The sequence below is a fragment of the Kocuria tytonis genome, assembly GCF_003226895.2.
Lineage (GTDB): Bacteria > Actinomycetota > Actinomycetes > Actinomycetales > Micrococcaceae > Kocuria > Kocuria tytonis.
Window position 1 is genome coordinate 1 of record NZ_PNJG02000001.1, and the last position, 922,746, is coordinate 922,746.

The window sequence follows — 922,746 nt, forward strand, 5'->3', positions numbered from 1 at the left end:
CATCAAGGTGTGGTGTTCGCGTTCACTATGTGGTTGACCACCAACAACCCGTGTCACGGATCCCGGGGTTCCCGGGGTGGTGTGGCAGGGTGTGTGGTTGGTAGCAGAATAAGTGTTTCCATGGTTGTCATGGGAGACCGTTGAGGTTTCCACTCGATCATCTACTGGAACCCCTGATGGTGGGGGTGTGGTGGGTGTGTGGGTGGGTAGGTTTCCGGTGGTTATAGCGTGGGGGAAACGCCCGGTCCCATCCCGAACCCGGTAGCTAAGACCCGCAGCGCTGATGGTACTGCACTCGGTAGGGTGTGGGAGAGTAAGTCACCGCCGGAATTCACGTTGAAGGGTTGAGGCCCCACACCTATTGGGTGTGGGGCCTCCCCGCATTTAACAAGCACAATCCGCGGCGGGCCCCGCCGCACCAGCACCGGCCCGGGTGTGCCCTGGTAACGGGGACCAGTCCGCGGCGGTGTGGTTCGCGCGAGCATATTGCACACCCCTTCCAGCGTCGTGCGCGGGGGTATTCCCCGCCGGCACAGAAGACACCCAAGCACCGCACCGGTACCGTGCGTGGTGGCCCATTGTGAAAACAGGGTGGGCCGCAGCACACCGTGTCAGCACCGGATGTGGCAGCACACTTTCGGGGGCCAGAACCAAGCCCCCAGGGCCAGATCAGCGCCGCCGGTTCAGGCGTAGGGAGCCATGCTGCCCACGAGCGGAGGCGGCCACGCTCAAGACACCCCGGCCCCGGGTACCTAAAAGCGCCTCGTCGCTGGCCCGGGGTCGGGAGCGGGTGGGGGAATGGCTGTGGCGCGCCGTCCGAGGACGCCGCGCCACAGGCGGGTGAGGTGCGCGTTAAGCGGCCGGCACCGAGGGGGCGTTGCGCAGCTGACCGTCCTTGCGCTTCAGCATCCGATCCATCACGGCGGCGATAGCACCGTCACCGGTCACGTTGCAGGCGGTGCCGAAGGAGTCGATGGCCACGTAGGTGGCGATCATGAGACCCACGGCGGTCTCGTCGAACCCCAGGGAGGACTGCAGGATCGCAACGGCGGCCATGATGGCGCCACCGGGCACACCGGGAGCCGCCACCATGGTGACGCCCAGGAGGAAGATGAAGCCGATGTACTGCCACGTGTTGATCGGCATCCCTGAGATCGTCATGATCGCCAGGGAGAACAGCACGATCTTCATGGTGGACCCGGACAGGTGGATGGTGGCACACAGCGGGACGGTGAACCCAGCGACCCGCTCGTCCACCCCGTTCTTCCTGGTGCATTCGAGCGTCACCGGAATGGTGGCGGCGGAGGACGCCGTGCCCAGTGCCGTGGCGTATGCCGGAAGCATGTTCTTGAGCATCGTGAACGGGTTCCGGCGGGTGACGAGGCCCGCCACGCAGTACTGGATGACCAGAATCACCACGGTCATGAGGAACGCGAGGATCACCACTCGCAGGAACGTGGAGATCACCAGCGCGATCTGGCCGTTCATGGTGAGGCTCAGGAACATGCCGAAGATGTAGACCGGCAGCAGGGGGATGATGATCTTCTCCACGATCCGCATCACGATGGTGCGCAGCTCACCGAAGCCCCGGTGCAGCGCATCACCGTGGACGAAGGTGATTCCCACACCGATGCAGAAGGCCAGGACCAGCGCCGTCATCACGTCGAAGACCGGCGGCATCGTGATCTCGAAGTAGCCGCTCAGGGCGTGGTCCTCCGGATTCTCGAGTCCGCTGAGGGAGGCGTGCCCGCCCAGGAGCCAGGGATAGCTCGTGCGTGCCACGAGGAACGCCAGCATGCCGGCGAACACCGTGGACCCGTAGGCCAGGGCGGCGGTGACGGCGAGCCACTTCCCGGCACCGCGGCCGAGGTCCGCGATGGCCGGGGTGACGAGTCCCACGATGATGAGAGGGATCAGAAAGCCGAGGAACTGACTGAAGATGCCGTTGAACGTCATGAACACGCGGGCCAGCCATTCCGGGAAGAACACTCCGAGGACGACGCCCAGGACGATGGCGAGCAGCACCCGCAGCAGCAGGTTTTTGGAAAGGGATCTCAAACGCATGCTCCATTATCAACCGACGTCGGTCACGGGGCGGTGAGCCACTCCTGGAGCGCCGCGGGCCGTCACGGAGCCGGACGGTCGGGGGCGTGCGGTGCGCCCTCCCCAGCATTGGGAGTCGTCCGTGCCCCGTTTGTAGAATGCTCTTCAGACCAGTGGGCCACGCAGTGTGCGGGGCCCATCGCACCATGGCCCAGGGCCGCAGTAGGAGACACCCCTTGAACGAATCTGAACAGCACGGGTCCCGCGATCACTCGGACCGTCGGCGCGGCGGCGCTGACCGCAGCAGCCGGGGTGGTCGGGACGATCGCGGTGGTTCACGGGGTGGCGGCGATCGGTCGTACTCCCGCGGTGGCGGGGGATCCCGCGACGGCGGTTCCGGTGGCTACCGGGGCGGTTCGGCAGGGGGACGGGACCACAGGGATCGTGACGGGCGCACGGAGCAGTCCCGTGGCGGGGATCGTGACCGACGCGGGGGTGGTTTCGACGCTGCCCGTGATGACCGCCGGCGCAACGAGAACCGGGGTGACCGCACGGAATATCGTGGCCGCGACGATCGTCGGGACGACCGTGGTTCGCGGGGCCGTGACGACGAGGCGGGCCGTGGCGGTGACCGCGGCGGCTACCGGGGCCGTGACGAGCGCCGCGGGGGTGGTTTCGACGGCCGGCGGGACGAACGGCGTCGTGATGACCGCGGCGGGTTCCGCCGCGGCGGTGACGACCGGCGCGACGACTCCCGCGACGGCTACCGGGGCCGCGATGACCGGCGGTCGGGAAGCGGGTACGGCCAGGACGGCGGGGGTCGGTCCTACGGTTCCCGCGGGGACGACCGCCGGGACTCGTCCGGGGGCGAGGACCGGAACCGTTCCCGCGCCGGTGAAGGCGGTTACCGGGGGCGCTACGACGACCGCCGGGACCAGCGCGGGGGTGGACGCGATCAGCGCCCCTCCGGCGGATACGGGCGCTCCGACGGGCGCGGTGAGCGCCCCGGGCGCTTCGACGACGCCGGCCGGGGTCACGGCGACCGTGCCGGCGCCCGCGAGTTCCGCGGGGGTGGCCGGGGCGGTGACAACGAACGCGGGCGTCCCGACCGCTCCGCAGATCGCCGCGGCGGCCGCCCGGACCGCCGGGACAACGGCGGCCCGGACCGCTCGGGCTTCACCCGCCGCGAGGACCGTGGTCGGGAACGCGCCGGCGAGCGCCGCTCGGACTACGGCGTCCGCGATCGTGGCGATCGCCGCGGCGGCCACGACGACGCGCGCCCCCGTTTCATCGCCCCGGAGATCGACCAGGACGTCACAGGTCGCGAGCTCGACCGTACGATGCACCACGAGTTGAAGGCTCTGGAACCGGGCAATGCGGAGCGTGTCTCGCAGCACCTGGTGATGGCCGCACGGTACCTGGACGACGATCCCGAGTTCGCACTGGAGCACGCCAACGCGGCCGTCCGCAAGGCGGGACGCATCAGTGTGGTGCGCGAGGCCGCGGGCGTGGCCGCGTACGCCGCGGGCGACTACGCCCTGGCCCTGAAAGAGCTGCGCACCCATCGCCGCATCTCCGGGTCCCAGGAGCACCTGCCCCTCATGGTGGACTGCCAGCGGGCACTGGGCCGGGCCGACAAGGCCATGGAAGAGGCCACGTCCGATGCCGCGGCTGCCCTGGACGCGGAGGGCAGGGCAGAGCTCGCCATGGTCGTGTCCGGGATCCACGCGGACGCGGGCGAGCACGACGCCGCTCTGGCGGCCCTGGAGATCCCGCAGCTCGACAAGAACCGCGGGTTCGTCTACAGCCCCAAGCTGTTCCGGGCCTACGCAGAGGCCCTGCGCGCGGTGGGGCGTGACAAGGAGTCGACGACCTGGGAGCGGCAGGCCGTCGTTGCTGAGGCGGCCATGGGCCTGGGCCAGTTCTCGGAACCGGAGATCGTGGACCTCGGTGACGATCTGGACGAGGACGAGGCGCGGCGCACCGTTCGCGAGGTGCAGCGGCGACACAGCGCGGAGCGCCCGGGAGACTCCGGAGAGACGGGCCCCGGAGAAACCGTTTCCGGGGAGCAGAAGCCCTCCGACGCGGAGGGCGCAGAGACGACGCAGACGTCCGCCGGGGCGCAGCCCGTCGAGGGCTCCCCGTCGGCGGCGGAGCCCGCCGACGCCGAGGCCCTGGGCCACGCGGATCTCGCGGGGGAGGTGTCCCCGTCCGAACTTCCCGGCGGGGACTCCGCCGCCGTGTCCCACACCGCCGCGGATGACGACTCGATTGCCGCGGGCACGTCCGCACCCGCTGTGGGAGGCTCCGGCGAAGAGACCGTGCGCCCGGCAGAGGATGCACCCGTGGCGCCCCCCACGGAGGACTCGGACGGTGCCGCGGACTCCGGTGCCGCAGACCCCGAGCGCCGCGATGACTGACGCGGCGGGGCGGCTCCCGTGTGAGGGCGAACCGCTCGTCGGACGCTTCGACGCCCTGCTGTGCGATCTCGACGGGGTGGTCTACGCCGGGCCCCACGCGATCGACGGCGCCCCGGAGACCCTGGAGCGCGTCCGGAGCGCCGGGTGCGCCGTGATGTACGTGACGAACAACGCCTCCCGGCCCCCGGCGGCCGTGGCCGAGCACATCACGTCCCTGGGGGCGCCCACCGCGGTGGAGCAGGTGGTCAGCTCAGCCCAGGCGGCGGCCGCACTGCTCGCGGATCGGCTCACGCCAGGCAGTCCCGTGCTGATCACGGGGTCCGCGGCACTCGCGGACGAGGTCCGCGCCGTCGGGCTCGTGCCGGTGCGCTCGCAGGACGAGGGACCCGTGGCCGTGGCCCAGGGCTTCGACCCGCACCTTGGCTGGGAGCAGCTGGCGGAAGCCGCGTTCACCCTCGCGGACGACTCCGTGCTGTGGTGCGCCACCAACACGGACCGCACGATCCCCAGGGAACGGGGCATCGCACCCGGCAACGGGACCCTGGTGGCGGCGGTCGCCGCGGCGTCGGGCAGGGAGCCACTCGTGGCGGGCAAACCCGAGGCGCCGATCTTCCGCGAGGCGGCCGACCGGGTGGGCGCCACGCGCCCCGCGGTGGTGGGGGACCGTCTGGACACCGACATCCTCGGGGCGCACAACGCGGGCATGGAGAGTGTCCACGTGCTCACCGGGGTGGACTCCGCAGCCGCCGCACTGGCGGCCTGCTCGTCCCAGCGGCCCAGCTACCTGCTGGGCACGCTGCGTGAGCTGTTCGAGCCGTATCCCGCCGTTGCAGTGGCGGGTGAGGGAGATCGGATGCGCGCCATGTGCCGGCAGGCTCGCGCGGAGGTGGCGGGCGACGTCGTGACGGTCACGGCACCCCACGACGACCTCGACGGGTGGCGCGCGGCATGCGCCGCCTGGTGGGCGGCGCGGCCCGGTGCGTTCGTGGCCACCGATCCCGAGGTGCACTGGGAGGACCCGGCATGAGCGAGGACCCCGGGGGTTCGGCCCCGCGGCCGCCGCGCACCGGTCTCGATGCCGTGGACCGGGTGCTCGCGCGTGCGAGCGGGATCGCGCGGCTGCCGGTGACCGAGCGCGCGGCGGCCTACGACAGCCTGCACGGGGAGCTCGAGCGGATCCTCGCGGCGGACCCGGCGTCCCTTCCCACCGGGTTGAGCGGTCCGCCGGGATCCAACGAGAGTGTTCCGGTTCCCGGCGGCGGTCGCGGCGGCGCCGACGACGTCCCGCGCACGACGGGGGGTGTCTCCCACACGGGCGGTGCTTCCCACACGGGCGGCGACGCCCCGGACCCTGCCGAGGGCCCCGAGGGCGGGTCCGCTGCGGCGCGCCCGAGCGCCTGCGGTGACGACGCGGCGTCGTGCCGGTGAGCGCGCGACTGGACCGGGTGCTCACCGACCGGGGACTGGCCCGCTCGCGGACCACCGCGGCGGGGTGGATCAGGGCTGGGCGGGTCAGCGTCAACGGCGAGGTGGTCCGCAAACCGTCCGCTCCTGTGGCGGACCAGGACGAGGTGGTCGTGGCGCCGTCCGAGGGGGACGAGTACGTCAGCCGCGCGGGCCACAAGCTGGCGGGTGCTCTCGCGTGCTTCCCGGACGTGGACCCCCGGGGCAGGCGTTGTCTCGACGCCGGAGCCTCCACCGGCGGGTTCACGGACGTGCTGCTGCGCCGAGGAGCGCGCGAGGTGGTGGCCGTGGACGTGGGCCACGACCAGCTCGTGGCCGAGCTGCGGGCGGATCCGCGCGTGCGGGTCCACGAGGGGCTCAACGTGCGCCACATGGCCCCCGAGGACATCGGGGGTCCCGCGCAGCTCACGGTGTGCGACCTCTCGTTCATCTCCCTCACGCTCGTGATCCCGGCGCTCGCCGCGGCCACGGTGGCGGGAGGTGACCTGCTGCTCATGGTCAAACCCCAGTTCGAGGTGGGGGTCCACAACCTGTCCCGCACGGGGGTCGTCACGTCGGAGACGGCCCGCGCGGCGGCGGTGCAGCGCGTGGTGCACTGCGCGGGCGAGGCCGGCCTGGACGTTCTCGGGACCGCGACGAGTCCGCTGCCGGGGCAGGACGGCAACGTGGAGTTCTTCGTGCGGTGCCGTCGCGCAGCGGCCGGTGCCCGGGTCGGTGCGCTCGCGTAGTGTGGTCGGAGTCAGCCCGCCGTGGGAGTCGATCGCAGGAGGATGGTCTGCAGGACGTGAGCCGCAAAATCTTGGTGATGACGCACACGGGACGGCGCGAGGCCATGGCCGCCGCGCGCCAGTCGTGCGAGCAGCTGCACACCGCAGGACTCGTCCCGGTGCTGTCACGCCCGGACCTCGAGGCCCTGTGCGCCGACGGACTGGACATGCCCCCCGTGCAGATCCTCGAGGAGGAGGTGGCGCTGCGGGAGATCGAGATCGTCATGGTGCTCGGCGGCGACGGCTCCATCCTGCGCGCCGCCGAACTGGTCCGCGGGGTGGACACGCCCCTGCTGGGCGTCAACCTGGGGCACGTGGGCTTTCTCGCGGAGTCCGAGCGGTCCGGGCTCAGCGAAACGGTGGAAGCCATCGTGGACGGGCGCTACACCGTGGAACGCCGCATGGCACTGGACGTGACCGTCTGGGAGCACCGCCGCCAGGTCCTGCACACGTGGGCGCTGAACGAGGCGTCGGTGGAGAAGGGCGACCGCGAGAAGATGATCGAGGTGGTCACGGAGGTGGACCGCCGCCCCCTGTCCACGTTCGGGTGCGACGGCGTGGTCATGGCCACGCCCACGGGGTCCACCGCCTATGCGTTCTCCGCGGGAGGCCCGGTGGTGTGGCCGGAGGTCGAGGCGCTGCTCATGGTGCCCCTGTCCGCGCACGCCCTGTTCTCCCGCCCGCTGGTGATCTCACCGCGTTCGATGATGGCCGTGGAGGTCCTCACACGCACGGACGCCCGCGGGGTGCTGTGGTGCGACGGTCGCCGCACCGTGGACCTGCCCCCCGGTTCCCGGATCGAGGTGCGGCGTTCCGAGAACTCCGTGAACCTGGCGCGCATGCACGCCACCCCGTTCTCCGAACGGCTCGTCAAGAAGTTCGAGCTGCCCATTGCCGGGTGGCGGGGACCCATGCCCAGCGAACAGGTGGAGGCGATGACCAGCGCTCTGCCCCTGAGGCAGCCCACCACCAAGGTGGCGCAGGACCAGGCCCACCCCAAGCTCTCGGTGGGCCGCGAGATCCCGCACCACGGCGCGGACGACGGCGCCCCCCGCACGGATGCCGCGGACCACGCCGGCCACCCGGACCACGAGAACGGGGCGGTCCGCCCATGATCGAGGAGATCCACATCCACGACCTCGGCGTCATCACCGACGCCGTCCTCCCGCTCGGCCCCGGGTTGTCGATCCTCTCCGGCGAGACCGGTGCGGGCAAGACCATGGTGGTCACCGCCCTGGGGATGCTGCTGGGCAACCGGGCGGACGCCGGAGCGGTGCGCTCCGGCAGCGCCAGGGCCCTCGCGGAGGCCACCGTGCGGGTGCCGGCGGAGCATGCCGCGGTCGCCCTCGTGGAGGAGTCCGGCGGCACGGTGGACCGCGAGGACGTGGCCGGCCACGAAGAAGCCCTGATCCTCGTCTCCCGCACGGTGTCCGCGGAGGGGCGCAGCCGCGCCCACGTGGGAGGCCGCTCCGCTCCGGTCGGCACGCTCGGCGCCGTGGGCGAGGCACTCGTGGCCGTCCACGGCCAGTCGGACCAGCTGCGGTTGAAGTCCGCGACCGCCCAGCGCCGGGCCCTCGACGACTACGCGGGCAGGCCGGTCGCCGCGGAGCTCGCGGCGTTCCGGGAGAAGCTCACCCGCTACCGCAGCGTCGTCGCCACACTGCGCGCGGCCAAGGAGAACGCCCGGGAACGCGCGCTGCAGGCCCAGAGCCTGAGCACCGCGCTCGCGGAGATCGACGCCGTGGAACCGGTCCCGGGGGAGGACGCCCAGCTGGACGCGGAGAGCGAGAAGCTCACGAACCTCGAGTCCCTCCGCGGGGCCGCCACCACCGCCCACGCGGCACTCAGTGGATCGGACGCCGACGACGCCCCGGACCTCAACGCCGTGGCGCTGCTGTCCCAGGCGCAGCAGGCACTCGAGCTGGAGTCCGACGCGGACCCCGAGCTCGCCGCCCTCGCGGCCCGCGTGCGGGAGCTGACCGTGGTCGCCGCCGACGTCGCCGCGGACCTCTCGGGCTACGCGGGCGGCCTGGACGAGGACGGCCCGGCCCGCCTCGCGGAGGTGGAGGCCCGGCGCGGCGCGCTGCGGCGACTGACCAAGAAGTACGGGGCCACGATCGACGAGGTGCTGTCCTGGGCGGACGAGGCCCGCACCCGGCTGGACGAGCTCGTGGTGGACCCGCAGCGGGAGGACGAGCTGCGTGCGGAGGGGGAGGCACTGCACGCGGCCCTCGAGAAGCACGCGGCCACGCTGCTGGAGCTGCGCCGCGCGGCGGCGGAGAAGCTGGCCGCCGCCGTGAGCGCGGAGCTCAGTGCGCTCGCCATGCCCAACGCCACACTGGTGGTCGCGGTGGAGCCCGCGGAGCGCTTCACGGACGACGGCCGGGACACCATCGAGTTCATGCTCGCCCCGCACGCCAAGGCCACACCCCGGCCCCTCGGCAGGGGAGCCTCGGGCGGCGAGCTCTCGCGCATCATGCTGGCCCTGGAGGTCGTGCTCTCCGAGGTGGACCCGGTGCCCACGTTCGTGTTCGACGAGATCGACTCCGGCGTGGGCGGCAAGGCGGCCGTGGAGATCGGACGCCGGCTCAAGATGCTCGCCAAGAACGTGCAGGTCCTGGTGGTCACCCACCTCCCGCAGGTCGCGGCGTTCGCGGACCACCACATCCTGGTGACCAAGTCCTCGGACTCCAGCGTCTCGGACGTGAAGGTGCTCACGGACGAGGAGCGCGTGGTGGAACTCGCGCGCATGCTCGCGGGCCACGAGGACTCCAGCGCGGCCCGGGAGCACGCCCGTGAACTCCTGCGGGACGCCGTCGCATGACCCCAAGCCCCTCATCCCTCACGAAACACGAATGGTAGGCTCGAATCTCGTGGTGAACGCTCAGGACGCCGCCCGCGAGGCAGGCGCAGAAAAGAACAATGGCAAAGTGACCCGGCAGATCTTCGTCACGGGAGGTGTCGCCTCGTCCCTCGGGAAGGGGCTGACCGCGTCCTCCCTCGGAATGCTTTTGCGGGCGCGCGGGCTGTCCGTGACCATGCAGAAGCTGGATCCCTATCTGAACGTGGATCCGGGGACCATGAACCCCTTCCAGCACGGCGAGGTCTTCGTCACCGACGACGGCGCCGAGACGGACCTGGACATCGGGCACTACGAGCGCTTCCTGGACGAGAACCTCGACGCCTCCGCGAACGTGACCACCGGTCAGGTGTACTCCACGGTGATCGCCAAGGAGCGCCGGGGCGAGTACCTGGGGGACACCGTCCAGGTCATCCCCCACATCACGGACGAGCTCAAGCGCCGGATGCGCCGCCGCGCCGAGGACGAGAGCGCCCCGGACATCATCATCACCGAGATCGGCGGCACGGTGGGGGACATCGAGTCGCAGCCGTTCATCGAGGCCGCCCGCCAGGTGCGCCAGGACGTGGGCCGGCGCAACGTCTTCTACCTGCACGTCTCCCTGATCCCGTTCATCGGCCCGTCCGGTGAGCTCAAGACCAAGCCCACCCAGCACTCCGTGGCCACGCTGCGCGGGCTGGGCATCCAGCCCGACGCCCTCGTGCTGCGCTGCGACCGGGACGTCCCGGACGCCATGCTGCGCAAGATCGGCAGCGCGTGCGACGTGGACCTCGACGCCGTAATCTCCTGCGCCGACGCCCCGAGCATCTACGACATCCCCAACACCCTGCACTCCCAGGGCCTGGACACCTACATCCTGGACTACCTGGGGCTGGAGTACCGGGACGCGGACCTGCGCCAGTGGTCCCGGCTGCTCACCGCGGTGCACGAGCCCGAGCACCAGGTGAGCGTGGCACTGGTGGGCAAGTACATCGACCTCCCGGACGCGTACCTGTCCGTGTCCGAGGCGCTGCGCGCGGGCGGCTTCGCCAACAACGCCAAGGTCACGCTCAAGTGGGTGGCCTCGGACCTGTGCGACACCCCCGAGGGCGCGCAGCGCGAACTCGGGGATGTGGACGCGATCTGCGTCCCCGGCGGGTTCGGCATCCGCGGGCTTGAGGGCAAGCTGGGTGCTCTGGCGTGGGCCCGTGAGCACAAGGTCCCCACCCTGGGGCTGTGCCTCGGCCTGCAGTGCATGGTCATCGAGTACGCGCGCAACGAGGTGGGCCTGCCCAACGCCTCCTCCACCGAGTTCGACCCGGACACGGACACCCCGGTGATCGCCACCATGGAGGAGCAGAAGCAGTTCGTGGAGGGCGCCGGTGACCTGGGCGGGACGATGCGGCTGGGGCTGTACCCCGCCGCGCTCGCCGAGGGTTCCGTGGTGGCGGAGACGTACGGCACCACGGAGGTCTCCGAGCGCCACCGCCACCGCTACGAGGTGAACAACGCCTACCGCGAGGCGCTGTCCGCGGCCGGGCTGCGGATCTCGGGCACCTCCCCGGAGGGCACCCTCGTGGAGTTCGTGGAGCTGCCCCGCGAGGAGCACCCCTACTACGTGGCCACGCAGGCCCACCCCGAGCTGGCCTCGCGGCCCACACGGCCGCACCCGCTCTTCGACGGTCTCGTCAAGGCCGCTCTCGAGCGCCGGGGCGTCCAGGCCAAGGCCTGAGCCGTGGAGTACACGAGCATCACCGCCGAGCAGCTGACGGATCGCCCGGATCCGCACACCGTCACGGATTCGCGGACCGTCTACGACGGCGCCATCTGGGACGTGTGCAGTGAGTCCTTCCGCATGGCGGGCCAGGAGGAACCGCTGACCCGGGAGTTCATCACGCACCCGGGGGCGGTGTCCATGGTCGTGCTGGACGAGAAGGAACGGATCCTGCTCATCAACCAGTACCGCCACCCCGTGCGCAAGCGGATGTGGGAGATCCCAGCGGGGCTGCTCGATGTGTCCGGGGAACCCGCGCTGCAGGCGGCCCAGCGCGAGCTGGGCGAGGAAGCGGATCTCACGGCCCGGACGTGGCACACGCTCGTGGACTTCGACAACTCGCCAGGCTCCTCGGCGGAGGCCAACCGGATCTTCTTGGCCCGTGACCTGAGCGAGGTCCCCGAGTCCGAGCGGTTCGAACGCGAGGGCGAGGAGGCGGAGATCGTGGCTGGTTTCGCGGACCTCGACGACGCCGTGGCTGCGGTCATGGCCGGGCGGATCACGTCCCCTACGGCCACGCTCGGCATCCTCGCCACGCACATCGCGCGGTCCCGGGACTGGGCCACGCTGCGCGCACCGGACGCCGAATGGACCTCGCGGCCGCGGCACGAGGGGTGAACGACTCCCTCGAGTCGCACGGTCCCATCACCGAACCACTGCCGATCGTGGACGGGGGACCGAGGGCGGGTGCGGCGCCGTCGGCCTCGACGACCAAGGCGGAGGCCGCACCGGAACTGCGGCGGGCCGTGGCGCGATACCTGGACCACCTCGTGGTCGAGCGCGGACTCGCCGCGAACACCGTGAGCGCGTACCGCCGGGACCTCGCGCGCTACCTGCAGCACCTCACGGCGACCGCCGCGCACGTGCGCGTGCCCAGGGACATCACGGCCGATCACGTGCGGGCGTTCGTGCGGCGCATCCGCGAGGGCGACGCCGCCCACCCGGCCCTGTCCGCGCGCAGCAGTGCGCGGGTGCTCGCGGCGGTGCGGGGGGCCCACGCGTTCTGGGTCACGGAGTCGAGCGTGGACACGGACGTCGCGTCCCGCGTGAGCCCGCCCATGCCGCCGCAGCGGCTGCCCAAGGCCATCGGCGTCACGGAGGTCGAGAACCTCCTGGCCGCCCCGGACCCGGACACACCCGCGGGACTGCGGGCCCGGGCGTTCCTCGAACTGCTGTATGCCACGGGTGCGCGTATCTCCGAGGCCGTCGCGCTGGACGTGGACGACCTGGCCGGTCTGCACGACGAGGACCTCGCCCTGATCCGTGTGACGGGCAAGGGCGCCAAGCAACGGCTCGTGCCCGTGGGATCGTTCGCCGTGGCGGCCCTGGACCGCTACCTTATCCGGGCCCGCCCCGAGTTGGCGCGGCACGGTCGGGGGAGCCCGGCGGTGTTCCTCAATGCTCGCGGCACGCGGATCTCGCGGCAGACGGCGTGGAACATGGTCAAGGACGCCGCGCGCACGATCCACCAGGAGGAGCGGATCACGCCGCACACTCTGCGCCACTCGTTCGCCACGCACCTGCTCGAGGGCGGCGCGGACCTGCGGGTCGTGCAGGAACTGCTGGGTCACGCCTCCCTGGCCACGACCCAGATCTACACGCGCGTGTCCGTGGAGTCCCTGCGCGAGGTCTACGCGACGTCCCACCCGCGAGCGCGCTGAGCCGGCAGCGTCGGGGCCGCACGCTGAGCCGACCACCTCGGGAGCCGCAGCACACGGAGTGGGTGACGTTCCGCCCGCACACCGAGCCGGCGACGTCGCCCGCTGCACCGCCCGGAGCCCGGGACCTCCCGTGCGTGGGCGCCGGGCCCGCGAGGGGTGGGGAGCGGCGTCGTCGGCTGTTCGCCCATAGGCCTACCGCGCGTCACGCGCAGCACCTATCGTGGCCTCATGCGAACCATCATGCGTCGCCCGGCCCTGCTCACCGCCCTGTTGGCCGCGCTGCTGCTCGTGGGCGGCATGGTACCGGCCCACGCCGGGGCGGGGATCGACAACGAGTACCGCGCCCTGCCGAATCCCGGCGCATGGTTGGGTAAGCCCACGTCCGCCGAACGTTGTGGCCTGCGGGACCGCGGCTGCTATCGGCAGTATCAGAAGGGCACGATCCACTGGACGTCCACGACCGGTGCGCGGGCCCAGCGCGGCGGGATCCTGGCGAAGTGGCGCGCGGAGGGCTCCGAGCACGGGGCCCTGGGGTACCCCGTGACGCGTGAGACCTGCACGGGTGGCACGTGCGAGGTCCGCTATCAGCGAGGCCGCATCACCTGGACCGCCCAGGGAGGAGCGCGGGTGTACCGGGGTATCGACGATGCCCGCAGCGTGTCCGTGGTCGTGAACAAGAAACGCCCGCTGTCCCCGCTCACCTACGCCCCGGCTCCGTTACGTTCGGTGGGCGGGGGAGTCCTGCTACGGGACGACGCCGCAGCGGCCTACCAGCGCATGAGCCGTGCCGCGGCCACACAGGGGGTCACGCTGGTCCCGGTGAGCGGGTACCGCGACCACGGCACCCAAGCGCGCCTCTACCGCGAGTACACGGCCCTGTACGGACAGGCCACCGCCGACACCATTTCCGCGCGGGCCGGTCACTCCGAACATCAGACCGGCCTCGCGATCGACGTGGGCGCCCCCGGGGCCACCTGCGGTCTGCTCCCGTGCTTCGGCAACACCCCACAGGGGAAGTGGATCGCCGCGAACGGGCACACCTACGGGTTCGTGGTGCGCTACCCCAACGGGCACACCGCAACCACCGGGTACGCCTACGAACCGTGGCACCTGCGCTACGTGGGCACCGCCACGGCCACGAGTTTGAAGAACAGCGGGTCCGCGACGGTGGAGTCCTACATGGGTCTGCCGCGGGCCCCAAAGTACTGACGACGGCCCGCCACCTCTCACGTGTGAAGGGGCGGCGGGCCGTCGTGGTGTCCCAAGCTCAGGACAGGTGACGCTCGTCCGGACCGCTGTAGTCCGAGAGCGGGCGGATCAGCGAGTTGTTTGCGCGCTGCTCCATGATGTGCGCGGTCCAGCCCACGATCCGCGCGGCCACGAAGATGGGCGTGAACGTGGGGATGTCGAAGCCCATGAGCCAGTAGGTGGGACCGGCGGGGTAGTCCAGGTTGGGTTTGATGGACTTGGCCTCGTCCATGGACTTGGCCAGCCCGTTGTACAACCCCAGGATCTCCGGGCGGTCGTAGTGGTCCAGCATGCGGAACAGCGCCTCCTGCATGGTGGGCACGCGGGAGTCGCCGTGCTTGTACACACGGTGGCCGAAACCCATGACCTTCTTCTTCTCCGCGAGGGCCTGGTCCATCCACTCCTTGGCGCGCTTCTCGGCCTCCTCGGCGGACTCCTTCTTGCGGATGCCGAGCTCCTCGAAGGTGTGCATCACGGCCTCGTTCGCACCGCCGTGCAGCGGACCCTTGAGCGCGCCGATGGCGCCGGTGACCGCGGAGTGCATGTCCGACAGCGTGGAGGTGATCACGCGCGCCGTGAAGGTGGAGGCGTTGAAGGAGTGCTCCGCGTACAGGATGATCGACACGCGGAACGCGTCGACCACCTCGGGGGCGGCCTCCTCGCCGAAGGCCATCCACAGGAAGTTCTGGGCGTAGTCCAGGTCCTCGCGGGGCTCCACGACGTCCTGGTCGTGGCGGCGGCGCTGGTCGTAGCAGACCACGGCGGGCATCACGGCGAAGAGCTCCTGGGCCTTGCGCAGCTCGGCCTCGGGGGAGTTGTCCTCCGCGAGCGGGTGCTGGGCGCCGAGCACCGAGGCCGCCGTGCGGCACACGTCCATGGGGTGGCACGTGGTGGGCAGCTCGTCGATCACGCGCTTGAGCTCGGGCGTCAGCGCACGGTTCTCGCGCTCCAGGGCGCGGAAGGCGTCGAGCTCCTCCGCGGACGGCAGGTCGCCGGTCCACAGCAGCAGGGCCACTTCCTCGGCGGAGCACTTCTCGGCGAGCTCCTGCACCGGGTAGCCCCGGTACAGCAGGGAGTTGGTCTCGGCGTTGACCTTGGACACGGCGGTGGTGTCGGCCACCACACCGGCGAGTCCCTTGCGGATTTCGGTATCTGCCACGGTTGATCTCCTTCGACAGCTGCGGGCTGGGAACGAACGGGTGTTCCCACCCCACCACAGTAGGCGGGGTGGGAACAGGGGGTCAGGAGTTCGGGGTGCCCGGCACCTCGAAGTTGAAGACCCCGGAGTCGAACTGGTTGTAGGAGGTGTAGTCCACCAGTTCGTAGAGCCGCTTGCGGGTGAGCATGTTCTCCACCTGGGCCTGCTGCGTGCCGTCCTCGCGGATGGTGGTGAGCAGCCGCTCCATGGCACCCATGGCCTGGCGTTCCAGGGACACGGGGTAGATGACCATGGACACCCCGGCGTCCTGCAGCTGCTGCGTGGTGAACAGCTCGGACTTCCCGAACTCCGTCATGTTCGCGAGGACGGGGACGTCCAGGGCCTCGGCCATGCGCTCGAACTCGGAGAGGTCCGCCATGGCCTCGGGGAAGATCACGTCCGCCCCGGCATCGGCCAGGGCCTTCGCCCGTTCCACCGCGGCGTCGAAACCGTCCACGCCGCGGATGTCCGTGCGCGCCATGACGACGAAGTTCGGGTCCCGGCGGGCCTCCACCGCGGCGCGGATGCGCTTGACGGCGGTGGCGGTGTCCACCACGTTCTTGCCGTCCAGGTGGCCGCAGCGCTTGGGGTTGAACTGGTCCTCGATGTGGCAGCCGGCCAGCCCGGCGTCCTCGAGCTCCTGCACGGTGCGCGCCACGTTCATGGGCTCCCCGAATCCGGTGTCGGCGTCCACGAGGCACGGCAGGTCCGTGCTGCGGGCGATCTGACCGGCGCGGGTGGCCACCTCGGTGAGCGTGGTCAGCCCGATGTCCGGCAGGCCGAGCTCGTTGGCGAGCACACCGCCGGAGATGTAGACGCCCTCGAAGCCCTGCTCCTGGATGAGCTTGGTGGACAGCGGGGTGAACGCCCCGGGGAACTGCGCGATCTGCGGTGCGGCCAGCAGCTCACGGAAGCGCTCGCGCTTCTGCGCGGGAGTGACGGTGGTGTACAGCATGATCAGAAGATTCCCTTCGGCGACTTCTCCAGGCCCACGGCGGCCGTGATGTTGAGCTGTCCCAGCTCACCGGCCTGCAGCTGCGGCAGCCGCTGCACGGTGTTCAGGAACCGCTCGATCTCCTCGGGGGCCACCAGACCCTCGGCGAGGGTGCGGAACTTGGTGATGTACTGCTCCCGGGCGAAGGGCCGCGCCCCGAGCGGGTGCGCGTCCGCCACGGCGATCTGGTCCGTGATCACGGAGCCGTCCGTCATGGTGATCTCCACCGAGCCGCCGAACGCCTTCTCCGAGATGTCCAGGGAGTGGTAGCGGCGGGTCCACTCAGGATCCTCCTGCGTGGTGACCTTGTGCCACAGCTCCACGGTGTCCGGGCGTCCGGCGCGCTCCGGGGCGTAGGAGTCCACGTGGTGCCACGCGCCGTCCTGCAGCGCCACCGTGAAGATGTAGGGGATCGAGTGGTCCAGGGTCTCGCGGGACGCGGTGGGATCGTACTTCTGGGGGTCGTTGGCCCCGGATCCGATCACGTAGTGGGTGTGGTGCGAGGTCTTGATGAGCACGGACGCCACGTTGGCCGGATCCGTGACCTCGGGGTGCTCACGGTGCAGCTTGCGGGCGAGGTCGATCCACGCCTGGGCCTGGTACTCCGCGGAGTGCTCCTTGGTGTAGGTGTCCAGGATGGCGCGCTTGGCCTCGCCCGGCGCGGGCAGCGCCACCTCGTAGCGGGCCTCGGGACCCGAGAGCAGCCACGCGATCACGCCGTCCTCACCCTCGTAGATGGGGGTGGGGGAGGTCTGTCCGCGCATCGCACGGTCCACGGCCTCCACGGCCATCTTCCCGGCGAACGCGGGGGCGTGGGCCTTCCACGTGGAGATCTCGCCCTTGCGGGACTGGCGGGTCTGGGTGGTGGTGTGCAGCGCCTGGCCGATGGCCTGGAAGATCGTCTCGGTATCCAGCCCCAGCAGCGTGCCGATGCCGGCGGACGCCGACGGGCCGATGTGCGCGATGTGGTCGATCTTGTGCTCGTGCAGGCAGATGCCCTTCACGAGGTCCACCTGGATCTCGTAGCCGGTGGCGATCGCGCGGACCAGGTCCTCGCCGTTGCTGCCCACGTGCTGGGCCACGGCGAGGATCGGCGGGATGTTGTCACCGGGGTGCGAGTACTCGGCGGAGAGGAAGGTGTCGTGGTAGTCCAGCTCGCGCACGGCCACGCCGTTGGCCCACGCGGCCCACTCGGGCGAGACGGCGGCGTCGTCCTCGGGTGCGCCGTAGAGCAGCGCGCCCTGGCCGGAGAACCCGCCGTTCGGGACCACCTTGTGGCACAGGGCTTGGGAGCGGGCCGAGACGATCGGGCCGCGGTTGAGGGACGCGATGGCCACGGAGGCGTTGTCGATGATCCGGTTGATCACCATGTCCGTCACCTCGGACTCCACGGCCACGGGATCCGCGGCCACGGCGGCGAGCTTGTGGGCGAGCTGCTCCTCGCGGGGCAGCTCCTCCTTGGACGAGTACGTGCGCACGGTGTGTGTGACGGTCACGGGCGTTCCTTTCGATACGGAGTTCTGGGATCTCGGACGGTTGTGGGGCGGCCTGAGCCGGTTCAGGAGGCCACGGGACTCACCGGGGCGAGCTCGGGGGTGCGCATGGCGTTGCTCAGCGCGTTCCTCAGGTGCACCCGGGTGGTGGCGACGGCCAGGGCGGGTTCCCCCTCGGTGATCGCGCGGGCGATCGCCTCGTGCTCGGCGGCCGCCACGGCCAGGCGCGCGGGGTTGGAGGTGGACAGCCGGCGCACGCGGGCCAGGTGCAGCCGGACGTTGGCGAGCGCCTGCTGCAGGTACGGGTTCTGCGCGGCGGCGTCGATCTCCGCGTCCATGCGGTCCACGAGCGCGTAGTACGCCACGTGGTCGGGATCGTCGGAGAGCCGCTCCGCGGCGTGGGACAGCTCGTCCGCGAGCTGCCGGAAGGTCTCCCGGTTCCCGCGCAGGGCCGCGAGCTCCGCGGCGCGGCAGTCCAGGGTGTCCCGCAGCTCGTAGAGCGCACGGACGTCCTCGCCGGAGATGGCACTGACGACGACGCCGCGCCCGCTGTGCGGCTCGGTCAGCCCGTCCGCGGTGAGCCGGGACAGGGCCTCGCGCACCGGGGTGCGGGAGATGCCGAGGCGTTCCGAGAGGTCGACCTCACCGAGCACCTGCCCCGGTGTGAGCCGCCAGGACACGATGTCCGCCCGCAGCTCGCGGTACGCGCGCTCACCTGCTCGCATGACTCCTCCTGACGTGTGGAACGGTCCCAGTGTATACACCGGAGCGGCAAGCTCCAAGAACTCCGGGGTCGAGATGCGGGTCAATGCCATTCGTGTATACAGAGCCCTTGTCGCGTGTGACCCAGGACACTAGACTGAACCTACGCCGAAGCCCGCCCCAGGACCACCTCCGGAGGAAGCCATGACGCAGCCCACCTACGAATCCGTCTACCGCGCCAGCGTGGACGATCCCGAGAAGTTCTGGCTGGACGCCGCGGCCGCCGTGGACTGGGTCACCCCGCCCACGCGGGCCCTGGACGACTCCACCGCCCCCATCTACCGCTGGTTCCCGGACGGCGAGCTGAACACGTGCGTCAACGCCGTGGACCGCCACGTGGCGGCCGGGCACGGGGAGCGCACCGCGCTGATCTACGACTCCGCGGTGCTGGGGATTCAGGAGCACATCAGCTACGCGGAGCTGCAGGAGCGGGTGGCCCGCTTCGCCGGCGCGCTCGCCGTCCAGGGGGTCGGCAAGGGCGACCGCGTGCTGCTCTACATGCCCATGATCGCGGAGTCCGTGATCGCGATGCTCGCGTGCGCGCGTCTCGGTGCCGTGCACTCGGTGGTCTTCGGCGGCTTCGCGCCCCGGGAGCTGGCCAGTCGCATCGACGACTCCCGGCCCGTGGCCGTGGTCACCGCCTCCGGGGGCGTGGAGCCCAAGCGGCGGATCGAGTACCTGCCCGCCATCGAGGAGGCGCTGCGCAGCAGCGAGCACGCGCCGTCGGCGGTGCTTGTGCACGAGCGGGACGGTTTCGAGACGACCGTGGCGGACGCCCGCGAGCGCGCGCAGGGCCAGGGTGGCCCGGCGTGGCTGTCGTGGGCCGAGGCGCAGGACGGTGTGGCGCCCGCGGAGCCCGTGACGGTGGCCGCCACCGATCCGCTCTACATCCTCTACACCTCCGGGACCACGGGCAAGCCCAAGGGAGTGGTGCGCGACAACGGCGGCCACGCGGTGGCCCTGAGCTGGTCCATGGCCAACATCTACGACGTCGGCGCCGGGGACGTGATGTGGACGGCCTCGGATGTCGGCTGGGTGGTGGGCCACTCCTACATCGTCTACGCGCCGCTGCTGGCCGGGGCCACCACGGTGGTCTACGAGGGCAAGCCCGTGGGCACCCCGGACGCCGGGGCGTTCTGGCAGCGGGTGGAGGAGCACGGGGTCAAGGTGCTCTTCACCGCGCCCACCGCGCTGCGGGCCATCCGCAAGGCGGACCCCGAGGGGGACTTCGTGAAGCAGCACGACATCTCCTCCCTGCAGGCGCTGTTCGTGGCGGGGGAGCGGCTGGACCCCGAGACCTACCACTGGGCGGCGAAGGTGTTGGGTGTGCCCGTGGTGGACCACTGGTGGCAGACCGAGACCGGGTGGGCCATCTGCGCGAACCCGTTCGGCATCGAGAAGCTGCCGATCGTGGCCGGCTCGCCCACGGTTCCCGTGCCCGGTTTCTACGTGGAGATCCTCGACCCGATCGGTGAGCCGCTGGGTCCGGGGGAGGAGGGCAACATCGCGGTGCGCCTGCCCCTGCCGCCCGGCACGCTGAGCACCCTGTGGGGCAACGACGAGCGCTTCGTGTCCTCCTACCTCTCGGCGTTCCCCGGCTACTACGCCACCGGTGACTCCGGGTACATCGACGAGAACGGGTACGTGTTCGTGATGGGCCGCACCGACGACGTCATCAACGTCTCCGGGCACCGGCTGTCCACCGGGCAGATGGAGCAGATCGTGGCCACCCACCCGGACGTCGCGGAGTGCGCGGTGATCGGCGTGAACGATCCCCTCAAGGGCCAGCGCCCCTCCGGGTACGTGGTCCTCAAGACCGGGGCGCAGATCACCCAGGAGCAGCTGCGGGAGGACCTCGTGTCCCTGGTGCGCTCGCAGATCGGGCCCGTGGCGGACTTCAAGGACGTGGCCGTGGTGGAGGCGCTGCCCAAGACCCGCTCGGGCAAGATCCTGCGCAAGACCATGCGCCAGATGGCGGACGGCGAGCAGTACACGGTGCCCTCCACGATCGAGGACCACTCCGTGCTGGAGGCCCTGCACGCGGTGCTCGCGCCCAAGCGCTGACGGTCCCGCACCGCCCAGCCCCCGCGCACGGCCCCGGCGTCCGCCCCGCCCCGTCGTCCGCCCCGGCTCGGCGTGTGCGGCGCTCGCGGCGCCCGTCGAGGGCGCACAATGTGAGGAATCCACCCCGGCAAGCGCCCGGGGTGGATTCCGTCTGTCCGTTCCTTCCCGAGACTCCAGGAGCACTCCATGACCCACGACCTCGCGTCAGAGCCGACGCCGGGTGGCCCCAGCACCTCGAAACCCGCCGCACGGAAGCGGGACCGCACCCACTGGCTCTACATCGCGGTGATCGCCGCGGTGGTGCTCGGCGTGGTGGTCGGGCTGCTGTTCCCGTCCGTGGGGGTGGCACTGAAACCGCTCGGCACCGGATTCGTGGCGCTGATCAAGATGATCATCGCGCCGGTGATCTTCTGCACCATCGTGCTGGGTGTGGGCTCGGTGGCGAAGGCCGCCACGGTGGGCAAGGTGGGCGGTCTCGCCCTCCTGTACTTCATCGTGATGTCCACGTTCGCCCTGGCCATCGGCCTGGTGGTGGGCAACATCGTCCAGCCCGGCGCCGGGCTGGACCTGGCCAACGCCCACTTCGACCCCTCCGCCCTGAGCGGTGGCCCGCAGGAGGGCCACGGCGAGGGCACCGCCGGCTTCATCCTGGGGATCATCCCCACCACCCTGTTCTCCGCCCTGACCTCGGGTCAGATCCTGCAGACCCTGCTGGTGGCGCTGCTGGTGGGCTTCGCGCTGCAGTCCATGGGCTCGGCGGGCCAGCCCGTGCTCAAGGCCGTGGGCTACCTGCAGGCCGTCGTGTTCAAGCTGCTGGCCATGATCATGTGGCTCGCCCCCATCGGCGCCTTCGGGGCGATCGCCGCCGTGGTCGGCGCGACCGGCATGAAGGCCGTGTTCTCGCTGCTGGGGCTCATGGTGGCGTTCTACATCACCTGCATCCTGTTCATCGTGGTGGTCCTGGGCCTGATCCTGAAGCTCGTGACCGGGGTGAGCATCTTCTCGCTCATGAAGTACCTGGGTCGGGAATACCTGCTGATCTTCTCCACCTCCTCGTCCGAGGCCGCGCTGCCGCGTCTGATCGCCAAGATGGAGCACCTGGGCGTCTCCAAGCCCGTGGTGGGCATCGTGGTGCCCACCGGGTACTCGTTCAACCTGGACGGCACCGCGATCTACCTGACCATGGGTGCGCTGTTCGTGGCGGACGCCATGGGCAAGCCCATGGCCCTCGGCGAGCAGATCACGCTGCTGCTGTTCATGATCATCGCGTCCAAGGGCGCGGCCGGGGTCACGGGGGCGGGCATCGCCACGCTCGCCGCCGGCCTGCAGTCCCACCGCCCGGACCTGCTGGACGGCGTGGACCTGATCGTGGGCATCGACCGCTTCATGTCCGAGGCCCGGGCGCTCACCAACTTCTCCGGCAACGCCGTGGCGACCCTCGTGCTCGGCACCTGGGTCAGGGAAGTGGACAAGCAGCGCGTCCAGCGGGTGCTCTCGGGCGCGGATCCGTTCGACGAGACGACGCTGTCCGCGGACCCGCACGCCGTGTCCACGGCCGCGGACACGGAGGGATCCCGGCCCGGGGGCGGCGGGTACGCGGCATCGCCCGAGCGCTGACACCGCCGCTCACCTCGGCACCCGGCCGCAGCTCGCCGATCGCAGCTCACCGGGGCGGGCGCCCACCGAACGGTGCGCCCGCCCCGTGTGCCCTACACTGATGTCCGCCTCTGCTCACTCCCCCCAAGCCCTCAGGATCCCCCGTGCACATCCCCCCAACACCCTCGGTGGTGGCCATCGTCCCGTGCCACAACGAGGAAGCGGCCATCGGCAAGGTCGTGGCCGATCTCCACCAGCACCTCCCCGCCGCGGAGGTGTACGTCTACGACAACTGCTCGACGGACTGCACCGCGGAGGTCGCGCGTGCGGCGGGAGCACACGTGCGCCTCGAGACGGAGAAGGGCAAGGGCAACGTGGTGCGCCGGGCCTTCGCGGACCTCGACGCCGATGTCTACCTGCTGATCGACGGGGACGACACCTACGACGTGGCGGACGCTCCGGCGATGATCGCCACGCTGCTGTCCGGGCCGTACGACCACGTCCTGGGTGTGCGGCGCCAGGTCTCGACCACCGCGTACCGGGCGGGCCACGAGTCCGGCAACCGCGCCTTTAACGGCATGGTCAGTTTCGCGTTCCGGCGCGAGGTCACCGACATGCTCAGCGGCTACCGCGTCTTCTCGCGACGGTTCGTGAAGTCGTTCCCGGCGCTGTCCAGGGAGTTCGAGATCGAGACGGAGCTGACGATCCACGCCGTCAACGCCCGGGTCCCCCAGGTGGAGGTGCCCGTGGGATTCCGGGACCGTGCGGCGGGCACGGAGAGCAAGTTGCGGACCTACCACGACGGGTTCCGGATCCTGCGCATCCTCTCCCAGCTGCTGTTCCTCGAGCGGCCGCTGCTGGTCAACGGTCTGTTCGCCGTGGTGCTCGGCGTCGCGGCCCTGGTGCTGGGTCTGCCCGTGGTGTGGGAGTTCGCCCGGACGGGCCTGGTGCCGCGTCTGCCCACCGCGCTGCTCTCCGCGGCGCTGATGATCCTGGCGGGGGTCTTCCTGGTCCTGGGTGTGCTGCTCAACGGGCTGGTCATGTCCCGGCGTGAGACGTCCCGGTTGTTCTACCTCCGGCTCGCGGCGCCCCCTTTCGTCCCGAGTTCCCCGATCTCCCCGAGTGCTTCGAGCTCCCCGGACACATCGGCCGCCCACCGCGCCGCGCCCGGGAGCGGCTCGACGGTTCCGTCGATGCACGACAGCGGGGCCCGGCTGCGGCGGGAAACCGCGGAGGAAGCAGGTCTGTGATGGGTTCGACAGCCGTGAACGCCCGGCCCACCCGCGGTTGGCTCCGCCTGACGGCCCGCGCCCTCGCCGTCCTCGTCGCACTGCAGTTCGTGCTCATGGGCCTGCTGGTGGTGGGCCAGACCGTTCCCGACAAGCCGATCGTGGACAACCTCCTGAGCGCGATCAAGGAGGGGACCTACGGCCCCAGCGCGATCCCGGACCGGATGGGCACCCAGTCCGACACGTTCACGGAGTGCGTGGTGGTGGGCACGGGGCTTGGTGCGGACCCGGAGGAGTCCGCCCGCAGCCGGGCCGCCCGCATGCCGCGGATCGGCAACTGCGACGGCGGCGCCGCGGACGTGAAGGCCGTGGCCGCCGGCAAGGTCTTCGCAGACATGGACTACTACAAGTACTGGGCGGGCTACACCGTGTTCACCCGACCCGTCCTCGCCGTCGCCGGAATGGACGGGCTGCGGATCGCCTCCGGGACGCTCATGATCGCGTGTCTCCTCGGGGCCTTCCTCGCGGTGCGGGCACGCACCACCACGGCCGTCGCGACGGGCCTGCTGCTGCCACTGGTGGCGGGGACCAACATGCTCTCCACGCCGTCGACGTCGTTCAGCCAGTCGATCTCCATCGCCTTCATTCTCCTGTCGGTGGTCCTGACCGCGGTGGGAGCAGGACGCAGCCGCTACCTCGGGCTGATCGGCGCCGTGGTGGGGGCCGGACTGTTCTGCTACGTGGACCTGCTGACCACCCCCGCGATTCCCTGGGCGCTGTCGGCGTTCACGCTCGCGGCGGCGGTCTGGTACGGCGCACGCGACCTGCGGGCGGCGGCGCTGTGGGGTGTCCTGGGCGCCGTGGGGTGGGGCTTCGCCTTCGCGTTCACCTGGGTGTCCCGATGGGTGTTCGGTGCCGCGTTCCTCGGGCTCGACCGGACCGTGGCCATGGTGAAGCAGAACGTGGGCTTCCGCACCTCGGGGAACTGGGCGGGCGTGTCGGACGCCTTCGGCGCGGGCGTCACGCGCAATGTGTCCTACTGGTGGGCCCACGTGCCCACGTCGCACCTGGTGCTGACCGGCTGCGTGCTCGCCGTGCTGGTGGGGCTGCTGCTCGCGGCGCGCCGCGGCGGCATTGCCCGGTGGGGCGTAGCGGCGGTGCTGAGCTTGCCCGCGGCGGTGGTCCCGTTCTGGTACACGGCGGTGAGCAACCACTCGCAGATCCACGCGTTCTTCGTCAACCGCGGGGTGCCCGCGGCGCTGGCCGTGGTGACGGCCGCGTGCCTGCTGGCTGCGGCCCGCCCCCGGGTGGAGCGCGCTCCCGCGGAACGCGCCGAGGGTGCCGGGGACGACGCTGCGGCGCGCGACGACCGTGCGCTTCTCGCCTCCGACCGCGCGCGCTGACCCGCGCCGGGGGCGCAGACCGGGGACCGTAAGCCTCCGCCGGCTCCGCGCGCGTCGGGGGCGCTCCGTCCTCGGGTGCCCGCCCGCGGGAGCATGAGCGGTGGGAGCGCACGTGGGCGGTAGGGTAGGCCGGTGAGACCCGTGTTCCCCGCCCAGGAAGGAAGGCCGTCGCCCGTGAGCAACGCCAGTGATGAGAGGCCCCAGCAGACCCAGGCCGCGGTGTCGGACGCCGTGGGCCCCACCGGCCGCCCCGTGCGGACCTTCCCGGACCCGCCCGAGCTCTCCACGCACGGCCCGGCGCGCATCATCGCGATGGTCAATCAGAAGGGCGGGGTGGGCAAGACCACCTCCACCATCAACCTGGGCGCCGCGCTCGCGGAGCTGGGCCGCAAGGTTCTGCTGGTGGACTTCGACCCCCAGGGCGCGCTGTCCGCGGGCTTCGGCTCCAACCCCCACGAGCTGGACCTCACGGTCTACAACGTGATGATGGACCGCTCCGTGGACGTGTGGGACGTGGTGCAGCAGACCCACGTGGAGAACGTGGACCTGCTGCCCGCCAACATCGACCTCTCCGCCGCGGAGGTGCAGCTGGTCAACGAGGTGGCCCGCGAACAGGTGCTGGCCTCCGCGCTGCGCAAGGTGGAGGACTACTACGACGTCATCCTGATCGACTGCCAGCCCTCCCTGGGCCTGCTCACGGTCAACGCGCTGACCGCGTCCCACGGCGTGATCATCCCGCTGATCTGCGAGTTCTTCGCGCTGCGCGCGGTGGCCCTGCTGGTGGACTCCATCTCCAAGGTGCAGGACCGGATCAACCCCAAGCTACAGATCGACGGCGTGCTGGCCACGATGTTCGACTCCCGCACCCTGCACTCGCGCGAGGTGATCGCGCGGATCGTGGACGCGTTCGGGGACAAGGTCTTCGACACCGTCATCAAGCGCACCGTGAAGTTCCCGGACGCCACCGTGGCCGCCGAACCCATCCTGAACTTCGCCACCAACCACCCGGGCGCGGAGTCCTACCGGCAGCTCGCGCGGGAGCTGATCTCGCGCGGCGGCGCACCGTGAGCCGCGGGACCCGGCAGCGGCAGGGCGCGTGAGCGCCGTCGTCGAGCTGGCCGCCGCGCCGGACGCGAGCACCTCGTCCCAGGACGGCACGCGCGGCGGCTTCACCGTGGCCCTGGAGAACTTCCAGGGCCCGTTCGACGTCCTGCTGTCCCTGATCGCCAAGCACGAGATGGACATCACCGAGGTGTCGCTGTCGGTGGTCACGGACGAGTTCATCCGGTACGTGCGCGCGCTGCAGGACAGCGCCTCGCCCAAGGCCCTGGACGAGGCGAGCGAGTTCCTGGTGGTCGCGGCCACCCTGCTGGACCTCAAGGCCGCACGGCTGCTGCCGCGCGGCGAGGTGGAGGACGAGTACGACGTCGAACTCCTGGAGGCCCGCGACCTGCTGTTCGCCCGGCTGCTGCAGTACAAGGCATTCAAGGAGGTGGCGGGGCAGCTCAACGTGCGCTTCGCGGCCGAGTCCGTCCGGATCCCGCGCCAGGTGGACCTGGACCCCGCGGTGACCACGGCGCTGCCCCCGCTGACCTGGACCCTCACCCCGGATCAGCTCGCCCACCTGGCGGTCGCGGCGCTCGACCCGGAGCGCCACGTGCCCCAGCAGGTGGACGTCGCCCACCTGCACGGCGCGCAGGTGAGGGTCGCGGACGAGGCCGAGACCCTGGCGCTCGTCCTGCGGGACGGTGCGGACCACACGTTCCACTCGCTCATCGCGGACGCCGGGTCCACCCTGGTGGTCGTGGTGCGTTTCCTCGCGCTGCTGGAGATGTACCGGGACCGCGTGGTGCGTCTGCACCAGGACGAGGTGCTCGGCCCGCTGCTCGTGCGGTGGGACGGTCCGCAGGACTGGTCCGCGCAGACCCTGAGCAGCGAGTACGCGGGCGCGGAGCCCGTGGTGCCGGAGCGCACGGACGGTGAAAACCTGGGAGAATGACTCCCGCACAGGATCGGTGTGAACCGTACCGAAGGAGATGATGACCGCGTGGCGGACCCGAGCCCCACAGAACGCATGATGCACAGCCCGCCCGAGGGCTCCGCGAACGACGACGCGCCCCGTGGGGAGCCACCCCGGGACCTGCGTGCCGCGCTGGAAGCGGTGCTCATGGTCGCGGCGGCCCCGGTGCGGGCGGAGGAGTTCGCCCGCGTCACGGGTGAGCCCGTCCACCGCGTGCGCAGCGCCCTGGAGCACCTGAAGGCGGAGTACGACGGGGTGATCGGAAACACCCCCGCGCCCCCGAACGAGGCGAGCGGTACGGGTTATGATGGACGGTCGGCCACGCGCGCGGACCGGGATGATCCCGCCCCCACGGCTGCCCGTGTCCGGGGCTTCGAACTGCGCGAGGTGGCCGGTGGCTGGCGCATCTACTCCCGCAGCGACCACGCCCAGCTGGTCACGGACTTCGTGGTGGAGGGCAGCAGCTCACGGCTCTCGCAGGCCGCGCTGGAGACGCTCGCCGTGGTGGCCTACCTGCAGCCGGTGTCCCGCTCCCGGGTCTCCGCCATCCGCGGCGTGAACGTGGACGGCGTGGTGCGCACCCTGGTGCAGCGCGGACTGCTCTCGGCGCACGATCGGGACGAGTCGTCCGGCTCCGTCCTGTACTCCACCACCCCGCTCTTCCTGGAAAAACTCGGTCTCGGCTCGCTGGACGAGCTCCCGGACATCGCACCCCTGCTGCCCGGAACCGACCAACTCGACGACATAGAGGACTGATCGACGCATGGCACCATCACACGGCAACTCTCCCCGCGGCGGAGGCGCCCGCGGGCCGCAGGGCCGCGGCAAGGGCTCGAAATCGGGGCCCAAGGGCGGCTTCCGCTCCGGGCCGAGGTCCGGCGACGCCGCCGGTGGCCGCGGGAACTCCAAGGGCCCGGCCGCCGGTCGCGGCAAGGGACCGGGCAAGGGACCCGCCCAGGGGCCGGGCAGGCCCAAGGCCTCCGCCGGGCAGAAGGGCCCTCAGAAACCCCGCGCGTTCGCGGGCGTGGACAAGTACGAACGCCGTGCCTCGGCGATCAAGGAGCACGGTCCGCACCGGCGGCGTCGCCCGAAGAACCCGCCCGTGGACCGGCTCGAGGTGCACGACGAGAACGGCGTGCGGCTGCAGAAGCTCATGGCGCAGGCCGGTGTGGCCAGCCGCCGCGTGTGCGAGGAGATGATCCAGGACGGCCGCGTGAGCGTGGACGGGGAGATCGTCACGGAGCTCGGTGTCCGCGTGGACCCGGCGCTGCAGGCCGTGCACGTGGACGGCATGCGCCTCCAGACGGACGAGAAGCTCGTGTACTACGCGTTCAACAAGCCCGCCGGGGTGGTCTCCACCATGGAGGACCCGGACGGCCGCCGCTGCGTGAGCGACTACCTGGACCCCCGCAAGCACGAGCGCGTGTTCCACGTGGGCCGCCTGGACGTGGAGACCGAGGGTCTGCTGCTGCTCACCAACGACGGCGAGCTCACCAACCGCCTGACCCACCCCTCCTACGAGGTGCCCAAGCGCTACATGGTCCAGGTCCACGGACCCGTGGAGAAGGGCATCGGCAACCAGATGAAGGAGGGCATCCGCCTGGAGGACGGCATTGCCAAGGTGGACGACTTCCGCCTGGTGGACTCCACCCCCGGGCACGTGCTCATCGAGGTGGTGCTGCACACGGGGCGCAACCGGATCGTGCGCCGCATGTTCGACGCCGTGAACCACCCCGTGGAGAAGCTCGCCCGCACCCACGTGGGGCCCATCGCGATCGGCGACCAGCGCCAGGGCACCATCCGCAAGCTCTCGCACACCGAGGTGGGCAACCTCCTCGCGTCCGTGGGGATGTGAGCGTGGTTCCGACGACCGCCGCGAGCGCCGGGCCCGTCCTGGTGATCGGTTCCGGCCTGCTCGGTGCGAGCATCGGGCTGGGGCTGCGCCACCTGGGCGTGGAGGTGGTGCTCCGCGACTCCTCGCCCACCACGGAGGCCGTGGCCCAGGACATCGGGGCCGGGCGCTCCGAGCGGGCCGCGCTCGCAGCCGGCGCGGTGCTGCCCGAGCCCGCGCTCGTGGTGGTGGCCGCCCCGCCGGACGTGGTGGCCGAGCTCGTGGTCCGGGCGCTCACCGAGCACCCGGACGCCGTGGTGCTGGACATCGCCTCCGTGAAGGCCCCGGTGCTCGACGCCGTGCGGGCAGCGGGTGCGGATCTCACCCGCTACGTGGGAACCCATCCCATGGCCGGACGGGAGAAGTCCGGTCCGGTGGCCGCCCGCGGTGAGCTGTTCACATCCATGCCGTGGGTCATCTCCCCCGGTGAGGACACGGGAGCGGCCGCGATCGCCGCGGCCAGGAACCTCGCGGTGGATCTCGGGGCGACCGTGACCGTGATGGAGCCGCGGGAGCACGACGAGACCGTGGCACTGATCTCCCACCTGCCGCAGGTGATGTCCTCGCTGCTGGCCTCCCGGCTGCAGGACACCCCGCTGCACCACTTGTCCCTGGCGGGGCAGGGGCTGCGGGACACCACCCGGATCGCGGGCTCGGACCCCGGGCTGTGGGTGCAGATCCTCGCCGCGAACGCACAGCCCGTCCTCGACTCCCTGCACGCGGTGCGCGCGGACCTCGAGCGGCTGATCGCCACGCTCGAGCGCCCGGGGGCGGACGGCGCCCGCCTGGACATCGCCCGGCTGATGGCCGAGGGCAATGCGGGCCGGGCCCGGATCCCCGGCAAGCACGGCGGTGCGCCCACGGCCTTCGCCACCCTGACCGTGGCCGTGGACGACACCCCCGGGCAGATCGCCCGGCTGCTCACGGAGATCGGGGAGATCGGGGTCAACCTGGAGGACATGCGCCTGGAGCACTCGCCCGGGCAGCCCGTGGGTCTGGTGACGGCATCGGTGGAACCGAGCCGGCACGCGGACCTGGTGGAGGAGCTGCAGACACGCGGCTGGAAGGTGGTGCAGTGATGAATGCACGGGACGAGAACGCACGGCTGGTGATCGCGATCGACGGTCCCTCGGGCTCCGGGAAGTCCTCGGTGTCCAAGGAGGTGGCCCGCCGCTTCGGACTGGCCTACCTGGACACCGGCGCCATGTACCGGGCGGTGACGTGGTGGTGCCTGGACTCGGGCGTGAGCTTCGAGGACCACGAGGCGGTCGTCGCGGCCACCGAGACCGTCCCCCTGGAGCTGGGCACCGACCCGGACGAGGAGCGCATCCTGGTCAACGGGGAGGACGTCCGCGCCGCGATCCGCGGTGACCTGGTCACCGACAACGTCTCCAAGGTCTCCACGGTGGTGCCCGCCCGGGAGGTGCTGGTGCGCATGCAGCGGGACATCATCCGGGACAGCGGCGAGCGGATCGTCGCCGAGGGCCGGGACATCACCACCGTGGTGGCCCCGGACGCGGACGTGCGGATCCTGCTCACCGCATCCGAGGCCGCGCGGCTGGCGCGCCGCGGCAGGCAGCTGGGCGCGGCGGCGTCGTCGAACCTGGAGGCGCAGGTGGTGGGCCGTGACGCGAAGGACTCCACCGTGGTGGACTTCACCAGCGCGCAGGACGGCGTGCACCTGCTGGACTCGTCCGAGCTGAGCATGGAGCAGACCGTGCAGGGCGTGATCGACCTGGTCATCCGCGCCACGGACACGACATACGAGGGGACCACCGAGGCCCCCGACGAGACGGGCGCAGACGCCCCCGAGGAAGCGAGGCAACCATGAGCGCACCCGACGAGCCCACGGTGGACTCCTACGAGCAGTCCGTGCTGGGCGGGGGCAACGAGGACATCTCCGAGCGCCTGGCCGCGATCGACGACACCGAGGCCGAGGCCCGCGCCCGCGCCCTGCGCGAGGGACTGGCCGACTACGAGCTGGACGACGAGGACGCCGCGCTGCTCGCGGACTGGATCGACGGCGAGGACGAGCGCGCCGCGCGCCGCCCCGATCCCGTGGTGGCCGTGGTGGGACGCCCCAACGTGGGCAAGTCCACGCTGGTCAACCGCGTGATCGGCCGCCGCGAGGCCGTGGTGGAGGACACCCCGGGTGTGACCCGGGACCGCGTGTCCTACAAGGCGGAGTGGAACGGCAAGAACTTCACCCTGGTGGACACCGGCGGCTGGGAGCAGGACGCCAAGGGCATCCACAAGCGCGTGGCGGACCAGGCGGAGCTCGCCGTGGAGAACGCGGACGCGGTGCTGCTCGTGCTGGACGTGACCGTGGGCGTGACCTCGACCGACGAGGCCGTGGTGAACATGCTGCGCCGCGTGAAGAAGCCCATCATCGTGGTGGCGAACAAGGCGGACTCCCCGCAGCTGGAGATCGAGGCCACCGCGCTGTGGTCCCTGGGCATGGGGGAGCCGTTCCCGGTGTCCGCGCTGCACGGCAAGGGCTCCGGCGACGCGCTGGACGCCCTCGTCAACGCGCTGCCCGAGTTCTCCGAAGTGGCCGAGGCCGAGCTCGAGGGCGGTCCGCGCCGCGTGGCGCTGATCGGACGTCCGAACGTGGGCAAGTCCTCGCTGCTGAACAAGCTGGCCGGCTCCGACCGCGTGGTCGTGGACGAGACCGCGGGCACCACCCGCGACCCCGTGGACGAGATCGTGATGCTCGGCGGCGAGCCGTGGCGCTTCATCGACACCGCAGGCATCCGCCGCCGCGTGCACCTGCAGCAGGGCGCGGACTTCTACGCGTCCCTGCGCACGCAGACCGCTCTGGAGCGCGCCGAGGTGGCCGTGGTGCTGCTCGCCGTGGATGAGGTGCTCTCCGAGCAGGACGTGCGCATCCTGCAGCTGGCCGTGGACTCCGGGCGCGCCCTGGTGCTCGCGTTCAACAAGTGGGACACCCTGGACGACGAGCGCCGCTTCTACCTGGAGCGCGAGATCGAACGGGACCTCGCGCACGTCTCCTGGGCCCCACGGGTCAACATGTCCGCGAAGACCGGGTGGCACAAGGACAAGCTGGTCCCCGCGCTGCACACGTCCCTGGACTCGTGGGACCGCCGCATCCCCACCGGGCGCCTCAACGCGTTCCTGGGGGAGATCGTGGCCGCCCACCCGCACCCCGTGCGCGGCGGCAAGCAGCCCCGCATCCTGTTCGGCACGCAGGTGGCCTCCCGGCCGCCCAAGTTCGTGCTGTTCACCACGGGCTTCCTGGATCCCGGCTACCGCCGGTTCATCCAGCGCCGCATCCGCGAGACCTTCGGTTTCGAGGGCACCCCGCTGGAGGTCAGCATGCGTGTGCGGGAGAAGCGCCAGCGCCGGCGCTGAGCTCCCTCTCGCGCGGCGGGCCGTTCCTGGAAACCTCCGGGGGCGGCCCGCCGCGTGAGCGGGCTCTCCCCGGGCGGACGACGACGCCGCGGCACCCCTCGCGCCGGTGTTCCTGCGCGGCGGGCGGCCAGGGGCGCGACGATGTGAAAATCCGCAACGCGTGGGGTAATGTATCCCTGGTGTTCGGCACTGGTTCGCCAGTGCGGAACGCGGTCGCGGGATGTGGCGCAGCTTGGTAGCGCACTTGACTGGGGGTCAAGGGGTCGCAGGTTCAAATCCTGTCATCCCGACCGCACGAACGGACCTGACGGTGATTCACCGTCAGGTCCGTTCTCGTATGCCCTGCTCGTTCCCTGCCTGCGGGCCGCGGGATCAGCCCCCGGTGTGTTCGGACTGGATCTCACCGCTGGTCCTGCAGCGATCCAGGGTGGGATCGAAGCAGGGGGAGCCCACCTGGTAGTCGAACCCGGGAGCCACGTAGCCCCGGTACTCCTGGGACGGGCCGGCCTGTCCGTTCCCGCCCTGGCGCTGATCGGGGTTGCCCGGCACGGTCATGGTGCCGCAGTGGTTCTGGATGTCGGCCAGCGCCTTCTCGGTGGGCGGCCCGGCGGGGAAGACGTCCGAGCCGCACACCCCGCCCGACACCAGGAACTCGTCGAGGCTCGTGGTGCGGCCGTCGTCCGCCGGGGGCTGGGCCGGAGCGGCTCCGGGCGCGGATGGCTGGGGAGCCCCGGAACTCGAGGGGGAGGGCTTCTGAGGGGCGGGCGTTGCGGAGGCGGAGGCACTGGGCGAGCCGGAGGACGACGGGCTGGCCGACGTGCTCGTGGCCGAGCTCGTGCCACTGTCCGGGGACGAGTCCTGTGCGCCGCCGCAACCCGTGAGCGCGAGAGCCGCCAGGGCCAGGGGAGCGATGAAGCGTGTCGTGCGATGCATGATGTGACTCCTTCGTGTGGTCCGTCACTGTTCATGGTGTCGCGACGGCCCTCCTCACGAACATCACCTGCGGGTCACGCTTCGATTACGATGGCAAACACCGTGCGTCCCGGGTTCACGTGTCCCGGGTGAGCCGCACCCAGCCGTCGGACAGCGCCGCGCGCAGCCCGGCCGAGCGCGAGACCGCCGGCAGGGCGCGGGCGAGGCACTCCACGGCGTCGTACCCGGAGTGGTCCGTGTCCGGCAGCACGTGGAGGTGCGTGTCGAAGCCTGCGTCCCGGAACGCCGCCACGCCTTCCTCGGCCGCACCGAGGGCGCTCCACTCCGGGGGGTTGGTGGCGCCGTCCACGTCCCGGTCACCAACCCACCAGTGCATCGCGGTGGAGCCGATGCAGGGCCGGGCCTTCTTCTTGTGGGCCACCGGGGCGTTCGCCCCGCCACCGCCGATGATGACCGCGCCGCCGCCGGTCATGCCCTCGATGCCGCGGTCCAGCAGCTCGTAGGTGATGAACTCCGCCCCGCCGCTGTAGCCGATCAACCAGATGCTGCTCGCGTCCACATCCGGGTTCGCGGCCACGAGGTGCTCGTGCAGCGCCCGGAAGTACTTGCCGTTGGCCTTGCAGTCCTCCCACCACGTGTAGCCGTCACCGGAGCCGTCCTCGTCCGGGGTGTTCACGGCCACGAACATCAGGTCCCGGGCCTGGGCGGCGATGGCCAGCCGCGCGAGATCCCCCTCCTCGGGCCAGTTGATGGAGGTGTCCTCCAGGTCCCAGTAGTCGCCGTCGAAGTAGTACAGGATTCCCGCGGAACCCGTGTGCCACACGTGGTACCACGAGCTCAGGCCGTTGGGCGCGGTGAAGTCCACGAAGGTCTCCGGTGTCATGGTCCCCCCAGATCGTCGGGTGTCGTGCCCCGCCGCGTCTGCCACGCGGCGTCCCGTCCAGTATGGCGCAGCGAGCGGCGTCGTGGGCCGGGTGGTACCCGCCCGGGTGTGGCCCGGTGCGCACTGCACGTGGTTGGCTGGAAGGACGTCGAGAAAGGGGTATTCCATGAGCAACGTCATCACCACGTACCTGCAGGACCACCACGCGGGATCGGCCGCGGGACTGGCCGCGTTCCGCCGGGTGGGCGAGTTCCACGGGGACGAGGAGGTGCGAGCCGCGGTGTCCCGGATGGCGGACGAGGTCGCACAGGACCAGGCCGCACTGGAGGAGATCATGGCCGCGCTCGGGGTCAAACCCGCACCCCTCAAGGACCTGCCCGCTCGCGCCGCGGAGAAGGTGGCGCGCCTGAAGCCCAACGAGCGGCTCAACAGCCGTTCGCCGCTGTCCGACATCGAGGAACTGGAAGGCCTCCAGGCCGCCGTGCACGTGAAGGGTCTCGGCTGGCGCTTGCTCCTGGAGGCCCCGGACAACAGGCTGGACGAGAACACGCTCCGGGAGCTCAGCGAGCGCGCCCAGGAGCAGGAGAGGACGCTGGACCTGTTGCGGCTGGGACAGGCCCACAAACTGACGCGTTCCTGACATCCCGCCGCGCAGCCCGTCGAAGGGAATTCCATGACCACCGCAGACCAGATGCCCTCCCTGCGCCGCCGCACGAGCACCAAGTGGCGCAGCTACCCGGAGGACGTCCTGCCGATGTTCATCGCGGAAATGGACTTCCCCACCCCGCCGGCGGTGAAGGCGGCGCTGGAGGCCGCGATCGAGAACAACGACACGGGCTACGCCGCCACCGCGGACCGCGGCGCGGCCACGGCGTACGCGGACTTCGCCGCGCAGCGCTGGGGCTGGCGCCCGGACCCCGCGCGCATCACCTACACCACGGACGTCACCGTGGTGATCGTGGAGTCCCTGCGCCGGCTCATCGAACCCGGGGACGGCGTGATCCTCACCCCGCCGGTCTACGCGCCGTTCTACCACCTGGTCGCGGAGGCCGGGGGCCGGGTGGTGGAGGTGCCGCTGCAGGACGACGGCGTCTCCTACCGTCTCGACCTGCCCGGCATCGACGCCGCCCTGACCGCCGGGGCGCGCACGGTGCTGCTGTGCAACCCGCACAACCCGTTGGGGCTCGTGCACCCGCGGGAGGAGCTGACGCAGCTGGCGGACATCGTGGAGCGGCACGGCGCGTCCGTGGCCAGTGACGAGATCCACGCGCCACTGACCCACCACGGGGCCACGTTCACCCCGTACCTCTCCGTCTCGGACACGGCCCGCCGCCACGGGGTGGCCGCAGCCTCCGGGAGCAAGGCGTTCAACCTCGCGGGACTGAAGGCCGCCATGTTCGTGGTGGACTCCGAGCCCATGGCCCGGTGGCTGCAGGCCGTGCCTGACGCCGTGTCCTACCGCACCGGGATCATGGGTCTGCTGGCCACGCAGGAGGGCTTCCGGCACTGCACGGACTGGTTGGACGCCACCATCGAGGTGATCCAGCAGAACATGGAGCTGCTGGAGCGGCAGCTGGCGGAGAAGCTGCCCGCCGTGCGCGTGCGCCGGGGGAGTGCCACGTACCTCGCGTGGCTGGACATGCGGGCACTGGGCTGGGGCGACGACCCCGCCGAGTACGCCGTGGCACACGCCAAGGTGGCACTGTCCAGCGGCCCGACGTTCGGCACGGGCGGCCAGGGGTTCGCGCGCATGAACCTGGCGTGCTCCCCGGACACGGTGGTGGAGGCGGTGGACAGGCTGCGGGCCGCGGCGAGCGCGTGAACGTCCCCGCGGAGGGGCACAACGCCCCATGACGACGGCCGGTCGATCCCCACCGGCCGTCGTCGTGCTGCGGGGCGGACCCTCACTCGTTCATGATGTTGCGCCGGTCCAGGAACTGCTGGGCGGCGTCGATGGTCTGCGAGCGGTAGACGCCCGAGGCCTGGGCGTCCAGCAGCGCGTCCTGCTGGGCCTCCAGGAGTCTGCGCTGCAGCTCCTGCTGCTCCTGCCGGGTGGTGGTCCACGTCTGCATGGTCTCGGTGGACACCGTCTCCGGGATCTTCCGCGTGCGCTGCCTGGCCATGCCCAGGATCTCCTCACTGAACGGCCGGCCGTCGCTGCGGTGCAGGGTGGGGGATTCCAGCACGTCCTCGGACGCCTCGGTGAGCGTGTTGACGAGACGCGTCAGTTCTCGCTGCAGCTCCTCCTCGTCCGAGCCCCGGATTCCCAGGACCCGGATCAGCAGGGGCAGGGTGCCGCCCTGCACCACCAGGGTCAGCACCGCCACGGTGAACGCGATCAGGATCAGCTGGGGCCGGTACGGCAGGTCCTCGGGCAGGGTCTGGGCCGCCGCCACGGTGACCACACCGCGCATTCCGGACCACGCGATCACGAAACCACCGCGCTTGCCGATCCCCTCGCGGCTGAAGAACGAGGCGTCCGCCTGCCGGCGCGTGATCATGTGGCGCAGCTTCGCGATCCGGTGCTCGGGGACCTCGGGATGGCCCTCGAGACGCTGGAAGGCGTCGTCGAACCACTGGGACCTGCCCTTCGCGCGCTCCTGCTGCCGGGACATGACCCCGATCATGGGGGCCACGAACACGAACCGCACCACGAGGAGCACGGCCGTCACCAGGACCCCGAGCCACAGGGCACCGCTCACGCTGAGGTGCGCGTCCCGCACCTCGCCCACGATGAGCGCGATCTGCAGGCCCAGGACCAGGAACACCCCGTGTTCCAGCAGCAGCAGCACGGTGCGCCAGTTGGTGCGCTCGGAGACCCGCGCCTGGGAGGACAGCAGGCGCGGCGACCTGATGCCGGTGACCAGTCCCGCCACCACCACCGACAGCACGCCGGAGGCCCCCAGGTGCTCGGCGGGAATGAACGCGATGAACGGGACCACCAGGGAGATGGCCGTGCTCGTGACCGGCTGCTCCAGCCGGGCCCGGATCCGGATGGACACCCAGCCCACCACGATCCCCACGAGGACGGCGACGGCCACCGCGTAGCCGAAGTCCGCGAGCACACCGCCCGCGCTGATGGCCCCGGCGGTGGCCACCACGGCCGAGCGCAGCATGACGAGGGCGGTGGCGTCGTTCACGAGCCCCTCGCCCTCCAGGATGGTCACCAGCCGGTTGGGCAGCCCGAGCCGCTTGCCGATGGACGTGGCGGCCACCGCGTCCGGCGGGCTCACCACGGCGCCCAGCGCCACGGCCGCCGCGAACCCGAGGTCCGGCAGCAGCCACCACACCAGCAGCCCCACCACGAAGGCGGAGGCCACCACCAGCACCACGGACAGCGCGGTGATCGCGCCGAGGTTGCGGCGGAAGTCGGTGGCCGGCATGTTCACCGCCGCCGCGTAGAGCAGCAGCGGAAGCACCACGGTGAGGATCAGCTCGGGGTCCATGGTCACGGTGGGAACACCGGGGACCAGACTCAGTGCGACCCCCACCACCACCAGCAGGATGGGGGCCGCCACGCCGATGCGCGCGGAGATGCTGGTGACCGCCACCACCACGACCACGGCCGCGACGGCCAGCAGGGTCAATTCGTCCACGAGGCCTCCTGTTGCGAGAATTGCCCCGAGTGTATCCGCGGCGCAGGCCCCCTCCCGCGGACCCCGGCGCCACCGAGCAGTGGAAGGACCCCCGTGAGCCACACCGTCCCCGTGCTGATCCTGACCGGCTACCTCGGGGCGGGCAAGACCACGGTGCTCAACCACTTCCTGGCCACCGGGCGGGGCGGGATCGGGGTCATCATCAACGACTTCGGGGACGTCAACGTGGAGGCCGCCCTCGTCGCCGGCCACGTGGCGGATCCCGTGTCCATCGCGGGCGGCTGCCTGTGCTGCATCGAGGACCCGGCCCAGCTCGACGACGCCCTGCGCACCCTGTCCCGCCCCGCGCTGGACCTCGACGCGATCGTCATCGAGGGCTCCGGGCTCGCCGAGCCGCCCGGGCTCATCCAGCTGGTGCTCGCGAGCACCGTGGCGGGTGTCCGCTTCGGGGGCCTGGTGGAGGTGGTCGACGCCGCCCACACGGCCCACGCGGAGGCCGGCGGCTGGGACCTGGCCCAGCACGTCAGAGCGGCCGCGGTGGTGCTGCTCACCAAGACCGATCTCGCGCAGCCCGGGGAGGTCGCGGAGGTCCGTGAGCGGATCGGGCGGGCCAACCCGCTGGCCATGGTGCTGGACGCCCCCCACGGCGCGGCGGACCCGCGACTGTTCTTCGACACCGCCGAGCGCACGGTCCCCGAGGGCGGGCAGCTGCCGCTCTGGGAGTTCGGGACCTCACCCGGGTACACGCACGCACACCACGTGCGCCACCGGGCCGAATCCCTCGACGTCCCCGCCCCGGTGGATCCCGCGGCGCTCGCCGACCTGCTGGCGGACCCGCCGGACGCGGTGCACCGGATCAAGGCCGTGGTGGACGTTCCCACCGCGCGCGGGCTGCGCCGCTTCGTGGCGCACTCGGTGGCCGGGTACGTCTGCGTGGAGCGGGCCGGTCGGGACCCGGACGCGCCGGCGCACTCGGTGGTCGTGGCCATCGGCCCCGCGCAGGACGACGACGCCGTCCGCCCCCGTCTCGAGGCCCTCGCACCCGTCACCGCCGAGGCACCCGTGCCCTCGGCCCGGGACCTGCGCCGCCTGACCCGGTTCCTGCGCGGCTGACGCCGCCCCGGTCGCGGGTGCCGTGGTGCGCCGTGACGGGCGGCACCGGGGTCGCGGGGGGGTACCGCCGGGCGGTGCCACCGGTGGCCGACCCCACCGGCCGGGAGCGCGATCGTCCGGGATGACGTGCAGCGGCGGGGTGCCGGGCGAGTCCCGTGCCCAGGGCCGAGGACGCCTCAGGTCAGGTTGGAGAAGTGCTCCACCTTCCGGGTGGGGCCGGTGACGAGGATCTGGTCGTCGTCGTAGAGCATGGTGCCGGGTTCGATGGGCTCCCACTGCCCGCCGGGGCGGCACACGGCAACCACCGAGACCCCGAGCCGCTGCCGCACGTTGAGCAGGTCCATGGGCCGCTGCTGGATGGGCTCCGGGGGCGTGCAGCGCACCAGGGCGTAGTCCTCGTCGATGGGCACGAAGTCCAGGATCCGGTGCTGGATCAGGTGGGCGGCGCGCGTGCCCATGTCGCTCTCCGGGTTGACCACGTGCTGCACGCCGATCTGCGTGAGGATCTCCGCGTGGGGCTCCGTGATGGCCTTGGCCCAGATGGCGGGGCAGCCGAACTTCACGAGCCGGGAGGCCGTGAGGATGCTGGCCTGGATGTCCGATCCGATGCCCACCACGGCGCGCTCGAACTCGTTGACGGACAGCTCGCGCAGCACCTCCTCGTCCGTGGCGTCCGCGCGCACCACGGACGTGAGCTTGCCGTTGAAGCGCTGCACGGTGGACTCGCTGGCGTCCACGCCCAGCACGTCCGTGCCGTTGCGCATGAGCTCGAGGGCGAGGGCACCGCCGAAGCGGCCCAGGCCGATCACGACCACGGCGTTGGACATGCCGCGTCGCGGGGATTCTGCGGGGTGGGATCCGAACATGGGACTTCCTTCACGGGTCGGGTGCACCGCAGGGGCGGTGCGTCGTCAGGGCCGGGTGCACCGGGGCCCCGGGCGAGGGGTGCGCTGGAACGGGTGCGGGCCGGGGAGCCGCGGTCAGCAGGTGTGGACGGGCGGGCGGCGTCGTCGTCCGCGGGGGCTCAGCCGATCAGCGGCCGCTCCTTGGGCAGTTCGTACGTGGGAGGGCGGCGACCGAAGGCGATGGCGGCGCTCACGGTGACCGGTCCGAGCCTGCCCATGAACATCAGGGCGATCAGCACGCACTGCGCGAACGGCGCGAGGGTGGGGGTGATCCCGGTGCTCAGGCCCACCGTGGAGAAGGCGGAGACGGCCTCGTAGAGCACCCGGTCCAGGCCCAGGGTGGTGTCCGTGAGCATGATGAGCATGGTGCCCCCGATCACCGCGCCCGTGGCGAGCACCACCACGGTGATGGCCTCGCGCTGCACGGAGCGCGAGAGCTGCTTGCCGAGCACGGGCACCGCCGCGCCGCCGCGGATCTCGGTGAGGGCGATGAAGAACAGCACGCCGAACGTGGTGACCTTGAGGCCGCCGGCCGTGCCCGCCGGGCCGCCGCCGATGAACATGAGGATGTCCATCCCGAGCCACGACACGGGGTGCATGTGGGAGATGTCGATGCTGTTGAAGCCCGCGGTGCGCGAGATGGTGGACTGGAAGAAGGCGTTCAGGAGCTTCCCGGCGGCGGGCTGCGGGCCGAGGGTGGCGGGGTTGTTCCACTCGAGGACCAGGAGGAACACCGTGCCGCTGACCAGCAGCACGGGGGTGGCCAGCAGGACCAGACGGGTGTTCATGCTCCAGCGGCGGGGGACACAGATGTGGCGGCGCAGCTCGTAAAGGACGGGGAAGCCCAGCCCGCCCAGGATCACGCACGTGGAGAGGGTCAGCAGCACCACGGGGTCGCCCGCGAAGTCCACGACGTTGAGCGAGTAGAGCGCGAAACCGGCGTTGTTGAACGCGGAGACGGCATGGAACGCGCCGTGGGCGAGCGCCCTGGACGGGGGGTAGTGGTAGTGCAGCAGGAACCGCAGGAAGAGGACCGCGGCCGCCGAGGACTCGATGACGGCCGTGGTGAGCACGATGCGGGCGACCACCTGGCGGGCCCCGCCGCGGGACTTGGTCTCCGCGTTGGCCAGCAACCGGGTGGACAGCCCGAACTTCCGGGCCAGCAGGATGCCGAGCGTGGTGGTGAACGTCATGACCCCCAGCCCGCCCACCTGGATGAGGAAGATGATGACGACCTGCCCGAACGGGGTCCAGTACGTGGCGGTGTCCACCGTGATGAGCCCGGTCACGCACAGGGAGGAGGTGGCGGTGAAGGCGGCGGTGAGCAGATCCGTGCCACCGGGGGCCACGGTCGCCACGGGGAGCATGAGCAGTCCGGTGCCCGTGAGCAGGGCGAGCAGGAACGCGGAGACGATGAGCCGCGCGGAGCGGGCCGGCGTGAGCTCGTGCAGGTGGAAGGGATCCGGCCGAGACTTCATCATGGGCGCGGAACGGCGGATCCTGGAGCCGTGCGTGCGGGCGCGGATCGTGACCTGCTGGAAAGCCTCGGTGATGGGCACCGGGCCAAATTACACCCGTCCGACGGCCCCGGACGGCGGCGGCGCGCTCCGGCGGGCCGTGTGGGCCGAGGTGACGACATGGGCGCGCTCCACGGACACGCGTGTGATGCGGACTACGGCGGGTGCTTGCCCTAAACTGACCCGCATGACCAACATTCCCGCGCAACTCGCGTACACGGCAGAGCACGAGTGGGTCCAGGACCTCACCGACGACAACACCTACCGGGTGGGCATCACGGACCACGCGCAGAACGAACTGGGCGAGGTCGTCTTCGTGCAGCTCCCGGAGGTCGGGGACACCACCACGGCCGGGGACGTCGTGGGGGAGATCGAGTCCACCAAGTCCGTGAGCGATCTCTTCGCTCCCGTCACCGGCGAGATCGTGAGCGTCAACGAGGATCTGGTGGACAACCCCGGTCTGCTCAACGAGGCCCCCTACGAGGCCGGGTGGCTCTTCGCGGTCCGCGTGGACTCCGAGGATGCCACCGCGGACCTCCTGGACGCCCAGGCCTACCAGCAGTTGCTGGACTAACTTCCACTTCTCCACGTGAGGTGAACGAACCCCATGTCCAACCAAGACACATCCGGCGCTCGCTCCGGGCCTGAGACCACCTCCATCCAGATCGTGGCGGACGTGCTCTCAACCGCCGCCCACCACAAGCTCACGGAGAGCGAGCAGAACGCGGTGGCGTCACTGCCGCCGGGTTCCGCGCTGCTGCTCGAGACCAACGGCGGGCTGACCGGCGCGCGGTTCCTGCTGGACCGGGACGAGGTCGTGGCCGGCCGTCACCCCGCGTGCTCGGTGTTCCTCGACGACGTCACCGTGTCCCGGCGGCACGCGGAGTTCATCCGCCGGAACAGCACGTTCGAGGTCGTGGACCACGCCTCCCTCAACGGCACCTACGTCAACAGCGACCGCGTGAGCACCAAGGTCCTGGAGAACGGGGACCAGGTCCAGATCGGAAAGTTCCGCTTCACGTTCTACCACTCCGTGCAGAACGGGTCCTGACGCGTCCCATGCCTGAGACCGAACAACCGCAGCCGGTGCGCGTGGGGATCGGTGCACTGCTGAAGCAGCTGCAGCCGCGCTTCCCGGGGTTGACCGCCTCCAAGGTCCGCTTCCTGGAGGACCAGGGGCTCGTGCATCCGCAGCGGACGGCATCGGGGTACCGCAAGTACTCCGCGCAGGATGTCGAGCGGCTCACCACGGTGCTGAGTCTGCAGCAGGAGCGCTACCTGCCGCTGCGGGTGATCCGGGACCGCATGGACCGCGGGGAGAATCCTGCGGAGGGCGCGGAGCGGCAGGGGACGCCGCCCACCCGTGCCGATTCCGCGTCCGCGGCGGATCCCGGTGAGTACCCGGTCTCGGAATCGCGCTACTCGCTCCGTGAGCTCGCCGCGCGCTCCGGCACCGACCTCCCCCTGCTCCGCGAGCTGCTGACGCACGGTCTCCTGGTGGAACGCGCGGGCGCGTTCGACGAGCACGCGCTCACGGTGGCCACGGCGGCGGGCAGGCTCGGGGCCTACGGGATCGAACCCCGCCACCTGCGCGTTCTGCGCGGAGCCTCGGAGCGCGTGGTGGCCCTCGTGGAGGGCAGCGTCTCGCCCCTGCGCACCCGGCGCGATCCGGCCACCCGCCACAGAGCGGTGCAGCGGGCGCGGGAGATCGCGGCCCTGTGCCTGTCGGTGATGTCGGCCGTGGTCCACACCCAGGTGGACGACACCGTCCGTTCGTTCGACGCCCCCGAGACCACGAGGACCGCCCGGTGAGCACTGACGTCCGCATGGAGATCGCCGGTGTGCGCATGGACGTCCCCACGGGACAGCCCGTGGTGGTCCTGCGCGAGGTGGGCGGGCCCCGGCGGCTCCCCATCTGGGTGGGCACCAACGAGGCCACGTCCATCGTCTTCGCCTTGCAGGGGATCGAACCTCCCCGGCCCCTGACCCACGACCTGCTGCTCTCCGTGGTGGCGGAGCTCGGGCGCAGCGTCACGGGCGTGGTGGTGCACACCGTGGAGGACACGGTGTTCCACGCCGCCATCTCCTTCGACGACGCCACGGTGGTCGACGCCCGTGCCTCCGACGCCCTCGCGCTGGCCGCCCGCACCGCCTGTCCCATCAGGTGCGCCGCAGCCGTGCTGGACGAGGCGGGCCTGGTGCTCAGCGCCGACGGCGAGCTGCGCGAACAGGCCCCCGGCACGCCGCGCGAGGCCGAGGCCCAGGTGCGGGAATTTCGCGACTTCCTGGACCAGGTGGATCCCGAGGACTTCCAGTCCTGATCCCCCGCTGCGGCGGCCGGGGCGGGTAGGCTGGCGACACGACGTTCCGGCTTCCGGGGTCTTTGACCCCGCCGGTCCCGGAGCCTACGGTCAGGGGAGCACCACTGACACGGTGACGGAGGGGCACGGCGTGTCGTGCACCCCACCCCACGCACGAGGAGGACGCTTGAGCAATCCGGAGCTGCCGCTGGACGCGGCCAGGCTGCGTGCATCCTCCCTCGCGGGGGGCACGCAGGAGATGCTGTTCACCGACGACCTCACCGCGATCGACGAGACGGTCGGTTTCCGCGGTCCCACCGCGTGCAAGGCCGCGGGGATCACCTACCGGCAGCTGGACTACTGGGCGCGCACCGCTCTGGTGGAACCCACCGTGCGCGGCGCCAAGGGGTCCGGATCGCAACGCCTCTACAGCTTCCGGGACATCCTGGTCCTCAAGGTGGTCAAGCGGCTGCTGGACACCGGGGTGTCGCTGCAGCAGATCCGCTCCGCGGTGGGCGCGCTGCGCCTGCGCGGCATCGAGGACCTCACGCGGCTCACGCTGATGTCCGACGGCGCCAGTGTCTACGAGTGCACGTCCCCCCACGAGGTCATCGACCTCGTCCAGGGTGGCCAGGGCGTGTTCGGCATCGCGGTGGGTCGGGTGTGGCGCGAGGTGGAGGCCACGCTGGCCGCCATGCCCGCGGAGCACGCCGCCCTCGACGGCGCCCCCGAACCCGGGCCGTTCCCCGAGGACGAGCTCTCAGCACGTCGGGCCCGGCGGCGCAAGCAGAACGCCGGCTGACGCGGTCCTGCGGCGGGCCACCCTCAGCGGGTGAGGCCCTCCAGGACGGTGCTGAAGCGCCGTGCGAGGTCCTCCGCCTCGCTGCCCGGCCAGCGGTGCACGGGCCACGCGGCACCCTGGGCCCGCTGCACCACGGACACGTCCGGGAGCACGGGGTCCACCACGAGGGGTCCGAAGAGCTCCCGGAGCTCCCGCAACCGGTGCTGCTGCTCCGGGGACGAGTCCTGCACGCGGTTGACGACCACTCCCGCCTCGGGGACCGCCCACACGCGGGAACCCTCGAACTGCGCGAGAGCGCTCATGGTCCGCTGGGTGCCCGCCACGGAGAACAGGGAGGGCTCCGCCACGGAGAGCACCTTGTGGGATGCCGCCCAGGCCATCCGGGTGAGCGCGCTGAGCGTGGGCGGACAGTCGACCAGCACCAGCTCGTACCGGTCCAGACCGCGCAGCGCGGTCTCCAGGCGCCTGAGGTCCCGGGGACGGAAGGCCGCGTGGTCCAGGTGCGACGACGCGGCGGAACCCGGCGCCACGTCCAGGACCGGCCGGCGGCTCCGGGCCGACGCGTCCGGGGCCCACTCGCGGGCGGTCGCCACGGGGGTCTCGGGCGTGATCGGGTGCTGCGCCCAGGGCGAGGCGGTGGCCACGGCACCGAGCGCGCCCCTGCGGGGGCGGCGCAGCACGGAGCCCACGTCCTTGCCGGAGCGCGCGTGCACGCCCAGACCGGTGGAGGCGTCCCCGTGGGGGTCGAGGTCCACGACCAGCGTGGGAATCCGGGCCTCCAGAGCGGCGGACGCGAGGCCGAGGACCACCGAGGACTTTCCCACCCCGCCCTTGAGGCTGCTGATGCTGACGATCTGCACGGATCACCCTCCTGTCACCTGAACGGGGGCTGTCCACCGCCCCGGTACATGCTAATGGGTGGAAGTTTCGCGGGCGCGGACGGCCGGTGCGGGACCGGGCGGGTGGCGGCGTCGACCCGCCGTGGGGCGGGGACCCGCATGCCGCTGCGTGCGACCGGAACCGGGTCCGGCCCGGGGTCCGCCGAGCCGGACTGCCCCCCAATCCGGGGGCGACCCGGCCCATGACACGATCCGGGAAGCTGGGCCGGTGGAGGTCCCCTCACGTAAGCTGAAAGTCGGTACCCAACTCCTCACCCAGTACGCGGCTCCCACCGGTCCCGCGTGCGGAAACGGCAGTCATGTTCTCCAAGATCCTGGTGGCCAATCGCGGCGAGATCGCGATTCGCGCCTTCCGAGCGGCGTACGAGCTGGGGGCCGGCACCGTGGCCGTGTTCCCCCACGAGGACCGCAACTCCATCCACCGGCAGAAGGCGGACGAGGCCTACAACATCGGGGAGGAGGGCCATCCCGTCCGCGCGTACCTGGACGTGCCCGAGATCATCCGCGTGGCCAAGGAGTCCGGGGCGGACGCGATCTACCCCGGCTACGGCTTCCTGTCGGAGAACCCGGAGCTCGCCCGCGCCGCGGCGGCCGAGGGCATCACGTTCGTGGGTCCCCGCGCGGAGATCCTCGAACTCGCGGGCAACAAGGTGGCGGCGCTGCGTGCCGCGCGCCGCGCCGGGATCCCCACGCTCGACTCCTCGGACCCCTCCTCGGACAAGGAGGCGCTGATCGCCGCCGCCGAGAAGATCGGCTACCCGGTCTTCGTGAAGGCCGTCGCCGGCGGCGGTGGCCGCGGCATGCGCCGCGTGGAGACCCCCGAGCAGCTGCCCGACGCACTGGACGCCGCGATGCGCGAGGCGGACACCGCCTTCGGTGACCCCACCGTGTTCATCGAGCAGGCCGTGCTGCGCCCCCGCCACATCGAGGTGCAGATCCTCGCGGACAACGAGGGCAACATCGTGCACCTGTTCGAGCGCGACTGCTCCCTGCAGCGCCGCCACCAGAAGGTCATCGAGATCGCCCCGGCGCCGCAGCTGGACGACGAGATCCGCCAGGCCCTGCACCGCGACGCCGTGAAGTTCGCCAAGGAGCTCGGCTACGTCAACGCGGGCACCGTGGAGTTCCTCGTGGACACCGCCGGTGAGCGCGCCGGCCAGCACGTGTTCATCGAGATGAACCCCCGCATCCAGGTGGAGCACACCGTGACCGAGGAGATCACGGACGTGGACCTGGTGCAGTCGCAGCTGCGCATCGCCGCCGGGGAGACCCTGCACGACCTCGGCATCGAGCAGGACCAGCTGCGGGTGCGCGGTGCGGCGCTGCAGTGCCGCATCACCACCGAGGACCCCGCCAACGACTTCCGCCCGGACGTCGGGAAGGTCTCCGCGTACCGCTCCGCCGGCGGCGCGGGCGTCCGCCTGGACGGCGGCACGCTCTACGCGGGTGCCGAGATCTCCCCGCACTTCGACTCCATGCTCGTGAAGCTCACGTGCCGCGGCCGCGACTACGAGACCGCCGTGCTGCGGGCCCGCCGTGCGCTCGCGGAGTTCCGCATCCGCGGCATCGCCACGAACATCCAGTTCCTGCAGGCGGTGCTGCACAACGCGGACTTCCTGGCCGGGGACGTGGCCACGGACTTCATCGAGAACCACCCGGACCTGCTCAGGGGCAAGGGCTCCGCGGACCGCGGCACGCGCGCGCTGAACTACCTCGCGGACATCACGGTCAACAAGCCCAACGGTGAGCGCGTGGACGGCATCGACCCGCGCAACAAGCTGCCGCACTACCCGGGCGACAAGCGCGACGAGCCCTACCGCAGTCCGTTCGACGGCCCCTCCACCCACGAGGTCCCCCCGGGGTGGCGGCAGGTGCTGCAGGAGAAGGGCCCCGAGGGCTTCGCCCGCGCCCTGCGCGAGTACGAGCCGCTGGCCGTGACCTCCACGACCTTCCGCGACGCCCACCAGTCCCTGCTGGCCACCCGCGTGCGCACCCGCGACCTGCTGGCCGCGGCTCCCGCGTACGCGCACCTGCTGCCGGGTCTGCTGTCCATCGAGGCGTGGGGTGGGGCCACGTACGACGTCGCACTGCGCTTCCTGGGGGAGGACCCCTGGGAGCGGCTGCGCCTGCTGCGCGAGGCCATGCCCAACATCCCCATCCAGATGCTGCTGCGCGGGCGGAACACCGTGGGCTACACGCCGTACCCGGTGGAGGTGACCAACGCCTTCGTGGCGGAGGCCGCCGAGACCGGTGTGGACATCTTCCGCATCTTCGACGCCCTGAACGACGTGGACCAGATGCGCCCCGCGATCAAGGCGGTGCGCGCCACCGGCACGGCGGTGGCCGAGGTGGCCCTGTGCTACACCGGCAACCTGCTGGACCCGGACGAGACCGTCTACACGCTGGACTACTACCTGGACCTCGCGCAGCAGTGCGTGGACGCCGGGGCCCACGTCCTGGCCATCAAGGACATGGCCGGGTTGCTGCGCCCCGAGGCGGCCCGCCGGCTGGTGGGCGCCCTGCGCGAGCGCTTCGACCTCCCGCTGCACCTGCACACCCACGACACCGCGGGCGGCCAGCTGGCCACCCTGCTGGCCGCGTGCGAGGCGGGCGTGGACGCGGTGGACGCGGCGTCGGCGTCGATGGCCGGGACCACCTCGCAGGTCTCCGCCTCGGCACTCGTGGCCGCGCTCGAGAACACCGAGCGGGACACGAACCTGAGCCTGGACGTCGTGAGCGACATGGAGCCGTACTGGGAAGTGGTGCGCTCCATCTACAAGCCCTTCGAGTCCGGTCTCACCAGCCCCACCGGCCGGGTGTACCGCCACGAGATCCCGGGCGGGCAGCTCTCCAACCTCCGCCAGCAGGCCATCGCACTGGGTCTGGGGGAGAAGTTCGAGGCCATCGAGGACATGTACCACGCGGCGGACCGGATGCTCGGCCACCTGGTGAAGGTCACGCCGTCCTCCAAGGTGGTGGGTGACCTCGCCCTGCAGCTCGTGGGCATGGACGTGGATCCCGCCGAGTTCGAGGCGGACCCCCGCAAGTTCGACATCCCGGACTCCGTGATCAACTTCCTGGCCGGTGAACTGGGCACCCCGCCCGCAGGGTGGCCCGAGCCGTTCCGCTCGCGGGCCCTGGAGGGCCGCTCGGTGAACCTCGCGGACAAGGAGCTCTCCGAGGAGGACCGCGCCGGTCTCGCACAGGCCGGCGCCGTGCGCCGCGCCACGCTCAACCGGCTCCTGTTCCCGGGCCCCACGAAGGAGTTCGAGAGCTCACGCACCAAGTACGGGGACGTCTCCGTGCTGCACACCCGGGACTTCCTGTACGGACTCGATCAGGACCACGAGCACGTCATCTCGCTCGGCAAGGGCGTGCGTCTGCTGGTGACCCTGCAGGCGATCTCCGAGCCGGACGAGAAGGGCATGCGCACCGTGATGGTCACGCTCAACGGCCAGCTGCGTCTGCTCGAGATCCGCGACGAGTCCGTGAAGTCGGAGGTCGTGGAGACGGAGAAGGCGGACACCTCGAAGCCGGGTCACGTGGCGGCGCCCTTCGCCGGGGCCGTCACCGTCACGGTCTCCGAGGGGGACACGGTGTCCGCCGGAGACTCGGTGGCCACGATCGAGGCCATGAAGATGGAGGCCTCCATCACCGCGCCCGTGGGCGGCACGGTGTCCCGCGTGGCCCTGTCCGACACCGCCCACGTGAGCGGCGGGGACCTGGTCCTGGTGATCGACCCGCAGTGACCGCCGTCACCGCCACCGCGTTCTCCGGTGACGCCGGCAGCTGAAGGACGACGCCCCGCACCCGATGTGCGGGGCGTCGTCCTACCATGGGGCCCATGCGCTCATACGATCTGATCATCGTCGGCTCCGGCTCCGGGAACTCGATCCTCACGGACGAGTACCGGGACATGGACGTGGCCATCGTGGAACCCAACCGCTTCGGGGGCACGTGCCTGAACGTGGGGTGCATCCCCACCAAGATGTACGTGTACCCGGCCACCGTGGCGGACCAGGCGCGCGACGCCGCCCGGCTGGGGGTGGACGCCGCGATCGAGAACGTGGACTGGCCCGGGATGCGGGACCGGATCTTCGCCCGGATCGACGCGATCGCCACCAACGGGCTGCAGTACCGGCAGTCCCTCGAGAACGTCACGGTGATCCAGGAGTACGTGCACTTCGTGGCACCGTACGTGCTGGAGACGCAGTCCGGCGAGCGGATCACCGCCCCGCAGATCGTGCTGGCCAACGGCTCACGTGTGCACATGCCGGACGTCCCCGGCACCGACCTGGAGGGCGTCCACACCTCCGACACCGTGATGCGCCTGCCGCAGCAGCCCCGGGACATCGTGGTGGTGGGCGGCGGGTACATCGCCGCGGAGTTCTGCCACGTGTTCCAGGGCCTGGGGTCCTCGGTGACGCAGCTCAACCGTTCCCACCGCCTGCTGCGCGCCCACGACGACACCATTGCCGAGCGCTTCGCCCGCGAGGCCGCCGAGCACTGGGACCTCCAGCTCGGGTGGAGCATCACGGGCATCGAACGGGCGCAGGACGGCCGCCTCACGGTCCGCGCGGAGGCATCGGACGGTTCCGGCGAGCTCTGGGAGCGCACCGCGGACGTGGTGCTGCTGGCCACCGGCCGCGTTCCCAACGCCGACACCCTGGATCCGGGGGCCGCGGACCTGGACGTCACGGACGCCGGGCTGCTCGCGGTGGACGAGCACCAGCGGGTGCTCTCGGGCGGCGAACCCGTGGCCGGGCTGTGGGCACTCGGCGACGTGTGCTCACCCCACCAGCTCAAGCACGTGGCCAATGCCGAGGCGCGGGTGGTGTCCCACAACGTGGTCCACCCCGAGGACCTGCGCGGCTGCGACCACCGGTACGTGCCGTCCGCGGTGTTCACCGAACCCCAGATCGCATCCGTGGGCATGACCGAACGGGCCGCCCGGGAGTGGGCCGCCGAGAACGGTGCGGAGATCACCGTCAAGGAACAGGACTTCGGGGACGTGGCCTACGGCTGGGCCATGGAGGACCGCGTGGGGATCTGCAAGCTGATCGCCGACTCCCGCACCGGCGAGCTGCTGGGCGCCCACCTCATCGGCCGGGACGCCTCCAACCTCGTGCAGCCCCTCGTCCAGGGCATGTCCTTCGGACTGCGCGTGCACGAGATGGCCCGCGGCCAGTACTGGATCCACCCCGCGCTCGCGGAGGTCGTGGAGAACGCGCTGCTCGGCCTGGACGTCCCCGGCCAGCGTCCCGACGACGCCTGAGGCCGTTCCCGCCCGCGATTACCGGGCCGGGGCCCGTTGTGTTCCGCCTGCGCCCGCCGTGCCGGGGCCCGGTGCGTTCCGCGCGGGTCTCGCGCGCGCGGTCCCGTCCGGAAAGCGGCCCGAGCGGCACCCCCGGCAGGGCGACGCCGCCCGCACCCTCGGTGCGGCAGGGAGCGGGCGGCGTCGCCGTGGGGCCGGCGGGGCGCTACTTGGTGTAGATCTCCTCGATGACGTCCGCGAAGTCCTCGGAGACCTTGGCCCGCTTGAGCTTGAGAGAGGGGGTCAGGTACCCGTCCGCGACCGTGAGGTCCCGGTCCAGGATCCGGAACGCCTTGACGGCCTCCGCGCGGGAGACCTTGGTGTTGGCGTGGTCCACGATGCGCTGCACGTGCTTGACCACGGCGTCCTCGCGGGCGGCCTGGGCCACCGTGAGACCGGGGTCCAGACCCAGCGAGGGCAGGACGTTCGGCAGGGTCTCGGGGTCCAGGGTGATCAGCGCGGCCACGAACGGCCGGTTGTCACCCACGACCATGACCTGCCCCACGGTGGCGGAGGCGCGGATGGGGTCCTCGAGCTGCGTGGGGATCACGTTCTTGCCGCCCGCGGTCACGATGATCTCCTTCTTGCGCCCCGTAACCGTGAGCAGGCCCTCCTCGTCCAGGTGCCCGAGGTCCCCGGTGGCGAACCAGCCGTCCAGGAAGGCCGCGGCCGTCTTCTCCGGCAGGCCGTTGTAGCGCTCGAACACGTTGGCGCCGCGCACCAGAATTTCGCCGTCCGCGGCGATCGCCACCTCGTTGCCGGGAATGGGGTGCCCCACCGTGCCGATGCGGTTGATGGCCGGGAAGTTCCCGGCAATCGGTGCGGTGGTCTCGGTGAGCCCGTAGCCCTCCACCACGTACACGCCGATGCCGTTGAAGAAGTGCCCCAGGTGCTCGCCCAGCGCGGCACCCCCGGATACGGCGTACCGCACGGCCCCGCCCATGGCCTCGCGCAGCGTGGCGTACACGAGCCTGTCGTAGAGCCGGTGCCGCAGCTCCAGAGCCGGTGAGACCTTCCCCTGCTGGGAGGCCTTGGACCACGCGACGGCGGTGGTCACCGCGCGATCGAAGACGAGTTCCTTGACCCGTGAGCCCGCCTGGGCCTTGAAGCGCGCGCCCACCAGGATCTTCTCGAACACGCGGGGCACGGCCAGGATGAACGTGGGCTTGAACCGGGCCAGGTCCGCCATGAGTTGGGAGACGTCCGGGGTGTGGGCGAGCGTGATGCCCGCGTCCAGGGACGTGACCTCCACGAACCGGGCGAATACGTGGGCGAGCGGCAGGAACAGCAGCGTGCGGGCGCCCTCGTGCATGATCTCCCCGGCCACGGGGATCGTGTTCTGGGAGCACGAGACGAAGTTGCGGTGGGTGAGCTCGCAGCCCTTGGGTGGGCCCGTGGTGCCCGAGGTGTAGATGAGCGTGGCGGCGTCGTCGAGGCGCACGCCGTCATAGGGCTCGGTGAGGTCGGTGCGCCGCGAGCCCGCGGAGATCAGCGCCGTCAGCGAGGCCTCGGCCGTCTCCGTGTCGAACACGCGGATCCGGTCTGCGGCGGGGAACGGTGTGATCTCCGCGGCCCGGCGCACCCGCTCGGCGAGCTCGTCGGTCTCCACGAAGACGGCCGTGGCCCGGGAGTCGGAGAGGATCCATGCGATCTGGTCGGGGGAGGAGGTGTCGTACACGGGAACGGGGACCGCGCCCAGCCACCACAGCGCGAAGTCCACGAGCGTCCACTCGTAGCGCGTGCGGCTCAGCAGACCCACGCGGTCACCGGGCGTGATGCCCTGCTCCGCCATGCCGCGGGCCAGCGCGACCACCTCGTCCCGGAACTGCCGGGCGGTCACGTCACGCTCCCGGCCCTCGGCCAGGACCGTGTAGAGCACGAGGTCCGGTCGCGTGTTCGCCCGCTCCGCGAGGATGTGGGCGATGCCGGGGTACGGCAGGGGGTCGACGATGGCCGGGGCGCTGACGCGTCTCATGGGGAACTACCTTCCTGGCGGGGTCGGGTCCCAGTTTACGATGTGTTCACCTTCACACTCGACCGGGCGCGACGTGTCCGCGGCCGGGGGTGGTGCGGTGGCGTCCGCACGGACCCGCGGCGCGTGCGAACCGGGTGGCGCGGCATGGACGGGCACCACCGCGTACGGCGGTTCAGACGACGGCGCCGTCGTCCCCCTCGGGGGAGTCCTCCGGCAACGCACGGAAGACGAGGAACAGCCCTCCCACGAGACCCACGAGACCGGCGACCCACACGAGCGTGGGCAGCGGGCCGGGCAGCAGCGACAGCCCCACCACGACCACGACCACCGCCACCACCACGCTCAGCGCCCGGAGCATGGCCGGGGAGATCCCGCCGGTGACCGGTCCGGGATCGGGGTCGTAGGTCTCGTCCGCCGCGGTGTCCTGCAGCTCCACCGGCACGTCCTCCGGGGGCTGCTCCGAGGGCGCCCATGCGAGGTCCTCGGCCCACGGCTCCATGTCCTCGTCGTCCCGGGGGACGTCGTCCCACGTGTTGCCCCGGATGATGCTCTCGAACGGGTCGTCCGAGGGCTCCCGCGGGGTCATCGGGCGCCGTCCGGGGTGCCGGGCCCAGCGGGCAGGAAGGCCTCCCCGCGGGACAGCCGGGCCACGGCGTCGCGGGACTCGCCCTCGATCACGGGGGCGTCGTGGTCCAAGGTGGCCACGTGGTAGCTGTCGGGCAGGGCCACGATCCGGACGGGACCCGAGCTGCGCCGCGCCACCAGGTCCGCCGAGGACCCCGAGACCACGTGGTCCTCGTCCGAGCGGAACACCACGGTGGGGGCGGTGACCGCGGGGAGCATCCGCACGGTGCGGTGCATGAGCAGGTTGAGCTGCGCCACGGCGGCCAGGGGCGTGCGGTCGTACGCGGACTCCAGGGCGTCGGGCCGCTTAACGTCGCTGCCGATGCCCTGCAGGGTCGGCACCGCCCGGGAGAGCACGTGGCTGAACCGTGCCATCCTGTTGACCAGGGCCAGCGCGGGGTTCACGAGCAGCACCCCGGCCACGTCCCGGCGGGCGGCCGTGTGCAGCGCGAGCGCTCCGCCCATGGACAGCCCGCACACCACCACGTGCTCGTGGTGGGCGCGTAGCCGCCAGAACTCCTCGTCCACGGCGTCCCGCCATGCCTGCCACGGCTGGGCGGCGAGATCCTGCCACTGCGTCCCGTGACCGGGCAGCAGCGGGACGGACACCCCGGGGTGCGCCCCGGAGTCGTCCGCGGCGGTGTGGACGGCGCGCGCCCAGTCCTGGACGGAGGCGGTGGTGGACGTGAAGCCGTGGAGCACCAGGACGCCCACCGAGGACCCTCCCGGAAGGTGCAGGGGCCCGTGCTGTTGCTGATCCGTTGCCATGGCGCCATTGTGCCAGTCACCTGTGCCGATCACCGCGCAGCCCGTGAGAGAATCGCCCGGGGAACCGCCCGGCCGGGGCGTGCCCCCGCCGGCACGGAGCACGTCACCGTGGTCGGAGCACTCCGCAGCGACGAAAGGGTTCCCGCCCATGGTGTACATGTTCCTCCGGAACTACGTGGTGGCCCCGGTGGTCAACCTGGTGTGCCGCCCCACGGTGATCGGCCTCGAGCACGTGCCCGCCCACGGCCCGGCCATCCTGGCGAGCAACCACCTCTCCGTGCCGGACTCCATCTTCATGCCGGTGGCCGTGCCCCGGCAGGTCTACTTCCTGGCCAAGTCCGAGTACTTCCACACCCCTGGGATCCGCGGGCGGATCGTCGCGACGTTCTTCCGGGCCATCAACCAGATCCCCATGGACCGCCGCGGCGGCCGGGCCAGTGCCGCCGCGCTCAGCGCCGGCGGGCAGGCGCTCGCGGAGGGCAAGCTCGTGGGGATCTACCCCGAGGGAACGCGCTCACCGGACGGACGGCTCTACCGGGGCAAGATCGGTGTGGCCCGCCTGGCACTGGAGACCGGTGCCCCGGTGATCCCCGTGGCGATGATCGGCACGGACAAGATGCAGCCCCTCGGCTCCCGGTTCCCGGACCCGCGCCGCGCGCGGATCACCACCGTCTTCGGGGAGCCCATGGACTTCTCGCACCTGACGTCCCGGCACGGGGACCACCCGACCATGCGTCGCGTCACGGACGAGATCATGGCGGCCATCGCGGAGCTCTCCGGCCAGGAGACCGCGGACGTCTACGCCGCGGACCACAAGCGGCGGCTCGCGGAGGAGAAGTCCGCGTCCTTCAGGGCCCAGGCCCGCGACGTCGCCCAGGCCACGCGGGACAGGGGCCGCGCCATGACCGACGCCGTGTCCCAGCAGGCCGGCGAGCTGGGCGCGAAGCTGCAGGGACGCCCCCGCGGTGGAACGGACGAGCGCGGCCCCGGGGGTACGGCCTAGACTGGTTCAATGAGCTCCGAGACCCTGCCCGAACAGTTCCGATCCGTGATGTCCCCGTCCCCCAGTACTACCGCCCACCCCGGGCTGGACGAGTGGCGGGACCGCAGCATAGGGCAGCACCCGCAGTGGGCGGAGCACCCGGACTTCGCGGGCGTGATCCAGGAGCTCAACGCGGTGCCCCCGCTGGTCTTCGCCGGGGAGGTGGACACGCTGCGGGAGCGCCTCGCCAAGGTGGCCAACGGCGAGGCCTTCTTCCTGCAGGGCGGTGACTGCGCCGAGACCTTCGCCGGCGCCACCGCGGACAAGATCTCCGGCCGCGTGCGCACCCTGCTGCAGATGGCCGTGGTGCTCACGTACGGCGCGTCCCTGCCCGTGGTGAAGATGGGCCGCATGGCGGGACAGTTCTCCAAGCCGCGCTCCTCCAACGAGGAGACCCGGGACGGCGTCACGCTGCCGTCCTTCCGCGGCGAGATGGTCAACGGCTTCGACTTCACGGCGGAGTCCCGCGGCCACGACCCGAAGCGCATGCTCCGCGGCTACCACACCTCCGCCTCCACGCTGAACCTGATCCGTGCGTTCACCCAGGGTGGTTTCGCTGATCTGCGCCGCGTGCACGCCTGGAACATGGGATTCGCCGCCAACCCGGCCTACGCCCGCTACGAGTCCATGGCGCGCGAGATCGACCACGCCGTGAAGTTCATGGCCGCGTGCGGCTCGGACTTCGACGCCCTGCGCACCACCGAGTTCTTCGCGGGTCACGAGGCGCTGCTGCTCGACTACGAGCGCGCCCTGACCCGCATCGACTCGCGCACCAACCTGCCGTACGGCACGTCCGCGCACTTCCTGTGGATCGGGGAGCGCACCCGCGACCTCGACGGCGCCCACGTGGACCTGCTCTCCAGGCTGCGCAACCCCATCGGCGTGAAGCTCGGTCCCGGCACCACCGGCGAGGACGCCCTGCGCCTCATCGACGCCCTGGACCCCGAGCGCGAACCCGGGCGCCTGACGTTCATCACCCGCATGGGCGCCGCGAACATCCGGGAGAAGCTGCCGCCGGTCATCAGGGCCGTGGAGGAGTCCGGCGCCAAGCCCGTGTGGGTCACCGATCCCATGCACGGCAACACGGTGTCGCTGCCCTCCGGGTACAAGACCCGCAGGTTCGAGGACGTGGTGGACGAGGTCCGCGGGTTCTTCGAGGTGCACCGTGAGCTGGGCACGTTCCCCGGCGGCATCCACGTGGAGATGACCGGCGACGACGTCGCCGAGTGCCTCGGGGGCTCCGACCCCGTGGCCGAGTCCTCGTTCGCGGAGCGCTACGAGACCCTGTGCGATCCCCGTCTGAACCACATGCAGTCGCTCGAGATCGCGTTCCTGGTGGCGGAGTACCTCTCCGCTCAGCACTGAGTCAGATCACCGTGAGGACCACGGTGGTGCCCTCCTCGCGCTGGCGCACCACGCGGTTCAGGTGCGCCCCCACGGGGGTCTCCACGCGCACCGTGTAGCCCTGCTGCTCGAGGTCCGTCCGTGCGGCATCCGCGTCCTGGCCCACGACGTTCGGGGGCGGTCCCTGGGGCGTGGCCGCCGCCACGGTCAGGTCCACCCGTGTCCCCTCGTCCACGGCGGTGCCCGCCGCCGGGGACTGGGAGAGCACGGTGCCCTCCGGGCGGGTGGAGTACTCGCCGGTCACGGCCCCCACGTCCAGCCCGGAGTCGACGACGGCGCTCCGGGCGTCGTCCGCGGAGCGCCCCGTGAGTGCGGGGACGTCCACGCGGGCGGGGCCCGAGGACACCACCAGGTTGACCTGTTCGATGCCCCGCACGGTGGCGGATTCCGCGGGATCCGTGGCGAGCACCGTGCCCTCGGGGGCGTCCCGGCTCGTGGTGGTGCGCACCCCCACGTTGCCGATACCCGCCGCGTGCAGGGCGCGTTCCGCGGTGGCCGTGTCCTGACCCGCCACGGCGGGCACCGTGGCGGATGCGGCCCCGGGCGCGGAACCGAGCCACCACCCGAGGAAGCCCGCGACCGTCAGCAGGAGCGCGAAGACCACCACCGCGATCGCCACGTGCAGCGGCCGCGGCTGCGGGTTCAGCCGCACCCGCGGAGTCCCGGGCGCACGGCGCGCGGTGGAACCCACCTGCGCGGTGGCAATGGTCCCGGTGGCGTCGGCGTCCCACGCGGGGAGGATGGGGGTGCCGGCCGGCGTCCCACGGCCCGTCCGGGACGGTGCCGCGCGCACGTCCGCGGCGGCGCTGACCGTGGTGGCGGTCCGAGGATGCGCGGTGCCCAGGGCCTCCGTGGCCGGCTCGTCCGGGGTGTCTCTCCGCCGGTCCGGGCACCCGAGGGCCTCGGTGGGCGCCTCGTCCCACTCGTGCGGGGAGGTTCCCCGCGGGCCCATCGCTCTGGTGGGTGTCTCCTCGCGGGGGTCGACCCCTCCGTCCCCAATGCGTCCCGCACCGGTCAGGACCTCCGTGGGAGCCGCCGTGCGGTTCCCTGTGGCGGCTCCCCGCAGCGACGGCGGATCGAGCTGCTCCGGCAGCGAACGCCGGATCGCGAGGGCCAGATCCAGGAGGGCGGCGGCGTCGGCGGGGCGGTGGGAGGCGTCCCGGGAGGTGGCCCGCAGCACGAACTCGTCCAGGGCGGCCGGGATGCCCGCGGCGATCCCGCTCGGCGCGGGGACGTCCCTGCTCACGTGGGCGGTGGCCACCTGCAGCGCGGTGCCCGTGTAGGGGCGGGAGCCGGTGAGCATCTCGTAGGCCATGATGCCCACCGCGTACACGTCGCTGCGCTGGTCCACGGGACCGTCGCCCACGAGCTCGGGCGCGGCGTAGCCCACGGTCCCCAGGACGGTGGTGCTCGCCGTGTGGTCGTCCACGGCCCGCGTGAGGCCGAAGTCCGCGACCTTGACCTGCTCGTCCGAGGTGAGCAGCACGTTCTCCGGCTTCACGTCCCGGTGCACCAGGCCGATCCGGTGGGCCTGCGCCAGTCCCCGCAGCACGGGGATCAGCAGGTCCAGGGCCCGGTGGGGGTCCATGGGGGCCTCACGGGCGATCACGTCGCGCAGGGTGGGGCCGTCCACGTACTCCAGCACGAGGTACAGCACGCCGTCCGCGGTGCGGCCCTGGTCCAGCACGGACACCACGTTGGGGTGGTGCAGCCGCGCCGCGGACTTCGCCTCGCGCTGCGCCCGGGCCACGAAGGAAGGATCGTCCGCGAAGTGCGGGTGCATGATCTTCAGCGCCACGGGGCGTTCCAGGCGCTCGTCGAGCCCCTCGTAGACCGCGGCCGTGCCCCCGCGCGCGATCCTGCGCCGCACCAGGTACCGGTGCTCGAGGAGTGTTCCCACGCGGTGGTCGTTCATGCTGCTACTGGGCAAATTCTCGTTCCTGTGCGCTCACGGCCCTGACGTACGCCTTGGTGTCGGAATACATACCGTAGGTCTTCACGCCGTGCAGACCCTGGTAGTAGGCGCCGATCCCCACGGCCTTGGAGGGTGCCCTGTCCTGCAGCTCCCGGATGATGGCCACCCCCGCGGTGATGTTGTCCTGCGGGTCCAGCAGGTCCAGGTCCCGGCCCACCATGGCCGAGGCCCACCGTCCGGCGGACGGGATCACCTGCATTGTGCCCACGGCGTCCGCGGGGGAGACCGCGTCGTGGTGGAACCCGGATTCCTGGGACGCGTGCGCCAGCGCGAGAGCCGGATCCACACCCATGCTGCGCGCGGTGGCGGCCACCAGTTCCCGGATCTCGGCGGGGGAGGGCACGTCCTGTCGCCGCAGCTGCGCGTGGTGCGCGTTCGCCGAGGCCACGACCTCCCGCGGGTACTCGCGCCCGGCGAAGGCCCGGCCCACGGCGGGGCGGGCCCCGGGCGGTGTCCCGTCGGGCCCCGGCGTCCCGGACGCGTCCGCCGGTGCCGCCCCGGCAGGTGCGGACCGGTGCGGTGGACCCGCGGGAGTCGACGACGCGGCGTCCCCCTGCCGCTCGGCGCCCGCCGGCAGCACGAGGACGCGGCCCGGGCGCAGCAGGGCACCGGGGGAGAGGTGGTTGGCGGACATCAGCTCCGCGACGCTCACGCCGTGGCGCCGGGACAGCTCCCACAGGGTGTCCCCGGGGGCCACGCTGTGGTGCCCGGCCACCGGGGCGGCGTCCCGGGTCCGCACGGGGCGGGCCGCGGCGCCGTCAGCGGCCGAGCCGTGCCGAGCGGTCCCGCCGGAGGACCCGGACCGCTGGGTCACGGGGTGGGCCGGCTCGGAGGTGGCGGCCGCGGCGTCGTGCGCGGGGGCCGCCGCGGAACCGGGCAGGGCCAGGCGCTGCCCGGGACGGATCATGCCGTGGGCGGGGATGTCGTTGGCCGTCATCAGTGCCTGCACGCTCACACCGTGCGCGGTGGCCAGGGACCACACCGAGTCCCCCGGGGCCACCGTGACGTGCCCCGCGTGCTGCTGCTGGGTCACGTGGACGGTCTGGGGCGTCACCGGAGTGGCCTGCGCGGCGTCCGCGGAGCCCAGCGCCGTGAGCGCGGCGAGCGCGGCCGCGGAGCCCTGGGCGGCCCGGCGGGACCACGCGCTGCGGGGGGACGGGCGGCCCTGGTGCGGGTCAACCGGCATGTTCGTGACACCTGTCTCGAGATGGGGGAAACGGGGAGGACCGCGGGGCACCCTCGGGCGCCGCACGGTGTCCCCAGATTACCCGACCCCCGGTGGGCGGACCGGTTCCGTGAGTTGTCCGGGCAGCCGTGGCACAGTAGTGCCCGTGAACTACACAACCGATCTGACGCCCCAGGAATTCGCAGAGCTCGACTCACTCGTGGGTGAGTGGACCCACCTCCCGGACATCGCGGAGGCCATGGGCATCCAGGTCACCCGGGTGCACCGCCTCATGGACGACGGCTCGCTGCTCGAGGTGCGCCGTCCCGAGGACCGGGTGCGCGTGGTTCCCGCCGCGTTCATGGACGGCGAGCACCCCGTGGAGTCCCTCAAGGGCACGGTGGCCGTGCTGCGCGACGCGGCGTTCACGGACGCCCAGGCCATCCGGTGGCTGTTCACCGAGGACGAGTCCCTGCCGGGGCACCCCATCGACGCGCTGCGCCGCGGTCAGAAGACCGAGGTGCGACGCCGCGCCCAGGCCCTCGGCTGGTGACCGCGGGGCCCTGACCCGGGGCCACCCGAAACACTCGCCCGGGCGGCTACCTCGCCCGGCGGACCGCGGCGTCCGCGAGGGCACGCAGACCGGCCCGCGCCACGTCGGACGCGGGCAGTGCCGCGAGCTGCTCGTCGCTGGTGTGCACGAGGGAGTCGATGAGCTCCTCCGAGCGGTCGAGGGCGCCGCTGTCGCGGATGAGGTCCCTGGCCCTGTCCACCTCCTCCGGCGAGAGGTCTGCGCGGCCGAGCACGGACTCGAGCCACTGCATCTGCCGCGGTGAGCTGGTGGCGGCACAGAGCGCGATCAGGGCGGTGCGCTTGCCCTCCCGGATGTCGTCCCCGGCGGGTTTGCCCGTGGTGGCGGGGTCCCCGAAGACGCCCAGGACGTCGTCGCGCAGCTGGAACGCCTCGCCCAGGGGGAGCGCGAACGCGGAGCAGCGTTCGAGGAACGCGCCGTCGGCACCGGCGAGCGCGGCCCCGATCGCCACGGGATGCTCCACCGAGTACTTGGCGGACTTGAACCGCAGCACCGTCATGGCGCGTTCCAGCTGCTCCCGGGGATCCTCCGGAGGGGGCGCCACCTCCGCGTGGACGTCCAGGTACTGCCCGGCCATGACCTCGGTGCGCATCGTGGAGAAGATGTCCCGCGCGGTGCGCGCGGCCTCCGCCGGGACCGCACCGGCGGCGTCGGCGAAGAGCTGCTCCGCGAAGGAGAGGCTCATGTCCCCGGTGAGGACGGCGGCACTGACACCGAAGTGCTCGGGGTCCGCGGCCCACCCGGACCCGCGGTGCACGGCCTCGAAGACGCGGTGCACGCTGGGCCGCCCGCGGCGGGTGTCCGAACGGTCCAGGATGTCGTCGTGGATCAGCGCCGCGGTCTGGAACAGCTCCAGCGACGCCGCGGCGGCCACGACCACGCCGGAGTCCGCGCCGCCCCCGGCGGCCCGCCAGCCCCAGTGGCACAGCCTGGCACGCAGGCGCTTGCCGCCCTCCGTGAGGTCCTCGATCGCGGTGACCAGGCGCGTGGCGTGCGGCGAGATGGCGCCCACCCGCTCCCGTTCCACCCCGAAGAACTGGGCGATCCGGGCGTCCAGGCGCTCGGCGAAGTCTCGGTCCTGGGTCGCGGCGCTCGCGGCGGCCGGCGAGTTGTGGGAAGGGGTCATTCCTGGGCACCTCTGCTGTCGTGCTGGGAGGTCCGCCGGGTCCCGGAGCGGCGGACGTCCGGCCGGTTCCCCGTGCGGCGGGGCGCATCGGGCGGGACGCGACCAGCCTAGCCCGCAGGGCGCCGCGGGCCCGGCTCCGCGTGTCGGTGTCCCCGCCTACGCTGGGGTGCAGGACGACAGGGGAGGGGCGAGCACATGGGCGGTCCGAGCCCTCGACAGCTGGCGGAATACCGCGGTTGCGCCATCCTGCACGTGGACATGGACATGTTCTACGTGGGGGTGGAGCTGCTGAACGCCCCCCAGCACCGGGGTCGGCCCGTGATCGTGGCGGGGTCCGGGCCGCGCTCCGTGGTGCTGTCCGCCTCCTACGAGGCCCGGCGGTTCGGCGTGCACTCGGCCATGCCGGTCTCCCAGGCCCGGGCGCGGTGCCCCTCCGCCGTGCTGCTCGAACCGCACCGCGAGGCCTACTCCCACTACTCGCGGATCGTCATGGACATCTTCCGCTCGGTGACGGACCGCGTGGAGCAGCTGAGCGTGGACGAGGCGTTCCTGGACGTCTCGGGGGCCATCCGACGCTGCGGCCCCCCGGTGGAGATCGCGCGCGGCCTGCGCCGGACCATCCAGGAGCGCACCGGTCTCACTGCGTCGGTGGGCATCGCGGAGAACAAGACGGTGGCCAAGATCGCCTCCGCCCACTGCAAGCCGGACGGGCTGCTCGTCGTCGCTCCCGAGCACACCCGCGCCTTCCTCGCCCGGCTGCCGGTGGACCGGCTGTGGGGCGTGGGCAGGCGGACCTCCGAGCTGCTGCGCTCGGCGGGACTGACCACCGTGGGGGACATCGCGCAGACACCGCTGCCCCGGCTGCACGCGCTCGTGGGGACCGCCTCGGGCACCCACCTGAAGCAGCTGGCCCTCGGTCACGACCCGCGGCCGGTGACGCCCGTGCGCGAGGAGAAGAGCCTGGGCGCCGAGCGGACGTTCCAGACGGACGTTGCGGACACCGCGCACCTCAAACGCGTGCTGCTGGGCCTGTGCCACGACAGCGCGGCCCGGCTCAGGCGCCACGGGCTGCGGGCGGGCCGCGTGGGTCTCAAGCTGCGGTACGCGGACTTCACCACGATCACCCGGTCCAGGACCCTCGGACACCCCGTGACCTCGGCGCACGACCTCTACTCCGAGGCCGCGGGACTGCTGGACGCGCTGGGGCCGCGCCCGCAGCCCGTTCGGCTCGTCGGCGTGCGGGCCGAGAAGCTGCTCGGGGCGGAGCACGCCCTGCAGCTGAGCCTCGACGGCCGCGAGGCCGAGTGGGGTGCCGCGGAGGAAGCCATGGACCGCGTGCACCACCGCTTCGGTCCCGGGATCGTGCGCCCGGCGAAACTGCTGGACCCTACGGTGCCAAACCGCCCCGCACGGGATATTCTGGACGGTACGTGAGGGACGGCCCCGGGCCACAGCCTCGCTCTTCTCAACACCACAGGAGGAATCGTGCCGCTTTCCGAGCACGAACAGCAGCTTCTCGCGCAGCTCGAGAAGCAGCTGCACGAAGAGGATCCCCGCTTCGCATCCAGCATGCACACCGAGACGGTGCGGACCCGAGGGTCCATGCGCAACCTCGTGCTGGGAGTGGTGCTCGCCGTGGTCGGCCTCGGCGTGCTGCTGGCGGGAGTCGCCACGCACCTCATCGTGGTGGGGGTCCTGGGATTCGTGATCATGGCCGCCGGCACGTACGTGGCCACCATCCGGAGCAGGACCGTACCGGGCCCGGTGGACTCCGAGCCCGGTGCACGGCCCCGCACGCCCTCGGGCGCCAGGAAGTCCTCCACTTTCCTCCAGAACCTCGAGGAGAAGTGGGACAGGCGCAACCAGGGCGGGCACTGACCGGCCACACCGCCACCCCGTTCCCACCCCGCTCGGCTCCCCAACCACGAACTCCCCGGCGCACCGCCGGGGAGTTCTTCGTGTTCCAGGGCCCTCGGCAGGCGCGGCCGTTGCGCGACGCGTGCGTCCGCCGCGGCTGTGCCGTCCGGCCTGGCGGCCCACGGCACACCGCGGCGCGGTGTGCATGTGCATTGACCGGGGAGTGGAGTGGAGTAAAGTGGAGCGCGGTAGAGGAGCGCGGGTTGGGCTGACCCCGAATCAAGGGCGGTGACGATGTTTCTCGGAACATACGAACCGCGTCTCGATGACAAGGCGAGGCTGATCCTTCCGGCCAAGTTCCGGGCGGAACTGGCGGACGGACTCGTGGTGACGCGCGGACAGGAACGATGCCTGTACGTGTTCAGCGCCGAGGAGTTCGCCAGGGTCCACGAGCAGATGCGAGCGGCGCCGCTGTCGTCCAAGCAGGCCAGGGACTACATCCGCGTTTTTCTCTCCGGGGCCTCGGACGAGACCCCGGACAAGCAAGGACGCATCACCATTCCCGCGTCCCTGCGTTCCTACGCGGGACTGGACAGGGAACTGGCGGTGATCGGGGCGGGCAGCCGCGCCGAGATCTGGGATGCGGCCGCGTGGAAGCAGTACCTGGCGGAGCAGGAAGCGGCCTTCTCCGAGACGGAGGACGAGGTCATCCCCGGACTCTTCTAGGACCGGATCCCGGCGGAGTCCCGGCCATGAGATCTCCAGCCGCCCACGTCACCGTCCTGACTCGACTTCCCCCGAGTCAGGCCGGATTCGAGGGGCGAGCGGCGGATGGGGATCTGGTGTCCGTGACGCCCGGGGTGAGTCCGCGGGGCACCCCGTCCCACGGGAGGGCCCCCGGCCCGTCCACCTCCGCACGAGTACCACCCGCAACAGACCAGGAGCCCGGCATATGGAAGACGCGCCCGCCGAGGAGCGGCACGTTCCCGTGATGCTGGAGCGGTGTCTGGACCTCCTGGCCCCGGCGCTGGACACCGAGAACCCCGTGGTGGTGGACGCCACCCTCGGAATGGGCGGGCACACCCAGGCGCTGTTGGAACGGTTCCCCCGTGTCCGGGTGGTCGGCATCGACCGGGATCCGCAGGCGCTCGACCTCGCGGGCAGACGCCTGGCCCCGTTCGGGTCCCGGTTCACGAGCATCCACACCACCTACGACCACATCGCCGACGCCGCCGCGGCGGCCGGGGTGGAGCGGGTGGACGGGATCCTCTTCGACCTGGGCGTGTCCTCACTGCAGCTGGACGAGCGCGAGCGGGGCTTCGCGTACTCGTTCGACGCCCCACTGGACATGCGCATGGACTCCCACGCGGAGCTCTCCGCCCACACCGTGGTCAACGAGTACTCCGAGGCGCAGCTCAGGGACATCATCTACCGCTGGGGTGAGGACCGTTTCGCGCCCCGCATCGCGCGCGCCATCGTGGCGGCTCGGGCCAAGGCCCCGCTGCGGAGCACGGGCGAGCTCGTGGACGTGGTGCGCTCCGCCGTCCCCGCGGCGGCCCAGCACAAGAAGGGGCACCCCGCCAAGCAGACGTTCCAGGCCCTGCGGATCGAGGTCAACGAGGAGCTGGACGTCCTGGAACGCGCGATCCCGGCGGCCGTGGGAACTGTCAGGGTGGGTGGGCGTGTCGTCGCCATGAGCTACCACTCGCTGGAGGACAGAATTGTGAAGCAGGAGTTCGCCAGCGGTGCCCGCTCCACGGCGCCCAGGGGCTTCCCCGTGGAGCTGCCCGAGCACCAACCCGTCCTCAAGGTCCTCACCCGCGGCGCGGAACGGGCCTCCGAGGAGGAGACTCTGGGCAATCCCCGGGCCGCCTCCGCCCGGCTGCGGGCCGCCGAGCGGCTCCGCGACACCACGACCCCAGGGAGAACGCGATGAGCAGTGCGGCGACCTCCGCCCCGCCGACCGCGGCTTCCCGGCGTCCGGCCCGGGACGCCCGCCGCCCGCTGTCCGTGGTGCCCCGTCGCGTGCCGCGACGCAGCCGTGTCTCCACGGTGGTGATGTGCGCCCTGGCACTGGCCGCCGCGCTCGTGGGCATCCTGCTGCTCAACATCCAGATCACCCAGGGCCAGTACCAGCTCACCGACCTCACGGGTCAGGAGCGCGCCCTGTCCCAGGAGAACGAGGCCCTCACCCAGGACATCGAGGCCAACTCCGCTCCCCAGAACCTCGCGGCCCGCGCGAACGACCTCGGGATGGTGCCCGCCAAGGACGTGGGCAGCATCGACCTGCGCACGGGTGCCGTGACCGCGCCGTCGAGCGCCGCCGAGAAGTCGGACCCGCAGAACATCCTGGTGCCCCCCGCCGAGATGAAGGGCTCCGACGCCGCCGAGGCGAACCGCCGGGCCGCCGAGGAGCGCGCCGAGAAGCGGGCCAAGGAGGAGGCGGACAGGAAGACCGCGCAGCGTGAAGCGGCCCAGAAGGCGGAGGAGTCCCGGGACCTCAACGGCGGTTCGATCCCCGCGCCCTCGCAGCGCGCCCCCGGTCACTGACCCCTGCGGTCCACCACCGGACCGTCACCAGCACCCGTCGGAGGTCACCGCACCACGCTGAAGCCCAGGAATCGAGGAAGACCGTGTCAGCATCACCCGCGCGCAGGAACCGCCTGATCAGGCCCTACACGCGCATGCAGGTGGGCATCGCCGTTCTCCTGGTGCTGCTGCTCATGGTGGTCGGTCGGCTCTTCTGGGTCCAGGGCCTGGACCCGGGCGGCCGGGCGGAGGCCGCCGCGAGCCGACGGACGCTGGTGGAGCCGATCCCGGCGGTGCGCGGGCAGATCACCGACGCCCGGGGCGACGTCCTGGCCCGGACCCTGCAGCGCTACGACATCACCGTGGACCAGACCGCCGTGAGCGACGTGAGCGTGCCCAGCAAGGACGGCTCCACCCAGACCATCACGCCCACGCAGGCCGTCTACAAGATCGCCGATGCACTGGGCATGCGGGACACCGAGGTGAAGGACGCCCTGGACGGGGACAAGACCTTCAACTACGTGGCGCGCGGCGTCACCCCCGAGCAGTACAACAAGCTGCGCGACCTGAACCTGCCCTACGTCTACGGCCAGCCCACCTTCCAGCGCAGCTACCCGGACGGCTCCCTGGGCGGCTCCGTGGTGGGGTTCCTGGGCGGGGAGAGCCAGGCCCTCGGCGGCATCGAACAGACCCAGGACGCCCTGCTGCGCGGCACGGACGGCGAGCGCCGCTTCGAGATCTCCGGTGACGGGGTGCGCATCCCCGTGGCCCCGCAGGAGCAGAAGGCAGCGCAGAACGGTGCGGACGTGCGGCTCTCGCTGGACAGCGACGTCCAGTTCTTCGCGGAGCAGGCGGTGCGGGAGCGCGCCAAGCAGCTCAAGGCCGAGTGGGGTTCCGTGGTGGTCATGGACGTGAAGACCGGCAAGGTCCAGGCGCTCGCGGACACCTCGTCGGTGGACCCGAACGTGCCCGGCAAGGCGAAGGCGGAGGACCTCTCCGCGCGGTCGGTCACGCAGGCCGTGGAACCCGGTTCCACGGAGAAGATCGCCACCGCGGCCGGTGTGATGGACCGTGGGATCGCGTCCCCGGAGACGCAGATCACCGTGCCGCCGTACCTGCAGATCGGTTCCGAGAAGATCACGGACGCGTTCGACCACGGGGCGCAGAACCGCACGCTCGCGGGCATCATCGGCGACTCCATGAACACGGGCACCGTGATCATGGGCTCCAAGATGGACAAGCAGGCCCGCCACGACAACCTGGAGAAGTTCGGGGTGGGTTCCGCCACGGGCATCGAGCTGCCCGGGGAGTCCACCGGCATCCTCTCCCCGGCGGCCCAGTGGGACGCCCGGCAGGAGTACACGGTGCTGTTCGGCCAGGGCGTGTCGCAGACACCGTTGCGCACGGCGTCGATCTTCCAGGCCGTGGCGAACGGGGGCCGCCAGATCGAGCCCCGCATCGTGGAGTCCACCACCGCAGCGGACGGCACCGTGAGCACCCCGCAGCGCCCGGAGCCCAAGCAGGTGATCTCGGAGGCCGCGGCCCGGCAGACCCTGGACGTGATGGAGAACGTGGTGACCCAGGGCGGCGCCAAGGAGGCCGCTGTCCCGGGGTACCGGGTGGGCGGCAAGACCGGCACCGCCGAGGCCCCGAGCGAGTCGGGGGGCTACGACGGTTTCACCACCTCGTTCGTGGGCGTGGCGCCCATGGAGGATCCGCAGTACCTCGTGGGAGTGACCATGCAGCGCCCCCAGGGCGACGTCCACACGGTGGGTGTGACCTCCACGTTCTCCACGATCATGTCCCAGGTGCTGCACCACTACAACGTGGCGCCCTCCACCACGCAGGGCCCCAAGTTCGACATGCAGGTCCCGGCGAACCTCAAGAAGGACGTGACACCCGGCAACGCCCTCGAGCAGACCTGGCCGGAGCCGGGCAGGGACGAGTCCCAGGGCTAAACTTCGGACTCAGACACGCTTTGCACCAGCAGCTTTCCGGTGAGACACCGGCCCGGGTGGACGGGGGACGTCCGCAGACAGGTTCGATGAGGATTTCTATGGTGGCATCTGCCCAAGAGGGAGCCGACGCGCAGAGCATGCGTCCGTCCCGTCCCGTGTCCCACACGGTGGAGGACCTCGCGCGGCTGACCGGCGCGCAGCTGGTCCCGGCCGCGTCCGGTGCGGCGGCCGCCGTCACGGGCGTGGTCCTGAACTCGCGGGAGGTGCAGCCCGGGGACCTCTACGCGGCGCTGCCCGGCGCGCAGGTCCACGGCGCCCGCTTCGCCGCCGACGCCGCCGCGGCCGGTGCCGTGGCGGTCCTCACGGATCCGGACGGGGCCCGCGCCCTCGCCGCCGCCCGCGTGGACCTGCCGGTGCTCGTGAGCACCGAGCCCCGCTGCTGGGTGGGGCCGGTGGCCGCCGCCGTCTACGACTCCCACCCGGCCGCGGGTGCGGGGCAGGGCCTGTTCGCGGTGACCGGGACCAACGGCAAGACGACCACCACGTACTTCATCACCTCGATCCTGCGGGCCCTGGGGCACACCACGGGTCTGATCGGGACCATCGAGATCCTCGCGGGGGACACGCCCGTCCCCTCGCGGCTCACCACCCCCGAGGCACCGCACGTCCACTCCCTGCTCGCGCTGATGCGGGAGCGGGGGATCACGGTCACCGCCATGGAGGTCTCCTCCCACGCGCTCGAGTTCCACCGGGTGGACGGCGTGCACTACGACGTCGCCGGGTTCACCAACCTCACCCAGGACCACCTGGACCTGCACGGGTCCATGGCGGAGTACTTCGCGGCGAAGGCGCAGCTGTTCACCCGGGAGCGCACGCGCCGCGCCGTCGTCGTGCTGTCGGACGAGGACCCGTGGAGCGTGGCCATGGCCCGGCACGCCCGCGAGAACCTCGGCGTGGGCAACGTCTCCACCGTGGCGCTGCGCGGCAGCGACAGCGCGTCCTGCGGCGACGGGGCCGCGGACTGGACGCTGCGCTCGCTCACGCGCAAGGGCATCGGCACCTCCTTCGTGCTGCAGCACACGGACGGCCGCGAGCTGCGCGTGCACACGGGGCTGCCCGGCGAGTTCAACGTGGCCAACGCGGCGCTGGCCGTGCTCATGGTGCTGGACTCCGGCGTGGCCGTGGAGACCCTGCAGCGCGCCCTGGACGAGCACGACCCGCTGACCACGAGCGTCCCCGGACGCATGCAGCTGGTGGGCACCGCGCCCACGTCCCTCGTGGACTTCGCGCACAACCCGGACGCGCTGGTGCGTGCCCTGCGCTCGGTGGACCCGCAGGACGAGCACGGCCGCGTGATCGTGGTCTTCGGCGCCACGGGCCAGCGGGACACCACCAAGCGCCCCGTGATGGGCCGGGTGGCCGCGGAGGAGGCGGACATCGTGATCATCACGGACGACGACCCCCACGCCGAGGACCCCGCGCCCATCCGGGAGCAGGTGGCCGCGGGCGCCCGCGAGGCCGTGGCGAACGGTGCGCGGGCCACGGACGTGCTCGTAATCGAACCGCGGGCCACCGCGATCCGCACGGCGGTGCGGATGGCGCGCCCCGAGGACTCGATCATCGTGGCCGGGCGCGGCCACGAGACCGCACAGGATTTCAACGGCGTGAGCGTTCCCCTGGACGACCGCGTGGAGCTGCGGGACGCCCTGGCGGCCCTGCACTCGCAGACGAAGGAGCAGAAATGATTGCCATCTCCGCCGCGCAGGTCGCGGACGCCGTCTCCGGGCGGCTCGTGGGGGTCGCGGACCCGCACGCGGTGACCGTGACCTCCGTGACCACCGACTCCCGGGAGGTCACGGCGGGCGCGCTGTTCGTGGCCAAGCCGGGGGAGACCACGGACGGCCACCGGTTCGTGCCGCAGGCCGCGGCCGCCGGCGCCGTGCTGCACCTGACCGAGCGGGAGGTCACGGACGGCTCCGGCGCCGCCCTCCCGTGCGTCGTCGTCCCGGACGTGGTGCTCGCGATGGGCGCCCTGGCGAGCTTCGTGCTGCAGCAGCTGCGCTCGGAGCACCCCGTCACGGTCGTGGCGGTCACCGGTTCGGTGGGCAAGACCACCACCAAGGACCTGCTGCACGGGATCTTCGGTGCCGAGGGGCCCACGGTGGCCCCGCGCAACTCCTACAACGGCGAGGTGGGGGTTCCGCTCACCGTGTTCACCGCCGAGCAGGACACCGAGTACCTCGTGATCGAGATGGGCGCCACCCACATCGGCAACATCCGCTACCTGTGCGAGATGGTGCGCCCGGACGTGGGGGCCGTGCTGTGCGTGGGCTCGGCGCACGCCGGCGAGTTCGGAGGGGTGGAGAACATCGCGCGCGCCAAGGGCGAGATGGTCGAGCCCCTCGCCCCGCAGGGCACCGCGGTGCTCAACGACGACGACGCCCGCGTGCGTCCCATGCGCGAGCGCACCGCCGCCCGGGTCATCTCCTTCGGCCTGGGCCCGGACGCCCACGACGCCGCCCACGAGGACCCGCGCGTGTGGGCGGAGGACGTCACCACCGGGGCCGACGGCTGTCCCGCGTTCACCCTGCACTTCCCGGACGGCTCCGCCCACCCGGTGCGCTCCCGGCTCATCGGGGAGCACCACGTGAGCAACCTGCTGGCCGCGGCCGCCGTGGCCTTCGCGGCCGGTGTGGACCCGGCGCGCATCGCGGCGGGTCTCGAGGGCCGCGGTCCGCGCTCCCGCTGGCGCATGGAGCGCACCGAGCGCGCGGACGGCGTGACGGTCGTCAACGACGCCTACAACGCCAACCCGCAGTCCATGAAGGCGGCGCTGCAGACGCTCGCGCAGCTGGGCCGCGGGGACGCGGACACGCCGCCCCGGCGCACCATCGCTGTGCTGGGTGGGATGCACGAGCTCGGCGACGAGTCCGTCGCCGCCCACGCGGACCTCGGTCAGCTGCTCGTGCGGCTCAACATCTCGCAGGTGGTGGCCGTGGGGGACCTCGCCCGCCCCGTCTTCACCGCCGCGACCCTCGAGGGGTCCTGGGGCGCGGAAGCCGTGTGGGTCGCGGACGCGCAGCAGGCCGAGGAGCACCTGCGCTCCGTGCTGCGCCCCGGTGACATCGTGCTGTTCAAGTCCTCGAACGCCGCGGGGCTGCACCACCTGGGAGACCGGGTCGCCGCGGCGAGCGCCGCGACGAGCAGCGGCACGGACGCCCGCGCGGACGGGCCCACGAGCGCCGAGGCCCCCGAGGGCCCGACCGGACAGGAGGGCTGAGTCCCGTGATCCAGTTGCTCATGGCCGCGGGGCTCGGTCTCGCGTTCTCGATCTTCGGCACCCCCGCGCTGATCAAGGTCCTGGCGCGGCGCGGCTACGGCCAGTACATCCGCGACGACGGCCCCACCTCCCACCAGACCAAGCGCGGCACCCCCACCATGGGCGGTGTGGCCATCCTGCTGTCCGTGGTGGCGGCCTATCTCGTCACGCACCTGATCAGCATCGTCGCCTGGCCGGCCAACGGCGGGGTCACCCTGTCGGGGATCCTCGCGCTCGCACTGATGCTGGGCATGGGGCTCGTGGGCTTCCTGGACGACTACAAGAAGATCTCCAAGAAGCAGAACCTCGGCCTGACCGCCGTGGGCAAGATCGTCCTCCAGGGGGCGATCGGCAGCGCCTTCGCCGTGCTGGTGCTGTTCTTCCCGGACGCCGCCGGCCACACCCCGGCGTCCACCGCGATCTCGTGGACCCGGGACACCGGGGTCGACCTCGCGTTCGCCGGACCGGTCGTCGCAGCCGTGCTCTTCGTGATCTGGGTGAACCTGATCGCCACGGGCACCACCAACGCCGTGAACCTCACGGACGGTCTGGACGGGCTCGCCACGGGCGCGTCCATCCTGGTGTTCAGCGGCTACATGCTGATCGCCCTGTGGCAGGCGGGTCACCTGTGCCAGAACGTGTCCCAGGCCGCGTGCTACGAGGTGCGCGACCCCATGGACCTCTCGATCGTCGCGGCCGCCCTGGTGGGTGCGCTCATCGGCTTCCTGTGGTGGAACACCTCCCCGGCCAAGATCTTCATGGGGGACACCGGGTCCCTGGGGCTCGGCGGCGCGCTCGCCGCGTTCGCGGTGCTGTCCCGCACCGAGCTGCTGCTGGTGCTCATCGCCGGTCTGTTCGTGGTGATCACCCTGTCCGTGATCCTGCAGGTGGGCTACTTCAAGCTCTCCCACGGCAAGCGGATCTTCAAGATGGCGCCCCTGCAGCACCACTTCGAGCTCAAGGGCTGGCAGGAGGTCACCATCGTGGTGCGCTTCTGGGTCGTCGCAGGGCTCTTCGTGGCCGCCGCCCTGGGCATGTTCTACGGGGACTGGCTGCTGCACAACGGCGGGGCGTTCCCGGGCACCGAGGCCCTGCACTGACGCCGCCGTCCGGTGCGTACCGGACACCCACCACAGCACCCCACACCCACCCCCGAGGACGAGGCAGACACCGGACATGATGCACGCGAGCAACGAGAACCCCGTTCTGGAGAACCCCCGGCTGGCGGAGCTCACCAGCTGGGACGCCCCCTGGTCCGGGCTGCACGTGGTGGTCGCGGGCATCGGCGTCTCCGGCTTCGCCGCCGCGGACACCCTCATCGAGCTCGGCGCGGTGGTCACGGTGGTGGACGCGGGGGACACCGAACGCAACCGGCAGAGCGCGGACACGCTGCGCATCGTGGGCGCGAGCGACGTCGTGCTGGGACCGGACGCCATGGCGGAAGTCCCGGACGTGGCCGGGCGCCGTCCCGACCTGGTGGTCACCTCCCCGGGGATCCGGCCCTCGAGCCCGCTGCTGAGTGCGGCGCGTGAGGAGGGCATCCAGATCTGGGGGGACGTGGAGCTCGCGTGGCGCGTGAACCGACGGGAGGGCCGCAAGAGCCCCGAGTGGCTGTGCATCACGGGGACCAACGGCAAGACCACCACCGTGGGGATGACCGCGTCCATCCTGCAGGCGGCGGGGCTGAAGGCCATCGCGGTGGGCAACGTGGGCACCCCCATCCTGGACGCCCTGCGCGATCCCGTGGAGTACGACGTGCTGGCCGTGGAGCTCTCCAGCTTCCAGCTGCACTGGACGCACTCGGTGTCCCCGCTGGCCTCGGCGGTGCTCAACGTGGCCGAGGACCACGTGGACTGGCACGGCAGCTTCGAGAACTACCGCGCGGACAAGTCCCGCGTGTACGAGAACACCCGGGTGGCGTGCGTCTACAACGCCGAGCAGCCCGGTGCGGAGGAACTGGTGGAGGCCGCGGACGTGGTCGAGGGTTGCCGTGCCGTGGGCTTCACCACCCAGCACCCGGGGCTGTCCATGCTGGGGGTCGTGGAGGACCTGCTCGTGGATCGCGCGTTCGTGCCGGACCGCGTGAAGACCGCGGCGGAGATCGGCTCGGTCTCGGACACCGGTGCCATCCCCACGCGGCACGGCGTGGCCAACGCCCTGGCCGCCGCGGCCCTGGCCCGCGCCGCCGGGGTCGAACCGGAGGCCGTGCGCGACGGTCTGCGCGCCCACCGCCCCGGGGACCACCGGATCCAGCTGGTCGCCGAGTCCGACGGCGTGCGCTGGATCAACGACTCCAAGGCCACCAACCCGCACGCCGCGCAGGCCTCCTTGTCCGCGTTCGACTCCGTGGTGTGGATCGCCGGCGGGCTGTCCAAGGGGGTCGGCTACGACGACCTCGTGGCGCGCAACGCCACCCGGCTCAAGGCGGTGGTGGTGATCGGCACCGACGACGCCGCCCTGCTGGACTCCCTCGCGCGACTCGCCCCGGACGTGCCCGTGCTGCACGCGACCCCCGGCACCGCGGCGGATGCCTCCGCGAGCGGGATCGACCCCGCGGACGGCCACGCCGTGATGCGCCGCGCCGTGCGGCTCGCCCGCGAGCACGCGGCACCGCAGGACACCGTGCTCATGGCACCCGCGGCGGCCTCCATGGACCAGTTCTCGGACTACGCCGACCGCGGCACCGCCTTCACGGGCAGCGTGCACGAGGAACTGGGTTTCTGATGGCCACCCGCACCACCGACCGGCCCGCCGCGACCACGGTCGGCGAGACCACCGCCCGGGGCGCGGCCCTGAGCACCCGGGCCCGCCGGCTGTGGCACCAGGTCACGGACGGCCCCCTCTTCCACTCCTACTACGCGCTGGCCGGGTGCGTGGTGCTGCTCACCGGCATCGGCGTGATGATGGTGCTCTCGGCCTCCGCCGTGGAGTCCATCTCGGACTCGCGCTCCGCCTACGCGCTGTTCGGCAGGCAGGCCGTGTTCGCGCTGCTCGGGCTGCTCGCCATGTTCGGGCTCTCGCTCGTGCCCACCCACGTGTTCCGCCGGGCGGCCTGGCCGCTGTGGCTGCTGAGCGTGCTGCTGTCGCTGCTCGTCTTCACGCCGCTGGGCCGCGAGGTGAACGGCAACCGCAACTGGCTCGTGCTCGGCGGCCAGTCGGTCCAGCCCTCGGAGCTGGCCAAGCTCGCCCTGAGCCTGTGGCTCGCGGCCCTGTTCACCCGTCAGGGCGCGGAGGTGGAGCACGAGTGGAAGAAGGCCCTGTGGCCCTCCCTCGCCGGATTCATCGTGCCCACGGGCATGGTGCTGGCCGGAGGGGACGCCGGCACGGCCATCGTGTTCTGCCTGATCTACGCGGCCGCCCTGTGGTTCGCGCGGGCGCCGCTGCGGATCTTCGTGGGGGGCGGTGCCCTGCTGGTCGCGGCGGGTCTCTTCCTCGTGGTCACCGCACCGCACCGCCTGGACCGCATCACGGGCTGGCTCTTCGGCGAGTGCGGTGCCACGGACGCGTGCTGGCAGGCCCAGCAGGGTCTCAACGCGCTGGCCACCGGCGGCTGGTGGGGAGTGGGGCTCGGGCAGTCCCGGCTCAAGTACAACTACGTCCCCGAGGCGCACAACGACTATATCTTCTCGATCATCGGTGAGGAGCTCGGTCTGGTGGGCACCACCATCATCCTGGCGCTGTTCATCGTGATGGTGGTCGCCATGGCCCGGATCCTCACCCGCACGCGCAGCACCTTCGTGCGGATCACCACGGCGTGCATCACCACGTGGCTCGTGGGCCAGGCCTTCGTGAACCTGGGCATGGTCACCGGGCTGCTGCCCGTCATCGGGATCCCGCTGCCGTTCATCAGCTACGGTGGTTCCGCGCTTCTGATGACCATGGCGGCCGTGGGCGTGGTGATGTCCTTCGCCCGCGTGCCCCGCACCGTCCGTGTGCGCGCCGGGGACCAGATCCTCGACACGCAGGAGGCGCGGGAGCGCGGACTGGACACCGCCTCCGAGCACGACCGTCCGTCCTGGCGCCGGCTCGTGAGCAGCCGGCTCGGAAAGGGGAACCGATGACGTCCACCCAGCCCTCCGACCAGCCGCAGCAGCGCGCGGGTTCAGCGCGCGTGGTGCTGGCCGGCGGTGGCACCGCGGGGCACATCAGCCCCCTGCTCGCCATTGCCCGCGCCATCCAGCAGGCGCGGGCGGACGCCAGCGTGCGCGCGGTGGGGACGGCGTCCGGCATGGAGACCCGTCTCGTGCCCGCCGCCGGGGTGCCCCTGGAGCTCATCGAGCGGGTGCCGCTGCCGCGTCGGCCCTCACCGGACCTGCTCCGGCTGCCGCGCCGGATGGCCGCGGCCGTGGCACAGGCCGGGCGGATCCTCGACTCGCAGCAGGCCACCGTGGTGGTGGGCGTGGGCGGCTACGTGTGCACGCCCGTGTACCTCGCGGCCGCCCGGCGCAGGATCCCCGTGGTGATCCACGAGGCCAATGCCAAGCCGGGGCTGGCCAACCGCGTGGGCGCGCGCTTCGCGTCCGTGGTGGCCACCGCGTTCCCGGACACCCCGCTGCGGGGGGCCCGCGTGGTGGGGATGCCCATGCGGGAGGAGATCGCCACCCTGGACCGCTCCGCCGAGCGCGAGCGGGCACGCATCGCGCTCGGACTCGAACCGGACCTGCCCACCGTGGTGGTCACCGGCGGATCCTCGGGGGCGCAGTCCATGAACCGCACCGTGGCGGCCGTGGCCCGCGAGATCGGGGAGCAGGGCTACCAGCTGCTGCACGTGACGGGGCGGACCAAGGAGGTCCGCACCCCGGACGGCGAGCTGCTGCGGGCCAAGAACTACGTGCAGACGGAATTCGTGGACGGCATGGAACGGGTCTACGCGGCGGCGGACCTCCTGGTGGCCAGGGCCGGGGCCGCCACGGTGTGCGAGGTGGCCGCCGTGGGGCTGCCCGCCGTGTTCGTCCCGCTGCCCATCGGCAACGGCGAACAGGCCCTCAACGCCCGGTCCCTCGTGGCGGCCGGGGGCGCCGAGCTCGTGGCGGACGAGGACTTCACACCGCAGTTCTACCGCGACACCGTGGCGCCCCTGGTCACCGACGCCGCCCGGCTGGGGGCGATGGCGCAGGCCTCCGCCGGCCACGGCGTGCGCGACGCCGCCCAGGTGATGGCGCAGCTGACGCTCGAGCACGCCCGCCACTGACATCCCATCCCACCCCTTCCCAGGAGAGCACCGTGAACAGCCAGCAACCCCTCGATCCCCACAGCCTGGGCCGCGTGCACTTCATCGGCATGGGAGGGGCGGGGATGTCCGCCGTGGCGCGGCTGCTGCTCGCCCGTGAGGTGGCCGTCAGCGGCTCGGACGCGAAGGACTCGCCGGGGCTGCGTCAGCTCGAGTCCCTGGGCGCCGAGGTCTTCGTGGGCCAGCGGGCCGAGAACGTCTCCGGTGCGGCCACGGTGGTGGTCTCCACCGCCATCAAGGAAGACAACCCGGAGCTGGCCGCGGCGCGGGAGTCCGGGCTGCGGGTGCTGCACCGCTCCGAGGCGCTGGCCGCCGCGATGCACGGCCGCCACGTGATCGCGGTGGCCGGCACCCACGGCAAGACGACCACCAGCGCCATGACCGCCGTGGCCCTGCGCACCGCCGGTCTCGACCCGTCCTGGGCGATCGGCGCGCACGTGGCGGACCTCGGCGCCAATGCCGGATTCGGTGCGGGCGAGTGGTTCGTGGCCGAGGCGGACGAGTCCGACGGCTCCTTCATGGCCTACCACCCGCGGGTCGCGGTGGTGACCAACGTGGAGGCGGACCACCTGGACCACTACGGCAGCACCGAGGCCTTCTTCGAGGCGTTCGACGCGTTCTCCGACACGATTCGTGAGGGTGGTGTGCTGGTGGCGTGCGCGGACGACGCCGGGGCCGCCGGACTGGCCCGGCGCCGTCGTGAGCGCGGGGGCGCGGTGCTCAGCTACGGCGTGCACCCCGAGGCCGACGTGGTGGTCAGCGCGATCGTGCCCGCGGGCACCGGTTCCACGTGCCGGCTGTCCTTCACCGCCGGGGGCGAGCCACGCACGGCGCGGCTGACGCTCGCGGTGCCCGGGGCGCACAACGTGGCCGACGCCGCGGGCGCCTTCACGGCGGGCCTCGCCGCGGGCGCGGACCCCGAACGGCTGATTGCAGGTCTCGCCGGGTTCCACGGATCCGCCCGCCGTTTCGACCTCAAGGGAGAGCGGCGCGGCGTGCGCGTCTTCGACGACTACGCGCACCACCCCACGGAGGTCGCCGCGGCACTCGCCGCGGCGCGGGACGTGGCGCAGGGACACCGCGTGCTCGCGATCTTCCAGCCGCACCTGTACTCCCGCACCCGGGAGTTCGCCGAGCCGTTCTGCCGTGCGCTGGAGGCCGCGGACTTCGCCTGCGTGACGGACGTCTTCGGCGCGCGTGAGCAGCCGGAGCCGGGCATCACGGGCGCCACCATCACGGACCACGCGAGCGGTGACCGTGTGCTCTCCACACCCTCGGCGGACGAGGCGATCGCCGCCGTGGTGGACCGCGCCGAGTCCGGGGACGTGGTCATGACGGTGGGCGCCGGAGACGTCACGGCGCTCGGTCCCCGGGTCCTCGCGGCCCTGGCGCGGCACTGATGGCCCGCTCCGTCCCCCCGCACCAGCCCCCGCTGCGCGGCGCCGCCCGGGCCGGTGCGGAACCAGGCCCCGCATCCGCCGCTGCGCAGGACGCCGCCGCCGCACCCGGTGCAGACGACGCCACGGCGCCGCGGGTCCGGGTCAACGACGGCGCGAAGGCCAGCCGCGTGGACACCGGGCAGTTCGAGGCCGCACCCGAGGCGGGCGGCCGCTTCTCCACGTGGCGCGCGCGACGCAGGGCGGCGCGGGCGGCCGCCTCCGAGCCGGACGAGGAGCCCCCGGCCGGGGCGGAAGCCCCACAGGACGGGTCCACGGTGCTGCAGTTCCCGCACCGTCCGTGGCGGCGTCGGCACCGGCGGCTGATCGCGGTCCTGCTGTCGCTGCTCGTGCTGGCCGTCCTCGCCCTGGTGGTCTTCTTCTCGCCGCTGTTCGCCACCCGGACCATCGACGTCCGGGGTGCGACGCTCACGGACCCGCAGAAGGTGCGCGAGGCGCTGTCCGGGTACCACGGGGTGCCCATGACCAGGATCTCCAAGCAGGACGTGATGGCGTCGGTGGGGGACGTCCCCCAGGTCAAGTCCGTGGACGTGGCCTTCGAGGTGCCCCACACCATCTCCGTGCAGCTGCACGAGCGGGTGGGTGTGGCGGTGGTGCAGGACGGTGACGAGGTGGTGCTGGTGGACTCCGAGGGCAAACCCCTGAGCTCCGTGCCCGGCGCCCGGCGACCGGACGTGCCCCTGGTCGCGGGGGGACGTGACGTGCTGAGCACGCAGAAGTTCCACGACGTCTCCGACGTGCTCGCTGCCCTGCCCGCGGACGTGCTCTCCCGGCTGGACGGTGCCGCCGCGCCCTCGGGGTCCGCCGTCGAGCTGACCTTCAAGGACGGCACGAAGGTGCTGTGGGGGGACGCGAGCGACAGCGAGGTGAAGTCGAAGGTGGTCGCCGCCCTGGTGAACTCCCACCGTGCGGACGGGGCCGCGCTGATCGACGTCTCGGCACCCATGCATCCCGTGGTCAGGTGACGCGGCGGCGTCTGTCTCAACTGCAGGGTGAAACTTGAGACCTGGGGACGCCCAGGACGAATGTGGCACGGGCCGGTAACACGTGGGAATATGATGGGGACGACAACCCCGGGGTTGTTATCCTGGTCCGCAGTGGAATGACGTGCGGCGTTATCGACGGTACACTAAAAGTTTCACGCCAGACTTGAGATATTTCCCAGCAATCCCACATCCCCGCAAGCCCACGCGAGTTAGGTGCACATGGACTCCTCAACCCCCCAGAACTACTTGGCCGTCATCAAGGTGGTCGGCATCGGCGGCGGCGGCGTGAACGCCGTCAACCGCATGATTGAGGAAGGTCTGCGCGGCGTCGAGTTCATTGCCATCAACACCGATGCCCAGGCACTGCTGATGTCCGACGCGGACGTCAAGCTCGACGTCGGCCGCGAGCTGACCCGCGGCCTCGGTGCCGGCGCCAACCCGGACGTGGGCCGACAGGCCGCCGAGGACCACGAGGAGGAGATCCAGGAGGTCCTCAAGGGCGCGGACATGGTCTTCGTGACCGCGGGCGAGGGCGGCGGCACCGGCACCGGTGGCGCCCCCGTGGTCGCCCGCATCGCCCGCTCGCTGGGCGCGCTGACCATCGGCGTGGTCACCCGTCCGTTCACCTTCGAGGGCCGGCGCCGCTCGAACCAGGCCGAGAACGGCATCGAGACGCTGCGGGACGAGGTGGACACGCTCATCGTGATCCCCAACGACCGGCTGCTCTCCATCTCGGACCGCAACGTGTCCATGCTGGACGCCTTCAAGTCCGCGGACCAGGTGCTGCTCTCCGGTGTCTCCGGCATCACGGACCTGATCACCACCCCCGGGCTGATCAACCTGGACTTCGCGGACGTGAAGTCCGTGATGCAGGGTGCCGGTTCCGCGCTCATGGGCATCGGCTCCGCACAGGGCGAGGACCGCGCCGTGAAGGCCGCCGAGCTCGCCATCGCGTCCCCGCTGCTGGAGGCCTCCATCGACGGCGCCCACGGTGTGCTGCTGTCCATCCAGGGCGGCTCCGACCTCGGCCTGTTCGAGATCAACGAGGCCGCCCGTCTGGTGCAGGAGGTGGCGCACCCGGAGGCGAACATCATCTTCGGTGCCGTGATCGACGACGCCCTGGGGGACCAGGCACGCGTCACCGTGATCGCGGCCGGCTTCGACTCCGTGTCCCAGGAGACCAACGCGAACAACTCCTCGCCGGCGCAGCGCCAGGCCGAGAGCACCCGCGCGGCCTTCGGCGGCGACGCCTCCCGCCCCTCGGGCGTGGGACGGTCCCCGCAGCGGGGCTCGAACTCCTACGGTGCTCCCGCCGGTGGCTTCGGCTCCCGGCAGAACCAGGACGACGACGTCCCCGACGACGCCGGGTTCGACGTGGACCTGCCCGCGGAGTCGGACGCCACGTCCACCTCCAACGGCTCCGCGCGCAAGGACTCCCTGGACTTCCCTGACTTCCTGAAGTGACCCGACGGGTGCCGGGCACCCGCACCGCCACGAGGGTGCCGCTGCGGCACCCGTCACCGCGCACGGCAACGCCGTGATGCGACGCGCGGCGAACCCACCGTGAGACACGGGGTGGCCATCCGACCGGATGGCCACCCCGTTCACGTTGCCGCAGCAGAACCGGACACCGGGCAGGAGAACGACATGTGGTTCCAGAGCGAAGACAGCGCGGCGGGGATCGCGTTCACGGACGTGACCGAGGGCAACCTCGCCGCCCACACGGGGGACGACCCCGCGGCCGTGGCGCGGCGGCGTCGTGCCGTGGAGACGGCGCTGGGGATCGGGCCCGTGCGCTACGTGCGGCAGGTGCACGGGACCACGGTGCAGGACGTCACCGGGACCCCTGCTCCCGCCTCGGCCCCGGAGGCGGACGCCGCGGTCAGTGCGGACGGCACACCCTTGGGCATCCTCACGGCCGACTGCCTGCCGGTGGTCCTGGTGGGCCGGCCCGGGGAGGCGCGCAACGGGCCGCCCGTGCTCGCCGTGGCGCACGCGGGGCGCAGGGGCCTGCTGGACGGCGTCCTGCAGCGGACGCTCGGCGTGGTGCGCGGCCACGGCGCCCGGGACGTCACGGCCTGGATCGGACCGGCCGTGTGCGGCCGGTGCTACGAGGTGCCCCCGGAGATGGCCGAGGACGCGCAGCGGGTGCTCCCCGGGATCGCGGTCACCACCTCGTGGGGCACCACGGGGCTGGACCTGCCGGGCGCCGCACGCACCCTGCTCGAGGCGCAGGGGGTCGCGGTGGCGCCGGAGTGCGCGGACCGCCGGGCGTGGTGCACCCTGGAGCACGAGAACCTCTACTCCCACCGCCGGGACTCCACCCCGGGACGGCTCGCCGGTCTGGTCTGGCCGGTGGGCGGAAAGGACGCCGCATGAGCACGGACACGAACCCGCAGGACCCGCGGCGCACCGCGGAACTCGCGCAGCGGCTCTCGGCCGTGCGGCAGCGGATCCTGGACGCCGCCCGGCAGCGGGACGAGCAGCGCGCCCACGGGGGAGAGCTGCCCTCGCTCGTGGTGGTCACCAAGTTCTTCCCGGCCGCGGACGTGCTGCGGCTGCGCGAGCTCGGGGTGCGCGCCGTGGGGGAGAACAAGGACCAGGAGGCCGGTCCCAAGGCCGCCGAGGTGGCCCGTGCGCTCCACGCGCAGGAACCGCCCGTGAGCCCTCCCGTGTGGCACTTCGTGGGTCAGCTGCAGTCCAACAAGGCCAAGCACGTGGTGCGCTACGCGTCCTGGGTGCACTCGGTGGACCGGGCCTCGCTCGTGACGGCCCTGGGTCGGGCGGTGCGCTCGCACCGGGACGCGGTGGCCGCCGGGGAGACGGCGCCGGGCCCGTGCGCGGAGTCGGACCTCACGTGCCTCGTGCAGGTGAACCTGGACCCGGAGGCGAGCGCGCACGACACCCGCGGCGGCGCCCACCCGGACGCGGTCGCGGACCTCGCCCGCGCCGTCGCGGGGACCGAGGGCCTGCAGCTCGGCGGTGTGATGGCGGTGGCCCCTCGCGAGGGGGACCCGCGTGCCGCGTTCGAGAAACTGTGGGAGATCTCCCAGCACCTGCAGCGGGAGTACCCCCGGGCGCGGGTGGTCTCCGCCGGCATGAGCGGTGACCTGGAGGCGGCCGTCGCCGCAGGGGCCACGCACGTGCGGATCGGATCTGATGTCCTCGGGCCCCGGCCCGCGGTGCGGTAGCGTAAAGACGGACGACACGCGGGTCGACGCACGTCCCCCGCTGGAGCAATCGAGGAGAGAACATGGCCGGAGCGCTGCGTCGCACCATGGTGTATCTCGGGCTGGCCGAGAGCGACGACGAGTACATCTCCGAAGCGCCCCCCCGCCCTCGGGACACCCCCCAGAGCACCGCGAGCGGCTCGTCCGCCGTCGCGAGCGAGAGCGGCAGCACCTCCGTGGCGCGCCGCTCCCCCGAGTACCGAGCCCCCGTGACCCCCATCAAGCGGGCTCCCAGTTCCCGAGAGGACGACAACGAATTGCGCACCATCACCACCGTGCACCCCCGGTCGTACAACGACGCCAAGTCCATCGGGGAGGCGTTCCGGGACGGGACCCCCGTGATCATGAACGTGTCCGACATGGGTGAGACCGAGGCCAAGCGGCTCGTGGACTTCGCGGCGGGCCTCGTGTTCGCCCTGCACGGATCCATCGAGCGGGTCACCGCCAAGGTGTTCCTGCTCACGCCCTCCTTCGTGGAGGTCCGGGACCAGGGCCACACCGAGGACATCGACGAGGACACGGGCTCCCTCGAGCAGGTCGAGGGCTGACCGTGGGCATTGCGCTGTCGATCGTCTACCTGGTGGTCCACGTCCTGTACATCGCCCTGCTCGGGCGCCTCGTGCTGGACTGGGTCCAGATGTTCGCGCGCGGCTGGCGCCCCCGGGGTCTCGCCCTGGTGGCCGCCTCCACGATCTACTCCCTGACGGACCCGCCGATGAACGCGCTGCGTCGACTGGTGCCCCCGTTGCGCTTCGGCGGGGTGTCGCTGGACCTCGGGTTCCTGATCCTGGTCTTCGCGATCAGCATCCTGCAGTCCGTCGTGGGCGGGCTCCTGGTGCGCGCGTGACCCACGTCCACCGGCCACGGGTGCGCGGTTGTATCCTGGGCCGGAATCCACCGCGGGTCCGCCGGTCATCGCGGCCCAGCTCGATCCGATCGCGGAGCCGAGCGGTTCAATTCACCACGAGGAGGAACATCCCATGGCTCTGACAGCAGAAGACGTCATCAACAAGCGGTTCCAGCCCACCAAGTTCCGCGAGGGCTACGACCAGGACGAGGTGGACGACTTCCTCGACGAGGTGGTCGAGGAGCTGCGCCGGCTGCACCAGGAGAACGACACCCTGCGCAAGCAGGTGGAGACCCTCGGCGGACGCCCGGACGGCGACGACGCCGCGCGGCCCGCCGCCGACGACGAGTCCACCGTGACCCCGGCGTCCGAGCGCCCCGCCTCGTCGGGGACCTCCTCGGTGTCCGAACCCGCGACCGTGGCGCCCACGGGTGCGGCTTCCACCGGCACCGGGGCGAGCACCGCCACGGCGAGCACCACGCAGGTGGGCCAGGCGCAGGCCCCGGCCGCGGCGTCGTCGACCCCCGCCCAGTCGGCCCCCGCCCAGTCGGCCCCCGCACAGTCGGCCCCCGCACAGTCGGGCGAGGCGAGCGGCGTTGCGTCCACCGAGACCACGCAGTCCGCGGCGGCCGTGCTCGCCATGGCCCAGAAGCTGCACGACGACTACGTCTCCCAGGGGCAGGCCGAGCGTGAGCGCCTGATCACCGAGGGCCGCACCCAGGCGGACCACCTCGTGGCCGAGGGCAAGCGCACCAAGGAGCAGACGCTGTCCTCGCTCGAGAACGAGAAGGTGGACCTCGAGGCCGCCGTGGCCCAGCTGCGGACCTTCGAGGCGGACTACCGCGGGAACCTCAAGAGCTTCCTGAACACCCAGCTGCGCGACCTGGACAACACCGGGTCCCTCGCCCCCGTGGACGCCTCCCGGGCCGTGACGGGCAAGCGCACGGGCACCAAGTAAGCGCCTGTGAGCGATCGCACCCGCGACGCAGCGGCGGCACCCGTCCGGCGACGGACGGACCGCCGCTGCGTCTTTGCGTCCCTGACCGTGGCGGCCGCGCTGTACGCGGCGGACCAGCTCGCCAAGCTGTGGGTGGTGCACACCCTGGTCCCGGGCCGTGAGTACCCCGTGGTCCCGGGGCTGCTGTGGTGGGAGCACATCCGCAACAGCGGAGCCGCGTTCTCCCTGGGCTCCGGGCTCACGTGGGTCTTCACGCTCGTGATGGCCGCGGTGGTCGTGGGGATCCTGTGGCTGCTGCGCCGGGTGCGGGACCCGTGGTGGGCGGTGGCCCTCGGGCTGGTGCTCGGAGGGGCGGGCGGGAACCTCACGGACCGGCTGCTGCGTGACCCGGGATTCGGGCGCGGGCACGTGGTGGACTTCATTGCCGTGCCGCACTTCGCGATCTTCAACGTCGCGGACTGCGGCGTGGTGGTGGGCATCGCGCTGGTGCTGCTGCTCCTGCTGACCGACCGCGACATGGAGGGCACCCGTGAGTCCTGAGCGCACCCGTCCCACCGGTTCGCAGCCGCAGTTCGTGAGCGAGCGCTTCACGGCGTCCGCGGATCAGGAGGGCGTCCGGCTCGACGCCGCCGTGGCCGCCTGGACGGGCCTGTCCCGCTCCGCGGCCGCGCAGCTGTGCGCGGAGGACCGCGTGAGCCACCGGGGGCGGCCGGTGGCCAAGTCCCACCGGGTCGCGATGTCCGAGACGTACGCGGTGGAGGTCCCCGTGCCGGAGGACCCGCACCGGATCGCCCCGCAGGACGTGCCGGACCTGCGCCTGGTGCACGTGGCACCCGCCTACGTGGTGGTCGACAAGCCCGCCGGTGTGGCGGCCCACCCCTCACCCGGGTGGAAGGGACCCACCGTGGTGGGGGCCCTGGCCGGCGCGGGGATCTCCGTGGCCACCTCGGGCGCCCCCGAGCGGCAGGGGATCGTGCACCGCCTGGACGTGGGGACCTCCGGGCTCATGGTCGTGGCCCGGGAGGAGGGCGCCTACTCGCAGCTCAAGCGGGCGTTCAAGGAGCGCACGGTCACCAAGGTGTACCACGCGGTGGTGCAGGGCATCCCGGACCCGCTCAGGGGCACCATCGACGCACCCATCGGGCGCCACCCCGGTCACGAGTGGCGCTTCGCCGTGCTGCAGGACGGGCGACGCTCGATCACGCACTACGAGGTGCTCGAGGCTTTCGGGCGGGCGTCGCTGGTGGAGGTGCACCTGGAGACCGGGCGCACCCACCAGATCCGCGTGCACTTCAACGCCCTGCAGCACCCGTGCTGCGGGGACCTCACCTACGGGGCGGATCCCGCGCTCTCCGCTGGACTGGGACTGACGCGGCAGTGGCTGCACGCCAAGCGGCTGGGCTTCACGAGCCCCGCCACGGGGGAGCACGTGGAGTACGAGAGCCCGTACCCCACGGACCTCGCCTACGCCGTGGAGACCCTGCGGGAGGGTGGCCCGCAGCTATGACGGATCTCCGGCGCCCCGCGGGCCGGGACGGCCACGCCGCGGCCTAGAATGAACGGGTGACTTCGGCGACCGGCAAAAAAGGCTTCACCCATCTCCACGTGCACACCGAGTACTCCATGCTGGACGGTGCCGCGCGCCTAAACGACCTCTTCGAGGAGTGCCACCGGCTGGGCATGGACTCCCTGGCCACCACGGACCACGGGTTCGTGTTCGGCGCGTTCGACTTCTGGAACAAGGCCCGTTCCGCCGGGATCAAACCGATCATCGGTGTGGAGGCCTACCTGACCCCGGGCACGGCCCGGCAGGACCGCACGCGCGTGAAGTTCGCGGACGGCGGGCGGGACGACGTCTCCGGAGCCGGCGCTTACACCCACATGACCCTGCTCGCGCAGTCGAGCGAGGGCATGCAGAACCTCTTCCGGGCGTCCACCAAGGCGTCCCTGGAGGGGCAGCTGTACAAGCCCCGCATGGACCGGGAGCTGCTGAACCAGTACGGCAAGGGGCTGATCGCCACCACGGGCTGCCCCTCGGGCGAGGTGCAGACCCGGCTGCGGCTGGGCCAGTACGACGAGGCCGTGAAGGCCGCCGCGGAGTTCCGGGACATCTTCGGGGCCGAGAACTTCTACTGCGAGCTCATGGACCACGGGCTGGGCATCGAGAAGCGGGTCACCGGGGACCTGCTGCGCCTGGCCAGGGAGCTGAACCTGCCCCTGGTGGCCACCAACGACCTGCACTACACCCACGCGGAGGACGCCAAGTCCCACGCCGCGCTGCTGTGCGTTCAGTCCGGCTCCACCCTGCAGGACCCCAAGCGCTTCAAGTTCGACGCCGACGAGTTCTACCTCAAGTCCCCGGAGCAGATGCGGGAGGTCTTCCGGGACTTCCCGGAGGCCTGCGACAACACCCTGGAGATCGCCGAGCGCTGCGAGGTGGACTTCGACACCTCCGCCAACTACATGCCGCGCTTCCCCACCCCCGAGGGCGAGGACGAGACCTCGTGGTTCGTCAAGGAGGTCGAGAAGGGGCTGCACTACCGCTTCCCGGGTGGCATCCCGGACGACGTCCGGGAGCAGGCCGAGTACGAGAAGAAGATCATCATCCAGATGGGCTTCCCGGGCTACTTCCTGGTGGTCGCGGACTTCATCAACTGGTCCAAGGACAACGGCATCCGCGTGGGTCCGGGCCGTGGCTCCGGCGCCGGTTCCATGGTCGCGTACGCCATGCGCATCACCGAGCTGAACCCCCTGGCCCACGGGCTGATCTTCGAGCGCTTCCTCAACCCGGACCGCGTGTCCATGCCCGACTTCGACGTGGACTTCGACGACCGCCGCCGCTCCGAGGTGATCCACTACGTCACGGAGAAGTACGGCGACGAGCGCGTGGCCATGATCGTGACGTACGGCACCATCAAGGCCAAGCAGGCCCTGAAGGACTCCTCCCGCGTGCTCGGCTACCCGTTCTCCATGGGGGAGCGGCTCACCAAGGCCATGCCGCCGGACGTCATGGGCAAGGGCATCTCCCTGCAGGACGTCTACGACAAGGACGCCAAGCGCTACGACGAGGCCGGGGAGCTGCGCGAGGTGCTCGAGGACGACCCCGAGTCCATGAAGGTCTTCGAGACCGCCCAGGGTCTGGAGGGGCTCAAGCGCCAGTGGGGTGTGCACGCCGCGGGCGTGATCATGTCCTCGGACCCGCTGATCGACATCATCCCGCTCATGCGCCGCGAGCAGGACGGCCAGGTGATCACCCAGTTCGACTACCCCACGTGCGAGGGCCTGGGGCTGATCAAGATGGACTTCCTGGGGCTGCGCAACCTCACGATCATCTCCGACGCCCTGGAGAACATCACGCTCAACCGGGACGGCTTCGTGCTGGACCTGGAGCACCTGCCGATCGACGACCCCGGCTCCTACGAGCTGCTCGCACGCGGGGACACCCTCGGGGTGTTCCAGCTGGACGGCGGTCCCATGCGGCAGCTGCTCAAGCTCATGCGCCCCGACAACTTCGAGGACATCTCCGCGACCATCGCCCTGTACCGGCCCGGGCCCATGGGGGCGAACTCCCACACCAACTACGCGCTGCGCAAGAACGGCGCGCAGGAGATCACGCCCATCCACCCCGAGCTCGCCGAGCCGCTCGAGGACATCCTGGGCACCACCTACGGGCTGATCGTGTACCAGGAGCAGGTGATGGCGATCGCCCAGAAGGTGGCCGGCTACTCGCTGGGCCAGGCGGACATCCTGCGCCGCGCCATGGGCAAGAAGAAGAAGGCGGAGCTGGACAAGCAGTACCAGGGCTTCCACCAGGGGATGATCGACCGCGGCTACTCCGAGGCCGCCGTCAAGGCGCTGTGGGACATCCTGCTGCCGTTCTCGGACTACGCGTTCAACAAGGCCCACTCCGCCGCCTACGGCCTGGTGTCCTACTGGACCGCGTACCTCAAGGCCCACTACCCGGCCGAGTACATGGCCGCGCTGCTCACCTCGGTGGGCGACGACAAGGACAAGCTGGCCATGTACCTCACCGAGTGCCGCCACATGGGCATCACGGTGCTGCCGCCGGACGTCAACGAGTCCGAGCTGAACTTCACCCCCGTGGGCACGGACATCCGCTTCGGCATGGGTGCGGTGCGCAACGTGGGCGCCAACGTGGTCCAGGCCATGGTGGACGCGCGCAACGAGCAGGGGAAGTTCGCGTCCTTCACCGACTTCCTGGCCAAGGTCCCGGCGGTGGTGTGCAACAAGCGCACCATCGAGTCCATGATCAAGGCCGGCGCCTTCGACCAGCTCGGCCACACGCGCCGCAGCCTGGTGATGTGCCACGAGCAGGCCGTGGAGGACGTCGTGGCGCAGAAGAAGAAGGAGGACAACGGCGAGTTCACCTTCGACATCTTCGCCATGGGTGGCGCCGAGGACGAGGACCAGGAGACGTTCTCCGTGGAGGTCCCGGACGTCCCCGAGTGGGAGCGCAAGGACCTGCTCGCCTTCGAGCGCGAGATGCTGGGTCTCTACGTCTCGGACCATCCCCTGCGCGGGCTCGACGACGCCCTGGGCCAGTACACGGACACGGCCATCGCGCCGCTGCTCACGGAGGAGAACACCCGGCCCGACGGCGCCGTGGTCACCATCGGCGGCATGATCACCTCGCTGTCCCGCAGGATCGCGAAGTCCTCCGGCAACGCCTACGCCCGCGTGGAGCTCGAGGACCGCTCCGGGTCCATCGAGGTGATGTTCTTCGGCAAGGCGTACGCGCCCATCGCCGGGGTGCTCACCGAGGACCTGATCTGCGTGATCAAGGGCCGGATGCAGCGCCGCGACGACGGCTCCATCACCATCTCCGCCCAGGAGCTCACGGTTCCCGAGCTGAGCGTGGACGGCTCCTCCGGACCGGTGTGCGTGGCACTGCCCGAGCACCGGGCTACGGAGGCCACCATCCGGCGGATCGGGGAGGTGCTGCGCAACCACAGGGGGGACTCCGAGGTGCGCATCCACCTGGACACCCGGCGCTGCACGCAGATCATGCGCCTGGGCCCGGAGTACCGGGTGAACCCCTCGCCCGCGCTGTTCGGGGACCTCAAGGTGCTGCTGGGCCCTGCCTGCCTGGAGGCCTGAGGCGGCCCTTGCCAGGGGTGGCCGGGCACCGGGGGTGCGCGATTGTAGACTGAAACGGTGAGCACGCACACCCCTGATCTTCCGTCCACCGCCGAGAACGGCTGCTACCTGCGGGTCGTCGACCTGCGGGGGAGGCAGCTGGGCTGGGACGAGCTGCGCCGTGCGGTGCCGCGCCAGGCGGCGTCGTCGGTCGCCGACGCCGAGAACAGTGTGCGCGGCATCATCGCGGACGTGCGCCGGCGCGGTGCGGATGCCGTGCGCGAACTGGCACAGAGGTTCGACGGCGTGACCCAGGACCGGATCCGAGTGCCCCGGGAGGACATCGAGCGGGCCGTGGCGGAACTGGACCCCGCGGTGCGCCGCGGGCTGGAGACCGCCATTGCGCGCACCCGCGCGTTCGCCGCGGCGCAGCGCCCCGCGGACGTGACCGTGGAGGTGGCCCCCGGCGCCACGCTGCGCCACCGCTGGACACCCGTGCGCCGCGCGGGTCTGTACATCCCCGGGGGACTGGCCGTGTACCCGTCCTCCGTGGTCATGAACGTGGTGCCGGCACAGGCCGCCGGTGTGGAGTCCGTGGTGCTGTGCTCCCCGCCGCAGAAGGAGTTCGGCGGGCTCCCGCACCCCGTGATCCTCGGGGCGGCCGGGCTGCTGGGCGTGGCCGAGGTCTGGGCCGTGGGCGGTGCGCAGTCTCTCGCCGCCATGGCGTACGGCCTCACGGACGGTGCGGACGTCCTGGAGCCCGTGAACACCATCACGGGTCCCGGCAACATCTTCGTGGCCATGGCCAAACGGCAGCTGCGCTCCGTGGTGGGGGTGGACGCGGAGGCGGGGACCACCGAGATCGCGGTGCTCGCCGACGACGCCGCGGATCCCCGCTACGTGGCCGCGGACCTGATCTCGCAGGCCGAGCACGATCCCGCCGCGGGGTCCGTGCTGATCACGGACTCCCCGCAGCTCGCGCGCGCGGTGGAGCGGGAGTTCAGTGCGCAGGTGCCGGCCGCGCGCCACCGGGAGCGCATCACCACGGCCCTGGGCGGCCCGCAGTCCGGGGTGGTCCTCACGGACGGTCTCGAGCAGTCCATTGCGGTGGCGGACGCGTACGCCGCCGAGCACCTGGAGATCCACACCCGGAACCCCCGGGACGTGGCCGCGCGGATCCGCAACGCCGGTGCCGTCTTCGTGGGGCCGTACAGCCCGGTCCCGCTGGGGGACTACGCCGCAGGCTCCAACCATGTGCTGCCCACGGGCGGGACCGCCGTGTTCCAGTCCGGGCTGCAGGCCGCCTCGTTCATGAAGGCCGTCCAGGTCGTCGAGTACTCCCGGGACGCGCTCGCGGAACTCGAGCCGGACATCGTGGCGTTGTCCGCGAGCGAGGACCTGCCCGCGCACGGCCGCGCCGTGACCATCCGCTCGGAGTCCGCCCCCACCGCGGGGGCGGGGGCCGCCGTTCCGGGGCCGGGCCCGGCGGAGTGCGGGCCGTCCCGTGGGTCGGATGCCGCCGGAGCACCGTCGCCGGGACGGGACACGGCGAACGGGGCCCCGGCCCACGAGATCCACGGAGAGGCCTGAGACATGCACTGCCCGTTCTGCCGCCACAACGACTCCAAGGTGGTGGACTCCCGCACCTCGGACGACGGCACCGCCATCCGACGCCGCCGCCGCTGCACCGAGTGCGGGCGCCGGTTCTCCACGCTGGAGACCACGTCCATCTCCGTGATCAAGCGCTCCGGCGTCACGGAGCCGTTCGACCGGCAGAAGATCGTCAACGGCGTGCGCAAGGCCTGCCAGGGGCGTCCTGTGAGCGAGGACGACCTGGCGATGCTCGCCCAGGAGGTCGAGGAGTCCATCCGGGCCTCCGGCAGCGCCGAGGTGGAGGCCCACGACGTGGGCCTCGCCATCCTCCCGCCGCTGCGCCGCCTGGACGTGGTGGCGTACCTGCGCTTCGCGTCCGTCTACCAGGCGTTCGACGGTCTCGAGGACTTCGAGCGCGCCATCGCGGTGCTGCGGGACCAGCAGGCGGAGCTTGCGGGGCAGCAGACGCTCGTGCCGCCGGCCGCCCGCACCGGCGCGGCACCCGGCCCGCGACGTCGCCCGGCTCGCCGCGGTGCCGACGCCCCGCCCGCGGAGGACGCCGCGGACGCACCCGAGGAGTCCGGGGCGAGCGGAAAGCAACCGGCCCCACGGCGTCGTCGCCCGAAGAAGGCGGCGGAAACCGTCACCCAACCCCGGCTGCTGTAGCGGGGGGAGGGGCGGCGCGTGCCCGCGGGACGTATCACGGGCCTCCGCGTCCACGGCGCCGCACGGACTGCTACCCTCGGCGGGTGTCCAAGAACCAGGAAGCACCCGAGGGCTCCGCCCGGCGGATCGAGATCGTCACGGCCACCCCGGCGGACACCCCCGGCGCGGCGGCCACACTGGCCGCGGCGTTCGCCACGGACGCGCACGTCGTGGGCATGCTGCCCCGCGGTGACGTGGCCCGCCCCCTGACGCTGCTGTGGGAACGGATCCTCCTGGAGACGTTCCACGCGGGCGGCCACGCATACCTCGCGGTGAGCCCGGGGGAGTCCCGGCCGCTCGGGGTGGCGCTGTGGGAGGCCCCCGGCAGCAAGGTCTCCATTCCGCAGATGCTGCCCGGGGTCGTGGCGTACCTGCGCATCTTCCGGTCGCGGTTCCCCGACGCGTTCACCACGGAGCTGCTGGCCCAGCGAGCCCATCCGCGAACTCCCCACTGGTACCTCAAGGCCGTGGGCACCCTTCCCGAGGCGCAGGGCACCGGCGTGGGCACGCGGCTCGTCCAGGAGCGGCTGGCGGTGGTCGACCGGCAGCGCGCGGGAACCTACCTCGAGGCGTCGACCACGGATCTGATCCCCTACTACGAGCGCTTCGGCTTCGTGTCCCGCGGTCCCGTGCCGTGCCGCGGAACGGTGCCGGCCACGGGGATGTGGCGACCGCCGGTCGGCTGACGGCGCCGTCACCGGTGGTGGGCCCTGCCGGGATCGAACCGACGACATCTACGGTGTAAACGTAGCGCTCTACCAGCTGAGCTAAAGGCCCGAGGATCGGGTGGGCACGACTGGAACAGCTGCCAGCACCCGATTCCCGCACAGCCTACCGGGTGGGTGACACGTCACGGTCCGGCAACACGGTGACCTTGCCCACGTGTCGGGCGGCTGCGGGTCCCCGGTTTGACAGGCGCACGTCATCATGCGTTAAGCTTCTGGTGTCCGGCGCGCTTCGGTGCGTTGAACACACGGGGACGCTGGTGCGCTTGATCGCCTTCGGGCGTGACAGATACGGCGGTTCGATTCCGTCGGTCTCCACCACACGAAGAACCCCGGGATGCTGGCATCCCGGGGTTCTTCGTGCCCGCCGCGCAACGGGTGCCCGCTGCGGGGTCGGCTGCACACGATCCCCGTGGGTGCGTAGGCTGGGTGTCATGGCAGCAGAAAAGAAAGCTCACATCGGCGTCACCGGCCTGGCCGTGATGGGCGCCAACCTCGCCCGCAACTTCGCGCACCACGGCTACACCGTGGCGCTGCACAACCGCTCCTCCGGGAAGACGGACGCCCTGATCCAGGAGCACGGCTCCGAGGGCGACTTCATCCGCACGGAGACCATGCAGGAGCTCGTGGACTCCCTGGAGCGCCCGCGGCGCGTGCTGATCATGGTCAAGGCCGGCGACCCGGTGGACTCCGTGATCGAGCAGCTCACCCCGTTGCTGGACGAGGGCGACATCATCATCGACGGCGGCAACTCGTACTTCCAGGACACCCGCCGACGCGAACGCGAGTGTGCGGAGAAGGGCCTGCACTTCGTGGGCGTGGGCGTCTCCGGCGGTGAGGAGGGCGCGCTCAACGGCCCGTCCATCATGCCGGGCGGTTCCGAGGAGTCCTACAAGACCCTGGGGCCCATGCTCGAGGACATCTCCGCCAAGGCGGACGACGGCGCCCCCTGCTGCGCGTGGATCGGCACCGACGGTGCGGGGCACTTCGTGAAGATGGTGCACAACGGCATCGAGTACGCGGACATGCAGGTGATCGGCGAGGCCCACGAGCTGCTGCGCTCGGTGGCCGGGCTGGAGCCCGCCGAGCAGGCGGACGTGTTCGAGGAGTGGAACACCACCGAGCTGTCCTCCTACCTGATCGAGATCACCGCGCAGGTGCTGCGCCAGGTGGACTCCAGGACCGGCAAGCCGTTCATCGACGTCGTCGCGGACGCCGCGGGCCAGAAGGGCACCGGGCGCTGGACCGTGCAGGAAGCACTGGAGCTCGGCTCACCGGTCACCGCCATTGCGGAGTCCGTGTTCGCCCGCGCGCTCTCCTCCTCCGCGCCCGCCATGCGCAAGGAGGCCCAGGAGGTGCTCCCGGCGGGAATTGGTGACACCACGGAGGACGTGGTGCGGGATCCCGAGTTCGTGGACGACGTCCGCAAGGCGTTGTACGCGTCCAAGCTGGTCTCCTACGCCCAGGGACTGGACATGCTCACCATGGCCGGGCGCGAGTACGGCTGGAGCCTGGACCTCGCCACGATCGCGAGCCTGTGGCGCAACGGCTGCATCATCCGCGCCGAGCTGCTGAACGTGATCATGGCCGCGTACGAGGGGGACAAGGCGCCGCTGAACCTGCTGTTCGCCCCCGAGTTCGTGAAGTCCATCGAGGACGCCCTGCCCGCGTGGCGCCGCGTGGTGGCGCGCGCCGTGGAGCGCGGCATCCCCGCGCCGGTGTTCTCCTCCTCGCTCGCGTACTACGACGCGCTGCGCCGCCCCCGGCTGAACGCCGCGCTGACCCAGGGGCTGCGCGACTACTTCGGGGCGCACACCTACAAGCGCATCGACGACCCGGACTCCAGCTTCCACGTCCTGTGGAGCGGGGACCGCTCCGAGACCGTCTCCTGACCGCGCCGACTGGCGGCGTCGACATGGGCGGCGCGGCATGACGACGGGCCGGGCTCCCCGCGGGGAACCCGGCCCGTCGTCGTGCTCCGTCCCGGTCCGACCGTGCTGCCCTGTCCGGCCGGGATCCGGGCCGGTGGGCCCGCGGCGGCGAGACCGGTCGGCAGACCGGGGTGCCGCTGCCCGGCCTGGCGGTGGCTCGCCTCAGATCCACATGGCGGGATCGATGTAGGCCGCCGGGTCCACGAGCGGTTCCTGCTTCTCCGGCGTGCGGCGGCGCACCTTGCCCGGGATGCCCGTGACGATCGAGTCCTCGGGGACGTCCTTGACGACCACCGCGTTCGCGCCCACTGCCGAGTCCCGGCCCACCGTGATCGGGCCCAGGATCTTGGCGCCCGCGCCGATCGTGACGCGGTCCGCCACGGTGGGGTGGCGCTTCACGGGCTCCAGGGAACGCCCGCCCAGGGTGACTCCGTGGTAGATCATCACGTCGTCGCCGATCTCCGCCGTCTCCCCGATCACCACCCCCATGCCGTGGTCGATGAAGAACCGCCGCCCGATCGTGGCCCCGGGGTGGATCTCCACACCCGTGGCCCAGCGCGCGAGCTGCGAGACGGTCCGCGCCACGAGTCTGCGCTCCGGGTTCTGCCACAGCCGGTGGGACAGCCGGTGCGCCCAGATGGCGTGCAGACCCGAGTAGTTGAGGAGGATCTCCGCGGAGGACCGGGCCGCCGGGTCGTGGGTGCGGGCGGTGTCGAGGTCCTCGTGGAGTCTGCGCCAGAAGCTCACGTGCTGTTCCTCCTCGGAGCTGGACGGTGGTGATCGGGGCGGGCGGTGCGGCCCACATCAAGCGCGGCCGACCGGGGCGGAAGTGCTCCGCCTCGATCAGCCGCAGAACGGGGTCCGGAACGGGTCAGCCGCGGATGTCCTCGTAGAGGATCGTGGAGATGTAGCGCTCACCGAAGTCGCAGACCACGGCCACGATGAGCTTGTCCCGGTTCTCCTCCTTGGCGGCCTCCTGGAGGGCGGCCCAGATGATGGCACCGGTGGAGATGCCGCCCAGGATGCCCTCCTTGCTGCCGAGCTCCCGGGCGTACTGCACGGAGTTCTCCACGGTGACGTCGTAGACGTCGTCGTAGATCTCACGGTCCAGGACGTCCGGCACGAAGTTGGCACCCAGGCCCTGGATCTTGTGGGGTCCGGCCTTGCCCTCGGTCAGCAGCGGGGAGTCGGAGGGCTCCACCGCGATCAGGCGGACCTCCGGCTTCTGCTCCTTGAGGTACTTGCCGGCACCGGAGATGGTGCCGCCCGTGCCGATGCCCGCGACGAAGACGTCCACGGCGCCGTCGGTGTCGTTCCAGATCTCAGGGCCCGTGGTCTCGTAGTGCACCTTGGGGTTGGCGGGGTTGGCGAACTGGCTGGCCAGGATCGCGTTCTCCGTGGTGTCCACGATCTCCTGGGCCCTGTCCACCGCACCGCGCATCCCGTCCGCGCCCGGGGTGAGCACGATCTCCGCGCCGTACGCGCGCAGCATGACCCGGCGCTCGGTGGACATGGTCTCGGGCATGGTCAGGATGACCTTGTAGCCGCGTGCCGCGCCCACCATGGCCAGGGCGATCCCGGTGTTGCCCGAGGTGCCCTCCACGATGGTCCCACCGGGCTTGAGCTGCCCGGAGGCCTCGGCCGCGTCCACGATGGCCTTGCCGATCCGGTCCTTGACCGAGTTGGCGGGGTTGTAGAACTCGAGCTTGACCGCCACGTTGCCGGGGAGGTCCTTATCGAGGTGGTTGAGGCGCACCAGGGGGGTGCCCCCCACGATCTCGGTGACGTCGTTGTAGATCTTGCCCATCACTTGTCTCCTGTGTTCTGCGGGTTAGCGACGGACGGCATGGTGACGCCGCCCGGAATTGCCCGGAGTCCGTTTCAGCGTATCGGCGGTCTGCGCAGCCGGGTCAGTCCGTGAGCCACGCGGCGTAACGTTTGCGGACCTTCGCGAGCTTGGGGTTGATGATCACCTGGCAATAGCCGTTGAACGGCTGGTTGCCGTAGAAGTCCTGGTGGAAGTCCTCGGCCTCGTGTAGGGGCCCCAAGGGCTCCACGGTGGTGACCACGGGGTCGTCGAACAGCTCCTGCGCCCGGGAGATCGCCGCTTCGAACGTGCGGCGCTGCTCGTCGTCCGCGGGGAACATGGCCGAGCGGTACTGGGTGCCCACGTCGTAGCCCTGGCGGTTCAGGGTGGTGGGATCGTGGCCCGTGAAGAACAGGTCCAGGATCACCTCCGCGGGCACCACGTCCGGGTCGAACGTGACCTCCACGGCCTCGGCGTGGCCGGTGGTCCCGGAGCACACGGACTCGTAGTCGGGGTGCTCCGTGTGACCTCCCGTGTACACGCTGCGCACGCCCTGCACCCCGCGCACCCTGCGGTACACGGCGTCGAGGCACCAGAAGCAGCCACCGGCCAGCACGAACGTCTGCGGTGTCGATGAAGTCATGCCCAGTACAACGCGTGACGCGCCAGAAGATTCCCGGTCCGCGCGCGGCCCGCGCTCCTAGGATGGCCCCATGAGCACCGATCGCCCGTCACCCGGTCCGCACCCCACCCTGCAGGACGTCGTCGCCGCGGCGGACTCCCTGTGGCCCTTCCACCTGCAGGAGGACTGGGACGCCTCCTGTCTCGCCGTGGGCCGGCCGGAGAGCGTGGTCGAGCGCATCCACCTCGCGGTGGATCCGGTGGACGGGGTCGTCCGGGAGGCCGTCGAGGCGGGCGCGGACCTGCTGCTCACGCACCACCCCCTGCTGCTGCGCGGTGTCACCTCGGTGGCCGCGGACGGCTTCAAGGGCCGCGCGGTCCACGACCTCGTGGACCACGGTTGCGCCCTGCTCTGCTGCCACACGAACGCGGACTCCGCCCGCCGCGGTGTCTCCGACGCCCTGATCGCGGCCTGCGGCGTGAATCCCGACGACGCCGCACCGCTCGTCCCGCACGCCACGGACCCCCGCGTGGGGCTGGGGCGCGTGGGCACCCTGGCCGGGGCGGTGACCCTCCGGGAGCTCTCGGACCGGCTCGCGGCGCGGCTCCCCGCCACGGCCCAGGGGCTGCGGGTGGCCGGTGACCCCGGTCGCCGCGTGAGCACGGTGGCGGTGTGCGGCGGCTCCGGGGACTCCCTGTTCGACGTCGTCCGCTCCCACGGCGCGGACGTGTACGTGACGGCGGACCTGCGGCACCACCCGGCGTCCGAGGCCCGCGAGCGCGCCCTGGGACCCGGGGAGCACGGCACCCCGGCGCTGATCGACGCCGCCCACTCCGCGAGCGAGGCGCTGTGGCTGCCGTGGGCGGCCGAGGACCTGCACCGGGTGCTCGCCTCCCGGGGGTTCGAGGTGGCGATCCACGTGAGCACGCTGCGCACCGATCCGTGGGACTTCACGGTGGTGGCACCGCACGACTGATCCGCCCCGCGCCCGCCCCGATCCACGACGATTCACCCCGAGGAGACCCCATGACACCGTCCCGCGAAACCCTTCCCGCACTCCTGGAGCTGCAGGGCGTGGACTCGCAGCTGCTGACCACCCTCGCCCGGGCCAAGGAGCTGCAGAGCTCCGAACGCGTGGCCGCCCTGATGACGCGCCGCACCCGGGCGATCGCGGCCGCCCGGGAGCTCGACGCCGGACAGCGCGCGGCGCAGGACGCCGTGGCGCGTGCGGAGGCGAAGGTCTCGGAGATCCAGACCAGGATCGACCGGGACACCGAGCGGCTGAACACGGGCGGGACGTCCAAGGACCTGATGGGCATCCAGCACCAGATCGACACGCTCCTCGCCCAGCGGGGCCGGGCGGAGGAGGAGCAGCTCAGCGCCATGGACCACGCCGAGGAGGTGGCCGCTGACCGGGAGCGCAAGCAGCCCCTGCTGCGCGCCGCGGACGCCGAGGCCCGCGCGGCGGTCGCGGAGCGGGACGCGGAGCTGACCCGGCTCAGGGAGGAGCACGCCCGGCTCGGCGCCGAGCGCTCACGGCTGGCCGCCGGGATCGCGGACGCCCCGCTGCTGGAGCGCTACGACCGGCTGCGCACCGCGCGCGGGGGAGGCCGGATCGCCGTCGCCCGCTGGGAGAACGGGACGTGCGGCGCGTGCGGCACCCGGCTGAGCCCCGCGGACGCCGCCGCGCTGGAGGCCACGCCGGACAGTGCGGTCCCGCAGTGCCCGGAGTGCTCGGCGATGCTCGTGCTCTGACCCGCGGCCGTCATCCGGGCGCTCGCGGTCTCCTGCGGTGCGGGGCCCGCAGGAACGGCGGGTCGCAGCACCTGCGGGACCGCATCGAGCGGCCGAGCGCGAGCGCGGTAGGATCGGGGCGGACAGGTGGGCCGGGCGACCGCGCGGCGTCGTCGTTCGCGACGGCGTCTCGAGGAAAGTCCGGGCTCCGCAGAGCAGGACGGTGGGTAACACCCACTCGGGGCAACCCGCAGGACAGTGCCACAGAAAACAGACCGCCCGCCGCGAGCGGGTCAGGGTGAAAAGGTGGTGTAAGAGACCACCAGCGCGCCGGGTGACCGGTGCGGCTCGGTAAACCCCGTCCGGAGCAAGGCCACGCAGGGCGCGTTCGAGGGCTGCTCGCCCGAGCGTCCGGGTAGGCTGCTCGAGCCGTGCGGCAACGCACGGCCTAGATGGATGGTCGTCACCGCGGTGCGGGCAACCGGCCGCGGCACAGAACCCGGCTCACAGGCCCACCTGTCCACCACACCCCGCGTTTCCCGCTCTGACTAGGGGAAACGGGAGATTCTTGCTGATTCCAGTTGGGAGCATTAGAACTCAGCTAGACTCAAACGGATGGAGTGTAACAACTCCCACCCCCCGAGCACCCCCCGAGAGCCGTCGATAGAGTGACGGCACACCCACCCCAGGAGACCCCATGGCGAAGAAACCCAGCGCCCCCGAGCTGGCCCTCACGGACGAAGAGCGTACCGAGCTGCTCACCGCGGCCGTCGCGGACAAGACCACCCACACCAAGGGCACCGCGACCGTTCTCCGGCGCGAGCCGCACACGGCCTGGATTCAGTACGGCGCCCTCCCGCCCGGGGTCTGGTCCCGCATGGCGGGCAGCACACTGGGGCTCGTCCTGCACCTCACGCTCATCGTGATCTCCCTCGGCCTGTGGCTCGTGGTGCTCCTGCTGCTGGCTCTCGTGCCCAAGGACCACCACTTCCGGGTGGACATTCTCACCGTCACGCCGTCCGGGGCCATCGAGACGAAGTCCATCCAGGATCCGGGGAAGGGCCGCAAGCTCGTCCGGGAACTGACCGCCGCCTAGCCCCAGGAGAGACCCATGATCCGCCGCGCACCAGCTCTAGCCGCCGTCCTCACACTCACCGCGCTCACCCTCACCGGGTGCGGTGGCGGGGACGAACCGAAGGAGACGGCCAGCCCGTCCGTGAGCACCGCGAGTGCATCACCCAGCCCCACGAAGTCCGCGACCCCCACCGAGGCCGCCACGAGCGACCCGGCCCCGGAGCCGACCAACACGGCGTCCGCCGCAGAAGCCGCACCCACCCAGGAGCCCGCGGGCGACGACGAGGTGCAGCAGTTCTTCCAGACCGGCGGGCAGTGCATCTCCGACGTGTGGAGCTCCTCCATGCCGCACACCGATGCCCTGCAGCAGAAGGTCATCGACTACTGCGCCGCGAACCAGCTGGGGGATTGGGCCCACGGAGTGGACCCGATGGACCCGAAGAACTACGGCGGCGGGCAGTCCGAGACCGAAGAGAAGTCTGCGGCCACCCAGGACGAGGAGATCGCCAAGTGCCAGGCGCTGGACATCAACACGGCCACGTCGGGGGCGATCCAGTACTGCTACATGGAGTACGGGATCGACGCTCACGGGGCGCCGGCATACGACCCGGGGGCGACACCGGACGTGGCCGGGCCCTCGACTCCGTAACCCGCTCCGCGCATGACGAAAGCGCCCCCGCACCATCACGGTGCGGGGGCGCTTCGCTGTCTGGAGTCAGGGCACCTCGACGGTGGTCTCGGTGACCACGGGGGCCAGGTCAGGCACGGCCTCCGTGGTCTCGGCTGCGGTCGAGCCCGCTGCGGCGCGGTGCCCCCCGGTGCCCTCCGGGACCGCCACAGCCTCCGGTGCGGGGGCCTGCTGCGGCACCGTCACCACCTCCGACACAGTCCGCACCTGATCAGTCGGGGTCTTCTTGCCCGTGGTGAACACAGCACCCGTGGTCAGCCCAGCGGTCGCCAGGACCGCCAGGACACACGTCGCCGCAGCTTCCGCCGAGAGGATCCCCACCAGGTAGCAGGCGATCACCACCACCACCGCGAACAGCGGAGGCACCAGCGACGCCAACGACGTCGCCAGGGTCACCCGGCCGGCCTTGTTGCCCGTGGGTTCGATGGTCACAGCCATGTCATGCCGCCTTCTTCTCGGTGAGCAGCGCGATGATCTGCGCCTGCTGCTCGATGATCTTCTGCTGGTTGGCCCGGTCCTGGGACCAGTTGGCCTTCTCGTAGGCCAGGGCCTCCGCTTGCGTCACGGTGCCCTCGGACCCGGCGCCCTTGCGGGTGACCTTCGCCTGCAGCACGGACGCGGGGATGCCCTTCACGAGCGCGGTGAGGGCCTTCACTGCGGCCGTGAGGCCCGCGGCGTGGTCCCGGCCATTGGCCAGATGCCACGCCGGGGTGCCCGGCTTCTTCTTCTCGCGGTCGAACGTTGCCTGGTCCATGCTCAGTAGTCCTTCCAGCAGGTCATCACCTGCAGTTGTCGCGGTGGCCGTGCCCTTACCCGTCGCAACCGGTATCTCGGTGATCGACGGGAACAGGCCCGGGTCGGTGTGGTCGTTGTCCGGGACCTGGGAGTGCCCGTAGTGCCCGGCCCCGGAGTTCCACACTCCGACGTCACGGCGCCCTGCGGTGCCGATCGGTGGTGTGGGGCCCATGGGCCAGGTGCGGGGGATGCCGTGGGAGTCCAGCCACTGGATGATCTGCGCGAACCCCTTGAGCGGGGTGTCTTTGAGCTCCCAGTACTGCTTCCCGTCGCGGTACGCACCACGGGAGAACAGCACCTCGATCTGGATGTGCCGCGCACCGTCCTCGTTCCACGCCTTCAGGGCGCGGGCGCCGACGTTGGCTAGGTAGAACTGCTCCACGTGCCCGGTGAACGGGTCCCACATCAGGTGTGGGCAGTACCCGGCGTTCTTCAAGTAGGTGGCCACCCCCGAGAACGACGGCTGGACCTTGCCTGGGTCCACGTCGGAGGTGATGTGCCACGCCGCACGACGCGGGAGCCGCGTGTTCAGGTTCACGGCACCGGGCTGCGGGGACCGGGTCGCACCCGGCATCCAGAGATCAGCGGTGACCACCGGCGCCTGGGGTTTCCCCGTGGTGGTCCCAGGGTTCGTGACCGCTGTCGTGGACCCGTACCCGCGCTTGTCCGCACCCGAGTACACGACTTTCTGCCACCGGGGCCGCAACCAGCCGCGGATGTCCCCGACGAACGGGTCGCCCACGTACCGGAACGTGCCCTTGTGCGCGGGCTTCACCGAGTAGTAGTTGCCGTCCGGGAACAGCTGGGCAGGTTGGGCCGCGCCGTCCTGCTGCACCAGGGTCTGCTGGTACGCGGTGAACGACTCCACTGCACCCGTGTGCCCGTAGTACACCCCACCCCACAGGGGGGCGGCACCCTTGTACACGGCGATGTCACCGGGTCGGGGCAGCTGGTTCGGGTTGTTCGGGTCGTTCCACACCTTCACGAAGTACGCCTCGGAGGCGTTGGTGATGTGGTCGATCGCGTTGCCGTACCCCAAGGTCTGGTCCCACGGCCGCCCGAACAACGCCACCGAGTAGTGCTGCATCGCCGCACTGCACTGGTTGCCGTAGTTGTTCGGCATCGACGTGCCCGGGGCGGTCTTCAACCACTCCGCCATCTCCGCGTCAGCCTGCTGTTGAGAGGTGCAATAGGTAACCATCAGGACCCGGCCTCCTTCTTCGTCTGTTCGAGGTCCGCTCGGATCCGCCACGAGTACACGGGCGGGGGCGGGACACTGCCGGTTTCCGTGAACAGTTCCCATGCGAGGGTGTGCGCCCGGTAGTCCGCGAGCAGCTCCTCACGGTCCCGCTCCCGGTCCTGGAGGTCACGGATCTGCACAGCCTGCTGGCGGCGGTCCTTCTCGGACGCGTCGAGCCGTTCGGTGAGCCGGGTGATCTTTGCGTCCTGCTCCGCGACCCGTTCCCCGAGGTTCTTCAGCGCGAGGTCGAGGGTCTGGGTGGCCTTGTCGGAGCGCTTTGACAGCCACAAGAGCAGCGCACCGATCACGGTGGCGGCCGCGCCGATAAGGGCGGGGAGGACGGTGCCGGGGTCAATCACCATGGGCACCCCCGATGTGGACGGTCACGTGGCGGGGTGCGCGGATCATCCCCCACCCGGCGATCACCGCAGGCAGCCAGTAGGACCAGGCTGTGGTCAGCCCTGTGGGGGCGTCGGCTTTGCCGTAGCCGGTGAGCACCCATGCGGACGCGAAGAACGCACCGATGATGAAGGGGATGAGTACCGCCGCGAGTCCGGCGGTGAGTTCGGCGGCCCGGTTGCGGGAGAACGCCCCGCCGATCACGCAGACGACGCCGGCGACCGCCCAAAGCACGGCGATAGTGAGGGGGTGCACCGCCCAGTCGGGGATCGCCAACCAGGAGATACCCGCGACACGGGATTCGGAGGGGGTGACGGCCCATGAGTAGGCCATGCCGAGGTAGTAGACGCCGAGGATCATCAGCAGGCCCCCGTAGAACCCGTCCGCGTGGCGGGAGAGACGGTCAGGCATGGCACCTCCTGGGCATGAAAAAAGCCCCTGCGCGGGGCTTGTGGGACGGGATGAACGCGCTCACGAGGTGGCTTCCTCGGTGGTGGTCTGCGAGGCGAGCGCGGTTGTGGCGTTCTCGGCGCGGACCTGCCACTCCAAGGCGGCGAGTTCGGCGGCGGCCTTCTGCGCGTTCAAGGTGGCGATGATCCGCTGGTAGTCCTGCGGGGTGAGCTCATTCATGTGCATTGTCCTTAATCTTGTCTTCGAGGAACTCGCCTTCGATGTAAAGGCCCGTTGCGGTGATCTCGACGGCTCCACCATTCAATGCTTCCCAATTGCCCATGGTTTCTCCTAATAGGTGGTGGAGTAGGTGACTGTGTTGAAGTTGAACGTGAACCCGCGCACGTACAGCACATCGGTGGGGTTGGTGGACTTGTTCACCACCCGAAACGAGATGCTGTCCGCGTCATTGGTGCGGGTGTTGATGGTGCACTCCGCGCCAGATCGGGACTCCACGGACATGACCGGTATCCGCTCCGAGTACAGGGTGGGGAACGGGGTGGCATAGGTGAATTTTAGGTCCATCCACGCCCCGCCTGGTAGGCCGCTGTAATTCACGAGAGAAAACATTTTCACCGTATCCGTATTGCGCGCCCACCGGCCCGTAAAGCCGAAGTCACCACGGAGGGGCCACATAATCATGCCTGGGTTCTCCCGAATCCGCGTGAGGCCGTTCTGAGAGATGATCCGTGAGGCGGTCGCGTTGCCCTGGTCGGCTTGGTGCCACACACCGAGGTGGTCCACCGTATTCCCGGACCCGTAGAAGTCAGCGGCCGCCACGGACCCGCCCGACTTGATCTCCACCCGCTGCTCCTTCTCCGCGGTGGCGAACGTCCCAGTGATGTAGTTGGCCTTGCCGTTGAGATTCACGGTATGGCGGCCCGCATCGTCCCAGGCCCTGATCCCGTTGTTGTCGACCTTGACTCCCCGGTTTGCGGCTGTGGAGGTCTGCAGCAGGCCCGAGGTCATGATCCGGGTGGCGACCGTGCCCGCGTTGATGACCTCCGCGACCGTGGTGCCCAGCAGGGTGGAGTCCTGGGCGGTGAGGCCCTCCGTGAAGATGCCGCGGCGGCCCTCCACGTCCAGGGCCTTCACGATCGCCGTGGAGAGCTCCCCGGTGACGTTCAGCGCGGGCAGGTCCACGGTGCCGTTGATGATGATGTGCCCGTCGATCTTCTCGATCTCCCCGGCCGCGACCCGCCCGATCCGGTCCTGCGCGGACTGCAGCTCCTGCTCGGTCTGCGCGAGAGTGGCCCGGGTCTGGTCGATCAGCGCCGTGCCGTCCTGGATGCGCTGCTCCACGGAGTTCGCGGTCTCCCAGTCCCAGAAGATCTCCGCCCCGCCCTCCGGGGGCACCAGCTGCAGGCCCTCCCCCGGCTGAACGGTTTTCACCCCGTGCGGGACGGTGGCGCCGGACTGGACGTCGTTGCGAAGCGAGCGCAGCGTGTCCGCGAGCGCGGGCTTGAGGTTCTGCCGTTGCGGCATGTGGGCCTCCTAGATCAGATCGGCCGGGGTGTACCACTGGCCCTGCTGCAGCTCGACCTTCACCATGTCGGTGAGGTCCCCGCTGACCTTGATGATGTCCATCTGGTGCTCGCCGCCGGGGATGGACCACCAGTCGTCGGTGAGGACCACGGTTACCGTGTCGCCGACGTGCCAGGTGCCCCACGGGGACGCCTCGTGTGCGGCGTACACCGAGACCGAGAGCTGGTCCACCATCCGCCGGGAGTCCGCGAGCTCGCCCAGGCACTTCTGGCGGATCGGCTCGGGTTTGGCCTGATCCTGGTCGGAGATCACGGTCTCCAGCGGCGGCCAGCCCTCCTTCACTAGTGCTAGGGACTCGGCCTGGGTTCGGGTGACCTTCGCGCCCTCCCCGGCGCCGGTGCCGAACACGCGGGTGACGATCTTGGAGCCATCCGAGGTGACGGAGGGGTTGGTGACGTGGGTGCCCGCGGCGGTGGTGTCCCACACCATGGTGGTGTCCTGGGTGATGGTTGGGTCCCACGAGGTGCCGTGCACGAACTGCCATCGCACCCGGGTCATGTCGTCGTCGGCCCACTCGGGCCGGAACATCATGTCCGGGCCGTTGATCACGTTGGTGAGCTCCGTGAGCCGCTTCTCGCAGTTGTTGTTCGCGAGGTTCCACGCCTCGTAGGTGCGCTCGTTCAGGGTGGACTTCGACTCGTACGGGGAGCCGTGCGCGATCGGCAGGCCCCCGGAGGGCCGGTCCATCCCGGCCTTGACGACCTCCCATGCGATGGTGCCCAGCGACAGGCCGCGTAGCGTGTAGTCCTTCTCGAGGTGCCGGCGGGTGAACACCTCGCGTATACCCCGCCAGTCCAGGGTGAGGCTGTCCTGGTCCTCGGACGGCCAGGAGATGATGGGCCCTCCGCAGATGGGGATGATCCGCCCGTCCGGGGTGATGTAGGAGAACAGGACCGAGGCCCACCACGGGGACAGACGGCGCCGGTCGATGTCCGCGACGTCGTCCTTGGAGACCTTCACGGACCCCGAGTCGGCCTTGTTCAGCTCGATCGCCCACGACCCGGACTCCGGGGACAGGGCGCGGCCGACCTGCCCGGTGACGGTCTCCACGAGGTTCACCTGCCAGCTCATGCCCGCACCCCGGCATCGTGGACCGTGAGCGCGTCCCCGTTGTACTTACGGGACACGTCACCCCGCACCACCCAGTACGTGTTGGTGCTCGTGTCCCCGTCGTACTCCCACCGCGAGACAATGTGCGCCGTGTGCGACCCGGCCTTGACGCGCTCCAGCGTCTCCAGCTGCACCGTCTGCCACCGGCGGTCGATCCCCACCTCGAACGTCCGTACGAGCTGGTCGTCCAGGTAGATCTCGTACCGCAGAGACGCCATAGACGCCGCGATCGTGCCGATGCTGGACTCCCCACGGCTGTTCGTACGTCCAGCGGTCACGGACAGCTTCAGGTTCACCCAACGATCCGTCTCGGTCACGAACCGCTGCTGACACTTCGTGTACGTCTTGCCCTTCGCTCGGACGTCGCCACCGAAGTCCGGCGTGCGCGACAGCACCCCCTGCGTGGACTGGGAGTGCATCGCGTACTGCCGATCCCACACGCGGGTGCAGGACGAGGTCTTCGTGGTCCCGGCCGGGACGAGGATCTTGTCCAGCACCACCCGGCCCGCCGGGACCGCGCCCGTGGTCATCACCACCGAGGCCGCCTTCGAGGTGGCCGTGTCCGCCTGCTCCACGTAGAAGCTCACGGTCACGTCCCCGGTGGCCGGGGGCGGGTCGAGGGTGATGGTCTGCCGGTACACCGGCACCAGCACCGAGCCGCGGTTGTTCCACTTCATGACCACGGCGCCGTCGTACACGTCGACCTTCAGGTCCGAGCGCAGCCCGATGTACGCGCCGGTGAGGATCCCGGCGTTCTGGTACTGCGCGTCGATGATCAGCTGCATGTCCTGCGGTGTGGTGGCATCGATGATTGTGCCGTTCTCATCGCGCAGGTCGGGGATACCCCAAGCGGTGGACATGAGTCCTCCTAGATGTAGGTCGAGTGAAGGGTGATGTCCGCCCACCCGGTGGACGGGGCGAACTGCTCGGCGCGCACGGTCAGCGCGCCCCGCGGCGGCACCGTGAACCACTGCCGGCGCGTGAGCCGGTGCGTCTGGTCCGCGCCGCGCACCGTGACGGACCCGGCGCGCATGTCCACGGTCACCGGGGACTGGTCGAACACTGCGTGCGGATACTCGACCGAGTGGCGGCCGTCCGTGAGCCTGAACCCGTTCGGCCAGGACCCGCGCACGGTCACGGTCGGGTAGGCGTCCGCGTTGCCCTCGTTCACAATCCGCGCCGCCGTATTGCGGCCCTCCCGCCACTCCACGCCGCCGCCAGGGAACACGCCGTTGGCCCAGGAGAACCCCACACCCGCACCAGGCGGGGACACCTGGGCGGTGACCGGCGGGGCATACAGGAACGGGTCCGGGGCCGTCAGCGGCACCTCGAAATCGATCCACTCGAACCCCTTGGTCGCGTGCTTGACCTCCCCGTCCAGGCGCACCCGGGTGGACAGCTCGAGACCGTCCACCGTGTAGGTGAGCGTCCCAAACTGCCCGTCCCAGAGGATCCCGGACACGTACCGGTCCGCGAGGTCCCGCCACTGCTCCTTCCGGAAGAACAGGGACCCGGAGAGGGTCAGGTCACGGCCGGTGCGCAACGCGGTGCGCGGGAACAAGCCGTGACCCAGCGTGCGCTGCGGCATGTCTCCGCTGACTCCGACCCCGCCGAACCAGCCGGTGAGGTTAGTCAGCCAGTGCTCCTCGTCCGGGTCGTTCTCCCGGTTGGAGAGCTGCAGCACCTGGTCCGCCCATGCGAGCGTCACGTGGCGGGCGCTGTACTCGTGCATCACACACCTGCTCTCATGAGTTCGAACGCGAGCGCCTCGGACGCCCGCCGGCCGATGTGGTCGGGGTCGTCCGTGGTGCCCTCGAAGTGGAAGTGCGGTTCGAGGACGCCGCGAGCGCCATCCGCCCGGACGGACTCCGCGATGGTGTGGAAGTCCGCGAACTGCCCGTTCGTGAGCACCGCGTCCGGCTTGGACTCGCGGTGGTGCACGAGCATCGGGTCCGTGGTCTTCCGCAGCCACCCGCCGCCGTCGAACACGTGGGTGGAGAGGTTGTCCGGTAGGATGCCGCCGCGGGCGTACCCGTGGCCCTTGCCGATGGCGCCCAGCATCCCCTCGACGCCGTACCGGCCCTTGGCGTAGCGCATGCCGGCGACGAGGTTGGCGAGCGGGTCCAGCTGGTTGTTCGGCAGGGAAGGGTCACGGTTCGCCGCGAACGTGCTGCCGATGACCTGAACGAGACCCTTTGCGAGGTCCCCGGAGACGTTGTTCACGTCCCCGATGGCGCCCTGCACTGCGTTCGGGTCACCGCCGGACTCGGTGGCGATCTGCTTGACCCACGCGTCCTGGTAGGGCTTCGTGGAGGGCAGACCGGCACGCTTGAGCGCGGCGATCACGGTGTCCCGCCAGTTCTCGGCGGACTGCCCGCTCGCGACCTCGGAGTCGCCGCCGTCGAACGGGTTGATCATCGACGCGGCCCAGGACTTGAACCCTTCCCAGGCCTTCTTCGCTGCCCCGACCATGAGGTCCTTGGCGAACCCGCCGCCGGGGATCTTCTCGAGCAGCTTGTCGAACCCGATCAGGTCCAGCAGGCCGGAGAGGATACCCCCGCCGCCCCCGCCCGGATCGTCGTACTTCTTGACTCCCTTTCCGGGTGCGCCGTAGATCTCCACGAGCTTCGAGTAGTCCAGGTTTGAGGGCCAGTAGCCGCCGGACATACCCGCGGACATGATCGTGCCCGTGGCCCCGTACCCGCCCGGCGGGTGGTTCAGGGACAGCACGTGCCCGATCTCGTGGATCAGGGTGGCGCGCACGGCCTGCGGTCCCACGGAGGCCGGGCCGCCGGGGGTGATCGTGATCCGGCCGTCTGAGGTGGCGTAGCCCCATGGGCCACCACCTCCGCCAGAGATGGATTGCACACCGGGCCCACCGGAGCCCATGCGAATGTCCAGCGCAGAGCGGCCCATCCAGGCCTTCGCCGCGGACTCGAACGAGACGCCGCTGATCGAACCGCGGGGCACGTTGAAGTAGCCCAGCTGCGAGGCGCGGGCCTGGTTCGAGGACCACAGCCCACCAGACGGGCCGCCCGGGGGGCCCATGGCGAACCGCTTGTCGTTGCCCTTCGGGAACGTCTCAATGGACGGCTTGTGCTGGTCCAGCCACGACTGGGCGCCTGTTACGCCGCCGGTGTTCGCGGCCGCGTTCATCCCGTGGATCCACGAGGGCCCGAGCGCACGGGTCGCCTCGGGGACGAGGATGCCCTCACCACCACGTAGCGGCTGCACACCGCCGCCAGCCACCGGGGCGAGGTGGTCGTCCACCTTGCGCCGCTGGTAGCCGGGGACCACACCACCACGGGCGAGACCCTTGTAGTGGATCTCGTCGATCGTATCGATGCCGAACTTGCTCGCGACCTTGTTGAAGTTCTTGATGAACCCACCGTTGATGACGGTGTTGATCACGAAGTCGACCGGCTTGTCCACGATGGACTTGACCTTGTCCCACGCTCCCTTGATGCCGTCCTTGGCCGCGTTCCACGCGTTGACCACGTTGGTGCGCAGGAAGTTGATCATCGGCTGCAGGATGTTGTTCCTGACCGTGTTCCAGGTGTTGGAGACCGTGTTGCGGATGCCGTCCCACACCGCGGTGACCCTGTCGCGCAGCCAGTTCCACGCGTTGCCCAGGGCCCCCCGGATGAAATTGATCAACGGGGAGAGAACGACGTCGCGGATCCAGTTCCACGCGCCGGAGATGGCGCCGCGAATGGCACCCCACACCTGGGCCACGAGGTTCCGCAGCCAGTTCCACGCGTTCGTGAGCGGGCCGCGCACGAAGTTGATCAGCGGGGTCAGGACGTTGTCGCGGATCCAGCCCCAGATGATCGCGATCCCGGCCTTCATGTTGCTCCACACCTGAGCGACCACGTTGCGAATCCAGAGCCATGCGTTCGTGACAGGCCCGCGCACGAAGTTGATCAGCGGGGTCAGGACGTTGTCGCGGATCCAGTTCCACACGGCGCTGATGACGTTCTTGATGCCATTCCAGGCCGGGGCGATGACCACTCGGTACAGCCAGTCCCACAGGGGCGCCAGGACGTTGCGCACGAACCACACGAGGCCTTGCCAGATGGTCATGAGCACGGCGATCACACCGACGATGACGACCTTGATGCCGTTCCAGATCGGCTGCACGATGTTCACGTACAGCCAGGTGAATGCGGTGCCAAGGTTCGCCATCGCACCCTGCACCCAGGGCACCACGATCGTGGCGATCCAGGTGATCACGTTGCTGATCGCGCCCTGGATCCACGCCCACACGGGCTGCACCACACCGGTCCACAGCCAGGTGAAGAACCCGCCGACCGCCTGCAGGGCGAGGCCCATGGCGGGCACCGCGACCGTGGTCAGCCAGGTGATGGCCCCACCGATCAGGGTGAGGATCCCGGACGCCAGGGCGGCGACGACGGTCACCACGAACTGCAGCACAGGGATGAGCAGGGACAGCAAGGTCGTGATCAGTGGCATGATCGCGGTGAGCAGTGCGCCCACGACCTGGACCACGAACCCGAAGATCTGCACGAGCGGGGGCAGCAGGGTCGTGATGAGCTGCACGATCACCGGGACCAGCTGGGTCAGCAGGGTGGACACCAGCGGCAAGATCGCCACGAGCAGCTGCGCCACGGTCTGCACGACCAGCTGGAACAGGCCCACCAGCAGCGGTAGGACGGTCTGAGCGATCATGGTGAACACGGGCGCGAGCTGACCTGCGACCTGCGCAACGAGACCCATCACTGTCGTAGCCAGCGCCCCCAGGGTGCCCTGGAGTTCGGAAGACGACGCGATCGCCGCCCCGACAATGGTGATGATCAGCCCCACAGGCCCGGTCAAGACGCGCAAGGCACCACCGACGCCCGTGATGATCCCGCCCAGGGGGCCGAACTTCGAGGCAAGGTTCGTGATCACGGCCACCAGGGGCGAGGCCGCCACGGACGCCACGGCGAACTTCGCGCCGAGCAGCCCCAGGACGCCCGCGATCCCGGCGAGGGCCGGTGCAGGGATCGCGCCGACCACGCCAGCGACCGTGTCGCGGAAGGAAGCCGCCTTGTCGCTGATCACCTGGAAGGCATTGGCAACGAGGCTGCCGGGCTGCACCATGGCAATCAGGGCGCCGGCAACAGCGGCCGAGACGGGCTTGACCACCTTGCCCAGGCCGTCGAACGCATCGGTGAGGCCAAGTGCCAGGTTCTGGATGATCGGCATGAACGGGGTAATGACGTTCGCCCCGAAACGGCTGATGGCCGTGGACAGGTTCGACAGAGCACCAGAGGTGGTCTTGCCCATGGCGATCGCGGATCCGCCCACTCCGGCGTGCATGGCGGACTCGAAGGTGTCGAAGTCGATCTTGCCCTTCTCGACCATCTTGGAGACGTCCTGGGTGGTCACACCCAGTTGGTCCGAGAGGAACTTCAGAACGGGCACGCCGCGGGAGGACAGCTGGAGCAGGTCGTCGCCCTGGAGCTTGCCGCGGGCGAGCACGGAGTTGAAGATCGTGCCGGCGTCCTGCATGGAGATTCCCGCGATGCCAGCTGTGTCGTTGATCGTGCGGAGCACGCGCTCGAGGTCTTCGCCGGGTGCCACGCCGGACGCCACGGCTGCGGCGGCCACGGTCGCGGACTCATTCAGTGCCGCGCTGGTGCCCTTCACCGCCGCGTTGGCGTTCTCCATGATCTTCTGGACGTCCTGGGTGGAGTTCCCCAGGCCGATGAGCTTGGCCTGTGCCTGCTCGATCTGCACGGCACGGTTGAAGCCCCCAGCAGCGGCAATCGCCCCCACTGCGCCCACGACCGTGGCACCCGTGGTAACCGCGGCGCCGCCGAGGTTCGTGATCTGGGAGCCCACGGTCTGGATGCGCGTGGAGATGGGCGCGAAGGCCTGGGACACCGAAGACCCGAAGGTGGAGAACGAGGACCGGACGCCGCCCACGACGGTGGACACGCCGGACATGGCCGAGGACACCCCGGCCGCAACGTTGCGGCTCATGCTGACCGTGGAGCGGCCAACCGCGAGGGCGCTGTCCGAGACCCGCCGCACGGCGCCGCCGATGGTGCCGAGCGTCCCGGTGAACGAGGACGACGCTGCGGACGCGTCCCGGAACCCGGCCACGAGGTTGCGGCCGGGCAGGGCTGCCGTGTCCGCGACCTTGCGGACCACACCTCCGACCGTGCCCATGGTGCCGGTGAACGAGGACCCCGCGGCCTTCGCGTCATTGAAGCCTGCGACGAGGTTCTTGCCGGGCAGGGATGCGGCGTCTGCGACCTTACGCACGGCGCCGCCGACGATGCCCACGTACCCGGTGAACGAGGAGGCGGCCGCCTTCGCGTCGCTGAACCCGGCACGGAAGTTGTTGCCCATGGTCAGGGCGTGGTCAGCGACCTTGCGGGCCGCCCCGCCAGCCGCGCCCATCTTCCCGGTGAACGACGACGCCGCGGCCTCCGCGTTGCGGAACCCGTCCGTGAAGCGGGACACCGCGGACACCGCTGGGGCCATGGCCTTGGACAGGTCCGACCCGAGCGTGCGAGTGGCGCTGCTCAGCCCACCCAGTGCCCCGCTGATCTCCTTGGACAGGGACTGCCCCGCCAGCCGGCCAGCCTTCTCGGTGGCCTTGGTGACCTCCGGGGCCATCTCCTTGTAGATCTGGCCGCTGATGCCCTTGGTAGTGGGAACGATGGCCACGTACAGGGTTCCGAGATTCGCCACCTGCACCACCTCCGGGTATGACGCAGGAAGGGCGAACACGCGTGTGCTCGCCCCTCCTGCCGTTCTGCTCTATTCGGTTTGCTGCGCCACGAGCGCGGCCGCGTTGTCTCGCCGCCACGCCTCGGCGCGCTTCTTCCAGTCGGACGCGGCCTTGGCTTTCTCCTGCTGCTCCACCAGCCACCCCTTGGGCGGCTTCGGAGCCTCGGGCGCGGAACCCTTCTTGCCCGTGTGCACCCACCAGATCTGACGGACCAGGTGCGAGTGGGACAGCTGGGCGATGACCTCATCGGTCCACGCCCAAGCGCCGCCCACCGCCCGGGACACCCGGCACCCCTGGGGGAGTTGCAGGAGGAGCTCAGCGACCTCGCGGGCTGGCATCTCGCGGGTCGCCATGAGCTGACGGAAGTTCAGCCCGTAGAACTGGCGGAAGTCACCGCTGATCTCCGCGGGGATCTCCTCCGCCAGCCGGGCCAGGGTCAGGAGTTTCCCAGGCCACCAGCTTCCAGGGCCACGGGGATGAACCCGGCCAGGGTCTCGGGGTCGACCTTCCCGCGGGCGTTGCGGCACGCGTTCATCAGCACCGGGAAGTCGCCCGGGGCGGTGACCATGCGCACCAGGTTCCCGAGGCCAGACGCCGCGCCTTCCTCGAGCTTCCCGATCGCATCGAGCAGCTCGAAGTCCGTGGCGGGGTCCAGGTCGGCCTGCACCCGGATGGTCGCGCCCTCGTACTCGACGGGGACGAAGCCCTCCGTGTCGGGAGAGGCCTTCTTCGTCTTGTGGTCCTGCGGCTTCTTCGGGCTTGCGTCGCGGGCGGACTCGGCCTTGCGGCGCTCGAGCTTCTCGGTGGGGGTTTCGGTGGTGGCCATGATCTGAGCCTTTCGTGTGGCGGGTGTGGTGTGGTGGGTGGGTGGTGCGGGGGTGCTGCCGGCCGCCACCCACCACGAGGACGACCGGCAGCACGTTCAGGGGTCCGGTCAGGCGCCGGGCTCGGCGGGCACCGCGTCCAGGTAGGCCTTGGAGTTGGTGAGCATGTACATCTCGCCGGTGATGTCGCCGGTCATGGTGTAGCCGGTGAGCTCGGAGTTGGTGTGCGAGATGTCCTCGCGCTCACCGATCTCCAAGCGGGAGATCACCAGGGCCTTGGACACGTCGCCGTCGTTGAGGATGACGATGGCCTTCTTCGCGACGGTCCCGATGCCCTTGGGGAAGTCCACGCGGGCGAGGTCGGTGCCGACCTTCGTGGGGGCGCCGTGGTCGAAGAACATGCCGGTCACGAGCGGGGACTCCTCGATCGCGCCGATCGTCAGGGACCGCTCGGTGGCGGTGACCTTGGAGCGGACCATGGCCGCGCCCTGGTGCGCCTTGAACTTCTCCACGTCGGTGGAGACGGCCAGGGGGATGCCGTCCTCGTTCAGCCAGCCGACGTTGGTGTAGTCCTTGCCGAGGGGCTTGAGGAGGTCCGCCGCGGAGGTGAACTCCGGGTCGGGGGTGCCGATGGGCGCGATGTAGATCGCGTCGTACTGCGACCCATAGACCCGGACGTTGTCAGTGTTCGTGGCGTTCGCCATTACTTGCCGCCTTCCTTGTTGGCCGGGTCAGACTTTGACGCCGGAGTGGGTGTGGACTTCTGGGCCTGCCGGGGTGCTTCCACGGCCAGACCGTCGCGGATCAACGAGCTGGCCACGGCGGCGGGGACCTCGTAGGACTTCCCCTGCTCGTAGACCTGGCCCTCGTCGTTCCAACGGGTGGAGAACTTGACCTTGACGTCTTCCATGTCGTCGCCTTTCATCTGGTGCGCTGCTGCGCTGTGACACCGGTGGTGTACCGGAACCACCCGTCGACGCCGGTGTCCAGCGCAACCGGTGGGCGTTCTTCTTGGACCTCGCGCAGACCCCGCGTGAACGAGGCGGCTTCGAGGGTGTTGGTGGCCTTGTGCATCAGCTGCAGGGCCGCCGTCTTGGTGCGGGCCCACGCCTCCACCTCGACGGTGCTGGTCTCGGTGACGAGGTTCTGGTGGTCACCGCCGTTGAGGAACAGCACGAGGAATTCGGGGCTGTTCGGGAACGTGGCCGGGCGCTTCACCCCGGCTGTCATCCCCGCGGTGGTGAGGGCCTCCACGAACACGGCCTCCGTGAGCGCACGACGCCGGGCCGGGGGGATCACCGGGCGCCCCCGCGGGCGCGGGTCAGCGCACGGGCCTTGACCTCCGCCTGGTAGGCGGCGTGGTTCTGCGCGGCGATGTGCACCCGCTGCCGGTCACGACCCACGAAGCGGCGCACGTTGAACGCGGCGCCCTCGAACCCGGACGCACCTGCGGCCGCCGTAGCGCTGGCGGCGACGCTCTCGCCCATCTGCTCGAGATGCTCCCCGATCGCGGGATCCTTGAGCAGCTCGGCCACACCCTCGGGGTTCAGATCGAACTGCATGCGTGTCGTTGCCATCAGCCCTCCAATCGGGTGAGCTCCACGCGCTGGAACGAGTCGTCCGGATCGACGGGGTCGATCATCACGCGGGGACGGCCGTGGACCTGCAGGCCGGTGACCGTGCCGGTGACCGGGGGAGCGGTGTACGTGAACTCGACCCGGTCGTTCGGCTTCACGGCCGGGGTCAGCGGCGCCCACAGGGTGTAGGCGGTCTCGACCGAGTCGGCGCGCTCGAACGTCTCCGTGGTCGCCCCGTCCTGCACGTGGCAGGGGCCGGGGAACTCGATGCGCTCCGGGTGCTCCCAGTCCACGAACTCGCTGCCCATGTCGTTGACCACCCGGGGCCGCAGGATCACGGCGGTCGCGTTCGGGAGGAGGATCACGGGGTGCCCTCCAACCGGTACGGCGCCAGCGCCTCGCGTTCCGAGGCGAACAGGCGCACGCCACGCTCATCGAGGCCCCCGTAGGAGACGGACACGTCCCCGATCTGCTTGCGGGTCACCCCGGCGGGCATGTTCGTGGACCGGTCCCGGATGCCGGCGACGAGCGCGCCGATGTCCGTGGCGTCCTCGAAGCCGTGCCGCACGGTGACCACCACGGCGCCGAACTCCCGGGGTGCGGGGGCGGGGAGTCGCAGCAGCCCGTTCGTGGACCACTGCACCCGGTCCAGCGCCACCGGCCGGCCGGCCACCTGCACGTCAAGGACTTCGTCCAAGGCGAGCGTCGGGAGCTTCACCACGGACGAGCCGTGCCCGTCGAGCCGGAACGTCTCCTCGATGGTCGGGGCGACGTGCCACCCGCAGTAGCGGCGCACGGCCTGCTCGGCGGCCTCGGCCGGGTCCACGGTGGCGGCGGTCATCCGTGGGTACTTCATCACTTGCCGCCGCGGGGCTTGTGTCCAGGACGGCGCCGAGCGGCCTCGGGGGCGGCCTCGTCGTCGGTGATCTCCACGGTGCGTTCCTCGTGGTCCACGGTCACGGCCTTGTTCTCGGGGGTGCGGGCCTTGTTCTCGGGGGTGCGGGCCTTGAGCCCGAGCGCCTGCGCATCACGGTCGGAGAGGTCCACGGACACGGTGACCTCGTTCTGGCCGAGCGGAAGTTCGTAGGGGTGCATGGGAGCTCCTTGGGTCGGGGTGTCGCACGGCCGCGTGACCCTAGTTATGGTCACGCGGCCGTGCGGATGACACCGGGTGGTCAGGCGGCCTTGACGGACACCTTCGCGAACGCCGCGGGGCGCTGCACCATCAGGCCGGCACGCTCCTCGGCGCGGAACGTCACCTTGTTCTGGGTGAAGTTCCGGTCGTGCTGGTCCGAGGCGGCCACCACGATGCCGCCCTTGCGGAGAATCGCGGCCTGCCGGAAGTCGCCCACCAGCGGGGTGCCCTGCTTCGCGTTCGGGGTGACCACGGTCTGCAGCCCCCACAGGGACGGGGCGAACTGCAGGGTGCCGTTGCCGTACGGGGCGTAGAACGGGCCGCCGCCCATGTACTGGCCGTTGCCGTCCTTGTCCAGGCGGGCGTTCTCGTAGTCGATCGGGTGGATCACCAGCCCGGTCGGCACCAGCTTCGACTGGGTGCGGATCGCGGTCGTGGACCGGTAGATCGCGTCCACCAGGTTCGTGCCCGCGTCGCCCTGCACGTTCAGCACGCCGGACATGTGGTAGAGGCCGTCGAAGTTGTCGCCTGCGCCGTCCCCGTTGAGGATCTGCGCCTCCTCCTCGAGGATGAGGTCACGGACCAGGAAGGAGTTGATGAGGGACACCAGGAACGGCGCGTCCTCGGTCATCTCCGTGGTCACGTCGGTGACGCCTGCGATCTTGGAGAGACCCGCGGTGACCTGCTCGAACTTGTAGTGCACGTAGGGCTTCTCCGTGCCCTCCGGGGTGATCGCCGGGGCGCCCTCGGTGGAGCCGGGCACCTGCCGGAAGTACTTCAGCACAGGGTTCGACATGGCCGCGTTGGTCATGAGGTTAGCCACCGTGGGGGTGGGCCGGACCTCCTCGATGACCTGCTGAGTCACTGTCTCGAACGCCAGGCCCTCCAGCGTGTGCGCCGTGTTCGCGGCCTTGAACTCGGGGGCCTCCACACCGCCGGACTTGATGCGGCGGGCCAGGGCCCCGAGATCGCCGGCCTTGGACAGGAACGCCTCGCCCAGGGACTTCACGGCGGGGCCACGCGAGTACGTGGTTCCCTCACCCTCGGTCACCCCGGAGTTCAGGGCGTCCAGGAGGTCCTGGGCGGACTTCGCGGAGTCCATCTGGGTCTTGGCGGTCTTGAGCTCGTCGCCGATGGCCACGAGCCGGGACTTCTGCTCGTCCGTGGCCGTGCCCTGGTTGAATGCGTCCACAAGGCTCTTCGCTTCGGCCTTGAGTTCCTCAAACTTATCCACTGGTCTGTCCTTTCAGTTCGTGGAGTCGTCGGTCAGGTACTCACTGAGACCGATCGCGGCGGCTGCGTACTGGGAGTCGTCGGACTTGACGCCGGAAGCGCCCTCATCCTCGGACCCAGCCCGACTAGCGGCGGCTGTATCTTCGTGAGTTTCGGTGCTCGCGTGCTTCGCGAGCGCCCGGCCCACTGCGTCCTCGACCGCGGACGCGATGGCGTCGACGGTGAGCGCGGGGTCGGGAATCGTGGGGGTGGACTTGATGGCCACCAGGCGGGTCGCGGGGTTCGCGCCGAGGATCGTCATGGAGGCCTCCAGGAGGTCCACGTCCTTGACGTAGCGGACGTGCTCGCCGTTCTTCTCGCCGTCCTCGGCGTCACGGACGATGAACCCGAAGGAGAACTCGCGGACCCGTCCGGACTTGAGCAGCTTGTACGCCTGCCGGGACTGGTCCGTGTCCAGGTCGAACTGGCCGCGCACGAGCAGCCCCTCGTCGGTCTCTTTCGCCTCGTGAATCCCGGCCACGTAGGACATGGGGTCGTTCGAGGCGTGGGACCACAGGAACGGGATCTCCCCGCCGTTCTCGCGCCACTCGGCCAAGGTGCGCTCGAACGCTCCCTTGACCATGACGTCCCCGTAGGAGTCGATGTTGCCGAACGCGGAGACGACCGCTTCGAACGTGCCGTCCTCGTCGTTGCGGGACTTCACTGCGATACCGCGGGAGCGGGTCTCGATGTCGGTCATGATGGATCCTCCGTTGTGATCTCGACGGAACACTGGCAGTTGGCCACCTCGGACACGGGGAGAGACTTCGAGTCCCCGGGCCAGTCGGAACCGTTGCTGAACTTCTCGTTGATGCCGACCGTCTGCCCGTTCATGGCCGCGTGGGTGTGCCGGGGGTTCTTGGACCGGACGACCCAGGTCTTGGTGGTGTCCCGGCCCGAGCGGTGCACCTGCCGTCCTGCTTCGACCGCGGCGAACCCGGCGAGCGCGGCCGCGATGGACGCGCCCCACATGGCACCGCGGGACTCGCGGAGCTCGGTGAACACGTCCTCGGGGGTCTTGCCCTCCGGCGCCGTGCCCTCGACCACGGCTTCCAGGGCCTGTCGGGTGCCCTCGTTGAGCATGTGCGCCCGTGTCTCGGCGACGGCGGTGAGGAACGCGACCGTGGCCTGCAGGTCGTAGTCGCCTTCGTAGCCGAGCTGCGCGGCGGTCTTCGCCCCGATCTGCGCGGTCACGACCTTGGACAAGGTCAACAGGTCCGCGGAGAGCTCGCGGTCCCAACGGTCCCCGTCCCACCAGGGCGTGTCGGCCTTGGAGTTCAGGGCCGCGGTGACGGCGGCCTGCTGCCGGCGGCTGTGCGACTCGATGAGGTCCTGGATTCGTGCGGGCTGGGTCTCCTCGGGTTCGGCCTTGACCGACACGAGCGCGGACTTCGCCTCCACGGTCGCGGCCTTGCCGCCCGCAGGATCTCCGTCCGGGGTGTCCGTGGCCCCGAGCGCGGCCATGTTCAGCGGCTGCAGCACCTGGTCCCCGTTGGGCACCGGCTGGAGGTTCTGGGTGGCACGGGCCTCGTTCACCGTCATCCATGCCCCCGAGCCCGTGGCTGTGGACAGCACGTCCGCTTCCTCCTCGAACGAGCCGCGGAGCTTCTCCTTGACGTTGAACTCGAAGTACGAACCGTCCTCGACGCCAAGCATCGGGAGCAGGCGCGTGTTCAGGTGGTCCTCGACCATCCGCAGCAGCGGCCCGAGGGTCTCCCCGTAGAGGGACTTCCGGAACTCGCGCATGTTCGCGTACGTCACGCCACCGGTCTCACCCAGCATCGCCGGGTTCACGTGGTAGGTGCGGGCCACCGTGGCCAGGGACAGCTGCGCGGCCTCGACGTACTGCTGCTCCTTCGAGTTCAGCGCGCCGGCCTCGATCTTCATGCCGTCCTCGAGCAGCGGCATGCCACCGGACTGCACGCCGCCGGAGCGGAACTCGCGCATGTCCTGCTTGAACCGGGCCAGGGCTTCCTTCGACCAGCCGGGAGCGCCCGAGGGTCGGGAGATGTACGAGGAGATCAGGCCGCCGTTGCGCCACACGGACAGCCGGTACGCCTGCGCGGCGACCTGCTCGGTGAGCGTGTCCCGCAGCGCCTCGATCGGGGAGGAGCCCTTGTGCCCGTAGGCGGGGGAGTACCCCCGGAAGTGGATCAGGTTCTCCGCGGGGATCCGCACCGTCTTCCCGTCCAGGAGCACGTCCACGGACAGGGTGCCGTTCCACTCGGAGCCGTGACGCTCCACGACGTCGGCCACCGGGAGCGGGCGGATCGAGAGGATACCGGGGGCGTTGAGCACCACCCAGAACGCCTCGTCGTAGAGGTCCATGTCCGCGACCAGGCTGTACATGAGCTGGTAACCGGTCTGCGCCGGGTTCGGGTTCGCGAGCACCCGGGCGGCCGCCGACGTGCGGTCCCGCTCCCGGCCCTGCTCGACCGGGCGGAACACGTGCAGCCCCAGCTGGGCGACGTTGCGGGCCCGGAAGTCCACCACAGCCCGCAGGTTCGGCTGCGTGCGGTGCAGGTCCGCAGGGGTGAACCGGGAGAGCTTCTCGATCAGCGCACGCGTCTCACGGCCCGACAAGGTCGACCCGGGGGAGACCTCCACGGACGGGGCCATGCTCATCCGCACGGACTCGATCCGGTCACCGAGACCACCGAAGGCCCCGGACAGGGCATCAACCACTCCCATGTGCACCCCCTTCCAGGTCAGAACACCATCAGTCCGTGCGACTCGTACGCCGAGGACTCCGTCTCAGAAACTTCCATCGAGTGCGCGAACACGAACCACGCCATCGACACCGCCACCAGCGGGGCGATGTCCACCGGCGACTTCCGCCGGTCGAACATGAACAGCCCGTCACCAGTGAGGCGGGTCTGCGCAGCCTTCGCCGCGATGTCCAGCACCGGCTGCGGCAGGTGCTCCACGAGCCCGTCACGGACCGCGGAGAAGAACTCCATGGCCGAGGCGGTCACATCCGAGCCCTGGCACCGGTACACCGGAATGCCGCGCTCCTCGAACAACTCGATCAGGCCCGTGGCCGGGGCGCCCTTGCCCTGGATCACGACCTTCGATGCGCCGATCGCGTCCCAGCGGGCGTTCACCCACGGCACCACCCACGCGTCGCCCTCGCGCATCGCGATGACCTCCACGTGGGTGCGGCCCGAAGCGTTCGAGCCCACCGCCGTCACGTAGGACATGGCCCGGTCAATGGACGTGTCCACCGCCAGCACGATCTCCGAGTCAGGGGCGATGCAGGACGCAGGGTTCTCCCCGGACTCCCACACACCCTCCTTCCACGGCCCGCCCTCCAAGGCGTTCACCCACTGGCACAGGTTCTCCGTGCGCCACGCGACCTCCGTGGACGTCTCGTACGCCACGCGCAGCGCGTCCAAGCTCAGCCCGTACCCGAGCGACGGGTTCGCCTTCGCCCAGTTCAGGGGGTTGCCCGTGTCATCGTCCTCCGCCGCGGACCACTCGCAGATCAGGGTCTGCGTGTCCGGGTCGTCCAGGGACTCGACGGCGCGGCGCCGCAGGTCCCGCAGGACCACGGACCGGGAATCCCCGGCGTTCGACACCCCGAGCACCAGCGCGTCCTCCTGCGCGAGCGTCGTGTTCGAGATCGCGTTCCACGAGTCCCAGGACAGGTGCTCGCGCAGCTCGTCCATGAGCACCAGCGGGGAAGACTTGCCTCGCCCGCCGCCACGGTTCGCCGCGGCCACCGCCCAGCGGGACCCGTTGTCCAGCTTCATGGCGTTCCGCCCGGCACCCAGCCACGTCTTCGCGACCAGCGGCGGGTCCGACTCCACGGACTCGAGCAGCTCCAGGCCCTGGTTCCAGGTCTCCTGCGAGGTGTCCAGGTTCTGCGCGGTCGACAGGACCGGCTCACCCTCCTTCAGCACGAGCATGAAGTACAGGGCGAGGACGATCATCACCGCGGACTTGCCGTTCTGGCGGGCCACCAGCAGCAGCACCACACGGAACCGGAGCCGACCGTCCGGCCGCAACTCCAGCGCCCGCTTCAAGAAGTGCTCCTGCCACGGCCGGCCACGCCACCCGAACAGGTCGTGTGCGAACTCCAGGCAGTCGAAACCCAGGGTGGTCTGCGGGGTCAGCTCGCGCAGCGGCGCCGTCTCGATCCGCGGCAACGTGTGACCCTTGAGGTCCGCGAGCATCACGCGCCCTTGGACGACTTGGCCCGCTGCCGGTACTTGTCCAACGCCGACGCCGCCGCGGACGCGGGCTTGCCGGTGTCCAGTTGCCCGCGGGCATCCGGGGCGCCACCCAGGGCGCGCAGTGTGTTCAGCATGTGCGGGCCCAGGTACAGGGCCTTCGTGACCTCCTGCCCCTCACCCGTGGCCAGGGCCAGGTCGATCCGGGCCGCGTACGTGCGCGCCAGCGTGATCGCCGCGTCATCCGCGTCCGTCAGCCAGTCCATGGCCTTGATCGACGCCTCCACCGCATCCGTGAGGGTCGCATGCAGGACCGTGCCCGCCTGCGCGCCGCCCGTGATGCTGATGAGCTCGTTCATGGGGCGGTCCTCCGTCCTGGGGCTGCTCGTGCGCGATGGGTACTACCCCTCAGTGAGTGAAGGATGACTACCGGCGGCCACGCGAGGGCCCGTTCGGTGCTCAACATTTGTGCCACCCCCCGGTGGTACAAACGGTTTGTACCAGGGGTTGTGTTAGGGCTTGTGTCAGCCCCGGGGGTTGAGTCCGAGGTGCTCGGTGACGGCGCGGCGCACGTCGGCGTGCGTGGTCTCGGTCCCGAAGGGGATCGCCCCTACCGGTCGCGGGGTGTGGGTGCTGATGGGCACCTGGATCGTGCCGAGGTCCTCGTGGGTGTCGAAGGCTCGCATGGCGATGACCACGGGCAGGTGCCCGACGATGCCCGGTGTTCCCTCGGTCGTGTGCTTGGTCTTGTCCTCGTGTGCCTCGGCCTGTTCGGTGCGCTCGCGGTTCATGTCCGCGGCTGCTTGCCCGAGGGACGCGGCGAGGTTGGCGTTGGCCTGGTCGAGGGTGGCCTTGAGTTCGTCCTTGAACTTGGCCCAGTTGGTGGCGAGGTCCGCGCTCGGGTTGGAGTGCGCCTCGTCGTGGCCCTCGTCGTGGTGCAGCATGCCGTTGCCCTGGTGTCCTGTGGTCATGGTGTGCGCTCCTGATGTGGTGGTGGGTCAGGTGGTGGCCAGTGCCTCCCAGTCGCAGGACGTCGTGCCCAGCTCGGGGAGGGTCATGCTGTTCCCGCGGGAGAGGTTGCAGCCCGCGTGGGAGGGGCGCATGTTCTCCTGGTCGGCGGCGAAGTCCGGGTGCGTGGACACCGGGAACATGTGGTCGACCTGCAGGGAGTCGGGGGAGTACGGGTCCGTGGTCTCGTAGTCGATGGCCTGCCCGCACAGCCAGCACGGGGGCTGGTCCCGTTTGCACTTCTCCCGGTAGTCGTTGACGGCGTCGCGTACCGCCCGGGTCTTGCGGAGGGTGCTGGACCGTGAGCCTTGCGCCGGCATGTCGTCCCCCTCGTGGTGTGGCCCTCGCGCTGGGTGCCCCTCATCGGGTTTTGGTGTAGGAGTCCCGGTCGTGGGGGTCCATGGGTCCGGGTGCTGGATGGGCTGGCCCGGCGGCCTTGACGCGAGGGGTAGGTGGGTGGTGGTGCAGGTGCGCCTCGGCCACGTGGCGGGGCGTCGTGGGCGTCCTTGCCCCTGAGAGACACGGAGGGGTGAACACCACCAGTGCGGCAGCCAGGACTCGAACCTGGGGCGACACCTCAGGTGCCTGGGATCCAACTCCCTACCGCGGCCCCGGGGGGGCCATGCAGTGTGGGTGAGCGTCCCCCGCGCTCACCCACACCTCAGTCCAGGAGGACTGTTTTCGGGCGCGTTGTAGCGCCTTCGTGTCCCATCCTACCAGGATTGACCCCAGTTAGGGTCACTCGGCGCTGGCTGTTTCGGCGGGCCCGCGCACCAGTCCCCGCAGGTGGTGGATGGCCTGGCCCTCCCATGTGGTGCCGCACACCCCGCAGGCCACGTGCGCCGGTTCGGTGTACGCGGTCAGCGCGTGGTTGTACGTGTGCTCCCCGGTCTCGGGGTCGGTGTTCATCACGTGGGTGCACTGGCACGACGGGCAGGTGCCCATGATGTCGATGCGCTTCACGGGGTGGATGGCGCGGGTGATCTGCTCCGCCCACGCGAGGCACTGGTCCGTGAGGCGCACGTTCTCCGGGTCGTGCTCGGCCCAGGCGCGCAGCTTGAACCCGACGGGCACGGACTGGGTGACGGGGCGGCCGGCGCCCGGCCAACCTTGGTTCACGGTGGTGGTGATCTCGGTCCACAGGTCCAGGGCCCGGAGGTTGATCGGGGGCTTGGACCCGCCGCCGGCGCCGCCGATCTCCTGCCCGCCGTGCCCGGTGCCACGGATCAGCATGCGCAGCTGCTCGAGGAGGGGGAGGGCGTCCGCGTACTGCGCGGGGTGCTCGGTGCCGGGGATGCGGACCTTGTGGGTGCGGGTGAGCTGGTGGACGGTCTCGGCGAGGAGGGTCATGGGGTGGTCCCCCCGAGTCGGGTCTCGGCGTTCTTGGTCTGCTCCACCCGGCTGAGGTGGGTGCCCCACAGCCCGGCGGACACGATGAGCGCGAGCCCGGCGGTGATCGCCCACCTGATGTTGTGCTCGGCCGACCAGATCGCGAGGACGAGGCACGCGAGGGCCAGCAGGGCGAGGATGCTGCTGATGGTCTTCACGCGTCCTCCCCGATTCCGAGTGCGGCGTTCAGGGCGGCGCGGATCGCGTGCTGGTGTTGCAGCCCCACGCTGTCGATGAACATGGCCTCGCTCATGCCGAGGGGGATGGACGAGACCTGCGCGGTCGCGGCTCCGAACGCACGCTTGGCGCGCTCCACCATGTCGTCGTCCACGGTGAGCCGTGCCCCCCGCCGCTCCACCTCGGCGAGCAGCGCGGGCACGTCCTCGCGGGCGTGGGCGATGAACGCTGCGTCGTCCTTCTCAGGGATGACATCGGCTACGGTGGGGGCGTCCTCACGTCCGTCGCTTGCCACACTGTTGTCCCGGTCGTCCAGCCCGGCCCACCGCGTCCAGGGGCCCTCCGTGGTCGCGTCCACTCGCTCTCGGATCGCGTCGAACTGCTCGCGGGTCATGGGTTCGTTGGTGGTCATGCTTCCTCCTGCTCGTAGCGGGGCTTCGTTGGGATGGGGCGCGGGGGCGGCGTGTAGGTTACCGCGGACCAGAACAGCACCGGGCGGGGCTGCCTGTTGCCGTGTGGGCCCAAATCCCACACGCACACCCAGTTGCAGACCTGTGTGCCGTACACCTCATGCCAGATGACGTTCAGCACCTCCGTGTGGGTCAGGAGGGGGCCACACTGCCACCGCATTCCCCAGGTGTCCCCCTGGGCCATGTAGCGGGGCACATTGATCAGTGGTCGCCGGAGAGCAGTGGTGATGTTCACGATGCCCCCTCCTTCGTGTGGCGACCGATCGCGTAGATCACGGCGCCGCCGACAGCGGATGCGAGCCACGCGTAGTGCTTGTCGAGGTCGTGGCCCGGGTACAGCCACAGGGAGAGGATCGAGACGATGAACGTCGCCCCACCCGCGAGCTCCATGAACCTGCTCATGCGCCCTCCCTGGTTCGGTACGCGGTATGCGGCCGAGTCTTGGCGTTACCCCGGGCCGTCAGGATCACGCTCGGCTGGTCCGTCCGTTCCGATGACAGGCGGGCCTCTATGGTCACTCCGTCCATGGCCTTCTCTGCGGCGTCCAGGAACGTCCGTAGGTTCGAGGCGGGCATGGGTGCTGGCAGTTCAGCTTCGAGGGTGAAGGTGGGTTCGGTGCTCATGCTTCCTCCTGCTCGTAGTGAGCCCAGTGCTCCCGAGGGTTTGCCCTGGACCCTGCCTCAGAAATCCACGCGCTCCGCCCGAACTTGTGGGCTGCGTGTTCGGCTTCGCGGCTCAACCAGTCACAGGTTGCGCAGTGCTGGTGTGCGGTCTCGGTCATCTTGGTCTCGCTTTCGTTGGTGCTCATGATTCCCCCTGCTCGCGGTAGGGGTTGTCGATGCTGGGCACTTCACCGTCGAGCACGGCGTTGAGGCGTGCCCATGCTGCGCCGTCCTCGTGGCCCTCGTCCCAGGCGCGGGCCATGTCCTCACGGGTGTAGGTGCGCTCAGTCATGCCGTGGCCTCCCCGTGCTCGGGGCAGTCGGGGTTGTACTCGGTGCAGTCTCCGGGTTCGGGGATGCCGTAGTAGGTCCAGGGGTTCGGGTTCACCCAGCATTCGCAACCGTTGCCGACGGTGTCCCACTCGGGTGTCTCAGTCATCTCAGTCTCGCTTTCGTTGGTGCTCATGCTTCCTCCTGCTCTCGGGCGTTGAGCTCGTTCGCCCAGGCCAGGCCCGCGGCCAGGGCTTCGGCGTGCGTCGGGAAGCCTATGGGGGCGTTGGGGCGGAACACGACGGGCTCACCGTCTGCCCACACGCCCATGAGCCACTCCTGGTCCCCGAACTTCCATCGGTCCTTCCACACGTGGACTCGGTACTTCGGGCGGGTCATGCTTCCTCCTGCTCGTAGGGGTTCGGGGTGTCGCTGGGGCACCCCGTGATCTCCTCGCAGGTCTGGTGGAAGATGTCCGGCTTGGCGACACCGAATAAGTAATCCGATGCTCGCAGTAGCAAAGTAGGATCGTCACGGAAATGACCGAGACCCTTATTGCATGGGGCACAGAGCATTCCACGCACTCGCCCCGTGCGGTGAGAATGGTCAACGCACAGATTCTCTTGGCTGCCGCAAATCACGCAAACCTTCGGGAGTGCGTCGTATTCGTGGCCCTCGAGACCATAGGCTGCCTTGACCTTATGTTTGCGTATGCGGTCCCGATTGCTCTCAACCCACGCTCGGTGCGCGGCCTTCGCCTTGTCAGTGTTCGAGGCGTAGTATGCCTTGGACTTAGCCGCGGAACACGTCTTGCACCATGATGTTGGTTGCCCCGCACGACGCCCTGATTTCTGTATGTAGAACGCCGTAAGCGGTTTTTCTTCCTGGCATTTAGGGCAGGTTTTCACCTAGATACCTCCTCGTAAGACTCCGCAAAAACATGGGGCTTGCACGGGTAGAACTTGCCCGCGACGCCGCGGATCACGTAGTCCCCGGGATTCACCCAGTGGCCGCCTTCCAGGGTGGCGATCACCATGCGCCCGTCTCGCGGGTCGATGGTCACCCCGGATTCCGGCCACGGTTCCCGGCCCTCGATACGGGACAGGGGCTCGAAGCTCCCCGCCGTGTTGGACTCCACCCAGCTGTAGATGACATCGGCCTTTTCGGCTCGGGCGTAGCCGTCGCTGGAGGGGTCCACGCCCTCCGGGTACGGGAAGGGCATCCGCATGGCCTCCACCGCCACGGGCTTCTTGCGGTACGTCTTCGGCTCGTGCTTGCTCATTCTTCGGTCTCGCTTTCGTCTGGTACCCACCCGTGGGCGGGTGCTTGGGTGACAGCCCACCGGGCCGCCACATGGGCTAGGAGGGTGGCGAGGGTCATGGGGTGGTGTCCTTCCGGGTGCGGTGCCGGTAATGGCCGGAGGGGAGGTAACGCCAGCCCGTGCGGCGCTGGTGGACCTCCATGGCCTGGGATGCCGCGTGTAAAGCTGCGGGGTCGAGGCGCATGGCCAGCGTGGCCTTTGCCGCCAGCCGGTCAGCTTCTTTCGCTGCGGGCCGCTCGTTCTCGGGCACGTCGTGGATGGTGTCGTACAGGGTCTTGGTCATGGTTGTCCTCGTTTCGGGTTGGGGTGGCAGTCCCACCAGTGCAGGTCGCCCAAGATATTGGGGCAGCGGTAGTGCATCTTCTCGGTCTCGTGGGCGGCGATCCGACGGCGGGCCGGGATGTCGTACCAGCGCACCGGCCACCAGTCCCACTCAGGGCGAACGATGCTTGCCACGTGGCGAACCTTCCACCAGCGTCCGCAGGTGGGGCATTCCCATAGGGTGCTCTCTCCGTAGACCTCGGATAGCCGGGTGCCGCAGTCCGGGGCTTGGCATTCGTGTGGGCTGGGTCGCTCGGGCTTAGGCCGTGGCGGGGGCGGCGGGAGGATCGTCATGCCCTCACCCCGTCCCGCCAGTCCGTCCACAGGGACCAGCCCACCAGCAGGGCCACCATGCCTGACATGGTCAGGCACACGACGGCACCCGTGGCGGCGTAGATCAGAACAGCGGCGAGCATGACGCCTCCTCCTCGATGGGTTCCAGGTGCATCCCCGTGTTGCCCGTGTTCTTCACGAGCCGGTGGGTGGCGAGGGGCGCCAGGGGCTCCCCGGCCTCGTGGCGGCGCTTCGCCTCCATCAGCGTGTCCCACGACCACTCGCGGGTGTCCGCGTCGAGCGGGCGCACGTCCCCCTGCCCGTGTGCCAGCACCGGGTTCCACCCCAAGCCCAGCATCCTCGTGTTGAACCGGCCCACCGGGGCGAACTTGCACCGGTAGTCGGCCACGAGCACCTCGATGCTGTTCACGGCGGACCCGTAGAGCACGGCGCGCTCCCCGCGCTGAGGTTGGTAGTCGGTCATGATGTCTCCTTGGGGGTTGTGCCGCCGAGCAGCGTCACGAGGTCGTCAACGGTCATCAGCACGTACTGGGCACCCGGGGCGGTGGTGCCGCGGCGCTTCGCCACGACCACACCCACAGCGGCGCCGTCGTTGTCGCGTTCGGTGTGGGCTTCCCGGATCCACTGCGGGGGTTGCAGGCGCCCGCCGTAGTCCTTGCACTCCAGGACCACGCGGTTCCCGTCCCGGTCGCGGACACCGCCAATGTCGCCGCGATCTTTGGAACCTCCTAGCCTGCGACGCTCGATCCGGTCGTCCAGGGTGGCGGCCAGGTAGTCCGCCACCAGCCGTTCGAATGAGGCCCCGGCGGCCTTCGCGCTTGCCCTGCTGCGGGTCATGCTGTTCCCTCCCGGGTCTCTCCGTGCTCGGGGCAATCGGGGTTGTACTCGATGCAGTCTCCAGGTTCGGGGATCCCGTAGTAGGTCCAGGGGTTCGGGTTTACCCAACATTCGCAGCCACCGCCGGCGATCTCCCATTCGCAACTGTTCCCGGCGGCCTTCGCCGTGGCCCGGCTGCGGGTCACCGGGCGCCCCCGAACAGGTCCTCGACGTCGAGCAGCGCGGTCGCGCACCGCCCGTCGAGCAGGGTCGCCGCGGCGCGCAGCACCTCGGCGGTCAGCTCGCACCCGTGGTCCTGGAAGTGGATCAGGGTGGTGGCGCCGTCGTAGACGACGGTGCCGAGCACGTGGCCGCGGCCGTCCGGGCCGGTCATGAGGATCTTTGTGGCCTCGCCGTCCTCGATGGTCGTGAGCGCCGTGCCGGCGGGGGTGGTGGTGGATCGGATCTCGGTTCTCATGGGAACTCCTGGGGTGACTCTAACTGTGGTCAGAATGGCGTGAGGTTGCCCGCTCCGGGCCTAGCAGGGCGGTTCCGGGTGGTAGCGCCCCCGGTGGTTCCAGATCGCCCTGCGGGCCGTTTCCATGGCCCTGTGCCAGGACCAGTGCGCGGCGACGAGCTGCCAGCCGGTGCCCTGCTGGAACATGAACACATCCCAGGCGCACGTGGTCCGGGGGTTCTTGCGGATGCGGATCCAGGGGGTCACGGGACACGATCCCACGGGCCGTCGAACGGGTACCGGTTTCCCACCAGTCCCATCCATCCCATGGTGAAGGAGTGGTATCCCCATTGCCCGTCACGAGATGACCAGACGGCACCTTTGCGGTCCCGCCACCGTTGCTCGCGCAGGTGGGTGTCGTCCTCGGGCCATTCCTCGATTCGTTCCGGCACCACGGGGGTCTCGGTAACCTGCTCGGGGACCGTCCAGGACGGGGTTGCGTCGATCACAACCACCGAACCCATGTCACATAGATCGGTCCAGGCGTACCTTTTCCCATCAAGCCTGGCCTTCCAAGATCGTCGCCCCCCATGGCTGAGCAGAAACTCATGTCCGTCCGCCACGACCCGCGCCCCGAACGCGGTGGGTTCCTCCACCGGCGGCTCGGCCAGGACCGTGACCAGGGAGTCGCTGGGGATGTATCCATCCCCGCCCTCTGAGGAACGCAAGTACAGCGCATCCGTGGACAGGAAGGTTGTCTTGCTGACCGTGCACTCGTGCGTGAGGCCCTTGACTTCCCACCGGATTGTCATGCCGGGCTTGACCTCACTGGCCTTTATCTGCTTCATGATGCGTTCTCCTTCTCGCTGAGTCCGGTCAGGTGCCGGATGGTGGCCTGCGCGGCCTGGTAGGTGCGCCACCGGTCCAGGGCGGCATCAGTGAAGGCGGCCCCGGCGCGGCCGGGGATAGACAGCTCGCCGTGGTCGAGCGGCGGCTCCGGGGTCTCGAACTCGGGCGCGAGGCGGGTGACCGTGGCCCGTGCCCGTTCGAGGCGCCGGCGGCGGTTCCACTCACGGACCCGGGCGGCCGCCTCGGGATCCCGTCGCGGCCGGGGCGCGGGAGGCGGGGCCTGGTGGTCCTGCGGGTTCCGTGCGTGCTCCATGCGCAGCTCCATCTCCGTCACCCGCTGCTCGGCCAGGGCGATCACCCACGGCTGCACCGTGGTGCCACCGGGGCCGGCGAAGTCCGCCAGCTGCTCGTGGACCTCTCGCGCCTGGGCGAGCTCCGCTTCCAGCTGCTCCAACGCGGTGCTGGTGGCCGTGCTCATTCGTCCGCCCCTCCGGTGGCGGGCTCACGGTTCTCTCGCTCCCACGCGAGCACGCCCTCGAGGGGGAAGCGGATCTGCCGGCCAGCGCGGAACGACGGGGGAGCAGTGCCGCGCTTGCGCCAGTTATGCACGGTCGTCTCCGTCACGCGGTACCTCGCGGCGAGCTCCTCGACCGTGAGGAAGGTGGGGGTGGTGGGTTCCATGGGGTCTCCTTGTCGTGCTCGGGGCTTGCCGCCCCAGTGAGTCCAATATAGCACTAATGAATCTAACTATGGTCACATTGGGGGACTACTTCCCCAGGGCCCCGAACCCCGGGTCCTCCAACGCCTCCCGCACCCGAGCGAACCGCGGATCCATCTCAGGATCCTCATCCCACGGCTGCACCGCCCCGCCGGCCACCTTCCGGCCGTACTCCGCGACCCGCGACCGGTACGCCGTCACCGCCCGCGGCTGCGACTCGTACTCCGCCCGAGCATGCGGCGGCAACGACGCCAGCAGCTTCTCACGCTGCGCCCGCTTCCGGCCCAAGATCTCCTCCAGCTCCTGGCCCTCCATCGCCCGCAGGTACGAGTCCAGGGACAGCAGGGACCGGACCGTCTGCTCCCGCTCCGCCTTGAGCTCCTCCCACACCTTCGCCGCGTGCCCCGGCTGCAGCACCAGCATCTGCGGCTGCGCGTACAGGGCCTTCAAGATGTACCGGGCCTCCCGGAACGGCACGTCCTCGAGTACGGCCTGCCACGCCGAGGCCATCACCCCCTGGTCGTCCAGGGGCTTGATGCGCCCGTCGATGGCCATCGCCATGGCGTGGAACTGCGCGGTCTCCGTGACGTTCACTGCTCGTCCTCTCCGGCCCAGCCCTGCGCCGCGAGCGCGAGGTGCCGGTCCTGCTCGGTCTGTCGGGTGCCCTGCCGGTACGCGGCGGCCATCCGCTCGTTGTTGTCCATCTGCCAGGGCTGCTTGCGGTCCAACGCCCCGTCGAACCACTGGTCCAGCACAGCCCGGGTGACGGGCTTCCCGCGGTGATGGATCTCCGCGATGCCCTGCTCCACGCGGCCCGGGGTCTCGCCGCGCTTGTCGATCGCCCACTGCGCCACGGAGCGGACGGCCATGAACTTCAGCGCCCCGTGCGTGGCGTCGTAGGCCCGCTGCGCGATCAGGTGCGCCGGGTGCTGATCCTGGACCGGCTCAACCTCTTCCGCGGGCGCGGCGCCGACAGGCGCGCTCCCTGGGGTAGTACTGGGGTCACCATGGGGTATGGGGTTGGTGGACATAGCTGTGTCCGAACTGGCGACCCCAGATGTCCTATCGGCGTGCCCCAGATGTCCTATCGACTGACCACCGGTGTCACCCCTGACAGATTGTCCTAGGACATTGCTATGTCCTATCGGATGACCGCTCGGGACTCCCACGATCCGGTACGAGTTCGTGCCATGCGAACCGGCCCGACCCTCCACCTCGATCTCGCCCAAGTCCTGCAGGATCTTGATCTGCCGGCGCACCGTGCGCGAGGACATCTTGCACATGCTGGCCAGCGTCTCGGCTGACTGGAACGAGCGGGCGCCCTCACGGTTCGCGGCGTCGGCAATTGCCAGCAGCACGAGCCGTGTGGACCCCTCCGCCTGGGAGTGTTCCCACACCCACGTGGTTGCCTGAACGCTCATCGTGTCTCCTTGGGCTTCTCGTTGGGCTGGGGGAACGGCTTCGAGCCGCGGTACGTGTAGAACCCGCCGGACCGGGCGCCTTCACGCGGGGTGGACTTCGGGAGCGGGTGGCTGCTGATGTGCGGTTGCACGGGGTCCTCCTGGGGGACGGGGCCCGCGTGACCACAACTAGGGTCACACGGGCCGGGGGAGAGGCGGGTGTGGATCAGAACGGGGGCTCGTCGTCGCTCGGGACGCCCCAGTCGTAGGACTGCTGCTGGCCACCGGCGGGCTGCTGTCCCCACGGCTGCTGCTGACGCCCCTGGGGCGGGCGCTGCTGGTACTGCCCGGGCGCGCCCTGCTGCCCGTCCGGCTGGGCGCGGGGGATCAGCCCCACGAAGTCGGCGATGACGTCGAGTGACGTCCGGGTCTCGCCGTTGGTCTCGTACTCCCGCGTGGACTGCTTCCCGGCCACGGCCACGCGCTGCTTGGCGCCCTCGCGGATCACCTCCGCGAGCGCCTCCGCCTGACGGCCGAACACGGTCACCGCGTACCAGGTGGTGCCGGTGTCGACCCACTGCTGGGTCTGCTTGTCGAACTTCCCGTGCCCCTCTGCGACGGAGAACCCGAAGCGGGCCTGCCCATCCGAGTTGAACGCGATGTCCCGGACCTTGCCGATGTTGCCCTTGAAGCTGACGTGTGCCATGCGTGGCCTCCTACTTGCTGGTGATGTGGGTGGTGATCAGGTCGGGGCGGTACCCGGACCAGTGTTCGGCAGTGTCCCCGTCCGAGACGTAGACGACGGGGGCGGCCTGGTAGTGCAGCTCGCGGGTGATGAAGTCCAGGGCGGTGGGGTCCTCGGTGACGTCCACCTCCGTGAACTCGACGCCGTTCTTCCGCAGGCGGCGCTTCGTCATGTCACACGAGGGGCACGCCGGTTTCGTGTACACGGTCACTGCTCGGTTCGTCATTCGGTGGTTCCTTCCATCGCGTTCAGGTCGTGGCGGATGCCCGCGGCCAACGCCGACGCGGCCTCCGCGAGTTCATAGGCGGTGCGATCCAGGCGGGTGGCCGCTGTGCGGGCCTGTGCCCGGCTCGCGGGCGTGCCCATGGTCGTCCGACGTAGCGCGGCCGCCAGGACCGTCGTCTCGCCCTGCAGGGTCGCCTGCAGCTGCTTGAATGTTCTGGCGCGCTCCCAGGCTTCAAGGGGGCTGGTCATGATGCTTTCCTTTCCGTGGTCAGTCGGGACCCGTCGTCCGCGAGGTAGATCCAGGTGCGGCCGCCATCGAAGGACACGGGCACCTCGTCCGGGCGTTGCCGCCCGTGCCGGGACACGAGCAGCCCGAGCGCGAGCGCCTCTGCCCGGTGGGACTCCACCCAGCCGTGGTGGCCGGTGGTCCCGGAGCCGCACAGCACGATCCCGTTCGCGGCGCCGTTCGTGGCCGGGTCCTTGGACCCGCCCATCCCGCGGGCCTGCCGGTGGTGGATCGAGTCGAACGCTGGGCGGTAGGGCTTGCCGCACAGCACGCACGTCGCGCCGTCGCGTTCGAGGATCAGCCGGCGGGTGGCCATCGTGAACCCGGCCATCACGAACCTGCCGGGTGGTCGGCGTACAACCGGTTCGACTCGCGCTCATCCACCCGTTCCGTTCGCAGCGCGTCGGACTTCGCCCGCATCAGGTACAGGCGCTGCCGGGTGGACTCCGCCTTGGCCTCAGCGGCGAGCATCGCCAGGCGGGACGCGTACACGTCATCATCTGCGGCGGCCTCGGTCTCGGCCTGCGCCTGGGACATGCGGTCGTTGCCCGCCCGCGCCTTCACGATGAACCGCGCCCGGTCCCTCTCGTACTCGGCCTTCGCCCGGCCCGCTTCCTCGACCTCACGGCGGTACGTGCGGGTGGTGCCGTCCCACTCGAGCAGGACATCGTTCATCTTCTGCTGGGCGCTCATGCCTCCACCGCCAGGACGTCGGACCAGCTGATCGCGCCAGCGGCCACGGCGTCCTCGATCACCCGGGCCGCGTCCTTCTCCAGCCGCACCGATGCGAACGGCGAGCCAGTCACCAGGTCCATGCCCTCCGGTAGGTCCCCGGTGGTCTCGACCTCGCGGATCAGGCGCTTCACGTCGTCCTCGGCGACGTGCGGGTCGTACGACAGCAGGTCCGGGCGGTTCGCCTTCGCCCATTCGAGCAGTGCGGCCTTGTCGGTGACCTTGATCGTCTCCCGGCCAGCGGTGAGCCCCACGGTGCCGAGCACCCGGTCACCAATCATCCCCGTGTCCCGCTGCTTCGGGCGAGCATCCATCTCCCAGGCCGCCTTGGCGGTCTTGAGCTCCTCCGCGACCCGCTTGCTCAGCACGGTCAGCGCGGCGATCTTGTCCTCAGTTCGCATCGGTCAGTACCTCTCCTTCGACGGCCTGGCCGCCCTTGTGCTTCGCCAGCTGCTGTTCGCCGGCCTGGATCATCTCGGCGGGGCCGCCTTGCTTCTTCGCCCACTGCAGGAAGGCCGCGAAGTTCTCGGGGCCTTTGGCCAAGGCGGCCTGGTAATGCTCGGCCCAGTTCGGACCCTCCTGCCTCGGCTGGCTCTGTGCGGGCCGCTGCTCCTGGTAGGTATCGAGGTCGGGGTCCGGGTCGTCCGTGGGCAGGCACAGTGCCTGCAGCAGGAACGTCCGGTACGCCACCGACATGGCCTTCGCAGTGCCCTTGTCTCCCGCGTCGAAGGACTCCGCGGACACCTGACCGGTGAAGTGGTCACCCTCCGGGCCGAACACCGTGTAGTCCACGGTCACGGTCACGAAGTTCATGGGTGTGCCCTTGGCCGTGTTCTTCGACGCGATGTGGTGCTCGGTCTTCGTGGGGGCGATGACGACGCCGTGCTTGCGCAGCGCCGGACCGACCGCGTTCACGACGGCGTCGATGCCGCGGAAGTTGAAGCCCTGCTGCTTGTTGCGTTCGCCCTTGCGGACTTCACGCACCTCGGCCATGACGGCCGCGAGCGCCTGGTGAACGGTGGTCATCGGTTCTCCTTGATCGTGGTGAGTGCCTCGGCGGTCTCCTGGTGGGTGGCGCCGTCCCGGACGCGGCACAGCTCGACCATCCCGTCGTCATCGGTCACCGCGAGGACGCGGGCGAGCGCGGCCCGGAAGTCCTCCATCTGGGTGGCGGGCATGGGGCGCGGGGCGCTCACGAGACGCTCCGCAGACCGTTGCTGGCCGGGCGCCCGTCACGGGGTACACCCTTGGCGCGACGCCGTGCGACGTACGGGTCCACCTCGGCGGGATCCACTTCCGGCCACTGGGCGTACACGTCGTAGCCCTTGCCGTCGTCCCGGCGGACCGCGGTCGCATTGCATCCGCGTTGCCTCCATGAGGTGCCCGCACCGCTGTTCCTGCACTGCTCCTGGACCAACGCCCAGCGGCCGGGGCACTCCTTGAGCTGCGCGACGACAGCGTCGCGTTCACGGCTCGCAGCCCGGCCCTTGCCGGCCTTCGAAAGCGGGGGATCCTGCCATTTGAGGGTGGTCACTTTTTGGTCTCCTTCTCGTGGGTTTCGGACAGGTAGGTCACGGTCAGTGCTGTGGTGAGCACAGTTAGGGTCAGCAGGTGCCAGAAGATCGGGGCGTCGATGAACTGGACGAGGGTCATGGGGTGCTCCTGTTCGCGTACCAGACCATGACGGGCGCCCGACGGCGGCCGAAGGTCTGGGAGAGGACGTATGTATTCGATGGGCGAATGAGGCCGGCGTGCCTGGCCTGCCGGAACACACGGCCGGTGATGTACCGGTCCGGCGGGTCTCCGACGGCCTCGCGGACCTCGTCTGCGGTGAATGCCCCCCGCGTCTGCGTGAGGTGCTTGATCGCGTCCATGCACCGGTCTGCGTACTGCTCGCGCTTCGAGGACGGGGCCGGGGGGAGCCCGTCCAGCTGCGGCTGCGTGACCATAACTGGGGTCACTTCCCGCTGACCGAAAGACCGGTCTTGGCCTGCATGCGCTCCCGATAGGCCTGGACCGCGGAGTAGGGGATGACCCACTTGGCGTTGCCCTCACCCATGCCGGCCTTGTAGGCGCCGGGGAAGTATCCGGCGCGGACGAGTCGGCCGATCACGGCGGGGGACTGCGAGGTCATGTCCGCGACGATCTTGACGCTGAGGTCCTTGTCCATGGTGATGCGCTCCTTGAGTGCTGTGGCGGCTGTCGTCCCGGCGGTCTGCGCCTGGGTGTACAACTCGCTCATGGTGATGGTGTCCATTCGAGGGCTCCTTCCGATGTCCCCCATTATGACCATAGTTAGACTCAACATGCAACATCAGAATACGAATAAGTCCGCACGGAGTAGTTCGGAGCGTGACAGAACGGTCTGACCATAGGTACGCTCAGGCCATGACAAAAGGAAGCAACTCCTCCGCGGCACCGCCCCCGAACACCTTCGCTCGCGCCGTGAACGCGGAGCTACGCGCCTACGCCGCCCGCCGGAAGTGGTCCCAACGTCGACTCGCCGAGGAGAGCGACATACCGCAGAGCTCGCTGAGCAAGATGGTCTGGCAAGAGTCCCGGCCCCTAACCGTCCACTACCTGAAGGTCATCTGCGAAGCGCTGCAGGTGGACCCGGTGTCCATCGTCTCAGCGGCCGAGCGCACCGTCCGATCCGCTGACCGGGCCACCACGCAGCAGGACTACCGGCTCGCCGCGAAAGAGCACGGACAGCCGGACGTCAGCGAGGAGGACTACCTCTGATGTATGACCCGTGGGAACACGCCGAACAGCTCGGGCTGAGCGTGCGGTACACCCCCTCCCTCGGGACCATGGGCCTCTACGAACACGGCACGATCTGGCTCCTGCCGGACATGGCGCAGCGGGTCGAGCGGTGCGTCCTCGCGCACGAGCTCTCTCACGCCGTCCACGGGGATGAACCCACCAATGACCGGGCCCTGTACGCCAGGCGTGAGCAACGCGCCGACCGGGAGGCGGCCCGCTGGCTCATCAGCGAGGGCGACCTCCGGCGGTGCGCGCAGATGACCGACGACATGGGCGCCTGGGCACTCGAGCTGGACGTGACCGGCTGGATCCTCACCGCCCGACTGCAGGACCTCGAGAAGGAGAACGCGGCGTAATGGCACACGTGATCGACCGCTGGCACGCGATCAACAGCGAGACCGGGCGGAAGAAACGCACCGACCGGTACGGCAAGGGGCTGCGCTGGCAGGTCGAGTACATCAACGGCGACGGCGCCAAGCGGCGACGGTCGTTCGCGTACCGGGAGCTCGCGGACGCGTTCTGCACCGAGGTGAAGGCCGAGCAACACCGCGGCGTGTACCGACGCGGCACCGGCCGGGAGACCTTCCAGGACGTCGCCGGCCAGTGGCTCGACGCGCAGATTCACCTGCGCGACTCGTCCCGCGACGCCGCCCGCATCCGGCTCGAGAAGACCGTCTACCCCTCGCTCGGAGCGCGGCCCGTCACTCTGATCTCCCACGCCGACGTCCAGGCGGCCGTCGCATCGTGGGCACTGGACTATGCCCCATCAACGGTGCGCCTGGCCTACGGGTACATGTCCAGCGTGTTCCACTACGCCGTGGCCCGCGAGCTGATCCCGCGCACCCCGTGCGTGAAGATCCGGCTCCCCCGCGAGTCCGCGGACAAAGTGGTGCCGCTGGCCGACGAGACGGTCGCGCAGATCGCCGCCGCCGTGCCCGCCCACCTCGAAGCCATGGTGTGGCTGATCGCCGCGACCGGGCTGCGCGGGGGAGAGGCCCGCGCCCTCACCTGGGACCGGGTCCACGACACCCACCTGGTGGTGGACCGCCAGATCGTGGAGCTCGATGCCGGCCACCCCGTGTGGGGGCCCACCAAGACCGAGTCGTCCCGGCGAAAGGTCACGATCGGGCCGATGGTCCACGCCATGCTCGCCGAGCACCGCAAGATGTTCGGGGAGGGCCCGGACGGGGTGGTGTTCCGTTCGGCGACCGGGCAGCCGGTGATGCGCTCCACCATGTCCCGCGCCTGGCGGACTGCCCGGGCGAAGGCCCCGCTTGCGGGCGCGGGCTGGCACCAGCTGCGCCACTACCACGCCTCGAAGCTGATCGGCGCCGGGCTGTCCCCGGTGGCCGTCGCGCACCGTCTGGGCCACAAGGACGCCACCGAGACCCTGCAGACCTACGCGCATCTCTGGCCCTCGGAGGATGCGGTCATGGCCGCGCAGGGTGACGAGATCGTGGCGCCGGTGATGGGCGGCAACGTCCGGGCCCTCCGGAACGCCTGACCCCCCGTAGGCCCCCCGAGACAGTATCGCCGCAGGTCAGGGAGGTTTGAGCCAGTTCCCGGCTCACAGGCCCACCTGTCCACCTACACTCGTGGGGTGCTCATTCTGCTGCCGCCCTCCGAATCGAAGACCGCGCCCGCCTCGGGGGACCCCCTGGACCTGGCTGCGCTGGGCCTGCCCGCGCTGACAGCCTCGCGTGCGCAGCTCATGACGGAGCTGGCCGCCGTGAGCGCCCGCGACGACGCACTGCAGCTACTGGGCGTGGGGCCGTCCCTCGCGGCCGACGTCGCCCGCAACCGCGTCCTGCGCAGCGCACCAGCCGCCCCGGCACTGGAGGTCTACACCGGGGTGCTCTACGACGCGCTGGACGCGGGATCGCTGGCCGGTCCCGCGCGGACGGCGGCGGACGAATCGCTGCTCGTGGTCTCCGCGCTGTGGGGCGCGGTGCGTCCCACCGACCGGATTCCCGCCTACCGGCTGGCCATGGGAGCGGCACTGCCCGGGACGGGGCGGCTCAGCACGTGGTGGCGGCCGCGGCTCACACCCGTCCTGGACGAGCTGGCGGCGGAGCAGGTCGTGGTGGACTGCCGGTCCGCGGCCTACGCGGCCGCGTGGAAACCGCCCGCCGCGCGCACCGTGACGGTGCGCGTGGAGCAGCAGAAACCGGACGGCTCCCGCGCGGTGGTGTCCCACCACGCGAAGCACACCCGTGGCCTGGTGGCGCGGGCGCTGTGCGAGCACCGGGGCGGTGGGGGCGAGCTGCACACGGTGGAGCAGGTGCAGGATGCCCTGGCGGCGCACTGGACCGTGGAACTGCGGAACCCCACGAAGCGCGCGGCCGGTGTCCTGACGGTGCTCCTGCCGCGGTGAACACCGGCGTCACGGCCGCCGGGACGCGGGTCAGTGCCCGAACGGGTCCTCGTCCACGCCGGGCAGCCACGAGGAGTCCGTGCCCCAGTGCTCCCTGGTGATGGCCTTGCGGGCCTTCCTGGTCCACTTGGGGTTGAGCCGGTCCACGTAGAGCTTGCCGTCCAGGTGGTCGTACTCGTGCTGCATCACGCGGGCGAACCACCCGTTGGCCTCGAAGGCCACGGGATCGCCGTTCTCGTCCTGCCCGGCGATGCGCACCCAGTCCGCCCGTTTGAGCGGCCAGGCCTGGGCCGGCACCGAGAGGCAGCCCTCGGCCTCTTCGTCCGGGTCCGGTGCCACCTCGGAGATCTTCCCCGTGGTCAGCACCGGGTTCACGAGTGTTCCCCGCGGGGCCACACCGTCCTCGTTCTCGTAGTGGTACGTGAAGATCCGCAGACCCACCCCGACCTGCGGTGCCGCGAGGCCCACCCCGTGGGAGGCGTCCATGGTCTCGTGCATGTCCGCGACCAGCTCGCGCAGGGCGTCGTCGAACTCCGTGACCCGGGCGGCGGGGCGGTGCAGCACGGGATGACCGGTGATCACGATGGGACGGATGCTCATGCGGGGGTACCTCGGACGGTGGTGGTCGGACAGGATCGCGGCCGTGGTGCCGCGGCGAGGTGGCCGAGCACGGGGCCCGGCCGGCCGCACGACAATATATCGTGTCGGGGCCGTCAGTAAGATGTGTATCGTCGCCCGGGGGCCGCACGCGGTCCCGCACCTGACGCCGCCCGGGGCTCGGCGTCCCTCCGCGCGGTGAACCGGCGTCCGGCGTGGACATCCGCAGCACCCGCAGCATTTCCCATTACCGCAGGAGGTTCCACCGAGTGAGGGTTGCGTCCCTACCCCGAGGTCACGCGTACGTGGCACACCTCAGTGACCCCGACGGCCCGGAGACCGTGGAGCGGCTGCCGGACCCCGCCCCCGCACACGCGGTGCCCGGGGCCCCCTGGTGGCCGCTGGTGATGCTCGACGAGCGCTGGATCCGCGAGCACGCGGACTCGTTCGACCTCTACCACCTGCACTTCGGCTTCGACCAGACGCCCCCCGCCACCCTGCGGCGCATCGTGGACACCCTGCACGAGCTCGGCAAGCCCTTCGTCTACACCGTCCACGACCTGCGCAACCCGCACCAGGTGGACCCCGCCGCCCAGGACGCAGCGCTGGACGTGCTGATCCCCGCCGCGGACGAGCTGATCACCCTCACCCGGGGTGCGGCGCACGAGATCCGGCGCCGCTGGGGACGCACCCCCACGGTGATCCCGCACCCGCACGTGGTGCCCCTGGACCAGTGGGTCCCGCACGCCCCCGCGGGCGAGGTCCCCGTGGTGGGACTCAACTTCAAGAGCATGCGCGCCAACATGGATCCCCTGCCGGTGGCCCGCGTCCTGCTGGCCGCCGCCGCCCGCGGTGAGATCGAACTGGTGCTCGACGTCCACACGGACGTGCTCACCCCGGGCACCCGGCACCACGACGCCGGGGTGGCGGAGCTCATGCGCACGGCCCGCGAGACCGACCGCGTCCGGGTGAACGTCCACGAGATCTACACCGACCAGCAGCTGTGGGAGCAGCTGCGCGGACTGGACCTCTCGGTGCTCGCGTACCGCTCCGGAACCCACTCCGGGTGGCTGGAACTGTGCCACGACCTCGGCACGCGGGTGCTCGCGCCCTCGGTGGGCTTCTACCACGAGCAGCACCCCGGGGTGCTCCGCTTCGACTGGGACGCCTCCGGGCAGCCGTGCGCGGGCCAGGTCGAGGCCGCCCTCGCGGAGCTGCGCGGCCGGGAGCCGTGGCAGGCGAGCGCAGACGACCGGGCCGCCCAACGACGTCGCATCGCGGCCTCCCACGCCGAGGTCTACCGCCGCGCGCTCGCGGTCCGGGCGTCGCGGGAGGGGGATGCCGCGTGAAGGTGGCCCTGCTGGCGCACGACCGGTTCCCCATCATCCCCCCGTTCTCCGGCGGGCTGGAGTCGTTCACCTGGCACCTCGCCAGGGGACTCAAGCGCCGCGGCATGGACGTGGTGGTCTTCGCGGCGCCGGGGTCGGATCCGCAGCTGGGCATCGAGGAGCTGGACGTGGAACCGCTCGTGCTCAGCGACGAGGCCCGCAACGACGTCTCCATGCCCCCGGAGGCGCAGGTGCGCGAGACGTTCTCCTACATGCAGGTGATGCGGGCCTTCGCCGCGCGGCCCGACATCGACGTGGTGCACAACAACTCCCTGCACTTCCTGCCCATCGTGATGTCCCCGGCCATCCCGCAGCCCGTGGTCACCACCCTGCACACCCCGGCCACCCCCTGGCTGGAGCCGGCGCTGCGCCTGACGCCCACGGCGCACACCGTGGCGGTGAGCGACTCCGTGGCGCAGATGTGGAGCACGGTGACCCCCGCGCGGGTGATCCGCAACGGCGTGGACCCCCAGGAGTGGCGGCCCGGCCCGGGCGGGGACGCCCTGGTGTGGTCGGGGCGGATCGTCCCGGAGAAGGCACCCCACATCGCGGCCCTGATCGCGAGCAGGGCGGGGTGGAAGCTGCGGATCGCGGGTCCCATTTCCGACCGGCAGTACTTCGAGTCCGAGCTCAGGCCCCTGCTGGACGAGAACATCACCTACGTGGGCCATCTGGACACCCACCAGCTGCGCACCCTCGCGGGGTACAGTGCCGCGGCCCTGGTGACGCCCGCGTGGGAGGAGCCCTACGGCCTGGTGGCCGCGGAGGCCATGGCGTGCGGGACGCCCGTGCTGGCGGTGGCCCGCGGGGGTCTGAGCGAGGTCGTGCGCGCCCCAGGGGGCCTGACCTCCCAGCCGGGGGCCGACGAGGCACGGACGGTGGCGGCCGCGGCCGACATGCTCCCGCTCGTGGTGGGCATGGACCGCCGCCGGGTGCGGCGCTACGCCCTGGAGAACTGCTCCCTGGACGCCACCGTGGACGCCTACGCGGACTTCTACCGGGAGCTGGTGGGCGCGTGATCGGCTACTACGTCCACCACCACGGGCTGGGACACCGCAACCGGGCCACGCAGATCGCGCGGGAGCTCACCGTGGCCGTGACGGGTTTCAGCACGCTGGACCGTCCCGCGGACTGGCCCGGTGAGTGGGTCCAGCTGCCCCCCGACGTCACCGAGCATCCCTCGGACCCCACGGCGAGCGGGGTGCTCCACTGGGCTCCGCTGGGCCATCCCGGCCATCGCGAGCGGATGGGGATCATGGCCCAGTGGCTGTGTCACGACCTCGACCTCATGGTCACGGACACCTCCGCGGAGGTCACCCTCCTCGCCCGCCTCATGGGGGTGCCCACCGTGGTCATGGCCATGCGCGGGGACCGCACCGACCGCACGCACCGCGCCGCCTACGACGCCGCCACCGCCCTGATCGCGCCGTGGTCCCGTGAGACCGCGGAGACCTACTGGCCCGAGGACTGGAACCGCAAGACCACCTTCACCGGTGCGATCTCACGCTTCGACGTTCCCACGGCCGCCGCGCGGGGGACCGGGCCGGCGGGGGTCGGACCGGCCGTCACGTCGTCGGAGGGGGCCGGGAGCGCCGTCGAAGGGGAAAACACCGTGCTGGTGCTCTGGGGACGCGGGGGCACCGCGGTGGGCGAGGACGACCTCGCCGCCGCGCGGGCCGCCACCCCTGGCTGGACGTGGACCGTGCGCACCCCGGACAACCCCTCCCCGGACCTGTGGCGGGAACTGCACGAGGCCACCGTGGTGGTGTCCCACGGCGGCAACAACGCGGTCGCGGAACTCTCCGCGGCCCGTGCCCACGCCGTGGTCGTGGCGCAGCCGCGCCCGCACGACGAGCAGACCGCCACGGTCGCCGCACTGGACCGGGCGGGGATCTGCGTGGGGCTGCCCGAGTGGCCGGCGCCCGAGCGGTGGCCCGGACTGCTGGACCGGGCCCTGCTGCTGGGTGGGGACCGCTGGCGCACGTGGCGCCACGGCGACGGCGCCCACCGCGCGGCCCGGGCCATGGAGGCCGTGCTGCGGGGGGACGCGCCGTGAGAACCGCCCTGGTGACCATTGCGAGCGGGCGTCACGAGCACCTGCGCCGCCAGCGCGAGTGGGTGGCCGTGCAGAGCGAGGCCCCGCTCGTGCACGTGGTGGTGAGCATGGGGGACCCCGGGATCCGTCCGGTGGTGCGGCTGCACGGGGACGTGCCCTCCGACGTCGTGGAGCTGCCCGCCGCGGCCGAGCTGCCCCTTGCAACCGCCCGCAACACCGGCGTGCGCCGGGCCGCGGAACTGGGGGCGCGGGCCGTGGTGCTGCTGGACGTGGACTGTCTGCCCCACCGGGACCTCGTGCGCGACTACCGCGCGGCACTCGAACGGCTGAGCGGCGAGACCGCCGTGGTGAGCGGGCGCGTGCAGTACCTGCCGGACGGGATGGCCGAGGGGGACTACACCCCCGGGACCGTGGCGCGGCTGGGCCGCGACCACGCGGCCCGCGTCCTGCCGGCGCCCGGTGAGCTGATGCGCGCGGACCCGCGGCTGCTGTGGTCCCTGTCCATGGCGGTGAGCGTGCGTTCCTGGGACGCCGCGGGCGGTTTCGACGAGCGCTACGTGGGCTACGGCGGTGAGGACACCGACTTCGGGCAGCGCCTCGCGGCGGCCGGGGGAGCGCCGTGGTGGCTGGGCGGTGCCGCCGCGTACCACCAGTACCACCCCACGCAGTCGCCGCCGGTCCAGCACGCCGCCGCCATCGCGCGCAATGCCAACCTGTTCCGCCGTACCTGGGGTTTCGAACCCATGGAGGGGTGGCTGCGCGAACTCGAGGCGCTCGGGGTCCTCACCCGCAGGGGTGTGGACTGGGGCGTGGCAGAACGTCGTTCGCAGAGTGGTGCGTGAGCTTACTATTATGCTGGTGCAGTGAGCTTCGAACATCCCGACATCTCCTTGGCCCTCATCAACGACTACCCCGTGGTCATCGAGGGGGTCGCCCGCATGCTGCAGGACCATCCGCGGCTGCGGGTCGTCGAGCTCGACTCCGGGCACATGCCGCAGGAGGACGCGGACGTGGTGCTCTACGACGCCTTCGCCGCCAAGGAGCGCGGACGGCACGATGTCATGCGGTTGCTGGAGGATCCACGCTGCCTCAAGGTGGTCATGTACACGTGGCACGTGCGGGCGGACCAGGTGGCCGACGCCCTGGACCTGGGGGTGCACGGCTACCTCTCCAAGGAACTGAGCGCGGCGGAGCTCGCGGCCGCACTGGTGCGCGTGCACGAGGGCGAACGCGTGGTGTCACCCGAGCCGGTGCGCGAGGACGTCCAGCTGCCCGGGTGGCCGGGGCGCACCGAGGGGCTCTCCGCCCGGGAGGCGGAGGTGATCGCGCTGATCACCCAGGGCTTCACCAATGACGAGATCGCCCGCAACTGCTACCTCAGCATCAACTCGGTGAAGTCCTACATCCGTTCCGCGTACCGCAAGATGGGCGTGGAACGCCGCAGCCAGGCCGTCCTGTGGGGCGTGCAGCACGGGATGGACCCCTCGGGCCAGGAACGGCGCGTCGTCACGGTCTGAGCGCCGCCCCACACCCGCTCCGCGATTTCCACCCCGTCAGGTGGGCGACATGCAGGCACGTCGGAGGGCACAATGGAGTCATGACGGAAGACAAGTTCGCAGCAGACAAGAGGGCCCAGGAACTCGCCGGTGAAGAAGGCGGGTTCCCCGAGCAGGAGCAGACCCCTCCGGGCCTGTCCACCGACATGAAGCCCTTCCCGGACCACGGCGAGGAGAACTGGGTGGGCCGTGGCCGCCTGGAGGGCCTCAAGGCGCTGGTGACCGGCGGCGACTCCGGGATCGGACGCGCCGTGGCCATTGCGTTCGCGCGCGAGGGCGCGGACGTGGCGATCAACTACCTCCCCGAGGAGGAGTCGGACGCCCAGGACACCCGGCAGTGGATCGAGAAGGCCGGCCGCACGGCGGTGCTCCTGCCCGCGGACCTGCGGGAGGAGTCCCAGGCCCGCGGCATCGTGGACCAGGCCGCTGAGCAGCTCGGTGGGCTGGACGTCCTGGTCAACAACGCCGGGTTCCAGTGGGCACGCCGTGACGGCGGCCTGCAGGGGTTGAAGACCGATGAGATGGACCGGGTCTTCAAGACCAACCTCTACGCCCTGTTCTGGGTGTCCCAGCAGGCGCTGGCCCACCTGAAGGAGGGCTCCTCGATCATCAACGTGAGCTCCATCCAGGCCTACGACCCGTCCGAGAACCTGATCGACTACGCCTCCACCAAGGCCGCGATCAACAACTTCACGGTGAACCTGGCCAGCGAGCTGGGGGAGAAGGGGATCCGCGTGAACGCGGTGGCCCCGGGACCCATCTGGACCCCGTTGCAGCCCGCCACCAAGGCCGGGGAGGGCATGCCCCAGTTCGGCGGCGACACCCCGCTGGGCCGTGCGGGTCAGCCGTCCGAGCTGGCGGGGGCCTTCGTGTTCCTGGCCAGCCCCGCCGAGGCGTCCTACGTCTCCGGCACGGTCATCGGTGTGACCGGCGGCAAGCCGGTCTTCTGAGTCGGCACCCGAGTGCGCTGACGGGCGGAGCGGTCTGACCGCTCCGCCCGTCGTCGTGTCCACGGCCACACCTCACTTCCCGGGAGATCCTGTGACCACCACGTCCACCATGCACCGCAGGCTCGGTCTGCTCGAAGCCGTGGCCATCGGTCTGGGGTCCATGATCGGCGCGGGCGTCTTCGTGGTGTTCGCACCGGCCACCGCGACGGCCGGGACGTGGTTGCCCCTCGCGCTGCTCCTGGCCGCGGCCGTGGCGCTGTGCAATGCGCTGTCCTCCGCCCAGCTGGCGGCACAGTACCCCGTGGCGGGTGGCACGTACGTCTACGGCCGCGAACGGCTGGGCGAGTGGCCGGGATTCCTGGCCGGGTGGTGCTTCGTCACGGGCAAGACCGCCAGCTGCGCGGCCATGGCCATGACGTTCGCCGCGTACGCGGTGCCGGGGCCGTGGCAGCGTCCCGTCGCGGCTCTGGCGGTCATCGCCCTCGTGGCCGTCAACTGCTTCGGTGTCACGCGCACGGCCGCGGCCACCAAGGTGCTGGTGGGCGTGGTGCTCGCGGTACTGGCGGTGGTCGTCGTCGCCGGTCTGCTCTCCGGGGCCGGACCGGGCGGCCGGCTCTTCTCGTCCGCGCCCCCGGGCGGCCCGTACGGTGTGCTGCAGGCGGGCGGTCTGCTCTTCTTCGCGTTCGCCGGCTACGCGCGCATCGCCACGATGGGCGAGGAGGTCCGCGATCCCGCCCGGACCATCCCGCGGGCCATCATCATCGCGCTGTCCGGGACGCTGGTCCTCTACGGTGTGCTCGCCCTGCTGGCGCTCACCGTCCTCGGCCCCGATGAGCTGTCCCGCACCACGACGCCGCTCGCGGACCTTGCCGCGGCCGGTGGCCTCACCTGGACCGCCCCCGTGGTGCGCCTCGGGGCGGCGGCCGCCACCCTGGGTGCCCTGCTCGCCGGCATCGCCGGCATCGCCCGCACGTCCCTCGCCATGGCGCGCACGTCGGACCTGCCACCGGCCCTCGCCGTGCTGGACTCCCGGCACGGGGTGCCCCGCCGGGCGGAGATCACTCTGGCGGTCGTGGTCGTGGCGCTCGTGCTCACGCTGGACGTGCGCGGGGTGATCGGCTTCTCCTCCTTCGGTGTGCTGCTGTACTACCTCGTGGCGAATCTCAGCGCCGTCACCCAGACGGGGGAGCATCGGCGGTATCCGCGGGCCGTCTCCGTGACCGGTGCGGTGCTGTGCACGGTGCTCGTGGTGACCCTGCCGGCCACCTCGGTCGTCGCGGGAGTACTGGTGCTGGGTCTCGGAATCGGCTGCCGGGCACTGCGGCTGCGGGTGCGTCGCTAGGTCTCAGCGTTCGTTGTTGCGGCGCGCGGCCCGGCTTCCCAGGGCACTGAGCGCGTTCACCACGGTGGAGCCCAGCCGCTGCTTGGCGGCGGCGCCCACCACGAGGTCCGTCTGGTGGGCAGCGGCCGAGGGCAGCAGCCGGTTGACCACGCCGAGGGCGCGCACGGTGAGCCCGGGCGCCACGCCGCGGACCCGCTGCGCGATCTTGGGCAGCCACCCCACCAGGACCACAGGGCGCCCCGCCAGCACGCCGTCCACGATGAGGCGCGCCGCGCGGTCCGCGTTCATGGCCAGCACCGGCAGGGACGCGGAGGGGGCGAACCACGCGTACTCCCTCTCGGGCTCCCCGGTGAAGAACGCGTGCTCGTGGGACCCGGTGCGCATCAGCCCGGGGTCGATGCTCGTGGCGGTGACACCCGTGCCGGACAGGGACGCCGCGAGACCCTCCGCGAAACCCACGGCCCCGAACTTGGCCGTGCTGTAGGGCAGCAGGTGCGGAACGGACACGAGTCCGCCCACGGAGGCCACGGTGCCGATCCGACCGTGGCCGCGTTCGCGCATCCCCGGCAGGACCGCCAGGGCGGTGTGCACCGGGCCCATGGTCATGGTGTCCACCGCGTCGCGGAACTGCTCCACGGTGACTCCCTCCACCGAGCCGACCTGGATGATCCCGGCCACGGTGACGAGGACCTCCACGGGGCCCATCTCGCGCTCCACGTCCCGCACGAGGGCGGTGACCTGGTCGGCGTCGCTGACGTCGCACACGTAGTCGCGGACCGTGCCGCTGCGGGACAGTCGCTCCCGCGCCCGGGCGAGCTCGGCGGCGTCGCGCGCGCAGATCGCGACGTCGAAGCCGCGGACGAGGAGTTCTTCGGCCACGAGCAGTCCCAGTCCGCGGGACGCTCCGGCCACCAGGGCCACCTGATGCATTGCAGTCATGGCGCCACGCTACCGCGCGTGCACCGGAGGTCGAACCCCCGGAGGGGTGATGCCGTGTCCACGCAATCGTGCTTGACTGGGGTCATGCGAGCATTGACATGGCAAGGACTCGGCGACGTCCGGGTCGAGAACGTTCCCGATCCCGTCCTGCAGGATCCCACCGACGCGATCGTGCGGGTGACCTCCACCGCCATCTGCGGTTCGGACCTGCACCTCTACGGCGTGCTGGGGCCGTACCTGCACAAGGACTACGTGCTGGGTCACGAGTTCATGGGCATCGTGGAGGAAGTGGGCTCGGGGGTCTCCAACCTGCAGCCCGGTGACCGCGTGGTTGTGCCCTTCGTGATCGCGTGCGGGCACTGCTGGATGTGCGACCGCGGCCTGTACGCGGCGTGCGAGACCACCCAGATCCGGGAGATGGGCTCCGGCGCCGCCCTGTTCGGCTTCTCGTCCCTGTACGGCTCGGTTCCGGGCGGTCAGGCCGAGATGGTGCGGGTGCCGCACGCGGACTTCGGCCCCGTGAAGCTGCCCCAGAACTTCGAGGACGAGCGCTTCCTCTACCTCAGCGACATCCTCCCCACCGCGTGGCAGGGCGTGAAGTACGCGAACGTGGGGGAGGAGGACACCCTGGCCGTGCTCGGTCTCGGCCCCGTGGGCCAGCTGGCCGTGCGCTCCGCCAAGCTGCAGGGCGTGAAGCGCATCATCGCCGTGGACCTCGTGGAGGAGCGGCTCGCCCTGGCCAAGAGCTGGGGTGTCGAGACCGTGGACCTGCGCGAGGTGGACGACGTCTCGCAGACCCTGCGGGAGATGACCGACGGGCGCGGCCCGGACGGTGTCCTGGACGCCGTGGGCATGGAGGCCCACGGCAACCCGATCGCGGAGAAGATCGTCGCGGGCGCGGCGCGGCTGCCCAAGCCGCTGGGCCGCAAGGCCATCGAGACCGTGGGCATCGACCGCCTGGACGCGCTGCACACGGCCATCCACAGCGTGCGCCGTGCGGGCACGGTGTCCCTGTCCGGCGTGTACGGCGGAATGGCCGATCCCATGCCCATGATGGAGATGTTCGACAAGGGCATCAGCATGCGCATGGGCCAGTGCCACGTGCGGCACTGGACGGACGAGCTGCTCGAGGTGCTGAGTCGGCCGGAGGACGTCCTGGGTCTGGAGTCCCTGGCCACGCACCACGTGTCCCTGGAGGACGCACCCGAGGCGTACAAGATGTTCCAGGAGAAGAAGGACGGCTGCATCAAGGTGGTGCTCAAGCCGTGACCCCTCACGGCGGAACCCCGCTCGTCGGAACAGGAAGGTGCTCCGCATGACTGACGTACGGCACCGGGTGGCCACCGCACCCCGCCGCGGGGTGGACCGCCTCATCCGCGGGTACCAGCGCCACCTCTCACCGCGCAAGGGCTACACGTGCGCGCACCTGGTGGCTCGGGGCGGTCAGTCCTGCTCCGCGGCGGTGCGCGGCATCATCGCCCAGCGCGGCGTGATCCGGGGGATCGTTCCCACCATGCTCCGTTTCGCGGCCTGCTACCGGGCGGCCCTGATGCTCGGGCCCGTCGGCGGCGGCAACGTGAGCGGTGTCTGCTGCTGCGGACCCATTCCCATCCCGTTCCGGTTCTGAGCGGAAACGCCGAAGCCCCGCTCCCCGCGTGCTGTGCTCACGTGGGACGCGGGGCTTCGGCGTGTCCAGGACGTGAGGTCCCGGAGTGGGAAGCCGGGATCATGAACGAGGCCCGGGTTCGCGGTGTTCCGCGAACCCGGGCCTCGTGTCCCGAACTGCATGGGGTGAGCGACGGGGGTTGAACCCGCGACCTCCTGGACCACAACCAGGCGCTCTGCCGACTGAGCTACGCCCACCATGCACCCGTGGGGAACCGTTCGATCCCTCCGGGCAACGACGACCACTATAGCGCACGTGAGCCCCGAATCCCGCATCGGGCGCGCGCGGAGCTCGCCGCCCCGTGCGGTGCCGCCTGCGCCTACCGAGCGCCGTGGGCCGCGTCCGCGTGGTCACGCGCTCCGCGGGACTCGTCGCCGCAGTGCGGTGGCCTCAGCGCGCAGAGCGCGTGGGGGAGGCCTGGATCAGTGCCGCGATCTTGCGGGCGTCGTCGGAGGTGGGCCCGGGATCCGCCGGGAAGAGGATGTGGCGGTAGTAGCGCAGCTCGTCGATCGAGTCCTCGATGTCCCCGAGCGCCCGGTGGTTGCCCGTCTTCTCCGGGGCCTGGAAGTAGGCCCGCGGGTACCAGCGGCGGGCGAGCTCCTTGATGGTGGAGACGTCGATGACGCGGTAGTGCAGGTGCTCCACCAGCTCGGGCATGTCCCGGGAGAGGAACGTCCGGTCCGTTCCCACGGAGTTGCCGCCCAGGGGTGCCTTGCCGGCCTCGGGGACCCACTCGCGGATGTAGTCCAGCACCATGGCCTGCGCCTGCGCCATGTCCATGCCGTTCTCCAGCTCGGGGAGCAGCCCGGAGTTCTCGTGCATGGTGCGCACGAAATCGTTCATCTGCTCGAGCGCTTCCTGCGGGGGTTTGATCACCACGTCCACGCCGCTGCCCAGCACGTTGAGCTCGTCGTCGGTGACGAGCGCGGCCACCTCGATCAACGCGTCCTGCGCGAGGGACAGCCCCGTCATCTCGCAGTCGATCCACACAATTCTCCGGTTTCCAGTCGTCACGCCCTCCAATCTATCGCCTTCCTCCGCGCTGCCCCGCCCCGCACGCCGGGACCTGCGGTCCGCGCACGACGTCGCACGATAGGATCGGCCCCGGTGTCGCCGCCGCGCCCCCAGCGCCGGTGGCACCGCGCCGGAGCGCCGTGCTGCGGTCCGGCACACACACCACCGGGAGGCCCGCAGTGCGCATCACGTCCAGGACGCACCCCCGGTCTGCCCGATCGGGTGGCGATCCGGACGCGGCCCGTGCACGGGAGGGGGCGACGTCGTCCCGGCTGCGCCGCACGGTGGTGCTGGGCGCGCTGGGCTCGGTGATGCTGTTCCTCGGCTCCCTGGGCGTGGGGTGGCTCGCGAGCGTCTCCGCGCTGCGTCGCATCCCGCTGATCATGTGGATGCGTTTCGAGACCCCGGGTGTGGTGGTGGCGATCGTGCTGCTGGCCCTGGGCTCCATGCTGCTGGTGCGGCAGTGGCTGCGCCTGGGACAGGAGCTGCGTCCGTGGGGGCCCGAGAGCGCCCGGTGGGTGCTGATCGCGATCGGCGCGTGGGCCGCGCCCATGCTCGTGAGCATCCCGCTGTTCAGCCGCGACGTGTACTCGTACATCGGTCAGGGCCGCGTGATGGCCGGCGGGCTGAACCCGTACGAGTCCGGTGTCTCCGCGATCGACAACTTCTTCCAGCTCGGTGCCGACCAGCTCTGGGCCGAGTCCCCACCCCCGTACGGCCCGGTGTTCCTGTGGCTCGAGCAGCTCGTGGTGATGCTCACCGGGGCGAACCCGGATGCCTGCGTGCTCCTGTTCCGCGCCCTGTGCGTGGTGGCGGTGCTCGCGTGCATGTGGGTGATCCCGCGCCTGGCCCGGCTGCACGGTGTGAACCCACGCCGGGCGCTGTGGCTGTCCGTGGCCAATCCGCTGTTCCTCACGAACTTCGTGGTGGCGGCCCACAACGACGCCGTCATGCTGGCCCTGGCCCTGCTCGGCACGTACGCGGCGTCCGTGCAGCGCAACTGGAAGGGCGGGCTGCTCGGCACCACCCTGGTCACGCTGTCCGTGGCCATCAAGCCCATCACCCTGGTCTTCCTGCCGTTCGTGGGGCTGCTGTGGGCCGGCCGGAACGCGTCGTGGCCGCGGAAGTTCGCCGTGTGGGCCCTCACCCTCGCCTACGCCGTGGTGCTGCTGGGCGTCATGGGGCTGATCAACGGCTTCGGGTTCGGCTGGGTCTCGGCCGTGTCCACCCCGGGGTCCGTGTACATCTGGTACGCGCCCATCGGACTGCTGGGGCTCTTCGCGCAGCTCGTGGGCTCGTCCTGGGGCCTCAACGGCTCGGCCTGGATGCATGCCGTCCACTCCCTGGGCACGGCCCTGGCGGCTCTCACCACGGTGGCCCTGATGTTCGTGGGCAGGGACGCCCGGATCCTGCGCCGCCTCGCGTGGGCCATGGCGGCCTTCGTGCTGCTCGCGCCCATCATCCAGGCCTGGTACGTGGTCTGGCTGATCCCGCTCTTCGCGGTCACCGGGATCCGCCCCGACTGGCAGACCGACGTGCTGTTCTTCATCACGGGGTTCTTCACCGTGTACGCCGTGGCGGACCAGCTGGACGTGTTCCCCTACCTGGATCTCGACCTCATCACCGCCCGGGTGATCTCCGCACTCCTGGCCCTCACGTACGGCGTGTACCTGTGGGTGCTGGACCCGGCCACGCGCCGCGTCCGGCGGCGGCGCTCCGCGGCACCCGGGCGGGCCGTCGTCCTCTGACCCGTCCCCGTGCGACAGGCCCCCGCGGGACGGGTGCCGGTGCGGCGTCGGTCGCGGACACGGCCCCGCTCCTGGAGGGAACGGGGCCGCGGGCGGTGACTCGGCGGTGAGCGCTCACACGCCGTAGTACAGCTGGAACTCCAGGGGGTGGGGGACCAGCGAGAGCGGCTTGAGCTCGAACTCGCGCTTGTACTCGATCCAGGACTCGATCAGGTCCTCGGTGAACACGTCACCGGCGAGCAGGAACTCGTGGTCCTCCTCGAGCGCCTGCAGGGCCTCCTCCAGGGTGGCGGGGGCCTTCTTGATGTCCTTGGCCTCCTCCGGGGGCAGCTCGTAGAGGTCCTTGTCCACCGGGTCCGCGGGCTCGATGCGGTTGCGGATGCCGTCCAGCCCGGCCATCAGCTGCGCGGCGAACGCCAGGTACGGGTTGCAGGAGGGGTCCGGGGCGCGGAACTCCAGGCGCTTGGCCTTGGGGTTGGTGCCCGTGATCGGGATGCGGATGCCCGCGGAGCGGTTGCCCTGCGAGTAGACCATGTTCACGGGGGCCTCGTAGCCCTTGACCAGGCGACGGTAGGAGTTCACCGTGGGGTTGGTGAAGGCCAGCACCGCGGAGGAGTGCTCCAGCAGCCCGCCGATGTACCAGCGGGCCAGGTCCGAGAGACCGGCGTAGCCCTTCTCGTCGTAGAACAGCGGCTCCCCGCCCTTCCACAGCGACTGGTGGCAGTGCATGCCGGAGCCGTTGTCGTCGTACACGGGCTTGGGCATGAACGTGACGGTCTTGCCGTAGGCGTCCGCGGTGTTCTTGATCACGTACTTGAACTTCAGCAGGTCGTCCGCGGCAGCGGTCAGCGTGGAGAACTTGTAGTTGATCTCCGCCTGGCCGGAGGCGCCCACCTCGTGGTGGGAGCGCTCCACCTCCAGGCCCACCTCGTCCAGCGCCACGCTCATGGCGTCGCGCAGGTCCGCCTGCTTGTCCACGGGGGACACGGGGAAGTAGCCGCCCTTGAGGGGGGTCTTGTTGGCGAGGTTGCCGCCCTCCTCCTTGCGGCCGCTGTTCCACGGGGCCTCCTCGGAGTCCAGCTTGTAGAACGTGGACTCGGGGCGCACCTGGAAGCGGGCGTCGTCGAACACGAAGAACTCGGCCTCGGACGCGAAGTTCGCTGTGTCCGCGATCCCGGTGGAGGCCAGGTAGGCCTCGGCGCGCTCGGCCACGCCGCGCGGGTCGCGGTGGTAGGGCTCACCGGTGCGGGGGTTCACGATCGAGCAGGTGACCACCAGGGTCTTCTCCACGCGGAAGGGGTCCACGAACGCGGACTTCGGGTCCGGGATCAGCTGCATGTCAGACTCGGCGATGCCCTGGAAACCGCGGATGGAGGAGCCGTCGAAGAGCTGGCCGTCCGTGAAGAAATCCTCGTCCACCGCCTTGGCGGGCAGGTTGAAGTGCTGCTGCACCCCGGGCATGTCCGTGAAGCGGAGGTCGACGAACACGACCTCCTCGTCCGTGAGGAATGCCAGAACTTCTTCGGCTGATTGGAACATGGACCTGTTCTCCTTGTCGTGTGGGCGTCCGATCGACGCCGCGGCGGGTCCTCCGGTGGGACCCCGCGGCTGTTCGGTTCTGGTGTCCAGCGTAGGAACCTGGCGTTGCCCGGCCGTGACACGCGTGTTTCGCACGTGTAACGGGACCGGACCGCCGACCGGTCAGTACGTCCGCCAGTCTAGTCGCGGCGCCCGGACCCACCGCCCGGGCCGATAGGGTGGGACCATGATCTCTCGCCAGGACATGGGCTCGTGGCTCGACGGCACCCCCCAGGACGGCCGCGGCCATCCCGGGCGCCGGCTCGGGCGCCCCCCGGAGGGCCCCGGTTCGGTGGGCTCCTTCTTCCCCCGCGTGGTGGCCCTGGTCATCGACTGGGCGGTGTCCGCCCTGGTCGCCACCGCGTTCCTGAGCCGGTGGAACGGTTCGGGGCTGATGACCCTGCTCGTGTTCTTCGTGCTCAGCGCCCTGATGGTGGGCTTCTTCGGCCGCACCCCGGGCCACTGGATCATGGGGCTGCAGGTGCAGACGATGAACGGCCGCCCCGCCGGTTTCGGCAGGGCGGCCGTCCGGTCACTCCTGATCTGCGCGGTGATCCCGCCGCTCGTGGTGGACGAGGACCACCGGGGTCTGCACGACCGCGCCGTGGACACCATCCTGGTGCGCGTGCGCTGAGGCGCCCGCGTCACCCCGTGCGCACGACGCCGCGCGGGCGGCTCAGCGGCCCCGCATCCCCTTGCGGTCCGGGCGGGCGCGCATGGGATCCACGCCCTTGGGGATGGGCAGGCGGTTCTGCAGGGTGTTCATCCGGCGGTGGACCACCTGCACCTCCTCCTTGGTGAGCTTGTCGTCCAGCCCGCGCAGCTGCTTGGTGAGCTTGTTCAGGGGAACCTGGCCCTCGCCGTTGCCGGACTTGATCACGTGGATCGGCACGTTCTGGATCACGGGACCGATGCGACGGCGTTCCTTCTTCACGAGCTTCTCGACGCGGTTCACGGGACCCTCGGTGATGAACACCACGCCGGGGCGGCCCACCGCGCGGAACAGCAGGTCCTTGGACTTGGGGTCCATGGCGGCCGGCTCCTCCTCCACGATCCACCCGCGCTTGAGGGTGGACAGCGCGGCACCGGCGGCTCCGGGCTGGCCCTCGATCCGGGAGAAGGCCGCGCGCTCGGCGCGCCGGGAGAGCAGGATCACCGCGGCCAGCACGGCGAACGGGATGCCGATCAGCAGCCACGTGATCCAGTTGCCCAGCGCCACGCCGATCAGCAGGAACACCAGCAGCACCCCGAGGCCCAGCAGGATCATCCACCACAGGATGTTGGGTTCCCGCTCGCGGGTCATCTGGAAGACCTGCTTCATCTGCGCGAAGACGCCGGGGCCCTTGGCGGCCCGGCGCTGACGCTTCTCCTCGCGCTTGCGGTCGCGCTCGGCGGCCTTGGCCTTGGTGGAGGTGGCTGGTGACACGATGGTTCCTCGCAGTAGCTGGTAGGGGATCGCGGCCATTCTATCCGCTGGCACGGGGGCGCGGCAGGACGCGCGGGGGTGCGCGCGGCCCGGGACACGACGACGCCGCCCGGAACCGGGCGGCGTCGTCGGATGGTGGCCGGTGGGCCTCAGCCCAGGCGGGCCAGCAGGGAGGAGGCCTCCTGCGTGGCGGAGCCGGAGTCGTCGATGTGCGAGAGGTGCTCGGGGATCTCCCGGCCCATCTTCGTCATGGCGCGCGCCCACAGCTTGCCCGCGCGGTAGCTGGAGCGGACCATGGGCCCGGCCATCACGCCCAGGAAGCCGATCTCCTCGGCGGCCTTGGACAGCTCAACGAACGTCTCGGGCTTCACCCAGCGGTCGATGGGGTGGAACGTGGGCCCGGGGCGCAGGTACTGGGTCAGCGTGATCAGGTCGCAACCGGCGTCGTGCAGGTCGCACAGGGCCTCGTAGACCTCGTCGTCCGTCTCACCCATGCCCAGGATGAGGTTGGACTTCACGATCATCCCGTTCTCCTTGCCCTGCGTGAGGACGTCCAGGGAACGCTCGTAGGCGAACGCCGGGCGGATCTGCTTGAAGATGCGCGGCACGGTCTCGAGGTTGTGCGCGAAGACCTCGGGCTGGGCGTCGATGACCTGCTGCAGGGCCTCGGGCTGGCCCTTGAAGTCCGGGATCAGGATCTCCACACCCGTGCTGGGGTTCATGGCGTGGATCGCGCGGATGGTCTCCGCATTGAGCCAGGCACCGCCGTCCGCGAGGTCGTCGCGGGCCACGGAGGTGACGGTGGCGTAGCGCAGGCCCAGGTCACGCACCGACTCCGCGACCTTGCGGGGCTCGGCCACGTCCACCATGCCCGGCTTGCCGGTGGCGATGTCGCAGAAGTCGCAGCGCCGGGTGCAGGTGTCCCCGCCGATCAGGAACGTGGCCTCACGGTCCTCCCAGCACTCGTAGATGTTGGGGCAGCCGGCCTCCTCGCACACCGTGTGCAGCCCTCGGCCGCGGGCCATGGACTTCAGCTCCGTGAACTGGGGGCCCATCTTGGCCGTGTTCTTCAGCCACGACGGCTTCTTCTCGATGGGCACCTCGGCGTTGCGTGCCTCGACGCGCAGTAGCTTGCGGCCTTCGGGTGCGATGGTCATGAGTACTCCTCGCTGGTGGCGCTGGCTGTGCCCGGGTACCGAGGTTCGTCGGAGCGGGCCGTGGAAAGACTTCTGGCTGGTGGCCGGGTCAGGAACCCGCGGCGGCGCCCTGTCGCCGGGGTGCCTCGGAGGCGGCGGGTGCTTCGGAGGCGGAGGGCGACAGGCGCACCGGAGGGGCCGGGGTGTCCGGCTCGAAGGGGACACACAGGTCCGATTCCCGGGCGGAGAGTTCCTGCTCCATACGCTCCACAACGTCCGCGGGGTCGATCCGATTCCCCGTCTCCTCGCTCAGGGAGGTCACACCGGCGTCCGTGATGCCGCACGGGATGATCTTGCCGAACGGGCGGAGGTCGTTGGAACAGTTCAGGGCGAAGCCGTGCATGGTGGCCCGCTTGGAGACCTGCACGCCGATCGCGGAGATCTTCCGGTCCGGACCACGCTCGTCCGCGAGCACCCACGCGCCGGAGCGGCCCTCCACCGTGGTGGCGGGGACACCGAAGTCCCGGACGACGGCGATGATCACCTGCTCCAGGACCCGCACGAAGCGCACGACGTCCAGGGGGATGGGCAACCGCATGATCGGGTACCCCACGAGCATGCCGGGGCCGTGGTAGGTGAGCTTGCCGCCGCGGCCGATGGGGACCACCTCGGTGCCGTCCCACGGGTACTCGTGCTTCTCGGTCCGGCGGCCGGCGGTGTACACCGGCTCGTGCTCGACCATCAGCACGGTGTTGCCGCGGCTGCCCGCCACCACCTCCTGGTGGACCTGCCGCTGCAGCTCCAGGCAGTCGCGGTAGTTCACCAGGTCCGGCGCCATGCCGATGCGTTCGAAGTGCAGAGCCATTCGTCCACCATATCCCTTCCCCGACCTGTGGATAACGTGAGCACGACCACAGCCCGCGCGGCACAGTGGGGGCATGCACGAACACCAGTCAGAGGACCACGAGGACCGCCGCGTTCCCGCCCGGGAACGGGGGGAACCAGACCGCAGCGCCGCTGGTGGGGGCGCACGCAGCGCGCGGGACAGGGTGTCCGCCGCGCGGGCCCACTCGGGCCGCCGGCGGCTCCCCCCGGCGGGGACACCGGGCGCCGTCGGCTCGCACGCCGCGGACCAGCCCGGCCCGGGCGCGGCCGAGGTGCCCACCCCTGCGGCGGACGTGCCGGGGGAGGTGGCACCGGACGGGCGACGAGAGGAACCCGGGACACCCGTCGGCGCGGTCCACGCCCGCGCCGACGAAGCGACGATCCCCGAGCACGCGGGCCGGGAGGTCGACGCCGCTGCACGGCACGGCGGTCTCGAGCTGGTGGACAGACTGGGCGAGGGAGACGGAACGCGGACGTGGCTGGCGCGGGAGCAGCACTCGCGGGAGGAGTTCACGGTGACCTTCGCCGTGGCGGAGGAGGCGGAGCGGCGGCGGGTTCTGGAACGGTCCTTCACCGCGCTCGTGGACACGTGGTCCGAGATCTCCCACCCCCACCTCGTGCGCGTGCGGGCACTGCTCGGGGAGGCGGAGCACGCAACCGCGCTCGTGGCGGACCGTGTGGCGGGCCCGACCCTCGCGGACCGCATGCGCGCCGCGGGACGAATCGCCCCGGCGGACGTGGCCCCCGTGCTGGCCGGGGTGGCCCGGGCGCTCGCGCGACTGCACGAGAACGGGTGGGTGCATGCCCGGCTCACCCCCCAGCACGTGCTGCTGGCTCCGGACGGCCGGGTCCTGGTGGACGGGTACGGCGTGCCCGAGGGAACCGCGGGCGCGGGTGTCCCGTGGGGTCAGGGGGACCGGCCCGAGACCCGATCGGGCCGCAGCGGCACCGTGTCCCTCGATCCCACACCGGGGTCCGTGGCGGCGAACGCCGCCGCGGCAGACCCTGGGCCACGGGGTGCCACCGCCTACGGGGAGTCGGACGGAGCACACCAGTCCGGTGCGCTGCCCCGCGGCGGAACACCGCTGGCCGCGGACCCGGCGGTGCAATCCTCCCCGGCGGTGAACACCTCCGCCGCGGACGTGTACGCACTGGGGGTCCTGGGGTGGCGCGCGCTCACGGGACGCCACCCCGGACCGGACTCGCACAGGGTGCCCTTGACGCTCATGTGCCCCACCGCGCCGCGCCACCTCGTGCTCATGCTGGAGGCGGCCCTCGCGGACGACCCCGGGGCCAGGCCCTCCGCACGGGAACTTGCGACGGGATTCGACACCGCCTCGCCGCGGAGCAGACCCGCGCGGCGGCCACCGGAGCGCATGACGCCCGAGGTGATCCGGGCTGACGGCACGACGGTGCGCGCCCGGCGCATGCGCGCTCCACTTCTGGGCAGGTCCCGGGATGCCGTGCCCCGGGTCCCGCGCGGGCGGGGCACCGGTCCCGGGGGCTCGACCGTCCCCGGTGCCGAGGCCCGCGGTGCCGACACCGGACGGCCAGCACGGCGCCCCGGGCGGGGTGAGGTGCCGCCGTCGCGTGCAACGCACCGACCTCGGGGGACCAGCATGGGCGGTGCTGTGCTCCCGCTGTCCCATACCCCGTGGGCCACGCGGCGGCGCCTCCTGGTCGCAGGGGCGGCGCTCGCACTGATCGGGTCCGTTGCGTGGGGATACGCCGTGTGGGGCGTTCCCGGCGAGGTGACGGCGGATCCTGGTGCGGCGGCACGGGCATCCGCACGTGCGACCCCGGGGACCGGTGCAGCCGCCGGGGAGCCTGCGGAGCCGGGGGCGTCCGGGGCCCCTTCCCAGCATTCCCGGTCCGCACCACCGGCCGGCGCCGCGAGAACCACGTCCGCCGCGCCGGGCGCCTCGATGCAGGACAAGAACAGGGAGGCGCAGCGGGCCGTGCGCGATCTCGTTGCGGCACGGGCCGCCGCACTCGCGGCCGGGGACGAGAACGCGGCCGCGGCCGTCTACGTCCCGGAATCCCGGCTCGCGGCCCGGGACCGGGAGGTGATCCGCCGCGCGGCGGCCCAGGACGCGGCGGGCACGGGACGCACGGCGTTCTCCGGACTGAGCATGGAGGTGGTGCAGCTGGCGGAGCAGTCCCCGGCACCCGGGGCGCGGCTCACCCCCGCGGAGGCCGCGCGGACCAGGACGTACCGGGCCCAGGTGGTGACGCGGGGCTGGCACGGGGAGCTGCCCGCGGGCTCCCACGTCACCCGTGAGGGTGCCGAGGCGCGCCAGTCCGTGCGCATCTCGGTGGTGCAGACCTCCCAGGGGTGGCGGCTCACGGACGTCACCCCCGTGGGGAACGGGAAGTGATCCCGTGGGTGCTGTCCGGCGGCCGCCGTGGCCGGACAGCAACGAACCCCGGTGCCCATGCGCGGCGGTGCCGCAGAGCCCCGGGGTTCGCCCGAAACGGGTTGGTGCGCCCCTCGGAAGGGTGTCGGATCACCAGAACACGGCCACCGCGGCGTTGATGAGGGCCATGCCTCCCACGGCGTGGGCCAGGCCGGTGGACACCGGCTCACTGCGCTGCGTCTTGCGCATCCCGATGAACGCGGCCACCAGCACGATCAGCAGGATCACGAGTTTCACGCCGATCTTCACGTAGTTGATGCCACCGCCGTTCAGCTCGTGGTAGGCCACCAGGCCGAGCCCTGTGACGAGCATGAGCACCGCGGCCCAGAACTGGCCCACGGTGACCGTGGGGCGCTTCATGGTGTAGAACCACGTCCCCACGATCACGGCCACGCCCATGATGTGGAGGAATACCAGAAGATGCAGAAGGAACGTCATGCTCCGAGGGTAACCGAGACCCCGGATCCGGCAGGCAGCACGCGGGCCCGGGGCGTGGTGTGCTCGACACACTCCACGCACCGGGCCCGTCACGGTTGCGACCCCTCCACTCGAGGATGAGGTGGTCCGAGGATCACGAGCGGAGGATGCGGCCGATCACGGCGGACTGCCGCGGCGGCCGGCTGCCCCGCCGCCCGTCCGATCCTGCTGCCCGCCCGATCCCTCAGGACCGAGGGCTCAGAGCCCCACCTCGGACTCGAACTGCCCGGCCTCCAGGCGCTTCTTGAGGGTGCTCAGGAAGCGGCCGGCGTCCGCGCCGTCCACCAGGCGGTGGTCGTAGGTCAGGGACAGGTAGCACATGTGCCGGATGGCGATCGTGTCGTTGCCGTCCGCGTCCGTCATGACCATGGGGCGCTTCACGATGGAACCGGTGCCCAGGATGCCCACCTGCGGCTGGTTGATGATCGGGGTGTCGAACAGGGCACCGAAGGACCCGATGTTGGTGATGGTGAACGTGCCACCGGTCAGTGCATCGGGGGAGATGCTGCCGTCCTTCGCAGCGCTTCCCAGCTCGGCGATCTGCTTGGCCAGCCCACCCAGGTTCAGGTCACCGGCGTTCTTCACCACGGGGACCAGCAGCCCGCGCGGGGTGTCCACGGCGATCGCGATGTCCTCGGAGGAGTTGTAGACGATCTCCTTGGCGTCCTCCTTGAAGGTCGCGTTGACCACCGGGTGGGCCTGCAGGGCCTCGGCGACGGCCTTCGCGAAGAACGGCATGAACGTGAGCTTGGCGCCCTCGCGCTTCTGGAACTGGTCCTTGGCCTTCTGCCGCAGCTGCGCCACGCGGGTCATGTCCACCTCGGTCACCTGCGTGAGCTGCGCGGAGACGTCGAGGGACTCGCGCATCCGCTTGGCGATCGTCATGCGGATGCGGGGCGCCTTCTCCGTGGTGCCGCGCTTCGCGTCCGGAGCCGGAGCAGCCGGGGCGGGGGCGGAACCCTGGGTGGAGACCGCCGGAGCCGTGTTGGCGCTGGTCTCCTGGGCTGCGGGGGCCGAGGACTTCTCGGCCTCCTCCGCCGCGGCCAGGACGTCCTGCTTGCGGATGCGTCCACCCACGCCGGTGCCCGTGAGGGTGCTGAGGTCCACGTTCTTCTCGCGGGCCAGCTTGCGCACCAGCGGGGTCACGTAGCCGGCGACGTCCTTGGCACCCGCGCCCGACGAGGCGCTCTCGGACGTCGAGGTCTCGGACGAGCGGGCTTCCGACTGCTTGGCGTCGGACTGCTCGGCCTTGGGCTTCGGTGCCTGCTCGGTCTTGGCCTCGGCGGCCTGTTCGGTGTTCTCACCGGAGTCCGCGGCGGTGGCGGCGTCCTCGATCTGCTCGGCCTTGGTCTCACCCGACTCGTCGGAGGAACCGTTGTCGGAGTCGGAGTCGGAGTCGGAGTCACCGGAGCCGGCGGCGGACTCGTCGCCCACGATCGCCAGGACCTGGCCGACCTCGGCGTCCTCGTCCTCCTGGACCTTGATCTCCAGCAGGGTCCCGGCCACGGGGGAGGGGACCTCGGTGTCGACCTTGTCGGTGGAAACCTCCAGCAGGGGCTCGTCGACCTCAATCTGCTCGCCGACCTCCTTGAGCCAGCGGGTCACGGTGCCCTCGGTCACGGACTCACCCAGCGCGGGCAGGGTGACCTCCACGGAGTTGCCCGAGGACTGCTTGGTGTCGGCCTGGGGGGCCTGCTCGGTCTCGGTCTCCGCCGCCTGTTCGGTGTTCTCACCGGAGTCGGCTTCGGTCGCGGCGTCCTCGACCTCCTCGGCGGAAGCGTCCGAGGAGTCATCGGAACCCGAACCGGAGCCGTCACCGATGACGACCAGTGCGGCGCCGACCTCGACGTCTTCGTCCTCCTCGACCAGAATTTTCTCGATCACACCAGCCACGGGCGAGGGGACCTCGGTGTCGACTTTGTCGGTGGAGACCTCCAGCAGGGGTTCGTCCACGGCCACCTCGTCCCCCACCTGCTTCAGCCAGCGGGTCACGGTGCCTTCGGTGACAGACTCGCCCAGTGCGGGCAGGTTAACGGTTTCAGACATGGTCTTGTCCGTCCCTCTCTAAAGATCGGAAAATGTGCAACGTGTCCCGGGTCCGTGCGGTCCCGGGGTGGTGAGGGGCCGGGTGCCCACCCCGTGGGGCGGGCACCCGGTGCAGTGGATCAGCCGTGCAGCGGAGTGCCGGCCAATGCCATCGCTGCCTCACCGATGGCCTCGTTCTGGGTGGGGTGGGCGTGGATGAATGCCGCCACGTCCTCGGGGTAGGCCTCCCAGTTCACCATGAGCTGGCCTTCACCGATCTGCTCACTGATGCGGGTCCCGATCGCGTGGAACCCCACGATGGGTCCGTCCTTCTCGCGCACCAGCTTGATGATGCCGCCGGTGCCCAGGATGGAGCTCTTGCCGTTGCCAGCGAGGTTGTACTCGAAGGTCTCCACGTTGTCCTTGCCGAACTTCTCCTCCGCCTTGGGCTGGGAGTAGCCCACGGAGGCGATCTCCGGCTCGGTGAAGGTGACCTTGGGGACGTTGATGTCCGGGACCCCCACGGGGTTCAGGCCCGCGATCTCCTCGGCCACGAAGCGGCCCTGCTGGTAGCCGCGGTGCGCCAGCTGCACGCCGGGGACGATGTCCCCGATCGCGTAGATGTTGCCCACGCCGGTGTGCAGACGCTCGTTCGGGGTCACGAAGCCGCGGTCCATGGGGATGCCCTGGTCCTCGAAGCCCATGTCCGCGGTGTTCGGCCCGCGGCCCACGGCCACGAGCACGATGTCCGCCTCGAACTCCTTGCCGTCCGCGAGGGTGACCTTGGCGCCGTCGTCGTTCTGCTCGACCTTCTCGAAGAAGGTGCCGAGGTTGGACTTGATGCCGCGCTTCTTGAACTCGCGCTCAGCGATCTTCACGATGGCCGGGTCCTCATTGGCCACGAGGTGGGGCAGACCCTCGATCACGGTCACATCCACGCCGAAGGAGCGCCACATGGAGGCGAACTCGCAGCCGATCACGCCGCCGCCCAGCACGATCGCGGACTTGGGCACGAAGTCGATCTCGAGGGCCTCGGTGGAGGTCATCACGCGACCGCCGATCTCGATGCCGAGGGTCTTGGAGACGGAGCCGGTGGCCAGGATGATGTGCTCACCCGTGTAGGTGGTGCCGTCCACGTCGATGGTGTTGGGGCCGGTGAGCTTGCCGTTGCCCTGGACCACGTCCACCTTGCGCATCTTCATGAGGCCGGTGAGGCCCTTGTACTTGCCCTGCACGATCTTGTTCTTGTACTCGCGCACGGCGCCCATGTCGATGGACTCCAGGGTGGTCTTGATGCCGTACTTCTCCGACTCCCGGGCGCCTTCGGCGAGTTCGGCCGAGTGCAGGTACGCCTTGGTGGGGATGCAACCCCAGTGCAGGCACGTACCGCCCAGCTTCTCCTTCTCGATCAGCGCCACGCTGTAACCCAGCTGCACCGCGCGCAGTGCGGCGGAGTACCCGGCGGATCCTCCGCCCAGGACCAGAATGTCGTATTGGTTGTCGGCCACGTTGGCTCCCTCGGGGTTCGAGTTCTTGGTTTCGGATGTCCGCCCGAGTCCCGATCCGGGGTCTGCGGGGGACGGTCACGGTTGGGGTCCAGCCTAACGCCACCCGCAGGGCCCCACCAGGCATTGCAACCCGCTGGGACCCCGCGACGTGGCGCACCTCACGCGGGGGTGCTCACCCCGCGTGCGATTCGGCGAGCTGCAGCAGGGTGCGCACCCCGAAGCCCGTCCCTTCCTTGGGGGTGTACCCCCACGGCTGCGACTCGTTGAAGGACGGACCGGCGATGTCGATGTGCGCCCACGGCACGCGGCGACCGTCGTGCTCGGGGACGAACTCGCGCAGGAACAGCCCCGCCACGAGCATCCCGCCGTGCTTGTCGCCCATGTTCTTCAGGTCCGCCACGAACGAGTCCAGCGAGGGCCGCAGGTGCTCCGGCAGCGGCATGGGCCACGCCGGTTCGCCCGCGCGGGCGGCGGCGTCCACCACGAGGCCGCGGGCGGCGTCGTCGCCCATGACGCCCGCGGTGCGCACGCCGAGCGCGGCCATCTGCGCGCCGGTGAGGGTCGCGATGTCCACGAGCACGTCCGGGTTCTCCTGGCCGGCGGCCCAGAGGCCGTCCGCGAGCACGAGGCGCCCCTCGGCGTCCGTGTTGAGCACCTCCACGGTGTGGCCGCTGTGCATGGTGAGCACGTCACCGGGGCGGGTCGCGGAGCCGGACGGCAGGTTCTCCGCGAGGCACAGCCACCCGGTCACGGCCACGGGCAGCTCGAGGGCGGCCGCGGCGAACACTGTGCTCAGCACCGCGGCGGCGCCGGCCATGTCCGACTTCATGGTCATCATCGAGGCCGGGGGCTTCAGCGAGAGTCCACCGGAGTCGAACGTGATGCCCTTGCCCACGAGCGCCACGTGCTTCTGCGCCCGTGCCGGGGACCAGCGCAGCTTGACCAGGCGCGGGCCGTTGACCGAGCCCTGGCCCACACCCAGCAGGCCGCCGTAGCTGCCGCGGGCGAGCTCCTTCTCCGCGAGCACCTCCACCTTGACCCTGGTGCCCTTGGCCGCGGCCACGGCCACGTCCGCCACGAACTCGGGGGTGGCGGTGTCGGGGGAGAGGTCCACCAGGGTGCGGGTCAGACGCACGGCACGGGTGACGTGGGCCGCGCGGGTGAGCGCCGCCTTCGCCTCCCTGCCGAGGTTCTTGGGTGCGAACACCGCGGCGGAGACCAGCGGCCGGTTCTCCTCGGAACGCGTGCGGGCCTTCTGCGCCGTGTACTCGAAGGCGCCCAGGCCGATGCCCTCGGCCACGGCCTGCACGTCCGCCACGGAGGTGACCTCGAAGGCGACGACGGCCGACGCCGCCCGCCCCTGGAGGCCGCGCACCGCGGCACCGGCCGCGCGACGCAGGTTCTCCAGGCGCTCGTCGCCCTCGCCGCGACCCAGACCCGTGAAGACCACGAGGGAGGCGCGGACCTCCTCCGGTGCGGGCACCACCACCACGCGGTCGAGCGTGCCGGAGGCACCGGCCCGCTGCGCGAGCTCCGTCAGGCGACGCCGCACGCCCGCCTTGATCTCCCCGGGGAGGGCCGGGGCGCCGTCGTGGCCGACGCCCAGGACGAGTGCGTCTGCGGGGGAGTCCCCCAGCGGCTTGGCGGTGGCCGTGAGGGCCACCTCGTGGGTCGTGAGGATCTCTTGCGCTGTGGTCACTGTGATGTCCTTTCGCGGGTGGCTGTACCGGGGTGTGCGGTGCGGGTGGCCGCGGCCCCGGGGCGCGGGGCGCCGGTGTGACACCGATCCTAGCCATGGCCGTGCGGGCCGCGCGGGGAATACCCGGTGACACCGCGCGCGTTGCCAGTGACAACACCGGTGCGCACCCCCGTGCTGCTCGCGCACCCTGGCCCGTTCCCGAGGAGGAGAAGTGCTGGATCCCACGGCCCTGTACCTGGGCAACCCCGCTCTGCTGGGTGACGACAGGCTGCGTGGCCTGCCCATGATCGTGGCACTGTCCGGATACGTGGAGGCCGGGCACCTGGCGGGCCAGATCGAGGCGGTGATCCTGGACTCCATGCCGAGCGAGACGGTGGCGCGGTTCGACCTGGACCAGCTCTACGACTACCGCTCGCGGCGGCCCCGGGTGAAGTTCGCGGAGGACCACTTCGAGGAGTGGGAGGCGCCCGAGCTGAACCTCAGCGTGGTCACGGACGGGCTGGACCGGCACTTCCTGCTGCTGACGGGCCCGGAGCCGGACACCCAGTGGGAGCGCTTCGCCTCCGCGGTGGTGGGTCTGGCGCAGCGGCTGCAGGTCAGCCTGGTGGCCCTCGTGGGCGGCATCCCCATGCCGGTCCCGCACACCCGCCCCGTCCTGGTCACCGCGCACGGCCCGCGCGCGGACCTGCTGCCGCACATCGAGGGCGCCCGGCCCACGTTCGAGGTCAGCGCGTCCGCCTCCCACCTGCTGGAGCTGCGGCTGCAGGAGGGCGGGATCGACCACGTGGGACTGTCCGTGCACGTGCCCCAGTACCTCGCGGAGTCCTACCTGCCCCAGGCGGCCGTGGCGGCGCTGGAGTACCTCAGCGCGGTCACGGGGCGCACGCTGCCCACGGACGAGCTGCGCGAGGCCTCGCGGGACGTGATCCGCCAGATCGACGAGCAGGCCAGCGCCTCGCCCGAGGTCCAGGCCGTGATCGAGAACATGGAGCGGCGATACGATGACGTGGTGGACGCGTCCGCCCGCCGGTCCATCCTCGCCGGGCCCGACGACGCCGATCTCCCCGACGCCGACGACCTCGGCGCCGCGGCCGAGGCGTTCCTCGCCGCCCGGAGCGAGCCGGACGACCACCAGCACTAGGCCCCCGGTAGCGGACCCGACCCGCGGGGCGTCGACACCTCAGCCCGTGGGAGGCCCCTCCAGCATGTCCGTCGCAGCCACGCCGCCGCCGTCCCGGTACAAGGACTCACCCACGGCGTGGCTGATCCTCGCGGTGGGGGTGTTCACCTACTTCTCCGCGGTGGCGCAGCGGACCAGCTTCGGGGTGGCCACGGTGGAGGCGGCGGACCGCTTCCACACGGCGGCCTCGGAACTCTCCCTGTTCTCCATGATGCAGGTGCTGGTCTACGCCCTCCTGCAGGTGCCCGTGGGGGTCCTGGTGGACCGGTTCGGGCCCCGGATCCTCATCACCGTGGGCGCCGTGGCGATGGTCGCGGGTCAGCTGCAGCTCGCCGCGGCCCAGTCCGTGGCCGAAGGCGTGGTGGGGCGCATCCTCGTGGGCGCCGGGGACGCGGCCACGTTCGTGTGCGTCATGCGTCTGCTGCCCGTGTGGTTCTCCCCGCTGAAGGTCCCCATGCTCTCGCAGGTGGTGGGCATGACCGGGAACCTGGGGCAGCTGTTCTCCGTGATCCCGTTCGCCGCGCTGCTGCACGCCCTGGGTTGGGTGCCCTCGTTCGCGGTCATGGCCGGGATCGCCCTGGTGGCCGCGCTGCTCTCGGGTCTCCTGCTGCGCAGCAACCCGCCCGGGGTGCGCGTGCTCGGTGACTCCCTGTCCCTCGCCTCCATCCGCACGTCCATGGGCCTGGCGCTGAGGGAGCCGGGCACCCAGCTGGGGTTCTGGGTCCACTTCACCGTGCAGTTCGTGGGCAACACCTTCGCACTGACGTGGGCATACCCCTACCTGCAGAACGCCCAGGGGCTGGACCCCACCCGGGCCTCCGCCGTGATGACGTGCTACGTGGTCTTCAACGTGGCGGTCGCGCCGCTGATCGGCAGGCTCAGTGCCCGCTTCGCACGCCGTCGTTCCCGCCTCGTGCTCGCGTGCTGCTTCGTGAGCTGGTCCGGCTGGGCGGTGCTGCTGATCTGGCCCGGTCACGCGCCCACGGCGGTCGTCTACGTGGCGGTCTGCATGATCGCGCTGTCCCTGCCCGCATCGATGATCGCGTTCGACATCGTGCGCGCCTTCAACCCGCCCCAGCGCGGCGGCACCGCCACGGGCCTGGCCAACGTGGGCGGCTTCGCGGCCTCCCTGCTGGCCATCTACGTGACCGGCCTCGTGCTGGACCTGCTGCACGGCGCGGGCATCTCCCGCTCCCTATACGACGGCGATGCGTTCCGTCCCGCGATCGCCGCCCAGGGGCTCGTGGCGCTGGCGGGCACGGTGGCCATCCTGCGGTGCACCGCCAAGGTGCGCAGGGCGCACGGAGCGGATGCGGTCTGACGACCCTGTCCGCCCGTCCGGGAGCCGCCGGGCCGTGGCGCGGGCGATGCCGCATCGCCGGACACCGCGGCTCGCGACCGCCGGGATCCGGCGGTCACGAGCGGGCCGGTCCGCGCGCCGGGTGCGTGAACCGGTCGACGCACGGCGAGCGCACTGCACCGCTTCCGCCTCCGGAACCACGACGGCGCGGTCGTCCACCGGGCCCGGCGTCACCGCAGCGGCTCGTGGCGCCGCGCGGCACCGTGGTGCCATGACGACCACACCCGATGCCGCGGACACCGTCCTGCTCCGTCACACCGAGGACCTCCTGGCCCTGATCCCGCACCAGGTGGGGCACACGCCCCGGAACACCTCGGTCCTGTTCTTCCCCGTGGCCGGTGGCAGCGCCCTGTGCCTCAGCATGGACACCCCCGGTGCGAGCACCGACGGGCGCGCGGCGGTCGAGGAGCTCACGGACGTCCTCAGCCGCGTCCGTCACCGCGGGGAGGTGGTGGTGGTCGTCTACTCGGACTCGGCGGGAGTGGACCACGGTGCGGTGGAGTCCCAGGTGCACGCCGCGCGGTGGGCGGGCATCCTCGACGGGCTGGGGCTGGACGCACTGCGCATCCTGGTCGTGGGCCCCACCCACTGGTGGGACTGCGAGGAACCGGAACGGGCCCTGCCGGCTCGGCTCATCCGGGACAGCGCCGTCAACGCCCAGCTGGTGGCCGCGGGCAGCGCCGAGGAGCCCGTGGCCCTGCGCGACGCCCCCGGACACAAGCAGCGGCTCGAACGCAGGGGTGCGCGGCTGCGGGAGGCCTGGCGGCGGCACGCGAGCACCACGGGGTCCGGTCCCACCGCGGGGAGCCATGCCCACGGCGGCCTGCTCGGGCCCACCACTGCGGGGGGCACGGGCGGGTCGGCGCTCGCCGAGGCCTGCGCGGGTCTCGAGTGCTGGCACCGCACGGTGTGCGAGGTGTCGCGCCGCCGGAGCGACTGGGTGGATGCCGTCCTCGCGTGTTCCGACGACCACCTGATCGTGCTGCTCACCGCGCTCGAGGACGGCCCCACCAGGGATGCGCTGTTCTACTCGTGGCTCACCGGCAGCCCCGACCGGGCGGCCGTCGCGCTCGTCGGCCTGCATGCCGCCGCGGCCCGGCTCAGCACCCCCGCCCAGGTGGCGGCCCCGCCGGAACCCGACGAGGAGGTTCTCCACGAGGCCCTGCGGTGCCTCGCCGCGGTGTCCGGGGAGTGGGACGGACCGCCGCACTGGGAGAGCCTCGAAAGTGCGTACCGGGTGCTCCAGGTGCTGGACGGGCTGCTGTGGGCCGGGGAAGCGGGGCCCGCAGCCAGGAGCCCCGCCGCGTCGGCGTGCTCCCGTCCGGTGTGCCCCGGCGGGACCACGCGGAAGCACCCGGCGGCACCGGGGACGGAACCGCTGCCCGCCGTGGTGGCGGCGCTGGCCCACCTGGAGTTCTACCGCGGCCGCTCCCGCACCGCGGCCCGCCTGCTGTCCGGGCTCGGGGATCGTTCCCGCGGGGCGGCGCCCGGGCGGTGCGCGGTTCGGGACGTCACCCACCGGATGAGCGCACTCACGGCGCCGTGGTGGTGCGCGGACCCGCGGTCCGCCTGGCCGGGACGGCACTGGTGGTCCCGGCAGGGCCCGGCCTGACGAGACCCGGCCGGCGCCAGCGCCCCCGGATCCCCCTCCCGGCGGCCGGGAACAAATCGGGGTGACCCGCGGTTGGTGCGGATAGGACCCTCAGAGTCCCGGCAGCAGGGCACGCCCCGCGGCCGGACTTGACAGGGTCATAGGTGTGTTGACCGCTAATGCGCGAACGCACCCGCAGATCTGTCCAACGAAAGGTTCTCCGTGTCACCAGCTGCCAGCAAGACCGCGTCCGCTTCTCAGGCCACTGCTGCGGAGCAGGACTCCGCCGAGACCGCCTCCCAGAACGGTGCCGACGGCGCTAGCACGAGTGGCGCTGCCGGCAAGGCGTCCCCGCGGAAGACCACCGCCGCCAAGAAGACGGTGGCGCGCAAGAGCACCGCGGCCAGGAAGACCACCGCCGCGAAGACCACCACTGCGAAGTCCACCACCGGGACGAGCGCCGCGCGGAGCACGACCACCGCGGCGACCGCGTCCGAGAGCGCCGACGCCGACTCGACGAGCGAGAACAGCAAGGACGCCCCGAAGAAGACCGCGGCCCGCAAGACGGCGGCTCCCAAGCGCACCGCCACCAAGAAGACCGCGGCGTCCAAGACCACCAGCACCACCAAGGCCTCGGCCGCCAGAACGGCTGCGGCCACCTCCGGCGAGGACACCACGGCGGCGTCGGGAACCCGCAAACCCGCCGCCCGGACCGCCGCCAAGGCGGCGCCCAAGGCCACGGGGACCGGTCGCGGTCGCAAGAAGACGGATCCCGTGGACGAGGCGCTCGCCGAGGCCGACGTAGTGCCCGAGGACGCCCAGGACGACGCCGAGGACGAGGAGACCCGGGAGTCCAAGCAGGCCTCCATCGAGGAATCCGCCCAGCTCATGAAGGGCCGCCAGGACCGCAGCGCCCGCGGCTTCGTCCTCACCAACAACGACGACGACGATGCCCCCGCCCAGCAGGTGGTCGTGGCAGGTGCCACGGCGGACCCCGTCAAGGACTACCTCAAGCAGATCGGCAAGGTCGCCCTGCTCAACGCCGAGCAGGAGGTGGACCTGGCGCTGCGCATCGAGGCCGGCCTCTACGCCGAGCACAAGTTCGCCGAGGAAGCCGATGCCATGGACGCGGAGACCCGCCGCGCCTACCGCTGGGTGATCCACGACGGACGCCGCGCCAAGAACCACCTGCTGGAGGCGAACCTGCGACTGGTGGTGTCCCTGGCCAAGCGGTACACGGGGCGCGGCATGCTGTTCCTGGACCTGATCCAGGAGGGCAACCTGGGGCTGATCCGCGCGGTCGAGAAGTTCGACTACACCAAGGGCTTCAAGTTCTCCACGTACGCCACGTGGTGGATCCGCCAGGCGATCACCCGTGCGATGGCGGACCAGGCCCGCACCATCCGCATCCCGGTGCACATGGTGGAGGTCATCAACAAGCTGGCCCGCGTGCAGCGCCAGATGCTGCAGGACCTGGGCCGCGAACCCACTCCGGAGGAGCTGGCCAACGAGCTGGACATGACCCCCGAGAAGGTCGTGGAGGTCCAGAAGTACGGCCGCGAACCGATTTCGCTCCACACCCCGCTGGGTGAGGACGGCGACTCGGAGTTCGGCGACCTCATCGAGGACTCCGAGGCCGTGGTCCCCGCGGACGCCGTGTCCTTCACGCTGCTGCAGGAGCAGCTGCACTCCGTGCTGGACACCCTGTCCGAGCGGGAGGCCGGGGTGGTGGCCATGCGCTTCGGTCTCACGGACGGTCAGCCCAAGACCCTGGACGAGATCGGCAAGGTCTACGGCGTGACCCGTGAGCGGATCCGCCAGATAGAGTCCAAGACCATGTCCAAGCTGCGTCACCCGTCCCGCTCCCAGGTGCTGCGGGACTACCTGGACTGATGAGCGAGCACAGGCGGCAGGACCGGGAACCGGGCGAGGGGCACAGGATGACGGACCGCGATTCCCAGGTGCAGGGGATCTTCAACCGCATCAACGCCTCCTACGACCGCATCAACGGCCTGATGACCCTGGGCGGGCACGCCCGGTGGTGTCGCGAGGTGGCCCGGCTGGCCCAGGTGCCGCCGGGCGGTCGGCTGCTGGACATCGCCACGGGAACGGGCGTGATCGCCCTCGCCGCGCGGCGTCGTGAACCCCGCGCCGAGATCGTGGGGGTGGACTTCTCCGAGAACATGCTGGCGGAGGCCCGCACCAAGCCGGGCGCGGACGGCATCACGTGGGAGTTCGCGGACGCGCACGAGCTGCGCTACGCGGACGAGTCCTTCGACGCGGTGACCCACGGCTACCTGCTGCGCAACGTGAGCGACGTGCCCCGCGTGCTGAGCGAGCAGCTCCGTGTGCTCAAGCCCGGTGGCCGGGTGGTGGTGCTCGAGACCGCACCCCCGCGCGGGCTGCTGAAGCTCGCGGTGTCCGCGGGCATGAGCGTGGTGCTGCCCCTGCTGGGGCAGCTGGTCGCGAAGGACAGGGACGCGTACGGCTACCTCAAGAGCTCCACGCTGGGATTCATCCCGCCCGCCGAAGTGGCACGCCTCATGCGCGAGGCCGGGTTCCAGGACGTGGGGTACGAGAGCAAGTACCTCGGCACCAACGTGATCCTGTGGGGGACCAAGCCCCCTGCCGCCCGCGACTCGGGCACGGGGACCGCGGCGGCCTGAGACCCGTCGCCGGGGCACGCGGTGCAGGAGGTGCCCACGAGGAAGGGCGCGCATCCCACGGGATGCGCGCCCTTCCTCGTGCCGAGCGGCCGCCCACGTCCGCTCGGCACCGCCGCGAATCCGGCCGACAGCGCGGCGAATCCGCCCGGCACCGCTTCGGATCCGGGCCACGCCTGCGGCGATTGCGGAGCCGACCGCTGCGGATGTGGAAGGCACCCCGGCAGTCCTGCAGGCACGGCGGTGACAAGGTCCCGGGAACGCGACGCGGCCCGGGGATCATCCCCGGGCCGCGAGCCGTTCACCGCCGGTGCTCGGCGGTCAGCGGTGGTCTCAGGCGCCGATCTTCTGGGTCTCGTCCTGCCATGTGGCCGCCATCGGACGGAGCTTGTCCTCGTTGGCACGGGCGTGGTGGGCGCAGAACAGCAGCTCGCCGCCGGTGGATTCGAGGACCACGCGCACGTAAGCCTGGGCACCGCAGGCGTCGCAGCGGTGGGTCGCGTTGAGTTCACGCGCTTCGAGTGTCGCGTTCATGGGATCCTCCTCACAGGTGTGGAATGCGGCGCGCCATCGTGCACGGCCGCAGTGCGCTCACGGAACCTGTCCGTCGTCGAGTCGCACGTATCAGTACAACCCACGCGACCCGGCAATGCTTCCCGAGGTGGGGCGGTTTCGCCCACCGCGCACAAACCGCGGCGGGCCGTCTAGAGTGATGAGGTCCCCAGTCGCCCCCGCGGCACACCGACCTCCTGGAGAAGCTCCACCGTGACACCGTCCCGATCCGAATACAACGCCCGCCACCTCTCCGTCCTGGAGGGTCTGGAAGCGGTGCGCAAGCGCCCGGGCATGTACATCGGCTCCACGGACTCCCGCGGTCTGATGCACTGCCTGTGGGAGATCATCGACAACTCCGTGGACGAGGCCCTGGCGGGCTACGGCCAGGACATCGCACTGTTCCTGCACAGGGACGGTTCCGTGGAGGTCCACGACGACGGCCGCGGCATCCCCATCGACACCGAACCCCGCACCGGTCTGACCGGCGTGGAGGTGGTGTTCACCAAGCTGCACGCGGGTGGCAAGTTCGGCGGGGGCTCGTACTCCGCCTCGGGCGGGCTGCACGGCGTGGGGGCCTCGGTGGTCAACGCGCTGTCCGCGCGCCTGGACGTCCAGGTGGACCGCGGCGGGAAGACCTACCAGATGTCCTTCAAGCGCGGTGAGCCGGGAACGTTCGCGGACAAGGGCGCACCGTCCCCGAGTGCGCCGTTCGAGCCGTTCACCACGGACTCCCACCTGAGGGTGGTGGGCAGGGCCAAGCGCGGCGTCACCGGAACCCGGATCCGCTACTGGGCGGACGACCAGATCTTCACCCCGGACGCCAGGTTCTCCACGGAGGAGCTGGTGCGCCGTGCGCGCCAGACCGCGTTCCTGATCCCCGGTTTGCGTATCACCGTCACGGACGAGCGACGGCTGCCGGGCACCCCGGGCGCGGACGGCCCGGTGGAGGAGGTCTTCCAGTACGACGGCGGGATCTCCGAGTTCGCCGAGTTCCTCGCCGTGGACGCCCCGGTCACGGACGTGTGGCGGCTGCAGGGTCAGGGCTCGTTCACCGAGCGCGTGCCCGTGCTGGACGGCTCCGGTCACGCCCAGCTGCAGGACGTGGAGCGCACGTGCGAGGTGGACGTGGCCATGCGCTGGGGCGTGGGCTACGACACGACCGTGCGCTCGTTCGTGAACATCATCGCTACACCCAAGGGCGGCACGCACCTGAGCGGCTTCGAGAACGCCCTGCTCAAGACCCTGCGCAAGCAGGTGGACGCGAACTCCCGCAGGCTCAAGGCGGGCAACGACAAGCTCGAGAAGGACGACGTGCTCGCCGGACTCACGGCCGTGCTGACCGTGCGCCTGGCGGAGCCCCAGTTCGAGGGCCAGACCAAGGAGGTGCTGGGCACCCCCGCGGTGCGCCAGATCGTGGCAAAGGTGGTGGAGGGCGAGCTCACGAAGCAGCTGACCGCCACGAAGCGCGACGACAAGGCGCAGGCCGCTCAGCTGCTCGAGAAGGTCGTGGCGGAGATGAAGTCCCGCATCTCCGCACGGGTGCACAAGGAGACCCAGCGGCGCAAGAACGCACTGGAGACCTCGTCCATGCCCACCAAGCTCGTGGAGTGCCGCTCCGCGGACGTGGCCCGCTCCGAGCTGTTCATCGTGGAGGGGGACTCTGCGCTGGGCACGGCCCGGCTGGCCCGGAACTCCAACCACCAGGCGCTGCTGCCCATCCGCGGCAAGATCCTCAACGTGCAGAAGGCATCCATCACGGACATGCTCGCCAATGCCGAGTGCGCCGCCCTGATCCAGGTGATCGGTGCCGGTTCCGGGCGCAGCTTCGACATCGACGCCGCCCGCTACGGCAAGGTCATCATGATGACGGACGCGGACGTGGACGGCGCCCACATCCGCACCCTGCTGCTCACGCTGTTCTACCGCTACATGCGCCCGCTGGTGGAAGCCGGGCGGGTCTACGCCGCGGTGCCGCCGCTGCACCGCGTGCAGATCGTCAACCCCGGGTCCAAGGCCAACGAGATGGTCTACACCTACTCGGAGCGCGAGCTCGACACGCTGCTCGGGAGCCTGGAGGAGCAGGGCCGGCGCTACAAGGAGCCCATCCAGCGCTACAAGGGTCTGGGCGAGATGGATGCCGACCAGCTCGCGGAGACCACCATGGACATCCGCCACCGCGTGCTGCGCCGGGTGCGGGTCGCGGACGCGGAGGCTGCCGAGCGCGCGTTCTCGCTGCTCATGGGCTCGCAGGTGGCCCCGCGCAAGGACTTCATCGTCGCGGGCGCCTCGCACCTGAACCAGGAGCAGATCGACGCCTGACGGGCCGCCCGCCGCGGGGGCGACGATCGGTTGCGTCAGCGCGGCGGGGGAGCGCGACGTCGCCAGGTCGCGTCGGCAACCAGGTGGCTGTCCGTCTCGTCCCGGCGCCGGCGACGTCGTCCGGCGTGCCGCCGAGGAACCCCGCCCAGAGGAGCCCCGCCCGCGGGGGCCGCGTCCCGGCGTGATCCCGGGGGGACGCACCTCACCATCGGGAGGGAGCATCGGGCCCGCGGCGCCGGACGGCGGAGACTCAGCCGTCCGCCGAGGCGGTGCCCGCATCCTCCCCGGAAGCGTGCCCGGCGGCGGGCACCTCCACGGGAAGTCCCGTGAGCGCGGGACCCACGGCCGCCACGGCGCGGTCGATGCCCACTCCGGATCCGTCCCGGCGGCCGTGCTCGGTGGGCAGGGAGCGGGCGACCCCGGCGGCGGAGACCGCCTTGGCCGGGCCGTGGCCCACCCACGCGAGGGTGAGCCCGTCCTCGCCCGAGAGCAGCCGATGCGCCCGCACCCCGGCGGTCGCGCGGCCCTTCGCCGGGAACTCCTCGAGCGGGGTGACCTTGACGGAGGCCTCGCCCATCTCCGGCAGCTGACCGTCGCTGCGGGCCTGCGTGACCACCACGGTGGACTCCTGCGGGATGACGGCGCCCGCGAAGACCACGCGCTCGCCCTCGGCGAGCTTCATCCCGGCCACGCCGCCCCCGGTCCGGCCCTGGGGGCGCACCATTGAGGCGGGGAAGCGCAGCAGCTTCGCGTCCGAGGACACCAGCACGAGCTCCGCGGCGTCCGGTGCGGCACCCACACCCACCACGCGGTCGCCGTCCCTGAGCTTGATCGCGGGCCACTGGTCCAGGTTCAGCGGGTAGTCGGGGTTCACGCGCTTGACCACACCGGCCGCGGTGCCAATGGCCACGACCTCGTTCAGGGGCGCCAGACCCACGAGCGCCTCCTTCTTCTCCAGCCCGAGGAAGTCCGCGGCGGGCACCCCGTCCGCGAGGCGGGGCACGCCGTCGAAGTCCTGCAGCACGGGGATGTCCACGCACGAGACGCGCAGCATCCGCCCGGTGGAGGTGACGGCCGCGATCTCCCCGCGCGCCGTGGCCGGGACCACGCTGGTGAGCGCGTCGTGCTTGAAGCGCCGCGAGGCGTCCGCCAGGGGAGCGCGCGTGGCGCTGCGGGCGATCCGGCCGGTGGTGGAGAGGAACACCCAGCACGGGTCGTCGCTGATCTCCAGCGCCACGGACGTGGCGGCTTTCTTCCCGCCGGTCTGCGCGGCGGTCACCGCGGGCAGGTCCTCGGCCTCGAGCAGCACGGTGCGGCGCTCGTCCCCGAACTTCTCCGCGGTCTCCGACAGCTCGTCGGCGACGACGCCGCGCAGCGTGGTCTCCGAGCCCAGGATCGCCTCGAGCTCGGCGATCTCCTCCTGCAGCCGGTCGCGCTCGGCCTCGAGCTCGATGCGTGAGAACTTGGTGAGCTGGCGCAGCCGCAGCTCCAGGATGTGCTCGGCCTGGGCGCGGGAGAGGTCGAAGACGGCGATCAGCCGGTCGCGGGCCTCGGCGGTCTCCTCGGAGCCGCGGATGATCTGGATGACCTCGTCGATGTCCACGATCGCGACCAGCAGACCCTCCACGAGGTGCAGCCGGTCCTGCCGCTTGGCCAGGCGGAACGCGGTGCGCCGGCGCACCACGGCGATCCGGTGGTCCGTGTAGACCCGCAGCAGCTCCAGCAGTCCCATGGTGCGGGGCTGGCCGGCCACGAGCGCCACGTTGTTGATCCCGAAGGACTCCTCCAGGGGCGTGTGCTTGTGCAGCTGGGCGAGCACGGCCTGGGGGTTGAAGCCGTTCTTGATCTCGATGACCAGGCGCAGTCCGTTGGTGCGGTCCGTGAGGTCCACCACGTCCGAGATGCCCGTGAGCTTCTTGGCCTGGACGGCGTCCTTGATCTTCTCGGTGACCTTCTCCGGTCCCACCATGTAGGGCAGCTCGGTGACCACGATGCCCTGCTTGCGGGGGGAGACCTGCTCCACGGACACGGTGGCGCGGGTGCGGAAGGAGCCGCGCCCGGTGCGGTAGGCGTCCCGGATGCCCTCCAGACCCACGATCCGCCCGCCCGAGGGCAGGTCCGGGCCGGGGATGAACTTCATGAGCTCCTCGAGCGTGGCCTCGGGGTTCAGCACCAGGTGACGGGCCCCGGCGGCGACCTCCCGCATGTTGTGCGGGGCCATGTTCGTGGCCATGCCCACCGCGATCCCCGTGGCGCCGTTGACCAGCAGGTTCGGGTAGGCAGCCGGCAGGACGGCGGGCTGCTGGAACTGGTTGTCGTAGTTCGGGACGAAGTCCACGACGTCCTCGTCGAGGTCCCCGGTGAGCGTCCGAGCGGCGGGGGCCATGCGGGCCTCGGTGTAGCGCGGGGCGGCCGGGCCGTCGTCGAGCGAGCCGAAGTTACCGTGACCGTCCACCAGGGGCACGCGCATCGCGAAGGACTGGGCCATGCGGACCATGGCGTCGTAGATGGCCGCGTCACCGTGGGGGTGCAGCTTGCCCATCACCTCGCCCACCACACGGGCGCTCTTGACGTGGCCGCGGTCCGGGCGCAGCCCCATCTGGTCCATCATGAACAGGATCCGCCGCTGCACGGGTTTCAGGCCGTCCCGGGCGTCCGGCAGTGCGCGGGAGTAGATCACGGAGTAGGAGTACTCCAGGAAGCTGGTCTCCATCTCCTGGGTGACGTCCACGTCCACGATGTGCTCGACGAAGTCCGCGGGCAGGTCGTCCTGGGGGGAACGGGTGGTGGAGCGGCGACGAGCCATCGAGAGGTAACTCCTTGAAATCGGGGCGTGATCCTGGGACCGGAGCAGGCGGTTGGCTACCCTGAAGTCTATGGGTTCCCACGACGACGCTCCGCAGCAGCAGGCCTACCCCGAGTACTGGGAGGCGGACGTGATCCTGCGCGACGGCGCCACGGCCCACCTGCGTCCCATCAGCCCGCAGGACCAGCAGCTGCTGCAGGACTTCCACTCGTCCCAGTCGCAGGACAGCATCTACCTGCGGTTCTTCTCCTACAAGCCCAAGCTCTCCCAGCGGGAGCTGGAGCGCTTCACCACGGTGGACCACACGGACCGCGTGTGCTTCGTGCTGATGCTGGGCGAGAAGCTGATCGGTGTGGGCCGCTACGACCGCACCTCCCCGCGGGCGGCCGAGGTCGCGTTCATGATCTCGGACCACCACCAGGGCCGGGGCATCGGCTCCATCCTGCTGGAGCACCTCGCGGCCGCGGCGCGCGAGAACGGCATCGACCGCTTCACCGCGGAGGTGCTGCCCGAGAACCGCAAGATGCTCCACGTGTTCGTGGAGGCCGGCTACGACGTCTCCCGCCAGTTCGAGGACGGGGTGGTGGTGGTGGACTTCGACATCGACCCCACCGAGAAGTCCCTGGCCGTGATGGCCGCGCGCGAGCACCGCGCGGAGGCGCGCTCGGTCAAGGACCTGCTCACGCCCTCGACCATCGCCGTGGTCGGGGCCTCCGCCCACCAGGACCACGCCGGCCACCACGCCGTGGAGGGGATCCTGAACGGCGGCTTCACCGGCACGCTCTACGGGGTGGGGCACTCGCCGTACGAGCGGGAGGGCCTCACGTTCGTCGCGTCCCTGTCGGAGATCGCGGATCCCGTGGACCTCGCCGTGATCGCCGTGCCCCGGGAGGCCGTGGAGAACACGGTGACGGACTGCGGCCGGGCCGGCGTGCGCGCCGTCGTCGTCATGACCGGCGGCTACGCGGAGGACGGCCTGGAGGGCGCCACGGCCCAGCGCCGGCTCGTGCGGATCGCACGCGCGGCGGGGATGCGCGTGGTGGGCCCGGCCAGCCTGGGGCTTATCAACACCGACCCCCAGGTCTCGCTGAACGCCTCGGTGCTGCCCGAGTTGCCGCGGCGCGGCGGGCTGGGCCTGTTCTCCCAGTCCGGCGCGGTGGGCACCATGCTCTACGGTGCGGCGTTGCGCCACGGCGTGGGGCTCTCCAGCTACCTCTCGGCGGGCAACCGCGCGGACGTCTCCGGCAACGACCTCATGCAGCACTGGGAGGACGACCCCGAAACCACGGTGTGCGGGCTCTACCTGCAGTCCGTGGGCAACCCCCGCAAGTTCTCGCGGATCGCCCGCCGGCTGTCCCTGAGCAAGCCCGTGATCGTGGCCAAGTCCGAGGTCACCGGGCTGCGCCTGCCGCCGGGCCACACCGGGCGCGTCACCCAGGCGCCCGCCGGTGCCCTGGACTCGATGTTCCGCCAGGCGGGCGTGATCCGGGCGAGCACCGCCGAGCAGCTGCTGGACGTCGCCGCGATCACCGAGAGCCAGCCCCTGCCGGGCTCCCGCCGCGTCGCCGTGGTCTCCAACGCGCTCGCGCTCGCCCAGCTCACCGAGGACACGGCCCTGCGCCTGGACCTCGAACCCGCCGCCGTCGACGGCTCGGTGGACACCACCCGGGGTCCCCGCGCCGCCCACGACGCCGTCCTGGCCGCCGTCCGCGCGCAGCTCGCCACCGAGGAGGCGAGCAGCGTGGTGCTCGTGCTGATGCCGGTGCCCGGGCTGGACCGGGAGGCCCTCGTGGCGGACGTCGCCCGGGCCGCCCACGATGCGCAGCGCACCACCGTGGCGGTGTTCACCGGCCAGTACGGACCGGACGGCGTCACCGCCTCCGTCCACACCGCCGGCGACGCCGCCCTGCCGTGCTTCGACTCCCCGGGCACCGCGATGCACGCGCTCGCCCAGGTCATCGACTACACCACGTGGCGCTCGCAGGAGCAGGGCGTGGTCACGGATCCCGAGGACTTCGACTTCGACGGCGTGGAGAAGTTCCTGGAGCGGCAACGGGACAAGGTCAGCGGGGACACCCTGTACGAGCTGAGCACGCCGGAGCGCAACGAGCTGCTGGGCCACGCGGGCATCCGCGTGCTGGAATCGGTGCGCTTCAACGATCCCGAGGACGGCCCCGCCGCGGCGCAGCGGCTCGGCTACCCGGTGGCGCTGAAGACCACCGACCCCTTCCTGCGCCACCGCCTGGACCTGGGCGGTGTGGTGCTCAACATCGCGGACGCGGACCAGCTGCGCACGGCGATCGAGACCATGCGGCGGACCCTGGCCGGGTGGAACGTCACGGACTTCGAGGTGCAGTCCATGGCGCCCACTGGCCAGACCGTGGTGCTGCGCGCCGCGGAGGACCCCCTGATCGGACCGGTGCTCTCGTTCGGGATGGCCGGCGACGCCGTGCACCTCCTGGACGACTGGGCCCACCGCGTGCCGCCGCTCACCGACCGGGACATCACCCGCATGGTCCGCGCGCCCAAGGCCGCCCGCAAGCTCTTCGGCTACCAGGGCGTGCCGCCGGTGGACACCACGGCGCTCGAGCAGCTCGTGAACCGCGTGGCCTACCTCAAGGACCGGTTCCCGCAGGTCGCCTTCCTGGAGCTGAACCCGGTGGTGCTGTCCGGCTCCGTGCTCACCGTGCTCTCCGCCACGGTGAAGATCGGGGATCCGGGACAGCGTACGGACAGCGCCCGCCGCGCGATGCTGGGCTAGGGCACCCACCGAGTGCGGGACACGATCGCCGGTCGCTTCGAGCTGCTGACGCCCATCGCCGAGGGCGGCAGCGGCGCGGTGTGGCGCGCCCAGGACCTGCGCCTGGGGCGCGAGTGCGCCGCGAAGGTGCTGCGCCAGCGCGACTCCGCGGACCTGCTGCGCTTCGTGCGGGAGCAGTCCGTGAACCTGGAGCACCCCCACGTGGTGGCCCCCTACGGGTGGGCCGCGGAGGACGAGCACGTGGCGATCGCCATGGAGCTCGTCTCGGGCGGCACGCTGGAGGCGGCGCTGCAGGACAACGGGGCGGTGGCGGACTGGGTGGCCGAGGAGCTCGTGTGCCAGCTGCTGTCCGCCCTGCGGTTCGTGCACACCCGGGGCTGGGTGCACCGGGACGTGAAACCGGCGAACGTGCTGCTGGAGCCCACCGGTTCCGCTCTGCCCGTCGCGCGGCTCGCTGACTTCGGGATCGCGGTCCGGCTCACCGACGCCCGCCTCACCCACACCGGCACGGTGGTGGGGACCCCCGGCTACCTCCCGGACGAGGCCTACGCCCCGGGCAGTCCGTCCCGCACCATGGATCTCTACGCCGCCGGGGTCACGGCCGTGCGGATGGTGCTGCCCGAGGCGGACCTCAGCGACGGCCCCCTGCGTCCCGAGGACGTCACGCGGCTGGGCCTGTTCGAAGGCTCACCGGTGCTGCGGGCGGGGGCCGCGGGGCTGCTCAGCGCGGACCCCGCCGCGCGCACGGCGGCCGCGGACCGCCTGCTCACGGATCTCATGGCCACCGCGCCGGCCCGCGCGGGCCGGCAGTGCGAGACGGCGGACGGTGAGCCGTTCGAGGTCTTCGACGTCCTGGAGCCCACGACCGAGCGCGAACTGTCCCCGGTGGCCGACGCCGCCCGGCTGCCCTCCCGCGCCGGACGCACCGCGGACGCGCCCATCGCATGGCACGCCGTGCACCGGCAGGCCATCGCCAGGCCCGGCAGCCCGGCCATGGCGCAGCGCGGGGGAGACCTGCTGCGGCCGTTCGCGCCCGCCACCGGCGGGACGCCCGGGGACGACGCGGGCGCGGGACCGGCGGGCGGCGTCGTCGGAGGGGACGTCCTCGGCGGCGCGGCACCCCGTGCGGCGGGCGGCGACCGGGCAGGGGAGCGCCGCGGTGCGCCCGAACCGCTCGATCCCGGCACGTCCGCGAGCCCATCCGCTCCCGAGGACAGCACCGAGCGGCTGGACCCCTCGGCCGCCCCGGAGATCCCCGGGTTCGCGTCCCCGGCGGCGGGCCGGGGGGACACCACCGCGGTGCTGGCCGCCGCCCTGGGCGGGACCGGTGGCCCGCTGGTGGCGACGCCCGCGGCCGCCCACCGGGACGAGGTCGGGGATGCGTCGGGGTCCGTCGCACCGGAACCCGGACGGAGCACGCGCCATCGGCGCGCACGGTGGCCGTGGTGGCTGCTCGCGCTGACGCTGGCCGTGCTGGCGCTCGTGGCCGGGTACGTGTGGCTCGGGCCCATGATCGCCGGGTGGAGCGGGAACGGGGGCACGAACCGGCCGGCTCCCACGGCTCCACCCCCGCCCACGAGCTCACCCGTGAGTTCCCCCGGACCCACCGAGGAGCCCGCCCCCGCCACGGACGTCACCCCCGTGTGCACCGAGCTCGCGGACGGCACCGTATCCTGCGTGGTGACCCCGTGACCCGCGCGAGCTCCCGGGTGGTGTGCCCCGCGGGGCGCAGTGGAGCACAATAGCGCCATGACATTCTCAGCTCCCGATGGCTCCCGGCTGGTTCAGGACATCGAAAAGGCCGGGTTCTACCCGCAACTCGTCACGGACGTGGTCATGGACTCCCTGGACGGACGGCACCCGGTGTCCCACCTCGTGCAGTTGGAAACGCACTTCAACAACACGGAACTGCACCGTCACATCACGGCTCTGGTGCTCGCCGAGGACGTCCTGCACATCACCCACGTGGACGACGAGCAGTACGACGAGACCGGGGCGGACACCGTGGCCCGCGTGTCCACCGAGACGGTGCCGATCTCCCAGATCCGCTCCGTGACGCTCAGCTACGCGTACCACCAGCCGCAGAACTACCAGCCGGGCACGCCCATCATGGAGCTGAACCTCGCGGTGAGCTGGACCGGCACCCAGCAGCTGGAGCTGTACCCGGCCATGTGCGAGGACCCCGAGTGCCAGGCGGACCACGGCTACACCGGCACCGCGGCGAGCGAGGACGTGGTCATGCGCATCAGTTCCGAGGCGGACGGGCAGGACGCGGTGGAAGGCGCCCGCGAGTTCGCACGCACCCTGCGACGCGCCAACGTGGCCCCCCTCACGGACGCGGGCGCACAGATCGCCCAGGCGCCCCGTCAGAATCCCGCCCGCACGGAGCAGCCGAGCCCTCCGCGTTCGCGCTTCGGCCACCGCCACAACGGCCGCGACGCGGGGCGCACCTCGTGAGCGACGGGGAGGCGGGACCGCCCGTCGACCTCCCGGGACCCCCGCGCTACGGTTCGCGCAGCATCGCGGAGGTGCTGTCCTCGGCCGCCGCCGCGGTGGGGGTCACGGGGCAGCGCAACGCGCTCAGCCTGCCGTCCGCGCAGCGCTACGTGGTGGTCCTCGTGGACGGGCTGGGGTCCCGGCTGCTGCGCGAGGTGGCGGGGTACGCGCCCACCCTTCGGGCCGCGCAGTCCCTGGGTGAGCTCGACGCCGCGTTCCCCTCCACCACGTCCGTCTCCCTCTCGTGCCTGGGCACCGGACGGGCCCCCGGCCGACACGGGATGCTGGGCTACGACGTCCTGGAACCCGCGCGCGACCGCGTGGTGAACATGCTGGGCAACTGGCCCGCGGACCTGGACCCGGTGGCGTGGCAGCCCGCGCCCACGGTGCTGGAGCGCGCCGCGGCGGAGGTGGACACGGCCACGGTGAGCGCGCCGCGCTTCGAGTCCTCCTCCCTGACCCGGGCCGCGCTGCGGGGCGGCAGGTTCGTGGGCGCCCACGGCGTGCACGCGCGCACCGCAGGGACCCTCGAGCAGCTGCGCGAGGGTCGGAGGGGACTCGTCTACTTCTACTGGGACGAGCTGGACAAGACCGGGCACCGGCAGGGGTGGCGTTCGGACGATTGGCTGCGCGCGCTCGAGGACCTCGACTCCGCGCTGCGACGGCTCGTCACCAGGCTGCCGGCCAACACCCGTGTGCTGCTGACCGCCGATCACGGCATGGTGGACGTGGCCCCGGAGCATCGGGTGGACGTCAGCGCACACCCCGGTCTGATGCGCGGGATCCGGCACACCGCCGGCGAGCCCCGCGCCGTGCAGCTGCACCTCGTCCCGGACGAGGACCCCCGGGTCGTGGCCCGGCGCTGGCAGGAGCACTTCGGGGACGCCGTGTGGACCGCCACGCGGCAGGACCTGGCACGCGGGGAGTACTTCGGGGCGGATCCGGATCCGGATCTGCTGGCCCGCGCGGGGGACGTGTGGGTCCTGGGGCGGGAGGAGCTCGCCCTCTACGACGTGTCCCGTCAGGGAACCCGGCCCATGAACATGGTGGGGCAGCACGGTTCGCTCACGGACCGGGAGAGGTTCGTGCCGGCTCTGCTCTGGTGAGTCCACGGCGCACCCCGGGCCGTGGTGGCCCGTCGCGCAGGGGACGGACTCAGCGCGACCCGCCGCCGGTCCCGCTGGAGTCGGCGCCCGCGGCACCACCGGTCGCGCCGGCGTCTTTCTGTTGGCCGCCCGGCGCGCCACCACCCTGCTTCGCCGAGCCGGTGTCGCCCGCTCCGGCCCCGGTGCCGCCGGGTGTCTTGTCGCCCGCACCGCCACCACCGGTTCCGGGGTCCGGTGGGGTGGGCTTCTGTGGGGCTTGGGACGGTGCCGGTGCCTCGGGCGGCGCGGGCTCCGCGGGAGCCGTGGGCTTCTTCGGCGCCTGGGTGGGTTTGGGCTCGCTCGTGGGCGCGGGCTGCGGCGCAACGGGGGGCTGTGGTGCGGGGACGGCCGGCTGCACGGGCTGCACGGGTTGCACCGGCTGCACGGGTTGCACCGGGGCCACCGGCTGGGGCGCGGGGACGTAGTACTGCTCCGCGGGGACCGTGGGCTCCGGGGCCACGGTGGGATCCGACGTCGGACTGGGGGTGGGGGTGGGGCTCGACGACGGCGTGGGTGAGGTGCTCGGCGTGGCGGACGGGGAGTCCGTGGCGAAGTTCGCGGGGTCGGGCTTGTCCGAGCCGCCGCTGAGGCCGGTGAAGGCCACCGCTCCCACTCCCGCCAGGACCAGCAGTGCGGCGCCTCCCAGCGCCGCGGGTGCCAGGTACCGTCGTGCCCGCGAGGGTGGTTCGGTATCCGCCGCCCCGGCGGGCTGGGTGTCGTCGCCGAAGAGATCGTCCTGGATGGAGTTGCCCATGCAAAAAGCCCTTAATAGTCGCCCGTGAGTGCTCACGGCCGAGCCACGTTCTCCCCTGATCCCGGCCTGCCCTCGTGACTTTACCGCCTGGCGGCGGATTCTCGCATCACGGCACGTCGCGCGGGCGCGCTCCCGCTACGGGCGGTTGGCGCCGAAGACGATGTCGTCCCAGCTGGGAACGGAGGAGCGCTTCGCCTTGGGGGTGCGTGCCCGGGGCCCGGGGGCGGACTGGTCGGAGTCCTGCTCCTCCGCCACCCCGGTGTCCGCGGACGGTTGTGCGCCGGTCTCGTCCTCGCGCGGCACGTCAGCGGTGTCCGTGTCCGTAGCAGCGGCGGGCAGCGCAATGGGTCGCACCACGTCGGAGGGGGCGGTCCCGGACGCCGCGGGGGTCCCGTCGGAGCCGGGATCCCGGTCCTCCCCGGGGGAGGACTCCTGCGGGCTCTCCTCCGTGACGTCCACCCAGGTCGTGGTGCCGTCCGTGTGCGCCTCCCGCGGCGTGTCCCGGGTGCTCCCGGGGGCGTGGTCGTCGGCGGGCTCCCCCCGCTGCCGCCCGTGGTCGGGGGTCGAGTCGTCCACGATCTCGATGCCCTCGCCGCGCAGGGCCTGCTCCTCGGCCACCTGCGACGCGGCGGGCTGGATGGGACGGTCGAACACGGGGGAGTCCTGCGGGGCGTCGATGGGGCGGGGGCGCTGCTCCACCCGGCCCATCCCGCGGCCCAGGATCTCGGCGAGCCGGTCGTCCTCGGCCTCGTCGGAGCCCAGGCGACGGCCGCGCCGGGCCTGCAGGACGTCCAGCAGCTCGTCCGCCTCCCCGGTCTCGTGCTGCAGGGCGCGCACCGGTGCGGCCGGTGCGGCGGCGGGCAGTGCGGGGGCCGGGGCACCGAGCGGGCCGCTCTCGCGGGGTTCCTCGCCCAGCGCGTGGGCCCAGGCGTTCTCCGGGCGCAGACTCCGGGTCGTGTGGTTGTAGCTCCACAGGGCCGGGCCGTCGGTGTCGAGACCCGCCGCGCCGGGATCCGAGACGGTGAAGCTCAGCTGCACGCTCCACAGCTGGTCCTCGCGCAGCCAGGCGTCCCAGTCGAAGCTGGAGCGGTCCACGCCGAGCCGGGGGGCCCGTTCGTCCACCAGCTCGTGCAGGGTCTTGGGCTCGCCCTCGAACACGGAGCGGTAGCCGTCGTGCGCCGGGCCGGTGCCGGAGACGGTGACCCGGCACGCCTCCTCGACCATGTGGGAGCGCTCGGCCAGGATGGGCCACTCGTAGCGCTTGACGCGCTCGGCCTCCCACCCGGACTCGGCGACGACGTCCTCCACGCTGGCGCCCGCGCGGAACCTGGCCTGGATGTCCCGGGGACCGTAGGAGGCGCCACCTCGACCGCGTGCGGGGGGCTTGCGCCGCGCGTGCTGGATGGTCTGCCGCAGCTGCTGGTCGATCTTCAACCGGTACCGCGTGGAATCGGGGGTCTCGACGATGAGGTGCTCACCGTCGTCGTGCACTCCTACCAGGCGCAACTGCTCCATGCTGTCCTTCCCTCACCGGTGCGCTCGCCACGGGTCCCGTGGTGCGCCCCGCGCGTTCGTAGCGTCAGTCTAGTGGCAGAGCGACCGCGCCCGGCCGGACGCGGAGGGCGACGCCGCGGCGTCGCCACGGGGCACCGGGACCGGGCCGCTGCGCGCGCCAGACCGGGCGATCATGCTCTGCGAGAAAAGGCGCGCGCGGGTGCTGGCTTTTTCCGCCCCCATGGTGAACAATCTACGCGACACGGCCCCGGGGGAGATCGCCCGGGCCCCGTTTCTCGCAGCGATCTCGTGAAGACCGGTTGGAGCGGATAGACACATGGCCACAGACTACGACGCACCGCGCAAGCAGGACGAGGACCTCAAGGAAGACTCCATCGAGGAACTGCAGTCCCGGCGGTCGGACCACCAGTCCGGAAGCGTTGACGAGGACGAGGCCACGGCGGCCGAGAGCTTCGAACTTCCCGGCGCGGACCTCTCCAACGAGGAGCTCTCCGTGGTGGTGCTCCCCGCCCAGGACGACGAGTTCACGTGCGGATCCTGCTTCCTGGTGCGGCACCGTTCGCAGCTCGCGGAGGAGCGCAACGGCGTGAAGTACTGCCACGAGTGCCTGGGCTGAACGGCCCACCTCGCGCGGCACCACGGGCGGTCACCCTGCGGGGTGACCGCCCGTCGTCGTCCCCGCACCGGGTGCGCGGTCCGCTCAGTCCCGGACGCGACCCTCGTTGACGGCTCGCGCCAGCTCGTCCGGGTGCCGGGTGGCGGTGAGCCAGTAGGGCGTGGGGTCCACCGGGTCCACGATCGAGATGCGGCACAGCTCCGGAACGGACACGCGGAAGTTCATGAAGGCGCGGCCGTCCAGGTCGGGACCGCGCGCCGCGCGGGCGTCGGCGCCGCGGATGGCCACGGCCTCACCCACGTACCGGCGCTCGATGTAGGCGCGGCCCACGCGGAGGTCCTCGTTCGTGAGCACGATGCGCGGGGCGCCCAGGGTCAGGACCAGCCCGATCGCGACCACCAGGACGGCGGCCACGATGACGCCCACGGCGATGCTGATGGGTGCGACGGCCACGAATCCCGTCCCGCCCACGAAGGCAACGATGAGCCACACCCACCAGGCGACCGTGAGCCGCTCCGAGTAGCGGACCCGGGGGCTCTCGGGGGAGGCCCCGGGTCCGGCGGCCGACGGCGCCGCGCGCCCGTGCTCGGGCGGCTCGCCCGCGCGCGGGGTGGCGGCCGTCGCAGCGGCGGGGGAGGCGTGGTCGGCGGCGGACCTCTCGCGGCCGCGCGTCGGCTGCTCGCGCGCGCCCGGGTCCGGAAGCTGAGAACTCATGGCTCCACCTTGGCACATCCTGCTCGGAGTTCGCCCGGCGCGAGGCGGCCGGGCGCGTGCGGTGCCACCCCCGTGGCCCCGCGGCGGTCACGGCCCCGGAACGGGGCAGGACGGCGGTTAGAGTGGAGCACTGTGACTGAGGAGACCGAATCCGCCCGCGTGCGCGTGGCGCTGCAGCTGCTGGACCCGGGGCTGCCCATCCCCGCCTACGCCCGCCCCGGGGACGCCGGAGCGGATCTGCGCGCCCGGGAGGACGTGGAGCTGCGGCCCGGTGAGCGTGCGCTCGTGGACACCGGGGTGGCCGTGGCGATCCCGGAGGGGTACGTGGGTCTCGTGCACCCGCGGTCGGGGCTCGCGGCCGCGCACGGCATCACCGTGCTCAACGCCCCGGGCACCGTGGACAGCGGCTACCGCGGCGAGCTGAAGGTGTGTCTGCTCAACACGGACGCCCGCGCGGCGTACACGATTCGCCGGGGCGAGCGGATCGCCCAGCTGGTGGTGCAGGAAGTCGTCACGGCCCGCTTCGACGCCGTGGCGCAGCTGCCGCCCAGCGAGCGCGGTGAACGGGGCTTCGGCTCCTCCGGCACGCACTGACCCGCCCGCCGGCCCCGGGGGAGTGGGCCCGCCCCGCCGACCCTCTACACACTGACTTGGGAGACATCGATGTTCGGACGCAAGAAGCGACTCGCGGAGGATGCCGGGAGCACCACCGGGGAGCCCCGGGACGCGGTGACCGCCACGGAGACCGACGAGAGCGCCCGGGACCCGCGTGCCGCCGGTCCGTGGGACGAGAACGAGTTCACCGGGGAGCGGGGCGAGTACCTCGATCTCGGGGCGCTGCTGCTCAAACCGGTCCGTGACGTGGAGATCCGCATGGAGGTGGACCAGCACACCCAGGTGCCCCGCGCCGTGAACCTGGACTTCCGGGACGGCTCCGTGCAGCTGCAGGTCTTCACCGCGCCCAAGTCCTCGGGCCTGTGGGACGAGGTGCGCGCGGAACTGGTGGCGGGGCTGCGCCGGGACGGGGGCGAGCCCACGGTGTCCGAGGGACCCCTCGGGCTGCAGGTCGACGCCAAGTTCCCCGGCACCACACCGGACGGCCGGCAGGGGTACCGTCTGGCGCGCTTCGTGGGCATCGACGGGCCGCGCTGGTTCCTGCGGGCCGTGTACACGGGCGGCGCCGCCCTGCCCGGCACCACGGCCGAGGTCCTCGACGACGCCGTGCGGGGCCTCGTGGTGGTGCGCGGCCAGGATCCCCACCCGCCGCGGGACCTGCTGGCGCTGAGCATGCCGAGCAACGCGACCGTGCGCCGCGTGGGCGGACCGGGCGAGAGCCCCGCACCGGACGGTGCCGCCCAGGACGCCCCCGGCGGAGACACTTCCGGCGGGGACACCCCCGACGCGGACACCGGCTCGGCCCCGACCCCGCCCCAGGGGCCGGCGGTGCAGCCACCGCGCCGCGGTCCCGAGATCACGGAGATCGGCTGAGCATGGACGGGAACAATCCCGTGACCGGCGCCATCGACGTGCGCTGCGGACCCGAGGCCGCCGCCCGGGACCTCACTCCCGCGCGCAGCGACCGGCCGCGTCGTCGGGCCGTGGTGGAGGGAGTGGTCGTGGAGGTGACGATCGCCCCGGTCACCGCGCCCCCGCACTTCCGGGCGCTGCTGAAGGTGCCCCGCGGGGAGGGCTCCGTTCCGTGCGCCCTCGAGCTGCTGTGGCACGGGCAGCGCACGGTCCCCGGGGTGAGCGCGGGCACCAGGCTGCGCTGTCTCGCGGTGGTGTGCCACCCGGACGGCGTGCCCACCATGTACAACCCCCGCTACGAGATCATCACGCCCAAGAAGGTGGGTCGATGAGCCGCCCCGAGGACCCGCAGCGGGAGGAGACCTCGGCCAGGATGCACCAGGCCGCCCAGGACTTCGCGCAGCGCTCCGGTCTGCGCCGCGACGAGAGCGGGCGGCTGGACGTGCTCTCCGCGGTGGGGGGCTGGCGCGGTGTCGCGGAGTCGCTGCTGCCCGGGCTCGTGTTCCTGGTGTGCGTGGTCGTCGTGGGCGAGCTGTCCGTGGCGCTCACCGCGTCCCTCGCGGTGGCCGCGGTGTTCACGCTCGTGCGGCTGGCCCGGCGCCAACCCGCCACCCAGGCGTTCGCGGGGCTCGTGGGGGTGGGCATCTGCGCCCTGTTCGCCCGGGTGGGCGGTGAGGCGCTGGACTACTACGTGTGGGGGTTCGTCACGAACGCCGTGGGCGTCGTGGTCCTGGGGCTCTCCGCCGCTGCGGGGTGGCCGCTGCTCGGAGTGGTCTACGGCTACATCCGCGGCGAGGGCACGGACTGGCACCTGCAGACCGCCCGGCGGGCCGCGTACCAGCGCGCCAACGCGCTGCTGATCGCGATGTTCGCGGCCCGGCTCGCGGTGCAGCTGCCGCTGTTCCTCGCCCGGGACGTGGCGGCCCTGGGCATCACCCGGCTGGTGATGGGGGCCCCGCTGTACGCCGCTGTGCTGTGGCTGGCATGGCTGTGGAGCCGCCCTCGTCCAGTGCCGCCCGCAGGTTGACGTCCCGGGCCGTGGTGAACATGGCCCGCAGCTGCTCCTCGCCCTGCGTGGTGGTGATGAAGAACAGTTCGTCACCGCCCTCCAGGACGTCGTCCCCGGACGGCGCGATGGGCACGCCGTCGCGCAGGATCGCCACGAGGGCGACGTCCGGGGGCCAGGGCACCTGGGACACCGTGCTGGCCACCACGGGGTGCTCGCGCGGCACCGTGTAGGCGGACAGCGTAGCGGCGCCCGTCTGGAAGCTCAGCAGCCGCACCACGTCCCCGACCTCCACGGCCTCCTCCACGAGCGCGGTCATCAGCCGCGGCGTGGACACGGCCACGTCCACGCCCCAGGCGTCGTCGAAGAGCCACTCGTTCTTGGGGTTGTTCACCCGTCCCACCGTGCGGGGCACGCCGAACTCGCTGCGCGCGAGCAGCGAGACCACCAGGTTGGCCTTGTCGTCGCCGGTGGCCGCGACCACCACGTCCGCCTCCTCGGCCCGGGCGCGCTGCAGCACGTCCAGGTCGCAGGCGTCCCCGACCACCCACTGCGCCCCGCGCAGGTTGGAGCGCCCGATCACCTCGGCGGTCGCGTCCACCACGACGACGTCGTGCCCGTGCGAGAGCAGCTCCCGGGCGATGGAGGACCCCACGGACCCGCCGCCCACGATCACCACGTGCATCAGCGCCGCCCCTCCGAGTCACGGGTGGCGGCCAGGGCCACGGCCTCCATGACCTCGTCCGACGGCGCCCGGGACAGCACGCGGGCCACCCGCTCCACGTCCTCCACCCGCATCATGGCGTGCACGATGTCTCCCTGCTGGTAGCTGGTGTCGCTGGCGGGGAGGATGCCCTCGCCGAAGCGTGTGACGAACGCGATGCGCACACCGGCGGCCTCCTCGATCCGGTCCAGGTGCAGCCCGGACCACGAGTCGTCCAGGGGCAGCTCACCGAGCTGCAGCCGTCCGGAGGCCTCACGGAAGTCCCCGGTGATCGCGTGCTCGGGCAGGATGCGGCGCAGCACCTGGTCCGCGCTCCACCGCACGGACGCCACCGTGGGGATGCCCATGCGCTGGTAGAACTCCGCCCGGGTGGGATCGTAGATCCGCGCCACCACGTGCTTGACCTTGAAGGTCTCCCGGGCCACACGGGCGGCGATGATGTTGGAGTTGTCCCCGCTGGAGACGGCGGCGAAGGCGTACGCGTCCGCGATCCCCGCCCGCCGCAGCACCTCGCGGTCGAAGCCGTGACCCGTGATCTTCCTGCCCTCGAACCCCGGCCGCAGCTTGCGGAACGCGCGGTCGTCCTGGTCGATCACCGCCACGGTGTGCCCGGAGTCCTCCAGGGCGTGCGCGAGGGTGATTCCCACCCGGCCCACGCCCATGATCACGAAATGCGCCATGGGCCTCAGCATAAGTCCCAGCACCGCGGGACAAGCACCGGCGCAGCGACTAGCGTGTTCCCACGTGTATGCGTCCCGACTACTCCGCCGCGCGCTCGTGGGAAAACCCCTCCACAACGAGCGCGCCGCGGGAACCGTGCTCTCCAAGGGCACGGCGCTGCCCGTCTTCGCGTCCGACGCACTGTCCTCGGTGGCGTACGCACCGGACGAGATCGTCCTGACGCTCGCGCTCGCGGGCTCCGCCGCCATCGTGGTGTCCCCGTGGGTGGGGCTCGTGGTGCTCGTGGTGCTCGCCGTGGTGATCACCGCCTACCGGCAGAACGTGCGGGCGTACCCCTCCGGCGGCGCGGACTTCGAGATCGCCTCCAAGAACCTGGGACGCCCCGCGGGGGCCGCCGTGGGGGCCGCGCTGCTCGTGGACTACATGCTCGTGGTGGCGGTCTCCATGGCCGCGGCCGCCCAGTACCTCGCCGCGGTGTTCCCGTGGCTCGTGGGCCACCGCACGGTGGTGGCCGTGGTGGGGATCGCGCTCGTGGCGCTGCTGAACCTGCGCGGTCTGAAGTTCATGGGCCGGGCGTCCTCCGTGCCCACCTACGCGTTCGTGGGCGTGGTGCTCGTGCTGATCGTCGTGGGGATCGTGCAGGAGCTGACCGGCACCCTGGACCCGGCGCCGTCGGCGGGGTACGAGGTGCTGCCCGCGGACGGGATGCAGGGGGGACTCATGGGCCTGGCCGGTGCCATGCTCGTGCTGCGCGCGTTCTCCTCGGGGGCGGTGGCCGTGACGGGCGTGGAGACCATCACGCACTCCGTGCCGTACTTCCGCAAGCCCAAGGCCCTCAACGCCGCCCGGACGCTCGCGGTGCTCGGCGCGCTGTCCGCGGTGCTGCTGCTCGGCGTGCTGTACCTGACGTGGCGCACCGGCGTGGTGGTCGTGATGGACCCCGAGCGGCAGCTGCTGGTCCACGGGCACGCACCGGACGCGAACTTCTACCAGGTCCCCGTGCTGGCGCAGATCGCCCAGGCCGTGACGGGGCAGGACCCCGTGTGGGTGGCCGTGCTCGCGCTCGCGACCGTGGGCGTGCTGTTCATGGCCGCCAACACCGCGTACTCGGGGTTCCCCGTGCTGGCGTCGCGGCTGGCCTCCGCGGGGCTGCTGCCCCGGCAGCTGCAGAGCCGGGGGGACCGGTTCGCGTTCACCAACGGGATCGTGCTGCTGTCGGTGGTCGCCGCGGGGTTCACGCTCGCCTTCGGGGCCAACGTCAACGCCCTGATCCAGCTCTACGTGGTGGGAGCGTTCTTCGCCTTCACGCTCACGCAGGCGGGCATGGTGCGGCACTGGACCCGGGTGCGCCGCACCCGGACGTCGCGGACCACGCACCGCCAGTTCGCGGTGCGCTTCGGCGTGGCCGTGATCGCGCTCGTGGCGTGCGCCGCGGTGTTCGTGGTGGTGCTGGTGACGAAGCTCGCCCAGGGTGCGTGGCTCACCATCGTGGCCATCGCGCTGACCACCGTGTTCATGCGCGCGATCGCGCACCACTACCGTGCGGTGGACGCCGAGCTCGCGGTGGGACCCGACTCCCGGGTGCGCGCCCTGCCGTCCCGGGTGCACTCGATCATCGTGGTCACCTCCGTGCGCAAACCCGTGGTGCGGGCGCTCACCTACGCCCGCGCGTCCCGGCCCTCCACCCTGGAGGCCGTGGTGGTGGACACGGACCGCGCGCGCACCGAGAACATCGTGCGCGAGTGGGAGGCCCTGGAGATCCCCGTGCCCGTGACGGTCCTCGCCTCCCCCTACCGGGACACCGTGGGACCGGTGATCGCGCACATCCGCGGGATCCGGCGCAAGTCCCCCCGCGACCTGGTGATCGTCTACCTGCCCGAGTACGTGGTGGGGCGCGGCTGGGAGCGGTTCCTGCACAACCAGGCCATCCGCCCCCTGCGAACCCGCCTGCACTACGAACGCGGAGTCATGATCGCCTCCGTGCCCTGGCACCTCGAATCGGTGCGCGAACTGCAACTCACGGAGAACAACCGATGACCGCAACCCCGGACCCCCTCGTGCTGCGCCTGAGGGAGGTGGCCCACGGCGGTCACATGGTGGCCCGCACCGAGGAGGGCCGGGTGGTCTTCGTCCGGCACGGTCTGCCGGGTGAGCTCGTGCGCGTGCACCTCACGGACGCGGAACCGGGCGGGTCCTTCTGGCGCGGGGACACGGTCGAGGTGCTCGAGGCCGCGCCCGGGCGCCGGGACGCCCACGTGTGGCCCCAGGCCGACGCCGTTCTCGCGGCGGCGCACGGCCGCCCACCCCTGGGGGGTGCGGAGTTCGGGCACGCGGATCTCGAGACCCAGCGTGAGCTCAAGCGCCGCGTGGTGGCCGAGCAGCTCTCGCACCTCGCCGGGCACGAGTGGGACGGCGAGGTGCACGCCGCCCGGGACGAGACCCCGGACGGCTCGGGATGGCGCACCCGCCTGCACCTGGACGTGGCCGCGGACGGCACCGCCGGGATGCACCCGCACCGCTCCGACGCGCTGCTCCCGGTGACGGACATGCCCCTGGCCGCGGACGCCATCCGGGCCCTGGCACCGTGGTCCCTGCGCTTCGAGGGCGCGGAGCGCGTGGACGTCGCGGCGCCGTCGAACGGCGAGCGCCCGCTGCTGCACGTGAGCCTGCGCCAGGACGCCCGGCAGCACCAGGTGGCGGAGCTGCGCGAGCGCCTGGGCGAGTGGGGCGAGCGCCACGGCGCGAGCGTGACGGCCCGCTCGGCGGACCACCGCCGGATCGGCACGTGGGCGGGAACCGGCGAGGTGCGTGAGACGCTCCGGCCGCCCGAGGGCCTCGCAACGGCCGCGGGGCGGCTGACGTGGCGCGTGAGCCCCACCGGGTTCTGGCAGATCCACCGCAGCGCACCCGCCACCCTGGCGCACGCCGTGCTGGCGGCCGCGGAGCTGCGCACCGGGGACACCGTGTGGGACCTCTACAGCGGGGCCGGGCTGTTCAGCGCCGTGGCCGCGCTCGCGGTGGGGGACACCGGGTCGGTCTTCGCGGTGGAGGGCTCACCGGTGACCTCCGCCGACGCCGCCCACAACCTCTCGCACGCCGCACACGTCACCGGGGTGCGCGGTGACGTGGCGCGGGTGCTGACCGGGCGCACCGGGGGAGCCCGCGGCGGCGGGCAGCGGCGCGGGGCGGGGGCCCGCGCGGCGTCGGCACGGCGGGACCGCACGGGGACGCCCCGCCCACCGCGCCCGGACGTGGTGGTCATGGATCCCCCGAGGGCCGGTGCCGCCAAGGAGGTCCTCGCCGCGGTGGACCAGGCCGGCCCCCGCAGCATCGTCTACGTGGCCTGCGACCCCGCCGCCCTGGGCCGGGACGTGGGGCGGCTGCGCCGCCGGGGGTGGCGGCTCGAGGCCGTTCAGGCCTTCGACCTCTACCCGAACACCCACCACGTGGAGGCCGTGGCGCTGCTGCGCCGGGACGCGTGAGCTGAGCCGGCCGTGACGCGGCGCACGATCCGCGGCGGCATCCGGGGTGGTCATACCGGGCGCACGACGGCCCACGGGCTACACTGGCAGGGACCGTTCCACGTGCGCGGGGCATGCACATGCACCGTGGGCGTCGAACGCAACCAACGGTGGCGAGAGGAGTTCCACACCATGACTGTGGACAGCTTTGGAGCCAAGGACGTTCTCAACGTCAAGGGCACCGACTACGAAATTTTCCGACTGGACGCCGTGGAGGGAGCACAGAAGCTCCCCTACAGCCTCAAGGTCCTGCTCGAGAACCTGCTGCGCACCGAGGACGGTGCCAACGTCACGAGCAAACACATCGAGGCCCTGGGTTCCTGGGATCCCGAGGCCCAGCCCGACACGGAGATCCAGTTCACCCCTGGCCGCGTGATCATGCAGGACTTCACCGGCGTTCCCTGCATCGTGGACCTTGCCACGATGCGTGAGGCCGTGGCGGAACTCGGCGGTGATCCGTCCCGGGTCAACCCGCTGGCTCCGGCCGAGTTGGTCATTGACCACTCCGTGCAGATTGACGCGTTCGGTTCCGTGGACGCCATCGAGCGCAACATGGATATCGAGTACCAGCGCAACGGCGAGCGGTACCAGTTCCTACGCTGGGGTCAGACCGCATTCAACGACTTCAAGGTCGTACCCCCGGGCATGGGTATCGTGCACCAGGTCAACATCGAGAACCTGGCACGCGTGGTCATGACCCGCGAGGTGGACGGCACCGTTCGCGCGTACCCGGACACCTGCGTGGGCACCGACTCGCACACCACCATGGAAAACGGCATCGGCGTCCTGGGTTGGGGTGTCGGCGGCATCGAGGCCGAGGCAGCCATGCTGGGCCAGCCGATTTCCATGTTGATCCCGCGCGTTGTGGGCTTCAAGCTCACCGGCGAGATCCCCTCCGGCGCCACCGCAACCGACGTGGTGCTGACCATCACCGAGATGCTGCGTGAGCACGGTGTGGTGGGCAAGTTCGTGGAGTTCTACGGTGAGGGCGTCGCGGCTGTGCCGCTGGCCAACCGCGCCACCATCGGCAACATGTCTCCCGAGTTCGGTTCGACCGCCGCGATCTTCCCGATCGACGAGGTCACCATGGACTACCTGCGCCTGACGGGTCGCTCCGAGGAGCAGGTTGCCCTGGTCGAGGCGTACACCAAGGAACAGGGCATGTGGCACGACCCCTCCAAGGAGATTGCGTTCTCCGAGTACCTGGAGCTGGACCTGTCCACCGTGGTTCCCTCGATCGCCGGCCCCAAGCGCCCGCAGGACCGCATTGAGCTCACCAAGTCCAAGCAGCAGTTCCGCGAAGACCTCACCAACTACGTGTCGGTGGACGAGTCCTCCACCGTGGACCAGGCCGTTGCGGAGTCCTTCCCCGCCTCGGACGCGCCCGCCAACAGCGCCGGTGACGAGCAGGATCCCTCGGACCAGCCGCGGCACGCTGATGCCACGGACGTGAGCGCTCGCGCGTCCAACCCGGTCAAGGTCGCCATGGAGGACGGCCGCGAGTTCAATTTGGATCACGGCGCCGTGTCGATCGCCTCGATCACCTCGTGTACCAACACGTCCAACCCGTCCGTCATGATGGCGGCCGCCGTTCTGGCTCGCAATGCGGTGAGTAAGGGGCTCAAGGCCAAGCCGTGGGTCAAGACGTCCATTGCTCCGGGTTCCAAGGTCGTCACCGACTACTACGAGAAGTCCGGTCTGGTTCCGGACCTGCAGGAGCTCGGCTTCTACATCGTGGGTTACGGCTGCACCACCTGTATCGGTAACTCCGGCCCGCTCGAGCCCGAGATCTCCCAGACCATCCAGGACAACGACCTGGCCGTGACCTCGGTGCTGTCGGGTAACCGTAACTTCGAGGGTCGGATCAACCCGGACGTGAAGATGAACTACCTCGCGTCCCCGCCGCTGGTCATCGCCTACGCCCTGGCCGGAACCATGGACTTCGACTTCGAGAACGAGGCCCTGGGCCAGGACTCGGACGGCAAGGACGTGTACCTCAAGGACATCTGGCCGGACCCCACCGAGGTGCAGAAGATCATCGACGCCTCGATCGACACCGAGATGTTCGACCGCGAGTACGGCATGATCTTCGACGGCGACGAGCGCTGGCAGAACCTCGACACCCCCACGGGCGATGTGTTCGAGTGGGACCCCGAGTCCACCTACGTGCGCAAGCCACCGTACTTCGAGGGCATGTCCCTGGAGACCACCTCGGTGGAGGACGTCGCGGGCGCCCGCGTGCTGCTCAAGCTCGGCGACTCCGTGACCACGGACCACATCTCCCCGGCCGGCTCCTTCAAGTCGGACACCCCGGCGGGCAAGTACCTCACCGAGCACGGCGTGGCGCGCAAGGACTTCAACTCCTACGGCTCCCGCCGCGGCAACCACGAGGTCATGATCCGTGGCACGTTCGCGAACATCCGCATCAAGAACCAGCTCCTGGACGGCGTCGAGGGTGGTTTCACCCGCGACTTCACCCGAGACGGCGGCCCCCAGGCCGCGGTGTACGACGCCGCCATGAACTACCAGGAGGCCGGCGTGCCCCTGGTGGTGCTCGGCGGCAAGGAGTACGGCTCCGGGTCCTCGCGTGACTGGGCGGCCAAGGGCACGTCCCTGCTGGGTGTGCGCGCGGTCATCGCGCAGTCCTACGAGCGCATTCACCGCTCCAACCTGATCGGCATGGGTGTGCTGCCCCTGCAGTTCACCGAGGGCGAGTCCGCGGACTCCCTGGGCCTGGACGGCACCGAGACCTTCTCGATCGAAGGGGTGACCGCTCTCAACGAGGGCACCACCCCCAAGACCCTAAAGGTCACCGCCACCAGGGAGGACGGCTCCACCGTGGAGTTCGACGCCGTGCTGCGCATCGACACCCCGGGTGAGGCCGACTACTACCGCAACGGCGGCATCCTGCAGTACGTGCTGCGCCAGATCGCCAAGTAGCCCGTACGCGGTCACGCACCGCTGACGCCACCGGCTGGCTGCCCCTACGGGGGTCGCCGGCCGGTGGCATGTCCGGTGCACCGGACATGCCACCGGCCGGTGCGGTGCGAGTAGGATCGGACGGAGCATTCGGGCGCACGGCCATGTCGCGGTCGGGACCCCTACCCGGCCCGGGCGGTTCCGACGCCCCGAGAGACCCACGGAGAGCAGGCAATGACGCTTCTGGAGACCATCGAGGGACCCGAGGACCTGAAGGGTCTGGACGCAGCGGCCATGGCGCAACTGGCCGACGAGATCAGGGAATTCCTGATCAACTACGTCTCGGCCACGGGCGGGCACCTGGGGCCCAACCTGGGTGTGGTGGAGTTGACGCTGGCCGTGCACCGCGTGTTCTCCTCACCCCGCGACTCGGTGGTCTTCGACACCGGGCACCAGTCCTACGTCCACAAGCTGCTCACGGGCCGCCAGGACTTCGCCACGCTGCGTCAGGAGGGTGGTCTCGCGGGCTACCCGTCCCGCGCGGAGTCCGAGCACGACATCGTGGAGTCCTCGCACGCGTCGTCGTCCCTGTCCTGGGCGGACGGCATCTCCCGGGGCTACGCGCTCACCAACCAGGACGACCGGCACACCGTGGCCGTGATCGGTGACGGTGCGCTGACGGGTGGCATGGCGTGGGAGGCCGTGAACAACATCGCCTCGGACCGTGACCGCAAGGTGGTCATCGTGGTCAACGACAACGGCAGGTCCTACGCCCCCACGGTGGGCGGCTTCGCGAACCACCTCAAGGACCTGCAGTCCAGCGTGCAGCAGGGCGTGGACGCGATGCGCACGGACCGCCGCTACGAGCAGACGCTGGAGAAGGCCAAGCGGCTGCTCACCTCCTCCGGGCCCCTGGGCCAGGCGGTCTACCGCGGTCTGCACGGCATGAAGCAGGGCATCAAGGACGTGGTGGTCCAGCAGGGGATCTTCGAGGACCTCGGCATGAAGTACGTGGGCCCCGTGGACGGCCACGACCTGTCGGCCATGGAGCAGGCGCTGACGAACGCCCGCAACTACGGCGGCCCCGTGATCGTCCACGCCATCACGGAGAAGGGCCACGGGTACCTCCCGGCCCGCCTGGACGAGAACGACCAGTTCCACTCGGTGCCCGTGATCGACCCCGAGACCGGCAGACCCACGGGCACCGCTTCCGCCCGGACGTGGACCCACGTGTTCCGGGACGAGATCGCGGCCATCGCGGACGAACGCCCGGACGTCGTGGGCGTCACGGGAGCGATGCTCATTCCCATGGGGCTGCAGAAGATGCAGCTGGCGCACCCCGAGCGCGTGGTGGACGTGGGGATCGCCGAGCAGCACGCCCTGACCATGGCCGCGGGCATGGCGTTCAGCGGACTGCACCCCGTGGTGGGTCTCTACGCCACCTTCCTGAACCGCGGGTTCGACCAGCTGCTCATGGACGTGGGGCTGCACCGCGCGGGAGTCACCGTGGTCCTGGACCGCGCGGGTGTCACGGGACCGGACGGCCCCAGTCACCACGGCATGTGGGACCTCGCGCTGCTGCAGATCGTGCCGGGGCTGCACCTCGCGGCGCCCCGTGACGAGGCCACCATGGTGGAGGAGCTGCGCGAGGCGGTGGCGGTCCCGGACGCGCCCACCGTGGTGCGCTACCCCAAGGGCGCCGTGGGCGCCCCGATCCCCGCCCTGGAGCGGCGTGCCGACGGCGTGGACGTGCTGGCCCGCAACGGGGAGGTCGGGGAGGGGCGGGTCCACCGCGACGTCCTGCTCGTGGGCGTGGGTGCCATGTGCGTGACCGCGCTGGACGTCTCCGAGCGCCTCGCCGCGCACGGTGTCTCCTCCACGGTGGCGGATCCCCGCTGGGTGCTGCCCGTGGCCGACTCCGTGGTGGAACTCGCGGACGAGCACCGGATCGTCGTGGTCATCGAGGACGGTGTGCGCGCCGGGGGCATCGGCTCGCTCATCCGCCAGCAGATGCGCGCCCAGGGTGTGGACACCGCCCTCAACGAGGTGGGACTGCCCACGGAGTTCCTCGAGCACGCCAGCCGGGACCAGATCCTGCGGCACACGGGTGTGACCGCGCAGCGGATCGCGCAGGACACCCTCGCCTCGGTCCTGGGCACCAAGGTCCCGTACGCCCGCCCCGTGGTGGACGACGACGACGCCGCACCGCTCGCGGCCCCGCGTCTGGTCACGGAGCCCCGCACGTCCGGCGACGCCCACCCGTCCACGGAATCCCAGCCGTCCGGTGAGCGCGGCGAGGACGCCTGAGCCGGACGAGGGCCTCCCAGCGGAAGGGGCCCGGAGCAGGCACCCGGGAAACCGGCGCGGGCGGGCCCGGCGCACCGTTCACGGGGCGACGGGGATGGCCTCGACGGGCGGACCGCGCGGCGGCCTCAGCCCACGATCACGCGTCCGTTCTCCACCTTCACGGGGTAGGGGCTGAGACCTGTGGTGGCCGGCCCGCCCGTCACATCCCCCGACGCCATGTCGAACACGGAGTTGTGGCACGGGCACACGAACTGCTTGTCGGCGGGGTTCACCATGCACCCCTGGTGCGGGCACACGGGGGAGTAGGCCGTGAACGTCCCCTTCTCGGGCTGACCCACCACGGCCTTCACGCCACCCTTGTCCACCGTGATCCCGGATCCGACCGGGACGTCTGCGGCGGCAGCCACGTCCGTGGGGGTGCTGGGCGCGGAAGGGCTCGCAGCGGCGTCGGAGTCCCGCCCGGAACCGCACGCGCTCAGCGCGAGGGCCCCCGCGGCGGTGAGCCCGGCGACCCCTACCGCGCGGCGTCGTGAGGGGCCGGTCGCGGGGGCGTGCGCGGCGGACTCGTGAGCGGCGTCCCGGGACCGGGTGCCGTGCGCGTCCTGGGTGGTCGAAGCGGCTGGGTGGGTCATGGTGGCGGGGTCCTCTCGTGGTCGGTTCCACCTCATCCTAGGGCGCGACGACGCGCGGCCGCGGGACGGCGTGGGGGCCCGATCCCACCCGTTTCCTCAGTACCATGGGGGCAGGAGCGTGCCGGTCGATCCGGCTCGCGAAAACGAGAGGGAGACACCATGATCAAGCGTCTTGCATTTGTGGCCGGTTTCGGGATCGGCTTCGTGGTCGGTTCGGCGTCCGGCCGGAAGAGCTACGAGTCCCTGCGTGAGAGTGCCCTCAACACCTGGAACGACCCCAAGGTCCAGGCCAAGGTCTCCGAGGGCACCGACTGGGTGAAGTCCGAGGTCCCCGTGGTGGGCGAGAAGATCGCCGAGGGCGCGCAGAAGGCCGGCGGCACCGTGGCCGCCAAGGCCTCCGACGGCGCCTCGGCCGTGAAGGACAGGGCCGCGGACGGTGCGTCCTCCGTGAAGGAGAAGGCCCAGAACACCTCCGCCGCGTCCGCGAAGTCCTCGGACGCCAAGCTGCCGAAGCCCGCGACCACCGAGAAGGACGTGGACATGGAGCCGGCGCACCCGGCCCCGGACGCCAAGGACATGAAGAACTGAAGCACTGACGGGCGCGGGCCCTGCTCCGCGTCTCCGCGCGGCAGTGGCCGCACACCCCGGGTGTGCGGCCACTGCCGTGTCCACGACGGCGCCGTGCGCCGCTCAGTCCACGGTGTCCGGTGCCCTGTCCGCACGGCGGCGGGCACGCAGCGCACGCCACGCGGACCCGATCACGGGGGCCACGCGCTCCACCTGCCACGAGCGGGCGCCGAGTTCCCGCAACCGCTGCGCCACGGCGTCGTCGGAGGTGGACCGGGGCGGCTGCCAGCAGAAGCGGCGCAGGTGCTCCGGGGTGAGGAGGTTCTCCGGGGGCAGTCCCAGCTCCTCGGCGAGCTCCGCGACGGCGGGCTTGAGCGCCTTCAGCCGGGCGGCGGCCTCGGGGCGCTTCGTCTCCCAGCCCTTGACCGTTGGCAGGGCGTCGGAGGGGACGGTGGCCGGAACCGGCTCCTCGGTCAGGCGGGCGTCCTGCACCGCGGCCAGCCAGCGGGGCGCCTCGCGGGAGGCGAGCCGACCGTGGAAGCCGGGCGTGGCCATCAGCTGCGGCACGGTGCGGGGCATGGCGTTGGCGGCGGCCACGATCGCCGAGTCCGGGAGCAGGCGCGTGGGCGCCAGGTCCTTGTGCCGGGCCAGCGCCTCGCGCGCCTGCCACAGGTTGCGCAGCGCCGTGAGCTTCCGCCGTCCGCGCACGTTGCCCATCCCGTGCGTGCGGCGCCACGGATCCTGCCGGGGCGGGGCGGGTGCGGCGGCGCGGATGTGCTCGAACTCCTCGAACGCCCACTCCAGCTTGCCGGCCTGCGCCAGGCGCTCCTCGGTGGCCCACCGCAGCTGCACCAGCACCTCCACGTCCAGTGCCGCGTAGTTCAGCCAGTCCGCGGGCAGCGGGCGCTGCGACCAGTCCACGGCGGAGTGCTCCTTGGACAGCGTGAAGCCCAGCAGCTCCTCCGTCATGGACGCGAGGCCCACCTTGCGCAGTCCGAGCAGCCGCCCGCCCAGCTCGGTGTCGAACAGCCGGTCCGGGTGCATGTCCAGTTCGGCCAGGCACGGCATGTCCTGGGTGGCGGCGTGCAGCACCCACTCGACGCCGCGCAGCGCCTCGTTCACGACGGCGAGTGAACCCACGGCCTCGGGGTCGATGAGGATGGTGCCCGCGCCCTCGCGGCGCAGCTGGACCAGGAAGGCCCGCTGGCCGTAGCGGAAACCGGACGCCCGCTCGGTGTCGATGGCCACGGGCCCGGTGGCCGCGGCGAGCTGCTCGGCGGCTCGGGTCAGGCCGCGGGCGGTGTCCACCACGCGGGGTATCCCCTCGGCGGGCCCGTTCAGGTGCACGGTCGCGGGGATGGGCAGGTGCTCGAACCCGGGCACCACGATTTCTGGTGGCCCCGGTTCACGGGCGGGTATCGGATCACTGGCGTTGCTGTTGATGGTGGTGTTCCTCGGAGGATGACGTGACGGCGGCGGGCCTGGTTCCGCACCGCCGTGCAGGGTGCAATGGTTCAGTGCGGGCAGCTGTGCGGTTCACACACAGGCCGCGCCCTCGTGCTGCGGGGGAAGACCGGCCGCGGCGCACAGGACGTCCGCCCACGCACGCACATGGGTCGGCGCCCAGTGCGGTGCACCGCCGAGGGGCACGGGGGTCCAGGAGGCCCGGACCTCCACCCGGGCGACGTCCACCCGGTCCGCGAGGCTGCCGTAGTGCCGCTCGACCGTGCGGGACGCCGTTCCGCCCTCCGCCGTGAACCGGGCCCCGTGCTCCTCGAGGGTGTCGGTGAGCCAGGACCAGCTGACGTCGGTGAGCAGATCGTCCCGGCCCATCTCGGTGTCCATGCGGGAGCGGAACCAGCTCACGATCCGGAACGGACCCTGCCACGGCTGCGGGCAGGACTCGTCGTAGAGCACCACGAACCGGCCGGAGGCGGGCGCCTCGCGTGCCGGGGCGGCGTCGGCGGGTGCGGTGTCCCCGTGCCGGGCGTGGCCGACCTCCGCGGCGAAGGAGATGGCGTGGGGCGCGAGCCCGCGCGGAGGGGTGATCCGGCTCAGGGTGACCTCCGGGCGGAACCGGGCACCCTCGAGGGACCGCACGACTGCGCGGAATGCCTCCGGAGTGCTGTTCAGCTCGGTCACCGCTCCCACAAGGTCACAGTAACCACACCGTGAGCCCCGTGAGCGGGTTTGGCCTCGTGTCGTCCCCGCGCGTCACGCGGTGTGCCGCCGATCGACCCCGGAGCGGGCTGCTACGCCTCGGGGACCAGGCGCAGGGACACCGAGTTCATGCAGTAGCGCAGATCCGTGGGGGTGTCGTACCCCTCGCCCTCGAACACGTGGCCGAGGTGCGAGTCGCACGTGGCGCAGCGCACCTCCACGCGCTTCATGCCAAGGCTGGTGTCCTCGATGTAGCGCACCCGGTCCTCGGCCAGCGGGGCGAAGAACGAGGGCCACCCGCAGTGGGCCGAGAACTTGGTCTCGGAACGGAACAGCTCGGCACCGCACGCCCGGCACTCGTAGACGCCCGTGGTGGTGGTGTCCACGTACTCGCCCGTGTTCGGGGGCTCGGTGCCGGCCTCGCGCAGCACCCGGTACTCCATGGGGGTCAGCAGCTCGCGCCACTGGGCGTCGGTGCGCGCGGCCGCGGCCTCCGGGCTCGGTGCGGTGCCGGTCTCCTGCGGTCGGGACTCAGGGTTGGTGGTCACGGTTGTGCCTCCGGTCGTCGATGTCGTTCTCGTGAGAGTGCAACCACGGGGCGCGTGCGGTTATGCCCGCGCGCGCCCGTTCCGGGGGCGGGCGGACGTGTCAGAATGGCGCCATGGCATGGCTGAGCTCCCCCGGGCGGGACCCGGAGACGACCCGTTCGTGGCAGCACGGCGCCCTCGTGGGTGCTGCGGCGAGCATCGGCGCCGCGTCGGCGACGTTCGCGGTCTCCGGCGGGATCGCCGCCCTCGTGGCCCGCCACGTGGTGACCCCCACCACCCGGCCCGGCAACGTCACGGTGCTCAAGCTCGAGAAGGACCCCAACTCGGGGCAGGACCTCGTGACCCTGCCGGCCACGCCGGACACGCGCGTTGCCGGCACCTACGCACTGCGCTTCGACAACGGCGCGGGGCTCGCGCGCATCGGCTTCGTGGTGCGCCAGACCGGTGGGACGGTCACCCGGCTGGTGGAGCGCGTCTACCGCGGGGAACTGGCGGAGGGCAAGCGCGGGTGGTGGACCGGAACCGTCTACGCGCGCCCCTCCGACGCCGGTCTCGCCTACCGCAAGGTGAAGATCCCCACGGCCCTCGGTCCCGCGCCCGCGTGGCTGGTGCCCGGGGACGGGGACACCGCGCGTCCGGACCACGGCGGGACGTGGGCCGTCATGGTGCACGGGCGCGGCGCGCAGCGCCCGGAGTGCATCCGCGGGGCACGGGTCGCCCACCAGCTGGGCCTGTACTCGCTCATCGTGTCCTACCGCAACGACCAGGAGGCGCCCGCCACGGACGACAACCGGTACGGGCTCGGATTCACGGAGTGGGAGGACGTGCAGGCCGGGATCCGCTACGCGCTCGAGCACGGGGCGCAGGACATCGTGCTGTTCGGGTGGTCCATGGGCGGGGCCATCGTGCTGCGCACCACCGAACTCACCGAGTTCAAGGACCGGATCAGGGCCCTCGTGCTCACGGGGCCCGTGGTGGACTGGTACGAGCTGCTGGCCCACCAGACCCGCATCCACCGGATCCCGCGCCGGGTGGGCCGGATGGCCGCGGACCTGATCTCGCACCGCATGGGCCCGCGCATCACCGGGCTGGCGGAGCCCCTGGACCTGCACGCCCTCGACTGGCTCTCCCGGTGGGAGGACATCACCACGCCCACGCTGATCCTGCACTCCACGGACGACGAGGTGGTGCCCGTGGCCGGCTCGGTCAAGCTCGCGGACCTCAACCCGCACGTGGACTTCGTGGGCTTCTCGGGAGCGCGCCACACGAAGGAGTGGAACATCGACCGCAAGCGCTACGAACGCGCCATCGGCGACTGGCTCACGGCAGTGCTGCGGCCCGGGCGCTGACGCCCGGGCCGCAGGACACTGCGTGACATCCGCAGGCGCGGACTCAGCCCGCCTGCATGGCGCGGATCTGGTGCTTGATCCTGCCCAGCATGGCGGACATCCCCCGCATGCGCAGCGGGGACACCAGCTTGGTGAGCCCGAACCGCTCGGGGAGGTCGTCGGGCACGTCCAGCACCTGCTCGGCCGGCAGCCCGTTGAGCCCCTCGTGCAGGATCGAGGCGAAACCACGCGTGGTGGGTGCCTCCGCAGGGGCGGAGAAGAACAGGTTCACCGGGGCGTCCGGGCCGGTCCCGGCCAGTTCCACCGCGAGGAACAGCGGCGACTGGCACTCCGTGACCTGCTCGAGCTCCTCGGGGTGCTCGCCCAGCCGGGAGGGCAGCTCGGGCAACGACCGGGAGAACTCCAGCAGCAGTTGCAGCTTGTCCGGCTCGGGGACCTCGTGGAACTCCGTGACGAGCTCCGCGAGCTGTGCGGGGAGGTGCTGGGTGCTCATCGGGTGGCCTCCGGGGCCTCGCCGCGCTCTTCGCCCTGGGCCACGGGCACGCGCACGGCGTTGCCCCACTCGGTCCAGGAGCCGTCGTAGTTGCGCACGTTCTCGAAGCCCAGCAGGTGCGTGAGCACGAACCACGTGTGGGAGGAGCGCTCGCCGATGCGGCAGTACGCGATCACGTCCTCACCCGGGGTCAGCCCCACCTCGTCCAGGTAGATGGCCTCGAGCTCCGCGCGGGACTTGAAGGTGCCGTCCTCGGCGGCGGCACGGGCCCACGGCACGGAGGCCGCGGTGGGGATGTGCCCGCCGCGCAGCGTGCCCTCCTGCGGGTACTCCGGCATGTGGGTGCGCTCACCCGTGTACTCCTGCGGGGAGCGCACGTCGATCAGCGGCGTGGTGCCCAGGGCGTCCAGCACGTCCTCGCGGTAGGCGCGGATCGGTGCGTCCACCCGCTGCACCACGGGGTAGTCCGTGGCGGTCACCTCGGTGGGCTCCGTGGTGAGTTCGCGCCCCTCGGCGATCCACTTGTCCCGCCCGCCGTCCATCAGGCGCACGTCCGGGTGGCCGAACAGGCTGAACACCCACAGGGCGTAGGCCGCCCACCAGTTGGACTTGTCGCCGTAGACCACGACGGTGTCCTCGCGGCGGATGCCCTTGCGGGACATCAGCGCCGCGAAGCGCTCGCCGTCCACGTAGTCGCGGGTGGCGGTGTCGTTGAGGTCCGTGTGCCAGTCCACCTTCACGGCACCGGGGACGTGTCCCGTCTCGTACAGCAGGACGTCCTCGTCGGACTCCACCACGACGATGCCGGGCTCGCCCGCGTGCTCGGCCACCCACTGCGTGGAGACCAGGCGTTCCGGGTGCGCGTACTGGGCGAACGCCTCGTCGTGCTCTGCTTCTGCGGCCATGGAGACTTCTCCTCGTCCTCGTGCTGTCATGCGTGCGTCGCACGGCGGACCGTGCGCTTCTCCCTGTCCAGCGTAGTGGTGCGCCCGCACCCTGCGCATACCGGTGCCCCGATCGCCGTCACGTGCGCGTGCCGTGTTCACCACGGGCTGACCGGTAGCATCGGGGGGAGAACGGGGTGCTCCGCGCACCCCGCCGTCGTCCGTCTACAGCAGACCGGGACCCGGCGCGACTCCTCGGTGCGGGGGCGCCCCGGGGGCCGGCCGGAAGGTCCGCACGTGAGCACTCAGATCGAACACCTGGTGGAGCGCAACCCCCGCGTCTCGGCCGACGAGCTGCTGGACGGGTTCCGCCCCTCGGAGCGCTTCGGCGAGGTGTCCTTCGACACCTACCGCCCGGACCCGTCCCAGCCCTCCCAGGCGGAGGCCGTGGCGGAGCTCAGGGCCTTCGCCGACAGCGTGTCGGGGCCCGGCACCCAGGGCGGCGGGTTCTTCTCCAAGCTCTTCGGCGGTTCCAAGGCACCGGCCGCGGCCCAGGGCATCTACCTGGACGGTGGCTTCGGTGTGGGCAAGACCCACCTGCTGGCGTCCCTGTGGCACGCGGTCCCCGGTCCCAAGGCCTTCGGGACGTTCGTGGAGTACACGAACCTCGTGGGCGCACTGAGCTTCCGCCGCACCGTGGACGCCCTGAAGGCGTACTCCCTCGTGTGCATCGACGAGTTCGAGCTGGACGACCCCGGGGACACCGTGCTGATGTCCCGGCTCATGCGTGAGCTCGCGGACGCCGGCGTAAAGCTCGCGGCCACGTCCAACACCCTGCCGGGATCGCTGGGGGAGGGGCGGTTCGCCGCGCAGGACTTCCAGCGCGAGATCCAGGTGCTCTCGTCCCAGTTCGAGGTGGTGCGCATCGACGGCGAGGACTACCGGCACCGCGGTCTCCCACAGGCCCCGTCCCCGCTGCCCGACGACGCCGCCCTGGAGGCGGCCGTGGAGCAGCACTTCGCGGGCAGGCGCGTTGCCGCGGACGACTTCGACGCCCTGGTGGACCAGCTCTCACGCGTGCACCCCTCGCGCTACCGCGCATTCATCCAGGACCTCGACGCCATTGCATGGCGTGGTGTGCGCACCATCGACCAGCAGGCCGTGGCCCTGCGGTTCGTGGTGCTCGCGGACCGGCTCTACGACCGCGACCTGCCCATCCTCTCCACGGGTGTCCCCTTCGACCGGGTGTTCACCGAGGAGATGATGGCCGGCGGGTACCAGAAGAAGTACTACCGTGCAGTGTCGCGTCTGACGGCCCTGGCCCGTGAGGCCGACGAGGCCTGAGACCGGGCACCTCACGACCGTCCCGGCAGCGGCCCGGTGCGTCCGCCTCGTGCGGACACGGGAAAGGGGCCCCTTCCGCAGTGGAAGGGCCCCTTTCACGAACCAGGTGGTTCAGGAACTACTCGTTTCCGCCCATGCGATCACGAACGGCGTCCTGGCCCTGGTCGACCTGGCCCTCGAACTTGCCGCCGGTCTTGTCGTCGACGGCGTCTCCGGCCTTGTCGATGCCCTGGTTGACCTTGTCCTCATGGCCACCGGCCATGTCCTTGGCCTTGTCCGCGAGTCCTCCGAGATCAGGCATGATCTGTGTCCTTCCCGTTGCTGAACCAGCCCGGTTGCGGGTCGGTAGGTCACCATCCTGCCCGGCGGAGTCGCTGCGGGGGAAGACCCCGGGGCAGTAATTCGCCCTCAGAAAACAGGAGCTGACACGGTGGCGTGCGTCATGGGAAGCCCCCGGCGGCGTGGAGTATCGTGTGGAGTCTTCCCGCCCCCAGTCACCGAAGGAGCCAGCGCGCACCATGACCACCCAAGAGGTCGAACTGCTCCGCCACCCGGCGGAGGCCATCAACTGGAACCGCGTCCAGGACGAGAAGGACACCGAGGTCTGGGACCGCCTGACCTCCAACTTCTGGCTGCCCGAGAAGGTGCCGCTGTCCAACGACGTCCAGTCCTGGAAGACCCTCACCTCCGAGGAGCAGGACCTGGCCATGAAGGTCTTCACCGGCCTCACGCTGCTGGACACCATCCAGGGCACCGTGGGCGCGGTGTCCCTCATCCCGGATGCCAAGACCCTGCACGAGGAGGCCGTGTACACGAACATCGCGTTCATGGAGTCCGTGCACGCGAAGTCCTACTCCTCGATCTTCTCCACGCTGTCCTCCATGAAGCAGATCGACGAGGCCTTCCGGTGGTCGCGGGAGAACGAGTACCTGCAGCGCAAGGCGGACATCGTGCTGTCCTACTACAAGGGTGACGACCCCCTGAAGAAGAAGGTGGCCTCCACCCTGCTGGAGTCCTTCCTCTTCTACTCCGGGTTCTACCTGCCCATGTACTTCTCCTCGCACGCCAAGCTGACCAACACCGCGGACCTGATCCGGCTGATCATCCGCGACGAGGCCGTGCACGGGTACTACATCGGCTACAAGTACCAGAAGGGCCTGCTGCTGGAGACCCCCGAGCGGCAGGAGGAGCTCAAGGCGTACACGTACGAGCTGCTGGACGAGCTCTACGAGAACGAGGTGGCCTACGCGGAGGCCCTGTACGACTCCGTGGGCTGGACCGAGGACGTCAAGAAGTTCCTGCACTACAACGCCAACAAGGCGCTGAACAACCTCGGGTACGAGGCCCTGTTCCCGCGCGAGATGACGGACGTCTCCCCGGCGATCCTCTCCTCGCTGTCCCCCAATGCGGACGAGAACCACGACTTCTTCTCCGGTTCGGGCTCCTCCTACGTGATCGGCAAGGCCGTGAACACGGAGGACGAGGACTGGGACTTCTGACACCGGCCCCGATGCCCGGGGACTCGGACCGGAAGGCCGCGACGCTCTGGCGTCGCGGCCTCCGTCGTGCTCGGGGTCGGCCGCAGCGGCCGGCCGCGATGCCCTCCGGGGGACAGGCCCATGACACCGTCCCCCAATGTGCGACTGTGATCGCGGGGGTGCCGCTCCTAGACTGGAGGAGCAAGGGGAGAGAGGTCCTGCCGGCCCTCGGGTGATCCGGGGGGAGCACCGGGCCGGCGGGCGCAGGATCGACAACCGTGGCGAGGGCGGCGCTGCTCGCGCTCGCCACGGGAGACTTTCGTAGGGGGCTAGTGCATCATGCGCGCTGTATCGACCGTGAAATCCGCTCTGTCGGTGGCTGAGCTGACGGCCTTGAACGAGCTCATGCGCGGGACGGGCACCGTGGAGGCGTTCGAGCGGGAGCTCGTGACCCGCGTGTACGCGGGCGCGCTCGCGTGGCTGGGGGAGCTGGACGGCCCCGAGCTCACCCGGGATCAGCGCCGACGCTGGAACGCCGCCGTCCGCCGCGTCAACCGCTACGTGCCCCGGGGCGGTGTGACCATGACGTGCCGTGTGCTGCGCTCCCTGAACCAGTCCCGGGACCTGCTGGCGGACCACCACGTCCTGAAGACGGCGATCGTGGCCGCCGCCGCACACGGTCCGGTCCCTGCCGCTTCCCGCCGGCCCGCGGAGACCGCGCGCACCGCGCCGTCGTCCCGTGCCGCGTCCCAACTGGCACACACCGGGGTCTGAGGCGCGGGCCGCTGCGGTGCCTCCGTCCTGATGTGCGCCGTCCCGGGGCCGCATGACCGCGCGCCGCGGGGGCGCGGGCGGCGTCGTGGCGCCCCGCGGTGCCCGGGCGGTGAGACCCTGCCGCTCGACTAGAGTTGGCGCCAGCATGAAACTCATACGTCAGCGCGAGTCCCTGGGCGCCGAGCAGGACTACCGCCGCGCCCTCTCCATTCTCGACGCCGCCCGCAGCGGCACCACGGAACCCGTGCTGCGCGTGTACCAGCCGCGACCCACGGTGGCCTTCGGCCGCAGGGACGAGCTCAACCCGGGGTTCGGCCGCGCCCGGCAGGCGGCGCTCGACGCCGCGTTCACACCGCTCGTGCGCCGGGTGGGCGGGCGCGCAGCGGCCTACCACGGCGGGTGTCTCGTGATCGACCACGTGGAACCGGACCCCGATCCCAAGACCGGGATCCAGGACCGCTACCGGCTGTTCGGGGACATGGTGGTCGCCGCGCTCGAGGAGCTCGAGATCCCCGCCCAGGTGGGGGAGATCCCGGGCGAGTACTGCGCGGGCGAGTACAGCGTGCACGCCCCCGGGACCGCCTCGGACCCCCGGCAGCCCGTCAAGCTCGCCGGCACCGCCCAGCGGGTGGTGGCCGGGGCGTGGTACTTCTCCACCGTGCTCGTGATCGAGGAGTCGGAGCCGCTGCGCGGCGTCCTGGAGGACGTCTACGCATGCTTGGGCGTGCCGTGGGATCCGGCCACCGCGGGGTGCGTGGCGGACATCCGCCCGGGCACCACCGTGGCGCAGGTGGAGGCCGCGCTCATGGGCGTCTACGACCGGTACGCCACCTACATGGGCTACGGCCCCGTGACCGGGCACCCCGACCCGTCCTGATCCCGCGCGGAAGGAGACCACCATGTGCGGTCGCTACGTGATTGCCAGGACCCCTGGCCAGCTGGCCCTGCCCTTCGACGCACGGGTGGACGAGTCCGTCGCGGAGCTCGCGGAACCCAACTGGAACGTGGCACCCACCCACACGGTGCCCGTGGTCCTCGAACGGCTCGACGACGAGGGCCGGGTGCTCACGGAGGTCCACGCGGCACGCTGGGGACTGGTCCCCTCGTGGGCCAGGGAGATCTCGGTCGGTTCCAGGATGTTCAACGCGCGCTCCGAGACGGTCACGGAGAAGCCGTCCTTCCGGGCCGCGGTCAGCGCGCGCCGCTGCGCGATCCCCGCGGACGGCTACTACGAGTGGAAGGCCCCGCAGACCGGGCGCGGGAAGAAGCAGCCGTACTTCGTGCACCCACGCGACGACTCGCCCATCTGGTTCGCGGGCATCTACGAGTGGTGGCGGATCCCCGACGACGCGCAGGACCCGGCCGGTGCGCACCAAACCCGTCCCGGCAGGAACGCCCAAGGTGGTGCGTCGCCGGCGCAGTGGCTGCTGTCGTGCTCCATCCTCACGCGCGAGGCACCGGCCGCCTCGGACGGGGACCCGCACCTCGCGGCCCTGGGAGCGCTGCACAACCGGCTGCCCATGGGCATGGGCGAGGACTTCGCCCGGGCGTGGATCGCCCCGGACGACGACAAGGACCGCACACGGACCCTGGTGGAGCGTGCCGTGCAGCACTCGCTCGAGGTGGCCGCCGACTGGCGGATGCACCCGGTGAGCGCGGACGTGGGCTCCGTGAGGTCCCAGGGCGCCCACCTCGTGGAGCCGCAGCAGACGCTGCTGTGATCGACGGCGCGCCCGGTGACCTGGGGACCCCGCCGCCCTACAGTGGGGTGTGCAACGCGTGGAAGCGCAGCCGGTCCGCAACGGACCGGTCGGAACGGACACTCGAGAACCGGGAGCAGAGATGGTGGAACTGGGCAACAACCTGAGCGAGCACGCGCGCTGGCTGATCGACTTCGTGCGAGCGACCGGGGGAGCCGTGCTGGCCAGCAACAGCGGCACCGGGTGCCCCGAGTCCGCCTACGTCAACGTGGCGGCCACCGATTCCGGACGCATCGTGCTCGGGACGAACACCGCCTCCCGGAAGTTCTCCAACGTCACCTCGGACCCTCGGGTCTCGCTGGTGATCATGCAGGGCCGCACGGAGGAGGTGCAGCTCGAGGGGGAGGCGCGGGTGCTCGAGGACTCCGAGGCCGCGGCCGCGGGTGAGGTCCTGGAGGCCCAGCACCCGGGGGCCACGGACACCCACGACCCCGAGAACCTGCGCATCCTCGAGATCACCGTGCGCTGGGGGCTGCACACGGACGTCACGCAACGGCCGCCGCTCATGGAGGAGCTGACGCTGCGCTGAACCGGCGTGCCGGGCGGCCCGTGCGCCGTCGGACACTCCTCGGACGGGAAGGCGCCGGACCCGCCGCGGGACCGGACGGGCCCGCGGTCGCACCTCACATCTCGTCGTGGTCCGGGTTCCAGCGGTGGAAGTCCAGGGCCAGGTACAGGGCGAGGGCCGCGGAGTTGTCCTCCGGGATGCGCACGCAGACCTCCTCGTAGCCGTTCTCGTGCAGCGCGGCCATGACCTGGCGCACGAGCTGCTCCGCGAGTCCGCGGCGGCGGTGCGAGGACGCGGTGAACAGCTCGAACAGGTAGGGCACCTCGGGCAGCTGCGGGTCCTCGCGGCGCGCCAGCACCATGGCCGCGGCCACGGGACTGCCGTCCGCGTCCTCGACCAGCTGGGACTGCTCGGCCAGGAACGGACCGAACCTGCCCCGGAACGCGTCCCGGATCATGGTCTCCGCCTGCTCCTGCGTGCCGGAGGTCCGGGATCCGTAGGCTTCCAGCAGCAGGTTCGCCAATCCTGTGGCGTCACCCTCCGTCACCGAGCGGGTGGGTGCCGTGACCTCCTGTGAATTGGGCACGGTCCGGGCGATCAGCGTGATATTTCCAGTCATCGTGGCCTCCCACGGGTCATCGGGAACAAACTCGTACTCGTCACCTCAGGGTAGCCGAGAAGGTTCTCGAGTCCACGGGAGGGCTACCGTGGAGACAGCACCGAGGCGAGGAGACTGAGAACAATGACCGACATCACCGAGACCGCGTCCACACCCGAGGCGGAGACCGCCCGGATCTGCCGGGAGCTCATCCGGTTCGACACCTCCAACTACTCCAGCGGTGAGGCCGAGGGCGAGCGCGCGGCGGCCGAGTACGTCGCCGAACTCATCCAGGAGGTGGGCCTGCAGACCCAGTACTTCGAGTCCGCGCCGGGACGCGCGAACGTGTTCACCCGGCTGGAGGGCTCCGATCCCTCCGCGGACGCCCTGCTCGTGCACGGTCACCTGGACGTGGTTCCCGCCATGGCGCAGGACTGGTCCGTGGACCCGTTCGCCGGCGAGGAGCGGGACGGCATGATCTGGGGCCGCGGGGCCGTGGACATGAAGGACATGGACGCCATGATGCTCTCCGTCCTGCGGCACATGCGCCGCACGGGCACCGTGCCGAAGCGCGACATCGTGTTCGGGTTCTTCGCGGACGAGGAGGCCGGGATGCGCTACGGCTCCAAGTACATGGTGGCCGAGCACCCCGAGGTCTTCGACGGCGTCACGGACGCGCTGAGCGAGGTGGGCGGGTACTCCACGACCATCGGGGGCCGCCGGGCCTATCTGCTGCAGACCGCGGAGAAGGGACTGCTGTGGCTCAAGCTGCATGCCCAGGGTCAGGCGGGCCACGGCTCCGGACTGCACGAGGACAACGCGGTCACCCATCTCTCCCGCGCCATGGCGAACATCGGGCAGTACACGTGGCCCGTGGAGCTGACCAAGACCACCCGGGCGTTCCTGGACGAGGTCACCGAGCTCACCGGGGTGGAGTTCGACCCGCAGAACCCGCAGCGGCTGCTGCGCGAACTGGGGGACGTGGCCCGCTTCGTGGGGGCCACGCTGCAGAACACGTCCAACCCCACCGTGCTGGACGGCGGCTACAAGACCAACGTGATCCCCGGTTCCGCCCAGGGAGCGGTGGACGTGCGGTTCCTGCCCGAGCAGAAGGAGCAGGTGCTCGCCAAGCTGCAGGAGCTCGCGGGGGAGAAGGTCCGCATCGAGGCGGAGTTCGAGGACATCGCCCTGGAGGTCCCGTTCTCCGGGACCGTGGTGGACGCCATGGTGGCCGCGCTGGAGGCCGAGGACCCCGACGCCGTGGTGCTGCCCTACATGCTCGGCGCCGGGACGGACAACAAGTCCCTCTCCCAGCTGGGCATCACCGGCTACGGCTTCGTGCCGCTGCAGCTGCCGGACGAGCTCGACTTCACCGGCATGTTCCACGGGGTGGACGAGCGCGTGCCCGTGTCCTCCCTGGAGTTCGGCTCCCGCGTGCTCGACCGGCTGCTGCGCAGCTACTGACCCCCACCCCGAGGACGGTGGGCGGCGACCGCACCCGAGACGATCCCAGGAGGACCCCATGGACCCCGTGACCGAGCTGCTCCCCGACGACCTGCTCGCGGTGATCCGCGCCCGCGCCGCGGACGTGGACCGCGAGAACCGCTTCTTCACCGAGGACTTCACCCTGCTGCGGGAGATCGGGTACCTGCGGATGCTCGTGCCGCGGGAGTTCGGGGGGCTGGGATTCTCCCTCGAGCAGGCCGCCCGCGCCCAGCGACGGCTCGCCACGGCGGCACCGGCCACCGCGCTCGGGATCAACATGCACCACGTGATCGTGGGCATCGGCTACACGCTGCACCTGCGCGGGGACGAGCGCGCACGGCAGATTCTCGACGCCGCCGCGGCGGGCGAGGTCTTCGCGTTCGGCATCTCGGAGGCGGGCAACGACTCCGTGCTCTTCGACGCCACCACGCGCGCCGAGCCCACCGCGGGGGGATGGCGGCTGCACGGCACCAAGATCTTCACGTCCCTGTCCCCGCGCTGGACGCGGCTGCTGGTCCACGCGCGCGTGGCTGAGGACGCCTCCGCGGGCACCGGGGACGCGGGCGCGCCCACCACCGACGACGCCGCGGCCGCACCGCTCGTGTTCGGTTTCCTCACCCGCCCGCACCACGAGCACCCGGTGCCGGGGGTGCAGACGCTCCCGGACTGGGACGCCCTGGGGATGCGGGCCTCGCAGTCCTGCACCACCGTGCTGGACGGCGCGGTGCTGCGGGAGACGGACGTGCTGACCAGCACACCCGCCGGGCCCAACCCGGACCCGGTGGTGTGGGGCGTCTTCGGGTGCTTCGAGCTGCTGCTCGCGGCGGTCTACACGGGCATCGCGGACCGCGCCATCGAGGTGGCGGTGGGGATCACCACCTCCCGTCGCTCGCTGGCCAAGGGCGCACCGTACTCGGACGATCCCGACATCCGCCGCCACATCGCCCGTGCCGGCGTGCTGCGGGACGGGGTGGAGCTGCAGCTGCGGCAGCTCTGCGCGGACGTGGACTCGCTGGGCTCCGCGCGCGAGGCGGCCCACGGTGCGCGCTGGTTCATCCTCTTCTCCGGGGTCAAGCACCGGGCGACCGAGGCCGCGCGCGAGGTGGTGGACCTGGTCCTGCGCGCCTCGGGCGGCGCGCAGTACCGGCGCGGGTCCGAGCTCGAACGGCTCTACCGGGACGTCCTGGCCGGGATGTACCACCCCTCGGACGCGGAGTCCGTGCACGCGGCCACCGCGAACTCGCTGCTGGGCCCGGTGTCCGCGGGTTAGAACGTGCGGTCCACCCGCATTATGCGCCGCCGCAGGACGTAGCGCCGGGCACCGCCGTAGAGCACGGCCGAGCGCATGAGCTCCCACTTGCCGTACTCGGCGTGCTCCTTCACCCGGGTCCGGGCGTCCGCCGCCTTCTCACGCGGGGCCACGGTGAGGGAGAGGTACTCGTAACGGTCGTCGCGCCCGGTCATGGTGGGGTGTCCGGTCACGGAACTGTGCTTCAGGCGTTGTTCTCTCATTGCTCCCATTCTGCTCCCATAACGACTAACGTCTACCCCATGAGCACCGATCCCCGCGCCGCGCTGCAAGCCCTCGTCAACGCCCTCGAAGAACACCTCGCCGCCGCGGCGAACCGCCGCTCCGACGACGACCCCTCGGTGGACGGCGCCTACGTGGCGATCGCCAACTCCTTCGAAGCGTACGAGGAAGCCCTCTACGACGCCTACGACGAGGTCACCCCGCTGACCGTGTTCGCCGAGGACGAGGACGACGACCTCGACTACGACGAGGACGAGGACGACGAGGACCTCCTCGAGGACAACGAGATGCTGGACGAGGACCTTGTGGACGAGGACGACTACGACGACTCCGAGGAGGACTCCTCCGGACCGGCCGGTCGCCGCGGCTCCGGGAAGTGAGCGGGCAGCAGACCACGTGAGCGGGGTCCCCACCGGGTGGTGGGGGCCCCGCACCGCGTCCAGGGGCCTCTCAGCCCCGTGCCCCGAAGCGCTCGGGAGGGGTGCCGTACAGTTGTCGCGTGAACTGGATCGAAGCGATAATCCTGGGCCTGGTGCAGGGCCTGACCGAATTCCTCCCGGTGTCCTCCTCGGCGCACCTGCGCATCGTGGGGGAGTTCCTCCCGAACGGTGCGGACCCCGGTGCCACCTTCACCGCCATCACGCAGCTGGGCACGGAGACCGCCGTGATCCTGTTCTTCTGGCGGGACATCGTGCGCATCGTCAGGCAGTGGGCCCTGTCACTGACGGGCCGGGTGGATCGGCGGGACCCGGATGCCCGCATGGGGTGGTTCATCATCCTGGGCTCGTTCCCCATCGCCGTCCTCGGGCTGCTGCTGCAGGACTACATCGAGACGCAGTTCCGCTCCCTGTGGATCACCGCCACCATGCTGATCGTCTTCGGTCTCTTCCTGGCGGTGGCGGACCACGTGGGCAAGCAGGAACGCCACCTGGAGGACCTCACCGTGAAGCACGCGGCGGTCTTCGGGTTCGCGCAGGCACTGGCGCTGATCCCGGGCGTCTCCCGCTCCGGCGGGACCATCACCGCGGGCTTGCTGATGGGGTACACGCGTGCCGCCGCCGCCCGCTACGCCTTCCTGCTGGCGATCCCCGCGGTGTTCTCCTCCGGCCTGTACCAGCTGTACAAGGCACTCAGCGGGGCCGAACCGGGCGGGGTGTACTCCATGGGTCAGACCGCCGTGGCCACCCTGATCGCCTTCGCGGTGGGCTACCTCATCATCGGCTGGTTCATGCACTACATCTCCGAGCGCAGCTACAACCTGTTCGTGTGGTACCGCGTGCTGCTCGGAGCGGTGGTGTTCGTGCTGCTGGGCACCGGGCTCATCAACGCCTGACCGGCACCGGTCGGCACGCGCCCCGCCCGGGCGCTCGTGACGGCCGCGGGGAATAGCGTCCGTGGCACGCCGGTTGCGACCGGGGAACAGATCTCTCGTCCAAACGAAGGTGAACATGAAGTCTTGGTCCTGCCGTCCGGTTCCGCAGCTGCCCGGAACGTCGTCCGCACCCCGGGTCCACGACACGAGCACGGGGCAGCTCGAGGTGCTGCAGGCCCGCGGTGGCCGCGCGGCCCTCTACGTGTGCGGCATCACCCCGTACGACGCCACGCACATGGGCCACGCGGCCACCTACGTCACCTTCGACCTGCTCAACCGGGCGTGGCGGGACGCCGGGTTCGCGGTGGACTACGTCCAGAACGTCACGGACGTGGACGACCCGCTGCTGGAGCGCGCCAACGCCACCGGGGTGGACTGGCGCGAGCTCGCCGCGTCCCAGACGGAGCTCTTCCGCACGGACATGACCGCTCTGAACGTCCTGCCCCCGGACCACTACGTGGGTGCCACCGAGGCCGTGGAGTGGATCGTGCCCGCCGTGGAGCGGCTCGTGGAGCGCGGCCTGGCCTACCGGGTCCCTGCGGGGACGGACCAGGACGGGAACCCGGCACCCGCCGGGGACGTGTACTTCGACGTCGCCGCCGCCGGTGAGCTGCGCGCCGAGGACCCGGACGCCTGGGTGGTGGGCAGCACGTGCCGCCTCGACACGGACCGGGAGCGGATGACGCCGCTGTTCGCGGGCCACGGCGGGGACCCGGACCGCACGGGCAAGCACGATCCGCTGGATCCGCTGCTGTGGCGGGTGGAGCGCGCGGGGGAGCCGTCCTGGGACGGTGCATCCCTCGGGGCGGGGCGCCCCGGGTGGCATATCGAGTGCAGCGTGATCGCCCTGCAGCACCTGCCCCGGCCGTTCACCGTGCAGGGTGGCGGGTCCGACCTGGCCTTCCCGCACCACGACATGGGAGCGGGACACGCCTACGCGCTGTCCGGCGAGCCCATGGCCGAGCACTTCGTGCACACCGCCATGGTGGGGCTAAACGGCGAGAAGATGTCCAAGTCCAAGGGCAACCTCGTGCTGGTCTCCACGCTGCGCCGCGACGGTGTGGACCCCGCGGCCATCCGGTTGGCGATCCTCTCGAACCACTACCGCACGGACTGGTTCTGGACCGACGAGCTGCTGGAGCAGTCGCGGCGCCGCCTCGCCACGTGGCGCGAGGCCGCGGCGAGGCCCGAGACGGCCGGTGCGGACGCCATGCTCCAGGCCGTGCGCGCGGCACTCGGGGAGGACCTCAACGCCCCCGCGGCCCTGATCGCGGTGGATGCGTGGGCCGCGCGGAACCTGGGCGGTGCGGCGGCACGCGGCGCCGCGGCGTCGGACGAGGACGTGGCGCTCGCGCGGCACACGGTGACGGCGCTGCTCGGCATCGAGCTCTGACCCGACCGCACGAAGACGCCCCGGTTCACCATGGTGAACCGGGGCGTCGTGCGTCAAGGCGTCGTCCAGGAAGGCGTCGTGCCCGTAGGCTCGGGGCCGGCGCCCGGGGCGGCGTGGGGGGTCCCGCCGGCCCCGGGGTCAGTCCCGGTCGTCGCGGCGGCGCAGGTAGCGCTCGAACTCGCGGGCGATCGCGTCCCCGGTGGCCTCGGGCAGGTCCACGGTGTCCTTGGCCTCCTCGAGCTGACGGACGTAGTCGGCCACCTCGGGATCCTCCTCGGCGAGCTCGTCCACACCGCGCTCCCACGCCTCGGCGTCCTCGATCACGGGATCCAGGGGCAGGGACAGGCCCAGCAGGTCCTCGAGCCGGCGCAGCAGGGCCAGCTGCGCCTTCGGGGACGGGGAGTGCGCCACGTAGTGGGGCACGGCAGCCCACATGCTCAGGGAGGGGAACCCGGCCAGAGCCGCCATGTGGGACAGCACGCCCACGATGCCCGTGGGCCCCTCGTACTGGGGTGCCTCGATGTCCAGCTCGTCACGCAGCTGTTCGGTGTCCGAGGTCAGGGTCACCGGGATGGGGCGCGTGTGCGGGACGTCCGCGAGCAGGGAGCCGAGCATGATCACGAAGTCCACGTCCAGCGCGGTGGCCTGTTCCAGCAGCTCGGCGGTGAACGTGCGCCACCGGTAGGAGGGCTCCCAGCCGTGCAGCAGCACCACGTCGAGGTTGGTCCCGGGCACCCTGGCCTTGGACAGCCGCGTGGAGGGCCACTGCAGCTTCTGCTCGCCGGTCGCACCGCGCCGGATCACCGGGCGCGAGTACTGGTAGTCGTAGTAGTCGTCCGAGGCGACCTCGAACACGTCCTTGGCCCCCAGGTGCTCGCGGATGAGCCTGAGGGAGTCCGTGGCGGCGTCGCCGGCGTCGTTCCAGCCCTCGAAGGCCGCGAGGAGCACCGTGACGGTCTCCTGGTCCTGGCCGTCGCGCACCACCCCGAAGGGTCCGGTGCCGGGCTGTTCCGCATTACTGTCCAACGTGGTCACCGTCTTACTGTACGGCGCGCCTCGGCGGGCGTTCCACGCCGCCCGTCCAGCGCGCTGCCGGGGCGCGCACCTACCATGAGCAGCATGCGTCCTTCCCGGTCCAGCGCTCCCGCCCCCGAGCCCTCCGACACCCGTTCCCCCGAGGGGGGACCCCGCCCGCGCGGGGTGCGCCTGGGGCGCGTGCTGGGCGTGGAGCTGCTGCTGGACCGCTCGTGGTTCGTCATCGCGGCGCTGACCGTGGTGATGTACGGGCCGGTGCTGTGGCGGCTGTATCCGGGGCTGGGCTGGTTCAACCTGGTGCTGGCCCTGGGCTTCGCGGTGGGCCTCGCGCTGAGCGTGCTGGTCCACGAGCTCGCGCACGCGGTCGCGGGCCGGTCCGCCGGGTGGCCCGTCACCCGGATCGTGCTGACCCTGATGGGCGGGCACACGGCGTTCGGGACCGTGCGGACCAGGCCACTGGCCACCGCGCTCGTCTCGCTCGCGGGACCGCTCAGCAACGTGGCGGTCGCCGCGGCCGGCACCGCGCTGCTGGCCACGGCCCCGCCGAGCGCGGCCGGTCCCGGGTGGGCGCTGCTGCAGCTGCTCGTGCTCGCCAACTGGGTCCTGGGGCTGTTCAACCTGCTGCCGGGGCTGCCCCTGGACGGCGGCCGCGTGACCGAGGCCGTGGTGTGGGCCGCGACGGGCTCCGAGACGCGGGGCACCACCGTGGCGGCGTGGTGCGGCCGGGTCATCGCCGCGCTCACCGTCCTGGGCGCCGTGTGGCTCGGGCAGTGGCGGGAGCCCGTGGTGCTCGCCGTGACGCTGCTCGTGGCGGGGTTCATCTTCCTGGGCGCGGGGCAGGCCCTGCGCCAGTCGCGCCTCATGGGTGTGCTGGACGCCGTGCGCGCGGACGGCATCGCGCGTCCCGCCATGGAGTTCTCGCCCACGACGCCGCTCGCGCTCGTGGACGCGACCGTCACCGCGGCCACGGCGGACGACCACCGCGGCTGGACCCCGGACGTGGTGGTGCGGGACCCCGCGCGGGGCCTGCTGGGCGTCCTGAGCCCGGAGCGTGCCGCCGAGGTGGCACCGGAGGAGCGGTCCGGTGTGCCCGTGGGGCAGGTGGCCGTGTGGTCCCCGGACCGCGCGCGCGTGGCCCCGGACACCCGCGGCGGGGACATGGTGCGGCTCATGGAGTCCGAGCACCTCCCGTGGCTGTGGGTGGTGGACGGCGCCGGGTACGTCACCGGGGTGGTGCACCACGAGGACGTCGCGCGCTACGCCCTGCGCGGCTGAGCGCGGCACCGGGCCCGGAGCCGGGGGTCGGCGATGGAGGTGGCGGGCGGCGTCGGGCTACGGTGGGAGAATGGCCCACGGACCGGACCGCACCCGCGGACCACGTCCGCGCATCCGAACGGCACCAGTGTCCAGCAGGCGTGAAAGCGAGCAGATGACCGAGCAGCAGCCCCGAGAATCCCACCCGATCCGCACCGGTGACACGGTGCGCGGAGCGGCGAACCGGCGCGGTCCGTTCCGCTCCGGCGAGCGCGTGCAGCTCACGGACGAGAGCGGGAAGATGTCCACCATCACCCTGGTGGACGGCGGGGAGCACCACACCCACCGCGGTGTGCTGTCCCACGAGCAGCTGATCGGGCAGCCGGAGGGCACCGTGGTGCGCAACACCGCCGGGAACCAGTACCAGGCGCTGCGGCCCCTGCTCAAGGACTTCGTGCTGTCCATGCCCCGCGGTGCGGCGGTGATCTACCCCAAGGACGCGGGCCAGATCGTGACCATGGCGGACGTCTTCCCCGGCGCCAGCGTGGTGGAGGCCGGTGTGGGCTCCGGGGCGCTGAGCATCTCCCTGCTGCGCGCGGTGGGGGACGAGGGCCACGTGCACTCGTTCGAGCGCCGCGAGGAGTTCGCGGAGATCGCCCGGGGCAACATCGAGACGATGTTCGGCGGCCCGCACCCCGCGTGGGAGCTGAGCCTCGGGGACCTCGCGGAGGAGCTCGGTGCCACCGAGGAGCCGGGGTCCGTGGACCGCGTGGTCCTGGACATGCTCGCCCCGTGGGAGTGCCTGGACGCGGTGGCCACGGCCCTCGCGCCGGGCGGTGTGGTGATCTGCTACGTGGCCACGGTGCCGCAGCTGTCCCGCGTGGCCGAGGCCATGCGCGCGGACGGTCGCTTCACGGAGCCCGAGGCGTCCGAGACCATGGTGCGCGGCTGGCACGTGGAGGGTCTCGCGGTGCGCCCGGACCACCGCATGGTGGCGCACACCGGCTTCCTCATCCAGTCCCGCCGGCTCGCGGACGGCTCACCGCGGCTCGCCCCCAAGCGCCGCGCCTCCAAGAGCGAGTACACCGAGGACGACCTGCAGGCGTGGACGCCCGTGGCCCTCGGCGAGCGCATCGTCTCGGACCGCAAGCTGCGCCGCACCGGGCGGGACGCGGCGTCGTTGGCGCAGCACGCCGCACGCGCGGACCAGCAGATCGCCGCCGGGCGCGGGACCGCCTCCGGTGCCGCCGCCGCCCCCGTGGACGCACCGGATGCGGCACGGTCCACGCCCCCGGCACGGGACACCGAGGCGGGCGACGAGCGGCACACTTCGGGTGCGGAACGGGGTCTCGATGACTGAGTCCCACGACGACGCCGCGCGGCGTCCCACGCCGCCCGCAGCGGACACGACCCAGCGCCAGCTCAACATCCTGCGGGACCAGAAGCGGAACCTGGACCGGCAGGCCGCCGCCCTGGGTTCCCAGAACGAGAAGCTCGTGCGGCTGCTCAACGCCTCCCGCCAGGAGATCGTGACCCTCAAGAGGACGCTGGCGGCGGAGGCGGAGCCGCCCGCCACGTTCGCGACGATCCTGCAGGTCAACCACGGTCGGCAGCCGGCCGGGGAGGACACCGGCACCGGGCCGGTGGTCACGGGACCCACAGTGGACGTCCTCGCGGCGGGGCGGCGGATGCGCGTGGCCGTGAGCCCACTCGTCTCCTTCGGGGCGTGCGAACCGGGGCTGGGTGTGCTGCTCAACGAGAACTACGTGGTGATCGCGCTGCTCGACTACGAGCGCACCGGGGAGGTGGCCACCGTCAAGGAGGTGGTCGACCACGACCGCGTGCTCACCGTGGGGCGCTCGGACGAGGAGCGCGTGCTGCTGCTCTCCGGGAAGCTGCGCCGGGAGCGCCCCAAGCCCGGTGACGCGCTCACCGTGGACCACCGCACGGGCTTCGCCCTGGAACCCGTGGCCCGCACGGACGTGGAGCAGCTGGTCCTGGAGGAGGTCCCGGACGTCAGCTACACGGACATCGGCGGGCTCGGCCCCCAGATCGAGGCGATCCGCGACGCCGTGGAGCTGCCCCACGTGCACCCGGAGATCTTCCGGGAGCACGGGCTGCGCCCGCCCAAGGGCATCCTGCTGTACGGGCCCCCGGGCAACGGCAAGACGCTGATCGCGAAGGCCGTGGCGCGCTCGCTGGCCGAGCGCAGCGCCGCGAAGGCCGGGCGCTCCCGGCCCGAGGGGTACTTCCTGAACATCAAGGGCCCCGAGCTGCTGGACAAGTACGTGGGGGAGACGGAGCGCCAGATCCGCTCGATCTTCGCCAACGCCCGCGAGCAGGCGGCTCGCGGGGTGCCCGTGGTGGTGTTCTTCGACGAGATGGACTCGCTGTTCCGCGTGCGCGGCTCGGGGCTCTCCTCGGACGTGGAGACCACGATCGTCCCGCAGCTGCTCACCGAGATCGACGGCGTGGAGGAGCTGGACAACGTCATGGTGGTGGGTGCCACCAACCGCGAGGACATGATCGACCCCGCCGTGCTGCGCCCCGGGCGCCTGGACGTGAAGATCCGCATCGACCGCCCGGACCGCGAGGGTGCCCGCGAGATCTTCTCGCTCTACGTCACCGAGGACCTGCCGCTGCGCGCGGACGACGTCGCCCGGGCCGGGTCCCGCGCGGCCGCCGCCGCGGCACTCGTGGCCGCGGCCGTGGAGCGCATGTACGCGCGCGAACCGGACACCGAGTTCCTCACCATCACCTACCGGGACGGGACGCACGAGACGCTGTACTTCGCGGACTACGCCTCGGGCGCGGTGATCCGCAACGTGGTGGACCGGGCCAAGAAGCAGGCCATCAAGACGCTGCTCACCACGGGCCGGCGCGGGATCACCGCCGAGCACCTCGTAGCGGCCGTGGACGCGGAGTTCCACGAGCAGCAGGACCTCCCCAACACTGCGGACTCCGAGGACTGGGCCCGGCTCACCGGCCGCCGCGCGGACACGATCGAGAACGTCCGGATGGTGCCGCACCCGCCCGCACCGCGGGGCGGGGCGGCGGACACGGGGGGTGCGGCATGACGGTGCGCCGGATCATGGGCAGCGAGACCGAGTTCGGGGTCCTGGCGCAGGGCGAACCCGGCGCGAACGCCACGGTGCTCTCCGCACGGGTGGTCACCGGCTACGCCGCGTGGGTCGCGCGCCGGCGCACGGCTCCGGCCGCCGCCGGCTCGGCGGGAGCGGACGACGTCGTCGGGCCGCCCCTGGGCACCGGCTGGGACTACGGCTCCGAGGCCCCGCTCAGCGACGCCCGGGGGTTCACCGTGGCCCGGGAGGACGCGCACCCCTCCCAGCTCACGGACGAGGCGCCCGTGCTGACCTCCGAGCAGATCGCCGCGGAGGCCATCAGAGAGTCCGGGATGCACCCCGAGGACGTGGACTGGCGGCGGGTGGTCATGAACACCGTGATCCCCAACGGTGCGCGCGTGTACGTGGACCACTCCCACCCGGAGTACTCGTCGCCGGAGGTCACCACCCCGCTGGACGCGCTGACCTGGGACGCCGCGGGGGACGTGGTGGCCCACCGGGCGGTGGAGCTGCTCGCGGAGCTCTCCCCGCAGGCGGCGCCGGTGAACCTCTACAAGAACAACACGGACAACAAGTCCGTCTCCTACGGCGCCCACGAGAACTACACCGTGGCCCGTGAGGCGCCCTTCGAGCGCATCACCGCCGCGCTGCTGCCGTTCTTCGCGTCCCGGCAGGTGATGTGCGGCGCGGGCCGTGTGGGTCTCGGGGCGGACGGCGCCACCCCGGGGTTCCAGCTGAGCCAGCGCGCGGACTTCTTCGAGCGCACGGTGGGGCTGGAGACCACCATCCACCGCCCCATGGTCAACACCCGGGACGAACCCCACGCGGACGGCACCCGCTACCGGCGGCTGCACGTGATCATCGGGGACGCGAACCTCTCCCACGTGGCCACGCTGCTGAAGTTCGGCACCACGTCCCTGGTGCTGAACCTCGTGGAGCACGACCGCGTCCCGGAGCTCGAGCTCACGGATCCCGTGGCCGCACTGCGGGCCGTCAGCCACGACCCCACGGTCACCGTCGAGGTGCCGCTGCGGGACGGCCGCCGCCTGACCGCGGTGGAGCTGCAGCGCGCCTACTACGACGCCGTCCTGGCCCTGGAGACCGAGCTCGCCCCCGAGGGGCTGGACGCGGACACCGCGCAGGTCCTCGAGCTGTGGGACGAGGTGCTCACCGACCTTGCGGCGGATCCCACCCGCCTGGCGGACCGCCTGGACTGGGCCGCGAAGTACGCCCTGCTGCGCGCCTACCGGCAGCGTGACGCCATGGACTGGGACGACCCCCGGCTCGTGGCGATCGACCTGCAGTACGCGGACGTGCGCCCGGGCAGGGGCCTGTACCACCGGCTGGCGGCGTCCGGTCGGATCCGCACGCTCGTGGCCGCGGAACGGGTCACGGCCGCCGCGGACCACCCGCCCGAGGACACCCGCGCCTACTTCCGGGGCACCGCGGTGGCCACCTACCCGCAGGACATGGCCGGCGTGGGCTGGGACACCGTGAACGTCACGTTCCCGGGTGTCCGCCGGGGAGCCCGGATCGCCATGCCCGAGCCGGGAGACCTCACGCGCGAGGTGTGCGAGGGGTGGTTCACCGCCCCGGACGTCCAGGAATGGGCACGCCGCGTGGCGCGGGACAGACCGGAACTCGTCACCGGCAGCGGCATCGCACCGCCGCGGGCCTAGCACCCGGCACCCGCGCAGCACCCACCAGCACGACACCAGGAGCAGAACATGGCACAGGAACGCATCTTCGGCACCGGATCCCGCCGCGAGGAGGAGACGGACGCCCCGGACCCGGCCACCCCGCCCACCTCGGGCGCCGCCCAGGCCCGGCACGACACGCAGGGCACGGACGACCTCCTCGCCGAGATCGACGGCGTCCTGGAGACCAATGCCGAGGCCTTCGTGAAGGGCTTCGTCCAGAAGGGCGGGCAGTGACGCCGTGGACCGCAGGATCTACGGCATCGAGACCGAGTTCGGGCTGACCCACAGCGCCCCGCAGGGTCGCGCCCTGAGCGCCGACGACGCCGCGCGGCGCCTGTTCGCCCCGGTGCTCGCGTGGGGGCGGGCCTCCAACGTGTTCCTCCCCAACGGCGGGCGGCTCTACCTGGACGTGGGCTCCCACCCCGAGTACGCCACGGCGGAGGCGGCCACGCTGCACGACGTCGTGGCCCAGGACGCGGCGGGGGAGCGGATCGTGGACGACCTGCGCGCCCAGCTCCAGCGCACCCTGGACGAGGAGGGCGTGGGCGGGACCGTGCACCTGTTCAAGAACAACGTGGACTCTGCCGGGAACTCCTTCGGCTCGCACGAGAACTACATGATCTCCCGGCGCACCGAGTTCGCGCGCCTGGTCCAGCACCTGCTGCCGTTCCTGGTGACCCGCCAGATCCTCGTGGGTGCCGGGCGGGTGCACCCCACGGGCCAGCCGCCCTTCGGTGCCCTGACCCCCGGCGACGGCTCACCCAGCTACTCGTTCTCGCAGCGCGCGGACCACATCTGGGAGGGCTCGTCCTCCGCCACCACGCGCTCGCGACCCATGATCAACACCCGGGACGAACCGCACGCGGACGCCCAGCACTACCGTCGGCTGCACGTGATCACCGGGGACTCGTCCATGTCCCAGACCACCACGGCCCTGAAGATCGGCACCACGGACCTGCTGCTGCGCATGATCGAGGCCGGTCAGATCCTCCCGGACCGCACCCTGGCGGACCCGGCCACCGCGCTGCGCGTGGTCTCCCACGACCTCACGGGCACGGCCGCACTGGAGCTGGCGAACGGCGAGCGGCGCTCCGCCCTGGAGCTGCAGCACGAGTACCTCGACGCCGTCACGCGCTTCGTGGCCCGGCACGGCGCCCACCACGACCGTGTGGACCGCGTGCTGGACCTGTGGGAGCGCGGACTGCGCGCGGTGGCGGAGCAGGATGCCTCGCTCGTGGACCGCGAGCTGGACTGGGCCATCAAGAAGAAGCTGCTGGACTCGTACGCGGCCTCCCACGACATGGACTACTCCCACCCGCGCATGGTGCAGCTGGACCTCGCCTACCACGACACCTCCGCGACCCACGGGCTGTTCCACATGCTTGAGCGCCGCGGGGCGGTGGAGTCGTTCGTGAGCCCGGAGGATGTCTCCCGGGCCCTGGTCGAGGCACCGGGGACCCGCGCGAGCCTGCGCGGGCGCTTCGTGGCCGCCGCCCACGACGCCGGGGTGAACCACACCGTGGACTGGGTGCACCTGAAGCTCAACGGGGAGCACCAGCAGCGCACCATCATGTGCAAGGACCCGTTCGCCACCACCCAGCAGGACGTCGAGGACGTGATCCGGGACATCACCCGGGGGGACGTCTGAGCCCCGCCCACGGACCCGGGCGCCGTGGGCTCCGGGTGCTCTTCCAGCCGCGGTCCACGGGCGTCCTCTACATTGGACCCGAGCCACACCCCCGTTGAAAGGTCACACCCTCGTGCGCAAGATCATCCCCGTCGGCGCCACCGCCGCCGCCCTGTCCCTGCTGCTCACCGGATGCGGTGCTTCCGGGTGGGACTCCGTGGAACTGTCCGGCGAGCCGTCCGACGGCAAGGCCCCGTCGGTCTCCTTCGAGACACCGCTGAAGGTGGACGAGGCGAAGACCAAGGTGCTCAAGGAGGGAGCCGGCCCGGACATCGACCCCGGGGACAACGTCATGCTCCAGGCGGCCCTGTACAAGGGCTCGGACGCCTCCCCCCTGGGGGACACCTACAGCAAGGGCGCGGGTCAGGTGCTCACGGTCAACGACCAGCTCAAGGACCAGCTGCCGCAGATGTACGACGCCCTGACCGACGCCAAGGAGGGGGAGATCATCGCCTACAGCTCCCCCGAGACCAGCGGCAAGGCCGGTGACGAGAAGGACGACTCCACCTCGGTGGAGGTCTACCAGGTCACCAAGAGGATCATGGCCCCGCTCAAGGGGGAGATGAAGACCCCCGCCAAGGGCATGCCGGGTGTGAAGCAGGACGACAAGGGCACCCCCACGATCGCCAAGCCCTCCGGCGCCGAGCCCAAGAAGCTCGCCACGGACGTGCTCATCGAGGGTGACGGCGAGACCGTGAAGTCCTCGGACACCGTGGTGGCCAACTACGTGGGCGTGCGCTGGGCGGACGGCAAGGTCTTCGACTCGTCCTACCAGAAGGGCACCCCCGTGGCCTTCCCCCTCGACCACGTGATCGCGGGGTGGAAGGAGGGGCTGGCCGGCAAGAAGGTCGGGTCCCGCGTGGAGATCGTGGTGCCCACGGACAAGGCGTACGGCACCGCCAAGGAACTCGGCAAGGACGCGCAGTACCCCGCGGGTCCGCTCGTGTTCGTGGTGGACGTCCTGGGCCGCACGGACACTCCCGCGGCCGCCGAGAAGGCCCCGGGCGCGGCGCCGTCGTCCTCCGCCGCGCCCCAGGGATCGGGCGGCGCCTCGTCCCAGCCGCGGGAGTCCGCACCGGGCAAGTGAGGGCCGCTACACTAGGCCCTCGGCACGGCCCCGCCCCGGGGCCCACGACGAAAGGTAGAGCCCGTGTCATTCGGACAGCGCAAGCTTGACCGCTCCAAGCCGGAGATCGACTTCCCCCAGGACCCCGTGCCCACCGAGCTGCGGAGCACGGACCTGATCCGGGGCAGCGGCAAGGAAGCGACCCCGGGCAGCACCGTGTCCTGCCACTACGTGGGGGTCACGTACTCGGGCGGCGAGGAGTTCGACGCGTCGTGGAACCGCGGTGAGCCGCTGGACTTCACCGTGGGTGTCGGCCAGGTCATCCAGGGCTGGGACCAGGGTCTGCTGGGCATGAAGGTGGGCGGGCGCCGTCGGCTGGAGATCCCCTCCGAGATGGCGTACGGCAAGCGCGGCGCCGGAGCCCAGATCGGCCCGGACGAGGCCCTGATCTTCGTGGTGGACCTGCTCGACGTCCGCTGAATGCCGCCCCGCTCCGTCGAGTCGGCCCGCCGTTCCACCACGGCCTCGGCCGAACGCCTGCTGAATCTGCTGATCGCGCTGCTGGACCGTGAGTCCGGGTACACGCGTGAGCAGCTGCGCGCCATCGTGCCCGGGTACGACCGTGCCGGGAACCAGGACGCCTTCGAGCGGATGTTCGAGCGCGACAAGGCGCACCTGCGCTCCCTGGGGTACCCCGTGGAGGAGATCCCCGACGACGACCCCTGGGCCTCGGACGCACAGCTCACCCCCCGCTACCGGGTGCCCCGGGGCTCCTACCGGCTGCCCGAGGTGCGCTTCAGCGCGGAGGAGTCCGCGGTGCTGGCCGTCGCGGCGGGCGCGTGGAACGACGCCGCCCAGGACCGGCTCGCGCGCCGCGCGCTGGACAAGCTGGAACCAGCCCTGAGCGCGGAGGCGACACCGGGCCGGGACGTGCAGCCCACCGTGGCGGTGGCGGACCCCGCGTTCGAGCCGCTGCTCTCGGCCGTGCTCGCGCACCGCACCGTGCGTTTCGACTACGTGGACCGCACGGGCGCCTACACGCAGCGCACGGTGCAGCCCTGGGGCGTGGGCTCGCGCTACGGCGCGTGGTACCTCGCCGGGTGGGACACGGACCGTGGTGCGCAGCGCACGTTCCGGCTGTCCCGGATCATCTCCGAGGTGGCGGTCACGCGGGAGACCTTCGAACCGCCCCGGGACTTCTCCATGGGCGGGCAGCTCGCCCGCATGGTGCGCCAGCCGCCGCAGGTCCGCGTGCTCGTCCTCGTCCGGCAGGGCGCGGGACAGCTGCTGCGCCGGATCGCGGCCCCGGCGGCGTCGTCCTCGTGGCGGGCGCCGGCCGGCTTCGACGCCGTGGAGCTCGCGGTGCACGACACCGAGTCCGCCGCCGAGCAGGTGTGCGCCGCGGGCCCGGACGCCTGGGTGCCGCGGGACCCCGTGGCGGTGGGCGGAACGGGCTCCGCGGTGGCCCCGCAGACCCAGGCCGCGGTGGCCGAGGCCGTGACGCGCCGGCTCGAGGACGCCCGCGCGTTCCAGGCCCGGATGGCCGGGGTGCGGGTGCAGTGGGGCAAGCAGCGCCGCCAGGGCGCGGCCAAGGCCAGCACCGAGCACCACCTCGCGCGGCTGCTGCACATCGTGCGCCACGTCTACGCGCACCAGGGCGCGGAGCTGGAGGAGACCGCCCGGCACTTCGGGATCACGGACGCGGAGCTGGTCAGCGACCTGCAGACGCTGTTCGTGTGCGGACGCCCGGGGCACCTGCCGGACCAGCTCATCGACGCCTCGTGGGACGACGGCCACATCTACCTGGGCAACGCGCAGGAGCTCTCCGAGCCCGTGCGCCTCACGGTGCCGGAGGCGTCCGCCCTGCTCATGGGCCTGCAGACGCTGCAGGCCGTGCCCGGCGGTGACAGCCGCGTGGTGCGCTCCGCGATGCGCAAGGTCGCCACGGCCGCAGACGCGCTGCCGCTCGCGGACGCCCTGGCCGCACCGGAGGGCGACGCCGCCGCGGAGCCCCGGGACACCGCGCTCGTCGCGCAGCTGCGCGGCGCCATCGCCGCCGGGCGGCGCGTGCGGCTGCGCTACCTCGTGGCCTCCCGGGACGAGGTCACGGAGCGGCTCGTGGACCCCGTGCGGATGATCTTCTCGGACGGCCACCAGTACGTGCGCGGCTGGTGCCTGCAGGCCGATGCGCCGCGCACCTTCCGCGCGGACCGGATCGTGGGGTGCGAGGACGCCGGCGAGGCCGAGGTGCACCCGCGCATGGAGTCCGAGGTCCGCTCCAGCATCCAGCCGGCCAAGCGCCGACCTGTGCAGGCCGTGGTGGTCACGGACCGCCGCGGGCGGTGGATCGTGGAGCACTACCACGCCAAGCGGTTCGTGGCGGTCGCGGTGCCCGCGCCCGCCGGTGCGGACCACTCCGGTGGCGGGGATCTCGCGGTGAACTCCCAGCCGGGCGACGCCGCCCGCTCCCGGAGCGCGCGCGGCCCCCGACCGCTGCCCGAGTTCGTGGCCGCGGAGGTGGACTTCCCGACCCTCGACGCCCTGTCCTCCCTGGTCACACGCCACGCGGGGCACGTGGGGGTCGTCTCGCCGCCGGAGGCCGTGGCCGCGGTTGAACAGTGGCTGAACAGCAGCGGTCGGGGTCAGGGCCCCGGGCGCTCCTAGCACCGGGACGCCTATACTGGGTGGCATGCTCTGGTGGATGTGGGTCGTGCTGTGGACCGTGGTGGTCCTGGCCAGTGCCGCATTCCTCGGGGTGCTCCTCTACCGGGTGCTGAGGCGGCAGGTCCTCCCGGCCCTCGACGATCTCGAACGCACGGCCACCGACTTCTCGGAGCGCTGGAACGCCGCGATCGAGGGGCAGCCCGCACCTCTGCGCACACCCGCACCACCCGCCATGTTCACCCCGGTGAACGACACCCGCGCCGCCTACCGCAGCGGCCGGGACCAACGACAGACGGCTCGGCTCATCCGACGGATGCAGCGCAAGGAGGACCGGGGACTGCCGCAGCGCTACCGGGACCTCGTCCGAGCCGAACAGAAAGGACTCCGCCATGTTCGGTCGTCTGGCTGACAGCCCCGTGACCCTCATCCTCATCCTCGTGGTCATCCTGCTCCTCTTCGGTGCTCCGAAGCTCCCCGGCATGGCGCGCAGCCTGGGCCAGTCCATGCGCATCTTCAAGTCCGAGGTCAAGGAGATGAAGAAGGACGACGAGCCGAACGTCACGGTGAACGGGCAGCCCGTGGCCCACGGCCAGACCGTCGGCGGCACCGCCGCCCAGCCGGCTGCCCCGCAGCCCACGCAGACCGCCGCCGCTCAGCCCGCACCGGTTCCGCCCACCACGACGGCCCAGTCGGCTCCCGCCGCGCAGCCCACCGTGGTGCAGGACCCCGCCCCCGGAGCCCCCGCCCAGGCGCCCGCGGTGGACCAGAACCAGCGCCCCACCGCCTGATCGTCGTTCGTTCAGCGGTGCCCGCACGGCGTGACGGGGCCGGGCCGTTCGGTCCGGCCCCTCGTCGTGCGGGCACCCGACCCGTCAGAGAGGTCAGGGAACCATGCCCACCACGGACTCCGGGACCGCGGGCGCGTCCGCCCGCCAGCAGCGTCGGGCGCGGAAGAAGGCGACCGCGCGGCGGCACAACCCGCAGGCGCAGATGGCCCTCAGGGAGCACCTGCGGGAGCTGCGCAACCGGCTGATCAAGTCCGCCGTGGCCACGGTGCTCGGAGCGGTGCTGGGTTTCATGGCCTACGAGCCGTTCATGCAGTACATCACCGAGCCGCTGCAGCGCCTCGCCGAATCCGGGCGCACCGCGACCATCAACTACTCGTCCGTGGGCGGGTCCTTCAACACCATGGTGGAGGTGGCCGTGGTGCTCGGGCTGATCTTCGCCTCACCCGTGTGGCTGTACCAGCTGTGGGCGTTCATCACCCCGGCGCTGCACAGGAACGAGCGGCGCTACGCCATCGGCTTCCTGGCCGCGTCCATCCCCCTGTTCCTGGGCGGCTGCGCCATGGCGGTCACGGCCCTGCCCGCGGCGGTGTACGCCCTCACGGCCTTCACCCCGGAGGGCGGCGCGAACTTCGTGGAGGCCGGGACCTACCTGCGCTTCTTCCTGCAGCTCATCCTCACGTTCGGCATCTCGTGCGTGGTTCCCGTGCTGCTCGTGGGGCTCAACATGACGGGGCTGCTCTCCGGGCGCACCGTGCTGAAGTCCTGGCGCGTCGTGGTGGTCGTCGTCCTGGTGGTGGCCGCCATGGCCGCTCCGGGCCCGGACCCCGTGACCATGCTGTACCTGGCCATCCCGCTGCTCGTGCTCTTCTTCGTCGCCGTGGGACTGTGCCTGTACCTGGACCGGCGCCGTGCCAGGAAGCAGGCCAAGCAGGCCGCGGCCACCGGCGCGAGTGCGGACCGGGGGACCTCGGCCGAGCAGCTGCGCTCCATGGGCAGCTCGGCGGCCGGGGACTGAGCGCACCGGCGGTCACCGGGTGTCGGGGCCACCGCGTACGCTGGGAGCATGTCTTCCCCCGCCGATCGGTACATGGCCGCGAAGGCCCGCGCGGCCCACGCGGGCACCGAACTCTCGGCCTTCGAACACACCCTGGACTTCGAGCTCGACCCTTTCCAGACCCAGGGGTGCCGGGCGCTCGAGGAGGGGCGCGGCGTCCTGGTGGCGGCCCCCACGGGAGCGGGCAAGACCGTGGTGGGGGAGTTCGCCATCCACCTGGCCCTGCAGCAGGGCAAGAAGGCGTTCTACACCACCCCCATCAAGGCCCTGAGCAACCAGAAGTTCCACGAGTTCTCCCGCCGCTGGGGCTCCGGGCGCGTGGGGCTGCTCACCGGGGACACCTCCGTGAACTCCGAGGCGGACGTGGTGGTGATGACCACCGAGGTGCTGCGCAACATGCTGTACGGCGGCTCGTCCACCCTGAACAACCTGGGGTACGTGGTCATGGACGAGGTGCACTACCTCGCGGACCGGTTCCGCGGCGCGGTGTGGGAGGAGGTCATCATCCACCTCCCGGAGCACGTCCAGCTGGCGTCCCTGTCCGCCACGGTCTCCAACGCCGAGGAGTTCGGCGCGTGGCTGGACGACGTCCGCGGCAGCACGGACGTGGTGGTCTCCGAGCACCGCCCCGTCCCACTGTGGCAGCACGTCCAGGTGGGACCGCAGCTGCTGGACCTGTTCCTCGACGACACCACCGTGGAGGAGGCCGCGCAGCGGCACTCCGACAAGCACCGGGACGAGCCCGAGGTCAACCCCGAGCTGCTGCGGCTCTTCCGCTCCCAGCACCCCCGCGGCGGACGCGCGGGCGGACGCGGCCCGGGACACCGCAACCGACGCCGCGGCGGCCACCAGCAGGAGCCGCGCACCGGGCGCCAGGACCGGATCTCGCGCCCCCACCTGCTGCGCAGGCTCGACGCCGAGGCGCTGCTGCCCGCCATCACCTTCATCTTCTCGCGCGCCGGGTGCGACGCCGCCGTGGGCCAGTGCGTCGCGGCGGACCTGTGGCTCACCACCCCGCAGGAGCAGCGCACCATCAAGGCGTTCGCCGCCGAGGCAACGGCCCACATGTCCACCGCGGACCTCGCGGCGCTGAACTACGAGGACTGGTACCACGGGCTGGTCCGCGGTGTCTCCGCCCACCACGCGGGCATGCTGCCGGTGTTCAAGGAGGTGGTGGAGCAGCTGTTCTCGGAGGGCCTCATCAAGGCCGTGTTCGCCACCGAGACGCTGGCGCTGGGGATCAACATGCCGGCCCGGTCCGTGGTGCTCGAACGCCTGGACAAGTTCAACGGGGAGGCCCGCGTGGACATCACCCCGGGGGAGTACACCCAGCTCACCGGGCGCGCGGGCCGGCGTGGGATCGACGTGGAGGGCCACGCGGTGGTGCTGTGGCGGGACGGCATGAACCCGCAGGCCGTGGCCGGGCTCGCGTCCACCCGCACGTACCCGCTGAACTCCAGCTTCCGTCCCACGTACAACATGTCCACCAACCTGATCGCCCGCTACGGCGCGAAGCGCTCGCGGTCCATCCTGGAGACCTCCTTCGCCCAGTTCCAGGCGGACCGCTCGGTGGTGGGGATCGCCAAGCGCGTGCGCTCCCAGGAGAAGACCCTGGAGGCCTACCGCGAGGCCATGACGTGCCACCTGGGGGACTTCACCGAGTACGCCGCGCTGCGCCGCGAGCTCGCCGCGGAGGAGAAGTCCGCCAGCAAATCCCGCACGGCACGCCAGCGCAGCGACGCCGCCGTGTCCCTGCAGGACCTGCTGCCCGGGGACGTGATCGACATCCCCCAGGGCCGCAACGCCGGGTGGGCCGTGGTGCTGCGCGCGGACGCCCACCCGTTCGACCCCCGTCCGCACATCCTCACGGTGGACGGCAAGCTGCGCCGGGTGGGCGTGAACGACCTCGACGGACCCCTGGCACCGGAGTCCCGCATCCGGATCCCCAAGAACTTCTCGGGCAAGGCCCCCCAGGAGCGCAAGGACCTCGCGTCCACCGTGCGCGCGGCGCTGCGCGAGCACCGCCCGGCGCGCTCCGGTTCGGGCGGCCACGCCATCCGCTTCGACCGCGGCACCTCCGCCCGGGACCACCGGATCGAGGAGCTGCGCCGTCGGCTGCGCTCCCACCCGTGCCACGGCTGCTCCGACCGCGAGAACCACGCCCGGTGGGCGGAGCGGGCGTGGAAGCTGGAGAAGGACACCCAGGGGCTGCGCAAGCAGATCGCCGGGCGCACCGGCAGCATCGCCGCGACCTTCGACCGCGTGTGCGCGGTGCTCGCGCACTTCCACTACCTGCACCGGGACGAGTCCGGCCGGCTGCACCCCACGGCGGCCGGCGAGCAGCTGCGGCGGCTGTACGGCGAACGGGACCTGCTGCTGGCCCTGAGCCTGCGGGACGGCTTCCTCGACGGACTGGACGCCCCCGGACTCGCCGGCGTGATGACGGCCCTGGTGTACCAGCCGCGCCGCGAGGACCAGGGCGCCCGTCCCAAGCTGCCCACCGCCGCCATGGAGGCGGCCGTGCAGACCCTCGTGGACAACTGGTCCGTGCTCTCCGCCCAGGAGGCCGAGCACCGCCTGCCCCTCACGGCGGCACCCGAGCTCGGTCTCGCGGAGGCCATGTACCGCTGGGCCCGCGGTGCCACGCTCACCCGCACGCTCACGGGCACGGACCTCGCCGCCGGCGACTTCGTGCGCTGGGCCAAGCAGACCATCGACGTCCTGGACCAGCTGCGCGCCGTGGCGGGACTGGACCCCGCACTGCGCGACACCGCCCACGAGGCCATCGAGTCGGTGCGCCGCGGCGTGGTCGAGTACAGCGTCTTCGAACAGTAGAACGGCGCCGGGCGGGTCGGCTGCGCGGCGCAGCGGAAGGAAGCACATGCAGTCTCAGGAACCCGGAACCCGCGTGTGGGTCAACGGATCGGTGTACTCACCGGCGGACCCGTTCGCCACGGCCGTCCTGCTGGCGGGTGCCACCGTGGCGTGGCTCGGCTCGGACGACGCCGCCCGGGCCATGGCGGGCCCCGGCGTCACCCCCGGTGACCTGCGGGCAGCCGTGGTCACCCCCGCGTTCGTCGCCCACCACCGGGTGCCGGACCGCCTGCCGGTGGACGCGGACGCGGCCGGACCCGGTGACGACGCGGATGCGGCACCCGCTCCACCCCGCACGTCCCAGGGGTACGGCGCGGTGGAGCTGCTGGGATCCGATCCCGAGGCACTGGCCGCGGCCACCGAACGCGTGCTCGCGGACGGCGCCCACGCGCTGCCCGTCCTGATCCGGGCCGCCACGCAGGAGCAGGAGCTGGACGCGTCGGACCTGCCCTCGCCCGCGCTCGGTCTCGACGCCGGGACCTTGCCGGCGCTCCCCGCCCTGCGGGAGTCCGCTCGGGAGCACCTCGTGGCCTGCACACGCGCCGCACTGCAGGCGGTGCTCGTGCTGCCCCTGACGGAGGGGGACCCCCACGGTGCGATGCCCGACGGAGCGGGTGCGGCTGCGTCGTCGGGCGACGACCGGCTCGACGCCCTGCTGGAGGCGGCCGAGGCGGCGCAGGAGCACGTGGGGGAGCGGGCCTTCCGTGCCCGGAACCACCGCATCGTGGGTGTGGGGGGCGCGAGCGAGGAGCAGTGCCGACGCATGGCGGCGCTGTCCCTGACGGCGTCCTGCATCCCGGGGCGGGCACCGTTGCGGGACCTCTCCCGCGCGGGGGTGCCCGTGACGCTCATGACGGAGGACCCCGAGCCGTGGGCCGCGGTCAAGGCCGCGCTGGAGGCGCCCCACGAGCGGCTGCGCACCTCGGCGCGCGCGGCGTTCCTGGGCCTCACACGGGGGGCGTGGCGGGCCCGGCCCGGAGCGCAACCGCTCGCGGGCCAGCTCGTCCCGGGAGCGGAGGCCACTCTCACCGTGTGGGACGCGGAATCGGTGATGGTGCAGCAGGCCCAGGGTACGGGCGCGTCCTGGAGCACTGATCCCAGGGCGCGAACCCCCGTGCTGCCGGCCCTCGACGACGCCCGGCTGCCGCGCTGCGAGGCCACCGTGGTCGCGGGGCGGCTCGTGGCCGGGACGGAACCCCGCCCCTGAGCCACCCGTTCCATCTTGGACCTGGGGTCCCCTGAGGTTAGACTGAGTTCTTACTGCCGGGTGGGTCCATCCGTCCTTAGAAAACAGAGCGCGGCCCCGCGCCGACTCTGGTCCGAAGGCGGATGGGCCTGCCCAGTGGTCTGTCCGGGCTCGGGTGCCCGGCTGCCAGCGGCATGAAAGGACGCCCGGTGCGAGTTCTCACCATCATCCCCACGTACAACGAACGTGAATCCCTGCCCACGGTCATCACACGCCTGCGCGCGGCCGTGCCGGACGCCCACGTGCTCATCGCGGACGACAACAGCCCGGACGGCACGGGGGACCTCGCGGACGGGCTCGCCCGGCAGGACTCGCACATCCACGTGCTGCACCGCGCGAAGAAGGAGGGCCTGGGGCCCGCCTACCTCGCGGGCTTCGCCTGGGGCCTCGAGCACGGCTACGACGTCCTCGTGGAGATGGACGCGGACTGCTCCCACCAGCCGGAGCAGCTGCCCCTGCTGCTGGACGCCGTCGACCGCGGCGCGGACATGGCCATCGGCTCGCGGTACGTCCCGGGCGGACGCACGGAGAACTGGCCGCTGCAGCGCCAGCTCATCTCCCGTGGCGGGAACCTCTACTCCCGCATCCTGCTGGGCACCTCCGTCCACGACATCACCGGCGGGTTCCGGGCCTACCGCGACACCACCCTGCGGGCACTGGACCTCGGCTCGGTGCGCTCCCGCGGCTACTGCTTCCAGATCGACCTCGCGTGGCGCGCCGAGCGGCAGGGCTTCAGGATCGCGGAGGTTCCCATCACGTTCGTGGAGCGCGAGGAGGGCGTGTCCAAGATGAGCAACGACGTCACCATCGAGGCCGCCACGAGCGTGGCCCGGTGGGGTCTCACCGCGCGCGCCGAGACCCTCGCGCGCAAACTGGGGCTGCGCCGCTGACCACCGTCACCCGGCGCGAGGCACGGACGTGCACCTGCCGACCCCGAGCGTGGTGCCCGGGGTGCACCCCGCAGCCGTGACCCGGCACGCACACGACTGTGGCCCCCGTCCGAGGACGGGGGCCACAGTCGTGTGCCGCTCAGACGGCGTGCTGCTCCTTGTAGAACGCCAGCCGCTGCTCCAGGGTCTCCTCGAGCTCCGCGACGCTGCGCCGCTCCAGCAGCATGTCCCAGTGGGAGCGCTGGTGCTTCTCGTTGGGGTTCACGGGCTTCTCGCCGTTGACGAGGATCGCCTCCTGACCGGTCTTGGTGGTCCACACCGGGGGGATCTCCGCCTCCGCGGCGAACATCACCGACACGGACTCGCCGTCCGCCGTGCGGTACTCCACCCGCTGCCGGGGTGCGGGTTCCACGCCGGCCTCGGTCTCCATGGACTGGGAGCCCAGACGCATCCCTCGTAGGCTGCGATCACTCACGCGACGATCCTTCCTGACGTACGGTCACACGGGGCGCGCGCACCAGGGTTCTGCCGCACGGTCGATGCGCCGACCCGTCCTGTTCGGTGTGCGTAACGGGGCCTCAGCCCAAATCATTCCCGGCCCGGGGCTCCGGGGCGGCACCGGGCTGCGCGTGCCGGGCCGTGGAACCCTGGTCCCCGGCCCCCTGCACCGTTTCGTCCGAGGCCTGCGTGCCCGCCACGTGCGGGTCCATGGCCTCCTGCGCAATGGGAGAGGTGTACGGCGAGTCCGGCATGTCGAACTCGCTCGGATCCGTGAGGGACAGGTCCGGCTCCAGGTCTTTCTCGGTGACCGTCACGGTCTCGTGCTCCACGATGGGGGCGTCGTTGCCGGTGCCGGCAGGCGCGACGTTCTCGTCCTCCCAGTCGTCAGCCTCGGGCCCGTCACCGGAACCGGGGTTGAGGTAGGAGCCCACGCCGCGCAGTGCGGTGCTGAGCTCCGCCGGGATCATCCACACCTTGTTGGCGCTGCCCTCCGCCACCTTGGGCAGGGTCTGGATGTACTGGTACGCGAGCAGCTTCTGGGTGGGCTTGGCGCGGTGGATCGAGTCGAACACCTTGGCGATGGCCTGCGCCTCGCCGTCCGCGCGCAGGATCGCGGCCTTCGCGTCACCCTCGGCGGAGAGCACCGAGGCCTGGCGCGAGCCCTCGGCGGTGAGGATCTGCGACTGCTTCTCGCCCTCGGCGGTCAGGATCGCCGCGCGACGGTCCCGTTCCGCGCGCATCTGCTTCTCCATGGAGTCCTGGATGGACGGCGGGGGAGTGATCTCCTTGATGTCCACGCGGGAGATCCGGATGCCCCACCGGCCGGTGGTGGAGTCCAGGACGCCGCGCAGCTCCGCGTTGATCTTGTCGCGCGAGGTGAGCGTCTCCTCGAGGTTCAGACCACCCACCACGTTGCGCAGCGTGGCGCTAGTGAGCTCGTCCACGGCCTGGATGTAGTTGGTGATCTCGTAGGTCGCGGCCCGCGGGTCGGTGACCTGGAAGTAGACCACCGTGTCGATGCCCACCACCAGGTTGTCCTCGGTGATCACGGACTGCGCCGGGAACGGGACCACCTGCTCGCGCAGGTCGATCAGCGGCAGCAGCCGGTCGATGAACGGGATCAGGAAGTGCAGCCCGGGGTTGAGCGTGGACTGGTACTTGCCCAGCCGCTCCACGATCCCGGCACGGGACTGCGGCACGATGCGCACCGCCTTGATCAGGGCGATGACCGCGGCGAGCACCACCACGATCAGGAAGACGAGGATCACGAGTGACATGGGGTCCTTTCGGTGGGGGCCGGGCGGCTCGGTGACCCGCTCGGTGGGTGCGGTGGGGCGCCGTCGGGTCCGCGCTGCGGGTGGCGCGACGGCGCCCGTGCCGCCTAGGAGCGGGTCCGGCGGCGGCCTTCGGCGGTTTCGGACGGGACGGGGACCGTGTCGGAGACCACGGCCGTGGCGCCGTCGATCCGGTGGACGTACGCCTCGGAACCCTCGGGCAGCTCCGCCTCCGTGGCGGCGCGGGCCGTCCAGACGTCCCCCTCCAGCCGCACGAGACCGCTGTGCCGGGTCACGGGCTCCAGGACCGTGCACGGCAGTCCGACCAGGCGCTCGGCATTGGAGCGGGTGGTGGGCGTCGAGCGGTTGAGTCTGCGCAGGGCCCACGGGCGGATCAGGAAGATCAGCAGCACCGAGACCACCGCGAAGAGCACCACCTGCACGGTGAAGCTGTCCAGGACCAGGCTGATCCCCGCCGTGAGCAGCGCCGCCAGCGACATCATGAGGAACAGGAAGTCCAGGGTGAGCATCTCGATGGCGGCGAGCGCCAGCATGATGATCAGCCAGAAGATCCATGGATTGTCGACCAGTGCATCCCACACGTCGGAGCTCCGTCCTCGTCCTGCTGCGGTGCGGGTGTGAATCACCCGGGCATCGGCCGGGGAGCCACACCGCTCGGTCCTGCCCATTGTGCCGCAGAACACGCTCCCGGGCCCGCAGGCCCCGCCACGGCCCCGGCCCACCACAGATGTGGATGCGTCACGTGCAACGGCGCGCCGGTTTTTCCGTGAGAGAAATCCATACCGCGACTCGGTTGTGCCCGTAATATGTGTCACGAAGCCAGACCGCACACCCGTTTTCAGGTGCGGCGGCCTGCGGCGCGCAACCCGTGCGCCGCGAGCAGAGACTTACTGAGGAGTTAATGCGATGTCCACGTTCGACGTGAATGCAATTCTGTCCAGCACGGCCTACGGCTCTGACGGTGACAAGATCGGCAAGGTCGAGCAGGTCTTCCTGGACGACAACTCCGGTGAGCCGACCTTCCTGACCGTGAACACCGGTCTGTTCGGCGCCAAGGAGAACTTCGTGCCGGTCAAGGGCGCCAACCAGGACGGCGACCGCGTCGTGCTGCCCTACACCAAGGACGTCATCAAGGACGCGCCGAAGGTGGACGCGGACCAGCACCTCTCCCCGGCCGAGGAGGAGGAGCTCTACCGCTACTACGAGATGAACTTCGACGGTGGGCACAACACCGGCAACGAGCGCGAGCGCAACGCCGCCGCCGCGGGCACCGCGGGTGTCGCCGGCACCGCCGCGGGTGACCGTCACGCGAACGGCCACGACGCCGACCGCGACCGTCTCGCCGCCGATCGCGATCGGGACCTCACCGACCGCGACCGCACCGGTGCTGACCACGACCGCCGCGCCGCTGCCGGCGAGAACGCCTCCGTGACCCGTCACGAGGAGCGTCTCAACGTGGGCACCCAGGAGGGCGAGGCTGGCCACGCCCGCCTGCGCAAGTACGTGGTGACCGACCACGAGACCGTCGACGTCCCCGTCGAGCGCGAAGAGGTCACCGTGGAGCGCACCCCGCTCAACGGCACCGAGGCCCGCACCGGCCGGATCGGCGAGGAAGAGGTGGACGTGACCCTGCACGAGGAGCGCCCCGTCGTCGAGAAGGAAGCCGTGGCCGTCGAGGAGGTCGGGCTGAACAAGCAGACAGTCCGCGAGACCCAGCGCGTCGAGGCCGACGTCCGCAAGGAGCAGGTCGACGTCGAGACCGACGTGGACCGCAACGGTCTGGGCCGTGACGGCGAGGCCCCCCGCCGCTGAAGCACCACGCGCGAGTGACCTCGCGTGAGCACTGACACGTGTGCCCCGGGTGATCCACCCGGGGCACACGTGCGTTCCGGGCCCGAGCCCCCCACCCGTGCCCCGCAGGACGCGCCGAGCTGCCCGGGCGGCGTCGTGCGCGTGCGCGGCAGGGCGGTAGCATCGGGGAGGTCGCAGGCGCCGCTCCGGCGCGCCCCGCGCTCTGCGCGCCCCCGGTACGGGCGGGCCCCCACTGAACCGACGAGGAGACACCCACCATGACGGACGCCCCTGACCTTCGACTCACCGTGGACGGCGAGACCCGCACCGCGGAGTCGGGAACCACGGCCGCCCAGCTCTACACCGAGCAGCGGGACGTGGTGGTGGCGCACGTCAACGGCGTCCTGAAGGACCTCTCCACCGAGCTGCGTGACGGGGACGTGGTGGAGCGCGTGCTCGTCAGCGATCCCGAGGGGCTCGAGGTCCTGCGCCACTCCACGGCGCACGTGATGGCGCAGGCGGTTCAGGAGCTGCGCCCGGACGCCAAGCTCGGCATCGGCCCGTACATCACGGACGGCTTCTACTTCGACTTCGACGTCGCGGAGCCGTTCACACCCGAGGACCTGAAGAAGCTCGAGAAGTCGATGCTCAAGATCGTCAACAGGAACCAGGTCTTCCGCCGTCGCACGGTCACCGAGGACGAGGCGCGGGCGGAACTGGCGGACGAGCCGTACAAGCTCGAGCTCGTCGACCTGGCGGGCGGCCCGGGCTCCGGTGCCATGGAGGAGTCCGCCGAGGGCGCCTCCGTCGAGGTGGGCGCCGGGGAGCTGACCGTCTACGACAACGTGGACCGCAAGACCGGTGACGTGGTGTGGCGGGACCTGTGCCGCGGCCCGCACCTGCCGGACACCAAGCACATCGGCAACGGGTACGCGCTGCTGCGCTCCGCGGCCGCCTACTGGCGCGGGGACCAGAGGAACAAGCAGCTGCAGCGCATCTACGGCACCGCGTGGCCCAGCAAGGACGAGCTCAAGGCCTACAGGGACCGGCTGGCCGAGGCGGAGCGCCGCGACCACCGCAAGCTCGGCGTGGAGCTGGACCTGTTCTCCTTCCCGGACGAGCTCGGTTCGGGCCTGCCGGTGTTCCACCCCAAGGGCGGGATCATCCGCAAGGAGATGGAGGACTACTCCCGCGAACGCCACGCCCGCGCCGGCTACGAGTTCGTGTACACCCCCCACATCACCAAGGGCCACCTGTACGAGGTCTCGGGGCACCTGGACTGGTACCGGGACGGGATGTTCCCTCCCATGCACGTGGACGAGGAGCGTGACCCCGAGACGGGCGAGCTCACCAAACCGGGCCAGGACTACTACCTCAAGCCCATGAACTGCCCGATGCACAACCTGATCTACCGCTCCCGCGGGCGCTCCTACCGTGAGCTGCCGCTGCGGCTCTTCGAGTTCGGCGCGGTGTACCGCTACGAGAAGTCCGGCGTGATCCACGGGCTCACACGCGTGCGCGGGATGACCCAGGACGACGCCCACATCTACTGCACGCGCGAGCAGATGAAGAGCGAGCTCACGGGCACCCTGAACTTCGTGCTGTCCCTGCTCAAGGACTACGGCATGGAGGACTTCTACTTGGAGCTCTCCACCAAGGACCCGGAGAAGTTCGTGGGCTCGGACGAGATCTGGGACGAGGCCACCCGCACGCTGCGCGAGGTCGCCGAGGACTCGGGGCTGGAACTCGTGCCGGACCCGGCCGGTGCCGCGTTCTACGGCCCCAAGATCTCCGTGCAGGCCCGCGACGCGATCGGGCGCACGTGGCAGATGTCCACCATCCAGCTGGACTTCAACCTCCCCGAGCGCTTCGACCTGGAGTACCAGGCCTCGGACGGCACCCGGCAGCGCCCAGTGATGATCCACCGGGCCCTGTTCGGCTCCGTGGAACGCTTCATGGGCGTGCTGACCGAGCACTACGCCGGTGCGTTCCCGGCGTGGCTGGCTCCCGTCCAGGTCCGGGCCATCCCGGTGGCCGAGGCGTTCAACGACTACCTGGACGAGTTCGCGCAGTCCCTGCGCGAGCGCGGCATCCGGGTGGAGGTGGACACCTCCTCGGACCGCTTCCCCAAGAAGATCCGCACCGCCGCCAAGGACAAGATCCCGTTCGTGGTGATCGCCGGTGGCGACGACGCCGAGGCCGGCACCGTCTCCTTCCGCTTCCGTGACGGCTCGCAGTACAACGGCGTGAGCCAGGCCGATGCGGTGGAGCTCGTCACGCGGCACGTCGCACGGCGTGAGAACGCGGATCCCACGGCCCCGGTGGCGGAGGTCCCGGCGACCGGAGCGCCGCTTGAGGAGCCGGCGGCCGCGGCGTCGTCCGGTGAGGCGCAGGATTCGGTGCGGTCGTGACGGAGCGGGGCGCGGCGGCGTCGGGCGCGGAGGGTGTGAACCGGGACGACTTCGAGGTCCCCGGCGTGCCGGACGGGTTCCAGCGACTGTGGACCCCGCACCGGCTGGCGTACGTGCGCGGCGAGGACACCTCGGTGGAGCAGCCGCCCGGGTGCCCCTTCTGCAACGCCCCGCCCCGTTCGGACGAGGACGCGCTCATCCTGCACCGCGGCGAGCACTGCTTCGCGGTGCTGAACCTGTTTCCGTACAACCCCGGTCACGTGCTGGTGTGCCCGTACCGGCACGTCGCGGATCTCGAGGACCTCACGGACGGCGAGCTGTGGGAGCTCAACACGCTCACCCGCACCGCCATCCGGGTGATCCGGGAGGTCGCGAGTCCCGCGGCGTTCAACGTGGGCCTCAACCTGGGTTCCGCCGCCGGCGGTTCCCTGGCCGAGCACCTGCACCAGCACGTGGTGCCCCGGTGGGTCGGTGACGGGAACTTCATGCCCGTGATCGCCCACACCAAACCGCTCATCCAGACCCTGGGTTCCACGCGCGAGGACATCGCGAACGCGTGGCCCCGGGACTGAGTCCGCCCACGGCCGCAGGGCCACCCCCCCACGGGCCGCAGCGCCCGCCCCGCCGGGCGCACACGCCCGCTCACCAGGATGGAGACCATGTCCCGACCTCTCGTACGAGTCCTCGGCCAGGGAGTGCGCTGGGCCACCGGCCTGCGCGGCGGCGGCTCCGCCCTCCCCGGGCTGTTCATGGAGAAGCTGCACCCCGGTTTCGTGGCCGAGGAGCTCGCCAGGCTGCCGCGCGGCGTGGTGGTGGTCAGCGGCACCAACGGCAAGACCACCACCACCAAGATGACCGTGCAGCTGCTGCGCTCCCAGGGCCTGCGCGTGTTCACCAACCGCACGGGCTCCAACTTCGTGCGCGGCGTGGCGGCCTCGCTGCTCGCGGAGATGGACGCCTTCGGACGCCTGGACGCGGACGTGGCGGTGCTGGAGCTGGACGAGGCCCACGCGGTGCACTTCGTGAAGCAGGTGCAGCCGCGGATCAGCCTGCTGCTCAACGTGATGCGCGACCAGCTGGACCGCTTCGGGGAGATCGACACGACCCGCCGGATGCTGCGTCAGGTGGCACGGGCCACCACGGAGACCGTGGTGCTCAACCGCGAGGACCCGCGCATCGCGGGACTCGCCGACGACCTCTCCGAGGGCACCGGGGTCAGCTGGTTCGGGCTCTCGGACGCCCTGCGGCCGATGTTCCCCTCCGACGACGACATGCGGGACGGACTGCGCCAGGTGGACCCGGGGGAGCAGGACGTCCAGGTGCCCTCGGTCCGACGCCCGGACGCGGACGTCGTGCTCGAGGCCGTGAACGCCCGCAGCGTGGAGCTGAACGTGGGCGGCGAGAAGCACGAGGCCACGGTGGACCTGTACGGGGTGTACAACCAGTACAACGCCGCCGCCGCCCTGGCCACCGCGCTGCGCGTGCTCGGGACGGACGCGGACGTGGCATCGCTCGTGGCGGAGCTCGGCAGCGTGACCCCCGCGTTCGGCCGTGGCGAGACCATCACCGTGGCGGGCAAGCCCCTGCAGCTGCTGCTCGTGAAGAACCCCGCGGGCTTCCGGCTGTCCCTGGCGTCCGCCTCCGCGCAGGACTACGCCACGATGATCGCCATCAACGACCAGTACGCGGACGGCCGGGACGTCTCCTGGCTGTGGGACGTGGACTTCGACAGCCTCCGCGACGCCGGCGTGGACATGGTCTCCGGCGTCCGGGCGTGGGACATGGCGCTGCGCCTGGACTACGACCTCGTGCGCGTGGGCTCGGTGGAGCCGGACCTGGAGGACGCGCTGCGGCAGTTCATTGCAGGCTCGGGCGAGCGTCCCATGAGAATTTTCTGCACCTACACGGCCATGCTGTCCCTGCGCAGGATCCTGGGCGGCATGACGCACGTGGCGGCCATCTAGGAGGACACCGTGGCTGAGAACACCGCCGGTCCGCTGCGCATCGTGCAGCTCTACCCCCGGGACATGAACATCTACGGCGACTGGGGCAACACGCTGACCCTCAAGCGCCGCGCCGAGCGCCACGGTCTCGAGACCGAGATCGTGGACTACAACCCGGGTGACCCCTGGCCCGGGCACGCCGACCTCTTCGTGGGCGGCGGCGGACAGGACTCGGGCCAGTTCCGCGTGGCCGAGGACCTGCAGGCCGTGGCCCCCCGGCTGCACGACGCCGTGGCGCGCGGAGTGCCCATGCTCGCCATCTGCGGTCTCTACCAGCTCTTCGGCCGCAGCTTCCGCACGGGCGCGGGGGAGACCCTGCAGGGCATCGGGATCTTCGACCTCGAGACCGTGGGCGGCACCGAACGGCTGATCGGCAACATCGTCACCGAGTCGCCGGAGCTGGGAACCATCATCGGCTACGAGAACCACTCCGGGCTCACGCACCTGGGCGCCGGTCAGCAGCCGCTGGCCACGGTGGTCTCCGGGGCGGGCAACAACGGGCAGGACGGCACCGAGGGCGCCCGCACGCACAACGTGCTGGGCAGCTACCTGCACGGCTCCCTGCTGCCCAAGAACCCACGCGTGGCGGACTTCCTGCTCTCCCGTGCCCTGGAGCTGCGCGGGGAGACCCTGCCCGCCACGCCCCTGGACGACACGCTGGCCGAGCGGGCCCGCGGCGTCGCCGCCTCCCGCCCGCGCTGAACCCGCCCCGGGCCCGGCCGTCCCGGTGCGACGACGCCGCACGGCCGGCTGCCCGGGCGCCGTCGTCCGCGGTGCGGGCCCGCCGCGGCACCGGGCAGGATCCGGTGCCGCGGAGCACCGGCCGCCGCGGATCGTGCGCACCCCGGTGTGACAGCGCAGGGGCGGCGCTCGCTATCATGAGAGCCAATCCACCATCCTGTCCGGCCCGTTCGTGGCCGGACGCACTCTTTCGAGGAGGTCATCCATGTCAGGTCACTCCAAGTGGGCCACGACCAAGCACAAGAAGGCGGCGATCGACGCCAAGCGCGCCAAGGCGTTCGCCAAGTACATCAAGGGCATCGAGGTCGCGGCGCGCATGGGCGGCGCGGACACCTCCGGGAACCCGGCACTGGAGCTCGCGGTCTCCAAGGCCAAGAAGAACTCCGTGCCCAACGACAACATCGACCGTGCCGTCAAGCGCGGTGCGGGCCTGACCGGCGAGACGATCGACTACACCGAGATCCTCTACGAGGCCCGCGGACCGCAGGGCACCGCGCTGTACATCGAGTGCCTGACCGACAACAAGAACCGCGCCGCCTCCGAGGTGCGCGTGGCCGTGACCCGCCACGGCGGTTCCATGGCGGACTCCGGCTCCGTGGCCTACCTCTTCGAGCGCAAGGGCGTGGTGGAGGTGGCCAAGACGGACGGCCTCACCGAGGACGACGTCCTGATGGCCGTGCTCGACGCCGGCGCGGACGAGGTGCTGAACGAGCCGGACGTGTTCGAGGTGGTCAGCGAGGCCACGGACCTGCCCGCGATCCGCGCCGCACTGGACCAGGCCGGGCTCGAGTACAACAACGACGACCCCCAGTTCCGCGCCACCATGAAGGTGGACCTGGACGCCGAGGGCGCACGGAAGTTCCTCAAGCTCGCGGACGCGGTCGAGGAGCTCGACGACGTGCAGAACGTCTACTCCAACGCCAGCATCCCGGCCGAGGTCATGGCCGAGCTCGAGGACGACGAGTAGACCGGTGGTCCGCACCGGGACCCCGGGGACGCAGCGCGTGCTCGCCGTGGACCCCGGCCTCACGCGCTGCGGCTTCGCCGTGGTGGACATGTCCGCCCAGCGTACGGGCACGTTCGTCCACGTGCAGGTCAGCGGCACCAGCGCCCGGGAGGCCCTCGAACGGCGCGTGCTGTCCGTCATGGAGGCCGCCGAGGAGCTCATGGAGCGCTTCCGCCCGGACGTGGTGGCCGTGGAGCGCGTGTTCGCCCAGAACAACGCCCCCACGGTGGTGGGCACCGCCCAGGCCACGGGCGTGGTGATCGCCGCGGCCGCCAGGCGCGGCATCCCGGTCGCGTGGCACACGCCCTCCGAGGTCAAGGCCGCGGTGACCGGTGACGGCTCCGCGGACAAGGAGTCCGTGAACCGCATGGTGGTGCGCATCCTGCGCCTGGAGGCCCCACCCCGGCCCGCCGACGCCGCGGACGCCCTCGCGCTCGCGGTGTGCCACGGCTGGCGCGGCGGCATGGCGGGGGTGAACGCGGTGGCCGCCACCTCCACGCACTCCGGTTCCCGCCCCGCTCACGCCCCCCGCCAGACCGCTCTCACCGCCGCCCAGCAGGCGTGGCGGCGCGCCGAGAGCGCCTCGCGCGCACCCGGTGCCCCGGCTCCCGGCAGGCCCGCCCGCGGGCGCCGCCCCTGAGCTCCTACGCGCCGGCCCAGGCCGTCGGCGGGGATTGCTACAGTGACGAGCAGATATTCGCACACGTGTTCGAATCCGGCACGGGACGGCATCCCGTGCCCCGCGGCACCACCCGGTGGGCCGCACGCGTTCGTGCCACAGCATCCGGCCCCGGCCGGGAGAGGGGAGCAGCACCGTGATTGCCTCGCTGACCGGAGAGGTCGCGTTCGTGGGTGCCACCCAGGCCGTGGTGGAGGTCTCGGGCTTCGGGATCGAGGTCCACGCGAGCCCCCACACCCTGGCCGGGCTGCACGTGGGAGCCACGGCCCACCTGCACACCGCGTACATCGCCCGCAAGGACGAGTCCCCCCTGCTCTTCGGCTTCGCCCGCCCGGACGAGAAGGAGATCTTCACGGTCATGCTCAGCGTCTCCGGGGTGGGCCCCCGCACCGCTCTCGCCGCGGTCTCGGTGCTGGGTCCCGACGACGCCCGCCGCGCCATCGCCACCGGCGACGACAAGGCCTTCACCGCCGTCCCGGGCATCGGCCCGAAGTCCGCGCGGCGCATCGTGCTGGAGCTCGCGGACAGGCTGGTGCTGCCCGAGCCCGCGCCGCAGCCGGCCGCGGAGCCGCAGATCCAGGTGTGGCGCGAACAGGTGGTGGACGCCCTGACCGGTCTGGGCTGGAACGAGAAGGACGCCGCACGCGGGATCGACGACGCCCTGCAGTCCCAGCCGGAGCTCGCCGACTCCGGCAACGTGGCCGAGATCCTGCGGGCCGTGCTCTCGTGGCTGGGCACGTCCAAGGGCACCACGCACGCACCCGCGGGGAGGCGCTGAGCATGGCCGTGGAGGAGCGCGGATCCGCGGGCGGGCAGCGCCTGGTGGGGGCCGAGGGCGACTACGACGACCAGCAGCTCGAGGCCTCGCTGCGCCCGGGCACCCTGGACGACTTCGTGGGGCAGAAGCGGGTGCGGGCACAGCTCTCGCTCGTCCTGGAGGCCTCCAAGCTGCGCGGGCGCACGGCGGATCACGTGCTGCTGTCCGGGCCCCCCGGTCTGGGCAAGACCACCCTGGCCATGATCATCGCGGAGGAGCTGGAGGTCCCCCTGCGGATCTCCTCCGGACCCGCGATCCAGCACGCCGGTGACCTCGCGGCCATCCTCTCCTCGCTCACGCACGGGGAGGTGCTGTTCCTGGACGAGATCCACCGGATGTCCCGGCCCGCGGAGGAGATGCTCTACATGGCCATGGAGGACTTCCGGGTGGACATCGTGGTGGGCAAGGGCGCCGGTGCCACCTCCATCCCGCTGGACCTGCCGCCCTTCACCCTCGTGGGTGCGACCACCCGTGCGGGCCTGCTGCCCGGTCCGCTGCGCGACCGGTTCGGGTTCACCGGGCACCTGGAGTTCTACTCGGTGCCGGAGCTCGAGCTGGTGCTGCGCCGCTCGGCCGGACTGCTGGACCTCACCATGACCCCCGAGGCGTTCACGGAAGTGGCCTCGCGCTCCCGCGGCACCCCGCGCATCGCCAACCGCCTGCTGCGGCGGGTGCGGGACTGGGCGCTCGTGCACGGAGTGGAGCGCATCGACGCCCGTGCCGCCGGGGCCGCGCTGGACATGTACGAGGTGGACGTCCGGGGCCTGGACCGACTGGACCGCAACGTCCTCTCCGCCCTGGTGGGCAAGTTCAACGGCGGTCCGGTGGGGCTGTCCACTCTGGCCATCGCCGTGGGGGAGGAGACCGAGACGGTGGAGACGGTCGCGGAGCCGTTCCTCGTGCGCGAGGGCCTGCTGGGGCGCACACCCCGCGGCCGGATCGCCATGGCCGCGGCGTGGGAGCACCTGGGACTGGAGGTCCCGGACCACGCCGCGTTCAAGGATCCGGCCCTGAGAACCGCCCTGGCCACGGAACCCGTCAACGAGGACTCATCCAGCGCGTGACCAGATCCATCCCGTAGGCTGATCGGGATCGTGCGCCGAGCCGACCCGCCCCCCCCGTCACGGAGGACGGTGCGGGCCGGTGCACCCCCGACATCCTCGACAGAACGGATCCTTCGTGACCCTCCTCGCAGAGACCCAGCAAGCCGCCGCCGGAGGGGGGACCGGATGGTTCCTCCCGGTGGTGCTCGTGGCCATGGTGCTGCTGCTGTGGCTGCCCATGCGGCGCCAGAAGAAGGCGCAGACCGAGATGAAGGCCAAGCAGGCCACCATGGAGCCCGGCACGCGCGTGATGACGAGCTTCGGCCTGTTCGGGACGCTGCGGGACATGGACCGCGAGCAGAACAGGGCCGTCCTGGAGATCTCCCCGGGTCAGCTGGTCACGGTGCACTCCCAGACCGTGACCACCGTGGTGGACGAGACCCCGACGGTGACCGAGGACCCCGCCACCGGCACCCCCGGTTCCGGTGCTCCGGCCGCCGGCACGCCCACCGCCCCCCGGGCCACCACCGCCGACGGTGCCGCGGACGGCTCCACGGCCGCCCGCACCACGGAGGGGACCCCCGGGGTCACGGACTCCGCCGAGTCCACCGAGCGCCGCACCTGGCGTGACGCCCGCGGCCACGACGACCGCGACACCCCCACCACCTGACATCCCCCGACGAGTCACGGGCCGAGGACCTCGGCCCGTTTCTCATGCGGCGACCGCTCGCGGGTGGTCGTCGTGCTCCCCGAAGGACAGCCATGGCAGCAGAGAAGACGAGGTCGGAGACCTCCGGATCCCCCAGGGGTTCCCGGTGGCGGCGACGCAGCACCCCCCGGGACACCGCCCCCCGGCAGAGCACCGGGTCACGCCGGGGTTCCAGCAGTGGACCGGGGCGAGCCCGCTCGGGAGCCGCCGCGGCGGCGTCGTCCGCGCGCAAGGCGCTGCTGGCGCTGCTCGCGGTGCTGGCCCTGCTGGCCGGACTGCTGGTGTACGGCACCACGACCGACCGCACGGGGTGGGGCCCCAAGCTGGCCCTGGACCTCGAGGGCGGCACGCAGATGGTGCTGTCCCCCACGCTGCAGGGTGACCAGGCGGGTGAGGAGATCACCCAGGAGCAACTGGACCAGGCGGTGGAGATCATCCGGCAGCGCGTGGACGGCTCCGGCGTCTCCGAGGCGGAGATCACCACCCAGTCCGGGCGCAACATCGTGGTCTCCATGCCCGGTGTGCCCTCGTCCGAGACCCGGGACCTGATCCAGACCTCCGCGCAGATGGCGTTCCGCCCGGTGATCGTCACGGGCCCGGGTGCCGCAACCCCGAAGGAGAAGCGGACCGACCCCAAGTCCATCCCCAAGCCCAGCGGCAAGCCCAAGGACTCCTCGGACCCCAACTGGGTCACGCGCGACGTGTACACCGCCTACGAGGCGCTGGACTGCAGCGCCCCGCAGCCCCAGGAGAAGCGCGCCTCCCAGCCGCAGGACAAGGCCGTGGTGGCGTGCGACCCGCAGAGCAACACCAAGTTCATCCTGGGCCCCGTGGAGATCCCGGGCACGGACATCGCCGACGCCTCCTACGCCCAGGCCACGAACTCCCAGGGCCACGCCTCGGGCGGGTTCGCGGTGAACCTGCAGTTCGACGACGAGGGCACCAAGACCTTCAAGTCCCTGTCCGAGCGGCTGTACGGACTGAGCCAGGGCGGGCAGAAGGACCCCCGCTCGCAGTTCGCGATCGTGCTGGACGGGTCCGTGGTCTCGGCACCGTCCATGAACGCCGTGATCACGGACGGCAAGGCCCAGATCACCGGCAACTTCACCGAGGACCAGGCCAAGTTCCTGTCCCAGCAGCTGAAGTACGGTGCGCTGCCGGTGTCCTTCTCGATCGACTCCGAGCAGCAGATCTCCGCGACCCTGGGCAGCAACCAGCTGCGCATGGGCATCGTCGCCGGGCTGATCGGGCTGGCACTCGTGTGCATCTACTCCCTGTTCCAGTACCGCTGGCTGGGTCTCGTGACCATCGCCTCGCTCGTGGTGGCCGGTGTGCTCACCTACCTGGCCATCACCCTGCTGGGGTGGAGCGCCAACTACCGCCTGTCGCTGGCGGGCGTGGCGGGTCTGGTGGTGGCCATCGGCCAGACCGCGGACTCGTTCATCGTCTACTTCGAGCGGATCCGTGACGAGATCCGCGCCGGGAGGACCATCCCCGCCGCCGTGGACCACGGCTGGCAGCGCGCGCGCCAGACGGTGCTCGCCTCCAAGGCCGTGAACCTGCTGGCCGCGGTGGTGCTGTACTTCGTGGCGGTGGGCAACGTGCGCGGCTTCGCGTTCACCCTGGGCCTCACCGCGATCGCGGACCTGCTGGTGGTCTTCCTGTTCACCCACCCGGTCATGGTGCTGCTGGCGCGCACCCGGTACTTCGGCTCCGGTGCCCGCAACTCCGGGCTGGACCCGCAGGCCCTCGATGCCGTCCCGCTCTACCGCGGTGCCGGGCGGCTGCGGTCCCCGGAGGAGCACGACGGTCTCACGATCGCCGAGCGCCGTCGCCGCGCCGCCGCGGCGGGCACCGACGGCGCGGGCGACGCCGCCGGGACGGGACACGGGCACGCGCCCGGTGACGCCGCGCCGTCGTCCGACGCCGCCGGGGCGGGTTCCTCCGCCGCTCGATCCGACTCCGAGGAGGCCCAGCGATGAGCAATCGACTCGCGCGTTTCGGCAACGACCTGCACAGCGGTCGGAAGTCCTACCCGTTCGTCGGCAGGCGCGGCCTGTGGCTGGCCGTGAGCCTCGCCCTCGTGGTCGTGTCCGTGCTGATCCCGGTGGTCAAGGGCGGGTTCAACCTGGGGATCGACTTCACGGGCGGATCCGAGTTCACCGTGTCCGGGGTGTCGAACACGGACACGGCGATCGGGGAGCGGGCCGTGGCGCACACCGCCGGGGCCCAGGAGTCCACCGTGACCAACATCGCCCCCGGGACGGTCCGGGTGCAGACCCAGCAGCTGGACGACGACCAGACCCTGGACCTGAAGAACGAGCTGCAGGACTCCTACGGTGTGGGCGAGGACCGTGTGACGTCCACGTTCGTGGGTCCCACGTGGGGTCAGGGCGTCACCCAGCAGGCGCTGTGGGGGCTGCTGATCTTCGTGGCGCTCGCACTGGCATTGATGGCCCTGTACTTCCGGACCTGGAAGATGTCGGTGTCCTCGATCGCCGCCATGCTGGTCACGATCGTCATCACTTCCGGGGTGTACTCGCTGGTGGGCTTCGAGATCACGCCGTCCGCGGTGATCGGGTTCCTCACGGTGCTGTCCTACTCGCTCTACGACTCCGTGGTGGTCTTCGACAAGGTGCGTGAGAACACCGCCGGGCTCCTGGACGGGACCGCACCCGCGGAGCGGGGCAGGCGCACGTACGACGAGCAGGTGAACCTCGCGGTGAACCAGACGCTCGTGCGCTCCATCAACACGTCCGTGGTGGGCATCCTGCCCGTGGGCTCCATCCTGTTCATCGGCGCCTACCTGCTCGGGGCCGGTACGCTCAAGGACCTCTCCCTCTCCCTGTTCGTGGGCATCGTCGTGGGCACCCTGGCCACGCTCTTCGTGGCCGCACCGCTGTACTCGTGGCTGCGCGACCGTGAGGCGGGTGTGCGCGAGCAGTCCCGCGCGGTGCTCGCCGAGCGCACCACCGACGCCCCTCCGGTCAGTTCGGACCCCGTGTCCGCCTGAGCCGCTTCGCGCTCGGCGTTCGCGCGCCGGGCGGGTCCGGCCGGAGCGTGAGCCCCGCGGCCCCCGTGCACCGAGCACGGGGGCCGCGGCATTACACTGGGTCATCAGCCGCGCCGATCCAGGCCTTCCACGTTCCCGGCCAACGCGGCAACGGTGAGGAGGCCGCGGATCATGTCCAGCCAGTTCGGAACCCGGGATGCCCGTTCCCCCGAGGATTCGCCCCGTCCTTCCCGCGCGCCGTCGGAGGGGGACGGCTCCGGGCAGGAACCCGCTGGGGCCATGCGAGTCCCCGCGGCGGCGTCCGCCGCCTCCGGCGGGAGCGCGCCGCGCGCGGCCGTGGCGCGGGGGTCCGGGGGAGGCACCCACTACGTCCTGCCCGCGTCCCGTCCGGTGTTCGGGCGCGCGGTGTTCCCCGGCCGCAGCGAGCGCACCCGCTCCACGCTGTCCCTGCTGAGCGGCGAGTCCGTGCCGAGCTCCCCGGTGCTCGTGCCGCTGCTGCGCACCGTGCAGAACACGCACCCCGAGGAGGACCTCACCGTCCTGGAGCGGGCCTTCGCGGTGGCGGACACCCACCACGAGGGGCAGAAGCGCAAGTCCGGGGACCCCTACATCACCCACCCCGTGGCCGTGACCACGATCCTCGCCGAGCTCGGGATGACCGGGGCCACGCTCGTGGCCGGGCTGCTGCACGACACCGTGGAGGACACGTCCTACACGCTGGACGAGCTGCGGGCGGAGTTCGGGGAGGAAGTGGCCGCGCTCGTGGACGGCGTGACCAAGCTGGACAAGATCCAGTACGGGGAGAACGCGCAGGCGGAGACCGTGCGCAAGATGATCGTGGCGATGGCCAAGGACATCCGCGTGCTGGTGATCAAGCTCGCGGACCGGCTGCACAACGCCCGGACGTGGCGATTCGTGTCCTCGGAGTCCTCCGGGCGCAAGGCACGGGAGACCCTGGAGATCTTCGCGCCCCTGGCCCACCGCCTGGGCATGAACACCATCAAGTGGGAGCTCGAGGACCTCTCCTTCGCGGCGCTGTACCCCAAGGTGTACGAGGAGATCGTGCGCATGGTGGGGGAGCGCACCCCCGAGCGCGAACGCCACCTCGTGGAGATCCGTGGCCAGATCGCGGACGCGCTGGACGCCTCCGGGATCGAGGCCACGATCACGGGACGCCCCAAGCACTACTACTCGATCTACCAGAAGATGATCGTGCGCGGGAAGGACTTCGACGAGATCCACGACCTGCAGGCGGCCCGTGTGCTCGTGAACTCGGTGCGCGAGTGCTACGCCGCCCTCGGCGTGCTGCATGCCAAGTGGCGCCCGCTGCCGGGGCGGTTCAAGGACTACATCGCCATGCCCAAGTTCAACATGTACCAGTCGCTGCACACCACGGTGATCGGACCGAACGGGCGCCCGGTGGAGATCCAGATCCGCACGCACGAGATGCACCGCCGCGCGGAGTACGGCGTGGCCGCCCACTGGAAGTACAAGGACAAGGTCAACCAGGCGAACTCCGCCACGCCCAAGGCCAAGGAGGGGGAGCTGAACTGGCTCAGCTCCCTGGTGTCCTGGCAGGAGGAGGCCAAGGACTCCTCGGACTTCCTGGACTCGCTGCGGTACCAGATCAACACCGCCGAGGTGTACGTGTTCACGCCCAAGGGCGAGGTCATGGCCCTGCCCACCGGCTCCACACCGGTGGACTTCGCCTACGCCGTGCACACCGAGGTGGGCAACCGCACGATCGGTGCGCGCGTCAACGGCAAGCTGGCCCCGCTGTCCTCCCCGCTGCAGCACGGGGACCGGGTGGAGATCCTGACCTCGAAGTCCGAACAGGCCGCACCGTCCCAGGACTGGCTCAAGTTCGTGGGCTCGCCGCGGGCGCGGACCAAGATCCGGCAGTGGTTCTCCAAGGAGCGCCGCGAGGAGGCGATCGAGCGCGGCAAGGAGCTGCTCACCAAGGCGCTGCGCAAGCACCACCTGCCCCTGCAGCGCACGGTCACGAGCGAGTCCCTGCTCGCGGTGGCGCAGGACTTCAACCGGGGGGACGTGGCCGCGCTCTACGAGGCGCTCGGCTCGGACGCGGTCAGCGCGCACCAGGTGGTCGAGAAGCTGCTCGAGCACCTGGGCGGCGCCGAGGGCACCGAGGAGGACTTCGCCGAGGTCACCCGGGTCACCAGGCCGGCGCGCAGCGGGGTGTCCGACTCCGGGGTGCTCGTCCAGGGTGCCGCGGACGTCTACGTGAAGATCGCCCGCTGCTGCACCCCGGTGCCCCCGGACGAGATCGTGGGATTCGTGACCCGCGGCTCCGGGATCTCCGTGCACCGGGCGGACTGCGCCAACATGCGGGTGATCCCCGAGGGCGACGACCGGGTCAAGGACGTGTCCTGGGCACCCACGCAGTCCTCCCTCTTCCGCGTGGAGATCCAGGTGGAGGCCCTGGACCGCAAGTCCCTGCTCTACGACGTCACCCGGGTGCTGTCCGAGAACCACGTGAACATCCTCTCCGCGCAGGTGCATACGTCCCGGGCGCGCCTGGCGATCTCCCGTTTCTCCTTCGAGATGGGGGACACCCGCTACCTGGACCACGTGCTGAACCAGGTGCGCCGCATCGACGGCGTGTACGACGTGTACCGCGTCTCCGGCCACCAGCCGGTGGCCTCGTAGGGGGCGGCCGCCCGGACCGTTCCTAGCCCGCCCCCGGTGCGGTAGTGGAGACGGCCCGCGCGATCTTGCGCACCCGCCCCAGCGCCGCGCGGCGCCCGGGGGTCTTGGGCATGGTCTCGAGGTCGCGGACCACGTCCTGCGGACGGCACCCCGGACGGGTGGCACTCAGCAGCGCCAGCAGGGCGGCGTCCCCGGCCGGGCCCGGGACGTGCAGCGCGAGGTCCAGGGCGGTGCGCCGCGGCGTGGTGAGCGTGATGCCCTGGTGCACGACGAGGTCCCGGGGCGCGAAGCTCGTCTGGTGCAGCACGATCCCCAGGGGGACGGATGCGGTGGTGCGCGCGCCCTTGTCCACGAGCACCGGAACGGGGAAGGGCTCGGGCGCGCACCGGTAGAACCACGCGGCGCCCATCCGACCGATCACCCCGCGCCGCTGCAGGTGCCCCGGGATCACCCGGCTCAGCACGGCCACACGCAGGGCCTCCGTGGCGGGCTGCCAGGCGTGGACGTGGGCCTCCAGCAGCTCCCGGCGCAGCACGCCGTCCACCGTCATGGCATGCAGCTCCGCGCGGCTGAACGGGTGACCGGGCAGGAACACGGAGAACCCGCCGTCGTACCGGGGGCCGGCAGCGGGACGCGCGGGGGTGACGAGGGAACTCATGGCCCCATCACACCCCGGTGGCCCCGGTGACGGCAGTGCCGGACACGACCTGTGGAGAACGCACGAGCAGCGCCCCCGCACCGGAACCGGAACGGGGGCGCGTGCTCCGGGCCCGCAGCGCGGACGGGCCCGGGCGGGGATCAGCTCAGCTCGGAGGCGGTGGCCTGCAGCGTGGCGAGCCACTGCTCGCTCGTGGCGAGGTCCTTCTCCAGGGACACGGCCTTCTTCTCGTTGCCCGAAGCCCGGGCGGTCTCGATCGCGGCGCGCTGGTCGGCGATCTTGCTCTCCAGCTGGGACAGCATGGAGTTGGAGCGCGCCTTCGTCTCGGGGTCCGTGCGGCGCCACGTGTCGTCCTCGGCCTCCTTGACCGCGTCCTCCACGGAGCGCAGCTCGTTCTCCACGCGGCGCATGTGGGCGCGCGGGACCTTGCCCGCGTCCTCCCAGCGCTGCTGGATCGAGGCGAGCTGCTTCTTGGCGGTCTCGAGGTTCTTCACGGGGAGGATCTTCTTCGCCTCGGCGAGCAGCTGCTCCTTGACCTTCAGGTTGCCCTCGAACTCCTTGTCGATCTGCTCGTTCGCCGCCTTGCGGGCGTCGAAGAACACGTCCTGGGCGGCGCGGAACCGGGCCCACAGGGCGTCGTCCTCCTTGCGGGACGCCCGCGGGGACTGCTTCCAGCGGTCCATGAGCTCGCGGTACTTCCCGGCGGTCTCACCCCAGTCCGTGGAGGAGGACAGCGCCTCGGCCTCCGCGATCAGCCCCTCCTTGACGCGCTTGGCCTTCGCGTTGGTCTCGTCCAGGGACGAGAAGAACGCCTTGCGGTGCCGGTCGAACGTGGTGCGCGCCTTGCGGAAGCGCTTCCACAGGGCGTCCTCGTCCGCCTTGGACAGCCGCCCGCCCGACTTCTGGTGCTCCTGCCACTGCGAGAACAGCTCGGCCATGCGCGCGGACGAGTGCTTCCACTGCGTCTTCTCCGGGTCCTGGCCGGCCACCTCCTCCGCCGCCGCCACGATCGCCGTGCGGTGCGCGAGCTGCTCGGCCTTGTGCTTCCTGGACTCCTCGCGCTCGCGCTCGAGCGCCATCCGGATGGCGTCCTCGAGGGTGTCCAGGCGCGTGGAGAGGTCCACGAGATCACCCACCATGGCGTGCGCGTCCACCTGCTCGCGCACGTGCGTCACGGTCTTGCGCATCTCCCCGGCCGGGGCCTTCGCGGCGATGCGCTGCTCCAGCAGCGCCACCTGGGCCTCGGCGTCGTCGAACTTGCGCGCGAAGTAGGCCAGCGCCTCGTCCGGGGTGGCGTCCGGGAACTGGCCGCACTCGTGCTCGGTGTCCCGCACGGTGACGTACACGGTGCCGTTCTCGTCCGCGCGCCCGAACTTCTTCGCGCGGGCCACGGACTCGGCCGGTGCGAGCACCGCGTGGGCGGTCTCCGCCGGAGCGGGCGCGGGTGCCTTGGCGGGCGCGGCCGGGGCAGGGGACTTGGACGACGACGGCGCACCCGGCTTCGGTGCCGACGGTCCCGGTGCGGGGGTGGCGGCGGGCGCACCCGCGGGGGAGGACGCGGCCTCGGCGGCGGGCGCATGCTCCCCGGACGCGGGGGTCGCGGGGGCCGGTGCATCGTCCACCGGTGTGTCAGGGGTGGGGACCTCGGGGGTGCGCTCCTCCGGCGCGTGGGGTGTGGCCGGTCCCGGGACGGGACGGCGGTCGTCGGATTCAGGACGTTCTGTCACCGCTACAACTCTCTCTGCACTGCCTCACCCGGTGGCTGTGGCACTCGTCACCGGGTGGGGGCTCCATGGGTGGACACGGCCATCCTAGCGATCCGCGCGCCCTAGAATGGCAGCAGACGCCACCCCGGCGGTCGCCGCCGCGCCGCTGAGCGCGAACACGGGCGGGGCCCGTGCGCCGCCACCATCCCAGCACCCGAGGAGTTCCATCCATGGCCCGCACCACGTCACTGTCCGGTTTCCCCGAATGGCTCCCGGAGGAACGGATCGTGGAGCAGCACGTCATGGACTCCCTCCGGCGCACCTTCGAGCTGCACGGCTTCTCCTCGATCGAGACGCGCGCGGTGGAGACCGTGGAGCAGCTGCTGCGCAAGGGCGAGATCGACAAGGAGGTCTACGGGGTCTCCCGCCTGCACCAGGACGCGGACGAGACCAGCCCCGAGGGGGCCCTGGCCCTGCACTTCGACCTCACCGTGCCGTTCGCCCGCTACGTGGTGGAGAACAGCGGGCACCTCACGTTCCCGTTCCGCCGCTACCAGATCCAGAAGGTGTGGCGCGGCGAGCGCCCCCAGGAGGGCCGCGCCCGCGAGTTCACCCAGGCGGACATCGACGTGGTGGGGGACGGCATGCTGCCGTTCCGCTACGATGTGGAACTGGCGCTCGTCATCGTGGACGCGCTGTCCCGGCTGCCCATCCCGCCGTTCGTGCTGCGCGTGAACAACCGCAAGCTCGCCGAGGGCTTCTACCGCGCCGTGGGCCTCACGGACGCCCCCGCCGTGCTGCGCGAGATCGACAAGCTGGAGAAGATCGGCGCGGACGCCGTGTCCCGCAACCTCCAGGAGCACGTGGGCGCCACCCCGGAGCAGGCCCGGGCCGCGCTCGCGCTCGCGGCGATCCGCACCGAGGACACGTCCTTCGTGGAGCGCGTGCGTGAGCTGGGCCAGTCCAACGAGCTGCTCGAGGAGGGCCTTGCGGAGCTCGCGGAAGTCGTGGGGGAGGCCGCACGCCGCGCCCCCGGGAAGGTCGTGGCGGACCTGTCCATCGCGCGCGGCCTGGACTACTACACGGGCACCGTGTACGAGACCGTCCTGGTGGGCCACGAGCAGCTCGGCTCCGTGTGCTCGGGCGGGCGCTACGAGTCCCTCGCGAGCACGGGCAGGAAGAACTTCCCGGGCGTGGGCCTGTCCGTCGGCGTCACGCGCCTGGTCACCCGCATCCTGTCCCAGTCCATGGCCACGGCGTCCCGCGCGGTACCCTCCGCGGTGCTCGTGGCCCTGAACGACGACGCCTCGTGGTCCGCCGCGCAGGACGTCGCCGCCGCGCTGCGCGCCCGGGGGATCGCCACGGAGGTGGCCGCGAGCGCCCAGAAGTTCGGCAAGCAGATCCGCTACGCCGAGCGCCGTGGCATCCCCTTCGTGTGGTTCTCCTCGGTGGCCGAGGACGGCACCGTGCGCCACGAGGTCAAGGACATCCGCTCGGGCGAGCAGGTGGCCGCGGATCCCGGCTCCTGGCAGCCGCCCGTCGAGGACCTGCACCCCACGGTGCTGACCCCGGAGCAGACCCGGGGCTGAGCCCGGACGCGGCCAGCGGGCGCTCCCGACGCGCTTGTAGACTCGCCGGAGACGCGAACCCGGGCGAGCGGCGTCGTCCGCCCGGCACAGCACACCCCGCCCCGCCGCGGACCGGGGTGACGAGGGACTTCCCGGGGCCCGGTCCCCGACCACAACCCAACGAAAAGGTGAATGCACTTGTTGCGAACGCATGAACTTGGCCCGCTGAGCGCCGAGAACATTGGACAGACCGTCACGCTGGCCGGCTGGGTGGCCCGCCGCCGCGACCACGGCGGCGTGGCGTTCGTGGACCTGCGCGACGCCTCCGGCGTGGCGCAGGTGGTGGTGCGCGACGAGGAGCAGTTCCACCAGCTGCGCAACGAGTACGTCCTGCGGGTGACCGGCACCGTGGAGCGGCGCCCCGAGGGCAACGAGAACCCCAACCTGCCCTCCGGCGAGGTGGAGGTCATGGTGGACGAGCTCACCGTGCTCAACACCGCCGCGCCCCTGCCGTTCCAGATCGACGAGCACGTGGAGGTGGGTGAGGAGGCCCGCCTGCGGTACCGCTACCTGGACCTGCGCCGCCCCGAGCCCGCCCGCATCATGCGGCTGCGCTCCGAGGTCAACCGCGTGGCCCGGAACCTGCTGCACGAGCAGGGCTTCACCGAGGTGGAGACCCCCACCCTGACCCGCTCCACGCCGGAGGGCGCCCGTGACTTCCTGGTGCCCGCGCGCCTGGCCCCGGGATCCTGGTACGCGCTGCCGCAGTCCCCGCAGCTGTTCAAGCAGCTGCTGCAAGTGGGCGGGATCGAGAAGTACTTCCAGATCGCGCGCTGCTACCGGGACGAGGACTTCCGCGCGGACCGCCAGCCCGAGTTCACCCAGCTGGACGTGGAGGCCTCCTTCGTGGAGGAGGACGACGTCATCGCCCTGGGCGAGCAGATCGTGAAGGCCCTCTGGGCGCTGATCGGCGTGGACATCACCACCCCCATCCCGCGCATGACCTACGCCCAGGCCATGGCGGACTACGGCTCCGACAAGCCGGACCTGCGCTTCGACCTCAAGCTCACGGAGCTCACCGAGTACTTCAAGGACACCCCGTTCCGGGTGTTCCAGGCCCCGTACGTGGGTGCCGTCGTCATGCCGGGCGGCGCGTCCCAGCCCCGACGCCAGCTGGACGCCTGGCAGGAGTGGGCCAAGCAGCGCGGCGCCAAGGGCCTCGCGTACGTGCTGTTCAAGGAGGACGGCGAGATCGCCGGGCCCGTGGCCAAGAACATCTCCGAGGCGGAGAAGGCCGGACTGGCCGAGGCCGTGGGTGCCAAGCCCGGCGACTGCGTGTTCTTCGCGGCCGGTGCAGTGAAGACCTCCCGCGCGCTGCTGGGTGCCGCCCGTGTGGAGATCGGCCACCGCGTGGGTCTGATCGACGAGAACGACTGGGCCTTCGTGTGGGTCGTGGATGCGCCCCTGTTCGAACCCGCCAGCGACGCCGTGGAGTCCGGTGACGTGGCCGTGGGCTCCGGTGCCTGGACCGCGGTGCACCACGCGTTCACCTCGCCGAAGCCCGAGTTCATGGACACCTTCGACACCGATCCGGGGTCCGCGCTCGCGTACGCCTACGACATCGTGTGCAACGGCAACGAGATCGGCGGCGGCTCCATCCGCATCCACCGCCGGGACGTGCAGGACCGCGTGTTCCGCGTCATGGGGCTGAGCGAGGAGGAGGCCCGGGAGAAGTTCGGCTTCCTGCTGGACGCCTTCCAGTTCGGCGCACCCCCGCACGGCGGCATCGCCTTCGGCTGGGACCGGGTGGTCGCCCTGCTCGCGGGCACCGAGTCCATCCGCGACGTCATCGCGTTCCCCAAGACCGGCAACGGCTACGACCCCCTGACCGCCGCACCCGCACCCATCACGGCGCAGCAGCGCAAGGAGGCCGGAGTGGACGCGAAGCCCGCGGCCCGGACCGCTCCCGAGCACGGTTCCGAGGCGCCGGAGGCCGGTCCCACGGCCTCGAACGCACCGTCACGCTAGCCGCGCGCTCGTCGCACGGACACACCGGCCGGGGCCTCGTGGCCCTGGCCGGCGTCGTGGTGACGGCGTTCTCCCTGCGTCTCGGTGTCTCCGGGGTCTCACCCGTCCTCGGGCGGATCACCCAGGAGCTGCACCTGAGCTCCGCCACGGCCGGTGTGCTCGCGATGATGCCCTCGCTCGGCTTCGCGCTGATGGGACTGCTCACCACACTGGTGATGCGCCGGGTGAGCCTCGAGGCCCTGCTGGCGAGCTCGTGCGCGGTCACGGCCCTGGGGTCGCTGGCCCGGGCCCTCACGGGCGGCACCACCTCGTTCGTGGTCCTCACGTTCGTGGCCATGTGCGGTCTCGGCGTGGGCAACGTGGTGCTGCCGCCCGTGATCAAGAAGTACTTCCCCGACCGCATCGCCGCGCTGTCCGCGGTGTACTCCATGCTGCTGGGCCTGTCCACCGCCACGGCCCCGTTCTTCGCCGTCCTGCTCGCGGACCTCGGCGGCTGGCGGGTCTCCGTGGGCTCCTGGGCGGTGTTCTCGGTGCTCGCACTGGTGCCGTGGCTCGGGCTCTGGGCGGGAGCACGACGCCGCCGCGGCCCCGCCGCGCCGCACGGCACCGGGCAGCCCCCGCCCGTTCCGCAGCTCACCACCTCACCCGTGCCCCCGTGGCGCACCCGCATCGGGTGGGGCGTGGTGCTGATGTTCACGGGAACTTCCGCGAACACGTTCTCGATGTTCCTGTGGCTGCCCCGGTACCTCACGGACACCGGGTTCTCGGAGCACACGGCGGGACTCATGCTGTCCTACTACGCCATCCTGGGGGTGCCGGTGAGCTTCGCGGTGCCGTTCCTGGTCCGCCGGTTCGGCAGCTCGCTGGTCCTGGGGCTGAGCACGGTGGTGCTCTACGCGGTGGGGTACTTCGCGCTGCTCTCCTGGCCGCACGCGCAGTGGGGGCAGCTGCCCCTGGTGTGGGCGTGGATCACGGTGTGCGCGCTGGCACAGGCGTCCTTCCCGCTGTCCATCACGCTCATCAACGCGCGGACCCGCACGACCGCCGGAGCGGGTGCGCTGTCCGGCTTCGGGCAGGGGCTCGGCTACCTCGCGGGGTGCGTGGGCCCGCTCGCGTTCGGCCTGCTCCTCGGGGTCACGGGCGGCTGGTGGGCCTCGTTCGGCTACCTGTGGGCCATGCTCGCGGTCCTGAGCGTGGGCATCGTCCTGACGGGGAAGCACCGGTTCATGGAGGACGAGCCCGCGCGCTGACGCGGCGCGCGGGGACCTGGCGTGCGGGGGCACCACGCGGCGTCGTGCGGCGGTGCCGCGATGGTCTCACTGGTGGGTCCGGTGGGTCCGTGCGCCCGGCCCGCTGCCCGTGCGGCGCCGTCGTCGCCGGATGGGCTGCCGCGGACCGTGGGGCCGGGGGTGTGGTGGACTGGGCGCATGAGAATCGTGCTGCAAGTGGTGTCCCGGGCTGCGGTGACCGTGGCGGACCGGACCGTCGGGGAGATCGACGGGCCGGGTCTGCTGGCCCTGGTGGGGGTCACCCACACGGACACCCCGGAGACCGCGGTGAAGCTCGCGGAGAAGGTGGCCGGGCTGCGGATCCTGCCGGGGGAGACCTCGTGCGCGGACCGGCCCGCGCCCATGCTGGTGGTCAGCCAGTTCACCCTCTACGGGGACGTGCGCAGGGGCCGCCGGCCGTCGTGGTCCCACGCGGCGCCCGGGGAGGTGAGCGAACCGCTGTTCGAGGCGTTCGTGCGGGCGGTCCGGGACCGCGGCGTGACCGTGGAGACGGGTGAGTTCGGGGCCCACATGGAGGTGTCCCTGGTCAACGACGGACCCCTGACCGTGATCGTGGACAGCGACGAGCTGGAACGACCCCGCCGGGGCTGACGGCACCGCGCCGCGAACCGTGCGTGGGCGCCGCGCGCCTCACGTGCGGCGCGCTGTGCGTGTCCGGCGGGGGACGTAGGGTCGAGGCGTGAGTGACTCCCTGTTCGACATCCCGGATCCGCAGGACTCGCGCGCCGCCCGTGCACCGCAGGACGGCCCCGGTCCGAACGCGGCCGTGCGGCGGGGTCGCTCGCGTGCCCCGCTCGCGGTGCGCATGCGCCCGCGCACCCTGGACGAGGTGGTGGGCCAGAAGCACCTGCTGCGCACGGGCTCACCGCTGCGCGCACTGGTGAACGGGCGCCCGGGCCCGGCCGCGCCGTCCTCGGTGATCCTGTGGGGTCCACCCGGAACGGGCAAGACCACGATCGCCCAGGTGATCGCCCGCGGGCACGGCACCAGCTTCGTGGAGCTCTCCGCGGTCACGGCCGGTGTGAAGGACGTCCGGCGGGTCATGGACGAGGCGCTCACCGCGCGGGACCTGCACGGACGCACCACGGTGCTGTTCCTGGACGAGATCCACCGCTTCACCAAGGCCCAGCAGGACGCGCTGCTGCCGGGTGTGGAGAACGGGTGGGTGGTCCTCGTGGCGGCCACCACGGAGAACCCGTCCTTCTCCGTGATCTCCCCGCTGCTCTCACGCTCCCTGATGCTCACCCTGCAGCCGCTCACGCGCCACGACATCGCGGAGCTGCTGGACCGCGCGGTGACGGACCCGCGCGGCCTGGCCGGCGCCGTCGTCCTGGCGCCCGAGGCGCGCGAGCACCTGCTGGACGTGGCCGGGGGAGACGCCCGCAAGGCCCTCACCTCCCTTGAGGCGGCGGCCGGGGTGGCGCTGTCCCACGCGGCGGACGACGCCGGCGGGCAGGGCCCCGCGGCGGCGTCCCCCACGGGGGAGCCGGAGGCACCGGGTGACGCCGGCGGGGCACCGGGCGGGACCGCCGAGCCCTCGTCCGGCACCGCCGGGGCCCCCGAGGCGGGCGCGGCCCGGCCGCGGGCGCAGGACCCGGGGACGGTCACGGTGACCCTGGAGCACGCGGAGGAGGCGGTGAACCGCGCGGCCGTGCGCTACGACAAGCAGGGGGACCAGCACTACGACGTGGTGAGCGCGTTCATCAAGTCCATCCGCGGCTCGGACGTGGACGCCGCCATGCACTACCTCGCGCGCATGATCGAGGCGGGGGAGGACCCGCGGTTCATCGCCCGGCGGCTGGTCATCTCCGCGTCCGAGGACATCGGCATGGCGGACCCCACCGCGCTGCAGAGCGCGGTGGCCGCCGCGCAGGCCGTGCAGCTGATCGGGATGCCCGAGGGTCGGCTCCCCCTGGCCCAGGCGGTCGCGCACCTGGCCACGGCGCCCAAGTCCAATGCCGCGTACCTGGCCGTGGACGCGGCGATCGCGGACGTGCGGGCCGGCCGCGCGGGCCCCGTGCCCCCGCACCTGCGCGACGCCCACTACCCCGGCGCGGGACAGCTGGGCCACGGCAGGGGCTACGTCTACGCCCACGACGCCCCCAACGCCGTGGCCGCCCAGCAGTACCCGCCGGACGAGCTCGTGGGCCGGGACTACTACGAACCCACCCCGTACGGGCACGAGAAGCAGGTCTCCCGCAGGGTGGAGATCCTGCGGGAGATGGTGCGGGGCCCGGGCCATGGGAGCGGTCGTGACGAGTGACCCGCAACACCCGGTAGGGTGTCCTGGAGCACGCCATGGCCCACCCCCAGGTTGGTTCTCCCGTTCACGCGCGAGGACTATCGTATGATCCACCCGAAAAATCATCGGCTACCCATCGGTAGACAGGAGCGGCAACAGTGCCTCTGACCTCTTTGAACGCACAGCAGCGCAGCAACGACCTCCGCGCCATGGCGGACCACCCCGTGGACGTCCTGGTCATCGGCGGGGGCATCACGGGCGCCGGGATCGCGCTCGACGCCGCCACTCGCGGTCTCTCGACCGCCATCATCGACGCCCAGGACTGGGCCCAGGGCACCTCCTCGCGCTCCTCCAAGCTCGTCCACGGCGGACTGCGCTACCTGCTGCAGCTGAACTTCGCGCTCGTCGCGGAGGCGCTGAAGGAACGCGACCTGCTCATGCACCGGCTGGCCCCGCACCTGGTCAAGCCCATCCAGTTCATGTACCCCCTGACCCACAAGGGCTGGGAGCGCCCGTTCGTGGCCACGGGCATCGGCATGTACGACACCCTGGCCCACGTGGGCGCCAAGGCGGAGTCCCTGCCCATCCAGCGCCACCTCAGTGCCACCGGGGTGCGCAAGACCTTCCCGGGCATGCGCGACGACGCCGCCGTGGGCGCCATCGTCTACTGGGACGGCCGCGTGGACGACGCCCGCCTGACCCTCGACCTCGTGCGCACCGCGCAGCGCTACGGAGCGCTCGCCGCCAACCGCGCGGCAGCCCGCAACCTGATCCGCGACGACTCCGGCCGTGTGGTCGGCGCCCACATCGAGGACCTCACCACGGGTGAGACCCGCGAGGTGCGCGCCAAGGCCGTGATCTCCGCCGCGGGCGTGTGGACCGAACCCGTCCAGGACCTCGCGGAGTCCGAGACCGGCCTGAAGGTGCTGGCCTCCAAGGGCATCCACGTGGTGGTCCCCAAGGAGCGCCTGGACGGATCCACCGGCATCATCCTGCAGACCGAGAAGTCCGTGCTGTTCATCATCCCGTGGGACAACTACTGGGTGATCGGCACCACCGACACCCCGTACGAGCGGGACCTCGCGACCCCCACGACCACGCGAGAGGACGCCGAGTACGTGCTGGAGCACGCGAACAAGATCCTGCGGGACCCGCTGACCATGGACGACGTCATCGGCACGTGGGCCGGTCTGCGTCCGCTCGTGCAGCCGGGCACCAAGGGCGAGGCCACGCCCTCCACCAAGATCTCCCGCGAGCACTCCGTGGTGGAGGCCGCCCCCGGTCTCTTCACGATCGCCGGCGGCAAGCTCACCACCTACCGTGTGATGGGCAAGGACGCCGTGGACGCCGCCCTCGGCAAGCAGGCCGCCAAGGCGAACCCGTCCATCACCGAGCACGTGGCGCTGCTGGGCGCCCAGGGCTGGTCCGGTCTGATGAACCAGTCCGAGCACCTGGCCGAACGCTCCGGTATGGAGCGCGTCGTCGTCGAACGGTTGCTCAACCGCTTCGGCGACGAGACGCTCGAGATGATCGACACGATCACCGACCACCCGGAGCTCGGGGAGCCCGTGCCGGGCGCCGAGCAGTACCTCAAGATCGAGATCCAGCGCGCCGTGACCCACGAGGGTGCCCTGGACCTCGAGGACGTGATGTGCCGCCGGACGCACCTGAACTACGAGCAGCGCGACGGCGGCTCCGCGGCCGCCCCGGAGATCGCCCGCATCATGGGCGACGTGCTCGGCTGGGACGAGTCCGAGCGCTCCCGTCAGGTGGACCTCTACGAGCAGATGCGCCGTGCCGAGCACGCCGCACTCGAGGAGAACGACGAGGAGGCGGCTCAGCGGCTGCGTGACGGCGCGGGCAACCCCTACCCGAAGCGGGGCTGACACCAGATCCCGGGCCCGGAACCACTCCGGGCCCCCGAACACCCACTGGAGGGTGCAGTGAATGGAGTAACCGAGGTGGCGTTGTCCACCGTGTTCATGTCGGAGGCCTTCGGCACGGCCGTGCTCGTGCTGCTGGGCTGCGGCGTGGTGGCCAACGTGGTGCTGCCACGTACCAAGGGCAACGGGGCGGATTGGCTGCTCATCAGCTTCGGCTGGGGCTTCGCCGTGTTCGCCGCTGTGTACGTGGCGCACGCCTCTGGTGCGCACCTGAACCCCGCGGTGACGGTGGGCATGCTCGCCGGGCAGCAGTCCGAGTACGCACCCGGGGTGGCCATCACCCCGGGGAGCACCGTCGTCTACCTGGTCGCCCAGTTCGTGGGTGGTCTCGTGGGCGCACTGGTGTGCTGGCTCGCGTACAAGAAGCACTTCGACGCCGCCGGGCGCGACGGCGTGCCCACCATCGACGTGTTCTCCACCGGACCCGAGATCCGCAGCACGGGCTGGAACTTCCTCACCGAGGTCATCGCCACCTTCGTGCTCGTCTACGTGATCCTGGTCTTCGGCCAGACCCCGAGTGAACTCGGCCCGCTCGCGGTCGCGGTGCTCGTGGTGGCGATCGGCATGAGCCTCGGCGGTCCCACCGGGTACGCGATCAACCCGGCCCGTGACCTCAGCCCGCGCATCGTCCACTCCCTGCTGCCCATCCCGAACAAGCTGAGCAGCAACTGGTCCTACAGCTGGGTCCCCGTGCTCGGCCCGCTCGTGGGCGGCGCGCTGGCCGGTGTGGCCGCGCACATGATCGGCTGACCACGCGCGACCGCCGCACACTCTCATTCGACGAAGGAGTCACCATGACCGAACCCCAGTACGTGATGGCCATCGACCAGGGCACCACGAGCACCCGCGCGATCGTCTTCGACCACTCGGGCAGCATCGTGAGCGTGGGTCAGTACGAGCACGAGCAGATCTTCCCGCGCGCCGGGTGGGTGGAGCACGACGCCCTGGAGATCTGGCGCAACACCCGCCGCTGCGTGGCCGACGCGCTGGCCGAGAACGAGCTCACCCGTGAGGACCTCGCGGCCGTGGGCATCACCAACCAGCGCGAGACCACCGTGGTGTGGGACAAGAACACGGGCGAGCCGGTCTACAACGCCATCGTGTGGCAGGACACCCGCACCCAGGACATCGTGGACGAGTTCGCGAAGGACGGCGGTGAGGAGCGGTTCCGTCAGCTCACCGGACTGCCCCTGGCCAGCTACTTCGCGGGCCCCAAGGTCAGGTGGATCCTGGACAATGTGGAGGGCGCCCGCGAGCGTGCGGAGGCCGGTGACCTGCTGTTCGGCACCACCGACAGCTGGGTCGTGTGGAACCTCACGGGTGGCACGAACGACGGCGTGCACGTCACGGACGTGACCAACGCGTCCCGCACACTGCTCATGAACATCGACACCCTGGACTGGAACGAGGAGCTGTGCCAGGTCATGGGGATCCCCATGTCCATGCTCCCCGAGATCCGCTGCAGCTCCGAGGTGTACGGCAAGGGCCGGTCCCGGGGCTTCCTCAAGCAGGTTCCGATCGCCGGCATCCTCGGCGACCAGCAGGCGGCGATGTTCGGGCAGACGTGCTTCACACCCGGCATGGGCAAGAACACGTACGGCACCGGCAGCTTCCTGCTGATGAACGTGGGGGAGACCCCGGTGCGCTCCGAGCACGGACTCATCACCACGGTCTGCTACCAGATCGAGGGCGAGAAGCCCGTCTACGCCCTGGAGGGCTCCATCGCCGTCACGGGTTCGCTGGTCCAGTGGGTCCGCGACAACCTCGGGCTCATCCAGGACGCCAAGGAGATCGAGCCGCTCGCACGCGCCGTGGAAGACAACGGCGGCGCGTACTTCGTGCCGGCCTTCTCCGGCCTGTTCGCCCCGCACTGGCGCCCCGACGCGCGCGGTGCCCTTGTAGGACTCACGCGCTACGTGCGCAAGGAGCACATCGCGCGCGCCGTGCTGGAGGCCACCGCCTACCAGTCCCGCGAGGTCGTGGAGGCCATGAACAACGACTCCCAGCAGGACCTGGTGGAGCTGCGCGTGGACGGCGGGATGACCGCCAACGAGCTGCTCATGCAGTTCCAGGCGGACCAGCTGGGCGTGCCCGTGATCCGGCCGAAGATCACCGAGACCACCGCGCTCGGTGCCGCGTACGCCGCCGGTCTCGCGGTGGGCTTCTGGTCGGACCTGGACGAGATCACCCAGAACTGGGCCGAGGACAAGCGCTGGGACCCCCAGGGTGAGCGCGAGCAGCAGGACAGGCTGTTCCGCAACTGGGGCAAGGCCGTGACCAAGTCATTGGACTGGGTGAACGAGGACGTGGACTGAATCGGCTATAGTTGATCGCTGGCTGGCACGTCCTCGTGCCGTCGTGCCCCGTGGTGTTCCACGGCAGCGCACGGCACCGAGGACGCTAGGTCCGTCGGATTGCGGCTGATCCGCACCTCTCCCGCGGGAACCGATTTCCCCGCGCCGGAGGCCAGTACCACCCAGAACGGAACGCGGGCCCTGCCCGTACGCCGTCGAACCGCAGGAAAGGCAACTCTTGTCCCAGAACAACAGCTCACGTGCGCGCCGTCAGGTGCGCAAGTCCCGTGCCCTCGGCATCGCGCTGACGCCGAAGGCCGAGAAGTACTTCGAGCGTCGCCCGTACGCCCCCGGTGAGCACGGCCGTGCCCGCCGCAAGCAGGACTCCGACTACAAGGTGCGCCTGACCGAGAAGCAGCGGCTGCGCGCGCAGTACAACATCCGCGAGAAGCAGATGCACCGCGCGTACGTCGAGGCCAAGCGCGTGGAGGGCCAGACCGGTGAGAACCTCATCGCCCTGCTCGAGACCCGCCTGGACGCCCTCGTGCTGCGCGCCGGATTCGTGCGCACCATGGCGGCGGCGCGCCAGGCCGTGGTCCACCGCCACATCATGGTGGACGGCCAGCGCGTGGACCGTCCCTCGTTCCGCGTGCGCCCGGGTCAGATGATCCACGTGCACCCGCGCTCCGAGAAGATGGTGCCGTTCCAGATCGCCGCGACCGGTGCGAACCAGGATGTCCTGCCGGACACCCCGCCGTACCTGGACGTGACGATCGACCGGCTGCAGGCCACGCTCTCCCGCAAACCCGAGCGCTCCGAGGTCCCCGTGACCTGCGAGGAGCAGCTCGTGGTGGAGTACTACGCACGCATGGCCTGATCATCCGTGCCCGTGCCGTCCCTCGCCGGACGGCGCCCGAACAGCCCGCGGTTCACCCCGCGGGCTGTTCGCGTTCCCGGCACCACCCTGTCCCTCGGCGCACCCGGATTCTCCGCGTCACCCGGGATGTTGGGTAGAGTTGCGCTTCGGTCGGTGCTTCCGCACCGACACCCCCACAACGACCCACGAACGGAGAAGTGGTCATCCATGGACGGTGGAGATCTTGCCGGATTGCTCGCCGCACTCGTGTTCGCGGTGCTCGTGGGTCTGCTCGCACTGCCCATCGTGAAGCTCGGCCGTGTGTTCGACGAGCTGCGGCTGACCATCCGGTCCATCAACGACGGAACCACGCCCCTGATCGACGAGGTCACCCGGACCGTGAGCACCACCAACACGCAGCTGGAGAAGGTGGACGGCATCACCTCGAACGTCTCCGACGCCTCCGCGAACGTCTCGGCCCTGTCCTCGCTGGTCGCCTCCACCGTGGGGCAGCCGCTGATCAAGGTGGCGTCCTTCTCCCACGGTCTGCGCCGGGCCTTCAGCCCGCAGCAGGGCAGCGCCGGTGCCCGCCCCGCCGACGACGCGTCGTCCGGTGCCGAGGGCACGGGCGCGGGCTCCACGTCACCCGGAGCCGAGGCACCGCGTCAGGAACCGGGACGACCGCGGGCGGCCCGTGAGGACACGGGTAGTGCGGCGTCGTCGCACCCCCACGCGGCGGACACCGCGCGCGGGCCCGCGACCGGGTCCGACGGTCGACCCACGGACGGCAGGAGCTGAGCATGGGAATGTGGTCCAAGCTGGCGCTGCTCGCGGCCGGCGCCCTCGTGGGCGGAGCGGCCACGCGGGTCGCCTCGGATCCCGCCGCCCGGGAGGCGATCGGGCGAGCGGTGCAGGGCGCCCCGGAATCCACCGCGGTGGCGCGCACCGCGAACGGGGACGTCGCGCACCGCCCGCGCTCCGGCGCCGTGGCGACCCTGCGTTCCACCGCGCGCCGGTTCGGCGCGTTCGCCGCGCGCGTCCGCACGGGGATGGACGAACGGGAGGCCCAGCTGCGCGAGCAGTTCGGGGTCCGCACACCCGTGGACCACACCGCCAACCACCCGGACCCCGGCGACTCCGCCGTGCCCCCGGCGGGCGTTCCGTGGCACTCCGTCACGTCCCACGGTTCCGCCTCCGGCCCGGAGGACCCCCGGCGCCGAGTCATCGATCACGACCCTTCGGAAGGAAACGAGCGGTAATGCTCTCTCATGAGATCACCCAGCGCTGGCTGAGCTACTTCGAGGCCAGGGGACACCACGTGGTGCCCTCGGCGTCCCTGGTGTCGCAGCAGCCCGGAGCCATGTTCACCATTGCCGGCATGGTGCCGTTCATCCCGTACTTCCTGGGCCAGGAGACGCCCCCGTACCGGCGCGCGACCTCCGTGCAGAAGTGCATCCGCACCCTCGACATCGACGAGGTGGGCAAGACCGCGAGGCACGGCACGTTCTTCCAGATGGCCGGCAACTTCTCCTTCGGCGACTACTTCAAGTCCCAGGCGATCCCGATGGCGTGGGAGCTGCTCACGAGCGCCCCTTCCGAGGGCGGCTTCGGGCTGGACCCGCAGCGGCTGTGGGTCACGGTCTACGAGGGCGACCAGGAGTCCTACGACCTGTGGCACGACACCGTGGGTCTGCCCGCCGAGCGCATCCAGCGCATGGGGCGGGACGAGAACTACTGGGACACGGGACAGCCCGGCCCCGCCGGTCCCGACTCCGAGATCTTCTACGACCGCGGGCCCCGCTACGGCCAGGACGGCGGCCCGGCGGTCGACGACGACCGCTACATCGAGATCTGGAACCTCGTGTTCATGCAGTACCAGCGCGGCGAGGGCACCGGCAAGGACTACGAGATCCTCGGGGACCTGCCCCAGCAGAACATCGACACCGGTCTGGGCGTGGAGCGCCTGGCCATGCTGCTGCAGGGCGTGGAGAACTTCTACGAGACCGACCAGGTGCGCCCGGTGCTGGACGCCGCCGCAAAGCTCTCCGGCCGCGCCTACCGCGGTTCCGAGAAGGCCGGGGAGGAGGGCTACGAGGACGACGTCCGCATGCGGGTGGTCGCCGACCACGTCCGCTCGTCCCTGATGCTCATCGCCGACGGCGTGACCCCCGGCAACGAGGGCCGCGGGTACATCCTGCGGCGGCTGCTGCGCCGCGCGGTGCGGGCCATGCGGCTGCTGGGCGTGATGCAGCCGTGCCTGCCCGTGCTGCTGCCCGAGTCCCGGGACGCCATGAAGGGCGTCTACCCCGTGGTCGAGAAGGACTTCGAGCGGATCTCCCGGATCGCCTACGCCGAGGAGCGGGCGTTCCTGAAGACCATCGAGTCCGGGACCACGCGCCTGGAGCACGCCGTGGACCTCGCCAAGGGCGAGAAGCGCGCCCTGAGTGGGGCGGACGCGTTCGCGTTGCACGACACCTTCGGCTTCCCGATCGACCTCACCCTCGAGATGGCCGGCGAGGCCGGGGTGGCCGTGGACGAGAAGGCGTTCCGCGAGCTCATGGCGGAGCAGCGCCACCGCGCCCAGGAGGACGCCCGCGCCAAGAAGGGCGCCCTGGCGGACCTCTCCGAGCTGCGCCGCATGCTCGACGACCACGCCACCGAGTTCACGGGCTACACCGAGCTGGTCACGCCCACCACGGTGCGGGCCATCCTCTCCGACGGCGTCTCGGTCCCCGCCGCGAGCGAGGGCGAGCACGTGGAGATCGTGCTCGAGCGCACGCCGTTCTACGCCGAGTCCGGTGGCCAGGCCGCGGACGTCGGGGTCATCGACTCCGCGGCCGGGTTGCGCCTGAGCGTGGAGGACGTGCAGCAGCCCGTCAAGGGACTGTCCGTCCACAAGGCCACGGTCGCCACCGGCCAGGTGGTCGTGGGGGACGAGGTCATGGCCCGCGTGGACTCCCGCCGGCGCCACGACGGCGAGGCCGCGCACTCCGGCACGCACGTGGTGCACGCCGCGCTGCACGACGTCCTGGGCCCGGACGCGGTCCAGCGCGGCTCCTTCAACAAGGAGGGCTACCTGCGCTTCGACTTCTCCCACGGCGAGGCCGTGACCCCGGCACAGCTGCAGGAAATCGAGCAGATCGCCAACACGGCCATCCGCGACGACTTCGAGGTGGTCACCCGGGAGATGCCGCTGGCCGAGGCCAGGCAGCTCGGCGCCATGTCCCTGTTCGGCGAGAAGTACGGGGAGCAGGTGCGCGTGGTGGAGATGAACGGCCCGTGGTCCCGTGAGCTGTGCGGCGGCACCCACGTGGGATCCACCTCCCAGCTCGGCTCCCTCTCGCTGGTCTCCGAGCAGTCCGTGGGCTCGGGCAACCGGCGCGTGGAAGCGCTCGTGGGCCTGAACTCGTTCAACCACCTCGCCGCGGAGCGCACCCTGGTGAACCAGCTCACCGGGATGCTCAAGGTGCAGTCCAGCGCCGAGCTGCCGGAGCGGCTGTCCGCGACCCTCGACAAGCTCAAGGAGACGGAGCGGCAGCTCACCGCGCTGCGGCAGCAGCAGCTGCAGGCCCAGGCCGGGCAGCTCGCGCAGAACGCCGAGCGGGTGGGCACGGTCACCGCCGTGCTCCACGACGCCGGGGAGATCGACTCCGCGGACGCCCTGCGCACCCTGGCCCTGGACCTGCGCTCGCGCCTGGGCTCCGCGGCGGCCGTCGCGGCGGTGACGGGCGTGGCCAACGCCCGCCCGCTCGTCGTCGTCGCCGTCAACGACGCCGCCCGGGCCGCCGGCCTCGCCGCCGGGCAGCTCGTGCGCACCGCCGCGTCCACCCTCGGCGGCGGCGGGGGCGGCAAGCCCGACGTCGCACAGGGCGGTGGCTCCGACCCGGCCAGGATCCCCGATGCGCTGGCGGCCGTCCGCCGCCAGATCTCGAGCACGGCGGGCTGATGCCCGAGACGTTCGAGCGGGGCGTGCGCATGGGCGTGGATGTCGGGTCGGTCAGGGTGGGCATCGCCCTGACCGACCCCGACTGCGTCCTGGCCACACCCCACCAGACCCTCGCGCGGGACAAGGACCCCCGCAAGGCCTTCGACGTGAAGATCATCACCAAGCTGTGCGTGGAGCGCGAGGTCACCGCGGTGTACGTGGGTCTGCCGCGCAGCCTCGACGGGGCCGAGAACCCGTCCACGCGCATGGCCCGTGATTACGCCGCGACCCTGGTTCGTCGGCTAGGCTCACGGGGGTGCACCACTCAGGTGCGCCTGGTGGACGAGCGACTGTCCACGGTGACCGCGCACCGGTCACTGCTGGACTCCGGGGTGTCCCGACGCCACCACATGGACAGGGTCGACCAGGCCGCGGCCGTGACGTTCCTGCAGACCGCGGTGGACCAGGGCACGCGGACCGGTGCGGAACCCGGCGAACCGGTGCCGGACCGTGCGTAGCCGGCTGAGCCGTGCCCCGCACCCCGGCCGGGAGACCGGCGCACCAGAGACCACCAGAACGGCGGACGGAGACAATTCGTGAGCGATGAGCCGCGCGGCCACGGCACCGGCGGGGAACACCCCCAGCACCGGTCCACTGACGATGTGCTGACGTTGTCGAACACCTCGGACGAGGGCTCCCACTCGCCGCTGGACGGTTCGTTCGAGCACCACGACGTGACCCCCGAGCAGCGCAAGCGCCACCGGGTGCGCTCGCGTGCGTCCATGGCCACGGCCGTCGCGCTGTTCGTCGCGGCCCTGCTCGTGGTCGTGGCGGTGCTGGGCTCCGCGCTCGGGCTGTTCGAGCGCAAGGACTACCACGGCTCCGGGGACCAGGACGTCAACTTCTCCGTGGCGGACGGCAGCACCACCGGTCAGATCGCCCAGGACCTGCAGGCCAAGGACATCGTGGCGAACGCGTCCTACTTCGTCTCCTCCTTCCAGGAGCGCTACCCCGAGGACTTCATCCAGCCCGGGGACTACCGGCTCAAGACCAGGATGCGCTCCGAGGACGTCATCAACACCATGATGGACAAGGGCGAGGCCACGCACTACGCCGCCATCCCCAAGACCCAGCGCCTGGACGACACCTTCACCACGCTCAGCGGGGCCACCGGAATCGCCAAGTCCGAGTTCGAGAAGCTCTCCGAGGACCGGGCGAAGTTCGGCGTCCCCGATGCGTTCCCCAACCTCGAGGGCTGGCTGCACCCGGGGGAGTACCGCTTCCCCCTGGACGCCACCGCGGAGCAGGTGCTCCAGGACATGGTGGACCGCACCAAGGACACGCTCACGCGCAACGAGGTTCCCGAGGACAAGTGGTTCGACGTGCTCACCATCGGCTCCATCGTGGAGTTCGAGGGCACGCCCAAGAACTACCCGTCCGTGGCCGGCGCGATCGAGAACCGCATGAACAACCCCGAGGGCGAGACGAGCGGGTTCATCCAGTCGGACGCCTCCGTCACCTACGGCCTGGGCACCAAGACCGTGCACCTCACGGACGAGGAGAAGAAGGACAAGTCCAACCCGTACAACACGTACGCGAATCCCGGACTGCCCGTGGGCCCCATCGGCTCCCCGAGCGACGACGCCATCGCGGCCGCCGCCAAGCCCGAGAAGAACGACTACTACTACTGGGTCACGGTGAACCTGGACTCCGGCGAGACCAAGTTCGCCAAGACGTACGAGGAGCACCAGAAGTACGTGGCGCAGTACAACCAGTGGTGCTCGGACCACGAGGGCAAGTGCTCGTGACGTGCCCGCGGTGACCGGCCCGGTGCTGCGCGCCGCCGTGCTGGGGCACCCGGTGGGGCACTCGCTGTCCCCGGTGCTCCACGCGGCGGCCCACGAGACGCTCGGACTGCGCGCCGAGTACACCCGGCGGGACGTGACCGAGCGGGAGTGGGGCGCGTTCTGGTCCGCGGCCCGGGCCTCGGGCGGCTGGAGCGGTTTCTCGGTGACCATGCCGCTGAAGCCGCTGGCCGCCCGGGACGCCGACGAGACCACGCCGCTGGTGCGCGCGCTGGGTGCGGCCAACACGCTCACGCGACGGGCGGACGGCTCGGTGGTCGCGGCCAACACCGACGTCATGGGCATCATGTCCGCGCTGACCGTCGCGGGGCAGGTCCCCGGCGCGCCGAGCGCGGTGGTCCTCGGGGGCGGTGCCACGGCCGGCGCCGCGGTGGCCGCCCTGCACGGTCTCGGCGCCCCCGCGGTGGACGTGGTGGTGCGGTCACCCGAACGGGCGCGCAGCCTGCACCGCGTGGCCGACGCCGTCGGGACCACGGTGCGGGTCCGGCCGTGGTCCCAGGCGGCCGCACTGCTGGGCACCGCGGACGTCGCGGTGGTGACCCTGCCGCCCCGGGGAGCGGACGAGCTGGCCGAGCAGTGGGATGCCCTGCGCCCCTCGGTGGGCGGCGTGCTCCTGGACGTCGCCTACGATCCGTGGCCGTCACGGATCGCGGCGTCCTGGCAGCGGGCCGGAGGCGCGATCGCACCGGGTGTCGATATGCTGATCTTCCAGGCGGTGGACCAGGTGCGGTGGTTCGTCAACGGCGAGCCCACCGCGGCGCTGCCGGGTGAGGACCACGTCACGGCCGCCATGTGCCGTGCGGTCCAGCGCCCCGAGCGCGGCGTCCCCGCGCGGGTCCGGGGGGCCCAGGCGGCGCTACTCGCCCCGTGAACCGGCGGCCACGCCGAGCGGCCCCCCGGCGGACCGGGCACGCCGAACCGGTCCCACCCGGTCCCTGACCGGGCGGGAACACGACCACGGGGGATCCGCGCGATCCCCCCGAAGAACTGGAGACTCGTATGTTGCGTTGGCTCACGGCCGGGGAATCCCACGGCGAGGCCCTGGTGGGGATCATCGAGGGCGTGCCCGCCGGCGTGGAACTGACCACCGCCATGATCCAGGACGCGCTCGCGCGCCGCCGGCTCGGCTACGGCCGCGGGGCGCGGATGAAGTTCGAGCAGGATCGCGTGCGCATCCTGGGCGGGGTCCGGCACGGTCTCACGCAGGGCGGGCCCGTGGCCCTCGAGATCGCCAACACCGAGTGGCCCAAGTGGCAGGACGTGATGAGCTCGGACCCCGTGGACCCGCAGGTGCTGCAGGGCCGCGCCCGCAACGCGCCGCTCACCCGCCCGCGTCCCGGGCACGCGGACCTCACGGGCATGCAGAAGTACGGTTTCGACGAGGCCCGACCGGTGCTCGAGCGCGCCTCCGCGCGCGAGACCGCCACCCGGGTGGCCCTGGGAGTCGTGGCGGCGCAGCTGCTCGCGGCACTGGGCATCCGCCTGGTCTCGCACACCACCGCCGTCGCCGAGGTCACCGTCCCCGACCGCGCGGCCCTGCCCGGCCCGGACGACGTCGCCGCGCTCGACGCGGACCCGCTGCGGTGCTTCGACGCCGCCACGTCCGCCGCCATGGTGGCCGCCGTGGACGAGGCGCACAAGGCGGGGGAGACCCTCGGTGGCGTCGTCGAGGTGCTGGCCGAGGGGATGCCCCCGGGGCTCGGCTCCTACGTGCACTGGGACCGGCGCCTGGACTCGCGACTCGCCGGTGCCCTGATGGGCATCCAGGCGATCAAGGGCGTGGAGGTGGGGGACGGGTTCCGCACCGCCGCCCGGCCCGGCTCGCAGGCCCACGACGAGACCCTGCGCGCGGACGGCTCGGTGCACCGCGTGAGCAACCGCGCCGGCGGGATCGAGGGCGGCATGTCCACCGGGGACCTGCTGCGGGTGCGTGCGGCCATGAAACCCATTGCCACCGTGCCGCGCTCCCTGCACACGGTGGACGTGGCCACGGGCGAGCCCGCCCGGGCCCACCACCAGCGCTCGGACGTGTGCGCGGTGCCCGCCGCGGGTGTGGTGGCCGAGGCGATGGTGGCCCTCGTGCTCGCGGAGGTCGCGCTGGAGAAGTTCGGTGGCGACTCCGTGGCCGAGCTCGTGCGGAACAGGGACTCCTACCTCGCGGCGATCCCCGAGGCGCTGCGCACCTCCGCCGAGCTCGCGGACCCCGCGGCCCTGGCCGCCCTGGACGAGGTGCGCGGGGACCGCTCATGACGGGGGCGCCCCTGCCCGTGGTGCTGATCGGACCCATGGCCGCGGGCAAGTCCCGCGTGGCGCAGCACATGGCCTCGCGCTACGGCTTCGACCACGTGGACACGGACCGGGTGATCGAGTCCCGGCACGGGCCGATCCCCGAGCTGTTCCGCACCCGGGGGGAGGCCGAGTTCCGCCGGATCGAGGCGCAGACCGTGGCCGAGCTGCTGGATGACCCCCGCAACGCCCACGCCGTGATCTCCCTGGGCGGGGGCGCGCCCATGTCACCGCTCGTGCAACCCCTGCTCGCGGGGCGCACCGTGGCGTACGTGGACGTGGACCTGGCAACCGTGCGCCCGCGCATCCGCGGCAACACCACCCGTCCCCTGCTGCAGCCGGACCCCGAGACCCGGTGGGCGCAGATCATGGCCGAGCGTCGTGACACCTTCGAACGACTGGCCACCATCACCCTCGACGGCCGCGCCCCGCGCACCGTCCGGCAGCTGGCACGAGAGCTCTACGACGCACTGGGCGCACCCGCCGTCCCGGGGCACCGAAAGGACCGCACCGCATGAACGAGACCGTGATCCCCGTCCGCGGGGCCACCCCCGAGAACCGGTACGACGTCCTGGTGGGCAACGGCCTGCTGGGCCGCGTCCCCGAGCTGCTGGGGGAGCGCGTGAAAAAGGTGCTCATCATCCACCCCCGCGCGCTGCGCACCACCGGGGACGTGGTGCAGGAGAACCTGCGCGCCGCCGGGATCCAGAGCTTCGTGGCCGAGATCCCGGACGCCGAGGAGGGCAAGCGCGTGGAGGTCGCGGCGTTCTGCTGGCAGATCATGGGCCAGTCCGACTTCACGCGCACGGACGCCGTGGTCTCCGTGGGCGGCGGCGCGGTCTCGGACCTCGCGGGCTTCGTGGCGGCCACGTGGCTGCGCGGTGTCCGGGTGCTCCACCTGCCCACCACCCTGCTGGGCATGGTGGACGCCGCCGTGGGCGGGAAGACCGGGATCAACACCGCGGAGGGCAAGAACCTGGTGGGCGCGTTCCACCCGCCGGCCGCGGTGGTGTGCGACCTGGACTCCCTGGCCACCCTGCCGGAGAACGAGCTGCTGACCGGGATGGCCGAGGTGGTCAAGTGCGGGTTCATCGCGGACCCCGGGATCCTCACGCTGACCCAGGAGCACCCCGCCGAGGTCCGCGACAGCTCCTCCGCCGTGGTGCGCGAGCTCGTGGAGCGCAGCGTGCGCGTCAAGGCCGAGGTGGTCTCCGCGGACCTCAGGGAGTCCGGGCGGCGCGAACACCTCAACTACGGCCACACGCTGGGCCACGCGATCGAGCACAACGAGCGCTACCAGTGGCGCCACGGCGCGGCGATCTCGGTGGGCATGGTCTTCGCCGCGGAGCTCGGCCGTGCGGCAGGGACCCTGTCCGACGACGTCGTCACCCGGCACCGCGAGATCCTCACCTCCCTGGGGCTGCCCGTGAGCTACCGGGCGGACCAGTGGCCGCGGCTGCTCGAGGTGATGAAGCGGGACAAGAAGACCCGCGGGAACCTGCTGCGCTTCGTGGTCCTGGACCGGATCGCCGCGCCGCGGATCATGGAGGTCCCGGACCCGGCCATCCTCTTCGCGTGCTACCAGGAGATCGCCGACTGACACGCGGCCCCCTGCGGGGCCCGCACCCCGGCAACGGGGGATCCGGCCGCACGCGGTAGACTGGTCCGGCTCCACGAGCCGGACCCAGTGCGGCGACGTACCCGACGAGAAAGTGACACCGTGGCAACCAGCAACGACATCAAGAACGGCACCATCCTCAAGCTCGACGGCAACCTCTGGCAGACCATCGAGTTCCAGCACGTCAAGCCCGGCAAGGGCGGCGCGTTCGTGCGCACCAAGCTGCGCAACGTGACCAGCGGCAAGGTGGTGGACAAGACGTTCAATGCCGGTGCCAAGATCGAGACCGCCACGGTGGACCGCAGCGAGTACCAGTACCTGTACCAGGACGGCGAGGACTACGTCTTCATGGACAACTCCACGTACGACCAGATCACGGTGCCGAGCGTCGTGGTGGGGGACGCCGCGAACTTCATGCTGGAGAACCAGAACGTGACCGTGGCCATCCACGAGGGGGCGCCGCTGTACATCGAGATGCCGCCGTCGGTGGTGCTGGAGATCACCTACACCGAGCCCGGCCTGCAGGGCGACCGCTCCACCGGCGGCACCAAGCCCGCCACCGTGGAGACCGGCTACCAGATCCAGGTTCCGCTGTTCCTCGAGCAGGGCACCAGGGTCAAGGTGGACACGCGCACCGGCGACTACCTGGGACGCGTCAACGAGTGAGCGGCGCACGGAGCAAGGCGCGCATCCGCGCCGTGGAGATCCTGTTCGAGGCCGAGCAGCGCAACGAGTCCGTCCGGGACGCCCTGGTGCGACGGCGCGAGAACTCGTCCTCGCCGATCAACCCGTACACCGTGGACATCCTCGAGGGCGTGGATGCCCGCCGCGAGGACATCGACGAGTTCCTGGAGACCTACTCCCAGGGCTGGGCGCTGAACCGGATGCCCGCCGTGGACCGCAACGCCCTGCGCGTGGGCGCGTGGGAGCTGCTCTATAACGACGAGATCCCGGACGGCGTGGCCGTCGCGGAGGCCGTGTCCGTCACCAAGCAGCTGTCCACGGACGACTCCCCGCGATTCGTCAACGGTCTGCTCGGGCGGCTGCAGAAGGTCAAGCCCTCGCTGCTGGACGACTGAGACCGCGACCCCGGTTCGTGCGACCCACGGGCCGGGGTTCTGCGTGTGGTAGCTTCGAGAACCGATCGCACCCTTTAAATTCCGTCCCGTGAGGCGGGGAAGGAGGCGGCACGTGAGCGTGCCCGAACACGCCGAGACCTCGCCGGGGACCACCACCTCCCGCGTGATCCTCTCGACAGCCGACATCGATCGCGCCCTGTCCCGGATCGCCCACGAGATCCTCGAGTCCAACAAGGGCCCCGAGAACCTCGTCCTGCTGGGCATCGCCCGCAGGGGATACCCGCTCGCCCGGCGCCTGGCCGCCCGGCTCGAGCAGATCGACCCCGGGTTCCGCGCCGCGGCCTCGACCGGGCAGCTGGACATCACCATGTACCGGGACGACCTGCGCCGGAACCCGGCCCGCACCCCGCAGCCCACGCTGCTCCCCGAGTCCGGGATCGACGGCCGCACGGTGGTGCTCGTGGACGACGTCCTGTTCTCGGGCCGCACCATCCGCGCCGCACTGGACGCCCTCGTGGACGTGGGCCGCCCCGACGTCGTGCGCCTCGCGGTGCTCGTGGACCGCGGCCACCGCGAGCTGCCCATCCGCGCGGACCACGTGGGCAAGAACCTGCCCACGTCCTCGCAGGAGAAGGTGCGGGTGCTGCTGCGCGAGTCCGACCCCGAACCGCGCGCCGCCGGTCACGAGGACTGCGTGGTCATCGACGCCCCCGTGGCCTCGGACCCCGACGTCGCCCGCTCACCCGGGCGCGCGGCGTCGTCGTCCCGGTCCGGACAGGCGGGTGAGCGCGCGTGAAGCACCTGCTGAGCACCTCCGAGCTGAGCCACGCGGACGCGGTGCAGATCCTGGACACCGCGGACCAGATGGCCGCCGTGTCCTCCCGCGCGGTCAAGAAGCTGCCCGCGCTGCGCGGGCGCACCGTGGTGAACCTGTTCTTCGAGGACTCCACCCGCACCCGGATCTCCTTCGAGACCGCCGCGAAGCGGCTCAGCGCGGACGTGATCAACTTCTCCGCCAAGGGCTCCTCGGTGTCCAAGGGCGAGTCGCTGAAGGACACCGCCCAGACGCTGATGGCCATGAGCGCGGACGCCGTGGTGATCCGCCACCCCTCCTCCGGGGCCCCGCAGCAGCTCGCGGACTCCGGGTGGATCGACGCCGCGGTGGTCAACGCCGGGGACGGCAAGCACGCGCACCCCACCCAGGCGCTGCTCGACGCCATGACCCTGCGCCGGGTCCGGTCCCGCGCCACCGGGGTGGCGAGCACCGGCATGGACCTGGAGGGCATGCACGTGGTGATCGTGGGGGACGTGCTGCACTCGCGCGTGGCCCGCTCCAACGTGTGGCTGCTCACGACCCTCGGGGCACGCGTGACGCTGGTGGCCCCGCCCACCCTCGTGCCCGTGGCCACGGACAACTGGCCGTGCGAGGTGAGCTACGACCTCGACGCCGTGCTGTCCGAGGCGCCGGACGCCGTGATGATGCTGCGCCTGCAGCGCGAGCGCATGAACGCCGCCTTCTTCCCCAGCGAGGCCGAGTACACGCGCGGCTGGGGGCTGACCGCCCAGCGCGTGCAGCGGCTGGAGGCCGTGGGCGCGCCCACCGTGTTCATGCACCCGGGCCCCATGAACCGCGGGCTGGAGATCTCCTCCGAGGCCGCGGACTCCCCGCGCTCCACCGTGCTGGAGCAGGTGGCCAACGGCGTGTCCGTGCGGATGGCCGTGCTGTTCCTGCTGCTCTCCGGCGACGAGAGCTCCCCGAACCCGAGCGAGAACTGAGGTCCCCATGAGCTGCTACCTGATCGGCAATGCCCGCCCCGAGGGCGGTGACCCCGCGGACCTGCTCGTCACGGACGGCACCGTCACCGCGGTGGGCGCCCCCGGATCCCTGCAGGTCCCCGAGGACGCCGAGGTGATCGACGCCTCCGGGCTGATCGCCCTGCCCGGGCTGGTGGACATGCACACCCACCTGCGGGAACCGGGCCGGGAGGACGCCGAGACCGTGCAGACCGGCACCCGGGCCGCGGCCAGGGGAGGCTTCACCGCGGTGTTCGCAATGGCCAACTCGAACCCCGTGGCGGACACCGCCGGTGTGGTGGAGCAGGTCTGGCAGCTGGGCCGGGACGCCGGGTGGACCGACGTCCACCCCGTGGGAGCGGTGACCGTGGGCCTGGAGGGCACGCGGCTGTCGGAGATCCGCGCCATGGCCGAGTCCCGCGCGGCGGTGCGGATGTTCTCCGACGACGGCAAGTGCGTGCACGACCCCGTCTTGATGCGCCGGGCGCTCGAGTACGTCAAGGCGTTCGACGGGATCATCGCCCAGCACGCCCAGGAGCCCCGCCTGACCGAGGGCGCCCAGATGAACGAGGGGGCCGTGTCCGCGGACCTCGGGCTCACCGGGTGGCCCGCGGTGGCGGAGGAGGCGATCATCGCCCGCGACGTGCTGCTGGCCCAGCACGTGGGGTCCCGGCTGCACATCTGCCACCTCTCCACCGAGGGCTCCGTGGAGATCGTGCGGTGGGCGAAGTCCCGCGGGGTGTACGTCACGGCCGAGGTCACCCCGCACCACCTGATGCTCACGGACGAGCTGGTGCGCACCTTCGACCCCGTCTACAAGGTCAACCCGCCGCTGCGCACGGACGCGGACGTGCAGGCCCTGCGCCGTGCGGTGGCCGAGGGCACGATCGACGTGGTGGGCACGGACCACGCCCCGCACACCGCGGAGGACAAGGAGTGCGAGTGGAGCTGCGCCGCCCACGGCATGACCGGTCTGGAGACCGCGCTGTCCGTGGTGCAGCTCTCGCTCGTGGACACCGGGCTGATCGGGTGGGACCGGGTGGCGCAGATCATGTCCCACCGTCCCGCCGGGATCCTGGGTCTCACGGACCAGGGGCAGCCGCTGCGGCCCGGCTCCGTGGCGAACCTCGTGCTGTGGGACCCCGCCGGGGCCACGCCCGTGGACCCGGCCACCCACGCGTCCAAGGGCCGCAACAGCCCGTACCGCGGCATGACCCTGCCCGGAAGCGTCCGGGCCACCTTCTACCGAGGCCACCCCGTGGTGCGTGACGGCGAGCTCGCCACACCCCTGGGCCGCTGACCCCTCCCCACCCGAAAGGTTCTGGTGCCGATGTCCGACAAGCTCCTGCCCACCCTGCTGACCGCCCTGATCGTGGTGCTGCTCTTCGCGCTGCTGTGGTGGGGGTGGCGCGGCCGGGTGCGGCGGCAGTCCGGTGTGGCCGAGCTGCCCCACGCCCCCCAGGACCTGATGCAGCGGGCGACCGTACGGGTGGAGGGCATGTACGTGGTGACCACCTACGCCGACCAGCCGCTGGAGCGGATCGCCCGCCACGGGCTGGGGGTGCGCACGAACGCCGAGGCCGTGGTGGCCCCGGACGGCGTGTTCCTCAACCGCCAGGGCGCCCCGGACGTGTTCATCCCCCGGGCCGAGCTGCGGGGCGTGTCCACCGCCTCCGGAATGGTGGGCAAGTTCGTGGAGCGCGACGGGCTCGTGGTGTTCACCTGGGACCTCGGGGACACCCGGGTGGACACCGGCTTCCGCGCCCGCAGCGGTGAGGGATCGCACGAACTGGAGGACGCGGCGTCGGCCCTGCTGGGCGCCTGAGAACTGTGACCCGGGAGGCGCCGCGCCGGCCCTCCCAGCACGCGCAACGAAAGGAGTTCACCGTGAACTCACCACGGATCCAACCGGCCGTCATGGTCCTCGAGGACGGCACGGTGTTCGAGGGCCGCGCCTGGGGTGCCCCCGGCACGGCCTTCGGCGAGGCGGTCTTCGCCACCGGGATGACCGGCTACCAGGAGACCCTGACGGACCCCTCCTACGCGGGGCAGATCGTGATCCAGACGGCCCCGCACATCGGCAACACCGGTGTGAACACCGAAGACATGGAGTCCCGCAGGATCTGGGTCAACGGCTTCGTGGTCCGTGACCCCGCGCGCCGGCCGTCCAGCTGGCGCAGCGAGCGCACCCTGGACGAGGAGCTGGCCGCGCAGGGCGTCACCGGCATCCGGGGCGTGGACACCCGCGCCCTGACCCGCCACCTGCGGGACAGGGGCGCGATGCGCGCCGGGATCTTCGCGGGCGACGATGCCGCACGGCCCGTTCCCGAGCTCGTCCGGCGCGTCACGGAGCAGCCCGCGATGGCCGGGCAGGCGCTCGCCGCGCAGGTCAGCACGAACGAGCCCTACACCGTGGAGCCCGCCGAGCACGGCTGGGACGGGCCCGTGAAGCACACCGTGGTGGCCGTGGACCTCGGCGTCAAGGCCATGACCCCGCAGCGGCTGGCCGAGCGCGGGATGCGCGTGCACGTGGTGCCCGCGGACACCACGTTCGAGCAGATCCGGCAGCTGCGCCCGGACGGCGTGTTCTACTCCAACGGCCCGGGCGATCCCGCCACCGCGGACGAGCAGGTGGCCACGCTGCGCGAGGTGCTGGACGCCCGGATCCCGTTCTTCGGGATCTGCTTCGGCAACCAGCTGCTGGGCCGCGCCCTGGGCTTCGGCACCTACAAGCTGACCTTCGGCCACCGCGGCATCAACCAGCCCGTCAAGGACCTCGCCACCGGCACCGTGGAGATCACCTCCCAGAACCACGGCTTCGCGGTGGACGCACCCGTGGGGGAGACCGTCATCGCACCCGAGCAACGCTACGGGCGCGTCTCCGTGTCCCACGTGGGGCTCAACGACGACGTCGTGGAGGGGTTGCGCTGCGAGGACATCCCCGCGTTCTCCGTGCAGTACCACCCCGAGGCCGCCGCCGGGCCGCACGACTCCGCGTACCTCTTCGACCGCTTTACCGACATGATGGACCGCGCCGGCCAGGACCGCGGACCGGAAGCAGGAGACAACTGATGCCCCGCAGGCAAGACCTCAACAGCGTCCTGGTGATCGGCTCCGGACCCATCGTGATCGGGCAGGCCGCGGAGTTCGACTACTCCGGCACCCAGGCCCTGCGCGTGCTCAAGGACGAGGGCCTGCGCGTGATCCTGGTCAACTCCAACCCGGCCACGATCATGACCGACCCCGAGTTCGCGGACGCCACCTACGTGGAGCCCATCACCCCGGAGACGGTCGAGAAGATCATCGCCAAGGAACGCCCCGACGCCGTCCTGCCCACCCTGGGCGGGCAGACCGCGCTGAACACCGCGCTCGCCCTGGACGCCAACGGCGCCCTGGAGAGGTACGGCGTGGAGCTCATCGGCGCGGACGTGGCCGCGATCAACCTGGGCGAGGACCGCGAGGCGTTCAAGGGCGTCGTCGAGCGCTGCGGCGCCGAGTCCGCGCGCAGCGTCATCGTCCACTCGATGGACGAGGCGCTCGCCGCCGCCGAGCAGCTGGGCTACCCCATGGTGGTCCGCCCGTCCTTCACCATGGGCGGGCTGGGCTCGGGGCTCGCGTACAACGAGACGGACCTGCACCGCATCGCCGGCGCCGGCATCCAGTACTCACCCACCTCGGAGGTGCTCCTGGAGGAGTCCATCCTGGGCTGGAAGGAGTACGAGCTGGAGATGATGCGCGACGCCAAGGACAACGTGGTGGTCGTGTGCTCCATCGAGAACGTGGACCCCGTGGGCGTGCACACCGGGGACTCCGTCACGGTGGCCCCCGCGCTGACCCTGACCGACCGCGAGTACCAGCGAATGCGGGACATCGCCATCGCTGTGATCCGCGAGGTGGGCGTGGACACCGGCGGGTGCAACATCCAGTTCGCGGTGGAGCCCGCCACCGGGCGCATCGTGGTGATTGAGATGAACCCACGCGTCTCCCGGTCCTCGGCGCTCGCGTCCAAGGCCACGGGCTTCCCGATCGCGAAGATCGCTACGAAGCTGTCCCTGGGCTACACGCTGGACGAGATCCCCAACGACATCACGCGCAAGACCCCGGCGAGCTTCGAGCCCACGCTGGACTACGTGGTGGTCAAGGTCCCGCGCTTCGCGTTCGAGAAGTTCCCGGCCGCGGATCCCACGCTGACCACCACCATGAAGTCCGTGGGCGAGGCCATGGCGATCGGGCGCAACTTCACGGAGGCGCTGCAGAAGGCCATGCGATCGCTCGAGCAGAAGGGCTCCGCCTTCAGCTTCGCGCGCCCCGCCGTGGAGCCCGGGCCCAACACCGTGGCCCGGCTGGTGGAGAAGTGCCGCGAGACCACCACCGAGCGGCTGCGCAACGTGCAGCGCGCGCTGCTGGCCGGCGCCACGGTGGAGCAGGTCTTCGAGGCCACGGCGATCGACCCGTGGTTCCTGGACCAGATCCAGCTGCTCAACGAGACCGCGGAGCTGATCCGTGAGGACCCGGACCTGCACCCGGAGACCCTGCGGGAGGCCAAGCGCCACGGCTTCTCGGACGCGCAGATCGGGGAGCTCGTGCACCTGGACGAGTCCGTGGTGCGCGGGGTCCGCCACGCCCTGGACATCCGTCCGGTCTACAAGACCGTGGACACGTGCGCGGCGGAGTTCGAGGCGTTCACCCCGTACCACTACTCCTCGTACGACCGGGAGTCGGAGGTGGCCCCGCACGAGAAGCCCTCGGTGCTGATCCTGGGCTCCGGACCCAACCGGATCGGGCAGGGCATCGAGTTCGACTACTCGTGCGTGCACACCTCCATGGTGCTGCGCGAGGCCGGGTACGAGACCGTGATGCTCAACTGCAACCCGGAGACGGTTTCCACCGACTACGACATCTCCACCCGGCTGTACTTCGAGCCGCTGACGTTCGAGGACGTCATGGAGGTCGTGGCGGCGGAGCGCCGGACCGGTGGGCTGCTTGGCGTGTTCGTGCAGCTCGGCGGGCAGACCCCGCTCAAGCTCGCGGCGGACCTCAAGGCCGCCGGTGTTCCCATCCTGGGCACCAGCCCGGAGGCCATCGACCTCGCGGAGGACCGGGGCGAGTTCGCGCGCGTGCTCACCGAGGCCGGGCTGCGCCAGCCCAAGAACGGCACGGCCCACGACTTCGCGCAGGCCAGCCGGATCGCCCACGAGATCGGCTACCCCGTGCTCGTGCGCCCCTCGTACGTGCTGGGTGGCCGCGGCATGGAGATCGTCTACGACGAGGCCTCCCTGAAGACCTACCTGGAGAACGCCACCGAGGTCAGCCCCAGCCGCCCGGCGCTGATCGACAAGTTCCTCGAGGACGCCATCGAGATCGACGTGGACGCCCTGTTCGACGGCAAGGACTGCTACGTGGGCGGGATCATGGAGCACATCGAGGAGGCCGGGATCCACTCCGGCGACTCCGCGTGCGTGCTGCCGCCCATCACGCTGGCCCCGGACGTCGTCGAGCGCGTGCGCGCGGCCACGGAGGCCATTGCGCGCGGCGTGGGCGTGAAGGGCCTGATCAACCTGCAGTTCGCGCTCGCCTCGGACGTGCTCTACGTGATCGAGGCCAACCCCCGTGCCTCCCGCACCGTGCCGTTCGTGTCCAAGGCCACGGGGGTGCAGCTGGCCAAGGCCGCGGCGCTGATCGGCGTGGGCCGCACGGTGGCCGAGCTGCGCGCCCACGGCGTGCTGCCCGCGCACCACGACGGCACCACACTGCCGGAGGGCACACCCACCGCGGTCAAGGAGGTCGTGCTGCCGTTCGCGCGGTTCCGCACCCCCGAGGGCACCGTGGTGGACTCCCTGCTGGGTCCCGAGATGCGCTCCACGGGCGAGGTCATGGGCGTGGACAAGTACTTCGACACCGCGTTCGCCAAGGCGCAGGCCGCCGCGGGCGGTCCGCTGCCCACATCCGGCTCGCTGTTCGTCTCGGTGGCGAACAAGGACAAGCGCTCCGCGGTGATCCCGGTCAAGATGTTCGCGGACCTGGGCTTCGAGATCGTCTCCACGGGAGGCACCGCGCAGGTGCTGCACCGCAACGGCATCGAGTCCACGGTGGTCGCGAAGATCGCCGACGCCGAGGGCGACGAGCCCACGGTCGCGGACCTGATCACGGACGGGAAGATCGACCTGATCTTCAACACCCCCTCCGGCGGACAGGCGGCGCGCGGCGACGGCTACCAGATCCGCGCGGCGGCCACGTCCGTGGGCGTGCCCACCATGACCACCGTCTCGGAGCTCGGTGCCGCGCTGCAGGCCATCACGGCGCAGCGGCAGTACTCGTGGTCCGTGACCTCCCTCCAGGAGCACGAGCAGACCCTGCGCGAGCGCGCCGCCCAGGAGGCCCGGGGTGCCTGAGTCCTGCCACGGCCGTCACGGGGCGGCGGGCCCGGACGACGCCGCCGCGGCCGGGACGCGGGCGACGCCACCCTCCCACCGCGCGCCCTCGGTGCCCGGTGACCCAGTGCCCGGTGACCCGGAGCGCGGCGGGTCGCGCAACGCCGGCGCGCGCGAACCGTTCGGTGCGCGCCTGGGACGGGCCATGCGCGAGCTGGGACCGCTGTGCGTAGGGATCGACCCCCACCCGGGACTGCTGGACGCCTGGGCGCTGCCCGCCACCGCGCAGGGCCTGGAGACGTTCGCGCTGCGCACGGTGGAGGCCGCCGCGGGGCACGCGGCGGCGGTCAAGCCGCAGGTCGCGCTGTTCGAGGCCTACGGCTCGGCGGGCTTCGCCGTGCTCGAGCGGACGCTGCGGGAGGCCGCGGCGGCGGGCGTGCTGAGCATCGCCGACGCCAAGCGCGGGGACATCGGCTCCACCATGGCCGCGTACGCCTCGGCGTGGCTCTCCGACGACTCCCCGCTGGCCGCGGACGCCGTGACCCTGAGCCCGTACCTGGGCTTCGAGTCGCTGCGCCCGGCGCTGGAGCTGGCGGCCCGGACGGGGCGCGGCACCTTCGTGCTCGCCCTGACGTCCAATCCCGAGGGCGCGAGCGTGCAGCACGTGGGCGGCACCGACTCCGTGGCCGGGGAGATCCTCGCGGCGGTCGCCCGGGAGAACGGGACGCGACCGCGGGACGCGGCCCCGGCGGCGTCGTCCCCCGACGGGTTCCGTGCGGGTGCGGGCCGTCACGAAGCCAATCGTGACCAAATCGTGACGTCCTCCGAATCGGCGGGACTGGGCTCGTGCGGCGCCGTCATCGGTGCGACCGTGGGGGAGGCCCTCGAGCGGCTGGAGATCGACCTGCGCGGGCTCAACGGGCCGATCCTGGCTCCCGGGTACGGGGCCCAGGGCGCGGACGCCGCGGCCGTGGCGCGGGTGTTCGAGCACGTCAGGCCCACAGTGCTGGCCAACTCCTCGCGCGACGTGCTGTCCCACGGCCCGGACGTGCGCTCGCTGCGAGACGCCATGGACCGCTCCCGGGAGGAGCTCGCGGCCCGGCTCTCCCGGGCCTGAGCCCGGCCGGTGACGCCCCCTGACGGCCGCGTGACGGCGCTCGTCAGGGGGCGGTCATCGTGTTTACGGGGGCAAACCCGTCGGGTACTTTCGTGCTGAGGCTCCCGCGCACCGACCCCCTTTCGTGGCGTGCGGCAGAGCCGCAGGGCTACCAGGAGGAGAGCGGACATGGCATTGCGGCCGTTGACGGACGACGAGCGGGCACGCGCACGTGAGAAGGCCACCGCGGCGCGCACGGCGCGCGCGGAGGTCAAGAAGGGGTTGCGGGACGGTTCCCTGACCGTGGCGGAGGTGCTGCGCCGGGGCGAGGACGACGAGGCGGTGAGCCGCCTCAAGGTCACCGAGCTGCTCGAGGCGACCCCGGGGATCGGCAAGGTGCGCTCCGCGGCGATCATGGAGCAGATCGGGATCGCCCCCACCCGTCGCGTGCGGGGGCTCGGACAGCACCAGCGCCGCGCCCTCGTGGAGCACCTGGACCGCTGAGCCCCCGGCCGGGGCGCGGTGCCGCTGTTGATACAGTGACGGACGATCCCGCCGTCGCCGCACTCTTGGAGGTACCCGTGTCCCCGTCCCCCACCGTGACCGTTCTGGCCGGCCCCACGGCCGTGGGCAAGGGCACGGTGTCCACCTACGTGCGGGACCACTACCCGCAGGTGTGGCTCTCGGTCTCGGCCACCACCCGCGCCCCGCGCCCCGGGGAGGTGGACGGCGTCCACTACTTCTTCGTGGACGACGCCGAGTTCGACCGGATGATCGCGGAGAACGACCTCCTCGAGTGGGCCGTGGTGCACAACCTGCACCGCTACGGGACACCCCGGCACAAGGTGGCGCAGGCGCTGGCCGCCGGCCGCAGCGTGCTGCTGGAGATCGACCTGCAGGGGGCGCGCAGCGTGCGCCGGGCCATGCCCGAGGCGCAGTTCGTGTTCCTCGCCCCCCCCAGCTGGGAGGAGATGGTGCACCGGCTCGTGGGGCGGGGCACCGAAACCCCCGAGCAGCAGCAGCGCCGACTGGAAACGGCTAAACTGGAACTCGCGGCGCAACCGGAGTTCGACCACACGGTCGTCAACGACACCGTGGAGCGCGCCGCCGCAGAACTCGTGGCCCTCATGGGGCTGCCGGGTGAGCAGGACCGCTGAGCGGCCCGTTGCCCCGCGGACCCGCCCGGTCCGCCCCTGAACCACCGACACCACCGTCCACCACAGGAGTCATAGAACACGTGAGCACGAACAACGAAGGCATCGTCAACCCGCCCGTCGATCGGCTGCTCGACAAGACGGATTCCAAGTACGGACTCGTGATCTTCGGCGCCCGCCGCGCCCGCCAGATCAACGCGTACTACTCGCAGTTGCACGAGGGCCTGTTCGAGTACGTGGGACCGCTGGTGGACACCCAGCTCAACGAGAAGCCCCTGTCCATCGCGTTCCGCGAGATCGACGAGGGCCTCATCGAGGCCGACCACATCGCCCACGCCGGGTTCACCCCCAACGGCCAGCTGGTCAGCGACGAGCCCACCGCCACGGACATGTTCACCGGGGACTTCTTCGCCCAGGGCGAGGAGCAGGACGGCACCGCCGTGTTCTCCGACGGTGCGCAGCTGCCCGAGGGCGACGCCGCCGAGACCGCCGCCGCCGATGCCGCCGGCGTGGAGGCCGCCGAGCCGGAGACCGTTGAGCCGGAGACCACCGTGACGGAGACCACCGAGGACTCCGCCGAGACCTCCGAGCAGTGACCTCACCGGACGCAGGCACCGCCCCCGTTCCCACCCGGTCCGCCGCGCCGCTGCGCGTGGTGCTGGGTGTGGGCGGGGGCATTGCCGCGTACAAGGCTGCCGCGCTGTCCCGGCTGTTCTCCGAGGCCGGGCACCACGTGGTGCCCATGCCCACCCGTTCCGCGCTGCGGTTCGTGGGCGCGCCCACGTGGGAGGCGCTCACGGGGGAGCACGTGTCCGAGTCCGTCTTCGACCGCGTGGACACCGTGAACCACGTGGCGCAGGGCCAGGCCGCGGACCTCGTGGTGATCGCCCCGGCCACCGCGGACCTGATGGCGCGGATCGCGCACGGCCAGGCCGACGACCTGCTCACCACCACGGTGCTCGCCGCCGCGGCGCCCGTGCTGCTGGCCCCGGCGATGCACACCGAGATGTGGCTCAATCCCGCCACGCAGCGCAACGTCACGCTGCTGCGCGAGCACGGGCACACCGTCATGGATCCGGCCACCGGCCGGCTCACGGGCTCGGACAGCGGACCGGGCCGGCTGCCGGAGCCGCGGGAGATCTTCGACGCCGCCACGGCCCTCGTGGCCCGCCACGGCCGGGATCCCCGCACGGACGCCTCCGGAGAGCCCACCACGGCCCACGACGCCCGGGAGGCCCGTGCCCTGGCCGGTCGGCGGGTGCTCGTCACCGCCGGGGGCACCCGTGAGGCCCTGGACCCCGTGCGCTTCCTGGGCAACCGGTCCTCGGGCAAGCAGGGGATCGCGCTGGCCCGGGCCGCCCGGGACGCCGGGGCGCAGGTGCACCTGATCGCGGCCCACGTGGAGGCGGAGCTGCCGCAGGGCATGCGCATCACTCGCGTGTCCTCCGCCCGGGAGCTGCAGGAGGCGAGCCTGGCCGCGGCGGGGGAGAGCGACGTCGTGATCATGGCCGCCGCGGTGGCGGACTACCGCCCGGACACCGTGGGCGAGCACAAGATGAAGAAGTCCGAGGACGGCACGGACCCCGTGATCCGCCTGATCCGCAACCCGGACATCCTGCGCGGGATCGTGGCCCAGCGCGAGGAGCGCGGCCTGGACCAGCTGATCGTGGGCTTCGCCGCCGAGACCGGGGACCCCGAGCACTCGGTGCTGGACTTCGGGCGCGCCAAGCTGCGCCGCAAGGGCTGCGACCTGCTGGTGCTCAACGAGGTGGGCACGGACAAGGTCTTCGGCCGGGACGACACCGAGGTGGTGGTGCTCTCCGCGCGCACGGGCGACGAGTCCGGCGCCCGGGGCAGCAAGGACGAGGTGGCCCGCTTCGTGGTGGCGCGGATCGCGGGCGAACCGGGTGTCGGCACCGGCGGGTAATGTGGTGCCGTGAGCGCATCGAGTGAACACCTGAGAATCTTCACGTCCGAATCCGTGACCGAGGGCCACCCGGACAAGATCTGCGACCAGATCTCGGACTCCATCCTGGACGCCCTGCTCACGGAGGACCCCAACTCCTCCGTGGCGGTGGAGACCATGGTCACCACCGGGCTGGTGCACGTGGCCGGTGAGGTCAAGACGGACGCCTACGTGGAGATCCCGCACATCGTGCGCAAGACCCTGCTGGACATCGGCTACAACTCCGCGGTGCACGGCTTCGACGGCGAGTTCTGCGGCGTGTCCATCAGCGTGGGCGAGCAGTCCAACGAGATCTACGAGGGCGTGTTCACCTCCCTCGAGGAGCGCACCGGGACCGCCAGGGACCCGCGGGACGCCCAGGGCGCAGGAGACCAGGGCATCATGTTCGGCTACGCCTCGGACGAGACCGCCACGTACATGCCCGCCCCCATCCTGCTGGCCCACCGGCTCTCCGAGCAGCTCACCCGCGTGCGCAAGACGGCGGTGCTGCCGGGGCTGCGCCCGGACGGGAAGACCCAGGTGACCCTGGGCTACGACGGTCACACCCCGGTCTCCGTGGACACCGTGGTGGTCTCCTCGCAGCACGCGGAGAACTACGACCTGGGCCAGCTCACCCGGGACATCACCACGTGCGTGGTGGAGCCCGTCCTGGAGGACTCCGGACTGGACCTGTCCGGCACGCGGATCATCGTGAACCCCGCCGGGAACTTCGTGCGCGGCGGGCCCGTGGGGGACGCCGGGCTGACCGGGCGCAAGATCATCGTGGACACCTACGGCGGCATGGCCCGTCACGGCGGCGGCGCGTTCTCCGGCAAGGACCCCTCCAAGGTGGACCGCTCCGCGGCCTACGCCATGCGGTGGGTGGCCAAGAACGTGGTGGCGGCCGGGCTCGCGCGCCGCGCGGAGGTCCAGGTGGCGTACGCGATCGGGCAGGCCCACCCCGTGGGGCTCTACGTGGAGACCTTCGGCACCGAGACCGTGGACCCCGTGCGCATCGAGAAGGCCATCTCCGAGGTCTTCGACCTGCGCCCGCTCGCGATCATCGAGGACCTCGACCTCAAGCGTCCCATCTACGCCAAGACCGCGGCCCACGGGCACTTCGGCCGGGAGGACCCGGACTTCACGTGGGAGCGCACGGACCGCGTGCAGGAGCTGCGTTCCGCCGCGGGGCTGTGAATCCGGGGGCCGCGGCCGCCGGTTCCGGTGCCGCGTCCGCGCCCGGTTTCGACGGCGCGTCCGCGCCCGAGCGCGTCCCTCGCAGCAGTCCCGGTGCCGCTGCCTCCTCCGCACCCACCGGCGGGAACGAGCGCCCGCACCCTCCCGCCCGCCCGACGCCCCCCGGGGAGACCGCCCCCGAGGACGTCCCGGGGGAGCAGCTGACGCTGTCCGGTCTTCCGTCCGCGGCGCCCGCGTCTCCGGACGACGTGGCCCGCGCGGCGTCCCGCCGTGTCCTGGGCTCCGAGGGCGCCGCCGCCGAGAACCCCGTGGCCAGGGTGCTGCTGGAGGCCTACGTCCCGCACCTGGACCGGGTCTTCGACTACCGGGTGACCGCCGCGCTGGACGGGCAGGCCGTGGTGGGCTCCAAGGTGTCCGTGGTCTTCTCCGGCCGGAAGATGTCCGGGTGGGTCGTGGACCGGGTGGAGCACACGGACGTCCCCGCGGACCGGCTGCTGCCCGTGCGCCGCGTGCTCTCGCCTCTGCCGGTGGCCCGGCCGGAGATCGTGGCGCTGGCCGACGCCGTGGCGCAGCGCTGCGCCGGGACCACCGCGGACGTCCTGCGCGTGGCCATCGCCCCGCGGGTGGCCCGCGTGGACAAGGAGTTCGCGGCCGACCCGACGGCCGCGGAGGAGTCCGCGGTCACCAGCGGGACCGGTAGCACCGGTGCGATCCGCACCATCAGCGGGGCCGGCGGCATCGCCGTCCCCGGCACCACCGGTGGGTCCGGCACCACCAGCGGGATCGGCGACACCGGTGCGGCCGACACCACCAGCGGGACTGACGTCACCGCCGCCCCCGGCACCACCGCCGGGGTCGGTGCCACCGACCAAACCTGCGCCACCGTTGCCGGGACCCGGGCGTCCCGCGGGGCCGACGCTGCCGATGCCGCCGCCCCCGGCACCACTGCCGCCCCCGACACCTCCGTGTGGGGGCACTACGACGGCGGCCCCGAGTTCATCGGTGCCGTTGCCGCGGGTGCGGACGTGCGCGCCGTCGTGGAGGTGCTGCCCGCGCCCGAGGACCACGACTGGGCGGTGCTGACCGCGCATGCCATGGCCACCGCGTACGCGGCGGGCCGCGGAGCCGTGGGCGTGGTCGCGGACCACAAGGCGCTGGAGCGGCTGGGAACGGCGCTGCACGCGCTCGTGGGGGAGAGCGCCGTCGTCCGGCTGCACGCCGGGGACGGGCCCACCCCGCGCTACCGGGGATTCCTGGAGCTGGCCCTGGGGCGCAAGCGCCTGGCCGTGGGCACCCGTTCGGCGGCCTACGCCCCCGTGCAGGACCTGGCGCTGGTGTGCTGCCACGACGACGGCGACGTGAACTTCGTGGAGCAGCGCGCCCCGTACCAGCACACCCGGGACGTGCTGCTGCTGCGGGCCCAGCGGGAGGGCCTCGCGGCGCTGCTCACCGGGTACGCGGTGACTCCGGAGGCGCAGCGGCTCATCGCGACCGGGTGGGCCCGGCACCTGGCCCCGCCCCGTGCCGCGCTGCGACGGTTCTCCCCGCGGATCGAGGCCACCTCCGACTCCTACAACACCGCACGGGACCCGCTCGCCGCGCGCGCCCGGCTGCCGCAGGAGGCGTTCCGGGTGGCCCGCGCCGGCCTGGAGCGCGGCCCGGTGCTGGTGCAGGTGGCCCGCAAGGGCTACGCCCCGGTGCTCGCGTGCCAGCGCTGCCGCACCCCGGCTCGCTGCCGCGCGTGTGACGGGCCGCTGGCCCTCACCTCCGCGCGGGCGGTCCCCGTGTGCACGTGGTGCGGGCGGCAGGCCCACGACTGGCGGTGCGTGGAGTGCGGGTTCACCCGGGTGCGCCTGAGCTCCGTGGGCGCCGGACGCACCGCGGAGGAGCTCGGCCGGTCCTTCCCGCAGGTCCCCGTGATCTCCTCGAGTGACCGCACGGTGCGTTCGCGCGTGGGTTCCGCCCCCGCACTCGTGGTCGCCACGCCCGGGGCTGAGCCCGTGGCCGAGGGCGGCTACGCGGCGGCGCTGCTGCTCGACGGCAACCAGATGCTGGCCCGGCCGTGGCTGCGGGCGGAGGAGCAGACCCTGCGCCGGTGGTGCAACGCCGCCGCGCTCGTGCGCCCCGCCGCGGCCGGCGGCACCGTGGTGGTCACGGCGGACCAGGACCGTGCGGTGTCCGCGCTCGTGCGCTGGGATCCCGCGGGGCACTCCGAGCGCGAGCTGCGGGAGCGCCAGGAACTGGGACTGCCGCCGGCCGTGCGCACCGCGGCGCTGACCGGGCCCCGCGACGCCGTGGAGGCCACGCTGCGGGACCTGCGGCTGCCGGAACGGGTGCGCGTGGTCGGTCCCGCACCGGTGGCGGCGGCCCCCGGCAACGGCGCGGACGTGGCGGAACCCGAGGCCGGTGAGGCACCGGACACCCTGGACGTGGGCACCTGCCCCGGTGCGCGGGACGCCGCCGCGGGAACGGACCGGCCCTACCGGGCCCTGCTGTTCTTCGGGTTCGGGATCGCGCCCCGGATCACCGCGGCCCTGCGGGCCGAGAAGGCGCGGGCCTCGGCCCTGCGGGAGCACGCACCGGTCACCGTGCGCTGCGACGTCGCCGACCTGCTCTGAGCGCCACGGCACGATCCCTCCCGGGGTGCCGCGCCACACCGCCCCGTACGCGGCCGCGACGAGGGCTCCTGTGCCCGGCCCGGCTCAGCCGCGCTGGTGCAGCTCCCACGCCAGCTCCAGCAGCTCCCGGGCCGAGTCCTGCCACGTGTGCGCGCGGATCCGGTCCAGCCCGGCGCGGACGCGCTCGCGGGCGAGGTCCGGATCGGTGAGCTCGCGCACCCGGGCGGCGAACGCGGCGGCGTCGTCGGCGGGGGCGTAGCCGGCGGCGTCCCCGGCGACCTCGTGGAAGATCGGCAGGTCCGAGCACACCACGGGGGCGCCCTGCGCGAAGGCCTCCACGAGGGGCAGGCCGTAGCCCTCGGCGCGCGAGGCGGTGACCAGCGCGGCGCACGAGGACAGCAACTCGCGGTACTCGTCCTCGCCCACCCCGCGGTGGAACACGACGTGCGCGCCGTCCGGGACCAGCGCGCGCAGCTGCGCCTCCCGCGCCGGCGTGATGCGGGAGAGCAGGTGCAGCGTGTACCCGGGCAGCAGCCCGGCGGCGCGGAGCAGGGTCTCCACGTTCTTGTACGGCAGGAACGAGCCCATGTACACGAGGTCCGTGCCGCGCGCGCCCAGTCGGGACACGGCGTCGGCGTGCGCGACGCCCGCCGACGGCGCCGCGTTGGCGATCACGCGCACGTCCCGCCTGGTGAGGCGGTGGGCGAGGATCTGCGCGCGGGAGGTCTCGGAGACCGTGGCCACCGCGTCCGCGCGGTTGAGCGCGACCCGCTGGGGCCACCACGCCCGGTGGTAGGCGCGCCACCCCCACTGCACGGGCAGCGGCAGGTCCCCCGGGGGCTGGGGGTGCTCGTAGTAGATCAGGTCGTGCAGGGTGAGGATCAGCCGGTAGCGCCGCGCGAGCGAGCCCATGGTCTGCATGGGGGAGAACATCACGTCCGGCGCCCAGCGGTTCACGTACTGGGCGGTGAGCACCTCGGCCGGGGAGGTCACGGCCGGGCCCGTGATCGAGGTCAGGCCCTCGGGGAGGAACGCACGCTGGGCCGGGTCGCTGATCAGGGCGCTCAGCCGCACCCGGGGGTCCGCGCGCACGGCGCGGGCCGTGGCGGCGAGCAGCTCGGCGCTGTAGCGGCTGATGCCGTCGTGGTGGTCCGTGCGGATGTAGCGGGCGTCGAAGAGCAGCTTCACGGGTGGGACTCCCCGGGTTCACCGGAGAGGCCCCGGGCGCGGGTCTCGCGCTGGAACTGCCGGGCGCTCGCGGTGTGGTCCACCGCGGGGAGCAGGCCGGTGAGCTGGTCCGGGGTGGAGGCAGTGGTGTCCGCGAGGGGCAGCCGGTCGTAGCCCTCGAGCGGTTCCGGGGCCGGGGACAGCAGGAAGTCCTCGATCATGCGGGCGGCGGTGTCCGGGGCCTCGTAGTGGATCAGGTGACCCACCCCGGGGATGATCTGCAGGGTGTGGCTGCGGATCCAGGACGCCATGGTCTGCTGGGAGCGCACGGAGCCGAGGTCGTCCAGCTCCCCCACGATCAGCAGGGTGGGCATGGTGAGCTTCATGGCGACCTCCGCGACGGTGCGGGAGATGGAGGCCTCGTAGGCCTGGGCCACGACCTCCCGGTCCGCGAACGTGTTGAAGTACGCCTGGTGCTGGCGCAGGGCGTAGCGCCTGGTCTCGGGGTCCTCGGACTTGATCATCACGTCCGTCATGAGCTTGACCACCGTGTTGGAGGACAGCAGCCGGGTGCCCAGCCGGCGCGGCAGGGAGGACCCGGCGCCGTAGTAGAGCCGGGTGAGCCTGGTGAGTGTCCTCTGGTTCCCGGCCAGCGCGGGCTGCGAGATGGGGTTGATCAGCACCAGGCGCTCCACCATGGAGGGGTGCTCCGCGGCGAAGTGCGCGGCGAGGATGGACCCGAAGGAGTGCCCCGCGAGCACCACCCCGGTGCCGGAGTCCGGGGTCACGGCACCGTCGGTCAGGGCCTCGATGAAGTCCCGCACGAAGGCCACGTAGTGGGTCACGGAGTGCTCGCGGTCCGGGAACGGTTCGGAGCGCCCGAAACCGGGCAGGTCCGGGACCACCACGTGGTACTTCTCGCGCAGCGCGGTGGCGATCAGCTGCAGGCCGTGGTGGTCGCCGCGGAAACCGTGGAGCATCACGAGCAGGGGTTTGCGCTGCTTGTCCGCGTCGTAGAACCAGTACCGCACGCGGTAGCCGTCCAGTTCCACGCTGCGGCGCTCGGCGTAGGGGTTGTCCACGGGGCCTCCATCCGTCCGTCTCGGGCGCCCCCATGGTAGCCGGGGCACCTGCGCCCGGGGGCGGAGGGCGCCTGGTCTAAACTGGGAGGGATCCCCACACATCCACACGGGGGACCGGGCCGTCGCCTCGGTATCCGGGCGCGGGAGCGGTCCACCACCCCCCGTGAACCTGAAGGCGAGGCACGTGAGCGAGCACAGCACCCCGGAGGCGGGCACCGACTACGACGTCCAGCGGATCGAGGCCACCTGGTCCGGCTACTGGGACGAGCACCGCGTCCACACGCCCGCCGACGACGGCTCCGCCGAGCGGCGCTACGTCCTGGACATGTTCCCCTACCCCTCCGGTGACCTGCACATGGGCCACGCCGAGGCCTTCGCCATGGGGGACGTCGTCTCCCGCTACTGGCTGCACCGCGGCTACGACGTGATGCACCCGATCGGCTGGGACTCCTTCGGGCTGCCCGCCGAGAACGCCGCCATCAAGCGCGACGCCCACCCCGCCGAGTGGACCTACCGCAACATCGACACCCAGCGCGCGTCCTTCAAGCGCTACGCGATCAGCGCGGACTGGGACCGGGAGATCCACACCTCGGACCCCGAGTACTACCGCTGGACGCAGTGGCTGTTCCTGCAGTTCCACTCCCACGGCCTCGCGTACCGCAAGGACTCCCCGGTCAACTGGTGCCCCAGGGACCAGACCGTGCTCGCCAACGAGCAGGTGGTCAACGGGGCCTGCGAGCGCTGCCACACCCCCGTGACCAAGAAGTCCCTGAACCAGTGGTACTTCAAGATCACCGACTACGCCCAGCGGCTGCTGGACGACATGAGCGAGCTCGAGGGCCACTGGCCCGAGCGCGTGCTGGCCATGCAGCGCAACTGGATCGGGCGCTCCGAGGGCGCGCACGTGAACTTCGTGATCGAGGGCGCCCCCGCGGAGGGTGCGGACGCCTCCGACACCTCCGGGCGCACCGTCACCGTGTTCACCACCCGCCCGGACACCCTCTACGGCGCCACGTTCTGCGTGGTCGCCGCGGACGCCCCGCTCGCCGCCGAGGTGGTGGCCTCCGAGCACGCCGAGGCGCTCGCCGCGTACCGGGAGGACGTCAAGGCGCTGTCGGACATCGAGCGCCAGGCCTCGGACCGGGAGAAGACCGGGGTGTTCCTGGGCCGGTACGCGGTGAACCCGCTCACGGGTGAGAAGCTGCCGGTGTGGGCCTCGGACTACGTGCTCGCGGACTACGGCACGGGCGTGATCATGGCGGTGCCCGCCCACGACCAGCGGGACCTGGACTTCGCCCGCGCCTTCGACCTGCCCGTGCGCACCGTGGTGGACACCGGCGCAGCGGACCCAGCCGAGACGGGTGTGGCCACCACCGGTGAGGGCACGCTGGTCAACTCCGGGCCCCTGGACGGGCTGCCCCAGGCGGAGGCGCTCGCGAGGGCGATCGAGATCGTCACCGAGGCCGGCACGGGTGAGCGCCACGTGAACTTCCGGCTGCGGGACTGGCTGCTGTCCCGGCAGCGCTTCTGGGGTGCGCCCATCCCCATCATCCACTGCCCCGCGTGCGGCGAGGTGCCCGTGCCCGAGGACCAGTTGCCCGTGCGCCTGCCCGAGGACCTGCGCGGGGAGCAGCTGGCGCCCAAGGGGCAGAGCCCGCTCGCGGCGGCGTCGGACTGGGTGAACGTCACGTGCCCCGCGTGCGGCGGCCCCGCGCAGCGGGACACGGACACCATGGACACGTTCGTGGACTCGTCCTGGTACTACCTGCGCTACACGTCCCCGCACGACGCCGCCGCGCCGTTCGACCGCGCCGCCGTGGACCGCTGGATGCCGGTGGACCAGTACGTGGGCGGCGTGGAGCACGCGATCCTGCACCTGCTGTACTCGCGGTTCTTCACCAAGGCCCTCCACGACTTCGGCCTGGTGGGCTTCACCGAGCCGTTCAAGGCACTGCTGAACCAGGGCCAGGTGCTCAACGGCGGCAAGGCGATGTCCAAGTCCCTGGGCAACGGCGTGGACCTGGGCGAGCAGCTGGACGCCTTCGGTGTGGACGCGGTGCGCCTGACCATGGTGTTCGCGTCCCCGCCCGAGGACGATGTGGACTGGGCGGACGTCTCCCCGCAGGGCTCCCAGAAGTTCCTGGCCCGCGCGTGGCGGCTCGCGCAGGACTGCGCGGCGGATCCCGCGGCGTCGTTCGGCGACGGTGACAGGGCGCTGCGCAGCGCTACCCACAGGACGGTGGCGGACGCCGAGCAGCTGCTGGACTCCGGGAAGTTCAACGTGGTCGTCGCCCGCACCATGGAGCTCGTGAACGTGACGCGCAAGGCCATCGACTCGGGCTGCGGGGCCGCCGATCCCGCGGTGCGCGAGGCCGTGGAGGCCGTGGCGATCCTGCTGAGCCTCGTGGCGCCGTACACCGCCGAGGACATGTGGCACCTGATCGGCCACGAGGACACCGTGGTGCGCGCCCCCTGGCCCACCGTGGACCCCGCGCTGCTCGTGGAGGACACCGTGACCGCCGTGGTGCAGATCAAGGGCAAGGTCCGCGACCGCCTGCAGGTCCCCGCGGACATCACCGAGGAGGACCTCGAGGCCGCGGCGATGGGCTCCGAGGCGGTCCAGCGGCTGCTGTCCGAGGCCACGGTGCGCAAGGTGATCGTGCGCGCCCCCAAGCTCGTGAACATCGTGGTCTGATGCGACCCGCGGACCACCGGGGCCCGTCACCCAGCTCGCCCGAGCCGGGGGGCGGGCCCCGCCCGTACCCGGGGCCCGGTCATGATCCGCGGTCCCACCCTCACCCGGGGTTGCGAACGGACGGCAACGCCCCGCGGGCGGGACAGGGCACGCACCCGGGCCCCGTTTCTTCGCCCTCCGCGCCCGTGCCCGACGCCGCCGCGCCCCGCCGCGTGGCGGTCGTCACCGACAGTGCCGCGGCCCTTCCCGCCTCCTGGGTCCGTGCGTTCGAGACCGCCCCAGGGTTCGCGCTCGTGGACATGCCCGTGCTCATCGGCGGGCAGCTGCACACCGACGCCGAGGCGGACCGGGCATCCTCCCTGGTGCTCGCGCTCGCGGAGGGCCGCCCGGTCACCACGTCCCGGCCGGCCCCCGGGCAGCTGCGGGCCGCGTACCGCCGCTTCGAGGACGAGGGCTTCGACGCCGTGGTCTCGGTGCACCTGTCCGGGGAGCTCTCCGGCACGGTGGGTGCGGCGCGGATCGCGCGGCAGGACATCGGGATCCCCGTGCGGATCGTGGACACCGGCAGCGCCGGGATGGGCCAGGGACTGGGCGTGCGCGCGGCACTGGAGGCGGCGGCGTCGGGCGCGGGGACCGACGCCGTGGCCCGCGCGTCCCGCGAGACCGCGCAGCGGGCCCAGGTGCTGATCCGGGTGCGTTCGCTCGAGACCCTGCGCCGCGGCGGCCGCGTGCACCCGACCACCGCGATGGTGGGCTCCATGCTGCAGCTCAAGCCGCTGCTGAGCCTGGCCGAGGGGAGGATCGTCACCGTGGAGCGCCCGGTGTCCCTGCCCCGGGCGCAGCAGCGGTTCATGGCGCTCGCGGGCGAGGCACTGGCGGGGGCCGAACCGGAGCGCCCGGTGCTGTGCGTGCACCACGTGGCGGATCCGCACGGGGCGCGAGAGATCGGGGAGCTGCTCGTGGACCGGTACCGCCCCGAGGCGGAGCTGGTGGTCAGTGAGCTGCCGCCCGTGCTGAGTGCGCACGTGGGGCTGGGAACGAAGGCGGCGGTCATCGAGGGGCCCACCTCGACCCCGGTGACGCACGGTGTGAACGCTCCACAGTCGCCGGCCCGAGACCCGTGACGGTGACAGTGTCCCCAGCCGCTGGGCCCGCGCCCCGCTCGGCGAGGACCGGCCGGTGGAGTGGTGCCCATGACGGGTATCGACTTCAGGGGACGGCGCAGGTTCCGGGACCGCGCCGCCACCGAGCGGCTGAGTGCGCTGCTGCGCGAAGAGCACGGGACGGCGGACCCAGCGGACCACGGGCCCGCCGCTGCCGGCGGGTCCACCGCTGCCCGTGAGGGGACCGGCGACGCCTCCGGGCACCGCGTCCCTCCCGAGCACGCTCCCGGGGGAGCGGAAGGGGCCCAGCACCGGGAGGACGTCGTCGTCCGACGTCGCCTGACCCGCCCCGCGCTCGTGGCCCTGTGCCTCGTCCTGCTGCTCGCGCTCGGGATCTCCGGGGTCAGGCTGCTCACCGGCGGGGACGAACAGGACGCGGTCGTGACCGCCGCGGACGCCGAGGACACGGACCGGGACCGCGGTGCCGGAGCGACCACTGCGGGGCCCGCGGACGGCACGGCGGCACGACACGCGCGCGGGGCCTCGCCCACACGCGGACCGGGGGAGGGTGCCGGCTCCCCGACGGGGGGTGGTGCTGCGGAGTCACCGGGCGGTGTGGTGACCGTGCACGTCGTGGGCGAGGTGCGGGATCCCGCGGTGGTCACGCTCCCGCCCGGCGCGCGGGTCATGGACGCGGTCGAGGCCGCCGGCGGGTTTACGCGTGCGGCGGTGAAGGACCGGATCAATCTGGCGGAACCGGTCCGGGACGGTGCCCAGATCACGATTCCCAACGCGGGCAATGCCGATGCCGTGGCCGCGGCACGCTCCGGGGACGCAGCATCCGGGGCGCCACCCGCGGGCCGTGGTGCGGCCGACGCGGCGGGCGGCTCCGGAGCGCACGGGCCGGACGGCGTCGGCTCCCCGGACGGCGGCGTCTCGTCCGGGGCGGGAACCGGCGGGTCACGGGGCACGCGGGCCGAGGAGAAGCCGGGCGCCGGGGCGGGCACCGGGGTGAACCTGAACACCGCCACGCAGGCCGAGCTGGAGGACCTGCCCAAGGTGGGCCCGGTGCTGGCGCAGCGGATCATCGAGTTCCGCACCCAGCACGGCCCGTTCACCGCCCCCGAGCAGCTGGACGACGTCACGGGCGTGGGCCCGGCCATGCTGGAGGCCCTGCTCCCGCTGGTCACCGTATGAGGACCACGTGGGATCTCCGTCTGCTGCCGGTGGCCGTGACCGCGTGGCTGTGCGCCATCGCGACCCTGCAGGGCGGGTGGGCAGCGGGGACCTGGTGCACGGCCGGGTGCGCGGCGGCGTCCATTCCCGCGGCGCGGGCCCCGGAGCTCGGGCGCTGGGTACGACGCCTCGCGCACGGAGCGGGGGTGGGGGCACCCCGCGGCCCCGGGCATGTCATGGCACATCCGGGGCGGGGGACCCCGGCGGTCCGCGGTCGGGGCCTCCGGCGTGCGAACACCGAGCGCTCGGCCCGGGCAGCCCGCTCGCACCGGAGGTCGTGCGAGGGGGAGGTACCGGGACGCAAGCCGGTACGTCTGCGGATGCTCACCGTCCTGGTACTGCTCACCGGGGCAGCAGCCACGGTCGGGGCCCTCGCCGCCACGGCGCCCGCGCGGCAGTTCCTGGCGGAGCACGGACCCGGTTCCACGGTGCGCGTGGCGGCCACCGTCGCGGGCACACCGACCCCGTACACGGGGCGCCCCGGGCCGGAACAGCAGGAGGCCTCCCACGGTGTCGCGGCGACCCTGCAGGTGCACGCCGCGGACGGGTCACCCGCCGCCACGGAGCTCACGGTGTTCGCCACCCACCCGGGCTGGAGCGAGCTGTCCGACGGGGAGCGGGTGAGCGCCGTCGTCACCGTGACCGACACCGCGACACCCGCACGGCCCACCGCACGGGCCTCCTCACCACCCGCGACCGAACGGGAGGTCGAAGCCGACCGGGACGGCGTCCTCACCGCCGTGCGCGCGGACCTCACCCGCGTCGCCGGCGGGTTCGGCGCGGTGAGCGCGGGACTGGTGCCCGGGATGACCGTGGGGGACACGTCCCAGCTGCCGGACGTCCTCGCGCAGAGCATGAAGGACACCGGGCTCACCCACCTCACGGCGGTCTCCGGATCAAACTGTGCACTCGTGATGACGCTGAGCGGCTACACCGCGCTGAGCATGGGCGCCGGCAGACGAACCTGCCTCCTCACGGGTCTCGCGGCGCTCGCGGGCTTCGTGCTGCTCGTGGGCCCGGACCCGTCCGTGCTGCGGGCCGGGGTCATGGGTGGCCTCGGCGGGATCAGCATGCTCAGCGGCCGCGCCGGGGTCAGCCTCAACGCCCTGTGCGCCGCCGTGACCGGCCTGGTGCTCGTGCGTCCGGAGCTGGCCACCGACATGGGCTTCGTGCTCTCCGTCCTGGCCACCGCGGGCATCGTGGTCAGCGCCCGGCCCGTCACCCGGCTGCTCAGCACCCGCCTGCCCACGGTGCTGGCCGTGTGCATCGCGGTTCCCCTGGTGGCACAGCTGTGGTGCGGTCCCGCTCTGCTGCTGCTCAACCCAGACCTGCCCCTGTACTCCCTGCCCGCCAATATGGCCGCCTCACCACTGGTCCCCGTGGTCACGGTGGCGGGACTGCTCGCGGTGTGCGTGCTGCTCGCCGGGCGCACGGCGTCCTCGGCGTGGCACGCCATCTCTCCCGGCGGACAGGACCCGGCGGCCACGACCGCCCAGGGTCCGGATCTCACGGCGGGTGCTCCCGGCGCGCTCGACGCGTGGGACCGCGCGGCGAGCCTGCCCGTGGGGGTCGCCTCGTGTCCCGCCCGCGTCCTGGCCTGGCTCGCGGACACCTTCGCCTCGTTCCCCGGCGCCCACGTGCCCTGGCCGCACGGGGTGCCGGGCATCGGCCTGCTGACGGCTCTCACCCTTCTTGCCCTCGGGGGCCTGCACGTCGCGGACGCCCGTCTGCGCGCGCCACGTCCCACCACCGGACCGGTTCTGGCGGCCCCCGCGGAGCCCCCGGTGCCCGACGCCGTGTGGCGGGCCCGCGCGCACCGCACCCGCTCACGACGCCGCCTGCTCGCCGTCACCGCGTCCCTCGCGCTGGTCGTGCTGCTCGTGACCGCGATCCTGTGGTGGCTCCGACCCGCCCCCGCGTGGGAGTCGGTGGTGTGCGACGTCGGCCAGGGGGACGCCGTGCTGCACCGCACCGGGGAGCACAGCGCCGTGCTGGTGGACGGCGGCCCCGACCCCCGAGCCCTGAAGCACTGCCTCCGGCAGGCGGGGATCACCCACCTGGACGCGGTGATCGCCACCCACGACCACGACGACCACGTGGCGGGCCTCGCCGGACTCGCCGACACCGTGGACGTGGACCGGGTCTGGTACTCCGCCGCCGGGGACACCCCGCCGGACGAGATCACCCAGTGGCCGGACGTCACCACGCGCCCCTCACCGGGTGAGCAGCTGCACGTCGGACCGCTCACCGTGGAGGTCCTGGCCCCAGCACCCCCGTCACCCGTCACGACACCGACCACGGCAACGGCCGGTTCCCCGGCCGACGGGCCGGGCCAGGGGGACTCCACCGCACACCACGGTGGCACCGCCCCCGCGCACCCCCGCCACCGGAAGGTCACCTCCGAGGACGAGAACAACGCCTCCCTTCTGCTGCTCCTCACCATCGCCGGAGCCCAGGGCACCACCACGTGGCTCACCGCCGGGGACCTCGAAGCCGACGGGTACCGCCGCGACTCCCGTCTCCTTCCCGGGGGCCACGCACCGCCCACCGACGTCCTCAAGGTCTCCCACCACGGCGCCCGCAACGGCGGCACCGACATCATCCACGACACCCACCCCGCCCTCGCGGTGATCTCCGTGGGGGAGGACAACAGCTACGGGCACCCGCACCCGGCCACGGTGGCCGCCCTGCAGGAGGTCGGCGCGGCCGTGGCCCGCACCGACCAGACCGGATCCCTGTGGATCCACCGGGACGGAACACAGGTGGTCGTGTCCCGGCGCTGAACCGGCGCACCACCCGAAATATTGCGGGCAACAGATCCGTTGTCCCACTGGAACCACAGCACACCCCCGCGCTCGCCGGTCCGCGCGGCATCATGACAGCCTCGGACCGGTGCGCGGGACCGGTGTCACCGCAATGGAAGGACCTCAGCATGCGCTCCACCCTCTTCGAACCCCTCACCCTGCGCGGCCTCACCGTCCGCAACCGGCTCTGGATCCCGCCCATGTGCCAGTACTCAGCCTTCGGGAAGGACGGCGTGGCCACGGACTGGCACCTCGTCCACTACGGGTCCCTCGCCCGCGGCGGGGCGGGTGCCGTGATCGTGGAGGCGAGCGCCGTCGTCCCCGAGGGCAGGATCAGCTCCCGGGACCTGGGACTGTGGAACGACGAGCAGCGGGACGCCCTGGTGCGCATCGTGGACTTCGCCCACGAGCAGGGCGCGGCCATCGGCGTGCAGCTCGCCCACGCGGGCCGCAAGGCCAGCACCCAGGCCGCGTGGGGATCCGAGAACCCCGGGCAGTCCCTCACCGCGCAGAACGGGAGCTGGCAGACCGTGGGTCCCTCCGCCGTCGCCTTCCCCGGTCTCGCCGAGCCCGTGGCACTGGACGAGGCGGGCATCGACGACGTCGTGACCGCCTTCGCCGCCTCGGCCCGCCGCGCCGTGGCGGCGGGCATGGACTTCGTGGAGCTCCACGGCGCCCACGGCTACCTGCTCCACGAGTTCCTGTCCCCGCTCAGCAACGAGCGCACGGACGAGTACGGCGGCACCCTGGAGAATCGCGCCCGGCTGCTGCTGCGCGTCACCGACGCCGTGCGTGACGTCATCCCCGAACAGATGCCCCTGCTCGTGCGCCTCTCCGCCACGGACTGGACCGACGGCGGGCTCACCGCCGCGGACACCTCCCTGGTGTCCGGATGGCTCGCCGAGCACGGCGCAGACCTCATCGACGTGTCCTCCGCCGCCAACGTCCCCGCCGAGATCCCCGTGGGCCCCGGCTACCAGGTGCCCCTGGCCACCGAGATCAAGAACACCGCGGGCATCCCCGTGGCCGCGGTCGGGATGATCGACACCGCCTGGCAGGCCGAGCAGATCGTCGCCACCGGCCTCGCCGACGTGGTCCTCATGGGCCGCGAAGCCCTCCGCGACCCCCACGTGGCCCTCACCGCCGCCCGAGCCCTCGGCGTCGAGGACGCCCCCGTCCCCGGCCAGTACGAACGCGCCCACCGCCGCCCGCCCCGCACCCGGTGACCATCCCGCGCCCGGGGCACCCGGGGCACCCCGGGCGCTCGCGGGACGACGCCGCGGTGCCCCACCTCCGGCCGTGGCACCCCGGGCCGCTGCCGCGGCACTCCCACTGCACAGGGACCCGGGCCGTCACCGCCCCCGGATAGCATGGGGGACACAGCGACGACGTCCCCGCCGCGCGCGTGCCGCCCGCACGGGTGAGGTGCGGCCGGAAGCGGGCGTGAGCGGCGTCGTCGGCACCCGAGCAGTCGGCCCAGACCGAGGAGCACCATGACACCAGCCCGCCGACAGGCGCCCTCGGCACCGCAGACCTCGTGGCGCGAGGCCACTCCGCAGCCGCTCGTGCTGGCCTCGGGCTCGGACGAGTACATCCTGCAGCGCGTCCGCGAGTCCCTGCGGGACCGCATCCGCGAGGAGCGCGGCTCGTGCGAGGTCACGGACATTGCCGCCGGGGACTACGAGGCCGGTCAGCTGGCGGTGGTCACGAGCCCGTCCTTGTTCGACGACCCCAAGCTCGTGTGCGTCCAGGACCTCGCGAGCATGAACGAGAACCTGCTCCCGGACGCCCTGTCCTACGTGACGAACCCGGACCCGGACGTCACCGTCCTGTGGCAGCACGCCGGGGGCAGCCGCGGCAAGAAGCTGCTGGACGCACTCAAGGAGCGCGCCCTCGTCCTGGACTGCGCCCCGCCGAAATCGGACAGGGACAAATCCGCGTTCGTCCTCGCCGAGTTCCGCGCGCAGGACAAGCGCATTGAGCCCGACGCCGCCCGCGCCCTCGCCGCGGCCGTGGGCACGAGCACCGCGGAGCTCGCCGCCGCATGCGCCCAGCTCATCGCGGACGGTCCCGTCACGGTGGACCACGACCTCGTGGAGAAGTACTACGGCGGCCGGGTGGAGGTCACCGCGTTCCGGGTAGCGGACGCGGCCGTGGCCGGCAATGCGGAACAGGCCCTCAAACTGTGGCGTCAGGCCGTGGACGTGGGCGTGGACCCCGTCCCCATGGTGGCGACCCTCGGGTCGAAGCTGCGCCTGATCGCTCTCGCCGCGGGTTCCCGCGGGGGAGCAGGTCAGATCGCCCGGGACGTGGGCGCGGCACCGTGGCAGGTGGAGCGCGCGCAGAACGAGGCGCGCCGCTTCACCGCCGAGGACGTCACCCGGGCGCTGCAGGCGATCGCCGAGGCCGACGCCCAGGTCAAGGGTGCCTCGCGGTCCCCGTACTTCGCGGTGGAGCGCGCCATCACGGTGATCGCCACCTCCGGGCACCGCTGAGCGGGCACGACACCCTCCGCACACGACAACGGGCCCGGTACTCGCGAGGAGTACCGGGCCCGTTCGATCCGTCAGTTCGACGGGGTCAGCCGATTCAGATCTTGGAGACCTTCTTGGCCAGACCGGACTTCTTGTTGGCCGCGGTGTTCTTGTGCAGAACGCCCTTGGACACGGCCTTGTCGAGCTTGCGGGACGCGTTGCGCAGGGTCTCGGCGGCGGCGTCCTTGTTGCCGGACTCCACGGCGGTCTCGACCTTGCGGATCAGGGTCTTGAGCTCGGACTTGTAAGAGTTGTTGCGCAGGCGCGCCTTCTCGTTGGTGAGGTTGCGCTTCTTCTGCGACTTGATGTTGGCCACGTGTAACTCCTAGAACGATTGCGGAAGTAGGTCAGTGAGGGCTCACGGATGGTCATCGACTGAGTTGTGAGAGTGGGGATGCTCGGTGGCAACCATCCGCTGTGCCCGACGACCAGCGCGGACACACAGCGGACTACTTTAGCAGACCGGCGCCCCGGATGCCCGGTGCGAGGCGTGTCCCGAGGGGGCGGGCCGGTCAGGGCCGCCCCGTGAGCTCTGCCGCCACGGCCGCGAACCGGGCCCGGTCCAGCACCGCGCCCTCCCGGCGGACGTCCTCGGGGCGCACCGGGATGATCCGGTCGATGCGCGCCTCCGACGGCCGCCCGGAGCGGTCCCAGCCGCCCACGCCCACGTCCACCCAGGAGGGGTCGTCGTGGTGGGCGGTGTCGTGGTCCTTGGATGTCAGCATCACGCACAGCAGGTACCCCTCGGCGCGGTCCACGATCAGCACGGGCCGGTCCTTCCCGCGGGAGTGGTCCTCCTGGTACGGCACCCAGGTCCACACGACCTCCCCGGGATCCGGGCGCCCGTCCGGCTGCGCGGCCCACCGCGGGTTCACGGGTCCGGTCCAGTCGCCGGGGTAGTGCCCGGCGCCGGCGGACGACGTCGCCGTGCCCGGCCGGGCGCGCGGGGTGCCGCGCTCGTGGGCAACGGTGGGCGGCGTCGTCGTGCCCCCGGAGCGGGGGGAGCGGGAGGCGGGCCCGCGCGAGCCCGAGTAGCGCTGGTACATGCGGAACAGGCGCAGTCCCTGGTGGATGAGTCGCGTGATGTCGGCCATGGGGACATGGTAGGGGGACCGGTTCGCCCGATCGCCGCGAGCATGGGAAACTGGGGAGTCATCCTGAGAACGAAAGGACCGCCTGTGTCACCGTTGGCCGTCAACCCACCGGCACCTGCCTCGACCGACCCCTCGGTGATCAGGAACTTCTGCATCATCGCCCACATCGACCACGGCAAGTCCACGCTGGCGGACCGGATGCTGCAGGCCACGGGCGTGGTGACGCCCCGGCAGATGAAGGCCCAGTACCTGGACCGCATGGACATCGAGCGCGAGCGCGGGATCACCATCAAGTCCCAGGCCGTGCGCATGCCCTGGAACGTGGACGGCACCGACTACGCGCTGAACATGATCGACACGCCCGGCCACGTGGACTTCACGTACGAGGTCTCCCGCTCCCTGGCCGCGTGCGAGGCCACCATCCTGCTGGTGGACGCCGCCCAGGGCATCGAGGCGCAGACGCTCGCGAACCTCTACCTGGCCATCGAGAACGACCTCACGATCATCCCGGTGCTCAACAAGATCGACCTGCCCGCGGCCCAGCCGGAGAAGTACGCCGCAGAGCTCGCCAACCTGATCGGCGTGGAGCCGGAGGAGGTCCTGAAGGTCTCCGGCAAGACCGGTGAGGGTGTGGCGGAGCTGCTGGACCGGATTGTCCGGGACGTCCCGGCACCCCGGGGTGTGAAGGACGCGCCGTCGCGCGCCATGATCTTCGACTCCGTCTACGACACCTACCGCGGCGTGGTCACCTACGTGCGCGTGGTGGACGGCACCCTGGTGCCGCGCGAGCGGATCCAGATGATGTCCACGGGCGCTACCCACGAGATGCTCGAGATCGGCGTGATCTCCCCGGAGCCCGTGCCGTCCAAGGGCCTGGGCGTGGGTGAGGTGGGCTACCTCATCACCGGTGTCAAGGACGTCCGCCAGTCCCGGGTGGGTGACACCGTGACCAACCAGCAGAAGCCCGCGCAGGAGTCTCTGGGCGGCTACGAGGACCCCAAGCCCATGGTGTTCTCGGGCCTGTTCCCGGTGGAGGGCTCCGACTACCCGGTGCTGCGGGACGCCCTGGAGAAGCTGCAGCTCAACGACGCCGCCCTGGTGTACGAGCCCGAGACCTCCACCGCTCTGGGGTTCGGCTTCCGCTGCGGCTTCCTGGGCCTGCTGCACCTGGAGATCACCCGGGACCGGCTGGAGCGCGAGTTCAACCTGGACCTGATCTCCACCGCGCCCTCGGTGTCCTACAACGTCACGCTCGAGGACCGCTCGGAGGTCAAGGTGACCAACCCCTCCGAGTTCCCTGAGGGGCGGATCCTGGAGATCCGCGAGCCCATGGTCTCGGCCACCATCCTGGTGCCCTCGGAATTCATCGGCGCCGTCATGGAGCTCTCCCAGTCCAAGCGCGGCGAGATGAAGGGCATGGACTACCTCTCGGAGGACCGTGTGGAGCTGCGCTACCGGCTGCCGCTCGCGGAGATCGTGTTCGACTTCTTCGACCAGCTCAAGTCCAGGACGCGCGGCTACGCGTCCCTGGACTGGAAGGCGGACGGCGAGCAGGCGAGCGAGCTCGTGAAGGTGGACATCCTGCTGCAGGGCGAGCAGGTGGACGCGTTCAGCGCGATCACCCACAAGGACAAGGCCTACTCGTACGGCGTGCTGATGACGGGCAAGCTGCAGAAGCTGATTCCGCGCCAGCAGTACGAGGTGCCCATCCAGGCGGCCATCGGCTCGCGCATCATCGCGCGCGAGAACATCCGCGCGATCCGCAAGGACGTGCTCTCCAAGTGCTACGGCGGCGACATCTCCCGCAAGCGCAAGCTGCTCGAGAAGCAGAAGGAGGGCAAGAAGCGCATGAAGATGGTGGGCCGTGTGGAGGTCCCCCAGGAGGCCTTCGTGGCCGCGCTGTCCTCGGACGAGGACAACGGCAAGGACAAGAAGAAGTAGTGCCCGCACAACCGGAGGGGGATCCGGCTCCGCGGGACGGCGCCCTCCCCGCGAGCTCGGTGGCGCGCGCCGCCGAGCGCACCCTGAGCCTGTACGTCCACGTCCCGTTCTGCGCCGTGCGCTGCGGGTACTGCGACTTCAACACGTACACCATGGAGCAGCTCGGGGACGGTGTCTCCCGCGCGGACTACCACGCGGACGCCGCCGCGGAGATTCGCTTCGCACGCGCGGTGCTCGACGCCGCCGGGGCACCCCCGCGCGCCCTGCACAGTGTGTTCTTCGGCGGGGGCACACCCACCCTGCTGCCGGCCCGGGAGCTCGCGGCGATGCTGGAGCAGGCCGCCGAGAGCTTCGGGCTCGCCCCGGACGCGGAGGTCACGGTGGAGGCGAACCCGGACTCCGTCACGGCGGAGACCTTCGACGTCCTGGCCGCCGCGGGGGTCACCCGGGTGTCCTTCGGGATGCAGTCCGCGGTCCCGCACGTGCTGGCCGTGCTGGAACGCACGCACACCCCGGCGAACGTGCCGCGCGCCGTCGGCTGGGCGAAGGAGCGCGGACTCGGCACGAGCGTGGACCTGATCTACGGCACACCGGGGGAGTCGCCCGCGGACTGGCGGGCGTCCCTGGAGGCGGCGATCGCCATGGCACCGGACCACGTCTCCGCGTACTCGCTGATCATCGAGGACGGCACCAAGCTGGCCGCGCAGATCCGCCGCGGCGAGGTCCCCGAGGTGGACCCGGACGACCAGGCGGAGAAGTACGTGCTGGCGGACGGCATGCTGCGGGACGCCGGATTCGGGTGGTACGAGGTGTCCAACTGGTCCCGCGCGGCACACGGCCGCACGGCCGAGCAGAACCGCAGCGCCCACAACCTCGCGTACTGGCGCAACCAGGACTGGTGGGGGATCGGCCCCGGGGCGCACTCCCACAGCGACGGCGTGCGCTGGTGGAACATCAAGCACCCCCTGCCCTACACCAACAGGGTGCGGGCGGGGGAGTCACCCGCGGTGGGCCGGGAAACCCTGGACGCGCAGACCCGGTACGTGGAGCACGTGATGCTGGGCATCCGGATCCGGGAGGGGCTGCCGGTGGACTCCCTGCGCCCGGAGGGCCGCCGGGCCGTTGCCGGTCTGATTGCGGACGGCTGGCTGGACGGCGCGGCCGCGGTGGCGGGCAGGGCGGTGCTCACGGACGCCGGGCGCCTGATGGCGGACGCCGTGACGCGGCGGCTGCTGGACTGGTGAGCGCGGTGGGATCGGGAGTGCGGACACACTGACCCGGGGCGGCCGTGTCGGGACCGGGCCACGGACCCGGCGGGTGTGCTCCCGAGGGGGCGTCGACGTCAGCCGCGCCCGGCGAGCAGCGAGTCGTAGAGGTGGGTGTTGAACCGGTACTGGTGGGGCTCGCCCCGGTTGACCCTGATGCCCGCCCGCACGGACGTGACGGCCAGGACCACCCAGGTGAGCGCGGCGACCAGCGAGAAGATCCCGCCCACCACGGGGATCAGCGAGAGCACGAGACCCGCGAGGATCACGATGCTCGGCAGCATGGTGTAGTTGGCGGCCTCGCGGGACTCCTGCGCGGTGAAGGGGCCACGGTCCTTGAACACCCGGTGGATCACGTAGCTGGGGACCACGCCCACCACGCCTCCCAGGTGCGCGAGCGTGGCCCACTGGCGGTCCTGGTCCACGTCCAGGGGCTCGGCCACGGCGGACACCGACTCGAACGGGGTCCCCGCGGTGCGGGCGGCGGAATCGGGCGTGGAGGCAGCGTGAGTCACGAGTGGGTGTCCCTTTCAGGGGCGGAAGCCGGCCAGGCTGGATCAGCAGGGGGCCTGGTGACAGCATTCTACGGAACGGACCTGGGAACCGTCCCTGTTAGCTTCCGCACATTCCAGGCGCGGGACCCGCGTCCCGTGAGCCCTGGCGCACGGGGAGTGGAACGGCCCACTCATCCCTCCGGTCCGGCCCCGGGTGCCGTGAGGAAGTCGATGAGCTCCTCCACCCGGCCCAGCAGAGCCGGTTCCAGGTCCGCGTACGTGCTCACGCGGGAAAGAATCGCCTGCCACGCGCGCCCCACGTCCTGCGGGGTGCGGTGCGGCAGTCCGAGGGCGCGGGCCATCCCGGTCTTCCAGTCCACCCCGCGGGGGATCACGGGCCACGCCGGAATACCCAGCGCGGCGGGTTTCACGGCCTGCCAGATGTCCACGTAGGGGTGGCCCAGGATCAGCACGTTCTCCCGCGCCCCGGGCGTGCGCACGGCCTGTTCCGCGATCCTGGACTCCTTGGAGCCGGGCACCAGGTGGTCCACCAGGATCCCGAGCCGCCGCTGCGGACCGGGCCCGAAGGCGGCGATGGCGCCGGGGAGGTCGTCGATGCCGTGTAGCGGCTCCACCACGATGCCCTCCACGGCGAGGTCGTGACCCCACACCTTGGCCACGAGCTCGGCGTCGTGGTAGCCCTCCACCCACACGCGGGACTCCTTGGCCACGGACGCGCGCAGGTCCGGCACGGCCACGGACCCGGACGCCGTGATGCGCTTCTTCGGGGCAGCGGTCCTGGGCGCCGGGGGAGTGAGGCGGACCGGCTCGCCATCCAGCAGGAAACCGGGACCCAGCGGAAAGGTCTTCACCCGTCCGTGGCGGTCCTCCAGACCCACCACGCGCATCCCGCCGATCACCTCCACGCTCACGACGGCGCCCACCCACCCGGTCTCGACGTCCTCCAGGACCAGCCCGGGCGCCACCGCCACCTCGCGGGAGGTCGGGCCGCTGCGCGAGACCTCGGGGCTGCCGAGGTCCTGGGGACCCCAGCCCCAGCCGGGTGCGTTCACGGGCGTCTCCTGGGTGGTGGTGGGCGAATCAGCCGCGAGCGTACCAAAGCGGGGCCGCCGGGACGCACGTTAGACTGACCGGGATTAGCACTGTGAACCCAGGAGTGCCAAAATTGTCCGGGCGCACGCGTCCCGGACCGGAACCCCTCGACCCCGCGCCCCACGGGAGGTGAGAAGAGATGGAGCAGCCACGCCGAGTGCAGATCCTGCGCGCCATCGTGGAGGACTACGTCCACTCGCGGGAACCCGTGGGCTCCAAGGCCCTCGTGGAGCGCCACCACCTGAGCGTCTCCTCGGCCACCGTGCGCAACGACATGGCCGCACTAGAGGACGCAGGGCTCATCATCGCCCCGCACACCAGTTCGGGGCGGATCCCCACCGACCGCGGCTACCGCGTCTTCGTGGACCAGATCACCGCGCTGCAACCCCTCACCGCCGCGCAGCGCCGCGCCATCCAGGTCTTCCTCGACGGCGCCGCGGACCTGGACGACGCCATGGAGCGCACCGTCCGGCTGCTCGCCCAGCTGACCCACCAGGTGGCGGTGATCCAGTACCCCGTGCGCACCGGGACCACCGTGCGCCACGTGGAGCTCGTGGACGTGGGTGCGGGCACCGTCCTCGTGATCCTGATCCCCACCTCCGGGCGCGTGGCCCAGCGCACCGTGGAACTGGCCACGCCCCTGGCGGAACCGAGCCTGCTCGAACTGCGCGCCCACGTCCTCGCCCGTGTGCTCGGCGCGTCCCTCGACGCCGTGCCCCACGCCGTCGCGAATCTCGCCGCCACCCTGCCCGAACCGCTGCGGGACGCCGGACGAGGCGTGGCAGAGGCGCTGGCGGCGCTGGCGGCGGCGTCGGACGAGCACCGGCTGGTGATGGCCGGGACCGCGAACCTGGCCCGCTTCAGCGGGGACTTCCCGCAGAGCATCTCCCCGGTGCTCGAGGCCCTCGAGGAACAAGTGACCATGCTGCGGTTGTTGTCCGAGATGCAGCAGGACGAGCGCGGGGTGGCCGTGCGCATCGGCTCGGAGCAGTACGACGACCCGCTGGCCGAGGCGGCCGTGGTGGCCACCGGGTACGGTCCGCGCGCCGCCTCGAAGGTGGGGGTGGTGGGTCCCACCCGCATGGACTACCCCACCACCATGACCGCCGTGCGCGCGGTGGCCCGCTACCTCTCCAAGAACCTGGGGGACTGACGCACCGCACCGGTGCCACCCCAGCAGACCATCGACCCTGACACGAAAGCAGAAGCGACGACATCGTGAGTGACCACTACGAAACCCTCGGCGTCAGCCGGGACGCCAGCGCCGAAGAGATCAAGCGCGCCTACCGCAAGAAGGCCCGCAGGCTGCACCCGGACGTGAACCCCTCGCCGGAGGCCGCGGAGGAGTTCAAGCGGGTCTCCCACGCCAACGACGTCCTCTCGGACCCGGACAAGCGCCGCGTCTACGACGCCACGGGCAACGAGAACGGCACGGACACCGGCTTCGGCGGGGGCTTCCCCGGCACGGGGTTCGGGTTCTCCGACATCTTCGAGACGTTCTTCCAGGGCGCCGGCTCCGGCGGCCAGCGCGGCCCGCAGTCCCGCACCCGGCAGGGCCAGGACGCCCTGATCAACGTGCGGATCTCCCTCAAGGACGCCGTGTTCGGCGTGGCGAAGGACATCACCGTGGACACCGCGGTGGAGTGCCCCACGTGCCACGGCTCGTGCTGCCAGCCGGGCACCAGCCCCGTCACGTGCAGCATGTGCCGCGGCTCCGGGCACATGCAGTACCAGCGCCAGTCCATCCTGGGCATGGTCACCACCCAGGCGCCGTGCTCCCAGTGCAACGGCTTCGGCACGGTGATCGAGCACCCGTGCCACGAGTGCTACGGCGAGGGCCGCGTGCGCGACCGCCGCCCCCTGACCGTGAAGATCCCCGCCGGCATCCAGTCCGGCAACCGCATCCGCCTGGGCGGGCAGGGCGAGGCCGGCACGGCCGGCGGGCCCAACGGGGACCTCTTCGTGGAGCTCAAGGTGGACCCGGACCCCACGTTCCACCGCGAGGGCGACGACCTCCACGCCCGGCTGCGCATCCCCATGACGGCGGCGGCCCTCGGCACCACGGTCACGCTCGAGACGTTCGACGGCACCCGCAGCGTGGACGTGGACCCCGGGACCCAGTCCGGTGCCACCGTCACCCTGAACGACCTCGGTGTCACCCACCTGCGCGGCAAGGGCCGCGGTGACCTGCAGGTGCACTTCGAGGTGGAGACCCCGCGGGACCTCACCGGCGAGCAGCGGGAGCTGGTGGAGCGGCTCGCGGAGCTGCGCGACGAGCAGGCCCACGACGGCACCACGGTGAACACCTCCCACGCCGGCGGGTTCTTCTCCCGCCTGCGCGGCCGGTTCAGCGACCTGTGACCAGTCCCGTCTTCCACCACGGCCACGAGGATCTCCACCGGGTCCGCCCGGGGGAGGTCCTCGACGTCGTGGGTCCCGAGGCCAGGCACGCCGTGACCGTGCGTCGGTTGCGCGCCGGTGAGCCCCTCGACCTCGTGGACGGCCACGGCACCCGCGTGAGCTGCACCTTCACCACGGGGGAGAAGGACCGCATGAGCGTCACCGTGGCCGCCGTCCACCGGGAAGAGCCCCCGCGGCCGCACCTGGGCCTCGTCCAGGCTCTCGCCAAGGGGGACCGGGACCTGCAGGCGGCCGAGGCCGCCACGGAACTGGGCGTCACGTGCGTGATCCCGTGGCAGGCCGAGCGCAGCATCGTGCGTCTGCGCGCCGAACGGGCCGCCAGGACCATGGCCAAGTGGGAGTCCACGCTGAACACCGCGGCCAAGCAGTCCCGCCGCGCGCACTGGCCGCGGCTGCAGCCGTGGGTGGACACCGCGGGGCTCGCGGAGCTGATCCGCTCCCGGCCCGACACCCTCTGGCTCGTGCTGCACGAGTCGGCGGCCACGCGCTGGTCCGCGGACGACGTCGCCGGGTGGCGCGGGCGCGCGGGCGTCACCGTGGTCGTGGGCCCGGAGGGCGGGATCAGCGACCGTGAACGGGAGACCCTGGAGGCCGCCGGCGCGCACACGGTGCGCCTGGGTGACACGGTCATGCGCTCCTCGACGGCGGGCCCGGCAGCGCTGGCGGCGCTCGGCGCGGTGCTGGGGATCTGGGGCTGACGGCTCCGCGGTGGATCCCCAGCCGTACACCTAGCGGGTGGCGGGCACCGTGATCTCGTGGTCGTCGGTCAGGACCGTGCCGCGGTCGTCCGTGCCGCTGACCCGCACCGTGTAGGTGCCCGGCTGCAGGTCCACGGTGGTGCGCAGCTCCGTGCCCACGGTGGGGTCCGTGCCCGGGGTCGCCGCCCGGACGGAGTCCCCCTTCACACGCCGGTTGCTGGAGGTGATCTCCCAGCGCACGTTGTGCACGGCCGGCAGGACGCGTGCGAACACGGTGAGCGGGCTGGCGGGATCGGCACCCGTCTGGGGGTCGATGAGCCACACGGGGGCCGCCACGGCGGGATCCCGGGTGAGGGGGTCCCGCAGGTCCACGGACCCGAAGGCCCGGTAGCCGCTCTGCCCGTCCACCAGGATGCGCACCTCCTTGGCGGTGGAGGAGTCCAGCAGACCCGCCGTGACGGCCGCCGCCGAGACCGTGTACACCATCTGCTGCAGGGCCATCCGCGCGTCCTGCTCCGAGAGCTGGGCCGCGAAGGCCGTCGCCGGGAGGTCCACCGTGATGGTGCCGTCCGGTGACACGGAGGTGCCCACCGTGCTCACCGCGGACCACAGGGAGCGGTAGTCGGGGTCGGACGGCGCGGCGGTGGTGACCATGGTGGCGGCGCGTGCCACGGGATCCGCGGTGTCGACGTTCTGGGGAGTGCGGAACTCGCGGAAGAGGTATCCGGCCTGGTCCCCCGTCCCCACCCAGTACACCGGGGCCTGCTCCGTGGCCACGCCGTCCCCGGCGTTGTCGGTGCTCCCCGGTGCGGAGCCGATCCCCGGTGCCGCTGCGGAGCCGTTGTCCGGACGGTCCGCCGCGTTCCCGCACGCCGCCAGGGCGAGCACGAGAGCGGCGGTGAGGCCCGCGGCGAGCGTCCGGGGGAGCGGGGAGCGTCCGTTCGCGCGGTGCCGCGCCCGATCTCGTGCCGCCATGCCGCCTCCTCCCGTGCCACTCGTGTCCCGTCTGCCCGGACACACTATCGGGTACGCCGACCCGGTGGCATCATCCCCGGGCGCGCGCCGTCCCACAACCCGTCCGGGGGATCGGGGCGGGCCCCGCCGGTGCGTGGCGCGCCGCGGGACCCCCGTCCGATTGCCACGGGACACGCCCGGGCCCCGCCGCGACCGGTAGGCTGGGACGCGATGACCGAACGACTCGAGGGGACCGACGCCCTGACCACCTCACCCAGTGACACCACCCGCGTGACCGTGCACCTCCCGGACCGGGACACCGCCCTGCGCTGCCTGGGCCACGCGGACACCACCCTGCGCCTGCTCGAGGGCCAGTTCCCCGCGGTGCGCATGACCGTCCGGGACCTGGACGTGGCCCTGCAGGGGCCCGTCGTGGACACCCGCCTGGCGGCGTCGCTGCTCGAGGAGCTGCTGGCCATGGCGCGGCGCGGCACCGAGATCACCGAGCGCACCGTCCTGCGCGTGGCCCGCATGATGCGCGACGCCCAGGACATGCGGCCCTCCGGCGCGCTGTCCACGAGCATCCTCTCCACGCGCGGCAAGACCATCCGTCCCAAGACCGTGAACCAGAAGGCGTACGTGGACGCCATCGACGAGCACACCGTGGTGTTCGGGATCGGTCCCGCCGGAACCGGCAAGACCTACCTGGCCATGGCCAAGGCCGTGCGGGCGCTGCAGGCCAAGGAGGTCAACCGGATCATCCTCACGCGCCCCGCGGTGGAGGCCGGCGAGCGGCTGGGGTTCCTCCCGGGCTCGCTCAACGACAAGATCGATCCGTACCTGCGTCCGCTCTACGACGCCCTGCACGACATGATGGACCCCGAGTCCATCCCCCGTCTCATGGAGGCCGGGAGCATCGAGGTGGCCCCGCTGGCGTACATGCGCGGACGCACCCTCAACGACGCCTTCGTGATCCTGGACGAGGCCCAGAACACCACCCCCGAGCAGATGAAGATGTTCCTCACCCGGCTGGGCTTCGGCTCGCGCATCGTGGTCACCGGTGACGTGACCCAGGTGGACCTCCCGGGGTCTTCCAAGTCCGGGCTGCGCCAGGTCCAGCACGTGCTGGGCGGCATCGAGGACATCGCGTTCTGCGAGCTCACCGCCGCGGACGTGGTGCGCCACGAGCTCGTGGGGGAGATCGTGGCCGCCTACGACCGGTTCGACACCACCAACAGGCACCGCGTGGAGCGCTCCCGCCGCAAGGAGGACCGCCGCGCGGCCCGCGCCGGCGGGGCACCGGATGCGGCCACGCAGGAGAGCACCTCGTGAGCGTCGAGTTCGACCTCCCCTGGGAGACCCCCGAGGAGCAGGCGGGCCTGGGCAGCGCGTACCGGGCCGTGGACACCGCGCAGCTCGGTGCGCTCGTGGACCTCGCGTTCGCCCGGTGGCACCTGCACCCGGAGACGGAGGTGTCGATCGCGGTGGTGGACGAGGCCCGCATGGCGCAGCTGCACGAGCAGTGGCTGGACCTGCCCGGTGCCACGGACGTGATGTCCTTCCCCATGGACGAGCTGCGCGAGGGCACGGCCGCGGAGCCCACGCTGGGGGTTCTGGGGGACGTGGTGCTGTGCCCGCCCGTGGCGCAGCGCCAGGCGGCGGCCGCCGGGCACAGCACCCAGGACGAGCTGTGCCTGCTCACCGCCCACTCGCTGCTGCACCTGCTCGGCCACGACCACGCCCGGGAGGACGAGCGCGCACGCATGTTCGCCGCCCAGCGCGCCCTGCTCGAGGAGTTCCTCGGTCGGGACGCGCCCGTGGAGACCATGGCGTGAGCCGCCCGCAGCCCCTCCCGCACCACCGCGCTCCGGCGTTCCAGACCCCCGACCGCACGACCGAGGACACAGCATGAGCCAGGACCCGACCGCCGCACCCCAGGACTTCCGCGCCGGATTCGCGGTGTTCGTGGGCCGCCCCAACGTGGGCAAGTCCACGCTGACCAACGCGCTCGTGGGCCAGAAGGTGGCCATCACGTCCAACCGCCCGCAGACCACCCGGCACACCATCCGCGGCATCGTGCACCGCACGGACGGGCAGCTGGTCCTCGTGGACACCCCCGGTATGCACCGCCCGCGCACGCTGCTGGGCCAGCGCCTCAACGACGTCGTCGCGGAGACCCTCGGGGAGGTGGACGTGATCGGCTTCTGCGTGCCCGCCGACCAGAAGGTGGGCCCGGGGGACCGATACATCGCGCAGCAGGTCGTGGCCGCCGTGGGGCGCACCCCGGTGGTCGCGGTCGTGACCAAGGCGGACCTCGTGCCCCGGGACCGGCTCGCCGAGCAGCTGATCGCGGTCACGGAGCTGGGCCGGGAGGTCGTCACCGCGGAGCGCGCGCACCGCGAGGCGCGAGGACGACGCGGCGCCGCGGCGTCGTCGACACCGGGTGCCGCCCCCGCGGAACGCGGCGGCGCCGCGGAGGACTCGGCCGGCTGGGCCCACGTGATCCCCGTGAGTGCCACGGACGGGTTCCAGATGGCCGAGCTCGCGCAGCTGCTCGTGGCCATGATGCCCGTCTCGCCCCCGCTGTACCCGGAGGGGGACCTCACGGACGAGCCCGAGGTCACCATGATGGCCGAGCTCATCCGCGAGGCCGCCCTGGAGGGCGTGCGGGATGAGCTGCCGCACTCCCTGGCCGTGGTGGTAGACGAGGTCTCCGAGCGCGAGGGCCGTTCCCCGGACAACCCCATGCTGGACGTGCACGCGAGCCTGTACGTCGAGCGGCCGTCGCAGAAGGCCATCGTGATCGGCAGGCGCGGCGCGCGCCTGCGGGAGATCGGCACGAGTGCGCGCGCCCAGATCGAGTCCCTGCTGGGCACGCGGATCTACCTGGACCTGCACGTGAAGGTCGCCAAGGAGTGGCAGCGGGACCCCAAGCAGCTCTCGAAGCTCGGATTCTGACCCGCCCCCGCACCACGCACGGTGCGCGGTCCCGACCCCCGGACGGGATCGCGCCACCCTCCCCACACACCCCCAGGAGCCCACGGTGGACCCCAGTTCAGCGCCCCGCCGGCGCCGCGCAGCCACGACCGACGCCGCACCGTGGGCCACCCACCCGGCGCGCCGCACCGACAGCTCGGGCGAGCCGTTCGACCTGCGCCAGACCGGACGCCACCACCGCGCCCACGAGCACCGGGTCTCGGCCCGCAGGATCGCCGTCATCCTCACGGTCCTCGCGCTGCTGGCGGGCATCGGGATCGGCGGCATCGCCGCCCTGCGGCTCGCCGGGAACCTGACGTCGAGCCCCCTGAACCTCTCCGACGGGGCGGACAGCACGGACGAGGGACCCCTGGACATCCTCGTGATGGGATCCGACACCCGCAGCGGTCGGGGCAACAGCGCCTACGGGAGCAAGGACGACGCCGAGGGCCGCACGGACGTCATGATGCTCGTCCACGTCACCGAGCGCCGCGACGCCGTGACGGTGGTGTCCTTCCCGCGGGACCTCATCGTGGACATCCCGCAGTGCACGGACCCGGAGACCCACAAGGTGTACCCCGCGGAGAAGGACATGCTCAACAGTGCCGTGGAGCGCGGCGGCCCCGGCTGCACCGTGGCCGCGATCGACGAGCTCACGGGCGTGAGCATCGACCACTTCATGCTCGCGGACTTCAACGCGGTCAAGGAGCTCTCCAGCGCGGTGGGCGGTGTGCAGGTGTGCGTCAACGAGGCCGTGGACGATCCCAAGTCCGGCCTCAAGCTCCCCGCGGGCATCTCCTCCGTGGAGGGGGAGCAGGCACTGGCGTTCCTGCGCTCCCGCGCCGCGTTCGGCAACGGCGGGGACGAGTCCCGGATCCGCTCGCAGCAGTCCCTCCTGGCCTCGCTCACGCGCAAGATCCAGGCGGACGGCACCCTCGCCGACCTGCCGCAGCTCTACCGCATCGCCGAGGTGATGACCCAGAACCTGCACGTGGACCAGGGACTGACCTCGATCCCCACCCTGGTGGACACCGCCAGGACGTTCAACGGCATCGATCCCGGACGCATCGCCTTCGTGACCGCTCCCACCCGCCCCCACCCGCAGGACCCCAACCGGCTGCAGCTGAACGAGAAGCCGGCCGACGACCTGTTCGCCACGCTGCGCAGGGACGTGGCGGTCACCGGGGCCAAGACCTCGGGTTCGCCCGCCCCCTCGGGGAAGGCCTCCGGTGGGGACGCCGCGCGCGGTCCGGGCGCGGCGACGTCGTCGAGCCCCGCGACCACGCCGGAGGAGACGGGACCGGCGGTGGATCCCGCCATCGTGCCGGTGAGCGTGAGCAACCGCTCCGAGGCCGGCGGCCGGGACGCGCAGGTCGTGAGGACGCTCGCGAAGGCCGGCTACCGCCAGGCGCGCTCCGAGTCCTCGGGTCCGCAGCTCGCCGCCACGCAGATCTTCTACGCCCCGGACTGGGCACCGGCCGCCGAGGACGTTGCCAGGACCCTGAACGTCTCCCGGGACCAGCTCGTGGCCAGCTACGACGTCGCCGGGATCGAGGTGGCCGTGGGGCAGGACTTCACGAGCGGGGACCGCATGACCGGGGACCGCGCCCTGCCCGAGGACCTGCAGGGGCAGACGGCCGAGCAGTTCACGTGCCAGGCCACGGCGGAGCAGTGAGCACCCGGTGAACGGCGCCCCCGGCCGCGGCGACCGGGTGGGCCCGGACGTGGATGGTACGTTGGATCACATGCGGTCCGGCGTGCAGCAACTCCTGCTTACGTGCCGCAGCGGGGCCTGAACCGATCCTTGACGGCCGACCACCCGCTGCGGAGTTCCATGGTGCCGGCCCCACGCCTCAGCTCGAAAGGCCCCTCCCGTGAAGAATGTGCAGCGTCCCTCCGGTATGCCCGTCCACAAGTACACCCCGTACCACCAGAACTTCCCGTTCGACATGTCCGACCGCACGTGGCCGGACAGGGTGGCCACCAAGGCCCCGCAGTGGTGCGCGGTGGACCTGCGGGACGGCAACCAGGCCCTGATCGACCCCATGGACTCCGAGCGCAAGCTGCGGATGTTCCAGCTGCTCGTGAAGATGGGGTTCAAGGAGATCGAGGTGGGTTTCCCCTCCGCCTCGCAGACGGACTTCGACTTCGTCCGCACGCTCGTGACGGGCGGTCACATCCCGGAGGACGTCTCCATCCAGGTGCTCACCCAGTCCCGTGAGCACCTGATCGAGCGCACCTACGAGGCCATCGACGGCGCGCCCCGGGCCATCGTGCACCTCTACAACTCCACCTCCACCCTGCAGCGGCGCGTGGTGTTCAACCAGGACATGGACGGGATCGTGGACATCGCCCTCACGGGGGCGCGGCTGTGCCGCAAGTACGAGGAGCAGCTGACGAGCACGGCCGTGACCTACGAGTACTCCCCGGAGTCCTACACCGGCACCGAGCTGGAGTTCGCCGCGCGGATCTGCAACGAGGTGGCGGAGACCTTCGAGATCGGCGACGGGCGGAAGATGATCATCAACCTGCCCGCCACGGTGGAGATGGCCACCCCCAACATCTACGCGGACTCCATCGAGTGGATGAGCCGCCACCTGTACCAGCGCGAGGACATCATCCTGTCCCTGCACCCGCACAACGACCGCGGCACCGGTGTGGCCGCCGCCGAGCTGGGATACCTGGCGGGTGCGGACCGCATCGAGGGCTGCCTGTTCGGCAACGGCGAGCGCACGGGCAACGTGGACCTGGTGACCCTGGGACTGAACCTGCTGACCCAGGGCGTGGATCCGGAGATCGACTTCTCGGACATCGAGGAGGTGCGCCGCACGGTGGAGTACTGCAACCAGCTGCCGGTCCCGGAGCGCAGCCCCTACGGCGGTGACCTGGTGTTCACGGCCTTCTCCGGTTCCCACCAGGACGCCATCAAGAAGGGCTTCGACGCCATGCAGCGCGACGCCCAGGAGCAGGGCGTGGGCGTGGACGACCTCGAGTGGGCGGTGCCGTACCTGCCCATCGACCCCAAGGACGTGGGCCGCAGCTACGAGGCCGTGATCCGCGTGAACTCCCAATCCGGCAAGGGCGGCGTGGCGTACCTGCTCAAGAGCGAGTACGGCATCGACCTGCCCCGCCGCGCGCAGATCGAGTTCTCGGGGGCGGTGCAGAAGTACACCGAGACCTCGGGCTCCGAGGTCACGGCCCGGCAGCTGTGGAAGATCTTCTCGGACGAGTACCTGCCCACCACGGACGGGGACTCCCGGTGGGGGCACTACCGCATCACGTCGATCTCCACCCACGCGGAGGACGAGGGCAGCACCGTCCTGGAGGTCGGGCTGGACGTGGCCGGGGAGCACCGCGAGCGCACCGCGCAGGGAACCGGACCCATCGACGCCCTGATCAACCTGTTCAACCAGGAGGGCGTGGACGTGCGGCTGCTGGACTACACGGAGCACACGCTCTCGGCGTCCGCCAACGCCCAGGCCGCGAGCTACGTGGAGCTGGCCGTGGGGGACCGCGTCCTGTGGGGCGCGGGGATGGACAACAACACCACGCGCGCCTCGCTCAAGGCCGTGATCTCCGGTGTCAACCGCGCCGTGCGCGACGCCCGGGCGGCCCAGGAGGACTGAGCGCAGAGCCGCAGACGTGCCGCGGGCCCCGTTCCTCGCCCGAGGAACGGGGCCCGCGGCACACCGTCCTCGCCCCGCGCACGACGGCGGCGGGGGCAGTGGCGTCGCACGGCGGCACCCCCGGACAGCGGCCGCCGCCCGGGGGTGCCGCGAGCCGACCGCTGAACCGGATCCTCCGCGGCATCGGTCCCCGCGCGAGGTGACACAATGGCGCCGTGGCCCGATCAACCTTCGCCTCGCGCAGCTACCGCGACGACGCCGTGGTGCTGCGCACCTACAAGCTGGGCGAGGCGGACCGGATCGTGATCCTGCTGACCGCCGAGCACGGGCAGGTGCGCGCCGTGGCCAAGGGCGTGCGACGCACCACCTCACGCTTCGGCGCGCGGCTGGAGCCGTTCAACGTGGCCCAGGTGCAGCTCGTGCACGGACGCACCCTCGACATCGTGTCCCAGGCCGTGGGCAAGCGCTCCTACGGTGAGGCCATCGTGGCGGACTACGAGCGCTACACCGCCGCCGCCGCCATGGTGGAGACCGCGGAGAAGCTCACGGCGGACGACTACGACACCGCGGCCCAGCACTACCGGCTGCTCGTGGGGGCACTGTCCTCGGTCTCGCGCGGACTGCACGAGCCCGGGCGCATCATGGACTCGTACCTCCTGCGCGCCGTGGCCCTGGCCGGGTGGGCGCCGAGTTTCGTGGACTGCGCGCGGTGCGGTGCCCCCGGACCCCACCGCTCGTTCTCCGCCGCCCTCGGTGGCGCCGTGTGCCCGCAGTGCCGCCCCCCGGGTTCCGCGGCTCCCAGTGAGGCCACGTTCGCGCTGCTCGACGGGCTCCTGCACGGGCACTGGCCTACGATCGACGCCGCCGACGCCAGGACCGCGCGGGCGGCGGCCGGTTTCGTGGCCGCCTACATCCAGTGGCACATGGAGCGCACCGTGAAGGCACTCGCCCTCGTGGAACGCGCCGAGGGCTGAGCCGCTCCGGACGCCCCGGGGAGAGGTCCTAGGGTGGGGGAGTACCACCGTCACCCGAGAGGACCCCGCGTGAACAGCTTCTCCCCGCCGCCGCCGCACCCCAGCGGTGAGACCGCACCGGCGATCGACCGCTCCGCCCTGCCGCAGCACCTGGCGCTCGTGATGGACGGCAACGGCCGCTGGGCGAACGAACGCAACCTGCCACGGACCGAGGGCCACCGCGCGGGGGAGCGCGCGCTCATGGACGTGGTGGCCGGCGCCATCGACCTGGGGATCCCGTACGTGTCCGCCTACGCGTTCTCCACCGAGAACTGGAAGCGCTCACCCTCCGAGGTGGCGTTCCTCATGAACTTCACCGGGGACGTGATGGCCCGTCAGCTACCCACCTTCCAGGAGTGGGGGATCAGGGTGCGGTGGGCCGGGCGCCGCCCCCGGCTGTGGGGCTCCGTGATCAAGCGGCTCGAGACCGCCGAGGAGCAGACGCGGGACAACGACGTGATCACCCTGACCATGTGCGTGAACTACGGCGGACGCGCCGAGATCGCGGACGCCGCCGCCGCCATGGCCAGGGATGCCAGGGCCGGGGTGCTCAAACCCGGGTCCATCACGGAGGACACGGTGCAGCGCTACCTGGACGAGCCGCAGCTGCCGGACGTGGACATGTTCCTGCGCTCCTCCGGGGAGCAGAGACTGTCCAATTTCATGCTGTGGCAGTCCGCGTACGCGGAAATGACCTTCCTGGACGTGCTGTGGCCGGACATGGACCGCCGTGTGCTGTGGCGGGCCGTCCAGGACTACGTCGACAGGGACCGTCGGTACGGCGGAGCCGTGGACCGGTCGTCCGAGGGGGAGGATCAATGATCCACCTCTCGCGGGAAAGAAGTTTCTTGTACAACTTGATGGTTAGATCTCAAGTCTGATGTAGGAGTCTAAAGATCCGTGACCGGTGATGGCGATGTCGTGGCGCTGCGAACCGCGCCCACCCCCGGCCGGATCCGTTGCCGGGGTGTGAAAAACTGTGGACCATGCGCGTGTACCCCGTCTTCTTCAAGGTCGCTTTCTCCTGGATGGATCCCGAACTCGCCCACACCCTGGGCTTCGCGGGGATCAAACTCGCCCACCGGTCCGGTCTCGGTCGCCTGCTGAGCCGGCTGACGGCTCCGGACGCCGGCGCCGCGGTGCAGGTCATGGGACTCACGTTCCCCTCGCCGTTCGGACTCGCCGCAGGCTTCGACAAGGGGGCCACGGGGACCCACGCCCTCACGGACCTCGGGTTCGGTCACGTGGAGATCGGCACCGTCACGGGCCGCGCCCAGCCGGGCAATCCCAGACCCCGCCTGTTCCGCCTGGTCCGGGACCGCGCCGTGATCAACCGGATGGGCTTCAACAACGACGGCGCCGAGGCGGTGGCCCCGAGGGTCGCCGCGGCACTGCAGAGCCTCGCGCAGGAGTCGATCCGCACCGGACGTCCGCGCCCCGTGGTGGGCGTCAACATCGGCAAGACGAAGGCCGTGGGGCTCGAGGACGCCGTGGGGGACTACGTCCGCAGCACGCGGGTGCTCGCACCGTACGCGGACTACCTCGTGGTGAACGTGTCGTCCCCCAACACCCCAGGGCTGCGTCAACTGCAGGAGCTGGACTCCCTGCGGCCGCTGCTGGGCGCCGTGCGCCGGGAGGCGGACCGCGTGACGAACCGACGCGTGCCCCTGCTCGTGAAGATCGCCCCGGACCTCGCGGACCAGGACGTGCTGGCCGTGGCGGACCTGGCCCTGGAGCTGGGACTGGACGGGATCGTGGCCACGAACACCACGATCGCCCGGGAGGGGCTCGGTCTGCGCAGCAGCCCGGAGGAGGTGACGCGGTGCGGCGCCGGCGGACTCTCGGGACCGCCCGTGCGGCGTCGGGCCGTGGCCGTGCTCAGGCTCCTGCGGGAGCACGTGGGGGACCGGCTCGTGCTCGTGTCCGTGGGCGGGGTGACGAGCGCCGAGGATGTCCGTGAGCGCCTGGATGCCGGCGCGGCACTGGTGCAGGGCTACACCGCGTTCCTCTACGAGGGTCCGTTCTGGGCGGCCAGGATCAATCGCGGGCTGCGGCGTGCGGCACGGGGCACGTCCCGCTGACGCGGAAGGTCCCGTGGAACGCGAAGAGGGCCGGTCCACGGGACCGGCCCTCCTCGCGTGGTGCCTCGCGCGGCGAGTGGAGCTACTCGGGACGCTCCCCGCGGCGCACCTGCGGCTTGGGCAGACGCAGCCTGCGGATGGTGAACGTGCGCATGGCCGCGTACCACCGCGTGCCGCCCTGGACGGTGCCGAACTTTCGTCGCATGGCGGCGTGCATCCGCTGGGACATGATCACGGCGTCCAGGACGCACAGTGCGATGTAGCCGTACACCACCCAGATCACGGTCATGACCACGGACTGCATCGGCAGGAACAGCAGGAGGAAGATCACCAGGAGCAGCACGATCACGTACTCGCCGATGTTGAAGCGGGAGTCCACCCAGTCCCGGGCGAAGCGCCGCTGCGGACCGGCGTCCCGCGGCCCCAGGTAGCGCTCGTCCCCGGCGGCCATGCCCGCCTGGGCCCGCGCCCGGCGTTCGCGCTCGGCCACCCGGGACTCGGCCTTGGCGGCCTTGCGGTCCTCGGGGATCAGGGGCCTGCGACGCGCGGCCTCCTGCTCCTTCCGCGTGGGCGTGGGGCGGCCCTTCTTTCCCGCAGCCGCGTGGGCGTCGCGAGGTCGCCCGTCACCACCGGCGGCGTCGTCCGTCGCGGGGGCCCGCACGGCGGATGAGCCCGCGGAGCGGGTCACGGCCGAGGCGCGCACGGCGGTGGAACCGGAGGATTGCTCTGACTTCTTGCGTCCAAACACCGGGCCAGCCTAGCGGAGTGCGGCGGTGCCCACGCGCGCGTGTCCCCCGGAGGAGGAGGCGGCCGCCCTCGCGTCGCTGAACCCGCGGTGCCCACGCGCGCGTGTCCCCGGAGCGGGGCCCGCGGTGGAGGCGGCCATGCCGGTGCGGTCCCCACGCGCGCGTGTCCCCGGCGGGACGCGGTGCCGCGGCTAGGCTGTGGCCATGAGTACAGACTTCACACGCCCCAGTTCCGACACCGTCGAGGCGCTCCGGGCGAGCGTGGACCGTTCCCGGGACACGCTCCTGCACGAACTCGGCGAGCTCGTGGCCATCCCCGGCATCGCGTGGGACTCGTTCGACGCCGCCGACCTCGACCGCAGCGCGCAGGCCGTCGCGGACCTGCTCGCCGAGCTGCCCTTCGACGGCGTGGAGGTGCTGCGCGTGCCGTCCGAGGACGGCACGGGCCACCCCGCCGTGGTGGCGCGCAAGGCCGCCGCACCGGGCCACCCCACCATCCTGCTCTACGCCCACCACGACGTGCAGCCCCCCGGCAGGCGCGAGCTGTGGGACACGGAACCCTTCGAGGCCGTGGCGAAGGACGGGCGGCTGTGGGGCCGCGGGGCCGCGGACGACAAGGCCGGGGTGATGGCCCACGTGGGCGCGCTGCGGGCGTTCTTCGAGCACCGGGGGAGCGAGCCCGGCCTCGGCATCTCCGTGTTCGTCGAGGGCGAGGAGGAGGCCGGTTCGCCCGGTTTCGAGGCGTTCCTCGCCGCCCACAAGGAGAAGCTGGCCGCGGATGTCATCGTGATCGCGGACTCCGCCAACTGGGAGGTGGGGGTGCCGGCACTGACCACCAGCCTGCGCGGCGTCGTCGGCGGGATCGTGGAGGTCGGCGTGCTGGACCACTCGGTGCACTCCGGCATGTTCGGCGGGCCCATCCTGGACGCGCCCACGCTGCTGTCGCGGCTGATCGCCACCCTCCACGACGACGACGGCGCCGTGGCCGTCGCGGGGCTGCTCAGCGAGGGCCACGCGGACGTGGACTACGACGAGGCGCGGTTCCGCGCGGACGCGGGTGTCCTGGACGGCGTGCAGCTGGCCGGGCGCGGGTCCATCGCGTCGCGGCTGTGGACCCAGCCGGCGCTGTCCGTCACGGGCATCGACGTCACGGACGTGGCCAGGGCGTCCAACACCATTGCAGCCACCGCCCGTGCCAAGCTCAGCCTGCGCATCGCTCCCGGCCAGGACGCGCGGGAGGCCGCCGAGGCGCTGCACCGCCACGTCATGGAGCACGCCCCGCTGGGTGCCCACGTGACGTTCGAGGTGGAGGAGGCCGGACCGTCGTTCCACGCGGACACGGAGGCCGTGAGCTCGCAGATCGCACTGTGGGCCTTCGAGCAGGCGTGGGGGTGCCCGGCCGTGCGCGCCGGGATGGGCGGCTCCATCCCCTTCACCGCCACCCTGACCGAGGCGTATCCTGGGGCGCAGATCCTGATCACCGGCATCGAGGACCCGGACACCCGCGCGCACAGCGCCAACGAGTCCCTGCACATCGGGGACTTCCTGCACGCGGTGACCGCCGAGGCCCTCGTCCTGACGGCCCTCGCGGACCAGGGCGCGGCGCAGGCGGAATGATTCCCCGTGGCCGCGCGTTCCACTGGCCGGAACGCCTGAACCGAACCCGGGGGAGTCTCCCCGGGGCGCACAGAAAGTGAGCACCATGAGCGTCACCACCGAGAACGAGACCACCCAGGACCTGCCCGCGCACGAGGTCCTGCTCACCGACAACGCCGCTCAGAAGGTTCGCGATCTCCTCGAGCAGGAGGGCCGCACGGACCTGCGGCTGCGGGTGGCCGTGCAGCCGGGCGGCTGCTCCGGTCTGATCTACCAGCTCTACTTCGACGAGCGCGTCCTGGACGGGGACCACGTCCGCGACTTCGGCGGCGTGGAGGTGATCGTGGACAAGATGAGCGTCCCGTACCTCAGCGGCTCCACCGTGGACTTCGAGGACACCATCTCCAAGCAGGGCTTCTCGATCGACAACCCCAACGCGCAGGGCTCCTGCGCGTGCGGCGACTCCTTCCACTGAGTCGTCGCCCACACGAAGGGGCGCGCGGTGACCACGGCGGTCACCGGGCGCCCCTTCGTCATGAGCGCTGCACGGCCCTCCTCGGGGGTCGCTGCGGCCCGTGCGGCCGGGGTGTGCGGGCGGTTCCCGACGCCCATTCCGCGGCCCCACGCCACCGCCCGGAGCCGGTCCGGGGCGGCACCGCCGGGCGGGTCAGGACCCGACACGGCACGCTGACACAGTGTCAGCACATCCCGGGGCCTGAGGGGTAAGCTTCACAGGAAGAACCATCAACGGGCGACGTGTCCTCTGTGCCCTCGCGCAGGACCGATGCGGAACCCACACACAGAAGAGGAAGGGCCGTCTGTGAGTTCGCAAACTCGAACCGGCAGCCGCCGCGGCCGTACGCTGAAGGCCTCGGCAGTGGCAGTCCTGGCGACGATCTCGCTCACCGCTTGCTCGGAGCAGACCAAGGTGGGCTTCCTGCCCACGCAGCGGGGCACCACCGACAACGCCGATCAGATCATGGACCTGTGGATCGGCTCCTGGGTCGCGGCGCTGTGCGTCGGTCTGCTGGTCTGGGGTCTCATGCTCTGGTGCATGGTCGCCTACCGCCGGCGCAAGAACGAGACGGGTTATCCCCGTCAGCTCGCGTACAACGCCCCGCTCGAGATCTTCTACACCATCGTCCCGATCGCGATGATCGTGACCCTCTTCTTCTTCTCGTTCCGCACGCAGACCGTCATCACGGACCGCTTCGAGAACCCCGACACCAAGATCCAGGTGTACGGCAAGCAGTGGGCCTGGGACTTCAACTACCTAGACGACGACGTCCACTACCAGGGCGTTCAGGCGCACCTCACGGGCCAGCCAGGGGTGGAGAAGACCCTCCCCACCCTGTATCTCCCCGCCAACAGCAAGGTGGAGCTCGAGATCACCTCTCGCGACGTCATCCACTCGTTCTGGGTGCCCGCGTTCCTCGAGAAGATCGACATGATTCCGGACCGCACCAACTACATGAGCTTCACCACCGGCCGCGAGGGCACCTTCGCGGGCAAGTGCGCGGAGCTGTGTGGTGAGTACCACTCGGAAATGCTCTTCAACGTTTCCGTGGTGAGCAAGGACGAGTACGACGCCCAGATGCAGAAGCTGCGTGACGAGGGCAACACCGGATTCGTCGGCGACGAGTACAACCGCAACCCGAACCTCAACGAAACTACCAACAACTAGGGGATAGGCAATGTCTACGCTCGAATATTCGCGGGACGACGCGGCGATCGCCGCACCCCGCGTTGTCCCGCGCTCCAAGGGCCGGGTGATCGTCAACTGGCTCACCTCGACCGACCACAAGACGATCGGGTACATGTACCTGATCTCCTCGTTCATCTTCTTCTGCCTGGGTGGCGTCATGGCGCTGCTCATCCGCGCGGAGCTCTTCGAGCCCGGCATGCAGATCCTGGAGACCAAGGAACAGTACAACCAGCTGTTCACCATGCACGGCACCATCATGCTGCTCATGTTCGGCACCCCGCTGTTCATCGGGTTCGCCAACGTGATCGTGCCCCTGCAACTGGGCGCCCCGGACGTGGCCTTCCCGCGACTCAACGCGCTGTCCTTCTGGTTCTTCCTGTTCGGGTCGCTCATCGCGATGTCCGGCTTCATCTCCCCGCAGGGCGCCGCGTCCTTCGGCTGGTTCGCCTACGCGCCGCTCAACAGCACCACGTTCAGTCCGGGCGTGGGCGGTGACCTCTGGGTCTTCGGCCTGGGCCTGCAGGGCTTTGGCACCATCCTCGGCGCCGTCAACTTCATCACCACCATCGTCTGCATGCGTGCACCGGGCATGACCATGTGGCGGATGTCCATCTTCACCTGGACCACGCTGATCACCTCCATGCTGGTGATCATGGTCTTCCCGCCGCTGGCCTCCGCCCTGTTCGCGCTCGGTATGGACCGTCGTCTGGGTGGACACGTGTTCGATCCAGAGAACGGCGGAGCCATCCTGTGGCAGCACCTGTTCTGGTTCTTCGGCCACCCCGAGGTGTACGTACTCGCGCTGCCGTTCTTCGGCATCGTGTCCGAGATCATCCCGGTGTTCTCCCGCAAGCCGATCTTCGGCTACAAGGGGCTCGTGTTCGCGACCATCGCCATCGCTGCGCTGTCCGTGACCGTGTGGGCGCACCACATGTACGTGACCGGTGCGGTGGCACTGGGGTTCTTCTCCTTCATGACCATGATGATCGCTGTTCCCACGGGCGTGAAGTTCTTCAACTGGATCGGCACCATGTGGCAGGGCTCGCTCACCTTCGAAACGCCCATCCTGTGGGTGCTGGGGTTCCTCTTCACCTTCCTGTTCGGTGGTCTGACCGGCATCATCCTGGCCACGCCGCCGCTGGACTTCCACGTGTCGGACACCTACTTCGTGGTGGCTCACTTCCACTATGTGATCTTCGGAACCATCGTGTTCGGCATGTTCGCCGGCTTCTACTTCTGGTGGCCCAAGTTCACCGGCAAGATGCTCAACGAGCGCATCGGCAAGGTGCACTTCTGGCTCCTGTTCGTGGGCTTCCACATGACCTTCCTCATCCAGCACTGGCTGGGCGTGGACGGCATGCCCCGTCGCTACGCGGACTACCTCCCCGAGGACGGGTTCACCTGGATGAACCAGTTCTCCACCATCGGCTCCATGCTGCTGGGCGTGTCCATGATCCCGTTCTTCTGGAACGTGTACACCACTCACCGCAACGCCAAGAAGGTGGAAGTGGACGATCCGTGGGGCTTCGGTGGCTCCCTCGAGTGGGCGACCTCCTGCCCGCCCCCGCGCCACAACTTCACCTCCCTGCCCCGGATCCGTTCGGAGCGCCCCGCCCTGGATCTCCACCACCCGGAGCTCTCGGCATTCTCCAGCCAGCAGTTCGATGCTGACACCCCCCTGGTCGGCGGCAGCGGAAGGAACGGACGATGAGCACAGCTATCAAGACCTTCCTCCTGCTCGGCGTCTTCTGCACCGTCGTGGGATTCATCTACGGGTTCGTCACGGACTTCAAGGAGCTTGCGGGCTTTCCCGCGCTGCTGGCCGTGGCCGCGATGAGCTTCATGCTCGTCATCTACCTGTGGCTCGTGCAGCGGTCCACCGGGGGACCCCTCCCGGAGGACCGTGAAGACGGGGAGATTGTGGAGATGTCCGGCGAGTACGGCGCCTTCTCCCCGTGGAGCTGGTGGCCGCTGCTGCTGGGCCTCGGTTGCGCGATGTTCATCACCGCCCTCGCGATTGGCTGGTGGATCATCGGTCTGGCCGCACCTGTGGCCGTTCTGGGTCTCCTGGGCCTCATCTTCGAGCACTCCCGCGGGGAGCACGCTCACTGACCTCGGAATCCTGAGGTTCGCGCAGAGCCCGCGTCGTCCACGGACGACGCGGGCTTCTTCGCGTCCACGTGCCGTACTGATTCCCTCGGCGATGTTTCATCGCGGGCTCGCAGGGCCGGGCCGCCTAGAGCTGTCTGTGGAGGCCGATGGCGGGCCAGGGCAAATATCGGGCCCATAGGACTGCGTGCTTCCTCGCCGGGCGTGATGGAGAACGGTAGGTCCCGGAGCGGCACGAGCAGCGCGGTGGCCCTGCCCGTCAGGCGACTTCCGCCGGGCCGGTGCATGGTTCCTGCACATAGTTATGGGCGGGTGACCCCTCGTTGGGGTGCCCTGGTCAGGGGTGGCGACAGGGGAGGGCGGAGGCGGCGTTTATACCGGCAGACGGGTGAGGTGGTAACACGCCGGGACCATGCCACCTTGATGCCGGCAGGTGGCGGCTTCTGTTCCCCACCTATCCCTGTACCCCATGAGCCATCGGCATGTTGGACACTGCGGGAGGGCCTCCGGCGCCAGTCCAGGTACCTATGGGACCGGGACGATTCAGTGGTTGAAATAGCCGACCGGCCGTGTGCCGAGCGATTGGCGCGCCGGCAAGTACGGCCAGGGCCGGCACTGCTGCCGGGGTCGGCACTATTTTGCCGGGCACCCGTGCAGGGGTGTGGGGCAGGGTGTTGGCATGGCCGGGCGGCCCGTGAGGGGAACATCCTCGGGACCCGTGAGGGGAGCAGCGTCGGGACAGGACCTGCACCATGGGTCGCACACGCTGCTCCTCCGCACCGGCATGCCTGCGGAGGATTAGCACCAGTGGAAGCGGATGCGGGAGGGCCGCAGGTGTGGCTCCGTATCGAATCCCTGCGGCCCGAGGGGTGCCGCTCGACCGCGGCCGCCCGTGTCTGCCACCGTCGCGGCCCATTGATGCACGCGCGTCCATGTGCGCGGGATCGTCTTGTGGGTGTTCCCTCGAAGTAGCGGATTGCATCACGCGTGACCCGCCATGGGGTACGGGCGACCAGTCATGAAGACCAACTCGGGCAATGCGGCGGGCTTAACCCCGGAACGGGCCACGTGGTGCTCCGTGGCCGTCGCAGTGGCCGAAATGCCCTGTGACGGCTCCTCCCACACAGGCTGCCGCCCTGTCTGCTCCGGCTGGCCGCGAGGACTGAGTTCCAACCCCGACTCCGTGAACGTGATGCCAGGTGGGTCACGCCCGATCCGATAGCTCGGAGGTGCCTCAGGCATTGCTGGAGCGCGAGAACCCACAGCATGGGCGTCTAGCAAGCATTACTGAAGCGCGCTAATTCCCCGGCACGGGACGATCCGGGCGGACGCTCATGGCCCGTCAGGGGTCTACCGGGCCGACGTCTCCGGTGAGGGACGAGCAAGGCCACGCATCCAGGAGTTGTCTCTGGTAACGGCAGCCGCGCTGGCCGGCTCCACGGCCCGTGGTTCGCCGTGCGGAGCTCACGTCCCTCGCGCGCCCGGTGGCCTGAACGCCCAATATCCTGGACGTCCCGGACGGTGAGGCGACGGAGGAGTCGTGTGGGACCGTGGCCGACGTCCGCGTGGCGTCAGCTCCACGAGCGCATCGCTCATCCATGCGTGGTCCCGCGTTGCCCGGGTAGCCGACCTCGTCGGCCGTCCAGGAGTTCCGCGGGTGCAGCATCCTCGGCACACGAACAAGGCCCGCAGAGATCCGTGATCCCTGCGGGCCTTGGTGCGTCGAGCGAGGTGTACCCGCTACCGCGTCTACTTCTCGATCTGTGACGCGTGCGAGCCGGCTCCAACGGCCACCGGCTCGGGCTCGTGGTGCCCGTGCGCCGCCTCGAGTTCCGCGGGTGTCACCGGGGAGACCCGGTCCTCGAAGAACAGGTGGCTCAGGCGGCCACGCACCTTCTCGCCAGCGGTGATCTTGCCCTTGGCATTGGCTCGAGCCGGCTGCACCTGGTGGTCCTGGAAGTCCACCAGCTTGTAGCGACGGTACTCGTCCAGGGGCTCGTGGACCTCCACGAACTCACCGTGGGGCAGGGCCTGGATGCGGCCCGACTCGCGGCCGTGGAGCACGATCTCACGGTCCTTGCGCTGCAGGGCCAGGCAGAACCGGCGGGCGATGATGAAGGCCAGGATGGGGCCCACGAAATACAGTGCCCGCAGCCAGTAGATGACGTCGTTCACGGCCACGTGGAAGTGGGTCGCGATGAGGTCACCGGAAGCGGCGATCATCTGCACGGCGTAGAACGTGACACCCGCAGCGCCCACGGCCGTACGGAACGGGGCGTTGCGAGGGCGATCCAGGATGTTGTGCACGCGGTTGTCGCGGGTGACCCAGCGCTCGATCCAGGGCCACGCGAACATCGCTCCAAACATGCCGGCCATTGGTATCAGCGGCAGGAGGATCGCCAGCGGGATGGCCAGACCGAAGAGGTTGATCTCCCAGGAGAACGGCCAGGACCCGGGCATGAGTCGCAGACCGCCGTCGGAGAAGCCCATGTACCAGTCGGGCTGTGAACCGGCCTGAACGGGGGAGGGGTCGTACGGACCGTAGTTCCAGATCGCGTTAATGGTGGTGGACCCGGCAATGGCGGCCAGGATACCGAAGACGATGAAGAAGAACCCGCCAGCCTTGGCAGCGTAGACGGGCCCCACAGGGTAGCCGACCACGTTGTTCTCGGTGCGGCCCGGACCGGCGAACTGCGTGTGCTTGTGCACGACGACCATGAACAGGTGGATCACGATCATCATGAGGATCAGCGCGGGGATGATCAGCACATGGACGATGTAGAGCCGCCCGATGATCGCGTGCCCGGGAAACTCGCCGCCGAACATGAACATGGAGATGTAGGTGCCGACCACCGGAACGGACTTGGCAATGGCGTCCGCGATGCGCAGTCCGTTGCCGGAGAGGACGTCATCGGGGAGAGAGTAGCCGGAGAAGCCGGCCACGATCGCGAGGATGAAGAGCACGCAGCCCACCACCCAGTTGAGTTCACGGGGCCGCCGGAACGCGCCTGTGAAGAACACACGGAGCATGTGGACCGCCACCGCCATGGCAAACAGCAGCGCGGACCAGTGGTGCAGCTGGCGTAGGAAGAGGCCGCCGCGGATGTCGAAGGAGATGTTCAGGGTGGAGGCATATGCCCCGGACATCTCCACACCCTGCATGGGAACGTAGTTGCCCTTGTACTCCATGGAAGTCATGGTCGGGTCGTACCACAGCGCCAGGAACGTGCCGGACAGCAACAGGATGACGAAGCTGTAGAGCGCGACCTCACCGAACATGAACGTCCAGTGGTCGGGGAAGATCTTGCGTCCGAACTCCTTGACAATGGACGAGCCACCGACGCGGGTGTCCACGTAGTTGGCGATGCGGCCGGTCCGAGTTGTGGGTCGGTATTCGAAGTCAGTCGATGTGGACATTAGTTGGCCTCATCCTGCATGTCTTTGACGGCGAAATCGCGCTGGGAGTAGGTGGGCCCCACGGGTTCGTGGAAGTCGCTACGGGCAACGAGGTAGCCGTCGGAATCAACGGTGATAGGCAGCTGCGGCAAGGGACGTGATGCCGGGCCGAAGATGACCTCACACTCGTTCGTGAGGTCGAACGTGGACTGGTGGCACGGGCAGAGCAGGTGGTGCGTGTGCTGCTCGTACAGGGCGATCGGGCAGCCCACGTGCGTGCAGACCTTGGAGTAGGCGAAGATGCCGTCCACGTTCCAGTCCTTGCGCCCCTCGGACACATTCACCTTGTCCGGGTCGAGACGCATGAGGAGGACAACAGACTTGGCCTTCTCGTTCAGATAGCCCTCTTCGTGGCCGAGGCTGGTGAGGTTCTCGGGAATCACGTGGAAGGCCGAACCCAGCGTCACGTCGGACGCCTTGATGGGGGTGCCGGAGGGGTCGCGCACCAGGCGGACACCTTCGTCCCACATGGAGTGGCGCAGCACCTTGAGGTCCGTGGGGCCGAGGTCCTTGAGCAGTCCCACGAAGGGGAGGGGCATCAGGACGGCGGCACCGATGAGGGTGTTGCGCAGCAGCGGACGCCGCTTGACGCCGGACTCGTCGTAAATGGTGTTCAGGATGCTCTGCGCCTCGGCCCGCTCGCTCTCGGGACGGAGATCGTGACGCTGCTCCACGATCTCGTGGTCGGGCATGAGCGTCCGCGCCCAGTGCACGACCCCGATGCCGATGCCGAACATGCCCAGGGCGATGCCGAGTCCGAGCAACAGGTTCTGCAGCCGCAGCTGAGCAGTGGGCTCGGTGTTGACCGCGTCGTAGAGCGGCCCGTCCACGCGGATACCGAAGTATGCCACGAAGAAGATCACGGACCCGATGACGGAGAGCAGGAACAGCAGGACCACCTGATGTTCGGCTCGCTTGGCCGCCTTGGAGTCCACATCAGTCATGCGGGGACGGTGCGGCGGAAGCCCCGGGTCGGGGAACTGGTCCAGCTCCGCGCCGTCCGAGGTGACAACCGCCCCGCTCTTGTGGGGATTGCCATCACGATGGTCGCCCATGTGGTCCCTCATTCTTCTCTTGGTGCTGTGAATAGTGTCAAGGGTACCGACCGGTGGTCGGTGCGCGCCCTCAGGCGGCGCGAGAGGTCAGCCACACGGTGAAACCGATGACTACGACCAGGCCGATGGTCCAGATGAACAGGCCCTCGGAAACGGGACCGAGCGAACCAAGGCTGAAACCGCCGACGGTGGTGTTGTTGTCGAGGGTCTTGAGATACGTGATGACGTCCCGCTTCTCGTCGGGGGTGATGTTGGCGTCGTTGAACACCGGCATGTTCTGCGGACCGGTCTGCATGGCCTCGTAGATGTGCTTCTCGCTGACTCCCATGAGGGAAGGGGCGTACTTGCCGCGGGTCAGGGCGCCGCCCTGACCGGCCGCGTTGTGGCACATGGCGCAGTTGGCCAGGAAGATCTTGGCACCGTTGGCCGAGTTGCCGTCGGCAATGTCCACGTCTTTCGCGTCCGGGACGGTGGGGCCGGCACCCAGAGAGGCCACGTAGGCCGCGAGCTGGTCCGTCTGCTCCTCGTTGAACTGCTTGGGCTTCACCTGCGCCTGGGGACCCTGCATCTGCATGGGCATCCGGCCGGTGCCGACCTGGAAGTCCACCGAGGAGGCACCCACACCGATCAGGGACGGTCCGGAGCTGGTGCCCTGGGCCTTCATGCCGTGGCAGGTGGAGCAGTTGGACTGGAAGAGTTTCTGCCCTTCCTCGATGTCCTGTGCCGAGTAGGTGGTCGTCTCGGCCTTGGCTTCGTTGGTGGTTGTGGCGACTGCGTAGAGTCCACCGGTGAGAAGCAAAGCCATGACCAGCAGCGCGAGGGCTGCCATGGGATGGCGGCGCTTTTGTGAGAGTGCCTTCACGTCAAACGTTCCTTTTACTCGGGACTAGAACTGGGATGGTCGGACAGTCGTGCACCGGCTACTTGATGAAGTAGACCAGGGCGAACAGGACGATCCAGACGACGTCGACGAAGTGCCAGTAGTAGGACACCACGATGGCCGACGTGGCCTCGTAGTGCCCGAAGCGCTTGGCGACGAAGGCGCGGCCCATGATGAACAGGAATGCGATCAGGCCACCGGTCACGTGGATGGCGTGGAAGCCGGTGGTGATGTAGAAAGCGGAGCCGTAGGCGCTGGCCGCGATGGTGACACCCTCGGACACCAGCGAGGCGTACTCGTAGACCTGGACGGACACGAAGACGGCACCCATGAGGAACGTGAGGGCGAACCACTCGGTCAGCCCCCACTTGGCGAACTGGAAGATGCCGCCGGTGCGCCGGGGCTGGAGCCGCTCCGCCGCGAACACGCCGAACTGGCACGTCACGGAGCTCAGCACGAGGATCAAGGTGTTGATCGACGCCATGGGCACGTTGAGCACTTCGGTGTTCTCGCGCCACACCTCGGGTGAGGTGGCACGCAGGGTGAAGTACATGGCGAAGAGTCCGGCGAAGAACATCACCTCGGAGGACAACCACACGATGGTGCCCACGGAGGTGAGGTTGGGGCGAGTGATGGTCGCACCGACCGGTTTGGCTGGGGTATGAGTCGCAGTTGTCACAGAGACATTATGTCGCCAAAACTCCTGGCGGACCAACCACCGGGGGATCGGGGGTCCACCGTGTCGCGGGACCGGCCCGGGATCCGTGCGCACTCGCCCGTCGCGGGGGTGCCCGGCGCCGCTCATCGGCGAGCCGGGGCGGGCGGTAGAGTCGGCCGTGTGACTACCTCCACGGACTCCCGGACGACATCCCGCTGGCCCGATCTCCTGACCACGCTCTCCCGGGGTGAGGACCTGTCACGGGACGCGGCTTACCGGGCCATGGACGACATCATGGCCGGAGAGGTCCCCGACGCCGTGATCGCGGGGTTCCTGATGGCCCTGCGCACCAAGGGCGAGTGCGTGACCGAGCTCAACGGCCTGGCCGACGCGATGGTGCACCACGCCCGTTCCATCCACGTGCCCGGGCCCGCCCTGGACATCGTGGGAACGGGTGGGGACCGGCTCTCTAGCGTGAACATCTCCACCATGGCCGCGCTCGTGTGCGCCGGCGCGGGAGCGCGCGTGGTCAAGCACGGCAACCGCGCGTCGTCGTCGAAGTCGGGCTCGGCGGACGTGCTCGAGGCGCTGGGCGTCCAGCTGGACATGCCGGTCCGCCGCGTGCAGGAAGCGGCCTCCGAAGTGGGCATCACCTTCCTGTTCGCGCAGACCTTCCACCCGTCGATGCGCTTCGCGGCTGCGGCGCGCAAGGCCCTCGGGGTGCCCACCGCGTTCAACTTCCTGGGACCCATCACGAACCCGGCGCGGGTCGAGGCCTCGGCCATCGGCGTCGCGGACGCCGCACTGGCGCCGCTGATGGCGGGTGTCTTCCAGAACCGCGGGGACCGCGCCCTGGTCTTCCGAGGTGGGGACGGTCTCGACGAGCTGACCGTGACCGCACCGTCCACGGTGTGGGAGGTCCGGGACGGCCGGATCACCGAGCACACGCTCGAACCCCTGGACCTGGACATGCCGCGCGCCACAATCGCCGACCTGCGAGGCGGGGACGCCGCCTACAACGCGGGCGTGGTGCGGGACGTCCTCGACGCCGCCCCGGGCCACGTGCGCAACGCCGTGCTGCTCAACGCCGCGGCCGGACTCGTCGCCGTGGCGGAGGACGCGCAGGGCTCCTTCGAGTCACGCTTCGCCGCCGCGCTGCGGCGCGCGGCGGAGTCCGTGGACTCGGGTGCCGCCCGGGACGTTCTGGAGCGCTGGGTGGCGTTCGCCGCCGCGTGACCCGGCCCGCGGGGGAGCCGCCCCCGCCGGTCAGTGGTTCCCCGACCGCACGACGACGCCGCACGCTCCCGCGGCGGGGGAGTGGCGCCCCGGTCCGCGGGGTCGTGTTCAGTCGTCGATGCCGAGGGAGAACGCCGCGTCGAGATCGTGGGTGCTGTAGGTGCGGAAGGCGATGTTGGTGCTCGTGGACTCCACACCGCGGACCTTGGACAGCTCGTCCGCGATCACGTCCGCAAGCTGCTCGTGCTGGTCCACGCGGACGATGGCGATCAGGTCCCACTCACCCGTGACCGAGTACACCTCGGAGACACCGCGGATGTCCGAGACCTCCTGCGCCACCTCTGGGATCCGGTCGGAGGAGGTCTTGATCAGCACGATGGCGGTGAACATGGGGTTCCTTTCCACGGGGTCACCTCAGCCTAGCCGGGCGTCCGCTCCCGCGGTGCGGGGTCCCGAGGTGGTGCCGGGGCTCGTGCGGCGCCGCACACGGGCGACCAGCACCAGGATCAGGCGGTAGCCGGTGAGCAGGACCCCCAGCATCACGATGCTCACCACCACGAACGGCAGCGCCGTGCCCTGGCCCGTGAGGGCGCGCAGCACCATGCCTCCCACCTCGGCGCACAGCCACACGGACAGGCCCGTGGGGATCACGGCGGCAGGGTGCCGTGATCCTCGGCACACCAGCCATCCCACCAGGGCACCGATCAGGAATGGCCAAGCCGTGAGGAGCAGCCCGCCCGGGCTCTCACCATGGCTGGCGCGCCCGATGGCCGCGAAGACCAGCACCAGGACGAGGTCAGCCACCAGGAACACGGGCCAGCCGGAGGTACGTCCGGAACGGTTCTCCACGCGGGAACGGGAGGCCGAGGGGGAGCCGAGGGGTTTTGGGGACGCGGAAGGGGCGGAATCGGTCTGCATGACCTCCATGATATCGCGGGCATATGCAGGGAGATTCGAGTGAGACCTGAGATCTGAACCTTCAAGGCCCACGTGAAAGTGAAGCACGGGTCAACCGGGGATCCGATGATCGAACTCGAACCAGGCCGCAGCACGTGGCCATCCGGCGATCACCGTTTGTACCAGTTCGGTGTGGGCGGGGGAACTGCGGCAGCAGGACGTCGTCATGGGCGAGCGCGGGCACCGAGAAGCGTCGTGGCAAGGCGCGGACCGGCGACGGGGCTCATGTGGTCCCGAGTGTGAGATCAGCAGCGACCCGGTCAGTGGGCAGCTGGAAATTCACCATCCTGGTATGGGGGTCCGTGTGTGCCGTGGCCCCATCCATTGATGACCGATAATGTACATTATGTAAAGTACAGCGGAGAAGAGGCGGGGAGAACCGCTCCCCATGCGGTGCTCCCCGCCCGGTGACGACCGAGGTGGCGTCAGGCCTGGACGGCCGTCCGTGGCTCGCTCTCCGCAGCGTTCTGCGTCCCGGTCTCCGCCCTGCCCGTGAGCGCCGACTCGTTGCGGTGGTGTCCCAGGAAGGTCAGCACCACACCGAGGGTGACCCACCCGACCAGCGCCCACACCTGTGCGGCGATGTTCGCCTCCGGGAAGTACGAGAGGTCACGCAGCAGCGTTCCGGACAGGCCCGGCACGAGCCACTGCCCGATCTCACCGAACGGCGGCAGGATGAACTCCTTGGGCGAGGTCAGTGCGGAGATCGGGTTCCCGATGAACATGGTCAGGACGGCGCCCACCGCCAGCCCGGCGCGCCCGATCAGCGAGCTCAGCCCCACGATCACGGATGCCGTGGCCGCGATCCCCAGGCCGATCGCCGCCCAGTTTGCGAAGAAGTTCGCCTGCAGGATGCCGAAGAGCCCCTGCAGGATGGCCGCCAGCATGAAACCGCCCAGCACGCCGTAGAGTCCGAGCGCCAGCAGGTGCTTGCGCACACCCGTGACGAGCGTGGAGATCAGGATGCCCCCGATCATCCCGCCCATGGTCAGGGGCAGCCCGGCAATGGCCAGCCCGCTCCCCCGCGGGTCGTCCTCGGACAGCGGCACCACGTCCGTGGTCTTCACGGTCGGTGGTGTACCGGCCTGCTGCTGGGGTCCCTGCTGCGCCAGGGCGGCCATCCCGGCCGGGCCCTTCGACAGCGCACCCTTGATGTTCTGCAGCGCCTTGGTGGTGCCCTCGATGACCTTCTGGTCGATCCCGCGCTGCATGGTGGTCCCCACGGAGCCGAGCAGCTGCGACGCCACGGGGCTCGCGGCACTGGCCGTGAGGATCTCGGGCTGGGATCCCAGGACGATCCCGCCGTACACCTCGCGGGTCCTGATCCCGTTGACCACGTCCTCGCGGGCGGCCACCGGGTGCAGATCCAGCAGGTCCTCGGGCATCTTCTCCGTCACGGCGTCGATCTGCTCCTGTGTCCCCACCACCGCCACCGGCAGGTGCTCGGTCTTGGACGTGGCGGTGGGCCAGGCGAACGCCAGCAGGACGATCGACACCACCGCCGTGGCGATGAATGCGGCCTTGATGCTCTTGGCCCAGTCGGGGCGCTGCCGGGGCTCTGGTGTCCTGACGTGAGACATGGGGCGTCTCCTCTCAAAAAGAATGATTGTTCTTGGAGAGTCTGACCGCGATCCGCTACGCTGTCAAGAACGATCATTCGTTTTTGGAGGTGGACGTGCCCAAGGTCACGGAAGAGCACAGGGAGCAGATGCGGCGTCGGATCCAGGAGGCCGCGCTGGTCTGCATCGGACGCAAGGGCTTCTCCGCCGTGTCCATGGCGGACATCATTGCGGAGTCGGGGCTCTCGGCCGGCGCCGTGTACGTCTACTACCGGGGCAAGGACGACCTCTTCCTGGACGCGAGCCGGGGCGTGATGCGCGATCGGCTGGGCATGCTCGACCGGCTGCACGCGCAGCACCCGCTCCCCCACCCCGCCCGCGCGCTGGCGATGGTGGTCGAGGACCTTCCCGAGGGGGAGAACTTCCCGGGTCTGCCACTGCAGGTCTGGGGCGAGTCCGTGCGGCGCCCCGAGCTGCAGGTGGCCGCGCGCGGCATCCTCGCGGAGGCGGGCAGTCACATCCGCCGCTACCTGGGTGCCTGGCTGCGCAGCGAGCGGGGACTGTCCCCGGACGACGCCGAACGACTGGCCGATCGCCTCCGGCCCGCATTCATCGGGCTGGTCCAGGGCTACATGGTGCAGGTGAGCCTGTCGGAGAACCCGGCGGCGAGCCAAGAGGCCTACGTGTCAGCCGTGGAGGCGCTGCTCAGCGGCGTCCTGGCCGCACCGGCGAACCAGGCCGCGGACGGGGACGCCCGTACCGGCGGCTGAAACCCCCCGGAACAGACTCGACCCCCGGAGCCCAAGGGCTCCGGGGGTCGAGTCGTGAGCAGTGTGGGTTCAGAGCACCGAGCGGTAGACCTCCAGGGTCTGCTCCGCAATGGACTCCCACGAGAAGTGCTCCTCCACGCGGCGTCGCCCGGCCTGACCCATGCGGCGAGCGCGCTCGGGGTCGGAGACCACCTCGGTGAGGGCTGCGGCGAAGTCGGCCACGAACTTCTGGGGGTCCAGGGGGGTGCCGGTGCCGTCGGTGACCTGTTCGATGGGCACGAGGCGTCCGGTCTCGCCGTCGGCCACGACCTCGGGGATGCCACCGGTGGCGGAGGCGACCACGGCGGCGCCGCAGGCCATGGCCTCGAGGTTCACGATGCCCAGGGGCTCGTAGACGGAGGGGCACGCGAAGGCGGTGGCGTGGGAGAGGATCTGGACGACCTCGCGGCGGGGCAGCATCTTCTCGATGAGCACCACGCCGTCCCGCTCGCTCTTGAGCTGGTCGATGAGGGCGTTGACCTCGGCGCCGAGCTCGGGGGTGTCCGCCGCACCCGCGCACAGCACGAGCTGCACCTCGGGGGGCAGCTGCAGGGCGGCACGCAGCAGGTAGGGCACGCCCTTCTGCCGGGTCACGCGGCCCACGAAGACCACGGAGGGGCGGGTGGGGTCGATGCCGTTCTCCGCGAGGACGTCCGTGCTCTCGTCACGGTTCCACTGGGAGACGTCGATGCCGTTGTGCACGGTGCGCACGCGGTCCGGGTCCACGGCCGGGTAGGAGCGCAGGATGTCCTGGCGCATCCCCTCGGACACGGCGATGATCGCGGCGGCGGCCTCGTAGGAGGTCTGCTCCGCAAAGGAGGACACCCGGTAGCCGCCGCCGAGCTGCTCGGCCTTCCAGGGGCGCAGGGGCTCCAGGGAGTGGGCGGAGAGCACGTGGGGGATGTCGTGCATGAGGGAGGAGAGGTGCCCGCCCATGTTGGCGTACCACGTGTGCGAGTGCACGAGGTCCGCGCCGGCGACGTCCTGGACCATGGTGAGGTCCACGCCGAGGGTCTGCACGGCGGCGTTCGCCTCCCCGAGCTCGGCCGGCACCGGGTAGGCCTTCACGCGGGCGCCGTGGAAGTCGGGGTCCCGAGGGTCGCCGAAGCACCGGATGTTGAGGTCCACGAGCGGCGCGAGCACGCGGGACAGCTCGGCCACGTGCACCCCCGCTCCCCCGTAGACGGCGGGCGGGAATTCTTTGCTCAGGATGTCTACTCGCACCCTGCGAGCGTACTGCACGGGCGGTGGCGGCGGACAGGCGCCGGCCCACGTGGGACGGGTGCCCGTGGGCCCGGCACGCCCGCAGGGGTGGTGCGCGCGGACCCGGCGGTGCGGCGTCGTGGGCGGGACGGGGCGGAAACCGGCCGCGAGCGCGCAAAGTTCTCCCGTGTTCGGGGAGGTGTTGTGTCCGGCCTGGTCGCGTGGGACACAATGACGGGGAAGACCAGTCGATGTCGATGTCGTGTCGTGACCCGTGGGGTCCTGACCGTCTCGGAAAGTGGAGGGGTACGTATGTCACGACAGAAGAAGGTCCTGGCGATCGTGTTGGCCGGCGGCGAGGGCAAGCGCCTGATGCCGTTGACGGAGGACCGTGCGAAGCCGGCGGTGCCGTTCGCGGGTGGCTACCGGCTGATCGACTTCGCGCTGTCCAACCTGGTGAACTCCGGGTACCTGCAGATCGTGGTGCTCACGCAGTACAAGTCGCACTCCCTGGACCGGCACCTGTCCGAGACGTGGCGGCTGTCCACGCAGCTGGGCAACTACGTGACGTCGGTGCCCGCGCAGCAGCGCCGGGGCAAGGACTGGTTCCTGGGTTCGGCGAACGCGATCTACCAGTCCATGAACCTGATCGACGACGCCGATCCGGACATCGTGGTGGTCGTGGGCGCGGACCACGTGTACCGCATGGACTTCGCGGACATGGTGCAGAAGCACATCGACTCCGGGGCGAGGGCCACCGTGGCGGCGGTGCGTCAGCCCATGGAGATGGTGAAGTCCTTCGGTGTGATCGAGACGGATCCGCAGGACCCGGCGAAGATCGCGCGGTTCGTGGAGAAGCCGGACACCACGGCTCCCCTGCCGGATGATCCGGGGGCGTTCCTGGCGTCCATGGGCAACTACGTGTTCGACCGCGACGCCCTGGTGGAGGCGCTGCGCACGGACAACCAGAAGGCGGACACGCACCACGACATGGGCGGGGACATCATGCCGTACTTCGCGGACCGTGGTGAGGCGGTGGTCTACGACTTCACGCACAACGACGTTCCGGGCTCCACGGACCGGGACCGGCAGTACTGGCGTGACGTGGGCACCCTGGACTCCTACTACGACTCCCACATGGACCTGATCCGCCCGCTGCCGGTGTTCAACCTGTACAACTACGACTGGCCCATCTACACGCACCAGATCATGGCGCCGCCGGCGCGGACCGTGCGCGGCCCCAACGGTCAGGCGGGTGTGGCGTTCGACTCGATCGTCTCCCCCGGTGTGCTGATCACCGGCGGGCACGTGGGCTCGTCGATCCTCTCGCCGAAGGTCAAGGTGGAGCACGACGCCCGGGTCACGGAGTCCGTGCTGATGCAGAACGTGCAGATCGGCACCGGGGCCACCGTGCACCGGTGCATCCTGGACAAGAACGTGGTGGTCCCCCCGGGCACCACCGTGGGACTGGACCGGGAGCAGGACCTGGCCCGCGGGCTCACGGTCACGGAGTCCGGTCTCACGATCGCCCCGAAGAACTACCGCTTCGAGCACTAGGCGCGGCGCGGGCGGGCGGTGTCGCGGTGTGACCGCGGCCACCGCCGCCGTGCCTACACTGGGGGCATGGGAGCCAGCCTGACCAGAGAAGAAGCAGCAACGCGCGCCGAGCAGATCCGGGTGGAGGACTACCGGGTCACGGTGGACCTCTCGGGGGCGAAGGACCCCGGGAACACCACCTTCGGCTCCGAGGTCACGGTGCGGTTCACCGCCGAGGAGGGCGCGGAGACGTTCATCGACTTCATCCACGACTCCGTGACCGCGGTGGAGCTCAACGGCGAGGTCCTGGACGTGGACGACATCGTGACCGGCTCCCGGATCCGCCTGCCGGAACTGGGGCAGGCCAATGAGCTGCGCGTGGCCGGTCGCGCCCTGTACTCCCGCTCGGGTGAGGGGCTGCACCGCTACATCGACCCGCAGGACGGCGAGGTCTACATCTACACCCAGTACGAGCCCGCCGACTGCCGGCGCGTGTTCGCGGTGTTCGAGCAGCCGGACCTGAAGGCCTCCTTCCAGTTCTCGGTGATCGCCCCCGAGGGGTGGCTCGCGGCGTCGAACGGGGAGCTGGTGAGCTCCGCCCCCGGGGCGGACGCCGAGTTCCCCGGCGCGGTGACCCACGAGTTCGCGCCCACCCAGCGGATCTCCAGCTACATCACCACCATCCTCGCCGGGCCCTACACCAGGGTCACGGACGAGTGGTGCGGCACGGACCCGCAGGGCGAGGCCGTCACGGTGCCGCTGGCCCTGTACTGCCGCCGGGCGCTCGCCGAGCACATGGACGCCGAGGAGCTGTTCGCGCTCACCAGGCAGGGCCTGGACTTCTTCCCGGAGCTCTTCGGGTTCGCGTACCCGTGGGGCAAGTACGAGCAGGCCTTCGTGCCCGAGTACAACCTGGGCGCCATGGAGAACCCCGGGATGGTCACGTTCACCGAGGACTACCTCTTCCCCTCCGGCGCCACCCGCGCGCAGCTGGCCGGGCGCGCCAACACCCTGATGCACGAGATGTCCCACATGTGGTTCGGGGACCTCGTGACCATGCGCTGGTGGGACGACCTCTGGCTCAAGGAGTCCTTCGCGGAGTTCATGGGCGCCTACGCGTGCGTGCACGCCACGCAGTACACGGACGCGTGGGTCACGTTCGCCCTGGCCCGCAAGGAGTGGGCGTACCGCCAGGACCAGCTGCGCACCACCCACCCGATCGTCGCGGACATCGTGGACCTCGAGGCCGCCCGCCAGAACTTCGACGGCATCACCTACGCCAAGGGTGCCTCCGTGCTCAAGCAGCTGGTGGCGTTCGTGGGCGAGGCCTCCTTCATGGACGCGTGCCGCGCCTACTTCCGCCGGTTCGCGTTCGGCAACACCAGCCTGGACGACTTCCTCGGCGTGCTGGATGAGGCGTGCGAGCACGACGTCCGCGCGTGGGCGGAGCTGTGGCTGCGCACCACGGGCGTCCCCGTGCTCACCGTCCGGCGCGACGACGCCGCGGCCGCCTCCCTCACACAGAGCGCCGCCCCCCTGCGCCCGCACGTGCTGACCGCGGGCAGCTACGCCCGGGAGAACGGCTCGGGCGCGGTGGTCAACACCGCCCGTGTGGAGGTCAGGGTGCCCGCCGAGAAGCGGGCCACCGAGCTCACGGGGCTCGCGGGTGCAGCGGCACCCGGGGCGGCCACGTCGGGCACCGCGGACCCGGGCGGCCGGAACCCTGCCCCCGAGGTCCCCTCCGGTGCGGTCTCCCCCGGCGGCGGTGCGTCGGCACCGACCACGTCGGATCCGGCCCGGCCCGGGGAGGCACCCGGGAGCGTGCTGCTGGTCAACGACACCGATCTCACCTACTGCCTGGCCCACCCGGACCCGGCGTCTCTGGCCGGGCTGCTGGAGCTCGTGGGGGACATCGCGGACCCGCTCGCGCGCGCCGTGGCGCACTCCCAGCTGTGGGCCGCCGTGCGTGACGGTCGGCTGTGCCCGCGCGAGTACGTGCTCATGGTGGCGCGCCGCTGCACCACCGAGCAGCACGCGGCCGTGCTCACCACCGTGCTGGAGCACGCGCGCCAGGCCCTGGGCCAGTACGTGCCCGTGAGCTACCGCACCACCGTGCGGCGCACCCTGCTCGACGCCCTGGGCGAGTCCATGCTCGCGGCCGGACCCGGCTCGGACGCCCAGCTCATCCTCGCCCGCGCCTTCGCCCGCGAAGCGGCCCGGGACGGGAAGTACGCCCGCCCCATCCAGGAGTGGCTGGGCGGCGAGCGCGCGGTGCCGGGCCTGGAACTGACCCCGCAGCTGCGCTGGACCATGCTCACCGCCGTGACCGCCACCGGTCACAGCACCGTGTCCGAGCTCGAGGCGGAGCACGCCCGGGACCGCACTCGTGACGGTCACCTGGGACACCTCGAGGCCGTGGCCGCCATGCGCTCGGACCGCTCCAAGGAGCAGGCGTGGCAGCGCATCGTCTCGGGTGAGCTGTCCAACGACGAGCTCAGCGCCACCATCGCCGGCTTCCAACTGGCCGCGCCCGCTGTGCTGCGCCGCTACGAGGACACGTACTTCGAGCAGCTCACCACGTGGTGGGCCACGCGCTCCATGGAGATCGCCACCCGCATGGTCCGCGGACTGTACCCGCGCGCGGTGGATGCGCAGGCGGCGTCGTCGTCCCCTGCCGAGGCCGCGGCCCAGCACCCCGTGGTGCGCGGCACCGACGCCTGGCTGCGGGAGCACCGGGAGGCACCGGACGCCCTGCGGCGCATCGTGACCGAGCTGCTGGACGACGCCCAGCGCGCGCTCACCCTGCAGATCACGTGCCTCTCCCGGTGACCCGCTGCGGGGCGCTGTCCACACACCGGATGAACCTCGATGCACCGGAATCAACGGATAGCATGAGAGGCGAGGCTGCGGCGGAGCACCCGCCAGCGCGACAGCGAGGGAGACCATGACCGATTACGCGCTCAACGACCGAGGGTCCTTGGACGTCGTCACCGAGAACTTCTACGACACCGAGATCATGCGGGTGTTCGGGGGACTCTCCGCGGGTCGCGCGCAGACCTGGAACGGCATGGCCGCGCTGGTCCCCGAACCGGACAACCCCTTCGACCCCCGGACCGTCTCGGTGCGCGTGGGAGAGAACAAGATCGCGCACCTCAGCGCCGAGGACGCCCACCGCTACTGGCATCCGCTCGCGCGCGTGATCGCCTCCGGGTACACCCCCGTGGTGCCCCTGCACCTGGAGGCCGAGCTGCTGCGCCAGGACGGTGTGGCAGAGCTGAACGCGCGCGCCGCGATCGACATCGCTCCCCCGGACCTGCTGTTCCCGATCAACACCGCCCCCGCCCAGGCCGCTGTGCTGCCCCAGGGCTCCTCCATCAAGGTGCTGGACGAGCAGGACTTCGCCGAGTACCTGCACTCGATCGTCCCCGCCACGGGTGAGGGCCGGGTGATCCTCACCCTGGAGGTGAACCGGGTGCGCAACTCGCACGGCGTCACCGTGGACACCGTGGACGTGCTCTACGAGCGCAAGCAGGTGGGCCGGCTCTCCACCCAGATGTCCCAGCAGTTCACACCCATCATCAACTACGCGTTCGAGCACGATCTGCTCACCGCCGTGTGGGGGACCATCCGCGGATCGTCGTTCGAGGTGTCCATGACCCTGCAGGCCGCGCGCGCCTCCGAGGTTCCCGCGCAGTGGTTCCAGGAGCTGCCCAACGACGTCCCCGAGCTGCTGCCCGACGCCGAGCAGTTCGAGGTCCCCCCGGCTTACGTGGCCGTGGAGTCGGACCGCGGGCGCAACGCCAAGAAGTGGCGGCGCGGCTTCTCCGCGGCCCACCCGGACTCCCCCGCCGGCTCCTCCGCCGCGGGCTCGTCCGCACGCGGACTGGCCGCCCGGTGGCGCGGTGAACCCGCCCGCGCGGACACCGCCCCGCCCGCGCCCCACGACGACGCGGCGTCGGCCGGCGCGCCGTCCGCCACCCCCGCGCGGGCGGCCGGTGCGCCCGCCGCGACACGCCTGGCGCGGAGCCTGAAACCCGTGGTGAGCGCGCTCCTCGCACTGACCGCGATCCTCGTGGTGCTGGGCATTCTGATGCTCGGCGTGGAACCATTGGCCACCACGCTCATCCTGATCGTGGCCGTGGCCACCGGTTTCATGGCCGCGTACCTGCACAGAACGCTGTAAGGGGCTTTTGCACCCACATGATTTCACGCCGCGAACGGTTCCTCCAGATCATCGAGGTCCTCACCAAGCACGGCTTCGGCTTCGCCCTGGGCGGGGTGAGGCCCCAGTGGCGGGCTCCCCTGGCGCGAGTGAACCTGATCGACCCGCAGACCATCCACTCCCAGCCCGAGCACCTGCGCATGGCCTTGGAGGAATTGGGCCCCACGTTCATCAAACTGGGTCAGCTGGCGTCCACCCGTCCGGACCTGCTGCCCCCGGGTTTCGCCGAGGAGCTGCTCAAGCTCCAGGACAACACCCCGCCCATCCCCGTGGCGCAGATCCGGGCCATGATCGAGGCGGAACCCGCTTCCCGGGCCGAGGAGATCCTCACCCACATGGATCCGGATCCCGTGGCCACGGGATCGATCGGCCAGGCGCACGCCGCCGTGTTCCACGGTCGGGACGTGATCGTGAAGGTTCGCCGCCCCGGGGTCACGGACGAGGTCAACCGGGACCTGGAGATCCTCCAGGACATGGCCAAGTGGGTGTCCCGGTACTGGGCGGCCGCCCAGGACTACGACCTGGAGGGCATCGTGGAGGAGTTCAGCTCCTCCCTGCGGGACGAACTCGACTTCCTGCAGGAGGCCCGCAACGCCCAGCGCATGGCCGAGAACTTCATGGGCCACCCGCAGATCCACATCCCCGAGATCCACTGGGAGGCCACCACCTCCCGGGTGCTGACCATGGAACGCATGGTCGGCGTGAAGATCAACGACTACCCGGCCCTGGAGGCCGAGGGGATCAACCGGCACCTGCTGGCCCGTGAGGCCACGGACGCCATCTGCAAGATGGTCTTCGAGGACGGCTTCTTCCACGCGGACCCGCACCCGGGCAACCTGTTCGTGGAACCGGACGGCCGGATCGCGATTATCGACTTCGGCATGGTGGGCAACCTCACCGAGGAGTTCCGGGACCACCTGATCACGCTGCTGCTGGGCGTGGTGCAGGACAACCCGAGGCGCGCGGCCACCGGGCTGCTGGGTCTCACGGACAGCGGCGAGCACGACATCTCCAAGCGGGAGATCGAGAAGGACGTGGCGGTCATGATGCGCCGCTACGCCAACAAACCGCTGGAGGAGGTCCGCGTGGGGGCGCTCATGGCGGACCTGATCTCCGTGCTGCGCCACCACAAGCTGCAGCTGCCCCGACAGTCCGCCCTGCTGCTGCGCATGCTGGTCACGGCGGAGTCCATGGGAACCGGGCTGGACCCCGAGTTCGACCTGGTCTCCTCGGTGCAGCCCTACGCCGAGCGGTTCATCATCCACCGGCTCTCCCCGGACATGCTGCTGAACCGGCTGCGGGCCACGGTGGAGGACGCCGTGCAGATGGGTGTGGACGTGCCCGAGTACGTGCGCCGGCTCATCGTGGTGCTCGAACGCGGTGGGTTCGACGTCCACCTGCGGACGGACGAACTCGATCCTTTGGTCAAGAGCGGCGCCAAGATCGGCCACCACGTGGTGGCCGGTGGCGTGATCGCGGCCACCATCAACGGCACCGCGCACATCATTGCCTCCGACCCGCGGCGGTGGCAGAAGTACCACACCCCGTTGATCGTGGGAGGCATGTCCACGGTAGGGGTGCTCAGCGGCTACCTGGCCGTGTCCTCCAACGTGGACCGGGTGCGGCACATCGCCCGGGTGCTGCGCGGGAACCGCCCGAAGCGCACCGTGCGCTGAGCACACGCCGCCGCACTGTCACGCGGCGCCCTACTCTCAGAGTTCGTCCCACAAAGCGTGCGAGTTCTTGGACGTGGGCAGCTGCACCCACTGCTCCGTGCGGTGCGTGTCCACCCTGGACCGGGCGGTCGCGAGCATCTCCGGAGTCAGGTGGAAGGGCCCCCCGTCCGCGAAGTCCCGCAGGTGCTGCGTGGACCCCACCACCGTGCGCCGCATGTGTGCCATCCCCGGAATTCGCTTGGTGAGCGTGGCGTAGGCGACACCGGGTTGTTTGAGGTTCGCCAGGATCACGCGCAGGATCTCGACGGACTCGGGCGTCACCAGCAGTTCCACCGCACCGGCTTCCATGGCCTTGACCACGCGGCCACGCTCCAGGAACTCGTAGTAGTCCCCGTAGCAGCTGGCCACGAACCGCACCTCGGTGTCAGGGTGGTTGGCAATGTGGCACGCGAGTTCCCCCATGGCGACCAGCACGTCCGTGAAATGATCCAGGGTGGCCACGATCAAGAGGTGCTTCTTCGCGGCGGCACGCCCACGCAGCCGGTTCTGCCGTTTAGCGGTGGCGCGGATCTCGATCTCGAAGGCGGAGGGACCCATCTGCATGATGGTGAAATCCTGGTCGTAGCCGTCGAGGGGGTCCTCCGCGCCGCTCAGGATCTGGCGGGCCAGCATCTGCAGTCCCGTGAAGCTCTCCCGCATCCGGGCCTGGGGCAGAGGCAGCTGATGCCCGTTCTCATCGGTGTAGGTGGCCAGGACCGGTATGCGTACGCTGGGTGGAATTGCTCCGGGGGAAATAGCTGTCACTGTGCCTCTCCTTGAACGCGCCCTGTCCGTGATTTCAGTTTTGCACAACCAGAATGTGTTCTGGTGAATGCCGGGCAAACCACCCGGGACGGCACCGCGATCCAAGGATGGCTCCACGACGGAGCGATCTGCATTCGTACGCACACAGTGTATGTCAGCCCTCCTCACACCATCGTGCCTAATGGCGCGCGCCTTTGTACCCACTAAGGGGGACACGAGTGCGCAAGTTATCTGTTATTCAGTTGGTGTTCCCATAGACTGTGAGCCCGTAGGGGAGGAACGGTCGAACACCGCCCAGCGGCGGTGCGGACCGGATCATCCACGGGCCCAGGTAAGGACGTCTTGCGTGTTCACGATCATGCCGATTTACGGCACCCGCCCGGAGGCCATCAAGATGGCCCCGATCGTCAAGGTTCTGCAGAGCAGCACGGACTTCGAGTGCGTGGTCACCGTGACCGGTCAGCACCGGGAGATGCTGGACCAGGTCAACGAGATCTTCGACATCACCCCGGACCACGACCTGAACATCATCCAGCCGCGCCAGACCCTCAACGGGGTGCTGACCCGCACGGTGGAGGGCCTGGACGCGATCTTCGCGCAGAACGCACCGGACGCTGTGGTGGTCCAGGGGGACACCACCACCTCCACCGCCGGCGCGATCGCCGCGTTCTACCGGGGGATCCCGGTGATCCACGCCGAGGCGGGGCTGCGGTCCTTCGACCTCTTCTCCCCCTTCCCCGAGGAGGCTAACCGCAAGATGACCTCCCAGATCACGTCCCTGCACCTGGCACCCACGAGCACCTCCAGGGAGAACCTGCTTCGTGAGGCCCTGTCGGAGCAGGACATCGTGGTCACGGGCAACACCGTGATCGACGCCCTGCTGCACACCGTGGAGCAGCAGCTGCCCTTCTCGGACCCGCAGCTCGAGGAGATCGCCTCCTCCGGTAAGCGCGTGCTGCTGGTGACCACGCACCGGCGTGAGAACCAGGGAGAGGCCATGCGCGGCGTCGGGCGCGCACTGGCCCGCATTGCGCGGGCCGAGCCGGGGCTCACGATCGTGCTGCCGGCGCACCGCAACCCCGTGGTGCGCGAGGCTGTGCTGCCCGCCATCGAGGGCCTGCCCAATGTGGTGGTCACCGAGCCGCTGGCCTACGGCGAGTTCACCCGCATGCTCTCGGTGGCCCACGTGGTGCTCACGGACTCCGGTGGGGTCCAGGAGGAGGCGCCGTCGCTGGGCAAGCCCGTGCTCGTGATGCGCGAGAACACCGAGCGCCCCGAGGCAGTGACCGCCGGCACCGTGAAACTGATCGGCACGGACGAGGAGCGGATCGTCACCGAGGTGGACCGGCTGCTCAACGACGACGCCGCCTACCGCGAGATGGCCAACGCCGTGAACCCCTACGGTGACGGCAGGGCCGCGCAGCGCTCCCTGGCCGCAATTGAACAGATGTTCGGCGTGGGGACGCGCATCGCGGACTTCGACCCCCGGGACTGACCCTCCCTCTCTCCCAGTTCCCCGTCAGGAAGGGCGTACCCGCCTCATGCGTATGACCGTGATCGGCACCGGATACCTGGGCGCCACCCACGCCGTGGCCATGGCCGAGCTGGGCCACGAGGTTCTCGGGGTGGACGTGGACCGGGCAAAGATCGACACGCTGTCCGCGGGCCGCGTCCCGTTCCACGAACCGGGCCTGCCGGAGCTGCTGCGCACGCACGTGGCCTCGGGCGCGGTGCGGTTCACCACCTCCTACGAGGAGGCCGGGGCATTCGGGGACGTCCACTTCGTGGGCGTGGGCACGCCGCAGAAGCGCACCGGTCACGCCGCGGACATGACGTACGTGGACGCCGCGGTGGAGCAGATCGCGCGCGCCGCGGACCACGACTGCGTGATCGCGGGCAAGTCCACGGTGCCCGTGGGCTCGGCGGCGCGCCTGCAGGAGGCGGCCCGGGCGGCGTCGCGCCCGGGTGTCACCGTGGACCTCGCGTGGAACCCGGAGTTCCTGCGGGAGGGTCACGCGGTGGAGGACACGCTGCGCCCCGACCGCATGGTGCTGGGCGTGGAGCACGACGCCGCCGCGCGGCCCACTGCCGGGGGCAGGCGCGCCGAGGCGGCGCTGCGGGAGGCCTACGCGCAGCAGCTGGCGGCGGACACCCCGTTCATCGTGACGGACTACGAGACCGCGGAGCTCGTGAAGGTGGCGGCCAACAGCTTCTTGGCCACCAAGATCAGCTTCATCAACGCGTTGTCCGAGATCACAGAGGTGGTGGGCGGGGACATCCGCACGCTCGCGGACGCGATCGGGCTGGACGAGCGGATCGGTCGCAAGTTCCTCAACGCCGGTGTGGGTTTCGGTGGCGGGTGCCTGCCCAAGGACATCCGCGCGCTGCGCGCCCGTGCCTCGGAGCTGGGTCTGGACCAGTCGCTTCGTTTTCTGGCAGAGGTGGACGACATCAACCTGCGCCGGCGCGAGCACACCGTGCAGCTGGCCGTGGCCGAGTGCGGCGGATCGGTGCACGGCGCGCAGATCGCGGTGCTCGGCGCGGCGTTCAAACCCGACTCCGACGACGTCCGCGACTCCCCCGCCCTGGACATCGCCGCCCGTCTGCACTCGATGGGCGCGGACGTCCGCCTCTACGACCCCCAGGCGAACGCCAACGCCGCCCAGCGCTACCCGCGCCTGGACTACGTGGAATCGCTCGACGCCGCCGTGGCCGGTGCGCAGGTGACCCTGCTGCTCACCGAGTGGCGGGAATTTCGGGACATGGACCCCCGCCGCGTTGCCGGGCTAGTGGCGACGCCCACGATGATCGACGGGCGGAACGTGCTGGATCCCGCGGTGTGGCAGGGTGCTGGGTGGCGGTACCTGGCGTTGGGGCGGCACACAGTATGATCGGCGACTAAGCACATCAGACCGTGGAGCCCGTTCTGCCCCCCAGGCTCCACGCCCCTCCCCCGCCCGCTTGCCCGAGAAGACCCCCAGATGACCCCCACCCCCACAGTGACGCTGCAAGAAGTCCGCAGCGGCGCACTGGACCCCCTGACACCCGCGAACCAGCGAGCCCGTGTGGACGTCGTGATCGACCACGTCACGGTCCCGCTCATGGTGGTGCGAAAGACGAAGGCGTCGCACGCCGTGGTGTTGAGCAACGGTGCCGTCGATCAGGAGGTCGCCCACCACGAGCCCGTGTTCCAGCGCTCCAGCTGGTACCAGGACATCGACCACCACCAGGTCTACGTGTACGACCCGGCCACGGGAGCTCCCGACTATCTGTCCCTGGCTTGGGGTCATCTGACTTCGGACCACTGGGTCGTGCCGGAAGTGGGTCAAGCGGTCCGCGCCGTGATGGACACCTTCGGCGTCCGGGATCCCGCCTCCCGCATGTACTTCGGTTCGTCCGCCGGAGGCTTCTACTCCCTGGCCCTGCTGGCCGACGATCCCGGTGCCCTCGCGGTGATCAACAACGCCCAGTTCGACTGGACCCGCTGGATGCCAACGGGCGTCAACGCCCTGCGCCATGCCCGCTTCGGGGGGATGTTGCCCGCGGCGATCCGTACGAGCCACCCACTGACCTCCAACGTGCTCATGCTCCTGAAGAAGCGCGACGTCCCGGTTCGGATCCGCTATCACGTCAACGTCACCTCCGACCACGACCGGAAGCAGGATCTCCCCCTGTTCCGGGCCTTCATGAGCAATGCCGCCCATTTGTGCGACGAGGTCAGCGTTCACCCGTACGCCCATCACACGCACGGTCACAATCCAATGTCTCGCCCGGCAACGCTGCGCGTGATCAACAAGGCTTTCGACGCGGACCCGCCCATGCACGACGACGCTCCCGATACCGAGTTGGACGAAGGACGGAGTTGGCCCGTTCACTTCCTCGGATCCGACGCGGCGACAACGGAGATCCTGGGCGACGGTCGTCACCTCGTGCGCTACGACGTGCTGCCCCGGGAGGACACACACCACCCGATACGCGGAGTGCTCAGTGAGAAACCGGGGGCGGACACCCTGGTGGTGTGTTTCCACAGCCTGGTCGACCGCTCACGACACCCGTTGCCGCGCTTTGAGCGATTCGCCGAGCTGTCCGGACTGCCTCACCACATGCTGTTCCTCTCGGACCCCACCCTGGAGTCGTCGGACACGCTTCGGAGCGGGTGGTACGTGGGGACGGCGGAGGACCCCCTTCCGGACCGGCTGGCAGATCACATCGGTGAGGCGGCGAAGGCCCTGGGCGTGGGCGAGCGCGTTCTGCTGGTGGGAAGTTGCGGTGGTGGTTTCGCGGCCATGGCCCTGGCCCCCCGTCTGACGGGAAGCTTGGCGCTGGCCTTTTCCCCCGACACGACCCTTGACCTCGTAGCCGAGGGCGGTCCCGCCACCGCGTTGGCCAGAACTGCATTTCCCGAGACTCCGACCTGGAGTGCACTGCACCGGGGCCGTCCCACGCTGGTGGATCTCAATGCGTTGTACCAGCACACTGTCACGGGACACGTGTGGTACGTGCAGAACAGTGGCGACGCACAATACGTGGCGGAAGCCATGGAACCTTTTCAAGAGCATGCGGACGAGCGCGTTCAGGTGGTCACGGAGCACCACTGCACCGGGCACAATCCGCCCACCCCGGCACGCATCAGGTCGTGGATCAACTACGCGTGCGAAGACTTCGAGGCCGATCCGCGTCAATTCGGACTGGCCATCCGTCCCCGGAGCGTCCGATGACACGACTGGGACACGTCGGTTTCTTCGGGTGGGGCAATTACGGCGACGAACTGATGTATCAGACGTGGATCTCCGCCTTCGGCGACGAGTTCACTCACGAGCGGGTCCACGACGTGCTGGTCCGGCCCTACTTTTCCCGCCCGGCGGAGGAGATCGCAGCCGACGTGGACGCCGTCGTCATCGGTGGTGGCGACCTGATCCATCCGGACGCCATCTCGACCCTGTACTGGAACCGGGCATGGCTGACACGACCGGTGATCGTCGCGGGAGTCGGTGTGGCCCTCGAACGGACTCGGCGGCGTGGCGACGTCCCCGGACGCCTCAGGACGTTCCTCCAGCACGAGAACGTGCACTTCGTGGGTACACGTGACCAGGGCAGTACACACTGGCTGCGGGACACCGCAGGTCTGAGCCGCGAAATCGAGACCGGGGCGGACCCGGGCTTCGCCGCTGCGTTGCCACCCGCCGGACACCCCGGCCGGGACACCGTGGGCGTGGTGTTCCGGAAGGTGCCGACGGACCAGGACCTGAGCACGCTGGATCGACTCCTCCGTCTCATGGAGCCGAGAGGATTTCGTGTGGAAGTCCTGGTTCTGGCGGTGGAGCACGATCAGGCCTTGGAGCGTCGTGCACTCGAGGACGTGGGTGTTCCCCCCGAGATCATCCGGACCGAGTCGAGCATCGATGCCCTGACCGCTGCACTCGGCGGGTATCGCAGCCTGCTCACGGCAAAGTTCCACGGAGCGGTCATGGCGGCCCGGTACGGCGTACCGGCCCTGTCACTCAGGATGACGCACAAGGTCCGTGCCCTGAGCATCGCCCTCGGCGATCCGTGGTTGGCCCGGGAACCCCATCTGATGGACGACACCGCGTTGGCCACGGCACTGGAGCGAAGGTCTTCCTCTCCGTTGCTGCACACTCTCGAAGAGACCGCCACCCACCACATGAATCGCGCCGTGAGTGCCACGCGCCGCGTGGCCGAAAGGAAAATTCCATGACGGAAGACGCCCAGACAGTTGATCCGCTCGACTCACCGGTGCACGAGGCAATCTGGGCCAAGATCCCCGATGCCCTCCCCCTCTACACCGAGCTGGTGGTGGCAGGAGGTGGAATCTCCGGTTGTGCCGCCGCCATCAGTGCCGCTCGACTTGGTGTCCAGGTGGTCATGGTGGAGTCCACCCACATGCTGGGGGGCCAGGCCGGCCCGGGTGGCGTGTCGGCCATGGACGAGACGAGGTACTACGCCAACATCATTCAAGAATTCGGCTTCTGGGGTGAATTCACCACACGAGTGCGGCATTTCTACACCTACCGGTTGGAGCGCCCCTGCAACACGTCCCAGTACCGGGACGAGTCCTTTTCTCCCAATCCCGTGGTGGTGGATCGTGTCCTGACCGCGATGCTCAAAGAAGCAGGGGTCCGGGCCTACCGCAACGTCACCGTGACCGGCGTGCGGGTCAATGGCGAGCAAGCCCAGCTGGACACCACGTCCGGTGGCATCGCGGGGCGGTGTCTGGTGGACGCCACGGAGGACGGCTCCGTCACTCGCCTGAGTGGTCTGGCACATCGGGTCGGAAACAGCGTCTACGACGGTAAGACGTATTCGCACGAGAATTTCCAGGACACCTTCATCCAGGACATCACCCAGACGGCGATGATCCGCCGCTACGACGCGGGCACCATGCCGGAGGGACTACGCCTCACGGAAGAACCCGAGGGTTACCAGAAGGCACGGGCAGCTGTGAGCCGCGCGTATCCCCGAGGTAGCCGGCAGGGGATCGAAGAAAAGGAGAACGGATTTGCGGGGTACCGCGGAGCTCCGGACCTGGGAACCGAGAACTACTACACCGGGTCTCAGTGGAAAGACATCACACGCACCTCACTGAACTACTTCAATGATCAGCCCACGGAAGCCAGCTACCTGCTGGACGAATCGGCGCGGGCGTCGATAGAACGTGCGGCCATCAATCGCACCTTGGCCATCATCTACTACCTTCAGAACGAATGTGACCTGCCCTGGAGCGTGGCCACGGACGAAGGCTACGACAAGATGCCTCGAGAGCGGTCCCCCAAGGTGACGGAGGGGCTTCCCATGAACGTGGTCCGTCATTTCCCTCCCATCCCCTACATCCGGGAGTCCGTTCGGATCGTCGGACGCGAGACACTCACGGGCAAGGACATCTACCGCACGAGCAACCGTGGTGCACCAAAGGTCGACGTGACGAGTATTGCCACGGGAACGTATCCACCCGATCTGCACGGCGGTCGTCGGGAACGGGACCTGGAAGAGGACCTCGGTGAGAGCCTTGCGGACAAGCCGAAAGTCTGGAGGGAAGGCCCCTTCAGCATTCCGCTGGGTTGCCTCCTCCCCCGCACCAGGGTGCCTATGGTGGCAGCGGAGAAGAATGTTTCGGCTTCCAGGATCGGCGCGGCGGCCTTGCGGCTGCACCCCACGGTGGCGGGCATCGGTCAGGCCGCAGGGGTCGTCTCGGCGTTGGCGATCCGCCACAAGGTGTTCCCCCATGACGTGCCGACCCTCGCCGTGCAACTGACACTCATGCAGCAGGGCGCCTACCTGCCGCCTCGACGGGTGGAAGAACTCACGACCGCGCACGAAGATTTCGTTGAGGCTCAGACCGCGGTGCTGTACCAGGTCTTGCCCATGGAGCTCAATCCCAGTGAAGGATGTGCGCCCACCACACGCGTGAACCTGAACCGGGCCACGCGCATCGGCACGGCGATCCGTGAGGAATACGAATCATGGTTGATCGATCCGTCAGTCCACCCATGACGCGTCGTCCTAGCTCCCCCATCCCCCACTGATCGTCGCATTATCCGAGGTGCATCATGCAAACCATTGACCAGCTCAAGGCCGAGCTCGAGAAGAAAACCTTCGACCAGGGATTCCACTGGCGCATCCTGTTCCTGGGCCGTTCCATCAACGGCACCACCGACATCGTCTCGTCCATGTCCCGCTCCCTGCGCAACCTCGGCCACCACGTTCTCGACCTGGACATCAAGTACCACCGGATCGCGGAGAACCCCGACCGGGTTTCCGGAGGCAACGGCCCCATCTACGTTCAGGCCGAGAAACTGCAGGGCGCCATCGACGGGTTCCGCCCCCAGATGATCATCTGCTGTGCCGGCGGACTGACCTTCACGGAGGAGGACGCGCAACGGTTGAAGGACCAGGGCATCGTACTGGTCGGGATCACTCTCAGTGACCCGGACGTCTTCCCCACCGTCCACGCGCACGCCCATGTCTTCGACGTCCATACCACCAATGCCGGACTCTCTCTGCGGATGTACGAGGAAGCCGGGGTGAGGAACACCGTCTACTTCCCGTTCGGCATCGACAGGGGATTCGTCACGCAGCACGTGGACGAGGACCCTTCCATGGCTGCCGACGTCATTTGTGTGGGGCACGCCAATGACCGGCCCGACCGGAACCAGACAATGGTCGCTTTGAACTCCGCCTTCGACGTCAAGACGTACGGACGCGGATGGGAGATCCCCGACAGTGAAACCGTGGCCGGGGACAAGGCCCTGCAAGCCATGAAGATGGGCAAGATCCACATCAATTTCCCGCTGACCCGCGCGGGATTTATCAACATCAAATGCGGTGTGTTCGAGTCTGTGGGCGCAGGTGCCGTGATCGCCACCGGGGAGTTCGACGAGATGTCGCACTTCTTCGACTACGGTGACGAGATCATCGGCTATTCCGACGACGCCGATCTGGCTCGTAAGCTCCAGGTGCTGCTGGACGACCCCCAGGAGTATGAGCGGGTGAGACTCAACGGTTTCCGTCGGTTGGTGAACAACCACCTGTACGAACACCGGTGGATGGAGCTGTTCGCCAGGCTCCGCGACGCGTCGTCGGAAACCATGCCCTGGTTGGACGAGAACAGGACCCGTGAGATCGCGCAGAGCCTGACGCCGTCCTTGCCCCGAGCGCGCGCGGTGATCCTCTCCGGCTTCTACGGTGCGGGCAATTTGGGTGACGAGTTGATCCTGCAGTCCATCTCCTCTGCCCTGCAGGCGGCCGACCCTGCCGTCGACGTGGTGGTAGCGGCCGAGAACCCGTACAAGGTGGAGGTGGAGCACGGGCTCCAGGCCTTCAAACGGAGCGATCTGTTCGAAGCGGCACACCAACTGCATACGGCCGACGCCGTGGTCGTCGGTGGCGGTGGTCTGTGGCACGACCTCACCTTCCAGCGCGCAGGTGGACTGACGAGCCTGGTGAGCGGGGTGGCCATGTCGATCGCGGGGTTCGGGAACCTGCCCATGATGGGACGGGTGCTCGGCATTCCGTATCACGTGATCGGATTGGGCGCGGGACCGCTGGAGGACCCGGACGCCCAGGCCATGGTGAAGTTCCTGGCCGAACAGACCGAGTCGATCCTGCTGCGGGATCCCGAATCCCAGGAGGTCGTGGAACGTGCAGGCGTGCCGGCCCAGCGGCTGTCCACCGCGCCGGACGTGGTGTACGCGGTGGACCTTCCTTCGTCCCACCCGCAGGGTGCCTTGGTGGATCGGTTGCAGGAGCTGAAGGACAGCGGTCATCGCCTCGTAGGTGTGAACCTGCGTCGCTGGAGCCTCTTCCCCATGGACCAGGTGCTCGCCAGCGTCGAGAAGACCCTCAACTCCTTGGCGGCGGCGGAGAAGATCGCCGTGGTGTGCCTGCCGATGCAGGCCGGCACGTCGCATGATCGCCAGATTCTGCAGCAGCTGGCGAAAGGCCTCTCACCCAACATCCCCGTGGTGCAGGTTCCGGATCCGCTGGGTCTGTCCGCCCTGGATTTCTGTCTGTCGGAACTGGACCTGTTGGTGACCATGAGACTGCACGCGGCGTTGTTGGCCCATCGTCGTCACGTGCCCACGGTCGGGTTGGTCTACGACTCCAAGGTCCGTCGTCACTTCGAGGAAGTGGGGCGGGAGCACCTGGCCCTGCCGCTGGACGTTTCATGGGAACAGCTCTTCGACTCAGCGTCCGAGGGGCTTTCCGAACGACAAATCACTGACGAGAACTTCCTCCGCCGTGTCGACGACCTCCAGAAGCGGTCCTCCCACGCGCTTGGGGCCGCTGCCCGCCGCGTTGCAGAAGCACCGGTACGTGCCGTGGTCTACGAGATCCCCATGGAGAGGCCGGCCCAGCCGACAGCCGAGGCCGCGGCGGTTTCACGCGTGGCGGCCTTCACCAAGGCCGACTACTCCGCCAAGGAATTGGAGCTGCCGCAACGCCAGCTCAACGTCCTCTTCGACGCTCCTCGCGCACTGCACATCTCCTTGCCCACCACGGCGCCGGTGGCCGGTCAGGAGATCCACAACACCTGCACGCTGCGTGTGGACACCACCCGGCCCGTGGAGGTGTCGTTGACTCTGGTCAGCAACTACGAGCGGGCCCAGAACCAGGGTCGCATCTCCACGGTGCTGCGCATCGGCGATCACGTCATCACCGATGACCTCGCCCGCTCCAAGGAGCCGGTGATGATCCGGGTCCGTACCAGCGGCTCGCTGGAGATCCCCGTGGGCCTGTCACTGGTGGTCAACAACAAGTGCTTCCCCGCACAGTCCTGGCCCAAGTACAGCCGGGTCTCCGTGCGCGTCAACGAGATCCACGAGATCTCTGACCGGGGTGCGGTGCCGGCGCTGTTCGCCTCGGCCGGTTCGATCGCACCGCACGAAGATGACGAGGAGACAGCATCGACATCTCAGACGTCCGTGCCGAGCAGGGCGTGAGGTATGGCCAACTATCTTGCGGTGTTCACCCATCGCCGCAGTTTTCCCGACGTGGCCGAACACCTGGTGACGCTGAATCACGGGTCTCCCGGGGAGCGCCACGACGAAGTGCTGGCCAACGGGTGGGCCCTGACGTGGTTGTCGCACCGGGCCGCTGCGGACGTTGTGGACGACTCGAGCCTTTTCACGGGCGTGGCGATCGACGACGACCGTGAACGGTTCTACTTCGGCGCGTGCGGATGGCGAGACCGTGGGCGCAGCATGGGGGGTACCGAACTGCCGGGCTGTCACCTGCGCATCCGTTGGGATCAGAGCGCCGTCACCATCCTAGGCGACCTCTACCGGAGCATGCCGATCTTCGTGACCGCCGTTCCGGGGGCGGTGATGGTTTCCGACTCTGCCTACACCTTGTTGCACCTGCGTCGGCGTCTTGGATGGCCCGTGACCGCCGACACCACGGTGGCCGCGTCCCTGGTGTGGGCCAATTCCATGTCGGCGCAACTGCTGGGCGCACGCACCCTGGTACGAGAAATCAGCTACGTCCCCGTGTCATCCCACTTACAGCTGTCCCTGGAAAGTCCAGGGTCCGTTCACCGCACGGTGCATACTCCGGTCAGGGACCACTTCGCCGTGTCCAGCACGGACTACAGGGAGGAGATCCGTTCGGCTGCGACACGGATCGCCTCCGTGGTTCACTCCGTCGCATCCATGGGTGAAGAGTTTGCGAGGCTGTCCCTGTCGGGGGGCAAGGACTCCCGCATTTGCCTGGCAGCCGCTCTGCTCTCGCCCGTGGGACGCGAGCAGGCCCTGTTCACTTGCACCAACGCCCATGAACAACACCGTCTGGATCACCAGGTGGTCTCCACCCTGGCCGAGGAATTCGGATTCACCCTGGGCCCGAAGAAACCGGTCACCGACCCTGCGGCGCTGCTTCGGCGCTTTCCACGGCCGATGGGCATGTGGTTCATGGATCAGGCCCTGAGCTACTTCCCGCTGAAATTGCAGTCCTACGCACTGCGAACCCCCGGCCCGTTCAGCATTGCGGGGTTCGGGTCGGAGCTCTACAAGGGCAGCTACGGTCTGCGTACCCTCGAAGCGGTTGTCACCTCGATCGCTCGGTCCCGTCCGGACGTGGCCCGTGCCGTGGAAGAAGTGGCCGGTGAATCACTCCAGGACGCGGGGATCAGTACCTCGGAGCATCTCAGTGCCGAATGGCACTACTTGTTGTTCCGGAACGCCTTGCACGGAGGCCGGTTCGTTCCTGCCACCAAATTAGGCCTGCGGCCGCTGCAGCAGACGAATCTCGTGGCACTCAGCAAGTTGGCCCCGGAGCAACGCCCCGAGCTCTTGAGCGACCCCCGGGACATCCCCGAAGATCTCCTGGCGCTGCTGAGTCCCGCCTTGGCCAGCAGGCCGTTCGATCGCGCCGAGAAGAATCGCAGCGCGGAGCAGGTCACCTCCAGGCTCCGGGCACTGGGCGGTCCCGTCAGCTGGCACGAGGTGAGTACCTACACCCTGCACGGACTCGCGGAGGACGTGCATGGAGGGCCGTTGCGCAGTCTCGAGAACATGGTCTCCGCTGACATGCCCACAGGTCGACTAGTGCGCGAGAACCTCGTCCCCTGGGTCGACCGCGCTGCCAGCATCATTGCCGAGGACGGGTCGCTTCCGGACTGGGTCGAACTGGCCGAGCAAGCCCGCACCACGGTGCGGGACACCACCATCCCCCTGGGACACGCCCGTGGCGACCTGGGCAGAGTGCTGTCCGTCGCCGAGGTCCTCGCCTGAATGGCGCCGGGCAGGGCGGCCCGTGTGACTACCAGTCCAGGTGACGTCCCAGGTCCTGAACGAAACGGTCACTGATTTTTGCACTGTGCAACGGCTCGATGGCCCTCAGAACCTGCTCTCTGCTGCGCCGTCGGGCCAGCTCTGCGGCCGCCACGAGGTCCTGAGCGAACGCTTCGTGTCCGCGGTTGAGAGGATCGGTGACGAAATGAGCGGTGTGAGTCGGGAGGGCTTCTCGGAACACCGGGGTGTCCGTGGCGAGCACGGGGAGTCCGAAGCTCAAGTACAGCAGGGCGGCCCCCGAGTTCAAGGAACGTGTGTACGTGACGGCTCCCACGTCCGCGGCGTTGAGATAGTACTGGGCACGATTTCCCGGGATCCGCGATGGTTCGATCAACACGTAGGGGTCCACAAGGCACCGCTGCACGAAGGACGTGACACGAGGATCGTCATCGGGGCTACCCGCCACGACCAGACGGAACCGCTGGTCGGGACGAATGCGACGGAGGTGTTGGAAGGCGTCGAGCAACTCGTTCAGTCCCTTGTAGGCCTTGAGCGCACCGAAGACCACGAACACGGTCTCGTCGCCGTCGATGCCGAGGCTGGCACGAGCGTCTGCGCGTGAGACGAAATTCTCGTACGCGTCCACATAGCTCGGATGTGGAGCCACCACGAGTTTGGACCGGTCCACGCTCAAGATGCCTTTCATCGCGTCCGTGGTGGATTCGGCCATCACGTGCACCACGTCTGCTCGGTTCGCCACCTCTTGGCGGAGTTCGATCTCCTCGTCGGGGTATGTCGCGTCGTGCGGATACACGTTGTGCACGGTCCACACCACCTTGCCGCCCCGGTCCTTGAACTTGTCCAGGCGGCCCAGGAAGCCGTTGGCCTTGGTCCGTGCCCTGGCGGCGTCCTCGGACACCCCGATCACCCAGTTGATCCAGTGGAAGTGGATGGTCTGGGAGCGGCTCATTCCCCGGAATTCCGGCAACACGCTGAAGTCGAATCCCTTCAGGACAGGGGCGGCAGCCACACCGTGGGACGCGAACTGCCGGTACAACATGGCTTGGTACGGGTTGACTCGAGCCACCGCCGTGTATCCGAGCAGGTGAGGTGCAGGATCCGTGCCGACCGCGCGGAGGGCCTGGTGAATCTCGTTGACGGGACTCCCCGGTGTCCGGCTGAATCCATGGATCAATGCGCGCATGGCTTAGTCTCTCTCCCCCGGGGCGCCAGTAACGTCTGTGAGGTGGGCGAAGTAGTCCCTGTACCGTTTCCCGTTGTGTTTCCACTGTCGCTGTTCACGGACCCAGTCGAATCCCGACTGTGCCCGGCGCGCCATCTCGGCGGGGTCGGAACGCACCCCCGTGATCACCTGTGCCAAGGACTCGGGGTCCCCGGCCACGAACGACCAGCCGCGTCGGGGTGGATCCGCTATCTCCGTGAGCGCGGGAACATTGCTGACCACCACCGGAAGACGCATGGCCATGGCCTCGAACGGTTTCAGCGGTGTCACATAGATGGCCGCCCGCTCCAAGATCCGCGGTACCACGAACACGTCGATCAAGGCGTAGTAGTCCATGATCCGCCCGTGATCGACTCGTCCGACGAAATGGACACGCTCCGCGACACTCAGGGAATTGGCGAGCGCCTCGAGCTCGGCGCGGCGTGAACCGTCACCCACGAGCACGCAGTGTTCCGTGCGGCCCTGGCGTTTGAGTTCTGCGGTGGCCCGGATCAGTGTTTCCTGCGATTCACGAGCGTGATCCATGTTGGAGACGTACCCGATGGTGGGTGAGGTCCCGATGCCGAGGAACTCGGCCAGTTCGACCGGGCGTGAGCGGGGTGTGAAGCGTTCGCAGTCCGCTCCGTTGGGGATGACCCCAATCTTCTCGGCGGGAATCCCCCGGGACGAAAGTTCTCGCTTCATGGTTTCGCCGATGGTCAGGACCATGTCCGCAGCTCGCATGCACTCGAGTTCACGCTCCATGCGGCGAGTGTAGATCTCGCCCTGGGCCTCGTACCGGACGTCGTCGGTCCAGTTGCTCTCGAAGAAGGACCTGACCTCGTAGGCCACCGGGATGCCCGTCTTCTCCCGCAGTGCCAGAGCCACCAGGGCGGTTTCGAATCCTCGGCGCCCTGAGCTGACATGGATGACGGCGGGGCGAATCTCACGGACCCGTGAGTAGGCCATGTCGGCGAAGAGCTGCAGGTATCGGTCCACCGGCATTCCCTTGAGGTTCGCCGCACCCAGGTCCAGGTGTACGTGCTGCACACCGTCAACCTGTCGCGTGGTCGGGAACGGTCCGTCCACGACCGAGCGTGGGAAACCCGGTTCCGTCATGACCACCGGGGACAGCCCGGCGGCCTTCTCGGCCAGGAAGTTGTAGTGACTGCGAGAGGTGAAGCCGTTGGAGAGGTAGGGCCTGCTCTCCTTGACGAGGTGGAGGATGCGCCGCGAGGAGATGGGCTCCACGGGTCGGTGTGGTCCTTGGATGCGGGGCCTGACACCGTGGAGCTCCTTGACCCGACCTTCGAGCGTCACCAAGGACACCGCAGTGATGTGACCGTGGTCCACCAGTGTGTTGGCCAGCACCAGGGATTCGGTGATCTGGCCCAGTTTGCCCAGGATGTCTCTGCGAACACGGATGAAGTCCGCGTCATGGTCGAAGCGATCTCCCCAACGTTCCATGAGATCCATGGCCGCCTGGTACTCCCGGTGGTCGCGCAAGGCTTGCAGCACAGATACGGCGAACGGTGCCCCGGCCCCACTGATGACGCCTTCGAGCGCTTCCAGGCTCTGTAGCCCATGGTTTGCACCCTGGCCGCCGGCAGGTCGTTTTTTCTCCTCCGCGTTCGTCATGCCGACCTGACTCCCTCGGCCGATGACCCCTCGGCTGGTGCGCCCTGCATAGGTGCCCCCGTGAGTGGGCCACGGCGCGGGAAGTCGGTGTCGATCAGACGTTGGAGGTCACGAACCGCGGCATTGGCCTCCGCTTCCAGAATGCGCACCGCCATGTCGGAGACGGGTACCTGCGCCAGCTCGGCTTTGGGCAGGAGGTGAGGATCTTCGTTGGAGGAGAGCAGATGCCTCCTGTCCAGACGCGAATACAGGTTCCGGCTCTTAGTGGTCGCGGAGAGCACGACGGAGGAGACACCGTACATGGTGGCGGCCACCGTGCCGTGGAACTTGTTGGACAGCAGGAACTCCAGTCCGCCGATCCAGGAGCTGAGCTGGTCGATGTCCTCCGACTCCAGGATGATCTGGTCCTTGAACGGAAATTTTCGGGCCACCTCGATGTCTGCTGCCCGGGTCCTGCCGGTTCCCAGGACGAGGTTCACCACGTCGTATCCCCGCTCCTGCATGGTTTCGCACACTCGGAGTAGCTGTGTGGGATCGGAATCGGCACGGTGCGTTCGAAGATTGATTCCCACCGTGGGCGTGTCATAGCGGTGTGCGGGCGGCATGGTCAAGTTGAAAGCCAGGTCCGCGTGAACACGAACCGAGATCCGTGGCTGGAGGACGTGGCGGATCCACTGTGCGCTCTCTTCATCGCGGGCTGAGATGTACCGCACATTGGAGTGTTGGAAGAACGTGCGCAATCGCTCGATCACATCCGGAGCTTTGTACTTCACCCACGTCGGTACCCCCACACCACTGATGTAGACCGGGCGTTGCAACCAAGCACGGTTCCAGTACAGGGGGGAGATCTTGTTGGGGATCACCAGATCACCACCACCGATCACCAGTGCATCGAATTCCTCGGCGATGTCCGTGGCCCGGCGGGAGAAATAGGGGGCGGTGAGCTGGTCATGGACCACGGCCACGTCGTGGTGGCGGCCGAGGCTCGTCTTCCACTGCTCGAGGAACAGTTCGTCTCCGTAATTCCCCCATCCGAAGAACCCGACCAATCCGAGGCGTGCCATGTCATTGTCTCCTGACGAGTAGGTGCTGAAGCGTTATCGAGTGTGTGTCATTTGGACAGCTTGTCGAGTTCCTTCTGCGGGGCGACCACCGTCCAGTTGGGTCCTGCCACGAAGGAGTTCTCCTTCTTCCTGTATTCGTCCACTCGAGCGTTCTTCTGCTTGTCGTCCTGGTACACGCCCAGCCAGACCTTGTCGCCGCACTTGATAGCTTCCTTGACGTCCTCGCCCTTGAACACGTTGTCGCTCTGGCACGGAAGCCCTGCGTCGGTCACGGCACCCTTGAGGTCCTTGACGTTGTCGTAGGACGTGTCCGTGATGGAGGTGGACGAACCCTCGCAGGCGGTCAGGGCCAGCAGGCTCAGGGCGGTGAGGGTGGTGGCGACTCGACGCATGTCGTTCCTCGACTTTCTGGGGATTGAGGGGAAAGGGACCGGTCCGTCAGGACGGCGATCCTGAGCGGGGATGGCCACGATGGCGCCACCTCCACAGGTTTTTGCGTGCGGTCACAGGGACCACTCGCCGAACGAGGGTTCGGGTGGATCGCTTCAGCGTGCGCTCGAGCGCCTGATGCGGACGTTCTGACAGCAGCTGCTGCACACGCCGTTCCCGCAGCGCAAGTTCCCGTTCGAGCTTGGCCGCGGCCGCGGCCGTCTGTTCCGTATCCTGCTGTTCACGCATCAGCTTCGAGCGCTCGGACTCCAACCACCAGATCTTCTTCTGCATGGTGTTGCGCAGCTCTCTGGATTCCATGTCGGTTCGAGTCAGTCTCGCGGCTTGCGTCCGGGCTTCGACGTAGCGTTCGTGGACCTCGTCCAACGCCTCGCGGAGCCCACCGATCACCCTCTCCGGGTCGGCGTCGCCCGTTGCGATCCGGGTGTCCGCCGGAACCGTCGACGAGGACGGCCCAGGTCCGGAAGCGCCGTCTCCCGCGATCACCGCATCGAGTTGCGAGAAGACGACGGCGTCGTCGAAGTGGCGCTTGACGAAGTCTCCAGCCGCGCGAGCGCTCGCCCGCGCCCGTGGTGCGGCATTGATGAGGGTCAGGATGCGCCGTGCCATCTCGTCCGTCGACGCCGTGAGCCACTCGCGGGGATAGATCATGTCGGACCCCGGCCAGGCGAGTGAGAGCGGTACGGCTCCGGAAGACGCGCCGTCTGGCAGAGTCAGATGGAAGGACTCGGCGTCGGACACCGACAAGGCGTATCCGATGCCCCGGTACCACTCCGCCATGTCGTCTCCATGGGGATCGAAGATCACCACGTTCCGTCCGTGCCGAGCGTTGAGATCACGGATCCGGGTGTCCAGGGCCTCGTAGTGAGCCATCTCCTCCGGCCGTTGGAGCATCCAGGGATACTCCTCGGGGCGGTGCCCTTTGATGCGGAGGGTGCCCTGCGGGCACTGCCGCAGCACCGCCTCCAGCACGTCAACGGCCAGATCCGGCCGTTTGCTGAACGGCACCAGTCCGACCAGACCCAGCGTGTGCGCCGCTTCCGGTTTCTTGGCGCGCGCCAGCGCTGCGGTGCCCACGGCATTCGGGATCACCGCTGTTCGCTCCATTGGCACCCCGTGGGACGCCGTGGCAGCACGGCGCATCATCTCACCGACGAACACGTAACAATCCACGGCGTCGTGGTTGACGGCTCGCAGGTAGGGGCCCCGCAGTTCTTGGGCGTGCACCCGGACCACGAGTCGCTGGTGGGGTCCCACGTGGTGGGAATACCACACGGCATTGCCCAGTCCCCACTCACACACCACGGTGTCCGCGTGCGCCAACAGCTCACGAGATCGTGCTTCATCGTGGTGGGCGTGGTCCTTCCAGTGATCGGCCTGGACCTCCACGCCCAGAGTACGGGCATGGTCAATCCAGCGGTCGATGAACTTCAGGTCGTGTCCGGCGACGAGCAGTCTCGGCGGCAAGGACCGGGCCTCCCGACTCGGCAGAGATCCCGTGGACGCGGCCGCCTCGGGTTCGGGGCGGATCACGGTGACCGCGTCCGTGTCCGGAATCTCCGACGTCGACGACGTCCGCTCACTGCCTCCGCGGAATCCGCCCCTCGCACGGCGGGTGCCGTACTCCGTCAGAGCATGACCAGTCTCCTCCGGTGTGAGGCTTCGTGATCCCAGGCGAGTCCACGTGCCCCATTGGGTTGCCGTCAGGGTGTCCTCGGCCCACGTGCGGTCCAGAACGGGGGGTAGGACTGCCCACCAGCGAACCGCAGCGGCGGCGTCCTCGTCCGCCGAGGACACGGCAACTCCGCGGTCCTCCGCCCGTCGTACGAGATCGGCAAGGGCCAACCTCTGGACGGCGCCAGGCTCCCAGCTCCACCGTAGCAGTGCCGGTGGTACGGACTGCTCCAGGACAGCCGAGACCGTGTCCGGGTCCGAAGGATCCACCTCCACTCCCCACGCGGGGAGGAGCTGCACGGAGACGGCGATCCCGGCCACGCGCGCCATGAAGCCCAGTGCTGTCTGCGTGGTGTGTGACCGCATCACGGTCCGGAGCTGCAGCCACGCCTCCGCTCGACGTGCGCAGGGGTCCTCGGTCCAGCAGGACAGCAGGGCGTGCCATTCGTCCACGTCATCGGTGGCGGGCAGGAGCCCTGCAAAGGTCTCAGTGACACCCCGCGAGGCGGTGGACAGGACCACTCCACCGGATGCTGCGATCTCCACGACCCTGCGGGAGAACATGGAGGGCGAGTCGGTGACGGAGTTGACGTTGAGGTGGGCCGCATGGGCCCTGTAACTGCCCAGGACCCCCGCGTACGGGAGCGCCCCGTGGACCTGCGGGGCGAACTCGGCCGGGAAATGGTACGGCGAGTCGGGCACCGCCATCTGCCGGTCGTAGATGATCAGACCGTATTCCCGGGCCACACGCAACAGAGCGGTGAGTTGGGCCGATCGTTCGGGATACCGTGCTCCGTAGAAGGTGCCCGCGTAGGCGACCGTGCTGTCGCCCGGCATGTCCCCGGGAAGCGGATGATGTACCTGGGGCTGGGCGAAGAACGGCTGTGAGAACACGGTCCGCAGTCTGGACCCAGGTGTTTCCCGGGCTGCCCGGCTGTAGTGGCCCACGAGCGAGGCATCCGTGGTAAACACGTGGTCACAGCGCAGCGCCGTGGGCAGGAAGCGACGGTAGTGCACCGGGTCTTCCTTGTTCCAGAACACGGTGGGAATCTCCAACTGCGCGCACGTGTCCAGCACGTCGCGCAGCGCCGAGTCCTCGGCCTCGCTGTAGACCCCGACTCCCCGGTGCCACTCACCGCCGTTGCCGGACCACGCGGACTCGATGACCACGATGTGGGGGCGTTGGGTGCGCAACTGGGCACCGGGATCTTCGCGGCGCAGCGGGATCATGTTCACCGACGCCTCCAGGGCGACGGTGGTGAACTCGTCCGCGATCACGCCCACACGCAGCTCGGACAGGGGCATCCCTGCCGTGGACTTGGCTGCATGAGTTGCAGCGGCAACACGCAGTGCCCCGGTGACCACGGCGCCCAGGGTTGACCATTGTCGTTGCGAGACCACCCACTGCCTGCCCGCGCGTCCCATGGCTGCCCGTCGGTCGGAATGATCCAGTAGTTCTCGGAGCGCCTGAGCCAACGATGCCGGGTCTCCCGCGCGGTGGAGAAGGCCGCGTGGTGTGGTGGACCCGTCCTCGGGGGCCGGGTCCACGAAGACACGGTGGGGAACCACGTCGGAGAGCACCACTGGTCGCCCCGCCGAAAAGGCCTCCAACGGTTTCAACGGGGAGACCATCTCGGTGACTGGCAAGGACTGCCGCGGACAGCACACCACGTCCAAGAGGCTCATGACGCGGGGTATGTCCGCACTCGGGTGGCGTCCCGCCCAGATGAAGGTGTCGTCAAGTCCCACACGTGTGACGCGCGCGCGCAGGGCCGTTTCGTGGGATCCGGACCCCGCCAGGAGGACTTTCAGATCCGGGTGCTCCTCCCGCAGCTCCACCACGGCGTCGATTAGCGTGTCGAGCCCCTCGTAGGCCACGAGCGAACCGGCGAATCCGATCACGGGCGTGGTGTCCGTGATCCCCCAGTGCCGCATGAACTCCGGGTCCCTCGGCAGGGGCACGATGTCCGAGGTGTCCACCCCGTTGGGAAGGATGTCCACCAAGTCCTCGGGCACTCCTCGCCGTACCAGTTCGTCCCGGGTCTCGGTGGTGATGGCCAGGAGCTGGTCGGCATGGGTGGCCACCAGGGTTTCCATGTCACGTTGCCAGGCGAACCGCTCGGTACGGTCCCACCCCGGCTTGGAGGAAGCCTCCGTAATCTCCCACAGCCCACGAACCTCATAAACGAACGGGACACCCAGCACTCGTGCGGCCACCAGAGCGGCCAACCCCGTCACGTGGTTGGACGCGGCCAGGATCACGGCAGGACGGCAGATCCGGGCTTCCCTGACGAAGGCGTCCACAGCGGCCTGAAAATAGTCGTCCGGGCGCGTGGTCGACAGAGCCGGTCCTGGAACATGCACCCATGGGACACCGTGCCGCTCCAACACCGTGCGGCGGTGCGGTGGTTCGGGGCGGACCGGGTCCGCCTCGTCCCACGGGTAACCGACCCGAGCCACCACGTGCACGTCCAGGTGCTCAGCAACCATGGCTTGTGCGACCCCGCGGGTTCTCGTTGAGTAGCCGTTGGAGTGGAACTCGGGTGTGGAGTGCACGCAATACATGACACGAGAGCGTTCGGCGATGTAGACGGGCCGGTCGTGCCGATCGGGGATCAGCTGATCCGCGCTCTCCCACATCGACTCCGCTCCGAGCACCCTGTCGCAGAGCGTGCGGTCCACGGCGGACAGGGTGGCCACGAGGTCCGGATGCTTACGAATCAAGGTCGCCGGCGCCCGCAGTTCTCCCGCTTGGAAGTACAACCTGCGAACGAGAGCCGCGAGGACTCCTGCGTCCGAAACCTTCGCGAACCGCCGTTGCAGCCAGTCGAGACTCTTGTCCGTGTACGGTTCAGCAGCCTTGCCCCCGTCGTCACCGCGGTGCGGGGGCTGCACGGCCTCCAGTGCCGACTGCGCGATCGCACGGGCCGTGGCAGCCTCACGCTCGGCGATCTCTCGTCGGACCAGGGCGACGTCGGGATGGCGTCGCACGTGTTCCCGCAGGGCTCGCCGAAAAGCCGCCGCATCACGCGCCTCGTCGGGATACATGGAGACAACTCCTGGAGGAGGGAGTGGGCACCTGGCCGCGCCCGGATGGGGGGATGAAACTATGCTGCCTCGGTACGGCTTGTATCAAGGACGCCGGCAAGGGTGTACCGACGCCGATGGGGACGGAGCTCAGCGCCAAAGACCCTTAGTGTCCACCACGGCCTTGCCCTTCAGTGCGGTGGCGGGCAGTCCCTTGAACTCGTCATGGTCCACGAGCAGAAGCACCACGTCCGCGCGCTCGATGGCGTCCTGGTACTCGGCGAACTCCACATTGGCCAGACCCTGCAGGCCCTTGGGCAGCTCGCTCACATTGGGCTCCACCGCCAATATGGTCGCGTGGCTCACGTGCTGCGCCAGGTCCTTGGTGATGTTCATGGCCGGAGACTCCCGCAGGTCGTCGATGTTCGCCTTGAACGCAAGACCGAGGGTGGCGATCACCGGGGACTCCACGTGGGAGCAGGCCTCCTCCACCTTGGAGATGACCCATGTCGGCTTGCCGTCGTTGACCTCACGCGCGGTCCGGATCAGGCGCGAGTTCTCGGGGTCCGTGGAGACGATGAACCAGGGATCCACGGCGATGCAGTGCCCGCCCACACCGGGGCCCGGCTGCAGGATGTTCACGCGCGGGTGGTGGTTGGCCAGCTCGATGAGCTCCCACACGTCGATGCCCAGCTTGTCCGCAATGAGGGACAGCTCGTTGGCGAACGCGATGTTCACATCCCGGAAGGAGTTCTCCGTGAGCTTGGCCATCTCCGCGGTGACGTCGTTGGTGGTCAGCAGCTCCCCCTGGCAGAAGGACGCGTAGACCTCGCGGGCGCGGCGGGCGGCCTCGGGAGTGCTGCCGCCGATCACACGGTCGTTGGTGATCAGCTCCTCCAGGGCCTTGCCCGGCAGGATCCGTTCCGGGCAGTACGCGAAGTGGACCACGGGCTTGCCGTCCTCCCCGTCCAGGGAGAGGTCCGGACGCAGCTCCATGACCTTGGCCGCGAGCTTCTGGGTGGTGCGCGGCGGTGAGGTGGACTCCAGGATCACGGTCTCGTCACCGCGCAGCTGCGGGGCGATCGACTCCGCGGCGGACATGATGTAGGAGAGGTCCCCCTCGTAGTTCTCCTTGAACGGCGTGGGCACCGCGATCACGTACGCGTCCCCGTGCTGCATCTCGGTGGTGGCGGTGAGCCGGCCGCTGTCCACGGCCTTCTTCAGCTCCGCCTCGAGCCCGGGCTCCACGATGGTCACCTCACCGCGCTGGATGCGCTCCACCGCGGAGGCGTTGACGTCCACTCCGTGGACCCGCACACCGTGGTTCGCCATCACCACGGCGGTGGGAAGACCGATGTAGCCCAGCCCCACGAACACGACTTCCAACGACTCACTCATGTGTGCACCTCACGCGTTCGACGGCCCGCCCAGGACGGGCCGCCTTGATTTCTCCATTGCAAATGCCTGTTTTCTCCCAGGATCATACCGTCACATGCCCGCGGTTGTCCCCGAAAAGGACCACGTCGCCCGCGGCGAGCGCGGCGGCGTCGGAAACCTGCCACGTGTGGCCGTGCGCGCCCCGGAACTGGACGAAGTTGAAGCGGTCCGCGGAGTAGATGGTGTACCCGGCGTGGCGCACGGCGGCGAGGAACGAGGTGTCCTCCCCCGTGCTGCGGCGCTGGAACGGGATCTGGTGGAACACGTGGCGGTACCCGGTGATGGTGGGTCCCATCACGAAGTCCGTGTAGCGGTGCTCGCGCCAGGGGAAGCGAAGCAGCGTGGCGTCCTGGGACTCCACGTGCATGTAGTGCGCCTGCTTGCCCACCACGTCCGCGTTCGCATAGGAGAGTGCGTCCAGCAGGTCCGCGAGGTAGCGGGGGGCGTAGTGGTCGTCGTCGTCCATCTTGGAGAGCACGTCCCCGGTGGCGTGCGCCACGGCGAGGTTCAGGCACTCCCCCAGCGTGAGCGAGGCGTCCGCCGTGACGGTGGTGACCCGCAGGCCGGATGCGCGGACGGCGTCGTCCACCTCGGGTGCCGCGGGGTCGAACCCGTGGGCCACGAGCACCACGTCCAGCTGGACGTTCCGCTGCGCGGCGATCCCCCGCAGCGCGGACGGCACACGGTGCGGGCGGTTGGTGCACAGCAGTACGGTGACGGTGGGCCGCGTGCGGGCCCGGGCCAGGTGCGGGGCCGCGCGCTCCAGCACGGTCTCCACCCGGTGGGTGTAGGTGTGCTTCGCCCAGATCTCACGCTGGGCACGGTGGACCATGCGGTCCGCGAGCTCGGGGCTGCGCACGAGCGCGCGGATGACGTCCGCGGCGTGCCGGCGGTCCGCCACCACGGAGAGCTGGTCCTGGGTGAAGTACCGGCGCACCGCCTCGGACGGGGTGGAGACCACCGTCGTGCCGCACGCGGTGATCTCGAAGATCCGCCGGGCGCACATGGACGGTGAGTCCACCACGGAGTTCACGTTGAGGAAGACCTTGTACGCGCGGTAGGCCGTGAGCATCTGCTCGTAGTCCAGGGAACCGACGACGTGGCCGTCCAGCGGGGCGGGGAACTGGTAGCGCTCGTCGTGGCCCAGGTAGCGGGAGAAGATCTCCAGCCCGGTGCCGAGCTTCGGGGAGATGTCGTGGGCGCCCCCCAGCAGCAGGTCCATCTGTTCCCGGCGCTCGGGAAACTTGTGGGCGAAGTACATGCCGCCGAACGCCACGTCCCGGGTGTGGAACCCGCTCTTGGGACGGGCGGGGCTGTGAACGGCCGGCTGGGCGGCGAACGGGAGCACGCCCACGCGGTCGTGGCCGAGGTCCCGGTGGTAGTCCGGGATTTTGTTCACGTCCGTGGTGAAGACCACGTCGAACAGCCGCGCGCACTCCAGGAAGTCGTCGTAGTGCGGCGGATCCTCCTTGTTCCAGAACACCGTGGGGATGCCGCGCTCACGGCAGTGCGCCACGAGCTCCCGCACGGGTTCCTTCACCCCGGAGGTCCCGGTGAACTGGTACTGCCACTGGTCGTGGTTCCCGTGCCACGCGGACTCCACGAGCAGCAGGTCCACGGGCTGGACAGCCAGTTCCTCGCGCCAGTTCTCCCGGGAAAGCTCCACCTGGTTCCACTCGTAGTGGAAGGCCCGCAGGGAGAAGTCGTCCAGGACCACGGCGGCGGTGATGTCCGCGCGCACGGGCTCGCGCTCGGGCCACTCCTGGGCGGCGAACGTCACCCGGTTGCCTTCCCGGGCGGGCGGCTGGTGGGAGCCGGCCGCTGCAGGGTCGGTGACGACGGCGCTCGCGGCAGGCCCCGCGGGCAGGCTCGCCCGCCGCCTGTGCGTGCGCCACTGAGCCACTCCCCCGTGGCGCAGGTGCCACAGCTGGGTGCGCAGGTCACCGAGCGGTACACGGCGGCTCATGCGTGCACCTCACGCAGCTCGGTGCGCACCAGATCGTTCATCAGCTGCTCCTTGATCCGTTCCGCGGCCCGGTTGTTCCCGGCGGCCAGCTCCTTCATGAACGCCTCGTACTCACGGGTCACGTGCTCGGGGTCCCCGTCCATGACCAGGTCCCCCTGGTCCAGCCACACCACGCGGGTGCACATCTGGCGCACCTCCGCCATGGAGTGGGACACGAAAAGAACGCACCCCGCCTGCTCCCGGATCTGCGCCATGCGGGCCTGGCCGCGGTCCCGGAACTGGGCGTCCCCGGTGGACAGCGCCTCGTCCAGGATCAGGATGTGCGGGTCCGTGGCGGTGGCCACCGCGAACCGCAGGCGTGCCGCCATGCCCGAGGAGTAGGCCTTCATGGGCCAGTGGATGGCCTTCCCCAGAGCGGCGACCTCCACGAGCTCGGGCAGGACCTCGTCCACCAGCCGGGGATCCATCCCCTGCGCCAGACAGCCCAGCCGAATGTTCTTCTCCCCGGACAGGGCGGGCACCAGCGACACGTTCACACCCAGCTTCACGGGAGTATCCGTGGCGTGGACGCGGCCGGAGGTGGGGTTCATCTGCCCGGCCACGATGTTCATCAGCGTGGACTTGCCCGATCCGTTGCGGCCGATGAAACCCACGAACTCTCCCTGGTGCACCGCGAGCGTCACGTCGTTCACCGCGCGGTTGCGCACCACCGGGGGGCGGCCCAGGGCTCTGCGTGCCCACCGCACCGGTGCGGGCACGGGGACCTCGTCCCTTCCACCGGTGGAGGTGACGTTGTAGACCATGCTCACGCGGTCGATCACCACGGCGGGGTGCGGTGCTGCGGGGGTGCGTTCCGCGTCCTCTGACTGAGCGGCACCGCGGGCGTCCCACGGGGTGCGGGGGTTCTACGCCGCGCGCCGCCGTCCGCGTTTCCTGGGCGCGCCGCCGCTCGCGCGGCGAGAGGCGGCACCGCCGGGTTCGCGGTCCGGGGGCACGTCCGCGGCGTGGGCCGCGCGCGGGGTGTCAGCGTTCATCCGCGTAACTCTCCTCGTTGCGCCAGAACACCAGGAAGCCCACGACCAGCACGAGCAGTGCGGCGCCCGTGAGCACCGCCCAGGACGACCAGGAGGGCAGCTGGCCGCGCAGCACCAGGTCACGGCTCATGGCGAGCACCTGGTACAGGGGATTGAAGTGGAACAGTGCCAGGACCCGCTCGTCACTCACGAACCGGGACGGGTCGTAGAAGATGCCCGAGGAGTACATCCACAGCCGCATGAAGAACGAGAGGACGTTGGCGAGGTCCGGGACCCTGTGCACGGCCGGGGCCAGCAGCATGCCGAACCCCCAGTTGAACGCGGTCTGGAGCACGAGCACGGGGATCAGCAGCAGCCACGTCCAGGAAATGGGCTCGACCGGCGGGATCAGCAGCAGGAACACCAGGATGGACACGAGCGCCACGGCCTGGCTGAGTGCGTCCCGCACCACGATCGACAGGGTCAGCGCGGCCCGGGGGAACATGAACCCCCGCACGAGCGCCTTGCCCGTTGCCATGGAGCGGGACACCGCCACCACGGAGCGGGAGGTGTACTGGAACATGGTCAGGCCCAGCACGATGAACGCCACGAAGTTCTCGATCCCGCGCCCGGTGTGCAGCAGCAGCCCGAAGATCACGTAGAACGTGAAGCCCAGCATCACGGGGTTGAGCACGAGCCACGCCTTGCCCAGCAGGGTGTGGTCCTGGCTCACGGCCAGGCGCACCCGGGCGTCGTACACGATGAAGTGCCGTGATCCCCAGAGGTCCCGGAGATAGCGGCGCAGGGGCGGGCGGGCACCCACGGCCTGCATGGCCGAGGGGTCGAAGAACTCCACGGTGGTGGCGCCCCCGGTGTGATCGGCCCCGCGGGCGTTCTTCGCGCCGCCCGGAGAGGGCGAAGAGCCCGGCAGCTCGGCGGCGGTGCTCGTCATGCGGGGCTCTCCTCGACGTCGTGGGCTGTCATGGGGGCATCTCGAACCAGTTCACAGTATCGCGCGTCCGCGTCCCGGGCGACCGCGTCCCACGTGCGGTGCGCCCGCGCCCACTGCCGGCCCGCGCGGGCCAGCCGGGCGGCGTCGTCGGGGTGGGTGACCAGGCGCAGCACGGTGGCTGCGAGCGCCGCGGGGTCTTCGGGAGGCGTGAGCAGCCCGGTGGTGTCGTGGCGCACGGACTCTCGCAGGGCGGGGAGGTCGCTGGCCACCACGGTGGTGCCGGCGGCCATGGCCTCCACGGGTTTGAGGGGGGTGACGGCGCGGGTGACGGTGCGGTCCTTGCGGGGGATGACGAAGGCGTTGAGTGCGGCGGTGTGGAGGGGGGCGTCGGAGCGGTCCACGCGGCCGGTGAAGGTCACGATGTCGGCGATGCCCAGCTCCCGTGCGAGGTGCTCGAGTCCGGGACGGGCCACGCCGTCACCCACGATGCGCACGCGCAGGGCAGGGACGGAGGGCCGCAGCAGGGCGGCGGCGCGCAGCAGGTCGTCGAGGCCCTCGTAGTCGACCACGGAGGTGACGGTGCCGATCAGGAAGTGCTCCGGGTCCAGTCCGAGGGTGGCGCGGGCCCGGTCCCGGGTGGGCGCGGCGCGCAGGTAGTCCTCTCCCACGCCGTTGGGGGCGAGGCCCACACGCGGGGTGGGGGTGTCCGGGCAGTGCTCGGCGGTGAGCTCGGCGAGGCGCTGGGCCATGGCGGCCCCGAGGGTCACGGCGCGGTCCGCCGCGGTGAGTGCCCGGGCCTCACGGCGCTGGAAGCGCTGGTACCGGGATGAGGCGAGGGCTGCGGGCCCACGGGTGGCGGCCCAGGTGTCCGCGAGCAGGCCGCGCACCTCGTAGACCCAGGGGATGCCGAGGGCCTCGGCCACGGCGCGCACGGCGAGCGCGTTCACGTAGTGGCTGGTGGTGTGCAGCACGGCGGGGCGGGTGGTCAGGGCGAGGCGGAGCAGGGCCTCGGCGTGCTGCTGGGCGCGTCCCGTGGCGGTGGGGGCCAGGCGGGCGGGCAGGATGCGGTGGTAGGGGATGCCGTCCACGGTGTCGGTGTGGCGGGCGAGGATCCTGCCCACCTGCACGGGGTAGCCGGGGCGGGTGACGGCGTGGATGTCCCACCCCCGCACTCGCAGGGCCGCGAGGTACGAGTGGGTGCGCTGGGCGTAGCCGCTCGCGGTGTGGGGCAGGGAGTTGGTCACCGCGCAGAGCATCGTGCGCCCGCGGGGGCGGTACCCGGGCACGGGGTCCAGGTGCGGGGTGAAGTCCCCCAGCAGGTCCTGCTCCGCGCTCAGGCGGCCCAGCAGGGCGCGTTCTCCGCGGGTCCCGCTCCCTCGGCGCACGGCCTCCTGCAGCCCTGCGACGGCGCCGTCCACGTCACCGTGGTGCCATGCGAGCCGGGCACGGGTGGCCGATGCCCCCGGGGTGGGTTGCGGCAGCGGGTCCAGGAGCCGGGCGGCGAGTTCTGCGTCCCCCAGGGCCAGGGCGACTTCCGCCCCGCGTCGCAGGACCGCGGTGCTCGACGGCGAGGTGGCGGGGCGGATGCCGGGGGTGGAGTCCGCGAGGGCCGCGTGCAGCAGTGCGCGGGCGGCGTCGTCGTGGCCCAGGACGTGCAGAGCCGTTGCTCGAACCGGCAGCGAGCGCGCACCGGGGGCGTGTGCGGCGAGACGGGCCGCGGGGGCCACCCAGCGGCGCGGGAGGCGTCGGGAGACCTGCAGGCAGAACACCACGGGGTCGTCGCTGATGTGGTGGGCGGCCGTGGTGGCGGTGAGCCACGCGTTCACCGCGAGTTCGCGCGGTCGCCGTGCGGCGGCGGGAACCGGGCCCGTCACGACCTGGCCCGCTCGGGTGCCGTGGAACCGGGTGCCGGCGCGGTGTCTGCCGGGCGGCGCCCGGCGGCCCACGCGCGGGCCGCCTTGCCGACCGCGGACGGCCCGGGGGCATCGTGGCGTGCGGATGAGGACTCCGGGGCGCGGTGGGCACGCCACGCGCGGGACACGGCCGCCGCGGTCCGGGCCGCGCGCGGGAGCACCCCCACGCCGCAGGCCCGGGAGTGCTCGCGCACGGTTGCGCGCAGGTGCTGGTCGTACTGCCCGGCCAGGTCTGCGTAGTCCGCGTTGTGCCGCACCCACTCCCGCCCGGAGCCGTGGGTGAGCAGCCGGGAGCGGTCTGCCGCGAGCTCGCGCCACAGCGCGGCGATCGTGGCGGGGTCCGCGGGGACGATGTCCCCCTCCCCCGCGTCCGCGAGCACGTGCGCGGCCTCACCGCGGACCACGGCCGTGATGTGCCGGCCCACCGCGAGCACTTCGTAGGTCTTGGAGGGAATGGTGTCCTCGAAGGACTTCCAGTCGTCGCGCAGGGAGATCACCACGGAGTCCGCCTCGCGGTAGCGCTCGAACACGCGCTCGCGGTACTCCGGGGGCAGGAAGCGCACGTTCGCGCCCATGGACGCCGCCAGGCGCTGCAGCGCGGGCTTCTGACTGCCGTGGCCCACCATGGTCAGCTCCACCGCGTCGCCCGCCAGGTGGGCTGCGCGAATCAGCCGGTCCAGGGACTGGGACTCCCCGTGGTTGCCCAGGTAGAGCACACGCAGCACGTCCCGGCGCGCCGGTGGCGGGGGGAGCTCGGGGGTGCGCTCCAGCAGAATCCCGTTGCGCACGGTCACGACGTGGCGCACGCCGCGCTCGCGCAGCGTGCGCGCGAAGCCCTGCGTCACGGTGACCACCAGATCAGCCCGGTTCTGCACGAGCACCACGGCCCGGTTGACCATGGACCTCGAGCCCCCGCGCACCAGGGAGGCGTCCTCCGCGAGGTTCGGCCACGCGTCCCGCATCTCCACGACCAGGGGGATGCCCTTCGCCCTGGCCACCACCAGGGCCGAGGCCAGCAGCGGCAGGGACGGCGCCGTCACCACCACCACGTCCTGACGGCCCGTGAAGCACCCCGCCACCACGGAGCCCGCGGCGCTCACCAGCTGGTCCAGCAGTTTGCCCACCCGGTGGTCCCCCACGAACAGGTACGGAACGCGGTGGATGCGCTCCCCCAGGAACCCGGGCTGGCGCCGCCACGGACGTCCACGGGTGGCGTCGGAGAAATCAGGACCCGGTCCGTAGTGCGCCACGGGGCACACCACGGACACGCCCCACCCCCGCTCACGCAGGTGGCTGACCAGGGAGTACCACCGGCGCTGCGGCGGGGAGTGCTCCGGCCAGTACGAGCTGGCCAGGAGCAGCACGCTCAACGGGTACCGGGAGGGGTCCTGGGCTGCTGGATCCGCAGTGGGGGCTGTGGTGTTCATGGGCCTCTCGCGTGGGGGGGGTCACGAGGTGGGTGGTGGAGAACCGGGAGCACGGCCGCGGGGGCGGGGCCCGGTGAGAACGGCGCCCGGGCGGTCACCCACCCGGGCGCCTGCGCGTCACTGGCTTTGCCGGGGCACCGACTTCGCGTACTGGTCCAGGGTGCCGTCCGAGATGGCCTTGCCGATGGCCTTCATGGCCGCCTCGTCCGCCACGATGATCGACTGGCCGTCCGCGGAGGTCCCCACGCCCTTGTTGGGCACGGTGAACATGTGGATGTCGCCGCTGCTCAGCCCCACGAGCTTGGGGGCCTGCTGCGCGATCCACCCGGACGTCAGGCCCTCGCTGACCGTGAGGTAGGGGGAGATCTGCTTGACCACCTCGTTGAGCTTCACGGGATTCGTCACGGTGCCGGCGCTGACCAGCTTGTCGATCATGGCCTGCAGGTAGATCCGCTGATCGCGCACGCGCTGGTAGTCGCCGTCGTCGAACGCGTAGCGCTCGCGCACGAAGGTCAGGGCGCGCTTACCGTCCATCTGCTGTGGGCCGGCGTCGTAGTGCTCGCCCTCCTTGGTGGTGAAGGCCACGGGCACGTCCACGGTGACACCACCCAGGGCGTCGGTGAGGCCCTCGAAGCCGGCGAAGTCCACCAGGGCCACCTCGTCCACGCGGGTGTCGAAGTTCTCCTCGATGGTGCTGACCATCTTGGGCATCCCGCCCTGGTCCAGGGCCGCGTTGATCTTGGCCTCCCCCACCCCGGGGATGTTCACCCACGTGTCCCGCATGATGGACATGACGTACATCTGGCCGCCGTCCTCGGGGATGTGCACCAGCATGATGGAGTCCGCGCGGGTGCCGGTGACGTCCGGGTCCACACCGTCGGGGCGCTTGTCCGAGCCCAGCAGCAGCACCGTGGTGCCGCTGTCCTCCGCGGAGCCCTTGGCCGGCCGGCTGGACTCCTCGGGGAACGCATCCCCCAGGGAGCTGGCGCCACGGTCGAAGTTCCTGCCGAGGTTCCACACGAACAGGCCGGCGGCCACCGCGACGACCAGCACGAGCGCCAGCAGGACCAGGAGGATGTTGCGCCCGGTGTGGCTCTTCCGGGGGCGGGGGCGTTCTTCGGGGAACTCGTTCTGGTTCAGGGACACGTGGCACTCCGGGGCTGGGGGGTTACGAATCGTGCGACACTCACCGGACGCCGTTCCCGACCCGGCCCCGGGGCACACTGCTCACCCCCGGGGGTGGGGCGGAACCGCGGGGTCACCGGTTGCTTTCGCACATACTACTCACGGCACCCGCTGGATCCACTGCTCGGTGCCGAACTTGTGCTCCACCAGGTGCCGCGCCGCGGCGAGTTCGCTGTCTGAGACCTTACCAACCCGGGCCGCGTAGCGGTCCGTGAACGTGCGCGCCAGAGCGGCGATGACGTCCTGGCGGGCCATGCCCGTCTGGCGCCGCAGCGGGTCCACCCGCTTCTTCGCTGAGCGGATCCCCTTGTCCGAGAGCTTCTCCTTGCCGATCCGCAGCACGTCCGTCATCTTCTCGGCGTCGATGTCGTAGCTCATGGTCACGTGGTGCACCATCCCGCCGTTGACGAAGCGCTTCTGCGCGGCCCCGCCGATCTTGCCCTGGGGCGTGGCGATGTCGTTGAGGGGCACGTAGAACGCCTCGACGCCCAGCTCGGCGAAACCCTGCATGACCCAGGCGTCCAGGAACGGGTAGGAGTCCGCAAAACTCATCCCGTCCACGAGGGTCTGCGGCACGTACAGCGAATAGGTAATGCAGTTGCCGGCCTCCATGAACATGGCACCGCCCCCGGAGACCCGCCGGACCACCTGCACACCGTGGCGGCGGGCGCCCTCGGCGTCCACCTCGTTGCCCACGGACTGGAAGGATCCGATGACCACGGCGGGTTCGTCCCAGTCCCAGAAGCGCAGCGTGGGCGGGCGGTGTCCGGCGCCCACCTCGCGGGCCAGCACCTCGTCCAGGGCCAGGTTCTCCAGGGTGGGGCGCACCTGGGCGGGGATGACCTCCCACTCGTGGTCCGCCCAGCTGGTGGCCTTCGCCAGGGCCCGGCGGACCGCGATCACCACGGCGCGGGAGTCGAAGCCGAAGAGCACGGCGTCCCTGGGCAGGGCGGCCTCGATCCGCTGCTGCATGGCGGCGGGCTCGGTGTCCTCCGGCAGCCCGCTCAGCGCGGCGTTGATGTCCGCGAGCGTCTCGTCCGGTTCCAGGAAGAAGTCCCCGTTGATCGAGACCTCGGTGAGGCGGTGGTCGGTCACGGTGAAGTCCGCGACCACCAGTTTCCCGCCCTGGACCTTGTACTCGCCATGTGCGCGTGACGTGCTCATTCATCGACCTCCGCTGCGTGTCGTGGTCCGGACGGGGACGCCCGGCTCCTGTCGGCGGGCCGGTGTGCCGCGGCCGGTGGGGTCCGCGGCGGTGCCCGGCCGGGCCGTGTCGTGTTCCGCCTCGATGGTAAGCACCGTGGTGGATCCTGCGGGCAGCGAGACCGCGAAGGACGCGGCCCCGGCGCGCACCCCGGCCACGGCGGGGCGGTGCTGCGGGGGCGCGATCGGCAGTCCGTGGCCGTCCACGCCCGCGGCGTCGTCGCCCACCCCGCGCAATCCCGCCTCGACGCTCAGTGCCACGTGCGGGTCCCCGGGGTACGACGACTCCGCTCCCCCGCCGGCGCTCGCGGACTGCCCTGCGCGGTCCGGGCGCTCGAAGAGAGCGGCCACGGGGTAGGTCCCCTGCCAGGACCGGGCGCGCAGCTGGGCCTGTGTGACCCGGTGCGCGGCTCGAGGCAGCCGCACGGTGGTGGTGCGCGGGCCTGCACCCCCGGGATCGCGGAAGTCCGAGAGCACCAGGGAGGTGCTGCCGTCCGGGTGGGCCACTGCGAATCCCGTGAGGTCCTCGGCTCCCGTCCGCGCCCGGCTCACCGTGCCGTCAGGGATGCTTGCGATCAGGGCCAGCGCCAGACCGTTGGCGCGCACTCCGAACCGCTGCCCGGGTTCCGCCGGGGTGCCGTCCGAGCACAGCGGTGACATGGGCGGGCCCCCGTGGCACGGGGCCAGGGACGAGTGCACCGCCACGCGCTGCGCGCCGAGCTGCTGGGCGCGCAGCGCGTAGTCCGCCTGGTAGACGGCACCCGCCAGGGTCTCGGTGATCTCGTTGGACCCGGCGCACGCCGACAGCGAGGTTTCTGTGATCCACAGGGGTGCATCGGGGGGCCGGGCCGCGGCGTGCGCCTCGCCCAGGAAAGAGTCGACGCGCGCGCGGGTGCCGGCCGCCGCCGCGTTGGCCACGGTGGGGCGCTGGTGCGGCCACCGGGAACGGCACTCGGACAGTGGGTACTCGTGCACCGCGAGGGCCATCGGGTCCGCGCCGGGCGTGTCCGCCGCGGCGTTCCACCACGGTGCGGAGTACGCGCCCGGCGCCACGATCGGCAGGCGGGGCACCTCACGGTGCACGGCGGCGGTGTACGCCCCCAGGCGGCGCGAGTAGGCGCGGGGGTCCCAGCCGGGGCCCTCCACGGTGAGCGGGTTGTCCGCACCCTGCTGGTAGCCGTTGGGTTCGTTGCCGATCATCAGGCCCACCAGCCGGTCACCGAGGGCGTCGTTCGCCGCGCGGGCCAACTCACCCGCCCGGTCGGGATCGTTGTGGGCCAGGTCCGCGCTGAGGATCACGGACGCGTTCGTGCGCTCGGCCAGTGCGGCCACCCGGGTGAGGTCCCCCGGGGTGACCCGGGTGATCCGCTGCCCCTCCGGGAGCCGCCAGTCCGTGGGCACCGCCTCGTCCCGGGCGGTGAAGAACATCCGACGGTCGGTGGAGTTGCCGCCGAAGCGCAGGGTGGGGCCGTGCAGCGCGTCCAGGATGGTCACCAGGTCCGCGTTCTCCACGCTCAGCCGGTGGTCCGCCAGGTCCGAGGACTCCAGGGAGAGCCCCACGGCACCCTGGCGGTGGCGCGCCGCCCCGGGATCGGCCCGCGCCACGCTCACGGTGGTGGTGGGATCCCCCGGCCTGGGAGCGCTGCCCGGGTAGAGCGGGGGCAGGTTCCGCGCGTCCGCGACGTCGCCCGGATCCACCGCGTACAACGGCACATTGCGCGCCACCCCCGGTACGGGGCCCGAGGGGACCGGGGCATCCGATGTCCCGGGAGGCGCCGCGCAACCGGTGACCCACAGCAGGACGACGGCGAGGACGGGGAAGAAGCGGCGTGCCGCCCGCCCACGGGAATGCGGGGCTGCCGCGGGAATCCGGCAGGCGTGTCCGCGCGGCGTCGACACCGGGGGGCGGGGGACGGCGGGATCCGGACGGCGGGGGGATGTCGTCACCCGCTCAGCCTAACGGGGGTAGCAGTCGCGGATCGACCGCACCGGAATCGAGGCGTACCATGGTGCGCTGGTGCGCTCACCACGAGCACACCGCATCCGAGCAACGCCGTGCCTGGCAAAATCCAGGCACCGACAGAAGGTTGACACCATGAAGGCTGACATCCACCCGGACTACCACCCGGTTCTCTTCCGCGACCTCGCCTCCGGCAAGGTCGTGCTGACTCGTTCCACCGCCACCTCCTCCAAGACGGAGACGTGGGAGGACGGCAACGAGTACCCGATCATCGAGGTCGAGATCTCCTCCGAGTCCCACCCGTTCTACACGGGCAAGCAGCGCATCATGGACTCCGCCGGCCGTGTGGAGCGCTTCAACCAGCGCTTCGCGAACTTCGGGAAGTCCTCCAAGTAGGAGCGGCTCCCCCTCCGAACGCCCGGTCCACCCCTTGGGTGGGCCGGGCGTTCTCATGTCCGCGGGCATCCACGGCACTGGGGGGCCTGCGGAACGCGGATGTAGGGTGTGGGGGCACGCGCTTGGGGAGGGTGGGAAGCGCAGGCCACCGGGTTCGGACCCCGCTGGCGGCGCATCCGGGAACCGCCCGCACCTTTTCCCGGCGACGCGGGCGGCCTCGTCACCATTTCGTGACCTGCCCCATAGGATGTACCTGGCTCATCCCCCCCACGGCCTGACGCCACCCCCTTGGGCGTCGCGGCCACCGAAAGGTTCCCCCACCCATGCTGTTCCCCCACTCCCTCACGCGCGCCTCGCGCGCGGCCCTGCCGCTGGCGGTGACCGCCGCCCTGGTCCTCGGTGCCCACCCGGCAACGGCGCAGCCGACCACGACGCAGCCGACCTCGGCTCCGGACGCCCCCGCCACCACGGCGCCCGCCGACCCGCCCACCGGGACCGACCGCGTCATCGTGAAGTTCAAGGACACCGCGGCCCCGGAGGCCGCCAAGGAGAAGGCGGTCGACGCCGCCGCGCAGGACGCGCTCGCCGGCGCCCGGACCCCCGAGGTCGAGGACCGCGTGAAGACCACGGCGTCCCGGGCGGACGTGCTCCGGCTGGACCGCGAGCTGGACGAGGGCGAGCAGCAGAAGCTGGTCTCCGAGCTCCGGGCGGATCCCACCGTGGAGTACGCCGAGGCGGACCGCCTGGCGTCCGTGTCCTGGGTCCCGAACGACACGTATACCAACTTCCAGTGGAGCCTGTGGCCCAACCAGGGCGGGGTGAGCTTCACGAGCGCGTGGGACCTCTCCCGCGGCAACGGGCAGACCATCGCGGTGCTCGACACCGGGATCACCTCCCACGCGGACCTGAACTCCAAGATGGTCCCCGGACGCGATTTCATCGCCGACACGGACCTCTCCCGGGACGGCAACTACCGCGACGCGAACCCGCGGGACGAGGGCGACTGGAGCGCGGCCGGGGAGTGCTCCCCCGCCGCCCGGAACTCCTCGTGGCACGGCACGCACGTGGCGGGCCTGGCCGCGGGCGTCAGCCAGAACGGCGCCGGCATCGCGGGAGCTGCTCCCGGCGCCAAGATCCAACCCGTGCGCGTGCTCGGCAAGTGCACCAACGGGTGGGTCTCGGACATCGCCGACGGCGTGGCCTGGGCCGCCGGGGCACCGGTTGCGGGCGAACCCGCCAACCCCAACCCCTCCTCCGTGGTCAACCTGTCCCTGAACTACCCGGGCCAGTGCGGGCCGACCATGCAGAACGCGATCAACGCCGCCGTCAACCGCCGCGTGCCCGTGGTGGTCGCGGCCGGGAACTCCTCGGTCAACGCCGGGGGCACCGCACCGGCCAACTGCGAGAACACCATCGTGGTGGGCGCGTCCAGCAACACGGGCACCACGGCGAGCTACTCCAACACCGGCGCCGTGGTGGACGTCCTCGCCCCCGGGGGAACGGACCAGTTCCCCATGCTCTCCACCGTGAACGCCGGAACCACCACTCCCACCGGCGGCACCTACGGCAACATGTACGGCACGTCCATGGCCACCCCGCTCGTCGCCGGGACCGTGGCCCTGATGAAGCAGCGGGATCCTGCGATCACCCCCGCCCGCGTGGAGCAGCTGCTCAAGTCCACCGCGAGTGGTCGGCTCGGGTCCCTGAACCTGGACCCCGCGGCCGCGGTGCGCGCCGTGGCGCCCGTCAGCTTCACCGTCACCGGGGGCATTGCCGCCAAGTGGCGTGAGACCGGGGGTGCGGCCCGGTGGGGCAACCCTGTGACGAACGAGGCGGATGCCGCCAACGGCGGCCGCTACCAGGAGTTCGTCAAGGACGGCCGGAAGGTCACCATCTACTGGAGCAGGGCCACCGGCGCCCACATCGTGGAGAACGCCACCCTGGTGGGCAGGAAGTTCATCGCCGGCGGCCGGGAACGCGGCTACGGCTACCCCAAGACCGACGAAGCCCGCGTCAGGGGCGGCGCCTACCAGGTGCACCGCAAGGGTACGTCCGAGACCAAGGTGCTGTGGAGCCCCGCCACGGGCGCCCACGCCGTGAAGGAGACCGGCGCGATCGGCGGGGCCTGGAAGCGAGCCGGGCTCGAACGCGGGTGGGGCTGGCCCGCCACGGACGAGTACCGCGCGGGCGGTGAGGTGCAGCAGCGCTTCTCGAACGGCGTGACCGCGCACTGGACCCCCCAGCGCGGGACGTGGACCATGCGCTGAGCGTTCCCCGCGATGCCACTCACCTGACAGACCGAAGGGCGGCTCCCCGCGCGGGAGCCGCCCTTCGGTCTGTCCACCGGCACCGGGGGGCGACGCCGCCGACTCCCGTCCCGCAGGTGGGGCCCCTGCTTAGCGCGGCCGCGTCTCCCAGAACGCCACCGCGCTCGCGGCGGCCACGTTGAGCGAGTCCACCCCGTGGCTCATGGGGATCACCACGTGCCGGTCCGCGTGGTGCAGGGTGGCCGCGCCCAGGCCCTGGCCCTCGGTCCCCAGGATCAGGGCGAGCTTCTCGGGACGCTCGGCGGCCAGGGCGTCCACGGTCACGGCGTCCGTGCTCAGGGCCAGGGCCGCGGTGAGGAACCCGGCGTCCTTCACGCGCTGCAGGTCCGCGGTCCAGTGCTCCAGGCGCACCCAGGGGACCTGGAACACGGTCCCCATGGACACCCGCACCGCACGCCGGTACAGCGGGTCCGCGCAGCGCGGGGTGACCAGGACGGCGTCGACGTCCAGGGCCGCGGCCGAGCGGAAGATCGCGCCCACGTTGGTGTGGTCCACGATGTCCTCGAGGATCGCCACCCGCCGGGCGCTCGCGAGCACCGCTTCCAGGGGCAGCGGCTCCGGGCGGTGCATTGCCGCCATGGCCCCGCGGTGCAGGTGGAAGCCCGTGATCCGCTCCAGCACCTCGTCCGAGCCCACGTACACGGGGACGTCGAAGCGCTCCAGCACGTCGGTGAGTCCGTCCAGCCACTTCTCGGCCATGAAGAACGAGCGGGGCCGGTGCCCCGCGTCCAGGGCCCGGCGCAGCACCTTGGAGGACTCCGCGAGGTACAGCCCGCGCTCGGGTTCCAGCTTCCGGCGCAGGGACACGTCCGTGAGGCTCGTGTAGTCGGCCACGCGCGGATCGGCGGGGTCGGTGAGACGCACGACGCGCTCGGGTAGCGGAGCGGGTGAGGTCACGGGTCCTCCTGGGTCGTCGGGTCGGTGGGGTGGGGATCAGTACCGGCGCCCCACCGGTCCCCGTGGCCGGTGCGTGGGCGGCGGGCGGGTGGGCCCCCGTGTGCAGGCCGACGCGGCGCCGTTGCCGAGGTCCACGTCCCACCCGGCACGGCGGGTCGCCTCAGAACAGCTTGGAGACCATGTTCGCCAGGGCCACCAGTCCCAGGACCACGATCACGGTGCGCAGCACCACCGGGGACATCCGCTTGCCGATCTTCGCGCCCAGCCACGAACCCACGGTGGAGCTCAGGGCGATGAACAGCACCACCCACCAGTTGATCCGGTCGAAGGCGAGCAGCACGTAGGACAGGGCGGCCACGATGTTCACCGCGGCCACGAGCGCGTTCTTCACGGCGTTCGCGGACTGCAGCGGGGCCAGCAGGAACACGCCCAGCACACCCACGAGCAGCACGCCCTGCGCCGCCACGAAGTATCCCCCGTAGATCCCGGCCAGGAACACCAGCACGTACAGCACCGCGGGCTGCGGGGACCCGTCGGACTGCTGCGGTGCCGCCGTGCCCTCCTGCCCGGGGACGGCGGCGTCGGACGCCCGGGCCTGGCGCTCCTTGCGCTCGCGCACCGCGGCCTGCAGCCGGGGCTGGAACACCACGAACAGCAGCGCGACCACGATCAGGAAGGGCGCGGCGATCCCGAAGACCTCCTCGGGCAGGTGCAGCAGCAGCGCGGCACCAATGATCCCGCCCGCGATCGAGCACGGCAGCAGCTTGAGCATCGTGCGTCTGAGGCCGCGCAGCTCGCTGCGGTAGCTCCACGCACCGGTGAGATTGCCGGCGATCAGGCCCATCGCGTTGGACATGGACGCCGTGACCGGGGGTACGCCCAGGGTCACGAGCACGGGGAACGTCACCAGGGTGCCGGAGCCCACGATGGTGTTGATGGCACCGGCCCAGAGTCCGGCCAGCAGGATCAGGGCGACCTGCCACCACTCGAAGCCGGTGGCGCCGCCCACGTCCAGGAGCCCGGTGGGCAGGGCCGCGGAGAGATCGATCACGAGCGCGGCTCAGCGGGCGAAGGCCGCGTAGCGGTCGCCGACCTTGACGAGCTTCAGGGGCATGTCGAACGTCTCGGACAGGTTCTTCTGGGTCATCACCCGGCCCACGGGGCCCGCGGCCACGATCCGGCCCTCCCGCAGCAGCAACGCGTGGCTGAAGCCGTCCGGGACCTCCTCGAGGTGGTGGGTCACCATGACCATGGCCGGGGACGCCTCGTCCCGGGCGAGCTCGTCCAGACGCTGCACGAGCTTCTCGCGGCCGCCCACGTCCAGACCGGCGGCGGGCTCGTCCAGCAGCAGCAGCTCCGGATCCGTCATCAGGGCACGGGCGATCAGCACCCGCTTGCGCTCACCCTCGGACAGGGTGCCGTACCTGCGGTCCCGCAGCGTGGCGAGGCCCCACGCGGTGAGCAGCTCCTCCGCGCGCTGGACGTCGGCGTCGTCGTACTCCTCGCGCCAGCGCCCGGTGACCCCGTAGGCCGCGGTGAGGATCACGTCCGCCACGGACTCCGCGTGCGGGATCTGACCCGCGAGCGGGGCGGAGCTCACGCCGATCCGCGGACGCAGCTCGAACACGTCCACCGCACCCAGGATCTCGTCCAGGATGTCCACCATGCCGCGGGTGGGGTGCAGCCGGGCCGCCGCGATCGACAGCAGGGTGGACTTCCCCGCACCGTTGGGGCCCAGGATCACCCAGCGCTCGCCGTCCTGCACGGTCCAGTTCACGGCGTCCAGCAGCGTTTTCTCTCCGCGGACCACCGTGACGTCAACCAATTCAAGAACTGAGCTCATGACGGCAACTCTAGTGCCCCGGACCAGCCGCTCAGCGGTCCGGCGCACCGGGTGCGGACTTCGCGGGTATGAGATCTCCGCCGGGGGCACCGTCGGGTCCGCGCTGGGTCACCACCGGGTCCTCGCCGCGAGGGACGGGCACGGCGCGCAGGGTGGGCGTGCCGTCCGGTCACAGCCCCACGAAGAAGCGCAGCGCGTCCAGGTTGGGGATGTTCAGCTGCGTGTCCGCGATCTCGCGCAGCGCCGGCTTGGCACGGTATGCCACGGACAGTCCCGCGGCGCGGACCATGTCGATGTCGTTGGCACCGTCGCCCACGACCATCACGTCCTCCGGGGCCACGTCCAGCTCCCGGGCCCACTGCCCCAAGAGCTCCGCCTTCACCGCGCGGTCCACGACCTGCCCGGTGACCCGGCCCGTGAGCCGCCCGTCCACCACCTCGAGGGTGTTGGCGGCCATCCGCGTGAGCTCCAGGGTCGCGGCCAGCGGTTCCAGCACCTGCCGGAACCCCCCGGAGACCGCGGCCACGGCGTGCCCCTCGCGCAGCAGCGTCTGCACGAGCGTCTGGGCACCCGGGGAGAGCCGCACGGCCCTGGCGACGTCGCCGATCACGGTCTCGGGCAGGCCCTCCAGCACGGCCACGCGCTCCCGCAGGGACCGCTCGAAGTCGATCTCCCCGCGCATCGCACGCTCCGTCACCGCGGCCACCTCCGCCTCGCGCCCCGCGTGGGCGGCCAGCAGCTCGATGACCTCCTGACGGATGAGCGTGGAGTCCACGTCCGTGACCACGAGCTTCCTGCGGGAGTGCTCCGTCCAGCGGGCGTCCACCACGTTCAGATCCATGCCGGGCACCAGCTGCCGGTGCGGGTCCGGGCGCAGCGCGGTGCGCAGCCGCTGCGGGTCCTCGGTCTCCACGTGCACGGTCAGGGCGTTGTACCCCTCCACGTCCGCCGCGCGGTCGTCGGAGGCGGTCCCCGTGACGCGCACCCAGTTGTGGGAGCCGACGACGCCGCCCGCGTCCGTCACGAGGTCCAGGACGGCCTGCGTGGCGTCCTCGTCCGGGGACACGGCGAAAGCGACGACGGCACAGTGTTGGGGCATGGCCGCAGTGTATCGGCCACCCCGCGGGGCGCACAAAGACCGCCCGACGGCTCGCGGGTCCACCGCCAGGACCCGCGCCGACGATCGGGTGCCCGCATGCACGTTTCCGGTGGCCGCTTGGATAGGGTGGGACCGTCATAAAGTGGTGGACGTATGTGTTGCGGTCCTCCCGGCCGCTTCCCCCGGCAGTGGAGAGGTTGATTCCGTGCGGACGAGCAGCGACGTCGTGGCGGCCCGGAAGCATGAGGCCGGCCACCTCGCTCGTGAGGCACTCGCCCGGCGGGCGCACGCGGGGGATCGCAACCTCACGAAGCGGCTGGCGGATCTCGAGAGCAACCGTTCCGATGGATGGCCCAGGAGCGCGGACACGGTCACCTGCGTGAGAACCCCGCCGAGTGTCCCCACAGACCGAGTGAACCCGACATCCCAAGGAGATTCATGAACAACGACCGCAACACCCCTGCGCCGAAAGGACGGATGAGCCGACGCACCGCGCTGATCGTCGCGGGGGCACTCGTGCTCGTCATCGTCTTGTTCTTCATCATCAGGAGTGCCATCACGCTCTCCACGATCCCCACCCCGGACGAGACTCCTCGCGAGGGGACCGTCTCCCCGAGCAGCAGCTCCTCCCCCTGAGCTCCCCCTGAGCCGACGCGTCGCGGCGGCCGCGGCAGGGTCTGCGCCCACGACAAAGGCCCCGGTGTCAACACCGGGGCCTTTCTCCTGCCCCTGACCAGGGGCCCTATTGTGCGCGAGGGGGGACTTGAACCCCCACCCTCTAATACGAGGACTAGCACCTCAAGCTAGCGCGTCTGCCTATTCCGCCACCCGCGCAGGTGTATCGAACCCTGCGGTTCCTCCTGAGATCAACCGCCATGGCCCGTGGCAACGACAAGAAACCTACCACAGTTGCGTGGGCCGTTCGAACCGGCTGCGGGTGCCGCCCCACGGAGCGTGCCGTGCGACGTCGCCCGCGTGCCGGTGCCCGGCGCCACGAGAGCTACTTGCCGCCCTGGGACAGGAAGTCCTCCGCGCCGCCCACGAGCTCCACGTGACCGGTCGCCACGTCCGCGGTGACCATCCGGGCGATCTCCCGCGCGAACTCGTTGACCGTGTAGAGCTTCCCGGCGGCCGCGCGGCGCTCGTCCAGGGCTCCGGGGCGGGCACGGTTGAGCAGCGTGGCGGTCACGGTGCCCTCGATCATGTCCGCGGAGACCACCACGAAGCTCACGCCCTTCTCGGCGAGCTCCGGAACGCGTGCGGTGAGGGTGTCCTCGCCGGCGCGCTTGGACCGGGCCACGGCCTCGTACTCGGACATGGTCTCCACCTCGTTGATGAAGTGGGCCTGGTGGCTCGTGACGAACACCACGCGGCCGCCCTCGGGAAGCACCTGCAGCGCCTCGGTGAGGGTGTCGTTCTGGGCATCCCGGTTGAGCTTGAGCGCGTAGCCCTCCCCCAGCTCCGTCTCCATGCCACCGGAAGCGTTGAGAATGAGCACGTCCACTCCGCCGAACTCGGAGACGGCGGCCTGGAACAGTCCACGGCGGGACTCGGCGTCCGTGATGTCCGCCTGGACCGCGATGGCCCGCCCACCGGCCTCCGTGATCTCCTTGACCACCTTGTTGGCCCGGGGAGCCTTCTGGCGGTAGTTGATCACCACACTGGCACCCTCGCCGGCGAGGATCTTGGCGGTGTCCGCGCCCACCCCTCGCGATGATCCCGTGATGACCACGGTCTTGCCGGCAACTGAACTCATGCGGTAACTCCTTCGAGGGTGCGATTGCGGAACACGGGGTGGGAGGTCAGTGACCCACTCCCAGTCCACCGTCCACGGGGATGATAGCGCCGGAGACGTATCCGGCGGCGTCGGAGGCCAGGTACTGCACGGCCGCCGCGACCTCCTGGGTCCGGCCGAAGCGGTGCGCGGGGATCATGGAGAGGTAGTTGTCCGTGACGTCCTCGGGCAGCTGCTCCGTCATGGCGGTGGTGATGTACCCGGGGGCCACCACGTTCGCGGTGACACCGCGGGAACCGAGCTCACGGGTGATTGCGCGCGCCATCCCGATCAGGCCGGCCTTCGACGCCGCATAGTTCGTCTGACCGGGCGCACCGGTGTAGCCCACCACGGAGGAGATGAAGATCACACGACCGCGCTTCAGGCGCATGAACCCCTTGGTGGCACGCTGGACCACGCGGAACGCCCCGGTGAGGTTGGTGTCGACGACGTCCTGGAAGTCCGCCTCCTTCATGCGCACCAGCAGCGCGTCCTTGGTGATGCCGGCGTTCGCCACGAGCACCTCCACGGGACCGAACATCGCCTCGACCTCCTTGAACGCGGCGTCCACGGAGGCGGAGTCGGTGACGTCCGCCCGCACGGTGTGGGCGCCCTCGGGCCCGTCGTCGCCGGAGCGCGAGGTGACCACCACGTTGTCCCCCGCGGCCACGAACGTCTCGGCGATGGCGCGGCCGATGCCGCGGTTGCCTCCCGTGACGAGCACGGTGCGTGCGGCTGAGCGTTGTTCAGACATGGTGGAACCTTCCGTGGAGGGCGGGCGCGGTGGGGCATCGCGTCCGGTGATCGGGACGTCACAGCATCCTAACCGGCACCCGATCTGCAGGCTCCCCCCCCACTTGGGGCCGGCCCACAACGGTGCCACAATGGTCAGCACGCTCCCTTTCAGTGACGGCAGCGTGAATTCTCGGGGAAGACCCCCAGGACACTCGCCGAAGGACCGGTTCCCATCACACGTTCCCAGCACCAGACGCACGACTCCACCGAGGTGCACTCCATCACCTCGGCGGCGGATCCGCACACCACGGACATGGCGCACCGCATGAAGATCTACTCCGCCCAGATGGCGCTGCGCGTGGTGTGCATCATCGGTGTGGTTCTCATCGACAACCTCTGGGTGCGCATCCTGCTGATCCTCGGCGCGGCCCTGCTCCCATGGTTCGCGGTCATGCTCGCCAACCGCGGCGCGGACCGCTCCGAGCGCACCGCTTCCGTCTACCGCCCGCCCACGCTCACGGAGCTGCCCACCGCGGCGGAGACGCAGGACCGCCCGGTGGACCCGGAGTCCGTGGTCATGGACGCGGAGTACACGGTGCACAGCGGGCCCCGCGCACTGCCCGCACCGCGTCCCACGGCCACGCGCCGGAACTAGCACGGCACCACACCCCGCACCCCCAGAGCTCACCGCACAATCCCGGGAGGAACATCACACGGTGGAATTCGATCTGCTCGGCTCACTGGACCCCCAGGGTCCCCCGCACTCCGCCGACGCCGCCGCCTCCCCCGACGCGGGCACCGCACCGCCCGCGGTGTGCTCCCGACGCGGCTGCCGCGCTCCCGCGCGGTGGAGCCTCGCGTGGAACAACCCCCGGATCCACACCCCCGCACGCCGCAAGACGTGGCTCGCGTGCGACGAGCACCGGGAGCACCTCGCGGACTTCCTGGGCCAGCGCGGGTTCCTGAAGTCCGTGGACCGGTTCCGGGACATGCCCGCGCGGAAGGACACCTCCGGCGGGGCAACACCCGTGCCCGACGCCGTCGCACACGCCGCGACCCTCGGAACACCCGACGACACCTCACGGGGCTCGTGCGATGCCGCGCCCCACGGAACCGGCGACGCGCCCGGCGCGAGCGGCGCCGCGGGCGGCGTCGGTCCCGCGGGGACGGAACGGTGGCCGCGATGAAGAAGTACAGGTTCCTGGGCTCCCCCGCGTGGATCGGCTGGTTCCTGCTGGCCTGCGCCGCGGCCGTGGTGTGCCTCTACCTCGCGCAGTGGCAGATGTCCCGCAACGACCACCTGGTGGCGGAGAACGCCAAGATCACCGGCAACTACGACGCCCCCGCCTACCGGGAGTCCGAGGGCCTGCCGCTGTTCGAGCACTACGACGACGCCAGGACCTGGCACCCCGTGGAGCTGCGGGGAACGTACATGCCCGAGGACACGGTGCTGATCCGCAACCGCCCGCACGACGGCCGGGTGGGCTACGACGTCCTGGTGCCGCTGCGCACGAACGACGGCACGGTGGTGGCCGTGGACCGCGGCTGGATCCCCACGGACAACTCCGCCAACGGGATGCCCTCCGAGGTCCCCGCGCCACCCGCGGGAACGGTGACCGTGACCGCGCGGCTGAAGCCCTCCGAGGGCATCGTGGACCGCGGCGCCCCCGAGGGGCAGGCGGCGTCGATCGACCTGCCGGCCCTCACGGACCGGTGGGGGGAGCAGCTGGCCACGGGGGGCTACGGCGAACTGTTGTCCGAGGACCCCGCCGCCGCGAGCACCCCGCAGGCCGGTGAACGGCCCGAGGTGGCGTACGGCCCGCACCTGTCCTACTCCATGCAGTGGTACGCCTTCGCGGTGCTGGTGTTCGTGGCCTACGCCTACTCCGCTCGTCAGCACGTGAAGAACGAGGAGTGGGACCGCGCCTACGCCGCGGAGGTGGAGCGCCGGCTCGCGCGCTACTACGACGCCGAGGGCAACTACATCGGGGACATGGACGAGTCCCTCGTGATCCGCCAGCTGCAGATGGCCGACGACATGCCCGCGCACCTGAAGTCCCTCTACCGCCCCAAGCGCACGCGGGCCTCCTCCGCGCCGAGCAACGAGGACGAGGAGGACGCCCTGCTGGACGCCCTCGAGGCCCAGCACCGATCGTGACCCGGGCCGCACCGGCCCGCACCCGTGACGAAGGAGTCGCCGTGAAGATCACCGCCGCCGTACTCGACGAGATCGGCCTGCCCCGGCCGTACGCCGAATCCCGCCCGCTGTCCGTCCAGGAGCTCGAGCTCGCCGGTCCCGGACCGGGCGAACTGCTGATCCGGGTGCGGGCGGCCGGTGTCTGCCACTCGGACCTCTCGGTGGTGGACGGCAACCGGCCGCGTCCCATGCCCATGGTGCTGGGCCACGAGGCCTCGGGGATCGTGGAGCAGGTGGGCGAGGGCGTCACGGACGTGGCCCCCGGCGACCAGGTGACCACCGTGTTCCTGCCCCGCTGCGAGCAGTGCGAGAACTGCGCCACGGACGGCAAGCTGCCGTGCGCCCCGGGCACCGAGACCAACAACGCGGGCCTGCTGCCCGGTTCCACCCTGCGGCTGCACCGCGGCGGGCAGGACGTCCACCACCACGTGGGCGTCTCGGGTTTCGCCTCCCACGCGGTGGTGAACCGGCAGTCCGTGGTGCCCGTGGGTGCGGACGTCCCCCCGGAGATCGCGGCCGTGGTGGGGTGCGCGGTGCTCACGGGTGGCGGCGCGGTGATCAACGCCGGGCGCCCCGCGGACGGGGACACGGTGCTGGTCGTGGGCCTGGGCGGTGTGGGCATGGCGGCCCTGCTGACCGCGCTGTCCCTCGAGAAGGGGCCGGTCATCGGAGTGGACGCCAATCCCGAGAAACTGACCCGCGCCACGGAGCTCGGGGCCGCGCAGGTCTACACCCCCGAGGAACTCGCGGAGAACGGGGTGAGGGCGGCCGTGGTGATCGAGGCCGCGGGTCACCCGAAGGCGTTCGAGACGGCGGTCGCGGCCACCGCGCCCGGTGGCACCACGGTCACGGTGGGCCTGCCCTCCCCCGAGGCGCGCTCCACCATCGCGCCCCTGGGACTCACGGCGGAGGCCCGCACGATCGTGGGCTCCTACCTGGGCTCCGCCGTGCCCGCGCGAGACATCCCCGTGTACCTGCAGCTGTGGCGGGAGGGGAAGCTTCCCATCGCGGAGCTGATCTCCGAGCGGGTGTCCCTGTCCGAGATCAACGAGAGCTTCGACCGGCTCGCGGACGGCCGTGCCGTGCGCCAGGTCATCCTGTTCGAGGACTGAGGGCCCCGCCCGCACCCGCTCGCCCGGCGAGTGGCGGTCGCCCGTGCTGCAGCGGTCGAGACGCACGGCGGGGCCGCGCGAGCCGGCGCACGGGAGGTCAGTCACCCGGCGGCGTCGTGCGCCCGCGTCAGGCGAGGCTGATCAGGTCCTGGTACTCCTGGCTCCACAGGTCCTCCACACCGTCCGGGAGCATGACCACGCGCTCGGGCTCGAGTGCCTCCACCGCGCCCTCGTCGTGGGAGACGAGCACCACGGCGCCCTCGTACGTGCGCAGCGCGTTGAGGATCTCGCGGCGGGAGGCCGGGTCCAGGTTGTTGGTGGGCTCGTCCAGCAGCAGCACGTTGGCCGACGACGCCACGAGGGTGGCCAGCGCCAGTCGCGTCTTCTCGCCACCGGAGAGCACGGCGGCGGGCTTGTCCACGTCGTCGCCCTGGAACAGGAACGAGCCGAGGATGGTGCGCACCTGGGTGTCCACGAGCTCGGGAGCGGCGGACTTCATGTTCTCCAGGACGGTGCGCTCGGTGTCCAGGGTGTCGTGCTCCTGCGCGAAGTAGCCCAGCTTCAGCCCGTGACCCGCGAGCACCTCACCGGTGTCCGGCTCCGCCTGGCCCGCGAGCATGCGCAGCAGCGTGGTCTTGCCGGCGCCGTTGAGCCCCAGCACCACCACGCGGGAGCCGCGGTCGATCGCGAGGTCCACGTCCGTGAAGATCTCCAGGGAGCCGTAGGACTTGGACAGGCCCTTGGCGGTGAGCGGCGTCTTGCCGCAGTCCGCGGGCTTGGGGAAGCGGATGGCCGCCACCTTGTCCTGCACGCGCTCGCCCTCGATGCCCGCCATCAGGCGCTCCGCGCGGCGGATCATCTGCTGGGCGGCCACGGCCTTGGTGGCCTTGGCGCGCATCTTGTTGGCCTGGTCCATGAGCACGCCGGCCTTCTTCTCGGCGTTGGCGCGTTCCCGCTTGCGGCGCGCCTGGTCCTGCTCGCGCTGCTGGATGTAGTTCTTCCACGTCATGTTGTAGACGTCCACCACGCAGCGGTTGGCGTCCAGGTACAGCACCTTGTTGACCACCATCTCCATGAGCTCCACGTCGTGGGAGATCATCAGCAGCCCGCCCTGGAAGCCGCGCAGGAACTCGCGCAGCCACACGATCGAGTCGTGGTCCAGGTGGTTGGTGGGCTCGTCCAGGAGCATGGTGTCCGCGTCCGCGAAGAGGATCCGTGCCAGCTCCACGCGGCGGCGCTGACCACCGGAGAGGGTGTGCAGCGGCTGCTCCAGCACGCGCGGCGGGAGGTTGAGGTTGTTGGTGATCGTCGCGGCCTCGGACTCGGCGGCGTAGCCGCCACCGGCCAGGAACTCGGACTCCAGCCGGTCGTAGCGGCGCATGGCCTTGGCGCGGACGGCGTCGTCCTCCGAGGCCATCTCCTCCTCGGTGCGGCGGAGCTTGCTGATCACCCCGGCCAGGTTGCGGGCGGAGAGGATCCGGTCCCGGGCCAGCTGGTTCATGTCGTCCACCTTGGGATCCTGCGGGAGGTAGCCGATGGTTCCCGAGCGCGTGACCTCACCCGCCGCGGGCAGCGTGAGCCCCGCGAGCACCTTGGTCATGGTGGTCTTGCCGGCGCCGTTGCGGCCCACCAGGCCCACCTTGTCGCCCTTGTCCACCCGGAAGTTCACCTCGTCCATGAGAAGACGCGCTCCGGCGCGCAGTTCGAGGTCCGTGACGGTGATCAACGGTGCAAGGCCTTTCGTGGGGAGGATCAGACGGGTGCGGGTCCGCGGCGCGGGCCACGGCCATCGTCCCGGCAGCGGTCCGGCGCGCGGACGACGCCGCCGCGCTCGCGGGACGAGCGGTGGCCGCGCGGGTGCGGGCAACCGCTCCATCTTATCCGCCCGCGCAAATCCGCCGGCCCGCATCCCGGCCGCGCCGGGGCGGCGCGCACCGGCCACTAGACTGCAGCCCATGACAGCACCCGCTCGCACCTCCCGCTCCGTGTCCTCGTTCGACCTCGCCAACATCGCCGTGTTCGCCGCCCTGACCTGTGTGCTGGCCCTGGCGCCGGCCGTCCCGGTGGGTCCGCTCGGTGTGCCCATCACGCTGCAGACCCTCGCCGTGTTCCTGACGGGCATGGTCCTGGGCGGCTGGCGGGCGTTCCTGGCGCTGCTGCTGTACGTGGTCGTGGGGCTGCTGGGCGTTCCGGTGTTCGCGGGCTTCACGGGCGGACCCGCGGTGCTCGCCGGGCCGTCTGCGGGCTACCTGCTGTCCTTCCCGTTCGCCGCGGCCCTGGTGGGCTGGCTCGCGCACCGCAGCGTGCGGACCGAGCGCGTCCGACGCCGCGGGGGATCCTCCGCCGCCGTCCCGGAACGCAGCGGTGGTCTCGCCGTGAAGCTCTTCCTCGCCGGTCTGGCCGGTCTGCTCCTCTCCCACGTGGTGGGCATCGCGGGCATGATGGTCAACGCCGGTCTGGCGCCGGGTGCCGCTCTGCTCACGGATCTGGCGTTCGTCCCCGGCGACCTGATCAAGGCCCTCGTGGCGGCGCTGATCGCCGTGGCCGTGCACCGTGCGTTCCCGCGCATGGCCGGGGCGGTCCTCTGAGTGCCCGGTGTGCCGAGTCCCGGACCCGGTGAGTCCCTGTACTGCGCGGACGTGACGGTGGCCGTGGCGGGTCCCCTCGGGCCGGTGACGGTCCTGGACCGCGTGAGCTGCGAGTTCACCGCCCCGCGCACCGCGGTGATCGGGCTCAACGGTTCCGGCAAGTCCACCCTGCTGCGCCTGTTCAACGCCCTGGTCACCCCCGTGTCCGGGGTGGTGCGCACGGGCAGCGTGGACCCCGTGGCCTTCCCCCGCGACGCCCGGGCGCGGGTGGGCTTCGTGTTCACGGATCCCGCGTCCCAGATCCTGATGCCCACGCCGCTCGAGGACATCGAGCTCTCCCTGCGGGGCCGCATCCGAGACCGTGCGCAGCGCACGGAGCGGGCCATGGGGTGGTTGCGCCGCCTGGGACTGCAGGAGCGGGCCCACCACAGCGTCTTCGACCTCTCCGGTGGTGAGCGGCAGCTGGTGGCACTGGCCGCCGTGCTGGCCGTGGAGCCCACGGTGCTCGTCCTGGACGAGCCCACCACCCTCCTGGACCTGCGCAACCGACTGCGGCTGCGTGAGCTGCTGGACGCACTGCCGCAGCAGCAGCTCATCAGCACCCACGACCTCGACCTTGCGGCCACCGCCCAGCACGTCGCCGTGGTCCACGAGTCCCGGATCATCGCGCAGGGCCCCCCGGAGGACGTGATTCCCCGCTACCGGGACTGGTGCGCCCACGGCTTCCCGGAGCAGCACGCGTGAGCGGAGCCGGGCACGTGCAGGGACCCGGGCCCATGAGTGACGGTGTGCCCGTCCGCCACGAACCGGTCTCGGGTGCCCGGGGCCCCGGGGTCGGCTCGCGCACCCGGCTGCGCCGCACGTCACCGACCCGCCGCGACGACCTGCTGGGCACCTACGTCCCGGGCACCTCGCCGCTGCACCGCTGTCGCCTGTGGCTCAAGGCCGTGCTCGTGCTGGGGGTCTGCCTCACCGTCATGACGCTGCGCACCTGGCCCGTGTCCCTCGCGGTGCTCGGTGCCACCGCCGTGGTCTCCCTGGCCTGCGGCCTGGGACTGCGCCGCTGGGCGTCCGCACTGCGTCCCCTGCGGTTCCTCGTGCTGCTGCTGGCCGGCTACCACCTGGTGGCCACGGGCCCGGCGCGCGCCGCGGACGTGGTGCTGTCCCTGCTGGCGGTGGTGGCGCTGACCCGGCTGCTGCTGAGCACCACCGCCCTGCCCCGGCTCATCGACGGACTCGTGTGGCTGTGCGCCCCGCTGCGGGTCGTGGGCGTGGACCCGGAGCGCGTCGGACTGGCGGTGTCACTCATGATCCGCTCCGTCCCGTGGCTGTTCGGCGTGCTGTCCTCCCTGCGCGACGCCGCCGCCGCCCGCACCGTGCGCCCGCGCCCCGCACAGCTGGTGACCCCCGCGGTGATCGCCACCGTGGACTACGCCCACCGCACCGGGGAGGCGCTCGCCGCCCGCGGGCTGGAGTAGCGTCCCTCCGCCGCGCCTCGGGCCCGCGCACCCACGCCCGAGACACCCGGTACCCCCGGGGGCCCTATGCTTCCTCCATGAGCTTCAACGACAACTCACAGCTGGACGCCGGGCGGGTCGGTTCGGGAGGCGGTGGCGGCCGGGGCATCGCCGTGGGTGGCGGGCTGGGCGGCGTCGTCATCCTGCTGCTCGCGGGACTGTTCTTCGGGCAGGACGGTATCGACGCCGTGACCGGCGGGTCCCAGCAGCAGACGGACACCACGCAGCAGGTGGACTCCGGGCTGGCGGACCGCTGCCGCACCGGGGCGGACGCGAACTCGGACCCGAAGTGCCGCATGGTGGCCACGGTGCAGTCCCTGGACCAGTTCTGGGGTGGGTACTACCCGGAGGTCGCGGGTGCCAAGTACACCCTGCCGGAGGTCAAGCTGTTCACCGGCACGGACAACACCTCGTGCGGCCAGGCGTCCTCGGCCACTGGGCCGTTCTACTGCCCGCCGGACTCCACGGTGTACCTGGACACCGGGTTCTTCGACGAGATGCGCAGCCAGTTCGGCGCGGACGCCGACGCCCTGGCACAGGAGTACGTGATGGCGCACGAGGTGGGCCACCACGTGCAGGACCTCCAGGGCACCCTGGGCCGCGCCCAGCAGGACCCCCACGGGGCCACGTCCGGCGCGGTGCGCACCGAGCTGCAGGCGGACTGCTACGCGGGCATGTGGGCCCACCACGCCACGGAGTCCGGCGGGGCGGTGCAGCTACAGCCCATCACCCGGGTGCAGCTCTCCGACGCCATCGAGGCCGCCGGTGCGATCGGCGACGACCGGATCCAGGAGTCCACACGGGGCCGCGCCAACCCGGAGTCCTTCACGCACGGCACGTCCGCGCAGCGCCAGGCGTGGTTCCTCACCGGGTACCAGACCGGCGACATCCGGGCGTGCAACACGTTCGGCGCCTCCAACCTGGACCGCCCCGCGGCGCTGCGGTAGTCCGAGACCCGCCACCATCCGGGACCCGCCGTCACACGTCCGCCACGCCCGGTGGGCACCGGGCGCGGCGGAGATCGTCCCCGGGCGGCCGCCCGGGGTGGGCACCGTGGTCCGCGGTCGGCGCGGGCCGGGGGGGGTCGATGCCGCCAGCGGTCCGCTACCCGTGGTGCGCTAACCGAGCCGTGCGCTCTGCGGCCGGGGCAGCCACGGGGCGTGCATCGCGTGGGGACCCAGATCCGCCACGGACCCGGCCCCCATGAGCAGCATGGTGGTGCGGATCTGCGCCTCCAGCAGCTCGATCACCCGCGTGACGCCCTCCTCCCCTCCGGCCATGAGCCCGTACAGGTAGGCACGTCCGATCAGCGTGAAGTCCGCGCCGGCGCACAGCGCGGCCACCACGTCCGTGCCGGACATGATCCCGGAGTCCAGGATCAGGGGCACGTCCGGACCCACCTCGTCCCGGATCTCGGGCAGCGCCGACAGTGAGACTGGCGCCCGGTCCAGCTGTCGGCCGCCGTGGTTCGAGACCACCAGGCCGTCCGCGCCCACGCTCATCGCCCGGCGGGCGTCGTCGCGCGTGAGCACGCCCTTCACGAACAGCTGCCCGTCCCAGTTCTCCCGGATCCACGCCAGGTGGTCCAGGTTCAGCCCCGGGTCGAACATGGTGGAGATCAGATTCGGCAGGGAGCCGGAGGTGTCCGAGAGGGACGCGAACTTCAACGAGTCCGTGGTCAGGAAGTTGAACCACCACTCGGGCCGGTAGGACGCGTCCAGCACGGTCCTGAGCGTGAGCCGCGGCGGGATGGTCATGCCGTTGCGCGTGTCGCGCAGCCGCTGCCCGGGAACGGGGGTGTCCACGGTGACCAGCAGCGTGGTCATCCCCGCGGCCCTCGCCCGCTGCAGCAGGTCCAGGGAGGCCGCGTGCTCGCGCCAGAGGTAGAGCTGAAACCAGCGAGTGGCGCCCGGTGCGGCGTCGCGGACCTCCTCGATGGACCGGGTGCCCATGGTGGACAGCGAGAACGGGATTCCCGCGCGCTCGGCGGCGCGCACTCCCCCGATCTCACCCTCCGAGTGCATGAACCGCGTGAAGCCCGTGGGGGCGATGCCGAAGGGCAGGGCGCTGCGGACACCGGCGATCTCCGTGCCCAGGTCCGCGGTGTCCGTGCCGTGCAGGATCCGGGGCAGCAGCTCCACGGACTCGAAGGCCTCCCGGCTGCGCCGGTACGTCAGCTCCAGCCCCGCGGCGCCGTCCACGTAGTCGAACGCGGGGCGGGGTGTGCGACGCCGCGCGATCCGCCGCAGCGCCTCGACGTCCGCGGCCCTGGCCAGGCGCGCCGCGCGGCGGTCCGGGTTGAAGGACCCGAACTGCATCAGCGGTCGGAGTTCGGACAGTTGCGGCAGATGGCGTTTCATGGGTCCTCCCGGTGTCGGCGTGGGGGCAAACTACCACGGGCCCGCGCGTGGCGGCGCGAGGCCGCGCGGCGGCACCCGGGGGCGGCGTCCGGGCCGACCACCGGGGGCGCGGTTCCGGCAACGCGCCGTCGTGTCCCGCGCGGGGACGGGAAACGGCACGGCACCGACCGCGGGGGTCGGTGCCGTGCCGTTCAGCCGGTGCGGGAACGAACCGTCAGATGTTGAAGCCCAGGGCCCGCATCTGGTCCCGGCCGTCCTCCGTGATCCGCTCCGGACCCCACGGGGGCATCCAGATCCAGTTCACGAACCACTCGTCCACGGCGGGCGCCAGGTTCTGGGCCACCTGCTCCTCGATGACGTCCTGCAGCGGGCACGCCGCCGTGGTGAGCGTCATGTCCAGGCGCAGGGATGCGTCCTCCTGGTACTCCAGGCCGTAGAGCAGCCCCAGGTCCACGATGTTCACGCCGAGCTCGGGGTCGATCACGTTCTTCAGCAGATCCGTGACCTCCTCGACCGAGGCCTGGCCCTTGGGACCGCTGGTCTGCGCCGCGGCGGTGCCGGTGGAATCGCTCATGGCGACCTCCTCAGAGATGGTGTGCGGAACGGGTCACTTGGCGGCGGCCCGGACGTAGCGGTCGTAGCCCTCGTCCTCCAGGCGGTCCGCCAGCTCCGAACCACCCTGGTCCACCACGCGGCCGTCCGAGAACACGTGCACGAACTGCGGCGTGATGTAGCGCAGGATGCGCGTGTAGTGGGTGATCAGCATGATGCCCGTGTTGTCCTCCTGCAGGGCACGGTTCACACCCTCGGAGACGATCTTCAGGGCGTCCACGTCCAGACCGGAGTCCGTCTCGTCCAGCAGCGCGATCTTCGGCTTGAGCATCTCGAGCTGCAGGATCTCGTGGCGCTTCTTCTCACCACCGGAGAAGCCCTCGTTGACGTTGCGCTGGAGCATGTCGTTGTCGATCTTGAGCTTGTCCATGGCGGAGCGGACGTCCTTGGTCCACGTGCGCAGGGAGGGCGCCTCGCCGTCGATCGCGGTCTTGGCGGAGCGCAGGAAGTTGGAGGTGGTCACTCCGGGGATCTCCACCGGGTACTGCATCGCCAGGAAGAGGCCGGCGCGGGCGCGCTCGTCCACGGACATGGCCAGGACGTCCTGACCGTCCAGGGTCACGGAGCCGGAGTCCACCTGGTACTTGGGGTGACCTGCGATCGTGGAGGCCAGCGTGGACTTGCCCGAGCCGTTGGGGCCCATGATCGCGTGCACCTCACCGGAGTTGATGGTCAGGTCCACGCCCTTGAGGATGGGCTTGGTGGACTCGTCGTCCAGGATGACGGACGCGTGGAGGTCCTTGATCTCCAGAGTTGACATGAAGTGTTTCTCCTTGGGTCTCGTGGGCACCGGCCCGCTCTGGGGCGCGGTGCGGAATTCTCGGGTGGGGCGACGGCGCTCGGCCGGCTCAGTTCTCGGTGCGGGCGAGCTCGTCCTCCAGGGACGCGCGCAGCTGCTCCTCGAGGGCCTCGACGCCCACCTGCTGGATGATCTCGAACAGGAACCCGCGGACCACCAGGCGGCGGGCCTGGTCCTCCGGGATGCCGCGCGACATCAGGTAGTACAGGTGCTCGTCGTCCAGCTGGCCCGTGGTGGAGGCGTGACCGGCACCGGCGATCAGGCCGGTCTCGATCTCGAGGTTCGGCACGGAGTCCATGCGCGGACCGTCGTTGAGGATCAGGTTCCGGTTGAGCTCGTACGTGTCCGTGCCCTCGGCCTCGGCGCGGATCAGGACGTCGCCCACCCACACACCGTGGGCGTTCTCGCCCTGCAGCGCGGACTTGTAGTTCACGCGGGACCGGCAGCGCGGCACGGAGTGGTCCACAAACAGCCGGGACTCCAGGTGCTGGCCGTCGTCCACGAACGTGAGACCGTACATCGCCACGTCACCGCCGGGAGCGGTGAAGCGGGTGGACGGGGTCACGCGCACCAGGTCCCCGCCCAGGCTCACGAGCACGTGCTTGAACGTGGCGTCGCGGCCCAGCTTGGCCTGCTGGGAGGAGGCATGCACGGAGTCGTCGGTCCACTCCTGCAGCGAGACCACGGTGAGGTTCGCGCCGTCGCCCACCGAGAACTCCACGTTCTGGGAGAGCACGGCGGTGCCCACGTGGCGCAGCACCACGAGCGCCTTGGAGTTGGTCCCGGCGTCCACCACCACGTGCTGGGCCGCGGGCTCCTCCGACTCCCCCGTGAAGGTCACGATCACGGGCTCGGCCACCTGGGCGTCGCGCGGGATCGAAATCACGGTGGCCTCGCGGAACGCGGACCACGCGTTGGCGGAGACCCGGTCCTCGGGGATGCCGGCCGAGCCCACGCGGGAGTCGTCGCGGCCCACGGAGGTGACCTCCACGGCGTCGTCACCGGAGACGGAGACGGCGGGCGCGGGGCCCTGCAGCGCGGCGTCATCGAGCCCGCGAAGCCGCTTGACGGGCGTGAAGCGCCAGTCCTCCAGCTTGGGGCTCAGCGGCGGGAAGTCCGCCACGTCGTAGGACGTGAAGCGCCCGGCGCGGGAGGAGTCGGGCACACCGGAGACGTCACCGTGCTCGGTGTGCCGGATCTCGGGCTCACCGGCCTGGTTGCGACCCTCCTGGAGGGTCTCACCCTCCTGGCTCATGCCCGGGATGGCCACGCGGTCCTCACCGGTGGGCACCCCGTTCACCTGCTCGTCGGCGTCCTGTGTGTCACGGGCGGTCTGATCGGTGGTGGACATATCAGCCAACGGATCCTTCCATTTGCAGTTCGATGAGACGGTTCAGCTCCAGGGCGTACTCCATGGGCAGCTCACGGGCGATCGGCTCCACGAAGCCGCGCACGATCATCGCCATGGCCTCCTCCTCCGGCATGCCGCGCTGCATCAGGTAGAACAGCTGCTCCTCGGACACGCGCGAGACGGTGGCCTCGTGACCCATGGTGACGTCGTCCTCGCGGATGTCCACGTACGGGTACGTGTCCGAGCGGGAGACGGTGTCCACCAGCAGGGCGTCGCACACCACGTTGGACTTGGAGTGGGTGGCGCCCTCACGGACCTGCACCAGGCCGCGGTAGGCGGAGCGCCCGCCGTTGCGTGCCACGGACTTGGAGACGATCGAGGAGGACGTGTTCGGGGCGATGTGCACCATCTTGGAACCGGTGTCCTGATGCTGGCCCTCACCCGCGAACGCGATGGACAGCGTCTCGCCGCGGGCGTGCTCGCCGGTCATGTAGACCGCCGGGTACTTCTGGGTGACCTTGGAGCCGATGTTGCCGTCCACCCACTCCATGGTGGCGCCCTCGTGGGCGATGGCGCGCTTGGTCACCAGGTTGTACACGTTGTTGGACCAGTTCTGGATGGTCGTGTAGCGCACGCGGGCGTTCTTCTTGCAGATGATCTCCACCACGGCGGAGTGCAGCGAGTCCGTCTTGTAGATCGGCGCGGTGCAGCCCTCGATGTAGTGGACGTAGGAGTCCTCGTCCGCGATGATCAGGGTGCGCTCGAACTGACCCATGTTCTCGGTGTTGATGCGGAAGTACGCCTGCAGCGGGATGTCCACGTGCACGCCCTTGGGGACGTACACGAACGAGCCGCCGGACCACACGGCCGTGTTCAGCGCGGCGAACTTGTTGTCGCCCACGGGGATCACGGTGCCGAAGTACTCCTCGAAGAACTCGGGGTGCTCCTTCAGGGCGGTGTCCGTGTCCATGAAGATCACGCCCTGGGCCTCGAGGTCCTCGCGGAGCTGGTGGTAGACCACCTCGGACTCGTACTGCGCGGCCACGCCGGCCACCAGACGGTTGCGCTCGGCCTCGGGGATGCCCAGCTTCTCGTACGTGTTGCGGATGTCCTCCGGCAGCTCCTCCCAGGAGCCGGCCTGCTGCTCGGTGGAGCGCACGAAGTACTTGATGTTGTCGAAGTCGATCCCGGACAGGTCCGCGCCCCACGTGGGCATGGGCTTGCGGTCGAAGAACTTCAGGCCCTTCAGACGCAGCTGCGTCATCCAGTCCGGCTCGCTCTTCTTGACCGAGATGTCCCGGACCACTTCCTCGTTCACGCCGCGGCGCGCGGACGCACCGGCGTCGTTCTTGTCGGACCAGCCGTACTGGTACTGGCCGATCCCCTCGAGCTCCGGGTTCATCTCCAGGATCTCGGAAATCGTGGTGTCACCTGTCATGCTGCCCGCGGTGTCCGCGGGCACGATGCGCTCGGTCATGACAACCCTCCCTGTCGTGCGGTTGTGTGGTTGGTGGAGTGTGTGGAGCCCGCCGTGCGTAGCTGCAGCGGGACGTGTGTGGTGCAGACGTGGGCGCCGGCCGCCATGGTTGACAGCCTGCGGACATCCACGTCCAGCAGCTCGGAGATCAGCGCGGTCTCCTGCTCGCAGAACTCGGGGTGCTCGTTCGCGATCTCCTGGATGGGGCAGTGCCCCTGGCACAGCTGCGCGGAGCGCAGGGTCACGCCCTTGGGGCCCCGCGGCGTCACGGTGGTGTGGGACGCCACGAAGCCGTCGCGGCTCATGGCCGCGGTGAGGGCGTTCAGGCGGTCGTCGACGTCGGGCCCGGCCGCCTCGACCTGCGGGCGGTAGCGTTCGCGCAGCCTGCCGATCTCGTCCGCGACGAACGCGCTGACGAGGTCCTCGCCACCCACGCGCTGCATGGTCTCGAGGGCGCGCTGCGCGAGACCGAGGTAGTCGTGGCCCAGCTGCTCGTGGCCGCCCGGTGCCACCACGTACCGACGGGCCGGTCGGCCGGCACCCGAGGGGGCGCTGCGGACCATCGAGACCTCGACGATCTGCTCCGCCTCCAGGGCGTCCAGGTGGCGGCGGACGGCGGCGGGCGTCAGGCCCAGGTCCTTCGCGATCTGGGCCGCGGAGATCGGGCCGTGGGCGAGCACCAGCGAGAGCACCCGCGAGCGGGTGGTGTCATCCTGGTCCGTGCGGACCGCGCTGGTGCGGTCCGTGGCAGGTGAACTCATGCTCAGTGCAACATCCTTCGGAGGAGAGTGCGTGTGGTTCTCGCACGCGGTTCCGGTGGTCCCGCGCACGGTGTTCCCCGTGGCGATCGGCCTCGGGAGGGCACGCATTACATAACGAGGGTATGTGGTAATCCATTCCCGGCCAAACGACCCCCGGTGCCGATCCTCCCCCGGGTTCCGGGGAACGGGGACGCCGGGCCGCACGGCCCCCACACCCTCCCCTGGGAGCCGGCTGACAGGTGTGCGCCGTGGCACCGCGTGCGCCGGCGGCGCGTTCTAGACTGTCGGGGTGCCGACGCAGCCCGAACACACCACACGCCCCGCCGCCCCGCCCGACGCGGGCACCGCGGCACTGCGCATCTCCGATCTCGTCAAGACCTTCGAGGGGCGCGGCGAGCCCGTCCACGCGGTCCGCGGACTGAGCATGGCGGCGCACGCCGGGCGGATCACCGCGCTGCTGGGGGCCAACGGCGCCGGCAAGTCCACCACGCTGCAGTGCGCCCAGGGGCTGCAGCAGCCCACCGCGGGCTCCGTGCGGCTGCTGGGCGCCGATCCCTGGCGCGCCGCTCCCGACCTACGGGCGCGGGTGGGCGTGATGCTGCAGGACGGCGGACTCCCCCAGGCGGTGCGTCCCGGTGAGCTGCTGCGCCACGTGAGCCGGCTCTACGCGGACCCGGTGCCCGCGCCGGAGCTCATGGACGTGCTGGGCATCGGGTCCTTCGCCCACACCCCGGTGCGGAGGCTGTCCGGCGGGCAGAAGCAGCGCGTGGCCCTGGCCGCCGCTCTCGTGGGCCGCCCCGAGGTGCTCTTCCTGGACGAGCCCTCGGCCGGTCTGGACCCGCGCTCACGCCACCTCGTCTTCGAACTGGTGCAGCGGCTGCGGGACCGGGGCACGTGCATCATCCTCACCACGCACCTCATGGACGACGCCGCCCGGCTGGCCGACTACGTCTACATCCTCGACCGCGGCACCGTGGCCGCGCAGGGCACGGTGGCCGAGCTGGTGAGCGCGCAGCGGGACGCGCCCCTCGTCATGACCGTGACCCTGGCCCCCGAGCACGCCGCCGCACTGCGTGCCGACCCACCGTGGCGCACACCCCGGTTCCACGACATCGCCTGGACCGTCAAGGACCGCACCGTGACACTCACCGGACCCCTGGACGCCGGGCACGTCCGTGAGATCACGGCGTGGGCCACCCGCAACGAGACCCTGCCGGAGGCGCTGAGCGTGCAACCCCGATCACTGGAGGACGTCTTCCTGGATGTCTCCGGGAGGGACCTCCCGTGACCGCCACGAACCCGACCCCCGAGACACCCGGGCCCACCCGGCCACGTCGTGCGGCGCCCCTGACCCGCCGCGTGCTGGCACAGGCGCGGTTCGAGACCATGACCATGGTGCGCAACGGGGAGCAGCTGCTGCTGCTGGTCATCCTGCCCGTCCTCGCGCTCGTGGCGCTGACCGCGACCGACCTGCTGGACGGCTTCCGGACGGCCGGCGCCTCCCGCGCGGACGTGGCCGTCCCGGGGATCCTCGTGCTGTGCGTGCTCTCCAACGCGTTCTCCGGTCAGGGCATCCAGACCGGGTTCGACCGCCGCTACGGCGTGCTGCGGTACCTCTCCACCACGCCGCTGGGCCGCGCGGGGCTCATCGCGGGCAAGCTCCTCGCCATCCTGGCGGTGCTGGCGGTGCAGTACCTCATCGTCGCAGTCGTGGCACTGTGGCTGGGGTGGCACCCCTCAGCGCCCGCCGTCCTGGGCTCGATCCCCCTGCTCGTCCTGGTGGCGCTCACGTTCACCGGTCTGGGCCTGCTCATCGCCGGCACACTGCGCGCGGAGGCCACCCTGGCGGTGCTCAACGTGGTGTGGGTGGCGCTCGCGGCCGGCGGCGGCGTGATCTTCCCCGCCTCGTCGCTGCCCGCGTGGCTCTCGTGGCTCGTGTCCTGGCTGCCCTCCTCCGCCGCCGGGGAGGCCCTGCGGGCGTGCTTCCTGCACGGCACCGTGGACGCGCCCGCCCTCGTGGTCCTCGCGGTGTGGGCGGTCCTCAGCTGGGCCGCGACGCTGCGCTGGTTCAAGTGGGTATGATCACCGTCCGGGCGCGGAACTCCCCGGCGGGGTGCGCCTCCGCGGCGCTACACTTGTCCTGACGACCCGTTCCGACTGCCCCTGGATGCCCCGCCATGACTGAAGTCGCTCCCCTCACCGCCACCGAGTCCTTCTGGCGGCCCCGCACCGTGACCCCCTGGGTGCGCAACCTCGCGGTGGCCTCCCTGCTGGCAAACACCCTGCTCGTCTTCACGGGTGGTCTCGTGCGGTTGACCGGTTCCGGCCTGGGCTGCCCCACGTGGCCCCGCTGCACCGCGGAGTCCTGGACCAACACCCAGGAAATGGGCATGCACGGCGTCATCGAGTTCGGCAACCGGCTGCTCACGTTCGTGCTGGCGGTCGTGGCCGTCCTCACCTTCCTGTCCGTCCTGCGGCTGCGGCACGAGCACCCCAAGCTGCTCCGGCTCGGCCTCTACCTCCTGCTGGGCATCCCCGTGCAGGCCGTGGTGGGCGGCGTCCTGGTGCACCTGGACCTGCACCCCCTGCTGGTGGGCATGCACTACTTCCTCTCGGCCATCATGATCTCTCTCTCCACCCTGCTGGTGCTCAACACGCGGCGCGAGGGGCTGTCCGCCGTGGCCCACGACCAGCGACCGGGTCAGCTGCACGACCGCGCGGGGCTGGTGCGCACCCTCGCCGTCGTCACGGGGGTGCTGACCGCGGTCATCCTGTACCTGGGCACCCTCGTCACGGGCACCGGACCCCACGCCGGGGACCAGGACAGCGCCCGTCTCGCGTTCAACTCGGTGGACATCGCCCGTGCCCATGCGGTCCCCGTGTACCTGCTCACCTTCACGGTGGTCACGGGCATCGTGCTGTGCACGCTCAAGGGCGTGCCGCGGGTGCTGCGCAACGCCTACGCCATCATGGCCGTGGTGATCCTCGCGCAGGGTGCCGTGGGGTACTACCAGTACCTCCACCAGGTGCCCGTGCCCGCGGTGTCCCTGCACATGGTGCTCTCCGCCGCACTGATCTGGGCCGCCACGCGGGTGGTGTCCATAAGCTTCTACCTCGCCGCGGACCACCACGAGCACGCGGCCCCCGTGGACCTCGGCCCCTCACGGACCGCGGCCCCGAGGGACGCGCAGCCCGTGCGCTGACGTCCGTCCGGGAGCGCCGCCGCCCGTCCTTTTCTGCGCCACGCGGGAGCGGCGCCCGCCACGCGATCGCTTTCGTCACGGCACTCAAGGGTTGGAGACGTGGCGCGGCACCCCCACCCCGCGCGTCAGCGCCCCGGCAGTTCCGTGCCGCTCGCGCGCAGCTGCGCGACGGCGTCGGCCAGCGCGCGCTTGCCGCGTGACGGGATGGGGAGCAGCGGCCGGCGCGGTGCGCTCGTGCGCACTCCACAGACCTCCGCGAGTGCGTAGAGCACGGACAGGGGCCGTTCGTGGCCCATGAGCTGCAGCAACGGGCGCAGGGCGGCGCTCCATGCGGAGGCGTCCTCCGCGCGGCCGTCCGCCACGGCCCGGTGGAAGGCCACGAACTCCGGTGCCAGCAGGGCGGCCAGCCCGCTGTGCCAGGCGGCCGTGGGGTACTCGTCCACGATGAGCTGGTCGCGGCTCGCCCCGTGGACCGTTCCCGGCTCGGACTGCTGCGCGAACAGCAGCTGCCGCGAGTGGAAGAGCCGCCCGGAGGACGCCGTGTCCTTGAACGCCACCACGTTGTCCAGCCACGACAGCTCCGACGCCAGCTCCACGGGGTACGTGAAGCCCGTGGTGGACGGGTTGTTGTAGAGACACAGGGGCAGGGACACCGCGGAGGCCACGGTCTCCACCTGGTCCGCTATCTCCTGCGATACGAGTGGGATGTAGCTCATGGGGCTCAGCACGAGCCCGTCCGCACCGCTGTTCTCGGCGGAGTAGGCGTGCTGCAGGACCTCCCGGGTGGTGAGAGCGGAGATTCCCGCGCCCACGGGTGTCCCGGACCCCGACGCCGCTCGCACGGCCGTCCGCACCACCTCGGCGCGTTCCTGCGCGTCCAGGTAGGCGAAGAGGCCCGAGGTGCCGAGCACCACGATTCCGTCCACACCGCTGCGGGCCAGCTGCGCCACACTGCGTTCCAGGGACTCCACGTCCAGTCCGCCACCGGGCAGCAGCGGGGTCACGGGATAGGCGATCACACCTGAGAACGTCATGGACAGCATGGCAACAGTTTAGGTGACCCTAACCACAACGGCACATCGCGGGAGGGTGGGATGAGGTCTGAAAGCGGCCGCGCGCGGTGTCGTACGAGGCAGACGCGGGCGCTGGTCCACAGCCACGGGACGAGGTCCCGTGCCGCGCGCACCCCACCGGGTCAGAAGATCGGGCCGCCCACGAACGGATCCAGGGCCACGCCCACGAACACGAAGGTGATGTAGGCGATGGAACCGTGGAAGACGTACATGGCCTGTTTGAGAGTGGGGCGGCCGTCCCGGGCCAGACCGTGCAGCTTGTGGCAGTGGTACGTGAACCAGCCGCCCGAGAGCAGCGCGATCACGCCGTACACCCAGCCTGCGCCACCCACGGGGATGAGAAGCAGCGAGCAGATGACGGTGGCCCACGCGTAGAGCACCACCTGGGCGCCCACGGTCCGGGCGGTGTCCACGGCGCCCAGCATGGGCACACCGGCGCGGGAGTAGTCCTCCGCGTACTTCATGGACAGCGGCCAGTAGTGCGGCGGGGTCCACAGGAAGATGAACGCGAAGAGCACGAGAGCGGGCCACTCGAGCGTGCCCCGGACCGCGGCCCACCCGATGAGCACGGGCATGCAGCCGGCGATCCCGCCCCAGACGATGTTCTGCGCGGTGCGGCGCTTGAGGATGATCGAGTAGAACACCGCGTACAGCGCGATCGCGACGGCTCCGAGGACGCCGCACAGCACACTGACGCCCAGGCTCAGCCACGCCACCGCGACGGCCGACAGCACCCACGCGAAGACCAGTGCCTCGCGGTCCCCCACCTCACCGGTCACCAGCGGCCGCTTGGCGGTGCGCCGCATGAGCCGGTCCTCGTTGCGGTCGATGTAGCAGTTGAACGCCCCGGCGGCCCCGGCGGCCAGCGTGCCGCCCACGAGGGTGTTGAGCACGAGCCAGAAATCGGGGATGCCACGCTGGGCGAAGAACATGGTGGGCACGGTTGCCACCAGCAGGAGCTCGATGATGCGCGGCTTGGTCAGGGCCACGTACGCTCTGAGCTTACGACCCGCGGTCATGCGACCCTCGTACCCGACCGGAGCAACCTCCGCGATCCGGGCCCCGGTCACTCCGTGTCCGTGCGGCGCAGGGGTTCCCGAGGAATTCGGGTGCGTCGCGGTGTCGAGGTGGTTCACGGATCAAAGCTCCAAAGAACGTGGGTGGCCCGCCCGGGGCGGGAGTGTTCGGGGCGGAGCGCGGCGGGCACGCACCGACACCCAGTCACAAGTATAGCCACCGAGGGCCGCTCCCGGGGGTGCCGGAAACTTGTGCCGAGGTCGGAGCGGGAGTTCTCCCCACCCGTCCCTGACGCGCACCGCCCACCCGGACTAAGGTTGATCCCAGAACCCGTGCTGCGCGCGATCCCATGGACCCCTCGGGCGTCGGACCCGCGGCAGCAGCACACCCCACACCCAGGAAAGGGGCTCGCCACCGTGCCGAACCTTGATCAACCGTTGAACTGGACCGAGCAGGACGCCCGCGCCGTGGACACCGCGCGCGTCCTCGCCGCGGACGCCGTGCAGAAGGTGGGCAACGGCCACCCCGGAACCGCCATGTCCCTGGCCCCCGCGGCGTACCTGCTGTTCCAGAAGGTCATGCGGCACGACCCCTCCGACGACCGCTGGACCGGCCGTGACCGGTTCATCCTCTCCCCCGGTCACACTTCCCTGACCCTGTACCTGCAGCTGTTCTTCTCCGGGTACGGACTGGAGATGTCCGATCTCGAGTCGCTGCGCACGTGGGGCTCCAAGGTGCCCGGGCACCCCGAGTACCGCCACACCACCGGCGTGGAGATCACCACCGGCCCGCTCGGCCAGGGTCTGGCCTCCGCCGTGGGCTTCGCGTACGCCCAGCGCTACACCCGGGGGCTCTTCGACGCGGACGCGCCCGAGGGCTCGTCACCGTTCGACCACCACGTGTTCGTGATCGCCTCCGACGGCGACCTCCAGGAGGGCATCACCTCCGAGGCGTCGTCGCTGGCCGGGACCCAGCAGCTGGGCAACCTCGTGGTGATCTACGACGACAACAAGATCTCCATCGAGGACGACACCAACGTGGCGTTCAACGAGGACGTCCTGGCCCGCTACGAGGCCTACGGCTGGCACACGGCCCGCGTGGACTGGCGCAACGGCGGTGAGTACAAGGAGGACGTCGAGGCGCTGTACGACGCGGTCGTCGCGGCCACCACGGTCACCGACAAGCCCTCGCTCATCGCCCTGAGCACCATCATCGGCTGGCCCTCGCCCAACAAGCAGAACACCGGCGGCATCCACGGCTCGGCGCTCGGTGCGGACGAGGTCGCGGCGACCAAGCAGATCCTCGGCTTCGACCCCGAGCAGTCCTTCCAGATCGAGCCGGAGATCCTGGACCACGTGCGCCAGGTGGCCGAGCGCGGCAAGCGGGAGCGGGCCGAGTGGGAGCAGTCCTTCGACGAGTGGCGTAGTGCCAACCCGGAGAAGGCCGCCCTCTACGACCGCATCAAGGACCAGGAGCTGCCGGCGGACTACGAGGCCGCGTTCCCCGTGTTCCCCGCGGGCAAGGCCATGGCCACGCGCAAGGCCTCGGGCCAGGTCATCAACGCCATCGCGGACACGTTCCCCGAGCTGTGGGGCGGTTCGTGCGACCTCGCCGGGTCCAACAACACCACGATCGACAGTGCGAAGTCCTTCATCCCGCCGGCCCGCTCCACCGACAAGTGGTCCGGTTCCCCGTACGGCCGGGTGCTGCACTTCGGCATCCGTGAGCACGCTGCAGCGGCCATCGTGAACGGGATCGTGATGAGCAGCCAGACCCGCGCGTACTCGGGCACGTTCCTCATCTTCTCCGACTACCAGCGCCCCGCGGTGCGCCTCGGCGCGCTCATGAAGGTGCCGTCCATCTACGTGTGGACCCACGACTCGATCGGCCTGGGTGAGGACGGTCCCACGCACCAGCCCGTGGAGCAGCTCTCGGCCCTGCGCGCGATCCCGGGGCTCGACGTCGTCCGCCCCGCGGATGCGAACGAGACCTCCGTGGCCTGGCGGACCATCCTCGAGAACCACGAGCACCCCGCCGGGATCGCGCTCACGCGCCAGGACCTGCCCACGATCGCCCGCACCGACCTGCACCCGGACGCCGAGGGCGAGAAGTTCGCCTCCGCCGAGGGTGTGGCGCGCGGCGGCTACGTCCTCGCGGACACCACGGGCACCCCGGACGTGATCCTGATCGGCACCGGCTCCGAGGTGCAGCTGGCCCTGCAGGCCCGCGAGCAGCTCAAGACCCAGGGCGTTGCGGCCCGTGTGGTCTCCATGCCGTGCCGCGAGTGGTTCGACGCGCAGGACGCGGACTACCGCAACTCCGTGATCCCCTCGGACGTCAGGGCCCGCGTGAGCGTGGAGGCCGGGATCCGGATGTCGTGGAACGACCTCCTGGGGGACGCCGGCCGCGCCGTGTCTCTCGAGCACTTCGGCGAGTCCGCGGACTACGAGACGCTCTACCACGAGTTCGGCATCACCGTCGAGGCCGTGGCGGACGCCGCCCGGGAGTCCATCGCCGCCGCGCGCTGAGACCCGCCACCAACCGGCGTCGCGGGCGGGAGCCCCGGGTTCCCGCCCGCGACGCACCACAGCACTTCATTGCGACCGGAGGAACCACACATGAGCACCCCCACACAGAAACTCTCCGACGCCGGCGTCTCCATCTGGCTGGACGACCTCTCCCGCCAGCGGCTCACGAGCGGCAACCTGCAGGAACTGATCGACACCAAGAACGTGGTGGGCGTGACCACCAACCCCACGATCTTCGCGGCGGCACTCGCGGACGGCGAGTCCTACCGCGAGCAGGTGGCCGAGCTCGCCGCCGCGGGCACCTCGGTGGACGACGCCGTCTTCCGCATCACCACGGACGACGTCCGGGACGCGTGCGACCTCTTCGCCCCCATTGCCGAGGCCACCCAGGGCGTGGACGGCCGCGTGTCCATCGAGGTGGACCCGCGGCTCGCGCAGGACGCGGACGCGACCTCCGCGATGGCGCAGAAGCTGTCACAGACCATCGACCGCCCGAACGCCCTGATCAAGATCCCCGCCACGGAGAAGGGCCTGCCCTCGATCGCGGCCACGATCGCCGAGGGCATCTCGGTGAACGTGACGCTGATCTTCTCCCTGGACCGCTACCGCGGCGTCATCAACGCCTACATGGAGGGCCTGGAGCGGGCCCTGGAGAACGGGAAGGACCTGTCCACCATCCACTCGGTGGCCTCCTTCTTCGTCTCCCGCGTGGACACCGAGATGGACAAGCGTCTGGACGCCGTGGGAACCGACGAGGCCGCGGCACTGAAGGGCAAGGCCGGTCTGGCCAATGCCCGCCTGGCCTACCAGGTCTACGCGCAGCAGCTGGACACCGAGCGCTGGAAGCGGCTCGCCGCAGCCGGTGCCAACCCGCAGCGTCCGCTGTGGGCGTCCACCGGTGTGAAGGACCCCAACCTGCCGGACACGCTGTACGTGAGCGAACTGGTGGCACCCAACACGGTCAACACCATGCCCGAGAAGACCCTCGACGCCACGTTCGACCACGCCGAGGTCACCGGGGACACCGTCACCGGGACCTACGAGGAGTCCACCGAGATCCTCAACGCGATCGGCGAGCAGGGCGTCTCCTACCAGGAGGTCGTGGAGGCGCTCGAGTCCGAGGGGCTCGACAAGTTCGACGCGTCCTGGGACGAGCTGCTCACCACCGTCCGCACCGCGCTCGACGAGGCCCGCTGACCCGCCGCCGGTCCCGTCACCCGGTGGCGGGACCGGCTCGCAGCACCGGGCCCCGCGGTCCTGCGACCGCGGAACCCGGCGCCGCCGCACCGCACCGATGTCCCCACCCAGTCCGAGGAGGCTCCCCGTGAGCTCATTGTCATTGCAGGCAGCAGGATCCGCGCGCGACGCCGTCGACTCGCACGTGCCCCGTCTCGTCGCCGAGAACTTCGCCTCCGGGCTCTTCGACCAGGATCCCACCCTGTGGGGGCCCGCGGCCGAGAAAGAAGCCGCGATCCGCCTCGGGTGGACCGACGCCGCGAACGTGTCCCGCCCGCTCGTGCCCGAGATCATGCAGCTGCGGGACGACTTCGCCCGGGAGGGCGTCACCCGCTTCGTCCTCGCCGGCATGGGCGGTTCCTCGCTGGCCCCCGAGGTCATCACGCGCAGCGCCGGCGTGGAGCTGTTCGTGCTGGACTCCACCGATCCCGAGATGGTCACCAAGGCGCTTCAGGACCTCGAGCACACCGCGCTGATCGTCTCCTCCAAGTCCGGATCCACCGTGGAGACGGATTCCGCGCGCCGCGTGTTCCTGGAGGCGTTCGAGCGCGCAGGGATCGACGCGCCGTCGCGCATCGTGGTGGTCACGGACCCCGGCTCCCCCATGGACGAAGCCTCTCGGGAGGCCGGCTACCGCAAGACCTTCAACGCGGATCCGAACGTGGGCGGGCGGTTCTCCGCGCTGACCGCTTTCGGGCTCGTGCCGTCGGGTCTGGCCGGAGTGGACATCGCGGCCCTGCTCGACGACGCCGAGGAGGCCGCGGAGATGCTGCGCGAGGACGACGAGAACAACATCGGCCTGCAGCTCGGAGCGGCGCTCGGCGGCACCGCACCGCTGCGGGACAAGATCGTGCTCGTGAACCGGGGCGCTCCGTTCGTGGGCTTCGCGGACTGGGCCGAGCAGCTGATCGCCGAGTCCACCGGCAAGTCCGGCACGGGAGTGCTGCCCGTGGTGGTGGACGAGTCCGCGCCCGAGCTGACCTCGGACGCCCGGGACGTCCTGGTGGTCTCGCTCGTGGCCGAGGACGCCGCGGAGGTGGAGACCGGTGACGGCATGCGCGTGGCCGGGTCCCTGAGCGGGCTCATGCTGGCCTTCGAGGTGGCGATCGCGGTGGCCGGGCGGCTGCTCGGCATCGACCCCTACAACCAGCCGGACGTGGAGTCCGCCAAGGCGGCCACCCGCGAGCTGCTGGCCTCCTCGCCCGAGCCCTCCCCCGCCGCGGCCACCGACGGTGCCGTGGAGATCCGCGGCGACGAGACCCTGCTCGACGGGGCCACCACGGTGCCCCGGGCGCTGGCCGCCCTGCTCTCGCAGCTCCCGGAGGACGGCTACGTCAGCGTGCAGGCGTACTTCGACCGCCTGGAGTGGTCCCGGCTCGAGTCGGTCCGCGACCAGCTGGCCCGCCACACCGGGCGACCCGTGACCTTCGGGTGGGGCCCCCGGTTCCTGCACTCCACGGGCCAGTACCATAAGGGCGGACCCGCGCAGGGCGTGTACCTGCAGATCACGGCGGCCACCGACACGGACGTGGACATCCCCGGCATCCCCTTCACGTTCGGCGAGCTGATCGGCGCGCAGGCGGACGGCGACGCCGCGGTGCTCACGGACCACCACCGTCCCGTGCTGCGGCTGCGCCTCACGGACCGCGCGGCGGGCGTGGCCCAGTTGCTCGAGGTGGCCGCCGCGCTCTGATCCTGCCCCCACCGACCAGCGAACGGACAGGAAACCCCGTGCCCGACACCACCAATTCCAACCCCCTGCGGGATCCGCGTGACCGCCGGCTCACCCGCGTGGCGGCGCCGTCGGCCCTCGTGCTGTTCGGCGTGACCGGCGATCTTGCCAAGAAGAAGCTGCTGCCCGCCATGTACGACCTCGCCAACCGCAGCCTGCTGCCGCCCGCGTTCTCGCTGGTCGGCTTCGGCCGGCGGGACTGGGACGACGCCCAATTCGCGGAGTACGTGAAGGAGCACGTCACCGAGCACGCCCGCACGCCGTACAACGAGGACCTGTGGAACCAGTTCGCCTCGGGCCTGCGGTTCGTGCACGGCGAGTTCGACGACGACGACGCCTACGAGCGGCTCGCGCAGACCCTGGACGAGCTGGACCGGGACAGGGGCACGCGCGGCAACCACGCGTTCTACCTCTCCATCCCGCCCAAGGCCTTCGAGACGGTGTGCCACCGGCTCGCGGACCACGACCTCGCCGACAGCGAGAACAGCAAGGGCTGGCGGCGCGTGGTCATCGAGAAGCCGTTCGGCCACGACCTGGAGTCCGCGCGGGAGCTCAACGCGATCGTCGAGCGCGTGTTCCGCGCGGACAGCGTGTTCCGCATCGACCACTACCTGGGCAAGGAGACGGTGCAGAACATCCTGGCGCTGCGCTTCGCGAACCAGATGTTCGAGCCGCTGTGGGACGCCCGCTACGTGGACCACGTGCAGATCACCATGGCGGAGGAGATCGGGATCGGCTCCCGCGCCGGCTACTACGACGGCGTGGGCGCGGCACGGGACGTGATCCAGAACCACCTGCTGCAGCTGCTGGCGCTCACCGCCATGGAGGAGCCGACCTCGTTCTCCGAGCAGAACCTGCGCCGGGAGAAGGCCAAGGTGCTGGAGTCGGTGACGCTGCCGGAGCACCTCGGCGAGCACTCCGCGCTGGGCCAGTACACCTCCGGGCTCCAGGGCGGCGAGTTCGTGAAGGGCTTCCACGAGGAGAGCGACATCCCCGCGGACTCCCGCACCGAGACCTTTGCGGCCCTGCGGGTGGACATCACCAACCGCCGCTGGGCCGGGGTGCCCTTCTACCTGCGTGCGGGCAAGCGGCTGGGGCGCCGGGTCACGGAGATCGCCGTGGCCTTCAAGAAGTCCCCCAACCTGCTGTTCCGGGAGACGGACCACGAGGAGTTCGGACAGAACGCCATCGTGATCCGGATCCAGCCGGACGAGGGCGTGACCATCCGCTTCGGCTCCAAGGTCCCGGGCACGCAGTCCGAGATCCGGGACGTCACCATGGACTTCGGCTACGGCCACGCGTTCACCGAGTCCAGCCCGGAGGCCTACGAGCGCCTGATCTTCGACGTCCTGCTGGGCGAGCCGCCGCTGTTCCCCGACCACTCAGAGGTGGAGCTGTCCTGGAAGATCCTGGACCCGTTCGAGAAGTACTGGAGCGAGCAGCGGGTGGAGCCCGAACCCTACGAGCCGGGTTCCTGGGGACCCGCCTCGGCCCACGAGCTGATGGCCCGTGACGGACGTGTCTGGAGGCGACCGTGATAGTCGACATGGAGAACACCACCGCGGCGAAGATCGAGAAGAAGCTCAACGAGCTGCGGGACGAGAACGGCGTGGTGACCCTGGGGCGCGTGCTCACGCTCGTGATCCTGGCGCAGGCGGGCCACTCGGAGATGGCCATCGAGGCCGCCAACTACGCCAGTCACGAGCACCCGTGCCGGATCATCGTGCACGTGGCGCACTCCCGCGGTGACGAGACCCGACTGGACGCCCAGCTGCGGATGGGTGGGGATGCAGGAGCCTCGGAGGTCATCCTGATGCACGGCTACGGGGAGCTCGCCGAGCCCACCGAGACCCTCGTCTCGGCCCTGCTGCTGCCGGACGCACCCATCGTGGCCTGGTGGCCGCACGACTTCCCGGACAGTCCCAGCACCAGTTCGATCGGGCGGATCGCGCACCGCAGGATCACGGACTCCTCCCGCGCGGACGAACCGTTCGACTCCCTGGCGCAGCTGTCCCGGCAGTACACCCCCGGGGACACGGACCTCGCGTGGACGCGGGTGACCAACTGGCGGGTCCAGCTGGCCGCCGTCCTCGACCAGGTGGGTCCCGTGACGGTCCGCGAGATCGTGCTCGAGGGCTCCGCCGTGGCGCCGTCCATGGTGCTGCTGGGCGTGTGGCTCTCCAGCAAGCTGGGCGCACCGGCCACCATCGTGAGCGACCCCTCGCGCCGCGCCCTCGACCGTGTCTGCCTGGTCACGACGGACGGACCCGTGGAACTCAACCGGCCGGGTCGCACCGTGGCGGTGCTCACGCAGCCCGGCCAGCCCGACCAGCAGATCGCGATGCCCGTGCGGGACCTCAAGGCATGTCTCGCGGAGGAGCTGCGGCGCCTGGACGCGGACGAGGTGTACGGGGAGGTCATCACGTCCGGCCTGGACACCGCGAAGATCTCCACCCGCTCCGCGGACGATCCGGAGGACACCGATCCCCTCCCGGAGGCCATGGCCCAGGCCGACGACACCGGGGAGTCCAGCACCGGGGTTGAGGAGACCGAGGACGTCCCCGGGCCCGGAGCCCCCGAGGGTGAGGCCCGCGGTGCCGCTGCGGATGCGGCGTCGGCCGGGGAGTCCCGATCGTGAGTGCCGAGACGCGCCCCCAGCCCCGTCTGGTCCCCCACGACGGCGCGGACAGCCTGGCACGGGACACAGCCCGCCGCGTCCTGGAGGTCCTCGAGAGCGCCCAGGACGAGCGCGGCGAGGCCACGCTGCTGCTGACCGGGGGCAGCATGGGCACGCGGGTGGTCGAGGAGCTCGCGAACCACGGGGACGCCCCCGTGGTCGACTGGTCCCGTGTGAACGTGTGGTGGTCGGACGAGCGCTTCCTGCCCGGCGCGGATCCCGAGCGCAACGGGGTCCAGGCCGCGGACGTCTGGGACGACACGCTGGAGCTGACCTGGGACCGGGTGCACCCCGTGGCCGGCTCCGACGAGATCGACACGGTGGACGCCGCGGCCGAGGACTACCGGGAGGAACTCGCGGCCGCCGCCGAGCAGGAGGGCTCGGTCACGGGACTGCCCCGCTTCGACGTCGCCCTGCTGAGTCTGGGCCCGGACACCCACGTGGCGTCCCTGTTCCCCGGCCGGCAGGACGTGCTGCGCACGGACGCATCCGTCTTCGCCGTCACGGACTCCCCGAAACCGCCCCCCGCACGCGTGACCATGTCGCTGGAGGCCGTCAACTCCGCCGACCGCGTGTGGCTGCTCGTGTCAGGCGCCGCCAAGGCGGAGGCACTGGCCGCCATCCGCAGGCCCGCGGTGACACCCGTCGAGGCACCCGGCAGCGCCGCGCGCGGTACCCGGGAAACCCTCTGGCTGGTCACCGAGGACGCCCTGCCCGGGGTGCCGGAGGACCCGGACCGGCACCGGGGCTGACCGGGCCCTCCGGCGCCACGGGGCCGCAGCAGCCTGACGGACGCGAAAGGCTCACGGGGGTCCCGGGGACGGTCTGCACGGCACCGCGCCCGGGCCCCCGGCCCGCCGGGACGCCGGTCACTGCCGACGAAAGACGTGGGGAACGAGGAAGACCCGGACCGTGGCGGTCCGGGTCTTCCTCGTGGCGTCACGGGGTGGTGGCGCTCCCCGCGGAGATCAGGCCACCGGCGGGTTGAACCGCATGAGCAGCCCGTAGGACAGGATGGCCAGCGCCCACACGATCGCGAGAACGGTGGTGATGCGCACCACGTTCTTCTGGGCCGCACCGGACGTGTTGAGCGACTGCGTCATGCCGCCGCCGAACATGTCGGACAGGCCGCCGCCCTTGCCCTTGTTGAGCAGGACGAACATGATGCACAGGATGCTGGTCGCCACGATGACGACCTGCAGGGCGATCTGGAGGATCTCCACGTGTTGCCTCACTTCGGGAATTGCGTGGCTGCTGGACCGCAGCCGTGGGAGGGACCCGGACGGCGTGTGCAGCGGCCGGCGGGATCAGAGGTCTGGCGCCAGTGTACAGGCGCCGCCGGGGTGGACCCGCACGGCGGTGCACCGCGCGGGCCGGGAACCCGCCGCAGTCGGCCACCGCCACCCATCGCCCCAGCTGCCGCGGTGCCGGCCGGGGGTGGGCGGCGGAGCGGGTCAGTCGGTGACCAGGTGCTGCTCGAAGCGCGCGATCTTGGCGAACTCCTCCGCGTCCAGGCTCGCGCCGCCCACCAGGGCACCGTCCACGTCCGCGCCGGAGAGGATGGACGCGACGTTCGAGGACTTCACGGAGCCGCCGTAGAGGATGCGCGTGGCACCGGAGAACTCCTTGCCGTAAAGCGACGTCAGTTCTTCACGGATGGCGTGGCACATCTCCTGCGCGTCCTCCGGGCCCGCCACCTCACCGGTGCCGATGGCCCACACCGGTTCGTAGGCCACCACGAGACCCGCGAGCTCGCCCTCCGAGAGCTCGGCGAGGCTTCCCCGCAGCTGCTCGAGCGTGTAGGAGACGTGGTTGCCGGACTGCCTCTCCTCGAGGCCCTCCCCCACGCACAGCACGGGAGTGAGGTCGTGGCGGATGGCCGCGCGGACCTTGTCACGGCACGTCTCGTCCGTCTCCTCGTGAATGCTGCGGCGCTCGGAGTGGCCCACCAGTGCGTAGGTGCAGCCGAGCTTGGCGAGGAACTGCCCGGAGACGTCCCCGGTGTACGCCCCCGAGTCCTGGTCCGAGAGGTCCTGCGCCCCGTAGCGGATCTGGAGCCCGTCCCCGTCCACGAGGGACTGGACCGAGCGCAGGTCCGTGAACGGCGGGAACACCGCGACCTCCACGCGGGAGAAGTCGTGCTTGGCGTCCTTGAGCGTCCACGCCAGCTTCTGCAGCAGGGCGATGCCCTGCGTGTGGTCCATGTTCATCTTCCAGTTGCCCGCGATCAGGGGCGTGCGGTCGAAGACACCGTTGGTCTGCGTGGTCATGCTGCTTCTCCTTCGTCCGCGCTGGGCAACGCGGTGGGCTGGTCGTGAGGTGACGGGTTCGTGGGCGGGAGCCCTCGGTGCGGGCTCCCGCCCACGGATACGGGGTCAGCGGGTCAGGCGCCCAGCGACACGACGCCGGGCAGCTCCTTGCCCTCGATGAACTCCAGGGAGGCTCCGCCACCCGTGGAGATGTGGCCGAACTGCTCGTCCCGGTACCCCAGGTTGCGCACCGCGGACGCGGAGTCACCGCCGCCGATCACGCTCATGGCGTCGGAGTTCGCCAGCGCCTCGGCCACGGCCCTGGTGCCGCCGGCGAACGCGGCCATCTCGAACACACCCACGGGCCCGTTCCAGAACACGGTCTTCGCGCCCGAGATCTTCTGGGCGAAGAGCTTCGCGGACTCGGGTCCGATGTCCAGGCCCAGCCCGGAGTCACCGATCTCTCCGCCCTCGATGTCCTCGATGGGGCGCACCTCGTGCTCCGCGTCCGCCGCGAAGCGGGACGCGTAGACCACGTCCACGGGCAGCACGATCTCCGTGCCGGCGCTCTGCGCACGGTCCAGGTAGCCCTTGACGGTCTCGACCTGGTCCTGCTCGAGCAGCGAGGATCCCACGGCGTGGCCCTGGGCGGCGAGGAAGGTGAACACCATGCCGCCGCCGATCAGCAGCGAGTCCGCCTTGCCGATCAGGTTGTCGATGACGGCGAGCTTGTCCGAGACCTTGGACCCGCCCATGACCACCACGAACGGTCGCTCCGGATCCGATATCACCTTGGTGAGCACGTCCACCTCGGTCTTGACGAGGTCCCCCAGGTAGCCGGGCAGCACGTGCGCGATGTCGTACACCGAGGCGTGCTTGCGGTGGACGGCACCGAAGGCGTCGTCCACGTAGGCGCCGTTCTCACCCGTGAGGGCGGCGAGCTCGCGCGCGAACTCCGCGCGCTCGGCGTCGTCCTTGGAGGTCTCCCGAGCGTCGTAGCGCACGTTCTCGAGCACCAGGATCTGACCGTCCTGCAGGGCCTCGGCCTTGGAGCGCGCGTCCTGCCCCACCACGTCGGTGGCGACGACGACCGGTGCCTTCGAGAGCTCGGCCAGCCGGTCCGCGGCGGGGCCGATCGAGTACTTGGGGTCCACGGTGCCCTTAGGGCGCCCGAGGTGCGCCATCACGATGACCCGCGCTCCGGCGTGGGCCAGCTTCTCGAGCACCGGCAGCGACGCGCGCACGCGACCGTCGTCGGTCACGGTGGAGCCGTCCAGCGGCACGTTGAGGTCAGAGCGCACGAGCACCCGGCGCCCGGTGACCCCCTCGGCAATGAGATCGTCCAGTGACTTGGCCATATCCGTCATCCCTTCCCTGTGGTGAAAACACGTGCCGATGACAATGGCGCCGGCACCCTGGGGCACCGGCGCCACTGAGCGGTCTGACTCAGAGCTTATCCGCAACGTAGGAGACGAAGTCCACGAGTCGGATGGTGTAGCCCCACTCGTTGTCGTACCACGCGACGACCTTGACCTGGTTGTCGATCACCTTGGTCAGCGGAGCGTCGAACACGGTGGAGACGTCGTAGCCCTCGATGTCCTTGGAGACCAGCGCCTCCTCGGAGTACTCGATGATGCCCTTGAAGGGGCCCTCGGCAGCCTTCTTCACGGCGGCGTTGACGGACTCGACCGTGACGTCCTCGCGCACGTCCACGGTGAGGTCCACGAGCGAGCCCGTGGGGACGGGAACGCGCACGGCGAAGCCGTCCAGCTTGCCCTTGAGCTCGGGCAGCACCAGGCCCACGGCGGCGGCGGCACCGGTGGTCGTGGGGATCATGCTCAGTGCGGCGGCGCGGGCGCGGCGCAGGTCCTTGTGCGGGGCATCGTGCAAGCGCTGGTCACCCGTGTAGGCGTGGATGGTGGTCATCAGACCGCGCTCCACGCCGAACTCGTCGTTGATCACCTTGGCCAGCGGTGCCAGGCAGTTGGTGGTGCAGGACGCAGCGGAGACAAGGTTCATGGTGGCGGGATCGTAGGACTCGTGGTTCACGCCGTACACGAAGGTGCCGTCCACCTCCTTGCCCGGGGCGGAGAGCACGACCTTCTTGGCGCCGGCGTCCAGGTGGGCCTGCATCTGCGGGCCCTTGGTGAAGCGGCCGGTGGACTCCACCACGATGTCCACCCCGAGCTCACCCCAGGGCAGCTTGGAGGGGTCGGGCTCGGCCAGGAACTTCACCTGATGGCCGTCCACGGTCATGACGTCGCCGTCCAGGGAGACCTCGGACTTCAGCCGGCCCATGACCGAGTCGAACTCGAACAGGTGCTTCAGGGTCTCCGGCGCGGTGAGGTCGTTGACGGCCACCAGCTCGATGTCGTGGCCGTGGTGGGTGTACAGCGCGCGTGCGAAGCACCGGCCGATACGTCCGAAACCGTTGATGGCAACCTTGACTGTCACTGCATTCTCCTCTGCATGTCGTGGTGCGGTGGACGCCCGGCCGGTCGAATGTGGGATCGAAACCAATCGGCACGAATCCCACACGCCGCAGGGCCCGACGACGGCGGCCGTCCACCAGGTCTTCCGAGTCCAGTTTAGCGGGATCCGGGCGGTGATGACAGTGGGTGCGGACGAGACGGGCGCCTCATCCGCAAACCCCACATGAACCCACATTCACCCCGGGGTCACACGCGTGCGGTATCATTCGCGCCCCCTGCCGGCGCCCGCGCGGGTCGCGAACTCCGTGGTGGTGGCCACACCCGTCTCCTCCGCCCGCCGGTCGGCCATGGCGAGCAGTCGGCGGATCCGCCCGGCGATCGCGTCCTTCGTGAGGGGCGGGTCGGACAGCCGTCCGAGCTCGTCGAGGCTCGCCTGCTTGTTGGCCACGCGCAGCCGGCCCGCGGCACGTAGGTGCTCGGGGGCGTCGTCGCCCAGGATGTCCAGGGCCCGCTCCACCTTCGCGCCCGCCGTGACGGCGGCCTGCGCGGAGCGCCGGAGGTTGGCGTCGTCGAAGTTGGCGAGCCGGTTGGCCGTGGCGCGCACCTCCTTGCGCATCCGGCGGTCCTCCCACTGCAGCAGGGCGCGGTGGGCGCCCAGGCGCGTGAGCAGCGCGGCGATCGTGTCGCCGTCACGGACCACCACGCGATCCACTCCCCGCACCTGGCGGGCCTTGGCGAGCACGTCCAGCCGGCGCGCGGAGCCCACGAGCGCGAGCGCCGCCTCAGGACCGGGGCACGTGAACTCCATGGCGGCGGCGCGGCCCGGTTCCGTGAGCGACCCGTGGGCGAGGAAGGCACCGCGGATGACCGCCGCGGACTCCTCCACGCTGCCGTTGACCACGGCGGGGGGCAGGCCGCGGACGGGCCGGCCGTGGGCGTCGAGCAGCCCGGTGCGTCGGGCCAGTGCCTCACCGTCCCGCGCGACGCGCACCACCCAGGTGCGGTCCCGGCGCAGACCGCCCCCGCTGATCACCCCGAGCTCGCACTCGTGGCCGAAGACCTCGCCCACCGTGCGGGCCGCCCGCCGGGCCACGGACTCGGTGTCCAGCTCGGCCTCCACGACGATCCGGCCGCCCACGATGTGCAGTCCGCCCGCGAAGCGCAGCAGGGCGGACAGCTCCGCCGCCCGCACCGCGGACTTGCGCACCTGCAGGTGTGCGAGTTCCTCCTTGACCGAAGCGGTCAGTGCCATAGCCGTTGCTCTCCTTGCCGGGTCGATGTGGGGGCTGCGGGGACGGACCCGCTCAGCGCTCCGCGTTCATGATCTGCTGGTAGGCCGCAGCCAGCTTGAAGGGGTTGTGCACGGAACCGCCGTCCCTGTCCCGCAACGAGTCCCAGTGCACCACCGCTCCGAGCTGGGCGGCCGCGGCTTCGACGTCCTTGGGCGACTCCGCGGCGGACGGGTCCGCGAGCACCACGTCCAGCCGCAGGTCCGGGGCGTAACGCTGCAGCACGCGCAGCTGGTCCCCCGAGCCCATGCTGAGGGTCTCGGAGTCCCGTGACAGGTTGAGGGTCACGAGCTTGCGGGCGGGCGAGGCGCAGATCGCGTCCCGCAGCTGCGGCAGCAGCAGGTGCGGAAGCACCGAGGTGTGCCAGGACCCCGGTCCCAGCACCACCCAGGCGGCCTCCTCGATGGCGGTGACGGCCTCGGGGCACGCGGGGGCGTGCTCCGGGGACAGCCGGACGTTGCACACGTCCGCCTCCTTGGCCAGCCGCGACTGCCCCGTGACGGTGCGCGTGATGGACTCCGGGGGGCAGGCCACCGTGGGGTCGCTGCCGGGCGAGACGTCACCCTCGATCACGAGCGGCACGCAGCTCATGGGCAGCACCTGTCCCCTGGCGCCGAGCAGCGCCCCGGCCCACCGCAGCCCCTCCACGGGATCACCCAGCAGCTGCCACAGGGTCACGATGAGCAGGTTGCCCAGTGCGTGGTTGTCCAGGCCCTCGTCGGGGTGGTGCTTGACGCTGAAGCGGTGCTGCATGACGTCGCTCCACGTCCGGCCCCACTGGGAGTCGTCGCACAGCGCGGCCAGCGCCATGCGCAGGTCCCCGGGGGGCAGCACGCCGAGGTCGTCACGCAGCCTGCCGGACGAACCGCCGTCGTCCGCGACCGTGACCACGGCGGTCAGTGCCGGGGCCAGCAGCCGCAGGGCGGACAGGCTCGCGGACAGTCCGTGCCCGCCGCCCAGGGCCACCACCGAGTCGGCGTCCGTCAGGGCATCCCGGGCGGAGGGGTCCAGCGAGTGATAGGGGTCCACGTCGCGTCGGCTGCTCAGGGGCAGCCGTGGCAACGCACCCGTGGTGGGAAATGAGTTCATGGGTTCCGTACTGTCTGGGGGTCGGGACTACTCTCGGCCCAGGTCCCGGTGCTGAAGGTTGACGGTCACGCGAGGGGACTTGCTCAGTCTGCGGGCCACTTCCTCGGTGAGCGCCACTGATCGGTGCTTGCCTCCCGTGCAGCCGATGGCGATGGTCGCGTAGTGCTTGCTCTCGTTGCGGTACCCGGCGAAGACGGGTTCGAGCATGGCCACGAAGCGGTCCACGAACGTCCTGGCGCCGTCGTTGCCGAACACGTAGTCCCGCACCTCGGGGTCCTTCCCGGTGCGCGGTCGCAGGGCCGGGACCCAGTGCGGGTTGGGGATGAACCGCACGTCCGCCACGAAGTTGGCGTCCGCGGGCACGCCGTACTTGAACCCGAAGCTCATGACCGTCAGGCGCAGCACCACGGGGCCGCTGGTGGAGAACATGTCCCCCACGGCCCTGGTCAGGGCGTGGACGTTGAACGACGTGGTGTCCAGGACGGAGTCCGCGGTCTCGCGCAGGTCCCGCAGCAGTTCGCGCTCGGCCTTGATGCCGTCCAGGATCCGGCCCCCGGCCTGCAGCGGGTGCGGTCTGCGCTGCAGCTCGTAGCGCGAGACCAGAGCCTCGTCCGAGGCCTCGAGGTACAGCACGGAGAAATCCACGCCGGAGGTCTCGAGTGCCGCGAGGGTCTCCTTCATGTCGTTGAACAGCGCCTTGCCGCGGACGTCGATCACGACCGCCAGCTTGGGCAGCGTCTGCGGAGTGCGCGAAGCCAGGTCCGCCAGGGTCCCCAGCATCTGCGGCGGCAGGTTGTCCACCACGTACCAGCCGAGGTCCTCGAGCGCGTTGGCCGCCGTGGAGCGACCCGCTCCGGACATCCCGGTCACGATCAGCAGCTCCGTGGTGGGGGGCTTCACGGGTTCCAGAACGGGGCTCGCGGGATCCGGAGGTGGGGTGCTCATGGACTGACGGACCGCCTGATCTGCCGACTGCAAGGTTCCCCTTCAGGGTAGACCAGTTCCGGATGCACCGGATTCAGTCGAGCAGCTCCCCCGTCTCGGTGTCGATCACGGGATCGGACGACGCCCCCGTCGCGCCTCCCAGTGCCTGCGCCACCTTGACGGCCAGGGCCGGGCCCACGCCCTTGACCGCGAGCATGTCCTCGGGGGCGGCCGCGCGCAGCTTCTTGACGGAGCCGAAGTGCTTGAGCAGCGCCTTCTGCTTGGCGGGGCCGAGCCCCGGGACGTCGTCGAGCGCGGAGACGGTCATGGCCTTGGAGCGCTTCTGCCGGTGGAAGGTGATCGCGAAGCGGTGCGCCTCGTCCCGGACGCGCTGCATGAGGAACAGTCCCTCGGAGGCGCGCGGCAGGATCACGGGGAACTCGTCGTCGGGCACCCAGACCTCCTCGAGGCGCTTGGCCAGGCCCACCACGTGGACGTCCGTGACGCCGAGATCGTCCAGCGCGCGCTGGGCGGCGGCCACCTGCGGCGGCCCGCCGTCCACGATCACGAGGTTGGGCGGGTAGGCGAACGCCCGTGCGGTGGCGTCGTCGGCCTCCGCGGCGACCTCCCCCGTGCTGACGCCCTTCTCCGCCGCCCGGCGCTGCTGCTCCACGTGCCGGGTGAACCTGCGGTGGATCACGTCATACATCGAGGCCGTGTCGTCGCGTGCGGCGTCCCCGGTGATCGAGAACTTGCGGTACTCGGACTTGCGCGGCAGCCCGTCCTCGAAGACCACCATGGAGGCCACCACGTTGGTGCCCTGCACGTGGGAGATGTCGTAGCACTCGATGCGCATGAGCGCGTCCGGCAGGTCCAGTGCCTCCTGCAGCTGCTGCAGGGACGCGGAGCGGGTGGTGAGGTCCCCCGCCCGGCGGGACTTGTGCAGCGTCAGCGCCTGGCGGGCGTTCTCCGCCACCGTCTCGAGCAGCTGGGCCTTGTCGCCGCGCTGGGGGCGCTGCACGGTCACCTGCGAACCGCGCAGCTCACTGAGCCACCCGCGGATCTCGTCCGCCTCGTCCGGCACGGCGGACACGTACACGGTGCGGGGAATCGTGTCCTGCCGGTAGGCGAGCTCCGAGGTCCGGCGGTGCTGGCCCACCACGTCCTCGCTGCCCTGGGCCGGGCTGCGCCGGCGGTGCGACGTCGCCGGGGCCAGCCCCGTCTGCGCCTCGCTGTAGACCTGCTGCAGCAGATTGGTCATGAGCTGGGCGGTGGTGACGTCCTCCACCTTCTCCGTGATCCAGCCGCGCTGACCGCGGATCCGCCCGCCGCGCACGTAGAACACCTGCACGGCGGCCTCGAGCTCGTCCTCGGCGATCGCGAAGAAGTCCGCGTCCGTGGTGTCCGCGAGCACCACGGTGTTGCGCTCGAAGGCGCGCTCGAGGGCGCCGACGTCGTCGCGCCGGGCCGCGGCGGTCTCGAAGTCCATGCGCTCGGCGGCCTCGTCCATCTGCCGGGTGAGCTCGCGGATGTACGGCTTGGCGTGCCCGGCCATGAAGCGGCACAGGTCGTCCGCGAGCCGGCGGTGGTCCTCCTGGGAGATGCTGCCCACGCACGGGGCGGAGCACTTGTCGATGTAGCCAAGCAGGCACGGTCGGCCGCTGCGCTCGGCGCGCTGGTACACCCCCTTGGTGCACGTGCGCACGGGGAAGACCCGCAGCAGCGCGTCCAGGGTGTCCCGGATGGCCCACGCCTGGGAGTAGGGCCCGAAGTACCGGTTGCCGGGCTTCTTCTCCCCGCGGGTGACCATGGCGCGGGGGACGTCCTCGGACATGGTCACCGCGAGGTACGGGTAGGACTTGTCGTCCCGGTACGCGATGTTGAACCGGGGTGCGAACTCCTTGATCCACGTGTACTCGAGCTGCAGGGACTCGAACTCGGAACCCACCACGGTCCACTGCACCGCCGCCGCCGTGGTGACCATGGCGCGGGTCTTGGGCGCGAGCTGGTGCAGGGGCACGAAGTACGAGGACAGCCGGTTCCGCAGATTCTTGGCCTTGCCCACGTAGATGACCCGACCGTGCTCGTCGCGGAAACGGTAGACGCCGGGGTTGGTGGGGATGTCCTTGCGAGCGGGCTTGTAGCTCGCGGGATCAGCCACGCCCCAGGTCCCTCTGCGCCGATGGTGACACGTTGTAGACGTCCTTGCGCGGCTGGCCCGACAGCCCCGCGATGCTGGTCATCACCTGCTCCACCAGGTCCTTGCGCATCTTCCCGGTCTGCCGGGATCCGCTCGCGGGCACCACGATGGGTTCCCCCACGTGCATCTCGAACTTGGCCGGGCGGATCATGGTGGCGCCGGGCGGCTGCAGCCGCTGGGTGCCGATCATGCCCACGGGCACCACGGGCGCGCCCGTGAGGTGGGCCAGGTACGCCACGCCGGAGTGCCCCCGGTACAGGTAGCCGTCGCGGGAGCGGGTGCCCTCCGGGTAGATGCCGAACACGTTGCCCTGCCGCAGGTGCGCCACGGCGGGGTCCAGGGCCGCGACGGACTCGCTCTGCTGGCCGCGCGCCACGGGAATGATGTCGATGAACTCGAAGGCCTCGCGCATGAGCCTGCCCTTGATCCCGGGGCTGTTGACGTACTCGGCCTTCGCGATGAACTTCACGCGCCGGGGCATGAACGCCGAGATGATCACGGAGTCCAGGAAGGACAGGTGGTTGGACGCGATGATCACGGGGCCCGTGGCGGGCAGCCGGTCCAGTCCGGTGACCACGGGGCGGCACAGCAGCTTCAGGGCGCGCGCCACCGTGGTCTTGGTCAGGTCGTACTGGGTGATCATGTCCGCGCTCCCCGCTGCTCGGTGTACGGCTGCAGCAAGTGTGCCAAATCACCGGGCTCGCGGGCGACCGCGGCACACCCCGTGTCCAGTTCCCCCGGCTGCGCGAAGCCCCAGGCCGCACCCAGGCAGTCGATGCCGTGGGCGGCCGCGCCCTCGGCGTCGTAGCTGCGGTCCCCGATCATGACCGTCCGCGCGGGATCCGGCGGCAGGGCCCCGAGCCGGCGCAGGGCCTCCCCGATGATGGCGGGCTTGTCGTGCAGCTGCCCGGGCCCCGCGGCGGGCGGCGCGAGATCGTCCGCGGCACCGCTCACGGTGTCGAAGAACTCGTCGAGGCCGAACCGCGCGACCACCTGCGTGGCCACGTGCTCGGGCTTCTGGGTGGCCACGGCCTGGCGCACACCGCGGTCCCGCATGCGGCGCAGGACGGGCAGGACACCCGGGTAGACGCGCGTGCGCTCGAGTCCCTCCGTGAGGTAGCCCGCCCGGTAGACGGAGACCACCTGGCGGATCTGCTCCTCCGGGACGTCCGTGAAACGACGCAGCGACTCACCGATGGGCGGGCCCACGAACCGGTCCAGGTTCTCCGGTGCCTCGAAGCCGCAGGCCCACAGTGCCTCGGCGATGCCCTCCGTGATGGCGCCGGCCGGGTCCAGGACGGTTCCGTCGAGGTCCCACAGCACGACGGGCTGCCGGGAGCTCACGACCGGGCACCCGCGGCGGCCCCGGCCTTTCCGGCGGCCGCGGTGGAGGTCCTGCCGCCGGAGCGGTGGGCGGACTCCCGGGCCGCGGAGTTCTCGAGCACCTCGCTGAGGAACTGGCCCGTGAAGCTGTCCGTGTTCTTCGCCACCTGCTCCGGGGTTCCCTGGGCGACCACCATGCCGCCACCGGAGCCGCCGTTGGGCCCGAGGTCCACGATCCAGTCCGCGGACTTCACCACGTCCAGGTTGTGCTCGATGGTCATCACGCTGTTGCCCTTGTCCACGAGGGACTGCAGCACCATCAGCAGCTTGCGGATGTCCTCGAAGTGCAGTCCCGTGGTGGGCTCGTCCAGCACGTAGATGGTGCGCCCGTTCGCTCGCTTCTGCAGCTCCGCCGCGAGCTTCACGCGCTGCGCCTCACCACCCGAGAGCGTGGTGGCCGGCTGGCCCAGGCGCACGTAGCCCAGGCCCACCTCCACGAGCGTGTTGAGGTAGCGGGCGATCGCCGTGAAGGGCGCGAAGAACTCCGCGGCCTCCTCGATGGGCATGTCCAGCACCTCGGCGATGTTCCTGCCCTTGTAGTGCACCTCCAGGGTCTCCCGGTTGTAGCGGGCGCCCTTGCACACCTCGCACGGCACGTAGACGTCCGGGAGGAAGTTCATCTCGATCTTCAGGGTGCCGTCACCGGAGCACGCCTCACAGCGCCCGCCCTTGACGTTGAACGAGAACCGGCCCTGCTGGTAGCCGCGGACCTTGGCCTCCTGGGTCTCCGCGAACAGCTTGCGGATCCGGTCGAACACACCCGTGTACGTGGCGGGGTTGGAGCGCGGGGTTCGGCCGATGGGGCTCTGGTCCACGTGCACCACCTTGTCCAGGTGCTCCAGGCCGTCGATGCGCTTGTGCCGCCCGGGCACCTGCTTGGCGCCGTTGAGCTGGTTGGCCAGGCTCGTGTAGAGGATGTCGTTCACGAGCGTGGACTTCCCGGAGCCCGAGACGCCCGTGACCGCCACGAAGACCCCCAGGGGGAAGTCCACCGTGAGGTTCTGCAGGTTGTTCTCCTTGGCCCCCACCACGGTGAGCTTGCGCTTCTTGTCGACGGGCCGGCGCTTCGTGGGCACCTCGATCAGCCGGCGCCCGGTGAGGTAGTCCGCGGTGATGGACTCCGTGTTCTCGAGCAGCTGGTCGTAGGTCCCCGAGTGCACCACGTCCCCGCCGTGCACGCCGGCTCCCGGACCCACGTCCACGATCCAGTCCGCCTCGCGCATGGTGTCCTCGTCGTGCTCCACCACGATGAGCGTGTTGCCCATGTCCCGCAGCCGCAGCAGCGTGTCGATGAGCCTCCTGTTGTCCCGCTGGTGCAGGCCGATCGAGGGTTCGTCCAGGACGTAGAGCACGCCCACCAGACCGGCGCCGATCTGCGTGGCCAGGCGGATGCGCTGGGCCTCGCCACCGGACAGGGTGGCCGCGGCACGCTCGAGGTTGAGGTAGTCCAGTCCCACGTCGATCAGGAACGTGAGACGCGCGATGATCTCCTTCAGCACCTGGTCACCGATCTGGGCGTCCCGGTCGTCGAGCTCCAGGTCCTGGAAGAACGAGAGCGACTCCCGCATGGGCAGCCGCGTGGCCTCCGCAATGTTCTTCCCGCCCACGGTGACACCCAGGATGGTGGGGTTCAGCCGGGCCCCGCCGCACGTGGGGCACGCCACCTGCCGCATGTACTGCTCGTAGCGGTCCTTGGCGTGGTCGGACTCCGTCTCCTCGTGCTTGCGCTTGATGTAGCCGTACACGCCCTCGAACCCCTGGGTGTAGCGGCGCTCGCGGCCCCACCTGTTGGTGTACGCCACGGTGACCTTGTAGTCCTTGCCCTCCAGGACGGCCTTGCGCGCCTTGGCGGGCAGGTCCTTCCACGGGGTGACCATGTCGAATCCGACCTCCTTGCCCAGCCCCGCGAGCAGCCGGTTCCAGTAGTCGCTCGTGGCCTTGCCGAGGGACCACGGCGCGATCGCACCCTCCACCAGCGAGAGATCGGGGTTGGGCACCACGAGGTCCTCGTCCACCTCCAGCCGGGAGCCGATGCCGTCGCACTGGGGGCACGCACCGAAGGGCGCGTTGAAGGAGAAGGAGCGCGGCTCGATCTCGTCCGTCTGCAGCTCGTGCTCGTTGGGGCACGCGAGGTTCTCGGAGAACGTGCGGCGGGAGTCCTGCCAGGGGGACTGCTCCCCCTCACGGGTCACCAGCTCCACGACCACCCGGCCCTCCGCGAGGTTCAGGGCGGTCTCCACGGAGTCCGTGAGCCGCTGCCGCGCGTCCGGTTTGGCGGTGAGGCGGTCCACCACGACGTCGATGGTGTGCTTGTACTGCTTCTTGAGCTTGGGGGCGTCCTCGAGCTGCACGGTCTCGCCGTCCACGACGGCGCGCGCGTAGCCCTGCTGGCTCAGCTGCTGGAAGAGGTCCTGGAACTCGCCCTTGCGCCCTTTGACCACGGGCGCGAGCACCATGAACCGGGTGCGCTCGGGCAGCTCGAGCAGCTGGTCCACGATCTGCTGGGGGGTCTGCCTGGTGATGGGTTCGCCGCACACGGGGCAGTGCGGGCGCCCGATGCGGGCCCACAGCAGCCGCATGTAGTCGTAGATCTCGGTGATCGTGCCCACCGTGGAGCGGGGGTTGCGCGACGTGGACTTCTGGTCGATGGACACCGCCGGGGACAGTCCCTCGATGAAGTCCACATCCGGCTTGTCCACGCGCCCCAGGAACATGCGCGCGTAGGAGGACAACGACTCCACGTAGCGGCGCTGGCCCTCCGCGAAGATGGTGTCGAACGCGAGCGAGGACTTCCCGGATCCGGACAGCCCGGTGAAGACCACCATGGAGTCACGGGGAATGGTGAGATCCACGTTCTTCAGGTTGTGCTCCCGTGCGCCCTGCACCACGATCTCCGTGAGGTCGGAGACACCCGAAGCGCGGGTGCGGGGGGCGGACCCGTGGGAGGCGCGCTCCGCGAGCACGGACGTGGACGGGCGGTCGCTGGGGGTTTCGCGGGTTTGCTCAGACACGGCTGCAACTCTAGTACCCGGTGCAGACACGACGGGCGGGCCCCGGACGTGCACCGGCGCGGCGCGCAACGGGGTGCGCTGCATCCGCCGCGCACCGCGCCGTCGGGCGTCACCGGTGCGGTGACCGCTCCCCGCAGAGCGGATCCACCCGGGCGGACCGGACGCTCAGGCCCGGTGCCGCGCGCGGCCGGTCGGTGCGTGCGCGCGGTCGCCGGCGGCGTCGTCCTGCGCGTCCGACGCCGCGTGGGCACCGCGTGCGGCGTGGGCGGGCCCGCCCGCGTCCTCGCCGAGCCCCCGGCGCAGGCCCGTGGCGCGCGGGTTCACCACGGGGATCTGACCGGTCTCCGCGTGCTGCATGCGCAGCCCCGCGGCCGCCACCGGGTCCACGTTCCTGGTGACCACGGTGATCTCCCCGGTGTCCGGGTCCACCTCGGCCACGTCCACCGTGGTGCGCAGCGGCACCTCCTTCATGAGCAGCACGCACCCCAGCGTCACGAGCGAGGCGATGCCGGCCACGAGGAACAGCAGCCCGGTGCCCGTGCCGTACGCCTCGCGCACGGCTTCCAGCACGGCCGGCGGCAGGCCGGCGAGGTCGATGGCCCCGGCGGCGGGCGCGGCGGACGGGTCCATCCCGTGCGCCGCGGCGAAGCGGGACATCTCCGTGGCCAGGTGACGGGTGAGCAGGGCCCCGAACAGGGACACGGCGACCGCGCCGCCCACCGTGCGGAAGAACGCCACGGCGGAGGACGCCGCGCCCATGTACTTGAGCCCCACGGTGTTCTGCACCGCGAGCACGAGGTTCTGGTTCAGGGTTCCCACGCCCAGACCCACCAGGAAGATGAAGACACCCACGAGCGCGGCCGGGGTGGCGTGGTTCAGCCCGGACGCGAGGAACAGGCCCACGGCCAGGACCACGGCGCCGATCACCAGGATCCGCTTCCACCGGCCGAACCGGGAGATCAGCTGACCGGCAACCATGGATCCCAGGAACGAGCCCACCACCTGCGGGAGCATGAGCAGACCGGACTCCGTGGGCGTGTAGCCCTGGCCCAGCTGGAAGTACTGGCCCAGGTAGGTGGTGGAGGCGAACATCGCAGCGCCCGTGGCGATCGCGGCGACGATGGCGAGCGCCGTGGTGCGCTCCGTGATGACGTGCAGCGGCATGGTCGGCTCGCTCGCCCGGCGCTCCACGGCCACGAAGGCCACCGCCACGACCAGCGCCACCGCGATCAGCAGGACGGACTCCCACGAGCCCCAGTCGAAGAGCTTGCCCGCGAAGGACACCCACAGCAGCAGCGCGGACGTGGCCACGGCCAGCAGGGCCATGCCCAGCACGTCCACCCTGGGTGCGCGGTCCCGAGTGACCTCGGGCAGCCGCAGGGTCTTCACGATCAGCACCGCGGCGAGGACGGACAGCGGCACGGGGATCAGGAAGCACCACCGCCACCCGAAGGCGTCCACGATCATCCCGCCCAGCAGCGGCCCCACGGACGTGGCCACGGCCATCACCGCGCCCATGTACCCGGCGTAGCGGCCGCGCTCCCGCGGCGGGATGATGGTTCCGAGGATCGTCTGGGCCAGTGCCATCAGACCGCCCATGCCCACACCCTGGATCACGCGCGCCACCACGAGCATGCTGATCGATCCCGCCAGCCCGGCGGCCGCGGAACCCACCACGAAGATCGCGATGGCCATCAGCAGCAGCCTCTTCTTGTCGAAGAGGTCCGCGAGTTTGCCCCACACGGGCGTGGTCACCGCGTTGGCCAGCAGGGTGCCCGTGACGGTCCAGGACAGGGCCGTCTGGTCCCCGCCGAGGTCCGCCATGATCACGGGCAGCGCGGTGCCGATGATGGTCAGGGTGACCATGGCCATGAAGAAGGCCGCCAGGATGCCGGTCAGCGCCCGCAGGACGTTGCGGTGCTCCTGGTCCTTGGTGCGGGGTGCGCGTGCGCCGCGCGTCGTGTCCTGAGCTGCCGTCACGGACGGGTCTCCTCTCCGCGCCCGGGCTCGCCGGGCGCACCGGGGTGCGGGGGGTCGAAGGTGGGTGCGGGGTCGCCGGCCACGGTGGGCAGCGCGGCCGTGAGGGGTGACATCCCCAGGGACGCGGAGAACAGCTCGGTGAGTCTGCCGAGATCCGCGCTCGTGCGCGCGGCCTCCTCCTCGCTGAGGTCGGCGAGCCGGTCCACGAGGCTCTCCGCGTCCGAGCGCAGGTTGGACTCCAGCGCCCGCCGGCCCGCGGGCGTGATGTCCACGAGCTGGGCGCGGCCGTCCTGCGGGTCCGGGATGCGCTGCACGTACCCGAGGTCCTCCAGGACCGCGAGCTGGCGGCTCATGCCGGAGGCCCCGAGGTTGGAATCCGCCACGATGTCCTTGGCGCGGCGCCCCGGCACGCACGTCAGCAGGGTGAGGACGTTCGTCTGCACCACCGTGAGCTCGCGGTGCGCCGCGGTGGCCTTCAGCACCTTGCGGGTCACGCGCTGCAGGTCGAACAGGTTGCGGACGAGTTCCTCGGCGGTCGCGTGCGACACGCTCATGTGCTCCTCCGATCCGGTCTCCGTGGGGCGGCGCGGACCGGGCCGGATCGGCGGTCGCCCCCGCGGAACAGTTATTTGCTTCACGCAACTATATGTATGGGGTGGGGACGTGTCCACCGCGGCGGCGGCCGCGTCCGGGGTTCGTACCGGATGCCGTGGTATTGGCCCCGGCGCGGACCGGGCGCCTAGACTCTGCGGCATGATCGCCACGCAGACCGAGGTCACGGAACTCACCGACATCACCATCCGCCGCATCTCGGTGAGCGAGATGGACAACAACGTCTACCTGCTCACCTCCAAGTCCGAGGGCACCCAGGTGCTGATCGACGCCGCGGACGACGCCCGCGCCATCGCCGGGATGGTCGCCGCGGGGTCCGGCGACTGCTCCGACTGGGGCAACCTGCAGCTGATCATCACCACCCACTCGCACTGGGACCACGTGAGGGCCCTGGAGAACGTGGCCACCCACTCCGAGGCCATGACCGCGTGCGGCGCGGCGGACGAGGCCGACATCGCAGTGCCCATGGACCTCACGTTCGAGAACGGTGACACCGCCGAGCTCGACGGTCTGGAGCTGGACGTCATCGAGCTGCGCGGGCACACCCCCGGGTCCATCGCCGTGGTCTACCGCGATCCGGACGGTCCCGCCCACATCTTCACCGGGGACTCCCTCTTCCCGGGCGGGCTGGGCAAAACGAACTCCCCCGAGGACTTCCGGCAGCTGTTCCAGGACGTCTCCGATCGCATCTTCGACAGGTTCGACGACGACACCGTGATCCACCCCGGGCACGGCGCGGCCACCACGCTGGGCGCCGAGCGGCCCCACCTGCGGGAGTGGGAAGAGCGCGGCTGGTGAGCCCCGCCTCCTCCGCCGCCCCGTCCACCCCGGACCACGACGCCGCGGCCGCCCGCTCCACGGCGGACCGCGCCGCCTACGTGGCCGTCCTGGTGTTCCCGCTTCTCGTGCTGGCCGGCGGCCTCGGGGGGTACCTCTTCGCGCCCGCGGTCCACCAGGCCGCGGGGTGGACGAACCCGCTGCTCGGTCTCGTGATGTTCGGGATGGGACTCACCCTTCGCCCGGCGGACTTCGCGCTCGTGGCCAAGCGCCCGGTGCCCATCGTGGTGGGGGTGCTGGCCCAGTACGTCCTGATGCCGGGAATCGCCCTGCTCGTCACGTGGGCGCTGCGGCTGCCCCCGGAGATCGCCGCGGGCGTCATCCTGGTGGGCTGCGCCCCCGGCGGAACCGCGTCCAACGTGGTGTCCTACCTGGCTCGCGGCGACGTCGCGGTCTCGGTCACGATGACCTCCGTGTCCACCCTGCTCGCGCCCCTGCTGACTCCCCTGCTCACCCTGTGGCTCGCCGGTTCCTACATGCCCCTGGACGGCGCCTCGATGGCGAGGTCCATTGCCGTGGTGGTGCTGCTGCCCGTGCTCGCGGGTCTCGTGGCGCGGCTGCTGCTGCCCCGCCTCGTGACCCGGCTGCTCCCCGTGCTCCCGTGGCTGTCCGTGCTGGCGATCGCGGTGATCGTGGCCATCGTGGTCTCCGGTTCCGCGGCCAAGCTCCTGCAGGCCGGTCTGCTGGTCCTGGTGGCCGTGGCGGTGCACAACGCCCTGGGCATGACGCTCGGCTGGCTCGTGGGGCGCCTCACCGGTCAGCCCGCGTCCGTGCGCCGGACCACCGCCATCGAGGTGGGGATGCAGAACTCGGGGCTCGCCGCCGGCCTGGCCGCCCAGTACATGTCACCGCTCGCCGCTCTCCCCGGGGCGGTGTTCTCCGTGTGGCACAACCTCTCGGGCGCCGTGTTCGCGCTGCTGTGCCGCCGCGCGGACGCCAAGGCCGCGCGCGGCGGCGTCGTGGACTGACGCGCCCCGTGTGAGTGTCCCCGTCGGCCGATAGGCTGACGACGATGAAACTCCTCGACTCCCTCGCCCCAGACCTCTCCGCCCCCGGTCACCGCTACCTGCGGGGTGACTTCGCGTCCAACCCGCTGAGCGAGGACGAGGTCTACGAGGGGTTCCTGGGCTGGATCGCCTCCCGGGACATGGAGCTGTACCCCGCGCAGGACGAGGCCGTGCTGGAGGTGGCGAACGGCTCCAACGTGATCCTGGCGACCCCCACCGGCTCCGGGAAGTCCACGGTGGCGGTGGCCGCCCACTTCGCGGGTCTCGCCCGCGGGCAGCGCTCCTACTACACGGCCCCCATCAAGGCGCTCGTGTCCGAGAAGTTCTTCGACCTGTGCGAGATCTTCGGCGCGGAGAACGTGGGAATGGTCACCGGGGACTCCGCCGTGAACGCGGACGCGCCCATCGTGTGCTGCACCGCGGAGATCCTCGCGAACGTGGCCCTGCGGGAGGGCGCGGACGCGGACCTCGGCCTGGTGGTCATGGACGAGTTCCACTTCTACGCGGACCCGCAGCGCGGCTGGGCGTGGCAGGCACCCCTCATCGAGCTGCCGCAGGCGCAGTTCCTGCTGATGAGCGCCACCCTGGGGGACGTCACGCGCATCGAGCAGCGGCTCATCGACACCACGGGACGCACCACCACCCTGGTGTCCTCCGGCGAGCGCCCCATCCCCCTGCACTACTACTACTCCGAGCGTCCCATCCACGAGGAGCTGGAGGAGCTGCTCACCACCCACCAGGCACCGGTGTACGTGGTGCACTTCTCCCAGTTGCAGGCCGCGGAGCAGGCGCAGAACCTGATGTCCGTGGACGTGCTCAGCAGGGCGGAGAAGGAGCGGGTTGCGGAGCTGATCAAGGACTTCCGCTTCTCCGCGGGCTTCGGCAGGACGCTGAACCGGCTCGTGCGCCACGGGATCGGCGTGCACCACGCGGGCATGCTGCCCAAGTACCGCCGGCTCGTGGAGCAGCTCGCGCAGACCGGGCTGCTCAAGGTCATCTGCGGCACGGACACCCTGGGGGTGGGCATCAACGTGCCCATCCGCACGGTGCTGATCACCGCGCTGTCCAAGTACGACGGTCGCCGCACCCGCCGGCTCAGCGCCCGCGAGTTCCACCAGATCGCGGGGCGTGCCGGGCGTGCCGGCTACGACACCGCCGGGACCGTGGTGGTCCAGGCCCCGGAGCACGTGATCGAGAACGAGCGCGCCATGGCCAAGGCGCGGGCCAAGCACGGCGACGACCAGAAGAAGCTGCGCCAGGTGCCCAAGAAGAAGGCGCCGGAGGGCTTCGTGTCCTGGAGCCGCAAGACCTTCGACGGTCTCGTGGCGGCCCAGCCTGAGCAGCTCACCTCGTCCTTCGGCATCACGCACTCCATGGTGCTGAACATGCTGCAGCGCCCCGGGGACAACATTGCCGCGGGCTACCGGCTGCTCACGGCCGTGGACGAGCCCCGTGCCCGGCAGCGGGCCCTGCTGCGCCAGGCCCTGGCGATCCTCAAGGAGCTGCTGCGCGCCGGGGTGGTCGTGCGCCTCCCGGAGCCGGACGACACCGGTCGCCGCTACCGCCTCACGGTGGAGCTGCAGGAGAACTTCGCGCTGAACCAGCCGCTGTCCCCCTTCGCGCTCGCGGCCCTGGGACTGCTGGACCCCGAGTCCGAGACCTACGCCCTGGACGTGGTCTCGGTCATCGAGGCCACGCTGGAGAAGCCCCGTCAGGTGCTCAACCTCCAGGAGAAGAAGGTCAAGGGCGAGGCGCTGGCGGCCATGAAGGCCGAGGGGCTCGAGTACATGGAGCGGATGCGTGAGCTGGACGAGATCACCTACCCGCAGCCGTTGAAGGAGCTGCTCGAGCAGGCCTTCGAGACCTACCGCGGCACCTCCCCGTGGGTGTCGCAGTTCGAGCTGTCCCCCAAGTCGATCGTGCGGGACATGTACGAGCGCGCCATGACGTTCGGCGACTACGTGCAGTTCTACGGCCTGGCCCGCTCCGAGGGCATCCTGCTGCGCTACCTCTCCGACGCGTACAAGGCGCTGCGCCAGACCGTTCCGGTGGACGCCACCACGGAACCGCTCACGGACCTCGTGGAGTGGCTCGGCGAGAGCATCCGCCAGACCGACAACTCCCTGCTGGACGAGTGGGAGAGGCTCGCGTCCGGGGAGGAGTCCCCCATGGGCACGGGTGCCGACTCCCTCGAGGAGCTCGTGGCCGAGCAGCCCGAGGGGGTCACCTCCAATCCCCGGGCGTTCCGGGTGATGGTCCGCAACGCCCTCTTCCAGCGCGTGGAGCTCTTCGCCCAGGAGAAGGACAAGGTCCTGGGCGCCCTGGACGAGAAGTCCGGCTGGGACCGTGATCGCTGGGCGGATGCGATGGATGCGTACTTCGACGAGCACGAGGACATCTACACGGACGCCCAGTCCCGCGGGCCGTCCCTGATCCGGATCACCGAAAATCCCCAGGGTCTGCCCGGGTTCTGGACCGTGGTGCAGGTCTTCGACGACCCCGACGGCCACCACGACTGGGGCATCAACGCCCGGATCGACCTCGCCGCCTCGGACGAGGACGGTTTCCCCGCGGTGATCGTGGACAACGTGGGCAACATCGCGGAGACCGGGCGCTGAGAGCTGCGCACGCCCAATATGCGCTCTAGGGCGCATATTCTGGTGCTATGCACATCTGAGCGCATACGTTCGGGAAAGGGACACCGTGTTCGTTCTCACCATCGACCGCCGCGCCTCGCGCCGTGAGCAGCACGGGCCGAGCATGCGGGAGCAGCGCCACGTCCTGCAGAGCCACCTTCCCCGGCCCGCGCTCGACTGGGACATCAACGCCGGCGACGAGCTCCAGGCGCTCTACGACGACGCCGCTCGCGTCCTGGACGCGGTGCTCGCGCTCGCCCTCACGGACCGCTGGCACGTGGGCCTGGGAATCGGGGCGGTGGACCTCCCGCTCGCCGGCTCCGTCCGGGAGTCCACGGGACCGGCCTTCATCGCGGCGCGGGACGCCGTGAACGCCGCCAAGGACCTGGAGACGCCCGCCGTGCGCGGCGACGCCTGGGCCGAGCGGTCGGGAGCCGTCCTCGCGCTGCTGTGCGCCGTCCGGGCCCGCCGTTCCGCGGCCGGCCGGGAGGCGGCCGAGCTGGCGGACGCCGGTCTCACCCAGCTCGAGATCGCCGAGCGCCTGGGCATCGGCCAGTCCTCGGTCTCCCGGCGGCTGCGCGCCGCGATGTGGCAGCAGGACGTCGAGGCCCGGCAGGCCCTCGTGGCCCTCCTGGAGCTCGCGGACGCGGACTCCCCCGCCGGCCACGATCCGTCGGGTCCGGACGACACCCCGGGTGCGGCCCCTGCCCGGCCGGGTGAGCGGCCGAGTGAACCGCCCCGCGCGGCGCCCGGGCTGGGCGCCTCGGCCGCGGGGGCGACGTCGTGAACCATGCGCGTCCCCTGGCCACCCTGGTGCTGCCCGCCGCGCTCGTGGTCGTCACCGCCGGTCTCACGTGGGTCTCCGGGACGGTTCCGCGCGAGTGGGCCTACCCCGCTCTGCTCGTGGGGGGGACGCTGTCGGGGGATCCCGTGGTGCGCGCCGTGTTCGCCTTCGCCGACGTCTCCAACCAGCGCGCGCAGCCCGCGCAGAGTCCCTGGAGCGAGTCGGAGGCCACCGCCGATCCCGTGGACCCGCCGCTGCGCGGTGGTCTGGTCATCGGCGCCCTGGAACGGGCCGCCACCATGGTGTCCCTCCTGACCGGGCTGGTGGTGGGCATCGGGGTGGTCGTGGCCGTCAAGGGGCTGGCCCGCTACGGCGAGTTCACCAACGCCCAGCAGCGCGAGCAGTTCATCATCGGCACGCTCGTCTCCTTGCTGTGGGCGGCCCTCTTCGCGGGCGCGGCACTGTGGTGCACCACGCCGCCGGGGCCCTTCGCCGGCTAGCGCCCGGTCCCACGGGAGGCCGTGGAACCGCCGGAGGACGCCGCTCGCTGCTCCCCCGCGCTCGACGGGACGTCCGGGGACGGGGACCGCACCCGTCCCGTCTCCTCGAACTCGCGGTGCTGACCACGCGCGGTCTCCAGCATGGCGCGGAACCGGGCGCGGGAGTCGATCAGCTCGTTCTTGTGCTGCTCCGAGATCCGCGGGAAGTGCGCCCGCCGCTCATCGAGCTCGCGCGCCAGCTCGTGCCGCTGCTGCGCCGGTGCGTCCCCCGGCAGCGCCAGGTAGCGCTCCGTGAGGTCCTGGGTCCGCTGGATCGTGCGCAGCGCGCGGCCCTTGGGGCTGAACAGCGAGGCGAGCACGGTGAGAACGAGGACGCCCACGATCACGGCGAGGGAGGCGCCGATCCCGATCTCCACCACGGCCACGTGCTCGCCGCCGTTGACGAACGGCAGCGTGTTCTCGTGCAGGGCGTGAAGGATGAGCTTCACCCCGATGAACGCCAGGATGAGCGACAGTCCCCACGAGAGGTAGATCAGGCGGTCCAGCAGACCGTCGATCAGGAAGTAGAGCTGCCGCAGACCCATCAGCGAGAACGCGGTGGCCGTGAACACGATGTACGGCTCCTGGGTGAGCCCGAAGATCGCCGGGATCGAGTCCAGCGCGAACAGGATGTCGGTGCCGCCGATCGCCACCATGACCAGGAGCATGGGGGTCAGGACGCGCCTGCCGTTCTCCACGGTGAACAGTTTGTCCCCGTCGTAGTGCTCGGAGGTGTGGAACACCCGGCGGGCCAGGCGCACCACGAGATTGTCGGCGTCGTCGGAGGCCTTCTCGGTGACCTCCCCCCTGACGAGGTTGCCCGCCGTGAAGATCAGGATCAGGCCGAAGAGGTAGAAGACCCAGGAGAACGCGTTGATGGCCGCGGCGCCCACGAAGATGAACCCGGTGCGGGCGACGAGCGCGAAGATGATGCCGAACAGCAGCACCTTCTGCTGATCCGCGCGCGGCACGGCGAACGATCCCATGATGATGAGGAACACGAAGAGGTTGTCCACGGACAGCGCCTTCTCCGTGACGTACCCGCCGTAGTACTCGGCCATCAGTGTGGGGCCGTCCAGCCACAGGATCACGAACCCGAACAGCAGGGCGATCCCCACGTAGACCGCGGACCACACGGCGGCTTCACGGATGGTGGGTTCGTGCGCCGTGCGGACGTGGAACAGGAAGTCGTAGGCCAGCAGGCCCAGGATGAGGGCAATGGTGATGCCCCACTGCAGGGACGTGATTTCCACGGAGGAACTCCTTGTGGGTTGCCGGAACCGCACAAGTCTCTCCCCCACGCTCGTGGCTCCGGATGACCGGTGGCCGACTCGAGGAACGTGGTCCGTGCCCGGCCGGACGATGGCGCCCGGCGTACTGACGTGCACGGAATGCGAGGGATACTCCCTTGAACGCTCACCATGATACCGGTTACCGGCCGGTCGTCCCAGGGCGTGCCCCGCGGGCGCGGGCACCACCGGGCCACCTCACCCGCGCGGCCCGGGAAGCACCGAGGGCCCCGCCGATCGGTGCTCGACGGGGCCCTCGGCCGGTGACTCAGCGGTTCTCCGCCTCCGCGACCCGACGCTTGCGCAGACCGTGGGCCCGCTCGAGGAGATCGTGGTAGCGGGCCTCGGACTCGATGAGCTCGTCCCGGTACTTCTCCTTCACGGAGGGCAGCTGCTCCCGGTACTTCTTCATCTTCTCCGCAGCCTTGCTCCGCTCCTCCACCGGCGCGGACTCCGGCATGGCCAGGTAGCGCTCGGACCAGTCCCGGGCGCCGTTGATGATGCGCACGGCGCGGCCCTTGGGGCTGAACAGCGAGGCCAGGACGGTGACAACCAGAACCCCCACGATCACGGCCAGCGAGAACCCGGTGGTCACCTCGACCACGTGCACCGGTTCGCCGTCGTTGATGAACGGCAGGGTGTTCTCGTGCAGGGCGTGCAGGATGAGCTTCACACCGATGAACCCCAGGATGAGCGCCAGACCCCAGGAGAGGTAGATCAGGCGGTCCAGCAGACCGTCGATCAGGAAGTACAGCTGGCGCAGACCCATGAGCGAGAACGCCGTGGCGGTGAAGACGATGTACGTCTCCTGGGTGAGTCCGAAGATCGCGGGGATCGAGTCCAGGGCGAACATGATGTCCGTCAGCCCGATGGCCACCATCACCAGCAGCATGGGCGTCATCACGCGCTTGCCGTCCACCTCGGTGAAGAGCTTGTCACCGTCGTACTCGTCCGTTGTCTTCAGGAAGCGCTTGGCCAGGCGCACCATGATGTTGTTGGCCTCGTCGTCCTCGTCCTTGTCCGTGACCTCCCCCTTGACGAGGTTCCCGGCCGTGTAGATGAGGAAGAGCCCGAAGACGTAGAACAGGGCGGCCCACCGGTTGATGGCCGCGGCGCCCACGAAGATGAACAGCGTGCGGGCGATCAGCGCGACCACGATGCCGAACAGCAGCACCTTCTGCTGGTCCGCCCGGGGCACCTTGAAGGAGGCCATGATGATGAGGAACACGAACAGGTTGTCCACGGACAGTGCCTGCTCCGTGACGAAGCCGGCGTAGTACTCCGCCGCGAACCCCGGGCCGTCCCAGAACAGCACGAGCAGACCGAACAGCAGCGCGAGGGACACGTACAGTCCGGTCCACGTGGCCGCTTCCCTGACGGTCGGCTCATGCGGCTTGCGCGCGTGGAAGATGAAGTCGTAGGCGAGCAGACCCACGATCACCGCGATGGTGATCCCCCATTGCAGTCCGGAAATCTCCACGGGTACCCCTTAGGCGAGAGAGTGGCAGGGAACAACCCTGAACTGGGCCGTATAACTCCGAGAGTTTACCCGACCCGCCCGTCCCACCAGCGGGGACGTGCGCCCGGTCACGCGTGGCCGGCGTCCTTCATGCGGCGCAGCTCCTTCTTGAGATCGGCGATCTCGTCCCGCAGCCGGCCCGCGAGTTCGAACTTCAGCTCGGCGGCGGCATTGCGCATCTGCTCGCTGAGGTCCTCGATGAGCTGCACGAGGTCCTCGGCGGGAGCGGCGGCCACACCGTCCCGCAGCAGCTTGGACCCTGCGGCGGCCGCGCCCTTATCCTTCGCCTTGCCGCCCTTGACGGGGGCGGTGTGGTTGTTGGCCGCGGAGCGCTGCGCCAGCAGGCTCTTGGTGTCCTCGTCCTCGCGGGCCAGCTGGTCGGTGATGTCCGCGATCTTCTTGCGCAGCGGAGTGGGGTCGATCCCGTGCTCCTCGTTGTACGCCACCTGGATCTCGCGGCGCCGGTTGGTCTCCTCGATGGCCACGTCCATGGACCTGGTGATCCTGTCCGCGTACATGTGCACCTCACCCGAGACGTTTCGGGCGGCACGCCCGATGGTCTGGATGAGCGAGGTGGTGGAGCGCAGGAAGCCCTCCTTGTCCGCGTCCAGGATGGCCACCAGGGACACCTCCGGCAGGTCCAGGCCCTCGCGCAGCAGGTTGATGCCCACGAGGACGTCGAACGTGCCCATGCGCAGCTCCCGCAGCAGCTCCACGCGGCGCAGGGTGTCCACGTCCGAGTGCAGGTACTGCACCCGCACGCCGTGCTCCATGAGGTACTCGGTGAGGTCCTCGGCCATGCGCTTGGTGAGGGTGGTCACGAGCACGCGCTCGTCCCGCTCCACGCGCAGCTCGATCTGCTCCAGGAGGTCGTCGATCTGACCCTTGGTGGGTTTCACGATCACCTGGGGGTCCACCAGTCCGGTGGGGCGGATGATCTGCTGCACCACGGAGTCGACCTTGGACATCTCGTACGGCCCGGGGGTCGCGGACATGTACATGGTCTGCCCGATCCGCTCCAGGAACTCCCCCCACTTCAGGGGCCGGTTGTCCATGGCGGAGGGCAGGCGGAAGCCGTGGTCCACCAGGGTGCGCTTGCGGGACATGTCCCCCTCGTACATGCCGCCGATCTGCGGCACGGTCACGTGGGACTCGTCGATGACGAGCAGGAAGTCGTCCGGGAAGTAGTCCAGCAGGCAGTGCGGGGCGGAGCCGCGCGGACGGCCGTCGATGTGCAGCGAGTAGTTCTCGATGCCGTTGCAGTAGCCCATCTGCTCCATCATCTCGAGGTCGTAAGTGGTGCGCATGCGCAGCCGCTGGGCCTCCACGAGCTTGTTCTGGGACTCGAGCTCCTGCAGCCGCTCCTGCAGCTCGTTCTGGATGGACTCGATGGCCCCCGCCATCCGCTCCGCCCCGGCCACGTAGTGGGAGGCGGGGAAGACGTACATCTCCTGCTCCTCGTTGATGATCTCCCCGGTCAGCGGGTGCAGGGTGTAGATGGCCTCGATCTCGTCCCCGAAGAACTCGATCCGCAGGGCGTTCTCCTCGTACATGGGAATGATCTCCACGGTGTCCCCGCGCACGCGGAAGGTCCCGCGGTGGAAGTCGACGTCGTTGCGGACGTACTGCATGTTCACGAACTGGCGCAGCAGGGCGTCCCGGTCCATCTCCTGGCCCACGGCCAGGGTGACCATCTGCTTGACGTACTCCTCGGGCGTGCCCAGGCCGTAGATGCAGGACACGGTGGAGACCACCACGGTGTCCCGGCGCGTGAGCAGGGCGTTGGTGGCGGAGTGCCGCAGCCGCTCCACCTCCTCGTTGATCGAGGAGTCCTTCTCGATGAAGGTGTCCGTCTGGGGGACGTAGGCCTCGGGCTGGTAGTAGTCGTAGTAGGAGACGAAGTACTCCACCGCGTTGTTGGGCAGCAGCTCCCGCAGTTCGTTGGCCAGCTGCGCGGCGAGCGTCTTGTTCTGCACGAGCAGCAGCGTGGGGCGCTGCACGGACTCGATCAGCCACGCCGCGGTGGCGGACTTGCCGGTGCCCGTGGCGCCCATGAGCACCACGTCCTTCTCGCCGCCCTGGATGCGTTGCGTGAGCTCCGCGATGGCCTTGGGCTGGTCCCCGGCGGGCTGGAACTCGGACACGACCTCGAACGGGGCGACCACACGGTTGATCTTCTGCGCGAGCGACATGGCACCAGGCTACGCGCGGCCACCGACACGGACGACGCCGCACGGCCGCCCACGGGCGCCCCTCGACCGGCCGGGTGCCCGGAGGTGGCCCGGGACGAGCCGGGTGCCTGCGGCGTCCCGGGATCGCCCGGGGCGCGCACGAGCCGGTCCGACCCCGGGGCCTTGCGGCCCGGGGCGGTATCCCCGTCCCGGACCGGCGGCGCCCGGTGGCGACCGGTCAGGCCGTCTCGGCCTCCCACCACCGGCGCACCTGGCGCTCGAGGTCCTCGCGCGTTCCGGAGTTGTCGAACACCGTGGTGGCCACGGCACGACGCTCGGCGTCCGAGGCCTGGGCGGCGATGCGGCGTCGTGCGTCGTCGGCGCTCATGCCGCGGTCGGCGACCATGCGGCGGACGCGCTCGTCCTCGGGCGCCTCGACCACCAGGACGCGGTCCATGGCCGTGTGCTGACCCGTCTCCACGAGCAGGGGGATGTCCTGGACCAGCACGCCGCCGGGCGGCACCGTGGCCGCCAGCCGGGCCGCCTCGGCGCGCACGAGCGGGTGCATGATCGCGTTGAGCTCCGCGAGCCGCGCCGCGTCCTCGAACACGACGGCCGCCAGGGCTGCGCGGTCCAGCCGCCGCGTGTCCCGCTCCAGGACGTCCGGTCCGAAGCGCTCCACGATGGCCTCGTATCCCGCCTCACCCGGTTCCTGCAGCTGCCGGGCGATGGCGTCCGCGTCCACCACGAGCGCCCCGAGCGCCGTGAGGCAGCGGGACACCGTGGACTTCCCGGAGGCGATCCCACCCGTGAGACCGACCCGCAGGACCTCAGTGTGCCCCGGGCGTGTGAAGAGCGTCATGGTCGTGTCCTTCCGCGGCCGCGGGGCCGTTCTCGTCGAGCACCGGTCGGATCCGATCCTCCCAGATCTCACGGACCTGCTCGCGCACCCGGTCCACCCCGCCGTCGTTGCGGATCACGCAGTCGGCGGCCTCGCGCGTCTCGTCGTCCGAGGGCGCCTGGTCCACCACGTCCCACGCGACGTCCGCCGGCAGGCCCGCGTCCCGGCGCAGCCGCTGCACCCGCTCCTCCGCGGGAGCCGCCACCGCCACCACGAGGTCGAAGCGGTCCCGCTGCTCGGTCTCGAGGGGATCGCGCAGCACCTGCACCATGACGCAGTCCGGGCCGATCTCCCGCGCGCGGCGCCGGGCGGCCTCCCGCATCCCCGGCATGAGCAGCTCGTGGGCCCGGGCCCGCACGGTGTCGTTCTGGGCCATCAGCTCGTCCAGCGCGGCCATGGTCTCCGCCGCACCGGCGCCGACGCCGCTCGGCAGCTGCTCGCCGAAGATCCGGTCCACCTCCGCGCGCGTGCCGGTCCCCGGCTCCAGCAGCCCGCGCCACAGCTGCGTGCTGTCGAGCATGACGGCGCCGAGCTCCTCGAACGCGTGGGCGGCGGTGCGCTTTCCCGCGGAGGCACCACCGGTGAGCGCGAGCTGGTAGACCGGGCGGCCCTCCTGCTCCCGCTGCCAGTGCCACGTGCGGGGCTGGTGGGTGTCGTTCTCGGGCTCGGTGCCCACCTCGTACTCGGGGCGGATCACGTACTCCGCCACGGCGGAGGTGTCCTCCTGCGCCCGCCGGTGGTACTCCTCCGCGGGCAGCACGTGCTTCCACTGCCGGGTGCGCACGGGCTTCGCGGTGCCGGCGTCCTGGCGCAGGGCCTGCAGCAGCATCGCGGCCTGCAGCACCTCCAGCAGCATCACGGGAGCGCCGATCACGATGATGACCTCCTGCAGTGCGTCCAGCCCGTTCTCGCCCGAGGTCAGCACGATGGCCGTGCACACCGCACCGACCGCCACGGTCCAGAAGATGCGCTGGCGGCGCGGGCCCTCGTCCTCGTGCCCGTTGGCCATGGCGTCCATGACGAGCGCGCCGGAGTCGATGGAGGTGATGAAGAAGATGGTGATCACGACCAGCGCCACCAGCGCCGTGACCCCGAACCACGGCATGGACTGCAGGAACTGGAACAGCGCGGCCTCCGGGTTGCCCTGGGTGACGATGGTCTCCGTGAGGCTGCCCCGTGTCCCGGGGGCGCGGTCGACGCGCATGGCGTTGTACCCGTAGATCCCCATCCACACCACCACGAACGCGGACGGCACGCCCAGCACGCCCACCACGAACTCGCGGATGGTGCGGCCCCGGGAGATCTTGGCCACGAACATCCCCACGAACGGGGCCCATGTGACGGTCCAGGCCCAGTAGAAGACGGTCCAGTCCCCGGACCACTGGCCACCGCCGAACGTGTCGTTGAAGAACGCCAGGGTGGGCAGCTGGTTGACGTAGCTGCCGGTGGACTCCACCACGGCGCGCATCGTGTCCATGCTCGCGCCGGCCATCAGGACGAACAGCATGAGTGCCACGGCCAGGATGATGTTGGCGTAGGACAGCCGCTTCACGCCCTTCTCCATGCCCGCGAGCACGGAGGCGAGGCCCACGGCGGTGATCAGCGCGATGATCACGGCCTGGATCCACCCGGCCATGGGGATCCCGTACACGTAGGTCAGGCCGCTGTTGATCTGCAGGGAGCCCAGTCCCACGGACACAGCCAGGCCGAAGACCGTGGCCACGATCGACAGGACGTCGATCGCCTTGCCCCACGGGCCGTGGATGCCGTCGCCGAGCAGCGGGTGGAACGCGGACGAGACGCGCGGGGGCAGCTTGCGCTTGTACGTGAAGTACCCGAACGCCAGCCCGGGCACGGCCAGGATGACCCACATGTGAAGCCCGAAGTGGAAGTTCGCGATGTTCAGCGCCTCCACCGCCGCCCGGTCCGAGGCGGGGTCCGTCCCGTACATGGGCGGGTTCGCGTAGTGGTTGATGGGCTCGGCCACGCCCCAGAACATCAGCACGGCGCCCACACCGGCCGCGAACAGCATGCCGAACCAGGTGAGGCCCGAGTAGGCGGGCGAGGAGTCGTCGTCGCCGATCTTGACGCGACCGTAGCGGCTCACGGCCAGGCCCAGCGCGAAGATCACCAGCGCCGTGACGCTGAACGTGTAGAACCACCCCGTCTGGTACCGCAGCACGTGCGCCACGGCCCCGAACACCGCCTGCACGGGGCCGGGGAACAGGCCCATGGCCGCGGTGAACACCACGACCAGCGCCGCGGAGACGAAGAAGATGGCGGGCGAGGTGCGCAGCCCGAGACGGTCGTGCAGACGATTGAGCATGGGGCCAAGCCTTGGACTAGCGGACGGGGGTGCGGTCGGGCCGCCCCGAGGACGGCCGCACTCACTGTATCGGTCCCGGGCGGTGGCACCGCCCACCGGCGGGCCGTCCCGGCCGTGACGTGCCACGCACCGCGGGAACCGGTCGCTCGGCCGGGCACACGGGCCGGTCCCTACACTGGGCGGGTGTCCACAGACCCCGCCGATCTCCCCGCCGAGCCGCGCGTCTCCTACACGGTCCTGCGCCCGGGCGCCCCGCACACCGCCGAGCTCGAGGTCAGGAAGTCCCGCTTCCTCGCCGTCCTGGGCCGCGTGGACAGCGAGGACGAGGCCCGCGAGCTGATCGCGCGCACGGCCGCCGAGCACCGGGACGCCAGGCACCACTGCACGGCGTTCGTCCTGGGCCCCGGTCGTGAGGTCGCACGCTCCTCGGACGACGGCGAACCGTCCGGCACCGCGGGCATGCCCATCCTCCAGGCCCTGACCCAGTACGCCACCCCGCGGCAGCACGCCGCCGGCGCACCCGGGGACCTCTCGGACGTGTGCGCCGTGGTCGTGCGCTGGTTCGGTGGTGTGAAGCTCGGCGCGGGCGGACTGGTCCGGGCCTACTCGGGTGCCGTGAGCGCGGCACTGCAGGGCGCTCCCCTGCTCCGCCGGCTGCGGTGCCGCGAGGTGGACCTCACCGCTGCCCACGCGGACGCCGGGCGGGTGGAGGCCGAGCTGCGCGCCCAGGGCTTCACGGTGCAGCCCACGGACTACGACGCCGCCCGGGCCACCCTGCACCTGCTCGTCCCGGACCTGCCCGCCGAGCTGCGGGCCGCCCAGGAGGCGCTCGCGAGCATCACCTCCGGCCGCGCCGCGGTGCGGCTCGGGCCGCCCCGGTGGCGGGACGTGCCGGGGTCGTAGCGCTGCCGGCAACGCGAGAGGTCCCGCACCCCTGACGGGGTGCGGGACCTCTTTCGTGCGGATCAGTGCCTGTCAGCGGGCACCGTCACGCGTCACTCAGTGACCGGTGAGCTTCTCGCGCAGGGCAGCGAGGGCCTCGTCGGACGCCAGCGTGCCGGAGTCCTCGGCCGGAGCCTCGGAGGAGTAGCTCGTGGGGCCGGAGGAGTGGCTCTGCGACGGAGCGGGGGACGACGAGGAGGAAGAGGACGACGACGAGGTGGTCGCGGCTTCCAGATCGTCCTGGATGTGCTTGCGCACCTGCTCCTTGTGGGCCTCCCAGCGGGACTGCGCCTGGGCGTACTGCTCCTCCCAGGCCGCGCGCTGCTCCTCGTAGCCCTCGATCCACTCGTTGGTCTCGGGATCGAAGCCCTCGGGGTACTTGTAGTTGCCCTGGTCGTCGTACTCGGCGGCCATGCCGTACTGGGCGGGATCGAACTCGGTGGACTCCGGGTCCACACCCTCGTTCGCCTGCTTCAGGGACAGCGAGATCCGGCGGCGGTCCAGGTCGATGTCGATGACCTTGACGAAGAGCTCCTCGTTCACGGACACGACCTGCTCGGCCATGTCCACGTGGCGCTGCGCCAGCTCGGAGATGTGCACCAGACCCTCGATGCCGTCCTCGACGCGCACGAACGCACCGAAGGGAACCAGCTTGGTGACCTTGCCCGGCACGACCTGACCCAGGGCGTGGGTGCGGGCGAAGAGCTGCCAGGGATCCTCCTGGGTGGCCTTCAGGGACAGGGACACGCGCTCGCGGTCCATGTCCACGTCCAGGACCTCCACGGTGACTTCCTGACCGACCTCGACGACCTCGGAGGGGTGGTCGATGTGCTTCCAGGACAGCTCGGAGACGTGCACCAGGCCGTCCACGCCACCGAGGTCCACGAACGCGCCGAAGTTGACGATCGAGGACACGGTGCCCGTGCGGACCTGGCCCTTCTGCAGCTGCTGCAGGAAGTTGGCGCGGACCTCGGACTGGGTCTGCTCGAGCCACGAGCGGCGGGACAGGACCACGTTGTTGCGGTTCTTGTCCAGCTCGATGATCTTGGCCTCGAGCTGCTGGCCGATGTACGGAGCGAGGTCGCGGACACGGCGCATCTCCACGAGGGAGGCGGGCAGGAAGCCGCGCAGGCCGATGTCCAGGATGAGACCACCCTTGACGACCTCGATGACGGTACCGGTGACGACGCCGTCGTCCTCCTTGACCTTCTCGATGTCGCCCCAGGCGCGCTCGTACTGAGCGCGCTTCTTGGACAGGATCAGGCGGCCTTCCTTGTCCTCCTTGGTGAGGACCAGAGCCTCCACCTCGTCACCCACGGCCACGACATCGTCGGGGTTGATGTCGTGCTTGATGGACAGCTCGCGCGAGGGGATGACACCTTCGGTCTTGTAGCCGATGTCCAGGAGGACCTCGTCGCGGTCGACCTTGACGACGGTGCCTTCCACGAGGTCGCCGTCGTTGAAGTACTTGATGGTCGCGTCGACAGCGGCGAGGAAGTCCTCTTCGGTTCCGATGTCGTTGACGGCGACCTGCTGGGTGGTGGTGGTCATGTAGTAGGGACTCCGATGGAATTGGTGTGATGGTTTATCGCCGCCGCCCCCGCCCGGTGGGGCATGGTGGAGCGGCAACGTACAGCTTGGTGTGGGCGTGCGAAAACACGCACCCTGCCAGTCTAGTGCCGGCGGGGTGCGCGTTCAAGCGAGGGACGCTCAGAACGGGGAGATGCAGTACGGCTCCGTGGGCGTGGACATCAGGGCCTGGACGTCACGCAGCGCGGTGGCGTCCCGCACGCGCAGCAGGCCGGCGTCGTGCAGGGTGGAGGCCTTGACCGCGCCGAGGTACAGCGAGCCGAGCGAGTCGACGTTCAGAGCGGCGTCCGCCCCGTCCGGCAGCTCCACCACAGGCAGCGACTTGCCCTGCCGGTCCTCCTCCGTGCGGGGCCGGTCCCCCGTCCGTTCCACCCGGGTCCGAGCGCCCGTGGTGTCGATCACGTAGATGCCGTCCGCGAAGCCCATGGAGTCCACGATCGACAGGGTCACCCGGCGGTGGGAGGTGTACGGGCGCGCCGTCAGCGCCGCCACGGGATCGAGGACGCGCAACCACACCTGCTCGTAGCGCTTGCGCACGGTGTACGCGGACATGTCCACCATGCCCCACATCAGCGGGTCCTCGATCTGCGCGGCTTTGTACCGCACCTCGGTGACCAGGTCCAGGTTGCACAGGTACTCCCACAGCCCGATGCGCGACTGCGGGGTCACGCCCACGAGGTCCACGACCTCGAGGGTGCCCTGGTAGCCCTGGGTGGGCAGGAACCGGTAGCTCACGTAGCCGTCCGGCTCCCCCGCCCCGTCGTAGTGCACCGCGGTGCGGACGTCCGGCTCGGGTGCGGCCTTGTGCCAGTTCCACTCGCCCGAGATCAGGTCCCACCACTTCTTCGTGCGGGTCAGCGAACCCGCGGTGCGCTCGTGGAAGCGCGCGAAGATCTCCGGGGCCAGTCGGGCCACTGCGGCGTTGTCGGCCATCTCCACGGAGCCGACCGCGGGGGCCTTGAGGTTCAGCCTGGTGTGGGCGTCCACCGTGACCTCCGCGTTGAACGTGGCCGCACCGAAGCCGAACCGGCCGTAGATGGTGGCCTCGGAGGCCGTGAGGGCCGCCAGCGGGAAACCGGCCCGGTGGGCCTCGGTGAGGTCGTCCGTCATGAGGCGGCGCAGCAGACCCCTGCGGGCGTGCGTGGGGCGCACGGTGACCTCGGAGATGAGCCAGGCCGGCACGCTGCGACCCTCCCCCAGGGTCAGCTGGGAGTCCCACGAGCAGAACGTGGCCACGGGACGCTCGGCGCCCAGCGCGGCAGGGGGGACCGGGTCCGCGGTGTAGACCGAGCGCAGGCGCGTCCCGGCCGCCCGCATCGAGGCCAGCGCCCGCTCGGTGGCCTCTGCGGTGGGTTCGCCGTCGTGGAAGCCCTGGGACACGGCACGGTTCCACTGCACCGCCTCCGGGTTCTGCTCCGGGCCGCCCTCGCCCACGGTGAAGCGGCGCAGCGTGTAGGTGTTGCCGCGTGCGCTGTGGCTGGTCTCGCAGGGCTGCTGCGGGGGTGTGGTGCTCATGGTGCTCCTCGTCGTCTCGGGGGTCGTGGGGTCTCGCGTGCCGCGCGTCAGTGGGCGGCCTGGTGCCAGGTGCGGCCCGTGCCCACGTTGACGTCCAGGGGGACGGTGAGATCCGCGGCCCCGGCCATCTCGGTGCGCAGGATCCGCTCCACGGCCTCGCCCTCCCCGGGGGCGACCTCCACGATCAGTTCGTCGTGGACCTGCAGCAGCACGCGTGAGCGCAGCTGCCCGTCCCGCAGGGCACGGTCCACGCCGATCATCGCCTTCTTGATGATGTCCGCCGCGGAGCCCTGGATGGGGGCGTTCAGCGCCATGCGCTCGGCGGCCTGGCGGGCCTGGCGGTTCTCGCTCGTGAGGTCCGGGAGGTACCGGCGGCGGCCGTCGATGGTCTCGGTGTAGCCCTTGGAGCGGGCATCCTCCACCACCCCGCGCAGGAAGTCGCGCACGCCGCCGAAGCGCTCGAAGTACCCGCTCATCATGGTGCGGGCCTCGTCCACGCCGATCCCCAGCTGCTGGGACAGCCCGTAGGAGCTCAGTCCGTAGACCAGCCCGTAGCTCATGGCCTTGACCTTGGAGCGCATCTGCGGGGTGACTTCCTGCGGGGAGACGTCGAACACGCGGGAGCCCACGAAGCGGTGCAGGTCCTCACCGCCGCGGAAGGCCTCGATGAGCCCCTCGTCACCGGAGAGGTGCGCCATGATGCGCATCTCGATCTGCGAGTAGTCCGCGGTCATCAGGCACTCGTACGGGCCGCCGTCCTGTCCCACCACGAACACGTCCCGGATGCGCTGGCCCTGCTCCGTGCGCACGGGGATGTTCTGCAGGTTGGGACCGGTGGAGGACAGCCGGCCGGTCGCGGCCACGGTCTGCTGGTAGGTGGTGTGGATCCGGCCGTCGTCCGCGATCGCGTCCCGCAGCCCGGCCACGATCTGCTTGAGCTTGGAGTACTCGCGCCAGTTCATGAGCGCCACGAGGAACCGGGAGCCGGGGGTCTCGGGCGAGACCTTGCCGATCAGGTCCGCCACCGCCGCGGCGTCCGTGGTGTAGCCGGTCTTGGTCTTCTTGGTCTTGGGCAGGCCGAGCTCGTCGAACATCACGGCCTGCAGCTGCTTGGTGGAGCCCAGGTTGACCTCGTGGTCCAGCTGCGCCTGGGCCTGCTCGAACGCCCGGTCGATGGGCTGCTGCAGGTCCTCGAACAGCCGGTCGATCCCCGGGCGGTCCATGGCGATGCCCGTGGCCTCCATGCGGGCGAGGATCACGGCCAGCGGCAGCTCGAGGTCCGTGAGCAGGCCGAGCTGCCCGTCCGCCTCGAGCAGTCCCCGCAGGTGCTCGCTCAGCTCCCGGCACGCCCGGCCGAGGGTGGCCTCGCGGACCAGCACGGCGTCACCGACGCCGGAGAGCTCGTCCGCCTCGCCCAGCGCGAGCTCGGTCTGGCCGTGCGCGTCGGAGCCGGCAGCGGCGGCCTCCGCGGCGGGGACCTCCACCTCCAGGTGCTGCGCGAGCTGCGACTCGAGTTCGTAGGACCGCAGTGCCGGGCGCACGAGGTAGCCCGAGAGCTGGACGTCGTCGCGGACCCCCTCCAGCGCGATGCCGCGCTGGCCCAGCCCGCGGTGGAGGTCCTTGAGCCCGTCCACGATCTTGGGGGCCGCGGCGTCCCCGAGCCAGTCCTCCACGGCCCGGGTGAGCGGCTGGTCCGCGGCCACGAGGTCCAGGGCGGCCCCGGTCCGCCCCGTGAGCACGAGGGTGGTGACCTCCCGTCCGGAGGGTGCCTTGGGGTCCGGGGACAGCCGGCGCACGACGACGGGCGCACCGGCCTCCTGCGCGCCCAGCCAGTCCGTGAACTGCTGGGCCGCGCGGACCCGCGTGACGTCCGTGACCTCGGGTGCCGTGGCGGCGGCGTCGGCCGCGGTCCGCGCCCCGAAGGCGTCGAGCAGGCGCGAGCGCAGCTGGGATCCGAACTCGAGCTCGTCGAAGACCTCTCCCACCCGCTCCGGGTCCGCCTCCGGGAGGGCGGCGTCCGCGAGGTCGAGGTCCAGCGGCAGGTCCGTGAGCAGGCGGTTGAGTTTGCGGTTGCGGCGCACGAGGTCCGCGTTCTCGCGCAGCGCCTCCCCCTTCTTGCCCGTGATCTCCTCCGCGTGCTCCAGCAGCGACTCCACGGGGCCGTAGGCGGCGATCCACTTGGCGGCGAATCCGGGGCCCACGCCGGGCACACCCGGGAGGTTGTCCGCGGTCTCGCCCGTGAGTGCCGCGAGATCGGGGTAGTTGGGGGGCGCCACCTTGTACTTCTCGTAGACGGCCGCCGCGTCCATGCGGCGCAGGTCGGACGGGGTGCGGCCGGGGTAGACCACCGTGACGTGGTCCGTGATCATCTGGAAGGCGTCGCGGTCGCCGGAGAACACCAGGACCTCGAAGTCCTCGGCGGCGGCCACGGAGGCGAGGGTGGCCAGGACGTCGTCCGCCTCGTGGCCCTGCATGGTGACGATCGGGACGCCCAGTGCCTCCAGGACGCGCTGGATGGCGGGGATCTGACCGTGGAACTCCTCGGGGGTCTCGTCGCGGCCGCTCTTGTACTCGCCGTACTCCTGGGAGCGCAGCGTGGGGCCCTCGAGGTCGAAGGAGACCACGAGGTGCGTGGGCTTCTCCTCCCGCACGAGCTTGACCATGGTGTTGACGAAGCCGTACACGGCCTCGGTGTGCACGCCCTCGGACGTCACGAAGCCGGGGCCGTTGCCGTACTCCGCGGCGCGGGACAGCGCGAAGAACGCGCGGAAGGCCAGTGAGTGGCCGTCGATCAGCAGCAGCCGCTTCCCGGGCCGGGACACCGGGACGGGCAGCTGGACCTCCGCGGGGTGCCCGGTCTTCGCGCCGATCACCACCGTGCGGGACTCGGATGATTCCTGGCTGGCCTGCCTGCTCGTCTCAGTCACGGGACCATCCTAGGGCCACCCTGCGACAGGGCCGCCGCGGGGCGTTCAGGCCACCTGGTTGATGATGGCCTCCGCCACCTCGCGCATGGACAGCCGGCGGTCCATGGACGTCTTCTGGATCCAGCGGAACGCCTCGGGCTCGGACAGGCCCATCTTGGTCTGCAGCAGGGACTTCGCGCGCTCCACGAGCTTGCGCGTGGCGAACTGCTCCTTCATGTCCGCCACCTCGTTCTCGAGGGCGGCGATCTCCTCGAACCGGGACATGGCGATCTCGATGGCCGGCACGACGTCGTCCACCGTGAACGGCTTGACCACGTAGGCCATGGCACCGGCCTCGCGCGCGCGCTCCACGAGCTCGCGCTGGCTGAACGCGGTCAGCAGCACCACCGGGGCGATCCGCTCGGCGGCGATCTGCTCCGCTGCCGTGATCCCGTCCATCACGGGCATCTTCACGTCCATGAGCACGAGGTCCGGGCGGTGCTCGGTGGCCAGGGCCACGGCGCGTTCACCGTTCTCCGCCTGGCCCACCACGCGGTAGCCGGTATCCTCGAGCATCTCCACGATGTCCATGCGGATCAGGGCCTCGTCCTCCGCGACCACCACGGTGCGGGGGGCCGCCCCGGTGTTCTCGGCGCTCGGCCCGGCCTGCTCCGCCGTGGCATCCGCGGTGTCGGGCTCGGGGGTGTGCTGCGGATCCGTCACGGGTGCTCCTCGGCTCGGTGGTCGTCTCGATGATCTCGACACCGCATCCAACCACGAGTGCGGCGCGCACGCCCCGTGAGACACAGCACAGCGCCGCGGTCCAGGGGGATGCCTGAGTCCAGCCTAGACCCATCATGTATGCTGTGAGCCGCCGTTCGGCGCCGGATCCCACCCTTCTCGCGGGGCTCGGCCGCCGCACCGTTGCCCAAGTGGCGGAATTGGCAGACGCGCCGCACTCAAAATGCGGTATGGAGACATGTGTGGGTTCGAGTCCCACCTTGGGCACCCCTCCCAGGCCCCGTTCGACGCCCGTCGGACGGGGCCTTTCCCACGCCCTCCCGGGCCTGCACCGGGGACGACGACGGCGCGGGGCCCGGATCCCTCGATCCGCACCCCGCGCCGTCGTGCGCCCACCCGCGTGGGCGGGCTCTCCGCCGGTCAGCGGATCACGGCTCCCGCCACGAGATGGAGCCCGGCAGGCTCGTGCCCCACGGGCCCACCCGCTCGTGCGGATCCCGCCGGGGTGCCTCCCCCGCGTCCTGGAGATCACCCACGCGGTGCACCTTGACCAGGTTGGTGGACCCGGCGTGCCCGGGGGGCGAGCCGGCGCAGATCACCACCATGTCCTCGGTGTCCGCGAGGTCGTACTCCAGCAGGTAGTGGTCCACCTGGCGGGTCATGTCGTCGGTGTGCTCCACGCGGTCCACCCGGATGGGGTGCACGCCCCACAGCAGCTGCAGCCAGGACTGCACGCTCGTCTCCGGGGTGAACGCGAGGATGGGGCGGTCCGGGCGCAGCCGGGAGAGCCGACGCGCGGAGTCACCGGACTGGGTGAACGTGCAGATGTAGTTCACGTTCAGCTGCCGTGCAATGGTCACGGCCGCGCGGGTGATGGCGCCGCCGCGCGTGCGGGGCTCCGTGCCGAGCGCCGGCATGCGGTCCATGCCCTCGCGCTCGGTGGCGGTGATGATGTCGGACATGGTCTCGAGGGTCTTGATGGGGTACTTGCCCACCGAGGTCTCGCCCGAGAGCATCACGGCGTCCGCGCCGTCGAGCACGGCGTTGGCGCAGTCCGAGGCCTCCGCGCGCGTGGGGCGCGGGTTGTCGATCATGGACTCGAGCACCTGGGTGGCCACGATCACGGGCTTGGCCCAGCGCCGGGCCAGCTCGATGGCGCGCTTCTGCACGATCGGCACGGCCTCCAGGGGAAGCTCGACGCCGAGGTCCCCGCGGGCCACCATGATGCCGTCGAACGCGTCGATGATCTCGTGCAGCGCGTCCACGGCCTGGGGCTTCTCGATCTTGGCGATCACGGGGATGGTGCGCCCCTCCTCCGCCATGATCTCGTGGACGCGGGTGATGTCCTTGGCGTCCCGCACGAAGGACAGCGCGATGATGTCCACGCCGCGCTGCAGGGCCCAGCGCAGGTCCGCCTCGTCCTTCTCGCTCAGGGCGGGCACGTTGACCGCGACGCCCGGGAGGTTGATGCCCTTGTGGTTCGACACCGTTCCGGGGACCACCACCTCGGTGGTGACGTCCGTGTCCGAGACGGCGGTGGCGCGCAGGGCCACCTTGCCGTCGTCGATCAGCAGCGGGTCGCCCACGTTGACGTCCCCCGGCAGGCCCTTGTGCGTGGTGGAGCACAGCTCCTTGGTGCCGGGCACGTCCCGCACGGTGATCGTGAACGTGTCGCCGATCTCGAGGTCGTGGGGGCCGTCCGCGAAGTTGCCCAGCCGGATCTTGGGGCCCTGCAGGTCCGCGAGGATCGCCACGGTGGTGCCGAGCTCGTCGCTCGCGCGCCGTAGGTTCTCGTAGGAGGCGTTGTGCACGGAGTGGTCGCCGTGGCTCATGTTCAGGCGGGCCACGTTCATTCCGGCCTCGATGGCCCGGGTGACGTTCTCGTAGGAGGAAATGGCGGGGCCGATGGTGGCCACGATCTTCGCTCGACGCATGTGGAGACTCCCTTTCGGAGAACGGATGGTTGGCACACACGACGAAGCGGCCGGGTCGCGCAGCCCGATGCTGCGTGGCCGCGGCCGCTTCGCCGATGTTGCTTTCCAGCCTAGCAACGCGGGGCAAGAATGAATATGAGCCCGCTGATGACCCGCTGCGTGCTCCGTCACACGGGTCAGCATGCGGGTCCCGCCCGCGCGCTCCCACCCGGTTCCGCCACCCGGACGGGGTCCTCGGGCCCGTGGCAGGGCCGAGGCCCGGCGCCCGTGGCCGGAGCCCGCCCCGGTGGCGGGGGCCCGTCGCCCGGAGCCCGGCGCCCTCAGAGGCTGAGGTCGATGGCCCGCTCCGAGGGCTCCACGGGCTCCGGCAGCCGGGTCTGACCCGTGAGGTGGCGCTCCACGTGCGCGGCGCACGCCCGGCCCTCCGCGATGGCCCACACCACGAGCGACTGCCCGCGCCCGGCGTCCCCGCACGAGAACACCCCGTCCACGGCCGTCATGTACGTCTCGTCCCGCTCCAGGTTGCTGCGGCGGTCCAGCGCCACCGGCAGCTGCTCCGTGAGCTGCTCGGACTCGGTGCCGGTGAAGCCCAGGGCCAGGAGTACCAGGTCCGCGGGCAGCACCTTCTCGGTGCCCGGGCGGGGAGCTCGGGTGCCGTCCTCGCGGTGCTCGGTCTCGGCGACCCGCAGGCCCGTGAGCACACCGTCCTCCCCCACGAACTCCACCGTGGCGGCCAGGTAGCTGCGCTCACCGCCCTCCTCGTGGGACGTGGACACCTCGAAGACCCGGGGCATCATGGGCCACGGCTCCTCGTCCGCCCGGTCCACCGGCGGCTTGCGCCCGATGGCCAGCGACGTCACGGACGCCGCGCCCTGGCGCAGCGCGGTGCCGATGCAGTCCGAGCCGGTGTCCCCGCCGCCGAGCACGATCACGTGCTTGCCGCGCGCGCCGATCGGATCGGGGACGTCGTCCCCCGCCACGTGCTTGTTGGAGCGCACCAGGTAGTCCATGGCGTAGTGGATCCCCGCCAGATCCCGCCCGGGGATGTCGAGATCCCGGGCCCGGGTGGCGCCCGTGGCCACGATGACGGCGTCGTAGCGCCGGCGCAGCACGTCCCACGTGATGTCCCTGCCGATCTCCACGCCCGGACGGAACCTGGTGCCCTCCTGGCGCATCACCTCCAGGCGGCGCTCCAGGACGGACTTCTCGAGCTTGAAGTCCGGGATGCCGTAGCGCAGCAGCCCGCCGATGCGGTCGTCGCGCTCGTACACCGCCACCGTGAACCCGGCCTGCGTGAGCTGCTGCGCGGCGGCGAGGCCCGCGGGCCCGGAGCCGACCACCGCGACGGTCCTGCCCACGAGCCGCTGCGGGATGCAGGGCTCGATCAGGCCGTCCTCGAACGCCTTCTCCCCGATCGCGTACTCCACCTGCTTGATGGTCACGGGATCCTGGTTGATGCCCAGCACGCACGAGGACTCGCACGGCGCGGGGCACACCCGCCCCGTGAACTCCGGGAAGTTGTTGGTGGCGTGCATCCGCTCGGACGCCTCGTCCCAGCGCTCCCGCCACACGAGGTCGTTCCACTCCGGGATCAGGTTGCCCAGGGGGCAGCCCTGGTGGCAGAACGGCACGCCGCAGTCCATGCAGCGCCCGGACTGCTGGTGTAGCACGCCGGCCTCCTGGCGCTGCTGCACCTCTTTGTAGTCCATGAGCCGCACCGGGACGGGGCGCTTGGGACGGTCCGCCCGCGAGCGGATCTCCAGGAAACCGCGGGGATCAGCCATGTCGGGTCGCCTCCAGGATCTTGTGCCAGGTGCCGTCGCCGTCCGGGTCCGCACCCTCGGCTTCGGCCTCGTTGCGCAGTGCGAGCACCGCGGAGTAGTCCCGCGGCAGCACCTTGGTGAACCGGTCCAGGCTCTGCTGGGGGTCCGCGAGCAGCGTGGCGGCGAACCGCGAGCCCGTCTCCTCGCCGTGGCGCTTGAGCAGGCCCAGCACCAGCTCCCGGTCGTCGTCGTCCAGGGGCGAGAGCTGCAGGTCGCCGTGCTCGCGTGCCTGCTTGTTGACGTCCAGCTCGTCGAGGTCCAGGACGTAGGCCACGCCCCCGGACATCCCGGCGCCGAAGTTGCGCCCGGTCTCGCCCAGGACCAGGGCGACGCCGCCGGTCATGTACTCGCAGCCGTGGTCTCCGATGCCCTCGACCACCGCGGTGGCCCCGGAGTTGCGGACCAGGAACCGCTCGCCCACCACGCCGTCGAAGAACATCTCGCCGCTCGTGGCGCCGTATCCGATCACGTTGCCGGCGATCACGTTCTCGTGGGCGGTGAAGCCCGCGTCCCGCGGTGGTCGCACCATGATCCGACCGCCGGAGAGCCCCTTGCCGGTGTAGTCGTTGGCGTCGCCCTCCAGCCGCAGCGTGATGCCGCGCGGGATGAACGCACCGAGGGACTGCCCGGCCGCGCCTGTCAGGGTCACGTCGATCGTGTCGTCCGGCAGCTCGCGCGTGCCGAGGGCGTTCGTGACGGTGTAGCCGAGCATCGTGCCCACCGCCCGGTCCGTGTTGTGCACGCGCTCCTGCACGCGCACGGGTTCGGCGTCGTCGATCGCGGGGCGCGCGAGCGGGATGAGCTTCGTGTCGAAGTGCTTCCCGAGCTCGTGGTCCTGCGCGGTGGTACTGCGCAGTCCGCCCGTGACGCCCTCCGCGCGGAAGGACTCCAGCACCGGGCTCAGGTCCAGGCCCTTGGCCTTCCAGTGCTCGACCGCCTCCCGGGTGCGCAGCACCTCGGAGTGGCCCACGGCCTCCGCGATGCTGCGGAAGCCGAGCTGCGCGAGGTGCTCGCGCACCTCCTGGGCGATGAACTCGAAGAAGTTCACCACGTGCTCGGCCTTTCCCGTGAAGCGCGAGCGCAACTCGGGGTTCTGGGTGGCCACACCCACGGGGCACGTGTCCAGGTGGCACTTGCGCATCATGATGCAGCCCTCCACCACGAGCGGCGCGGTGGCGAAGCCGAACTCCTCCGCCCCGAGCAGCGCGGCGACGACGACGTCCCGGCCGGTCTTCAGCTGTCCGTCCGCCTGCACCACCACGCGCTCGCGCAGCCCGTTGAGCCGCAGGGTCTGCTGGGTCTCGGCGAGCCCCAGCTCCCACGGCATGCCGGCGTGCTTGAGGGAGTTCAGGGGCGCGGCACCCGTGCCGCCGTCGTGGCCGGAGACCAGCACGACGTCGGCCTTGGCCTTGGTCACGCCCGCCGCCACCGTGCCGATCCCCCGCTCCGAGACGAGCTTGACGTGCACGCGCGCGTTCGGGTTGGCGCGCTTGAGGTCGTAGATCAGCTGCGCGAGGTCCTCGATGGAGTAGATGTCGTGGTGCGGCGGCGGGGAGATCAGGGAGACCCCCGGGGTGGAGTGCCGGGTGCGGGCGATCCACGGGTAGACCTTCCGTGCCATCAGCTGCCCGCCCTCGCCGGGCTTGGCGCCCTGGGCCATCTTGATCTGCAGGTCGTCCGCGGACGCGAGGTAGAGGCTCGTGACGCCGAAGCGCCCGGAGGCCACCTGCTTGACGGCCGAGCGGCGCTCGGGGTCCACGAGGCGCTCCACGTCCTCGCCTCCCTCGCCCGTGTTGGACTTGGCGCCCAGCCGGTTCATGGCGATCGCCAGCGTCTCGTGGGCCTCCATGGAGATGGAGCCGTAGCTCATGGCGCCCGTGGCGAAGCGCTTGACGATCTCGCTCACGGGTTCCACCTCGTCGATGTCCACCGGCTCACGGGTGGACTCGAAGCTCATGAGTCCGCGCAGGGACGCGATCTCCCTCGCCTGGTCGTCCACCCGCTGGGTGTAGGACTTGAAGATGTCGTAGCGCCCGGTGCGCGTGGCGTGCTGCAGCCGGAACACGGTGTGCGGGTCGAAGAGGTGGCGCGGGCCCTCACGGCGCCAGTCGTACTCGCCGCCGGTCGCGAGGTCCCGGTGGGGCTCGGTCACCCCGTCCTCGGGGTACGCGAGCCGGTGGCGGGCCTCGGTCTCCGCGGCGATCACGTCCAGGCCCACGCCCTCGATCTGCGTGCGGGTGCCCGTGAAGTAGTCGGCGACCAGCTCGCTGGACAGCCCCAGTGCCTCGAACGTCTGGGCGCCGCAGTAGGACTGCACGGTGGAGATGCCCATCTTGGACATGATTTTCTGCACGCCCTTCCCCAGGGCGGTGATGAGGTTCGCCACGGCCTGCTCCTCGGTGACGCCCTCGACGTCCCCGCGGCGCACGAGCTCCTCGGCGGACTCCATGGCCAGGTAGGGGTTCACCGCGGACGCCCCGTAGCCCAGCAGCAGGGCCACGTGGTGCACCTCACGCACGTCCCCGGACTCCACGATCAGCGCCACCCTCGTGCGGGTGGCCGAGCGCAGCAGGTGGTGGTGCACCGCCGACGTCAGCAGCAGCGAGGGGATGGGCGCCCAGACCCCGTTGGAGTCGCGGTCGGAGACGATCACGAACTGCACGCCGCGGTTCACGGCCGCGGAGACCTTCTCGCAGATCTCCGCGATCCGGGCCCGCAGGGACTGCGCCCCGTCCACCGGGCGGTAGAGCCCGCGCACGCGCAGACTCAGCGGGGCGCCGTCGTCGTCGTCCAGGTGCACGAACTGGTCCAGCTGGTCGTTGTCGATCACCGGGAAGGGCAGGCGGATCTGGCGCGTGCGGGTCTGCTGCGTGGACAGCATGTCGGCCATGGGTCCCACCGCACCGGCCATGGAGGTCACGAGCTCCTCGCGGATCGCGTCCAGCGGCGGATTGGTGACCTGCGCGAAGGACTGCACGAAGTAGTCGAACAGCAGGCGTGAACGGTTGGACAGCACCGCCACGGGGGTGTCCGTGCCCATGGCGTAGATGGGCTCGGCACCGGCGAGCGCCATGGGGCCGATGATCATCCTGAGCTCTTCCTCGGTGTAGCCGAAGGTCTTCTGGCGCAGCCGGATGGAGTGCGCGGGGTGCGTCATGTGCTCGCGCTGCGGCAGCTCCGCGATGGGACGCACGGAGTCCCGCACCCAGTCCTGCCACGGCCGGGCGGCCGCGAGCTCGGCCTTGATCTCGGCGTCCGGCACGATCCGGCCCTCGTCCGTGTCCACGAGGAACATGGTGCCGGGGGCCACGCGGCCCTTGCGCACGATCCTGCGGTCCCCCACGTCCACCACGCCCACCTCGGACGCGAAGACCACCAGACCGTCGTCGGTCTGCCAGAACCGGCCCGGACGCAGCCCGTTGCGGTCCAGCACGGAGCCCACGCGCACGCCGTCCGTGAAGGACACGCACGCCGGGCCGTCCCACGGCTCCATGAGCGTGGAGTGGTACTCGTAGAACGCCCTCAGCTGCGGGTCCATGCTCTCGTGGTTCTGCCACGCCTCCGGGATCAGCATGAGCATGGTCTCCGCCACCGGGCGGCCCGCGAGCTGCAGCAGCTCCGCGACCTCGTCCAGGGACTGGGAGTCCGAGGCGCCCTCGGAGCAGATGGGGAACAGGTCCTCGGGCTGCCGGCCCAGCACGGCCCCGGACATCGAGGACTGCCGGGCGCGCATCCAGTTCCGGTTGCCCACCACGGTGTTGATCTCCCCGTTGTGGGCCAGGGTGCGCATGGGCTGCGCGAGCGGCCAGGACGGGAACGTGTTGGTGGAGAAGCGCGAGTGCACCACGGCCAGCCGGGTCTCGAACCGGGGGTCGGAGAGGTCGGGGTAGAACGGCTCGAGCTGCGCGGTGGTGAGCATCCCCTTGTACACGAGCGTGCGGGAGGAGAACGAGGGGAAGTACACCCCGAACTTGTTCTGCGCCCGCTTGCGCACGCGGAACGCCCGCTGGTCCAGCTCCAGCTGCGCGGCCACCGGGTCGTGCGACGTGGCATCCCGGGCGAACAGGGAGGCCGCCCGCTCGTTGTGGCCGCTGTCCGAGACGAAGAACTGCACGAAGGTGGGCATCACGGCGCGCGCGGCGGCGCCCACGGCGTCGTCGACCACCGGGACGTCCCGCCAGCCGAGGACCGTGAGCCGCTCGGCGCGGGCCAGCTCCTCCAGGGCGCGCTTGAGCTCGGCCAGGTGCCTGCCGCCGGTGGGCAGGAACGCGGTGCCCACCACGTAGGCACCGCGGGGCGGAAGGTGGAAGTCCACGCTCTCGCGCAGGAACCGGTCCGGGATCTGGGTGAGGATCCCGGCGCCGTCGCCGGTGCCCTCGTCCCCGCCCACGGCACCGCGGTGCTCGAGGTTGCGCAGTGCGCCCAGCGCGGCGTCCACGATGTCGTGGGAGGCCACACCGTCCAGGGTGGCCACGACCGCGAGGCCGCACGCGTCCTTCTCGTCCTCCGCGTGGTACAGGCCCTGGTCCTCGGGGACCGCGGAGAACTGTTCGAAGGGCGAGACGGCGGCGGTGCGCTGCTCGTCCGGGGCGCCCGGCCGCGCGGCGTCGTGCCGGTCCGCGGGCGGTTCCCCGGTGGATCCGAGGTCACGGGAATGCTGTTGGCTCATGACGGAGCTCCTCACCAAGGGGTGGGCAGTTCTGGTGCGTCGACGAGACCCGGGAACACTCGGTGGGTGCGCGGCGGGCGTCGTGAGATCCATGTGACGCGTGTGTCCGCCCCGTTGCGGAAGGAAGCGGCTCTGTGGCGAGCCGAGGATCGGACCGGCGGGACCTTGAGGATGGGCGGTCGCGCACGGTTCGTGGGTAACGTACCACGTAGTTCAGATCACACGGCAGCCCCGGCCGACCCGTTCCGACATGTGGACAGCGCACGGAAGCGGGCCCCGGACCGGTGTCCGGGGCCCGCTCGTGCCAGCCGTGCGCCGGCCCGCCTGTCGCGGTGCGACGCCGCTGGGAGACATCCCGTGGGCCGCCGCGGCGAGCGGCTCGGCGTCAGGCGCCGGCGGCGCCGTGCGACGCCGCGGTGCCCGCCTCCCGCGGGCGCGCCCCGCGCCCCAGCAGGACGTAGAGCGCCGCACCGGCGACGACGATGAGCAGCGACGTCCACACGTGCACCCGGACGCCGGCAACCATGAGCGCGGGATCCACGCGCAGGAACAGCTCGATCAGCAGCCGCCCCACGCCGTAGTAGACCATGTAGAGCGCGAACAGTCGGCCGTGGGTGTCACGCATCCGGCGGTCGACCAGCAGCAGGAGCACCACGCCCAGCAGGTCCCACAGGCTCTCGTAGAGGAACGTGGGGTGGAACAGGGTGTCCGCCGGGAGCCCCGGGGGGAAGTTCGGGGACGCGGGCGAGATCTGCAGGCCCCACGGCAGGGTGGTGGGTCTGCCGAAGAGCTCCTGGTTGAACCAGTTGCCCCAGCGCCCCACGGCCTGGGCCAGCAGCAGCCCGGGGGCCACGCAGTCCGCGAAGACCGTGAGGGAGAGCCCGTTCCGGCGGGAGACCAGCCAGGCCGCGGCGGCGCCGAACAGCACGGCTCCCATGATGCCCAGACCGCCCTCCCAGATCCGCAGCACGGCCAGCGGATCCGCTCCCGGGCCGAAGTACCCCTGCGGGTCCGTGATCAGCACGTGGTAGGCGCGCGCGCCCACGATGCCCGCGATCACGGCCCAGAAGACGATGTCCCACAGCACGTCCGGATCCTGCCCGCGGGCACGCCAGCGCCGCATGGTGAGCCAGCCGGCCAGCCCCATGCCCACGAGGATGCACAGCGCGTAGAAGTGGATGGTGAGGAATCCCAGGTGGATGCTGCTGACGTCCGGTGAGGGCAGCGCGGCGGGAACCACCAGGGACATCACTCGCGTCCCGCGAGCTGCGCGGTGAGCCGCCCCACGGCCTCGGGACCGCCCTCACCGAGGGCCCGCACGAGAGCGGTTCCCACGATCACACCGTCCGCGTACCGCCCGATCTCCAGGACGTGCTCGCGCGTGGAGACACCCAGTCCCACGCACACCCGCTGCGCCCCGGCGGCCCGGGCGCGGGCCACGACGTCCTCGGCCGCCGAGGACACCCGGTCCCGGGCTCCCGTGACGCCCATGACGGACACCGCGTACAGGAACCCGGAGGCCGCGTGCACGGTCATGTCCATGCGCTCGCGCGTGGTGGATGGCGCCACCAGGAAGATCCGGTCCAGGCCGTGCTCCTCGGACGCCGCGAACCACTCGCCGGCCTCGTCCGGGATCAGGTCCGGGGTGATGATGCCCGCTCCCCCGGCCGCGCTGAGCCGGCGGGCGAACTCGTCCACGCCGGTCTGCAGCACGGGGTTCCAGTACGTCATCACCACGGGCACCGCGTCCGTCTGCTCGGCCACGGCGCGCACCACGGTGAAGACGTCCGAGACGTGGAAGCCGTTGGCCAGTGACTCGGTGGTGGCCGCCTGGATCACCGGTCCGTCCATCACGGGATCCGAGTACGGGATCCCGATCTCGATGACGTCCGCGCCGTTGCGGCCCAGTGCGACGGCGGCGGCCACCGACTCCTCGACGGTGGGGTACCCGGCGGGCAGGTAGCCCACCAGGGCGGGCCGTCCCTCCGCCCGGCACGCCTCGATCCGGCGCGACAGCGCCGAGTCCTCACGGGCGCTCAGGTTCTCGGGGACGATCCGCGCGATCAGTCCCGCGGGCGTGCTCGGTGCTCCGGTGGTGCTCACAGTTTCTCGCCCTTCTGCGCCACGCGCTCCTCGTGGCTGCCGTCCGGCAGCATGTCGAACCACTCCGCGGCCGTGGCCACGTCCTTGTCGCCGCGCCCGGACAGGGACACCACGATGATCTTCTCGGCCGCCGCCTCGGGGCCCAGCTCCGCGACCCACCGCGCGGCCACGTCGCGCGCGCCCGCGAGTGCGTGGCAGGACTCGATGGCGGGGATGATGCCCTCGGTGCGGCACAGCAGCCGGAACGCGTCCATGGCCTGCTCGTCCGTGACGGCCTCGTACTTCACGCGGCCGATCGAGTGCAGGTAGGAGTGCTCCGGACCCACGGCCGGGTAGTCCAGGCCCGCGGAGATGGAGTGGGACTCCACCGTCTGCCCGTCCGTGTCCTGCATGAGGAACGTCCGTGCGCCGTGCAGCACACCGGGACGGCCCAGCGAGATGGTGGCGGCGTGGCGCCCGGTGGACACGCCGTCCCCGCCGGCCTCGTTGCCGTAGAGCTCCACGGCGGGGTCGTCCAGGAAGCCGTGGAAGATCCCGATGGCGTTGGAGCCGCCGCCCACGCACGCGGTCACGGCGTCCGGCAGGCGGCCGGTCTGCTCCAGGATCTGGGCGCGGGCCTCCTCGCCGATCTGCTCGTGGAAGTAGCGGACCATCGCGGGGAACGGGTGCGGCCCCGCGGCGGTGCCGAGCAGGTAGTGGGTGGTGTCCACGGAGGCCACCCAGTCCCGCAGCGCCTCGTTGATGGCGTCCTTGAGGGTGCGCGAGCCGTTGGTCACGGCCACGACCTCGGCACCCAGCAGCCGCATGCGCGCCACGTTCAGCGCCTGACGGCGGGTGTCCTCCTCGCCCATGTACACGCGGCACTCCATGCCGAACAGCGCGGCGGCCGTGGCGGTGGCCACGCCGTGCTGACCGGCGCCGGTCTCGGCGATCAGCCGGGTCTTGCCCATGCGGCGGGCCAGCAGGGCCTGACCCAGCACGTTGTTGATCTTGTGGGAGCCGGTGTGGTTGAGGTCCTCGCGCTTGAGGAACACCCGCACGCCGAGCTCCGCCCCGAAGCGCTCCGCCTCGGTCAGCAGGGAGGGCCGCCCGGAGTAGTCCCGGGAGAGCCGCTTGAACTCCTCCTGGAACTCGTCGTCCGTGCGGGCCTTCTCGAAGGTCTCGCTCAGCTCGTCCAGCGCCGCCACGAGGGACTCGGGCATCCAGCGCCCGCCGAAGTCCCCGAAGTACGGGCCCGGGGCGTGCCGCAGGGACTCGGGCCGCTCCTCCTCGGGTGCCGCGGCCGCCTGCCGGGCCGCGAACTCGGCCTGGGCCGCGGGCGGGGTGGCTCCGTCCAGGAACTCGCCGCGGGCCAGGGCTCCCACCTCACGGAAGCGGGCGATGCGCTGGGCCGGGTCCGCCGCGGTGACCAGGGCCTCGCCGGCCAGCACGGCGTTCGCGCCGTGGCCCGCGTAGAGCCGGATCTGCTCCTCGCCGGCCACACCGGACTCGGCCACGACCACGGCCTCCCGCGGCAGCCGCCGGGCGAGCCGCCCGAACGTGTGGACGTCCACGTCCAGGGTCTTGAGGTCGCGCGTGTTCACGCCGATGATGCGCGCGCCCGCGGCCACCGCGCGGTCGATCTCCTCCTCGGTGTGGGTTTCCACCAGGGCGTGCATCCCCAGGTGGTGGGTGAGCTCGAGCAGCCGTGCCAGGGCGGCGTCGTCGAGGGCGGCCACGATGAGCAGCACCATGTCCGCACCGTGGGCGCGGGCCTCCCACACCTGGTAGTCCGCCACCACGAAGTCCTTGCGCAGCACCGGGATGCCCACGGCGCGGCGCACGGCGTCCAGGTCCGCGAGCGAGCCGCCGAAGCGCCGCTGCTCGGTGAGCACCGAGATGACCGAGGCCCCACCGCGCTCGTACGCCGCAGCGAGCCGCGCGGGGTCCGTGATCTCCGCCAGCGCGCCCTTGGAGGGGCTCGAACGCTTCACCTCGGCGACGACCTGCACCGCGGCGGGATCGGAACCGCGTAGCGCGGCCTCCGCGTCCAGCGCCGGGGTCTGCTCCGCGGCCGCGCGCTGCACCTGCTGCAGGCTCACGGACGCCCTGCGGGTCTCGAGGTCCTCGCGCACCCCCTCGATGATCGTCTCCAGCACCGTGCCGGTGTGCTGCTGCGTCATGTGACTCCCTAGTCTCTCGGTGCGTAGCGGCGCCCGGGGCACCCACCACACTGATGCCGATGACCAGTTCCCCCGTGGGAGGAACTGGTCATCGGTCGATGCATTCGGTTCCGGTCCGCGCCGGCGATCGCAGGGCGGGGATCAGTGGGCGGCGGTCTTGGAACCGCCCTTACCGTAGCCCATGGCCTTGAGCACCGCGCCCACGATCATGCCGACGACGATGAACCCGATGCCCACCACGGTCACGGGCACGGACGCGTTCAGGAATCCCACGCAGCCCACGATGACGCCCACGGTCATCACGGCCACGCAGGCCCAGGCGGCCACGGTGTTGCCGTGCCCCACCGCGGCGGTGTGGTCCAGGATGATCTGATCGGTGTTCGACATGCGTGTCCACTCTCCCGTGCCGGTCGAGCCTGCGGCTCGTGCTGTTCCGTTCTCGCGCGGCACGCGAGCCCGGGTGTTCTCCCGCACCATTGTGCCACTTCCCGGGGCCGCGGGACGGCATCCCGCCCCGCTCACGCCTTTCGGGTGGGGTCCTCGCCGCGGGTCAGTGCGTCCCACGTGTCGATGTCGTCGGCGTGCTCCGCGGCCTGGGTCTCCCCCGCGGCACCCGACGACGCCGCCGCGCCCGCCGTGCTCGCCGCGGTCGCACCGGTGCGCGCGTCCGACGCCCCGCCCGCGTCGGCCCCGGCGCCCGCGTCCCGCCGGTCCCGCGGTGCGGGAGCCCCCGCACCCGTGAGGGCGGCCCGGTCGAAGCGCTGCGTGGCGCGCCGCCGCACCCGCTGGGCCACCAGCACCAGCCACACACCGCACAGGGTCAGCAGGACGGCGGCGGTCACGGCCGCCCACGGCCAGCCGGTCATGGTGTAGTCGCCGCCGCCGTTGATCACTCCCGTCCGGGTCCCCACCGTGGGCTGGGCCGCCGCCCGGGGATCGGCGGTCACGGCGAGCACCGCGATCGCCGCGCCCACCCCGGCGAGCGCCACCACGGCGCCGACGACGGAGCGCAGGATCCGCCCGCCCAGGGCCGAGGCCACGGCGGCCACCGCGGCCACGAGACCGAGGGCCGTGACGGCCGGTGCGGCGTCGGAACCCTTGACGTCCACCGTGATCGGCTGCAGGGACGTGGTGACCGCCGCGTGGATCCAGGCCACGGTGGTGGTGCCGAAGAGCGCGAGCGCGCACAGCAGGGTGATCAGGACGGCGGGCGCGGTACGACGCAGCACGTGGGAGCTCCTCGCGGGGTGGTGCGGTGGCGGTATCACCGCGTGAGCTCGCGCAGCGACTGTGCGAGCAGCGCGGCGCGCAACGGCGCGGTGGCCTTGTTCAGGGATTCCTGGGCCTCGGACTCGGGGTCCGAGTCAGCCACGATACCCCCGCCCGCCTGGACGTAGGCCGTGCCCTCGAGCAGCAGCGCGGTGCGGATGGCGATGGCCATGTCCATGTTCCCGGCGAAGTCCATGTATCCCACCACTCCGCCGTACACGGCACGGCGCAGGGGCTCGTACCCGTCCAGCAGCTGCAGCGCACGGGGCTTGGGCGCGCCGGAGAGGGTTCCGGCGGGGAAGGTGGCGGCCAGGACGTCGTAGGCGCTGACGTCCGCGCGCATCCGGGCCACCACGGTGGAGCACAGGTGCATGACGTGGCTGAAGCGCTCGATCTGCATGAACTCGCTGACGTCCACGCTGCCGGGTTCGGCCACCTTGGAGAGGTCGTTGCGGGCGAGGTCCACGAGCATCAGGTGCTCGGCACGCTCCTTGTGGTCCGCGAGCAGGTCCTGGCCCAGGGCGAGGTCCTCGTCCACGGTGGCACCGCGCGGGCGCGAACCGGCGATGGGGTGGGTCACGGCCTGGCGTCCGGTCACGGTCACGAGCGCCTCGGGCGAGGAGCCCACGATGGAGTAGGGCCTGCCCCCCGCGTCCTCGAAGGAGTAGAGGTACATGTACGGGCTGGGGTTGATCCGACGCAGCGTGCGGTACACGTCCAGGGAGCTCGCGTGGCACTCGGCCTCGAAGCGGCGGGAGACCACCACCTGGAAGACGTCCCCGTCCACGATGGCCTGTTTGCCCCGCTCGATCGCGGACATGAACAGCTCGCGGTCCCAGGACTGCCGGACGGCGGACTCGAGGTCCACCTCCCCGTGGCCGGGCTCGGCCACCGACACCGTGGTGCGCTCCAGCGGGGTGGCCAGCCGCCGGACCATCGAGTGCAGCCGCGCCACGGCGTCGTGGTAGGCGGCGTCCACGTTCTCGTCCGTGCCGTTGACGTTGACCGCGTTGGCGACCAGCAGCACGGAGCCGTCCCTGTTGTCGTGCACGGCCATGTCCGCCACGAGGTTCATGGCGAGCTCGGGAAGCCGCAGGTCGTCCTCGGGCGGGTGCGGCAGCTTCTCCCAGTGCCGCACGGCCTCCCAGCCCACGAATCCCACCATGCCGCTGGTCAGCGGCGGGACGCCCTCGAACGGCTCGGTGTGCAGCAGCTGCATGGTCGCGCGCAGGGCCTCGAGCGGGTCGCCGTCCGTGGGGGCGCCCGCGGGTGCGTCCCCGAGCCAGTGCGCCTGCCCGTCCTTCGCCGTCAGGGTGGCCACGGACCCGGCGCCCACGAAGGAGTACCGGGACCAGACCCCGCCCTCGGCCGCGGACTCGAGCAGGAACGTGCCCGGGCGGGGCGCGCCGTCGCGGGCCACGAGCGCGCGGTAGAGACCCACCGGGGTGAGGGCGTCCGCGAGCACCGTGGTGCGCACCGGGACCACCCGCCGGCCGGCCGCGTGCTCCCGGAACTCCTCCAGGGTGGGGGTGATGGTGCCGAGCTGCTGCATTCAGACCGCCTGTTCCGCGTGAAGGTCCCGATCGTCGAAGCACGTGCGGGTCCCGGTGTGGCATGCCGCGCCGGTCTGGTCCACCCGCACGAGCAGGGCGTCCCCGTCGCAGTCCAGGTGCACGGAGTGCACGCGCTGGACGTGGCCGGAGGTGTCCCCCTTGCGCCAGTACTCCTGGCGGGAGCGGGACCAGAAAGTGACCCGGCCCTCGGTGAGGGTGCGGTGCAGCGCCTCGTCGTCCATCCAGCCCAGCATGAGCACCTCGCCGGTGTCGTGCTGCTGGACCACCGCGGCCACGAGCCCGGCGGGATCCCGCTTGAGCCGGCGGGCGATGTCCGGGTCCAGACCCGGGGCGGTGGCTCCGCCCGCGGGGCCCGTCACGGGGGTGTCCTGCCCCGCGCTCACCGGCGCACCTCGTACCCGGCGGCGCGCAGGGCGGCCTTGACGTCCGCGATCGCGTTGGTGGGCCCGAAGTGGAACACCGACGCCGCCAGTACGGCGTCCGCCCCGGCCGCCACCGCGGGCGGGAAGTGCTCGGGGGACCCCGCACCGCCGGACGCGATCAGGGGCACGCCCACGACCTCGCGCACCGCGGCGATCAGCTCCAGGTCGAAGCCCTCACGCGTGCCGTCCGCGTCCATGGAGTTGAGCAGGATCTCCCCCACCCCGCGCTCCGCCGCCTCACGGGCCCAGTCCAGGGCGTCGCGGCCCGTGAGCGTGCGGCCACCGCGGGTGGTGACCTCGAAGCCGGACGGGGTGCTGCCCGTGCGCCTCGCGTCCAGGGACAGCATGAGTACCTGGCTCCCGAAGTGCCGGGTGATCTCGTCGATGACCTCGGGGCGGTCCACCGCGGCCGTGTTGACGGACGCCTTGTCCGCGCCGCAGCGCAGCAGCCGGTCCACGTCCGTCACGGAGCGCACCCCACCGCCCACGGTCAGCGGGATGAACACCTTCTCCGCGGCGCGGGCCACGACCTCGAACACGGTGTCCCGCTCGGCCGAGGACGCGGTGACGTCCAGGAACGTGAGCTCGTCCGCACCGGCGAGGTCGTACCGCGCGGCGAGCTCCACGGGGTCTCCCGCGTCGCGCAGGTTCTCGAAGTTCACGCCCTTGACCACGCGTCCGGCGTCCACGTCCAGACACGGGATGACCCGTACCGCCACACCCATAGCTGCTGTCCTCACTGCTCGTGCTGCTGCTCGCCGCCCCGCCCGCGCCGCCGCGGCGGCGCTGCCGGGGCTCAGATCCGCGCGGCCTGGATGGGTGAGACCAGGATGGCCCGGGCACCCACCTCGTACAGCGCGTCCATGACCTTGTTCGTGTCGCTCTTGCGCACCATGGCACGCACGGCCACGGCGCCGTCGTGGCCCAGCGGGGAGATGGTGGGGCTCTGCATCCCCGGGGTGATCTCCGTGGCCGCCGCGAGCAGCTCCTCGCGGATGTCGTAGTCCATCATCACGTACTGCCGCGCCACGAGCACCCCCTGCAGCCTGCGCCGCAGCACGCTCAGCCCCTCGGGCTCCGGTTCGTCGCCGCGGCGGATCAGCAGCGCCTCGGAGCGCATGATGGGCTCGTCGAAGATCTCCAGCCCCGCCGCGCGCAGGGTGTTGCCGGTCTCCACGACGTCCGCGATGGCGTCCGCGACGCCCAGCCGGATGGCGGACTCCACGGCACCGTCCAGTCGCACGACCTCGGCGTGGACACCGCACTCCCGCAGGTGCCGCTCCAGCAGCACCTGGTAGCTGGTGGCGATGCGCCTGCCCTCCAGGTCCCGCACAGAGCCGAACTGCCCCACCGGGCCGGCCAGGCGGAACGTGGAGCGCGCGAAGTCCAGGCCCAGTTCCTCGGCGGCCTCCGCGCCGGAGTCCAGGAGCAGGTCACGGCCCGTGATCCCGAGGTCCAGGGTGCCCCCGCCCACGTAGATCGCGATGTCCCGGGGGCGCAGGTAGAAGAACTCCACACCGTTGTCGCCGTCCACCAGGACCAGCTCGCGGCTGCTGCGCCGCTGCCGGTAGCCGGCCTCGGTGAGCATGGTGATGGCGGACTCGGACAGCGCACCCTTGTTGGGCACGGCGACTCGCAGCATGACGTTCCTTTCCGCGGTGCGGATTCTGGGGCGGGACACGACGCGTGCACCGGCGCACGGCCTCACGGTCCGGGCGCGGTGGGCGCGGCGGTCAGAGGTGCTTGTAGACGTCCTCGAGGCTCATGCCCTTGGCGATCATCATGACCTGCAGGTGGTAGAGCAGCTGGGAGATCTCCTCGGCGGCCTCGGCGTCCGACTCGTACTCGCACGCCATCCAGACCTCCGCGGCCTCCTCGACGACCTTCTTGCCGATCCCGTGCACCCCGGAGTCCAGTTCCCTGACGGTCTTGGAGCCCTCGGGGCGCTGCGCGGCCTTGGCGCTGAGTTCGGTGAAGAGGTCGTCGAAGGTTTTCACCCCTCCAGGGTACTGCGTGTGTGCCGGGCTCCCGAATGCGGCCGCGGCCGCCGTGGGGGTGCGGCAGGGGCGCGGGCACCTCCGCCGGTTCCGGTGTGGCTCAGCGGTCCAGCTCCCGCAGGGTGAGGGCCGTGCTGAGCGCGGCGTGGGCCGCCTCGTACCCCTTGTCCTCGTGGGATCCCTCCAGCCCGGCGCGGTCCAGACCCTGCTCCTCGGTGTCGCACGTGAGCAGCCCGAAGCCCACGGGGGTGCCCGTGCGCACGGAGACCTCGGTCAGCCCGGAGGTCGCCGCGTGGCACACGTAGTCGAAGTGCGGTGTCCCGCCCCGGATCACGACGCCGAGCGCGACCACCGCGTCCACGGTCCCCGCGAGCCGCGCGGCCGCCACGGGCAGCTCGAAGCTGCCGGGCACGCGCACCTGCACCACGTCGCCGGTGCCCGCCTCCGCGAGCGCGCGCAGGGCGCCGTCGAGCAGCCCGTCCATGATGGTGGTGTGCCAGCTCGCGGCCACCACGGCCACGCGCAGCCGCGAGGCGTCGAGGTCCGCGGCGTTGCTCTCGGGTGCTCCGTGTCCGCTCATGATGTCTCTCCTGGGGTGAGGTGGGTCAGGTGGTGGTGCATGCGGTCGCGCTTGGTGCGCAGGTAGTGCAGGTTCTCGGTGCGGGCGTGCACCTCGTGGGGGATCACGTCCGTGACGGTGATGCCGAGGGACTCGAGCTTGCTGACCTTGTCCGGGTTGTTGGTGAGCAGCCGGACGGAGCTCAGCCCCATGGCCGTGAGGATGCGCGCCGCGGCCGTGTAGTCGCGGGCGTCCGCGGGCAGTCCGAGCATGGTGTTGGCGTCCACGGTGTCGGCACCCTCGTCCTGGAGCTTGTAGGCCCGCAGCTTGTTGATGAGCCCGATCCCGCGGCCCTCGTGGTTGCGCAGATAGAGCACCGTGCCGCCGTGCTCCGTGATCCGCTCCAGCGCCAGGTGCAGCTGCGGTCCGCAGTCGCAGCGCCAGGAGCCGAACACGTCCCCGGTGAGGCACTCGGAGTGCAGACGCACCAGCGGCGGGAGGTCCTCCTCCCCCGGCGGTGCGGGTGCGGACAGGGACACGTGCTCCGTGGCGGGGGCGCCCGATGGCTCGGGCACGCGCCAGCCGATCACCGAGAACGTGCCGTACTCGGAGGGCACGGTCACCGGCTCGGAGTGCTCGAGCTCGTCCTGCGCGGGTGCGCGGTCGTCGGCTGCGCTCATGCGGTGCGGCCCCGGCCGTCGCCGTGCGCGTCGTCCGGCGCGGCCACGGGGGCGGGATCGGCGGCGTCGAGGTGGGAGATCAGGTCCGCGATGCTGATCATCACCAGTCCGTGCTCGTCCGCGAAGCGGCGCAGGGCGGGCGCGCGGCGGGGCTGGCCGGCGTCGTCGACGACCTCCGCGATCGCACCCACGGGCTCGCACCCGGCCAGGCGGGCGAGCTCCACGGCGGCCTCGGTGTGACCGGCGCGTTCGCGGACACCGCCGGGCACCGCGCGCAGCGGCAGGATGTGGCCGGGGCGGGTGAGGTCCGCGCCCGAGGTGCCGGGCAGCGCGAGCAGCCGGGTGGTCAGCGCGCGGTCCCGTGCGCTGATGCCGGTGGTGATGCCCACGCGGGCGTCGCACGTGACGGTGTAGGCCGTGCCCTTGGCGTCCTCGTTGTGGGCGGTCATGGGCGGCAGTCCCAGGTGGTCCGCGCGCTCACCGGTCATGGGAACGCACACCACCCCGGAGCTGTGGCGCACGGTGAAGCCCAGCAGCGGCGCGGTGGCGTGCTGGGCCGCGAAGACCAGGTCGCCCTCGTTCTCCCGGTCCTCGTCGTCCACGACCACCACGGCCGCGCCGGAGGCGATCGCGGCCACCGCGTCCGCCACGGGGTCCAGGCGCACGGCGTCCGACGCCGCCGGGGCCGCGTAGGAGGCCAGCCGCTCGGCGTACTTGGCCAGCACGTCCACCTCGAGGTTCACGCGGTCCCCCGGCGCGCGCGTGCCCAGCGTGGTGGCGCGCAGCGTCTCGGGGATCACACCCACCTCGAACCACGCCCGCGGTTCCGCGGGCGCGTTGACCGCGGTCACGGTGAGGGACACGCCGTCCACGGCGATCGAGCCCTTGACCGCGATGTAGCGGGCCAGTTCCGCGGGCACCGCCACGCGCACGGTGTCCCACCCGGTGTGCCGTTCCCGGGAGACCAGCGTTCCCACGCCGTCCACGTGGCCCTGCACCACGTGTCCGTCCAGGCGCTGTCCGGCGGCCGTGCAGCGCTCCACGTTCACGGACTCCCCGTCCCGCAGCTCGCCCAGCGTGGTGAGCCGCAAGGTCTCGCCCATGACGTCCGCGGTGAAGTCCGCGGTCTGCCCGTCCGCGGCCGGGACGGCGGTGAGGCACACCCCGTTCACGGCCAGGGACCCGCCGTGGGGCAGGTCCGCCACGAGGGGTCCCGCGCTCACGTGGAGGCGGGCAGCGTCGTGCGCCAACCGTTCCACACGATCCACGGTGGCCTGGGCTTCTACGATTCCGGTGAACACTGGTAGCTCCTCAGGGTCTGTGATGGGGGCGGGCGGCCCGCGGCGGCGGCGTCGCCCCGGTGGGCTGTCGCGCCGCGGCTGCGTGCCGATCACGCGTCGCGGTCCGCGCCCGCACTGGTTTCGGGGTGGCCGCTCACGGCACGGCCGACGGGCCGCCCGGTGGCTGGGCGGGCCCGCGGGACACCGGGCGCAGGTGCCAGCGGAGGTCCCTCCCCACGGCCGCCACCGGCGCGTCGCCGCCCGGCACGCCCACGGGGTCGCCGCGCCACGACGACGCCGCCGCGAGCGTCCCGATGCCCAGGCCCGCCACCGACGCCGGGCCGTCCCCGAGCAGCAGCGGTGCCTGGTGGAGCACGAGCTCGTCCACGAGGTCCGCGGCGAGGAACGCGGCGGCCACGGTGGGTCCGCCCTCCACGAGCACGTGGGACACGCCCAGGGCGTGCAGCCGGTCCAGCGCCGCACGGGGGTCGTGGGTGGGCAGGTGCACGAACCGGTCGTCGCCGGCGCCCGGGCCGCGGCGCACCCGCGCGTGGTCCGGGACCGGTCGGGTGGACATGACGGCGCGCAGGGGCTGGCGCTCCAGCAGCGTGCCGTCCGGGGCCCTGGCCGTGAGCGAGGGGTCGTCGGTGCGCAGCGTGCCGCCGCCCACCAGGACGGCGTCCACGCGGGTGCGGATGGCGTGGCCCTCGGCGCGTGCGGCGGCGCCCGTGATCCACTGGCTCGTGCCGTCCGCGGCGGCCACCCGGCCGTCCAGTGTCTGGGCGAGCTTCAGGGTCACGAACGGTCGGGACTGCTCCTGGGCCAGGAACCAGCGGTCGTTGAGCTCCAGCGCCTCGTCCGCCAGCAGCCCGTGGCGCACCTCCACGCCCTGGGACGCGAGCCACGCCGCGCCACCGTGGGCAGCATCGGTGCGATCGCCCACGGCGTGGACCACCCGTGGGATCCCGGCCTCCAGGATGGCGCGCGAACACGGTCCGGTCCGGCCCGTGTGGTGGCAGGGTTCCAGCGTCACCACCATGGTCGCGTCCGCCAGGGAGGTCCCGGCCGCACGGGCCCGACGCAGCGCGTCCACCTCCGCGTGGTCGGTGCCCGCGCCGCGGTGGTGGCCCACGTGCAGGAGTTCACCGGACGCGCTCACCAGGGCGGCGCCCACCACGGGGTTCGCGCCGCGGACACCCAGCCGCGCGGCCGCCAGCGCCGCGCGCATGGCGTGCTCCTCCGCGGCGGTGAACGTGCTCCCGGCAGAAGCCGTTGCACCGGGGACGGGGACCGCGGCGCCTGCCCGGTCCCCGGGGACGTCGTGGGCCGTGACCGGGGCGGAGCCCGGTGTGCCGGGGACCGGCGTGGTGGACCCCGGCTCGGCGGCGTCGTCGCGGGAGGTGTGGTCGTGGGAGGTGGGCGTCATCGGTGCTTCTCCCCCACGGAGAGCTGCAGGTCCGGGAACCCCGTGCCGATGGTCGCGGCCCTGCGCTGGCGCGTGGTGACCCGCCACCACACGAAGAACCCGGCGAGCGTGAAGGCCCCGTAGAACACGTACATCAGCCCGGACGCGTAGTAGCCGGCGGAGAAGAGCAGGGGCACGCCCACGAGGTCCACGGCCACCCAGAACAGCCAGAACTCCACCCAGCCCCTGGCCATGCCGAGAGTGGCCAGCAGGGAACCCGTGAAGATCCAGGCGTCCGCCCACACGGGCTCGTAGGAACCCAGGGCGCGGAAGACGGGGGTGAGCACCGCGGTGCCCATGAGCATCGCGATCACGAGCAGCAGCCGCTGCCGACCGCTCGCCCAGCGCGGGGTGACGGCCTCCTGCGCGGAGCCGCGGGACCGGCGCCACTGCACCCACCCGTACACCGAGACGGCGATGAACATGATTTGGCGCCCGGCCTGGCCCAGCAGGTTCACGGGATTGGGGGTCTCGAAGACCGCACCCAGGAAGACGGTGAGGAGGATGGCGTTGCCCACGATGCCCACGGGCCACGCCCAGACTTTGCGGCGCATGCCGCCCAGGGCCGAGAGCAGGCCGAACACGTTGCCGAGCACCTCTCGCCACAGGATGAACCCGTCACCCACGCGCAGCTGCGCGTCGAACAACCAGCGCAGAACGTCCACGGTGTCTCCTCTCACCCGCCACGATCGGTGGTTCCGGGGAGCAGGACGCACGCCCACGGACGACGCCGTGCGGCGGGCAGCGGCGCGGGAGCCGGCACGACGCACCCGGTCGTCGGGCGCGCCGCCGCGGGACCGCGACGCTCACGTGTGCCTTCCATCCAGACTGTACTGTCGGCACCGGAATTCCACCGGTTCGGCCGTGCACCCCGTGCCGTTCCCCGCCGGCCCGTACCCGGGCCGGTCGCGGCAACTCGCACGGTGTTCACGGTTCGCGGACTGTCACCGCCGGTTCGGAATTCCACCGACCCCGGAACACGTTGCAGGCCACATTATGCCACGCCACGGAGCGCGCTCTCGCGAGCCCGGGCGCCGGGCCACGTCGCAGCCGGCGGGCTCAGGCCGTGTGACGGCGCGCGGTGTCCCGCAGGGCGGCGATGGCCGCGGCGGGGTCCTGCGCCCCGTAGACGGCGGAGCCCGCCACGAACGTGTCCGCCCCGGCCTCGGCCGCGCGCACGATGGTCTCCTCGGTGATCCCGCCGTCCACCTGCAGCGCCACGGTGCCGCCGTGCGCCTCGACCGCCGCCGCCGCACGACGCAGCTTGGGCAGGGTGACGTCCAGGAACGACTGGCCGCCGAATCCCGGCTCCACCGTCATGATCAGCAGCATGTCCAGCTCCGGGAGCAGGTCCAGGTACGGCTCCACGGGCGTCGCGGGGCGCACCGCCAGACCGGCCTTCGCACCCGCGGAGCGCAGTTCGCGGGCCAGCTTGACCGGGGCCTTCGCGGCCTCCGCGTGGAAGGTCACGGACGCGCACCCGGCCTCGGCGTAGGCGGGGGCCCAGCGGTCCGGGTCCTCGATCATCAGGTGCATGTCCAGGGGGACGGGGCTGACCCGCTGCAGCCGCTCCACCACGGGCAGCCCCAGCGTGAGGTTGGGGACGAAGTGGTTGTCCATCACGTCCACGTGCGCGGCGTCCGCGTCCGAGATGCGCTGCAGCTCCTCTCCCAGCCGCGAGAAGTCGGCGGAGAGGATGGACGGGTGGATGTCGCAGCGGGTCATGGGTGCCTCCTGGGGAGCTGGTGGGTGGGCCCGCGGGCCGGGTCGGGGCCGCGGGGTGGTGCGGGGCCGCAGGGTGGTGCGGGGCCGGCCGGTCACGCCCGTTTGCGCAGCGCGACCATGTACATGGCGTCCGTGCCGTGCACGTGCGGCCACAGCTGGACGGCCGTGCCGCCGCCGGGGACGTCGTGACCGGCCGCACGGGCGCCGTCGAACGCGCCCGGCAGGGCCGCCTGCCCGGCGAGCCGCGCGGTGTCCAGGACCGCCACGTCCGTGCGCCGCTCCAGCAGGTCGTGCAGGACGTCGTGGGTCTCGGCCGTGTGGGGCGAGCACGTGGCGTACAGCACCACGCCGCCGGGCCGGGTGGCGTCCAGGGCGGCGGCGAGCAGCTCGCGCTGGACGCCCGCCAGGTTCGCGACGTCCGACGGCGTGCGCCGCCACCGCGCCTCGGGCCGCCGGCGCAGCGCGCCCAGCCCGGTGCAGGGGACGTCCACGAGCACGCGGTCGAAGGCGTCCGCGTGCCGCGACGGGATCTCCCGCGCGTCCCCGGTGCGCACGTCCCACGCCTCACGGGGCACGGGCGCGAGCGACTGCCGCACGAGGTCGCTGCGGTGCTCGCTGACCTCGTTGGCGAGCAGGGAGGCGCCCCGCTGGTGCGCGAGCGCCGCGAGCAGGGCGGCCTTGCCCCCGGGGCCGGCGCACAGGTCCGCCCAGTGCCCGGTGTCGTCGGCCACGGGTGCCGCCGCGAGCACCCGTGCCACGAGCTGCGAGCCGGCGTCCTGGACCCGCACCACGCCCTCCCGCGTGCCGGGCACGCGGTGGACGTCGCCCCCGCCGCTCACGGCGCTGTCCGCCACGAGGTCCCCGGGCTCCGCGCCCGCGTCGAGGACGGGAGCGAGGTCGCCGAGACCGGGCAGTGCCACGAGGTGCACCCGCGGCGCCTCGTTGTCCGCCTCCAGCAGAGCGGTGATCTCCTCGGGGTCACGCCCGGTGGCGCGCAGCGCACGGCGCAGCGCCCGGATCTCCCACACCGGGTGGGCGTGACGGATGCCCATGCGCCGCCACTCGTCCGGCTGCTCCGCCGAGAGGTGCTCCAGCCACTCCTCCTGGGTCCGACGTGCCACCTTGCGCAGCACGGCGTTGACCAGGCCCGCGGGTCCCTGCCCGATCTCACCGCGCACCAGGCCCACCGTGGCGTCCAGCGCCGCGTGGTCGGGCACGCGCATCGCGAGCAGCTGGTGGGTCCCCAGGCGCAGGGCGTCCAGCACCGCGGGATCCAGCTGCTCCAGCGGGCGGTCCACGCACTGCGCCAGCACCGCGTCCCACGTGCCGCTCCAGCGCATGGCGCCGTACGCGAGTTCCGTGGCGAAGGCGGCGTCGCGCCGGTCCAGGCGATGCTCCCGCACGAGCCCGGGCAACACCAGGTTCCCGTACGCGTCCTCGGAGTTCACCGCTCGCAGCGCCCGGAACGCGGTCAGCCGCGCCGGATCCGACTGCCGACGCCGCTGTCCCGGGGTCTGCGCCGAGAACGACCGCTCGTGCTGGGACCGGCGGTTGCGCTCGTGCCCCTGGGTGTTGCGACGGGAGCCGTCCCGGGGCCGGTCACGCCGCTCTCCGGCGTCGCGGCGCTCGGCGGCGCGGCCCCGGCCGCTGCGGGCGCCCTGGCCGTCACGGTCCCCCGCGCCACGGGGGTCGGGGATCCCGGATCGAGCGTCCGGTCCGCGCCGGCCCCGCGCGGCACCTCCGCCGCGGGGCCCTGCGCCCCCGCCCGGACCCCGCCGGGGTCGACCGCCGCGCCCGCCGGATGCGGCACCGTTGTCGTGCTGTTCGTCCCGGCTCATGCGAAGGCCACCCGTTCCACGTGTTGTTTGCCGCGGGCCCAGTCCAGGGCCGCCATGGGCTTCTTCCCTCCGGGCTGCACGCGGGTCAGCTCCACCGCGTAGGACCCGGTTCCCGCGTACACCCGCTTCTCCCGGATCTCCACGTGCCCGGGGGCGATCCCGGTGACACCCGGGGCCGGGACCACCCGCTCGAGCTTGAGCCGCTGGCCCTCGCACTCCGTCCACGCGCCCGGCTCCGGGGTCACCCCGCGCACGTGGTGCGCCACGGCCACCGCAGGATGCGTCCAGGTGATGCGCGCCTCCTGGCCCGTGAGCTTGGGCGCGAGGCTGGCCTCCCCGCTCTGCGGCCGGGGAACCACCGCGCCGGTGGCCACCCCGAGCAGCGACTCGGCCAGCAGCGGGGAGCCCGCGTGGGCGAGGCGGTCCAGGACGGATCCCGCGGTGTCGTCGTCGCGCACCTCGTCCGTGAGGGTGCCCACCACGGGCCCGGTGTCCATGCCCTCGTCCAGGACGAAGGTGGAGGCTCCCACCACGCGGTCACCGGCCATCAGGGCGCGCTGCACCGGGGCGGCCCCGCGCCACTGGGGCAGCAGCGAGAAGTGCAGGTTGATCCACCCGTGCTCGAAGAGCTCCAGCGCGGGACGGGGCAGCAGCGCACCGTAGGCGACCACCGCCCCGATCCGGGCGCCGGTGGCCGCCAGGGCTTCGCGGGCCGGTGCGGTGACGCGGTTGGCCTTGACCACGGGAAGGCCGAGCTCCTCCGCACGGCGTCCCACTGCGGAGGGGGTCAGCACCCTCCTGCGTCCCACGGGGGCGTCCTCGCGGGTCAGCACGGCGGCGATCCGCAGCCGCGGGTCCGCGTGCAGCGCCTCGAGCGGTAGCACCGCGGTCTCCGGGGTGCCGGCGTAGACGATGCTGAGGGGTTCCGGGTTCATCGCGCACCCCCGCGGCCGGAGCCGGATCCGGTGGCGCGCGGTGCGCCGTGGGCCCGGGCCGTGCGGGTGAAGGCGGTTCCCGCCGCCGAGAACGCATGCTGCCCCGGAACGGTCTGCGGGGCGGCCCCGCGCTGCTCGTCCCGCTCCCGCGCGATCCTGACGGCCGACTCCTCGAAGGCGGCACTGCGCAGCTGCCGCATGGCGTCCCTGCGCTCCTCGCCCACGAGGCGGTCCACGTACAGCCTCCCGAACAGGTGGTCGGTCTCGTGCTGGAAGCACCGGGCCAGCAGGCCCATGGCCTCCCGGTGCACGGGCTCGCCGTGCATGTCCACACCGTGGATCACCGCGCGGTCCATCCGGGGGGTCTCGTAGGAGAGCCCGGGGACGGAGAGGCAGCCCTCGCCGCCCTCCTGGGGTTCTTCCCCCACCGTCAGGCGGGGATTGACCACGTGGCCCTCGTCCCCGTGGATCCCCCACGTGAAGATCTGCAGCCCCACACCCACCTGCGGGGCGGCGAGACCGACACCGCCCACGGCGTACATGGTCTCGAGCATGTCGCGGACCAGGGTCCGCAGGGACTCGTCGAACTGCGTGACCTCGTGCGCGGGGGTCCGCAGCACCGGGTCCCCGATGGTCCGAATGCGCAGAATACTCACCGTGGGATGCACTCCTAGCGTGGCTGTCGTGGCGGGAACGGGCAGTGGCCCTCAGTCTACGGCGGGGCCCGCACCGGTCCGGGTCCCGGCCGCGGGGCCCACCGCCACGCGTCCCGTGGGACTGCCCTCCAGCGGCGGCGGGGCGATGCTGCGCAGCTGCGCACCGGCTGCGTCCAGCTGGGCGTTGCGGGCCCAGACCCTGGCCAGGGCGCAGAACTTGTGCCAGTGGGCGGGCAGCTGCTCGGGCACGGCCTGGACCGTGAGCGCCTCGGTCTCCCCGATGGCCACGGCCATCAGCAGCTCGGCGTCCCCGTAGCGCCAGGGTTCCCACTCCCCGGTGGTGGCGTCCACGAGCGACTCCTCCGCCTTGAGACCGGCCACCAGCTGGGTGACCACCTTGGGGTCCGGGGACTTGACCCGCCCCGAGCGGTCCGTCCCCTTGGTCTTGTAGTCGATCAAGCACACCTTGCCGCCGATCCGCGCCACCAGGTCCAGCGTTCCGGCGTAGCCCACCGTGGAGTTCCACACCGTGATCTCTGCCGCCAGCGGCTCCGGGCGGTACAGCTGCCACCACTGGTCCGCACTGTCCGCGAACCGGGCCTCGTGGTGCTCCTCCAGCTCGGCGCGGGCGCGGTCCACCGCGTGCTCGCGCCCCATGGCCCGCAGTGCCAGCTGCTCGCAGTAGTCGTGGACGCGGTCACCGCGCTGCGCCGCCCGGTCACGGTGCCGCTCGGCGGCCTTGGCGGCGTGGTTCACGAGGGCACGGCGGCGTCGTGAGTCCCGCAGGGCGTCGGGAAGCTGCGGATCCGTGGCGAGTGCCTGCGCGGCACTGTAGCCGTACCAGCCGCCGAGGTCGTTGGCCTCGCAGCCGATGACGGTGGTGATCGACGGAACCTGCAGGTCACCGCCCTCCTGCCGCGCGTACATGCGACCGGTGGGCGTCTGCTGGGCCAGGCGGGGTTGCGTCATGGGCTCAGCGTAGGAAAGGGAGCAGACACGGACAGCGAGCCGTGCGGCGGCGGGGAATCCCGCGCGTGGTGCGTCCCGGGCCACGAGATGGGCCGCGAGGCCGGCGCGGTGCCGCGCGTGGGCGGGACGGGTGAACATTCCTGCGCGTCCGCGACCGGTGGCCCGGCGGAACCCCGCACCAGGGGTCGGAGATACAGAAGAACCCGGCCCCTCTCGGGACCGGGTTCTCCGTGGTTTGTGCGCGATACTGGGATCGAACCAGTGACCTCTTCGGTGTGAACGAAGCGCGCTACCGCTGCGCCAATCGCGCTTGCAACGAGAAAGACTCTAGAGCACATCAGCCGCGATGGGCAAATCCTGCCCGGTCCCCCCGGTCGGCGCCCCGGGGACAGGGGGGAGAGACCCCGATTTGCCCGCTCCCCCGCCGGTGGGTAATGTTCTTCCTCGTTGGCCACGCTCCGCAGGCCGAGCCCACCGCGCGGTGGTTCGAACAGCGGGTAGCGCGAGAACCTGTGCTAAAGTTTCCGCTCGGAAGAACGGAGAACTGCGGAGCAGATTTTCGATCGACCGACAATGCGGACGTAGCTCAGCTGGTAGAGCATCACCTTGCCATGGTGAGGGTCGCGGGTTCGACTCCCGTCGTCCGCTCGCAGTTTTCGACCCTGGTCGAGACCTGAGACCTTGTCCTCCAAGGATCTGGTCCCCGGTGGGGTGGCCGAGTGGTTAGGCAGCGGCCTGCAAAGCCGTCAACGCGGGTTCGAATCCCGTCTCCACCTCGGTGCAACCACCCGTTCAATTCACGAACATTGAGCGCGATTGGCGCAGCGGTAGCGCGCTTCCCTGACACGGAAGAGGTCACTGGTTCGATCCCAGTATCGCGCACCAGAGGAAAACCCCGGAACTCACGTTCCGGGGTTTTCTCATGCCCTCCGCCCTGCTCCGTCCTACCGCCCAGTGGTGTGAGCACCCAGCACGGAGTGGGAGGTGTGGCCCAGGGCCCGCAGGATCCTGGTCAGGCGGTCGTAGGCGACCATTCCCCGCACCGCGCGGGCTACCACCACGTCCCGAGAGGGCTCCCCGTTCTCCGCCGCACCCTTCTCTTCTGTGACTCTCTCCCCTGCCGGGGCCGCGGCCTTCGGCCCTGGTTCCCCCAGCGTGTGGACGTCCACCCGGGCGAGCTCGTCCAGTGCCCGCCCGTAGCGCAGCAGCACCTCACGGGACACGGGTGTGCCGTCTCGCCGCCACCTCGCGAGCAGCTCGGCCAGGGCATCCCGGGGACCGCTGCTGATGTCCGGCCACCCCAGCGTCTCCAGCAGATCCGACACCATCGGATCCTCCGGCGGACCCGGCCGGTCACCACGGCCCGTGGCGGTCCCCGCGTTGACGGTCAGTTCCGTGGCGAGGGCCTGGGCGATCTCGAGGGCATCCACCACGGGCCGCTGCGGATCGTCGATGACCCGGCACAGCTCACGGAGATCAGGAATCGACGCCCCGGCCTCCTCGCGCAGCACCCGGATGAGTTGCAGCCGCTCCACGTGCTCGCGGCCGTAGTCCTGGCGCGTGGCGGTGATGCGTGTCCCGGCGGGGAGAAGTCTCTCGCGGCGGTAGTACTTGATGCTGGCTGCGGAGATCCCCGCAGTCTGTGCGAGTTTGCTGAGGAGCATGGCTCCCTTCCTTTCCCCGTGGCCCGGAGGCCGCGGCACCGGGCCCGTGCATGGATAGTGGACCGCGCCCCGAAGATCTTGATGGCGGGAGGTGGATAGCATAACTATCTTCGAGGCATGAGCCACTTCACACCGCTGATCGCCCTCCACGCCTCCTGCGCCCTCTACGTCCTCCTGGTGGGCCCCGTGCAGCTGCTGCGCCGCCCCCGCGACCGCGCCCACAGGATTCTTGGCGTCTCGTGGGTGGCAGTCATGGTGGTCAACTGCGTGACCTCCTTCTTCATCCATCCCCAGGGCCTCACCTGGCTGCACGGGCTCGCGGCCTTCACCCTCTTCTCCGTGGGACTGGCCATCTGGGGCATCACCCACGGAAACGTGGCCATGCACCGGCGCAACATGCTGGGCTGCTACCTGGGCACTCTCGTGGCGTTCGGCTTTGCGGTGGGTGTGCCCACGCGGGCCATCCCCCAGACTCTCACCAGCGCCCCGGCGGTTCTGCTGGGCAGCGCGCTGGGCCTCGCCGTGCTGGCCGGCGCGTGGAGTGCCACGATCATCCGCACCTGCTGGGCACCCGGGACCAGCCACGCCCCGGGGCGCGGCGCGTGAGGCGCGTGCTGCGGCCGAGGCCGACGAGCGGCGTCGTTCCCCGGAGGCGGGGGAATCAGCTCTCGGTGCCGTCCACCACGCCCACGGCGACGGCGAGGTCCTGCCAGCTCATGCCCACGCACTTGAACACGCGGGGCCGGGAGCGGTCCACGGCGACCGCGCCGGTGACCACGTCCGCGAGGGGCACGAGGTCCTCCTCGATGAGCGCGCCCTCCGCCACGGCCTGCACGACGTCCCCGGCCTCGCGCAGCGCCGTGCCGCGGTCCTCCACGACCACCTGCGCCCTGCCCATCAGCGCGGCGTCCAGTTCCCGGGCGTCCGGCTCGTGGGATCCCATGGCGACGACGCACGCCGCGTCCCGGACCAGCGCGCCGTCGAACAGGGGCTCCGCGGCGGAGGTGGCGCACACGACGACGTCCGCGTCCCGGACGTCCTCCGCCGTCCCGGCGCGCGCGGCCAGCCCGAGCCGTTGCGCGTGCTCCACCGCGGCCGCGACCTTCTCGGGGCTGCGACCGCACACCACCACCTCCGAGAAGTCCCGCACGTCCGCGAACGCCTCGATGTGGGACAGCGCCTGCGGGCCGGTGCCGAACACCATGAGGGTGCGGGCGTCCGGGGCGGCCAGCCGGTCGGCGGCCAGAGCCGAGATCGCGGGGGTGCGCAGCGTGGTGAGCGCACTGCCCTCCAGCACGGCCCGCACCGTGAGCGTGGCGGTGTCCATGAGCAGGTACGTGGCCTGGATCCGCGGCAGACCGCGTTCCGAGTTGCCCGGGGACACCGATGCGACCTTGACCCCGCTCCACCGCCCCAGCACCGAGGGCATGAGGAGCATGTGGCCGTCGCCCGCCGCCACGCTGCCGCGCGCCGGGTCCGCCTCCGGACGGAAGCCGTCCAGCAGGGTGGCTTCCAGCAGGTGCCGTGCGCGCCGGGGACCCACTGCCGCCAGGATCTGCCGGGAGTCGTACCACCGCGGTGCGTCCGGGGCGAGGTGGTGCTGGTCGGGACTCATGGGCAATTCCTCCTCGTGAAGCAGTGGGGTCGACGGCGCACGGCGTCCCCGTGCGTGCTTGCGGGCGGAGCCCGTCGAAGCAGTCCCCGACGTGCGCGTAGAGGAACGGGGGACGTCGGCATGCCGGGCCACCGCGGCTCCCACGACGGCGGCTGCCCCGCCCGACCGGGCGGTCGAACGGGGCAGCCGAAGGGGTGCCGACGCGCGCGGGACGCCCGCCGGCGGCGTCGTTCCCCGAACTCGGGGACGACGCCGGTGCATCACAGCATGCAGGACACGCAGCCCTCGACCTCGGTGCCCTCCAGCGCGAGCTGGCGGATCCGGGAGTAGTACATGGTCTTGATGCCCTTGCGCCACGCGTAGATCTGCGCGCGGTTGATGTCGCGCGTGGTGGCGGTGTCCTTGAAGAACAGCGTCAGGGACAGGCCCTGGTCCACGTGCTGGGAGGCCGCGGCGTACGTGTCGATGATCTTCTCGTAGCCGATCTCGTACGCGTCCTGGAAGTACTCCAGGTTCTCGTTGTCCATGAAGGGGGCCGGGTAGTACACGCGCCCCAGCTTGCCCTCCTTGCGGATCTCGATGCGCGAGGCGATCGGGTGGATCGAGGACGTGGAGTTGTTGATGTAGGAGATGGAACCCGTGGGCGGGACCGCCTGCAGGTTCTGGTTGTACATCCCGTCCGCCATGACCTTCTCGCGCAGCTGCCGCCAGTCCTCCGCGGTGGGCAGCGCGATGCCGGCGCGGTCGAACAGCTCACGGACCCGCGCGGTGGTCGGCTCCCAGGAGCGGTCGATGTACTTGTCGAAGAACGAGCCGTTCGCGTAGTCGGACTTCTCGAAGCCCACGAAGGACTCGCCGCGCTCCTTGGCGATCAGGTTCGACGCGCGGATGGCGTGGTAGGTGACCGCGTAGAAGTACATGTCGGTGAAGTCCACGCCCTCCTCCGAGCCGTAGAAGATGTGCTCCTTGGCCAGGTAGCCGTGCAGGTTCATCTGGCCCAGGCCCACCGCGTGGGACATCTGGTTGCCGCGGCGGATCGAGGGGACGGAGTCGATGTTGGACATGTCCGACACCGCCGTGAGGCCGCGGATGGCGGTCTCGATGCTCCCCCCGAAGTCCGCGGACTCCATGGCCAGCGCGATGTTCATGGAGCCCAGGTTGCAGGAGATGTCCTTGCCCACCTCCGCGTAGGTGAGGTCCTCGTTGTACGTGGAGGGCTCGGAGACCTGCAGGATCTCGGAGCACAGGTTGGACATGATGATCTTGCCCGCGATGGGGTTGGCGCGGTTCACGGTGTCCTCGAACATGATGTACGGGTAGCCGGATTCGAACTGCACCTCCGCCAGGGTCAGGAAGAACTCGCGGGCGTTGATCTTGGTCTTCGTGATCCGGGAGTCGTCCACCATCTCGTGGTACTTCTCGCTCACGTTCACGTCCGCGAACGGCATGCCGTAGATGCGCTCCACGTCGTACGGGGAGAACAGGTACATGTCCTGGTTCTTCTTGGCCAGCTCGAACGTGATGTCCGGGATGACCACGCCGAGGGACAGGGTCTTGATGCGGATCTTCTCGTCCGCGTTCTCCCGCTTGGTGTCCAGGAAGTTGAGGATGTCCGGGTGGTGGGCGTGCAGGTACACGGCACCGGCGCCCTGGCGCGCGCCCAGCTGGTTCGCGTAGGAGAACGAGTCCTCCAGCAGCTTCATCACGGGGATCACCCCGGAGGACTGGTTCTCGATCATCTTGATGGGCGCACCGGACTCGCGCAGGTTGGTGAGCGCGAACGCCACACCGCCACCGCGCTTGGACAGCTGCAGCGCAGAGTTGATGTTGCGTCCGATGGACTCCATGTTGTCCTCGAAGCGCACCAGGAAGCACGAGACCAGCTCTCCGCGCTGCTTCTTGCCCGCATTGAGGAACGTGGGCGTGGCCGGCTGGAACCGCCCGGAGATGATCTCCGCGACGAGCCGCTCGGCGAGTGCCTCCTCCCCGTCCGCGAGGTACAGGGACACCATGACCACGCGGTCCTCGAAGCGCTCCAGGTAGCGCTGCCCGTCGAAGGTCTTGAGCGTGTACGAGGTGTAGAACTTGAACGCGCCCAGGAAGGTCTGGAAGCGGAACTTGTAGCCGTAGGCCTGCTTGGACAGCTTCTTGATGAACTCGATGCTGTACTTCTCCAGCACCTCGGCCTCGTAGTACTGGTGGTCCACCAGGTACTTGAGCTTCTCCTCGAGGTCGTGGAAGAACACGGTGTTCTTGTTCACGTGCTGCAGGAAGTACTGCCGGGCCGCCTGGCGGTCCGCCTCGAACTGGATGTTGCCCTCGGCGTCGTAGAGGTTCAGCAGCGCGTTGAGCTCGTGGTAGCCCAGTCCGCGGTACTTCTCGGGGCAGGTGGGGTCTTCGTGACCGGGCTCGACGCTCACTCCCGGGGTTGCGTGAATGCTGGCCAAAACTCTTCCAATCCTTGGGTGACTTTTTCGACGTCCTCGTCCGTGCCCATGAGCTCGAACTTGTAGAGCAGCGGGACCTGGCACTTGGCGGCGACCTTCTCCGCCGCCACGCAGAACAGGGGGCCGAAGTTGGTGTTGCCCGCGCCGAGCACCCCCTTGAGGTGCTGCCGGGAGGAGGCGTCGTTGAGGAACTTGACGACTTGCGGGGGGACGGACCCCGCTCCCCCCGGCCGCCCGTAGCTGGGCACGGCCAGCACGTACGGTTCGCTGATGCGGGGAACGGGGTCGGAGGTCTTGAGGGGCAACCGGATGGATCGCACCGGCAGTTTGGCGACGAAACGATCCGTGTTGCGCGTCACGGAGGAGAAGTACACCACCAGGGGTGCGTCCTCGGCCGCGACGACGGGGGTGCGATGGAGTTCCCGCTCCTTCGCCTGAGCGAGAACCGAGGCGATGGCACTCATACCGGGTCACTTCGATTCTGGAGGGTCGTGCTGGGTGGTGACGGTTTTCGGGGCGAACGCGGTCCCGACACGGGTCCGACGCCGGTCCCACGGCGCCCTGGGAGTGGCCCGGAGCCGGTCCGCGAGCCGTGGCCAACCGCCCGGACCTGCTTGCCCGGGAACCGGGTGCGAGCGGCGGTCCCGCCGGGAACCGGGGTCAGGCGGAGAGCAGCAGCGCCAGGGAATTGATCTTGTCGGGGCGGAACCCGGACCAGTGCTCGGTGCCGGTCTCCACCACGGGAACCTGCTGGTAGCCCAGGGCGACTACGTGCTCGTAGGCGGCGGTGTCCTCGGTGACGTCCACGACGGTGTAGTCGATGCCCTTCTTGGTGAGGGCCCGGTAGGTGGCGTTGCACTGGACGCACGACGGCTTGGAATACACGGTGACGGACATAGCCCATTTCTCCTTGCGAAAAGTACCGGTTCTCCGGCGCTCCCGGGGCCGGTCGGCTCGTGATCCGGGGGGTGCGCCAGGCGATTGATCATCTGCGTCAATACTACATCTAGTAGTGCGTGTGGGTAGAGCACCCAACATGATGTGGTCGCGTGTTCCACAGGGCCCACTGCTTTATCCCCCTGTTGTCCACAGGGCGGCGCCGAGCAGGCCCGCACGATCACGCGGTTTTCCGACCCGGGATGTGGACAGGGAACGTTCCACAACCCACCGAAAAAATATTTCGGGGGCGTCGTCACGCTCGGGTTCGTGGCACGGCGGCGGCCGGGCGGTCAGAGCAGGCCGGCGCTCGCGAGCTGGTCGGAGATGGACGCGCCGTCGTTCGCCTCGATCCACAGGACGCCCTCGGGCACCGTGACGCGGTGCCCGTCGGAGATGCGGGCACCCGAGGCCAGCACGGCCTCGGTGGGCGAGAGGTTGCGGATCACGATGGCCGCCACGGAGTCCGGGTGGCGCTGGGCGAAGCCCGAGTAGATCTGCGGGTCGTGCTGGCCGTCGTCGCCGATGAGGATCCACCGCACGTGCGGGAAGTTCCGGGCCAGGCGCTGCAGGTTCTGCACCTTGTGCTGTGAGCCGGAGCGGAACCACCGTTCGGTGGTGGGTCCCCAGTCCGTCAGCAGCAGCGCACCGGCCGGATAGGCGTTGCGTGTGAGGAAGCGGCGCAGCGTGGGCGCCACGTTCCACGCTCCCGTGGAGAGGTAGAGGAACGGCGCGTGCGGGTGCTTGCGCCGCAGCCGGTCCATCATGGTGGACATCCCCGGGGTGGGGATGCGCGCGTGCTCGTTGGCCACGAAGGAGTTCCAGGCCGCGAGCATGGGACGCGGCAGCGCGGTGACCATGACGGTGTCGTCGACGTCGCACACGACACCCAGGTGCTGCTGGTCCGAGACCACGGTCACCGTGGCCTCGGTGACCTCCGAGCCCTCCGCCTGCATGTAGATGGAGTGCACCCCCGGCGCCATGGAGACGTTGAGGTCCACGTCGATCACGCCGCCCTTGTCCGCGACGAGGTGGAACTCGTGGTCCCCCAGCCACACGTTCACGTGGGCGAAGGCGTAGGGCACCGAGGAGAACGAACGCCAGCCGCGGATGGACTCGGCGGCGTCGTCCGTGTCCTCGCTCAGCGAGCGCGTCTTGAGCAGGACGCGTCCCAGTGCGCGGACGTAGCGCGGGCTGCCGTAGCCGTCGAAGGCGAGCATGGTGGGGATGTCCCCCCGCTGCACCGCCCGGCCCTGGCGCCAGCGCTGCAGCTTCTGGTCGAAGCGGTAGCCGATGTTGATTGCCTCTTCCGTGACCTGGTCCACGGTAGGCAGCAGATCCCCTCCGCCACTGTTCTTCGCCATGGTGCTCAGTGTTCCACAGGCGAGGGGACGTGATGGGCGGTGGGTTCGTGGCGCGGTGCTGTGTCATCGCGGCACCGCCCGGTCACGGGCCGCTGGTGCGGCGGGGGTGTGGCGGGAGCCGGCGCGGCCGTGCGGTCGGCCGGGGGGCCCGGGGTCGGGTGTGCGCGGCGGCCCGGAGGGGAACGGCCGGGAACCCAGCAGCGTGCGGGGGTCCGGGAGGGTCTCGGGGCGGGAGAGGTCCCAGGCACGAGCCGCCTGGATGCCGATCCCCCGCGGGCCGGTGCGTCGGGTGTGGCCGTGGACCAGCAGCAGCGTGGGGGCGAAGAGCACGTTCCCCGAGGCGGCCTGGGCCTCGTCGAAGAACGTGCAGTCCACGGCCCCGGAGCCGTCGTCCAGGGAGATGAAGACCACGCGCCTGCCGCTGCGCATGGGCGGGGTCATGGTGGAGACCCGCACACCGGCCACGACCACCTCGCTCCCGCTGCGCAGCCCCAGCAGGTCCTGGGCGCGCGTGGCCCCGTAGGTGCGCATGAGTTCCGCGTGGGAGTCCATGAGGTGGGCGCTGACCTCCACGTTCATGGTGTCCAGCTCCGCCCGCACCCTCTCCCGGAGGCCCGGTTCGGGCAGCCGGGCCGGCAGGGACGTCAGGTCCAGGTCCCCCAGGGGCAGGGCCAGCTGCCCCTCCCCCGGTTGCGAGCGCGCGGCGGCACCCCGCCCGTGGGCCGGCTGGTCCGCGCGGTCCGTGAGGAAGTGGACCATGTCCGCGCGGGAGGCGCGGGCTCCCGAGCCCTGCAGCAGGCCGTCCAGCGCCCCGGCGGTGGCCAGGCGCTGCAGGCTCCTGCGGGAGGGGCGGGCCCGGGTCCGGAGCTCGGCCAGGGTGCTGTAGGGCTGCCCCGCGAGGATCCGCTCGATCTCGGGGGCGGTGATGCCCGTGATGACGTCCAACGACATTCGGATGCCCCACGCGCCGTCCTGGGTGTGCGGGATCCCGGCGTCCAGGTCCCCGGAGCACACGGTCCCGGGACGCGGGGTGACGGGTTCCACCCGGTGGTGCTCGCCGCTGCGGTTGACGTCCGGGCCGAGCACGGGGATCCCCATGCGCCGGGCCTCTCCCACGAGCAGCCGCGCGGGGTACATCCCGGGGTCGTGCTCCCACACCCCGGCCATGAACGCCTCCGGGTGGTGTGTCTTCAGCCACGCGGACTGGTAGGTGGGCACGGCGAAGGCCACCCCGTGGGCCTTGCAGAATCCGAAGCTGCCGAAGGCGTGGAGGATCTGCCACACGGTGTCGATCACGTGGGGGGTGTAGCCGCGGGCGCGGGCGCCGTCCCGGAAGGCGGTCTCCACGGGCCCTTCGGAGGGGGAGCCGAGCAGGCGCCGCCAGACGTCCGCGCGCCCGAGTCCGCAGCCGGTCATCCGGTCCATGATGCGCATGATCTGCTCGTGGTAGACGGCCACCCCGCGGGTCTCGGCGAGGATCTCCTCGAGGTCCGGGTGGGGATAGACGGGGGTGCTCCAGCCGTGGCGGGCGTCGAGGTAGGGCCGGACCATGTTGGCCTGCATGGGCCCGGGGCGGAAGAGGGAGATGTCCACGACGAGGTCGCTGAACTCCTCCGGTCCCATGGTCCCGATGAGTTCGCGCTGCCCGGGGGACTCGATCTGGAAGCATCCCAGGGTGTGGGTGGAGCTGATGAGGCGGAAGGTGTCAGGGTCGTCCCGGGGCATGGCGTCCAGGTCCGGGGGTGGTTCGTGGGGGTGCAGCCGGGCGACCTCCGCGACGGCGTGGGCCAGGGTGGACTGCATCCGCACCCCCAGGACGTCGAGTTTGATGAGGCCCATGGGGTCCATGTCGTGCTTGTCGTACTGGGACATGGGCAGCCCGATCCCGCTGGCCTGGACGGGGGTGCGCTCCAGCAGGGTGGTGTCGGAGAGGATGACGCCGCACGGGTGCATGGAGATGTGGCGGGGCAGCCGGTCGAGGCGTTCCGTGAGGTCCACGAGCAGGTCCAGCTGCCGGTTGTCCCGCAGCCGCTCCGCGAGGGGCGCGAGTTCGGGGCGGCGGGAGATCTCCTCGCGCAGAGTCCCCCCGGGCACCCGCCACAGCTGGCCCGCCACGTGGTCCACGTCCCGGGGTCCGAGGCCCAGGGCGAGCCCGGCGTCCCGGACGGCACCGCGGGAGCGGTAGGCGTTCTGCATGCTCATGAGGGTCACGCGCCGGGGCCCGAAGCGCTCGAAGATCCGCCGGTAGACGTCGTGGCGCCGGGCGCTCTCCATGTCGATGTCGATGTCCGGGAGGTTGGGCCGCAGCGGGGAGAGGAAGCGTTCGAAGACGAGGTCGTACTCGAGCGGGTCCGTCGGGGAGATCCCGAGCAGGTGCACCACCAGGGAGGAGACGCCGGAGCCGCGGGCGGCGTGGCGCACCGCCATGGCGCTCATCAGCTCCGAGACCTCGGCCACGGTCAGGAAGTAGCCGGCGAAGCCCAGCTGGGAGATCACGGCCAGTTCCCGCTCCAGCCGTCCCCGCAGGGACTCCCGGTTGAGTCCGGGGACCGTGCGGTCCCAGTCCTCCCCCGCGTGCAGCCGCGCGAGCCCGGCGTGGCAGCGTTGCGCGAGCTCGCGGTCCGGGTCCCCCCGCAGACCGAGCACGGAGGCCTCGGGGACCACGGGCGTGCCCATCCCGAGGTCCTGCTGCGGGTCCAGGCTGCAGCGTTCGGCGAGGCGGTGCGTGTCCGCGAGCAGCCCCGCGGGCGTGGCGTCCCCCCGGTCCGCGGCACGGGTGATCTCGTGGGCCAGCAGGGTCATCCGGTCGGGGTCCTTGAGCCAGCCCTGCCCGTTGGGCTGCAGCACGCCCCGGTCCGTCCCGGCGAGCTCCTCGAGGGACATGAGGGTGCGGGCGGCGTCCAGGACGTCCGCGGTCACCGCCTGTCCCGGGTGGGCGTAGCGCACGGCGTTGCTGAGCACCACGGGCAGACCCGCCGCGCGACCGATCTCGTACAGGCGCACGGCGTGCCCCGTGCTCAGCGGAGCTCCCTGGGGCGCCAGGTGGGTTGCGGTCTCCACCACGAGTGCTCCCGCGGGCAGCCGGAGCCGCCAGCGGTTCAGGGCCTGGCGCGCGCCGCCGTAGCGCCGTCGGGCCAGCAGCCGGCCCACGTCCGAGTCCGGGCCCACCAGCACCACGAGTCCTGGGTCCCCGTGCCGGGCGGCCCGCTGCACGTGCCGGGCGATCTGCGCCCCGGTGAGGCCGACGGGGTGCGCGGCGGAGCGGTCGTGGGCCCGGTGGGCGGCCGAGACCAGCCGGCACAGCGCCGCGTACCCCGTCCCGCCGTTGTGCCCGGTGGCCAGCACGACCACCCGCCCGACCACCGGGGGCGCCGCCGCACGACGCCGCTCGCTCCCGCCCCGGCGCGCGGGTTCCCCTCCCCCGCCGGGGCTGGCCCCCAGCAGGGCCAGGTCCACCCCCAGCACCGGGGCGATGCCGCGGGCCCGGCATGCCAACACGTGCTTGACGGCTCCGTAGAGCCCGTCCCGGTCCGTGCACGCCAGGATCTCCGCGTTCTGCCCGGCCGCCGCCTCGGCGAGTTCCTCGGGGCGCGCCACACCGTAGTGCGCGCTGAAGGCCGAGGCCACGTGAAGGTGAGGGAACCACATGCCCATATTCGAAACTGTGTTCGAATGTTTGTCAACCGGGGTGCGGTCCCCCGCGTGCGGGGCGGGGCGGTCCCGTCAGAAGCCGGCACGGAGCACCCGCCACCGCCCGGTGAACTGGTCCCGCGTGAGGTCGAAGGTGCGCGCCATGAGTGCCCCGGGCTCCACGGCCTGCATGCGCCAGCACTCCCGATCCACCGCGCTGATCTCGCTCTCACGAGGGACGCGGTCCGCCACATCCCACCAGTTCCGGCGTTCGTACCAGTGGATCACGGGCTGCAGCACACGGTGCCGGCACCCGCGGTGGACCACTTCGAGGGGCTCCCCCGAGGCGCTGCAGTGCACCGAGACGCCGTCCGTGCCGGATCCCGCGGCGGGCGGCCACGCCCGTTCCGGAACCTCCTCGACGGCGCCCGCACCGATCACCGGGACCCCGGACCACGGGTCCTCGTACCGCTCCGTTCCCGTCACGTCCGGCATCGTCATGGTGGATCACCCTCCCAGGTATTCGAAACTTTATTCGACTCCTGGAACGGTGCCAAGACCGTCCGACACGCATAAGCGGCCGGGGGTGGGGGACGCGGCGGAACCCCTGCCCCGCGGCGGGCGGGGGTGAACCGGGGAGCAGCCCCGGAAACCGCCCCGGCCCGGGAGCACACCGGTGCGCGCGGACGCTGCGCGTCGGCGCGGGGCCGGGGGGGGCGCGAGCGTGTCAGGCGCCCCCCTGCGCCACGGCGGCGACGACCGCGCCCGTGACCCGCACGAGGTCCTCCGGCCGCAGGCCCACGTCGAATCCCCGGCGCCCGCCCGAGACGTACAGCTCCGCCAGTGACCGCGCGCTCTCGTCCACCACCGTGGGCAGCGTGGAGCGCTGTCCCAGGGGGCTCACTCCCCCGAGCACGTAGCCGGTCAGCCGGTGCACGTCCGCGGGGTCCGCCAGGTGCGCCTTCTTCGCGCCCAGCGCCGCCGCGACGGCCTTGAGGTCCGCCCGCGCGGCCACCGGCACCACGCACACCCCGAACCCGCCGTGGTCCAGGGAGACCACGAGTGTCTTGAACACGGCCTCCGGTGCCAGCCCCAGGGCCTCGGCGGCCTCGTTCCCGTAGGACTCCGCCCGTGGGTCGTGCTCGTAGGACAGTTCCCGGAACGGCACGCCCGCCTCGCTCAGTGCGCGGGTGGCCGGGGTGGCGGAGGACTTCTGCTTCCTCGTGGTCATGTCTCGTCTCCGTTCGGTCGTGGTTCGCGGGGACGCCTCCCGCCGTGCCGGATGGCGCCGGAGCACACGTTGGGTACTGTGGTCCCAAGCCCGCAGCACGAGAGGTGCGAGTCCCCGGCACCCGAGCCTACGACCCTCCCGCCGCGCGGACGAGTGTTCCCCCAGCACCACCGCCGCCACCCGCGCCCTCCCCGTTCCCCGCACCGCGCGACCGCGCGCCCGGTCCAGCCCCCCGCAGGACCGGACGCCCGCCGCCCGCACGTCCGACGACGGGATCGGAGGCCGCGGGGCCCGGAGGTGGCTCTCGCCCCACTCAGGATTCAGGAGGTCCGGGAAGTTGGCCACGACCCCACCCCCCGCCACGGCCCTGGCCCGCTGGAGCACCGGCGGCACCCCACCGCGGTACCGACTGATCGTCTTCCCCCACGCCGGGGCGGGCGGCCTCTCCGGCAGGGTCTTCCTGACCGCCGACACCGAGGTCCTCGTCCACCGCCGCCCCGCGCGGGAGTCCCGCACGGCGGAGAACACCCCCGTGACCGTGGCCACCGCGGTGGCCGAGGCGGTGGCCGCGCTGCTGCCCGTCCTGGACGCCGACGACGTCCCCACCGCCGTTCTGGGGCACTCCTTCGGGGCCCTGCTCGCCGCCGAGTTCACCGCCGCGGTGGACCGACGCCGCCCCGGGCGGCTGCACCGGGTGGCCCTCTCCGCGAAGGACACGCCTCCGGCCCCGGATCCCGCGCTCGCCGCCGTGCTCGAGGACGACGCCGCCCTGACGGCCTGGCTCCTCGAGCTCGGCGGGACGCCCCGGGAGCTGCTCGCGGACCCGGAGCTGCGTGAGCTGGTGCTGACACCGCTGCGCGCGGACCTGCGGGCGTCCCTGGCCCACGACACCGCCCCGCCCCGCTGGCGCACGCCCCTGCTGCTCGTGTCCGCCGAACGGGACCGCACCGCCACGGCACAGGGCATGGCGGGCTGGGCGCACGCGACCGACGCCGAGGTGGCCGCGCTCACGGTGCCCGGGGGCCATCACGGGCTGCTGGAGCACCCCGAGCTGCTGCACCGGGCCCTGCGCGGGTCCGCCGGGGACACCCCGTGAGCGCGCGGAGCACCGCGGTGCGGCAGCCGGTGTGGGCGGACGTCCGACGCCGCGTGCCCGGTGCCCCGGCGGACCTCACCCTGCACGTGCTCCCGCTGCCGGAGTTCTCGGAGTGGGCGTTCTCGGCGGCGGGCTGCCTCACCGGGGCGGAAGCCGCTCGGGCGTGCGCCATCGAGGAGACCCGGGCCCGTGAGCTGTTCGTGGTCTCGCGGGTGGCGCTGCGCCACGTCCTGGCTCACCGCCTCGGGTGCCGGGCCCACGAGGTCCCCCTCGACCACGACCCCCGCAGCGGCGCCCCGCGCGCGATCCACGGGCGGGCGGGCGCCGTGACCGCGGCTCCCGGCCCGGGGACCGCGCCGTCGCCCGAGCTCGGCCGGGTCCACCCGGTGCGGTTCTCGGTGTCCCGCACCGCGGGCGTCGTGGCCCTGGTCACCGCCCAGCGCGCGGTGGGGGTGGACGTGGAGCGGCTGCAGTCGGCGGTCGAGGCCGACGTGCTGCTGGACGTCCTGCACCCCGCGGACCGCGCGCGGCTCACCCGGCTGCGCGGGCGGCGTCGTGCCGCGGCCGTGACCCGCACGTGGACGCGCGTCGAAGCGCTCGTGAAGGGCTGGGAGACCGGGCTGTCCCGCGACCCGGCCGGCATCCACGTCGGCCCGGCGGCGCGGGCCTGCTACGGACACGACTGGACCGTGAGCGATGTGCGGACCACCGCACGCGAGAACGCCCGCCTGGCCGTGGCGTGGCGAACGGACCCCGGCCCGGTGGGCTGAGGTCCGTTCGACGGGTTCCCCGGGGGCACCCGGGTGCGCCGGTCCCCGGCGGTGCCCGTCCGGCCCCGCGGCCGGACGGGCACCGGGATCCGGTGGCGGGAGCTAGTGGCGACCCGTCCGCGCCCCACGGTGCGCCGGTGACCTCTCCGGCGGGACCACCGCGGCGGCCACCCCCTTGGAGACCCGGGTGACGAGCCGCTCGAGCGGGCCGTTGCCCACGGCCTTCTGCCACGCCACCGCGAACAGCGCGGCCACCACGATCTGCACGATGTACCAGAACCAGGGCGTGCTGTCCGTCCACACCAGGGCCAGGAACACCAGGTGCGAGACGTACAGGGTGAGCGTCATGGAGCCCATCGCCCCCAGCCAGGTCAGCCACTTGCCGATCACGCGGCACAGCAGCAGGAACGCGCCCAGGGCCACCATGGCCAGTCCCGCGCTCTCGAGCAGCGCGAACGGCGTGTTGGTGTGCGGGCCCGAGAGCAGCAGCCACAGGTTCGAGGTGTCCGGCAGCTGGGGGTCCGGTCCGTAGACCTGGATGTTCCACACGTCGTCCGAGGTCATCCACGGGGTCGCCTCGATCAGCGCGTCCTCGAGGTCGAAGCGCATGAGCATCAGCAGCGAGATCCCGCGGGCCACCGCGGCCATCACCGCGCCCACGATGACCAGCAGCACCTGCACGCGGTCCCGGGAGAGGGGAAGCCGGCCCAGGGCCATGCCCAGGCAGATGAACGTCATCCAGGGCAGCGCCGGATACGTGCCGGTGAGGAACAGCTCCGCGAGAACGGCCCCCGGATCCGTGAACAGCTCCGGGAAGCTCGGGTTGCCGTACACGTGGGCCGGCAGCACGGACAGCGACCACTGCATCACGAACGGCATGACCACCGCGAAGAACGCTGCGCAGGCCAGCAGCCACCGCACGCTCATGCGGGTGAACGGGATGGCCACCAGGAACATCAGACCGTAGTAGATGAGGATGTTGAACACCGGCAGGTCCAGCAGGTTGACGCTCAACCCGACCAGGAACAGCACCAGGGCACGCACCAGGATGGAGACCCTCGCGCGGCTGCCCTCGCGGCCGAGGCGAGGATTGCGCCCGCCGGTCATGAACGCGAGGCTCACGCCCGCCAGCGTGGCGAACAGCGCGGCCGAGTGCCCGGCGAACAGCTGCCACTCCACCGAGGGGTTGCCGTCGGCGTCGGCCACGGCCGGCAGCACGTGGACCGCGACCATGCCCACGAGCGCGAACCCGCGGGCCACGTCCACGCCCATGATGCGGCGCTTGGTGCGCCGCCCGTCCGCGCTCGTCACGTTGCGGGTCACGGCCCCCTGACGCGGGGTGGAGGCGGAGCGCGGGGGCGCGGTCACCACCGGGGTGGCGGAGGTCCACAGCCCGCTCTCGGCGGCGGTCCTGCCCCCGTCTCCGCGGTCCCCCAACCACACCTCACGGGGTGGGCGGCGTCCGGGCCGGGGCCGCTGCCCCACCGGGAGGTCGCCCTCCACGACGTTCTCGTCGAGACTCTGCTGGGTCATTCGGTGGCTCCCTCGTGCTGGGCGGCGCGTTCCCGGGTGGGGATCACGGCGGTGGGCGCGGCGGCCGCGGTGGAGCCCGCGGTGTGCTGCGTGATGGCGGCGGAGCCCGACGACGCGGCGTGGGCCCCCCGGGAGGAGACGGGCGCCGGGGTGGGCAGCACCTGTGCGCTGACCACCTGGTCCCCCGGCTCGAGGTGACGGATGGGGTTGCCGCCCCAGTTGCCGTCCGAGGGCACCGTCTCCTGGCGCATGACCAGGGAACCGGGCGCCACGGTGGTGCGCTCCTCGATGGTCGCACCGGGCAGCACGAAGCTGTTGGGGCCCAGGGTGGAGCCGCGGCGCATGGTCACGGGTTCCATGCGCATGATGCGGTCGTGGAACAGGTGGGTCTGCAGCACGGTGCCGCGGTTCACGGACACGTTGTCCTCCAGGCGCACGAGGTCGAACTCCGGCAGCCACCACGTCTCGCACCACACGCTGCGTCCGATGTGCGAACCCATCAGGCGGGCCCACAGGTTGAACATGGGCGAGCCCACGCTCAGGCGGATCATGGAGGGCACGGCCAGGGACTCGGCGAAGACGTCCGTGAGCTCGTTGCGCCACACGAAGGAGCTGAACAGTGGACGCTCACTGGGACGGAAGCGCCCCATCAGGGCCCACTTCACCAGCACCGGCACGAGGCACGCCACCGTGCTGGCCACGGTGAGCACCACGCCGGACCACGCGAACGCGGCCACCACGCCGTTGACGCCCATGCCGTGGGACATGTAGATGTCGGTGAGCACGTACACGATGATCAGGTCCAGCCACGCGGAGACCATGGCGGGCAGGAATCGGAAGAACTCCACGAACGCGCGCGCGGCCTTGAGCCGGCGCTGCGGCTGGAAGGTGGACTCGGAGTCCGCCTCCGTCTTGGCGCGCGCAATGGGCTCCGCGGTGCGCCCCAGCCACGAGGATCCGGCGGGGGCGTGGTGCGGGGCGGAGCTGAGCACGGCCACGAGGGCGTCGGCGGGCAGGTCCCGGTCCGGACCCACGATCCCGGAGTTGCCCACGAAGGTGCGTTCGCCGATCACCGAGGTCCCCACGTGGAGCCAGCCGAAACCGGCGCGGTGGGAGGTGACCAGGGCGTGGTCCGCCAGGAAGGAGCCGTCCTTGAGCGTGGTGAGGTGCGGGATGGTCTCCGCGGTGGAGATCTCCACGTTGCGCCCCACGTTCGCCCCCAGCAGCCGCATGAACCACGGGGTGATGCACGAGGCGTAGATGGGGTAGGTGGAGATCAGGGTGCGCTGCATGAGCGTCTCGGTCAGCCACATGGCCCACCCCACCGGACCGTTCTGCGGGAAGTACCCGGGAACGATCAGCACGGACACCAGGCGCACGGTCGCGACCACCAGCAGCAGCCACACCACGGCGGTGACGATGGTGAACACGGGCACCCACACGGCCACGATCGGGAACACGATCTCGTACTCCTGGATCCGGATCACCCGGGTGAGCACGAGCAGCGCGCCGGGGATCAGCGCCAGGAACGGCAGCAGGCCCACCAGGGCCGCACCGGCGGTGAACGCGAGGTGGGACTGCACCCGCCCCCACGTCCTCAGCCCGCCGACGGCCTCCGGGGAGTCCTCGGGCCAGGTGAGGCCCGCGGCGCCGTGGTGGCGCAGCGGGGAGCCGCCCCACAGCTCGCCGTCCGGCACGCTGCGGCTCACGTGCGAGCCGGGCAGCACCTCGGCGCCGTGGCCCACGCGCATGCCGGGGTCCACGAGCGTGCGGGTGCCCACGCGGGCGTGGTCCCCGATCTCGATGGCGCCCACGTGGAAGACGTCCCCGTCCAGCCAGTAGCCGGAGAGGTCCGCCTCGAACTCCACGGTGGCGTGGTCCCCCACGCTCACGAGCCCGGTCACGGGCGGGGTGTTGTACACATGGGCGTCCTTGCCGATCCGGTTGCCGAACAGCCGGTGCAGGGTGCGCGCCATGGGCGTGCCGGTGAGGACGTCGTACTTGTTGTAGACCACCACGCGCTCGGCGGCCCACACGCGCAGGTGGTTCCAGCTGCCCCGGGGGTAGTGCCCCGGTTTCAGCCCTGCGGTGAGCGCCCGCACGGTGGCGGCGCCCACGAGGACGCGTCCGGGGAGCGAGAACATCACGAGCCAGCCCACGACCAGGGGCCACAGCGGCGGTGTGGGAACCCATCCGGCGTCGGCCACCACGGCCAGGATCCAGACCACGATCACGGAGCCCAGCACGTAGCGGAAGCCGTTGATGACGTTGAGCGCCAGGATGAACAGCCCCTGCAGCCACCCGGTGGCCGCCGGGATGGGCTGGGGGTCCCGCTTGACGTCGTGGGACTCGCCGAGCGTGGCCAGGTACCCCGCCATGCCCTCGAGCGTGGGGTGCGCGTAGATCTTGGCGATCTCGGTGTCCGGGTGCGTCCTGCGCAGCGCGGAAACCAGGCGGGCGAGGGCCACGGAGCTGCCGCCCATGGCGAAGAAGTCGCTGTCCGCGGTGAACGGCAGCGGACCCAGCTGGTCCGCCCACAGCTCGGCGAGCCACGCGAGATCGCCCGTGAGCGGTGCGGAGCCGTCGTCGTTGGAACTGGGCAGCGGCCAGGGCAGGGCCTTGCGGTCCACCTTGCCGGAGGTCTTCATGGGCAGCTCGTCCATGAGGCACAGCGCCGGGACCATGCCACCGGGCAGCCGCTCCACGAGCCAGCGACGCGCCTCGGAGAGGTCCACGGAGCCCTCGAACTCGGGCACCAGGTAGCCGGCGATCACGCTGCCACCGCCCGGGGTGGAGTGCACCGCGCACGCACCCAGCTTCACACCCGGGACCTCGGTCATCTGGTTGTCGATCTCGCCGAGCTCGATGCGCCGGCCCGAGACCTTCACCTGGTCGTCCGCGCGGCCGGCGAACACGATGCCCTCCGGGTCCGCGCGCACCACGTCGCCGGAGCGGTAGGCGCGCTCCCATCCCAGGGACTCCAGGGGCGCGTACTTCTCGGCGTCCTTCGCGGGGTCCAGGTAGCGGCCCAGGCCCACGCCGCCGATGATCAGCTCGCCGGTCTCGCCCCACGCCACGGGCTGTCCCTCGGCATCGACGACGGCGAGCTCCCACCCCGGGACGGCCAGGCCGATCCGGATGGGCGCCTCACCCGTGAGCAGGGCTCCCGTGGCGATCACGGTGGCCTCGGTGGGGCCGTAGGTGTTCCACACCTCACGGCCCGGGCGCACCAGGTGCTTGGTGAGCTCCAGCGGACAGGCCTCGCCGCCGAAGATCAGCAGCCGCACCCTGTCCAGGGCCTCACTGGGCCACAGGGACGCGAGGGTGGGCACGGTGGAGACCGCGGTGATCTGCTTGTCCACGATCCACTGGCCCAGGTCCGGACCGGAGCGCACGATCTTGCGGGGCGCGGGCACCAGGGTGGCACCGTGGCGCCACGCGAGCCACATCTCCTCGCACGAGGCGTCGAACGCCACCGAGAGCCCGGCCATGACGCGGTCCCCGGGGCCGAGGGGGCGGCGCTGGAGGTACATCTGCGCCTCGGCGTCCACGAGGGCCGCGGCGGAGCGGTGGCTGATGGCCACGCCCTTGGGCTTGCCCGTGGAGCCGGAGGTGAAGATGATCCAGGCGTCGTCGCGGGTGCGCGGGGTCTCCGTCTGCTGCCCGGTCGCCACGGCGGGGTTGCGGGTCAGCTCGAGTCCCTGCCCGAACACGGCCGCCACGCCGGCCTCCTCCCACACGGTGTGGGCGCGCTCGTCGGGGTCGTCCCAGTCCACGGGCACGTAGGCGGCGCCGGCGAAGAGGGTGGCGAGGATGGCCACGTAGAGGTCCACCCCGCCGGAGGGCACGCGGACACCCACGCGGTCACCGCGTCCGATCCCCATGTCCCACAGCCGCTGGACGTGGGTCTCGATCCGGTCCTCCAGCTCGCCGTAGGGGACGGACTCGTTCTCGTCCTCCAGGGCGATCGCGTCCGGGAACTGCTCGACGGTGTCGAGCACGATGTCCACCAGGGTGCGCGGCGCCGGTGGCTGCTCCACCGGGTACACCGCTCTGTCCGGGGCCACGCCCCGGTCGGCGGTGGCCGCGTGGGCCCCGCCGCTGAGTTCTTGACTGTCCACTGCTAGTACGCTCCCCCTCGATATGGGCCCGTGACGCAGGAGGAGACAGACGTGGTCCTCGGTCGAGGTACGTCGGTGCGGATGTTTGAATCATGCCGTGCAGGTCCCCCGACCGACACGACGGCGCGACATCCGGAACAGCGCGCGATGGTTCCCAGCGAAAAAGTCCCCCTGCTGGCCCAGTCTGTGGCATCAGGATACGGCAGGGGCGAACTCACGTGCAATACAGGGACTAATGCGGGCGGCCGCCCAGGAATAGCGGCGGGGCCGGGTATTTCCTGTCATTCAGCTCACATTCTTCGCAGTGTCTCCCGGTGTCACCCGCGGGCCGTGGCCGAGGGGTCCTCGGCGCTCAGCAGCTCGTCCAGGACGGCGGCGTCCGGCATGTCGAAGTGGTCGTGGTCCGGCAGCACCTCGAGCCGGGTGCGCTGGAACCCGCGCTTCTCGTAGAAGCGGTGGCCCGCTGTGGCGGCGCTCACGGCGTCGAACGAGGCATCGGGGTCCGTCCCGTCGTCCTGCGCGCCCGTGAACCACCACAGCCGCAGGTCCCTCTTCTGCCGGGGCGTGGCGGACTCCTGGAGCGCGCCGGGCGACCCGCCGCCGCCCACCATGACCGCGCCGCCCGTGACCAGGTCCGGGGCTTCGCCCAGGATCCCGTAACTGAGCATTTCCGCGCCGCCGGAGTATCCCATCCAGGTGACCCGATTGCTTTGCACGGGTAAATTCTTGAACAATTCTTTTTCGGTGAGGGCCCGCAGCCAGCGCAGGTTCGGGCGCAGCTTCTTCCACCACGTGCAGGACCCCGGGCAGTCGGGTGTGAGCGGCACCACCAGGAGGTCGTTGTGGGAGGCCGCCACCGCCGCGAGGCACGTGGTGCGGCCGCCGGGTTCGTAGAACTCCGCACCGCCGTCACCGTGCAGGTCCATCACCAGCCCCACGGGCCGGGAGGTGTCCACGCCGCCGTCGAGAACGTGGTAGCTGCTCGTCACCCCCCGCTCCGTGAAGGACCGGTCCAGTCGGCCCAGCGCCCCGGCCTGCGTCTGGTCCTCGTCGGTGTGCTGCGTGGCGCGCGTGACCGTGTGCGGGTGGGCGCGGGGATCGTCCGCGGCGAGCCCGTACCGGGTGCAGTCCGTGGTGGGGGCAGCGGCGGACCGGAACGGGTCCACGGCGATCAGCGCGGCGGCCGCGACCAGCAGCACCAGGAGGACCACCACGGCCGTGGTGCGCCATCCCACCCGCTTCGCGCCCGCCCTGGAGGGGCTCTTAGGCATGGCGAGAATCGTACCCCGCCCACGACGCCGCCCCGCGCCGCTCCTGCCCCGCCCCGGGACGCGCTCGCCCCCCCCCTGCGCCGTCACCCCTCGGGGACCGGGACCAGCCGCGGCACGAGCCACACCAGAACCACCATGACCAGCAGCTCCACGAGGGTCTGCGTGACCACGGCCAGGGGTTCCGCACCGGACGTCCCGGGGACTGCAAGCGCCAGCGGCAGCACCACGAGCGAGTTTCGGGTCACCCCGGTGAACAGGACGGCGCGGCGCTCGCGACCGCCCAGTCCGACCACGAGACCTGCCGCCCACCCGAGGACGGTCATCACCGCGGCGAAACCGAGGTAGAGCGGAACGAGCGGCAGCAGCTCCGCGACCCGGGAGCCGATGCGCGCGGTCTGCGAGGCCACGACCGTTCCCAGCGTGAGCATCATCAGGGGCACCATGGCGGCCGCCACGCGACGTTCCCAGGCCCGGCCGAGCGGGCCCCGCGACGTCGCCCACTGGGTGACCGCGGCCGCGAGCAGGGGCGCGAGGACCACCAGCACGAGCGCCCCGGTGAAACGCGACCACGGCAGGGCCCCCGCGGCATCCGCCTGCGGGAACCACCGCAGGAGCACGGGCAGTGCGAGGATCTGCGCCAGCATGAGGAAGGGGGTGGTGGCGAGGAGGCGGTCCGCGGCGCCACCGGCGAGCCCGGTGAACACGATCACGTAGTCCACACAGGGGGCGAGCAGCACCAGCAGCGCACCGGTGAGCAGCGGGCCCTGCAGTCCGGTGCCGTGCACGAGCGCCAGCACCACGAGCGGAACCGCGACGAAGTTCAGGAGCAGGACGCCCGCGAGGAACCGCGGTGCCCGGAAGGCCCGCCCGAGACGCCGCAGGGGGATCCCGAGGAACGTGGCGTACAGCAGCAGGGCCAGAACGGGAGTCACCGCGGGTTCCACGGCCTCGCCGAGGGGCGGCACGAGCCAACCGGCCGCGGCGCCCAGTGCGATGGCGGCCAGGTACAGGTGCACCTGGAACCGCTGCAGGAACTCACTCATCGGCGGGGTCGTTCATCGAGGCCGTCGCACGAGGTCCACGGCGTCCGGGACGACGCTGCCGACCCCGGCCACCCGCGGATCGTCGGTGTCCGAACCGGCCAGACGCGCCGGGACCACGACACGAGCGGTGCACCGGCTCACGGGGTCCTCCTGGCGATTCGCATGTCCTGTCGAATGTAGGGAGGGGCGGTGCCCGGCGGCAAACCGTTCCCCGCGCCATGACGTGGGGCGAGCCCGTGAGGGGGCCGCCGCGCGGGATCGCCGACGCAGCGGGGCACGCTCCCGCCGGTCACCGGACCGCCAGGGGGCGGGCGCCGATCCGGCACGGCGCCGCGTGGCCGGGGCGCGGGCGGCGTCGGGCGACCCGGGGCGTGTCTAGGGTGGGAGCATGACGGCCGACTCCACCTCGGACCCTTCAGCCGCACGGCGGCGGACCGGCGCGCTGCACCTGGGCCTGGCCTACCACGGGGATCCCTTCGACCCCGCTTCCTGGTCCGGCACCCCGCGGGGCATCGGGAACGCGCTGCGGGCCCAGGGCCACGACGTCGTGGGGCTCAGTGCGCGCGCCGGGGACGCCGTGGACGCGGGTCTGCAGCGCGCCCTGGCCGTGCCGCGCCTGATCCCGCGGATTCCCGCGATCCGCCGCGGTCAGCCGCTGCCCGAGGCCGTGGACCACGCGAAGTCCGCCGCACGGATCGGGGCCGAGTACAGGGCGCTCGGATCGCTGCGGATGCGCCGGGAGATCGCCCGCGCGGGGTCGCTGGACGCGGTTCTGCGCCTGGGCACGTCCTTCGAGGTCCACCACCCGCGGGTCATCACGTTCGAGGATCTCACCGTCGTCCAGGCCGTCGCGGCCGGGGAGCTGGAGTGGGCGCGCGTGGGCCGGGGCACCCGGCGGATGCGGGTGCGCGCCCAGGCACGGGCGTTCCGGGACGCCACGGCATGCTGCACCGCCACACCGTGGACCGCGGGATCCGTGGTCGAGGACTACGGGGTGGACCCGGCCAAGGTCTTCCCCGTGGGTCTGGGCGCCAACCACCTGCCCGGCACGGCGGCGGGTGGTGCGGGCGGCCCGGGTGGTGCGAAGGACTGGAGCACCCCGCGCTTCCTGTTCGTGGGCAAGGCGTGGGAGGACAAGAACGGGCCCGTCCTGCTGGAGGCCTTCTCCCGCGTCCACGCGCGGCATCCCGCGGCCCGCCTGGACCTGGTGGGAAACCACCCGGCGGTGGACCTGCCCGGAGTGACCGGCCACGGATTCCTGCGCACGAGCGAGCCCGGGCCCCGGGAGCAGCTGGCCGCCCTCTACGCCCGCGCCACGTGCCTGGTGGTGCCCACGACCTTCGAACCGGCCGGCATCGTGCACGTGGAGGCCGCGGCGACGGGCGTGCCGAGCATCGGCTCCCGGCGCGGCGGGGCCGGGGACATGATCGGGACCGCCGGCCTCACCGTGACCCCCGGTGACGTGCCGGAGCTCGTGGCGGCCATGGAGCGCATGGCCGATCCCGCCACGGCGCGGCGCATGGGCGAGGCCGGCCGGGAGCGCGCACGGCTGTTCACGTGGGATCTCGTGGCGCACCGCATCCTGCAGGCCGCGGGGCTGGAACCGCACGACGACGCCGCCTGGCGCGGGCTGTTCACCACCTGAGCCGACTGCTGCGGGCCCGTGCCGGCTGCGCGGCGGCGTCAGCCGTGGTTCATGATCGCGGGCATGGGATCTTCCCGGTCCATGAGCAGGCTCAGCACGGAGTCCCCCGTGACGGGCACGTGGTCGGACCAGGTGAGCTTCAGACCGTGTGCGGCGAAGTACGCCTCCGGCTCCGCCACCATGTAGGACCTGCCCCCGGTGCCCGCGTAGTACTCGTCCCCGCCCACGGCCGTGACCTGCTCGATGAGCCGATCGGTGGCCGTGCGCCGCGGCGGGTCGGTGAACATCAGCGGGGTGGTGATGCCCAGCATGTCCCGGATCATCTCGATCATCCCGAGGTTGACCTCGTCCAGGGCCGTCCCGGTGAGGCCGCGGATGCGCTCCACGATCTCCGGGCCGCGGCGCTTCCACTGCGGTGCACCGCGGTAGCGGCCCTCGATGATGCCGGTGAGGCGTTCCTGCCACCCCGCCAGCACCGTGACCTCGGTGATGGGAACCAGCGCGGGCTTGCCGGCCAGCCGGTGGGAGGCCCAGGAGTCCCGCATCCTCACGCGGCGCTGGTACCCGTGCTTCTGGAACTGGTCGTGCCGGGACACGACGAACGCGTCCGAGACCGCCATCTTGTACCAGAACCCGGAGTACGGCAGCAGGTCCGGCTGGTGGATGGTGACCCTCATGAGCGCACGTGCCGCACCAGGGCGTACTGCTCCGCGTAGGCCACCCCGCGCACCCGGCCCAGGCCCGCGGCGAGGTCCTTGATCGCGGTGATGGGGTGGTTCTCCCCCGGGATCTCGGACTCGTAGCACAGGCACGCCCGGGCCTTGCGGTCCGCCTGCTCCGCGGTGAGCGGCTCTAAGGTGTTCCAGCGCAGGTCGCTCGGGTAGAGGTTCACGTCGTAGACGGCCACGTCGTACACGAACACGGACGGCGCGGACCAGTGGCCGGGGGACATCGACAGCCGCGCGGTGCGCATCCCGGCCTCGTAGACGGAGATGTGGTCCTGGTGCAGCGAGGGGAACGGCAGGTACAGCTCGTCCGGCTCCAGCTCGGCGCAGATCTCGTCCAGCCGCCGGACCAGATCCGGCATGTGGGAGCCCACGGTGCCGTCCGGCAGGTCCAGCTCCCGGGTCCGTGCCACGCCCAGCACATCCATGGCGCGGGCGAACTCACGACGCCGCGTGGCGTCCCCTGCGGCGACGACCACCACGGTGCACTCGTCCGGGAACTTGGCCAGCAGTCCCCCGCAGCCCATGCTCTCGTCGTCCATGTGCGGCGCGATGACCAGTCGCCTCATCGGTTGCCCCCACGGGATTCGGGTGTGCGCGGACGCGGGTGCCACGCTGCTGATCCATGCTAGTCACCCGGGGCCCCTGGCCGTGACACGTGGGCGCCCGGGGTCCGGCCCGAGACGGTCCCACGTTCCCGGACGCGAAAAATCCCCCCACCGTTCCCGGTGGGGGGATCTAACTGTTCCGTGGAGCTAAGGGGACTCGAACCCCTGACCCCCTGCATGCCATGCAGGTGCGCTACCAGCTGCGCCATAGCCCCGTACGACTCCGAAACCTTACCACGCTTCCGTCACTGCCCGTTCACCCGGATTCTTGATCCGAGCGGCTCAGTGGCGGCCGCGTCTCCAGTTCCCCGGAACGACTCGATCATCCTAGACAGGATGCTCGGGCGCGCGCAAATCCCCGGGAGGGGGAGGTTTCAGACCGCTCGTGGGGCGGCGTCGTCGGCCGGCGCGGGGGCCTGCGGAAGCTGCACGTCGATGGCCGGGCAGTCGCCCCAGAGCCGTTCGAGCGCGTAGAACTCGCGGTCCTCGTCGTGTAGGACGTGGATCACGGCGTCGCCGTAGTCCAGCAGCACCCAGCGGCCCTCCCCCTTGCCCTCGCGGCGCAGGGGCCGGCGGTCGAAGTGCTCGATGAGCGTCTCCTCAACGGCGTCCACCACGGCGGCCACCTGCCGTTCGTTGGGTGCGGAGGTCACCATGAAGACGTCGGTGATCGCCAGGCTGTCGCTGACGTCGAAGGCCACGACGTTCTCGGCCTTCTTCCGGTCCGCGGCGCGCGCGGCGGCCCGGACGAAGTCAATGGATTCGGTGGTTGCAGTCACAGAGGTGTGCAGTCCTTTCGCACGGGGTCGATGTCACAGGATGAAGATGATCAGCACGGCGGCCAGCGCCGCGACCACCACGAGCAGCAGCGCGAGCAGCACGCGCGTGGTGGCACTGCCGCGCGTGTAGGCCGCGGGCTCGAGCAGCTCCAGCCCCTCGGCGTCCACCGCCCGCACCGGCTCGGCGGGCGCCGCGGCGGGGGCGTCCGCCGAGCGGTCCGCGGCCGACGGCGTCGTCCCCCCGTCGGTGCCGACCGCGGTGTCCTGCCCGGACGCGGGCGACGGCGTTACCGGGACGGCTGCGGCCGTGTCCCGGTGCCCGGTGGCGGGATCCCCGGCGGGGCTCCGCTCCGGGAGCACCTGGACGGGTATCCGGGTGGTCTCCGTGACCGGTCCGTAGTGCACCGGCGAGGCGGGCAGGGACGCGGGGTCCGCGTGGCTCGGGGTGAGATGGACCCCGCCGGCGTGCGCCCGGACGGCGGCGGGGAACGCCACGTCGAGGCGTCCCGACCCCGGTCCGGGGGCGCTCCCGTCCGGAGCGCCGTCCTGCTCCACCGCGGTCCCGGAGGGCTCCGACGCGGCGGGCTGGGCCGCGAGGGCGCGCGCGGCGTCGCGCCGGTCCCGTTCGTTCGCGGCGGCGGCGCGCACCGCGAGGTCCGCCAGCCGGTGCTGCTTCGCGAGCAGGGCCTCGTCCACGTCCTCCGGGCGGGCGCCCTGCTGCGACTCCTGGATCTCGCGGGCGTGCTCGGCCATCTCGCGCTGAAGCCGGGCCAGGCGCCGCGGCCCGAGGGGTTTCACCGGCTGGGACTGCTGCGGGGTGTCCAGCTCGATCATGGGTGCGGGCGGGGAGATCCGCTCGTGCTCACCGGTGGCGGGGTGGGAGGACCAGGGGCCGTTCGGGCCTGCCGGAGCCGTGTTGTGCGGGGGTGTGCTCATGCGGTGCTCCTCGGGTCCGAGCGGGGGTTCTCGGACGGGTCCGTGGGGGCGGACGGGGACGGTGCGGTGGTCTCGGACCCGGCGGGCGGGGTGGCCGCGAGGTGCCCCGGGGGCCGGTCCGTGGCGGCACCGCGGTAGAGACCGTACTTGTTGATGTACTGCACCACGCCGTCCGGGACCAGGTACCACACGGGCTTGCCGGCGGCCACGCGGGCCCGGCAGTCCGTGGAGGAGATGGCCATGGCGGGGACGTTGAGCAGGGACACGCTCTCGGAGCCCACGGGTGCGGAGAGCACGTGACCGGGGCGGGTGACCCCCACGAACCGGGCCAGGCGCCAGAGCTCCTCGGCGCCCTTCCACGTGAGGATCTCCGCCATGGCGTCCGCGCCGGTGATGAAGAACAGCTCGGCCTCCGGGCGCTGGGTGTGCAGGTCCCGCAGGGTGTCGATCGTGTAGGTGGGCCCGTGGCGCTCGATGTCCACGCGGGACACGGTGAAGCGCGGGTTGGAGGCCGTGGCCACCACGGTCATGAGGTAGCGGTCCTCGGCGTCGGAGACGTCCTGACCGGCCTTCTGCCAGGGTTCGCCCGTGGGCACGAACACCACCTCGTCCAGGTCGAAGACCGTGGCGACCTCCGAGGCCGCGACCAGGTGCCCGTGGTGGATCGGGTCGAACGTCCCGCCCATCACTCCCAGCCGGGTCCTGCCCGGGGTCCGCGGGGGGATGTTCAGCTCCGTCTCGGCCGCGGTCGCCGGGGCACTCGTGGGATTCACTCCGGGGGAACCGGGGCTCAGTGGCGCGGCGCGGCGTGCACGCTGTCCAGCATGGCCTGCTCGTCCGCGGGCAGCTGGGCGGGATCCTGGTACTCGCCCACCTCGGGCGACTTGCCGCGCGGGGCGAAGGACAGCGCCACGAGCAGGCCCAGCACGAACAGCGTGAACGCCACGGCACCGAACACCGGGGCCATGGCGTGGAGCTCCTCGTTGATGGAGTGCGTCTCCTCGGCGGCCATGACGGTGGCGGTGGACAACAGGTACATGGAGCTCATGCGGTTCCCTTCTCAGGCCGGCGGCGCCGGTGGACGAATGCGGCGGACGTCCCGGGTGACGTCCGTTCCATGGTACGTCTCACGGGCGCACGTGCCCGTCACCCTGGACCAGCCACTTGGTGGTGGTCAGTTCCTCCAGGCCCATGGGGCCGCGGGCGTGCATCTTCTGCGTGGAGATCCCGATCTCCGCACCGAGCCCCAGCTGGCCGCCGTCGGTGAAGCGGGTGGACGCGTTGACCATCACGGCCGCGGAGTCCACCTCCGCGGTGAAGCGCTCGGCGTTCGCGAGGTCGTTGGTCACGATCGCCTCGGTGTGCCCGGTGGAGTACCGGCGGATGTGCTCGAGCGCCTCGTCCAGGGAGTCCACGACCTTCACGGCCATGTCCATGTCCAGGTACTCGGTGGCCCAGTCCTCGTCCGTGGCCTTGAGGTGGTCCGAGCCCGGGGGCAGCAGCGCGGCGGCGCGGTCGTCCACGTGCAGGGTGACCCCGGCCTTGTCGAGGGCGGCCAGCACCTCCCGCGAGCTCTCCTGCGCGCCGCTGTGCAGCAGCAGGGTCTCCGCGGAGTTGCACGTGGAGGTGCGGTGGGTCTTGGAGTTCACGGTGACCCGGGCGGCCATCTCCGCGGGCGCGGACTGGTCCACGAACACGTGCACGTTGCCCTCACCGGTCTCGATCACGGGAACGGTGGCGCTGGTCACCACGGACTGGATGAGCCCCCGGCCGCCGCGCGGGATGAGCACGTCCACCTTGCCGCGGGCGCCCATCAGCGCGTTGGCGCCCTCCCGGCCGTAGTCGTCCACGGTCTGCACGCAGTCCACGGGCAGCTTGGCGTCCGCCAGGGCGTCCCGCAGGATCCCCACGAGCGCGCGGTTGGAGTCGAAGGCCGCGGACCCCCCGCGCAGCAGCACCGCGTTGCCGGACTTCACGGCGATCCCGGCGATGTCCACGGTCACGTTGGGCCGCGCCTCGTAGATCGCGCCCACCACGCCCATGGGGACCCGCACCTGCCGCATCCGCAGCCCGTTAGCCAGCGTCCGGCCGCGCACCACGGACCCCACGGGATCGGGCAGTGCCGCGAGCTCCCGCAGGGCGTCGGCCAGACCCGTGATCCGGGCGGCGTCGAGCCTGAGCCGGTCCAGCAGTGCCGCAGAGGTTCCCGCCTCGCGGCCGCGCTCCAGGTCCCGCGAGTTCGCCTCGAGGACGATGTCCCGGCGGGCCTCGATGCGGTCCGCCATCAGGTTCAGCGCGCGGTCCTTCCAGGCGCGCGGCGCCCTCGCGAGCGCGCGGGCGGCCACGCGGGCGTCGTCGGCCATGAGACCGACGCCGGCCACGGGGTCCTCCCCGAACGTCTCCTGGGCGGTCAGTACGGACGTGTTCTCGGCCACGGTTCCTCCTGTGGGTCGTCGGCTGCTCGGGCGGCGGGTGCGCGCCCGCGGGTCTGTTGACGGACTACTTCTTGAGCGTGGTGCGGGCGGAGCGCGGGCGCAGGTTCACGAGGTTGTCCACGTGCACGAGCTCGCGTGCGTAGTCCTCCCCGAACTGCTCCCCCAGCTCGTACGTGCGCTTGCCGAGCATCCCCGGGATCTCGTCCGAGCCGTAGTTGACCAGGCCGTGACCCACCTCGACGCCGTCCGAGTCCACCATGGACACCGGATCCCCCGCGCCGAAGGTCCCGGCCACGGCGGTCACGCCGGCGGCGAGCAGCGAGCGCCGGCCGCGGACGGCCTCCACGGCGCCGTCGTCCAGGGTGAGGGTGCCCTTGATGTCCGCGAGGTGCGCGAGCCACAGCAGGCGCACGTTGCGCCGCCCGCCCGTGGTGGAGAACCACGTGCCCACGTCCTCGCCGGCCAAGGCCTTCTCGATGTTCGCCGCGGACGTCACGAGCGCCGGGATGCCGGACGACGCCGCGATGCGCGCCGCCTGCACCTTGGTCACCATGCCTCCGGAGCCCACGCCGGCACGGCCGACCGTTCCGATCTCCACGCCCTCGAGGTCCGTGATGGGGTCCTCCACCGTGGCGATCCGCTCGCCGCCGTCCTTGGGGGGCCGGGTGTAGAGCGCGTCCACGTCCGAGAGCAGCAGCAGTGCGTCCGCCTTGATCAGGTGCGCCACCAGCGCCGCGATCCGGTCGTTGTCCCCGAACTTGATCTCGTGGGTGGCCACGGCGTCGTTCTCGTTGACGATGGGCAGGATCCCCAGGTCCAGCAGCCGCTCGATCTGACGGTGCGCGTTCTTGTACTGCGAGTGGCGCATCAGGTCCTCGGCGGTCACGAGTACCTGCCCCACCGTCACGTGGTAGCGCGCGAAGTACTCGGTGTAGCGGGAGATCAACAGGCCCTGGCCCACGGACGCCGCGGCCTGCTTGGTGGCGAGGTCCTTGGGCCGTCTGGACAGCCCCAACGGCTGCAGCCCCGCGGTGATCGCACCCGAGGACACGAACACCACCTCCACCCCCTGGGCCTTGATCCGGCCGAGCGCGTCCACGATGTTCCGCAGCGCGTTCTCGTCGATGGAGTTCTCGATGGACGTCAGGGACGAAGAGCCCACCTTGACCACCACGCGGCGGGCCCTGGGCAGCTCGTCGCGGCCGCCGATGGCCGAGCGCCGGTTCTTGCCGCGGCTCTCCGTGCTGAGCTGGATGGCGGACTTGGAGGCCTGCTGCTCCACGGCCGAGACGTCGATGGTCTCGGTGGGGGTCTTCTCGCGGTGGGGCGTGTCACTCACTGTCGTGCGTCTCCTTCGTCTCGGACGGGCGGCGGCGGTCGCGTGCGCTGTCCACGGACTCGGTCCAGATCCCCGCGCGGCGCTCCTGCTCGAGCTCGGCGCGCGCCTCGGACTTGGCGTCCATGCGGTCGTAGAACTGCTCCCGCTTCTCGCGGCGGGTGGGCCGGGAGGTCTCCTCCATGCGCAGGTCCGTGCCGCGGGGCCCGCCCAGCAGCTCGGCGCCGCCCACCATGGTGGGCTCCCAGTCGAAGACCACGCCGTTCTCCTCCGGGCCGATGAGCACCGCGTTGCCCGGCTTGGCTCCGATCCGGAACAGCTCGTCCTCGATCCCCAGCTTGGCGAAGCGGTCCGCGAGGTAACCCACGGCCTCGTCGTTGTTGAAGTCCGTCTGCAGCACCCAGCGCTCGGGCTTCTCGCCGCGCACGTGGTACAGCGGCTCCTCGGCGCGGTCCTCGCGCGTGATCATGAACTCCTGGCGGTCCCTGCCACGACGACGCCGCGTGGGCTCGGGGTGCAGCACGGTCACCGTGCGCTGCTCCTCCCCGCGCCGCTCCTCCTGCTCGCGCGCCTGCGCCACGAGCTGCGCCATGGCGAAGCCGAGCTCCCGCAGTCCCTCGTGGGACGCGGTGGAGATCTCGAAGACGGGGTAGCCGCGCTCCTCGAGCTCGGGGCGGATGAAGTCCGCGAGCTCCCGAGCCTCGGGGACGTCCACCTTGTTGAGCACCACCAGCCGGGGGCGCTCGGTGAGCGGAACGGCCGCGGGGTCCTCGTCCTGGATGGCCAGCGCGTAGTGGGCGAGCTCCGCCTCGAGGGCGTCGAGGTCGCTCAGCGGGTCGCGACCCGGTTCCAGGGTGGCGCAGTCGATCACGTGCGCCAGCGCCGCGCAGCGCTCCACGTGGCGCAGGAACTCCAGACCCAGGCCCTTGCCCTCGGACGCACCCGGGATGAGACCGGGGACGTCCGCCACGGTGAAGCGGGTGTCACCGGCCTGCACCACCCCGAGGTTCGGCACCAGGGTGGTGAAGGGGTAGTCCGCGATCTTGGGGCGCGCGGCACTCATCGCGGCGATCAGGCTGGACTTGCCGGCGGAGGGGAAGCCCACGAGGGCGACGTCCGCGATGGACTTCAGCTCCAGCTCCACCTCCTGCTCCTCACCCGGGGTGCCGAGCAGTGCGAAGCCGGGGGCCTTTCGCTTGGGCGAGGCCAGGGCGGCGTTGCCGCGACCCCCCATGCCCCCGGCGGCCAGCACGTACTCGCTGCCCTCCCCCAGCAGGTCCGCGAGCACGTTGCCCTCACGGTCCTTGACCACGGTGCCGGCCGGCACGGAGAGCACGAGGTCCTGGCCCTTGAACCCGTGGCGCATGTCCCCCTTGCCGGGTTCACCGTTGGGGGCCTTCTGGTGGGGTGCGTGGTGGAAGCCCAGCAGCGTGGTGGACTGCCCGTCCACGCGCAGGATCACGGAGCCGCCGTCACCGCCGTTGCCGCCGTCCGGCCCGCCCAGGGGCTTGAACTTCTCGCGCTTGACGGAGACGCAGCCGTGGCCGCCATTGCCGCCCGTGGCGTGCACGATGACTCGATCAACAAAACTGGCCACGTGGCTCCTCGCACTCTGGGTCACCCGCGCGCGGGCGGACCGGGGTTCTGCTCAAAAGACTAGAGGGTGAGCGCGTGACGCGCCCACCCTCCAGTGGTCGCCGCCACGCGGACGTGGCGGCGGGTGGACCCTGGGGTCCGAAGATTCGACTACTCGGCGGTCTGGATGTTGACCACGCGGCGGCCACGACGGGTGCCGAACTCGACGACACCGGCGGCCAGGGCGAACAGGGTGTCGTCCTTGCCGCGACCCATGTTCAGGCCCGGGTGGAAGTGCGTGCCGCGCTGGCGGACGATGATCTCGCCGGCGTTGACGGACTGGCCGCCGAAGCGCTTCACGCCCAGGTACTGGGCGTTGGAGTCACGGCCGTTGCGAGTGGAGCTCGCACCCTTCTTGTGTGCCATGGTGTGTGCCTACCTTCGTTGGAAATGTATGGGGACCGGGGACTCAGGCGTCGATGCCGGTGATCTTGACCGTGGTCAGCTCGGCGCGGAAACCCTGGCGCTTCTTGTAGCCGGTCTTGTTCTTGTACTTCATGATCGAGATCTTGGGACCACGCAGGTCCTCGATGATCTCGGCCGTGACCTTGACGTCGGCCAGGGTCTTGGAGTCGGAGGTGACCTTGTCCCCATCGACCAGCAGCAGCGCAGGAAGCTCTACGGTGCTGCCTGCCTCGCCGGCGACGCGGTCAAGGGTCACGAGGTCTCCGACGGAAACCTTCTCCTGGCGGCCGCCTGCGCGGACAATCGCGTACACCACTTGGGAACTCACTTCTCTCGACATCTATGGACTGCGTGTAATGGTCGGGTGGGCTCCTGAGGACTGCGAATGTCGAGACATCACGCCGCGGTGGTCCATGACCGATCCGCATGATCGCGTGGCTATCGCACCAGCACAGGAAATTCACCCGAACGCGCCGTTTTCCGGGCACATGGACACGGCCATGCACACACCGGTGTCCGGCACCGACAGCCCAGACTACCCGATCCCCGGAAGTCACGCCAGTTACGGAGTGCCGCCCGCGTGCCCGCCCGGTGCGGCACCGGGTTCGTGCGCAGCGTCGTGCGCGGTCTGCGCGAAGAACTCGAGCTCGAGCCGGCACGCCCGCAGGAACGCCCTGCGCATCGCGTCCCGGGTGGCGGAGTCCGCCCGTGCCGCCGCGCGGTCCACGACGTCCCGCACCGTCTCCGTGGCGGCCCGGAACTCGGGATCGTCGTAGGTCTCGAGCCAGTCCGCGAACGGGTGGCCCTGCAGCCCGGCCGCGCGGGCGCGGGCCGTGAGCTCCGAACCCACGTGGGCGTAGAGCCAGTAGCACGGCAGCACGGCCGCCGCGCCCACCGCGAAGCCGTCCTGCCCCGTGCGCGCCAGCAGGAAGTCGACGTAGGCGCCCGTGGTCCCGGACGGCGGCTCGGGATCCCGCTCCCCCAGGCGGGCGCGGTGCAGGGCGGACTCGCCCGTGACCACGGCGGCCGCGGCGGTGGCGAAGAACTCGCGGGTGGTGTCCTCCGGCGCGGCGGCCGCGAGCAGCGCGAGAGCGCGGGAGTACGCGTCCAGGTACTGCATGTCCTGGTCCAGGTACCACTCGAAGGCGTCCCGCTCCAGGGTGCCGTCGCCCAGTCCGGTGACGAAGGGCAGCTCCGCGATCCGCTCGCGGATCTCACGGCAGTCCCGCCAGAGCTCGTCGGTGAAACGCTCCCCGGCTCCGCCGTGGCCGTCCGCGCCCGGCTCCGGGGAGCCCGACGCCGCCGCGGGTGCCGCCGCGGGCGCGGCGCCGTCCCGGGGCGTGCCGCTCGCGGGTCCGGCGGGACCCGGGGCACCCGCGGCGCGTGCGGCGTCGTCGGGCTCCGCGCAGGCCGCCGCCACGAAGGCGGGATCCGCGACCAGGTCCTGGACGTGGTGCATGTGGTGCACGGGGCCGTTGCCGTGGCCCACGTGGAGGGAGTCCGCGGCGCGCAGGGCACCGCGCAGCCAGGAGCGGGCGGTGCCGATGCCCTCGGCCCAGTCGCCGGTGCGTGCCACCACGGTGGCCACGGCCGAGGACAGTGAGCAGCCCGTGCCGTGGGTGTTGCGGGTGGGCACGCGGTCACCCGAGTACTGCGCGACCGGTTCGGGGTGGCCGGGGACCACGAGCGCGTCCGGGGTGCTGTCCCCGCAGAGGTGACCTCCCTTGACGAGCACGCGCGTGCCGAAGGTCTCGGCGACGGCGCGGCCCTGCTCGAGGGCCTCGTCCCACGTGGTGGCCACCGGGCGCTCCGCGAGCACGGCGAGCTCGGGGAGGTTGGGGGTGATGAGGTCCGCGTGGTGCAGGATCCCGCGCAGGGCGTCCTCGGCGTCCGGGTCCAGCAGGCGACCGCCCGCGGTGGCCACCATCACGGGGTCGATCACGACCACGGGGGCGCGTCCAGCGGCGAGCCACCGCCCCACGGTCTCGATCACGTCCACAGAGCCGAGCATGCCCACCTTGACGGCGTCCAGCTCCACGTCCTCCGCCACGGCGTCCAGCTGCGCCCGCAGCACGGTCACGGGCGGGGTGTGCACGGCCACCACCCCCTGCGTGTTCTGGGCGACCACCGCGGTGATCACGCTCAGTCCGTATCCCCCCATGGCGGCAACGGACTTGAGGTCGGCGGCGTGGCCCGCGCCGCCCGTGGGGTCCGTCCCGGCGATGGAGAGGACACGGGGGGCGGGGGCGGACGGCGTGGCGGTCACGGCATTCCCTTCGCTAGTTCGAGCCAGATCAGGTTCGACGGGTGTGTTCTCAGCCGCTGTGCGGCACCCCGTGCACGTGCCCCGATCATGCCACAGGAGCGCCCGGATGCCTCCGAGCGCTCCTGCGGGTCGAGCGGGCTGCCGGCGACGCCGCACGGTGGCGGTCGTCGCGGCGGGCTCAGTCCGCCTTGGGCGTCATGGTGATGTCCCGGGCGCTCACGCCCACGCCCACCACCGTGGGCCCGCCGTCGGACGCCGCGGGGGTCACCGGGGTGGCCGTGGCCGTGAACCTGCTGGCGGCGGCCTCTGCCGCGGAGTACTCGCGCTTCTCCACGGCGGCGGTGCCCGGTGCCGCGGTGGGCGCGACGGCCCGGCGGGAACCACGACGCCGCCTGGCCGGGGTCTCCTGCGCGGGCTGCCCGGTCCCGGTCTGCGCCGCGGTGGAACGGGCCGCGGGAGCCGAGGCTCCCGTGCCGCGCGTCCCGGAGGCGCTGCCCGACTCCGTGCCCCGTGCGGGGTTCGCGTCCTTGGTGGTCTCGGCTCCGCCGCGCGTGACCGCGTGCTCCTGCTGCGCGGGCGAATCGTGCCGCGAGGCGTCCCGGGTTCCGGAGCCGTCCCGGGCGGCGGTGTCCCGGCCGGCGGTGTCCGCACGCCGTTCGGCCGTGCCGGGAGCCGTGGCCACCCGACGGCCGCGGCGCTGCCGGCCCGAGCCGCTCTTCCGCGACTCGTCGTCGGAGCCCGAGCCCGTCCCGGATCCGGCCGGCGCGGTGTCCTCCCCGGAGAACGCCGCGGAGAGCGAGTCCAGGGTCAGGGACTCCTCCGCCGTGCGGCGGTCCTGCTCCTCCTGCTGACCCTGCGGGAGCTCGATGACCTCGCCGCCGATGGTCAGGCGGGAGGCGGGGTCGGTCCCGTCCCGGTCGGCGGCCGCGTCCTGCGGCGAGGACTCCTGCTGCGAGCCGTTGTCCTCGCCCTGCTGGCCCCGGCCGCGGCTGCGCTTGCCGCGGCGCTTCTTCCGGCGTCGGCCGGCCTCGGAGTCACCGTGGCCGCTGTCCGAGGAGCGGTCGGATCCCTGCCCCGGCTGCTGCCCGGAGGCGTCCCGGCCCTTCGCGGCGTCCGCCGTCCCGCTGCCGGAACCGCCCTCGGAGCCGTGCTGGGCGGCGTCGTCCTCGTGGCTGGAGGCCGCGGCGATGTTCGCGAACGCGGTGCGCGTGGCCTCCTCGCGGGCCTGCTGCTGGTCGTCGGAGCCCTCGCGGTCGCTGGAGCGCGGCTTGTCCTTCGGCTGCTCGTGCTGCTTCTGCCGGGAGCGCTTGCGCTCGGTGCGGTTGCCCCGGTGGTCCTGCGGCGCGGCGGTGGAGCGGCCCTTCAGCGGGTGGTCGTGGACCACCACACCGCGGCCCGCGCACTCCTCGCACGGCTCGGAGAAGACCTCGAGCAGGCCGGTGCCCATGCGCTTGCGCGTCATCTGCACGAGTCCCAGGGACGTCACCTCGGCCACCTGGTGCTTGGTGCGGTCCCGGCCCAGGCACTCCACGAGCCGGCGCAGCACGAGGTCCCGGTTGGACTCGAGGACCATGTCGATGAAGTCCACCACGATGATCCCGCCGATGTCCCGCAGCCGCAGCTGGCGCACGATCTCCTCGGCGGCCTCCAGGTTGTTCTTGGTGACGGTCTCCTCGAGGTTGCCGCCGGAACCGGTGAACTTGCCGGTGTTGACGTCCACCACGGTCATGGCCTCGGTGCGGTCGATCACCAGGGAGCCGCCCGAGGGCAGGAACACCTTGCGCTCCAGCGCCTTCTGGATCTGCTCCGCCACGCGCATGTGCTCGAAGAGGTCCGCGTCCTCCGTCCAGCGCTGCAGCCGGTCCAGCAGGTCCGGGGCCACGTACGTCACGTACGCCTCGATGTTGTCCCACGCCTGCTCGCCCTGGACCACCATGGCGGTGAAGTCCTCGTTGAAGACGTCGCGCACGGTCTTGATGGTGAGGTCCGGCTCGGCGTAGAGCAGCTCCGGGGCGAGCGTCTTGTTCGAGCGCGCCTTCTCCTGGATCTGCTCCCACTGCGAGCGCAGCCGGTTGATGTCGTTGGTCAGCTCGGTCTCGGACGCGCCCTCCGCGGCGGTGCGCACGATCACGCCCGCGCCCTCGGGCAGCCGGTCCTTGAGGATCTTCTTCAGCCGCTGGCGCTCCACGTCCGGGAGCTTGCGGGAGATCCCGGTCATGGACCCGCCCGGTACGTACACGAGGTAGCGCCCCGGCAGGGAGACCTGGCTGGTGAGCCGCGCGCCCTTGTGGCCCACGGGATCCTTGGTGACCTGCACCAGCACCGTGTCCCCGGAGCGCAGGGCGTTCTCGATCTTGCGGGGCTTGTTGCCCATCTCGGCGGCGTCCCAGTCCACCTCGCCGGCGTAGAGCACGGCGTTGCGCCCCCGTCCGATGTCCACGAACGCGGCCTCCATGGACGGCAGCACGTTCTGCACCTTGCCCACGTAGACGTTGCCGATCAGTGAGTCCTGCGTGGTGTGGGAGACGAAGTGCTCCGCGAGGATCCCGTCCTCGAGCACGCCGATCTGGATCCGGTCCTCCTTCTGGCGCACCAGCATCGTGCGCTCCACGGACTCGCGCCGGGCCAGGAACTCGGCCTCGGTGATCACGTGGCGGCGGCGCCCGGACTGGCGGGACTCACGGCGGCGCTGGCGCTTGGCTTCGAGCCGCGTGGAGCCCTTGACCCCGGTGACCTCGTCGCTGCTCGTGCCCTCGGAGGCGCCGCGCGGTGCGCGCACCCGGGTGACCGAGCCGTCGGACTCGTCCACGAGCTCCATGTCCTCGTCCCCGCGACGACGCCGCCGGCGCCGCTTGCTGGACGCGCTGCCCGATTCGTCGTCGTCCTCGTCCTGCTCGCGGTTCTCGCGACGGGCGGCACGCTCCGCCTCGCGCTGCGCCTCGCGCTCCCGGGCGAGCTCGCGCAGCCGCTCGGCGTGGGCCTCCGCGGCGCGGCGGATCTCGTCCGGATCCGGGGCGTGGAACATCAGCGACGCACCCGGGCCGAAGGTGCCGAAGTCCTCCTGCGTGGGCGGCTCGGGATCCGCGGAGTCCTCGGCGGCCCCGGAGTCGGCGGCGGCGGCGGCGTCGGCCGCCAGGGACGCCGGGTCCTCGGGCGCGGGCTCGGCCGCCGCTGCGGTAACCGCGCCGACAGTGTCCGCGCCAGGAGTGTTGGTGGTCTCCGGGTCCGCGTCAGCCGTGGTGGGCTCCCCCGCGGGAGCCTGCCCGGGCGCCGCCTCGGCCGCGGCTGCGGTGGTCCCGTCCGCCTCGGTGGCGGTGGGGGCCGGCTGCACCGGGCTCTCGGACCCCGCCGCTGCGGTGACCCCGATGTCCGCGGAGTCCCCGGTGCGCGTGGGATCGGTGTCCGCGGGGTCGGTGCCCGTCGTGGGGGTCTGTCCGGGGTCCGTTGCGGGCGTCGCCGCGGGGGCCGGGTCCGTGCTCTCGGCAGTGGCGCGCGCGGAGTCCGTGGTCTCGCCGGTGTCGCCGTCGGCGGCCACCACGGCGTCGGGGGTGGGGTCGGCTGCCTCGAAGGGCGACTGCGCCGTGTTGTCCTGTTCAGGTTCCATGTGCCGTTGTGCTCCTGCTCGGGACACCGCCCGCACCCGGGCCCGAGGTGTGCTCGGTCGGTCGAGCCGGTGTTCACCACGCGGCCGCCGGAAGTCGAGGTCGTACCCGCGGGCGCGACGTGTGTCTCGCGCGCCGTCCACGAGCCGGCGGATGCCCGAGCCGCTGGGTCCTGCGGACCGCGAACTTGTCCCGGTGCGGACGCGCTCGATCCTGTGAGAGCCGCGGGTCCGCGCCGAGGGTTTCGGTGCTCCTGCCGGGCCGGTGTCCTCACGTGCGGCTGAGGACCGACCAGTTGCAGTATCTCACAGTCGTCACCGGTCAGCGCACATCCGGGTGGTGCGGACCACAGCTCGCGGGCGGTGCGCCGGGGTTGCGCCCACGACGGCGGCGGGCCCGTGCGACCCGCGGATCCGGGTGGCCGTCATGCCGGTGGTCTACCATCGGGCGCGTGAGTCCAGCATCCCGCACCTCCCCCAGCACGCGCCGTGCCACCCCCGGATCCCGGGGTGTCCCGGCGTCCGCCCCCGCACCGGATCCCGCCCCTCCAGCGGTGGCGCGCGAGGACCGGTCCTGGGCGGTCCTCGCGGTGATCCTCTCGGTCGTCGGCTTCCTCGCGGCCGCCGTGCTCGTCGCGGAGCGCCTGGCCATCTTCCAGGACGCGGGGCACCGCACGAGCTGCGACATCAACGCGTGGTTGTCCTGCGGGACCGTGATGCGCACTCCCCAGGCCGAGCTGTTCGGCTTCCCCAACCCCTTCATCGGGATCGTGGCCTACGCCGTGGTGGCCGCCGTGGCCGTGGGCGTGCTCGCCGGGGCCCGCTACGCCCGGTGGTTCTGGTGGCTGCTGTGGCTCGGCACGGCGGCGGGCTCGGTGTTCACACTCTGGCTGTGGTGGCAGACCACGTTCCGCATCAACGCGCTGTGCCTGTACTGCATGGTCGTGTGGTGCGCGCAGACCTACCTGCTGGCCCACACCACCGCCCGGATGCGGCGTGCCGGGATGCTCGGCGGAGCTGCTCGCCCGGGTGCGGGCTCCGCCGCGTGGGCGTGGCTGCTCGGCACCGCCGTGCTCGTGGTGCTCTTCGGCGTGATCGCCGTGCGCTTCGCCACGGTCATCTTCGCCTGACACCGCCCCCGGAACACGACGACGGCGCGTGCCAAGCTCCCGGGCTCGGAACGCGCCGTCGTCGGTTGACGGCTCAGGCGAACCAGATGCCGATCTCCCGCTCGGCGGACTCCGGGGAGTCGGAGCCGTGCACGAGATTCTTCTGCACCTTCTCCCCCCAGTCGCGGCCCAGGTCCCCGCGGATGGTGCCCGGAGCGGCGGTGGTGGGCTCGGTGGCACCGGCGAGGCTGCGGAAGCCCTCGATCACGCGGTCGCCCTCGGCCACGGCGGCCACCACGGGCCCGGAGAGCATGAACTGCACGAGCGGCTCGAAGAACGGCTTGCCCCGGTGCTCCTCGTAGTGCTGCTCGAGGATCTCGCGGGTCGGGGTCATCAGCTCGAGCCGGGTGAGGGTGTAGCCCTTGGCCTCGATGCGCGCGAGGATCTGACCGGTGAGGCCGCGGGCGACGCCGTCCGGCTTGACGAGGACGAGGGTGCGCTGGGACATGGGGTCTCCTTGACGTTCGTGCGGTGTCCGTTCCGCGGTGGGGCCGGACGCGTGCGGTTTTCCGGGTCGAGCCTAACGAACGCGGCCGCCCGCGTGGCAACGGGCGGCACGCTCGGCCGGGCGCGGACTCAGGTGAGCGGGTTCTCGGCCTCCCAGCGGCGCTGCCCCTCCGCCCGCCGCGCGTTCTCCCGGTCCATGCGACCGCCCTTGACCACGGCGTACCACCACGCGAGGGCGCACAGCACACCGATCACGAACATCGCGGGCACCACGAAGCCGGTGGCGATCAGCACGAGCTGCAGCACCCACCCCGCGGCATAGCCCCACGGCTTGCGCAGCATCCCGCACAGCAGGATGAACAGCAGCGCCAGGACCACCGAACCGCCCATCAGCCACAGCTTGTGGGCCGTGGACCAGCCCCGTGCCAGCAGCCCGAACGCCGTGAGGGCTGCGAAGAACACGATGAACGCCTCGATGCTCAGCACGCTGGAGGCGAACATCGTCTTGACCGAGCGCGGCTTCTTGGGCTGGTCGGGGCGCCATTCGCGTTGCGCCTTGGTCATGCGGGCCATGCCGCTCCTTCCATGGGGGCGAGAGGGGAATCAGAGTCCGAGCAGCACACGGGCCTCACCCACCACGGTGACGGACCCGGTGACGAGCACGGCGCCGTCGAACTGCTCGCGCGCGGCGGCGTCCTGGATGGCCGCCGCGCAGGCGTCGTCGAGACGCTCCGCCACGTGCACGGCGTCCTCGTCGAAGCCCATGTCCGCGGCAATCTCCGCGAGTTCGTCCGGGGCCACGGCCCGCGGGGAGTGCGAGGCGGTGCACCACAGCTCGAGCTCGAACTCGTGGTACTCGTCCGCGAGCACGCGGAACATCTCCGCCGCGTCCTTCTCCCGCAGCACGCCCACCACCAGGTTCAGCTTGCCGAACGTGAACGCCTCGCGCACCGCCGCGGCCGAGGCCAGCAGACCGTGCGGGTTGTGGGCGGCGTCGAGGATCACGGGCGGGGCCGTGCGCGCGAGCTCGAGGCGCCCGGGCGAGGAGACCGCACCCAGACCCGCCGTGACGAGCTCGGGGTTCAGAGGCTTCTCCCCGCCGCCCAGCAGGGCCTCCACGGCGGCGACCGCCACGGCGGCGTTCTGCGCCTGGTGCGCCCCGAACAGCGGCAGCATCACGTCCGTGTACTCGGCGGCGAGGCCCTGCACCGTGATCACCTGCCCGCCCACGGCCGTGGTGCGCGCGGTGACCGCGAACTCCACGCCCTCGAAGCGGAACGGATCGGCCAGCTCGCGGGCGCGCTCCAGCAGCACCTGGGCGGCACCGGGTTCCTGCGCGGCACTGACCAGGAAGCCCTCGGGCTTGATGATCCCGGCCTTCTCCCGCGCGATCTCCTCCACCGTGTCCCCGAGCATGTCCGTGTGGTCCAGGCCGATGGGCGTGACCACGGACACCGCCGCGTCCGCCACGGTGGTGGCGTCCCACGAGCCGCCGATGCCCACCTCCAGGACCATCACGTCCACCGGCTCGTCCGCGAAGACGGCGAACGCCAGGACCGTGAGGATCTCGAAGTACGTGAGCCGGGGTGAGCCGTCGGCCTCCAGGTGCCGGTCCACGAGGTCCAGGTACGGGGCGATCTCGCCGTAGATCCGCACGAACGCCTCGTCCGGGACGGGTGCGCCGTCGATGCTGATCCGCTCGGTCACGCGCTCCAGGTGCGGGCTCGTGTACCGGCCCACCCGGAGGTCGTGGGCGAGCAGCAGGGACTCGACCATCCGGGCGGTGGAGGTCTTGCCGTTGGTCCCGGTCACCTGGACCACCGGTGCGCTGCGGTGCGGATCCCCCAGTGCGGAGACCGCGAGCTCCATGGCGTCCAGGCGCGGAGCCATCCGGTGCTCCGGCGCCCGGCCCAGCAGGTGCTGGTAGATCTCCTCCACGGAGGCGAAGTTCTCGTGCTCGGCGTTCTGGCTCACGCGTCCACCACCGCCACGGCGACGTCCAGGTCCGTGGCCTCGACCAGCTCCAGCTCGCGGCTCAGGGTCTCTCCCTGCACGAGCTCGCGGTGGGCGTCCACCGCGGCGAGGGTCTCCGCATCCGCGTGGATGGTGGTGCGGATCCGGTCAGAGACCACCAGCCCGGCGTCCTTGCGGGCCTGCTGGATGGCGCGGACCATGTCCCGAGCCACGCCCTCGGCGCGCAGCGCGTCGGTCAGCTCGGTGTCCAGGACCAGGAAGCCGCCGCCGGGCAGCACGGTGACGGCGCGCGCGGAGGACGCCGCGGCGTCGTCGACCACCGTGACGAGCTCGTACTCGCCCTCCTCCAGGGCCACCGAGCCGGCGACGACGCCGCCGTCCTCGGTCACGGACCAGTCGCCCGCCTTGGTGGCCTTGATGACCTGCTGCACCTGCTTGCCCAGCCGGGGGCCGGCGGCTCGCGCATTGACCTTGAGCTCCTGGGAGATGCCGTAGTCGGCGGCCGAGACCTCGGCCGCGTCCACCAGGGTGACGGACTTGAGGTTCAGCTCGTCCGCGATGATGTCCTGGAAGGTCCCCGCGAGTGCCTGGGCGCCCGGAACGGCCACGGTCATCCCCGCGAGCGGCTGGCGCACACGCAGGCTGCTGGCCTTGCGCAGCGCGGAGCCCGCGGAGCACACGGCGCGCGTGCGCTCCATGGCGGTGAGCAGGGCCTCGTCCCGCGGGAAGAGGGAGGCGTCCGGCCAGTCGGTCAGGTGCACGGAGCGGCCACCGGTGAGGCCGCGCCAGATCTCCTCGGTGACGAGCGGCAGCAGCGGGGCGGCCACGCGGCACACGGTCTCGAGGCACGTGTGGAGCACGTCGAACGCCTCGGTGTCCTCGGCGAAGAAGCGCTCGCGGGACCGGCGCACGTACCAGTTGGTGAGCGTGTCCATGTAGGCGCGCAGCCGCTCGGCGGCGGCCCAGATGTCGTACTCGTCGAAGGCCCGCTTGGCGTCCGTGACCAGGGCGCCGGTCTCGGCCAGGATGTAGCGGTCCATCACGTGCTCGGCCTCGTACCGCGGCTGGGCGTCGTAGCCCTCTCCCCCGCGGGCGGTGTTCGTGTAGAGGCCGAAGAAGTGGTAGACGTTCCACAGCGGCAGGATCATCTGCCGCACGCCGTCGCGGATGCCCTGCTCGGTGACCACCAGGTTCCCGCCGCGCAGGATGGGCGAGGACATCAGGAACCAGCGCATGGCGTCCGAGCCGTCCCGGTCCAGGACCTCGTTGACGTCCGGGTAGTTGCGCAGGGACTTGGACATCTTCTGCCCGTCCGAGCCCAGCACGATCCCGTGGGAGATCACGTTGCGGAACGCCGGGCGGTCGAACAGCGCGGTGGCCAGGATGTGCAGCGTGTAGAACCAGCCGCGGGTCTGGCCGATGTACTCCACGATGAAGTCCCCGGGGTTGTGGGTCTCGAACCATTCACGGTTCTCCATGGGGTAGTGCACCTGCGCGTAGGGCATGGACCCGGAGTCGAACCACACGTCCAGCACCTCGGGCACGCGGCGCATCACGGACGTGCCCGTGGGGTCGTCCGGGTTGGGACGGGTCAGCTCGTCGATCCAGGGACGGTGCAGGTCCACCTCGCCGGAGGCGTTGCGGGGCAGGCGCCCGAAGTCCGCCTCGAGCTCCGCGAGCGAGCCGTAGACGTCGCGGCGCGGGTGGTTGGGGTCGCTGGACTCCCACACGGGGATGGGCGAGCCCCAGTAGCGGTTGCGGGAGATGGACCAGTCCCGGGCGTTCTCGAGCCACTTGCCGAACTGGCCGTCCTTGACGTTGCCGGGGATCCAGTTGATCTGCTGGTTCAGCTCCAGCATGCGGTCCTTGATGGCCGTGACGCTCACGAACCACGAGGACACCGCGCGGTAGATCAGGGGGTTTCGGCAGCGCCAGCAGTGCGGGTAGGAGTGCTCGTAGGACGCCTCGCGCAGCAGCGCACCGCGGGCCCGCAGGTCCCGGATCACGGTGCGCGCCACCTCCTTGTCGAACACGTTGTGCCCGGCGAGTCCCGCGAGCGGGGCGCCGGCGGCCAGGGACTCGTCCGTGAAGAGGTCGTGGAAGCGGCCGCCCTCGTCCACGGAGAGCACCACGGGGATCTCGTGCTCGGCGCACACCAGCTGGTCGTCCTCGCCGTAGGCCGGCGCCTGGTGCACGATGCCCGTGCCGTCCGTGGTGGTCACGTAGTCCGCCACGAGGATCTGCCAGGCCTTGGCGGTGCCGAAGCGCTCGTCGTCCGTGAAGTAGTCCCACAGCGGGGCGTAGCGGAGGCCCGCGAGCTGCTCGCCCGTGTAGTGCGCCGTCACGGCCTCGCGCACCGCGGCGGCCGGGTCCTCGACGTCCCCGTAGCCGAGGTCCTTGGCGTAGTTCCCGGCAAGCTCTGCGGCCACGAGGAAGCGGCGCCCGGCCAGCTCCCCGGCGCCGGGCACCAGCACGTAGTCGATGGCGGGGCCCACCGCGAGCGCCTCGTTGGTGGGCAGGGTCCAGGGCGTGGTGGTCCACGCAATGGCCTCGGCGCCCGCGAGCTCGGCCGCGACCTCCGGGTGCGCGGCCCACGAGGTGTCCTCGGAGAGCCGGAACGCCACGGTGACGGAGGTGTCCTGGCGCATCTGGTAGACGTCGTCGTCCATGCGCAGCTCGTGGTTGGACAACGGCGTCTCGTCCTTCCAGCAGTACGGCAGCACGCGGTAGCCGGAGTAGACGAGGCCCTTGTCGTCCAGCGCCTTGAACGCGCCGATCACGGACTCCATGTACTGCGGGTTCAGCGTCTTGTAGTCGTTGTCGAAGTCCACCCAGCGCGCCTGGCGGGTCACGTAGTCCTGCCACTCGGAGGCGTACTTGAGCACGGAGGCGCGGCAGGCGTCGTTGAACGTGTCGATGCCCATGGCCTCGATGTCCTGCTTGTCCGTCATCCCGAGCTGCTTCATGGCCTCGAGCTCGGCGGGCAGCCCGTGGGTGTCCCACCCGAAGCGGCGCTCCACGCGGCGGCCCTGCTGGGTCTGGTAGCGGGCCACGAGGTCCTTGACGTAGCCGGTGAGCAGGTGTCCGTAGTGGGGCAGGCCGTTGGCGAAGGGAGGGCCGTCGTAGAAGACGAACTCGTTGGAGCCGTCCGCGCCGCTGTCGCGCTGGTCGATGCTCGCCTGGAAGGTCTCGTCCCGCTTCCAGTAGTCGAGGACGCGCTCCTCGACCGCGGGCAGGCGCGGGGCCGCGGGGACGCCCTGGGCGTCGGGGTCGGTGCTCGCCTTGGGGTACACGAATGAGTCGGACACGGTGCTCCATCCTGAGTGGGACGACGGTTCAGGATGCGAGGACGCTCGGGCGCACGGGGCGCCGGTGGCGCGGTACCACCTCGCTTGTCCGCCGCGCCGCCGGGGATGCCGACGACGCCGCGAGCCGCTCGTTGGGGGCTGTCACGGACCCGAGTCGTCCGGTTCTACTGAGGCCCGCGGGAGCCCGTTCTTCCGGAGGGGCTCCCCGGTGATGGCCGGATCAGTGCCCATGCGCACGGGGCGCACGCCTCCATGATAGCGCGCGGGGTCCGCGGGCGGGCGTCAGTCGGCGGGACGGAGCAGGACGCGCCCGTCCCGCAGTCGCACGGGGTGCACGGGCAGGAGGTGGTCGCCGCCGGCCACGCACTCGCCGGTCGCGAGGTCGTACGTCTCCTTGTAGAGGGGTGAGGCCACGGTGTGCCGCTCACCGTGGCGGCCCACGATGCCGCGGGCCATCACGAGGGCACCGGAGCGGGGGTCGCGGTGGTCCGTGACGAACACGCGGTCGTCGTTGGTGCGGAACACGGCGTACTCGTGCCCGGCCACGATGGCCGCCTCACCCCAGTTGACCTCGAGGTCCGAGACCGCGCACACGTCCACCCACCCGGTGGCGTCGGGAGCCGTGCCGGGGGTGCCGGGACGTGCGGTCCGGTCGTCCGGGCTGGTCATGCGGTCCATGCCGTGCCTCCCACCGCGCCGCGCGGGCGCCGTCACAGTGCGCATTGTCGGCGCTAATCTAGCAGTGTCGTGTCCGTCACGGGCACGGGACGCCCAGTCAGCTGCGGAGGACCACCCCATGACAACGCCCACCGACCGCACCGGGGCCACCCCGGCGCACACGATCTTGATCCTCGGGGGCGGGCCCGCCGCGTTCCGCCTGGTCCGCGCGCTCACCGAACGGGGCCCTGCCGGGCAGCGCATCACGGTGCTCATGGACGAGCCCCACGCCCCGTACGACCGCGTGGCCCTGGAGCAGCTCTTCGAGGACCCGGACCGGGACCTCACACTCGGCGACGGCACCCTGTGGGAGCACCCGGACGTCACCCTGCGCACGGGCACCCGGGCCGTGCGCCTGGACCGCGAGCACCGCACGGTCACGGACCAGCACGGTGAGACGCACCCCTACGACGAGCTCGTGTTCGCCACGGGCTCCCGGGCCGCGGTGATCCCCATCCCCGGTTCCGACCACACCCACGTGTTCCGCGGCGTGGACGACGTCCGGGCCATGGTCCGGGAGGTCGCTGAACTCACCGAGCGGTTGGGGCGTCGGCCCCGCGCCGTGGTGGTGGGCGGTGGCCTGCTGGGGCTGGAGGCCGCGCAGGGCCTGCAGCACGTGGGTGCGGATCCCACCATCCTGGACGTGGCCTCCTGGCTGCTGTCCGTGGAGCTGGACCGGGCGGGCGGGCACACCGTCAACGACCTGATCCGCGGCACGGGCATCGGCGTGGAGTGCGGTGCGTTCATCTCCTCCGTGAACCTGGACCCCGCGCAGCGGGTGGTCTCGGTCTCGCTCGCGCAGTCGCTCGGGGACGAGTCCCAGGTGCGCAGCGTGGCCGCGGACCTCGTGGTCATGGCCGCCGGGATCCGCCCCAACGACGAACTCGCCCGGGACGCCGGTCTGGCCGTGGGCGCCCGGGGCGGGATCACGGTGGACGACCACTGCCGCACCGAGGACCCGCACGTGTGGGCGATCGGCGAGGTCGCGGACATCCTGGGCCGCACGTGGGGACTCGTGGCCCCGGCCAACGCCATGGCGGAGGCCGCGGCGGACAACCTCACGGGCGGGGACAGCGCCGTCGCGAATTTCGACGTGACCACCAGGCTCAAGTTCTCCGGCGTGGAGGTGGCGGACTTCGGCGACCGCCTGGGCACCACCCCGGACTGCCTCGAAGTGGTGTACTCCGATCCGGTGCGGGGGATCTACCAGAAGATCGTCACCTCCCGGGACGCCACCACGCTGCTCGGTGGCGTCTTCGTGGGCGACGTCTCACCGTTCGACTCCCTGCGGCCGCTGCTGGGCCGAGAGCTGCCCGCCGAGCCGAGCGCCTACCTCTCGGCGAGCGGCGGGGCCGGGCCCGGGGACATCGAGCTGCCCGACGACGCCGTGCTGTGCTCGTGCAACAACGTGGACTTCGGCGCGGTGCGCTCCGCCGTGGACGCCGGCCACCGCGACGTCGCCTCCCTGAAGGCCTGCACCAGCGCGGGCACCCAGTGCGGCTCGTGCGTGCCGATGCTCGAGAAGACCCTCAAGCAGCGGATGGCCGCGCTCGGGCTGTCCGTGTCCAAGGCCCTGTGCGAACACTTCGAGATGTCCCGCCCGGAGCTCTACGAGGCCGTGCGCGTGGCAGGTCTGGAGGACTTCGAGGCGGTGCTCGCGCGCTTCGGCACCGGCCCGGACGGCTGCGCGGTGTGCAAGCCCACGGTGGCGTCGATCCTGCACTCCCAGGTGCACGCCTACTCGCTGGACGGCGGGCGCGGCACCCTGCAGGACACCAACGACCGCAACATGGCCAACATGCAGAAGGACGGTACCTACTCGGTCATCCCGCGCATCCCCGGAGGTGAGATCACCTCGCGGAAGCTGGCGGCACTGGCCGCCGTGGGCGAGAAGTACGGGCTCTACACCAAGATCACCGGCGCCCAGCGGATCGGTCTCTACGGCGCGCGGCTCGAGCAGCTGCCGCAGATCTGGCGGGAGCTCGTGGCCGCGGGCTTCGAGTCCGGCTCCGCGTACGGCAAGGCGCTGCGCAACGTGAAGTCCTGCATCGGCAGCTCGTGGTGCCGCTTCGGTGTGCAGGACTCCGTGGCGCTCGCCGTGGACCTGGAGAACCGCTACCGGGGCCTGCGCTCACCGCACAAGTTCAAGTTCGGGGTCTCGGGATGCAGCCGCGAGTGCGCCGAGGCGCAGGGCAAGGACGTGGGGGTGATCGCCACGACCAACGGGTGGAACCTGTTCCTGGGCGGCAACGGCGGCTCCAACCCGGCGCACGGGCGGCTGTTCGCCAAGGACCTCACGCGAGAGGAGCTGCTGCGCTACGTGGACCGCTACCTGATGTACTACATCCGCACCGCGGACCGGCTGCAGCGCACCGCGCGCTGGCTCGAGGAGCTGGACGAGACCTACGGGGAGGGCATGGCGCACGTGCGCCGCGTGATCGTCGAGGACTCCCTGGGGATCTGCGCGGACCTCGAGGCGGAAGTGGAACGCCACGTGGCGGCCTACGAGGACGAGTGGGCGGCCACCCTCGCGGATCCCGCCCGGATGCGCCGCTTCCGGGCCTTCGTGAACGAGCCCGAGGGTGACCCCGCGGACGAGGCCGCCCGCATGTACGTGCTCGAGCGGGACCAGATCCGCCCCGCCACCCGGGAGGAGGTCTCCGAGTCCGAGGCGGGGCGCGGTCACAGGGTGCTCGTGTCCGGGGCCAGGATCCCGGTGGGGCAGCCGTAGCCTCACTCCCCCGGTGCGGCGGTCTCCTCGCCCAGTGCGGCCACTCGGCCCACCAGGATCACCGCGGGGGCTGTCACGCCGCGCTCGGCGGCGAGCGCCGCAATGGTGGCCAGCTCCCCCACCGTGGTGCGCTGGGCGGGGGTCCAGCCCCGCTCGACCACGGCAACCGGGGTGTCCTGCGGGTAGCCCGCAGCCGCGAGCGTCTCGCAGTGCCGCGCCAGGGCGCGCACACCCATCATGAGGATCAGCGTGTGGCCCTCGCGGTAGGGCACGTGGCGCAGCTCCTCGTGGGCGGTGATCACCGTGAAGCCGTGCGCCATGTCCCGGTGCGTCACGGGAATCCCGGCGGCCGCGGGCACGGAGATCGCGGAGGTGACCCCGGGGACCACCTCCGTGGCGATGCCGTGGGCGTGGCAGAACTCCACCTCTTCCCCGCCGCGGCCGAAGACGTAGGGGTCCCCGCCCTTGAGCCGGACCACTTTCCGGCCCCGCCGCGCCTGCTCCACGAGGGTCTGGTTGATCCGGTCCTGCGTGAGTCTGTGGTACCCCGCGCGCTTGCCCACGTCGATGATCTCGGCGTGCTCGGCGAGGTGCGGCAGCAGGTCCGTGGGGCCCAGCCGGTCCGCCACGACCACGTCCGCGCCCGCCAGCAGGTAGCGGCCGCGCACGGTGAGCAGACCGGGGTCCCCCGGGCCGCCGCCCACGAGGGCCACGGTCCCGGGGGCCTGGGCGTGGGGTTCACGGAGATCGGCGGACGGGTCACGACCGGGCAGCACCGGGGCCGCCGGTCCCGCAGCCTGGGGGGCGGTCGCGTCCGGTGCGGTTTCCCGGGAACGCCGAGCCCGCACGGGGATCTCCCCGGTCTCCAGCCGGGCCGCGACCCACGCGGCCACGGACTTGGCGCGCCGGGGGTCCGCCGCCGCGTTCACGGCCACGGTGACCCCGTGCGCGCGAGCCACGGCCGGGACCCACGCGCTGGACGCCGCGGCGTCGCCACCCGTGACGCAGAAGACCCGACGCTCCTCGGCGGTGCGCCGCACGAGCTGCTGGACCGCGGGGGAGTCCGTGTGGGCCAGCACCAGCCAGGCGCCCGTCACGTCGTCGGGAGCGAAGCCGCGGGCGTGCCAGGTGAGGGCGCCCGAGGCGGCCAGCGCCTCGAGGTCGTCCTGGACCCGGGGAGCCACGAGCTCCACGAGTGCCCCCTCAGCGAGCAGCGGGGGCACCCGCCGGGCCGCCACGGGCCCGCCGCCGACCACCAGCACCCGGCGACCGGAGAGGTTCAGACCCAGGGGGTAGGTCATGGGCGGGAGCTCCTGGTGCGGCGGGACGAGGACTCGCGCCATGCTACGCGGGCGGGGGTCCGTCCCGCCCGCTCCGTCACATGGACGTCACACTCGTGCGGGGTGGTTCACTCCGTGGCGGCGCCCTGCTTCCAGTACCCCATGAAGGAGATGTCCGTCTTGGGCACGCCACCGCTCACGCACATCCGGCGCAGGGACTTCACCGCCGCGGACTCCGCCGCCAGGAACCAGTAGGTGCCGTGGCCCTCGGGACGGGCCGTGTTCCACACGAACTCGGTGTCGTCCTGCCACGAGGCGAGCTCCGTGTGGCCCGTGGCCCAGTAGCGCCGGGCGCGCTCCGAGAGCCGGTCCCACAGCCACAGCTCAAGCTCCAGGTTCCGGCCCCGTGCGCCCCGGGGCAGCCAGGTCCACACGAGCTCGGTGCCGCCGCTCAGGACGGTGCGCACGGTGTGCTCACCGCACGACGCCGCGGCGGCCAGTGCGCGCGGCCCGGCGGCGGGCACGGCGTCGCCCGCGGTGGGGACCTCCACGGCCACGGTGACCGAGCGCGGGGGCACGAACTCGGCGTCCGCCGGGCGGTTCACGTGGACCCCCCGGTCGATGCCGTCCACGATCGCGGAGATCGCGGGCAGCGCGGTCTCGTCCCCGGCGATCACCACGTCCTGCGCGGCGGCGCGGTGCTCGTCCCACGCGGCCCACCACGGACTCTCGCCCGCGGGCACCAGCAGCTGGGCGGTGTCCCCCTCGCGCACGGTGTCCCCCCACGTGGCGCCGGGGCCCATCCCGTGCTCGGGGTCCCCGTGGAGCACCACGTCGATCGCGAGCTCCGGGACCGGGGTGCCCGCGAGGTCCACCGTGGCGGCGTCACGCACGGTGTAGGTGCGCATCCAGCCGCTGCGCTCGGGCGGAGCGGCCATGAACTCCCGGCGCCACCGGGCCATGTCGTCCACGTCTACCCTCACGGAGGCACCGCGCCGGGGCGGGATCAGCACCTTGAGGTACGCGTCCGCGCGGGGCCCGGGGCCCTGCGCGCCCCACGGCATTCTCCGCAGCTGCTCTCCCGCCACGCGGACGCGCACCAGGTGCTCGCTGATCCGTTCGCGGCGGGTGACCGTGGCGTTCACGCACGCCAGTTCCGTCATGGGTGCACCTCATCGAGATCGTCGGGGCGGGCGGGGAGCCCACCGGTTCCACCGGACCGTGCGGCTCCCCGGTGCGCCGCCGGGTCGGCGGGCGGCGGGGTGGGCGGAACCGGGTCGGGTGAGGGGGTCGTCGTGGGTCGCGGCCCGGTGAGGGGGTCCCGACCCGGCCGCGGCGCGGACAGGGGGATCACCACGCGCGCGCCGGTTGCGGGGTCGTGCAGCACGCGGGCCCGCATGTCGAACACGTCGCTGAGCACCGCGTCCGTCATGACGTCCGCCGCCGAGCCCCGGGCCGCCACCGCGCCGTCCTTCATGGCCACCATCAGGTCCGCGTAGCGGGCGGCCAGGGAGAGCTCGTGCAGCACCATCACCAGGGTGATCCCGCGGCTGCGCTGCAGCTCGCAGAGGATGTCCAGGACGTCCGCCTGGCGGGCGATGTCCAGGTACGTGGTGGGCTCGTCGAGCAGCAGCACGTCCGTCTGCTGGGCGAGCGCCAGGGCGATCCACACGCGCTGGCGCTGCCCGCCCGAGAGGTCGCCGACCTGCCGGTCCGTGAACGCGCTCAGCCCGGTGAGCTCGAGGGCCTCGGCCACGGCGGCGTCGTCCTGCGCGCGCCAGCGCCCGAACGCACCGCGGTGCGGGTGGCGTCCCCGGGAGACCAATTCTTGGACGCTCACCCCCTCGGGTGCCACCGGGTCCTGCGGCAGGAAGCCCACCGTGCGGGCGAAGCGGGTGCGGTGCCAGGCGCTGACGTCCTCGGCCCCCAGCATGACCGTGCCGGCCGTGGGCGTCAGCTGCCGCGCGCACGCCTTGAGCAGCGTGGACTTGCCGCAGCCGTTGGCGCCCACGAGCGCGGTCACACGCCCGGCGGGAAACGTGACGGTGACGTCCCGCAGCACGGGCGCACCGCCGTAGCCCACGGTGAGATCGCGCACGACCACGTCCGACGACGCCGCCCGCTCCCCCGCGCCGCTCGGGCTCACCGGTTCGTTCGTGGACCTCATGCGTCCGCCTTCCCTCGTCCGATCAGCAGCCACAGCAGCACGGGGGCCCCGGCCGCGGCGGTGACCACACCCACGGGAAGGGCTAGGCCCGGGAGGGCCTCGGCCGCCACGTAGTCGGAGCCGACCATCAGCACGGCCCCCACGAGCGCGGCGTGGTGGGCGTGACCGGCTCCCCTGCCGAGTCCGCGCGCAATGGGCGCGGCCATGAAGGACACGAACGCCACGGGACCCACGGTGGCCGCGGCCACGGCCACGAGCACCACGGCCAGCGCGAGCGCCGCGAGCCGCACGGGCTGCACCCGCACTCCCAGGCCGGCCGCCAGCGCGTCCCCGGTGGCCAGTGTGTCCACGGCCGGGTTCAGCAGCGCACAGACCGGGAGCAGCACCAGCAGGGCCAACCCCACCTGGGCGATGTCCGCCCACGAGGCGGCGTTGAGCGACCCGGTCAGCCACTGCATGGCGTCCTGGGCCGCGTAGACGTCCGCGCGGGTGAGCACCCCGTTGATCGCGGCACCCGTGAGCGCGCCCGCGGCCACGCCCGTCAGGACCAGCGTGCCGATCTTCGCCCGCGTGCCACCGGCGGCCAGGATGACTGCGAGCATGAGCCCGAACCCGCCCGCGAGCGAGCTCGCGGTCACCGCCGCCCCGGACAGTCCGAACACGGTGATGGCCACGACCGCTCCCAGCCCCGCCCCGGAGGAGACGCCCATGATGTCCGGGGATGCCAGGGGGTTGCGCAGCACGCGCTGGAACAGGTGGCCCGCCAGGCCGAAGGCGATGCCGGTGAGGATACCCAGCACGGTGCGCGGCAGGGTGATCTGCCACACGATGTAGTCGGCCGGACCGGAGTACGTGTGCGTGAGCACCGCGGCCAGGTCCGGGACGGCCACCACGTACTTGCCCAGTGCGATCCGCGTGAAGGAGGCCGCGGTCAGGGCGGCCAGCAGCAGCAGCGTGACCCCGCGGGTGCGGCGGCGGGTGCGCAGACGCCCCGCGCGGACGGCCGCCACGGCGTCGTCGGCGGGCCCGTGCGGGTGCAGGACCGCGGCGGCGCTCACGTGGCCACCGCCCGGCCGCGGAGCACGGCCACGAGGGCCGGCGCACCGATGACCACGAGCGCGATCCCCACCTGGATCTCCCGGTCCGGGACAACCACGCGCGCCACCACGTCCGCGAGCAGCACGATGCCGGGCCCGGCCAGCAGGCACGCCGGCACGACCCTGCGGTAGGAGACGCCCACGAGGGCGCGCACCGCGTGGGGCACGAGCAGCCCGCAGAACACGAGCGGTCCCACGAGCGCGGTGGCCGTGCCGGCCAGCAGCACCACCGCGACACCCACCAGCGAGCGGGTCAGGGCGGGGTGCGTCCCGAGTCCGCGGCCCAGGGCGTCACCGAGGCTGAGGGTGTCCAGGGAGCGGGCGAGCCACCACCCGAGCACCAGCGCCACCAGGACCACGGGAGCGGCCAGGAGCAGGAAGGTCCCGTCCGGGCGGGTCAGCTCCCCCACCTGCCAGCGGCGGAAGGTGTCGAAGGTGGCCTGGTGACTGAGCAGGATCGCGCTGGTGAGCGCGGTGAGCCCGGCGGAGACGGCCGCACCCGTGAGCGCCAGCGTAACGGGACGGGCGCCCCCGCGTGCCACCGCGGCCAGTGCGTACACCGCGGTCATGGCCACCGCGGAGCCGGCCGCGGCGAGCCAGAGCTGGTTGACCACGCCGGAGAGCCCGAGGAGGGCACCGCCGGTCACCACGGCGAAGGCCGCGCCCGCGGTGAGACCCAGGATCCCCGGGTCCCCCAGGGGATTGCGCGTGGCCCCCTGCAGCAGGGCACCGGCCACCGCGAGCGCCGCGCCCGTGAGCACGCCCGCGGCGGTGCGCCACACGCGGGTCTGCACCACGGCGCCGTCGAGCGGGGCCACCCCGGGCACCGCGTCCGCGTGCCCCGTGAGGACGTACGGGACCGCGTGCCACGTGGTGGCCGGTCCGATGGGCCGGGACCCGCACGAGATGGAGAGCACCACGGCCACGAGCAGCACCGCGAGCAGGGCGGCCCACAGCGCGCCACGACGCCCCGGACGCGCCGCACGGGCGGGTCGCGGGGCGTCGGAGCGGGCCAGAGTGGTGCTGCCGGTCACGAAGCCTATGCCCCCAGCGCGTTCTTGAGGGCCGGGACGTGCACGTCCAGTGCACGTGACATGGCCAGCGGGGACGAGCAGTTCCCGGAGAGCATGTCCTGCTTGTCCGTGAGGAACAGTCCATGTCCGGCCTTGATGGCGGGAATGGTCTTGAGCACTGCGTCGGTACGGAACTTCTCGGCCTGGGCGTCGTCCTCCGCGGCGGCCATGAAGATGTCGCTCGCCAGTTCGTCCGCGCGCTCCTTGGGCCACTCGCGCCAGAACTGGTCCCCGGAGATGTTCTTGGACACCACCGGGGCCAGGGTCATGCCCAGCTCGGCGAGGAAGCGCGGGCGCCCGTCAGTGGGACCGTAGAAGCCCAGGCTCTGGGAGACGTCCCCGTAGATGAAGCTCTTGCCCTTGGCGTCGCCCAGCTCGTCGGAGCGCTCGCGGATGAGCTTCTCGGTCTGGGACACGAGGTCGTCACCGGCCTGGGAGCGGCCCAGCGCCTTGGCGGTGACCCGCTGCATGTCCTGCCACGAGTTCACCCACGGGCCCGTGGGGTACGCGACCACGGGGGCGATCTTGGTGAGCCACTGGTACTCCTCCTTGGTGGCACCGGAGTTCACGGCGATGATCAGGTCCGGGCTCAGTTGCGCGATGTCCGTGAAGTTGATGCCGTCGGACTCGTCCATGGTCTTGGGGGTCTGCCCGCCCAGCTCGGAGACCTTGGCGTCGAACCAGTCCGTGGAGCCCTTGTCGTTGCCGCCCCACGCGATCTTGGTCATGCCCACGGGAATCACGCCGAGCGCCGCCACGAAGTCCTGGGTGTTGCTCGCGCCCACGCACACCACGCGCTCGGGGGCCTTTTCCACGGTGGTGGAGCCCAGGGCGTGCTTGACCGTCACGGGGAAGGTGTCGGAGGGGGTCGAGGAGGCGGACGCACCCGGGGTGCTGCCGGACCCGCCGCCGTCCCGCGAACCGGTGGAGCACGCCGTGAGCCCCACCAGGGATGCCACGGCGAGGCCGGACCCGAGCAGGGTGCGGCGGCTGAGCTGACGACGGGGCTGGGACGAGTCGCGGGGCATGGGCTCTCCTCGAGCGGTGAATTTAATAAGGTGAGCCTAACCTAATTCACCGCCTCCGGGGATGGCAAGTGGGCTCGGCCCCGGGCAGACGCGGCGCGCCGCTCCTCCCCGCACGGCCCCGCGGTGCCCGCCCTCAGGACGTGCTGCGAATCACCTTGTGGGGTGCCGCCTGGGCCACGGGCTTGAGGGTCAGGGTGTCGATGTCCACGTGGTGCGGCAGCTCCACGGCGAATGCACATACCTCCGCGACGTCCTCCCCCGTGAGCGGCTTCTCCACACCGGCGTAGACCCGCTCTGCCTTCTCGGCGTCCCCGCCCAGGCGCATGAGGGAGAACTCCGGGGTGTGCACCAGCCCGGGCGCGATCTCGATCACGCGCACGTTGTGCTCGGCCTCCTCCAGGCGCAGCGCCTCGGTCATCGCGCGCTCGGCGTGCTTGGCGGCGTTGTACCCGGCGCCGCCCTCGTACGCGCGCCACGCGGCCAGGGACGTGAGGTTCAGCACCGTCCCCTCCCCGTTGGCCCGCAGGGCGGGCAGGAACGCCCGGGTCACGCGCAGGGTGCCGAGCACGTTCACGTCGTACATCCACTGCCACCCGGCCACGTCCGCGTCCGCCACGGGGTCGGTGCCGCGGGCCCCGCCAGAGATGTTCAGCACGGCGTCCACGGTCCCCTGCTCCGCCAGCACGCGGTCCCGCAGCGCGTCCACCTGTGCCTGGTCCGTCACGTCCGTGGGTGCGGCGATCGCCCCGGTCTGCTCCGCGAGCTCCGCGAGCCGCTCCTCGCGGCGGGCCACGGCGTAGACGGTCCACCCGCTCGCGCGCAGCCGCCGCACAGTGGCCTCGCCGATCCCCGTGGAGGCGCCCGAGACCACCGCCACCTTCCCCGTGCCCAGGGCGTGCGGCGCGGGATACCTCGATGCTGTGTTCTGCGTCATGGCAGCAAGTCTACGGAGCACGACGCCGCCCGGCCGGGTCCCGCGCCCGCCGCACCCTGGGAGCGCAGGGTGCGCGGGCGTCGTCGTCCCCCGCCCGGTTCGAACCGCGCGAAAGGCCCGTGAGAGACTGGCGGCATGGCACATGACACGACGGGTACAGACACGCCCGGGACCCCTGACCACGCACCGGCCGCCGCGCGGGTGACCGTCCCCGAGAAGCCCGCACTGGAGGGCCTCGAGGAGAAGTACGCCACCCGGTGGCGCGAGAACGGGACCTACGCGTTCCGCGAGGACACGGACCGGGAGTCCGTGTACTCGATCGACACTCCCCCGCCCACGGCGTCCGGCTCCCTGCACGTGGGACACATGTTCTCCTACACGCAGACGGACGTGATCGCGCGCTACCAGCGCATGAGCGGCAAGAACGTGTTCTACCCGCTGGGCTGGGACGACAACGGTCTGCCCACCGAGCGCCGCGTGCAGAACTACTACGGTGTGCGCTGCGAGCCCGGCCGGCCGTACGTGGCGGGCTACCGCCCGCCCGAGAAGCCCGCCAGGAACCAGCGGGACTGGGACGTGGTCTCCCGCCAGAACTTCATCGAGCTGTGCGAGGAGCTCGCGGTGGAGGACGAGAAGGTCTTCGAGCACCTGTTCTCCACCCTGGGCCTGTCCGTGGACTGGAACCGCACGTACCGCACGATCGATGCGCACTCCCGCAAGGTCTCGCAGCTCGCGTTCCTGAAGGACCTCGAGGCCGGCAACGCGTACATGGCCGAGGCCCCCACCATGTGGGACGTCACCTTCCGCACCGCCGTGGCGCAGGCCGAGCTCGAGGACCGCGAGCGCGAGGGCGCCTACCACCGCGTCTCGTTCCACCGCCCGGACGGCGAGAAGGTCTTCATCGAGACCACTCGCCCCGAGCTGCTGCCCGCGTGCGTGGCCTTGGTGGCCCACCCGGACGACGAGCGCTACCGGCACCTGTTCGGCACCACCGTGCGCTCCCCGCTGTTCGACGTCGAGGTGGAAGTCAGGGCCCACCCGCTGGCCAAGCCGGACAAGGGCTCGGGCATCGCCATGATCTGCACGTTCGGCGACCTCACCGACGTCACGTGGTGGCGCGAGCTGGACCTGCCCACCCGCGCGCTGATCGGCCGCGACGGCCGCTTCCAGGCCGAGCGGCCCGAGTGGATCGCGGAGGGCGCACCCGCCGAGCGCTACGCGGAGGTGGCCGGCAAGACCGTGTTCTCCGCGCAGAAGGCCGTGGTGGACATGCTCCGCGGGTCCGGGGACCTGGACGGCGATCCAAAGAAGATCATGCACCCCGTGAACTTCTACGAGAAGGGCGACAAGCCCCTCGAGGTGGTCACCTCCCGGCAGTGGTACATCCGCAACGGCGGCCGGGACGCCGAGCGCCGGGACACCCTGATTCAGCGTGGTCGCGAGATGGCGTGGCACCCCTCGTTCATGCGCTCGCGCTACGAGAACTGGATCGAGGGGCTCAACGGGGACTGGCTGATCTCCCGCCAGCGCTTCTTCGGTGTGCCCTTCCCGGTCTGGTACCCGCTGGACGCCTCCGGCGAGCCGGACTACGAGCACCCCGTGCTGCCCGCCCCGGAGCAGCTGCCCGTGGACCCGGCCTCCGACACCGCGCCCGGCTACTCCGAGGAGCAGCGGGACCAGCCCGGCGGCTTCATGGCGGACCCGGACGTGCTGGACACCTGGGCCACCTCCTCCCTGACCCCGCAGATCGCCACGGGCTGGGGCGTGGACGAGGAGCTGCACGCCAAGACCTTCCCCATGGACCTGCGCCCGCAGGGCCACGACATCATCCGCACGTGGCTGTTCTCCACCGTGGTCCGCGCCGAGACCCTGGCCGGGACCGTCCCGTGGACCAACACGGCGCTGTCCGGGTGGATCCTGGACCCGGACCGCAAGAAGATGTCCAAGTCCAAGGGCAACGTGGTGGTCCCCAACGACGTCCTCGAGAAGTACGGTGCGGACGCCGTGCGCTACTGGGCGGCCTCCGCGCGGCTCGGTGCGGACACCGCGTACGACGAGGGGCAGATGAAGATCGGGCGCCGCCTGGCCATCAAGCTGCTCAACGCCTCCAAGTTCGTGCTGGCCCAGGGGGTCACGGAGGCCTCGGTGCTGGGATCCGGCACTGACGCCGCCGTGGTGACCAACGGCCTGGACCGCGCCCTGCTGGCCCAGCTGGCCACCGTGGTGGAGCGGGCCACAGCCGCGTTCCGCGAGTACGAGTACGCACGTGCCCTGCAGCTGATCGAGTCCTTCTTCTGGACGTTCACGGACGACTACGTGGAGCTCGTGAAGGACCGCGCCTACGGCTCCCGCGGCGAGGCGGCCCAGGCGTCGGTGCACGCCGCCCTGGCCACCACCCTGGACACCGTGCTGCGGCTGTTCGCGCCGTTCCTCCCGTTCGCCACCGAGGAGGTCTGGTCCTGGTGGCGCGCAGGCTCCGTGCACCGTGCGTCCTGGCCCGTCACGGACGGCTGGGCGGATCTCGCCGGGCAGGGCGATCCGGAGGTGCTCACCGTGGTGGGCGAGGCGCTGTCCGGGCTGCGCAAGTCCAAGTCCGAGGCCAAGGTCAAGCAGCGCACCGCCGTCACCTCGGCCGTGGTCTCCGCACCCGCGGCACAGCTCGAGCAGCTGCGCGCGGGCCTCGAGGACCTGCAGGCCGCGGGCAACGCCGCGGACCTCACGCTCTCGGCCGCGGAGGGCGAGCTCGCGGTGAGCGACGTGGTCCTGGAGCAGACCGAGCAGGGCTGATCCCACCGTGGCAGCCGGGCGCGGCTCCGGAACGACGACGGCGCGGGGCACCCCGGAGCCCCGGCAGGGCGGCTCCCCCGCCACCGCAGAGGTGACGGAGAGCCGCGGCCGCGGCCGCCGCGTCGTCGCCCGCTTCGGACGCGTCCTGCGTCGGGCCGTGCTCGTCGCGCTCGTGACCCTGCTGGCGCTGACCGTCGCCAGCGTGGTGGGCAACGCCCTGACCACGCCGCCCGAGACCCTGGAGGCCGATGCCGGTTCCTTCGTGGAGGTCCACGGCGCATCGGTGCACGTGGAGCACTGGGCGGCCGCGGGGCACCACGGCTCCCCCGGTGCCGCGCCGATCCTGCTGCTCCCAGGATTCGCGGAGTCCACGGTGGCCTTCCGCGCGGCGGGGCCCCTGATCGCCGCGCAGGGCCTGGACGTCTACGCCCTGGACCTGCCGGGCTCCGGCTTCACCCGCGGAGGCGACACCGAGGACCTGCGCTCACAGGCCGACCTCGTGGCGGGGACCATCCGGGCACTGGAGATCGAACGGCCCGTGGTGGTCGGGCACTCCCTGGGTGCCGCGGTGGCGGGCGGCACCGCGCTGTGGCACCCGGAGCTGGTGGGCGGTGTGGTCTTCGCGGACGGCGACGCCCAGGACCTGGACCTCGGGGACGGCACCTGGCGGGCCCGCATCGCCCGGCTGCCCCACACCACGAGCGCCTACCGGGTCTTCACCCGGTGGACCTGGCTCGACCGGCTGGCCCTGGCCAACTCGTGCGGCTCGGCGTGCACGGCCTTCGACGGCGACGACGGCACCCGTCTGGCGCGGCAGTGGATGCGCTCGCTGACCCAGGGGGACGTGGAGCACTCCCTCCTGGGCAGCGCCGGGCACAGCGGCATCCTGCACCTCGAGGAGGACCAGATGCGCGCGATCGCCGTGCCCCGCGCCATCGTCTGGGGCGCGGAGGACACCCGCTCCGGCGGGTCACTGCAGGACACGCGGGACAGGCTCGGAAACCCGGCCGAGCGGATCATCGAGGGCGCCGCCCACGACGTCATGAACGCACGGCCGCAGGGGTTCGCCGACGCCGTGGAAGAGCTTGTGAACGGCATGGCCGGTCACTGACCGGGCTGCGCCACGGGTGGGCCCGGTGCTTCCCCGCGTCCCGGGACGGGATGCACGGCCGGCACACTCGGCGCGGTGGCCCACAGGCCGCCCGGTTGCCGGGGGTTCGGCCCCCGGGGCGTCCAGTCCCCGGGGCGGACGACGCGAAAAACCCCGCCCCGGGGCCGTCGCGGGCCGCCGGGGCGGGGTTCTTCACATGCGATGGAGCGTCAGACGACTCAGCTGAAGTCCGGGCCCTTCTCGCGGCCGCGCTTGAGCTCGTAGAACCCGGGGTAGGAGGCCAGCGCCAGCGCGCCGTCCCAGACCTTCCCGGCCTCCTCGCCCTTGGGTGCGGGGGTGAACACGGGGCCGAAGAAGCCCACGCCATTCACCGCGATGCACGGCGTGCCGATGTCCTGCCCCGCCACCGCCCGTGCCTCGTCCGTGGAGGCGCGCAGGGCGGCGTCGTACTCGGTGGAGTCCTTGGCCGCTGCGAGGTCTGCGGGCAGGCCCACCTCCGCGAGGGACTCGGTGATGATCTGCTCCGGGTCCTCCATGCCGCCGGGGTGGCGGCGGGTGCCCATCGCGTCGTAAAGCTTCTTGTAGTACTCGTCCCCGTGCTGCTGCGCGGCGGCCTCCACCACGCGCACGAGCCACATGGACTCGTCGTGGCCGTGGTGGTGGTTCTCCGGGTTGTCCTCGTTGAGGATGCCCAGGGAGATGATCCGCCAGTCCACCTCCACGTCCCGCACGCGCACGACCTCCTCCATCCACCGGGAGGTCATCCACGCCCAGGGGCACAGCGGATCGAACCAGAAATCGACGTGCTGCTTCTCAGCCATGAGAGTTCCTTTCGTTTCCTCCGCGGGGCGTCACGCCGACTTGTGACGACGACGCTCCGCCTCGATTATCTCGTGCGTGAAGATCTCCGGGTCCGCGAGCTTCGCCACGGCGTCCTCCGTGACCAGCACGGCGGCGACGTCGTCCCGTCCCGGCAGCTCGAACATGACGGGCATCAGGATGTCCTCGAGGATCGCGCGCAGACCGCGCGCCCCGGTGCCGCGCTCCAGGGCCAGCTCGGCGATCGCCTCGAGCGCCTGCGGGTCGAAGGTCAGCTCCACGCCGTCCAGCTGGAAGAGCTTGCGGTACTGCTTCACCAGCGCGTTGCGGGGCTCCGTGAGGATGCGCACCATGTCCGCGACCGAGAGCTTGGACAGCGTGGTCACCACGGGCAGGCGCCCGATGAACTCGGGGATCAGCCCGAACTTCAGCAGGTCCTCGGGCTGGACCTGACCGGCGATGTCCACGTCCGCGGTGTCCCTGATGGGGGCGCCGAAGCCGATGCCCTTCTTGCCCGTGCGCTGCTGCACGATCTCCTCGAGTCCCGCGAACGCGCCGGCCACGATGAACAGCACGTTGGTGGTGTCCAGGTGCAGGAACTCCTGCTGCGGGTGCTTGCGGCCGCCCTGCGGCGGGACCGAGGCCACCGTGCCCTCGAGGATCTTCAGGAGCGCCTGCTGGACCCCTTCGCCCGATACGTCACGCGTGATCGAGGGGTTCTCCGATTTACGCGAAATCTTGTCGATCTCGTCAATGTAAATAATCCCCTGCTCCGCCTTCTTGAGATCGAAATCAGCGGCCTGGATGAGTTTGAGAAGAATGTTCTCCACGTCTTCACCGACGTACCCCGCTTCCGTCAGGGACGTGGCATCCGCCACGGCGAACGGCACGTCCAGCTTCTTGGCCAACGACTGCGCGAGGTAGGTCTTGCCTGAACCCGTGGGGCCCACCAGCAGGATGTTGGACTTGGCCACCTCGATGACCTCCTCGTCCCCCTCGGCGCCGGCCAGTGCCAGCGTGTGCCCGGAGACCCCGGCGCGGATGCGCTTGTAGTGGTTGTACACCGCCACGGCCAGGGCGCGTTTGGCGGGCTCCTGCCCGATCACGTACTCCTGGAGGTGGTCGTAGATCTGCTGCGGGCGGGGGAGCTCCGTCTGGTCCGTCTCCGCGACCTCGGTGAGCTCCTCCTCGATGATCTCGTTGCACAGCTCGATGCACTCGTCGCAGATGTAGACGCGCGGGCCCGCGATGAGCTTGCGCACCTGTTTCTGGCTCTTGCCACAGAAGGAGCATTTGAGCAGGTCAACGCTCTCTCCGATGCGCGCCATGTGTCAGCCTCACAGTTCGTCGTGGCAGATTCTGGGACCACTCTAGGCGAGCGGATCACGGGGCGCCCAATCTCCTCCGGACGCATGACGGCCACGGAGCGAGCCGTCTGCTCGCGCCGTGGCCGTGCGTGTGGAACCCGCCGGTGTGTCAGGCCTGGGTGACCGTGGAGGGCTTGTTGATCTTGCGGGAGTCCAGGACCTGGTCGATGATCCCGTACTCCTGGGCCTCCTTGGCGGTGAGGATCTTGTCGCGCTCGATGTCGCGGTTGATCTCGTCCACGCTCTTGTCCGTGTGCAGGGCCATGGTCTCCTCGAGCCACGTGCGCATGCGCATGATCTCGTTGGCCTGGATCTCGATGTCCGAGGCCTGCCCGCCACCCTGGCCCTCCATGGCGGGCTGGTGGATGAGCACGCGGGCGTTGGGCAGCGCCAGGCGCTTGCCCGGGGTGCCGCCGGCGAGCAGCACCGAGGCCGCGGAGGCCGCCTGACCCAGGCACACGGTCTGGATCTCGGGGCGGATGTACTGCATGGTGTCGTAGATGGCCGTCATGGCCGTGAACGAGCCGCCCGGGGAGTTGATGTACATGGTGATGTCCCGGTCCGGGTCCTGGGACTCGAGCACGAGCAGCTGCGCCATGATGTCGTCCGCGGAGGTGTCGTCCACCTGGACGCCCAGGAAGATGATGCGGTCCTCGAACAGCTTGGTGTACGGGTTCTGGCGGCGGTAGCCGTAGGGCGTGCGTTCCTCGAAGTCGGGGATCACGTAGCGGCTGGTGGGCAGCTGCGGTGCGGTGGCGTGAGGGAGGTTCATTGATCCGTCCTGAGAAGTCTGTGGGTGTGTCGTGGCGGCGCGGACGCGGACTACTGGGAGTCCTTCATGGTCCCGCCGCCACCGGTCACGTTGCCGGCGGACTGCGCGATGTGGTCGAAGAAGCCGTACTCCAGGGCGCGCTGGGCGTCGAACCAGTTGTCGCGGTCGTTGTCGCGCAGGATGGTCTCGAGGGTCTGCCCGGTCTGCTCGGCGGTGAGCTCGGCGAGGCGCTGCTTCATGGAGAGGATCAGCTCGGCCTGCACGCGGATGTCCGAGGCCGTGCCGCCCATGCCGCCCGAGGGCTGGTGCATCAGGATCCGGGCGTTGGGGGTCGCGTAGCGCTTGCCCCTGGTGCCGGAGGACAGCAGGAACTGGCCCATGGAGGCGGCCAGGCCGGTGGCCACGGTCACCACGTCGTTGGGGATCAGCTGCATGGTGTCGTAGATGGCCATGCCGGCGGTCACGGAGCCGCCCGGGGAGTTGATGTAGAGGTAGATGTCCGCCTCGGGGTCCTCGGCGGAGAGCAGCAGCATCTGGGAGCAGATGAGGTTGGCGTTGGTGTCCTTCACCTCGGAGCCCAGCCAGATGATGCGCTCCTTGAGCAGGCGGTTGTAGACGTAGTCGTCCTGACCACCCGGTGCCATGTCCTCCATACGCGGAGTGGCCGGTGCGGCACCGTACGGCTGAATGGGAGTGGAGGTCATGAATGCCCTCTTTCTTCTGGACGGGAACCGGGCGAGCGATCGGCGCACCCGGCCCCATGAACACTTTCTGTCTCAGAAGCGTAGTGGCCGGTCCCGGCACGCGCGGCCGGGGATGCCGCCTGTTCGCTCGCGGCGCATGGTCGCATGCGGACGGCGAAACACCGCGGCCGCCCCGTTCCGACGGGGCAGCCGCGGTGCTCTCACGACAGTCTCGACGGCGCCCGCACGGGGCGGGCGCCGGGTGTCACTCGGCCTCGGCGACCTCGGTCTCGGCGGAGTCCTCGCCCGGGGTCCCCACGAAGGAGGAGAGGTCCACGGTCTGGCCGTTGGAGTCGGTGACGGTGGCGGTCTCCAGGACCTTGGCGAGCGCCTTGCGGCGACGGACCTCGCCCACCATCATCCCGGCCTGGCCGGAGCCGTCGAGCATCTGCGCGAACTGGTTCGGGTCCATGCCGTACTGCTGGGACATGTTGATGATGTAGTCGATCAGCTCGGACTGCTCCACGCCGACCTCCTCGGCCTCGGCCACGGCGTCGAGGATGATCTCGTTGCGGAACGCGGTCTCCGCGTTCTTGCGGACCTCGGCGCGGTGCTCCTCGGTGTCGTGGCCCGGCTCCGCGGAGGCCTGGGCCTGCTCGGAGTCGAAGTGCTGGGCGATCTGGTCCTCGATGACCTTCTCGGGCACGGGGACCTCGATGAGCTCCACGAGCTTGTCCAGCACCTTGTCACGGGCCTCGATGCCCTGCTCCACCACGGCGGACTCGGCGGCCTGCTTCTTCAGGTCCTCCTTGAGCTCGGCAATGGTGTCGAACTCGGAGGCCAGCTGGGCGAACTCGTCGTCGGCCTCGGGCAGCTCGCGCTCCTTGACCGCGGTGACCTTGACCTTCACGGTGGCCTCGGCGCCGGAGTGCTCGCCACCGGCCAGCGTGGTCTCGAACGTGGCGTCCTCACCGGCGGAGAGACCGGTCACGGCCTCGTCGATGCCCTCGAGCATGGTTCCGGAGCCCACCTCGTAGGAGAGGTCGTTGGCGGCGTCGACCTCGTCGCCGGCCACCAGCGCCTGCAGGTCCAGGGTCACGTGGTCGCCCTCTGCGGCGGGGCGGTCCACGGTCTTGAGGGTGCCGAAGCGGGCACGCAGCTCGTCCAGGGCCTTCTGCTCGTCCTCGGCGGTGGCCTCGCGGGCCTCCACCTGGACCTCCAGGCCCTTGTAGTCGGGCAGCTCGATCTCGGGGCGGATGGCCACGGAGATCGCCACCTTGGTGTCCGCCTCGCGGTCGTTCTCCTCGGGCTTGGAGAGCACCTCCACCTGCGGCTGCGACAGCGGGGTCAGCTCGTTCTCCGTGAGCGCCTGCTGGTAGAAGTTGTTCAGGCCCTCGTTCAGGGCGTTCTCCACCACGAAGTCGAAGCCCACGCGCTGATCAATGAGCTTGGAGGGGACCTTGCCCTTGCGGAAGCCCGGGATCTGGATCTGGTTGGCCAGTTCCTTGTACGTGTCCTGGACGAACGGCTTCAGATCCGCGTACGCGATGTCAATGGTGATCTTCGCCTCGGTGGGATTGAGTTTCTCGACGGCGCTCTTCACTTCCGCTGTACTCCTGGGGTCGTTGGGTGCTTACGGCAACGGACCGAGGTCGGTCCGGTGGGTCCTCGAACGCGGCCGTGCCGGGCACGGCAACGCTCAGACGTCGGGGTGACAGGACTCGAACCTGCGATCTCCTGCTCCCAAAGCAGGCGCGCTAGCCACTGCGCTACACCCCGTGGTCGCGTGCCCGGGAAACGAGCCGCGTTCGCTCCGCTCTCGGGCGGGACGAGGGCGCCGGACCACCTCACGGCGAGCCGACAACTGTCCACTCTATCGTGTCGCGGGGCCACGCCCGGAATTCCCGGGTGCGCGCGTCCGGTCGGGTGGCACCCCCTGTGGGCCTCGTGTACTCTTTTCACGTCCCCGGGGGCGTAGCTCAATGGTAGAGCCCCAGTCTTCCAAACTGGCTACGCGGGTTCGATTCCCGTCGCCCCCTCCAGACCCTGAGAGAACCCCGCAGCGCCCGTCGCCGCGGGGTTCTCTGCGTCCCGGCTCCGCTTCACGGGACAGTGTCGGGTGGACCCGGGCTCCACACCCCGCTCCGTCTTGCGGAACCGTCCCGGGCTCCACGTCAGCCGAATCCCATGAGCCTCGCACCCCACGGCCAGCGACGCCGCACGGTCACCGCGCCGGGCCCGCCGACTGTGATGCGCATCATAACGCGGCGAGCTTCCAGCACCGGTATGCGGCGCACTTGGCGGTCTTTGGGAGATGCCTATTGCCGTCGAGCGCGATGCTGGTGCTTTGGTGTTCGCGCGGATGGGCGAGGAGTTCGTGTTTGCGACGCTCGTGCCGCCCCTACCCGGCCGCGTTCGGTGTCTGCGGGACGTCCCCACTGGTGCATTGATAACCCACGAAAGAAGCGAGGTCGCCTCTTTCAACCACCCGATTTGGTACCTCCGCGACTGCATTCTGGTGCCCGAGCGCCGACGGCACGATACGACCGGCTAGGTGCCGTGGGACCTGACAGTCACGAACTGGCGGCCTAGCACGATCAGGTGCAGGCCGGCACCGCGCGTGGAACGGTTTTCCAGGGACGATTCCGTTGGCGTTCCAGACCTAGCTCCGGTCCCGCCCGGAAGGCCCGTCCAGCGGTCGTGCTCAGGTGACGGTGTCCTCCTGCCGGGCATTACGCAGTGGTGAGAACACAATGATGAGAGCGGCGAGGAAGAATACACCAGCGCCGATTCCGATCGTCAGGTGGTAGCCGAAAAACGTCAGCATCAGACCCGTCAGGAGCGCCCCGAAAAAGAACACGATGCGGTTCACCGTTCGGATGGTGGCGTTCATCCGACCCTGGATCCCGTCGGGCACGACCGATTGACGGTAGGAGATCTCGTTGGTGTCTTCAGTGCCCATAGCGAGGCAATACAGGAACTGTGCGGCGACGACGACGGTGAGGGCGATAGCTGTACTGCTCTGGGCCAGCGGCGTCAGCGCAAGCGTGAGCCACGGGATCACGACCAGGATGCGCCCCAACAAGATCGATCGCCCGGCGCCCAGCCAAGAACCAGCACGGGGGGCGATCATAGCGCCGATGAAGCCGCCGACACCCCCGGCCGCCAGGGCGACGCCGAACGCCCACGCCGGGAGGGCCAGCTCACGTAAGGCGTAGACGGCGAACACGGTAGTGACGATGCTGTTGCCGAGGAACCAAACGTGGACCGAGAGCGCGAGAGGTCGCAGGGTCCGGTGTCGGTAGGTGTACTGCATCCCCTCGATGATGTCGTGCCCCACATACCGTCCCGGCGGGCGAGGCTCGGGCTTGGGCTCTTTGACCTTAATCCGCGCCTGTAGCACGGCGGCGACCACATTGACAGCCGCTTCAAACACAAACAGGAGAGGCGCCCCGATGAGGTTCAGGAGCACACCGCCAAGTGGTGGACCGGCAGTTTGCGCCACAGTTCCGCTCTGACCGAGTCGCGCATTCGCCATCACCAGTGACCCACGTGGAACGATGCGTGGGAGCAACGGCTGCGCGGCGGAGTCGGAGAACAGCGTGAGGACCCCTAGAACAAGGATGACCGCGCCCAGAGACCAGAAGTTCAGCGCGCCCGTGAGGAGCAGCACCGGGACCACTGCAAGCGTCACCGCGCGTCCAACGGTCGTCAGCACCAGGGTTCGTTGACGACGCCAGCGGTCCATGAGAGCGCCGACGATAAATCCCAACACGAGATACGGTGCAACGCCGAGAGCGTTCAGGATGCTGATCTGCATTGGGGTCGCGTGCACGGTGGTGACGATGAGCACCTGGAACGCGACCCCTGCGATCGCGCCCCCGAAAGTACGGATCGTCGTAGCACTCCAGAACAACGCGAATGAAGGATGGCGGAGGACCTCCCGCGCCCGTCCGAGGGGCACTGGTGCGCTGGGAAGAACGTCGTTGTTCATGCCCATGAGAATATCCGCGGAGTTTTCCCACGGCTGTCGCGCCTTCGCCCGTGCGGAAATTTTCTTGATCCTGACCCGCCACTGGAAACGCCTCAGCCGCGCACTCGACCCCAAGGCTTCACCGATGCCCAGGCCATCGTCACGATCGAACGCATCACCCAAGGCACCTTCCGCTTCCTCGAACGCATCTTCCCCCAGATCGGACGCATCCTGAAGATCAACCAACTCGACACAATCACCGTCGACGTCATCGAGGCAGCCGCCAGCACCCGCATCACCAGCTAACGCCACATGTTCCCACCAGAAGCCCGCCATTCAACGGTCAACTTCACACCCGTCGACCTCCCCGAGCGTCTGGCCCCCGTGCTCATGCCTGACAGCTCGGGCACCAGTACAGGCCCCGCCCGTTCAGGTCCTGCTTCAGCACCGTGGCCCCGCACCGGCGGCATGGTTGGTCTTGGCGGTGGTAGACGTAGTTGGCGTGCTCGGGCCACGCCTCGGCCTTCGGGACACCGGGGCGGTCCTCGGGGTCCGTGGTGATGATCCGCCCCAGCCGCACGCCCACGTGCATGAGCGCGACGTTCTCCTCCCACAGCCCCAGCAGGTCCTCGCGGGTGAGCGAGGTCCCGGGGGTCGTGGGGTCCACCCCGCGGCGGAAGAGGGACTCCGCGCGGAAGATGTTGCCGATCCCCGCGACCACGTGCTGCTCCATGAGCAGCACTCCGATCGGGCGCCGGCTGCGTCCGGCGGCGGCCACGAAGGGCTCGGGATCCGCCTCCGGGTCCAGGGGGTCCGGGCCGAGCTTGGCCTCCGCGGCCCTGGCCTCGGCCGGGGTCTCCGCGGCGCACAGCGTGGGACCGCGCAGGTCCGCCCACCCGTGCTCCCCCGCAAGACGCACGCGCACCGCGCCCACGGGGGCGTCGGGGACCACGCGCCCGGCGGCGTCGTGCACCACGGGTCCCGCCGCGGAGCCGGTCTCCCGCTCCCCCAGCCGCCGCGGCGCGCCGATGGCCGACGCCGCGGCGAACGTCTCGTCCCCGGCGAAGCTCCACGCGCCGTAGATCCCCAGGTGCGAGCGCAGCACCATGACGTCCTCGGGATCGTCGGGGGACGCGAGGTCCAGGTAGAGGTGCTTGCCGTGGGCGCGCGCCCGCGTGAGGACGCGCCCGTCCAGCAGGGCGGCACCCGCGGCGAACCGGCCCTGCGGGCTGCTCACGCTCAGCCGCTGCCCCTCGAACAGGTCCGCGAGTTGACGCGCGAGGCGGTGGACGGAGTGTCCCTCGGGCATGAGTGGGGCGCCCGCTCAGTCGCCGGAGAAGGGGCGGGGGGTGACGGCGGAGAGCTTGCCCGCGATATCCCCGGTGCGCTCGAACTCGGACAGCTGGGCGATGCGGCGCACGTGGCGCTCGTCGCCCGAGAACGGCTCGGCCAGGAAGGTCAGCGCGAGCTCCAGGGCCTCGTCCGCCTCGTGCTGCCGCCCGCCGATGGCCATGACCTGGGCGTCGTTGTGCTCGCGGGCGAGCTTGGCGGTGTCCTGGTTCCACACCAGGGCGGCACGGATGCCCTGCACCGCGTTGGCGGCCATCTGCTCGCCGTTGCCCGAGCCGCCCAGCACGATGCCCAGGGAGTCCAGGCCGTTCGCGCGGTCCTCCCGCACGCCCATGGCGGCGCTGATGCAGAACGCGGGGTAGTCGTCCGCGGCGTCGTACTCCACCGGCCCGTGGTCGATCATCTCGTAGCCGCGCCCGGTGAGCTCCGCCATCAGGTGGTGGGACAGCTCGAGGCCGGCGTGGTCGGTGGCGATGTGCACGCGCATGGGTGTCAGCAGCTCCTAGCTGGGGAGGGCGGCGTGCCGTGCGGCAGCCGCGGGGTCGATGCGTGCCCCCACTGTATCGCCGCCCCGGAGGGGTGGGGACGCCCGGCGCCCGGGGCGCCGTCGTCCGCGCCCCGGGCGCTCCGCCGCGCCGTCCCGCGCGGGGGACGACGCACTGCGCGGGTGACGCGGAGGTGCTTGCGGTGACTGTCATAATGGCTGGATGCGTCGCGTGCGCATGGACTTGTCGTCGAGGAGAGGAACGCCGTCGTGCCCGGAACCAACCTGACCCGAGCAGAGGCCGCGGAGCGCGCCGAGGTCGTCTCGGAGCAGTCCTACCGCGTGGAGCTGGACCTCACGGAGAACCCCGAGACCTTCCGCGCGCGCACCACCGTGGCGTTCACCGCCGAGCCGGGGACGAGCACGTTCATCGACGCCATCACCGCGTCCGTGGAGTCGGTGACCCTCAACGGCACCGCCCTGGACCCCGCCGCGGTCAGCGACGGCGAGCGCATCCGGCTGCCGGAGCTCGCCGCGCAGAACGAGCTCCTGGTGGAGTCCACCATGTACTACATGAACACGGGCGAGGGCCTGCACCGGTTCGTGGACCCGGTGGACGGCGAGGTGTACCTCTACTCCCAGTTCGAGGTCGCGGACACCCGCCGGATGTTCCCGGTGTTCGAGCAGCCGGATCTGAAGGCCACCTTCCAGTTCTCCGTGACGGCGCCCGCGCAGTGGGCCGTGGTGTCCAACCAGGCGACCCCCGAGCCCGTGGCGGTCTCCGAGGGCGTGGCCCGCTGGGACTTCTCCCCCACGCCCGTGATGTCCTGCTACGTGACCGCGCTGATCGCCGGCCCGTACCTGAGCACCACCGACAGCCTGGTCTCCTCCGACGGGCGCACCGTGGAGCTCGGGCTGTTCGCGCGGCGCTCGCTGTTCGAGCACATGGACGCCGAGGAGATGTTCCGGATCACCAAGCAGGGCTTCGAGTTCTACGAGTCCCAGTTCGGCATCCCCTACCCGTTCGAGAAGTACGACCAGCTCTTCGTCCCGCAGTTCAACGCCGGGGCCATGGAGAACGCGGGTGCGGTGACGTTCGTGGAGTCCTACATCTTCCGCTCCAAGCCCGCGCAGGCCCTCGTGGAGCGCCGCGCCATCACCGTCCTGCACGAGCTCGCACACATGTGGTTCGGGGACCTCGTGACCATGCGCTGGTGGAACGACCTCTGGCTCAACGAGTCCTTCGCGGAGTACATGTCCACCCTGGCGTGCGCGCAGAACACCGAGTACACGAATGCGTGGACCACGTTCGTGGCCGGGGAGAAGTCCTGGGGCTACGCGCAGGACCAGCTGCCCACCACGCACCCCATCAAGGCCGAGATCCCGGACCTCGAGGCCGTGCTCGTGAACTTCGACGGCATCACCTACGCCAAGGGCGCCTCGGTGCTCAAGCAGCTCGTGGCGTGGGTGGGCCAGGAGCAGTTCATGGCCGGGCTGAACCGGTACTTCGGCAAGCACGCGTGGTCCAACACCGAGCTCTCCGACCTCATGGTGGAGCTCGAGGCGGCCAGCGGGCGCGACCTCACCGACTGGTCAGCGCGCTGGCTCGAGACCGCGGGCGTGAACACCCTGGTGCCGCGGGTCGAGGCCGATGACGACGGCGTCATCACGTCCTTCCGCATCGAGCAGCTGGGCCAGGACGGGCACCCCACCCTGCGGCCCCACCGCGTGGCCGTGGGCTTCTACGACCACCGCGAGGACACCGGGCGCCTCACCCGCACGTTCCGCGTGGAGCTGGACGTGGACGGCGAGTTCACCGACGTCCCGCAGCTCGTGGGCCGCGAACGCCCGGACCTGGTGCTGCTCAACGACGACGACCTCGGCTACGCCAAGATCCGCTTGGACGAGTGCTCGCTCGCCACGGCCATGAACCACCTGGGAGACTTCGAGGAGTCCCTGCCCCGCTCCCTCGTGTGGGCCGCGGCGTGGGACTCCGTCCACGACGGCGTGAGCCCCGCGAGCGACTACGTGCGCCTGGTGCTCGCCAACGTGGGCCACGAGACCGACTCCACGGCCGTGCAGGTGCAGCTGCGCCAGCTCGACACGGCACTGGACCGCTACCTCGCCCCCGAGCACGCGCAGCAGGTCCGGGAGGACGCCGCGGTGAGCCTGTGGCGCCTGGTCGAGGAGTCCGAGGCGGGTTCCGACCACCAGTGGCAGTTCTTCCGCGCGTTCCTGCGCCGGGCGTGCACGGACGCCCAGATCGAGCGTGTGGCGGGCTTCTCCCGCGGCGAGGGCGTCCCCGAGGGCCTGGAGCTGGACACCGACACCCGCTGGGCCGTGCTGATCGCCCTCGTGGCGGCCGGCCGCAAGGGCGCCGACGACATTGCGGCGGCCCTGCGCGAGGACAACACCGAGACGGGTGCCATCGCGGCTGCGACCGCGTCCGCAGCGATCCCCACGCCGGAGGCCAAGGCGGACACCTGGCGCCTCGTGGTGGAGCAGGGCGCCCTGCCCAACTCCCAGCAGCAGGCGGCGATCGCGGGCTTCTTCCGCGGGCACGACGACGCCCTGGTGGCCCCCTACGCGGACCGGTACTTCCAGGAGGTCACCGGGGTGTGGCGCGAACGCACGCACGAGCTCGCCCAGCAGATCGCGGTGGGGCTGTTCCCCCGGCACGCCACGCAGGACACGGTGGATGCCGCCCAGGACTTCCTGGACCACCTCGACCCCTCGCACAGCGGCCTGCGCCGCCTCGTGCTGGAGCGCCAGGACGCTGCCCGTCGCGCCGTGCGCGCCCAGCAGGTCGACGCCGCCGCGCCGGCCCAGCGCGGCGCCGACGGTACGGAGCCCGGCCGGTGAGCGACTCGGAACGGACGGATCCACGGGCGGCCCCTCCGGCCGGGCGGCGCACCTTCACCCTCGGTGCGGTGGGCTCCCGCTCCGCGGGCCCGTCCGTGACGCAACCGCCGCAGCAGGTGGGGGACGCGCGAGAGGCCGCCGAGGCGGCGTCGTCGGACTCGTTCTACGCCCAGGTGGGCGGGCACGAGACCTTCGCGAAACTCACCCGCGAGTTCTACGCCCGCGTGGCCCTAGACGCGGACTTCGCGGCCCTGTACCCCGAGGAGGACCTGGGCCCGGCCGAGGAACGGCTGCGGATGTTCCTGGAGCAGTACTGGGGCGGTCCCACCACGTACTCGGAGCGGCGCGGGCACCCGCGGCTGCGGATGCGCCACGCGTCCTTCCCCGTGGACACGTGGGCGCGCGAGACGTGGCTCAGGCACATGCGCGCGGCCATGGACACGGTGGAGCTGTCGCCCCTGCACGACGGGATCATGTGGGACTACTTCGACCGCGCCGCCCACGCCATGGTGAACCGGCCGGGCTGAACCCCACGTCCTGGGCCCGTCACGATGAATCGATTGTGGGCACCGGGGCGGTTGTGCTCGCAGCAGTTGTCGGGTCCCTCTTGCCAACCGCTCTACCGGGCGTTCCTGGCACAGCGGGATTGTTCCCGACGGGTAGCTTTCTGATAGCGGACCGGCCGAACGCGACGCCATCATGAGACGCCGAACAGGCGGTACGGCTCCGTAGTGCGGCTGGGCCTCGCTGACAGACCCATGGACACTGCGGCTGGGCCTCACTGACAGACCCATGGACACTGCGGCCGCGATGGCAATGCACCGGACTGCCATACGACGCAGGAGGGAATTCTGGAAGCGTACCCGCCCTCTCCCCCGTGATGCGTGGCCAAGTTTGGGCAGCACTCCCCGAGCGATACCCCTGCTCTTCGCATTCGTACCCCTGCCAGGACCCTTGTCGATGATCGTATGAAGTTCCCGACGGGCCGTTTCTATTGCAAAGCGGTGCTTGCAAAGTGTAATTTGCAGTATGTCCGAATTTTCTGGTTCTGTAACTCCCGGCGAATCCTCACCCGTCGATGTCGTCACGGAGACGTCGCGTTTACGGGCCCTGGCCCACCCCCTACGATTGCGAATGCTGGGTCTGCTGCGACAGGAGGGCCCCATGACCGCGACACTTCTGGGGCAACGGTGCGGCGAGTCATCGGGACTCACCAGTTACCACCTGCGCCAGCTCGCCTCGGCCGGCTTCGTCAAGGATGCGGAACCCGCCGACCTCATCGGCCGGCGCGTGGACGGTCGAGTCCGCTGGTGGGAAGCAATCAGTCAGGTCACGGTGACTCAGCTTCCGGATGATGGTGATGAGGCGAGCGCCGCGGCCAGCGAGGACCATGAGCGCGCGGTGATCGAGCTCTATACGGAGCGGGCCCGAGCTTGGGTGGTAGCCAAGCACACCTGGCCCCCACAGTTGCAGAAACGGTCGAGCCTCGGTGACCGCGCCCTCTACTTGACTCCGACGCAGGTCGCCGCGCTACAGACGGAGCTCACTGATCTACTTGCCCGGTACTGCGAGCACGGCGCTGCCGGGGCCCCCGTACCGAATGGCATGCCGACGGACGCACTGGTCTTTTCGTTCCAGTACCAGCTCTTCCCCGATCCCGAACAGACTCCGCCGGTGACGAGCGACCCGGACGAGGAACCATGAACACCCCGGGAGCGGCCTCGCCCCGCCACTCGAGAATGGCGCTCGGTGGACTTGCAGTCGCCCACTCTATGGCACAGGGCGGGAACACCATCACCGTCTTCGCGACCCCCTTCTACGTCCGCTCCATCCATGGCTCAGCAACCGACATAGGCCTTGCCACCATTGCTGCAACTTTGCCAATCATCATCGGCGGCCCGCTGTCCGGCGTTCTCGTCGATCGCGTCGGTTACCGGCGCTCCAGCATCGTCGCCGACGTGGTCAGCGGTGTCACCGTGCTCGCGATCGCCATCCTCGGTTCCACGGACCACCTACCTCTGTGGGGACTTCTCACCCTCCTGTGCGCCAGCGGCCTGTTCGACACCCCCGGCCAGACTGCCCGCACGGTTCTGCTACCTGCGATGGCGCGTAATGCCGGCGTCCCCCTCGAGCGCACCGTTGGCGTCATCTCAGGCGCTGAACGGACCGCCATGCTCGTTGCTGCACCACTGGGTGGCGTTCTCGTAGCAGCCATTGGCTCATCGGAGGCTTTTTACGTCAATGCTGCGCTCTTCGCCGTATCCGCGTTGCTCGTCGCAATACTGGTCCCCCGAAGTACGCCTGCAGGCGGCGACGGGGACGACGCAGACAGAACACGTGAAGTCGGCTACTGGGGCCAGCTCGCGGAGGGTGCCCGCTTCGTTCTGGCGACACCGCTGCTGCGGAACATCGCATTTGTCGTCCTGGTACTGAATGCCTTCGACACTGCGCGTTTGACGGTCCTGCTTCCCCTATACGCACTCGATGAACTGGGCGGTGCAGCAGCCGCTGGTCTCATTAGTGGCGCCCTCGCCGGCGGATCCGTCGTCGGCTCCGTTCTGTTCAGCGCCTGGGGGCACCGCCTCGCGCGCCGCGCCTTGTTCGTGGGCACTTTCGTCATCACCGGTGGACCACTGTCAGTGGCCTTTGCGCTGGGCGCCCAGACGGCCACGCTCCTCCTGGTTGCCGCGGCCACGGGATTGGCTGCGGGGATGCTCAACCCTCTGATTGGCACGATGCGTCTCGAGCTCGTCCCGCCCCACATGCTGGCCAGGGTGCAGACGCTGATGATCTCCATTGCCTGGGCCGGCATGCCGCTCGGCTCACTCGCAGCTGGCATTGCCGCTGACACGTTCGAGCTGCGCTTCATCTATGCAGCCATCGGCATCGCGTACGTGATTGTCGCCCTCACCCCGCTTGCCAGCAGGAGCTGGCACCAGACGGGCGACAACCACGCGACATCTGTGTCGTGACCTGCAACGGACGGGCCAATTGGCAGGGCTCATGGGCGAGGGCCCTGCTTCAACTGGCTTTAACCTTGCCTTGGTCAGCACTTTTCTCAGGGCGGCGGCCGCCGACCAGGAGTTAGTCTTACCCAGATTGCGCCACAGTGCGTGATATCGGTGAGACTGAGGTTCCGAACGCATAAAAATACGTTTTCGACCAGTGGTGTGTCCCGGGTACCCACCTCAGCGGGGGAGCTTGACCAGCACGTGGCCCGCACCGGTGCTCAGCCGCGCCCACTGCCCGGTCTGCTCCGCGGCCACGTGGACGTCTGAGTCCGGGGACGGGATGAAGCCGAGGACGTCCAGGGCGAACGCGGCGCCGTCCGGGATCTCCGGGCCGTCGAGTGGACCCCACCCGGAGGAGGCACCCCACACCCGCGAGCGGACCTTCTGCACGATCGCGGCACCCGAGTCCGCGGGGACGGCGTCCGAGACGGCCTGCACGCCACGGCGGGCAACGTCCCGCACGTGGTGCGCGGCCACCGTCCCCAGTGCGCTCCAACCCGTGCGCGGTGCGACAATCCCGGCCCACGGCGCGTTGACCTGCTGCGGTGGGGCACTGAGCCACACGGCGTCGTCGCCCGCGGGAACCGCCTGCGTGCTCACGCGCGCAAGGCGGTCGGTGATGGCCGAGGCAGCAACCGTGGTGTCCAGGCCCGAGGACTCCGCGAGGGCCATGGTGCGCAGCCCGAGGACCACAGGGGCGGTGTCGAGCAGACCGGCGGGGTGGATCACGGAGACCCACACCGCGAGCACGCGGTCCATGCCCTGCAGCCGCACGGCGGCCTGCGGATCCACCGAGCGGGCGCGACTCATGTAGGTGGCGAGGTCCGCGGCGTCCTGGTGGTCCGGCAGCGCGAACCCGTCCGAGCCGACCTCACGGGGGGCGCTCATTTCGCGTGGGGGTACTTGACGTCGTCCTCGAGGGACGCGAGCAGGGCCCGGTGGTCGTCCGAGAGCTTCACGCTTCTGCCGGTCTCCGGGTCCATGACCACGATCACGGACTCGCCCTGCGCGTACACGTGCGACCCGTCCTCCTCCTGCAGGCGGTAGGAGATGGTGAACGAGGACCCGCCCACCCGGGAGATCCACGTGCGCACGTACACGGGGTCCATGCGGAAGAACAGCTGCTCCTTGTAGTCCACGCTCTGGTGGGCCACCACCGTGCGCAGCTTCCCCACGGACTCACGGAACGTGGTGTCCTCGGGGATGCCGTGGCCCGGGTCCTTGGCGATGGGCGACGCGGTGAGCCGCACGCGGGCGTCCTCGAAGTACCGCAGCATGGTCACGTTGTTGATGTGGCCGTACTGGTCCTGGTCGAAGAAGCGCATCTGAACGGGGATGTCGAGGGAAGTCATGCTCCCATCACACCACACTCACGCCCCGGTTTAGAGTGGGTCCATGACTCTGGACCCGACCCAAGACCCCGTGGGCTCCCTCATCACCATGCTCGACCTCGCGGACGGCGGCGGTGCCCGCACCACCGAGGACATCTTCGTGGGGCGCACCATCACCACGCCGCGCGCCCGCGTCTACGGCGGACAGGTCCTGGCCCAGGCCTCGATGGCCGCGATGCGCACCGTGGACCCGGGACGGGCCATCCACTCCCTGCACGCCTACTTCCTGCGCGGCGGGGACATCGAGCTGCCCATCACGTTCGGCGTGGAGCGCGTGCGGGACGGCCGGTCCTTCTCCGCACGCCGGATCCACGCGTACCAGGAGGGCAAGACCATCCTGTCCATGATCGCCTCCTTCCAGGAACCGGCCGAGGGCCTGGAGCACCAGGACGAGATGCCCGAGAACGTCCCGGACCCGGAGTCGCTACCCTCGCTGCGCGAGACCTTCGGCGCGCTGGACATCCCCGAGGCCCGCGCCCAGGCCTTCGAGCGGCCCTTCGACATGCGCTACATCACCGAGCCGCTGTTCCTGCCGTGGCAGGGCCCCCAGGACGCCTACAACGCGGTGTGGGTCAAGGCGCTCGCCCCGCTGCCGGACGATCCGCACATCCACCGGGCGGCGCTGGCGTACGTCTCCGACTACACGATGATGGAGCCCATCCTGCGCCGCCACGGCCGCTCGTGGGGCGAGCGCGGCATGAACGTGGCCTCCCTGGACCACGCCATGTGGTGGCACCGGTTCGCGCGCGCGGACGAGTGGATCCTCTACACGCAGAGCTCCCCCAGCGCGTCCTCCGCCCGCGGGCTGTCCATTGGGAAGATGTTCACGCGGGACGGCGCGATGATCGCCACCACCGTGCAGGAGGGCATGATGCGCCTGCCCGAGTTCCACTGACCCACCACGTCACACGGCAACGGCCCCCGCGCCCGCGCCCCTCCCGGGGGCTGCAGGTGCGGGGGCCGCGGCGTCGTCGGGCGGTGCCGGGTTCAGCGGGCGCGCGCGAGCAGCGGGTGCGAGCGGCACGCGACCGCACCCGCCACCGCGACGACCAGTCCCACCAGCAGGGCCACGCCGTAGCCGGCGGCGCTCGCGAGGAACAGCCCGGCCGAGGCCCCGATGGTCCCGCCCAGCATGGAGATGGAGCTGAGCAGGGTGAAGTCCGCGCCCGCGTGCCCGGGGCGGGAGATGTCCAGGTTCACGGCGTAGATGCCCGTGTTCATCACGGTGTACCCCGCGAGCACGCCGCACGCGCCCACGATCCCGAGCAGCACCTGGGTGCCGTGAGCCCCCGGGGCGTCGGACCACACCACGGGCACGAGGCACAGCCCGCCGAGCAGCTGGATCCCGGCGCCCAGCAGCAGCGTGGTGCCGCGGCCCACGCGTCGGCACAGCCGCCCGCCGAGTAGCGCCGCCCCGAGTGCGGGCACCGCGGCGATCACGGAGGTCACGGTGCCGATGAATCCCAGGGACCACCCGGCGTCCACCAGGGCGGGCGTCACGAGGGACCACAGCGCGGCGGAGCCCAGGGCCACGAGCGGGACGGCCACGAGGGCCCAGCGCACGGCGCCCGGCACCGAGAGCACACCGAACATGGTGGACAGCCGCCCCGCCGCGGGTGCCACGGGGGCCACCTCGCGCTCGCGGTGGCGCAGCACCGGGACCATGGCCACGGCCGTGCACAGCGCCAGGGTTACGACGGCGGCGCGCCAGCCCCACGCGTCGTAGATCAGCAGGGCGAGCCCACCGCCCACCACCGTGCCGATGTAGCTCGCTCCCACCTGCACACCCGCGCCGAGATCGTGCTGCTCGCGCTCGAGCCCGCGCACGGACAGGGCGTCCGCGGCGATGTCCTGGGTGGCGGAGAAGAGCACGAACGCCGCGGCCAGGACCACGACAACCCCCAGTCCCCGCTGCGGGTCCGAGAGCAGCGCCATGCCCAGCAGGGAGAGCACCATCAGCGGCTGCAGGATCAGCAGCCAGGAGCGGTAGTGGCCGCGGGACCGGCCCGGGGACCAGCGGTCCAGCAGGGGCGCCCACAGGAACTTCACCGGCCACACCAGCGCCAGCAGCTGCAGCACCCCCAGGGTGCCGAGGTCCGTGCCGCCGTCCCGGAGGATGCCCACCAGACCGGTGTTGAGGAAGGACGCCCCGATGAACTGGGTGGTGTACAGCCCCCAGAGCAGGAGCCAGAACCCGCGGTCGGTGCGCGCCGGGGTGGTCTCGGGCGCGGTCAGGGTGCTCATGTGCTCCTCCAGTACGCCGTGGCGTCGATGTGCGTGCGCGGCACCCCGTAGCGGGTCCGCAGAGTGGTGCTCAGGCGGCGGTTCTGCTGCGCCTCCACGGCGATCCAGAACCGGTGGTCCCCTGTGGGCTCGTGGGCGTCCCAGTGCGCCAGCACGGCGTCCGCGAGCTCACGGCCCTCACCCGCGTGCCGGATCCGGTGCACCCGGTGGTTCCCGGAGGCCGCGAGCGGAAGATTCTCGTCCCCCGGGTCGCGGTACTCGAACCACACCTCCACGTCCTCGGACGCCAACCGGGGCAGCATCGCGTTGACGGCGGGCAGGCTCGCGGGGTCCCCCACGATCACCGTGCGGCCCCGGAAGTCCGTGTCGAGACCGGGCGCAGGATGCTCCGCGGGCGCCCGGCGCGGATTCCGTCTGGGCTGCCACGGCGGGGTGCTGCCCAGCAGGGAGGCACGGACGGTGTCCCCGGGGCGGCACGTGCGCGCCCAGTCGGAGGCCGCGCCGTCGTGCAGCGCGAACTCCAGGTCGAACAGGCCCTCCGAGGGGCGGGGGTCCGCCACCGTGAACGCGCGCTGGTGGTCCCTGCCCCCGGACGTGAACCACAGCCGCAGCCACAGGGTGGGGAACGGTGTGTGCCGGGCCAGGAAGCCCTCGTCCCGCACCGTGATCCGGACAAACGTGGGACTCACGTCGTCCCGCGACACCACCGTGAGCCTGGTCTCCGAGGCACCCAGTGCGCGCACGGCCAGTCGTTCCCAGTGGGGCATGGACTCTTCTTCTCCTTGTTGCGGGGCGGGCCTCCGACGGCGGCACATGATGCTGTGCCCGCACGAAGCGGGCACGTACGACGGCGCGGGGCCGGGTTACGCGATACCCGTGGCTTAGGTTAGCCTAACCTCCGGATCAATACGATACTGATCCGTATCCTAATACGTCCCACGAGTGCCTCCAACGGAAAGCGGACCCTGCTCCATGACTTCATCCCTGCTGCACCAGGACACCGTGGCGGAACTGATGCGGGAGGTCACCGCGGCCGCGGCCGCCGGCTCCGCCCGCATCGCCGCCGCACGACAGCCGCACGAGCCCGCCGACCACGCGGAGATCGCGCAGGAGATCGAGCGGATCGACCTCGACGCCCCGCTGGGCGACTTCGACTCCGTGCTCGCCGAGCTCGATCACGCCTGGCTGCGGCACGCCGTGTGGTTCCACCACCCGCGCACGCTCGCCCACCTCAACTGCCCCGTGGCGGTGCCCGCCGTGGCCGCCGAGACCCTCGCGGCCGCCGTGAACGTCTCCATGGACACGTGGGACCAGTCCAAGGCGGCCACCGCGGTGGAGCGCTCGCTGCTGTCCTGGACCGCGCAGCGCATCGGGTTCCCGGCCGCCGCGGACGGCATGTTCACCCCGGGCGGGACCACCTCCAACCTGCAGGCGCTCATGCTCGCGCGTGACGAATCCCTCGAACGCACGGCCCACCTGCCGGCCGCGGCCCCGCGACCGGTGCGGGCGGCGGCGTTGCGGATCCTCGCGAGCGCGGAGAGCCACTTCTCGGTGGTCACGGCCGCGCGCATCCTGGGCCTCGACGACGACAGCGTGATCCCCCTCCCGGTGGAGGGGGACGGGCGGATGTCCGTCCCGGCACTGCGTCGGGTGCTCGCGGACCTCGCCGAGCAGAACCTCACACCCATGGCCGTGGTGGCCACCGCCGGGACCACGGACCGCGGTGTGATCGACCCGCTGCGGCGGCTCGCGGAGATCTGCGGGGCCGCCGGGATCTGGCTGCACGTGGACGCGGCCTACGGCGGCGGTCTGCTCGTCTCCCCCGCGCACCGGGACCGGCTGGCCGGGATCGAGGGGGCGGACTCCGTGACCGTGGACTACCACAAGACCTGGTTCCAGCCCGTGAGCTGCTCGGCGGTGGTCGTGCGGGACGGGCGCACCCTGCGCCACTGCGCGCACCACGCCGCCTACCTGAACCCCGCGGACACCCCCGAGCCCAACCAGGTGGACCGCTCGCTGCAGACCACCCGGCGCTTCGACGCCCTCAAGCTGTGGGCCACGCTGCGCACGGTGGGCCCGGACGCGATCGGTGCGCTGCTGGACACGGTCGTCGACCTCGCCGCCCGGGTGGCCGGGAACCTGCGGGAGGACCCCCGCTTCGAGCTCGTGTGCGAGCCCTCGCTGAGCACGGTCCTCTTCCGCTGGCTCCCGCCCGAGGCCGCGGACCCGGACCCCTGGGTGCGCGCGATCCGCCGCGCCGTGTGGGACACCGGCCGCGCCACCGTGGCCGAGACGGAGATCGCCGGGCGCCCCTGCCTGAAGTTCACCCTGCTCAACCCCGACACCACGCTCGAGGACGTCCAGGAGGTCCTGGAGCTGGTCCACGAGACCGCACTGCACCTGACCGCGCGCGACCACACCGGAAAGGCCCTCGCATGAACCCCGGCGACCCCGCCCCGTCCCTGCCCCGCCCCGACGACGCCGCGCCGTCGGCCCCCGCTCCGGCGCCCGGCCCCGCGGGCGGGCCCACCGGCACGACGTCGCCCGCTGCCGTGGGCGCGGCACCCACCGGCCCCGCGTCCCCGCACGGATCCGGGAACCGCGCGTCCGCCCGCACGCCGGACGCCGGGGACACGACGGACCGCGGCACCGAGGGGGCTCCGCTGGACCTGCTGTGCGTGGGGGTGGGCCCGTTCGGCCTGGGCCTCGCGTGCCTCGCGGATCCGCTGCCGGGCCTGCGGGCCGCGTTCCTGGACGCGGCGGACGGGTTCGACTGGCACCCCGGGCTGCTGTTCGAGGACGCGACCCTGCAGGTGCCGTTCCTCGCGGACCTGGTGACCATGGCGGACCCCACCTCCCGGTTCTCGTTCCTGCAGTGGCTCAAGGAGACCGGGGGGCTGTACCCGTTCTACGTGCGGGAGTCCTTCTACCCGCTGCGTCGCGACTACAACGCCTACTGCCGCTGGGCCGCCGGGCGTGTGAGGGGGGTGCGCTGGGGCCACCGCGTCACGGCGGTCACGCGTCCCTCCGGTGCGGGCCCCTGGCGGGTCACCGTGCAGGCGCGCGGCGAGACCCGCACGTGGTGGACGCGCCACCTCGTGGTGGGCACGGGCACCGTCCCGCACCGGCTCCCCCAGCTCGACGCGGTCCGGGACGCCACGGTCCACGCGAGCGACTACCTGCCCCACCGTCCGGCGCTCGCGCGGACGCGGCACGTCACGGTGGTGGGCTCCGGGCAGTCCGCCGCCGAGGTGTTCCTGGACCTGCTCCGCGCCCCGGACGGTCCCGCAGTGGACTGGATCACCCGCTCCCCGCGGTTCTACCCGATGGAGTACTCCAAGCTCAGCCTGGAGCTGACCTCCCCCGACTACCTGGACCACTTCCGCGCGCTGCCGGAGGCCGAGCGGGACCGGCTCAACGCCTCCCAGCCGCAGCTGCACCGCGGCATCTCGGACGAAACCATCGAGGCGGTCCACGAGGCCCTGTACGTGCGCCGCGGGGACGCCGACGCCGCGTCCGTCCGTCTCGTGGCCGCCACCGAGCTCACGGACGCGTGGCACGAGGACGGCCGCACGGTGCTGCGCTGGCGCAGCACCGAGAACCACAGGGTGCGCGAGACCGTCACGGACGCCGTGGTCGCCGCCACCGGGTACCGCCCGTCCGCCCTGGACTGGCTCGCGCCGGTCTCCGACCAGCTCACCCTGGACGACGCCGGGCGCCTGAGCCCCGACCGCTACCACCGGGCGAGCGTGGACGGCACCGTGCACGTGCTCAACCACGGCGAGCACACCCATGCGCTGACGGCCCCGGACCTCGGGATGGGGGCGTTGCGCAACGCACACGTCCTGGCCCACGTCACGGGGCGCCGGCCGTACGCCACCGAGGAGCACACCACGTTCCAGAGCTTCGGGCAGATCCCCCAGGGGCGCGGCGTCCCGCGGCTGCGCGCGGAGCAGTGGCGGGACGGCGCGGTCGAGGTCGGCACCCGGGGTCGGCGCTTCAGCCTGCGGCCCGTGGACCCGGAGCGCGATCTCCCCCTGCTGCACGAGTGGCTCAGCGCACCGCGCGCGCAGGCCTGGGGGCTCGTGGGCGCCCCTGCCGAGGACGTGGCACGCGAGTACCACCGGATGGCCGCCGCGGCCGGCGAGGACGCCTGGATCGTGAGCGAGCACGGCTCGCCCCTGGCCCTGCTGGAGACCTACGACCCCGCGCGCAGCCCCCTGGCGGACGTCTGGCCCGTGCGCGACGGCGACGCCGGTCTGCACCTCTTCGTGGCACCGGCCACCCGCCCCGTTCCCGGGACCACGCGCGCCGTGATGGCCGCCGCCCTGCAGTTCGTGCTGGCGGACCCCGCGGTGCAGCGGGTGCTCGTGGAACCGGACGTGCGCAACGAGCGGATCCGCGCCGTCAACCGGTGGGCCGGGTTCCGGGAGGTCGGTGAGTGCCGGCTGCCGGACAAGACGGCGTGCGTGAGCGTGGTGGACCGCGCCACCGTGGCCGCGGCGAGCGCCGAGGACGCCACCGACGAGGCGCCGGGGGCGGCTGACGCGGAGCCCGGCGCCCACGAACGCCCCGACGACGAAGGGGCCAGGCCGCGAGCGGCTGCCTCCGACGGGACGCACGGGCAGACCCACGGGATCGACCGCACCACCACGGAGGTGACCCGATGACCGGGAGCCACGACACGCGGACCGGCCGGGCGACGTCGGCCGCGCCGCGACCCACGCCGGCACCGGGACTGGACCGGGAGGCGGCGCGTGCGCTGCAGCGGGACGTGCTGGCCAAGATGTTCTCGGAGTTCAGCCACGAACGGCTGCTCACACCCGAGCCGAGCGGTGCGGGGTGGACCGTGGCGGACGCCCACGGGCAGCCGTGCTGGTACTTCGAGGCCACGCGCCACCCCCTCGAGCACTGGGAGGTGGCCCCCGACTCGGTGCGGCGGATCGTGCCGGGCGGGTCCGGGGAGCCGGACGCCCAGCAGGCCGTGCTGGACCTGCGGGACGCGCTCGGACTGAGTGACGAGATGCTGCCGCTGTACCTGGAGGACCTCTCCGCGACCATGTTCTCCATGGCGCAGCGCCGGGCCGCGCCCGCTCCCACCGCCGAGGAGCTCGCGCACAGCGGGCTCCCCGAGGTGGAGCGGTTCCTGGACCGGGGCCACCCGGGCTTCGTGGCGAGCTCCGGGCGCGTGGGCATGGGAGCCGCGGAGCAGACCGTGTGGGCGCCGGAGGCCGCCGAGCCCACGCCGCTCACGTGGCTGGCCGCCCGCAGGCAGCTGTGCACCGTGTCGCTGGGCGCGGAGCTCACCGACGAGGAGCACGTGCGGCGGCACCTCACGGACGCAGAGCGGGAGCGCTTCCGCGCCGTGGTCCGGGACGCGGGCGAGGACCCGCACGAGTACACGGTGATCCCCGTGCACCCGTGGCAGTGGGAGCACCGGATCCTGCCCGGGATGCTCGGGGACGTGCTGCGGCAGGACCTCGTCCTGCTCGGACGGGGCGACCACGTGTGGCGGGCCCAGCAGTCCCTGCGGACGTTCCTGGACGTCACCGACCCGCACCGGGACTACGCGAAGACCGCCATGGGCGTGCACAGCATGGGCTTCCTGCGCGGGCTCTCCCCCGCGTACATGCGCACGATGCCCGCGATCAGCGACTGGCTCCACGGCGTCGTCCGGGAGGATCCGTTCCTGCGGGCCCGGGGCGTCCGGGTGCTGCGCGAGCACGCGGCGGTCGGGTACACCGGGGACGCCCACCACCGCAGCGGCGTCCGCTCGGACCACACCAAGCAGCTCGCGGCGCTGTGGCGGGAGTCCCCGCTGCCGTTGCTGGAGCCCGACGAGCACGCGGCGAGCCTCGCCGGCGTGCTGCACACGGACCGGGACGGCAACCCGCTGGTGGGCGCGTGGATCGCCCGCTCCGGTGTTTCCGCCGAGCAGTGGGTGAACGCGCTGCTGGCGGTCTACCTCGTCCCCGTGGCCCACCTGCTGCTCACCCAGGACACCGCCCTGATGCCCCACAGCGAGAACGTGATCCTGCGGCTGCGCGCCGGTCTGCCCGTGGGCGCGTTCTGGAAGGACCTGGGCGAGGAGGTCGCGGTGCTCAGCGACCGCCCCCTGCCCGAGGGACTCGAGCGCATCCGCGCCGTCACCGGTCCCGAGGAGCGTGAGCTCGCCGTCCACACGGACGTGCTCGACGGCGTGCTGCGCCACCTCGCAATCCTGCTGCACCGCACCGGGCTGCTGACCGAGGACAGGTTCTGGGCGCTCGCGGCCCGCTCCCTGGACGAGCACCGCGAGCAGTTCCCGGAGCACTGGCGGGAGCTGGACCTCTTCCGGGAGACCTTCGCGCACTCGTGCCTGAACCGGCTGCAGCTGCGCAATCCCCAGCGCATGGTGGACCTCGCGAACCAGTCGGGGTCCCTGACCTACGCCGGGCGCCTGGTGAATCCACTGGCCACGTTCCGTTCCGCCGGGCGGGAGCGCACGCCGTGACCACGGGACCCGGGTGGCGGCTGTTCCGCGATCCCACCGGTGTGCCGCACGTCCAGGCCGACGACCTCACCGCGCTGGCCCATGGCCACGGGTACGTCACCGGCCTCGACCGCGCGTGGCACGTGGAGGTGCTGCGGCGGCGTGCCGAGGCGCGCTCGGCGGAGCTCGTGGGTCCCGAGACGCTCGACGCCGACCACCTGAGCCTCGCGGCGGACGTCGTGGGCACCGCGCGCCGGTGGTGGGACGCGGCGTCGCACGAGGACCGGGAGTTCATCGGTGCCTACGCCCGCGGTGTCAGCGCGGCACTCGCCGAGGTGTGGGCCGGGACGCCCGAGGTCCGCGAGCTGGGCCTCACGGGGGATCCCGTCCGGCCGTGGGACCCGTGGACGCCCGTGGCGGTGCACCTGGACGCCCACCTGCTCACGGGGAGCCTGCCCGAGCAGCTGTGGCGCCGCCGCGTGCGCCGCCTCCTCGGGGACGTCTGGATTCCCGTGCTGGACGCCGAGTCCCCCGCCGCGGCGGGCTCCAACGCGTGGCTCGTGCCGGGTGCGTTCTCGGTCACCGGCCGTCCGCTGCTCGCCGCGGACCCGCACCGGGTCGTGGAGGAGTCGGGGCCCTATCAGCCGGTGTGCCTGTCCACGCCGGACACCCGCGTGCGGGGCATGGCGGTCGTGGGACTGCCCGGCGTGGCGCACTTCGGCCGCACCGAGACCGCCGCGTGGGCCATCACGGCGGCCATGACCGTCACCGAACGGGTCACCGAGGTTCCCGTGGAGTGCCGCGCCGGCGCGTGGCACGTCGTGCGCACCGGTGAGCGGCTGCACGTCCGCCGGGCCGTGCTGCGGGCGCGCGACGGCGTCCGGCGCACCTGCTCCGCGTGGTCCTGCTCCGCGGGGTTCGTGCTGCCCGGAACCCCGGCCGAGGAGGCGGTGCTCGACGCCGCCGCACCAGAATCCACGGCCACCGTCACGGTGGTCTCCCCCGCGCCGGCCGACCCGTCCCGCTCCGTGGCCGCGTGCCGCGAGCTGCTGGGCGCGCGGACCGCCGACGACGTGGTGTCCGCGTACGCCGGCTGGGCCGTGCCGTGCAACGACGTCCTCGCCGCGGACGCCGACGGCGCGTGCCGTCACACGGTGGCCGGTGCCCACCTCGGTGCCCCGGAGTCCTCGCGAACCCTGGAGGACATCACGGTCCGGGCGAACCAGCGGCCGAGCGACGCCGCGGGTTCCGCCGCCAGGCTGGCGTGCGCGCCCCCGCACCGGGCGCAGCGCGCCACCCGGCTGCTCGACGCCGCCGTGACCCGGCACGGTGCCGTCCGTCACGAGGACCTCGTGGCCGCCCAGGTGGACACCGCCGCGCCGCACTGGCCCGCGCTGCTGCGGGCGGTGCTCGGGGAACCGGGCGACGACTCGGACGACGCGCCGGGCACCCGCCACCCCGGGGTCCGGGAGGTCCGCTCCCGGCTGCTGTCCTGGGACGGCACCATGGCGGCGGAATCCCGCACCGCGTCCCTGTTCGCGGTGTGGCGCGAGGAGTTCGTGCACGAACTCGTGCGCAGCACCCCGCTGCGGGTGCTGGCCGGACCCACCGGCATGCCCCCCGTGTGGGATCCGTTCCTGCACGGGCCGGGCCGGGTGGGACTCGCGGTGGAGAACGTCATCCGCCGGGGGCCCGCACTCGGGATCGACGTGTCCGCATGCGCCCGGGCGGCCCTCGAACGCGTCGCGGCGGAGCACGCCGCGCCCGCCCTGCCGGGTGGCGCCCCGGTCCCGGATCCCGACGCACCGACCCTGCCGCCGTGGGGCACCCTGCATGCATTCACGCCGTGGCGCAGCGACACCGCGCTGACCCCGGCGGATCCCGTGCCCGTGGGCGGGGACGCCGACTGCCTGCTCGCGGCGGGAACCGTGCCCGGCGCGGGGCCCGCGTGCGTGCGGGTTCCGGCGGCACGGGTGCTGTGGGACCTGGCGGACCCGGCGGCGTCGTGGTGGATCACCCCGGACCCCGTGGCCCGAGGGAGCGTGACGGAACCGCCCGTGCTGCGCTGGGCGCGCGGGGAGCTGGACCACGCGCTGCCGTGGGTCCCGGCCGGTGCGGTGGGGCCCCTGGGCGAACCCATCGACCTCGGGCGCGTGCCCCGGTCCCTGAACGCGGCCGAGTCCGCGGGCGAGACCGGGTCCGGATCCGGGAACGGAGGTGGGCACGGGGCCCGTGCGGTGCTGCGGCCCGTGGACCCGGCGCGGGACGCCGCGCTGATCCACGAGTGGGTCGGCGCACCCCGCGCCCGGTTCTGGGGGATGAACGGTCTCACCCGTGCCCAGGTGCAGGAGGTCTACGCCTACCTGGCCGAGTCCCCCACGCACCACGCGTGGCTCGTCGAGCTCGACGGCACTCCCGTGGGCCTCTTCCAGAGCTACGAGCCGCACGCCGATCCCGTGGGCGCCGCGTACCGGGTGGAGCCAGGGGACCTCGGTGTTCACGTGCTGCTGGCGCCCTCCCGGCACCGGATCCCGGGTCTCACGGGTGCGCTCGGCGGCCTGGTGATCGGGCAGATCGCCCGGTACGGCCGCACCCGGCGGATCGTCGCTGAACCGGACGTGTCCAACGACCGGGCGGTGGCACGACTCGCGGCCACGGGATTCGAGCTGGGGCCGCGGATCGAGCTGCCCGGGAAGACCGGTAAGATCGGGTTCCTGCGACTGGGCGGCTGAGCCGTCTCCGGGCATTCCCCGTGAAGGGCGCTGCAGGCAGGCGCCCCGGGGCCCGGCGCGTCCCGCGCGCACCGTGCGCGGTCGACTCCCCGTGCGACCGACGCCGGATCCGTGCGGCAGCCCACGCACGTGCGTCCCGGTGAGCACGGGCCGGCACACCGGACCGGCACGACGCGGCACGGTGGGCGCCTGTCGAAACGGCCGACGCCCCCGGTCGCCGACGTGATGTCGGGGACCGGGGGCGTCCGTCGTGCTCGAACGAGCCCACCGGGGGCTCAGCTGCGCGTGAGCCGGCCGGGGGCTCAGTCGCGGGTGAGGCGACGGTGCGTGAGGCGCTTGGGGCGGGCGGCGTCGGCGCCGAGGCGCTCCACCTTGTTCTCCTCGTACGCGTCGAAGTTGCCCTCGAACCAGTACCAGGTGTCCGGGTTCTCCTCTGTGCCCTCCCACGCGAGGATGTGGGTGGCCACGCGGTCCAGGAACCAGCGGTCGTGGGAGACGACCACGGCGCAGCCCGGGAACTCGAGCAGCGCGTTCTCCAGGGACCCGAGGGTCTCCACGTCGAGGTCGTTGGTGGGCTCGTCCAGCAGCAGCAGGTTTCCGCCCTGCTTCAGCGTCAGCGCGAGGTTCAAGCGGTTGCGCTCACCGCCGGAGAGCACACCGGCCTTCTTCTGCTGGTCCGGTCCTTTGAAGCCGAACGCGGAGACGTACGCGCGGGACGGCATCTCCACCTTGCCCACGTTGATGTAGTCCAGCCCGTCCGAGACGACCTCCCACAGGGTCTTCTCGGGGTCCAGGTTCGCGCGGTTCTGGTCCACGTAGGAGATCTGCACCGAGTCGCCGATCTTCAGCTCGCCGCCGTCCAGCTCCTCGAGACCCACGATGGTCTTGAACAGGGTGGACTTGCCCACGCCGTTGGGACCGATCACGCCCACGATGCCGTTGCGCGGCAGGGAGAACGAGAGCCCGTCGATGAGCGAACGGTCCCCGAAGCCCTTCTGCAGGTTGCTGGCCTCGATGACCTGGTTGCCCAGCCGCGGTCCCGGCGGGATCTGGATCTCCTCGAAGTCCAGCTTCCGGGTCTTCTCCGCCTCCGCGGCCATCTCCTCGTAGCGCGCCAGACGGGACTTGGACTTGGTCTGGCGGCCCTTGGCGTTGGAGCGGACCCACTCGAGCTCGTCCTTGAGGCGCTTGGCCTGCTTGGCGTCCTTCTTGCCCTGGACCTCCATGCGCTTGGCCTTGGTGTCCAGGTAGGTGGAGTAGTTGCCCTCGTAGGGATAGAGGCGCCCGCGGTCCACCTCGCAGATCCACTCGGCCACGTGGTCCAGGAAGTACCGGTCGTGGGTCACGGCCAGCACGGCACCGGGGTAGCTCGCGAGGTGCTGCTCGAGCCACAGCACGGACTCGGCGTCCAGGTGGTTGGTGGGCTCGTCCAGCAGCAGCAGGTCCGGCTTCTCCAGCAGCAGCTTGCACAGGGCCACGCGGCGGCGCTCACCACCGGAGAGCACCTTCACGTCCGCGTCCGGCGGCGGGCAGCGCAGGGCGTCCATGGCCTGTTCGAGCTGGGAGTCGAGGTCCCACGCGTTCGCGGCGTCGATCTCCTCCTGCAGCTTGCCCATCTCCTCCATGAGCGCGTCGAAGTCCGCGTCCGGCTCGGCCATCTCCGCGGAGATCTCGTTGAAGCGGTCGAGCTTGGCCTTGATCTCGCCCACGCCCTCCTCCACGTTGCCGAGGACCGTCTTGTCCTCGTTCAGCGGGGGCTCCTGCAAAAGGATGCCCACGGAGTAGCCGGGGCTCAGGCGCGCCTCGCCGTTGGAGGGCTGGTCCAGCCCCGCCATGATCTTCAGAATCGTCGACTTGCCTGCGCCGTTCGGCCCCACCACGCCGATCTTGGCACCGGGGAAGAACGACATGGTGACGTCGTCCAGGATGACCTTGTCGCCCACTTTCTTGCGGGCCTTGTTCATGGTGTAGATAAATTCCGCCATGCCCTCCAGGCTACCGCGCCACTGCCGGCCTTCGAGCCACGGTCCGGGCAGGATCGCCCCACGTGTGGCCGGTGCCACGGCGGCGCGGGGCCCCCGTCCGCGCGTGGGACGCCGCCCGCCGGGGTGGACTCGGCGGCACGGCTGCGGCGCCGGCCGGGACCCACGACTGCCGGGTCCCGGTCGGCGCGGGCTCGCAGGTTCGCCGTCACGGTGGCGTGGCCCTGTTCACGAGGCGGACGCCGCGGGCTCCCTCTCCTGGACGGACCGGTCCGGATCCGCCGACTCGTCCGCCTCGTCACCGGCGTCGGCGTCGGTGTCGGCCAGACCGTCGAACGTGTGGTCGTCCTTCGCCACGGCGATCACGGCCCCGGAGGTCACGTCCACGAAACCGTCCTCCGACAGCCCCAGGGACTGCGCGTCCCGGTACCGGTGCTCGCTCCCGTCCCGCTCGCCCTGGGTCCCGCCGACGACGTCGCCCGCGGCGTCCCCGTCCCCCGCACCGGCCTCGGTGGCCCCGCGACCCTGGGCACCGTCCGCACCCTCGGCGCGCTGGCCCCGCCCGCCGGAGCGCGAGAAGTTCGCGGTGCCGAAGCTGAGGTCGTGACCCACGGCCGCCGCGTCCACCTGCACGACCGTGCGGGGGCCGGTCTCCGACTGCCACTCGTTGATGCCCAGCTTGCCCGTGACCACCACGGGCTGCCCGCAGCGCACGCTGGCCATCACGTGCATGGCCAGGGACCGGAAGCAGCGGACGGTGTACCAGTTGGTGGACGTGTCGTGCCACGAGTTCGTGGCGGCGTCGAAGCGGCGGGTCGTGGTGGCCAGGCGGAACCGGGCCACCGTGGTGCCGTCCTCGAAGAGTCGTGATTCCGGGTCCTTGCCCACGAATCCGCGCAGGGTGATGAGTTCGCTCACGGGGTGCTCCTTGTCTCGGGTGTGGCGTGCCGTCCCGGTCCTCCGCCGTCCGCGTCCCGCAGGACGCCTCGCCGAGCGGTGGCCGGCCCCCGGTGCGGGGGTGCGTCCACTCTGTCGGGTACCCCGTCCGTGGTGGGCACCGGGACGGCATCTGGGGAGCGGCAGGCCCCGAGCGCCGTCGGCGGCCCGGGTGTGCAGTGCGGACGGCACGGCGGATGCGCGGGAGAGCGACGGGCCGTTGCTAAACTGAGTCGTCGCTCTGCGCGGCCCGCCCCAGTAGCTCAGTGGATAGAGCAGGAGCCTTCTAATCTCTTGGTCGGGGGTTCGACTCCCTCCTGGGGCACCACCACGTGTCCGGCGAGCCGGCCTGGAGAACGGCCTCGCCCGTGCGGGACCGTTCCCCCACGGCTCCCGCGCCGTGCCCATGGCGGGACGGCGCCGGGGCGGGCGCCACGACGAGTGACGAGGGATCTGCACCGCATCTGCAGGGGTGGTGCGCCGGGCCGCGACGGGTGCGAAGATGACCTCACACCGTCAGCGACGAGAGGCACCCACCATGACCACGTCCCAGCACGTCCACACCTCCACCACCCCCGAGAGCTTCCTGACCCCGCCCATGCGGGCGCTCGAGAACGCGGGTGCCCTGGACCCCGTGGTCACCGCGGCCAACGCGCTCTCCTCCGCGATCACCGGCAACGAGAGCATCCGCGATCTGCTGCGCGGCAAGCGGCTGGGGCACGCCCTGCACCCCCTGATCATCGAGGTCCCCATGGGCACCTGGATGAGCGCCCTCGTGCTGGACACCCTGGGCGGCAGCGACGGCCGCCGGGCCGCACGCCTGCTCACGGGCGTCGGCGTGCTCTCGGCCGTGCCCTCCGCCCTCACCGGCTGGGCCGAGTACTCGGGGCTGCAGCAGCGCGACAAGCGCGTGACCGTGGTGCACGCGGGAGCGAACGGTGCGGCCGCCGCGCTGCAGGCCGGTTCGTGGCTCGCCCGCCGAGCGGGTCGCCACGGCCTGGGCCGAGTGCTGGCACTGGGCGGCATGTCCGCAGCCGGTCTCGGCGGGTACCTCGGCGGTCACCTGTCGGTGTCCCGTCAGGTGGGCTCGCACGACGCCGCCTACGACGACGGCACCAACGGGCGGGAGCACTGAGCCCGCAGGGGCCTTCCGCGGCCGGCGGTGCACCACCGGACCGCCCGCGCACGGTGGCCGAGCGGCGAACGAAGGCCGCGCGGACGGGAGGCGACGGCGTCGTCGCACCCGTCCGCCCCGCGGGGGCGGCTCAGCGGCCGTAGAACAGCCGCTCGAAGACCGAGCGCGACTGCCGCGTGATCCGCAGGTAGTCCTCCTCGAGCTGGGTCGCGGAACCGGGTTCGTACCCGGTCCACCGTGCGACGGCCTCGAGATCCGCCCGCCGGGACGGCACGGAGTCGGAGGCGCGCCCGGAGCGCAGCACGTTGCCGTTGCGGATGTCGGTGGCGAGCTTCCACGCGTGCTCCAGGACGGAGGCGTCCTCGGGCCCCACGAGCTCCGCGGCGACCGCCGCGTGCAGCGTGGGCAGCGTGGACGTGGTGCGCAGCTCGGGGATCTCGTGGCCGTGCTGCAGCTGCAGCAGCTGCACGAGCCACTCCACGTCCGAGAGACCACCTCGGCCCAGCTTCACCTGTCGCAGCGGGTCCGCACCGCGCGGCATCCGCTCGCTCTCCACGCGGGCCTTCATCCGGCGGATGTCCACGAGCTGGCGATCCGTGAACTCCGCCGGGTACCGGTGCCGGTCCGCCACGCGGAAGAAGGCCTGAGCGACGTCCTCGGAACCCGCCATGAACCGGGCGCGCGTAAGCGCCTGGAACTCCCACGTCTCACCCCAGCGCTCGTAGTACTCGGCGTAGGAGGCCACCGAACGCACCTTGGCGCCCGAGCGCCCCTCGGGTCGCAGGTCGTTGTCGATCTCGAGCACGCGCTCGGCCTGGATGGGCGGCGTGCACGGCTGCTTGAGCAGCTTGACCATGCGGTTCAGCACGGCCTCGGCGGCCGCCTGGGCGTCCCCGGCGGCCGCGCCCTCGGCGGGCTCGTAGGCGTACATCACGTCCGCGTCCGAGCCGAAGCCGATCTCCCGGCCGCCCTGGCGTCCCATCGCGATGACCAGGACCTGTGCAGGCAGCGCACCGTCGTGCTCGGACTCGTACTCCTTCTGCGCGAGGTGCAGCGCCGCCATCACGGTCGCCTGGTCCACGTCCGAGAGCCCCGACACCGTGGTCTCCACGTCGGCCAGGCCGCTCGTGTCGGCGAGCGCGATCCGCAGCTGCTCGCGCCGTCGGATCTGGCGGATGGCCCGGATGGCGTCGTCGGGGTCCCGGTGGCGGGTGAGCTGCGAGCGCATCTCGACGCCGAGATCCTCCAGGCCGCGCGTGGCCAGCATGGAGTCGTCCCCGAGCCAGGCCGTGGCCTCCGGGGACACCTCCAGCAGGTCGGAGACGTAGCGGGAGCTCGAGAGGACGTGGCACAGCCGCTCGGCCGCCGCGTTCGAGTCCCGCAGCAGCCGGAGGAACCAGGGTGAGCTGCCCAGGGACTCGCACACCCGGCGCAGGTTGAGTAGACCGGCGTCCGGGTCCACGCCCTCGGCCAGCCACCCGAGCAGCACGGGCAGCAGCGTGCGCAGGATCTCGGCGCGCCGGCTCACGCCGCGGGAGAGCGCCTCGATGTGCCGCATGGCGGCCCGGGTGTCCTGGTAGCCGAGAGCGGCCAGCCGGTCCCGCGCGGAGTCCGTGGTCAGGGTGGTGTCCGCCGGGGCGTTGGCCAGCGCGGCGAGCATGGGGCGGTAGAAGATCCGCTCGTGCATGGAGCGCACGGTCCGCCGGACCGCGGTCCACTCCTCCGCGAGCTTCTTCGCGGTGGGGTGGGTGCCCTCCGTGGCGCCGTCGATGGATCGTGCGACCACGGACAGTTCACGCTCGTCCCGCGGCATGAGGTGCGTGCGGCGCAGCCGGAACAGCTGGATGCGGTGTTCCAGCAGGCGCAGCCACCGGTAGTTGCGGCCGAACTCCTCGGCGTCCTTGCGCCCGATGTACCCGGCGGAGGACAGCGCCGTGAGCGAGTCGGTGGTGGCGCGGGTGCGCACGGTCTCGTCACCGCGCCCGTGCACGAGCTGCAGCAGCTGCACCGTGAACTCCACGTCCCGCAGCCCACCGGGACCCAGCTTGATCTGGCGATCCCGGTCCGCCTCGGGGATGTTCTCGGTCACCCTGCGGCGCATGGCCTGCACGGACTCCACGAAACCCTCGCGCTCGGCGGAGGACCAGACGAACGGGGCGATCGCCGCCTCGTAGCGTTCTCCCAGCTCCCCGTCCCCGGCCACGCAGCGCGCCTTGAGCAGCGCCTGGAACTCCCACGACTTCGCCCAGCGCTGGTAGTAGCGCACGTGGGAGTCCAGTGTGCGCACCAGCGGGCCGTCCTTGCCCTCGGGGCGCAGGTTCGCGTCCACCTCCCACAGCGCGGGCTCCGGACCGGTGGCCATCATGGTCTGCGCGAGCACGTGCGCGAGCTCCGTGGCGATCTCGGTCGCGGTGTTCTCGTCCGGTGTCTCCCCGGATTCCGCGGCGCGGGTCTCCATCACGTAGACCACGTCCACGTCCGAGATGTAGTTCAGCTCGCGCGCCCCGCACTTGCCCATGCCGATCACGGCCAGCCGCACCTGGTCCACCACCTCCGGGGCCCAGCGCTCGTGAGCCTGGGCGCGCGCCACGGCCAGGCCGGCCTCCAGCGCGGCACCCGCGAGATCCGCGAGCTGCCGGCCCACGGCGGGCACGTACTCCACAGGGTCCACCGCCCCCACGTCACGGATGGCCACCCGGGCGAGCCCGCGGCGGTAGGCCACCCGCAGCGCCTTCTGCGCCTCCGGTCCCGTCACGGCGGCCACGGGGGTCTCAGCGTCCGCGTCCGCGCCCACGGACTCCAGCAGCGCACGACGCAGCGCGGCCGGCTGCTCCGCACCGGGCCGGTCCTCGGGGCGGATGTCCAGCAGGTCCAGGTTCTCGGGGGCGCGCAGCAGGAACTCGCCCAGGGCCTCCGAGGCACCCAGCAGCCGGAACATCGTCTCGGCGTCCGCCGGGTCCCCGTTCACCCGGCGGACGAGCTCCGGGTGCTGCTCGACGAGCCGCACGATGAGCTGCAGCGCCACGTCCGGCGACGCCGCGTGGCCGAGTCCCTCGAGCACGGCGGGCAGCTGAACGGAGTCCAGTTCCGGGAAGCCCAGCCAGCGCCGCGCATTGGTGACGTCCGCGAACCCGACGCCGATCAGTTCCTTGGTGCTGACCTTCTCGGCCCGTTCCTTCGCGGTGGTCCCCGTGGTGTCCCGCTGCCGTGCGCTCACCGGGCGCCCCTACAGGATGCCCAGGTTGGTGCGCAGCTCGTACGGGGAGACCTCCTGGCGGTAGTGGTCCCAGTCGCGGCGCTTGTTGCGCAGGAAGTACTCGAAGACCTGCTCCCCCAGCAGCTCCGCCATGAACTCGGACTCCTCGGTCAGCCCGATGGCGTCGTGCAGGCTGGACGGCAGCGGCTGGTGGCCCACGGCGCGGCGCTCCGCGCTGCTCATGGAGAAGACGTCGTCCATCTCCACGGGCGGCAGCTCGTACTCGTTCTCGATCCCCTTCAGGCCCGCCCCGATCAGCGCCGCGTAGGAGAGGTACGGGTTGGTGGCGGAGTCGATGCCGCGGTACTCGATCCGGGAGGACTGCACCTTGTCCGGCTTGTAGAGGGGAACGCGCACCAGGGCGGAGCGGTTGTTGTGGCCCCAGGACATGTAGGACGGCGCCTCGTCCCCGGCCCACAGCCGCTTGTAGGAGTTCACGAACTGGTTGGTCACGGACGTGAACTCCGGGGCGTGGTGCAGCAGCCCCGCGATGAAGTGGCGCCCGGTGTCCGAGAGCCGGAACTCCGCGCCGGCCTCGTAGAACGCATTGGTGTCCCCCTCGAACAGGGAGAAGTGCGTGTGCATCCCGGACCCAGGATGGCGGGAGAACGGCTTGGGCATGAAGGTCGCGTAGATCCCCTGGGACAGCGCCACCTCGCGGATCACGGTGCGGAACGTCATGATGTTGTCCGCCGTCTGCAGCGCGTCCGCGTAGCGCAGGTCGATCTCGTTCTGCCCCGGCCCCGCCTCGTGGTGGGAGAACTCCACGGAGATCCCCACCGCCTCAAGCATGCTGACTGCGCGGCGCCGGAAGTCCTGGACCACGCCGCCGGGGACGTGGTCGAAGTACCCCTCGTGGTCCACGGGCACCGGTTCGCCGGTGCGGGGGTCCAGCTCGGAGGAGCGCAGCAGGTAGAACTCGACCTCCGGGGCGGTGTAGCACGTGAACCCCATGTCCGAGGCCTTGGCGAGCACCCGCTTGAGCACACCGCGCGGATCCGCGGCGGACGGTTCGCCGTCCGGGGTCTTGAGGTCGCAGAACATCCGGGACGTGGGTTCCGCCTCGCCGCGCCACGGCAGCAGCTGGAACGTGGAGGGGTCCGGCTGCAGCAGCATGTCGGACTCGAAGACGCGGGAGAGCCCCTCGATGGAGGACCCGTCGAAGCCGAGACCCTCCTCGAACGCCGCCTCCACCTCGGCCGGTGCCAGGGCGATGGACTTCAGGGTCCCCACCACGTCCGTGAACCAGAGCCGCACGAAGCGCACGTCGCGGTCCTCGATGGTGCGGAGAACGAATTCCTGCTGACGGTCCATGGGTCCACCTCGGATTCCTGGGGGTGCTGCACAGCGGTTCACGGCCACGACACGCGAGCACGAAGCCCGGGCCCGGCACTGCTCCACTGTATCGGGACTCGCCGGCGCTGCCGCGCGTGCACGGACGCCGCACCGCAGGGCGCCGCTCCCGTGCGCACGGCCCCGCTGCCGCGGCCCCACGGCCGCGGGACGGACCGTTATCCTGGGGCCATGAGCGATTCCCGGTCCGCAGCGTCGGCAGCCCCCGCACTCCAGGACGTCAAGCGCGTGCGCACGGTGCACCTGCAGCGCGCCAAGGCCGCCGGGGAGAAGTTCTCCATGCTCACGAGCTACGACGTGCTGACCGCCGGCATCTTCGACCGCGCGGGCGTGGACGTCCTGCTGGTGGGCGACTCCCTGGGCAACACCGTGCTGGGCCACGACTCCACCCTGCCCGTGACGCTCGACGACATGGCGGTCTTCGCCGCCGCGGTGGTCCGCGGGGCGCAGCGCCCACTGGTGGTCGTGGACCTCCCGTTCGGCTCGTACGAGGAGTCCCCCACCCAGGCCGTCCACAGTGCCGCGCACATCATGAAGCGGACCGGCGCCCACGCCGTGAAGCTCGAGGGGGGCGAGGCGCTCGCGGAGCACGTCGCCGCCGTGGTCCGCGCCGGCATCCCGGTCATGGGCCACGTGGGGTTCACCCCGCAGTCCGAGCACGCGCTGGGCGGTTTCCGCATCCAGGGCCGGGGTGAGGCCGCCGAGCAGCTGCTGCGGGACGCCCGCGCGGTGCAGGCCGCCGGGTGCTTCGCCGTCGTCCTGGAAATGGTCTCCGCGGACGCCGCGGCCGCTGTGGAGAGCGCCCTGGACATCCCCACGGTGGGCATCGGGGCCGGGAACGTCACCACCGGCCAGGTGCTCGTGTGGCAGGACATGCTCGGGCTGCGCGCCGGCACCATGCCGCGTTTCGTGAAGCAGTACGCGCAGCTCGCGGAGGTCGCGGGGGATGCCGTCTCCGCCTACGTCGCGGACGTCCGCTCGGGGGCCTTCCCCGCCGAGGAGCACTCCTACCGCGGCTGACGGGGCCGTCCGCACGGGGCCCGGGTCCCGGCAGTACGGGCGTACGACGCCGCCCGCACCCCGGCAGGGTCACTCGCCCTTGAAGGCGGCGTCCTCGTCGTCCCACCGCTTGGTGTTCTCCGCGGCGTGCTCGAGGGCGCGGGCCGCGTCCTCGCGCGTGGCGTAGGGACCCATGAGCTTGCGGTAGTCGTCCTTGGGGCCTTCCTCGACCTGCTTGGTGTAGAGGTTGTACCAGTACTCGGCCATGTGATTCCTCACTCTCCGGCGTGCTGCGCCGTCTGCCCGCGGGTCCGCGGGCTCGCGAACGTCCCGGACGGAACGAGCCCGGGTCCAAGGCTTAGGCTAGTTGGTGAAGCAGGTGCCCGGAGCGTCACGACGCCCCTGGACGCCACCGCGTGACCACCGCAGGAGGCAATGACCCATCGTGACCAGCCACAATCTCGCACCAGCACCCGGATCCACCGCCCCGATCGGCGCCCTGCGCTCCGGTGCCCTCACACCGCTGCGGCCCGTTCCGCGCGGCATCGAGCGCCCGGAGTACGTGGGGCGCACGGAACCGGACGAGGGCAGGGGCTCCAACGTCTACACGCCCGAGGAGATCGAACTGGTGCGGGAAGCCGGTCGGATCGCCGCCCGCGCCCTTCAGGAGGCGGGCGCGGCGGCCGTGCCGGGTGTGACCACCGACGAGCTCGACCGCATTGCCCACGAGTACATGTGCGATCACGGCGCCTACCCGTCCTGCCTGGAGTACCGCGGGTTCCCCAAGTCCATCTGCAGCTCCCTCAACGAGGTCATCTGCCACGGCATCCCCGATTCGACGGTGCTGGAGGACGGGGACATCATCAACCTGGACGTCACCGCCTACAAGAACGGCATGCACGGGGACACCAACGCCATGTTCCTGGTGGGTGACGTGGACGAGGACTCCCGGCTGCTCGTGGAGCGCACCCTGGAGGCCACCAACCGGGCCATCAAGGCGGTGCGCCCGGGGCGCGAGATCAACGTGATCGGGCGCGTCATCGAGAAGTACGCCCAGCGCTTCGGCTACGGCGTGGTCCGCGACTTCACGGGCCACGGCGTGGGCCGGGAGTTCCACACGGGTCTGATCGTGCCGCACTACGACGCCGCCCCGTCCTACAGCACCGAGATGGTGCCCGGGATGATCTTCACCATCGAGCCCATGCTCACCCTCGGGTCCATCGCCTGGGACCAGTGGGACGACGACTGGACCATCACCACCCACGACCGCATGCGCACCGCGCAGTTCGAGCACACCATGGTCGTGACCGACGACGGCGTGGAGATCCTCACCCTCCCGTAAACTCGAGCGCAGGGGGCGGGGCGGGACCGCTCACCGCCCCGCCACAGCATCAGACCGTGAACCGAAGGGACCGTTCATGAGCTCAGGTACTCCGCAGGGTGTCGTCTCGCAGTGCGGCATTGGAATCGACATAGGTGGTACCGGCACCAAGGGCGGGATCGTGGATCTCACCACCGGCCAGCTCGTGGGCGAGCGGTTCCGCATCCCCACTCCGCAGCCCGCCACGCCGCAGGCGGTGGCGAACGTGGTCCGGCAGATCGTGGACGAGCTGCAGTCGCGTCCGGAGGCGCCCGCGCCGGACAGCCACGTGGGCATCGTGTTCCCCGCCATCATCAAGAACGGTGTGGCCCTGTCCGCGGCGAACGTGGACAAGTCGTGGATCAACACCGACGTGGACGCGCTGATGACCGAGACCCTGGGGCGCGAGGTGGAGGCGCTCAACGACGCCGACGGCGCCGGTCTGGCCGAGGCCCACTACGGCGCCGGCAAGGGCAAGGAGGGTCTGGTCATGGTGATCACCCTCGGAACGGGCATCGGCTCGGCCATGATCCTCAACGGGCAGCTGGTGCCCAACGCCGAGCTCGGCCACCTCGAGATCGACGGCCACGACGCCGAGACGCGAGCCTCCGCCGCGGCGCGTGAGCGCGAGCAGCTGCCGTGGAAGAAGTGGGCCACGAAGCGGCTGCAGCGCTACTTCTCGCACGTGGAGTTCCTCTTCTCCCCTTCCCTGTTCGTGATCGGCGGCGGTGTGTCCAAGAACTCCGAGAAGTTCCTGCCCTACCTCGAGCTGCGGACCCCCGTGGAGATCGCCGCGCTGCGCAACAACGCGGGCATCGTGGGGGCCGCACTGTGGGCCCAGCAGTGCCGGGACGCCCAGGCGGCCAAACCCGTGATCGACCCCATCGACTGATCCGGTCGGCACCGTACGAGGGCCCCGTTTCCGGGAGGAGACGGGGCCCTCGCGCGTCGTGTGGGCTTCCCGGTGCGCCCGCCCCCACAAGGACCGGTCCGCCGTCGTCGGGGGCCTCGCGGGACCGGGGATGCGCCCGAGAGTCTCCGGACCTCAAATGGGACGGACGTGAAACGAGGCGGACATGAAACGAGACCCCGGTGCGTCCGCGGCTTCCCCTCCGCAGACCCTCGGGGTCTCGTACTCAGATTCTAAGCGCTCGTCCCGCCCGGGGCAAGCACGTTCTTCACCCGCCGAGAAGCCGGCCGAGATCCGTGAGGAACTCGCCCACGGACGCGTCCACCTTGACGGACGCCAGCGAGTCCGAGCCCGTGACGCCGTGGTTGACGATCACCACGGGCTTGTCCTCCCGCACCGCCTGCCGCACGAACCTGCGGCCGCTGTTCACGGTGAGGGAGCTGCCGGCCACCAGGAGGGCACCCGCGTGGTTCACCATGCGCCGGGCAAGTGCCACGTTCTGCGCGTCCGCGCTCTCGCCGAAGAACACCACGTCCGGTTTGAGGATCCCCTGGCACACCGGGCAGTCCCACACGCGAAAACCACTGGTGTGCTCCACGGTGGCATCCGCGTCCGGGGCGAACTCGACGTCCGCCTCCGAGGTCATGCCGTCGTAGAACCCGGGATTGAGCTCGTCCAGGTAGCGCGAGACCTCCTCCCGGGGGAACCGGGAGCCGCAGGACATGCACACCACCCACGCGTACGTCCCGTGCAGGTCCACGACGGCCAGGGACCCGGCCTTCTGGTGCAGCCGGTCGATGTTCTGGGTGACGATGCCGTCCACCCGGCCCGATGCCTCCATCCCGGCCAGGGCGAGGTGGGCGGCGGACGGCTGGGCGCGCGCCACGAAGCGCCAGCCGTACTGGTTGCGCGCCCAGTAGTGGCGGCGGTTGGCCACGCTGGCCATGAACTCCTGGTAGGTCATGGGGGTGCGGGGTTTCGCTCCCGGCCCGCGGTAGTCCGGTATCCCGGAGGACGTGCTCACCCCGGCGCCGGTGAGCACCGCGATGCGCCGCCCCACCAGCAGTTCGAAGGCCGCGGCGAGACCCTGCTCCGCGTCCAGGGCGTCAGGATCCGGGAACAGGCTCTCGTCCACCGGGGCGCCGTACCCCACGGGAATCGCACGCAGTGCCATCTCAGGACCGGGGCAGGTTCGCGAGGACGTGGTGCAGCCGTTCCCACTGCCGCGGCTGGGTCATGTCGTCCGCGCTCACGTCCCGGACGACGCCGTGGGCGTCCACCGTGACGGTGTGCCGCCGTGCGCAGCCGCTCGCCTCGTCGAACACCCCGTAGGCACGTGCCACGTCCCCGTGCGGCCAGTGGTCGGACAGCATCTCGAAGTCGTAGGACTCCTGCCGCGCGAAGGCGTCCAGCGCGTAGTGGCTGTCGGTGGAGATGCACAGGACCGTGGCGCCGAACTCCTCGAACGTCTCCGCGTGGTCCTGCAGGTGGCACAGCTCGTCCGTGCAGACGGGCGAGAACGCGAAGGGGAAGAAGACCAGGACCACGGGCGCGCCACGGTAGCGGGACAGGCTCCGGGCCTCGCCGTCCCGGTTGGGCAGCTCGAACTCGGGTGCTTCGGATCCGACCGATGTCATGGGGACCTTTCCCGCCGCGGGCGCGGCGTTGCCGTCAGCACGCTCAGAAGTTGCGCTTCGGGGCCAGCCGGGACACGGACCAGTTCGAGGACACCCGTGCGGCACTCGTGACGTGCAGACCCGCCGTGGATGCCGCGTCCTGGATGTCGGCCGGGGACACGTGGTCCTCCTGCCCCGCCTTCGGGGTGAGCAGCCAGACCACACCACCTTCGTCGAGGGTGGTCTGCACGTCCACCAGCTCGTCCACGAGGTCACCGTCCCCGTCACGCCACCACAGGACCACGGCGTCGACGACCTCCTGGGCGTCCTCGTCGAAGAGCTCGGAGCCGATGGCCTTCTCGATCCGCTCCCTCAGATCAGCGTCGACGTCGTCGTCGTAGCCGAACTCCTGGACGTAGTCGCCGTCCTTGAGCTCCAGCTGCACCGAAATGCTCTCCTCGGGGGCTTTCGCCTCGCTCACCGTGTCTCTCCTTCTCAGCTGTGTCGCGTGGGCCGGTGACCCGCCGAACGGCGGACCGGACCCGTGCTCACCGTGACAGGACAGTCGACGGTGCGTAATAAAGACAACACCGGATCAGCCGCTCGTTCAAGCCACGGGGTGGGCTCCGTGGCCAAAGCGATGGCGTGTGACAGCTGCCCCCCGCCCGGGTGTGACGGGGGAAACGGTGTTCCCACGACCCCCCCGGACCGCAGCCTGTGACACCATGAACGGACGACGGGTCACGGACGCGCTCCGCCACCCGCCGACTGACACACCGCTCCGACACCGGGGATCCCGCGACACGGAGCTGACGACAGAGAGGTTCACGTGTCTTCTGACAGCAATCACCACATTTTGAGCGGGTTGACCAACAATCTCCAGGACGCGGACGCGCAGGAGACCCAGGAGTGGATCGAGTCCTTCGACGCCTTGATCCAGGCGCAGGGCACCGAGCGCGCGCAGTACGTGATGCGCGCGCTGCTGCAGCACGCGGGCACGCACTCCGTGGGTGTCCCGATGGTCACCACCTCGGACTACGTCAACACGATCCCCGTGGACCAGGAGCCCGAGTTCCCCGGCGACGAGGAGATCGAGCGTCGCTACCGCGCGTTCCTGCGCTGGAACGCCGCCGTGATGGTCCACCGCGCGCAGCGCCCCGAGGTGGGCGTGGGCGGCCACATCTCGTCCTACGCCGGCGTGGCCACCCTGTACGAAGTGGGCCTCAACCACTTCTTCCGCGGTCCGGAGCACCCCGGTGGCGGGGACCAGGTGTTCTTCCAGGGACACTCCTCCCCCGGCAACTACGCGCGCGCCTACCTCGAGGGTCGGCTGACCGAGGAGCAGCTGGACGGGTTCCGTCAGGAGAAGACCGCGGCACCCGACGGCCTGCCGTCCTACCCGCACCCGCGCTCCCTGCCCGACTTCTGGCAGTTCCCCACGGTCTCCATGGGCATCGGCCCCATGAACGCGATCTACCAGGCCCAGTTCAACCGCTACCTGCACAACCGCGGCGTCAAGGACACCTCGGACCAGCACGTGTGGGCGTTCCTGGGCGACGGCGAGATGGACGAGCCCGAATCGCGCGGTGCCCTCCAGCTCGCCGCCAACGACAAGCTGGACAACCTCACGTTCGTGGTCAACTGCAACCTGCAGCGCCTGGACGGCCCGGTGCGCGGCAACGGCAAGATCATCCAGGAGCTCGAGGCGTTCTTCCGCGGTGCCGGGTGGAACGTGATCAAGGTCGTGTGGGGCCGCGAGTGGGATGCCCTGCTCGAGGCCGATCACACCGGTGAGCTGGTGCGGATCATGAACGAGACGCTGGACGGCGACTACCAGACGTTCAAGGCCGAGTCCGGCGGGTTCGTCCGGGACCACTTCTTCGCCCGCTCCGCGGCCACCAAGGAACTGGTCGCCGACTACACGGACGAGCAGATCTGGAACCTCAAGCGCGGGGCGCACGACTACAACAAGGTCTACGCGGCGTACAAGGCCGCCCTGGAGCACAAGGGCCAGCCCACCGTGATCCTGGCGCAGGGCATCAAGGGCTACGGCCTCGGCCCGCACTTCGAGGCCCGCAACGCCACCCACCAGATGAAGAAGCTCACCCTGGAGGACCTGAAGGCCTTCCGCGACCACCTGCGCATCCCGATCACGGACGAGCAGCTGGAGTCGGACCTCTACAACGCGCCCTACTACCACCCGGGCCCGGACTCCCCCGAGATCAAGTACCTCCTCGAGCGCCGCAAGGAGCTCGGCGGGTTCGTCCCGGACCGGCCGCACGCCCAGAAGGAGATCACCCTGCCCTCGGACCGGGCCTACGCGTCCGGCAAGAAGGGCTCGGGCAAGCAGCTGGCCGCCACCACCATGGCCTTCGTGCGCATCCTCAAGGACCTGATGCGGGAGAAGGACTTCGGGCACCGGATCGTGCCGATCGTGCCGGACGAGGCCCGCACGTTCGGCATGGACTCGTTCTTCCCGACGTCCAAGATCTACAACCCGAACGGGCAGAACTACCTCTCCGTGGACCGCGAGCTCATGCTCGCGTACAAGGAGTCCGCACAGGGCGTGATCCTGCACCCCGGGATCAACGAGGCCGGCGCCACCGCGGCGTTCACCGCGGCGGGCACCTCCTACGCCACGCACGGCGAGACCATGGTCCCGGTCTACATCTTCTACTCGATGTTCGGGTTCCAGCGCACCGGCGACGAGTTCTGGGCGGCCGCGGACCAGATGGCCCGTGGTTTCGTGATCGGCGCCACCGCCGGGCGCACCACGCTGACCGGTGAGGGCCTGCAGCACGCGGACGGGCACTCCCCCCTGCTGGCGGCCACCAACCCCGCCGTGATCCACTACGACCCCGCCTACGGCTACGAGATCGCGCACATCGTCAAGCGCGGCATCGAGCACATGTACGGCACCGGGGACGAGGACCACAACGTGATGTACTACCTCACGGTGTACAACGAGCCGATCCACCAGCCGGCGGAGCCGGAGAACGTGGACGTGGACGGGATCGTCAACGGCATCTACCTGCTCAAGCCCGCCGAGGCCGAGGGCCCCCGTGCCCAGCTGCTGGCCTCGGGCGTGGGTGTGCCCTGGGCCCTGGAGGCCCAGCGGATCCTGGCCGAGGAGTGGGGCGTCTCCGCGGACGTGTGGTCGGTGACCTCGTGGACGAACCTGCGCCGGGACGCCATGGCCGCCGAGCAGGACGCCTTCATGAATCCCGAGGCCGGCGCCCGCACGCCGTACATCACGCAGGCGCTGGCCGGCGCCACCGGCCCCGTGGTCGCCACCAGCGACTACGCCTCCCAGCTGCCGGACTCCGTGCGCCAGTACGTGCCGAACGACTGGGCGTCCCTGGGTGCGGACGGGTTCGGCTTCGCCGACACCCGCGCCGGCGCCCGCCGGTTCTTCACCATCGACGCGCACTCCATGGTGGTCCGCACCCTGGAGATGCTCGCCAAGCGCGGTGAGATCGACTGGTCCGCCCCTGCGGAGGCACTCACCCGGTACGACCTGGCCAACCCCGCAGCCGGGCGCTCCGGCAACGCGGGGGGCGACGCCTGACGCCGCGTCCGCACCGGCCCGCACCCCAGGCGGGTTCCAGCGATCCCCGCAACACCCTGAATTCCAGGGAGTTGCGGGGATCGTGTCGTCAGATGAGTTAAAGGTGGCGTTTTTCGAGGCGCGGGGGCGGCGTCGTCACGGCACGGGAGCCGCGCGGGTGCCGGCGGCCGCCCCCGAACGGCTCGGCGCCCATCGACTACCCTCGACTCATGCCCACCGACGCCTCCGGGTCCCCACCCCGCAAAGCACGCTCCACGCGCCGGGTGACCTGGCCGCTGCGCAGCCGGCAGCAGGGCACCCCGCACCCCAGGACGCTGGAGCACCTCAGGGCCAATCTCGGGCAGGTCTCCACGGTGGCGGTGCAGCGGCTGGGGACGTCCCTGCCGTGGTTCGACGAGCTGCGCCCCGACGAGCGCTCCGAACTGGGACTGCTCGCCCAGCGCGGCATCGCCTCCTTCGTGCGCTGGTACGAGAACCCCCAGGAACCGGTGTGGGTGCTCACCGAGATCTTCGGACAGGCTCCCACGGAACTCACCCGGTCCATCACGCTGCAGAACGCGCTGCAGGTGCTGCGCATCGTGGTGGACGTGGTGGAGGAGAAGGTCCCGGAACTGGCCCAGCACAACGACGAGGTGGCCCTGCGCGAGGCCGTCCTGCGGTTCTCCCGGGAAGTCGCGTTCGCGGCGGCGGACGTCTACGCCAAGGCCGCCGAGAACCGCGGTTCGTGGGACGCGCGGCTGGAGTCCCTGGTGGTGGACGGGATCCTGCGCGGTGACCACTCGGACTCCCTGCGCTCACGGGTGTCCGCGCTGGGGTGGACGGACCAGGCGGACGTGACCGTGATGGTGGGGCGCGCGCCCGCCACCACCGGACCGGCCGGCGTGGAACGCATCCGGAGGGCGGTCGAGCGGCACGCGGCCGAGTGCCTCGTGGCCATCCAGACGGACCGGCTCGTCCTCGTGCTCGGGGGCCTCAGGGACCAGACGCGGTCACTGGGCAGACTCGCGGCCGTCTTCGGGGACGGACCCGTGGTCCACGGCCCCCCGGTCGACTCCGTGTTCGAGGCCAAGCACTCGGCGGACCGGGCCAACGCGGGGCTGCGGGCGGCGTCGGCGTGGCCCCGGGCGCCTCGCCCCACGCCCTCGGAGGACCTGTGGCCCGAGCGGGCCGTCAACGGGGATCCACTGGCACTCAGCGCCATGGTCGACGCCGTGTGGGAACCGCTGTCCGCGTCCTCCACCGGACTGGTGGACACCCTCACCACCTACCTCAGTGTGGGGCACTCGCTCGAGGCCACGGCGCGCGAACTGTTCGTGCACGCCAACACCGTGCGGTACCGGCTGCGCCGCGTCAGTGACATCACGGGGTGGGATCCGCTGCTGCCCCGCGACGCGTTCGTCCTGCACTGCGCGATCCTCGCGGGCAGGCTGCACCGGGACGCATGACATGCTCTTGTAGGGAAGCCACAAACTGCATCCACCGGCTTGGTGGCTCCCGCTAACCCCCTGCACCGCTCGCACTTGGTGGAATGTACAGGTGATTGCAGTCGTCTGCCCCGGTCAGGGGTCACAGAAACCAGGATTCCTCACCCAGTGGATGGACGTCGACGGGGTGCCGGAGCACCTCGCGCGGCTGTCGGACGCCGCCGGGCTGGACCTCGTGCACCACGGCACCGAGGCCGACGAGGAGACCATCAAGGACACCGCGGTGGCCCAGCCGCTCATCGTGGCCGCGGGCCTGGTCGCCGGCAGGCTCCTCGCACCGCAGCTGGAGGGACGCTCCGACGTGGTCTTCGCCGGCCACTCGGTCGGGGAGATCACGGCCGCCGCGCTCTCGGGTGTGCTGAGCGAGGCCGAAGCCATGCGCTTCGTGCGGGTCCGTGCCACGGAGATGGCCCGCGCCGCCGCGGCCACCCCCACGGGCATGGCGGCGATCCTGGGCGGCACGCCGGACGACGTCGCCGCGGCCGTCGCAGCGGTGGGTGCCACCGCGGCGAACGCCAACGGCGGCGGCCAGGTGGTCGCCGCTGGAACGCTCGAGCAGCTGGCCGCCCTCGCCGAGAACCCACCGGCCCGCGCCAAGGTCGTGCAGCTCAAGGTGGCCGGCGCCTTCCACACCGAGCACATGGCGCCCGCGCTGCAGCCGTTGCGCGAGCTTGTGCCGCAGCTGTCCCCGCGGGACCCGGTGCAGCCCCTGCTCACCAACTTCGACGGCTCGCGGCTGACGAGCGGCGGCGCGGTCCTGGAATCGCTCGTGGAACAGGTGTGCCGCCCGGTGCGCTGGGACGCCTGCATGGCCACGCTCGCGGAGCTGGAGGTCACCCGCGTCGTGGAGCTGCCCCCCGCCGGGACGCTGGTGGGACTCGCCAAGCGCGGTCTCAAGGGTGTGCCCGCCGTGGCCGTCAACACCCCCGAGGACCTGCAGGGCGTGCGGAGTACGCTGAACTGAGAGGGTCACGCACCCGCAACGCCCGCTGAGATCTGCATCCAGGTAAGGAGTCGGCCTTCCGTGGCGACCATCAAACAGAACATTCCCAACGCCCACACGCGGATTCTCGGCATCGGGGCCTACCGCCCCTCCGAGATCGTCACGAACGACGACGTCTGCCAATGGATAGAGTCCTCCGACGAGTGGATCGTCAAGCGCACGGGCATCCACACGCGGCACCGCGCTCCCGCGGACGTCTCCGTGCTGGACATGGCCGAGCACGCGGCCCGTGAGGCGCTCTCGGACGCCGGCATCACCGGCGAGCAGCTGAGCACCATCATCGTGTCCACGGTGACCTTCCCGTACCTCACCCCCTCCCTGGCCGCGAATCTCGCGGACCGGCTCGGGGCCACGCCGGCGGCCGCCTACGACATTTCTGCGGCGTGCGCGGGCTACTGCTACGGCGTGGCGCAGGCCGACGCCCTCGTCCGTTCCGGTGACTCCACCAACGTGCTGGTCATCGGGGTGGAGAAGCTCTCCGACGTCATCGACAACTCGGAGCGCTCCATCTCGTTCCTGCTCGGCGACGGCGCCGGTGCGGTGGTCATCGGCCCGTCGGACGTGCCCGGCATCGGTCCCTCCGTGTGGGGCTCCGACGGTTCCAAGTGGGATGCCATCCGGATGACGCACCCGCTCACGGACATCCGCAGGGTCGAGCGCGGCGGGCAGCGCACGTTCGCCAAGGACCTCGTGGACCCGGAGACCGGTGAGATGGCCCCGGACGCCACCATGTGGCCCACCCTGCGCCAGGACGGGCAGACGGTCTTCCGCTGGGCGTCGTGGGAGGGCGCCCGCGTGGCCCAGGAGGCCCTCGATGCGGCCGGTCTGGCCCCGGAGGACCTCGCCGCCTTCGTCCCGCACCAGGCGAACATGCGCATCATCGACCAGATGGCCAAGGTGCTCAAGCTGCCCGACTCGGTGCTCGTCGCCCGGGACATCGCGGAGGCCGGGAACACCTCCGCCGCGTCCATTCCCCTGGCCACCCACCGGCTGCTCGCGGAGCACCCGGAACTGTCCGGGAAGCCCTCCCTGCAGATCGGTTTCGGGGCCGGTCTGGTGTACGGCGCCCAAGTGGTGCTGCTGCCCTGACCCTCCCCCGCGGGTGTCGTAGGGTTAGACCGCACACCTCTTGTCCACGGAGCGGCCCGAGTGATCGGGCGGCCCGCACGGGGGTTCTTCCGAAGCCCCGTGGTCACTGAGTACGGTCGCGTTGCGCGACCATGATGAAAGGAAGCCGATTATGGCGAGCAAAGACGAGATCCTGGCCGGTCTGGCAGAAATCGTGAACGAGGAGACCGGCCTCGAGACCGAGGCCGTGCAGCTCGACAAGTCCTTCACGGAGGACCTCGACATCGACTCGATCTCCATGATGACCATCGTGGTCAACGCGGAGGAGAAGTTCGACGTCACCATTCCCGACGAAGAGGTCAAGAACCTCAAGACCGTCGAGGACGCCGTCAACTTCATCGACAACGCCCAGGCCTGATGCCCTGGCGGGTGGTGGCGTGCTCCCGGTCCCGGGAGCACGCCACCACCGTCACACCAGGTGGACCGCGCCCAGCGGCTCCTGGCACACCTGCGATTTCGGACACGAGGAAGTGCAGAACATGTCCCGCAAAGTAGTGGTCACCGGACTGGGTGCCATCACACCCATCGGCGAGAACGTCCAGGAGACCTGGAAGAACGCCCTGAAGGGCGTCTCGGGCGTCCACGCCCTCGAACAGGACTGGGTCGAGAAGTACGACCTCCCCGTCCGCATCGGTGCCCTGTCCCCCAAACCCGCGGAGGACGTCGTCTCCCGGGTGCAGGCCAAGCGGCTGGACCCGTCCGGGCAGCTGTCCGTGGCCGCTGCACGTGAGGCGTGGACGGATGCCGGTTTCTCCGGGCGCGACGCCGACAGCAGCGACGAGGTGGACCCCACCCGCCTGGGCGTGGCCTTCGGCACCGGCATCGGCGGGGTGTGGACCCTCCTCGACGCGTGGGACACCCTGCTCGAAAAGGGCCCGCGCCGCGTCAAGCCCATGACCGTGCCCATGCTCATGCCCAACGGCAACGCCTCCTCCGTGAGCATGGAGTTCAAGGCCCGGGCCTGCGCCATCACCCCGGTCTCCGCGTGCGCGTCCGGCACCGAGGCGTTCTACCAGGGCCTGAACATCATCCGCTCGGGCAAGGCGGACGTGGTGATCGTGGGCGGCGCGGAGAGCGCGATCCATCCCATGACCATTGCCGCGTTCAACTCCATGCAGGCGCTGTCCCGCCGCAACGACGAGCCCGAGCGCGCCTCCCGCCCCTTCGACGTGGACCGCGACGGCTTCGTCATGGGTGAGGGTGCCGGGGCCGTGATCCTCGAGTCCGAGGAGCACGCCCGGGCCCGCGGTGCGCGGATCTACGCCGAACTGGCGGGGGCCGGCCTCAGCGCCGACGCCCACCACATCACCGCCCCCGCCACCGGTGCGGACGGCGGCCCGGCGCGGGCCCTGCGCGAGGCCATGGTCTCCGGGGACATCGCCCCCTCCGAGATCAAGCACGTGAATGCGCACGCCACCTCCACTCCGGTGGGTGACGTGCCCGAGGCCGGGGCCCTGCGCGCCGCGTTCGGTGATGCCGTGGACGAGATGGCCGTCTCCGCCACCAAGTCCATGACCGGTCACCTGCTCGGCGGTTCCGGAGCCGTGGAGGGGGTGCTGGCCGTCCTGGCGCTCACCGAACGGGTGGCCCCCTGCACCATCAACCTGGAGAACCAGGATCCGCGGATCGACCTCGACGTGGTGACCACGGCCCGCGAGCTGCCCTCCGGGGACATGGTGGCCATCTCCAACTCGTTCGGGTTCGGCGGGCACAACTCGGTGGCGGCGTTCCGGTCCCTGTGACGGGCTCCCGTTTCTGAGCCGGTACGGTCCCGGAACGCGTGTCCCGCGGCAGCGGCCACCGGCCGGGGGCGGATCGGACCACGGCCGGACACGAAGAACCCCGGTGGACCCCCCTCGCGGACGGTCAACCGGGGTTCTTCCACGTTCCAACGGCTCCGCGACGGATTCGGAGGGCTGCGTCGATCAGGGGGTCCCGCAGCACCGGCTCAGAACGGGAGCGGATCGGCGGACGGGTGTGCAGCGGCACGGGCCGCGGCCCGCACGAGGGAACTCAGCCCACGCGGTGCAACCACCGGACGGGCGCACCCTCGGCAGCGTGGCGGAAGGGCTCCAGTTCCTCGTCCCACGCCTCTCCCAGCGCGAGGGACAGTTCCGACACGACCGCGGAGTGGTCCCCCCCGGATGCCTCGAAGGCGTAACGGATGCGGTCCTCGCTCACGCAGATGTTCCCCGCCACGTCCGTGGTCGCGTGGAAGATGCCGAGGTCCGGGGTGAACGACCAGCGGGAGCCGTCGCTGCCCTGGCTGGCGTTCTCCGTCACCTCGAAACGAACCCGCCCGAGGGTGCGCAGGGCGGAGGCCAGCAGGGCGCCGGTCCCGGCGCGACCGGACCATTCGAGTTCGGTCCGCACGCATCCGGGCTCGGCGTTCTGCGGGGTCCACTGCAGATCCGTCCGCCGGTGCGACACGGATTCCAGGGCCCACTGGATGTGTGGGCACAGCGCCCTCGGGGCGCAGTGCACGTACAGCACTCCGCGCGTGGTGGGTGAAGACATAGCCTGCTCCTCCGTCGTGTAGGTACGTCTTCCCCAACGTCCTGCCCGGAGGGCCTGGTGGCTCTCGCCCTGCGCCGATGTGAAATTTAATGGTCTGACCGGGCACGCCCCGCGGATTCGAGGCCGCGGGAATGCCCTCGTTCGGTCTCATTGTCCAGCAGGCACCCCCCACGGTCAACCCGCGCACTGCTCACGGGTGATTTGTCAAGCGCGCGGGTGCGCCTGGGAGTACGCACGCCTGATCCGCTCCACCGAGACGTGGGTGTAGATCTGGGTGGTGGCCACGGTGGCGTGGCCCAGCAGCTCCTGGACCGTCCGCAGGTCCGCGCCGCCGTCCAGGAGGTGCGTGGCAGCACTGTGGCGCAGGCTGTGGGGCCCCCGAGCGCTGGTGTCCGGGATGCTCCCCAGTGCGGCGGCCACCACGCGTCGGGCCACCCGTGCGTCGATCCGTGCGCCCCTGGCGCCCACGAACACGGCGTCCCCCGCGTCGGCCCCGGCGAGCACCGCGCGCCGGTGGCCCCACAGGGCGAGTGCCTCGCCGGCCCGGTCCCCGTAGGGCACCCTGCGCTGCTTGTTCCCCTTGCCCGTCACGGTGAGGACGTGGTCGGTGGGATCCACGTGCGCGCGATCCAGGGACACGAGTTCGCCGATCCGGGCACCCGTGGCATACAGCAGTTCCACGAGGGCCCAGTCGCGTGCCGCGAGCGCGGCACCGCGCTTCTCCTCGTGCTCCCCCAGCGCGTGGTCGGCGAGCCCGTCCAGCATGTCGCCCAGCGCGGCGGCACCCACCACGTCCGGCAGGTGACGGGCCGGGCGCGGGCCGCGCAGCCCGGCCGCGGGGTCGTGCCGCAGGCCCTGGGTGTCCACGGCCCACCGGAAGAACGTGTGGACGGCCGCAATTCCCCGGGACACCGAGCTGCGGGCGAGACCTCGCTCGTGACGCCGGGCGAGCCAGCCGCGCAGGGCATCGCGGTCCAGGAGGTCCGGGGCGTCGATCCCGTTCTCCTGCATCCAGTGCGAGAGGTCCAGGACGTCGGCCACGTACGAACGCACGGTGTGCTCGCTGCGGGAGCGCTCCAGACCCAGGTGCGCGCGGAATTCCGGGACGTAGCGCGCCAGGGGCCCGGGCAGGGCATCGTCACCCACCCCGTCCCCCACCGCGTCGTGCTCCTCGGTCGTGCCACGCGGAGCGGGCGACGCCGCCGCGGCGCCCACCGCGGTTCGGGTGCGGTGATGAATCCCCGCGGTGCAGGCGGTGTCAGCGCTGCGCGCCGGTATGACCTCGCTCCGTTCGCCCATGCTGGGAGCCTACCCGCCGCCAGCCGAGCAGCGAGTCGACCGCCAGGCCGCGCTCGCGCAGGGTCGCGAGACCCGTGAGCACCTCTGACGGGCTCAACCCGGAGACCCTGCACACCTGGGTGGGATCCGCGTCGCCGTGCAGGGGAAGAGCATCGAAGACGCGGAGCAGCACGGGATCGAGCGCGTCGTGCGGGCGCCGCACGGCGCGCTGGGCCGCGTCCCGGAGCTCGACGGTCGCCTCGTTGCCCAGAGGTTCCACGAGTTCGAGGACCTCACCGCCGTTGCTCACCAGCACCGCGTGGTCGTCCCTGATGAGCCGGTGGCACCCCGCGGAGCCGCCCACGAGCACGTCCCCCGGCACGGCGGCCACCTCCCGGGAGAGGGCCGCGGCGTGCCGGGCGGTGTTCAGCGCACCGGATCGCCAGGCCGCCTCCGTGACCACGGTGGCGCCAGTCAGGGCGGCAATGATGCGGTTGCGCTGCAGGAACCGGTATCGGGTGGGCGCGCACCCCAGGGGCACCTCGCTCAGCACCAGGCCCCGTTCGCAGATCCGCCCCAGCAGCTCCGCATTCGCCGCGGGGTAGAACCGGTCCACCCCGCAGGCCAGGACGGCCGCAGTGGCCCCCGGCTCGGGACCCGTCTGCAGTGCCGCGGTGTGGGCGACGGCGTCGATCCCGTACGCTCCCCCGGACACCACGCACCAGCCCGCCGCCGTCAGCTCCCGGGCGATCCCGCGGGTGACCGCCGCACCGTAGGCACTGGCATTGCGGGAACCCACCACAGCCACGCTGCGCCGCAGGTCCGCGAGACGCGCCCGGTCGCCCCGCCCCCACATCACGATGGGCTGCTGCAGTCCGAGGTCCGCGAGGGACGAGGGCCAGTCCGGGTCCTCGGGAACCACCGTCCACGCGCCGAGCTGCTCGGCGTGACGGGCGTCGAGGCCCGCCTCCGGAACGGGGAGCCGGGAGCGCCACGCGGCGAACCGGGTGTGCAGGTCCGGCACCCTGGCGGTGGGGAGCAGCTCACGCGCCGCCTTCGTCAAGACCGACTGCAGGGTGGCCGTGGGAGCGCTCAGCTCCTCGATGCTGCGCCACAGCACCTCCGGCCCCAGGGCGGCCAGCAGAACGAGTCCGGCCGTGTCGCTGGGTTCGATGATGCGGGCCAGCCGCACCCGACAGGCCCGGACGGCGGCCGCGCCGTCCGCGTGTCCGAGCGCGCGGTGCATACCGGCAGCGGCCGGCTCGTCGCGGCTCACGCGGCGACCGTGGTCTTGAAGTACAGCGCGAGCTGGACGTGTTCCGGTGTGGGCACCGTGGCGCCGGACAGATCCGCGAGGGTCCACGCCACGCGCAGCACCTTGACGAATCCCCGGGCGGTCAGCGTCCTCTCGTCCATGGCGCGCTTGAGCGGCTGGACCGCCCGGGCTCCGGGGGACAGTCTGCGATGCAGCAGGGAACCGGGCACGGCGCTGTTCGACTGGCATCCGAAACCGGTCAGCCGCTCCCGCTGGGCATCCCTGGCACGTGCCACCCGCCGGGCCACCGTTGCGCTGTCCTCGGGAGGATCGCCGTGCAGCGCGCTGAGTTCCTGGTACGTCACGGCGGGTACCCGCAGCTGCAGATCCACCCGGTCCAGCAGGGGACCCGAGAGCTTGCTGAAGTAGCGACGGCGCTGCACCGCGGTACAGGTGCACGCCCGGCCGACACCTCCCGCGTGTCCGCACGCGCACGGATTGGCGGCCAGGACCAGCTGGAACCTGGCCGGGTAGTGGGCCACCGACTGGGCACGGGCGATCGTCACGGTCCCGGACTCCAGCGGCTGCCGCAGGGCGTCCAGGACCCTCCGGTCGAACTCCGGCGCCTCGTCCAGGAACAGCACACCGCGGTGAGCGAGGGAGATGGCCCCGGGACGGGGCATTCCACTGCCACCTCCGCACAGGGCCGGCAGGGTGATGCTGTGGTGCGGTGCCTGGAACGGGGGACGCCGCACCAGGGCCGAGCAGGGTGCCTCGCCGCGCAGGGAGTGCACCGAGGTGACCTCGAGGGAGTCCTCGTCCCCGAGGTCCGGCAGGATGCCGGGCAGCCGCTCGGCGAGCATCGTCTTGCCCGCACCCGGCGGGCCCACCATGAGCAGGTGGTGGCCACCGGCCGCGGCGATCTCCAGCGCCTGGCGCCCCTCCACCTGCCCCACCACGTCCCGCAGGTCCGGGTCCGGCTCGTGGCCCGCACCGGTCTCGGCGGACGCCTTGCCGTGAGGGTCCGCGGGACGTGACGACGCCGCTGCACGGGCCAGCAGCGCGGGGTCCGCGCCGAATCCCACCAGCAGCTCCGCCAGGTGCTCGGCTGCGCTCACGGTGGCCCCGGACACCAGCGCGGCCTCCTGCCGGTTGGCGGCCGCCACCACCACCCGGGGGAACCCGGCCCGCACAGCGGCCAGGACGGCGGGCAGCACGCCCCGCACGGGACGCAGCGAACCGTCCAGGCCCAGTTCGGCGAGGAACACCGTGTCCGTGGGCACCCGCACCACCCCCTGCGCACCGAGCACCGCCATCACGACCGCGACGTCGAAGTGCGAGCCGCGCTTGGGCAGCGTGGCGGGCGAGAGGTTGACGGTGATCTTGCGCGGGGACAGGGGAACACCGGCGCGGCGGGCTGCGGAGCGGATCCGCTCCCGGGACTCGTTCACGGCCTGGTCTGGCAGGCCGATGATGGTGAACCCCGGAAGGGACTGCCCGATGTCCACCTCCACGTCCACGACGTGTCCCTCCAGACCCACGAGCGCCACGCTCCGGCTGCGAGCGAATCCGTTCACCGGGGCACGGCCGGAACGGGCGGGTGAGGACTGCGGTGCGGCAATGGAGGTCATGCCACCACGGTGCTCGCGCGTCCGCAGCCACACCAGGCTCGGCGGCGACTGTGGAGGAGCCACGACACGCAGACCCGGTGCACGGGTGTGGCGGTACGCCCTACCCGACGGCGCCCGGCACCCCGGGGTCCGTCACCTCGGACTCCGGGGGGACCGGCACCACGGGATCCGGTACCACCGGGGGCGGCACCACGGGATCCGGTACCACCGGGGGCGGCACCACAGGATCCGGTACCACCGGATCGGGCACCACCGGGGGCGGCACCACGGGCCCGGGAACGACAGGATCAGGCACCACGGGCCCCGGCACCACCGGACCCGGGACGACAGGAACCACCGGGGTCGGCACCACGGGCCCCGGCGCCACGGGATCCGGCACGGCTGGGCCGGGCGCCACGGGATCCGCAGGATCGACGGGGGCGACAGGAGCATCCCCGGGCGACTCCGGCGTGGCACGGGGCTCCTCGGGCACGGGCGCCAAGGGAATGCCGCCGTGCAACGCGTCGTCCGCGCCCGCGGCGTCGTCCTTGCGGCCGGGGCGGTTCCCGTCCGTCCCGGCCGAGGGGGACCCGCCGTCATCCGTTCCCCCGCCCCGGTCCTCCGAGCGCGCACGCACGGGTGCGACCTCCCGGTCCCCGATGAGCGGGACCAGTTCCAGGCTCGCAAAACTGTCGGGGATCCGGGTGATGTCACCCACGAGAATATTGCGCCCCCGTTCCCCGACGGGAACGTCCTTCGCGGCGTGATCGGCGGCCTCCGAGATCCGGCGCTGCAGACCGCGGGCCGTGCTCGCGGTGACGGTGGCACCGTCGGGTGCGCGGTACTCGTCCTCGACCGAGCGGGGACGCCACCTCTCGACGGCACGCGAGACGTGCTCGAGCTGGTAGGTGGCACCGTCCCGGGCAGTGAGGATCAGCCGGCTCGCGGACACCGGGGACCGGCCCTTGCGGTTGTCGATCTCCACGGTGGCGTACGTGGCGCGGGCAACTCGCGCGTCGTGCCGCAGCCGGTCCAGGGAGTCGTCGGGAACTCGGGGCGCGGGAATCGAGATGCGGACGGTCGCCCCGCTGGGCAGGTTCGCCCGGAAGGTCCCCGGGCGCAGACCGGGATCGGCGGAGGATGCGGCCGGCGTCGCCGGGCGGTCCGCCGCCCGCTCGGGTTCGTGACCGCACGCCACCAGGCACAGGGAGAGCGCCGCCGTGAGGGCGGCGGCCGGCACCGATCTCGGCAGCCACACCGAGCTTCTCATCAGATCCCCCGATCATCGACCCGTCACGGTCATCCGGCAAGTACCGTGGCACGAGATCCGGGAAATGCCTAATGCGCCCGTCAGCGGACGCTATGTGACCCGGCGCACCGGGGTGGTGGTCGGGTGGCGTGGATGTCACGACCCCGGGGATGACGCGTCCTGTCAAGGCCCGGAGCGCGCACGGCCTCCCTCACAGCCACCCGAGGGAGCCCACGTGCTCGACCCGCGGGGACGAGCCCCGCGGCCAGTGCACCGCGACCACGTCCACGGTGGGGATGCGTGCCTCGCCGTGCTCTCGGGCCCAGGTCCGGGCGAGGACGTGCAGGCGCCGGAGCTTGTCCGCTCCCACCGCTTCACACGGGTGGCCGAAATCGCCGCCGGAGCGGGTCTTGACCTCGAACACGGTCACCTGTCCCTGCCGTTCCGCCACGATGTCCAGCTCTCCCCGCGCTGCTCCCGTCCCCGCGCGCGGTCGCCAGTTGCGGTCCCGCACGGTCCACCCGGAACGTTCCAGCAGACCGGCGATGAGGGTCTCCCCGGCCCGTCCGGTGCTCGCGCGAGTCCCGCCGGTGCCCGGGTGGTGCCGTCCTGCGTCCTCGTCCCGCGCGGCGGTGTCCTCGGGCCCGAGGGTCGGCGGCACGGGGGTCGGGGGCGCGGGAGTTCGACCGGTGCCGTCCGCGCCACGGCCGCCCTCGGGAGGACGGTCCTGCCCCGCGGGGCGGCTCTGGCGAAAAGGATGTGCCCCACCGGGGCCGGGATGCACGCTCATGCTCCCACTGTGGGCAGTGGAGGGGACACTGCCCACAGCCCGGCGCGAGATGTGCAGGGCGGATGGTCCCGGACGCAGCAGGTGCCCGGGGCCCCGGTGCCACACCCCCGACAGGTCCCCGCCGAACCCCGGGGTCGTACGGGCCGGAGCCACGCACGGGAGCGGCCCACGGTGTCCTCCGCTACCCCGCGCCCAGGTTCCAGCTGCGCCGGTGCTGCGGTGTCACGCCCCGGTCCGCGAGCGCGGCACGGTGGGCCGCGCTTCCGTAGCCCTTGTTCGAGGCCCAGCCGTACTCGGGGTGCGCCGCGTCGAGCTCCACCATGAGCGCGTCCCGCTCCACCTTGGCGAGGACCGACGCCGCGGCCACGCTCACGCACGCCGAGTCCGCCCTGACGAGGGTGCGCACCACGGGTGGCAGCGGGACCGGGGAGTCGCTCTGCCCGAGGACGGGGGCCGTGTCCAGCCAGTTGTGGGAGCCGTCGAGGATGAGGGCGTCCACGCGCGCGCCGTTCTTCCGTACGGCGGCCAGAGCGCGCAGCCCGGCGAGCCGCAGGGCCGCCGTAATGCCCAGTTCGTCGATCTCGTGCGGCTGCGCGTGCCCCACGGCCGTGGCCGCGGCCCACCGACCGATCCCGGGGGCGAGCTCGGCCCGTCGAGCGGCGCTGAGCGCCTTGGAGTCCCGAATGCCCTCCCACGGGGGCGGGGCGTACGGCGCCGGGTCGGGCGACGTCGTGCTCCGGCCGGCCACCTGCGCCGCGGACCGTGTCGGGGGCGGTGCGGATTCCGGGTCCTCCCCGGGCAGGGCGGGAACGTCCAGCACCACAAGGCCGACGCTCGCGGGTCCGGCGAGGGCCCCGCGGCCCACCTCGTCCATGCCCGCGACGAAGCGCGCCCCGTTCGCGGACAGTTCCCGTTCCAGCGCGAGAGTGGGGGCGGCGGCGGAGCGTGCGGGGCTCACCGGTCGCCGGCGGCGGGGACGTCCCGGAAGACGTCCTCGGGGTTGTGCAGGAACTCGAAGCGGTCCAGCGGCCACGCGATCACGAAGGCCGTGCCCACGACGTCGTCCTTGCGCACGAACTCGGTGCCGGTGCCGATGTGGTAGCGGGAGTCCGCGGAGGCGTTGCGGTGGTCGCCCATGACGAAGTAGCTGTCCTGGGGGACGGTGACGTCGAACGGGAAGTCGGAGGGTGCGGCGCCGGGGTAGAGGTAGGGCTCGTCGAGTGCCTTGCCGTTGACCGTGACCTTGCCGGACGCGTCGCAGCACGTCACGTGGTCCCTGCCCACCCCGATCACACGCTTGACCAGGTCCTGCTGGCTGCTGTCCGGCAGCAGGCCCACGAATTCGAGGCCCCGCCGCACCGGGTTGGGCCGGGCGACCGGCGTCTCGGGGAGCCACCCCTGGGTGTCGTCGAAGACCACGACGTCGCCACGGTCGATGCTGCCCGTGCGGGCGCCCAGGACGTTGACGAAGATCCGGTCGTCGAGCTGGAGCGTCTGCTCCATGGAACCCGAGGGGATGAAGAAGCCGCGGATCAGGAAGGTCTTGGCCACGAACGCGATGAGCAGGGCGAGGGCCACCACGATCAGGATCTCCTTGACGGCACCCCATCTCGTGGTGGTCTCCTGGCGCGGGCGACGCCGCCGGCGCCGCACCCGGCGGGAGGCGACCGGGGCGTCGTCGTGCGGAGCGCCGTCCTCGGTGCGGTGGGCGCCGTGGGCACCCGGATCCTGCTGCTCAGCCACTGCGCGTTCCTTTTCTACGGTCTGACGGGTGCGGTCGTGCGCCTGCAGGGCGGGGCCCGGGCGACGGACCCCGGTGAGCGGTCACTCGTGCAGCGCGCGGGCCCGGTCCAGGGGCCACACCACGCGCTCCGCGGTTCCCGCGATCCGCTCGGTGCGGATCAGGCCGCCGCCCGGCGCGCCCAGCAGCGAGCGGGAGTCCACGGACCTGCTGCGGTGGTCACCCATGAGCCACACCCGCCCCTGTGGGACGTGCACCGTGAACGGGATGTCCGAGGGTGCATCCCCAGGGTAGACGTAGTCCTCCTGCTGCGGCTGGCCGTTGACCGTGAGCTGTCCCCGCGCGGTGCAGCACGCCACCGTGTCACCGGCCACGCCCATGACGCGCTTGACGTAGGCCGTGTCCGATCCGCTCAGCCCGAGCCACCGTCCCGCGGTGTGCGCCGCCCGCTGGTACCACGGGTCTGCGGAGTGCAGGGGGTCCAGGGAACCGCGCCCGTCGAAGACCACGAGGTCCCCGCGGTGGACGTCCTCCCCCGCCACGAGTTTGTTCACCAGGACACGGTCGCCGCCCTCCAGGGTGGGCTCCATGGACCCGGATCCCACCCAGTACACGTCCAGGACGAACCCCCGCACGAGCGCCGCGAGCACCAGTGCGGTGAGCAGTGCCGCGAGCACCAGGCGCAGCCACCAGCGACGTGTGGAAACGGGCCTGCTCACGGCGGAGGACCCGGCAGCTGCCGGGCCCTCCGCGTGTTCCGTGTGCTGTGGCACCCGGTGGGTCTTACTTGCTCGATGCGCTCGAGTCGCGCTTCTCGCGGATGCGAGCAGCCTTGCCGTGGCGGTCGCGCATGTAGTACAGCTTGGCGCGCCGGACGTCGCCGCGGCTCACGAGCTCGATCTTGTCGATGATCGGGGAGTGCACCGGGAAGGTGCGCTCCACGCCCACGCCGAAGCTGACCTTGCGAACCGTGAAGGTCTCGCGCACGCCGGAGCCCTGACGGCCCATGACGAAGCCCTTGAACACCTGAACACGGGAGCGGTTGCCCTCCACGATGTTCACGTGCACGTTGAGGGTGTCGCCGGGGCGGAAGTCCGGGATGTCGTTGCGCAGGGACTTGGCATCCAGCTGGTCGAGAATGTTCATGATGTGACTCCTCGTGATCGCCGCAGGTCTCTCACGTGTGGTTCGCGTGCCACCCCGTACGGGATGTCAACGCTCCAGGGTCCGGGGCAGGACGTGAAGTGGCCGCCCCGGGCGGTGCGCCGTTGGTCGCTCTCCCCCCTGCGGCAGGGGCGTGCCCGGCGCACACACAGCGGCCCATTATGCCATATCCGCAACGTCCTGCGGCGCGGTGTGGGCGGGTTCACGGCGCCAGGCCCCGGAGGCCACGGTGAAGCCCTCCCCGGCGAGCACGGCCCGGTCCGCGCGGTCCAGCTGGGCGGGGTCCAGCGCCAGGACCATGTCCGGCCGACGCCGCGCGGTGCGCACCAGCTGCTGGTCCCGGCGCCAGCGCGCGATCCGTGCGTGGTTCCCGGACAGCAGCGTGTCCGGCACGGTGCGCTCCCGCCACTCGGCGGGTTTCGTGTACACCGGGTACTCCAGCAGACCGCCCGTGTGGGACTCCTCCGCGAGGGACTCGGGGTTGCCGATCACCCCGGGGATCAGCCGCGTGACGGCCTCGACCATGGCGAGCACGGCCACCTCACCCCCGTTGAGCACGTAGTCCCCCAGGCTCAGGGGACGCACGCGCACCTCGCCGCGGGCCCAGTCGAGGAACCGCTCGTCGATCCCCTCGTACCTCCCGCACGCGAAGACCAGGTGCTCCTCCTCGGCCAGTTCGTAGGCGACCTCCTGGGTGAAGACCTCCCCCGCCGGGGACGGCACGACCAGCACGGGGCGCGACGACGCCGCGGGGCCGGGTTCCGCGCTCGCCCCCGCGAGCGAGCCGGCGGCGTCGGCCGCGGAGGTCCCGGGTGCCGGGGTCCCGGGTGCGGAGTTCGCGGGTGCGGCTGCCGCGTGCCCGGTGGCGTCGCGCGCGGTGACCGCGGTGCTGCCGGCCGCGGGCCGCGTGCCGCCGTGGCCGGCGTCGGACGTGCCCGCACGGAGGACGGCCTCCAGCGCCTGCGCCCACGGCTCGGGCTTCATGACCATCCCCGCGCCGCCGCCGTACGGAGTGTCGTCCACCGTGCGGTGCCTGTCGGTGGCGAACGAACGCGGATCGGTGACCTGCAGCCGCAGCAGACCGTCCGTGACGGCCTTGCCGATCAGGGACAGCCGCAGCGGCGCGAGGTACTCGGGGAAGATGCTCAGGACGTCGATGCGCACGGTCTACTCGGCCTCGCCCAGCTCGAGCAGTCCCGGGGGCGGGGTGACCAGCACGAGACCACGGTCGAGGTCCACCTCGGGCACGATCTCCGCGACGAACGGGATCAGCACCGAGCGCCCACCGCCCTGCGGGGTGATCTCCAGCAGGTCCTGTGCACTGCCCTGGATGAGGGCCTTCACGGTCCCGATGCGTGCCTCGTCACGGGTGAGGTCCACGGCCGCGAGCCCAAGGAGGTCGTCCTGGTGCCACTCGTCGTCCTCCAGGGGGAGGTCCGCGACCTCCGCGAAGAGTTCGAGACCGCGGGCGGCCTCGGCGGCGGTGCGGTCCGAGATCTCCTCGAAGCGTGCCACGAGGACGTCCTTGTTCCAGCGGTGCCCCGTGACGGTCAGGCTCTCCACCGCGAGCGGCTCGCGACCGTTCGGTGCGGTGTCCTGACCCCGCCGGCCACCCCGCGCCCGCTGGACGCTCAGCACCGAGCCCGGCGCGAACCGCGCCTGCGGGTCGTCCGTGAACAGCTCCACGGTCACCTCCCCCCGCACCCCGTGCGGCTTTCCGATCCGGGCTACCCGAACGCTCATGGCATCTCCTCGAGGGACCTCGTGCTGTCTCGCTGACCTGCGACTCGTGACCGGGAGCCGCCGCCGGTATGCACACGGCCCCCGTTCCCCTCGGGAGAGGAACGGGGGCCGTGACAGTGCTGTGCCCGCTCAGCGACGGTGGTCGGTGTCGACCACGTCCACGCGGACGTTCTCGCCGGAAGCCAGTGCGGACACGACGGTGCGCAGGGCCTTGGCCGTGCGTCCCGAGCGTCCGATCACGCGACCCAGGTCATCCGGGTGCACGCGCACCTCGAGCGTCTCGCCGCGGCGGTTGTCGCGGGAGCGCACCGAGACGTCCTCGGGGTTGTCCACGATGCCACGCACGAGGTGCCCGAGAGCTTCCGCGAGCATGCTCACTCCGCCTTCTCGGCGTCGCCCTCCGCGGGAGCGGTCTCCTGGGCGGGAGCCTCCTCGGCCTTCTCGGCCTTGGGGGTGATGGCTTCGGGGATGATCACGGAGCCGTTGTCCGGGGCCACGAACGGGGTCTTGCCCTCGGGCTGCTTCAGCGTGCCCTCGGCACCCGGCAGGCCCTTGAACTTCTGCCAGTCACCGGTGATCTTCATCAGGGCCAGCACGGCCTCGGAGGGCTGCGCGCCCACACCGAGCCAGTACTGCACGCGATCGGACACCAGGTTGATGTACGAAGGGTTCTCGGTGGGCTGGTAGACACCGACCTCTTCGATCACGCGACCGTCGCGCTTCTTGCGGGAATCAACGACGACCACACGGTATCGAGGATCGCGGATCTTGCCCATACGCTTGAGACGAATCTTGACTGCCACTTGTGTGGTTACTCCTGTTTCGAATGGAATCGGTCACCGCACACACGGGCCCGTGGGGCGGGCAGCACGTGGGTCACCTGTGGACACGAAGTCACGCACGGTGAGAGGGTCCGCGCGGTTCGAGTACCCAGCCATTGTGCCACAGCTGTCAAACACCGCGGCACGGCACCGGCGTCCGTCGGAGCGGCGGCCTCAGCGCCTCTTCCGGGCCCGCACCGAGGCCCACAGCGCAGCCTGCAGGGCGGCGTCCGAGAACATCAGCGCGGACGCCGAGCCGAACACCCGGGCGCCGCGACCACCGCGCGCGGCCAGTCCCGCGAGACCCGCCCCCAGCGCCACCTCGGCGCCACCCAGGGCGAGGAGCAGGCCGGGCCTGCGCACGTAGGCCCGCTGGATCCGGGAGAGCACGTCCGTGGCACTGGGCTCCACACTGACCGAGTCCAGCAGGGACAGTCCCGTGGACCGGGGCTCGTAGTCCCCCACGCCGTCCAGCTCCTCGAGGCTGCGCTGGCCCTCCACGATCTTCGCGGCCACCGTGGGCAGTCCCAGCAGCTGCAGCACGGACTCCAGCAGCAGCGCCGAGCTGGGGGTTCGCGCGTAGTTCTCGAGGCGCGCCGTGGCGGCGGGATCGAGGTCGCACAGTGACGCGATGGACTCCACGGCGGTGACGGTGCGTGCCTCGTCCGCTCCGCGCGGCGCGGGTGCCGCGGCGTCGTCGTTGCCCGGGGCCTCCTCCGGGACATCGGGGCCGGCGCCGTCCGACGCCGCGTCCTGGCCGTGGCGCGCGTCCGCCACCAGCTCCGCGGCCGGGGACGCCTCGGCGGGGGCCCACTCCAGGGTGGTGCTCCCCGACAGCTCCGCGAGCTGGTCGCCCCAGTCGCGGTGCGCGTCCAGCACGGCCACGGGCGGATACACGCGCAACCGACGGGCGGCGCCGTCCGAGTGCAGCTCCACGGCAATGCTGTGCGGGTCACCGGCCGCGGCCAGCGCGGCGGGGTCGAGACGCTCCGGGACCAGGACCGCGGACCAGCCGTCACGCGTCACGGCGGTGAACCGGGCACCGAGAGCCGCGGCCACGAACGGCAGCTGGGGTGCGTCCGCGCGGACCAGCAGCACGGTGCGGGCGTGGGACTGCCCGCTCATGCGCGCGCCCCGCCGTCCATCACCCGTTCCACCACGGTCCCGGACTCCAGCGCCTCGATGGCGGCCCGGACGTGCTCCGCCATGCCCGCGCTCATCACGGTCTCCAGCTCCTCCGGGGCCACGAAGCGGTAGGACAGCAGCTCCTCCTCCTGGACGGTGATGGGGGTGTCCGAGGGGATCCTGCCGCCGTCGTAGAGGAAGGAGACGGAGTCCCCCCACATGCCCATGCCCACCCCGTGGCTCACGGCGATCAGCCGACCCTCGGGAAGGTGGAGACCGACTTCCTCCACGACCTCACGGAAGCAGCCCGTACGGGGGTCCTCCCCCGCCTCCACGGTGCCCCCGGGCAGGGTCCAGCCGTCCTTGTAGTTGGGCTCCACCGCGAGCACCCGGCCGTTCTCGTCACGGATGACCGCCGCGGAGGCGAGCCGCCGCGTGGGCAGGGTGGCGATGAACTCCCGCAGTTCGTCGTCGGGAAGGTATGAACCCATGTGCGCCTACTTTCCGAGGAATTTCTCGAAGCCCTTGGGCAGGTTCAGGGACTCGACGTCCAGATCCTGCGGCTGCGAGCCGAACGAGCTGCCCTTGACCGCAGGCTTCTGACCCGAGGCCAGCGCCGCGTTCTCCTGCGCGCGCTTGGCGGGGTTGCCGGATCGGGAGCTCTTCTTCTTGGTCTTGTTGCCCTTCTTGGCCGCGGCGCCGCCGCGACCCATCCCGGGGATGCCTCCGGGCATGCCGGGGACGCCCTGCCCCGAGGCGAGGCGCTTCATCATCTTCTGGGCCTGGGTGAAGCGCTCCATCAGCTGGTTGACCTCGGACACGGTGACCCCGGAGCCGCGGGCGATGCGCGCGCGGCGGGAGCCGTTGATGATCTTGGGGGCCACCCGCTCGTGCGGCGTCATGGAGCGCACGATGGCCTCCACGCGGTCGATCTCGCGCTCGTCGAAGTTCTCGAGCTGCTCCCGCATGCCGGCGGCGCCGGGCATCATGGAGAGCATCTTCTTCATGGAACCCATCTTGCGCAGCTGCTGCATCTGCGCCAGGAAGTCCTCGAAGGTGAAGTCCTCCTGATCGGTGAACTTCTTGGCCATCCGCTCGGCCTCGGACTTGTCCCACTGCCGCTCGGCCTGCTCGATGAGCGTGAGGACGTCACCCATGTCCAGGATGCGCGAGGCCATGCGGTCCGGGTGGAACTGCTCGAAGTCCCGCACGCCCTCGCCTGTGGAGGCGAACATGATGGGCTTGCCGGTCACCGCGCGCACGGACAGCGCAGCACCGCCGCGGGCGTCGCCGTCCAGCTTGGAGAGCACCACGCCCGTGAAGTCCACGCCCTCGTCGAATGCCTTGGCCGTGTTGACGGCGTCCTGGCCGATCATCGCGTCGATCACGAACAGGACCTCGTCCGGGTCCACGGCGTCGCGGATGTCCCGGGCCTGGTTCATCAGCGCCTGGTCGATGCCCAGGCGCCCGGCGGTGTCCACGATCACCACGTCGTAGAGCTTGGAGCGGGCGAAGTCCACGCCGTCCCGCGCGACCTTCACGGGATCGCCCGTGGGATCGTCGAACTCGGAGGTGGCGCCGGGCTCGGGCGCAAAGACGGCCACGCCCGCGCGCTCGCCCACCACCTTCAGCTGGGTCACGGCGTTGGGGCGCTGCAGGTCCGAGGCCACCAGGACGGGCTTGTGGCCCTGGTCCGTGAGCCACTTGCCGAGCTTGCCGGCAAGGGTGGTCTTGCCCGCGCCCTGCAGGCCCGCGAGCATGATCACGGTGGGACCGGTCTTGGCCAGGTTGATGCGGCGGGTCTCGCCGCCGAGGACGCTCTGCAGCTCCTCGTTGACGATCTTCACGATCTGCTGACCCGGGTTCAGCGCCTCCGAGACCTCCGCGCCCAGGGCGCGCTCCTTGACGACGGCGGTGAACTCGCGCACCACGGGCACGGCCACGTCCGCCTCGAGCAGGGCCCGGCGGATCTCCCGGACGGTGGCGTCGACGTCCGCCTCGGAGAGCCTGCCCTTGCCGCGCAGGTTCTTGAAGGTCGCTGTGAGCCGGTCGGACAGTGAATTGAACACGGGGAGGTCGCTGCTTTCCTCGGACGACGGATGATTCGGTCTCCCAGGTTAGCAAGCGTTGCCCCGCACGGGGTCACCCGGACGGGCGCGGGCCCGGCCCCGCCCGGGGGCGGGGACGGGCCCGGTTCTCAGCCGTTGGGGGCAGCCACGGCGGTGCGGTGCCCGCGGGGTTCACAGGGCGGCGTCGTCCCGCTCCCCGGTGCTGACCCGCACCGCGTGCTCCACGTGGGTGACCCACACCTTGCCGTCGCCGGGCTCCCCCGTGCGCGCCGCGGCGACCACCACGGAGACCACGTCCTGGGCCTCGGCATCCGTCACGACGGTCTCGATGCGCACCTTCTCCAGCAGGTCCACCGTGTACTCGGCGCCGCGGTAGACCTCGCGGTGCCCGCGCTGCCGGCCGTAGCCGTGGACGGAGAGCACCGTCATCCCCTGGACGCCGTGACGCTCCAGGGCGTCCTTGACGGCGCCGAAGTTCTCGGGCCGCACCACTGCGGTGACGAGTTTCACTGGTCGTGTCCTTTCGTGGCGGGAACGGGGGCCTCGGCGGTGCCGGGCAGCGGGCGGTGCGCGCCGTGGCCGGAGAAGGAGCCGGTGGCCTCGTCCCTGAGCGAGTACGCGGACTCCGCGTGCTGGGTCAGGTCCACGCCGATCACCTCGTCGCGGCGCGGGATGCGCAGACCCATGGTGGCCTTGAGCGCCAACCCGATCAGCAGCGTGAGCACCCCGGTGTAGAGGGTCACGAACGCGGTGGCCGCGAGCTGCGAGCCCAGCAGGCCCCAGCCGCCGCCGTGGAGCAGACCGGCGCGCCCCTCGGAGGGGATTGCCAAAAATCCGAGGGCCACGGTGCCCACGATCCCGGACACCAGGTGCACACCGCACACGTCCAGGGAGTCGTCCAGTCGGATCCGGTACTTCAGGCCCACAGCGAGCGCCGAGCACGCCCCCGCGACGACCGACAGCAGGATCGCACCGACGGGCGTGACGTTCGCGCACGCCGGGGTGATGGCCACGAGCCCGGCGACGACGCCCGACGCCGCCCCGAGCGACGTCGCGTGGCCGTCCCGGATCCGCTCGGTGAGCAGCCAGGCGAGCATCGCGGCGGCGGGTGCCACGAGCGTGTTGGTCCAGATCAGGGCGGCCTGCTCCACGGTGGCGGCGGCCCCGGCGTTGAAGCCGAACCAGCCGAACCACAGGATGGCCGAGCCGAGCATCACCAGCGGCAGGTTGTGCGGGCGCTGGCCCGAGTCCCGGCCGAAGCCGCGGCGGGCCCCGATGAGCAGGATGAGCACGAGGGCCGCGATGCCCGCGTTGATGTGCACCGCGAGTCCCCCGGCGAAGTCGATGGGTTCGCCGAAGATCCGCCCCAGGGCGCCCGCCTCGGAGAACAGCCCGTCCCCCCACACCATGTAGGCCAGCGGGAAGTAGACGAGCGTGACCCACACGAGGGTGAAGACCACCCACGTGCCGAACCGCGTGCGGTCCGCGATCGCCCCGGAGATCAGTGCCACCGTGATGATCGCGAACGTCACGGAGAAGTCCGAGCTCAGCAGGTCCGCCGTGCCGATCAGCCCGGACAGCCCCACGTGCGCGAACGGGTTGGCGGTGAGCCCGCCCAGCACGGGGTCCCCGCTCAGCATGGACGCGCCCCACAGCACCCAGACCACGCCCACCACGCCCAGTGCCGCGAAGCTCATCATCATCATGTTCAGCACGCCCTTGGCCCGGGTCATGCCTCCGTAGAACAGTGCGAGACCGGGGGTCATGAAGAACACCAGCCCCGCGGCCACCACGGTCCACACGTGTCCGGCGGTCAACTCCATCCGGCTCACCTCGTCCCCGTCTCGTCCGGGCACATCCTTTGCGCCACGGGGACCAGTCAACGCACCGGTTGTTACCGGCGGGTTCGCATGCGGGTAACGGTTGTGTTTCGGCTCACCCGCGGATGTTGCCGGTGGGTTAACCGCGCCGCGGGCCCCGCGCCACTGGCCATTTCGTCCCGCACGCTTCTATGCCATGCACGTCCCGCACGCCCCTCCGCCATGCACGTCCCTCCGCCCCGCCGCGTGCCCGGGCCGCCGGAACCGCAACGGCGCCCGCCCCCGGGGAGGGGGGCGGGCGCCGTCGTGGTCCCAGAGCGGGGCGGGAGCGCGTCAGTCGATGATCGCGTCCACGAACTGCTCGGCGTTGAACGGGGCGAGGTCGTCGGGGCCCTCCCCCAGGCCGATCAGCTTGACGGGCACGCCGAGACCGCGCTGGATGGCCACCACGATGCCGCCCTTGGCGGTGCCGTCCAGCTTGGTGAGCACGATGCCGGTGATGTCCACGGCCTGCGCGAAGACCTTGGCCTGGGTCATGCCGTTCTGCCCGGTGGTGGCGTCGATGACGAGCAGCACCTCGTCCACCTCCGCGGCCTTCTCGATCACGCGCTTGACCTTGCCCAGCTGGTCCATGAGACCGGCCTTGTTCTGCAGCCGCCCGGCGGTGTCCACGAGGACCACGTCCGCCTCCTGGTCGATGCCGGCCTTCACGGCGTCGTACGCGACCGAGGCGGGATCCGCGCCCTCCTGCTCGGAGCGCACGGTGGGCACGCCCACGCGGGCACCCCAGGTCTCGAGCTGGTCCGCGGCGGCGGCGCGGAAGGTGTCCGCGGCACCGAGCATGACGTCCTTGTCCTCGGCCACGAGCACGCGGGCGAGCTTGCCCACCGTGGTGGTCTTGCCCACGCCGTTGACGCCCACCACGAGCACCACGGCGGGCTTGCCGGGGACCGCCTCCGTGTTCAGGGAGCGGTCCAGGGTGGGATCCACGAGCGCGAGCATCTCCTCGCGCAGCAGGGACTTCAGCGCGGCGGGATCCTTGGTGCCGGTGACGCGCACGCGCTTCTTGAGGTTCTCCACGAGCTCCAGGGACGCGTCCGTGCCGAGGTCCGCCATGAGCAGCGTGTCCTCGATCTCGTCCCACGTGTCCTGGTCGATGCGCTCGCGCGAAAGCAACACCAGCAGGCCCTTGCCGAGCATCGTGTTGGACTTCGCGAGCCGCCCGCGCAGCCGCTCGAGGCGCCCGCGCGCCGACTCGGGACGCTCCAGGGTGCTGACCGGGCGGTCCTCGAGGGCGGTGTTCTCGTCCACCTCGGGGATGTCGTCGAGGTCCCTGGTCCCCTGGTACCCGCCCTTCGGGGCCCTGGGCCTGCGCAGCAGCAGCACGCCGAACACCACGAGCAGCACCACCACCGCGGCGGCTATCACGATCCACATCAGTTCAGGAGTCATCACCCGTCTAATCTCCCATAAACTGCTGGGCGTGTCCCGCCCAGAACCCCACGACGACGCCGCGCGGTCCGCCCCGGTCTCCCCCTCCGAATCCCGCTCCCCCGGTGCTTCCGTCCCGGCGGGCGACGACGCCGCCGCGCCCGCCGCGCAACAGGTCCCCGAGCCCATCAAGGTCCTGATCGCCGCAGCCTTCGTGATTGCGCTGGGCTATGGGCTGGTCGCCCCGGTGCTCCCCCAGTTCGCCGCGAGCTTCGGGGTGGGCGTGGCGGCCTCCTCCGCGGTCATCAGCGCCTTCGCACTGTGCCGGCTGGTCTTCGCGCCCGCGAGCGGCGCGGTGGTCAACCGGCTCGGCGAGCGCCCCACCTACCTGATCGGGCTGATCGTGGTGGCGCTGTCCTCGGCGGCCACCGCGTTCGCCCAGACCTACTGGCAGCTTCTGGTGTTCCGCGGTCTCGGTGGGATCGGCTCCACCATGTTCACGGTGTCCGCCATGGGGCTGATCGTCCGGCTGGCCCCGCGCACGATGCGCGGGCGGGTCTCCGGGTACTACGCCACCGCGTTCCTGCTGGGCGGGATCCTCGGACCCGTGCTCGGCGGGCTCCTGGCTGGGCTGGGGATGCACGCACCGTTCCTGATCTACGCGGGGGCGCTGTTCGTCGCGGTGCTCGTGGTGTGGCTGCGGCTCAAGGACGAGACGCTCGGCGCCAAGCGCGGCGGGGCCACCCAACCGCCCATGAGGGTGCGCGACGCGCTCGACGCCGGGGCGTACCGCGCCGCACTCGCATCCAGCTTCTCCACCGGGTGGACGGCCATGGGCGTGCGGGTGGCCCTGGTGCCCCTGCTGGCCGCGCAGGTGGTGGGTGAGGGCCCCGCCGTCGCCGGGCTGGCGCTCGCCCTGTTCGCCGTGGGCAACGCCGCGGCGCTGACCGTCACGGGCCGGCTCACGGACCGGCTGGGACGCAAACCACTCGTGCTCACCGGACTGCTGGTGTGCGGGCTGGCGACCATCGGGGTGGGGTTCAGCACGTCGGCGGTCGTGTTCGCGGCCCTCTCCCTGCTCTCGGGGGTCGGTTCCGGCACCCTCAACCCCGGCCAGCAGGCCGCCGTGGCGGACGTGATCGGCCCGGACCGCGCGGGCGGCAAGGTGCTCTCCCGCTACCAGATGTGCGCGGACGCCGGACAGATCGCGGGCCCGATCATCGCCGGGGCCCTGGCCGACGCCGCGGGCTTCGGCTGGGCGTTCGGGGTGTCGGGGGCCCTCATGCTGCTGGCGGCCCTGGCGTGGCTCCCGGTGCGGGAGACGCTGCCGGAGGCGCGCCGGCCCCGTGCGGCCAGGACGGACGGCGGATGACGAGGTCGGGGAAACGGTCCCCGCGCCGCCGTGCGCTGATCCGCTACTTCCTCGTGTTCGTGGTCACCCTGGTGCTGAACGGTGTCCTGAAGGAGCTGCGCAACCGTGGCATCCTGACCACTCCGATGCTCTTGGGACTTCTTGCGGTCGTCCTGCCGGGTGTCTGGGCCCTCCTCCGCTACTGGTGGCTCCCCCGCGTCTCCCGGGCCCGCCCGCAGCACGACCGGATTGTCACGGAGGCCCGCTGGGCGTCTCCCCTGGCACCCGGGGCCGTGATCGAGCGGCTACGCACGGAGTTCGTCGCTCCGGAGTTCCGGACGACCGCCACGGACTCGGCGCTCCACATTGCCACGGGCTCCGACGAGATCTTCCGGTGGCGGGGTGCGGGGTCGATGAAGGGCTGGGAGGCGTTGCCGCTCGCCGTGGACGTCGTGCTCACCGCCGCACCGACCGGGTGCGACATCGTGGCAATGGCCCGAGACGACCTGGGGTGGTACGAAAAACCCCCGGAGTTCTTCGTGGAGAACGAAGTTCTGCGTCGGGGCGCGGCCCTCATCCGCCGCGCACGGGAAGCCACGGAGAACCCGGCCGCCCACGGCTGACGCGGTCCGAGTGGGGAGGCGGCCGAGCGCCGTCGTCGCCCGCCGCGCATGACTAACGCAGCGCCGACAGCTGCTGCCCCACCACCAGGCTCACCCCGTCGCCGCGCATCGACACCCCGTACAGGGCGTCCGCGATCTCCATGGTGCGCTTCTGGTGGGTCACGATGATCAGCTGCGAGCTCTCCTTCAGCTGCTCGAAGATGGTGAGCAGGCGGCCCAGGTTGCGGTCGTCCAGGGCGGCCTCCACCTCGTCCATCACGTAGAACGGGGACGGCCGGGCCTTGAAGATGGCCACCAGCAGGGCCAGGGCGGTCAGCGAGCGCTCGCCGCCGGAGAGCAGGGACAGCCGCTTGATCTTCTTGCCCGCGGGGCGCGCCTCCACCTCCACGCCGGAGTTGAGCAGGTCGTCCGGGTCCGTGAGCCGCAGCCGTCCCTCGCCCCCGGGGAACAGGGTGGCGAACACGGACACGAACTGCTCGGCGGTGTCCCGGTACGCCTCCGCGAACACCTCCTCCACGTGCCGGTCCACGTCCCGGATGATGTTGCGCAGGTCCGCGCGCGAGTTCTTGACGTCCTCCAGCTGGGTCACCAGGAACCTGTGCCGCTCCTCCAGCGCCGCGAACTCCTCGAGCGCGAGCGGGTTCACCTTCCCGAGGGCCTTGAGCTGCTTCTGGGCCCGCTGCAGCCGGGTCTCCTGCTCCTCCCGCCGGAACGGGGTGCCGGGATCGGTCATGCTCGGCAGGGCGAGCTGCACGGAGCCGCCGGACTCCTCCGCGGTCTGGGCGGCCTCGATCGCGGCGTCCGCGTCCGGGACCGGCAGGTGCGGCCCGTAGTGCTCCACCAGGAAGTCCGGGGTCATCCCGAGCTCCTCGAGCGCGGTGGCCTCCAGCCCCTCCAGGCGCGCACGCCGCTGGGTGAGCTCCAGCTCCGCGCGGTGCAGCCGTTCGGTGAGCTCGCTCAGTTCACGGGTGGTCCCGTCCCGCTCGGTGCGCAGCCGGTGCGCGGCCTCGTCGAGGCCCGCGCGCTCGGTCTCGATCGCGTCCCGCTGGGCGGCAGCCTGCCGGGCCGACTCCTCCGCGCTCACCCGCAGGTGGTCGGCCGCTGTGCCCACGGCCCGGGCGACGGCGGCCTGCACGCGGCGTCGTTCGGCACGCCGGGCCGCCTCCGCCTGCGCGGCGCGCTCGGAGCGGGCGGCGCGCAGCTGGCCCTCCGCCCGAGAGAGCACGTGGCGGTGCTGCTCCTCCAGGCTGCGCAGGGCCAGCCGGGCCTCGGTCTCCGCCTCACGGGCGGCCTTGGCCGCGGCATCCGCCCGGTCCTTCGCGCCGGCGGCGGTGATCTGCTCACGCTCCAGCTCCGCCTCGTCCCCGTGCTCTGCGGACTCCGCACGTTCCAGTGCCTCGCGCAGCTCCTCCTGCCGCTGGGCCATGCGCTGCTCGGCGGTCCCCAGCACGTCACGCCGCCGGGCGAGCTCCGAGTCCGCCGACGACGCCGTAGCCTCCGCCCTGCTCAGTGCGGCACCCGCCGCTGCGGCCGCCTGCTGGTCCTTCTGGGCCTGCCGCGAGGCCTCCCGCTGGGCACGGGCCGCCTCGGTGCGCGCCGTCTCGGCGCGTTCGGCCTCCGCCGTGGCCGTCTCGGCCGCGGCGCGCAGGCTGCCGAGCCGCGCCTGCCCGGCCTCGATGCTCGCGAGGATCTCCAGGTTGCCCGCCGCCTCGGTGGCCCCGCCCTGAGCGGTGCGGGTCCCGTGGACGTCGCCGTCGCGGGTCACCGCGCGCAACCGTGAGGAGTCCACGCCTGCCGAGACCGCGGCGTCGAGCACGGCGAGCGCCTCGGCGGGACCGGGGACCAAAAAGGTGTGGGCGAGTTCCGCGCGCACGCTGCGCAGGACGGCGTCGTCGCCCCCTGCCGCCGGGGCCGGGGAGAGCACGGATGCCGCCGGGACGCACCCCTCGGGCAGGGGGAGGGCCAGGGGCTCGGACGGTGCCTGCTCGGAACCGGCGAGGACGAGGTGGACCCGGCCCGAACCGGCCTCGCGCAGGGCGGCGAAGACGGTGGCGGCGTTCGCCCCGGATCCCACGGCGAGCGCCTCGGACCACGCGCCGAGCGCAGCGGTGACCGCGCGCTCCCACCCCGGGGTCACGCGCACCGCGTCCGGCACGCTGCCGAGCACGGTGGTGGCGCCGGCCACCGCGGCGGAGCCGTCCGGCTGGCGCACGGACTGGCGCAGGGTGTCCAGGCGCACCTGCGCGGCGTGCAGCTCGGTCGCCGCGGCCTGGCGCACGAACTCGGCGGTGCGGGCCGCCGCGCGCGCGGACTCCGCGTGGTCCTCGGCCTCCCGGGCGCGCGCGGCGGAGCGCTCGGCCGACCGGGCGCTCGACTCCGCGGCGTCGCGCAGGGAGGAGGTGTCCCGCGCGGCCTGCTCCGCGCGGGAGGTGACGTCCGCGATCTCCGTGCGCACGCGCTCCACGTCCGACTCGGCGGCGGTGAGAGCCGAGCGGGCGGAGGTCACGGCCGCGGCGAGCCGCGCCTGTCCTGCCCGGCGGTCCGCGCTGCGGCGCACGAGCTCCGCGGTCCGGCCTTCTGCCTCCCGTGCGGTCTCCTCGGCCTGCCGGCGGGCCGCCTGCGCATCGTTCAGCGCCTGCTGGGCCTGTGCCACACGCTCGGCGAGCTGCTCGGCCTCCTCCCGGCTGCGCCGCGCCTGGGCCTCCAGTGCGTCGGCGTCGCGGCCCGGGGCCTCGGGGGCCTGCTCGCTGCCCAGCAGCCGACGCCGCTCCCCCGCCAGCGCGGACAGCGCACGGAAGCGGTCCCGCGCGGTGCTCAGCTCGTACCAGCTCGTGCGGGCGGCGTTCAGGGCCGGGGCCGTGCGGGCGGCGTCGGCCTCGGTGCGGGCCAGCCGCTCGTCGAGACGCGCGACGGCCTGCTCCAGCTCGTCCCTGCGGCGCCGGGTCTGCTCGCTCGCACCGCGGTCCGCGTCCATGCCCGCGCGGGCCGCCACGAGGTCGTCCGCGAGCAGGCGGGCGCGGGCGTCCCGCACGTCGTACTGGATGCGCTGCGCCTTCCGGGCGGTGCGGGCCTGGCGGCCCAGCGGGGTGAGCTGGCGCTCGATCTCGCCGGTGAGGTCCGCCAGCCGGTCCAGGTTGGCCTGCACCGACTCGAGCTTGCGCAGGGTCTTCTCCTTGCGGCGCCGGTGCTTGAGGATCCCGGAGGCCTCCTCGATGAAACCGCGGCGGTCCTCCGGTGTGGCCTGCAGGATCCGGTCCAGCTGCCCCTGGCCCACGATCACGTGCATCTCGCGGCCCAGGCCCGAGTCCGAGAGCAGCTCCTGGATGTCCAGCAGGCGGCACGAGCGGCCGTTGACGGCGTACTCCGAGCCGCCCGAGCGGAACAGGGTGCGGGAGATGGTGACCTCGGAGTACTCGATCGGCAGGGCGCCGTCGGCGTTGTCGATGGTCAGGGACACGTGCGCGCGACCCAGGGCGGCGCGGCCGGACGTGCCCGCGAAGATGACGTCCTCCATCTTCCCGCCGCGCAGGGACTTGGCGCCCTGCTCTCCCATCACCCAGGCCAGGGCGTCCACCACGTTGGACTTGCCGGACCCGTTGGGACCCACCACCGCGGTGACACCGGGCTCGAAGTGGAACGTGGTGGCGGAGGCGAAGGACTTGAAACCACGCACGGTGAGGGTCTTCAGGTGCACGCGGGGGATCTCCTGGGTCGGTGGCTGTCGGGCGGGTCGCGGCCGGGGCACCGCCCGGGACGGCCGCCCCGAGCGCCGGCGGGGCGGCGGCGTCGCACGCGGACCGGGGCCGGCGGGAGGTGGCCCACGGCGGGGAACGGGGCGGCGAGCCGCGGTGGCATCCGAGTCTACCCGGGGGGTCACGACGTGGCGCGTCCACCGAACCTGCCAGAAAGGCCCGTTAGACTGGGCCGGTCCAACCCGCTTGCTCACCCGAGCGCCGAGGTCCATCAACGACGATCGACTCCTTGACGGCACGGGTGGCGTCTGATCGAAAGCGCCACATTGACCGGTAACTCCACCATCAGAAACCGAAACGCCGCCATCCTGTCGGTGACCAAGACGGAAGCGGACGTGGTGATCCCCTCCACCCGGTTCGATGAGGAGTTGGCGCACACCTTCAAGCGGCTGCGCATGCCCAAGGGCCTGCTGGAGCGGCTCGCGGGCATCAAGGAGCGCCGCGGCTGGGCACCCGGGCGGCACTTCACGGACGGCGCCACGGAGGCCGGTCAGGCCGCCCTGGACGAGTCCGGGATCCGCCCCGCGCAGATCGGGCTGTTCATCAACGCCTCCGTGACCCGCGACAACTACGAGCCCGCCGTGGCCGTGGGCATTCACGAGCGGCTGAGACTGCCCAGCTCCGCCCTGAACTTCGACATGACCAACGCGTGCCTGGGCTTCGTCAACGCCCTCACCGTGGCCTCGTCCATGATCGACGCCGGTGCCATCGAGTACGCGCTCGTGGTGGCCGGTGAGGACCCCTCCCCGTGGCACCGGGCGGCCATCGAGCGGCTGCGCGAGGACGACATCACCCGCGAGCAGATGGTCCAGGAGTTCGCCACCCTCACGCTGGGCTGCGGTGCCGCCGCGGCCGTGGTGGGACCCGCGGACCGCCACCCGGATGGGCACCGCATCATGGGCTCCGTGACCCGCGCGGGCACCGAGTTCAGCCGGCTGTGCATCGGCGGCGGGGACGGGATGTTCACGGACGCCACCGGGCTGCTCAACCACGGGGTGGGCCTCGTGGTGGAGGCGTGGCTGGACGCCGAGCAGGACGGCTGGGACTGGCGGGACATGGACTCCTACGTGACCCACCAGGTGTCCAACTCCCACACCAACAAGCTCATCGAGGACATGGGCATCGACGCCACCAAGGTGCCGCTCACGTTCCCGTACTGGGGCAACGTGGCGGCGGCCGCCCTGCCCATGACGCTCGCGCTCGAGTCCGAGCGGCTGGAACCCGGCGCACGGGTGCTGTGCCTGGGCGTAGGATCCGGCCTGAACACCACGCTCATGGAGATCGCCTGGTGAGCCCCCGCAGGAACCGAGGAGGAACCGTGTCCCCGCAGCACCCCGGCGCCGAGCGCCTGCCCTTCACCGAGACCGCCCTGCCGGGCGTGGACCCCGCGTGGTCCCGCACCCTCACCGTGGCCGCCACGGCCCCGGTGGAGCCCGTGGCCGGGCGCAGGCGGCGCTGGCACGTGCTGGACAACGCGGACGCGATCGCCGCGAGCGGGCGCACCCCGCAGGGCATCGTGCTGGCCGTGCACGGCAACCCCACGTGGTCCTACCTGTGGCGGGACGTGCTGCGCGCCGCCCAGGAGGCCGAGCGGCCCTGGCGCGTGGTCGCCGTGGACCAGTTGGACATGGGCTTCTCCGAGCGCACCGGCCTGTTCCGCCGGCTCGAGGACCGCGTGCAGGACCTCGGCGACCTCACCCACGCACTGGGCATCGACGACGCCGACGTCCCCGTGGTCACGCTCGCCCACGACTGGGGCGGACTGATCTCCCAGGGCTGGGCCCAGGAGCATCCCGAGATCCACGCGGCCACCGTGCTCACCAACACCGCCGTGCACCACGACAACGCCGAGCCCATCCCGTCCGCGCTGCGGCTGGCCCTCAACCGCGCCGTGCACGAACCCCTGACCTCCGGGTCCACGGCCTTCCTGGACACCACGCTCGCCCTGTGCGATCCCACGGCCTCGAAGGCCGTGAAGCGGGCCTACAAGGCGCCGTACACCTCCCGCGAGCGCCGGGAGGGCATCGCGCACTTCGTCGCGGACATCCCCGCCGCGGCGGACCACCCCTCCCACGCCGCCTACGAGCGGATCGCCGGGCGCATGAGTGCGCGTGAGGTCCCCACCCTGCTGCTGTGGGGCACGGGTGACCCCGTGTTCCAGCAGCGCTACCTGGACGACCTCATGCGCCGTGCCCCGCACGCGGACGTGCACCGCTTCGAGGGCGCCAAGCACCTGCTGCCCGAGGCCCGCGACATCGCCACCCCGCTGCTCACGTGGCTGGACGAGCGCTTCGGCGGCGTCGGCTCCGTGCTCGCCGCCCACCGGGAGCAGCGCTCCCGCGGCCGGGCCGACTTCGTGCCGTTCTTCGCCGAGCTGGATGCGCGGCGCACGGACGACTCGCCCGCCGTGGTGGACATGGGTCCCGTGGCCACCACCGTGGACGGCTCCGCGCCGTCGCTGAACGTGGAACGCAGCGTGAGCTGGGCCCAGCTCTCCGGCTCCGTGGACCGCCTGGCCGTGGCGCTGCTGCGCACGGGCGTGCGTCCGGGGGACCGCGTGAACCTCATGGTGCCCCCGGGCTCCATGCTCACCACCCTGATCTACGCGTGCCTGCGCATCGGTGCGGTGATCGTGGTCGCGGACCAGGGGCTCGGGCGCAAGGGACTCACGCGCGCGCTGCGCGGCTCCTCGCCCCGCTGGTTCATCGGCATCCGCAAGGCGCTCGTGGGCGCCCGCGCGCTGGGTTGGCCCGGCACCAGGATCTCCGCCGACGCCATGGACCCGGTGTCCAAGAAGCTGCTGGGCGTGACGCACACCGTGGCCGAGCTGATGGACTCCGTGACCACCGTGGACCAGGCCGAGATCCCCGCCGTGGACGCGGACGCCGAGGCTGCGGTGCTGTTCACCTCCGGCTCCACCGGACCGGCCAAGGGCGTGGTGTACACCCACCGCCAGATGGCCGGGATGCGGGACACCATCCGGGACACCTACGGGCTGCGCGCCGGAACCGGCCTGGTGGCGGGCTTCGCGCCGTTCGCGCTGCTGGGTCCCGCCCTGGGAGCCGCCTCCGTGACCCCGGACATGGACGTCACGAGCCCCAAGACGCTCACCGCCCGCGCCCTCGCGCAGGCCACCATGGCAATCCGCGCCACCGCGGTGTTCGCCTCCCCGGCGGCGATCGCGAACGTGCTCGCCACCGCGGACGAGCTCTCCCCCGCCGAGCGCGACGCCCTGGCACGGGTGGACCTCATGCTCTCCGCGGGTGCGCCCATCCCCGAGGAGCTGCTCACGCGGCTGCAGGAGCTGATGCCCGCCGCGCAGCTGCACACGCCCTACGGCATGACCGAAGCCCTGCCGCTGACCGACGTGAGCCTGGACGTGATCCGCGCCGCGCGCGAGGACACCCAGCGCGGCGTCGAGGGCGCCGGCCGCGGGGTGTGCGTGGGCACCCCCGTGGAGGGTGCGCAACTGGGCGTCCTGCCCCTGCGCGCGGACGGCTCCGTGTCCTCGGAGATCGTCACCACCCCCGGCGTCACGGGCGAGATCGTGGCCCGCGCCCCGCACGCCAAGGACCACTACGACCGGCTGTGGATCACCGAGCGCGCCTCGGACCTCACACCGGGCTGGCACCGCACCGGGGACGTAGGCCACTTCGACGCCCGCGAGCGGCTCTGGTACGAGGGCCGCCTGGCCCACGTGATCACCATGTCCCACGGCCCGGTGTCCTCGGTGGCCGCCGAGCACGCCGCCCAGACCGTCCCCGGTGTGGGCCGGGTGGCCGTGGTGGGCGTGGGTCCCACGGGTTCGCAGTCCGCGGTGGCCGTGATCGAGACCGTGCCCGCCGCCTCCGGGCCCGCCCTGGCGGACGCGGAGCTGAGCGAGCGCGTCCGTGCCACCGTGGACATGGCCACGGGTCTTCCCGTCAGTGCCGTGCTGGTCATCCCCGAGCAGCCCACGGACATCCGTCACAATTCCAAGATCGACCGAGCCGAATTGAGTGACTGGGCCGAGCGGGCCCTGGCCACCGGAAAGCTGAGTGCACTGTGAGCGACGATCCCACCGTCTCCCCCCGGCGCAGCGCCCGCGACGGCCGCGCCGCCGGCAACCACGACGCCGCATCCGCCTCGTCCGCGTCCGCTCCCCGGGACTCCGCGGTCCCCGGCTCCGCCCGGATTGCTGATCCGGAGCGCGGCGGGGCAACCACCACGGGCGGTGTCCTGGACGGTTCCGGACGCACCGTCCTGGTGACCGGTGCCTCCGGGATGCTCGGCGGAGACGTCGCCCGCGTCCTGCTCGCGCGCGGCTGGCGGGTGCGCGTGTTCCAGCGCGGCCACGCGCCCGTGGCCGAGCGCGAAGGAGTGGACGAGGTGCTGGGATCGGTGACCGATCCCGAGGACGTGGCCCGCGCGCTCGACGGCGTGGACGACGTCGTGCACCTGGCCGCCAAGGTGTCCTTCACGGGCGCGTGGGAGGAGTTCGTGCGCGTGAACGTCACCGGCACGCGCGTCCTGCTGTGCCAGGCGCAGAACGCCGGAGTGAAGAACGTGGTGTTCGTGTCCTCCCCCTCCGTGGCCCACACCGGGGTCTCGATCGAGGGCGCGGGCGCGGAGCCCGCGGACCCCGGGAAGGCGCGCGGCAACTACGCCCGTTCCAAGGCGGCGGCCGAGCTGCTGGCCCTGAGCATGGATGGCCAGCGGGACCTGAAGGTGGCCGCAGTGCGTCCGCACATCGTGTGGGGCCCCGGGGACACGCAGCTCGTGGAGCGCGTGGCGGACCGCGCGGCGGCGGGTCGGATGCCCAACCTGGACCACGGCGCGGCCATGATCGACACCACCTACATCGACAACGCCTCCGAGGGCATCGTGCGCGCGCTCGAGCGGATCGACGTGGTGCACGGGCGCGCCCTGGTGCTCACCAACGGTGAACCGCGTCCCGTGGGCGAGCTCATTGCGCGGATGTGCCGCGCCACTGGGTCCGAGGCCCCCACCCGCTCGATCCCCGGCGGTCTGGCGCGGCTGGCGGGCAAGGTCATCGAGACCGTGTGGCCGCACCTGCCCGCCAAGCTGCGCACGGGCGACGGCGAGCCGCCCATGACCGAGTTCCTCGCCGAGCAGCTGTCCACCGCGCACTGGTTCGACCAGCGCGAGACCCGTGAGCTGCTGGACTGGACGCCGTCCGTGAGCCTGGACGAGGGCTTCTCCCGGCTGGCGGCCTACTACCAGGACCACCCGCGCCCGAACCGGCGCACCGGGTCGGTGTCCCTGGACCGCGTGGAGGACGTCGCGGACGAGCAGCGCGCCCGGGCCGAGGAGTCCTCCGTGGCCTCGGGCGAGGAGAGCGGCAACGCGACCACGGACCTGCAGAGCGTGCGCACGGTGGTGTGACGCCCCGTGCCACGAGTGGTGCCCGCGACGAGACGTCGCGGGCACCACTCGTGTCCGGGGTCGGCTACGCGCCTTCGCGGCGGGCGGCGGGTGTCAGGCCCGGAAGCGCCGCGGCCGCCTCTGGCACCGCGAGCAACGGTACGAGGAGCGGTTCGCGAAGTGCTCGCGGACGATGACGCCGTCCTCACCGGCTGCCTCGCAGCGACGGCATGGCTCCCCCGCCCGGCCGTACGCGTTCAGGGAGCGTGAGAAGTATCCGGACTCCCCGTTGACGTTCACGTACAGCGAGTCGAAGCTCGTGCCGCCCGCGTCCAGCGCACGGCGCATGACCTCCTGGCACGCGGTCACCAGCTCGCGGGTGCGGGGTGCGGTCATCGTCTCGGTGGGTGCCGCCCAGTGCAGCCGGGCGGCCCACAGGGCCTCGTCCGCGTAGATGTTGCCGATCCCGGAGATGAGCCCCTGGTCCAGCAGGGCGCGCTTCAGGCCCGTGCGGCGGCGTCGCAGGGCGGCGTGGAACGCATCCACGTCGAACAGCGGGTCCAGGGGGTCGCGCGCGATGTGCGCGGCGTGCTCCGGCACCGTGCCGTGGCCGTCCGCGCTGGGCACGAGCGGGTCGAGCAGCATGCCGCCGAAGATCCGCTGGTCCACGAACCGGGCCTGCTCCGGGAGGGCGGCACCGGCGTCGTCGTGGGCCGGGGACAGGTCGAGGCGGATGCGCTCGTGGCGCGGCTGCGGCTGGTCGGCGGAGGCCACCAGGAGCTGACCGCTCATGCCCAGGTGCACGAGCAGCGCCTGCGACGGCTCACTGCCGGGGCGGTCCCGCAGCGGGAGCCACAGGAACTTGCCGCGGCGCTGCGCGGAGTCCACGGTGTGACCGGCCAGGCGCTCCTGGAAGTCCAGGACGCCGGCCGTGTGGCGGCGCAGGGACCGGGCGTCGAAGACCTGCACGGACTCGATGGTGCGGCCCACCACCCAGCGCTCGACGCCGCGGCGGACCACCTCCACCTCGGGTAGCTCGGGCACGGTGCGCTCAGTCCTTCGCGGGGAACCGCACGGCCAGGGCCTCGCACGCGGCGGCCGCGGCGGCGCGTTCGGCGGCCTTCTTGGAGGTGCCCTCCCCGTGGCCGAGCACCTGCCCGTCCACCACGGCGTCCGCGGTGAAGTGCCGTTCGTGGTCGGGGCCGGTGCCCGCCACCTCGTAGCGGACGGTGCCCAGACCGTGCTGGGCCACGAGCTCCACGATGTGCGTCTTCCAGTCCCGCCCCTCGTGCAGCACGCGGGTGTCCTCGAGCAGCGGGATCATCATGCGCAGCACGAGATCGCGCGCGGGCACGGGGCCCAGGGACTCGTACACCGCGCCGATCACGGCCTCGGTGGTGTCCGCGAGGATGGAGGGCTTGTCGCTGCCGTGGGTGCGCACCTCGCCCTTGCCCAGGCGGATGTGGGGGCCCAGCCCCAGGGAGCGGGCCACACCGGCCAGCGCCCGGGCGGAGACCACGGACGCCCGCAGCTTCGCCAGGCGGCCCTCGTCCCACTCCGGGTAGCGGTGGTAGATCTCGTCCGTGACGGCGAGCTGCAGCACGGCGTCCCCCAGGAACTCGAGGCGCTCGTTGTGGGTTTCCCCCGGGTGCTCATAGGCGTAGGAGCGGTGCGTCAGCGCAATGCGAAGCGTCCCGGTGTCGAGATCGACACCGAGACGCTTCAGCAGTTCACCGGAATCCGGCACATCAGTCACGTTACGCGTCAGCGACCTTGCGTCCCTTGTACTCGTAGAACAAGGGGGTGCCGGCGGAGTCGGAGACCAGCTTGGCCTGGTGCGGCAGGCTGTAGCTGACCTTGCCGTTCTCCACGGTCTTCACCAGTTTAGGGGCTTGCGCCTTCCACTGGGACCGGCGCATGCGGGTATTCGCACGGGACATCTTCCTCTTGGGAACAGCCACGGCTATCTCTCTTCTCTCGTGTCGGTTGTCGGCTCCGACGGTTCCGGATCCTCCGAGTCGGTCAGCAGCCCTGTGAGGGCGGACCAGCGGGGATCCTTCACGTCGTGGTGGTGCTCCGGATCGTTCTCGAGCCGTGCGCCGCACTGGGCGCACAGGCCCGGGCAGTCGGCCCGGCACACCGGTTGGAACGGCAGCTGTGTGATCACTGCGTCCCGAAGCATCGGTTCGAGGTCGATCTCCTCGTCCCGCACCTCATACACTTGCTCGTCCTCGACGTTCTCGTCGCCCTGTGGGGACGGTTCGAAGACGAAAAGCTCTTGCACGTCGACCGGTAGTTCGTAGTCGATGGGGTCGAGGCATCTGCTGCACTCCCCGTGAACACTGACGATCACGGTTCCGGACACCAGGATACCGTCGTGGACGGATTCCAGGCGCAGATCCAACTCCATGGGCGCGCCCTCGGGCGAGCCGATGAGCGCCGTACCGAAGTCCTTCGGTGCGGGCACCTCGACGTCCAGGGTGTCCATGGTCCCCGGGCGGTGTTGCAGCTCCCTGACGTTGAACGCGAGGGCTGAACTGTTGCGGTGATTCACGGAACTCCTGGCTAACGACACTGGCCGACAGAACATCCTAGCACGCGGCGCGCGCGGACTTCACCCCGGTGCGCCCGCGCGGCGGGGCGGCTCAGCGACTGCGGATGGCGTGCAGCACCTGTGGCGGGACGAACGAGGTCACGTCCCCGCCCAGGGCCGCGACCTCCATGACCAGCGAGGAGGAGACGTGCAGCAGGGAGGGCTCCCCCGGCAGGAACACGGTCTCCACACCCGTCAGCGAGCGGTTCATGGTGGCCATGGGCAGCTCGTAGTCGTAGTCCGCGCCGTTGCGCAGGCCCTTCACGAGCGCCACCGCCTCCCGGTGGGAGGCGTAGTCCGCGATCAGTCCCGATTCGAGGGGTTCCACGACCACACCGGGCTCGTCCGCGAAGACCTCCAGCACCAGCTCGATCCGCTCCGCCTCGCTGAAACGGTGCGTCTTGTTCGGGTTGGTGGACACCGCCACGACCACTTCGTCGAACAGGCGGGCCGCCCGGTGGATCACCGCGCAGTGCCCGAGGTGCAGCGGGTCGAAGGATCCCGGACAGATGGCGCGTCGCATGGCACCATCCTAGCCCCGGCGGGTTCCTAGACTGTCCTCATGAGCAGCAACGCACATCATCTGCCGCCGCACACGCCTGCCGCGGGAGCGCCTGCCCTCCCGTGGCAGCGGATGGCCGCGGGCGGAGGCCTGCTGGACCCCGCCGGACGCCTGCGCTCCACGGTCTTCGAAGAGATGACGGCGCTGGCCCGGCGCTCCGGCTCCGTGAACCTGGGTCAGGGCTTCCCGGACTTCGATCCCCCGCGGGAGATGGTCGACGCCGCGGCGGCCGCCCTGCACGCGGGGCACCACCAGTACGCCCCCATCGTGGGCGTCCCCGCCCTGCGCGAGTCGGTTGCCGTCCACCAGCGCACGCACTACGGCCTCGAGCTGGACCCGGAGTCCGAGGTGGCGGTGTGCGCGGGGGCCACCGAGGCCATGGCGGCCGCACTGCTGTCCCTGCTGCAGCCCGGTGACGAGGTGGTGCTCTTCGAGCCGCGCTACGACCTCTACGGCGCACTCGTGCAGTTCGCGGGCGCCACGGCGGTGCCCGTCCCGCTGCTGCCCCCCGCCTTCGTCCCGGACCCCGACGACGTGCACGCGGCGTTCTCCCCGCGCACCCGGGCCGTGGTCCTGAACGACCCCCACAACCCCACGGGCACCGTGGCCTCCCGCGAGTTCAAGGAGCTCCTGGTGGAACTCGCGGCGGAGCACGACGCCGTGATCGTCACCGACGACGTCTACGAGCACCTGCGCTACGACGGCCCCCACGAGCCGCTGGCCGCCCTCCCGGGAGCCGCGGAGCGCACCCTGAGCGTGTCCTCGGCCGGCAAGACGTTCTCGGCCACCGGCTGGCGCGTGGGCTGGATCAGTGGGCCGCCGGAGCTGGTCCGCGGTGCCGTGGCGGTGAAGACCTACCTGTCCCACAGCGCGGCGGCCCCGCTGCAGCACGCCGTGGCCGCCGCCCTGGCCTTCCCGTCCGAGTTCTACGCGCGGCTGCTCGAGGACTACCGCGAGCGCCGGGACGTCCTCGTGAGCGGTCTGCGCGCCGCGGGGCTCACCCCACCCGAGCCGCAAGGCACGTTCTTCGCGGTGGCGGACGTGAGCGACCACTACCCGCTCGCGGGCGTGGACAACGCCACGGACCTGGGCCGGCACTGGGCCGAGAACGCCGGCGTGGTCGGGATCCCCGTGTCCGCGTTCGTGAGCCCCGAGAACCAGGGCCTCTACTCGGACTGGCTGCGCCTGGCGTTCTGCAAGCGCACGGACGTGCTCCGCGGCGCAATGGCGGGGCTGGCGGCGTCGGTCTGAGCAGGGGCGGCACCGGGGGTTGGCCGCACACGCACATCCCGTGCGGCGGAGCTCACTCCTCGGGGCCGCTGTCGTTGCGGGGCTCCTCGTCCGCCTCGAGGTACCACAGCACGGTCTCCCCGTGGTCGCTGCGCTCGAAGCGGCGCAGTCCCCGCGGCCAGTCGGGCTCCCCTGTGCGCACGGAGCGCTCCACCACGACCACCCCGCCCGGCCCCAGCCGCCCCACGAGCAGGGAGAGCAGGCGGGTGAGTTCCGCGTTCTCCAGGGGGTAGGGCGGGTCCGCGAGCACGAGGTCCCAGCGGTGGAAGGGCGCCCGCCCCAGGTACCCCGCCACGGCCGAGTGGACGGTGGTGATCTTGGCCTCCGGGCACGACGCCGCCAGCGCCCGGGCGTTCTCGCGGCACACGGCCACCGCGGCCGAGGCCTTCTCCACGAGAGTGACCACCGCGGCCCCCCGGCTCGCCGCCTCGAGCCCCAGGGCACCGGAGCCGGCGAAGAGGTCCAGGACGCGGGCGTCCTCGCACATCCCCCACGCGTCCAGGCGTCCGAACAGGGACTCCTTGACCCGGTCCGTGGTGGGCCGGGTGGCGGAACCGGGCACGGACCTCAGCCGCTGGCCACCGGCCCGGCCGGCAATGATGCGTGTCATCCTCGCTCCAGGAATGCTTGTCGGTCCTCGTCCAGGACCCGGTCGATGGTGGCCCGCAGCACGGGGTGCCCGCTGAGGTCCGGGTCCGCGCGGATCACCGCCTCCGCCGCGGTCCTGGCCCGCGCCACGAGCGCTTCGTCCCGCAGTGCGCTGACCCAGCGCAGCCCGGAACGGCCGCCGGACTGCGATGCTCCCAGGATGTCGCCCTCCTTGCGCAGCTGCAGGTCCACCTCGGCGAGCTCGAAGCCGTCCGTGGTGGCGGCCACGGCCTCGAGGCGGGCCCGTGCCGGGTGGTCCGGGGCCGCGCGCGTGACCAGCAGGCACGTGCTCGCGTACTCACCGCGCCCGATCCGCCCCCGCAGCTGGTGCAGCTGGGAGATCCCGAAGCGTTCCGGGTCCACCACGACCATCAGCGTGGCGTTGGGGACGTCCACCCCCACCTCCACCACGGTGGTGGACACGAGGACGTCGATGTCCCCGGCGGCGAATCCGGACATGGTCCCGGCCTTGGTCTGCGCGTCCTGCCGGCCGTGCAGCACCGCAGTCCGGGCGGCGCGCAGCTCGGGCTGCGCGGCCACGAGCTCCTCGAGCCACGTGACGGTGGCCGGTTCCGGATCCTCCTGCTGCGCCTCGAGCGAGGCGCGCAGGGACGTGAAGGGCGGCAGGGCGGCGTCGTCGCCGATCTTGGGGGCCACCACGTAGACCTGACGGCCCCGTGCCACGTGCTCCGCCGCGAGCGCCCACACGCGGCGCTCCCACGCGGGGCCGTGCTCCGCGAGCCCCACCACGAAGGTCTCGACGGGGCGGCGCCCGCCCGGCAGCTCCCGCAGGGTGCTGACGTCCAGGTCTCCGAAGACCGTCATGGCCACCGTGCGCGGGATGGGCGTGGCCGTCATGACGAGGGTGTGGGGTGCCTGCCCGGCCTTGGCGCGCAGGGCGTCCCGCTGCTCCACGCCGAAACGGTGCTGCTCGTCCACCACCGCGAGGCCGAGGTCCGCGAACTGCACGGTGTCCTGGATCAGCGCGTGGGTGCCCACCACGATCCCGGCGGCCCCGCTGGCGGCGTCGAGCAGTGCCCGGCGGCGCGCCGCCGCGGGCATGGACCCTGTGAGCAGGACGACCCCGGTGGCCAGCGGATCCCCGCCCAGCTGTCCGGGTGCCGCCAGGGGGCCGAGGGCGGCGGTAATCTTATCGTGGTGCTGCGTGGCCAGCACCTCGGTGGGGGCGAGCATGGCGGCCTGCCCGCCGTTGTCCACCACCTGGAGCATGGCACGCAGGGCCACCACGGTCTTGCCCGAGCCCACGTCCCCCTGGAGCAGCCTGTTCATGGGGGCGGTGCCGGCGAGCTCCGCCGCGATCTGCTCGCCCACCTCGCGCTGCCCGGGGGTGAGCTCGAACGGCAGGGCGGCGTCGAAGCGCGCGAGGATGCCGTCCGGGCGCGGGGGCCGCGGGTCCACCGGGCGGGCGGCGTGCTCGGCGCGGCGGCGCATCAGCTCGGTCTGCAGGACGAAGGCCTCCTGGAACCGGAACCGCCTGCGAGCCAGTTCGTACGCCGCCACCGTCTCGGGGCGGTGCAGGTCCCGGTACGCCTGTCCGAGCGGCGGCAGGTCCTGCGCCGCGAGCAGCTCCGGGGACAGGGGGTCCGGCAACGAGTCCAGGTCCGCGGTGAGCAGCAGCTGGTGGAGCACCCTGGTGAGCTTCGGCGTGGTGAGCTTCCCGGCCTCCGGGTACACCGGGATGGGCAGCAGCTCACCGGTGTCGGAGGTGGCGTCCAGCACGGACTCCGGGGTGTCCACGGGGGCGTAGTCCGCGCCCGTCATGGCGAGCTCGCCCCGGTAGTACTCGGGCTTGCCCGTGAACAGCGCGAGCGACCCCACGGGGAGGTCCTTCTGCGCGGAGTACGCGTTGAAGAACGTGATCTTCAGACTCGCCCCGGAGTCGTCGCACACGATCACGTCCGTGAGGCTGCGCCGGGGGTCGCTGCGCATCCGCCGGGTGCTCGAACTCTCCACGCGCGCCACGAACGAGGTGCGCTCCCCCGCCACCAGCTCCGTGAGGGCCTGGATCCTCCCGCGGCGGATGTAGCGCCGCGGTGCGTGGTCCAGCAGCTGGCCCACGGTGGTGATCCCCATGTCCTTGGCCAGCAGCGCCACCGTGGAGCGCGGGGACGTGCCCGGGACGTACCGGGTGAGCGGCTGGTCCAGCAGCTCGGGGAAGGCCGCGAGCGGTCCGCGGTCCTGGGAGCCCTCGCGGGCGGCGCCGTGGTTCGCGGTGTCGTTGTTCGGGGCAACCGCCCCTGGGGCGTCCGCGCCCTCACCCCGGCGGTCCGGATCCGGATCAGACCCGGACGCACGGTCCCGGGTCACCGGGGCTCCGCCGAGAGGCTCGTGACCGCCACGTTGCGGGCGGTGCCGCGGCGGCGCATCAGGTCCAGGGCCACGTCCGGGTCCGTGACGTGCACGTGGACGCGCCACGTGTAGCCGTCCTCGTGCTCGCCCACCGCACTGACGATCACGCTGTGCCCGGCGTCGTCGAGCTCGTGGCGCAGCTCGGCGGCGTCCAGCGCGGTGAGGTCCATGGTGCCCATGACCTCGTAGCCCTCCTGCTGCTCGTGGGCGGCCGCCGTGCGGGGGGTGGTGTGGCCGCGGATGATCTCCCGGACCGGGTCCGTACGATCCGCCGCACCACCCAGTTCCGCGCGCAGCGCCGCGAGGACGATGAGCATGCCGAGCGCCCCGGAGTCCACGGTCCCGCGCTCGGTGAGCACGGGGATCTGCGAGACGGAGTCGATCACGACCTCCGCGCACGCGCCGACCATCAGGTCCAGCCACCGCGCCAGCTGCTGGTTGGAGCCCTCCGCGCAGTCCTCCGGGACGGGGACCTCGCCGGCGGCCTGCAGCACGGAGATCATGGTGCCGCGCACGGGTTCGGTGAGACTGGACGAGCAGCGTACCTGTGCGGCCGTGAGGGCGTCCCTGAGCTGGGCCGCGGTGAGCCGGGTGCTTCCCTCCACCGCGGAGCCCATGGCGGTCAGCGTCACGGCGGCGAGCACCCCGGAGTTGCCGCGGGCCTCCTCGAGGGCGGCCCGGCCGGCGTGCACGAGGAGCTCGCCCACGTCCCTGCCCTCGATCAGGTGGGCGGCCTCCGCGGCGTAGCCCACGGTGACACTGAGGTTCGCGCCGGTGTCCGCGTCCGCGACGGGGAAGACGTTGAGGTCGTCCAGCAGCTCCGCGTGCTCCCGCAGGTCCCGGTGCGCGGCGTCCAGCCAGTTGCGCACCTCGGTGGTGGAGGAGCCAGGTTTATGGCTCAAAGTGATCCCATCCTTCAACGACGTCGCGGCCGAACCACTGCGCGGAGGAGCGCCCCGCAACGGTCACGGACGGGCCCCGGCCCGGCTGACCCTCGGGCCCGTTGGTGCGGTGCCTGCCCACGGGCGACGCGGGCGCACACGAGCCTATCGCACGGGCCCCCGGTGGAACCGGGGAATCCACAGGCAGCACCGCGAGCAGCCCGTGGTCCTCGCCCCCGGTCAGCACCCACTGCCACGGGTCCGCCCCCGCGGCGGCCGCCGGCCCTGCCAGTGCGGCCACGCAGGGTTCCAGGGCGGCCGGGTCCAGGTCGATGCGCAGCCCGCTGGCCCGGGCGATCCGTCCGGCGTCCCGGAGCAGACCGTCGGAGACGTCCAGCATGGCGGTGGCACCGGCCCGCGCGAGTACCGGGCCCAGCGGCACGGGCGGCGCCGGACGCAGCTGGGCCGCGCGCAGGGCGAGCCGCTCGGATCCCGCCACTGCGTCCCAGGGGCCGGGAGATCCTGCTTCCAGGGCGTCCAGTCCCGCCGCGGCCCGCCCCAGCACTCCGGCGTGCACGAGGGTCCCACCGCCCGTGGCGCCGCTGCGCAGCACGGGTTCGCCCTCGCAGCGTCCCGTGACCGTGGCGGTCACGGACAGTTCCGCACCGCGCCCGAGGTCCCCGCCCACCAGGGCGCACTCCGTGGCGCCGAGCTCCTCGAACGCCCGGGAGAGCCCTGCCGCGAAGTCCGCGACCCACTGCACGGGCGTGTCCCCGGGCAGCGTGAGGGACACCACCACCGCGGTGGGCACGGCCCCCATGGCGGCGACGTCCGCGAGGTTCTGGGCGGCGCACTTGTGGCCGAGGTCCGTCCCCGTGGTGCGGTACCCGCACGGCCACACCGTGCGGAAGTCCTGCCCGAGCGTGAGCGTGTCCGTGGTGAGCACCACGCGCTCCCCGGGGGCCGCGACAACGGCGCAGTCGTCCCCCGGCCCCACCAGCACGTGCGGCCCGCGCGTTGTGGCCACCGGCAGGAACGCCTCCAGCAGCTGCGTCTCCCCGATCTGCGCCACGGTGGTGCCGGGCGGTACCGCGCTCTCGTGCGTCATACCTGCACCCTAGCCACCCCGTCCGACGCCCACGGTGACCCGGCTCCCAGGTGCGGTCACCTATCCTGGATGCCATGCTCATCCCGCCCCTGAACCCCCTCGTGCCCCCCGCCCGACGTCCCGCGTCCCGGGACGCGATCAGGGCCCAGCGGGGCAGCGCGGGTCACGGTGCCGGGGGCGACGCCGGCGGGACCGTCGGGACACGGGTGCGGGCCACGGCGTGGTCCCGCACGGGACGACGCCGCCTGACCACCGGCGCCGCGGCACTCACCGGCGTGCTCGCGCTGACCGGGTGCGGCTCCGCGGTGACCGTGGAGGGCGCGCCCCACGCCGCGGACCCCGCGTGCGCATCCGTGATGCTGGCCATGCCCGGGGACGTGAGCGACATGGAGCAGCGGGAGACCTCGAGCCAGGGCACCACGGCGTACGGGGAACCGTCCGCGATGATCGTGCGCTGCGGCGTCGAGGAGCCCGGGCCCACACCGGACCCGTGCACGGACGTCAACGGGGTGGACTGGCTGATCTCCGAGGTGCCGGAGCAGAAAGACCAGTGGCGGGCGGTGACCTACGGCCGCTCCCCCGCGGTGGAGGTGCTCTTCGACGGCAGCCGCGTGCCCTCCTCCACGGCACTGGTGGACGCCGGCTCCGCCGTGCAGAACGTCCCCCAGACCCGCAAGTGCCTATCCGTGAAGGACACCCTGGAGCAGCAGGGCCGATCCTGAGCGGGCGTGCGGCACCCGCCGGTTGCCCCGGGGGCCGGACTTAGTCCGCCGCCGCCGCGGGGTTGACCGGCACGCGGGCCCACGAGTTGTTGACGTAGCCCTTGGGGTTCCACAGGGCCGCCGCCGACTCCGGCTGGCAGGCGCCGGTGCTGTCCCAGGCCCGCGCGAGCAGCGTGTGCGGCCCCGGGCCCGCGAGCTCCACCGTGGCGCGCCAGTGCTGCCACGCCCACGGGGAGGGGGCGGCGTCGAGATCCGCCCGGCACCAGGTGCGCCCGCCGTCCCCGCTCACGTCCACGCGCGCCACGCGGCGGTCGTCGCCGGCGTGGGCGTAGCCGCGCACGAGCACCGGGCCCGTTCCCACTCGCTCGTCCGGCTCGGGCGAGAGGATGTCGCAGTTCAGGGCCACCGGACCCAGGGAGATCCCGTCCCCCGGCCCGGCGGCGTCGGGGTCCTCCTCCGGGGCGAGCACGCGGTACGCGGTGGCCTGGAAGTAGTTCTCGGACGGGTCCGCGCGCACCGTGATGCGCCGCACCCACTTCACGCTGCGCGCCCCCACGTACCCGGGGACCACCACGCGCACGGGTCCGCCGTGCACCGGGGGCAGCGGAGCGCCGTTCATCCCCCACGCGAGCAGCACCTCGTCCGCGAGCGCCTTCCCCAGCGGCACCGATCCGCCGTAGGGCTGCGGCGGGTCCGCGAGCTGCGAGACCTCCGGGGCCGCGAACTCCACGTGCCGGGCGGCGTCGTGGACCCCCGCGGCGCGCAGCACGTCACCGAGGCGCACACCGGTCCACCGTGCGGTGGAGGTGGCCCCGGGGCCCCAGGGATCCTCCCCCGGGATGTCGCGGACGGGGAGGAAGCCGCTGCGGCGGTTGCCGGCGCACTGCATCGTGGCCAGCACCGTGTGCTGGGCGAAGCGCGCCTGCAGCTGGCCCAGGGAGAGCGTCACGGGCTCGGACACCAGACCGGTGACCGCCACGGACCACGTGTCCGGGGAGAGCTCGGGCACCGGGCCGTGGTTGCGGACGTAGAAGGAATCGGCATCGGTGAGCGGCGCCAGCAACCGGTTTCGTGGCGGTTCGGCGTTGTAGGGATCGCTCTCGTGCACGACCATCTCCCGCTTGTGCCACATGCCGTTCCTCCCGGTCCCGGTGTCCGCCCGCGCGCGGTTCACGTGCGGCGGCTGCCGGTCAGCGTAGTCCCACGGGCCGCTCGAGGGCCAGGGTGATGAGCTCGTCGATCAGCGCGCTGTACTCGATCCCGGTGGCCGCCCACATGCGGGGGTACATGGAGATGGGCGTGAACCCGGGCATGGTGTTGATCTCGTTGATCACCACGCGGTGGTCCGGGGTCACGAAGAAGTCGCAGCGCGAGAGGCCCTCGCCGTCCACGGCGTGGAACGCGCGCACGGCGGCGGAGCGCAGCGTGTCGATCACGTCCTGGGGCAGCCGTGCGGGGCAGGACAGCGTGGCGCTGTCCTCCTCCAGGTACTTGGCCTCGAAGTCGTAGAACGCGTGGCCCTGCACCTCGATCTCGCCGGGCAGGGAGGCCCGGGCCTCGTCCGTGCCGTGCCCGCCCAGGACGGCGCACTCGATCTCGCGACCCTCGATCCCCGCCTCGATCACGAGCTTGCGGTCGTGCTCGCGGGCCGTCGCGATCGCGGCGTCCAGCTGGGACGGCTCGTCCACCCGCGTGATGCCGAAGGAGGAGCCCGCCCGAGCGGGCTTCACGAACACCGGGAACCCGAGCTGAGCCACGGCCTCGCGCACCCCCTGCGGATCGGTGCGCCAGGTGCGGTCGTGCACCACGGTGTACGGACCCACCTCCAGCCCGGCGGCCTGGAACGCGAGCTTCATGAAGTGCTTGTCCATCCCGATGGCGGACGCCGCGACGCCGCAGCCCACGTACGGCAGGTCCGCGAGCTCCAGCAGTCCCTGCAGGGTGCCGTCCTCCCCGAAGGGCCCGTGCAACAGGGGGAACACGGCATCCACGTGGCGGCCACGGGACATGGGGGCGCCGTGCTCGCCGGAGTCGTGGATCAGCAGCCGGCTGTCCCCGGCCTGCAGGGGCAGGCTCACGCGGCGGGTGCCCACGGGCAGCTCGGCCATGGGGTGCTCGTCCAGCAGCGCCTCGAGCTCCTCCTGGGAGTACAGGAACCACGCGCCGTCCGTGGAGATCCCCACGCTCACCACGTCCCAGGTGTCCCGGTCGATCGCGCGCAGCACGGAGCGGGCCGTGATGAGGGAGACCGAGTGCTCGGACGAGCGCCCCCCGAAGACCACGGCCACGCAGGGTTTGCTGCCCTCGGCGGTGGCCTCCGGGTTCTCGTGGGTGATGCTCATGCGCTGTTCCCTTCGGATTTCAGGTCGCGGCCCAGCAGCCGGGGGGCCAGCTCCTGGACGGGGATGTCGTTGCGCAGCACACCCACCACGGCCTCCGTGATGGGCATGTCCACGCCGTGCCGGTGGGCGAGGGCGAGCACCGCGGGGGCGGACTTGATGCCCTCCGCCGTCTGGGTCATGGCGTCCTGCACCTGTGCCAGTGTGAGCCCCGAACCCAGAAGCCTACCGGCCGTGTGGTTGCGGGAGAGCGAGGACGAGCACGTGGCCACGAGGTCGCCCATCCCCGAGAGGCCGGAGAGGGTGGTGAGCTGCCCGCCCAGCGCGAGCGCGAGCCGCGTGGTCTCCGCGAGCCCGCGGGTCATCACGGAGGCCTTGGAGTTGTCCCCGTAGCCGCGCCCGTCGCAGATCCCCACGCACAGGGCGATCACGTTCTTCACGAGCCCCCCGATCTCCGTGCCCACCACGTCCGTGTTGGTGTACGGGCGGAAGTACGGCGCGGCGCAGCAGCGTGCCACCCACGCGGCCGTCCCGTGCTCCTGGGCGGCCACCACGGAGGCCGTGGGTTCCTCCCGGGCGATCTCCATGGCGAGGTTCGGCCCGGACAGCACGCACGTGCGCCGGAGCCAGTGCGCCGCGGTGGTGCCCGTGCCCTCGCCCAGCACTTCGGCGATCACCTGGGTCATGCGCAGCCCGGTGCTGGACTCCAGCCCCTTGGCCAGGGACAGCACCACGGCATCGGGGTCGAGGTGCGGGGCGGCGATCTCCAGCTGCGCCCGCAGCGACTGCGCGGGGATCGCCGCCACCACGAGACCGGCCCCGTCCAGGGCCGCCGCGAGGTCGCTCGAGAACTCCAGCCCGTCGGGCAGGCGCACCTCGGGGACGTAGCGGTCGTTGCGGCGCTCGCGTGCCATGGCCGCCACGGCCTGCGCGTTGCGCCCCCACAGGCACACGGTGCGCGGGGCACCCGCGTCCGCGGCGGCGTCGGCCAGCACCTTGGCGAAGGTGGTGCCCCACGACCCCGCCCCGAGCACCGTGACCTTCGCGGGAGCCTCCGGGCGCGGGCTCACGGGGCCACGTCCCCGTCGGCGGACCCGAGCTCGTCCCCGGGCGCCGCCCCGTCGGTCCCCGCGGGCCCGCTCGGTGCGGTGCGCTCCCGGGCGCTCGCCGCGGTGCCGGGTGACGACGCCGCCGCCCCGCCCCGGGGGTCGAAGCGGTGCGCGGGCGCGGGCTCGCCGCGCAGCTGCGAGAGGAGATCGGTGATGGCACCCATGATCGTGTCCGTGGCCCGGGCGAGCTCCTCGGCGGTGGGCCGTCCGGGCTGCCGGATCCCTCCGGGCACGAGGTCCCGCGCGTGCACGGGCTCCCCCACCGCCACGTGGACGGTGCTGCGCGGCCACAGGTGCACGGTGCGGTGCCCCTGCGGATCGCGGTAGAGGATCTCCTGGTCCCCCCAGTGGGCCACCGGGACCACGGGCACGTCCGCCTGCAGCGCGAGCCGCGCGGCACCCGTGCGCCCGCGCATGGGCCACATGGTGGGGTCACGCGTGATGGTGCCCTCCGGGTACACGATGATGGCTCCGCCGTCGGCCAGCTCCTGGAACGCGGCGTCCAGCGAGTCCTTCGCGCGGGAGGTCCCGCGGTACACGGGGACCTGACCGATCCGCCCCAGCAGGTGACCCACCACGGGGATGCGGAACAGGGACTCCTTGGCCAGGAACCGGGGCATGATCCCGGCCTTGTAGACGGGGTAGGCCACCGTGATGGGGTCGAGCTCCGTGAGGTGGTTGGCCACCACCACGAAGCCACCGGAGTCCGGGAGGTTCTCGAGGCCCCGCCAGCGCGGGACCGCCAGGGCGCGGTAGACGGGGATGACCATTCCCGCCAGCACCCGGAACGTGGATCGCTGCGATGTTCTACTCATCCGGGCAGGCACTCCTCGTGGCAGGGGACGCGGGGACCACGGGACCGCGACCGGCCCGCGCACGCCGGTGCTCCCGTGCGCGCACGGCGCCGCCGTGCCGGGGCCGGGTCAGGACCGGACTCACCGTTCGTCGATGTCGAAGGTGGCGCCCAGGCCGCCCAGCTTGTCCGTGAAGTGCTCGTAGCCGCGCTTGATCAGCTCCACCCCGGTCACGTGGGAGACGCCCTCGGCGGAGAGCGCGGCGATCAGGTGGGAGAACCCGCCGCGCAGGTCCGGGATGTTGATGTCCGCGGCCTGCAGGGGCGTGGGCCCGGAGATCACGGCGGAGTGCAGGAAGTTGCGCTGCCCGAAGCGGCACGGCACGGAGCCCAGGCACTCGCGGTGCACCTGGATCACGGCACCCATGCGGTTGAGCGCGCGCGTGAACCCGAAGCGGTTCTCGTACACCGTCTCGTGCACGATCGACACGCCCTTGGCCTGGGTCAGCACCACCACGAGCGGCTGCTGCCAGTCGGTCATGAACCCGGGGTGCACGTCCGTCTCCACGATCAGGGGGTTGAGGTCCCCGCCCGGGTGGAAGAAGCGGATGCCGTCCTCGCGGATGTCCAGTCCGCCGCCCACCTTGCGGAAGGTGTTGAGGAAGGTCATCATGTCCGCCTGCTTGGCACCGGCCACGAAGATGTCGCCGCCGGTGGCCAGGGCCGCGGAACCCCACGACGCCGCCTCCATGCGGTCCGGCAGGGCGCCGTGCACGTAGCCCTGCAGCTCGGGAACACCCTCGATGCGGATCACCCGGTCCGTCTGCACCGTGATGAGCGCGCCCATCTTCTGCAGGATGGCGATCAGGTCCATGATCTCGGGCTCGGTGGCCGCGCCGCGCAGCTCGGTGTGGCCCTCGGCGCGCGTGGCCGTGAGCAGCACCTGCTCGGTGGCTCCCACGGAGGGGTACGGGAGGTCGATCTTCGCACCCTGCAGCCCGTGGGGGGCGCTCATGCGGATCCCGGAGTCGAGCTTCTCCACCTTGGCGCCGAAGTTGCGCAGCACCTCCAGGTGGTAGTTGATGGGCCGGTCGCCGATCCGGCAGCCGCCCAGATCCGGGATGAAGGCCTCCCCCAGGGCGTGCAGCAGCGGACCGCACAGCAGGATGGGGATCCGGGAGTCCCCGGCGTGGGCGTCGATGTCCGCGTGGCGGGCGCGGGTGACGTTGGTGGGGTCCAGCGTCAGCTCGCCCAGGGCGTCGTCGCGGGTGACCTCCACACCGTGCAGCGCCAGCAGGTCCGTGACGACCTCGACGTCCTTGATCTCCGGCACGTTGCCCAGGGTGGAGGGGGTGGCCCCGAGCAGGGCGGCCACCATGGCCTTGGGAACCAGGTTCTTGGCGCCGCGTACCGTCACCTGACCCGTCAGCGGAACTCCGCCGGTGATGCGCAAAGAAGTCATGACCTACCGATCTGGGGGAAGTGGGTGCTCGCCCGCGGAACGCGCACGAGACCTGGACATTCTACCGGCCCCGGGCAGCCCACGGTCCAGTTCCCGCTCAGGTTCGGGCGGGCAGCGTGGTGGGCTTGAAGCCCGGGCGGGTGCCCTCGTACGCCTCGATGTCCGCTTCGTGCTGCAGCGTGAGTCCGATGTCGTCCAGGCCCTCCATCAGGCGCCAGCGGGTGTACTCGTCGATCTGGAACGGCACGCTCACGGCACCGCACGTGACCGTCCTGGACTCCAGGTCCACCTCGATCTCGACCCCCGGCTGCTCCGCCATGAGCTTCCACAGCAGCTCGACGTCGCTCTGCTCCACCTGGGCGGCCAGCAGCCCCTGCTTGCCGGAGTTCCCGCGGAAGATGTCCGCGAAGCGCGAGGAGATGACGGCCTTGAAGCCGTAGTCCCGCAGGGCCCACACCGCGTGCTCGCGGGAGGACCCGGTGCCGAAGTCCGCCCCCGCCACGAGCACCGAGGCGCCGCGGTACTCCGGCCGGTTGAGCACGAAGTCCGGGTTCCGGCGCCAGCCCGCGAACAGGGCGTCCTCGAACCCGGTCTTGGTGATGCGCTTGAGGTAGACGGCGGGGATGATCTGGTCCGTGTCCACGTTGGACTGCTTCAGGGGTGCGCCCACGCCGCGGTGGGTGGTGAACTTTTCCATGCTGGGGTCCTTTGCTGGGTGCGTCGGGCAGTGGCGGGCGGGGCTCAGGCCACCGGTTCGAGGTCCGACGGCGCGCTGAGCGTTCCGCGCACCGCGGTGGCCGCCGCGACCACCGGGGACACCAGGTGGGTGCGTCCGCCCTTGCCCTGGCGGCCCTCGAAGTTGCGGTTGGAGGTGGAGGCGCAGCGCTCCCCCGGGGCCAGCTGGTCCGGGTTCATCCCCAGGCACATGGAGCAGCCCGCGAAGCGCCAGTCCGCACCGAAGTCCGTGAACACGCGGTCCAGGCCCTCCGCCTCGGCCTGCAGCCGCACCCTGGCGGAGCCGGGAACCACCATCATGCGCACGGACTCTGCCTTGCTGCGGCCCCTGAGGATCTCGGCCGCGGCGCGCAGGTCCTCGATCCGCGAGTTGGTGCACGAGCCGAGGAACACGGTGTCCACCGGGATCTCCTTCATGAGGGTCCCCGCCTCCAGGCCCATGTACTCGAGGGCCCGGCGGGCGGCGTCCTGGGCGTTGTCGTCCCCGGCCTCCTCCGGGTTCGGCACCGCGCGGGACAGCGGCACGCCCTGGCCCGGGTTGGTGCCCCACGTGACGAACGGCTCCAGCTCGTCCGCGTCGATGACCACCTCGCGGTCGAACTGCGCGCCCTCGTCCGTGCGCAGGGTGCGCCAGTACGCCACGGCGGCGTCCCAGTCCTCGCCCTGCGGTGCGTGCGGGCGGCCCCGGACGTAGTCGAACGTGGTCTCGTCCGGGGCGATCATCCCGGCACGGGCCCCGGCCTCGATGGACATGTTGCACATGGTCATGCGCGCCTCCATGGACAGGGCCCGGATGGCGGAGCCCCGGTACTCCAGCACGTAGCCCTGGCCGCCGCCCGTGCCGATCTTCGCGATCACGGCCAGGATGATGTCCTTGGAGCTCACGCCCGGTTTGAGCGTGCCCTCCACGGTGATCGCCATGGTCTTGAACGGCGCCAGCGGCAGGGTCTGGGTGGCCATCACGTGCTCCACCTCGGACGTGCCGATCCCGAAGGCGAGCGCTCCGAACGCCCCGTGGGTGGAGGTGTGGGAGTCACCGCACACCACGGTCATCCCCGGCTGGGTGAGCCCCAGCTGCGGGCCCACCACGTGCACGATGCCCTGCTCGGCGTCACCCAGGGAGTGCAGCCGCACGCCGAACTCCTCGCAGTTCTCGCGCAGGGTCTCGATCTGCTTGCGGGAGGTCTCGTCCGCGATGGTCGAGAAGATGTCCTCGGTGGGCGTGTTGTGGTCCTCCGTGGCAATGGTCAGGTCCGTGCGGCGCAGCCCGCGGCCCGCGAGCCGCAGCCCCTCGAACGCCTGGGGGCTCGTGACCTCGTGGAGCAGGTGGAGGTCGATGTACAGCAGGTCCGGTCGCCCGGCCTCGCCCTGGCGGACCAGGTGGTCGGCCCACACCTTCTCCGCCAGTGTCCGGGGTGCGGTGGTCTCCGTGCTGGTCATCTCATCACTCCTGCTCGTGCCTCGGCGCCCGCCGCTCGTGTCCGGAGCTCCGGGTCCCGGCGGGCGCGCCCGTTTCGTCCATCGTCACCACTGCGCGGGCGCGGTGCCACCCCGCGGACTTGCTTCTCGCATTGTGAGACGGCAATATCAAAGCATGGACACGACGCACGCCATGGATCCCTCCGGAGCGCCCCTGGGCTCGCCCCTCGGCGGCCACGGCACGGGATCCCGACTCCCCGACGACTCGTCCTACTCCCCCTCCGGCGTGGGAGTGGTGGACAAGGCGTCCCTCATCCTGGACGCCCTCGAGGCCGGCCCGGCCTCGCTCGCGGACCTCGTGGAGGCCACGGGCCTCGCCCGGCCCACCGCGCACCGGCTCGCGGTGGCGCTCGCGCACCACCGCTTCGTGGGCAGGGACGTGCAGGGCCGCTTCGTGCTGGGATCACGGCTCGTGGAGCTGGCCTCGGCGGCCGGCGAGGACCGGCTGATCTCCGCTGCGGCGCCCGTGCTGCTGCAGCTGCGGGACAGCACCGGCGAGTCCTCGCAGGTCTTCCGACGCCAGGGCGAGTGGCGCGTGTGCGTGGCCTCCGCCGAACGCCCCATCGGGCTGCGGGACACCATCCCCGTGGGCACCCAGCTCTCCATGAAGGCCGGTTCCGCGGCACAGGTGCTGGTGGCGTGGGAGGACCACGCGCGCCTCATCGAGGGGCTGCAGCACGCCCGGTTCTCCGCGACCACGCTCGCCGGCGTGCGACGACGCGGCTGGGCCCAGTCGATCGGCGAGCGCGAGTCCGGCATCGCATCCGTCTCGGCGCCCGTCCGCGGGCCCTCCGGCCGGGTGATCGCGGCGGTCTCCATCTCCGGACCCATCGAGCGGCTGTCCAAGCAGCCCGGTCAGAAGCACGCGGAGGTGGTGGTGCAGGCCGCCCGCCAGCTCACCGAGGCGGTGCGCGTCAGCGCCGCCTGAGCCGCCCGCCGTCCCCGCACGGGACGGCAGCGGCCCCCGGACGGGGGCGGCGGGCGGCGTCGGGCCGGGTCAGTGCTCGTCCGCTCCCGCACGCGTCACGGCCGCCGTCAACTCGCGGTGCGCGTCCAGCTCGCGGCGAACCGGCACGGCCACGGTCTCCTCGGCGGTCTCGCGCACGGAGCGGAGCAGGCGGCGTCGGACACGGGAGGCCCGCACGCGGGAGGCGAGCGAGGCGATCACCGCGCCGGTGAGCGCGAGGAACAGGGCCAGGACCACGCCGGTGACCACCATGAGCGTGGGCACGGGCAGGGGGAAGCCCTCCACCGTGGGCGGCGGGGGCAGCTGCAGCTGGAAGTACTCGGCCAGGAACAGGCCCAGCAGCCACAGCAGTCCCAGCACCGTGGCGGCCATGGCGAGCCACTGCAGCACGTCGAAGCAGATCCACCACCAGGACGCGCCGCGGGCGGAGAACTTCGTGCGCGCCACCGCCTGGTCCAGCGCGTCCGGCAGCCGCTGCTCGTGGGTGCGGGCGGCCGTGCGGACGCTGCGCCGCCACGGTTCCCCGGCACCGCGGGAGACCTCGTCCGCGAAACCGCGCACCGCGGAGTCCGCCGCGGCCTTCTGGGACGCGTTCATGGGCGGCAGGGACGTCCGGTGCACCCCGGGGTCCGCGCTGCTGTCATGGCTCTCGATGTGCAGGCGCTTGAGCGGGTCCTTCCGGAACCGGGAGAGCCAGCGCGTGGCGATCCACCCCGTGTGCCTGCCGGCGCGCAGACGGTAGGAGCGGGCGGCGGCGTCGGCGACCATGTCGGTGCCCGCGGCTCGGGCCAGCCCGGCCGTGAGGCGTTCGCTCGCGTCCCTGTCGATGCCGTGGGGATCACCCTCGCCCGCGGCACGCGCGAGCTCGGTGGCCGCGTGCACCACGTCCGCCTCCAGGCGCTGGCCCGCGGCGGCGCGGTTGGCGGCCACCGCGTGGATCCGGTCCCGCAGCTCGGGCACGCCCTGACCCGTGAGGGCGGAGACCGCCACGGGGGCGCTGGGTCCGGTGGTGGGCAGCCCGTCCTGCGCCACGAGCTCCGCGAGCGAGCCCAGCACGGAGGGGACGTCCCGCTGCGCGAGCCGGTCCGCCTGGTTGAGCACCACCATGGTCACCGCGCCGTGGCGGGCGAGCGGCTGCACGAAGTCCTGGTGCAGCACGGCGTCCGCGTACTTCTGGGGGTCCACCACCCACACGACCACGTCCACCAGGCCCACCATGCGCTGCACGATCTCCCGGTGCTCACGGGTCACGGAGTCGAAGTCCGGCAGGTCCAGCAGCACGAGCCCGCCGGTGGCCGTGGTGGCCCGGCGGCCCCGGCCGGTGGCCACGCTCAGCGCGGGGCCCACCACGCGGCGGTCCGCGACGTCCAGCCAGTCGAGCAGGGGCTCGCTGCCCTCGTCCCCCCAGATGGCGGCCAGGGGCGAGGACGTGGTGGGCCGGCGCGCCGCGCTGCGCGCGAGGTCCTGACCGACCACCGCGTTGAACAGTGTGGACTTGCCGGATCCCGTGGCGCCGAAGAACCCGACGACCGTGTGGTCCGCCGAGAGCGCCCTGCGCTCCCCCGCCCGGTCCAGGGTCTGCCGGGCCTGCTGCACCGCAGCCTCGTCCAGCCGCCCCTCGGCGATCTCCGTGGCGCGGGCGAGTCCGGTGATCCGGTCCGAGAGGGTGGTGCTCTGCGTGCGTGCGCGGGGGCTCACAGGGCCTCACTCTCCGCGCGCACCCGGTCGGCCGCCGCGTGCAGCTGCTCGGCGGTGGGGTGCTCCCCCAGCTCGTCGATGGTGTCCAAGAACAGCTTCGCGCGGCGCTCCAGCAGCGCCCGGATCCGGGTCTCCAGGTTGCGGCGCGCCTGTTCGCTCATGCGGCGCACGGCGTCCTCCCCGAAGACGGCCTCGAGCAGCTTGGTGCCCACCACTCCGGAGCCGCCGGCGATGCCCACCTCCAGCCCGGTCAGTCCGCCCGTGGTGGAGAACACGGCGATCATGAGGATCACCGCCAGGGCGTTGACCCCCAGGGACATGGCTCGCGCCCGCGTGCGCTTGCCCGCGCCCTCCTGCTGGATCATCAGCATCACGTCCGACTGCCACGCGCGGATGCTCGCGGCCACCTGCTCGGGATAGTCGGGTGGCAGCGCTGCGGCGTCGCGCCCGGCCAGCAGCACCTGCCCGGCGGGTTCGTCCCGCCAGCGGCGCTCGGCCAGTTCCGCCGCGCGCGCGGTGTTCTCCACGATCACCGCCTGCAGGCCGGTCTCGATGGCCTCCTCCACGCGGACCTCGGGGGCGGGCTGGCCCCTGAAGAAGGACGTCACGCGGTCCCGGACGCGCCCGATCCCGGCTTCCAGGCTGCGGAAGAACTCACCCGTGCCCACGAAGTCCTGCCACCGGGCCAGCACCTCGCCGCGCAGCAGCGTGCCGTCCCGGGTGGAGTCCACGATGGCGCGCAGGGCCTCGTCGAAGGAGGTGGTCACCTCCCGGCGCAGGTGGTCCTCGGTGTTCTGCTGGGCGGCGACGGCCTCCGCGGTGCGGTCCGTGGTCTCCGCGAGTCCGCGGACGGCCCCGCCGAGCGTGCGCGCGGCGATGTCCGAGCGGGCGTGGGCGTCCGCGCCCAGCTCGCGCAGCCAGTCCCGCAGGGGTTCCACCGCGGTCCGCGGCAGCATCCCGAGTTCGTTGAGCGGGGTCTCCTGGACCACGAAGACGGGCGCCGAGCCCAGGCCCTCCTGGTTCAGCATGCGCCGCAGGTCCTCCTCGATCTCCCCCGCCGACGCCGCCTGCACCCGGTCCAGAACCACGGCCACCGTGATGTCACGGCCCGCCGCACTGCGCAGCAGCTGCCACGGCACGGCATCCGCGTAGCGGTTCGCCGTGGTCACGAACAGCCACAGGTCCGCGGCGGAGAGCAGCTGGGCCGCCAGGGCGCGGTTGTCGTCCGAGACGGAGTCCACGTCCGGGGCGTCGAGGATGGCCAGACCCTCGGGGATGTTCTCGTCCCCGATCAGCACCAGCGAACCGGTGTCCGCCACGGGGTCGCTCGTGCCGTCGCGCCCACCGGGGGTCTGCGACGGATCCGTGAGCGTCCCGCGGACCCGTGCCAGGCGGGGCAGGACACGCTGCGTGGTGAAGGCACCGGCGTCGCGCGGGTGGTGGATCAGCAGGGGCCGCCGTGTGGTGGGGCGGATGGCACCCGAGCGGGTCACGGGGTGGCCCACCAGCGCGTTGACCAGGGTGGACTTGCCCGCGCCGGTGGACCCGCCGACCACGGCGAGCAGCGGGGCGTCGAGCGAGCGGACGCGCGGCAGGACGTAGTCGTCGAGCTGCGCCACGGCGTGCGCCGCGTTCTCACGCTGCTGCGGGGCGCTGGCGGTGGCCAGGGGCAGTGTGGTGGCCCGCAGGAGATCACGCGTGGTCTCGAGGGCGTCGATCAGCGGCACGGCGGGCGTGGTGTCGGTGTTCACACGCACATTCTGCCAGCAGCTGGTGCTCGGACGTGCCGCGGCACCCCCGTGGCACGCGGGCCGGGCAGCCGCGGTCCGGGCACGGAGGCCGGCGTTCCGAGCATGCAGAAAGCCCCGGCATCCGTGAGGACACCGGGGCTTCCACTGCGTGACCCCAGCGGGATTCGAACCCGCGTTACCGCCGTGAGAGGGCGGCGTACTAGGCCGCTATACGATGGGGCCGTGTACTTTCACGAGGAACCGGATGAACTCTCGTCCGCACCGGTCCCGCGTTGACGCACCAAACAGTAACATCAACGCTGGTGTGGTCCAATTCCACCGAAGTGACCGGAGGACCAGCCGTGCTCGGACACCTTCAACCGCACCGTGTGCGGGAAAATGCTCTCAGCGCTGGGATACCAGGACTCGAACCTAGAACGACGGTACCAGAAACCGCTGTGTTGCCAATTACACCATATCCCAATGGTTGTCACCCGGCTCAGCCGCTCAGTGCCGCGCAACGTGCACCAACTATACCCATCCACCGCGCGGCTGCCAAACCCGGTCCCGGGTGGAACCGCTCCCCGGAAGAGGGGCGGCCCCACCCGTGTGACGCCCCGCGGCGCACCGCGCGGACCGGGGCGCTCAGTCCTGGGCGAGCTGCGCGCGCAGCGCGCGGAGGCGTGTCAGCGAGGAGTCCCTGCCCAGGATCTCGAGGGACTCGAAGAGCGGCGGGGAGATCCGCTGTCCGGAGACCGCGGTGCGCACGGGCCCGAACGCGAGCCGCGGCTTGATGCCGAGACCGTCCACGATGGCCTCGCGCAGCGCCGTCTCGACGGCCGCCGCGGAGAAGTCCTCGAGCGGCTCGAGCGCCCCCAGTGCGGCGTCGAGCACCTGGGGTGCGCTGTCCTTGAGCTGCTTGGCGGCGTCCTCGGCAATCACGATCTCATCGTCCGGGCGGAAGAGGAACCCGAGCAGACCCTCGGTCTCGCCGAGCAGGTTCATGCGCTCCTGCACGAGCGGGGCCGCCCGGTCCAGGATCTCGTTCTCCCGTTCCGTGAGGGTCTCCCCCACGAGGCCGGCGGCGCGCAGGTACGGGACGAGCCGGTCGCGGAAGTCCTGCGGGTCCAGCATGCGCACGTGGGTGCCGTTGATCGCCGTGGCCTTCTTCACGTCGAAGCGCGCGGGGTTGGCCAGGACGTCGTGGATGTCGAAGTGGGCCACGAGCTGCTCCACCGTGAAGATGTCCTCGTCCGCGGACAGGGACCAGCCCAGCAGCGCGAGGTAGTTGAGCAGCCCCTCGGGGATGAACCCGTTGTCCCGGTGGTGGAACAGGTTGGATTCCGGGTCGCGCTTGGACAGCTTCTTGTTGCCCTCCCCCATGACGTAGGGCAGGTGCCCGAACTCCGGGATGAACTCGGCCACGCCGATGGCCACGAGCGCCCGGTACAGCGCGATCTGCCGCGGGGTGGAGGACAGCAGGTCCTCCCCGCGCAGCACCTGGGTGATGCCCATGAGGGCGTCGTCCACGGGGTTCACCAGCGTGTAGAGGGGCTTGCCGTTGGCGCGGGCCACCACGAAGTCCGGAACGGAGCCGGCCTTGAAGGTGATCTCACCGCGGACCAGGTCCGTGAAGGAGATGTCCTCGTCCGGCATGCGCAGCCGCAGCACGGGCTGGCGGCCCTCGGCGCGGAACGCCGCCTTCTGCTCGTCGGTGAGGTCGCGGTCGTGGTTGTCGTAGCCGCGCTTGGGGTCCTCGCCCTTCTCGCGGTGCCGCTGCTCCACCTCCTCCGGCGTGGAGAAGTCCTCGTACACGTGGCCGGCGGCCACGAGCCGGCGCAGCACGTCCTGGTAGATCTCACCGCGCTGGGACTGCCGGTAGGGCTCGTGGGGTCCGCCCACGTTCACGCCCTCGTCCCACGTGATGCCGAGCCAGTCGAGCGCGTCCAGGATCTGCTGGAAGCTCTCCTCGGAGTCACGGGCGGCGTCCGTGTCCTCGATGCGGAACACCAGGGTGCCGCCGGTGTGGCGGGCCCAGGCCCAGTTGAAGAGCGCGGTGCGGATCAGCCCCACGTGCGGGGTGCCCGTGGGGGACGGGCAGAAGCGCACGCGCACCGGGGCGTTCTCGGGAACGGTGGGATGCAGAGTCGAAGCGTCGTCAGTCATGGTGGCCCATTCTACGGGTAGCACCCGGCCGTTCCCCGGCCTCCCCTTGGCGGGCTACCGGCGCAGCACGGTCTCCAGCTCGCCGATGCCCTCGATCTGCACCGAGAGCCGGTCCCCCTCGTCCACGGTGCCCACACCGGCGGGTGTCCCGGTGAGGATCACGTCCCCGGGCAGCAGGGTGAAGGCCTCGGAGACGTAGGACACCAGCGTGGGCACGTCGAAGATCATGTCCCCGGTGCTGCCGTCCTGCTTGAGCTCCCCGTTCACGGTGGAGCGCACGGACAGTGCGGAGGTGTCCAGATCGGTCTCGACCCACGGGCCCAGCGGGCACGCGCCGTCGAAGCCCTTGGCACGGGCCCACTGGCCGTCGGTGCGCTGGGCGTCGCGCGCGGTGAGGTCGTTGGCGGCGGTGTAGCCGAAGACGACCTCCGGGACGCGCTCCACGGGCACGTCCTTGCACATGCGCCCGATCACCACCGCCAGCTCGGCCTCGTAGGAGACCTCCTCGGTCCACACCGGCAGGGTCACGGGGTCACCGGGACCGGACACCGCGGTATTGGGCTTGAAGAACAGCAGCGGCTTGGTGGGCACGTCGTTGCCCATCTCCTGGGCGTGCTCGGCGTAGTTGCGGCCCACGCACACGATCTTGGAGCGCGGGATCACGGGCGCGAGCAGCCGGGCCTCGGACACGGCCACGGTGCGGTCCAGCTCCTGGACACCCACGTACAGCGGGTCACCGGTGAGGTACCGCAGGGTCTCCCGGCCGGGTTCGCCGTGGACGGTGCCGTAGTGGATTTCATTGTCGTGTGTGAACCGTGCGATGCGCATGCCCACAGGCTACACAGCCGCCCCCGGTCCGTTCACGGCGGACCGGGGGGCTGCGGCGGGGCGAGCCGGGGCTCAGACCAGGCGGGTCAGCCAGCCGTGGGTGTCCTCGGCCCGGCCCGTCTGCACGTCCAGCAGCTGCTTGCGGATGGCCATGGTCACCTCGCCGGGCTTCTCGTCCTCGGAGCCGATCTGCTCGTCGTGGCTGAGCAGGCGGCGCACCGGAGCGATCACGGCGGCCGTGCCGCACGCGAACACCTCGGTGAGGTGGCCGGAGCGCTTGCCCTCGCGCCACTCGTCCAGGGTGAAGGCCCGCTCCTCCACCTGCAGGCCACGGTCCCTCGCGATCTGGATCACGGAGTCCCGGGTGATGCCCTCCAGGATGGTGCCCGTGAGCTCCGGGGTGACCACGCGGCCGTCGTCGAAGACGAAGAACACGTTCATGCCGCCGAGCTCCTCCACCGCACCGCCGCGCTCCTCGTCCAGGAACAGCACCTGGCTGCAGCCGTGGGCGTCCCCCTCCATCTGGGCGATCAGCGACGCCGCGTAGTTGCCGCCGCACTTCGCGGCACCCGTTCCACCCCTGCCGGCACGCGCGTACGTGCCGGACAGCCAGATGTCCACGGGTTCCACGGTGCCGAAGTAGTTCCCGGCCGGGGAGGCGATCACGCTGAACAGCGCCTGCTTGGAGGGGCGCACGCCCAGGAAGGGCTCCGTGGCGATCATGAACGGGCGCAGGTACAGGGACTCCCCCTCTCCGGAGGGGACCCAGTCCTGGTCCTGCGTCACGAGTTCGCGCACGGCGTCCACGAACGTCTCCTCCGGCAGCTGCGGCAGCGCCAGGCGCCGGGCGGAGCGGTTCAGGCGGGCCGCATTGGCCTCCGGTCGGAAGCTCCACACGGAGCCGTCCGCGTGCCGGTAGGCCTTGAGTCCCTCGAAGATCTCCTGGCCGTAGTGCAGCACCGAGGTGGAGGGGTCCAGGCTCAGCGGACCGTAGGGCTGCAGCCGGGCGTTCTCCCACCGCCCGGTCCCCTGCTCCACGCTGCCCTGCCAGTCGACGCAGACCATGTGGTCGGTGAAGAACTTGCCGAAGCCCGGGTTCTGCAGGACGGCCTCGCGGACCTCGTCCGTGGCGGGGTGCGGGTTGAGCTGCCTGACGAATTCCGTGCTCACGGGTGTTCTCCTTCGACGGGGGTGGTCACGGTCCCGCCCGCCATGTGACGACGTTGGCGCGGACGTGATGTGTGTCTCACCAGTATGCAGGTCCGGGGGCCCACCGCGGTGGTCACGCGCCGGGCGCGCCCAGCTGGGCCACGACGTCGTCGCCCACCTGTGCGGTGCCGCGCGCCCGCGTGCCGCGCAGCTCGAGGTCCCGGCGCACCGCGCGCTGCACCCGCGCCGCGAGACCCGGGTGACCCAGGTGCTCCAGCATCATGGCGCCGGCGAGGATCGCGGCGGTGGGCTGGGCGGTCCCGGTGCCGGCGATGTCCGGGGCGGAGCCGTGGACCGGCTCGAACATGGAGGGGTGCGTGCGCTCCGCGTTGATGTTGCCGCTCGGGGCCAGCCCGATGCCGCCGGTGACCGCCCCCGCCTGGTCCGTGAGGATGTCCCCGAACAGGTTGTCGGTGACGATCACGTCGAAGCGCGCCGGGTCCGTGGTCATGAAGATCGTGGCGGCGTCCACGTGCATGTAGTCCACCGTCACGTCCGGGTACTGCTCCGCGACCTCGTCCACCGTGCGCTGGTAGAGGCGCCCCGCGTGGACCAGCACGTTGTGCTTGTGCACCAGGGTGAGCTTCCGCCGCGGGCGGCTGCGCGCGAGCTCGAACGCGTAGCGCACCAGCCGGCGGACGCCGTGGCCGGTGTTCACGGAAACCTCGGTGGCGATCTCGTGCTCGGTGCCCGTGCGCAGCGTGCCGCCGTGACCCGCGTAGAGCCCCTCGGTGCCCTCGCGCACCACCACGAAGTCGATCTCCCCCGGGTCGGACAGCGGGCTCGTGGTGCCCGGGTACAGCGTGGCGGGGCGCAGGTTGATGTAGTGGTCGAAGCCGAAGCGCAGTTTGAGCAGCAGGTCCCGCTCGAGCATCCCGGAGGGCACGCGCTCGTCGTCCGGGGCCGCGCCCACGGCTCCGAACAGGATGGCCTCGTGACGGCCCAGCGCCGCCATGGTGTCCTCGTTCAGCACCTCGCCGGTCTCCAGCCAGTGCCGGGCCCCCAGCGGGTACTCGGTCCGCTCCAGGGTGACACCGGCGGGAGCGGTCACCGCATCCAGAACCTTGACGGCCTCCGCCACCACCTCCGGGCCGATGCCGTCCCCGGGCAGGACGGCGATCGAGTGGTGGCGGGCGGTCTCGGGTGCGGTCGTTTCACTCATGGCCCCACCCTAGGGCGGTGGCGTCCCGCACATCCACATGCTGAACCACCGTTCCGCATGGTGAGACGCGGCTACTCCTTGAGGGCCTCCGGCTCCTCGTAGCGCGGGAACACGCCCGACGGCTTGGGCAGTGCCGTGCCGGGGGCCAGACGGGTGCCCAGCGCCGAGAACAGCCGGGCCTCCCCCTCCGGCTGGCCGAGCTGGATCAGCAGCTTCGCCATGGAACCGGGCATCACCGGCTGCACCAGAATGGCGACGACGCGCAACACCTCCGCGGTCACGTACAGCACGGTGGCCATGCGATCGGGGTCCGTCTTGCGCAGCACCCACGGCTGCTGAGCGGTGAAGTACCGGTTGGCGGAGGCGATCACGCGCCACACGGACTCCAGCCCGCGGTGGAACGCGAGCGCGTCGAACGCGGTGCGGTAGTCGGCCACCACGTCGTCGGCCTGGGCCAGCATCGCGAGGTCCTCGGCGGTGTACTCACCCGGTTCGGGGACGGTGCCCTCCAGGTTCTTGGCGATCATCGACAGGCTGCGCTGCGCCAGGTTGCCGAGGTCGTTCGCGAGGTCCGAGTTGATGCGCCCGGCGATCGCGTCGTGGGAGTAGTTGCCGTCCTGCCCGAACGGGACCTCGCGCAGCAGGAAGAAGCGCAGCTGGTCCAGCCCGTACTCGGTGACCATGGCGTGGGGGTCGATCACGTTGCCCACGGACTTGGACATCTTCTCGCCCTGGTTGAACAGGAACCCGTGCGCGAAGACCTTCCGGGGCAGCTCGATCCCGGCGGACATCAGGAACGCGGGCCAGTACACGGCGTGGAAGCGCGCGATGTCCTTGCCGATCAGGTGCACGGAGGCGGGCCAGAACTCACGGAACAGCGGGTTCTCGGTGTCGGGGTAGCCCAGTCCGGTCAGGTAGTTGGTGAGCGCGTCCACCCACACGTACATCACGTGCTCGGGGTTGCCGGGCACGGGCACGCCCCAGTCGAACGTGGTGCGGGAGATGGAGAGGTCCTGCAGACCCCCGCCCACGAAGGACGCGATCTCGTGGGAGCGCGACTCCGGCTGCACGAAGTCCGTGCGGTACAGCTCCAGCAGGCGGTCCTGGTAGCGCGAGAGCCGGAAGAAGTAGCTCTCCTCCTCGGTCCAGGTCAGCTCCGTGCCGGTGCCGATCGAGTAGCGCTGCCCGTCCGCGCGCACCTCGGTCTCGTCCTCCGCGTAGTACGCCTCGTCCCGCACGGAGTACCACCCGGCGTAGGTGTCCAGGTAGATGTCACCGTTCGCCGCCATCCGCCGCCACAGCTCCTGGGACGCGGCGTAGTGGTCCTCGTCCGTGGTGCGGATGAAGCGGTCGTAGCCGACCTGCAGCTCGTCGTCCATCACGCGGAAGCGCTGCGAGTTGGTGTCCGCGAGCTCGCGCGTGGTGACGCCCAGCTTCTCCGCGGTCTGCTGCATCTTCTGGCCGTGCTCGTCGGTGCCGGTCTGGAACCGGGTGGCGAAGCCGTCGAGGCGCTTGAAGCGCACCAGGGTGTCCGCGGCGATCGCCTCGTAGGCGTGGCCGATGTGCGGCGCCCCGTTCGGGTAGGAGATCGCCGTGGTCGCGTAGAAGGGGGTCTGCTCAGTCACCCCTCCACTCTATCGACACGCGCGCCCCGTCCCGCCCGGTGTCCCCCGGCGCGGGCTCCCGCGCGGCGTCGTGGTCCGTGTTCGACCGTGCCCGACCGTGAGGGGGCGCGGCCGGACGGGTGCGGATCAGCGGGCGGCGGTGCCCTCGGTGTAGTCCTCGTCCGTCTGCTCCCACGCGAACAGCGAGCGCAGCTTGCGGCCCGTGGTCTCGACGGGGTGCTTCTCCTCCTTGGCGCGCAGCTCGTTGAACTCCTTGGCGCCGGAGGCCTGGTCCTTCATGAAGCGGTCCGCGAAGGAGCCGTTCTGGATGTCCGCGAGGACCTCCTGCATCCGCTCCTTGACCTCGGGCTGGATCACACGCGGGCCGGAGACGTAGTCGCCGTACTCGGCGGTGTCCGAGCAGGACCAGCGCTGCTTGGCGATGCCGCCCTCGACCATCAGGTCCACGATCAGCTTGAGCTCGTGCAGCACCTCGAAGTACGCGATCTCGGGCTGGTAGCCGGCCTCCGTGAGGGTCTCGAAGCCGTACTGCACCAGGTGCGAGACGCCGCCGCACAGCACGGCCTGCTCGCCGAAGAGGTCCGACTCGGTCTCCTCGGTGAAGGTGGTCTCGATGACGCCGGCGCGGGTGCCGCCGATGCCCTTGGCATAGGACAGCGCGAGCTGCAGGGCCTGGCCGGAGGCGTCCACCTCCACCGCCACGAGGTCCGGCACGCCGCGGCCGGCCTCGAACTCGCGGCGCACGGTGTGGCCCGGGCCCTTGGGGGCGACCATGGCCACGTCCACACCCTGGGGCGCCTCGATGTAGCCGAAGCGGATGTTGAAGCCGTGGGCGAAGAAGATGGCGTCGCCCTCGTCCAGGTTGTCCTTGACGGACTCGTTGAAGACCTGGGCCTGGACCTGGTCCGGGGTGAGGATCATGATGACGTCCGCCTCCTTCGCGGCGTCCGCGATGGAGAGCACGCGCAGGCCCTCGGCCTCGGCCTTGGCGCGGGACCTCGAGCCCTCGTTGAGTCCGATCCGGACGTCCACCCCGGAGTCGCGCAGGTTCAGCGCGTGGGCGTGGCCCTGCGAGCCGTAGCCGATGACGGCCACGGAGCGGTTCTGGATGATCGAGAGGTCGGCGTCGTCGTTGTAGTAGATCTTTGCCATGGGCTTGCTCTGTCTCCTTGGGTAGCGGGTGGATTCTGGGTGGGGCCCGGGGCCGCGCGACGGCGGGCCCCGGGATCCCGGGTCTCGGGTGGTCCGGCGGTCAGTGGCGCAGCGCGCGGTCGGACATGGACTTGGGGCCGCGACCGAGCGCGACGGTGCCGGCCCGGACGATCTCGCGGATCCCGAACGGCTCCAGCACGTCCAGCAGCGCGTGGATCTTCTCGCGCGAGCCCGTGGACTCGATGACCACGGACTCGGTGGAGACGTCCACGATGGTGGCGCGGAAGAGGTCCGCGGCCTGCGTGACCTGCAGCCGGGCGGAGGCGTCCGCGCGGACCTTGACCATGATGTGCTCGCGCTGCACGGACGCCTCGGGAACGAGCTCCACGATCTTGATCACGTTGATGAGCTTGTTCAGCTGCTTGGTGACCTGCTCCAGCAGCTCGCCGTCCGCGTCCACCACCACCGTGATCCGGGAGATCCCGGAGAGCTCCGTGGGCCCCACGGCGAGCGAGTGGATGTTGAACGCCCGGCGGGCGAAGAGCCCGGCCACCCGGGTCAGCACGCCCGGCTTGTCCTCCACCAGGACGGAGAGAGTGTGTCGGCTCACGGGTCAGTCCTCCGTCTTCCACTCGGGAGTCATGTTGCGGGCGATCTGGATCTGGTCGTTCGAGACGCCGGAGGGCACCATGGGCCACACCATCGCGTTCGCCGAGACCACGAAGTCGATCACCACGGGGCGGTCGTTGATCTCGAGCGCCCGCTCGATCGTCGCGTCCACGTCCTCGTCCTTCTCGCACCTCAGCGCGGCGCAGCCGTAGGCCTCCGCCAGTTTCACGAAGTCCGGGACGCGCCGGGAGTCGTGGCCGGTGTCCAGCTCGGTGTTGGAGTAGCGACCGTCGTAGAACAGGGTCTGCCACTGCCGCACCATTCCCAAGGAGGAGTTGTTGATCACGGCCACCTTGATGGGGATGTTGTTGATCACGCACGTGGCCAGTTCCTGGTTGGTCATCTGGAAGCAGCCGTCGCCGTCGATCGCCCAGACCACGCGGTCCGGCTGGGCCACCTTGGCGCCCATGGCCGCGGGCACCGCGAATCCCATGGTGCCCAGCCCGGAGGAGTTCAGCCACTGCCGCGGACGCTCGTACGCCACGAACTGCGCGGACCACATCTGGTGCTGGCCCACGCCCGAGACGTACACGGCCTCCGGTCCGGTCAGCGCCGAGATCCGTTCCACCACGTACTGGGGGCTGCCGTGACCGTCGTCGGTGCGGGTGTACCCCAGCGGGTAGGTCTCGCGCAGGGACTCCAGCGCCTCCCACCACGTGCTCAGCTCCGGGGCCTCCCGGTCCTGGAACTCCTGGCGCACCGCCTGGGTGAGATCCGGGACCACGTACTTGAGGTCGCCCACGATGGGCACGTCCGCGACCCTGTTCTTGGAGATCTCGGCGGGATCGATGTCCGCGTGGATCACCTTGGCGTGGGGGGCGAACGTGTCCAGCTGCCCGGTCACCCGGTCGTCGAAGCGCGCTCCCAGGGTGATGAGCAGATCCGCCTGCTGCAGGGCGTACACCGCGGGCACCGTGCCGTGCATTCCCGGCATGCCCAGGTTCTGGCGGTGCGAGTCGGGGAAGACACCGCGTGCCGTGAGGGTGGTGACCACCGGCGCGCCGGTGAGTTCCGCGAGCTCCAGCAGCTCCGCCGCGACGTCGGCCCGCATGGCCCCGCCACCGGTGTAGAGCACCGGGCGCCGGGCCGCCGCGATCAGCCGTGCGGCCTCCCTGATCTGCTTCGAGTGCCCCCGGGTGACGGGCCGGTACCCGGCCAGCTCCACCTCGGGCGGCCAGCTGAACGTCATGGTGGCCTGCTGCGCGTCCTTCGCCACGTCCACCAGCACCGGCCCGGGGCGTCCCGTGGACGCCAGGTGGTAGGCCTCGGCCAGCACGCGGGGGATGTCCTGCGCGTCGGTCACCAGGTACGAGTGCTTGGTCACCGGCATGGTCATGCCCACGATGTCCGCCTCCTGGAAGGCGTCGGTCCCGATGGCCGAGCTGGCCACCTGACCGGTGATCGCGAGCATCGGGATCGAGTCCATGTTGGCGTCGGCCAGGGCCGTGACCAGGTTGGTGGCTCCGGGCCCGGACGTGGCGATGCACACCCCCACACGGCCCGAGGCCAGTGCGTACCCCTCGGCGGCGTGACCGGAGCCCTGCTCGTGGCGCACCAGGATGTGATTGATCTTCTCGGTGTCCAGCAGGGGGTCGTAGGTGGGCAGGATCGCACCACCCGGCAGCCCGAAGACGTCCGTGACACCGAGCAGCTCGAGGGAGCGGATGATCGCTTGGGAACCGGTCATCTCCTCGGGTGCGACGACCTCCGCCGCGGTCCCCGTCAGCCGGACCGTGTCCGAGTCCGCGGACTGGGAGGTCGGAGCCGACGGCGCGCGCCGCTGGGCCATCACCGCCGGTGAGATCGGCTGATCCTTGCTCATGGTGCTGTGTCCTTACGTGCTGTGCTGTGTGGGGTGCCGGGACGGGGTGGTGCCCGGCGGAACGTGCCGGTGGGCGGTTGCAGTACATGAAAAAGGCCCCTGCCACGGATCTCGTGGGCTGAGGGCCTGTCGGGTACGCGCTGGTGTACTCCTCAGGCCCGGGGTCCGATGAGGACGACCGGTAGGAGGATGACGACGCCGCGCACTGCCGAATTCATACCCTCATGGTGTGGTGCAACGAACCGGCGTGTCAAACTTCGGACACCCTGTCTCACATCATGGAACCCGGGTCCCGGTCCGAGAATGCACTCTCGGGGCCGGTCACCCACCCAGGCGGAGCCGGCCCGGCTGCACCAGGAACCGCGGCGGGCGCCCCGACCGGATCAGGGCAAGCTGCTCGAGCATCAGCGTGCGCATGCGCGGGCGGAAGGACGCGTTGGAACCGCCCACGTGGGGAAGGACGATGGAACCCGCCGCGCCCATCAGGGGATGGTCACCGGGCAGCGGCTCCGGCTCCACCACGTCCAGTGCGCAGCGCAGCCTGCCCGCCGTCACCTCGGCGGTGAGGGCCTCGGTGTCCACCACGGCGCCGCGGCCCACGTTGACCACCAGTGCGTCGTCCGGCAACCGGGCCAGGACAGCACCGTCCACGAGACCCTCGGTGCTGTCGGTGCGGGGAAGAGCCAGCACCAGGACGTCGGTGCGGGGCAGGATCTCCCCCAGCTCCGCGACCCCGTGCACGTGCCCCGAGGCGTCGTCCCGCGCGGTGCTCGCCACGCGCGTGAGCGCCACCTCGAAGGGCTCGAGCCTGGCCGCCACCGCCCGTCCGACCTCCCCCGCTCCCACCACCGTGATGCGGGAGTCGGCCACGGACCGGGAGAAGAAGGACCGGTAGACGCCCTCGGCCTGCTGCCGCACGGCGCGAGCCAGGTCCCGCTGGGCGGCGATGATCAGCCCCAGGGCGATCTCCGCGGTCCCGGCGGCGTGCACCCACCCGCCGGCCGCGAGTGCGGTGTCCGAGCCGATGAGCTCCGGGACGCCGTCGTACCCGGTGGACTGCAGCTGCAGCAGCGAGACGGTGTCGAGCACGGAGGGGTCCGTGCGCCACCGGCCGCTGCCGTAGGGTGCCACCGCGATGTCCACCTCCTCGCGGGCGCAGCCCTCCGGCTCACCCTCCAGATCCCACAGCACGCAGCGGAACCCGGTGGCCGCCGCGCTGATCTCGTCGTACAGCTGCTGCTCGGGCAGCGAGACGACGTGCAGGGCACTCAGCGGGACCTCGGGGGACGGGCGACTCATGGCACCGATTCTATGGCGCCCACCTCCCGCGGCGCCGCACGAGCGGAAGCATCACGACGGTGCGGTGACCCGATTTGACTCCCCCTCCCGGGATGCTAAAGTTGTCTCTCGTTGCGAGGGAGAAGGCAGGGCCCGAGAGACCGCCGGTGAACTCGTCGACACACGCGCCTCTAGCTCAATTGGCAGAGCAATTGACTCTTAATCAATGGGTTCAGGGTTCAAGTCCCTGGGGGCGCACCCGCAGAAGAACGAGGGCCGGATCACCGTGGTGATCCGGCCCTCGTTCTTTCGCGTGCCGCGGCGGATGTCCCGATCGCATGCCGGGCGCGGGGCCAGCCGGCCGTCAGCCGGTGCGAGACGTCCGTTCGGAGTCCGCGCAGGCCGCACGGTCCTCCTGGACCTCCTTGCGGTCCCTGGCGTCGCCGAGCGTGGAGATGATGTCCACCAGTCTGCACCGCAACTGCTCGTCCGCCTCGTGGGACCCGCCGAGCAGCCCCTGCTCCAGACGGGCCGCGTCCGCGAGCACCTGCTCCCCCGCCCGTGAGATCGCGACCACGTGGGAACGCCGGTCCCGCTCGCTCTTGGCGCGCGTGACGTGCCCGTGGACCTCGAGCCGGTGCAGTGTCTTGCCCATGGTCTGCGCCTGGACCCGGATCCGCTGCGCCAGCTGCGCCTGGGTCATGCTTCCCTCCGACTGCAGCACGTCCAGGGCCATGACACCCGCGTGGGTGATCCCGAGGGACGCGAGGTCCTCGTTCCACGCGTGCTCCACCAGGCGCGCTGCGGTGGACAGCAGACGGTTCGTGGGCCAGTGGTTCTTGTACGACATAGGCTGACTGCATCCGCTCGACGTGATCCGGGTTCATGACTGGAAACCGACCGTGGAGGCGGGTTCCGTGCCCCGGGTGCACCGCTCGTCCTGGTGTGCAGGGGATCTGGACCACACAGCGGAGAGGGGCGGGACGAGGACGTGCGGTGTGCCCGGGGCACGTGCCGACGTCCCGTGCGTGCGCCGCGAACCATGCGCGGCGAGCGCTGTCTGCACCCGAGCATCATACGTGAGGACGCATCATTAGGGAACATCTGTCACCACACCGGAAGGACCACGTCATGGCCCGTCGCCTGACTCCCGGCCAGCAGGCCCCCCTCTTCACCCTGCCGGATGCGCAGGGCAGTCCCGTGTCCCTGCAGGACCTGCGGGGGACCAGGGTGATCCTCTACTTCTACCCGCGCGCGGCCACCCCCGGGTGCACCACACAGGCGTGCGACTTCCGCGACAGCCTGTCCTCCCTGGCCGCCGCCGGGTACCGGGTGCTGGGCGTCTCCCCCGACGCGCCCCACGCCCTCGAGCGCTTCGCCGCGGCGCAGCGGCTCGGATTCCCCCTGCTCTCGGACGAGGACCACCGGGTGGCGGAGTCCTACGGCGCGTGGGGCGAGAAGAAGAACTACGGAAAGGTCTACGAGGGACTCATCCGCTCCACGGTGGTCCTGGACCGCGACGGCGTGGTCGAACTCGCGCAGTACAACGTGCGGGCCAAGGGGCACGTGGCCAAGCTCCGCCGCGACCTGGGGCTCGGGGCCTGACCCGGCGGCGTCGCCGGGTGACGCCCGGGTCCCGACCCGTTGCCCCGACGCGTCCGCCGCGGCGAGTGCCGCCGGGGCCGGGGCGGATCCTCCGACTAGTATGGTGGACGATCTCGGGTGGGCCGGTGAACGCCCGCGGGCCCGGACCCCGGTGACTGCGCGAGTGGTGGAACTGGTAGACACGCAGGATTTAGGTTCCTGTGCCTCACGGCGTGCGGGTTCGATTCCCGTCTTGCGCACCGTGCTGCTGCGTACCCCCGTGCAGGAGCCGACCACGGCGGCAGAAAGGGTGCGCGGTGACGCCTGAGAACCGATTCGGACGGCGCGCGTTCCTCGCGGCCACCGGGCTCGGACTGACCCTGGCCGGCTGCGGGGACCGTCAGGACCGGCCTCGGGACACCCCCTCCGTCCCCAGCGCCAGCTTCGTCCTCGCGCACGCCGCCGCTCCGGTCGGACTGGACCCCTCCCGCAGGAACTCGCAGGAGACGTCCCGGATCTCCGCCCAGGTGCTCGAGGGACTCGTGAGCGCGGACCGCTCCACGGGTGAGCCCGCACCGGGTCTCGCGGAGTCCTGGCAGCTCGCCGACGACCGCCGTTCCGTGACCTTCACGCTCCGCCAGGGGGTCGTGTTCCACGACGGCACCCCCTTGGACGCCGCAGCCGTGAAGGCCAACTTCGACAAGTGGCGCGCCCAGGCCGAGTCCGCCGAGCCGTGGGCGCCGCAGTGCGCGTTCGCCACCACGTTCCGTCACGGCCACCCCGGGTCACTGACCTCCTCGTGCTACAGGAACACCGTGGTCAAGGACGAGCGCACCGTGGTCCTGGAGCTCACGCGCCCGTACACCCCGCTGCTCACGGCCCTGACCCAGCCCGCGTTCGGGATGGCCTCCCCCGCCAGCATCCAGGCGGGCACCGAGGACGAGCACCCCGTGGGCACGGGACCGTTCCGCTTCGGCTCCGCGTCCGCCACGTTCGTGAAGCTGCGCGCCAACGAGCGGTACTGGGGGCAGCTGGGGCAGGTGGGCAGCCTCGAGCTGCGGGTCGTCCCGGAGGCGCAGGTGCGCTGCGCCGCGCTGCTCACGGGTGAGGTGGACGCGTACGACCTCGTGGGGCTGGACGAGTTCGCGCCGCTCGCGCGCAAGGGCGTCCAGGTGCTCTACCGGGATCCGTACTCGGTCTCGTACGTGGGACTGAACCGGAACGTGCCGGTCCTCAGGGACGTCTCCGTGCGCCGGGCCGTGGCCGCGGCCGTGGACCGCGGCGTCGTGGCCAGGACCATGTTCCCCAACGGCACCAACGTGGCCGACCAGTTCGTCCCGGCGCGCTTCAACGTGGACGGCGAGGACCTGCAGATCCCGCGCTACGACCCCCAGCACGCCAAGGACCTGCTGAAGGCCAGCTCCTACCGGGGCGAGAAGCTGAAGTTCTACTATCCCCGCCGGACCTCGCGCATGTACCTGCAGGAACCCGAGCGCGTCTACGCACAGCTCTCCGCGCAGCTCACCCGCGTGGGGTTCCACGTGGTTCCCGTTCCCATCGACTGGGAGCAGGGGTACGTGGACGCCGTGACCGATCCCGCCCGTGACCACGCCCTCAGCCTGCTGGGCTGGAGCGGCAGCTTCCGGGACCCGGACAGCTTCATGGGCCCCCTGCTGGGCACGCCCCGGGCCCGTCTCGGTGACGACGACGCCGGGTTGCTGACCGCGGTCAACCGCGCCGCCGCCATGCCCTCGGGGGATGCGCGCACCACCGCCTACAAGACGCTCAACGACCGCGTCTCCGCCGTGGTTCCCGCGGTCCCCCTGGCCCACCCCGTCTCGGCGGTGGCCGTGAACTCGCGGGTGGTCGACTTCCCCCTGACCTCCACGGGGTTCGAACGGTTCAACGAGCTGCGACTGGCCTGATCCCCTCCGCCGCGCACCCCGCGAACGCATTGGGAGTTGACCGGGGCTGGGGATACCCTGGAGCACGAACGTCCAGGCGCAGTGCCGCGCCCATCATGCACGCACGGGAGAAAAAGTGACTTCACCTCAGCCCACCGAAACCGCCGATGTGGTCCTCGTCGGCGCCGGCATCATGAGTGCCACGCTGGCCACGCTGCTCAACGACCTCCAGCCGGAGTGGAAGATGGTGGTCCTGGAGCGCCTGGACGCCGCGGGTCTGGAGAGCTCCAACGCCTGGAACAACGCGGGAACCGGGCACTCCGCCCTGTGCGAGCTCAACTACGCACCCCAGGCGGCGGACGGGACCGTGAGCGCGGAGAAGGCGCTGACCATCAACGAGCAGTTCCAGGTCACCCGCCAGCTCTGGAGCTCTCTGGTGGAGAACGGCACCCTGCAGGACCCCAGCTCCTTCATCAACCCCGTTCCCCACGTCTCCATGGTGTTCGGCGCGGACCACGCGGACTACCTGCGCGCCCGCTACGAGGCCTTCAAGCCCCACAAGCTGTTCGAACGCATGGAGTTCACCGAGGACCGCGACGTGATCGCGGAGTGGGCTCCGCTCACCATGCACGGGCGGGGCGCCGGCCGGGTGGCCGCCACGTTCGCCCCCGAGGGCACGGACGTGGACTTCGGCACCCTGACCAACCAGCTCCTCACCCACCTCAAGGGCCGCAACATCACGGTGCGCTACGGCCAGGAGGTCACCACCCTCGAACGCCAGAGCGACGGCTCGTGGCTGGTCTCGGTGGAGGACCGACTCAACAGCGACAACAACCGGGTCATCCGTGCCGGTTTCGTCTTCCTGGGGGCCGGCGGCGGCGCACTGCCCCTGCTGCAGAAGTCGAAGATCAAGGAGGCCAAGGGCTTCGGCGGGTTCCCCGTGTCCGGGCTGTTCCTGCGCAACACGGATCCGTCCGTCACGGCCCAGCACAACGCCAAGGTCTACGGTCAGGCCTCGGTGGGCGCCCCGCCCATGTCGGTGCCGCACCTGGACACCCGCTACGTGAACGGGCGCCGGGCCATCATGTTCGGCCCCTACGGCGGCTTCAAGCCCAACTTCCTCAAGCACGGTTCCCTGCTGGACCTGCCCAAGACCGTGCGGGCGCACAACCTGTACCCGATGACGCGCGCGGGCATGGCCAACCTGGATCTCGTGAAGTACCTCGTGGGTGAGCTCACCAAGACCCGCGCACAGCGCATCGACGCCCTGCACGAGTACTACCCCACCGCCGACGAATCGCAGTGGGACCTCATCGAAGCCGGTCAGCGCGTGCAGGTCATGAAGCGCGACCCCGAGAAGGGCGGCGTGCTGCAGTTCGGCACGGAACTCGTGACCAGTGCGGACGGCTCCATCGGCGCCCTGCTCGGGGCCTCCCCCGGTGCGTCCACCGCGGTGCCCATCATGCTGAACCTGCTCTCCCGCTGCTTCCCGGCCAAGATGTCCGAGTGGGAGCCCCGGATCAAGGAGCTGATCCCGGCGTACGGGCAGAAGCTCAACGACAATCCGCGGCTCGCGGACGAGGTGATGGGCCACACGGCCTCGGTGCTGGGCATCAAGTAGTCCTTCACCGGACCCCGTGGACGGGGCCGCCGCGCACGGTGCGCGGCGGCCCTTTCCCATGTCTGTGCCCCGATGCGAGGACAGGCACCCCGCCCCTGACCACAAGTGTGGACACCCGCGGTCCCATGCGGGCCCATACGCTCTCGTAACATGTAGATAACGTCCATAGGGGGTGGGCGTTGCCAATAGGGGGGAAGTATGACATCTAGGGGGAGTATCGAGGCGTGGGATGCGCTGAGCCGCTGCCACGTGTCCGTGACCCGACAGCTGCAGCGCGACGTGGACCTGCGGGGTCTCTCGCGCCGTGAGTTCGAGGTTCTCGCCACGCTGTACGGTTCGGACCGCGGGGGGCTCAGGCTGCGTGATCTCAACAGCCACGTGCTGCTCACGCAGTCCAGCCTGTCCCGCATGCTCGAGCGTCTCGAGACCAAGGGTCTCGTGACCCGTCGCCAGGACTCGCAGGATCTGCGCGGTGTCCGGGTGGCGCTGACCGACGCCGGGGGCCAGCTCTACGAGCGGATCTCCGCCGACAACGACCAGAAGGTCGCGGACGTGGTGAGTACCGCCCTGGACCCCCAGGAGATCCGGGTACTGACACGGCTCAGTGAGCGCATCCACCAGTACGCGCTCTCGTTGTCCCGGTAGCCTCGACCACGCTCTGCACCGCGCCCGTGACCCGGTCACGGGCGCGGTGACTCGTTTCCGGGCGTAACAGGGCTCCGCCGGGGGTCGGAGTCAGTAAACTACTGTGTGAGGCTGCGTTGTGCAGCCACCGCATCCGCCCCTCGAGAGGACCCCATGACCGCTGAGAACCTGGAGTCCACGGAGGCCCGGGAGGACGCCGCCCCGCACCCGGACCACGACTCCAAACCCGACTCCCCCGCCCAGCTCAAGAGTCAGTCCTGGGGATACATCTTCAAGCGTGCGTTCTCGGAGTTCACCAAGGACGGATGCACGGACCTCGCCGCCACTCTCACGTACTTCGCCGTCCTGTCCGTGTTCCCGGCACTGCTGGCGCTGGTGTCGCTGCTCGGGGTGTTCGGTCAGGGTGAGGCCACCACCAAGGCCATCCTGGACTTCTTGAACCAGTACGCCCCCTCGGCTCTCGTGGAGCTGCTCTCGGATCCCATCTCGCAGCTGACAACGCAGTCCGGGGCCGGTCTCGCGCTCGTGGTGGGTGTTCTGGGCGCACTGTGGACCGCGTCCGGGTACACCGGCGCCTTCGCACGGGCCATGAACCGGATCTACGAGGTGGCCGAGGGTCGCCCGTTCTGGAAGCTCAGGCCCACCATGCTGCTCATCACCCTGGTGCTCGTGCTGATCGTGGCCGCCGTGATGTTCATGGTGCTGCTCTCGGGTGATCTGGCACAGACCCTCGGGGACGCCGTGGGTCTGGGCTCCACCACCGTCACCGTGTGGAACTGGGCCAAGATCCCCGTGATCCTGTTCCTGCTGGTGCTGCTCATCGCCATCCTGTTCTACGCGACCCCCAACGTGAAGCAGCCCAAGTTCCGCTGGATGAGCCCTGGTGCGGCCGTTGCCCTGGTGTTCATGATCGTGGCGGGCCTCGCCTTCGCCTTCTACGTGGCGAACTTCGCCAAGTACAACGCCACCTACGGCGTCATCGGCTCCGTGATCATCCTGCTGCTGGGACTGTGGATCATGAACAACGTCCTGCTGCTCGGCGCCGAGGTGGACGCCGAGCTGGAACGCGGCCGCCAGCTGCAGGGCGGCATCCGGGCCGAGCAGACCATCCAGCTGCCGCCCCGCGACACCACCCAGGTGAAGAAGCTGCGGGACAAGGAGGAGAAGCTCGAGGCACAGGGGCGCAAGATCCGGCTGCGCACCGAGCACGTGGACTACTCGCAGGACACCTGAGCCGCGCAGTGCCGGTCACCGCGGTGACCGGATCCGGGGCCCGCACGGTCAGACCGTGCGGGCCCCGTTCCCGTCCGCGAGCCGGTGCCGAGCGGCGTCGTTTTCCTCGCGGGGCGAACGGGTCCGCGGCTGCGGTGCGCCCGGGACGACCCACCGCGCATACTGGGAACGACAGGCAAGCGAGCACGATGACGGAGGCAATTGCATGCACAAGGTCAAGGGCGTAGTGGTCAGGGCCAAGAACGGGCCCGCAACCGTGGAGACCATCCTGGTCCCCGATCCGGGGCCCGGTGAGGCACTGGTGGACGTGCTCACGTGCGGTGTGTGCCAGACGGACCTGCACTACAAGGTGGGCGGCGTGGGGGACGACTTCCCGTACCTGCTGGGCCACGAGGCCACCGGCGTGGTCAGCGCCGTGGGCGAGGGCGTCACCGAGGTGTCCGTGGGCGATCACGTGATCCTCAACTGGCGCGCCGTGTGCGGGGAGTGCCGCGCATGCCGACGTGGCGAGCCGTGGTACTGCTTCGACACGCACAACGCCACCCAGAAGATGACCCTGGAGGACGGCACCGATCTGGAGCCCGCACTGGGCATCGGCGCCTTCACCGAGAAGACCCTCGTGGCCGCCGGGCAGTGCACTCCGATCGACACCACGTTGCAGGACGAGCAGTACGCCGCGGTGGGTCTGCTGGGCTGCGGCGTGACCGCCGGGATCGGCGCGGCCATCAACACCGGTGCGGTCAAGCGCGGTGAGTCCGTGGCCGTGATCGGCTGCGGCGGTGTGGGCACCGCAGCGGTGGCCGGTGCCGCCCTGGCCGGTGCCACCACCATCATCGCCGTGGACGTGGACGACGAGAAGCTGGGCACCGCTCAGCGCCTCGGGGCCACGCACGTGATCAACTCCCGCTCGGCGGATCCCGTGGCCGGGATCCGGGAGCTCACCGGCGGCCACGGCGCGGACCTCGTGATCGACGCCGTGGGCGTGGCGGACACCTTCATGCAGGCGTTCCGGGCCCGTGACCTCGCGGGCCGCATGGTCCTCGTGGGGGTGCCGGATCCGGGCACCGTGGCGGAGATCCCGCTGGACGAGGTCTTCTCCCACGGCGGTTCCATCAAGTCCGCGTGGTACGGGGACACCCTGCCGTCGCGCGACTTCCCGATGCTCGTGGACCAGTACGTCCTGGGTCGCCTGGACCTGGACGCGTTCGTCTCCGAGCGCATCGCCCTCGACGACGTCGACGCGGCCTTCGAGACCATGAAGTCCGGCAAGGTCCTGCGCTCCGTGGTGGAGCTCGACCGATGACGCGGCAACCGAGCACCGTCCTCACCGATCCCCGCGGTGGCGTGACCGTGCAGAACTGCGTGACCGAGGGGACCTTCAGCCTGGACGGCCAGACCTGGGACGTGGAGAACAACGTGTGGGTCGTGGGCAACCAGGCCGAGTGCGTCGTGATCGACCCCGCTCACGACCCCGACGCCGTGCTCGCCGCGGTGGGTGGGCGCACGGTGACCCACGTGCTGCTGACCCACGGCCACGACGACCACATCAGGGCGGTCCGGGAGTTCGTGGAGCGGGCCGGAACCGACGCACCCGTGATGATGAACCACGAGGACCTCATGCTGTGGCACAGCGTTTACCCGGAGGGTTCCGAGCCCGAGCCGCTGCGGGACGGGCAGGAGATCACTGCGGGAACCGTGGCCTTCACGGTCCTCGCAACCCCCGGGCACTCCCCCGGGTCCGTGGTGTTCCACGCCCCGGATCTCGGGGAGCACGGCGTGGTGTTCACCGGCGACACCCTGTTCCAGGGCGGGCCCGGCGCCACGGGGCGGTCCTTCTCGGACTTTCCCACCATCATCGAGTCCATCGACAAGCGGTTGTTCACGCTGCCGGAGGACACCCTCGTACTCACGGGCCACGGTGATGCCACGAGCATCGGCGAGGAAAAACCCCATCTGGGGGAGTGGATCGCCCGGGGCCACTGAGTCCGCCCGGGGCTTACTGGTGCCTCCGGGCACCGTGAGCCCCGATGCCGCCGCCCGGGCCGGGTGCCACGCGAACCCGGCCCGGGCGGCGTCGTCGTACCGGTCGGTGTGAACTCAGATCCTGGGCTCGGGGCCGGGCGCGCGGCGCAGGCCGTAGCTGAAGAGCAGTGCGGAACCCAGCAGCAGCATGGCCGCGCCCACGGGAGCCATGGCGGCGGACATGTAGTCGTAGTGCACACCCAGGTAGGCGCACACGATCAGGCCCAGCGCGGTGGCGGCTCCCGTGACCACGTTCATGAGCGCCACCAGACCGAGGTAGCCGTGGGCCATGTCCACCTGGCCCGCGGAGCTGTGGATGCACAGCAGACACGGGCCCGAGAAGAAACCCACGGCCAGGAGAACCACCGAGTACCCCAGGGTGCCCGAGGGGCCGGACAGCAGCATGGAGGTCAGCAGGGCGCCGGTGGCCACCAGCACCCACATGTTGACCGCGGTGACGCGGTGCCGGAAGCGCACGGCCAGGGTGGATCCCACGGCCGCACCGAAACCCAGCAGCGCGTACATCACGCCCATGCTCGCCACGGTGTCCAGGGACACCGAGTAGACGGCCAGGCACCCCTGGGCCGCTCCCAGCAGGGCGTTCAGCGCGCCGATCCCGTACAGCAGCCCGTGGCGCAGCCGGTAGCCGGCGCGCTGCTGCGTGCGGGTGGCCCCGCGGTCACGGCGCCACAGCATGATCGGCCTGTTGGCCTGGGGGTGGCGGGCGGAGGGGTGGAGCACGAACAGGGCCATGATCACCACGGACAGGACCGCGGACATCCGCAGCACCGAGGACGGGCCCGCCACCACGGCCAGCAACCCCGTGAGGGCTGCACCCAGCACCGTGGCCAGTGCCTCGTTCACGGATTCCCGCCGCATCGCCGCGCTGAACGCCTCGGGGCGCCCTTCGCCCTCGAGCACCGAGGCCCAGCGGAGCCGGGCGGCGAGCCCCATGGGCGCCAGGGACAGTCCCGCCACGAAGAACGGGACGAACACGGGAGCGGCCTCCGAGACGGTGGACATCACGGGGACGTCCACGCCGGAGAGCTGCCACATCACGACGCCCTGGACCACGGAGACCGCGGCCAGCGCCCACAGGCGCCACCTCACGGTGGCGAACAGGGCCATGCCCAACCCGCACACGGCCATCCCGAGGCAAAGCGCCGCGGACGCTAGGGCCGCCGCCCACGCGGAGGAGGCCGAGACCGCGATCCACGTGAGAACGCCCAGCGGGGCCATGATCTGGGGCAGCCGCAGCAGCAGGGTGATGACCCCGAGCTGCTGGTCGCTGCGGACCCGGCGCGCACGCGGGGTGAGTGCGTCGACGACCCTGTCCTCGGCCGACGGATGGAGCGCAGTGTTCACGAGCTCAGCCTACGCGGGGGTCCACCGGCCCGCGGTGACCTCCAGGTGTGAACCCTGGGGTGTCTTGACGACCCGCAGCTGGGTGTCGATGCGCTGCTTCATCTCGCTCACGTGGGACACCACACCGATCACCCTGCCGTCGCGGCGCAGCCCGTCCAGGGTCTCGAGCACCTGTTCCAGTGTCTCCTCGTCCAGGGACCCGAATCCCTCGTCCACGAAGAGCGTGTCGATGTCGCGACCTCCCGCTTCCGCGCGCACCACATCCGCGAGGGCCAGCGCCAGCGCCAGCGACGTGAAGAACGACTCGCCCCCGGACAGGGTCTCGGTGCCCCGGCGGGCCCCGGTCCACGAATCGTCGATCTCGAGTCCGAGGCCGGACTTGCCGCCGCCCCGGGTCTCGTCCGTGTGGACGAGCGTGAACCGCCCCGAGGACATCCTCGCCAGGTGCTCGGAGGCCACGGCGGCGACCTGCTCCAGCTTGGCCGCGAGCACGAAGGAGGTGAGGGTCATCCGCAGGGAGTTCTCGGGGGACGTGGCCGTTGCGACGTCCGCCAACCCGCTCATGCGCACCGACCGGTCACGGGCACGCCGGTAGGCCTCCTCGTGTCCCGGCACCTGGTCCGCGCAGGAGGTGATGTCCGCAACGAGTGCCTGCAGTCCGCCGAGTTCTCGGGTGAGCCGGTCCCGGAGCGCTTCGCGTTCGGCGCTGTCCGCCACGGCCCTGGTCACGGCCTCCTGCGTGCACTCGCCTCGTTCCTCGGGCGTGAGGCGACCCACCCGCTGCATGTCGTGCGTGGCGAGTTCGGCGTCCACTGCCGCCTGCTCCCGGTGCCGCGACTCGAGCCAGGCCGTCCATTCCGCTGCGCGTGACGACTCCAGCAGTGCATCGGCCACGTCCTGCGGGCTCTGGAACGGCGACGCGTCCAGGGCTCTGCGCAGAGCCTCCTGCGCGGCACGGTCCTCCAGCCGCGCCGCGTCCAACGCGCGCTGCTCCCGCTCCAGCTCGGTGACGGTGCGCACGAGGTTCTCGGCCCCGTCCAGGAATGCCGTGGCCGTGGCGAAGCCCCGCAGCTGCTCCGTCACGTCCCGGCGCTCCCGGACACAGCGCTGCTCCAGGAGCTCGGCACGGCTGCGCGCCCCGGCCGCCTCCGTGCCCAGGCGGTGGCTCTCCCCTTCGACCGCGACCACGCGTTCACGCGCCCCGGCGATCTCCGCAACGTTCCGGCTCAGCCGCTCGAGCCGCTCTTCCAGCTCCGCTTCGGCCCGCTGAGCCAGGCGTGCCCGTTCCACGACGGCCTCGAGGTCGGGGTCCGCTCCGCGCGCCAAAGCCTCCGCTGCCGCCCGCTGCGCCTCCCGCCACACGGCGTGCGAGCGGTCCACCGTGCTCTGGGCCGCTTCCCGCTCGGCCCGTGCGCCGTCCAGGACGGCGGCGGTGACCTCCGAGCCGCTCCCGGATGTCGCCGGCTGCGGATGCGCCGTGGATCCGCACACAGGGCACGGCTCTCCGGCGGTCAGCTCTCCCGCGAGGGTGGCCGCGGCATGGGCGTACCTCCGGGTCTCCAGTTCCTCCACGCGGTTGGCCGCGGCGCGACGTGCCGTCTCGTCCCGCTCGTAGTCCCGCGCGCGTTCGGTCTCGAGAATCCGTGCCCGTTCGTACTCCCGGCTCGCGGTGACGGCCTGCTGACACGTGCGGGCCCGTTCCCGGACGAGGGCCTCGTCCCTGGTGCTGGCGGTCAGCTCCTCCCGGACCTGCTCGCAGGCGGCCAGCTCCTCCCGTGCGGCGACCAGCTCCGCTCCCGCCCGCTGCGTCCGCGCCTCCAGATCACGGATCCGCTCCCGCTCGCGCTGCGCCTCGGCCCGGTCCTCCTCCAGGGCTTGCTCGCGGTCCACGAGGCTCCGCGCGGTCTCGCGAGCGGCCACGGCGGCCTCGTGCAGACCGTCCGGCACGGCAGTGTCCTCCTGGAGAGCGTCCAGCAGGTCCCCCCGCGACTCCAGGACCTCGCGCCCCGCCCGTCCGGTGTCCGTGTCCGCCGCGAGTGCGCGCCGCAGCCGGGACACGGTGGCCTCGTGATCCACTACCCGCTCCGCTGTTCGTCGGGCCGCCTCCAGGACCTCCTGGAGATCCTGCGCAGCCGCGTGCTCACGCAGTCGTCGTTCCGTGGTCTCGACCCGGTCCGCATCGCGCGCGAGCTCTTTCCTGCGCTCCGTCAGGATCTGGTGCCGGGACACGACATCCCGCATGGCTTCCAGTCGTGTGACGCGCCGCTGGGCCTCGGTGTGTGCCGCTGCCGCCCGGTCGCGCGCGTGGCCCACCTCTTCCACGAGGTCGCGACCCTCGGACGTCAGCCGGCTCCAGCGCTGGAGCGCCTCCGCGCGCGGGTTCTCGGGTGCGGACACCTCCCCCGCGTGCCGCGGTGTTTCCCCCGGATCTTCCGCCGCGCTCGGGTGGGACTGGGCCGTCGCGGTTGCATCGGCGTGCCGTTCCGGGAGCGGGCCATCGTCCGGCACTCCGTCCCCCGACGACGCCGTCCCGGCACCCGGGACGTGGCACCGGGCGGCTTCCGGCAGCTGCGTGCGCGCCCGCACCAGGCGCTCCCGGAACCGTTCCAGCAACTCGTCGGTGCGGTGCACCTCGGCCTCGGCCGTTCGCAGCTCCGTGCGGGCGTCGTCCGCCCGTGCCTTGAGCTCCTCCTGAATCTCGGCGTAGACGTCCGTCCCGAACAGCTTCTCCAGCAGCTCCTCGCGTTCCTTGGAACCCGCCTGGAGGAAACGGGCGAACTGCCCCTGGGGAAGCATCACAACCTGGGTGAACTGCTCGCGGTCCAGCCCCACCGCGTGATGGATCAGCTGTCCCACGTCATCCGGGCGGTAGCCGCGCTCCACCCATTCACCCTGGGCGTGTTCCCGCAGCAGGACCGTGGCGTGGCGGTCGCTCCAGCCCGACGCCGCGCGCTTGGACGGTTCACGCCAGGCGGGGGTGCGGCTCACGTGCCAGCGCCGTCCGCCGGCGGTGAACTCCACCTCCACGCGAGGGCCGGTGTGCGGATCGGCGTGGTCGCTGTGCTGGGCCTTGCGTCCGCCCTTGGCCGCCGTGGTGGGTCCGGAACCGTAGAGCGCGAAGCAGATCGCGTCCAGGACACTCGTCTTGCCGGACCCGGTCTCCCCGTTCAGCAGGAACACGCCCGCCTCGTTGAGGGTGTCGAAGTCGATGGTCTCGCGTCCGGCGAACGGTCCGAACGCGGTGATCTCCATGCGGTGCAGCTTCACTGGGTGGCTCCTCTGTCCTGCACTGCGGCGACGGCGCTGGCCATCTCAGCCGCTTCCTCCGGGGAGAGGGCACGCCGGCGCACGTGTTCGAAGAACCGGGCGCACAGTTCCTCGGGGCTTGCGACATCCGCCACTCGCGCGCCGTATGCACGGGGAGTGAGGGTCTTGCCGCCCTCCGGCTCCCAGCGCAGTTCCACGGTGCGGGGGAAGCGGGTCCGGATCCGCTCCATGGCCGCGGCAGGTCTTTCGGCATCCGTCAGGACCACCTGGCACCACGCGTCCTCCGCCCCGGCCAGATCCGGATCGCCCAGCAGGGCTTCCAGGGCACCCTTCAGCCGGGACAGTTTCAGGCCCGCCGCGTGGTCCAGGGCCGTGACCTCACGGGCCCCGTCACCGTCCACGGCCACGAGCCACGCGCCCTTGGGGTGGCCGGCCTCCGAGAACGAATAGGCCACGGGCGAGCCGCTGTAGCGCACGGCGTCCGTGATGCGCTGCCGCCGGTGGATGTGCCCCAGCGCCGCGTACTCGTGGTTCGTGAAGATGTCCGCGGACACCGTTCCGAGCCCGCCTGAGTCCACGATCCGCTCCGAGTCCGTGGTCTGGGATCCCGTGACGAAGGCGTGCGCCATGACCACGGACGCAGCGACACCGCGGCGCTGCCGGTCGGCATCGATGCGCTCCATCACCGCACCGAGCACCGCCTGGTGGGTTGGTGCGCAGTCCAGCACGGTCGCCGCGGCGCGGGGTTCGAGGTACGGGATGCCGTAGACGGCCACGGTGGAGCTGGCCGGCACAACCCCTCCCGCAGGGGCGGCGAGAGTCCCGTCCGCTGGACCGTGCGACGTCGTACGGCACACCACGCCTCCGTTCCCCCGGGGCGAGAACAGCACGGGTCGTGCGGCGTCCGCGAGCGCGGTGAGCAGGTGGACCCCGCCGTGGGACATGATCCGGGAGCCGAAGCCCAGCCGGGCGGGCGAGTCGTGGTTGCCGCTGGTGAGGACCACGTGCGCCCCGGCCGCACGGATGTCCGCGAGAGTGCGGTTCAGCAGCTCCACCACCTCGGTGCGCGGCTGGGCGCGGTCGTACACGTCCCCCGAGACCAGCACCACGTCCACCGTGTGCTGCTCCACCCACCCCACGATCTCCGCCATTGCGCGGGCCTGGAGGTCCAGGATGTCCACGCCGTGGAAGGTACGGCCGAGGTGCCAGTCGGAGGTGTGCAGGAACAGCATGGGGTCAATGTAACGGGCGTCTCGGACACCCGCAGCGATCCCGGACGGAGGTGTGCAGCGTGGATGGTCGCGGTGACCCGCGCGGCCGAGCCGCTGTGCGACGCCGTCGCACCGGGGCCGCCACGGCACGTCCCCTGATTGCAACAAGCGCGAATATTGCGGTGCCGTTCCCCGCCGCAGGGGGCCTCTGACCAGCGGTCATGCAGGTGCATGTTCTGCGCTGTCCACAATTGCCCGGTCGGCGGCCCGTGCGCGCGTTCGGGGTCCTATGCTCTGGGAAATGTCCGGTACGTCACACCGGCATCACGACACAGGGGGAATTCATGGGGATGCCGCACGCGAGATCGACCAGAGGAGCTTTCACGGCAGCGGCCCTGGCCTGCTGCGCCGCTCTCCCGTTGGCCGGTTGCGGGACCGGGGAGACCGGTGCGGGTTCCAGCGGCAGCCCTTCCGCGTCCGTCTCCCCCACCCGGTCCGCCGACGCCGCCTCCACGAGCACCCAGGCATCCTCACCGAGCGCTTCAACCGATGCGAGCACCACCGCGCTGCCGGAGGACTGGCGCCCGGAGGAGCCCACGGTTCTCGCCACCGGGCAGAAGGTGCCCGACGACTACGAACCCGCCACCCTCGAACACCCCGCCCGCAACGTCCCGAAACCCGTCATGCCCGCCGAGGCGAGCGAGGAGACCGAGGCGGGCGCGCAGGCGTTCCTGAACTACCGGGCGGATGCGCAGTGGTACTCAATTCAGACTGGTGATACGTCACTCATTCGGGAAGTGACGTCGACGGACTGCGTAGAATGCACAAAACAATATAACCATTTCGACACAATTTATAGCAAGGGGCATTGGGGCGCAGGTGGTCATGAGATTGAAAAAATAGCAGATGATTCGTTCGCAAAAAGGGCCGATGGCGGGTACAACCTACCTGTAGCCATAAAAAGTTCTGGGTTAATCGTGGTCAAAAATCGGCGGATTACTGAACGCCAAGAGCCCTTTAATTTAAGTGAACGTTTCGACACCTACGTCTATTACGAGTCCGGTACGTGGAGATACCTTACGGCCTCGCCGCGGGGGTCGATGTAGTGAAGAATCTGAGCAGAATAGTTTTTCTCGTCTTTGTGATTCTTTCAATGGCAGGCCTTGGCCCATCATGGGCCGAGGATGCAGATCCCCCAACAGGCTTTGGTGCGGCCCGCGCCGAAGGCGGTATAGACTCTTCGGCTTCTGCATTGGGCGCAATGATAAATTTAAAAGTTTCGGAGCGCTATGCGTCAGGTGAAACAGGTTTTCGAGCTACCGGTGCCAAACAAGATCAAGGCAATAAATCACAGTCAGCCGCGATTATTGCATGGAATCCCGACACCGACCCCGCATTTCAGAAGGCCCTGCGGGATCGCCTCATGTCCGACGACGACTCCATCTTCTTCAACGCCCGGCTCATGGACACCGCCAAGAACAAGACGGTCTACGGTCTGCAGGATCCGTGCACGGATGACAAGGGCGCGGCGCTGAAACGCTGCCGAGCCGCGCAAGAATGCACCGACGACTCCGGGACTGCCGGGGTGAACATGGACATCGTGGTCGGCGGTGCCTCGGAGGGTTCGCGCTCGGCACGCGGCACGCAGATGTGTGTGGCCGACGCCCAAGCGGCGGACGCCGACGACAGTGGCTATGTGCCCCTTCCCGTGTTCACGCTCGAGGACTTCCAGCGCCTGGCCGTGGCGCCGGCCGAGAACCACGTGCAACCCGCGCCGGACACCCTGAAGAACATGAACACGAACGTGTTCGCCGTGGCGCAGCCCCAGACGTTCACCACCACCCTGGGGGGCTATCCCGTGGCGGTCCGCGCGTATCCGGTGCAGTACACCTGGAACTACGGGGACGGAACCACGCTGGGCCCCACACCGCTGAGCGGCGCGCCGCTGCCGGACGGCGCGTGGGACGTTCCCACCGACACCTCGCACGTCTACGCGAGGACCGGGGACTACTCCGTCACCCTGACCACCTCGTTCTACGGGGAGTACAACATCGCGGACACCGGCTGGCAGCCCGTGGCCGGCTACAACCAGGTGGTCTCCCCCGCGGTCGGGCTGAGCGTCTGGCGCGCCACCGTGCACAATGTCGCCGACGACTGCCGCAGCAACCCCGCGGGTGTCGGCTGCCCCGGTGGCACCCGCTGACGGACTGGCCCGCGGCACTTCCTACACTGGAGGCATGACTTCAGTGCCCGAACCCGAACTGTTGGACCGCGACCGCGGACTGGACGCGTCGGCGGCGGACTATCCCATCTTCGTCCGCAGCGTGGTGCTCGCGCCGTGGTCCGTGCAGCCCCGGGCCGGTGCGGGCGAGGCGACCCAGCTCGCGGCCCGCACGGTGAACGCACTCAACGAGGTGGCCCGGTGGGCGAACGACGGGCAGGCGGCGGACCCCACGGCCTGCGCATGGCTCTCCTACCTGCGCTGGGCCGTGGCCAACGGTGCGCACCTGTTCGACGACGCCCCGCACCCTCCCGCAGACGACTTCGACCGGGACTTCCCCCTCCTGGCCCGGCCGGGTGAGCACGCGGGTGACAGCTTCACCGCCCTGGCCACGGGCCGGCTCGGCGAGGTGGCCCGCCCCGTCCTGCCCCTGGGGGGAAGCCCTGAGGTGCTGGCTCGCACGGCTCCGTACGGACTGCTGCCGAACATCGGGTGGAAGTCCCTCGTGGCCCTCGCCGTGGATTCGGCTGCCATCACCCACGGCAGTGCCGAGGCGCAGACCGCAGCAGCCGGCATGGCCCTCGCGGTCCACGCGGCATTCCGCGCGAGGGACACCGGCGCTGCCCTCGGGCACGTGGTGGCGGAGACGAGGCGTGTCTGCGCCCTGATGACCCGACCGGCACCCGTCACGCGCGATCTCCTGGCACGGTGCTGTGACGCCCGCTCGCGGGACGCCCTGCTCGACACCTCGACTACTCCGGAGGGCCAGCACGCGGCGTCGCACGCACTGGCCCTCGGGTTCGCGGCCGTCCTGCACGCCGCAGATGAGCACCCGGGCCACCCGGCGGGTTCCGGCGACGGCATCGCGTCTCGCGCGCTGGTTGCTCTTCCCAGGGAATCGGCGACGCTGGAGGCGGCGCGGACCGTGGCCCTGACCGTGGCCGCAGCCCGCTGGGGACTCGACGCCGCGTCAGATGCCCCGGCCACCGATCCCGTGGCCGCGTCCGAGAAGACGAGGGCGGACACCACCGCCACCGGGGAACGGGATGTCCGCGCGGAGCTGCTGATCCTCGCGCGGGAGTGGAACGCCCGCTGGCGTCCCTGAGTCAGCGTCCCACCCGATCGCGCCGGTCTCCCCCGGGCTTGCGAGCGGGGTCGAGGCCGACCCGCGCTCCGGACGCCGCGTGCGGTAGGTCCCAGGGCAGGGGCCCACCTGTCGTGGGCCGCCGCGCAGGGACCCGTCCCGTCGTGGGTCCCACGGCAGGGTCCACGCCGTGCAAGAGCGGTGCGTGACGCCGCCCGTGGCCTAGAGCTCGGCCCGCTGCATCCGCACCCCGTAGTGGGCGGTGAGCTCCGCCATGCTCCGGGCCCCGCTGCGGCGGGCGAGATCCAGCACGATGCCCGCGCACGCCAGCGAGTCGCTGAGCGCATTGTGGTGGTCCACCACTTCCGCCCCCGCCGCGCGGGACGCCGAGGGCAGCGCGTAGGAACGCAGGGAGTACGCCGCGCGGGAGAGTCGCAGGGTGCACGCGTACTCCCAGGGTCGCGGTCGCCCCCCGCAGGCGTGGTTGGCGGCCTTGATCACCCCGGTGTCGAACACGGCGTTGTGGGCCACCAGCACGGCATCCGGGTCCGAGGGGGCGATGTTCTCGCACATCCAGTCCCAGAGCCGGTCGAAGGTGGGCGCACCCGTGACGTCCGAGGGTCGGATGCCGTGGATCCGCACGTTGCCCGCCTCGAACGCGTCGTGACCCACCGGGGGCCGGATGAGGGAGTACCGGGTGTCGACCACCTCGCCGTCCCTGACCCTGACCACCCCCAGGGCGCATGCGGAGGCAAGGCTGCGGTTGGCGGTCTCGAAGTCTATGGCGGTGAAGCTGACGGGCACCGTTACAGGGTAGGGGCCGTCTCAGACACGTCGGCGCCGGTCAAATGGCGGCCATGGCCCGCGTCTCGTACCAGGCGTCGGCCTTCTCCACCGCCTGCCGCACCTGGGCGGTGTCGAGCTCGTGGTGCAGCGCGTACGCGACGGCCTGCAGCGGGAAGATCCGGGCATGCAGGCGGGCGCGCTCGAAGCTCCGTTCATCCACGGCCCCCCGCACGCTGCGCCACCCGAACCACAGACCGAGGGACGCGACGTCGTACGCGGGGTCGCTCAGGCATGCGTGGTCCCAGTCGATCACACCCACGAGGCGATCTCCCTGCCACAGCATGTTGGAGCCCATGAGATCCCCGTGCACCAGGTGCGGCTCGGCGGTGTCCAGTGCCACGAGGTCCTCGATGGCCTGCATGGCCCGCGCGCGGTTGCGCGGCAGCAGCCGCGGGAGGACCTGTTCCAGCAGGACGTGGCGCCGGCGATGACCGCCCCAGTGCTGCCCCGGACGGTCGAGCCACGGTTCTGCGGCACGAGCGTCCGCGTCCCGGAGCTGCTCGAGGACCCGACGCAGCTCCCGGGGGTCCGCCGAACCGGGGGCACGCGGCGCACCGGGAATCCAGGTCATGCCCACTGCCGTGTAGCGTCCGTCCCGCACCACGGGGGTGAGGGGACGGGGCACCGCGAAGTCGAACTCCGGCAGCCGCGCCAGGGCGCGCGTGCGCCTGCGGACGTTCTCCCCGGACGTGGGGTTCTTGGCGATGCGCACGCTCATCACGTGGCCCGCGTTGACCACGATGTGCGCGGAACCTCCCGCGTGCAGCTCCCACTCCGAGCGGTCCACGTGGACACCGGCCTCCACCAGGACCGCTTCCACGGCTCCGGCGAAGGGGAGGTAGCCACACGCGAACGTCACGGGTCAGGCCTCGTGCCCCGGATCACTGACACGGGCGGGTGCGGTGGTCGCGCCGTTCTCGCGGAGCAGTTCCACCAGGAGCGGCAGAATGGCCTGCATGGCCCGCGCCCGGTGGCTGATCCGGTTCTTGTGCTCGGGGCTCAGCTGTGCGCAGCTGCGGCCGTCCTCCCCCTCCGGGGCGAAGACGGGGTCGTAGCCGAACCCGTTCTCACCCGCGGGCTCCGTGAGGATCCATCCGGGCAGCTCCCCGAGCACCACGTGCTCGGCACCGCCCGGGTCCACCACCGCGGCCGCGCACACGAACCTCGCGCGCCGGTTCTCGGGCGCGATGTCGTGCAGCTGGGCGAGCAGCAGCTCCAGGTTCGCGGCGTCGTCGCCGTGGGTGCCGGACCAGCGCGCGGAGAAGATGCCGGGTGCCCCGCCCATCACGTCCACCGCCAGTCCGGAATCGTCCGCGAGCGCGATCAGACCCGATTCCGCCGCGGCCGCCCGGGCCTTGAGCAGCGCGTTCTCCTGGAAGGTCACCCCGGTCTCGACGACGTCGCTCAGCCCCGCCGCCCGCGCGTCCACCACCGCGGTGGGATCCGTGATCCCCGCGTCCGCGAGCATGGCCCGCAGCTCCCGGACCTTGCCCTGGTTCTGGCTTGCGAGCACCACACGGGCGCCCCGCGGTTCACCGGTCACGGGTGGTCTCCAGGGTCTGACGCTGGATCTCCGCGAGCTGTGCGCACCCCGCCACCGCGAGGTCCAGCAGGGAGTCCAGCTCGTCCCGGCGGAACGGAACGCCCTCCGCCGTGCCCTGGACCTCCACGAAGTCGCCGGAGCCGGTCACCACCACGTTCATGTCCGTCTCGGCGCGGACGTCCTCCACGTAGGGCAGGTCCAGCATGGGCACGCCGTCGATGATCCCCACGGACACGGCGGCCACCGAGTCGGTCAGCGGATTCACCCGGGGCTTGAGGACACCGTTCTCGTGGGCCCACGTGATGGCCTCGGCGAGCGCCACGTACGCGCCCGTGATGGAGGCGGTACGCGTGCCGCCGTCGGCCTGCAGGACGTCGCAGTCGAGCACCACGGTGTTCTCGCCCAGCGCCTCGAGGTCGATGATCGAGCGCAGGGACCGGCCGATCAGCCGGGAGATCTCGTGGGTGCGACCGCCGATCTTGCCCTTGACGGACTCGCGTGCGGAGCGGGTGGAGGTGGCCCGGGGGAGCATGGCGTACTCGGCTGTGACCCAGCCGCGCCCCTGCCCCTTGAGCCAGCGGGGCACGCCCTCGGTGAGGGACGCGGTGCACAGCACCCGGGTGCCGCCGAACTCGATGAGCGCGGAGCCCTCCGCCTGCTCGGACCAGCCGCGGGTGATCGTGATGGGCCGCAGCTCTGCCACCGCCCGGCCGTCCGCGCGGACCACGCCGGATGTACCCGCGCCCTCCCCGGTGTGCTGTGCCGAGGAATGTGCCGGATCGGTGGGCGAAGTCATGCGGATCAGCCTAGTCTCCGGGCCCCGCGGGTGACAACGCGTCGAACGAACGATCGGTCGGCCCGGCGACGTCGTAGGTGGTGGCCACCCGCGCCACGGACACGGCTCCGTGGTACACGCCCGCGGCCTCCGCCTCCGTGGTCCGCGGATCGTTCCACACGGGCAGGTGCGTGAGCAGCAGCCGACGCGCACCCGCGGCGTCGGCGGTCTCACCGGCGCGCCTGCCCGTGAGGTGGATGCCGCGCAGGTGGTCTTCCCGGCCCTCCTCGTACGCGGCCTCGCACAGGAACACGTCCGCGTCCCGGGCGGCGCTGACGAGCTCGTCGCACGCGTCGGTGTCCCCGGAGTAGGTGAGGACCTCGGTGCCGTTCGGACCCCGGTACTCCACGCGCAGCGCGAAGGGCTCGGGGCACGGGTGGTTCACCGCGTGGGGCGTCACCGTGAACGGCCCCACGGTCACGGACCGCCCCGCCTGCCACACGTGGAAGTCGAACTCCGTGTCCATGGAGTGCTCCGCGGGGAGCATGTGCAGCTGGTTGAGGTATCCCGGGAGCATGGACGGCCCGTAGACCGGGATCCGCGCCCCTCGCCAGCCCCGGGGATCCCACTTGACCGCCACGTGCAGCCCGCCCACGTCCACGCAGTGGTCCGGATGCAGGTGGGAGAGCATGATGGCGTCGATGGTGTGCAGGTCCACGTAGCGCTGCAGGGCCCCCAGTGCGCCGTTGCCCATGTCCAGCACGATCCGCCACGTGCGTCCGGCCGCGTCCTCCCCCGTCACCAGGTAGCAGGAGGCCGGCGAGTCCGGTCCCGGGAAGCTGCCGGAGTTACCGACCACGGTGAGCAACATGGGTATGGCCTTTCTGCCGCCGGCTCAGCGCTGAACCGGGTGGATCGTGGCGAGGGAACCGGTGGGGTACTGCTCGGCCACCGATGCGGCGTGCCGGACGCGGACCACCTCGGGGCCCAGGAAGCGCTGGGCGAGACCCTCGAAGCTGACGGGGTCCCCCGTGGCCAGGAACTCGTGGTGCGGGGCGAGCCGCGGATCCCGCTCGAGCCCGTGGTCCATGAGGGAGCGGTAGACGTCCCGGGCGGTCTCCTCCGCGGAGGAGACCAGGTTCACGCTCTCGCCCATCACGTAGGAGATCACCGCCGTGAGCAGCGGATAGTGGGTGCACCCGAGCACGAGGGTGTCCACCCGCGCGTCCTTGAGCGGCTGCAGGTACTCCTGGGCGGTGCGCAGCAGCTCCGGGCCGGTGGTCACACCGCGCTCCACGTACTCCACGAAGGCGGGGCACGCCACCGAGGTGATGTCCAGCTGCGGCGCGGCCGCGAAGGTGTCCTCGTAGGCGCGGGACCCGATGGTGGCCTCCGTGCCGATCACGCCCACCCGTCCGGTGCGCGTGGTGGCCACCGCGCGGCGCACCGCGGGCTGGATCACCTCCGTGACGGGGATGTCGTACCCGCGGGTGTAGCGCTCGCGGGCGTCGCGCAGCACCGCGGCGGACGCGGTGTTGCACGCGATCACGAGCAGCTTGACCCCGGAGTCCACGAGGTCGTCCATGATGCGCAGGGCGTTGGAGCGCACCTCGGCGATCGGCAGCGGCCCGTACGGTCCGTGGGCGGTGTCCCCCACGTAGAGGATCTCCTCGTGGGGCAGCTGGTCGATGATGGAGCGCGCCACCGTGAGCCCGCCCACACCCGAGTCGAACACCCCGATGGGGGAGTTGGGATTCGGGCCGGTGGGACGTTCGCGCTCAGCATGCATACCGGAAAACTGTAGTGCGTCCCGCGGGGCGTCCGGCACATGAGTCGTCCCGTTCCGAGGATCCCGCATCACCGGGACGGCAGGGTCTTCAGCAGCGCGGTCATCAGCGATTCCTGCAGCCAGGACACGAAGTTGTACACCACGCCCATGTACTCCTCCACGGAGTCGGCCTTCCCGAAGTCGGTCAGCCCCGCCACGCGCTCGGCGTCCTGCGTGGAGTCGATGCGCAACCGGGAGGCGAGGACCAGGCGGACGTCGTTCAGCGAGCGCGCGAAGTCCTGGGCCTGCTCGGCGGTGAGCACCACGGGCTCGGACTCCAGGGCGAGCGAGGAGGCCCGCAGTGCCGCGGTCTTGCGTTCGCGCAGGGACCGGTCCGTGAGCCTGCGGAACTCGGCGGCCTCCTGCGGGTCCGACGACGCCGCGGGCAGCAGCCTGCGCAGCGCGGGGTCCGTGGGCTCCGGGACGTCCTCGTCCCATCCCACGAGCGTCTCGAGGGGGTCCTGGTCCGCGCGGGGTTCGGGTTCGAGCGTCTCACCGACGTCCGAGAACAGCTTCTGCAGCAGCCGCACCTCGGGGGCCTCGAACCGGCCCACGATGCCCTTGCGCGTGCGCTTGAAACCGTGTGCCATCAGTTCTCCCCCGCCTTCTCGTACGTGGCCCACAGCCCGTAGCCGTGCAGGGCACTCACGTGGGTCTCGGCCTCCTCCAGCGAGCCCGTGAACACGATCGACCGGCCGTTGTGGTGGACCTCGAGCATGAGCGTGCGAGCCTTGGCGTCCGGGTAGCCGAAGTGCGCCCGGAACACGTACACCACGTAGCTCATGAGGTTCACGGGATCGTCCCAGACCACCACGTTCCAGGGCACGTTCATGGCGGTCACCGCCTCGTCCGCGAGCGTCAGTTCCGGGGACTCCACGGGGGCCGCGCTCATCAGAACCGCGGCAGCGGGCGTGTGGGCCGAGACATGGTGAGTGGACATCGTCTCCATGGTAGCCGCGGGGACGGCGGATGTGCGCACGCCGGACGGACCACTAGGCTGGCCCCGTGAACGATCACACGTATTCCTGGCGCCCGCAGTCCACGTCCCTGCTGACGGACCACTACGAGCTGACCATGCTGCAGGCCGCGCTGCGGGCGGGCACGGCGTCCCGCCGCAGCGTCTTCGAGGTCTTCGCCCGCCGGCTGCCCCACGGGCGCCGCTACGGCGTCCTCGTCGGCGTGGGCCGGATCCTGGAGGGCCTGGAGCAGTTCCGCTTCACGGACGAGCAGCTGCGCTTCCTGCGGGACACGCACGTGGTGGACGCCGCCACCGTGGCCTATCTGGAGAACTTCCGGTTCACGGGGCAGATCCGGGGGTACGCGGAGGGCGAGACCTACTTCCCGCACTCCCCGCTGCTGAGCGTGGAGTCCTCCTTCGCGGAGGCCTGCGTCCTGGAGACCTACATCCTCTCGGTGCTCAACTACGACTCCGCCGTGGCATCGGCCGCCTCCCGCATGGTGGGCGCCGCCGGCGACCGCCCCTGCATCGAGATGGGATCGCGGCGCGCCCACGAGCAGGCCGCCGTGGCCGCCGCGCGCGCCGCCGTGGTCGCCGGCTTCGACTCCACCTCCAACCTCGAGGCGGGTTTCCGCTACGGCGTGAAGACCGTGGGCACCGCGGCGCACTCGTTCACGCTGCTCCACGACTCCGAGGAGCAGGCCTTCCGCGCCCAGCTGGACGCACTGGGGGTGTCCACCACGCTGCTCGTGGACACCTACGACGTCGAACGGGCCGTCTCCCTGGCCGTGGACATCGCGGGCCCGGACCTGGGGGGCGTCCGTCTGGACTCGGGGGATCTCGTGACCCAGGCCGCGTCGGTGCGGGCGCTGCTCGACAAGTACGGCAACTCCAACACCCGCATCACGGTCACGAGCGACCTGGACGAGTACGCGATCGCCGGCCTGCGGGCCGCGCCCGTGGACGCCTACGGCGTGGGGACCCGCCTCGTCACCGGATCGGGCGCGCCCACGTCCTCGATGGTGTACAAGCTCGTGTCCCGCGAGGGTGCCTCCGGCACCATGGAGCCCGTGGCGAAGGCCTCGTCCGGGAAGGCGTCCGTGGGCGGGGAGAAGTACGCGCTGCGCCGTCGCAATGCGCAGGGCGTGGCCACCCACGAGATGGTGGGCGTGTCCCACACGCCCCGGGACGACGGCGACGACCGTCCCCTGCTCGTCGACTACGTCACCGGCGGTGAGCTGCGGGACGGCTTCACCGGACCCGCCGCCGTGCAGCGGGCGCGCGAGCGGCACGCCGCCTCGGTCGCGGAGCTGCCCCGGGCCGCCCGCCGGCTTTCCGAGGGGGAGCCCGTGATCCCCACCGTGATCGAACCCGGAACCGAACACTGACCAGGGAGGACACCGTGCGCGCAGCACTGCTGATCGTGGACGTGCAGAACGATTTCTGCGAGGGCGGCAGTCTCGCCGTGACGGGCGGCGCGGCCGTGGCCGCGGGGATCTCCGAGTACCTCGAGGAGCACCACGCACAGTACGCGGCCGTGGCCGCCACCCAGGACTGGCACGTGGACCCGGGAGAGCACTTCAGCGAGACCCCGGACTGGGTCACGAGCTGGCCCGTCCACTGCGTGGCCGAGACCCACGGGGCGGAGACCCACCCGGAGCTCGACACCGAGCACGTCACCGAGTTCTTCCGCAAGGGCGCGTACGACGCCGCCTACTCGGGTTTCGAGGCGCTGTCCGCCCCGGACGTGGACGTGCCCATGGGCGAGTCCGAGGAGAGCACGGACGAGGACCGGGTGAGCCTGGACGACTGGCTGCAGCAGCGGGATGTCGAGGCCGTGGACGTCGTGGGCCTGGCCCTGGACCACTGCGTGCTGGCCACCGCGAAGGACGCCGTGGAGGCCGGGTACGAGACCCGCGTGCTGCTGCCGCTCACGGCCCCCGTCTCCGCCGAGGGCGGCGAACGGGCCGTCACGGAGCTGCGGGACACCGGCGCGGAGGTCCTCACGGACCTGCCGTGAGTGCCGGGCACCGGCTGGCGCGCCGCTCGGGGCCGGGCCGGAAGCCTGCGGCCGACCCTGAGCGGGTGCCGGCCCGGCCTGCGCGAGGTGCCCGGTGACCGCCGCCGGTGTGCCGGAGGACGCCGCCCGGCCGGGGCGAACCCGGCCGGGCGGCGTCGTCCGATCCCGTCACTTGCGGCCGATGAACCAGCGCTGCAGCATCGCGATCCGCGCGTTCAGCTGCTCCTCGGAGGCCTGTGCCACCGGCGGACCGCCGCACTTCGTGCGCAGCTCGTTGTGGATCACCCCGTGCGGTGTGCCGGTGCGCGCGGACCACGCCGAGACGTTCTTGGACAGCTGGGCCCGCAGGTCCTTGAGCCGGCGGTGGTCCGGAACGGCGGGCTTCTCCGGTTCCGCGGCACCGCGGCCCTGCCTCTGCACCGAGCGCGACTGCCGCTCCCGCAGCAGCTCGGAGACCTGCTCGGGGTCCAGCAGACCGGGGATGCCCAGGTACTCGGCCTCCTCCTCGGACCCCACGGCCGCGCCGCCGCCGAACGCGCCGCCGTCGAAGAGCACCCCGTGGAAGGACGCGTCCGAGTCCAGGGCCTGGAAGTTGCCCTGCGCGAGCGCCGACGACGCGCGGTCCTCGCGGTTGGCCTCCTCCAGCAGGTCGTCGTCCCAGCCGCTCTCCATGGGCTGGTCGAAGTCCACGACACCGGGCACGCTCTTGGGCTTGTCGAGGGCGTGGTCGCGTTCCTCCTCCATGGAGTTCGCGAGCGCCATCAGCGTGGGGACGGACGGCAGGAACACCGATGCCGTCTCCCCGCGCTTGCGGGCGCGCACGAAACGACCCACGGCCTGGGCGAAGAACAGGGGCGTGGAGGTGGAGGTCGCGTACACGCCCACGGCCAGCCGGGGGACGTCCACGCCCTCGGAGACCATGCGCACGGCCACCATCCAGCGCTTGTCCGACTCCGAGAACCGGTCGATCTTGTTCGAGGCGGCCTTGTCGTCGGAGAGCACCACCGTGGGTCGCTCCCCAGTAATGGCGTGCAGCTGCTCGGCGTAGGCCTTGGCGTCCTGGTGGTCCGTGGCGATCACCAGTGCGCCCGCGTCCGGCACGGTGCGCCGCACCTGGGTGAGCCGCTGGTCCGCCGCGCGCAGCACGGACGGGATCCACTGGCCCTGCGGGTCCAGGGCGGTGCGCCACGCGTGCGAGGTGATGTCCTTGGTGAAGCCCTCACCCAGCTGCGCGGCCATCTCCTCCCCCGCCGAGGTCCGCCAGCGCATCTGACCCGAGTAGGCCATGAAGATCACGGGGCGCACCACGTGGTCCTGCAGCGCGTTGCCGTAGCCGTAGGTGTAGTCCGCGGTGGAGCGGCGGATGCCCTCGCCGTCCTCCTGGTAGCGCACGAACGGGATGGGCGAGGTGTCCGAGCGGAAGGGCGTGCCCGTGAGGGCCAGGCGGCGGGTGGCCGGCTCGAACGCCTCACGCAGCCCGTCCCCCCAGGACAGCGCGTCACCGGCGTGGTGGATCTCGTCCATGATCACGAGGGTGCGCCCGGCCTCGGTCCGCGCCCGGTGCAGCAGCGGCTTGTTCGCCACCTGGGCATAGGTCACGGCGGCGCCCATGTAGCCGCGGCCGTGCTGACCGTCCGCGTTCTTGAAGTTGGGGTCGATCGCGAGTCCCACCCGCGCCGCGGCGTCCGCCCACTGCCGCTTGAGGTGCTCGGTGGGCGTGACCACCGTGACGCGCTGCACCGTGCCGGCGTCGTGCAGCTTCTTGGCCACGGTCAGCGCGAAGGTGGTCTTGCCGGCACCCGGGGTCGCCACGGCCATGAAGTCCCGCGGCTGCGCCTGCTCGTAGCGCTGGATCGCCTCGGCCTGCCACGCACGCAGCTTGGGGGCCGTGCCCCATGCGGCGCGGTCCGGGTACGCCGGAGGGAGGTCCGCCGCCGCCCCGAAAAGGGACATCTGGTCGCTGTCTGACACGTGGTGCTCGTCCTCTCCGCGCGCCGTGGGCGCGCATCCGCACACCCTCCCGGACGACGCCGCCCGGGCCGGGACCGCGGGTTCGGCCCGTGGTGGCCCCGCACGGCAACGGCGCCCGCTCAGTGCGGGCGCCGCCGGGTGTCCCGCGCACGGCGGGGCAGGGTGGTGCGGTGGTGCTGGTCAGTTCTCGGGCTTGTCCTTGCCGGGGCGCAGGCCCTGGTAGATCTCCTTGCACTCCGGGCACACCGGGAAGCGCTGGGGATCCCGTCCGGGGGTCCACACCTTGCCGCACAGGGCGATCACGGGCTCGCCGGACAGCGCCGACTCCATGATCTTCTCCTTGCGGACGTAGTGGGCGAACCGCTCGTGGTCACCGGGCTCCGCGAACTGGCGGGTCTCCTCCCGCTCGATCGTGGCGGTTCCCCCCACGGTCTCGGTCCCGGACTCGGTGCTCAGGAGCACCCTGCGGGTCCGCGCGGAGGGGGCCCCGAGGTGCTGGACGTCGGTGGTTTCCATGTCCACCACTGTACCCCGTGGCCCCCGCCGGGAATCCCGGCTCACCGGTAGCCGGCCACCTCCTGCAGCAGTTCCGGACCGCGGGCGTCCAGCCACTTCCCGCCCAGCCGCACTCCGAGCCACAGCAGGACGGCGCCCTCCACGAGACCGACGGCCAGAGCCGCCCAGCTCCACAGGGGGTCACCGGAACCCAGGTGCACGAACAGCAGCACCAGGGGCGGCAGCGCGAGCAGCACCATCAGGCCCATGAGCACGAACTGGAGCACGAGGTTGAGGATCGTGAACCCCTGCGGGGTCTTCATGGGCGAGGCCCCCGGGGGCGGTGTCGGATAGGTGTAGCGGGCGGAAACCACCGAGACCACGCCGCCCCCGCCCAGCAGCAGGGCCGCGCACACTCCGAGCATCGCGGGCAGGGCGGGCCACTGCTGCACCCGGACGAGCCACAGCACCACGCCCAGCACCACGAGCGGGGTGGCCACGATCAGCATGGCCACGACCCGACCCAGCCGATCGGCTCGTCCCGGAACGGACGCCAGCAGGTGCAGGCTGAACGCGGTGTTGTCGTAGGAGATGTCCGCGGAGATCGCGTAGGACATGAGCAGGGCGATCATCATGGGCAGCACCCACATGGAGAATCCCGAGTCGCTCCCCAGGAACCAGAGGGCCGCGCTGATCGCGGGGATCATCAGCAGGGACGCCGAGTACCGCGGGTCCTTGAACCAGTAGATCAGGCTCCGCGCGGCCACGGCGCCCCAGGGCCTGGCGGGGAACCGGTCGAACGCCCCGATGCCCGTGAGCGACTTGCCGGTGGCGCGGGCGGCTCCCCCGGCGGCGTCGGCCAGAGCACGGTCCAGCGCGAACCGCGCCACCGCGACGAGTGCGGCGAGCGTGGCCAGCACGATGAGCAGCCGGGCCAGGGCGGCACCCCAGTGGCCCGCCCCCACATCACCGGGGACGGCCCAGACCGCACCCAGCGGGGTCCAGCCGAGCACGGCGGCCCAGCCGGGCAGCCGGTCCCACACCCGCTCCACCCCGGAGGCGAGGGACGTGAAGATCGGACCCAGGAGGGCGATGAGCAGCAGGCTCACGATCGAGATCGTCTCGGTGGCACGGCGCCCCTTGGCGATCCGGGCCGCGAGCGCGGAGGCGCAGCGTGCACCCGTGAACGCGAGCAGCGCGGCCAGCACGGCGCACACCACCGCGGCGACCACTGCAGCGGGCGAGGCCCGCCAGGTGGACAGCCACCCGAGCAGCGCGACGACCGTGAGCACACCGGGGATCCCGATCACCGCGCCGAGCACCTGACCGGCCAGCAGCCCCGTGGTGCTCAGCGGGAACAGGGCGAGCCGGGAGGGGTCCAGCGTGGCATCGGCCTTGGAGGTGAGCACGGGCATCAACCACCAGCCCACGAGGACCGCGCTGCCCGCGACCACCGAGGCCGTGGTCACGACCGCGAGCGGTTCGGTGCCGAGGAAGACCATCCCGATCAGCAACACCCCCAGGATGAACAGGGCGTACAGCCCACCCAGGATGGTGCCCACCAGGACCCACGTGCTGCGGGTCAGCGTGTTGCGCAGGATGCGCCACTTCAGCCCGGCGAGCCGCCGGGCCTCCTCGAGCACGCCCATCCGGTGGGTCACGCGCTCCTGCCCGGACGGCGCCGGACGCACGGAGTCGGGGACGGCGGCGTCGGGAACGATCGCCGGGCCCTCGCCCGACGGTGCGGGCGGATCGGCGGGGTGCCCGCCGGGGTCCGCAGCGTCCTGCACTGCGGGGTCGGGGTTCACTCCGGACGAAGCCACTGCAGCCCCTCCCCCGCCTCGGTGCGACCGCCCACGAAGGACACGAAGCGGTCCTCCAGGGACATGCCGTCGCAGACCTGCGCCATGGTGCCCTGGGCCAGCACACGGCCCTGGTCCATCACGGCCACGTGGTCGCACATGCGCTGGACCAGGTCCATCACGTGGCTCGAGACCACCACGGTGCCGCCGGACTCCGTGTACTGGTGCAGCAGGGAGCGGATGTTGGCGGCGGAGACCGGGTCCACGGACTCGAACGGCTCGTCCAGCACCAGCAGGCTGGGCGCGTGGATCATGGCCGCGGCCAGGGCGATCTTCTTGGTCATGCCGGCCGAGTAGTCCTGCACCTGGCGGCCCGCGGCGTCCTGCAGGTCCATGGCGACGATCAGGTCCTCGGTGCGGTCCTCGACCAGCTGCCGGTCCATGCCGCGCAGCAAGCCCGAGTAGGCCACGAGCTGACGGCCGGTGAGCCGGTCGAAGAGGTGAGCGCCGTCCGGGAGCACGCCCATGCGGCGCTTGGCGGTGATCGGGTCCCGCCACACGTCCACGAGCTCGTCACGGCTCCCACCGCCCACGAGCACCTGGCCGGAGGTCGGCCGCAGCAGGCCCGTGGCCATGGACAGCGTGGTGGTCTTGCCCGCGCCGTTGCGGCCCACGAGTCCGTAGAACGAGCCGCGCGGCACCGTGAGGTCCACGCGGTCCGCGGCCGGGCGCCCGTCGTGGCCGTAGACCTTGGTGAGGTCCCGGACCACCAGGGCGGCAGCGGCGTCGTGCACCGGAACCGGGTGCGTCCGCGGCGCGGGGCGTTCCTCGTCCGCGGCCGGGGGCGGCGCACCGGGGCTCGTGGTGCCCGTGGACGACGACGCGCCCGCTCCTTCCGGGGCGGGCGCGTGCTGTCGCGCGGGGTGCGCGTCGTGTCGGGTGTCGTGGGCGGGCTCGCGGCGCGGCGTCGTGGGTCCGTTCGGTGGGTGACTCATGCCCCCCAACCTACTGAAGTCCGCAGCCGGGGCCGGGCATTGCGCCGGGCACGGCGTTGCCCCCGCCCGGCCCCGGGCCGCGCCCGGGGGCGCGACTCAGAACAGCACGCGCATCAGCTGGCCGCGGGCGGCCACCACTCGCGGGTCGTCGGCGCCCACGACGTCGAAGAGCTCCACCAGCCGAGCCCGTGCGGCGTCCTTGTCATCCCCGGCCGTGGTGCGCACCAGGGTGAGCAGCCTGCGGAACGCGTCCTCCACGTGCCCCCCGGAGAGGTCGAGGTCCGCGACGTCCAGGGCCGCCTGCAGGTCGGACGGGTCCGACGCCGCGGCCTCCCGGACCGTCGCGGCATCCATGGCGCTCACGCGCTGCAGCAGGTGCACCTGCGCGAGCGCGAGCTTGGCCTCGTGGTCCCCCGGGTTCTCGGCGAGCGCCTTCTCGTAGCTGGCCTCGGCGCCGTCCAGGTCTCCCGCTTCGAGCTTTTCCACGGCCTCCCGGTGCAGCGGCGGCAGCGGGGCGGGTTCGTCCTGCGAGGTGGGCTCGGCGGTGCCGGACACACCGTTCTGCTGCGCGAGACCCACGAGCTCGCCCAGCAGCTCGCGGAGCTGCTGCTCCGGGACCGTGGAGTTCACGAGCGGCACCACGCGCCCGCCCAGCAGCGCCACAACCGTGGGAACGCTCTGCGCCTGGAACGCCTGCGCGATCTGCGGCTCGGCGGAGACGTCCACCGTGCCCAGCAGCAGCCTGCCCTGGAACTCGTCCACCACGCGCGACACCACGTCCACGAAGCTCTGGGACTCCGGGCTCTGCGGCGAGTGCAGGACCACGACCACCGGGTAGCTGGTGGAGGCCTCCGCGTACTTCTGGAAGGTGGCGGTGGTCAGCTCCACGCGGTAGCTCGCCCCGCCGGCGGACGACGCCGCGTTCCCGGGAGCCTGCCCGCCGGGCCGTCCCGCTCCGGTCGCCGCCCCCAGGTCCACGGCGCCCCGCACCGAGGCGGGCACTGCCGGGTCCGCAGGCGCGGCTTCCGAGGCCGCCGGGCGGCCGGTGGGCTGGGGACCGGCAGCCTGGCCGGGCCGGGCGTGACCGGGCTGCGGGGATCGGGAGAACTCGCTCATGGATACCTCCTGGGGCCCGCCCGGACGAGGGGCGGGCCGTCGTCGTCACTGGTCCCGGGCGTGCGAGGGCCCGAGGACGTCTGCTGCCCCCATTATGGGTGGGCACCGAGGGGGATGTCCCGCCGGCCCGGCGATGTACGCTTCCGGCGTGAGCACAACCCCCGGACCCCGTCAGACGCCCGCACGCTTCCGGCCCTCGCGCCAGAGGTTCGAGGTGCCGCCCGAACCCGCCCAGGGCGAGTCCGAGCAGCGGCGCGCCCCGTGGGACCACCCGGTGCCCGTCAGGTCACACCCCGTCCAGACCGGGTTCATGCTCACCGTGGGTGTGGGCATCGCGCTGCTCGGCTACTACGTCCTCACCAACGTGGGCGGACTCGTGGGCTGGATCGTGACCGCCGCGTTCATCAGCCTGGGGCTCGACCCCCTGGTGCGGTGGCTGGAGTCCAAGGGTCTGCCCCGCGCGCCGGCCGGAATTGCCGTGATCGTGGCCCTCGCGCTCGTGGTGACCACCTTCATCATGGTGCTCGTCCCGCGCATGGTGGAGCAGGCGCAGCAGCTCGCCGCCCGCGGACCGGAGCTCGTGGACCGCTTCATGCACTCCCAGCTCTTCCACACCCTGGATGCGCGCTTCGACATCGCCGCCTCCGTGCAGAAGGCAGCCACCGGCCTCCAGGAGAAGATCGCCTCGGACGAGAACCTCCTCGGCGGGATGTTCGGCTCCGTGGTGAACGCGAGCGGCGTGGTGCTCAACGCCATCACGGGAACCCTGATCGTCATGGCCCTGACCCTCTACTTCCTCTTCTCGTGGCCCACCATCAAGGCCTGGTGCTACCGCCTGGCGCCCGCGAGCAAGCGGGCCCGCGTGACGGACCTGGGTGACCGGATGATCAACGGCGTGGGCAACTACGTGATGGGCCAGGCGTGCGTGGCGCTGATCAACGCCACCGTGGCATTCGTCCTGATGACCGTCACGGGCGTCCCTTACGCCTCCCTGCTGGTGCTGTTCGTGGCCGTGCTGGCGTTCATCCCGTTGGTGGGCGGTGTGATCGCGGGCGTGCTGGTGAGCCTGGTGGCCACCATCGGCGGCTGGGACACCGTGGTGCCCTACGCGGTGTGCTACTTCGCGTACCTGCAGCTCGAGGCCTACGTGGTCTCCCCGCGCATCATGGCCCGCGCGGTCGCGGTCCCCGGCGCGGTGGCGGTGATCGCCGTGGCCGCGGGCGGGGCCCTCTGGGGCGTGCTGGGCGCACTGATCGCGATTCCCACCGCGGCGGCCGGGCTGCTGCTCGTGCGCGAGGTGTTCGTGCCGCGCCAGGACGCCCGCTGACCCGGGCACGACGCCGCACTCCCGGCCGCGGCGCCGCGCTCGCCGTTCGTGACCGGCCGGGCCCGGTAGGCTGTCCGGGTGCGTTTAGTGATTGCAGACTGCTCCGTCCGGTACGAGGGACGCCTCAATGCCCACCTGCCACTGGCACGTCGGCTCATCATGCTCAAGGCCGACGGCTCCGTGCTGATCCACTCGGACGGTGGGTCCTACAAGCCGCTGAACTGGATGAGCCCACCCGCCACCCTGCGCGTGCGCGAGCCCTCCGAGGACGAGACCGCCGACGGCGTGCACGAGGTGTGGGAGGTCCGGGCGGGCAAGTCGGACGACCGCCTGGTCATCCACGTCATGACCGTCCACAGCCAGCTGCACCACGACCTCGGTGCGGACCCCGGCCTGGTCAAGGACGGGGTGGAGGCGGACCTGCAGCGGCTGCTCGCGGAGCAGATCACCCGGCTGGGAGAGGGCTTCTCCCTGGTCCGGCGGGAGTACCCCACCACGATCGGGCCCGTGGACATCCTCGCCCGGGACGCGAACGGCGCCACGGTGGCCGTGGAGCTCAAGCGGCGCGGGGACATCGACGGCGTGGAGCAGCTCACCCGCTACCTGGAGCTGCTCAACCGCGATCCCCTGCTGCGACCGGTGCGCGGCGTTCTCGCCGCCCAGCAGATCAAGCCCCAGGCGCGCACGCTCGCCCGTGACCGGGGCATCGAGTGCCTCAGTCTGGACTACGAGGAGATGCGAGGCACCGTGGACACCGAGTCCCGCCTGTTCTGAGAGCGGTCCCGACCGCTCTGGATGCGGACCGGGACGCCCGCCGCGGCCACGCGCACGGCCGGTGCACCGGCCGTCCCACGCGACCCCGGGACGCGGTCGGACGGCCCGGAATCCGCGCCCTGCCACACGCGCCGGGCCCTCTGACGACTGTTGACCGCCGCGTCACAGTGTGTGATGCTTGTGGTGTTCTCGCATCATGTTTGACATGCTCGCAGGAATGGTAGCGGGCGTGAAGTTCTGACTGGCGCTGTGGCACAACATTTTCGTGAGCCGCATCCACAGCCTTCTCGCGGTACCAGTTCAGGTGCACATCCATGTGCACGCACTACATACTCCAGAAGGAGATGCCCCATTATGGCTCAGGGCACCGTTAAGTGGTTCAACGCAGAAAAGGGCTTCGGCTTCATCACGCCGGACGACGCTGATGGCGACGTCTTCGTGCACTACAGCGAAATCCAGTCGGGCGGCTTCCGCACCCTCGAAGAGAACCAGCGTGTCGAGTTCGAGATCGGCCAGGGCCAGAAGGGCCCCCAGGCCACCGGCGTGACCGTCCTCTGACAGTCCCCCTCGAACGAAACCCCCGCCACCTCGCCGGTGACGGGGGTTTTTTCATGCGCAGGCTGCGGGCTCAGCTCCAGCCGCGGGCCATGCGCCGCTGCACGGCCACGCCCGCACCGGCCAGGTGCTCCACGAAGTGCTCGTACCCGCGGTCGATGTGCCCCACGCCGGACACCTCCGTGACACCGTCCGCCGCCATGCCGGCGATCACCAGCGCGGCGCCGGCCCGGATGTCCATGGCCTCCACCGGCGCCCCCGAGAGGTCACGGGCGGGAACACCGTCCACGCGAGCGTGGTGGCCGTCCAGGCGCACCCGTGCCCCGAGCCGCTCGAGTTCCGCCGTGAATCCCCAGCGTGCCTCGAAGACGTTTTCCGTGATGATGCCGGAGCCCTCGGCCACGGCGTTCAGTGCCACCACGAAGGGCTGCAGGTCCGTGGGGAATCCGGGGTACGGCAGCGTGGACACGTTGATCGCGCGCGGGCGTGCCGGCCCACTCACCACGAAGCGGCCCTGCGAGGTGTCGATGTCGCATCCGGCCGCGCGCAGCTTCTCCAGGACCACCCCCAGGTGCTCCGGCTCCGCACCGATGATCTCCGCGCGACCGCCCGTGACCGCGGCGGCGAAGGCCCAGGTGCCGGCCACGATGCGGTCCGGGACCGTGCGGTGGGTCACGGGGTGCAGCGCGGGCACACCCGTGATGGTGATCGTGGTGGACCCGAGACCCTCGATCCGCGCACCCATGGCCTGCAGCATGCTCCCGATGTCCACGATCTCGGGTTCCCGCGCCACGTTCTCCAGCACGGTCACGCCCTGGGCGGTGGTGGCCGCCGTCATGAGGTTCTCGGTGGCCCCCACCGACGGGTACCCCAGACGGTAGGTGGCCCCGCGCAGACCACCGGGGGCGCTGGCCAGGAGGAAGCCGCGCTCGATGCTGAGCTGCGCCCCCATGGCCTCGAGGCCCGCGCGATGCATGTCCAGCCCACGGGTACCGATCGCGTCACCGCCGGGCAGCGCCACCTCCGCGCGGTGGCAGCGGGCCATGAGAGGGCCGAGGACGGAGATGGACGCCCGCATGGCCCGCACGAGGTCGTAGTCCGCCTGGTGACCCAGCTGCTCGGGGACGTCGATGCTCACCACGTGCTCGCCGGCCCGGTAGGAGACGTCGCAGCCGAGCCGGCGCAGCAGCTCCGCCATGACCGTCACGTCGTGGATCTCCGGGACGTTGGTGATCGTCGAGCGACCCGGTGCGAGCAGGGCCGCCGCCATGAGCTTGAGCACGCTGTTCTTCGCGCCGTAGACGGGCAGCTCACCGTCCACCACGGTGGGGCCGTGTACCTCGATCTTCTCTTCCACGTTTCCTCCTAGGGCGCCGGCCACGCGACGTCGCGGGGCCGGGGCGGACGCGCGGGCGGCACCCGCACGGGTTGGTGCGCGAACGACGTCGACCCCCGCACCCCGGGCAGGGCGCGAGGGTCGACGTCGACCGGTGCGGTCCGGGTCAGGCGGACCGCGTCTGCGAGTCCAGGGAGACGTTGTCGGCAACGACCGTCACGCGGTTGTTGTCCACCGACAGCAGCCCGGAGTCGATGCGACCCCGCAGCCGGTCACCGTCCACGCGGTCGATCGCGAACTCCCCCGGCTTGAGCAGCCCCGCCATGGACTCGTGACCCGGCATGATGCCGATGTCGCCCTCGGTGGTGCGCACGCGCACGAGGCGCGCGGCACCGGTCCAGATCTTGCGGTCCAGGGCGACGATTTCCACGATCAGCTCGGCCATGGCTTACTTCTCGCCCGTCTCGGCCTTGATCTCGTCCCAGCGGCGCATGACGTCGTCCAGACCGCCCACGTTGTAGAACGCCTGCTCCGGGACGTTGTCCAGCTCGCCGTCGCAGATCTTGCCGAAGGCCTCGATGGTCTCCGCGAGGGGAACCGTGGAGCCCTCCACACCCGTGAACTGCTTCGCGGTGTAGGTGTTCTGGGACAGGAACTGCTCGATGCGGCGGGCGCGGGACACCACGACCTTCTGCTCCTCGGAGAGCTCCTCCACGCCGAGGATCGCGATGATGTCCTGCAGCTCCTTGTTCTCCTGCAGGATCCCCTTGACGCGGGTGGCCACGTCGTAGTGGGTCTGACCCACGTACTGGGGGTCCAGGATGCGGGAGGTGGAGGACAGCGGGTCGATCGCGGGGTACAGCCCGCGCGAGGCGATCTCACGGGAGAGCTCCGTGGTGGCGTCCAGGTGCGCGAACGTGGTGGCCGGGGCCGGGTCCGTGTAGTCGTCCGCGGGCACGTAGATGGCCTGCATGGACGTGATGGAGTGGCCGCGGGTGGAGGTGATGCGCTCCTGCAGCACGCCCATCTCGTCCGCGAGCGTGGGCTGGTAGCCCACGGCGGAGGGGATGCGCCCCAGCAGGGTGGACACCTCGGAACCGGCCTGCGTGAACCGGAAGATATTGTCGATGAACAGCAGCACGTCCTGGTTCTGCACGTCACGGAAGTACTCCGCCATGGTCAGACCGGTCAGGGCCACGCGCAGCCGCGTTCCGGGCGGCTCGTCCATCTGGCCGAACACGAGGGCGGTGTCCTTGAGCACACCCGCCTCTTCCATCTCCACCCAGAGGTCGTTGCCCTCACGGGTGCGCTCGCCCACGCCGGCGAACACCGAGGTGCCGCCGAAGTTGCGGGCCACACGGGTGATCATCTCCTGGATCAGCACCGTCTTGCCCACGCCGGCGCCGCCGAACAGGCCGATCTTGCCGCCCTGGATGTAGGGGGTCAGCAGGTCGATGGACTTGATGCCGGTTTCCATCATCTCGGTGCTGCCCTCGAGCTCCGCGAAGGACGGCGCCTTGCGGTGGATGGGCCAGCGCTCCTGGATGTCCAGCTCGTCGGTGGGCATGTCCAGGGCGTCACCCAGGACGTTGAAGATGTGGCCCTTGACCACGTCGCCCACGGGCACGGAGATGGGGGCTCCGGTGTCCTGCACGGGGGTGCCGCGCACCAGACCGTCGGTCTGCTGCAGCGAGATCGCGCGGACCACGTTGCTGCCGAGGTGCTGGGCGGTTTCGAAGGTGATCCGGCGCGGCTTGCCGTTGAAGTCGTAGTCAGCGGTCAGAGCGTTGTAGAGACCCGGAACCTGGTGCTCGGGGAACTCGACGTCGACCACGGGTCCGATCACTCGGGCGACGCGGCCCACGCCGGCGCCCGAGACCGGCTGGGCGGCCTGGTCGTTGATTGTGGCAGTCATTTCTCTCACTTCGTTTCGGCTGGCAATGGGGAGCGCGGGCCTAGAGGGCCTCGGCGCCACTGACGATTTCGGTCAACTCGGTGGTGATCTCCGCCTGGCGGGCGTTGTTCATCAGACGCGTGTACTTCTTGATGAGCTCCGTGGCGTTGTCACCGGCGGCCTTCATGGCCCGCTGGCGGGACGCCAGCTCGCTCGACGCCGCGTGGCACAGCGCCGAGTAGATGCGTGCCTTCACGTACCGGGGCAGGATCTCGTTGAAGACCTCTTCCGGGTTCGGTTCGAACTCGAAGTTGTTGTGGGTCTCCTCGAGGGAGTCGTAGCGCTCGGACACCTCGTCGCCGAGGTCGTTCGCGTCCGCGACCTCCAGCGGCAGCAGGCGCAGCACGCGGGGCTCCTGGGCCACCATGGAGTTGAACTGCGTGTACACCAGCAGCACCTCGTCCACACCGTTGTCCTCGTGGGGGGCGTTGATGTCGTGCATCAGCTGCTCCGTGAGCTCCTCGGCGCGCTCGGTGCTCGCGTTGTCCGTGTTGCCCGTCCAGAACTCGTCGTAGTCGCGGTGCCGGAAGTCGAAGTACGCCTTGGCCTTGCGGCCCACGAGGTACACGCGGACCTCCTTGCCCTGCGAGCGCAGCAGCTCCAGCAGCTCCTCCGTGCGCTTGAGCACGTTGGAGGAGTAGGAGCCCGCGAGACCGCGGTCCGAGGTGAAGACCACCACGGCGGAGCGCCGCACCTGGTCCGGGACCGTGGTCAGCGGGTGGGAGATGTTGTGCTGCGTGGCGATCTGGGAGGCCGCGCGGGTCAGCGCGTTGGCGTACGGGTACGCACCCTCGAGACTCTGACGGGACTTGTTGATGCGCGAGGTCGCGATCATCTCCATCGCCTTGAAGATCTTCTTCATCGACGAGGTGGATGCGATCTTCTGTCGGTAGACCCGAATCTGCGCTCCCATGAAATTTCCTTTCGGCACCGCGGTGGTGCGCCGGGCCCCGGCGCACCACCTCGACGGCTACTTCTTGACGATCGTTTCCTGGTTCACAGCGGTCGCACCGAGGGACTCGTGCTCCTCGACACCCGGCTCGATGCCGTGCTTGGAACCGTGGAAGTCCCGCTTGACCTCCGCAACGGCCGTCTTGAGCGCCTCCACGGCGTCGCCCTCGAGCTTGCCCGTGGAGTTGATCGAGTCCATCACGTTCGTGGTGCGGCGGACCTGGTCCAGCAGGGCGCGCTCGAACTCGGACACGTTCGCCACCTCGACGTCGTCGAGCTGCCCGGTGGTGCCGGCCCAGATCGAGACGACCTGGTCCGCCACGGGGTACGGCGTGTACTGGGGCTGCTTGAGCAGCTCCATCAGCCGCTCACCGCGGGTCAGCTGCTGGCGGGACGCGGCGTCCAGGTCCGAGGCGAACATCGCGAACGCCTGCATGGACCGGTAGGAGGCCAGGTCCAGCTTCAGCGTGCCGGAGACCTTCTTCATGGCCTTGACCTGCGCCGCGCCACCCACGCGGGACACCGAGATGCCCACGTCCACGGCGGGACGCTGGTTGGCGTTGAACAGGTCCGACTGCAGGAAGATCTGGCCGTCGGTGATGGAGATGACGTTGGTCGGGATGAAAGCCGAGACGTCGTTGGCCTTCGTCTCAATGATGGGCAGACCCGTCATGGAACCCGCACCGAGCTCGTCGGAGAGCTTGGCGCAGCGCTCCAGCAGACGGGAGTGCAGGTAGAAGACGTCACCGGGGTACGCCTCGCGTCCCGGCGGACGACGCAGCAGCAGGGACACGGCGCGGTAGGCCTCGGCCTGCTTGGAGAGGTCGTCGAACACGATCAGCACGTGCTTGCCGCCGTACATCCAGTGCTGGCCGATGGCCGAGCCGGCGTAGGGCGCCAGGTACTTCAGACCGGCGGACTCGGAGGCGGGAGCGGCCACAATCGTGGTGTAGTCCAGCGCGCCGTTGTCCTCGAGGGTCTGGCGCACGGCGGCGATCGTGGAGGCCTTCTGACCGATGGCCACGTAGATGCAGCGCACCTGCTGGTCCACGTCACCGGACTCCCAGTTGGAGCGCTGGTTCAGGATGGCGTCCACGGCGATCGCGGTCTTGCCCGTCTGACGGTCGCCGATGATGAGCTGACGCTGGCCGCGGCCGATCGGGATCATGGCGTCGATGGCCTTGATGCCGGTCTGCAGCGGCTCGTGCACGGACTTGCGCATGGTCACGCCCGGAGCCTGCAGCTCCAGTTCGCGGCGGCCGTCCGTCGCGATGGGTCCGAGGTCGTCCAGCGGCTCGCCCAGCGGATCGACCACGCGGCCGAGGTACCCCTCGCCCACCGGGACCGAGAGCACCTCACCGGTGCGGTGGACCTCCTGGCCCTCCTCGATGCCCTGGAAGTCGCCCAGCACCACGACGCCGATGTCGCGGGTGTCGAGGTTCAGGGCCAGGCCCAGCACCCCGTTCTCGAACTTGAGCAACTCGTTGGCCATGACGGAGGGCAGACCCTCCACGTGCGCGATACCGTCCGCGGCGGACGACACGCGCCCCACCTCTACTCGTTCCACGGTGCCGGGGTCGTAGGACGCCGCGAATTCGTTCAGCGCACTACGGACCTCGTCGGCATTGATGGTCACATCGGCCATCTGCTGTCCCTGCTCTCTACGTCGTGTGATCATCGCGTGAGCAATGACCAGGCTTGTTCTTGTCGCGATGCGTTGCCCCATCGCCCTGCGACCGCGTGAGCGGCCCGTGGAGGCAACGCGACGAGATGCCGGCATCGACCGACTCCCCGCGATCCCCGCTCCACGAGAGGATCAGGCTCCGATCCGCTGCTGCAGCCGAGCCAGTCGGTGCGTGACCGAGCCGTCGATGATCTCCTCGCCCACCTGCACGCGCAGACCGCCGACCAGGGAGGGGTTGACCTCCGTGGTGAGCTTCAAATCCCGTGCGTACAGCCGGTTGAGGCCGTCGTGCAGCCTGGCCAGCTGGTCCTCGCGCAGCGGACGGGCGGTCTCCACGTGGGCGATCCACCGCTGCTGCCGGTCCGCGACCCACTGGGCGAAGTGCTCGAGCAGCCGCCCGGGCAAGGACCCACGCGGTGCACTCACGGCGCGCTCGATCAGCAGCGCCGCCTCCTCGGAGCCGGGTGCCCGCAGCCGACGGGCCAGGGTGACCTTGGCCCGCGCGTCGGCGCGGGAGTCCGAGAACGCCCGCTGCACCTCCGGGGAGCGGTCCAGCATGGACTTGAACCGGATCAGCTCGTCCATGAGCCCCTCGAGGGCGCTGCCGCCCCCGCGGTTCTCCGCGGCCGCCGCCGCGATCAGCACCGCCGCCCGTTCGATCCCGTCCCCCAGCTCGCGCTCGGAGGCGCTGCGCTGGGATGCGAGATCCGCGACGACGTCCACTGCGCTCCCGTTCGCCCGGCCGTCGAGCAGCGAGTGCACGAGGCGGGCGCGGTCGGCGGCGGAGCGGGAAGGATCCGTGAGGGCGCGGCGCAGAGCGCCGTTCTCGTCCACGATGTCCAGGATCGCGAACAGGTGCTGCGCGATCTCGGGGCTCGCGTGCGAGGCCCAGCAGTCCAGGTCCACGGTGAGTGGACGATAGGGTTCGTTCGATGCTTCTGCCATTACCGTGCAGCTCCCGTGCGGCCTTGCTCGGCATCCAGGTCCGCCAGGAAGCGATCGACCACGCGGTTGGCGCGGTCGTCGTCGTTCAGGGACTCCCCGACGATCTTGGACGCGAGCTGGGTTGCCAAAGTGCCGACCTCGTCCCGCAGGGAGACCACGGCCGCCGCACGCTCGGCCTCGATGGCCTTGTGTGCGTTCTCGGTGATCCGTGCGGATTCCAGGTTGGCCCGGTCCTTGAAGTCCGCCAGGATCTTCTCGCCCTCGGAGCGAGCTTCCTCGCGGATCTTCTGGGCTTCGAGCCGGGCACTTTCGAGCTGCTGGTTGTACTCGTCGCGTGCTGCCTTGGCCTCGGCCTGAGCGGCCTTCGCCTTGGCAAGTCCACCCTCGATGGCGTCCGCCCGGTCCTTGTAGACCTTCTCGAACGCCGGGACGATGAACTTGAACGCGATGAAGAGCAGAATCACGAACCCGATGAAGGTGATCAGCATTTCCCAGCGGTCGGGGAAGAGAGGACTCTTCGCCTCCTCGGCTGCCAACACCAGTGCGTTCATGAGCTCGATTCCTGTTCTCTAGTTAGGGCGTGTTCTGAGGGGTGCCTCAGAGCAGCGCCAGGACGAAGCCCAGAATGGCGAGGGCCTCGACCACGGCGAAGCCCATGAACAGCATCGGCTGGATCACGCGCTGGGACTCGGGCTGGCGAGCGACGGCCTGCATGTAGGCGGCGAAGATGAGACCCACACCGATACCACCGCCGATGGCAGCGAGACCGTAGCCAATGACGCTAAGCGAACCTTCCATTGTGGATATTTCCTTTCTGGGTGCCCGCAGGAGCGAGCGGTGGTGCCGTTACGAGAACCGTGAACGGACGATGGTCAAGTGAGCGGCCCGGAGGCGGCGCTCCTTCGTGGGGCTAGTGCCCCTCCTGCAGTGCGCCCTGTACGTACACGGCGAACAGCAGGGTGAAGATGTAGGCCTGCAGGATCTGGATCAGAACCTCCAGGAAGTAGATGAACAGTCCCAGCACGAGACCGAACCCGGAGCCGGCGATGCCGAGCACGCCGCCCACCTCGGTGGCCAGGTACGCCATGAACGCGGCTGCGACCATGATGGCCATGTGGCCCGCGAACATCGTGGCGAACACACGCAGCGCGTGCGTCACGGGGCGGATGATCATGTTCGAGAGGAACTCGAGCGGGATCAGGATCACGTAGAGGAACTTGGGGACGTCCGGCGGCATGGTCATCTTGACCATGAAGTGGCCGAGACCGTGACGCTTGATGCCCACGCCGACCCACACGACGTAGGCAATGGCGGCCAGCACGTAGGCGGAACCCGGGTGCGACAGCGTGGGAAGCTGGAGCACGGGGATCGACCCGAAGAGATTGTTCACCAGGATGAAGAAGAAGAAGCTGAACAGCAGCGGCACGTACGGCCGGAAGTCCTTCTCACCGATGATGTCCCGGCCCAGGTGGTTGCGAACCAGGCCGTAGCCCATCTCGCCGACGTACTGGCCCTTGGAGGGCACCATGGCCCGGCGACGGATCAGGAACATGAAGAGGCCGGCGATCAGAACCACCGACAGAAGGATCAGCAGAGACTGCTTGCCGAAGGCGAAGGACCCCACTTCGAAGAACGGGGGAAGATGCGCGTCTTCCGTGGAAGGGGCCACGAATTCGGCCGGAATCCTCAGGGCGGGGTTCAATACGGGTCCTTTCTGCGGTATCCAGACCGGTCACACTCCGGGCCGGGGCCCAGATCAGATGACTTCCTTGTCTCCGACGGGGTCTTTTACGGGGAATCGCTGCGGTTCAAGGCGTCCCTCATGTGAAGGTAGCCGAGGTACACCCCGGCGGCCGCTCCGAAGACAGCTCCCGCGATCACAATCCACCGTGTTCCCAGTAGGTGATCCAGGAGCCAGCCTATCAAACTCCAAAACGCCGCACCGACCACGACATACAGCAGAATGGCGATCCCGCCACCCAGTCCGCCGCGCTCCACGAGCTCCCCCGCCGTGTACAGGGTGTCCTTGCGGGCCGAGTCCGCGAGCTTCTGGTTGAGGCCGCGCAGATCCCGCGGCCCGCGGGGCTCGGGTGCGTCCGGGGACGGGTTCACGGTGTCCTCATCTCTCGGGTGGATGGCGGGTGGCGGTCGGTGTCGCCGGGGCACGCGACCGCACCGGCGGTCCCGGCCGCGGGTGCGGCGAGGTGCGCCGCATCGGCGACGCGCGGGGCGGGAGGGGGCGGCGCGGCGTCGTCGTGCTCCGCCGCCCGCTGCAATGCGAGGTCACGGGCCGCGTGGCCGGAGACCCGCCGGACGAGCACGACGAAGCACACGGTGGCGACCACGTGCACGGCGAGGGCCGAACCCAGGAACGCGCCCGGGACCAGCCATCCGGGGGGGCCCGGGACCAGGAGCAGCCAGCCGAGCGCGAGGACCTTGAGCAGGTACAGCGCGGCGAGTGCCGGCGCGGTGGCCGCCGGGGCCACCCGGAACATCTGGGCGGCCACGAGCACCGAGGCCGCCGAGCTGAGGGCCACGAGTCCCGCGCCGAACAGCAGCGAGCGAGCGGTGTCCGGGACGTGGGCGCCGAAGGCCACGGCGACGGCCGCCGCTGCGGCCGCGGCGACCAGCAGGGAGCCCGCGCGGACTCCCCTGCCGTAGGACTCCGTCCGGGGGGCGCCGCGTTCTCGTGCGGTCATGACCGCTCGCTCCGGGCGCGCGGGCGGGCGTGCGTCAGCACGGCGGGTGACACGAGGTAGGCCACGAGCACCAGCACCACGGCGAGACCCGCGAGCGCCGATCCCGCGCCGTTCGCGCGCAGCCCGGCAACGGAGATGACGCTCACCAGCACGCTGGCCGCGGTGACCACCAGGGCGGACTGCACGTGGGACAGTCCCGCGTCCGTGAGCCGCTGGTAGACGTGCTGACGGTGCGGTCTGTACCAGACCTCGCCGCGCCGGATCCGCAGCACCAGGGTCACGGCGGTGTCCGCGAGGTACACGAGCAGCGGCGGCAGCAGGTACTCCACGTACACCCCGGAGAGGAACGCGCCGATGGCGGTGGCCGCGACGGCCCCGCCCAGGACGTACGAGCCCACGTCCCCCAGGAAGACCGTGCCGCGCCCCAGGTTCCACGGCAGGAACCCGAGGAACGCGCCGGCGAGCGCCAGTCCCGCGCACACCAGCCAGGGCATGTCGTTGACACCGCCCGCCCAGGCGTAGAACAGTCCGACCACGGCGCCGTGCAGTCCCGAGACGCCGTTGATGCCGTCCATGAAGTTCGCGATGTTGATGTAGGCCACGGTGGCGGCCACGCCCACGGGCCACCACCACGCGGGGATGCCGAGCGTGACGATCAGCGCGGCGGTTCCCAGGGCGCCGATGAGACCCTGCACGGCGAGCCGGACGCCGATGGAGACCCCGCGGTAGTCCTCCGCCCAGCCCAGTGCCGCAGCGGCCGCGGTCATGGCCAGCACCGCGAGCGCGATGGAGCGGTCCACGGGGATCAGGCCCGTGAGCAGCGCACCCGCGTACGTGACGACGAGTGCGATGGCCACCGCGAGACCCATGCCGCGCAGCACGGGCCTGGAGTGGGAGGAGCGGTCGGAGGGGATGTCGATGATCCCCCAGCGGGTCAGCCACGGCTTGACCGCGAACGGCAGCACGGCGGACAGCACGAGGGCCAGTCCCAGGGTCCACGGGGCGAGGTGCAGGAGCAGCTCGAGCGCCCGCGCGTCGTCGAGACTCGCGGGTCCCGTGACGAGACCGGGCGGCTGTGGGACGGCCGCGCCGGGGGCACGGGCCGTGACGACCCCCTGCAGCAAGGCGGCGATACTCATTTCCGCGTCCCCTCCTCCGCGCCGTCCTCCGGGGAGTCCGTGCGCGGTGTCGTCCGCCCGCCCGTCCGCCCGGGCGCCCCCGCCGCGTGGCTGCCGCCGTCCCGCGGGCCGCGACCCCCGGTCGACGACGCCGCCGCGCACTCCGCGGCACGCGGCACCGAGAAGTCGGTGATCCGGGGCTGCGTGCTCGGGGCCACCTGCGGGATGGACCCCGTGAACAGCATGCCGCCGCGGACCTTCCAGACGTGGCGGTCCAGGTTGGCCGGGTCCAGGCGTTCGGCCCTGGCGTGCGAGATCTTGGGGTGGAAGGGCCGCTCGTCGGTCTCCCCCGCGCCGATCAGGTCCTCGTGCAGCTTCTCGCCGTGGCGCAGTCCGGTGATCTCGATGCGGATGTCCTCGCGTCCGGACATCGAGCGCAGCCGCTGGGCGATGTCCATGATCCGCACGGGCTCGCCCATGTCCAGGATGAGTACCTCTCCCCCGCGGGCGATCGCGCCGGCCTGGATCACGAGCTGGCAGGCCTCGGGAATGGTCATGAAGTAGCGGGTGGCGTCCGGGTGGGTCACCGTGATGGGACCGCCCTGGCGGATCTGTTCCGCGAAGAGCGGGAGCATGGACCCCCGGGAGCCGAACACGTTGCCGAAGCGCACGGAGGCGTAGCGCCTGCCCGTGCGGTCCCCCGTCCAGGCGGTGAGCTTCTCCGCGACGCGCTTGGAGTGGCCCAGCGCCGTGGTGGGGTTGGCGGCCTTGTCCGTAGAGATGTTCACGAACACGTCCACGTCCACGGCGGCGGCGGCGCTCAGCACGTGCAGCGAGCCCATCACGTTGGTCTTCCACGCCTCGTCCGGGTACTGCTCCAGCAGGGACACGTGCTTCAGGGCCGCCGCGTGGAAGACCACCTGGGGGCGGCGGTCCTCGAAGACCCGGGTGAGGGACTCCGCGTCCCGGATGTCGCACAGCACGGTGTCGTTGCCGTCCAGCAGCCCCCGCCCGGTGATGGAGATCTGGGTGGCCTGCAGCCCGGACTCGTCACGGTCCAGCATGATGAGCTCCGCGGGTTCGAAGCCCACGAGCTGGCGGCACAGCTCCGACCCGATGGAGCCCCCCGCCCCCGTGACCAGCACCCGCTTGCCCGTGACGTACCCGGCGATCGCCTCCACGTGGATGTCCACGGGCCGCCGGCCGATGAGGTCCTCCATGGAGATGTCCCGCAGGTCCACGCTCTGGTTCGCTCCCGTGAGCATCTCGTTCAGGGGCGGGACCGTCATCACGCGGGTCCCGGTGCCCGCCACGGCGTCCGAGACGCGCTGCATGGTGCGGGGGTCCACGTCCGAGAGGGCGACGATCAGCACCCCGGCGCGCGTGTGCTCCAGGACGGAGGCGGCGTCGTGCAGGGTGCCCATGACCGGGACGGAGGAGATCCGCAGGTGCTTCTTGGCGGGGTCGTCGTCCAGCAGCGCGACCGGCAGGAAACCGGAGGCCGGGTCCTGCATCATGCGGTGCACCAGGAACGTGCCCAGTGCCCCGGCACCGAAGACCACCACGTGCTGCGCCTGGTCACCGGGCTTCGCCGTGGACTCCTGGTACATCCGCTTGAGGTAGCGGAACGCGGCCATGAGCAGGCACGCGAAGGGGAAGGCGATGAACCCCAGGGAGCGCGGGATCCACAGCGTCACGCCGAAGACCAGCAGGATGCCCTCCAGCAGCGCGGTGACGATGACCGTCACCACCACCAGCAGCTTGGCCTCCTCGAAGCTGCCGAACGAGTACCGCCCCTTGTAGAGGGCGAACGAGAAGCCCACGAGCAGCTGCAGCACCACGGCCGCGAGGCACGCGACGACCACCCCGCCCACGGACACGAGCTCCACGTGCAGCTCGAAGCGCAGCAGCACGGCCACCCACAGCGCCACGATCCACGCGACGGAGTCCAGGATCATCTGGATCCACAGCCACGCGACCGGTTTGTCCGCTCGGGGGGTGGAGCTCACGGGGTTGACCATGGGGCCGTTGTCCTTTCGGGTGCGCGGATCAGCCGTTGCGGTGGCCCACCATGAGCCGGTAGGCGGCCTCCCGCACTCGCAGGGGGACGAACCGGTAGCCGCCGCGCACGATGACGTTCGTGGCCCATTGTAGGAACCCCACGTGCCCCAGTGCCCGCAACCGGGCCTGCAGGGCGAGCTCCGCCCTGAGCACGCGGTACCCGCCGCGGCGCTCGTAGGAGCCCGCGGAGATCCGGTAGCCCACGAGCGGCTCCGCGACGTTGCGCACGTCCGCGCCCGCGTGCAGCATCCGCGCCCACAGCCAGTAGTCCTCGGCCATGGGGACGTCCTCGTAGCCCCCCACGGCGTCCACCGCGCTGCGCCGCAGCACGACCGTGGGGTGGGACAGGGGGTTGCGCCGGCGGCTCACGGCAGCGATCCGCCGTGCTCCCACGGGCGCGGCCCGCAGTGCCACGGGGCGGGTCTCGTCGTCTCCGATCTCGTGCATCGAGGCACCCACGAGATCCGCGCCGTCCTCGATCAGCGGCAGCTGGCGTTCGAAGCGGTGGGGGTAGGCGACGTCGTCCGCGTCCGCGCGCGCCACGACGTCGTACGCGCACCGCGGCAGCGCCGTGCGCAGCGCCCGGGCCAGACCGCCGTTCTCGGGCAGCACGAGCACGTGCACCGGCACCGGGGACACGCTTTCCAGCCGTGCGAGCTCCGCGGTGACCGACGCCGGCACCGGGCCGTCCTGGACGATGCGCACCTCGGCGGGCGGGCGGGTCTGCTCCACCGTGTTGGACTCCACGGCGCGGCGGATGCGTTCGGCCGTGTCCCCGCGGTAGACGGGGACGAGCAGGGAGAACCGGGCCGGGAGCTGCTCCGGGCGCAGCGGGTCAGCGAGGGCCACCGAAACCCCGCCCGCGCATGCCGTCGGTGTAGAGCCGGGCCCACGTGAGCAGACCCTTGAGGTCCCGGTTCCTGAGGTAGTGGGCGGGGTACCCGATCACGTCCGCGCCCAGCTGCACCACGCGCTTGTAGCGCCACGAGACGTAGCCGCGGTTGCGGAAGAAGTGGCGCTGCTTGAACTCCCCCGGGGGGATCAGCACCTGCAGCCGGCCGGGGACCACCACGTGCTCCTCGTCCCATCCCGGGGGGTGGGACACGGCGGTGGTGGTCACGGTGCCGAACGGCAGCCCGCTCCTGCGCAGCCGCACGAGGAAGTCCACCTCGTCCCCGCGCAGGAACAGCTTGAGGTCCGGCAGACCCACCTGGAAGAAGACGGACTCGGCCACGAGGGCGCCGTTGAAGAAGTTCGCGTAGGAGTCCAGGAATCCCAGGGGTTCAAGGTCCGCGCGGCGGTGGGTGATCCCGCCCTCCAGGCGGTACGGGAAGGACAGCAGCCCGTGGTCCTGCGGAGCCACGATCAGCGGGGAGACCACCGCCAGCTCGCGCTCCCGGGCCGCCGCGCGCAGCGCCCGGAGGCAGTCGGGATCCTCGGGGTGGGCGTCGTCGTCCATGAGCCACACCTGCTGCGCGCCGCTCGCGAGCGCCGTGAGGATCGCGAGCGCGAAACCACCGGCGCCGCCCAGATTGGCCACCGAGCGGCGGTAGTGCAGCTCGAACGCCCCGCCGATCCGCTCGCGCAGCGCGGCCTCGTCCAGGGGCGTGCGCCCGGCGTCCACGAGGCTGAGGCTCGCCACCGGAGCGGTCTGCACGCACAGTGCATCGATGAGAGTGGCCACGTCCTCGGGGCGGTCCTGCGTGACGCAGGCAACGCCCACGGCGGCGCCCGTCCGATCGGTGGACCGCGAGCTGGTTTCCGTCATGACGCCCCCGAGAAGGATTGGTGGTGTGCCGGTGCGGGTGCCCGCCGACCGTGTTCCGGCGCTCCGGACCACCGTGGCCGGGGATGACCGGTCACGGGTCCGTCGGCGGGCCGGTGAACTCCCGGAGTCTATCAACGCGCACCTTGGTGTCCGCTCGACGGCCGGCCCGTCGCCGCGCCCGGCGCGGTCTGCGGGGCCGTGCCGTCCCTCCCCGATCCGTCCGGGGGCGCTACCGTACGATGGACGAACCACCACGGGAGGAGACACAACAGTGACGGTTCACAGCTGGCGCGTTCTCGGAGCAACGGGCTTCATCGGTTCCGCCATCACCACGGCCCTGCAGACCCGCGAGATCCCGGTCACACCGGTGGCCTCGCCCCGTCTGGCGTCCCCGGCCACCACCGTCCACCACCTCGTGGAGCACGCCGAGCGGCTCGAGTCCGTGATCGACTACCTGGCCGATTCCTTCGCCGGCGCGGACACCGTGGTCAACGCCGCCGGGCTGGCGGCCCCGGACCAGACCCACCAGCAGTCCCTGACCGGTGCGAACTCCCTGCTGCCGGTGCTCGTGGCGCTCGCCGCGCACCGCACGGGTGTCCGGCGGGTGATCCACATGAGCTCCGCGTCCGTCCAGGCGGACGCCCCCGTGCTGGACGAGTCGATCCGCACGGCCCCGTTCTCCCCCTACTCCTTCTCCAAGGCGCTCGGGGAGTCCGCGCTGTACCGGCTGCACTCGCAGTGGCGCACCGAGGACGGCGCACCCGAGCTGACGGTCATCCGGGCCACCTCCGTGATGGGCAGCGAACGGCGCACCACCCGCATGCTCGCGCGCTTCGCCTCCTCCCCGCTGAGCTCCGTGGCGGGTGACGGCTCCTCCCCCACCCCCGTGACGTCGGTGACCGCGCTCGCGCAGTTCACCGTGGCCGTGGGAGAGTTCCCCCGGCCGCTGCCCCCGGTCATCCTGCAGCCGTGGGAGGGCGCCACCACCGCATCCGTCCTGCGCGACGCCGGGCGTCGCAACCCGCTGTCTCTGCCCCCGTGGTTCTGCCGGGCGGCCATCGGCTCGGCGCGCTTCGCCTCGGGTGTGGCCGGGCACCGCTACGCGGGTCTGATCCGTCGGCTCGAGGTCACGTGGTTCGGCCAGCGCCAGGTCCCGGGGTGGGCGCACGAGAACGACGTGCTCCCCGAGCCCCACGTCCAGGAGGTGCTGCGCCAGGCGCACCTGGCCCTGGGCCGCTGACGCCCCGCATTCTTCTGCGGGACCGCAGCGGGCCCGCACCCCTCTGAACCGCCCCTCGCGGTGGTACGGGGTGCGGGCCCGCTGTCGTGGATGAGGCCTGCGGCGCTCGGGGGTCCGGTGCCGCGGGGGCGCAGGGAAGGCTCTGGACTCAGTCCCGCCGGTCCGGGTGCCGGTCCCCGGCCACGAGCTCGCGTGCCTCGGCCATGCTCAGCGCGCTCGTGCCGCCCCACCGGGGTTCGTCGTCGCGGGAGCGGTCGCGGCCCTGGTCCACCGCGCCGCCGCCGTCCGCGCCGGTCTCGCGGACCATGGCGGTGACGATGTCGTCGTCGGAGTCCTCGGGACCGTCGTTCCCGGACGGCCCGGGCTCACGGGCCGCGCCGGCCCCCGCTGCGGCGACGGCCGCCGCGGCGGAGCCACCCGTGGTCGTCCCGGCCCGGTCCCCGCTCGTCCCGGGCGTCACCGTGGTCCCCTCGGGCCCGGGCGACGCCGCGGCCGCGTCGGATCCATGGGGCTCGTGGGAACCGTGGGATTCGCCGGGCTCGTCGGACGAGGGAGCCGCGGCGGTGTCGCCGTCGCTGCCACCGTGGACGGTGGGCACCACCTGGCGCAGCCGCTGCAGCGAGATGGCGCCGTGGCGCAACACCACCGGGGTCTCCCCCGTGCAGTCCACGATGGTGGAGGCCGTATCCCGGGCGTCCTGGGGCACCTCGCCCGAGGGCCGCGGGCCGCCGTCGAGGTACAGCGCCACACGGTCCTGGAGCATCTCGCGTGCCCGATGGGCGGTCTGCGCGGCGGGCAGTCCCGTGCGGTTGGCGGACGACACCGCCATGGGGCCCACCCGGTCCAGCACCGCGCGGGTCACGGCGTCGTCCGGGACGCGCAGGGCCACGGTGCCGTGCGTCTCCCCCAGGTCCCATCCCAGTGAGGGCTGGGCCCAGCAGACGATGGTGAGCGCACCGGGCCAGAAGGCCCGCGCGAGGGCACGGGCGTCCCCGGAGACCTCGTCCGCGAGGGCCTCCATCACCTCGGGGCGCGCGATCAGCACCGGTGGCGGCATCTCACGGGTGCGGCCCTTGGCCCCCAGCAGGGTCTGGACGCCCGCGGCGGAGAACGCATCGCACCCGATGCCGTAGACGGTGTCCGTGGGGAGCACGATGCACTCGCCGTCCCCGACGACGCCCGCGGCCGCGGCCACGGCCGCGTCCAGTTCCCGGTCACTGCCGCAGGACATGATGTCGCTCACGAGCAACTCCTCTGCTCACTGGTCTCGTGTGGTGTGGTGGTGCGCCCGTCGGATCCGGCCGGGCGCCGCGCGGGGAGCCCCGAGGCGCCGGCACCGTCGGGACGGGGACGGACGTCCGTCCGCCAGGGTACGCGTCCGGTCCTCAGGACAGGTCCTCGGGGAGCTCGGCCGTGGTGGCCCGCGGTCTGCCGGTGAGGTCGTGGTGCACCTGGATCCCGCGGAAGCCGCGATCGGCCAGGGCCCGGGCCACGAGCTCCACCTGCGACTCCGCGTGCTCCATGATGAACGAGCCCTCCGGGCGCAGCACCCGCAGGGCCGTGTCCATGGCCGCACACGGGAGCAGCATGCCGGTCTCGTCCCCGCCGTAGAGAGCCGTGGCGGGATCGTGGTCCCGGACCTCGGGATCCTCCGGGACCTCCCCCGAGGGCACGTAGGGCGGGTTGGTCACGACCACGCAGAAGCGCCCGGCGGTCTCCGGTGCGACGTCCCGGTAGTCGCACTCGAGCAGGCGCACCGCCGAACCCCGCAGATTGCGCCGGGACCAGGGCAGCGCGGCCGCCTCGCGCTCTACCGCGCTGACCCGGCACGCCGGGTCCTCGGTGGCCACGGCCAGGGCGATGGCGCCGCTGCCCGTCCCGAGGTCGATCACGGCGGGGTGGGTCTCCCCGGACTCGCGCCACGCGTGCGCCCTGTCCAGGGTGAGCTGCACGAGCAGCTCCGTCTCGGGGCGGGGCACGAACACCCCGGGGCCCACCGCGAGCTCCAGCTGCCGGAACGGGGCCGTGCCCGTGATGTGCTGCAGCGGTTCGCGCCGCGCCCTGCGCCGCACGAGCTCGCGGTAGCCCTCCGGTTCCGCGGCACCCAGGATGGCCTTGGCCTCGGTCTCACCGCGGGACAGGCCCAGCGCGTGGGCGGCCAGCAGGACGGCGTCGGCATCCGGGGATCCCACGCCGGCCCGGACGAGCTCAGCGCGGGCCCACCCGATGGCCTGGGCGAGGGTCGAGGGCACGGTGCTCAGTTCCTCCGGTCCGCGGACCCCTGCTCCGCGGATTCCTGGCCCAGCTGCTCCAGCCGGTGCTTCTCGTCCAGTTCCACGGCCGAGGTGATGACCGGTCCCAGTGCGCCGTCCAGCACGTGGTCCAGGTTGTACGCCTTGTAGCCGGTGCGGTGGTCCGCGATCCGGTTCTCCGGGAAGTTGTACGTGCGGATGCGCTCCGAGCGGTCCACGGTGCGCACCTGGGACTTGCGGGCCGCGGCGTTCTCCGCGTCGATCTGCTCCTGCTGGTGTGCGAGCAGGCGCGCACGCAGCACGCGCATGGCGGCCTCACGGTTCTGCAGCTGCGACTTCTCGTTCTGCATGGACACCACGATGCCCGTGGGCACGTGGGTGATCCGCACCGCGGAGTCCGTGGTGTTCACGGACTGGCCGCCGGGGCCGGAGGAGCGGTAGACGTCGATCTTGAGGTCGTTCTGGTTGATGTCGATCTCGTCCGGTTCGTCCACCTCGGGGAAGACCAGCACGCCGGCCGCCGAGGTGTGCACGCGGCCCTGGGACTCGGTCACGGGCACCCGCTGCACACGGTGCACCCCGCCCTCGTACTTGAAGCGCGCCCACGCACCCTCGGACGGGTCCGAGGAGCTGCCCTTGACCGCGAGCTGGACGTCCTTGTAGCCACCCAGCTCGGTGGGCGTGGCCGAGAGGATCTCCGTCTTGAGACCGCACTGCTCGGCGAAGCGCATGTACATGCGCAGCAGGTCCCCGGCGAACAGGGCGGACTCGTCCCCGCCCTCGCCCGCCTTGACCTCGAGGATCACGTTGCGGCCGTCGTCCGGGTCACGCGGGACCAGCTTGCGGCGCAGCGTCTCGCGGGCCGAGACGAGCTCCTCCTCCAGCGGTTTGATCTCCGCCGCGAGCTCGGGATCCATGCTCCCGAGCTCGCGGGTGGCCTCGAGGTCCTCGGACACGCGTTCCACCCGTCGGTGGGCCTCCACGATGCCGTTGAGCTCGGAGTAGCGCCGCCCCAGCTTCCGGGCCCGTCCGGCGTCCGCGTGCACAGCGGGATCCGCCAGTTCACGCTGCAGCTGGGCGTGCTCGTCCAGCAGCGGCTGAACGGGATCGGACATGGGGTGTACTCCTTCTCGACGGGTGGAACGTGCGGTGGCCGCCCGCTCCTAGTGGCCGGCCAGCGTGGTCTTCTGGACCTGCAGCAGGAACTCGGCGTTGGACTGGGTGTCCCGCAGCTTGCTCGTGAGCAGCTCCAGGGCCTGCTGCTGCTCGAGGCCCGAGAGCACGCGACGCAGCCGCCACATGATCTTGATCTCCTCGGAGGACAGCAGGTTCTCCTCGCGGCGGGTGCCGGAGGAGTTGACGTCCACGGCCGGGAAGATGCGGCGGTCCGCCAGCTGGCGGGAGAGCCGCAGCTCCATGTTGCCGGTGCCCTTGAACTCCTCGAAGATGACCTCGTCCATCTTGGAACCGGTCTCCACCAGGGCGGTGGCGAGGATGGTCAGGGACCCGCCGTTCTCGATGTTGCGCGCGGCACCGAAGAACTTCTTGGGCGGGTACAGCGCCGCGGAGTCCACACCGCCGGACAGGATGCGTCCGGAGGCGGGGGCCGAGAGGTTGTACGCGCGGCCCAGGCGGGTCATGGAGTCCAGCAGGACCACCACGTCCATGCCCATCTCCACGAGGCGCTTGGCACGCTCGATCGCGAGCTCCGCCACCGTGGTGTGGTCGTCGGCGGGACGGTCGAAGGTGGAGGCGATGACCTCCCCCTTGACCGTGCGCTGCATGTCCGTGACCTCTTCGGGGCGCTCGTCCACGAGCACCATCATGAGGTGTACCTCGGGGTTGTTCGTGGTGATCGCGTTGGCGATCGACTGCAGCATGAGCGTCTTGCCGGCCTTCGGCGGGGACACGATCAGACCGCGCTGACCCTTGCCGATGGGCGCCACCAGGTCCACGACGCGCGGGCCGATCTTCTTGGGATCGGTCTCCAGGCGCAGCCGTTCCTGCGGGTACAGCGGGACGAGCTTGCTGAACTCCACCCGCTCCTTGTTCTCCTCGGGCTTGCGGCCGTTGACCGTGGTCAGCTGCACGAGCGCGGAGAACTTCTGGCGGGAGTTGCTGTGCTGCTCGCCGTCACGCGGTGCGCGGATGGCGCCCACCACGGCGTCGCCCTTGCGCAGGTTGTTCTTCTTGACCTGGGACAGGCTCACGTAGACGTCGGACGGGCCCGGGAGGTAGCCCGAGGTGCGCACGAACGCGTAGTTGTCCAGCACGTCCAGGATGCCGGCCACGGGCAGCAGGACGTCGTCCTCGGTGATCTCGACGTCGTCCACGTCCGGACCGTTGTTGCGGTTGCGGCGGTTGCGGCGCTCGTTGCGATCGCTGCGGTCCCCGCGCTCACCGCGGTCGTTGCGGTCACCGCGGTCGTTGCGGTTGCGGCGGTTGCGGCGCGAGCCGCCCTCGCCGTCGTTCCCGTTGCGCTCGCCGTTGCCGCGCTCGCCGCGGTTGCGCCGGTCGTTGCGGTTCTGCCCGTCCTGGCCGTTGTCGCCGCCGTCCTTGGCGTCCCGGGAGTCCTTGGCGTCGCGGCGGCTGCCCTGCTCCTGGCCGCCGTCCTTGGCGTCCCGGGAGTCCTTGGCGTCGCGGCGGCTGCCCTGCTCCTGGCCGCCGTCCTTGGTGTCCTTCTGGTGGTTCCGGCCGCGACCGCCCGCGGACGTGTCGGCGCGCGCGTCCTCGCGCGGCCCGTCCTCCTGCTTCTCGCCGGCGGAGGCGTCCTTCGCCGCGGATCCGCGGTCCTGCTGGGAGGACTTCTCGTTGCGGTTGCCGCGGCCGCGCTGGTTGCGGCTGCCGCGAGCGGAACCGTCCTTGGACTCGTCGGAGCCGCCCCGCGGGGAGTCACCCTGGTCCTGGGCGGACTCGTTCCCGGGCTGCTGCTTCTGGGTCGACTCGTCCGGGGACTGGCCGCCGCGGCCCTCGCCGTCCGCGGGTGCGGTGGCCCGGCGGGAGCGGCGCGAGCCGCTCTGGCGCTTGGCACCCTGAGTGCCGGACTCGTCCTCGGTGGACCCGTCCGCGGCGGAACGGGACGCCTTCTCGGCGGTGCCGTCCGCACCGGACGCCGCGGCGTCGTCGCCGGACGCGCCAACGCCCTCGGGGGTGGTGTGGCGCTGGGAGGCCTTGCGAGCGGTCTGCTCGATCTTCTCCGCCACGGCCTTGTCGCGCTCGGCCACGGCGCCGCCGCGCTGGTGGGCCTCGATGGCCTCGACCAGGAGGGACTTGCGCATGCGGCGCGCACCCGTGATGCCCAGCTGGGCGGCCAGCGCCTGCAGCTGCGCGAGCTTGAGTCCGGACAGCCCGGTGCTCTGGGCGGTGGAGGTTTCCGTTCCCTGTTCGGGGGCGGTGGATTCTGTCACGAAGGTTCCTTCTGACTCGGATGGGGGCTGCGGCATTCAGATCGCCTGCAGCCCGACGGTGTGGGTGTGGGCCGCCCGCGGCGGGCCACGGAGGATGCGCGCGAGGAACACGCGCCATCAGCAATGAAGTCCCCCGAATCCCCCGCGGGACCGGTCCGCCACATCACAGAGGTGGCTGGGCTACGCGGGAGAGGATCGCAGCGAGGCTACGCCTTCGAACACCTGCGGTAGAAAGCTGCGCACGGGGCTCGAGTGCGGGGCCGTACTGTCCATGGGCAGTAGCGAACCCGGGGCCTATTGCGTGGATGTCTCCACCCTAGCACCCTCCGTGGGCACCCGCAGGACAAGACTGCGCCACGTCACGGGCGCACCGCGGTGCGAGGCGGCCGACGCCGCCGGGTCACCGGTGATCTCCGCGATCGCCTCCGTGGCGGCCCGGGCCGCGTCCTCGCCGTGGGCGAGCACGAGCACGGTGGGCCCCGCTCCCGAGATCAGCGCCGCGTGCCCGCGCTCGCGCAACCGGGTCACGAGGTCGTGGCTCGGGGCCATGGCCTGCGCGCGGTACGGCTGGTGGAGCAGGTCGAAGGTCGCGGGCAGCAGCAGCTCGGGACGCTCGCCGAGCGCCGCGACGAGCAGCGCCGCGCGCCCGGCGTTGACGGCGGCCGTGTGGTGTGCCACGGAATCGGGCAGCAGACCGCGGGCCACGGACGTGGCCACCTCGAAGTCCGGGACGGCCACCACGGGCACCACGTCCGGGTGCGCGCGCACGGGCACGCTGTGGAAGTGCCCGTTCTCCTCCCAGGAAATGGTCAGACCGCCCAGCAGGGTGGGCGCCACGTTGTCCGGATGGCCCTCCAGCCGCGAGCAGACCTGCAGCACCTCGTCCGCTCCGAGCCGCGCGTCCTCCGGCAGCAGGGCGTTGCCCGCGAGCACCCCGGCGACCACGGCGGAGGCGGACGAGCCCATGCCGCGGCCGTGCGGGATGACGTTGTGGGCGGTGATCCGCAGCGGGGGCAGGGCACCGGCGCCGGCGGCGTCGAACGCCGCCTGCATGGCGCGCACCACCAGGTGCTCGGCGGTGCGGGGGACGTCGTGGGCGCCCTCCCCGCTCAACTCGAACTCCAGGCCGCGCTCGATGCGCGTGACCTGCAGGGAGTCGCAGTGGTCCAGGGCGAGCCCGAGCGAGTCGAAGCCCGGGCCCACGTTGCCCGTGGACGCCGGGACCGTGACCCGCACGGTGGTGGGGCTGCCCGCGCCGTGCGGCTCGGCGGGAACCGGGGTGGCCGGGCGTCCGGTGCTGTGGTGCGTCTGGTGCACGGCGCCCGCTCAGTCCAGTCCGAGGGCCGCGGCCACGGAGACCACGTCGAACGGGACACGCTTCGGCTCGGCGGCCCGCGCGTCCTCGGCCTCCGCGCCCTTGACGGCCCACTGGGGGTCCTTGAGGCCGTGCCCGGTGACCGTGGCCACGATGGTCCTGCCCGAGGGCACCTCGCCCGCCCGCGCCTTCTTGAGCAGCCCGGCCACGCTCGCGGCGGAACCGGGCTCCACGAACACGCCCTCGCGGGAGGACAGCCAGCGGTGCGCCTCGAGGATCTGCTCGTCCGTGACGGAGTCGATGAGACCACCGGACTCGTCCCGTGCCGCCATGGCGGTGTCCCAGGACGCCGGGTTGCCGATCCGGATGGCCGTGGCAATGGTCTCGGGCTCGGTCACCGGGTGGCCCAGCACGAGCGGCGCGGCGCCCTCCGCCTGGAAGCCCCACATGGCGGGGGTGTGCGTGGCGACCGCGGGCAGGATCTCCCCCGAGGTGGCCGGGGTGTCCTGCGCGTACTCGCGGTAGCCCTTCCAGTACGCGGTGATGTTGCCCGCGTTGCCCACGGGGAGCACGTGGATGTCCGGGGCGTCGCCCAGGGTGTCCACCACCTCGAAGGCCGCGGTCTTCTGGCCCTCGATCCGGTAGGGGTTCACGGAGTTGACCAGGAACACCGGGTAGGACTCGGAGAGCTTGCGGGCCACCTCGAGGCAGTTGTCGAAGTTGCCGTCGACCTGGATGATGTCCGCGCCGTGCGCCACCGCCTGGGACATCTTGCCCAGGGAGATCTTGCCCTCCGGGACCAGCACGGCGCTGCGCATCCCGGCCTGCTTGGCGTAGGCGGCGGCGGACGCGGAGGTGTTGCCGGTGGACGCGCACACCACGGCCTGCGCCCCGGCCTCCTTGGCCTTGGTGATGGCCATGGTCATCCCCCGGTCCTTGAAGGAGCCGGTGGGGTTCATGCCCTCGAACTTGAGCCACACCGTGGAGCCGGTGAGCTCCGAGAGCGCCCGGGCGCGGATCAGCGGCGTGCCGCCCTCCCCCATGGTGACCACCTCGGTCTGCTCCGTCACGGGCAGCCGGTCCCTGTACTCGTTGATGACGCCCTGCCAGACGTGTGCCATGCCGTGATGCTCCTCGGGTGAAGGGGTTGTCGGTTCAGCTCTCGTGTCGCGCGTGGGCGCGGCGTGCGGTGCTCGGTCGGGTGCGTTCGACGCCGCCACCCGTCCGGTTCGCGCTCTATTCTCCGGTCTCCACCGGGGTCACGGACACCACGTCCCGCACCACGGGCAGTCCCCGCAGCGCCTCGACGGTGGCCATGAGGTCCGCGTGGCGCCCGGTGTGCGTGACGAGGCGCAGCATGGAGGTCCCGGTGGTGCGCGGGTCCTCGCTCTGCTGCATCGTGGAGATGGACACGCCGTGGTCCGCGAAGACCTGGGCCAGCTGCGCCAGCACGCCCAGCCGGTCCGTGACCGCGAGCGTCACGGCCAGCTTGGTGCTGACCTCGTCCATGCTCACCGCGGGCAGCGCGGCGTAGTCCGCGAGCGGAATGCCCTGCGCGCCCAGCGCGATGGCCCGGGCCGCGGAGACCAGGTCCCCGAGCACCGCGGAGGCCGTGGGCTCCCCGCCGGCACCCTGGCCGTAGAACATCAGGGAGCCGGCCGCCGCGGCCGTCACGAACACCGCGTTGTACGCGCCGCGCACGCCGCCCAGCACGTGCTCCCTGGGGATCATCACGGGGCCCACGCGCAGGTTCACGCCGTCCGCGCAGCGCTCCCCCACGGAGAGCAGCTTGATGACGTAGCCGGCCTCCCGGGCCGCGGCCATGTCCTCGGCGGTCACCGAACGGATCCCCTCGCAGTGGACGTCGTCGATCGTGTAGCTGGAGTGGAACGCCAGGGACGCCAGCACGGCCGTCTTGGCTGCGGCGTCGTGACCCGCCACGTCCGCGGTGGGGTCCGCCTCCGCGTAGCCGAGCTCCTGGGCCTCGGCCAGGGCGGCGTCGAACGCCGCGCCCGTGGTGTCCATCTGGTCCAGGACGAAGTTGGTGGTGCCGTTCATGATGCCCAGGAAACGCTCCACCCGGTCCCCGGCGAGCGAGTCCCGCATGGGCCGCACGATCGGGATGGCCCCGGCCACCGCGGCCTCGTAGGACAGCTGCGCGCCCGTGGCCGCCGCGGCGTCCTGCAGCTCGCGCCCGTGCTCCGCGAGCAGCGCCTTGTTGCCCGTGATCACGGACTTCCCGGCGTTCAGGGCACGCAGCACGCGCGCCCGTGTGGGGTCGATGCCGCCCGTGAGCTCCACGACCACGTCCGCACCGTCGATCACGGCGTCCGCGTCCGTGGTGAGCAGCTCGGCGGGCAGGGCCACGTCCCGGGGCGCCGCGGTGTCGCGCACGGCGATGCCACTGAGCTGCAGCTGCACGCCGGTGCGCAGGGCGAGCTCGTCCGCGCGGGTGAGCAGCACGTGGGCCACCTGGGAGCCCACGGTTCCCGCCCCCAGCAGCCCGACCTTCAGGACGGGCGGCTGCTGCGTGTGTGCGGTGGTGGTCATGGCTCTCGGTGTTCCTTCGGGGTTCGTGGGTTCCGGCACCTCGGGGGTCCGGGGCCGGTGCGGTTCGGCATCGCGGTGAGGACGACGGCGCCGCGCGGGTCCGCGACGGGGCGCGCCGTGTCCTCGGCCCCGGTTCAGATCCCGGTGTCCCGGGCCAGCAGGTCCGTGACCGACTCGCGGCGCACGATCTCGCGGGTGCTGCCGTCCGGGGCCACCGCGACGATCCCGGGCCGGGCCAGCCAGTTGTAGTTGCTGGCCAGGGACCAGCAGTACGCGCCGGTCACGGGGACCACGAGCAGGTCCCCCGCGTGCACGTCCCCGGGGAGGTAGACGTCCTTGACCACCACGTCACCGGACTCGCAGTGCTTGCCCACCACGCGGGAGAGCACGGGAGGCTCCTGCGACACGCGGCTGCCGAGCACGGCGGTGTAGTTGGCGTCGTAGAGCACGGGACGGGCGTTGTCGCTCATGCCGCCGTCCACGGACACGTAGCGGCGCCGCACCCCCGGGCTCACGGTGACCGTCTTGACGGTGCCCACGGTGTACACGGTGCACCCGGAGGGGCCCGCGATGAACCGGCCGGGCTCGAAGGACAGGTGCGGGACCGGCAGCCGCGAGTCCCGCAGGGCGCTCGAGAGCAGGGAGGCGAGGTCCCCGGCGATGTCGGCGACGTCGCGCGGGGTGTCCGCCGCGGTGTACGCCACGCCGTGCCCGCCCCCGAGGTCCAGCTCCGGCAGGGACACACCCCACCGCTCGGCCACGGTCTCCCGCAGCGCGAGGACGCGCTCGGCGGCCTGGCCGAAGCCCTCGGCGGCGAAGATCTGGGAGCCGATGTGGCAGTGCAGTCCCCGCAGCTCCAGCGCGTCGGAGGCGCCGAGGCACGCGGCCACGGCCTGCAGCGCGGGCGAATCCCCGTCCTCGGCGTTGAGGGAGAGCCCGAACTTCTGGTCCTCGTGCGCGGTGGCGATGAACTCGTGGGTCGACGCGTGGACGCCCGGGGTCACCCGGATCATCACGGGAGCCCGCGTTCCCCGGTCCCGGGCCAGCCCCGCCACCAGGTCGATCTCCGCGAGGGAGTCCACCACGATGCGACCCACGCCCGCGTCCAGGGCGGCGGCGATCTCCTCGGCGGACTTGTTGTTCCCGTGCAGCGCGATCCGCTCACCCGGGATCCCGGCGGCGAGCGCCACCGCCAGCTCCCCTCCGGAGGCGGTGTCGATGTTCAGTCCCTCGTCGGCGGCCCATCGGGCCACCGCGGTGGTGAGCAGCGCCTTCGAGGCGTAGTAGACCGCGCTCTGCACGCCCAGGGGGTGCAGCGCGGCCTCGAACGCCTCGCGGAAACCCCGGGCGCGGGCGCGGAACGTGCGCTCCGAGACCACGTAGCTCGGGGAGCCGTGGCGCCGCGCGATCTCGGTGACGGGCACCGAGTCCACGGTGACGCACCCGGACGCGTCCCGCGCGTACTGGGACGTGAACACCGGGGACTCCAGTGCCGCCGGGTCCTCGGGGACCCGCAGCCAGGACGGTGCGAGCGGGTGCTCGGCGGGCGTGGCGGTCATCCGGATCACATCCGCTCCGGGGCGGAGACACCCAGCAGGTCCAGCCCGTTGGCGAGCACCTGGCGCACGGCGTCGTTGAGCCACAGGCGGGTGTGGTGCACGAGCTCCACGGGGGCGTCGCCCTGCGGGGTGACCCGGCACGCGTCGTACCACCGGTGGTAGGCGCCCGCGAGCGCCTCCAGGTGGCGTGCCACGCGGTGCGGCTCGCGGAAGGACGCGGCCTGGGCGACCACGGACGGGTACTGGCCGAGCGCGGCGAGCAGGTCTGCCTCGCGTGCGTGCTCGAGCAGGGCGGCGTCGAACTGCGGGGTGCCGTCCTCGGCCGTGCGCCGGACCCCGGCGGCCTCCGCGTTGCGGGCGACCGCGCACGTGCGGGCGTGGGCGTACTGCACGTAGAACACGGGGTTCTCGTTGGAGCGCCGGGTGAGCACGTCCAGGTCGATGTCGATGTTCGAGTCCACGGAGTACCGGGTCAGGGAGTAGCGCGCGGCGTCCACCCCCACGACCTCCACGAGGTCCTCCATGGTCACCACGGTGCCCGCGCGCTTGGACATCCGCACGGCCTCGCCGTCACGCACGAGGTTGACCATCTGCCCGATCAGCACCTCCACGGCGTCCGGGGAGTCCCCCAGCGCAGCGGCCGCGGCCTTGAGCCGGGCCACGTAGCCGTGGTGGTCCGCACCGAGCATGTAGATGCACAGGTCCGCGCCGCGGTCCCGCTTGTTCTTGAAGTAGGCGATGTCACCGGCGATGTAGGCCGCGTTGCCGTCCGACTTGATGACCACGCGGTCCTTGTCGTCCCCGTGCTCCGTGGAGCGCAGCCACCACGCGCCGTCCGCGAAGTAGAGGGAGTCCGAGGAGCGCAGCTGCTCCAGCAGGGTCTCCACCTGGCCGCCCTCGAACAGGGAGTTCTCGTGGAAGAAGACGTCGAAGTCCACCCCGAACTCGTGCAGCGAGGACTTGATCTGGGCGAACATCAGCTCCACGCCTGCGGCCCGGAAGACCTCCTGGGGGTCCTCCGACTCCAGTGCGTCCGGGTGCAGGGCGAGCACCTCCTGGGCGACGTCCGAGATGTACTGCCCGCCGTAGCCGTCCTCGGGAGCGGCCTCGCCGCGGGCCCGGGCCAGCAGGGAGCGGGCGAAGCGGTCGATCTGGTTGCCGTGGTCGTTGAAGTAGTACTCGCGCACCACCTCGGCGCCCTGGGCCTGCAGGACCCGGGCGAGGGAGTCGCCCACGGCCGCCCAGCGGGTGCCGCCCAGGTGGATGGGACCGGTGGGGTTGGCGGAGACGAACTCCAGGTTGATGGTGGTCCCGGCCAGGGCGTCCCCCGTGCCGAACGCGCTGCCCTGCTCCACGACCGACTGCGCGAGCTCACCGGCCGCGGCGGCGTCGAGCGTGATGTTGAGGAACCCCGGGCCCGCGATGTCCACGGTCTTCACACCGGGCACCCGCGCGAGCCGCTCGGAGAGGATCTGTGCGACGTCCCGAGGGCTGCGCCCCACTTTCTTTGCCACCTGCATGGCCACCGTGGTGGCCCAGTCGCCGTGGTCACGGTTCTTCGGGCGCTCCACCTTCGCCTCGGGCAGGTCGACGCCGTCCACCGGGCTCAGTTCACCGGCGGTCACGGCGTCCTGCAGGCATGCGGACACGGCTGTGGAGAGTTCTTCAGGAGTCACCGTGCCAGTGTAACGGGGCGGGTTCCCCCGGGCCGACCCGCGGTGACTGGTGCCCGGCGCGGACCTGGTAGTATCGTCGAGTTGTCGTTGCGCACCGGGGTTCCCGGCGTCGCAGTCCGATGCGCCCGCGTAGCTCAGTGGATAGAGCGTCTGCCTCCGGAGCAGAAGGCCGTAGGTTCGAATCCTATCGCGGGCACTTTTCATGCCCTCGTCACGGCGTGCCGCCCGTGCGACCCCAGTGACGCAGCGCGGGCCCGGCTCAGCGCCTGCCCCGACGCTGCTCCCGGATCCGGTAGTTGGGGTTCAGCTCCAGCGGGTCGTACTCGTTCATGACCGACTCCGAGCCGTACTCCTCCTCCAGCAGCAGATCCTCCGCGACCGGCTGGGGGGCCGCCGTGCGGCGCAGCACCACGCCCACGATGGTGAGCACGCCGCCCACGGCCAGCGTGCCGAATCCCACGACCACCATGATCCAGCCCCGCTCGGTCAGGGGCTGCCCCCCGCGCTCCGCGGACGCCTGGCTCAGTGCCACGAGCCCCTCCGGCAGCGAGAAGCAGCACACGAACAGCAGGATCAGCCCCACCGCGGAGATGACGGACGTCGTGCGCTGTCTGCGGCGGGACTGGTTCACTGGGATCACTGACCTTCCGGTGCCACCCCCGGAGCGGAGGTGCCACCCGTGGAGGCGCCGCCCACGCGGACGCCCCGGGACGGAGCGGTCGGTGCAGTGGCGCTGCGAGCTGTCCCCAGAAGCGTAGCGCCCACAGGGGCGGGTCCGCCCGTGACGGGCTGCGGCTCACGGGGCCCGGCGGGTAGGCCCCGCGGTGGCCCCGCCTCGTCCAGAGCTGCCCGCCCGGGACGAGGCGGGCCCGCGCGCCACCACGCGCCGGGTGCCGAGGTCGAATGCGGTTCCCCGCGCACGGGTGCTACTGGATGAGCCGATCGGCCCTGTCCCGCAGGCGCTGCGGGATCTCCACCCCCATGGCCCGCGCGGCCCTGGCATTGACGACGAGCCTGGTGTCCTTCTGCCCCGCCACGGCCAGGTCCCCGGGCTCGGCGCCGTCCTTGAGGATGCGCACGGCCATCTCACCGGTCTGCCGTCCGAGAGCCGTGTAGTCGAGAGCCCGGGTGGCGAGCGCGCCGCGCTCCACGGAGTCCCCGTCACCCGCGACGAGCGGGATCTTCTTGGCCTCCGCGGCGGAGATCACCGCCTCCAGACCCGCCACCACCGTGTTGTCGGTGGGCACGTAGAGGGCATCGGTGTCCAGGGAATCGGCGGCCTGCGCGACCTCCGCGGTGGTGGTCACGGTCTTCTCCACGACCTTCAGTCCCTCGGCCTGGGCGGCCTTCCTGGCCTGCGCCACCTGGACCTGGGAGTTGGTCTCCGCGGAGCTGTCGATGATGCCCACGGACTTCGCCTCCGGCTTCAGCTGCTTCACCAGGTCGATCTGATCCGCCACGGGGTTGCCGTCCGTGGTGCCGGTGATGTTTCCGCCGGGGGCGTCCGTGGCGTCCACCAGCCCCGCGTCCACCGGATCGGTCACGGCGGTGAACAGCACGGGCCGGTCCGTCACGGCCTGCGCCAGGGACTGGGCCGCCGGCGTGGCGATGCCCAGGACGAGATCCTCCTGGCCGGAGGCGAAGTCGGAGGCGATGCCCGTCGCCGTGGCCTGGTCTCCCGAGGCGTTGCGCACGTCCAGGGTGAGGTTCTCGCCCTCCGTGTACCCGCCGTCCGCGAGCGCCTGCACGAAGCCCTTCCGAGCGGCGTCGAGCGCGGGGTGCGCCACGAACTGGGAGATGCCCACGGTGACCTTCTCGTGCGTGGCCCCGCTGGACGGGTCGCCGCCGCCGGAACCGCAGCCGGTCAGCAGCAGGGCCGCCGCGGTGGCCGCGCCGGCGACCGGGAGCAGACGCTTCATGGGGTGGTTCCTTCCGTCACGGAGCACTCGTGGGTGGCCGGCACGCACCGACCGGTCGGACACGAGGCGCGGCCCACGTTCAGTGCTCATTGTGCGCGCCCGGTGGGCGGGAGGTCCGTCACACCCGTGTGTCGGGGGCGGCCCGTAGACTGCTGCGTTGTCATGACTGAGCTCAGCACCCCGCCCCGCATCGTGTATCCGGACAACCTCCCCGTCAGCGCGCGCCGGGAGGACATCATGGCCGCCATCCGGGAGAACCAGGTGGTGGTGGTCGCCGGTGAGACGGGCTCCGGCAAGACCACGCAGCTGCCCAAGATGTGCCTCGAGCTCGGCCTCGGCGAGGGCGGGCTGATCGGGCACACCCAGCCCCGCAGGATCGCGGCGCGCTCCGTCGCGGAGCGGATCGCGCACGAGCTCGGCGAGCGCGTGGGTGCCACCGTGGGCTACCAGGTGCGGTTCACGTCCGAGGTGGGCAAGGACTCGAAGGTCAAGCTCATGACGGACGGCATCATGCTGGCGGAGATCAGCCACGACCCGCAGCTCTCCCGCTACAACGCGATCATCATCGACGAGGCCCACGAGCGTTCGCTCAACATCGACTTCCTGCTGGGGTATCTCCGGCGGCTGCTCCCCCGGCGCCCAGACCTGAAGGTGATCATCACCTCCGCGACCATCGACCCGCAGCGCTTCGCGGAGCACTTCGCGCACGAGGACCCCGAGCACCCGGACGCCGCACCGGAACCCGCCCCGGTCATCGAGGTCTCGGGGCGCACCTACCCCGTGGAGGTCCGCTACCGCCCGCTCACCCAGGAGCGCAGCGGGGATGGCGGCGACGACGAGGAGGACACCGGGGACGGCCTCGCGGACGAGGACCGCGATCCCATCGACGCCGTGTGCGACGCCGTGGTGGAGCTCTCCCGGGAGCCCCGCGGGGACATCCTGGTTTTCTTCGCCGGCGAGCGCGAGATCCGCGACGCCCAGGACGCGCTGCAGCGGGTGATCGACTCCCACCGCTCCCTGTCCGGGACGCAGATCCTGCCGCTGTTCGGGCGGCTCTCCATGGCCGAGCAGAACCGGGTGTTCTCGCAGTCCTCCCACCGCCGGATCGTGCTCGCGACCAACGTGGCGGAGACGTCCCTGACCGTGCCCGGGATCAAGTACGTAATCGATCCCGGCACCGCCCGGATCTCCCGCTACTCGGCGCGCACCAAGGTGCAGCGGCTGCCCATCGAGCGGATCTCCCAGGCCTCGGCCCGGCAGCGCGCCGGGCGCTGCGGGCGCGTGTCCGACGGCGTGTGCATCCGGCTCTACTCCGAGGCGGACTTCGCCTCCCGCCCCGAGTTCACGGACCCGGAGATCCTGCGCACCAACCTGGCCGCGGTGATCCTGCAGATGATCGCCGTGGGCGTGGTCTCGCAGCCCACGGACATCACCGAGTTCCCGTTCGTGCAGAAGCCGGACCCCCGCGCCGTCAAGGACGGCGTGGTGCTGCTGCGCGAGCTCAGTGCCCTGCGCGGCTCCGGTGATCCCCACGAGGACGACGCCGCGGCGTCGCCCTCCCGCCCCGACGGCACCTCCCGCGGAGCTCGCTCCCGCGGCGGCCGACGCCGTCGCGGTGGTGACCGCGCGCGGGGGCCGCTGACCCGCACGGGCGAGATCCTCGCCGCCCTGCCCGTGGACCCGCGGCTGGGCCGGATGATCGTGGAGGCCCAGCGCCGGGGCTGCGTGCGCGAGGTGCTGGTGCTCACCGCCGCACTCACCGTGCAGGACCCCCGGGAGCGCCCGCTCGAGAAGCGCCAGGCCGCGGACGAGTTCCACGCCCGTTTCAAGGACAAGACCTCGGACTTCCTCTCCTACGGGCTGCTGTGGCAGTACCTGCAGGAGCAGCAGGCCGAGCTGTCCTCCTCCCAGTTCCGCAAGCTGTGCCGGCGCGAGTTCCTGAACTTCCTGCGGATCCGGGAGTGGCAAGACCTCTACGCCCAGCTGCGCCAGATCGCCCGGCAGGTGGGCATCGACGCCGGCGGCTCGCGGGAGATCGACGTGGCCGCGAACCAGGACGCCGTGCACAAGTCCCTGCTCTCCGGACTGCTGAGCAACATCGGTGTGCGGGACGAGCGCACGCGGGAGTACCGGGGGGCGCGCGGCACGCGGTTCGCGATCTTCCCGGGCTCGGCGCTGTTCAAGAAGTCCCCGGACTGGATCGTCTCCGCGGAGCTCGTGGAGACCTCCCGGCTGTGGGCGCGCACCAACGCCGCCATCAAGCCGGAGTGGGCCGAGGAGATCGCCCCGCAGCTCGTGAAGCACAGCTACTCCGAGCCGCACTGGTCCCGTTCCCGCGGTGCGGTGATGGCCTCCGAGAAGGTCACCCTCTATGGCCTGCCCCTGGTCGCCGAGCGACCCGTGCTGTTCTCGCAGGTGGATCCGCGGCTCTCCCGCGAGCTGTTCATCCGCCACGCTCTGGTGGAGGGCGACTGGCAGACCCGCCACACCTTCGTGAAGCGCAACCGCCGGGCCGTCGCGGAGGTCGAGGAGCTCGAGAACCGCATGCGCCGCAAGGACCTGCGCGTGGACGACCAGGTGCTCTTCGACTTCTACGACGCCCGCGTCCCCGCGACCGTGGTGTCCCAGCGGCACTTCGACGCGTGGTGGAAGAATGCCCGCCACGAGGACGAGCACCTGCTGGACCTGACCCGCGAGGACCTGATCGCCCCGGAGGCCCCCTCCCTGGACACGGAGTCCTTCCCGCGTGCGTGGCAGGTGCGCTCCGCCGAGGGCGATCTCAGCCTGGACCTGGACTACGAGTTCGCGCCCGGCACGGACACCGCGGACGGTGTCACGGTGCGCATCCCCGTGCTGTTCCTGGACCGGCTGGCCCCCGAGCAGTTCGAGTGGCACATCCCGGGGCTGCGCGTGGAACTGGTGACCGCGCTCATCAAGTCCCTGCCCAAGGCCGTGCGCCGCAACTTCGTGCCCGCCCCGGACACGGCCGCCACCGCGGTGGCGCGTCTGGACGAGGAGTTCGACCCCGCCACCGATTCCCTCCTGGAGTCCCTGGCCACGGTGCTGCGGCGGCTGCGCGGCCACCCGGTGCAGGCCTCGGACTTCCAGCCCGGGACGCTGCCCGCGCACCTGCGCATGCGCTTCGAGGTCCGTGACGCCCGCAACAGGGTGCTCGGGCGCGGCTCGGACCTCCCCGAGCTGAAGCAGCGGCTGCGCCCCGCCGTCCGCGAAGCGCTGGCGGCTTCCCTCGGTGGCGCCGTGGCCCAGCTGTACGACGCCGCCCAGGACGCCTCGCCCGCGTCCGGACGGTCCGCCTCCGGACGGGACGACGTGGCGGGCCGGGGCTCGGGGCGGGGCCACCGCCGCTCCGGCCGCGGCGCGAACGCCACCCCCGAACGCCCGGCGGCCTCCCTCGAGCGGACGGGACTGACCTCGTGGCCCGAACCGGACCCGCCCCGCAGCGTGGAGACGGTGGTGGCCGGTCAGACCGTCACGGGCTACCCCACGCTCGTGGCGGTGCCCTCCGCGAAGGCCGGGAGCACGGACGTCCCCCGCGTGGACGTGCGCATCCTGAGCGACCCCGAGGAGCAGCGCGTGGCCCAGCGGGACGGTGTGATCGCCCTGCTGCAGCACGTGCTGCCCTCGGTGCACCGCTACGTGGTGGAGCACCTGAGCCAGAAGGAGCGGCTGATCTTCACCCAGAACCCCCACGGGTCCGTGGAGGCGCTCATCCACGACTGCACGGTGGCCGCGATCGACCGCCTGGTCCCGCAGGACCCGCCGTTCACCCGCGAGCAGTTCCGGGAGCTCACGGAGCACGTGCGGGCGGAGCTGATCGACACGGTCTTCGCGGTGAGCACGCTCGTGACCACCACGCTCACCGAGGCGAACACCGTGCGCAAGCGGCTGAAGAAGCCGGGCTCGCTCGGCGCGGTTCCGGCGTTCAAGGACATGGCCGAGCAGGTGGACCGTCTGGTGCACCCCGGATTCGTGGCCAGGACCGGCTGGCAGGCCCTGCAGCACCTCCCCCGGTACCTGGCCGGGGTGAACGGCCGGCTCGACAAGCTCTCCGGGCACCTGCAACGGGACGCCGTGGCGATGCGCACGGTGCACGACCTCGAGGCGGAATACCAAGCCGCGCGGGACGCCGTGCCGGCCGACGCCCCCGTCCCGGCGGCCCTCACCCGCGTGCGCTGGGACCTGGAGGAGCTGCGCATCTCGTTCTTCGCCCAGGAGCTCGGAACCGCCCACACCGTGTCGGAGAAGCGGATCCGCAAGCAGCTGCGGGACCTCGGCTGACCGGTACCGGGTCCCGGTCCGCGGACGGCGGGCGGGCAACCGGTCCGGGAAACCGCAGGCGGTCAGTCCTGCTGCGGCACCTCGTCGTGGTGGCCCTGGGCCACCAGTGCCTCGCGGATGCGGCGGGCGGAGTCGTCCATCACCGCGGGGTCCGGGTCCTGGTCCACGTTCGCGAAGTCGAACTCCTCGATCGAGTTGGTGGGCCACACGTGCAGGTGGGTGTGCGGCACCTCGAAGCCCTGGATCATGAGGCCCACCCGCTTGGGGCGGTAGGCGGCGTCGATGGCCTTGCCGATGCTCTGGGAGACCCGCATGAGGTGCACCGCGAGCTCCGACGGCAGGTCCACCCACGCGTCGATCTCCTCCCGGGGCACCACGAGCACGTGTCCCTGCGCGAGCGGCTGGATGGACAGGAAGCCCACGCACCGCTCGTCCGCCCAGACGAAGCGCCCTGGCAGCTCGCCCTCGATGATCCTGGTGAACACTGAACTCATGACGGGGTCCTTTCGACGGGACGGGTGGGGTGCGGCGGGCTGCCGGCGGGTCAGTCGGAGGCCAGCTCCACGCTCTCGCGAGCGGGCAGGTGGCGGAACTCGGTTCCGTAGCGGGCGGAGAACTCGGTGACCATGTGCTCCACCAGCTGCAGACCCGTGTCGGAGAGCAGCGCCTCGTGGATCGGGAACGCACGGGTGGCCCGCGTGGCGACCACGAAGTCGATGACCTCGGAGGTCTTGGACCACGGCGCGTGCAGCGGGACCAGGACGGTGGGCACGGTGAGCCCGTGCGGCACGGTGAAGGAGTCACCGGGGTGGAACACGGCGCCGTCGATCACGTAGCCTACGTTGTCCACCGTGGGGATCAGCGGGTGGATCAGCGCGTGCTGCCCGCCGTAGGTGGCCACGGAGAACGGACCGGCAGTAAACTCGGTGTCCGCGGTGACCGCATGCAGCCGTCCGGTGTCCGTCACGCGGTCCGCGAGGGCCTCGACCACCGCCGCCGGGGCGTGCACGTCCACGCCGGGAGCGGCGTCCAGGGCGGCACCCACCCGGTCGACGTCGCAGTGGTCCGGGTGCACGTGGGTAATGAGCACGGTGTCCGCGCCCTCCAGGGCCTCCTCGACCTCGGAGAACGTCCCCGGGTCGATCACGAGCACCGCGCCGGCCTTCTCGAACCGCACGCACGAGTGGGTGAACTTGGTCAGCAGCATGGTGCCACCCTAGCGGCTGACCGAGGGTTCGTCGCGGGTGGTGCGGCCCCGTGCGGCAGCCCCGGGCCCGGCGGGCGGCCACGCTCTCACCGGGGTCGAGCGGCTACGCTCCCACCGGGGAGCGGGCGCACCCTCACCGGGGAGCGGGCGCGCCCTCAGCGGAGAGCAGGGCCCGGAGGGAATACCCGCCCGCCGCCCGCGTTAAGATGGGCCGAACGCCCGCTCGCGGAAAGGACGCCTGGGTTGAGCAGCAAGACCACCGAACCCGCGGAGGTTCGCAACACCAAACAGCGCCGTGCCGTGAGCGCCGCACTGCAGCGGCTGGAGGACTTCATCTCCACCCAGGACCTGCACCGGCTGCTCCAGGACCGGGGGGAGTCCGTGTCCCTGGCCACCACCTACCGGATCCTGCAGTCCATGGCGGAGCTGGGCCAGGTGGACGTCCTGCGCACCACGGACGGCGAGGCCATCTACCGCCGCTGCGAGGCCCAGCACCACCACCACCACCTGGTGTGCCGCTCGTGCGGTGCCACGGTGGAGCTCGAGGCCCCGGAGATCGAGACCTGGGCGGAGAGCACCGCGCGGCGCCACGGCTACGCGGACGTGGACCACACCGTGGAGATCACCGGGATCTGCGAGGACTGCGCGGCCCGCACCCGGGACGGCTCGGCAGCCGCGGACCCCGCCCCGTGACTCCCCGCGCCGCCCGGGACGTCCTGCTGGTCCACAACGGCGCCTCCCGCACCGCGCGCGGGGCGTGCGAACGGGCCGCGGGCATCCTGCGGGCGGGTGGGTACCGTCCCGAACCCCTGGCCGGTGCCTCGGCCGCGGCCCTCGGACGTGCCCTGACCGAGACCCTGCGGGCCCGCTCCACGGACGTCGCGGCGGTGGTGGCCGTGGGCGGTGACGGCATGGTGCACCTGGTCCTGCAGGCCCTGCACACCGTCGGCGAGCAGGGCGTGACCGTCCCGTTCGGTCTCGTGCCCGCCGGCTCCGGCAACGACCTCGCGCGGCACCACGGGGTGCCCACCGGGGATCCGGAGCGCGCCGCCGGGCGCGTGCTGCGCGGGCTGGAGTCCCCTTCCCACACCATGGACCTGCTGCACGTGACGTGCGCGGACGGCTCCGAGCACGTGTGCGCCACCGCGGTGTGCCTGGGGCTCGACGCCCGCGTGAACGCCCGGGCCAACCGCTGGTCCCGGGTGCGTGTCCCCGCCAAGTACGCCGCGGCGCTCGCCCTGGAGCTCGCGGCCATCCGGGCCCGCCGCTACGAGCTGTCCTGGACCTCCCCGGACGGCACGGTCCGTGCGGCCCGGCGTGCGATCACCTTCCTCACGGTCGCCAACACGTCCTCGTTCGGCGGCGGGCTGACGATCGTGCCCCGCACGGACGCGACGGACGGCGTCGCGGACCTGTTCACGGTCTCGGACGTGGGCCCGGCGCGCCTCGTGTGGCTCTTCCCCCGGCTGTGGCTCGGCACCCACGAGTCCCTGCGCGAGGTCTCGGTGGAACCGGTCACGGCCGCCGCGGTGGCCGTGACCGGCGTCCCCGGCACCGAGGGCGCCGACCACCGGGACCGCGACGCCGCCCACGGCGACGGCGAGCGGCTCGGCCCGCTGCCGGTGAGCGTGCGGGTGCTGCCCGCGGCCCTGCACGTCCTGTTCTGAGCCGTCGGCCCGTGCCGAACCGTCAGCCCGTTCCGGGCCGGTCACCCGTTTTGAGCGGTTCGAGCCCGCCGGGTCCGGGAGCCGGGTCCGCTGCGGCGGTCTCCTCGGGAACACGGGTGGCGCCCGCGGTGAGCGGCGCGCTCGCCCCGCGGTGCGGCGTCGTGCGGCGGTACGACGACGAGCGCTCCCGCACCGCGCGCACGGCCCGGGACACGAGCCACAGCAGGAACGAGATGGTGGTGACGTACGGGCTGATCGGGATGTTCCCGCCCAGGGCCAGCAGGATCCCGCCCACCATGGCGAGCTCCGCGAAGAGCACCGAGAGCACCACCGTGCGCGCCGGGCTCGAGGTGAGGTTCATGGCCGCGGCGGCCGGGGTGATGAGCAGCGCGAGCACGAGCAGCGCTCCCACGATCTGCACCGACAGCGCCACGGAGATCCCGAGCAGCACCATGAACACCACGGCGAGCCCGCGCACCGGCAGCCCCTTGGCCCGGGCCACGAGCGGGTCCGTGCTCGCGAACGTCAGGGGCCGCCACACCCCCACGAGCGTCACGAGGACCACGGCGGAGAGCACCACCATGGAGGTGAGCTGCAGCGAGGACACGGACACGATCTGCCCGGTGAGCAGGGAGAACTTGTTGGAGGAGCGGCCCTCGTAGAGGGAGAGGAAGAGGATGCCGAGGCCCAGACCGAAGGGCATGAGCACCCCCACCAAGGAGTTCCCCTCCCGGGCGCGCAGCCCCGTGAAGCCCATGACCAGAGCGGCCAGGACGGAGCCCAGGAGGGACCCGGTGACCACGTCCGCACCGAGCAGCAGGGCGGCGGTGGCACCCGCGAAGGACAGCTCCGCGATGCCGTGGACGGAGAATGCGAGATCCCGCATCATCACGAACGTGCCCACGAGCCCGCCCACCAGGCCCAGCACGGCGCCGGCCCACAGGGAGTTGCGCAGCAGGCCCAGCAGCTCGCCGTAGTTGTCGAAGACGAACACGGAGCCCACGAACGAGTTCCAGTCGATGGCGGCCGTGATCACGGGAGCAGCTCCTCCGGGGCGTCGGTGTGGTGGGTGCTGTCCGGGCGCCCGGCCACCAGGATGCGGCCGTTGCTGCGCAGCACCTCGATGCCCGTGCCGTACAGCTCGGAGAGCACGTCCGAGCGCAGCACCTCGTCCGGGGTGCCGATCCGGAACGAGCCGTTGGCCAGGTACAGGATGCGGTCCACGTGCTCGATGATGGGGTTCACGTCGTGGGTGACGAACACCACGGAGCAGCCGGTGCGCTCGCGCTGCTCGTGCACGAGTTCGCTCACCACGTGCTGGTGGTGCAGGTCCAGGGACAGCAGGGCCTCGTCGCACAGCACGACCGTGGGGTCCGCCGCGAGTGCCTGGGCGATCCGCAGCCGCTGCTGCTCCCCGCCGGAGAGCAGCCCCACGGGGGCGTCCGCGTACCCGGTGGCACCCACGCGCGCCAGCAGTTCGTCCACCCTGCGGTGCACACGGCGCGGGTGCAGGCGCACGCCCCAGCGGTGCCCGTCCACCCCCTGGGCCACGAGGTCCCGGGCGCGCAGCGGGGTGCGGGCCGGGAAGCCACGCTGCTGCGGCACGTAGCCCACCCCACGGGCCGCGGCCCGCGGCCGGGTGCCGTTGACGCTCACGGTGCCGTGGCTCAGCGGCAGCAGCCCCAGCAGCACCCGGAGGAAGCTCGTCTTGCCCGTGCCGTTGGAGCCGAGCACCGCGAGGTACTCCCCCGGCGCCACGTCCAGGGTCAGCCCGGACCACAGGGTGCGGTCCCCGAAGGCCAGTCCGGCGTCCTGGAGCCGTATCACCGGGGCCGCACCGTCATCGGCGGCCGTGTGCGCAGTGCTCGATCCCATGTCCCTACTTCGTGAGTGCTTTTGCCACGTGGTCCGCGTTCTCCGTCATCCACTGCTGGTAGTTCCTGTTGTCCGGCACGGTCTCCGTGAACTCCACCACCGGCTTCCCTGCCTCCTGGGCGGTGTCGCGCAGCCGGTCGGTCTGACCCGTGGAGGTCTGCCGGTTGAGGGCGAGCAGCGAGACGTGGTCCCCCGCCACGAGCTCCAGCGTCTCGTGGAGGGCCGCGGGCGGGGCGTCCGATCCGGAGTCGATCGCCTCGGTGAACGCGGCCGGGGTGTCGTCGTGCAGACCGGCATCCTCCAGAAGATACCCGGGCACGGGCTCGGTGGCCACGTAGCCGCCGGATGCCCCGATGTCCTTGATCTTCCGGTCCACCCCGGCCAGCTCGTCCTTGACCCGGGCGGCGTTGTCCGTGTAGGTCCGCTCGTTCTGCCGGTCCACCTCCCCCAGCTGCTGGGCGATCCGGTCCACCACCTTCGTCATGGTCTCCACGTCGTACCACACGTGCTCGTTGAAGCCGCCGTGGTGGTGGTGCTCCTCCCCGGACCCGTGGGAGTGCTCGTGCTCGGCGGCCGCGTCCTTCTCCTGCTGCGACTGCAGGCCCGAGACGTCCACGGCGTCCACCACGTGCTGGTCCTGCGGGGAGAGGTCGGCGATGAACTGGTCGTACCCGCCGCCGTTGCGCACCACCAGGTCCGCCTTCTCCACGGTCAGCCGGTCCTGCGGCGTGGCCTCGTAGGAGTGGGGGTCCTGGGCGGTGGAGCGGATCAGCGGCGTGGCCTCCACGCGGTCGCCGCCCACCTGTGCCGCCAGGTCCGAGTAGACGTTCGTGGAGGTGACCACCCGGATCCTGTCCCCGTCCCCCGAGTCACCGGCCCCCTCCGCGCCGCCCTGCGCGGAGCACCCGGTCAGCGCGATGCCGGTGAGCACCCCGAGTGCGAGCACGCCCTTCCCTGCGTGTGGGGCGGTACGGCGGACGGTCATGGGCATCAGCTCCCTGCTCGACGTCCCCTCGGCCTCCGAACGGGCCAATGAGAATCACTGTCATCTGAATGAGCGCGAGCATATCATGAACGATTCTCATCTAGCGGGAGGATGAGAACACCCCGCTCCGCGACCGGGCCCGGCCCGACGGAGCGCTTCAGGTCCAGGACTCGGAACGGGGGCGGCCCTCGTCGTAGCCGGACTGGGACTGGATGCCCACCACCGCGCGGGCGGCGAACTGCCGCAGGGTGGTGGCCCCGGCGTAGGTCATGGAGCTGCGCACGCCGGAGGTGATGTGGTCCAGCAGGTCCTCCACGCCGGGGCGCTGCGGGTCCAGGTACATGGTGGAGTTGGAGATGCCCTCCTCGAACAGCGCCTTGCGGGCGCGCGAGAACCGGTCCTCCCCCAGCGTGCGGTGCCGCACGGCACGGGCGGAGGCCATCCCGAAGGACTCCTTGTACGCCCGCCCGTTCGCGTCGATGTTGATCTCCCCGGGGCTCTCGTGGGTTCCGGCGAACCACGAGCCCACCATCACCTGGCTCGCGCCGGCGGCCAGGGCCAGGGCGACGTCGCGCGGGTGCTTCACGCCGCCGTCCGCCCACACGTGGGCCCCGAGGTCCGCCGCGGCCTCCGCGCACTCCACGACCGCCGAGAACTGGGGGCGGCCCACCGCCGTCATCATGCGGGTGGTGCACATGGCACCGGGGCCCACGCCCACCTTCACGATGTCCGCGCCGGCCGAGACGAGGTCCCGCACGCCGTCCGCGGTCACCACGTTGCCCGCGACCACGGGCACTGCCGGGTCCAGTGCGCGCACGGCGGAGACGGCCTCCACGGCCTTGACCTGGTGCCCGTGGGCGGTGTCCACCACGACGACGTCCACGCCGGCGTCGAGCAGCCGGGCCGCCTTGGCGGAGACGTCCCCGTTGATGCCCACGGCCGCCCCCACGCGCAGCCGCCCGTCGGCGTCCAGGGCGGGGGTGTAGATGGTGGAGCGCACCAGGCCCTGCCGCGTGACGATCCCCGCCACCCGGCGCCCCTCCAGGACGGGTGCCGCGGACACGCGGGCGTCCGAGAGTGCCTCGTACACCGGGCGCAGCGCGGTCACGTCCGGGTCCCGCGGGAGGTCCCCGTCCTGGAACACGGGTCCGTCGGTGCGCGCCAGGTCCCCGAGCTGCGTGAAGCGGTCCACGTCCCGGCAGTCCGCCTCCAGCACCATCCCCGCGTAGTCCTCGTTCTCGTTCACCACGAGCACCGCGCCGTGGGGGCGCTTGTGCATGATCCCGAGGGCGTCGTGCACGGTGTTCGTGCGGTGCAGCACCACCGGGGTCTCGTAGCGCGGCGAGCGGCCCTTGACCCACGAGGTCACCTCGGCGATCACGTCCAGCGGGATGTCCTGCGGCAGGATCCCCAGTCCGCCGCGCCGGGCCATGGTCTCCACCATGCGCCGCCCGGTCACCGCCGTCATGTTCGCCGCCACGAGCGGGAGGGTGGCCCCGGTGCCGTCCGCGGGCGCGAGATCGGCGTCGAACCGGGAGGTCACACGGGACATCGAGGGCACCAGGAAGACGTCGTTGTAGGTCAGGTCCGTGGTGGGGGTCGTCAGGAAGCGCATGGCAGCACAGTCTAGGCCGCTGCCCCGGCCGGCGGCAGGGCCGGGAGCGGCGGCGGGGAAGGCCCCGGGCGACGTCGCCCCCGCCCGCCCCGGGGCGACAGGTGGCACCGGCCCAGTCGCCTCACTAGACTGAAAATCCGGTACGGCTTTGCGTGCGCGAAGCCCGTCGAGGGCTCCCGCGGTCGGTACACTCCGTGGGAGCCATACAGGGGCCGCGAGGACCAGCTCGCCACCCGGGACACCAGTACAGATGGAAGAGGCGTATCACTCGTGCCAGACCAGCCGCATCACCTTATCCCCGAAGAATTTGCCGGCAACGAATGGCTCGTGGACGAGCTCTTCGAGAAGTACCAGGCGGACAAGAACTCCGTGGACGAGAAGTGGTGGCCCATCTTCGAGCAGATGGCGGACGAGGACGCGTCCCCCTCCGGCAAGGACGCCGCGGCGAAGTCCTCCCGGAACGGGCGCCCCGCCACCGGGACCCCCGCCAAGGACGACTCCGGCAAGGACACCTCCGCCGCGAACGACGCCGCGGCACCCGCCGCCGCACCGGCCCGCAAGAGCACCTCGACCCCCAAGGACGCCCCGGCCCCCCGGAAGACCGAGCGCGCGGCGTCCCCTGCTCCCGCCGCGACCGGGGCGAAGGCGAAGGGACGGCCCGCGGGCGTGGACACCGAGTCGGAGACCAGCGAGGGCGCCGCCGCCAAGCGACCCATCCGCGCCCAGCCCGAGGACCGCAAGGACGAGACCCCGGCCAAGGCCGACGAGAAGCCCGCCGAGGACACCGTGGTCAAGCTGCGCGGCCCCGCGAAGGCAGTGGCCGCCAACATGGACGCGTCCCTAACCGTCCCCACCGCCACCACCGTGCGCGCGGTGCCCGCGAAGCTGCTGATCGACAACCGCATGGTCATCAACTCGCACCTGGCGCGCAACCGCGGCGGCAAGGTCTCCTTCACCCACCTCGTGGGCTACGCCGTGATCCGTGCGCTGTCCAACTTCCCGTCCATGAACGTGGTCTACGACGACTCCGACGGCAAGCCCGCCGCGATCCACCCCGCGCACGTGAACTTCGGGATCGCGATCGACATTCCCAACAAGGACGGTTCCCGCAACCTGGTGGTGCCCAACATCAAGGGCGCCGAGACCATGTCCTTCCAGGAGTTCTGGAACTCCTACGAGGACATTGTCAAGCGCGGCCGCACCGGCGCGCTCACCATGGAGGACTACGCCGGCACCACCGTCTCGCTGACCAACCCGGGCGGGATCGGCACCGTGCACTCCGTGCCGCGGCTGTCCAAGGGCCAGGCGTGCATCATCGGCGTGGGCGCCCTGGACTACCCCGCCGAGTACAAGGGCGCCTCGCCCCGCACGATCGCCCGCAACGCCGTCTCCAAGGTCATCACGCTGACGTCCACCTACGACCACCGCGTGATCCAGGGCGCGGGCTCCGGTGAGTTCCTCAAGCTCGTGGAGCACTACCTGCTGGGCGGGGACGACTTCTACGACCACATCTTCGAGGCCCTGCGCATCCCCTACGAGCCCGTGCGCTGGGCCGTGGACAACCAGGTCAACCCCGAGATCGAGATCAACAAGGTGGCCCGGATCCAGCAGCTGATCCACTCCTACCGCGTGCGCGGGCACCTCATGGCGGACACCAACCCGCTCGAGTACGTGATGCGGCGGCACCCGGACCTGGACATCCGCACCTACGGGCTCACCCTGTGGGACCTGGAGCGCGAGTGGCCCACCGGCGGCTTCGGCGGCCAGAACCTGCTCACCCTGCGCGTGATCCTGGGGCGGCTGCGGGACGCCTACTGCCGCACCGTGGGTGTGGAGTACATGCACATCCAGGAGCCGGAGCAGCGCGAGTGGTTCCAGTCCAAGCTCGAGCGCGACTACCAGAAGCCCGCCCGCGAGGAGCAGTTCCACATCCTGGAGCGGCTCAACGCCGCCGAGGCCTTCGAGACCTTCCTGCAGACCAAGTACGTGGGGCAGAAGCGCTTCTCGCTCGAGGGCGGCGAGTCGCTCATCCCGCTGCTGGACGCCATCATCTCCGACGCCGCGGACGCCTCCCTGGCCGGCGTGGGCATCGCCATGGCCCACCGCGGCCGCCTCAACGTGCTCACCAACATCGCGGGCAAGTCCTACGCGCAGGTGTTCCGCGAGTTCGAGGGCAGCCAGGACCCGCGCGCCTCCGAGGGCTCGGGTGACGTGAAGTACCACCTGGGCACCGAGGGCGTGTTCACCTCCGACAACGGCAACGAGACGCAGGTGTACCTGGCCGCGAACCCCTCCCACCTGGAGGCCGCGGACCCGGTCATCGAGGGCATCGTGCGCGCCAAGACGGACGTGCTGGGCGCGGGCCCCGAGGGCAACGGCGACTACCCCGTGCTCGCCATCCAGGTCCACGGCGACGCCGCCATGGCCGGGCAGGGCATCGTCTACGAGGTCATGCAGATGTCCGGGCTGGAGGGCTACAACGTGGGCGGCACCATCCACGTGGTGGTCAACAACCAGGTGGGCTTCACCACCGCCCCGTCCGCCGGACGCACCTCCACGTACTCCACGGACGTGGCGCGCACCGTGCAGGCGCCCATCTTCCACGTCAACGCGGACGATCCCGAGGCCGTGGCCCGCGTGTCGCAGCTCGCGTTCGAGTACCGCCAGCGGTTCCACCACGACGTCGTGATCGACCTGGTCTGCTACCGCCGCCGCGGTCACAACGAGGGGGACGACCCCTCGATGACCCAGCCGCTGATGTACTCGCTGATCGACGGCAAGCGCTCCACCCGCAAGGTCTACACCGAGAACCTCGTGGGCCGCGGGGACATCACGCAGGAGGAGGCGGACCGGGCTCTGAAGGACTACCAGGAGCGCCTGGAGCGGGTGTTCGCGGAGACCCACGAGGCCCAGAACTCCACGGTCCCGCTGGTCACCGGAGACGCCGCCGCGATCGCGAACATCGAGCGCCCCTCCGCCCAGCAGGCGGACTCCGGGGTGTCCGTGCCCAAGTCCACGGCGATCTCCCCCGAGACCGCCCAGCGCATCGGCGACTCCTACGTGGAGATGCCGGAGGGCTTCACCATGCACCGCAAGCTGAAGAAGCTCGCGGAGAAGCGCCGGGACATGACCCGAGAGGGCGGCATCGACTGGGGCATGGGCGAGCTCATGGCCTTCGGCTCGCTGCTCATGGACGGGGTTCCCGTGCGGATGTCCGGCCAGGACGTGCGCCGCGGCACGTTCACCCAGCGCCAGGCGGTGTTCTTCGACGCCGAGAACGGTGCCGAGTGGACCCCGCTGAACAACCTCTCCGCGGACCAGGCCCGGTTCTCGATCTACAACTCCCTGCTCTCCGAGTACGGCGTGCTGGGCTTCGAGTACGGCTACTCCGTGGAGCGGCCCGAGGCGCTGACCGTGTGGGAGGCGCAGTTCGGTGACTTCACCAACGGCGCGCAGACCATCGTGGACGAGTTCATCTCCTCCGCGGAGCAGAAGTGGGGTCAGCGCTCCAACATGGTGCTGCTGCTGCCCCACGGCTTCGAGGGCCAGGGCCCGGACCACTCCTCCGCGCGCATCGAGCGCTTCCTGGTGCTGTGCGCGGAGAAGAACATGATCGTGGCCCAGCCCTCCACCCCGGCGAACCACTTCCACCTGCTGCGCCGCCAGGCGTACTCGCGCCCGCGCCGCCCGCTGATCGTGGCCACCCCCAAGCAGCTGCTGCGCCTGAAGGCCGCTGCGTCCCCGGTGGAGGAGTTCACGCAGGGCAACTTCCAGCCGGTCATCCCGGACGTCGCGGAGCTCGACGACTCCAAGGTCACGGACGTGGTCCTGGTCTCGGGTCGCCTGTACTACGACCTCGTGGCCCAGCGGCAGAAGTCCGACGACCACTCCACCGCGATCGTGCGCGTGGAGCAGCTCTACCCGCTGCCGCTGGACGAGATCAAGGAGCAGCTGGACCGGTACCCGGACGCCCGGGTCATCTGGGCCCAGGACGAGCCGGCCAACCAGGGCGCATGGCCGTTCATGGCCGTGAACCTCGTGCCCCAGCTGGGCCGCCAGGTGACCCTGGCCTCCCGCCCCGCGTCCGCGTCCCCCGCCAACGGCTCGGCCAAGCGCCACGCCGCGGAGCTGGAGACCCTCGTGCAGCAAGCGTTCGACCGCGGAGAGTGAGCACCGCGTGAGGAGCGGAGCCCGGCATGCTCGAGGTGCCGCCCTCCCCGGCCGCCCCGCCGGATCCGACCCGCCCGGGGGCCGTCATCCGTGACGGCCCCCGGGCCCGCAGCAACCCGAAGGATGTAGAAGAGTGGACCACCGCAGGATCCGCATCGTGGCCGTGGGAGACGAACTGCTGGCCGGCGTGGACGACCCCCGCGCGCTCGGCTGGTTCGGCCGAGTCATGGCACGCACCCCCCGGGACGTGGTCCCCGTGGACGCGTACAACCTCGCGGCGCCCGGCGAGGGCAGCGAGACCCTCAACGAACGGTGGTTCGACGAGGCCGCCCGCCGTTTCGACCCCGCGTGCGACAACCGTCTGGTGATCGCACCGTCGGTCCTGGACATCGACCTCGGCATCACCTCGGCCCGGTCCCGGTTGAACATGGCCAACATCGTGGACCAGGCCACGCAGAACAACGTGCAGGTCCTGGTGGTGGGCCCTCCCCCCACGCTGGACCCGCAGCGCAACCGGAAGATCGCGGACCTGTCCGCGGCCTACGGGGACGTCACCACGCGGCGCAACCACGTGTACGTGGACACCTTCAATCCGCTGCAGCACCACGAGCAGTGGCGCAAGGACCTCGCGGCCAACCACGGCACGCCCGGTCAGGCCGGATACGGGCTCATCGCGTGGCTCGTGCTGCACCGCGGCTGGTACGACTGGCTGCAGCTGCCGGAGCCGCGCTGAGCACCTCCGGGTCCACGGGGCGCAGCTCGGCATGAGACCCGCTGCGGAATGTGAGATACTGGCGGACGATGTTCCAGCCAATCACTGCAGGAGGTACATCATGAGCAAGCGTGGACGTAAGCGCAAGGATCGTCGCAAGAACTCGGCAAACCGCGGCAAGCGGCCCAACTCCTGAAGTTCTGCGCACGAACCACGGAACGCCCGCAACCAGCACGGTTGCGGGCGTTCTGCATGTCCGGGGGCCTACCCGGTCGGGGCGCCGCGGCCCTCAGTCCGCGGGGTGCTCGTTGCACTGCGCGTCGATGCGCGCGAGGATCGACCGCTTGAGCTCGTCCGGCGCGCTCTCGCAGCAGGAGCGCTTCATCACGGAGCGGATCACGCACTCCAGGTTGTACTCCCGCTCGCACTCGGGGCAGCCCGTGAGGTGGGCGTGGATCTCCTCGAGGTCCTCGGTGGTCAGGGCGCCGTCCAGGTACTCGTAGATCCGCTGGATGCGTTCGTCGGTGCAGCCGTTGCTGCACGGGTTCTCAGTCATGATTCAGCCTCGATCCTTCACCGGTGCGCCGCCCCTGGCCGACTTGCCGGCCTTGGACGTGTCGAACCCTCTTTCCTGGGCGTAGTCGCCCAATTTCTCGCGCAGAAGCTTGCGGCCACGGTGCAACCGGGACATCACGGTGCCGATGGGCGTGTCCATGATCTCGGAGATCTCCTTGTACGCGAATCCCTCCACGTCCGAGAAGTACACGGCCAGCCGGAACTCCTCGGGCAGGCCCTGCAGCGCACGCTTGACGTCCGAGTCCGGCAGGTGGTCCAGCGCCTCCACCTCCGCGGAGCGCAGACCCGTGGAGGTGTGCGACTCCGCGCGGTGCAGCTGCCAGTCCTCCACGGTGTCCGTGTTGGCCTGGCGCGGTTCGCGCTGGCGCTTGCGGTACAGGTTGATGTACGTGTTCGTGAGGATCCGGTACAGCCAGGCCTTGAGGTTCGTGCCCGGCTTGTACTGGTGGAATGCCGAGAACGCCTTCGTGTAGGCCTCCTGGACCAGGTCCTCGGCGTCGGAGGGGTTGCGCGCCATGCGCAGCGCGGCGGCGTAGAGCTGGTCCACGTACTGCATGGCGTCGCGCTCGAAGCGCTCGCGCCGCTGCTGCGTGGACTCTTCTCCGGCGGGCACCTCTTCGGGGTGCTCCACCGCCTGGGAATCGTGACTTCGGTGATCGTTCATCACGCCCAAGTCTAAGGCGGGGGGCGTCATCCGGGGTCCTCACCTGCTTTCCGTGACCGCACGGGCATCGCGCACGTCCGTGGTGCTTCTGTACACCGTGGATAACACGCACCGCGCGCGCGGGTATTCCCACGGGCACCCCGCACCGCGACCGATAGGATGAGAGCCGTGCCTACCCGGAAATGCCGGGACCACAAGGAGGAGAACCATGAGCATTGTTCGTCGTCTCGCCCGCCCGCTGCTCGCCACCGGTTTCATTGCCGGGGGTGTGGACGCGTTCCGCAACTCGTCGGCCACCGCGCAGCAGCTGGATCCCGTGCTGAAGGCCGTGGAGAGCGCCGCGCCGCAGCTGCGCCCCGTCGTCGCCAACCGCGCGGTGGTGGCCCAGGGCATCGCCGCCGCCCAGGTGACCGCCGCGTCCCTGCTGGCCGTGAGCAAGCTGCCCCGCCTCTCGTCCACCGTGCTGCTGGGCACCACCGTGCTCAACGGCTACACCCAGTACCGTTCCGCGGACGCCGGCACCAAGGAGGGCAAGGCCACCCGCCGCGCCGGTCTGCTCAAGAACGTGTCCCTCGCGGGCGCGGTCATGATCGCCGCCGTGGACACCTCTGGCAACCCGTCCCTCGCGTGGCGCGCCAGCCACCTCGCCGACGACGTCCGCAAGAACGCCGCCAAGGTGGGCAAGGACACCAGGAAGAAGCTGTCCGAGGCCGAGAAGGCCGTCCAGAACGCCGTCTCCCTCTAAGGAGCGGTGCAGCTCGTGACGCGCAGCGGCTTGTCGCACCCCCGGGACCCGGCCCCGTGGCCCGCTCCCTCCACCCACGGGTCACCCGTGAGCGGAACGGTGGCGGTGCCGGGTTCGAAGTCCCTGACCAACCGGTACCTGGTGCTCGCGGCCCTGGCCGCGGGGCCATCGGTGGTGCGCAAGCCGCTGCACTCGCGGGACAGCTCCCTCATGATCGCCGCGCTCGAGGACCTGGGCGCGGTGATCACCCCGCTTCCGGATCCGGGCCCCTTCGGTCCGGATCTGCGGGTGCAGCCCCTGCCGCTTCGACACCCGCTGGACGGCGCCGCCCGCGTCGACTGCGGTCTCGCGGGCACGGTCATGCGCTTCGTCCCGCCCGTGGCGGCCCTGTGCTCCGGCACCGCGGAGTTCGACGGCGACGCCGCCGCGCGCGTGCGTCCCATGGGTCCCGTGGTCCACGGCCTGCGTCAGCTCGGTGTGCACGTGGTGGACGAGGGCCGGGGCACGCTGCCCCTGAGCGTCGTCGGCACCGGGTCCGTGACCGGCGGCACCGTGACGATCGATGCGAGCGGTTCCTCGCAGTTCGTCTCGGCGCTGCTGCTGTCCGCGGTGCGCTTCGAGAGCCCGCTGACCCTGCGCCACGAGGGCACGGGCGGCGGCGTTCCCTCCCTGCCGCACGTGGACATGACCCTCGAGGTGCTGCGCGCCGCGGGCGTCGACGCCCGGCGCGTGAGCGAGCGCGAGTGGCGCGTGAGCCCGTGCGCGGTGCCCGGTCTGGACGTGACGGTGGAACCGGATCTCTCCAACGCCGGGCCCTTCCTCGCCGCCGCCGCCGTCACGGGCGGCACCGTGGGCATTCCCGACTGGCCCGCGCGGACCACGCAGGGCGGTGACCAGTGGCGGCACATCCTGCCCCGCTTCGGCGCGGACGTCTCACTGCACAACGGCACGTTCACCGTGGCCGGTCCCCGCGAGCTGCGCGGCGTGGACCTGGACCTCTCCGAGGCCGGGGAACTCGCTCCCACCGTGGCCGCGCTGTGCGCGCTGGCCACCGGTCCCTCCCGGCTGCGGGGCATCGCCCACCTGCGAGGCCACGAGACCGACCGGCTCGCCGCGCTGCGCAGCGAGCTCAACGCCCTGGGCGGCGACGTCCGGGAGACCGCGGACGGGCTGGTCATCTCCCCCGCCCCCCTGCGCGGCGGGGTGTTCCACAGCTACCACGACCACCGCATGGCCACCGCCGGAGCCATCCTGGGGCTGCGGGTCCCGGGCATCAGCGTGGAGAACATCGCCACCACCGCCAAGACCCTCCCGGAGTTCCCCCGGCTGTGGGCCGAGCTCGTGAACGCGCGGGACTGAGACCGTGGCCGGCAGAACCTGGGACGAGTCCGACGTCCGGATCCGCGCCAACAAGCGCGGCTCACGGCCACGCACCAAGCAGCGCCCGTCCCACGAGGATGCCGTGGTCGCGCGCGTGGTGGCGGTGGACCGCGGCCGCTACACGTGCGTGGTGGCCGAGGACGGACCGCAGCCCCGCACCGTGCTGTGCGTGCGCGCCAAGGAGCTGCGCCGGCAGCCCGTCGTGCCCGGTGACCTGGTGGGCGTGGTGGGTGACGTCACCGGCGCCCCGGACACCCTGGCCCGGATCGTGCGCATCGAACCGCGCTCCACCGTGCTCCGGCGCAGCGCGGACGACACCGACCCCGTGGAGCGCGTGATCGTCGCGAACGCGGACCGGCTCGTGCTCGTGCTGGCGGCAGCCTCCCCCACGCCGCGCACCGGGTTCGTGGACCGCGGGCTGGTGGCCGCGTGGGACGCGGACATCACCCCCGTGGTGTGCATGACCAAGTCCGATCTCGCGGACCCCGCCGAGTTCCTGCGCTACCTGCACGACCTCGACGTGCTCACGATCAGCACCCAGCGGGCCACCGACCGGGGGCAGCGCCCGGAAGCCGGTCTGCACGAGCAGTCGCTGGCCATCTCCGAAGAGTCCCTGAACCGGCTCCGGGACCTGCTGGACGGCCACGTCAGCGTGTTCCTGGGACCGTCCGGGGTGGGCAAGTCCACGCTGGTCAACGCCCTGACCGGGGCCGAGCGCGCCACGGGAGGCGTCAACGACGTCACCGGCCGCGGCCGCCACACCTCGTCCTCCGCCCGGGCCCTCACCGTGCCCGGCACGAGCCCCGGCACCTGGGTGGTGGACACCCCCGGCATCCGCTCCCTGGGTCTGGCCCACGTGGCGGAGGAGGATCTGCTCAACGCCTTCACCGATCTCGTCCCCGCCACCGCCGAGTGCCCGCGAGGGTGTCTGCACACCGCGGACTCCCCCGGCTGCGCCCTCGATGCCTGGGTGCACCGCCCGGAGGCCTCCCCGGCCGCCCCGCACCGGCTGGAGTCGCTGCGCAGGCTGCTGGCGGCGTCGCGCGGGGAGACCCCGCGCGGTGACAGCGAGAAGCGCCTCGGACAAGGGATAACGTAGACCCATGCGAGCACCCAGCAACTACACGGACGACCTCCGCCTGGCCCACATCCTCGCGGACTCCGTGGACGGCCTGACCATGAAGCGGTTCAAGTCCCGCAACCTCACGGTGGAGACCAAACCGGACCTCACCCCCGTGACGGACGCGGACCGGGAGGCCGAGCAGGTGATCCGGGCGCAGCTGGGGCGCGTACGCAACCGTGATGCCGTGATCGGCGAGGAGTTCGGGACCACGGGTTCCGGCGGCCGCCAGTGGGTGGTCGATCCCATCGACGGGACCAAGAACTACGTGCGCGGCGTGCCGGTGTGGGCCACCCTGATCGGGCTCGTGGAGGACGGGCAGGTGGTGCTGGGGGTGGTCTCCGCCCCCGCGCTGAACCGCCGCTGGTGGGCCGCCTCCGGATCCGGGGCCTTCACGGGACGCTCGCTGTCCCAGGCGCAGCGCATCCACGTCTCGTCCGTGGCCACGCTCGCGGACGCCTCCCTGTCCTACTCGTCCCTCACCGGGTGGCGGGACCTCGGCGTGCGGGACCGGTTCGTCGAGCTCACCGACCGGGTGTGGCGCACGCGCGCGTACGGCGACTTCTGGTCCTACTGCCTCGTGGCCGAGGGCGCGGTGGACCTGGCGTGCGAGCCCGAGCTCAACCTGTACGACATGGCCGCCCTCGTGCCCATCGTCACCGAGGCCGGTGGACGCTTCACTTCGCTGGCGGGACAGGACGGTCCGTTCGGTCCCAACGCGCTGGCCAGCAACGGCCTCCTGCACGACGCCGCCCTCGACGTTCTCGGCACACGCGAGAGCTGAGCGCGCCGTCCCACCGGGTGAATCCGCCCGGGCTCCCGAGCGCGCCGTGGGACTTCGGGGTCACGCCCGGTGGGCGGCACCCGGTCCGCCGGGATGGTCGTGGACCATGGGGCGGCATGACGAAGGCCCGTCACCGCTGCGACGAGCGGTGACGGGCCTGCCGTCCTGTGGCCGGTCGCGAGGCACCGGGCCGCACGACCTCGCCCCCGGAATCAGGAGTTCACGGAGTCGTTGAGCGAGTCCTCGATGCACTGCTGGTACTGCGTCTGATCGTTCTGGGTGGCGTACTGGAAGCAGTCGCCCATGGATCCGAAGACCCATGCGAACAGGGCGGCCATGAGAATGCCGCCGATCAGGGCGAGCGCGGACAGCACGATGCCCACGACGGGCAGTGCGGACGAACCCCGGCGGGACTTGCGGATCTTGACCAGCCCCACGATGCCCAGCACCAGGCCCACGAGACCCAGCAGACCGCCCAGTCCGAAGAACCAGAAGGTCAGGATGCCCAGGATGCCCAGCACCAGGGATGCGATGGCCAGGCCCTTGCCCGGCACGGGCCCCTGGTCGTAGCCGTACTGACCCTGACCGTTGTAGCTCTGGCCGTTGTAGCCCTGCTGGTTGTGGTCGTTCTGGTAGTGCGTGGGGTACCCGTTGCCGGACTGGGTGTCGTAACCCTGCTGCACCCCGTAGCCCTGGTTGCCGTACCCGCGCTCGTCCTGGCCCTGGACGCCGTAGTTCTGGCCGCCGTACCCCTGGTCACCGTAGGACTGCTGGCCGTACCGGTCGCCCTGACCGTACTGCTGGTCCCCGTACTGCTGCGAGGCGCCGTACTGCGGGGCGTCGTCCTGGGCCGCGCCGTGCTGAGTACCCCCGTACTGCTGGTCCCCGTACTGGCCGTACTCGGGCTGCTGTCCCGCGGCGCCGCGGAAACCGCCCTCGGAGTGCTGACCGTACTGGGGCTGCTCCCGGTTCGACGCCGAGGAGGACCCCGACTGCTCGTTGGAACGCTCGTTCATGGAAACGCCTGCCTTTCGGTCGTGGTGATCCGTGTCGCCCTCCAGTGTTCCACATCGGCCCACGCGGACCCGTGAGGTGGACCGGCCGCGAAGTGACCCCGGGACAGGCCCGCGTGGCACGCGTCCGATCCCGGGAGCCGGCAGCAACGGACCCGCCACGGCATGAAAAAACACCCCGGACCCGAAGGTCCGAGGTGTTCGTGACGCCCGCGGGCGTCGTCGGTGGAGATGGGGGGAATTGAACCCCCGTCCGATGCAGCATTGTCAGGGCTTCTCCGGGTGCAGTGTGCTGTCAGGTTTCTCAGTCCCGGTCATCTCGCACACGAGTGACCGCCGGACTCAGTCACGTGAAAGTCCCCTGAACGTCCGTGACGTACGTTCAGAGCAGTGACCTTCTAGCTGATGTCAGGTCCCAGGTCGAAGGTGAACCTGGGCTGACAGACTGCTCAGGCTACTTACGCAGCGAGAGCGAAGTCAGTGCGCTTGGATTTGGCACTTATATTTTTTGCAGAGAGCGTTTACGAGATAACTCTGCGTCCTCGACCCGCTTCCCCTGTCTCAACTCACATCGTCGAAACCGATCATCCCCGTATTCATTTTTCAATGAGCTCCCACGGTGCGGTGCGCACTCGGTACACCCTGCCGTGGGTCTCCAAGAGTACGTCCGCGCACGCCCGTCCGTCAACGGCGACCCCTTGCCCCATTCCCCACCGTGCCCTACGGTGGGGCCATGTCCCGATGAGTCCATTGACGAATCCCCGCGCCCGAGGCCCGTGCCCGGCGGGGTCGCGACCATCCGAGGACACCCGTGAACCCACTGCAATCGCCCTTCCCCGTGCCCGGACGCCGGAACGCCTCCGTCCCCACGGCCACGACACCCGGGACTGCGGGCACCCAGCTCGCCGTGGACGGCGTCTCCGCCGCGTTCGGCGCCCACCGCGTCCTCACGAACGTCTCCTTCACGGTGGCGGGCGGCCGGCCCACCGGCCTGATCGGGGAAAACGGCTCGGGCAAGAGCACCCTGCTGCGCATCGCTGCGGGGTTGCAGACGCCTGACGCCGGCACCGTGCGCGCCGTCGGCCCCGGTGGTGCTCCCGTCCGCGTGGGCCTGCTGCACCAGGAACCGCCGTTCGCGCCCCGGGACACCGTGGCCCAGGCCGTGGCGGCCGCGGTGCGGCACGTGCGCGAGGTCGCCCGCGCCGTCGACGACGCCGCACCGGGGAGCTCTCCGGCGGGCAGCGTGCGCGGCTGTCCCTGGCATGGACCCTGCTTTGCGCCCCGGACGTCCTGCTGCTGGATGAGCCCACCAACCACCTGGACGACTCCGCCATCGGGTTCCTCACCACCACGCTGCGGTCCTGGCGCGGTCCGGTGCTCCTCGCGAGCCACGACCGCGCGTTCCTGGACGCCACCGTGACCTCGCTCGTGGACCTGGACCCGGCCCCGCGCCCGCACGCCACCACCGCGGACCTCGTGGGCGACGGAACCGGCACGGGCATCGGCGTGACCCGGTTCAGCGGCACGTACTCGCAGTACGTGCTGGCGCGGCTGGAGGCCCGCGAGCGCTGGGAGTACACCTGGCGGGACGAGCAGGATCAGCTCAAGAAGCTCCGCGCCGCCGTGAAGAACCAGCACACTGTGGGCCACGCGGACTGGACGCCCCGTTCGGAGACCAGGATGGCCAAGAAGTTCTACGCGGACCGCAACGCCGCGGTTGTCTCCCGGCGCGTCAACGACGCCCGCGCCCGGCTCGCCGCGCTGGAGGAGGAGCAGATCCGCAAGCCCCCGCGTGAGCTCTTCTTCCGCGGGCTCACGGCCGCCGACGGCGCCGCGGCGCACCGGTTGCGCGCCTCCGGGCCGGTGCTCAGCGTTGCGAACGCCGCGGTGGCAGGACGGCTGGCCCCCGTCTCGCTGACCGTGGGCGCGGGCGAGAAGTGGCTGCTCACGGGGGCGAACGGCGCGGGGAAGTCCACGCTGCTGCGCCTGTTCACGGGGCAGCTGCACCTCACGAGCGGCTCCGTGCACACCGCGCCCGGCCTGCGTGTGGGCATGCTGGGTCAGGACGACACCGTGGCACATGCCGATCCCACCCGCACCGTGGCAGCGGTCTACCGGGGCCTGGTGGGCGAGGACCGCGCGAACGCCGTGCCGCTGGGCACCTTCGGGCTGCTCGCGGGGCGGGACGAGAACCGGCGGCTGGGCGAACTCAGCGTGGGACAGCGGCGTCGGCTGGCGCTGGCGGCCCTGCTCGCGGACCCGCCGCACGTGCTGCTGCTGGACGAGCCCACCAACCACGTCTCCCTGGTGCTGGCCACGCAGCTGGAGGCGGCGATCCCCGAGTACCCGGGGACCGTCGTCGTGGCCTCGCACGACCGCTGGCTGCGGCGCACGTGGAACGGCCGGCACCTCCGTCTGGAGGCACCGGCCGGGTGACGCGTGGGCCGCGGGCTCAGCCGCGCATGTTGCGGTAGCGCATGGCGCGCTGGGCCTCGCGGTTGTCCTGCTTCTCGCGCAGGGTCTGGCGCTTGTCGTACTCGCGTTTGCCGCGGGCCACCGCGATCTCCACCTTCACCCGTTTGCCGTCCACGAAGTAGAGCGACAGCGGGATGATGGTGTAACCGGCCTCGCGCGTCTTGCCCGCGATCTTGTCCAGCTCGGCGCGGTGCAGCAGCAGCTTGCGACGCCGCCGCGCCGAGTGGTTGGTCCACGAGCCCTGCAGGTACTCCGGGATGTGGGCGTGTTCGAGCCACAGCTCACCGCGGTTGTCGAACTGGCAGAACGCGTCCACCAGGGACGCCCGCCCCATGCGCAGCGACTTCACCTCGGTCCCCATGAGCGCCAGACCGGCCTCGTAGGTGTCGTAGATGGTGTAGTCGTGGCGCGCCTTCTTGTTGTTGGCCACGATCCGGCGGCCGTCATCAGCGTTCTTCTTGGCCATCGGCCTGTTCTTCCCTCACTGCTCCCCCGCCCCGTGCCGCCCGGGTATCGCGCCCTACGGGCGCGGCCGGGAGCGGGCCGGTGGAGTCTCAGTCCTGTTCGTCGTCGCGGCGCACTCCTGCGCGCCAGCGAATGCCTTCGTCGATGAACGAGTCGATCCCGCCGTCGAACACGGAGGACGGGTTGCCCTCTTCGTAGTTGGTGCGCAGGTCCTTGACCATCTGGTACGGGTTCAGCACGTAGGAGCGCATCTGATCGCCCCACGAGGCCTTGACGTCCCCTGCCATCTCCTTCTTCTTGGCGTCCGCCTCTTCCTGGCGCAGCAGGAGCAGGCGGGACTGCAGCACACGCAGCGCGGCGGCGCGGTTCTGGATCTGCGACTTCTCGTTCTGCATGGACACCACGATGCCCGTGGGGATGTGGGTCATGCGCACCGCGGAGTCCGTGGTGTTCACGGACTGACCACCGGGGCCGGAGGAGCGGAACACGTCCACCTTGAGCTCGGTCTCGGGGATCTCCACGGTGTCGTCCGACTCGATGAGCGGGATGACCTCCACCGCGGCGAACGAGGTCTGGCGGCGGCCCTGGTTGTCGAACGGGGAGATGCGCACCAGCCGGTGGGTTCCCGCCTCCACGGACAGCGTGCCGAACGCGTACGGGGCTTTGACCTCGAACGTGGCGGACTTCAGACCGGCCTCCTCCGCGTAGGACGTGTCGAGGACCTTGGTGGGGTACCCGTGACGCTCGGCCCAGCGCAGGTACATGCGCATCAGGATCTCCGCGAAGTCCGCGGCGTCCACGCCACCCGCACCGGAGCGGATGGTGACCACGGCCTCCCGCTCGTCGTACTCGCCCGCCAGCAGGGTCTGGATCTCCAGCTCGGACAGGGCCTTGCGAACGGATTCGAGCTCCACGGCGGAGGCGTCGCGGGTCTCCTGGTCGTCCTCGTCCTCGGCAAGCTCCACCATGACCTCGAGGTCGTCGATGCGGCTCTCGATCTTGGCCAGCCGGTCCACCTTGGACTGCTTGTGGGAGAGCTGGGAGGTGATCTTCTGCGCCTCGTCCGGGTTGTCCCACAGGTCCGGTGCGACCGCCTGCTGCTCGAGCTCCGCGATCTCCTTCTGCAGGGTCTCCGCATCGCTGACCGCCGCCACGGAGTCGTAGGTGGCGCGGAGGGCACGGATTTCTGCAGCGTAGTCAATGGAGGCCATGACAGACCACTTTACGTCATGGCCCGCAGGCCCCGTGAGTCGGTAGGCTCGGGAGCGATCCCCGCCTGGTAAGGAGACTGACGATGGAACGTCCCACCGTGCTCGCACTGGTTCTCGCGGGAGGGAAGGGATCGCGCCTGGGCGCCCTGACCGACCACACCGTCAAGCCCGCGCTGCCCGTGGGCGGCACGTACCGGCTGATCGACATCTCCCTGTCCAACCTGGTGCACTCGCACATCACGGACGTCTGGATGGTGCAGCAGTACCTGCCCCACGACCTCAACTTCTACATGGCCGGCGGGCGGCCGTGGGATCTGGACCGCTCCCACGGCGGGCTGCACGTGCTGCCGCCGTACCAGGGGGCGGACGGCGAGGGCTTCGCCTCCGGCAACTCGGACTCGATCTTCCGCCAGGCCGAACTCATCCGGGAGGCGGACCCGGACCTGGTGCTCGTGCTCTCGGCGGACCACCTCTACACGGTGGACTTCCGGGACGTGGTGGACACGCACCTCACGAAGCGCGCGGACCTCACCATGGTCACCACGCAGGTCTCCGAGGACGCCTCCCGCTACAGCGTGGTGGAGACCGACGAGGCCGGCACCGTCACGCGCTTCGAGTACAAGCCGGAGGAGCCCACGAGCAGCCTGGTGGCCGGAGAGATGTTCCTGTTCGCCACGGACGTGCTGCTGGACTCCCTGACCCACCTCCAGCAGGAGCTCGGGGAACTGGGCGACTACGGCGAGGACCTCATCCCCCACGTCATGGAGCACCACCGGGTGGTGGAGCACCGCCACCTGGGCTACTGGATGGACCTGGGCACCATCCAGTCCTTCTGGACGGCGCAGCAGCAGCTGCTGGACGGGGACGGCGCCACGCTGGACGATCCCGCGTGGCCCATCTGGAGCGGTCAGGCACCCCTGCTCCCCGCCTTCGTCGCCGACGACGCCGCCGTCACCCGCTCGCTCGTGGCACCCGGCTCGCACGTGGCCGGCACGGTGGAGCACTCGGTGATCGGGGAGAACGTGACCGTGGAAGCCGGTGCCGTGGTGCGCAACTGCGTGCTGCTGGACCGCGTGCACGTGGGCCCCGGCGTGGAGCTCGTGAACGTGGTCGCGGACACCGGTGCGCACATCACCGGCGGCTCCCGGCGCGGCTCCTCCCAGCACGTGACCGTGATCGACCGCTCCGGGGCCGTGGCGGACCGCGAGCCCTTCGACACTTCCGCAGCGCTGCCCCGGGACTGGGAGCAGTACTGACCCGGGGACCCTCCCCGCCCCACCCCCACCGAAAGGACTCTTTCCCATGAGCCGCTCCTCCCGCACCACCCTCGGACCCGCCCTGCGGCGTGAGCTGCTGCGCACCGTCCGGCACCAGGCCGTCCGCCGCGCGGGTGGCGTGATCCCGCTGATCGGGCTGTACCGCAGGTACGGCACGGTGCGTCACGTGGTGCGCGCGCTGCGCCGCCGCTGACCGCCCCATTCCCTTGGAGGCAGGGGCGTTCGGGGCGGTCCGCGCGGGAATCCACGCGCGGGGCACCGAAGGCGCGCGCCCGTCGTCGCCGGGCCCGCGTGCGGTGCCCACGGCCGCCGGGAGGGCGCCTGCACGGCCATGTCACCGGCCGTGCCGGGTTGGGTGGATTCCGCGGCGGCGCGTGATCGTGGCGTCGCGGCGCAGGTGTTACCGGTGGCGCGTCAGCGCCGCATCACGGCGCGGGCGTCACCGGTGGCGCTGATCGGCACGCCGGCGGGAACGATGACGTTGACCACTGGTGGATGCACCACCGCGGTGAGGGTGACCTGCGCCGTGGTCCCGTCCGACGACCCGGTGGGCGTGCCGACCGCCAGCCCGCTGACGTCGTGGAACGCGCCCACCGTGCCCAGGTAGCTTGCGGCGGAGCCTGCCACGGCGTCGTTCGTCAGGACGGGTGTGGGTGGGCCGGAACCGGAGCGGTCCACGGTGGTGAACGTGTCGGCCGCGGCGCCCGCGGCCCGGTCCGCGAGGGACTGCAGCTGCCGCGTGCCCACGTAGACGCTCGTGATCGCCAGGACGGTGACCACGAGCAGGAGGGTCACCAGGGCGAAGCCGATCAGCACGATCGTGGTCTGCCCGGAATCCGTGTCCTCCCGCTGCGCAGCGGTGGCCGCGGCCGGCCGGATGCCGGGGCAGGGCCGTGACCGCGACACAGCTCCTGCCCGGGGAGCGGCGGGCCGCACCCCGCCCGGTGCCGGGTGGGCCGCCGGGGTCCGGTTCGAGGCGGTCACGAGTACCGCCCCGCAACGACCGTGACGTCCGCGGTCAGGGTGGCCACCTTCGCGGTCACGAAACCCGGCATGCCCGGCAGGTCCACCGCCAGTGACGCGTGAACGGTGGCCACCGCCCCCGGCGCCTCGCACGAGCCGTCGGAGCAGGAGACGGTCACGGAGAGCTCCTGCGGGGCGAACCCGTGGTCCTGGGCGGCCACCGCGGCGGCGGCGTGGACCCCCGTCCGGTCGAGGTCCTTCGCCTCCAGCACGGACACCGCCTGGCCGGCCTGCTCGGCGGCGGCGACCACGGCGAACGACCCCGCTTGGACGCGCGCCACCGTCACCACGAGGTAGATGATGGGAACGAGCAGCAGCAGTCCGAGACCCACGAACTCCACCACCGCGCTGCCCCGGTCCGCGTCCTCCTCCGCATCCCGTTTCCACTCCCGAACCGCGTCACGAATCCATGTCCACCGCGTGGCCGCTCACCTCCAACGCGCCCGGCGGTCCCACGGCGGCCACCACGGGCAGCGGGGCGAGCACGCGGATCTCCACGGCGGGCAGGGCTCCCGCGCTCGTGCGGGACACCGAGACGTCCCGGGCGTAGCGCTCCCCCACCGTGTCCGCGATGATCCCCCTGGTGCGCTCGACGCCGTCGGCGTCCGTGCGGTCCGCGAGACTCGCGTAGCGCGCCCCGGCTGCGGCGGCGTCGATCAGGGTGTTGCGCACGTGCAGCGCGAAGCCCACCTGCAGGATCATCCCGAACAGCACGATGGCGAGCCCCAGGACCATGACGTACTCCGCCACGGCGTTGCCCGCGTCGGGGTCCGTCCGCGGCTCAGAGACCGGACACGCGGTTGATGGCATCCTGGAACAGCCCCTCCAGCGCGGGCCGCGCGATCAGCAGCAGCCCCGCCACCAGCACCGCGGACATCAGTGTGAGCATCACCCATCCGGGAACGTCCCCGCGGTCGGGATCATCCGGTTCCGCCCCGATCCGTGCGGGCAGGGCCGCGGTGAGCAGCCAGAGGAGCGCGGCGTGGCAGCGCACTAGGTGTTTCATGATCGTCTCCTTAGTCGACGGGTACATCCGATGAACGGTTCAGAAACCCAGGTTGAGCACGGCGAGCCCCGGGAACACCGCGAACATCACGCTCAGCGGGAGGATGAAGAACACCACGGGGACCAGCATGGCAATTTCCTTCTTTCCCGCGACCTCCATCAGCACGCGTTTGTCGTGGTCGCGGACGTCCTGGGCCTGGGCGCGCAGCACGTCCGCGAGGGGCGTTCCGCGTTCGATGGCCACGACGATGCCGTCCACGAACCGGCCCAGGGCCACCACGTCCGTGCGCGCCGAGAAGTCCTGCAGTGCGGTGGCGAGTCCGGATCCCGCACGGGTCTGGGCGAGGACGGCCCGGAACTCCCCCGCGAGCTCCCCCTCCGCCACCCGGCACACTCGTTCTAGTGCACCCACGGCGCTCTCCCCGGCACCCACGGCGAGCGCCATGAGCTCCGCCACCGCGGGGAACTCGGCCAGCATGCGCTTCTCGCGACGGCGGATGCCGCGGCTCAGCTGGTCGTTGCGCAGCCACACTCCGGCCCCGGCTCCGAGGACGGTGCCGACGGCCACGATGGCCACGTTGACGTCCGCCCGCACCGCCAGCGCGATGCCGACGACACTGCCGGCCACCGCCCCGGCCACCCCGGACAGCACCTGCTCCGCCCGGTAGTCCATGACGTCCTTGCGGGATCCGTCCCGGAGCAGCCGACGCGCCAGCACATCGGCGTTCGAGAACAGCGGCGCGGCCCGTTGCAGGACCCACCCCATGGCCACGCTCCCGGCGAGCCCGGTCAGCGACTGCCCGCGGGAGCGACGTGAGGCCCACGAGGTGCCGCCGCTCAGTGCGCTGCTCAGCTCGGCGGCGCGCAGCTGCGGCGCGATCCGATCCGCGAAGCTCGGTGCGCCGACGGCCCTGGCCGCGGTGAGGACGAGCCACAGACCCAGGGCGAGGACCAAGCCGAGGAGCCCGGACAGAAGCGTGAGGTTCATCGCAGCACCCTTCGCTCGGTGGGCAGGGCTCCCAGGCGCAGCATGAGCTGATAGGCCAGCACGGAGACCGCGAGACCTCCCAGGAGCACGACCGCCCCCGCGGGAGTGTTGTAGGCCTGCACCGCCGCGGGCTGCGTGGCCATGAGCGCGAGGATCAACCACGGTGCCGCCACGGACAGCCGTGCCGCGTTGACCGTCCAGGACTGCCGGGCCTCCAGTTCACTGCGGGTCCGCTCGTTCTCGCGCAGGAACTCGGACAGGGTGCCCAGCAGTTTGCCCAGATCGGTTCCACCGACCTCGCGGGTCACCCTCAGGGCTTCCACGATGTTGTCCGCCACCGGGTCCGCGAGCCGCTGCTTGAGCATCGTGAGGGACGCGTGCAGCTGGCCGCTGGCGCGGTAGTCCGCGGCGAAACGGGCGAACGCGGGACGCAGCGGTTCGGGCCCCCGGTACTGCAACTGCATGAGCGCCTCGGGCAGCCCCATGCCGGCCCGGATGGCCGAGCGGAGGTGGTCCACCACGTCCGGCCAGACCTCCCGCAGCACCGCCGTGCGGCGCTTGGCGCGGTGGCCGACGAACCACAGCGGCACGAACAGGGTCACGAGGAACACGCACAGCCCGAAGACCGCGGCGGAGGTGAGCGCCAGGACCAGCACACCGGAGACCACGGCGAGCAGCAGGCTCACCCCGAGCAGGGCCGCTGGTGAGACCCCCGGGAGATCCGCCTGCAGCAGGAGCGTGCGGAACCACCCCGTGCGGGCGTGCCGGGTGCGGGCCACCGGCGGTCGCGTCCAGCACGACCACCACATGAGGAAGACACCGGCACCCAGCACGGCTCCGACCAGGGCGCTCACGAGCCACCTGCTCCGGGGTTGCGCGTCGCACCACCGGTGCCGGGACGCGCACGGGGACGACGGGGCCCACCGGCCACCCCGCGCGCACGGGCACCGGTTCTCGCGGTGCCACCCTCGGGGGTTCCTGTGGCTCGCCCCTTCCGCTCCGGTGCGAGCGGGGTGCGCGGAGCACCGGGCGGTTCCGGCGCCACGACCGGCTCCGCGGCGTCGTCGTGCAGGAGGACCGACGGCACGTACCCCGCGCGCACGAACTTCTCGGCGGAGGGGACCTCGGAGGCCACCGCGCGCAGGACGCCGTCCTGCATCCGGAAGACCGGGTACGTCTCGATGACCCCGTTCTCCACCCGGTTCCCGATTCCCAGGATCTCGACCACGCGGCGGTGCCCCGTGGGATCGCGGTGGCAGTGGACCACCAGGTCGAAGCACGAGGCCACGGTGGGCACCACGAACGCCGAGGAGATGTTCTCGCCCGCGAGCAGGGGCAGGGTGCAGATCTTGGTCACGGCGTCCCGTGCGGAATTGGCGTGCAGGGAGCACATGCCCGGCAGCCCGGCGTTCAGGGCGATCAGCATGTCGAGGCTCTCCGCCTCGCGCACCTCACCCACCACCAGCCGGTCCGGACGCATGCGCAGGGCCTCCTTGACGAGCCGACGCAGCGGGATCTCACCCGTCCCCTCCAGATTGGCCTGCCGGCACTGCATGCCGACGACGTCGCGCAGTGCCACCCGGAGCTCGAAGACCTCCTCCACCGTGACCACGCGTTCCCGCGGCCCGATGGCGGCGCACAGGCAGTTGAGCATCGTGGTCTTGCCGGCCTGGGTGGCACCGGAGACGAGGACGTTCAACCCGGAGTCCACCGCGGCGTGCAGGAAGTGCGCCGCCTGCGTGGTCAGGGACCCCAACCCCACGAGGTCCTCGAGCCGCCGCGCACGGGCCACGAACTTGCGGATGTTCACCGCCCAGTGGCTGCGGGTGATGTCCGGGATCACCACGTGCAGCCGGGAGCCGTCAGGGAGCGAGGCGTCCACGAACGGGGAGCTGAGGTCCAGCCTGCGCCCCGAGGACTTCAGCATCCGCTCCACGAGGGTGCGCACGTGGGACTCGGTGAGCACGAGGCTCGTCAGTTCGGACTCCCCGCCGCGTGCCACGTAGATCTCCGTGGGCCCGTTGAGCCAGATCTCCTCCACCTCGGGATCGTCCAGGTACGGCTGCAGCGGGCCGTACCCGGCCACGAGATCCAGCACGGTCTTGCGCGCGGCGTCCAGATCCTGGATCCGGGGCAGTCCGGCACGGGCCGAGCGGACGTCGTACTCGGAGACCACGGACGCCACGATCTGCCGGGTGGGTTCCACCTCGTGAAGCGGATCCAGGCCGCTGCGGCGGATCTGCTCGCGCACGTCCGCTTCGATCAGTCCGATCGCGTCCTCGGCAACACCCGTGGCCATGGCTCCCCCTGGGGTTCCCCCGAACCCGTTACTGGCTGGTCATCTCTGGGGGAACGCTAGGGGAAATCCCAGGCGGCGGACACGACCACCCCGCGGAACTGTGGATAAACCCGCTGACGTGCGTCGATGCACCCGCCGCACGGCGTCATGTCCGGTCGCAGAATGCATTCGCACAAAACGTGGGATCGGTCACATCCTGGATGCGGGCCTCAGACCGCCGTGGATCCGCCGCGTGCGGAATCACGACCGGACGGGGCAGCTGCGGGTCCGGTGTGGGGTTCGTCGGTCGGACGCGCGGCCGGGGAGGACGCCGCGAAGGTGCGCACCGAGGCGCGGTCCGCGTGGGCGGCGTCGTGCTCCCAGGGCTGCTCCGCCTCCGCGATGGCGATGTGGCGGGCGAGGCGCGTGACGTTGACCTCCTCGTCCCGGCGGCGCTGGGCGGAGGTGTACTGGGTGACCATGAACAGCACCACGAGCGCGTAGAGCACCAGGTCCGTGCCGCGGCCGATGCCCAGTGCGCGGGCCACCTGCGTGACGAGGTCCGGCACCAGGATGGACACGGCCGCGAACAGGAAGAACGCCACGGCGGCCAGCCGGCGGATGGCCTGGTGCTTGGCGTTGGCCCCGCCACGAACGAGCGTGAGGGCGCCGTAGGCCACGGCGAGAATCAGGACGATCTGTACCACGATGGTCATGGGGGTGCGCCTCCGCTACTTCACGAACAGTTCGGCCAGGATGTTCACGCCGTTGAGCAGGGACTGGCCCTTGCCGCGCGAATAGTCGGTGTAGATGATCTCCACGGGGTGCTCCACCCAGCGCGGCTGCAGCTCCGCGAACCGGTTCACGATCTCCGAGGCGTGGGCCATGCGGTTCTGCTTCAGGTGCAGCCTGGCCACGGTGGCGCGGTCGATCGCGCGCAACCCGTTGTGGGCGTCCGAGAGGTCCATTCCGCTCGTGAACCTGGACACGAACGCCGCGGTGCGCAGCACGAGCCGCTTGAGCGTGGAGACCTGGGTGCGGTCGTCCAGGAAGCGCGAACCCAGCACCACCTCGGCCTCACCGCTGCGGATGCGCTGGACCATGTCGTACGCATCGACCACGCGGTGCTGGCCGTCCGAGTCGAAGGTCACCACGCAGTCCATCTCCGGGTCCTGCAGGGCGTACTCGAACCCCGTCTGCAGCGCCGCGCCCTGGCCCAGGTTGATGGGGTGCTGGACCACCACCGCTCCGGCATCCCGGCAGATCCGCGCGGAATCGTCCCGGGAGCCGTCGTCCACGCACACCACGTGCGGGAAGGTCTGCCGGAGAGTGCGCAGGACCTCCCCCACCACTTCGGCCTCGTTGTACACGGGCATCACAATCCACGCTCGACTCACGCGCCCCATTCTCCCACAGGACGGCCCACACACCCGGACCGCCGAGGCTCCCCGTCCCCTCCCAAGATCCTCGGAGTCCACGCCCGCGAACGGGGAGGGTGGCCCGGGGTGCGTCCACTAAACTTCCCACGTACCCGCCCCCCTGCCGTCTGGAGTCACCGGTCCCGTGAGCTGGCTAGAAGCACTTCCCCCGTACGCCCTCGTGGGAATCCTCATGATTCTGCCGGGCGCGCTGCTCAGCGTGGCCCTGGGGCTGCGCGGACTCGCGCGCTGGGCATGCGCGATCCCGCTGTCGGTGGCGGGGTTCGGCGCCTCGGCCGTCGTCTTCGGTCTCGCCGGGGTGCCGTGGAACCCGCTCACGGTGTCCGGTGCGTTCGTGCTGGTGGCGCTGGTGCTGTGGCTCGCCCTGCTTCCCGCCCGACGCCGCATGGTCGGCCCCTGGGCCGGTGCCGTTCCGCTGCGGCAGCGCATCACCTCCACCACCATGGGGCTGTGGTGCGCGGCGGCGCTGGGCATCGGGATCGTGGTGCAGCGCCTGCACCTGATCATCCAGGTGCCGGACGCCTATTCGCAGACGTACGACGCGAACTTCCACTACAACGCCGTGCGGTACATCCACGACACCGGCCACGCCTCCTCCCTGACGCTGGGCGGCTTGGGAGTCGGGGACCCCACCTTCTACCCCGCGGCGTGGCACGACACCGCGGCGTTCGTGACGCAGATGAGCCAGCTGCCGGTGGTGCTCACGGCCAATGCCATGACCATGCTGGTGTGCGGTGTGGCGTGGGTGCTGGGCTGCCTCTACTTCACGACCCGGCTGCTCGGCTCCCGCCCCGCCGTGGCGGTGGCCGCCGGACTGATGGCCTCGAGCTTCCCCACCTTCCCCTATCTGCTGAGCTTCTACGGCAACCTGTATCCCAATGCCATGTCCATCGCGTTCCTGCCCGCGTGGCTGGGACTGCTCGCCGATGCCCTGAACCTCTCCCGGGAGCCCTACCTGCGGTCTCGGACCGCACTGTGGGTGGCCATTCTGGCCGTCACCGGCGCCATGGGCCTGGCGCACCCCTCCACCGTGGTGGTGGGCCTCGCACTGCTCTGGATCATGCTGCTCACGGCGTGGTGGCGCACCGTGCGCCACACCAACCCGTGGTGGCTGAAGGTCCTCGGTGCTGTGGGACTCGTGGCCTGGCTCGCGATCCTGCAGCAGATCTGGTTCGCGGCGCGTGCCAGCCAGACGGCATCCTCGTGGAAGCCCCACGCCACCGAGCCCCAGGCTCTGGGCGAGGCGCTGGCCACCGTCCATCCCAGCGCTCCGCACCTGCCGTGGGCCCTGGTCATCGTGGTGCTCGTGGGTGCGGGCAGCCTGCTGCGGCACACCTCCCGGTGGGTCGTGGGAGCGTGGGCGTTCCTCGTGTGGCTGTACGTGCTCGTGGCGTCCTCCCGCAACGCACACCTGCGCTACGACTGGGCCGGCGTCTGGTACAACGACGACCACCGAATTCTTGCACTGATCCCCGTCGTCGCGGTCCCGATGGCCACCGCGGGTGCCGTGGCCGTCCTGCACTGGGTGGTCTCCCGCGCCCGCCACACCGCGTCCCGAGCGGCCCGCAGCCCCCGCGCCTCGGACGGCGTGCGCACCGCGGCCGCCCGCACCGCGCCTGTCCTCCGCTCGCGGACAGCCGCGGTGGTCGGCGGGATGCTGGCGGTGGTCGTGGGGTGGCAGCTGCTGCAGACCCGGCCCATGACGGACATCGTGGAGTACGGCAAGAGCCAGTACGCGGGCAGCGGGGACTACCCCTACGCACTGGTCTCCCCCGAGGAGCGCGCCCTGCTCGAGGAGCTGCCCGAGTACGTGCCCGAAGACGCGGTGGTCTTCGGCAACCCGCTCACCGGCACGTCGCAGGCGTACGCGGTCTCGGGCACGCAGGTGCTCATCCCCCACAACGGCCTGCCCACGGACCACGAGTCCTCGGTGATCATCCACCACCTGGACGAGCTGACCACGGATCCCGAGGTGTGCCCCGCACTCGAGAAGCACCACGTCCGGTACGTCCTGGACTTCGGCACGCGGCAGGTCAACCCGTACGCGTACTTCGACCCGAAGGGCTACGACCAGCTCACCCCCCAGAACGGCTTCGAACTCGTGGCCCAGACCGGCCCCGAGGCCAAGCTGTACAAGATCACCGGGTGCGACTGAGCCCTTGGGCCCGCCCATGACGACGGCGCCGCGAGAGCAGGACTCTCGCGGCGCCGTCGTCGTTTGGGCGGGTGCCGGCTGATCAGCCGGCCAGGGGCCCGTCCAGGTCCGGGTCGTACTGCGGCACGAACTGCTCGCCGCGCTCGGCGGCCTCGCGTGCCTGCCACTCGCGCTTGCGGCGCTTGTCCTCCAGGGCGCGGGCCAGGCCCTCCTCGTGCTCCCGACGGACGTCCTCCTCCGGCTGGTTGCGCATGTGCGCCACCGCGCCGTAGACGTTGCCGTCGAAGACCTTGGTGCCGTGGTCCATCACGATCCCGCGCTCGCAGATGTCCATGACCAGACCGAGGTCGTGGCTGACCACCACGAGCGTCTTGCCGCGACGCACCAGGTCCTTGATGCGGCCGATGCACTTCTTCTGGAACGGCTCGTCCCCCACGGAGAGGATCTCGTCCACCAGGAAGACCTCGGGGTCCGTGTGGATGGCCACGGAGAAGGCCAGGCGCAGGTACATGCCGGAGCTGTAGAACTTCACCTCAGTGTCGATGAACTCGGCGATCTCGGAGAAGGCCACGATGTCGTCGAACTTGGCGTCGATCTCCTCCTTGGTCATGCCCAGGATCGCGCCGTTGAGGTAGACGTTGTCCCGCCCGGTGAGGTCCGGGTGGAAACCCGCGCCCACCTCGATGAGGCCCGCCACCTTCTCGCGCGTGAGGATCTCCCCCGAATCCGGGTTCATCACCCCGGAGATCATCTTCAGGGTGGTGGACTTCCCGGAACCGTTGAAGCCCAGCAGGGCCACCGTCTCACCGTCGTAGATGTCGAAGGAGACGTCGTTGAGCGCTGTGAACTTGGCCGTGAGGTCCCCCTTGCGCCCCTTCACGAGCCACACGAACGCCTCCTTCATGGAGCGGGTGTGGCGCAGCACGAACTCCTTGGTCATGTGGCTGACGCGGATGGCCAGATCCGCCTCGGTGCGGTCCGGCGTGTGCCGAGTGGTTGAACTAGACATGTTTCACAGCTCCTGCGCGAAGTTGCCCTCTTGCGAGCGGAACAGCTTGTCCGCCAGGAAGTAGAGGATCAGGCTGGTGACGATGGCCAGGGGGGTCCACCCCGTGAGCAGGTGCGGGGGGATGTGCCAGATCTGCGGATTGTCCGTGGTGGGGAACCAGAACCCGTAGTGGAACAGCTCCACCGCCACCGTGAGCGGGTTGAGCATGTACACGTAGTACACCCAGTCCCACAGCTTCTCCCGCACCATGGTCCACATGTAGAGCACGGGCGAGGCCCACGTGGACACCATGATGAGCAGGTCCACGATGTTCTCCGCGTCCCGGAAGAACACGTTGAACGTGGTGAACAGCATGCCCAGCGCCAACGAGAACAGGGAGATGATGAGCGTTCCCACGAGCACCGCGAGCAGCTGCTTGATCCCCGGGTGCCATCCCGTGAGGAAGCACGCGAGCAGCAGGATGGCCAGCTGTGGCACGAAGTGGATGAACGCCACCAGCAGGTTCGACACCGGGAACAGCTGCCGCGGCAGGTAAATCTTCTTGAGCAGACCGCCGTTGGCCACCACGGACCGGGACGCATTGCCGAAGACCTCGGAGAAGAGGTTCATCACCACGATGCCCGAGAACAGGTACACCGCGAAGTTCTCGATCCCCCGGTTGAGGTCCAGGAACACGCCCATGGCGATGTAGAACACCAGGAACTGCACACCCGGTTTGAGGTAGGACCACAGCAGTCCCAGAACGGTCCCGCGGTACCGGATCTGGATCTCCTTGTCCACGATCAGGCGGAGCAGGAACCTGTTGGCGAACACGTCTCGCAGACCGCGGTCCTGCCCCGGGGGCCGCAAGTGCGTCGTGGGAGCTTGTATATCCATTGCCGTCCTTTCCTGGCACGGTTCGTCTGTTGCAGTGGTCACCGGAGACACGCCGACGCCGCACGCCCGGGTGAGCGTGCGGCGTCGAGCAGGGACCGAACTAGTGCGCGGGGCCGTTCTCCGCGAAGGTTCGCGCCCAGGCCTCCGTGGAGGTGATCTCCGGGAGGGCGGCGCGGTACTGCTCGCTCAGCGCGTCCCAACGGGAGAGCAACTCGGCGTGAAGCTTGACGCTCTCCATCATGAGCTCACGGACCTGAGCGGGATCCCGGCGGTACCAGGACGCCCCGGTGCCGTCCGCGTTGGAGACGATCGCCGAGTCCAGGGACGCCAGGTAGGACCAGTGGCTGTCCATGTGCGCCACGCTGGCCTCGGGGTACTCCTTGGCCATGTCCCGCACGGGGCGCAGCGTCTGCTTCAGCACGGTGCGCACCGCCCACGGGATCAGCTGCGCCTTGGTCGGGGACTTGGGAGCCTCCATGGTGCGCGGGGGCTTCTTGCGCCGGACCGGCGGCAGAGTGGCCGGGTCCTTGACCACGCGCGCGTCCGAGTACTCGTCCTTCATGGCGCGGATCTCGGGCATGCGGGTGGGCAGCATGGCGTGCAGCCCGTCCGGGCCGTCCAGGACGTCCTGGATCGCGAGCAACACGGACTTGGCCGGGTAGTACTGCATGGACACCACGTGCTTGGTGTCCGTGGTCAGGGACTCGCGCAGCATCCGCCCGCCCTTGGCGAACGGCGAGTGCAGCAGGGCCGCGATCAGGCGGTTGCGCTCGTGGAAGTACGCCTGCCAGTCCACGGCGTCATCCTTGTCCGCCCACGACACATGCCACACGGCCGCACCCGGCAGGGAGATGGTCGGGTAGCCGGCGGCCTTGGCGCGCAGCGAGTACTCGGAGTCGTCCCACTTGATGAACACGGGTAGGGACAGCCCGATGCCCTCGAGGACCACGCGCGGGATCAAACACATCCACCAGCCGTTGTAATCGGCGTCCCAGCGCCGGTGCAGCTGGGGGCGCGAACGCAGACCGCGCTCGGCGAAGTCCACGCCACCCAGGCCGTCGATGGGACCCCACAAGAACCGGTAGGGATTCACGACCTCCGCGTACGCGTTGAGCAGGGGCTTGTTGTACATGTCGAACATGTGCCCGCCCACGATGGACGAGGTGTGGCACATGTCCGCGAACGCGGTGGCCCGCAGCACGCCCTCGGACTCGAGCAGGATGTCGTCGTCCAGGATCAGGACGTAGTCGGACTTCTCCACGCCGTTCGGGGTGTCCCGGCCGCGTACGACCTCGTACATGTTCCGGGCGAAACCACCGGAACCGCCCATGTTCCCCTGCCGGATCATCCGCAGCTTCCCGCGCATGGCCTTCTCGGCCTGCGGGAAGTCGGGTTCGTCCTGGACCAGCTTGTTGCCCTGGTCCACGATGATCAGCTCGTCGAGGACCTCGTCCAGACCGTCCGCCTCGGCAATGGTCTTGATCGTGTTGACGCAGTAGTCCGGGCGGTTGAACGTGGTCACGCCCAGGGTCACCCGACCCACCGGGCGGCCCTGGGACGGCACGAGCCAGGACGCCGCGTCCAGGACCATGCCCTCCTCGTCCGCGATCAGGTCGAACCAGTACCAGCCGCCGTCACCGAACGGGGCCAGCGTGAGCTCGAACTCGCACGTGGTGCTCCCGCTGACCCGGCGGTCCTCAACACGCTGCGCGACCCCGCGAGCGTTCGTGCGGTACACGATGAGCGATCCGGCACCCGTAGTGCGCACACGCAGCACCACGGACTCGGCCACGGTCCAGCGGCGCCAGTAGGACGCTGGGAACGCGTTGAAGTAGGAGCCGAACGAGACGCGTCGCCCGGCCCGGATCCGCACCGAACGGCGCGAGAGGATGTCGTCCGGGTGCTGGTTGGCGGTGTCGGCGCCGGCCGAGGACGGGCCGTCCCGGTTGATGGGACCGTCGATGTACAGCGGCAGGGCGTCCAGGTCCTTGTTCGCGGGGAACACGACCCGGGCCACCTCCCGCAGGTCCTCCGCCGTGCTGGGCTCCGTGTTGATCTTGGCCAGGTACTCCTGGTCGCCCGTGGTCTGCGGTTCGGGCTGGTTGGCCTGTTCCACGCGTTCGCTGCTCACTCGTCCACTCCTCCGCTGCTCAGGGGCGCACCGGAGGTGAAATGCGGTGCGATCTTGTTGTCCACCATGGACAGTGCCGAGCCGATGGCCATGTGCATGTCCAGGTACTTGTAGGTTCCCAGGCGTCCGCCGAACAGCACCGAGGACTCGCCGTTGGCGAGGTCCCGGTAGGCCAGCAGCTTCTCGCGGTCCGCCTGCGTGTTCACGGGGTAGTAGGGCTCGTCACCCTTCTCGGCGAAGCGCGAGAACTCCCGCATGATCACGGTCGCGTCCTTGGTGTAGTCACGCTCCGGGTGGAAGTGGCGGAACTCGTGGATGCGCGTGAACGGGACGTCCTCGTCCGGGTAGTTCATCACCGAGGTGCCCTGGAAGTCCTCGATGTCCAGGACCTCCTCCTCCAGGTCGATCGTGCGCCAGGAGAGGTCCCCCTCGGCGTGGTCGAAGTAGCGGTCCACGGGACCCGTGTAGACCACCGGGACCTGACCCACCACGTTCGACTTGGAAAACTCCTGGGAGTCGTCGAAGAAGTCCGTGTTCAGGCGGACGTCGATGTTCGGGTGGTCCGCCATGCGCTCGAGCCACGCGGTGTAGCCGTCCACGGGCAGGCCCTCGTGGGTGTCGTTGAAGTAGCGGTTGTCGTACGTGTAGCGCACGGGCAGCCGGGAGATGATGGACGCGGGCAGATCCTTCGGATCGGTCTGCCACTGCTTGCCCGTGTAGTGCTTGATGAACGCCTCGTACAGGGGGCGCCCGATCAGCTGGATGCCCTTGTCGTTGAGGTTCTGCGGATCCGTGCCCGCGAGCTCACCGGCCTGCTCGCGGATCAGCTCGCGGGCCTCGCCGGGCGAGTACGCGGCGCGGAAGAACTGGTTGATGGTGCCCAGGTTGATGGGCATCGGGAACACCTCGCCCTGGTGGCGCGTGTACACACGGTGCACGTAGTTCGTGAACTGGGTGAAGCGGTTCACGTACTCCCACACGCGCTCGTTGGAGGTGTGGAACAGGTGCGCGCCGTAGCGGTGCACCTCGATCCCGGTCCGCTCCTCGTTCTCGCTGTAGGCGTTGCCACCCAGGTGGTGCCGCCGGTCGATCATGGTGACCTGCAAACCCAATTCACGTGCCGCTCGTTCTGCCACGGTCAAACCGAACAGTCCCGAGCCCACGACCACCAGATCAGTGTTCATCTGTCCCTCCTAGGGTTGTCCGTGATCCATGCACGGACATCGTCATGGCCAAAAATACCGGACATCACCCGTGACACCCCCCGTGACTCGCGCTGGGCGGTGGCGTGGGCAGCATCACGGCGCGGATCCGCACCGTGGGCGCCCGGTCTCCGGGCGACGTCGCCCCCCCCGCCCCGTGCGCCGCGCCGGGGCCGCCCGCGCGGTCAGCGCCCGGCCCCCTGGAAACCGCTCAGCACCCACGCGGCGGCGGCGCGACCGGAGGCGGCCAGCGAGGCGTTCGCGCGGGCCCACGAGCTGCGCTGCTCCCGCCGAGCTTCCCGGTCACCGGAACGCGCGGCGGTGAGCGCCTGCTCCATGGCCCGCGCCACGGCGTCCGGGGTGAACTCCACGGGCGTGCCGAGCTCGTTCTCGGTCACGAGCCGCACACCGGCGCCCACGCCCGCGTAGATGACCGGCGTGCCGCACGCGGCCGCCGCGTAGAGCTTGGTGGGCTTGGCGAAGTCGTAGCCGGTGTGGGGCACCACCGAGGCGAGCGCGGCCACCGCCCCGCGCAGGAAGGCGGCGGTGCGCGCCGGGCTCTGCACCCCGTGGAACACCACGTTCTCCGGCGCCACCCGGGCCGCGACCTGCTGCACCCGGGCGAGGTCCGAACCGCGCCCCAGCACGTGGAGCCGCACCTCGGGGTGGGCCGGCAGGATGCGGGCCAGCCCCTCGACGAACACGTCCATCCCCTGCCACTCGGAGATGGAGCCCGCGTAGACGAAGTACGGCTCCTCCAGGGGTTCGGCGGGACCGTCCGGGGTGAAGATGTCCGTGTCGATCCCGTTCTCCGCCACGAACATCCTGTCCCAGCGGGCCCCGGTCACGCGGTGCAGCTCCTCACCCATGGACTCGGAGACGGTGATGACACCCCCGGCGCGGCGTGCGGCCACGGTCTCCGCGGCGCGCATCAGCTGCGTCACCACACCCGGGACGTCCATGTTCAGCGTGGCGGAGGTCCACACGTCCGGGTTGTACCAGATGTACGGACGACGTCGCAGCGCACTCGACAGCCACACCGCGAGTCCCGTGGTGGGCGGCGGCTCACTCACCACGATGTCCGCGTCCATCACGAGCAGACGCGCGAAGGCCTGGACGTCGAAACTGAGGTACTGGGCCACCCCGCGCACGTAGTCCTCGCCGTCCCGCAGCACCGGGACCCGCACGATGCGGTACGGCTCGTCCACGTCGGCTGCGGCCATGCTCCGGGGCGGCTCCGTGGTCAGCACCGTGACCTGAGCACCCTCCGCCGCGAACCCCCTGGCCAGGGCGGCGAGCCGGAACGACGCGGCCGCCGGCTCGGGCAGGAAGATGCGGCTGACGATGACCACCTTGTGGGATTTCATGGGCCTCACTGTCTCACGACTGTCTGGGTGACGGGCATGGGCTCCCCATGGGCTCCCCCTGGGCATCCCGCACGGCGAGCGCACTGCACGGCGGCACCGCGGCCGCACGCGGGAGTGTGCCCGTCCACCGCCCGGGTCCCCGTCCTGTGCCGCGCCGCCCGGAACGGGTGGGCTGGGGCCATGCACCTGTCACTGCACGTGGCGTGGCTGGGGTCCGAGACGTCCCACCCCGCAGATCTGACGGCCCCGTCCGGCACACCGGGCTCGGTGCTGGCGGCCGAGCTGGCACGCCGGGTGGGAGGGGGACACATCGCATTCGTGGCGGGCCGCCCGCTCGCGGACACCCTGGTGGGTGAGCCGCCCGTGACGGACGGCGCCACGGTGATGCTGCACCCCACCCGCACGGATGCCGCCCCCGGTGCCCGACAGTCGGCGGAGAACGAGGCGGCAGTGTCCGCCGCGGACGGCCGCGATCCCGCCCCCTGCGGAACGGGTCCCGGTGGTGGACCGGACGACGCCGCGTCCCTCGTGAGCGTTGCGGGCACCGGCGTGGGAACGCGCCTGCCCCTGCCGCGCGGGAACCACGTCCTCGAGCTGCGGGCAGAGGAACCCGCCCTGTCCCCCGGGCACACCGGGTGCGGCTCGGGTGTCCCGCTGCTCGTGGACCACTCGGGTGTCCACGTGCACCCGGGCGGTGCGAGTCTCGGGCACGGCGATGTCCTGCGGGTGGGCCGCGCGGACCGCGTCGCGTGGCTGCGCTGCGAACACTCCGGCGGGATCGGCCCGCGCTCCACGTGGCCGGATCCGGCCGGCATCCCGTCCGGCTTCACCGCCCGCGAGGCCGACCCGGCCCACCCGCTCTCCGTGGACACCGCCGCCCACAGGCGGGCACGACTCGCCATGATCACGGGACTGCTGCCGCTGGTGGCCGGGATCGGCATCGCGGTGGTCACCCACTGGTGGTTCTTCCTGGTGTTCAGCGCGCTCGGTGCACTCACCTCCGCCGCGGGGTGGGCCGGTGACCGCGGGGCCCGCGCGGAGCAGCGACGTCGCCTGGCCGCCGCCCTGGAGCGGGACCTGCGCCGCTGCGAGCACGCCGCGCCCTCCGCCGCGGAGACCATCGAGCGCTGCCGGGCGCTTGCCGTCGCCCACCACGGCGCCGCGTCGCAGCCCGGGGCGGCCCCGTTGCAGCCGGCTGGAGCGGGCGCCGTGCGGCATCCTGCCGAGTCGCCGTCGGGCCGGGGCGACACGGAACGGCCGGCGTGGGTGCGGCTGGGACACGGCACGCGCGTGGCGCAGCTCGCCGTCGGCCGAGGGGTCTCGGTGGGAGCCGTCACCCACGAGCGCGCACCGGTCCTGCTGGACCTCACCCAGCTCCCCGAACTGACCCTGGCGCTGGATCCGGTGCTCGCGTCCGGGGTGCTCAACTGCCTCGCGGTGCAGCTGTTCACGGGCCCCGGCGCGCTGTCCCGACTGTCCGTGTCGCCGGGCCTGGACTGGCGAGCTCCCCTGGCCGCCGGGCCCCCGACCGTCCCGGGTGACGCCTGCTCGGTGTTCCCCGAGTCGTGCGGCGCACTCACCGCTCTGGAGGTCCTGACGCCCGAGGACGCCGCGCACCGGCCGAGGCGCGCGGGGGTGGCGCGCATCGTCGTCGTGCGGGGCGCGGCTCCCGAAGACGCGGACGCCGTGGTCACCGAGGTGTCGGGGCTGCTGCGGCTCAGCTGCCACTCGTCCCGGGCCGTTCCGGGACTCTCCGCGCAGGAGCAGCGCACCAGCGTAAAGCTGCTCCCGGACACGGTGACCCGCGGCACGGCCGCCGGGGCCATCGCCGCGTGGCGGCGGTGGGCCGGTGCCCGGGGTGCGCACGGTGCCGGGGGAAGCGGTGAGCTGCCGCGCACCGTGGGGAGCGGTGACCTCCTGAGCACCGTCGGTGGTGCCGCGGAACGCACCGGGCCCGACGCCGCCCCCGGAGCCCCGGTCCCACGCCCCTCCCGCCCCGGCGGTCGGAGTCTGGGGACCCTCATCGGGGTGTCCCGCGCCGGGGTGGAGCGCATTGTCCTGGACGACGAGAACCCGCACCTGCTGATCGCCGGCACCACGGGGTGCGGGAAGTCCGAGGTGCTGCGGACCCTGGTGGCGGGTCTCGCGCGCGAGTTCTCCCCGGCCCGGCTGGAGTTCGTGTTCGTGGACTTCAAGGGCGGCGCCGCACTGGCCCCCCTGACCGGCCTGCCCCACGTGCACACGCTTCTCACGGACCTCGGACCGGACGAGGTGGAACGCGCCCTCGTGTTCCTCCGTTCAGAGCTGCAGCGCCGCGAGCGCGTCCTCACGTCGCACGGCTGCCAGGACATGAGGCAGCTGCTGCACGCCGCGGGGGCTCGGACCCCGATCCGGGAACTCGTGGTGGTGGTGGACGAGGCGAAGATGCTCACCGACTCGTTCCCCCGGGCGGCCGAGCAGCTGGCGGTGATCGCCACCGTGGGCCGCTCTCTGGGCGTCCACCTGGTGCTGGCCACGCAGCGCCCGCAGGGTGCCCTCCCGGCGGACGTGCGGGCCAACATCTCCCAGGCCCTGTGCCTGCGGGTGCGCACGGAGCAGGACTCCGTGGACGTCATCGGCAGTCCCGTGGCTGCGCGCATCCCGGTCACCGTGCCCGGCCGCGGCTTCCTGGACCGCGGTGCCGGTCCCCCGGTGGAGGTGCAGTGCGCCGTCCTGACCCGGATGACTGCGCCCGAGCCCGAGGATCTCGTCCTGCGGTTCCTCCCGCCGGTCGCACCGGCCGCGGTGCTCGGCAGCGGGGATCATCCGGGCTCCAGCCCCATCCCGTCGCTCAGGGGCGGCGTCTCGCACGCGGTACGGGACGTCGTGCGGATCTGGACCTCCCCGGGAGCAGAGCGCCCCGGCCCGGCCGCTCCGGGGGCTTCCGGCACCGTCTCGGACAGGGCCGTGCCCCCGGGTTTGTCCCGCCGGGGCGCCCCGGAACCCGTGTCCGGCCGCGCGGTGGATCTGGGGGAGGCGGAGAGTCCCGCGGCGCACTGGAGCGGTCGAGCCGTGTGGTGGCCGTGGCAGGACGGTCCCCTCGTCCTCGTCGGGCGGCCCTCGATGGTGCGAGACAGCTTTGCCTCCGTGGTGAACCGGTGCGCGAGGTGGGGCGGTGCCGACGAGCCCGCCGGTCCGGCGCTCCCCGGTGTGGCGGTGTACGTCCTGTCCGCGTCGGGCCGGGCAGTGGCGGATCTCGTCACCGCGGACGGGACGGCGGCGCACGGAGCGGTTCGCGGATGGGCCCGGGCGGAGTGTCCCGCGGACGTGTCCCGCATGATCGGGCTGCTGCGCTCCCACCTGGAGCAGCACCCGGCGGATCCGCGCGGCACCGGCGAACTCGCCGTCCTCGCGGTGGACGACTGGGACCGCTGCACCCAGGTCCTGCGCGGCGGCACCTGGGCCCACCTCGAGGACGACCTGCTGGCCCTCCTGGGCTCCGGAGCGGACCGGGGGCTGTCCGCGGTGGTCGCCGGGGACCGCCACCTCGTGTCCGGACGTGGCTCGCACCTGGGTCCGAACCGGCTCTACTTCCCCGGCGAGCAGAGCGCGGACGCGCTCCTGCACTGGCCGCGCCTGCCACCGTTCACCCCTGAGGCCCAGCGCGCCGCTCTCACCGGGCCCGCGGCGCGGCGCTGTGCCCCTCCCGACGTGCACCGCCACGCGGACCCGTCCGCCGTGGTGCAGCTCGCGGAGGGGTGGCTGCCGGCGGCCGGGGCGTGCCGCCCGGATCCGACGCGGCAACCGCCGGATCACCCGCCTCGGGGCAGGGCCGTGCCGCCTGCGGATCCACGTGCGACGGCGCTCGCATCCGCATCGTGGCCGCGCTCCTTCCCCCTCCCCGCCGTCTGGTCCGCTCCGGAGGAAGACCTCGGTGGCCTGCCCGTGGGCGTCACGGCGGAGGGCGAGCCCGCAGTGCACCCCTGGGGCCCCGGGTCCACGCTGCTGGTCACCGGCCCCGCACGGTCGGGGCGCACCTCGTTCCTGGAATGGGCGCAGGACTGCCTGGGGCGGCCATCCGTCGAGCCGGGCCGCCACCCATCGGGCGGCGGCGGCCGGGACCACGACGCCCGCCGCACGGAGGCACGCACGGGCACCCGGAGCGGGCTCGAGCCGCCGGTCATCACCATGCCCGGTGTGGACGCTCGCCGCACGGAGTCGGACGGCGTGCGCGGCGTGGCACCGCACCGCGTCCTCAGGGTGCACCCCCGCACCGTGGAGGAGGTCCGTGCGCTGCTCCGACCGCTGTCGAACGCGGAACACCCCACCACCGTGGTGATCGACGACGCGGACCGCCTGCCTCCCGACGTCCTCCGCGCGCTGGCCGCGACGTGGGACCCGCGACCTCCCGTCCCCGACCCGCCACACGGTCCTCGCGGCGCGTCGGTGCCGCAGTGGCGGCTGCCGGGCGGCCGCGTGATCCTCAGCGCTCAGCTCACGGACTCCCTGCCCGTCTCGTTCCCACCGTTGTCCGCGTGGCGGCAGCAGTCGGACACCCTGCTGCTGCGCCCGCGCCGCAGCTTCGACGGCGACATGTTCGGGGTGTCACTCACGGGACAGGGGATGGGTGGCCCACCGGGGCGGGGCTTCTGGCTGCGGCGCGGCAATGCGCAACCCGTGCAGACCCCGGCCCCGCGGGGCGGTTGCCCGACCCCCGCCACAGGCCGAGGTGCGTGAGGGCACCGACGGGGTCACCGAGCGGGATCGTCCCGCGTGCGGTGCATCCAGACCATCGTGGGCGGTGCGAACAGGCACAGGATGGTCACCACCGCGATCACCGCGGCCACGATCCCCCATGCCCCCAGCGCGACCTGCAGGAAGGACAACCCGATGATCAGCAGGAACGCCTGGGACACCAGGACAGCGGCTCGCGGCCAGCGCCGTCCGCTCCACGCACCCCGGGCCGCGGCGGCGAGCCAGAGCGCACCGCCGGCCAGCACCACGGTTCCGAAGACGATGCCCGCCACGGGAAGGACGTGACTCGAGAACAGCGACGCGAACAGGGCGAGGGCCGCAACCAGCAGCGCCACGGCCTCCACCCCCACGAGGACACTCACCACCGAGGCGGTCCACGGGCGGGTGCCGCCGGAGTCGGATCGGGCGGAGGAAGCCATCATGGACGGGACCTTTCGAGCAGTGGCGGGGACAGCACCACTGTAGTGAGGAGCACCGCCGGCCGGCCCCGCGGGAGCACCCGAGACATCGGGCGGTCCGGCCGGCGCCCGGGTGTGATGTACCGCTCAGACTCTTGTTTACGCTGTGTTTACGTGGGAAACTACTAACAGATCCCCAAAGGCCCGATCTTCCGGGCCTTTTCTGTGTCAAACCCCCGGTTCTCCCGCCGCGACCGACCGTCGCCTCCCTCGGGATGCCCCCGGATCGACACACCCCGAACCTGAAAGGAGCGGTCTCATCGTCATGGATTGGCGTAGTCGCGCAGCTTGCCTGGAGAAAGACCCCGAACTGTTCTTCCCCGTGGGCAACACGGGTCCTGCCCTCTTGCAGATCGAGGAGGCCAAGGCCGTGTGCCGCACGTGCGAGGTCATGGACACGTGCCTGCAGTGGGCCCTCGAGTCCGGCCAGGATGCCGGTGTGTGGGGCGGCATGAGCGAGGACGAGCGCCGCGCCCTCAAGCGCCGCGCCGCACGCGCACGCCGGGCTTCCTGACCGCCGGGAACACGCTGGCACGACGGCCCGTGGACCGCTCCCCCGAGCGGCTCGCGGGCCGTCGTCGTACCACCCACCGGGGCGGTGCCACCGGGCACGCGGCTCAGCGCCGCCCGGACAGCGGCTGCTGCGGGAACCGGGCGGTGATCACGGCACTCGTGCCCCCCTCGGCACCGGGTTGCCACCGGATGCTCCCGCGCAGCTCGCTGGCCACCAGTGTGCGCACGATCTGCATCCCCAGGCCCTCCCCCTCGGACGGGGGGCGGTAGGCGCTGACACCGGATTCCTCGATGACGGCGTCCCCCATGCCCCGCCCGTCGTCGTGGATGGTGATCTCCACCACGCGACAGGCATCCCCGGACTCGCTCACCTCGTTCTCGCGGTGGGTCACGGCCAGTTCCACGGTGCCGTCCCGGTCGCGGAGCCCGTGCTCCACCGCATTGGCCACGAGTTCGTTGACCACGAGCGCCACGGACGTCGCGCTCTTGGACGGCAGGCGTCCGAAGCTCCCGTGCACCTCGGTCTGGACCTGCTGCCCCTCGGAAGCCGTCTCCACGGCGAGCTTGACCTGGTGCCTGATGAGCTCGTCGAAGTCCACGTCCTCGGAGATCTCGTGCGAGAGGGACTCGTGCACGCGCGCGATGGAGCTCACCCGGCGCATGGCGTGCCGCAGCCCGTTCCTGCCCTCCTCCGAGTGCATCCGCCGCGACTGCAGCCGCAGCAGTGCCGAGACGGTCTGCAGGTTGTTCTTCACCCGGTGGTGGATCTCGCGGATGGTGGCGTCCTTGGACACGAGCTGCAGATCACGGCGGCGCAGCTCGGTGACGTCTCTGCACAGCAGCAGGGCACCGGTGCGTTCGGCGCCCTGCCGCAGCGGGATCGCCCGCAGGGTCGCGGAGGCCGCGACCCCCGAGAGCTCTGCCCGCCACGGCATCGTGCCCGCGAGCACGGGCGCCAGCGTCTCGTCCACGCCGGGTGCGTTCAGGGGCAGCTCGCGTGCGACCCGCAGCAGGTTCTGCCCCGTGAGGTCGCCCTGCAGCCCCAGCCGCCGGAAGGTGGACAACCCGTTCGGGGAGCAGAACTCCACCGCGCCGGACGCGTTCAGCCGCAGCATCCCGTCCCCCACGCGCGGTGCGCCGCGGCGGGAGTCGCTGCGCACCGCGAAGTCCGGCCATGTTCCCTGGTTCGCCATGCGCAGCAGGTCCGCGGCGGACTCCCGGTACACCAGCTCCATGCGGGAGGGCAGCCGGTCCCGTTGCGGATCCGCGGTGAGGCTGACCACCGCGATCGTCCGCCCGTTGCGCACAAGCGGCACGAGCGTCACCGAGCGGGACGCCACACTGGACCACTCCGAAAGAGACGCCCGTTCGATGCGGTGATCGACCCAGGCGCGCCGCAGCGTGCTCGCGGCCGCCCCGCCCACGAGCTCACCCACCATGTCCTTCTGGTAGGCCGTGGGCCCGGTGGTGGGCCGGGCGTGGGCCAGGACCAGGAACTCGCTGCCCTCCTCCGGGATCGGCTGTCCCGTGGGGCTCTCCGCCGCGGCGACCACCGCCCGGGGGAAGCACAGCAGCAGGTCCCCGAAACCCAGGTCCGCCAGCAGCTGCCAGTCCCCCACCAGCAGGTGCAGCCACTCGGCGTCCCCGGCGTCGAAGTCCGGCACCGAACGCAGGGGGTCTGTGAAGGCCATGCCACGCTCACTTTCCCACGATCACCCGCGGCGCAACCACGCGCCCATCCGACGCCCCAGCCTAGTACCCACCGCGGGCTCGTCCGTGGCCCCCGCGCCTGCTGCCGCAGCCCCGGCCGGGTCGCCCGCACGACCGACCATGCGCGCGAGCGCGGTGAACTCCTGACGCAGCGCACTGCGGGCTGCCGTCTCGGCCAGGACGGCACCCGCGAGCAGTGCGTCGTCGCAGGTCCCCGGGTCCCAGGTGAGCGTGTGCGCGATGCGCTGTCCCGGGGAGAACCGGTTCCAGGCCTCGGTCACGGCGGCGCCCGCCGCGCGACCCGCCGCGGCCGCGCGCAGCTTGTTCATCATCACCACCACGTGGGCGTCGGGTGCGGCGTCCAGCAGGTCGGGGAGCGCTTTGACCATGCGGGGGACCCCCAGGGTGTCCGCCGCCCCCACCGCGATCACCGTGTCCGCGGCCGCCACGGCACCGAGCGTGCCGGCGTTGCGCCGGGGTGCCATGAAGTCCGCGCTGATCTCCTCGTCCGACTCCAGGCTGAAGGAGGTGTCCACGACCACGAGGTCGTAGTCCTCGCGCGCCCGGTCCAGGACGAGCTCCAGCGCGGAGCTGCGCAGCTCGGGCCAGCGGTCGTGACGGGTGATGCCGGTCAGCACGTCCATCGAGCCACCGGCCACAGACACCGCCGTGGCGCAGCGCCGCAGCCCGTCGGCATCCAGCCTGCCCTGGTCCGCCAACCGGCAGGCCTGCGCCAGCCCGGCCGCCTCGTCCAGCATTCCCAGACTGGCCGCGACGGACGCGGCATAGGTGTCCGCGTCCACGAGCAGCACGCGGCGGCCCAGCAGCGCGGACTCCGCCGCGACGTTGATCGCGGTCACCGTGCGTCCCGGCGCTCCTGCCGGCCCCCACACGGCGACCACGCGGTGCGGCACGGCTTCCGGTTCCGGTGAACCCGACCCTGCGTGTGCGTCCGGTTCCCAGGTGGGCCCCTCCTCGACGCCGACGGCGGACGGGCCGCCGTCCCCGCCGGACGGCCGGTCCTCACGCGGTGGTCCGCCGGCCACAGGCCCTTCACCCCGGGTCGCAGCCCCGCCCGTTCCGCCGATGCGGCGCGCTGGGGCGGAGGCGGGGTCGTCCCCTCGCCCCGGTCCCCCGGTATCGGGGCGGGGCGCCCCGTCGTCGTCCCGGGCTGCGCGCTCCGTCCCCGGGGCCGACGCCGTCCGCTCCCCCGCCGGTGGCACCGCACCGCGGAGGGAACCCCGCGCGTCGTCGAGGCCGGGGACGGCCCCGCGGGGCGGCTGCCGCCGCGGTGCGTGCGCCGTGCGGGTCACCTGCCGGGACAGTTCCTGCCCCGTGACGTCCGCGGGCACCGAGGCCACCCCGAGCGCCGCGAGACGGGAGTCGTCGTGGCCCGCCACCACCAGGACACGCAGGGCGTTGCTCTCCAGCTGGTCGAGGAGGCTCGCGGTGAGCTCCTCGGCGCCCTCCGCCACGAGCGCCACGTGCGCCATGCCCGTGTGGGAGCACGCGAGCAGCTCGGACAGGTCCAGGCAACGGCGCACCACGGTGACCTCACCGTGCAGCCGCTCGAGCCGGTCCACGAGCGGCCACGTGCTCGGGCCCAGCGTGACCACTGAGAGGCTCACGAACCGCCCCCGGTGGTGTTCGGCACCAGCGTGACCTTGGCGTCGTTGCCGAGCGCGTCCACGAGCGGGCCCACCTGCGAGCGGGTGACGAGGACGTGGACGGTGACGCCGCCGGATCCCCCGAGGGCCGTGTCCGTGGTGTCCACGCGTGCGATCTCCGCCGCCGTGACCAGTTTCCTCGGCTCCAGGTAACCGCGCCCGGTGGGCTTGGGGCGGGCCACCCACACGTCCACGTGGGTCCCCGGGCCGGCCTGCGCCGGCACGGGGGTCTCCAGGGCGATCCCCACGGGCGTGCGATCGAGGGCGTCCGCGGTGCCAACGGCCGCCGCGGGCAGCAGCTGGCCGCGGGCCACGCGCTGCGTCATCACGGCGTCCTCCCGCAGCGCCTGCCCGCCGGGAAGGTACTGCGACGACGCATCCTGCAGGTGGGCGTCCACGGTGGTGAGGTTCTCCGCCGTGATCCGCTGGCCCACGGAGAGGTCCTCCGCGGCCACGTAGTAGGGCTCGCTGCGGTTGGCGGTGGCCACCAGCAGGATCACGCCCAGCACGGACAGCAGGACCAGCAGCAGCCCCACGAGCAGGCGCGGATCCCGCCAGGAGGGTTTGCGCAACCGCGCCGCCGCGGTGACCCCGTGCGCAGCGCGCTCCTGCGATGTCGAACCTGTCATCCTCCGTGCCCTTCCCCCGAGTCACCGGTCCCCGCCGGTCCCCACCGAGTGTGCCCCGTTCCGGGATGCCGCGGAAAGTGTGACTGGCGTCATGTGGACGGAGGTGGCCACGGGTCCATGTACCGCGACCCCTGTGGACAATCACCGTGTCGGCGCCCCACATGGGACAATGAAGGTCGGAGCCACATGAAACAGCATCGAAACCCATCCAAGGAAGTGATGCGCCGGTATGTCCCAGCAGCGATTCCTCACCCTCGCGGACGTGGCCGAGATCCTCTCGATCTCCGTCCCGCAGGCTCGTGCCATGGTGCGCTCCGGTGAGCTGCCGGCCATCCAGGTGGGCGGCCGAGGCCAGTGGCGCGTGGAGAAGGTGAAGCTGGAGGAGTACATCCAGCAGGGTTACGAACGCACCCAGCACGCCGTGCGGGAGGGCACCCTGCACTGAGTCATCCCGCGTCCAGGGACGAGACGAGCGCCACGGAGGGGAACGCCACGGTGCGGACCGAGGTGACCGCGCGGCGTCGTCGGAACTGGTCCTGCGGATGCACGGCCACGTCGAAGAAGTCTTGACCCACGGCATCCACCGTTCCCTCGAGCTCCCCGTGACCGGCCTGGTCCTGCAGCACCACGCGCACGTGCACCCGTGCCGTGCTCAGCGCGCGCAGGACGTGTCCCATGCCCAGCCGGCGGATCGTGGCGGTCTCCGGCAGCACCTCGAAACGCCGCGGCAGCCCCTCCCACCAGACCACGCTGTGCAGCGGGACCAGGTGCTGCAGGTGCCGTTCGCGCACCACCACCCACCCCGCACCCACGTCCGCCAGGGTGCCCTCCAGGGTGTCTCCCCGGGACGGGCGCAGCCGCACCGAGCCCTCACGATGCGCGGCCAGACGTTCGAGCAGCGTGAGCCGGGACAGTTCCGCGCGTGCGGTCTCCACCGCCTCCTGCTCGAGCTCGCGCACACGCGCCTGCGCCAGTTGCGCCTCCATGTCCTCGAAGAGCTCGTCCCACCGCACTGCTCGTCCTCCCCGTCGTGCCGTCATCCGAACGGTCGCGCGGTGCCCCCACGTGCCGATCGCGCAGTCCTCTCGTGCTCCGGCGGCGCGGGGTCGGTGTCTCCCCACCACATTGCCGCGCGCCCCGCTGCACCGCCGCACCGCCCTTCGACGGCGGCACTCCTGGCCACACGCTACGGCGATTCGCAGTGGGCCCGCGGAACGTGACGGGCCCTTCCATGTCTTCGCATCGGTCATTGACTCACGCCCTCGGGGAGCGCATGATCAAAAAACGCCAAACAACATCAAATAACATCATCAGGAGGTAAAGATGCCACATGAGGAGCTGCGCGACCGCCGGGTCCCGGCCCGCACGGGAGCCGCGTGGTTGGCCGTGCCCCTGCTGGCGGCATCGGCCGGTGCGCTCGGATGGACCCACGTCCACCGGCTGCGGAGCACGGGAGCCGGGACCGATCCCGAACTCGCGATCGCGGTGCTCGCGGCGGGGGCATGCCTGGTGGCGGCGGGATGGTGGATCGGCGGTCTGCTGATGCTTTCCGTCGCCACCGTGGCCCGGCGATGCCGCTGGACGGGACTCGAGCAGTGGGCGGGACGCCTCACACCCGCACTGGTGGCCCGCACGGCCGCTGCCCTCGTGGGGGCCCAGCTGATCACCGCGGCCCCGGCCCACGCAGACGACGCCGCGCCCGACCCGTTCTGGGGCCCACCGGCCACCGGGACGGAGCAGCTCGCCGACGGCACCGGTGGGTCCGCCGGAACACCGGGCACAGGCACCGGCACCGGCGCAGGCACGGACGGAACCGGGGCGTCGACGCCCGGCCCCGCGGCGCCGTCGTCCGCCGCGCCCGGGGCGGGAGATCCCGCCACCGGCCCGTTGGTCTCCGGGATTCCGGAGTCGTCGGGGGCTGCGGCTGCCCCTCGGGACGGCGCACCGCCGAGCGCCCGGGCGGACAGCCCTGCGGGCACCACGATCCCCGGGCCGGAGAGCGCGAGCGCAGCGGCTGCGCCGCCGTCAGGGATCCGGGAGAACCTCCCGGCACGGGAACGCGTCATCGAGGGCACCGTCACCGTGCTGAGCGGGGACACCCTCTGGGATCTCACCGCGGGGCTGCTGGGTCCGGGCGCCACGGACGACGCCGTGTGCCGGCATCTGCCCTCATGGCTCGAGCACAACACGCTCGCCCAGGACGGGGACCTGATCCGCCCCGGGGACCAGCTGCGCGTACCACCGCAGCTGCTCGACGCCGCCGGGTCCACGCCGTGAGACCGCGTCGGCTGCGGGACCGGGCCCGATCGGAGTGCCGCGGCACGGAGCCACCGTGGCCGCCCCGCGGGTTGCGTCCCCCGGAACAGGCCGCGGCGAGCGCGGCCACGGCGGCGGCCGAGATGACGACGTCGGACCCGGACCCGACGCACCGGACGATCCGGAACACCACGAGCACGAAGGAGCACCTCATGACCATCACCGTTCCCGAATCCACACCCCGCACACCCGTCGGCGGGTACACCTGGCGCGAGGACCGTTCTGCGGCCGCCCTCTCGGGCAGGAACGAGGCCGAACGGGTGGGTGCGATCGCCCGCAGCATCGGGCAGGCCGCCGTGGAGATCCTGGCCGGGACCCGGCCGGCGTCGCAGCTGTCGCGGTGGACGGACCCGGAGGTCGTGGAACGTTTCACCCAGCGGGCGGCCATGCTCAAGCTCGTCCAGGAACAGTGCCCCGAGCGTCGCGCGGTGTTCGAGGTGCACCGCGCCGCGCGCATCCGCCGCATCCGCATGTGCAGCCCCGCACCGGGGTGCTACGAGGCGTCCCTGGTGGTGGACGAGGCCACGCGTGCCCGGGCCGTGGCGCTGCGCATCGAACGGGTGGCACGGCAGTGGCGGGTCACCCACCTGGAGGTCGGGTGACCCGCCACCGCGGACGCCTCAGCGGCGCTTGCCCCGCTTGGACTTGGAACCGCTCTTCGCGGATTTGCCGCGGCGCTGCGCCCTGTTGACGCCCTCCCCGGCGGACTGCTCGTCCGGGTCGGAACCGTCCGTGGCCGATGTGCCAGGCGCCCGGGCGGAGCCGTCGGCCCCGGAATCGGCGGTGGCGGCCGAGGATCCGGTCGTCGCCGTCCCGCCGCCGTTCGCGGCCGAACGGCCGGAGGGTCCACCCGCCGGTTCGGTTTCCACGGCGGCCTGCGGCTCACCGTCCTCGTCGGGTGCCGTGTACTGCAGGAACGCGGGACGCTGCGGCGTGGTGAGCTCCACGGCTCCGCCGTCGGCCCCCGTGCGCTGCCTGCGGACCTCGAGGTTGAAGAGAGTCACCACGGTCTGCTCGCGGATGGCCGCCATCATGTCCTGGAACATGGCGTGGCCCTCCCGCTGATACTCCACGAGCGGATCACGCTGGGCCATGGCGCGCAGCCCGATGCCCTCCTTGAGGTAGTCCATCTCGTACAGGTGCTCGGGCCAGCGCTGGCCGATGACCGAGAGCAGCACGCGGCGCTCGAGGTTGCGCATGGCCTCCGCACCGAGCTCGTCCTCGCGCTCCTGGTAGATCACCGTGGCGTCGGAGAGGATCTGCTCCTGGAGGAAGTCCGCAGTGAGACGGGGACGGCCACCCGCCTCCTCCAGCACCTCCTCGGGGGTCAGGGAGATGGGGTAGATCGCGCGCAGCGCCTCCCACAGCGCGGGCAGGTCCCAGTCCTCGGGATGGCCCTTGCCCGTGCGCTCGGCAATGGTGGAGGTGATGACCTCCTCCGTGAACTGCCGGATCTGGTCCTCGATGTCGTCGCCCATGAGGATCCGCTTGCGGTCCTTGTAGATGACCTCGCGCTGCCGGTTCAGGACGTCGTCGTACTTCAGCACGTTCTTGCGCTGCTCCGCGTTGCGGCCCTCCACCTGGTTCTGCGCGTTCGCGATCCCGGAGGTGATGAGCCGGCCCGTCACGGGGACGTCGTCCGGGGCGATGGCCATCAGACGCTGGGCCGCCCCCGGGTTGAACAGGCGCATGAGGTCGTCGGAGAGCGAGAGGTAGAACCGGGACTCGCCGGGGTCTCCCTGCCGGCCCGAGCGACCGCGCAGCTGGTTGTCGATCCGGCGGGACTCGTGGCGTTCGGTGCCCAGCACGTAGAGACCGCCGGCCGCGAGCACCTCCTCGTGCTCGGTGCGCGTGGCGGCCTCGCACGCCTCGAGCACCTCGGGCCAGCGGGCCTCGTACTGCTCGGCGTCGCGCTCCGGGTCCAGTCCCAGCTCGGCCATCTTCTCCACGGCGTTGAACTCCGCGTTGCCGCCGAGCATGATGTCGGTGCCGCGACCGGCCATGTTCGTGGCCACCGTGACCGCGCCCTTGCGCCCGGCCTGTGCCACGATCGCCGCCTCCCGCGCGTGGTTCTTCGCGTTGAGGACCTCGTGGCGGACACCGCGCTTGGCCAGCAGCCGGGAGAGGTACTCGGACTTCTCCACGGACGCCGTGCCGACCAGCACCGGCTGGCCCTTCTCGTGGCGCTCCTCGATGTCCCGGACCACGGCCGCGTACTTGGTGGCCTCGTTCTTGTAGACCACGTCCCGCTTGTCCTCGCGGGCGATCCCGCGGTGCGGCGGGATGGCCACCACACCGATCTCGTACGTGTTCATGAACTCCGCGGCCTCGGTCTGGGCCGTGCCCGTCATGCCGGAGAGCTTGTCGTAGAGCCGGAAGTAGTTCTGCAGGGTGATCGTGGCCATGGTCTGGTTCTCGGGCTTGATCTCCACGCCCTCCTTGGCCTCGATGGCCTGGTGGACACCCTCGTTGTACCGGCGCCCCGCGAGCACACGGCCCGTGTGCTCGTCCACGATCTTCACCTCACCGCCCGCCACGATGTAGTCCTTGTTGTTGCGGAACAGCTCCTTGGCCTTGATCGCGTTGTTGAGGAACCCGATCAGCGGCGTGTTCTGGGACTCGTAGAGGTTGTCGATGCCCAGCCAGTCCTCGACCTTCTCGATCCCGGGCTCCAGCACGCCCACGGTGCGCTTCTTCTCGTCCACCTCGTAGTCGGTCTCGGCATCGAGTTTCTGCACGACGGTCGCGAACTCCCGGTACCAGCGGTTGGCCTCACCGGACGCGGGGCCCGAGATGATGAGCGGGGTGCGGGCCTCGTCGATGAGGATGGAGTCCACCTCGTCCACGATCGCGAAGTTGTGACCGCGCTGCACGAGCTCGTCCTCGGTCCACGCCATGTTGTCGCGCAGGTAGTCGAAGCCGAACTCGTTGTTCGTGCCGTAGGTGATGTCCGCGGCGTACTGCTCGCGGCGGACGGCAGGCTCCTGACCGCCGAGGATCACACCCGTCTCGAGCCCCAGGAAGCGGTACACGCGACCCATGAGGTTGGCCTGGTACTCGGCCAGGTAGTCGTTGACGGTCACCACGTGCACGCCCTTGCCGGCGAGCGCGTTGAGGTACGCGGGAGCGGTGGCCACGAGGGTCTTGCCCTCACCGGTCTTCATCTCGGCGATGTAGCCCAGGTGCAGCGCCGCACCACCCATGATCTGCACGTCGAAGTGGCGCTGGCCCAGGGTGCGCGACGCCGCCTCACGGACGGCCGCGAAGGACTCGGGCAGCAGCCGGTCCAGGGATTCGCCGTCCGCGATCCGCTCCCGGAAGGAGTCGGTCTCCGCGCGCAGCTCGGCGTCGGAGAGTTCCTTGAAACCGTCCTCGAGGCTGTTGACGGCGTCCGCGTAGGTCCGCAGCCGCTTCAGGACGCGCTTGTCCCCCGTGCGGAGAACCGTTTCCAGGAATGACGCCACGTGTGTTCGCTCCTCCGAGATCAAGTGGTGGGCACCGGAACCAACTGGGGGTGCACCGTCGGACAGTGTACGTGAGACAGCCTGGGCGCGACCCTGGCAGGGGAACGGGCCCCGCGACGTCGCCGCGGGACCCGCTCGTGCGCGCGCCGCACGGCGCGGCGGGCTGTTCCGCTTAGGAAGCGGCGTCCGCCTGGTAGGCCCGGGCCTTCTCATCCTCGGAACGGCCGTCGGTGCTGAGACTGATCACGCCGTACTCCCACCCCTTGCGGCGGTAGACGGCGGAGGGCTCCCGGGTCTCCTTGTCCACGAACAGGAAGAAGTCGTGGCCCACGAGCTCCATCTGGTCCACGGCCTCGTCCACCGTGATCTCATGGGCGGGGAACCGCTTGCGCCGGATCTCCACGGGAGTGGGTGCATCGCTCAGGGGGTACTCCGTGCTGAAGGCCTCGTCCTCGGCCTCGGACAGCTCCTGCTCGGACCCGAAACCCTCGAAGGAGGCGGTGGGCACCACGGGAAGCGATCCGGTGGCCTCGTGGACGGCGATCGGCGTCTGATGTCCTCCGCGGTGCACCTTGCGGCGGTCGCGTGCCCGGCGCAGCTGCTCCACGAGCTTGGCGTAGGCCTCGTCGAAGGCGGCGAACTTGTCGTCGTTGTGCGCCTCGGCGCGCACCACGGGTCCGCGTCCCACCACGGTGAGCTCCACCCGCATGCCCTGGTGCCCGGACGAGGCGTGCTCCTTGGTGACCTTGACCTCGATGGATTGGACCTTGTCGCCGAGCTGCTGGAAGCGCTCGCTCTTCTCCTCGACGTATTCCTTGAATCGGTCCGGCAAAGTGACGTTGCGGCCTTGGATGTTCAGTTCCATGAGACCCTCCACATCTTGAGGATGGCGCGGGACGTCGAAACCTCCCGCCCGGGACACCTTCAGTGCTTCCCGTGGTCCAACGCTAAGGCAAACTGTGGGGAAATTCACGGACAACAGGATTCGACATCACCTCGTTCTCCCGGGGTGAACGCGCGGCCCGCACCCCCGCGAGGGTGACCACCGCGGGCACACGGGCCCCCGCCTGCTCGAGGCGGTGCACGGCCTCGGCGGCGGTGGCCCCCGTGGTCAGGACGTCGTCCACGACCACGCAGGTGCGTCCCGCCACGTCCCGTGCCCTCATGACGCCGCGGACGGCCCGTGTCCGCTGGGCGCGTCCCCGGGTCTTCTGCGCCCCGCCGGCACCGCCCCGCCCCGGGGCGCGGTGCCGCAGCGCACGGTGCACCTCGGTGCCGGAGGGCAACGCCGCGGCGTCGAGGACGTCCGCCACGGGGTCGAACCAGCGGCGGCGGCGCGCCCGGGCACTCGTGGGCACGGGCACCCAGTGCAGCGGGCCCGTGCGGTCGCGCAGGTCGTGGGCCGCCGCGGCCAGGACGGCGGAGAGGACCGCCGCCAGCGTGGGCGCGAGGTCCGTGCGCCCGCCGTTCTTGTACGCCAGCAGACATGCGGCGAGCTCGTGCTCGTACTCCCCCGCGGTGTAGACGAGCACCCCGGAGGGTTCGAGCGGGCCGGGCGGTCGAACGGCCGCGGGCCGGGCGGTGGAGCGCCGCAGCATGATGCGGCAGCCGCGGCACAGGGTGGCGCCCGGTTCCCCGCACACCGCGCAGGTCACGGGCAGCACCAGTTCGAGGGCGTCCGCGCACCACGCGCCCACCCTGGCCGCCCGGCGGTCCCAGCGGGCGAGGGTCGAGGTGCCGTGTCCTGTCCCAGTGGTTCTCGTCATGCACCCAGTTCACGACGGGACGGACGACGCCTCCAGAGCCCGGGCACGAGGTGGAGCCCGCTGCGCACGGCGTCGTCCCGGCACCGCGCGGGCGGCGGTTCAGCCCGCGAAGGAGGTGTCCGTGACGTTCTCGCTCTGCAGCGCCCACGAGCTGCCGGTGAGCATGTACAGCCGTCCGTCGGAGGCGCCGTAGACCGCGGCGGGGCCGTTGCCGCCGGCGATCGAGGTGACGCCGGTGAGGGAGGGCAGGTCGTCGTGCTCACCGGCCACCGTGTAGCGCCGCGGCTGGGCGTTGCTGTCCTGGTTCAGTGCCGTGGTCACGAACTCCTCGGCGCCGATCCATTGGGCGGTGTCCACGGCCACGTCCGCGGCCACGGCGTTGCCCTTCTCGAGCCCGATGGGCTTGCCCGAGTCGTCGCGCACCACCCCGGCGATCCAGATCACCGCCTTGGAGGAGTCCCCGGTGGTCGTGACCACGAGCGCCCGGCTGCCCTCCCGCGAGATCCGCAGGGACGCCACGTGCCGGTCCCTGAGCCAGTCCGCCTTCACGGTCTCGCCGTTGCCGTTCGACGCCGCCCGCACCGTGTGCACCGTGCCGGTGGCGTCCGCTCCCCAGACCCACCCCTGCGGGTCGAAGCTCGGACGGGTGGGCCGCGTGCCGGCCCACCGCCGCTGCGGCTGCGCCCCCGGGGCCACCGTGTACACGGCGGAGTCCGCGGTGTCGACGAACCCGAAGACATCGACCTCGGCGCCCATCCCGGGCTTGGTCACCACGGCACCCTCGGGGAGGGAGATGTCCCGGATCTGTTCGGTCTGACCGCCCTGGAAGAACGCCAGTTGGTTGTCCGAGACCCCGATCTGGCGGTTGGGAACGGTGACGGGCTGCAGGGCGTCGCCGCCCTCCCGCCCGGAGGTCTCCACCGGGGCGTCGTTGACGGTGAGGTTCACGTCCTCCACGGACGGCACCGAGCGCAGCGTGGCACGCAGCTGCTGCTCCATCCGGCGCGCACCCGCCACGTCCGCGGGGTCGAAGCTCGCGAGGCTCAGGTCCACGGCCGCGGTGCCGCCCGAGACCGGGACCGAGGACCGGGACAGGGCCGCGCTCTGGGGGATGGCGCTCTCCACGGCGTGCCCCAGGTAGGAGGAGGGGCCGTTCATGAGGGCGCGCACGGCGGCGGTGGAGGCCGTGGAGCGCTTGGCGAACCACCGCGGATCCGGGATCAGGTGCTTGCTGTCGCGCGCCGAGTAGAAGTAGAGGTTGCTGGGCGAGAAGATCTGCGGGAAATCCGCTTCCGGGACCATGACACCGTCCGGGGCCTTGGAGATGCGCCACTGACCGTCCACCGAGGTCAGGGCGAAGTCCAGGACGCGGGTGCTGCCCGAGGGCTGGGCGGTGCGCACGCCGTCGGCGTCCAGCTCCGAGCTGACCTCCACGCTGGTGCGGAACTCGCCCTCGTTCAGCCGCGGGACGGTGGTGGGTTCGCCGGAGTGGATGAGCACGCGGGCGTCCGGCTTCCACGTGGTGGCCAGCTGGGGCGTGAGGTACTGCCGGGCCACCGAGTAGTCGTCCTGCGCTCCCACACCCGCGGCCAGGAAGCCCTCCACGACCTCCTGGGCGGAGGCTCCCGGGCGGGGGGCCTGCGGGTTGAACGGCATGGCGCTGGGCTGCGACTGCCCGGTGGGTTCGATGACCTTGTGCACCGGCCCGGACCGGGGCATTGCCCCGCACGCGGACAGCCCGAACCCCAGGACGAGCACGAGGGCCATGCTCGCGTGCCGGACCCGCCGGGACGAGGACCGGGAGTCGACTCGGCCGCGGCGGGCAGCGGAAACCTCCGGCGCCCCGGCCGCACTCCCGCCGGCCGCGCCCGGGACCTCCCGTGCCGGAGCGGGTGGTGGGGTACGGGAACCGCACCCCACGGTGGTTCCGGACTGCACGTTCCGAGGGCTCATGGCTTCTCCGTCCCGTCCTCGGGCGCCGCGGCGCTGGACCCGGTGTGGTGGCGTTCCGGGGCGCCCCCGGGTTCGCCGACGACATCGTGTGCCGCGCCCTGCCCACCGGTACCGGGGCCGTCCGCACCGGCACCCCCCGCACCCCCGGGCCGCTCGGCGCTGCCGGTCCCGCCGGCGTCGTCGCCCGGGCCGGGGAACACGAGCAGCAGCTGGCCCGTGCGCGGCTCCACGGCGGGGCGCACCGCGGGTGCCGTGAGCTGGAGGGAACCGGTGTCCGTGACCCGCGCGGTGGACTCCGCGGTCTGCTCGGCGGGTGGCAGGGGCAGGGGGTTGGGCAGCTCCGGGTCCAGCGGCTGCGAGCGCAGCAGGGGCAGGGTGAGCCGGAAGCACGCACCGTTGTCCGGCTCGGCCCAGACCTCCAGGAGGCCGCCGTGGAGCCGGGTGTCCTCCGTGGCGATGGCCAGCCCCAGGCCCGTGCCGCCCACGGTCCGCGCGCGGGCGGGGTCACCGCGCCAGAACCGGTTGAACACCTTCCCGGCCTGCTCCTCGGTCATCCCGATCCCGTGGTCGCGCACGGCCACGGCCACGCAGTTCTCGTTCGCGGCCACGTAGATGTCCACGGGCCTGCTCTCCCCGTGCTCCAGGGCGTTGGTCACCAGGTTGCGCAGGATGCGGTCGATGCGGCGCTGGTCCATCTGCACCACGCAGCGGGTGAGGGTGGAGCGCACGGTGAGCTCGGAACCGGACTTGACCACGAGCGGCGCGGCGGCCTCCACCACGTCGTAGATCACCGAGAAGATGTCGGTGGAGGCCATGTCCAGCCGGGCCGCGCCGGCGTCGAACCGGGAGATCTCCAGCAGGTCCGAGAGCATGGAGTCGAAACGGTCCACCTGGTTGTGCAGCAGCTCGGCGGAGCGCCGGTTGACGGGGTCGAAGTCCTCCCGCGCGTTGAAGAGCACCTCCGCGGCCATCTTCACGGTGGTCAACGGGGTGCGCAGCTCGTGGGAGACGTCCGAGACGAACGTCTGCTGCATGGACGAGAGCTGCTCCAGCTGGGTGATCTGGGTCTGGATGGAATCCGCCATCCTGTTGAAGGACCGGCTCAGGCGCGCCACCTCGTTGGTCCCGTGCACCTCCATCCGCACGTCCAGGTCCCCCTCCGAGAGCCGCTGGGACACCCGGGCCGTGTTGGAGACGGGGCGCACGACCTCGCGGGTGACGTACCAGACGATGGTGCCCACGAGCAGCAGCAGCGCCACCATGGACAGCAGCAGCACGGCGTGGATGGAGTCCAGGGTGGCCTGGGGGTCCGAGAAGTCGTACACGAAGAACAGCCCGTAGCGGGAGTTCTGGTTCAGCTGCACCACGTCACCGATCACGATGACCGGGTGCTCCGGGGCGTTCTCGGCCATCCGCGCGGAGGCGGGCTGCCAGTACGTGCCGTCGCCGTTGGCCACGCGCTGCTGCAGCTGCCTGGGCACCGTGGCGGAGGTCATCCACGAGCTCTCGCTCTGCACCCCCACGAAGGACTGGCCGCCGCCCTGGTCCAGGGGGATCAGGATCCAGCGGTGGTCCGTGGAGCTCGTGTCCTGGCTCAGGCTGCCCAGGGTGGAGTTGATGAGCGCCTGGACCTCGGTGCGGTCCGAGGCGTCCGAGGCGTCGAAGCTGGCCTGCGCCGTGCTGATGTCCGTGCGCGCCTCCTCGAGCACCTGGTCGAGCCGGTCGGTGAACAGCCGGTTCGCGATCTGGTGGGAGAGGAAGCTGCCCGTGGCGAGGAAGGCCACGGAGGTCAGCGTGAGCGCGACCGCGATGGCCCGGAACTGGAGCGACTGGCGCCAGCGGCGGAACAGGACGCGACGCCCCAGCCGGAGCCTGCGGAACCGTTGGGGGCGGCGGCGCGTGCGCGGTGGCTTCGCCGTGGGGGTCGCTGCGGCCAGCGTCATCTATGTGCGTGCCCGCCCGCTTTGTAGCCGATACCGCGCACGGTCAGCACCACCTCGGGGTTCTCGGGGTCCCGCTCCACCTTGGAGCGCAGCCGCTGCACGTGCACGTTGACCAGGCGGTTGTCCGCGGCGTGGGGGTAGCCCCAGACGTCCCGCAGCAGCTCGTCACGGCTGAAGACCTGGTGCGGGGACCGGGCCAGGGTGGCCAGCAGGTCGAACTCCAGCGGTGTCAGGGCGATCTCCTCACCGGCCCGCGTGACCGTGTGCCCGGTGACGTCGATGACGATGTCCCCCAGCGTGATCTCCTGGGTGGCGCCGCGTTCCGCGGGACGCAGCCGCGCCTTGACGCGCGCCACGAGCTCGGCGGGCTTGAAGGGTTTGGGGACGTAGTCGTCCGCACCGGCCTCGAGCCCGCGCACCACGTCCGCTGTGTCGGACTTGGCGGTGAGCATCACGATGGGCACGTCCGACTCCACGCGGATCTGCTGGCACACCTGGATGCCGTCCATCCCGGGGAGCATGAGGTCCAGCAGGATCAGATCGGGTTCCGAGGCGCGGAACACCTCGCGCGCGCTCGAGCCGTCGTAGCAGTGCACGGGCTCGAAACCCTCCGACGACAGGATGATGCCGATCATCTCCGACAGCGCGGCGTCGTCGTCCACCACCAGAATTCTCGCGTTCATGGCCCGCTTTCGCCCTCGTTCTTCCCTGCGGGGGCGGCCGAGGCCGACGCCCCGCGTCCTTCCGCCGATTCTACGGCCTCGGTGCGCTCAACCCTCGCTGCACGCGTCCGTGAGCGCGCCGCACAGCCGCGTGAGGCGCTCCAGGGCGCCCGCCAGCTCGGGCGGGGCGAGGGTGGAGATATCCGCCGACGGCGCCAGCACCGTTCCCAGCAGGGCGGCCGGGTCCATGCCCAGGTCGGCCCACGGCCGCACCACCGTGTCCACGAAGGAGCGCACCGGGGTGCGTCCGGTCACGGGCACGGAGTCGAGGCACAGCGTCAGGCCCGCCTCGTGCAGGGCGGCCAGCGGCTCCCACTGCTCGGTGGGCCCGGTGGGGACCCGGACCACGGCGGCGTGGGCCCCGGCGTCCCGCGCCCAGCGCGCGGGGGCGGTGCCGGTGTCCACGGCCACGGTGGCCGCACCGGCGGCGCGGCACGCCTGCACCGCGTCCGTGAGGGTGCCGCGCACCTCCTGCTGCGGCAGCGAGCGCAGCGTCCGGTAGCCGCTGGCGGTGGGAATCGTGCCGGTCAGGACCCGCTCCAGCTCGGGTTCCTGGACCACCAGCACGGCGTCCCGCCCGTCCGTGTTGCGGCGCAGGGATGCCACGAGGTCTCCCACACCGGCGCACCAGGACTGCGCGAGGTCCCGCCGCGCGCCGGGATCCGACTGCAGCTTCTCGCCGTTGTGCACGTGCACCGTGGCCGCCAGGGACACGGGGCCCAGGAGCGAGAACAACACGGGTGCCGTGTCCGCCCCGGACTCCGCACCGAGGACGTCCGCGACCGCGTTGAGGTCGCTGGCCAGCAGGGTGCGTGCCTGCCGTGAGTCGTCCCCGGGCACGCCCGTGATGCGCCAGCCGTGCGGCTGCCGGTCCGCGTGCAGCGAGTCCAGCACCGCGCTCGTCCGTGCGGCGAGCTCGGCCTGCGGTCCGCGGTCCGGCAGCAGCGGGACGGCGGCCAGGTGCGGGGCGCCCAGTTCCCCGCGCAGCACGGTGAAGGTCTCGACGACGTCCGTTCCGCGCAGCGCCCGGGTCAGGGTCGCGGTGATCCGGGAGGCGGCGAACCCGCTCATGCGTCCGTTCCGCGCTGGTGGTTCTCCGAGATTGCCTCGTGGTGGCGGATGACCTCGCTGATGATGAAGTTCAGGAACTTCTCCGCGAACTCCGGATCCAGGTGCGCGGCCTCCGCGAGAGTGCGCAGCCGCTCGATCTGGGCCTTCTCCCGCTCCGGGTCCGACGGCGGGAGGTCGTTCTCGGCCTTGAGCGTGCCCACGCGCTGGGTCGCCTTGAAGCGCTCCGCCAGCAGGTGCACGAGCGCGGCGTCGATGTTGTCGATGGTGCCGCGGATCGCACTCAACCGTTCGAGAGCCGTCTCCGTGGTGCGGTGGGCGGCGCTGCTCGCCGCGGGGTCGACGGGCGCGTGTTCGGCGGCAGGGTCCGCGGGGCCGGTGGCTGAGCTCATGCCTCCACTGTAAACGCGTCCGGCGCCCGGGCACCCGCGCGGGTCGGGCGGCGCGGGTCAGGCGGTGGGGACGCCCACGCGGTCCGCGTACGCGGCGTCGATCGTGGCCTGTCCCAGCACGCGCGTGCCCTGGTAGAGCACCATGGTCTGGCCCGGGGCCACACCGCGCTGGGACTCGGCCAGGCGCACGCACAGCCGGGACGCGCCGTCGGCACGGACGAGCCACGCCCGGGCCGGGGCGGGATCCCCGTGGGCGCGCACCTGGACCGTGACCTCGAACTCCTCCGAACGGCCGTCCGCGTGCTCCCCCAGCGCCGCGACCTCGCGCGGGGGCAGACCCGCCCACGACGGGCGGATGCCCTCCATGACGTCGATCGCGAGCAGCGCCTCCGGACCCACGACCACCTCGTTGGTCTTCGGGCGGATCTCCAGGACGAAACGCGGTTTGCCGTCCGGGGCCGGCCGCCCGATGTGCAGTCCCCGGCGCTGACCCACCGTGTAGGCCTGGGCCCCGCGGTGCTCCCCGAGCTCGTGGCCCTCGGTGTCCACGATCCGCCCGGGGTCCAGCTGCATGTGGTCCGCGAGCCAGCCGCGGGTGTCGCCGTCCGGGATGAAGCAGATGTCGTGGGAGTCCGGCTTCTTGGCCACGGACAGCCCGCGCTCCTCCGCCTCCGCGCGCACCTGCGCCTTGGACGGCGTCTCCGCGAGTGGGAAGATGGCGTGCTCCAGCTGCTCGGCGGTGAGCACGCCCAGCACGTAGGACTGGTCCTTCGCCCAGTCCGCGGCACGGTGCAGCTCCTTGTGACCGTCTGCACCCTCCACCACCTTGGCGTAGTGGCCGGTGCACACGGCGTCGAAGCCCAGCGCGAGCGCCTTCTCGAGCAGGGCCGCGAACTTGATCTTCTCGTTGCAGCGCATGCACGGGTTCGGGGTGCGCCCGGCGGCGTACTCGGCCACGAAGTCGTCCACGACGTCCGCCTGGAAGCGCTCCGAGAAGTCCCACACGTAGTACGGGATCCCCAGCTTCTCCGCGGCGCGCCACGCGTCGCGGGAGTCCTCGATGGTGCAGCAGCCACGGGCGCCGGTGCGCAGCGTGCCCGGCGTGCGGGACAGGGCGAGGTGCACGCCGGTGACGTCGTGCCCCGCGTCCACCGCGCGGGCCGCGGCCACGGCGGAGTCCACCCCGCCACTCATTGCTGCCAGTACGCGCACGGTGTCCCCTTCACGGAAGTCGGTGTGGTGGTGGTCCGCGGGCGGTACCTCGCCCGGACCGGACGTACCGGCAACGTCCCCGCACCCGGCGCTATTCCCCGCGGACCCGGCAGCCCGGGAACGCGGGGAACGCTAGGCGGAGAACCCCGGGAGGTGCCCGGAGAGGCCCGCGGCCCTGGCCCGGGAGTGGACGTCCGTGACGGCGGCGAGGACGGCGGCGACGTCGTCCGCCGTGCTCGAGTGGCCCAGGGAGAAGCGCTGGGCGCCGCGGGCGCTCTCCTCGGCCACGCCCATGGCCAGCAGCACGTGGGAGGCCCGCGGCACCCCCGCGTTGCACGCGGACCCGGTGGACAGCGCCACCCCGGCGGCGTCGAACAGGAACAGCATGGAGTCCCCCTCGCACCCGGGGAACGTGAAGTGCGCGTTGCCGGGCAACCGGGTGGGGTGCGCCCACTCGTCCTCGGGGGACCCGGGCTCGGGGCCGCGCAGCACGGCCTCGGGGACGCGGGCACGGATGCCGGCCACGAGGGAGTCCCGCAGCGCCGCGCGCCGGAGGAACTCGCCGCGGGCGTCCCGCTGGGCGGCCTCCACCGCCGCACCGAAGGCCGCCGCCCCGGCCGCGTTGACCGTTCCGGAGCGCACGCTGCGCTCCTGTCCCCCGCCGAAGCTCGTGGCCGCGAGCTTCACCGTGCGCGGTGCGTACAGCGCCCCCACACCCATGGGGCCGCCGAGCTTGTGGGCGGAGACCGCCAGGGTGGTGATTCCCGGCAGGTGGGCGTCCACGGGCACCGCGCAGAACGCCTGCACGGCATCCACGTGGAAGGGCACCCCGGCGGTGTCGCACAGGGCCGCGAGCTCGGCCACCGGCTGCACCGTGCCCACCTCGTTGTTGGCCCACATGACGGTCACCAGCGCCACGTCGGCAGCGCGCTCGGCGAGGAGTCGTTCGAGGTCCTCGGGGGCCACGCGCCCGTCCCGGTCCACGGGGAGCCAGACGAGCTCCGCGCCCTCGTACGCGGCAAGCCATTCCGCGGCCTCGGAGACGGCGTGGTGCTCCACGGCGGACAGCGCGATCACGGTGCGCCGGGGATCCGCCTCGCGAGCCGCCCGGTACAGGCCCAGCACGGCCATGTTGTCCGCCTCCGTGCCCCCCGAGGTGAGGATGAGCTCCACGGGCTCCGCGTTCAGCGCGGCGGCCAGGGCGTCCCGCCCCGTCTCCAGCGCCATGCGCGCGGAGCGTCCGCCCGAGTGCAGGGAGGCCGGGTTGCCGCCGCGCCGCGCCTGCTCCACCCAGGCCGTGACGGCCTCGGGGAGCATGTCGGTGGTGGCGGCGTGGTCCATGTAGACACGGGGTGCGGGCATGGCCCCCATTCTACGGACGCCCTCCCACACGGATCCGGGCCCCGGGAGCACGACGCCGCGGCACCTAGACTCGCACCCATGCTCCACTTCGTCTTCCACACCCCCGAGATCCCCGGCAACACGGGCAACGCCATCCGCCTGGCCGCGTGCACGGGAGCCCACCTGCACCTCGTGGAGCCCCTGGGCTTCAACTTCGACCACGCCAACCTGCGCCGGGCGGGCCTGGACTACCACGACCTCGCGGTCATGGACGTGCATCCCACGGTCGAGCACCTGTGGCAGGACCTCGGGGACGCCCGGGTGTTCGCGTTCACCTCCCACTCGGACACGCACCACACGGACGTCTCCTACCGCGACGGGGACGTGCTGCTCTTCGGCAGGGAGTCCACGGGGTTGCCGGACGAGGTCCTCGCGGACGGGCACGTGGATCGGCGCGTGCGGATCCCCATGCTCCCCGGGCGGCGCTCCCTCAACCTGGCGAACTCGGCGTCGATCGCGCTCTACGAGGCGTGGCGCCAGCTCGGTTTCCCGGACGGGGTCTGAGCGAGGGGCTACCTGCTCTTCTGGTCCGCCGCGTTGCCCACCGTCACCGTGGCCGTGCGCTCGTCCCCGCCGCGCCGGTACGTGACCTTGGCCTCGGAACCGGCGGAGAGCTCGCGCACCCCGGCGGTGAGCGCGTCCGCGTCCGTGATCCGCTTGCCGTTGAACTCGGTGACCACGTCGTTGGGCTTGAGCCCCGCGTCCGCGGCGGGTGAGCCGGAGGCCACCGAGCGCACCTTGGCGCCCGAGGAGAACTGCTCCGATGTGCTGCCGGACGGGGTGTACGCGGACACCGAGGCGCCGAGGTAGCCGTGGGTGGCCCTGCCGTCCTTGATGATCTCGTCCGCGACCCGCTTGGCGGTGTTGGAGGGGATGGAGAAGCCCACTCCGATGTTCCCGGAGGAGCTCGAGCCGCCGGAGTCGCCGGAGGAGGAGCCCCCGGCGGAGGCGATGGCCACGTTGATCCCGATCACCTGTCCCTGCGCGTTCACCAGGGCGCCACCGGAGTTGCCCGGGTTGATGGCCGCGTCCGTCTGCAGGACATTGAGGTACACGCTGGACTTCGCGGACTGGGAACCGGACTGCCCGTTGTCCGGGAAGTTGAAGAAGAAGTCCTGCGGTCCCCCGGGGCTCTTCTGGGAGTCGTCCGGGGAGTCCTCCGCGGCGGAGGACGCCACCGCGATGGTGCGGTTGAGGGTGGAGACGATCCCGTCCGTGACGGTGCCGCTCAGACCCAGCGGGGCACCGATGGCAATGGCGGCGTCCCCGACGTTCAGCTTGCCCGAGTCACCGAACTCCGCGGGGGTCAGCCCGCTCGGGTCCACCTTGATCACGGCCAGATCGGACTCCGGGTCCGTGCCCACCACCGTGGCCTTGCGCACGGAGCCGTCCGCGGCCTGGATCTCGAGGTTGGCGTCCGCGGTGGCGCCGTCCAGCGTGACCACGTGGGTGTTGGTGAGGATGTGGCCCTGGTCGTCCAGCACCACCCCGGAGCCGGTGCCCGACTGGTTGCCTGCGGTTGCGGAGATGGTCACCACGGAGGGGGACGCCTTCTGCGTGGCACCCGTGATCTCGTTGACCGAGTCGGTGTCGTTGACCAGCACCGGCGAACTCGTGGTCCCGGCCGCGGCGCCGTCGTGGCCGCCGCCCACGGCGCCCGTCCCCACGGCCACGCCGGCTCCGAGCAGACCCGCGAGGGCCATCCCGGCCACCATGGCGCCCCCGGAGAACCGGCGTCTCGCGGGCGTCGCGGTGCCGCTCCCGGCGGGGTACGCGCCCGGCCCGCGGGCGCCGTCGTACGCCTCGTGGCCCTGACCGCCGTAGCCCCGGGGATCGCCGTATCCGTCGTGCTGTTGCGCCGTGGGCGGAACGGACGAGGTGTCCCGGGCGTGCCACGGCGAACCGGGAGCGGGTCCGGTTCCGTGCTCACCCGAGCCGTACTGGCCGTACCTCGGGACGGGGTGCTGAGGGTCGCCCCCGGTGCGAGGATCCTGGGAATCGGCCATGTTCTCTCCTTGTCAACCGCTGGTACCGGCGCTGCCCGCCGATGTGCTCCGGGTGGCAAGTATGCGCCCCGCGGCTGGAACGGGGCTGAGAGAACTGGCGGCTTTCAGCATGTTTCCTGGATGGTTCCGGGGTGGTCCCTGGTCCCTGATCCCGTGACCGCGTGCGGGTGTCAGCGTATTCTGAGGAGCGGACGGCGGCCCACCACGGCACGGCCGGGTGCCGCGCGTCCACCCGGCTCACATCGATTGGAACGAGGGTCATGACTTCACGCACCGCCCGGCGCCGCCTGCTCTGCGCCACCGTCCTGTCCGGCGCGTGCCTGCTCGCCGGACCGGCCGCCATGGCGCAGCCCCCGTCCCAGGTGGATCCCGGGGTGCGGGTGGTGGACTCCGCGCACGTGCTGGGCGACACCTCGGGGCTGCAGACCAAGATCGACGACGTCGCCGAGAAGCACAACATCACCCTGTATGTGGTCTACGTGGACCGTTTCACGGATCCCGGCAATCCGGGCGAGTGGGTGCAGGAGTTCGCGAGGACCAACGGCCTGGGCTCGAACGACGCCGTCCTGGCGGTGGCCACGTCCAGCCAGCAGGTGCGGTTCACGGCAAGCCCCAAGGGCCCGCTCTCCCGCGCCGACCAGCAGAAGATCTACGACGACCACATCGCCCCCGCCCTGCGTCAGAAGGACTGGGGCGCCACGGCGCAGGGAGCCGTGGACGGCATCAACGACGAACTCAGCGGCGGCCTGGGCGGCGCCGGCGGCGCGGTCACCGGCGTCGTGCTCGTGGGCGGTCTCGCCGCGGTGGGCGTGGGTGGGGCGGCCGTGCTGCGCAAGCGGCGGCGTCGTGGGCAGGATTCGCAGGCGCAGGGCGAGCCGCGCGGCGAGCGTGCTCCCGAGCGTCCGCTGGTGCCGCTGCCCGAGCTGCACAAGCGTGCCGGTTCAGCACTCGTGGAGGCGGACAACGCCATCCAGCACTCCGAGCAGGAGCTCGCGTTCGCGCAGCTGCAGTACGGCAGCGACCAGACCCGGCCCTTCGAGGAGGCGCTCGCGCGGGCCAAGGAGCACATGCGCGCCTCGTTCGAGCTGCAGCAGAAGCTCGAGGACGACATCCCGGACTCGGAGGCGGACCAGCGGGCGTGGCTCGGCGAGATCATCGAGCGCACCCGGCAGGCCCGCACCCCCCTCGCCGAGCAGGAGAAGAGCTTCTCCCAGCTGCGGCAGCTGGAGGGCCGCGCCCCGGAGGCCCTCGACGCCGTGCGACGCGCCGTCGCGGACACCCGGCCGAGGCTGCAGGACGCCGAGTCGCTGCTGGTCTCGCTGCACTCCCAGTACGACGACGCCGCTCTCGCCCCCGTGCGCGACAACGGCCAGCAGGCGCGGGAACGGCTCGAGTTCGCGGACTCCGCGACCGCCCGGGCCGAGCAGGAGCTGGCGGCGGGGCGCACGTCCGAGGCGGTGCTCAACATCCGCGCCGCCGAGGAGGCCCAGGGCCAGGCGCAGGGGTTGATCGCCAGCGTGGAGAATGCCCGCCGCGAACTGGCCCGTGCGGAGGAGTCCCTCAAGGACGCCGTCAGCATCGCCCAGCGGGACGTGGCCGAGGCCGAGGGGCTCGTGCGCCAGGGCACGCGCCCGGAGCTCGCGGGTGCCGCCTCCGGCGTGCGCTCCGTCCTGCACACGGTCACGCAGCAGATGGCCTCGGGGCACTACGACCCCATTGGATCCACCCGTCGGCTCGCCCAGGCCAAGGCCGAGCTGGACAAGGGCCTGCAGGACGTCCGCAACGCGAACGACCGCGCCCGCTCCGCCCGGGAGACCCTCTCCCACGCCCTCGTGAGCGCGCAGGCCAGCCTGACGACCGCCTCGGACTACGTGTGGGCCCGGCGCGGCGGCGTGGGGGCCCAGGCCCGCACGGAGCTCGCGGAGGCCGAGCGCCACCTGGAGCTCGCCGGGCAGCTGCAGAACTCCGATCCCGAGCGTGCGCTGAACGAGGCCAACCAGTCCATCCGGCTCGCGGACGCCGCGCAGCGCTCGGCGCAGAACGACGTGGACCAGTTCTACAGCTCCCCCATGGGATACGGGGGCATGGGCTACGGCCCGTCGCGCAGCAACGGACTCGGCGGTGCCATGCTGGGCGGGATCCTGCTGGGCGGGATCCTCAACGGCGGTGGCGGCTTCGGCGGGGGCCACTACGGTGGTGGCGACTTCGGTGGCGGGTTTGGCGGCGGTGACTTCGGCGGAGGCGACTTCGGCGGATTCGACGACGGCGTGGGCGGCAACTTCTGACCCACCCGGGCACCGCGTCCACGCACACGACAGTTTTCAGTTCCACCCATGCACGAGAACAGGAGATCACCATGGCAAAGCAGTCCATCTTCGGTCGGATCGCCCAGCTGGCGAAGGCCAACATCAACGCGATGATCGACTCCGCGGAGGACCCCCAGCGGATGCTGGACCAGATGGTCCGCGACTACACGGAGAACATCCGCGAGGCCGAGTCGGCAGTGGCCCAGACCATCGGCAACCTGCGGCTGCTGGAGAAGGACCACGCGGAGGACCTCCAGGAAGCCGGGCAGTGGGGCAACAAGGCACTGGCCGCGTCCAACAAGGCGGACGAGTTCCGCGCCGCGGGCAAGGAGGGCGAGGCCGAGAAGTTCGACAACCTCGCCAAGGTGGCCCTGCAGCGCCAGATCCAGTCCGAGAACGAGGCGCGCGGCGCCGAGCCCCAGATCGCGTCCCAGACAGAGACGGTGGAGAAGCTCAAACAGGGGCTCAACAGCATGCGCGGCAAGCTGCAGGAGCTCTCCACCAAGCGTGACGAGCTCGCCGCCCGCCAGAAGACCGTGCAGGCGCAGTCTCAGGTGCAGGACGCATTGAAGTCCTTCGACGTCCTGGACCCCACGAGCGAGGTCTCCCGCTTCGAGGACAAGATCCGCCGCGAGGAGGCCCGAGTGGCGGGTCAGCAGGAACTCGCGGACTCCTCACTGGACCGGCAGTTCGAGGCGCTCGAGTCCATGGGCCAGCAGACCGAGATCGAGGCCCGGCTCGCCGCCCTGAAGAATGGCGGCTCCACCAAGAACGGGGAGAACATCGTCTCCGCCGAGGAAGTCTGAGACATGGCGGAGCAGCGCACCGGCGCGCAGCAGCAGCTCGAGGCCGTCCGCTCGGGCTACGCCACGGACGTTCCCTGCCTGGAGCTCGGGGCCGCGCTGGACGAGGCAGGCTCCCATGCGGATGCACCCGTCCGCGTGCCGCTGGCCACGCTCAACCGCCACGGCCTGGTGGCCGGCGCCACGGGCACGGGCAAGACCAAGACCCTCCAGGCCCTCGCGGAGCAGCTGAGCGCCCAGGGCGTCCCCGTGTTCCTCACGGACGTCAAGGGCGATCTCAGCGGGATCTCCCAGCCCGGTGAGGACAACCCCAAGGTGGCGGAGCGGGCGCGGTCCGTGGGCCAGCAGTGGGCCCCCACCGCGAGCCCCACGGAGTTCTACAGCCTGGGCGGGCAGGGCAAGGGGGTGCCCCTCCGTGCCACGGTCACGTCCTTCGGGCCCACGCTGCTCGCCAAGGTGCTGGGGCTCAACGCCACCCAGGAGTCCTCCCTGGGGCTCGTGTTCCACTACGCGGACTCCCACGGTCTCGCGCTGCTGGACCTCAAGGACCTGCGGGAAGTGGTGCTGCACCTGACCTCCCCGGAGGGCAAGGAGGAGCTGGCGAGCATCGGCGGGCTGTCCAAGCAGACCGCGGGCGTGATCCTGCGGGAGCTGACCACGTTCGCGAACGAGGGTGCCGAGGTGTTCTTCGGCGAACCCGAGTTCGACACCCAGGACCTGCTGCGCACCACCGAGGACGGCCGCGGCATGGTCTCCTGCCTGGAGCTTGCGGCGGTGCAGCAGCAGCCGCGGCTGTTCTCCACGTTCCTGATGTGGCTGCTCGCGGACCTGTTCCAGGACCTGCCCGAGGTGGGGGACGCCGAGAAGCCCCGCCTGGTGTTCTTCTTCGACGAGGCGCACCTGCTGTTCGAGGGCGCCTCCAAGGAGTTCCTGGACTCCATCGAGCAGACCGTCCGGCTGATCCGCTCGAAGGGCGTGGGGATCTTCTTCGTCACCCAGTCCCCCAAGGACATCCCCTCGGACGTCCTGGCGCAGCTGGGCAACCGTGTGCAGCACGCGCTGCGCGCCTTCACCCCGGACGACGCCAAGGCCCTGAAGTCCGCGGTGCGCACGTACCCGAAGAGCGGCTACGACCTCGAGCAGCTGCTCACGCAGCTGGCCACCGGCGAGGCCGTGGTCACGGTGCTGTCGGAGACCGGGGCGCCCACCCCGGTGGCCTGGACCCGGATGCGGGCGCCGCAGTCGCTCATGAAGCCGGCCCCGGAGGACGCTGTGGACGCCGCCGTGTCCGCCTCCCCGCTGCTGGCCGACTACGGCGAGGCCGTGGACCGCGAGTCCGCCTACGAGCTGCTGCACGGTCGACTGGAACGGGCCGAGGGCGCGGAGACGTCCGCACCGGAGGACGGCCGTTCGCGCGAGCACGAGGGCGCCGGGGCCGGCGGGGCGGACCGCCGCGACCGGCGCGATCCGCACGACGACGACCGGCGGGACTCCCCGCGTGACGACGACCAGGGCGGGTTCCTGGGTTCGGTGATGGAGAACCCCGCAGTGCGCTCGATGATGCGCTCGGCGGGTTCCGCACTGGGACGCGAGATCACCCGCTCCATCTTCGGCACCTCCCGGCGCCGTCGCCGCTGACCCCGCACTACCCCGCACACGACGCCGCCGGCGCCCTCCCCGGGCCCGGCGGCGTCGTCGCGTGAGGGCGGCGCCTTGGCACGGGCAGGTGCCTACGCGCGTCCGGACATGCAAGAAGCCCGGTTCCTGGGGAACCGGGCTTCTTCGTGGTTGCGGGGGCAAGATTTGAACTTGCGACCTCTGGGTTATGAGCCCAGCGAGCTACCGAACTGCTCCACCCCGCGGCGACATCGACAACTATACGAGGCTTCCGGGGACCGTGCAAATCGGGGCTCGTGCCGCCCGCCGGAATGCGAGGAGGGGCGGCCGTCGGGACATCCCGAGGACCGCCCCTGCGGCTGCGGCGCACTGCCCAGGGCCGCTACTTCGCGGAGCCCTCCTGCGCCACCGCGTCCTCGATGGCCCGCTTGAGGCGGTCCTGGGCCTCGCCGTACTTGGTCCAGTCACCGTCCTGCCGGGCCTTGTCCGAGTCCTGCATGGCCTTGTTGGCCGTGTCCAGTGCGTCCTGGAGCGAGGCCGAACGCGGTGCCGGGTCACCCGAGGGCGAAGGACTCGCGGAGGCCTTGTCCTTCTCGTTCTTCGTGTCGCCGGAGCCGCCGCCCTGAGCAGCCTCCGCGGCCTTCTCGCTGATCCCGGCTCCCTTGTCCGTGGTGGCGCCGGACTGCCCCCCGAAGACCTGGTCGAGGGCGCCGTCCAGAGTGGGTGCATATCCCACCTTCTCGCCGAAGCCCACGAGCACCTTGCGCAGCGTGGGATAGGCCGCGTCCCCCGAGGACTGCACGTACACGGGCTGGACGTACAGCATGCCGTCACCGGCGGGCAGCGTGAGCAGGTTGCCGTTGATGACCTCGGAGGCGCCCTGGCGCAGGATGTTCAACTCGTTGGACACTGCGGTGTTGGAGTTGAAGTTGTTCTGGGCCTGCCCCGGACCGGGCACGGACGAGGACCGGGGCAGCTCGAGCAGCCGCAGCTTGCCGTACTTCTCGTCCTTGACGCCGGCCTTGCCCGTGCCCGCGTCCGCGTTGGCGGAGAGGAAGCCGTACATTACGTTGCGCGTGTTGCCGGACTCGTTCTGCTGCGGAATGAAGGAGGAGGTGAGCGAGAAGTTCGCCTCCTTCTCCCCCGGCATGCGCATGGACAGGTAGTACGGCGGCTGCGAGACGTCGCGGTTCTGCTGGGTGGGGTCGTTGGGAACGGACCACACGTCGTCGTTCGCGTAGAAGCTGTTGGCGTCCGTGACGTGGTACCGGTTGAGCAGGTCCCGTTGCACCTTGAACATGTCCTCGGGGTAGCGCACGTGGGCCATCAGGTCCGCGGACATCTCCGAGTACGGCTTGACGGTGCTGGGGAAGACCTTCTGCCAGGACTTCAGCACCGGGTCCTGGTCGTCCCACGCGTAGAGGTCCACGGAGCCGTCGTACGCGTTGACCGTGGCCTTGACCGAGTTGCGGATGTAGTTCACGCGCTCGGCGGGCAGGGCGGCTGCGGCACCCTGGGCAGTCTGGGTGTCCTTCGTGGCCTCCTGCAGCACGGACGGCGTGGAGTACGGGTACGAGGCGGCGGTGGTGTACGCGTCCACGATCCACACCACCTTGTTGTCCACGATCGCCGGGTACGGCTTGCCGTCCACCGTGAGGTAGGGCGCCACCTTCTCCACGCGCTCCCGCGGGTTGCGGTCGTAGAGGATCTGGGACTCCGGGCGCACCGCGTCCGAGAGCAGCATGTCCGAGGACTGGAACTTGATGGAGTACGCGAGCTTGTTGAACAGGTTGCCCACGTTCGGCCCCCCGTTGCCCCCGAACGTGGTCTTGGCGTCCGCGGCATCCCCCTCGTTGGTCTGGGGGCGGTCCAGTTCCAGTGGGTCGTCCTCGGAAGAACCACCCACGATCGAGTACTCGGGCGAGTTCTCACCGAAGTAGATGCGGGGCTCGTAGTCGTCCGAGATCTGGCCCTTGGAGGGGATCCCGGACTGCATGAACTCCGGCTTGCCGTCCGCCTGGACGCGCGATCCGTACGCGGCCACCACACCGTAGCCGTGGGTGTAGACCACGGACTTGTTGTACCAGCCCTGGATCTGGTCCGGGTTCAGCTCGCGCGGGGCGATCACGGTGTCCTGGCTCTGGCCGTCGATGTCGTAGCGGTCCACGTTGAGCATGTCCGGGAACTGGTAGTACGGCCGGAACTGCTGCAGCTGGGCGAACGCGGAGGAGACCACATTCGGGTCCAGCAGCCGGATGTTCGAGGTGGTCTCCGTGTCCTGGCGCAGGGCACCCTTCTCGGTCTCGGTGGTGGCGTCGTAGGGGGTGACCTCGGTGTCGTCCAGGCCGTAGGCCTGGCGGGTCATGGTGATGTTGCGCTGGATGTATTCGTTCTCGAGCGCCTGCTCGGTGGGGGTCACCTGGAAGCGCTGGATGGCCCACGGGTACAGGCCGCCGGCCACCACGGCCACCACCACGAGCATCGCGGCGCCGATCAGCGGCAGCTTCCAGCGCCCGATGAAGCCGGCCACCACGAACAGGACGGCCACCAGGATGGCCGCGACGGCCAGGATGCCCTTGGTGGGGATCACGGCATTGACGTCCGTGTAGAGCGCTCCGGTCCACTTGCCGGAGCCGTGGATCAGGGTGGAGTAGCGGTCCAGCCAGAAGTTCACGGCCTGCAGCGCGAGGAACGCGGCCACGACGGAACCCAGCTGGACACGCGCCGCACGGGTCGTGTGGATGCCCCGTTCGTGGATCCGGATGCCGCCGTACACGTAGTGCATGAGCAGCCCGGCCACACCGGCGAGCAGCAGCGCGGTGACCAGGAACCCGATGAGCAGCCGCAGGAACGGCAGTGTGAACACGTAGAAGCCGAGGTCCAGGTGGAACTGGGGGTCCTGCTGCCCGAACGGCTCCTGGTTGAAGAACAGCAGCACGGTCTGCCACTGGGACGCGACGGTGGAGGCCGCGAAGAGACCGAAGATCACGGGCACCGCGATCATCACGACCTTGCGCACCGGGTCCAGCGCCTGCTGGTACTTGCTCATGGTGTCGCTGATGGCGCCGTCCCGCGGCCGGTTGCGGTGGGCGAGCCACATGCTCAGGAACATCAGGGCGGCCACGATCAGGGTGGCCGCCACGAACAGGCCGATGACCGCCAGGTTGCGGGTGACGAAGACCCGCAGGTAGCCCAGCTGCTCGAACCACAGCACGTTGGTGTAGACCTGCGTGAACCCCACGAACAGCGCGATGAGGATCACCACCGCGATCACGGTGGGCAGCAGGGCCCCACGCTTGCGGCCCGCTGCGGACCTGCTAGACGGACGGGGAGAAGTGGATCCGGCGGTCACTGCATACCTCTGAATTTCCTGGGCGCGGATGGTGATCCAAGGGGGATCACCGTTGATCTTATTGCGTGGGGTGCGGCGATGACGTGCAATTGCGGCCCGGCGGGGGTGTCATCGGGTCTCGCAGCTCGGCAGGTCCGTGACATTGCCCGCGGCCGCCTGTTCCACGGCGTTCACGGCCTCCCCGAGGGATCCCACCTCGATCACGGTGAGCCCATCCGGGACGTGACCGGTGACCTCGTCGCAGTTCTGCGCCGGTGCCAGGAAGTAGCGGGCCCCGGACTCCGCGGCGCCCTCGAGCTTCTGACGGATCCCGCCGATGGGTCCCACGTCCCCGTCCGCGGTGATGGTGCCCGTTCCGGCAATGTGCTCGTCCCCGGCGAGCGATCCCGGGGTCAGCTCCTCCACGATCCCCAGGGCGAACATCATCCCGGCGCTGGGCCCGCCCACCTGCTCCAGCTGGAAGTCCACCGTCAGCGGGAAGTCGTAGCGCGGCACGAGGTAGACGCCCAGCTGCCAGCTGCCGGTCTCCTCGTCACGGGTGAGTGCGACGTGCTCCGTCCTGGTGCCGCCACCGTGGCGAACGGTGACGTCCGCACCGCGGGAACCGGCGGCGTCGAGCAGCGAGCGCAGCTGCTTCAAGGATGTGACCCGCGTGCCGTCCACCGCCGCGATCTCGTCCCCCGCGCGCAGCGTCGCCCCCGCGGCGCCCCCGGGCACGACCGCGTGGACGGTGAGCGTGGTGCGGTAGGGCCTATGCAGGTAGCCGAGCGCCGCGGCCACGGAGTCCTCCTGGGACGTGGTCATGGCCGCGGCGTTGGAGTCGGCCACGTCCTGGCGCGTGGTCTCGGGCGGGTAGAGGGTGTCCTGCGGGACCACGGCCTCGGAGGGGTTGAGCCACCCCAGCACGGCATTGATCGAGTTGATCCGCCCGGAGGGCCCGCCCCTGACGTACACGGTGGTGAGGTCCAGCTGCCCGTCGCTCGGGTAGGTGGTGGCGCCGTCGATCTTCACGAGCTGCCTGTCGTCGTGGGTCCCCACGGTGTTGAACGTGGGCCCGGCGGCCTCGATCACGTACGGCGCCGGGAGCACCACGCCCGCCACGAGCAGCACCGCGGTTCCCGCGAGCGCCACGGACGGCAGCGGTCGGCGGCGCGTGAGCCGCCGCCACAGGCCGGGGCGCCCACCCGTCCCGGTCCGGTCCCTCTGCGCGGTCTCCACGATCCCTCAGCGTACCCGGCCCCTCCGACGCGTCGGCGGGCGACGCCGCGCCGTCGGGTGCCTGAGCCATCAGCGAACTGGACGCCGGGCGATGGTTCGCCCCCGGGACGGCCGGATATTGTGAAGGAAGTCCTAGCTCTCTCCCGATGATTGGCGGTCCCATGCCTTCGAACCCTCCGCACGACGAGAACGGCGAGAACCCCAAGGACCCGTTCCAGGAGATGTTCGAGCGTCTGCTGGGTTCCGGGGCCATGAAGCCGGGCGACATGCCGGCCGGGATGCCCACGGACCCGCAGTCCATGTCCATGATCTTCCAGCAGATCCAGTCCATGATGAGCGCCTCGAACTCCGGGGACCCCGTGAACTGGGACCTGGCGAACCAGCACGCCCGGCAGGTGGCCGCCCAGCAGGGCGATCCCTCCGTCTCGGCGAAGCAGAAGGGCGCCGTGAGCGACGCCATGAAGCTGGCGGACCTGTGGCTCAAGGACAACACCGCGTTCGACGAGGCCCCCGTGCTGCCCTCCGCGTGGTCCCGCGCCGAGTGGATCGAGGCCACGTGGGAGACCTGGAAGGAGATGGCCACCCCGGTGGCCACCTCCGTGACCGAGGCTATGTCCGAGGCGCTGACCCAGCAGCTCCCGCCGGAGCTCGCCCAGGCCATGGGCGGGTCGGACCTGTCCGGGATGCTCTCCGGCGCCGGGTCCATGATGTTCGGGATGCAGCTGGGTCAGGCCGTGGGCGCGCTGTCCTGCGAGGTGCTCGCCTCCACGGACGTGGGCATCCCGCTCGCCGCGCAGCGCTGCGCCCTGGTGCCCTCCAACGTGAACGAGTTCAGCGAGGGACTGGACCTCCCCGCTTCGGACGTGCTGCTCTACCTGGCCATCCGCGAGGCCGCGCACATCCGGCTGTTCCACGGGGTGCCGTGGCTGCGGCAGTACGTGCTGGACCTGATCACGGCGTTCGCGTCCGAGATCCACATCGACATGGAGCGGATCGAGTCCATTGCACGCGATCTGGATCCCACGGATCCCTCCGGCATCCAGGATGCCCTGGCCTCCGGGGTGTTCAGCCCCGAGATGACCCCGCAGCAGGAGGTCACGCTCGCCAAGCTCGAGACGGTGCTCGCGCTCATCGAGGGCTGGGTCAACCGCGTGACCGTGGCGTCCACCGTGAACATCCCCTCCGCGCCGGCCCTCACCGAGATGATGGCCCGACGCCGCGCCGAGGGCGGGCCCGCGGAGCGCACCTTCGGCGCACTCGTGGGTCTGGAGCTGCGGCCGCGCCGGATGCGCGAGGCCGCGACGTTCTGGGACTACGTGGCCGAGCAGCGCGGCGTGACCGAGCGGGACAGCCTCTGGGAGTCCCCCGAGCTGCTGCCCACCGACGTGGACCTCGACGACCCCCGGGGATTCGAGGAACGCCGCGGGCTGCTCACCGCGAGCGACGAGGAGATGGACGCCGCACTGGAGAAGCTGCTGGCCGGCGGCTACGAGGGCGGTTCCGCTCCCGGGGCACAGGACGGCTCCGGGGAACCGACGTCCGACGGCTCGGGGGACACCGGTTCCGACTCCCCGGGCGAGGACGGGCCCGACGCTCCGAGCACCGGCGGTCCCGCCGCTAGCTGAGCCGCGGACTCACCGCGGGGCCGTTGCCGCCCGACACGAGTCTCACGGCGGTCACCCCAGGAACTCACGCGGTGGACGGTTCGGCCCCCGCGCCGTGAGCCTGCGCGCCGTGGGAGTCCGCCCACGCGACGCCGTCCAGGAACTGGGCGGCGTCGCGCGCTCTGGGATGTCGACGTGCCAGTTCCCAGAAGCGGTCGTTGTGCTCCGCCTCCAGCAGGTGCACCAGTTCGTGCAGCACCACCGTCTCCAGCACCCACTCGGGGGCGTCCGCGAGACGCCGCGAGATCCGGATGCTCCCCGTGCTCGGCGTGGCGGACCCCCACCGCGTGTGCTGCCGGGTGGACCACGTCACGCTCGTGGGCCGCGCCCGCCCGTCCAGGTGGGTGCGCGAGAGGCGCGCGGCCATGTCCTCCAACCGGTCCTCGCGGTGCCGCGTGCGCGCGGCGGCTTCCGCGGCCCGCCGCTTGGCCACCACCCGGGGCACGAGTGTGGCGCTCCAGTGGGCGATCTGGGCGCGGGTGGCACGCTGCGGGACCGCCAGCACCACGGCCTCCCCGCTGAAGTGGGCGCTGACGGTCCGGGTGCGGCGGGCGCTGCGCCGCACGATGATCTCCGGCATGTCCTCGGGCGGCTCGGTCGTGCGTGTGCGGGGCATGCCCCCCAGTCCACCACCCCGCGTCCGTGAGCACCACCGCGCACGTGCGCTGTGGATTGCGGCACCGCCGTGGCGCTCCGGTGCCGTGGCGGGCCACGGTGCTCCCATGACCCGCGCACTCCCGGACGTCCCTCCCCCGCCCGCTCCCGACGAGCTGCACGTGTTCGTGGGCGGGCTCGACCCGGTGGCCGCCTCGGTCGCGTGCCTCCTCGCGGCCGCCGGGGTGTGCCTGCTCACCGTGTGCGATCCCGCCCCCGTGAGCCCGCGGGACATCCGGCACGGACCCTACCCCGCCGAGTCCGAGGGCCGCCCCCGCGAGCTGGTCCTGAGAGGGGTGCTGCGCCGCAGTGCCCCGCGCTGCGTCCCGCTCTCGGCGCCGGAGCTGTTCCCCACCGCGGCGCTGCCGGGAACCGTGGTGCTGAACTCGTGGCAGGTGGCCGGGGAGCTGGTGCAGGATCTGAGGGGTCCGGACACCACGGTCCTCGATGCCGCCCTGCCCACCGTCACCGTGGTCACGGACGGTGCCACGGTGCTGCGGTGGCCGTTCACGGACTGGGGGCACAGGCCGTGCGCACCGTGCCTGCTCGCGGCGGTGCGGCAGGCGCGCCGACGCGTGCGGCACGGCCCGGCCACGCCCGGCACACAGCTGCTCCCCGGCCCGGACGCGCCCGTGGGCGCCGCGACCCGTGCCGTGGCCGCGGGTGAGCTCGCGGGACTCCTCGTGGTCCGAGGGCTGGGGCTCGACGGCGCCGCCGCCGGTGAGACCCCCGGGGCGGCACCGGTGGGCGGTCCCGTGATGCGCCGAGGACTGACCATGACACCGTTGCCCCCCAACCCGGAGTGCCTGTGCTCCCTGGCGTTCGAGGCGCCGTGACTCCCCCGGCCGACACGTCAGACCGAGTCGCGGTCCACGATGGAGGCGCCTGCCGTGGCGGGGAGCCGCGGCGCGGGAGCTCCCTGCACCAGGGCCGTGATGACCGCCACGATGTACCGGGCGGTGACGTCGGTGTCCAGCGCCACCATCGTGAGGGGTGGGTCCGCCAGTGCGGCGGCACGGGAGTCGTTGACGCCCACGATCGCGAGGTCGCGGGGCGCCGCCCATCCGAGCTGGCGCATCCCCGACAGGACCGCGAGCGCGGCCGTGGTGTCGTGCGCGCACACTCCCGACGCCGCCGGGTTCTCGGCCCGCCACGTGCTGAGGGCCGCCGCCGCACCGCCGGGCTCCGCGGGCAGGTGGAGCATGCGGGGGGCGGGGAGCCCGCGGGACGTGCACTCGCGCCGCAGCATCTCGAAGCGCCACTGGGAGACCCCGTGCATGTGGTCCCCGCCGGTCACCGCGTACCCCAGGTGCGTGTGGCCCGCGCTCGTGAGGCGCTGCACCTGCACCCCGGCGATGTCCTGCTCCCGCGGGCCGGTGATCCAGCGGCCCATGACGTCGGAGCCGGTCCAGGACACCACGCCGCGCACGCCGTTGCGGCGCATGCGCTCGGCGTCGTCGTCCTCGAGGTCCCACGCGAGCACGGCGGCGGGGGTCACCGAGGACCAGACCTGAGCGGCCGGCCTGCGGGTCCACGCGTGGATGACCATGGAGAGCCCCGCCTCGTCGAACAGCACGGACAGCCGCTCGATGATGTCCCCGATGTCCTCGGTGAGGGAGCCCGCCGGCGGCAGGTACAGCAGCACGGAGGTGGAGTGACCCCGCCCCAGCGCGCGTGCCTCGGCCGACGGCGCGTAGGCCAGTTCACGGGCGGCGGCGAGGACCCTGCGGCGGGTCTCCGCGGAGATGGACTGCTCGGGGGTGTCGTTGAGCACGAAGCTCACGGTGGTCCGGGAGACCCCCGCCAGCCGTGCGACGTCGGCACTCGTGGCGCGCCGCGCGGTGCTCACGCGTCCATCCATGTCCGTACTCTCCCCTCGCCCGTGGATCCGCCCCGCACCGGTCGGTGTCGCGGGGGTGGGGCCGGTTGCCCTGTGAATGTGAGCTGTTACACTCGGCAGTCACCAAGCTAACACGCGTTAGTACCGCGGTGCCCCGGGGCGGGCGGCGCGTCGCGGGGTTCGGACGGACCCGGCACGCACCGTGCACCACCCATCACCCCGGGCCACGGCAGGCCATCGCGACGGCAGGGTGCTCCGGAGACGGTCATCGCACGGAGGACCATATCGCAAAGGAGTTGAAGGACGGCATGAACACGCAAGACGTCGACGTGATCATCATCGGCGCGGGGATCTCCGGCATTGGGGCCGCGCGCGAACTCGCGGGAACGGACCGCACCATGGCCATCCTGGAGGCGCGGGACGACATCGGTGGCACCTGGAACCTGTTCCAGTACCCCGGCATCCGCTCCGACTCGGACATGGCCACGTTCGGCTACCGCAGCCGTCCCTGGACCGGGGAACGCAGCCTGGCCACGGGTGACACCATCCTGGAGTACGTCCACGCCGCCGCTGAGGAGGCCGGGGTCACCTCCCGGATCCGCTTCGGACAGCGCGCCCAGCGGGCGGAGTGGTCCTCCGAGTCCCACACCTGGACCGTCACGCACGAGGACGTCCACACGGGTGAGACGTCCACCCTGACCGGCCGCTGGCTGTTCATGGCCACCGGGTACTACCGCTACGACGAGGGCTTCACCCCCAACTGGCCCAGCCTGCCCGAGTTCCGGGGCACGGTGGTCCACCCGCAGCACTGGCCGGAGGACTTGGACGTGGCGGGCAAGCGCGTCGTCGTGATCGGGAGCGGCGCCACGGCCGTGACCCTGGTCCCCGCGCTGGCGGACCGCGGCGCCCACGTGAGCATGCTGCAGCGCTCGCCCTCCTACGTGGCCTCGGTGCCCGGCAAGGACGAGACCGGTATGAAGCTGCGCAAGTGGCTGCCGCCACGCCTGGCCGGGGAGGCGAACCGCTGGCGCAACATCCTGCGGGCCATGGCGATCTACGAGTTCAGCCGCCGCCGCCCCCAGGCCATGCGGGAACTGCTCCACCGCGGGGCGGTCAAGCACCTGGGCCCCACGTTCCCCGTGGACGAGCACTTCACCCCCGATTACGACCCGTGGGACCAGCGTCTGTGCGCCGCGCCGGACGGCGACTTCTTCAAGGCCGTGCGCGGGGACAGCGCGGAGGTCGTGACGGACACGATCGAGCGCTTCACCGCGGACGGTATCGACCTGGGCTCCGGGCGCCACCTGGCCGCGGACGTGATCGTCACCGCCACCGGGCTGAACGTGCAGTTCCTGGGCAGCATGGACCTCGTGGTGGACGGGAAGACCGTGGATCCCGCGGAGCACGTGAGCTACCGGGGCATGATGCTGGACGGTGTGCCCAACATGGCCTTCGCCATCGGGTACACGAACTCCTCCTGGACGCTGCGCGTGGACCTCGTCACCGAGTACTTCCACCGCCTGCTGGACCGCATGGACCGCGAGGGAGCAGTGGCCGTCACTCCGCGCTATTCCGGACCCCGCACGGGCCTGCGTCCGCTCATCGACCTCGCGGCCGGCTACATCCAGCGCGGCGCGCACCTGCTGCCCCGCCAGGGTCCCGACGGCGCCTGGAACGTGCGTCAGAACTACCTGCGGGACCGCGTGCTGTTCCGTCCCGGCACCGAGAAGGACGACCAGCTCGAGTTCACCGTGCCGGCTCGCGAGACGGCGGGGGCCGCACGATGAGCACGCAGCTGTGGGACGGCCTGCAGTACCGCGTGTCCGGGTCCGGCACACCCGTGCTGCTGATCCACGGCATCGGGCGCAGCCTCGCCGACTGGGACCGGCAGCACGAGTTGCTCGACGCGCACCACCGGGTGTACAGCCTGGACCTGCCCGGATTCGGCGGTTCCGAACGGCCCGCCCGGGGGATGCGTCTGGAGCACCTCGCGGCGCGGGTGGCGGACTTCGTCCGCGCGCAGGAGATCGCCCCCGTGCACGTGGTGGGCAACTCGCTGGGCGGCGCGGTGGCCATGCAGCTCACCGCGGACCACCCCGAGCTGGTGCGCAGCCTGCTGCTCGCGGACTCCGCCGGGTTCGGCCGCGGCGTGAGCCCGGCGCTGCGGCTGGCCAGCATCCCCGGGGTGGGTGAGCGCCTGATGCAGCCCAGCCGCAAGGGAGCACTGCGTTCCGAGCGAGCCATGTACCACGACCCGGCCCTCGCCACGGACGAGCGCGTGGCGCACGGCTACCAGCTGGCGCAGCGACCGGGCGGCACCGAGGCGTTCCTGGAAATGCTGCGCTCTCTCGGGTCCCCGGCCGGGGTCAAGAGCGGCTGGCGGCGCGCCCTGCTGCCCCGCGTGCGGGCCACGGGTGTTCCCGTCTTCATCGTGTGGGGCGACAAGGACGCCGTGCTCCCCTTCCGCCACCTCGCGCGCGGTGCCAAGACCCTGGCCGCGCGCACCCACCGCTTCCCCGACACCGGTCACGGACCGCAGCTGGAGCGGGCGGACGAGTTCGCGCGGCTGGCCCGTGAATTCTGGGCCGACGCGGAGAAGGGCGTGATCGCGTGAGTGCCTTCCGGAGGAGAACCAGGATCCCGCGGCTGGGCCCGTTCCGCTTCGGCTCCGGCTGCGCGGTGGTCACCGGGGCCGCGAGCGGCATCGGACGAGCCACCGCCGCCGACCTCGCGGCACGCGGCAACGACCTCGCCCTGATCGACCGGGACGAGGCCGGTCTGGCCGCGGTGCGGGCGGAGCTCTCCCGCGAGCACCCCGGCCTGCACGTCACCACGCACCGGGTGGACCTGAGCCGCACGGAGGACTTCGCGGACCTCGCAGCCGCGGTGGTCGCCGAGCACCCGCGGGTGAGCCTGCTCATGAACATCGCCGGGGTGGCCCTGAGCGGGTCCGTGGACGAGATCTCCATGGCGGACCTCGACTGGGTGCTCGCCGTCAACCTGCGCGCGCCGATCGCGCTCAGCAAGGCGTTCCTGCCCCACCTTCGGGAGCACGACGGCGCGCACATCGTGAACGTCTCCAGCCTGTTCGGTCTGGTGGCCCCCGCGGGCCAGAGCGCCTACGCGGCCAGCAAGTTCGGCATCCGGGGGTTCACCCTGGCGCTGCAGTCGGAGCTGATCCCCCAGGGGATCGGCGTCACGGTGGTGCACCCCGGCGGCATCGCCACGAACATCGCACGCAACGCCCGCACCGGGTCCCTGCTGGACGAGGACGAGGCCGCACGGCGGCGCGCCGACTTCGGCCGGTTCCTGAAGCTGCCGCCGGAGAAGGCCGCCGCCCAGATCCTCACGGCCGTGGCCAGGCGCAGGGAGCGGGTGGTCATCACCCAGCAGGCGGTGCTGATCGACGTGGTCGCACGCGTCCTGCCGGTCAAGCAGCGCGAGTTCCTGGCCCGCCACGCCTCCTAGCTGTACTGACCGGGGACGTTGATCGAAGACGCCAGACATGGGATTAGTAAATCGTGATTTACTAATCCCATGGCACGTCCGCGACGCGACAGTGATGACGCTCTACTCGACAGGCTGGCAGCCGCGATGGCGGATCGTCAGGCCGTCACCCCTTGGACGTTGGCCGAGGTCGCACCCGTGGTCGGGCTGAGCGCCGCAGGCATCGTGAAGAGGTTCGGATCGCGCCAAGGTGTGCTCCTGGCCTTGAGCCGCAGATGGATCGCCACCATTCCCCAGACTCCCAACGGGGATCTGTTACCTGTCGAGGAGCTTCGCGGGTGGGTGGCGGAACGCTTCGCTCCGCCTCACGGGAACGCTCAAGGCTTGAGCCAGCTCATCGACGACCTTGTCGACGAGGACCTACGCAGACTCCTTGCTGAGGGATGGGGGCTTGAGCGGGCATACCTCAAGGCCTTGCTTGGTCGCTGCGACCTTCCCGGAGTCAAGAACCCAGGTGTGTGCGCAGCGATCCTGTTCGACGCCCTCAACGGGGCCGCCCTACGTGCGGCGGCCGAAGGAAGTGCCGACCTCGTATCCCAAACCCTCGACAACCTCCTGGAGCAGTGGACATGACACACGCCAAAACCTGGACCGGCCGCGTCTTCATCGGGGCCAGCCTCGACGGCTTCATTGCCCGTCCTGACGGCGACATCGGATGGCTGACCGACCCACCCCCACGCCAACACAGCTACGTCGACAGCAGCCGTCATGCGGAGTCATGGGAGACCTTTTTCCCCAGCGTGGATCACGTTGTCATGGGGCGGGGCACCTACGAGACCGTCTCAACCTTCGACGAGTGGCCCTACATAGGAAAGAAGGTTCTCGTCCTGTCCACGACCATGGCCGCACGGGACAGCAGGATCACGGTGGTTCAAACCCTGGATGAGGCAAGAGAGACCCTCGCGCAAGGAGACGCCCGTCAGGTCTATATCGACGGCGGGCAGGTCATCCAGACTTTCCTGCGTCACGGGCTCGTCGACGAACTCACCGTCAGCCACGCACCCGTCCTGATCGGTTCCGGAATCCCGCTTTTCGGCTGCCTTTCACATGACGTGCACCTGACCCTGCGCGCAAGCCATGCGCACGACGGCATGGTTCACAGTACCTACGACGTCACCAACCTCGTGCCAGAGCGATGAGTGAAACTCATGGCACACGCTGACGCCGCCCTGACACCACGGCACCGACTCAAGGTCGCCAGGCTCGTCGTTGATGTAAGCTGGCCGATCAGCGAGGTCGCCGCCCGCTTCCAGGTCTCCTGGCCAACAGTGAAGCGGTGGGTCGATCGGTACCTGGCAGGCGAAACGATGGAAGACCGATCCTCGCGGCCCAAGTCATCGCCAAACAAGACCCCGAAGCCGGTGACGAAGCGGTGCATCAGTCTGCGAATCCGGCTGCGGGAAGGTCCGGTTCAGCTCGCGTCCCGGCTCGGCATCGCCCCGTCCACGGTGCATCGCATCCTCACCGTGGCACGTCTCAACCGGCTGTCCTATGTCGACCGTGCCACGGGCGAGCCGATCCGCCGGTACGCGCACGACTACCCCGGGTCGATGGTCCACGTGGACGTGAAGAAGCTCGGCAACATCCCCGACGGGGGAGGCTAGCGCTACGTCGGCCGCCGCCAAGGGGAGAAGAACCGCGCCGCCACTCCCGACAAGCCACGCAATCAGTACGGCGGCCCGAAGCTCGGGTACGCATTCGTACACACGGTCATCGACGACCACTCCCGCGTGGCCTACACCGAGGTCCACGACGACGAGACCGCCGCCATCGCCGTCGGCGTCCTGCAACGGGCCGTCTACTGGTTCGCCGAACGCGGCGTCACCATCGAACGAGTCTTGTCCGACAACGGCGGTGCCTACCGGTCCTACCTGTGGCGCGACACCTGCGAGGCGCTGTCGATCACACCGAAGCGGACCCGGCCCTACCGACCCCAGACCAACGGCAAGGTCGAGCGCTTCCACCGGACCATGGCCGACGGGCGGGCCTACGCCCACTGCTACACCAGCGAGCAAGAACGCCGAGACGCACTCTCCGGCTGGCTGCACCAGTACAACCAGCATCGTCCGCACACGGCCTGCGGCAACCAACCGCCCATCACCCGCTTGATTAACCTGTCGGGTCAGTACAGCTAGCGCTCCTCCCGCATTACCTATTTACCGAAATGGGTAATAAGGTTTATCGGTATATACCGGATTACGGCGCCTTCCGCGCGAGACGTTTCATCAGGCAGGTGTTTCTTATGAAACACCCCCAGGTGCCTGGATGCCTCTAGTTGGCCGGCTACACGCTCGGGTTTTCTGGTCACAGGGTGCGGTCGCGCGCCGCATCAGTCTCCTCGATGAACTCCCCCAGACGACTAGCTGGGCCACAGGCCGGCTGGTTTTGTCTGCCCCCATCAAAGATCACCCGCCGGTGAAGGGTCCTGATGTAAAGCCCCGGCGGGACAGTGTCTAGGGCTGTTCCTGCGTACCGGGCGCTCAGGTATCCCGAGGGGCATACCCACGGCTTTGGTGTCACATGTGAGCGTGGGGAGCGTTCACCCTAAGTCTCGAGCGACCGTGCACCATGCTGCCTCCCATGACGCAGCCGGTGGCCAGGGAGAGACGCCTGACCTATCTTTGGGCTCGTTTCGCAACGGGAGCGACGGTCCCACAGGCCTTGGCCAGTTCCGCACGGAACCAGGCGGGCATCGTGGTCTTAGTTTTCGCCTCAGCGGCTCGCTGTGCGATCTCGGCCGCGCGTGCTTCGCGGCGGGCGGTCTCGGCCGCGCGTCGTGCACGTGCCGGAAGTTCTTTGCCGGTGATGGCGCGCTTGATCTGGTGCAGCAGCAACGCACGCGGGTTCTTCTGGCTGTCCGGGGGCAGGGAGAGCAGCCCAAGGCCCTGGTGATCGGCCTCCACGGCGTTCATCAGGTCTTGGGTGGTCCACTCCTCGGTCACTCCACAGACCACCAGGCCACGGGAGAGCCCCATCAAGAGGGCGTCGCCGGCAGGGTACAACCACCAGGTGGTCCAGAGCCTGGAGGGATCGCGTCCACGTTTCCTCACAGGACGCCCCTGTCGAGAGGGCCACCGTTCACACCGCAGTGTCCGCGCCCCGCTGCGTAACAACCATGTCACACCTTCCTACTTCTAGACCGTCGAACGGTGAAATAAGCCTGGGCATCTGTTTATCGAACAGAATTTGAATATCCAGCAAATCTCCAACATTCGTGAATTAACCCTCAATTTGGATGTGCGATGCTCTAGCAGGAACAAACATCCCCTGTTGATCGAGGGAAACGGGTCCCCCGCCACCATCGAAATCCACAGTCCATGCGACGGGAGATCCTGGAGCGGAAACAGGTTCCCAGCTAATCTTTGCAGCATACTCCTCGCCAGGAAGAATGACCCGATCCGAGGTTTCACTGAACACAATTTGCCCTGCGGGACTCTGGTCCATGACAGAGATCTGGTTCACTCTGCAAGGCAGGAAGCTGTGGTTGGTAATTCGGATTTCAGCATCCACTCGTGAGCTGGACGCAGGTTCCTCTCCCTGATCCACCGGGGCCAGCGCGGCCGAGACTCGCTGCGCGCCGCAGGTCGGCGCCACGACGGTAGGCACCTTGCTCACGTCGCCGAGGGTGGCTAATTTACTTGGGGGAGACCATGCACCCACCCGGGCAGTTCCGGAGGGAAAACGTAAAGGATCGTTGGGTGCGCCATATCCAAATTGGGCATGAATTGGATCGACGCCCCCCAGGGTCACATCTACCTGCTGCTGGGCCCCCGCTGGTTCGGACGTGGGCGCCCAGGACATCGTCGCAGTGCTGGATTGTCCAGGCTTCAGACGGACCGTGCCAGCCCCGCCGCCCAACGAGACCACCCGCGATTCCCTCTCGTTTTGAAACTTGATACCCGGTGTTCCAAGCAGGTCACATGAACTGGTTCCATAATTGCGAACCGACAGGCGCGCGTTGTCCTTGACACCCGACGCCTGAAGCTGATCTATTACACCTTCTATGTTTTCTGGTTCGCACGTGAATGTTAGATTTCCATTGGCGGGTCGCGACCACGGGTGCTGATTGGGAGGATGCTCGACTTCGTTTAGCAGCGCACTCAAAGGAGGGTCGTCCGGAACCCCGGGGTGGCAGCCAGTGGGCTGAGGTTTCAAGTGAGCGCCTTCCACCTGCACATTCGCGCAGACGTGCTCCCACCAGGATTCTTCCTCGAAAGGATCCGCCCCAGAGACCAATCGGGCTCTTCACAGATGAGGGTGTAGCTGTGGTGCGACCTGGGGCGGCGCGTCGGTGTCGGGGTGAGGGTCGAGGTCTTCCGATGATGGGAGTTCTCACACAACCCGTCCGGAAGACCTCGACGTGCCTGACGCTACCTTCACGCGCCCTGACCTGACTACCTTCATCCGCCTCGACGGCCTCGGTCTGGAGGTCACCGGCCAGCTGCTCGAGCCTGACCGGTCCGTGCTGGCGTGCCGGGTCGTGGAGCCGGACGACTGGTGCAGGCGGTGCGGCTGCCAGGGCGTGCCCCGTGACACGGTGAGCAGGGAGTTGGCGCACGAGCCGTTCGGGTGGCGCCCTACCACGCTGGTGCTCACCGTGCGCCGCTACCGCTGCAAGGAGTGCTCGCACGTGTGGCGTCAGGACACCACCGCTGCGGCGCCGCCGCGGGCCAAGATCTCCCGCGCCGGCCTGCGGTGGGGTCTGGTCGGGATCGTCGTCGGCCACCTGTCGATGGCCCGAGTTGCCGAAGGACTGGGCGTGGCGTGGAACACCGCCAACGACGCGGTCCTGGCTGAGGGCCGGCGTCTGCTCATCGAGGACCCGACCCGCCTGGACGGTGTCAAGGTCGTCGGGGTCGATGAGCACGTGTGGCGGCACACCCGGCGCGGTGACAAGTACGTCACCGTGATCATCGACCTCACCCCGGTCCGGGACGGCACCGGGCCCTCACGCCTGCTGGACGTGGTCGAAGGTCGGTCGAAGAAGGCGTTCAAGGACTGGCTGGCCGAGCGGGACCAGGCTTGGCGCGATGGGATCGAGGTCGTGGCCATGGATGGGTTCGCGGGCTTCAAGACCGCCACCACCGAGGAGCTGCCGGACGCCGTCACGGTTATGGATCCCTTCCACGTCATCCGGTTGGCCGGGGACGCTCTCGATGAGTGCCGCCGCCGAGTCCAGCAGGAACTGCACGGACACCGCGGACGCAAGGGCGACCCGCTCTACACCGCGCGGCGGACCCTGCACACCGGGGCTGACCTGCTCACCGACCGCCAGCACGAGCGCCTTGACAAGCTCTTCGCTGGGGACCGGCACGTGCAAGTCGAGTGCACCTGGGGGATCTACCAGCGCATGATCTCCGCCTACCGTCACCCCGACCGGGCAGCCGGCCGCGTCGAGATGAGCTCCGTGATCGACGCCCTCGCCGACAGTGTGCCTGAGGCGTTGGTAGAACTGCGCAACCTCGGCCGCACCCTGACCAGACGCGCCTGCGACGTCCTGGCCTACTTCGACCGGCCGCGCACGAGCAACGGACCTACCGAAGCCGTGAACGGTCGCCTCGAGCACCTGCGTGGCCTGGCCCTCGGCTTCCGCAACCTCACCAACTACATAGCCCGCGCACTCCTCGAAGCCGGCGGATTCAGACCACACCTACACCCCGAATTGTGAAGAGCCACCAATCGCCACATCACCACATCCGATTCCCCTCCTGACCCCATCTCGTACGCGAATTTCCCCCCAGTTAGTTCATCTTTTTCGAATAGTGGGCCCGGTATCTTCAGCGCATTCCGCAGGGCGGCAGGCGCACTAAGGTCTCTGCCCGCAACGGCCATCTCCCATGCTGCCAGCAACGGCAAGTACGAGGAGTCGATTGAGCGTGCTCTCGATGGCGCGCACCCTGTTGCAACCATGAGCAGCATGCATACCAACCGCGCCGTCGCGAGGCGAATCAACCGTCGGCACTTCATCTGAACCACCGCTTGCTGCCCCGAGACACCTTCATTGCAGGCCCTGTGCTGTTTGAAGTACCTCCAGCATGATGGGAGTGCCGGTAATTGATCCGAGGTCACCGTCCTCCACGAAGATTGCTACCGCGAGATCGCCGTGGCCCGCGATGACCCAGGAGTGGGTGCGAGGCGGGTTTTCATTCCCGTACTCTGCTGTTCCTGTTTTTCCGATGGCGCTGTCCGGTTGCAGGGACCTCAGTTCCTTCAAGTGTCCGGTGGACACAACTTCCCGCATCAGTGTTTGCAGGTCTGCCGCCTCACTCGTCCCCAACGGATTACTGGACGAGGGTTCCGATGCAGGTTCATGGCCCAGGATACTGGGTTGCACCAGTTTGCCTGCCTGAACACTGGCCTGGAACCTGGCCATCCCGAAGGGAGAGACCAGCGTGCGTCCTTGTCCGAACATGGCCGCGACATGTTCCGCCGCTGGTTCTTCCGTGGGGATGCTGCCCGAGAACACAGGGATTCCCGCGTCCATCTCCACCCCCACGCCGAGAGAGTCGCCGGCGTCCGCCAAAGCCTGCTGGCTGACCCTTTCGTGCTGGGCGGCGAACGTCGTGTTGCACGAATGGGCAATCGCCTGCCGTAGGGCAACGCTTCCCTCGAACTCCCGCGGATAGCCGGAAAAGTTGGCCACGTTCATCCCTTCAGCTGAGTACGTATGGGGGCAGTCGACGGTCGTATCTGGTGTGTCGCCGCCCCGAAGCATGGCCAACGCGGTCGCGACCTTGAATGTGGACCCGGGTGCATACTGGCCCAGGGTCGCAGTGGGATAGCCCTTCGACCCCGCTCCATTGGCCACGGCCAGGACCGCGCCGTCCGAGGGCCGCATCGCCACCACAGACGAAGGCGATTTGATACCTTTCAGCGTCCGCTGTGCCGCCTCCTGAAGACCACCGTTGAGAGTTGTGTGCAGATCCTCTCCCGGAACAGGCCCCTGGGCCATTAGCTGGTGGGTTCGTCCTGCTTTGAGGCTGCCGTCTGCGTGGACGCCAATGCGATCAACGACGACTCCCGGTTTCCCCTGCAAGGTGGTCTCATGCGCTTCTTGTAGCCCCCCACGTCCGATCTGGGCACCATGGGCGAGTTTGCCTCCCGACTTCTCGATCTCCTCGGCCGTCGCTTCGCCGACCGACCCGAGGGTCTCGGCGGCAAAACCCTTGGTCCGGCCTAGAACGCGGGCGTCCTTCGTAACTAGCAGACCGGGGATTTTCTCCATGCGCTGGGCATCGAGAGCCCGAAAATCGTCCTCCCGCAATGCAATAGCCTCCACCCACGCGGTGTCATCAGCCTGACGTACTGATTCCCGGTAGGGCTCGGGGTCAATGCCCACAGCCTTGGCCAGTGCGGTGGCCGAGCCCTCCCGCTTCTCGCGGGGGACCTCACGGAGGTCCAAACCTGCGCGGTGAATGGTCTGTTTCATGGCCAGCGGCTGGTCGCCCGCCCCGAGGATTTTCCCACGCTCCGGTTGGACCGTTTGGATACGCAGGACCTCATCCTCTGCCAGCTCGGGAGCGACAAGTGACGGCTCCCAGGTGGCCTTCCACGTGCCGTTGGACCGCTGGAAATCCACACCGGTGGCGTAGGTCCAGTCTTCCTCGGTCGCAGGCACGTCCCATCTCCAGGTCAGCTCTCCGTGAGCAGTCTGACCCTGGTTGCTCACCCGACCCATTTGCACGTCCGGTGCAATGCCCCCCGTCATGCGAAGGATGCGATCCAGCTCGGCCTGGACCTCCGAGCCACCCGCGTTCGAGAACTCGAGCCCGGAGACATCCCGGGAATGCAAACCCTGGGCAAGTGCCTCAGCCGCATCACGGGGTGCATTTCCCGGTAGCGCTGAGCACCCACTGACCAACAGCACAACGACGATGCTCATCGTGAAGCGGCCGCGGCGCCGAGTCCGTGGGGGTGAGGTAGCCATGAGATTGTTCTCCATCCTGCAGTTCATGTTGTCACCCGATCACGCTATGAGAGCCGCTTGCCATATGTCCAAGACTTTCTTATGGCCAGTAAGTTATCTTCAAAGCTATGAGACGTGACCGAACAGGAAATCTCCTCCGCTGGGTTGAAGACTTCCTGGTGGTTGCCGAAACGGGGCACGTGGGCCGCCCCGCGGAGGCACTCGGGGTGTCCCAGCCCCCTCTGTCGCAGACGATCCGCCGGCTGGAGACTGCTGTGGGTGACGAGCTGTTCGTCCGCCACGCCCGAGGCGTTTCGTTGACCCCAGCCGGTGAGGCGTTCTTGCCCCTGGCCCACGACCTGGTGTCGGCCCAACGGCGAGTGCTCACGCTGGGCAACGACATGGCGGAACGCACTGGTTCGATTCAAGTGTGGATACCCCGGTCCTTGCCCGCCGCCTGGGTGAGTGCATGCCTGCTCGACACCGTGGCCACCTTTCCGCGAGCCGAGTGGACGGGGGCTTCGTCCGCAGACATCGTGCGCCACGTTCGTGAGAACACGGCGGCTGTGGGGATGGTGGTGGCCCCGATCGTGACCGACGAGTTAGTTTCTCTACCCGTAGTCGCGATTCCCCAGGTTTTGTGCATGCGTCCTCTGCCCGACGCCCCCATACATCAAAACGATCTGAGGCATGCTGTCCCTTCCGAGATGCTCGTGCCTCCTCGAACCGATGGACCGGCGGCATTCGATGTGCTGTCCGCCGAGCTCGAAGCGCTTGGTGTGATCACTCAGCTCAGGCAGGAGGTGGACCCCCTGAAGATTGCCGCGGAGATGCGCACGCTCGGTGCTGCCACTCTGATGCCGAGTGAAACACCCGGATTCGGCGGAGCTCCCCTCGAGGCGGGGTTGCTGCCCCTCAGATTGCGCGTCACCCACCATCCTGATGCCATACCACCGGCCCGGGATGCGGCAATGGTGCTTCACGACTGCCTGGGGAGGTGCGCTGCACATGTCCGGTGAGACGTGGAACAGCGCGGGGGTCGATGCCGCACTGCGCCAGCTTGGACGCGAAGTGGCCGAGTTTCTGCAGAGCGAAGACATGACGGGCGCAGTATCGGCCCGAGTGATCGACGCACCCGAATTGCCAGTGTTCTCCTTTCACGAGGAGGAGGTCTTTCCGGCCGCATCCTTGTACAAGCTCGCGGTCATGATGGCGTTCTGCAGGGAGGTGGATCACGGCGTTCTGGAACCTTCCGCTCTCGTCGACCTCTCCCCCGCAGACAGAGCCCAAGGCCCTACCGGCCTCGCGATCCTCGAGGACACGGTACGAATCTCGTGGCGGGACCTGGTCCGCCTGATGATGTCCATCTCGGACAACGCCGCCGCAGAATCTGTCCTGCGCAAGGTGGGGACCAGCCGGGTCCACGAAACACTTCGCCTCATGGGTGCCACGAGGACAGAGATCCGCCCCACTCCACCGAGTGGGAATGGCGCGCCCGCCTCCTTTGACGACGAGGGCAGAGACCGTTATCTCATGCCGGACCCGGTGCAGTACGACCCGCTGTCTGTCTCATCCACCACAGCGTCGGACCTTGTTACGCTTCTATGCGCCATCTGGCAGGATCGCGCGGCCTCGGCGGAACAGTGTGCCTTCATGCGGCAGGTGCTCTCTCAACAGGCCTGGGGTCATCGATTCGCAGAGGCGTTCTCCTACCCAGGCGTCACCGTTGCGGCAAAGACCGGTTCATTCGGGTCCCTCAGTCATGAGGCGGGGGTGGTCTCTCACCCGGGAGAGAAGTCAATAGCCGTGGCGGTTCTGACCCGTTCCGTGCGGCGTGAGCGCCAGATTCCCCTGTCCAACAAGGTAGTGGGCCAGATCGCCCGCCACTGTGTCCGCAACTACCGTCAGTTCCTCTAGCTGTACAGCTAGTCGTAGGCGGCGGTCCTCGCTGACCATCCGAGCATAGGCATGGGGGTCAGCACGGTCGTCCTTGGCGTAGTGGTGCTTGCCGTCGATCTCGAGTACGACGCACCGCCGACCGGGCATCAGGAGCAGGAAGTCCATGCGCTGACGCTCCACGGCCGCCGGACGCGCCGGCCCGGCGGGTCTCAGGAAGGGGTCGTAGTGCAACCACACCTGCGGCAGGAGAGCTGGTATATCGGGGTTTACCGCGTATCGGGTTGAGTAGGTGCGCAGCAGGCAGCGTTCCGGGTCACTGTCCAGGCTCCCGGCCAGCCGTCTCCACAGTTGCCGGCCCATATCCTGCTCGGGCAGTTCGCTTTGGCTCCTCGCCGACCACCAGTGGACCAACTCGCGCCACGTCAAGCCCGCGGCGGGGAGGGCCTTGTCGTAAACGAGGCACTTGTCGGCGTTGCGGGTGATCTCGATGACGTTGCGCGTCGCATCGCGCAGCACGATTTCGGGCTTCCCGGTCGAGGCGAAGATGAGGTTTCGCAGTTCCCCTGCACTCCGCGCAACCGAGCCTGGGCGACGAGCTCTTCAAGGCTGGCATCGTCTTGGTCCGCAAGGATGCTCTGCGCGATTCGCACAAACTCATCGATCGTCAGCCCTGCCACGCGCTTCTGCACGTAGGAGTTCTTGCTGGCGCCCGCCTCCTCCTCTGTGCCGTCCTCGAGGCCAAGCGACGCACACCGCGCGGGCAGGGCGTATGACTTCGTGTCGTTCAGGGCCGCACTGATCGCATCACGCAGCGCCTGCGGCTTCGGTGCTGGAGTCACCCTCACATTATGGAGGTGGCAGTTCCTTCCCGCTCACATGTCCTCAGCCGCGTCAGCCGCGACATAGGTGGTTGGCTATTGCAGGCTGTGTGTGGCCGGCGGTAATTGTAGTGGAGCAGCCAGGATTGAAGCGCGTGTCGGCGCTCCTGCTCACTCGCGTAGCAGCGGGCATACGCCCATCCGTCGGCCATGGTGCGGTGGAAGCGCTCGACTTTGCCGTTGGTCTGCGGACGATACGGGCGGGTCCGCTTCGGCGCGATGGCGAGGGCTTCGCAGGTGTCGCGCCATAGGTGGGAGCGGAAAGCGCTGCCGTTGTCCGATAGGACGCGTTCGATGGTGACACCGCGAGCAGAGAACCATTGCACCGCCCGGTGCAGAACTGCGGCGGCGGTGCCGGCGGTCTCGTCGTCGTGGACCTCGCTGTAGGCAACGCGGGAGTGATCGTCGATGACGGTATGCACGAACGCATACCCGAGCTTGGGGTTGCGCCACTTGCTACGGGGTTTGTCCGGCGTGGCAGCGCGGTTCTTCTCGCCTTAGCGACGGCCGACGTAGCGCCAGCCGCCGCCGTCGGGGATGTTCCCGAGTTTCTTCACGTCCACATGCACGAGCGAACCGGGGTAAGGGTGCTCGTACCGGCGGACAGTTTCGCCGGTAGCACGGTCGATGTAGGAGAGCCGGTTCAATCGAGCTGAGCGCAGGATGCGATGCACGGTCGACGGGGCGACGCCGACGCGCACGGCGAGTTGCACCGGACCTTCCCGCAGCCTCATGCGCAGGCTGACGTACCTCTTCGTCACCGCGGGCGATGTCTTGGTCGGTGAGGTCTTCGGGCGCGAGGACCGGTCGTACATCGACTCGCCAGCTAGGTATCGGTCGGCCCACCGCTTCACGGTCGGCCAGGACACCTGGAACTGAGCCGCGACCTCGCTGATCGGGTAGCCCCCGTCGACGACGAGCTGGGCGACTTTCAGTCGGTGACGCGGGGTCAGGGCTGCATTGGCGTGTGTCATGGCTCTTCGAGGCTCAGGCAAAGCGCGGGATGGCAGGGGGTCTGCTCGGAGACCTACGTTCCCGTCCCGGCCTGCAGGGGATCAGTTCGGCTGGTTCGATCGCCGCGGGCCTACCGGCGGCACTGCGTTCAGCCCGCGCTGCTCTGGAATCCTGGCTGGGTCGCGTAGTCCTGCTGACGTCGATCGAGCACCATGCGGATCTGATCGGCGGTGCCGTCGCCGAGGACGAGCCGCAGCGGCCCGTCATCTGCTGCGATATGCGCGAGGATTCCGTCGGCGACGTCATCGGGGGAGGTGCCTCCGCCCGTTGCTCCCGGCTCGCTGGGCCAGGGAACGGTCGGGGTTCCGAAGAGTTGCTCGCGCAGTTCGTCATAGGCGGCGTTCGGCGCGCTGAACTGCATCCCCGAGGTCGCCCACCGGGTGTCCATCGCGCCGGTCTCCACGAGGGTGACCCTGATTCCCATCGGCTGCACCTCGCTCGCCAGCGCCTCTGTGAAGCCCTCGAGCCCCCACTTCGCAGCGTTGTAGAGACCCAGCATCGGCATGGCCCCGACCCCGCCCGTGGATGAGATCTGCACGATGTGCCCGCTCCCTTGGCTACGCATGAGGGGCAGTGCCGCCTGAGTGAGCCACAGCGGGCCGAGCAGGTCGACATCCAAGATCGCCCGTGCCTCCTCTTCGCTGAGTTCTTCGGCGGCGCCAACCAGTCCGTAGCCTGCGTTGTTCACCACGACGTCGAGGCTGCCAGCGACCTTCTGGGCCTCCTCGACGATCCGTCGGCATTGCTGCCTGTCTGCCGGGTCGAGGCGAACCACGGTCAGGAGTGGGTGCTGGGCGGGCAGTGCACCCTGGCGGGTGGTGGCCACGACGCGATGACCCGCGGCCAGTGCCCGCTCGGTCAGTGCGAGGCCGAGGCCACTACTCGCGCCGGTGATGAGCCAGGTGTTCGGTATCGTCATGAGCCTATTCAACACCAAACGAGACGCAGCGTCTCATTCTTATACTGGACTCATGGCCAGACCCACCACCGTCGCGCGCGTGCTCGCCGCCGTCCTGGACCTTGCCGAGCATGGCGGTCCGAGCGCCTTGACCATGGAAGGCATCGCCGCTGAGGCCGGGGTGGGCAAGCAGACGCTCTACCGCACGTGGCCATCGGTGCATGCGATCCTCTTCGACGCCCTCGTCACCGAATCTGCTGCCGCGGGCTCATCCGAAAGTTACGCCACGACCTTCGACGTCCTGCAGTCGACGATCGCCGAGCTCACCACCGAGCCCCGGGCTTCGCTGCTGCGGATGCTCGCAGCCGCGATCCACAGCGACGAAGCGATCGCCCACCAGTTCCACACGCGGCTCTTCCAGCCCCAGCAGGAGCAGATCACTCGCCTAGTCGCCGCCGACGGCTACGCCAACCCGAAGACGGCCACCGAGCTACTCCTCGCACCCCTCCTCTACCGCTGGTTCCTCCGACTGCCCCAGTTCACCGACAGCGAGCTGCGCGACCACGTCGAGAAAGTACGACGCCTTGAGCAGCTGTCTTCAACCAACGTGTCCGGTCAGTACACCTAGCCGTACACCTGGCGCCCTCGCCCCCGGGTCGCCGCCCCGGGGGCGGGCTGGGACCCGGCGTGGTCCGATGCGCGGCGCGGGAACCGGTGGTGCGTCGCGCTCCGAGGAACGGCGCTGCAACCGGTGGTGCGTTGCGGGCCGGTCACCGGCGCGGGGCGCGACGTCGCGCTACCGTGCGAGGCTCCGGCGGCAGGACGGCGTCGAGGAAGCGTGAGCGCGCGCGGTTGGGGCGACCACCCGGCGTGCGCGAGAGGGACCACGAGAACACGAGGTGCTCGCGCGCGCGGGTGATCCCCACGTAGAGCAGGCGCCGTTCCTCGTCCATGGCGTCGGGGGTGTCCGCGAACGAGATGGGCATGAGTCCCTCGGAGAGGCCCACGAGGAACACGGCATCCCACTCCAGGCCCTTCGCGGAGTGCAGTGAGGCGAGCGTGACGCCGTCCATGACCGGGGCCTCCTGCGTGGTGGCGCGGCGTTCGAGCTCCTGGGCGAAGCCGGCGAGCGAGAGCGTCCCTTCCTGCTCCGCCGCGCGGCGGGCCATGGTGTCCGCGAGGGACACGAGGGCACGCAGGGACTCCCACTTGGCCCGGGTGGCGCTGTCGGAGCGCGGAGCCCGCTCGGTGTAGCCCAGGGAACCGAGCATGTCCCGCACCTGACGCGGCACGTCCGCGCGGTCCGCACCCGCGGTGCGTGCCGCGGAGCGGATCTGCACGATCGCCTGTCGGATCTCGGGACGGTTGAAGAAGCGCTCCGAGCCGCGCAGCTGGAAACCGATGTTCGCGTCCGCGAGTGCCGCCTCGAACGCCTGCGACTGGCCGTTGGTGCGGAACAGCACGGCGATCTCGTGCGGGGCCACGCCGTCCTCGATCAGGTCCCGGATCCGCACGGCCACACCAGCGGCCTCCGCCTCGTCGTCCGGGTACTCGTTCCAGCTCGGTTCGGGGCCCGCCGGGCGCTGCGAGACCAGCCGCAATGGAGTGGCCCAGGTGTCCGGGGTGGATCCGGGGGCGGGGCGGCGGGCGGCGAGCAGCCGGTTGGCGGTGTTGACCACCTGCGGTGTGGAGCGGTAGTCGCGGATCAGCTCCACCACCGAGGCGCCCGGGTAGCGGGACGGGAACTCCAGCAGGTGCCGGGACGTGGCGCCGGTGAAGGAGTAGATGGTCTGGGAGGCGTCCCCCACCACGCAGAGATCGTCCCGGGTGCCCAGCCAGGCGTCGAGCAGGCGCTGCTGCAGGGGCGAGACGTCCTGGTACTCGTCCACGACGAACTGGCGGTACTGGTCCCGCACCGCCGCCGCGATGCGCTCGTCCTCCTCCAGGATGCCCACGGTGATGAGCAGGACGTCCTCGAAGTCGATCAGGTGACGGTCCGCCTTGAGGTCCTCGTAGGACTGGTACAGCCGCTGCATGGTGCGGGTGTCGTACCCGGCGGGCATGTCCCGCTCCTCGGCGGCCGGGGCGTAGGTGTCCGGGGTGCACATGGACACCTTGGCCCACTCGATCTCCGCGGCGACGTCCCGGACGGTGGCCCGGTCCGTGGTGAGGCGCATGCCCTGGGCGGCCTCGGTGATCAGGCGGGCCTTGTGGTTCACGAGTCCCGGTGGAGGCCCGCCCACGGCCTGCGGCCAGAAGTACTGCAGCTGCCGCAGCGCCGCGGAGTGGAAGGTGCGGGCCTGCACGCCGGGCGCTCCGAGCGCACGCAGCCGCTGGCGCATCTCGTTGGCCGCGCGGGCCGTGAAGGTCAGCGCGAGGGTCTTCTGCGGGGTGTACACACCGGAGGCGATGCCCCACGCGATCCGGTGGGTGATCGCCCGGGTCTTGCCGGTTCCCGCCCCGGCGCGCACGCACACCGGGCCCTGCAGCGTGGTGGCCACGACCCGCTGCTCGGGGTCCAGGCCCCCGAGGATCCGCTCCTCGGCGGTCTGCTCACCCGCGGTGTCGAGGCTCACCAGTCGGTCTCCGGCAGCTCACGGCCCAGCCAGCTGACGATCAGCGCGTGGGCGATCGACACCGGTCCGGGCAGGCTGACGTCCCTGGCGCGGGCCCGGGCGAGCAGCTCCGCACGGGTGAACCACCGGACGTCCAGGATCTCCTCGCCGTCCGCCTCGACCTCCGCCGTGTGCGCCACGGCGCGGTAGCCCAGCATGAGCGAGCGGGGGAACGGCCACGGCTGCGAGCCCTGGTACTGCACGGTGTCCACCGTGATCCCGGCTTCCTCCCCGACCTCGCGCACCACGGCCTGCTCCGCGGACTCCCCGGGCTCCACGAAGCCGGCGAACGTGGAGTACCGGTTGCCGCTCCACAGGGCCGAGCGGCCCAGCAGGATCCGCTGCTCCTGCGGGTCCGGGTGGTCGTCCACCACCGCCACGATGATGGCGGGGTCCGTGCGCGGGAAGTGCACGGACCCGTCGTGCGGGCACCGCCGGGCCCACCCGGAGCGGATGACCTCGGTGGGTTCGCCGCAGCGCGGGCAGCGCGGGTGGTCCCGGTGCCACAGCGCGATCGCCTGACCCGTCACGAGCAGGGAGGTCTGTTCCGGGGAGACCGCGGTCGCGAGCGTGCGCAGACCCTCCCAGGCGGCGTCGTCGAGGCCCGGCAACTGGGTGTCCTCGGGGAAGGTCCGCAGAACCACCCGGGTGCCGTCCGCCAGCCGCCCGAGATGGACGTCCGGGCGTCCGGGGTCACCGGTGGCCGGGGGCACCTCGGTGTGGACGGGCAGCACGAGCCCGGTGTTCGTGACAGGAATCTTCGAGCCCCGCAGGACGAGCACCCGCGCGGTGGACGACGCCAGCGCCTCCGCCACGAGGTCCTCGTGCTCCCGCTGCACGGCATCGCGGTCGAAGGCGCGTCCGGCGAAGGGCAGCTGCGCGGCGCCGAGCAGGGGCGCGGGGGTGGCGGGAAGGTCCTGGGATGAACTCACCCGACCACTGTAGACCGGGCTCCGGACACCCACGGCGGCCGTGTGGACAGCCCGGGCGCGGGGTCGGCCGGTAGGGTGGGTGGGGTGAGAACGACCCCCGAACTGCTCGCCGCCATCGCGGCCGCTGCCGTGCCCGGGGTGGCCCCCGTGGCCACCGGTCCTTCTCCGGACGACGCCGCGGACTTCCGTTCCTGCGTGGTCCAGGACGCCGCCGGGAAGCTCTGGCGCGTCCGTAGCCCCCTGAACACCGAGGCAAGCATGCGCCTGGAGACCGAGCACCTCGTGCTCCAGGCGTTCACGCCGTCCGTGCGCTCCCACCTGCCCTTCCACCTGCCCGCGGTGGCGGGTTCCGTGGGTCGGGGCGGGCTGCGCACCTTCGTGTACTCGCACCTGCCCGGGCGCACCCTGAGCCTGCAGGAGCTGCAGCGGCAGAACGCCCACCCGGAGGCACCGCTGCACGCGCCCTCCCCCAGCGCGGCGCCGAGGGCTCCGCTCGCGGTGCAGATCGGGCGTTCCCTGGGGGCGTTGCACTCCCTGCCCCGCGCCCTCGTGATGGACGCGGACCTGCCCGCGTACAGCGCCGAGCAGTGCCGCACACGCATGCTCCACGACCTCGACCGCGCCGCGAGCACCGGACTCGTCCCCGGTGAGCTGCTGCGCCGGTGGGAGGAGACCCTCGAGGACACCACGCTGTGGCAGTTCTCCACCCGCGTGGTCCACGGTGACCTGCACGAGGACAACATCACGGTGGACCACGGGACCCTGGCCTCCCTCACGGGGTGGAGCGATCTGCACGTGGGGGATCCCGCGGAGGACTTCTCGTGGCTCATGGGCATGGGCGATCCGGGCTTCGCGGACACCGTGGTCGAGGCCTACTCCGTGGCGGCCGTGCAGCCCCCGGACGGGCACCTGCTGCGCCGGGCGCACCTGCGGGCCGAGTTCGCACTGGCCGAGTGGCTCGTGCGCGGCGTGGACCGGGGCGTCCCGTCCATGGTCGACGGCGCCCGGCGCATGCTGGACGCCCTCGCCGAGGACGTCCGTGCCGGCGGGTCGCCGTCCCCGGGAGTGCCCGGGCCCGGGACCCTCTCCGCGGCGGAGGGCGAGGGCTCGTCGCGTCCCGCCGCGGACGACGCCGCCGCCGTGCCCCCTCAGCGTCCCGAGCCCCGGTCTCCGAGCGGTTCCACGGCCGTGTCCGCGTCTCCCGGCAGATCCGCCGCGGACCCCTCCGACGACGCGGCGCCCGTGTCGGTGCCCGGCGCCCCGCTCTTCACGGACGATTCGGCGCCACGGTCGTAGAGGGACGTCACGATCCGCTCGAGCTGCTGCTCGTCCGCGAGGTCGTGGGGGTGCACCACCCGGTCCTCGGCCACGTAGTAGAACGCCGCCGAGACGCGGTCCACGGGGACCTCCTGGAGCCGGGCGAAGGCCAGCCGGTACAGCGCGAGCTGCCCCGACTTCTGCCGCAGTTCCCGACCGCGCGGGACGCGCCCGGTCTTCCAGTCCACGAGCTCCCACCCGTCCGCGGTGCGGAACACGGCGTCGATGCGTCCGCGCACCGTGAGGGAGCCCACGGGGGTCTCCATGGGCAGCTCGATCGCGTACGGCTCCAGCGCGGCCCACGGGCCCGCACGGAACGTCTCCGTGAGCCGGGGCAGGTCCAGCTCCTCGTCCACGTGGTCGTCCGCGCCGGGCAGCTCGTCGAGGTCGAAGATGGCGGCATCGCCGTAGAAGTTCTCCACCCAGGTGTGGAACGCGGTGCCCGCACGGGCCGCGGAGCCCGGTTTCCGGGGCATGGGTCGCCGCAGGGTGCTGATGAACCCCTCGGGGTCGCTGTCCATGGCCACGAGCGCGGAGGCCGAGACGTGCGAGGGCATGTGCACGGTGCGCGGCCGGTCGGGATCCGACCGACGGGCGAGGAGCAGCTCGGCTTCGCGCCGCCAGCGTGTCACCGTGGCGGCGGAGTCCCCCGCCGCCAGCTCCTCGTCCGAGAGCCCCCGGAACTCGGGGTGGCCGCCGTCCCGCACGGCCTGCGCGGCCGCGTCCATCCGCGCCCGGCGGCCCTCGTGCGCGGGTGGGATCACCGTCTCGGTGAGCCGGCCCTCGGCGTCCCTGGTGGTGCGGGTGATGACCGGGCCCTCCAGGGGGTCGTAGGGCCACAGGGCGCTGACCCGGGTGTCCAGCTGCGGGTTGCCCGCCACCTCACCGGGCTCCGCCCACGGCCCCTCCTCGAAGCCCGCGGCCCCGGCCTCGGCCATGTCCCGGGCCTCCCGCAGGAAGGGTGAGACGTCCTTGGCCCTCTTCCCGGTGCCCCGGAACACGGTCCCGGACAGTTCCAGCAGCGTCTTGGCGCGGGTGAAGGCCACGTAGGCCAGGCGGCGTTCCTCGCCGAGGTCGTGCTCGGCGACGTCCTGTGAGAACTCGGCGAAGGACGACTCCAGCTCCCGGACGTCCGCCACGCGGGGAACCCACTGCGGCAGCTGCGAGGCGTCACCGCGCAGGGGCCACGGGAGCTTCGCGGCCTCCCCGGTCCAGGCCGAGGAGTTCTTGGACGGGAAGTCGTCCTGGTTGAGCCCCGGGACGTACACGTGGTCCCACTCCAGCCCCTTGGAGGCGTGCACCGTGAGCAGCTGAACGGCGTCGTGGCGGGTGTGGGAGGGCGGCAGGTCCAGCCCGTTCTCCTCCCGGGCGGCGGCGTCCAACCACGCGAGGAACGCGGCGACGTCGTGGGTGCGGGTGGTGGCCGTGAACTGCACCGCCTGGTCCAGGAAACCGTCGATGTTCCGGCGGGCGGTCGAGGGGTTCTCCCCCGGCAGCGCCGCCAGCTCGATGTCGAGTCCGAGCACCGTCTCCACCTCGTGGATCACGGTGGTCAGCTCGTCCCCCAGCACCTCGCGCAGCGCCATAACGTCCGCGCGCAGCGCCCGCAGCCGTCGCATGCCCTCCGGGGTGATGCCGCGGCCCCGCGAGGACACCCAGCCGTCCCGTGGCAGGGTCTCCAGCGCCTCGATCAGGCTGGAGCGGTCCACGAGGTCCGCCATCACCACGGTCCCGGCGTCATCGAGGTCTTCCTCCTCGTCCCGGTTGCCGCGGGCGGCGCGCTCGTGGCGGCGCTCGAGTTCCGCGGCCCAGTCCCCCAGGGCGGCGAGATCCTTCGGGCCGAGCCGCCACCGCGCCCCGGCGAGCAGCCGGGCCAGGGCGTCGGAGCGGCCGGGATCGGTGAGGACGTGCAGCATGGCCACGACGTCGCCGACCTCCGGGGTGTGCAGCAGCCCGCCGAGACCCACCACCTCGTAGGGGATGTCGAGGGCCTCGAGCTCGAGCCGGAGGGGCTCGAACTGGGCTCTGCGGCGGCACAGCACCGCCATGGTGGGCATCTGCTCGAGGGGCTGCCCCTCGTGGGCGGCCCGCTGCTCGTGGATCAGCTGCGCGACCGCCCGTGCCTCCTCGGTGTCCGTGAGGTGGCGGCTCACACGCACCCTTCCCCGTACCGCGCCCGGCGCGGGGTCCAGCGGCGGGACCTGCACGGTGGTCGGTGAGCGGCTCCACGCCGGCGCGCTGCGCAGGGGTTCGGCCACGGCGTTGGCCGCGTCCAGGACGGAGAGGCTGTTGCGCCACGCGGTGGTGAGGAAGCTCGTGGCCGCGAACTCCGAGCCGCCGTCCGCCGTGCGGCGCGGGAAGTTCTCCACGAAGCTGAACAGCTGCCCGGAGGATGCCCCGCGGAAACCGTAGATGGACTGCTGCGGGTCCCCCACCGCCATCACGCAGTGGCCGTCGCCGAAGAGCCCCGAGAACAGGGCGAGCTGGGCGTGGGAGGTGTCCTGGAACTCGTCCAGCAGCACGACCTTGAAGCGCTCGCGCTCCACCGTGCGCGCGTTCGGGTCCACCTGCACGATCCGTGCCGCCAGGGAGAGCAGGTCGCCGTAGTCCAGCACCGACTCCTGCCGCTTCACGGCGTGGAAGCGCTCCACGAGCTGGGCGAGGACATCCGTCTGGTCCATCCGGGCCAGGGCCTTCACGACGTCCGCGCCCGGTGTCTTCTTCCGGCCGTCCGGGGGAACGTCCTGGCAGGCCGCCCGGAAGCGCCGCACGAACTCGCGGATCCGCCGCGCGTCGACCAGGTGCTCGGAGGCCTCCGAGGAGAGCTTCATGAGACCCCCGGTCAGGGTGTCCACGGCGGGAACGCTCTCCGGGAGCGGTCCGTCCCAGCCCCGCACCAGGTCGCCGGCCAGCTGCCACGCCTGTGCCTGGCCGAGCAGCACCGTGTCGGACTCGATGCCCAGTCGCAGCCCGTGGCTGCGCACCAGGGAGTTCGCGTAGGAGTGGTACGTGCTGACGGTGGGCTCCTGCACGGTGGCCGGGGCGTCGTCGTCGCCCTCCTCGGGGTCGGCGATGAGACCCGCACCGCGCAGCGCGCGCAGCTTCTGGGCGATGCGCTGCGAGAGCTCCCCGGCCGCCTTGCGGGTGAAGGTGACGCCCAGGATCTCCTCGGGCCGTGCCAGGCCGTTGGCCACGAGCCAGGTCACGCGGTCGGACATCGTGGTGGTCTTGCCGGACCCGGCGCCGGCCACGACCAGGCGCGGCGTGAGCGGGGAGGCGATCACCTCGGCCTGCTGCTCCGTGGGCGGGAAGTCACCGAGCGCCTCCGCGATGTCCTGCGGGGAGTACGTGATGTCCTCCGGTGTGAAGTCCTGCACGGTCATTTCTCCGTCACCTGTCTCCCCTGTGCGCACAACGGGCACACCCACGGCACGGCACACGACCTGCCGTGCGAGCCGTTCTCCTGCTCCGCCGTGTGGCGGGCCTCGAAGCGGGTGTCGGCCATGAGCAGGGCCGCCTGCGTGATGAGTTCCCGGGCCCACTGCTGGTCCTCGTCCAGCGGATCCTGCTGCTGGACGCCGGGCTTGGCCGTGGTGCCGCCGAGCTGGACCAGCAGGGCACCGCCCGGTTGCGTGAGGACCGTCCCCTCGGGCAGCTCGATGCGCTCCGGGCGGTCCGTCCCGTGCAGGTCCGGGCCCGTGACACCGGCCTGCATGGCCTGCCCCGCTCCCGCCTGCAGGGCCACCTGGTACGCGGCGAGCTGCGGGTGCTGCGGGATGTCGTCCCCGGTGGGCTTGTGTCTGCCCGTCTTGAGGTCCACGACCACGTGGCGGCCGTGGGCGTCCACCTCGAGCCGGTCCACGCGCCCCGTGAGCAGGGCGTCCCGGGCGGAGCCGCGCACGAGCACCTGGAAGCTGCCCTCCACCGCGACGAGCTCCCGCTCGTGCTGGGTGCGCATCTCCCGGGCGTACTGCGCGAACTTGCGCAGCATGGTCTCGGCGCGCTCGAGCTCCTGCGCCCCGGTCCAGCCCTCGGGCATCCCCAGGGACGGCCAGCGCCGCCGCAGCTCGGCGACCAGCTCGGTGGCGTCCGCGTCCGGCATGTGCTCGGCGATGTCGTGCACGAGCGTGCCCAGCCCGCGCTTGAGGTCGGTGACCTCCATGGCACGGGCCTCGGCCACGAACCAGTCCAGGGGCGAGCGGTGCACGGTCTCGATCTTGGACGGCGAGACCCGCACGACCTCCTCCGCCCCGAACAGGGCGTCCTGCGTGGTGAGGGGGTTCAGTCCCCACCACTGCTCGGGCGCGGCGCCGGCCACGGGGTCCTCGGCCGCGGCGAACCGGTGCAGCAGTCGCGCGGCGGCCTCCCGCTCGTGGTCGGAGGCGTCCTCCCTGTTGAGGGTGCGCCGCAGGGCGCCGGTCAGCTGGCGCAGGGTGAGCGGCTCCGGGGCGGTCAACCGCTCCATGGGGATCTCGGGATCCTCGCCGCGACCGGCGGCCACGAGGTCCACGAACTCCGAGGGCTGCTCGTCCTGCGTGGCCACGGCGGTCACGGTCAGGCTCCGGCCGGCACGCGAGACCGCGGTGGCGAACTGGCGCAGCTCGTCGTAGCGCACCTGGCGCAGCCGGTCCACCGCGCTCAGCCGCGTGGCCTGCTCCGGCCCGTGGTCCAGGGCGTCCGTGAGGACGTCGGTGCCGAGCAGCTGGCCGCGCAGGGTGGTGTTGGGCCACACACCCTGCTGCACGCCGGCCACGACCACGTGGGGCCACTCCCGCCCGGCCGCGCCCGCCGGGGTCGTCACGGAGACGTTGTCCTCCGCCGGCGCCCTTGCCGCCAGCGTGTCCATGGGCAGCTCCTGGTGGTCCATGTACTCCATGAACGCCTGCGCCGTGGCCCCGGGGACCTGGTCCACGAAGCGCTCGGCGGCCTCGAAGAGCCCCACGACCGCGTCCAGGTCCCGGTCCGCCCGCAGGGCCTCCGCTCCCCCGGCCAGTGCACGACGGCGCCAGCGCGGTCCCACGCCCGAGGCCTCCCACAGCGCCCACAGCACGGACTCCGCGGTGGCACCGGGTGCGTCCAGGGCCTCCTGGCCGGCCTGCAGCATGTCCGCGACCCGGGCCGCGGCGTCGGAGCGCACGTCCGCGAGCTCCAGGAGCAGTCCGTCCCCGAGGGCCTGGACGAGCAGGTCGTCGCTCGTCCGGCCGCCGCCCGTGCGCAGCTCGTAGCCCCGCAGCCGCTGCCGGATGCGACGCACCTCCATGGGCGAGGCGCCACCGATCCGCGAGGTCAGGAGGGACACGGCGGTGCCGGCGGTGAGCACGGCCCCGCGGGCGCCCCGACCCTCCGCGGTGCTGTCCTCGACCGGAGGTTCCTCGACCGGTGCTTCCTCGGCCGGCGGTTCCTCGGGGTCCTGCGACGCCTGCGCGTCCTGGCGTGCGTCTGCGGGCGCGGGCTGCTGCGCCGTCAGCAGGATGCGCAGGGCGTCCAGCAGCGGGATGACCGCGGGCTCGTCCCGCAGAGGCGTCTCGGCCGCGGACGTGGTGGTGGGAACCCCCAGCGCGGTGAGCTGCCGTGCGAGCGCGGACAGCTGCGGCCCGCTGCGCACGATCACCGCCATCTCCCGGTAGGGAACGCCCCGCAGCACGTGCAGTCGCAGGAAGTGGTCGGCGCACCAGCGCGCCTGCGCCGTGGGTGATTCGAAGAGGGCCACCCGCACCGAGTCCTCCGGTGCGGCCGAGCCACCCGGGGCAACCCGCTCCTCGGTGTTCTCACGGCCGGTGCTTTCCGGTCCGTCCTGCTGCAGTCCTGCACCGGGGGCTCTCGCACCGGGACGCGCCCCGCCCGGTGACGTCCCACCGGGATGTCCACCGGGAGCGTGGGCGTCAGTGCCGTCCACGGCAACCGCGGCCGTCGGCTCCGCGGCCGGACCGCTCGATGCCCCCGGCGCACGATCGGAGCGGGCCCCGGCCACCACCGGGATCGCCCGGGCCACCCGCTGCCAGGCGTCGTTGACCGCCGGCGGCATGCGGTGGCTCGTGTGCAGCTGCAGACGCTGCACCGGCCGGGCGGGCGTGCCCACACGGTCCTGGAGGGTGCGCAGCAGGTCCGGGCGGGCGCCGCGGAAGCCCTGCACGGTGGTGTCCGGGCTGGCCGTGAACACCGCGTCCCGGCCGCGGCACAGCACGCCGATGAGTCGGTGGGCGGAGGGCGTGGCCTCCTGCAGGTCGTCCACCACGACCACGTCCAGGCGCTGCTGCTCGCGCGCGAGGAACTCCGGTTGCTCCTCCAGCACACGCGCGGCACGGTCCACGAGCTCGGAGGGATCGAAGGCATTGGGCATGCGCAGCGCGCGGACCTGCTGGTACTCGGTGCGGAAGGCGGCGGCGGTGCGCCACTCCGGGTGACCGAGCGGCTCGGCCCATGCCGCGAGCTGCCCCGCCTCCAGCCGGTACTCGTTCATGCGGTCGAAGAGCTCGCGCAGCTGCCCGCGGAAGCCCCGGGTTCCCAGGGCCTCCTGGAGGTCTGCGGGCCACACCACGGGTCCCCCGAACCCGGCGGCGTGGCCGCGCATCAGCTCCGCGAGGAAGGCGTCCTGCTCCGGTCCGGACAGCAGCACCGGCGGCAGGTCGATGCCGGGCAGCAGCCCCTCCGCCTGGGCGCGGCGCAGGACGTCGAACGCGTAGGCCTGCCACGCCCGGACGAGCGGGGTGCTGATGGTTGCCGCGGCCCGCCGGCTCACGAGATCGCGCAGGGTGGCCGCGGACTCGCGCGAGGGGGCGAGCACGAGCATCCGCTGCGGGTCCGTGCCCGCCACGATCCGCCGGACCACTGTTTCCACGACCACCGTGCTGCGCCCGGTGCCCGGCGCGCCGAGCACCAGCACGGGCCCGTGCCCGGGGGCGAGGCCCACCACTGTCTCCTGCGCGGGATCGAGGCCCACGGGCTCCTGCGCCGTCTCCGCGCCACGGGGCGGCAGAACACGCCAGGGTCCTTCTCGCTGCGTTCGCATGGGGCCATCCCACCACGGATTGCCGACACGCATAAGCAGGCGCGCGCCGCCCGGTACCGTGGTCCCATGCCTTCCCCGAACCACCCCGACGACGCCGCACAGCCCGCCCTCTTCGACGCCCCGGAACCGCCCGCCGGTCCGGGGGCAGCCGGACGTCCCGCGCCCGCTCCCGAGCAGCCCTCGCTCTTCGACGCGGCCGCCGTGTCCTCGGAGGGGTCTGGTGCGGGACCGGCCGGGCCGACAGCGGCGCCCGAAACCACGCGGGACACCCACCCGGAGCCTCCCGTCCTGCCTGCCCCGGGGGCGACGCCGCGTGGCACCAGCACCGCCGAGGCCTCGGCACCGCGCGCCGCGGTCGACACCGCCACGACCGGCACCCCGTGGCACCACGGCCCCCGCGCCTGCTTCGACCTGGAGACCACCGGGCGCGATCCCCAGGAGGCACGCATCGTGACCGCCTCCGTGGTGCTTGTCTCCGCCGCGGGTGACGTGGAGCGGGAGTGGGAGTGGCTGGCCGACCCCGGGATCGAGATCCCCGAGGAGGCCGCCGCCGTGCACGGGGTCAGCACCGAACGGGCCCGTGCGCAGGGCCGCCCGGTCGCGGAAGTGACCGCCGAGCTGAGCGAGCTCCTGACCGGGTTCTGGCGCGCGGGCGTCCCCGTGCTGGCCTTCAACGCCGCCTACGACCTCACGGTGCTCACCCGCGAGACCGAGCGGCACGGTCTCGCAGCACCTGCGCCCTTCCCGGTGCTGGACCCGTTCGTGCTCAACAAGCAGGTCCACCGCTACCGCCGCGGCAAGCGCACCCTGGGCGCCCTGTGCGAGGAGTACGGCGTGGTGCTCGACGCCGCCCACACCTCCGCCGCGGACGCCCTGGCCACCGAGCACCTGGCCCGCGCCATGGCGCACCGCTTCGAGGAGCTGCGGCAGCCTGCGGCGCGGCTGCACGAGCTGCAGATCGGCTGGGCCGCCGAGCAGGCCGCGTCCCTGCAGGAGTACTTCCGCCGCAAGGATCCCGCAGCGGTCGTGGACGGCACCTGGCCGGTCCACCCCCGCCCCTAGTTCTCCGCGCCCACGACGACGGCGCGGCACCCCTGCCGCCAGGGTGTCGCGCCGTCGTCGCACGGGTGGGCGGCCCCGCCACCGGAACCGCGTCCGGGAACGGGAGCCGGATCAGGCCTGCGGGGGCTGCGCCTCGGCCGCCGCCCGGGCCGCGGCCGGCAGGGCCGAGAGGATGCGGTCCATCGCGGAGTCGTCGTGCGCCGCGGAGAGGAACCACGCCTCGAACACCGAGGGCGGCAGGTAGACCCCGGCGTCCAGCATCGCGTGGAAGAACGGCGTGTACCGGAAGGCCTCCTGGCCCTTGGCGTCCGCGTAGTCGTGGACCCCGGTGGCCCCGGTGCCGAAGGCGACCGAGAACAGGTTGCCCGCCTCCTGGATGGAGTGGTCCACCCCGGCGGCGTCGAGGGCCTCGCGCAGACCGGCGCGCAGCTGCTGGGAACGGCGGTCGATGGTCTGGTAGGCCACCGCGTCCGCGCACTTGAGCGTGGCGAGACCCGCGGCCATCGCCACCGGGTTCCCGGACAGCGTGCCCGCCTGGTACACGGGACCGGTGGGGGCCAGGTACTCCATGACCTCGCGGCGGCCACCGAGGGCCGCGGTGGGCAGCCCGCCGCCGATGACCTTGCCGAACGTGAACAGGTCCGGGGCCCAGGTCTCGCCCGCGGCGTTGCTGAGACCCCAGTACCCGGCCTCGTGCACGCGGAAGCCCGTGAGCACCTCGTCGAGGATCATGAGCGCGCCGGCGTCCTGCGTGATGCGGCGGATCGCGGCGTTGAAGCCGTCCTCCGGGGTGACCACGCCCATGTTGCACGGGGCGGCCTCGGTGATCACCGCAGCGATCTGACCGGGGTGCTCGGCGAACGCGGCCTCGAGCGCGGCGACGTCGTTGTACGGCAGCACGAGGGTCTGCGCGGCGGTCGCCTCGGTGACACCTGCGGAGCCCGGCAGCGCGAGCGTCGCGAGCCCCGAACCGGCCTCGGAGAGCAACGAGTCCACGTGGCCGTGGTAGCAGCCGGCGAACTTCACCACGAGGTCACGGCCCGTGTACCCGCGGGCCAGGCGCAGCGCCGTCATGGTGGCCTCGGTGCCCGTGGAGACCATGCGGATCTCCTCGAGCGGTGCCACCCGGTCCACCACGAGCTCGGCGAGCTCGGTCTCACCGCGCGTGGTCGCGCCGAAGCCCAGACCGCGCTCGACGGCCTCGTGCACGGCCTCGGTCACCACGGGGTGCGCGTGCCCGATCAGGGCGGGGCCCCACGAGCACACGAGGTCCACGTACTCGCGGCCGTCCACGTCCGTGAGGTACGGGCCCTTGGCTGCAGCGATGAACGGCGGGGTGCCGCCCACGGAGTTGAACGCGCGCACGGGCGAGTTCACGCCACCGGGCATCACGCGGCGGGCACGGTCGAACAGTTCTTGCGAAACACTCATGAGATCACTTCATTCCTTTCGCCGGGAACGGGTCCCGGCCACCGTACCGGTGGGGTGCGGCGGTTGGGCTGTCACCGGCCGTTCTCGCGGCGGAGCCACCCGGCGAGCTCTGTGGCGTAGTAGGTCAGGATCGAGTCGGCGCCGGCGCGCTTAATGGAGAGCACGGACTCGCGGATCGCGGCCTCGCGGTCGATCCACCCGTTGGCGGACGCGGCCTCGATCATCGCGTACTCGCCGGAGATCTGGTAGGCGGACACGGGAACGGGCGAGGCGTCCGCAACCTCCCGCAGGATGTCCAGGTAGCTCATGGCAGGCTTGACCATGACCATGTCCGCGCCCTCGGCGAGGTCCGTCTGCAGCTCCAGCAGGGCCTCGCGTCGGTTGGCGGGGTCCATCTGGTAGGTCTTGCGGTCCCCGGTGAGCGTGGAGTCCACGGCCTCGCGGAACGGGCCGTAGAACGCCGAGGAGTACTTGGCGGTGTAGGCGAGGATCGAGACGTCCTCGTGGCCCGCCGCGTCCAGGGCCGCGCGGATCACGCCCACCTGCCCGTCCATCATCCCGGACGGGCCCAGCATGTGCGCCCCGGCCTCCGCCTGGGCCACGGCCATCCGGCCGTAGATCTCCAGCGTGCGGTCGTTGTCCACGCGGCCCCGGGCATCCAGCACGCCGCAGTGGCCGTGGTCCGTGAACTCGTCCAGGCACAGGTCCGCCATCACGACGACGCCGTCCCCCACCTCCTCGCGCACCGCGAGGATGCCGCGGTTGAGGATCCCCTGGGGGTCCAGTGCCGCGGACCCCACGGCGTCGCGGGTCTCGGGGACGCCGAACAGCATGAAGCCGCCCAGTCCCAGCTCCACGGCCTCGGCCGCGGCCCGCTTGAGGGAGTCCATGCTGTGCTGCACCACACCGGGCATCGAGGCCAGGGGCTGGGGCTCGTCCAGTCCCTCCTTGACGAACACCGGGAGGATCAGCTCGGAGGGTGCCACGCGGGTCTCGGCCACGAACCGGCGCATGGCCGGGGTGGTGCGCAGGCGCCGGGGGCGGGACACGAGGTCGTAGGACACGTCGTCGTCGTTCATCTGCAGTCTCCTGATCGTGTGGGTCGTTGGTTCGTTCGCGGAAAGTCTGGTGCGGCGTTAACCGCGGTGCTCAGCCCCGGGGACCGAGCGCGTGCACCACGGCGGCGGCGAGCGCCTCCGGGGTGGGACGGGCGGCGACCACCGGCTGGATGCCGCGTTCCCACAGGGCCCGGGCGGTGGGTTCCCCGATCGCGATCCAGGAGGTCGCGGCACCCGGGGTGCTCCCGTCCAGCAGTGCCGCCACCCGCGACGGCGCCGTGGCCACCACCGCGGCCAGCTCACCGCGGGCGCACGCCGCGCGGGCGGACGCGCTGTCCAGCTCCTCTGGATCGTCGCGCTCCGGCACCACCGTGAGCAGCGGCCGGTCCGTGGGCGCGGGCACCATGTCGTAGGCGGTGACGTCCCGGACGTCGTACCCTCTGGCCCGCAGGCCGTCCCCCAGCGTGGTGGCGGCACGTGCGGAGGCCGGCAGCAGCGCGCGAGGCGCCGAGCCCTGCCCATGAAAGGGCTCCTCGGGCCACTCCTCGAGCATCCCCGCGGCACTGGCGGTCCGCGCGGGCACGAAGTCCACGCCCACACCGTACTCCGCCAGGGCACGGGCCGTGGCGGAACCCACCGCCGCGATCCGCAGCCCGGCCGAGACTGCGGCCGGGTCTCCGGAATCCGCCTCCGGGACCGGTGCCTCGGCCGCGGAACCGGCCGGTGCGGCGTCGGACGGACGGGTCCCGGAACCGGTCCGTGCGGCATCGAGGGCGGGGCCCCACTCCGGCTCCTCCGCCACCGCGGCGAGGGCCGCCACGGTGGTCGCGGACGTCACGCACAGCCACGTGGGCACCGTGGGCCGCAGGGCGTCCCGCAGCAGGGCACGGAGGGGCCCGGTGTCCTGCGGCAGCCGGGCCTCGAGCAGCCGGGCCGCGCACGGCTCGCACCCGCGCTCCCGCAGCAGCGCCGCGAGGGCACGCGCCGCGGCGGGGTCACGGGTGATGAGCACGCGAGGGGCGCTCACAGGGTCAGCCGTGCCAGTCGGTCCGCCCCGTCCGCCAGGAGGTCGTCCGCGATGCGGCGCCCGAACGCATCGGCCGTGGCCACGGTGGGATCAGCGAGTGTCTCGCTGCGGCGCACCACCTCGGAGCCGTCGGGGTCCGCCACCACCACGTCGAGCTCCAGGACACCGTCCGCCAGGCGGGCGTAGGTGCCCACGGGCGCGGCGCAGCCCGCCTCCAGCTGCGCGAGCACGGCGCGCTCGGCGGTGACGGCCAGCCGGGTGGGGGCGTGGTCCACGGCGGCCAGACCCCGCACGAGCGGCGATCCGGGGTCCGCGTCCGCGCGGATCTCGAGGGCCAGCGCCCCCTGCCCCGGCGCGGGGAGCATCCTGTGGGGGTCCAGGTACTCGGTGATCCGCCCCTCCAGCCCCAGCCGCTTCAGACCCGACGCCGCCAGCACCACGGCGTCCAGGTCCCCCGGGTCCCCGGGGTCCACGCGGTTCAACCGGGTGCCCACGTTGCCGCGGATGTCCACGATGCGCAGGTCCGGACGCAGCGCACGCAGCTGAGCCACGCGGCGCGGTGACCCCGTGCCCACGGCGGCGCCCTCCGGCAGCTGCTCGAGCGTCAGGCCGTCCCGGGCGCACAGCGCGTCCCGGGGATCCTCCCGCTCGGGCAGCGCGGCGATCCACAGGCCCTCGACCGGTGCCGTGGGCAGGTCCTTGAGCGAGTGCACCGCGAGGTCCACCCGACCGTCCAGCACCTGTGCCCGCAGCGCGGTGGCGAAGACCCCGGTGCCGCCCAGCTGGGACAGCGGGCCGGTCAGGACGTCGCCCTCGGTGCGCACCGTGACCAGCTCGTGCTCCGTGCCGCCGGCGCGCGAGACGGCGTCAGCGGCCCAGCGGCTCTGGGTCATGGCGAGCTGGGACCCGCGGGTGCCCACCGTGAACACGGCGTCGCTCACCGGTGGATCACCTCGCCGTTCTCGTCGAGGCCCACGGGGATGGGCTCGCCGACGGGACGCTGGGCGATGGTGGGGCGGGGTTCGCTCTGCCCGCGCAGCACCTTCACGCAGCAGTCGGGGGCGCACGTGTCGAACCACGTGCCCTGGGAGCACGCGGAGACCCGCGGGGGCGCCGTGGGCGTGCCGAGCCGCTGCTCCACGAGGTCCGCGAGCGCGGCCACGAAGTCCGGGGCGGTGCCCGCGGTGGGGACGCGCTCGAACTCCAGGTGCGCCTCCTGCGCGGCCTCACGGGCCTCGGTGTCCAGGTCCCACATGACCTCCATGTGGTCCGAGACGAAGCCCAGGGGCACCACGGCCACACCGGTGACGTCCTGCTCGGGCAGGGACTCGATGACGTCGCAGATGTCCGGCTCCAGCCACGGCACCTGCGGGGGCCCGGAACGTGACTGGTACACGAGCTCCCACTCGACCCCGGCCATGGGCTCCCCCACCTGCTCCACGATCCAGCGCGCGGCGGCCAGGTGCTGGGCCACGTACGCGGAGCCGCCCTCGAAGTCCATGCGCTGCGGACCCGCGGCGTTCGCGTCCGTCATGGGCACCGAGTGGGTGGTGAACAGCACGCGCAGCGCGCCGTCGGTGCGCTCGCGCAGTGCGAGCAGCGACTCCCGCAGCTTGCTCGCGTAGGGGCGCAGGAAGCCCTCGGAGTCGTAGTACTGGTGGATCTTCTCCACGTGCAGCTCGTCCTGCAGCCCGGTCTCCTCGAGCCCCACGCCGTAGTCCTCGCGGTACTGGCGGCAGCTCGAGTACCCGGAGTAGGCGCTCGTGGCGAGCACCAGCAGGTCCTTGTACCCGCGTCCGTGGCACTCGCGCAGCACGTCCGCGACGTACGGGTCCCAGTTGCGGTTGGCGAGCAGCACGGGCAGCTCGATCCCCCGCCGCTGCAGCTCGGCCTCCAGCGCGTCCCGCAACGCCCGGTTCTGGGCGTTGATGGGGCTCACGCCGCCGTTCGCACGGTAGTGGGTGGCCACCTCCTCGAGCCGCTCGTCCGGGATGCCGCGACCGCGCGTGACGTTGCGCAGGAACGGGATCACATCCTCCTGGCCCTCGGGGCCCCCGAAGGACGAGAGGATCAGGGCGTCGAAGTCGTGCGGTTCGTTGGCGCGCGCGGCGCTCAGCGCATTGGTCTGCTGTGTCTCGCTCATCTCAGTCGAGCACCTCTGCAATCTCATCGGTGGTGATCCGGCGCCCCGTGTAGAACGGGGTCTCCTCCCGCACGTGCAGGCGGGCCTCGGTGTTGCGGAAGTGGCGCATGATGTCCACGAGGTCCACCAGTTCCGGGGCCTCCAGGGCGAGCAGCCACTCGAAGTCGTTGAGCCCGAAGCACGCAATGGTGTTCGCGAGCACCTGCGGGTACTCCCGGGCCTTCATGCCGTGGTTCTTCAGCATCTCGCCGCGGCGCTGCGGGTTCATGTAGTACCACTCGTAGGAGCGGACGAACGGGTAGACGCACACCCACTTCTGGGCCTCCGCCCCGCGCGCGAACGCCGGGGAGTGGTTGGAGGTGAACTCCGCCTCCCGGTGCACGCCCATGGCGTTCCAGGACTGCCGGGTCCCGGCCAGCAGCGGCTGCCGGCGCAGCTCGCGGATCGCGGCCTGCAGCACGTCCGGCTCCTTGCCCGTGAGCCACACCATCAGGTCCGCGCTCTCGCGCATCCCCGAGACGTCGTACACGCCCCGCACCGTGACGTCCCTGCGAGCCAGTTCCGCCACGAACGCTTTGAACGCCTCCCTGCTGGCCTGCGAGTCCGCGTCCTGCGGACGGTCACCCGTGCGCTCGAGCACCGTGTACCCCGCCCAGTACAGCTTGTCCTCACCCCCCTGGGAGGCTGCGGCCTCGGTGCCCTGTCGATCCGTGGTTCCGTGCTCACTCATGCTGCACTTCCTTTCGACGTGGTGTCTTCATCGTTCGCGTCCGTCCGGGGGTGCGGGCCGCGGTGCGGGGCGTCGACGACGCCGGCGCACCCGCCGCGCGGCGCGTCACGTCCGTGTGACGTCCAGCCCGTGACGGGCGAGCAGTGTCCTGACCTGCTGGCGGGTGTCCGTGACGACAGCCGCGAGCCCGGTCCCGGAGAGCCACGCACCCACCGCCACCGCGTCCGGGACGTCGGTGAGGGCGCGGCGGAACCCCGTGATGCGGGCGACGTGGCCGGGGTCGGTGCGCGGCAGCGCGGCATGCCACCGGACCACGTCCGCGCCCACGAGCTGCGAGGGCCGGATGGGCACGCCGAACAGCGTGCTCGCATCCCCCAGGGCCAGGGAGATCAGGTGTTCGTCCTCGAGGGTCACCTCGGGTGAGGGCCCGGTGCCGTGCGGGGTGGCCCGCCCGTAGGACAGCCGCACCACGTGGCGGTGCTCCCCGGCCGCGCGGGCCACCCACTCCCACTTGGCGCTCGAGTGGGTCAGGGCCTTCGCGCGGACGTCGCGGACGTCGTCGCTCACGAGCACACCCGTTCCGCGCGGTGCGCAGTCCAGGGCGGGGCACTCCAGCACGAGCGTGGCGAGCGCGATGCGCGGCCCAGAGCGGGGCGTGTAGTTCTGGGCGTCGGCGAGGTGCGTGCCCATGAGGCGCACGGACGTGGGCCCGTCCGCGGCGAGCACGAGCAGCTCCCCCCGGGCCACCGCGGTCTTGTCCCCGTTGGTGGGCTGGCGCTGGATGACCATCCACCCCGGCCGCCGCGGATCGCGGTCCAGCGCGATCACGTCGTAGCGGGTCACGAGCTTGACGCCCATCCGCTCCGCGTCACGGACGAGCCGCTCGCTGAGCAGGTTCATGCCGCCGTCGATCCCGGCGACGTTCGCTCCCGCGGGGCTGGCGCGGCGCAGTGCGCCAGCGGCAGCCCCCAGGCTCCCGAGCTCGCGCATCCGGGCGCGCAGACCGGGCGCCACGGCGTCGACGTCGAGCTGGTCGGGATGGGTGGAGTAGACGCCGGAGACGAAGGGGGCGACGAGCCGGTCCACCACGCGCTGTCCCATGCGGGCGCGGACCAGGCCCCCCACGGTGCGCTCCCCCGCTCCCACGCGGGCCGGGAGCACCCGGTCCATGCGGGCGCGCGACACCCCGGAGCGGCCGAGCGGGGCGCGCAGCTCCGCGGCCGTCGGATCCGCGGGGATGCCCAGCACACCCGAGCGGGGTGCGGGAACGGCGCCCTCCGGGAGGAACAGCCAGGAACCCGCGGGGTCGGGGGTGACCATGCGCTCGGTGAGGCCCAGTTCCGCCATGAGCTCGGGGACCGCCGTGGAACGGGTCGCGAAGGACTCCGCGCCCGAGTCGAGGACGAGCCCGGCCACCTCGTGGGCGCCCACGGCGCCGCCGAAGTGGTCCGAGGCCTCCACCAGGGTCACCCGCAGCCCGGCCGCGGCGAGATCGCGGGCGGCCGTGAGTCCCGCGACGCCACCCCCCACCACGAGTGCGGTGCGGGGACGTCGGGCGGTGGTGCGCCGCGTGTCACCGGAGGGAGTTGTCACCGAGTCTCCTTGTGGATGAAGGTCACCAGTTCGCTCAGGACGTCCGGATCGGTCTCGGGTGGCACACCGTGACCCAGGTTGACCACGTGCCCGGGTGCGGTGAGTCCGCGGCGCAGGACGTCCCGCGCGTGCTCGTGCAGCACCTCACGCGGCGCCGCGAGCAGCGCGGGATCGATGTTGCCCTGCACCACGGTACGCCCACCCAGGCGGTGCGTCGCCACGTCCAGGGGGATGCGGTGGTCCACGCCCACGGCGTCCGCCCCGGCGTCCCGCATGGCCGCGAGCAGCTCGCCCGTGCCCGTGCCGAAGTGGATCCGGGGGACACCGAGGTCCGCCACGGTCTCCAGCGCCTGCGCGGAGTGCCGCTGGACGTGCGCCTCGTAGTCGGCGAGCGACAGGGAACCCGCCCAGGAGTCGAAGAGCTGGACCGCCGAGGCACCGGCCTCCACCTGGGCGCGCAGGAACGCCCCGGACGTGCGGGCCGCCCAGCCCGCCAGCGCGTCCCAGGCCCCGGGGTCCGAGTGCATCATGGTGCGGGGGCGCAGGTGGTCCCGCGACGGCCCACCCTCCACGGCGTAGGCGGCGATCGTGAAGGGGGCCCCCGCGAAGCCGATCAGCGGGGTGTCCCCGAGCTCCGCGACCGTGCGGGCCACGGCCTCGCGGATCGGGTCCAGCGCGGCGTCCGGCAGCTCGGGCAGTGCGGCCACGTCCGCGGCCGTGCGGACGGGATGCTCCAGCACCGGGCCCCGCCCGGCGACGATGTCCACGCCCACTCCCGCGAGTTTCATGGGCACCACGATGTCCGAGAAGAAGATGCCCGCGTCCACCCCGTGGCGGCGCACGGGCTGCAGGGTGATCTCCGCGGCGAGCGGGGGCGTGAGGCACGCCGCCAGCATCCCGGTGCCCTCACGGGCGGCCCGGTACTCGGGCAGCGAACGGCCGGCCTGGCGCATGAACCACACGGGTCGGTGGGGGGCGGACAGCCCGCGCAGCGTGCGCAGCAGCGGCGAGTCGGAGACACCCCGAGCGCGCAGGGGGTGCTTCGAGGGCAGCGCCGCGATCCGCCGCTCCCACCCGGCCCCCTCCTCCGGTGCCGCGGCCTCACCCCGCACCACGGAGGGACCACTGTCACGGGGATCACGGGACTCGCAGCTGCGCTGGTTCAGGGAAGCCATAGTGCCTCCATCATGCCAAAGGACCCCGACACCTTTTGGTGACGGACTGTCCGCTCGGGGATGGGGCGCCGCGGGCCCGCCGATGGCTATGCTGGGCGGAGCCGGATGACTTCGTCTAGGATGGCTGGATTGTGGTTCTTTTCTGTCTCGTCGCATCGCACCGAACCGTTGACCTCAACACCGTCGCCAGGTTGAGCACCGGTGCCCTCGGTGTGGCCGAGGACGCCGTCTCCCGCGGAGCCCTGACCGGGGCCGTCACGCTGTCCACCTGCAACCGCCTGGAGCTCTACGGCGAGCTCCCGGACCGCGGTGACTGCGACGTCACCCTGGCCCAGCAGCGGCTCGCGGAGCGCGTGGCCGAGCGCGCGGGGCTGGACGAGCGCTTCGTGCTCGAGACCATGGACGCCTACCAGGGCGCGGAGGTCCCCCGGCACCTCTTCACGGTGGTGTCAGGGCTGGAGTCCGCCGTGGTGGGCGAGCGTGAGATCACGGGACAGGTCCGGCGCGCCCTCACGCAGGCCCGTCAGTCCGGCACGGCCTCACCCCACCTCGTGCAGCTGTTCGAGGCCGCGGCGCGCACCGCCCGGGAGGTGGGCGCGCAGACCGGCCTGGGTGAGCGCGGCCGCTCCATCGTCTCCGTGGCACTGGACCTCGCGGACGACATCACCCCGGGGCGCTGGCCGCAGCGCCACGCCCTGGTGTTCGGCACGGGCGCGTACGCCGGGGCCACCATGGCGGCGCTGCGTGACCGCGGCTGCGCGGACATCGAGGTCTACTCGGGTTCCGGGCGCGCCCAGCAGTTCACGGACCAGCGCGGCGGCTCCCCCGTGACGGACGCGGGACTGCACGCGGCACTGCGCCGGGCGGACGTGATCATCGGGTGCTCGGGGGGTTCCGCCCCCATGCCCGCGTCCGCCTTCCCCGGCGGGCCGCGCACCGTGGTGGACCTCGCACTGGCGCGCGACTTCGACCCCGCCGTGGCGGACCTGCCCGGTGTCGAGCTGATCACCCTCGAGTCCGTGCGCGTGGCGGCCCCCGAGGAGACTCGCGAGTCCGTGGTCGCCGCACGCGAGATCGTGGACCGTGCGGCTCGGGGGTTCGAGGCCGCGCAGAACGCCCGCAGCATGGACCAGGCCATCGTGGCGCTGCGCAAGCACACCATGGCGGTGCTGGACGCCGAGCTCGAGAAGGTGCGGGCCCACCACGGCTGCACCGGGGCCGAGGAGCAGATCGAGCTGGCCATGCGCCGCATGGTCAAGTCCCTGCTCCACACCCCCACCGTCCGCGCCCGCCAGCTGGCCGCGGAGGGCCGCGCGGACGAGTACATCACCGGATTGGAAGCGCTGTACGGTCTGGAGGTCGCGCCGCAGCAGGACACGGCGGCCGACCAGGATCCCTCCGCTGAACGATTCCCCTCGGACACCCCGCGATCCCGTGCGGCGGGCTGATGCAGGCGCGGACGGCACCGTCTGCGGAGGAGGACAGGACCCCATGAACGCTCCTGACAGCAGGGAGGCCCCGTCCGGGACCCCGCACGCCCGCGCCCGCCGCATGAGTCGGGACCAGCGCAGGGAGCAGCTGCTGGACACGGCGCTGCGGGTCTTCTCCGACGGCGGGTACCACGCCACGTCCATGGACGAGATCGCCGCGGCGGCGGGGGTCTCCAAACCCGTGCTGTACCAGCACTTCCCCGGCAAGCGGGAACTGTTCCTGGCGCTCGTGCAGTACACGCTCACGGACCTCTCCCAGCGGCTGGAGGACTCCCTGTCCGCCGCCGACACCCATCGGGATCGGGTGCAGAACGTGATCGTCACCCACTTCGACTTCGTCTACACCCAGCCGCAGGCGTACCGCCTGGTGTTCAACGCGGACCTGATGTCCTTCCCCGAGGTCGCCGCGCAGCTGGACGAGTTCTACCAGGGGGTCGCGAACGCCGTGGCCGCCCGCCTCGGACCCCACACGGGTGTCCCGCACCCCCAGGCCATGCTGCTCTCGCGGGGGCTGGTTCACATGGTGCAGACCTCGGTCGTGTACTGGACCAGATACCAGGAGACCGGTTCCCGCCAGGAGGTCCAAGACCGGATCTTCCGTTTAGCCTGGGGCGGAATCAAGTCCCTCGGTGACGAGCACGGGGAGCCGGCTCCTAGACTGAGCCGCAACGACCAGGACTGATGCGCCCCGCCGCGCTGCGGACTCGGGACGCGCACACGCCGTCGCGCCCGTGACGACCGGGGGCGGACACTGCCGCAGGAGGGCATTCATGGAAATCAAGATCGGGATTCAGAACGTCGCCCGCGAACTCGTGCTCAACAGCGATCTCGGCGCGGACGAGGTGCAGGCCAAGGTCACCGAGGCGCTGACCTCCGGCTCCCCCCTCGTCCTGGAGGACCCCAAGGGCACCACCACCGTGGTCCCCGCCGCCAGCATCGGATACGTGGAGACCGGCAAGGAGACCAAGCGCAAGGTGGGCTTCACCCCCCTGCCGCTGGCCTGACACCGCCCCCGCGTGGTGCCGCGGTCCCCGCCGTGCCACGCCACCCCGACGGCGCCCCCGGACCTCGTGCCCGCGGGCGTCGTCGTTTTGCGGGTACACTGGCATGCGCTAGCAGGATGACCGGTCGTCCCAGGAGACCGTCACGTTCACTCTTCACCCGTTCCGGCACCGCGCCCGGAGGTCCGCACAGGCCCTCCGCTGAGCGCCCGGGCGGGGTTCGTTCCACGATCGGCTTCCTCTCACACACGCGGTGGCCCCCGGCCCGCGCCGTTCCGTCCGCTGCGACGGATCCGGCCGAGGACCCGATGCCGGTGCCCCGCGCCTACCCGTGAAGGAATGTTTTGAGCGACATCACCGCAACACCCCAGCAGGACGCCCCGGAGCTGGACGAGACCGGGGAGCAGGCCGTCGAGACCGCCGAGCCCGTGGTGGAGTCCACGTTCGCGGACTTCGGCGTCCGCCAGGACATCGTGGACGCCCTCGCCGCCCACGGCATCACCTCCCCGTTCCCCATCCAGGCCATGACGCTGCCGATCGCGCTGTCCGGGCAGGACATCATCGGCCAGGCCAAGACGGGCACCGGCAAGACCCTCGGCTTCGGCATCCCCGCGCTGCAGCGCGCCGTGGGTCGCGACGACGAGGGCTGGGCCCAGCTGAAGAAGCCGGGTGCCCCGCAGGCCCTGATCGTGGTCCCCACGCGCGAGCTCGCGGTCCAGGTGGGCAGCGACCTCGCGATCGCCGCGAAGACCCGCAACGCGCGGGTGGCCACCATCTACGGCGGCCGCCCCTACGAGTCGCAGATCGCCGAGCTCGAGAAGGGTGTGGAGGTCGTGGTGGGCACCCCCGGGCGCCTGATCGACCTCAACCGCCAGCACTTCCTGGACCTGAGCCACGTGCGCATGGTCGTGCTGGACGAGGCGGACGAGATGCTGGACCTGGGCTTCCTCCCGGACGTGGAGAAGCTGCTCGCGAGCGTCCCCGAGGTGCGCCAGACCATGCTGTTCTCCGCCACCATGCCCGGCCCCGTGGTCGCGATGGCGCGGCGATACATGACCCACCCCATGCACATCCGTGCGGCCGCCCCGGACGAGGGCACCACCAAGAAGGACATCCGCCAGGTCATCTACCGCGCCCACCACCTGGACAAGGACGAGGTGGTGGCGCGGATCCTGCAGGCCGAGGGCCGCGGGCGCAGCATCATCTTCACGCGCACCAAGCGCGCCGCCGCGAAGCTCGCGGACGAGCTCATCCACCGCGGTTTCGCGGCCGCTCCCCTGCACGGGGACCTCGGTCAGGGCGCGCGCGAGCAGGCGCTGCGCGCGTTCCGCAACTCCAAGGTGGACGTGCTCGTGGCCACGGACGTGGCCGCCCGCGGCATCGACGTGGAGGACGTCACCCACGTGATCAACTTCCAGTGCCCCGAGGACGAGAAGACCTACCTGCACCGCACCGGTCGCACGGGTCGCGCCGGCAACAAGGGCACGGCCATCACGTTCGTGGACTGGGACGACGTCCCCCGCTGGCGGCTGATCGACAAGGCCCTCGAGCTCGGCATCCCCGAGCCCGTGGAGACCTACTCCTCCTCCGAGCACCTCTACACGGACCTGAACATCCCCCGCACCGCCAAGGGCAAGCTCCCCAAATCCCAGCGCACACTGGAGGGCCTCGGCGCCGAGGAGCTGGAGGATCTCGGGGACGCTCGCCCGCGCCGCGACGACAAGCGCTCCTCGGGCGGCTCGCGCCACGGTTCCGGTGAACGACGCCGCTCGGGCGGCCCGGGCTCGCAGGGCGGCGACTCCCGCCGTCCGGGTTCCCAGGGCGGCCGGTCCCGGCGTCCCCGCACGGAGGACGGCGAGCAGCCCACCGGCGGCGGCCAGCGGGATCAGACCCCGAGCGCTGCCCGTGAGAAGTCCGTGGAGACCGCGGGCGAGGGCACCAGGCGGCGCCGGCGGCGGCGTCGTTCCTCCGGCGGGAACTCGGCCGGGCAGAGCCCCTCCGGCGCGGCCCGGGGCGGCTCCGGGCAGGACGCCCAGCAGTCCCCCGCCTCGGGGGAGTAGGCCCGGTGACCGCGCGGGAGCCCTTCGCGTTCGATCCGGAGGGCACCAGCGCCATCGTGCACGGGGAGAACCTCTCCGTCCTGGAGGCCCTGCCGGACGAGGCGTTCTCCCTGGTGTACCTGGACCCCCCGTTCAACACGGGCAGGGACCAGGTGCGGCGCACCACGCGCTCCGTCCCCGTGGCGCACGGCGCGGGTGACCGTGTGGGCTTCGCCGGGCGGTCCTACGAGACCGTCATGGGATCGTTGCGCCGCTACGAGGACTCCTTCGCGGACTACCTGGGCTTCCTGGAGCCCCGGCTGGCCCACGCCCGCAGGGTGCTGGCCCGCCACGGGACGCTGTACGTGCACCTGGACTACCGCGAGGTGCACTACGTGAAGGTGCTGCTGGACGCCGTGTTCGGCCGGGAGTGCTTCCTCAACGAGATCATCTGGGCGTACGACTTCGGGGGCCGCACCACACGGCGCTGGCCCGCGAAGCACGACACCATCCTGGTGTACGTGAAGGATCCCGCGGCCTACCACTTCAACTCGCAGGACGTGGACCGCGAGCCGTACATGGCCCCGGGTCTCGTGGGCCCGGAGAAGGCCGCGCGCGGGAAGCTGCCCACGGACGTGTGGTGGCACACTATCGTCTCCCCCACGGGCCGGGAGAAGACCGGCTACCCCACCCAGAAACCGGCGGGGGTGCTGCGCCGGATCGTCACGGCGTCGTCGCGCCCCGGGGACTGGGTGCTGGACTTCTTCGCGGGCTCCGGGACCACGGGTGCCGTGAGCGCGGAGCTGGGCCGGCGGTTCGTGTGCGTGGACAGCAACCCCGAGGCCGTGGAGGTCATGCGGCTGCGCCTGCCGGACGTGCCGGTGCGGCACCTGGACTGAGCGGGATGCTCAGGGCCAGCGCACCTCCATGCCGGACGTGGCCTGCTCGCAGATCCGGGTGAGCGAGCGCACGGACGTGGAGTTCTCCCCCAGACGGTTCGGTTTGCCCGCTCCGTGGTAGTCGCTGGAGCCGGTGACCAGCAGGTCGTGCTCCGCGGCCATGGTCATGAGGATCGCGCGGGACTCGTCCGGGTTGTCCCGGTGTGCCACCTCCAGACCGGCCAGTCCGGCGTCGATCATGGCGTCGAAGTCCGCGGCACTGGCCACGCGGCCCCGCAGGGGTGCCATGGGGTGCGCGCACACGGGCACGCCGCCGGCGGCGCGCACGAGCTTGATGGCCTCCACGGGATCGAGGGCGTCGTGGCGCACGTAGTACCTGGAGCGGCCCGAGAGCAGGTCCGCGAACGCCGCGGAGCGGTTGGGCACCACGCCGAGGGCCACCAGTGCGTCGGCGATGTGCGGGCGGCCCACCGTGGCGTCCGGTCCCACCTGGTCCAGCACGTCCCGCCAGGAGATGGCGTAGTCCTCGGCGAGCAGCTCCACCATGCGGTGCGCGCGGGTGAGCCGGTTGCGGCGGCACTCCTCGATCCGGTCCACGAGCGGCTGGTGGGTGGGATCGTGGAGGTAGCTGAGCATGTGCACGGAGATCCCGTCCGCGGTGGTGCACGTGATCTCCATGCCCGGGACGAACGCGACCCCCAGGGACACCGCGGTGTCCCCGGCCTCCTGCCACCCCGCCGTGGTGTCGTGGTCCGTCAGCGCGAGGACGTTGAGCCCCGCGGCGTGTGCCGAGCGGGCGACGTCGGCGGGGGTCTCGGTGCCGTCCGAGGCGATGGAGTGGGTGTGCAGGTCGATTCTCACCGGCCCCACGATACCCGCGGGCCTGCACCGGGAAGCTCGGTTGACCGCCGTGGCACCATGGACGGGACACCGGAACCACGACCGGCGCGTGCGACCGCGCCGCGAAGGAGATGACCGCGCCCATGAGCCAGGGCTCACAGCACCCCACCGTTTCCCACCACGCGAGCGAGGACGCCGCGCAGCCCATGGACGAGCGCGTGGACAACCGCTCCCAGCGCCCGGACAGCGAGCAGTTCCGGGAGTTCATGGCCTCGGGGTGGGCTCAGCCGGAGCACACGACGACGCCGCGCGCCGAGGTGGCGCAGTTCGCGGCCGCCCGCCGTGCCCGGCTCTCGCGCCTGTTCCCCGGCGAGCGCCTCGTGATCCCGGCCGGTGCCCCCAAGGTGCGCTCCAACGACACCGACTACCGCTTCCGCCCGCACTCCGCGTTCGCGCACGTCACCGGCATGGGCGTGGACCACGAGCCCGAGGCCGTGCTGGTCATGGAGCCCACCGAGCCGGGTCAGGGGGACCACGGCAGCGAGCACGTGGCCACCCTGTACTTCCACCCCATGGCCGGACGGGACTCGGACGAGTTCTACGCGGACGCCAAGAACGGCGAGTTCTGGGTGGGCCCGCGCCCCACGCTGCAGCAGCTGCAGGACGAATTCGGCCTGCCCACGCAGGACCTCTCCGCACTGGAGACGGCCGTGACCAAGGACGCGGGCAACGCCGCCCTGGGGGGTCTGAGCATCCGCCTGGTGCGGGACGTGGACCTGAACATGGACGCCCTCGTGGACACCTCCCGCATCAACACCGGTGTGGACCTGGAGCAGTCGGACACCAGGGACGCCACCCTGACCGAGGCGCTCAGCGAGCTGCGCCTGGTCAAGGACGAGTACGAGATCGGCCAGCTGCGCGTGGCCGTGGACGCCACCATCCGCGGCTTCGAGGACATCGTCTCCGTGCTGCCGCACGCGATCGGCGGTGAGCGCGGCGAGCGCGTGGTGGAGGGCGCGTTCTTCTCGCGCGCCCGGCTCGAGGGCAACGACCTCGGCTACGACACGATTGCGGCCTCCGGCAACAACGCCACCGTGCTGCACTGGATCCGCAACAACGGCTCGGTGGCACCGGGCGAGCTGATCCTCGTGGACGCGGGCGTGGAGGCGGAGTCCCTCTACACCGCGGACATCACCCGCACCCTGCCGGTGGACGGCACCTACACGGACGTTCAGCGCCGGATCTACCAGGCCGTGCTCGACGCCGCGGACGCGGCCTTCGAGGTGGCGGTGCCGGGCAACCGGTTCCGGGACGTCCACGCCGCCGCCATGAAGGTGCTGGCGCAGCGCCTGGAGCAGTGGGGCCTGCTGCCGGTCTCCGCGGAGGTCTCCCTGTCGGAGTCCGGCCAGCACCACCGCCGCTGGATGCCCCACGGCACGAGCCACCACCTGGGACTGGACGTGCACGACTGCGCCCAGGCCAAGCGCGAGCTGTACCTGGACGCGGTGATCGAACCCGGCATGGTGTTCACCATCGAGCCCGGACTGTACTTCAAGGACGAGGACCTCGCGGTCCCGGAGGAGTACCGGGGGATCGGCGTGCGCATCGAGGACGACGTGCTCATCACCGAGCAGGGCAACGAGAACCTCTCCGCGGCACTGCCCCGCCGCCCGGAGGACGTGGAGTCCTGGATCCAGGGCATCTGGAACCGGGACGAGAACGTGGGACCCGCGGCGGGCCCGGCGTCCTGACCCGAGCCCGGCACCCCCGGCGGAACGGTGGGGGCCGGGACGGGACGCGCCCCGCACCCGAGGGTGCGGGGCGCGTCCCGTCCGCGCATCACGCGCTACCGGCGGTCCTGCGGTGACGTGGGATCCACCGGGGCGCTGCCGCCCTCGGCCGGGTTCCCGCCCTGTGGGCCGGTGGCGTCACCGGGCCGGGTCCACGGTGCGGGACGCTGCTGCGCCTCGGGCTCCACACGGATGCCGTACTGCGGCCTCCCGTCCGGCAGGTCCGGGAACTTGGCCGAGCGGTTGGCGTCCTGCTCCCCCGCAGGCTCGACCGGCTGCCCGGAGGCGGCAGGCGCGGATCCCGCGGTGCTCCCGCCCTGGCCGGGCCGCTCCTCCGGCCGGGGTGCGGGACCCCGAGAGGTGTTCTGGGGTGCCCCGTGCCCGGGCGCGCCCCGGCCGCCGTGCGGAGCACCCCACTGACCACCCTGGTGCGGTGCGCCCGGGCCGGGGCGCCCAGCGGCAGCGCCGAAGCCCTGACCGGGGCCCTGCGGCTGCTGCCCCCCGGAGCGCCCGCCGGGCATCCCGGCGAGGACCTGCCGGGCCTGGCCCGCGACCTCCGGTGCGGCCAGGACCTCGTAGCTGCCGGCCACGATGCGGCTGGTGGAGGTGAAGTCCCGCTTGCCGCGGGACAGCGCGTAGGTGATGGTGGCCAGGAGCATCCAGAACGCACCGCCGAGCACCATGGTCAGCAGCAGCGAGGACGCCATGTTCGCCCCGCCCAGCATGGACATGAGCAGCCCGAAGAACGCGCCGAACACCACGCCGTTGAGCGCGCCCTGCAGGGCCACCCGGGGGTAGGACAGCCGCCCGGTGACCTGCTCCACGGACTTCAGGTCGCTGCCGATGATCGAGACCATGGCCACGGGGAAGTGCTCGTCGGACATGTAGTCCACGGCCTCCTGGGCCTGGGCGTAGGTGCGGTACCGGCCCACCACCTCGCCCTTCGGCATCTCCGGGGCGATGGCCAGCTGTGCGGGGCTGCGATTCGAGTTGCTCATGCGTCCCATTGTCCTGCACCCGCGTGCGAACCGGCCGGAAAATCCCTGGGCATCGCAGCGGGTGAACACCCCGGGGTGCCGTGTAACGCCCCGTGTCCCCGCTCCCGGCTCAACCGCGCAACCTCCCCCGGCTCGCCCGCGACCCCTCCGACGGGAACGGCACGGGCCGCCCGCACCGCCGCAGGCGCGACTCCCGGCGGGGTACGGCGCCCGTCCCGCGGTAGGCGCGCCTGCCGCGGGACGGGGTGCCCGCCCCGTGGCCGGCGCCCCGAATGTCCCCATCCCCGCCGGATCACTAGGCTGGGCGGGTGAGCACAAACCCTTCCAAGATCTTCGTCGCCCGGCTGATCGGGCTGGACGTCTTCGACCCCCTGGGCGACCGCCTGGGGCGGCTGCGCGACGTCGTCGTGCTGCTGCGCCCGGGCGCCCGTCCGTCCGTGATGAACCGCCCGCTCGTGGTGGGTCTGGTGGTGGAGGTGCTGGGCAAGAAGCGCGTGTTCGTGCCCATGACCCGCGTGACGAGCATCGACGCGGACCAGATCATCTCCACGGGACTCGTGAACCTGCGCCGCTTCGAGCAGCGCGGCGCCGAGACCCTCGCCGTGGGCGAGCTCTTCGACCGCACCGTGGTGCTGCTGGACGGCTCCGGGACGGCGACCATCGAGGACGTCGCCATGGAGAAGTCCAACAACCGCGGTGACTGGGTGGTCTCGCAGCTGTTCGTGCGCCGTTCGGAGGCCACGGGCGGGCTGATCCGGCGTCGGAACCAGACGCTGATCGTGGATTGGGAGGACACGGACGACCCTTCGAACGCGGGCCACCAGCCGGCCACCCAGTGGATCTCCCAGCACGAGGAGGACCAGGCCGCGGACCTCGCGGACGAGCTGCGGGACATGCCGGACAAGCGCAAGCTGGAGATCGCCGGGGAGCTGCAGGACGAGCGCCTCGCGGACGTGCTCGAGGAGCTGCCGGAGGAGGACCAGGTGTTCATCCTCACTCACCTGGACAACGAGCGCGCCGTGACCCTGCTGGAGGAGATGGACCCGGACGACGCCACGGACCTGCTCAACGAGCTCCCGGAGGCGGAGGCCGAGCGGCTCATCACCATGATGGAGCCCGAGGACGCCGAGGACGTGCGGCGCCTGCGCGAGTACGAGGAGGGCACGGCCGGTTCGCTCATGACGCCGGTGCCGATCGTGCTGTCCCCCGAGGCCACGGTGGCCGAGGCGCTGGCGCACATCCGTCAGGAGGAGATCATCCCCGCCGCGGCCTCCGCCGTGCTGGTGTGCCGCCCGCCGCTGGAGACGCCCACGGGCAAGTACCTGGGGTTCGTCCACACGCAGCGGCTGCTGCGCTATCCCCCGCCCGAGGCGATCGGCAACCTGATCGACCGCTCCATCGAGCCGGTCTCGGACCAGGCGTCCCTGGCCGACGTCGCCCGCGAGCTGGCCACGTACGACCTCACGATCCTGCCGGTCGTCAACGACCAGGACAGGCTCGTGGGCGCGGTCACCATCGACGACGTCCTGGACGCCCTGCTGCCCGACGACTGGCGCACGTACGACGACGGGACCCCGGTCCGGAAGGTGGGCAAACGGTATGAGTAGCTCCCGGCAGAACGCGACCTCGCAGTACTCCCCCGGTCCCCTGGACCAGCCGAGGGAGAAGCGCCCCGGCTACCTCGCCCGCTTCCGCCCCAACCCGGACTCCTTCGGGCAGTTCACCGAGGCCATCGCCCGCTGGATGGGCACACCCCAGTTCCTGCTGTGGATGACCGTGTTCGTGACCATCTGGCTGGGCTGGAACACCATGGCCCCCGAGGAGGTCCAGTTCGACCCCCGGTCCCTGAACTTCACGCTGCTCACGCTCATGCTGTCCCTGCAGGCCTCCTACGCCGCGCCCCTGCTGCTGCTGGCGCAGAACAGGCAGGACGACCGCGACCGCGTGGTCGCGGAGGAGGACCGCAAGCGCGGTCAGCAGAACCTCGCGGACACCGAGTACCTCACCCGTGAGATCGCGTCCCTGCGCATCGCCATCCGGGAGGTGGCCACGCGCGACTACGTCCGCTCCGAGCTGCGCAGCCTGCTCGAGGAGATCCTCGAGGCCCAGGACCAGCGCGCCGCGGCCGGGGACGCCGAGGCCGAGACCCGCCAGACGGAGGGCCCCAGGCGCGGCTCCCAGGGGAAGAAGTCGGAGCGCGGCAAGCGCTCGGGCTCCCGCCGTGACGCGGACCCGGGAGCCGGTGCGGCGACGTCGCCCGCGGGCTCCCACGCGGCGGCGCGGGACGGGAGCGGGCGCGGCACGGCCACCCCGCCCCCCGGCGGACGTCCGGACCCCGGGGGGAACCCGGCCCGTGACGCGCGGACCCGGGAGCGGCGGCCGTGAGCGGGCAGACGCCGGGCGCCGAGACCATCGACCCGCGGCTGCGCCGCGCGCTGGACGCCGTTATCGACCCCGAGCTGCGCCGGCCCGTGACCGAGCTGGGCATGATCCCCGCGGCCACCCTGGAGGACGGCACGGCCCGGGTCACCGTGCTGCTCACCGTGTCCGGGTGCCCGCTGCGGGGGACCATCGAGGCGGACCTGCGCAGCGCGCTGCTGGAGGTGCCCGAGGTCTCCGACGCCGTGGTGGACGTGGGGGTGATGACACCCGCCCAGCGCCAGGAGCTGCAGGAGCGGCTGGGCCACCACCGCAGCAACCCCTTCGCGGATCCGAGCACGCTGACGCGCGTGCACGCGATCACGAGCGGCAAGGGCGGCGTGGGCAAGTCCAGTGTGACCGTGAACCTCGCCGCGGCGCTGGCCGCCATGGGACGCACCGTGGGCATCGTGGACGCGGACGTGCACGGCTTCTCGGTGCCCGGTCTGCTGGGCATCACCCAGCCCCCCACGCGCGTGGGGGACATGATCCTGCCGCCCGTGGTGGAGGTCCCGGAGGGCGTGGACCGCATCCCCGAGGAGGGTGCGGCGGGTGCGGGGCACCGCTCCCACGGGGTGATCAAGGTGATCTCCATCGGGATGTTCGTGGATCCCGCCCAGCCCGTGGCGTGGCGCGGGCCCATGCTGCACCGCGCGGTGGAGCAGTTCCTCACCGACGTCCACTTCGGGGACCTGGACCACCTGCTGCTGGACCTGCCGCCCGGCACGGGGGACATCGCCATCTCCGTGGGCCAGCTGCTGCCGCGTTCCGGCGTGGTGGTGGTCTCCACCCCGCAGCACGCGGCCGTCAGCGTGGCCCAGCGCTCCGGCACGCTCGCCGAGCAGACCGAGCAGCGGGTCACGGGCGTGGTGGAGAACATGTCCGCCATGGTCATGCCGGACGGCTCCCGCATGGAGGTCTTCGGCTCCGGCGGCGGTGAGACCATTGCGGCGTCCCTCACCGAGCGGCTCGGCTACGAGGTGCCGCTGCTCGGCAGCGTCCCGCTGGACGTCACCGTGCGGGAGGCCTCGGACCGCGGGACGCCCGCGGTGTGGGCGGACCCGGACTCGCCCGCCGCCGCGCAGCTGTGGCGGATCGCCCGCGCGCTGGACCGGCAGGGCCGCGGGCTGGCCGGGAGGAGCCTGGGGATCACGCCCCGCGGCTGACGGCGCTCGTGCGCGCCCGCGGGCCGTGCGGCGTCGTCCTGCCGTCGGACCGGTGCGATGCGGACCCGGTGGCCGACGCCGCTCAGGTGGCCTCGGTGTCGAACGGCGCCCGCTCGCCCCGGGCCAGCCGCCGCACCGTGGGCGCGGCCACCGAGGTGGCGGCGGTCGAGCCGTTCGCCCGGACCGGATCGTCCTCGAGCAGCGCCTCGCGCACGATCACGCGGGGGTCGTACTGCCGGGGGTCGAGCTTGCGCCAGTCCAGGTCCGTGAACTCGGGGCCCAGGGTCTCCTTGAGGTCCGCCGTGGCACCGGTGGCGTAGTCGCGGATGGCCCGGACCATCTCCTTGAGCTTCTGCGCGTACTCGGGAACGCGTTCGGGCCCGATGATCACCAGGGCCACGATGAGAATGATGATGGCTTCTCCGCCAGAAATCCCGAACACCCGCCGAGCCTATCAACGTCGGGGACCACCCGGTCAGGGTGCTGCTACCCGAAGATCTTCCGCAGTCCGTCCGCCACGGTGGCTCCGAACCCCTCGTCCTGCTGCGTGGGCAGGCTCACCCGGGCCCGGTCCTCGGCCACGATGCCGCTCACCGTCCTGGCCATGGTGGCGGCAGGCGCGTCCGAGGTCACGGTGTACACCGCGTCCGGACGGGCCATCACGGCCCGCCACGGCTCGTGGCGGTCCACCCACAGGTGCGATCCGGAGATTACCGACTCGTGCATGCCCTCCGCACTGACGGGCAGACCGCTGACGCCGTCCAGGGGATTGTCGGGGTTGATGTGGCCCCGCTGCTCCACGATCTCCACGGTGCCCCGTTCACCGTGCAGGGTCAGTGCCACGGCCGGCTGACCGCCGGTGCGCAGCTGCTGCACGTCCGCCACCGTGTACCCCTGCGCCGCGAGACCGGGCACGGCCCAGCCCTGGGCGCGCAGGCTGCGGATGTCCGCGTCCGAGGTGGTGTCCACCATGCTCTGCGGACCCGCGGACCAGGTGGCGGCGGGCCGGGCGGCGGCCCGCTGCTCCTGCTGGGCGTGCCGTCCCACGTTCCACACGGCCGCGGTCAGCACGGCCACGCACAGGCAGGTCGCGACCGCCGCCGCGAGGCCCACGGTGCGTCGGCCCGGTCGCCACGACCGACGCGCCGTGCGCCTCTCCACCCCTGCGGACACCCGCTGCCCCTTCCCTCGACCGTCCCCTGTGCGCGGTCGCTCCCGCTCGTTCCCGGGACCGCGTTCGACGATCATTGTGGGTCAGGAGTCTGACAGCGCTCTGGACACCCGCCGGGCGTGCGCCCCGGCCGTGGTGCGCAGCGCGGTAGGCTGGGCCTCCGAGGAGCGCGGTCCCGCACCGGGCTCACCATCCTGCGGCCGCGGGACCGCAACGGGTCCCGGCGGGCACGGGGACCCGGGGACTCCGGAACAGGCACGATCCCGGAACGCACAGCAGCGAAGGACACACCGCGTCCATGACCACCGACAAGACCACGAGCTGGGCCTATTGCGAGGCCTACGCCACGGAGGACGAGACCGCCCTGCGCGCCCGCGAGCGCTCCCTCGCCCTGCGGCTGGACCCCGTGACGCCGGCCACCGCCGCGCTGCTGACCGTCCTGGCGTCCTCGGCGCGGCCTGCGACCGTGGTGGAAGTGGGCACCGGCGCGGGCGTCTCCGGGCTGGCCCTGCTGCGGGGCATGCCCGCGGACTCCGTGCTGACCACCATCGACACCGACATCCGCGCCCTGCGTGCCGCCCGGGACACCTTCCGGGAGGCGGGTTTCGAGACCAAGCGCACGCGCACCATCTCGGGCGCGGCCACCCTCGTGCTGCCGCGTCTCACGGAGAACGCGTACGACATGGTGTTCGTCGACGCCGATGTGGCGAACACGGCGGACTACGTGATCGAGGGCGCGCGACTGTTGCGCCGTGGTGGGATGCTCGTGGTCAACGACGCCCTGCACCGGGACCTGGTCCCCCTGCCCGCGCAGCGCCAGGAGGAGACCGTGATCATGCGCGAAGTGGTGCGCACGCTGCGGGACGAGCCCCGGCTCACCACCGCGGTGCTCCCCACGGGCACGGGCATGCTGCTCGCCGTGCGCCGATGAACCGGGCGGTGGACCGGGGCCTGCCCGGGGACCTGCTCCTGGTGGCTCTCGGGGGTGCCGCGGGCAGCCTGCTGCGGTGGGCCGTGGCACACGTGCTCCCCGGCGCAGGTGTGTGGCACTGGCCCACGTTCGCCGTCAACGTCACGGGTGCCCTGCTGCTCGGCGTCCTGCTGGAGGCCCTGACCCGGCCCGGCACCGAGGGCCGGGCGGCCCACACCGCCCGCCTGCTCCTGGGCACCGGCGTGCTCGGTGGCTTCACCACGTACTCCACGTTCGCGGGTGAGCTGTGGGAGCAGGTCCGGGCCGGCGCCACGGGTGTCGCCCTCGGCTACGCCGGGCTCATGCTCGTCTCCGGTCTGCTCGCGGCCGCGGCGGGAGTGCTCGTGGGCTCCCGGCTGCGCCGCCGTGGTCCGGGCGCTCCCGAGGATCCGCGGCAGGGCACCCCGGGGCCCGCGCAGTGATCGCCGCTCTCGCCGTGGCCCTGGGAGGTGCGGTGGGCGCCGCACTGCGCCTGCTCACGGACCGCGTCGTCAGCTCCCGTCAGGAGCGTCCCTTCCCCCTGGCCACGGTGCTCGTCAACGTCACGGGATCGTTCGTGCTGGGTCTGGTGAGCGGGCTGAGCCTGCTCCTGGGGCCCGTGTGGACCGTGGCCCTGGGAACGGGTCTGTGCGGCGGTTTCACCACGTTCTCCACCGCGATGGTCGACGCCGTGCGGCTCGCCCGCAATCGCCGGGCCGGTGCCGTCGTGGCCGCAGTCCTCGGCACGGTCCTGTGGAGCCTCCTGGCCGCGGCCGCGGGGACGACTCTCGGCGCCCACTGGGCGTCCTGACCCGTGTGATCCCCCAGGGGGCGCCGCGTGCCGGGGAGCATGCCCGCGCCCTGTGCCCGGGACAACCCCCGCGCCATGACCCCGCGCCGGCTCTGCAACGGCCCTGCAACGCGCGAGAGCCCCTCACCGCGGTGAGGGGCTCTCGCGCCGTGGTGACCGGACCGGGGACGCTACTGGGTCACTCCGGCCAGGCACTCGCGCAGCTCGGAGGCCTCGTCCGCCTTGAGCTCGACCACCAGGCGTCCGCCGCCTTCCAGGGGGACCCGCATGATCAGGCTGCGTCCTTCTTTGGTGACCTCCATGGGTCCGTCACCCGTTCTCGGCTTCATGGCCGCCATTTATGAGCTCCTCTTCGTGGATGTCGACGCCCACCATCTTATCGAACGCGGACCCGTCGCCGTGACGCCGCCCACGGTGCCTCGTCCCGGCTCCCCCGCGCGCGGGCCCGCTCACGGCTGCCCGGGTCCCCCGGCGGGGGTCACGGCGGGTAATCCCCTCCGCCGGGCAGCTGCTTCCAGTGCCACAGCCAGCCCACCCACACGAGCTGCAGGACGGCACCGGTGAGCACCAGCAGCACCCGGTACGCCCGTGAATCGCTCACCCGCACGAGCGCGGCGGCCAGGGGTGCCCACGGCAGGAGCAGCCGGAACGTGGAGGTCTGGGGGTTGAGCACGAGCAGCAGGTAGCACCCGTAGGCGGCGAGCCACACGCGCACGAAGAACGGCAGCGCCTCCCGCACCGGGCGGGCGCGCAGCACGAGCACGACCACCACCACGAGCACCACGGGGGCCACGAGCCCGCCCACCGGTCCGAACAGGGCGGTGGCCTGGTGGAACCACGGCAGCACGGGGACCACGCTCGAGCTGCCCCGCCACACGGCCTCGGTCCGCGTGTAGGCCCCGGGGTCCCCCGTGACGGCCCACGCGATCGCCGGCCACGCCAGCGCGGCGGCGCACGCGAGCAGCGCCACCGCGAGCCAGCGGTCCAGGCAGCGGTACCAGGGCCGACGCCGCGCGCGCACGTCCCGCACCGCGCACCACAGCCACCACACCCCCAGGGCGGCCCCGAGCGCCACACCGGTGGGACGGGTGAGGGCCTGCAGGACGACGAACACCGCGGCCCACACCGGCCGCTCCCGCACCACGCACAGGATCGCGCTGAGCAGCAGCAGCAGGCTGAGGGCCTCGGCGTAGGGGGTCTGCAGGACGGGCGCCACGGGGTTGAACGCGAACACGGCCACGGTCCACAGTGCCGGGACGGACGCGCCCGCGGGCGTCCGGGGTGCCGCCATGACGGGGACGGTGCACGTCAACCGGTAGAGCACCAGTGCCGCCCCGCACCCCGCGAGCAGGGACACCGTGGCGGCAGTGCCCGCCCACCCGGTCCCCGTGGCCTCCGCGATGCCGCGCACGAGCATGGGGAACACCGGGTAGAACGCCCACGGGTTCTCCTGCACGGTGCCCAGCGAGTCCGTGGGCAGCTGGGACGGGTAGCCCTCCCGGAAGATGGTGCGGTACCAGTCCGAGTCCCACGTGGCGGTGAAATCCAGGTACCGCAGCGGCCCGCTCCCCCACGGCCCGGGACCCTGGTGCGCGCCCACCACGGAGAACACACCCCAGCCCCAGAGCCGGGAGAGCCCGTAGACCGCGAGCACCGCGAGCCACCAGGGGGCACGTGACCACAGGCCCACCACCCGTTCCCGGGTCCGCGTTCCCGGCGTGGACGTCACCGCCGGGCGCCGGAGCGACCCGGTGGAGGACGCCGCGGACGTGCTGCCGGCGGCGTCGTCACGGGGGCCGGGGTCACCGGGAAGGTCGGCGGCGTCGTTGGCAGCGGCGGCGTCGTGGCGGACGCTCGAGCTCATGCCTCGGAACCGGGGGTGGGCTCTCCGGGGATCTCATGGGCGTCGGGCGCGGCTGCCTGCCCGTCCTGCGCGCCGGGCGCCCCGGCCCGCGGGCTCCCGGGGCCGGGGACGGCGGCGTCGACCCGCGCGGGCGCCTGCATGCCGGGGTCCTCGGCGTGGACGGAGGCGAGGATCTCCACGACCTCGGCGGCGGTGTCCACGACGCGCAGCAGGTCGAGGTCCGCCTCTGCCACCTTGCCCCCGGCCACGAGCGTGCCCGTGATCCAGTCCCGCAGCGGCCCCCAGTACTCGGTGCCCACGAGGATCACCGGGAAGCGGGTGATCTTGCCGGTCTGCACCAGGGTCAGCGCCTCGAAGAGCTCGTCCAGGGTGCCGAAACCGCCCGGCAGGGCCACGAAGCCCTGGCTGTACTTCACGAACATGGTCTTGCGCGCGAAGAAGTACCGGAAGTTGATGCCCAGGTCCACCCAGTGGTTCAGGTGCTGCTCGTGGGGCAGTTCGATCCCGATGCCCACGGAGTGGGCGCCCACGTCCACCGCACCCCTGTTCGCGGCCTCCATGACGCCCGGGCCGCCGCCGGTCACCACCGCGTAGCCGGCCTGGCCGATGGCCCGGCCCAGCTCACGGCCGAGCTCGTACTCCGGGTGCCCCGGTGCGGTGCGGGCCGAGCCGAAAACGGTGATGGCGGGGCCCAGGTTGGCGAGCGCGTCGAAGCCCTCCACGAACTCCGCCTGGATGCGCAGCACGCGCCAGGGGTCCGTGCGGGTGAAGTCGTCCGGTTCCGCGGGGCGCTGGTCCAGGAACCGCTGGTCCGAGGTGCGGCGCTCCAGCTGCCGGCGGCGCAGCACCACCGGGCCCTTGTGTCGCTCCGCGGGGACGGTGGGCTCGGGGGCGTTCTCGTTGTTCTGCATGGTGCCAGGCTACGGCCCCGCTCAGGACAGCCACTGGGAGAGGGCGCGGTGGCACGCGCGGACGGCGTCGTCGAACACGTGCTCGTCGTCCGTGTGCGCGAGCAGCGCGTCCCCGGGACCGAAGTTCACGGCGGGGACCCCCGCCTGGGAGAACCGGGCCACGTCCGTCCACCCGTACTTGGGCATGGGCTGCTGCCCCACCGCGGCCACGAACTGCGCCGCGGCCGGGCGGTCCAACCCCGGCCGGGCGGCCGCGGAGAGGTCCTGCCACTCGATCGCGTGCTCCGGGAACGTCTCCCGGACGTGCTGCTGGGCCTGCTCCAGGCTCTTGTCCGGGGCGAAGCGGTAGTTGACGTCCACCCACGCGGTGTCCGGGATCACGTTGCCGGCCACTCCCCCGCCGATCCTGATGGCGTTGAGACCCTCGCGGTAGTCCAGCCCCTCCACGGTCACGGTCCTCGGCTCGTAGCGCGCCAGGGTGGCGAGCACCTCCGCCTGCTTGTGGATCGCGTTGTCCCCGATCCACGAGCGTCCGGAGTGGGACGCCTTGCCGTGGGTGGTGATGCGGAAGCGCATCGTGCCGTTGCAGCCGCCCTCCACCGTGCCGTTGGTGGGTTCCAGCAGCACCGCGAAGTCCGCCTCGAGCAGCTCGGGGCTGTTGCGCATCACGCGTCCCAGCCCGCTGGCGTCGCTGGCGACCTCCTCGTGGTCGTAGAACACGTACGTCACGTCCCGGGTGGGCTCGCGCAGCTGCTGGGCGAGCACGAGCTGGACCGCCACCCCGCCCTTCATGTCCGTGGTGCCGCGGCCGTAGATCACGTCCCGGTCCCCCTCACGACGCCGCACGGCCGGCACCGCGCCCAGCGAGCCGTCCACGGTGGGCAGGGGCACGGTGTCCAGGTGCCCGGCGAGCACCACGCGCTCGCGCCGGCCCAGCTCGGTGCGGGCCACCACGGTGTCCCCGTCACGGTGCACGCTCAGGTGCGGGAGCCGCCGCAGGGCCGCCTCTACGGCGTCGGCGAGCGGTGTCTCGTGGTCCGAGACGGACTCCACGTCCACGAGCGCGGCCGTGAGGTCCGCGGGGTCCATGGTGAGGTCGAGTGCGGGGGTCTGCTGATCGGCTGCCATGGCGGCCAGCTTAGTCACCGGGGCCGCGAGGCGGCCCGCGCCCTCCCCCGGGCCTCGAGCGTCGCCGCCTAGGATGGAGCCATGACTTCAACGAGTGAGAGCACCGAGAACTCCCGCACCGCCTCCGCCGTGGGCCTGGCCACCGTGGTGGACGCCGGTGAGCGGGCGGGCACCGTGCTGGACGTCTTCTACCCGGCACCCGCGCTCAGCGCCAACCCGGACACGAGCTACGAGGCGGACCTGCGCGTGGCGGCCACCACGGACCCGGACCGCAACGTGCGCTCGGAGATCGTGACCAGCGTGATCGACCTGGACGAGGCGCCCCGGGACACGGCGGACGCCTACCTGCGCCTGCACCTGCTCTCGCACCGCCTCGTGCGGCCGAACACCGTCAACCTGGACGGCATCTTCGGGCTGCTCGCCAACGTCGCGTGGACCAGCCGCGGACCGGTGCTCGCGGAGGAGCTCACGCGCTCGCTGCTGGCCCTGCGCGCGGGCGGTCCCGTCACGGTGTTCGGGGTGGACAAGTTCCCCCGCATGGTGGACTACGTGGTGCCCGCCGGCGTGCGCATCGGCGACGCGGACCGAGTGCGCCTGGGTGCGTACCTCGGTGAGGGGACCACCGTGATGCACGAGGGCTTCGTGAACTTCAACGCGGGCACGCTCGGCGCGGCCATGGTCGAGGGCCGGATCTCCGCGGGCGTGGTGGTCCACGACCACACGGACGTGGGCGGCGGCGCCTCCATCATGGGCACCCTCTCCGGTGGCGGGAAGCAGCGCATCACCCTGGGCGAGCGCTGCCTGCTCGGCGCCAACGCGGGCGTGGGCATCTCCCTGGGCGACGACTGCGTGGTCGAGGCCGGTCTCTACGTCACCGCGGGCACCCGGGTGTCCCTGCTCGACGCCGCCGCGGAGCCCCGCGTGGTCAAGGCCTCCGACCTCTCGGGCGTCTCCAACCTGCTGTTCCGCCGCAACTCCACCACCGGTGCCGTGGAGGCGCTGCCCCGCAGCGGCGGCTCCGTGGAGCTGAACTCGGCGCTGCACGCGAACTGACGCGCACTGGGTGTGGCCGTCCCGTCCGAGCGGCGGGGCGGCCACACGTGTTTCCGGGTGCACTGGATAGGGTGGAGCACATGAAGATTCTCGTCACCGGGGGAACCGGCTACATCGGCTCGCACACCGTCCTGGCCCTGCTGGAGGCCGGCCACGACGTGGTGGTGCTGGACAACCTCTCCAACTCCTCCCCCGCGTCCCTGGACCGCGTGGCCGAACTGGCCGGCCGGGACGTCGCCGCGTTCGAACAGGTGGACCTGCTGGACCGTCCGGGACTGGACACCGTGTTCCGCGACCACCGCCCGGACGCCGTGATCCACTTCGCGGGGCTCAAGGCCGTGGGCGAGTCCGCGCAGAAGCCCCTGTGGTACTACACCAACAACGTCAGCGGCACCGTGAACCTGCTGTGGGCCATGGAGGAGAACGACTGCCGCACCATCGTGTTCTCGTCCTCCGCCACGGTGTACGGCGCCCCGGAGACCATGCCGCTCACGGAGAAGCTGTCCATGGACGCGCAGAACCCCTACGGGCGCACCAAGGAGCACATCGAGGACATGCTCTCGGACCTCGCGGCCTCCGACGAGCGCTGGTCCGTGGCGCTGCTGCGCTACTTCAACCCGGTGGGTGCGCACGAGTCCGGTCGAATCGGGGAGGACCCCTCGGGCATCCCCAACAACCTCATGCCGTTCGTGGCGCAGGTGGCCGTGGGCCGGCGCGAGAAGCTCATGGTCTTCGGCGACGACTACCCCACCCCGGACGGCACCGGCGTGCGCGACTACATCCACGTGGTGGACCTCGCGGACGGGCACCTGAGGGCCCTGGACCGGATCTCGCAGGACCCGGGCGTGCACGTGTGGAACCTCGGCACGGGCCGCGGCTACTCCGTCCTGGAGGTGCGCGCGGCGTTCGAGAAGGCCTCCGGCCGCGAGATCCCCTACGAGGTGGCCCCCCGCCGCCCCGGCGACGCCGCCGTGTCCTACGCGGATCCCGCCTCGGCCCTCGCGGAGCTGGGCTGGTCCGCGGACCGCGACATCGACACCATGTGCCGCGACCACTGGAACTGGCAGAAGAACAACCCCAACGGCTACGAGGGCTGAGGGCCTTCCGGTCCCGGGCCCGACGCCGTCTGTGCGCCGGTCCCGGGACCGCGAGGCCGGGACGAGCACCGGCGCCCCTGCGCGCCTCGTGACCGCCACCGGCCCGACGCCGCAAGAGGCCCCGCGAGAACGCCGCCCCGGTCACCGAGAAGGTGACCGGGGCGGCGTCGTCGTACGGGGGCCGTGGTGTCAGCTGGCCGTGGGGTAGTGGCGCTCGCCCTCGCCCACGTAGAGCTGGCGGGGACGGCCGATCTTGGTCTCGGGATCCTCGATCATCTCGCGCCACTGGGCGATCCAGCCCGGCAGGCGCCCGATCGCGAAGAGCACCGTGAACATCTTCTCCGGGAAGCCCATGGCCTTGTAGATCAGGCCCGTGTAGAAGTCCACGTTCGGGTAGAGCTTGCGCTCCACGAAGTAGTCGTCCGCGAGCGCCTTCTCCTCCAGGCCGATGGCCAGGTCCAGCAGCTCGTTGTTGCCGCCCATCTTGGCCAGGACGTCGTGCGCGTAGCCCTTGATGATGCGGGCGCGGGGGTCGTAGTTCTTGTAGACGCGGTGCCCGAAGCCCATGAGGCGGACACCGTCCTCCTTGTTCTTGACCTTCTCCATGAACTCGTCCGCGGAGAGCCCGCGGTTCTGGATCTGGTCCAGCATGGCCAGCACGGCCTCGTTGGCGCCGCCGTGCAGCGGGCCGTAGAGGGCGTTGATGCCCGCGGACACGGACGCGAACATGTTGGCGTGGGAGGAGCCCACCAGGCGCACGGTGGAGGTGGAGCAGTTCTGCTCGTGGTCCGCGTGCAGCATGAACAGGATGTCCAGGGTCTTGGCGACCACCGGGTCCACCTCGTAGTCCGCGGCCGGCACGCCGAAGCACATGCGCAGGAAGTTCTCCGCGTAGTTGAGGTCGTTGTGGGGGTAGAGCATGGGCTCACCCACGGACTTCTTGTACGCGTACGCGGCCAGGGTGGGGACCTTGGCGAGCAGGCGGATGGTGGAGATCTCCACGTGCTCCTTGTTGAAGGGGTCCAGCGAGTCCGAGTAGAACGTGGACAGCGCGGAGACCGCCGAGGACAGCACGGGCATGGGGTGCGCGGAACGGGGGAAGCCGTTGAAGAACAGCTTGATGTCCTCGTGCACCATGGTGTGGGTGGTGATCCGCTCCTGGAAGTCCTCGTACTGCTCACGAGTGGGCAGCTCGCCGTAGATCAGCAGGTAGGCGGTCTCCAGGAAGTTGGAGTGCTCCGCGAGCTCCTCGATGGGGTACCCGCGGTAGCGCAGGATGCCCTCGGCGCCGTCGATGTAGGTGACCGAGGAGTGGGTGTTCGCGGTGTTCACGAACCCGGGATCGAAGCTGACGTTGCCGGTCTCCTTGAGCAGGGAGCCGATGCCGTAGCCCTTGTTGCCCTCGGTGACTTCCAGCACGGGAAGCTCCAGGGACTTGCCCTCGTCGTAGTTCAGTTCCACCTTGCCGGTGTTCTTCTTGGCCTCTGCCATGGTGAGTCCTCACGATTCGCTGGTGTGTTCCACGTTCGGTCCGCGCTGCGGGCCGTCACGTCGTCGTGGCGGCGGGAGCGCATGCGTGCCGGGCGGAAGCACGGTGTGATCCCCACCAACCTACTCGGTAGTGCGAGCGTGATTCCACTTGCCCCCGGCCCGCGGGGTGGTGCTATCCGGCCTCGGCGAGCCGCTGCACGGCCGCGGCCATGCGCTCGTCCGTGGCGGTCAGGGAGAGCCGCACGTGCCCGTGGCCGGCCTCCCCGTAGAAGGTCCCGGGCCCCACCACGATGCCCAGCCGGGCGAAGCGCTCCACGGTGGTCCAGGTGTCCTCCCCCGTGGATCCCCACAGGTACAGACCGGCCTCGGAGTCCTCGATCCGCAGCCCGAAGGCCTCCACCGCGAGCTTCAGCGCGGCGCGGCGGTCCCGGTAGAGGCTCTTCTGGGCGGCCACGTGCGCGGTGTCCCCCAGGGCCGCGCGCATGGCCTCCTGCACGGGATACGCCACGATCATCCCCGCGTGCTTGCGGGAGTTGACCAGCGAGGGCATCAGCTCGGGGTCACCGGCCAGGAACGCCGCACGGTAGCCGGCCAGGTTCGACTGCTTGGACAGGGAATACGCGCTGAGCAGCAGGGACATGTCCCCGCCACTGACGCGGGGGTCCAGGACGGAGGGCACGGGCTCCCCGCCCTCGGCAGGATCCCACCGCCCCCAGCCGAGTTCGGCGTAGCACTCGTCCGAAACGACCACGGCCCCCTGGGAGCGCGCCTGCTCCACGAGCGTGCGCAGCGACGCCGCGTCCCGCACGGTGCCCGTGGGATTGCCCGGGGAGTTGACCCACACCATGCGCACGCGCTCGCGCACGGCGGGCTCCAGCTCATCGAGGGAGTCGACGGCCACGGACTCGGCACCCGCCAGCCGCGCACCGATGTCATAGGTGGGGTACGCCACCACGGGTCGCACCACCACGTCACCGGGACCGAGACCCAGCAGCAGCGGCAGCCAGGCCACGAGCTCTTTGGAGCCCACGGTGGGCATCACGGCGTCCGGGTCCAGTCCGGGGACCCCGCGGCGTTCGGCGTACCACGCGGCCACGGCCTCCCGCAGCGCGGCGGTGCCGTGCGTGGTGGGGTAGCCGGGAGCGTCCGCGGCAGCCGCCAGCGCGTCCTGGATCACGAGCGGTGTGGGATCCACGGGCGTGCCGATGGACAGGTCCACCACGCCGTCCGGGTGCTCCCCGGCCATGGCCCGGTACGGGGCCAGTGCGTTCCACGGGTAGTCGGGCAGGTCCAGCCCGAACCCCCCGCGCTCGGCCACCGGCTCAGCCCTGGTTCTGCGGGGGGAGGTCCGCGATCAGGGGGTGGTCCTTGTGGGTGTTGCCGAGCTTCGCGGCCCCGCCCGGGGACCCGAGGTCGTCGAAGAACTCCACGTTGGCCTTGTAGTAGTCGGCCCACTCGTCCGGGGTGTCGTCCTCGTAGTAGATGGCCTCCACGGGGCACACCGGCTCGCACGCGCCGCAGTCCACGCATTCGTCCGGGTGGATGTAGAGGGAGCGCTCGCCCTCGTAGATGCAGTCCACGGGACATTCCTCAACGCATGCCTTGTCCTTGACGTCCACGCAGGGCTGAGCAATCACGTAAGTCACGGGTGTCGAACCTTTCGTCCAGTTCAGAAGTCTCTGATCATTCTAACGGCGGGCATCCGAGGCTATCGCGCGCGCCGGCGCACCAGCCAACGGCCCGTCACAATCACCGCGGCCATGACGGCCACGAAGATCACCACGAACCACAGGATCCCCACCACGCCGATCGGCGCGCTCCAGGACGTGGCCACGAGCGCCGAGCCCTGCCGCAGGTACGCCGCGGCCCATGCGATCGCGTAGCCCATCAGCCCGGGCACGGCGGCGGCCCACACGCGCCGTGTGGAGGTCCCGCACCACACCCCCGCGCTCAGCAGCAGCAGCCCGGAGAACACGAGTCCCCACGGCAGCCACCAGCCGTCCCCGTACCAGATGTTCCCGTGCATCGCCGTGGCCACCGCGCCCACGAGCACGCCGGTGAGCACCGCGGTCAGGGCCGACGACGCCGTTCCCGGCCGTTCGTCCGCGTCCCCCATGGCCACGGGGTCACCGGGTGCCGCGCGGGGCCCGTCCTCGGGGGCGGCGTCGGGCGGCGCGGTGCGCTGCGCGGCGGCGTCGTGCTCGGGCGACCGTGCCCGACCGGGCTCCGCCCACGGCGGGGTGCGGGGGCCGGTCCCGGACTCGTTCACCGGGACCGCCTCAGGAGCCGGAAGGTCTCCGTGGTGTTGATGCGCTGGGGCACGCCGTTGGACATCGTGTAGCTGGGGTCGGACGGATCCGCCGCGAGCACGATCTGCGTGGCGTGCGCCCCCATGGCCGCGCGCTTGACGGCCAGGTCCCCGTGGAGCGCGGCCTGCGGCCGGCGGTCCTCGGGGTCCACCTCACTCTCGATCCCCCACGTCAGGGGGACGTCCCACGGCTCGTCCGTGGCGTCCGCAGCGGTGGCGGCCAGCTCCACGGCGCGCATCGTGGCACGGTGGGTGGCCACGTGGTCGGGGTGACCGTAGCCGCCGTCGTCAGCGTAGCTGACCACGGCGTGCGGCTGCAGCGCCCGGATCGCGGCGGCCACGTGGGCCGCGGCCTCCTCGGGGGCCGCGGCGGTCAGCGCGGCCGGGGAGACGTCGGCGGCCGGGCGGGCGTACCCGTCGGGTCCCCAGCTCATGCCGGAGTCCACGTACCTGCCCGCGCCGTTGGCGAAGCCCACCGAAGGGTCCACCGCCGGGGGCTCCCCCGCGTAGAACCGGTCGGTGAGGCCCACAGCGGCCGCGGCGGCGGCGAGCTCCGCGACCCGGTACAGCCCCAGGGCGGTGCCGTCCGTGTCCGGGCACCCCGGCTGCCCCACCTCGAGGTGGCGCAACGCGGGCGGGATGACCTCGCCGCGCTCACCGTGGGTCATGGTCAGCAGCACGGTGGTGGCGCCCAGCGCACTGTAGTGGCTCGTGGCGCACGCGGTGTTGATGGCCTCGTCGTCCGGGTGGGCGTGGACGAAGAGCAGACGCGCCCGGGCGGGGTCCACGCCCTCGGGGAGCAGCGAGTCCACTGCGCCCTCGGTGGCGTGTCCCCCGCCCGGGTACTTCGGGTCGACCACGATCAGGCGCGGGCCCGCTGACGGGCGACCTTGAGCCGCTCGTTGGCGTCCAGGACCACCTTGCGGATGCGGATGGCCTCCGGGGTGACCTCCACGCACTCGTCCTCGCGCGCGAACTCGAGGCACTCCTCGAGCGTGAGCTTGCGCGGCGGGGTGAGGTTCTCGAACGTCTCCGAGGAGGCCGCACGCATGTTGGTGAGCTTCTTCTCCTTGGTGATGTTCACGTCCATGTCGTCCGCACGGGAGTTCTCGCCCACGATCATGCCCTCGTACACCTCGGAGGTGGGCTCCACGAAGAACGAGCCGCGCTCCTGCAGGTTGATCATGGCGAACGGCGTCACCACACCGGCGCGGTCCGCGACCATCGAGCCGTTGGTGCGGTACTCGATGTCCCCGGCCCAGGGTTCGTAGCCGTCCGCGTAGGAGGACGCGATGCCCGCGCCGCGGGTGTCCGTGAGGAACCTGGTGCGGAAGCCGATCAGGCCGCGGGAGGGAACCTTGAACTCCATGCGCACCCAGCCGGTGCCGTGGTTGCTCATGCCCTCCATGCGGCCCTTGCGCCCGGCCATCAGCTGCGTGACCGCACCCAGGTACTCCTCGGGGACGTCGATGGTCATGTGCTCGTAGGGCTCGTGGACCTTGCCGTCCACGGTCTTGGTGACCACCTGGGGCTTGCCCGCGGTGAGCTCGAAGCCCTCGCGGCGCATCTGCTCCACCAGGATGGCCAGCGCGAGCTCACCACGGCCCTGGACCTCCCACGCGTCCGGACGCTGGGTGGGGAGGATCTTCAGCGAGACGTTGCCGATCAGCTCCTTGTCCAGACGGTCCTTGACCTGGCGGGCCGTGACCTTGGCGCCCTTGACGCGCCCGGCCAGCGGGGAGGTGTTGATGCCGATGGTCATGGAGATCGCGGGATCGTCCACGGTGATCAGGGGCAGCGGCTCCGGGTTCTCCAGGTCCGTGAGGGTCTCACCGATGGTGATGTCCTCGATGCCCGCCACGGCCACGATCTCACCGGGGCCGGCGCTCTCCGCGGGCACGCGGTCCAGGCCCTTGGTGGCCAGCAGCTCGGAGATCCGCACGCTCTTGATGGTGCCGTCCTGGCGCGCCCAGGCCACGGTCTGGCCCTTCTTGAGGGTGCCGTTGAAGATGCGCAGCAGAGCGAGACGGCCCAGGAACGGGGAGGCGTCCAGGTTGGTCACGTGGGCCTGCAGCACGCCCTCGGGGTTGTAGGACGGCGCCGGGATGTGCTCGATGATGGTCTTGAACAGCGGCTCGAGGTCCTCGTTGTCCGGCAGCGCGCCGTTGGCGGGCTGGTCCGTGGAGGCACGCCCGGCCTTGCCGGAGGCGTAGACCACGGGGACGTCCAGCACGGCGTCCAGGTCCAGGTCCGGGTTGTCCTCGGCGATGTCCGAGGCCAGGCCCAGCAGCAGGTCCATGGTGTCGGAGACGACCTCTTCGATGCGGGCATCGGGGCGGTCCACCTTGTTGACCACCACGATCACGGGCAGCTTGGCCTCGAGGGCCTTGCGCAGCACGAAGCGGGTCTGGGGCAGCGGGCCCTCGGAGGCGTCCACCAGCAGCACCACGCCGTCCACCATGGACAGGCCGCGCTCCACCTCGCCGCCGAAGTCCGCGTGGCCCGGGGTGTCGATCACGTTGATGGTGATGGTCTCGCCGTTCGCGGCGGGGCCGTCGTAGAACACCGTGGTGTTCTTGGCGAGGATGGTGATGCCCTTCTCGCGCTCCAGGTCGCCGGAGTCCATGACCCGCTCCTCGACCTCTCCGTGGCTGGAGAACGCGTGCGTCTGCTGGAGCATGGCGTCGACGATGGTGGTCTTGCCGTGGTCAACGTGGGCCACGATGGCCACGTTGCGCAGATCGGCGCGCTGGGCGGTGGTTTCAGACATACACAGTTCTCTCTTCGCGAGTTGAGGCAGAGGGGATCGTGGTGATTCTACTCCCCTCCGTCTGCACGCCCGCGCACGCGTGATGCATCTCTCCGACGCCGCCGCCCCGCCCGCCGCACGCGCGCGCCGGTCACCACGTCGCGCCGCCCGCCGTCGCGTGGCCCTCCCGGCGCGTGGCGCCGCCCGCGGGGAGCCATGGCAGTGCCCGCGGGCGACGACGCCGCTCAGCCCAGCAGCTCGGGCCGCTCGCGCCGGCGTCCCAGCACGTGCTCGTCCACGAACGCGAGCACGGTCTCGTACCACGTGCGCGCGTTGGCGGGCTTGAGGATCCAGTGTCCCTCGTCCGGGTAGTAGAGGAAGCGGTGGCCCTCGACCCGGGTGCGCTGCTGCAGGTCCGCCCACAGCTCGATGCCCTGGGAGATCGGCACGCGGTAGTCCTTGTCCCCGTGGATCACCAGCAGCGGGACCTCGATGCGCTCCGCGAACCGGTGCGGCGAGTACGTGGCGGCCTGGGAGGGCCCCATGGCCTCGCGCCACTGCGTGTGGTCCGTGGTGGCGCCCATGGTGTCCAGGTTCCACAGGGAGGCGTGCGTGACGATGCACCGGAACCGGTCCCCCGTCTGCGTGGCCACCCAGTTGGCCATGTACCCGCCGTAGGACCCGCCCATCAGGGCCTGCCGCTCCGGGTCGATGTCCGGGCGTTCGGTGGCGGCCTCGGTCAGGGCCATGACGTCCGTGAACGGCGCCCCGCCCAGCTCCTGCTGACCGCGGTCGATCATGGCCTGGCCGTAGCCCGTGGAGATCGCCGGGTCCGGCAGCAGCACCGCGTAGCCCGCGGCCACGAACGGCCACGGGTTCCAGCGCCAGCTCCACTGGTTGTTGGAGCCCCAGGGCCCGCCGTGGACGGACACGAGCAGGGGGTGGGGTGCGGCGTCGTCGTCCGCGTGCGGCAGGGCGAGCCAGGCGCGGACGGACGTCCCGTCCTCGGCGGTCGCGGTGACCTCCTCCATGCGGCCAGGGACGGCGTCCTCGGGCACGAGTCCCGTGACGCACGTGGGCAGCACACCGGCCGAGGACTCCGCGACCGGCCAGCGCACCAGCTCGAGCGGGTGGGAGTAGCTCGCGCGCAGCCCCACGAGCTCATCCCCCGCGGGCTGCACCGCCGAGTAGGTCCAGTCCTGGCCCTCGCCGCCGGCGGCGACGTCCACCCGCGGCCGCTCACCCCGGGGGCAGCGGACCCGGAGCACGATGCCGCGGCCGCGGAAGTCGGACGTGCACACGAAGGAGTCGTCGTCCAGCCAGCGGGCGTCCTGCGCCCAGTGCTCGTCCGAGGGGACCACCTCGATCTCCTCGCCGGTGCTGAAGTCGTGCACCCACGCGGAGAGCGCCATGTTCACGCCGTCACGCCACAGCCGCTCCCGCGTGAGCAGGGCGCGGGTGCCGTCCGGGCTCACCTCACCCGCGCCCCACATGTCCTCCTCGCCGGTGTCGTGCAGCAGCAGCGCCTCCTCGCCGTTCTCGTGGGCCACGGGCAGCCGCCACAGCTGCGAGCGCTGCACGCCCTCCGGGCGCAGGGTGGCGATCTCCGCGAGGACCCACGTGCCGTCCGGGGCCACGGAGTACTCGCCCAGCCGACCCTGCGGCAGGTCCACGCGGCGCAGGGTGGCCGCGGCGTCCTCACCGGCGGCCACGGCCGCGGTGTCGAGGAACCACAGGGCGTCCTGCGCCGCCGGGAGGTCGTGGTCCCAGAACCGGAAGGGCGCGCTGTCGTAGAGCACGCCGCTCACACCCGTCTCGTCCCGGCGGTCGTGGATCTCGCGGTTGCGCTCGACCGCGTCCGGTGCGTCATGGGCCGCCGGGTAGAGACCGGAGACGAAGAACAGCCGGTCCTCCCCGAGCTGGAGGTTCGAGACCCCCTCGGGGAGGTCCAGGACCAGCCGCGCGTCACCCCGCTCGGGCAGCAGCCACAGCCGGGTGCGCTTGTCGTCCTCGCCGTCCACCGGGCGCTCCGAGGTGAAGAACACGGTGCCCGTGGCCGTGGGCCGCACCTCCTGGACACCCTGGTCCCCGCGGGTCAGCTGGGTCGGCTGCGCGTCCTCGGTGACGGCCCACGCGTGCTTGACGTAGCGCTTGCCGTCCGGGGTGAGCTCCTGGCGCAGCACCACCACGGGTCCGCTGCGGTGTGCGACCAGACCGGCAAGGCGAGGGGTGGCCACGAGGTCTTCGGGATGCGCGTAACGAGAAGTCATGTGTCGTACATTACAGTCGCCCGGCGGGCCCCTGGGCCCACGGCAGGGCCCTTCACGCGCTACGGGTCACCGTGCCGGTGGCCATGGGGTACCTGCCGCTGGGGATGGCGTTCGGGGCCCAAGCCGTGTCCCTGGGGTTCGCGCCCTGCCCGGCTCCGCTGACCGCCCTGGTGGTGTTCGCGGGAGGGCTCGTCCCCCAAGTCCTACGACGGTTTCGATTTCGCCCTCACCGGGCTCTCCGCCCTGCTGTTCGTGAGCGTCCTGGCCGCCCCCCAGCGGGTGCGGATCGTGGCGGCGGCGGTCACCGCCATCGGGGTGGGCCTGCTGCTCCCCCGCAGCCTGTTCCTGGTGGGAGCCATGCTCTGCTACGCCCTGCTGTGCATCGTCATGGTGCGACGCCGCCGCGGCACCACCGCGGAAAGCACGGCCTGAGGTGTTCGCCGCCGTCGTCGTGTGCGCCGCCGTGACCTTCGGGCCGCGATTCGTCCCCGTGCTCGTGGCGCACCGCCACCGGGATCGCGAGGACCTCCGGGAGTTCTCGGCGCTGCTTCCCGCGGGCCTCATGCTGATCCTGGTGGCGTACACCCTGCTGGACGCGGATTCCGGGATCCAGGCAGCAACCCGCCTGGTGCTGGCGGCGGTGGTCTCCGTGCTGGTCGACCTGGCCGCGCGGAACTTCCTGGTGGCGTTCGTGGCGGGCTTCGCCGCGTACTCGCTCAGCGGGCTGCTTCTCGGCTGATTACGCCACAGGTGCTTTTCCTAATGCGGTGAGGAATGCCTGAATTCACTGAAAACACCCTTGGTGGAATTAGAAAACAATGTAATACCCTAAGGCGAAACTTACTAGCGGGATATCAGAAACACCTTTAGTATCTTCTTCAGCACCTCCGATCGACGCACCACCGCCCGACCCGGACACCACTCGAACCACAGGAGAAGATCATGGCCACTCTCACCGCTGTTTCCGCCTGCACCGCCACCGGCTGCGCCTTCAACGACAACGGCTGCACCGCCCCCGCCATCACCGTGGGTGGCCAGGGCTCCGCGGCGTCCTGCACCACGTTCATCTCGCTCGACGCCCGCGGCGGGCTGCCCACCGCAAACGGCCAGGTGGGCGCGTGCCAGCGTCTCGAGTGCGCGCACAACAAGGACCTGATGTGCACCGCGTCCTCCATCGAGGTCACCGCGGACGCCGACTGCGGCAGCTACGAGGCGAAGTAGCAGCTGACCGGCCGGGCACCGCACCACACCCGCGGTGCACCGAGTTCGGAAGCACCCGGGCAGCCTGACGGAGCCGCGCCCGGGACCAACAGGGCACCGCGCCCACGTGACCCACGACGAGGACCGCGAGTCGATCGACTCGCGGTCCTCGTCGTGTCAGCGTGCCCTGCCGGGGTCGCGCGGCTCAGGCCGCGACGCGTGCGCCCAGCAGGTGCTGCAGGTTGGCGCCGAGATCCGCCGGGGCGGTCCGTTCGCCGGAGAACGGCACGAAGTAGACGCTCGTGAGCCGGGCCCCGTACCGCAGCACCGTGACGCCCGTGGCATCCACGTCCACCACGAAGTCCCTCCCCGTGGTGTGCGCGCAGCCGCCTGCGGAGGGCTTCTGCGTGAGCAGGTGAGCCGGGATCCAGCCCTGCTCCGCGGCGTCGCACACGCTTGCCAGGTCCAGGCGGTCCACGTCCATGACGGCGTCGAATCCCGCGGCCTCGACGTCCTGCGCGAGGTCGCCGGACCCCGCACCCCGGAGGTGGTGGGTCAGGATGCCGCCGTAGTCCAGCGGGGTCACGCCCGAGCCGTCGTGCAGGAGCACGCGCGGCGCGTCGAGGACCGCGAGCCTGCCGCCCGGTGCCGCTGCGACGCCCGCCAGCAGCTCCGGGACCTCCCCGGTGCCCACGAGCAGCTCGGCATCCAGGGGATCGAGCCACTCCAGGCGCGCCAGCAGGTGGGCGCTGGCCGCGACGATCCGGACGTCCGGCTCGGGGGCCACCTTGGTGATGTCCATCCGGACGTCCACGGGCTCCCCCGTGACCAGGGCGTCCTCCGGCACGATCGCGGGGTCCACGGTGGCGGCCAGCACGAGTTCACCGCGGCGGGTGAGGCCGTGCGCCACGGCGGAGAGCACCGGCTGCCCGGGCACCCGGTAGGCCACCACGCTCGCCCGTCCCGCTCCCGCCAGCATGCGGTGGGCCAGTGACACGGCCCGCTGCTCGACACGCGTCTGCGCGCCGCTCCCGGTTCGATCCACGTCCGTCCCCACTTCACCGCTCGATATCTGAAACTTAGGACAGGCTAACCTCCCCAACCCCCGAAAAGGAAGCGAAGACGGCAATTTGGTCAGATTTTCATAACCTAAATCGGCGGGCGGTGGATCCCCACCCTCGTACTGTGGGGCGTGTCACGGTGGTTTGCGATAGCATCGCCGGATGGATGCCTCGCCCCTGACCATCTCCCGCGCGCGCCACCGGACGCGCGTGCGCTTCGCCGTCCTGGCGGTCGGCACGCTGCTCGTGGCGGGGTGCTCGTCTCCCGGGGACGCCCCGGCGGCCGGGGACGGTGCGGGCAGCGCGGCGTCGTCGGCCACCCCCGCCCGGGACGCGACGGGCCAGGGTGACGGACCCGGCAAGGGTCCCGAGTGCCCCGAGGACACGTGCCTGAGCCTGGCCGTCACGGGCGACCTGCTGCTGCACGAGGGACTGTGGAGCCAGTTCGCCACGGACCCGGCCACGCACGACGGCGCGCACTTCGACTTCGCGCCCCTGCTCCAGCAGCAGCGGGCGTACCTGGACCGGGCGGACGTGGCGGTGTGCCAGGCCGAGACCCCCGTGTCGGCACCGGGCGGTCCGTACGCCGCGTACCCGGAGTTCAACGTGCCCCCGGAGATCTTCGCCGCCGCCAAGGGCGCGGGGTACGACGCCTGCACCACCGCGAGCAACCACTCCGTGGACCAGGGGGTGGAAGGGGTGAAGCGCACGCTGCACACCCTGGATGCCGCGGGGCTGCAGCACACGGGGTCCTACGCCTCGCAGAAGGACGCCGGGCAGCCCATGATCGTGGACACCCCCTCCGGCAGGCTGGCCGTGGTGACCGGGACCAACAGTCTCAACGGGAAGCCCCAGGACACCCCGTGGCGCATCGACCGGTTGCGGGACGGCACGGATCCGGACGTGGGCGAGCAGACGGCGCGCCAGGACGTGGCCCGCGCGGTCGAGCAGGCCCACGCCGCCCGGGAGCAGGGCGCGGACGTGGTGGTGGCCAACATGCACTCGATCATCGAGTACACGGACACCGCGGACGAGTACCAGCAGCGCACCGCCCACGCCCTCGCGGACTCCGGCGCGTTCGACGCCGTGTACGGCCACGGCTCCCATAGCGTGCAGCCCATCGAGAACTACCACGACACCTGGATCGTGTACGGCGTGGGCAACAACGTGACCGAGACCGCCCCTCCCGTGAACGAGAGCAACAACCAGGGCATCATGGCCCGCTTCCAGTTCGCCCGCGACGGGGACGGCCACTGGCGTGTCAGCGACCTCGCCTGGGCACCGAGCTCCAACACCCGCGGGGGAAAGTACGCGTGGTGCCCCGTGGCCTCGGACGCGCCGTCCGGGGTCTGCCGCTCGGAGGCGGAGGACCGCGCGATCCGCGAGCGCATTGCGAGAATCGTCACCACCGACTCCGCACGGGAGCACGGGCTGCACGAGTGGCGGCTGAGCGAGGACCGCACGGGCTGAGCAGACGGGGCCGAAACCCGGACATGGTTACCCCCTCGGGGGCACCGCCCGGCCCCCGGCCCGCGTCGACGCCGTCGCACTGCCTGCAACTAAGACCGGAGCGGGTGCAACAGGGTGGGATAGCGGAAGTACCTGTGCCGGTACGCAGCCACGGCGCTCACGGCGAAGACAATGGCCGTCACGTACCGGATCCAGTCACCCACCTTCTCCCCCAGGGTGGCTTCGGAAGAATACCTGCCGCTGGACATGGCGAGATCGACGGCCCCGAACACGAGGCCCGACGCGATCGAGATCACCAGGTAAACCAGCAGAAGGTTGAAGGCATTGCCCGACCAGCGCTTCACCAGGTCGGTTTTGGCAACGCGGTAGATAACACCCGTCATGATGAGGGCCACAACCCAGGAGTGGCCCAGCACGAACAGGGCGGTGATTCCCAGCAGGGCAGCCGCAGCCACGCCGGAGCCGGCCAGACGCGCGGGGAGAGCTGCTCCGACCGAACTACCAACGCGACCGGATGCCGCCGCCCGCTGAGCCTGTCGTTCCCCCGCGATCTCTGCCAGTGTGACCGCTGGTGGGTAGACAGGTTGCCGATTCTGGGGCTGATAGGGATCAACGAACGGTGGCCGTGACGAGCCCCCTCCGTGGGGATTCCCTCCCGATGGGCCCCCGCCGGTGGGACCTCCGCCATAGGGGTTGCCACCGGACGGGCCTCCACCATAGGGGTTGTTGCCCGTCCGGGTGTTGTAGGGGTTGTTGCTCATGTGATGCTTACCTCACTGGGTGTGAAAGGGGATCAGGTAGAAGGGCGAGCCGCCCCTGGGAGAGACGCCCCGGGGAGATCACGGACTCACGGCGGGTGACGCCGATGAAGTGGGCGAGGGTGGAGTTGTTGGGGCACTGCCCCCGTACTGCTGCGACGAGACCATGATGAACACGCCTACCGCAATGAAGACCAGCGCCATGATGCCGCGGCGACGTCGGGTCCAATAGCGTCGTTTGTTGGTCACCACCCAGAGCAGGGCGAGGAATCCTCCCACGATCGCCAGCATGTTCCCCACGAAGAAGAGAAGCTGCTGCATGATCTCAGCCCTGCTTTCTGCGGCGCAGACCACGGCTCATGCTCGAAATGTTCTCGACCAGGGTCTCTCTGGATGCGACCATGACCTCATCGTTCACGGTCTCGCTCGCAATGCGGGAGAGCGCCGTCGCGCTTGCGTGCCCCAGACCCATGGTGATGATGCGGATCCCCTGCGTCCTCAGGTGGGCCGCGAACCGCTCCGTCATGACAGCGTGAACTCCAAGATCACCATCTCCGAAGACGGCAATGACCCTGTCCTCTGCTTCAGAACCCTCCAGACGCCTGGCGGCCTCCCGAAGAGCCGGCAGCAGGTCCGTGCCCCCTTTGACCCTTGCGCGACGCAGCGTGTTCAAAGCCGCCTCCGGGTTTCTGCTCAATTCTGTGGAGGCCCCAACTCTGGAGTGCCACAGGATGAGTCCCACGCTGTACCCGCCGGCCACGGCCTCGTGGAGAAATTTCTCGCTGCCCCGCACCGCCTGGGGAAGGTCCGCGCTCATGGACGCGCTGACGTCGAGACACAGGACGACCGCTGCCCCGCGCTGAAACTTCTGCCGCAGCCGGTCCAGGTGGGGCCCAGGAGGGTACTCCGTGGCGCCCTCGCTGACAAAAACTTTGCGCATCCATGTGGTCATGCGGTCACCTCACCATCCGCAAACTGGCTACCGTCTGTTTTTGTGCCGCTCGCTCTCGATCATCCAGGACCCCGTGCATGAATGCCTCCAGCTCCAGGGGCTCGGAACTCCGGGGATCCAGCGCGGTGACACGCAGCATCCCGTCCTCCCCCACCGAGATGTCCAGGGTCACGGGTGAACCTGCGGGAAGGCCCTCGGACAGCACGATCTCGCCCTCCACCAGAAGATCGTTGTCGAGCACCCGGTCGGACAGCAGCACTCCGCTCTGCTCAAAGATCTCTACACGGACGCGCTGCTGACCATCCACGATGGAGGCAATGTCGATCCGGTGGTTGCGCACCGGCAACGGGGTGTTCTGCCAGAGGAAGTGGGCCACGTACGGCTCCTCCCGCCATGGATCCCCGCTCGAGTGCAGCTTGACGCCCAGAGCCCTGGGAAGGACCGAGGAGATGGGCGCCCCGCTGAGCGAGATGCTCCCTGCCGTCACCTGGTTGTTGCCCGCCAGCAGCTGCGCCGCCACCATCGCCGCGCCCCGGGCCACGGCTCGATCCGGGTCCGTGAGCAGCACCTCCCAGGAAAAGTGCTCCCCGAGCCGACGTCTGATCATGGGCATCCGAGTGGATCCTCCAACCAGCACGATGTGCTCCACCGCCGGCGCCCCGAGACGAGCGGCGGCAGCAACGACCCGTTCTGTCGCGTCCAGAGTGCGGTCCACCAGGTCCGCGGTGACGTCCTCGAACTGCTGCCTGGTCAGTTCCAGGCTAATGAAGCGGCCCCGGAACCGCAGGCGCTCCACCGCGCGCTCTGCCCCTGTGAGACGCCGTTTGAGGGTCTCCGCGGCAGTGTCCACTGCAGCAATCAGCTCCTCGTCCAAGCGCAGCTCATCGACGTCGTCCAGCACCTCCAGCTGCTCCCAGAGCAGATCCACGATTCTCTGGTCCCAGTCCAGACCACCGAGCTGGGACTCGCCGTCCACGGCCCGCACCCTGTGCGACCCGCGGGTCACCTCGGCAACGGCCACATCGAAGGTGCCGCCTCCGAGGTCGTACACCAGGGAGGAACCACCCGGACGATCACCGAGTCCGTAGGCGTGCAGGGCAGCCACCGGTTCCGGCATCAGATGCAGGCATTTCAGACCCGCAATCTCGGCAGCGGCGCAAGTGGCTTCCTTCTCCGCAACCCCGAAGTACGCCGGAACGGTGATAACCGCCCCCAGCTCTCCCTCGGGAATGCCGAACTGCTCGGCCGCAGCCTCGGCCAGGTGACGCAGGATCAGCGCTGACAGTCCTTCGGGGGTGAAGCTGCGTCCCGCGTACTCGACGGGGAATTCGGTTCCCATCCGGCGCTTGACTCCCACCACCACGTTCTCGGGGTCGTCTCCAAGACGCAGTTGCGCCTCCGCGCCCACGGAGCACGCGCCACTTTCGTCGATGTGGACAACAGACGGAGTCAGTTCCGCACCGCGGTCGTTGCGCACCACCTCCTCGCTGTCTGCGCCGTCCATCGAGATCACGCAAGAGTAGGTGGTCCCCAGATCAATGCCCACGCTGCGCATCGCGTCCTCCACTCGGATCATCATGGCGGTGGCCCGGCCCTGCGGAACCCCCTCGTGCATGCGGCGCACCGGTGGACAGCCCGTCCCTGTCTTTAAGGTCCCCTACGTCATTCTCAGCCGCAGAGCCGACTTCTCGCGGGTTGCCGTTGGAACGCCGGAACCGCTCCGAGGCCTTCCGCAGCAATCCTGGGCGCTTCTGCAGCTTTTCGGAGATCTCGTTCTGCACTCGCCGCAGTTCCTGGGTGCGGTCGTTGTCTGGGGAGCTGGCGGAGCGCTGCATGGCCTCCAGCAGCGCCTCCCAATGCTTGAGATCGCCATTGGCCGCCTGCGAGATCTTGGGCTGCACGACGGACAGGACGAACGACTCGAGCTTTCGGCTGGAACCATGGGCAGTCACCCACTCGAGCCACAGCTTGGGTTCTTCTAATGGGGTGGTGCCAGTGAGCGCCGCGGGCCATACTTCAAAAGTGCAGCCCTGTTCACCCTTCCTCAGTACTCGCAGCCGCTCCTTCGGGTCGGCTGCGGCAAAGTTTGCGGTTTGCTGCCACTGCGTGAACTCCTTCGCCGACGTCGTGCTGTCGCCCCCTGAGATGCGCGCCAGCTCGTTCCATGCCTGACGCATGAGGTCCTGGAGCACACCGTTGGGCTCCACGGGTTGTCCGGCACCCAGCACGGCTGCTTCGAGCTGAGGGAGGAGCAGCGAGCGAAGGTCCTCGCGGATGTGCAGTCCGTTCCACAGGTCCTGCGTCGCGTGAACTTCTTCCGGATTCGCCGTGAGATGCTGTGCGTAGCGGTGCGCCTGCTGGGCCCAGAAATCCTGGTCCAGGGAGTCTCGCAGGGGCTCAAGCACCGCGAAAACCGCCGGCAGATCTGCATCGGCCAACCGCTCGGCCACGTCACTCAGCCGCTCGGTCCACCGCACTGGCTCGCCGGGCCACCGCATCGGTTCGTGCCCCGTCAGCTCTCGGGCACACTGCGGGAAGACCCGGGGATGCTCCAGGGACACTTGCAGCAACGCCTCAAGCAGAATGGCACTCAGGTCCGCGTTGCCGCTGTCGGCGGTGCGATGCGCTGCCCTTGCCACGGACACCGCGTCCCCTGGCAGGTCCTTTCTGCACTTGCGAAATGCAGCCGCGAATTCTTCCCGGTACTTCTCCAAGTCTTGGGCAAACCCGTTGCCCGCCAAATTTTCGACCAAGGCCAGAACCATGTCTGCATCCTGAATCTCCCCGCCGGGCTGCAGAACTCCCGAGACCAGTTCTGCGCCCCAGAAAGCGGGAAGTTCCCCCACTGCCGGGTCCCAACGGCGGGCCAGTGCGATGGTCTGGGGCGCGGTGGGCATGTCCTGCTCAAGCAGCGCCATGCTCCGTTGCACCCCAAAGGCATCGCTGTCCAACCCGCCGCTGAGCTCCTTCAGATCGCACACCATGCTTCCGGGGGGAATTGAGGTGAGCGCCGCGGGTGTGCAACACAGCACATCCGCGTCCACGTGGGCCGCGTCCGTCAGCATGCCGCACACGCTGAGCGAGCGCACGGCAACATCATTGAGCAGCAGTCCTGCCGCGGCAAGCCAGCGCAACACCACCTGTGGATCCGAGTGCACCAGCGCGATCCGTGACGAGTCCTGCTGGGTGAGCCGGGACTGCAGAGCTGAAAGGAGGCGGGGGAAGAAGGCGCGTCGGTCTGCATCGGAGCATACCCAGGACAAAACCTGCGCACTGCCGAGCCACTCCGGTAGGAGCACGGGCGTACGCCACGGCTCCAGAACACGCTCTGGAGCGCGTGTCTCCGTCCAGTTCGCCGCACCCAGAATCTGAGCGGGCGTGTAGGCGCCGAGATCCTCAACATCACCCGTGACCGCCATGCGGGTCAGATGGTTTCCGGAACGACCGCTATGGGTGGCCCCCAGCGTCCGTCCACGCGAAAAGTAGAAGCGTCCATCCACCTGCCGGTAGGTGAAGCTTTCCACCTCCGCGGACATCGCATCCACGCTGTGAAGCATGTACGACTCCCCGGTGTGGCGGTCGGTGCCTGAGAAGTTCGGTGAGGCGGAGGCATAGTTGAAGCCCGCCCGTCCATCGAGCGATTCCTCTGAGGAGACGTCTGTGTATTGGGCCACCTGGAACATGCGTCGTCAACTCCCACTCTGCGAGCTGTCGGTGGGCAGGAACTTGCGGTCCCCGCTCAGGATCCACAGAACGGGGTCCACCACCCGAGTCGGGCTCACGGTGCCGGTCAGCCTGCCGTCCCGGTAACTGGGTTCGTCGCCCAGGGCAGACACCGCGAAGTACCTGAACGTCTTGAAGTTGGCGGCAATTTTGTTCGTCAGATTCGCGCCGCCCCACGCCTGCAGTTGGGAAAGGACGAAGTCATGGACCGACTTCGAGTCCTCCTCGTCGAAATAGGGCACCGCTTCTCCTGTCGTGCGCAGCGGACTGCCCTCCGGAAATTGCGACCAGAACGCGTCCATCTTGGTCACGGCAATCGCCAGCGGGGTGGTGAGAAGTTTTCCCTTGCCGACGTTCTGGTCGTCGTATCTGAGCGAGCCAATCAGACCGTCCAGGACATCGTTCGCCAAGGTCTCAGACCCGGGGTCGATGCCCTTCTCCCGGGCCAGTTCTCGATTCTCACTCAAGGAGAACGGGTCAATGACTAGCACCACGGCATCCGCGGCGCGCAAGTGCCCCAGTTCCGTGGTGCGCTGGAGAGTGGCCACCGCCTCACCCGGGGTGTCGTAAATCGAGATCACTCTCGAGGCGTGACGCTTGCGGGCCGGCCCCCAATCCCAGCGGTACACCGCGGGGGCTTGACCACGGTTGCCCTCCACCCTGGTCTGTTCGGGCAGCTGGCGTTGCCCATCGGTCATCTTCTTGCGGTACTCCTGCAGCTTGCTGGCCAGCCCCGCCGTTCCTCCGGGGTAATCCACTGCCACACCAAACCGCTCCGGCACGGTGTGCATCAGTTGCCAGTCCAGCTGCGAGAGGAACACAGTTTTGCCGCTATTGCGTGCCCCCACCACGGCCACGGAGAGCGCACCATCCTCGACTCCCTGTGGCAGCAGGCAGTGGCAACTGGGACAGATGGCCACCTGGGTAGGGCATCCGCACCGGTCACACACCACCTTGGACCCCAGCCGCCCGTGGAGCAACAGCGGTCTGCCCTGTTCGTCGACAATGTGCCGTCCGTCCGTGTGGTGGCGCAGCACCGGCGGGTACGAGGGGGTGGTGTCTCCCACGCTCTGCGCTCTCTCGCGGTCTTCGTGCACCACGCACGCCTGATTCTGAGGCGGGTTGTGCCCCGAGCAACGAAAAGCGACTTGCTGGGAGGAAAGTCCTGCAAAGCAGTACGGACAGTTGAATTCACTCACGAGTGGGGTCAGCCTTTCAGGGATGATGTCTTGGGGTCTCGAACGGTTACCCGGCCGTCGTCACAGAAGAGTCGAATCCAGAAGGGCCCCCTAACCCGCCCGAGATCTACCGTGTGGTGTTGAGAGGCGCCTCTCGAGCAGTCCACGGTCAGGGTGCTGATGTGCCGGGCCTGGTTGGCGCGGGCGGGCATGGTGGTGCCGGAGGCGAAGTACACCCCCACATCGTGGCTGCCCGTCCCGTGCGCCCCCGTGACCGTCAACTCCACGCGGGCTCGTCCCAGCAGAGATTTGGCGATCCTGCTGGTGTAGGTGATGACGGGCCCGGTGTACGACGCGAACGGGACGTCCACACGTTGGGACACCCACGGGGCTGAGTTCGTCCTGGCCATCGTGATGACGCCGATCTGGGACACCTCAGCTGCGTTGGGGAGATATACGGCGCCGTGTTGCCCGTAGCTGGACTTGGTCACCCGCACCTGCTCTTCAGCTGCGCCAGAACGCCACCGCACCAGTGCATCGTAGTTGCCCCCGGGCCACGTCCATGTGAGTCGCACGCGGTCACCAAAACGCTCCGCGGCGGCGTGCGCCACAGGGGGCGCATTCCCTGCGACGGTCGCAACCCCCACCAGGAAACCCGATTCGCCGCACGTCAGGGGCACCACGACATGTGGCCCCTCGAGGGTGTGCAGCCGCGCGGTCATGTGGTGGTCACCGGGCGCGAGAATGGTCGAGCGGAGCGGGAACAACCCGGACGCACTGGCCTCCGATGACGTGAGGACCGTCCCTACGGCGGGTGGCTGTCCGGCGGAGATCGGCATGGCCCAGAGTTCGGTGACCGCGCCCCGCGACTGAGACCACCGGGCCTCCAGCCCCGGCCCCGATCCCGCGGCGGTCACGGTCAGGTCTGTCACGGGCCGGACCTCGCCTCGGGGGGTTGCGGTGGCCGTGACGGCAGGTGACTCCTGTGGGCCACCAGATGTGAGGTAGACGGCCGACACCTCGAACCGGTACATCCTGCCGATGTCAGCACCGCTCATGTGAAAGGTGGTGGAGTCCTGCACGTGCGTGGTCTCCGGAGGAGCATCCAGTGTCAGCGTGCGAACCTTCACCCCGTTGGTCTGCGGCGGAACCACCCAGCTCACCAGGATATCGGAGGCGCGTGCTTTCGCCGACACAGCCTTGGGGACGGGCAGGTGGACAATGTCCGCATGTCCTTCGGCCGAGGAAATTCCACCGGGACGGGCAGCAACCACCGCGTAGCGCAGCTGCTCCCCCACCGGCGCCTCTGCGTCGGTGAAGGCAAGTTCCGCAAGCGATTCCGCGAGACGGGCCTGTGTCGATGCCACCCCGTTGACTGAGCGGTAGACGTCGTAGTGGGCTCCCTCGCCCACACCGTTCCACTCCACGAGCACCCCGGATTCCGTGGGGCGCAGAGTGGGGCGGGGCGCGGGCAGGGGGAGGCTGACGAGCAGCTCCTCCACCGCCGAGTCGTCCGCATCGATCTGCAACGCGTCCTGCAACCGCGAGCGGGCTTGAGCGTAGTCTTCTCGGGTCATGGCGCTCTCGTAGTCACTCAGCGCACGGGCCTTGTCACGAGCGCGCTCCTCGATCCGGGTAGCCAATTCGCGGCGCTCTTCTACCGTCTGAGGGTCTTCTTTCAAGGCCTCCAGTGTTCGGCGCGCCCGCTCGTTTTTGCCCTGTGCCAGTGCCTCTCGGACTGCCTCCACACCCACGCCCGAGTTGCCCGGCCCATTCCCCGCCTCCGCAACCGCGGCGACAATTCTGACCGCGTCCAGTTCGTCGAGGCCAGAAGAGCAGAGGCCCTTTGCCACGCGGACCGAAGGGATGCCTTGAGACAGCTGCTGCTTGGCCCGCTCCCACACCGTTGCGAAGGCCACGCGGCGGAGGGTTTCAGGATCCCGCACCCTTTTGAGTTCCGCCAAGAACTTTGCCGCGTCCTGCACGGCATTACTGTCCCTCGTTCTAAGAGCTTGCGCGTGGGACTGTTCAATATCCGTGCTGGTCACCGGTTTACCACCCACTGAGAGCTCGTCGACGCACCGAGCCTTCACCGGCGGATTTTGCCGCCCCAGAACCATGAGGTGGAAAACCGTGGGATAGTCCGAGCCGTGCTTGTCCCGGACAGGTCCCCACGTGCTTCGGAGGCGCGACAGTTCCCCCTCGACCGGCGGACGCAAGTCGTCGAAGACCGCGAATCCGTGCTGGCTCAGCAGACTGGGATCCAGCCCGTCGAGCCCTAGCGCAGCCAACCGACGTAATGCCTGACCCCGGCTGAGAGTTCTGAGCGGCGTTTCCGATTCGAGATCCGAGACCGCCGACATCAGACGACGCTGCTGGTCGGCAGCTCGCCGTGACTGAAAATCTGCCCAGAAGTCAGGATCCGTGAACAGCTCGCGGTTGCGGAGAAAGTCCAGGAGCTTCCCGAGGGCGGACGCGGACTTCAATCTGTTCGACTTGTTGAGGGCAGATCTCAGTGCGTTGCTGTGACCCTCAAGCTGGGCCTTCGTGAGTCCCCCCGGGGGCAGGGCAAAGAGTCCCGGTAGATCCAGGGTGAGGTACTCCTCGCTCTGTGGATTCAGGGAAAGCTGAGACACGACCTTTTCCAGGACGGCCATTTTCGTGCTGTCAGCAGCCCAGGGCTGCAGCACGAGCTTCTTGTACTCGCTCGAATTGAGTGTAGCCACGGAATGCGCGCCGGTGTCAGCTGCGCAGGCTCAGGGACGAGACCTGGCTGGCGGCCTCCTGGACCTGCTGCTCATCCAGCTGGGAGACCGTGGCCTCGAGTTCCACCGAGTTGCCGCTCTCCGGGTCCTCTGCTTTGAGGCGCACAAGTCCCTCCGTGGTGATGGTGATCAGAATGCGTACGGGGGATTCCTTGGGCATGGGCTTGGCGAACGGCAGGTCCACGGACTTCAGCTCACGGTTGTCCGTGACGTTTTCGGACTCCTGGTCCCCGGCCTGCTCGTACAGCGAGAGTTCCACGTGGGTCTGCTGATCTGCCACGGTCTGGGCATCGATGGGCGCGGGTTCGCACGGGATGGTGCCGTTGGCGTGGGCGAAGAAGTGGACGTAGGGGTCCCCGCTCGCTTCCCGAACGAACTGGACGCCCAGACCGCGGGCGAGCACGTTCTTCACGCTCAGTGAGCGAGCACCGCCCAGGAAGAACTTCGACTCATTCCCCGTTGTTTCCGGCAATTCTTCACCGTCTGAGGAGAGAATCTCCTCGATGTGCGCCTGCCCGTAGATGGCCGCCCCCTTGGCCACCGCCAGATCGAAATCGGTGTTCTCCGGTTCCCAGTTCAAAGTGTTGCGCAGCGCCTCGGAGATCATGGGCATGCGGGATGAACCGCCCACAAGCAGCACACGGTCAATGGTGAGACCGGGCTCCTTCTGCTGTGCGTTCTTCACCGTACGCTCGGCAATTTCCAGGGTTTGGTTCACCAGGTGCGCCGTGGCGGCTTCGAAATCCGCACGCGTGATGGTCAGGCTGACCTTGGCGGATTCCCACCGCAACGAAACCTTGACATCGTGCTTTCTGGTGAGTGACTTCTTCGTCTCCTCGGCCTTGAGCTGCAGGTCCAGGAGAAATTCGTCGTCCGCCTCGCATCCCTCGGCATTCGCGCCCGCTTCGGCCTTGAAGCGCTCCAGCAACAGCTGCACCATAGCCTCGTCCCAGTCCGCGCCTCCCAGGGTTCGGCTGCCGTCGATCCCGACAACCTCCACCTTTCCGGAATCCACCTTCATGACGGTCGTGTCAAAGGTGCCGCCGCCGAGATCGTAGACCATGATGGTCTGCGCCCCTTCGGAACGGATGCCAATGGACAGTGCCGCCGCCACCGGCTCCGTGACAATGCCCACCACGTTCAGCTGAGCAATCTGCCCGGCTTGGCGAGTAGCTTCCCGTTCTTGCGTGCCGAAGTATGCCGGCACCGTGATGACCACCTGGTCCACGTCCTCACCGGTGGCCTCATTTGCCGCGTCCACCATGGCACGCAGGATCAGAGCGGACAGGGACTCCGGGGTGTAATCCTTGCCCTGGTACTGGACCGCGTAGTCCGTACCCATCTCCCGCTTGATCAGCAGACAGGAGTTGTCAGGATCAGCCAGCGCACCGCGCTTAGCCTCAGCACCGATTACCACGTTGTCCTCGGACTCGAAGAAGAGGGCCGAGGGAGTGGTGTCCTGCCCCTCAAAATTCTTGATGACCTCCGCCATCTCCTGCTCGTTGATCCGGGCAATCGCGGAATACGTGGTGCCGAGATCGATGCCATAGACGGTGTTGCTCATGTTGCTCTTCCACTCCTGGTGTTGAGGTGCGCGGGGTGCAATGGGCTGCGGGGGAAATGTGGCTGGGGCAGTGCTGGGCTACCCGGTGACGGTGCTGTCCGGTGTCTCTGCCGCTTCCGCAGCGGGAGGCGCATACTTCAGAATCACCACTCGCGCGGGAATCAGAACGCGGGCTTCTCCGATGACCCGGTATCCCTGACGGAGCACCCGTGCAATGGTGCGGTCCTGCTGGGCGTCGTCGGTGGGGCGGGCTTGGACCGCCATGTGCAACTTTGAGTCGAAGTGGGAGCCTGCAGTGGCCTCCACGGATTCCAGGTCGAAGTGGTCCAACAGCCCTTCAATCACCGTGGCGAAGTAATCGAACTCCTCCGCGTACTGTTGGTCGCCTCTGCCGCCGGCCTGGAACCCGGCGGACTGCAACTCCGCCTGGAGGTCCGCGAACTGCTGGAACACGGGCTTCATGACCCCCGTGAGCTGCTGCCTCTGCAGGTTCTCCACCGTTTCGTGCAGTGATCGGATGGTGCGTTCGTACTCCGCAACACGCGTGTCGAGGGAGGCACGCAGGGCGCGGACCTCGGACAGAACGATGGATTTGAACTCGAGGTCCGGCTCATTCACACGCTCCGCTTCTGCAGCGTCGTCGGATGCTGCCTCCACCCGCGCGGAATCCTCACGAAGCACGGGTTCGGTCCTAGATGACTCAGCCGTACTCGGCTCCGCCATGGCTCGGGATTCCGTTTCCCCGAGCGACTCGACCATCGACTCGCCTTCTCGGGGCTCTTCGATCGAGGGGTCGGGTTCCAAAGTCGCGTGCGGCTGTGTGGAGAGCTCCTCAGACGGGGGTACTGCCGCATTGTCGTGATCCGCGCTGGTCATGATGAAGAATTCGCCTTCCAGTGCGGTGGGTTATTAGACGCTCATCACATTTGTACTGTGATACGCATCAATTTGCAATCGCCACCAGGCGTGTCGCATGAGATGGCACCGGCCCGGCCCCCGCACGGGGAACCGGGCCGGTTCATGTCCGGGGCGCGGGGCCTCAGCCCTGCACGCCCAGCTTCTCCAAGATGATCTGCCGCACGCGAGCCGCGTCGGCCTGACCGCGCGTGGCCTTCATGACCGGGCCGATCAGGGCGCCCACGGCCTGCACCTTGCCGCCCTTGATCTTCGCCACCACGTCCGGCATCTGGGCCATGGCGTCGTCCACGGCGGTGGACAGGGCGCCGTCGTCGGAGACGACCGCGAGGCCACGGGCCTCCACGATCTCCGCGGGGGCACCCTCGCCCTCGACCACGAAGCCCAGCACCTTCTTGGCCAGCTTGTCGTTGATCTTGCCGTCCGCGATGAGCGCGTCCAGCTCCACCACGTGGGCGGGGGTCACGGGCAGGTCCACGATCTCCACCTCGCGCTGCTTGGCCAGGCGGGCGATCTCGCCCATCCACCACTTGCGGGCCACGGCTGCCGTGGCACCGGCCGCGATGCTCTGCTCGATCTGGTCCAGCACGCCGGCGTTCACGACGTCCCGGAATTCCTCGTCCGAGTAGCCCCAGTCCGCCTTCAGGCGCTTGCGGCGCTCCGCCGGCGGCTCGGGCAGGGTGGCCCGGATCTCCTCGATCCACTCCGTGGTGGTGACCACGGGCACCAGGTCCGGCTCGGGGAAGTAACGGTAGTCGTCGGCATCGGACTTGGGCCGCCCCGAGGTGGTGGAGCGGGTGTCCTCGTGCCAGAAGCGGGTCTCCTGCACCACGGTGTCCCCGGCGGCGAGCACTGCGGCGTGGCGCTGGATCTCGTAGCGCACGGTGCGCTCGACGGCGCGCAGCGAGTTCACGTTCTTGGTCTCCGAGCGCGTGCCGAACTGCGTGGCTCCCTGGGGCATCAGGGACACGTTCGCGTCGCAGCGCACGTTGCCGCGCTCCATGCGGGCGTCCGAGATCCCGAGGTTCTTCACGATCTCGCGGATGGCCGCCACGTAGGCGCGCGCCAGTTCCGGCGCCCGCTCCCCCGCACCCACGATGGGCTTGGTCACGATCTCGATGAGCGGCACGCCCGCACGGTTGTAGTCCACCAAGGAGTACTGCGCGTTCTGGATGCGCCCGGCGTCACCGCCCATGTGGGTCAGCTTCCCGGCGTCCTCCTCCATGTGCGCGCGCTCGATCTCCACGCGGAACTCCGTGCCGTCCTCGAGCTCGAGGTCCAGGTGCCCGTCGTACGCGATCGGCTCGTCGAACTGCGAGGTCTGGAAGTTCTTGGGGGTGTCCGGGTAGAAGTAGTTCTTCCGCGCGAAGTGGCACTTCTCCGCGATCGAGCAGTTCAGCGCGAGCCCCAGCTTGATCGCGGACTCCACGGCCTTGCCGTTGACCACGGGCAGCACACCGGGCAGTCCCAAGGACACTGGCGTGGTGTTGGTGTTGGGCTCGTCCCCGAAGGTGTTGGGGGCGGCGTCGAACATCTTGGTCCTCGTGTTCAGCTCCACGTGCACCTCGAAGCCCAGCACGGGCTCGAAGCGCTCGAGGGCCTCCTCGAAGGACAGCACGTCCTGGCTCATCACTTGCCTCCCTGCGCGGCGGTGGCCGCAAAATCGCGAACGGTCCCGGCGACGTCGCCGCGGTGCTGCCACAGCGGGCCGCCCCACTTCTCGGTGAGCAGCCGCTCCAGCCCGGCGCCGGCACGGTAGACGCGGGCGTCCTCGCGGGCCGGTGCCATGAACTGGATGCCCACGGGCAGCCCGTCCTCGGGCGCCAGGCCACCGGGCAGCGAGATCGCGGGGATCCCGGCCAGGTTGGTGGGAATGGTCGCGATGTCGTTGAGGTACATCTGCATGGGGTCCGCGGACTCGTCCACGCCACCGATGTCGAACGCCGTGGTGGGGGCGGTGGGCGAGATCAGCACGTCGGCCGTCGAGAACGCCGCGGCGAAGTCCCGCTGCACCAGGGTGCGCACCTGCTGGGCGGAGCCGTAGTAGGCGTCGTAGTACCCCGCGGAGAGCGCGTAGGTGCCCAGGATGATGCGGCGCTTGACCTCGTCGCCGAAGCCCGCGGCACGCGAGGCGCCCATGACCTTCTCGATGGTCGGGGTGCCCTCGGGCGTGACGCGCAGACCGAAGCGGACGCCGTCGTACTTCGCGAGGTTGGAGGAGACCTCCGAGGACATGATCAGGTAGTAGGCGCCCAGCGCGTACTCGAAGTTGGGTGCCTCGACCTCCACGATCTCCGCACCGGCCCCACGCAGCAGCTCGAGGGACTCCTCGAAGCGCTGCTGCACGCCGGCCTGGAAGCCCTCGCCCGTGAGCTGCTTGACCACGCCCACGCGCAGGCCCTTGAGCCCGCCGTCCGCGGCACCGGCCCGCGCGGCCTGCGCGTAGCCGCCCACGGGGTCCGTGAGGGAGGTAGAGTCCGCGGGATCGTGACCGCCCACGACCTCGTGGAGCAGGGCGGCGTCGAGCACCGTGCGCGAGCACGGGCCCACCTGGTCCAGGGAGGAGGCCATGGCGATCACGCCGTAGCGCGAGACGGAGCCGTAGGTGGGCTTCACGCCCACGGTGCCGGTCACGGCCGCGGGCTGGCGGATGGAGCCGCCGGTGTCCGTGCCGAGGGCCAGCGGGGCCTGGAACGCGGACACCGCCGCGGCGGAGCCGCCACCGGAACCGCCGGGGACCTTGGTGAGGTCCCACGGGTTGCGGGTGGGGCCGAACGCGGAGTGCTCGGTGGAGGAGCCCATGGCGAACTCGTCCAGGTTGGTCTTGCCCAGGATGGGCATCCGGGCCGCACGCAGCTTGCGGGTCACGGTGCCGTCGTAGGGGCTCATGAAGCCCTCGAGCATGCGGGAGGCCGCGGTGGTGGGCTGGCCCTTCGTGACGATGAGGTCCTTGACCGCGACCGGCACACCGGCCAGCTCGGGCAGGTCCTCGCCGTTCGCGCGGGCCTCGTCCACCGCGCGGGCCACGCGCAGCGCCTCCTCGGTGTTGCGGTGCAGGAAGGCGTTCAGGCCGTCCGTGCCGCGGGAGCGGTCGGAGGCGTCCAGCGCGGCGCCGTCCGTGGCCCCGATCTGGTCCAGGTGCGCCTGCACGGCGTCCACGGAGGTCACCTCGCCCGCGGCGAGCTTTGCCGCGAGGTCAGCGGCGGAGAGTTCGATGATCTGCTCGCTCATGCTCACTCACCGTCCAGGATCGCGGGAACACGGAACTTGCCGTCCTGGCCGTCCGGGGCGTTCAGAAGGGCCTCCTCCTGGGTGAGCGTCTCGCCCACCACGTCCTCGCGGAAGACGTTTTGCAGCGGCAGCGGGTGGCTCGTGGCGGGGATGTCGGGTCCGGCGGCCTGGCTGACGGAGGCCACGGAGGAGACGATCAGTTCGAGTTCCCCGGCCACCCGGGCCAGTTCCTCGTCCGTCATCTCGATCCGCGCCAGCTCCGCCAGGTGCGCCACCTGTTCGCGATCGATCGCAGACATGCATGCTCCTGGGATTGGCTGTGTGGTTCCGATCCAGTCTAGCGAGCGCCTACCCTGGACCCAGCACACCGTCTCTTCCGAAGGAGTCCTCCTCCGTGGCCCAGTCCTCCGCCCACTCCCCACGACGCCGCTCCACGCCTTCCCAGGGCACGTCCCGGATGACGAAGGCGGAGGCCGCCCGGGCCCGTGCGGACCACGACAACGCCTGGCGCCAGTGGATCTCCGACTCCGCCGTGGAAACCGTGGACACCGCGCTGAGCCACGTGCAGGCGGTCGTGGAGGAGCAGGTGTCCCAGTACGGGGCGTTCCCCGCCTTCCTCGTGACGGGCCGCAAGGACGGGGAGTTCGAGCTGGACTCCGTGGCGCCCGAGGAACTCTCCCCGGACCAGGTCCTGAACTCGCTGCGCTCCCTCGCCCGCGAGAAGGCCCCGCAGCTGCTGGTGGCGGCCCTCGCCTACCCGGCCACGCTCCCGGACCGCTCCGGTGCCACCGCCGTGATCGTGGAGGTGGAGCACCGCGAGCGCCTGAGCCTCGAGGTCGTGCAGGAGTACCGGGCGGTGGCGGCCAAGGGCCGCAGCTTCGTGAACTTCGACGATCCCCACACGGACCGCGCGGACGCCTGGCTGTTCGGGGTGCGCGACTGAACCGCGTCCACCCGGCCGTTCGCCGCGTCCTCACACCGCTGGCACTGGCACGGCTGCTCGTGGGCTGGGGGTCGGTGGCGCTCCTCCCGTTCGCGGCCGCACTGCTGCGCCCGCCGGTCCCCGCTCCCCTGCTCGTTGCGGCACTGGGTGTGATCGTCGCCGTGATCCTGTTCGCCGCCACGGGCGTGGTCCACCAGGCGGAGCGCCTGGCCGCGCGGCTGGGTGACCCCTACGGCTCACTGGTGCTCACGCTGTCCGTGGTGGTGATCGAGGTGATCCTGATCTGCGCCGTGATGCTCGGCCCCGGTGAGCACGCGGGCATCGCGCGGGACTCCGTGATGGCGGTGTCGATGATCATCCTGAACCTGGTGATCGGACTGTGCCTGCTGGTGGGCGGCGTCCGGCACGGCGCTCTGGCACACCACCGCACCGGTGCCTCCGCCTACCTGGCGATGCTCGCGGTGCTGGGGGCGCTCGCCTTCGCCCTGCCCCCGGTGCTGGGAACCGGTGGCGCGTACCGGCCCGGGCAGGCGGTGGTCGTGGCGCTGCTCGCCCTAGGCAGCTACGCGTTCTTCCTGTCCCGTCAGACCGGCGCGCAGGCGCACGACTTCACGGAGGTGGATCCCCGCGTGCGCCCCGGGACCGAGCCGCACCCCGCGGGTGCGGTCCGCTCCCCGTCCTCCGAGCTCTCCGCGGTCCCGGACCGTTGGCCCGGGGCCCTGCCCCGATACGATGCCCGCCCGGGTGCGTCGGAGGAGTCACCCCGTTCGCGCGGCGGTGCCGCGAGGGCGGAGCACCGCCCGGAGATCCTGATCCGGCTGCTCGTGCTGGTGGTCACCGTGCTGCCCGTGGTGCTGCTCTCCCACGAGATGGCGGCCCTGCTCGACGACGGTCTGGGTCGCGCGGGCGCTCCACCCGCCCTGGCCGGCGTGCTGATCGCCGCCGTCGTGTTCCTGCCGGAGTCCATTACGTCGGTGCGCGCGGCCCTCGCGGGTGAGATCCAGCGGGTGAGCAACCTGTGCCACGGGGCGCTCGTCTCCACCCTGGGGCTGACGATCCCCGCGGTGCTGGTGATCGGGCTGCTCACGGACCAGCGGGTGGTGCTGGCCGAGAGCCCCGTGACCCTGGTGCTCCTGGGGCTCAGCCTGGCCCTGTCCGCCATCACGTTCACGGCCCCACGTGTCACGGCCGTGCACGGCGCGGCGCACCTGGTGGTCTTCGCGGCCTACGCGCTGTCCGTGTTCTCCTGAACGCGGGGACGGCCGCACTCCGGGAGCGGCCCGGTCACCAGGCGGGCAGCTCGGGCAGCGCGCCCTCCGACGACACCCCGTCCGTGTGACCGCGGGCGAGCCACAGCACCATTCCCACGCGGTCCCCGGTGACCAGCTGACCGCCGTCGCCGATGATCCACTCGTCGTGCTCCGCGGTGCGCAGCGTCATGCCCGGCGCGTCCTTTGCGCGCATGGTGCGCACCGCTCCCTCGAGTGCGTCCAGCACCGACTGCGGCTGCGCATCCGCCAGCGTCCACGAGGTGTCGAGGTCGTGGTGGTGCAGCACCACCTCCGCGATCCGCACCGCGGGAATGGCCGCGGCCGTGACGGGCTTGCCGTGCAGGTCCAGGTCCTCCGCCGCCAGGGCGCCGGCCAGCCGCTCGCACTGCCGCTCGAAGTGCTCGGCGCTCTCCTCCGACACCCGGAGCAGCTCCTCGCGGGGCAGGCGCGCGAGCTCGGCGATCTCGGCGTCGCGGGCGTCCCGGGAGGAGTACGGCTGCTGCCGCCTGCCCGTGACGGCCCAGTCCACCAGCTTGGCGATCGCCCGCGCGTTGGACGCGAGGTGCGCCACCACGTGCGCACGGTCCCACGATCCGCACAGGGACGGCTCACTCAGCTGGGACCCGGAGAGGGAGGTCGCGGTGGCCAGGTAGGAGTCGGTCTCCCCGTGCAGCCGGGAGAGGTCGGACGACAGACGTGTTGAGTTCACCATGGCACCACCCTAGCGAGGATGGTGACACCCGACACATGGAAAACGGGACGCCGTCCGTGAGGATGACGCCCCGTTGCCCGCCCCGCGGTCGGTGGAGCCGGTGCCGGGGGCCCGGCACGGTGAGGCGCGGCGCCGCGGGCCCGGCGCGGTCAGGCGCGGTGCCATGGGGTCCGGCGCAGTGAGGTGCCGCGCCGGGACCCCATGCCCAAGGCCCCGGCGCCGTGGCTCCGGGGCCCTGGGTTTGCGGTGCCGCCGCAAGGGTCTAGGACACGTGGTGCGCCATCTGCTGGCGCAGCTCACGCCGTACGCGCTGCGCCTCGGGCGAGGGCACCGGCACGGCCGCGAGCAGCCGCTTGGTGTACTCCTGCTCCGGGTGGCGCAGCACGGCCTCGCGCGCGCCCTGCTCCACGATGTGCCCGTGCTGCATGACCACGATCCGGTTGGCCAGCCGGTCGATCACCGCGAGGTCGTGGGTTACGAACAGGCACGCGAAACCCATCTCCGCCTGCAGCTCCTCGAACAGATCCAGCACCGTGGCCTGCACGGACACGTCCAGTGCGGAGGTCGGCTCGTCCGCCACGAGCAGCTTGGGCTTCAGGGACAGGGCGCGGGCGATGCCCACGCGCTGCTTCTGACCGCCCGAGAGCTCGTGGGGGTAGCGGTTGCGGTAGTTGCGCGGCAGGCGCACCTGGTCCAGCAGCTGCTCGATCCGGTTCTGCAGCTCCCCGCCCTTGGCCACGCCGGCCAGGAACATGGGTTCGCCGATGGACTCGCCGATGGGCAGCCGCGGGTTCAGGGACGAGGCCGGGTCCTGGAAGACCATGCCCACGTCCTTGCGGACCTTGTTCAGCGTGGACCGGGACGCCCCGGCCAGTTCCACGCCGTCCACCACGAGGGAGCCCGCCACCGTGGGCAGCAGTCCCACGGCCGCACGGCCGATGGTGGTCTTGCCGGAACCGGACTCGCCCACCAGGCCCACGGTCTCCCCCGCGGCCACGGTGAGACTCACGTCCTCGACCGCGCGGAACGCGGGGTTGCGCCCCTGCTTGGGGTACTCGATGGCCACGTCCTTGAGCTGCAGCACCGGGGCCACCACACGCTGCGCGAGGGTGTCCATGGAGGCTTCCTCCGCGGTGCTGCGGTCCACGGCCATGGGCCTGGCCAGGGACTGCTCCAGGACCGCAATCATGTCAACGGACTCGTCGTCCTCGTTGCCCTCGCCCAGGTGGGGGACGGCCTGCAGCAGCGTCCTGGTGTAGGGATGCTGCGGCGCGGTGAAGATCTGCTCCGCGGTCCCCTGCTCCACGATCACGCCCTTCTGCATGACCGCGATCTTGTCCGCGAGGTCCGCCACCACACCCATGTCGTGGGTGATGAGGATGACCGCGGAGTCCAGCTGGTCCTTCAGGTTGCGGATCAGGTCCAGGATCTCGGCCTGCACGGTCACGTCCAGCGCCGTGGTGGGCTCGTCCGCGATCAGCAGCTTGGGGTCGCAGGACAGGGACTGCGCGATCATCGCGCGCTGCCGCTGACCGCCCGAGAGCTGGTGGGGATAGGAGCGGAACGCTTTCTCCGGGTCCGGCAGCTCCACCATGGTGAGCATCTGCTTGGCGCGCTCCGCGGCCTCGGCCGGTGAGACGTCCCGGTGCAGCCGGATGGTCTCCACGATCTGCTGGCCCACCGTGTACACGGGGTTCAGGGCCGTCATGGGCTCCTGGAAGATCACGGCGATCTCCTCGCCGCGCACCCGGCGCAGGGCGTTGCCCCGCAGGCCCACCAGCTCCTCACCGCCCAGCATGGCGGACCCCCGCACGCGGGCGTTCGAGGGCAGCAGCCCCAGCATGGACATCGAGCTCGCGGACTTGCCGGAGCCGGACTCGCCCACGATCGCGAGCACCTCGCCCGCGGCGACGTCGTAGTTCAGGTCGATCGCGGCGGGAACCCACTCGCGGTCCACGCCGAAGTCCACGGACAGTCCGCGCACACGCAGCACGGACTCCCCGCGGGCCGCGGTCCTGCGGGTCCTGCCCCGGCCCGCCGCGGGCTCGGGTCGCTGGGCCCTGCGGCCGCGCCGCTTCTCGGCACCCGCGGCGGTGGTTCCGGCGGCCGCGCTCGCGGCCGTGGCCCCGGCACCGGTGGCACCCGGGGAGCCCGTGGCGGCGGCCGGACCCTCGGGCGCCGCCACACGGCCGTCACCGGCCCGGGCGCCGTTCCACGGCGCGTTGTGCTCGGCGGCCGTGGGCTCCGCGGCGGGCTCGCCGCCCGTCGCGCCGGTGCGGGTGGACGACGCCGCCGCGTCCGGGGCCGCGGGACCGTTGCCGGTGGCGTGCGGATCGCCCGTGGAGTGGTGCGGCTCGGGGGTGCCCTCGGGGAATCCGTGGGGCTGGTGCGAGGTGCTCATCGTGTGTGCTCCGTCGTGTTGAGAACTCGGTGCGCGGCCGTGGCGCGCGCACATTGCCTAGCATGGGGGTCATGCCGAAGACCCATGAACCCGCCCCGGGGCGCGAGACCTACCGAGCGGCGTCGGCGCCGTGGCTGACGGGCTTCCTGGCGGCCCTGGGCCTCTTGGTGCTGCTGAGCGGGTGGGGTCACACCGTCCCGCACCACGTGGCCGCGGTGTGCGGCGGACTGGCCCTGGCGGGACTGGGGTACGCGCTGTACTGGCGTCCGCGCCTGGAGGTCCGCACGGAGGGTGTGCGCCTGGTGAATCCGGCACGCACCGTGAGCATCCCGTGGGGCCGGATCGTGGACGTGCGCACCCGGTTCGCGGTGACGATCGCCACCGAGGAGCATGCCCACTCCAGCTTTGCGCTGCCGGCGTCCGGTGCCGGTTCCGCCCTGCGCGCCGGGGCGGACGCCGTGAACCGCAACCACCCCATCGCACGCCCGGACGGGTCGGTGCGCGTGGGTGATCTCACCTCCACGGCGTCCGGCGCGGCCGCTCACCGCGTGCGCACCCTGTGGCAGCGCAAGATCGACACCGGCGAACTGGACGTCTTCGCCACGGACAAGGACCCCGGGCCCGTTCGTTCCCACGTCGTGGCCGGACCGCTCGCGGCGGTCGTCGTGCTGGGCGCCGCAAGCGTCCTGCTGTACACGGTGTGAAACCGGCGTGGTCATCGGCCCGCCTGCTCCGTGGCGCCGCGTGAGGCGGCCTCGGTGCCGGAGGTGGGCGCGTGCATCTCGTCCGTGCCCTCGCCGATCTCGCGGGCGCGCTTGGGGTTGAACTTGCGCTGGCGCGGATCGAAGGCGTCCCGCAGGCCGTCGCCAATGAAGTTGATGGTCAGCGCAATGGCCACGATGAACACACCGGGCCACCAGAACAGCCACGGCCGGGTGGCGAACGCCGTCTGGTTCTCGCTGATCAACCGGCCCAGGGACCAGTCCGGGGCCTGGATGCCCAGACCCAGGTAGGACAGCGCGGTCTCCAGCAGGATCGCGGAGGACATCAGCAGCGTGATGTTCACCGTGATCACGCCCACCGTGTTGGGCAGGATGTGCTTGAAGATGATGCGCCCGCTGGAGGCACCCGCCAGGCGGGCGGCGTCCACGAACTCGCGTTCGCGCATCGTGAGGAACTCGCCGCGCACCAGTCGCGCCAGGCCCGGCCACGAGGCCAGCCCGATGAGCAGACCGAGGGCGATCACCGTGGCGAACGTGGGCAGTCCGTGCGAACGCACCCAGGAGATGGCCAGCCGGCCGAGCAGCGCGGCGAGGATCACCAGCGGGATGATGATGATCACGTCCGTCAGGCGCATCAGCACGGCCTCGGTCCAGCCGCGGAAGAAGCCGGAGAGACCGCCGATCACGGTGCCCACGATGCCGGCCACGAGACCCACCACGACCATCACGATCAGGGAGTACTGCGTGCCCTGCATGGCCATGGCGAAGAGGTCGCGACCCAGGTTGTCCTGTCCGAACGGGTGCTCCCCCAGTGAGGGCGGGAGCAGGGACAGGGTGGGGCGGCCGCCGTCGAGCACGGTGCCGGTGGCGTCCGGACCCCACTTCCACCAGCCGGGAATGGGCCCGATGCCCAGTGAGGTCACGGAGAGCACCACGATGAACAGCAGCACCGCGAGGGAGACCACGGCGCCGGTGTTGCCGAAGAACCGCTGCCGGACCAGCTGGCCCTGGCTCTTGCCGCGCACGTCATGGGGCTTTTGCCCCGCTTCGGGGTGCTGTTCCACGGTCTCGGGGACGTCGATGGGTTGTGGCTGGCTCATGCTTTCACCCTCACTCGGGGGTCGAGTACGGAGTACACCAGGTCTGCGACGAGGTTGAAGACCATGGCGACGATGCCGGTGACCAGGAAGACGCCCATCACCGGGTTGGGGTCCACATTGCGCACCGCTTGGACGAACAGCTGCCCCATGCCGGTGAACGCGAACACGGACTCGGTGATGATGGCGCCGCCGATCAGACCGCCGATGTCGAAGGCCACCAGCGTGGCCAGTGGGATCAGCGCGTTGCGGAAGGCGTGGCGCATGACCACGGTCCGCTCGGAGAGGCCCTTGGCCCGCGCGGTGCGGACGTAGTCCTGGCCCATGATCTCCAGCATCGACGCGCGGGAGTAGCGGGAGTAGGAGGCCAGTGCCAGCAGCGTCAGACAGATGGTGGGCAGCAGCAGGTGGGTGAAGCGGTCCAGGCCAGTGGTCCAGAAGTCACCCGTGAAACCGGGGGTCGCGGAGTTGGCCGTGGCGATCGGACGGCCGCGGATGTGGCTCGAGTCCACGTAGTCCGGCCAGGACTGCATGAAGCGGTCCAGGATGATCAGCAGCGCGACGAAGAACCCGGTGACACCGGCCACGCGGGCGCCCTGGCCGCGGTCGTAGCCGCCGGCGAAGTAGCCGATGGCGGCACCCGCCGCGGTCAGCACGACGACCAGTGCCAGGACGGTCAGCAGTCCGGCGCCCTTGAACGCGTACTGCACCGGGAAGTACAGCGCGAGGCCCAGCACCACCGTGCCCAGCGCGGCGTACAGCGCGCGCCTGTTGCGCAGCCCGGCCATCAGCACGGTGGCGATCACCGCCACCAGGATGCCCGTGAGCGCGATCAGCGGGATGCCCAGGAACGGGTGGTTCAGCCAGTCCGTGGCCAGCACGAAGTAGATGACGCCGAAGGTCACCACGAAACCGGCGCCGGCCAGGAGCAGCCGGGTGCGCATCCGCCCGAAGGAGACGAGGAACCAGATCAGCGCGACCACCAGGGATATCACCACGATGGACACCATGGAGAGCACCGGTTTCTGCAGGAAGTCGTTGAACTGGATGGCCACGACCTCCTTGAGCAGCACCGCGAGCCAGAAGCTCGGCAGCGAGAAGCACAGGAACGTGAGGAACGTGATGCCGTAGTCCAGTCCGGAGTACTGGCGCAGGGCGGAGACGATGCCCAGGGTGATGCCCACGACGATCGCGAGGATGGTGCCCACCGTGACCAGCATGATGGTCTGGGTCATGGCGAAGGCCAGCAGCTCGGTCACTTCCTGGCCGTCGCGGCTGACGCCCAGGGAACAGGTGTCGGCGAAGGGCACGAGGCACCCTGCGGCGCCGCCGAGCCACGTGAAGTAGCGCAGGATGGGCGGGGTGTCCAGGTTGAGGGCCTCCACGCGCGCCGGGATCAGCTGCTGCGCATTGGGATTGCCGTAGAGGTCCCACAGGGGATCTCCGGACGCCGCCGTCATGAGGTACACGATGAACGATGCGCCCAGCAGGATGAGCACGGCCGTGATGAGCCGTCTGAGAATGTATGAAGTCATGTTGCTGCCTCGAAGAGAGTGGTGGTCACGACGCTGCGCGGGCGCGAGAATCCCGCGCCCGCGCAGCGGTCATGAGGGGAGGGCCTCAGTCGACGGGGGTCGACAGTCCTACTTGCGGCTCCACTCGGAGACGTTCCAGAACACACCGGTCTGGTTCGGCTGGTACTTGTCCACACCGGCGATCTTGTCGGACGTGGCCACGTAGCCCACGGACTGGAACAGCGGCAGACCGTACGCGTCCTCGAAGGTGTGCTTGTCGATGTCCGTGATCTGGTCCACGCGAGCCTTCTCGTCGAGGTTCGTGCGCGCCTCGTCCACGAGCTTGTCCACGTTCTTGTTGGAGTACTTGTTGTAGTTGCCGCCGCCGCCGGTCTTGAAGATCTGGGAGAGCATCTCGGTGCCCACACCCGGAGACACCCACCCGAACAGGGAGGCGTCGTAGTCACCGTCGGGGAGCTTCTCGGACCAGTTGGGGTCACCGAGGTCCTCGACCTTGAAACCGGCCTTCTCCGCGGACTCCTTGATCAGCTGGAAGGTGTCCACGCGCTGCGGGTTGCCGTTGTTGAACAGGATGCGCACGGTGGGCGCCTTGCCACCGAGCAGCTTCTTGGCGCCCTCGATGTCCACGTCACCGTACTTCTCCTTGGCGCCGTTCTTCTCCTCCGCCTTCTGGTAGGGCTCGCCCTGGCTGGAGACGTACATCTGGGAGTTCAGCACGGAGGCGTCGTCCTTGACCGGCTTGATCAGCTGGTCCACGATCTGCTGGCGTGGAACGGTCTTCAGGAAGGCCTCGCGGACCTTCTCGTCCTTGAACACGTCCGAGCCGAAATTCAGGTCCAGGTGGTCGTACGCGAGCTGGTCGCCCTTCTGCACGTTCACGTTCTCGATCTGCTGGACCTGGTCCAGGGTGTCCTTGTTCACGTTGCCCGGCTGCATGATGTCGACCTCGCCGTTGCGCAGGGCCTGGATCTGGGCGGTGGCGTCACCGATGGTCCGCAGGGTGATCTCGTCCAGCTTGCCCGGCGCGTCACCCTTGTAGTTCTCGTTCTTCTTGAGGGTGATGGAGTTGTTCTCCACCACGTTCTCGATCTTGTACGGGCCGCTGGACACGAGGACGTCCTTCTCCTCGGGGGTGGAGGTGAAGTTGAAGGAGGTGTCCCAGGCCTTGCCGATCTTCTCCAGCTCGGGCTGCTTCTGGGGACTCTCGGGGTCACCCTTCTTCTGCTCCTCGAGCACCTTGAGCAGCTGGTCCTCGGACATGCCGGCCTTCTTGGCCACGACGTGCGCGGGCATCAGCGAGTTGGAGTCGAAGGCGATCTCCCAGTCCGCGTTCGGCTTGCCCCACGTGAGGGTCATCTTCTTGCCGTCCTCGGAGAACTTGGGCATGTCCGTGGTGTGCAGGATGTCCGTGGAGCCGGCGATCGTGAAGTAGTTCTTGCCCGCCTTGCCCTCTTCGTCGGCGTCGTTGGCGTAGCCCGAGAGCACGGACCACCACAGCAGCATGTCTGCCTTGTCGATCTTGTTGCCGTCCGACCACTGCGGGTCCTTCAGCTCGTACTCCACCGTGAGGGGGTCGTCCGAGGTCTTCTTGTACGTGCCGAAGCCCTCGTTGGCGCTGAGCTTCTGCTCGGTGTCCACGTTGACGAAGCTCTCGCGGGTCATCGCGGCCACGTGGCCGTTGATGTCCAGGTTGGTCTTCGTGTATCCGGGGTTCGCGCCGGAGAACTTGTTGGTCTCGGCCACGGTGACCACACCGCCGTCCTTGGCCGCGCCGCTGTCACCGCCGTCCTTCTTGTCGTCCCCGCCGCCGCCCACGCTGGCGCAACCGGTGAGTGTCAGTGCAGCAATGGCCGCGAGAGACACGGCCGCCTTACCCTTGAAGGTGTACTTTCCCATGACGTTTCCTCCTGATGTGGTGCCCATGGAATGTGCGTTGCACCCCCGGTGGTTGTTACCCCGAGCCGTGGCTGGCGTCACCGTTGATTGTGGTGCGTTTCACAATGAATGACAGGTTACCCGGCGTTCACCGATTCCGGGCGAGATCTCAGCGTGTCGCGAGCGTGCCGACGTTTTTGGCGTGTCGCACCCTCTCACCCACCCGCCCCCACGGCCCGGTTCCTGCCCTACCCTGGAGGCATCCGCTCCACGACTTCCCGGGAGGCCCCCAGTGAGCAGCACCCCGCACAACCGCCCCGCCGACGACGCCGCTGCCGCACCCTCCGGCACGGGTCCCGTTCCCGGAACGCAGCCGCGGCAGACCAGCGGGCAGGTCCCCGTGGACCGCACCGACGCGGACCTCGACCGGCGAGGGACCGAGGGGAGCGGTGCGCCCCGGAGCGCGGGCGTCGACGCCATGGGAGCTCCGCCCACGGAAACCGGGCGGGCGGCGTCGTCCACCGGAGACACCTCGCCGGGTGCCGGGACGGACACGGGCGAGTTCGTGGGCAGCTACGAGCCCGTGGTGGACCCCGCCCTGGACGCCCCCGTCAAGCGCGGCGTCTCCGGCACCGTGTGGGCGGCGCTGATCGCGGGAGTGATCGTGCTGATCCTGCTGCTGGTGTTCATCATCCAGAACAACGTGGGAACGCGCTTCGAGTACATGGCGTGGACGTTCAGCCTGCCGCTGGGTGTGGCCATGCTGCTCTCGGCGATCGCCGGCGCGCTGATCATGGCGCTCGTGGGCTCCGTGCGGATGTTCACCCTGGGACGCCGGGTGCGCAAGCTCGAACGCGAGCGCGAGCGGATCAAGCACACCCTCGAGGGCTGAGCCGCCCGCCACTGCCGCGCGCGGTGACCGGTTCACAGGACCGGCGCCGCGCGCCGTCGTGCCCGGGGCTTCAAGGGCCCGGGGCGCCCCGTGACCGGATGCGGAGAGGGAGGTCACAACCGCGCTGCGACCCCGCCGCGGCAGGGCGGAACGCAGAACGGTGCGGGTACTCTGGAGGGCAGCCCCAGTGACCGTCGATGCAAGGAGTCATTGTCCATGCCCAAGATCATCTACACCGAGACCGATGAAGCGCCCATGCTGGCCACGTACTCGTTCAAGCCCATGGTCGAGGCGTTCGCGTCCACGGCCGGGGTGGCGGTGGAGACCCGCGACATCTCCCTGGCCGCCCGCATCCTGGCCCAGTTCCCGGACCGGCTCACCGACGAGCAGCGCGTCCCGGACACCCTTGCGGAGCTCGGTGAGCTCGCGAAGACCCCGGAAGCCAACATCGTGAAGCTTCCCAACATCTCCGCGTCCATCCCGCAGCTCAAGGCCACCATCAAGGAGCTGCAGGCGGACGGCTACGACCTGCCGGACTACCCCGAGGACGCCTCCAGCGACGAGGCCAAGGACATCCGCGCGCGCTACGACCGTGTGAAGGGCTCCGCCGTGAACCCCGTGCTGCGCGAGGGCAACTCGGACCGCCGTGCGCCCAAGGCCGTGAAGGAATATGCCAAGAAGCACCCGCACACCATGGGTGCCTGGTCCAAGGACTCCAGGACCAACGTGGCCACCCTGGGCCACGACGACTTCCGCACCAACGAGCAGTCCGTGGTGATGCCCGCGGACGACACCCTCACCATCCAGCTGGTCAGCGGCGACGAGACCACCGTGCTCAAGCAGTCCGTGCCCGTGCTCGCCGGTGAGGTGGTGGACGCCACCTTCATGAGCGCCGCCGCCCTGGACGAGTTCCTCACGGCCCAGGTGGCCCGCGCCAAGGAGGAGGGCGTCCTGTTCTCCGCCCACCTCAAGGCCACCATGATGAAGGTCTCGGACCCCATCATCTTCGGCCACGTGGTCAGCGCGTTCTTCCAGGACGTGATGGAGCGCTACGGCCAGGATCTCGCCGCGGCGGGGCTCTCCCCCAACGACGGCCTGGGTGGCATCCTCTCCGGTCTCGATGCGCTCGAGAACGGGAAAGAGATCGCCGCGGCGTTCCAGGAGGCCATCGACAACGGCCCCGAGCTCGCCTACGTGAACTCGGACAGGGGCATCACCAACCTGCACGTGCCCTCGGACGTGATCGTGGACGCCTCCATGCCCGCGATGATCCGCACCTCGGGTCAGATGTGGGGCCGCCACGGCGAGCAGAAGGACACCCTGGCCGTGCTGCCGGACTCCTCCTACGCCGGTGTGTACCAGGCGGTGATCGACGACTGCCGCGAGAACGGCGCGTACGACCCCACCACCATGGGCACCGTGCCGAACGTGGGGCTGATGGCGCAGAAGGCCGAGGAGTACGGCTCCCACGACAAGACCTTCGAGATCCAGGAGGCCGGCACCGTGCAGGTGGTGAACTCCGCCGGTGAGGTGCTGATGTCCCACGACGTGGCCCCCGGTGACATCTGGCGCGCGTGCCAGGCCAAGGACGCTCCCATCAAGGACTGGGTGCAGCTGGCTGTGCGCCGCTCCCGCGAGTCCGGGATGCCAGCGGTGTTCTGGCTGGACGAGTCCCGCGCCCACGACCGCAACCTGATCGAGAAGGTGAACACCTACCTCGCCCAGGAGGACACGGACGGGCTGGACATCCGCATCCTCTCCCCCGTGGCGGCCACGAAGTTCACGATCGAGCGCATCCGCCGCGGCGAGGACACCATCTCGGTGACCGGCAACGTGCTGCGCGACTACCTCACGGACCTGTTCCCCATCCTGGAACTGGGCACCTCCGCCAAGATGCTGTCCATCGTGCCGCTCATGAACGGCGGCGGCCTCTTCGAGACCGGTGCCGGCGGCTCCGCTCCCAAGCACGTGCAGCAGCTGCAGGCTGAGAACCACCTGCGCTGGGACTCCCTCGGTGAGTTCTTGGCACTGGCGGCGTCCTTCGAGCAC

General features: G+C 71.2%; 796 protein-coding genes, 21 tRNA genes, 1 rRNA gene, 2 other RNA genes, 7 pseudogenes and 2 riboswitches (1 of these 829 only partly in view). Of the genes and pseudogenes, 363 read left to right on the plus strand and 464 right to left on the minus strand.

All coding sequences use genetic code 11. From position 1 onward, the window contains the following. The first annotated feature begins 213 nt into the window (after window positions 1–213). A 5S ribosomal RNA gene (gene rrf, locus C1C97_RS00005) occupies window positions 214–330 on the plus strand. A gap of 522 nt (window positions 331–852) precedes the next feature. Here the strand turns inward: rrf and C1C97_RS00010 are convergent. Both C1C97_RS00010 and C1C97_RS12370 read right to left on the minus strand, forming a co-directional pair. Further along, complete coding sequence (locus tag C1C97_RS00010) at window positions 853–2,064, minus strand: dicarboxylate/amino acid:cation symporter (RefSeq protein WP_110921000.1); 1,212 nt, start codon at window positions 2,062–2,064, stop codon at window positions 853–855. 314 nt (window positions 2,065–2,378) lie between these two features. Beyond that, window positions 2,379–3,440: a hypothetical protein gene (locus tag C1C97_RS12370; protein ID WP_199712202.1), complete on the minus strand. Its 1,062-nt coding sequence runs from the start codon at window positions 3,438–3,440 to the stop codon at window positions 2,379–2,381. A gap of 6 nt (window positions 3,441–3,446) precedes the next feature. On the opposite strand from C1C97_RS12370, the gene C1C97_RS00015 reads away from it, so the two are divergent. From C1C97_RS00015 to C1C97_RS00060, 10 genes are all read left to right on the plus strand, one after another. Further along, window positions 3,447–4,463 (plus strand): hypothetical protein, encoded by a 1,017-nt coding sequence (locus C1C97_RS00015; RefSeq protein ID WP_233542633.1) that lies wholly within the window; start codon window positions 3,447–3,449, stop codon window positions 4,461–4,463. Next, the gene (locus tag C1C97_RS00020; protein WP_121030440.1) at window positions 4,456–5,490 is read left to right on the plus strand and encodes an HAD-IIA family hydrolase; all 1,035 of its coding nucleotides are present in this window, start codon (window positions 4,456–4,458) and stop codon (window positions 5,488–5,490) included. The genes C1C97_RS00015 and C1C97_RS00020 overlap by 8 nt, the downstream gene beginning before the upstream one ends. After that, window positions 5,487–5,891 carry a hypothetical protein gene (locus tag C1C97_RS00025; RefSeq protein ID WP_110919478.1) on the plus strand — a complete coding sequence of 135 codons (405 nt, stop codon included), beginning with the start codon at window positions 5,487–5,489 and terminating at the stop codon, window positions 5,889–5,891. The genes C1C97_RS00020 and C1C97_RS00025 overlap by 4 nt, the downstream gene beginning before the upstream one ends. Further along, window positions 5,888–6,655 (plus strand): TlyA family RNA methyltransferase, encoded by a 768-nt coding sequence (locus tag C1C97_RS00030; RefSeq protein ID WP_121030442.1) that lies wholly within the window; start codon window positions 5,888–5,890, stop codon window positions 6,653–6,655. The genes C1C97_RS00025 and C1C97_RS00030 overlap by 4 nt, the downstream gene beginning before the upstream one ends. Before the next feature lie 77 nt (window positions 6,656–6,732). Then, window positions 6,733–7,809, plus strand: a complete 1,077-nt coding sequence (locus tag C1C97_RS00035) for an NAD kinase (RefSeq protein WP_407657228.1) — start codon at window positions 6,733–6,735, stop codon at window positions 7,807–7,809. Beyond that, on the plus strand, window positions 7,806–9,518 hold the full coding sequence (gene recN, locus C1C97_RS00040; RefSeq protein WP_110919477.1) for a DNA repair protein RecN: 1,713 nt from the start codon (window positions 7,806–7,808) through the stop codon (window positions 9,516–9,518). Before C1C97_RS00035 ends, recN begins: the two co-directional genes overlap by 4 nt. A 31-nt stretch (window positions 9,519–9,549) precedes the next feature. Then, the gene (locus C1C97_RS00045; RefSeq protein WP_121029433.1) at window positions 9,550–11,265 is read left to right on the plus strand and encodes a CTP synthase; all 1,716 of its coding nucleotides are present in this window, start codon (window positions 9,550–9,552) and stop codon (window positions 11,263–11,265) included. A 3-nt stretch (window positions 11,266–11,268) separates the two neighbouring features. Then, the gene (locus tag C1C97_RS00050; RefSeq protein WP_012398603.1) at window positions 11,269–11,925 is read left to right on the plus strand and encodes an NUDIX domain-containing protein; all 657 of its coding nucleotides are present in this window, start codon (window positions 11,269–11,271) and stop codon (window positions 11,923–11,925) included. A 128-nt stretch (window positions 11,926–12,053) separates the two neighbouring features. After that, window positions 12,054–12,968 (plus strand): site-specific tyrosine recombinase XerD, encoded by a 915-nt coding sequence (locus C1C97_RS00055; RefSeq protein WP_012398602.1) that lies wholly within the window; start codon window positions 12,054–12,056, stop codon window positions 12,966–12,968. Window positions 12,969–13,196: 228 nt separating this feature from the next. Continuing rightward, on the plus strand, window positions 13,197–14,177 hold the full coding sequence (locus tag C1C97_RS00060) for a D-alanyl-D-alanine carboxypeptidase family protein (protein ID WP_121029435.1): 981 nt from the start codon (window positions 13,197–13,199) through the stop codon (window positions 14,175–14,177). 58 nt (window positions 14,178–14,235) lie between these two features. On the opposite strand, the gene C1C97_RS00065 is transcribed toward C1C97_RS00060, so the two are convergent. The 4 genes from C1C97_RS00065 to C1C97_RS00080 all read right to left on the minus strand — a co-directional run bounded on the left by C1C97_RS00065 (window position 14,236) and on the right by C1C97_RS00080 (window position 18,626). After that, complete coding sequence (locus C1C97_RS00065) at window positions 14,236–15,375, minus strand: bifunctional 2-methylcitrate synthase/citrate synthase (RefSeq protein WP_121029437.1); 1,140 nt, start codon at window positions 15,373–15,375, stop codon at window positions 14,236–14,238. A gap of 82 nt (window positions 15,376–15,457) precedes the next feature. After that, on the minus strand, window positions 15,458–16,369 hold the full coding sequence (prpB, locus tag C1C97_RS00070) for a methylisocitrate lyase (RefSeq protein WP_121029439.1): 912 nt from the start codon (window positions 16,367–16,369) through the stop codon (window positions 15,458–15,460). Window positions 16,370–16,371: 2 nt separating this feature from the next. Continuing rightward, window positions 16,372–17,904 (minus strand): MmgE/PrpD family protein, encoded by a 1,533-nt coding sequence (locus tag C1C97_RS00075; protein ID WP_110919471.1) that lies wholly within the window; start codon window positions 17,902–17,904, stop codon window positions 16,372–16,374. Window positions 17,905–17,966: 62 nt separating this feature from the next. Beyond that, window positions 17,967–18,626, minus strand: coding sequence for a GntR family transcriptional regulator (locus C1C97_RS00080; protein WP_110919470.1), 660 nt, complete (start codon window positions 18,624–18,626; stop codon window positions 17,967–17,969). Between the two features lie 181 nt (window positions 18,627–18,807). Here C1C97_RS00080 and C1C97_RS00085 point away from each other — a divergent pair, with 181 nt between their 5' ends. From C1C97_RS00085 to C1C97_RS00140, 12 genes are all read left to right on the plus strand, one after another. Beyond that, complete coding sequence (locus tag C1C97_RS00085) at window positions 18,808–20,727, plus strand: propionyl-CoA synthetase (RefSeq protein ID WP_121029441.1); 1,920 nt, start codon at window positions 18,808–18,810, stop codon at window positions 20,725–20,727. 186 nt (window positions 20,728–20,913) lie between these two features. Next, window positions 20,914–22,344 carry a cation:dicarboxylate symporter family transporter gene (locus tag C1C97_RS00090; protein ID WP_121029444.1) on the plus strand — a complete coding sequence of 477 codons (1,431 nt, stop codon included), beginning with the start codon at window positions 20,914–20,916 and terminating at the stop codon, window positions 22,342–22,344. Between the two features lie 143 nt (window positions 22,345–22,487). Further along, window positions 22,488–23,573 carry a glycosyltransferase gene (locus C1C97_RS00095; protein ID WP_199712144.1) on the plus strand — a complete coding sequence of 362 codons (1,086 nt, stop codon included), beginning with the start codon at window positions 22,488–22,490 and terminating at the stop codon, window positions 23,571–23,573. After that, complete coding sequence (locus tag C1C97_RS00100; protein ID WP_147406030.1) at window positions 23,573–24,955, plus strand: hypothetical protein; 1,383 nt, start codon at window positions 23,573–23,575, stop codon at window positions 24,953–24,955. The genes C1C97_RS00095 and C1C97_RS00100 overlap by 1 nt, the downstream gene beginning before the upstream one ends. Before the next feature lie 174 nt (window positions 24,956–25,129). After that, complete coding sequence (locus tag C1C97_RS00105; RefSeq protein ID WP_121029448.1) at window positions 25,130–26,023, plus strand: ParA family protein; 894 nt, start codon at window positions 25,130–25,132, stop codon at window positions 26,021–26,023. Between the two features lie 28 nt (window positions 26,024–26,051). Next, a complete protein-coding gene (locus C1C97_RS00110) occupies window positions 26,052–26,954 on the plus strand; it encodes a segregation and condensation protein A (protein WP_407657229.1) in 903 nt (300 codons plus the stop codon). A 75-nt stretch (window positions 26,955–27,029) separates the two neighbouring features. Continuing rightward, window positions 27,030–27,731, plus strand: coding sequence for an SMC-Scp complex subunit ScpB (gene scpB / locus C1C97_RS00115; protein ID WP_407657250.1), 702 nt, complete (start codon window positions 27,030–27,032; stop codon window positions 27,729–27,731). Between the two features lie 7 nt (window positions 27,732–27,738). Beyond that, complete coding sequence (locus C1C97_RS00120) at window positions 27,739–28,830, plus strand: pseudouridine synthase (RefSeq protein ID WP_121029450.1); 1,092 nt, start codon at window positions 27,739–27,741, stop codon at window positions 28,828–28,830. Beyond that, on the plus strand, window positions 28,827–29,945 hold the full coding sequence (locus tag C1C97_RS00125; RefSeq protein ID WP_121029452.1) for a prephenate dehydrogenase: 1,119 nt from the start codon (window positions 28,827–28,829) through the stop codon (window positions 29,943–29,945). The genes C1C97_RS00120 and C1C97_RS00125 overlap by 4 nt, the downstream gene beginning before the upstream one ends. Then, complete coding sequence (cmk, locus tag C1C97_RS00130; protein WP_110919463.1) at window positions 29,945–30,697, plus strand: (d)CMP kinase; 753 nt, start codon at window positions 29,945–29,947, stop codon at window positions 30,695–30,697. The genes C1C97_RS00125 and cmk overlap by 1 nt, the downstream gene beginning before the upstream one ends. Further along, window positions 30,694–32,238 carry a ribosome biogenesis GTPase Der gene (der, locus tag C1C97_RS00135; RefSeq protein ID WP_121029455.1) on the plus strand — a complete coding sequence of 515 codons (1,545 nt, stop codon included), beginning with the start codon at window positions 30,694–30,696 and terminating at the stop codon, window positions 32,236–32,238. The genes cmk and der overlap by 4 nt, the downstream gene beginning before the upstream one ends. Before the next feature lie 216 nt (window positions 32,239–32,454). Continuing rightward, window positions 32,455–32,528 (plus strand) — tRNA-Pro (locus C1C97_RS00140). 82 nt (window positions 32,529–32,610) lie between these two features. Here C1C97_RS00140 and C1C97_RS00145 read toward each other — a convergent pair. Continuing rightward, on the minus strand, window positions 32,611–33,171 hold the full coding sequence (locus C1C97_RS00145; RefSeq protein WP_121029457.1) for a hypothetical protein: 561 nt from the start codon (window positions 33,169–33,171) through the stop codon (window positions 32,611–32,613). A gap of 115 nt (window positions 33,172–33,286) precedes the next feature. Further along, window positions 33,287–34,054, minus strand: a complete 768-nt coding sequence (locus tag C1C97_RS00150; RefSeq protein ID WP_121029459.1) for a hypothetical protein — start codon at window positions 34,052–34,054, stop codon at window positions 33,287–33,289. Between the two features lie 166 nt (window positions 34,055–34,220). Here C1C97_RS00150 and C1C97_RS00155 point away from each other — a divergent pair, with 166 nt between their 5' ends. Continuing rightward, complete coding sequence (locus tag C1C97_RS00155) at window positions 34,221–34,694, plus strand: hypothetical protein (RefSeq protein ID WP_121029461.1); 474 nt, start codon at window positions 34,221–34,223, stop codon at window positions 34,692–34,694. A 33-nt stretch (window positions 34,695–34,727) separates the two neighbouring features. Continuing rightward, complete coding sequence (locus C1C97_RS00160; RefSeq protein WP_121029463.1) at window positions 34,728–35,876, plus strand: MalY/PatB family protein; 1,149 nt, start codon at window positions 34,728–34,730, stop codon at window positions 35,874–35,876. An 82-nt stretch (window positions 35,877–35,958) separates the two neighbouring features. On the opposite strand, the gene C1C97_RS00165 is transcribed toward C1C97_RS00160, so the two are convergent. Then, window positions 35,959–37,650, minus strand: a complete 1,692-nt coding sequence (locus C1C97_RS00165) for a cation:proton antiporter (protein ID WP_121029465.1) — start codon at window positions 37,648–37,650, stop codon at window positions 35,959–35,961. A 93-nt stretch (window positions 37,651–37,743) separates the two neighbouring features. Here C1C97_RS00165 and C1C97_RS00170 point away from each other — a divergent pair, with 93 nt between their 5' ends. Further along, the gene (locus C1C97_RS00170) at window positions 37,744–38,763 is read left to right on the plus strand and encodes a CobW family GTP-binding protein (protein WP_121029467.1); all 1,020 of its coding nucleotides are present in this window, start codon (window positions 37,744–37,746) and stop codon (window positions 38,761–38,763) included. A 176-nt stretch (window positions 38,764–38,939) separates the two neighbouring features. Here C1C97_RS00170 and C1C97_RS00175 read toward each other — a convergent pair whose 3' ends face one another. Continuing rightward, on the minus strand, window positions 38,940–39,629 hold the full coding sequence (locus tag C1C97_RS00175; protein ID WP_110919456.1) for a potassium channel family protein: 690 nt from the start codon (window positions 39,627–39,629) through the stop codon (window positions 38,940–38,942). Between the two features lie 158 nt (window positions 39,630–39,787). Continuing rightward, entirely contained in the window at window positions 39,788–41,227 is a 1,440-nt protein-coding gene (locus tag C1C97_RS00180; RefSeq protein WP_121029469.1) for a TrkH family potassium uptake protein, read from the minus strand. 145 nt (window positions 41,228–41,372) lie between these two features. On the opposite strand from C1C97_RS00180, the gene gcvH reads away from it, so the two are divergent. From gcvH to C1C97_RS00205, 5 genes are all read left to right on the plus strand, one after another. Beyond that, window positions 41,373–41,759 (plus strand): glycine cleavage system protein GcvH, encoded by a 387-nt coding sequence (gene gcvH / locus C1C97_RS00185; protein ID WP_121029471.1) that lies wholly within the window; start codon window positions 41,373–41,375, stop codon window positions 41,757–41,759. Window positions 41,760–41,792: 33 nt separating this feature from the next. Then, window positions 41,793–42,236, plus strand: a complete 444-nt coding sequence (locus tag C1C97_RS00190) for an FHA domain-containing protein (RefSeq protein ID WP_110920139.1) — start codon at window positions 41,793–41,795, stop codon at window positions 42,234–42,236. Between the two features lie 8 nt (window positions 42,237–42,244). Continuing rightward, window positions 42,245–42,997, plus strand: coding sequence for a transcriptional regulator FtsR (gene ftsR / locus C1C97_RS00195; protein ID WP_121029473.1), 753 nt, complete (start codon window positions 42,245–42,247; stop codon window positions 42,995–42,997). Further along, window positions 42,994–43,506, plus strand: coding sequence for a bifunctional nuclease family protein (locus C1C97_RS00200; protein WP_121029475.1), 513 nt, complete (start codon window positions 42,994–42,996; stop codon window positions 43,504–43,506). Before ftsR ends, C1C97_RS00200 begins: the two co-directional genes overlap by 4 nt. Window positions 43,507–43,744: 238 nt before the next feature. Beyond that, the gene (locus C1C97_RS00205; RefSeq protein ID WP_233542755.1) at window positions 43,745–44,287 is read left to right on the plus strand and encodes a MerR family transcriptional regulator; all 543 of its coding nucleotides are present in this window, start codon (window positions 43,745–43,747) and stop codon (window positions 44,285–44,287) included. A 23-nt stretch (window positions 44,288–44,310) separates the two neighbouring features. On the opposite strand, the gene C1C97_RS00210 is transcribed toward C1C97_RS00205, so the two are convergent. Continuing rightward, window positions 44,311–45,147, minus strand: coding sequence for a ParA family protein (locus C1C97_RS00210; RefSeq protein ID WP_121029477.1), 837 nt, complete (start codon window positions 45,145–45,147; stop codon window positions 44,311–44,313). 338 nt (window positions 45,148–45,485) lie between these two features. Between C1C97_RS00210 and C1C97_RS00215 the strand changes: the two genes are divergently transcribed. Both C1C97_RS00215 and C1C97_RS00220 read left to right on the plus strand, forming a co-directional pair. Beyond that, a complete protein-coding gene (locus C1C97_RS00215; RefSeq protein ID WP_121029479.1) occupies window positions 45,486–48,935 on the plus strand; it encodes a pyruvate carboxylase in 3,450 nt (1,149 codons plus the stop codon). Window positions 48,936–49,030: 95 nt separating this feature from the next. Then, a complete protein-coding gene (locus tag C1C97_RS00220; RefSeq protein WP_121029481.1) occupies window positions 49,031–50,461 on the plus strand; it encodes a mycothione reductase in 1,431 nt (476 codons plus the stop codon). 205 nt (window positions 50,462–50,666) lie between these two features. On the opposite strand, the gene C1C97_RS00225 is transcribed toward C1C97_RS00220, so the two are convergent. From C1C97_RS00225 to C1C97_RS00235, 3 genes are all read right to left on the minus strand, one after another. After that, window positions 50,667–52,475: an AMP-dependent synthetase/ligase gene (locus C1C97_RS00225; protein WP_121029483.1), complete on the minus strand. Its 1,809-nt coding sequence runs from the start codon at window positions 52,473–52,475 to the stop codon at window positions 50,667–50,669. 172 nt (window positions 52,476–52,647) lie between these two features. Then, window positions 52,648–53,061, minus strand: coding sequence for a hypothetical protein (locus C1C97_RS00230; protein ID WP_110920132.1), 414 nt, complete (start codon window positions 53,059–53,061; stop codon window positions 52,648–52,650). Then, window positions 53,058–53,867, minus strand: a complete 810-nt coding sequence (locus tag C1C97_RS00235) for an alpha/beta hydrolase (RefSeq protein ID WP_121030449.1) — start codon at window positions 53,865–53,867, stop codon at window positions 53,058–53,060. Before C1C97_RS00235 ends, C1C97_RS00230 begins: the two co-directional genes overlap by 4 nt. A gap of 157 nt (window positions 53,868–54,024) precedes the next feature. Between C1C97_RS00235 and C1C97_RS00240 the strand changes: the two genes are divergently transcribed. Then, on the plus strand, window positions 54,025–54,870 hold the full coding sequence (locus C1C97_RS00240; protein ID WP_407657230.1) for a lysophospholipid acyltransferase family protein: 846 nt from the start codon (window positions 54,025–54,027) through the stop codon (window positions 54,868–54,870). Between the two features lie 48 nt (window positions 54,871–54,918). Next, window positions 54,919–56,274, plus strand: a complete 1,356-nt coding sequence (locus C1C97_RS00245; protein WP_407657251.1) for a class II 3-deoxy-7-phosphoheptulonate synthase — start codon at window positions 54,919–54,921, stop codon at window positions 56,272–56,274. A 1-nt stretch (window position 56,275) separates the two neighbouring features. On the opposite strand, the gene C1C97_RS00250 is transcribed toward C1C97_RS00245, so the two are convergent. Both C1C97_RS00250 and C1C97_RS00255 read right to left on the minus strand, forming a co-directional pair. Then, the gene (locus C1C97_RS00250; RefSeq protein WP_121029487.1) at window positions 56,276–58,228 is read right to left on the minus strand and encodes a protein kinase domain-containing protein; all 1,953 of its coding nucleotides are present in this window, start codon (window positions 58,226–58,228) and stop codon (window positions 56,276–56,278) included. A gap of 4 nt (window positions 58,229–58,232) precedes the next feature. Beyond that, a complete protein-coding gene (locus tag C1C97_RS00255) occupies window positions 58,233–59,474 on the minus strand; it encodes a LysM peptidoglycan-binding domain-containing protein (protein WP_121029489.1) in 1,242 nt (413 codons plus the stop codon). A 139-nt stretch (window positions 59,475–59,613) separates the two neighbouring features. Here C1C97_RS00255 and C1C97_RS00260 point away from each other — a divergent pair, with 139 nt between their 5' ends. Then, window positions 59,614–60,006, plus strand: coding sequence for an Rv2175c family DNA-binding protein (locus C1C97_RS00260; RefSeq protein WP_199712145.1), 393 nt, complete (start codon window positions 59,614–59,616; stop codon window positions 60,004–60,006). 46 nt (window positions 60,007–60,052) lie between these two features. Here C1C97_RS00260 and C1C97_RS00265 read toward each other — a convergent pair whose 3' ends face one another. Continuing rightward, a complete protein-coding gene (locus C1C97_RS00265) occupies window positions 60,053–61,171 on the minus strand; it encodes a polyprenyl synthetase family protein (RefSeq protein ID WP_121029491.1) in 1,119 nt (372 codons plus the stop codon). 195 nt (window positions 61,172–61,366) lie between these two features. On the opposite strand from C1C97_RS00265, the gene dinB reads away from it, so the two are divergent. The 23 genes and pseudogenes from dinB to dnaE form a co-directional block, all read left to right on the plus strand. Further along, window positions 61,367–62,605 (plus strand): DNA polymerase IV, encoded by a 1,239-nt coding sequence (gene dinB / locus C1C97_RS00270; RefSeq protein ID WP_110920034.1) that lies wholly within the window; start codon window positions 61,367–61,369, stop codon window positions 62,603–62,605. 51 nt (window positions 62,606–62,656) lie between these two features. Further along, window positions 62,657–63,049: a DUF3040 domain-containing protein gene (locus C1C97_RS00275; RefSeq protein WP_110920035.1), complete on the plus strand. Its 393-nt coding sequence runs from the start codon at window positions 62,657–62,659 to the stop codon at window positions 63,047–63,049. Between the two features lie 273 nt (window positions 63,050–63,322). Further along, window positions 63,323–63,754, plus strand: coding sequence for a division/cell wall cluster transcriptional repressor MraZ (gene mraZ / locus C1C97_RS00280; protein ID WP_110920046.1), 432 nt, complete (start codon window positions 63,323–63,325; stop codon window positions 63,752–63,754). A gap of 226 nt (window positions 63,755–63,980) precedes the next feature. Further along, window positions 63,981–64,964 (plus strand): 16S rRNA (cytosine(1402)-N(4))-methyltransferase RsmH, encoded by a 984-nt coding sequence (gene rsmH, locus C1C97_RS00285; RefSeq protein ID WP_121029493.1) that lies wholly within the window; start codon window positions 63,981–63,983, stop codon window positions 64,962–64,964. Next, window positions 64,961–65,578, plus strand: coding sequence for a hypothetical protein (locus C1C97_RS00290; protein WP_110920037.1), 618 nt, complete (start codon window positions 64,961–64,963; stop codon window positions 65,576–65,578). Before rsmH ends, C1C97_RS00290 begins: the two co-directional genes overlap by 4 nt. A gap of 134 nt (window positions 65,579–65,712) precedes the next feature. Next, window positions 65,713–67,515 carry a peptidoglycan D,D-transpeptidase FtsI family protein gene (locus tag C1C97_RS00295; protein ID WP_199712177.1) on the plus strand — a complete coding sequence of 601 codons (1,803 nt, stop codon included), beginning with the start codon at window positions 65,713–65,715 and terminating at the stop codon, window positions 67,513–67,515. A gap of 98 nt (window positions 67,516–67,613) precedes the next feature. Continuing rightward, on the plus strand, window positions 67,614–69,260 hold the full coding sequence (locus C1C97_RS00300) for a UDP-N-acetylmuramoyl-L-alanyl-D-glutamate--2,6-diaminopimelate ligase (RefSeq protein WP_121029497.1): 1,647 nt from the start codon (window positions 67,614–67,616) through the stop codon (window positions 69,258–69,260). Then, window positions 69,257–70,795 carry a UDP-N-acetylmuramoyl-tripeptide--D-alanyl-D-alanine ligase gene (locus tag C1C97_RS00305; RefSeq protein WP_121029499.1) on the plus strand — a complete coding sequence of 513 codons (1,539 nt, stop codon included), beginning with the start codon at window positions 69,257–69,259 and terminating at the stop codon, window positions 70,793–70,795. Before C1C97_RS00300 ends, C1C97_RS00305 begins: the two co-directional genes overlap by 4 nt. 5 nt (window positions 70,796–70,800) lie before the next feature. Further along, complete coding sequence (gene mraY, locus C1C97_RS00310; RefSeq protein WP_110920041.1) at window positions 70,801–71,934, plus strand: phospho-N-acetylmuramoyl-pentapeptide-transferase; 1,134 nt, start codon at window positions 70,801–70,803, stop codon at window positions 71,932–71,934. A gap of 76 nt (window positions 71,935–72,010) precedes the next feature. Next, window positions 72,011–73,558, plus strand: a complete 1,548-nt coding sequence (gene murD / locus C1C97_RS00315) for a UDP-N-acetylmuramoyl-L-alanine--D-glutamate ligase (RefSeq protein WP_121029502.1) — start codon at window positions 72,011–72,013, stop codon at window positions 73,556–73,558. Further along, entirely contained in the window at window positions 73,558–74,895 is a 1,338-nt protein-coding gene (ftsW, locus tag C1C97_RS00320) for a putative lipid II flippase FtsW (protein WP_110920043.1), read from the plus strand. The genes murD and ftsW overlap by 1 nt, the downstream gene beginning before the upstream one ends. Then, entirely contained in the window at window positions 74,892–76,025 is a 1,134-nt protein-coding gene (gene murG, locus C1C97_RS00325; RefSeq protein ID WP_121029504.1) for an undecaprenyldiphospho-muramoylpentapeptide beta-N-acetylglucosaminyltransferase, read from the plus strand. The genes ftsW and murG overlap by 4 nt, the downstream gene beginning before the upstream one ends. Window positions 76,026–76,057: 32 nt before the next feature. Next, entirely contained in the window at window positions 76,058–77,464 is a 1,407-nt protein-coding gene (murC, locus tag C1C97_RS00330; protein ID WP_121029506.1) for a UDP-N-acetylmuramate--L-alanine ligase, read from the plus strand. Continuing rightward, entirely contained in the window at window positions 77,464–78,486 is a 1,023-nt protein-coding gene (locus C1C97_RS00335) for a cell division protein FtsQ/DivIB (RefSeq protein ID WP_121029508.1), read from the plus strand. The genes murC and C1C97_RS00335 overlap by 1 nt, the downstream gene beginning before the upstream one ends. Window positions 78,487–78,726: 240 nt before the next feature. Then, complete coding sequence (gene ftsZ / locus C1C97_RS00340) at window positions 78,727–79,971, plus strand: cell division protein FtsZ (RefSeq protein ID WP_110920894.1); 1,245 nt, start codon at window positions 78,727–78,729, stop codon at window positions 79,969–79,971. Between the two features lie 183 nt (window positions 79,972–80,154). Further along, window positions 80,155–80,886, plus strand: a complete 732-nt coding sequence (locus C1C97_RS00345) for a polyphenol oxidase family protein (protein WP_110920893.1) — start codon at window positions 80,155–80,157, stop codon at window positions 80,884–80,886. Continuing rightward, window positions 80,883–81,698 (plus strand): YggS family pyridoxal phosphate-dependent enzyme, encoded by an 816-nt coding sequence (locus C1C97_RS00350; RefSeq protein WP_121029510.1) that lies wholly within the window; start codon window positions 80,883–80,885, stop codon window positions 81,696–81,698. The genes C1C97_RS00345 and C1C97_RS00350 overlap by 4 nt, the downstream gene beginning before the upstream one ends. 62 nt (window positions 81,699–81,760) lie before the next feature. Next, window positions 81,761–82,285, plus strand: coding sequence for a cell division protein SepF (locus C1C97_RS00355; protein WP_121029512.1), 525 nt, complete (start codon window positions 81,761–81,763; stop codon window positions 82,283–82,285). 2 nt (window positions 82,286–82,287) lie between these two features. Continuing rightward, the gene (locus C1C97_RS00360; RefSeq protein ID WP_110919134.1) at window positions 82,288–82,584 is read left to right on the plus strand and encodes a YggT family protein; all 297 of its coding nucleotides are present in this window, start codon (window positions 82,288–82,290) and stop codon (window positions 82,582–82,584) included. Between the two features lie 133 nt (window positions 82,585–82,717). Continuing rightward, entirely contained in the window at window positions 82,718–83,542 is an 825-nt protein-coding gene (locus C1C97_RS00365; RefSeq protein ID WP_121029514.1) for a DivIVA domain-containing protein, read from the plus strand. Window positions 83,543–83,548: 6 nt separating this feature from the next. After that, window positions 83,549–84,082, plus strand: coding sequence for a signal peptidase II (gene lspA / locus C1C97_RS00370; protein WP_233542635.1), 534 nt, complete (start codon window positions 83,549–83,551; stop codon window positions 84,080–84,082). Then, window positions 84,072–85,049: an RluA family pseudouridine synthase gene (locus tag C1C97_RS00375; RefSeq protein ID WP_110919137.1), complete on the plus strand. Its 978-nt coding sequence runs from the start codon at window positions 84,072–84,074 to the stop codon at window positions 85,047–85,049. Before lspA ends, C1C97_RS00375 begins: the two co-directional genes overlap by 11 nt. A gap of 116 nt (window positions 85,050–85,165) precedes the next feature. Next, window positions 85,166–87,310 (plus strand): annotated as a pseudogene (dnaE, locus tag C1C97_RS12735) (DNA polymerase III subunit alpha); the annotation flags it as partial. Between the two features lie 188 nt (window positions 87,311–87,498). Here dnaE and C1C97_RS12245 read toward each other — a convergent pair. Together C1C97_RS12245 and C1C97_RS12250 are read right to left on the minus strand one after the other, a co-directional pair. Further along, entirely contained in the window at window positions 87,499–87,753 is a 255-nt protein-coding gene (locus C1C97_RS12245; protein ID WP_158591109.1) for a hypothetical protein, read from the minus strand. Then, window positions 87,718–87,850 (minus strand) — tRNA-OTHER (locus C1C97_RS12250). The genes C1C97_RS12245 and C1C97_RS12250 overlap by 36 nt, the downstream gene beginning before the upstream one ends. Between C1C97_RS12250 and C1C97_RS12255 the strand changes: the two genes are divergently transcribed. From C1C97_RS12255 to C1C97_RS00395, 4 genes are all read left to right on the plus strand, one after another. After that, the gene (locus C1C97_RS12255) at window positions 87,809–88,660 is read left to right on the plus strand and encodes an OB-fold nucleic acid binding domain-containing protein (RefSeq protein WP_158591134.1); all 852 of its coding nucleotides are present in this window, start codon (window positions 87,809–87,811) and stop codon (window positions 88,658–88,660) included. The two genes, C1C97_RS12250 and C1C97_RS12255, sit on opposite strands and share 42 nt — an antisense overlap. A gap of 57 nt (window positions 88,661–88,717) precedes the next feature. Next, on the plus strand, window positions 88,718–90,229 hold the full coding sequence (gene hisD, locus C1C97_RS00385; protein ID WP_121029518.1) for a histidinol dehydrogenase: 1,512 nt from the start codon (window positions 88,718–88,720) through the stop codon (window positions 90,227–90,229). 3 nt (window positions 90,230–90,232) lie between these two features. Beyond that, a complete protein-coding gene (nrdR, locus tag C1C97_RS00390; RefSeq protein WP_110919139.1) occupies window positions 90,233–90,898 on the plus strand; it encodes a transcriptional regulator NrdR in 666 nt (221 codons plus the stop codon). 83 nt (window positions 90,899–90,981) lie between these two features. Further along, on the plus strand, window positions 90,982–91,623 hold the full coding sequence (locus C1C97_RS00395) for a GNAT family N-acetyltransferase (protein ID WP_121029520.1): 642 nt from the start codon (window positions 90,982–90,984) through the stop codon (window positions 91,621–91,623). Between the two features lie 15 nt (window positions 91,624–91,638). On the opposite strand, the gene C1C97_RS00400 is transcribed toward C1C97_RS00395, so the two are convergent. After that, window positions 91,639–91,714 (minus strand) — tRNA-Val (locus C1C97_RS00400). Between the two features lie 198 nt (window positions 91,715–91,912). Here C1C97_RS00400 and C1C97_RS12260 point away from each other — a divergent pair. Both C1C97_RS12260 and gndA read left to right on the plus strand, forming a co-directional pair. Beyond that, window positions 91,913–91,983: transfer RNA gene (locus tag C1C97_RS12260), tRNA-OTHER, on the plus strand. 113 nt (window positions 91,984–92,096) lie between these two features. Then, the gene (gndA, locus tag C1C97_RS00405; RefSeq protein ID WP_110919141.1) at window positions 92,097–93,554 is read left to right on the plus strand and encodes an NADP-dependent phosphogluconate dehydrogenase; all 1,458 of its coding nucleotides are present in this window, start codon (window positions 92,097–92,099) and stop codon (window positions 93,552–93,554) included. A 201-nt stretch (window positions 93,555–93,755) separates the two neighbouring features. Here the strand turns inward: gndA and epsC are convergent, their stop codons facing one another. The 3 genes from epsC to msrA all read right to left on the minus strand — a co-directional run bounded on the left by epsC (window position 93,756) and on the right by msrA (window position 96,043). After that, a complete protein-coding gene (gene epsC / locus C1C97_RS00410) occupies window positions 93,756–94,340 on the minus strand; it encodes a serine O-acetyltransferase EpsC (protein ID WP_110919142.1) in 585 nt (194 codons plus the stop codon). A gap of 124 nt (window positions 94,341–94,464) precedes the next feature. Continuing rightward, on the minus strand, window positions 94,465–95,400 hold the full coding sequence (cysK, locus tag C1C97_RS00415; RefSeq protein WP_110919143.1) for a cysteine synthase A: 936 nt from the start codon (window positions 95,398–95,400) through the stop codon (window positions 94,465–94,467). 103 nt (window positions 95,401–95,503) lie between these two features. After that, window positions 95,504–96,043 (minus strand): peptide-methionine (S)-S-oxide reductase MsrA, encoded by a 540-nt coding sequence (gene msrA, locus C1C97_RS00420; protein ID WP_121029522.1) that lies wholly within the window; start codon window positions 96,041–96,043, stop codon window positions 95,504–95,506. A gap of 70 nt (window positions 96,044–96,113) precedes the next feature. Between msrA and C1C97_RS00425 the strand changes: the two genes are divergently transcribed. The 5 genes from C1C97_RS00425 to C1C97_RS00445 all read left to right on the plus strand — a co-directional run bounded on the left by C1C97_RS00425 (window position 96,114) and on the right by C1C97_RS00445 (window position 99,479). After that, entirely contained in the window at window positions 96,114–96,998 is an 885-nt protein-coding gene (locus tag C1C97_RS00425; protein ID WP_121029524.1) for a Nif3-like dinuclear metal center hexameric protein, read from the plus strand. 50 nt (window positions 96,999–97,048) lie between these two features. Next, window positions 97,049–97,777, plus strand: a complete 729-nt coding sequence (locus C1C97_RS00430; RefSeq protein WP_110919146.1) for a zinc ribbon domain-containing protein — start codon at window positions 97,049–97,051, stop codon at window positions 97,775–97,777. 123 nt (window positions 97,778–97,900) lie between these two features. Next, window positions 97,901–98,279, plus strand: an RNA gene (gene rnpB / locus C1C97_RS00435) — RNase P RNA component class A. Window positions 98,280–98,453: 174 nt separating this feature from the next. Continuing rightward, window positions 98,454–98,852 carry a hypothetical protein gene (locus C1C97_RS00440; protein ID WP_121029526.1) on the plus strand — a complete coding sequence of 133 codons (399 nt, stop codon included), beginning with the start codon at window positions 98,454–98,456 and terminating at the stop codon, window positions 98,850–98,852. A 15-nt stretch (window positions 98,853–98,867) separates the two neighbouring features. Further along, window positions 98,868–99,479: a hypothetical protein gene (locus C1C97_RS00445; RefSeq protein ID WP_121029528.1), complete on the plus strand. Its 612-nt coding sequence runs from the start codon at window positions 98,868–98,870 to the stop codon at window positions 99,477–99,479. A gap of 66 nt (window positions 99,480–99,545) precedes the next feature. Here the strand turns inward: C1C97_RS00445 and C1C97_RS00450 are convergent, their stop codons facing one another. The 61 genes from C1C97_RS00450 to C1C97_RS00710 all read right to left on the minus strand — a co-directional run bounded on the left by C1C97_RS00450 (window position 99,546) and on the right by C1C97_RS00710 (window position 135,178). Then, on the minus strand, window positions 99,546–99,956 hold the full coding sequence (locus C1C97_RS00450) for a hypothetical protein (protein WP_121029529.1): 411 nt from the start codon (window positions 99,954–99,956) through the stop codon (window positions 99,546–99,548). Between the two features lies 1 nt (window position 99,957). Continuing rightward, window positions 99,958–101,514: a hypothetical protein gene (locus C1C97_RS00455; protein ID WP_158591110.1), complete on the minus strand. Its 1,557-nt coding sequence runs from the start codon at window positions 101,512–101,514 to the stop codon at window positions 99,958–99,960. Next, window positions 101,514–101,915 carry a hypothetical protein gene (locus C1C97_RS00460; protein WP_121029533.1) on the minus strand — a complete coding sequence of 134 codons (402 nt, stop codon included), beginning with the start codon at window positions 101,913–101,915 and terminating at the stop codon, window positions 101,514–101,516. The genes C1C97_RS00455 and C1C97_RS00460 overlap by 1 nt, the downstream gene beginning before the upstream one ends. Continuing rightward, complete coding sequence (locus C1C97_RS00465) at window positions 101,905–102,363, minus strand: hypothetical protein (RefSeq protein WP_121029535.1); 459 nt, start codon at window positions 102,361–102,363, stop codon at window positions 101,905–101,907. Before C1C97_RS00465 ends, C1C97_RS00460 begins: the two co-directional genes overlap by 11 nt. A 60-nt stretch (window positions 102,364–102,423) precedes the next feature. Further along, window positions 102,424–102,582, minus strand: a complete 159-nt coding sequence (locus C1C97_RS12265) for a hypothetical protein (protein ID WP_158591111.1) — start codon at window positions 102,580–102,582, stop codon at window positions 102,424–102,426. A 111-nt stretch (window positions 102,583–102,693) separates the two neighbouring features. Next, window positions 102,694–103,887 (minus strand): hypothetical protein, encoded by a 1,194-nt coding sequence (locus C1C97_RS00470; protein WP_121029537.1) that lies wholly within the window; start codon window positions 103,885–103,887, stop codon window positions 102,694–102,696. Between the two features lie 9 nt (window positions 103,888–103,896). Continuing rightward, window positions 103,897–105,018, minus strand: a complete 1,122-nt coding sequence (locus tag C1C97_RS00475) for a hypothetical protein (protein ID WP_121029539.1) — start codon at window positions 105,016–105,018, stop codon at window positions 103,897–103,899. After that, the gene (locus C1C97_RS00480) at window positions 105,015–105,917 is read right to left on the minus strand and encodes a hypothetical protein (RefSeq protein ID WP_121029541.1); all 903 of its coding nucleotides are present in this window, start codon (window positions 105,915–105,917) and stop codon (window positions 105,015–105,017) included. The genes C1C97_RS00475 and C1C97_RS00480 overlap by 4 nt, the downstream gene beginning before the upstream one ends. A gap of 8 nt (window positions 105,918–105,925) precedes the next feature. Continuing rightward, window positions 105,926–106,789: a phage tail family protein gene (locus tag C1C97_RS00485; RefSeq protein WP_147406031.1), complete on the minus strand. Its 864-nt coding sequence runs from the start codon at window positions 106,787–106,789 to the stop codon at window positions 105,926–105,928. Continuing rightward, window positions 106,789–111,762: a tape measure protein gene (locus C1C97_RS00490; protein WP_147406032.1), complete on the minus strand. Its 4,974-nt coding sequence runs from the start codon at window positions 111,760–111,762 to the stop codon at window positions 106,789–106,791. The genes C1C97_RS00485 and C1C97_RS00490 overlap by 1 nt, the downstream gene beginning before the upstream one ends. A 69-nt stretch (window positions 111,763–111,831) precedes the next feature. After that, complete coding sequence (locus C1C97_RS00495) at window positions 111,832–112,155, minus strand: hypothetical protein (protein WP_121029547.1); 324 nt, start codon at window positions 112,153–112,155, stop codon at window positions 111,832–111,834. An 83-nt stretch (window positions 112,156–112,238) separates the two neighbouring features. Then, window positions 112,239–112,628, minus strand: coding sequence for a hypothetical protein (locus C1C97_RS00500; RefSeq protein ID WP_121029550.1), 390 nt, complete (start codon window positions 112,626–112,628; stop codon window positions 112,239–112,241). Between the two features lie 108 nt (window positions 112,629–112,736). Further along, a complete protein-coding gene (locus C1C97_RS00505) occupies window positions 112,737–113,330 on the minus strand; it encodes a phage tail tube protein (protein ID WP_121029552.1) in 594 nt (197 codons plus the stop codon). Continuing rightward, window positions 113,330–113,536 (minus strand): hypothetical protein, encoded by a 207-nt coding sequence (locus C1C97_RS00510; protein ID WP_121029554.1) that lies wholly within the window; start codon window positions 113,534–113,536, stop codon window positions 113,330–113,332. Before C1C97_RS00510 ends, C1C97_RS00505 begins: the two co-directional genes overlap by 1 nt. Before the next feature lie 11 nt (window positions 113,537–113,547). After that, complete coding sequence (locus C1C97_RS00515) at window positions 113,548–113,925, minus strand: hypothetical protein (protein ID WP_147406033.1); 378 nt, start codon at window positions 113,923–113,925, stop codon at window positions 113,548–113,550. Further along, window positions 113,922–114,203: a hypothetical protein gene (locus C1C97_RS00520; RefSeq protein WP_147406034.1), complete on the minus strand. Its 282-nt coding sequence runs from the start codon at window positions 114,201–114,203 to the stop codon at window positions 113,922–113,924. The genes C1C97_RS00515 and C1C97_RS00520 overlap by 4 nt, the downstream gene beginning before the upstream one ends. After that, the gene (locus tag C1C97_RS00525) at window positions 114,203–114,568 is read right to left on the minus strand and encodes a hypothetical protein (RefSeq protein WP_121029560.1); all 366 of its coding nucleotides are present in this window, start codon (window positions 114,566–114,568) and stop codon (window positions 114,203–114,205) included. Before C1C97_RS00525 ends, C1C97_RS00520 begins: the two co-directional genes overlap by 1 nt. Beyond that, complete coding sequence (locus C1C97_RS00530) at window positions 114,565–115,044, minus strand: hypothetical protein (protein WP_121029562.1); 480 nt, start codon at window positions 115,042–115,044, stop codon at window positions 114,565–114,567. The genes C1C97_RS00525 and C1C97_RS00530 overlap by 4 nt, the downstream gene beginning before the upstream one ends. Window positions 115,045–115,058: 14 nt before the next feature. Further along, on the minus strand, window positions 115,059–115,298 hold the full coding sequence (locus tag C1C97_RS00535) for a hypothetical protein (RefSeq protein WP_121029564.1): 240 nt from the start codon (window positions 115,296–115,298) through the stop codon (window positions 115,059–115,061). An 80-nt stretch (window positions 115,299–115,378) separates the two neighbouring features. After that, on the minus strand, window positions 115,379–116,572 hold the full coding sequence (locus C1C97_RS00540; RefSeq protein ID WP_121029566.1) for a phage major capsid protein: 1,194 nt from the start codon (window positions 116,570–116,572) through the stop codon (window positions 115,379–115,381). Window positions 116,573–116,584: 12 nt separating this feature from the next. Continuing rightward, window positions 116,585–117,310, minus strand: a complete 726-nt coding sequence (locus C1C97_RS00545; protein ID WP_121029568.1) for an HK97 family phage prohead protease — start codon at window positions 117,308–117,310, stop codon at window positions 116,585–116,587. Further along, window positions 117,307–119,301: a phage portal protein gene (locus C1C97_RS00550; protein ID WP_121029570.1), complete on the minus strand. Its 1,995-nt coding sequence runs from the start codon at window positions 119,299–119,301 to the stop codon at window positions 117,307–117,309. The genes C1C97_RS00545 and C1C97_RS00550 overlap by 4 nt, the downstream gene beginning before the upstream one ends. A gap of 17 nt (window positions 119,302–119,318) precedes the next feature. Further along, window positions 119,319–120,788: a terminase large subunit gene (locus C1C97_RS00555; protein ID WP_147406035.1), complete on the minus strand. Its 1,470-nt coding sequence runs from the start codon at window positions 120,786–120,788 to the stop codon at window positions 119,319–119,321. Then, window positions 120,785–121,141 (minus strand): terminase small subunit, encoded by a 357-nt coding sequence (locus C1C97_RS00560; RefSeq protein ID WP_121029574.1) that lies wholly within the window; start codon window positions 121,139–121,141, stop codon window positions 120,785–120,787. Before C1C97_RS00560 ends, C1C97_RS00555 begins: the two co-directional genes overlap by 4 nt. A gap of 165 nt (window positions 121,142–121,306) precedes the next feature. After that, window positions 121,307–121,753 (minus strand): hypothetical protein, encoded by a 447-nt coding sequence (locus C1C97_RS00565; protein WP_121029576.1) that lies wholly within the window; start codon window positions 121,751–121,753, stop codon window positions 121,307–121,309. A gap of 27 nt (window positions 121,754–121,780) precedes the next feature. Continuing rightward, window positions 121,781–122,110 carry an HNH endonuclease gene (locus tag C1C97_RS00570; protein ID WP_121029578.1) on the minus strand — a complete coding sequence of 110 codons (330 nt, stop codon included), beginning with the start codon at window positions 122,108–122,110 and terminating at the stop codon, window positions 121,781–121,783. Window positions 122,111–122,528: 418 nt separating this feature from the next. After that, complete coding sequence (locus tag C1C97_RS00575) at window positions 122,529–123,140, minus strand: DUF7341 domain-containing protein (RefSeq protein ID WP_121029580.1); 612 nt, start codon at window positions 123,138–123,140, stop codon at window positions 122,529–122,531. Continuing rightward, window positions 123,137–123,337, minus strand: a complete 201-nt coding sequence (locus tag C1C97_RS00580; RefSeq protein WP_121029582.1) for a hypothetical protein — start codon at window positions 123,335–123,337, stop codon at window positions 123,137–123,139. The genes C1C97_RS00575 and C1C97_RS00580 overlap by 4 nt, the downstream gene beginning before the upstream one ends. Beyond that, on the minus strand, window positions 123,334–123,768 hold the full coding sequence (locus C1C97_RS00585) for a hypothetical protein (RefSeq protein ID WP_121029584.1): 435 nt from the start codon (window positions 123,766–123,768) through the stop codon (window positions 123,334–123,336). Before C1C97_RS00585 ends, C1C97_RS00580 begins: the two co-directional genes overlap by 4 nt. After that, on the minus strand, window positions 123,765–124,061 hold the full coding sequence (locus C1C97_RS00590) for a hypothetical protein (protein ID WP_121029586.1): 297 nt from the start codon (window positions 124,059–124,061) through the stop codon (window positions 123,765–123,767). Before C1C97_RS00590 ends, C1C97_RS00585 begins: the two co-directional genes overlap by 4 nt. Further along, window positions 124,058–124,228, minus strand: a complete 171-nt coding sequence (locus C1C97_RS12270; protein ID WP_158591112.1) for a hypothetical protein — start codon at window positions 124,226–124,228, stop codon at window positions 124,058–124,060. The genes C1C97_RS00590 and C1C97_RS12270 overlap by 4 nt, the downstream gene beginning before the upstream one ends. Next, window positions 124,225–124,449 carry a hypothetical protein gene (locus C1C97_RS00595; RefSeq protein ID WP_121029588.1) on the minus strand — a complete coding sequence of 75 codons (225 nt, stop codon included), beginning with the start codon at window positions 124,447–124,449 and terminating at the stop codon, window positions 124,225–124,227. Before C1C97_RS00595 ends, C1C97_RS12270 begins: the two co-directional genes overlap by 4 nt. A gap of 181 nt (window positions 124,450–124,630) precedes the next feature. Then, window positions 124,631–124,780, minus strand: a complete 150-nt coding sequence (locus C1C97_RS12275) for a hypothetical protein (protein ID WP_158591113.1) — start codon at window positions 124,778–124,780, stop codon at window positions 124,631–124,633. Continuing rightward, window positions 124,777–124,953 (minus strand): hypothetical protein, encoded by a 177-nt coding sequence (locus C1C97_RS12280; protein ID WP_158591114.1) that lies wholly within the window; start codon window positions 124,951–124,953, stop codon window positions 124,777–124,779. The genes C1C97_RS12275 and C1C97_RS12280 overlap by 4 nt, the downstream gene beginning before the upstream one ends. Further along, window positions 124,950–125,156 (minus strand): hypothetical protein, encoded by a 207-nt coding sequence (locus C1C97_RS00600; protein ID WP_121029590.1) that lies wholly within the window; start codon window positions 125,154–125,156, stop codon window positions 124,950–124,952. The genes C1C97_RS12280 and C1C97_RS00600 overlap by 4 nt, the downstream gene beginning before the upstream one ends. Further along, window positions 125,153–125,665 (minus strand): endonuclease VII domain-containing protein, encoded by a 513-nt coding sequence (locus C1C97_RS12740; protein WP_121029592.1) that lies wholly within the window; start codon window positions 125,663–125,665, stop codon window positions 125,153–125,155. The genes C1C97_RS00600 and C1C97_RS12740 overlap by 4 nt, the downstream gene beginning before the upstream one ends. Continuing rightward, on the minus strand, window positions 125,662–126,039 hold the full coding sequence (locus C1C97_RS00610; protein WP_121029594.1) for a hypothetical protein: 378 nt from the start codon (window positions 126,037–126,039) through the stop codon (window positions 125,662–125,664). Before C1C97_RS00610 ends, C1C97_RS12740 begins: the two co-directional genes overlap by 4 nt. 94 nt (window positions 126,040–126,133) lie before the next feature. Beyond that, the gene (locus C1C97_RS00615) at window positions 126,134–126,361 is read right to left on the minus strand and encodes a hypothetical protein (RefSeq protein WP_121029596.1); all 228 of its coding nucleotides are present in this window, start codon (window positions 126,359–126,361) and stop codon (window positions 126,134–126,136) included. Beyond that, window positions 126,358–126,534, minus strand: a complete 177-nt coding sequence (locus tag C1C97_RS12285) for a hypothetical protein (protein WP_158591115.1) — start codon at window positions 126,532–126,534, stop codon at window positions 126,358–126,360. The genes C1C97_RS00615 and C1C97_RS12285 overlap by 4 nt, the downstream gene beginning before the upstream one ends. A gap of 155 nt (window positions 126,535–126,689) precedes the next feature. After that, window positions 126,690–126,815 (minus strand): hypothetical protein, encoded by a 126-nt coding sequence (locus C1C97_RS12655; RefSeq protein WP_267897575.1) that lies wholly within the window; start codon window positions 126,813–126,815, stop codon window positions 126,690–126,692. Beyond that, complete coding sequence (locus C1C97_RS00620; RefSeq protein WP_121029597.1) at window positions 126,797–127,156, minus strand: hypothetical protein; 360 nt, start codon at window positions 127,154–127,156, stop codon at window positions 126,797–126,799. Before C1C97_RS00620 ends, C1C97_RS12655 begins: the two co-directional genes overlap by 19 nt. Continuing rightward, window positions 127,153–127,530, minus strand: a complete 378-nt coding sequence (locus C1C97_RS00625; RefSeq protein WP_121029599.1) for a restriction endonuclease — start codon at window positions 127,528–127,530, stop codon at window positions 127,153–127,155. Before C1C97_RS00625 ends, C1C97_RS00620 begins: the two co-directional genes overlap by 4 nt. Before the next feature lie 181 nt (window positions 127,531–127,711). After that, window positions 127,712–127,987 carry a hypothetical protein gene (locus C1C97_RS00630; RefSeq protein ID WP_121029601.1) on the minus strand — a complete coding sequence of 92 codons (276 nt, stop codon included), beginning with the start codon at window positions 127,985–127,987 and terminating at the stop codon, window positions 127,712–127,714. 60 nt (window positions 127,988–128,047) lie between these two features. Then, entirely contained in the window at window positions 128,048–128,233 is a 186-nt protein-coding gene (locus C1C97_RS00635; protein WP_121029603.1) for a hypothetical protein, read from the minus strand. Further along, window positions 128,230–128,814 (minus strand): hypothetical protein, encoded by a 585-nt coding sequence (locus C1C97_RS00640; RefSeq protein ID WP_121029605.1) that lies wholly within the window; start codon window positions 128,812–128,814, stop codon window positions 128,230–128,232. The genes C1C97_RS00635 and C1C97_RS00640 overlap by 4 nt, the downstream gene beginning before the upstream one ends. Then, window positions 128,811–129,293, minus strand: a complete 483-nt coding sequence (locus tag C1C97_RS00645) for a hypothetical protein (RefSeq protein WP_121029608.1) — start codon at window positions 129,291–129,293, stop codon at window positions 128,811–128,813. The genes C1C97_RS00640 and C1C97_RS00645 overlap by 4 nt, the downstream gene beginning before the upstream one ends. After that, the gene (locus C1C97_RS00650) at window positions 129,290–129,496 is read right to left on the minus strand and encodes a helix-turn-helix transcriptional regulator (protein WP_121029610.1); all 207 of its coding nucleotides are present in this window, start codon (window positions 129,494–129,496) and stop codon (window positions 129,290–129,292) included. Before C1C97_RS00650 ends, C1C97_RS00645 begins: the two co-directional genes overlap by 4 nt. 85 nt (window positions 129,497–129,581) lie before the next feature. After that, complete coding sequence (locus C1C97_RS00655) at window positions 129,582–130,127, minus strand: hypothetical protein (RefSeq protein WP_121029612.1); 546 nt, start codon at window positions 130,125–130,127, stop codon at window positions 129,582–129,584. Then, on the minus strand, window positions 130,124–130,954 hold the full coding sequence (locus C1C97_RS00660) for a helix-turn-helix domain-containing protein (protein ID WP_121029614.1): 831 nt from the start codon (window positions 130,952–130,954) through the stop codon (window positions 130,124–130,126). The genes C1C97_RS00655 and C1C97_RS00660 overlap by 4 nt, the downstream gene beginning before the upstream one ends. Next, window positions 130,951–131,085, minus strand: a complete 135-nt coding sequence (locus C1C97_RS12660) for a hypothetical protein (protein WP_267897576.1) — start codon at window positions 131,083–131,085, stop codon at window positions 130,951–130,953. The genes C1C97_RS00660 and C1C97_RS12660 overlap by 4 nt, the downstream gene beginning before the upstream one ends. Window positions 131,086–131,159: 74 nt before the next feature. Further along, window positions 131,160–131,639: a single-stranded DNA-binding protein gene (locus tag C1C97_RS00665; protein ID WP_121029616.1), complete on the minus strand. Its 480-nt coding sequence runs from the start codon at window positions 131,637–131,639 to the stop codon at window positions 131,160–131,162. Between the two features lie 10 nt (window positions 131,640–131,649). Beyond that, entirely contained in the window at window positions 131,650–131,904 is a 255-nt protein-coding gene (locus C1C97_RS00670) for a glutaredoxin family protein (RefSeq protein ID WP_121029618.1), read from the minus strand. After that, on the minus strand, window positions 131,901–132,152 hold the full coding sequence (locus C1C97_RS00675; protein WP_121029620.1) for a hypothetical protein: 252 nt from the start codon (window positions 132,150–132,152) through the stop codon (window positions 131,901–131,903). The genes C1C97_RS00670 and C1C97_RS00675 overlap by 4 nt, the downstream gene beginning before the upstream one ends. Next, a complete protein-coding gene (locus C1C97_RS00680; RefSeq protein WP_121029622.1) occupies window positions 132,149–132,520 on the minus strand; it encodes an HNH endonuclease in 372 nt (123 codons plus the stop codon). The genes C1C97_RS00675 and C1C97_RS00680 overlap by 4 nt, the downstream gene beginning before the upstream one ends. Then, window positions 132,520–132,882: a hypothetical protein gene (locus C1C97_RS00685; protein WP_121029624.1), complete on the minus strand. Its 363-nt coding sequence runs from the start codon at window positions 132,880–132,882 to the stop codon at window positions 132,520–132,522. The genes C1C97_RS00680 and C1C97_RS00685 overlap by 1 nt, the downstream gene beginning before the upstream one ends. Next, window positions 132,879–133,322, minus strand: a complete 444-nt coding sequence (locus C1C97_RS00690) for a hypothetical protein (protein WP_121029626.1) — start codon at window positions 133,320–133,322, stop codon at window positions 132,879–132,881. The genes C1C97_RS00685 and C1C97_RS00690 overlap by 4 nt, the downstream gene beginning before the upstream one ends. Next, a complete protein-coding gene (locus C1C97_RS00695) occupies window positions 133,312–133,947 on the minus strand; it encodes an ERF family protein (protein WP_121029628.1) in 636 nt (211 codons plus the stop codon). The genes C1C97_RS00690 and C1C97_RS00695 overlap by 11 nt, the downstream gene beginning before the upstream one ends. Next, entirely contained in the window at window positions 133,944–134,117 is a 174-nt protein-coding gene (locus tag C1C97_RS12290) for a hypothetical protein (RefSeq protein ID WP_158591116.1), read from the minus strand. The genes C1C97_RS00695 and C1C97_RS12290 overlap by 4 nt, the downstream gene beginning before the upstream one ends. Further along, on the minus strand, window positions 134,114–134,455 hold the full coding sequence (locus C1C97_RS00700; RefSeq protein WP_121029630.1) for a hypothetical protein: 342 nt from the start codon (window positions 134,453–134,455) through the stop codon (window positions 134,114–134,116). The genes C1C97_RS12290 and C1C97_RS00700 overlap by 4 nt, the downstream gene beginning before the upstream one ends. Then, the gene (locus C1C97_RS12665) at window positions 134,452–134,574 is read right to left on the minus strand and encodes a hypothetical protein (RefSeq protein ID WP_267897577.1); all 123 of its coding nucleotides are present in this window, start codon (window positions 134,572–134,574) and stop codon (window positions 134,452–134,454) included. Before C1C97_RS12665 ends, C1C97_RS00700 begins: the two co-directional genes overlap by 4 nt. Window positions 134,575–134,878: 304 nt before the next feature. Beyond that, window positions 134,879–135,178: a MerR family transcriptional regulator gene (locus C1C97_RS00710; protein WP_121029634.1), complete on the minus strand. Its 300-nt coding sequence runs from the start codon at window positions 135,176–135,178 to the stop codon at window positions 134,879–134,881. 131 nt (window positions 135,179–135,309) lie between these two features. On the opposite strand from C1C97_RS00710, the gene C1C97_RS00715 reads away from it, so the two are divergent. The 4 genes from C1C97_RS00715 (at window position 135,310) to C1C97_RS00730 (ending at window position 138,058) form a co-directional block, all read left to right on the plus strand. Then, on the plus strand, window positions 135,310–135,663 hold the full coding sequence (locus C1C97_RS00715) for a helix-turn-helix domain-containing protein (RefSeq protein ID WP_121029635.1): 354 nt from the start codon (window positions 135,310–135,312) through the stop codon (window positions 135,661–135,663). Next, window positions 135,663–136,040: an ImmA/IrrE family metallo-endopeptidase gene (locus C1C97_RS00720; RefSeq protein WP_121029637.1), complete on the plus strand. Its 378-nt coding sequence runs from the start codon at window positions 135,663–135,665 to the stop codon at window positions 136,038–136,040. Before C1C97_RS00715 ends, C1C97_RS00720 begins: the two co-directional genes overlap by 1 nt. Then, window positions 136,040–137,188 carry a tyrosine-type recombinase/integrase gene (locus C1C97_RS00725; protein WP_121029639.1) on the plus strand — a complete coding sequence of 383 codons (1,149 nt, stop codon included), beginning with the start codon at window positions 136,040–136,042 and terminating at the stop codon, window positions 137,186–137,188. The genes C1C97_RS00720 and C1C97_RS00725 overlap by 1 nt, the downstream gene beginning before the upstream one ends. Before the next feature lie 96 nt (window positions 137,189–137,284). Beyond that, a complete protein-coding gene (locus tag C1C97_RS00730) occupies window positions 137,285–138,058 on the plus strand; it encodes a YaaA family protein (RefSeq protein ID WP_121029641.1) in 774 nt (257 codons plus the stop codon). A gap of 30 nt (window positions 138,059–138,088) precedes the next feature. Here the strand turns inward: C1C97_RS00730 and def (C1C97_RS00735) are convergent, their stop codons facing one another. Continuing rightward, window positions 138,089–138,658: a peptide deformylase gene (def, locus tag C1C97_RS00735; RefSeq protein WP_110919147.1), complete on the minus strand. Its 570-nt coding sequence runs from the start codon at window positions 138,656–138,658 to the stop codon at window positions 138,089–138,091. Between the two features lie 302 nt (window positions 138,659–138,960). Here def (C1C97_RS00735) and C1C97_RS00740 point away from each other — a divergent pair, with 302 nt between their 5' ends. From C1C97_RS00740 to C1C97_RS00770, 7 genes are all read left to right on the plus strand, one after another. Continuing rightward, entirely contained in the window at window positions 138,961–140,004 is a 1,044-nt protein-coding gene (locus C1C97_RS00740) for a glycosyltransferase family 4 protein (RefSeq protein ID WP_233542637.1), read from the plus strand. Then, window positions 140,001–141,062, plus strand: coding sequence for a glycosyltransferase (locus tag C1C97_RS00745; protein ID WP_110919148.1), 1,062 nt, complete (start codon window positions 140,001–140,003; stop codon window positions 141,060–141,062). The genes C1C97_RS00740 and C1C97_RS00745 overlap by 4 nt, the downstream gene beginning before the upstream one ends. After that, the gene (locus C1C97_RS00750; RefSeq protein ID WP_121029642.1) at window positions 141,059–142,099 is read left to right on the plus strand and encodes a glycosyltransferase; all 1,041 of its coding nucleotides are present in this window, start codon (window positions 141,059–141,061) and stop codon (window positions 142,097–142,099) included. The genes C1C97_RS00745 and C1C97_RS00750 overlap by 4 nt, the downstream gene beginning before the upstream one ends. Further along, complete coding sequence (locus tag C1C97_RS00755) at window positions 142,096–142,941, plus strand: glycosyltransferase family 2 protein (protein ID WP_121029645.1); 846 nt, start codon at window positions 142,096–142,098, stop codon at window positions 142,939–142,941. The genes C1C97_RS00750 and C1C97_RS00755 overlap by 4 nt, the downstream gene beginning before the upstream one ends. Window positions 142,942–142,962: 21 nt before the next feature. After that, window positions 142,963–143,616, plus strand: coding sequence for a helix-turn-helix transcriptional regulator (locus C1C97_RS00760; RefSeq protein ID WP_110919151.1), 654 nt, complete (start codon window positions 142,963–142,965; stop codon window positions 143,614–143,616). Between the two features lie 80 nt (window positions 143,617–143,696). Next, window positions 143,697–144,605 (plus strand): SDR family oxidoreductase, encoded by a 909-nt coding sequence (locus tag C1C97_RS00765; RefSeq protein ID WP_121029647.1) that lies wholly within the window; start codon window positions 143,697–143,699, stop codon window positions 144,603–144,605. A 91-nt stretch (window positions 144,606–144,696) separates the two neighbouring features. Continuing rightward, window positions 144,697–145,947, plus strand: a complete 1,251-nt coding sequence (locus C1C97_RS00770) for an APC family permease (protein WP_121029649.1) — start codon at window positions 144,697–144,699, stop codon at window positions 145,945–145,947. Window positions 145,948–145,950: 3 nt separating this feature from the next. Here C1C97_RS00770 and C1C97_RS00775 read toward each other — a convergent pair whose 3' ends face one another. Further along, window positions 145,951–146,886 carry an SDR family NAD(P)-dependent oxidoreductase gene (locus tag C1C97_RS00775; protein WP_121029651.1) on the minus strand — a complete coding sequence of 312 codons (936 nt, stop codon included), beginning with the start codon at window positions 146,884–146,886 and terminating at the stop codon, window positions 145,951–145,953. A gap of 84 nt (window positions 146,887–146,970) precedes the next feature. On the opposite strand from C1C97_RS00775, the gene C1C97_RS00780 reads away from it, so the two are divergent. Together C1C97_RS00780 and yidD are read left to right on the plus strand one after the other, a co-directional pair. Beyond that, window positions 146,971–148,155, plus strand: coding sequence for a zinc-dependent alcohol dehydrogenase (locus C1C97_RS00780; RefSeq protein ID WP_110919155.1), 1,185 nt, complete (start codon window positions 146,971–146,973; stop codon window positions 148,153–148,155). Between the two features lie 46 nt (window positions 148,156–148,201). Then, window positions 148,202–148,513, plus strand: a complete 312-nt coding sequence (yidD, locus tag C1C97_RS00785; protein WP_110919156.1) for a membrane protein insertion efficiency factor YidD — start codon at window positions 148,202–148,204, stop codon at window positions 148,511–148,513. Window positions 148,514–148,673: 160 nt separating this feature from the next. On the opposite strand, the gene C1C97_RS00790 is transcribed toward yidD, so the two are convergent. Continuing rightward, window positions 148,674–148,749, minus strand: a tRNA-His gene (locus C1C97_RS00790). A 193-nt stretch (window positions 148,750–148,942) separates the two neighbouring features. Further along, window positions 148,943–149,566 carry an oligoribonuclease gene (gene orn / locus C1C97_RS00795; RefSeq protein ID WP_267897578.1) on the minus strand — a complete coding sequence of 208 codons (624 nt, stop codon included), beginning with the start codon at window positions 149,564–149,566 and terminating at the stop codon, window positions 148,943–148,945. A 179-nt stretch (window positions 149,567–149,745) separates the two neighbouring features. Here orn and mptB point away from each other — a divergent pair, with 179 nt between their 5' ends. Next, window positions 149,746–151,314, plus strand: coding sequence for a polyprenol phosphomannose-dependent alpha 1,6 mannosyltransferase MptB (mptB, locus tag C1C97_RS00800; RefSeq protein WP_233542638.1), 1,569 nt, complete (start codon window positions 149,746–149,748; stop codon window positions 151,312–151,314). 114 nt (window positions 151,315–151,428) lie between these two features. Here the strand turns inward: mptB and glnA are convergent, their stop codons facing one another. Continuing rightward, window positions 151,429–152,853, minus strand: coding sequence for a type I glutamate--ammonia ligase (gene glnA, locus C1C97_RS00805; protein WP_121029655.1), 1,425 nt, complete (start codon window positions 152,851–152,853; stop codon window positions 151,429–151,431). 226 nt (window positions 152,854–153,079) lie between these two features. On the opposite strand from glnA, the gene C1C97_RS00810 reads away from it, so the two are divergent. Beyond that, window positions 153,080–153,526, plus strand: coding sequence for an RDD family protein (locus C1C97_RS00810; protein ID WP_110919159.1), 447 nt, complete (start codon window positions 153,080–153,082; stop codon window positions 153,524–153,526). Window positions 153,527–153,568: 42 nt separating this feature from the next. On the opposite strand, the gene C1C97_RS00815 is transcribed toward C1C97_RS00810, so the two are convergent. From C1C97_RS00815 to lipB, 3 genes are all read right to left on the minus strand, one after another. Then, entirely contained in the window at window positions 153,569–154,318 is a 750-nt protein-coding gene (locus C1C97_RS00815) for a DUF4191 domain-containing protein (RefSeq protein ID WP_121029657.1), read from the minus strand. Window positions 154,319–154,467: 149 nt separating this feature from the next. Continuing rightward, the gene (gene lipA / locus C1C97_RS00820; RefSeq protein ID WP_110919161.1) at window positions 154,468–155,475 is read right to left on the minus strand and encodes a lipoyl synthase; all 1,008 of its coding nucleotides are present in this window, start codon (window positions 155,473–155,475) and stop codon (window positions 154,468–154,470) included. 88 nt (window positions 155,476–155,563) lie between these two features. After that, a complete protein-coding gene (gene lipB / locus C1C97_RS00825) occupies window positions 155,564–156,319 on the minus strand; it encodes a lipoyl(octanoyl) transferase LipB (RefSeq protein WP_121029659.1) in 756 nt (251 codons plus the stop codon). Window positions 156,320–156,392: 73 nt separating this feature from the next. On the opposite strand from lipB, the gene C1C97_RS00830 reads away from it, so the two are divergent. Further along, window positions 156,393–158,717 carry a protein kinase domain-containing protein gene (locus C1C97_RS00830; RefSeq protein WP_121029661.1) on the plus strand — a complete coding sequence of 775 codons (2,325 nt, stop codon included), beginning with the start codon at window positions 156,393–156,395 and terminating at the stop codon, window positions 158,715–158,717. A gap of 129 nt (window positions 158,718–158,846) precedes the next feature. On the opposite strand, the gene C1C97_RS00835 is transcribed toward C1C97_RS00830, so the two are convergent. The 4 genes from C1C97_RS00835 to C1C97_RS00850 form a co-directional block, all read right to left on the minus strand. After that, on the minus strand, window positions 158,847–159,194 hold the full coding sequence (locus C1C97_RS00835) for a hypothetical protein (protein ID WP_121029663.1): 348 nt from the start codon (window positions 159,192–159,194) through the stop codon (window positions 158,847–158,849). A 237-nt stretch (window positions 159,195–159,431) separates the two neighbouring features. After that, window positions 159,432–161,279: a 2-oxoglutarate dehydrogenase, E2 component, dihydrolipoamide succinyltransferase gene (gene sucB / locus C1C97_RS00840; RefSeq protein WP_121029665.1), complete on the minus strand. Its 1,848-nt coding sequence runs from the start codon at window positions 161,277–161,279 to the stop codon at window positions 159,432–159,434. Window positions 161,280–161,398: 119 nt separating this feature from the next. Then, entirely contained in the window at window positions 161,399–162,766 is a 1,368-nt protein-coding gene (gene lpdA / locus C1C97_RS00845) for a dihydrolipoyl dehydrogenase (protein WP_121029667.1), read from the minus strand. 172 nt (window positions 162,767–162,938) lie between these two features. Next, the gene (locus C1C97_RS00850; RefSeq protein WP_121029669.1) at window positions 162,939–164,465 is read right to left on the minus strand and encodes a leucyl aminopeptidase; all 1,527 of its coding nucleotides are present in this window, start codon (window positions 164,463–164,465) and stop codon (window positions 162,939–162,941) included. 211 nt (window positions 164,466–164,676) lie between these two features. Between C1C97_RS00850 and C1C97_RS00855 the strand changes: the two genes are divergently transcribed. The 5 genes from C1C97_RS00855 (at window position 164,677) to C1C97_RS00875 (ending at window position 171,262) form a co-directional block, all read left to right on the plus strand. Then, window positions 164,677–165,606: a proteasome assembly chaperone family protein gene (locus tag C1C97_RS00855; RefSeq protein ID WP_110919168.1), complete on the plus strand. Its 930-nt coding sequence runs from the start codon at window positions 164,677–164,679 to the stop codon at window positions 165,604–165,606. A gap of 64 nt (window positions 165,607–165,670) precedes the next feature. Then, on the plus strand, window positions 165,671–166,966 hold the full coding sequence (locus C1C97_RS00860) for an MFS transporter (protein WP_121029671.1): 1,296 nt from the start codon (window positions 165,671–165,673) through the stop codon (window positions 166,964–166,966). 250 nt (window positions 166,967–167,216) lie between these two features. Then, window positions 167,217–168,617, plus strand: coding sequence for a hypothetical protein (locus C1C97_RS00865; protein ID WP_121029673.1), 1,401 nt, complete (start codon window positions 167,217–167,219; stop codon window positions 168,615–168,617). Window positions 168,618–168,818: 201 nt separating this feature from the next. After that, window positions 168,819–170,489, plus strand: a complete 1,671-nt coding sequence (locus C1C97_RS00870; RefSeq protein ID WP_121029675.1) for an RNA polymerase sigma factor — start codon at window positions 168,819–168,821, stop codon at window positions 170,487–170,489. Next, window positions 170,489–171,262 carry a ubiquinone/menaquinone biosynthesis methyltransferase gene (locus tag C1C97_RS00875; protein ID WP_233542639.1) on the plus strand — a complete coding sequence of 258 codons (774 nt, stop codon included), beginning with the start codon at window positions 170,489–170,491 and terminating at the stop codon, window positions 171,260–171,262. The genes C1C97_RS00870 and C1C97_RS00875 overlap by 1 nt, the downstream gene beginning before the upstream one ends. 330 nt (window positions 171,263–171,592) lie before the next feature. Here C1C97_RS00875 and C1C97_RS00880 read toward each other — a convergent pair whose 3' ends face one another. Next, window positions 171,593–171,793 (minus strand): DUF7455 domain-containing protein, encoded by a 201-nt coding sequence (locus C1C97_RS00880; RefSeq protein WP_110919172.1) that lies wholly within the window; start codon window positions 171,791–171,793, stop codon window positions 171,593–171,595. Window positions 171,794–172,024: 231 nt separating this feature from the next. Between C1C97_RS00880 and C1C97_RS00885 the strand changes: the two genes are divergently transcribed. Further along, window positions 172,025–174,133 carry a DNA gyrase/topoisomerase IV subunit B gene (locus C1C97_RS00885; protein WP_121029682.1) on the plus strand — a complete coding sequence of 703 codons (2,109 nt, stop codon included), beginning with the start codon at window positions 172,025–172,027 and terminating at the stop codon, window positions 174,131–174,133. Window positions 174,134–174,383: 250 nt separating this feature from the next. On the opposite strand, the gene C1C97_RS00890 is transcribed toward C1C97_RS00885, so the two are convergent. Beyond that, window positions 174,384–176,939 (minus strand): DNA gyrase/topoisomerase IV subunit A, encoded by a 2,556-nt coding sequence (locus tag C1C97_RS00890; RefSeq protein WP_121029684.1) that lies wholly within the window; start codon window positions 176,937–176,939, stop codon window positions 174,384–174,386. Between the two features lie 70 nt (window positions 176,940–177,009). On the opposite strand from C1C97_RS00890, the gene C1C97_RS00895 reads away from it, so the two are divergent. From C1C97_RS00895 to C1C97_RS00910, 4 genes are read left to right on the plus strand one after another with little or no spacing between them, the layout of a single operon-like run. Continuing rightward, a complete protein-coding gene (locus C1C97_RS00895; protein ID WP_121029686.1) occupies window positions 177,010–179,700 on the plus strand; it encodes a bifunctional acetate--CoA ligase family protein/GNAT family N-acetyltransferase in 2,691 nt (896 codons plus the stop codon). Between the two features lie 12 nt (window positions 179,701–179,712). Beyond that, on the plus strand, window positions 179,713–181,392 hold the full coding sequence (locus C1C97_RS00900) for a protein kinase domain-containing protein (protein ID WP_121029688.1): 1,680 nt from the start codon (window positions 179,713–179,715) through the stop codon (window positions 181,390–181,392). A gap of 57 nt (window positions 181,393–181,449) precedes the next feature. Next, window positions 181,450–182,157 (plus strand): DUF5998 family protein, encoded by a 708-nt coding sequence (locus C1C97_RS00905; protein WP_121029690.1) that lies wholly within the window; start codon window positions 181,450–181,452, stop codon window positions 182,155–182,157. Beyond that, a complete protein-coding gene (locus C1C97_RS00910; RefSeq protein WP_233542640.1) occupies window positions 182,154–183,302 on the plus strand; it encodes an alkaline phosphatase family protein in 1,149 nt (382 codons plus the stop codon). Before C1C97_RS00905 ends, C1C97_RS00910 begins: the two co-directional genes overlap by 4 nt. 49 nt (window positions 183,303–183,351) lie before the next feature. On the opposite strand, the gene C1C97_RS00915 is transcribed toward C1C97_RS00910, so the two are convergent. Next, on the minus strand, window positions 183,352–184,095 hold the full coding sequence (locus C1C97_RS00915) for a hypothetical protein (protein WP_121029692.1): 744 nt from the start codon (window positions 184,093–184,095) through the stop codon (window positions 183,352–183,354). A 135-nt stretch (window positions 184,096–184,230) separates the two neighbouring features. Beyond that, complete coding sequence (gene sepH / locus C1C97_RS00920; protein WP_121029694.1) at window positions 184,231–185,610, minus strand: septation protein SepH; 1,380 nt, start codon at window positions 185,608–185,610, stop codon at window positions 184,231–184,233. Between the two features lie 316 nt (window positions 185,611–185,926). On the opposite strand from sepH, the gene C1C97_RS00925 reads away from it, so the two are divergent. Further along, on the plus strand, window positions 185,927–186,226 hold the full coding sequence (locus tag C1C97_RS00925) for a DUF4193 domain-containing protein (RefSeq protein ID WP_110920878.1): 300 nt from the start codon (window positions 185,927–185,929) through the stop codon (window positions 186,224–186,226). A gap of 84 nt (window positions 186,227–186,310) precedes the next feature. Here C1C97_RS00925 and C1C97_RS12460 read toward each other — a convergent pair whose 3' ends face one another. Further along, complete coding sequence (locus tag C1C97_RS12460) at window positions 186,311–186,940, minus strand: DUF3093 domain-containing protein (RefSeq protein WP_233542641.1); 630 nt, start codon at window positions 186,938–186,940, stop codon at window positions 186,311–186,313. A 132-nt stretch (window positions 186,941–187,072) separates the two neighbouring features. Here C1C97_RS12460 and dut point away from each other — a divergent pair, with 132 nt between their 5' ends. From dut to C1C97_RS00950, 4 genes are all read left to right on the plus strand, one after another. Further along, window positions 187,073–187,534, plus strand: a complete 462-nt coding sequence (dut, locus tag C1C97_RS00935) for a dUTP diphosphatase (protein ID WP_121029696.1) — start codon at window positions 187,073–187,075, stop codon at window positions 187,532–187,534. Between the two features lie 69 nt (window positions 187,535–187,603). After that, the gene (locus C1C97_RS00940) at window positions 187,604–188,428 is read left to right on the plus strand and encodes a DUF3710 domain-containing protein (RefSeq protein WP_121029699.1); all 825 of its coding nucleotides are present in this window, start codon (window positions 187,604–187,606) and stop codon (window positions 188,426–188,428) included. Window positions 188,429–188,430: 2 nt separating this feature from the next. Beyond that, window positions 188,431–188,799, plus strand: a complete 369-nt coding sequence (locus C1C97_RS00945) for a hypothetical protein (RefSeq protein WP_121029701.1) — start codon at window positions 188,431–188,433, stop codon at window positions 188,797–188,799. Then, window positions 188,796–189,494, plus strand: coding sequence for a DUF3159 domain-containing protein (locus C1C97_RS00950; RefSeq protein ID WP_110920963.1), 699 nt, complete (start codon window positions 188,796–188,798; stop codon window positions 189,492–189,494). The genes C1C97_RS00945 and C1C97_RS00950 overlap by 4 nt, the downstream gene beginning before the upstream one ends. Here C1C97_RS00950 and C1C97_RS00955 read toward each other — a convergent pair. Continuing rightward, entirely contained in the window at window positions 189,400–190,158 is a 759-nt protein-coding gene (locus tag C1C97_RS00955; protein ID WP_110920962.1) for a potassium channel family protein, read from the minus strand. The two genes, C1C97_RS00950 and C1C97_RS00955, sit on opposite strands and share 95 nt — an antisense overlap. Then, window positions 190,158–190,877, minus strand: a complete 720-nt coding sequence (locus tag C1C97_RS00960; RefSeq protein ID WP_121029703.1) for a potassium channel family protein — start codon at window positions 190,875–190,877, stop codon at window positions 190,158–190,160. The genes C1C97_RS00955 and C1C97_RS00960 overlap by 1 nt, the downstream gene beginning before the upstream one ends. A gap of 97 nt (window positions 190,878–190,974) precedes the next feature. On the opposite strand from C1C97_RS00960, the gene C1C97_RS00965 reads away from it, so the two are divergent. From C1C97_RS00965 to dxs, 4 genes are all read left to right on the plus strand, one after another. Next, window positions 190,975–192,915 carry an APC family permease gene (locus C1C97_RS00965; RefSeq protein ID WP_407657238.1) on the plus strand — a complete coding sequence of 647 codons (1,941 nt, stop codon included), beginning with the start codon at window positions 190,975–190,977 and terminating at the stop codon, window positions 192,913–192,915. After that, a complete protein-coding gene (locus C1C97_RS00970) occupies window positions 192,912–194,360 on the plus strand; it encodes a class I SAM-dependent RNA methyltransferase (RefSeq protein ID WP_121029706.1) in 1,449 nt (482 codons plus the stop codon). Before C1C97_RS00965 ends, C1C97_RS00970 begins: the two co-directional genes overlap by 4 nt. A gap of 171 nt (window positions 194,361–194,531) precedes the next feature. Continuing rightward, window positions 194,532–197,339 (plus strand): aconitate hydratase, encoded by a 2,808-nt coding sequence (locus C1C97_RS00975; protein ID WP_121029708.1) that lies wholly within the window; start codon window positions 194,532–194,534, stop codon window positions 197,337–197,339. Window positions 197,340–197,552: 213 nt separating this feature from the next. Next, window positions 197,553–199,625: a 1-deoxy-D-xylulose-5-phosphate synthase gene (gene dxs, locus C1C97_RS00980; RefSeq protein WP_233542642.1), complete on the plus strand. Its 2,073-nt coding sequence runs from the start codon at window positions 197,553–197,555 to the stop codon at window positions 199,623–199,625. 125 nt (window positions 199,626–199,750) lie between these two features. Here the strand turns inward: dxs and C1C97_RS00985 are convergent, their stop codons facing one another. Next, window positions 199,751–200,257, minus strand: a complete 507-nt coding sequence (locus tag C1C97_RS00985) for a QcrA and Rieske domain-containing protein (RefSeq protein WP_110919453.1) — start codon at window positions 200,255–200,257, stop codon at window positions 199,751–199,753. Window positions 200,258–200,416: 159 nt separating this feature from the next. Here C1C97_RS00985 and C1C97_RS00990 point away from each other — a divergent pair, with 159 nt between their 5' ends. Then, the gene (locus C1C97_RS00990) at window positions 200,417–200,845 is read left to right on the plus strand and encodes a hypothetical protein (protein ID WP_110919452.1); all 429 of its coding nucleotides are present in this window, start codon (window positions 200,417–200,419) and stop codon (window positions 200,843–200,845) included. Between the two features lie 102 nt (window positions 200,846–200,947). Here C1C97_RS00990 and C1C97_RS00995 read toward each other — a convergent pair whose 3' ends face one another. The 3 genes from C1C97_RS00995 to msrB all read right to left on the minus strand — a co-directional run bounded on the left by C1C97_RS00995 (window position 200,948) and on the right by msrB (window position 203,532). Next, window positions 200,948–202,207, minus strand: coding sequence for an HRDC domain-containing protein (locus C1C97_RS00995; RefSeq protein ID WP_407657239.1), 1,260 nt, complete (start codon window positions 202,205–202,207; stop codon window positions 200,948–200,950). A gap of 153 nt (window positions 202,208–202,360) precedes the next feature. Continuing rightward, on the minus strand, window positions 202,361–202,966 hold the full coding sequence (locus C1C97_RS01000; protein ID WP_233542643.1) for a DUF3000 domain-containing protein: 606 nt from the start codon (window positions 202,964–202,966) through the stop codon (window positions 202,361–202,363). Window positions 202,967–203,076: 110 nt separating this feature from the next. Further along, window positions 203,077–203,532: a peptide-methionine (R)-S-oxide reductase MsrB gene (msrB, locus tag C1C97_RS01005; protein ID WP_110919449.1), complete on the minus strand. Its 456-nt coding sequence runs from the start codon at window positions 203,530–203,532 to the stop codon at window positions 203,077–203,079. Window positions 203,533–203,645: 113 nt separating this feature from the next. Between msrB and C1C97_RS01010 the strand changes: the two genes are divergently transcribed. Continuing rightward, complete coding sequence (locus C1C97_RS01010) at window positions 203,646–204,881, plus strand: alpha/beta hydrolase family protein (RefSeq protein WP_121029714.1); 1,236 nt, start codon at window positions 203,646–203,648, stop codon at window positions 204,879–204,881. Window positions 204,882–204,924: 43 nt separating this feature from the next. On the opposite strand, the gene C1C97_RS01015 is transcribed toward C1C97_RS01010, so the two are convergent. Both C1C97_RS01015 and C1C97_RS01020 read right to left on the minus strand, forming a co-directional pair. Then, on the minus strand, window positions 204,925–205,374 hold the full coding sequence (locus C1C97_RS01015; RefSeq protein ID WP_110919447.1) for a SufE family protein: 450 nt from the start codon (window positions 205,372–205,374) through the stop codon (window positions 204,925–204,927). Then, a complete protein-coding gene (locus C1C97_RS01020) occupies window positions 205,371–206,279 on the minus strand; it encodes a sulfurtransferase (RefSeq protein ID WP_110919446.1) in 909 nt (302 codons plus the stop codon). Before C1C97_RS01020 ends, C1C97_RS01015 begins: the two co-directional genes overlap by 4 nt. A 276-nt stretch (window positions 206,280–206,555) precedes the next feature. Here C1C97_RS01020 and zapE point away from each other — a divergent pair, with 276 nt between their 5' ends. Then, complete coding sequence (gene zapE, locus C1C97_RS01025) at window positions 206,556–207,602, plus strand: cell division protein ZapE (protein ID WP_121029716.1); 1,047 nt, start codon at window positions 206,556–206,558, stop codon at window positions 207,600–207,602. 118 nt (window positions 207,603–207,720) lie between these two features. Here zapE and C1C97_RS01030 read toward each other — a convergent pair whose 3' ends face one another. Beyond that, window positions 207,721–207,903, minus strand: coding sequence for an antitoxin (locus tag C1C97_RS01030; protein ID WP_110919444.1), 183 nt, complete (start codon window positions 207,901–207,903; stop codon window positions 207,721–207,723). 217 nt (window positions 207,904–208,120) lie between these two features. Here C1C97_RS01030 and nrdF point away from each other — a divergent pair, with 217 nt between their 5' ends. The 5 genes from nrdF to C1C97_RS01055 all read left to right on the plus strand — a co-directional run bounded on the left by nrdF (window position 208,121) and on the right by C1C97_RS01055 (window position 212,143). Then, the gene (nrdF, locus tag C1C97_RS01035; RefSeq protein WP_110919443.1) at window positions 208,121–209,101 is read left to right on the plus strand and encodes a class 1b ribonucleoside-diphosphate reductase subunit beta; all 981 of its coding nucleotides are present in this window, start codon (window positions 208,121–208,123) and stop codon (window positions 209,099–209,101) included. A gap of 354 nt (window positions 209,102–209,455) precedes the next feature. Beyond that, the gene (locus tag C1C97_RS01040; RefSeq protein ID WP_233542644.1) at window positions 209,456–209,854 is read left to right on the plus strand and encodes a hypothetical protein; all 399 of its coding nucleotides are present in this window, start codon (window positions 209,456–209,458) and stop codon (window positions 209,852–209,854) included. Window positions 209,855–209,999: 145 nt separating this feature from the next. Further along, window positions 210,000–210,731 carry a lipoate--protein ligase family protein gene (locus C1C97_RS01045; RefSeq protein WP_121029718.1) on the plus strand — a complete coding sequence of 244 codons (732 nt, stop codon included), beginning with the start codon at window positions 210,000–210,002 and terminating at the stop codon, window positions 210,729–210,731. A gap of 22 nt (window positions 210,732–210,753) precedes the next feature. Then, window positions 210,754–211,575, plus strand: coding sequence for an SOS response-associated peptidase (locus tag C1C97_RS01050; protein ID WP_121029720.1), 822 nt, complete (start codon window positions 210,754–210,756; stop codon window positions 211,573–211,575). A 121-nt stretch (window positions 211,576–211,696) separates the two neighbouring features. Continuing rightward, window positions 211,697–212,143, plus strand: a complete 447-nt coding sequence (locus C1C97_RS01055; RefSeq protein WP_110919439.1) for a pyridoxamine 5'-phosphate oxidase family protein — start codon at window positions 211,697–211,699, stop codon at window positions 212,141–212,143. 94 nt (window positions 212,144–212,237) lie between these two features. Here C1C97_RS01055 and C1C97_RS01060 read toward each other — a convergent pair whose 3' ends face one another. Beyond that, on the minus strand, window positions 212,238–212,741 hold the full coding sequence (locus tag C1C97_RS01060; RefSeq protein WP_110919438.1) for a GNAT family N-acetyltransferase: 504 nt from the start codon (window positions 212,739–212,741) through the stop codon (window positions 212,238–212,240). Between the two features lie 123 nt (window positions 212,742–212,864). Here C1C97_RS01060 and C1C97_RS01065 point away from each other — a divergent pair, with 123 nt between their 5' ends. Beyond that, a complete protein-coding gene (locus C1C97_RS01065; protein ID WP_121029722.1) occupies window positions 212,865–214,184 on the plus strand; it encodes a M20/M25/M40 family metallo-hydrolase in 1,320 nt (439 codons plus the stop codon). 58 nt (window positions 214,185–214,242) lie between these two features. Then, window positions 214,243–215,475 carry an acyl-CoA dehydrogenase family protein gene (locus C1C97_RS01070; RefSeq protein ID WP_121029724.1) on the plus strand — a complete coding sequence of 411 codons (1,233 nt, stop codon included), beginning with the start codon at window positions 214,243–214,245 and terminating at the stop codon, window positions 215,473–215,475. Here C1C97_RS01070 and C1C97_RS01075 read toward each other — a convergent pair. Then, entirely contained in the window at window positions 215,472–215,717 is a 246-nt protein-coding gene (locus C1C97_RS01075; RefSeq protein ID WP_407657240.1) for a DUF5703 family protein, read from the minus strand. The two genes, C1C97_RS01070 and C1C97_RS01075, sit on opposite strands and share 4 nt — an antisense overlap. A gap of 39 nt (window positions 215,718–215,756) precedes the next feature. Between C1C97_RS01075 and C1C97_RS01080 the strand changes: the two genes are divergently transcribed. The 3 genes from C1C97_RS01080 (at window position 215,757) to mshC (ending at window position 218,501) form a co-directional block, all read left to right on the plus strand. Then, window positions 215,757–216,116 (plus strand): primosomal protein, encoded by a 360-nt coding sequence (locus C1C97_RS01080; protein WP_110919435.1) that lies wholly within the window; start codon window positions 215,757–215,759, stop codon window positions 216,114–216,116. Window positions 216,117–216,235: 119 nt separating this feature from the next. Beyond that, on the plus strand, window positions 216,236–217,069 hold the full coding sequence (locus C1C97_RS01085) for an undecaprenyl-diphosphate phosphatase (RefSeq protein WP_121029726.1): 834 nt from the start codon (window positions 216,236–216,238) through the stop codon (window positions 217,067–217,069). Window positions 217,070–217,184: 115 nt separating this feature from the next. Then, the gene (gene mshC, locus C1C97_RS01090) at window positions 217,185–218,501 is read left to right on the plus strand and encodes a cysteine--1-D-myo-inosityl 2-amino-2-deoxy-alpha-D-glucopyranoside ligase (RefSeq protein WP_121029728.1); all 1,317 of its coding nucleotides are present in this window, start codon (window positions 217,185–217,187) and stop codon (window positions 218,499–218,501) included. 138 nt (window positions 218,502–218,639) lie between these two features. Here the strand turns inward: mshC and C1C97_RS01095 are convergent, their stop codons facing one another. Then, a complete protein-coding gene (locus C1C97_RS01095; RefSeq protein WP_110919432.1) occupies window positions 218,640–219,536 on the minus strand; it encodes a PAC2 family protein in 897 nt (298 codons plus the stop codon). Window positions 219,537–219,620: 84 nt separating this feature from the next. On the opposite strand from C1C97_RS01095, the gene C1C97_RS01100 reads away from it, so the two are divergent. The 15 genes from C1C97_RS01100 to C1C97_RS01170 all read left to right on the plus strand — a co-directional run bounded on the left by C1C97_RS01100 (window position 219,621) and on the right by C1C97_RS01170 (window position 237,842). Beyond that, window positions 219,621–220,811, plus strand: a complete 1,191-nt coding sequence (locus tag C1C97_RS01100; protein ID WP_121029730.1) for a site-2 protease family protein — start codon at window positions 219,621–219,623, stop codon at window positions 220,809–220,811. 154 nt (window positions 220,812–220,965) lie between these two features. Next, on the plus strand, window positions 220,966–222,150 hold the full coding sequence (locus C1C97_RS01105; RefSeq protein ID WP_121029731.1) for a tRNA (adenine-N1)-methyltransferase: 1,185 nt from the start codon (window positions 220,966–220,968) through the stop codon (window positions 222,148–222,150). Continuing rightward, window positions 222,143–223,867, plus strand: a complete 1,725-nt coding sequence (gene arc, locus C1C97_RS01110; protein ID WP_121029733.1) for a proteasome ATPase — start codon at window positions 222,143–222,145, stop codon at window positions 223,865–223,867. The genes C1C97_RS01105 and arc overlap by 8 nt, the downstream gene beginning before the upstream one ends. Beyond that, the gene (gene dop / locus C1C97_RS01115) at window positions 223,864–225,552 is read left to right on the plus strand and encodes a depupylase/deamidase Dop (RefSeq protein ID WP_121029735.1); all 1,689 of its coding nucleotides are present in this window, start codon (window positions 223,864–223,866) and stop codon (window positions 225,550–225,552) included. The genes arc and dop overlap by 4 nt, the downstream gene beginning before the upstream one ends. A 48-nt stretch (window positions 225,553–225,600) precedes the next feature. Next, window positions 225,601–225,807, plus strand: a complete 207-nt coding sequence (locus tag C1C97_RS01120) for a ubiquitin-like protein Pup (RefSeq protein WP_110919427.1) — start codon at window positions 225,601–225,603, stop codon at window positions 225,805–225,807. A gap of 4 nt (window positions 225,808–225,811) precedes the next feature. Continuing rightward, the gene (pafA, locus tag C1C97_RS01125) at window positions 225,812–227,221 is read left to right on the plus strand and encodes a Pup--protein ligase (protein ID WP_121029737.1); all 1,410 of its coding nucleotides are present in this window, start codon (window positions 225,812–225,814) and stop codon (window positions 227,219–227,221) included. A gap of 112 nt (window positions 227,222–227,333) precedes the next feature. Continuing rightward, window positions 227,334–228,347, plus strand: a complete 1,014-nt coding sequence (locus C1C97_RS01130; RefSeq protein WP_121029739.1) for an FKBP-type peptidyl-prolyl cis-trans isomerase — start codon at window positions 227,334–227,336, stop codon at window positions 228,345–228,347. Window positions 228,348–228,410: 63 nt separating this feature from the next. Next, a complete protein-coding gene (locus C1C97_RS01135) occupies window positions 228,411–228,806 on the plus strand; it encodes an FKBP-type peptidyl-prolyl cis-trans isomerase (RefSeq protein ID WP_121029741.1) in 396 nt (131 codons plus the stop codon). Continuing rightward, window positions 228,807–230,990 carry a WYL domain-containing transcriptional regulator gene (locus C1C97_RS01140; RefSeq protein WP_121029743.1) on the plus strand — a complete coding sequence of 728 codons (2,184 nt, stop codon included), beginning with the start codon at window positions 228,807–228,809 and terminating at the stop codon, window positions 230,988–230,990. Between the two features lie 25 nt (window positions 230,991–231,015). After that, a complete protein-coding gene (locus C1C97_RS01145; protein ID WP_121029745.1) occupies window positions 231,016–231,399 on the plus strand; it encodes a hypothetical protein in 384 nt (127 codons plus the stop codon). Next, complete coding sequence (gene tatA / locus C1C97_RS01150; RefSeq protein WP_233542645.1) at window positions 231,380–231,778, plus strand: Sec-independent protein translocase subunit TatA; 399 nt, start codon at window positions 231,380–231,382, stop codon at window positions 231,776–231,778. The genes C1C97_RS01145 and tatA overlap by 20 nt, the downstream gene beginning before the upstream one ends. A 103-nt stretch (window positions 231,779–231,881) precedes the next feature. Then, the gene (tatC, locus tag C1C97_RS01155; RefSeq protein WP_233542646.1) at window positions 231,882–232,793 is read left to right on the plus strand and encodes a twin-arginine translocase subunit TatC; all 912 of its coding nucleotides are present in this window, start codon (window positions 231,882–231,884) and stop codon (window positions 232,791–232,793) included. A gap of 48 nt (window positions 232,794–232,841) precedes the next feature. Then, window positions 232,842–235,667, plus strand: coding sequence for a DEAD/DEAH box helicase (locus tag C1C97_RS01160; RefSeq protein ID WP_121029747.1), 2,826 nt, complete (start codon window positions 232,842–232,844; stop codon window positions 235,665–235,667). Window positions 235,668–235,713: 46 nt separating this feature from the next. Then, complete coding sequence (locus tag C1C97_RS01165) at window positions 235,714–236,913, plus strand: amidohydrolase family protein (RefSeq protein ID WP_110920213.1); 1,200 nt, start codon at window positions 235,714–235,716, stop codon at window positions 236,911–236,913. Window positions 236,914–237,101: 188 nt separating this feature from the next. Beyond that, complete coding sequence (locus C1C97_RS01170) at window positions 237,102–237,842, plus strand: polyprenol monophosphomannose synthase (protein ID WP_110920212.1); 741 nt, start codon at window positions 237,102–237,104, stop codon at window positions 237,840–237,842. A gap of 139 nt (window positions 237,843–237,981) precedes the next feature. Here the strand turns inward: C1C97_RS01170 and C1C97_RS01175 are convergent, their stop codons facing one another. The 3 genes from C1C97_RS01175 to C1C97_RS01185 all read right to left on the minus strand — a co-directional run bounded on the left by C1C97_RS01175 (window position 237,982) and on the right by C1C97_RS01185 (window position 240,219). Next, window positions 237,982–238,317, minus strand: a complete 336-nt coding sequence (locus tag C1C97_RS01175) for an RNA polymerase-binding protein RbpA (protein WP_110920211.1) — start codon at window positions 238,315–238,317, stop codon at window positions 237,982–237,984. Window positions 238,318–238,420: 103 nt separating this feature from the next. After that, window positions 238,421–239,620: an SPFH domain-containing protein gene (locus C1C97_RS01180; protein ID WP_121029749.1), complete on the minus strand. Its 1,200-nt coding sequence runs from the start codon at window positions 239,618–239,620 to the stop codon at window positions 238,421–238,423. Window positions 239,621–239,724: 104 nt separating this feature from the next. Next, window positions 239,725–240,219 (minus strand): NfeD family protein, encoded by a 495-nt coding sequence (locus C1C97_RS01185; protein WP_110920209.1) that lies wholly within the window; start codon window positions 240,217–240,219, stop codon window positions 239,725–239,727. A 325-nt stretch (window positions 240,220–240,544) separates the two neighbouring features. On the opposite strand from C1C97_RS01185, the gene C1C97_RS01190 reads away from it, so the two are divergent. From C1C97_RS01190 to C1C97_RS01250, 13 genes are all read left to right on the plus strand, one after another. Further along, on the plus strand, window positions 240,545–241,450 hold the full coding sequence (locus C1C97_RS01190; protein WP_121029751.1) for a DUF2382 domain-containing protein: 906 nt from the start codon (window positions 240,545–240,547) through the stop codon (window positions 241,448–241,450). Window positions 241,451–241,707: 257 nt separating this feature from the next. Next, window positions 241,708–243,840, plus strand: coding sequence for a threonine--tRNA ligase (gene thrS / locus C1C97_RS01195; protein WP_121029753.1), 2,133 nt, complete (start codon window positions 241,708–241,710; stop codon window positions 243,838–243,840). Next, window positions 243,837–244,412, plus strand: coding sequence for an HIT family protein (locus C1C97_RS01200; RefSeq protein WP_110920206.1), 576 nt, complete (start codon window positions 243,837–243,839; stop codon window positions 244,410–244,412). Before thrS ends, C1C97_RS01200 begins: the two co-directional genes overlap by 4 nt. 78 nt (window positions 244,413–244,490) lie before the next feature. Continuing rightward, window positions 244,491–245,804, plus strand: a complete 1,314-nt coding sequence (locus C1C97_RS01205) for a Mur ligase family protein (protein WP_110920205.1) — start codon at window positions 244,491–244,493, stop codon at window positions 245,802–245,804. A 9-nt stretch (window positions 245,805–245,813) separates the two neighbouring features. Beyond that, window positions 245,814–246,545, plus strand: coding sequence for a type 1 glutamine amidotransferase (locus C1C97_RS01210; protein WP_121029755.1), 732 nt, complete (start codon window positions 245,814–245,816; stop codon window positions 246,543–246,545). 244 nt (window positions 246,546–246,789) lie between these two features. Continuing rightward, window positions 246,790–247,551: a YebC/PmpR family DNA-binding transcriptional regulator gene (locus tag C1C97_RS01215; RefSeq protein ID WP_121029757.1), complete on the plus strand. Its 762-nt coding sequence runs from the start codon at window positions 246,790–246,792 to the stop codon at window positions 247,549–247,551. Between the two features lie 4 nt (window positions 247,552–247,555). After that, entirely contained in the window at window positions 247,556–248,230 is a 675-nt protein-coding gene (ruvC, locus tag C1C97_RS01220; RefSeq protein WP_121029759.1) for a crossover junction endodeoxyribonuclease RuvC, read from the plus strand. 175 nt (window positions 248,231–248,405) lie between these two features. After that, the gene (ruvA, locus tag C1C97_RS01225; RefSeq protein WP_121029761.1) at window positions 248,406–249,047 is read left to right on the plus strand and encodes a Holliday junction branch migration protein RuvA; all 642 of its coding nucleotides are present in this window, start codon (window positions 248,406–248,408) and stop codon (window positions 249,045–249,047) included. A gap of 2 nt (window positions 249,048–249,049) precedes the next feature. After that, the gene (ruvB, locus tag C1C97_RS01230; protein WP_110920959.1) at window positions 249,050–250,150 is read left to right on the plus strand and encodes a Holliday junction branch migration DNA helicase RuvB; all 1,101 of its coding nucleotides are present in this window, start codon (window positions 249,050–249,052) and stop codon (window positions 250,148–250,150) included. A 115-nt stretch (window positions 250,151–250,265) separates the two neighbouring features. Continuing rightward, window positions 250,266–250,799 (plus strand): preprotein translocase subunit YajC, encoded by a 534-nt coding sequence (locus tag C1C97_RS01235; protein ID WP_233542647.1) that lies wholly within the window; start codon window positions 250,266–250,268, stop codon window positions 250,797–250,799. Between the two features lie 92 nt (window positions 250,800–250,891). Next, window positions 250,892–252,820: a protein translocase subunit SecD gene (gene secD / locus C1C97_RS01240; protein WP_121029762.1), complete on the plus strand. Its 1,929-nt coding sequence runs from the start codon at window positions 250,892–250,894 to the stop codon at window positions 252,818–252,820. Then, a complete protein-coding gene (gene secF, locus C1C97_RS01245; RefSeq protein WP_121029764.1) occupies window positions 252,817–253,851 on the plus strand; it encodes a protein translocase subunit SecF in 1,035 nt (344 codons plus the stop codon). Before secD ends, secF begins: the two co-directional genes overlap by 4 nt. Before the next feature lie 279 nt (window positions 253,852–254,130). After that, a complete protein-coding gene (locus C1C97_RS01250; protein WP_407657253.1) occupies window positions 254,131–256,518 on the plus strand; it encodes a RelA/SpoT family protein in 2,388 nt (795 codons plus the stop codon). A gap of 22 nt (window positions 256,519–256,540) precedes the next feature. Here the strand turns inward: C1C97_RS01250 and C1C97_RS01255 are convergent, their stop codons facing one another. Both C1C97_RS01255 and C1C97_RS01260 read right to left on the minus strand, forming a co-directional pair. Then, window positions 256,541–257,176: a type IV toxin-antitoxin system AbiEi family antitoxin gene (locus C1C97_RS01255; protein ID WP_121029767.1), complete on the minus strand. Its 636-nt coding sequence runs from the start codon at window positions 257,174–257,176 to the stop codon at window positions 256,541–256,543. Window positions 257,177–257,316: 140 nt separating this feature from the next. Next, window positions 257,317–258,903 (minus strand): DUF349 domain-containing protein, encoded by a 1,587-nt coding sequence (locus tag C1C97_RS01260; protein ID WP_233542649.1) that lies wholly within the window; start codon window positions 258,901–258,903, stop codon window positions 257,317–257,319. Between the two features lie 209 nt (window positions 258,904–259,112). Here C1C97_RS01260 and hisS point away from each other — a divergent pair, with 209 nt between their 5' ends. The 33 genes and pseudogenes from hisS (at window position 259,113) to C1C97_RS12465 (ending at window position 298,050) form a co-directional block, all read left to right on the plus strand. Further along, entirely contained in the window at window positions 259,113–260,471 is a 1,359-nt protein-coding gene (hisS, locus tag C1C97_RS01270) for a histidine--tRNA ligase (RefSeq protein ID WP_121029769.1), read from the plus strand. 171 nt (window positions 260,472–260,642) lie between these two features. Then, window positions 260,643–262,478: an aspartate--tRNA ligase gene (aspS, locus tag C1C97_RS01275; protein ID WP_233542650.1), complete on the plus strand. Its 1,836-nt coding sequence runs from the start codon at window positions 260,643–260,645 to the stop codon at window positions 262,476–262,478. Between the two features lie 38 nt (window positions 262,479–262,516). After that, window positions 262,517–263,728: an MFS transporter gene (locus C1C97_RS01280; RefSeq protein WP_121029770.1), complete on the plus strand. Its 1,212-nt coding sequence runs from the start codon at window positions 262,517–262,519 to the stop codon at window positions 263,726–263,728. A gap of 177 nt (window positions 263,729–263,905) precedes the next feature. Next, window positions 263,906–264,358: a D-aminoacyl-tRNA deacylase gene (gene dtd / locus C1C97_RS01285; RefSeq protein ID WP_121029771.1), complete on the plus strand. Its 453-nt coding sequence runs from the start codon at window positions 263,906–263,908 to the stop codon at window positions 264,356–264,358. Window positions 264,359–264,446: 88 nt separating this feature from the next. Next, window positions 264,447–266,030: a replication-associated recombination protein A gene (locus C1C97_RS01290; RefSeq protein ID WP_233542651.1), complete on the plus strand. Its 1,584-nt coding sequence runs from the start codon at window positions 264,447–264,449 to the stop codon at window positions 266,028–266,030. 137 nt (window positions 266,031–266,167) lie between these two features. Beyond that, window positions 266,168–267,895 carry a glycerol-3-phosphate dehydrogenase/oxidase gene (locus C1C97_RS01295; RefSeq protein WP_121029772.1) on the plus strand — a complete coding sequence of 576 codons (1,728 nt, stop codon included), beginning with the start codon at window positions 266,168–266,170 and terminating at the stop codon, window positions 267,893–267,895. Between the two features lie 75 nt (window positions 267,896–267,970). Then, window positions 267,971–268,702, plus strand: a complete 732-nt coding sequence (locus C1C97_RS01300; protein WP_199712146.1) for an MIP/aquaporin family protein — start codon at window positions 267,971–267,973, stop codon at window positions 268,700–268,702. A 44-nt stretch (window positions 268,703–268,746) separates the two neighbouring features. Further along, the gene (gene glpK / locus C1C97_RS01305; protein WP_110919831.1) at window positions 268,747–270,267 is read left to right on the plus strand and encodes a glycerol kinase GlpK; all 1,521 of its coding nucleotides are present in this window, start codon (window positions 268,747–268,749) and stop codon (window positions 270,265–270,267) included. A gap of 217 nt (window positions 270,268–270,484) precedes the next feature. Then, window positions 270,485–271,123: a 30S ribosomal protein S4 gene (gene rpsD, locus C1C97_RS01310; protein WP_110919832.1), complete on the plus strand. Its 639-nt coding sequence runs from the start codon at window positions 270,485–270,487 to the stop codon at window positions 271,121–271,123. Window positions 271,124–271,330: 207 nt separating this feature from the next. Continuing rightward, window positions 271,331–271,667: pseudogene (locus tag C1C97_RS01315) on the plus strand (DUF948 domain-containing protein); the annotation flags it as partial. A 235-nt stretch (window positions 271,668–271,902) separates the two neighbouring features. Further along, window positions 271,903–272,361 carry a hypothetical protein gene (locus C1C97_RS01320; protein ID WP_121029774.1) on the plus strand — a complete coding sequence of 153 codons (459 nt, stop codon included), beginning with the start codon at window positions 271,903–271,905 and terminating at the stop codon, window positions 272,359–272,361. Then, window positions 272,361–275,048: an alanine--tRNA ligase gene (alaS, locus tag C1C97_RS01325; protein WP_121029775.1), complete on the plus strand. Its 2,688-nt coding sequence runs from the start codon at window positions 272,361–272,363 to the stop codon at window positions 275,046–275,048. The genes C1C97_RS01320 and alaS overlap by 1 nt, the downstream gene beginning before the upstream one ends. Then, entirely contained in the window at window positions 275,048–275,545 is a 498-nt protein-coding gene (ruvX, locus tag C1C97_RS01330) for a Holliday junction resolvase RuvX (RefSeq protein ID WP_121029776.1), read from the plus strand. Before alaS ends, ruvX begins: the two co-directional genes overlap by 1 nt. Before the next feature lie 144 nt (window positions 275,546–275,689). Continuing rightward, on the plus strand, window positions 275,690–276,835 hold the full coding sequence (gene mltG / locus C1C97_RS01335) for an endolytic transglycosylase MltG (protein ID WP_233542652.1): 1,146 nt from the start codon (window positions 275,690–275,692) through the stop codon (window positions 276,833–276,835). Window position 276,836: 1 nt separating this feature from the next. Further along, the gene (locus C1C97_RS01340; RefSeq protein ID WP_233542653.1) at window positions 276,837–277,763 is read left to right on the plus strand and encodes a shikimate dehydrogenase family protein; all 927 of its coding nucleotides are present in this window, start codon (window positions 276,837–276,839) and stop codon (window positions 277,761–277,763) included. Window positions 277,764–277,891: 128 nt separating this feature from the next. Then, window positions 277,892–279,142 (plus strand): chorismate synthase, encoded by a 1,251-nt coding sequence (gene aroC / locus C1C97_RS01345; RefSeq protein ID WP_121029778.1) that lies wholly within the window; start codon window positions 277,892–277,894, stop codon window positions 279,140–279,142. Continuing rightward, on the plus strand, window positions 279,139–279,696 hold the full coding sequence (locus tag C1C97_RS01350; RefSeq protein WP_110919838.1) for a shikimate kinase: 558 nt from the start codon (window positions 279,139–279,141) through the stop codon (window positions 279,694–279,696). Before aroC ends, C1C97_RS01350 begins: the two co-directional genes overlap by 4 nt. After that, complete coding sequence (gene aroB, locus C1C97_RS01355) at window positions 279,693–280,778, plus strand: 3-dehydroquinate synthase (RefSeq protein WP_121029779.1); 1,086 nt, start codon at window positions 279,693–279,695, stop codon at window positions 280,776–280,778. The genes C1C97_RS01350 and aroB overlap by 4 nt, the downstream gene beginning before the upstream one ends. 120 nt (window positions 280,779–280,898) lie before the next feature. Next, the gene (efp, locus tag C1C97_RS01360; RefSeq protein WP_110919840.1) at window positions 280,899–281,462 is read left to right on the plus strand and encodes an elongation factor P; all 564 of its coding nucleotides are present in this window, start codon (window positions 280,899–280,901) and stop codon (window positions 281,460–281,462) included. Continuing rightward, a complete protein-coding gene (gene nusB, locus C1C97_RS01365; RefSeq protein ID WP_110919841.1) occupies window positions 281,459–281,875 on the plus strand; it encodes a transcription antitermination factor NusB in 417 nt (138 codons plus the stop codon). Before efp ends, nusB begins: the two co-directional genes overlap by 4 nt. 112 nt (window positions 281,876–281,987) lie before the next feature. Beyond that, entirely contained in the window at window positions 281,988–282,671 is a 684-nt protein-coding gene (gene pyrR, locus C1C97_RS01370; protein ID WP_121029780.1) for a bifunctional pyr operon transcriptional regulator/uracil phosphoribosyltransferase PyrR, read from the plus strand. Next, window positions 282,668–283,651: an aspartate carbamoyltransferase catalytic subunit gene (locus C1C97_RS01375; protein ID WP_121029781.1), complete on the plus strand. Its 984-nt coding sequence runs from the start codon at window positions 282,668–282,670 to the stop codon at window positions 283,649–283,651. The genes pyrR and C1C97_RS01375 overlap by 4 nt, the downstream gene beginning before the upstream one ends. A 7-nt stretch (window positions 283,652–283,658) precedes the next feature. After that, window positions 283,659–284,969: a dihydroorotase gene (locus tag C1C97_RS01380; protein WP_121029782.1), complete on the plus strand. Its 1,311-nt coding sequence runs from the start codon at window positions 283,659–283,661 to the stop codon at window positions 284,967–284,969. Window positions 284,970–284,999: 30 nt separating this feature from the next. Beyond that, window positions 285,000–285,494 (plus strand): PH-like domain-containing protein, encoded by a 495-nt coding sequence (locus C1C97_RS01385; protein WP_110920470.1) that lies wholly within the window; start codon window positions 285,000–285,002, stop codon window positions 285,492–285,494. 62 nt (window positions 285,495–285,556) lie between these two features. Beyond that, on the plus strand, window positions 285,557–286,741 hold the full coding sequence (gene carA, locus C1C97_RS01390) for a glutamine-hydrolyzing carbamoyl-phosphate synthase small subunit (protein WP_121029783.1): 1,185 nt from the start codon (window positions 285,557–285,559) through the stop codon (window positions 286,739–286,741). Beyond that, complete coding sequence (carB, locus tag C1C97_RS01395) at window positions 286,741–290,061, plus strand: carbamoyl-phosphate synthase large subunit (protein ID WP_121029784.1); 3,321 nt, start codon at window positions 286,741–286,743, stop codon at window positions 290,059–290,061. Before carA ends, carB begins: the two co-directional genes overlap by 1 nt. Window positions 290,062–290,167: 106 nt before the next feature. Continuing rightward, window positions 290,168–291,157, plus strand: coding sequence for an orotidine-5'-phosphate decarboxylase (gene pyrF, locus C1C97_RS01400; protein WP_407657254.1), 990 nt, complete (start codon window positions 290,168–290,170; stop codon window positions 291,155–291,157). A 168-nt stretch (window positions 291,158–291,325) separates the two neighbouring features. Then, window positions 291,326–291,640: an integration host factor, actinobacterial type gene (mihF, locus tag C1C97_RS01405; protein WP_110920467.1), complete on the plus strand. Its 315-nt coding sequence runs from the start codon at window positions 291,326–291,328 to the stop codon at window positions 291,638–291,640. 77 nt (window positions 291,641–291,717) lie between these two features. Beyond that, complete coding sequence (gene gmk, locus C1C97_RS01410) at window positions 291,718–292,293, plus strand: guanylate kinase (RefSeq protein WP_110920473.1); 576 nt, start codon at window positions 291,718–291,720, stop codon at window positions 292,291–292,293. 80 nt (window positions 292,294–292,373) lie between these two features. Then, window positions 292,374–292,886, plus strand: coding sequence for a DNA-directed RNA polymerase subunit omega (gene rpoZ, locus C1C97_RS01415; protein WP_110920472.1), 513 nt, complete (start codon window positions 292,374–292,376; stop codon window positions 292,884–292,886). Then, entirely contained in the window at window positions 292,883–294,217 is a 1,335-nt protein-coding gene (locus C1C97_RS01420; RefSeq protein WP_110920466.1) for a bifunctional phosphopantothenoylcysteine decarboxylase/phosphopantothenate synthase, read from the plus strand. Before rpoZ ends, C1C97_RS01420 begins: the two co-directional genes overlap by 4 nt. Window positions 294,218–294,226: 9 nt before the next feature. Next, on the plus strand, window positions 294,227–295,432 hold the full coding sequence (metK, locus tag C1C97_RS01425; protein ID WP_110920465.1) for a methionine adenosyltransferase: 1,206 nt from the start codon (window positions 294,227–294,229) through the stop codon (window positions 295,430–295,432). Then, window positions 295,429–298,050, plus strand: a complete 2,622-nt coding sequence (locus C1C97_RS12465; RefSeq protein WP_233542654.1) for a primosomal protein N' family DNA-binding protein — start codon at window positions 295,429–295,431, stop codon at window positions 298,048–298,050. The genes metK and C1C97_RS12465 overlap by 4 nt, the downstream gene beginning before the upstream one ends. 84 nt (window positions 298,051–298,134) lie before the next feature. Here C1C97_RS12465 and C1C97_RS01440 read toward each other — a convergent pair whose 3' ends face one another. After that, window positions 298,135–299,238 (minus strand): glycosyltransferase family 4 protein, encoded by a 1,104-nt coding sequence (locus C1C97_RS01440; protein WP_121029785.1) that lies wholly within the window; start codon window positions 299,236–299,238, stop codon window positions 298,135–298,137. After that, window positions 299,235–300,299, minus strand: a complete 1,065-nt coding sequence (locus C1C97_RS01445) for an alpha/beta fold hydrolase (protein ID WP_121029786.1) — start codon at window positions 300,297–300,299, stop codon at window positions 299,235–299,237. Before C1C97_RS01445 ends, C1C97_RS01440 begins: the two co-directional genes overlap by 4 nt. A 184-nt stretch (window positions 300,300–300,483) precedes the next feature. Here C1C97_RS01445 and leuS point away from each other — a divergent pair, with 184 nt between their 5' ends. The 6 genes from leuS (at window position 300,484) to holA (ending at window position 310,632) form a co-directional block, all read left to right on the plus strand. Next, complete coding sequence (gene leuS / locus C1C97_RS01450) at window positions 300,484–302,994, plus strand: leucine--tRNA ligase (RefSeq protein ID WP_121030469.1); 2,511 nt, start codon at window positions 300,484–300,486, stop codon at window positions 302,992–302,994. Between the two features lie 185 nt (window positions 302,995–303,179). Continuing rightward, window positions 303,180–304,118 carry a DegV family protein gene (locus C1C97_RS01455; RefSeq protein WP_233542655.1) on the plus strand — a complete coding sequence of 313 codons (939 nt, stop codon included), beginning with the start codon at window positions 303,180–303,182 and terminating at the stop codon, window positions 304,116–304,118. Between the two features lie 69 nt (window positions 304,119–304,187). Continuing rightward, a complete protein-coding gene (locus C1C97_RS12380; RefSeq protein ID WP_199712147.1) occupies window positions 304,188–305,294 on the plus strand; it encodes a ComEA family DNA-binding protein in 1,107 nt (368 codons plus the stop codon). Between the two features lie 359 nt (window positions 305,295–305,653). Continuing rightward, window positions 305,654–308,116, plus strand: coding sequence for a ComEC/Rec2 family competence protein (locus C1C97_RS01470; protein ID WP_121029788.1), 2,463 nt, complete (start codon window positions 305,654–305,656; stop codon window positions 308,114–308,116). A 149-nt stretch (window positions 308,117–308,265) separates the two neighbouring features. Further along, complete coding sequence (locus tag C1C97_RS01475) at window positions 308,266–309,363, plus strand: NADH:flavin oxidoreductase/NADH oxidase (RefSeq protein WP_110919742.1); 1,098 nt, start codon at window positions 308,266–308,268, stop codon at window positions 309,361–309,363. Between the two features lie 267 nt (window positions 309,364–309,630). Further along, complete coding sequence (gene holA / locus C1C97_RS01480) at window positions 309,631–310,632, plus strand: DNA polymerase III subunit delta (protein ID WP_110919743.1); 1,002 nt, start codon at window positions 309,631–309,633, stop codon at window positions 310,630–310,632. A 94-nt stretch (window positions 310,633–310,726) separates the two neighbouring features. Here the strand turns inward: holA and rpsT are convergent, their stop codons facing one another. Further along, window positions 310,727–310,987 (minus strand): 30S ribosomal protein S20, encoded by a 261-nt coding sequence (gene rpsT / locus C1C97_RS01485; protein WP_110919744.1) that lies wholly within the window; start codon window positions 310,985–310,987, stop codon window positions 310,727–310,729. A 196-nt stretch (window positions 310,988–311,183) separates the two neighbouring features. Beyond that, window positions 311,184–311,765 carry a type II toxin-antitoxin system PemK/MazF family toxin gene (locus tag C1C97_RS01490; protein WP_121029789.1) on the minus strand — a complete coding sequence of 194 codons (582 nt, stop codon included), beginning with the start codon at window positions 311,763–311,765 and terminating at the stop codon, window positions 311,184–311,186. Between the two features lie 84 nt (window positions 311,766–311,849). On the opposite strand from C1C97_RS01490, the gene lepA reads away from it, so the two are divergent. Then, window positions 311,850–313,706, plus strand: coding sequence for a translation elongation factor 4 (lepA, locus tag C1C97_RS01495; RefSeq protein ID WP_110920484.1), 1,857 nt, complete (start codon window positions 311,850–311,852; stop codon window positions 313,704–313,706). Next, on the plus strand, window positions 313,706–314,950 hold the full coding sequence (gene hemW / locus C1C97_RS01500) for a radical SAM family heme chaperone HemW (RefSeq protein ID WP_121029790.1): 1,245 nt from the start codon (window positions 313,706–313,708) through the stop codon (window positions 314,948–314,950). The genes lepA and hemW overlap by 1 nt, the downstream gene beginning before the upstream one ends. A 98-nt stretch (window positions 314,951–315,048) precedes the next feature. Here hemW and C1C97_RS01505 read toward each other — a convergent pair whose 3' ends face one another. Together C1C97_RS01505 and C1C97_RS01510 are read right to left on the minus strand one after the other, a co-directional pair. Continuing rightward, the gene (locus C1C97_RS01505; protein ID WP_121029791.1) at window positions 315,049–315,486 is read right to left on the minus strand and encodes a DUF4870 domain-containing protein; all 438 of its coding nucleotides are present in this window, start codon (window positions 315,484–315,486) and stop codon (window positions 315,049–315,051) included. A 170-nt stretch (window positions 315,487–315,656) separates the two neighbouring features. Beyond that, window positions 315,657–316,538, minus strand: coding sequence for a DUF3097 domain-containing protein (locus tag C1C97_RS01510; protein ID WP_110920487.1), 882 nt, complete (start codon window positions 316,536–316,538; stop codon window positions 315,657–315,659). Between the two features lie 179 nt (window positions 316,539–316,717). Between C1C97_RS01510 and hrcA the strand changes: the two genes are divergently transcribed. The 3 genes from hrcA (at window position 316,718) to C1C97_RS01525 (ending at window position 319,697) form a co-directional block, all read left to right on the plus strand. After that, the gene (hrcA, locus tag C1C97_RS01515; protein WP_121029792.1) at window positions 316,718–317,731 is read left to right on the plus strand and encodes a heat-inducible transcriptional repressor HrcA; all 1,014 of its coding nucleotides are present in this window, start codon (window positions 316,718–316,720) and stop codon (window positions 317,729–317,731) included. A 65-nt stretch (window positions 317,732–317,796) separates the two neighbouring features. Further along, complete coding sequence (dnaJ, locus tag C1C97_RS01520) at window positions 317,797–318,939, plus strand: molecular chaperone DnaJ (RefSeq protein WP_110920489.1); 1,143 nt, start codon at window positions 317,797–317,799, stop codon at window positions 318,937–318,939. Beyond that, window positions 318,936–319,697, plus strand: a complete 762-nt coding sequence (locus C1C97_RS01525; RefSeq protein ID WP_110920490.1) for a 16S rRNA (uracil(1498)-N(3))-methyltransferase — start codon at window positions 318,936–318,938, stop codon at window positions 319,695–319,697. Before dnaJ ends, C1C97_RS01525 begins: the two co-directional genes overlap by 4 nt. A 30-nt stretch (window positions 319,698–319,727) precedes the next feature. Here C1C97_RS01525 and C1C97_RS01530 read toward each other — a convergent pair whose 3' ends face one another. Beyond that, window positions 319,728–320,672, minus strand: coding sequence for a GerMN domain-containing protein (locus C1C97_RS01530; RefSeq protein ID WP_121029793.1), 945 nt, complete (start codon window positions 320,670–320,672; stop codon window positions 319,728–319,730). Window positions 320,673–320,882: 210 nt separating this feature from the next. Here C1C97_RS01530 and C1C97_RS01535 point away from each other — a divergent pair, with 210 nt between their 5' ends. The 8 genes from C1C97_RS01535 (at window position 320,883) to C1C97_RS01570 (ending at window position 330,347) form a co-directional block, all read left to right on the plus strand. After that, window positions 320,883–321,983 carry a PhoH family protein gene (locus C1C97_RS01535; protein WP_110920492.1) on the plus strand — a complete coding sequence of 367 codons (1,101 nt, stop codon included), beginning with the start codon at window positions 320,883–320,885 and terminating at the stop codon, window positions 321,981–321,983. Then, window positions 321,980–322,486, plus strand: coding sequence for an rRNA maturation RNase YbeY (gene ybeY, locus C1C97_RS01540; RefSeq protein ID WP_110920493.1), 507 nt, complete (start codon window positions 321,980–321,982; stop codon window positions 322,484–322,486). The genes C1C97_RS01535 and ybeY overlap by 4 nt, the downstream gene beginning before the upstream one ends. A gap of 73 nt (window positions 322,487–322,559) precedes the next feature. After that, entirely contained in the window at window positions 322,560–323,609 is a 1,050-nt protein-coding gene (locus C1C97_RS01545) for a GTPase Era (protein ID WP_110920494.1), read from the plus strand. A gap of 85 nt (window positions 323,610–323,694) precedes the next feature. Continuing rightward, on the plus strand, window positions 323,695–325,302 hold the full coding sequence (locus C1C97_RS01550) for an LCP family protein (protein WP_121029794.1): 1,608 nt from the start codon (window positions 323,695–323,697) through the stop codon (window positions 325,300–325,302). Window positions 325,303–325,501: 199 nt separating this feature from the next. After that, a complete protein-coding gene (gene leuA / locus C1C97_RS01555) occupies window positions 325,502–327,253 on the plus strand; it encodes a 2-isopropylmalate synthase (protein ID WP_110919337.1) in 1,752 nt (583 codons plus the stop codon). A gap of 215 nt (window positions 327,254–327,468) precedes the next feature. Next, window positions 327,469–328,227, plus strand: a complete 759-nt coding sequence (gene recO / locus C1C97_RS01560) for a DNA repair protein RecO (RefSeq protein ID WP_110919336.1) — start codon at window positions 327,469–327,471, stop codon at window positions 328,225–328,227. Between the two features lie 69 nt (window positions 328,228–328,296). Next, window positions 328,297–329,088, plus strand: a complete 792-nt coding sequence (locus C1C97_RS01565; RefSeq protein ID WP_121029795.1) for an isoprenyl transferase — start codon at window positions 328,297–328,299, stop codon at window positions 329,086–329,088. A 164-nt stretch (window positions 329,089–329,252) separates the two neighbouring features. Beyond that, the gene (locus C1C97_RS01570; RefSeq protein WP_110919334.1) at window positions 329,253–330,347 is read left to right on the plus strand and encodes a quinone-dependent dihydroorotate dehydrogenase; all 1,095 of its coding nucleotides are present in this window, start codon (window positions 329,253–329,255) and stop codon (window positions 330,345–330,347) included. A gap of 82 nt (window positions 330,348–330,429) precedes the next feature. Here the strand turns inward: C1C97_RS01570 and C1C97_RS01575 are convergent, their stop codons facing one another. Next, window positions 330,430–331,095, minus strand: a complete 666-nt coding sequence (locus tag C1C97_RS01575) for a DUF3043 domain-containing protein (protein ID WP_110919333.1) — start codon at window positions 331,093–331,095, stop codon at window positions 330,430–330,432. A gap of 202 nt (window positions 331,096–331,297) precedes the next feature. On the opposite strand from C1C97_RS01575, the gene C1C97_RS01580 reads away from it, so the two are divergent. From C1C97_RS01580 to C1C97_RS01600, 5 genes are all read left to right on the plus strand, one after another. After that, complete coding sequence (locus C1C97_RS01580; RefSeq protein ID WP_121030472.1) at window positions 331,298–332,710, plus strand: dipeptidase; 1,413 nt, start codon at window positions 331,298–331,300, stop codon at window positions 332,708–332,710. A gap of 85 nt (window positions 332,711–332,795) precedes the next feature. Continuing rightward, a complete protein-coding gene (locus C1C97_RS01585; RefSeq protein ID WP_110919339.1) occupies window positions 332,796–333,164 on the plus strand; it encodes a HesB/IscA family protein in 369 nt (122 codons plus the stop codon). A 402-nt stretch (window positions 333,165–333,566) separates the two neighbouring features. Further along, window positions 333,567–334,373 (plus strand): aa3-type cytochrome oxidase subunit II, encoded by an 807-nt coding sequence (gene ctaC, locus C1C97_RS01590; protein WP_110919332.1) that lies wholly within the window; start codon window positions 333,567–333,569, stop codon window positions 334,371–334,373. Window positions 334,374–334,383: 10 nt separating this feature from the next. Then, entirely contained in the window at window positions 334,384–336,105 is a 1,722-nt protein-coding gene (ctaD, locus tag C1C97_RS01595) for an aa3-type cytochrome oxidase subunit I (RefSeq protein WP_110919331.1), read from the plus strand. Further along, the gene (locus C1C97_RS01600) at window positions 336,102–336,506 is read left to right on the plus strand and encodes a cytochrome c oxidase subunit 4 (RefSeq protein WP_121029796.1); all 405 of its coding nucleotides are present in this window, start codon (window positions 336,102–336,104) and stop codon (window positions 336,504–336,506) included. Before ctaD ends, C1C97_RS01600 begins: the two co-directional genes overlap by 4 nt. Window positions 336,507–338,252: 1,746 nt before the next feature. Here the strand turns inward: C1C97_RS01600 and qcrB are convergent. The 4 genes from qcrB to ctaE all read right to left on the minus strand — a co-directional run bounded on the left by qcrB (window position 338,253) and on the right by ctaE (window position 342,573). Next, window positions 338,253–339,920 (minus strand): cytochrome bc1 complex cytochrome b subunit, encoded by a 1,668-nt coding sequence (gene qcrB, locus C1C97_RS01605; RefSeq protein WP_110919329.1) that lies wholly within the window; start codon window positions 339,918–339,920, stop codon window positions 338,253–338,255. Next, a complete protein-coding gene (qcrA, locus tag C1C97_RS01610) occupies window positions 339,920–341,014 on the minus strand; it encodes a cytochrome bc1 complex Rieske iron-sulfur subunit (RefSeq protein ID WP_199712149.1) in 1,095 nt (364 codons plus the stop codon). Before qcrA ends, qcrB begins: the two co-directional genes overlap by 1 nt. Window positions 341,015–341,084: 70 nt before the next feature. Next, a complete protein-coding gene (qcrC, locus tag C1C97_RS01615) occupies window positions 341,085–341,876 on the minus strand; it encodes a cytochrome bc1 complex diheme cytochrome c subunit (protein WP_110919327.1) in 792 nt (263 codons plus the stop codon). 58 nt (window positions 341,877–341,934) lie between these two features. Beyond that, complete coding sequence (gene ctaE / locus C1C97_RS01620) at window positions 341,935–342,573, minus strand: aa3-type cytochrome oxidase subunit III (protein WP_110919326.1); 639 nt, start codon at window positions 342,571–342,573, stop codon at window positions 341,935–341,937. A 159-nt stretch (window positions 342,574–342,732) separates the two neighbouring features. On the opposite strand from ctaE, the gene trpD reads away from it, so the two are divergent. After that, the gene (gene trpD, locus C1C97_RS01625; RefSeq protein ID WP_110919325.1) at window positions 342,733–343,788 is read left to right on the plus strand and encodes an anthranilate phosphoribosyltransferase; all 1,056 of its coding nucleotides are present in this window, start codon (window positions 342,733–342,735) and stop codon (window positions 343,786–343,788) included. Window positions 343,789–343,896: 108 nt separating this feature from the next. Here the strand turns inward: trpD and C1C97_RS01630 are convergent, their stop codons facing one another. The 3 genes from C1C97_RS01630 to C1C97_RS01640 all read right to left on the minus strand — a co-directional run bounded on the left by C1C97_RS01630 (window position 343,897) and on the right by C1C97_RS01640 (window position 346,325). Further along, entirely contained in the window at window positions 343,897–344,178 is a 282-nt protein-coding gene (locus tag C1C97_RS01630; protein ID WP_199712151.1) for an Lrp/AsnC family transcriptional regulator, read from the minus strand. Window positions 344,179–344,202: 24 nt separating this feature from the next. After that, window positions 344,203–344,706, minus strand: coding sequence for a DUF3054 domain-containing protein (locus tag C1C97_RS01635; protein WP_121029797.1), 504 nt, complete (start codon window positions 344,704–344,706; stop codon window positions 344,203–344,205). Window positions 344,707–345,170: 464 nt separating this feature from the next. Then, a complete protein-coding gene (locus C1C97_RS01640; RefSeq protein WP_121029798.1) occupies window positions 345,171–346,325 on the minus strand; it encodes a YhgE/Pip domain-containing protein in 1,155 nt (384 codons plus the stop codon). 26 nt (window positions 346,326–346,351) lie between these two features. Between C1C97_RS01640 and C1C97_RS01645 the strand changes: the two genes are divergently transcribed. Then, window positions 346,352–347,074 carry a TetR/AcrR family transcriptional regulator gene (locus tag C1C97_RS01645; RefSeq protein ID WP_233542656.1) on the plus strand — a complete coding sequence of 241 codons (723 nt, stop codon included), beginning with the start codon at window positions 346,352–346,354 and terminating at the stop codon, window positions 347,072–347,074. A gap of 69 nt (window positions 347,075–347,143) precedes the next feature. Here the strand turns inward: C1C97_RS01645 and glgA are convergent, their stop codons facing one another. Further along, window positions 347,144–348,337, minus strand: a complete 1,194-nt coding sequence (glgA, locus tag C1C97_RS01650; protein WP_121030474.1) for a glycogen synthase — start codon at window positions 348,335–348,337, stop codon at window positions 347,144–347,146. Between the two features lie 291 nt (window positions 348,338–348,628). On the opposite strand from glgA, the gene glgC reads away from it, so the two are divergent. From glgC to C1C97_RS01670, 4 genes are all read left to right on the plus strand, one after another. Then, window positions 348,629–349,873 carry a glucose-1-phosphate adenylyltransferase gene (glgC, locus tag C1C97_RS01655; protein ID WP_110919320.1) on the plus strand — a complete coding sequence of 415 codons (1,245 nt, stop codon included), beginning with the start codon at window positions 348,629–348,631 and terminating at the stop codon, window positions 349,871–349,873. A gap of 66 nt (window positions 349,874–349,939) precedes the next feature. Next, window positions 349,940–352,681, plus strand: coding sequence for an aminopeptidase N (gene pepN, locus C1C97_RS01660; RefSeq protein ID WP_121029800.1), 2,742 nt, complete (start codon window positions 349,940–349,942; stop codon window positions 352,679–352,681). A 115-nt stretch (window positions 352,682–352,796) separates the two neighbouring features. Further along, a complete protein-coding gene (locus C1C97_RS01665; protein WP_121029801.1) occupies window positions 352,797–354,035 on the plus strand; it encodes a hypothetical protein in 1,239 nt (412 codons plus the stop codon). Between the two features lie 17 nt (window positions 354,036–354,052). Next, a complete protein-coding gene (locus tag C1C97_RS01670) occupies window positions 354,053–355,750 on the plus strand; it encodes an ABC1 kinase family protein (protein ID WP_110919317.1) in 1,698 nt (565 codons plus the stop codon). Window positions 355,751–355,786: 36 nt separating this feature from the next. On the opposite strand, the gene C1C97_RS01675 is transcribed toward C1C97_RS01670, so the two are convergent. After that, window positions 355,787–356,554, minus strand: a complete 768-nt coding sequence (locus C1C97_RS01675; RefSeq protein ID WP_121029802.1) for a hypothetical protein — start codon at window positions 356,552–356,554, stop codon at window positions 355,787–355,789. A 358-nt stretch (window positions 356,555–356,912) separates the two neighbouring features. Between C1C97_RS01675 and wecB the strand changes: the two genes are divergently transcribed. The 7 genes from wecB to C1C97_RS01710 all read left to right on the plus strand — a co-directional run bounded on the left by wecB (window position 356,913) and on the right by C1C97_RS01710 (window position 368,799). Next, a complete protein-coding gene (gene wecB, locus C1C97_RS01680; RefSeq protein WP_407657256.1) occupies window positions 356,913–358,049 on the plus strand; it encodes a non-hydrolyzing UDP-N-acetylglucosamine 2-epimerase in 1,137 nt (378 codons plus the stop codon). A gap of 46 nt (window positions 358,050–358,095) precedes the next feature. Further along, the gene (locus C1C97_RS01685) at window positions 358,096–359,445 is read left to right on the plus strand and encodes a UDP-glucose dehydrogenase family protein (RefSeq protein WP_121029804.1); all 1,350 of its coding nucleotides are present in this window, start codon (window positions 358,096–358,098) and stop codon (window positions 359,443–359,445) included. Window positions 359,446–359,619: 174 nt separating this feature from the next. Then, window positions 359,620–361,272 carry a hypothetical protein gene (locus C1C97_RS01690; RefSeq protein ID WP_121029805.1) on the plus strand — a complete coding sequence of 551 codons (1,653 nt, stop codon included), beginning with the start codon at window positions 359,620–359,622 and terminating at the stop codon, window positions 361,270–361,272. Then, window positions 361,269–362,270 carry a polysaccharide pyruvyl transferase family protein gene (locus tag C1C97_RS01695; protein ID WP_121029806.1) on the plus strand — a complete coding sequence of 334 codons (1,002 nt, stop codon included), beginning with the start codon at window positions 361,269–361,271 and terminating at the stop codon, window positions 362,268–362,270. The genes C1C97_RS01690 and C1C97_RS01695 overlap by 4 nt, the downstream gene beginning before the upstream one ends. Continuing rightward, complete coding sequence (locus C1C97_RS01700) at window positions 362,267–364,063, plus strand: FAD-dependent oxidoreductase (RefSeq protein ID WP_121029807.1); 1,797 nt, start codon at window positions 362,267–362,269, stop codon at window positions 364,061–364,063. Before C1C97_RS01695 ends, C1C97_RS01700 begins: the two co-directional genes overlap by 4 nt. 56 nt (window positions 364,064–364,119) lie before the next feature. Further along, window positions 364,120–367,011, plus strand: a complete 2,892-nt coding sequence (locus C1C97_RS01705) for a polysaccharide pyruvyl transferase family protein (RefSeq protein WP_121029808.1) — start codon at window positions 364,120–364,122, stop codon at window positions 367,009–367,011. 3 nt (window positions 367,012–367,014) lie between these two features. Further along, window positions 367,015–368,799: a hypothetical protein gene (locus tag C1C97_RS01710; protein WP_121029809.1), complete on the plus strand. Its 1,785-nt coding sequence runs from the start codon at window positions 367,015–367,017 to the stop codon at window positions 368,797–368,799. A 28-nt stretch (window positions 368,800–368,827) separates the two neighbouring features. On the opposite strand, the gene C1C97_RS01715 is transcribed toward C1C97_RS01710, so the two are convergent. From C1C97_RS01715 to C1C97_RS01780, 14 genes are all read right to left on the minus strand, one after another. Then, window positions 368,828–370,003: a glycosyltransferase family 4 protein gene (locus tag C1C97_RS01715; protein ID WP_121029810.1), complete on the minus strand. Its 1,176-nt coding sequence runs from the start codon at window positions 370,001–370,003 to the stop codon at window positions 368,828–368,830. Window positions 370,004–370,006: 3 nt separating this feature from the next. Beyond that, complete coding sequence (locus C1C97_RS01720) at window positions 370,007–371,659, minus strand: glycosyltransferase family 4 protein (RefSeq protein WP_121029811.1); 1,653 nt, start codon at window positions 371,657–371,659, stop codon at window positions 370,007–370,009. Next, complete coding sequence (locus tag C1C97_RS01725; RefSeq protein ID WP_121029812.1) at window positions 371,656–372,723, minus strand: polysaccharide pyruvyl transferase family protein; 1,068 nt, start codon at window positions 372,721–372,723, stop codon at window positions 371,656–371,658. The genes C1C97_RS01720 and C1C97_RS01725 overlap by 4 nt, the downstream gene beginning before the upstream one ends. A gap of 47 nt (window positions 372,724–372,770) precedes the next feature. Next, entirely contained in the window at window positions 372,771–373,115 is a 345-nt protein-coding gene (locus tag C1C97_RS01730; RefSeq protein WP_121029813.1) for a hypothetical protein, read from the minus strand. A gap of 46 nt (window positions 373,116–373,161) precedes the next feature. Next, window positions 373,162–377,838 carry a glycosyltransferase gene (locus tag C1C97_RS01735; protein ID WP_158591117.1) on the minus strand — a complete coding sequence of 1,559 codons (4,677 nt, stop codon included), beginning with the start codon at window positions 377,836–377,838 and terminating at the stop codon, window positions 373,162–373,164. 186 nt (window positions 377,839–378,024) lie between these two features. After that, complete coding sequence (wecC, locus tag C1C97_RS01740) at window positions 378,025–379,272, minus strand: UDP-N-acetyl-D-mannosamine dehydrogenase (RefSeq protein ID WP_121029815.1); 1,248 nt, start codon at window positions 379,270–379,272, stop codon at window positions 378,025–378,027. Between the two features lie 82 nt (window positions 379,273–379,354). Further along, on the minus strand, window positions 379,355–381,277 hold the full coding sequence (locus tag C1C97_RS01745) for a glycosyltransferase family protein (RefSeq protein WP_121029816.1): 1,923 nt from the start codon (window positions 381,275–381,277) through the stop codon (window positions 379,355–379,357). After that, window positions 381,274–382,080, minus strand: coding sequence for an ABC transporter ATP-binding protein (locus tag C1C97_RS01750; RefSeq protein WP_233542758.1), 807 nt, complete (start codon window positions 382,078–382,080; stop codon window positions 381,274–381,276). Before C1C97_RS01750 ends, C1C97_RS01745 begins: the two co-directional genes overlap by 4 nt. Before the next feature lie 220 nt (window positions 382,081–382,300). Next, window positions 382,301–383,242: an ABC transporter permease gene (locus C1C97_RS01755; protein ID WP_233542657.1), complete on the minus strand. Its 942-nt coding sequence runs from the start codon at window positions 383,240–383,242 to the stop codon at window positions 382,301–382,303. Further along, complete coding sequence (locus C1C97_RS01760; RefSeq protein WP_199712152.1) at window positions 383,239–385,116, minus strand: glycosyltransferase family 4 protein; 1,878 nt, start codon at window positions 385,114–385,116, stop codon at window positions 383,239–383,241. The genes C1C97_RS01755 and C1C97_RS01760 overlap by 4 nt, the downstream gene beginning before the upstream one ends. Beyond that, on the minus strand, window positions 385,113–386,582 hold the full coding sequence (locus tag C1C97_RS01765; RefSeq protein WP_121029818.1) for a glycosyltransferase family 4 protein: 1,470 nt from the start codon (window positions 386,580–386,582) through the stop codon (window positions 385,113–385,115). The genes C1C97_RS01760 and C1C97_RS01765 overlap by 4 nt, the downstream gene beginning before the upstream one ends. A gap of 117 nt (window positions 386,583–386,699) precedes the next feature. Further along, the gene (locus C1C97_RS01770; protein WP_121029819.1) at window positions 386,700–387,728 is read right to left on the minus strand and encodes an LCP family protein; all 1,029 of its coding nucleotides are present in this window, start codon (window positions 387,726–387,728) and stop codon (window positions 386,700–386,702) included. A gap of 138 nt (window positions 387,729–387,866) precedes the next feature. Beyond that, on the minus strand, window positions 387,867–388,931 hold the full coding sequence (locus tag C1C97_RS01775; RefSeq protein ID WP_121029820.1) for a lipoate--protein ligase family protein: 1,065 nt from the start codon (window positions 388,929–388,931) through the stop codon (window positions 387,867–387,869). Next, complete coding sequence (locus tag C1C97_RS01780) at window positions 388,932–390,683, minus strand: hypothetical protein (protein WP_147406037.1); 1,752 nt, start codon at window positions 390,681–390,683, stop codon at window positions 388,932–388,934. Between the two features lie 382 nt (window positions 390,684–391,065). Between C1C97_RS01780 and C1C97_RS01785 the strand changes: the two genes are divergently transcribed. Both C1C97_RS01785 and C1C97_RS01790 read left to right on the plus strand, forming a co-directional pair. Then, a complete protein-coding gene (locus C1C97_RS01785) occupies window positions 391,066–391,326 on the plus strand; it encodes a type B 50S ribosomal protein L31 (protein ID WP_055083062.1) in 261 nt (86 codons plus the stop codon). Window positions 391,327–391,649: 323 nt separating this feature from the next. Continuing rightward, entirely contained in the window at window positions 391,650–393,593 is a 1,944-nt protein-coding gene (locus tag C1C97_RS01790; RefSeq protein ID WP_121029822.1) for a S8 family serine peptidase, read from the plus strand. 129 nt (window positions 393,594–393,722) lie between these two features. Here C1C97_RS01790 and C1C97_RS01795 read toward each other — a convergent pair whose 3' ends face one another. The 4 genes from C1C97_RS01795 to serB form a co-directional block, all read right to left on the minus strand. Further along, window positions 393,723–394,550, minus strand: a complete 828-nt coding sequence (locus C1C97_RS01795) for a TrmH family RNA methyltransferase (RefSeq protein ID WP_121029823.1) — start codon at window positions 394,548–394,550, stop codon at window positions 393,723–393,725. Window positions 394,551–394,710: 160 nt separating this feature from the next. Beyond that, window positions 394,711–395,601: a sulfite exporter TauE/SafE family protein gene (locus tag C1C97_RS01800; RefSeq protein WP_121029824.1), complete on the minus strand. Its 891-nt coding sequence runs from the start codon at window positions 395,599–395,601 to the stop codon at window positions 394,711–394,713. A 9-nt stretch (window positions 395,602–395,610) separates the two neighbouring features. Continuing rightward, window positions 395,611–396,393, minus strand: coding sequence for an ABC transporter ATP-binding protein (locus C1C97_RS01805; RefSeq protein ID WP_110920419.1), 783 nt, complete (start codon window positions 396,391–396,393; stop codon window positions 395,611–395,613). A 169-nt stretch (window positions 396,394–396,562) separates the two neighbouring features. Next, complete coding sequence (gene serB, locus C1C97_RS01810) at window positions 396,563–397,492, minus strand: phosphoserine phosphatase SerB (protein ID WP_110920420.1); 930 nt, start codon at window positions 397,490–397,492, stop codon at window positions 396,563–396,565. Between the two features lie 477 nt (window positions 397,493–397,969). On the opposite strand from serB, the gene C1C97_RS12295 reads away from it, so the two are divergent. Further along, window positions 397,970–398,128 (plus strand): hypothetical protein, encoded by a 159-nt coding sequence (locus C1C97_RS12295; RefSeq protein WP_158591118.1) that lies wholly within the window; start codon window positions 397,970–397,972, stop codon window positions 398,126–398,128. Between the two features lie 112 nt (window positions 398,129–398,240). On the opposite strand, the gene C1C97_RS01815 is transcribed toward C1C97_RS12295, so the two are convergent. The 3 genes from C1C97_RS01815 to fabG form a co-directional block, all read right to left on the minus strand. Further along, window positions 398,241–398,326 (minus strand) — tRNA-Leu (locus tag C1C97_RS01815). A 166-nt stretch (window positions 398,327–398,492) separates the two neighbouring features. Next, window positions 398,493–399,248 (minus strand): SDR family oxidoreductase, encoded by a 756-nt coding sequence (locus tag C1C97_RS01820; RefSeq protein ID WP_121029825.1) that lies wholly within the window; start codon window positions 399,246–399,248, stop codon window positions 398,493–398,495. A gap of 46 nt (window positions 399,249–399,294) precedes the next feature. Continuing rightward, complete coding sequence (gene fabG, locus C1C97_RS01825; RefSeq protein WP_121029826.1) at window positions 399,295–400,020, minus strand: 3-oxoacyl-ACP reductase FabG; 726 nt, start codon at window positions 400,018–400,020, stop codon at window positions 399,295–399,297. 252 nt (window positions 400,021–400,272) lie between these two features. Between fabG and C1C97_RS01830 the strand changes: the two genes are divergently transcribed. From C1C97_RS01830 to C1C97_RS01845, 4 genes are all read left to right on the plus strand, one after another. Beyond that, on the plus strand, window positions 400,273–400,656 hold the full coding sequence (locus C1C97_RS01830; RefSeq protein WP_233542658.1) for a DUF3099 domain-containing protein: 384 nt from the start codon (window positions 400,273–400,275) through the stop codon (window positions 400,654–400,656). Window positions 400,657–400,717: 61 nt separating this feature from the next. After that, window positions 400,718–401,188 (plus strand): hypothetical protein, encoded by a 471-nt coding sequence (locus C1C97_RS12690; protein WP_325048931.1) that lies wholly within the window; start codon window positions 400,718–400,720, stop codon window positions 401,186–401,188. Continuing rightward, window positions 401,185–402,159: an SURF1 family cytochrome oxidase biogenesis protein gene (locus C1C97_RS01840; RefSeq protein WP_121030481.1), complete on the plus strand. Its 975-nt coding sequence runs from the start codon at window positions 401,185–401,187 to the stop codon at window positions 402,157–402,159. Before C1C97_RS12690 ends, C1C97_RS01840 begins: the two co-directional genes overlap by 4 nt. 41 nt (window positions 402,160–402,200) lie before the next feature. After that, window positions 402,201–403,310, plus strand: a complete 1,110-nt coding sequence (locus C1C97_RS01845) for an alcohol dehydrogenase catalytic domain-containing protein (RefSeq protein WP_121029828.1) — start codon at window positions 402,201–402,203, stop codon at window positions 403,308–403,310. 127 nt (window positions 403,311–403,437) lie between these two features. Here the strand turns inward: C1C97_RS01845 and C1C97_RS01850 are convergent, their stop codons facing one another. After that, complete coding sequence (locus tag C1C97_RS01850) at window positions 403,438–405,036, minus strand: ABC-F family ATP-binding cassette domain-containing protein (protein WP_121029829.1); 1,599 nt, start codon at window positions 405,034–405,036, stop codon at window positions 403,438–403,440. Between the two features lie 229 nt (window positions 405,037–405,265). Between C1C97_RS01850 and C1C97_RS01855 the strand changes: the two genes are divergently transcribed. The 4 genes from C1C97_RS01855 (at window position 405,266) to ypfJ (ending at window position 408,362) form a co-directional block, all read left to right on the plus strand. Next, window positions 405,266–405,898 (plus strand): biotin transporter BioY, encoded by a 633-nt coding sequence (locus tag C1C97_RS01855; RefSeq protein WP_110920426.1) that lies wholly within the window; start codon window positions 405,266–405,268, stop codon window positions 405,896–405,898. Further along, window positions 405,899–406,642, plus strand: coding sequence for an energy-coupling factor ABC transporter ATP-binding protein (locus tag C1C97_RS01860; RefSeq protein ID WP_121029830.1), 744 nt, complete (start codon window positions 405,899–405,901; stop codon window positions 406,640–406,642). Window positions 406,643–406,674: 32 nt separating this feature from the next. Further along, window positions 406,675–407,376, plus strand: coding sequence for an energy-coupling factor transporter transmembrane component T family protein (locus tag C1C97_RS01865; RefSeq protein ID WP_110920429.1), 702 nt, complete (start codon window positions 406,675–406,677; stop codon window positions 407,374–407,376). A 77-nt stretch (window positions 407,377–407,453) separates the two neighbouring features. Continuing rightward, on the plus strand, window positions 407,454–408,362 hold the full coding sequence (ypfJ, locus tag C1C97_RS01870; RefSeq protein WP_121029831.1) for a KPN_02809 family neutral zinc metallopeptidase: 909 nt from the start codon (window positions 407,454–407,456) through the stop codon (window positions 408,360–408,362). A 171-nt stretch (window positions 408,363–408,533) separates the two neighbouring features. Here the strand turns inward: ypfJ and C1C97_RS01875 are convergent, their stop codons facing one another. From C1C97_RS01875 to C1C97_RS01900, 6 genes are all read right to left on the minus strand, one after another. Further along, on the minus strand, window positions 408,534–409,775 hold the full coding sequence (locus C1C97_RS01875; RefSeq protein ID WP_121029832.1) for an alpha-hydroxy acid oxidase: 1,242 nt from the start codon (window positions 409,773–409,775) through the stop codon (window positions 408,534–408,536). A gap of 214 nt (window positions 409,776–409,989) precedes the next feature. After that, window positions 409,990–410,349, minus strand: coding sequence for a metal-sulfur cluster assembly factor (locus C1C97_RS01880; RefSeq protein WP_110919018.1), 360 nt, complete (start codon window positions 410,347–410,349; stop codon window positions 409,990–409,992). A 33-nt stretch (window positions 410,350–410,382) separates the two neighbouring features. Next, on the minus strand, window positions 410,383–411,147 hold the full coding sequence (gene sufC, locus C1C97_RS01885) for a Fe-S cluster assembly ATPase SufC (protein ID WP_110919017.1): 765 nt from the start codon (window positions 411,145–411,147) through the stop codon (window positions 410,383–410,385). A gap of 88 nt (window positions 411,148–411,235) precedes the next feature. Then, on the minus strand, window positions 411,236–412,537 hold the full coding sequence (sufD, locus tag C1C97_RS01890) for a Fe-S cluster assembly protein SufD (RefSeq protein WP_121029833.1): 1,302 nt from the start codon (window positions 412,535–412,537) through the stop codon (window positions 411,236–411,238). 1 nt (window position 412,538) lies between these two features. Then, window positions 412,539–414,014, minus strand: coding sequence for a Fe-S cluster assembly protein SufB (gene sufB / locus C1C97_RS01895; RefSeq protein ID WP_121029834.1), 1,476 nt, complete (start codon window positions 414,012–414,014; stop codon window positions 412,539–412,541). Then, complete coding sequence (locus C1C97_RS01900; protein WP_325048932.1) at window positions 414,011–414,883, minus strand: helix-turn-helix transcriptional regulator; 873 nt, start codon at window positions 414,881–414,883, stop codon at window positions 414,011–414,013. The genes sufB and C1C97_RS01900 overlap by 4 nt, the downstream gene beginning before the upstream one ends. 181 nt (window positions 414,884–415,064) lie before the next feature. Here C1C97_RS01900 and C1C97_RS01905 point away from each other — a divergent pair, with 181 nt between their 5' ends. The 3 genes from C1C97_RS01905 to C1C97_RS01915 all read left to right on the plus strand — a co-directional run bounded on the left by C1C97_RS01905 (window position 415,065) and on the right by C1C97_RS01915 (window position 417,978). Further along, the gene (locus C1C97_RS01905; protein ID WP_110919013.1) at window positions 415,065–416,063 is read left to right on the plus strand and encodes an ABC transporter ATP-binding protein; all 999 of its coding nucleotides are present in this window, start codon (window positions 415,065–415,067) and stop codon (window positions 416,061–416,063) included. Further along, on the plus strand, window positions 416,060–416,857 hold the full coding sequence (locus C1C97_RS01910) for an ABC transporter permease (protein ID WP_233542660.1): 798 nt from the start codon (window positions 416,060–416,062) through the stop codon (window positions 416,855–416,857). Before C1C97_RS01905 ends, C1C97_RS01910 begins: the two co-directional genes overlap by 4 nt. 95 nt (window positions 416,858–416,952) lie before the next feature. Then, window positions 416,953–417,978 carry a COX15/CtaA family protein gene (locus C1C97_RS01915; protein WP_121029836.1) on the plus strand — a complete coding sequence of 342 codons (1,026 nt, stop codon included), beginning with the start codon at window positions 416,953–416,955 and terminating at the stop codon, window positions 417,976–417,978. Window positions 417,979–418,103: 125 nt separating this feature from the next. Here the strand turns inward: C1C97_RS01915 and C1C97_RS01920 are convergent, their stop codons facing one another. Together C1C97_RS01920 and C1C97_RS01925 are read right to left on the minus strand one after the other, a co-directional pair. Continuing rightward, window positions 418,104–419,021 (minus strand): dihydrodipicolinate synthase family protein, encoded by a 918-nt coding sequence (locus tag C1C97_RS01920; RefSeq protein WP_110919011.1) that lies wholly within the window; start codon window positions 419,019–419,021, stop codon window positions 418,104–418,106. Window positions 419,022–419,173: 152 nt separating this feature from the next. After that, window positions 419,174–420,070 carry a heme o synthase gene (locus C1C97_RS01925; protein WP_121030485.1) on the minus strand — a complete coding sequence of 299 codons (897 nt, stop codon included), beginning with the start codon at window positions 420,068–420,070 and terminating at the stop codon, window positions 419,174–419,176. Between the two features lie 414 nt (window positions 420,071–420,484). On the opposite strand from C1C97_RS01925, the gene tkt reads away from it, so the two are divergent. The 6 genes from tkt to pgl all read left to right on the plus strand — a co-directional run bounded on the left by tkt (window position 420,485) and on the right by pgl (window position 428,993). Next, window positions 420,485–422,596 carry a transketolase gene (gene tkt, locus C1C97_RS01930; RefSeq protein WP_110919010.1) on the plus strand — a complete coding sequence of 704 codons (2,112 nt, stop codon included), beginning with the start codon at window positions 420,485–420,487 and terminating at the stop codon, window positions 422,594–422,596. 90 nt (window positions 422,597–422,686) lie between these two features. Next, complete coding sequence (gene tal, locus C1C97_RS01935) at window positions 422,687–423,793, plus strand: transaldolase (protein WP_121029837.1); 1,107 nt, start codon at window positions 422,687–422,689, stop codon at window positions 423,791–423,793. 127 nt (window positions 423,794–423,920) lie between these two features. Continuing rightward, window positions 423,921–425,525 (plus strand): glucose-6-phosphate isomerase, encoded by a 1,605-nt coding sequence (locus C1C97_RS01940; RefSeq protein WP_121029838.1) that lies wholly within the window; start codon window positions 423,921–423,923, stop codon window positions 425,523–425,525. Window positions 425,526–425,563: 38 nt separating this feature from the next. After that, window positions 425,564–427,102, plus strand: a complete 1,539-nt coding sequence (gene zwf / locus C1C97_RS01945; RefSeq protein WP_199712153.1) for a glucose-6-phosphate dehydrogenase — start codon at window positions 425,564–425,566, stop codon at window positions 427,100–427,102. A gap of 8 nt (window positions 427,103–427,110) precedes the next feature. Further along, window positions 427,111–428,202, plus strand: a complete 1,092-nt coding sequence (locus C1C97_RS01950; RefSeq protein WP_110919007.1) for a glucose-6-phosphate dehydrogenase assembly protein OpcA — start codon at window positions 427,111–427,113, stop codon at window positions 428,200–428,202. Next, window positions 428,199–428,993, plus strand: a complete 795-nt coding sequence (pgl, locus tag C1C97_RS01955) for a 6-phosphogluconolactonase (protein ID WP_121029839.1) — start codon at window positions 428,199–428,201, stop codon at window positions 428,991–428,993. Before C1C97_RS01950 ends, pgl begins: the two co-directional genes overlap by 4 nt. Window positions 428,994–429,209: 216 nt before the next feature. On the opposite strand, the gene secG is transcribed toward pgl, so the two are convergent. The 13 genes from secG to C1C97_RS02020 all read right to left on the minus strand — a co-directional run bounded on the left by secG (window position 429,210) and on the right by C1C97_RS02020 (window position 445,352). After that, window positions 429,210–429,464: a preprotein translocase subunit SecG gene (gene secG, locus C1C97_RS01960; protein WP_110919005.1), complete on the minus strand. Its 255-nt coding sequence runs from the start codon at window positions 429,462–429,464 to the stop codon at window positions 429,210–429,212. A 231-nt stretch (window positions 429,465–429,695) separates the two neighbouring features. Then, window positions 429,696–430,511, minus strand: coding sequence for a triose-phosphate isomerase (gene tpiA, locus C1C97_RS01965; RefSeq protein ID WP_121029840.1), 816 nt, complete (start codon window positions 430,509–430,511; stop codon window positions 429,696–429,698). 113 nt (window positions 430,512–430,624) lie between these two features. Next, window positions 430,625–431,848: a phosphoglycerate kinase gene (locus tag C1C97_RS01970; protein WP_121029841.1), complete on the minus strand. Its 1,224-nt coding sequence runs from the start codon at window positions 431,846–431,848 to the stop codon at window positions 430,625–430,627. An 88-nt stretch (window positions 431,849–431,936) separates the two neighbouring features. After that, the gene (gene gap / locus C1C97_RS01975) at window positions 431,937–432,944 is read right to left on the minus strand and encodes a type I glyceraldehyde-3-phosphate dehydrogenase (protein WP_110919002.1); all 1,008 of its coding nucleotides are present in this window, start codon (window positions 432,942–432,944) and stop codon (window positions 431,937–431,939) included. Between the two features lie 240 nt (window positions 432,945–433,184). Then, on the minus strand, window positions 433,185–434,174 hold the full coding sequence (gene whiA / locus C1C97_RS01980; RefSeq protein WP_110919001.1) for a DNA-binding protein WhiA: 990 nt from the start codon (window positions 434,172–434,174) through the stop codon (window positions 433,185–433,187). A gap of 52 nt (window positions 434,175–434,226) precedes the next feature. Continuing rightward, a complete protein-coding gene (locus tag C1C97_RS01985; protein ID WP_110919000.1) occupies window positions 434,227–435,300 on the minus strand; it encodes a gluconeogenesis factor YvcK family protein in 1,074 nt (357 codons plus the stop codon). Between the two features lie 27 nt (window positions 435,301–435,327). After that, entirely contained in the window at window positions 435,328–436,245 is a 918-nt protein-coding gene (gene rapZ / locus C1C97_RS01990) for an RNase adapter RapZ (RefSeq protein ID WP_121029842.1), read from the minus strand. A 73-nt stretch (window positions 436,246–436,318) separates the two neighbouring features. Further along, entirely contained in the window at window positions 436,319–438,385 is a 2,067-nt protein-coding gene (gene uvrC, locus C1C97_RS01995; protein WP_121029843.1) for an excinuclease ABC subunit UvrC, read from the minus strand. Beyond that, complete coding sequence (locus C1C97_RS02000; protein ID WP_110918997.1) at window positions 438,378–439,067, minus strand: lysophospholipid acyltransferase family protein; 690 nt, start codon at window positions 439,065–439,067, stop codon at window positions 438,378–438,380. Before C1C97_RS02000 ends, uvrC begins: the two co-directional genes overlap by 8 nt. Then, window positions 439,064–439,768, minus strand: a complete 705-nt coding sequence (locus C1C97_RS02005; protein WP_110918996.1) for an HAD family hydrolase — start codon at window positions 439,766–439,768, stop codon at window positions 439,064–439,066. The genes C1C97_RS02000 and C1C97_RS02005 overlap by 4 nt, the downstream gene beginning before the upstream one ends. Further along, the gene (gene uvrA, locus C1C97_RS02010) at window positions 439,765–442,770 is read right to left on the minus strand and encodes an excinuclease ABC subunit UvrA (protein ID WP_121029844.1); all 3,006 of its coding nucleotides are present in this window, start codon (window positions 442,768–442,770) and stop codon (window positions 439,765–439,767) included. The genes C1C97_RS02005 and uvrA overlap by 4 nt, the downstream gene beginning before the upstream one ends. Window positions 442,771–442,983: 213 nt before the next feature. Next, a complete protein-coding gene (locus C1C97_RS02015; RefSeq protein WP_233542662.1) occupies window positions 442,984–444,798 on the minus strand; it encodes an MDR family MFS transporter in 1,815 nt (604 codons plus the stop codon). Then, entirely contained in the window at window positions 444,795–445,352 is a 558-nt protein-coding gene (locus C1C97_RS02020) for a MarR family winged helix-turn-helix transcriptional regulator (protein ID WP_110918994.1), read from the minus strand. Before C1C97_RS02020 ends, C1C97_RS02015 begins: the two co-directional genes overlap by 4 nt. 199 nt (window positions 445,353–445,551) lie before the next feature. Between C1C97_RS02020 and C1C97_RS02025 the strand changes: the two genes are divergently transcribed. The 5 genes from C1C97_RS02025 (at window position 445,552) to C1C97_RS02045 (ending at window position 451,174) form a co-directional block, all read left to right on the plus strand. Beyond that, on the plus strand, window positions 445,552–446,208 hold the full coding sequence (locus C1C97_RS02025; RefSeq protein WP_110918993.1) for an MBL fold metallo-hydrolase: 657 nt from the start codon (window positions 445,552–445,554) through the stop codon (window positions 446,206–446,208). After that, window positions 446,205–447,215 (plus strand): bile acid:sodium symporter family protein, encoded by a 1,011-nt coding sequence (locus C1C97_RS02030; RefSeq protein WP_121029845.1) that lies wholly within the window; start codon window positions 446,205–446,207, stop codon window positions 447,213–447,215. The genes C1C97_RS02025 and C1C97_RS02030 overlap by 4 nt, the downstream gene beginning before the upstream one ends. A 44-nt stretch (window positions 447,216–447,259) precedes the next feature. Next, window positions 447,260–449,872: a DEAD/DEAH box helicase gene (locus C1C97_RS02035; protein ID WP_110918991.1), complete on the plus strand. Its 2,613-nt coding sequence runs from the start codon at window positions 447,260–447,262 to the stop codon at window positions 449,870–449,872. An 85-nt stretch (window positions 449,873–449,957) separates the two neighbouring features. Next, the gene (locus C1C97_RS02040) at window positions 449,958–450,677 is read left to right on the plus strand and encodes a winged helix-turn-helix transcriptional regulator (RefSeq protein ID WP_110918990.1); all 720 of its coding nucleotides are present in this window, start codon (window positions 449,958–449,960) and stop codon (window positions 450,675–450,677) included. Next, window positions 450,674–451,174, plus strand: coding sequence for a hypothetical protein (locus C1C97_RS02045; RefSeq protein ID WP_110918989.1), 501 nt, complete (start codon window positions 450,674–450,676; stop codon window positions 451,172–451,174). Before C1C97_RS02040 ends, C1C97_RS02045 begins: the two co-directional genes overlap by 4 nt. On the opposite strand, the gene C1C97_RS02050 is transcribed toward C1C97_RS02045, so the two are convergent. The 5 genes from C1C97_RS02050 to C1C97_RS02070 all read right to left on the minus strand — a co-directional run bounded on the left by C1C97_RS02050 (window position 451,171) and on the right by C1C97_RS02070 (window position 459,419). Continuing rightward, on the minus strand, window positions 451,171–452,466 hold the full coding sequence (locus tag C1C97_RS02050) for a TerC family protein (RefSeq protein ID WP_121029846.1): 1,296 nt from the start codon (window positions 452,464–452,466) through the stop codon (window positions 451,171–451,173). The genes C1C97_RS02045 and C1C97_RS02050 overlap by 4 nt on opposite strands. Window positions 452,467–452,770: 304 nt before the next feature. Beyond that, on the minus strand, window positions 452,771–453,982 hold the full coding sequence (locus tag C1C97_RS02055) for a TerC family protein (protein ID WP_121029847.1): 1,212 nt from the start codon (window positions 453,980–453,982) through the stop codon (window positions 452,771–452,773). A gap of 107 nt (window positions 453,983–454,089) precedes the next feature. After that, window positions 454,090–456,213 carry an excinuclease ABC subunit UvrB gene (gene uvrB, locus C1C97_RS02060; RefSeq protein ID WP_121029848.1) on the minus strand — a complete coding sequence of 708 codons (2,124 nt, stop codon included), beginning with the start codon at window positions 456,211–456,213 and terminating at the stop codon, window positions 454,090–454,092. A gap of 217 nt (window positions 456,214–456,430) precedes the next feature. Then, window positions 456,431–457,054: a dephospho-CoA kinase gene (gene coaE, locus C1C97_RS02065; RefSeq protein ID WP_121029849.1), complete on the minus strand. Its 624-nt coding sequence runs from the start codon at window positions 457,052–457,054 to the stop codon at window positions 456,431–456,433. Further along, on the minus strand, window positions 457,023–459,419 hold the full coding sequence (locus C1C97_RS02070; protein WP_121029850.1) for a dephospho-CoA kinase: 2,397 nt from the start codon (window positions 459,417–459,419) through the stop codon (window positions 457,023–457,025). The genes coaE and C1C97_RS02070 overlap by 32 nt, the downstream gene beginning before the upstream one ends. 183 nt (window positions 459,420–459,602) lie before the next feature. On the opposite strand from C1C97_RS02070, the gene C1C97_RS02075 reads away from it, so the two are divergent. Continuing rightward, on the plus strand, window positions 459,603–460,322 hold the full coding sequence (locus C1C97_RS02075) for an IMPACT family protein (RefSeq protein WP_121029851.1): 720 nt from the start codon (window positions 459,603–459,605) through the stop codon (window positions 460,320–460,322). Window positions 460,323–460,418: 96 nt separating this feature from the next. Here C1C97_RS02075 and rpsA read toward each other — a convergent pair whose 3' ends face one another. The 4 genes from rpsA to C1C97_RS02095 all read right to left on the minus strand — a co-directional run bounded on the left by rpsA (window position 460,419) and on the right by C1C97_RS02095 (window position 466,996). Next, the gene (gene rpsA, locus C1C97_RS02080; protein WP_110918982.1) at window positions 460,419–461,912 is read right to left on the minus strand and encodes a 30S ribosomal protein S1; all 1,494 of its coding nucleotides are present in this window, start codon (window positions 461,910–461,912) and stop codon (window positions 460,419–460,421) included. A gap of 159 nt (window positions 461,913–462,071) precedes the next feature. Next, window positions 462,072–463,466 (minus strand): GNAT family N-acetyltransferase, encoded by a 1,395-nt coding sequence (locus C1C97_RS02085; protein WP_110918981.1) that lies wholly within the window; start codon window positions 463,464–463,466, stop codon window positions 462,072–462,074. Window positions 463,467–463,513: 47 nt separating this feature from the next. Continuing rightward, window positions 463,514–466,393: a DNA polymerase I gene (polA, locus tag C1C97_RS02090; protein ID WP_199712155.1), complete on the minus strand. Its 2,880-nt coding sequence runs from the start codon at window positions 466,391–466,393 to the stop codon at window positions 463,514–463,516. 45 nt (window positions 466,394–466,438) lie between these two features. Next, window positions 466,439–466,996, minus strand: a complete 558-nt coding sequence (locus C1C97_RS02095) for an ANTAR domain-containing response regulator (protein WP_121030491.1) — start codon at window positions 466,994–466,996, stop codon at window positions 466,439–466,441. Window positions 466,997–467,298: 302 nt separating this feature from the next. Between C1C97_RS02095 and C1C97_RS02100 the strand changes: the two genes are divergently transcribed. Continuing rightward, window positions 467,299–467,380, plus strand: a tRNA-Leu gene (locus tag C1C97_RS02100). A gap of 161 nt (window positions 467,381–467,541) precedes the next feature. Here the strand turns inward: C1C97_RS02100 and pyk are convergent. The 24 genes from pyk to C1C97_RS02220 all read right to left on the minus strand — a co-directional run bounded on the left by pyk (window position 467,542) and on the right by C1C97_RS02220 (window position 495,483). Beyond that, complete coding sequence (gene pyk, locus C1C97_RS02105; RefSeq protein ID WP_121029852.1) at window positions 467,542–469,047, minus strand: pyruvate kinase; 1,506 nt, start codon at window positions 469,045–469,047, stop codon at window positions 467,542–467,544. 320 nt (window positions 469,048–469,367) lie between these two features. Further along, window positions 469,368–470,831 (minus strand): glutamate synthase subunit beta, encoded by a 1,464-nt coding sequence (locus tag C1C97_RS02110; RefSeq protein WP_110918978.1) that lies wholly within the window; start codon window positions 470,829–470,831, stop codon window positions 469,368–469,370. Beyond that, window positions 470,824–475,539, minus strand: coding sequence for a glutamate synthase large subunit (gltB, locus tag C1C97_RS02115; protein WP_233542663.1), 4,716 nt, complete (start codon window positions 475,537–475,539; stop codon window positions 470,824–470,826). The genes C1C97_RS02110 and gltB overlap by 8 nt, the downstream gene beginning before the upstream one ends. A gap of 385 nt (window positions 475,540–475,924) precedes the next feature. Further along, the gene (lgt, locus tag C1C97_RS02120) at window positions 475,925–476,788 is read right to left on the minus strand and encodes a prolipoprotein diacylglyceryl transferase (RefSeq protein WP_110918977.1); all 864 of its coding nucleotides are present in this window, start codon (window positions 476,786–476,788) and stop codon (window positions 475,925–475,927) included. Then, window positions 476,788–477,579 carry a tryptophan synthase subunit alpha gene (trpA, locus tag C1C97_RS02125; RefSeq protein WP_110919020.1) on the minus strand — a complete coding sequence of 264 codons (792 nt, stop codon included), beginning with the start codon at window positions 477,577–477,579 and terminating at the stop codon, window positions 476,788–476,790. Before trpA ends, lgt begins: the two co-directional genes overlap by 1 nt. Window positions 477,580–477,638: 59 nt before the next feature. Next, window positions 477,639–479,804, minus strand: coding sequence for a bifunctional phosphoribosylanthranilate isomerase/tryptophan synthase subunit beta (locus C1C97_RS02130; protein WP_110918976.1), 2,166 nt, complete (start codon window positions 479,802–479,804; stop codon window positions 477,639–477,641). A gap of 141 nt (window positions 479,805–479,945) precedes the next feature. After that, window positions 479,946–480,191 carry an HGxxPAAW family protein gene (locus tag C1C97_RS02135; RefSeq protein WP_110918975.1) on the minus strand — a complete coding sequence of 82 codons (246 nt, stop codon included), beginning with the start codon at window positions 480,189–480,191 and terminating at the stop codon, window positions 479,946–479,948. A 131-nt stretch (window positions 480,192–480,322) separates the two neighbouring features. Continuing rightward, window positions 480,323–481,033, minus strand: coding sequence for a Trp biosynthesis-associated membrane protein (locus C1C97_RS02140; protein ID WP_121029853.1), 711 nt, complete (start codon window positions 481,031–481,033; stop codon window positions 480,323–480,325). 35 nt (window positions 481,034–481,068) lie between these two features. Further along, window positions 481,069–482,625: an anthranilate synthase component I gene (locus tag C1C97_RS02145; protein ID WP_110919862.1), complete on the minus strand. Its 1,557-nt coding sequence runs from the start codon at window positions 482,623–482,625 to the stop codon at window positions 481,069–481,071. Next, window positions 482,626–483,006 carry a phosphoribosyl-AMP cyclohydrolase gene (gene hisI, locus C1C97_RS02150; RefSeq protein ID WP_110919881.1) on the minus strand — a complete coding sequence of 127 codons (381 nt, stop codon included), beginning with the start codon at window positions 483,004–483,006 and terminating at the stop codon, window positions 482,626–482,628. Between the two features lie 20 nt (window positions 483,007–483,026). Beyond that, on the minus strand, window positions 483,027–483,794 hold the full coding sequence (hisF, locus tag C1C97_RS02155) for an imidazole glycerol phosphate synthase subunit HisF (RefSeq protein ID WP_110919863.1): 768 nt from the start codon (window positions 483,792–483,794) through the stop codon (window positions 483,027–483,029). A gap of 71 nt (window positions 483,795–483,865) precedes the next feature. Then, window positions 483,866–484,711 carry an ATP phosphoribosyltransferase gene (hisG, locus tag C1C97_RS02160; RefSeq protein ID WP_110919864.1) on the minus strand — a complete coding sequence of 282 codons (846 nt, stop codon included), beginning with the start codon at window positions 484,709–484,711 and terminating at the stop codon, window positions 483,866–483,868. A 91-nt stretch (window positions 484,712–484,802) separates the two neighbouring features. Then, entirely contained in the window at window positions 484,803–485,066 is a 264-nt protein-coding gene (locus C1C97_RS02165; protein ID WP_110919865.1) for a phosphoribosyl-ATP diphosphatase, read from the minus strand. A gap of 100 nt (window positions 485,067–485,166) precedes the next feature. Further along, window positions 485,167–485,646, minus strand: a complete 480-nt coding sequence (gene ribH / locus C1C97_RS02170; protein ID WP_121029854.1) for a 6,7-dimethyl-8-ribityllumazine synthase — start codon at window positions 485,644–485,646, stop codon at window positions 485,167–485,169. After that, window positions 485,643–486,305 carry a GTP cyclohydrolase II gene (gene ribA / locus C1C97_RS02175; RefSeq protein ID WP_110919867.1) on the minus strand — a complete coding sequence of 221 codons (663 nt, stop codon included), beginning with the start codon at window positions 486,303–486,305 and terminating at the stop codon, window positions 485,643–485,645. Before ribA ends, ribH begins: the two co-directional genes overlap by 4 nt. After that, window positions 486,302–487,606, minus strand: a complete 1,305-nt coding sequence (ribB, locus tag C1C97_RS02180) for a 3,4-dihydroxy-2-butanone-4-phosphate synthase (RefSeq protein ID WP_121029855.1) — start codon at window positions 487,604–487,606, stop codon at window positions 486,302–486,304. The genes ribA and ribB overlap by 4 nt, the downstream gene beginning before the upstream one ends. Before the next feature lie 133 nt (window positions 487,607–487,739). Continuing rightward, window positions 487,740–489,011, minus strand: coding sequence for a bifunctional diaminohydroxyphosphoribosylaminopyrimidine deaminase/5-amino-6-(5-phosphoribosylamino)uracil reductase RibD (ribD, locus tag C1C97_RS02185; protein ID WP_233542665.1), 1,272 nt, complete (start codon window positions 489,009–489,011; stop codon window positions 487,740–487,742). Next, on the minus strand, window positions 489,008–489,715 hold the full coding sequence (gene pnuC / locus C1C97_RS02190) for a nicotinamide riboside transporter PnuC (RefSeq protein ID WP_110919869.1): 708 nt from the start codon (window positions 489,713–489,715) through the stop codon (window positions 489,008–489,010). Before pnuC ends, ribD begins: the two co-directional genes overlap by 4 nt. 142 nt (window positions 489,716–489,857) lie before the next feature. Next, window positions 489,858–490,034: riboswitch (FMN riboswitch) on the minus strand. Window positions 490,035–490,109: 75 nt separating this feature from the next. Next, window positions 490,110–490,775 carry a ribulose-phosphate 3-epimerase gene (rpe, locus tag C1C97_RS02195; protein ID WP_110919870.1) on the minus strand — a complete coding sequence of 222 codons (666 nt, stop codon included), beginning with the start codon at window positions 490,773–490,775 and terminating at the stop codon, window positions 490,110–490,112. 92 nt (window positions 490,776–490,867) lie between these two features. Beyond that, window positions 490,868–492,613, minus strand: coding sequence for an RsmB/NOP family class I SAM-dependent RNA methyltransferase (locus tag C1C97_RS02200; protein ID WP_121029856.1), 1,746 nt, complete (start codon window positions 492,611–492,613; stop codon window positions 490,868–490,870). After that, window positions 492,610–493,548: a methionyl-tRNA formyltransferase gene (locus C1C97_RS02205; RefSeq protein ID WP_110919872.1), complete on the minus strand. Its 939-nt coding sequence runs from the start codon at window positions 493,546–493,548 to the stop codon at window positions 492,610–492,612. The genes C1C97_RS02200 and C1C97_RS02205 overlap by 4 nt, the downstream gene beginning before the upstream one ends. Beyond that, complete coding sequence (gene def / locus C1C97_RS02210) at window positions 493,545–494,204, minus strand: peptide deformylase (protein WP_110919873.1); 660 nt, start codon at window positions 494,202–494,204, stop codon at window positions 493,545–493,547. The genes C1C97_RS02205 and def (C1C97_RS02210) overlap by 4 nt, the downstream gene beginning before the upstream one ends. Window positions 494,205–494,255: 51 nt before the next feature. Beyond that, a complete protein-coding gene (locus C1C97_RS02215; protein WP_110919874.1) occupies window positions 494,256–495,173 on the minus strand; it encodes a cytochrome in 918 nt (305 codons plus the stop codon). A 238-nt stretch (window positions 495,174–495,411) separates the two neighbouring features. Next, a tRNA-Val gene (locus tag C1C97_RS02220) sits at window positions 495,412–495,483 on the minus strand. Window positions 495,484–495,748: 265 nt separating this feature from the next. On the opposite strand from C1C97_RS02220, the gene C1C97_RS02225 reads away from it, so the two are divergent. The 3 genes from C1C97_RS02225 (at window position 495,749) to C1C97_RS02235 (ending at window position 496,058) form a co-directional block, all read left to right on the plus strand. Then, a tRNA-Gly gene (locus C1C97_RS02225) sits at window positions 495,749–495,821 on the plus strand. A gap of 57 nt (window positions 495,822–495,878) precedes the next feature. Further along, a tRNA-Cys gene (locus C1C97_RS02230) sits at window positions 495,879–495,949 on the plus strand. A 34-nt stretch (window positions 495,950–495,983) separates the two neighbouring features. After that, window positions 495,984–496,058: transfer RNA gene (locus C1C97_RS02235), tRNA-Val, on the plus strand. 59 nt (window positions 496,059–496,117) lie between these two features. Here the strand turns inward: C1C97_RS02235 and C1C97_RS02240 are convergent. Beyond that, window positions 496,118–496,837 carry a MerR family transcriptional regulator gene (locus C1C97_RS02240; protein ID WP_121029857.1) on the minus strand — a complete coding sequence of 240 codons (720 nt, stop codon included), beginning with the start codon at window positions 496,835–496,837 and terminating at the stop codon, window positions 496,118–496,120. Window positions 496,838–496,954: 117 nt separating this feature from the next. Between C1C97_RS02240 and C1C97_RS02245 the strand changes: the two genes are divergently transcribed. Beyond that, window positions 496,955–497,443, plus strand: a complete 489-nt coding sequence (locus tag C1C97_RS02245; protein WP_121029858.1) for a DUF2306 domain-containing protein — start codon at window positions 496,955–496,957, stop codon at window positions 497,441–497,443. A gap of 55 nt (window positions 497,444–497,498) precedes the next feature. On the opposite strand, the gene C1C97_RS02250 is transcribed toward C1C97_RS02245, so the two are convergent. The 8 genes from C1C97_RS02250 to ybaK form a co-directional block, all read right to left on the minus strand. After that, complete coding sequence (locus tag C1C97_RS02250) at window positions 497,499–498,452, minus strand: ornithine cyclodeaminase family protein (RefSeq protein ID WP_110919877.1); 954 nt, start codon at window positions 498,450–498,452, stop codon at window positions 497,499–497,501. A gap of 260 nt (window positions 498,453–498,712) precedes the next feature. After that, window positions 498,713–500,872, minus strand: coding sequence for a class 1b ribonucleoside-diphosphate reductase subunit alpha (gene nrdE / locus C1C97_RS02255; protein ID WP_110919878.1), 2,160 nt, complete (start codon window positions 500,870–500,872; stop codon window positions 498,713–498,715). Continuing rightward, on the minus strand, window positions 500,869–501,363 hold the full coding sequence (nrdI, locus tag C1C97_RS02260) for a class Ib ribonucleoside-diphosphate reductase assembly flavoprotein NrdI (RefSeq protein ID WP_233542666.1): 495 nt from the start codon (window positions 501,361–501,363) through the stop codon (window positions 500,869–500,871). Before nrdI ends, nrdE begins: the two co-directional genes overlap by 4 nt. Before the next feature lie 196 nt (window positions 501,364–501,559). Continuing rightward, the gene (nrdH, locus tag C1C97_RS02265; protein ID WP_110919879.1) at window positions 501,560–501,796 is read right to left on the minus strand and encodes a glutaredoxin-like protein NrdH; all 237 of its coding nucleotides are present in this window, start codon (window positions 501,794–501,796) and stop codon (window positions 501,560–501,562) included. Window positions 501,797–502,128: 332 nt separating this feature from the next. Continuing rightward, the gene (locus tag C1C97_RS02270) at window positions 502,129–503,199 is read right to left on the minus strand and encodes an App1 family protein (RefSeq protein ID WP_121029859.1); all 1,071 of its coding nucleotides are present in this window, start codon (window positions 503,197–503,199) and stop codon (window positions 502,129–502,131) included. Window positions 503,200–503,262: 63 nt separating this feature from the next. Then, window positions 503,263–506,847 (minus strand): DNA polymerase III subunit alpha, encoded by a 3,585-nt coding sequence (locus C1C97_RS02275; protein WP_121030497.1) that lies wholly within the window; start codon window positions 506,845–506,847, stop codon window positions 503,263–503,265. Between the two features lie 75 nt (window positions 506,848–506,922). After that, window positions 506,923–507,330, minus strand: coding sequence for a hypothetical protein (locus tag C1C97_RS02280; RefSeq protein WP_121029860.1), 408 nt, complete (start codon window positions 507,328–507,330; stop codon window positions 506,923–506,925). Between the two features lie 226 nt (window positions 507,331–507,556). Then, complete coding sequence (ybaK, locus tag C1C97_RS02285; protein WP_121029861.1) at window positions 507,557–508,060, minus strand: Cys-tRNA(Pro) deacylase; 504 nt, start codon at window positions 508,058–508,060, stop codon at window positions 507,557–507,559. Window positions 508,061–508,397: 337 nt separating this feature from the next. Between ybaK and C1C97_RS02290 the strand changes: the two genes are divergently transcribed. Beyond that, on the plus strand, window positions 508,398–509,156 hold the full coding sequence (locus tag C1C97_RS02290; protein ID WP_110920693.1) for a thioesterase II family protein: 759 nt from the start codon (window positions 508,398–508,400) through the stop codon (window positions 509,154–509,156). Beyond that, window positions 509,153–509,926: a 4'-phosphopantetheinyl transferase family protein gene (locus C1C97_RS02295; protein WP_110920694.1), complete on the plus strand. Its 774-nt coding sequence runs from the start codon at window positions 509,153–509,155 to the stop codon at window positions 509,924–509,926. Before C1C97_RS02290 ends, C1C97_RS02295 begins: the two co-directional genes overlap by 4 nt. Before the next feature lie 102 nt (window positions 509,927–510,028). Here the strand turns inward: C1C97_RS02295 and C1C97_RS02300 are convergent, their stop codons facing one another. The 4 genes from C1C97_RS02300 to C1C97_RS02315 all read right to left on the minus strand — a co-directional run bounded on the left by C1C97_RS02300 (window position 510,029) and on the right by C1C97_RS02315 (window position 517,894). Further along, on the minus strand, window positions 510,029–511,459 hold the full coding sequence (locus tag C1C97_RS02300) for a DUF418 domain-containing protein (RefSeq protein WP_121029862.1): 1,431 nt from the start codon (window positions 511,457–511,459) through the stop codon (window positions 510,029–510,031). After that, window positions 511,456–515,580, minus strand: coding sequence for a Pls/PosA family non-ribosomal peptide synthetase (locus C1C97_RS02305; protein WP_233542667.1), 4,125 nt, complete (start codon window positions 515,578–515,580; stop codon window positions 511,456–511,458). Before C1C97_RS02305 ends, C1C97_RS02300 begins: the two co-directional genes overlap by 4 nt. A 317-nt stretch (window positions 515,581–515,897) precedes the next feature. Then, window positions 515,898–516,851: a hypothetical protein gene (locus C1C97_RS02310; protein ID WP_233542668.1), complete on the minus strand. Its 954-nt coding sequence runs from the start codon at window positions 516,849–516,851 to the stop codon at window positions 515,898–515,900. An 83-nt stretch (window positions 516,852–516,934) separates the two neighbouring features. Beyond that, window positions 516,935–517,894, minus strand: coding sequence for a bile acid:sodium symporter (locus C1C97_RS02315; protein WP_121029863.1), 960 nt, complete (start codon window positions 517,892–517,894; stop codon window positions 516,935–516,937). 388 nt (window positions 517,895–518,282) lie between these two features. Between C1C97_RS02315 and C1C97_RS02320 the strand changes: the two genes are divergently transcribed. Further along, a complete protein-coding gene (locus C1C97_RS02320; RefSeq protein ID WP_121029864.1) occupies window positions 518,283–519,539 on the plus strand; it encodes a glycosyltransferase family 4 protein in 1,257 nt (418 codons plus the stop codon). Window positions 519,540–519,577: 38 nt separating this feature from the next. Here the strand turns inward: C1C97_RS02320 and C1C97_RS02325 are convergent, their stop codons facing one another. From C1C97_RS02325 to C1C97_RS02390, 14 genes are all read right to left on the minus strand, one after another. Next, window positions 519,578–520,216 (minus strand): WbqC family protein, encoded by a 639-nt coding sequence (locus tag C1C97_RS02325; RefSeq protein WP_121029865.1) that lies wholly within the window; start codon window positions 520,214–520,216, stop codon window positions 519,578–519,580. After that, window positions 520,213–520,833: a PIG-L deacetylase family protein gene (locus C1C97_RS02330; RefSeq protein WP_147406038.1), complete on the minus strand. Its 621-nt coding sequence runs from the start codon at window positions 520,831–520,833 to the stop codon at window positions 520,213–520,215. Before C1C97_RS02330 ends, C1C97_RS02325 begins: the two co-directional genes overlap by 4 nt. A 181-nt stretch (window positions 520,834–521,014) precedes the next feature. Further along, window positions 521,015–521,087 (minus strand) — tRNA-Ala (locus tag C1C97_RS02335). Window positions 521,088–521,246: 159 nt separating this feature from the next. Then, complete coding sequence (rsfS, locus tag C1C97_RS02340; protein WP_121029867.1) at window positions 521,247–521,651, minus strand: ribosome silencing factor; 405 nt, start codon at window positions 521,649–521,651, stop codon at window positions 521,247–521,249. 33 nt (window positions 521,652–521,684) lie between these two features. Further along, window positions 521,685–522,587 carry a hypothetical protein gene (locus tag C1C97_RS02345; RefSeq protein ID WP_121029868.1) on the minus strand — a complete coding sequence of 301 codons (903 nt, stop codon included), beginning with the start codon at window positions 522,585–522,587 and terminating at the stop codon, window positions 521,685–521,687. Next, window positions 522,584–523,318 (minus strand): nicotinate-nucleotide adenylyltransferase, encoded by a 735-nt coding sequence (gene nadD / locus C1C97_RS02350; protein ID WP_407657257.1) that lies wholly within the window; start codon window positions 523,316–523,318, stop codon window positions 522,584–522,586. Before nadD ends, C1C97_RS02345 begins: the two co-directional genes overlap by 4 nt. A gap of 59 nt (window positions 523,319–523,377) precedes the next feature. Next, window positions 523,378–523,635 carry a hypothetical protein gene (locus C1C97_RS02355; RefSeq protein ID WP_110920731.1) on the minus strand — a complete coding sequence of 86 codons (258 nt, stop codon included), beginning with the start codon at window positions 523,633–523,635 and terminating at the stop codon, window positions 523,378–523,380. Between the two features lie 79 nt (window positions 523,636–523,714). After that, complete coding sequence (locus C1C97_RS02360; protein ID WP_121029870.1) at window positions 523,715–525,022, minus strand: glutamate-5-semialdehyde dehydrogenase; 1,308 nt, start codon at window positions 525,020–525,022, stop codon at window positions 523,715–523,717. A 64-nt stretch (window positions 525,023–525,086) separates the two neighbouring features. Further along, window positions 525,087–526,361: a glutamate 5-kinase gene (gene proB / locus C1C97_RS02365; protein ID WP_233542669.1), complete on the minus strand. Its 1,275-nt coding sequence runs from the start codon at window positions 526,359–526,361 to the stop codon at window positions 525,087–525,089. Beyond that, complete coding sequence (gene obgE / locus C1C97_RS02370) at window positions 526,354–527,955, minus strand: GTPase ObgE (protein ID WP_121029871.1); 1,602 nt, start codon at window positions 527,953–527,955, stop codon at window positions 526,354–526,356. Before obgE ends, proB begins: the two co-directional genes overlap by 8 nt. 149 nt (window positions 527,956–528,104) lie before the next feature. Beyond that, window positions 528,105–528,359 (minus strand): 50S ribosomal protein L27, encoded by a 255-nt coding sequence (gene rpmA, locus C1C97_RS02375; protein ID WP_012398199.1) that lies wholly within the window; start codon window positions 528,357–528,359, stop codon window positions 528,105–528,107. Between the two features lie 43 nt (window positions 528,360–528,402). Continuing rightward, window positions 528,403–528,714, minus strand: a complete 312-nt coding sequence (gene rplU, locus C1C97_RS02380; RefSeq protein WP_012398198.1) for a 50S ribosomal protein L21 — start codon at window positions 528,712–528,714, stop codon at window positions 528,403–528,405. Window positions 528,715–528,960: 246 nt separating this feature from the next. Next, window positions 528,961–530,664, minus strand: a complete 1,704-nt coding sequence (locus tag C1C97_RS02385) for a bifunctional hydroxymethylpyrimidine kinase/phosphomethylpyrimidine kinase (protein WP_121029872.1) — start codon at window positions 530,662–530,664, stop codon at window positions 528,961–528,963. Then, a riboswitch (TPP riboswitch) is annotated at window positions 530,652–530,745 on the minus strand. It overlaps the preceding gene by 13 nt. A gap of 97 nt (window positions 530,746–530,842) precedes the next feature. Beyond that, entirely contained in the window at window positions 530,843–534,268 is a 3,426-nt protein-coding gene (locus C1C97_RS02390; protein ID WP_121029873.1) for an Rne/Rng family ribonuclease, read from the minus strand. Window positions 534,269–534,717: 449 nt separating this feature from the next. Here C1C97_RS02390 and C1C97_RS02395 point away from each other — a divergent pair, with 449 nt between their 5' ends. Beyond that, window positions 534,718–535,395: a vitamin K epoxide reductase family protein gene (locus C1C97_RS02395; protein ID WP_233542670.1), complete on the plus strand. Its 678-nt coding sequence runs from the start codon at window positions 534,718–534,720 to the stop codon at window positions 535,393–535,395. Window positions 535,396–535,468: 73 nt separating this feature from the next. Here C1C97_RS02395 and ndk read toward each other — a convergent pair whose 3' ends face one another. The 5 genes from ndk to nirD form a co-directional block, all read right to left on the minus strand. Continuing rightward, complete coding sequence (gene ndk, locus C1C97_RS02400; protein WP_110920476.1) at window positions 535,469–535,882, minus strand: nucleoside-diphosphate kinase; 414 nt, start codon at window positions 535,880–535,882, stop codon at window positions 535,469–535,471. A gap of 128 nt (window positions 535,883–536,010) precedes the next feature. Further along, the gene (locus tag C1C97_RS02405) at window positions 536,011–536,454 is read right to left on the minus strand and encodes a DUF4233 domain-containing protein (RefSeq protein ID WP_110920477.1); all 444 of its coding nucleotides are present in this window, start codon (window positions 536,452–536,454) and stop codon (window positions 536,011–536,013) included. A 30-nt stretch (window positions 536,455–536,484) separates the two neighbouring features. Further along, window positions 536,485–537,855, minus strand: coding sequence for a bifunctional folylpolyglutamate synthase/dihydrofolate synthase (locus tag C1C97_RS02410; protein WP_110920478.1), 1,371 nt, complete (start codon window positions 537,853–537,855; stop codon window positions 536,485–536,487). Next, window positions 537,852–541,163: an isoleucine--tRNA ligase gene (gene ileS, locus C1C97_RS02415; protein ID WP_110920479.1), complete on the minus strand. Its 3,312-nt coding sequence runs from the start codon at window positions 541,161–541,163 to the stop codon at window positions 537,852–537,854. The genes C1C97_RS02410 and ileS overlap by 4 nt, the downstream gene beginning before the upstream one ends. A 282-nt stretch (window positions 541,164–541,445) precedes the next feature. Further along, complete coding sequence (gene nirD / locus C1C97_RS02420) at window positions 541,446–541,841, minus strand: nitrite reductase small subunit NirD (protein WP_325048934.1); 396 nt, start codon at window positions 541,839–541,841, stop codon at window positions 541,446–541,448. A 118-nt stretch (window positions 541,842–541,959) separates the two neighbouring features. Between nirD and nirB the strand changes: the two genes are divergently transcribed. Next, the gene (gene nirB, locus C1C97_RS02425) at window positions 541,960–544,611 is read left to right on the plus strand and encodes a nitrite reductase large subunit NirB (RefSeq protein WP_121029874.1); all 2,652 of its coding nucleotides are present in this window, start codon (window positions 541,960–541,962) and stop codon (window positions 544,609–544,611) included. 2 nt (window positions 544,612–544,613) lie between these two features. On the opposite strand, the gene cobA is transcribed toward nirB, so the two are convergent. The 7 genes from cobA to C1C97_RS02460 form a co-directional block, all read right to left on the minus strand. Then, window positions 544,614–545,912: a uroporphyrinogen-III C-methyltransferase gene (cobA, locus tag C1C97_RS02430; protein ID WP_121029875.1), complete on the minus strand. Its 1,299-nt coding sequence runs from the start codon at window positions 545,910–545,912 to the stop codon at window positions 544,614–544,616. Between the two features lie 107 nt (window positions 545,913–546,019). After that, on the minus strand, window positions 546,020–547,054 hold the full coding sequence (locus C1C97_RS02435) for a siderophore-interacting protein (protein ID WP_121029876.1): 1,035 nt from the start codon (window positions 547,052–547,054) through the stop codon (window positions 546,020–546,022). After that, window positions 547,051–548,058, minus strand: coding sequence for an ABC transporter ATP-binding protein (locus C1C97_RS02440; protein ID WP_121029877.1), 1,008 nt, complete (start codon window positions 548,056–548,058; stop codon window positions 547,051–547,053). The genes C1C97_RS02435 and C1C97_RS02440 overlap by 4 nt, the downstream gene beginning before the upstream one ends. Then, on the minus strand, window positions 548,055–549,116 hold the full coding sequence (locus C1C97_RS02445; RefSeq protein WP_233542671.1) for a FecCD family ABC transporter permease: 1,062 nt from the start codon (window positions 549,114–549,116) through the stop codon (window positions 548,055–548,057). The genes C1C97_RS02440 and C1C97_RS02445 overlap by 4 nt, the downstream gene beginning before the upstream one ends. Continuing rightward, window positions 549,113–550,189 carry a FecCD family ABC transporter permease gene (locus tag C1C97_RS02450; RefSeq protein ID WP_233542672.1) on the minus strand — a complete coding sequence of 359 codons (1,077 nt, stop codon included), beginning with the start codon at window positions 550,187–550,189 and terminating at the stop codon, window positions 549,113–549,115. The genes C1C97_RS02445 and C1C97_RS02450 overlap by 4 nt, the downstream gene beginning before the upstream one ends. Before the next feature lie 5 nt (window positions 550,190–550,194). Beyond that, window positions 550,195–551,256 carry an ABC transporter substrate-binding protein gene (locus C1C97_RS02455; RefSeq protein ID WP_121029878.1) on the minus strand — a complete coding sequence of 354 codons (1,062 nt, stop codon included), beginning with the start codon at window positions 551,254–551,256 and terminating at the stop codon, window positions 550,195–550,197. Between the two features lie 133 nt (window positions 551,257–551,389). Beyond that, window positions 551,390–552,190 carry an SDR family oxidoreductase gene (locus C1C97_RS02460; RefSeq protein WP_110920313.1) on the minus strand — a complete coding sequence of 267 codons (801 nt, stop codon included), beginning with the start codon at window positions 552,188–552,190 and terminating at the stop codon, window positions 551,390–551,392. 135 nt (window positions 552,191–552,325) lie between these two features. Between C1C97_RS02460 and valS the strand changes: the two genes are divergently transcribed. Both valS and C1C97_RS02470 read left to right on the plus strand, forming a co-directional pair. Beyond that, window positions 552,326–554,977: a valine--tRNA ligase gene (gene valS / locus C1C97_RS02465; RefSeq protein WP_121029879.1), complete on the plus strand. Its 2,652-nt coding sequence runs from the start codon at window positions 552,326–552,328 to the stop codon at window positions 554,975–554,977. A 7-nt stretch (window positions 554,978–554,984) separates the two neighbouring features. Beyond that, on the plus strand, window positions 554,985–556,088 hold the full coding sequence (locus tag C1C97_RS02470; RefSeq protein WP_121029880.1) for an alpha/beta fold hydrolase: 1,104 nt from the start codon (window positions 554,985–554,987) through the stop codon (window positions 556,086–556,088). A 218-nt stretch (window positions 556,089–556,306) separates the two neighbouring features. Here C1C97_RS02470 and C1C97_RS02475 read toward each other — a convergent pair whose 3' ends face one another. The 6 genes from C1C97_RS02475 to C1C97_RS02500 all read right to left on the minus strand — a co-directional run bounded on the left by C1C97_RS02475 (window position 556,307) and on the right by C1C97_RS02500 (window position 561,508). Beyond that, entirely contained in the window at window positions 556,307–556,909 is a 603-nt protein-coding gene (locus tag C1C97_RS02475; protein WP_110920316.1) for a mycothiol-dependent nitroreductase Rv2466c family protein, read from the minus strand. Window positions 556,910–556,939: 30 nt separating this feature from the next. Next, a complete protein-coding gene (clpX, locus tag C1C97_RS02480) occupies window positions 556,940–558,235 on the minus strand; it encodes an ATP-dependent Clp protease ATP-binding subunit ClpX (RefSeq protein ID WP_110920317.1) in 1,296 nt (431 codons plus the stop codon). 148 nt (window positions 558,236–558,383) lie between these two features. After that, window positions 558,384–559,046 carry an ATP-dependent Clp protease proteolytic subunit gene (locus tag C1C97_RS02485; RefSeq protein WP_110920318.1) on the minus strand — a complete coding sequence of 221 codons (663 nt, stop codon included), beginning with the start codon at window positions 559,044–559,046 and terminating at the stop codon, window positions 558,384–558,386. A 50-nt stretch (window positions 559,047–559,096) separates the two neighbouring features. After that, complete coding sequence (locus C1C97_RS02490) at window positions 559,097–559,699, minus strand: ATP-dependent Clp protease proteolytic subunit (RefSeq protein WP_199712185.1); 603 nt, start codon at window positions 559,697–559,699, stop codon at window positions 559,097–559,099. Between the two features lie 295 nt (window positions 559,700–559,994). Next, a complete protein-coding gene (gene tig, locus C1C97_RS02495) occupies window positions 559,995–561,332 on the minus strand; it encodes a trigger factor (RefSeq protein ID WP_121029882.1) in 1,338 nt (445 codons plus the stop codon). Window positions 561,333–561,435: 103 nt separating this feature from the next. Beyond that, window positions 561,436–561,508: transfer RNA gene (locus C1C97_RS02500), tRNA-Pro, on the minus strand. Window positions 561,509–561,697: 189 nt separating this feature from the next. Here C1C97_RS02500 and C1C97_RS02505 point away from each other — a divergent pair. Further along, window positions 561,698–561,771, plus strand: a tRNA-Gly gene (locus C1C97_RS02505). A 662-nt stretch (window positions 561,772–562,433) separates the two neighbouring features. On the opposite strand, the gene C1C97_RS02510 is transcribed toward C1C97_RS02505, so the two are convergent. Genes C1C97_RS02510 through C1C97_RS02520 form a run of 3 tightly spaced genes read right to left on the minus strand, consistent with a single transcriptional unit; the run spans window position 562,434 to window position 565,539 of the window. Beyond that, window positions 562,434–564,038 (minus strand): MFS transporter, encoded by a 1,605-nt coding sequence (locus tag C1C97_RS02510; protein ID WP_233542673.1) that lies wholly within the window; start codon window positions 564,036–564,038, stop codon window positions 562,434–562,436. A gap of 52 nt (window positions 564,039–564,090) precedes the next feature. Further along, complete coding sequence (locus tag C1C97_RS02515; RefSeq protein WP_121029883.1) at window positions 564,091–565,011, minus strand: Fpg/Nei family DNA glycosylase; 921 nt, start codon at window positions 565,009–565,011, stop codon at window positions 564,091–564,093. Between the two features lie 15 nt (window positions 565,012–565,026). Further along, the gene (locus tag C1C97_RS02520; protein ID WP_121029884.1) at window positions 565,027–565,539 is read right to left on the minus strand and encodes a ribose-5-phosphate isomerase; all 513 of its coding nucleotides are present in this window, start codon (window positions 565,537–565,539) and stop codon (window positions 565,027–565,029) included. Between the two features lie 267 nt (window positions 565,540–565,806). Here C1C97_RS02520 and pepN (C1C97_RS02525) point away from each other — a divergent pair, with 267 nt between their 5' ends. The 4 genes from pepN (C1C97_RS02525) to C1C97_RS02540 all read left to right on the plus strand — a co-directional run bounded on the left by pepN (C1C97_RS02525) (window position 565,807) and on the right by C1C97_RS02540 (window position 571,370). Continuing rightward, window positions 565,807–568,398, plus strand: a complete 2,592-nt coding sequence (gene pepN / locus C1C97_RS02525) for an aminopeptidase N (RefSeq protein WP_121029885.1) — start codon at window positions 565,807–565,809, stop codon at window positions 568,396–568,398. A gap of 116 nt (window positions 568,399–568,514) precedes the next feature. Further along, window positions 568,515–568,925 carry a globin gene (locus C1C97_RS02530; RefSeq protein ID WP_121030507.1) on the plus strand — a complete coding sequence of 137 codons (411 nt, stop codon included), beginning with the start codon at window positions 568,515–568,517 and terminating at the stop codon, window positions 568,923–568,925. 502 nt (window positions 568,926–569,427) lie between these two features. After that, window positions 569,428–570,102 carry a winged helix-turn-helix domain-containing protein gene (locus tag C1C97_RS02535; RefSeq protein WP_121029886.1) on the plus strand — a complete coding sequence of 225 codons (675 nt, stop codon included), beginning with the start codon at window positions 569,428–569,430 and terminating at the stop codon, window positions 570,100–570,102. Beyond that, window positions 570,099–571,370, plus strand: coding sequence for an MFS transporter (locus C1C97_RS02540; RefSeq protein ID WP_121029887.1), 1,272 nt, complete (start codon window positions 570,099–570,101; stop codon window positions 571,368–571,370). The genes C1C97_RS02535 and C1C97_RS02540 overlap by 4 nt, the downstream gene beginning before the upstream one ends. Before the next feature lie 216 nt (window positions 571,371–571,586). Here the strand turns inward: C1C97_RS02540 and C1C97_RS02545 are convergent, their stop codons facing one another. Continuing rightward, complete coding sequence (locus C1C97_RS02545) at window positions 571,587–572,297, minus strand: hypothetical protein (RefSeq protein WP_121029888.1); 711 nt, start codon at window positions 572,295–572,297, stop codon at window positions 571,587–571,589. Beyond that, on the minus strand, window positions 572,294–572,761 hold the full coding sequence (locus tag C1C97_RS02550) for an acyl-CoA thioesterase (RefSeq protein ID WP_110920434.1): 468 nt from the start codon (window positions 572,759–572,761) through the stop codon (window positions 572,294–572,296). The genes C1C97_RS02545 and C1C97_RS02550 overlap by 4 nt, the downstream gene beginning before the upstream one ends. A 43-nt stretch (window positions 572,762–572,804) precedes the next feature. On the opposite strand from C1C97_RS02550, the gene C1C97_RS02555 reads away from it, so the two are divergent. Then, entirely contained in the window at window positions 572,805–573,695 is an 891-nt protein-coding gene (locus tag C1C97_RS02555; protein WP_110920433.1) for an acyl-CoA thioesterase, read from the plus strand. Window positions 573,696–573,787: 92 nt separating this feature from the next. Here the strand turns inward: C1C97_RS02555 and C1C97_RS02560 are convergent, their stop codons facing one another. Both C1C97_RS02560 and C1C97_RS02565 read right to left on the minus strand, forming a co-directional pair. After that, on the minus strand, window positions 573,788–575,044 hold the full coding sequence (locus C1C97_RS02560) for an MFS transporter (protein ID WP_121029889.1): 1,257 nt from the start codon (window positions 575,042–575,044) through the stop codon (window positions 573,788–573,790). After that, window positions 575,041–575,811 carry a siderophore-interacting protein gene (locus C1C97_RS02565; RefSeq protein WP_110920431.1) on the minus strand — a complete coding sequence of 257 codons (771 nt, stop codon included), beginning with the start codon at window positions 575,809–575,811 and terminating at the stop codon, window positions 575,041–575,043. The genes C1C97_RS02560 and C1C97_RS02565 overlap by 4 nt, the downstream gene beginning before the upstream one ends. 205 nt (window positions 575,812–576,016) lie before the next feature. Here C1C97_RS02565 and C1C97_RS02570 point away from each other — a divergent pair, with 205 nt between their 5' ends. The 4 genes from C1C97_RS02570 to C1C97_RS02585 are packed head-to-tail and all read left to right on the plus strand — an operon-like array spanning window position 576,017 to window position 584,248. Beyond that, complete coding sequence (locus tag C1C97_RS02570) at window positions 576,017–577,483, plus strand: pyridoxal phosphate-dependent decarboxylase family protein (protein ID WP_121029890.1); 1,467 nt, start codon at window positions 576,017–576,019, stop codon at window positions 577,481–577,483. Beyond that, complete coding sequence (locus C1C97_RS02575) at window positions 577,480–579,714, plus strand: GNAT family N-acetyltransferase (RefSeq protein ID WP_233542674.1); 2,235 nt, start codon at window positions 577,480–577,482, stop codon at window positions 579,712–579,714. Before C1C97_RS02570 ends, C1C97_RS02575 begins: the two co-directional genes overlap by 4 nt. Further along, the gene (locus C1C97_RS02580; RefSeq protein WP_121029891.1) at window positions 579,711–581,537 is read left to right on the plus strand and encodes an IucA/IucC family protein; all 1,827 of its coding nucleotides are present in this window, start codon (window positions 579,711–579,713) and stop codon (window positions 581,535–581,537) included. The genes C1C97_RS02575 and C1C97_RS02580 overlap by 4 nt, the downstream gene beginning before the upstream one ends. Then, window positions 581,534–584,248, plus strand: a complete 2,715-nt coding sequence (locus tag C1C97_RS02585) for a GNAT family N-acetyltransferase (RefSeq protein ID WP_121029892.1) — start codon at window positions 581,534–581,536, stop codon at window positions 584,246–584,248. The genes C1C97_RS02580 and C1C97_RS02585 overlap by 4 nt, the downstream gene beginning before the upstream one ends. A gap of 302 nt (window positions 584,249–584,550) precedes the next feature. On the opposite strand, the gene ettA is transcribed toward C1C97_RS02585, so the two are convergent. Both ettA and C1C97_RS12300 read right to left on the minus strand, forming a co-directional pair. Beyond that, a complete protein-coding gene (gene ettA, locus C1C97_RS02590) occupies window positions 584,551–586,233 on the minus strand; it encodes an energy-dependent translational throttle protein EttA (protein WP_110919068.1) in 1,683 nt (560 codons plus the stop codon). 225 nt (window positions 586,234–586,458) lie between these two features. After that, on the minus strand, window positions 586,459–587,148 hold the full coding sequence (locus tag C1C97_RS12300; RefSeq protein WP_158591119.1) for a single-stranded DNA-binding protein: 690 nt from the start codon (window positions 587,146–587,148) through the stop codon (window positions 586,459–586,461). A gap of 270 nt (window positions 587,149–587,418) precedes the next feature. On the opposite strand from C1C97_RS12300, the gene C1C97_RS02600 reads away from it, so the two are divergent. Both C1C97_RS02600 and C1C97_RS02605 read left to right on the plus strand, forming a co-directional pair. Then, window positions 587,419–587,494 (plus strand) — tRNA-Arg (locus tag C1C97_RS02600). Between the two features lie 210 nt (window positions 587,495–587,704). Continuing rightward, the gene (locus C1C97_RS02605; RefSeq protein WP_233542675.1) at window positions 587,705–588,301 is read left to right on the plus strand and encodes a DUF2231 domain-containing protein; all 597 of its coding nucleotides are present in this window, start codon (window positions 587,705–587,707) and stop codon (window positions 588,299–588,301) included. A gap of 130 nt (window positions 588,302–588,431) precedes the next feature. Here C1C97_RS02605 and C1C97_RS02610 read toward each other — a convergent pair whose 3' ends face one another. After that, window positions 588,432–591,518, minus strand: a complete 3,087-nt coding sequence (locus C1C97_RS02610; RefSeq protein WP_121029893.1) for a bifunctional [glutamine synthetase] adenylyltransferase/[glutamine synthetase]-adenylyl-L-tyrosine phosphorylase — start codon at window positions 591,516–591,518, stop codon at window positions 588,432–588,434. A 9-nt stretch (window positions 591,519–591,527) separates the two neighbouring features. Next, the gene (locus C1C97_RS02615) at window positions 591,528–592,871 is read right to left on the minus strand and encodes a glutamine synthetase family protein (protein ID WP_110919065.1); all 1,344 of its coding nucleotides are present in this window, start codon (window positions 592,869–592,871) and stop codon (window positions 591,528–591,530) included. 210 nt (window positions 592,872–593,081) lie between these two features. On the opposite strand from C1C97_RS02615, the gene panB reads away from it, so the two are divergent. Further along, window positions 593,082–593,930, plus strand: a complete 849-nt coding sequence (gene panB, locus C1C97_RS02620; RefSeq protein WP_121029894.1) for a 3-methyl-2-oxobutanoate hydroxymethyltransferase — start codon at window positions 593,082–593,084, stop codon at window positions 593,928–593,930. A 69-nt stretch (window positions 593,931–593,999) separates the two neighbouring features. On the opposite strand, the gene C1C97_RS02625 is transcribed toward panB, so the two are convergent. Beyond that, complete coding sequence (locus tag C1C97_RS02625) at window positions 594,000–594,176, minus strand: SPOR domain-containing protein (protein ID WP_110919063.1); 177 nt, start codon at window positions 594,174–594,176, stop codon at window positions 594,000–594,002. Window positions 594,177–594,354: 178 nt separating this feature from the next. Between C1C97_RS02625 and map the strand changes: the two genes are divergently transcribed. Together map and ppgK are read left to right on the plus strand one after the other, a co-directional pair. Continuing rightward, window positions 594,355–595,251 carry a type I methionyl aminopeptidase gene (gene map, locus C1C97_RS02630; protein ID WP_121029895.1) on the plus strand — a complete coding sequence of 299 codons (897 nt, stop codon included), beginning with the start codon at window positions 594,355–594,357 and terminating at the stop codon, window positions 595,249–595,251. A 76-nt stretch (window positions 595,252–595,327) separates the two neighbouring features. Further along, entirely contained in the window at window positions 595,328–596,161 is an 834-nt protein-coding gene (gene ppgK, locus C1C97_RS02635; protein WP_110919061.1) for a polyphosphate--glucose phosphotransferase, read from the plus strand. 286 nt (window positions 596,162–596,447) lie between these two features. Here ppgK and C1C97_RS02640 read toward each other — a convergent pair whose 3' ends face one another. From C1C97_RS02640 to C1C97_RS02650, 3 genes are read right to left on the minus strand one after another with little or no spacing between them, the layout of a single operon-like run. Further along, window positions 596,448–597,353 carry a Sir2 family NAD-dependent protein deacetylase gene (locus C1C97_RS02640; RefSeq protein WP_110919060.1) on the minus strand — a complete coding sequence of 302 codons (906 nt, stop codon included), beginning with the start codon at window positions 597,351–597,353 and terminating at the stop codon, window positions 596,448–596,450. 1 nt (window position 597,354) lies between these two features. Then, window positions 597,355–597,816, minus strand: coding sequence for a redoxin domain-containing protein (locus C1C97_RS02645; RefSeq protein ID WP_121029896.1), 462 nt, complete (start codon window positions 597,814–597,816; stop codon window positions 597,355–597,357). A gap of 43 nt (window positions 597,817–597,859) precedes the next feature. Beyond that, window positions 597,860–598,276 carry a DUF3052 domain-containing protein gene (locus tag C1C97_RS02650; RefSeq protein WP_121029897.1) on the minus strand — a complete coding sequence of 139 codons (417 nt, stop codon included), beginning with the start codon at window positions 598,274–598,276 and terminating at the stop codon, window positions 597,860–597,862. A 348-nt stretch (window positions 598,277–598,624) separates the two neighbouring features. Here C1C97_RS02650 and aceE point away from each other — a divergent pair, with 348 nt between their 5' ends. From aceE to C1C97_RS02680, 6 genes are all read left to right on the plus strand, one after another. Further along, window positions 598,625–601,363 carry a pyruvate dehydrogenase (acetyl-transferring), homodimeric type gene (gene aceE / locus C1C97_RS02655; protein ID WP_121029898.1) on the plus strand — a complete coding sequence of 913 codons (2,739 nt, stop codon included), beginning with the start codon at window positions 598,625–598,627 and terminating at the stop codon, window positions 601,361–601,363. A 209-nt stretch (window positions 601,364–601,572) separates the two neighbouring features. Further along, window positions 601,573–602,808 carry a PucR family transcriptional regulator gene (locus tag C1C97_RS02660; RefSeq protein WP_121029899.1) on the plus strand — a complete coding sequence of 412 codons (1,236 nt, stop codon included), beginning with the start codon at window positions 601,573–601,575 and terminating at the stop codon, window positions 602,806–602,808. A 91-nt stretch (window positions 602,809–602,899) separates the two neighbouring features. Then, window positions 602,900–603,811 carry an ACP S-malonyltransferase gene (locus C1C97_RS02665; protein ID WP_110919055.1) on the plus strand — a complete coding sequence of 304 codons (912 nt, stop codon included), beginning with the start codon at window positions 602,900–602,902 and terminating at the stop codon, window positions 603,809–603,811. Between the two features lie 60 nt (window positions 603,812–603,871). Further along, on the plus strand, window positions 603,872–604,939 hold the full coding sequence (locus C1C97_RS02670; protein ID WP_121029900.1) for a beta-ketoacyl-ACP synthase III: 1,068 nt from the start codon (window positions 603,872–603,874) through the stop codon (window positions 604,937–604,939). A 151-nt stretch (window positions 604,940–605,090) separates the two neighbouring features. Then, window positions 605,091–605,336, plus strand: coding sequence for an acyl carrier protein (locus C1C97_RS02675; protein ID WP_019308987.1), 246 nt, complete (start codon window positions 605,091–605,093; stop codon window positions 605,334–605,336). Between the two features lie 121 nt (window positions 605,337–605,457). Next, a complete protein-coding gene (locus tag C1C97_RS02680; protein WP_121029901.1) occupies window positions 605,458–606,720 on the plus strand; it encodes a beta-ketoacyl-[acyl-carrier-protein] synthase family protein in 1,263 nt (420 codons plus the stop codon). A gap of 271 nt (window positions 606,721–606,991) precedes the next feature. Here C1C97_RS02680 and C1C97_RS02685 read toward each other — a convergent pair whose 3' ends face one another. From C1C97_RS02685 to ftsY, 20 genes are all read right to left on the minus strand, one after another. Beyond that, window positions 606,992–607,495, minus strand: a complete 504-nt coding sequence (locus C1C97_RS02685) for a DUF3145 domain-containing protein (protein WP_121029902.1) — start codon at window positions 607,493–607,495, stop codon at window positions 606,992–606,994. Window positions 607,496–607,699: 204 nt separating this feature from the next. Then, a complete protein-coding gene (locus C1C97_RS02690; RefSeq protein ID WP_325048937.1) occupies window positions 607,700–608,794 on the minus strand; it encodes a tyrosine recombinase XerC in 1,095 nt (364 codons plus the stop codon). After that, window positions 608,754–610,049, minus strand: a complete 1,296-nt coding sequence (gene dprA / locus C1C97_RS02695; RefSeq protein ID WP_233542676.1) for a DNA-processing protein DprA — start codon at window positions 610,047–610,049, stop codon at window positions 608,754–608,756. The genes C1C97_RS02690 and dprA overlap by 41 nt, the downstream gene beginning before the upstream one ends. Further along, the gene (locus C1C97_RS02700; protein ID WP_199712157.1) at window positions 610,046–611,659 is read right to left on the minus strand and encodes a YifB family Mg chelatase-like AAA ATPase; all 1,614 of its coding nucleotides are present in this window, start codon (window positions 611,657–611,659) and stop codon (window positions 610,046–610,048) included. The genes dprA and C1C97_RS02700 overlap by 4 nt, the downstream gene beginning before the upstream one ends. A 100-nt stretch (window positions 611,660–611,759) precedes the next feature. Beyond that, the gene (locus tag C1C97_RS12305; RefSeq protein WP_158591120.1) at window positions 611,760–612,908 is read right to left on the minus strand and encodes a hypothetical protein; all 1,149 of its coding nucleotides are present in this window, start codon (window positions 612,906–612,908) and stop codon (window positions 611,760–611,762) included. Window positions 612,909–613,098: 190 nt separating this feature from the next. Beyond that, window positions 613,099–613,548 carry a YraN family protein gene (locus tag C1C97_RS02715; RefSeq protein ID WP_110919050.1) on the minus strand — a complete coding sequence of 150 codons (450 nt, stop codon included), beginning with the start codon at window positions 613,546–613,548 and terminating at the stop codon, window positions 613,099–613,101. Window positions 613,549–613,858: 310 nt separating this feature from the next. Further along, entirely contained in the window at window positions 613,859–614,635 is a 777-nt protein-coding gene (locus C1C97_RS12385; RefSeq protein ID WP_199712158.1) for a ribonuclease HII, read from the minus strand. Beyond that, window positions 614,632–615,420: a signal peptidase I gene (gene lepB, locus C1C97_RS12390; RefSeq protein WP_233542677.1), complete on the minus strand. Its 789-nt coding sequence runs from the start codon at window positions 615,418–615,420 to the stop codon at window positions 614,632–614,634. Before lepB (C1C97_RS12390) ends, C1C97_RS12385 begins: the two co-directional genes overlap by 4 nt. Before the next feature lie 81 nt (window positions 615,421–615,501). After that, window positions 615,502–616,137 (minus strand): signal peptidase I, encoded by a 636-nt coding sequence (gene lepB, locus C1C97_RS02725; protein WP_233542678.1) that lies wholly within the window; start codon window positions 616,135–616,137, stop codon window positions 615,502–615,504. 64 nt (window positions 616,138–616,201) lie between these two features. Further along, window positions 616,202–616,564: a 50S ribosomal protein L19 gene (gene rplS / locus C1C97_RS02730; RefSeq protein ID WP_110919047.1), complete on the minus strand. Its 363-nt coding sequence runs from the start codon at window positions 616,562–616,564 to the stop codon at window positions 616,202–616,204. A gap of 177 nt (window positions 616,565–616,741) precedes the next feature. Continuing rightward, complete coding sequence (gene trmD / locus C1C97_RS02735; protein WP_110919046.1) at window positions 616,742–617,746, minus strand: tRNA (guanosine(37)-N1)-methyltransferase TrmD; 1,005 nt, start codon at window positions 617,744–617,746, stop codon at window positions 616,742–616,744. Window positions 617,747–617,749: 3 nt separating this feature from the next. Then, window positions 617,750–618,325 carry a ribosome maturation factor RimM gene (rimM, locus tag C1C97_RS02740; RefSeq protein ID WP_121029905.1) on the minus strand — a complete coding sequence of 192 codons (576 nt, stop codon included), beginning with the start codon at window positions 618,323–618,325 and terminating at the stop codon, window positions 617,750–617,752. Window positions 618,326–618,454: 129 nt separating this feature from the next. Further along, window positions 618,455–618,697 carry an RNA-binding protein gene (locus C1C97_RS02745; protein ID WP_121029906.1) on the minus strand — a complete coding sequence of 81 codons (243 nt, stop codon included), beginning with the start codon at window positions 618,695–618,697 and terminating at the stop codon, window positions 618,455–618,457. Window positions 618,698–618,699: 2 nt separating this feature from the next. Continuing rightward, window positions 618,700–619,128, minus strand: coding sequence for a 30S ribosomal protein S16 (gene rpsP, locus C1C97_RS02750; RefSeq protein WP_110919044.1), 429 nt, complete (start codon window positions 619,126–619,128; stop codon window positions 618,700–618,702). Window positions 619,129–619,320: 192 nt separating this feature from the next. After that, window positions 619,321–620,271: a hypothetical protein gene (locus C1C97_RS02755; protein WP_110919043.1), complete on the minus strand. Its 951-nt coding sequence runs from the start codon at window positions 620,269–620,271 to the stop codon at window positions 619,321–619,323. After that, window positions 620,268–620,762, minus strand: a complete 495-nt coding sequence (locus C1C97_RS02760; protein WP_110919042.1) for an NUDIX domain-containing protein — start codon at window positions 620,760–620,762, stop codon at window positions 620,268–620,270. Before C1C97_RS02760 ends, C1C97_RS02755 begins: the two co-directional genes overlap by 4 nt. Window positions 620,763–620,768: 6 nt before the next feature. Beyond that, complete coding sequence (gene ffh / locus C1C97_RS02765) at window positions 620,769–622,340, minus strand: signal recognition particle protein (protein WP_110919041.1); 1,572 nt, start codon at window positions 622,338–622,340, stop codon at window positions 620,769–620,771. Window positions 622,341–622,511: 171 nt separating this feature from the next. Next, on the minus strand, window positions 622,512–622,850 hold the full coding sequence (locus tag C1C97_RS02770) for a P-II family nitrogen regulator (RefSeq protein ID WP_121029907.1): 339 nt from the start codon (window positions 622,848–622,850) through the stop codon (window positions 622,512–622,514). Then, window positions 622,847–624,163: an ammonium transporter gene (locus tag C1C97_RS02775; RefSeq protein ID WP_233542679.1), complete on the minus strand. Its 1,317-nt coding sequence runs from the start codon at window positions 624,161–624,163 to the stop codon at window positions 622,847–622,849. Before C1C97_RS02775 ends, C1C97_RS02770 begins: the two co-directional genes overlap by 4 nt. A gap of 330 nt (window positions 624,164–624,493) precedes the next feature. After that, the gene (ftsY, locus tag C1C97_RS02780; protein ID WP_121029909.1) at window positions 624,494–625,612 is read right to left on the minus strand and encodes a signal recognition particle-docking protein FtsY; all 1,119 of its coding nucleotides are present in this window, start codon (window positions 625,610–625,612) and stop codon (window positions 624,494–624,496) included. A gap of 31 nt (window positions 625,613–625,643) precedes the next feature. Between ftsY and C1C97_RS02785 the strand changes: the two genes are divergently transcribed. Both C1C97_RS02785 and C1C97_RS02790 read left to right on the plus strand, forming a co-directional pair. Then, window positions 625,644–626,963, plus strand: a complete 1,320-nt coding sequence (locus tag C1C97_RS02785; protein ID WP_233542680.1) for an MFS transporter — start codon at window positions 625,644–625,646, stop codon at window positions 626,961–626,963. Next, window positions 626,960–627,565, plus strand: coding sequence for a hypothetical protein (locus tag C1C97_RS02790; protein WP_121029910.1), 606 nt, complete (start codon window positions 626,960–626,962; stop codon window positions 627,563–627,565). Before C1C97_RS02785 ends, C1C97_RS02790 begins: the two co-directional genes overlap by 4 nt. 52 nt (window positions 627,566–627,617) lie before the next feature. On the opposite strand, the gene smc is transcribed toward C1C97_RS02790, so the two are convergent. Continuing rightward, window positions 627,618–631,259, minus strand: coding sequence for a chromosome segregation protein SMC (gene smc, locus C1C97_RS02795; RefSeq protein WP_121029911.1), 3,642 nt, complete (start codon window positions 631,257–631,259; stop codon window positions 627,618–627,620). A 324-nt stretch (window positions 631,260–631,583) separates the two neighbouring features. On the opposite strand from smc, the gene C1C97_RS02800 reads away from it, so the two are divergent. The 3 genes from C1C97_RS02800 to C1C97_RS02810 are packed head-to-tail and all read left to right on the plus strand — an operon-like array spanning window position 631,584 to window position 636,702. Next, on the plus strand, window positions 631,584–632,609 hold the full coding sequence (locus C1C97_RS02800) for a 3-oxoacyl-ACP synthase III (RefSeq protein ID WP_121029912.1): 1,026 nt from the start codon (window positions 631,584–631,586) through the stop codon (window positions 632,607–632,609). Between the two features lie 26 nt (window positions 632,610–632,635). After that, window positions 632,636–635,365, plus strand: a complete 2,730-nt coding sequence (locus C1C97_RS02805; protein WP_121029913.1) for an alpha/beta fold hydrolase — start codon at window positions 632,636–632,638, stop codon at window positions 635,363–635,365. Next, on the plus strand, window positions 635,362–636,702 hold the full coding sequence (locus C1C97_RS02810) for an NAD-dependent epimerase/dehydratase family protein (RefSeq protein WP_121029914.1): 1,341 nt from the start codon (window positions 635,362–635,364) through the stop codon (window positions 636,700–636,702). The genes C1C97_RS02805 and C1C97_RS02810 overlap by 4 nt, the downstream gene beginning before the upstream one ends. A 93-nt stretch (window positions 636,703–636,795) precedes the next feature. Here C1C97_RS02810 and mutM read toward each other — a convergent pair whose 3' ends face one another. The 5 genes from mutM to coaD form a co-directional block, all read right to left on the minus strand. Beyond that, window positions 636,796–637,725 (minus strand): bifunctional DNA-formamidopyrimidine glycosylase/DNA-(apurinic or apyrimidinic site) lyase, encoded by a 930-nt coding sequence (mutM, locus tag C1C97_RS02815; protein ID WP_121029915.1) that lies wholly within the window; start codon window positions 637,723–637,725, stop codon window positions 636,796–636,798. 7 nt (window positions 637,726–637,732) lie between these two features. Further along, window positions 637,733–638,437, minus strand: coding sequence for a ribonuclease III (gene rnc / locus C1C97_RS02820; protein ID WP_121029916.1), 705 nt, complete (start codon window positions 638,435–638,437; stop codon window positions 637,733–637,735). 1 nt (window position 638,438) lies between these two features. Beyond that, the gene (gene rpmF, locus C1C97_RS02825; protein WP_012398114.1) at window positions 638,439–638,642 is read right to left on the minus strand and encodes a 50S ribosomal protein L32; all 204 of its coding nucleotides are present in this window, start codon (window positions 638,640–638,642) and stop codon (window positions 638,439–638,441) included. Window positions 638,643–638,644: 2 nt separating this feature from the next. Continuing rightward, window positions 638,645–639,235: a YceD family protein gene (locus C1C97_RS02830; RefSeq protein WP_110919032.1), complete on the minus strand. Its 591-nt coding sequence runs from the start codon at window positions 639,233–639,235 to the stop codon at window positions 638,645–638,647. A gap of 91 nt (window positions 639,236–639,326) precedes the next feature. Beyond that, window positions 639,327–639,797, minus strand: a complete 471-nt coding sequence (coaD, locus tag C1C97_RS02835) for a pantetheine-phosphate adenylyltransferase (RefSeq protein WP_121029917.1) — start codon at window positions 639,795–639,797, stop codon at window positions 639,327–639,329. Between the two features lie 111 nt (window positions 639,798–639,908). On the opposite strand from coaD, the gene C1C97_RS02840 reads away from it, so the two are divergent. Next, on the plus strand, window positions 639,909–641,087 hold the full coding sequence (locus C1C97_RS02840; protein ID WP_407657258.1) for an aminotransferase class I/II-fold pyridoxal phosphate-dependent enzyme: 1,179 nt from the start codon (window positions 639,909–639,911) through the stop codon (window positions 641,085–641,087). 52 nt (window positions 641,088–641,139) lie between these two features. Here the strand turns inward: C1C97_RS02840 and rsmD are convergent, their stop codons facing one another. The 4 genes from rsmD to thiL are packed head-to-tail and all read right to left on the minus strand — an operon-like array spanning window position 641,140 to window position 646,133. After that, a complete protein-coding gene (gene rsmD / locus C1C97_RS02845; RefSeq protein ID WP_121029919.1) occupies window positions 641,140–641,736 on the minus strand; it encodes a 16S rRNA (guanine(966)-N(2))-methyltransferase RsmD in 597 nt (198 codons plus the stop codon). Beyond that, window positions 641,733–644,102, minus strand: coding sequence for an ATP-dependent DNA helicase RecG (locus tag C1C97_RS02850; RefSeq protein ID WP_199712159.1), 2,370 nt, complete (start codon window positions 644,100–644,102; stop codon window positions 641,733–641,735). Before C1C97_RS02850 ends, rsmD begins: the two co-directional genes overlap by 4 nt. Continuing rightward, complete coding sequence (locus C1C97_RS02855) at window positions 644,099–645,046, minus strand: DAK2 domain-containing protein (protein WP_233542681.1); 948 nt, start codon at window positions 645,044–645,046, stop codon at window positions 644,099–644,101. The genes C1C97_RS02850 and C1C97_RS02855 overlap by 4 nt, the downstream gene beginning before the upstream one ends. Continuing rightward, window positions 645,036–646,133, minus strand: a complete 1,098-nt coding sequence (gene thiL, locus C1C97_RS02860; RefSeq protein WP_110919027.1) for a thiamine-phosphate kinase — start codon at window positions 646,131–646,133, stop codon at window positions 645,036–645,038. Before thiL ends, C1C97_RS02855 begins: the two co-directional genes overlap by 11 nt. A 74-nt stretch (window positions 646,134–646,207) precedes the next feature. On the opposite strand from thiL, the gene C1C97_RS02865 reads away from it, so the two are divergent. Beyond that, window positions 646,208–646,855, plus strand: coding sequence for a DUF3515 family protein (locus tag C1C97_RS02865; RefSeq protein ID WP_121029920.1), 648 nt, complete (start codon window positions 646,208–646,210; stop codon window positions 646,853–646,855). Window positions 646,856–646,895: 40 nt separating this feature from the next. On the opposite strand, the gene C1C97_RS02870 is transcribed toward C1C97_RS02865, so the two are convergent. From C1C97_RS02870 to leuC, 7 genes are all read right to left on the minus strand, one after another. Further along, on the minus strand, window positions 646,896–647,987 hold the full coding sequence (locus C1C97_RS02870; RefSeq protein ID WP_121029921.1) for a sulfite oxidase: 1,092 nt from the start codon (window positions 647,985–647,987) through the stop codon (window positions 646,896–646,898). 58 nt (window positions 647,988–648,045) lie between these two features. Continuing rightward, window positions 648,046–649,197, minus strand: a complete 1,152-nt coding sequence (locus tag C1C97_RS02875) for a D-alanine--D-alanine ligase family protein (RefSeq protein ID WP_110920030.1) — start codon at window positions 649,195–649,197, stop codon at window positions 648,046–648,048. After that, window positions 649,194–650,264: an NAD(P)H-dependent glycerol-3-phosphate dehydrogenase gene (locus C1C97_RS02880; RefSeq protein WP_110920029.1), complete on the minus strand. Its 1,071-nt coding sequence runs from the start codon at window positions 650,262–650,264 to the stop codon at window positions 649,194–649,196. The genes C1C97_RS02875 and C1C97_RS02880 overlap by 4 nt, the downstream gene beginning before the upstream one ends. After that, a complete protein-coding gene (locus C1C97_RS02885; RefSeq protein ID WP_110920028.1) occupies window positions 650,261–651,118 on the minus strand; it encodes a lysophospholipid acyltransferase family protein in 858 nt (285 codons plus the stop codon). Before C1C97_RS02885 ends, C1C97_RS02880 begins: the two co-directional genes overlap by 4 nt. Window positions 651,119–651,238: 120 nt before the next feature. Next, a complete protein-coding gene (gene murA / locus C1C97_RS02890; RefSeq protein WP_110920027.1) occupies window positions 651,239–652,558 on the minus strand; it encodes a UDP-N-acetylglucosamine 1-carboxyvinyltransferase in 1,320 nt (439 codons plus the stop codon). A 97-nt stretch (window positions 652,559–652,655) separates the two neighbouring features. Further along, on the minus strand, window positions 652,656–653,255 hold the full coding sequence (gene leuD / locus C1C97_RS02895; protein ID WP_121029922.1) for a 3-isopropylmalate dehydratase small subunit: 600 nt from the start codon (window positions 653,253–653,255) through the stop codon (window positions 652,656–652,658). Window positions 653,256–653,299: 44 nt separating this feature from the next. Continuing rightward, entirely contained in the window at window positions 653,300–654,733 is a 1,434-nt protein-coding gene (leuC, locus tag C1C97_RS02900) for a 3-isopropylmalate dehydratase large subunit (protein WP_121029923.1), read from the minus strand. A 154-nt stretch (window positions 654,734–654,887) separates the two neighbouring features. On the opposite strand from leuC, the gene C1C97_RS02905 reads away from it, so the two are divergent. Then, window positions 654,888–655,700: an IclR family transcriptional regulator gene (locus tag C1C97_RS02905; RefSeq protein WP_121029924.1), complete on the plus strand. Its 813-nt coding sequence runs from the start codon at window positions 654,888–654,890 to the stop codon at window positions 655,698–655,700. A 69-nt stretch (window positions 655,701–655,769) separates the two neighbouring features. Here the strand turns inward: C1C97_RS02905 and C1C97_RS02910 are convergent, their stop codons facing one another. The 13 genes from C1C97_RS02910 to C1C97_RS02970 all read right to left on the minus strand — a co-directional run bounded on the left by C1C97_RS02910 (window position 655,770) and on the right by C1C97_RS02970 (window position 671,099). Further along, on the minus strand, window positions 655,770–657,437 hold the full coding sequence (locus C1C97_RS02910) for a GTPase (protein WP_121029925.1): 1,668 nt from the start codon (window positions 657,435–657,437) through the stop codon (window positions 655,770–655,772). Beyond that, window positions 657,434–659,188 carry a dynamin family protein gene (locus tag C1C97_RS02915; protein ID WP_121029926.1) on the minus strand — a complete coding sequence of 585 codons (1,755 nt, stop codon included), beginning with the start codon at window positions 659,186–659,188 and terminating at the stop codon, window positions 657,434–657,436. Before C1C97_RS02915 ends, C1C97_RS02910 begins: the two co-directional genes overlap by 4 nt. A 149-nt stretch (window positions 659,189–659,337) precedes the next feature. Beyond that, window positions 659,338–659,410, minus strand: a tRNA-Glu gene (locus tag C1C97_RS02920). A 168-nt stretch (window positions 659,411–659,578) separates the two neighbouring features. After that, window positions 659,579–659,650 (minus strand) — tRNA-Gln (locus C1C97_RS02925). A gap of 162 nt (window positions 659,651–659,812) precedes the next feature. Continuing rightward, window positions 659,813–661,333 carry a glutamate--tRNA ligase gene (gene gltX / locus C1C97_RS02930; protein ID WP_121029927.1) on the minus strand — a complete coding sequence of 507 codons (1,521 nt, stop codon included), beginning with the start codon at window positions 661,331–661,333 and terminating at the stop codon, window positions 659,813–659,815. Window positions 661,334–661,387: 54 nt separating this feature from the next. Next, on the minus strand, window positions 661,388–662,161 hold the full coding sequence (locus tag C1C97_RS02935; protein ID WP_110920020.1) for a fumarylacetoacetate hydrolase family protein: 774 nt from the start codon (window positions 662,159–662,161) through the stop codon (window positions 661,388–661,390). A 72-nt stretch (window positions 662,162–662,233) separates the two neighbouring features. Continuing rightward, the gene (locus tag C1C97_RS02940; RefSeq protein ID WP_110920019.1) at window positions 662,234–663,331 is read right to left on the minus strand and encodes a branched-chain amino acid aminotransferase; all 1,098 of its coding nucleotides are present in this window, start codon (window positions 663,329–663,331) and stop codon (window positions 662,234–662,236) included. Window positions 663,332–663,443: 112 nt separating this feature from the next. Continuing rightward, the gene (locus C1C97_RS02945; RefSeq protein WP_121029928.1) at window positions 663,444–664,532 is read right to left on the minus strand and encodes a 3-isopropylmalate dehydrogenase; all 1,089 of its coding nucleotides are present in this window, start codon (window positions 664,530–664,532) and stop codon (window positions 663,444–663,446) included. Window positions 664,533–664,603: 71 nt separating this feature from the next. Further along, complete coding sequence (gene metG / locus C1C97_RS02950; RefSeq protein ID WP_110920017.1) at window positions 664,604–666,157, minus strand: methionine--tRNA ligase; 1,554 nt, start codon at window positions 666,155–666,157, stop codon at window positions 664,604–664,606. A gap of 126 nt (window positions 666,158–666,283) precedes the next feature. Next, the gene (gene ilvC / locus C1C97_RS02955; protein WP_121029929.1) at window positions 666,284–667,309 is read right to left on the minus strand and encodes a ketol-acid reductoisomerase; all 1,026 of its coding nucleotides are present in this window, start codon (window positions 667,307–667,309) and stop codon (window positions 666,284–666,286) included. A gap of 100 nt (window positions 667,310–667,409) precedes the next feature. Further along, window positions 667,410–667,919, minus strand: coding sequence for an acetolactate synthase small subunit (gene ilvN, locus C1C97_RS02960; protein ID WP_110919966.1), 510 nt, complete (start codon window positions 667,917–667,919; stop codon window positions 667,410–667,412). A 3-nt stretch (window positions 667,920–667,922) separates the two neighbouring features. After that, a complete protein-coding gene (locus C1C97_RS02965) occupies window positions 667,923–669,800 on the minus strand; it encodes an acetolactate synthase large subunit (RefSeq protein WP_110919965.1) in 1,878 nt (625 codons plus the stop codon). Window positions 669,801–670,121: 321 nt separating this feature from the next. Continuing rightward, window positions 670,122–671,099 carry an NAD(P)-dependent oxidoreductase gene (locus C1C97_RS02970; RefSeq protein WP_121029930.1) on the minus strand — a complete coding sequence of 326 codons (978 nt, stop codon included), beginning with the start codon at window positions 671,097–671,099 and terminating at the stop codon, window positions 670,122–670,124. A 164-nt stretch (window positions 671,100–671,263) separates the two neighbouring features. On the opposite strand from C1C97_RS02970, the gene C1C97_RS02975 reads away from it, so the two are divergent. Continuing rightward, window positions 671,264–671,336 (plus strand) — tRNA-Lys (locus C1C97_RS02975). 106 nt (window positions 671,337–671,442) lie between these two features. On the opposite strand, the gene C1C97_RS02980 is transcribed toward C1C97_RS02975, so the two are convergent. Continuing rightward, the gene (locus C1C97_RS02980; protein WP_110919963.1) at window positions 671,443–671,928 is read right to left on the minus strand and encodes a MarR family winged helix-turn-helix transcriptional regulator; all 486 of its coding nucleotides are present in this window, start codon (window positions 671,926–671,928) and stop codon (window positions 671,443–671,445) included. Between the two features lie 281 nt (window positions 671,929–672,209). Between C1C97_RS02980 and bcp the strand changes: the two genes are divergently transcribed. From bcp to C1C97_RS03020, 8 genes are all read left to right on the plus strand, one after another. Further along, a complete protein-coding gene (gene bcp, locus C1C97_RS02985; RefSeq protein WP_121029931.1) occupies window positions 672,210–672,683 on the plus strand; it encodes a thioredoxin-dependent thiol peroxidase in 474 nt (157 codons plus the stop codon). Between the two features lie 157 nt (window positions 672,684–672,840). After that, window positions 672,841–672,922, plus strand: a tRNA-Leu gene (locus C1C97_RS02990). A gap of 57 nt (window positions 672,923–672,979) precedes the next feature. Beyond that, window positions 672,980–674,587: an ABC transporter substrate-binding protein gene (locus C1C97_RS02995; protein ID WP_121029932.1), complete on the plus strand. Its 1,608-nt coding sequence runs from the start codon at window positions 672,980–672,982 to the stop codon at window positions 674,585–674,587. Window positions 674,588–674,702: 115 nt separating this feature from the next. Further along, a complete protein-coding gene (locus C1C97_RS03000) occupies window positions 674,703–676,187 on the plus strand; it encodes a malate:quinone oxidoreductase (protein ID WP_121029933.1) in 1,485 nt (494 codons plus the stop codon). A 249-nt stretch (window positions 676,188–676,436) separates the two neighbouring features. Then, the gene (locus C1C97_RS03005; protein WP_233542682.1) at window positions 676,437–676,832 is read left to right on the plus strand and encodes a MarR family winged helix-turn-helix transcriptional regulator; all 396 of its coding nucleotides are present in this window, start codon (window positions 676,437–676,439) and stop codon (window positions 676,830–676,832) included. A gap of 153 nt (window positions 676,833–676,985) precedes the next feature. After that, complete coding sequence (locus C1C97_RS03010) at window positions 676,986–678,065, plus strand: YihY/virulence factor BrkB family protein (RefSeq protein ID WP_121029935.1); 1,080 nt, start codon at window positions 676,986–676,988, stop codon at window positions 678,063–678,065. Window positions 678,066–678,270: 205 nt separating this feature from the next. Continuing rightward, a complete protein-coding gene (locus tag C1C97_RS03015) occupies window positions 678,271–679,368 on the plus strand; it encodes an S-(hydroxymethyl)mycothiol dehydrogenase (RefSeq protein WP_121029936.1) in 1,098 nt (365 codons plus the stop codon). Next, entirely contained in the window at window positions 679,365–680,048 is a 684-nt protein-coding gene (locus C1C97_RS03020) for an MBL fold metallo-hydrolase (RefSeq protein ID WP_121029937.1), read from the plus strand. Before C1C97_RS03015 ends, C1C97_RS03020 begins: the two co-directional genes overlap by 4 nt. A gap of 114 nt (window positions 680,049–680,162) precedes the next feature. Here C1C97_RS03020 and C1C97_RS03025 read toward each other — a convergent pair whose 3' ends face one another. The 4 genes from C1C97_RS03025 to C1C97_RS03040 form a co-directional block, all read right to left on the minus strand. Next, window positions 680,163–681,452, minus strand: coding sequence for an MFS transporter (locus C1C97_RS03025; RefSeq protein ID WP_233542683.1), 1,290 nt, complete (start codon window positions 681,450–681,452; stop codon window positions 680,163–680,165). 9 nt (window positions 681,453–681,461) lie between these two features. Further along, window positions 681,462–684,719, minus strand: coding sequence for an AAA family ATPase (locus C1C97_RS03030; protein WP_233542684.1), 3,258 nt, complete (start codon window positions 684,717–684,719; stop codon window positions 681,462–681,464). Continuing rightward, a complete protein-coding gene (locus tag C1C97_RS03035; protein WP_110919955.1) occupies window positions 684,716–685,951 on the minus strand; it encodes an exonuclease SbcCD subunit D in 1,236 nt (411 codons plus the stop codon). Before C1C97_RS03035 ends, C1C97_RS03030 begins: the two co-directional genes overlap by 4 nt. A gap of 292 nt (window positions 685,952–686,243) precedes the next feature. After that, window positions 686,244–686,540, minus strand: coding sequence for a hypothetical protein (locus tag C1C97_RS03040; RefSeq protein ID WP_147406039.1), 297 nt, complete (start codon window positions 686,538–686,540; stop codon window positions 686,244–686,246). A gap of 10 nt (window positions 686,541–686,550) precedes the next feature. Between C1C97_RS03040 and C1C97_RS12135 the strand changes: the two genes are divergently transcribed. From C1C97_RS12135 to C1C97_RS03050, 3 genes are all read left to right on the plus strand, one after another. Then, complete coding sequence (locus C1C97_RS12135; RefSeq protein WP_147406040.1) at window positions 686,551–687,036, plus strand: DUF6318 family protein; 486 nt, start codon at window positions 686,551–686,553, stop codon at window positions 687,034–687,036. 317 nt (window positions 687,037–687,353) lie between these two features. Then, complete coding sequence (locus C1C97_RS03045) at window positions 687,354–688,133, plus strand: PKD domain-containing protein (RefSeq protein WP_121029938.1); 780 nt, start codon at window positions 687,354–687,356, stop codon at window positions 688,131–688,133. 34 nt (window positions 688,134–688,167) lie between these two features. Beyond that, the gene (locus C1C97_RS03050) at window positions 688,168–689,256 is read left to right on the plus strand and encodes an ADP-ribosylglycohydrolase family protein (RefSeq protein WP_121029939.1); all 1,089 of its coding nucleotides are present in this window, start codon (window positions 688,168–688,170) and stop codon (window positions 689,254–689,256) included. 201 nt (window positions 689,257–689,457) lie between these two features. Here the strand turns inward: C1C97_RS03050 and C1C97_RS03055 are convergent, their stop codons facing one another. From C1C97_RS03055 to clpS, 8 genes are all read right to left on the minus strand, one after another. Further along, entirely contained in the window at window positions 689,458–690,039 is a 582-nt protein-coding gene (locus tag C1C97_RS03055; protein WP_110919692.1) for a 3'-5' exonuclease, read from the minus strand. A 40-nt stretch (window positions 690,040–690,079) separates the two neighbouring features. Further along, window positions 690,080–690,940 carry a phosphotransferase gene (locus C1C97_RS03060; RefSeq protein ID WP_121029940.1) on the minus strand — a complete coding sequence of 287 codons (861 nt, stop codon included), beginning with the start codon at window positions 690,938–690,940 and terminating at the stop codon, window positions 690,080–690,082. Between the two features lie 3 nt (window positions 690,941–690,943). Continuing rightward, a complete protein-coding gene (gene rdgB, locus C1C97_RS03065; RefSeq protein WP_121029941.1) occupies window positions 690,944–691,624 on the minus strand; it encodes an RdgB/HAM1 family non-canonical purine NTP pyrophosphatase in 681 nt (226 codons plus the stop codon). Continuing rightward, complete coding sequence (gene rph, locus C1C97_RS03070) at window positions 691,614–692,420, minus strand: ribonuclease PH (protein ID WP_233542685.1); 807 nt, start codon at window positions 692,418–692,420, stop codon at window positions 691,614–691,616. The genes rdgB and rph overlap by 11 nt, the downstream gene beginning before the upstream one ends. Before the next feature lie 10 nt (window positions 692,421–692,430). Further along, window positions 692,431–693,270 (minus strand): MBL fold metallo-hydrolase, encoded by an 840-nt coding sequence (locus tag C1C97_RS03075; protein WP_121029943.1) that lies wholly within the window; start codon window positions 693,268–693,270, stop codon window positions 692,431–692,433. A 24-nt stretch (window positions 693,271–693,294) separates the two neighbouring features. Further along, on the minus strand, window positions 693,295–694,188 hold the full coding sequence (gene murI, locus C1C97_RS03080) for a glutamate racemase (RefSeq protein ID WP_121029944.1): 894 nt from the start codon (window positions 694,186–694,188) through the stop codon (window positions 693,295–693,297). Window positions 694,189–694,256: 68 nt separating this feature from the next. After that, complete coding sequence (locus C1C97_RS03085) at window positions 694,257–694,817, minus strand: DUF2017 domain-containing protein (protein ID WP_121029945.1); 561 nt, start codon at window positions 694,815–694,817, stop codon at window positions 694,257–694,259. Then, entirely contained in the window at window positions 694,817–695,167 is a 351-nt protein-coding gene (gene clpS / locus C1C97_RS03090) for an ATP-dependent Clp protease adapter ClpS (protein WP_121029946.1), read from the minus strand. The genes C1C97_RS03085 and clpS overlap by 1 nt, the downstream gene beginning before the upstream one ends. A gap of 65 nt (window positions 695,168–695,232) precedes the next feature. On the opposite strand from clpS, the gene C1C97_RS03095 reads away from it, so the two are divergent. Both C1C97_RS03095 and C1C97_RS03100 read left to right on the plus strand, forming a co-directional pair. Beyond that, entirely contained in the window at window positions 695,233–696,573 is a 1,341-nt protein-coding gene (locus C1C97_RS03095; RefSeq protein WP_121029947.1) for a nicotinate phosphoribosyltransferase, read from the plus strand. Between the two features lie 14 nt (window positions 696,574–696,587). After that, window positions 696,588–697,205 carry an isochorismatase family protein gene (locus C1C97_RS03100; RefSeq protein ID WP_121029948.1) on the plus strand — a complete coding sequence of 206 codons (618 nt, stop codon included), beginning with the start codon at window positions 696,588–696,590 and terminating at the stop codon, window positions 697,203–697,205. 168 nt (window positions 697,206–697,373) lie between these two features. On the opposite strand, the gene C1C97_RS03105 is transcribed toward C1C97_RS03100, so the two are convergent. From C1C97_RS03105 to C1C97_RS03125, 5 genes are all read right to left on the minus strand, one after another. Next, complete coding sequence (locus C1C97_RS03105; RefSeq protein ID WP_121029949.1) at window positions 697,374–699,158, minus strand: DEAD/DEAH box helicase; 1,785 nt, start codon at window positions 699,156–699,158, stop codon at window positions 697,374–697,376. 198 nt (window positions 699,159–699,356) lie between these two features. Further along, the gene (locus C1C97_RS03110; protein ID WP_199712160.1) at window positions 699,357–699,701 is read right to left on the minus strand and encodes a DUF3039 domain-containing protein; all 345 of its coding nucleotides are present in this window, start codon (window positions 699,699–699,701) and stop codon (window positions 699,357–699,359) included. A gap of 32 nt (window positions 699,702–699,733) precedes the next feature. Next, window positions 699,734–701,494, minus strand: coding sequence for a hypothetical protein (locus C1C97_RS03115; protein ID WP_233542686.1), 1,761 nt, complete (start codon window positions 701,492–701,494; stop codon window positions 699,734–699,736). Continuing rightward, window positions 701,476–702,468: an ABC transporter ATP-binding protein gene (locus C1C97_RS03120; protein WP_110919703.1), complete on the minus strand. Its 993-nt coding sequence runs from the start codon at window positions 702,466–702,468 to the stop codon at window positions 701,476–701,478. Before C1C97_RS03120 ends, C1C97_RS03115 begins: the two co-directional genes overlap by 19 nt. Window positions 702,469–702,564: 96 nt before the next feature. Further along, complete coding sequence (locus tag C1C97_RS03125) at window positions 702,565–703,584, minus strand: tetratricopeptide repeat protein (protein ID WP_121029950.1); 1,020 nt, start codon at window positions 703,582–703,584, stop codon at window positions 702,565–702,567. 148 nt (window positions 703,585–703,732) lie between these two features. Here C1C97_RS03125 and C1C97_RS03130 point away from each other — a divergent pair, with 148 nt between their 5' ends. The 3 genes from C1C97_RS03130 to C1C97_RS03140 all read left to right on the plus strand — a co-directional run bounded on the left by C1C97_RS03130 (window position 703,733) and on the right by C1C97_RS03140 (window position 706,243). Further along, window positions 703,733–704,911 (plus strand): AI-2E family transporter, encoded by a 1,179-nt coding sequence (locus tag C1C97_RS03130; protein ID WP_233542687.1) that lies wholly within the window; start codon window positions 703,733–703,735, stop codon window positions 704,909–704,911. 78 nt (window positions 704,912–704,989) lie between these two features. Continuing rightward, on the plus strand, window positions 704,990–705,685 hold the full coding sequence (gene nucS / locus C1C97_RS03135) for an endonuclease NucS (RefSeq protein ID WP_121029951.1): 696 nt from the start codon (window positions 704,990–704,992) through the stop codon (window positions 705,683–705,685). Window positions 705,686–706,039: 354 nt separating this feature from the next. After that, complete coding sequence (locus tag C1C97_RS03140) at window positions 706,040–706,243, plus strand: cold-shock protein (RefSeq protein WP_110919707.1); 204 nt, start codon at window positions 706,040–706,042, stop codon at window positions 706,241–706,243. 70 nt (window positions 706,244–706,313) lie between these two features. Here C1C97_RS03140 and murA (C1C97_RS03145) read toward each other — a convergent pair whose 3' ends face one another. From murA (C1C97_RS03145) to C1C97_RS03215, 15 genes are all read right to left on the minus strand, one after another. Next, complete coding sequence (murA, locus tag C1C97_RS03145; RefSeq protein ID WP_121029952.1) at window positions 706,314–707,597, minus strand: UDP-N-acetylglucosamine 1-carboxyvinyltransferase; 1,284 nt, start codon at window positions 707,595–707,597, stop codon at window positions 706,314–706,316. A gap of 145 nt (window positions 707,598–707,742) precedes the next feature. Further along, window positions 707,743–708,021 carry a F0F1 ATP synthase subunit epsilon gene (locus C1C97_RS03150; RefSeq protein WP_110919709.1) on the minus strand — a complete coding sequence of 93 codons (279 nt, stop codon included), beginning with the start codon at window positions 708,019–708,021 and terminating at the stop codon, window positions 707,743–707,745. A 3-nt stretch (window positions 708,022–708,024) separates the two neighbouring features. Next, on the minus strand, window positions 708,025–709,491 hold the full coding sequence (atpD, locus tag C1C97_RS03155) for a F0F1 ATP synthase subunit beta (protein WP_121029953.1): 1,467 nt from the start codon (window positions 709,489–709,491) through the stop codon (window positions 708,025–708,027). A gap of 40 nt (window positions 709,492–709,531) precedes the next feature. Beyond that, the gene (locus C1C97_RS03160; RefSeq protein WP_110919711.1) at window positions 709,532–710,443 is read right to left on the minus strand and encodes a F0F1 ATP synthase subunit gamma; all 912 of its coding nucleotides are present in this window, start codon (window positions 710,441–710,443) and stop codon (window positions 709,532–709,534) included. A 57-nt stretch (window positions 710,444–710,500) separates the two neighbouring features. Next, a complete protein-coding gene (gene atpA, locus C1C97_RS03165) occupies window positions 710,501–712,126 on the minus strand; it encodes a F0F1 ATP synthase subunit alpha (RefSeq protein ID WP_110919712.1) in 1,626 nt (541 codons plus the stop codon). Between the two features lie 171 nt (window positions 712,127–712,297). Then, window positions 712,298–713,110, minus strand: coding sequence for a F0F1 ATP synthase subunit delta (locus tag C1C97_RS03170; protein ID WP_121029954.1), 813 nt, complete (start codon window positions 713,108–713,110; stop codon window positions 712,298–712,300). Continuing rightward, a complete protein-coding gene (locus C1C97_RS03175) occupies window positions 713,110–713,661 on the minus strand; it encodes a F0F1 ATP synthase subunit B (protein ID WP_121029955.1) in 552 nt (183 codons plus the stop codon). Before C1C97_RS03175 ends, C1C97_RS03170 begins: the two co-directional genes overlap by 1 nt. Window positions 713,662–713,707: 46 nt before the next feature. Beyond that, window positions 713,708–713,908, minus strand: coding sequence for an ATP synthase F0 subunit C (locus tag C1C97_RS03180; protein WP_016996283.1), 201 nt, complete (start codon window positions 713,906–713,908; stop codon window positions 713,708–713,710). 112 nt (window positions 713,909–714,020) lie between these two features. Next, entirely contained in the window at window positions 714,021–714,812 is a 792-nt protein-coding gene (atpB, locus tag C1C97_RS03185) for a F0F1 ATP synthase subunit A (protein ID WP_055084924.1), read from the minus strand. 86 nt (window positions 714,813–714,898) lie between these two features. Continuing rightward, complete coding sequence (locus C1C97_RS03190; RefSeq protein WP_199712161.1) at window positions 714,899–715,222, minus strand: hypothetical protein; 324 nt, start codon at window positions 715,220–715,222, stop codon at window positions 714,899–714,901. Continuing rightward, window positions 715,219–715,809, minus strand: coding sequence for a hypothetical protein (locus C1C97_RS03195; protein WP_121029956.1), 591 nt, complete (start codon window positions 715,807–715,809; stop codon window positions 715,219–715,221). Before C1C97_RS03195 ends, C1C97_RS03190 begins: the two co-directional genes overlap by 4 nt. Then, window positions 715,806–716,948 carry an MraY family glycosyltransferase gene (locus C1C97_RS03200; protein ID WP_199712162.1) on the minus strand — a complete coding sequence of 381 codons (1,143 nt, stop codon included), beginning with the start codon at window positions 716,946–716,948 and terminating at the stop codon, window positions 715,806–715,808. The genes C1C97_RS03195 and C1C97_RS03200 overlap by 4 nt, the downstream gene beginning before the upstream one ends. Beyond that, window positions 716,945–718,948 (minus strand): polysaccharide biosynthesis protein, encoded by a 2,004-nt coding sequence (locus tag C1C97_RS03205; protein ID WP_233542688.1) that lies wholly within the window; start codon window positions 718,946–718,948, stop codon window positions 716,945–716,947. The genes C1C97_RS03200 and C1C97_RS03205 overlap by 4 nt, the downstream gene beginning before the upstream one ends. 28 nt (window positions 718,949–718,976) lie before the next feature. After that, on the minus strand, window positions 718,977–719,837 hold the full coding sequence (locus C1C97_RS03210) for a glycosyltransferase (protein WP_121029957.1): 861 nt from the start codon (window positions 719,835–719,837) through the stop codon (window positions 718,977–718,979). Continuing rightward, window positions 719,824–720,756 (minus strand): glycosyltransferase family protein, encoded by a 933-nt coding sequence (locus tag C1C97_RS03215; RefSeq protein WP_121029958.1) that lies wholly within the window; start codon window positions 720,754–720,756, stop codon window positions 719,824–719,826. Before C1C97_RS03215 ends, C1C97_RS03210 begins: the two co-directional genes overlap by 14 nt. A 271-nt stretch (window positions 720,757–721,027) precedes the next feature. Between C1C97_RS03215 and C1C97_RS03220 the strand changes: the two genes are divergently transcribed. Next, a complete protein-coding gene (locus C1C97_RS03220) occupies window positions 721,028–721,996 on the plus strand; it encodes an NAD-dependent epimerase/dehydratase family protein (RefSeq protein WP_110919818.1) in 969 nt (322 codons plus the stop codon). Between the two features lie 148 nt (window positions 721,997–722,144). On the opposite strand, the gene C1C97_RS03225 is transcribed toward C1C97_RS03220, so the two are convergent. The 9 genes from C1C97_RS03225 to argS all read right to left on the minus strand — a co-directional run bounded on the left by C1C97_RS03225 (window position 722,145) and on the right by argS (window position 734,755). Continuing rightward, window positions 722,145–723,239 (minus strand): L-threonylcarbamoyladenylate synthase, encoded by a 1,095-nt coding sequence (locus C1C97_RS03225; RefSeq protein ID WP_233542689.1) that lies wholly within the window; start codon window positions 723,237–723,239, stop codon window positions 722,145–722,147. A gap of 142 nt (window positions 723,240–723,381) precedes the next feature. After that, a complete protein-coding gene (gene prmC / locus C1C97_RS03230; protein WP_110919817.1) occupies window positions 723,382–724,248 on the minus strand; it encodes a peptide chain release factor N(5)-glutamine methyltransferase in 867 nt (288 codons plus the stop codon). 5 nt (window positions 724,249–724,253) lie between these two features. Next, on the minus strand, window positions 724,254–725,363 hold the full coding sequence (prfA, locus tag C1C97_RS03235) for a peptide chain release factor 1 (protein WP_121029960.1): 1,110 nt from the start codon (window positions 725,361–725,363) through the stop codon (window positions 724,254–724,256). A gap of 48 nt (window positions 725,364–725,411) precedes the next feature. Continuing rightward, a complete protein-coding gene (gene rho / locus C1C97_RS03240) occupies window positions 725,412–727,655 on the minus strand; it encodes a transcription termination factor Rho (protein WP_121029962.1) in 2,244 nt (747 codons plus the stop codon). 294 nt (window positions 727,656–727,949) lie between these two features. Then, complete coding sequence (gene thrB / locus C1C97_RS03245; RefSeq protein ID WP_267897588.1) at window positions 727,950–728,891, minus strand: homoserine kinase; 942 nt, start codon at window positions 728,889–728,891, stop codon at window positions 727,950–727,952. Window positions 728,892–728,981: 90 nt separating this feature from the next. Next, window positions 728,982–730,091 carry a threonine synthase gene (gene thrC, locus C1C97_RS03250; protein ID WP_110919813.1) on the minus strand — a complete coding sequence of 370 codons (1,110 nt, stop codon included), beginning with the start codon at window positions 730,089–730,091 and terminating at the stop codon, window positions 728,982–728,984. A 115-nt stretch (window positions 730,092–730,206) separates the two neighbouring features. Continuing rightward, window positions 730,207–731,520 (minus strand): homoserine dehydrogenase, encoded by a 1,314-nt coding sequence (locus C1C97_RS03255; RefSeq protein WP_121029964.1) that lies wholly within the window; start codon window positions 731,518–731,520, stop codon window positions 730,207–730,209. A 134-nt stretch (window positions 731,521–731,654) separates the two neighbouring features. Continuing rightward, window positions 731,655–733,079: a diaminopimelate decarboxylase gene (lysA, locus tag C1C97_RS03260; RefSeq protein WP_121030532.1), complete on the minus strand. Its 1,425-nt coding sequence runs from the start codon at window positions 733,077–733,079 to the stop codon at window positions 731,655–731,657. A 5-nt stretch (window positions 733,080–733,084) separates the two neighbouring features. After that, window positions 733,085–734,755, minus strand: a complete 1,671-nt coding sequence (gene argS / locus C1C97_RS03265) for an arginine--tRNA ligase (protein WP_158591121.1) — start codon at window positions 734,753–734,755, stop codon at window positions 733,085–733,087. Between the two features lie 123 nt (window positions 734,756–734,878). Between argS and C1C97_RS03270 the strand changes: the two genes are divergently transcribed. Next, window positions 734,879–734,951: transfer RNA gene (locus tag C1C97_RS03270), tRNA-Arg, on the plus strand. A gap of 63 nt (window positions 734,952–735,014) precedes the next feature. Here the strand turns inward: C1C97_RS03270 and C1C97_RS03275 are convergent. Continuing rightward, entirely contained in the window at window positions 735,015–735,386 is a 372-nt protein-coding gene (locus C1C97_RS03275) for a hypothetical protein (protein ID WP_233542690.1), read from the minus strand. A gap of 295 nt (window positions 735,387–735,681) precedes the next feature. Beyond that, entirely contained in the window at window positions 735,682–736,674 is a 993-nt protein-coding gene (locus C1C97_RS03280; RefSeq protein WP_110919809.1) for an ABC transporter substrate-binding protein, read from the minus strand. A 162-nt stretch (window positions 736,675–736,836) separates the two neighbouring features. On the opposite strand from C1C97_RS03280, the gene hrpA reads away from it, so the two are divergent. Then, window positions 736,837–740,973, plus strand: coding sequence for an ATP-dependent RNA helicase HrpA (hrpA, locus tag C1C97_RS03285; RefSeq protein WP_199712163.1), 4,137 nt, complete (start codon window positions 736,837–736,839; stop codon window positions 740,971–740,973). Between the two features lie 62 nt (window positions 740,974–741,035). Here the strand turns inward: hrpA and C1C97_RS03290 are convergent, their stop codons facing one another. Both C1C97_RS03290 and C1C97_RS03295 read right to left on the minus strand, forming a co-directional pair. Beyond that, window positions 741,036–741,467, minus strand: coding sequence for an HIT family protein (locus C1C97_RS03290; RefSeq protein WP_110920899.1), 432 nt, complete (start codon window positions 741,465–741,467; stop codon window positions 741,036–741,038). Window positions 741,468–741,517: 50 nt separating this feature from the next. Next, window positions 741,518–742,180 (minus strand): MBL fold metallo-hydrolase, encoded by a 663-nt coding sequence (locus C1C97_RS03295; protein ID WP_110920898.1) that lies wholly within the window; start codon window positions 742,178–742,180, stop codon window positions 741,518–741,520. A 243-nt stretch (window positions 742,181–742,423) separates the two neighbouring features. Between C1C97_RS03295 and C1C97_RS03300 the strand changes: the two genes are divergently transcribed. Beyond that, complete coding sequence (locus C1C97_RS03300) at window positions 742,424–742,873, plus strand: Fur family transcriptional regulator (RefSeq protein WP_110920897.1); 450 nt, start codon at window positions 742,424–742,426, stop codon at window positions 742,871–742,873. Continuing rightward, window positions 742,870–743,847 (plus strand): diacylglycerol/lipid kinase family protein, encoded by a 978-nt coding sequence (locus C1C97_RS03305; protein ID WP_110920896.1) that lies wholly within the window; start codon window positions 742,870–742,872, stop codon window positions 743,845–743,847. Before C1C97_RS03300 ends, C1C97_RS03305 begins: the two co-directional genes overlap by 4 nt. A 22-nt stretch (window positions 743,848–743,869) precedes the next feature. Here C1C97_RS03305 and C1C97_RS03310 read toward each other — a convergent pair whose 3' ends face one another. The 4 genes from C1C97_RS03310 to C1C97_RS03325 form a co-directional block, all read right to left on the minus strand. Next, window positions 743,870–744,868, minus strand: coding sequence for a metal ABC transporter permease (locus C1C97_RS03310; RefSeq protein WP_121030536.1), 999 nt, complete (start codon window positions 744,866–744,868; stop codon window positions 743,870–743,872). A gap of 11 nt (window positions 744,869–744,879) precedes the next feature. After that, window positions 744,880–745,722: a metal ABC transporter ATP-binding protein gene (locus tag C1C97_RS03315; protein ID WP_110920974.1), complete on the minus strand. Its 843-nt coding sequence runs from the start codon at window positions 745,720–745,722 to the stop codon at window positions 744,880–744,882. A 4-nt stretch (window positions 745,723–745,726) separates the two neighbouring features. Continuing rightward, a complete protein-coding gene (locus C1C97_RS03320; RefSeq protein WP_233542691.1) occupies window positions 745,727–746,707 on the minus strand; it encodes a metal ABC transporter solute-binding protein, Zn/Mn family in 981 nt (326 codons plus the stop codon). Between the two features lie 157 nt (window positions 746,708–746,864). Then, the gene (locus C1C97_RS03325) at window positions 746,865–748,322 is read right to left on the minus strand and encodes a GuaB1 family IMP dehydrogenase-related protein (protein ID WP_110920994.1); all 1,458 of its coding nucleotides are present in this window, start codon (window positions 748,320–748,322) and stop codon (window positions 746,865–746,867) included. Window positions 748,323–748,592: 270 nt separating this feature from the next. Here C1C97_RS03325 and C1C97_RS03330 point away from each other — a divergent pair, with 270 nt between their 5' ends. The 3 genes from C1C97_RS03330 (at window position 748,593) to C1C97_RS12745 (ending at window position 753,400) form a co-directional block, all read left to right on the plus strand. Next, window positions 748,593–752,492: a multifunctional oxoglutarate decarboxylase/oxoglutarate dehydrogenase thiamine pyrophosphate-binding subunit/dihydrolipoyllysine-residue succinyltransferase subunit gene (locus C1C97_RS03330; RefSeq protein WP_121029969.1), complete on the plus strand. Its 3,900-nt coding sequence runs from the start codon at window positions 748,593–748,595 to the stop codon at window positions 752,490–752,492. Window positions 752,493–752,625: 133 nt separating this feature from the next. Beyond that, on the plus strand, window positions 752,626–753,225 hold the full coding sequence (locus tag C1C97_RS03335; RefSeq protein WP_110920453.1) for a GDSL-type esterase/lipase family protein: 600 nt from the start codon (window positions 752,626–752,628) through the stop codon (window positions 753,223–753,225). A 100-nt stretch (window positions 753,226–753,325) separates the two neighbouring features. Next, window positions 753,326–753,400, plus strand: a complete 75-nt coding sequence (locus C1C97_RS12745; RefSeq protein ID WP_098054049.1) for a 50S ribosomal protein bL37 — start codon at window positions 753,326–753,328, stop codon at window positions 753,398–753,400. A 93-nt stretch (window positions 753,401–753,493) separates the two neighbouring features. Here the strand turns inward: C1C97_RS12745 and rsrA are convergent, their stop codons facing one another. Continuing rightward, window positions 753,494–753,760 (minus strand): mycothiol system anti-sigma-R factor, encoded by a 267-nt coding sequence (gene rsrA, locus C1C97_RS03340; protein WP_110920454.1) that lies wholly within the window; start codon window positions 753,758–753,760, stop codon window positions 753,494–753,496. A 3-nt stretch (window positions 753,761–753,763) separates the two neighbouring features. Beyond that, complete coding sequence (locus tag C1C97_RS03345; protein ID WP_110920462.1) at window positions 753,764–754,444, minus strand: sigma-70 family RNA polymerase sigma factor; 681 nt, start codon at window positions 754,442–754,444, stop codon at window positions 753,764–753,766. A gap of 208 nt (window positions 754,445–754,652) precedes the next feature. Here C1C97_RS03345 and C1C97_RS03350 point away from each other — a divergent pair, with 208 nt between their 5' ends. From C1C97_RS03350 to hisN, 4 genes are read left to right on the plus strand one after another with little or no spacing between them, the layout of a single operon-like run. Next, on the plus strand, window positions 754,653–755,189 hold the full coding sequence (locus tag C1C97_RS03350; RefSeq protein ID WP_121029971.1) for a DoxX family protein: 537 nt from the start codon (window positions 754,653–754,655) through the stop codon (window positions 755,187–755,189). A gap of 15 nt (window positions 755,190–755,204) precedes the next feature. Beyond that, entirely contained in the window at window positions 755,205–756,548 is a 1,344-nt protein-coding gene (aroA, locus tag C1C97_RS03355) for a 3-phosphoshikimate 1-carboxyvinyltransferase (protein WP_110920463.1), read from the plus strand. A 4-nt stretch (window positions 756,549–756,552) separates the two neighbouring features. Further along, window positions 756,553–757,668, plus strand: a complete 1,116-nt coding sequence (gene rsgA, locus C1C97_RS03360) for a ribosome small subunit-dependent GTPase A (protein WP_121029973.1) — start codon at window positions 756,553–756,555, stop codon at window positions 757,666–757,668. 4 nt (window positions 757,669–757,672) lie between these two features. Beyond that, the gene (hisN, locus tag C1C97_RS03365) at window positions 757,673–758,473 is read left to right on the plus strand and encodes a histidinol-phosphatase (RefSeq protein WP_110920457.1); all 801 of its coding nucleotides are present in this window, start codon (window positions 757,673–757,675) and stop codon (window positions 758,471–758,473) included. 212 nt (window positions 758,474–758,685) lie between these two features. On the opposite strand, the gene C1C97_RS03370 is transcribed toward hisN, so the two are convergent. Next, on the minus strand, window positions 758,686–759,489 hold the full coding sequence (locus tag C1C97_RS03370; protein ID WP_110920458.1) for a DUF4190 domain-containing protein: 804 nt from the start codon (window positions 759,487–759,489) through the stop codon (window positions 758,686–758,688). A gap of 220 nt (window positions 759,490–759,709) precedes the next feature. Continuing rightward, window positions 759,710–760,078: a transfer-messenger RNA gene (gene ssrA, locus C1C97_RS03375) on the minus strand. Between the two features lie 375 nt (window positions 760,079–760,453). Between ssrA and C1C97_RS12700 the strand changes: the two are divergent. After that, window positions 760,454–760,621: pseudogene (locus C1C97_RS12700) on the plus strand (ATP-binding cassette domain-containing protein); the annotation flags it as partial. Between the two features lie 239 nt (window positions 760,622–760,860). Further along, window positions 760,861–761,922, plus strand: coding sequence for an ATP-binding cassette domain-containing protein (locus C1C97_RS03380; protein WP_325048940.1), 1,062 nt, complete (start codon window positions 760,861–760,863; stop codon window positions 761,920–761,922). Window positions 761,923–761,938: 16 nt separating this feature from the next. Here C1C97_RS03380 and smpB read toward each other — a convergent pair whose 3' ends face one another. After that, window positions 761,939–762,427 (minus strand): SsrA-binding protein SmpB, encoded by a 489-nt coding sequence (gene smpB / locus C1C97_RS03385; RefSeq protein WP_121029975.1) that lies wholly within the window; start codon window positions 762,425–762,427, stop codon window positions 761,939–761,941. Between the two features lie 88 nt (window positions 762,428–762,515). Beyond that, window positions 762,516–763,637, minus strand: a complete 1,122-nt coding sequence (gene prfB, locus C1C97_RS03390) for a peptide chain release factor 2 (RefSeq protein WP_121029976.1) — start codon at window positions 763,635–763,637, stop codon at window positions 762,516–762,518. A gap of 83 nt (window positions 763,638–763,720) precedes the next feature. Here prfB and C1C97_RS03395 point away from each other — a divergent pair, with 83 nt between their 5' ends. Continuing rightward, window positions 763,721–764,893, plus strand: coding sequence for a glucose-1-phosphate adenylyltransferase family protein (locus C1C97_RS03395; protein WP_121029978.1), 1,173 nt, complete (start codon window positions 763,721–763,723; stop codon window positions 764,891–764,893). 46 nt (window positions 764,894–764,939) lie between these two features. After that, a complete protein-coding gene (locus C1C97_RS12395; protein WP_199712164.1) occupies window positions 764,940–765,107 on the plus strand; it encodes a hypothetical protein in 168 nt (55 codons plus the stop codon). 221 nt (window positions 765,108–765,328) lie between these two features. On the opposite strand, the gene C1C97_RS03400 is transcribed toward C1C97_RS12395, so the two are convergent. From C1C97_RS03400 to C1C97_RS03440, 9 genes are all read right to left on the minus strand, one after another. Next, window positions 765,329–765,820, minus strand: coding sequence for a pilus assembly protein TadG-related protein (locus C1C97_RS03400; RefSeq protein ID WP_233542692.1), 492 nt, complete (start codon window positions 765,818–765,820; stop codon window positions 765,329–765,331). A 74-nt stretch (window positions 765,821–765,894) separates the two neighbouring features. Beyond that, window positions 765,895–766,269 carry a hypothetical protein gene (locus C1C97_RS03405; protein WP_233542693.1) on the minus strand — a complete coding sequence of 125 codons (375 nt, stop codon included), beginning with the start codon at window positions 766,267–766,269 and terminating at the stop codon, window positions 765,895–765,897. A 67-nt stretch (window positions 766,270–766,336) separates the two neighbouring features. After that, entirely contained in the window at window positions 766,337–766,687 is a 351-nt protein-coding gene (locus C1C97_RS03410; RefSeq protein WP_110920232.1) for a TadE/TadG family type IV pilus assembly protein, read from the minus strand. Window positions 766,688–766,718: 31 nt separating this feature from the next. Then, complete coding sequence (locus C1C97_RS03415) at window positions 766,719–766,943, minus strand: hypothetical protein (protein WP_110920233.1); 225 nt, start codon at window positions 766,941–766,943, stop codon at window positions 766,719–766,721. Window positions 766,944–766,982: 39 nt separating this feature from the next. Beyond that, window positions 766,983–767,930, minus strand: coding sequence for a type II secretion system F family protein (locus C1C97_RS03420; RefSeq protein WP_121029980.1), 948 nt, complete (start codon window positions 767,928–767,930; stop codon window positions 766,983–766,985). Further along, on the minus strand, window positions 767,927–768,784 hold the full coding sequence (locus tag C1C97_RS03425) for a type II secretion system F family protein (RefSeq protein ID WP_121029982.1): 858 nt from the start codon (window positions 768,782–768,784) through the stop codon (window positions 767,927–767,929). Before C1C97_RS03425 ends, C1C97_RS03420 begins: the two co-directional genes overlap by 4 nt. Beyond that, window positions 768,781–770,229, minus strand: a complete 1,449-nt coding sequence (locus tag C1C97_RS03430) for a CpaF family protein (protein ID WP_233542694.1) — start codon at window positions 770,227–770,229, stop codon at window positions 768,781–768,783. The genes C1C97_RS03425 and C1C97_RS03430 overlap by 4 nt, the downstream gene beginning before the upstream one ends. A 209-nt stretch (window positions 770,230–770,438) precedes the next feature. Then, entirely contained in the window at window positions 770,439–770,924 is a 486-nt protein-coding gene (locus C1C97_RS03435) for a DUF2304 domain-containing protein (RefSeq protein ID WP_121029984.1), read from the minus strand. A 15-nt stretch (window positions 770,925–770,939) separates the two neighbouring features. After that, on the minus strand, window positions 770,940–771,614 hold the full coding sequence (locus C1C97_RS03440; RefSeq protein WP_110920237.1) for a glycosyltransferase family 2 protein: 675 nt from the start codon (window positions 771,612–771,614) through the stop codon (window positions 770,940–770,942). Between the two features lie 157 nt (window positions 771,615–771,771). On the opposite strand from C1C97_RS03440, the gene C1C97_RS03445 reads away from it, so the two are divergent. After that, on the plus strand, window positions 771,772–773,802 hold the full coding sequence (locus tag C1C97_RS03445; RefSeq protein WP_233542695.1) for a DUF6541 family protein: 2,031 nt from the start codon (window positions 771,772–771,774) through the stop codon (window positions 773,800–773,802). A gap of 247 nt (window positions 773,803–774,049) precedes the next feature. On the opposite strand, the pseudogene C1C97_RS03450 reads toward C1C97_RS03445, so the two are convergent. The 5 genes and pseudogenes from C1C97_RS03450 to C1C97_RS03470 all read right to left on the minus strand — a co-directional run. Then, a pseudogene (locus C1C97_RS03450) lies at window positions 774,050–774,742 on the minus strand (ABC transporter ATP-binding protein); the annotation flags it as partial. Between the two features lie 72 nt (window positions 774,743–774,814). Then, window positions 774,815–775,687 carry an ABC transporter permease gene (locus C1C97_RS03455; protein ID WP_121029990.1) on the minus strand — a complete coding sequence of 291 codons (873 nt, stop codon included), beginning with the start codon at window positions 775,685–775,687 and terminating at the stop codon, window positions 774,815–774,817. Between the two features lie 100 nt (window positions 775,688–775,787). Beyond that, window positions 775,788–777,818 carry a glycosyltransferase gene (locus tag C1C97_RS03460; RefSeq protein ID WP_233542696.1) on the minus strand — a complete coding sequence of 677 codons (2,031 nt, stop codon included), beginning with the start codon at window positions 777,816–777,818 and terminating at the stop codon, window positions 775,788–775,790. Continuing rightward, window positions 777,815–779,002: a UDP-galactopyranose mutase gene (gene glf, locus C1C97_RS03465; protein ID WP_121029992.1), complete on the minus strand. Its 1,188-nt coding sequence runs from the start codon at window positions 779,000–779,002 to the stop codon at window positions 777,815–777,817. The genes C1C97_RS03460 and glf overlap by 4 nt, the downstream gene beginning before the upstream one ends. 203 nt (window positions 779,003–779,205) lie before the next feature. Beyond that, a complete protein-coding gene (locus C1C97_RS03470; RefSeq protein WP_121029994.1) occupies window positions 779,206–780,387 on the minus strand; it encodes a glycosyltransferase family 4 protein in 1,182 nt (393 codons plus the stop codon). Between the two features lie 180 nt (window positions 780,388–780,567). Between C1C97_RS03470 and C1C97_RS03475 the strand changes: the two genes are divergently transcribed. After that, complete coding sequence (locus tag C1C97_RS03475; RefSeq protein WP_121029996.1) at window positions 780,568–785,103, plus strand: FtsK/SpoIIIE domain-containing protein; 4,536 nt, start codon at window positions 780,568–780,570, stop codon at window positions 785,101–785,103. 14 nt (window positions 785,104–785,117) lie between these two features. Here the strand turns inward: C1C97_RS03475 and C1C97_RS03480 are convergent, their stop codons facing one another. Further along, the gene (locus C1C97_RS03480) at window positions 785,118–785,543 is read right to left on the minus strand and encodes a hypothetical protein (RefSeq protein WP_110920164.1); all 426 of its coding nucleotides are present in this window, start codon (window positions 785,541–785,543) and stop codon (window positions 785,118–785,120) included. Between the two features lie 301 nt (window positions 785,544–785,844). Here C1C97_RS03480 and C1C97_RS03485 point away from each other — a divergent pair, with 301 nt between their 5' ends. Beyond that, window positions 785,845–786,093: a WhiB family transcriptional regulator gene (locus C1C97_RS03485; protein ID WP_019309413.1), complete on the plus strand. Its 249-nt coding sequence runs from the start codon at window positions 785,845–785,847 to the stop codon at window positions 786,091–786,093. A gap of 103 nt (window positions 786,094–786,196) precedes the next feature. On the opposite strand, the gene C1C97_RS03490 is transcribed toward C1C97_RS03485, so the two are convergent. From C1C97_RS03490 to C1C97_RS03500, 3 genes are read right to left on the minus strand one after another with little or no spacing between them, the layout of a single operon-like run. Further along, window positions 786,197–787,783 carry a sensor histidine kinase gene (locus tag C1C97_RS03490; protein ID WP_110920163.1) on the minus strand — a complete coding sequence of 529 codons (1,587 nt, stop codon included), beginning with the start codon at window positions 787,781–787,783 and terminating at the stop codon, window positions 786,197–786,199. A 21-nt stretch (window positions 787,784–787,804) separates the two neighbouring features. Further along, complete coding sequence (locus tag C1C97_RS03495) at window positions 787,805–789,430, minus strand: AAA family ATPase (protein WP_110920162.1); 1,626 nt, start codon at window positions 789,428–789,430, stop codon at window positions 787,805–787,807. Further along, on the minus strand, window positions 789,427–790,098 hold the full coding sequence (locus tag C1C97_RS03500; protein ID WP_233542697.1) for an SAF domain-containing protein: 672 nt from the start codon (window positions 790,096–790,098) through the stop codon (window positions 789,427–789,429). The genes C1C97_RS03495 and C1C97_RS03500 overlap by 4 nt, the downstream gene beginning before the upstream one ends. A gap of 229 nt (window positions 790,099–790,327) precedes the next feature. Here C1C97_RS03500 and C1C97_RS03505 point away from each other — a divergent pair, with 229 nt between their 5' ends. Next, the gene (locus C1C97_RS03505; RefSeq protein WP_110920161.1) at window positions 790,328–790,543 is read left to right on the plus strand and encodes a helix-turn-helix domain-containing protein; all 216 of its coding nucleotides are present in this window, start codon (window positions 790,328–790,330) and stop codon (window positions 790,541–790,543) included. A 1-nt stretch (window position 790,544) separates the two neighbouring features. On the opposite strand, the gene C1C97_RS03510 is transcribed toward C1C97_RS03505, so the two are convergent. Further along, entirely contained in the window at window positions 790,545–791,111 is a 567-nt protein-coding gene (locus C1C97_RS03510; RefSeq protein ID WP_110920160.1) for a hypothetical protein, read from the minus strand. Between the two features lie 310 nt (window positions 791,112–791,421). Here C1C97_RS03510 and C1C97_RS03515 point away from each other — a divergent pair, with 310 nt between their 5' ends. Together C1C97_RS03515 and C1C97_RS03520 are read left to right on the plus strand one after the other, a co-directional pair. After that, window positions 791,422–792,375, plus strand: coding sequence for a hypothetical protein (locus tag C1C97_RS03515; RefSeq protein WP_110920159.1), 954 nt, complete (start codon window positions 791,422–791,424; stop codon window positions 792,373–792,375). 191 nt (window positions 792,376–792,566) lie between these two features. Then, on the plus strand, window positions 792,567–793,016 hold the full coding sequence (locus C1C97_RS03520) for an Rv3235 family protein (RefSeq protein WP_121030542.1): 450 nt from the start codon (window positions 792,567–792,569) through the stop codon (window positions 793,014–793,016). A gap of 18 nt (window positions 793,017–793,034) precedes the next feature. Here C1C97_RS03520 and secA read toward each other — a convergent pair whose 3' ends face one another. The 10 genes from secA to C1C97_RS03565 all read right to left on the minus strand — a co-directional run bounded on the left by secA (window position 793,035) and on the right by C1C97_RS03565 (window position 806,296). Beyond that, window positions 793,035–795,878, minus strand: coding sequence for a preprotein translocase subunit SecA (secA, locus tag C1C97_RS03525; protein WP_110920158.1), 2,844 nt, complete (start codon window positions 795,876–795,878; stop codon window positions 793,035–793,037). A 172-nt stretch (window positions 795,879–796,050) separates the two neighbouring features. Beyond that, window positions 796,051–796,743, minus strand: a complete 693-nt coding sequence (gene hpf, locus C1C97_RS03530) for a ribosome hibernation-promoting factor, HPF/YfiA family (RefSeq protein ID WP_121029998.1) — start codon at window positions 796,741–796,743, stop codon at window positions 796,051–796,053. A gap of 82 nt (window positions 796,744–796,825) precedes the next feature. Continuing rightward, window positions 796,826–797,644 (minus strand): ComF family protein, encoded by an 819-nt coding sequence (locus C1C97_RS03535; protein ID WP_121030000.1) that lies wholly within the window; start codon window positions 797,642–797,644, stop codon window positions 796,826–796,828. Between the two features lie 99 nt (window positions 797,645–797,743). Beyond that, a complete protein-coding gene (locus C1C97_RS03540) occupies window positions 797,744–799,411 on the minus strand; it encodes an LpqB family beta-propeller domain-containing protein (protein WP_233542698.1) in 1,668 nt (555 codons plus the stop codon). Between the two features lie 182 nt (window positions 799,412–799,593). Next, window positions 799,594–801,540, minus strand: coding sequence for an MtrAB system histidine kinase MtrB (gene mtrB, locus C1C97_RS03545; protein ID WP_233542699.1), 1,947 nt, complete (start codon window positions 801,538–801,540; stop codon window positions 799,594–799,596). Next, window positions 801,537–802,223 carry an MtrAB system response regulator MtrA gene (gene mtrA / locus C1C97_RS03550; protein ID WP_110920566.1) on the minus strand — a complete coding sequence of 229 codons (687 nt, stop codon included), beginning with the start codon at window positions 802,221–802,223 and terminating at the stop codon, window positions 801,537–801,539. The genes mtrB and mtrA overlap by 4 nt, the downstream gene beginning before the upstream one ends. An 87-nt stretch (window positions 802,224–802,310) precedes the next feature. Further along, window positions 802,311–803,333 carry a hypothetical protein gene (locus C1C97_RS12315; protein WP_158591123.1) on the minus strand — a complete coding sequence of 341 codons (1,023 nt, stop codon included), beginning with the start codon at window positions 803,331–803,333 and terminating at the stop codon, window positions 802,311–802,313. After that, a complete protein-coding gene (locus C1C97_RS03555; RefSeq protein ID WP_110920564.1) occupies window positions 803,330–803,722 on the minus strand; it encodes a chorismate mutase in 393 nt (130 codons plus the stop codon). The genes C1C97_RS12315 and C1C97_RS03555 overlap by 4 nt, the downstream gene beginning before the upstream one ends. Before the next feature lie 57 nt (window positions 803,723–803,779). After that, window positions 803,780–804,934, minus strand: a complete 1,155-nt coding sequence (gene mnmA / locus C1C97_RS03560; protein WP_121030002.1) for a tRNA 2-thiouridine(34) synthase MnmA — start codon at window positions 804,932–804,934, stop codon at window positions 803,780–803,782. A gap of 132 nt (window positions 804,935–805,066) precedes the next feature. Next, window positions 805,067–806,296 carry a cysteine desulfurase family protein gene (locus C1C97_RS03565; RefSeq protein ID WP_121030548.1) on the minus strand — a complete coding sequence of 410 codons (1,230 nt, stop codon included), beginning with the start codon at window positions 806,294–806,296 and terminating at the stop codon, window positions 805,067–805,069. A gap of 78 nt (window positions 806,297–806,374) precedes the next feature. Here C1C97_RS03565 and C1C97_RS03570 point away from each other — a divergent pair, with 78 nt between their 5' ends. Beyond that, on the plus strand, window positions 806,375–806,839 hold the full coding sequence (locus C1C97_RS03570) for a tRNA (cytidine(34)-2'-O)-methyltransferase (protein ID WP_121030004.1): 465 nt from the start codon (window positions 806,375–806,377) through the stop codon (window positions 806,837–806,839). Between the two features lie 8 nt (window positions 806,840–806,847). Here C1C97_RS03570 and C1C97_RS03575 read toward each other — a convergent pair whose 3' ends face one another. Next, entirely contained in the window at window positions 806,848–808,341 is a 1,494-nt protein-coding gene (locus tag C1C97_RS03575) for a S1C family serine protease (RefSeq protein ID WP_110920561.1), read from the minus strand. A gap of 260 nt (window positions 808,342–808,601) precedes the next feature. On the opposite strand from C1C97_RS03575, the gene C1C97_RS03580 reads away from it, so the two are divergent. The 3 genes from C1C97_RS03580 (at window position 808,602) to C1C97_RS03590 (ending at window position 813,088) form a co-directional block, all read left to right on the plus strand. Further along, window positions 808,602–810,626, plus strand: a complete 2,025-nt coding sequence (locus C1C97_RS03580) for a TPM domain-containing protein (RefSeq protein WP_121030006.1) — start codon at window positions 808,602–808,604, stop codon at window positions 810,624–810,626. Window positions 810,627–810,697: 71 nt separating this feature from the next. Beyond that, window positions 810,698–811,453 carry a PspA/IM30 family protein gene (locus C1C97_RS03585; RefSeq protein ID WP_110919633.1) on the plus strand — a complete coding sequence of 252 codons (756 nt, stop codon included), beginning with the start codon at window positions 810,698–810,700 and terminating at the stop codon, window positions 811,451–811,453. A 3-nt stretch (window positions 811,454–811,456) separates the two neighbouring features. After that, on the plus strand, window positions 811,457–813,088 hold the full coding sequence (locus C1C97_RS03590; protein WP_121030008.1) for a helicase HerA-like domain-containing protein: 1,632 nt from the start codon (window positions 811,457–811,459) through the stop codon (window positions 813,086–813,088). Window positions 813,089–813,235: 147 nt separating this feature from the next. Here C1C97_RS03590 and C1C97_RS03595 read toward each other — a convergent pair. The 3 genes from C1C97_RS03595 to C1C97_RS03605 all read right to left on the minus strand — a co-directional run bounded on the left by C1C97_RS03595 (window position 813,236) and on the right by C1C97_RS03605 (window position 817,637). Then, window positions 813,236–813,312: transfer RNA gene (locus C1C97_RS03595), tRNA-Met, on the minus strand. 137 nt (window positions 813,313–813,449) lie between these two features. Continuing rightward, window positions 813,450–816,419: a UPF0182 family membrane protein gene (locus tag C1C97_RS03600; protein ID WP_121030011.1), complete on the minus strand. Its 2,970-nt coding sequence runs from the start codon at window positions 816,417–816,419 to the stop codon at window positions 813,450–813,452. Window positions 816,420–816,527: 108 nt separating this feature from the next. Beyond that, window positions 816,528–817,637, minus strand: a complete 1,110-nt coding sequence (locus C1C97_RS03605; protein ID WP_121030013.1) for a YlbL family protein — start codon at window positions 817,635–817,637, stop codon at window positions 816,528–816,530. Between the two features lie 161 nt (window positions 817,638–817,798). On the opposite strand from C1C97_RS03605, the gene C1C97_RS03610 reads away from it, so the two are divergent. Continuing rightward, window positions 817,799–819,262 (plus strand): zinc-dependent metalloprotease, encoded by a 1,464-nt coding sequence (locus tag C1C97_RS03610; RefSeq protein WP_121030015.1) that lies wholly within the window; start codon window positions 817,799–817,801, stop codon window positions 819,260–819,262. Between the two features lie 64 nt (window positions 819,263–819,326). Here the strand turns inward: C1C97_RS03610 and C1C97_RS03615 are convergent, their stop codons facing one another. Beyond that, window positions 819,327–819,917 (minus strand): M48 metallopeptidase family protein, encoded by a 591-nt coding sequence (locus C1C97_RS03615; protein WP_233542700.1) that lies wholly within the window; start codon window positions 819,915–819,917, stop codon window positions 819,327–819,329. Between the two features lie 106 nt (window positions 819,918–820,023). On the opposite strand from C1C97_RS03615, the gene C1C97_RS03620 reads away from it, so the two are divergent. Continuing rightward, on the plus strand, window positions 820,024–820,791 hold the full coding sequence (locus C1C97_RS03620; RefSeq protein ID WP_233542701.1) for a hypothetical protein: 768 nt from the start codon (window positions 820,024–820,026) through the stop codon (window positions 820,789–820,791). Window positions 820,792–820,808: 17 nt separating this feature from the next. Here the strand turns inward: C1C97_RS03620 and C1C97_RS03625 are convergent, their stop codons facing one another. Then, window positions 820,809–821,804: a LacI family DNA-binding transcriptional regulator gene (locus tag C1C97_RS03625; RefSeq protein ID WP_233542702.1), complete on the minus strand. Its 996-nt coding sequence runs from the start codon at window positions 821,802–821,804 to the stop codon at window positions 820,809–820,811. A gap of 299 nt (window positions 821,805–822,103) precedes the next feature. On the opposite strand from C1C97_RS03625, the gene C1C97_RS03630 reads away from it, so the two are divergent. The 6 genes and pseudogenes from C1C97_RS03630 (at window position 822,104) to C1C97_RS03655 (ending at window position 827,437) form a co-directional block, all read left to right on the plus strand. Beyond that, window positions 822,104–823,582, plus strand: coding sequence for a flavin-containing monooxygenase (locus tag C1C97_RS03630; RefSeq protein ID WP_110919628.1), 1,479 nt, complete (start codon window positions 822,104–822,106; stop codon window positions 823,580–823,582). Further along, on the plus strand, window positions 823,579–824,409 hold the full coding sequence (locus tag C1C97_RS03635) for an alpha/beta fold hydrolase (protein WP_110919627.1): 831 nt from the start codon (window positions 823,579–823,581) through the stop codon (window positions 824,407–824,409). The genes C1C97_RS03630 and C1C97_RS03635 overlap by 4 nt, the downstream gene beginning before the upstream one ends. Next, window positions 824,406–825,263 carry an SDR family NAD(P)-dependent oxidoreductase gene (locus C1C97_RS03640; protein WP_199712165.1) on the plus strand — a complete coding sequence of 286 codons (858 nt, stop codon included), beginning with the start codon at window positions 824,406–824,408 and terminating at the stop codon, window positions 825,261–825,263. Before C1C97_RS03635 ends, C1C97_RS03640 begins: the two co-directional genes overlap by 4 nt. Window positions 825,264–825,626: 363 nt before the next feature. Further along, window positions 825,627–825,875: a hypothetical protein gene (locus C1C97_RS12140; RefSeq protein ID WP_147406041.1), complete on the plus strand. Its 249-nt coding sequence runs from the start codon at window positions 825,627–825,629 to the stop codon at window positions 825,873–825,875. Continuing rightward, window positions 825,872–826,441 carry a dihydrofolate reductase family protein gene (locus C1C97_RS03650; protein WP_110919635.1) on the plus strand — a complete coding sequence of 190 codons (570 nt, stop codon included), beginning with the start codon at window positions 825,872–825,874 and terminating at the stop codon, window positions 826,439–826,441. The genes C1C97_RS12140 and C1C97_RS03650 overlap by 4 nt, the downstream gene beginning before the upstream one ends. 9 nt (window positions 826,442–826,450) lie before the next feature. Continuing rightward, window positions 826,451–827,437, plus strand: a pseudogene (locus C1C97_RS03655) (IS481 family transposase). Window positions 827,438–827,917: 480 nt separating this feature from the next. Here the strand turns inward: C1C97_RS03655 and C1C97_RS03660 are convergent. Together C1C97_RS03660 and C1C97_RS12750 are read right to left on the minus strand one after the other, a co-directional pair. Further along, window positions 827,918–828,244: a hypothetical protein gene (locus tag C1C97_RS03660; protein ID WP_147406042.1), complete on the minus strand. Its 327-nt coding sequence runs from the start codon at window positions 828,242–828,244 to the stop codon at window positions 827,918–827,920. A gap of 277 nt (window positions 828,245–828,521) precedes the next feature. Further along, on the minus strand, window positions 828,522–829,478 hold the full coding sequence (locus C1C97_RS12750; protein WP_407657260.1) for a DUF4232 domain-containing protein: 957 nt from the start codon (window positions 829,476–829,478) through the stop codon (window positions 828,522–828,524). Between the two features lie 184 nt (window positions 829,479–829,662). Here C1C97_RS12750 and C1C97_RS03670 point away from each other — a divergent pair, with 184 nt between their 5' ends. Next, complete coding sequence (locus tag C1C97_RS03670) at window positions 829,663–830,970, plus strand: ISL3 family transposase (RefSeq protein WP_121030025.1); 1,308 nt, start codon at window positions 829,663–829,665, stop codon at window positions 830,968–830,970. 330 nt (window positions 830,971–831,300) lie between these two features. Here the strand turns inward: C1C97_RS03670 and C1C97_RS03675 are convergent, their stop codons facing one another. Further along, a complete protein-coding gene (locus C1C97_RS03675; protein WP_121030027.1) occupies window positions 831,301–833,256 on the minus strand; it encodes a penicillin-binding transpeptidase domain-containing protein in 1,956 nt (651 codons plus the stop codon). Between the two features lie 80 nt (window positions 833,257–833,336). On the opposite strand from C1C97_RS03675, the gene C1C97_RS03680 reads away from it, so the two are divergent. Then, window positions 833,337–834,227, plus strand: a complete 891-nt coding sequence (locus tag C1C97_RS03680; protein ID WP_121030029.1) for a LysR family transcriptional regulator — start codon at window positions 833,337–833,339, stop codon at window positions 834,225–834,227. Then, window positions 834,217–835,125, plus strand: coding sequence for a serine hydrolase (locus C1C97_RS03685; RefSeq protein ID WP_158591126.1), 909 nt, complete (start codon window positions 834,217–834,219; stop codon window positions 835,123–835,125). Before C1C97_RS03680 ends, C1C97_RS03685 begins: the two co-directional genes overlap by 11 nt. Here the strand turns inward: C1C97_RS03685 and C1C97_RS12145 are convergent. The 3 genes and pseudogenes from C1C97_RS12145 to C1C97_RS03695 form a co-directional block, all read right to left on the minus strand. After that, the gene (locus tag C1C97_RS12145; protein WP_147406043.1) at window positions 835,006–835,623 is read right to left on the minus strand and encodes a hypothetical protein; all 618 of its coding nucleotides are present in this window, start codon (window positions 835,621–835,623) and stop codon (window positions 835,006–835,008) included. The two genes, C1C97_RS03685 and C1C97_RS12145, sit on opposite strands and share 120 nt — an antisense overlap. A 325-nt stretch (window positions 835,624–835,948) precedes the next feature. Then, window positions 835,949–836,959 (minus strand): annotated as a pseudogene (locus C1C97_RS03690) (IS481 family transposase). Window positions 836,960–837,087: 128 nt separating this feature from the next. Next, window positions 837,088–837,918 carry an SDR family NAD(P)-dependent oxidoreductase gene (locus C1C97_RS03695; protein ID WP_110919620.1) on the minus strand — a complete coding sequence of 277 codons (831 nt, stop codon included), beginning with the start codon at window positions 837,916–837,918 and terminating at the stop codon, window positions 837,088–837,090. A 52-nt stretch (window positions 837,919–837,970) separates the two neighbouring features. Here C1C97_RS03695 and C1C97_RS03700 point away from each other — a divergent pair, with 52 nt between their 5' ends. Beyond that, window positions 837,971–838,525: a TetR/AcrR family transcriptional regulator gene (locus C1C97_RS03700; protein WP_110919619.1), complete on the plus strand. Its 555-nt coding sequence runs from the start codon at window positions 837,971–837,973 to the stop codon at window positions 838,523–838,525. 142 nt (window positions 838,526–838,667) lie between these two features. Here C1C97_RS03700 and C1C97_RS03705 read toward each other — a convergent pair whose 3' ends face one another. Both C1C97_RS03705 and nudC read right to left on the minus strand, forming a co-directional pair. Further along, window positions 838,668–840,473 carry an ATP-dependent helicase gene (locus C1C97_RS03705; protein WP_407657241.1) on the minus strand — a complete coding sequence of 602 codons (1,806 nt, stop codon included), beginning with the start codon at window positions 840,471–840,473 and terminating at the stop codon, window positions 838,668–838,670. After that, entirely contained in the window at window positions 840,470–841,444 is a 975-nt protein-coding gene (nudC, locus tag C1C97_RS03710; RefSeq protein ID WP_121030035.1) for an NAD(+) diphosphatase, read from the minus strand. The genes C1C97_RS03705 and nudC overlap by 4 nt, the downstream gene beginning before the upstream one ends. A gap of 195 nt (window positions 841,445–841,639) precedes the next feature. Between nudC and C1C97_RS03715 the strand changes: the two are divergent. Next, window positions 841,640–842,263, plus strand: a pseudogene (locus tag C1C97_RS03715) (phosphotransferase); the annotation flags it as partial. Between the two features lie 329 nt (window positions 842,264–842,592). On the opposite strand, the gene C1C97_RS03720 reads toward C1C97_RS03715, so the two are convergent. Together C1C97_RS03720 and C1C97_RS03725 are read right to left on the minus strand one after the other, a co-directional pair. After that, the gene (locus tag C1C97_RS03720; RefSeq protein WP_121030037.1) at window positions 842,593–846,144 is read right to left on the minus strand and encodes an ATP-dependent helicase; all 3,552 of its coding nucleotides are present in this window, start codon (window positions 846,142–846,144) and stop codon (window positions 842,593–842,595) included. Next, on the minus strand, window positions 846,141–849,701 hold the full coding sequence (locus tag C1C97_RS03725; protein WP_233542704.1) for a UrvD/REP family ATP-dependent DNA helicase: 3,561 nt from the start codon (window positions 849,699–849,701) through the stop codon (window positions 846,141–846,143). The genes C1C97_RS03720 and C1C97_RS03725 overlap by 4 nt, the downstream gene beginning before the upstream one ends. 357 nt (window positions 849,702–850,058) lie before the next feature. On the opposite strand from C1C97_RS03725, the gene C1C97_RS03730 reads away from it, so the two are divergent. Further along, window positions 850,059–850,832, plus strand: a complete 774-nt coding sequence (locus C1C97_RS03730; protein ID WP_121030556.1) for a 3'-5' exonuclease — start codon at window positions 850,059–850,061, stop codon at window positions 850,830–850,832. Window positions 850,833–850,943: 111 nt separating this feature from the next. Here C1C97_RS03730 and hemL read toward each other — a convergent pair whose 3' ends face one another. From hemL to hemE, 8 genes are all read right to left on the minus strand, one after another. Next, complete coding sequence (gene hemL, locus C1C97_RS03735) at window positions 850,944–852,263, minus strand: glutamate-1-semialdehyde 2,1-aminomutase (RefSeq protein WP_110919760.1); 1,320 nt, start codon at window positions 852,261–852,263, stop codon at window positions 850,944–850,946. 71 nt (window positions 852,264–852,334) lie between these two features. Beyond that, entirely contained in the window at window positions 852,335–853,342 is a 1,008-nt protein-coding gene (hemB, locus tag C1C97_RS03740) for a porphobilinogen synthase (RefSeq protein WP_121030041.1), read from the minus strand. Window positions 853,343–853,412: 70 nt separating this feature from the next. Then, a complete protein-coding gene (locus C1C97_RS03745) occupies window positions 853,413–854,348 on the minus strand; it encodes a uroporphyrinogen-III synthase (protein ID WP_110919758.1) in 936 nt (311 codons plus the stop codon). After that, window positions 854,345–855,289, minus strand: coding sequence for a hydroxymethylbilane synthase (gene hemC / locus C1C97_RS03750; protein WP_121030043.1), 945 nt, complete (start codon window positions 855,287–855,289; stop codon window positions 854,345–854,347). The genes C1C97_RS03745 and hemC overlap by 4 nt, the downstream gene beginning before the upstream one ends. Next, complete coding sequence (locus C1C97_RS03755) at window positions 855,286–856,491, minus strand: ferrochelatase (protein ID WP_110919756.1); 1,206 nt, start codon at window positions 856,489–856,491, stop codon at window positions 855,286–855,288. The genes hemC and C1C97_RS03755 overlap by 4 nt, the downstream gene beginning before the upstream one ends. A gap of 1 nt (window position 856,492) precedes the next feature. Further along, window positions 856,493–857,221 carry a hydrogen peroxide-dependent heme synthase gene (gene hemQ, locus C1C97_RS03760; protein WP_110919755.1) on the minus strand — a complete coding sequence of 243 codons (729 nt, stop codon included), beginning with the start codon at window positions 857,219–857,221 and terminating at the stop codon, window positions 856,493–856,495. A gap of 105 nt (window positions 857,222–857,326) precedes the next feature. Then, window positions 857,327–858,814 (minus strand): protoporphyrinogen oxidase, encoded by a 1,488-nt coding sequence (gene hemG / locus C1C97_RS03765; RefSeq protein ID WP_121030045.1) that lies wholly within the window; start codon window positions 858,812–858,814, stop codon window positions 857,327–857,329. Continuing rightward, a complete protein-coding gene (hemE, locus tag C1C97_RS03770; protein WP_121030047.1) occupies window positions 858,811–859,989 on the minus strand; it encodes a uroporphyrinogen decarboxylase in 1,179 nt (392 codons plus the stop codon). The genes hemG and hemE overlap by 4 nt, the downstream gene beginning before the upstream one ends. Before the next feature lie 131 nt (window positions 859,990–860,120). Between hemE and C1C97_RS03775 the strand changes: the two genes are divergently transcribed. The 5 genes from C1C97_RS03775 to C1C97_RS03795 all read left to right on the plus strand — a co-directional run bounded on the left by C1C97_RS03775 (window position 860,121) and on the right by C1C97_RS03795 (window position 865,418). Then, entirely contained in the window at window positions 860,121–861,437 is a 1,317-nt protein-coding gene (locus tag C1C97_RS03775; protein ID WP_121030049.1) for a glutamyl-tRNA reductase, read from the plus strand. Window positions 861,438–861,480: 43 nt separating this feature from the next. Next, window positions 861,481–862,161 (plus strand): TetR/AcrR family transcriptional regulator, encoded by a 681-nt coding sequence (locus C1C97_RS03780; protein ID WP_110919751.1) that lies wholly within the window; start codon window positions 861,481–861,483, stop codon window positions 862,159–862,161. Between the two features lie 88 nt (window positions 862,162–862,249). Then, the gene (locus tag C1C97_RS03785; RefSeq protein WP_110919750.1) at window positions 862,250–862,483 is read left to right on the plus strand and encodes a DUF3107 domain-containing protein; all 234 of its coding nucleotides are present in this window, start codon (window positions 862,250–862,252) and stop codon (window positions 862,481–862,483) included. 341 nt (window positions 862,484–862,824) lie between these two features. Beyond that, window positions 862,825–864,540, plus strand: a complete 1,716-nt coding sequence (locus tag C1C97_RS03790) for a DEAD/DEAH box helicase (protein ID WP_110919749.1) — start codon at window positions 862,825–862,827, stop codon at window positions 864,538–864,540. A 5-nt stretch (window positions 864,541–864,545) separates the two neighbouring features. Next, window positions 864,546–865,418 (plus strand): DNA-methyltransferase, encoded by an 873-nt coding sequence (locus C1C97_RS03795; RefSeq protein WP_121030051.1) that lies wholly within the window; start codon window positions 864,546–864,548, stop codon window positions 865,416–865,418. Window positions 865,419–865,427: 9 nt separating this feature from the next. On the opposite strand, the gene C1C97_RS03800 is transcribed toward C1C97_RS03795, so the two are convergent. Continuing rightward, window positions 865,428–866,279, minus strand: coding sequence for a PHP domain-containing protein (locus C1C97_RS03800; RefSeq protein ID WP_121030053.1), 852 nt, complete (start codon window positions 866,277–866,279; stop codon window positions 865,428–865,430). 122 nt (window positions 866,280–866,401) lie between these two features. Here C1C97_RS03800 and C1C97_RS03805 point away from each other — a divergent pair, with 122 nt between their 5' ends. Further along, entirely contained in the window at window positions 866,402–868,009 is a 1,608-nt protein-coding gene (locus C1C97_RS03805; RefSeq protein WP_121030558.1) for an aminopeptidase P family protein, read from the plus strand. A 95-nt stretch (window positions 868,010–868,104) separates the two neighbouring features. On the opposite strand, the gene C1C97_RS03810 is transcribed toward C1C97_RS03805, so the two are convergent. Beyond that, a complete protein-coding gene (locus tag C1C97_RS03810) occupies window positions 868,105–869,046 on the minus strand; it encodes a general stress protein (protein WP_121030055.1) in 942 nt (313 codons plus the stop codon). Between the two features lie 308 nt (window positions 869,047–869,354). Between C1C97_RS03810 and C1C97_RS03815 the strand changes: the two genes are divergently transcribed. The 3 genes from C1C97_RS03815 to C1C97_RS03825 are packed head-to-tail and all read left to right on the plus strand — an operon-like array spanning window position 869,355 to window position 872,630. Continuing rightward, window positions 869,355–870,653 carry a magnesium transporter MgtE N-terminal domain-containing protein gene (locus tag C1C97_RS03815; protein ID WP_110920955.1) on the plus strand — a complete coding sequence of 433 codons (1,299 nt, stop codon included), beginning with the start codon at window positions 869,355–869,357 and terminating at the stop codon, window positions 870,651–870,653. Beyond that, entirely contained in the window at window positions 870,646–871,431 is a 786-nt protein-coding gene (locus C1C97_RS03820; protein ID WP_110920954.1) for a DUF1003 domain-containing protein, read from the plus strand. Before C1C97_RS03815 ends, C1C97_RS03820 begins: the two co-directional genes overlap by 8 nt. After that, window positions 871,428–872,630: an Mrp/NBP35 family ATP-binding protein gene (locus tag C1C97_RS03825; protein ID WP_121030057.1), complete on the plus strand. Its 1,203-nt coding sequence runs from the start codon at window positions 871,428–871,430 to the stop codon at window positions 872,628–872,630. The genes C1C97_RS03820 and C1C97_RS03825 overlap by 4 nt, the downstream gene beginning before the upstream one ends. Before the next feature lie 82 nt (window positions 872,631–872,712). Here the strand turns inward: C1C97_RS03825 and C1C97_RS03830 are convergent, their stop codons facing one another. Both C1C97_RS03830 and C1C97_RS03835 read right to left on the minus strand, forming a co-directional pair. Then, window positions 872,713–873,072, minus strand: coding sequence for a twin-arginine translocase TatA/TatE family subunit (locus C1C97_RS03830; protein WP_110920993.1), 360 nt, complete (start codon window positions 873,070–873,072; stop codon window positions 872,713–872,715). A 44-nt stretch (window positions 873,073–873,116) separates the two neighbouring features. Next, window positions 873,117–873,803, minus strand: a complete 687-nt coding sequence (locus C1C97_RS03835; protein ID WP_233542706.1) for a hypothetical protein — start codon at window positions 873,801–873,803, stop codon at window positions 873,117–873,119. Between the two features lie 296 nt (window positions 873,804–874,099). On the opposite strand from C1C97_RS03835, the gene C1C97_RS03840 reads away from it, so the two are divergent. Genes C1C97_RS03840 through C1C97_RS03850 form a run of 3 tightly spaced genes read left to right on the plus strand, consistent with a single transcriptional unit; the run spans window position 874,100 to window position 875,561 of the window. Beyond that, window positions 874,100–874,732 (plus strand): O-methyltransferase, encoded by a 633-nt coding sequence (locus C1C97_RS03840; protein WP_110920934.1) that lies wholly within the window; start codon window positions 874,100–874,102, stop codon window positions 874,730–874,732. Continuing rightward, window positions 874,729–875,193 carry a fluoride efflux transporter FluC gene (locus C1C97_RS03845; RefSeq protein ID WP_121030059.1) on the plus strand — a complete coding sequence of 155 codons (465 nt, stop codon included), beginning with the start codon at window positions 874,729–874,731 and terminating at the stop codon, window positions 875,191–875,193. Before C1C97_RS03840 ends, C1C97_RS03845 begins: the two co-directional genes overlap by 4 nt. Next, on the plus strand, window positions 875,190–875,561 hold the full coding sequence (locus tag C1C97_RS03850; protein WP_121030061.1) for a fluoride efflux transporter FluC: 372 nt from the start codon (window positions 875,190–875,192) through the stop codon (window positions 875,559–875,561). The genes C1C97_RS03845 and C1C97_RS03850 overlap by 4 nt, the downstream gene beginning before the upstream one ends. Window positions 875,562–875,731: 170 nt before the next feature. On the opposite strand, the gene C1C97_RS03855 is transcribed toward C1C97_RS03850, so the two are convergent. The 4 genes from C1C97_RS03855 to dapE all read right to left on the minus strand — a co-directional run bounded on the left by C1C97_RS03855 (window position 875,732) and on the right by dapE (window position 879,464). Further along, window positions 875,732–875,899: a DUF3117 domain-containing protein gene (locus C1C97_RS03855; RefSeq protein ID WP_110920937.1), complete on the minus strand. Its 168-nt coding sequence runs from the start codon at window positions 875,897–875,899 to the stop codon at window positions 875,732–875,734. 140 nt (window positions 875,900–876,039) lie between these two features. Beyond that, window positions 876,040–877,425, minus strand: a complete 1,386-nt coding sequence (locus tag C1C97_RS03860) for a hypothetical protein (protein ID WP_233542707.1) — start codon at window positions 877,423–877,425, stop codon at window positions 876,040–876,042. Continuing rightward, window positions 877,422–878,336: an LOG family protein gene (locus C1C97_RS03865; RefSeq protein WP_121030063.1), complete on the minus strand. Its 915-nt coding sequence runs from the start codon at window positions 878,334–878,336 to the stop codon at window positions 877,422–877,424. Before C1C97_RS03865 ends, C1C97_RS03860 begins: the two co-directional genes overlap by 4 nt. A 21-nt stretch (window positions 878,337–878,357) precedes the next feature. Beyond that, window positions 878,358–879,464: a succinyl-diaminopimelate desuccinylase gene (dapE, locus tag C1C97_RS03870; protein WP_121030563.1), complete on the minus strand. Its 1,107-nt coding sequence runs from the start codon at window positions 879,462–879,464 to the stop codon at window positions 878,358–878,360. An 81-nt stretch (window positions 879,465–879,545) separates the two neighbouring features. Here dapE and dapD point away from each other — a divergent pair, with 81 nt between their 5' ends. After that, complete coding sequence (gene dapD / locus C1C97_RS03875; RefSeq protein ID WP_121030065.1) at window positions 879,546–880,517, plus strand: 2,3,4,5-tetrahydropyridine-2,6-dicarboxylate N-succinyltransferase; 972 nt, start codon at window positions 879,546–879,548, stop codon at window positions 880,515–880,517. 80 nt (window positions 880,518–880,597) lie between these two features. Further along, window positions 880,598–881,614, plus strand: a complete 1,017-nt coding sequence (gene galE, locus C1C97_RS03880) for a UDP-glucose 4-epimerase GalE (RefSeq protein ID WP_121030067.1) — start codon at window positions 880,598–880,600, stop codon at window positions 881,612–881,614. Between the two features lie 189 nt (window positions 881,615–881,803). Here the strand turns inward: galE and C1C97_RS03885 are convergent, their stop codons facing one another. The 7 genes from C1C97_RS03885 to C1C97_RS03915 all read right to left on the minus strand — a co-directional run bounded on the left by C1C97_RS03885 (window position 881,804) and on the right by C1C97_RS03915 (window position 890,432). Continuing rightward, window positions 881,804–883,105: a citrate synthase gene (locus tag C1C97_RS03885; RefSeq protein ID WP_110919598.1), complete on the minus strand. Its 1,302-nt coding sequence runs from the start codon at window positions 883,103–883,105 to the stop codon at window positions 881,804–881,806. Between the two features lie 172 nt (window positions 883,106–883,277). Then, window positions 883,278–884,423 (minus strand): succinyldiaminopimelate transaminase, encoded by a 1,146-nt coding sequence (gene dapC, locus C1C97_RS03890; protein WP_110919599.1) that lies wholly within the window; start codon window positions 884,421–884,423, stop codon window positions 883,278–883,280. 4 nt (window positions 884,424–884,427) lie between these two features. Next, complete coding sequence (fdxA, locus tag C1C97_RS03895) at window positions 884,428–884,751, minus strand: ferredoxin (RefSeq protein WP_110919600.1); 324 nt, start codon at window positions 884,749–884,751, stop codon at window positions 884,428–884,430. A 62-nt stretch (window positions 884,752–884,813) separates the two neighbouring features. Next, the gene (locus C1C97_RS03900) at window positions 884,814–885,374 is read right to left on the minus strand and encodes a hypothetical protein (RefSeq protein WP_233542708.1); all 561 of its coding nucleotides are present in this window, start codon (window positions 885,372–885,374) and stop codon (window positions 884,814–884,816) included. Continuing rightward, window positions 885,371–886,273, minus strand: coding sequence for a PIG-L family deacetylase (locus tag C1C97_RS03905; protein ID WP_121030069.1), 903 nt, complete (start codon window positions 886,271–886,273; stop codon window positions 885,371–885,373). The genes C1C97_RS03900 and C1C97_RS03905 overlap by 4 nt, the downstream gene beginning before the upstream one ends. Before the next feature lie 2 nt (window positions 886,274–886,275). Beyond that, window positions 886,276–888,183, minus strand: coding sequence for a translational GTPase TypA (gene typA, locus C1C97_RS03910; protein WP_121030071.1), 1,908 nt, complete (start codon window positions 888,181–888,183; stop codon window positions 886,276–886,278). 224 nt (window positions 888,184–888,407) lie between these two features. After that, a complete protein-coding gene (locus C1C97_RS03915) occupies window positions 888,408–890,432 on the minus strand; it encodes an alpha/beta hydrolase family protein (protein ID WP_121030073.1) in 2,025 nt (674 codons plus the stop codon). 252 nt (window positions 890,433–890,684) lie between these two features. Here C1C97_RS03915 and C1C97_RS12470 point away from each other — a divergent pair, with 252 nt between their 5' ends. The 3 genes from C1C97_RS12470 to C1C97_RS03930 all read left to right on the plus strand — a co-directional run bounded on the left by C1C97_RS12470 (window position 890,685) and on the right by C1C97_RS03930 (window position 891,653). Then, complete coding sequence (locus C1C97_RS12470) at window positions 890,685–890,864, plus strand: hypothetical protein (RefSeq protein ID WP_233542709.1); 180 nt, start codon at window positions 890,685–890,687, stop codon at window positions 890,862–890,864. A 1-nt stretch (window position 890,865) separates the two neighbouring features. Further along, complete coding sequence (locus C1C97_RS03925) at window positions 890,866–891,171, plus strand: AzlD domain-containing protein (protein WP_121030075.1); 306 nt, start codon at window positions 890,866–890,868, stop codon at window positions 891,169–891,171. Window positions 891,172–891,374: 203 nt separating this feature from the next. Beyond that, window positions 891,375–891,653 (plus strand): DUF1540 domain-containing protein, encoded by a 279-nt coding sequence (locus tag C1C97_RS03930; RefSeq protein ID WP_121030077.1) that lies wholly within the window; start codon window positions 891,375–891,377, stop codon window positions 891,651–891,653. Window positions 891,654–891,837: 184 nt separating this feature from the next. Here C1C97_RS03930 and C1C97_RS03935 read toward each other — a convergent pair whose 3' ends face one another. Next, entirely contained in the window at window positions 891,838–892,629 is a 792-nt protein-coding gene (locus tag C1C97_RS03935) for a hypothetical protein (RefSeq protein WP_233542710.1), read from the minus strand. 226 nt (window positions 892,630–892,855) lie between these two features. Between C1C97_RS03935 and C1C97_RS03940 the strand changes: the two genes are divergently transcribed. Further along, window positions 892,856–894,163 (plus strand): CapA family protein, encoded by a 1,308-nt coding sequence (locus tag C1C97_RS03940; RefSeq protein WP_199712166.1) that lies wholly within the window; start codon window positions 892,856–892,858, stop codon window positions 894,161–894,163. A gap of 89 nt (window positions 894,164–894,252) precedes the next feature. On the opposite strand, the gene C1C97_RS03945 is transcribed toward C1C97_RS03940, so the two are convergent. The 12 genes from C1C97_RS03945 to gatC all read right to left on the minus strand — a co-directional run bounded on the left by C1C97_RS03945 (window position 894,253) and on the right by gatC (window position 909,548). Next, window positions 894,253–894,618, minus strand: coding sequence for a hypothetical protein (locus C1C97_RS03945; protein WP_121030079.1), 366 nt, complete (start codon window positions 894,616–894,618; stop codon window positions 894,253–894,255). Between the two features lie 384 nt (window positions 894,619–895,002). After that, complete coding sequence (locus tag C1C97_RS03950; protein WP_147406044.1) at window positions 895,003–895,242, minus strand: hypothetical protein; 240 nt, start codon at window positions 895,240–895,242, stop codon at window positions 895,003–895,005. 4 nt (window positions 895,243–895,246) lie between these two features. After that, on the minus strand, window positions 895,247–895,873 hold the full coding sequence (locus C1C97_RS03955) for a vWA domain-containing protein (protein ID WP_121030083.1): 627 nt from the start codon (window positions 895,871–895,873) through the stop codon (window positions 895,247–895,249). Between the two features lie 4 nt (window positions 895,874–895,877). Further along, entirely contained in the window at window positions 895,878–897,488 is a 1,611-nt protein-coding gene (locus C1C97_RS03960) for an Hsp70 family protein (RefSeq protein ID WP_199712167.1), read from the minus strand. Continuing rightward, window positions 897,409–899,556 carry a GAP1-N2 domain-containing protein gene (locus C1C97_RS03965; RefSeq protein ID WP_121030085.1) on the minus strand — a complete coding sequence of 716 codons (2,148 nt, stop codon included), beginning with the start codon at window positions 899,554–899,556 and terminating at the stop codon, window positions 897,409–897,411. Before C1C97_RS03965 ends, C1C97_RS03960 begins: the two co-directional genes overlap by 80 nt. A gap of 6 nt (window positions 899,557–899,562) precedes the next feature. Continuing rightward, the gene (locus C1C97_RS03970; RefSeq protein ID WP_158591127.1) at window positions 899,563–900,516 is read right to left on the minus strand and encodes a TRAFAC clade GTPase domain-containing protein; all 954 of its coding nucleotides are present in this window, start codon (window positions 900,514–900,516) and stop codon (window positions 899,563–899,565) included. 287 nt (window positions 900,517–900,803) lie between these two features. Next, window positions 900,804–903,464 (minus strand): hypothetical protein, encoded by a 2,661-nt coding sequence (locus C1C97_RS03975; RefSeq protein WP_147406046.1) that lies wholly within the window; start codon window positions 903,462–903,464, stop codon window positions 900,804–900,806. 52 nt (window positions 903,465–903,516) lie between these two features. After that, window positions 903,517–905,103 (minus strand): Hsp70 family protein, encoded by a 1,587-nt coding sequence (locus C1C97_RS03980; RefSeq protein ID WP_121030089.1) that lies wholly within the window; start codon window positions 905,101–905,103, stop codon window positions 903,517–903,519. A 78-nt stretch (window positions 905,104–905,181) separates the two neighbouring features. Then, window positions 905,182–905,979 (minus strand): nucleotide exchange factor GrpE, encoded by a 798-nt coding sequence (gene grpE, locus C1C97_RS03985; RefSeq protein WP_121030091.1) that lies wholly within the window; start codon window positions 905,977–905,979, stop codon window positions 905,182–905,184. Between the two features lie 163 nt (window positions 905,980–906,142). Continuing rightward, window positions 906,143–907,648 carry an Asp-tRNA(Asn)/Glu-tRNA(Gln) amidotransferase subunit GatB gene (gatB, locus tag C1C97_RS03990; RefSeq protein ID WP_110919608.1) on the minus strand — a complete coding sequence of 502 codons (1,506 nt, stop codon included), beginning with the start codon at window positions 907,646–907,648 and terminating at the stop codon, window positions 906,143–906,145. After that, window positions 907,648–909,249, minus strand: coding sequence for an Asp-tRNA(Asn)/Glu-tRNA(Gln) amidotransferase subunit GatA (gene gatA / locus C1C97_RS03995; RefSeq protein ID WP_233542712.1), 1,602 nt, complete (start codon window positions 909,247–909,249; stop codon window positions 907,648–907,650). Before gatA ends, gatB begins: the two co-directional genes overlap by 1 nt. A 2-nt stretch (window positions 909,250–909,251) precedes the next feature. Then, window positions 909,252–909,548 carry an Asp-tRNA(Asn)/Glu-tRNA(Gln) amidotransferase subunit GatC gene (gene gatC, locus C1C97_RS04000; RefSeq protein WP_110919610.1) on the minus strand — a complete coding sequence of 99 codons (297 nt, stop codon included), beginning with the start codon at window positions 909,546–909,548 and terminating at the stop codon, window positions 909,252–909,254. Between the two features lie 95 nt (window positions 909,549–909,643). Between gatC and C1C97_RS04005 the strand changes: the two genes are divergently transcribed. Together C1C97_RS04005 and C1C97_RS04010 are read left to right on the plus strand one after the other, a co-directional pair. Beyond that, the gene (locus tag C1C97_RS04005) at window positions 909,644–910,192 is read left to right on the plus strand and encodes a hypothetical protein (RefSeq protein ID WP_233542713.1); all 549 of its coding nucleotides are present in this window, start codon (window positions 909,644–909,646) and stop codon (window positions 910,190–910,192) included. Further along, complete coding sequence (locus C1C97_RS04010; protein WP_110919618.1) at window positions 910,189–911,442, plus strand: calcium:proton antiporter; 1,254 nt, start codon at window positions 910,189–910,191, stop codon at window positions 911,440–911,442. The genes C1C97_RS04005 and C1C97_RS04010 overlap by 4 nt, the downstream gene beginning before the upstream one ends. Before the next feature lie 34 nt (window positions 911,443–911,476). Here C1C97_RS04010 and C1C97_RS04015 read toward each other — a convergent pair whose 3' ends face one another. Then, window positions 911,477–912,175 carry a maleylpyruvate isomerase family mycothiol-dependent enzyme gene (locus C1C97_RS04015; RefSeq protein ID WP_110919612.1) on the minus strand — a complete coding sequence of 233 codons (699 nt, stop codon included), beginning with the start codon at window positions 912,173–912,175 and terminating at the stop codon, window positions 911,477–911,479. A gap of 262 nt (window positions 912,176–912,437) precedes the next feature. Further along, complete coding sequence (locus C1C97_RS04020; RefSeq protein ID WP_121030093.1) at window positions 912,438–914,576, minus strand: ABC transporter ATP-binding protein; 2,139 nt, start codon at window positions 914,574–914,576, stop codon at window positions 912,438–912,440. A gap of 71 nt (window positions 914,577–914,647) precedes the next feature. Between C1C97_RS04020 and C1C97_RS12670 the strand changes: the two genes are divergently transcribed. Then, window positions 914,648–915,280, plus strand: coding sequence for a PH domain-containing protein (locus tag C1C97_RS12670; RefSeq protein ID WP_267897582.1), 633 nt, complete (start codon window positions 914,648–914,650; stop codon window positions 915,278–915,280). 11 nt (window positions 915,281–915,291) lie between these two features. Here the strand turns inward: C1C97_RS12670 and C1C97_RS04030 are convergent, their stop codons facing one another. The 3 genes from C1C97_RS04030 to C1C97_RS04040 all read right to left on the minus strand — a co-directional run bounded on the left by C1C97_RS04030 (window position 915,292) and on the right by C1C97_RS04040 (window position 919,826). Further along, window positions 915,292–916,398, minus strand: a complete 1,107-nt coding sequence (locus C1C97_RS04030) for an ABC transporter permease (protein WP_233542715.1) — start codon at window positions 916,396–916,398, stop codon at window positions 915,292–915,294. Next, complete coding sequence (locus C1C97_RS04035) at window positions 916,395–917,930, minus strand: ABC transporter permease (RefSeq protein WP_110919615.1); 1,536 nt, start codon at window positions 917,928–917,930, stop codon at window positions 916,395–916,397. The genes C1C97_RS04030 and C1C97_RS04035 overlap by 4 nt, the downstream gene beginning before the upstream one ends. A gap of 108 nt (window positions 917,931–918,038) precedes the next feature. Continuing rightward, window positions 918,039–919,826 carry an ABC transporter family substrate-binding protein gene (locus C1C97_RS04040; RefSeq protein ID WP_121030097.1) on the minus strand — a complete coding sequence of 596 codons (1,788 nt, stop codon included), beginning with the start codon at window positions 919,824–919,826 and terminating at the stop codon, window positions 918,039–918,041. 271 nt (window positions 919,827–920,097) lie between these two features. Between C1C97_RS04040 and C1C97_RS04045 the strand changes: the two genes are divergently transcribed. Beyond that, window positions 920,098–920,697: a LapA family protein gene (locus C1C97_RS04045; RefSeq protein WP_325048944.1), complete on the plus strand. Its 600-nt coding sequence runs from the start codon at window positions 920,098–920,100 to the stop codon at window positions 920,695–920,697. A 216-nt stretch (window positions 920,698–920,913) separates the two neighbouring features. Then, window positions 920,914–922,746, plus strand: partial view of an NADP-dependent isocitrate dehydrogenase gene (locus tag C1C97_RS04050; RefSeq protein WP_121030099.1) — the 5' portion only. Its footprint extends 381 nt past the window's final position; 1,833 of the gene's 2,214 nt are visible here — the first part of the coding sequence; the start codon lies at window positions 920,914–920,916; its stop codon lies off the right edge, out of view.

Excerpts from the sequence above, each read along its gene's own strand:
- C1C97_RS02355 (WP_110920731.1), bottom strand. The coding sequence starts at position 523,635 with ATGAGCTCCATGTACCTGTTGTCCACCGCCACCGTCATGGCCGCCGAG.
- dop (WP_121029735.1), top strand. The coding sequence starts at position 223,864 with ATGACGGTGCGCCGGATCATGGGCAGCGAGACCGAGTTCGGGGTCCTG.
- C1C97_RS01570 (WP_110919334.1), top strand. The coding sequence starts at position 329,253 with ATGCGCGTGTACCCCGTCTTCTTCAAGGTCGCTTTCTCCTGGATGGAT.
- C1C97_RS00245 (WP_407657251.1), top strand. The coding sequence starts at position 54,919 with ATGTCCCCGTCCCCCAGTACTACCGCCCACCCCGGGCTGGACGAGTGG.
- C1C97_RS02330 (WP_147406038.1), bottom strand. The coding sequence starts at position 520,833 with ATGAGGCGACTGGTCATCGCGCCGCACATGGACGACGAGAGCATGGGC.
- C1C97_RS00010 (WP_110921000.1), bottom strand. The coding sequence starts at position 2,064 with ATGCGTTTGAGATCCCTTTCCAAAAACCTGCTGCTGCGGGTGCTGCTC.
- C1C97_RS01900 (WP_325048932.1), bottom strand. The coding sequence starts at position 414,883 with ATGCGTGCCCTCCCGAGGCCGATCGCCACGGGGAACACCGTGCGCGGG.
- C1C97_RS03755 (WP_110919756.1), bottom strand. The coding sequence starts at position 856,491 with ATGAGCGAGACACAGCAGACCAATGCGCTGAGCGCCGCGCGCGCCAAC.
- C1C97_RS00575 (WP_121029580.1), bottom strand. The coding sequence starts at position 123,140 with ATGACCCTCCTCGCCGAGACCGTCCACCAGCTCACCCGCACCCACAAG.
- lgt (WP_110918977.1), bottom strand. The coding sequence starts at position 476,788 with ATGTCCCTGGTGGTTCCCGCCGCGCTGCCCTCACCGGACGTCAGCAGC.
- C1C97_RS03215 (WP_121029958.1), bottom strand. The coding sequence starts at position 720,756 with ATGACGGAAACCAGCTCGCGGTCCACCGATCGGACGGGCGCCGCCGTG.
- C1C97_RS00650 (WP_121029610.1), bottom strand. The coding sequence starts at position 129,496 with ATGGAACCCACCACCCCCACCTTCCTCACGGTCGAGGAGCTCGCCGCG.
- C1C97_RS02205 (WP_110919872.1), bottom strand. The coding sequence starts at position 493,548 with ATGAACCCGGAACCCCTCAGCATCGTCTACGCCGGCACCCCGGAGACC.
- C1C97_RS02560 (WP_121029889.1), bottom strand. The coding sequence starts at position 575,044 with ATGAGCACCCTGACCGCGCCCGAGACCACCCCGGCGCGCACCGACCGC.
- C1C97_RS00480 (WP_121029541.1), bottom strand. The coding sequence starts at position 105,917 with ATGTCCACCGCTTGGGGTATCCCCGACCTGCGCGATGAGAACGGCACA.
- C1C97_RS02520 (WP_121029884.1), bottom strand. The coding sequence starts at position 565,539 with ATGCGCGTGCACATCGCCACCGACCACGCCGGCCTCGAGCTGTCCCAC.
- C1C97_RS03840 (WP_110920934.1), top strand. The coding sequence starts at position 874,100 with ATGACCACCGACAAGACCACGAGCTGGGCCTATTGCGAGGCCTACGCC.
- serB (WP_110920420.1), bottom strand. The coding sequence starts at position 397,492 with ATGCCCCAACACTGTGCCGTCGTCGCTTTCGCCGTGTCCCCGGACGAG.
- C1C97_RS00155 (WP_121029461.1), top strand. The coding sequence starts at position 34,221 with ATGAGCAACGTCATCACCACGTACCTGCAGGACCACCACGCGGGATCG.
- C1C97_RS00780 (WP_110919155.1), top strand. The coding sequence starts at position 146,971 with ATGCGAGCATTGACATGGCAAGGACTCGGCGACGTCCGGGTCGAGAAC.
- rplS (WP_110919047.1), bottom strand. The coding sequence starts at position 616,564 with ATGAACATTCTCGACCAGCTGGATGCCAAGTCCCTGCGCAACGACATC.
- C1C97_RS02515 (WP_121029883.1), bottom strand. The coding sequence starts at position 565,011 with ATGCCCGAGGGACACTCCGTCCACCGCCTCGCGCGTCAACTCGCGGAC.
- C1C97_RS02440 (WP_121029877.1), bottom strand. The coding sequence starts at position 548,058 with ATGAGGTCCACGAACGAACCGGTGAGCCCGAGCGGCGCGGGGGAGCGG.
- cmk (WP_110919463.1), top strand. The coding sequence starts at position 29,945 with ATGAATGCACGGGACGAGAACGCACGGCTGGTGATCGCGATCGACGGT.
- C1C97_RS01060 (WP_110919438.1), bottom strand. The coding sequence starts at position 212,741 with ATGACTGGAAATATCACGCTGATCGCCCGGACCGTGCCCAATTCACAG.
- C1C97_RS12380 (WP_199712147.1), top strand. The coding sequence starts at position 304,188 with ATGACGGGTATCGACTTCAGGGGACGGCGCAGGTTCCGGGACCGCGCC.
- C1C97_RS02615 (WP_110919065.1), bottom strand. The coding sequence starts at position 592,871 with ATGGACCGTCAGCAGGAATTCGTTCTCCGCACCATCGAGGACCGCGAC.
- gatA (WP_233542712.1), bottom strand. The coding sequence starts at position 909,249 with ATGAGCGAGCAGATCATCGAACTCTCCGCCGCTGACCTCGCGGCAAAG.
- dtd (WP_121029771.1), top strand. The coding sequence starts at position 263,906 with ATGAGAATCGTGCTGCAAGTGGTGTCCCGGGCTGCGGTGACCGTGGCG.
- tatA (WP_233542645.1), top strand. The coding sequence starts at position 231,380 with ATGTTCGGTCGTCTGGCTGACAGCCCCGTGACCCTCATCCTCATCCTC.
- C1C97_RS00865 (WP_121029673.1), top strand. The coding sequence starts at position 167,217 with ATGACGACCACACCCGATGCCGCGGACACCGTCCTGCTCCGTCACACC.
- ypfJ (WP_121029831.1), top strand. The coding sequence starts at position 407,454 with ATGAGCTTCAACGACAACTCACAGCTGGACGCCGGGCGGGTCGGTTCG.
- qcrA (WP_199712149.1), bottom strand. The coding sequence starts at position 341,014 with ATGGGCGACCATCGTGATGGCAATCCCCACAAGAGCGGGGCGGTTGTC.
- recN (WP_110919477.1), top strand. The coding sequence starts at position 7,806 with ATGATCGAGGAGATCCACATCCACGACCTCGGCGTCATCACCGACGCC.
- C1C97_RS00060 (WP_121029435.1), top strand. The coding sequence starts at position 13,197 with ATGCGAACCATCATGCGTCGCCCGGCCCTGCTCACCGCCCTGTTGGCC.
- C1C97_RS01805 (WP_110920419.1), bottom strand. The coding sequence starts at position 396,393 with ATGAGCTCAGTTCTTGAATTGGTTGACGTCACGGTGGTCCGCGGAGAG.
- C1C97_RS02270 (WP_121029859.1), bottom strand. The coding sequence starts at position 503,199 with ATGGCGAAGAACAGTGGCGGAGGGGATCTGCTGCCTACCGTGGACCAG.
- C1C97_RS03650 (WP_110919635.1), top strand. The coding sequence starts at position 825,872 with ATGACACACGCCAAAACCTGGACCGGCCGCGTCTTCATCGGGGCCAGC.
- ndk (WP_110920476.1), bottom strand. The coding sequence starts at position 535,882 with ATGTCCCAGCGCACCCTCGTCCTCGTCAAGCCGGACGGCGTCGCCCGC.
- C1C97_RS03845 (WP_121030059.1), top strand. The coding sequence starts at position 874,729 with ATGAACCGGGCGGTGGACCGGGGCCTGCCCGGGGACCTGCTCCTGGTG.
- fabG (WP_121029826.1), bottom strand. The coding sequence starts at position 400,020 with ATGTCTGAACAACGCTCAGCCGCACGCACCGTGCTCGTCACGGGAGGC.
- C1C97_RS00670 (WP_121029618.1), bottom strand. The coding sequence starts at position 131,904 with ATGACGAACCGAGCAGTGACCGTGTACACGAAACCGGCGTGCCCCTCG.
- rpe (WP_110919870.1), bottom strand. The coding sequence starts at position 490,775 with ATGACCCGCTGCGACATCCACCCGTCCATCCTCTCCGCCGACTTCTCG.
- ctaD (WP_110919331.1), top strand. The coding sequence starts at position 334,384 with ATGTCTACGCTCGAATATTCGCGGGACGACGCGGCGATCGCCGCACCC.
- C1C97_RS01705 (WP_121029808.1), top strand. The coding sequence starts at position 364,120 with ATGCAAACCATTGACCAGCTCAAGGCCGAGCTCGAGAAGAAAACCTTC.
- C1C97_RS01530 (WP_121029793.1), bottom strand. The coding sequence starts at position 320,672 with ATGGCGGCACGAGATCGGGCGCGGCACCGCGCGAACGGACGCTCCCCG.
- C1C97_RS00520 (WP_147406034.1), bottom strand. The coding sequence starts at position 114,203 with ATGGCAACGACACGCATGCAGTTCGATCTGAACCCCGAGGGTGTGGCC.
- C1C97_RS01535 (WP_110920492.1), top strand. The coding sequence starts at position 320,883 with ATGACCGAACGACTCGAGGGGACCGACGCCCTGACCACCTCACCCAGT.
- C1C97_RS02640 (WP_110919060.1), bottom strand. The coding sequence starts at position 597,353 with ATGGCACTGCGTGCGATTCCCGTGGGGTACGGCGCCCCGGTGGACGAG.
- C1C97_RS12655 (WP_267897575.1), bottom strand. The coding sequence starts at position 126,815 with ATGCTCGCCGCTGTTCTGATCTACGCCGCCACGGGTGCCGTCGTGTGC.
- C1C97_RS00880 (WP_110919172.1), bottom strand. The coding sequence starts at position 171,793 with ATGAACGCGACACTCGAAGCGCGTGAACTCAACGCGACCCACCGCTGC.
- C1C97_RS12280 (WP_158591114.1), bottom strand. The coding sequence starts at position 124,953 with ATGAGCACCAACGAAAGCGAGACTGAGATGACTGAGACACCCGAGTGG.
- rapZ (WP_121029842.1), bottom strand. The coding sequence starts at position 436,245 with ATGAGCACCCCACCTCCGGATCCCGCGAGCCCCGTTCTGGAACCCGTG.
- C1C97_RS01100 (WP_121029730.1), top strand. The coding sequence starts at position 219,621 with ATGCGTCCTTCCCGGTCCAGCGCTCCCGCCCCCGAGCCCTCCGACACC.
- C1C97_RS04015 (WP_110919612.1), bottom strand. The coding sequence starts at position 912,175 with ATGGTGAACTCAACACGTCTGTCGTCCGACCTCTCCCGGCTGCACGGG.
- C1C97_RS01105 (WP_121029731.1), top strand. The coding sequence starts at position 220,966 with ATGACCGAGCAGCAGCCCCGAGAATCCCACCCGATCCGCACCGGTGAC.
- whiA (WP_110919001.1), bottom strand. The coding sequence starts at position 434,174 with ATGGCACTGACCGCTTCGGTCAAGGAGGAACTCGCACACCTGCAGGTG.
- C1C97_RS02085 (WP_110918981.1), bottom strand. The coding sequence starts at position 463,466 with ATGAGCACCACACCCCCGCAGCAGCCCTGCGAGACCAGCCACAGCGCA.
- C1C97_RS00225 (WP_121029483.1), bottom strand. The coding sequence starts at position 52,475 with ATGAGACGCGTCAGCGCCCCGGCCATCGTCGACCCCCTGCCGTACCCC.
- C1C97_RS00985 (WP_110919453.1), bottom strand. The coding sequence starts at position 200,257 with ATGACCCACCCAGCCGCTTCGACCACCCAGGACGCGCACGGCACCCGG.
- C1C97_RS00835 (WP_121029663.1), bottom strand. The coding sequence starts at position 159,194 with ATGACGTTCCTTCTGCATCTTCTGGTATTCCTCCACATCATGGGCGTG.
- C1C97_RS00020 (WP_121030440.1), top strand. The coding sequence starts at position 4,456 with ATGACTGACGCGGCGGGGCGGCTCCCGTGTGAGGGCGAACCGCTCGTC.
- C1C97_RS03430 (WP_233542694.1), bottom strand. The coding sequence starts at position 770,229 with ATGGCCACGGGTGTTGCCGAGGACGCGATCGGACTGATCGAAGCGGAC.
- C1C97_RS02540 (WP_121029887.1), top strand. The coding sequence starts at position 570,099 with ATGAACACCCCGGGAGCGGCCTCGCCCCGCCACTCGAGAATGGCGCTC.
- C1C97_RS01160 (WP_121029747.1), top strand. The coding sequence starts at position 232,842 with ATGTCTTCCCCCGCCGATCGGTACATGGCCGCGAAGGCCCGCGCGGCC.
- C1C97_RS12395 (WP_199712164.1), top strand. The coding sequence starts at position 764,940 with ATGAGCCGCTCCTCCCGCACCACCCTCGGACCCGCCCTGCGGCGTGAG.
- C1C97_RS02310 (WP_233542668.1), bottom strand. The coding sequence starts at position 516,851 with ATGCCTAAGAGCCCCTCCAGGGCGGGCGCGAAGCGGGTGGGATGGCGC.
- C1C97_RS00475 (WP_121029539.1), bottom strand. The coding sequence starts at position 105,018 with ATGAGCTGGCAGGTGAACCTCGTGGAGACCGTCACCGGGCAGGTCGGC.
- C1C97_RS01715 (WP_121029810.1), bottom strand. The coding sequence starts at position 370,003 with ATGCGCGCATTGATCCATGGATTCAGCCGGACACCGGGGAGTCCCGTC.
- lysA (WP_121030532.1), bottom strand. The coding sequence starts at position 733,079 with ATGACCGCCACGCCCGCCGAGCACCCGCTCGCACCGTCCTGGCTGCGG.
- gcvH (WP_121029471.1), top strand. The coding sequence starts at position 41,373 with ATGACCAACATTCCCGCGCAACTCGCGTACACGGCAGAGCACGAGTGG.
- leuD (WP_121029922.1), bottom strand. The coding sequence starts at position 653,255 with ATGGAAAAGTTCACCACCCACCGCGGCGTGGGCGCACCCCTGAAGCAG.
- C1C97_RS03570 (WP_121030004.1), top strand. The coding sequence starts at position 806,375 with ATGCTCCACTTCGTCTTCCACACCCCCGAGATCCCCGGCAACACGGGC.
- C1C97_RS12270 (WP_158591112.1), bottom strand. The coding sequence starts at position 124,228 with ATGAGCAGGTTCATGGAGCTCGCGGGTGGGGCGACGTTCATCGTCTCG.
- C1C97_RS02215 (WP_110919874.1), bottom strand. The coding sequence starts at position 495,173 with ATGACGCAACCCCGCCTGGCCCAGCAGACGCCCACCGGTCGCATGTAC.
- C1C97_RS02245 (WP_121029858.1), top strand. The coding sequence starts at position 496,955 with ATGAGCCACTTCACACCGCTGATCGCCCTCCACGCCTCCTGCGCCCTC.
- C1C97_RS01855 (WP_110920426.1), top strand. The coding sequence starts at position 405,266 with ATGACAGCACCCGCTCGCACCTCCCGCTCCGTGTCCTCGTTCGACCTC.
- C1C97_RS00715 (WP_121029635.1), top strand. The coding sequence starts at position 135,310 with ATGACAAAAGGAAGCAACTCCTCCGCGGCACCGCCCCCGAACACCTTC.
- C1C97_RS01865 (WP_110920429.1), top strand. The coding sequence starts at position 406,675 with ATGAGTGACGGTGTGCCCGTCCGCCACGAACCGGTCTCGGGTGCCCGG.
- gatC (WP_110919610.1), bottom strand. The coding sequence starts at position 909,548 with ATGTCTGCGATCGATCGCGAACAGGTGGCGCACCTGGCGGAGCTGGCG.
- glnA (WP_121029655.1), bottom strand. The coding sequence starts at position 152,853 with ATGTTCCAATCAGCCGAAGAAGTTCTGGCATTCCTCACGGACGAGGAG.
- C1C97_RS01710 (WP_121029809.1), top strand. The coding sequence starts at position 367,015 with ATGGCCAACTATCTTGCGGTGTTCACCCATCGCCGCAGTTTTCCCGAC.
- C1C97_RS00190 (WP_110920139.1), top strand. The coding sequence starts at position 41,793 with ATGTCCAACCAAGACACATCCGGCGCTCGCTCCGGGCCTGAGACCACC.
- C1C97_RS02435 (WP_121029876.1), bottom strand. The coding sequence starts at position 547,054 with ATGACGGAACTGGCGTGCGTGAACGCCACGGTCACCCGCCGCGAACGG.
- C1C97_RS01670 (WP_110919317.1), top strand. The coding sequence starts at position 354,053 with ATGATTTCACGCCGCGAACGGTTCCTCCAGATCATCGAGGTCCTCACC.
- C1C97_RS01750 (WP_233542758.1), bottom strand. The coding sequence starts at position 382,080 with ATGGTCTACAACGTCACCTCCACCGGTGGAAGGGACGAGGTCCCCGTG.
- C1C97_RS03075 (WP_121029943.1), bottom strand. The coding sequence starts at position 693,270 with ATGTTGCTCACCGTGGTCGGTAACTCCGGCAGCTTCCCGGGACCGGAC.
- C1C97_RS00990 (WP_110919452.1), top strand. The coding sequence starts at position 200,417 with ATGATCAAGCGTCTTGCATTTGTGGCCGGTTTCGGGATCGGCTTCGTG.
- C1C97_RS02320 (WP_121029864.1), top strand. The coding sequence starts at position 518,283 with ATGACGGCCGACTCCACCTCGGACCCTTCAGCCGCACGGCGGCGGACC.
- nrdI (WP_233542666.1), bottom strand. The coding sequence starts at position 501,363 with ATGAGTGCCATCGCCTCGGTTCTCGCTCAGGCGAAGGAGCGGGAACTC.
- dapE (WP_121030563.1), bottom strand. The coding sequence starts at position 879,464 with ATGGCAGCCGATCAGCAGACCCCCGCACTCGACCTCACCATGGACCCC.
- C1C97_RS00895 (WP_121029686.1), top strand. The coding sequence starts at position 177,010 with ATGGGTTCCCACGACGACGCTCCGCAGCAGCAGGCCTACCCCGAGTAC.
- C1C97_RS03965 (WP_121030085.1), bottom strand. The coding sequence starts at position 899,556 with ATGTTCCAGGTGGCCCAATACACAGACGTCTCCTCAGAGGAATCGCTC.
- C1C97_RS01875 (WP_121029832.1), bottom strand. The coding sequence starts at position 409,775 with ATGAAACGCCATCTGCCGCAACTGTCCGAACTCCGACCGCTGATGCAG.
- coaD (WP_121029917.1), bottom strand. The coding sequence starts at position 639,797 with ATGCGACGCGCCATCTGTCCGGGATCCTTCGACCCGCTGCACCTCGGG.
- C1C97_RS03955 (WP_121030083.1), bottom strand. The coding sequence starts at position 895,873 with ATGACCACATGGATGCGCAAAGTTTTTGTCAGCGAGGGCGCCACGGAG.
- C1C97_RS00150 (WP_121029459.1), bottom strand. The coding sequence starts at position 34,054 with ATGACACCGGAGACCTTCGTGGACTTCACCGCGCCCAACGGCCTGAGC.
- C1C97_RS01840 (WP_121030481.1), top strand. The coding sequence starts at position 401,185 with ATGAAGAAGTACAGGTTCCTGGGCTCCCCCGCGTGGATCGGCTGGTTC.
- C1C97_RS02025 (WP_110918993.1), top strand. The coding sequence starts at position 445,552 with ATGATCGCCACGCAGACCGAGGTCACGGAACTCACCGACATCACCATC.
- C1C97_RS03105 (WP_121029949.1), bottom strand. The coding sequence starts at position 699,158 with ATGTCCCTTTTCGGGGCGGCGGCGGACCTCCCTCCGGCGTACCCGGAC.
- C1C97_RS03805 (WP_121030558.1), top strand. The coding sequence starts at position 866,402 with ATGAGCCAGGGCTCACAGCACCCCACCGTTTCCCACCACGCGAGCGAG.
- C1C97_RS02390 (WP_121029873.1), bottom strand. The coding sequence starts at position 534,268 with ATGGAACCTGAACAGGACAACACGGCGCAGTCGCCCTTCGAGGCAGCC.
- thiL (WP_110919027.1), bottom strand. The coding sequence starts at position 646,133 with ATGACGCACGAGAGCGCGGTACCGCCCGGCACCACCGTGGCGCAGATC.
- atpD (WP_121029953.1), bottom strand. The coding sequence starts at position 709,491 with ATGACTGCCACAATCAACGACCAGGCCGCCCAGCCGGTCTCGGGCGCC.
- C1C97_RS02460 (WP_110920313.1), bottom strand. The coding sequence starts at position 552,190 with ATGACGCAGAACACAGCATCGAGGTATCCCGCGCCGCACGCCCTGGGC.
- C1C97_RS00300 (WP_121029497.1), top strand. The coding sequence starts at position 67,614 with ATGGTGGCATCTGCCCAAGAGGGAGCCGACGCGCAGAGCATGCGTCCG.
- gltB (WP_233542663.1), bottom strand. The coding sequence starts at position 475,539 with ATGAGCCAACAGCATTCCCGTGACCTCGGATCCACCGGGGAACCGCCC.
- uvrB (WP_121029848.1), bottom strand. The coding sequence starts at position 456,213 with ATGTCGCTCGCGCAGAAGATCAACCGTGTGGTCGCCCCGTTCGAGGTC.
- C1C97_RS00545 (WP_121029568.1), bottom strand. The coding sequence starts at position 117,310 with ATGACCGACATCGAGACCCGCTCCCGCGGTATCGCAGTGAAGTCCCGC.
- C1C97_RS00615 (WP_121029596.1), bottom strand. The coding sequence starts at position 126,361 with ATGACCAAGACCCTGTACGACACCATCCACGACGTGCCCGAGAACGAG.
- C1C97_RS01925 (WP_121030485.1), bottom strand. The coding sequence starts at position 420,070 with ATGACCGCGGGTCGTAAGCTCAGAGCGTACGTGGCCCTGACCAAGCCG.
- C1C97_RS02680 (WP_121029901.1), top strand. The coding sequence starts at position 605,458 with ATGTCCCGCAAAGTAGTGGTCACCGGACTGGGTGCCATCACACCCATC.
- C1C97_RS02965 (WP_110919965.1), bottom strand. The coding sequence starts at position 669,800 with ATGAGCAAGGATCAGCCGATCTCACCGGCGGTGATGGCCCAGCGGCGC.
- C1C97_RS00235 (WP_121030449.1), bottom strand. The coding sequence starts at position 53,867 with ATGGCAACGGATCAGCAACAGCACGGGCCCCTGCACCTTCCGGGAGGG.
- mihF (WP_110920467.1), top strand. The coding sequence starts at position 291,326 with ATGGCATTGCGGCCGTTGACGGACGACGAGCGGGCACGCGCACGTGAG.
- C1C97_RS01020 (WP_110919446.1), bottom strand. The coding sequence starts at position 206,279 with ATGGCCGCAGAAGCAGAGCACGACGAGGCGTTCGCCCAGTACGCGCAC.
- lipB (WP_121029659.1), bottom strand. The coding sequence starts at position 156,319 with ATGGCTCTGCACTTCGAACGCATCGGCATGGCGCCGGACCTGGTGAAC.
- C1C97_RS02580 (WP_121029891.1), top strand. The coding sequence starts at position 579,711 with ATGACCGGGAGCCACGACACGCGGACCGGCCGGGCGACGTCGGCCGCG.
- C1C97_RS03950 (WP_147406044.1), bottom strand. The coding sequence starts at position 895,242 with ATGCAGCAGCTTCTCTTCTTCGTGGGGAACATGCTGGCGATCGTGGGA.
- murI (WP_121029944.1), bottom strand. The coding sequence starts at position 694,188 with ATGCATGCTGAGCGCGAACGTCCCACCGGCCCGAATCCCAACTCCCCC.
- C1C97_RS00500 (WP_121029550.1), bottom strand. The coding sequence starts at position 112,628 with ATGGCCACCACCGAAACCCCCACCGAGAAGCTCGAGCGCCGCAAGGCC.
- C1C97_RS02550 (WP_110920434.1), bottom strand. The coding sequence starts at position 572,761 with ATGACTTCCCTCGACATCCCCGTTCAGATGCGCTTCTTCGACCAGGAC.
- valS (WP_121029879.1), top strand. The coding sequence starts at position 552,326 with ATGGCACATGACACGACGGGTACAGACACGCCCGGGACCCCTGACCAC.
- C1C97_RS01665 (WP_121029801.1), top strand. The coding sequence starts at position 352,797 with ATGACCGATTACGCGCTCAACGACCGAGGGTCCTTGGACGTCGTCACC.
- C1C97_RS01920 (WP_110919011.1), bottom strand. The coding sequence starts at position 419,021 with ATGCTGTCCATGACGTTCTCAGGTGTGATCGCCTATCCCGTGACCCCG.
- C1C97_RS01065 (WP_121029722.1), top strand. The coding sequence starts at position 212,865 with ATGACCGACATCACCGAGACCGCGTCCACACCCGAGGCGGAGACCGCC.
- C1C97_RS03885 (WP_110919598.1), bottom strand. The coding sequence starts at position 883,105 with ATGGCAGAGGCCAAGAAGAACACCGGCAAGGTGGAACTGAACTACGAC.
- C1C97_RS01915 (WP_121029836.1), top strand. The coding sequence starts at position 416,953 with ATGACTGAAGTCGCTCCCCTCACCGCCACCGAGTCCTTCTGGCGGCCC.
- C1C97_RS00470 (WP_121029537.1), bottom strand. The coding sequence starts at position 103,887 with ATGCCGCAACGGCAGAACCTCAAGCCCGCGCTCGCGGACACGCTGCGC.
- C1C97_RS02760 (WP_110919042.1), bottom strand. The coding sequence starts at position 620,762 with ATGGGTTCATACCTTCCCGACGACGAACTGCGGGAGTTCATCGCCACC.
- C1C97_RS01820 (WP_121029825.1), bottom strand. The coding sequence starts at position 399,248 with ATGAGTTCAGTTGCCGGCAAGACCGTGGTCATCACGGGATCATCGCGA.
- C1C97_RS00720 (WP_121029637.1), top strand. The coding sequence starts at position 135,663 with ATGTATGACCCGTGGGAACACGCCGAACAGCTCGGGCTGAGCGTGCGG.
- C1C97_RS00915 (WP_121029692.1), bottom strand. The coding sequence starts at position 184,095 with ATGGGCAACTCCATCCAGGACGATCTCTTCGGCGACGACACCCAGCCC.
- C1C97_RS01790 (WP_121029822.1), top strand. The coding sequence starts at position 391,650 with ATGCTGTTCCCCCACTCCCTCACGCGCGCCTCGCGCGCGGCCCTGCCG.
- C1C97_RS03315 (WP_110920974.1), bottom strand. The coding sequence starts at position 745,722 with ATGGGATCGAGCACTGCGCACACGGCCGCCGATGACGGTGCGGCCCCG.
- msrA (WP_121029522.1), bottom strand. The coding sequence starts at position 96,043 with ATGACTTCATCGACACCGCAGACGTTCGTGCTGGCCGGTGGCTGCTTC.
- C1C97_RS03540 (WP_233542698.1), bottom strand. The coding sequence starts at position 799,411 with ATGGCCCTCGTGCTCGTCCTGGGGTTCGGGCTGTCCGCGTGCGGGGCA.
- C1C97_RS03610 (WP_121030015.1), top strand. The coding sequence starts at position 817,799 with ATGCCTTCGAACCCTCCGCACGACGAGAACGGCGAGAACCCCAAGGAC.
- C1C97_RS00445 (WP_121029528.1), top strand. The coding sequence starts at position 98,868 with ATGATCCGCCGCGCACCAGCTCTAGCCGCCGTCCTCACACTCACCGCG.
- C1C97_RS00890 (WP_121029684.1), bottom strand. The coding sequence starts at position 176,939 with ATGGCTCGTCGCCGCTCCACCACCCGTTCCCCCCAGGACGACCTGCCC.
- C1C97_RS03350 (WP_121029971.1), top strand. The coding sequence starts at position 754,653 with ATGAGCATTGTTCGTCGTCTCGCCCGCCCGCTGCTCGCCACCGGTTTC.
- C1C97_RS02575 (WP_233542674.1), top strand. The coding sequence starts at position 577,480 with ATGAACCCCGGCGACCCCGCCCCGTCCCTGCCCCGCCCCGACGACGCC.
- C1C97_RS01640 (WP_121029798.1), bottom strand. The coding sequence starts at position 346,325 with ATGTCTCACGTCAGGACACCAGAGCCCCGGCAGCGCCCCGACTGGGCC.
- C1C97_RS02130 (WP_110918976.1), bottom strand. The coding sequence starts at position 479,804 with ATGACGCAGCAGCACACCGGCACGGTGCTGGAGACGATCATCGAGGGG.
- carB (WP_121029784.1), top strand. The coding sequence starts at position 286,741 with ATGCCCCGCAGGCAAGACCTCAACAGCGTCCTGGTGATCGGCTCCGGA.
- C1C97_RS00510 (WP_121029554.1), bottom strand. The coding sequence starts at position 113,536 with ATGGAAGACGTCAAGGTCAAGTTCTCCACCCGTTGGAACGACGAGGGC.
- dinB (WP_110920034.1), top strand. The coding sequence starts at position 61,367 with ATGGGCGGTCCGAGCCCTCGACAGCTGGCGGAATACCGCGGTTGCGCC.
- C1C97_RS03490 (WP_110920163.1), bottom strand. The coding sequence starts at position 787,783 with ATGGCCTTCACAGACCCCCTGCGTTCGGTGCCGGACTTCGACGCCGGG.
- C1C97_RS02570 (WP_121029890.1), top strand. The coding sequence starts at position 576,017 with ATGACTTCATCCCTGCTGCACCAGGACACCGTGGCGGAACTGATGCGG.
- C1C97_RS00455 (WP_158591110.1), bottom strand. The coding sequence starts at position 101,514 with ATGGTTACCTATTGCACCTCTCAACAGCAGGCTGACGCGGAGATGGCG.
- C1C97_RS00905 (WP_121029690.1), top strand. The coding sequence starts at position 181,450 with ATGACATTCTCAGCTCCCGATGGCTCCCGGCTGGTTCAGGACATCGAA.
- C1C97_RS03940 (WP_199712166.1), top strand. The coding sequence starts at position 892,856 with ATGGATGCCTCGCCCCTGACCATCTCCCGCGCGCGCCACCGGACGCGC.
- tal (WP_121029837.1), top strand. The coding sequence starts at position 422,687 with ATGAGCACCCCCACACAGAAACTCTCCGACGCCGGCGTCTCCATCTGG.
- C1C97_RS00595 (WP_121029588.1), bottom strand. The coding sequence starts at position 124,449 with ATGAGCACCGAACCCACCTTCACCCTCGAAGCTGAACTGCCAGCACCC.
- rpmA (WP_012398199.1), bottom strand. The coding sequence starts at position 528,359 with ATGGCACACAAGAAGGGTGCGAGCTCCACTCGCAACGGCCGTGACTCC.
- ettA (WP_110919068.1), bottom strand. The coding sequence starts at position 586,233 with ATGGCGGAATTTATCTACACCATGAACAAGGCCCGCAAGAAAGTGGGC.
- C1C97_RS01385 (WP_110920470.1), top strand. The coding sequence starts at position 285,000 with ATGTCCGACAAGCTCCTGCCCACCCTGCTGACCGCCCTGATCGTGGTG.
- C1C97_RS00215 (WP_121029479.1), top strand. The coding sequence starts at position 45,486 with ATGTTCTCCAAGATCCTGGTGGCCAATCGCGGCGAGATCGCGATTCGC.
- C1C97_RS00230 (WP_110920132.1), bottom strand. The coding sequence starts at position 53,061 with ATGACCCCGCGGGAGCCCTCGGACGACCCGTTCGAGAGCATCATCCGG.
- C1C97_RS01695 (WP_121029806.1), top strand. The coding sequence starts at position 361,269 with ATGACACGACTGGGACACGTCGGTTTCTTCGGGTGGGGCAATTACGGC.
- C1C97_RS03415 (WP_110920233.1), bottom strand. The coding sequence starts at position 766,943 with ATGAAACACCTAGTGCGCTGCCACGCCGCGCTCCTCTGGCTGCTCACC.
- C1C97_RS03700 (WP_110919619.1), top strand. The coding sequence starts at position 837,971 with ATGGCCAGACCCACCACCGTCGCGCGCGTGCTCGCCGCCGTCCTGGAC.
- holA (WP_110919743.1), top strand. The coding sequence starts at position 309,631 with ATGACACCAGCCCGCCGACAGGCGCCCTCGGCACCGCAGACCTCGTGG.
- C1C97_RS02300 (WP_121029862.1), bottom strand. The coding sequence starts at position 511,459 with ATGACCCAGCAGAGTCTCGACGAGAACGTCGTGGAGGGCGACCTCCCG.
- C1C97_RS02490 (WP_199712185.1), bottom strand. The coding sequence starts at position 559,699 with ATGGAGGACATGGCACCGGGTGGTCAGGACGACTACGTCTACAACCGC.
- lipA (WP_110919161.1), bottom strand. The coding sequence starts at position 155,475 with ATGACCATCGCACCCGAAGGCCGCAAGCTACTGCGCGTCGAGGCACGC.
- hemL (WP_110919760.1), bottom strand. The coding sequence starts at position 852,263 with ATGAGTGTTTCGCAAGAACTGTTCGACCGTGCCCGCCGCGTGATGCCC.
- C1C97_RS04040 (WP_121030097.1), bottom strand. The coding sequence starts at position 919,826 with ATGGGAAAGTACACCTTCAAGGGTAAGGCGGCCGTGTCTCTCGCGGCC.
- C1C97_RS03195 (WP_121029956.1), bottom strand. The coding sequence starts at position 715,809 with ATGACCGCACGAGAACGCGGCGCCCCCCGGACGGAGTCCTACGGCAGG.
- C1C97_RS03320 (WP_233542691.1), bottom strand. The coding sequence starts at position 746,707 with ATGACCGTCCGCCGTACCGCCCCACACGCAGGGAAGGGCGTGCTCGCA.
- alaS (WP_121029775.1), top strand. The coding sequence starts at position 272,361 with ATGCTCTCTCATGAGATCACCCAGCGCTGGCTGAGCTACTTCGAGGCC.
- C1C97_RS00860 (WP_121029671.1), top strand. The coding sequence starts at position 165,671 with ATGTCCGTCGCAGCCACGCCGCCGCCGTCCCGGTACAAGGACTCACCC.
- C1C97_RS03615 (WP_233542700.1), bottom strand. The coding sequence starts at position 819,917 with ATGCCCCGCACACGCACGACCGAGCCGCCCGAGGACATGCCGGAGATC.
- ybaK (WP_121029861.1), bottom strand. The coding sequence starts at position 508,060 with ATGACCACGAGGAAGCAGAAGTCCTCCGCCACCCCGGCCACCCGCGCA.
- rimM (WP_121029905.1), bottom strand. The coding sequence starts at position 618,325 with ATGAGCGTTCGGGTAGCCCGGATCGGAAAGCCGCACGGGGTGCGGGGG.
- C1C97_RS03325 (WP_110920994.1), bottom strand. The coding sequence starts at position 748,322 with ATGCGCTTCCTGACGACCCCCACCACGGACCTGACCTACAACGACGTC.
- murG (WP_121029504.1), top strand. The coding sequence starts at position 74,892 with ATGACGTCCACCCAGCCCTCCGACCAGCCGCAGCAGCGCGCGGGTTCA.
- C1C97_RS03575 (WP_110920561.1), bottom strand. The coding sequence starts at position 808,341 with ATGGCCGATTCCCAGGATCCTCGCACCGGGGGCGACCCTCAGCACCCC.
- C1C97_RS03565 (WP_121030548.1), bottom strand. The coding sequence starts at position 806,296 with ATGCCCGCACCCCGTGTCTACATGGACCACGCCGCCACCACCGACATG.
- hemQ (WP_110919755.1), bottom strand. The coding sequence starts at position 857,221 with ATGAGTGAGCACGGAACCACGGATCGACAGGGCACCGAGGCCGCAGCC.
- C1C97_RS01950 (WP_110919007.1), top strand. The coding sequence starts at position 427,111 with ATGGAGAACACCACCGCGGCGAAGATCGAGAAGAAGCTCAACGAGCTG.
- atpA (WP_110919712.1), bottom strand. The coding sequence starts at position 712,126 with ATGGCCGATGTGACCATCAATGCCGACGAGGTCCGTAGTGCGCTGAAC.
- C1C97_RS01350 (WP_110919838.1), top strand. The coding sequence starts at position 279,139 with ATGACGGGGGCGCCCCTGCCCGTGGTGCTGATCGGACCCATGGCCGCG.
- panB (WP_121029894.1), top strand. The coding sequence starts at position 593,082 with ATGAGCGATTCCCGGTCCGCAGCGTCGGCAGCCCCCGCACTCCAGGAC.
- gatB (WP_110919608.1), bottom strand. The coding sequence starts at position 907,648 with ATGAGCCAGGACGTGCTGTCCTTCGAGGAGGCCCTCGAGCGCTTCGAG.
- rph (WP_233542685.1), bottom strand. The coding sequence starts at position 692,420 with ATGACTTCGCCCACCGATCCGGCACATTCCTCGGCACAGCACACCGGG.
- C1C97_RS00640 (WP_121029605.1), bottom strand. The coding sequence starts at position 128,814 with ATGAAGCAGATAAAGGCCAGTGAGGTCAAGCCCGGCATGACAATCCGG.
- C1C97_RS03395 (WP_121029978.1), top strand. The coding sequence starts at position 763,721 with ATGGAACGTCCCACCGTGCTCGCACTGGTTCTCGCGGGAGGGAAGGGA.
- C1C97_RS00675 (WP_121029620.1), bottom strand. The coding sequence starts at position 132,152 with ATGACCAGCCCCCTTGAAGCCTGGGAGCGCGCCAGAACATTCAAGCAG.
- hrpA (WP_199712163.1), top strand. The coding sequence starts at position 736,837 with ATGACTGAGCTCAGCACCCCGCCCCGCATCGTGTATCCGGACAACCTC.
- C1C97_RS03290 (WP_110920899.1), bottom strand. The coding sequence starts at position 741,467 with ATGAGTTCAGTGTTCACCAGGATCATCGAGGGCGAGCTGCCAGGGCGC.
- C1C97_RS03630 (WP_110919628.1), top strand. The coding sequence starts at position 822,104 with ATGAACACGCAAGACGTCGACGTGATCATCATCGGCGCGGGGATCTCC.
- C1C97_RS02605 (WP_233542675.1), top strand. The coding sequence starts at position 587,705 with ATGACCACGTCCCAGCACGTCCACACCTCCACCACCCCCGAGAGCTTC.
- C1C97_RS01630 (WP_199712151.1), bottom strand. The coding sequence starts at position 344,178 with ATGTTCACCGCCATCGTGCTGATCAAGACCTCCTCCGACCGGATCCCA.
- clpS (WP_121029946.1), bottom strand. The coding sequence starts at position 695,167 with ATGTCCACTCACCATGTCTCGGCCCACACGCCCGCTGCCGCGGTTCTG.
- C1C97_RS02035 (WP_110918991.1), top strand. The coding sequence starts at position 447,260 with ATGAAACTCCTCGACTCCCTCGCCCCAGACCTCTCCGCCCCCGGTCAC.
- C1C97_RS01190 (WP_121029751.1), top strand. The coding sequence starts at position 240,545 with ATGTCCACGTTCGACGTGAATGCAATTCTGTCCAGCACGGCCTACGGC.
- C1C97_RS02275 (WP_121030497.1), bottom strand. The coding sequence starts at position 506,847 with ATGTGGTTCCCTCACCTTCACGTGGCCTCGGCCTTCAGCGCGCACTAC.
- C1C97_RS01765 (WP_121029818.1), bottom strand. The coding sequence starts at position 386,582 with ATGAACACCACAGCCCCCACTGCGGATCCAGCAGCCCAGGACCCCTCC.
- C1C97_RS02545 (WP_121029888.1), bottom strand. The coding sequence starts at position 572,297 with ATGAGCGCCCCCCGTGAGGTCGGCTCGGACGGGTTCGCGCTGCCGGAC.
- C1C97_RS03120 (WP_110919703.1), bottom strand. The coding sequence starts at position 702,468 with ATGAGTCACCCACCGAACGGACCCACGACGCCGCGCCGCGAGCCCGCC.
- C1C97_RS00100 (WP_147406030.1), top strand. The coding sequence starts at position 23,573 with ATGGGTTCGACAGCCGTGAACGCCCGGCCCACCCGCGGTTGGCTCCGC.
- C1C97_RS03160 (WP_110919711.1), bottom strand. The coding sequence starts at position 710,443 with ATGGGAGCGCAGATTCGGGTCTACCGACAGAAGATCGCATCCACCTCG.
- C1C97_RS03150 (WP_110919709.1), bottom strand. The coding sequence starts at position 708,021 with ATGGCCGAGCTGATCGTGGAAATCGTCGCCCTGGACCGCAAGATCTGG.
- C1C97_RS01755 (WP_233542657.1), bottom strand. The coding sequence starts at position 383,242 with ATGACGAGCACCGCCGCCGAGCTGCCGGGCTCTTCGCCCTCTCCGGGC.
- C1C97_RS01010 (WP_121029714.1), top strand. The coding sequence starts at position 203,646 with ATGGCATGGCTGAGCTCCCCCGGGCGGGACCCGGAGACGACCCGTTCG.
- C1C97_RS02455 (WP_121029878.1), bottom strand. The coding sequence starts at position 551,256 with ATGCCCCGCGACTCGTCCCAGCCCCGTCGTCAGCTCAGCCGCCGCACC.
- C1C97_RS12665 (WP_267897577.1), bottom strand. The coding sequence starts at position 134,574 with ATGACCCTCGTCCAGTTCATCGACGCCCCGATCTTCTGGCACCTGCTG.
- C1C97_RS01700 (WP_121029807.1), top strand. The coding sequence starts at position 362,267 with ATGACGGAAGACGCCCAGACAGTTGATCCGCTCGACTCACCGGTGCAC.
- C1C97_RS03535 (WP_121030000.1), bottom strand. The coding sequence starts at position 797,644 with ATGACGAGAACCACTGGGACAGGACACGGCACCTCGACCCTCGCCCGC.
- ribH (WP_121029854.1), bottom strand. The coding sequence starts at position 485,646 with ATGAGCGGACACGGAGCACCCGAGAGCAACGCCGCGGACCTCGACGCC.
- C1C97_RS03515 (WP_110920159.1), top strand. The coding sequence starts at position 791,422 with ATGCCACATGAGGAGCTGCGCGACCGCCGGGTCCCGGCCCGCACGGGA.
- C1C97_RS01545 (WP_110920494.1), top strand. The coding sequence starts at position 322,560 with ATGAGCCAGGACCCGACCGCCGCACCCCAGGACTTCCGCGCCGGATTC.
- C1C97_RS02775 (WP_233542679.1), bottom strand. The coding sequence starts at position 624,163 with ATGGAGTTGACCGCCGGACACGTGTGGACCGTGGTGGCCGCGGGGCTG.
- C1C97_RS02980 (WP_110919963.1), bottom strand. The coding sequence starts at position 671,928 with ATGTCGTACAAGAACCACTGGCCCACGAACCGTCTGCTGTCCACCGCA.
- C1C97_RS02970 (WP_121029930.1), bottom strand. The coding sequence starts at position 671,099 with ATGAGTCGCCCGTCCCCCGAGGTCCCGCTGAGTGCCCTGCACGTCGTC.
- C1C97_RS01055 (WP_110919439.1), top strand. The coding sequence starts at position 211,697 with ATGGTGGAACTGGGCAACAACCTGAGCGAGCACGCGCGCTGGCTGATC.
- C1C97_RS02875 (WP_110920030.1), bottom strand. The coding sequence starts at position 649,197 with ATGAGCATCACCCACGAGAACCCGGAGGCCACCGCCGAGGGCAGCAAA.
- C1C97_RS02675 (WP_019308987.1), top strand. The coding sequence starts at position 605,091 with ATGGCGAGCAAAGACGAGATCCTGGCCGGTCTGGCAGAAATCGTGAAC.
- secD (WP_121029762.1), top strand. The coding sequence starts at position 250,892 with ATGGCAGCAGAGAAGACGAGGTCGGAGACCTCCGGATCCCCCAGGGGT.
- C1C97_RS00560 (WP_121029574.1), bottom strand. The coding sequence starts at position 121,141 with ATGAACGAGCTCATCAGCATCACGGGCGGCGCGCAGGCGGGCACGGTC.
- C1C97_RS03580 (WP_121030006.1), top strand. The coding sequence starts at position 808,602 with ATGACTTCACGCACCGCCCGGCGCCGCCTGCTCTGCGCCACCGTCCTG.
- C1C97_RS02020 (WP_110918994.1), bottom strand. The coding sequence starts at position 445,352 with ATGAGCGTGTCGCACGCGACCGCCGAGGAACTCGTCCGCAACCTGTTC.
- wecC (WP_121029815.1), bottom strand. The coding sequence starts at position 379,272 with ATGAGTGAGTCGTTGGAAGTCGTGTTCGTGGGGCTGGGCTACATCGGT.
- C1C97_RS00290 (WP_110920037.1), top strand. The coding sequence starts at position 64,961 with ATGAGCAGTGCGGCGACCTCCGCCCCGCCGACCGCGGCTTCCCGGCGT.
- C1C97_RS01635 (WP_121029797.1), bottom strand. The coding sequence starts at position 344,706 with ATGCAGACCGATTCCGCCCCTTCCGCGTCCCCAAAACCCCTCGGCTCC.
- C1C97_RS00975 (WP_121029708.1), top strand. The coding sequence starts at position 194,532 with ATGACTGTGGACAGCTTTGGAGCCAAGGACGTTCTCAACGTCAAGGGC.
- C1C97_RS00680 (WP_121029622.1), bottom strand. The coding sequence starts at position 132,520 with ATGGCCGGGTTCACGATGGCCACCCGCCGGCTGATCCTCGAACGCGAC.
- prpB (WP_121029439.1), bottom strand. The coding sequence starts at position 16,369 with ATGCTGTACACCACCGTCACTCCCGCGCAGAAGCGCGAGCGCTTCCGT.
- C1C97_RS03555 (WP_110920564.1), bottom strand. The coding sequence starts at position 803,722 with ATGAGCTCAGCCACCGGCCCCGCGGACCCTGCCGCCGAACACGCGCCC.
- C1C97_RS02135 (WP_110918975.1), bottom strand. The coding sequence starts at position 480,191 with ATGTCGAACACCGATCAGATCATCCTGGACCACACCGCCGCGGTGGGG.
- cobA (WP_121029875.1), bottom strand. The coding sequence starts at position 545,912 with ATGACCTACCCCCTGGGTCTGAACCTCTCCGGTCGCCGGGTGCTGGTG.
- tatC (WP_233542646.1), top strand. The coding sequence starts at position 231,882 with ATGCCCACCACGGACTCCGGGACCGCGGGCGCGTCCGCCCGCCAGCAG.
- ribA (WP_110919867.1), bottom strand. The coding sequence starts at position 486,305 with ATGAGCGCAGCCGACGACCGCGCACCCGCGCAGGACGAGCTCGAGCAC.
- C1C97_RS02280 (WP_121029860.1), bottom strand. The coding sequence starts at position 507,330 with ATGACGATGCCGGACGTGACGGGAACGGAGCGGTACGAGGACCCGTGG.
- C1C97_RS00875 (WP_233542639.1), top strand. The coding sequence starts at position 170,489 with ATGAGCGAGCACAGGCGGCAGGACCGGGAACCGGGCGAGGGGCACAGG.
- C1C97_RS02840 (WP_407657258.1), top strand. The coding sequence starts at position 639,909 with ATGGCCGCGGGCGGAGGCCTGCTGGACCCCGCCGGACGCCTGCGCTCC.
- C1C97_RS03125 (WP_121029950.1), bottom strand. The coding sequence starts at position 703,584 with ATGAGCGAGTTCTCCCGATCCCCGCAGCCCGGTCACGCCCGGCCCGGC.
- C1C97_RS00610 (WP_121029594.1), bottom strand. The coding sequence starts at position 126,039 with ATGAGCAAGCACGAGCCGAAGACGTACCGCAAGAAGCCCGTGGCGGTG.
- C1C97_RS02405 (WP_110920477.1), bottom strand. The coding sequence starts at position 536,454 with ATGGCCCGCATGACCAAGGCGCAACGCGAATGGCGCCCCGACCAGCCC.
- gndA (WP_110919141.1), top strand. The coding sequence starts at position 92,097 with ATGGCAGCAGAAAAGAAAGCTCACATCGGCGTCACCGGCCTGGCCGTG.
- gltX (WP_121029927.1), bottom strand. The coding sequence starts at position 661,333 with ATGACTGACGACGCTTCGACTCTGCATCCCACCGTTCCCGAGAACGCC.
- leuC (WP_121029923.1), bottom strand. The coding sequence starts at position 654,733 with ATGACCAGCACGGAGACCACCGCACCCCGGACACTGGCGGAGAAGGTG.
- pyk (WP_121029852.1), bottom strand. The coding sequence starts at position 469,047 with ATGCGTCGAGCGAAGATCGTGGCCACCATCGGCCCCGCCATTTCCTCC.
- prfB (WP_121029976.1), bottom strand. The coding sequence starts at position 763,637 with ATGGCCTCCATTGACTACGCTGCAGAAATCCGTGCCCTCCGCGCCACC.
- C1C97_RS00025 (WP_110919478.1), top strand. The coding sequence starts at position 5,487 with ATGAGCGAGGACCCCGGGGGTTCGGCCCCGCGGCCGCCGCGCACCGGT.
- C1C97_RS02145 (WP_110919862.1), bottom strand. The coding sequence starts at position 482,625 with ATGCAGCAGCTCGGCACCATCACCCCCACCCTGGAGGAGTTCCGGGAG.
- C1C97_RS02870 (WP_121029921.1), bottom strand. The coding sequence starts at position 647,987 with ATGTGGCACAAGCGGGAGATGGTCGTGCACGAGAGCGATCCCTACAAC.
- cysK (WP_110919143.1), bottom strand. The coding sequence starts at position 95,400 with ATGGGCAAGATCTACAACGACGTCACCGAGATCGTGGGGGGCACCCCC.
- ruvB (WP_110920959.1), top strand. The coding sequence starts at position 249,050 with ATGGCCGTGGAGGAGCGCGGATCCGCGGGCGGGCAGCGCCTGGTGGGG.
- C1C97_RS01585 (WP_110919339.1), top strand. The coding sequence starts at position 332,796 with ATGAGCGTCACCACCGAGAACGAGACCACCCAGGACCTGCCCGCGCAC.
- sepH (WP_121029694.1), bottom strand. The coding sequence starts at position 185,610 with ATGGAGCAGTTGCGCCTGGTAGGAGTGCACGACGACGGTGAGCACCTC.
- rpsA (WP_110918982.1), bottom strand. The coding sequence starts at position 461,912 with ATGACCACCACCACCCAGCAGGTCGCCGTCAACGACATCGGAACCGAA.
- C1C97_RS01720 (WP_121029811.1), bottom strand. The coding sequence starts at position 371,659 with ATGACGAACGCGGAGGAGAAAAAACGACCTGCCGGCGGCCAGGGTGCA.
- qcrB (WP_110919329.1), bottom strand. The coding sequence starts at position 339,920 with ATGTCCACATCGACTGACTTCGAATACCGACCCACAACTCGGACCGGC.
- C1C97_RS00015 (WP_233542633.1), top strand. The coding sequence starts at position 3,447 with ATGGCCGCACGGTACCTGGACGACGATCCCGAGTTCGCACTGGAGCAC.
- C1C97_RS00205 (WP_233542755.1), top strand. The coding sequence starts at position 43,745 with ATGCTGTTCACCGACGACCTCACCGCGATCGACGAGACGGTCGGTTTC.
- C1C97_RS00120 (WP_121029450.1), top strand. The coding sequence starts at position 27,739 with ATGGCACCATCACACGGCAACTCTCCCCGCGGCGGAGGCGCCCGCGGG.
- C1C97_RS03205 (WP_233542688.1), bottom strand. The coding sequence starts at position 718,948 with ATGGTCAACCCCGTGAGCTCCACCCCCCGAGCGGACAAACCGGTCGCG.
- C1C97_RS00485 (WP_147406031.1), bottom strand. The coding sequence starts at position 106,789 with ATGCACGAGTACAGCGCCCGCCACGTGACGCTCGCATGGGCGGACCAG.
- C1C97_RS02555 (WP_110920433.1), top strand. The coding sequence starts at position 572,805 with ATGACTCTGGACCCGACCCAAGACCCCGTGGGCTCCCTCATCACCATG.
- C1C97_RS03370 (WP_110920458.1), bottom strand. The coding sequence starts at position 759,489 with ATGAACGAGCGTTCCAACGAGCAGTCGGGGTCCTCCTCGGCGTCGAAC.
- C1C97_RS01030 (WP_110919444.1), bottom strand. The coding sequence starts at position 207,903 with ATGCCTGATCTCGGAGGACTCGCGGACAAGGCCAAGGACATGGCCGGT.
- C1C97_RS00350 (WP_121029510.1), top strand. The coding sequence starts at position 80,883 with ATGAGCACGGACACGAACCCGCAGGACCCGCGGCGCACCGCGGAACTC.
- C1C97_RS03930 (WP_121030077.1), top strand. The coding sequence starts at position 891,375 with ATGGCCACTCTCACCGCTGTTTCCGCCTGCACCGCCACCGGCTGCGCC.
- mtrB (WP_233542699.1), bottom strand. The coding sequence starts at position 801,540 with ATGACGCTGGCCGCAGCGACCCCCACGGCGAAGCCACCGCGCACGCGC.
- C1C97_RS03085 (WP_121029945.1), bottom strand. The coding sequence starts at position 694,817 with ATGGCACACGGTTTCAAGCGCACGCGCAAGGGCATCGTGGGCCGGTTC.
- rsrA (WP_110920454.1), bottom strand. The coding sequence starts at position 753,760 with ATGACTGAGAACCCGTGCAGCAACGGCTGCACCGACGAACGCATCCAG.
- C1C97_RS00460 (WP_121029533.1), bottom strand. The coding sequence starts at position 101,915 with ATGGTGATTGACCCCGGCACCGTCCTCCCCGCCCTTATCGGCGCGGCC.
- bcp (WP_121029931.1), top strand. The coding sequence starts at position 672,210 with ATGGCCCGTCGCCTGACTCCCGGCCAGCAGGCCCCCCTCTTCACCCTG.
- C1C97_RS01075 (WP_407657240.1), bottom strand. The coding sequence starts at position 215,717 with ATGAGAGAACAACGCCTGAAGCACAGTTCCGTGACCGGACACCCCACC.
- murA (WP_110920027.1), bottom strand. The coding sequence starts at position 652,558 with ATGACTTCTTTGCGCATCACCGGCGGAGTTCCGCTGACGGGTCAGGTG.
- C1C97_RS00660 (WP_121029614.1), bottom strand. The coding sequence starts at position 130,954 with ATGAGCGTTCAGGCAACCACGTGGGTGTGGGAACACTCCCAGGCGGAG.
- C1C97_RS03050 (WP_121029939.1), top strand. The coding sequence starts at position 688,168 with ATGACTTCAGTGCCCGAACCCGAACTGTTGGACCGCGACCGCGGACTG.
- C1C97_RS02790 (WP_121029910.1), top strand. The coding sequence starts at position 626,960 with ATGACGAGGTCGGGGAAACGGTCCCCGCGCCGCCGTGCGCTGATCCGC.
- C1C97_RS01475 (WP_110919742.1), top strand. The coding sequence starts at position 308,266 with ATGCGCTCCACCCTCTTCGAACCCCTCACCCTGCGCGGCCTCACCGTC.
- C1C97_RS00630 (WP_121029601.1), bottom strand. The coding sequence starts at position 127,987 with ATGAGAACCGAGATCCGATCCACCACCACCCCCGCCGGCACGGCGCTC.
- glpK (WP_110919831.1), top strand. The coding sequence starts at position 268,747 with ATGACCGAACCCCAGTACGTGATGGCCATCGACCAGGGCACCACGAGC.
- ftsZ (WP_110920894.1), top strand. The coding sequence starts at position 78,727 with ATGGACTCCTCAACCCCCCAGAACTACTTGGCCGTCATCAAGGTGGTC.
- C1C97_RS00085 (WP_121029441.1), top strand. The coding sequence starts at position 18,808 with ATGACGCAGCCCACCTACGAATCCGTCTACCGCGCCAGCGTGGACGAT.
- ftsY (WP_121029909.1), bottom strand. The coding sequence starts at position 625,612 with ATGACTCCTGAACTGATGTGGATCGTGATAGCCGCCGCGGTGGTGGTG.
- C1C97_RS02690 (WP_325048937.1), bottom strand. The coding sequence starts at position 608,794 with ATGGGCGAACGGAGCGAGGTCATACCGGCGCGCAGCGCTGACACCGCC.
- mshC (WP_121029728.1), top strand. The coding sequence starts at position 217,185 with ATGAAGTCTTGGTCCTGCCGTCCGGTTCCGCAGCTGCCCGGAACGTCG.
- C1C97_RS02325 (WP_121029865.1), bottom strand. The coding sequence starts at position 520,216 with ATGAGGGTCACCATCCACCAGCCGGACCTGCTGCCGTACTCCGGGTTC.
- C1C97_RS02240 (WP_121029857.1), bottom strand. The coding sequence starts at position 496,837 with ATGCTCCTCAGCAAACTCGCACAGACTGCGGGGATCTCCGCAGCCAGC.
- C1C97_RS03140 (WP_110919707.1), top strand. The coding sequence starts at position 706,040 with ATGGCTCAGGGCACCGTTAAGTGGTTCAACGCAGAAAAGGGCTTCGGC.
- tpiA (WP_121029840.1), bottom strand. The coding sequence starts at position 430,511 with ATGACCACGCAGACCAACGGTGTCTTCGACCGCACGCCCCTGATCGCG.
- C1C97_RS01490 (WP_121029789.1), bottom strand. The coding sequence starts at position 311,765 with ATGGCCGACATCACGCGACTCATCCACCAGGGACTGCGCCTGTTCCGC.
- C1C97_RS00625 (WP_121029599.1), bottom strand. The coding sequence starts at position 127,530 with ATGACCCGCAGCAGGGCAAGCGCGAAGGCCGCCGGGGCCTCATTCGAA.
- C1C97_RS00160 (WP_121029463.1), top strand. The coding sequence starts at position 34,728 with ATGACCACCGCAGACCAGATGCCCTCCCTGCGCCGCCGCACGAGCACC.
- C1C97_RS01165 (WP_110920213.1), top strand. The coding sequence starts at position 235,714 with ATGCAGTCTCAGGAACCCGGAACCCGCGTGTGGGTCAACGGATCGGTG.
- C1C97_RS03010 (WP_121029935.1), top strand. The coding sequence starts at position 676,986 with ATGACCGCTGAGAACCTGGAGTCCACGGAGGCCCGGGAGGACGCCGCC.
- C1C97_RS03695 (WP_110919620.1), bottom strand. The coding sequence starts at position 837,918 with ATGACGATACCGAACACCTGGCTCATCACCGGCGCGAGTAGTGGCCTC.
- C1C97_RS03180 (WP_016996283.1), bottom strand. The coding sequence starts at position 713,908 with ATGGAAGGTTCGCTTAGCGTCATTGGCTACGGTCTCGCTGCCATCGGC.
- C1C97_RS04035 (WP_110919615.1), bottom strand. The coding sequence starts at position 917,930 with ATGACTTCATACATTCTCAGACGGCTCATCACGGCCGTGCTCATCCTG.
- hpf (WP_121029998.1), bottom strand. The coding sequence starts at position 796,743 with ATGGAACTGAACATCCAAGGCCGCAACGTCACTTTGCCGGACCGATTC.
- C1C97_RS01255 (WP_121029767.1), bottom strand. The coding sequence starts at position 257,176 with ATGAGTTCCCTCGTCACCCCCGCGCGTCCCGCTGCCGGCCCCCGGTAC.
- C1C97_RS12670 (WP_267897582.1), top strand. The coding sequence starts at position 914,648 with ATGCCGAAGACCCATGAACCCGCCCCGGGGCGCGAGACCTACCGAGCG.
- hrcA (WP_121029792.1), top strand. The coding sequence starts at position 316,718 with ATGGAGCAGCCACGCCGAGTGCAGATCCTGCGCGCCATCGTGGAGGAC.
- C1C97_RS03855 (WP_110920937.1), bottom strand. The coding sequence starts at position 875,899 with ATGGCGGCCATGAAGCCGAGAACGGGTGACGGACCCATGGAGGTCACC.
- C1C97_RS03485 (WP_019309413.1), top strand. The coding sequence starts at position 785,845 with ATGGATTGGCGTAGTCGCGCAGCTTGCCTGGAGAAAGACCCCGAACTG.
- C1C97_RS03170 (WP_121029954.1), bottom strand. The coding sequence starts at position 713,110 with ATGGCAGAAGCATCGAACGAACCCTATCGTCCACTCACCGTGGACCTG.
- C1C97_RS00950 (WP_110920963.1), top strand. The coding sequence starts at position 188,796 with ATGAGCCGCCCCGAGGACCCGCAGCGGGAGGAGACCTCGGCCAGGATG.
- C1C97_RS03255 (WP_121029964.1), bottom strand. The coding sequence starts at position 731,520 with ATGACCACCACCGCACACACGCAGCAGCCGCCCGTCCTGAAGGTCGGG.
- rsmH (WP_121029493.1), top strand. The coding sequence starts at position 63,981 with ATGGAAGACGCGCCCGCCGAGGAGCGGCACGTTCCCGTGATGCTGGAG.
- C1C97_RS00685 (WP_121029624.1), bottom strand. The coding sequence starts at position 132,882 with ATGAGCGCCCAGCAGAAGATGAACGATGTCCTGCTCGAGTGGGACGGC.
- hisF (WP_110919863.1), bottom strand. The coding sequence starts at position 483,794 with ATGGGTGTGGCGGTACGGGTCATCCCGTGTCTGGACGTGGACGCCGGA.
- C1C97_RS00775 (WP_121029651.1), bottom strand. The coding sequence starts at position 146,886 with ATGACTGCAATGCATCAGGTGGCCCTGGTGGCCGGAGCGTCCCGCGGA.
- C1C97_RS00505 (WP_121029552.1), bottom strand. The coding sequence starts at position 113,330 with ATGGCGAACGCCACGAACACTGACAACGTCCGGGTCTATGGGTCGCAG.
- C1C97_RS02685 (WP_121029902.1), bottom strand. The coding sequence starts at position 607,495 with ATGTCTTCACCCACCACGCGCGGAGTGCTGTACGTGCACTGCGCCCCG.
- nrdF (WP_110919443.1), top strand. The coding sequence starts at position 208,121 with ATGACCACCCAAGAGGTCGAACTGCTCCGCCACCCGGCGGAGGCCATC.
- C1C97_RS01180 (WP_121029749.1), bottom strand. The coding sequence starts at position 239,620 with ATGTCACTCGTGATCCTCGTCTTCCTGATCGTGGTGGTGCTCGCCGCG.
- typA (WP_121030071.1), bottom strand. The coding sequence starts at position 888,183 with ATGTCTGAAACCACCGCCCAGCGCGCCGATCTGCGCAACGTGGCCATC.
- C1C97_RS00495 (WP_121029547.1), bottom strand. The coding sequence starts at position 112,155 with ATGGCGACCCGCGAGATGCCAGCCCGCGAGGTCGCTGAGCTCCTCCTG.
- C1C97_RS01725 (WP_121029812.1), bottom strand. The coding sequence starts at position 372,723 with ATGGCACGCCTCGGATTGGTCGGGTTCTTCGGATGGGGGAATTACGGA.
- hemE (WP_121030047.1), bottom strand. The coding sequence starts at position 859,989 with ATGGCTTCCCTGAACCAGCGCAGCTGCGAGTCCCGTGATCCCCGTGAC.
- C1C97_RS00765 (WP_121029647.1), top strand. The coding sequence starts at position 143,697 with ATGACGGAAGACAAGTTCGCAGCAGACAAGAGGGCCCAGGAACTCGCC.
- C1C97_RS01215 (WP_121029757.1), top strand. The coding sequence starts at position 246,790 with ATGTCAGGTCACTCCAAGTGGGCCACGACCAAGCACAAGAAGGCGGCG.
- ruvX (WP_121029776.1), top strand. The coding sequence starts at position 275,048 with ATGCCCGAGACGTTCGAGCGGGGCGTGCGCATGGGCGTGGATGTCGGG.
- C1C97_RS00335 (WP_121029508.1), top strand. The coding sequence starts at position 77,464 with ATGGCCCGCTCCGTCCCCCCGCACCAGCCCCCGCTGCGCGGCGCCGCC.
- mraZ (WP_110920046.1), top strand. The coding sequence starts at position 63,323 with ATGTTTCTCGGAACATACGAACCGCGTCTCGATGACAAGGCGAGGCTG.
- der (WP_121029455.1), top strand. The coding sequence starts at position 30,694 with ATGAGCGCACCCGACGAGCCCACGGTGGACTCCTACGAGCAGTCCGTG.
- C1C97_RS01320 (WP_121029774.1), top strand. The coding sequence starts at position 271,903 with ATGGGAATGTGGTCCAAGCTGGCGCTGCTCGCGGCCGGCGCCCTCGTG.
- C1C97_RS00665 (WP_121029616.1), bottom strand. The coding sequence starts at position 131,639 with ATGGCACACGTCAGCTTCAAGGGCAACATCGGCAAGGTCCGGGACATC.
- C1C97_RS00240 (WP_407657230.1), top strand. The coding sequence starts at position 54,025 with ATGTTCCTCCGGAACTACGTGGTGGCCCCGGTGGTCAACCTGGTGTGC.
- C1C97_RS00265 (WP_121029491.1), bottom strand. The coding sequence starts at position 61,171 with ATGACCCCTTCCCACAACTCGCCGGCCGCCGCGAGCGCCGCGACCCAG.
- C1C97_RS01250 (WP_407657253.1), top strand. The coding sequence starts at position 254,131 with ATGCGAGTCCCCGCGGCGGCGTCCGCCGCCTCCGGCGGGAGCGCGCCG.
- C1C97_RS03175 (WP_121029955.1), bottom strand. The coding sequence starts at position 713,661 with ATGAACGCACTGGTGTTGGCAGCCGAGGAGGCGAAGAGTCCTCTCTTC.
- C1C97_RS00535 (WP_121029564.1), bottom strand. The coding sequence starts at position 115,298 with ATGCACCCCTACGAACTTCCGCTCGGCCAGAACGAGGTCACCGTGTCC.
- C1C97_RS01580 (WP_121030472.1), top strand. The coding sequence starts at position 331,298 with ATGAGTACAGACTTCACACGCCCCAGTTCCGACACCGTCGAGGCGCTC.
- aroB (WP_121029779.1), top strand. The coding sequence starts at position 279,693 with ATGAACGAGACCGTGATCCCCGTCCGCGGGGCCACCCCCGAGAACCGG.
- C1C97_RS00090 (WP_121029444.1), top strand. The coding sequence starts at position 20,914 with ATGACCCACGACCTCGCGTCAGAGCCGACGCCGGGTGGCCCCAGCACC.
- hisN (WP_110920457.1), top strand. The coding sequence starts at position 757,673 with ATGCGAGCACCCAGCAACTACACGGACGACCTCCGCCTGGCCCACATC.
- C1C97_RS00220 (WP_121029481.1), top strand. The coding sequence starts at position 49,031 with ATGCGCTCATACGATCTGATCATCGTCGGCTCCGGCTCCGGGAACTCG.
- aspS (WP_233542650.1), top strand. The coding sequence starts at position 260,643 with ATGCACTTGTTGCGAACGCATGAACTTGGCCCGCTGAGCGCCGAGAAC.
- C1C97_RS00925 (WP_110920878.1), top strand. The coding sequence starts at position 185,927 with ATGGCCACAGACTACGACGCACCGCGCAAGCAGGACGAGGACCTCAAG.
- C1C97_RS03200 (WP_199712162.1), bottom strand. The coding sequence starts at position 716,948 with ATGAGTATCGCCGCCTTGCTGCAGGGGGTCGTCACGGCCCGTGCCCCC.
- ribD (WP_233542665.1), bottom strand. The coding sequence starts at position 489,011 with ATGACGCCCACCTCCCACGACCACACCTCCCGCGACGACGCCGCCGAG.
- pepN (WP_121029800.1), top strand. The coding sequence starts at position 349,940 with ATGGGAGCCAGCCTGACCAGAGAAGAAGCAGCAACGCGCGCCGAGCAG.
- C1C97_RS01985 (WP_110919000.1), bottom strand. The coding sequence starts at position 435,300 with ATGAACTCATTTCCCACCACGGGTGCGTTGCCACGGCTGCCCCTGAGC.
- C1C97_RS00045 (WP_121029433.1), top strand. The coding sequence starts at position 9,550 with ATGGTAGGCTCGAATCTCGTGGTGAACGCTCAGGACGCCGCCCGCGAG.
- C1C97_RS12295 (WP_158591118.1), top strand. The coding sequence starts at position 397,970 with ATGAGCCGACGCACCGCGCTGATCGTCGCGGGGGCACTCGTGCTCGTC.
- C1C97_RS00645 (WP_121029608.1), bottom strand. The coding sequence starts at position 129,293 with ATGAGCACGGCCACCAGCACCGCGTTGGAGCAGCTGGAAGCGGAGCTC.
- C1C97_RS12275 (WP_158591113.1), bottom strand. The coding sequence starts at position 124,780 with ATGACTGAGCGCACCTACACCCGTGAGGACATGGCCCGCGCCTGGGAC.
- C1C97_RS03960 (WP_199712167.1), bottom strand. The coding sequence starts at position 897,488 with ATGCACGAGGGGGTTCCGCAGGGCCGGGCCACCGCCATGATGATCCGA.
- C1C97_RS00690 (WP_121029626.1), bottom strand. The coding sequence starts at position 133,322 with ATGCGAACTGAGGACAAGATCGCCGCGCTGACCGTGCTGAGCAAGCGG.
- C1C97_RS01470 (WP_121029788.1), top strand. The coding sequence starts at position 305,654 with ATGCTCACCGTCCTGGTACTGCTCACCGGGGCAGCAGCCACGGTCGGG.
- C1C97_RS00565 (WP_121029576.1), bottom strand. The coding sequence starts at position 121,753 with ATGACCACAGGACACCAGGGCAACGGCATGCTGCACCACGACGAGGGC.
- C1C97_RS03505 (WP_110920161.1), top strand. The coding sequence starts at position 790,328 with ATGTCCCAGCAGCGATTCCTCACCCTCGCGGACGTGGCCGAGATCCTC.
- C1C97_RS04030 (WP_233542715.1), bottom strand. The coding sequence starts at position 916,398 with ATGAGCCAGCCACAACCCATCGACGTCCCCGAGACCGTGGAACAGCAC.
- dapD (WP_121030065.1), top strand. The coding sequence starts at position 879,546 with ATGACTTCAACGAGTGAGAGCACCGAGAACTCCCGCACCGCCTCCGCC.
- C1C97_RS00530 (WP_121029562.1), bottom strand. The coding sequence starts at position 115,044 with ATGACCGCCGCCACCGTGGACCCGGCCGAGGCCGCCGAGCAGGCCGTG.
- C1C97_RS01140 (WP_121029743.1), top strand. The coding sequence starts at position 228,807 with ATGCCGCCCCGCTCCGTCGAGTCGGCCCGCCGTTCCACCACGGCCTCG.
- murD (WP_121029502.1), top strand. The coding sequence starts at position 72,011 with ATGATGCACGCGAGCAACGAGAACCCCGTTCTGGAGAACCCCCGGCTG.
- C1C97_RS02070 (WP_121029850.1), bottom strand. The coding sequence starts at position 459,419 with ATGCTCAATCGTCTGCACGACCGTCTCGGGCTGCGCACCTCGCCCGCC.
- C1C97_RS04020 (WP_121030093.1), bottom strand. The coding sequence starts at position 914,576 with ATGAGCACCTCGCACCAGCCCCACGGATTCCCCGAGGGCACCCCCGAG.
- C1C97_RS01970 (WP_121029841.1), bottom strand. The coding sequence starts at position 431,848 with ATGGCCAAGTCACTGGACGATCTCATTGCCGAGGGGGTCACCGGGCGC.
- C1C97_RS00295 (WP_199712177.1), top strand. The coding sequence starts at position 65,713 with ATGCAGGTGGGCATCGCCGTTCTCCTGGTGCTGCTGCTCATGGTGGTC.
- C1C97_RS00955 (WP_110920962.1), bottom strand. The coding sequence starts at position 190,158 with ATGCACGTGGTGATCGTGGGCGGCGGGTCCGTGGGGTCCTCCATCGCC.
- prfA (WP_121029960.1), bottom strand. The coding sequence starts at position 725,363 with ATGTCCGATCCCGTTCAGCCGCTGCTGGACGAGCACGCCCAGCTGCAG.
- C1C97_RS03035 (WP_110919955.1), bottom strand. The coding sequence starts at position 685,951 with ATGCTGTTCCTGCACACCTCCGACTGGCACCTCGGCCGTACCTTCCAC.
- C1C97_RS00425 (WP_121029524.1), top strand. The coding sequence starts at position 96,114 with ATGAGCACCGATCGCCCGTCACCCGGTCCGCACCCCACCCTGCAGGAC.
- C1C97_RS03045 (WP_121029938.1), top strand. The coding sequence starts at position 687,354 with ATGTCCGACGACGACTCCATCTTCTTCAACGCCCGGCTCATGGACACC.
- C1C97_RS03420 (WP_121029980.1), bottom strand. The coding sequence starts at position 767,930 with ATGAACCTCACGCTTCTGTCCGGGCTCCTCGGCTTGGTCCTCGCCCTG.
- glgC (WP_110919320.1), top strand. The coding sequence starts at position 348,629 with ATGTCACGACAGAAGAAGGTCCTGGCGATCGTGTTGGCCGGCGGCGAG.
- C1C97_RS03520 (WP_121030542.1), top strand. The coding sequence starts at position 792,567 with ATGACCATCACCGTTCCCGAATCCACACCCCGCACACCCGTCGGCGGG.
- C1C97_RS03435 (WP_121029984.1), bottom strand. The coding sequence starts at position 770,924 with ATGACCATCGTGGTACAGATCGTCCTGATTCTCGCCGTGGCCTACGGC.
- C1C97_RS02905 (WP_121029924.1), top strand. The coding sequence starts at position 654,888 with ATGGACACGACGCACGCCATGGATCCCTCCGGAGCGCCCCTGGGCTCG.
- C1C97_RS03480 (WP_110920164.1), bottom strand. The coding sequence starts at position 785,543 with ATGATGGCTTCCTCCGCCCGATCCGACTCCGGCGGCACCCGCCCGTGG.
- C1C97_RS02000 (WP_110918997.1), bottom strand. The coding sequence starts at position 439,067 with ATGATCACCCAGTACGACCTGACCAAGACCACGGTGGCGCGCGCCCTG.
- C1C97_RS12460 (WP_233542641.1), bottom strand. The coding sequence starts at position 186,940 with ATGAGTTCTCAGCTTCCGGACCCGGGCGCGCGCGAGCAGCCGACGCGC.
- C1C97_RS02755 (WP_110919043.1), bottom strand. The coding sequence starts at position 620,271 with ATGAGCGGGCAGTCCCACGCCCGCACCGTGCTGCTGGTCCGCGCGGAC.
- C1C97_RS01120 (WP_110919427.1), top strand. The coding sequence starts at position 225,601 with ATGGCACAGGAACGCATCTTCGGCACCGGATCCCGCCGCGAGGAGGAG.
- C1C97_RS03500 (WP_233542697.1), bottom strand. The coding sequence starts at position 790,098 with ATGACAGGTTCGACATCGCAGGAGCGCGCTGCGCACGGGGTCACCGCG.
- C1C97_RS02625 (WP_110919063.1), bottom strand. The coding sequence starts at position 594,176 with ATGGCCGAGTACTGGTACAACCTCTACACCAAGCAGGTCGAGGAAGGC.
- nrdH (WP_110919879.1), bottom strand. The coding sequence starts at position 501,796 with ATGTCCGTCACCGTGTATTCCAAGCCGTCGTGCGTCCAGTGCAACGCC.
- scpB (WP_407657250.1), top strand. The coding sequence starts at position 27,030 with ATGATGCACAGCCCGCCCGAGGGCTCCGCGAACGACGACGCGCCCCGT.
- C1C97_RS02250 (WP_110919877.1), bottom strand. The coding sequence starts at position 498,452 with ATGAGTCCCGACCAGCACCACCTCGCCCCGGACGCACCGCGGTGGTAC.
- C1C97_RS02110 (WP_110918978.1), bottom strand. The coding sequence starts at position 470,831 with ATGGCTGATCCCCGCGGTTTCCTGGAGATCCGCTCGCGGGCGGACCGT.
- ilvC (WP_121029929.1), bottom strand. The coding sequence starts at position 667,309 with ATGGCAAAGATCTACTACAACGACGACGCCGACCTCTCGATCATCCAG.
- wecB (WP_407657256.1), top strand. The coding sequence starts at position 356,913 with ATGCCGATTTACGGCACCCGCCCGGAGGCCATCAAGATGGCCCCGATC.
- arc (WP_121029733.1), top strand. The coding sequence starts at position 222,143 with ATGACTGAGTCCCACGACGACGCCGCGCGGCGTCCCACGCCGCCCGCA.
- C1C97_RS02885 (WP_110920028.1), bottom strand. The coding sequence starts at position 651,118 with ATGAGTAGAACATCGCAGCGATCCACGTTCCGGGTGCTGGCGGGAATG.
- ftsW (WP_110920043.1), top strand. The coding sequence starts at position 73,558 with ATGGCCACCCGCACCACCGACCGGCCCGCCGCGACCACGGTCGGCGAG.
- C1C97_RS00250 (WP_121029487.1), bottom strand. The coding sequence starts at position 58,228 with ATGAACGACCACCGCGTGGGAACACTCCTCGAGCACCGGTACCTGGTG.
- C1C97_RS02565 (WP_110920431.1), bottom strand. The coding sequence starts at position 575,811 with ATGCCCCACTGGGAACGACTGGCCGTGCGCGCACTGGGTGCCTCGGAG.
- C1C97_RS03780 (WP_110919751.1), top strand. The coding sequence starts at position 861,481 with ATGAACGCTCCTGACAGCAGGGAGGCCCCGTCCGGGACCCCGCACGCC.
- C1C97_RS01045 (WP_121029718.1), top strand. The coding sequence starts at position 210,000 with ATGAAACTCATACGTCAGCGCGAGTCCCTGGGCGCCGAGCAGGACTAC.
- hisG (WP_110919864.1), bottom strand. The coding sequence starts at position 484,711 with ATGCTGCGAGTCGCCGTGCCCAACAAGGGTGCGCTGTCCGAGTCCGCC.
- C1C97_RS03280 (WP_110919809.1), bottom strand. The coding sequence starts at position 736,674 with ATGAAGCGTCTGCTCCCGGTCGCCGGCGCGGCCACCGCGGCGGCCCTG.
- C1C97_RS03590 (WP_121030008.1), top strand. The coding sequence starts at position 811,457 with ATGGCGGAGCAGCGCACCGGCGCGCAGCAGCAGCTCGAGGCCGTCCGC.
- C1C97_RS00080 (WP_110919470.1), bottom strand. The coding sequence starts at position 18,626 with ATGCGAGCAGGTGAGCGCGCGTACCGCGAGCTGCGGGCGGACATCGTG.
- C1C97_RS03675 (WP_121030027.1), bottom strand. The coding sequence starts at position 833,256 with ATGAACTGCAGGATGGAGAACAATCTCATGGCTACCTCACCCCCACGG.
- grpE (WP_121030091.1), bottom strand. The coding sequence starts at position 905,979 with ATGACCAGCGCGGATCACGACAATGCGGCAGTACCCCCGTCTGAGGAG.
- C1C97_RS00570 (WP_121029578.1), bottom strand. The coding sequence starts at position 122,110 with ATGCCGGCGCAAGGCTCACGGTCCAGCACCCTCCGCAAGACCCGGGCG.
- C1C97_RS00145 (WP_121029457.1), bottom strand. The coding sequence starts at position 33,171 with ATGCATCGCACGACACGCTTCATCGCTCCCCTGGCCCTGGCGGCTCTC.
- ppgK (WP_110919061.1), top strand. The coding sequence starts at position 595,328 with ATGAGCTCAGGTACTCCGCAGGGTGTCGTCTCGCAGTGCGGCATTGGA.
- C1C97_RS00810 (WP_110919159.1), top strand. The coding sequence starts at position 153,080 with ATGATCTCTCGCCAGGACATGGGCTCGTGGCTCGACGGCACCCCCCAG.
- C1C97_RS03470 (WP_121029994.1), bottom strand. The coding sequence starts at position 780,387 with ATGAAATCCCACAAGGTGGTCATCGTCAGCCGCATCTTCCTGCCCGAG.
- C1C97_RS00430 (WP_110919146.1), top strand. The coding sequence starts at position 97,049 with ATGACACCGTCCCGCGAAACCCTTCCCGCACTCCTGGAGCTGCAGGGC.
- C1C97_RS03455 (WP_121029990.1), bottom strand. The coding sequence starts at position 775,687 with ATGGATATACAAGCTCCCACGACGCACTTGCGGCCCCCGGGGCAGGAC.
- C1C97_RS02660 (WP_121029899.1), top strand. The coding sequence starts at position 601,573 with ATGCCCACCGACGCCTCCGGGTCCCCACCCCGCAAAGCACGCTCCACG.
- C1C97_RS03635 (WP_110919627.1), top strand. The coding sequence starts at position 823,579 with ATGAGCACGCAGCTGTGGGACGGCCTGCAGTACCGCGTGTCCGGGTCC.
- C1C97_RS03785 (WP_110919750.1), top strand. The coding sequence starts at position 862,250 with ATGGAAATCAAGATCGGGATTCAGAACGTCGCCCGCGAACTCGTGCTC.
- C1C97_RS02645 (WP_121029896.1), bottom strand. The coding sequence starts at position 597,816 with ATGACATCGGTCGGATCCGAAGCACCCGAGTTCGAGCTGCCCAACCGG.
- C1C97_RS00345 (WP_110920893.1), top strand. The coding sequence starts at position 80,155 with ATGTGGTTCCAGAGCGAAGACAGCGCGGCGGGGATCGCGTTCACGGAC.
- nirD (WP_325048934.1), bottom strand. The coding sequence starts at position 541,841 with ATGGACCGCATGACCAGCCCGGACGACCGGACCGCACGTCCCGGCACC.
- secF (WP_121029764.1), top strand. The coding sequence starts at position 252,817 with ATGAGCAATCGACTCGCGCGTTTCGGCAACGACCTGCACAGCGGTCGG.
- C1C97_RS03620 (WP_233542701.1), top strand. The coding sequence starts at position 820,024 with ATGACCCGCGCACTCCCGGACGTCCCTCCCCCGCCCGCTCCCGACGAG.
- C1C97_RS01080 (WP_110919435.1), top strand. The coding sequence starts at position 215,757 with ATGAGCACCGATCCCCGCGCCGCGCTGCAAGCCCTCGTCAACGCCCTC.
- dxs (WP_233542642.1), top strand. The coding sequence starts at position 197,553 with ATGACGCTTCTGGAGACCATCGAGGGACCCGAGGACCTGAAGGGTCTG.
- C1C97_RS00450 (WP_121029529.1), bottom strand. The coding sequence starts at position 99,956 with ATGGCTGTGACCATCGAACCCACGGGCAACAAGGCCGGCCGGGTGACC.
- C1C97_RS03680 (WP_121030029.1), top strand. The coding sequence starts at position 833,337 with ATGAGACGTGACCGAACAGGAAATCTCCTCCGCTGGGTTGAAGACTTC.
- C1C97_RS03720 (WP_121030037.1), bottom strand. The coding sequence starts at position 846,144 with ATGACCGTGCAGGACTTCACACCGGAGGACATCACGTACTCCCCGCAG.
- yidD (WP_110919156.1), top strand. The coding sequence starts at position 148,202 with ATGACTGACGTACGGCACCGGGTGGCCACCGCACCCCGCCGCGGGGTG.
- sufD (WP_121029833.1), bottom strand. The coding sequence starts at position 412,537 with ATGTCCACCACCGATCAGACCGCCCGTGACACACAGGACGCCGACGAG.
- C1C97_RS03820 (WP_110920954.1), top strand. The coding sequence starts at position 870,646 with ATGAGTAGCTCCCGGCAGAACGCGACCTCGCAGTACTCCCCCGGTCCC.
- C1C97_RS03915 (WP_121030073.1), bottom strand. The coding sequence starts at position 890,432 with ATGACTTCTCGTTACGCGCATCCCGAAGACCTCGTGGCCACCCCTCGC.
- C1C97_RS02700 (WP_199712157.1), bottom strand. The coding sequence starts at position 611,659 with ATGACCTCCATTGCCGCACCGCAGTCCTCACCCGCCCGTTCCGGCCGT.
- C1C97_RS00725 (WP_121029639.1), top strand. The coding sequence starts at position 136,040 with ATGGCACACGTGATCGACCGCTGGCACGCGATCAACAGCGAGACCGGG.
- C1C97_RS00440 (WP_121029526.1), top strand. The coding sequence starts at position 98,454 with ATGGCGAAGAAACCCAGCGCCCCCGAGCTGGCCCTCACGGACGAAGAG.
- C1C97_RS02535 (WP_121029886.1), top strand. The coding sequence starts at position 569,428 with ATGTCCGAATTTTCTGGTTCTGTAACTCCCGGCGAATCCTCACCCGTC.
- C1C97_RS01050 (WP_121029720.1), top strand. The coding sequence starts at position 210,754 with ATGTGCGGTCGCTACGTGATTGCCAGGACCCCTGGCCAGCTGGCCCTG.
- C1C97_RS03865 (WP_121030063.1), bottom strand. The coding sequence starts at position 878,336 with ATGCAGAACAACGAGAACGCCCCCGAGCCCACCGTCCCCGCGGAGCGA.
- C1C97_RS02475 (WP_110920316.1), bottom strand. The coding sequence starts at position 556,909 with ATGGCTGAGAAGCAGCACGTCGATTTCTGGTTCGATCCGCTGTGCCCC.
- hemB (WP_121030041.1), bottom strand. The coding sequence starts at position 853,342 with ATGAACGACGACGACGTGTCCTACGACCTCGTGTCCCGCCCCCGGCGC.
- C1C97_RS01775 (WP_121029820.1), bottom strand. The coding sequence starts at position 388,931 with ATGAGCACGTCACGCGCACATGGCGAGTACAAGGTCCAGGGCGGGAAA.
- C1C97_RS03345 (WP_110920462.1), bottom strand. The coding sequence starts at position 754,444 with ATGAACGATCACCGAAGTCACGATTCCCAGGCGGTGGAGCACCCCGAA.
- clpX (WP_110920317.1), bottom strand. The coding sequence starts at position 558,235 with ATGGCGCGCATCGGAGAGAGCGTTGACCTGCTCAAATGCTCCTTCTGT.
- C1C97_RS02935 (WP_110920020.1), bottom strand. The coding sequence starts at position 662,161 with ATGCGCATCGCACGGTTCACACACGACAATGAAATCCACTACGGCACC.
- C1C97_RS03810 (WP_121030055.1), bottom strand. The coding sequence starts at position 869,046 with ATGAGCAACTCGAATCGCAGCCCCGCACAGCTGGCCATCGCCCCGGAG.
- glf (WP_121029992.1), bottom strand. The coding sequence starts at position 779,002 with ATGAACACTGATCTGGTGGTCGTGGGCTCGGGACTGTTCGGTTTGACC.
- aroC (WP_121029778.1), top strand. The coding sequence starts at position 277,892 with ATGTTGCGTTGGCTCACGGCCGGGGAATCCCACGGCGAGGCCCTGGTG.
- C1C97_RS00970 (WP_121029706.1), top strand. The coding sequence starts at position 192,912 with ATGACCGCAACCCCGGACCCCCTCGTGCTGCGCCTGAGGGAGGTGGCC.
- nrdR (WP_110919139.1), top strand. The coding sequence starts at position 90,233 with ATGCACTGCCCGTTCTGCCGCCACAACGACTCCAAGGTGGTGGACTCC.
- C1C97_RS12255 (WP_158591134.1), top strand. The coding sequence starts at position 87,809 with ATGATCAAGGCCGGCGCCTTCGACCAGCTCGGCCACACGCGCCGCAGC.
- C1C97_RS03685 (WP_158591126.1), top strand. The coding sequence starts at position 834,217 with ATGTCCGGTGAGACGTGGAACAGCGCGGGGGTCGATGCCGCACTGCGC.
- C1C97_RS01880 (WP_110919018.1), bottom strand. The coding sequence starts at position 410,349 with ATGAGCGATTCCACCGGCACCGCCGCGGCGCAGACCAGCGGTCCCAAG.
- C1C97_RS01730 (WP_121029813.1), bottom strand. The coding sequence starts at position 373,115 with ATGCGTCGAGTCGCCACCACCCTCACCGCCCTGAGCCTGCTGGCCCTG.
- sucB (WP_121029665.1), bottom strand. The coding sequence starts at position 161,279 with ATGTCTGAAACCGTTAACCTGCCCGCACTGGGCGAGTCTGTCACCGAA.
- sufB (WP_121029834.1), bottom strand. The coding sequence starts at position 414,014 with ATGACCGAGCGCATCGTGCCCGCGGACACCGCGGGCAGCATGACAGGT.
- C1C97_RS00355 (WP_121029512.1), top strand. The coding sequence starts at position 81,761 with ATGGCCGGAGCGCTGCGTCGCACCATGGTGTATCTCGGGCTGGCCGAG.
- C1C97_RS03980 (WP_121030089.1), bottom strand. The coding sequence starts at position 905,103 with ATGAGCAACACCGTCTATGGCATCGATCTCGGCACCACGTATTCCGCG.
- mtrA (WP_110920566.1), bottom strand. The coding sequence starts at position 802,223 with ATGAACGCGAGAATTCTGGTGGTGGACGACGACGCCGCGCTGTCGGAG.
- C1C97_RS00035 (WP_407657228.1), top strand. The coding sequence starts at position 6,733 with ATGACGCACACGGGACGGCGCGAGGCCATGGCCGCCGCGCGCCAGTCG.
- C1C97_RS02945 (WP_121029928.1), bottom strand. The coding sequence starts at position 664,532 with ATGAGTGAAACGACCGCACCCGAGACCGCCCGCCACCACTCGATCGCC.
- C1C97_RS01015 (WP_110919447.1), bottom strand. The coding sequence starts at position 205,374 with ATGAGCACCCAGCACCTCCCCGCACAGCTCGCGGAGCTCGTCACGGAG.
- C1C97_RS00585 (WP_121029584.1), bottom strand. The coding sequence starts at position 123,768 with ATGACCACCAACGAACCCATGACCCGCGAGCAGTTCGACGCGATCCGA.
- C1C97_RS03015 (WP_121029936.1), top strand. The coding sequence starts at position 678,271 with ATGCACAAGGTCAAGGGCGTAGTGGTCAGGGCCAAGAACGGGCCCGCA.
- sufC (WP_110919017.1), bottom strand. The coding sequence starts at position 411,147 with ATGTCAACTCTGGAGATCAAGGACCTCCACGCGTCCGTCATCCTGGAC.
- C1C97_RS02510 (WP_233542673.1), bottom strand. The coding sequence starts at position 564,038 with ATGGCGGGCTTCTGGTGGGAACATGTGGCGTTAGCTGGTGATGCGGGT.
- C1C97_RS02200 (WP_121029856.1), bottom strand. The coding sequence starts at position 492,613 with ATGAGCCGGGACGAACAGCACGACAACGGTGCCGCATCCGGCGGGCGC.
- C1C97_RS03020 (WP_121029937.1), top strand. The coding sequence starts at position 679,365 with ATGACGCGGCAACCGAGCACCGTCCTCACCGATCCCCGCGGTGGCGTG.
- C1C97_RS01205 (WP_110920205.1), top strand. The coding sequence starts at position 244,491 with ATGGAGACCATGTCCCGACCTCTCGTACGAGTCCTCGGCCAGGGAGTG.
- C1C97_RS01685 (WP_121029804.1), top strand. The coding sequence starts at position 358,096 with ATGCGTATGACCGTGATCGGCACCGGATACCTGGGCGCCACCCACGCC.
- C1C97_RS00830 (WP_121029661.1), top strand. The coding sequence starts at position 156,393 with ATGCACGAACACCAGTCAGAGGACCACGAGGACCGCCGCGTTCCCGCC.
- C1C97_RS00465 (WP_121029535.1), bottom strand. The coding sequence starts at position 102,363 with ATGCCTGACCGTCTCTCCCGCCACGCGGACGGGTTCTACGGGGGCCTG.
- C1C97_RS00620 (WP_121029597.1), bottom strand. The coding sequence starts at position 127,156 with ATGACCGACTACCAACCTCAGCGCGGGGAGCGCGCCGTGCTCTACGGG.
- C1C97_RS02865 (WP_121029920.1), top strand. The coding sequence starts at position 646,208 with ATGCTCATCCCGCCCCTGAACCCCCTCGTGCCCCCCGCCCGACGTCCC.
- C1C97_RS00695 (WP_121029628.1), bottom strand. The coding sequence starts at position 133,947 with ATGACCACCGTTCACCAGGCGCTCGCGGCCGTCATGGCCGAGGTGCGT.
- C1C97_RS02745 (WP_121029906.1), bottom strand. The coding sequence starts at position 618,697 with ATGCTCGCGGAAGCTCTCGGGCACCTCGTGCGTGGCATCGTGGACAAC.
- C1C97_RS00940 (WP_121029699.1), top strand. The coding sequence starts at position 187,604 with ATGTTCGGACGCAAGAAGCGACTCGCGGAGGATGCCGGGAGCACCACC.
- C1C97_RS01600 (WP_121029796.1), top strand. The coding sequence starts at position 336,102 with ATGAGCACAGCTATCAAGACCTTCCTCCTGCTCGGCGTCTTCTGCACC.
- C1C97_RS00960 (WP_121029703.1), bottom strand. The coding sequence starts at position 190,877 with ATGGCGCATTTCGTGATCATGGGCGTGGGCCGGGTGGGAATCACCCTC.
- C1C97_RS01785 (WP_055083062.1), top strand. The coding sequence starts at position 391,066 with ATGAAGGCTGACATCCACCCGGACTACCACCCGGTTCTCTTCCGCGAC.
- C1C97_RS02485 (WP_110920318.1), bottom strand. The coding sequence starts at position 559,046 with ATGAACCTCCCTCACGCCACCGCACCGCAGCTGCCCACCAGCCGCTAC.
- C1C97_RS00305 (WP_121029499.1), top strand. The coding sequence starts at position 69,257 with ATGATTGCCATCTCCGCCGCGCAGGTCGCGGACGCCGTCTCCGGGCGG.
- thrC (WP_110919813.1), bottom strand. The coding sequence starts at position 730,091 with ATGGCACACGTCTGGCAGGGCGTCATCAACGAGTACAGGGACCGGCTG.
- galE (WP_121030067.1), top strand. The coding sequence starts at position 880,598 with ATGAAGATTCTCGTCACCGGGGGAACCGGCTACATCGGCTCGCACACC.
- C1C97_RS03440 (WP_110920237.1), bottom strand. The coding sequence starts at position 771,614 with ATGGGGCGCGTGAGTCGAGCGTGGATTGTGATGCCCGTGTACAACGAG.
- C1C97_RS00175 (WP_110919456.1), bottom strand. The coding sequence starts at position 39,629 with ATGTTCGGATCCCACCCCGCAGAATCCCCGCGACGCGGCATGTCCAAC.
- C1C97_RS03295 (WP_110920898.1), bottom strand. The coding sequence starts at position 742,180 with ATGCTGCTGACCAAGTTCACCCACTCGTGCGTGCGGTTCGAGAAGGCC.
- C1C97_RS00255 (WP_121029489.1), bottom strand. The coding sequence starts at position 59,474 with ATGCCGGTTGACCCGCACCAGGGCCGCCCGTCCCCCCGCAGCGCGTGG.
- C1C97_RS00600 (WP_121029590.1), bottom strand. The coding sequence starts at position 125,156 with ATGACCCGCCCGAAGTACCGAGTCCACGTGTGGAAGGACCGATGGAAG.
- coaE (WP_121029849.1), bottom strand. The coding sequence starts at position 457,054 with ATGACGCTCTTCACACGCCCGGGGCACACTGAGGTCCTGCGGGTCGGT.
- C1C97_RS02315 (WP_121029863.1), bottom strand. The coding sequence starts at position 517,894 with ATGAGTGAGTTCCTGCAGCGGTTCCAGGTGCACCTGTACCTGGCCGCC.
- C1C97_RS00710 (WP_121029634.1), bottom strand. The coding sequence starts at position 135,178 with ATGGACACCATCACCATGAGCGAGTTGTACACCCAGGCGCAGACCGCC.
- thrS (WP_121029753.1), top strand. The coding sequence starts at position 241,708 with ATGACGGACGCCCCTGACCTTCGACTCACCGTGGACGGCGAGACCCGC.
- C1C97_RS01745 (WP_121029816.1), bottom strand. The coding sequence starts at position 381,277 with ATGAGCCGCCGTGTACCGCTCGGTGACCTGCGCACCCAGCTGTGGCAC.
- C1C97_RS01380 (WP_121029782.1), top strand. The coding sequence starts at position 283,659 with ATGAGCTGCTACCTGATCGGCAATGCCCGCCCCGAGGGCGGTGACCCC.
- C1C97_RS12265 (WP_158591111.1), bottom strand. The coding sequence starts at position 102,582 with ATGAATGAGCTCACCCCGCAGGACTACCAGCGGATCATCGCCACCTTG.
- C1C97_RS03475 (WP_121029996.1), top strand. The coding sequence starts at position 780,568 with ATGCACCTGTCACTGCACGTGGCGTGGCTGGGGTCCGAGACGTCCCAC.
- C1C97_RS02345 (WP_121029868.1), bottom strand. The coding sequence starts at position 522,587 with ATGAGCACACCCCCGCACAACACGGCTCCGGCAGGCCCGAACGGCCCC.
- smpB (WP_121029975.1), bottom strand. The coding sequence starts at position 762,427 with ATGGCCAAGAAGAACGCTGATGACGGCCGCCGGATCGTGGCCAACAAC.
- C1C97_RS00550 (WP_121029570.1), bottom strand. The coding sequence starts at position 119,301 with ATGGGAGTGGTTGATGCCCTGTCCGGGGCCTTCGGTGGTCTCGGTGAC.
- def (WP_110919147.1), bottom strand. The coding sequence starts at position 138,658 with ATGAGCATCCGTCCCATCGTGATCACCGGTCATCCCGTGCTGCACCGC.
- hisS (WP_121029769.1), top strand. The coding sequence starts at position 259,113 with ATGGCCCGCACCACGTCACTGTCCGGTTTCCCCGAATGGCTCCCGGAG.
- rsmD (WP_121029919.1), bottom strand. The coding sequence starts at position 641,736 with ATGACACGCATCATTGCCGGCCGGGCCGGTGGCCAGCGGCTGAGGTCC.
- C1C97_RS00945 (WP_121029701.1), top strand. The coding sequence starts at position 188,431 with ATGGACGGGAACAATCCCGTGACCGGCGCCATCGACGTGCGCTGCGGA.
- C1C97_RS03860 (WP_233542707.1), bottom strand. The coding sequence starts at position 877,425 with ATGAGCTCGAGCGTCCGCCACGACGCCGCCGCTGCCAACGACGCCGCC.
- C1C97_RS01145 (WP_121029745.1), top strand. The coding sequence starts at position 231,016 with ATGCTCTGGTGGATGTGGGTCGTGCTGTGGACCGTGGTGGTCCTGGCC.
- C1C97_RS00365 (WP_121029514.1), top strand. The coding sequence starts at position 82,718 with ATGGCTCTGACAGCAGAAGACGTCATCAACAAGCGGTTCCAGCCCACC.
- C1C97_RS12305 (WP_158591120.1), bottom strand. The coding sequence starts at position 612,908 with ATGAGAAGCTCGGTGTGGCTGCCGAGATCGGTGCCGGCCGCCGCCCTC.
- C1C97_RS12315 (WP_158591123.1), bottom strand. The coding sequence starts at position 803,333 with ATGAGCGGGTTCGCCGCCTCCCGGATCACCGCGACCCTGACCCGGGCG.
- C1C97_RS01070 (WP_121029724.1), top strand. The coding sequence starts at position 214,243 with ATGGACCCCGTGACCGAGCTGCTCCCCGACGACCTGCTCGCGGTGATC.
- ftsR (WP_121029473.1), top strand. The coding sequence starts at position 42,245 with ATGCCTGAGACCGAACAACCGCAGCCGGTGCGCGTGGGGATCGGTGCA.
- C1C97_RS03585 (WP_110919633.1), top strand. The coding sequence starts at position 810,698 with ATGGCAAAGCAGTCCATCTTCGGTCGGATCGCCCAGCTGGCGAAGGCC.
- nirB (WP_121029874.1), top strand. The coding sequence starts at position 541,960 with ATGACAACGCCCACCGACCGCACCGGGGCCACCCCGGCGCACACGATC.